822 protein-coding genes, 1 tRNA gene, 46 pseudogenes and 2 riboswitches are annotated in these 908526 nt (G+C 69.5%); of the genes and pseudogenes, 430 read left to right on the forward strand and 439 right to left on the reverse strand.

Annotated features, from left to right (window positions below; all coding sequences use genetic code 11):
* Positions 1-50 precede the first annotated feature (50 nt).
* On the forward strand, positions 51-578 hold the full coding sequence (locus OG698_RS00515; protein WP_406100701.1) for an orotate phosphoribosyltransferase: 528 nt from the start codon (positions 51-53) through the stop codon (positions 576-578).
* Between the two features lie 15 nt (positions 579-593).
* On the opposite strand, the gene OG698_RS00520 is transcribed toward OG698_RS00515, so the two are convergent.
* Positions 594-845, reverse strand: a complete 252-nt coding sequence (locus OG698_RS00520; RefSeq protein WP_406100702.1) for a hypothetical protein — start codon at positions 843-845, stop codon at positions 594-596.
* On the opposite strand from OG698_RS00520, the gene OG698_RS00525 reads away from it, so the two are divergent.
* Complete coding sequence (locus OG698_RS00525; RefSeq protein ID WP_406100703.1) at positions 846-1091, forward strand: hypothetical protein; 246 nt, start codon at positions 846-848, stop codon at positions 1089-1091. It begins immediately after the preceding gene.
* 229 nt (positions 1092-1320) lie between these two features.
* Here OG698_RS00525 and OG698_RS00530 read toward each other — a convergent pair whose 3' ends face one another.
* Both OG698_RS00530 and OG698_RS00535 read right to left on the reverse strand, forming a co-directional pair.
* On the reverse strand, positions 1321-2505 hold the full coding sequence (locus OG698_RS00530; RefSeq protein ID WP_406100704.1) for an IS701 family transposase: 1185 nt from the start codon (positions 2503-2505) through the stop codon (positions 1321-1323).
* Positions 2506-3199: 694 nt separating this feature from the next.
* Entirely contained in the window at positions 3200-4399 is a 1200-nt protein-coding gene (locus OG698_RS00535) for a PP2C family protein-serine/threonine phosphatase (protein ID WP_406100706.1), read from the reverse strand.
* 307 nt (positions 4400-4706) lie between these two features.
* Here OG698_RS00535 and OG698_RS00540 point away from each other — a divergent pair.
* The 3 genes and pseudogenes from OG698_RS00540 to OG698_RS00550 all read left to right on the forward strand — a co-directional run.
* Positions 4707-4919: pseudogene (locus tag OG698_RS00540) on the forward strand (IS630 family transposase); the annotation flags it as partial.
* Positions 4920-4984: 65 nt separating this feature from the next.
* The gene (locus OG698_RS00545) at positions 4985-5446 is read left to right on the forward strand and encodes a hypothetical protein (RefSeq protein WP_406100707.1); all 462 of its coding nucleotides are present in this window, start codon (positions 4985-4987) and stop codon (positions 5444-5446) included.
* A 168-nt stretch (positions 5447-5614) separates the two neighbouring features.
* Positions 5615-5794: a hypothetical protein gene (locus OG698_RS00550; protein ID WP_329580392.1), complete on the forward strand. Its 180-nt coding sequence runs from the start codon at positions 5615-5617 to the stop codon at positions 5792-5794.
* A gap of 625 nt (positions 5795-6419) precedes the next feature.
* On the opposite strand, the gene OG698_RS00555 is transcribed toward OG698_RS00550, so the two are convergent.
* On the reverse strand, positions 6420-6896 hold the full coding sequence (locus OG698_RS00555) for a MarR family winged helix-turn-helix transcriptional regulator (protein ID WP_406100708.1): 477 nt from the start codon (positions 6894-6896) through the stop codon (positions 6420-6422).
* Positions 6897-7496: 600 nt separating this feature from the next.
* Between OG698_RS00555 and OG698_RS00560 the strand changes: the two genes are divergently transcribed.
* From OG698_RS00560 to OG698_RS00585, 6 genes are all read left to right on the forward strand, one after another.
* Complete coding sequence (locus OG698_RS00560) at positions 7497-8402, forward strand: NAD(P)H-binding protein (protein WP_406100709.1); 906 nt, start codon at positions 7497-7499, stop codon at positions 8400-8402.
* Positions 8403-8578: 176 nt separating this feature from the next.
* Positions 8579-9052, forward strand: a complete 474-nt coding sequence (locus OG698_RS00565; protein WP_329580383.1) for a VOC family protein — start codon at positions 8579-8581, stop codon at positions 9050-9052.
* Between the two features lie 362 nt (positions 9053-9414).
* The gene (locus OG698_RS00570; RefSeq protein ID WP_329580380.1) at positions 9415-9564 is read left to right on the forward strand and encodes a hypothetical protein; all 150 of its coding nucleotides are present in this window, start codon (positions 9415-9417) and stop codon (positions 9562-9564) included.
* Positions 9565-10083: 519 nt separating this feature from the next.
* Complete coding sequence (locus OG698_RS00575) at positions 10084-10353, forward strand: hypothetical protein (protein ID WP_406100710.1); 270 nt, start codon at positions 10084-10086, stop codon at positions 10351-10353.
* Positions 10354-10631: 278 nt separating this feature from the next.
* Positions 10632-10772 (forward strand): hypothetical protein, encoded by a 141-nt coding sequence (locus OG698_RS00580; RefSeq protein WP_406100711.1) that lies wholly within the window; start codon positions 10632-10634, stop codon positions 10770-10772.
* A gap of 48 nt (positions 10773-10820) precedes the next feature.
* The gene (locus tag OG698_RS00585) at positions 10821-10943 is read left to right on the forward strand and encodes a hypothetical protein (RefSeq protein ID WP_406100713.1); all 123 of its coding nucleotides are present in this window, start codon (positions 10821-10823) and stop codon (positions 10941-10943) included.
* A gap of 122 nt (positions 10944-11065) precedes the next feature.
* Here the strand turns inward: OG698_RS00585 and OG698_RS00590 are convergent, their stop codons facing one another.
* Positions 11066-11674 carry a TetR/AcrR family transcriptional regulator gene (locus OG698_RS00590; protein WP_406100715.1) on the reverse strand — a complete coding sequence of 203 codons (609 nt, stop codon included), beginning with the start codon at positions 11672-11674 and terminating at the stop codon, positions 11066-11068.
* Between the two features lie 107 nt (positions 11675-11781).
* Between OG698_RS00590 and OG698_RS00595 the strand changes: the two genes are divergently transcribed.
* From OG698_RS00595 to OG698_RS00610, 4 genes are all read left to right on the forward strand, one after another.
* Positions 11782-12792: an alcohol dehydrogenase catalytic domain-containing protein gene (locus OG698_RS00595; protein WP_406100717.1), complete on the forward strand. Its 1011-nt coding sequence runs from the start codon at positions 11782-11784 to the stop codon at positions 12790-12792.
* A 20-nt stretch (positions 12793-12812) separates the two neighbouring features.
* A complete protein-coding gene (locus OG698_RS00600) occupies positions 12813-13415 on the forward strand; it encodes an NADPH-dependent F420 reductase (protein ID WP_406100719.1) in 603 nt (200 codons plus the stop codon).
* 63 nt (positions 13416-13478) lie between these two features.
* Positions 13479-14567 carry an alkene reductase gene (locus OG698_RS00605; protein ID WP_406100721.1) on the forward strand — a complete coding sequence of 363 codons (1089 nt, stop codon included), beginning with the start codon at positions 13479-13481 and terminating at the stop codon, positions 14565-14567.
* A 227-nt stretch (positions 14568-14794) separates the two neighbouring features.
* Complete coding sequence (locus OG698_RS00610) at positions 14795-15061, forward strand: hypothetical protein (RefSeq protein ID WP_406100723.1); 267 nt, start codon at positions 14795-14797, stop codon at positions 15059-15061.
* A 248-nt stretch (positions 15062-15309) separates the two neighbouring features.
* On the opposite strand, the gene OG698_RS00615 is transcribed toward OG698_RS00610, so the two are convergent.
* Both OG698_RS00615 and OG698_RS00620 read right to left on the reverse strand, forming a co-directional pair.
* Positions 15310-16806 (reverse strand): NAD(P)/FAD-dependent oxidoreductase, encoded by a 1497-nt coding sequence (locus OG698_RS00615; protein ID WP_326778294.1) that lies wholly within the window; start codon positions 16804-16806, stop codon positions 15310-15312.
* 1082 nt (positions 16807-17888) lie between these two features.
* Positions 17889-19061: an RNA-guided endonuclease InsQ/TnpB family protein gene (locus OG698_RS00620; RefSeq protein ID WP_406100725.1), complete on the reverse strand. Its 1173-nt coding sequence runs from the start codon at positions 19059-19061 to the stop codon at positions 17889-17891.
* A 334-nt stretch (positions 19062-19395) separates the two neighbouring features.
* Here OG698_RS00620 and OG698_RS00625 point away from each other — a divergent pair, with 334 nt between their 5' ends.
* A complete protein-coding gene (locus tag OG698_RS00625; RefSeq protein ID WP_406100727.1) occupies positions 19396-19968 on the forward strand; it encodes a class I SAM-dependent methyltransferase in 573 nt (190 codons plus the stop codon).
* 223 nt (positions 19969-20191) lie between these two features.
* Here the strand turns inward: OG698_RS00625 and OG698_RS00630 are convergent, their stop codons facing one another.
* The gene (locus tag OG698_RS00630; RefSeq protein WP_406100728.1) at positions 20192-20836 is read right to left on the reverse strand and encodes a CBS domain-containing protein; all 645 of its coding nucleotides are present in this window, start codon (positions 20834-20836) and stop codon (positions 20192-20194) included.
* Positions 20837-21508: 672 nt separating this feature from the next.
* On the opposite strand from OG698_RS00630, the pseudogene OG698_RS00635 reads away from it, so the two are divergent.
* The 6 genes and pseudogenes from OG698_RS00635 to OG698_RS00660 form a co-directional block, all read left to right on the forward strand.
* Positions 21509-22759, forward strand: a pseudogene (locus OG698_RS00635) (PHP domain-containing protein); the annotation flags it as partial.
* A 215-nt stretch (positions 22760-22974) separates the two neighbouring features.
* Positions 22975-24072, forward strand: a complete 1098-nt coding sequence (locus tag OG698_RS00640; protein WP_406100730.1) for a tyrosine-type recombinase/integrase — start codon at positions 22975-22977, stop codon at positions 24070-24072.
* On the forward strand, positions 24069-25532 hold the full coding sequence (locus tag OG698_RS00645) for a hypothetical protein (protein ID WP_406100731.1): 1464 nt from the start codon (positions 24069-24071) through the stop codon (positions 25530-25532). The genes OG698_RS00640 and OG698_RS00645 overlap by 4 nt, the downstream gene beginning before the upstream one ends.
* A 109-nt stretch (positions 25533-25641) precedes the next feature.
* A complete protein-coding gene (locus OG698_RS00650; protein ID WP_406100733.1) occupies positions 25642-26736 on the forward strand; it encodes a site-specific integrase in 1095 nt (364 codons plus the stop codon).
* A complete protein-coding gene (locus tag OG698_RS00655; RefSeq protein WP_406100735.1) occupies positions 26736-26945 on the forward strand; it encodes a hypothetical protein in 210 nt (69 codons plus the stop codon). Before OG698_RS00650 ends, OG698_RS00655 begins: the two co-directional genes overlap by 1 nt.
* Entirely contained in the window at positions 26942-27541 is a 600-nt protein-coding gene (locus tag OG698_RS00660; protein WP_406100737.1) for a DUF6262 family protein, read from the forward strand. Before OG698_RS00655 ends, OG698_RS00660 begins: the two co-directional genes overlap by 4 nt.
* A gap of 536 nt (positions 27542-28077) precedes the next feature.
* On the opposite strand, the gene OG698_RS00665 is transcribed toward OG698_RS00660, so the two are convergent.
* The 8 genes from OG698_RS00665 to OG698_RS00700 all read right to left on the reverse strand — a co-directional run bounded on the left by OG698_RS00665 (position 28078) and on the right by OG698_RS00700 (position 35272).
* Positions 28078-30900 carry an ATP-binding protein gene (locus OG698_RS00665; RefSeq protein WP_406100738.1) on the reverse strand — a complete coding sequence of 941 codons (2823 nt, stop codon included), beginning with the start codon at positions 30898-30900 and terminating at the stop codon, positions 28078-28080.
* 71 nt (positions 30901-30971) lie between these two features.
* Positions 30972-31334: an alpha/beta fold hydrolase gene (locus OG698_RS00670; protein ID WP_406100739.1), complete on the reverse strand. Its 363-nt coding sequence runs from the start codon at positions 31332-31334 to the stop codon at positions 30972-30974.
* A gap of 56 nt (positions 31335-31390) precedes the next feature.
* Positions 31391-31795, reverse strand: coding sequence for an esterase/lipase family protein (locus OG698_RS00675; RefSeq protein WP_406100740.1), 405 nt, complete (start codon positions 31793-31795; stop codon positions 31391-31393).
* 440 nt (positions 31796-32235) lie between these two features.
* Positions 32236-33105, reverse strand: coding sequence for an aldo/keto reductase (locus OG698_RS00680; protein ID WP_406100741.1), 870 nt, complete (start codon positions 33103-33105; stop codon positions 32236-32238).
* Positions 33106-33224: 119 nt separating this feature from the next.
* On the reverse strand, positions 33225-33503 hold the full coding sequence (locus tag OG698_RS00685) for a WhiB family transcriptional regulator (protein WP_406100742.1): 279 nt from the start codon (positions 33501-33503) through the stop codon (positions 33225-33227).
* A gap of 98 nt (positions 33504-33601) precedes the next feature.
* Complete coding sequence (locus tag OG698_RS00690; RefSeq protein ID WP_406100743.1) at positions 33602-34435, reverse strand: alpha/beta fold hydrolase; 834 nt, start codon at positions 34433-34435, stop codon at positions 33602-33604.
* A gap of 67 nt (positions 34436-34502) precedes the next feature.
* Entirely contained in the window at positions 34503-34937 is a 435-nt protein-coding gene (locus tag OG698_RS00695; RefSeq protein WP_406100744.1) for a heme-binding protein, read from the reverse strand.
* Positions 34938-34969: 32 nt separating this feature from the next.
* Complete coding sequence (locus OG698_RS00700; protein ID WP_406100746.1) at positions 34970-35272, reverse strand: 4-oxalocrotonate tautomerase family protein; 303 nt, start codon at positions 35270-35272, stop codon at positions 34970-34972.
* A 342-nt stretch (positions 35273-35614) separates the two neighbouring features.
* Here OG698_RS00700 and OG698_RS00705 point away from each other — a divergent pair, with 342 nt between their 5' ends.
* From OG698_RS00705 to OG698_RS00720, 4 genes are all read left to right on the forward strand, one after another.
* Positions 35615-36022 carry a nuclear transport factor 2 family protein gene (locus tag OG698_RS00705; protein ID WP_406100747.1) on the forward strand — a complete coding sequence of 136 codons (408 nt, stop codon included), beginning with the start codon at positions 35615-35617 and terminating at the stop codon, positions 36020-36022.
* Between the two features lie 55 nt (positions 36023-36077).
* A complete protein-coding gene (locus OG698_RS00710; protein ID WP_406100748.1) occupies positions 36078-36368 on the forward strand; it encodes a YciI family protein in 291 nt (96 codons plus the stop codon).
* 298 nt (positions 36369-36666) lie between these two features.
* Complete coding sequence (locus tag OG698_RS00715; protein ID WP_406100749.1) at positions 36667-37320, forward strand: alpha/beta fold hydrolase; 654 nt, start codon at positions 36667-36669, stop codon at positions 37318-37320.
* A 41-nt stretch (positions 37321-37361) separates the two neighbouring features.
* Positions 37362-38348, forward strand: a complete 987-nt coding sequence (locus OG698_RS00720) for a zinc-dependent alcohol dehydrogenase family protein (protein ID WP_406100750.1) — start codon at positions 37362-37364, stop codon at positions 38346-38348.
* Positions 38349-38413: 65 nt separating this feature from the next.
* Here OG698_RS00720 and OG698_RS00725 read toward each other — a convergent pair whose 3' ends face one another.
* From OG698_RS00725 to OG698_RS00735, 3 genes are all read right to left on the reverse strand, one after another.
* Positions 38414-38929 carry a cupin domain-containing protein gene (locus OG698_RS00725; RefSeq protein WP_406100752.1) on the reverse strand — a complete coding sequence of 172 codons (516 nt, stop codon included), beginning with the start codon at positions 38927-38929 and terminating at the stop codon, positions 38414-38416.
* A 62-nt stretch (positions 38930-38991) separates the two neighbouring features.
* Positions 38992-39294: a 4-oxalocrotonate tautomerase family protein gene (locus OG698_RS00730; RefSeq protein ID WP_372567413.1), complete on the reverse strand. Its 303-nt coding sequence runs from the start codon at positions 39292-39294 to the stop codon at positions 38992-38994.
* A gap of 112 nt (positions 39295-39406) precedes the next feature.
* Positions 39407-42196, reverse strand: coding sequence for an AAA family ATPase (locus tag OG698_RS00735; RefSeq protein WP_406100754.1), 2790 nt, complete (start codon positions 42194-42196; stop codon positions 39407-39409).
* A 1931-nt stretch (positions 42197-44127) separates the two neighbouring features.
* Between OG698_RS00735 and OG698_RS00740 the strand changes: the two genes are divergently transcribed.
* Both OG698_RS00740 and OG698_RS00745 read left to right on the forward strand, forming a co-directional pair.
* The gene (locus OG698_RS00740) at positions 44128-44319 is read left to right on the forward strand and encodes a hypothetical protein (protein WP_406100755.1); all 192 of its coding nucleotides are present in this window, start codon (positions 44128-44130) and stop codon (positions 44317-44319) included.
* A gap of 356 nt (positions 44320-44675) precedes the next feature.
* Positions 44676-45128 carry a hypothetical protein gene (locus tag OG698_RS00745; RefSeq protein WP_406100756.1) on the forward strand — a complete coding sequence of 151 codons (453 nt, stop codon included), beginning with the start codon at positions 44676-44678 and terminating at the stop codon, positions 45126-45128.
* Positions 45129-45248: 120 nt separating this feature from the next.
* Here OG698_RS00745 and OG698_RS00750 read toward each other — a convergent pair whose 3' ends face one another.
* Together OG698_RS00750 and OG698_RS00755 are read right to left on the reverse strand one after the other, a co-directional pair.
* On the reverse strand, positions 45249-45545 hold the full coding sequence (locus tag OG698_RS00750; protein WP_406100758.1) for a hypothetical protein: 297 nt from the start codon (positions 45543-45545) through the stop codon (positions 45249-45251).
* Between the two features lie 98 nt (positions 45546-45643).
* The gene (locus tag OG698_RS00755) at positions 45644-45811 is read right to left on the reverse strand and encodes a DUF1918 domain-containing protein (protein WP_406100760.1); all 168 of its coding nucleotides are present in this window, start codon (positions 45809-45811) and stop codon (positions 45644-45646) included.
* A 542-nt stretch (positions 45812-46353) separates the two neighbouring features.
* On the opposite strand from OG698_RS00755, the gene OG698_RS00760 reads away from it, so the two are divergent.
* The 9 genes from OG698_RS00760 to OG698_RS00800 all read left to right on the forward strand — a co-directional run bounded on the left by OG698_RS00760 (position 46354) and on the right by OG698_RS00800 (position 53242).
* Positions 46354-47058 carry a CBS domain-containing protein gene (locus OG698_RS00760; RefSeq protein ID WP_406110736.1) on the forward strand — a complete coding sequence of 235 codons (705 nt, stop codon included), beginning with the start codon at positions 46354-46356 and terminating at the stop codon, positions 47056-47058.
* Between the two features lie 106 nt (positions 47059-47164).
* A complete protein-coding gene (locus OG698_RS00765) occupies positions 47165-47686 on the forward strand; it encodes a hydrogenase maturation protease (protein WP_406100762.1) in 522 nt (173 codons plus the stop codon).
* Positions 47687-47690: 4 nt separating this feature from the next.
* Entirely contained in the window at positions 47691-48137 is a 447-nt protein-coding gene (locus tag OG698_RS00770; RefSeq protein ID WP_406100764.1) for an acylphosphatase, read from the forward strand.
* Positions 48134-48619 (forward strand): Sua5/YciO/YrdC/YwlC family protein, encoded by a 486-nt coding sequence (locus tag OG698_RS00775; RefSeq protein ID WP_406100766.1) that lies wholly within the window; start codon positions 48134-48136, stop codon positions 48617-48619. Before OG698_RS00770 ends, OG698_RS00775 begins: the two co-directional genes overlap by 4 nt.
* A 56-nt stretch (positions 48620-48675) precedes the next feature.
* Positions 48676-49869 carry a 4Fe-4S dicluster domain-containing protein gene (locus OG698_RS00780; RefSeq protein ID WP_406100768.1) on the forward strand — a complete coding sequence of 398 codons (1194 nt, stop codon included), beginning with the start codon at positions 48676-48678 and terminating at the stop codon, positions 49867-49869.
* Positions 49866-50321 carry a cyclic nucleotide-binding domain-containing protein gene (locus tag OG698_RS00785; protein WP_406100770.1) on the forward strand — a complete coding sequence of 152 codons (456 nt, stop codon included), beginning with the start codon at positions 49866-49868 and terminating at the stop codon, positions 50319-50321. Before OG698_RS00780 ends, OG698_RS00785 begins: the two co-directional genes overlap by 4 nt.
* On the forward strand, positions 50318-51133 hold the full coding sequence (locus tag OG698_RS00790; RefSeq protein WP_406100772.1) for an FAD/NAD(P)-binding protein: 816 nt from the start codon (positions 50318-50320) through the stop codon (positions 51131-51133). The genes OG698_RS00785 and OG698_RS00790 overlap by 4 nt, the downstream gene beginning before the upstream one ends.
* Position 51134: 1 nt before the next feature.
* Complete coding sequence (locus OG698_RS00795) at positions 51135-51926, forward strand: oxidoreductase (RefSeq protein ID WP_406100774.1); 792 nt, start codon at positions 51135-51137, stop codon at positions 51924-51926.
* Positions 51923-53242: a Ni/Fe hydrogenase subunit alpha gene (locus OG698_RS00800; RefSeq protein WP_406100776.1), complete on the forward strand. Its 1320-nt coding sequence runs from the start codon at positions 51923-51925 to the stop codon at positions 53240-53242. The genes OG698_RS00795 and OG698_RS00800 overlap by 4 nt, the downstream gene beginning before the upstream one ends.
* Positions 53243-54086: 844 nt before the next feature.
* Here the strand turns inward: OG698_RS00800 and OG698_RS00805 are convergent.
* The 4 genes and pseudogenes from OG698_RS00805 to OG698_RS00820 all read right to left on the reverse strand — a co-directional run.
* Positions 54087-54506 (reverse strand): CBS domain-containing protein, encoded by a 420-nt coding sequence (locus OG698_RS00805; protein ID WP_406100778.1) that lies wholly within the window; start codon positions 54504-54506, stop codon positions 54087-54089.
* Complete coding sequence (locus OG698_RS00810; RefSeq protein ID WP_406100780.1) at positions 54418-55233, reverse strand: V-type ATP synthase subunit D; 816 nt, start codon at positions 55231-55233, stop codon at positions 54418-54420. The genes OG698_RS00805 and OG698_RS00810 overlap by 89 nt, the downstream gene beginning before the upstream one ends.
* A gap of 48 nt (positions 55234-55281) precedes the next feature.
* Complete coding sequence (locus OG698_RS00815; RefSeq protein ID WP_406100782.1) at positions 55282-55590, reverse strand: hypothetical protein; 309 nt, start codon at positions 55588-55590, stop codon at positions 55282-55284.
* A gap of 45 nt (positions 55591-55635) precedes the next feature.
* A pseudogene (locus OG698_RS00820) lies at positions 55636-55822 on the reverse strand (universal stress protein); the annotation flags it as partial.
* A gap of 194 nt (positions 55823-56016) precedes the next feature.
* Here OG698_RS00820 and OG698_RS00825 point away from each other — a divergent pair.
* From OG698_RS00825 to OG698_RS00855, 7 genes are all read left to right on the forward strand, one after another.
* The gene (locus OG698_RS00825) at positions 56017-56892 is read left to right on the forward strand and encodes a universal stress protein (protein WP_406100784.1); all 876 of its coding nucleotides are present in this window, start codon (positions 56017-56019) and stop codon (positions 56890-56892) included.
* Positions 56885-58447, forward strand: coding sequence for an AAA family ATPase (locus OG698_RS00830; protein ID WP_406100786.1), 1563 nt, complete (start codon positions 56885-56887; stop codon positions 58445-58447). The genes OG698_RS00825 and OG698_RS00830 overlap by 8 nt, the downstream gene beginning before the upstream one ends.
* An 807-nt stretch (positions 58448-59254) precedes the next feature.
* On the forward strand, positions 59255-61045 hold the full coding sequence (gene acsA / locus OG698_RS00835) for an acetate--CoA ligase (RefSeq protein ID WP_406100788.1): 1791 nt from the start codon (positions 59255-59257) through the stop codon (positions 61043-61045).
* On the forward strand, positions 61042-62139 hold the full coding sequence (pdhA, locus tag OG698_RS00840; protein ID WP_406100790.1) for a pyruvate dehydrogenase (acetyl-transferring) E1 component subunit alpha: 1098 nt from the start codon (positions 61042-61044) through the stop codon (positions 62137-62139). Before acsA ends, pdhA begins: the two co-directional genes overlap by 4 nt.
* A 2-nt stretch (positions 62140-62141) precedes the next feature.
* A complete protein-coding gene (locus OG698_RS00845) occupies positions 62142-63140 on the forward strand; it encodes an alpha-ketoacid dehydrogenase subunit beta (protein ID WP_406110738.1) in 999 nt (332 codons plus the stop codon).
* 2 nt (positions 63141-63142) lie between these two features.
* The gene (locus OG698_RS00850) at positions 63143-64561 is read left to right on the forward strand and encodes a 2-oxo acid dehydrogenase subunit E2 (protein ID WP_406100792.1); all 1419 of its coding nucleotides are present in this window, start codon (positions 63143-63145) and stop codon (positions 64559-64561) included.
* Complete coding sequence (locus OG698_RS00855; protein WP_406100794.1) at positions 64558-64803, forward strand: acyl carrier protein; 246 nt, start codon at positions 64558-64560, stop codon at positions 64801-64803. Before OG698_RS00850 ends, OG698_RS00855 begins: the two co-directional genes overlap by 4 nt.
* Before the next feature lie 379 nt (positions 64804-65182).
* On the opposite strand, the gene OG698_RS00860 is transcribed toward OG698_RS00855, so the two are convergent.
* The 4 genes from OG698_RS00860 to OG698_RS00875 all read right to left on the reverse strand — a co-directional run bounded on the left by OG698_RS00860 (position 65183) and on the right by OG698_RS00875 (position 70507).
* The gene (locus tag OG698_RS00860) at positions 65183-65926 is read right to left on the reverse strand and encodes an FAD:protein FMN transferase (RefSeq protein WP_406100796.1); all 744 of its coding nucleotides are present in this window, start codon (positions 65924-65926) and stop codon (positions 65183-65185) included.
* A 206-nt stretch (positions 65927-66132) separates the two neighbouring features.
* Positions 66133-68733, reverse strand: coding sequence for a cation-translocating P-type ATPase (locus OG698_RS00865; protein WP_406100798.1), 2601 nt, complete (start codon positions 68731-68733; stop codon positions 66133-66135).
* A gap of 14 nt (positions 68734-68747) precedes the next feature.
* Positions 68748-69605 (reverse strand): universal stress protein, encoded by an 858-nt coding sequence (locus OG698_RS00870; RefSeq protein ID WP_406110740.1) that lies wholly within the window; start codon positions 69603-69605, stop codon positions 68748-68750.
* Complete coding sequence (locus OG698_RS00875; protein WP_406100800.1) at positions 69605-70507, reverse strand: universal stress protein; 903 nt, start codon at positions 70505-70507, stop codon at positions 69605-69607. The genes OG698_RS00870 and OG698_RS00875 overlap by 1 nt, the downstream gene beginning before the upstream one ends.
* Before the next feature lie 548 nt (positions 70508-71055).
* Here OG698_RS00875 and OG698_RS00880 point away from each other — a divergent pair.
* The 4 genes from OG698_RS00880 to OG698_RS00895 all read left to right on the forward strand — a co-directional run bounded on the left by OG698_RS00880 (position 71056) and on the right by OG698_RS00895 (position 73556).
* Positions 71056-71208 (forward strand): hypothetical protein, encoded by a 153-nt coding sequence (locus OG698_RS00880; RefSeq protein WP_406100802.1) that lies wholly within the window; start codon positions 71056-71058, stop codon positions 71206-71208.
* Between the two features lie 11 nt (positions 71209-71219).
* Positions 71220-71846 (forward strand): CBS domain-containing protein, encoded by a 627-nt coding sequence (locus OG698_RS00885; protein WP_406100804.1) that lies wholly within the window; start codon positions 71220-71222, stop codon positions 71844-71846.
* Positions 71847-71855: 9 nt separating this feature from the next.
* Positions 71856-72515 (forward strand): CBS domain-containing protein, encoded by a 660-nt coding sequence (locus OG698_RS00890; RefSeq protein WP_406100806.1) that lies wholly within the window; start codon positions 71856-71858, stop codon positions 72513-72515.
* A 162-nt stretch (positions 72516-72677) separates the two neighbouring features.
* The gene (locus OG698_RS00895) at positions 72678-73556 is read left to right on the forward strand and encodes a universal stress protein (RefSeq protein WP_406100808.1); all 879 of its coding nucleotides are present in this window, start codon (positions 72678-72680) and stop codon (positions 73554-73556) included.
* Between the two features lie 223 nt (positions 73557-73779).
* Here OG698_RS00895 and OG698_RS00900 read toward each other — a convergent pair whose 3' ends face one another.
* From OG698_RS00900 to OG698_RS00920, 5 genes are all read right to left on the reverse strand, one after another.
* Positions 73780-73980, reverse strand: coding sequence for a dsRBD fold-containing protein (locus OG698_RS00900; RefSeq protein ID WP_406100810.1), 201 nt, complete (start codon positions 73978-73980; stop codon positions 73780-73782).
* Between the two features lie 21 nt (positions 73981-74001).
* Entirely contained in the window at positions 74002-76686 is a 2685-nt protein-coding gene (locus OG698_RS00905) for a cation-translocating P-type ATPase (RefSeq protein WP_406100812.1), read from the reverse strand.
* Positions 76676-77299 (reverse strand): hypothetical protein, encoded by a 624-nt coding sequence (locus OG698_RS00910; protein ID WP_406100814.1) that lies wholly within the window; start codon positions 77297-77299, stop codon positions 76676-76678. Before OG698_RS00910 ends, OG698_RS00905 begins: the two co-directional genes overlap by 11 nt.
* A 140-nt stretch (positions 77300-77439) precedes the next feature.
* Positions 77440-79881, reverse strand: a complete 2442-nt coding sequence (gene ppsA / locus OG698_RS00915; RefSeq protein ID WP_406100816.1) for a phosphoenolpyruvate synthase — start codon at positions 79879-79881, stop codon at positions 77440-77442.
* Between the two features lie 523 nt (positions 79882-80404).
* Positions 80405-80587, reverse strand: coding sequence for a hypothetical protein (locus OG698_RS00920; RefSeq protein WP_406100818.1), 183 nt, complete (start codon positions 80585-80587; stop codon positions 80405-80407).
* Between the two features lie 195 nt (positions 80588-80782).
* Here OG698_RS00920 and OG698_RS00925 point away from each other — a divergent pair, with 195 nt between their 5' ends.
* Together OG698_RS00925 and OG698_RS00930 are read left to right on the forward strand one after the other, a co-directional pair.
* On the forward strand, positions 80783-81241 hold the full coding sequence (locus OG698_RS00925; RefSeq protein WP_406100820.1) for a cyclic nucleotide-binding domain-containing protein: 459 nt from the start codon (positions 80783-80785) through the stop codon (positions 81239-81241).
* A 41-nt stretch (positions 81242-81282) separates the two neighbouring features.
* Positions 81283-81936 (forward strand): CBS domain-containing protein, encoded by a 654-nt coding sequence (locus OG698_RS00930; RefSeq protein WP_406100822.1) that lies wholly within the window; start codon positions 81283-81285, stop codon positions 81934-81936.
* Positions 81937-82087: 151 nt separating this feature from the next.
* On the opposite strand, the gene OG698_RS00935 is transcribed toward OG698_RS00930, so the two are convergent.
* Positions 82088-82789 (reverse strand): CBS domain-containing protein, encoded by a 702-nt coding sequence (locus OG698_RS00935; protein ID WP_406100825.1) that lies wholly within the window; start codon positions 82787-82789, stop codon positions 82088-82090.
* Between OG698_RS00935 and OG698_RS00940 the strand changes: the two genes are divergently transcribed.
* Together OG698_RS00940 and OG698_RS00945 are read left to right on the forward strand one after the other, a co-directional pair.
* Positions 82735-83259 (forward strand): SpoIIE family protein phosphatase, encoded by a 525-nt coding sequence (locus tag OG698_RS00940; RefSeq protein WP_406100827.1) that lies wholly within the window; start codon positions 82735-82737, stop codon positions 83257-83259. The genes OG698_RS00935 and OG698_RS00940 overlap by 55 nt on opposite strands.
* A 45-nt stretch (positions 83260-83304) precedes the next feature.
* Positions 83305-83604: a hypothetical protein gene (locus OG698_RS00945; RefSeq protein WP_406110742.1), complete on the forward strand. Its 300-nt coding sequence runs from the start codon at positions 83305-83307 to the stop codon at positions 83602-83604.
* A gap of 414 nt (positions 83605-84018) precedes the next feature.
* On the opposite strand, the gene OG698_RS00950 is transcribed toward OG698_RS00945, so the two are convergent.
* The 4 genes from OG698_RS00950 to OG698_RS00965 all read right to left on the reverse strand — a co-directional run bounded on the left by OG698_RS00950 (position 84019) and on the right by OG698_RS00965 (position 87734).
* Positions 84019-84351, reverse strand: coding sequence for a MerR family transcriptional regulator (locus tag OG698_RS00950; protein WP_406100829.1), 333 nt, complete (start codon positions 84349-84351; stop codon positions 84019-84021).
* Positions 84352-85059: 708 nt separating this feature from the next.
* Positions 85060-85299: a hypothetical protein gene (locus tag OG698_RS00955; RefSeq protein ID WP_406100831.1), complete on the reverse strand. Its 240-nt coding sequence runs from the start codon at positions 85297-85299 to the stop codon at positions 85060-85062.
* Positions 85300-85552: 253 nt separating this feature from the next.
* Positions 85553-86671, reverse strand: a complete 1119-nt coding sequence (locus tag OG698_RS00960) for a fatty acid desaturase family protein (protein ID WP_406100832.1) — start codon at positions 86669-86671, stop codon at positions 85553-85555.
* A 7-nt stretch (positions 86672-86678) separates the two neighbouring features.
* Positions 86679-87734: a ferredoxin reductase gene (locus tag OG698_RS00965; RefSeq protein ID WP_406100833.1), complete on the reverse strand. Its 1056-nt coding sequence runs from the start codon at positions 87732-87734 to the stop codon at positions 86679-86681.
* An 86-nt stretch (positions 87735-87820) separates the two neighbouring features.
* Here OG698_RS00965 and OG698_RS00970 point away from each other — a divergent pair, with 86 nt between their 5' ends.
* Both OG698_RS00970 and OG698_RS00975 read left to right on the forward strand, forming a co-directional pair.
* A complete protein-coding gene (locus tag OG698_RS00970; protein WP_406100835.1) occupies positions 87821-88960 on the forward strand; it encodes a PucR family transcriptional regulator in 1140 nt (379 codons plus the stop codon).
* A 557-nt stretch (positions 88961-89517) separates the two neighbouring features.
* Positions 89518-89856 (forward strand): thioredoxin family protein, encoded by a 339-nt coding sequence (locus OG698_RS00975; protein WP_406100836.1) that lies wholly within the window; start codon positions 89518-89520, stop codon positions 89854-89856.
* Positions 89857-90603: 747 nt separating this feature from the next.
* Here OG698_RS00975 and OG698_RS00980 read toward each other — a convergent pair.
* Entirely contained in the window at positions 90604-91455 is an 852-nt protein-coding gene (locus OG698_RS00980; protein WP_406100837.1) for a hypothetical protein, read from the reverse strand.
* A 475-nt stretch (positions 91456-91930) separates the two neighbouring features.
* Here OG698_RS00980 and OG698_RS00985 point away from each other — a divergent pair, with 475 nt between their 5' ends.
* Positions 91931-92185 carry a hypothetical protein gene (locus OG698_RS00985; RefSeq protein WP_406100838.1) on the forward strand — a complete coding sequence of 85 codons (255 nt, stop codon included), beginning with the start codon at positions 91931-91933 and terminating at the stop codon, positions 92183-92185.
* Here OG698_RS00985 and OG698_RS00990 read toward each other — a convergent pair.
* Positions 92130-92672 carry a hypothetical protein gene (locus OG698_RS00990; RefSeq protein WP_406100839.1) on the reverse strand — a complete coding sequence of 181 codons (543 nt, stop codon included), beginning with the start codon at positions 92670-92672 and terminating at the stop codon, positions 92130-92132. The genes OG698_RS00985 and OG698_RS00990 overlap by 56 nt on opposite strands.
* A 262-nt stretch (positions 92673-92934) precedes the next feature.
* On the opposite strand from OG698_RS00990, the gene OG698_RS00995 reads away from it, so the two are divergent.
* The 3 genes from OG698_RS00995 to OG698_RS01005 all read left to right on the forward strand — a co-directional run bounded on the left by OG698_RS00995 (position 92935) and on the right by OG698_RS01005 (position 96977).
* Positions 92935-93630, forward strand: a complete 696-nt coding sequence (locus tag OG698_RS00995; protein WP_406100841.1) for a TetR/AcrR family transcriptional regulator — start codon at positions 92935-92937, stop codon at positions 93628-93630.
* A gap of 554 nt (positions 93631-94184) precedes the next feature.
* Positions 94185-94772, forward strand: a complete 588-nt coding sequence (locus OG698_RS01000) for a transposase family protein (RefSeq protein WP_406100842.1) — start codon at positions 94185-94187, stop codon at positions 94770-94772.
* A gap of 282 nt (positions 94773-95054) precedes the next feature.
* Entirely contained in the window at positions 95055-96977 is a 1923-nt protein-coding gene (locus OG698_RS01005) for a multicopper oxidase family protein (RefSeq protein ID WP_406100843.1), read from the forward strand.
* 503 nt (positions 96978-97480) lie between these two features.
* Here OG698_RS01005 and OG698_RS01010 read toward each other — a convergent pair.
* The 5 genes and pseudogenes from OG698_RS01010 to OG698_RS01030 form a co-directional block, all read right to left on the reverse strand.
* Positions 97481-98089: a sulfocyanin-like copper-binding protein gene (locus tag OG698_RS01010; RefSeq protein ID WP_406100844.1), complete on the reverse strand. Its 609-nt coding sequence runs from the start codon at positions 98087-98089 to the stop codon at positions 97481-97483.
* Positions 98086-98361, reverse strand: coding sequence for an SHOCT domain-containing protein (locus OG698_RS01015; RefSeq protein ID WP_406100845.1), 276 nt, complete (start codon positions 98359-98361; stop codon positions 98086-98088). Before OG698_RS01015 ends, OG698_RS01010 begins: the two co-directional genes overlap by 4 nt.
* A gap of 198 nt (positions 98362-98559) precedes the next feature.
* Positions 98560-99429 (reverse strand): hypothetical protein, encoded by an 870-nt coding sequence (locus OG698_RS01020; RefSeq protein ID WP_406100846.1) that lies wholly within the window; start codon positions 99427-99429, stop codon positions 98560-98562.
* 349 nt (positions 99430-99778) lie between these two features.
* Positions 99779-101437, reverse strand: coding sequence for a carboxylesterase/lipase family protein (locus OG698_RS01025; RefSeq protein ID WP_406100847.1), 1659 nt, complete (start codon positions 101435-101437; stop codon positions 99779-99781).
* 99 nt (positions 101438-101536) lie between these two features.
* Positions 101537-101891, reverse strand: a pseudogene (locus OG698_RS01030) (acetoacetate decarboxylase family protein); the annotation flags it as partial.
* Positions 101892-101897: 6 nt separating this feature from the next.
* On the opposite strand from OG698_RS01030, the gene OG698_RS01035 reads away from it, so the two are divergent.
* Entirely contained in the window at positions 101898-102131 is a 234-nt protein-coding gene (locus OG698_RS01035; protein WP_406111723.1) for a hypothetical protein, read from the forward strand.
* Between the two features lies 1 nt (position 102132).
* Here OG698_RS01035 and OG698_RS01040 read toward each other — a convergent pair whose 3' ends face one another.
* Positions 102133-103503, reverse strand: a complete 1371-nt coding sequence (locus tag OG698_RS01040; RefSeq protein ID WP_406100848.1) for a hypothetical protein — start codon at positions 103501-103503, stop codon at positions 102133-102135.
* A 242-nt stretch (positions 103504-103745) separates the two neighbouring features.
* On the opposite strand from OG698_RS01040, the gene OG698_RS01045 reads away from it, so the two are divergent.
* Together OG698_RS01045 and OG698_RS01050 are read left to right on the forward strand one after the other, a co-directional pair.
* On the forward strand, positions 103746-104228 hold the full coding sequence (locus OG698_RS01045; protein ID WP_406100849.1) for a QsdR family transcriptional regulator: 483 nt from the start codon (positions 103746-103748) through the stop codon (positions 104226-104228).
* Between the two features lie 48 nt (positions 104229-104276).
* Positions 104277-104441, forward strand: a pseudogene (locus OG698_RS01050) (ATP-binding protein); the annotation flags it as partial.
* A 19-nt stretch (positions 104442-104460) separates the two neighbouring features.
* On the opposite strand, the gene OG698_RS01055 reads toward OG698_RS01050, so the two are convergent.
* Both OG698_RS01055 and OG698_RS01060 read right to left on the reverse strand, forming a co-directional pair.
* The gene (locus OG698_RS01055; RefSeq protein WP_406100850.1) at positions 104461-105723 is read right to left on the reverse strand and encodes a protein kinase domain-containing protein; all 1263 of its coding nucleotides are present in this window, start codon (positions 105721-105723) and stop codon (positions 104461-104463) included.
* A gap of 1035 nt (positions 105724-106758) precedes the next feature.
* Positions 106759-107319 (reverse strand): TetR/AcrR family transcriptional regulator, encoded by a 561-nt coding sequence (locus tag OG698_RS01060; protein ID WP_406100851.1) that lies wholly within the window; start codon positions 107317-107319, stop codon positions 106759-106761.
* A gap of 127 nt (positions 107320-107446) precedes the next feature.
* Here OG698_RS01060 and OG698_RS01065 point away from each other — a divergent pair, with 127 nt between their 5' ends.
* On the forward strand, positions 107447-108253 hold the full coding sequence (locus OG698_RS01065; protein WP_406100852.1) for a class II aldolase/adducin family protein: 807 nt from the start codon (positions 107447-107449) through the stop codon (positions 108251-108253).
* Positions 108254-108612: 359 nt separating this feature from the next.
* On the opposite strand, the gene OG698_RS01070 is transcribed toward OG698_RS01065, so the two are convergent.
* Positions 108613-108771, reverse strand: coding sequence for a hypothetical protein (locus OG698_RS01070; protein ID WP_406100854.1), 159 nt, complete (start codon positions 108769-108771; stop codon positions 108613-108615).
* Positions 108772-108951: 180 nt separating this feature from the next.
* Between OG698_RS01070 and OG698_RS01075 the strand changes: the two are divergent.
* Positions 108952-109152, forward strand: a pseudogene (locus tag OG698_RS01075) (transposase); the annotation flags it as partial.
* Between the two features lie 1403 nt (positions 109153-110555).
* On the opposite strand, the gene OG698_RS01080 reads toward OG698_RS01075, so the two are convergent.
* The 3 genes from OG698_RS01080 to OG698_RS01090 all read right to left on the reverse strand — a co-directional run bounded on the left by OG698_RS01080 (position 110556) and on the right by OG698_RS01090 (position 112626).
* Positions 110556-110897, reverse strand: a complete 342-nt coding sequence (locus tag OG698_RS01080; protein ID WP_406100855.1) for a hypothetical protein — start codon at positions 110895-110897, stop codon at positions 110556-110558.
* A gap of 52 nt (positions 110898-110949) precedes the next feature.
* Positions 110950-111312, reverse strand: coding sequence for a hypothetical protein (locus tag OG698_RS01085; RefSeq protein ID WP_406100856.1), 363 nt, complete (start codon positions 111310-111312; stop codon positions 110950-110952).
* 162 nt (positions 111313-111474) lie between these two features.
* Positions 111475-112626: an MFS transporter gene (locus OG698_RS01090; protein WP_406100857.1), complete on the reverse strand. Its 1152-nt coding sequence runs from the start codon at positions 112624-112626 to the stop codon at positions 111475-111477.
* A gap of 62 nt (positions 112627-112688) precedes the next feature.
* Between OG698_RS01090 and OG698_RS01095 the strand changes: the two genes are divergently transcribed.
* The gene (locus OG698_RS01095) at positions 112689-113690 is read left to right on the forward strand and encodes an ArsR family transcriptional regulator (RefSeq protein WP_406100859.1); all 1002 of its coding nucleotides are present in this window, start codon (positions 112689-112691) and stop codon (positions 113688-113690) included.
* 89 nt (positions 113691-113779) lie between these two features.
* On the opposite strand, the pseudogene OG698_RS01100 reads toward OG698_RS01095, so the two are convergent.
* The 3 genes and pseudogenes from OG698_RS01100 to OG698_RS01110 all read right to left on the reverse strand — a co-directional run.
* A pseudogene (locus OG698_RS01100) lies at positions 113780-114604 on the reverse strand (helix-turn-helix domain-containing protein); the annotation flags it as partial.
* Positions 114605-115093: 489 nt separating this feature from the next.
* The gene (locus tag OG698_RS01105; protein ID WP_406100860.1) at positions 115094-115552 is read right to left on the reverse strand and encodes a MarR family transcriptional regulator; all 459 of its coding nucleotides are present in this window, start codon (positions 115550-115552) and stop codon (positions 115094-115096) included.
* Positions 115549-116046 carry a MarR family winged helix-turn-helix transcriptional regulator gene (locus OG698_RS01110; protein ID WP_406100861.1) on the reverse strand — a complete coding sequence of 166 codons (498 nt, stop codon included), beginning with the start codon at positions 116044-116046 and terminating at the stop codon, positions 115549-115551. Before OG698_RS01110 ends, OG698_RS01105 begins: the two co-directional genes overlap by 4 nt.
* 402 nt (positions 116047-116448) lie before the next feature.
* Here OG698_RS01110 and OG698_RS01115 point away from each other — a divergent pair, with 402 nt between their 5' ends.
* The 3 genes and pseudogenes from OG698_RS01115 to OG698_RS01125 all read left to right on the forward strand — a co-directional run.
* Entirely contained in the window at positions 116449-116751 is a 303-nt protein-coding gene (locus OG698_RS01115; protein ID WP_406100862.1) for a hypothetical protein, read from the forward strand.
* Positions 116752-117175: 424 nt separating this feature from the next.
* Positions 117176-117487 (forward strand): ArsR/SmtB family transcription factor, encoded by a 312-nt coding sequence (locus tag OG698_RS01120; RefSeq protein WP_406100863.1) that lies wholly within the window; start codon positions 117176-117178, stop codon positions 117485-117487.
* A gap of 133 nt (positions 117488-117620) precedes the next feature.
* Positions 117621-117749: pseudogene (locus OG698_RS01125) on the forward strand (IS5/IS1182 family transposase); the annotation flags it as partial.
* Between the two features lie 93 nt (positions 117750-117842).
* Here the strand turns inward: OG698_RS01125 and OG698_RS01130 are convergent.
* Together OG698_RS01130 and OG698_RS01135 are read right to left on the reverse strand one after the other, a co-directional pair.
* Positions 117843-118778 carry a hypothetical protein gene (locus OG698_RS01130; RefSeq protein WP_406111725.1) on the reverse strand — a complete coding sequence of 312 codons (936 nt, stop codon included), beginning with the start codon at positions 118776-118778 and terminating at the stop codon, positions 117843-117845.
* A gap of 2 nt (positions 118779-118780) precedes the next feature.
* Complete coding sequence (locus tag OG698_RS01135) at positions 118781-119251, reverse strand: hypothetical protein (RefSeq protein ID WP_406100865.1); 471 nt, start codon at positions 119249-119251, stop codon at positions 118781-118783.
* A 56-nt stretch (positions 119252-119307) separates the two neighbouring features.
* On the opposite strand from OG698_RS01135, the gene OG698_RS01140 reads away from it, so the two are divergent.
* Positions 119308-122331, forward strand: coding sequence for a CHAT domain-containing protein (locus OG698_RS01140; RefSeq protein ID WP_406100866.1), 3024 nt, complete (start codon positions 119308-119310; stop codon positions 122329-122331).
* Between the two features lie 42 nt (positions 122332-122373).
* On the forward strand, positions 122374-122787 hold the full coding sequence (locus tag OG698_RS01145) for a hypothetical protein (RefSeq protein WP_406100867.1): 414 nt from the start codon (positions 122374-122376) through the stop codon (positions 122785-122787).
* A 26-nt stretch (positions 122788-122813) separates the two neighbouring features.
* Here OG698_RS01145 and OG698_RS01150 read toward each other — a convergent pair whose 3' ends face one another.
* On the reverse strand, positions 122814-123134 hold the full coding sequence (locus OG698_RS01150) for a DUF6087 family protein (RefSeq protein WP_406100869.1): 321 nt from the start codon (positions 123132-123134) through the stop codon (positions 122814-122816).
* A 282-nt stretch (positions 123135-123416) separates the two neighbouring features.
* Positions 123417-123755, reverse strand: coding sequence for a hypothetical protein (locus tag OG698_RS01155; RefSeq protein WP_406100870.1), 339 nt, complete (start codon positions 123753-123755; stop codon positions 123417-123419).
* Here OG698_RS01155 and OG698_RS01160 point away from each other — a divergent pair.
* Positions 123754-123963, forward strand: a complete 210-nt coding sequence (locus OG698_RS01160) for a DUF6207 family protein (protein ID WP_406100871.1) — start codon at positions 123754-123756, stop codon at positions 123961-123963. The genes OG698_RS01155 and OG698_RS01160 overlap by 2 nt on opposite strands.
* Positions 123964-124016: 53 nt before the next feature.
* Positions 124017-124460, forward strand: coding sequence for a hypothetical protein (locus OG698_RS01165; protein WP_406100872.1), 444 nt, complete (start codon positions 124017-124019; stop codon positions 124458-124460).
* 82 nt (positions 124461-124542) lie between these two features.
* Here OG698_RS01165 and OG698_RS01170 read toward each other — a convergent pair whose 3' ends face one another.
* Positions 124543-125301: a DNA ligase gene (locus OG698_RS01170; RefSeq protein ID WP_406110744.1), complete on the reverse strand. Its 759-nt coding sequence runs from the start codon at positions 125299-125301 to the stop codon at positions 124543-124545.
* A gap of 61 nt (positions 125302-125362) precedes the next feature.
* The gene (locus OG698_RS01175) at positions 125363-125752 is read right to left on the reverse strand and encodes an ArsR/SmtB family transcription factor (protein ID WP_406100873.1); all 390 of its coding nucleotides are present in this window, start codon (positions 125750-125752) and stop codon (positions 125363-125365) included.
* Between the two features lie 95 nt (positions 125753-125847).
* On the opposite strand from OG698_RS01175, the pseudogene OG698_RS01180 reads away from it, so the two are divergent.
* Together OG698_RS01180 and OG698_RS01185 are read left to right on the forward strand one after the other, a co-directional pair.
* Positions 125848-127840, forward strand: a pseudogene (locus tag OG698_RS01180) (heavy metal translocating P-type ATPase).
* Positions 127837-128244, forward strand: a complete 408-nt coding sequence (locus OG698_RS01185) for a (2Fe-2S) ferredoxin domain-containing protein (protein ID WP_406100874.1) — start codon at positions 127837-127839, stop codon at positions 128242-128244. Before OG698_RS01180 ends, OG698_RS01185 begins: the two are co-directional and overlap by 4 nt.
* 603 nt (positions 128245-128847) lie before the next feature.
* Here the strand turns inward: OG698_RS01185 and OG698_RS01190 are convergent.
* Both OG698_RS01190 and OG698_RS01195 read right to left on the reverse strand, forming a co-directional pair.
* On the reverse strand, positions 128848-129042 hold the full coding sequence (locus OG698_RS01190; protein ID WP_406100875.1) for a DUF6417 family protein: 195 nt from the start codon (positions 129040-129042) through the stop codon (positions 128848-128850).
* A gap of 1077 nt (positions 129043-130119) precedes the next feature.
* Positions 130120-130410 (reverse strand): hypothetical protein, encoded by a 291-nt coding sequence (locus tag OG698_RS01195; protein WP_406100876.1) that lies wholly within the window; start codon positions 130408-130410, stop codon positions 130120-130122.
* 116 nt (positions 130411-130526) lie between these two features.
* On the opposite strand from OG698_RS01195, the gene OG698_RS01200 reads away from it, so the two are divergent.
* Complete coding sequence (locus tag OG698_RS01200; RefSeq protein ID WP_406100877.1) at positions 130527-130682, forward strand: hypothetical protein; 156 nt, start codon at positions 130527-130529, stop codon at positions 130680-130682.
* A 579-nt stretch (positions 130683-131261) separates the two neighbouring features.
* On the opposite strand, the gene OG698_RS01205 is transcribed toward OG698_RS01200, so the two are convergent.
* A complete protein-coding gene (locus tag OG698_RS01205; protein ID WP_406100878.1) occupies positions 131262-132347 on the reverse strand; it encodes a hypothetical protein in 1086 nt (361 codons plus the stop codon).
* Here OG698_RS01205 and OG698_RS01210 point away from each other — a divergent pair.
* Entirely contained in the window at positions 132346-132921 is a 576-nt protein-coding gene (locus OG698_RS01210) for a hypothetical protein (RefSeq protein WP_406100879.1), read from the forward strand. The genes OG698_RS01205 and OG698_RS01210 overlap by 2 nt on opposite strands.
* A gap of 63 nt (positions 132922-132984) precedes the next feature.
* Positions 132985-133281: a hypothetical protein gene (locus OG698_RS01215; RefSeq protein WP_406100880.1), complete on the forward strand. Its 297-nt coding sequence runs from the start codon at positions 132985-132987 to the stop codon at positions 133279-133281.
* 103 nt (positions 133282-133384) lie between these two features.
* Here the strand turns inward: OG698_RS01215 and OG698_RS01220 are convergent, their stop codons facing one another.
* The 4 genes from OG698_RS01220 to OG698_RS01235 form a co-directional block, all read right to left on the reverse strand.
* Positions 133385-134398 carry a replication-relaxation family protein gene (locus OG698_RS01220; RefSeq protein ID WP_406100881.1) on the reverse strand — a complete coding sequence of 338 codons (1014 nt, stop codon included), beginning with the start codon at positions 134396-134398 and terminating at the stop codon, positions 133385-133387.
* A gap of 728 nt (positions 134399-135126) precedes the next feature.
* Positions 135127-136332 (reverse strand): PP2C family protein-serine/threonine phosphatase, encoded by a 1206-nt coding sequence (locus tag OG698_RS01225; protein WP_406100882.1) that lies wholly within the window; start codon positions 136330-136332, stop codon positions 135127-135129.
* 913 nt (positions 136333-137245) lie between these two features.
* On the reverse strand, positions 137246-137434 hold the full coding sequence (locus tag OG698_RS01230; protein WP_406100883.1) for an ester cyclase: 189 nt from the start codon (positions 137432-137434) through the stop codon (positions 137246-137248).
* Positions 137394-137723, reverse strand: a complete 330-nt coding sequence (locus OG698_RS01235; RefSeq protein WP_406110746.1) for an ester cyclase — start codon at positions 137721-137723, stop codon at positions 137394-137396. The genes OG698_RS01230 and OG698_RS01235 overlap by 41 nt, the downstream gene beginning before the upstream one ends.
* 48 nt (positions 137724-137771) lie before the next feature.
* On the opposite strand from OG698_RS01235, the gene OG698_RS01240 reads away from it, so the two are divergent.
* A complete protein-coding gene (locus tag OG698_RS01240; protein WP_406100884.1) occupies positions 137772-138350 on the forward strand; it encodes a PadR family transcriptional regulator in 579 nt (192 codons plus the stop codon).
* 20 nt (positions 138351-138370) lie between these two features.
* Positions 138371-139354 carry an NADPH:quinone reductase gene (locus OG698_RS01245; RefSeq protein ID WP_406100885.1) on the forward strand — a complete coding sequence of 328 codons (984 nt, stop codon included), beginning with the start codon at positions 138371-138373 and terminating at the stop codon, positions 139352-139354.
* Positions 139355-139709: 355 nt separating this feature from the next.
* Here OG698_RS01245 and OG698_RS01250 read toward each other — a convergent pair.
* Positions 139710-139844, reverse strand: a pseudogene (locus OG698_RS01250) (zinc-binding dehydrogenase); the annotation flags it as partial.
* A 1085-nt stretch (positions 139845-140929) separates the two neighbouring features.
* Positions 140930-141502, reverse strand: a complete 573-nt coding sequence (locus tag OG698_RS01255; RefSeq protein ID WP_116501906.1) for a transcriptional regulator — start codon at positions 141500-141502, stop codon at positions 140930-140932.
* A gap of 92 nt (positions 141503-141594) precedes the next feature.
* Here OG698_RS01255 and OG698_RS01260 point away from each other — a divergent pair, with 92 nt between their 5' ends.
* Positions 141595-142314 (forward strand): hypothetical protein, encoded by a 720-nt coding sequence (locus OG698_RS01260; RefSeq protein WP_406110748.1) that lies wholly within the window; start codon positions 141595-141597, stop codon positions 142312-142314.
* Between the two features lie 50 nt (positions 142315-142364).
* On the opposite strand, the pseudogene OG698_RS01265 reads toward OG698_RS01260, so the two are convergent.
* A pseudogene (locus OG698_RS01265) lies at positions 142365-142520 on the reverse strand (IS256 family transposase); the annotation flags it as partial.
* Between the two features lie 557 nt (positions 142521-143077).
* Between OG698_RS01265 and OG698_RS01270 the strand changes: the two are divergent.
* Complete coding sequence (locus tag OG698_RS01270; protein ID WP_406100886.1) at positions 143078-143281, forward strand: cold-shock protein; 204 nt, start codon at positions 143078-143080, stop codon at positions 143279-143281.
* 584 nt (positions 143282-143865) lie between these two features.
* A complete protein-coding gene (locus tag OG698_RS01275; protein WP_406100887.1) occupies positions 143866-144063 on the forward strand; it encodes a hypothetical protein in 198 nt (65 codons plus the stop codon).
* A 131-nt stretch (positions 144064-144194) separates the two neighbouring features.
* Here OG698_RS01275 and OG698_RS01280 read toward each other — a convergent pair whose 3' ends face one another.
* Both OG698_RS01280 and OG698_RS01285 read right to left on the reverse strand, forming a co-directional pair.
* A complete protein-coding gene (locus OG698_RS01280) occupies positions 144195-145052 on the reverse strand; it encodes a hypothetical protein (RefSeq protein WP_406100888.1) in 858 nt (285 codons plus the stop codon).
* Between the two features lie 177 nt (positions 145053-145229).
* Entirely contained in the window at positions 145230-145811 is a 582-nt protein-coding gene (locus tag OG698_RS01285; protein WP_406100890.1) for a TetR/AcrR family transcriptional regulator, read from the reverse strand.
* A gap of 115 nt (positions 145812-145926) precedes the next feature.
* Between OG698_RS01285 and OG698_RS01290 the strand changes: the two genes are divergently transcribed.
* The 3 genes and pseudogenes from OG698_RS01290 (at position 145927) to OG698_RS01300 (ending at position 148809) form a co-directional block, all read left to right on the forward strand.
* On the forward strand, positions 145927-146619 hold the full coding sequence (locus tag OG698_RS01290) for an SDR family oxidoreductase (RefSeq protein WP_406100892.1): 693 nt from the start codon (positions 145927-145929) through the stop codon (positions 146617-146619).
* A 48-nt stretch (positions 146620-146667) separates the two neighbouring features.
* Positions 146668-147672: pseudogene (locus OG698_RS01295) on the forward strand (aldo/keto reductase).
* 132 nt (positions 147673-147804) lie between these two features.
* Complete coding sequence (locus OG698_RS01300) at positions 147805-148809, forward strand: NADP-dependent oxidoreductase (protein ID WP_406100894.1); 1005 nt, start codon at positions 147805-147807, stop codon at positions 148807-148809.
* Between the two features lie 283 nt (positions 148810-149092).
* On the opposite strand, the gene OG698_RS01305 is transcribed toward OG698_RS01300, so the two are convergent.
* On the reverse strand, positions 149093-149980 hold the full coding sequence (locus OG698_RS01305; protein WP_406100895.1) for an IS982 family transposase: 888 nt from the start codon (positions 149978-149980) through the stop codon (positions 149093-149095).
* Positions 149981-150047: 67 nt separating this feature from the next.
* On the reverse strand, positions 150048-150380 hold the full coding sequence (locus tag OG698_RS01310) for a YrdB family protein (protein ID WP_406100896.1): 333 nt from the start codon (positions 150378-150380) through the stop codon (positions 150048-150050).
* A gap of 290 nt (positions 150381-150670) precedes the next feature.
* On the opposite strand from OG698_RS01310, the gene OG698_RS01315 reads away from it, so the two are divergent.
* Genes OG698_RS01315 through OG698_RS01335 form a run of 5 tightly spaced genes read left to right on the forward strand, consistent with a single transcriptional unit; the run spans position 150671 to position 156326 of the window.
* Entirely contained in the window at positions 150671-151234 is a 564-nt protein-coding gene (locus tag OG698_RS01315) for an alpha/beta hydrolase (protein WP_406100897.1), read from the forward strand.
* Between the two features lie 50 nt (positions 151235-151284).
* On the forward strand, positions 151285-153156 hold the full coding sequence (locus OG698_RS01320) for a glycoside hydrolase family 2 protein (protein WP_406100899.1): 1872 nt from the start codon (positions 151285-151287) through the stop codon (positions 153154-153156).
* Positions 153156-154460, forward strand: a complete 1305-nt coding sequence (locus tag OG698_RS01325; protein ID WP_406100900.1) for an extracellular solute-binding protein — start codon at positions 153156-153158, stop codon at positions 154458-154460. The genes OG698_RS01320 and OG698_RS01325 overlap by 1 nt, the downstream gene beginning before the upstream one ends.
* 25 nt (positions 154461-154485) lie before the next feature.
* Complete coding sequence (locus OG698_RS01330; RefSeq protein WP_406100901.1) at positions 154486-155394, forward strand: carbohydrate ABC transporter permease; 909 nt, start codon at positions 154486-154488, stop codon at positions 155392-155394.
* Between the two features lie 2 nt (positions 155395-155396).
* The gene (locus tag OG698_RS01335) at positions 155397-156326 is read left to right on the forward strand and encodes a carbohydrate ABC transporter permease (protein WP_406100902.1); all 930 of its coding nucleotides are present in this window, start codon (positions 155397-155399) and stop codon (positions 156324-156326) included.
* A gap of 76 nt (positions 156327-156402) precedes the next feature.
* Here OG698_RS01335 and OG698_RS01340 read toward each other — a convergent pair whose 3' ends face one another.
* The 7 genes from OG698_RS01340 to OG698_RS01370 are packed head-to-tail and all read right to left on the reverse strand — an operon-like array spanning position 156403 to position 164990.
* Positions 156403-156888: an HIT family protein gene (locus OG698_RS01340; RefSeq protein WP_406100903.1), complete on the reverse strand. Its 486-nt coding sequence runs from the start codon at positions 156886-156888 to the stop codon at positions 156403-156405.
* A gap of 5 nt (positions 156889-156893) precedes the next feature.
* Positions 156894-157229 (reverse strand): MazG nucleotide pyrophosphohydrolase domain-containing protein, encoded by a 336-nt coding sequence (locus OG698_RS01345; RefSeq protein ID WP_406100904.1) that lies wholly within the window; start codon positions 157227-157229, stop codon positions 156894-156896.
* A gap of 23 nt (positions 157230-157252) precedes the next feature.
* Positions 157253-157822 (reverse strand): hypothetical protein, encoded by a 570-nt coding sequence (locus tag OG698_RS01350; RefSeq protein WP_406100905.1) that lies wholly within the window; start codon positions 157820-157822, stop codon positions 157253-157255.
* Positions 157819-161907, reverse strand: a complete 4089-nt coding sequence (locus tag OG698_RS01355) for an NEW3 domain-containing protein (protein WP_406100906.1) — start codon at positions 161905-161907, stop codon at positions 157819-157821. The genes OG698_RS01350 and OG698_RS01355 overlap by 4 nt, the downstream gene beginning before the upstream one ends.
* A 4-nt stretch (positions 161908-161911) precedes the next feature.
* The gene (locus OG698_RS01360; RefSeq protein ID WP_406100907.1) at positions 161912-162733 is read right to left on the reverse strand and encodes a carbohydrate ABC transporter permease; all 822 of its coding nucleotides are present in this window, start codon (positions 162731-162733) and stop codon (positions 161912-161914) included.
* On the reverse strand, positions 162733-163635 hold the full coding sequence (locus OG698_RS01365; protein ID WP_406110750.1) for a carbohydrate ABC transporter permease: 903 nt from the start codon (positions 163633-163635) through the stop codon (positions 162733-162735). Before OG698_RS01365 ends, OG698_RS01360 begins: the two co-directional genes overlap by 1 nt.
* Positions 163636-163637: 2 nt before the next feature.
* A complete protein-coding gene (locus OG698_RS01370) occupies positions 163638-164990 on the reverse strand; it encodes an extracellular solute-binding protein (RefSeq protein WP_406100908.1) in 1353 nt (450 codons plus the stop codon).
* Between the two features lie 229 nt (positions 164991-165219).
* On the opposite strand from OG698_RS01370, the gene OG698_RS01375 reads away from it, so the two are divergent.
* Positions 165220-167229 carry a GxGYxYP domain-containing protein gene (locus tag OG698_RS01375; protein ID WP_406100909.1) on the forward strand — a complete coding sequence of 670 codons (2010 nt, stop codon included), beginning with the start codon at positions 165220-165222 and terminating at the stop codon, positions 167227-167229.
* Between the two features lie 83 nt (positions 167230-167312).
* On the opposite strand, the pseudogene OG698_RS01380 reads toward OG698_RS01375, so the two are convergent.
* Positions 167313-168268: pseudogene (locus tag OG698_RS01380) on the reverse strand (IS481 family transposase).
* Positions 168269-168434: 166 nt separating this feature from the next.
* On the opposite strand from OG698_RS01380, the gene OG698_RS01385 reads away from it, so the two are divergent.
* On the forward strand, positions 168435-168698 hold the full coding sequence (locus OG698_RS01385; protein WP_406100910.1) for a hypothetical protein: 264 nt from the start codon (positions 168435-168437) through the stop codon (positions 168696-168698).
* Positions 168699-168793: 95 nt separating this feature from the next.
* Here the strand turns inward: OG698_RS01385 and OG698_RS01390 are convergent, their stop codons facing one another.
* The 6 genes from OG698_RS01390 to OG698_RS01415 form a co-directional block, all read right to left on the reverse strand.
* Positions 168794-169888, reverse strand: coding sequence for an IS110 family transposase (locus tag OG698_RS01390; RefSeq protein ID WP_406100911.1), 1095 nt, complete (start codon positions 169886-169888; stop codon positions 168794-168796).
* 171 nt (positions 169889-170059) lie between these two features.
* The gene (locus tag OG698_RS01395; protein ID WP_406100912.1) at positions 170060-170995 is read right to left on the reverse strand and encodes an IS5 family transposase; all 936 of its coding nucleotides are present in this window, start codon (positions 170993-170995) and stop codon (positions 170060-170062) included.
* A 289-nt stretch (positions 170996-171284) separates the two neighbouring features.
* Positions 171285-172013 carry a hypothetical protein gene (locus OG698_RS01400; RefSeq protein WP_406100913.1) on the reverse strand — a complete coding sequence of 243 codons (729 nt, stop codon included), beginning with the start codon at positions 172011-172013 and terminating at the stop codon, positions 171285-171287.
* A 590-nt stretch (positions 172014-172603) separates the two neighbouring features.
* A complete protein-coding gene (locus OG698_RS01405) occupies positions 172604-173854 on the reverse strand; it encodes an MFS transporter (RefSeq protein ID WP_406100914.1) in 1251 nt (416 codons plus the stop codon).
* 638 nt (positions 173855-174492) lie between these two features.
* Positions 174493-174831: a hypothetical protein gene (locus OG698_RS01410; RefSeq protein WP_406100915.1), complete on the reverse strand. Its 339-nt coding sequence runs from the start codon at positions 174829-174831 to the stop codon at positions 174493-174495.
* A gap of 235 nt (positions 174832-175066) precedes the next feature.
* On the reverse strand, positions 175067-175705 hold the full coding sequence (locus tag OG698_RS01415) for a TetR/AcrR family transcriptional regulator (protein WP_406100916.1): 639 nt from the start codon (positions 175703-175705) through the stop codon (positions 175067-175069).
* Positions 175706-175770: 65 nt separating this feature from the next.
* Here OG698_RS01415 and OG698_RS01420 point away from each other — a divergent pair, with 65 nt between their 5' ends.
* From OG698_RS01420 to OG698_RS01430, 3 genes are all read left to right on the forward strand, one after another.
* Positions 175771-177375, forward strand: a complete 1605-nt coding sequence (locus OG698_RS01420) for an FAD-binding oxidoreductase (protein WP_406100917.1) — start codon at positions 175771-175773, stop codon at positions 177373-177375.
* A 694-nt stretch (positions 177376-178069) separates the two neighbouring features.
* The gene (locus OG698_RS01425; protein WP_406100918.1) at positions 178070-178585 is read left to right on the forward strand and encodes a hypothetical protein; all 516 of its coding nucleotides are present in this window, start codon (positions 178070-178072) and stop codon (positions 178583-178585) included.
* A gap of 849 nt (positions 178586-179434) precedes the next feature.
* Positions 179435-179923, forward strand: a complete 489-nt coding sequence (locus OG698_RS01430; protein WP_406100919.1) for a hypothetical protein — start codon at positions 179435-179437, stop codon at positions 179921-179923.
* 824 nt (positions 179924-180747) lie between these two features.
* Here the strand turns inward: OG698_RS01430 and OG698_RS01435 are convergent.
* Complete coding sequence (locus OG698_RS01435; protein ID WP_406100920.1) at positions 180748-181233, reverse strand: hypothetical protein; 486 nt, start codon at positions 181231-181233, stop codon at positions 180748-180750.
* A gap of 113 nt (positions 181234-181346) precedes the next feature.
* Here OG698_RS01435 and OG698_RS01440 point away from each other — a divergent pair, with 113 nt between their 5' ends.
* The 3 genes from OG698_RS01440 to OG698_RS01450 all read left to right on the forward strand — a co-directional run bounded on the left by OG698_RS01440 (position 181347) and on the right by OG698_RS01450 (position 182526).
* Complete coding sequence (locus OG698_RS01440; protein ID WP_406100921.1) at positions 181347-181694, forward strand: helicase associated domain-containing protein; 348 nt, start codon at positions 181347-181349, stop codon at positions 181692-181694.
* Positions 181695-181891: 197 nt separating this feature from the next.
* The gene (locus tag OG698_RS01445) at positions 181892-182287 is read left to right on the forward strand and encodes a PPOX class F420-dependent oxidoreductase (RefSeq protein ID WP_406100922.1); all 396 of its coding nucleotides are present in this window, start codon (positions 181892-181894) and stop codon (positions 182285-182287) included.
* A gap of 110 nt (positions 182288-182397) precedes the next feature.
* Positions 182398-182526 (forward strand): hypothetical protein, encoded by a 129-nt coding sequence (locus OG698_RS01450; RefSeq protein WP_406100923.1) that lies wholly within the window; start codon positions 182398-182400, stop codon positions 182524-182526.
* A 10-nt stretch (positions 182527-182536) separates the two neighbouring features.
* Here the strand turns inward: OG698_RS01450 and OG698_RS01455 are convergent, their stop codons facing one another.
* Together OG698_RS01455 and OG698_RS01460 are read right to left on the reverse strand one after the other, a co-directional pair.
* Entirely contained in the window at positions 182537-182926 is a 390-nt protein-coding gene (locus OG698_RS01455) for a hypothetical protein (protein ID WP_406100924.1), read from the reverse strand.
* A 297-nt stretch (positions 182927-183223) separates the two neighbouring features.
* Positions 183224-184063 (reverse strand): SDR family oxidoreductase, encoded by an 840-nt coding sequence (locus OG698_RS01460; protein WP_406100925.1) that lies wholly within the window; start codon positions 184061-184063, stop codon positions 183224-183226.
* A 92-nt stretch (positions 184064-184155) separates the two neighbouring features.
* On the opposite strand from OG698_RS01460, the gene OG698_RS01465 reads away from it, so the two are divergent.
* The 3 genes from OG698_RS01465 to OG698_RS01475 all read left to right on the forward strand — a co-directional run bounded on the left by OG698_RS01465 (position 184156) and on the right by OG698_RS01475 (position 186887).
* Positions 184156-184608, forward strand: coding sequence for a winged helix-turn-helix transcriptional regulator (locus OG698_RS01465; RefSeq protein WP_406100926.1), 453 nt, complete (start codon positions 184156-184158; stop codon positions 184606-184608).
* Positions 184609-184786: 178 nt separating this feature from the next.
* Positions 184787-185797, forward strand: a complete 1011-nt coding sequence (locus OG698_RS01470; protein ID WP_406100927.1) for an RNA-binding protein — start codon at positions 184787-184789, stop codon at positions 185795-185797.
* 523 nt (positions 185798-186320) lie between these two features.
* Positions 186321-186887 carry a dihydrofolate reductase family protein gene (locus tag OG698_RS01475; RefSeq protein ID WP_030842650.1) on the forward strand — a complete coding sequence of 189 codons (567 nt, stop codon included), beginning with the start codon at positions 186321-186323 and terminating at the stop codon, positions 186885-186887.
* Positions 186888-186998: 111 nt separating this feature from the next.
* Here the strand turns inward: OG698_RS01475 and OG698_RS01480 are convergent.
* Positions 186999-187151 (reverse strand): annotated as a pseudogene (locus OG698_RS01480) (transcriptional regulator); the annotation flags it as partial.
* Positions 187152-187210: 59 nt separating this feature from the next.
* Between OG698_RS01480 and OG698_RS01485 the strand changes: the two are divergent.
* The 4 genes and pseudogenes from OG698_RS01485 to OG698_RS01500 form a co-directional block, all read left to right on the forward strand.
* A pseudogene (locus tag OG698_RS01485) lies at positions 187211-187603 on the forward strand (DNA polymerase III subunit alpha); the annotation flags it as partial.
* Between the two features lie 422 nt (positions 187604-188025).
* Complete coding sequence (locus tag OG698_RS01490; protein ID WP_406100928.1) at positions 188026-188793, forward strand: SDR family NAD(P)-dependent oxidoreductase; 768 nt, start codon at positions 188026-188028, stop codon at positions 188791-188793.
* Between the two features lie 814 nt (positions 188794-189607).
* Entirely contained in the window at positions 189608-190006 is a 399-nt protein-coding gene (locus OG698_RS01495) for a hypothetical protein (protein ID WP_406100929.1), read from the forward strand.
* Between the two features lie 498 nt (positions 190007-190504).
* The gene (locus OG698_RS01500) at positions 190505-191107 is read left to right on the forward strand and encodes a hypothetical protein (RefSeq protein ID WP_406100930.1); all 603 of its coding nucleotides are present in this window, start codon (positions 190505-190507) and stop codon (positions 191105-191107) included.
* Positions 191108-192521: 1414 nt separating this feature from the next.
* On the opposite strand, the gene OG698_RS01505 is transcribed toward OG698_RS01500, so the two are convergent.
* Positions 192522-192848 carry a hypothetical protein gene (locus tag OG698_RS01505; protein WP_406110752.1) on the reverse strand — a complete coding sequence of 109 codons (327 nt, stop codon included), beginning with the start codon at positions 192846-192848 and terminating at the stop codon, positions 192522-192524.
* On the opposite strand from OG698_RS01505, the gene OG698_RS01510 reads away from it, so the two are divergent.
* The gene (locus tag OG698_RS01510; protein WP_406111727.1) at positions 192744-192953 is read left to right on the forward strand and encodes a hypothetical protein; all 210 of its coding nucleotides are present in this window, start codon (positions 192744-192746) and stop codon (positions 192951-192953) included. The two genes, OG698_RS01505 and OG698_RS01510, sit on opposite strands and share 105 nt — an antisense overlap.
* Positions 192954-192955: 2 nt before the next feature.
* Here the strand turns inward: OG698_RS01510 and OG698_RS01515 are convergent, their stop codons facing one another.
* From OG698_RS01515 to OG698_RS01530, 4 genes are all read right to left on the reverse strand, one after another.
* A complete protein-coding gene (locus OG698_RS01515) occupies positions 192956-193588 on the reverse strand; it encodes a DUF2461 family protein (RefSeq protein WP_406100931.1) in 633 nt (210 codons plus the stop codon).
* 490 nt (positions 193589-194078) lie between these two features.
* On the reverse strand, positions 194079-194507 hold the full coding sequence (locus tag OG698_RS01520) for an Imm1 family immunity protein (RefSeq protein ID WP_406100932.1): 429 nt from the start codon (positions 194505-194507) through the stop codon (positions 194079-194081).
* Positions 194508-194511: 4 nt separating this feature from the next.
* A complete protein-coding gene (locus tag OG698_RS01525; protein ID WP_406100933.1) occupies positions 194512-195042 on the reverse strand; it encodes a hypothetical protein in 531 nt (176 codons plus the stop codon).
* A 463-nt stretch (positions 195043-195505) separates the two neighbouring features.
* A complete protein-coding gene (locus OG698_RS01530) occupies positions 195506-196267 on the reverse strand; it encodes a DUF4253 domain-containing protein (protein WP_406100934.1) in 762 nt (253 codons plus the stop codon).
* A 142-nt stretch (positions 196268-196409) separates the two neighbouring features.
* Between OG698_RS01530 and OG698_RS01535 the strand changes: the two genes are divergently transcribed.
* The gene (locus OG698_RS01535) at positions 196410-196640 is read left to right on the forward strand and encodes a DUF4265 domain-containing protein (protein ID WP_406100935.1); all 231 of its coding nucleotides are present in this window, start codon (positions 196410-196412) and stop codon (positions 196638-196640) included.
* A gap of 322 nt (positions 196641-196962) precedes the next feature.
* Here OG698_RS01535 and OG698_RS01540 read toward each other — a convergent pair whose 3' ends face one another.
* Together OG698_RS01540 and OG698_RS01545 are read right to left on the reverse strand one after the other, a co-directional pair.
* Positions 196963-197301, reverse strand: coding sequence for a barstar family protein (locus tag OG698_RS01540; RefSeq protein WP_406100936.1), 339 nt, complete (start codon positions 197299-197301; stop codon positions 196963-196965).
* A gap of 420 nt (positions 197302-197721) precedes the next feature.
* Positions 197722-197985 carry a hypothetical protein gene (locus OG698_RS01545; RefSeq protein ID WP_406100937.1) on the reverse strand — a complete coding sequence of 88 codons (264 nt, stop codon included), beginning with the start codon at positions 197983-197985 and terminating at the stop codon, positions 197722-197724.
* A gap of 99 nt (positions 197986-198084) precedes the next feature.
* Between OG698_RS01545 and OG698_RS01550 the strand changes: the two genes are divergently transcribed.
* Entirely contained in the window at positions 198085-198459 is a 375-nt protein-coding gene (locus tag OG698_RS01550; RefSeq protein WP_406100938.1) for an SH3 domain-containing protein, read from the forward strand.
* A 66-nt stretch (positions 198460-198525) separates the two neighbouring features.
* On the opposite strand, the gene OG698_RS01555 is transcribed toward OG698_RS01550, so the two are convergent.
* Positions 198526-198834 (reverse strand): hypothetical protein, encoded by a 309-nt coding sequence (locus OG698_RS01555; RefSeq protein ID WP_406100939.1) that lies wholly within the window; start codon positions 198832-198834, stop codon positions 198526-198528.
* Complete coding sequence (locus OG698_RS01560) at positions 198831-199028, reverse strand: DUF1778 domain-containing protein (protein WP_406100940.1); 198 nt, start codon at positions 199026-199028, stop codon at positions 198831-198833. Before OG698_RS01560 ends, OG698_RS01555 begins: the two co-directional genes overlap by 4 nt.
* A gap of 109 nt (positions 199029-199137) precedes the next feature.
* Here OG698_RS01560 and OG698_RS01565 point away from each other — a divergent pair.
* Positions 199138-199245 (forward strand): annotated as a pseudogene (locus OG698_RS01565) (hypothetical protein); the annotation flags it as partial.
* 266 nt (positions 199246-199511) lie between these two features.
* Here the strand turns inward: OG698_RS01565 and OG698_RS01570 are convergent.
* The 5 genes and pseudogenes from OG698_RS01570 to OG698_RS01590 all read right to left on the reverse strand — a co-directional run bounded on the left by OG698_RS01570 (position 199512) and on the right by OG698_RS01590 (position 202460).
* The gene (locus OG698_RS01570) at positions 199512-199676 is read right to left on the reverse strand and encodes a hypothetical protein (RefSeq protein WP_406111729.1); all 165 of its coding nucleotides are present in this window, start codon (positions 199674-199676) and stop codon (positions 199512-199514) included.
* A gap of 353 nt (positions 199677-200029) precedes the next feature.
* Positions 200030-200161 (reverse strand): GNAT family N-acetyltransferase, encoded by a 132-nt coding sequence (locus OG698_RS01575; RefSeq protein WP_406110754.1) that lies wholly within the window; start codon positions 200159-200161, stop codon positions 200030-200032.
* A 295-nt stretch (positions 200162-200456) separates the two neighbouring features.
* Complete coding sequence (locus OG698_RS01580; protein ID WP_329580114.1) at positions 200457-200681, reverse strand: hypothetical protein; 225 nt, start codon at positions 200679-200681, stop codon at positions 200457-200459.
* A 249-nt stretch (positions 200682-200930) separates the two neighbouring features.
* Positions 200931-201218: pseudogene (locus OG698_RS01585) on the reverse strand (transposase family protein); the annotation flags it as partial.
* 237 nt (positions 201219-201455) lie between these two features.
* Positions 201456-202460 (reverse strand): NADP-dependent oxidoreductase, encoded by a 1005-nt coding sequence (locus OG698_RS01590; RefSeq protein ID WP_406110756.1) that lies wholly within the window; start codon positions 202458-202460, stop codon positions 201456-201458.
* Between the two features lie 101 nt (positions 202461-202561).
* Here OG698_RS01590 and OG698_RS01595 point away from each other — a divergent pair, with 101 nt between their 5' ends.
* From OG698_RS01595 to OG698_RS01610, 4 genes are all read left to right on the forward strand, one after another.
* Positions 202562-203476, forward strand: a complete 915-nt coding sequence (locus tag OG698_RS01595; protein WP_406100941.1) for a LysR family transcriptional regulator — start codon at positions 202562-202564, stop codon at positions 203474-203476.
* 142 nt (positions 203477-203618) lie between these two features.
* Entirely contained in the window at positions 203619-203852 is a 234-nt protein-coding gene (locus tag OG698_RS01600) for a hypothetical protein (protein ID WP_406100942.1), read from the forward strand.
* Between the two features lie 215 nt (positions 203853-204067).
* Positions 204068-205243 (forward strand): PP2C family protein-serine/threonine phosphatase, encoded by a 1176-nt coding sequence (locus OG698_RS01605; RefSeq protein ID WP_406110758.1) that lies wholly within the window; start codon positions 204068-204070, stop codon positions 205241-205243.
* A 697-nt stretch (positions 205244-205940) separates the two neighbouring features.
* Positions 205941-206291 (forward strand): hypothetical protein, encoded by a 351-nt coding sequence (locus OG698_RS01610; RefSeq protein ID WP_406100943.1) that lies wholly within the window; start codon positions 205941-205943, stop codon positions 206289-206291.
* A gap of 218 nt (positions 206292-206509) precedes the next feature.
* Here OG698_RS01610 and OG698_RS01615 read toward each other — a convergent pair whose 3' ends face one another.
* From OG698_RS01615 to OG698_RS01625, 3 genes are all read right to left on the reverse strand, one after another.
* Complete coding sequence (locus OG698_RS01615) at positions 206510-206641, reverse strand: hypothetical protein (protein WP_406100944.1); 132 nt, start codon at positions 206639-206641, stop codon at positions 206510-206512.
* Between the two features lie 183 nt (positions 206642-206824).
* The gene (locus OG698_RS01620; RefSeq protein ID WP_406100945.1) at positions 206825-207949 is read right to left on the reverse strand and encodes a PP2C family protein-serine/threonine phosphatase; all 1125 of its coding nucleotides are present in this window, start codon (positions 207947-207949) and stop codon (positions 206825-206827) included.
* Positions 207950-208285: 336 nt separating this feature from the next.
* Positions 208286-209257: an alpha/beta hydrolase gene (locus tag OG698_RS01625; RefSeq protein WP_406100947.1), complete on the reverse strand. Its 972-nt coding sequence runs from the start codon at positions 209255-209257 to the stop codon at positions 208286-208288.
* Between the two features lie 950 nt (positions 209258-210207).
* Between OG698_RS01625 and OG698_RS01630 the strand changes: the two genes are divergently transcribed.
* Positions 210208-211644 (forward strand): IS1380 family transposase, encoded by a 1437-nt coding sequence (locus OG698_RS01630; RefSeq protein ID WP_406110760.1) that lies wholly within the window; start codon positions 210208-210210, stop codon positions 211642-211644.
* A 604-nt stretch (positions 211645-212248) separates the two neighbouring features.
* Here the strand turns inward: OG698_RS01630 and OG698_RS01635 are convergent.
* The gene (locus OG698_RS01635; RefSeq protein WP_406100949.1) at positions 212249-212479 is read right to left on the reverse strand and encodes a DUF6480 family protein; all 231 of its coding nucleotides are present in this window, start codon (positions 212477-212479) and stop codon (positions 212249-212251) included.
* Between the two features lie 1498 nt (positions 212480-213977).
* Between OG698_RS01635 and OG698_RS01640 the strand changes: the two genes are divergently transcribed.
* From OG698_RS01640 to OG698_RS01660, 5 genes and pseudogenes are all read left to right on the forward strand, one after another.
* A complete protein-coding gene (locus tag OG698_RS01640; protein WP_406100951.1) occupies positions 213978-214739 on the forward strand; it encodes a GNAT family N-acetyltransferase in 762 nt (253 codons plus the stop codon).
* A gap of 135 nt (positions 214740-214874) precedes the next feature.
* Positions 214875-215665: pseudogene (locus OG698_RS01645) on the forward strand (IS5/IS1182 family transposase); the annotation flags it as partial.
* Positions 215666-216156: 491 nt separating this feature from the next.
* Positions 216157-216678, forward strand: coding sequence for a hypothetical protein (locus OG698_RS01650; RefSeq protein ID WP_406100952.1), 522 nt, complete (start codon positions 216157-216159; stop codon positions 216676-216678).
* Positions 216679-216853: 175 nt separating this feature from the next.
* A complete protein-coding gene (locus OG698_RS01655; protein WP_406111731.1) occupies positions 216854-217075 on the forward strand; it encodes a hypothetical protein in 222 nt (73 codons plus the stop codon).
* Entirely contained in the window at positions 216976-217254 is a 279-nt protein-coding gene (locus tag OG698_RS01660) for a Ku protein (protein ID WP_406100954.1), read from the forward strand. The genes OG698_RS01655 and OG698_RS01660 overlap by 100 nt, the downstream gene beginning before the upstream one ends.
* Positions 217255-217446: 192 nt before the next feature.
* Here OG698_RS01660 and OG698_RS01665 read toward each other — a convergent pair whose 3' ends face one another.
* The gene (locus tag OG698_RS01665; RefSeq protein WP_406110762.1) at positions 217447-218451 is read right to left on the reverse strand and encodes a LacI family DNA-binding transcriptional regulator; all 1005 of its coding nucleotides are present in this window, start codon (positions 218449-218451) and stop codon (positions 217447-217449) included.
* 253 nt (positions 218452-218704) lie between these two features.
* Between OG698_RS01665 and OG698_RS01670 the strand changes: the two genes are divergently transcribed.
* The 9 genes and pseudogenes from OG698_RS01670 to OG698_RS01710 all read left to right on the forward strand — a co-directional run bounded on the left by OG698_RS01670 (position 218705) and on the right by OG698_RS01710 (position 228252).
* Positions 218705-219631: a carbohydrate ABC transporter permease gene (locus tag OG698_RS01670; protein WP_384249803.1), complete on the forward strand. Its 927-nt coding sequence runs from the start codon at positions 218705-218707 to the stop codon at positions 219629-219631.
* A gap of 5 nt (positions 219632-219636) precedes the next feature.
* Positions 219637-220569, forward strand: coding sequence for a carbohydrate ABC transporter permease (locus tag OG698_RS01675; protein ID WP_406100955.1), 933 nt, complete (start codon positions 219637-219639; stop codon positions 220567-220569).
* 66 nt (positions 220570-220635) lie between these two features.
* On the forward strand, positions 220636-221976 hold the full coding sequence (locus tag OG698_RS01680; protein ID WP_406110764.1) for an ABC transporter substrate-binding protein: 1341 nt from the start codon (positions 220636-220638) through the stop codon (positions 221974-221976).
* A 54-nt stretch (positions 221977-222030) separates the two neighbouring features.
* Complete coding sequence (locus OG698_RS01685) at positions 222031-224079, forward strand: beta-galactosidase (protein ID WP_406100957.1); 2049 nt, start codon at positions 222031-222033, stop codon at positions 224077-224079.
* Between the two features lie 58 nt (positions 224080-224137).
* Positions 224138-226168 carry an RICIN domain-containing protein gene (locus tag OG698_RS01690; RefSeq protein WP_406100959.1) on the forward strand — a complete coding sequence of 677 codons (2031 nt, stop codon included), beginning with the start codon at positions 224138-224140 and terminating at the stop codon, positions 226166-226168.
* Positions 226169-226224: 56 nt separating this feature from the next.
* A pseudogene (locus OG698_RS01695) lies at positions 226225-226430 on the forward strand (transposase); the annotation flags it as partial.
* Position 226431: 1 nt separating this feature from the next.
* Positions 226432-227157: pseudogene (locus tag OG698_RS01700) on the forward strand (IS256 family transposase); the annotation flags it as partial.
* A gap of 32 nt (positions 227158-227189) precedes the next feature.
* Positions 227190-227663 carry a hypothetical protein gene (locus tag OG698_RS01705; protein WP_406100960.1) on the forward strand — a complete coding sequence of 158 codons (474 nt, stop codon included), beginning with the start codon at positions 227190-227192 and terminating at the stop codon, positions 227661-227663.
* Positions 227664-228120: 457 nt separating this feature from the next.
* Complete coding sequence (locus tag OG698_RS01710) at positions 228121-228252, forward strand: hypothetical protein (RefSeq protein ID WP_406100961.1); 132 nt, start codon at positions 228121-228123, stop codon at positions 228250-228252.
* A 525-nt stretch (positions 228253-228777) separates the two neighbouring features.
* Here OG698_RS01710 and OG698_RS01715 read toward each other — a convergent pair.
* From OG698_RS01715 to OG698_RS01735, 5 genes and pseudogenes are all read right to left on the reverse strand, one after another.
* A complete protein-coding gene (locus OG698_RS01715; protein ID WP_406100962.1) occupies positions 228778-229518 on the reverse strand; it encodes a dienelactone hydrolase family protein in 741 nt (246 codons plus the stop codon).
* A gap of 489 nt (positions 229519-230007) precedes the next feature.
* Positions 230008-230361 carry a hypothetical protein gene (locus OG698_RS01720; RefSeq protein WP_406100963.1) on the reverse strand — a complete coding sequence of 118 codons (354 nt, stop codon included), beginning with the start codon at positions 230359-230361 and terminating at the stop codon, positions 230008-230010.
* A gap of 126 nt (positions 230362-230487) precedes the next feature.
* Positions 230488-231029, reverse strand: a pseudogene (locus tag OG698_RS01725) (AAA family ATPase).
* Between the two features lie 455 nt (positions 231030-231484).
* Positions 231485-232021: a DinB family protein gene (locus tag OG698_RS01730; protein ID WP_406100964.1), complete on the reverse strand. Its 537-nt coding sequence runs from the start codon at positions 232019-232021 to the stop codon at positions 231485-231487.
* A gap of 869 nt (positions 232022-232890) precedes the next feature.
* Positions 232891-233157: a hypothetical protein gene (locus OG698_RS01735; protein ID WP_406100966.1), complete on the reverse strand. Its 267-nt coding sequence runs from the start codon at positions 233155-233157 to the stop codon at positions 232891-232893.
* A 569-nt stretch (positions 233158-233726) separates the two neighbouring features.
* Between OG698_RS01735 and OG698_RS01740 the strand changes: the two genes are divergently transcribed.
* Together OG698_RS01740 and OG698_RS01745 are read left to right on the forward strand one after the other, a co-directional pair.
* Positions 233727-234842, forward strand: coding sequence for a PP2C family protein-serine/threonine phosphatase (locus tag OG698_RS01740; protein WP_406100967.1), 1116 nt, complete (start codon positions 233727-233729; stop codon positions 234840-234842).
* 459 nt (positions 234843-235301) lie between these two features.
* Positions 235302-235538 (forward strand): annotated as a pseudogene (locus OG698_RS01745) (aldo/keto reductase); the annotation flags it as partial.
* Here the strand turns inward: OG698_RS01745 and OG698_RS01750 are convergent.
* The 4 genes from OG698_RS01750 to OG698_RS01765 form a co-directional block, all read right to left on the reverse strand.
* The gene (locus tag OG698_RS01750; RefSeq protein WP_406100968.1) at positions 235539-235790 is read right to left on the reverse strand and encodes a hypothetical protein; all 252 of its coding nucleotides are present in this window, start codon (positions 235788-235790) and stop codon (positions 235539-235541) included. It lies immediately after the preceding pseudogene.
* Positions 235783-236265 carry a hypothetical protein gene (locus tag OG698_RS01755; RefSeq protein WP_406100969.1) on the reverse strand — a complete coding sequence of 161 codons (483 nt, stop codon included), beginning with the start codon at positions 236263-236265 and terminating at the stop codon, positions 235783-235785. The genes OG698_RS01750 and OG698_RS01755 overlap by 8 nt, the downstream gene beginning before the upstream one ends.
* Positions 236266-236397: 132 nt before the next feature.
* Positions 236398-237221, reverse strand: a protein-coding gene (locus tag OG698_RS01760) for an IS5 family transposase (RefSeq protein WP_406110766.1) whose coding sequence is annotated in 2 segments (ribosomal slippage) — positions 236398-236873 and positions 236873-237221 — 825 coding nt in all. Because the reading frame shifts where the segments join, the coding sequence is not laid out codon by codon here.
* Positions 237222-237263: 42 nt separating this feature from the next.
* Positions 237264-237848 (reverse strand): DinB family protein, encoded by a 585-nt coding sequence (locus OG698_RS01765; RefSeq protein WP_406100970.1) that lies wholly within the window; start codon positions 237846-237848, stop codon positions 237264-237266.
* A 5-nt stretch (positions 237849-237853) separates the two neighbouring features.
* Between OG698_RS01765 and OG698_RS01770 the strand changes: the two genes are divergently transcribed.
* Positions 237854-237982 carry a hypothetical protein gene (locus OG698_RS01770; RefSeq protein WP_257548903.1) on the forward strand — a complete coding sequence of 43 codons (129 nt, stop codon included), beginning with the start codon at positions 237854-237856 and terminating at the stop codon, positions 237980-237982.
* Here the strand turns inward: OG698_RS01770 and OG698_RS01775 are convergent.
* The 4 genes and pseudogenes from OG698_RS01775 to OG698_RS01790 all read right to left on the reverse strand — a co-directional run.
* Entirely contained in the window at positions 237952-238686 is a 735-nt protein-coding gene (locus OG698_RS01775) for an LLM class flavin-dependent oxidoreductase (RefSeq protein WP_406100971.1), read from the reverse strand. The genes OG698_RS01770 and OG698_RS01775 overlap by 31 nt on opposite strands.
* On the reverse strand, positions 238664-239071 hold the full coding sequence (locus tag OG698_RS01780; protein WP_406100972.1) for an LLM class flavin-dependent oxidoreductase: 408 nt from the start codon (positions 239069-239071) through the stop codon (positions 238664-238666). Before OG698_RS01780 ends, OG698_RS01775 begins: the two co-directional genes overlap by 23 nt.
* Positions 239072-239366: 295 nt before the next feature.
* A complete protein-coding gene (locus OG698_RS01785; protein ID WP_406100973.1) occupies positions 239367-240095 on the reverse strand; it encodes a glucose 1-dehydrogenase in 729 nt (242 codons plus the stop codon).
* Between the two features lie 222 nt (positions 240096-240317).
* Positions 240318-240839, reverse strand: a pseudogene (locus OG698_RS01790) (transposase); the annotation flags it as partial.
* Positions 240840-240870: 31 nt separating this feature from the next.
* On the opposite strand from OG698_RS01790, the gene OG698_RS01795 reads away from it, so the two are divergent.
* The 5 genes and pseudogenes from OG698_RS01795 (at position 240871) to OG698_RS01815 (ending at position 244678) form a co-directional block, all read left to right on the forward strand.
* Positions 240871-241377, forward strand: coding sequence for a DUF5959 family protein (locus OG698_RS01795; RefSeq protein ID WP_406100974.1), 507 nt, complete (start codon positions 240871-240873; stop codon positions 241375-241377).
* Between the two features lie 26 nt (positions 241378-241403).
* Positions 241404-241999: pseudogene (locus OG698_RS01800) on the forward strand (transposase family protein); the annotation flags it as partial.
* 148 nt (positions 242000-242147) lie between these two features.
* On the forward strand, positions 242148-243377 hold the full coding sequence (locus tag OG698_RS01805) for a metallophosphoesterase (protein ID WP_406100975.1): 1230 nt from the start codon (positions 242148-242150) through the stop codon (positions 243375-243377).
* Between the two features lie 150 nt (positions 243378-243527).
* On the forward strand, positions 243528-244175 hold the full coding sequence (locus OG698_RS01810; RefSeq protein ID WP_406100976.1) for an NAD(P)H-dependent oxidoreductase: 648 nt from the start codon (positions 243528-243530) through the stop codon (positions 244173-244175).
* Positions 244172-244678 (forward strand): hypothetical protein, encoded by a 507-nt coding sequence (locus OG698_RS01815; protein WP_406100977.1) that lies wholly within the window; start codon positions 244172-244174, stop codon positions 244676-244678. Before OG698_RS01810 ends, OG698_RS01815 begins: the two co-directional genes overlap by 4 nt.
* A gap of 349 nt (positions 244679-245027) precedes the next feature.
* Here the strand turns inward: OG698_RS01815 and OG698_RS01820 are convergent, their stop codons facing one another.
* Both OG698_RS01820 and OG698_RS01825 read right to left on the reverse strand, forming a co-directional pair.
* On the reverse strand, positions 245028-246125 hold the full coding sequence (locus tag OG698_RS01820) for a CapA family protein (protein ID WP_406100978.1): 1098 nt from the start codon (positions 246123-246125) through the stop codon (positions 245028-245030).
* 348 nt (positions 246126-246473) lie between these two features.
* Complete coding sequence (locus tag OG698_RS01825; protein ID WP_383093816.1) at positions 246474-246881, reverse strand: ester cyclase; 408 nt, start codon at positions 246879-246881, stop codon at positions 246474-246476.
* Between the two features lie 292 nt (positions 246882-247173).
* Between OG698_RS01825 and OG698_RS01830 the strand changes: the two are divergent.
* From OG698_RS01830 to OG698_RS01840, 3 genes and pseudogenes are all read left to right on the forward strand, one after another.
* Positions 247174-247476: pseudogene (locus tag OG698_RS01830) on the forward strand (transposase); the annotation flags it as partial.
* A 369-nt stretch (positions 247477-247845) separates the two neighbouring features.
* Positions 247846-248916: an alpha/beta fold hydrolase gene (locus OG698_RS01835; protein ID WP_406110768.1), complete on the forward strand. Its 1071-nt coding sequence runs from the start codon at positions 247846-247848 to the stop codon at positions 248914-248916.
* A gap of 854 nt (positions 248917-249770) precedes the next feature.
* Positions 249771-250583: an alpha/beta fold hydrolase gene (locus OG698_RS01840; RefSeq protein ID WP_406100979.1), complete on the forward strand. Its 813-nt coding sequence runs from the start codon at positions 249771-249773 to the stop codon at positions 250581-250583.
* A gap of 48 nt (positions 250584-250631) precedes the next feature.
* Here the strand turns inward: OG698_RS01840 and OG698_RS01845 are convergent.
* Positions 250632-251214, reverse strand: a pseudogene (locus OG698_RS01845) (transposase family protein); the annotation flags it as partial.
* A 304-nt stretch (positions 251215-251518) separates the two neighbouring features.
* Between OG698_RS01845 and OG698_RS01850 the strand changes: the two are divergent.
* A complete protein-coding gene (locus OG698_RS01850; protein WP_406100980.1) occupies positions 251519-252094 on the forward strand; it encodes an NADPH-dependent FMN reductase in 576 nt (191 codons plus the stop codon).
* Positions 252095-253004: 910 nt separating this feature from the next.
* Here the strand turns inward: OG698_RS01850 and OG698_RS01855 are convergent.
* Both OG698_RS01855 and OG698_RS01860 read right to left on the reverse strand, forming a co-directional pair.
* Positions 253005-253775, reverse strand: a complete 771-nt coding sequence (locus OG698_RS01855) for an NADP-dependent oxidoreductase (RefSeq protein WP_406100981.1) — start codon at positions 253773-253775, stop codon at positions 253005-253007.
* Positions 253776-253969: 194 nt separating this feature from the next.
* A complete protein-coding gene (locus OG698_RS01860) occupies positions 253970-254398 on the reverse strand; it encodes a nitroreductase family deazaflavin-dependent oxidoreductase (protein WP_406100982.1) in 429 nt (142 codons plus the stop codon).
* Positions 254399-254879: 481 nt separating this feature from the next.
* On the opposite strand from OG698_RS01860, the gene OG698_RS01865 reads away from it, so the two are divergent.
* The gene (locus tag OG698_RS01865; protein ID WP_406100983.1) at positions 254880-256712 is read left to right on the forward strand and encodes a glycoside hydrolase family 15 protein; all 1833 of its coding nucleotides are present in this window, start codon (positions 254880-254882) and stop codon (positions 256710-256712) included.
* Between the two features lie 333 nt (positions 256713-257045).
* Here OG698_RS01865 and OG698_RS01870 read toward each other — a convergent pair whose 3' ends face one another.
* From OG698_RS01870 to OG698_RS01880, 3 genes are read right to left on the reverse strand one after another with little or no spacing between them, the layout of a single operon-like run.
* Positions 257046-258107, reverse strand: a complete 1062-nt coding sequence (locus OG698_RS01870) for a threonine aldolase family protein (protein ID WP_406100984.1) — start codon at positions 258105-258107, stop codon at positions 257046-257048.
* Between the two features lie 16 nt (positions 258108-258123).
* The gene (locus tag OG698_RS01875; protein WP_399982554.1) at positions 258124-258696 is read right to left on the reverse strand and encodes a helix-turn-helix domain-containing protein; all 573 of its coding nucleotides are present in this window, start codon (positions 258694-258696) and stop codon (positions 258124-258126) included.
* The gene (locus OG698_RS01880; protein ID WP_406100985.1) at positions 258696-259031 is read right to left on the reverse strand and encodes a hypothetical protein; all 336 of its coding nucleotides are present in this window, start codon (positions 259029-259031) and stop codon (positions 258696-258698) included. The genes OG698_RS01875 and OG698_RS01880 overlap by 1 nt, the downstream gene beginning before the upstream one ends.
* Before the next feature lie 233 nt (positions 259032-259264).
* On the opposite strand from OG698_RS01880, the gene OG698_RS01885 reads away from it, so the two are divergent.
* The 7 genes from OG698_RS01885 to OG698_RS01915 all read left to right on the forward strand — a co-directional run bounded on the left by OG698_RS01885 (position 259265) and on the right by OG698_RS01915 (position 265347).
* Positions 259265-259405, forward strand: a complete 141-nt coding sequence (locus OG698_RS01885; RefSeq protein ID WP_406100986.1) for a hypothetical protein — start codon at positions 259265-259267, stop codon at positions 259403-259405.
* Between the two features lie 198 nt (positions 259406-259603).
* Positions 259604-259912, forward strand: coding sequence for a hypothetical protein (locus tag OG698_RS01890; protein WP_406100987.1), 309 nt, complete (start codon positions 259604-259606; stop codon positions 259910-259912).
* A 244-nt stretch (positions 259913-260156) separates the two neighbouring features.
* Positions 260157-260651 carry an SDR family NAD(P)-dependent oxidoreductase gene (locus OG698_RS01895; RefSeq protein WP_406100989.1) on the forward strand — a complete coding sequence of 165 codons (495 nt, stop codon included), beginning with the start codon at positions 260157-260159 and terminating at the stop codon, positions 260649-260651.
* A gap of 348 nt (positions 260652-260999) precedes the next feature.
* A complete protein-coding gene (locus tag OG698_RS01900) occupies positions 261000-263300 on the forward strand; it encodes an ATP-binding protein (RefSeq protein WP_406110770.1) in 2301 nt (766 codons plus the stop codon).
* A 116-nt stretch (positions 263301-263416) separates the two neighbouring features.
* Positions 263417-264115: an alpha/beta fold hydrolase gene (locus OG698_RS01905; protein WP_406100991.1), complete on the forward strand. Its 699-nt coding sequence runs from the start codon at positions 263417-263419 to the stop codon at positions 264113-264115.
* A 71-nt stretch (positions 264116-264186) separates the two neighbouring features.
* Positions 264187-264558 (forward strand): transposase, encoded by a 372-nt coding sequence (locus tag OG698_RS01910; RefSeq protein WP_406110771.1) that lies wholly within the window; start codon positions 264187-264189, stop codon positions 264556-264558.
* A 249-nt stretch (positions 264559-264807) separates the two neighbouring features.
* Positions 264808-265347, forward strand: a complete 540-nt coding sequence (locus OG698_RS01915) for a GNAT family N-acetyltransferase (RefSeq protein ID WP_406100993.1) — start codon at positions 264808-264810, stop codon at positions 265345-265347.
* A 524-nt stretch (positions 265348-265871) separates the two neighbouring features.
* On the opposite strand, the gene OG698_RS01920 is transcribed toward OG698_RS01915, so the two are convergent.
* Positions 265872-266465, reverse strand: coding sequence for a TetR/AcrR family transcriptional regulator (locus tag OG698_RS01920; protein WP_406100994.1), 594 nt, complete (start codon positions 266463-266465; stop codon positions 265872-265874).
* 90 nt (positions 266466-266555) lie between these two features.
* Here OG698_RS01920 and OG698_RS01925 point away from each other — a divergent pair, with 90 nt between their 5' ends.
* Both OG698_RS01925 and OG698_RS01930 read left to right on the forward strand, forming a co-directional pair.
* Complete coding sequence (locus OG698_RS01925; protein WP_406100995.1) at positions 266556-267488, forward strand: alpha/beta fold hydrolase; 933 nt, start codon at positions 266556-266558, stop codon at positions 267486-267488.
* 500 nt (positions 267489-267988) lie between these two features.
* Positions 267989-268165, forward strand: a pseudogene (locus OG698_RS01930) (transposase family protein); the annotation flags it as partial.
* A 244-nt stretch (positions 268166-268409) separates the two neighbouring features.
* Here the strand turns inward: OG698_RS01930 and OG698_RS01935 are convergent.
* The 3 genes from OG698_RS01935 to OG698_RS01945 form a co-directional block, all read right to left on the reverse strand.
* Positions 268410-268880, reverse strand: coding sequence for a DUF2871 domain-containing protein (locus OG698_RS01935; RefSeq protein ID WP_406100996.1), 471 nt, complete (start codon positions 268878-268880; stop codon positions 268410-268412).
* Between the two features lie 309 nt (positions 268881-269189).
* A complete protein-coding gene (locus OG698_RS01940) occupies positions 269190-269327 on the reverse strand; it encodes a hypothetical protein (protein ID WP_406100997.1) in 138 nt (45 codons plus the stop codon).
* Between the two features lie 22 nt (positions 269328-269349).
* Positions 269350-270195 carry a hypothetical protein gene (locus OG698_RS01945; protein ID WP_406100998.1) on the reverse strand — a complete coding sequence of 282 codons (846 nt, stop codon included), beginning with the start codon at positions 270193-270195 and terminating at the stop codon, positions 269350-269352.
* A 127-nt stretch (positions 270196-270322) separates the two neighbouring features.
* Between OG698_RS01945 and OG698_RS01950 the strand changes: the two are divergent.
* A pseudogene (locus OG698_RS01950) lies at positions 270323-270433 on the forward strand (IS5/IS1182 family transposase); the annotation flags it as partial.
* A gap of 75 nt (positions 270434-270508) precedes the next feature.
* Here the strand turns inward: OG698_RS01950 and OG698_RS01955 are convergent.
* Positions 270509-271312 (reverse strand): NAD-dependent epimerase/dehydratase family protein, encoded by an 804-nt coding sequence (locus OG698_RS01955; protein WP_406101000.1) that lies wholly within the window; start codon positions 271310-271312, stop codon positions 270509-270511.
* A 108-nt stretch (positions 271313-271420) separates the two neighbouring features.
* On the opposite strand from OG698_RS01955, the pseudogene OG698_RS01960 reads away from it, so the two are divergent.
* Positions 271421-271555 (forward strand): annotated as a pseudogene (locus OG698_RS01960) (IS5/IS1182 family transposase); the annotation flags it as partial.
* A gap of 479 nt (positions 271556-272034) precedes the next feature.
* Here the strand turns inward: OG698_RS01960 and OG698_RS01965 are convergent.
* Positions 272035-272250 (reverse strand): hypothetical protein, encoded by a 216-nt coding sequence (locus tag OG698_RS01965; protein ID WP_406101002.1) that lies wholly within the window; start codon positions 272248-272250, stop codon positions 272035-272037.
* Positions 272251-272454: 204 nt separating this feature from the next.
* On the opposite strand from OG698_RS01965, the pseudogene OG698_RS01970 reads away from it, so the two are divergent.
* Positions 272455-272652: pseudogene (locus OG698_RS01970) on the forward strand (transposase); the annotation flags it as partial.
* A gap of 366 nt (positions 272653-273018) precedes the next feature.
* Here OG698_RS01970 and OG698_RS01975 read toward each other — a convergent pair.
* A complete protein-coding gene (locus tag OG698_RS01975) occupies positions 273019-273969 on the reverse strand; it encodes an SDR family oxidoreductase (protein ID WP_406101004.1) in 951 nt (316 codons plus the stop codon).
* A gap of 83 nt (positions 273970-274052) precedes the next feature.
* On the opposite strand from OG698_RS01975, the gene OG698_RS01980 reads away from it, so the two are divergent.
* Positions 274053-274628, forward strand: a complete 576-nt coding sequence (locus OG698_RS01980; protein ID WP_406101006.1) for a TetR/AcrR family transcriptional regulator — start codon at positions 274053-274055, stop codon at positions 274626-274628.
* Between the two features lie 415 nt (positions 274629-275043).
* Here OG698_RS01980 and OG698_RS01985 read toward each other — a convergent pair whose 3' ends face one another.
* Entirely contained in the window at positions 275044-275982 is a 939-nt protein-coding gene (locus OG698_RS01985) for a GlxA family transcriptional regulator (protein WP_406101008.1), read from the reverse strand.
* 211 nt (positions 275983-276193) lie between these two features.
* Here OG698_RS01985 and OG698_RS01990 point away from each other — a divergent pair, with 211 nt between their 5' ends.
* The 4 genes from OG698_RS01990 to OG698_RS02005 all read left to right on the forward strand — a co-directional run bounded on the left by OG698_RS01990 (position 276194) and on the right by OG698_RS02005 (position 277996).
* Entirely contained in the window at positions 276194-276883 is a 690-nt protein-coding gene (locus OG698_RS01990) for a DJ-1/PfpI family protein (RefSeq protein ID WP_406101010.1), read from the forward strand.
* Positions 276884-276948: 65 nt separating this feature from the next.
* Positions 276949-277269, forward strand: a complete 321-nt coding sequence (locus tag OG698_RS01995; protein WP_406101012.1) for a hypothetical protein — start codon at positions 276949-276951, stop codon at positions 277267-277269.
* Positions 277270-277271: 2 nt separating this feature from the next.
* On the forward strand, positions 277272-277733 hold the full coding sequence (locus OG698_RS02000) for a hypothetical protein (RefSeq protein WP_406101014.1): 462 nt from the start codon (positions 277272-277274) through the stop codon (positions 277731-277733).
* Complete coding sequence (locus OG698_RS02005; protein WP_406101016.1) at positions 277730-277996, forward strand: DUF3817 domain-containing protein; 267 nt, start codon at positions 277730-277732, stop codon at positions 277994-277996. Before OG698_RS02000 ends, OG698_RS02005 begins: the two co-directional genes overlap by 4 nt.
* A gap of 536 nt (positions 277997-278532) precedes the next feature.
* Here the strand turns inward: OG698_RS02005 and OG698_RS02010 are convergent.
* The 5 genes from OG698_RS02010 to OG698_RS02030 are packed head-to-tail and all read right to left on the reverse strand — an operon-like array spanning position 278533 to position 285373.
* Positions 278533-280920, reverse strand: coding sequence for an Ig domain-containing protein (locus OG698_RS02010; protein ID WP_406101018.1), 2388 nt, complete (start codon positions 280918-280920; stop codon positions 278533-278535).
* A 46-nt stretch (positions 280921-280966) separates the two neighbouring features.
* Complete coding sequence (locus OG698_RS02015) at positions 280967-282286, reverse strand: Gfo/Idh/MocA family protein (RefSeq protein WP_406101020.1); 1320 nt, start codon at positions 282284-282286, stop codon at positions 280967-280969.
* Positions 282283-283128 carry a carbohydrate ABC transporter permease gene (locus OG698_RS02020; protein ID WP_406101022.1) on the reverse strand — a complete coding sequence of 282 codons (846 nt, stop codon included), beginning with the start codon at positions 283126-283128 and terminating at the stop codon, positions 282283-282285. The genes OG698_RS02015 and OG698_RS02020 overlap by 4 nt, the downstream gene beginning before the upstream one ends.
* Positions 283128-284081, reverse strand: a complete 954-nt coding sequence (locus OG698_RS02025; RefSeq protein ID WP_406101024.1) for a carbohydrate ABC transporter permease — start codon at positions 284079-284081, stop codon at positions 283128-283130. Before OG698_RS02025 ends, OG698_RS02020 begins: the two co-directional genes overlap by 1 nt.
* Positions 284078-285373: an ABC transporter substrate-binding protein gene (locus OG698_RS02030; RefSeq protein ID WP_406101026.1), complete on the reverse strand. Its 1296-nt coding sequence runs from the start codon at positions 285371-285373 to the stop codon at positions 284078-284080. Before OG698_RS02030 ends, OG698_RS02025 begins: the two co-directional genes overlap by 4 nt.
* 203 nt (positions 285374-285576) lie before the next feature.
* Between OG698_RS02030 and OG698_RS02035 the strand changes: the two genes are divergently transcribed.
* From OG698_RS02035 to OG698_RS02045, 3 genes and pseudogenes are all read left to right on the forward strand, one after another.
* Positions 285577-286641: an ROK family protein gene (locus OG698_RS02035; protein ID WP_406101028.1), complete on the forward strand. Its 1065-nt coding sequence runs from the start codon at positions 285577-285579 to the stop codon at positions 286639-286641.
* A 643-nt stretch (positions 286642-287284) separates the two neighbouring features.
* Entirely contained in the window at positions 287285-288424 is a 1140-nt protein-coding gene (locus OG698_RS02040) for a PQQ-dependent sugar dehydrogenase (RefSeq protein WP_406101030.1), read from the forward strand.
* A gap of 121 nt (positions 288425-288545) precedes the next feature.
* A pseudogene (locus OG698_RS02045) lies at positions 288546-288802 on the forward strand (hypothetical protein); the annotation flags it as partial.
* A gap of 130 nt (positions 288803-288932) precedes the next feature.
* Here OG698_RS02045 and OG698_RS02050 read toward each other — a convergent pair.
* The 4 genes from OG698_RS02050 to OG698_RS02065 all read right to left on the reverse strand — a co-directional run bounded on the left by OG698_RS02050 (position 288933) and on the right by OG698_RS02065 (position 294691).
* The gene (locus tag OG698_RS02050; RefSeq protein ID WP_406110773.1) at positions 288933-290225 is read right to left on the reverse strand and encodes an RICIN domain-containing protein; all 1293 of its coding nucleotides are present in this window, start codon (positions 290223-290225) and stop codon (positions 288933-288935) included.
* Positions 290226-290259: 34 nt separating this feature from the next.
* On the reverse strand, positions 290260-292416 hold the full coding sequence (locus OG698_RS02055) for an RICIN domain-containing protein (RefSeq protein ID WP_406110775.1): 2157 nt from the start codon (positions 292414-292416) through the stop codon (positions 290260-290262).
* A 136-nt stretch (positions 292417-292552) separates the two neighbouring features.
* Entirely contained in the window at positions 292553-293929 is a 1377-nt protein-coding gene (locus OG698_RS02060) for a ricin-type beta-trefoil lectin domain protein (RefSeq protein WP_406101032.1), read from the reverse strand.
* Between the two features lie 453 nt (positions 293930-294382).
* Positions 294383-294691 (reverse strand): hypothetical protein, encoded by a 309-nt coding sequence (locus tag OG698_RS02065; RefSeq protein ID WP_406101034.1) that lies wholly within the window; start codon positions 294689-294691, stop codon positions 294383-294385.
* Between the two features lie 377 nt (positions 294692-295068).
* Here OG698_RS02065 and OG698_RS02070 point away from each other — a divergent pair, with 377 nt between their 5' ends.
* From OG698_RS02070 to OG698_RS02085, 4 genes are all read left to right on the forward strand, one after another.
* Positions 295069-295686 carry a carboxymuconolactone decarboxylase family protein gene (locus OG698_RS02070; protein ID WP_406101036.1) on the forward strand — a complete coding sequence of 206 codons (618 nt, stop codon included), beginning with the start codon at positions 295069-295071 and terminating at the stop codon, positions 295684-295686.
* Positions 295687-296096: 410 nt separating this feature from the next.
* The gene (locus tag OG698_RS02075) at positions 296097-297122 is read left to right on the forward strand and encodes a LacI family DNA-binding transcriptional regulator (protein WP_406101038.1); all 1026 of its coding nucleotides are present in this window, start codon (positions 296097-296099) and stop codon (positions 297120-297122) included.
* A gap of 550 nt (positions 297123-297672) precedes the next feature.
* Positions 297673-298035, forward strand: coding sequence for a DUF1304 domain-containing protein (locus OG698_RS02080; RefSeq protein ID WP_406101040.1), 363 nt, complete (start codon positions 297673-297675; stop codon positions 298033-298035).
* Positions 298032-298598 carry a TetR/AcrR family transcriptional regulator gene (locus tag OG698_RS02085; protein WP_406101042.1) on the forward strand — a complete coding sequence of 189 codons (567 nt, stop codon included), beginning with the start codon at positions 298032-298034 and terminating at the stop codon, positions 298596-298598. The genes OG698_RS02080 and OG698_RS02085 overlap by 4 nt, the downstream gene beginning before the upstream one ends.
* Positions 298599-298870: 272 nt before the next feature.
* Here OG698_RS02085 and OG698_RS02090 read toward each other — a convergent pair whose 3' ends face one another.
* The 4 genes from OG698_RS02090 to OG698_RS02105 all read right to left on the reverse strand — a co-directional run bounded on the left by OG698_RS02090 (position 298871) and on the right by OG698_RS02105 (position 303882).
* Complete coding sequence (locus OG698_RS02090; protein WP_406101044.1) at positions 298871-300373, reverse strand: glycoside hydrolase family 64 protein; 1503 nt, start codon at positions 300371-300373, stop codon at positions 298871-298873.
* Positions 300374-300392: 19 nt separating this feature from the next.
* Entirely contained in the window at positions 300393-301691 is a 1299-nt protein-coding gene (locus tag OG698_RS02095) for a glycoside hydrolase family 16 protein (RefSeq protein ID WP_406101046.1), read from the reverse strand.
* Between the two features lie 539 nt (positions 301692-302230).
* Positions 302231-302884, reverse strand: a complete 654-nt coding sequence (locus OG698_RS02100; protein WP_406101048.1) for an NAD(P)-dependent oxidoreductase — start codon at positions 302882-302884, stop codon at positions 302231-302233.
* Between the two features lie 23 nt (positions 302885-302907).
* Entirely contained in the window at positions 302908-303882 is a 975-nt protein-coding gene (locus OG698_RS02105) for an EamA family transporter (RefSeq protein WP_406101050.1), read from the reverse strand.
* A 78-nt stretch (positions 303883-303960) separates the two neighbouring features.
* Here OG698_RS02105 and OG698_RS02110 point away from each other — a divergent pair, with 78 nt between their 5' ends.
* Positions 303961-304884: a LysR family transcriptional regulator gene (locus tag OG698_RS02110; RefSeq protein WP_406110777.1), complete on the forward strand. Its 924-nt coding sequence runs from the start codon at positions 303961-303963 to the stop codon at positions 304882-304884.
* Between the two features lie 175 nt (positions 304885-305059).
* Positions 305060-306238, forward strand: a complete 1179-nt coding sequence (locus tag OG698_RS02115) for a Gfo/Idh/MocA family protein (RefSeq protein ID WP_406101052.1) — start codon at positions 305060-305062, stop codon at positions 306236-306238.
* 49 nt (positions 306239-306287) lie between these two features.
* On the opposite strand, the gene OG698_RS02120 is transcribed toward OG698_RS02115, so the two are convergent.
* From OG698_RS02120 to OG698_RS02145, 6 genes are read right to left on the reverse strand one after another with little or no spacing between them, the layout of a single operon-like run.
* Positions 306288-307643, reverse strand: coding sequence for a Gfo/Idh/MocA family protein (locus OG698_RS02120; RefSeq protein WP_406101054.1), 1356 nt, complete (start codon positions 307641-307643; stop codon positions 306288-306290).
* Positions 307644-307645: 2 nt separating this feature from the next.
* Positions 307646-308647 carry a LacI family DNA-binding transcriptional regulator gene (locus OG698_RS02125; protein WP_406101056.1) on the reverse strand — a complete coding sequence of 334 codons (1002 nt, stop codon included), beginning with the start codon at positions 308645-308647 and terminating at the stop codon, positions 307646-307648.
* Complete coding sequence (locus tag OG698_RS02130; RefSeq protein ID WP_406101058.1) at positions 308644-309372, reverse strand: hypothetical protein; 729 nt, start codon at positions 309370-309372, stop codon at positions 308644-308646. Before OG698_RS02130 ends, OG698_RS02125 begins: the two co-directional genes overlap by 4 nt.
* A gap of 27 nt (positions 309373-309399) precedes the next feature.
* Positions 309400-310278: a carbohydrate ABC transporter permease gene (locus OG698_RS02135; RefSeq protein ID WP_406101060.1), complete on the reverse strand. Its 879-nt coding sequence runs from the start codon at positions 310276-310278 to the stop codon at positions 309400-309402.
* Between the two features lie 2 nt (positions 310279-310280).
* The gene (locus OG698_RS02140) at positions 310281-311249 is read right to left on the reverse strand and encodes a carbohydrate ABC transporter permease (RefSeq protein WP_406101062.1); all 969 of its coding nucleotides are present in this window, start codon (positions 311247-311249) and stop codon (positions 310281-310283) included.
* Between the two features lie 41 nt (positions 311250-311290).
* Positions 311291-312571 carry an ABC transporter substrate-binding protein gene (locus tag OG698_RS02145; RefSeq protein WP_406101064.1) on the reverse strand — a complete coding sequence of 427 codons (1281 nt, stop codon included), beginning with the start codon at positions 312569-312571 and terminating at the stop codon, positions 311291-311293.
* A gap of 656 nt (positions 312572-313227) precedes the next feature.
* Between OG698_RS02145 and OG698_RS02150 the strand changes: the two genes are divergently transcribed.
* Together OG698_RS02150 and OG698_RS02155 are read left to right on the forward strand one after the other, a co-directional pair.
* On the forward strand, positions 313228-313884 hold the full coding sequence (locus OG698_RS02150; RefSeq protein WP_406101066.1) for an endonuclease: 657 nt from the start codon (positions 313228-313230) through the stop codon (positions 313882-313884).
* A gap of 130 nt (positions 313885-314014) precedes the next feature.
* A complete protein-coding gene (locus OG698_RS02155) occupies positions 314015-314266 on the forward strand; it encodes a hypothetical protein (RefSeq protein ID WP_406110779.1) in 252 nt (83 codons plus the stop codon).
* Positions 314267-314388: 122 nt separating this feature from the next.
* On the opposite strand, the pseudogene ligD reads toward OG698_RS02155, so the two are convergent.
* Both ligD and OG698_RS02165 read right to left on the reverse strand, forming a co-directional pair.
* Positions 314389-315273: pseudogene (gene ligD / locus OG698_RS02160) on the reverse strand (non-homologous end-joining DNA ligase); the annotation flags it as partial.
* A gap of 15 nt (positions 315274-315288) precedes the next feature.
* Entirely contained in the window at positions 315289-317136 is a 1848-nt protein-coding gene (locus OG698_RS02165; protein WP_406101068.1) for a transketolase, read from the reverse strand.
* An 858-nt stretch (positions 317137-317994) separates the two neighbouring features.
* Here OG698_RS02165 and OG698_RS02170 point away from each other — a divergent pair.
* The 3 genes from OG698_RS02170 (at position 317995) to OG698_RS02180 (ending at position 319479) form a co-directional block, all read left to right on the forward strand.
* Complete coding sequence (locus tag OG698_RS02170) at positions 317995-318786, forward strand: hypothetical protein (RefSeq protein WP_406101070.1); 792 nt, start codon at positions 317995-317997, stop codon at positions 318784-318786.
* A 126-nt stretch (positions 318787-318912) separates the two neighbouring features.
* The gene (locus OG698_RS02175) at positions 318913-319191 is read left to right on the forward strand and encodes a hypothetical protein (RefSeq protein WP_406101071.1); all 279 of its coding nucleotides are present in this window, start codon (positions 318913-318915) and stop codon (positions 319189-319191) included.
* 27 nt (positions 319192-319218) lie between these two features.
* The gene (locus tag OG698_RS02180) at positions 319219-319479 is read left to right on the forward strand and encodes a YcxB family protein (RefSeq protein ID WP_406101072.1); all 261 of its coding nucleotides are present in this window, start codon (positions 319219-319221) and stop codon (positions 319477-319479) included.
* Positions 319480-319744: 265 nt separating this feature from the next.
* Here the strand turns inward: OG698_RS02180 and OG698_RS02185 are convergent, their stop codons facing one another.
* Positions 319745-320944 carry an RNA-guided endonuclease InsQ/TnpB family protein gene (locus OG698_RS02185; RefSeq protein ID WP_406101073.1) on the reverse strand — a complete coding sequence of 400 codons (1200 nt, stop codon included), beginning with the start codon at positions 320942-320944 and terminating at the stop codon, positions 319745-319747.
* A 284-nt stretch (positions 320945-321228) separates the two neighbouring features.
* Between OG698_RS02185 and OG698_RS02190 the strand changes: the two genes are divergently transcribed.
* Positions 321229-321513: a hypothetical protein gene (locus OG698_RS02190; RefSeq protein ID WP_406101074.1), complete on the forward strand. Its 285-nt coding sequence runs from the start codon at positions 321229-321231 to the stop codon at positions 321511-321513.
* Between the two features lie 262 nt (positions 321514-321775).
* The gene (locus OG698_RS02195) at positions 321776-323980 is read left to right on the forward strand and encodes an N-acetylmuramoyl-L-alanine amidase (RefSeq protein WP_406110781.1); all 2205 of its coding nucleotides are present in this window, start codon (positions 321776-321778) and stop codon (positions 323978-323980) included.
* A gap of 506 nt (positions 323981-324486) precedes the next feature.
* On the opposite strand, the gene OG698_RS02200 is transcribed toward OG698_RS02195, so the two are convergent.
* On the reverse strand, positions 324487-325326 hold the full coding sequence (locus OG698_RS02200; protein WP_406101075.1) for an enoyl-CoA hydratase/isomerase family protein: 840 nt from the start codon (positions 325324-325326) through the stop codon (positions 324487-324489).
* Between the two features lie 529 nt (positions 325327-325855).
* On the opposite strand from OG698_RS02200, the gene OG698_RS02205 reads away from it, so the two are divergent.
* From OG698_RS02205 to OG698_RS02215, 3 genes are all read left to right on the forward strand, one after another.
* A complete protein-coding gene (locus OG698_RS02205) occupies positions 325856-326107 on the forward strand; it encodes a zinc-binding dehydrogenase (protein WP_406110783.1) in 252 nt (83 codons plus the stop codon).
* A 407-nt stretch (positions 326108-326514) separates the two neighbouring features.
* Positions 326515-326859: a hypothetical protein gene (locus OG698_RS02210; RefSeq protein ID WP_406101076.1), complete on the forward strand. Its 345-nt coding sequence runs from the start codon at positions 326515-326517 to the stop codon at positions 326857-326859.
* 413 nt (positions 326860-327272) lie between these two features.
* A complete protein-coding gene (locus OG698_RS02215) occupies positions 327273-327929 on the forward strand; it encodes a YceI family protein (protein WP_406101077.1) in 657 nt (218 codons plus the stop codon).
* 515 nt (positions 327930-328444) lie between these two features.
* On the opposite strand, the gene OG698_RS02220 is transcribed toward OG698_RS02215, so the two are convergent.
* Positions 328445-330235: a SpoIIE family protein phosphatase gene (locus OG698_RS02220; RefSeq protein ID WP_406101078.1), complete on the reverse strand. Its 1791-nt coding sequence runs from the start codon at positions 330233-330235 to the stop codon at positions 328445-328447.
* Positions 330236-331076: 841 nt separating this feature from the next.
* On the opposite strand from OG698_RS02220, the gene OG698_RS02225 reads away from it, so the two are divergent.
* Positions 331077-331850 carry an oxidoreductase gene (locus OG698_RS02225; protein WP_406101079.1) on the forward strand — a complete coding sequence of 258 codons (774 nt, stop codon included), beginning with the start codon at positions 331077-331079 and terminating at the stop codon, positions 331848-331850.
* Positions 331851-331919: 69 nt separating this feature from the next.
* Here the strand turns inward: OG698_RS02225 and OG698_RS02230 are convergent.
* The 7 genes and pseudogenes from OG698_RS02230 to OG698_RS02260 form a co-directional block, all read right to left on the reverse strand.
* Positions 331920-332818, reverse strand: a pseudogene (locus OG698_RS02230) (LysR family transcriptional regulator).
* Between the two features lie 362 nt (positions 332819-333180).
* Positions 333181-333654, reverse strand: a complete 474-nt coding sequence (locus OG698_RS02235; RefSeq protein WP_406101080.1) for a hypothetical protein — start codon at positions 333652-333654, stop codon at positions 333181-333183.
* Positions 333651-333956: a hypothetical protein gene (locus tag OG698_RS02240; protein ID WP_406101081.1), complete on the reverse strand. Its 306-nt coding sequence runs from the start codon at positions 333954-333956 to the stop codon at positions 333651-333653. Before OG698_RS02240 ends, OG698_RS02235 begins: the two co-directional genes overlap by 4 nt.
* A 179-nt stretch (positions 333957-334135) precedes the next feature.
* On the reverse strand, positions 334136-334723 hold the full coding sequence (locus OG698_RS02245) for a molybdopterin-dependent oxidoreductase (RefSeq protein WP_406101082.1): 588 nt from the start codon (positions 334721-334723) through the stop codon (positions 334136-334138).
* Between the two features lie 547 nt (positions 334724-335270).
* The gene (locus tag OG698_RS02250; protein ID WP_406101083.1) at positions 335271-336905 is read right to left on the reverse strand and encodes a thiamine pyrophosphate-binding protein; all 1635 of its coding nucleotides are present in this window, start codon (positions 336903-336905) and stop codon (positions 335271-335273) included.
* Complete coding sequence (locus OG698_RS02255; protein ID WP_406101084.1) at positions 336902-337687, reverse strand: cyclase family protein; 786 nt, start codon at positions 337685-337687, stop codon at positions 336902-336904. Before OG698_RS02255 ends, OG698_RS02250 begins: the two co-directional genes overlap by 4 nt.
* A 688-nt stretch (positions 337688-338375) precedes the next feature.
* Entirely contained in the window at positions 338376-339065 is a 690-nt protein-coding gene (locus OG698_RS02260; RefSeq protein WP_406101085.1) for a FadR/GntR family transcriptional regulator, read from the reverse strand.
* 202 nt (positions 339066-339267) lie between these two features.
* Between OG698_RS02260 and OG698_RS02265 the strand changes: the two genes are divergently transcribed.
* A complete protein-coding gene (locus OG698_RS02265; RefSeq protein ID WP_406101086.1) occupies positions 339268-340434 on the forward strand; it encodes an aminotransferase class V-fold PLP-dependent enzyme in 1167 nt (388 codons plus the stop codon).
* 52 nt (positions 340435-340486) lie between these two features.
* Positions 340487-341986, forward strand: a complete 1500-nt coding sequence (locus tag OG698_RS02270; RefSeq protein WP_406101087.1) for an APC family permease — start codon at positions 340487-340489, stop codon at positions 341984-341986.
* A gap of 151 nt (positions 341987-342137) precedes the next feature.
* On the opposite strand, the gene OG698_RS02275 is transcribed toward OG698_RS02270, so the two are convergent.
* The 13 genes from OG698_RS02275 to OG698_RS02335 all read right to left on the reverse strand — a co-directional run bounded on the left by OG698_RS02275 (position 342138) and on the right by OG698_RS02335 (position 359610).
* On the reverse strand, positions 342138-342734 hold the full coding sequence (locus OG698_RS02275; RefSeq protein ID WP_406101088.1) for a GTP-binding protein: 597 nt from the start codon (positions 342732-342734) through the stop codon (positions 342138-342140).
* Entirely contained in the window at positions 342715-343152 is a 438-nt protein-coding gene (locus tag OG698_RS02280) for a DUF742 domain-containing protein (RefSeq protein WP_406101089.1), read from the reverse strand. Before OG698_RS02280 ends, OG698_RS02275 begins: the two co-directional genes overlap by 20 nt.
* The gene (locus OG698_RS02285; protein ID WP_406110785.1) at positions 343149-343595 is read right to left on the reverse strand and encodes a roadblock/LC7 domain-containing protein; all 447 of its coding nucleotides are present in this window, start codon (positions 343593-343595) and stop codon (positions 343149-343151) included. Before OG698_RS02285 ends, OG698_RS02280 begins: the two co-directional genes overlap by 4 nt.
* 23 nt (positions 343596-343618) lie before the next feature.
* The gene (locus tag OG698_RS02290) at positions 343619-346081 is read right to left on the reverse strand and encodes a nitrate- and nitrite sensing domain-containing protein (RefSeq protein ID WP_406101090.1); all 2463 of its coding nucleotides are present in this window, start codon (positions 346079-346081) and stop codon (positions 343619-343621) included.
* Positions 346082-346216: 135 nt separating this feature from the next.
* Positions 346217-346999 (reverse strand): MHYT domain-containing protein, encoded by a 783-nt coding sequence (locus tag OG698_RS02295; protein WP_406101091.1) that lies wholly within the window; start codon positions 346997-346999, stop codon positions 346217-346219.
* Between the two features lie 597 nt (positions 347000-347596).
* Positions 347597-349102 carry a PHB depolymerase family esterase gene (locus OG698_RS02300; RefSeq protein ID WP_406101093.1) on the reverse strand — a complete coding sequence of 502 codons (1506 nt, stop codon included), beginning with the start codon at positions 349100-349102 and terminating at the stop codon, positions 347597-347599.
* A gap of 445 nt (positions 349103-349547) precedes the next feature.
* Positions 349548-350573 carry a LacI family DNA-binding transcriptional regulator gene (locus OG698_RS02305; RefSeq protein ID WP_406101094.1) on the reverse strand — a complete coding sequence of 342 codons (1026 nt, stop codon included), beginning with the start codon at positions 350571-350573 and terminating at the stop codon, positions 349548-349550.
* Positions 350574-350593: 20 nt separating this feature from the next.
* Positions 350594-351505 (reverse strand): ROK family protein, encoded by a 912-nt coding sequence (locus OG698_RS02310; protein WP_406101095.1) that lies wholly within the window; start codon positions 351503-351505, stop codon positions 350594-350596.
* A complete protein-coding gene (locus tag OG698_RS02315) occupies positions 351502-353196 on the reverse strand; it encodes a class I mannose-6-phosphate isomerase (protein WP_406110787.1) in 1695 nt (564 codons plus the stop codon). Before OG698_RS02315 ends, OG698_RS02310 begins: the two co-directional genes overlap by 4 nt.
* A 23-nt stretch (positions 353197-353219) precedes the next feature.
* Entirely contained in the window at positions 353220-356399 is a 3180-nt protein-coding gene (locus tag OG698_RS02320) for an alpha-mannosidase (protein ID WP_406101096.1), read from the reverse strand.
* Between the two features lie 50 nt (positions 356400-356449).
* Positions 356450-357262 carry a carbohydrate ABC transporter permease gene (locus tag OG698_RS02325; protein WP_406101097.1) on the reverse strand — a complete coding sequence of 271 codons (813 nt, stop codon included), beginning with the start codon at positions 357260-357262 and terminating at the stop codon, positions 356450-356452.
* 30 nt (positions 357263-357292) lie between these two features.
* Positions 357293-358273 (reverse strand): carbohydrate ABC transporter permease, encoded by a 981-nt coding sequence (locus OG698_RS02330; RefSeq protein ID WP_406101098.1) that lies wholly within the window; start codon positions 358271-358273, stop codon positions 357293-357295.
* Positions 358270-359610, reverse strand: a complete 1341-nt coding sequence (locus tag OG698_RS02335) for an ABC transporter substrate-binding protein (RefSeq protein ID WP_406101099.1) — start codon at positions 359608-359610, stop codon at positions 358270-358272. Before OG698_RS02335 ends, OG698_RS02330 begins: the two co-directional genes overlap by 4 nt.
* A gap of 186 nt (positions 359611-359796) precedes the next feature.
* Between OG698_RS02335 and OG698_RS02340 the strand changes: the two genes are divergently transcribed.
* Positions 359797-360264, forward strand: coding sequence for an SRPBCC family protein (locus OG698_RS02340; RefSeq protein WP_406101100.1), 468 nt, complete (start codon positions 359797-359799; stop codon positions 360262-360264).
* Between the two features lie 362 nt (positions 360265-360626).
* Entirely contained in the window at positions 360627-361877 is a 1251-nt protein-coding gene (locus tag OG698_RS02345; RefSeq protein WP_406101101.1) for a hypothetical protein, read from the forward strand.
* A 137-nt stretch (positions 361878-362014) separates the two neighbouring features.
* Here the strand turns inward: OG698_RS02345 and OG698_RS02350 are convergent, their stop codons facing one another.
* Positions 362015-362146 carry a hypothetical protein gene (locus OG698_RS02350; protein ID WP_406101102.1) on the reverse strand — a complete coding sequence of 44 codons (132 nt, stop codon included), beginning with the start codon at positions 362144-362146 and terminating at the stop codon, positions 362015-362017.
* A gap of 159 nt (positions 362147-362305) precedes the next feature.
* On the opposite strand from OG698_RS02350, the gene OG698_RS02355 reads away from it, so the two are divergent.
* Positions 362306-365338, forward strand: a complete 3033-nt coding sequence (locus OG698_RS02355) for a family 16 glycoside hydrolase (RefSeq protein ID WP_406101103.1) — start codon at positions 362306-362308, stop codon at positions 365336-365338.
* A gap of 102 nt (positions 365339-365440) precedes the next feature.
* Here the strand turns inward: OG698_RS02355 and OG698_RS02360 are convergent, their stop codons facing one another.
* From OG698_RS02360 to OG698_RS02385, 6 genes are read right to left on the reverse strand one after another with little or no spacing between them, the layout of a single operon-like run.
* On the reverse strand, positions 365441-366268 hold the full coding sequence (locus OG698_RS02360; protein WP_406101105.1) for an ABC transporter ATP-binding protein: 828 nt from the start codon (positions 366266-366268) through the stop codon (positions 365441-365443).
* Entirely contained in the window at positions 366265-367254 is a 990-nt protein-coding gene (locus tag OG698_RS02365; RefSeq protein ID WP_406101106.1) for an ABC transporter ATP-binding protein, read from the reverse strand. The genes OG698_RS02360 and OG698_RS02365 overlap by 4 nt, the downstream gene beginning before the upstream one ends.
* Positions 367255-367256: 2 nt before the next feature.
* Entirely contained in the window at positions 367257-368108 is an 852-nt protein-coding gene (locus OG698_RS02370) for an ABC transporter permease (protein ID WP_406101108.1), read from the reverse strand.
* Positions 368105-369052, reverse strand: a complete 948-nt coding sequence (locus OG698_RS02375; RefSeq protein ID WP_406101109.1) for an ABC transporter permease — start codon at positions 369050-369052, stop codon at positions 368105-368107. Before OG698_RS02375 ends, OG698_RS02370 begins: the two co-directional genes overlap by 4 nt.
* A 6-nt stretch (positions 369053-369058) precedes the next feature.
* Positions 369059-370717 (reverse strand): ABC transporter substrate-binding protein, encoded by a 1659-nt coding sequence (locus OG698_RS02380; protein WP_406101111.1) that lies wholly within the window; start codon positions 370715-370717, stop codon positions 369059-369061.
* A 13-nt stretch (positions 370718-370730) separates the two neighbouring features.
* Positions 370731-371915: a C45 family autoproteolytic acyltransferase/hydolase gene (locus OG698_RS02385; protein WP_406101113.1), complete on the reverse strand. Its 1185-nt coding sequence runs from the start codon at positions 371913-371915 to the stop codon at positions 370731-370733.
* Positions 371916-372051: 136 nt separating this feature from the next.
* Between OG698_RS02385 and OG698_RS02390 the strand changes: the two genes are divergently transcribed.
* Positions 372052-372942: a MurR/RpiR family transcriptional regulator gene (locus tag OG698_RS02390; protein ID WP_406101114.1), complete on the forward strand. Its 891-nt coding sequence runs from the start codon at positions 372052-372054 to the stop codon at positions 372940-372942.
* Between the two features lie 210 nt (positions 372943-373152).
* On the opposite strand, the gene OG698_RS02395 is transcribed toward OG698_RS02390, so the two are convergent.
* Entirely contained in the window at positions 373153-373491 is a 339-nt protein-coding gene (locus OG698_RS02395; protein WP_406101115.1) for a cupin domain-containing protein, read from the reverse strand.
* A 455-nt stretch (positions 373492-373946) separates the two neighbouring features.
* Between OG698_RS02395 and OG698_RS02400 the strand changes: the two genes are divergently transcribed.
* The 3 genes from OG698_RS02400 to OG698_RS02410 all read left to right on the forward strand — a co-directional run bounded on the left by OG698_RS02400 (position 373947) and on the right by OG698_RS02410 (position 374897).
* Entirely contained in the window at positions 373947-374267 is a 321-nt protein-coding gene (locus OG698_RS02400; protein WP_406101116.1) for a hypothetical protein, read from the forward strand.
* Between the two features lie 55 nt (positions 374268-374322).
* Positions 374323-374700, forward strand: coding sequence for a nuclear transport factor 2 family protein (locus OG698_RS02405; RefSeq protein WP_406101117.1), 378 nt, complete (start codon positions 374323-374325; stop codon positions 374698-374700).
* A 74-nt stretch (positions 374701-374774) separates the two neighbouring features.
* Positions 374775-374897 (forward strand): hypothetical protein, encoded by a 123-nt coding sequence (locus OG698_RS02410; protein WP_406101118.1) that lies wholly within the window; start codon positions 374775-374777, stop codon positions 374895-374897.
* Positions 374898-375409: 512 nt separating this feature from the next.
* Here OG698_RS02410 and OG698_RS02415 read toward each other — a convergent pair.
* Complete coding sequence (locus OG698_RS02415) at positions 375410-375823, reverse strand: hypothetical protein (RefSeq protein ID WP_406101119.1); 414 nt, start codon at positions 375821-375823, stop codon at positions 375410-375412.
* A 101-nt stretch (positions 375824-375924) separates the two neighbouring features.
* Here OG698_RS02415 and sigJ point away from each other — a divergent pair, with 101 nt between their 5' ends.
* A complete protein-coding gene (gene sigJ, locus OG698_RS02420; RefSeq protein ID WP_406101120.1) occupies positions 375925-376842 on the forward strand; it encodes an RNA polymerase sigma factor SigJ in 918 nt (305 codons plus the stop codon).
* 296 nt (positions 376843-377138) lie between these two features.
* Here sigJ and OG698_RS02425 read toward each other — a convergent pair whose 3' ends face one another.
* The 3 genes from OG698_RS02425 to OG698_RS02435 all read right to left on the reverse strand — a co-directional run bounded on the left by OG698_RS02425 (position 377139) and on the right by OG698_RS02435 (position 383255).
* The gene (locus OG698_RS02425; RefSeq protein WP_406101121.1) at positions 377139-378431 is read right to left on the reverse strand and encodes a hypothetical protein; all 1293 of its coding nucleotides are present in this window, start codon (positions 378429-378431) and stop codon (positions 377139-377141) included.
* 14 nt (positions 378432-378445) lie between these two features.
* The gene (locus OG698_RS02430; RefSeq protein ID WP_406101122.1) at positions 378446-381808 is read right to left on the reverse strand and encodes a PQQ-binding-like beta-propeller repeat protein; all 3363 of its coding nucleotides are present in this window, start codon (positions 381806-381808) and stop codon (positions 378446-378448) included.
* A gap of 499 nt (positions 381809-382307) precedes the next feature.
* On the reverse strand, positions 382308-383255 hold the full coding sequence (locus OG698_RS02435; protein ID WP_406101123.1) for a MurR/RpiR family transcriptional regulator: 948 nt from the start codon (positions 383253-383255) through the stop codon (positions 382308-382310).
* 318 nt (positions 383256-383573) lie between these two features.
* Between OG698_RS02435 and OG698_RS02440 the strand changes: the two genes are divergently transcribed.
* Positions 383574-384524, forward strand: coding sequence for an N-acetylglucosamine kinase (locus tag OG698_RS02440; protein WP_406110789.1), 951 nt, complete (start codon positions 383574-383576; stop codon positions 384522-384524).
* 256 nt (positions 384525-384780) lie between these two features.
* Here the strand turns inward: OG698_RS02440 and OG698_RS02445 are convergent, their stop codons facing one another.
* Positions 384781-385023: a hypothetical protein gene (locus OG698_RS02445; RefSeq protein WP_406101124.1), complete on the reverse strand. Its 243-nt coding sequence runs from the start codon at positions 385021-385023 to the stop codon at positions 384781-384783.
* A 19-nt stretch (positions 385024-385042) separates the two neighbouring features.
* On the opposite strand from OG698_RS02445, the gene OG698_RS02450 reads away from it, so the two are divergent.
* Entirely contained in the window at positions 385043-386053 is a 1011-nt protein-coding gene (locus tag OG698_RS02450) for an MFS transporter (protein ID WP_406101125.1), read from the forward strand.
* Positions 386054-386123: 70 nt separating this feature from the next.
* Positions 386124-387627 (forward strand): annotated as a pseudogene (locus OG698_RS02455) (sulfatase-like hydrolase/transferase).
* A gap of 216 nt (positions 387628-387843) precedes the next feature.
* Here OG698_RS02455 and OG698_RS02460 read toward each other — a convergent pair.
* Both OG698_RS02460 and OG698_RS02465 read right to left on the reverse strand, forming a co-directional pair.
* Entirely contained in the window at positions 387844-388614 is a 771-nt protein-coding gene (locus OG698_RS02460) for a DUF1707 domain-containing protein (protein ID WP_406101126.1), read from the reverse strand.
* Between the two features lie 224 nt (positions 388615-388838).
* Positions 388839-389411, reverse strand: coding sequence for a TetR/AcrR family transcriptional regulator (locus tag OG698_RS02465; RefSeq protein ID WP_406101127.1), 573 nt, complete (start codon positions 389409-389411; stop codon positions 388839-388841).
* A gap of 256 nt (positions 389412-389667) precedes the next feature.
* Here OG698_RS02465 and OG698_RS02470 point away from each other — a divergent pair, with 256 nt between their 5' ends.
* The 3 genes from OG698_RS02470 (at position 389668) to OG698_RS02480 (ending at position 392360) form a co-directional block, all read left to right on the forward strand.
* Positions 389668-390486, forward strand: a complete 819-nt coding sequence (locus OG698_RS02470; RefSeq protein ID WP_406101128.1) for an SDR family NAD(P)-dependent oxidoreductase — start codon at positions 389668-389670, stop codon at positions 390484-390486.
* 144 nt (positions 390487-390630) lie between these two features.
* Complete coding sequence (locus tag OG698_RS02475; protein WP_406101129.1) at positions 390631-391587, forward strand: SDR family NAD(P)-dependent oxidoreductase; 957 nt, start codon at positions 390631-390633, stop codon at positions 391585-391587.
* Between the two features lie 200 nt (positions 391588-391787).
* Positions 391788-392360, forward strand: coding sequence for a TetR/AcrR family transcriptional regulator (locus tag OG698_RS02480; RefSeq protein ID WP_406101130.1), 573 nt, complete (start codon positions 391788-391790; stop codon positions 392358-392360).
* Positions 392361-392704: 344 nt separating this feature from the next.
* Here the strand turns inward: OG698_RS02480 and OG698_RS02485 are convergent, their stop codons facing one another.
* Positions 392705-393139: a VOC family protein gene (locus tag OG698_RS02485; RefSeq protein ID WP_406101131.1), complete on the reverse strand. Its 435-nt coding sequence runs from the start codon at positions 393137-393139 to the stop codon at positions 392705-392707.
* A 489-nt stretch (positions 393140-393628) separates the two neighbouring features.
* Here OG698_RS02485 and OG698_RS02490 point away from each other — a divergent pair.
* A pseudogene (locus OG698_RS02490) lies at positions 393629-394552 on the forward strand (NADP-dependent oxidoreductase).
* A 544-nt stretch (positions 394553-395096) separates the two neighbouring features.
* Here the strand turns inward: OG698_RS02490 and hypE are convergent.
* From hypE to OG698_RS02575, 17 genes are all read right to left on the reverse strand, one after another.
* The gene (gene hypE, locus OG698_RS02495) at positions 395097-396170 is read right to left on the reverse strand and encodes a hydrogenase expression/formation protein HypE (RefSeq protein ID WP_406101132.1); all 1074 of its coding nucleotides are present in this window, start codon (positions 396168-396170) and stop codon (positions 395097-395099) included.
* Entirely contained in the window at positions 396163-397287 is a 1125-nt protein-coding gene (gene hypD / locus OG698_RS02500) for a hydrogenase formation protein HypD (RefSeq protein ID WP_406101133.1), read from the reverse strand. Before hypD ends, hypE begins: the two co-directional genes overlap by 8 nt.
* Positions 397284-397604, reverse strand: a complete 321-nt coding sequence (locus OG698_RS02505; protein WP_406101134.1) for a HypC/HybG/HupF family hydrogenase formation chaperone — start codon at positions 397602-397604, stop codon at positions 397284-397286. Before OG698_RS02505 ends, hypD begins: the two co-directional genes overlap by 4 nt.
* A gap of 49 nt (positions 397605-397653) precedes the next feature.
* Positions 397654-400011, reverse strand: a complete 2358-nt coding sequence (gene hypF, locus OG698_RS02510; protein ID WP_406101135.1) for a carbamoyltransferase HypF — start codon at positions 400009-400011, stop codon at positions 397654-397656.
* Positions 400008-400748, reverse strand: a complete 741-nt coding sequence (gene hypB, locus OG698_RS02515) for a hydrogenase nickel incorporation protein HypB (protein WP_406101136.1) — start codon at positions 400746-400748, stop codon at positions 400008-400010. The genes hypF and hypB overlap by 4 nt, the downstream gene beginning before the upstream one ends.
* Positions 400749-400751: 3 nt before the next feature.
* A complete protein-coding gene (locus tag OG698_RS02520) occupies positions 400752-401150 on the reverse strand; it encodes a hydrogenase maturation nickel metallochaperone HypA (RefSeq protein ID WP_406101137.1) in 399 nt (132 codons plus the stop codon).
* A gap of 134 nt (positions 401151-401284) precedes the next feature.
* The gene (locus OG698_RS02525) at positions 401285-401389 is read right to left on the reverse strand and encodes a DUF6893 family small protein (protein ID WP_383089476.1); all 105 of its coding nucleotides are present in this window, start codon (positions 401387-401389) and stop codon (positions 401285-401287) included.
* 10 nt (positions 401390-401399) lie between these two features.
* On the reverse strand, positions 401400-401942 hold the full coding sequence (locus OG698_RS02530; RefSeq protein WP_406101138.1) for a hydrogenase maturation protease: 543 nt from the start codon (positions 401940-401942) through the stop codon (positions 401400-401402).
* Positions 401939-403384: a hypothetical protein gene (locus OG698_RS02535; RefSeq protein WP_406101139.1), complete on the reverse strand. Its 1446-nt coding sequence runs from the start codon at positions 403382-403384 to the stop codon at positions 401939-401941. The genes OG698_RS02530 and OG698_RS02535 overlap by 4 nt, the downstream gene beginning before the upstream one ends.
* Positions 403381-404046, reverse strand: a complete 666-nt coding sequence (locus OG698_RS02540; RefSeq protein WP_406101141.1) for a DUF6084 family protein — start codon at positions 404044-404046, stop codon at positions 403381-403383. Before OG698_RS02540 ends, OG698_RS02535 begins: the two co-directional genes overlap by 4 nt.
* The gene (locus OG698_RS02545; protein ID WP_406101143.1) at positions 404043-404696 is read right to left on the reverse strand and encodes a DUF5947 family protein; all 654 of its coding nucleotides are present in this window, start codon (positions 404694-404696) and stop codon (positions 404043-404045) included. The genes OG698_RS02540 and OG698_RS02545 overlap by 4 nt, the downstream gene beginning before the upstream one ends.
* On the reverse strand, positions 404693-405289 hold the full coding sequence (locus OG698_RS02550) for a hypothetical protein (protein WP_406101144.1): 597 nt from the start codon (positions 405287-405289) through the stop codon (positions 404693-404695). Before OG698_RS02550 ends, OG698_RS02545 begins: the two co-directional genes overlap by 4 nt.
* Positions 405286-407064, reverse strand: a complete 1779-nt coding sequence (locus tag OG698_RS02555; protein WP_406101146.1) for a nickel-dependent hydrogenase large subunit — start codon at positions 407062-407064, stop codon at positions 405286-405288. The genes OG698_RS02550 and OG698_RS02555 overlap by 4 nt, the downstream gene beginning before the upstream one ends.
* An 88-nt stretch (positions 407065-407152) precedes the next feature.
* Positions 407153-408241, reverse strand: coding sequence for a hydrogenase expression protein HypE (locus tag OG698_RS02560; protein ID WP_406101147.1), 1089 nt, complete (start codon positions 408239-408241; stop codon positions 407153-407155).
* A 127-nt stretch (positions 408242-408368) separates the two neighbouring features.
* The gene (locus OG698_RS02565) at positions 408369-410078 is read right to left on the reverse strand and encodes an enoyl-CoA hydratase-related protein (protein ID WP_406101148.1); all 1710 of its coding nucleotides are present in this window, start codon (positions 410076-410078) and stop codon (positions 408369-408371) included.
* A gap of 322 nt (positions 410079-410400) precedes the next feature.
* Positions 410401-410625 carry a hypothetical protein gene (locus tag OG698_RS02570; protein ID WP_406101149.1) on the reverse strand — a complete coding sequence of 75 codons (225 nt, stop codon included), beginning with the start codon at positions 410623-410625 and terminating at the stop codon, positions 410401-410403.
* A 530-nt stretch (positions 410626-411155) separates the two neighbouring features.
* Positions 411156-411677: a GNAT family N-acetyltransferase gene (locus OG698_RS02575; RefSeq protein WP_406101151.1), complete on the reverse strand. Its 522-nt coding sequence runs from the start codon at positions 411675-411677 to the stop codon at positions 411156-411158.
* On the opposite strand from OG698_RS02575, the gene OG698_RS02580 reads away from it, so the two are divergent.
* Positions 411676-412293 (forward strand): helix-turn-helix domain-containing protein, encoded by a 618-nt coding sequence (locus OG698_RS02580; RefSeq protein WP_406101153.1) that lies wholly within the window; start codon positions 411676-411678, stop codon positions 412291-412293. The two genes, OG698_RS02575 and OG698_RS02580, sit on opposite strands and share 2 nt — an antisense overlap.
* A 198-nt stretch (positions 412294-412491) precedes the next feature.
* Complete coding sequence (locus tag OG698_RS02585) at positions 412492-412632, forward strand: hypothetical protein (protein WP_406101155.1); 141 nt, start codon at positions 412492-412494, stop codon at positions 412630-412632.
* Positions 412633-412662: 30 nt separating this feature from the next.
* Here the strand turns inward: OG698_RS02585 and OG698_RS02590 are convergent, their stop codons facing one another.
* From OG698_RS02590 to OG698_RS02615, 6 genes are all read right to left on the reverse strand, one after another.
* On the reverse strand, positions 412663-413199 hold the full coding sequence (locus tag OG698_RS02590) for a barstar family protein (RefSeq protein WP_406101156.1): 537 nt from the start codon (positions 413197-413199) through the stop codon (positions 412663-412665).
* A 70-nt stretch (positions 413200-413269) separates the two neighbouring features.
* Positions 413270-413701, reverse strand: a complete 432-nt coding sequence (locus OG698_RS02595; RefSeq protein WP_406101158.1) for an ester cyclase — start codon at positions 413699-413701, stop codon at positions 413270-413272.
* A 155-nt stretch (positions 413702-413856) separates the two neighbouring features.
* The gene (locus OG698_RS02600) at positions 413857-414279 is read right to left on the reverse strand and encodes a serine hydrolase domain-containing protein (protein ID WP_406101159.1); all 423 of its coding nucleotides are present in this window, start codon (positions 414277-414279) and stop codon (positions 413857-413859) included.
* A 252-nt stretch (positions 414280-414531) separates the two neighbouring features.
* Positions 414532-415872: an MFS transporter gene (locus tag OG698_RS02605; RefSeq protein ID WP_406101161.1), complete on the reverse strand. Its 1341-nt coding sequence runs from the start codon at positions 415870-415872 to the stop codon at positions 414532-414534.
* Positions 415873-415912: 40 nt separating this feature from the next.
* Complete coding sequence (locus OG698_RS02610) at positions 415913-417418, reverse strand: NAD-dependent succinate-semialdehyde dehydrogenase (protein WP_406101163.1); 1506 nt, start codon at positions 417416-417418, stop codon at positions 415913-415915.
* 260 nt (positions 417419-417678) lie between these two features.
* On the reverse strand, positions 417679-418452 hold the full coding sequence (locus OG698_RS02615; RefSeq protein WP_406101164.1) for an IclR family transcriptional regulator: 774 nt from the start codon (positions 418450-418452) through the stop codon (positions 417679-417681).
* A gap of 327 nt (positions 418453-418779) precedes the next feature.
* Here OG698_RS02615 and fae point away from each other — a divergent pair, with 327 nt between their 5' ends.
* Positions 418780-419328, forward strand: coding sequence for a formaldehyde-activating enzyme (gene fae, locus OG698_RS02620; RefSeq protein ID WP_406101165.1), 549 nt, complete (start codon positions 418780-418782; stop codon positions 419326-419328).
* Between the two features lie 83 nt (positions 419329-419411).
* Positions 419412-420347: an NAD(P)-dependent oxidoreductase gene (locus OG698_RS02625; protein ID WP_406101166.1), complete on the forward strand. Its 936-nt coding sequence runs from the start codon at positions 419412-419414 to the stop codon at positions 420345-420347.
* 311 nt (positions 420348-420658) lie between these two features.
* Here OG698_RS02625 and OG698_RS02630 read toward each other — a convergent pair whose 3' ends face one another.
* From OG698_RS02630 to OG698_RS02640, 3 genes and pseudogenes are all read right to left on the reverse strand, one after another.
* Positions 420659-421081: a universal stress protein gene (locus tag OG698_RS02630; RefSeq protein ID WP_406110791.1), complete on the reverse strand. Its 423-nt coding sequence runs from the start codon at positions 421079-421081 to the stop codon at positions 420659-420661.
* Between the two features lie 375 nt (positions 421082-421456).
* Positions 421457-421783, reverse strand: a pseudogene (locus OG698_RS02635) (carotenoid oxygenase family protein); the annotation flags it as partial.
* A 135-nt stretch (positions 421784-421918) separates the two neighbouring features.
* Positions 421919-423046 (reverse strand): hypothetical protein, encoded by a 1128-nt coding sequence (locus OG698_RS02640; protein ID WP_406101167.1) that lies wholly within the window; start codon positions 423044-423046, stop codon positions 421919-421921.
* Positions 423047-423117: 71 nt separating this feature from the next.
* Here OG698_RS02640 and OG698_RS02645 point away from each other — a divergent pair, with 71 nt between their 5' ends.
* Positions 423118-423285 (forward strand): hypothetical protein, encoded by a 168-nt coding sequence (locus OG698_RS02645; protein ID WP_406101168.1) that lies wholly within the window; start codon positions 423118-423120, stop codon positions 423283-423285.
* A gap of 346 nt (positions 423286-423631) precedes the next feature.
* Positions 423632-424159, forward strand: a complete 528-nt coding sequence (locus OG698_RS02650; RefSeq protein ID WP_406101169.1) for a hypothetical protein — start codon at positions 423632-423634, stop codon at positions 424157-424159.
* A gap of 204 nt (positions 424160-424363) precedes the next feature.
* On the opposite strand, the pseudogene OG698_RS02655 reads toward OG698_RS02650, so the two are convergent.
* The 7 genes and pseudogenes from OG698_RS02655 to OG698_RS02685 form a co-directional block, all read right to left on the reverse strand.
* Positions 424364-424567, reverse strand: a pseudogene (locus OG698_RS02655) (L-serine ammonia-lyase); the annotation flags it as partial.
* Positions 424568-424745: 178 nt separating this feature from the next.
* Complete coding sequence (locus OG698_RS02660; RefSeq protein WP_329565312.1) at positions 424746-425063, reverse strand: putative quinol monooxygenase; 318 nt, start codon at positions 425061-425063, stop codon at positions 424746-424748.
* A 55-nt stretch (positions 425064-425118) separates the two neighbouring features.
* The gene (locus tag OG698_RS02665) at positions 425119-426213 is read right to left on the reverse strand and encodes a phosphotransferase family protein (protein ID WP_406101171.1); all 1095 of its coding nucleotides are present in this window, start codon (positions 426211-426213) and stop codon (positions 425119-425121) included.
* Between the two features lie 93 nt (positions 426214-426306).
* Entirely contained in the window at positions 426307-427119 is an 813-nt protein-coding gene (locus tag OG698_RS02670) for an SDR family oxidoreductase (RefSeq protein ID WP_100593632.1), read from the reverse strand.
* Positions 427120-427233: 114 nt separating this feature from the next.
* On the reverse strand, positions 427234-428106 hold the full coding sequence (locus OG698_RS02675) for an SCO6745 family protein (protein ID WP_406101172.1): 873 nt from the start codon (positions 428104-428106) through the stop codon (positions 427234-427236).
* Between the two features lie 47 nt (positions 428107-428153).
* Complete coding sequence (locus OG698_RS02680) at positions 428154-429695, reverse strand: class I adenylate-forming enzyme family protein (RefSeq protein ID WP_406101173.1); 1542 nt, start codon at positions 429693-429695, stop codon at positions 428154-428156.
* 19 nt (positions 429696-429714) lie between these two features.
* Positions 429715-430533 carry an enoyl-CoA hydratase-related protein gene (locus OG698_RS02685; RefSeq protein WP_406101175.1) on the reverse strand — a complete coding sequence of 273 codons (819 nt, stop codon included), beginning with the start codon at positions 430531-430533 and terminating at the stop codon, positions 429715-429717.
* A gap of 150 nt (positions 430534-430683) precedes the next feature.
* Here OG698_RS02685 and OG698_RS02690 point away from each other — a divergent pair, with 150 nt between their 5' ends.
* The 3 genes from OG698_RS02690 to OG698_RS02700 all read left to right on the forward strand — a co-directional run bounded on the left by OG698_RS02690 (position 430684) and on the right by OG698_RS02700 (position 432789).
* Positions 430684-431622: an alpha/beta fold hydrolase gene (locus OG698_RS02690; RefSeq protein WP_406101176.1), complete on the forward strand. Its 939-nt coding sequence runs from the start codon at positions 430684-430686 to the stop codon at positions 431620-431622.
* Positions 431623-431677: 55 nt separating this feature from the next.
* Complete coding sequence (locus OG698_RS02695; RefSeq protein ID WP_406101177.1) at positions 431678-432334, forward strand: TetR/AcrR family transcriptional regulator; 657 nt, start codon at positions 431678-431680, stop codon at positions 432332-432334.
* A gap of 188 nt (positions 432335-432522) precedes the next feature.
* Entirely contained in the window at positions 432523-432789 is a 267-nt protein-coding gene (locus OG698_RS02700) for a CGNR zinc finger domain-containing protein (protein ID WP_406110793.1), read from the forward strand.
* Between the two features lie 35 nt (positions 432790-432824).
* Here the strand turns inward: OG698_RS02700 and OG698_RS02705 are convergent, their stop codons facing one another.
* Entirely contained in the window at positions 432825-434024 is a 1200-nt protein-coding gene (locus OG698_RS02705) for a cysteine desulfurase-like protein (protein WP_406101178.1), read from the reverse strand.
* An 87-nt stretch (positions 434025-434111) separates the two neighbouring features.
* Between OG698_RS02705 and OG698_RS02710 the strand changes: the two are divergent.
* The 4 genes and pseudogenes from OG698_RS02710 to OG698_RS02725 form a co-directional block, all read left to right on the forward strand.
* Positions 434112-434552, forward strand: a pseudogene (locus tag OG698_RS02710) (MarR family winged helix-turn-helix transcriptional regulator); the annotation flags it as partial.
* A 125-nt stretch (positions 434553-434677) separates the two neighbouring features.
* Positions 434678-435523: an ABC transporter ATP-binding protein gene (locus OG698_RS02715; RefSeq protein ID WP_406101179.1), complete on the forward strand. Its 846-nt coding sequence runs from the start codon at positions 434678-434680 to the stop codon at positions 435521-435523.
* On the forward strand, positions 435483-436334 hold the full coding sequence (locus tag OG698_RS02720) for an ABC transporter permease (protein ID WP_399976624.1): 852 nt from the start codon (positions 435483-435485) through the stop codon (positions 436332-436334). Before OG698_RS02715 ends, OG698_RS02720 begins: the two co-directional genes overlap by 41 nt.
* Positions 436335-436414: 80 nt before the next feature.
* Positions 436415-436636, forward strand: coding sequence for a hypothetical protein (locus OG698_RS02725; RefSeq protein ID WP_406101180.1), 222 nt, complete (start codon positions 436415-436417; stop codon positions 436634-436636).
* A gap of 219 nt (positions 436637-436855) precedes the next feature.
* Here OG698_RS02725 and OG698_RS02730 read toward each other — a convergent pair.
* Positions 436856-438062, reverse strand: a pseudogene (locus tag OG698_RS02730) (RNA-guided endonuclease InsQ/TnpB family protein).
* Between the two features lie 160 nt (positions 438063-438222).
* Here OG698_RS02730 and OG698_RS02735 point away from each other — a divergent pair.
* Together OG698_RS02735 and OG698_RS02740 are read left to right on the forward strand one after the other, a co-directional pair.
* Positions 438223-438570, forward strand: a complete 348-nt coding sequence (locus OG698_RS02735) for a hypothetical protein (protein ID WP_406101181.1) — start codon at positions 438223-438225, stop codon at positions 438568-438570.
* Positions 438567-439166, forward strand: a complete 600-nt coding sequence (locus OG698_RS02740; protein ID WP_406101182.1) for a Dabb family protein — start codon at positions 438567-438569, stop codon at positions 439164-439166. Before OG698_RS02735 ends, OG698_RS02740 begins: the two co-directional genes overlap by 4 nt.
* A 25-nt stretch (positions 439167-439191) precedes the next feature.
* Here OG698_RS02740 and OG698_RS02745 read toward each other — a convergent pair whose 3' ends face one another.
* Complete coding sequence (locus OG698_RS02745) at positions 439192-440994, reverse strand: pectate lyase (protein ID WP_406101183.1); 1803 nt, start codon at positions 440992-440994, stop codon at positions 439192-439194.
* 418 nt (positions 440995-441412) lie between these two features.
* Between OG698_RS02745 and OG698_RS02750 the strand changes: the two genes are divergently transcribed.
* The 6 genes from OG698_RS02750 (at position 441413) to yicI (ending at position 449487) form a co-directional block, all read left to right on the forward strand.
* Positions 441413-442459 (forward strand): LacI family DNA-binding transcriptional regulator, encoded by a 1047-nt coding sequence (locus OG698_RS02750; protein ID WP_406101184.1) that lies wholly within the window; start codon positions 441413-441415, stop codon positions 442457-442459.
* 150 nt (positions 442460-442609) lie between these two features.
* Positions 442610-443845, forward strand: a complete 1236-nt coding sequence (locus OG698_RS02755; RefSeq protein ID WP_406101185.1) for an ABC transporter substrate-binding protein — start codon at positions 442610-442612, stop codon at positions 443843-443845.
* 10 nt (positions 443846-443855) lie between these two features.
* Positions 443856-444821: a carbohydrate ABC transporter permease gene (locus OG698_RS02760; protein ID WP_406101186.1), complete on the forward strand. Its 966-nt coding sequence runs from the start codon at positions 443856-443858 to the stop codon at positions 444819-444821.
* Between the two features lie 6 nt (positions 444822-444827).
* Positions 444828-445655, forward strand: a complete 828-nt coding sequence (locus OG698_RS02765) for a carbohydrate ABC transporter permease (protein ID WP_406101187.1) — start codon at positions 444828-444830, stop codon at positions 445653-445655.
* Positions 445656-445687: 32 nt separating this feature from the next.
* On the forward strand, positions 445688-447154 hold the full coding sequence (locus OG698_RS02770) for a beta-glucosidase (protein WP_406101189.1): 1467 nt from the start codon (positions 445688-445690) through the stop codon (positions 447152-447154).
* Entirely contained in the window at positions 447151-449487 is a 2337-nt protein-coding gene (yicI, locus tag OG698_RS02775) for an alpha-xylosidase (protein WP_406101190.1), read from the forward strand. The genes OG698_RS02770 and yicI overlap by 4 nt, the downstream gene beginning before the upstream one ends.
* Positions 449488-449517: 30 nt before the next feature.
* Here yicI and OG698_RS02780 read toward each other — a convergent pair whose 3' ends face one another.
* On the reverse strand, positions 449518-450222 hold the full coding sequence (locus OG698_RS02780) for a FadR/GntR family transcriptional regulator (RefSeq protein WP_406101191.1): 705 nt from the start codon (positions 450220-450222) through the stop codon (positions 449518-449520).
* A 214-nt stretch (positions 450223-450436) separates the two neighbouring features.
* Here OG698_RS02780 and OG698_RS02785 point away from each other — a divergent pair, with 214 nt between their 5' ends.
* Positions 450437-451747 (forward strand): MFS transporter, encoded by a 1311-nt coding sequence (locus OG698_RS02785; RefSeq protein WP_406101193.1) that lies wholly within the window; start codon positions 450437-450439, stop codon positions 451745-451747.
* A gap of 24 nt (positions 451748-451771) precedes the next feature.
* Here OG698_RS02785 and OG698_RS02790 read toward each other — a convergent pair whose 3' ends face one another.
* On the reverse strand, positions 451772-452968 hold the full coding sequence (locus OG698_RS02790; RefSeq protein WP_406101194.1) for a Rieske 2Fe-2S domain-containing protein: 1197 nt from the start codon (positions 452966-452968) through the stop codon (positions 451772-451774).
* A 461-nt stretch (positions 452969-453429) separates the two neighbouring features.
* Between OG698_RS02790 and OG698_RS02795 the strand changes: the two genes are divergently transcribed.
* The 6 genes from OG698_RS02795 to OG698_RS02820 all read left to right on the forward strand — a co-directional run bounded on the left by OG698_RS02795 (position 453430) and on the right by OG698_RS02820 (position 458162).
* Positions 453430-454239, forward strand: coding sequence for a ferritin-like protein (locus OG698_RS02795; protein ID WP_406101195.1), 810 nt, complete (start codon positions 453430-453432; stop codon positions 454237-454239).
* On the forward strand, positions 454236-454823 hold the full coding sequence (locus OG698_RS02800; protein WP_406101197.1) for a hypothetical protein: 588 nt from the start codon (positions 454236-454238) through the stop codon (positions 454821-454823). The genes OG698_RS02795 and OG698_RS02800 overlap by 4 nt, the downstream gene beginning before the upstream one ends.
* Positions 454824-455032: 209 nt before the next feature.
* Positions 455033-456235: a sensor histidine kinase gene (locus tag OG698_RS02805; RefSeq protein ID WP_406101199.1), complete on the forward strand. Its 1203-nt coding sequence runs from the start codon at positions 455033-455035 to the stop codon at positions 456233-456235.
* Complete coding sequence (locus OG698_RS02810; RefSeq protein ID WP_406101200.1) at positions 456232-456921, forward strand: response regulator; 690 nt, start codon at positions 456232-456234, stop codon at positions 456919-456921. Before OG698_RS02805 ends, OG698_RS02810 begins: the two co-directional genes overlap by 4 nt.
* 250 nt (positions 456922-457171) lie before the next feature.
* A complete protein-coding gene (locus OG698_RS02815) occupies positions 457172-457465 on the forward strand; it encodes a zf-HC2 domain-containing protein (protein ID WP_383089574.1) in 294 nt (97 codons plus the stop codon).
* A gap of 247 nt (positions 457466-457712) precedes the next feature.
* Positions 457713-458162: a spore-associated protein gene (locus OG698_RS02820; RefSeq protein WP_406101201.1), complete on the forward strand. Its 450-nt coding sequence runs from the start codon at positions 457713-457715 to the stop codon at positions 458160-458162.
* Between the two features lie 133 nt (positions 458163-458295).
* Here the strand turns inward: OG698_RS02820 and OG698_RS02825 are convergent, their stop codons facing one another.
* The 3 genes from OG698_RS02825 to OG698_RS02835 form a co-directional block, all read right to left on the reverse strand.
* Positions 458296-459186, reverse strand: a complete 891-nt coding sequence (locus OG698_RS02825) for an MBL fold metallo-hydrolase (RefSeq protein ID WP_406101202.1) — start codon at positions 459184-459186, stop codon at positions 458296-458298.
* A 2-nt stretch (positions 459187-459188) separates the two neighbouring features.
* Positions 459189-459362, reverse strand: coding sequence for a hypothetical protein (locus OG698_RS02830; RefSeq protein ID WP_406101203.1), 174 nt, complete (start codon positions 459360-459362; stop codon positions 459189-459191).
* Positions 459363-459438: 76 nt separating this feature from the next.
* The gene (locus OG698_RS02835) at positions 459439-460917 is read right to left on the reverse strand and encodes an FGGY-family carbohydrate kinase (RefSeq protein ID WP_406101205.1); all 1479 of its coding nucleotides are present in this window, start codon (positions 460915-460917) and stop codon (positions 459439-459441) included.
* Positions 460918-461382: 465 nt separating this feature from the next.
* Between OG698_RS02835 and OG698_RS02840 the strand changes: the two are divergent.
* A pseudogene (locus OG698_RS02840) lies at positions 461383-461598 on the forward strand (substrate-binding domain-containing protein); the annotation flags it as partial.
* 31 nt (positions 461599-461629) lie between these two features.
* On the opposite strand, the gene OG698_RS02845 reads toward OG698_RS02840, so the two are convergent.
* The 3 genes from OG698_RS02845 to OG698_RS02855 are packed head-to-tail and all read right to left on the reverse strand — an operon-like array spanning position 461630 to position 464247.
* Entirely contained in the window at positions 461630-462019 is a 390-nt protein-coding gene (locus OG698_RS02845; RefSeq protein ID WP_406101206.1) for a YybH family protein, read from the reverse strand.
* Positions 462020-462055: 36 nt separating this feature from the next.
* Positions 462056-462700: a cyclase family protein gene (locus tag OG698_RS02850; protein ID WP_406110795.1), complete on the reverse strand. Its 645-nt coding sequence runs from the start codon at positions 462698-462700 to the stop codon at positions 462056-462058.
* 5 nt (positions 462701-462705) lie between these two features.
* Positions 462706-464247, reverse strand: a complete 1542-nt coding sequence (locus OG698_RS02855) for a purine-cytosine permease family protein (RefSeq protein ID WP_399976687.1) — start codon at positions 464245-464247, stop codon at positions 462706-462708.
* Between the two features lie 159 nt (positions 464248-464406).
* Between OG698_RS02855 and OG698_RS02860 the strand changes: the two genes are divergently transcribed.
* The 7 genes from OG698_RS02860 (at position 464407) to OG698_RS02890 (ending at position 473452) form a co-directional block, all read left to right on the forward strand.
* A complete protein-coding gene (locus tag OG698_RS02860) occupies positions 464407-465891 on the forward strand; it encodes a PucR family transcriptional regulator (protein WP_406101207.1) in 1485 nt (494 codons plus the stop codon).
* 188 nt (positions 465892-466079) lie between these two features.
* Positions 466080-467243 carry a substrate-binding domain-containing protein gene (locus OG698_RS02865; protein WP_406101208.1) on the forward strand — a complete coding sequence of 388 codons (1164 nt, stop codon included), beginning with the start codon at positions 466080-466082 and terminating at the stop codon, positions 467241-467243.
* 106 nt (positions 467244-467349) lie between these two features.
* Positions 467350-468693 carry an ABC transporter substrate-binding protein gene (locus tag OG698_RS02870; RefSeq protein WP_406101209.1) on the forward strand — a complete coding sequence of 448 codons (1344 nt, stop codon included), beginning with the start codon at positions 467350-467352 and terminating at the stop codon, positions 468691-468693.
* 31 nt (positions 468694-468724) lie between these two features.
* The gene (locus OG698_RS02875) at positions 468725-469708 is read left to right on the forward strand and encodes a carbohydrate ABC transporter permease (protein WP_406101210.1); all 984 of its coding nucleotides are present in this window, start codon (positions 468725-468727) and stop codon (positions 469706-469708) included.
* On the forward strand, positions 469705-470577 hold the full coding sequence (locus OG698_RS02880; protein WP_406101211.1) for a carbohydrate ABC transporter permease: 873 nt from the start codon (positions 469705-469707) through the stop codon (positions 470575-470577). Before OG698_RS02875 ends, OG698_RS02880 begins: the two co-directional genes overlap by 4 nt.
* A gap of 23 nt (positions 470578-470600) precedes the next feature.
* The gene (locus OG698_RS02885; RefSeq protein WP_406110797.1) at positions 470601-471581 is read left to right on the forward strand and encodes a hydroxyacid dehydrogenase; all 981 of its coding nucleotides are present in this window, start codon (positions 470601-470603) and stop codon (positions 471579-471581) included.
* Positions 471578-473452 (forward strand): DUF2264 domain-containing protein, encoded by a 1875-nt coding sequence (locus tag OG698_RS02890; RefSeq protein WP_406101212.1) that lies wholly within the window; start codon positions 471578-471580, stop codon positions 473450-473452. The genes OG698_RS02885 and OG698_RS02890 overlap by 4 nt, the downstream gene beginning before the upstream one ends.
* Before the next feature lie 79 nt (positions 473453-473531).
* On the opposite strand, the gene OG698_RS02895 is transcribed toward OG698_RS02890, so the two are convergent.
* Complete coding sequence (locus OG698_RS02895; RefSeq protein WP_406101213.1) at positions 473532-474578, reverse strand: LacI family DNA-binding transcriptional regulator; 1047 nt, start codon at positions 474576-474578, stop codon at positions 473532-473534.
* A 181-nt stretch (positions 474579-474759) separates the two neighbouring features.
* Here OG698_RS02895 and OG698_RS02900 point away from each other — a divergent pair, with 181 nt between their 5' ends.
* From OG698_RS02900 to OG698_RS02940, 9 genes and pseudogenes are all read left to right on the forward strand, one after another.
* A complete protein-coding gene (locus OG698_RS02900; protein WP_406101214.1) occupies positions 474760-475908 on the forward strand; it encodes a Gfo/Idh/MocA family protein in 1149 nt (382 codons plus the stop codon).
* The gene (locus OG698_RS02905) at positions 475905-476828 is read left to right on the forward strand and encodes a PmoA family protein (protein ID WP_406101216.1); all 924 of its coding nucleotides are present in this window, start codon (positions 475905-475907) and stop codon (positions 476826-476828) included. The genes OG698_RS02900 and OG698_RS02905 overlap by 4 nt, the downstream gene beginning before the upstream one ends.
* Positions 476822-477550 (forward strand): cupin domain-containing protein, encoded by a 729-nt coding sequence (locus tag OG698_RS02910; protein WP_406101217.1) that lies wholly within the window; start codon positions 476822-476824, stop codon positions 477548-477550. The genes OG698_RS02905 and OG698_RS02910 overlap by 7 nt, the downstream gene beginning before the upstream one ends.
* 268 nt (positions 477551-477818) lie before the next feature.
* Positions 477819-478709: pseudogene (locus OG698_RS02915) on the forward strand (ABC transporter substrate-binding protein); the annotation flags it as partial.
* A gap of 85 nt (positions 478710-478794) precedes the next feature.
* Positions 478795-479163: pseudogene (locus OG698_RS02920) on the forward strand (carbohydrate ABC transporter permease); the annotation flags it as partial.
* A 6-nt stretch (positions 479164-479169) separates the two neighbouring features.
* On the forward strand, positions 479170-479781 hold the full coding sequence (locus tag OG698_RS02925; RefSeq protein WP_406110799.1) for a hypothetical protein: 612 nt from the start codon (positions 479170-479172) through the stop codon (positions 479779-479781).
* A 56-nt stretch (positions 479782-479837) separates the two neighbouring features.
* Positions 479838-481652, forward strand: coding sequence for a glycoside hydrolase family 2 protein (locus OG698_RS02930; RefSeq protein ID WP_406110801.1), 1815 nt, complete (start codon positions 479838-479840; stop codon positions 481650-481652).
* 152 nt (positions 481653-481804) lie between these two features.
* Positions 481805-482452 carry an FMN-binding negative transcriptional regulator gene (locus OG698_RS02935; protein WP_406101219.1) on the forward strand — a complete coding sequence of 216 codons (648 nt, stop codon included), beginning with the start codon at positions 481805-481807 and terminating at the stop codon, positions 482450-482452.
* 180 nt (positions 482453-482632) lie between these two features.
* Positions 482633-483886, forward strand: coding sequence for an amidohydrolase (locus OG698_RS02940; RefSeq protein WP_406101221.1), 1254 nt, complete (start codon positions 482633-482635; stop codon positions 483884-483886).
* Between the two features lie 20 nt (positions 483887-483906).
* On the opposite strand, the gene OG698_RS02945 is transcribed toward OG698_RS02940, so the two are convergent.
* From OG698_RS02945 to OG698_RS02960, 4 genes are all read right to left on the reverse strand, one after another.
* Positions 483907-484482 carry a TetR/AcrR family transcriptional regulator gene (locus OG698_RS02945; RefSeq protein WP_100593583.1) on the reverse strand — a complete coding sequence of 192 codons (576 nt, stop codon included), beginning with the start codon at positions 484480-484482 and terminating at the stop codon, positions 483907-483909.
* Positions 484479-485909, reverse strand: coding sequence for an MFS transporter (locus tag OG698_RS02950; RefSeq protein WP_406101222.1), 1431 nt, complete (start codon positions 485907-485909; stop codon positions 484479-484481). The genes OG698_RS02945 and OG698_RS02950 overlap by 4 nt, the downstream gene beginning before the upstream one ends.
* Positions 485910-486093: 184 nt before the next feature.
* Positions 486094-487083: an alpha/beta hydrolase gene (locus OG698_RS02955; protein ID WP_406101224.1), complete on the reverse strand. Its 990-nt coding sequence runs from the start codon at positions 487081-487083 to the stop codon at positions 486094-486096.
* A gap of 20 nt (positions 487084-487103) precedes the next feature.
* Complete coding sequence (locus tag OG698_RS02960; RefSeq protein ID WP_406101225.1) at positions 487104-488720, reverse strand: phosphodiester glycosidase family protein; 1617 nt, start codon at positions 488718-488720, stop codon at positions 487104-487106.
* Positions 488721-489085: 365 nt separating this feature from the next.
* Here OG698_RS02960 and OG698_RS02965 point away from each other — a divergent pair, with 365 nt between their 5' ends.
* From OG698_RS02965 to OG698_RS02975, 3 genes are all read left to right on the forward strand, one after another.
* Positions 489086-489934: an ABC transporter substrate-binding protein gene (locus OG698_RS02965; protein ID WP_406101226.1), complete on the forward strand. Its 849-nt coding sequence runs from the start codon at positions 489086-489088 to the stop codon at positions 489932-489934.
* Positions 489935-490017: 83 nt separating this feature from the next.
* The gene (locus OG698_RS02970; RefSeq protein WP_326778352.1) at positions 490018-490782 is read left to right on the forward strand and encodes an amino acid ABC transporter permease; all 765 of its coding nucleotides are present in this window, start codon (positions 490018-490020) and stop codon (positions 490780-490782) included.
* Positions 490783-490836: 54 nt separating this feature from the next.
* Positions 490837-491637 carry an amino acid ABC transporter ATP-binding protein gene (locus OG698_RS02975; protein WP_406101227.1) on the forward strand — a complete coding sequence of 267 codons (801 nt, stop codon included), beginning with the start codon at positions 490837-490839 and terminating at the stop codon, positions 491635-491637.
* 359 nt (positions 491638-491996) lie between these two features.
* Here OG698_RS02975 and OG698_RS02980 read toward each other — a convergent pair whose 3' ends face one another.
* Positions 491997-492584, reverse strand: coding sequence for a TetR/AcrR family transcriptional regulator (locus OG698_RS02980; protein WP_406101228.1), 588 nt, complete (start codon positions 492582-492584; stop codon positions 491997-491999).
* A 141-nt stretch (positions 492585-492725) separates the two neighbouring features.
* Here OG698_RS02980 and OG698_RS02985 point away from each other — a divergent pair, with 141 nt between their 5' ends.
* Positions 492726-493508, forward strand: coding sequence for an SDR family NAD(P)-dependent oxidoreductase (locus OG698_RS02985; protein WP_406101230.1), 783 nt, complete (start codon positions 492726-492728; stop codon positions 493506-493508).
* 148 nt (positions 493509-493656) lie between these two features.
* Here the strand turns inward: OG698_RS02985 and OG698_RS02990 are convergent, their stop codons facing one another.
* The 3 genes from OG698_RS02990 to OG698_RS03000 all read right to left on the reverse strand — a co-directional run bounded on the left by OG698_RS02990 (position 493657) and on the right by OG698_RS03000 (position 495366).
* Positions 493657-493980 carry a hypothetical protein gene (locus OG698_RS02990; RefSeq protein ID WP_406101231.1) on the reverse strand — a complete coding sequence of 108 codons (324 nt, stop codon included), beginning with the start codon at positions 493978-493980 and terminating at the stop codon, positions 493657-493659.
* Between the two features lie 196 nt (positions 493981-494176).
* Positions 494177-494428: a hypothetical protein gene (locus OG698_RS02995; protein ID WP_406101233.1), complete on the reverse strand. Its 252-nt coding sequence runs from the start codon at positions 494426-494428 to the stop codon at positions 494177-494179.
* Positions 494429-494475: 47 nt separating this feature from the next.
* Positions 494476-495366, reverse strand: a complete 891-nt coding sequence (locus tag OG698_RS03000; RefSeq protein ID WP_406101234.1) for a hypothetical protein — start codon at positions 495364-495366, stop codon at positions 494476-494478.
* Positions 495367-495948: 582 nt separating this feature from the next.
* Here OG698_RS03000 and OG698_RS03005 point away from each other — a divergent pair.
* Complete coding sequence (locus OG698_RS03005) at positions 495949-496077, forward strand: hypothetical protein (RefSeq protein ID WP_406101235.1); 129 nt, start codon at positions 495949-495951, stop codon at positions 496075-496077.
* Positions 496078-496464: 387 nt separating this feature from the next.
* Here the strand turns inward: OG698_RS03005 and OG698_RS03010 are convergent, their stop codons facing one another.
* Positions 496465-497460, reverse strand: a complete 996-nt coding sequence (locus OG698_RS03010; RefSeq protein ID WP_406101236.1) for an NAD(P)H-dependent glycerol-3-phosphate dehydrogenase — start codon at positions 497458-497460, stop codon at positions 496465-496467.
* Positions 497461-497860: 400 nt separating this feature from the next.
* Positions 497861-498676: a CATRA system-associated protein gene (locus OG698_RS03015; RefSeq protein ID WP_406101238.1), complete on the reverse strand. Its 816-nt coding sequence runs from the start codon at positions 498674-498676 to the stop codon at positions 497861-497863.
* A gap of 66 nt (positions 498677-498742) precedes the next feature.
* On the opposite strand from OG698_RS03015, the gene OG698_RS03020 reads away from it, so the two are divergent.
* The 4 genes and pseudogenes from OG698_RS03020 to OG698_RS03035 all read left to right on the forward strand — a co-directional run bounded on the left by OG698_RS03020 (position 498743) and on the right by OG698_RS03035 (position 507109).
* On the forward strand, positions 498743-501088 hold the full coding sequence (locus OG698_RS03020; RefSeq protein ID WP_406101240.1) for a CHAT domain-containing protein: 2346 nt from the start codon (positions 498743-498745) through the stop codon (positions 501086-501088).
* 1 nt (position 501089) lies between these two features.
* Entirely contained in the window at positions 501090-504857 is a 3768-nt protein-coding gene (locus OG698_RS03025) for a tetratricopeptide repeat protein (RefSeq protein WP_406101241.1), read from the forward strand.
* Positions 504858-505023: 166 nt separating this feature from the next.
* Positions 505024-505524, forward strand: coding sequence for a hypothetical protein (locus OG698_RS03030; protein WP_406101242.1), 501 nt, complete (start codon positions 505024-505026; stop codon positions 505522-505524).
* Positions 505525-505655: 131 nt separating this feature from the next.
* Positions 505656-507109, forward strand: a pseudogene (locus OG698_RS03035) (NF041680 family putative transposase).
* Positions 507110-507284: 175 nt separating this feature from the next.
* Here the strand turns inward: OG698_RS03035 and OG698_RS03040 are convergent.
* The 4 genes from OG698_RS03040 to OG698_RS03055 all read right to left on the reverse strand — a co-directional run bounded on the left by OG698_RS03040 (position 507285) and on the right by OG698_RS03055 (position 513224).
* Positions 507285-507734 carry a hypothetical protein gene (locus OG698_RS03040; RefSeq protein ID WP_406101243.1) on the reverse strand — a complete coding sequence of 150 codons (450 nt, stop codon included), beginning with the start codon at positions 507732-507734 and terminating at the stop codon, positions 507285-507287.
* Positions 507731-509827, reverse strand: a complete 2097-nt coding sequence (locus OG698_RS03045) for an integrase (protein WP_406101244.1) — start codon at positions 509825-509827, stop codon at positions 507731-507733. Before OG698_RS03045 ends, OG698_RS03040 begins: the two co-directional genes overlap by 4 nt.
* Positions 509824-511635, reverse strand: a complete 1812-nt coding sequence (locus OG698_RS03050) for a hypothetical protein (protein ID WP_406101245.1) — start codon at positions 511633-511635, stop codon at positions 509824-509826. The genes OG698_RS03045 and OG698_RS03050 overlap by 4 nt, the downstream gene beginning before the upstream one ends.
* A gap of 122 nt (positions 511636-511757) precedes the next feature.
* Positions 511758-513224 (reverse strand): hypothetical protein, encoded by a 1467-nt coding sequence (locus tag OG698_RS03055; RefSeq protein ID WP_406101247.1) that lies wholly within the window; start codon positions 513222-513224, stop codon positions 511758-511760.
* 725 nt (positions 513225-513949) lie between these two features.
* On the opposite strand from OG698_RS03055, the gene OG698_RS03060 reads away from it, so the two are divergent.
* On the forward strand, positions 513950-515449 hold the full coding sequence (locus OG698_RS03060; protein ID WP_406101248.1) for a glycosyltransferase family 39 protein: 1500 nt from the start codon (positions 513950-513952) through the stop codon (positions 515447-515449).
* A 156-nt stretch (positions 515450-515605) separates the two neighbouring features.
* Positions 515606-516469, forward strand: a complete 864-nt coding sequence (locus tag OG698_RS03065; RefSeq protein WP_406101250.1) for an LLM class flavin-dependent oxidoreductase — start codon at positions 515606-515608, stop codon at positions 516467-516469.
* 17 nt (positions 516470-516486) lie between these two features.
* Here the strand turns inward: OG698_RS03065 and OG698_RS03070 are convergent.
* Positions 516487-516798 (reverse strand): annotated as a pseudogene (locus tag OG698_RS03070) (hypothetical protein); the annotation flags it as partial.
* 282 nt (positions 516799-517080) lie between these two features.
* Here OG698_RS03070 and OG698_RS03075 point away from each other — a divergent pair.
* From OG698_RS03075 to OG698_RS03105, 7 genes are all read left to right on the forward strand, one after another.
* Entirely contained in the window at positions 517081-520248 is a 3168-nt protein-coding gene (locus tag OG698_RS03075; RefSeq protein WP_406101251.1) for a discoidin domain-containing protein, read from the forward strand.
* A gap of 263 nt (positions 520249-520511) precedes the next feature.
* Entirely contained in the window at positions 520512-521621 is a 1110-nt protein-coding gene (locus tag OG698_RS03080; RefSeq protein ID WP_406101253.1) for a LacI family DNA-binding transcriptional regulator, read from the forward strand.
* A gap of 47 nt (positions 521622-521668) precedes the next feature.
* Positions 521669-523267 carry an FAD-dependent oxidoreductase gene (locus OG698_RS03085; protein ID WP_406101255.1) on the forward strand — a complete coding sequence of 533 codons (1599 nt, stop codon included), beginning with the start codon at positions 521669-521671 and terminating at the stop codon, positions 523265-523267.
* Between the two features lie 78 nt (positions 523268-523345).
* Positions 523346-525478 carry a hydantoinase/oxoprolinase family protein gene (locus OG698_RS03090; RefSeq protein ID WP_406110803.1) on the forward strand — a complete coding sequence of 711 codons (2133 nt, stop codon included), beginning with the start codon at positions 523346-523348 and terminating at the stop codon, positions 525476-525478.
* The gene (locus OG698_RS03095; protein ID WP_406101256.1) at positions 525475-526032 is read left to right on the forward strand and encodes a hypothetical protein; all 558 of its coding nucleotides are present in this window, start codon (positions 525475-525477) and stop codon (positions 526030-526032) included. Before OG698_RS03090 ends, OG698_RS03095 begins: the two co-directional genes overlap by 4 nt.
* 3 nt (positions 526033-526035) lie before the next feature.
* The gene (locus tag OG698_RS03100) at positions 526036-527328 is read left to right on the forward strand and encodes a transporter (protein ID WP_406101257.1); all 1293 of its coding nucleotides are present in this window, start codon (positions 526036-526038) and stop codon (positions 527326-527328) included.
* Between the two features lie 36 nt (positions 527329-527364).
* On the forward strand, positions 527365-528369 hold the full coding sequence (locus OG698_RS03105; protein ID WP_406101258.1) for a hypothetical protein: 1005 nt from the start codon (positions 527365-527367) through the stop codon (positions 528367-528369).
* Positions 528370-528458: 89 nt separating this feature from the next.
* On the opposite strand, the gene OG698_RS03110 is transcribed toward OG698_RS03105, so the two are convergent.
* Positions 528459-529019, reverse strand: a complete 561-nt coding sequence (locus tag OG698_RS03110; protein WP_406101260.1) for an HpcH/HpaI aldolase/citrate lyase family protein — start codon at positions 529017-529019, stop codon at positions 528459-528461.
* A 149-nt stretch (positions 529020-529168) separates the two neighbouring features.
* Here OG698_RS03110 and OG698_RS03115 point away from each other — a divergent pair, with 149 nt between their 5' ends.
* From OG698_RS03115 to OG698_RS03125, 3 genes are all read left to right on the forward strand, one after another.
* Positions 529169-529750, forward strand: a complete 582-nt coding sequence (locus tag OG698_RS03115) for a TMEM165/GDT1 family protein (protein WP_100593568.1) — start codon at positions 529169-529171, stop codon at positions 529748-529750.
* Between the two features lie 138 nt (positions 529751-529888).
* Entirely contained in the window at positions 529889-530341 is a 453-nt protein-coding gene (locus OG698_RS03120; protein WP_399976797.1) for a MerR family transcriptional regulator, read from the forward strand.
* A 25-nt stretch (positions 530342-530366) separates the two neighbouring features.
* Positions 530367-531404, forward strand: coding sequence for an SDR family oxidoreductase (locus tag OG698_RS03125; RefSeq protein WP_406101262.1), 1038 nt, complete (start codon positions 530367-530369; stop codon positions 531402-531404).
* A 40-nt stretch (positions 531405-531444) separates the two neighbouring features.
* Here the strand turns inward: OG698_RS03125 and OG698_RS03130 are convergent, their stop codons facing one another.
* Both OG698_RS03130 and OG698_RS03135 read right to left on the reverse strand, forming a co-directional pair.
* Positions 531445-531750 carry a TetR/AcrR family transcriptional regulator gene (locus OG698_RS03130; protein WP_406101264.1) on the reverse strand — a complete coding sequence of 102 codons (306 nt, stop codon included), beginning with the start codon at positions 531748-531750 and terminating at the stop codon, positions 531445-531447.
* 106 nt (positions 531751-531856) lie between these two features.
* A complete protein-coding gene (locus OG698_RS03135; RefSeq protein WP_406101265.1) occupies positions 531857-532375 on the reverse strand; it encodes a DUF3592 domain-containing protein in 519 nt (172 codons plus the stop codon).
* Positions 532376-532558: 183 nt separating this feature from the next.
* On the opposite strand from OG698_RS03135, the gene OG698_RS03140 reads away from it, so the two are divergent.
* Positions 532559-533272 (forward strand): hypothetical protein, encoded by a 714-nt coding sequence (locus OG698_RS03140; RefSeq protein WP_406101267.1) that lies wholly within the window; start codon positions 532559-532561, stop codon positions 533270-533272.
* A 31-nt stretch (positions 533273-533303) separates the two neighbouring features.
* On the opposite strand, the gene OG698_RS03145 is transcribed toward OG698_RS03140, so the two are convergent.
* From OG698_RS03145 to OG698_RS03155, 3 genes are all read right to left on the reverse strand, one after another.
* Positions 533304-533996, reverse strand: coding sequence for a DUF899 family protein (locus tag OG698_RS03145; protein WP_406101269.1), 693 nt, complete (start codon positions 533994-533996; stop codon positions 533304-533306).
* 195 nt (positions 533997-534191) lie between these two features.
* Entirely contained in the window at positions 534192-535343 is a 1152-nt protein-coding gene (locus OG698_RS03150) for a hypothetical protein (protein ID WP_406101270.1), read from the reverse strand.
* Positions 535344-535460: 117 nt separating this feature from the next.
* A complete protein-coding gene (locus OG698_RS03155; protein ID WP_406110805.1) occupies positions 535461-537218 on the reverse strand; it encodes a SpoIIE family protein phosphatase in 1758 nt (585 codons plus the stop codon).
* Positions 537219-537473: 255 nt separating this feature from the next.
* On the opposite strand from OG698_RS03155, the gene OG698_RS03160 reads away from it, so the two are divergent.
* A complete protein-coding gene (locus OG698_RS03160) occupies positions 537474-541703 on the forward strand; it encodes a HAMP domain-containing protein (protein ID WP_406110807.1) in 4230 nt (1409 codons plus the stop codon).
* A gap of 53 nt (positions 541704-541756) precedes the next feature.
* A complete protein-coding gene (locus tag OG698_RS03165; protein WP_406101271.1) occupies positions 541757-542338 on the forward strand; it encodes a two-component system response regulator in 582 nt (193 codons plus the stop codon).
* Positions 542339-542409: 71 nt separating this feature from the next.
* Here the strand turns inward: OG698_RS03165 and OG698_RS03170 are convergent, their stop codons facing one another.
* The 6 genes from OG698_RS03170 to OG698_RS03195 form a co-directional block, all read right to left on the reverse strand.
* Positions 542410-544086: a sel1 repeat family protein gene (locus OG698_RS03170; RefSeq protein ID WP_406101272.1), complete on the reverse strand. Its 1677-nt coding sequence runs from the start codon at positions 544084-544086 to the stop codon at positions 542410-542412.
* A 194-nt stretch (positions 544087-544280) separates the two neighbouring features.
* Positions 544281-544694 (reverse strand): PaaI family thioesterase, encoded by a 414-nt coding sequence (locus OG698_RS03175; RefSeq protein ID WP_406101273.1) that lies wholly within the window; start codon positions 544692-544694, stop codon positions 544281-544283.
* Between the two features lie 118 nt (positions 544695-544812).
* The gene (locus OG698_RS03180; RefSeq protein ID WP_406101275.1) at positions 544813-545166 is read right to left on the reverse strand and encodes a dihydrofolate reductase family protein; all 354 of its coding nucleotides are present in this window, start codon (positions 545164-545166) and stop codon (positions 544813-544815) included.
* A gap of 362 nt (positions 545167-545528) precedes the next feature.
* Positions 545529-545720, reverse strand: coding sequence for a LysR family transcriptional regulator (locus tag OG698_RS03185; protein WP_406101276.1), 192 nt, complete (start codon positions 545718-545720; stop codon positions 545529-545531).
* Between the two features lie 100 nt (positions 545721-545820).
* Positions 545821-546681, reverse strand: coding sequence for a phosphoribosylanthranilate isomerase (locus tag OG698_RS03190; protein ID WP_406101277.1), 861 nt, complete (start codon positions 546679-546681; stop codon positions 545821-545823).
* A gap of 219 nt (positions 546682-546900) precedes the next feature.
* Entirely contained in the window at positions 546901-547857 is a 957-nt protein-coding gene (locus OG698_RS03195) for an AraC family transcriptional regulator (protein WP_406101278.1), read from the reverse strand.
* Between the two features lie 113 nt (positions 547858-547970).
* Here OG698_RS03195 and OG698_RS03200 point away from each other — a divergent pair, with 113 nt between their 5' ends.
* Together OG698_RS03200 and OG698_RS03205 are read left to right on the forward strand one after the other, a co-directional pair.
* Positions 547971-548831: an NmrA family NAD(P)-binding protein gene (locus OG698_RS03200; RefSeq protein WP_406101279.1), complete on the forward strand. Its 861-nt coding sequence runs from the start codon at positions 547971-547973 to the stop codon at positions 548829-548831.
* Positions 548828-549262 (forward strand): nuclear transport factor 2 family protein, encoded by a 435-nt coding sequence (locus OG698_RS03205; protein WP_406101280.1) that lies wholly within the window; start codon positions 548828-548830, stop codon positions 549260-549262. Before OG698_RS03200 ends, OG698_RS03205 begins: the two co-directional genes overlap by 4 nt.
* Positions 549263-549298: 36 nt before the next feature.
* Here the strand turns inward: OG698_RS03205 and OG698_RS03210 are convergent, their stop codons facing one another.
* The 3 genes from OG698_RS03210 to OG698_RS03220 form a co-directional block, all read right to left on the reverse strand.
* On the reverse strand, positions 549299-549964 hold the full coding sequence (locus tag OG698_RS03210) for a TetR/AcrR family transcriptional regulator (protein ID WP_406101281.1): 666 nt from the start codon (positions 549962-549964) through the stop codon (positions 549299-549301).
* The gene (locus OG698_RS03215) at positions 549961-550590 is read right to left on the reverse strand and encodes a DUF998 domain-containing protein (protein WP_406101282.1); all 630 of its coding nucleotides are present in this window, start codon (positions 550588-550590) and stop codon (positions 549961-549963) included. The genes OG698_RS03210 and OG698_RS03215 overlap by 4 nt, the downstream gene beginning before the upstream one ends.
* Before the next feature lie 372 nt (positions 550591-550962).
* On the reverse strand, positions 550963-552339 hold the full coding sequence (locus OG698_RS03220) for a cryptochrome/photolyase family protein (RefSeq protein ID WP_406101283.1): 1377 nt from the start codon (positions 552337-552339) through the stop codon (positions 550963-550965).
* A 204-nt stretch (positions 552340-552543) separates the two neighbouring features.
* Here OG698_RS03220 and OG698_RS03225 point away from each other — a divergent pair, with 204 nt between their 5' ends.
* Positions 552544-553608 carry a PP2C family protein-serine/threonine phosphatase gene (locus OG698_RS03225; RefSeq protein WP_406110809.1) on the forward strand — a complete coding sequence of 355 codons (1065 nt, stop codon included), beginning with the start codon at positions 552544-552546 and terminating at the stop codon, positions 553606-553608.
* Between the two features lie 22 nt (positions 553609-553630).
* On the opposite strand, the gene OG698_RS03230 is transcribed toward OG698_RS03225, so the two are convergent.
* Both OG698_RS03230 and OG698_RS03235 read right to left on the reverse strand, forming a co-directional pair.
* A complete protein-coding gene (locus OG698_RS03230; RefSeq protein WP_406101284.1) occupies positions 553631-554113 on the reverse strand; it encodes a MarR family winged helix-turn-helix transcriptional regulator in 483 nt (160 codons plus the stop codon).
* A complete protein-coding gene (locus OG698_RS03235) occupies positions 554113-555801 on the reverse strand; it encodes an MFS transporter (RefSeq protein WP_406110812.1) in 1689 nt (562 codons plus the stop codon). Before OG698_RS03235 ends, OG698_RS03230 begins: the two co-directional genes overlap by 1 nt.
* Before the next feature lie 359 nt (positions 555802-556160).
* Between OG698_RS03235 and OG698_RS03240 the strand changes: the two genes are divergently transcribed.
* Positions 556161-556619 carry a nuclear transport factor 2 family protein gene (locus OG698_RS03240; protein ID WP_406101285.1) on the forward strand — a complete coding sequence of 153 codons (459 nt, stop codon included), beginning with the start codon at positions 556161-556163 and terminating at the stop codon, positions 556617-556619.
* A gap of 337 nt (positions 556620-556956) precedes the next feature.
* On the opposite strand, the gene OG698_RS03245 is transcribed toward OG698_RS03240, so the two are convergent.
* From OG698_RS03245 to OG698_RS03255, 3 genes are all read right to left on the reverse strand, one after another.
* The gene (locus OG698_RS03245) at positions 556957-558567 is read right to left on the reverse strand and encodes an APC family permease (protein ID WP_406101286.1); all 1611 of its coding nucleotides are present in this window, start codon (positions 558565-558567) and stop codon (positions 556957-556959) included.
* 83 nt (positions 558568-558650) lie between these two features.
* Positions 558651-558911, reverse strand: a complete 261-nt coding sequence (locus OG698_RS03250; RefSeq protein ID WP_399976860.1) for a DUF5302 domain-containing protein — start codon at positions 558909-558911, stop codon at positions 558651-558653.
* 99 nt (positions 558912-559010) lie between these two features.
* Positions 559011-559646: a hypothetical protein gene (locus OG698_RS03255; RefSeq protein ID WP_406101287.1), complete on the reverse strand. Its 636-nt coding sequence runs from the start codon at positions 559644-559646 to the stop codon at positions 559011-559013.
* Positions 559647-559866: 220 nt separating this feature from the next.
* On the opposite strand from OG698_RS03255, the gene OG698_RS03260 reads away from it, so the two are divergent.
* Genes OG698_RS03260 through OG698_RS03270 form a run of 3 tightly spaced genes read left to right on the forward strand, consistent with a single transcriptional unit; the run spans position 559867 to position 564930 of the window.
* On the forward strand, positions 559867-560808 hold the full coding sequence (locus OG698_RS03260) for an ABC transporter ATP-binding protein (RefSeq protein WP_406101289.1): 942 nt from the start codon (positions 559867-559869) through the stop codon (positions 560806-560808).
* Positions 560805-562163: an ABC transporter permease gene (locus OG698_RS03265; RefSeq protein ID WP_406101291.1), complete on the forward strand. Its 1359-nt coding sequence runs from the start codon at positions 560805-560807 to the stop codon at positions 562161-562163. Before OG698_RS03260 ends, OG698_RS03265 begins: the two co-directional genes overlap by 4 nt.
* A gap of 4 nt (positions 562164-562167) precedes the next feature.
* Positions 562168-564930 (forward strand): alkaline phosphatase family protein, encoded by a 2763-nt coding sequence (locus OG698_RS03270; RefSeq protein ID WP_406101293.1) that lies wholly within the window; start codon positions 562168-562170, stop codon positions 564928-564930.
* A gap of 99 nt (positions 564931-565029) precedes the next feature.
* On the opposite strand, the gene OG698_RS03275 is transcribed toward OG698_RS03270, so the two are convergent.
* Complete coding sequence (locus tag OG698_RS03275) at positions 565030-566469, reverse strand: purine-cytosine permease family protein (protein ID WP_406101294.1); 1440 nt, start codon at positions 566467-566469, stop codon at positions 565030-565032.
* A gap of 75 nt (positions 566470-566544) precedes the next feature.
* Between OG698_RS03275 and OG698_RS03280 the strand changes: the two genes are divergently transcribed.
* The 3 genes from OG698_RS03280 (at position 566545) to OG698_RS03290 (ending at position 568427) form a co-directional block, all read left to right on the forward strand.
* On the forward strand, positions 566545-567198 hold the full coding sequence (locus OG698_RS03280) for a TetR/AcrR family transcriptional regulator (protein ID WP_406101295.1): 654 nt from the start codon (positions 566545-566547) through the stop codon (positions 567196-567198).
* A gap of 302 nt (positions 567199-567500) precedes the next feature.
* On the forward strand, positions 567501-567851 hold the full coding sequence (locus tag OG698_RS03285) for an MBL fold metallo-hydrolase (protein WP_406101296.1): 351 nt from the start codon (positions 567501-567503) through the stop codon (positions 567849-567851).
* A gap of 165 nt (positions 567852-568016) precedes the next feature.
* Positions 568017-568427: a VOC family protein gene (locus tag OG698_RS03290; RefSeq protein WP_406101297.1), complete on the forward strand. Its 411-nt coding sequence runs from the start codon at positions 568017-568019 to the stop codon at positions 568425-568427.
* Positions 568428-568440: 13 nt separating this feature from the next.
* Here the strand turns inward: OG698_RS03290 and OG698_RS03295 are convergent, their stop codons facing one another.
* Complete coding sequence (locus OG698_RS03295; protein WP_406101298.1) at positions 568441-569886, reverse strand: GntP family permease; 1446 nt, start codon at positions 569884-569886, stop codon at positions 568441-568443.
* Positions 569887-570070: 184 nt separating this feature from the next.
* The gene (locus tag OG698_RS03300) at positions 570071-571060 is read right to left on the reverse strand and encodes a Bug family tripartite tricarboxylate transporter substrate binding protein (protein WP_406101299.1); all 990 of its coding nucleotides are present in this window, start codon (positions 571058-571060) and stop codon (positions 570071-570073) included.
* Positions 571061-571157: 97 nt separating this feature from the next.
* On the opposite strand from OG698_RS03300, the gene OG698_RS03305 reads away from it, so the two are divergent.
* Together OG698_RS03305 and OG698_RS03310 are read left to right on the forward strand one after the other, a co-directional pair.
* The gene (locus OG698_RS03305) at positions 571158-572804 is read left to right on the forward strand and encodes an ATP-binding protein (protein ID WP_406101300.1); all 1647 of its coding nucleotides are present in this window, start codon (positions 571158-571160) and stop codon (positions 572802-572804) included.
* A complete protein-coding gene (locus OG698_RS03310) occupies positions 572801-573511 on the forward strand; it encodes a response regulator (RefSeq protein ID WP_406101301.1) in 711 nt (236 codons plus the stop codon). Before OG698_RS03305 ends, OG698_RS03310 begins: the two co-directional genes overlap by 4 nt.
* A 133-nt stretch (positions 573512-573644) precedes the next feature.
* Here the strand turns inward: OG698_RS03310 and OG698_RS03315 are convergent, their stop codons facing one another.
* Entirely contained in the window at positions 573645-574163 is a 519-nt protein-coding gene (locus tag OG698_RS03315) for a lamin tail domain-containing protein (protein ID WP_406101302.1), read from the reverse strand.
* A gap of 418 nt (positions 574164-574581) precedes the next feature.
* Between OG698_RS03315 and OG698_RS03320 the strand changes: the two genes are divergently transcribed.
* Positions 574582-575376, forward strand: coding sequence for an SDR family NAD(P)-dependent oxidoreductase (locus OG698_RS03320; RefSeq protein ID WP_406101303.1), 795 nt, complete (start codon positions 574582-574584; stop codon positions 575374-575376).
* A gap of 121 nt (positions 575377-575497) precedes the next feature.
* Here OG698_RS03320 and OG698_RS03325 read toward each other — a convergent pair whose 3' ends face one another.
* The gene (locus OG698_RS03325) at positions 575498-576550 is read right to left on the reverse strand and encodes a cytochrome P450 (RefSeq protein ID WP_406101304.1); all 1053 of its coding nucleotides are present in this window, start codon (positions 576548-576550) and stop codon (positions 575498-575500) included.
* 107 nt (positions 576551-576657) lie between these two features.
* A complete protein-coding gene (locus OG698_RS03330; protein ID WP_227300733.1) occupies positions 576658-576738 on the reverse strand; it encodes a tryptorubin family RiPP precursor in 81 nt (26 codons plus the stop codon).
* Between the two features lie 496 nt (positions 576739-577234).
* Between OG698_RS03330 and OG698_RS03335 the strand changes: the two genes are divergently transcribed.
* The gene (locus OG698_RS03335) at positions 577235-578188 is read left to right on the forward strand and encodes a DUF5996 family protein (RefSeq protein ID WP_406101305.1); all 954 of its coding nucleotides are present in this window, start codon (positions 577235-577237) and stop codon (positions 578186-578188) included.
* Between the two features lie 70 nt (positions 578189-578258).
* Here OG698_RS03335 and OG698_RS03340 read toward each other — a convergent pair whose 3' ends face one another.
* Positions 578259-578801 (reverse strand): DUF1707 domain-containing protein, encoded by a 543-nt coding sequence (locus OG698_RS03340; protein WP_406101306.1) that lies wholly within the window; start codon positions 578799-578801, stop codon positions 578259-578261.
* Between the two features lie 152 nt (positions 578802-578953).
* Here OG698_RS03340 and OG698_RS03345 point away from each other — a divergent pair, with 152 nt between their 5' ends.
* On the forward strand, positions 578954-579370 hold the full coding sequence (locus OG698_RS03345) for a VOC family protein (RefSeq protein ID WP_406101307.1): 417 nt from the start codon (positions 578954-578956) through the stop codon (positions 579368-579370).
* Between the two features lie 42 nt (positions 579371-579412).
* Here OG698_RS03345 and OG698_RS03350 read toward each other — a convergent pair whose 3' ends face one another.
* From OG698_RS03350 to OG698_RS03360, 3 genes are all read right to left on the reverse strand, one after another.
* A complete protein-coding gene (locus OG698_RS03350) occupies positions 579413-580054 on the reverse strand; it encodes a class I SAM-dependent methyltransferase (RefSeq protein ID WP_406101308.1) in 642 nt (213 codons plus the stop codon).
* 146 nt (positions 580055-580200) lie between these two features.
* Positions 580201-581145, reverse strand: a complete 945-nt coding sequence (locus OG698_RS03355; RefSeq protein ID WP_406101309.1) for a fumarylacetoacetate hydrolase family protein — start codon at positions 581143-581145, stop codon at positions 580201-580203.
* The gene (locus OG698_RS03360; RefSeq protein WP_406101311.1) at positions 581120-582445 is read right to left on the reverse strand and encodes an MFS transporter; all 1326 of its coding nucleotides are present in this window, start codon (positions 582443-582445) and stop codon (positions 581120-581122) included. The genes OG698_RS03355 and OG698_RS03360 overlap by 26 nt, the downstream gene beginning before the upstream one ends.
* Positions 582446-582671: 226 nt before the next feature.
* Between OG698_RS03360 and OG698_RS03365 the strand changes: the two genes are divergently transcribed.
* Both OG698_RS03365 and OG698_RS03370 read left to right on the forward strand, forming a co-directional pair.
* Positions 582672-584003 carry an enolase C-terminal domain-like protein gene (locus OG698_RS03365; RefSeq protein WP_406101312.1) on the forward strand — a complete coding sequence of 444 codons (1332 nt, stop codon included), beginning with the start codon at positions 582672-582674 and terminating at the stop codon, positions 584001-584003.
* Between the two features lie 4 nt (positions 584004-584007).
* Positions 584008-584742 carry a FadR/GntR family transcriptional regulator gene (locus OG698_RS03370; RefSeq protein ID WP_406101314.1) on the forward strand — a complete coding sequence of 245 codons (735 nt, stop codon included), beginning with the start codon at positions 584008-584010 and terminating at the stop codon, positions 584740-584742.
* Positions 584743-584769: 27 nt separating this feature from the next.
* Here the strand turns inward: OG698_RS03370 and OG698_RS03375 are convergent, their stop codons facing one another.
* Positions 584770-585180, reverse strand: a complete 411-nt coding sequence (locus tag OG698_RS03375; RefSeq protein WP_406101315.1) for a hypothetical protein — start codon at positions 585178-585180, stop codon at positions 584770-584772.
* A gap of 189 nt (positions 585181-585369) precedes the next feature.
* On the opposite strand from OG698_RS03375, the gene OG698_RS03380 reads away from it, so the two are divergent.
* The 4 genes from OG698_RS03380 (at position 585370) to OG698_RS03395 (ending at position 590448) form a co-directional block, all read left to right on the forward strand.
* Complete coding sequence (locus tag OG698_RS03380; RefSeq protein WP_406101317.1) at positions 585370-586404, forward strand: alpha/beta hydrolase; 1035 nt, start codon at positions 585370-585372, stop codon at positions 586402-586404.
* 252 nt (positions 586405-586656) lie between these two features.
* The gene (locus OG698_RS03385; protein ID WP_406110815.1) at positions 586657-587583 is read left to right on the forward strand and encodes an alpha/beta fold hydrolase; all 927 of its coding nucleotides are present in this window, start codon (positions 586657-586659) and stop codon (positions 587581-587583) included.
* Between the two features lie 154 nt (positions 587584-587737).
* Positions 587738-589024, forward strand: a complete 1287-nt coding sequence (locus tag OG698_RS03390; RefSeq protein ID WP_406101318.1) for a glycosyltransferase — start codon at positions 587738-587740, stop codon at positions 589022-589024.
* 89 nt (positions 589025-589113) lie between these two features.
* Positions 589114-590448 carry a wax ester/triacylglycerol synthase domain-containing protein gene (locus tag OG698_RS03395; protein WP_406101319.1) on the forward strand — a complete coding sequence of 445 codons (1335 nt, stop codon included), beginning with the start codon at positions 589114-589116 and terminating at the stop codon, positions 590446-590448.
* Between the two features lie 412 nt (positions 590449-590860).
* Here OG698_RS03395 and OG698_RS03400 read toward each other — a convergent pair whose 3' ends face one another.
* Positions 590861-591784 carry an SDR family oxidoreductase gene (locus OG698_RS03400; protein WP_406101320.1) on the reverse strand — a complete coding sequence of 308 codons (924 nt, stop codon included), beginning with the start codon at positions 591782-591784 and terminating at the stop codon, positions 590861-590863.
* A 104-nt stretch (positions 591785-591888) separates the two neighbouring features.
* Here OG698_RS03400 and OG698_RS03405 point away from each other — a divergent pair, with 104 nt between their 5' ends.
* On the forward strand, positions 591889-592455 hold the full coding sequence (locus OG698_RS03405) for a TetR family transcriptional regulator (RefSeq protein WP_406101321.1): 567 nt from the start codon (positions 591889-591891) through the stop codon (positions 592453-592455).
* Positions 592456-592470: 15 nt separating this feature from the next.
* Here OG698_RS03405 and OG698_RS03410 read toward each other — a convergent pair whose 3' ends face one another.
* Positions 592471-593727: an FUSC family protein gene (locus tag OG698_RS03410; RefSeq protein WP_406101322.1), complete on the reverse strand. Its 1257-nt coding sequence runs from the start codon at positions 593725-593727 to the stop codon at positions 592471-592473.
* An 85-nt stretch (positions 593728-593812) separates the two neighbouring features.
* Between OG698_RS03410 and OG698_RS03415 the strand changes: the two genes are divergently transcribed.
* Complete coding sequence (locus OG698_RS03415; RefSeq protein WP_406101324.1) at positions 593813-594292, forward strand: sigma factor-like helix-turn-helix DNA-binding protein; 480 nt, start codon at positions 593813-593815, stop codon at positions 594290-594292.
* Between the two features lie 80 nt (positions 594293-594372).
* Here OG698_RS03415 and OG698_RS03420 read toward each other — a convergent pair whose 3' ends face one another.
* Positions 594373-595044, reverse strand: a complete 672-nt coding sequence (locus OG698_RS03420) for a TetR/AcrR family transcriptional regulator (protein WP_406101326.1) — start codon at positions 595042-595044, stop codon at positions 594373-594375.
* A 146-nt stretch (positions 595045-595190) separates the two neighbouring features.
* On the opposite strand from OG698_RS03420, the gene OG698_RS03425 reads away from it, so the two are divergent.
* The gene (locus OG698_RS03425) at positions 595191-596309 is read left to right on the forward strand and encodes an FAD-dependent oxidoreductase (protein WP_406101327.1); all 1119 of its coding nucleotides are present in this window, start codon (positions 595191-595193) and stop codon (positions 596307-596309) included.
* Positions 596310-596362: 53 nt separating this feature from the next.
* On the opposite strand, the gene OG698_RS03430 is transcribed toward OG698_RS03425, so the two are convergent.
* The 3 genes from OG698_RS03430 to OG698_RS03440 all read right to left on the reverse strand — a co-directional run bounded on the left by OG698_RS03430 (position 596363) and on the right by OG698_RS03440 (position 599118).
* Complete coding sequence (locus OG698_RS03430) at positions 596363-597103, reverse strand: carbonic anhydrase (protein WP_406101329.1); 741 nt, start codon at positions 597101-597103, stop codon at positions 596363-596365.
* A 205-nt stretch (positions 597104-597308) separates the two neighbouring features.
* Entirely contained in the window at positions 597309-598061 is a 753-nt protein-coding gene (locus OG698_RS03435; protein WP_406101330.1) for a class I SAM-dependent methyltransferase, read from the reverse strand.
* A gap of 307 nt (positions 598062-598368) precedes the next feature.
* On the reverse strand, positions 598369-599118 hold the full coding sequence (locus OG698_RS03440) for a TetR/AcrR family transcriptional regulator (RefSeq protein ID WP_406101331.1): 750 nt from the start codon (positions 599116-599118) through the stop codon (positions 598369-598371).
* 89 nt (positions 599119-599207) lie between these two features.
* On the opposite strand from OG698_RS03440, the gene OG698_RS03445 reads away from it, so the two are divergent.
* On the forward strand, positions 599208-600086 hold the full coding sequence (locus OG698_RS03445) for an NAD(P)H-binding protein (RefSeq protein ID WP_406101332.1): 879 nt from the start codon (positions 599208-599210) through the stop codon (positions 600084-600086).
* A 455-nt stretch (positions 600087-600541) separates the two neighbouring features.
* On the opposite strand, the gene OG698_RS03450 is transcribed toward OG698_RS03445, so the two are convergent.
* Both OG698_RS03450 and OG698_RS03455 read right to left on the reverse strand, forming a co-directional pair.
* Complete coding sequence (locus OG698_RS03450) at positions 600542-601387, reverse strand: hypothetical protein (protein ID WP_406101333.1); 846 nt, start codon at positions 601385-601387, stop codon at positions 600542-600544.
* 196 nt (positions 601388-601583) lie between these two features.
* Positions 601584-602189: a TetR/AcrR family transcriptional regulator gene (locus OG698_RS03455; RefSeq protein WP_406101334.1), complete on the reverse strand. Its 606-nt coding sequence runs from the start codon at positions 602187-602189 to the stop codon at positions 601584-601586.
* 172 nt (positions 602190-602361) lie between these two features.
* Between OG698_RS03455 and OG698_RS03460 the strand changes: the two genes are divergently transcribed.
* The 4 genes from OG698_RS03460 (at position 602362) to OG698_RS03475 (ending at position 604978) form a co-directional block, all read left to right on the forward strand.
* A complete protein-coding gene (locus OG698_RS03460; protein ID WP_406110817.1) occupies positions 602362-602760 on the forward strand; it encodes an HGxxPAAW family protein in 399 nt (132 codons plus the stop codon).
* 112 nt (positions 602761-602872) lie between these two features.
* Positions 602873-603661: an ArsR/SmtB family transcription factor gene (locus tag OG698_RS03465; protein ID WP_406110819.1), complete on the forward strand. Its 789-nt coding sequence runs from the start codon at positions 602873-602875 to the stop codon at positions 603659-603661.
* Positions 603662-603723: 62 nt separating this feature from the next.
* Complete coding sequence (locus tag OG698_RS03470) at positions 603724-604224, forward strand: hypothetical protein (protein ID WP_406101335.1); 501 nt, start codon at positions 603724-603726, stop codon at positions 604222-604224.
* A gap of 181 nt (positions 604225-604405) precedes the next feature.
* The gene (locus OG698_RS03475) at positions 604406-604978 is read left to right on the forward strand and encodes a dihydrofolate reductase family protein (RefSeq protein ID WP_406101336.1); all 573 of its coding nucleotides are present in this window, start codon (positions 604406-604408) and stop codon (positions 604976-604978) included.
* 627 nt (positions 604979-605605) lie between these two features.
* On the opposite strand, the gene OG698_RS03480 is transcribed toward OG698_RS03475, so the two are convergent.
* Both OG698_RS03480 and OG698_RS03485 read right to left on the reverse strand, forming a co-directional pair.
* Positions 605606-606331 carry an aspartate/glutamate racemase family protein gene (locus OG698_RS03480; RefSeq protein ID WP_326771829.1) on the reverse strand — a complete coding sequence of 242 codons (726 nt, stop codon included), beginning with the start codon at positions 606329-606331 and terminating at the stop codon, positions 605606-605608.
* Between the two features lie 77 nt (positions 606332-606408).
* Positions 606409-607899: an NCS1 family nucleobase:cation symporter-1 gene (locus OG698_RS03485; RefSeq protein ID WP_406101337.1), complete on the reverse strand. Its 1491-nt coding sequence runs from the start codon at positions 607897-607899 to the stop codon at positions 606409-606411.
* A gap of 314 nt (positions 607900-608213) precedes the next feature.
* On the opposite strand from OG698_RS03485, the gene OG698_RS03490 reads away from it, so the two are divergent.
* The gene (locus OG698_RS03490) at positions 608214-609725 is read left to right on the forward strand and encodes an MFS transporter (RefSeq protein WP_406101338.1); all 1512 of its coding nucleotides are present in this window, start codon (positions 608214-608216) and stop codon (positions 609723-609725) included.
* A gap of 86 nt (positions 609726-609811) precedes the next feature.
* Here OG698_RS03490 and arcC read toward each other — a convergent pair whose 3' ends face one another.
* Complete coding sequence (gene arcC / locus OG698_RS03495; protein ID WP_406101339.1) at positions 609812-610741, reverse strand: carbamate kinase; 930 nt, start codon at positions 610739-610741, stop codon at positions 609812-609814.
* Between the two features lie 113 nt (positions 610742-610854).
* On the opposite strand from arcC, the gene OG698_RS03500 reads away from it, so the two are divergent.
* The 4 genes from OG698_RS03500 to OG698_RS03515 are packed head-to-tail and all read left to right on the forward strand — an operon-like array spanning position 610855 to position 616114.
* Positions 610855-611793: a DUF2877 domain-containing protein gene (locus tag OG698_RS03500; protein ID WP_406101340.1), complete on the forward strand. Its 939-nt coding sequence runs from the start codon at positions 610855-610857 to the stop codon at positions 611791-611793.
* A complete protein-coding gene (gene fdrA, locus OG698_RS03505) occupies positions 611790-613337 on the forward strand; it encodes an acyl-CoA synthetase FdrA (RefSeq protein ID WP_406101341.1) in 1548 nt (515 codons plus the stop codon). The genes OG698_RS03500 and fdrA overlap by 4 nt, the downstream gene beginning before the upstream one ends.
* Entirely contained in the window at positions 613334-614767 is a 1434-nt protein-coding gene (locus OG698_RS03510; RefSeq protein ID WP_406101342.1) for a DUF1116 domain-containing protein, read from the forward strand. The genes fdrA and OG698_RS03510 overlap by 4 nt, the downstream gene beginning before the upstream one ends.
* 30 nt (positions 614768-614797) lie before the next feature.
* The gene (locus OG698_RS03515) at positions 614798-616114 is read left to right on the forward strand and encodes a cytosine permease (protein WP_406101343.1); all 1317 of its coding nucleotides are present in this window, start codon (positions 614798-614800) and stop codon (positions 616112-616114) included.
* Positions 616115-616149: 35 nt separating this feature from the next.
* Here the strand turns inward: OG698_RS03515 and OG698_RS03520 are convergent, their stop codons facing one another.
* Together OG698_RS03520 and OG698_RS03525 are read right to left on the reverse strand one after the other, a co-directional pair.
* Positions 616150-616803 (reverse strand): GntR family transcriptional regulator, encoded by a 654-nt coding sequence (locus tag OG698_RS03520; protein ID WP_406101344.1) that lies wholly within the window; start codon positions 616801-616803, stop codon positions 616150-616152.
* 72 nt (positions 616804-616875) lie between these two features.
* Positions 616876-617568, reverse strand: coding sequence for a FadR/GntR family transcriptional regulator (locus tag OG698_RS03525; protein WP_406101345.1), 693 nt, complete (start codon positions 617566-617568; stop codon positions 616876-616878).
* A gap of 78 nt (positions 617569-617646) precedes the next feature.
* Between OG698_RS03525 and OG698_RS03530 the strand changes: the two genes are divergently transcribed.
* The 6 genes from OG698_RS03530 to OG698_RS03555 are packed head-to-tail and all read left to right on the forward strand — an operon-like array spanning position 617647 to position 624106.
* Positions 617647-618873 (forward strand): amidohydrolase family protein, encoded by a 1227-nt coding sequence (locus OG698_RS03530; protein ID WP_406101346.1) that lies wholly within the window; start codon positions 617647-617649, stop codon positions 618871-618873.
* Complete coding sequence (locus tag OG698_RS03535) at positions 618870-620483, forward strand: ABC transporter substrate-binding protein (RefSeq protein WP_406101348.1); 1614 nt, start codon at positions 618870-618872, stop codon at positions 620481-620483. The genes OG698_RS03530 and OG698_RS03535 overlap by 4 nt, the downstream gene beginning before the upstream one ends.
* On the forward strand, positions 620480-621412 hold the full coding sequence (locus tag OG698_RS03540; RefSeq protein WP_100593506.1) for an ABC transporter permease: 933 nt from the start codon (positions 620480-620482) through the stop codon (positions 621410-621412). Before OG698_RS03535 ends, OG698_RS03540 begins: the two co-directional genes overlap by 4 nt.
* Positions 621409-622278, forward strand: coding sequence for an ABC transporter permease (locus tag OG698_RS03545; protein ID WP_406101350.1), 870 nt, complete (start codon positions 621409-621411; stop codon positions 622276-622278). The genes OG698_RS03540 and OG698_RS03545 overlap by 4 nt, the downstream gene beginning before the upstream one ends.
* Positions 622275-623318: an ABC transporter ATP-binding protein gene (locus OG698_RS03550; RefSeq protein WP_406101351.1), complete on the forward strand. Its 1044-nt coding sequence runs from the start codon at positions 622275-622277 to the stop codon at positions 623316-623318. The genes OG698_RS03545 and OG698_RS03550 overlap by 4 nt, the downstream gene beginning before the upstream one ends.
* Positions 623315-624106 (forward strand): ATP-binding cassette domain-containing protein, encoded by a 792-nt coding sequence (locus tag OG698_RS03555; protein WP_406101352.1) that lies wholly within the window; start codon positions 623315-623317, stop codon positions 624104-624106. The genes OG698_RS03550 and OG698_RS03555 overlap by 4 nt, the downstream gene beginning before the upstream one ends.
* Before the next feature lie 48 nt (positions 624107-624154).
* Here the strand turns inward: OG698_RS03555 and OG698_RS03560 are convergent, their stop codons facing one another.
* Positions 624155-625864 carry an adenine deaminase C-terminal domain-containing protein gene (locus OG698_RS03560; protein WP_406101353.1) on the reverse strand — a complete coding sequence of 570 codons (1710 nt, stop codon included), beginning with the start codon at positions 625862-625864 and terminating at the stop codon, positions 624155-624157.
* A 29-nt stretch (positions 625865-625893) separates the two neighbouring features.
* Positions 625894-627258 (reverse strand): NCS2 family permease, encoded by a 1365-nt coding sequence (locus OG698_RS03565; RefSeq protein WP_406101354.1) that lies wholly within the window; start codon positions 627256-627258, stop codon positions 625894-625896.
* Positions 627259-627482: 224 nt separating this feature from the next.
* Here OG698_RS03565 and OG698_RS03570 point away from each other — a divergent pair, with 224 nt between their 5' ends.
* Positions 627483-628460 (forward strand): LacI family DNA-binding transcriptional regulator, encoded by a 978-nt coding sequence (locus tag OG698_RS03570; RefSeq protein WP_406101355.1) that lies wholly within the window; start codon positions 627483-627485, stop codon positions 628458-628460.
* 13 nt (positions 628461-628473) lie between these two features.
* Here OG698_RS03570 and OG698_RS03575 read toward each other — a convergent pair whose 3' ends face one another.
* Entirely contained in the window at positions 628474-629064 is a 591-nt protein-coding gene (locus OG698_RS03575) for a TetR/AcrR family transcriptional regulator (protein ID WP_406101357.1), read from the reverse strand.
* A 48-nt stretch (positions 629065-629112) separates the two neighbouring features.
* Here OG698_RS03575 and OG698_RS03580 point away from each other — a divergent pair, with 48 nt between their 5' ends.
* The 5 genes from OG698_RS03580 to OG698_RS03600 all read left to right on the forward strand — a co-directional run bounded on the left by OG698_RS03580 (position 629113) and on the right by OG698_RS03600 (position 633923).
* Positions 629113-629658, forward strand: coding sequence for a GNAT family N-acetyltransferase (locus OG698_RS03580; protein ID WP_399975866.1), 546 nt, complete (start codon positions 629113-629115; stop codon positions 629656-629658).
* Between the two features lie 288 nt (positions 629659-629946).
* Positions 629947-631392, forward strand: coding sequence for a family 2B encapsulin nanocompartment shell protein (locus OG698_RS03585; protein WP_406101358.1), 1446 nt, complete (start codon positions 629947-629949; stop codon positions 631390-631392).
* Between the two features lie 25 nt (positions 631393-631417).
* Complete coding sequence (locus OG698_RS03590; protein ID WP_406101359.1) at positions 631418-632467, forward strand: family 2 encapsulin nanocompartment cargo protein terpene cyclase; 1050 nt, start codon at positions 631418-631420, stop codon at positions 632465-632467.
* A gap of 79 nt (positions 632468-632546) precedes the next feature.
* Positions 632547-633422, forward strand: a complete 876-nt coding sequence (locus OG698_RS03595) for a geranyl diphosphate 2-C-methyltransferase (RefSeq protein WP_406101360.1) — start codon at positions 632547-632549, stop codon at positions 633420-633422.
* A 123-nt stretch (positions 633423-633545) separates the two neighbouring features.
* A complete protein-coding gene (locus tag OG698_RS03600; RefSeq protein WP_406101361.1) occupies positions 633546-633923 on the forward strand; it encodes an NUDIX hydrolase in 378 nt (125 codons plus the stop codon).
* Between the two features lie 28 nt (positions 633924-633951).
* Here OG698_RS03600 and OG698_RS03605 read toward each other — a convergent pair whose 3' ends face one another.
* Positions 633952-634131 (reverse strand): hypothetical protein, encoded by a 180-nt coding sequence (locus OG698_RS03605; protein WP_399975879.1) that lies wholly within the window; start codon positions 634129-634131, stop codon positions 633952-633954.
* A 222-nt stretch (positions 634132-634353) separates the two neighbouring features.
* Here OG698_RS03605 and OG698_RS03610 point away from each other — a divergent pair, with 222 nt between their 5' ends.
* A complete protein-coding gene (locus OG698_RS03610) occupies positions 634354-635535 on the forward strand; it encodes a hypothetical protein (protein ID WP_406101362.1) in 1182 nt (393 codons plus the stop codon).
* 76 nt (positions 635536-635611) lie between these two features.
* Here the strand turns inward: OG698_RS03610 and OG698_RS03615 are convergent, their stop codons facing one another.
* Complete coding sequence (locus tag OG698_RS03615) at positions 635612-635830, reverse strand: DUF1918 domain-containing protein (protein WP_399975885.1); 219 nt, start codon at positions 635828-635830, stop codon at positions 635612-635614.
* 200 nt (positions 635831-636030) lie between these two features.
* Between OG698_RS03615 and OG698_RS03620 the strand changes: the two genes are divergently transcribed.
* The 4 genes from OG698_RS03620 to OG698_RS03635 are packed head-to-tail and all read left to right on the forward strand — an operon-like array spanning position 636031 to position 644460.
* Positions 636031-637569, forward strand: a complete 1539-nt coding sequence (locus OG698_RS03620) for a cytochrome ubiquinol oxidase subunit I (RefSeq protein WP_406101364.1) — start codon at positions 636031-636033, stop codon at positions 637567-637569.
* Positions 637570-637581: 12 nt separating this feature from the next.
* Positions 637582-638583 (forward strand): cytochrome d ubiquinol oxidase subunit II, encoded by a 1002-nt coding sequence (gene cydB, locus OG698_RS03625; protein WP_406101365.1) that lies wholly within the window; start codon positions 637582-637584, stop codon positions 638581-638583.
* 2 nt (positions 638584-638585) lie between these two features.
* The gene (gene cydD, locus OG698_RS03630; protein ID WP_406101366.1) at positions 638586-642083 is read left to right on the forward strand and encodes a thiol reductant ABC exporter subunit CydD; all 3498 of its coding nucleotides are present in this window, start codon (positions 638586-638588) and stop codon (positions 642081-642083) included.
* 43 nt (positions 642084-642126) lie between these two features.
* Positions 642127-644460, forward strand: a complete 2334-nt coding sequence (locus OG698_RS03635) for an FdhF/YdeP family oxidoreductase (RefSeq protein WP_406101367.1) — start codon at positions 642127-642129, stop codon at positions 644458-644460.
* 80 nt (positions 644461-644540) lie between these two features.
* Here the strand turns inward: OG698_RS03635 and OG698_RS03640 are convergent, their stop codons facing one another.
* A complete protein-coding gene (locus tag OG698_RS03640) occupies positions 644541-645968 on the reverse strand; it encodes a phytoene desaturase family protein (protein WP_406101368.1) in 1428 nt (475 codons plus the stop codon).
* Positions 645965-647761: a DUF3556 domain-containing protein gene (locus OG698_RS03645; RefSeq protein ID WP_406101369.1), complete on the reverse strand. Its 1797-nt coding sequence runs from the start codon at positions 647759-647761 to the stop codon at positions 645965-645967. The genes OG698_RS03640 and OG698_RS03645 overlap by 4 nt, the downstream gene beginning before the upstream one ends.
* A gap of 188 nt (positions 647762-647949) precedes the next feature.
* Between OG698_RS03645 and OG698_RS03650 the strand changes: the two genes are divergently transcribed.
* Entirely contained in the window at positions 647950-649227 is a 1278-nt protein-coding gene (locus OG698_RS03650) for a PucR family transcriptional regulator (protein ID WP_406101370.1), read from the forward strand.
* 21 nt (positions 649228-649248) lie between these two features.
* On the opposite strand, the gene OG698_RS03655 is transcribed toward OG698_RS03650, so the two are convergent.
* The 3 genes from OG698_RS03655 to OG698_RS03665 form a co-directional block, all read right to left on the reverse strand.
* Positions 649249-649875, reverse strand: coding sequence for a DUF4232 domain-containing protein (locus OG698_RS03655; protein WP_406101371.1), 627 nt, complete (start codon positions 649873-649875; stop codon positions 649249-649251).
* Positions 649876-650138: 263 nt separating this feature from the next.
* Positions 650139-650486: a GNAT family N-acetyltransferase gene (locus OG698_RS03660; RefSeq protein ID WP_406101372.1), complete on the reverse strand. Its 348-nt coding sequence runs from the start codon at positions 650484-650486 to the stop codon at positions 650139-650141.
* Positions 650487-650505: 19 nt separating this feature from the next.
* On the reverse strand, positions 650506-651495 hold the full coding sequence (locus OG698_RS03665) for a pirin family protein (RefSeq protein ID WP_406101373.1): 990 nt from the start codon (positions 651493-651495) through the stop codon (positions 650506-650508).
* A 74-nt stretch (positions 651496-651569) separates the two neighbouring features.
* Between OG698_RS03665 and OG698_RS03670 the strand changes: the two genes are divergently transcribed.
* From OG698_RS03670 to OG698_RS03680, 3 genes are all read left to right on the forward strand, one after another.
* Positions 651570-652100: a carboxymuconolactone decarboxylase family protein gene (locus tag OG698_RS03670; protein WP_406101375.1), complete on the forward strand. Its 531-nt coding sequence runs from the start codon at positions 651570-651572 to the stop codon at positions 652098-652100.
* 89 nt (positions 652101-652189) lie between these two features.
* Positions 652190-652723, forward strand: coding sequence for a chloramphenicol phosphotransferase CPT (gene cpt / locus OG698_RS03675; protein ID WP_406101376.1), 534 nt, complete (start codon positions 652190-652192; stop codon positions 652721-652723).
* Positions 652724-652780: 57 nt separating this feature from the next.
* The gene (locus tag OG698_RS03680) at positions 652781-653560 is read left to right on the forward strand and encodes an SDR family NAD(P)-dependent oxidoreductase (protein WP_399975913.1); all 780 of its coding nucleotides are present in this window, start codon (positions 652781-652783) and stop codon (positions 653558-653560) included.
* A gap of 46 nt (positions 653561-653606) precedes the next feature.
* On the opposite strand, the gene OG698_RS03685 is transcribed toward OG698_RS03680, so the two are convergent.
* The gene (locus OG698_RS03685; protein ID WP_406101377.1) at positions 653607-654200 is read right to left on the reverse strand and encodes a DinB family protein; all 594 of its coding nucleotides are present in this window, start codon (positions 654198-654200) and stop codon (positions 653607-653609) included.
* Between the two features lie 156 nt (positions 654201-654356).
* Here OG698_RS03685 and OG698_RS03690 point away from each other — a divergent pair, with 156 nt between their 5' ends.
* A complete protein-coding gene (locus tag OG698_RS03690; RefSeq protein ID WP_406110821.1) occupies positions 654357-655832 on the forward strand; it encodes a hypothetical protein in 1476 nt (491 codons plus the stop codon).
* Between the two features lie 53 nt (positions 655833-655885).
* Here the strand turns inward: OG698_RS03690 and OG698_RS03695 are convergent, their stop codons facing one another.
* Positions 655886-656674, reverse strand: coding sequence for an oxidoreductase (locus OG698_RS03695; RefSeq protein WP_406101378.1), 789 nt, complete (start codon positions 656672-656674; stop codon positions 655886-655888).
* A gap of 174 nt (positions 656675-656848) precedes the next feature.
* On the opposite strand from OG698_RS03695, the gene OG698_RS03700 reads away from it, so the two are divergent.
* Positions 656849-657034 carry a DUF1737 domain-containing protein gene (locus tag OG698_RS03700; protein ID WP_406101379.1) on the forward strand — a complete coding sequence of 62 codons (186 nt, stop codon included), beginning with the start codon at positions 656849-656851 and terminating at the stop codon, positions 657032-657034.
* Here OG698_RS03700 and OG698_RS03705 read toward each other — a convergent pair.
* Positions 656994-657764 carry a type 1 glutamine amidotransferase gene (locus tag OG698_RS03705; RefSeq protein WP_406101381.1) on the reverse strand — a complete coding sequence of 257 codons (771 nt, stop codon included), beginning with the start codon at positions 657762-657764 and terminating at the stop codon, positions 656994-656996. The two genes, OG698_RS03700 and OG698_RS03705, sit on opposite strands and share 41 nt — an antisense overlap.
* Positions 657765-657923: 159 nt before the next feature.
* Positions 657924-658928, reverse strand: a complete 1005-nt coding sequence (locus tag OG698_RS03710) for an Lrp/AsnC family transcriptional regulator (RefSeq protein ID WP_406101382.1) — start codon at positions 658926-658928, stop codon at positions 657924-657926.
* Positions 658929-659155: 227 nt separating this feature from the next.
* Here OG698_RS03710 and OG698_RS03715 point away from each other — a divergent pair, with 227 nt between their 5' ends.
* Entirely contained in the window at positions 659156-660352 is a 1197-nt protein-coding gene (locus OG698_RS03715) for an amidohydrolase (RefSeq protein ID WP_406101384.1), read from the forward strand.
* Positions 660353-660469: 117 nt separating this feature from the next.
* Here OG698_RS03715 and OG698_RS03720 read toward each other — a convergent pair whose 3' ends face one another.
* Positions 660470-661207: a class I SAM-dependent methyltransferase gene (locus tag OG698_RS03720; protein WP_406101385.1), complete on the reverse strand. Its 738-nt coding sequence runs from the start codon at positions 661205-661207 to the stop codon at positions 660470-660472.
* Between the two features lie 141 nt (positions 661208-661348).
* Here OG698_RS03720 and OG698_RS03725 point away from each other — a divergent pair, with 141 nt between their 5' ends.
* The 6 genes from OG698_RS03725 to OG698_RS03750 all read left to right on the forward strand — a co-directional run bounded on the left by OG698_RS03725 (position 661349) and on the right by OG698_RS03750 (position 666856).
* Positions 661349-661774, forward strand: coding sequence for a hypothetical protein (locus OG698_RS03725; RefSeq protein ID WP_406101387.1), 426 nt, complete (start codon positions 661349-661351; stop codon positions 661772-661774).
* A gap of 71 nt (positions 661775-661845) precedes the next feature.
* Entirely contained in the window at positions 661846-662418 is a 573-nt protein-coding gene (locus tag OG698_RS03730) for a GNAT family N-acetyltransferase (protein ID WP_406101389.1), read from the forward strand.
* Between the two features lie 854 nt (positions 662419-663272).
* Positions 663273-664508, forward strand: a complete 1236-nt coding sequence (locus tag OG698_RS03735) for a hypothetical protein (protein ID WP_406101390.1) — start codon at positions 663273-663275, stop codon at positions 664506-664508.
* A gap of 170 nt (positions 664509-664678) precedes the next feature.
* The gene (locus OG698_RS03740; RefSeq protein ID WP_399975937.1) at positions 664679-665173 is read left to right on the forward strand and encodes a hypothetical protein; all 495 of its coding nucleotides are present in this window, start codon (positions 664679-664681) and stop codon (positions 665171-665173) included.
* 321 nt (positions 665174-665494) lie between these two features.
* Complete coding sequence (locus OG698_RS03745) at positions 665495-666154, forward strand: alpha/beta hydrolase (protein ID WP_406101392.1); 660 nt, start codon at positions 665495-665497, stop codon at positions 666152-666154.
* 63 nt (positions 666155-666217) lie between these two features.
* Positions 666218-666856 carry a GntR family transcriptional regulator gene (locus tag OG698_RS03750; RefSeq protein ID WP_406101394.1) on the forward strand — a complete coding sequence of 213 codons (639 nt, stop codon included), beginning with the start codon at positions 666218-666220 and terminating at the stop codon, positions 666854-666856.
* A gap of 100 nt (positions 666857-666956) precedes the next feature.
* On the opposite strand, the gene OG698_RS03755 is transcribed toward OG698_RS03750, so the two are convergent.
* From OG698_RS03755 to OG698_RS03780, 6 genes are all read right to left on the reverse strand, one after another.
* Positions 666957-668168 carry an amidohydrolase gene (locus OG698_RS03755; RefSeq protein WP_406110823.1) on the reverse strand — a complete coding sequence of 404 codons (1212 nt, stop codon included), beginning with the start codon at positions 668166-668168 and terminating at the stop codon, positions 666957-666959.
* 73 nt (positions 668169-668241) lie between these two features.
* Positions 668242-669243, reverse strand: coding sequence for an ABC transporter ATP-binding protein (locus tag OG698_RS03760; protein WP_406101395.1), 1002 nt, complete (start codon positions 669241-669243; stop codon positions 668242-668244).
* Positions 669240-670253, reverse strand: a complete 1014-nt coding sequence (locus OG698_RS03765) for an ABC transporter ATP-binding protein (protein WP_406101397.1) — start codon at positions 670251-670253, stop codon at positions 669240-669242. The genes OG698_RS03760 and OG698_RS03765 overlap by 4 nt, the downstream gene beginning before the upstream one ends.
* Positions 670253-671254 (reverse strand): ABC transporter permease, encoded by a 1002-nt coding sequence (locus OG698_RS03770; protein WP_399975949.1) that lies wholly within the window; start codon positions 671252-671254, stop codon positions 670253-670255. The genes OG698_RS03765 and OG698_RS03770 overlap by 1 nt, the downstream gene beginning before the upstream one ends.
* 62 nt (positions 671255-671316) lie before the next feature.
* Complete coding sequence (locus OG698_RS03775; RefSeq protein WP_406101398.1) at positions 671317-673035, reverse strand: ABC transporter substrate-binding protein; 1719 nt, start codon at positions 673033-673035, stop codon at positions 671317-671319.
* 83 nt (positions 673036-673118) lie between these two features.
* Entirely contained in the window at positions 673119-674126 is a 1008-nt protein-coding gene (locus OG698_RS03780) for an ABC transporter permease (RefSeq protein ID WP_406110825.1), read from the reverse strand.
* A 349-nt stretch (positions 674127-674475) separates the two neighbouring features.
* Here OG698_RS03780 and OG698_RS03785 point away from each other — a divergent pair, with 349 nt between their 5' ends.
* The 3 genes from OG698_RS03785 to OG698_RS03795 all read left to right on the forward strand — a co-directional run bounded on the left by OG698_RS03785 (position 674476) and on the right by OG698_RS03795 (position 677796).
* Complete coding sequence (locus tag OG698_RS03785) at positions 674476-675942, forward strand: chlorohydrolase family protein (RefSeq protein ID WP_406101399.1); 1467 nt, start codon at positions 674476-674478, stop codon at positions 675940-675942.
* 65 nt (positions 675943-676007) lie between these two features.
* Positions 676008-677024 (forward strand): hypothetical protein, encoded by a 1017-nt coding sequence (locus OG698_RS03790; protein WP_406101401.1) that lies wholly within the window; start codon positions 676008-676010, stop codon positions 677022-677024.
* 13 nt (positions 677025-677037) lie between these two features.
* Positions 677038-677796, forward strand: a complete 759-nt coding sequence (locus OG698_RS03795) for a dienelactone hydrolase family protein (RefSeq protein WP_406101402.1) — start codon at positions 677038-677040, stop codon at positions 677794-677796.
* A 13-nt stretch (positions 677797-677809) separates the two neighbouring features.
* Here OG698_RS03795 and OG698_RS03800 read toward each other — a convergent pair whose 3' ends face one another.
* The gene (locus OG698_RS03800; RefSeq protein ID WP_406111733.1) at positions 677810-678016 is read right to left on the reverse strand and encodes a hypothetical protein; all 207 of its coding nucleotides are present in this window, start codon (positions 678014-678016) and stop codon (positions 677810-677812) included.
* Here OG698_RS03800 and OG698_RS03805 point away from each other — a divergent pair.
* A pseudogene (locus OG698_RS03805) lies at positions 677939-678196 on the forward strand (substrate-binding domain-containing protein); the annotation flags it as partial. The gene OG698_RS03800 and the pseudogene OG698_RS03805 overlap by 78 nt on opposite strands.
* Positions 678197-678257: 61 nt before the next feature.
* On the opposite strand, the gene OG698_RS03810 reads toward OG698_RS03805, so the two are convergent.
* Positions 678258-679202, reverse strand: coding sequence for a GlxA family transcriptional regulator (locus OG698_RS03810; RefSeq protein WP_406101403.1), 945 nt, complete (start codon positions 679200-679202; stop codon positions 678258-678260).
* 198 nt (positions 679203-679400) lie between these two features.
* Here OG698_RS03810 and OG698_RS03815 point away from each other — a divergent pair, with 198 nt between their 5' ends.
* Positions 679401-680333 (forward strand): NADP-dependent oxidoreductase, encoded by a 933-nt coding sequence (locus tag OG698_RS03815; protein WP_406110827.1) that lies wholly within the window; start codon positions 679401-679403, stop codon positions 680331-680333.
* A 17-nt stretch (positions 680334-680350) separates the two neighbouring features.
* On the opposite strand, the gene OG698_RS03820 is transcribed toward OG698_RS03815, so the two are convergent.
* Together OG698_RS03820 and OG698_RS03825 are read right to left on the reverse strand one after the other, a co-directional pair.
* Positions 680351-681154, reverse strand: coding sequence for a VOC family protein (locus tag OG698_RS03820; protein ID WP_406101405.1), 804 nt, complete (start codon positions 681152-681154; stop codon positions 680351-680353).
* Positions 681155-681261: 107 nt separating this feature from the next.
* Complete coding sequence (locus OG698_RS03825; RefSeq protein WP_329565667.1) at positions 681262-681738, reverse strand: carboxymuconolactone decarboxylase family protein; 477 nt, start codon at positions 681736-681738, stop codon at positions 681262-681264.
* 307 nt (positions 681739-682045) lie between these two features.
* Between OG698_RS03825 and OG698_RS03830 the strand changes: the two genes are divergently transcribed.
* On the forward strand, positions 682046-682396 hold the full coding sequence (locus OG698_RS03830) for a hypothetical protein (RefSeq protein WP_406101406.1): 351 nt from the start codon (positions 682046-682048) through the stop codon (positions 682394-682396).
* Positions 682397-682441: 45 nt separating this feature from the next.
* On the opposite strand, the gene OG698_RS03835 is transcribed toward OG698_RS03830, so the two are convergent.
* Positions 682442-683335, reverse strand: a complete 894-nt coding sequence (locus OG698_RS03835) for a serine hydrolase (RefSeq protein ID WP_406101407.1) — start codon at positions 683333-683335, stop codon at positions 682442-682444.
* A gap of 438 nt (positions 683336-683773) precedes the next feature.
* On the opposite strand from OG698_RS03835, the gene OG698_RS03840 reads away from it, so the two are divergent.
* The 7 genes from OG698_RS03840 (at position 683774) to OG698_RS03870 (ending at position 689192) form a co-directional block, all read left to right on the forward strand.
* A complete protein-coding gene (locus OG698_RS03840; RefSeq protein WP_406101408.1) occupies positions 683774-684295 on the forward strand; it encodes a hypothetical protein in 522 nt (173 codons plus the stop codon).
* Positions 684296-684464: 169 nt separating this feature from the next.
* Positions 684465-685130, forward strand: coding sequence for a maleylpyruvate isomerase N-terminal domain-containing protein (locus OG698_RS03845; RefSeq protein WP_406101409.1), 666 nt, complete (start codon positions 684465-684467; stop codon positions 685128-685130).
* A 195-nt stretch (positions 685131-685325) separates the two neighbouring features.
* Positions 685326-686123, forward strand: a complete 798-nt coding sequence (locus OG698_RS03850) for a 2OG-Fe(II) oxygenase (protein WP_406101410.1) — start codon at positions 685326-685328, stop codon at positions 686121-686123.
* 169 nt (positions 686124-686292) lie between these two features.
* Complete coding sequence (locus tag OG698_RS03855; RefSeq protein WP_406101411.1) at positions 686293-686799, forward strand: methylated-DNA--[protein]-cysteine S-methyltransferase; 507 nt, start codon at positions 686293-686295, stop codon at positions 686797-686799.
* Positions 686800-686896: 97 nt separating this feature from the next.
* On the forward strand, positions 686897-687628 hold the full coding sequence (locus tag OG698_RS03860; protein WP_406101412.1) for a 2OG-Fe(II) oxygenase: 732 nt from the start codon (positions 686897-686899) through the stop codon (positions 687626-687628).
* A complete protein-coding gene (locus tag OG698_RS03865; RefSeq protein WP_406101413.1) occupies positions 687625-688494 on the forward strand; it encodes an Ada metal-binding domain-containing protein in 870 nt (289 codons plus the stop codon). The genes OG698_RS03860 and OG698_RS03865 overlap by 4 nt, the downstream gene beginning before the upstream one ends.
* Positions 688495-688619: 125 nt before the next feature.
* Positions 688620-689192: a MarR family winged helix-turn-helix transcriptional regulator gene (locus OG698_RS03870; protein ID WP_406101414.1), complete on the forward strand. Its 573-nt coding sequence runs from the start codon at positions 688620-688622 to the stop codon at positions 689190-689192.
* A 20-nt stretch (positions 689193-689212) separates the two neighbouring features.
* Here OG698_RS03870 and OG698_RS03875 read toward each other — a convergent pair whose 3' ends face one another.
* From OG698_RS03875 to OG698_RS03920, 10 genes are all read right to left on the reverse strand, one after another.
* Positions 689213-689935 (reverse strand): gamma-glutamyl-gamma-aminobutyrate hydrolase family protein, encoded by a 723-nt coding sequence (locus OG698_RS03875; protein ID WP_406101415.1) that lies wholly within the window; start codon positions 689933-689935, stop codon positions 689213-689215.
* The gene (locus tag OG698_RS03880) at positions 689932-691422 is read right to left on the reverse strand and encodes an aldehyde dehydrogenase (RefSeq protein ID WP_406101416.1); all 1491 of its coding nucleotides are present in this window, start codon (positions 691420-691422) and stop codon (positions 689932-689934) included. The genes OG698_RS03875 and OG698_RS03880 overlap by 4 nt, the downstream gene beginning before the upstream one ends.
* Positions 691423-691535: 113 nt before the next feature.
* On the reverse strand, positions 691536-692990 hold the full coding sequence (locus tag OG698_RS03885) for an APC family permease (RefSeq protein ID WP_406101417.1): 1455 nt from the start codon (positions 692988-692990) through the stop codon (positions 691536-691538).
* A gap of 150 nt (positions 692991-693140) precedes the next feature.
* Positions 693141-693776, reverse strand: a complete 636-nt coding sequence (locus OG698_RS03890) for a TetR/AcrR family transcriptional regulator (protein WP_406101418.1) — start codon at positions 693774-693776, stop codon at positions 693141-693143.
* Positions 693777-693890: 114 nt separating this feature from the next.
* Positions 693891-694739 (reverse strand): fumarylacetoacetate hydrolase family protein, encoded by an 849-nt coding sequence (locus OG698_RS03895; protein WP_406101420.1) that lies wholly within the window; start codon positions 694737-694739, stop codon positions 693891-693893.
* Between the two features lie 10 nt (positions 694740-694749).
* Positions 694750-695694: a 3,4-dihydroxyphenylacetate 2,3-dioxygenase gene (locus OG698_RS03900; protein ID WP_406101422.1), complete on the reverse strand. Its 945-nt coding sequence runs from the start codon at positions 695692-695694 to the stop codon at positions 694750-694752.
* Positions 695687-697150: an aldehyde dehydrogenase gene (locus tag OG698_RS03905; RefSeq protein WP_406101424.1), complete on the reverse strand. Its 1464-nt coding sequence runs from the start codon at positions 697148-697150 to the stop codon at positions 695687-695689. Before OG698_RS03905 ends, OG698_RS03900 begins: the two co-directional genes overlap by 8 nt.
* A gap of 34 nt (positions 697151-697184) precedes the next feature.
* The gene (locus OG698_RS03910; protein WP_406101425.1) at positions 697185-697991 is read right to left on the reverse strand and encodes an acetoacetate decarboxylase family protein; all 807 of its coding nucleotides are present in this window, start codon (positions 697989-697991) and stop codon (positions 697185-697187) included.
* A 13-nt stretch (positions 697992-698004) separates the two neighbouring features.
* On the reverse strand, positions 698005-699249 hold the full coding sequence (locus OG698_RS03915) for an NAD(P)/FAD-dependent oxidoreductase (RefSeq protein ID WP_406101426.1): 1245 nt from the start codon (positions 699247-699249) through the stop codon (positions 698005-698007).
* Between the two features lies 1 nt (position 699250).
* On the reverse strand, positions 699251-699439 hold the full coding sequence (locus OG698_RS03920) for a ferredoxin (RefSeq protein WP_100593447.1): 189 nt from the start codon (positions 699437-699439) through the stop codon (positions 699251-699253).
* A 344-nt stretch (positions 699440-699783) separates the two neighbouring features.
* Between OG698_RS03920 and OG698_RS03925 the strand changes: the two genes are divergently transcribed.
* The 3 genes from OG698_RS03925 (at position 699784) to OG698_RS03935 (ending at position 703677) form a co-directional block, all read left to right on the forward strand.
* Entirely contained in the window at positions 699784-701160 is a 1377-nt protein-coding gene (locus OG698_RS03925) for a glutamine synthetase family protein (protein ID WP_406101427.1), read from the forward strand.
* A gap of 29 nt (positions 701161-701189) precedes the next feature.
* Positions 701190-702476, forward strand: a complete 1287-nt coding sequence (locus OG698_RS03930) for a cytochrome P450 (RefSeq protein WP_406101428.1) — start codon at positions 701190-701192, stop codon at positions 702474-702476.
* 172 nt (positions 702477-702648) lie between these two features.
* Positions 702649-703677 (forward strand): S66 peptidase family protein, encoded by a 1029-nt coding sequence (locus OG698_RS03935; RefSeq protein WP_406101429.1) that lies wholly within the window; start codon positions 702649-702651, stop codon positions 703675-703677.
* Between the two features lie 178 nt (positions 703678-703855).
* Here the strand turns inward: OG698_RS03935 and OG698_RS03940 are convergent, their stop codons facing one another.
* Positions 703856-705754 carry an APC family permease gene (locus OG698_RS03940; RefSeq protein WP_406101430.1) on the reverse strand — a complete coding sequence of 633 codons (1899 nt, stop codon included), beginning with the start codon at positions 705752-705754 and terminating at the stop codon, positions 703856-703858.
* Between the two features lie 300 nt (positions 705755-706054).
* Positions 706055-706819, reverse strand: a complete 765-nt coding sequence (locus OG698_RS03945; protein WP_406101431.1) for a DUF4118 domain-containing protein — start codon at positions 706817-706819, stop codon at positions 706055-706057.
* Positions 706820-707163: 344 nt separating this feature from the next.
* On the opposite strand from OG698_RS03945, the gene OG698_RS03950 reads away from it, so the two are divergent.
* A complete protein-coding gene (locus OG698_RS03950) occupies positions 707164-709116 on the forward strand; it encodes an amino acid transporter (RefSeq protein WP_406101432.1) in 1953 nt (650 codons plus the stop codon).
* Positions 709117-709133: 17 nt separating this feature from the next.
* Here OG698_RS03950 and OG698_RS03955 read toward each other — a convergent pair whose 3' ends face one another.
* Positions 709134-709694: a TetR/AcrR family transcriptional regulator gene (locus tag OG698_RS03955; protein ID WP_406101433.1), complete on the reverse strand. Its 561-nt coding sequence runs from the start codon at positions 709692-709694 to the stop codon at positions 709134-709136.
* Between the two features lie 124 nt (positions 709695-709818).
* Here OG698_RS03955 and OG698_RS03960 point away from each other — a divergent pair, with 124 nt between their 5' ends.
* Positions 709819-710505 carry an SDR family oxidoreductase gene (locus OG698_RS03960; RefSeq protein WP_406101435.1) on the forward strand — a complete coding sequence of 229 codons (687 nt, stop codon included), beginning with the start codon at positions 709819-709821 and terminating at the stop codon, positions 710503-710505.
* 6 nt (positions 710506-710511) lie between these two features.
* Here the strand turns inward: OG698_RS03960 and OG698_RS03965 are convergent, their stop codons facing one another.
* Positions 710512-711378, reverse strand: a complete 867-nt coding sequence (locus tag OG698_RS03965; RefSeq protein ID WP_406101436.1) for a class I SAM-dependent methyltransferase — start codon at positions 711376-711378, stop codon at positions 710512-710514.
* A gap of 82 nt (positions 711379-711460) precedes the next feature.
* On the opposite strand from OG698_RS03965, the gene OG698_RS03970 reads away from it, so the two are divergent.
* Both OG698_RS03970 and OG698_RS03975 read left to right on the forward strand, forming a co-directional pair.
* Positions 711461-712060: a GrpB family protein gene (locus tag OG698_RS03970; RefSeq protein ID WP_406101437.1), complete on the forward strand. Its 600-nt coding sequence runs from the start codon at positions 711461-711463 to the stop codon at positions 712058-712060.
* Between the two features lie 96 nt (positions 712061-712156).
* Positions 712157-713257: a haloacid dehalogenase-like hydrolase gene (locus tag OG698_RS03975; protein ID WP_406101438.1), complete on the forward strand. Its 1101-nt coding sequence runs from the start codon at positions 712157-712159 to the stop codon at positions 713255-713257.
* A 57-nt stretch (positions 713258-713314) separates the two neighbouring features.
* Here the strand turns inward: OG698_RS03975 and OG698_RS03980 are convergent, their stop codons facing one another.
* Positions 713315-714277, reverse strand: coding sequence for an ankyrin repeat domain-containing protein (locus tag OG698_RS03980; RefSeq protein ID WP_406101440.1), 963 nt, complete (start codon positions 714275-714277; stop codon positions 713315-713317).
* Between the two features lie 100 nt (positions 714278-714377).
* Positions 714378-715322: an aldo/keto reductase gene (locus OG698_RS03985; protein WP_406101441.1), complete on the reverse strand. Its 945-nt coding sequence runs from the start codon at positions 715320-715322 to the stop codon at positions 714378-714380.
* Between the two features lie 126 nt (positions 715323-715448).
* Between OG698_RS03985 and OG698_RS03990 the strand changes: the two genes are divergently transcribed.
* Positions 715449-716039, forward strand: coding sequence for a TetR/AcrR family transcriptional regulator (locus OG698_RS03990; RefSeq protein ID WP_406110829.1), 591 nt, complete (start codon positions 715449-715451; stop codon positions 716037-716039).
* 29 nt (positions 716040-716068) lie between these two features.
* On the opposite strand, the gene OG698_RS03995 is transcribed toward OG698_RS03990, so the two are convergent.
* From OG698_RS03995 to OG698_RS04005, 3 genes are all read right to left on the reverse strand, one after another.
* Positions 716069-716698 carry a TetR/AcrR family transcriptional regulator gene (locus OG698_RS03995; protein ID WP_406110831.1) on the reverse strand — a complete coding sequence of 210 codons (630 nt, stop codon included), beginning with the start codon at positions 716696-716698 and terminating at the stop codon, positions 716069-716071.
* Positions 716699-716843: 145 nt separating this feature from the next.
* Positions 716844-717080, reverse strand: a complete 237-nt coding sequence (locus OG698_RS04000) for a chaplin (protein ID WP_406101442.1) — start codon at positions 717078-717080, stop codon at positions 716844-716846.
* 115 nt (positions 717081-717195) lie between these two features.
* Positions 717196-717975 (reverse strand): SDR family NAD(P)-dependent oxidoreductase, encoded by a 780-nt coding sequence (locus OG698_RS04005; RefSeq protein WP_406101443.1) that lies wholly within the window; start codon positions 717973-717975, stop codon positions 717196-717198.
* A 205-nt stretch (positions 717976-718180) separates the two neighbouring features.
* On the opposite strand from OG698_RS04005, the gene OG698_RS04010 reads away from it, so the two are divergent.
* A complete protein-coding gene (locus tag OG698_RS04010) occupies positions 718181-718684 on the forward strand; it encodes a Ser-Thr-rich GPI-anchored membrane family protein (protein WP_406101444.1) in 504 nt (167 codons plus the stop codon).
* Here the strand turns inward: OG698_RS04010 and OG698_RS04015 are convergent.
* Positions 718654-719064, reverse strand: a complete 411-nt coding sequence (locus tag OG698_RS04015) for a Fur family transcriptional regulator (RefSeq protein ID WP_326771924.1) — start codon at positions 719062-719064, stop codon at positions 718654-718656. The two genes, OG698_RS04010 and OG698_RS04015, sit on opposite strands and share 31 nt — an antisense overlap.
* A 466-nt stretch (positions 719065-719530) precedes the next feature.
* Between OG698_RS04015 and katG the strand changes: the two genes are divergently transcribed.
* The 4 genes from katG to OG698_RS04035 all read left to right on the forward strand — a co-directional run bounded on the left by katG (position 719531) and on the right by OG698_RS04035 (position 723792).
* Entirely contained in the window at positions 719531-721762 is a 2232-nt protein-coding gene (gene katG / locus OG698_RS04020) for a catalase/peroxidase HPI (RefSeq protein ID WP_406101445.1), read from the forward strand.
* A 197-nt stretch (positions 721763-721959) separates the two neighbouring features.
* Complete coding sequence (locus OG698_RS04025; RefSeq protein ID WP_406101446.1) at positions 721960-722535, forward strand: hypothetical protein; 576 nt, start codon at positions 721960-721962, stop codon at positions 722533-722535.
* 56 nt (positions 722536-722591) lie between these two features.
* Positions 722592-723446, forward strand: a complete 855-nt coding sequence (locus OG698_RS04030; protein WP_406101447.1) for a hypothetical protein — start codon at positions 722592-722594, stop codon at positions 723444-723446.
* 169 nt (positions 723447-723615) lie between these two features.
* The gene (locus OG698_RS04035) at positions 723616-723792 is read left to right on the forward strand and encodes a hypothetical protein (protein WP_406101448.1); all 177 of its coding nucleotides are present in this window, start codon (positions 723616-723618) and stop codon (positions 723790-723792) included.
* A gap of 35 nt (positions 723793-723827) precedes the next feature.
* On the opposite strand, the gene OG698_RS04040 is transcribed toward OG698_RS04035, so the two are convergent.
* From OG698_RS04040 to OG698_RS04060, 5 genes are all read right to left on the reverse strand, one after another.
* Entirely contained in the window at positions 723828-725117 is a 1290-nt protein-coding gene (locus tag OG698_RS04040) for a YhgE/Pip domain-containing protein (RefSeq protein WP_406101449.1), read from the reverse strand.
* Between the two features lie 281 nt (positions 725118-725398).
* A tRNA-Met gene (locus OG698_RS04045) sits at positions 725399-725472 on the reverse strand.
* Between the two features lie 60 nt (positions 725473-725532).
* On the reverse strand, positions 725533-726870 hold the full coding sequence (locus tag OG698_RS04050; RefSeq protein ID WP_406101450.1) for an enolase C-terminal domain-like protein: 1338 nt from the start codon (positions 726868-726870) through the stop codon (positions 725533-725535).
* A 40-nt stretch (positions 726871-726910) separates the two neighbouring features.
* Positions 726911-728248, reverse strand: a complete 1338-nt coding sequence (locus tag OG698_RS04055; protein WP_406101452.1) for a gluconate:H+ symporter — start codon at positions 728246-728248, stop codon at positions 726911-726913.
* A gap of 93 nt (positions 728249-728341) precedes the next feature.
* The gene (locus OG698_RS04060; RefSeq protein WP_406101454.1) at positions 728342-729301 is read right to left on the reverse strand and encodes a 5-dehydro-4-deoxyglucarate dehydratase; all 960 of its coding nucleotides are present in this window, start codon (positions 729299-729301) and stop codon (positions 728342-728344) included.
* A gap of 149 nt (positions 729302-729450) precedes the next feature.
* On the opposite strand from OG698_RS04060, the gene OG698_RS04065 reads away from it, so the two are divergent.
* The gene (locus tag OG698_RS04065) at positions 729451-730212 is read left to right on the forward strand and encodes an IclR family transcriptional regulator (RefSeq protein ID WP_406101455.1); all 762 of its coding nucleotides are present in this window, start codon (positions 729451-729453) and stop codon (positions 730210-730212) included.
* A 33-nt stretch (positions 730213-730245) separates the two neighbouring features.
* On the opposite strand, the gene OG698_RS04070 is transcribed toward OG698_RS04065, so the two are convergent.
* Positions 730246-731121 carry a LysR substrate-binding domain-containing protein gene (locus tag OG698_RS04070; protein WP_100593418.1) on the reverse strand — a complete coding sequence of 292 codons (876 nt, stop codon included), beginning with the start codon at positions 731119-731121 and terminating at the stop codon, positions 730246-730248.
* A gap of 180 nt (positions 731122-731301) precedes the next feature.
* Between OG698_RS04070 and OG698_RS04075 the strand changes: the two genes are divergently transcribed.
* Both OG698_RS04075 and kdgD read left to right on the forward strand, forming a co-directional pair.
* A complete protein-coding gene (locus OG698_RS04075) occupies positions 731302-732483 on the forward strand; it encodes a mandelate racemase/muconate lactonizing enzyme family protein (protein ID WP_406101456.1) in 1182 nt (393 codons plus the stop codon).
* A gap of 201 nt (positions 732484-732684) precedes the next feature.
* Positions 732685-733617: a 5-dehydro-4-deoxyglucarate dehydratase gene (gene kdgD / locus OG698_RS04080; protein ID WP_406101457.1), complete on the forward strand. Its 933-nt coding sequence runs from the start codon at positions 732685-732687 to the stop codon at positions 733615-733617.
* A gap of 43 nt (positions 733618-733660) precedes the next feature.
* On the opposite strand, the gene OG698_RS04085 is transcribed toward kdgD, so the two are convergent.
* Positions 733661-734173 (reverse strand): hypothetical protein, encoded by a 513-nt coding sequence (locus OG698_RS04085; protein WP_406101458.1) that lies wholly within the window; start codon positions 734171-734173, stop codon positions 733661-733663.
* 76 nt (positions 734174-734249) lie between these two features.
* Positions 734250-734588, reverse strand: a complete 339-nt coding sequence (locus OG698_RS04090) for a hypothetical protein (RefSeq protein ID WP_406101459.1) — start codon at positions 734586-734588, stop codon at positions 734250-734252.
* 250 nt (positions 734589-734838) lie between these two features.
* Between OG698_RS04090 and OG698_RS04095 the strand changes: the two genes are divergently transcribed.
* The 3 genes from OG698_RS04095 to OG698_RS04105 all read left to right on the forward strand — a co-directional run bounded on the left by OG698_RS04095 (position 734839) and on the right by OG698_RS04105 (position 737967).
* A complete protein-coding gene (locus tag OG698_RS04095; RefSeq protein WP_100593855.1) occupies positions 734839-735336 on the forward strand; it encodes a hypothetical protein in 498 nt (165 codons plus the stop codon).
* A 609-nt stretch (positions 735337-735945) separates the two neighbouring features.
* Positions 735946-737373, forward strand: a complete 1428-nt coding sequence (rox, locus tag OG698_RS04100) for a rifampin monooxygenase (RefSeq protein ID WP_406101460.1) — start codon at positions 735946-735948, stop codon at positions 737371-737373.
* A gap of 234 nt (positions 737374-737607) precedes the next feature.
* The gene (locus OG698_RS04105) at positions 737608-737967 is read left to right on the forward strand and encodes a hypothetical protein (protein ID WP_406101461.1); all 360 of its coding nucleotides are present in this window, start codon (positions 737608-737610) and stop codon (positions 737965-737967) included.
* 27 nt (positions 737968-737994) lie between these two features.
* On the opposite strand, the gene OG698_RS04110 is transcribed toward OG698_RS04105, so the two are convergent.
* Both OG698_RS04110 and OG698_RS04115 read right to left on the reverse strand, forming a co-directional pair.
* Positions 737995-738405 carry a nuclear transport factor 2 family protein gene (locus OG698_RS04110; RefSeq protein WP_406101462.1) on the reverse strand — a complete coding sequence of 137 codons (411 nt, stop codon included), beginning with the start codon at positions 738403-738405 and terminating at the stop codon, positions 737995-737997.
* A gap of 84 nt (positions 738406-738489) precedes the next feature.
* A complete protein-coding gene (locus tag OG698_RS04115) occupies positions 738490-738972 on the reverse strand; it encodes a hypothetical protein (protein ID WP_406101463.1) in 483 nt (160 codons plus the stop codon).
* 188 nt (positions 738973-739160) lie between these two features.
* Here OG698_RS04115 and OG698_RS04120 point away from each other — a divergent pair, with 188 nt between their 5' ends.
* Positions 739161-740015: a helix-turn-helix transcriptional regulator gene (locus OG698_RS04120; protein ID WP_406101464.1), complete on the forward strand. Its 855-nt coding sequence runs from the start codon at positions 739161-739163 to the stop codon at positions 740013-740015.
* Here OG698_RS04120 and OG698_RS04125 read toward each other — a convergent pair.
* Entirely contained in the window at positions 740003-740632 is a 630-nt protein-coding gene (locus OG698_RS04125) for a hypothetical protein (protein WP_406101465.1), read from the reverse strand. The genes OG698_RS04120 and OG698_RS04125 overlap by 13 nt on opposite strands.
* A 95-nt stretch (positions 740633-740727) precedes the next feature.
* Positions 740728-741621, reverse strand: a complete 894-nt coding sequence (locus OG698_RS04130) for a helix-turn-helix domain-containing protein (RefSeq protein ID WP_406101466.1) — start codon at positions 741619-741621, stop codon at positions 740728-740730.
* Between the two features lie 35 nt (positions 741622-741656).
* On the opposite strand from OG698_RS04130, the gene OG698_RS04135 reads away from it, so the two are divergent.
* Positions 741657-742451 carry a phytanoyl-CoA dioxygenase family protein gene (locus OG698_RS04135; RefSeq protein ID WP_406101468.1) on the forward strand — a complete coding sequence of 265 codons (795 nt, stop codon included), beginning with the start codon at positions 741657-741659 and terminating at the stop codon, positions 742449-742451.
* Positions 742452-742468: 17 nt separating this feature from the next.
* On the forward strand, positions 742469-742666 hold the full coding sequence (locus OG698_RS04140) for a hypothetical protein (protein ID WP_406101469.1): 198 nt from the start codon (positions 742469-742471) through the stop codon (positions 742664-742666).
* On the opposite strand, the gene OG698_RS04145 is transcribed toward OG698_RS04140, so the two are convergent.
* The 3 genes from OG698_RS04145 to OG698_RS04155 form a co-directional block, all read right to left on the reverse strand.
* Positions 742647-743537 carry a ribosome-inactivating family protein gene (locus OG698_RS04145; protein ID WP_406101470.1) on the reverse strand — a complete coding sequence of 297 codons (891 nt, stop codon included), beginning with the start codon at positions 743535-743537 and terminating at the stop codon, positions 742647-742649. The two genes, OG698_RS04140 and OG698_RS04145, sit on opposite strands and share 20 nt — an antisense overlap.
* A 103-nt stretch (positions 743538-743640) precedes the next feature.
* Entirely contained in the window at positions 743641-744153 is a 513-nt protein-coding gene (locus tag OG698_RS04150) for a hypothetical protein (protein ID WP_406110833.1), read from the reverse strand.
* A 216-nt stretch (positions 744154-744369) separates the two neighbouring features.
* Positions 744370-746550, reverse strand: a complete 2181-nt coding sequence (locus OG698_RS04155) for an acyltransferase family protein (protein WP_406101472.1) — start codon at positions 746548-746550, stop codon at positions 744370-744372.
* A 170-nt stretch (positions 746551-746720) separates the two neighbouring features.
* Between OG698_RS04155 and OG698_RS04160 the strand changes: the two genes are divergently transcribed.
* Positions 746721-747257, forward strand: coding sequence for an RNA polymerase sigma factor (locus OG698_RS04160; RefSeq protein ID WP_406101473.1), 537 nt, complete (start codon positions 746721-746723; stop codon positions 747255-747257).
* 30 nt (positions 747258-747287) lie between these two features.
* Here the strand turns inward: OG698_RS04160 and OG698_RS04165 are convergent.
* Positions 747288-747499: pseudogene (locus tag OG698_RS04165) on the reverse strand (PucR family transcriptional regulator); the annotation flags it as partial.
* Positions 747500-747737: 238 nt separating this feature from the next.
* Entirely contained in the window at positions 747738-748439 is a 702-nt protein-coding gene (locus tag OG698_RS04170) for a TetR/AcrR family transcriptional regulator (protein WP_406101474.1), read from the reverse strand.
* 86 nt (positions 748440-748525) lie between these two features.
* Here OG698_RS04170 and OG698_RS04175 point away from each other — a divergent pair, with 86 nt between their 5' ends.
* From OG698_RS04175 to OG698_RS04185, 3 genes are all read left to right on the forward strand, one after another.
* Positions 748526-749626: a hypothetical protein gene (locus tag OG698_RS04175; protein ID WP_406101475.1), complete on the forward strand. Its 1101-nt coding sequence runs from the start codon at positions 748526-748528 to the stop codon at positions 749624-749626.
* 458 nt (positions 749627-750084) lie between these two features.
* Positions 750085-750501 carry a hypothetical protein gene (locus OG698_RS04180; protein ID WP_406101477.1) on the forward strand — a complete coding sequence of 139 codons (417 nt, stop codon included), beginning with the start codon at positions 750085-750087 and terminating at the stop codon, positions 750499-750501.
* A complete protein-coding gene (locus tag OG698_RS04185) occupies positions 750494-751591 on the forward strand; it encodes a DUF6183 family protein (protein ID WP_406101478.1) in 1098 nt (365 codons plus the stop codon). The genes OG698_RS04180 and OG698_RS04185 overlap by 8 nt, the downstream gene beginning before the upstream one ends.
* Positions 751592-751631: 40 nt before the next feature.
* On the opposite strand, the gene OG698_RS04190 is transcribed toward OG698_RS04185, so the two are convergent.
* Entirely contained in the window at positions 751632-754412 is a 2781-nt protein-coding gene (locus tag OG698_RS04190) for a SpoIIE family protein phosphatase (RefSeq protein ID WP_406101479.1), read from the reverse strand.
* Between the two features lie 108 nt (positions 754413-754520).
* Entirely contained in the window at positions 754521-754952 is a 432-nt protein-coding gene (locus tag OG698_RS04195) for a PPOX class F420-dependent oxidoreductase (RefSeq protein WP_406101480.1), read from the reverse strand.
* Positions 754953-755107: 155 nt separating this feature from the next.
* On the opposite strand from OG698_RS04195, the gene OG698_RS04200 reads away from it, so the two are divergent.
* Positions 755108-755608: a hypothetical protein gene (locus OG698_RS04200; RefSeq protein ID WP_406101482.1), complete on the forward strand. Its 501-nt coding sequence runs from the start codon at positions 755108-755110 to the stop codon at positions 755606-755608.
* A gap of 22 nt (positions 755609-755630) precedes the next feature.
* On the opposite strand, the gene OG698_RS04205 is transcribed toward OG698_RS04200, so the two are convergent.
* The 3 genes from OG698_RS04205 to OG698_RS04215 all read right to left on the reverse strand — a co-directional run bounded on the left by OG698_RS04205 (position 755631) and on the right by OG698_RS04215 (position 757338).
* Positions 755631-755987: a DUF1330 domain-containing protein gene (locus OG698_RS04205; RefSeq protein ID WP_406101483.1), complete on the reverse strand. Its 357-nt coding sequence runs from the start codon at positions 755985-755987 to the stop codon at positions 755631-755633.
* A gap of 143 nt (positions 755988-756130) precedes the next feature.
* Positions 756131-756667: an NUDIX hydrolase family protein gene (locus OG698_RS04210; RefSeq protein ID WP_100593395.1), complete on the reverse strand. Its 537-nt coding sequence runs from the start codon at positions 756665-756667 to the stop codon at positions 756131-756133.
* 86 nt (positions 756668-756753) lie between these two features.
* Positions 756754-757338 carry a nitroreductase/quinone reductase family protein gene (locus tag OG698_RS04215; RefSeq protein ID WP_406101485.1) on the reverse strand — a complete coding sequence of 195 codons (585 nt, stop codon included), beginning with the start codon at positions 757336-757338 and terminating at the stop codon, positions 756754-756756.
* On the opposite strand from OG698_RS04215, the gene OG698_RS04220 reads away from it, so the two are divergent.
* Entirely contained in the window at positions 757323-757790 is a 468-nt protein-coding gene (locus OG698_RS04220; RefSeq protein WP_406101486.1) for a DUF1348 family protein, read from the forward strand. The two genes, OG698_RS04215 and OG698_RS04220, sit on opposite strands and share 16 nt — an antisense overlap.
* 191 nt (positions 757791-757981) lie before the next feature.
* Here OG698_RS04220 and OG698_RS04225 read toward each other — a convergent pair whose 3' ends face one another.
* Positions 757982-758569, reverse strand: coding sequence for a CGNR zinc finger domain-containing protein (locus OG698_RS04225; protein WP_406101488.1), 588 nt, complete (start codon positions 758567-758569; stop codon positions 757982-757984).
* Positions 758570-758667: 98 nt separating this feature from the next.
* Here OG698_RS04225 and OG698_RS04230 point away from each other — a divergent pair, with 98 nt between their 5' ends.
* The gene (locus OG698_RS04230; protein WP_406101489.1) at positions 758668-759555 is read left to right on the forward strand and encodes an alpha/beta fold hydrolase; all 888 of its coding nucleotides are present in this window, start codon (positions 758668-758670) and stop codon (positions 759553-759555) included.
* Positions 759556-759778: 223 nt separating this feature from the next.
* Here the strand turns inward: OG698_RS04230 and OG698_RS04235 are convergent, their stop codons facing one another.
* The 7 genes from OG698_RS04235 to OG698_RS04265 form a co-directional block, all read right to left on the reverse strand.
* On the reverse strand, positions 759779-760282 hold the full coding sequence (locus OG698_RS04235) for a GNAT family N-acetyltransferase (protein WP_406101490.1): 504 nt from the start codon (positions 760280-760282) through the stop codon (positions 759779-759781).
* Between the two features lie 105 nt (positions 760283-760387).
* The gene (locus OG698_RS04240) at positions 760388-762388 is read right to left on the reverse strand and encodes a hypothetical protein (protein WP_406101491.1); all 2001 of its coding nucleotides are present in this window, start codon (positions 762386-762388) and stop codon (positions 760388-760390) included.
* Positions 762389-762611: 223 nt separating this feature from the next.
* Positions 762612-763442 carry an oxidoreductase gene (locus OG698_RS04245; RefSeq protein ID WP_406101492.1) on the reverse strand — a complete coding sequence of 277 codons (831 nt, stop codon included), beginning with the start codon at positions 763440-763442 and terminating at the stop codon, positions 762612-762614.
* 130 nt (positions 763443-763572) lie between these two features.
* A complete protein-coding gene (locus OG698_RS04250; protein WP_329565834.1) occupies positions 763573-764136 on the reverse strand; it encodes a helix-turn-helix domain-containing protein in 564 nt (187 codons plus the stop codon).
* 369 nt (positions 764137-764505) lie between these two features.
* On the reverse strand, positions 764506-765468 hold the full coding sequence (locus OG698_RS04255; RefSeq protein WP_406101493.1) for a PDR/VanB family oxidoreductase: 963 nt from the start codon (positions 765466-765468) through the stop codon (positions 764506-764508).
* Positions 765465-767255 (reverse strand): histidine ammonia-lyase, encoded by a 1791-nt coding sequence (hutH, locus tag OG698_RS04260; protein ID WP_406101495.1) that lies wholly within the window; start codon positions 767253-767255, stop codon positions 765465-765467. The genes OG698_RS04255 and hutH overlap by 4 nt, the downstream gene beginning before the upstream one ends.
* Positions 767245-768063, reverse strand: a complete 819-nt coding sequence (locus tag OG698_RS04265) for an IclR family transcriptional regulator (protein WP_406101496.1) — start codon at positions 768061-768063, stop codon at positions 767245-767247. The genes hutH and OG698_RS04265 overlap by 11 nt, the downstream gene beginning before the upstream one ends.
* A gap of 260 nt (positions 768064-768323) precedes the next feature.
* Between OG698_RS04265 and OG698_RS04270 the strand changes: the two genes are divergently transcribed.
* Positions 768324-769532: a cytochrome P450 gene (locus tag OG698_RS04270; RefSeq protein ID WP_406101497.1), complete on the forward strand. Its 1209-nt coding sequence runs from the start codon at positions 768324-768326 to the stop codon at positions 769530-769532.
* A gap of 42 nt (positions 769533-769574) precedes the next feature.
* Here OG698_RS04270 and OG698_RS04275 read toward each other — a convergent pair whose 3' ends face one another.
* The gene (locus OG698_RS04275; RefSeq protein ID WP_406101498.1) at positions 769575-770798 is read right to left on the reverse strand and encodes a cytochrome P450; all 1224 of its coding nucleotides are present in this window, start codon (positions 770796-770798) and stop codon (positions 769575-769577) included.
* 367 nt (positions 770799-771165) lie between these two features.
* Positions 771166-772242, reverse strand: coding sequence for a saccharopine dehydrogenase family protein (locus OG698_RS04280; RefSeq protein WP_406101499.1), 1077 nt, complete (start codon positions 772240-772242; stop codon positions 771166-771168).
* 161 nt (positions 772243-772403) lie between these two features.
* Here OG698_RS04280 and OG698_RS04285 point away from each other — a divergent pair, with 161 nt between their 5' ends.
* Together OG698_RS04285 and OG698_RS04290 are read left to right on the forward strand one after the other, a co-directional pair.
* Positions 772404-773330 carry a helix-turn-helix domain-containing protein gene (locus OG698_RS04285; RefSeq protein WP_406101500.1) on the forward strand — a complete coding sequence of 309 codons (927 nt, stop codon included), beginning with the start codon at positions 772404-772406 and terminating at the stop codon, positions 773328-773330.
* A gap of 212 nt (positions 773331-773542) precedes the next feature.
* Positions 773543-774250, forward strand: coding sequence for an SDR family oxidoreductase (locus OG698_RS04290; protein ID WP_406101501.1), 708 nt, complete (start codon positions 773543-773545; stop codon positions 774248-774250).
* Between the two features lie 41 nt (positions 774251-774291).
* Here the strand turns inward: OG698_RS04290 and OG698_RS04295 are convergent, their stop codons facing one another.
* Entirely contained in the window at positions 774292-775269 is a 978-nt protein-coding gene (locus tag OG698_RS04295) for a DUF1731 domain-containing protein (protein ID WP_406101502.1), read from the reverse strand.
* 96 nt (positions 775270-775365) lie between these two features.
* Positions 775366-776160 carry an NAD(P)H-dependent oxidoreductase gene (locus tag OG698_RS04300; protein ID WP_406101503.1) on the reverse strand — a complete coding sequence of 265 codons (795 nt, stop codon included), beginning with the start codon at positions 776158-776160 and terminating at the stop codon, positions 775366-775368.
* 97 nt (positions 776161-776257) lie between these two features.
* Here OG698_RS04300 and OG698_RS04305 point away from each other — a divergent pair, with 97 nt between their 5' ends.
* Positions 776258-777154 carry a helix-turn-helix domain-containing protein gene (locus OG698_RS04305; RefSeq protein ID WP_406101505.1) on the forward strand — a complete coding sequence of 299 codons (897 nt, stop codon included), beginning with the start codon at positions 776258-776260 and terminating at the stop codon, positions 777152-777154.
* Positions 777141-777231: riboswitch (ZMP/ZTP riboswitch) on the forward strand. It overlaps the preceding gene by 14 nt.
* A 22-nt stretch (positions 777232-777253) precedes the next feature.
* On the forward strand, positions 777254-778132 hold the full coding sequence (locus OG698_RS04310) for a bifunctional 5,10-methylenetetrahydrofolate dehydrogenase/5,10-methenyltetrahydrofolate cyclohydrolase (protein WP_406101506.1): 879 nt from the start codon (positions 777254-777256) through the stop codon (positions 778130-778132).
* On the opposite strand, the gene OG698_RS04315 is transcribed toward OG698_RS04310, so the two are convergent.
* Positions 778080-778655 (reverse strand): hypothetical protein, encoded by a 576-nt coding sequence (locus tag OG698_RS04315; RefSeq protein ID WP_406101507.1) that lies wholly within the window; start codon positions 778653-778655, stop codon positions 778080-778082. The two genes, OG698_RS04310 and OG698_RS04315, sit on opposite strands and share 53 nt — an antisense overlap.
* Positions 778656-778682: 27 nt before the next feature.
* Positions 778683-780170, reverse strand: a complete 1488-nt coding sequence (locus tag OG698_RS04320; RefSeq protein ID WP_406101508.1) for a PLP-dependent aminotransferase family protein — start codon at positions 780168-780170, stop codon at positions 778683-778685.
* Between the two features lie 102 nt (positions 780171-780272).
* On the opposite strand from OG698_RS04320, the gene OG698_RS04325 reads away from it, so the two are divergent.
* Positions 780273-781016: a YitT family protein gene (locus OG698_RS04325; protein WP_406101509.1), complete on the forward strand. Its 744-nt coding sequence runs from the start codon at positions 780273-780275 to the stop codon at positions 781014-781016.
* A 10-nt stretch (positions 781017-781026) separates the two neighbouring features.
* Positions 781027-782763 carry an immunity 49 family protein gene (locus tag OG698_RS04330; protein ID WP_406101510.1) on the forward strand — a complete coding sequence of 579 codons (1737 nt, stop codon included), beginning with the start codon at positions 781027-781029 and terminating at the stop codon, positions 782761-782763.
* Positions 782764-782782: 19 nt separating this feature from the next.
* On the opposite strand, the gene OG698_RS04335 is transcribed toward OG698_RS04330, so the two are convergent.
* Positions 782783-783181, reverse strand: a complete 399-nt coding sequence (locus OG698_RS04335; RefSeq protein ID WP_406101511.1) for a 4-oxalocrotonate tautomerase family protein — start codon at positions 783179-783181, stop codon at positions 782783-782785.
* Between the two features lie 115 nt (positions 783182-783296).
* Here OG698_RS04335 and OG698_RS04340 point away from each other — a divergent pair, with 115 nt between their 5' ends.
* From OG698_RS04340 to OG698_RS04355, 4 genes are all read left to right on the forward strand, one after another.
* On the forward strand, positions 783297-784190 hold the full coding sequence (locus OG698_RS04340) for a LysR family transcriptional regulator (RefSeq protein ID WP_406101512.1): 894 nt from the start codon (positions 783297-783299) through the stop codon (positions 784188-784190).
* 44 nt (positions 784191-784234) lie between these two features.
* Complete coding sequence (locus OG698_RS04345; RefSeq protein ID WP_383082378.1) at positions 784235-784564, forward strand: deoxyxylulose-5-phosphate synthase; 330 nt, start codon at positions 784235-784237, stop codon at positions 784562-784564.
* Between the two features lie 153 nt (positions 784565-784717).
* Complete coding sequence (locus OG698_RS04350; protein ID WP_406101513.1) at positions 784718-785377, forward strand: TetR/AcrR family transcriptional regulator; 660 nt, start codon at positions 784718-784720, stop codon at positions 785375-785377.
* A 78-nt stretch (positions 785378-785455) separates the two neighbouring features.
* Entirely contained in the window at positions 785456-787081 is a 1626-nt protein-coding gene (locus OG698_RS04355; RefSeq protein ID WP_406101514.1) for an amidohydrolase, read from the forward strand.
* 24 nt (positions 787082-787105) lie between these two features.
* Here the strand turns inward: OG698_RS04355 and OG698_RS04360 are convergent, their stop codons facing one another.
* The 4 genes from OG698_RS04360 to OG698_RS04375 all read right to left on the reverse strand — a co-directional run bounded on the left by OG698_RS04360 (position 787106) and on the right by OG698_RS04375 (position 791641).
* Entirely contained in the window at positions 787106-787609 is a 504-nt protein-coding gene (locus OG698_RS04360) for a hypothetical protein (RefSeq protein ID WP_406101515.1), read from the reverse strand.
* Positions 787606-788577, reverse strand: a complete 972-nt coding sequence (locus OG698_RS04365) for a class I SAM-dependent methyltransferase (RefSeq protein WP_406101516.1) — start codon at positions 788575-788577, stop codon at positions 787606-787608. Before OG698_RS04365 ends, OG698_RS04360 begins: the two co-directional genes overlap by 4 nt.
* 129 nt (positions 788578-788706) lie before the next feature.
* Positions 788707-790806, reverse strand: coding sequence for an elongation factor G (gene fusA / locus OG698_RS04370; protein ID WP_406101518.1), 2100 nt, complete (start codon positions 790804-790806; stop codon positions 788707-788709).
* Positions 790807-791158: 352 nt separating this feature from the next.
* Positions 791159-791641: a DUF2000 family protein gene (locus OG698_RS04375; RefSeq protein WP_406110835.1), complete on the reverse strand. Its 483-nt coding sequence runs from the start codon at positions 791639-791641 to the stop codon at positions 791159-791161.
* Between the two features lie 58 nt (positions 791642-791699).
* Here OG698_RS04375 and OG698_RS04380 point away from each other — a divergent pair, with 58 nt between their 5' ends.
* Together OG698_RS04380 and OG698_RS04385 are read left to right on the forward strand one after the other, a co-directional pair.
* Entirely contained in the window at positions 791700-792494 is a 795-nt protein-coding gene (locus tag OG698_RS04380; protein WP_406101519.1) for an AraC family transcriptional regulator, read from the forward strand.
* A gap of 119 nt (positions 792495-792613) precedes the next feature.
* Positions 792614-793825: an FAD-dependent monooxygenase gene (locus OG698_RS04385; RefSeq protein ID WP_406101520.1), complete on the forward strand. Its 1212-nt coding sequence runs from the start codon at positions 792614-792616 to the stop codon at positions 793823-793825.
* A gap of 11 nt (positions 793826-793836) precedes the next feature.
* Here OG698_RS04385 and OG698_RS04390 read toward each other — a convergent pair whose 3' ends face one another.
* Together OG698_RS04390 and OG698_RS04395 are read right to left on the reverse strand one after the other, a co-directional pair.
* Positions 793837-795063 (reverse strand): SpoIIE family protein phosphatase, encoded by a 1227-nt coding sequence (locus tag OG698_RS04390; RefSeq protein ID WP_406101522.1) that lies wholly within the window; start codon positions 795061-795063, stop codon positions 793837-793839.
* Between the two features lie 153 nt (positions 795064-795216).
* Positions 795217-795675, reverse strand: coding sequence for a MarR family winged helix-turn-helix transcriptional regulator (locus OG698_RS04395; RefSeq protein ID WP_406110837.1), 459 nt, complete (start codon positions 795673-795675; stop codon positions 795217-795219).
* A gap of 147 nt (positions 795676-795822) precedes the next feature.
* Between OG698_RS04395 and OG698_RS04400 the strand changes: the two genes are divergently transcribed.
* Positions 795823-796380: an AAA family ATPase gene (locus tag OG698_RS04400; RefSeq protein WP_399976221.1), complete on the forward strand. Its 558-nt coding sequence runs from the start codon at positions 795823-795825 to the stop codon at positions 796378-796380.
* A 59-nt stretch (positions 796381-796439) separates the two neighbouring features.
* Here the strand turns inward: OG698_RS04400 and OG698_RS04405 are convergent, their stop codons facing one another.
* The gene (locus tag OG698_RS04405) at positions 796440-797240 is read right to left on the reverse strand and encodes an ABC transporter ATP-binding protein (RefSeq protein WP_406101523.1); all 801 of its coding nucleotides are present in this window, start codon (positions 797238-797240) and stop codon (positions 796440-796442) included.
* Between the two features lie 188 nt (positions 797241-797428).
* On the opposite strand from OG698_RS04405, the gene OG698_RS04410 reads away from it, so the two are divergent.
* From OG698_RS04410 to OG698_RS04425, 4 genes are all read left to right on the forward strand, one after another.
* Positions 797429-798403, forward strand: a complete 975-nt coding sequence (locus OG698_RS04410) for a threonine/serine dehydratase (RefSeq protein ID WP_406101524.1) — start codon at positions 797429-797431, stop codon at positions 798401-798403.
* Between the two features lie 136 nt (positions 798404-798539).
* Positions 798540-800216 carry an FAD-dependent oxidoreductase gene (locus OG698_RS04415; protein ID WP_406101526.1) on the forward strand — a complete coding sequence of 559 codons (1677 nt, stop codon included), beginning with the start codon at positions 798540-798542 and terminating at the stop codon, positions 800214-800216.
* Positions 800213-801688, forward strand: a complete 1476-nt coding sequence (locus OG698_RS04420; protein ID WP_406101527.1) for an ATP-binding protein — start codon at positions 800213-800215, stop codon at positions 801686-801688. The genes OG698_RS04415 and OG698_RS04420 overlap by 4 nt, the downstream gene beginning before the upstream one ends.
* A complete protein-coding gene (locus OG698_RS04425) occupies positions 801685-802035 on the forward strand; it encodes a UBP-type zinc finger domain-containing protein (protein WP_406101528.1) in 351 nt (116 codons plus the stop codon). Before OG698_RS04420 ends, OG698_RS04425 begins: the two co-directional genes overlap by 4 nt.
* 29 nt (positions 802036-802064) lie before the next feature.
* On the opposite strand, the gene OG698_RS04430 is transcribed toward OG698_RS04425, so the two are convergent.
* Positions 802065-802628, reverse strand: a complete 564-nt coding sequence (locus OG698_RS04430) for an isochorismatase family protein (RefSeq protein WP_406101529.1) — start codon at positions 802626-802628, stop codon at positions 802065-802067.
* A gap of 146 nt (positions 802629-802774) precedes the next feature.
* On the opposite strand from OG698_RS04430, the gene OG698_RS04435 reads away from it, so the two are divergent.
* A complete protein-coding gene (locus tag OG698_RS04435; RefSeq protein WP_326772001.1) occupies positions 802775-803074 on the forward strand; it encodes a cupin domain-containing protein in 300 nt (99 codons plus the stop codon).
* 24 nt (positions 803075-803098) lie between these two features.
* Here the strand turns inward: OG698_RS04435 and OG698_RS04440 are convergent, their stop codons facing one another.
* Positions 803099-803551 carry a hypothetical protein gene (locus OG698_RS04440; RefSeq protein ID WP_406101530.1) on the reverse strand — a complete coding sequence of 151 codons (453 nt, stop codon included), beginning with the start codon at positions 803549-803551 and terminating at the stop codon, positions 803099-803101.
* Positions 803552-803728: 177 nt separating this feature from the next.
* Here OG698_RS04440 and OG698_RS04445 point away from each other — a divergent pair, with 177 nt between their 5' ends.
* Both OG698_RS04445 and OG698_RS04450 read left to right on the forward strand, forming a co-directional pair.
* Positions 803729-804817 carry a dihydrodipicolinate reductase gene (locus tag OG698_RS04445; protein WP_406101531.1) on the forward strand — a complete coding sequence of 363 codons (1089 nt, stop codon included), beginning with the start codon at positions 803729-803731 and terminating at the stop codon, positions 804815-804817.
* Positions 804814-805293, forward strand: coding sequence for a carboxymuconolactone decarboxylase family protein (locus tag OG698_RS04450; RefSeq protein ID WP_406101533.1), 480 nt, complete (start codon positions 804814-804816; stop codon positions 805291-805293). The genes OG698_RS04445 and OG698_RS04450 overlap by 4 nt, the downstream gene beginning before the upstream one ends.
* Before the next feature lie 39 nt (positions 805294-805332).
* Here the strand turns inward: OG698_RS04450 and OG698_RS04455 are convergent, their stop codons facing one another.
* Positions 805333-806976 carry a GMC oxidoreductase gene (locus OG698_RS04455; RefSeq protein ID WP_406101534.1) on the reverse strand — a complete coding sequence of 548 codons (1644 nt, stop codon included), beginning with the start codon at positions 806974-806976 and terminating at the stop codon, positions 805333-805335.
* Between the two features lie 503 nt (positions 806977-807479).
* On the opposite strand from OG698_RS04455, the gene OG698_RS04460 reads away from it, so the two are divergent.
* The 3 genes from OG698_RS04460 to OG698_RS04470 are packed head-to-tail and all read left to right on the forward strand — an operon-like array spanning position 807480 to position 814031.
* Entirely contained in the window at positions 807480-811343 is a 3864-nt protein-coding gene (locus tag OG698_RS04460; protein ID WP_406110839.1) for a Pls/PosA family non-ribosomal peptide synthetase, read from the forward strand.
* Between the two features lie 36 nt (positions 811344-811379).
* Positions 811380-812786, forward strand: coding sequence for a M1 family metallopeptidase (locus OG698_RS04465; RefSeq protein ID WP_406101536.1), 1407 nt, complete (start codon positions 811380-811382; stop codon positions 812784-812786).
* Positions 812787-812795: 9 nt separating this feature from the next.
* On the forward strand, positions 812796-814031 hold the full coding sequence (locus OG698_RS04470) for an epoxide hydrolase family protein (protein ID WP_406101537.1): 1236 nt from the start codon (positions 812796-812798) through the stop codon (positions 814029-814031).
* Between the two features lie 16 nt (positions 814032-814047).
* Here OG698_RS04470 and OG698_RS04475 read toward each other — a convergent pair whose 3' ends face one another.
* Positions 814048-814668 (reverse strand): L-threonylcarbamoyladenylate synthase, encoded by a 621-nt coding sequence (locus OG698_RS04475; protein WP_406101538.1) that lies wholly within the window; start codon positions 814666-814668, stop codon positions 814048-814050.
* Between the two features lie 124 nt (positions 814669-814792).
* On the opposite strand from OG698_RS04475, the gene OG698_RS04480 reads away from it, so the two are divergent.
* Positions 814793-815431, forward strand: coding sequence for a LysE family translocator (locus tag OG698_RS04480; RefSeq protein WP_406101539.1), 639 nt, complete (start codon positions 814793-814795; stop codon positions 815429-815431).
* Positions 815432-815445: 14 nt separating this feature from the next.
* Here the strand turns inward: OG698_RS04480 and OG698_RS04485 are convergent, their stop codons facing one another.
* Positions 815446-816069, reverse strand: coding sequence for a class I SAM-dependent methyltransferase (locus OG698_RS04485; RefSeq protein ID WP_406101540.1), 624 nt, complete (start codon positions 816067-816069; stop codon positions 815446-815448).
* A 141-nt stretch (positions 816070-816210) separates the two neighbouring features.
* Between OG698_RS04485 and OG698_RS04490 the strand changes: the two genes are divergently transcribed.
* Complete coding sequence (locus tag OG698_RS04490; RefSeq protein ID WP_406101541.1) at positions 816211-817695, forward strand: FG-GAP repeat protein; 1485 nt, start codon at positions 816211-816213, stop codon at positions 817693-817695.
* Between the two features lie 3 nt (positions 817696-817698).
* Here OG698_RS04490 and OG698_RS04495 read toward each other — a convergent pair whose 3' ends face one another.
* Both OG698_RS04495 and OG698_RS04500 read right to left on the reverse strand, forming a co-directional pair.
* Positions 817699-817878, reverse strand: a complete 180-nt coding sequence (locus tag OG698_RS04495) for a hypothetical protein (protein WP_406101542.1) — start codon at positions 817876-817878, stop codon at positions 817699-817701.
* A 34-nt stretch (positions 817879-817912) separates the two neighbouring features.
* Complete coding sequence (locus tag OG698_RS04500; protein WP_406101544.1) at positions 817913-819574, reverse strand: ABC-F family ATP-binding cassette domain-containing protein; 1662 nt, start codon at positions 819572-819574, stop codon at positions 817913-817915.
* Positions 819575-820037: 463 nt separating this feature from the next.
* Here OG698_RS04500 and OG698_RS04505 point away from each other — a divergent pair, with 463 nt between their 5' ends.
* From OG698_RS04505 to OG698_RS04515, 3 genes are all read left to right on the forward strand, one after another.
* A complete protein-coding gene (locus OG698_RS04505; protein ID WP_406101546.1) occupies positions 820038-820232 on the forward strand; it encodes a hypothetical protein in 195 nt (64 codons plus the stop codon).
* A gap of 141 nt (positions 820233-820373) precedes the next feature.
* Positions 820374-821180, forward strand: coding sequence for an alpha/beta fold hydrolase (locus OG698_RS04510; protein ID WP_406101548.1), 807 nt, complete (start codon positions 820374-820376; stop codon positions 821178-821180).
* A gap of 206 nt (positions 821181-821386) precedes the next feature.
* On the forward strand, positions 821387-822154 hold the full coding sequence (locus OG698_RS04515) for a sulfite exporter TauE/SafE family protein (RefSeq protein WP_406101549.1): 768 nt from the start codon (positions 821387-821389) through the stop codon (positions 822152-822154).
* Positions 822155-822164: 10 nt separating this feature from the next.
* Here the strand turns inward: OG698_RS04515 and OG698_RS04520 are convergent, their stop codons facing one another.
* A complete protein-coding gene (locus OG698_RS04520) occupies positions 822165-822986 on the reverse strand; it encodes a VOC family protein (protein WP_406101550.1) in 822 nt (273 codons plus the stop codon).
* A 249-nt stretch (positions 822987-823235) separates the two neighbouring features.
* On the opposite strand from OG698_RS04520, the gene OG698_RS04525 reads away from it, so the two are divergent.
* Complete coding sequence (locus tag OG698_RS04525; RefSeq protein ID WP_406101552.1) at positions 823236-824303, forward strand: class I SAM-dependent methyltransferase; 1068 nt, start codon at positions 823236-823238, stop codon at positions 824301-824303.
* Positions 824304-824337: 34 nt separating this feature from the next.
* Here the strand turns inward: OG698_RS04525 and OG698_RS04530 are convergent, their stop codons facing one another.
* From OG698_RS04530 to OG698_RS04545, 4 genes are all read right to left on the reverse strand, one after another.
* Positions 824338-824985, reverse strand: coding sequence for a dihydrofolate reductase family protein (locus OG698_RS04530; protein ID WP_406101554.1), 648 nt, complete (start codon positions 824983-824985; stop codon positions 824338-824340).
* A 139-nt stretch (positions 824986-825124) separates the two neighbouring features.
* Positions 825125-826108, reverse strand: coding sequence for an alpha/beta fold hydrolase (locus OG698_RS04535; protein WP_406101555.1), 984 nt, complete (start codon positions 826106-826108; stop codon positions 825125-825127).
* A 157-nt stretch (positions 826109-826265) separates the two neighbouring features.
* Complete coding sequence (locus OG698_RS04540; protein ID WP_406101556.1) at positions 826266-827093, reverse strand: N-formylglutamate amidohydrolase; 828 nt, start codon at positions 827091-827093, stop codon at positions 826266-826268.
* 164 nt (positions 827094-827257) lie between these two features.
* On the reverse strand, positions 827258-827863 hold the full coding sequence (locus tag OG698_RS04545; RefSeq protein WP_406101557.1) for a TIGR03086 family metal-binding protein: 606 nt from the start codon (positions 827861-827863) through the stop codon (positions 827258-827260).
* A gap of 54 nt (positions 827864-827917) precedes the next feature.
* Between OG698_RS04545 and OG698_RS04550 the strand changes: the two genes are divergently transcribed.
* Positions 827918-828352 (forward strand): MarR family winged helix-turn-helix transcriptional regulator, encoded by a 435-nt coding sequence (locus tag OG698_RS04550; RefSeq protein WP_406110841.1) that lies wholly within the window; start codon positions 827918-827920, stop codon positions 828350-828352.
* Here the strand turns inward: OG698_RS04550 and OG698_RS04555 are convergent.
* On the reverse strand, positions 828349-829863 hold the full coding sequence (locus OG698_RS04555) for an alpha/beta hydrolase (RefSeq protein WP_406101558.1): 1515 nt from the start codon (positions 829861-829863) through the stop codon (positions 828349-828351). The two genes, OG698_RS04550 and OG698_RS04555, sit on opposite strands and share 4 nt — an antisense overlap.
* A 96-nt stretch (positions 829864-829959) precedes the next feature.
* Here OG698_RS04555 and OG698_RS04560 point away from each other — a divergent pair, with 96 nt between their 5' ends.
* A complete protein-coding gene (locus tag OG698_RS04560) occupies positions 829960-830889 on the forward strand; it encodes a MerR family transcriptional regulator (protein WP_406101559.1) in 930 nt (309 codons plus the stop codon).
* A gap of 104 nt (positions 830890-830993) precedes the next feature.
* On the forward strand, positions 830994-831893 hold the full coding sequence (locus OG698_RS04565; RefSeq protein WP_406101561.1) for an aminoglycoside phosphotransferase family protein: 900 nt from the start codon (positions 830994-830996) through the stop codon (positions 831891-831893).
* A 90-nt stretch (positions 831894-831983) separates the two neighbouring features.
* Here the strand turns inward: OG698_RS04565 and OG698_RS04570 are convergent, their stop codons facing one another.
* Entirely contained in the window at positions 831984-832529 is a 546-nt protein-coding gene (locus OG698_RS04570; protein WP_406101563.1) for an HAD domain-containing protein, read from the reverse strand.
* A gap of 58 nt (positions 832530-832587) precedes the next feature.
* On the opposite strand from OG698_RS04570, the gene OG698_RS04575 reads away from it, so the two are divergent.
* Complete coding sequence (locus OG698_RS04575; protein ID WP_406101564.1) at positions 832588-833418, forward strand: phosphotransferase; 831 nt, start codon at positions 832588-832590, stop codon at positions 833416-833418.
* Between the two features lie 184 nt (positions 833419-833602).
* A complete protein-coding gene (locus tag OG698_RS04580) occupies positions 833603-834079 on the forward strand; it encodes a luciferase family protein (protein ID WP_406110843.1) in 477 nt (158 codons plus the stop codon).
* A gap of 87 nt (positions 834080-834166) precedes the next feature.
* On the opposite strand, the gene OG698_RS04585 is transcribed toward OG698_RS04580, so the two are convergent.
* Positions 834167-835237 carry a LacI family DNA-binding transcriptional regulator gene (locus OG698_RS04585; protein ID WP_406101565.1) on the reverse strand — a complete coding sequence of 357 codons (1071 nt, stop codon included), beginning with the start codon at positions 835235-835237 and terminating at the stop codon, positions 834167-834169.
* 256 nt (positions 835238-835493) lie between these two features.
* Here OG698_RS04585 and OG698_RS04590 point away from each other — a divergent pair, with 256 nt between their 5' ends.
* From OG698_RS04590 to OG698_RS04610, 5 genes are all read left to right on the forward strand, one after another.
* On the forward strand, positions 835494-836786 hold the full coding sequence (locus tag OG698_RS04590; RefSeq protein WP_406101566.1) for an ABC transporter substrate-binding protein: 1293 nt from the start codon (positions 835494-835496) through the stop codon (positions 836784-836786).
* A gap of 78 nt (positions 836787-836864) precedes the next feature.
* Positions 836865-837776: a carbohydrate ABC transporter permease gene (locus tag OG698_RS04595; RefSeq protein WP_406110845.1), complete on the forward strand. Its 912-nt coding sequence runs from the start codon at positions 836865-836867 to the stop codon at positions 837774-837776.
* Positions 837773-838693 carry a carbohydrate ABC transporter permease gene (locus tag OG698_RS04600; RefSeq protein ID WP_406101567.1) on the forward strand — a complete coding sequence of 307 codons (921 nt, stop codon included), beginning with the start codon at positions 837773-837775 and terminating at the stop codon, positions 838691-838693. Before OG698_RS04595 ends, OG698_RS04600 begins: the two co-directional genes overlap by 4 nt.
* 50 nt (positions 838694-838743) lie before the next feature.
* Complete coding sequence (locus OG698_RS04605; protein ID WP_406101568.1) at positions 838744-840015, forward strand: glycosyl hydrolase; 1272 nt, start codon at positions 838744-838746, stop codon at positions 840013-840015.
* A gap of 120 nt (positions 840016-840135) precedes the next feature.
* Positions 840136-843150, forward strand: coding sequence for an alpha-mannosidase (locus tag OG698_RS04610; RefSeq protein ID WP_406101569.1), 3015 nt, complete (start codon positions 840136-840138; stop codon positions 843148-843150).
* 55 nt (positions 843151-843205) lie between these two features.
* Here the strand turns inward: OG698_RS04610 and glgX are convergent, their stop codons facing one another.
* Positions 843206-845335 carry a glycogen debranching protein GlgX gene (glgX, locus tag OG698_RS04615; protein WP_406101570.1) on the reverse strand — a complete coding sequence of 710 codons (2130 nt, stop codon included), beginning with the start codon at positions 845333-845335 and terminating at the stop codon, positions 843206-843208.
* 172 nt (positions 845336-845507) lie between these two features.
* Complete coding sequence (locus OG698_RS04620; RefSeq protein ID WP_406101571.1) at positions 845508-846086, reverse strand: pep a2; 579 nt, start codon at positions 846084-846086, stop codon at positions 845508-845510.
* 305 nt (positions 846087-846391) lie between these two features.
* Between OG698_RS04620 and OG698_RS04625 the strand changes: the two genes are divergently transcribed.
* From OG698_RS04625 to glgB, 5 genes are all read left to right on the forward strand, one after another.
* Positions 846392-846664 (forward strand): DUF5133 domain-containing protein, encoded by a 273-nt coding sequence (locus OG698_RS04625; protein ID WP_406101572.1) that lies wholly within the window; start codon positions 846392-846394, stop codon positions 846662-846664.
* Between the two features lie 256 nt (positions 846665-846920).
* Positions 846921-848930: an alpha-1,4-glucan--maltose-1-phosphate maltosyltransferase gene (locus tag OG698_RS04630; protein ID WP_406101573.1), complete on the forward strand. Its 2010-nt coding sequence runs from the start codon at positions 846921-846923 to the stop codon at positions 848928-848930.
* Positions 848927-850639 (forward strand): maltose alpha-D-glucosyltransferase, encoded by a 1713-nt coding sequence (treS, locus tag OG698_RS04635; protein ID WP_406101574.1) that lies wholly within the window; start codon positions 848927-848929, stop codon positions 850637-850639. Before OG698_RS04630 ends, treS begins: the two co-directional genes overlap by 4 nt.
* Before the next feature lie 55 nt (positions 850640-850694).
* Positions 850695-852065, forward strand: a complete 1371-nt coding sequence (locus OG698_RS04640) for a maltokinase N-terminal cap-like domain-containing protein (RefSeq protein WP_406101575.1) — start codon at positions 850695-850697, stop codon at positions 852063-852065.
* Positions 852066-852129: 64 nt separating this feature from the next.
* Entirely contained in the window at positions 852130-854394 is a 2265-nt protein-coding gene (gene glgB, locus OG698_RS04645; RefSeq protein WP_406101577.1) for a 1,4-alpha-glucan branching enzyme, read from the forward strand.
* 14 nt (positions 854395-854408) lie between these two features.
* On the opposite strand, the gene OG698_RS04650 is transcribed toward glgB, so the two are convergent.
* The 7 genes from OG698_RS04650 to OG698_RS04680 all read right to left on the reverse strand — a co-directional run bounded on the left by OG698_RS04650 (position 854409) and on the right by OG698_RS04680 (position 863782).
* Entirely contained in the window at positions 854409-856718 is a 2310-nt protein-coding gene (locus tag OG698_RS04650) for an arylsulfatase (RefSeq protein WP_406101578.1), read from the reverse strand.
* 65 nt (positions 856719-856783) lie between these two features.
* Positions 856784-858616 (reverse strand): dipeptide ABC transporter ATP-binding protein, encoded by a 1833-nt coding sequence (locus OG698_RS04655; RefSeq protein WP_406101580.1) that lies wholly within the window; start codon positions 858614-858616, stop codon positions 856784-856786.
* The gene (locus tag OG698_RS04660) at positions 858613-859467 is read right to left on the reverse strand and encodes an ABC transporter permease (RefSeq protein ID WP_406101581.1); all 855 of its coding nucleotides are present in this window, start codon (positions 859465-859467) and stop codon (positions 858613-858615) included. The genes OG698_RS04655 and OG698_RS04660 overlap by 4 nt, the downstream gene beginning before the upstream one ends.
* Before the next feature lie 5 nt (positions 859468-859472).
* Complete coding sequence (locus OG698_RS04665; RefSeq protein ID WP_406101582.1) at positions 859473-860417, reverse strand: ABC transporter permease; 945 nt, start codon at positions 860415-860417, stop codon at positions 859473-859475.
* Between the two features lies 1 nt (position 860418).
* Positions 860419-862011, reverse strand: coding sequence for an ABC transporter substrate-binding protein (locus OG698_RS04670; protein WP_406101583.1), 1593 nt, complete (start codon positions 862009-862011; stop codon positions 860419-860421).
* A gap of 393 nt (positions 862012-862404) precedes the next feature.
* Complete coding sequence (locus OG698_RS04675; protein ID WP_383083427.1) at positions 862405-862476, reverse strand: putative leader peptide; 72 nt, start codon at positions 862474-862476, stop codon at positions 862405-862407.
* Positions 862477-862552: 76 nt separating this feature from the next.
* On the reverse strand, positions 862553-863782 hold the full coding sequence (locus tag OG698_RS04680) for an ROK family protein (protein WP_406101584.1): 1230 nt from the start codon (positions 863780-863782) through the stop codon (positions 862553-862555).
* A gap of 649 nt (positions 863783-864431) precedes the next feature.
* Here OG698_RS04680 and OG698_RS04685 point away from each other — a divergent pair.
* Together OG698_RS04685 and OG698_RS04690 are read left to right on the forward strand one after the other, a co-directional pair.
* Complete coding sequence (locus OG698_RS04685) at positions 864432-865397, forward strand: TauD/TfdA dioxygenase family protein (protein ID WP_406101585.1); 966 nt, start codon at positions 864432-864434, stop codon at positions 865395-865397.
* Positions 865398-865711: 314 nt separating this feature from the next.
* Positions 865712-866953: an MFS transporter gene (locus tag OG698_RS04690; RefSeq protein ID WP_406101586.1), complete on the forward strand. Its 1242-nt coding sequence runs from the start codon at positions 865712-865714 to the stop codon at positions 866951-866953.
* 14 nt (positions 866954-866967) lie between these two features.
* Here the strand turns inward: OG698_RS04690 and OG698_RS04695 are convergent, their stop codons facing one another.
* The 4 genes from OG698_RS04695 to OG698_RS04710 form a co-directional block, all read right to left on the reverse strand.
* Positions 866968-868131, reverse strand: coding sequence for a pentapeptide repeat-containing protein (locus tag OG698_RS04695; RefSeq protein ID WP_406101587.1), 1164 nt, complete (start codon positions 868129-868131; stop codon positions 866968-866970).
* Positions 868132-868191: 60 nt separating this feature from the next.
* The gene (locus tag OG698_RS04700; RefSeq protein WP_406101588.1) at positions 868192-868911 is read right to left on the reverse strand and encodes a FadR/GntR family transcriptional regulator; all 720 of its coding nucleotides are present in this window, start codon (positions 868909-868911) and stop codon (positions 868192-868194) included.
* A 114-nt stretch (positions 868912-869025) separates the two neighbouring features.
* Positions 869026-869982: a dihydrodipicolinate synthase family protein gene (locus OG698_RS04705; protein ID WP_406101589.1), complete on the reverse strand. Its 957-nt coding sequence runs from the start codon at positions 869980-869982 to the stop codon at positions 869026-869028.
* Positions 869983-869991: 9 nt separating this feature from the next.
* Positions 869992-871740, reverse strand: coding sequence for an IlvD/Edd family dehydratase (locus tag OG698_RS04710; protein ID WP_406101590.1), 1749 nt, complete (start codon positions 871738-871740; stop codon positions 869992-869994).
* A gap of 154 nt (positions 871741-871894) precedes the next feature.
* On the opposite strand from OG698_RS04710, the gene OG698_RS04715 reads away from it, so the two are divergent.
* On the forward strand, positions 871895-873217 hold the full coding sequence (locus OG698_RS04715; protein ID WP_406101592.1) for an MFS transporter: 1323 nt from the start codon (positions 871895-871897) through the stop codon (positions 873215-873217).
* Positions 873218-873279: 62 nt separating this feature from the next.
* Here the strand turns inward: OG698_RS04715 and OG698_RS04720 are convergent, their stop codons facing one another.
* Positions 873280-874425 (reverse strand): serine hydrolase domain-containing protein, encoded by a 1146-nt coding sequence (locus tag OG698_RS04720; protein ID WP_406101594.1) that lies wholly within the window; start codon positions 874423-874425, stop codon positions 873280-873282.
* A gap of 207 nt (positions 874426-874632) precedes the next feature.
* A riboswitch (TPP riboswitch) is annotated at positions 874633-874727 on the forward strand.
* Here OG698_RS04720 and OG698_RS04725 point away from each other — a divergent pair.
* The 5 genes from OG698_RS04725 to OG698_RS04745 all read left to right on the forward strand — a co-directional run bounded on the left by OG698_RS04725 (position 874720) and on the right by OG698_RS04745 (position 881619).
* On the forward strand, positions 874720-876159 hold the full coding sequence (locus OG698_RS04725) for a purine-cytosine permease family protein (RefSeq protein ID WP_406101596.1): 1440 nt from the start codon (positions 874720-874722) through the stop codon (positions 876157-876159). (Overlaps the previous riboswitch by 8 nt.)
* Positions 876156-877001, forward strand: coding sequence for a bifunctional hydroxymethylpyrimidine kinase/phosphomethylpyrimidine kinase (gene thiD, locus OG698_RS04730; RefSeq protein WP_406101597.1), 846 nt, complete (start codon positions 876156-876158; stop codon positions 876999-877001). The genes OG698_RS04725 and thiD overlap by 4 nt, the downstream gene beginning before the upstream one ends.
* Before the next feature lie 98 nt (positions 877002-877099).
* A complete protein-coding gene (locus OG698_RS04735) occupies positions 877100-879058 on the forward strand; it encodes a potassium channel family protein (RefSeq protein WP_406101599.1) in 1959 nt (652 codons plus the stop codon).
* 247 nt (positions 879059-879305) lie between these two features.
* Positions 879306-880376 (forward strand): serine/threonine-protein kinase, encoded by a 1071-nt coding sequence (locus OG698_RS04740; protein ID WP_406101600.1) that lies wholly within the window; start codon positions 879306-879308, stop codon positions 880374-880376.
* Between the two features lie 79 nt (positions 880377-880455).
* Positions 880456-881619, forward strand: coding sequence for an ADP-ribosylglycohydrolase family protein (locus OG698_RS04745; protein ID WP_406101602.1), 1164 nt, complete (start codon positions 880456-880458; stop codon positions 881617-881619).
* Here OG698_RS04745 and nhaA read toward each other — a convergent pair.
* Together nhaA and OG698_RS04755 are read right to left on the reverse strand one after the other, a co-directional pair.
* A complete protein-coding gene (gene nhaA / locus OG698_RS04750) occupies positions 881613-883514 on the reverse strand; it encodes a Na+/H+ antiporter NhaA (protein ID WP_406101603.1) in 1902 nt (633 codons plus the stop codon). The two genes, OG698_RS04745 and nhaA, sit on opposite strands and share 7 nt — an antisense overlap.
* Before the next feature lie 162 nt (positions 883515-883676).
* Positions 883677-886826: a GH92 family glycosyl hydrolase gene (locus OG698_RS04755; protein WP_406101605.1), complete on the reverse strand. Its 3150-nt coding sequence runs from the start codon at positions 886824-886826 to the stop codon at positions 883677-883679.
* A gap of 550 nt (positions 886827-887376) precedes the next feature.
* On the opposite strand from OG698_RS04755, the gene OG698_RS04760 reads away from it, so the two are divergent.
* The gene (locus tag OG698_RS04760) at positions 887377-888600 is read left to right on the forward strand and encodes an RNA-guided endonuclease InsQ/TnpB family protein (protein WP_406101606.1); all 1224 of its coding nucleotides are present in this window, start codon (positions 887377-887379) and stop codon (positions 888598-888600) included.
* A 56-nt stretch (positions 888601-888656) separates the two neighbouring features.
* Here the strand turns inward: OG698_RS04760 and OG698_RS04765 are convergent, their stop codons facing one another.
* From OG698_RS04765 to OG698_RS04775, 3 genes are all read right to left on the reverse strand, one after another.
* Positions 888657-889334 carry a TetR/AcrR family transcriptional regulator gene (locus OG698_RS04765; protein ID WP_406101608.1) on the reverse strand — a complete coding sequence of 226 codons (678 nt, stop codon included), beginning with the start codon at positions 889332-889334 and terminating at the stop codon, positions 888657-888659.
* 208 nt (positions 889335-889542) lie between these two features.
* Positions 889543-890766, reverse strand: a complete 1224-nt coding sequence (locus OG698_RS04770; protein WP_406101609.1) for an acyl-CoA dehydrogenase family protein — start codon at positions 890764-890766, stop codon at positions 889543-889545.
* Between the two features lie 59 nt (positions 890767-890825).
* Entirely contained in the window at positions 890826-891542 is a 717-nt protein-coding gene (locus tag OG698_RS04775; protein ID WP_406101610.1) for an HAD family hydrolase, read from the reverse strand.
* Positions 891543-891789: 247 nt separating this feature from the next.
* On the opposite strand from OG698_RS04775, the gene OG698_RS04780 reads away from it, so the two are divergent.
* Positions 891790-892320, forward strand: coding sequence for a hypothetical protein (locus OG698_RS04780; RefSeq protein ID WP_406101611.1), 531 nt, complete (start codon positions 891790-891792; stop codon positions 892318-892320).
* A 29-nt stretch (positions 892321-892349) separates the two neighbouring features.
* Here OG698_RS04780 and OG698_RS04785 read toward each other — a convergent pair whose 3' ends face one another.
* The 6 genes from OG698_RS04785 to OG698_RS04810 all read right to left on the reverse strand — a co-directional run bounded on the left by OG698_RS04785 (position 892350) and on the right by OG698_RS04810 (position 900812).
* Complete coding sequence (locus tag OG698_RS04785) at positions 892350-893777, reverse strand: aminobutyraldehyde dehydrogenase (RefSeq protein ID WP_406101612.1); 1428 nt, start codon at positions 893775-893777, stop codon at positions 892350-892352.
* Complete coding sequence (locus tag OG698_RS04790; RefSeq protein ID WP_406101613.1) at positions 893770-895443, reverse strand: thiamine pyrophosphate-dependent enzyme; 1674 nt, start codon at positions 895441-895443, stop codon at positions 893770-893772. Before OG698_RS04790 ends, OG698_RS04785 begins: the two co-directional genes overlap by 8 nt.
* A complete protein-coding gene (locus OG698_RS04795) occupies positions 895440-896801 on the reverse strand; it encodes an MFS transporter (RefSeq protein WP_406101614.1) in 1362 nt (453 codons plus the stop codon). Before OG698_RS04795 ends, OG698_RS04790 begins: the two co-directional genes overlap by 4 nt.
* A gap of 63 nt (positions 896802-896864) precedes the next feature.
* A complete protein-coding gene (locus OG698_RS04800) occupies positions 896865-898520 on the reverse strand; it encodes an amidohydrolase (protein ID WP_406101616.1) in 1656 nt (551 codons plus the stop codon).
* 16 nt (positions 898521-898536) lie between these two features.
* A complete protein-coding gene (locus tag OG698_RS04805; protein ID WP_406101617.1) occupies positions 898537-900222 on the reverse strand; it encodes an urease subunit alpha in 1686 nt (561 codons plus the stop codon).
* Positions 900219-900812, reverse strand: coding sequence for an urease subunit gamma (locus OG698_RS04810; RefSeq protein ID WP_406101618.1), 594 nt, complete (start codon positions 900810-900812; stop codon positions 900219-900221). The genes OG698_RS04805 and OG698_RS04810 overlap by 4 nt, the downstream gene beginning before the upstream one ends.
* A gap of 123 nt (positions 900813-900935) precedes the next feature.
* Here OG698_RS04810 and OG698_RS04815 point away from each other — a divergent pair, with 123 nt between their 5' ends.
* The 6 genes from OG698_RS04815 to OG698_RS04840 all read left to right on the forward strand — a co-directional run bounded on the left by OG698_RS04815 (position 900936) and on the right by OG698_RS04840 (position 906111).
* Positions 900936-902135 (forward strand): helix-turn-helix domain-containing protein, encoded by a 1200-nt coding sequence (locus tag OG698_RS04815; RefSeq protein ID WP_406101619.1) that lies wholly within the window; start codon positions 900936-900938, stop codon positions 902133-902135.
* Positions 902132-902635 carry an Lrp/AsnC family transcriptional regulator gene (locus OG698_RS04820; RefSeq protein ID WP_326772081.1) on the forward strand — a complete coding sequence of 168 codons (504 nt, stop codon included), beginning with the start codon at positions 902132-902134 and terminating at the stop codon, positions 902633-902635. Before OG698_RS04815 ends, OG698_RS04820 begins: the two co-directional genes overlap by 4 nt.
* Positions 902636-902779: 144 nt before the next feature.
* Positions 902780-903589: a dimethylargininase gene (gene ddaH / locus OG698_RS04825; protein ID WP_406101620.1), complete on the forward strand. Its 810-nt coding sequence runs from the start codon at positions 902780-902782 to the stop codon at positions 903587-903589.
* Positions 903586-904809, forward strand: coding sequence for an ornithine--oxo-acid transaminase (gene rocD / locus OG698_RS04830; RefSeq protein ID WP_326772083.1), 1224 nt, complete (start codon positions 903586-903588; stop codon positions 904807-904809). The genes ddaH and rocD overlap by 4 nt, the downstream gene beginning before the upstream one ends.
* 118 nt (positions 904810-904927) lie before the next feature.
* On the forward strand, positions 904928-905623 hold the full coding sequence (locus OG698_RS04835) for an alpha/beta hydrolase (protein ID WP_406101621.1): 696 nt from the start codon (positions 904928-904930) through the stop codon (positions 905621-905623).
* Between the two features lie 83 nt (positions 905624-905706).
* Entirely contained in the window at positions 905707-906111 is a 405-nt protein-coding gene (locus tag OG698_RS04840; RefSeq protein ID WP_406101622.1) for a VOC family protein, read from the forward strand.
* 136 nt (positions 906112-906247) lie between these two features.
* Here the strand turns inward: OG698_RS04840 and OG698_RS04845 are convergent, their stop codons facing one another.
* The 3 genes from OG698_RS04845 to OG698_RS04855 form a co-directional block, all read right to left on the reverse strand.
* Positions 906248-907306 carry an LLM class flavin-dependent oxidoreductase gene (locus tag OG698_RS04845; RefSeq protein ID WP_100593280.1) on the reverse strand — a complete coding sequence of 353 codons (1059 nt, stop codon included), beginning with the start codon at positions 907304-907306 and terminating at the stop codon, positions 906248-906250.
* The gene (locus tag OG698_RS04850) at positions 907306-907842 is read right to left on the reverse strand and encodes an SRPBCC family protein (protein ID WP_406101623.1); all 537 of its coding nucleotides are present in this window, start codon (positions 907840-907842) and stop codon (positions 907306-907308) included. Before OG698_RS04850 ends, OG698_RS04845 begins: the two co-directional genes overlap by 1 nt.
* A 128-nt stretch (positions 907843-907970) precedes the next feature.
* A complete protein-coding gene (locus tag OG698_RS04855; RefSeq protein WP_406101624.1) occupies positions 907971-908468 on the reverse strand; it encodes a winged helix-turn-helix transcriptional regulator in 498 nt (165 codons plus the stop codon).
* Positions 908469-908526: the final 58 nt, after the last annotated feature.

Raw genomic sequence — 908526 nt, forward strand, 5'->3', positions numbered from 1 at the left:
GAGAGAGCCGGTGTCTTGGCCGGGAGGGGCTGCTGGGAGACTGGCTGCCTGTGACTCACTCTGATCTTGCTCGCCGTATCCATGCTGCTTCCCATCTGACCGGGCAATTCACGCTTCGGTCCGGCCGTACTGCCACGGAGTACTTCGACAAGTACCGGTTCGAGGGCGACCCGGTCCTGCTGGACGAGATCGCCGGGGAGATGGCTCCGCTGGTGCCGCCGGGCACCGAGGTCCTGGCCGGCCTGGAGATGGGCGGCATCCCGGTGGTGACCGCACTCGGCCGACACACGGGGCTCCCCTGCGCTTTCGTGCGCAAGCAGGCCAAACCGTATGGCACCTGCCGTCTCGCCGAGGGCGCCGACGTCGAAGGCCGTCGGGTGCTGGTCGTTGAGGATGTGGTCACCAGTGGTGGACAGATCGTGCTGTCGACCGCGGACCTGCGGGGTCTGGGGGCTCAGGTGCAGGAGGCTCTGTGCGTGATCGACCATGAGCAAGGCGGTGCCGATGCCCTCGCGGCCGAGGGCATCGGACTGTTGTCGCTGCTGACGGCCGCAGATCTGCGGGCCGCTGCCGTCTGACCGGCCGGGCGCCCTTCAGTCCGTCGCGTGTGTCTCGGTGATGGCGAGGCGGGTGAAGGACTCGTCCACGATGCTCTTCTCGTCGGCGAACGCGTCGATGAGGGACTGCAGGGCGATGTTGTTGACCGAACGGGGCAGGCCGCGGCTGGTGAGGTGGATCAGGTCGACGGCGTCGTCGGAGAACAGCGGATCAACGCGTCCAGCCAGCAGGCACAGTGCTTCTGTGAGAAGGGGCTCTGTCGTACCCGCGACGTAGGGTCCGGACACGTGACCGATGAACCCACACGTGAGATGAACCGTCTGATCGATCTGGAGCGAGCAGCCGTCGCCGCCTTCGCAGCCGTACGGGGTGAGCCCTACTCCGCGGAGGCATGGAAGCCCTGGTACGACGCGACATGGGCCTTTCAGAAGGAGGTCACGGCATATGCGAAGCAGGACGGGGTGGGCATGAGCCGCTACGAGGTTGAGATGGCCGCGAAGGCAACCGCCAGGCACGAGACGCCCGCTGAGTGATGCGCAAGTGAGGAGCCCCCGTCACCGGCCCAGTGAATCCGGTGGCCGCGGAAACGCGGGGACTAGTACTGCAACGGTCTTTGCCGTGACTGGTGGGCAGTTTCGGGCGGTGTGTGGCCGCGTTGTTTGTAGTGGCTGGCACGGGCTTGGAACTGGCGTTGTCGGCGCCAGTGTGACCAGTGCAGGACGTGGCCGATGGAGGCCGGGCAGCGGTGCGTGAGGCGGGTGATCAGGCGTCGGATTTCGGGGAGGGTGAGAGGGATGAGCTGGGAGGATCCGTTTCTGCTTTCCCTGCATCGAGTGCGCGGGCCCGCAGGACGGTGAGGCAGGCGTGGGCGGCCATGGCGTGGGTGATGTGGCGGTGCCAGCCGGGATAGCGGCGGACCTGGTAGTCGTCCAGGCCGCATTCCTGCTTGGCGGTTTGGAAGCATTCCTCGACCGCCCAGCGGCTGCCAGCGACGCGGATGAGCTCGTCGAGTGTGGTGTCTGCTGGGCAGTAGGCGATGTAGTAAGAGATCTCCTGGGGCCGGCTGACACTGCGGCGGGCCATCACGTAGTGCCGACGGTCTTCGCGGTGCCAGGGCCGGACCTCGACCCTCGCCCAGTCGTAGACGCGTGGTCCGTGGGCACCGTTGCCACAGGAGCGGCGTTTCCACTTCTGCCTGGGAAGTCCGGGAAACAGGTCGTGGACAGGATGATCGATGGCCCAGCGGGTGACGACGGTGTCGTGGCGGGTGGTGGCCATGACGTGGAAAACATCGGCCCGCTCGAGCTCGGTCCGCCAGCCCTTGGAGAAGCCGTAAGCGGCGTCCGCGGTCACCCACCGGAACGGGATCTTCTCGGTGATCGCCCGGCGGACCATCGCCTTGGCAATGACCACTTTCGTTTCGAAGGCGACCGTGTCCTCGATGCCTGCGGCCCGACAGCGTTCGCGGTCATCGGTCCATGACGTGGGCAGATACAACCGGCGGTCGATCAGCGTGCGGCCGCGAGCGCTGGCATAGGCGAGGAAGACACCGACCTGGCAATTCTCCGTCCGCCCCGCCGTCCCGGAATATTGGCGCTGGACCCCGGCCGAACGGACACCCTTCTTCAGGAAGCCGGTGTCATCCACGATCAGGACGGCCTCCGGGTCGCCGAGATGCTCGACGACATAGTCGCGGACGTCGTCGAGGACCTCGTCCGCGTCCCAGTCACACCGGTTCAGCAGCCGATGCATCCGGTCGGGAGCCGCGTGACCGGCCTCCTCGGCCAGCGTCCAGCCGTTCTTCCGCTCCAACGGAGATATCAGCCCCCGCATATACGCCAGGGCCGACTCCCGCGGCTCCGACCGAGCAAACCGGTGCACAAAACACTCATGCACCTCACCCAGACCCGACGCCCACGTCCTCACATCACCCAACACCCCACCCATGACCAGACCAACGACCACCCTGGCAACCAGTCACGCCAAAGACCGTTGCAGTACTAGGTCACCGGGGACGCCATCAACGACTGGGGCCGCGGCCGCGGCCCGACGTGGGAGACAGAGAACGGAGAGACCAAGGGGCGGGCCGGCAGGCCAGGCCACCCGGGCAACGCTGCCTCTTCCTCCGGCTGTCGCGGAGAAAGAGGTGTCGGTGTGCCCGAAGGGCTTGCCCAGGGGGCCTGAGCAGGGGAAACCCTCAAGATCACGAAAGAGGGGTTCACACCTCCGGCCGTACCTTCGGTGCACCCTTGGGTGCACCTGTGCAGGCAAAGCCGGTTTCCGCAGGTCGCAGCACCCCGGCCGCGCCTCTCAGAGCGGCTTCGCAGAACTCGGCGGTTGTGAGAGGGGTTCTGCGAGAACCGGCCTGGGCAAACGTGCTTGGCGCTGGCCAGCAGGAACGGTTCTCACAACCGCGCCGGGCGATGCCGACCGGTCAAGGCCAGCGGACCCGGCCAGGGCCTGCGGCCCTTCCGCGACCCCGATGCCATCGAGGACGAAGGGGAAGACGGCTGAGGGCCGGCGCATCCGAGACGGCCTGTGCCCGCTGCGCGGCCCGGCCGCGGCCGGTGATGGCGACGCGGACGGTGGAGAGGAATGACCTCTTCCTGGCGGCGGTCTCCGGATAGGTACGGGGAAGTGCTTATCGGCCGGTTCCGGGGTGGGCGTGGCGGCCGTCGTGGTGGGGTCCATGCCAGTCGAGGCACAGCACCGTGGCGTCGTCGGGCAGGTGGCCGCCGCAGGCGTCGGTAACCGCTGCTGCCAGGACGCGCACGACCTCGCGGGGATGTTCGGAGGCGGTCTCGCGCATGAGGCCGGGCAGGTCGACGGACTCGGCTTGTCGTTCCTGCATGCCGTCGCTGTGGAGCAGGAGCCGGTCGCCGGGGCGCAGGTCGAGGAACTGTACATGGTACGGGGTGGGTCCGGGGGCGCCGAAGAGCAGGTCGACGTCCAGGCGCACCTCGTTCACCGTGCCGTCGCGTAGGAGCAGCGGCCAGGGGTGTCCGGCGTTGACGACCTGTGCGCCGGTCCCGTCCAGGGCGATGCGCAGGAGCTGGCCGGTGGCCATGGTGTCGTGGCCGTGGTCGAGGAGAGCCTGGTGGATCCGGCGGGCCTGCTCGGTCAGGCTGGCGCCGTCGCGACGAGCGCCGCGCGAGGCATTGACCAGGAGGGTGGCCATGAGTGCGGCGTCGACGTCGTGGCCCATGGCATCGGTGACGGAAAGATGCAGGGTGTCGTGGCCGAGGGCGTAGTCGTAGGTGTCCCCGGCGGCGTCGTCGGCCGGGACCAGGCACGCGGCGAGCACGAACTGTGCGGCTTCGCAGGAGGGCGCGTCGGGCAGGAGCTGGCGCTGGATTTCGGCGGCCAGGCTGAGAGGGGTAGCGCGCTGACCCCACCGGTAGAGGTCGGTGAAGCGGCGGTCGGTGACGATGATGTACGCCAGCGCGTGCGCGGCCTCGCCAACCTCGTCCAGGATCTCCTGGCTGACGTGCGGCAGGGACATCTCCAGGACGCCGATGGTGTCACCGCGGTTGGTCACCGGGGCGAACACCCGCTTTCCGTGCCCGGCGTCGGGGGCCTGCACCAGCTCCTGGGTGCGCAGCACCTGTTCGTAGACGCTGCCGGCCAGCTGGATCTGATCGGCGTCGAGGCCGGCCCGCGGGGCGATCCCCTCGTCGACCCGCACCATCTGCCGGCCAGCGACGCCGACGAACAGGAACGACACCGCCCGCGCGTCGAACCGGTCGCGTAGATTGCGCGCCACCACGGCGAGAGACGCCCCCGGCGCCGCGTCCTCCGCAGCGGCGAGCACCTCGGCCAGCCCGAACGGGTCACCCGGCATCCTTGCCTCCGCTCATGCGAATGTCCCAGCCTGACCGCGGGCACTGCCCGCATGCGATCTCACACCGGTTCCACCTCGGCGGCGGGCAGGCACGCCCAGTCCCTCGCATAAATGACCGGTTGTGAGGACCGTTCCTGCTGGCCAGCGCCAAGCACGTTTGCCCAGGCCGGTTCTCGCAGAACCCGTCTCACAACCGCCGAGTTCGGCGAAGCCGTTCTGAGAGACGCGGCCGGGGTGCTGCGACCTGCGGAAACCGGCTTAGCGTTACTGGCTGTTCCGTTGGTCCTACCGGACCGGTAGAGGCGCGGTGGCTGAGCCTGTCCGTGTGCGCAGACTGACCGACCTGGAGGGGCAGAAGCTGCAGCAGATCGTGCGCCGTGGCAGCACGAGTTCGGTGCGCTACCGGCGCGCGATAATGCTGCTGGCCTCGGCGGGCGGGAACCGGGTTCCGGTGATCGCCCAGCTGGTGCAGGCGGACGAGGACACCGTGCGTGATGTGATCCACCGGCTGGGTTCTATCTGGCCTTCGGCGTAAGCCTGGCCGGCTTCGTTCTGGGCTCGAACGTCCTGGGGCTGGCCGGCGTCGTGCGTCTGCGTCACCGGCTCCTCCTGCTCATCGGAGCCTCCGCCGCCATCGGCGCCGTCGGGGCGCTCCTCGTCGGCCCCGTTCTGGGCGCCGCACCGGCCCCGCTTGTGCCGCTGGTCTTCGTCCTGGCCCTGCTGGCCGCCGTGACGGCGTTTACGACCAAGCTCCTGGGTGTTTTGCTCGGACCGATTGGCCTGCCGGTGACCACGCTGTTGCTGCTGACCGTCGGCAACGCCACGAGCGGCGCGGTCATCGGAGCCGACCTGCTGCCCGCCGGGGCCCGGGCGGTCTCCGCCCTGCTGCCGCCCGGAGCGGCTGTGAGGGGCATCGCCGATCTCAGCTACTACAACGGCTCGCACCTGGCCGGTCCCGTGATCACCCTGGCTGTGTGGGCCATCGTCGCCGGAACCCTGCTGAGCCTGCGTCCCCGCCTGATGCGACGTCGAGCAGCTGTCGCCTGACCGACGCCCCACCATCGGGGTGATGTGGCCGCCAATGACTGGTCGGAGCCGCTACGCACGAGCCCGTCGTGGCTGTTCAACGCCACCGCAAGTCCGCTTCCGTCCCCGTCGCCGGCAGGGCGGGTGCCGTCGAGCGCGGCGCGAACGCCGTAAGGAGGAGACGCTGGAATGGAACACGAACGCACATCCGCCGACGTGGCACAGCGGCAGCGCAGTCTGCGGTTCTCCGAGCTGCCGGAGCCCATCCGGCTTAAGGACACCGTGGAAGAGCGGCCAGCTGTGGCCCACGATTCGGTGAGCGGCGCCTACAACCCGGATTGGTGGCTCATACGCATGGGCGGCCTGTGAGTTGCTGCCTCAAGCCGGCCGCGGCGGCCCCGCCTGTCGACACCACTGCGACCGGGCACCGCCCCGTCTGGTGGGTCCTCGTAGATCCGCAGCGCTGCGCCGTCCTTCGTACGCTGCACCAGTCCCGAGAGAGGTCGTTGTGAAGTCGCGGAAGATCCTTGTCCGGCTGACATCGATCGCAGCCGCCGAAGCGGTCGCGGTCGGATGCTTCCTTCATGTCTTTTAGCCGAAGCCTGCCAGGTGACATCGACGGAGCGTTTGATCCGGAAAGCGGCCTGGCGGCTCGCGCCTGGTGCACCAGATGTGGCAGCTCTCCCGGGCCCACCTGGGCCGGACCCGGGAGAGCTGCTCGGAAGCCGGTCGCATCGGATACACGGGGTTGCTCACGAGGCGGTCCGCCAGTGCACCGACCGATCGGCCTCAGGCTGCAGGCCGAACATCTGTCTCGTCGGTGGGGTATCAGGACAGGCCTGCGGGCATGAGGACGTGCGCGGCAGAAGGCCTATGCGGCGGGCCTGCGCCTGCGCCTGCGCCTGCGCCTGCGCCTGCGCCTGCGCCTGCGAACGCGTCGGCCAGTATGAGGTTGCGCTGTCGCCGACCGAATCGGCGCTCTGGTTGTCGCCGTCTATTCGGCCCAGGGGTGGAATCCGGTGTCGAGGATGTCTTCGAGAGCGGCGCGGAGCTGGGCTGCCTTGTCGCCGCCGAAGCTCTCCTCGAATTCGGACTGCACGGTACGCCAGTACGGGAGGGCGGCGGTCATCCGGGCGAGGCCGTCGGGGGTGAGGGTGACGATGCGAGCCCGGCGGTCTGTTGGTGACGGTTCGACGGTGACGAGGCCCTCGCGAGCGAGTGGTTTGAGGTTGCTGGCCAAGGTGGTGCGGTCCATGGCGATCATCTCGGCGAGGCTGCTGATGGTGATCTGCTCGTGGGTGCTCAGCTTCTGGAGGATGCTGAACTGTGTGGCGCGCAGGCCCGTCGGGGCGAGCGCCCTGTCGTAGGTGGCGCCGAGGTACCGGGCTGCCTTGCGCAGAGCCAGGTTGTTGCAGGATCTAGCGGTGTCCCTCTCGGTGCCGGCCATGCTCTCCTCCAGATGCGGGGTCAAGGTACGAGTATATGCACCTAACCGCTAGCGGTGGCGCGAAAGTGTCTTCACGCCTGCGGTCCGCCCGGCGTCGGCGCCCGGCTGGGCGTACGGCGGAACCCCGGTGGCGCGGCGAGGCGCGACCTGCCGGGCCCGAGCACCGAGCCGGCGTGTTGATGGGCCAGTTGCCAGGTTGTGCAGCGAGTCATCGGCACGGCCCGGCATGGCACCTCGCCGGTGGCCGCGACGGTCATTTCGCCGGGGCGTAGGCTCAAAAGGCGTCGAAGTTGTCGGGTGCGACAGCCTGGCCGCAGCGGCGCGGGCAATCGCATCGTGCGGAGCTGCAGCCTCCACTGGCATCGCCCCGCGGCCCGGATCGCGAGCCTGGGAGTATCCGTTCGCAAGTGCGCCGCAGTCTCTCGGCGCACGCCCGCGAGAAGGACGAGAGGTCTTGCACTTCCCCAATTAGGAGCATATGCTCCTAATGCGGGTTGGGTCTCATCGAATCCCCTCCCTGTCTTCCCGCGACACCCAGGGAAGCGCCGCCGGGACGGCCGCGCCCCCAGTTCCAGCCGCGGATGCGAATGCGATCTTGCCCAGTCACCAAGAAAGGGAATGCCTATGGCTGCCAGCCACCTCGTCCTCATCGCAGGCGCGGGAGACGTGGGCCGTAATGTCCTCGAGAAGCTGCGCGCACGGGACGTACCGGTGCGTGTCATGGTCCGTCGGGACGACGACCGTGCCGCGCAGATGCGGGCACTCGGGGCTGAGGTCGTCCTTGGCGACCTCACGCGACCCGAGACCGTCGCGCCCGCTCTGGAGGGCGTTCGGAGCATGTACTTCGCCATGCCTGTGTCACCGGACCACCTGCTCGCGGCAACCGTCGTGGCGAGCGTCGCGCGGAAGTGCGGCGGGCTGGACGCACTTGTAGACATGTCGCAGATGACCGTGTCGCAGATGACCGCCACCAGCACCGTGGAGTCCCGCCAGCAGCGGCTGCATTGGCTGGCGGAGCAGGTGTTCAACTGGTCAGGTCTGCCGGTGGTCCACATCCGGCCCACGACGTTCCTGGACAACCCGCTGTTCACCGTGCTTCCGGCGCAGACGATCCGTAAGAGGGGCACGATCGAGCTGCCATTCGGAATCGGGCGCACCTCGCCGATCGCCGTGGACGACGTCGCCAGGGTGGTAGCCACCGTGCTGCGCGACCCCGTCCGCCACGTGGGCCACGTCTACGAGCTGACCGGCCCGCGCACGGGCGACATGACCGAGATGGCCGAGCTCTTTTCCGGGGCGCTGGGCCAGAAGGTCTCGTATGTGGACGTCCCCCTCGAGCAGTGGCGCAAGGAGGTGCTCTCCACGATCGGTCTGCCGTCCCACATTGAGCAGCACATCGTCACCATGTGCCGCCTGCATCAGGAAAACCGGTACGACCGGGCTTCGGACGACGTCGAGCGCCTAACAGGTACCTCCGCCCAAACAATCGAGGAATTCGTCGCGGCACGCAAGGACTTCTACCTGGGCTGATATGTCCCCGAGGGCTCGCCGCACGTCGGGCGACGAGCATCAACAGAACAGGCGCCTGCCCCCGGTCACGGGTCCCCACCGCGCCACCGCACCCGCTCGAGCGAACCGCTGCGTCCAGACACCCCCCGTGTTCCGCACTACGCGCGGAACACGGACAACGAAAGTGATCAAAGAAGATGAACATGAAACTAGAGCTTTTCGTCCTGCCGGTCTCGGACGTCGACCGCTCCAGGGCCTTCTACGAGAAGGCCGGATTCCGGCTCGACCTCGCCAAGGACATCACCGACGACTACCGCGTGGTCCACCTCACGCCGCCCGGGTCCGAGTCGTCGATCATCTTCGGAAAGGGCCTCACCACGGCCGCACCTGGTTCGGCTCAGGGTCTGTACCTCGTCGTCGAGGACATAGAGGAGGCCCGCGCAGACCTGGTCGGCCGTGGAATCGAGGTCAGCGAGGTGTTCCACGACGACAAGGGCATCTTCTTCCACGGCCACGACGCCGGAGATGTCGTCCACAGCGGTCAGGGCCAGGAGCGAATCACCGGACCGCACCCCGAGCGTGCGAGCTACGGCTCCTACGCCACTTTCAGTGACCCGGACGGCAACGGCTGGGTGCTCCAGGAAATCACGCAGAGGTTCCCCGGCCGCTGACCGGCCCCTCCCGGCAGATAGCGACGACCGGGACAACTCGCAGCTTCGACGTTGTCATCGGCGTCGGCCCGGAGAGCGTGAACGCCGCCGACCGTACCCGCGCTGCAGGGCTCAGTGCGGTGATCGCGGAAGGCGACCTTCACTGCCAAGCGGGTGGCCATCGAGACGGTCGACGGCGAGGTGAAGGCCGAGCGGTCGGACCCTCGTGCCTCGTTTCCGAGCGACGTGCACGCTCCCTGGGACGACCTGCCCGTCGCCTACTTCGCCGGGGATGCCACGTGGACGTACCTCACGTCCCCCTTCGCCTTCGGCTCTGACGGGTTCAAGGCCGTGGGCACGACTACACGCCCGAGGCCATCAATGTGGGCCCCGCCGCGCACTGTCCCTGCGCGTACCAGGAGTTCGACGGAATCACGACCCGGCGCCGCGTCTTCCAGCTCGGCAAGGACGGACCAGTATCCCGGGACATGGAACTCGTCACCATCGACATCGAGAGCGTCCGGTTCATCTGAGCGAGCAACGCGGCCCCTTCCAGCGACGTCCCAGCAGCACGCGACGACAACACCAAGGCGGGTGCTCCGTACCGCCGGGCAGCTGGCTCCGTCTCGTGATGCGGCAGGTGCGGCGATGAGCGCCCAGCGGAAGACGCTGCAGGAGCACGTGGAGATCCCCGGCATCTGTTTCATCCGGCAGCCGGAGAGCACGCTGCGCTGCACCCTGTCTGCGGGCCACCACGGCGAGCACCGGCATTTCTACAGCGGCACTCACCACAACCAGCCTCTCACTGGCGCAGTTGTCCTGGTCATCGTCCGTGACCAGCCCCGCCGACTTGTCGGACAAAAGCGCCGGGGTGGCGCACCGCGGTCGAGTCCCTACTTTCCATCGGCATTTCCGGACCTGCTGCCCGCAGAGCGATCAAGGCCGCCGCCACCGCTCCGCAGTAAACCGGCAACATCGTCACCGCCCGGCAAGCCCGCGACATCCGCGCCAACCCTCAACTGGCCGTCTACGACAATCCCAACACGCTGCTGATGTGTGTCTACAAGCGCGACAAGGCCCTGTGCTACCGCGGCACCAAGGACACCCCCAGCCTCGACCGGTGCGTTCCCACCTGCGCGAACATCGCCCGCACCGATCAGCACGCCGCCGGTCTCCGGCACCGTGCCACCGTGCGCGATCAGCGGGCAGCCCAGGCCCCCGGCCCGCTGGGCGAGCGGCTACGCAGCAACGCCGGGCGCCTACGCGACCTTGCCGACGCCCACTACCGAACCCGGACCACACTCCAGGACGGCACCGCATGAGCCCCGCACCCGACTAACGCGACCGTATCCGCGCGGCCATCGGCCGCATCCTGCAAGGGGCCCCACTGCGCTCCAACGGCGCATGGACGATCGTCGCCCTGGCCGAGGAAGCCGGCGTACCCCGCAACACGCTGACCGAGCGGCACCCGGACCTCAAGAACGATTTCTATGCGCAGGTCAGGGCGCGCGGTAAGACGCCAGACTCCGAGATCCGTCTACGCAAGCAGATCGTCAAGCTGAAGGAACTCCGCGTCAAGGACGCCAAGGAGCTGTCGCAGTTGCAGACCGACATAGATCACCTCGTCCGCGACGTCAACCAACTGACCGTGGAGAACCGGCAACTACGCGGTGCGCTGTCGCAGCCCAGCTCCCCGGTCAGAGCACTGCCGACGCAGCCGCGGCCCAATCGGATCCCGTGAACCGCGCTCAGGGGCCCAGCTCGGCCGTGAGGAACATCGTTACAGCCGTTGGCAAGAACCCTCATCGTCCTGGGCCGCTACAGCTTCAACGCCTCCGTGCCGTGCGAGGGCCTACGTCCGCTGCGTGACCCGGACGCGATCGAGCTCGACGAAGACGGTGCGAAGGAGTAGAGCCCTCAACCAGGTCAGGCCGATCAGCCTTGTAGGGAGCGTGTCCATTCCTGCGCCTGTCGGGGCCGGGCCGTCTATCGCGAACGCCTCAGCTCCACGTCCCGCAGCGGCCCTGAATCGCATCAGTCGAGGGCGTGGCTGCGGCCGGTCTGCAGGATCTCGGCGGAGAGCTCGGGCTCGACGTGGCGTACGGCGCGCGCGAGCATCAGCGCGCCGACCATTTCGCTGAGCAGGCGGATGGCTCTATGGCGGGCCTCGGCCGGGTCGAGCTCGTGGCCCTTCTCCTCGGCTTCGCGCGCGAACTCGGCGGCGAAGCCGGTGAGGTAACCCTCGACGCCTTCGGCGTACGCGCTCTGCACGGCTTCGCTGTGCCGTCCGGCGTCGGTGACCAGGGAGGCGGAGGGACAGCCGCCGTCCGGGGCGTCACGGTGCGCGGTGGACAGATACCCGGCCACGACCCGCTCCAGCGGAGAGCCGGCCTGGCCCGGACCGTCCTCGATCGTCCGGGCCAGGCCCCCGAGCGAGGCGGCGAAGGAGGCGCCGCACACCTCCACGGCCAGGTCGTTCTTGGAGGCGAAGTGGTTGTAGAAGCCGCCGTGGGTGAGTCCGGCTTCCTTCATCAACTCGGCGATGCCGACCGCGTCGATTCCCTGCGAGCGAAACATGCGGCCCGCCGCTTCGAGGATGTTCTGCCGGTTGCGGGCCTTGTCCTCCTTGGTGATCCGCGGCATGGCCGTCCTCTCGCGTCGCTCTCGGTTTGACATTTTTAATGATGCCTCTCATCATAGCAGAAGTTCCAATGATGCCCATCATCAATAGTTCGTGGAAGGGGAGCGTCATGCGCGCCATCGCCTACGACCAGCACGGAGAAGCCGGGCAGGTACTACGCCTAAGCGAGCAGCCGGCCCCTGCTGCGCCCGCGGCCGGGCAGGTACAGGTGCAGGTGCTGTCCCGGCCGATCCACCCCGGCGACCTGGCGGGAGTGGAAGGCCTTCCAGGTGGGCCGCGGCAGCGGTTCGCCACGCCACGGATTCCCGGCGTGGAGGGAATGGGCGTCATCGAGACCGTCGGCGAGGGTGTGCAGGATCTGCGGCCCGGTCAGCGGGTGGCGTTCTTCCCGGTGCCGGGCGCGTGGAGCGAACTCGTCACGGCGCCGACCCATCTTGTGGTGCCGGTGCCCGAGGACCTCAGCGACGAGACCGCGGCTTTGATGCTGGTCAACCCGCTGACCCTGCTCTCCTTGCTGCGGGCGGTCGAGGACGCCCAGCACGGCCAGGCCGGTCCGGTGGTGCAGACGGCCGCCGGTTCGTCGGTGGGAAAGCTGGTCAGCGCCGCAGCACTCAAGCACGGCATCCCGCTGGTCAACCTGGTACGCAGCGCCACGGGGGCGCAGACCTTGCGGCAGCGCTTCCCCGGACTGCCGACCATCTCGACGGCCGACGCGGACTGGCGCACTCAGGTCCAGGACGCGACCGGCGGCCGGGGTGCCCAGGTCGTACTGGACGCCGTGGGCGGATCCCTGACCGGTGAGCTGGCCGGGCTGCTCGCCGACGGCGGCACGCTGATCACCTACGGACAGCTCGGTTCCGGCAGCACGCCGCTGGAGTCGCTCGCGCTGACCCCGCGGGCCCTGACCGTGCGGGGCACGTCCATCTTCCAGTGGATGGCCGCCCGCACGCCTGAGGAACGGGCCGAGGACGTCGCCTTCGCCGCCCGTCTGGCCGCGACCGCCCCGGAACTCTTCGAGGTCGCCGCCAGCTACGACCTCGCCGACTTCGCGAAGGCCATCGACCATGTCCGCCGCCCCAGCAAGAGCGGAACCGTCCTGCTCACCAGCCCCGCACCCTGAACCCCACGAAGGGCACCGCCATGAAGATCGGAACCCTCGGCGCCGGAACCGTCGCCAAGGCCATCGCCCGCCACGCCGTGGCCCACGGCCACCAGGTCGTACTGAGCAACAGCCGCGGCCCCGCCTCCCTGGCCGGCCTCGCCGACGAACTCGGACCGCTCGCCCACGCCTGCACCCCGGAGGAAGCCGCCGCGGCGGAACTAGTCGTGCTCGCAGTCGGCTGGCCCCAGATCCCGGACGCGGTAGCCAGCCTGCCACCCTTCGACGGGCGCATCGTCATCGACGCCACCAACCAGTTCGCCTCCCCGCCGCCGCCCATGAAGATCGCCGACCTGGGCGAACTGACCGGCAGCGAACACGTCGCCTCACTGCTGCCCGGAGCCCGCGTCGTCAAGGCGTTCAACACCCTCTACGGCCAGTACATCGCCGCCGACCCGCGCCACCAGGCCGGACGCCAGGTGCTGTTCCTCGCCGGTGACGACGCCGACGCCAAGACCACCGTCAAGGACCTCACCGCCGCCTTCGGCTTCGCCCCCGTCGACCTCGGCTCCTTGCGCGAGGGCGGACGCCTCATGCAGCTCGGTGGCCCACTCTCCGGCCTCCACGCCCTCAAACAGGACTGAGCCGGGCCCTCGCCCATTCCTCACTCTCCTCCTCATCCACCCCTCAGCACAAGGAAGTTGCTCATGACCACCACCCAGCCCCTGCTGCAGCCCGTCCGCCTCGGCGCGCTGGAGCTCCCCAACAGCGTCGTCATGGCCCCCATGACCCGCGCCCGCGCTCAGAACGCCGAGCTGGCCCCCACCGACCTGCACGCGACCTACTACGCGCAGCGCGCCGGCGCCGGCCTGATCGTCACCGAGGGAACCTGGGTCAGCCCCGACGCGATCGGCTTCATCAACGCGCCCGGCATCTACACCGACACGCAGACCGCCGGCTGGGTGAAGGTCACCGAAGCCGTCCACGAGGCCGGCGGGCGGATCGTCTCCCAGTTCGGCCACCTCGGCACGGCCTCCCACCCCGACCACCTCGGCGGCCGCCTGCCCGCCGGACCCTCGGCCATCAACCCCGACGAGAAGTCCTTCACCCCCTCCGGACCGAAGGACACCGTCACCCCGCGCGCCTACACCGCCGCCGAGATCGCCGCCACCATCGCCGACTACCGCCATGCGGCCGAGAACGCCCGCCGCGCCGGCTTCGACGGCGTGGAAATCCACGCCCAGCAATCCCACTTGATCCCGCAGTTCCTCAACCCCCGTCTCAACCAGCGCACCGACGCCTACGGAGGCAGCAGCGAGAAGCGGGCCCAGTTCCTCCTCGACATCCTCGACGCCGTCAGTGACGTGTGGGGCAGCGACCGCATCAGCGTCAAGATGTCCCCGGGCTGGAACAACGGAACCACGTTCACCGCGGACGAGGAGACACTCGCCGACTACGACCAGCTGCTCAAGAAGCTCAACGACAGCAACCTGGCCTACCTGCACCTCCTGGGCACCCCCGGCACCATCGAGGAGCGCATCGCCCTCTTCTCCCGCTACCGCGCCCACCACCAGGGCAACATCGTCGCCAACCTCGGCTTCACCCAGGCCCTCGGCAACGAGATCCTCGACCACGGGATCGTCAACGCGGTCTCCTTCGCCGAGCCTTTCATCGCCAACCCCGACCTGGTCGAGCGCTTCGCGCAGGGCCACCCGCTGGCCGACGGCGACCGGGACACCTACTACGCCGGTCACACCGAGGGCTACACCGACTACCCCACCTTCACCGCCAACTGAGCAACTACGTCTTCCTGCGCCTTTGACGGTTGATCGGAGGCCCGCCGCGCCCGCTCCTGGCCACAGCGAGGAAGCGGCGCGGCGGACCTCGGACGCGCCGACTGGAGGCACCCCTCCGGATGACCTTGAAGCCAGCCGACTGACCCGGGATTTCCGGATCTCGGTTCACATGGAAGCGGCGCCCGCCGGATCGGCGAAGCCGCGGCAGTTTTGTAAGGGAAATGACCATGAGCAGCATGACCAAGCGCGTCTCGATCGCACTCGCCTCCACGGCACTGGCCGGCGGAGCGCTTCTCGGAGGCGGCGGCTCGGCGTCGGCAGCCACGACTTCGGTGCCCGTGCAGCACACGCAGCACGTGTCCGCCACCTCCGTGACCGGCAGCGAACGAGTCGGCCGCTACGCGGACCACGAGGCCGAAGCGGCGTCGGGGCACGGTGTCAGTGCCGCTCGTTTGTACGAGGACCAGGTCGAGTGGTCCCTGAACCACAGCTGACGCGGCCCGGACCGCCCACTCCGGAACGGCGGCACCTGCCCGGACAGCAGCACGGCCGCCCCCGGAAGACGGCTGTACTGGGTGCGAGGGCAGCCGCGGCGACGTTCCGCACGAACGGGAAGCGAGGAGCTGAAACTGCGGTGCACGCGACTGCACCCCGATGGCGGCTCTGACAGGCACATGAGCAGCTCACATGTCTGCCGAAGCGACCAGCGCAACGAGTACGGTCCCGATCTACAACTGGAGCATCAGGCATAGCTCTGAGCCCGGTACGTCTCCAACAGGCGTAGCCAGACCTCGCTGGCGGTGGGGTAGCTGGGCACCACATGCCACAGCACGGAAAGCGGGATCCTCGCGACAATGGCCGTCGTGGCGGAGTGGACGAGATCCGCGACTCCCGAACCGACGAACGTCGCGCCCACAACCGTGTCGCTCATCCGATCGATGACGAGTTTGGCGCGCCCGAGGTAGTCATCTCGCATCACATATGTGCCGGCGAGGGCGGCCATGTCGTACTCGACCGTTGCCACGTCGATTCCCGCTTCGCGGGCCTGCCGCTCGGTCATACCGGCTGATCCGACCTCCGGGTCGGTGAACGTCACCTGCGGGTTGCCGCGATGCCCGTCGGCAGCGCCCCGCGCACCGCTCTGCGCGCCGGCCACGGAGTGCCCCGTGGCACGAGCAGCGATCACCTCGCCGGCGACCCGCGCCTGGTACTTGCCCATATGAGTCAGCAACGCGCGTCCGCAGACATCACCGACCGCATACAGCCAATGCCCGCTCACCGCCCGTACAGCTTGCTCGTCGTCCACCTCGAGGAAGCCGCCGTCGGGGTATCCAACCGACTCCAGGCCGATGTCCTGAGTGTTGGGAGTGCGGCCGGTGGCAAGCACCAGTTCGTCGCCGACGAGCGTGCTGCCGTCGTCCAGCCAGACGGTTACCTCTCCGCCATGAGGCAGCCCGACTCCCGTGTCCCGCGAGTCGTCGCGTCCCACCTTGGTGATCGACCTTCCGGGAAGAAGCCGCACCCCCGCATCCCTGAGCCGGTCGCCGACCATACGCCCGGCAAACGATTCCTCTCGCGGGAGCAGCTCGGTGCGCCGGTATACAACGCTCAATTCGGCCACGCCCAGCGCCCGCAGCCACGTCGCCGCCTCGCACGCGACCACTCCACCGCCCAGGACGACGACCCGGCGCGGCACCTCGTGCAGGTTGGTGACATCGCGGGAGGTCCACGGCCGGACCTGCGCCATGCCCTCGATCGGCGGCACCGTGGTGCAGGACCCTGTGTCGATCACCACCGCGTGCCTCGCGGTGAGCACACGGGTGCCGCCCGCTGCCATCTCCACCGCCACCGAGCGCTCTCCGTCGAGGCGCCCGTACCCGCGGACCACGTCGATGCCGGCACCGAGTGCCCACCCGATCTGCGAGGAGTCGTCGAGACCGTTCACGACGGTGTCCCGGCGGGCCAGTGTCGCCGGCACGTCCAACACGTGATCAGTCAACAGCGACGCGACACCGGGCACATGCTGCGCGTTTCCAAGGACGTCAGCGGGGCGCAGCAGGACCTTGCTGGGCATGCAGGCCCAGTACGAGCACTCGCCACCCAGCAGTTCAGCTTCCACGAGCACCGCGTCCAAACCCGAGAACTGTGTGGCGTATTGAGCCGCGTTCTCGCCTGCCGCGGCACCACCCAGCACGATGACATCCCACTCGGAGCGATCCGGATCCACACTTGCTGCCATAATCGCGCCTTCCTATTCGGATCGCGAAAAAATCGAGACGGATGAACTCCTGGAAATCCGACTTCACTGGGAATGCATTGGGTACGGCATGCGCAGGCGTTTCATACTGGGCGTATATGTTGGCCGACGCCGCCAACTCTCACAGGAGAAAGCCTACGCCTCCGGCTGTTTTCGAGTAACCGCAGCCTAACGAGACCACGGATTGGCGAGGTTGCACTCGAGTTGGACGTTGTCTCCGTGGGTCCGCCGCCACGGTCATCCTCCCCATCGAGGAAAACGCCAGTGGCCGACTGGCCGCGGAGAGGGCGATCACGAATGAACTCCTCCGGCAGTCGGCCACGGATTCCTGCAGCCTGGGCCACCTACGAGTCCTCCACTGGCAGTCTTTAATCCGCCCATCAAACGGGCCGACATGACCGTTATGGCCGAGGTCACGAACCGGCCAGGCATAGAAGGCCCACGACTACACCCAGGTCGCCACTGAATGTGAGACAGCGCCTCTCGTTTGACGCTTTCTGCACTGGTGGAATGGAATGACGACGAGCATTCGCCAGTGGGCACGGCTGACGGTGGTGCCGTGGATGCGTTTGAAAGGTCACAGGCAAATCGTCAGGCTTCTCAGGCGAAGTCCGAGGGCGGGCTGTAGCCGCGGGTGTTGACGAGGTGGTGAGTGAGTCGCGTGAACGCGCGGGAGGCGGCGCTCTGGTAGCTGCCTTGGCGTTGCAGGAGGCTGGCAGTGCGTTGCGGCAGCGGCGGGGTCAAGGGGACCGTGGTTGGGATGGTCGTCCGTCGATGAAGAAGCAGCAGGCAACTGACGAGGCACACGCGCACGTGCGGGCGTTGCAGGAACGGTTCGGCCCGCCCTCGCAGGAGAGCGGCTGGAGCGAGGAACAGCACGCCGAGTACGCCGCGGCGTGGAAGGCGTGGCAGGGACGCCGCCGTCGAGGTCCACGCTGCGATCGGCCGGGACGAGAGCGGATCACGGTATGAGGTTGAGGCTGCCGTCAACTGCCCGGTCGTGAACGACCGGGCTTGCTGCTCGAGTCATCACTGGCTGTGATGGGTTCGGCTGCGTCCAGGACTCACGCGATGAGGGTGAGTTCGGGGGCCGTTGACTGGGCCCCGCAGACCCACACGTACCACCCGCGGTGGGCGATGTTGTGGGACGCGTTGCGGTCTGCGTGATCAACGAATCCGCAGACCCGGCACGAGAAGACGGCCTGGGAGGGCCGGTTTCCGCGAGCGGCGTGATGACACTTCGAGCATTCCTGGCTGGTGTACGCCGAATCGACGTACACCACCGGCACCCCGGCCCGCTTCGCCTTGTAGACGATGAACGAGCCGAGCTGGGCGAAGGGCCAGGAGTGGATCTTGACGCGTTGGGGCCTTCTCAGCCGCGCCCGCTCGCGAATGCCCGTGAGTGTCTCCAGGGCGATCCCGCGACCGGTGCGTTCAGCCTCCGCCACAATCCCTTTGCTGATCTTGTGATTGATGTCCTTGGCACGCCGGGCTTCCTTGCCCGCATGCCTCTTCGCCCGCCGCCTGGCGGACTTGGTGCTCTTCTTCTGCAGCTTGCCCCGCAGCTTGCGATCCTGTTCCCGCTTGCGGTTGATCCGACGCCCGCAGTGGCGCTCGCCGTCGGAGGTAGCGGCGATGTTCACCATCCCCAGGTCCACCCCGAGGAAGCCGGCCGGGTGGGTGTTCGGGGCGGCTTCGTCGATGTCGCAGGTCGCGATCAGGAACCACTTCCCGTCCCGGAACAGCAGGTCGGACTCGCCCTTGCGGTGCGCAGCCAGCACAGCCAGCTGCTCGGCCTGCCCCGTGAAGGCCACACCCTTGAGCCGGCCGGCCGTGGTCCAGATCGATACCGTGCGTGCCTGGTGCTGCCAGGACAGCATCCGGTCGTCGTAAGGCTGCGCCGCCTGGGGCCGGAAGACCACCGGCTTGCCCGAGGCGCGGATGTGCCGCCTGGAACCGGGCCGCCCGTAACGTCCCGCCCGGACGTTCGCCTTCAGGGTGGTGTAGGCGTCGCAGGTCTTCTTGATGGCATGCTGGGCGGCCTGGGCGCCCAGTCCCCACCTGGCCCGGATCTCGGCATAGGCGTGCTTGCGCAACTCCAGCACACGTCGCGCCTCTTTCTCGAATACAACGGACGCGGCCCACGTGGCGGCCTCGTTGCAGGCGTGCAGGGTCGCCTCAAGTGCCGCCGCCTGTACGGGCGTCGGCAGCAGCTTCACCCGCACCACCAGCTTCACGAGCAGCGAACCTATACACCTGGACGAAGACCCACCACACGTTCGCCCCCGCCCCACCCGAACGAGCGATACCCGCTCCGGCCCTGCCCGCGCACACCGCCGTAGCCCGGCTCCGCCGGAACGCCCCGGGCCGCTCCGCGGCCGTGATGGCCTGCGGCACGTCACGGCGACGCTCCTCGTCGCACCCCGGGGAGGCGATTCCTCCCGGGCGCGAACGCCCGGGGTTCCTCGCAAGAATCCGCTGAAGAAGGCTGTGCGATACCCCGACGCCGAAGCGGCCTGACGGCACCCAATCAAATCTGGTCCTGCTGCGCTTCTAGGAAGGGGAGCACCGGTGAATGCCGGCGTGCAGCACTGGGAGGACTCGTTCGCCGCCGGCGACGGGTTCCTGCGCCCAGGTGCGGGCGAGATGAGCCTCCTCACCAGGCACCTGCCACCTGCAGCCGGGGCGCGGGCTCTGGATGTGGGGTGCGGGCTGGGCGGATACGCCGCGGAACTGGCCCAAGTCGGGTACACAACCCTCGCCGTGGACTGGGCGGTCTCCTCAGTTGCCGCCGTCCGCGATCGCTACGAGGGTCTGGAGCCGAACCTCGAGGCTCGCCAGGTCGATTTCGAGGATGCCAAGGCCGTCGCTGAGCTGCCTTCGGACAGCTTCGACGTGGTGACGATGCGGTTGGTGTACGCATTCATGAACGACGGGTCCGCCGTCGCCGGGCGGTTGCGCCGTTTGCTCCGGCCCGGCGGGGTGTGGGTGGTGACGACCCCGCTCGCGAATCGCCTCCCGGTCGATCGAGCGCACATCGTCCTGGCCGGCCAGGACGTCGGCGGTCTCCTGGCGGGGTGGGACAGCGGTGCTTGGTACGACCTGGAGCCCGGCGGTCTGCGCTGTTTCATCCTTAAGAAATGACCTGGGCAAGAGGGTTCCTCGGCCGCCGGCGGTCGAGGAACCCTCTCTACTGCAGGCTCGCGTCTTGGCGACTTGGCCATGCCCGTCAGGTCGCCCGCTGGGGTGGCGCGCTCCGCAAACGCGGGCGTGACCTCCAGCGGGAAGAAGCCCAGGGAGCCGGTAGATCTGCTCCGCGGCGTGAGCCGAAGCCGAGCATCGCTCGCAGGTATCCCCAAACCCTGACCTAGCCCGCCCCGGCGGCGGCGAGGTGGGCGTCCAGGGCGACGACGCCGTCGACGCCCTGGCAGAGGCCCACGACCACCGGGACGAGACGCGGTTCCGGGACGTGACCGCGCAGGGTGACGACCCCGTCCCGGACCTCGACTGCGACGGTGCCCTCGTCCAGGCCGAGGATGCGCCCCAGGACGTCCTGCTCCACCTCGCCGCGGATCTCGGCGTCGGAGCGGATGAAGGCGTCGAGCAGATCGCTACGGCTGACGATGCCAATGAGGAGCCCGTCGTCGCCGACCACCGGCAGCTGCTTGACGTGCCGACTGCGGAGTTCCCGAGCGGCCAGGGGGATCGTCCAGTCGGCGTGGGCGGTGAAGACGGGGCTGCTCATGAGCGCGCCCGCGGTCCGAGCCCGGGCCTTGCCCCAGGCGCCCTCATCGCTCCCGTCCTGCCCCTGCGGATCGGGCATTCCGGTCTCGTGCCGCAGCACATCGGACGCGGACACGACGCCGACGAGAGCGCCGTCGTCGTCGACGACCGGGGCCGCGACGATGTCGTTCGCATCCAGCAGGCCGACGACGTCCTGGACCGAGGTGTCGGGGTGGAGGGTGACGACATCCCCGGTCATCACGTCACCGACGGTGGTGCGGTGCAGCATGGCGTCGGCCTCCTCTGTTTGCGACGGGGCTGCCCCGGTCGGACCACCCGGGCGGACTGCGCGCGGGTGGTCCGGCCTCCGAGGCCCTGCCGGATCGTCAACGCGTCTTCTCTACCCATGACAGCACCCCGCCGCTCCAGAGGCCAGTGGCGTTTGACCTGGCGAGGAGAGCAGCGGCCCCCACGGCCAGAGTGCCTCCGAGCGCGCGGTAGGTGCTGGCACATCGACGCCATGTCCGCGTCCGTCTGGAGTTGAGCGTTGCAGTTGGCCGAGCGGGCCAACTAGGGCACTCGGTCACTGTCCGGTCTCAGATATCTCCGGGCACGACGTCGCTCCGACCTGCGGTACCCGGACTTGAGGGAGACGCCCAGCGCGTCCAGTGTCTCGCAGACGACCGGGCATCCGCCGGTGCGGCGGGCGGGAGCCACGACGGCCGCAGGGCTCGTGACCAGCACGGATACCGAGACCGTGCCCGGACTTGCGCGAGACACCGGGACGGATGCCCGGATATCTCCGAGACTGCCCGGACTTCACAGAGGCCGGACAGTCACAGCAACGACACAGTGGGACACGCGGGACCCAGGACTCGCGTTGTTCGATTTTTGTTCGATACATTGGTGACAGAACAAGTCATGCGACTTGAATCGGTGCTCGTGTGATCGGAGGTGCAACGTGACGGCCTCCGGGTTCTCTCACCTGCACGTCGCCTCCGGATACTCGGCCCGCTATGGCGCTTCACTCCCCCACGACCTGGTCCGCCGGGCCGCCGAGCGCGGCCTCACCACGCTCGCGCTGACCGACCGCGACACAGTCGCCGGGACGGTGCGCTTTGCCAAGGCCGCTTCTGCTGCCGACGTGCGCCCGATCTTCGGCGTGGACCTCGCCGTCGCCCCTGCCACCGAGCCCGATCCTTCGGCCGGCCGGCGCCGCACGCCGGTGCGTGGCGGTGCGCATGTGGTGGAGGCGCGGTGGCGGGTGACGCTGCTGGCGCAGGATGTGGGTGGGTGGGCCCGGTTGTGCCGGATTGTGTCGGCGGCGCACGCCGCGCCCGTGGACGGGGTGCCGGTGGCGGCCTGGCCGGTGCTTCAGGAGCACCTCGGTGAGGGCCTAGTGGTGTTGCTCGGTCCTTCGTCGGAGCCTGTTGCTGCGCTGATGTCTGGGCGGCCGGATCTGGCTGAGCGGCTGCTCGCGCAGTGGCGGACGATCGCCGGGCCGGGCCTGCGGTTGGAGACGGTCTACCTGGGCCGGTCGGGGACCGGGGCGGGGTCGTTGCGGTTGGCGGCGCGGACCGTGCAACTCGGTGACGACCTCAGCGTGCCGTTGGTCGTCTCGAACTCGGTGCGGTACGCCGATCCGGCACAGCACCGCCTTGCGGACGTGCTGGATGCCGCCCGGCTGCTGCGTCCGATCGACCGGCGCAGCGTCGACAGCGGCGAGCGGTGGCTCAAGGGCGGCGGTGAGATGGCGGCCGTCGCCGCGCGGATCGCCCAGGCCGCGGGCCAGGGGCCCGAGCGGGCGGCAGCACTGCTCGCCGAGACCGAGGCCACGGCCGCCTCCTGCACTTTGAGCGCACAGGACTTGGGGATGGGGCGGCCGCACTTTCCCGAGCCGCACGTGGTGGGCGCTGACCGGGTTCGGGGCGGTGCGATGCGGCTGCTGCGCCAGCGCTGCGAGGCCGGCATGGTGGCCCGCGGCCTGGATTCGGATGCGGCGGCGGTGCGGCAGCTGGACTATGAACTCGATGTCATCGGACGGCTCGGTTTCGAGGGCTACTTCCTTGCCGTGGCCCAGGTGGTCGCGGACGTGCGGGCGATGGGTGTCCGGGTCGCCGCACGCGGCTCCGGTGCCGGGTCCATGGTCAACCACTCACTGTTCGTGGCGACCGCGAATCCGCTCACACACAGGCTCCTGTTCGAGCGGTTTACCGACCGGTCTCAGGGAGACTGCCTCGTTCGTTCGGGTGGCATCTGAGTCCATCGCGTACCTCTTTACCGATCGCCTGAGTTCTCTCCACTGCGTACGGGTTCGTCGGAAGGAGTGCAGTGCGGAGTGGGATGGTCCTCGGGGACCTAAGGGTTCAGGAGATGCCCCGGGCCGGTGGGGGAAGGTCGCACACGATCGTCTGGCCCGACGGGGCGATGGAGGAGGAGTCCGACGGCTTCTTGCAACTGTACGAGGGCAAGGGCACGCAGAAGACCTACGCATACCACCTCGTTGATCATCTGCGGTGGCGGATCCGGGAAGGGCTGACGACAGAGACGGTGACGATTCTCGATCTCCACCGCTACATGGGTGCGGTAGGTGCGCGGGTGCCGCTGCTGCACGGAGAGCCATGGCGGGTGCCGCCGAAGCGGCCGTACGGCGAATCGGCGCTGCAGGTCACAGCGGCGTGCCTGAAGGGGTTCTATGTACACCAGTGTGCGTTACGCAGGCTGAACGGGGAGTTGCGGGAGGAGTTGGACGTACGGCGCCTCCCGACACAGGCGGACCGTGACCGCTCTCTGTTGGGGCATGTGAAGGCTTCGATGCCGGCGAACCCGTTGGCCCCGCGGGGCGGAACGCGAAGGCGGCATCCCAAGATGCTGCCGGACGGGGCCCGGCCGGAACTGCAACAGGTGGTCAACACCGCCCGAGACGCGATGGTGGTGACCTGGCTCGCGGACTCGAGCATGCGCATCGGCGCATTGTGCGGACTGCACCTGGCTGATCTTCATTTGCGGGAGGGCGCAGCTTGCGGTGAGTGCGTATCTCCGCATGTGCACGTGTGCCACCGGTGGGGCAATCCGAACCGGGCGGCGGCAAAGGGCAAGAGTGACTGGCAGTTGACCGATGGCGTGATCACCGGCGGGGAGATCTTCCGCGCCAGCCCCGCGATGATCAGCTCCTACTTCGCGTACATGACGACGGAGTACGCGACATACGCAGGCGGGCACGGCATGCTGCTGATCCAGCTGGCCGGGCCGCAGCACGGCGAGCCGTGGACGACGGACGCGGCCCGCGGAATGCTGCGCCGGGCAGGCCGACGGGCCGGCCTGCCCGGGACGATCAAGCCGCACAGTTTCCGGCACACGGCGACCGCCAAGGTCTTGGACGCTTCCGGCAATGACCCGATGGTGGCCAAGGTGGTCGGCAATTGGGCTTCGACGCGGATGGTCGATGAGGTCTACGGGCATCCCGACATGCACTCGCCAAAGTTCCAGGCTGCTTTGACAGCGGTGTGGGGTGAGCAGGCGTGAGTGAGCCCGTCCGCCGACTCCTGCCTGTGGTCGACGTAGGTGGGGCGAGGAGTCGTACCTCCTCGGACCGGCTGGAGGTACTGACCGCGCTGATCGCCGCGCCCTCCTTCGACCCGCTGCTGCGGGGTGACGTGATTGTCGTGCCGCCCCACCATGAGACCTTCGCCTGGCGGTGCGGGGTCCCCGAGTGCGAGCGGGCCCTGCACGAGAGCACCGAGTTCTGCACCGTGCACTACCGGGATTGGTCGCGGATGAGGAAGGAGGGAGGGGACGGAGCGACGCTGGCGGAGTTTCTGCGTACAGCCCAGCCGCTGAAGCCGCGCTTGTGGGCCACGACCGCGCCTCCGTGCCTGATCTGCGTCGACGTTCCGGCGTGGGGCAACAGCCCGCTGTGCTTCCTCCACAAGAACCGCTGGCGGACCTACCGAAGGGAGACGCGCCAACGCGATGGGACGGAGCAGGACTTCCACCTATGGGTGGCTGAACAGCCCAGGTTGCCGCACTTCGGGCAATGCCAGGTCGTGGCCTGTCCGGAGGTGGCGGTCCACCTGCTGGGCCTGTGCCGGCGCCACTATCTGGTCTACCGAAAGGACGAACAACCCGGCGGTGCGAGGGTCCCGAACAACTGGGGGCGAATGCTGACTGAGTGGAAGAAAGCAACACCGACCGTCTCTTACGAGGATGAGGCGGAGTTCCGCCGATGGTGCCAGGCAACCAGTTCGTTCTACCGCTCTGACGGCAAACTGACCCTGATGGGGCTACACCCGCTGGTCAAGGCCGAGGTCAAGTGGGCGATGTTCCGTCACACCCAGGTCCCTGGCGAACAACTGGGAACGACATGGGCGTTGCCTCAGATCCAGCGGCTTGCTGAGGAATGCCGCCGGCACCGAGCGAACTCGCTGGCCGACCTCGACCTGGAGCCGAACACGAGCGGCCGCCCGCTTCGATTTCAATCGGTTGCCAAAGCGATGCTGCAGTATCTGCGGCTCATCTACTTCACCAGAGAAGACAGCAAGGACGCGGGGTTCATCGAGACAGAGCACTTCGGTGTCCGCTTCCCGCACCGGATGTCGCACTGGGACCTCACCGGTGTTTCACAGCGCTGGCTGCGCGATCTGCTGTGGGACTCAATGGCGGACCGACTGCTGACAGATCCCCCACGCTCTGGTGCCACCCTTGACCAGAACCGGCGAGCCTTCGTGGAGTTGAGCGCCTTCCTCGATGCCCGGGCTCCCGGCGGGGGCCACGACCCACGGGTACTGGACAAGTCCCTCGCCATCGACTTCGCCGCTGACCAGCGACACCGGGCCGAACATCGACTGAAGTCGCTCGGCCTGCAGCGCCGCGGCCGAGGCGACCGCCGTACCGGCCAACCGTCCACGGTCACCCCGATTCGGCGGCTGCCGGCGTATCCTGCGCGATGCACTGCACGCCGGAGTCACCGATCAAATCGGTCTTGACCGAGGCTTCATCGTGTCCATCCCCTCGTATCGCCCTCCTCTGCGGCGTCGTTCCCCCTTCCCGGACGACCTCGCCCGCGCTCTGGCCGATCCTGGAAATTTGGGTCAGATGGAGGACCGTGACCCCACGGACCGGGGACTGCGGGATGCCTGGGAGGCCTTGGTCCTCACCGGCCGCCGGGCGAACGAGGTCCTCCAAGTGCGCTACGACTGCATTGCCCGGCTGGGCGGGCTGCCGCTCTTCTGGCACGACCAGACGAAGGTCGGCAACTTCGACCAGGCCATCCGCATCCCTGAACGGCTCTACGAGCGCATCGAACGGCGCCAGGCCACCACCCGTGCCCGATTCATCCAGCGCTACGGCCGCCCGCCTACAGCGCCCGAGAGCAAAGCCATCGCGCTGTTTCCGAGCAATGTCCGCAACCGCAACCTGATCAAAGGCGTCAGCTACGGCTGGTTCCACGAGACCTTCCAGGCGTGGCTGGCCACCCTCGACCTCGGCCACGGCGTCCCCCACCAGGCCCGGCACACCCTGGCCACGAACCTCCTCAAGAACGGCGCCGACCTCGTCCACGTCAAGCGCTATCTGGGCCAGATCTCCAAGGAGATGGCCGAGCACTACGTGCACCTGGCGCACAACGACCCCAAGCTCGAGGACGCGCTGAACGCCCTCTGGGTCGCGGGCCCCGGCTCCGCCGAACCCGGCATCGTGCTCTACGCCAGTGAGCCGATGACCCGAGAAGAGGCCGAGGCTCTCTCCCTCGACCTCACTCGCAAGTCCACTCCCGCCGAGGGCGGCTTCTGCACCTTCCAGCCAGTTGTCGATGGCGGGAGCTGTCCGTGGAACCTGAACTGCCACAACTGCGACAAGTTCGTCATGTCCGGAGCCGACCTCGTCTACTGGCACCGCAAGCGCGAACAGTGGCGCATGCTCGCCGAACGGGCACCGGACAGCGCCACCGCCGACTATCTGCACCAGGTCTTCGAACCGACCGCCCGCGCCATCGACGGTCTGGAGAAGGCCCTCGCCGCCGTCGGCCTGCTGGAGGACGCCCTCGCGCTGGACCTGCGGCGCCCGCAGGACTACTTCGGGCGAGTGTGGAGCACCGCCTTCCGCGCCCAGGAACTTGCCCGTCACGAAGACCAGGACGTCATCGACACCGGTGCCGAGCTCGACACCGAAACCGAGGAAGAGATCCCGTAATGGGCGACAACCACCGTTCCCAGCAGGCCGCCGGCCTGATCCGCAGCGTCGCGACGCTGACGACCGTTCAGCGCGAGCTGGGGCATGTTCCGCTCAGGGCATCGGCCCTGTACGGACATGCAGAGCTGATCGTGCCGGTCGAGGACATCGTCGGGGCCGTAGACCCGGGCGGGACGAAGCAGAGCTCAGAAGGTGAGGGCACCCCGTGACGTCGGTACCGGGGCAGACCGCGGCGGCCGTCGCCGCCCGGCAGCGGCAGACCGAGAGAAAGCTGACTGAGGTCGACGTGGCCATCGCCCGGCTCCGTCGCGAGCGCGGACGGCTGACCGTACGTGCCATCGCGGCCCGAGCGGCCGTCTCCGCCACCTTCCTGTACGAGAACCCGGCCGCCCGCGCCCGCGTCCAAGCCGCCATCGCCGACAGCAAGAGCCGCCACGACCGGATCTCCAGCGAAGCGCACGACCAGGTCGAGGCGACCTGGCGGGAGCGGGCGCTTAACGCCGAGGCCGAGCTCACACGTGCACAGAAGGAGATCTTCGTCCAGCGGCAGCGGCTGGGCGAGCTCATGGGCCGGCTGCGTGACTTCGAAAAGATGGTGCCCGGCGAATCGGTCCAGGCCCTGGTTACCGAGAACACCAGCCTCAAGCACTGCGTCCAGCAGTTCACCCGGGAGCACCGGATGGTGCAGGAGCGTCTCGAGGGCGCGCGCTCCAACCTGCGCTTCGCCGGCAAGCGCGCCGCGGATCTTGAGGTTCAACTACTGGAACTGCAGCGCCCTGCCGCTTCCGGCCGTCCCGCTCCATAGGGGCGGGACGGCCGCTCTCGGCGAGCGGTGGATCACTCGCATCCGTGTGACATGTGCCTGCTATATGTCAACTGTGATTCGCAGCGATATTTGGCTGGGCTCGTCCGGAACGTCGTAGGTAGCTCGGACGCTCTCAGAGGTGGTCGGCCAGTTCTCTCACAGATACTTGGCCAGCCCGCCGGTTCAGTCTCTGGCCGTGTGATCTGCGCGGCGCTCAGCTTCGGTGCGTTGCGACCCCCAAGGCTTCGATGGCGTCGAGGGTGGGCTGCGGGGCGGCGCCATCGGTCACCAGGACGTCGATGCGGTCGAGTGGTGCGACCGCGGCAAGCGCGGTTCCGGGGTGATGATCGCGTCAGCCGTGTCGGGACCACCGGCTGGGTCTGTCTCGTTGGTGTATCTCTCTGGCTACCCCACACGTCCGGCCGGAGATCCCGACCATATCTCCAGGGCATTGACCGAGGTGCTTGCACTGGAGCACCATCAGAAGGATGCCGCCAAGCTAGACCGGCCTGGCGTTCCGGTACGGCACGGCTCACTCACCGGCCGCCGGGGTCCTGGCGCACCACCCCACCCGGCGGCAGGTCCTCCTGTGCCGTGAGGGCGGTGAGTGCGTCGCGCAGGCCGGCGCGGGCGGTGACGCCGAGTTTCGGGAACACGTTGTAGAGGTGTCCGCTGACCGTGCGGGCGGACAGGTGCAGCCGTTCGCCGATCGCCTTGTTCGTCAGCCCCGAGGCCGCGAGCGTGGCGATCTGCAACTCCTGAGGAGTGAGCAGGGTGTCCGTCGAACCTGTCTGCCGCCGGGACACACCGGTCGCTCCCAGTTCGTTTCTGGCGCGTTCGGCCCATGGTGCGGCCCGCAGCCGATCGAAGATCGTCAGCGCGGCGTTGATGCGGATGCGTGACTCCACGGTGGCCCGCTCCCTGCGCAGGTGCTCGCCGTAGGCCAGCAGCACGCGCCCGCGTTCGAAGGGCCACAGGTTCTCGGGCGCCGCCGCGAGGGCCCGCTCGAAGTGGGCGTTCGCCACCTCTCCCTCGGACACCAGCCCCTGCGCCCCGGCCACGAGCATTGCCCAGCGGGAGGAGATCTTGGCGATGTCCATCCGCAGCATCGCCTCGACGTAGTTCCGCGCCTGGTCCGACCGGCCGGTGCGGACGGCTGCCTCGACGAGGTCGTAGGCGACGAACAGTTGCAGTTGCCGGGCGGTGCCGGGTTCCAGTCCGCGTGGGCTGATCCTGGTCGCCTCGGTGTACGCCGTCTCGAAGTCGCCGCGGCCGATCGCCGCGAGGGTGCGTACGCGGTACACGTGCTGCGGCACGATGAAGGCCTGGCGGGGGATCGACCAGGCCAGCATTCCCTCCAGCGGTTCCTCGGCCTCTTCCTGTTGCCCGAGTGCGGCTGCGGCGAGCGCCCTGCTGTAGTGCAGGAACCAGACGAAGTTGACGTACCCGTAGGACTCGGCGCGCTCCAGTCCCTCCTCCGCGAAGCGCTGGGTGTCGTCCCATCGCCCGGCGAGGTAGCTCTCCGCGCACAGCAGCATGAGCGCGTTGGTGACGGAGGCGACGGCCCCCGTGCGGGCGGCGTCCTGCCAGACACGCAGCAACGGTTCCCGCAGGTCGGCGAGGCGGTCGACGTCGTTGGCGACATACCCCACGCGGATGATCTGCCCGGGGTCGAGCTCGGTCGTCAGCGTCGCGATCTCCCGGTCCAGGGTATGCAGTGCCTCCGGGGAGACAAGGGCCGGATTGGACACGACCTCGGAGCGGACGATCAAGCCCTCCGGCAGCAAGTCGCGGTACTTGTCGACCAGTTCGAGGTAGGGATCCCACATCTCCTTGCGCCCGTTGAGCGAGGCGATCACCGAAAGGACCCAGATCGCGGAGTTGATCTCATCCGCGGTCGGCTCCGCTTCGGGGGCTCGCAAGGCAGTGGTGAGCACCCGGAAGGCCGAGACGACGTCCGCGTCGGAATACAGCATGAGCGAAGCCGCGGCCGAGGCGGTCGCCAGCGAGCCGACGTTGGCGTCCAGGCGGCGCGCGTCGGTAAGCAGCTGCGAGACCGTCTGGAGGTCTCCCATCACCTCGGCCGCGAAGTACGCGGCCCCGGCCAGACGCTGTGATCGGTGCTCGGGATCCGGGCTCAGATCGGCCGACCGTGTCATCGCCGCCACCGCCGCGGACGGGTCTCCGCGTTTGAGTGCCCGGATCGACTCGTGCTGAAGGAGGGTGGCCACCTCCTCGTCGGGGCCGAAGGACGCATCGGCGAGATGCCAGGCGCGGCGTCCCGGATCGGCACGTCGGCAGCCGGCGAGTGCCCGGTGGGCCCTGCGCCGTTGCTCGGGCCGGGCCAGTTCGACGACGGCGGAGCGCACCAGCGGGTGGCGGAAAACGACCGAGTGGCGGCTGTCGACGACGACGATGCGCTCACGTTCGGCGATGTCGAGCTGACTGGCGGCATCGGGTCCCACCACACTCTCGGCGGACATTGCCTGGCCCGAACCGTCCAGGGCGAGCAGCAGGAGCAGATCCCGGGTCTCCGGTGCGAGCGTGGCGATCCGGGCGGAGAACATCCGGGTGAGCCGCTCGGTCAGCGGCAGCACGGTGGGAAGCGCGTCCGCCGTGGGGTAGCGGTCCGAGGTCAGCGTCGCCGGTAGCTCGACGAGGGCGAGCGGGTTCCCCTGGGCCGCGGAGACGATGCGCCGACGCACATGCTCGGCCAGGTCCTGGTAGCGGGCGGACAGTAGGGCTTCGGACTCCGAGTCGTCCAGGGAATGCATGGTGAGGCTGTTGACGTCGCCACGAATGCGCAGGGGCTCCCCGGTCGTACGGACTGCCGAGAGCATGCGCACACGGGTTCCGGCGACCCGCCGGGCCACGAAGGACAGGACGTCGGCGCTGGCGTCGTCGAGCCACTGGACGTCGTCGATGATGGCGACCAGCGGCTGTTCTCGTGCGGCGAGCAGGAGCAGTGACAGGACCGCGGTCGAGATGAGGATGCGCGAGGGGGTCGCGCCGTCGCCGAAGCCCAGTGCCACCCGCAGAGCGCTTTCGTGGTCCGGGCCGAGTTCCGCGAACAGCGGGACCAGCGGCACCAGCAGCTGGTTGAGGCCGGCGAACGCGATATTGGCCTCGAACTGAGCGCCGGCAGCCCGCAACGTCCTCATACCCCTGACGCGGGCGAGATCGGCGGCGGCGTCGAGCAGGGCGGACTTTCCCACACCGGGATCACCGAACAGGGTCAACGAGCCGCCGAGTCGGGCGGTGTCGTCGATCACTGCCCTGATGAGGTCCAGTTCGCTGGACCGGCCGGTCAGGCCGGTCCCAACGCCCTGGCCTTCGGGGCCCAAGTGCTCTGCGCTCATGAGGAGGCGCCTCTTTCCCCTGTCTGTCTCGACTCTATTCGACGCCGCACAGCACTGCGTCGTCCTGTTCTCTAGGGGGCAGTGGTCGTGGCGGCGTCCTCGATGAGGTGGGTGACGGTGCCGGGGTGGGAGATCATCGCGACGTGGGAGCTGTTGATCTCGACGGTGTGCGAGTGGGCACGCCGGGCCTCGAACCGCTCCACCGGTGCGCCCAGCGCCTCGTCCTGCCTGGCGACCAGGGCCCAGGAGGGGACGGTGTGCCAGGCGGCGGCCGTGGCCGAGGAGGCGAACGCGGCGGCGGCGACGGGGCGCTGTTCGGCGCCCATCACGACGGTCTGGGAGGCGGGCAGGTCGGCCGCGAACACGGCCCGGAAGCGGGTGGGGTCGACGTACAGATCCGAGCCGGCGGTGCCGTCGGAGTTGCTGAAAGGCACAGGGCGCAGGGCGGGTGCCAGTTCGTTGGTACCGGGGAACTTGTTCGACAGCGCGCTCAGTTTCTCGCCCTTGTCCGGGACGAGCGCGGCGATGTAGACCAGGGCTTTGACCTGGGGTCGCCGGCGGCCTGGGAGATGACGGCGCCGCCGTAGGAGTGGCCCACCAGGATGACCGGACCCTTGACACTGGCCAGGACGCTGGCGACGTAGGCGGAGTCCTCGGCCAGGCCGCGCAATGGGTTGGCCGGAGCGATGACCGGGTAGCCGTCGCGCTGCATGCGCTCGACCACGCCGTTCCAGCGCGAAGCGTCGGCGAAGGCGCCGTGCACCAGTACCACCGTGGGCTTGGGGGCGGCGGGGGTGGTGTGGGCGGAGGCCAACGGGATCAGGGACAGGCTGGCCGAGGCCGTGACGGCGGCAGTGATGAGCAGGGTGCGCAGCCGGGGGCGGGGGATGGACATGATGGATCTCCTTGGGAGGGGGCGGGGGGAGGGGAAACTGGGTCAGGCGGCGCTGAGGGCCAGGTGCCCGGAGGTCGGTGGGTACGGGCCGCCCGTGCTCCTGGACCAGGCCGGCGGGCAGGGGGTGCGGGGCGCACACGAGGGCGAGGAATCGGGCGACCGTGGCACTGACGGGTCCGATGCGGACCGTGGGTGCGCTCGCGCACGGCGCGTGCGTGGCAGCGCAGCAGGGCCCGCCCACCGCTCCCGTCGCGTGGATCGTCCTGTCCTGGTGCCACTGGTCAAGGCCTCCATGGGCTGTCAGGACGAGGTCCAGCAGGTCGGTCATGCCATGAAGTCGCTTGGGTGTGGAACCCCCTGGGCCGGGGGACGCGCGACCCGCCCAGGGGGTGGCTGCGGGGAGGGGAAATGCACAGGGCCTGCCAGGGGCGGGGCGCTGGTCAGACGGCCTGGCTGAGTGCCTGGAACTGGGGGTCGGTCAAGGTGACCTGCGCGGCCTGGGTGTTCTCCTCCAGGTGGGCCACGCGGGAGGTACCGGGGATGGGCAGCATCACCGGGGAGCGCCGCAGCAGCCAGGCCAGGGCCAGCTGGGAGGGGCTCGCACCGTGCTCCTTGGCGAGCGTGTCCAGCGGGCCGCCCGGGCGAGCCAGCTGGCCGGTGGCCATCGGGAACCACGGGATGAAGCCCAGGTTTTCCCGCTCGGCGTACTCCAGGACGTCCTCGGCACCGCGATTGGCCAGGTTGTACAGGTTCTGCACGGAGACAATGTCCGCGATCTTCCGGGCTTCCTTGATCTGCTCCACGGTCACCTGTGACAGGCCGATGTGGCGGATCTTGCCCTCCTGTTGCAGCAGGACCAGCTCGCCGACCTGGTCGGCCAGTGGGACCTTGGGGTCGATGCGGTGCAGTTGGTAGAGGTCGATCCGCTCCACGGCCAGGTGGCGCAGGCTCAGTTCGGTCTGCTGCCGCAGGTATTCGGGGCGGCCGAGCGCGCGCCAGTCGTCCGGGCCCGAGCGGGAGAGCCCGCCCTTGGTGGCGATCACCAGGTGCTGGGAGTACGGGTGCAGGGCCTTGCGGATGAGCTGCTCGCTGACGAACGGGCCGTAGGAGTCGGCGGTGTCGATGAAGTTCACGCCCAGCTCGGCAGCCCGGCGCAGCACGCGCACGGCCTCCTCGGGGTCCTTGGGGTCGCCCCACACTCCGGGGCCCGTCAACTGCATCGCACCGTAGCCGAGCCGGTTGACGGGCAGGTCGCCGCCGAGGCGGTAGACCCCGGAGGAGTCGGCGGGGCGTGCGGTTTCCTGTGTCATGATCTGCCTTCCTGATCGAATGAACGTTCGTCTAAAAGTTCGGCGAGGACCCGACGTTTTCACGGGTCGGCTGGTGGAGCGCGGAGGGAGCCTCTGTGGCCGGGGCAGGTCGGTCGCGTTCACGCGGCCCTCGACTCGGGGCGTGGGATGCCACGCTGGCGTTCGGTCAGGCCGCCCCAGATTCCGAACGGCTGACGGGTGCTCAGTGCGAACGCGGCGCACCTGTCGAGGACCGGGCAGGCCCGGCAGACTTCTACGGCCCGTTGTTCGCGCCTGCGCCGGCGGTGGCCGCGTTCGCCGGGAGGCGAGAAGAACACGGCCGATGCCATGCCCCGGCAGGCGGCGTCTGCCTGCCATTGCCAGGCGTCGAGCAGGGGGGCGAGGGGACTGGCGTTCATGGTTGATTTCTTCTCCGCGGAAGTAGGAGTAGCGGGCGGGTGGTACGCGGGCGGGCAGGAGGTGGCAGTGGCCGGGCTCCCGCCCACTCGCGTGACGACTAGGAAGCCAGGAAGTCGACGAGCGCGGTGTTGACCTGGTCCGCGTGGGTCCACAGCAGCCCGTGGGGGGCGTCGTCGATCTCGACGTACTGCGCGGCGGGTACCGCCTTGGTGAACTGTCGCCCGGTGGCATCGATCGGCAGGATCCGGTCGGCGGTTCCCTGCAGGATGAGCGCCGGCACGTCGATCTTCGCGATGTCGGCGCGCATGTCGGTGTGCCAGCTGGGCACCACGGCCGAGGACGCGAACGGGGACATGCGCGTGGCGGTGACCCAACTGCCCCGCACAGCCTCCTCGCTGATGCGGGTGCCCAGGTTCACGTCGAGGTTGTAGAAGTCGTTGAAGAAGCTGGTGAACCAGGCGTACCGGTCCTGCTGCGCGGCCGAGATAATCCCGTCGAACACGTCGGCCGGAAGGCCGGTGGGGTTGTCGGGAGTCTGCAGCAGGAACGGTTCGATGGGTGCCAGGAACGCGACCTTGCGCAGGTTGTCGGTGCCGTGGGTGCCGATGTAGCGGCCGATCTCGCCGGTACCCATCGAGAAGCCGACCAGGGCGACGTCCTTGAGGCGCAGCACGTCGAGCAGTACGTCGAGGTCGTTGGCGAAGGTGTCGAAGTCGTAGCCGGTGGTGGGCTGGCTGGACTGGCCGAAGCCCCGGCGGTCGTAGGTGATGACGCGGTGTCCGGCCTTGAGGAGTGCCGGGATCTGCAGCTCCCAGGACTTGCCGTCGAGCGGGTAGCCGTGGATCAGCACGACGGGCGAGCCATCGCCGTGGTCCTCGTAGTACAGGTCGACGTCGGTGGTGTTTTCCTTGGCGACGGTGATGTAGGGCATGGCTTCGCTTCCTGAGTGGGAGGGGTTGGACGTGACGATGTGATGGTGAGGGGAGAGGGCCGCCGGTTCAGGGCCGGCGCAGGGCCTGGACCGCGAAGGCGGCGACCTCGTGGTCCTGCGCGGGTGATCCGCCGCCGGCCCCCAGCGCCCCGACGACGACCCCGCGGGCGTCGGTGATCGGGACGCCGCCGGCGACGAAGGCCAGCGGGAGCGTGGTGGCGGTCTGGATCGAGGACAGCGGGGCGCCGGACTGCACGGCGGGGGCTAGATCCGCGGTCGCGGCGCCGAAGTACACGGAGGTGCGGGCCTTGGCCCGGGAGGTGTCGATGGAGGCGAGCGCCGCACCGTCCATCCGTGTGGCCAGTACGGTGTTGCCGCCGCCGTCGAGGACCGTGAAGGTGTACGGGACCCCGAGCTCAGTGGCCTTGTGGACGCCTGCGGCGGTGGCTGTGGCCGCGTCGTCCAGAGTGAGGATGACGGGCGAGATCTGCGTGATGGGCATGGCCGTTCCTCTTCAGGTCGTGCTGGGTGGTGTTACTTCTCCTGGTAGGGGGCGGCTTTGGCGAGGTCGGGGCGGGTGACGGGGTGGCCGTCGATGGTCTGGTAGGTGGCGGCGGAGCGGCCGAGGGTGTCGAGGAGGGTGGCGGGGCCGGCGAAGGGCTTGCCGCCGATGTGCCAGCCGTCGGTGTGGAGCTCCCCGATGAGGACCCAGACGATCTCGCGGAAGGCCTCGGATCCCTCGAACTTGACCATCACCTCGGTGAGGGCGGCGGCCATGTCGTGCTTCTCCTGGGTAGTGAACACTCCTTCGACCAGCTTGACGTTGACGAACGGCATGGGGTGCTCCTTGGATCGGGATGCGTTGTCCCACCGAGCGGCGGGGGCAACTGAATCGTCATCCCGGGGGCATCCGGACCGCACCAGTCATCCGACCTGACTGCGAAGGGCCTCTGCGCGACGCCGCCCTCACACCAGAGCCGTGCGGCCCGCGGCAACACCCCGCACTGGGTGTGCCGTGTGCCGGTGACGAGCGCACCGGGCCGGTGCCCGCATGCGCCCAGGTGGGACCGGGGCGGTGAAACCCGGGTCGGATGACTCATGCCCGGCCGTGGAGCGGCGACGACCATGGGTAGGGACGGCGCAGCCGCCGAACCTCTCACCGATGAAACGAGAAATCCCATGTCCGAAGAATCCAACAGGCAGCTGGTCGCGGAGGCGTTCGACGCCTGGGCCGCCGGCACCGGTGGGGTGTTCGACCTCCTGGCCGAGGACGCCGACTGGACCATCGTCGGCAACAGCGTCGCCTCCGGCACCTACCCCACCCGCGCCGCGTTCCTCGAAATGGTCATCGATCCGTTCAACGCCCGGATGAGCAGCCCGCTGGTGCCGTCTGTGCGGGCGCTGTACGCCGACGGGGACACCGTGGTCGCCCTGTTCGACGCGAGCGCCACGGTGCGGGACGGCTCTCGTTACGACAACACCTACGCCTGGTTCCTGACGATGCGCGAGCACCGGATTGTCAGCGCTGTCGCGTTCTTCGACAGCGTCGAGTTCAACGACTTCTGGGCCCGGGTCCAGCCCGCCTGACCCCTACCGCCTCAATCCCCTTGACCGCCCCGTCCCAAGATTGGCAGTGCACACCATGTTCGTTGTGATCCTGAACTACACCGCGCCGCTCGAAGAGATCGACCGCCACCTGGAAGCCCACAACGCCTGGCTGGAGGAGAACTTCGCGGCCGGGCACTTCCTCGCCTCGGGCCGCCAGGACCCCAGGACTGGCGGCCTGATCCTGGCCCGGGGCTCCGACCGCGAGGAACTGGTCCGCATCCTGGCCTTGGACCCGTTCGGCCAGAACAAGGTGGCCACGCACACGCTCATCGACTGGCGCCCCTCGCGCGCGAGCGCCGAAGCCCAGTGGCTCCTGCAGCCGTGATCCCCGCCGCGACGACGTCCGTAGGATCTGCCGGGCTCGGCACCCTGCACACCGTGCGGGCCGGTGTCCTGGACGTCGCCTACTACGTCGCGGGCCCGGCCGAGGGCCCCGCCGTCCTGCTGCTGCACGGATTCCCCTACGACGTCCACAGCTACGTCGACGTCGCCCCGCAGCTGGCCGCCGCCGGGATGCGAGTGATCGTGCCCTACCTCCGGGGCCACGGCCCACTCGCTTCCGGGACCCCGCCACCCCACGGTCAGGGCAGCAGGCGGCGCTGGGGACCGACGTCGTCGCGCTCATGGACGCCCTGGGCCTGCCGCGCGCCGTGCTCGCCGGCTACGACTGGGGCGGGCGCGCCGCCAACATCGTCGCGGCGCTATGGCCCGACCGGTGCGCCGGCCTGGTGTCGGTCAACAGCTACCTCATACAGGACATCAGCACCGCCGCCCAGCCCATCCGACCCGATCTTGTAGCCGGGTTCTGGTACTTCCACTACTTCGCCACCGAACGCGGCAGGCGCGGCCTGACCGCCAACCGCCGAGACATCGCCGAGGTGATCTGGCGACGCAACTCACCCGACTGGGACTTCGACGACACGCTCCTGGACCGCACCGCCGAGGCATTCCGCAATGAGGACTATGTGGAGGTGGTCATCCATTCCTACCGGCACCGGCTCGGCCTGGCACCTGGTGACCCCTCCTACGAGGCAATCGAGCAGCAGCTCGCTCGCCAACCCGACATCCCAGTGCCGAGCATCACGCTCGACAGTGAGGCGGACGGCAACTTCTCCGCCACCGACGGCTCCGCGTCGGCGGCGCACTTCACCGGCCCGCGCACCCACCGCCGGGTGCCGCACGCCAGGCACAACCTCCCCCAAGAGAACCCCGCCGCCTTCACGGCCATGGTCCTCGACCTGGCTCGACCGGCCCAACCCCAGCTCCACCGCCCCTAGCGACGGCGGCCACCACCCGGACCCACCGAAAGACAGTGACCATGCGCGCAGCCGTACTCAGACAATTCGCCACCCCGCTGGAACTGGCCGACATCGACACACCGGTGCCCGGCGTCGGCCAGATCCTGGTCAAGATCGCCGCCAGCGGCGTGAACCCCCTGGACACCAAGATCCGTGCCGGTCTGGCCGCACACGCCCGTGCTGTCCTGCCCGCGGTGCTGGGCCTGGACCTGGCCGGCACTGTCGAGGAGGTTGGGCCGCAGGTAACCGGCTTCGCCGTCGGCGACGAGGTGTATGGGCTGAGCGGCGGCGTCGGCGACCTGCAGGGATCACTGGCCCAGTACGCCGCCGCCGACGCCCGCCTGCTCGCCCGCAAGCCTGCCTCTTTGACCATGCGCCAGGCTGCGGCGCTGCCGCTGTCGGTCGTCACCGCATGGGAGGGGCTGGTGGACCGGGCCAAGGTCGGCGCCGGGCACAAGGTCCTGGTGCACGGCGGCGCAGGCGGCATCGGCCACGTCGCGGTACAGATCGCCCGCGCCCGCGGCGCCGAGGTCTTCGCCACCGCCTCGGCCGCCGACGCCGAGACCATCCGTCGGCTCGGCGCCACCGCGATCGACTACGCCACCACCGAGGTGGAGGAGTACGTCGCTGCCCACACCGGCGGCGAAGGCTTCGACATCGTCTTCGATACCGTCGGGGGCACCGTCCTGGACAACTCCTTCGCCGCGGTGCGCCCTTACACCGGTCACGTCCTGAGTGCCCTGGGCTGGGGCAGCCACAGCCTGGCCCCGCTCTCCTTCCGCGGCGCCACCTACTCCGGGGTCTTCACCCTGCTGCCCATGCTCACCGGTAACGGCCGCGAGCACCACGGCGAGATCCTGCGCGAAGCCGCCGCCCTGGCCGACGCAGGCCTGCTCAAGCCGCTGCTCGATCCCCGCCGCTACAGCCTGGACACGGTTGCCCAGGCCCATGCGGCCGTCGAGGACGGCTCGGCCCACGCCAAGATTGTCGTCGACATCGAGGCCTGACCCATCGCGAAGGAGCCCGGTAGCGCGACCATCGCGCTGCCGGGCTCCTTGCTGTTCAGCGCCCGCTACGGCGCGGCGGGCAGGCCCGTGTCGTACTTGGCCAGCAGGCCCAGCATCCGCTCGTCGATGCGCTCGGGACCCCACGGCTGCCCCTGCACCCCCGGCCGGGGCTCGTCGCCGCCTTCGACGAACAGGCCCTCGGCTCCCCCCGGGGTGTACATGAACACCAGCTTCGCCGGGTGCAGCCCGGTGTTGGTGAACCGGTGGGTGTTCCCTCGCGGACAGAACACCAGGTCGCCGGTGCGCGCGGTGAACACCCTGTCGCCGTCGAGGAACTCCAGCTCCCCGGACACGAGGTAGAACGTCTCGTCGGTGTGCACGTGGACATGCGGAGCCGGCCCGCCCCCCGGAGGCACGCTGGCCTCCACGAAGCCGAACGCCCCGTTGGACTGCTCGGCGGTGAGCTTGGTCGTGTAGATGTCTCCGTTGAACCAGGTGGTGATTCCCTCGGCGGCGGGAACGTGCAGGCCACCGCCCCGGCGCTGCAGGCCGGCAGGGGATTCGGGTACGACGAAACTCATCAATGGCTCCTGTGTGTGGATCAAGAAATATGGTTCGTCGCTCAAGGTCCTGCCGGGTGGTGTTACTTCTCCACGTAGGGGGCGGCTTTGGCGAGGTCGGGGCGGGTGACGGGGTGGCCGTCGATGGTCTGGTAGGTGGCGGCGGAGCGGCCGAGGGTGTCGAGGAGGGTGGCGGGGCCGGCGAAGGGCTTGCCGCCGATGTGCCAGCCGTCGGTGTGGAGCTCCTCGATGAGGACCCAGACGATCTCGCGGAAGGCCTCGGATCCCTCGAACTTGACCATCACCTCGGTCAGGGCGGCGGCCATGTCGTGCTTCTCCTGAGTGGTGAACACTCCTTCGACCAGCTTGACGTTGACGAACGGCATGAGGTGCTCCTTGGATCGGGATGCGTTGTCCCGCCGAGCGGCGGGAACAACTGAATCGTCACCCCGGGGGTCTACACGCCGCACCAGTCATCCGACCTGGTTGTTCCCCTGGCTACGGAAACTCCGGATCATCGTGCTGCTCGCCCAGGGCGGTGAGTGCGTCGCGCAGGCCGGCGCGCGCGGTGACGCCGAGCTTGGGGAACACGTTGTACAGGTGCCCGCTGACGGTGCGCGCGGACAGGTGCAGCCGTTCCCCGATTGCCTTGTTCGTCAGCCCTGACGCCGCGAGCGTGGCGATCTGCAGCTCCTGCGGGGTGAGCTGGACCTGGCTCGCGTCGGCCTGCCGGCGCGACAGGCCGGTGGCGCTCATTTCGTTCCTGGCGCGCTCGGCCCACGGGGCGGCCCGCAGCCGATCAAAGATTGTCAGCGCGGCGTTGATGCGTACGCGTGACTCGACGGTGGCCCGCTCCCTGCGCAGGTGCTCGCCGTAGGCCAGCAGCACGCGCGCCCGTTCGAAGGGCCACAGCTCCTCGGGCGCCGCTGCCAGTGCTCGCTCGAAGTGGGCACTCGCCACCTCGCCTCCGGACACCAGCCCCTGTGCTGCCGCCACGAGCAGCGACCAGCGGGAGGAGATCTTCGCGATGCCCATGCGCAGCATCGCGTCGACGAAACCCCGGGCCTGTTCGGTGCGGCCGGTCCGTACGGCCGCCTCGACTAGGTCGTAGGCCACGAACAGTTGCAGTTGCTGGGCGGTGCCGCCTTCCACGCCGCGCGGGCTGATCCTGACCGCCTCGGCGTACGCCGTCTCGTAGTCGCCGCTGCCGATGGCGGCGAGCGTCCGCACCCGGTACACGTGCTGCGGCACGATGAAGGCCTGGCGCGGGAGCGACCAGGACAGCATCCACTCCAGCGGTTCCTCGGCCACGTCCTGCTGGCCCAGTGCGGCGGCGGCCAGGGCCTTGCTGTACTTCAGATACCAGACGAACTCCAGGTACCCGTACGCCTCGACAAGTTCCAGGCCCTCCTCGGCGAAGCGCAGCGTGTCGTCCCAACGCCCGGCCAGATAGCTCTCCCCGCACAACAGCATCAGCGCGTTGGTCACCGAGGCGACCGCACCCGCCTGCCTGCCTTCGCGCCACACCCGCAGGAGCGGTTCGCGTAGGTCGGCGAGGCGGTCGACGTCGTTGGCGACATAGGCGACGCGGATGATCTGCCCGGGGTCGCGCTCGGTGGCCAGGGCCGCGATCTGCCGGTCCAGGGTGGCCAGTGCCTCGGGCGAGGCGGTGGCGGGGTTGGTGGCGATCTCGGAGCGGATCAGCACGGACTCGGGCAGCATGTCGCGGTACCGCTCCACCAGCTCGCGGTAGGAGTCCCACATCTCCTTGCGCCCGTTGAGGGCGACGGTCAGCGACAGGATCCAGATCGCCGAGTTGACCTCCTCCGCGGCAGGCTCGACGTCTGGGGCCCGCAGCGCAGCGCTGATCACCCGGTAAGCCGAGATGACGTCCCCGTCGGAGTACAGCAGCAGCGAGGCCGCCGCGGAGGCAGCGGCCACCGAGCCCACGCCCGCGTTCACCCGCCGGGCATCGCTCAGCAGGCTCGACACCGACTGCAGGTCGCCCATGACCTCGGCGGCGAAGTACGCGGTCGCCGCCAGCCGCTGCGACCGGTGCTGGAGGTCCGGGCTCAGGTCCGCCGAGCGCGTCATCGCCGCCACCGCGGCCGTCGGGTCCCCGCGCTTGAGGGCCTGGATCGCCTCGCGCTGCAGCAGGCTGGCCACCTCCTCGTCGGGACCGAAGGAGGCGTCCGCCAGGTGCCAGGCCCGGTGCCCCGGATCCAGGGCCCGGCCCTTGGCGAGCGCCCGGTGGGCCCTGCGCCGGGCCTCGGCCCCCGCCAGTTCGACCACCGCGGAGCGCACCAGCGGGTGGCGGAAGACCACCGCGTGCTGCCGGTCGACCACGACGATGCGCTCGTGTTCGGCGATCTCCAGCTGGGCTGCGGCACCGGGGCCCACCACACCCTCGTCGGACAGCACCTGACCAGAGCCGCCCAGAGCGAGCAGCAGCAGCAGGTCCCGGGTCTCAGGAGCAAGAGCGGAGATGCGGGAGGCGAACGTCCGGCTGAGCCGCTCGGACAACGGCAACACGGCGGGCAGGGCATCGGCGCTCGGGTACCGGTCCGGGGCCAGCATGGCCGGCAGCTCGACCAGGGCGAGCGGGTTCCCCTGCGCCTCGGTGACGATGCGCCGACGTACCGGCTCGGCCAGATCCGGGTAGCGCCCGATCAGCAGGGACTCAGCCGCCGCATCATCGAGGGAGCGGATGGTAAGGCTGTTGACCTCGCCGGCCGGCGGCTGCCCGGTGGTGCGGACCGCCGTCAGAACACGCACCGCAGTGTCGGCGACCCGCCGGGCCACGAACGCCAGCACGTCGGCGCTCGCGTCGTCGAGCCACTGAGTGTCGTCGACGAGTACCACCAGCGGTTGATCGCGCGCGGCGAGCAGGAGCAGCGACAGCGTCGCGGTCGCGATCAGGAGGCGCGAGGGGGTCGGGCCGTCGCCGAAGCCCAGCGCCACCCGCAGGGCGCTCTCGTGGGACGAGTCGAGCCGAGGGAACATCGGAGCCAGCGGCACCAGCAGTTGGTTGAGCCCCGCGAACGCGATATTGGCCTCGAACTCGGCCCCGGCCGCCCGCAGCGTCCGCATGCCGTTCGCCAGGGCCAGATCGGCTGCCGCGTCGAGCAGCGCGGACTTGCCCACCCCGGGTTCGCCGAAGAGCGTGAGCGAACCGCCCAGCCTTCCGGTGCCCTCGATGACGGCCCTGATGAGGTCCACCTCGCTGGAACGTCCCGTCAGGTCGGACGCCGCCCGGCGGTGCTCGGGCCCTTCCCGTTCCGCGGTCATCGGGATGGCTCCTCTTGCCGTGTGAAACCTGTTGTCGATCACCTGACGGATGCGCGAGGAGGTTGCGTCAGCGCACCGTGCGCAGGTCCTGGACCGGGCGCGACCATGGCGCCTCGCCGTCGCGACCGCTGCGACCCTATGCCACGGCCCACCGCATTGCCATTCTGTGCGCGAGGCCGGGAATTCAGGTGATTTGACCCAAGCAGCAGGTCACGGACAGCCTGACGCATGCCCCGGCCAACGGGGTCTGGCGGGCAACATCCCCTAATCCCAGGGCACCCCTACCCGAGACCCTCTCAGCCAGAGGTCGTCTTCTCCCCCTGCTTCATCCCTGGATCAGGGGGAGGGAGCGACCCCTCAGGTGCAGCGACGTGGTGTTGTGTGTGTCAGGGGCGTCGACAGTCGGCGAGGCCGATGGCCCGCATTGACGAACACACTCAGGTGGCGACCCACGGTCCAGCGACTGACGTCCTCGGTGAACCGGAGTGGGCCGGCCTCCTCACCCCCGCCGACCGGTGCGGCCCGACCCCGCTCTTCTGGTCCCATGTCCGCCCGTACGGAGAGGTCAACCTCGACATGGATGCCCGTCTCAACCTCGCTGCGGCCACCGTGCCCAGCCCTCGGGCCCCGCTGGATGACCAGCTGGCCCCGCCCGGGACCGGGGCAAGACGGAGCCTTCGCCGATGGAGGCAAAGCGGTGGCGGGCCGTTCCGAACCTTGCCGCTTGTGCTACGACCTGCGCCAGTGGCTCGACGACAACCCCGTGTAGTGGCGGTGCCGGGAGAAGAATGCGCCAGTTCTACCGGCTCCGAACCCACTACACTCTTGTGCCTCACTGCCCGCCCTGAGCTCCAATTGTGGGCGTGATCGAGCACGGGGGGACACATGAAGGAACGTGCGGAAATGCGCCCGCGATACGCGCGTCTCGCACCGCTGCTGAACCGAATCCCCCTAGGAGGTTGGTTCGCCCTAATCCTAGCGAGCGGGATCTGCGCGCTCACCGCCCTCGGGTCTCTCGTTATCGATGAGCCTGGGCCCAAGTGGCCCCCGAGGCCGCCGATGCCGAGCAGCACTCCCGAGCCGCCTGACAGCACTGGCGAGCCGAGCAGCCCTGACCAGCAAGATTACGTGGACTCGTTGGACCGAGCCCGAAGGCATCTCTCCCTGGGGAAACTTTACGTAACCGACGCCAGATACATCGATCTCGTCAAGGGGGAACCGCGCCAGTTCGCAGTTGATGTCGCGGGTTCCATGCCGGCGCTCTCGCGGAGCAGCCCAAGGGTACTGACCTCAAACATCCACGTCGGCTCCCAAGTAGGAGTGAAACTGCACTGTTCTGGGGCCAACGTGAAGTGCTCAGCACTCTCGACAGAGCGTCAGAACGTAACTGGGCCGGATGATCTAGCAACCTGGGCCTGGGAGGTCACGGCCAAAAGCACCGGCAAAGTTACCTTCGTCGTCACCGCGACCTCGTACTACCGGAACACAGACATTGTCCTGTACGAGAAGCCGCCGATCACTACGCGCGCCGTCGTGGTGGCGGCGCCCCCACTCACAGCGGAGATGGTCGGTTCGCTTGGGTCACAACCGCCCTTGAGTGGGTAAAGGGGGCGATCGTGGAACTGGGTGTGCTGGCCGGATCCTTGGCCACTATCTGGGCCTCGTACTTCGCCGTCAGGTACCACCGCTATCCCAGCGCTGAGGCTGAGGTGGGCACCGCGCCGACGGCTGCGACCAATGGCCCGCGAGCGCGGCCGGCAAGCCCACCTGCTGCTCCCCGTCCAACCTCGGAACCTGCCAGCGGGGACACAGCACCGGCGGCTGCGACCAATGGCCCGCGAGCGCGGGCTCGAACCCCATCGCCCCCTCCCTCTCAGGCCTCGACACCTCCACGTATGCCGGACCGCTCCTCCTCCTGACGCTGGTAGCCCTTGGCCCCGCCCGTCGGGTACCTGGCGGCCGGCCCCGTCAGCAACGCCCTCGGCGTACGGACGGCCCCGGCTGCCACGGCGGCCGTGATCGTGGCTGCCGCCATCGTCCCGCTGCTGCTGCGTCAGGTCCGTGATCTGGCGCTTGCGCCGACGGTCGTCGCCGACGCGGATTCCTTGGTGAGCGCGCCGTGATAGAAGGTCCGGCCTACCTGGACCGCCGCGTTTGTCAGTGACGGTTGCGACCATGCCGCACAGACAATTCTGCAGAAAGAGCGAGAGGGGCACGGCTGGTGAGGAAAGCAGCACAACGCTGACGAGCTGGCCAACCGGGGCAACGACGCCGACGGCCAATCTCCCTTACCTTCTTCGACGTCGACTACGAGCGCGGCTCCCGAGCACATGGTCGCGGCGTCCGCGCGGCTCTCCCCGAGGGCTGGCTCATCGAACGCGCTGGCCTGGTCCACGCCGATTTCGACGCCGAACGCTTACGGATCACCGGCGACGAGCTCGTCACGGGGCCCCACCCGGCGAGCGCGCTGATCAACGCGTTGCACGGCAAGCAACTGGTCGTGGGCCAGGGCATCCTCACCACCGACCTGCGGGCCGCGGCTATGGTCACCCCGATCCCCAGTCGGCTCCTGGACCGCACCATCGACACGCTTGCCTTCGTCCACCGCGTCCGGGGCGGCTCCTACCCAGTCGGCTGCAACCTCGACGACCTCGTCAGGGAGATCCTGGGCGCGGTCCGGCGCAAGCTCCGGTTTCCCACCTCCGCCCCTGGCCTGCGGCCCGGCGGCACCATGGGAATGTCGCCTGACCGGCACGGCGCCGACCCGACTCTCGCCTGGGGCGCCGGGAAGCCGGTCTGGACGCACGCGAAGCTCGACGACGAGCACATCGCCGAGCTCACGGCGGACGCTGCTGACCTACGAGGCCCGCACCATCTGCACCGACCCCGAGTCCACCTCGCGGGGCGAGCAGCCCTGGATGGCGCTCGGTGAGAACCCTGGCCGCGAACTGACGTTCGGTGCTGTCGGCAAAGTGCGGAAGCCGTCGATCGCGTTACTGGACCTTCGTCTCGGGCTGGGTCGGCATCGTGCTGCGCGCCACGCTGGAAGCGGTCAAGGATGCCGCCGAGCGGAGGTCGGGCGGGCGGTGAGGCAGCGAGCGGACGGCGTCCGGCGGGCGGTGAACCGCCCGCCACACCGGCAGAGTTCCGGCTGGGCGCTGCCCGCATGGTCGGCGCGGAGATCCTTAGCACCGGCCAGCGGGTCCGCGCACTGCGGCGTCACCGGATCCCACGCCTGGGAGAGGCTCTCGCCCACGCAGATCTCGCTCTGGAGCAGAGCGAGCACGAGGACCCGGTCCGGCGGCGGTTCGCCGCCCACGTAGTCGGCGGAAGCGGACCCACCGGCCACGCAGACAATCCGGTCCCAGGCCTCGCCCCGATGGCGGCGAAGCACACCGAGTCCGCCCCGCCTCATCTATGCCCGGCCGGGAATCCCGACGAGTTCATTCAGGCCTTGTGATCTATGTGATGGATATGCGCCTCGGGCCCGGGGAAAGTGAGCGTCACCTGGTCAGTACCCGAGCAGCGCACCTCGTAGGACGGAGTTCCGTCCTCGTGCTGGAGACCGACGCTCTCGCCGTCGCGCCTGGTACCGCCCGTGGTCGGCCTCGACAAGCAGTTGATCGCCGAGGCCAGCTCGCATGATCACATCACCCGGCGAGTCCGTCGTCGTCGACGCCACCTGGTCCGATGCGGGACAGCGCGAAGCCGCCCTGCGTATGACCGAAACGCACCAGCGACGATCCAGTGGCCCTACTGCCAGGTTCCGGGCGACGTGTGGCCAGCCTGCCTGAGTACCCGGGCTCCCGGAGCGCCCGACGCCGGCCTCGACGTGGCCACCGTCATGGCAGCAAAGGAGCTGCCGAGGCGGAGACAGTCGCGGTCGATACCCGTGGCCCCGTCGGAGGCTGCGGTCGTCCAGGCGTTGGCGGTCGTACGCCCGCACGGCACCGGCCAGGCCCGGGGGTCTTCGCCGCCCCTACATGGAGCCGGACTGTGCAGAGACCGCGCGCCGGAGCGAAGCGAGCACGAAGGAATCGGTTCGGCGGCAGGCCACCCTGTCCCGGCAGAAGGGACCGATCGGCCCTGTGCAGATCCGCGTCACTCAGGGAGCGTGAGAAACACCCCACCGGTTCCGCGGAGGAGTGAGGATCATGCTGGAGCACCGCACCGTGCAGGATCTGATGAGCCATGCCGTCGTGCACGCACGCCTGGACACCCCGTTCAGGGCGGTTGCGGCGATGCTCACCGACAACGACATCACGGCCGTCCCCGTCGTCGACGACCGGAACTGTCCGATCGGCATCGTCTCCGAGGCCGATCTGCTCCGGCACGAGGCCGTCCTGCCGGACCCCGAGGGACACGCCCCCGCGCCGCGGCTGGACCCGCGCGAGCGCGGCCGCGCCGAAGCTGACACCGCCGGCGGTCTGATGAGCGCGCCGGTCGTCACCGCCCGCCCGCAGTGGAGCGTCGTGGAGGCGGCCCGGGCGATGGACGGCCACAAGGTCAAACGACTGCCCGTGGTGGATGAGACCGGACAGCTCATCGGCATCGTCAGCCGCAGCGACCTGCTGCGGGTCTTCCTCCGCAGGGACACGGCGATCAGTGAGGAGATCACCCTCGATGTCCTGCACCGCACGCTGGGCGTGGGGCCCGGCGCGGTCGACGTCACGGTGGCCGACGGAGTCGTCACCCTGCGCGGCAAGGTCGGGACCAAGAGCCTCGTCCCCATCGCGGTACGGCTGTGCCGCGCGGTCGACGGAGTGGTGACCGTTCACGAAGAGCTCGGCTTCGACGTCGACGACAGCGAGGCCGGGGCCACGGAGAAGCCGAACGCGGCCGGCGTGATGGGAAGTCACTGACACCGCCCGACGCTCGCCCGCACCGGTGCTCCCACCGAGCGCGCGGCAGTACTGACACACATCCTGGGGAGGACGCGCGAGTGACGCCGCTGAACGGCAGGTGCCCATGAATTCCCGTGACCGGATCGCAGTGATCGGCGTCGGCAACGACTTCCGGCGCGATGACGGTATTGGCTGGGCCGTGGTGTCCCAGCTCCGTGAACGAGTCGGGCACAGACTGCCGGCGAACGGCCTGGAGCTGACGGTGAACGACGGAGACCCCGGCCGACTGATCGGTCTGTGGGAGGGCGCGCATCTCGCCATTGTGGTGGACGCCGCCCACGCCCATCCCGCACAGCCGGGGCGGGTGCACCGGATCGAGCTGGAAAGACAGGAGCTGCGGCAGTCCGGGCAGACGAGTTCCCACGGGCTCGGCCTGGGTGAGGCCGTCGAGCTCTCCCGCACGCTGGGCCGGCTGCCGACACGACTGGTGGTGTTCGCGGTGGAGGGGCAGGACCACACCCTCGGCACCGGTCTGACGGAGCCAGTCGCGGAAGTGGTGGAGCCCTTGGTTCAGCGGATCGAGGAAGAGATCGCTGGGTTCCGCGCCGCCGCACAAGCACCAGCACCCGCGCCTCGGCTGGAGTGACGCGGTGACGCATGCGACGCAGGCTGCCGAGTCCGAGACCTCACACCGCGTCCCTGGCACGTCGAGGTGGCCGGGACGGTGCGGGGGTGTGTGCTTTCGGTCATTCGTCCATCGGCTGGCCAATGGGGTCGGCCTGGACGGCTGGGTGCGCAACATCGACGGCTACGTCATGGTGGCCGCTGTCGGTCCGCCCGCCACCCTGGATGCCTGCGTGGCCGGGACGCGCCCGAACTCGCCCCGCGGCCACCGCTACCCGTTCATCAACACAGGTACTGTGGCCCGCGCGCCACGGTCGTCACCGACCTGCCGTACAGCTCGGAACGCGCCGTTATGCGAGCGTTCGCCCTGTGCCCGCGGTGCGCCGCCGAAAAGGAGCCCAGTGACCGGCGCTCCCACACCGAGCCACTCGCCTGCCCAGCCTGCGCCCCCGGCTGTCCTGGCAGGTCGGTGACGACCGGCAACACCAGTCACATCGGTGAACAGGCCCTGCGGCAGGAGGTTGCCGCGATCGGCGGGGTAAAGATCGGCGCGGTCAAGGGGCTTGGCGGTTGCCAACTGGTCTGCGACGCACCGACCGCGGCGGCGGTCGGCGAGCTGCGCCGCGACAAGGCGCGGACCGCCCAGACCTTCGCCGTCATGGTCAGGAACCTCGCGGCTGTGGAGCGCCTGGGCGCGGATCAGCCGTACCGAACGGCCCGCGCTCACGTCGCCGGCACGGCCCGTCGTCCTGTTCACGGCCCATCCGCGGGCTGGCGAGCCGGGTCCCGCCCCGCTGGTCTCGCCGCGTGGTCACGCCGCCCGAGCCACCCATGCGGTCGATCGTGTGTCCGCGGCCGTCCGCCCCGGGACGAACGGAATGCCGTGACGGCCCCGGGGCCATTCGGCCCTGGCCGGAAAGCTCCCGCGCATGGTCCGTCTGAAGATGAGTTCTGAAGAAGACGAATTCTGAAGACGAGTGACGAAGCGGCGCTCGCGAGAAAGGGACAGCCATGACGGACTCCGGCGGCTCGGCGGCCGTTGTCATCGGAAAGGACGGCCTGGAAGCACTGGTCGAGCTCCTCGTCGCGCGCGGGCGCACCGTTATCGGCCCCACGGCGCGCGACGGCGCGATCGTCCTGGCGGAGCTGGCCTCAGCCGAGCAACTCCCGTACGGCTGGGGAGTCGAAGTGGAAGCGGGGTATTACCGGCTGCGCCCCCGGGAGGACGGGATGGCGTTCGCGCACAGTGCGGGCCCTCAGTCCTGGAAGACGTATCTGCACCCGCAGCGGGTGCGGCAGTGGAGCGCGGAGCGCGGGCCCGGCGGCGAGCTGACGATGCGGGCGGACGACGATCTCGCTCCGTCGTACGCGTTCCTCGGGGTGCGGCCGTGCGACCTGCGGGCGATCGCGATCCAGGACCGGGTTCTGACGGGCGGGAAGTACGCCGATCCGGCCTACCGCGACCGCCGAAACGGCGCCTTCCTGGTGGTGGTGGAGTGCACGGAGCCGGGCGCGACCTGTTTCTGCGTGTCCATGGGCACCGGACCAGGTGTCGACGCGGGCGCCGACGCGGGCTACGACCTCGCGCTGACCGAGGTCCTGGACGACGCGGGGCACCGCTTCTGGGCGCGCGCGGGCAGTGTCGAGGGCGCCGAGGTGCTTGCCCTGCTGCCGCGTCAGGCTAGCGGCGACGCGGTGACGGCCGAAGCCACGGCCACGGCGGCGCGGGAGAGCGTGACGGCCGCCGCCGAGCGGATGGGACGCTCGATGCCGCCGGTCAGCCTCCAGCGCCTGATGGCCGGCTCTCTGGACGCCGAACGCTGGGACGATGTCGCGGCCCGCTGCCTGGCCTGTGGCAACTGCACCATGGCCTGCCCCACCTGCTTCTGCACCACCACCGAGGACGTCACCGACCTCACCGGCAACCACGCCGAACGGTGGAGCACCTGGGACTCCTGTTTCGACCTCGACTTCTCGCATCTGCACGGCGGCCCGGTCCGTGAATCAGGGCGCAGCCGCTACCGGCAGTGGCTGACCCACAAACTCGGCACCTGGCACGACCAGTTCGACTCGTCCGGCTGCGTCGGCTGCGGCCGCTGCATCGTGTGGTGCCCAGTCGGCATCGACATCACCGAGGAGGCGGCCGCGCTCCACGCGGAGACCTGGTCCGTGCCCGAGGGCCCTGAGAGCGGACGCCAGCCGTGACCGCCACGCCTGTGCTGGATGCCCTGCCCACCGGGAGCCGGGAGCGGCTACTGCGGCTGGGACGCGATGTGTCCTTCCCCGCCGGCGCCCTGCTCTTCGAAGAAGGCGGCCGCGCCGACCGCTTCTGGATCATCCGCAGTGGTTCGGTCGCGCTCAGCCTCCATGTTCCGGGCCGGCGTCCGCCCACGGTCGAGACACTCGGTCCCGGCGACCTGCTCGGCTGGTCGTGGCTGTTCCCGCCCTACGAGTGGCATCTCGGAGCCGAGGCCCGCAGCCCGGTGCACGCTGACGAGTTCGACGCGGCGACGGTGCGCGTCTTGTGCGGAGAGGACCTCGCTCTCGGGTACGCGCTGGCACAAGCCGTGGCCGGGGTCATCGCACACCGCCTCAAGGCGACCCGTATGCGCCTGCTCGACCTCTACGGTCCCTCCGCAAGCAGGCCGATGCCATGACGACTCCGGTGCCTTATCAGGTGGTGCGCCGGGAGAGCGAGACGGCGGACACCGCGACCGTCGCACTGCGGCCGGTCGGAACGGCGCTGCCGTCGTTCCGGCCGGGCCAGTTCGCGATGCTGTACGCGTTTGGAGTCGGCGAGATCCCTGTCTCCGTGAGCGAGATCAGGCCTGCCGACGAGGGCCTGGTCCACACCATCCGGGCCGTGGGCGCCGTCTCAGGCGCCCTCTACGGGCTGCAGCCCGGCAGCGCCGTGGGGGTGCGCGGCCCGTTCGGCACCGACTGGGAGCTGCCCGCCGGTGGGGGACGTGATTTGCTGATCGTGGCCGGTGGCATCGGACTGGCGCCCCTGCGTCCGGTGGTGGTCGACGCAATCACGGAACCGGACCGCTACGGCCAGGTCAACGTGCTCATCGGCTCGCGCTCCCCCGACGAGCTGCTGTACCGCGCCGAGATCGGCCACTGGTCCACCGAAACCGCCGCCCACGTCGCCGTCACCGTCGACCGGCCCGACGACCATTGGCCGGGGGAAGTCGGCATGGTGACGACCTTGCTCCACCGGGCGCGGTTCCGCCCGTCCAACAGCATGGCATTCGTCTGCGGTCCCGAGCCGATGATCCGAGCCACGGCCCGTGACCTGGTCCACCGAGGCGTTCCTGCCGAGCGGATCCTGGTGTCGCTGGAGCGCAACATGCGCTGCGCGACGGGTCATTGCGGCCACTGCCAGCTCGGGCCGTTGCTGGTGTGCCGCGACGGCCCGGTCCTGGGCTGGGACCGCGCCGAACCGCTGCTCGCCACAAGGGAGCTGTGAGATGCCCGCCAACCCGAAGCTCGCCGTGTGGAAGCTCGCCTCCTGCGACGGATGCCAGCTCACTCTCCTCGACTGCGAGGACGAACTGCTGGCGCTGTCCGGGCAGGTGGAGATCGCCCACTTCCTGGAGGCGTCCAGCGCCGCGGGTCCGGGACCGTACGACCTGTCGCTGGTAGAGGGCTCGGTGACCACCGAGGCCGACGCCGAGCGGATCCGGCACATCCGGGCCGTCTCACGCCGCCTGGTGACCATCGGCGCGTGCGCGACCGCCGGCGGGATCCAGGCACTGCGCAACTTCGCCGACGTCGAGGAGTTCCGGGCCACGGTCTATGCCCGCCCCGACTACATCGACACCCTGGCCACGTCCACCCCGGTATCCGCCCACGTGCCGGTGGACTTCGAACTGCGGGGCTGCCCCATCGACCGGCGTCAGCTGCTGGAAGTCATCACCGCACACCTCGCCGGACGCAAGCCCGGCATCCCCGGTCACAGCGTCTGCTTCGAATGCAAGCGGCGCGGCACCGTGTGCGTCACCGTCGCGCACGGCACACCCTGCCTCGGACCGGTCACCCATGCCGGCTGTGGCGCGATCTGCCCGGCCTACGGACGTGGCTGCTACGGCTGTTTCGGCCCGTCGGCGTCCACGAATCTGCCTGCGTTGATCCCGAGGCTGCGCACCGACGGCCTTGACGACCGTGACGTCGTGCGCCTCCTGCGGACCTTCAACGCCTACGCGCCTGACTTCGCCGAGGCCTCGACAGCGCTGGAACGTGACGAGGGGAGCGCCCCGTGACCCATCGCGGATCCCGTGTCCTGCATGTCGGCTCGCTCTCCCGGGTCGAGGGCGAAGGCGCCCTGCACCTGCGGGTGGACGACGGCCGGGTGGCCGAGGCCCGACTGCAGATCTACGAACCGCCGCGCTTCTTCGAGGCGTTCCTGCGCGGGCGCGGACACACCGAGCCGCCGGACATCACCGCCCGGGTGTGCGGGATCTGCCCGGTGGCGTACCAGATGAGCGCGTGCGCGGCGATCGAGGACGCCTGCGGGATCACCGTGGACAGCCAACTGGCCGAGCTGCGGCGACTGTTGTACTGCGGGGAGTGGATCGAGAGCCAGACGCTGCACATCCATCTCCTGCACGCCCCGGACTTCCTCGGCCGCGTCAGTGCCATCGACCTCGCCCGCACCCATCGCGCCGAGGTCGAGCGGGGACTACGGCTGAAGCAGGTGGGGAACGCGCTCATGGAGCTGCTCGGCGGCCGGGCCATCCACCCGGTCAACGTCCGTGTCGGTGGTTTCCACCGGGCCCCGACCCGTGAGGAACTCCGGCCGCTGTACGAGCGGTTGAAGCGGGCCATGGACGACGCGTGGGCCACCGTGCGCTGGGTCAGCGGCTTCGAATTTCCCGATGCCTACTGCGACGAGGACTTCCTCGCCCTGGCCGAACCCGGCCGCTACGCGATCGCCACGGGCACCCCCAAGGTGCTACCCGGAGACGGCGGACCCCAACGCTCCTTCCCCGTAAGCGACTTCATCGAGCACGTCGTCGAACGGCAGGTCCCCCACTCCACCGCGCTGCAGTCGGAGCTCGACGGCCGCCGCCACCTGACCGGTTCGCTGGCCCGATACGCGATCAACCACCGGCTGCTGTCCCCGCCGGCGCTCCAAGCCGCCACCGAGGCTGGGCTCGACGCCGTGTGCCGCAATCCGTTCCGCAGCATCATCGTCCGGGCGGTTGAGGTCGTGTACGCGATCGACGAGGCCATGCGGATCATCGACGCCTACGAGCCGCCACCCCACCCGTCGGTCGAGGCGCCGCCCAACGCCGGGACCGGACACGGCGCGACCGAGGCACCGCGCGGCCTGCTGTACCACCGCTACACGCTCGACGCCGACGGCACGGTGACCGACGCCCGCCTCGTCCCGCCCACCTCCCAGAACCAGGGGGCGATCGAGGAGGACCTGCGCCGCGTCGTGCAGGCCGCGATGGACGACGGCGACCCCGGCAACGCTGAGCTGACCGCGCTGTGCGAACGAACCATCCGCAACCACGATCCGTGCATCTCCTGCTCCACTCACTTCCTCGATCTGACCGTCGAGCGCACCTGAAAAGGCCCCCACCGCAGCTGCATCCTCCCAGGGAACGCGCCCCGTACTCCCACGAAAGGCCGGGCCATCGACCTGGCCCGGCACGGCTGCGGCTCGGGGCGAGCAGGAGCGGGAGGCCATAGGACAACCGGCAAGCGGAACAGGCACCCTGGCAGCCCGAGCCGATGACGCATCACAGCAGAATGCGTCACAGACCGGCACGTTGCGCGTGGGCCTGCGTATCTGCGCTACGCCCCGATGAACGTCGTCGCCGCCGGGGAGGCGGAATGGCAGGCCCCCCGCGGGCTGGATCGGCTTCGGCGGGCTGAACACCGTCGCCGGGGGCACCTGGTCCTGCCCGTGCTCGCCTTCCGGGCCTTCCTTGCACTCGTACATAGACGAACAACCGGACAGTCCCCTGCCGTCGGCAGCAACAGGCAGGCGCGGAGGGGGACGGCCCTCGGCCGCGGCTGCACCCCGTGGGACGCGGGGTCGTTCCGGCTCCGTTGACGACCGCCTCAGCCATTACCGGCTCCGGACGTGGGGCACTCGCAGCGCATGGCACTCACACAAGGCACGTACCGCTCGCGCCGCACCCGCCGGGGGCCAGCCGCGACCATCGGCATCGGTGCCGCCGCGGGCGCGACAGCTGCGGCCGGCCTCCTGTTCGGCCGCAAAGAGTCAACGATCAGCAAGATCGGGCCCGACCAGGAGCGGCCGCGGATCGCCACAGCGCTCCGTACCGACCGGCGTCCGTCGCCACGTGCTCGCGGCACAGCACGCACACAGCGCAGATCCAGTCGGTGCTTCCACACCACCTGCCAGTGACGGCCGTCGCCTCAGCCTAAGGGCATGCCCACGTGGTCTAGCGGGATGCGCAGACCACCTCGACGAAATGGCCCACCTTCTCCTCCGGCAGACGTCGTGCGAGGTCCGCCTCGCTGATCATGCCGACCAGCCGACGGTTGTCGATGACCGGGAGCCGCCGGATCCTGTGCTCCTCCATGGCCAGCACGACTTCGTCCGTGTCGGCCTCGGCGTCAATGGTGATCGGCTTACCCTGCTCGAGCATGCCTGCAGTCATAGTCTTCGGGTCCTTGCCCTTGGCAAGACACTTCACCACGATGTCGCGGTCGGTGATGATCCCGTGGAGCCGGTCGTCCTCCCCGCAGATCGGGAGAGCTCCGACGTCCAGCTCACTCATCCGGCGTGCCGCGTCCTCCAGCGTCTCGTTCTCCTGGATGCAGGCGGCGCCGGTGTGCATGATCTCTCGTGCTGTGGTCATGGCCGTCTCCTTCGAGCCTAGCGATCTGCGTCGCAGTCGCCGGGACGCCCTTGGAGCCAGGCCCGCCCCGACTGCTACCCCCTACGATCAGTGTGGTTCGTCCGCTATCGATCCGCATTCGGGAAAAACGACGCTCACTCTTCGGCCCCTCTCGTGCCTTCCACGAGGGTTTGAGCTGCCCAGCGGCGCCTCGCGGCGCCTCGCGGCTCCTCGTGCTCGCATTGCTCCAGGCAAGCTTGACGCGGGCGAGCGCTGTCTCAAGGCAGGGCATCCAGTGGCGTCGCAGTGCGCGGACCCGTCGGCGCGTGCTCAGCACCTCCGCTCCGACGATCTGGGCGGCCGCCCGGGCGACGGCGTACTCGGCGGCTGCTCCTACCGCCTCGCGGTAGGCAGCTGCGGCAAAACCCAGAGCAGTGTGAGCCGGTGCGGCCGATGTGGGAGCGCGGTCCTGCAAGGCCCAGGTGACCTCGGACGGATGGCGGACGCCCATGGTGAAGGTTCTCGTCGATCGTGATCCTCGCGGGGCCGACTCCGGCCGCTGCGCCATCGAGTGCGTGTTCCCCACCGAGGAGAACCGCTCGGAGAAGCCAGGTGTCGGCTTCCTCCACTCGCTCGTGCCACCGGCTGCCGCTGCTCTCCTCGCCTGGCGCAGGCGCTCGTGGCGGATGCGGAGGATGCGCCGTTTCTGTTCGAGGAGGCGCGCCCCGAAGGGCGACAGCCAGACCATGCCGCAGGTGCAGGCGGCCGGCGAGTGAGGGCGGGACACGGAAGGTTGTCACTCGACCGTCCTTCTCTCGTCGTACTCCATGGACCTGTCGTTCCCGTGGGTGTCCGCCAGGAGCGTCACCGGGCCGGGGTGGGACAGGGCAAGGGCCCGGAAGGCCGCCTCCTCCAGGCCGAACGCCTCGACGTACGAGTCGCCCATCGTGCCGACGGCCGACAGCCCGTCGGCGGTGGCTGCGGCGACATTACTCGTCCCGGCGCATCTGACCATGGCGCTCAACCGGGCTGCCTGGAAGTCCGCTCGGGGGCTGTGGATCCGTCGCAGGGAGAAGTCCACGACCGTCCCGCCGCGGCCGGCCACACCACGCGGCCTTGGAGGCCGCCGTCGTCGGGCATCTCATAATCCCCCTGCGGCCGCATGCATGAGATGGAGCGGCACGTCGTGCCGGAGCGCCTCGTCCGCACCCCCAGTCCACCGCCTCAAGACTCGCCTCGGACCCGTCGACGCCGACCACAAGGGGAACCGCCGCCGCTCCCCCTCCCTTGTTCCGGACTTCTGGCCTGCCCGAGGGCCGCCTCGCCGGGGACCACATGCGCCACGAGGAGATCTGGGGTAATCCTCGATGTAGCAGCGCCGTGGTCTGTCGGTCGGCGCCGACCGACAGCGCGTCGCATCGAGCGCGTCCCCAGCCGGCTTGCACGGCCACCGACGCACCAGGCGGCAGTGGTCCGGACAGTGGCCACGCTCACCGTCCGTCCAGCTTCGTACGTGATGGAGGCAGTCGCCGTGGAACGAGTCCTCACCGTCGGCCTCGACGGCTCACCCGAGAGCCTCGCCGCCGCTCGCTGGGCCGCCGACGAAGCCGAGCGACGCAATCTCACCCTGCGCCTGCTGCACGCATGGCCCCTGCTCGCGCCGGAACCGACCCGCATCCCAGCGGAAGTCGACCAGAACTACTGGGCCAAGCGGCTCATGCACAACGCCCAGGCAGAACTTCAGACGCGCCACCCGGGCCTCACCGTTGTCGGCAACCTGGTCGCCGACGACGCCCAGAACGCGCTGCTGCACGCGGCGTCGGAGTCCGAGATGCTCGTGCTCGGCTCGCGGGGTCTGACTCCCGTGGAGAGCTACTTCCTCGGCGACATCAGCATGTCGGTCGTGGCACGCGCCGAGCGACCCGTCGTCTTGGTCCGCGCCGACCGGCAGGAAGAAGGCCACACGCCCGAGTCAGGTGCACCAGACGATGTGGTGGTGGCCCTGAAACTGCACGGCCCGTGCGACGAGCTGCTCGAATTCGCCTTCACCACCGCCGCGGCGCGGGGCGTACCCGTCCGCGCGGTCCATGGCCGCAGCCTGCCGATCCACGCGTACGCCCCCTGGGGCGTCGACCACACTGTGACTCAAGCGGAAAGGCAAGACGCGCGGAAGGGCCTGAGCCAGGCCCTGCTCCCCTGGCGCGAGAAGTACCCGGGCGTGGTTGTGACCGACACCATCCGCCTCGACAGCCCCGCCAGGGCCGTCGTGGCAGCCGCCGCGGGCGCCGAGTTGCTGGTCGTCGGTCGACGCAAGCACCACCCTCCCCTGGCACCACTCCTGGGCCCCGTCGCCCAGGCCGCCGCCCACCACGCGCGTTGCCCTGTCGCCGTCGTCCCCCATGACTGAGCCGAGCCACGACGGGGACCCGATGGCGTCGGCGCGGCGAGCCGACGCCCCCCTGACGCCGCCCTTCCCGCGCGCGGAGGCGCTCGAGACTCACACCGCGGTGGTGCTCTTCGTCGGGGACCGGGCCTACAAGGTGAAGAAGCCGGTCGACCTGACGTTCCTGGACTACACCACGGTGGCCGCCCGGCGGACCGCCTGCGAGAGGGAAGTTGTCCTCAACCGCCGCTTCGCCCCTGACGTCTACCTCGGCGTCGGCGAATTCCGTAGCCCGGACACGGACGCGCCCGAGCCCGTCGTGGTGATGCGCCGCATGCCCACCGAGCGCCGCCTCTCTCGACTCACACGGGGAGGCGCGGCGACCGACGACGTCCTCCGCGCCGTCGCCCGGCTGCTCGCGACCCACCACGCGAATGCACCTCGCAGCGGGGAGGTGAACGAGCAGGGGACGCGTGACGCACAGTCCTCACGCTGGGAAGCGAGCTTCGCCCAGGTCCGTGCCCTGCCCGACGACGGCACCGCGCCCGACGGAGTGGAGGAGATCGAGCACTTGGTGCGCCGCTACCTCGCCGGACGCGCCCCCCTGTTCGACAGGCGAATCGAGCAGGGACGGGTGGTCGACGGCCACGGAGACCTGCTCGCCGAGGACATCTTCTGCCTCGACGACGGCCCACGCGTCCTGGACTGCCTGGAGTTCGACGACCGTCTGCGCTACGTCGACGGCCTGGATGACGCCGCCTTCCTCGCCATGGACCTGGAGCAACTCGGGGCGCCGGAGGCCGCAACGTTTTTCCTCGCCGAGTACGGCGAGTACTCCGGCGACCCGGCACCACCCTCCCTGCGCCACCACTACGTGGCCTACCGCGCGTTCGTCCGGGCCAAGGTCTCCCTGATCCAGGCACACCAGGGCACGCCCAGCGCAGAGGCGGCAGCACGCCGACTGATCACGACCGCCCTTCGCCACCTGCGCGCCTCGGCCGTCGGTCTGACCCTCGTCGGCGGGCTCCCGGGCAGCGGCAAGTCCACACTCTCCGGAGCGCTCGCCGACCGCCTCGGCGTCACCCTGCTCAGCAGCGACCGCCTCCGCAAGGAACTGGCGGGCATCCCCGCAGAGCAGCAGGTCGCCGTTGCCTACGGCGAGGGCCTGTACACACCCGAGTGGACCAACAAGACGTACGCCACCCTGCTCGACCGCGCATCGGCCCTGTTGTCCCAGGGTGAGTCCGTCGTCCTGGACGCCACTTGGCACAACGCGGGACAGCGTGAGGCCGCTGTGCGCATGGCCGAACACACCCACTCCGACCTCGTCTCCCTGCACTGCCAGGTTCCGGACGATGTGGCTACAGCCCGCCTCGCCACCCGCCCACCCGGCGTGTCCGACGCCGATCTCGATGTGGCCGCCGTCATGGCTGCCGCGGAAACGCCATGGTCCGAGGCCGTCAGGATCGACACGAGCGGCTCCCTGAGGGCCGCGGTAGTCCAAGCGCTGGCGGCCATCCGCCCACACGCCGACAGCCAGGCCCCGGTCTTCCGTCGCCCCTACATGGAGCCGGACTAGACGAATGCGCTCGCCCGCAGATGGGCGGGGTCGGCGGCCGGGTTGCCGGCCCGCGCACCAGGTTTCGCGGGACGCGGCACGCTTCCTCCTGATGGTTGTACGGGGGAACCCCAGTCCGGCAGACATGGCAGCGCCGGGCGCTGTACGCCGCTATGGCGCTTCACGAGGTGGCCACCGTGGGTGGGCAGAAGGGCCTCGCTCGTGGCGAGACGTTGCGGGCCGTGGGCGCGTGCTTCCTCTCCGCCTTTCGCGCTCACGGGGCACGGGGCACGGGGCCCGTCTGCCGAAGGAACGACGGGAGATACGGCTCCGCTGCGCCAACGGCACGTCGGCCCGGGTGTACCGGGAGACCGCCTCGGCAACGGCTTGGCGATGCTCGGCTCGCCCTGAGCTACTCCGGCCGAGCCGCTACCCGCCCCCTCCGGTGTCATCAAGGTCTGTCAGCCGCTCGGCCTGGGCCGTTCGGCCCCTACTACTCACGGGTGGGTCGTGGTGGTATGGAAGTGAGCCGAGGGTCTGATGGGACGCTGCGAAGCGGAGTGAAACCGTGCACCGCGCAATCCGGGTCCGCGAGAAGCGGGCAGCCCTCGGTTCCATGATGCCGGAAGACCGCTGCGGCCAGTCGGTTCGCAGCCTTGTGGTGCCGAGCGCCCGCACAATCACCATTGGCTTCCCTGCCGGATCTGCACCTTTGTGAACCGTCACTGCCCCGCCAAGTCTCGTCGGGGGCCAGTCGGTATGGCCCGCAGTGCGGCCCGGCCCAGACCGGGCGAGTCTAAAGGGAGGCAGGCGTCGGGAGGAGCGCGCATGCACTGGAAGACGATCTCCAAGGACACCGCACCGCGCGTCCCGCCGAATCTCGCGGACTACGACCGGGCTCGTTCCGCATTCACCTGGTCGCAGGCACGCAGCGCGCTGGCTGGATTGCCAGGCGGCGGGCTGAACGTCGCGTACGAAGCGGTCGACCGGCACACGGCGGCGGGCCTCGGAGACAAGGTCGCGCTGAGGTGCGTAGGTCGTGACAACGCCGTCTCGACCGTCACGTACAGCGAGCTGGCTCACCGCACGGCCCGCTTCGCGAACGTCCTACGGTCGCTCGGCGTCGGCCATGGGGACCGGGTGTTCACTCTCCTCGGCCGCTGTCCCGAGCTCTACACGGCGGTGCTCGGCACGCTGAAGAACACCAGCGTCCTGTGCCCGCTCTTCTCGGCGTTCGGCCCCGACCCGGTGGAACAGCGGCTGCGTCTCGGCGACGCACGCGTGCTGGTGACCACCGCAGTTCTGTATCGGCGCAAGGTCGCCGACCGGCGGATGTCGCTGCCCGTCCTCGAACATGTCCTCATCGTCGGCCCCGGCGCCGAGGAGCTTCCCGGCACGCTCTCCTTCGACGAACTGATGTCCGCGGCCTCGGACACGTTCACCATCCCGCCGACCTCGCCGGAGGACATGGCACTGCTGCACTTCACCAGCGGCACCACCGGCACCCCCAAAGGCACCATCCACGTCCACGAAGCGGTCGTCGCCCACCATTCCACGGCTGCGTACGCGCTCGATCTGCATGCCGAGGACGTGTACTGGTGCACCGCGGACCCCGGCTGGGTCACTGGCATGTCGTACGGCATCGTCGCCCCCCTCGTGCACTGCGTGACGGTCGTCGTCGACGAGGGCGACTACGACGCCCGGCGCTGGTACAGGATTCTCGGCGAACAGCGGGTCAGCGTCTGGTACACCGCGCCCACGGCCCTGCGCATGCTGATGCGCGCCACGCCGTGCGAAGGTCCGTACGATCTGCCGCGCTCCTACGACCTGTCGGCCCTGCGGTTCATCGCCTCGGTCGGCGAGCCCCTCAACCCCGAGGCCGTGGTGTGGGGCCAGGAGGTGCTGGGCCTGCCGGTGCACGACAACTGGTGGCAGACCGAGACCGGCTGCATCATGATCGCGAACTTCGCGGCCTGCGAGATCCAACCCGGTTCGATGGGGCGGCCGCTTCCGGGTGTCGAGGCCACTGTGCTGAAGCAGGGCGAGGACGGCCGGGTCCTGATCGCCGACGGCAAGGTCACGGAGGTGGACAGCCCCGACGTGGAGGGAGAGTTGGCGCTGCGGCCGGGATGGCCGTCCATGTTCCGCGGATATCTGCACGACAAGGAACGCTACGAAGCCGCGTTCACCGACGACTGGTATCTGACCGGCGACCTGGTCAGGCGGGACGCCGACGGCTGGTACTGGTTCGTGGGGCGCGCCGACGACGTCATCAAATCGGCGGGGCACCTGATCGGCCCCTTCGAGGTGGAGAGCGCGCTGATGGAACACGCGGCGGTCGCGGAGGCCGGAGTGATCGGGCGACCGGATCCTGTCGCCGGGAACGTCGTCAAGGCGTTCGTGTCATTGCGCCCCGGCGTGGAAGCGACCCCGGATCTGGAGCGGGAGCTGCTGGCCTTCGCCCGCCGCCGGCTGGGCCCGGCCGTCGCGCCCCGGGAGATCACCTTCGACCAGAACCTGCCCAAGACCCGGAGCGGCAAGGTCATGCGCCGCTTGCTGCGTGCACGCGAAATCGGTCTGCCCACCGGCGACTTGTCGACGTTGGAGGGATCCTCATGAGCCAGGCCCGCAACTCCCGCACCAGGAAGGCAGCCCAGGGAACCCCGAAGCCTGCCAAGACAGCCGCGAAGAAGACCCCGACGAGCAAGAGGACCGCGCGAACAGAGGTTCCGGCCGCCAGGCCGGGCGCCGTGCACAGGTTGGATCTGCTGAAGGCCATGCTGCGCATCCGGCACTTCGAGGATCGATGTGTCGAGCTGTACAGCGCAGCGAAGATCCGCGGCTTCGTCCACCTCTACATCGGCGAAGAGGCCGTCGCCGTCGGCGTCAACGAAGCCCTGACCCCCGAGGACGCGGTGGTCTCCACCTACCGCGAGCACGGCCACGCACTCGCCCGCGGCATCCCCGAAGAGGCCGTCATGGCCGAGATGTACGGCAGGACGACCGGCTGCAGCGGAGGCCGCGGCGGATCCATGCACCTGTTTGACGCGAGCCGCCGCTTCTACGGAGGTAATGCGATCGTGGCCGGCGGTCTCCCGCTCGCCGCTGGTCTCGCCCTCGCCGACCGCATGCGCGAACAGGCCCACGTCACCTGCTGCTTCTTCGGCGACGGAGCCTTCGCCGAGGGCGAGTTCCACGAGACGGCCAACCTCGCCGTCCTGTGGAACCTGCCGATCCTGCTCGTCTGCGAGAACAACCTCTATGCCATGGGTACAGCCCTCGAACGGCACGAGGCCCAGACCGACCTGGCGATGCGCGCAGCCTCGTACGGCATGGTCGCCTGGGCCGTGGACGGCATGGACGTCGAGGCCATGGAGCACGCCGCCCGCCGCGCCACCGGAGCCATCCGGGCCGGCGCCGGCCCCCATTTCCTTGAGGCGCGCACCTATCGCTTCCGCGCCCACTCCATGTACGACCCGGACCGCTACCGCGACAAGGAGGAGATCGAGCGGTGGAAGACCCGGGACCCCATCAGCCAACTCATGGACCGCATGCGCGAGAACGGTCAGCTCGACGACGAAGAACTCACCGCGATCGAGCGCCGCGCCGCCGACGAGCTCGACCGCGCCGTCGAATCAGCCGAGCAGGCACCGGAAGAGCCGGTCGAGGACCTGCTCGTCCACGTCACCAGCGCCCCGGCGGAGGTGACGTGACCATGAGCACGGGCGGGCAACCGGAGGAAGCCAGGACGACGTACCGGGAAGCGATGCGCGAGGCGTTGCGTGAGGCCCTGAGCGCCGACGACCGAGTCTTCCTCATGGGCGAGGACGTGGGCCGCTACGGCGGATGCTTCGGCGTCAGCCTTGGCCTGCTGGAGGAGTTCGGGCCCGAACGGGTCCGCGACACACCGCTGTCGGAGTCCGCATTCGTCGGGGCGGGCATCGGCGCCGCCCTCGCCGGGATGCGACCCATCGTCGAGATCATGACCGTCAACTTCAGCCTGCTCGCGCTCGACCAGATCCTCAACAACGCCGCCACCTTGCTGCACATGTCGGGTGGCCAGCTCCCCGTCCCCCTGGTGATCCGCATGACCACAGGTGCGGGACGACAGCTCGCCGCCCAGCACTCGCACAGCCTGGAGGGCTGGTACGCACACATTCCCGGCATCCGGGTCCTCGCGCCGGCCACCATCGAAGACGCCCGCCACATGCTCGCCCCGGCTCTCGCTGACCCCGACCCCGTACTGATCTTCGAGCACGGAAGCCTCTACAACGCTTCCGATGAACTCTCCCCGTCCGCCGCTCCCGTGGACATCGATCACGCCACGGTCCGCAGGCCCGGCACCGACATCTCTCTGATCACCCACGGCGGTTCACTGTCCAAGGCGCTCGCAGCGGCGGACGAACTGTCCATCGAGGGCATCAGCGCGGAGGTCGTCGACCTGCGCACGCTCCGGCCCCTCGACAACGAAGCAATCACCGCCACCGTGGCCCGCACGCACCGCGCGGTGATCGTCGACGAAGCCTGGCGTACCGGCAGCCTCGCCGCCGAGATCTCCGCCCGCATCGCCGAGGGGTCCTTCTACGAACTGGACGCCCCTGTGGAGCGGGTGTGCAGCGTCGAAGTTCCCATCCCGTACGCCCGGCGGCTGGAGGAGGCCGCCCTGCCGCAGACCTCCGACATCGTCGCGGCGGCACACCGGGCGGTGGGCTGACCATGGCCGAGTTCACCATGCCGTCCCTGGGCGCCGACATGGACGAGGGCACACTCCAGGAGTGGCTGGTCCGGCCCGGGGACCAGGTCCACAAGGGAGATCCCGTCGCGGTCGTCGAGACCGCCAAGTCCACGATCGAGGTGGAGTGCTTCGAGACCGGGACCATCGGAAAGCTGCTCGTCGAGCCGGGCACGACAGTGCCCGTCGGCACGGCCCTCGCCCTGATCCAGCCGACCGCGGGAAGGACCCAAAAGGTGGAACCGCGGAAAGCTGAGAAGCCGCGGAAGCAAGAGAAGCCCGGACAGTCCGAAAAGGCCGAGGCGAAGCGTTCGACCCGGCGGGCGCCACAAGCCGCGCAGGCCCACACCCGGCCAGAAACCACCACAGGCCCAGAGCCGCCCGCCGCCCACAGGCGCGGGCACGTTGAAGCCGGCCCCTTGCTCCGGCACCTCGCCGAGCGCCGCGGTATCGAACTGAAGGGGCTAAAAGGATCCGGGCCGGGAGGGCGCGTCACACGGACCGATGTCGAACAGGCAGTCGCGGCCGCCGAGGCTGCTGCTCCGCTATCACGCGTACGAGCGACCCCACTTGCCCGCCGACTCGCCGCCGAACTGGACGTCGACCTGACAACAGTGACGGGAACCGGCAAGGACGGCGCCGTCCGGGCGACCGACGTGCGCGAGGCGGCCCCGGGGCCGGCAACCACGGCCCCGCCCGCACGCCACGTCACTACTCCGGTGCGTCCCTCCGAGGACCGGCCGGCCGCGATGCGCCAGGCGATCGCGGGACTCATGGCCCGCGCCAACCGGGACATCCCCCACTACTACCTGTCCACGACCGTCCACATGGCCACCGCCATGGATTGGCTGCACGAGCACAACCGACGAACCCCCGTCGACCAGCGGCTGCTCCCTGCCGCCCTGCTCCTGAAGGCCGCAGCCCTCGCGGCCCGGGAGGTCCCCGAGCTCAACGGCTTCTGGACAGATGACCGTTTCACCGCAGGCGACGGCGTACACCTCGGCGTGGCCGTGTCGCTGCGGGGTGGCGGGCTCGTCGCCCCAGCTCTGCGCGACGCCGACACGCTCGAACTCCCCCAACTGATGGCTTCTCTCAAGGACCTGGTCGCCCGCTCTCGCACCGGCAGGCTCCGCGGCTCGGAAGTGTCCGGCTCGACCATCACGGTCACCAATCTCGGTGATCAGGGCGTGGAAGCCGTCTTCGGTGTCATCTACCCGCCACAGGTGGCCCTGGTCGGCTTCGGACGGGTCGTGGACCGCCCGTGGGCTGTCGATGGCCTGCTCGGCGTACGGCCCGTCGTCACCGCGACCCTGTCGGCGGACCACCGGGCAACCGACGGCACAGTCGGAGCCCAATACCTGACCATGGTCGACCGCCTCCTGCAGAACCCGGAGCAGTTGTGAAACATGCCGAAGCTCTCGACATCGTCAAGGAATCAATCTCACACGTCATCCCCGACGCCGACTTCACCGCCCTGGGGCCCGACGACCCGTTCCGCGATGCCCTCGAAATGGACTCGATGGACCTCCTCAGTTTCGTGGAGACGCTAAGTGAACGGACCGGGATCCGTATCGACGATGAGGACACCCCGCAGCTCACCACCCTGTCCGCGAGCACCGACTTTCTGGTCGCCCGCTCAAGGTGAGCGGGTGCGGCCCGCAGCACACGACCGACGCCGGGGCGGCGCCTTGCTTCTCACCTCTGGTACCGGCCCGCCGGGCGGCGACAGCCGACCTGCGCCCGGCTTGCATGGAGACGACGGCATACTCGCATTCTGCGCACTAGGTGTATCGAGCTTCAGCGTTGTTGGCGCGGGCGGCCGTGGTCGAGTGCAGGCAGTGGCGACAACTCGTTCGTGCATGCCCCGGGCACTCGCGTGTACAGCTACGAGTAGGTCCCACGGTGCTCTCCCTCACCGCGCCCGCGTCCGACCACTCCCCCATCGCGATTGACGTGCCGACTGGGCCGTCATGGCCCGGCCCGGCGAGCTCTGCGAACCGGATCTGCCCGACCGACAGCCGCGGTCAACCGGCCGGGATCCGCTCGTAGCGGGTGAATCCCGGTGTTTGCCATGTCTGGCCGTCGGGCCGGACCGCGAGTGCCTCGTACCCGTCGAGGGAGGTGAGCCAGCCCCGTGCGTCCTCGCCTCGGGCGAAGGCAGCGGTGGCATAGGCGTCGGTCTTGGTCAGGCGGGGGCCTACGACGGTGAGGGAGGCGAACGTGGTGGCCGGAGCGCCGTGGTGCGGGTCGTAGATGTGGGCGCCGCGTTCGGCGACGCCCGACGTGGCGATCGCGAGGTCGGTGTCGGCGGTGATGACAGTGAGCAGTTCCTTCGGGCGGAGGGGATGGGCGATGCCGATCCGCCAGGGGCTGTCCGGGGTGGCCCGGCCGCGGAGTTGGAGGTCACCGCCACCGTTGACGCACGTCTGGTGCGCGCCCGCGTCGTAGAGGAGTTGGGATGCTCTTTCGGTGGCCCAGCCCTTGACGAGCCCCGAGGGGTCGAGGGTTCCGGCGGGGGTGATGCTGAACCATCCGTCGCTGTGGTGGGCGGCCCGCGCGCACAGGGACAGGGCCTCGTGCACCTCGGGCGGGCAGTCTGCAAGGCGGATGTCACCGCGGTCGAGGCGGCTGATGTGGCTGTCGGGCCGGTAGGTGGAGAAGACGGCGTCCATCTTGTGGAGGTGGCGTACGGCCTCGGCGAGGGCGCGGTGGATGGCGGGGGTGGGCGTGTCCCTGCAGAGCGCCCTGGACCAAGCCCATGCCTGCAACCGTCACCAGGCTGCACCACGTCGAGCACGTCATGGGCGCTGGCGACTGAGAGCAGAGAGTTCAGGCGTGAGACCCGTTGATCGGCTCGGGTGAGAACTCCTTCGGCTTCTCCGGCCACTGTCCGCCTGAATCGCAAGATCGCACCCTCGGCCTGTTGCCGCAGCCGCTCGGGGTCCGGCCGCTGCTCCGGTCGCCCATAAGTTCCTCAGTGCAGCGTGCTCAGGCCTTGATGCCTCGCGTGGAATGCGGCTCTCGACAGTCGGGCCGCAGCGCATCCGGTGACGGCGGCGATTGCGGCGAGGCCGACGGCGCTCCAGCCGAGGGGCTCGGTTTCCAGCACCGACTGCAGGAATGGTATGTAGAGCGCGGCCCCGGCGAGCAGGACCGAAGCGAGCACCGACAGCGGCAGGAAGAAGTTCTGGCGAGTCAGCAGGCGCGTCCGCAGACCCAGCACGACACCGAGCTGGCTCGCCAGGAGAGCGAGGAAAAGCACGCTCTGCCAGGGCAGGCCCGAGTGCTGGGCAACGACCCCGGCGCCGAGGCTCGAAGCAGCGACCACGCCCGCGAGGAAGAGCAACCGCTGCCAGGCTCCGTCAGCAAGGATCTGCTGGCCCGGCGGCCGTGGGGGCCTGCGCATGGCGCCGGGCGCGACCGGCTCGGCTCCCATGGCCACACCCGTCAATCCGTGGGTGAGGAGGTTGATCCACAAGATCTGCCCCGCTCGCAGCGGAAGGGGGAGTCCCAGCAGGGGGCCGACCAGCATGACGAGGATCTCCGCTGTGCCGCCGGCCAGCCCGTAGACGAGGAAGCGGCGGATGTTGTCGTAGACGCGCCTGCCTTCCTCCACGGCCGCGACGACCGTGGCAAGCTCGTCATCGGCGAGTACCAGGTCGGCAGCCTGTCGGGCGACCTCCGTACCGCGTCGGCCCATCGCAACGCCGATGTCGGCCTGCCTGAGGGCAGGGCCGTCGTTGACTCCGTCACCAGTCATCGCGGTGATCTCACCGTGCGATCGCCATGCCTCGACAATGTCGAGTTTCTGCTGCGGAGTCGTACGGGCGAACACCCTCACCGTGGTGAGGTCGGCGACCCGACCGGCGGCCAGGTCCGGGCCGGTGATGACGTGCTCCTGCCCGTGGTCCTCGTTCACCAGGCCGACACGCTTCGCGATCGCCCTGGCCGTGGCAGGGTGGTCCCCTGTGATGAGCACGGGGGTGATGCCTGCCGCGCGGCAAGCGGCGAGAGTGGCGGTTGCGTGCGCCTTGGGCGGGTCGCTGATCGCCACGAGGCCGAGCAGACGCAGGCCCGATTCCGCTTCGACGGGATGGCTCGGCACGTCGTCCCGTGTTCCCGAGGCGACCGCCAGCACCCTGTAGCCCCGGGCGGCCAGCAATGCCGCTTCCTGCCGGGCGCCACGGAGCAGATCTGTCGTGTCGCCGAGGACAGCCGTGTCCAACACCACTTCCGGCGCGCCTTTCAGACACACGAGCACCTGGCCCGACGGTGTCATGTGCAGGGTGCTCATCCGCTTACGCACGCTGTCGAAGGGCGACTCGTCCCGTCTCGGGAGGTCACCCACAAGGCTGGCTCGGTTCGCGCACCCGGCTTTGGCCGCCGCGGCCAGGAGCGCGGCTTCCATGGGGTCACCGACCGCGCTCCACAGGCCCTTGTCCGCAGAATCCTGGGGTGGGCGCAGCTCGGCGTCGTTGCAGAGGCACGTCACGGTCAACAGCTCTCGCGCAGGCTCGAGTTCGTCTGTATTCGGCCTCTTGCCCTCAACCTGCACGTCGCCTTCCGGCTCGTAGCCGACGCCGAAGAAGTCGAATGTGCGGCGTGGCGTCCATACGTGCTGAACCACCATGCGTCCCTCGGTGAGGGTGCCGGTCTTGTCGGTGGCCAGTACCGTCACCGAGCCCAGCGTCTCTACGGCCGGAAGCCGCCTCACCAGAGCGTGCCGGTCCGCCATCCTCCGCGCGCCCAGCGCGAGGGCCAGGGTGACCACGGCCGGAAGGGATTCCGGTACGGCCGCCACGGCGAGGCTGATCGCCGTCACCGCCATCGTGGCGACCGGCACTCCTCGGACGAGGCCGAGCACGAACACGACCAGGCAGAGAGCCAGCGTCACGGCGGCGAGGACACGGCCGAGGGCTCCGAGACGGCGCTGCAAGGGAGTCGGCTCCCGCTTGCCGCCGAGCTGGGCGGCGATGCGGCCGAGCGCGCTGTCGGCTCCCGTGGCCGTCACAGTTGCCACGCCGCGTCCTCGTACGACGACGGTCCCGGCGCTCAGCCGGGCGCCGGGGTCCTTGTCCACGGACACCGATTCACCGGTGAGCATGGACTCGTCGACCAACAGGGCGGATGCTTCGGCAAGTTCGGCGTCGGCGGCGACGATGTCACCTTCACCGAGGATCAGTACGTCGCCGGGCACAACTTCCGCGGCGGGAACCTCCCCCGGGGCGAAGTCACGGAGCACCCGAGCATTGGGGGCGGACAGGGCCGACAGGGCGGCCACGGCGTTGTCGGCCCGGACCTCCTGCGCGACACCGACCGTGGTGTTCACCACGATCACCAGCGCGATGACCACCGCATCGGCATGGTCGCCGATCGCGAGAGTCAGCACGACGGCACCCAGCAGCACAAGGATCAGCGCATCCCGCAGTTGCGTGAGAACTCTGGCGTACAGCGGGACGGTCCTGGCTGCCGCCACCTCGTTACGGCCGTGCTCCGCGAGCCGGCGGGCAGCCTCCGCCTTCGTCAGCCCTCTGCGAGAAACCGCGGGAGCGGGCGCCTGCTGAGCGGCGGGCATCGTCACGGCGGTCCTCACACGACGGGAACCGTGATCACCGGACAGTGGGCCCGGTGCAGCAGCCCATGAACGACCGATCCAAGCCGCATACCGGTATAGCCACCCCTGCCTCGCCTACCCAGGACCAGCGCAAGTGCGTGCTCGGCGGCACCGGCGAGCTCCTCGACCGGGTGCCCGGTCAGCACCTCGTGCGTCAATCCGACGTCCGGGTACTTCTGCGGCCATCCGGCCGTCGCCTCCGACAGCATCCTTCGTTGGGCTTGCCGGGCGACCTCCTCGTCGTTGCGGAGGAAGGCCGGCGGCTGCCACACGGATATGGCACGCAGCTTGGCTCCTCGGAGGTCGGCCTCTTCGAGCGCCAGCGCCAGCGCCGCCTTCGACGATTCGCTGCCGTCGATGCCCACCACCAGGTAGGCGGGCTGCTGTGTCACATGCTCGGCGTCACCCACGACGACGACCGGGCACTGTGCCTGCGCCGTGACAGGGACGACCAGGGAACCGGCACTGAAGAACTCCGCCGTACGGCCCAGGTGCCGCGAACCGAGGACGATCATGCGGGCCTGTCTGGACATCCGCCCCATCGCCGGAGCAGGAAACCCCTCGACCAGTTCCACGGCGGGTTCGACCTCGGTGTGACGCTCCCTGCTCCAGGCGGCAGCAACCCTGAGGGCTTCCGAAGCGGCTTGGTGCAGGGCCATGCTGCGGGGGGTGTCGTCGACGTGTTGCGTGCTGTGCTGCGGAAGCACGGCAGCGACGAGTCGCAGCCCGTACCGGCGCCGTCGGGCTTCGTCCACCGCCCAGGACAGAGGCAGACGCCAGTCCCGGACCGGGTCGATACCGACGACAATCTCGTCTCGTGCGCCCACGTCCATCACGACTCGCTCCCGTGCTCGTGTTGGTGCCGTGCAATGAGCTGTACAGGGCAGTGCGCGTGGTGGAGCAGGCTGTGTGTCGCATGCCCGAGGGTGCGGCCGAGGTAGCTGGGTGACCGCCGACCGCCCATGACCAGCAGGTCCGCCTGTTGCGAGGCCTCAACCAGGACCCCGGCGACGGACACGCTCTTCTCGGCGTCCACCTGCACGGTGAGGTCCGGGAAATCCTCGCGGATATGAGCCGCCACCGCGTTCAGATGACGGACGTGCTCGCCCGCGATCTCCTTGACGTCGTCGAGGAAGGTGGCGACACTCCCGGCGGATTGCAGGATGCTCCACACGTGCAGCAGCCGCAGCGAGCCCTTGCGAAGCTCGGCCTCACGGGCGGCGTAGCACGCGGTGTCCAGGTCATGTTCATCGCGGACGGCAGCGAGCACCACCCCCGATTCGGCACCGTTGTCGATGCCTCTGACGACGATGACGGGCGTCTTCGCACCCGCCACCACCTTCAACCCGACCGAGCCGAGCATGAGCGTGCTGAATCCGCCCGCGCCGCGGCTGCCCACCACGATCGTGCCGTGCAGTCCCGCGGATCGGTAGAGACTCGGGACCGGAGCGCTGCGGCTGAACTCTGTGTCGACCCGCAAGCCGGGAAACTGTTCCTTCACGGCGGCAGCCGTGGAATCCAGCAGTTCACGGCCCGCCTGGCGGACGCGCTCAAGACTCTCCACCGAGAAGAAGAGGGCCCGGGTGTCCGTGTCGGCCCCGTACACGATGTGCAGCGGGCGCTCACGGCGCGCGGCCTCGGCCGCTGCCCACAGCGCTGCATGGCGGGCCGGCTTGGAACCGTCGACTCCGACGATGACGGAGCCGAGTTCCGGGCTACTTCTGCTGCCTTCCATGGTTCCTCCTCAGAGAACCGGCAACCAGACCACGACTCCCAGGCTGGCACTGCTCGCCAACGCAGCAAGAGTGCCGCTCAGGGGCCTGCCGGGGGCCAAAGGTCCTGGTTCTTGCCAGACGTCGGCCTCCAAGCCCGCGGCAGGTCCGACTGATCGTGGCTCCGGACCATCCAGCCCCCCTCCCCTCGTAGGGGTCGACCGATCGTCGAACCCAAGTGGGCCGGTGTAACGACAAAAGGTGCCTTGCCGAAGCAGAACGAGGTGGGATGCCCGATGGCTGGCGAGACGTCCCTGTCGCCACCTCGACCTATTTCAAGGATGTCGCGAAGCCACTCGCACGGCATGACATGGGGTTGGCCCCCGTAGTACGTACGTCGCGGCCGCCCGCGAACGACGTAGACCGCCTCGTCGAAATCGTCACCCACTGTGACAGTTGAGGCTCTTTCTGCTCAGGACCGATCAGCCCCCGGCGGACCCCGGACGGCCCTACCTCGTGAGGGCAGCGATGCCCAGGATCGAACATGAGGGCCGATAATTCAGGAGGAGGCATGGAGCGGGTGCACATCCACGTCGCGGATGGGATCGTCCACCTGAAGCGGCCCCTCCCAGACGCGTCCCTGAGGGACGTGCTGATATGTGTCGCACGCACGGCACCGGGAGTCGTGGGCGTCACCGCGCAGTTCAACATCGAAGTCCCCTAGGGAGGGCGACGATGAGGCACCGCACCGTCGCCGATCTGATGGCCCCAACAGCCATCAGCGTCCAGCGCGGCACCCCGTTCAAGGAGATCGCCCGACTCCTCGACGAGTTCGACATCACCGCCGTGCCCGTCGTGGACGAGGCCGAACATCCCGTGGGTGTCGTCTCCGAAGCCGACCTGCTGCACAAACGTGTTGCCGGGAGGGGCTCCCCCACCGCGGCCGACATCATGACCAGTCCGGCCATCACCGCCGCACCCGAGTGGAGCGTCGTCCGTGCGGCACGTGTCATGGGCAGACACTCGGTCAAACGGCTGCCCGTGGTGGACGCCGCCGGCCGGCTCGTCGGAGTCCTGAGCCGCCGAGACCTTGTACAGCTCTTCCTGCGCCGTGACCAGTCGATCCGCGAAGAGATCGTCGAAGACGTGCTGACCCGCACGCTCCAGCTCAGCCCTTCGGCTCTGTCCGTCGAGGTCACCGACGGCGTGGTGACCCTCAGCGGCACGGTGGGACGGCGCATGCTCATCCCCGTCGTCGTGCGGTTGTGCCACAGCGTCGACGGAGTGGTGGACGTGATCAATCGGCTCGGTTACGAGCGAGACGACATGCCTGTCGGCTCGCCGACGGCCACTGAGCAGTAGGAGAAAACCGTGAGGCATCGAAAAGTGAGCGAGCTGATGACCCGGGAGGTCATCACCGTCCCCCAGAACGCCGCCTTCAAGGACATCGTGCGGACACTCACCGAGCACCAGGTGTCGGCGGTACCGGTCGTCGACTCCGCGGGGCATCCCCTCGGCCTGATCTCGGAAGGGGACCTCCTCCAGAAGTCTGCGGGCCAAGGCGACTACTTCCGGTCGCTGCCCGAACGGGAAGCATTGCAGGAGGACAAGGCAGCGGCGCTGCGTGCCGAGGAGCTGATGTCCGCTCCCCCCGTATGCGCCAATCCGGACTGGACCGTCGCCGAAGCCGCCAGGCTCATGGAAGCGCAAGGCGTGAAACGTCTCCTCGTCGTCGACGAGACGGACATGCTGGTCGGCATCGTCAGCCGACGCGATCTGCTGCGCATCTTCCTTCGTGACGACGACGCGATCCGCCACGAGATCATGGGGGACATCCTCGACCGCACCCTGCGTCAGGGCCCCGCCGACACCATCACCGTCGAGGTGGCCGACGGTCGCGTCGAACTCCGCGGAACAGTGCAGTTCAAAAGCCTGATCCCGGTCATCGAAAGGCTCTGCCGCACCGTGGACGGCGTGATCTCGGTGAAAGAACTGCTCGGCTACGCCGTCGACGACAACGTAGAGACGTGAGGGGCTGAGCATCATGCTGCCGAGCGCCCTCCACCCTGTCATCGTCTCGGCCCGGCTGGACGCTCCCCTGTCCCGGTGCCTTGGGCTGGTCACGTGGATCCTGGCCGTCCAGCCCCCCGACCGAGTGCCGGCCCCTGTCCGAGACCCCTGAGGAGGGCCATCATGAACGGATTCATCGCCGTCGGTCTCGACGGCTCGGAGGAGAGTCTGGCAGCCGCCCACTGGGCCGCGCGAGAGGCGCTTCTGCGCGGGGTTCCGCTCCGCCTCGTCCACTCCGAGCAGTGGTCGACCACCCGCGACGTCACCCCCATCACCAGTGCCGAGATGCGGTCGCGTTGGGCGGAGACGCTCCTGCACGATGCCGCAGACGCCCTCCACGGCAGCCATCCCGAACTGGGCATCAGCACCCAGTCGCTCGACGACCTGCCGGCAAGGGCGCTGGCTTCCGTGGCCACCACCGCGGACATGCTCGTCCTCGGTTCCCGGGGCCGCGGCGCGCTCACGGGCTTCGTCCTCGGCTCGGTCGGGATGGCGGTCCTCCATTCGACCGAGCGACCCGTCGTGCTGGTGCGCGCAGGCGAGGACGCGATCCCGCACTCCCGATATCACCACGCTGACCGTGAGCTGGTGGTGGGAGTCGACACCAGCAGGCCCTGCGAGGCGCTACTGGCCTTCGCCTTCGAGGAAGCGGCCCGCCGGTCCTGCACACTGCGGGCACTGCACTGTTGGACTCTTCCTCCGCTGGTGGGGTACGGAGCCGCCTACGACCCCAGACTCCATGCTCAACTCGAGATGAGCGCGAAGGCCGGCCTGGACGAGATGTTGAAGCCCTGGCGTGAGAAATACCCCGAAGTCCACGTCACCGCACGTGCGACCGTCGGACATGCGGCCTGGCAGCTCGTGGACGCGGGGGCCGAAGCGGGACTTGTCGTCGTCGGCCGACGCATCCGCCGGTCGTCGGTCGGCGCACACATCGGCCCGATCACTCACGCGGTCCTCCACCACACCCGGGCACCTGTCGCCGTCGTCGCACACCAATAGCCGCGCCTCGGGCACGTCACCACCGCAGGCACCTTGGTCTTACCGGGTCTGTTGTCTGTTGTCTGCCCGCGCTGCTGAGGGATCCGGACGCCCCGAAGCCGGCACTGCCTCACCCGGCCGGCTACGAGGCCTCCATGTCCAGCCAGCCCGAGTACGGCTTGAGGGATTCCTGATCCGACGGTGCCCCGACGGCTTTCATGTCTCCATAGGCTGTTCTCTTCAGCTACTCTCCCAGGTTCTCCATGGCCCGTGCAGCGGCAAGTTCGTCCCCGATCTCCGGTACGTCGTCGTCCTGAGGCGCGCAGCGCGCGGTGCCGTGACCGGTGAGCTTGTTCGTGCCGGTGTTCACTTCCAGACGGGCCTTCGTCGTCCGGTCCTGCTCGAAGAGGTAGAGCCGGACCTTCCACTCAGTAGCGTGTGACATGACGTGCCTCCGGTAGGTGTGTCAGGGCTTCGTGCGGTGGTCGGCGCGCCTGAGCCATCGCCGCAGTTCGTCGGTTCCCCAGACGAGGACGGGGAAGGTGGCGATGAGGGCGACGACATTGAGCGGCAGGGCGGCGGTGCCGAACAGGCCTTGCAGCGGCGGCGCGTACACGAGGGCTGCGGTGAAGGCGAGTTCGAAGGCGATGCCGGCCAGGAGCAGGGGGTTGGTGAACAGGCCGATGTCGCGCAGGGCCGCGTGGTCGGTGCGGGCGGCCACCGCTGTGCCGACCTGGCAGGTGACGATTCCGGCGAACGTGGCTGTGGTGGCGGTGATGTACGCGTGATGCAGCGGGTCGCCCGCACCGGTGGGGTCGCCCGGGTGCCACCCGGCCCGCCACAGCACGTAGAAGAACGCGCCCATCACCAGGACGGCGGACACCGTGCCGAGGTAGCACCAGCTGCGGATGAGCATGTCGCGGGAGATGACCCCTTGCGAACTGGGTCGGGGCGGGCGGCTCATGGTGCCCGGCTCGGCTCGTTCGCGGCCGAGAGCGAGGGCGGGGAGAGTCTCAGTGCCGAGGTCGATGGCGAGGATCTGGAGGACGGTCAGCGGTAGTGGGACGGTGCCGGCCGACAGCGCGAAGACCAGGAAGGGGACGACCTCGGGAGTGAGGTGGGCGAAGATGTAGACGATGAACTTGCGTACGTTGTCGTAGACACGGCGGCCCGATTCGATCGCCGTGACGATGGTGGCGAAGTTGTCGTCGGTCAGCACCATGGTGGACGCTTCTCGGGCGACGTCCGTGCCGGAGAGGCCCATCGCCACGCCGATGTGGGCGCGGTGCAGGGCGGGGGCGTCGTTGACGCCGTCCCCGGTCATGGCGACGATCTGGCCGTGGGCGCGCAGGGCGTCGGCCACCTTCAGTTTGGTCTCGGGTGAGGAGCGGGCGAAGACCACTTCGGTGTCTGCCGAGGCGAGGAGTTCGTCGAGTTCGTGGTCGGCGATCGTCTCGGACTGTGCCACCACGTGCAGACGAGGCAGACCGATGCCGACCTCTCGGGCGACAGCTGCGGCGGTGGCGCCGTTGTCACCGGTGACGATGTGCACGCGGAGTCCTGCCCCGTGGCAGCGCCGGACGGCGGCGGCGACCTCTTCGCGCGGTGGGTCGTACAGGCCGACGAGCCCCAGCAGGCGCAACCCCGTCTCCGCGTCCTCGCGACGGCTCGGCGCCTCGGCGCCGGCCGGAAGTCTTCGAGCGGCGACCGCCAGGACGCGCATTCCTTCGCGAGCGAGTGCCTCAGCCGCGGCTGCCGCGGACTCCGAACTGCCTTCCACTGTCTGCAACACGGTCTCCGGCGCGCCCTTGACGATGATGCGCAGACCTTGCTTGTCATCGGCATGGACTACGGACATGAGACGCAGGCGGGGATCGAAGCGGAAGAGGGCCCGGCGCCTGGTGTCACGGTCGGCGAGGTCGAGGGGAGCGGCGTGGGCGGCGGCGCCGTCGACCAGGGCGATCTCCGTCGGGTCGCCGTGGAGTTCGCCTTCTTCGTCCCGTGTGACCGTCGTACACATCGCGCTGGTCCGCACCATCTCTCCGTCCCAGGGGCCGGGTTCTCTTCCGTGCTCCGGCGTCCACACGGCTTGGAGCCGCATGCGGTTCTGGGTGAGGGTTCCGGTCTTGTCCGTGCAGATGACGTTGGTGGAGCCGAGGGTTTCGACGGCGCTCAGGCGTTTGATCACAGCTCCTTGCCTGGCGAGTACGCGTACCCCGACGGCAAGTGCGAGGGTGATGGTCGGCAGAAGCCCTTCGGGGACGTTGGCGACCAGCAGGCCGATCGCGAACATGAGAGTGTCGGTCACGGGCAGGCCCACGGCGACACCGGCCACCAGGAACACCCCGCCCATGGCGACTGCGACGGCTGCGATGAGCCATGCGACCTTCTTGACCTGCTGTTCAAGAGGGCTGGGGTCGCGCCGGGTGCGCTGACTCAGTGCAGCGATGCGACCGAGTTCCGTGTGGTTTCCGGTGGCGAACACGATCGCCTGGGCCTGACCCCCGGTGCATATGGTGCCGCTGAACACAAGGTTGGGTTCCTGCAGGAGTGGCGCCCCGATGAGTCCGGGGCCGACGACGCGTTCGGCCGGTGCGGACTCGCCGGTCAGCATCGACAGGTCGACCTCGATGCCTCCCTCGGTCAGTCGCGCGTCGGCGGGAACCTTGGCGCCCTCTTCGAGCACGACAAGGTCGCCCGGAACCAGTTCTCTTGCCTCCCCGGCCGAGGGCCGGCCGTCGCGGATCACCAGTGCATGCTCAGGCAGGTACTTCGCCAGAGTCTCCACCGCCTGCTCGGCCTGCCGTTCCTGGAGGAGCGCGAACGCCGCGTTGACGAGAACCACGGCGACAATGGCCCAACCGAGCACGGGAATACCTGCGACGAACGCGAGCGCAGCCGCCGCCCAGAGCAGCAGGGCCAAGGGGTGAGCCAGCTGCCGAACAAGTTCACGCCACAGAGAGGTGCGGGCCTTGCGACGGACCTCGTTGAGTCCGTAGACGGCGAGGCGGCGGGCCGCCTCACGCGCCGACAGCCCACGCGCCTCCGTCCCGAGCTCTCGCCGTAGGAGCGGCAGCGGCTCCAAAGGGTCCGGATTCAGGAGCGGTTCCTGGCCGGCGGACGGAGGGGTGGTGACGGCTTCAGTCATCATCCGCTCCCGGTTCCTTGCGCATCCGTCCGGACCAGCGTGGCTCCACGAGTTGCCACTCGCGGTCCCACTCGGCCAGGCTGCGCGCTTCGACACGTCGGAGCCTGAGACCGACGGCTCCGGCAGCGGAGAGGGCGAGTACCCCGAATGCAGCGGCCCCGGTGCCAACGGCGTTGGAGGCGAGTTCGCCGTCGGACCGCGGGGCCAACGCTTCCCTGCCCGCGTGATCGACCCACACCCCGACCGTCCCGCCCACAGGCGTGCCGGCCGCGACCCGGATGGTGGCGGTGTGCCGGTGGGATGCGGGATATGTCCAGGCCGCGCGTGCTGTGGCCGTCCGGGTGCTGTTGAAACGTGCGGGGAACGTGCTGTGAGCCTCTCCGAGCGTCGTCGCCGAGACCCGGTGCCGGTGCAGGGCCTCCGCATGGGCCGCGTGGGTTTCGGTGTGCCAGACAGCCACCCCGATGGCGATTGCGCAGAGCACGGCGATGAGCGGCGAGAGCGCCAAGGCTACGAGCCAGTGGCCACGGGCACGGTCGGCCGTGCGCCTCAGGTCGCTGGAGCGGCGACCGAGCAGCCGTCGCAACGGTCCGTTCCGCGGTCGAGCCTCGAACATGTCGTCCCTCCGCCCTGTGGCGTGGCCGGGTCGCTCAGTGGAGGCCAGCGAGCTCGGCGCTGATGTGGTGGGGGCCGCGCCGAACGGAACGCCGGCTTCTCATCTTTGGCGACAGCTTTGTTCGTGGCATGGTCGGCTCCTCATCCGCCCGACGACACGCCCACCCGGGGTTTTCCGGGTTCGGCCGGGCTCATTCGGTCCGTGCCGTGTCGGTTCAGTTCGGCGGCGGCCACGTGCTGCTTCACGGTGGCGAAGCTGTCCGGGGCGACGGAGATCGAGTCGATGCCCGCGTCCACCAGGAACTCGGTGAAGTCGGGGTCATCGCTGGGCCGTTGGCCGCACAGGCCGACAGTGCGGCCGACGGCCTGCGCGCGCGACACCAGGATCTCGATGCTGCGGGTGACGGCGGGGTTGCTCTCGTCGAAGACGTGTGAAAGGGCCTCGGAATCGCGGTCGACGCCCAGGGTGAGCTGGGTGAGGTCGTTGCTGCCGATGGAGAAGCCGTCGAAGCGTTCGGCGAAGTCCCGGGCCAGGATGATGTTGGCGGGGATCTCGGCCATGACGTACACCTTGAGCCCGTTCTCACCACGTTGCAGGCCCTGTTGGGCCATGACCTCCAGGACGCGGTCCGCCTCTTCGAGGGTCCGGCAGAAGGGGATCATGACGATGACGTTGGTCAGGCCCATCGATTCGCGGACGCGGCGCAACGCGCGGCATTCCAGGGCGAACCCTTCCCGATACCCGTCGCTGTAGTAGCGGCTCGCGCCGCGCCACCCGATCATCGGGTTCGCTTCGGACGGTTCGAAGGGACGGCCGCCCAGCAGACGCGCGTACTCGTTGGTCTTGAAGTCGCTGGTGCGGACGACAACCGGGGAGGGCCAGCGGGAAGCCGCGATCCGGGCGATTCCGTAAGCGAGACGGTCGACGAAGTACTGTGCCCGGTCGAGGTAGCCCTCGGTGAGCTGGTCGATGGCGCAGCGATCGTGGTGGTCCAGTCGTTCGGGGTGCAGGAGCGCCATCGGGTGGGCCTTGACCTGATGCGCGACGATGAACTCCAGTCGGGCGAGCCCCACTCCGTCGGCGGGCAGCCGCCACCAGCGGAAAGCCGCCGACGGATCGGCGAGGTTCAGCATGATCCGGGTCCGGGTGACCGGCAGTTCGGCGAGGTCGGTCTCGGTCTCCTGGTAGTCGAGCAGTCCCGCGTACACCCGGCCACGGCCGCCTTCGGCACAGGAGACGGTCACGTCCAGGCCGTCGCCCAGTACCTCGGTCGCGCGGCCGGTGCCGACGATCGCGGGGACGCCGAGCTCTCGACTGACGATGGCGGCGTGCGAGGTGCGGCCCCCATGATCGGTGACGATCGCAGAGGCCCGCTTCATAATCGGCTCCCAGTCGGGATCCGTGATGCCGGTGACAAGCACTCCCCCGGCCGGGAAGCGATCCAGGCCCACCGGCGAGTCAAGAGCGACAACCGGGCCTCGTCCGATGGCCTCACCGACTGCGATGCCCTCGACGAGGGCTTCACCCGGCTGAGCAGTCAGCCGGCAGCGGCGCAGGGTCGAGACGCGACGCCGGGACTGCACGGTCTCGGGCCGGGCCTGCACGATCCACAGGTCTCCGGTCAGGCCGTCCTTGGCCCACTCCAGGTCCATGGGGCAGCCGTAGTGTTCCTCGACAGTCAGGGCCCAGCCCGCCAGGAGCCGGACTTCCGCATCGGTCAGGACCCGCCGCGAACGCTCCTCTCCCATCGTGTCGACGGTCTGGGTCATCCCTTGTTCCGCATAGACGGCCTTCTGCCGCTTCGCGCCGATCCGTACGTCGATCACCGGGTCCAGCGACGCATCCTTCATGCTCGGTTTGAACACCGTGTACTCGTCGGGGTCGACCTGACCACTGACGACCGTCTCCCCCAGCCCCCATGCCGCGCTCACGACGGTGACCTCGGGAAAGCCGCTCTCCGGGTCGAGGGTGAACATCACACCTGCGCCCGCGAGGTCCGAGCGGACCATCACCTGGACTCCTACGGACAGCGCGACAGAAAGGTGGTCGAATCCCATCCGCTCCCGGTAGTCGATCGCACGGTCGGTGAACAGCGACGCGTAGCAGCGGTGGACCGCCTCCAGCAGCCGGGCGGTCCCGCGCACGTTCAGGTAGGTCTCCTGCTGCCCTGCGAAGCTCGCTTCCGGCAGATCCTCGGCCGTGGCGCTACTGCGCACGGCAACCTCGGGTTCGTGCCGCCCCTGGTCACGGGCGAGTTGCTCGTAGGACGAGACGATCTCGGTGCGCAACTCCGCCGGCAGCGGCTCGGCAAGGATCATCGCTCGGATCGCAGCCGCCACCTCTTCCAACGCCGCCCCCTCGTGGAGCCGTCCGAGTTGCTCGTCGATGCGCCCGCGCAGCCCGTGTCCTCCCAGCAGCTCTCCGTACGCGTCGGCCGTCGTGGCGAACCCGGGAGGCACACGCACACCGGCGGAGGCCAGGTGGGCGGTCATCTCTCCCAGGGAGGCGTTCTTCCCGCCCACACGGCCGACATCCTGACGGCCGAGTTCTGCGAAGGGGATGACTCGAGCAGTCGTGGCCATGACGTCCTCCGTCGTAGGCGAGGTGATGGCGTGCTCAGTAAGGCAGCAGGCGGCCGGACGGGGTGCACAGGTCCGGCGGCGCGGGCTTGTGCGGCTGCTTCGGCCGGGCCTGGATCCGAAGGCGCTGCATCGTCCTCACCTCTTCACGGGCGGAATCCCGAGCAGTGTCCGGATTCCACGATCGCGCCGTGCGGTGCCCGGGTCGCAGTGCCGAGGGGGCAGGAGGAAGGGGCCGAGTGGGCCGTACCAGGGAGGGACCGATCGGCCCATACCCCCGGAGCGTGGCGGCCGCGCTTCCTGCGCTGCGGAGCTGATGACACCCCTTGCGGTCCCCCTCCAGCCGCCGATCCACGCCTCCGGCCGCCCGCCTCACGGCCGAGTCAAGGAGCCAGATTCCGCCTCATCAGCAAGATGTACGCCGCAAGGATTCCGAGCACGCCGACGCCGACGAGGTCGCCGACGCCTAGGCCACGCTGACTGCTCAGGCCAGGGCCGGACTCCTGGGCAAGGCAACCTCGAAGCGCTACCGCATCCCGGCCTCGTCCACGGCGGCGTCGGCCGCCGCCGGCTCCAACAGCCCTCTCAGCCCGCGGGCCACCTTGCTCGGCGGGACGAGAAAGCTCCACTCGGTCACCTGCCCGCTGCGGCCACCCCACGCCGACCACAGCTCCGCACCACTCGGCCGGCCTGCTCGGCTCGACGCCATACGCGGCACTCATACGACCAGTCTGTCCCCCACCCTCCTGTGTCCGCTCACCGACCCGACGACTCCAACGCCCCCTCGGTGGGCCGTGGATGTGCACCCGGGCCGAAAGGACCCCGGTCGGGCCCGTGCGGCCCGTGGTGGTGGGGGCTCGGCGCGCCCACCCTGGGAGCAGGAGCAATGAAGGGAGCCGGCGTGATGACAACCGCCACCACCATGAACGCGGCCCTCCCCGCCGGACACCGCGAACGGCTGATGCAATTCGCCCGTGAGGTCTCCTTCGAGGCCGGGGCCCGCTTGTTCGAGGAGGGCAGGCGAGCCGACCACTTCTGGATCGTGCGAACCGGCACCGTAGCTCTGGACGTGCGCGTGCCAGGCCCGCGGCCCGCCGTCGTCGAGACGCTCGGGCACGGCGAACTGGTCGGCTGGTCCTGGCACTTCCCGCCGTACATCTGGCACCTGGGCGCCGAGGCGATGAGCCCGGTGCGGGCCTGGGAGTTCGATGCGGAGGCCGTGCGGGCGGCGTGCGCCGAGGACCCCGAGTTCGGCCGGGTGATCGCGGTCTGGGTCGGGCTCGTGGTCGCCGACCGGCTGCACGCCTCCCGAATCCGGCTGCTCGACCTCTACGCCCCTCACGGCAGCGGTGGTCTGGCATGACCGCAGTGACCCGTCGTCGCCGGCGTTCCGAGGAGGAGAACATGGACACCAGCCCTCACCGTGTGAGTGACGTGATGACGCGCGCCGTCGTCGCCGTGGGCCGCAAGACCCGGTTCAAGGACCTCGTCGAACGCATGGAGCAGTGGAAGGTCAGCGCCGTACCCGTGCTGGAGGGCGATGGCCGGGTGATCGGGGTGGTGTCCGAGGCCGATCTGCTGCCCAAGGAGGAGTTCCGGGACAGCGATCCGGACCGGTACACCCAGTTGCATCGCCTGGCCGACATGGCCAAGGCCGGGGCGGTGTACGCCGAGGAGCTGATGAGTACGCCGGCCGTCACCGTCCACGAGGGCGCCACACTCGCCGAGGCGGCCCGCATCATGGCGCTCCGGCACGTCAAGCGACTGCCCGTGGTGAATGCCGAGGGGGTACTCGAAGGCGTTGTCAGCCGTGGCGATCTACTGAAGGTGTTCCTGCGCCCGGACAACGACCTCGCCGACGAGATACGGCGGGACGTTCTCGACGTCCTGTTCCCGGCCCCGGTCGAGCCCGTGCACATCACAGTGGTCGACGGCGTCGGGACCCTGACCGGACGGGTCCAGGACGCCACCCGCATTCCGCTTGCCGCGCGCCTGGTGCGAGGCGTCGAGGGCATCGTGGGCGTGGACTGCCGACTCACCGCAGCCGACCGGGCATGAACCGGCGCGGCGAACGTCTGCCGCCCGCCCAGAATCGAGGGTCGATGCAATCGAGGGTCGATGCGCGCCAGCGGTCCGGACCGCTGGCGCGCATCGACCCTGGGCGACAGCCGTGGCATCGTTGCCGCCCTTTTGTGCCGACGGCCCGGACTCAGGGCGTGACGGCCCGGCCGGTGCCCGGGAGGTCGGGGTCGAGGTCCGGGTGGCGGGGCATGCCGACCAGTGCGCACTGCACGGACACCACACCAGGCACGGCCCGTGCGAGGCGAGTGGCGAGTGGGATGAGGGCGGTTTCGTGGACGTGGCCGGCAAGCGTGACGACACCGTCGTGGACCTCGACCCCGATCGCTTCCGTATGGGTGCCGAAGAGCCGAACGACGACATCGCGCCGCACCTCCTCGACGATGGCCTCGTCGTCCCGCAGGAAGATCTTCAGCAGGTCGGAGCGGCTGACGATGCCCTCCAGAGTCCCGTCGCCGCCGACGACCGGCAGCCGCTTGACCTGGTTGCGTGCCATGACGCGTGCGGCGTGGGCAAGGGTGGCGTCGGGCGCCACGGTGACGGCAGGAGCGGTCATCAGCTCGCCCGCAGTCACAGCGTCCGCCTTGCGGACATCCGCGAGGTCCTGCACCTGCCCGTAGCGGCCGACATCTCCTCCGCTGTATTCCTCCTTGGGCAGCAGATCGGCCTCGGAGACAACGCCGACGACGTGTGCGGCGTCGTCCAGCACCGGGAGCGCGCTCACCCGCCAGTCGCGTATGGCCTTGACTATGTCCTTGAAGGCCGCGCCTGTCCGCAGTGCGACGACCCGGTGCGTCATCACGTCGTTCACAAGGGTCGGAGTGCCGTTCATGGCATCCTCCAGGGCTCGGGTGTCGTCTCGGACACTTTCAGGCTGCGGCCTCGGACCCGTCCCGGGCATGGGCCGAGTGGGCCCGACACACTCGACCGCCGGCCCTGCCCCAAGCGCGACCGGCTCCCACTGACACCGTCCACGTCAGCCGCCTGAAACCGTACGGCCCGACCGAGGGGCCAGGTGGTCCCTGGTCAGCCCTCCCTCACCGGCACAGGCTGGAATCGGCAGGACCGACGCAGACCTTATGGAGTCATCATGTACGGCACCCCGCACTGTACAGCGACGGTCTGATCGAGACGGAGCACGACGTCGACCGGGGACTGCAGCGGCTGCGCACCGCTCTCGCCGGCCCCATTTCCAGTCTGGACGACCTATGCACATCGGTCGTCGACACCCTGGCCCCGGACGGACCGATGGACGACGACATCGCCCTCCTTCTGGCCCGCATCCACCCCGCCGCTGACTAGAACGGCTACCACGCCCTGGTGATCGGCGCGCTCACCGGCGAGGTGGTGCGCCGGGCCACGGGGCACACGCTCCGGGAGGTGTGCGAGGAGCGGGTGCGCGCGCCGTACGGCATGGACTTCTTCCTGAGGCTGCCCGAGTCCGAGGAGCCCCGCTTCCGCGCCGTCCAGCCGATGCTCCCACCCCCGAGCAGCAGGCCCTGCCGGCCGACCGGGCCGCACACGCTCCGCGCCCTTGGGCTGTCCCGCAAAAGATCTTCAGGTCGATGCAGGGGCAGTTGGTCCCGGTCCGGCCCGCCCCGAACTGGTCGGGGCGAACTGGGGGTTTGGCGCATGCCCGTTGCGTAGGCTCGTTGGGTGCAGTGGCATCTGGTATTCGGCTTCATGGCTGCAATCACACTCCTGACATTGATTCCCGGCACGAGCTTCACGCTGGTCACGCAGCAGGTGATCGCGGGTTCACGGTCGGATGGCGTCCACGCCACATTGGGCTTAGCGTGCGGACTCCTGGTGCATGCATCGTTTGCCGCTCGCGAACGCCTCCCGCACCATGCGGAAGGCGGAGGTGGTCCTCCTGGTTCCTGCGGCACTGCACAGCAGAACACCCACGCCGAAGCGCGGACAATAGGGAACTTCCGAACCGCGACATCTGACCTAAACGCTACGCGCCCTCACACCCTGTCACCATCGGGAAAACGCCCCTGTGCCCCACCCCCGGCAGGTGTGCGCAGGACCTGCCGGTGCCCAATGACCGTTGCCGCCTCAGCTCGCAGGCGGTGAACCCGACTCGGCGCGGCGGTATTCAGCGTTGATGCGCTGGGCCTCTTCGAGCTGGTCCTCGAGGACGATGATGCGGCAGGCGGCCTCGATGGGGGTGCCCTGATCGACGAGTTCCCGGGCGCGGGCGGCGATGCGCAGCTGGTAGCGGGAGTAGCGGCGGTGGCCGCCCTCGGAGCGCAGCGGGGTGATGAGACGGGCTTCACCGATGGCACGGAGGAAGCCCTGGGTGGTGCCGAGCATTTCGGCGGCCCGGCCCATCGTGTAGGCGGGGTAGTCCTCGTCCTCGAGACGGTCGAACGAGTCGTCTGCTGTCATTTGCACCTCTCTGTGGAACACGCTTGAGGGGCCCTGGTGCCATATGGCACCAGGGCCCCGAAGGAACATTCACACCATCTGCCGGCCCTGGAACTGCGCCGGCCTTCTGTGTCCGCTGACCCGACCTGGGAGTTGTCGGGGACGCGGGGATCGCGGTTGCTTGACCGGAGACCACCTCACTATCGATGTCCTGCGGTACCCGGGCTCAACACTCCGCCCGGGCGATCCTGATGGCGCTCGTTCCTCCGTTCTTCCCTCGGTGATCAACCACTTACTAAACGGGGGGACTTGATACTGCTGGTACTGCTCTACTGCGTACTGCTGGTGTTGCGAACTGCTGCGTGGCCTGTGGCAGCGCCACTCTTCGGCAGCCAGCCCCGTCGCCCGTCCTGCGTCTGCTCTGGCTTAGAACCCCACTGCCGAACCTCCCGGTGCGCGCGCCCGCAGCCGACGCCTTCACCGAGGTACTGCTCACCAATTTCACTGCTGGGTACTGCGAACTTGCACTGACGGGTACCGCCGCTGTTGACCGCGGTCCCGCCGGCGGCGGCCCCTGATCACTGCGGGCCACCCGGTCCGGTCGTCAGCCCCGTCGCCGTTCTGCAACAACCCTGGCTTCGGAACTCCACCACCACACCGTCCTACGCACTGCAACTTCTGCACCACTGCCCGGCAGTTCATCTCTGCCAGGCCCTGCTGACCTTTTGGCTACGAGAGAAACCATAACCACGCCACCACCCAATGTCTACTCTGGCCGACATAGATTTCAGCGTGGTCGACAGCGAGATATTCGACCTCAAACAGCGGAAGGGCGAGAGCAATGCCGATCACCTGCTCGCTGTCGGTGATCGCCAGCTGCCGGGAGACCTGTGAGCCGAGGTCGCCCCCATGGGCGGCGTAGCGGTGGTAGCCGAGTCGGCGCATCAGCTGCGCGAAGGCCCGGGCCACCCCGGGGCGAGGCCCAGCCGCCGGGAGTGGTTTCTGAGCGGGGAGAAGGCGCCCAGGCCTCGGCTTCGGGATGGTGGACGGATTCGACGTCAACGAGGTGATCGAAGCGGGATGAGCTGCACCCCGTTTCGTGGAGTCCCCGGCCTGCCCCGGATCCCGTGTCGTACGGTCTGACGTCGCGGTCGCCCACCGTCCGCAACGGATCTCACCGAACCCGGCGGTGCCGCCGGTACGGCTGAACCAATACCGGGAATCAGGCGGCGACGAGCTCCTGCTCGCGGTCCGGCGTTTTGACCTTGGGCTTGTTGTTCGGCAGCGAGAGCCGGAAGACCTTGTGCCACGCGGAGAACACCTGCTTGGGCAGCGGCCCGGTGACGTACTCCAGCTCGTACTTTTCGAACAGCGCGCGCACCTTCACCGCGACCTCGGCGTACCGGTTGCTCGGCAGGTCCGGGAACAGGTGGTGCTCGATCTGGTGCGACAGGTTGCCGGTCATGAAGTGCATGGCCTTGCTGCCGCTGATGTTCGCCGAGCCCATCATCTGGCGCAGGTACCACTGGCCGCGCGTCTCGCCCTGGATCGACCGGCGCTCGAAGACCTGCACGCCCTCGGGGAAGTGCCCGCACATGATCACCGAGTGGGTCCAGATGTTGCGGACCAGGTTCGCGGTGAACGTGGCGGCGAGCGTGGTGAGGAACGACGGGCCCGACAGCAGCGGGTGGATCACGTAGTCCTTGAGCACCTGCTTGCGGATCTTGCGGCCCACGGCCTTGGCCCGCGCGCGGAACTCCGGGTTCTTGCGGCGGCGCTTGTGCAGGTTCTTGCCGAGCTCCAGGTCGTACGCTGCGATGCCGTACTCGAAGAAGCAGGCGTTGATGAAGTTCCACAGCGGCTGGCCGAGGTGGAACGGGTGCCACTTCTGGTCCTCGTCGACGCGCATGATGCCGTAGCCGAGGTCGTTGTCCTTGCCGATCACGTTGGTGTACGTGTGGTGCAGCTCGTTGTGCGAGTGCTTCCACTGCTCGGACGGCGAGACGTGATCCCACTCCCAGGTGGTGGAGTGAATCTTCGGGTCCCGCATCCAGTCCCACTGGCCGTGCAGGATGTTGTGGCCGATCTCCATGTTGTCCATGATCTTCGCCACGGACAGGCCGGCGGTGCCGATCAGCCACGCGGGCGGGAAGATCGAGAACAGCAGCACGCCCCTGCTGACCAGCTCGAGCTTGCGCTGCGCCGAGATGACCTTGCGGATGTACGCGGCGTCCTTCTCGCCGCGGTCGGCGATCACCTCGTCGCGGATCGCGTCCAGCTCGCGCCCCAGCTGTTCGATCTGCTCCGCGGTCAGGTGGGCGGTGGGGTCGATGGCGGTCAAGGTGCTCCTACCGTTCGATGTCGCAAGGGCCCGCCGCGGCGGACACACAGGTCTGGATGAGGACGCCCGGCTCGGCCTCGGTGATCTCGCCGGTGCGCAGGTCGCGGACGGCGCCCGACTTGAGCGGCGTGACGCAGCCGAAGCAGATGCCCATGCGGCACCCGGAGGGCATGAGCACGCCCGCCTCCTCGCCGACGTCCAGCAACGGCGTGGCGCCGTCCGCGTCGACGGTCTTGCCGCTGGCGCTGAACGTGACCTCGCCGCCGTCACCGGCGACGACGATGCGGGGGCGGAAGCGTTCGGTGTGCAGGCGCTCCTGGACGCCGTGCGCGGTCCATTGCTCTTCGGCGGCGTCGAGCAGGCCCGCGGGTCCGCAGGCCCAGGTCTCGCGCTCGGCCCAGTCGGGCACGAGTCCGTCGAGACGGGCGATGTCGAGGATGCCGTCCGTGTCGGTGTGCACCTCGGTGAGGCGCAGCTTCTCGTCCGCGACCAGGCCGTGCAGTTCGCTGCGGAAGATCACGTCTTGCGGCTGTGGCGCGCAGTGGACCATGACGACGTCGTCGAACTCGGTGTCGCGCAGCATGCCCATCACGGGCGTGATGCCGCTGCCGGCCGTCAGGTAGAGCACCTTGGCGGGCTTGGCCTGCGGCAGCACGAAGTCACCGGTCGGCTGGTCGAGCTGGATCAGCGTGCCCGGTTTCGCCCTGCGGACCAGGTGGTTGCTGACCTTGCCGTCCGGGATCGCCTTCACGGTGATCGTGACGCGGCCGTCCTGGCGGTTTGTAGGCGAGGTGATGGAGTAGGCACGCCACAGGCGCACCCCGTTGACGTCGACCCCGATCCGCATGTACTGACCGGCTGTGTGGCCGCGCCAGCCCCGTCCCGGCCTGATCACGATAGTCGCGGCGTCACCCGTCTCGGGGTGCACGGCCTCGATGCGCCCACGCAGGTCAGCGCCCGCACGCAGCGGGCTGACCAGGTCGAGGTAGTCCGACGGCAGCAGCGGCGTCGTGACCATCTCCAGCAGTTTCCACGCCCTGCTGCGGAGGGCTGCACTCGTCATGGCTCCAGCTTGCTGCGCCTCAAGGCGTAAAGTCCTGACCGCAGGACGTAAATCTGGTCGGCTGAATTGTTCGCAGGGAACAAAACGTGAGCCATGCAATCCGGAGGGCCAGCGAACTGGCCCTGGATGAGACGACGGTCACCGCACTTCGGGCCGCGCTGAAGACCACCGCCGACGAGGTCGTCCAGGCGATCATCGACGAGGTCCCTTCCTACGCCAACGCCCTTTCGGGCCGCATGGGCGGCACCATCCGCCGAGCCGTCCGCACCGCCCTGGGGCACTACCTGGACCTCGCGAGCGGGAACGCCACAGGCGGCGACGCCGGTGACGCAGCCTACGAGTTGGGCCGCGGCGAGGTGCGCGACGGCCGTTCGATGGACGCCCTACTCAGCGCCTACCGCGTCGGCGCCCGCGTGGCCTGGCGATGCCTGGCAGCGGGTGCCGTACCCGCAGGTCTGCCCGCCGCCGAGGTCGCCAAGTTCGCCGAGCTGACCTTCGCCTACATCGACGAGCTCTCCGCCGCGAGCGCCGCGGGCCACGCCGACGAACTGGCCGCCCGGGGCAGGGCCCACGAGCGCCACCTGGAACACCTGGCCCGCGACCTCCTCGCCGGCGCGAGCCCGGACGTGCTGCTGGCCTCTGTTCAACGGGCCGGGTGGCAGCCTCCGGTTTCGCTGACCGCGGTCCTGCTGCCCGCCGCCCAGGCCCGGCCTGCCTACCGCACTCTCGACCCGAGCACCCTCGTCCTCGACGATCTGCCGGATGCCACCGGTGTGCTGCTCGTCCCCGATGCTGACCGATCACATCTCTTGCGGCAGCTAACCGACCGCACCTCCGTGGTCGGCCCGGCCCGGCCATGGACCCGTGCGTCCGCCTCGTACGCACGAGCCGTACGCGCGCGCTCCCTCTCCTCTGATATTCGCGACACCGAGGACCACCTGCCCGAGCTGGTGCTGAGCGCCGACGTGGACGCGTTCGCAGACCTGCGTGCCCGAGCCCTCGCACCGTTGCGGACCTTGCCTGTCGCGACCGCACGGCGGCTGGAGGAGACGTTGCGGGCGTGGCTGCTGCACCAGGGCAGGCGGGACGAGGTGGCGGCGGCGTTGTTCGTCCATCCCCAGACAGTCCGGTACCGGATGTCGCAGCTGCGGGAGCTGTTTCCGGATCTCGCATCGCCACACCGGGTCCTTGAACTGACGCTGGCGGTCGGTCTTCAGGTCAGCTGACGCGTACTTCGACCGTCCACGACCGCGTCCGCGAGCGGTCCAGGAATCGCGCCTCGTTCTCGGTGCCATCAGCTGGCTCGTGCGGCCCGGGGAAGAGCGGTATGAGCCAGCTGAGACCGGGGGTTGATGTGAAGACCAGACAAGGCCTCGGGAAGCCCGTCGGGGGCGCTGTCTCTGAGAAGCGCGGTGGCGGATACGGTCGACTGGATCCGGTGGACGATGCGCACCCGCCCGCTCGTCGACGCGCTCATCGAGCATCTGGTCGGTGATCTGGGCCGCTATGCCCTGGAAAACAGCTTTCATGTCGTCGTGGAGGGCGCTGTCCTGGCACGAGCTGACCCACGGGCGCGCGCCGGGCTGCAGCTGAGTGACCGGCGGGGAGGCCAGGCCGGGTCACCAGGGGCGGGGGGCCGGGCCGCTCGCGCCGGGGACCACCGTGGTTCTGCGACGGCCCCCTCCCTTCCGACAGGTCAGCCGGACGGCCGACCGGGCCGGCCTGGCACACCGCGCGAGGGATGATGGGGATGGAATGACGGAACATGAGGTCAGGAGCTTCCATGGCGAAGCGGGTTCACCGACCCCGTGAGGACGCGGAGTTCAATTTCATCCTCGGGATGAGCGCAGTTCCGGTCCTCGCATATTTCACCGGGACATGGCCCAAGGCAATAGAGCCCTGCCGGGTAATGGACCTCGTCGTGGGTGGCATCGCCGACGACTACACGGGCCGCCTGACGGCCGTCCGCACCGACATCACGCGTTGTCCGGCCGCAACCGAGCGATACGGGATCACCGGAGCCCCGTCCTACGTCCTGCTGAAGGAGGGAGAGGCGGTGGCGCACGGCGCGGGGCCTATGACCATCGCCGAGGTACGGAAGTTCCTGGACGGTCACCTCTGAGCGGCCGCTGCGGCACGCGGCCGCGACGCCCGTCACGTCTCGTCTATGGAGCTGCGCCGCCTGAGACACCTTGGGGCTGAGACACCCCCACAGGTCACATAACGCCGTCGAAGACCGTGCCGGGGCGTAGCGAGTTCATGCCGGCCACGGCCAGATCCATCCACGCTGAGGTGACCGTCCGCCCGGACCGGGCCTGTAGCCGGACGGTCTCGGCATCGCGCCACAGGACGGTGCGGTGCCCGTCGAACTTGATCTCGTACCACCAGCCCTTGCCGCGGGGCAGCGTCGGCAGGCCTCGGCGAGGGCGACAGCGACGGGGTACTCCACAGGGCCAGCCTGCGGCGACCGAGCCGGGGATGCGCGCTGGCCTACGCTGCGCGGAGAGGCCCGGCGGTGCGCCCTATGTCCGGCCGATGCTGCTGCCGGGCCGCTCCCCTACTACTGGCGTGCTTCGGTGTTCTCCCGGATCGCCTGCGCGACGTCCAGCAGCGCGTACGCGACGGCCGCCAGGCCCTCGCCGATCGCGTCGGTGCCGTCACGGTGACCACAGGCGGATTCGCGCGTTAGGACTGCGTGACCACGATGACGCCCCGGCCTGCGCCGGTCACCCGCGACAAAACTCCGCCCACGTCTGGTGCGCCGATCTTCGCGGCGCTGGCCGCCCGCTGGCAGGCGCAGGGGCGTGTCGTGCCGGGGCAGGTGGACCGGGAATGGGCCAAGCTGGCTGACAGCTGCCCGTGGCCCAGCTCATAGACCAGCGTGGTGCGTGCCCCTCCACCCCGCGCCCGCACCCGCTGTACCGGCCGGCAGCCTCGACCGCCTGCCCGGCCACCGAGGCTGCCGGACCGGCCTGTCAGGTTGGGCCCCTCCCGGTCCGGCGGCCTGCACCCGGTGCCGGTTGGGCCAGTGTCTTGCGCAGGAGTTGCATCTGGTGCTGGTCGAGCTGGATCTCCCACTGGCCGTCCACCTTGCAGTCGAGGGGTCTGGGCGGTGAAAGCCCGGAAGGCGGGCGACGATGGCGGTGTTGCGGTCCTGAGGGACGGTCTCGGTCGGCCCGACGCGGACCCAGTGCTCGAGGTGCAGGGTCTCGCAGGCCTCTGCGGCGGCGGCAACATCCGGGTGAATGCGGATGACTCGAGTCAGCTCGCCGTATCCCAGTTGGCCCACCAGGACCCCGTAGGCGGGGTCTTTGGCCGCGGCGCGGTGTACATCGGCCGCGTACAGGCCGAGGGTGACGGTGGCCGCCTCCATGGGCTCGTCAGGCTCGGCGAGCGGGGCGAAGGGGTCGAGGGCACGCACGCGGTCGGCGACCGCCTGCTTGCTCAGGCCGAGAACCCGCCCGACCTGTTCCAGGGTGTGTGGTGCCTTGCCGAAGGCGTCCGGTTGCCGGGTCCGCAGGGTGAGGGCGTTGACGAGGCCGAGGCAGGCTTCGCGCAGGTAGTCGGCCCGGCCCAGGGTGCGCAGCAGGTCTCCGCACTCCCAGGCTGTTTCGAGGTCGATCAGCAGCACCCGCAATCGTGCGATTTTGTGCTCCTCCGGGTTCTTGTCCGCGTCGATCCGCAGCACACGTTCCCCCGCGATCGTGCGCTCATCTGGCATAGTGGGCGGTCATTTCCGGCCAACTAGACGCCAGACGCAACAAGTGCGGCATATAAGACACATTCACCCCGACCGGCGACACTTCGTGCTCATGTGCGGTGATCTTTCCGCACGGTGCGGGCACAGCCCCACCGCACCCGCACCGCACCCCCAGGAGCCCCCAGGAGCCCCCAGGAGCCCGCAGGCGCCCGTCGGCGCCGCGCTCCAGGGCTGCCGGACCGTGGTGGTTGGTACCCGCCGGTCGGGCAGCCCCACCAGTCCACCATCTCGGCCGGTCCGCAGGAACAGCGCCCGCAGCGCGAAGCCCTGGCCGTGCCCCCGAGGGGGAGAGGCCAGGGCTGTCGGTCACGCGGTCCGGGGAAGGGGAACCGGGGCGGCCGTTGTCGCACACCATCTCAACGATTGCTTTGCCCGCGTGGACACGCTCCGCGTCCACGCGGCGCGCCTTTGTCTGCCTCCTGGGAGGATGCTTGTCATGGAGCCGCTGCCGACGCCCTGCCCCGCCGACCGGATCCCGGACGCGACCGGACTCGCCGCGTTCGAGGCCGCGTGCAAGGAGGGCAAAGAGCAGCGCGTCGCGTTCATCGCAGTCGAGCAACAGGGCCCGCTGTGGGCGGTCAAGGCCGACGCGCTCACCGCCCCGCAGCACACCATCACCACCACCGCCCATGACGTCAGCTGTGGTTCAGGGACCACACGACCTGGTCCTCGTACCAGCGGGCGGCACTGACACCGTGCCACGAGGCCGCCGCGTCGACCTGGTCCTCGTACCAGCGGGCAGCACTGACACCGCGCCACGAGGCCGCCGCGTCGACCTGGTCCTCGTACCAGCGGGCAGCACTGACACCGCGCCACGAGGCCGCCGCGTCGACCTGGTCCTCGTACCAGCGGGCAGCACTGACACCGCGCCACGAGGCCGCCGCGTCGACCTGGTCCTCGTACCAGCGGGCGGCACTGACACTGCGCCACGAGGCCGCTTCGCCCTCGTGGTCCGCAGCCCGTACGTAGCCCACAGTGTCCTGCCCACGGTGGTCGTCATCCGTGTGGCGGCCGGCTTGCTCGCTGTTGGTCGCGGAGGTGGCGGACACGTCCTGCGCGTGCTGCACGGGCACCGAAGTCGTGGCTGCCGACGCCGAGCCGCCGGCGCCGAGAAGGACTCCCCCGGCCAGTGCCGTGGAGGCGAGTGCGATCGAGACGCGCTTGGTCATGCTGTTCATGGTCATTTCCCTTGCGAGACTGCCGCGGTTTCGCCGAACTGGCGGCCGCCGCTTCTAGGTGAACCGAGATCCGGAAATCCCGGGTCAGTCGGCTTGCCGCAAGGTCATCCGGAGGGGTGCCTCACATTCGGCTCTGCCACCGTACCCGAGGGGTGCCTCATGTTTGTGGTGAGGCTCATCACAGCACGTCGGAGGGGTGAGATTGCGATCGGAAACGTGACAACGACCGAATTCGAGGGGGGCCTCATGTTACGCTCGAGCCATGAGCCACCACCACGCCCCGTCCGCGACGGAGACCCCGACGAAACCCCTGCGCCGTGACGCACAGCGCAACAGGGACGCGATCGTGGCCGCCGCCCGCACGGCCTTCTCCGAGCAGGGCCTCGGGGCGTCCCTGGAGGGCGTCGCCCGCGAGGCCGGCGTCGCGATCGGTACGCTCTACCGCCACTTCCCCACCCGGCTCGACCTGGTCGAAACACTCTTCGACGCGAAGTACACGGAACTGCTCGCCACCGCGGAAGAAGCCGCGGCCATGGACGACGCCTGGGAGGGGTTCTGCCGCTACCTGGAGAAGCTCTGCAAGCTGCAGGCCTGCGACCGCGCCTTCAACGACCTGGTCTCGGCACGGCTGCCCCTTCACGTGGCCGGCCGCAAGATGTACGAACGCACCAAGGAACTCTGCGTCCAGATCATGCGCAACGCCCAGGAACAGGGCGTCCTGCGCGGCGACGTCACCGCGCAGGACATCGCCTTCGTGATCTGGTCCCAGGCCGGGATCATCCAGGCCACACGCACCATCGCCCCCCAGGCCTGGCGCCGCCACCTCCACCTGATGCTCGACGCCTTCCGCACCGAGGGCGCCCACGAACTGCCCCAACCTCCTCTGACCAGCCAGCAGGTCGACCAGACCCTCGTCACTCTCGAGTGCACCGAAGAGGGCTGCCGCGAGCAGTCCTGACCACACGAGAGACGAGGCCACCGACAACAGCTGCGCATCACACCGGACCGGCGCCACACCGGACCGGTGCCTCGGCCGACCGGCCGGGAAGACCCCGAACAGCACCCCGGGCAGCAAGACCACGGGCCGTCCCACCGCCGCCTTCCGGCTGCCCCGACCCGTCCTGTCACACACCGCCCGCATCTCACAGGGCATCCACAGACGCCGGTGGCTGAGAGCGCCTTCACCATTCATGGCATCAGCGATGCAACGGTCACGGATGCGTCGACCTGGGACCAAGCTGATCTGGCAGCCGGCGTAGGCACCGGTAGCTCACGTGAAGCGTTGTTCGTCTGCCTCGACGCATCCGAAGGGGTCTGATGCAGGGTCGGGTGACAGGTTGACCTGCCCCACGGTTTGGGTTCCAGCTTGACCTGCCCCACCTCTCAGGTTCCAGTTCAACCGACAGCATCACGTTCGGCGAGGCCGGGCTACTTGCTGCGCGAGCGCCGCCCGAAGACCGCTTGGCGCAGGGGTGGGTACTGCTGGCGCAGGTCGGTGCGGCAGGAGGGGCAGTGCCGGCCGTCCTCCGGCGGGGCGGACTCAAGGTCGTATCCGGGTGGGCCGGCATCATTGACGGCACCGAGATCCGAGTCCGCCGCCCGGCCGCCGAACGCAAGGACCGGGACAAGTTCATCTCCGGCAAGAACAAGCAGAACGCCGTCAAATCCATGGTGGTCACGGACGACGAAGGCCGCGTGCTGTTCTGCAGCCGGACCAAGCCCGGAAGCTGCGCGGACATCACCCACGCCCGCCAGTTAGGGCTGGTCAAGCTTCTGGCCGACGGACCCGCAGTCGAGATCCTCGCCGATGCCGGCTACCAGGGTCTGGGTGCTCAGACCGGCGGACGGGTGGTGACGCCACCGCACCGCAAGTTCAAGAAGAACGCCCCGGACTGGTACGAGGAGATCTACGAGCGCCAGCGCAAAGCGCACTCCTCACGCCGCATCCGCGTCGAGCACGGCATCGCCCACCTGAAGAACTGGCGGGCCCTGACCCGCCACCTCGGCCGCCGCGAGCACATGAGCGACACCGTCCAAGCCGTCGCCGGCCTGCTGTCCCACCAACAGACCACGGACCTCAAATCCGCACGGCAGCTGTGAACCCCGAGCCCCACTGAAGTTTTCGACGTCTCACTGCCTACCGTGCACGAGCTCGTTAGCCGTTACTGCCGATTCCAGCCCGCACGCCGTTCCCTCCCGACAGCTTGACGACACACCGGGCAGCGTTCCTCTACCTGCTGTGTACGCGCCCTAACATCCCGTGAGGAAATGATCGGCGCCCTCGGGCTGCGGAAGGCGAGAGAAATGATCGCACGAAGAGACGTACTCGTAGCCGGGGCTGCCGGTGGGGCGGCTCTGGTTCTTCCAGGACCTAATGGGGCGGTGGCACTCCCGAACGGGACCGCGGTGGCCCCGGGGGCTGGGTCTGCCGCCAAATTCCCCGTCCCCACCCTGGATCCCACGACCGTCCCGAAATACGTCACCAACCTGGTGATCCCGCCGGCGATGCCGAAGGCCGGCCACTCGCAGGGGCACGGCATCGACACGTACGTCATCGGCGTCCGGCAGTTCAGCCAGCAGGTATTGCCGCCCACTCTGCCGTCCACCACTGTGTGGGGATACGGCTCGCTCGGCGACAAGACCACGTTCAACTACCCGTCGTTCACCATCGAGGCCAAGGTCGACCGGCCCGTCCGGGTCACCTGGGTGAACGATCTCGTCGACAAGCACGGCCATTTCCTCCCGCACTTGCTGACGGTCGACCCCACCCTGCACTGGGCAAACCCGCCGGGCGGCAAGGCCGGGCGTGATTCCCGACCGACGTTCACATCGACGCCGGGTCCGTATACCGGCCCCGTGCCGATCGTCACTCACCTGCACGGTGGGCATTCCACCGAGGAGAGCGACGGCTACACCGAAGCGTGGTACCTGCCACGCGCGAACAACATTCCTCCTGGATTCGCCACCGTAGGCACGTTCTACAACGAGTTCCGGGAGAAGTTCGCCGATGCGCACGGCCTGAAGTGGGACCCGGGTACAGCGACCTTCCAGTACGCCAACGACCAGCGGGCATCGACCCTCTGGTTCCACGATCACACCCTGGGTCTGACCCGGCTCAACGTCTACGCCGGACCTGCCGGGTTCTATCTGCTGCGCGGCGGCGAGTGCGACCTTCCCAAGGGGACTCTGCCCGGACCGGCGCCCGCCTTCGGCGACCCACCGAACACCCGGTACCACGAGATCCCCCTGGCCATCCAGGACCGCTCCTTCAACTCAGACGGCTCGCTGTTCTACCCCACGACCCGGGAATTCTTCGACGGGTTCGCGGGTCCGTACATTCCCACCACCGACGTATCGCCCTACTGGAACCCCGAATTCTTCGCCAACACCATCGTGGTCAACGGCCGGACATGGCCAAAGCTCGAGGTCGAACCGCGCCGCTACAGACTGCGCTTCCTCAACGGATGCAATGCCCGGTTCCTCATCCTGAAGATCGCGGACAGTCCGACCGCCCGACCGGCCCAGTCGGCCGTACCGTTCTGGCAAATCGGCAACGAGGGCGGGTTCCTGCCCGCACCGGTACAGCTGCAGCAGCTGCTGTTGGCCAACGCGGAGCGGGCCGACGTCATCGTCGACTTCACCGAAATCCCGGAAGGCACCGAGCTGTACCTCATCAACGAGGGACCGGACGCACCCTTCGGCGGCCGGGGCATTCCCTTCGACGCGGCGAATCCCGACACCACCGGGCAGGTGATGAAATTCGTGGTCGGCCCGCTGGTGAGCAAGGACAAGAGCGTCCCGCCGAACAAGCTCAAGCTGCCCAAGATCAGGCCACTCGGCTCGTCGAGCGTCACCCGCCGGCTCTCCCTCAACGAGATGACCTCAACCAACGTCCCTCCGGTGCCGCCTGACACACCGGTCGAGACCTTGCTCGGCACGGTCGACTCCGCCGGCAATCCGGTGCTGCTCGGCTGGGCCGACCCGGTCACGGAGAACCCGAGACTGAACGCGACCGAGACATGGGAGCTGTACAACTTCACTGCGGACGCCCACCCGATCCACATCCACGAGGTGGCCTTCGAGGTGGTGAACCGCCAACCGTTCAACGGGTCCCCCATTCCGCCGGAGAGCTGGGAGGGTGGCTTCAAGGACACCGTGATCGCCTATCCGGGAGAAATCACCCGGGTGAAGGCCCGGTTCGACCACCCTGGTCGCTTCGTCTGGCACTGCCACATCGTCGAGCACGAGGACAACGAGATGATGCGGCCGTACCAAATCGGAGGCAGGCGCAAGAAGGACCACTGACAGGTCAGCGCCCGTGGTCGGTCACAGAACTCAGGCCACCATGGAGGTGGTCCACCACAAACAGCTTCGGCCGTGATCGCGAAGGCGGCCAGGTCGACGGGGTGGCCTGATCAACGACCCCCAAGCACGACGGAGGGCCATTCGCGATCACGCGAATGGCCCTCTCACCAGTGTCGGGGCGCGGGGTTTGAACCCACGACCTCTCCGTCCCGAAACAACTTGGGCGGGCGGCTGACCTTGGGTCGGTGTGCCCTCACCTGCGGCGATGGTCCACAGGTGTGCGCGCCCGTCCGGCGCTGCTCGTGGGCGTTGTCACGCCGTTAGACACGCACGCCTCCTCGGAGGGCCCCACGGGCGACGCGTCAGTGGGGCCGGTGACGGTCGCGGTGGTTGCTGTACTCACACGCTGTACGAGCGCTCGGTTGATCAGTTCCCGGTAGATGGCCCGGCCGCGTATGTGTAGGGACGCATTCCTTCAGCGTCTGCGCCGGTCCTTGCTGTGGTCACCGTATGACGTCCAGCTCCGAGTACATACCGGCCGCGTAGTGGCCGGGGAGGTTACAGACCAGCTCGTAGCGGCCGGGCTGTAGCGTCACCGTGGTCCAGGCCATCGCCCCCGGCATGACGCCCTTCCCGGCCCCCGCACCACAGCTGCGCGAAGCCTCCCCGAGGCTCCCCGCCTCATTGATCCGCCCATTGGAACCGGTAGGGCGTTCTCCTGGAGCTTGACCTGGTGGCAGGGACAGCACGACCACCTCGTGGGTGAGGGCGCCAGCGTTGAACACCCGCAGCGACACCACTCCGGCCGGGACCGTGCTCGGTGTCGCGTGCAGACGCAGCATGCCCATGCCCTGCCAGTCGGTGCCGCCCGTCGGGTTGCGTCCCTTGGGCCGCCCCATCATGCCCGGCCCCATGTCCCCCACGGTCACATCCACCGCGTGGCCTTTCAGGACAGGCGCATTGCACTGTGCGCTCCGGCCCTGCCAGGCTGCTGGCGCACTGCCGCGGAAGGCACCGGTGGCGGCGAGCAGCACTGCGGTCGCGATGCCCAGCACCAGTGCGGCGGCTGCCCCCACAGCCAGCCACATCCCGCGCGGGCGGTTCGCGCTCACCGGTGCTCCTGCAGTAGCGCGAGCCGACGTTTGTACTCGTCCTCTTCGATCTCCCCGCGGGCGAACCGCTCGGCGAGCAGGTCCTCGGCTCGCCTGCTTCTCCACCCGGGCTCGCCGGACGAGGGAGGCGGGCTGTTCTGGTGGCCGAGACGGCTGCCCGCGAGGTAGTGGACAAGCGCAACGACACCGGCGATCACCAGCGCCCAGAACAACACCATGAACATGACCATGACGAGCCAGCCGCCCCAGCCCCAACCGCCGTACCACATCATGTGGATCACCGCCCTCGGCTGGTGGGTAAGCGTCCCCCACCTCTCGATTGATCGGAGGCTGCCAAACCCCTGCCTGCTCGCCACCCTCCGCCAGTCGGATTGGCCGGCCTAGTGCCGTCCGGCCCACACCTCACCGACGACCGGCCCGCCCAACGGCTCAAGCTCGTCTAGCGACCATCTCGGGAGGTGACCGCCGCTTCACGGTGATTTCTCTGCCGGACTGACGATCCGCATTGCCTGCATGTGAGCGCCGCGGCGCATTCGACGTGAGGTCGGCGGAGCGGCTTTGGGCTGGAGCTGCTTTGGGGCGTTCGCCGGCGCCCGGGGGCTGTCGGAAATGGCCTTGTAGATCGCCAGTGTGGACCCGTGGCGGATGACAGCCACACTGCTGGGGACCTTCAGGCCGTCCTCACCGGGCTCGGCAACCCACTTGAGCCGGAAGGCGACCCCTTCATCGCCCCGCGAGGGAGCTTTGGCGGCTTCGACGTTCTCGTACGTCACCTTCATGGCACCCGCGCCCGCCGCCTCGTAACCCTTGCAGGACTTCAAGCCCGCACGAAGTTCCTTCATGACTCGAGAGGCATCCGCTGAGCGGTACGACACCAGGGTAATGATCGCCGAGTGGCCCTCCGTGCCCGCGATGCGTTGCACGCTGCCGACGGGGGTGTAACCGCTGGCTCCGTCCACTGCGGCGCCGACCGGCGCGCACAGCGAAGGGTCGGTGGCGGGGCGTACAGCATGGATGACGCCATTGCCGACACCTTTGGTCCCCACCCCAACCTCCTCCACTTGGACTCCGGGAAGGTCATGCGCGTCCACGACGGCATCCTCGAGCTGCTGCTGAGACAGCACACGCGCACTCTGCTCCGCGCTTCGGCTGACCGTCGCCTTCGCCGTCGGGGCGCCTCCGTCATGCTCGCCGCCGCAACCCATCATGCCGATGGCCATCAAAGTCATGACCGCCAGGTGTCTTCGCCCGATGGACCTGCTCGTCGCCATCGAGGTCGTCGAGGCAGACCCGCCGCGGCGCATCGTCGAACGCAACGTCAGCGCGGCTTGCGCGAACAAGGGGAGGGATCATGATTCGAAGAGCCCACGGAGAAACTGCACCGCACAGGCCAGCTCGTCCAGGAGGAGGGCGTCTTCGACCAGCTCAACAGCCTTCTCCGAAGAACGTGCTGACCGTGCCCATCTCCGCGCTCCTCGCGCTGTCGGAGGGCGGCTACGGCGTCCAGGTTGTCAAGGGCTCCGCCGCGGCAAGGAATTGCAGTTGGCACTGCAGTTGGTCGAGTGCTCCGCGGTGACTGGGATCCGAAGCGATGTCATGACACCTACAAAAAGGCGCGTGAGTTGGTCAAGGTCAAAGCGGAGGGGCAGCAGATCGCGACGGCCGAGGCGTCGTCTCAGGCGACGGACGTCATCGACCTGATGAAGGTCCTCGAGGAGGCCGCCCGTTGCCGAGCTCTGCCGGCGAGCCGCTGGTGTCGGTCCGTCGCTGTCCGGCTTCACGGCTCGCCCAGAACCGCTGCCACAGGTCCAGCCGGGCCCTGAGCGGGTCGGGGCCGATCACGGCGCCCTGGTCCGTGAAGTTGATCAGCCGGTTTACGGCCGGGTCGTGGCGGGGCCACGCCGGACGTCCGCCGCCGTTCGGGTCGCCGGACTTGCCGAACGACACCCAGTAGCCGCTGGCCAGGGTGGCCATGCTCTTGTCGGCCGTGGTGACCTTGTCGCCGACCAGGGCGGAGGGCAGGTCGAGGGTGTAGGGGATCTCGAAGCCGTGCAGTGTGCCCTTCTGTTTCGCCCGCTCGGACTCGGCGACGTACGAGAAGCGGTACCACCAGACCGGCTGCCGCGCCTTCGCCGCCTGGTCGGCCAGGTGCCGGGAGGGTTCGACGAGTGTCCTGTCGGCGAACACCTGTTGCCGCAGTTCGGCCAGACTCTGGTCGCCGTGAGGGTCGTAGAGCTTGCGTGCCTCGGGGGCCAGTGCGCCGAACTGCGCGAACAGTGCCGCCTTGGAAGCGGCCTGCCCGATGGCCAGGTCACGGTCGTTGGCACCTACGATGACCGGCACCTTGGCCTGGTGGGCGGCGGCGAAGGCGGCGTCGGGGGTCTCGGTCAGGAAGCGGCCGTCGAGGATGGAGCCGGAGATGCCGGTGACCTGTTTCCCGCCGGACAGGCCGGCCAGGACGGCGGTGGAGTCGGTTCCCTCGACCAGCTTCCCTGGCGGCAACGCACGCAGCTTGGCCAGCGCCCTGCCGTCTGTGCCGTCGATGCCGACGGAGTGCGCGTAGTCGACGGCCCGCCGTTCGGCGTTCCGGAGCGGGGTGAGGGGCAGGACGTCCGCTCGGGCCGTGGGGATGCCGGGCGACTGCAGGATCGCCCGCTGGAAAAGGCCGCGCGAGAGCGGCGAGACCATGTGGGCCATGACGGAGCCGCCGCCGGCCGACTCGCCGAAGATCGTGACCTGCTTCGGGTCGCCGCCGAAGGCGTGGATGTTGTGCTGCACCCACTTCAGTGCGACGAGCTGGTCCATGTAGCCGTAGTTGCCGACCGGTTGGCCCGGTGACTGCTCGGCGAGGGCGGGATGGGCGAAGAACCCCAGCCGTCCCATCCGGTAGTTCATACTCACCACGACGACGCCCTGCCGGGCCAGCGCGTCGCCCGGATACATGGTGGTGTTGCCGTGGACGAGTGCGCCGCCGTAGATCCAGACCATGACCGGCAGTGGTGCCGAAGGGCGGGCCGTCCCGGGACGCCAGACGTTCAGTGTCAGGCAGTCCTCCGACTGCGGGACGTGGTCCGTTTGGGGGCACGCCGGGCCGAACGCGGTGGTGTTCTTCACCCCGCTCCAGTGTGTGACCGGCTGTGGGTTGCGCCAGCGCAGGGCGCCCACGGGGGGCTGGGCGTACGGGATTCCCCTGAAACCTTCGACGCCTGCCGACTCGGTGCCGCGCACCATGCCGGAATCGAGGGAGACCACCGGTCCCGTGGACTTCGCCGAGGGCGTGAACGCGACTGCCGCCAGGCCGAGGGTGACAACTGTTCCCAGGACCGCGCCGTACCTCGACCGCATCATGGCGCGCCTCCCGCGCATTGGCCTCCGGGTCATCCCCGACTCTAAGCGAGAAGGGACGTACCAGCATGTTTCAGCACTTCAGGGAGATATCGTCCCGTGTCACCCCGCCGTCAGGAAGTCGTACACCGGCCGCATGGGGGCGAGCGTGAGGTCGGTGACGATGTGGCTGGCGGAGACGATCTCGAGCACGGGCAGATCGGCCAGCGGCGCCATGACGTGGGCGAAGAGCTGGAGACGAGCCGGCCCGGTCCAGGCTTCCTTGACGGTGATGTCGGTGATCTCCGTCCGGGTGAGGTCACAGACCCGCAGGTCGCCCTGGTAACCGGGGACGATCTTGACGGCGAAGGTGGGCACGGCGACGCTGGCTCCCCCAGTCCAGCGTGCCGGCCAGGGCGCCCTGCTCGACGGCCAAGGCCGGTGAGCCGATCGCCTTGGGATAGGCACTCAGCTCCCGCGCCTCGTGGCAGGGCTGGCCGCCCTGCTGGCCGACCTGCTCGCCCGCGGCGGCCGCCAACCCGCCCTCCCCGCAGCCGACTTGGCCCGTGTGGTCATGGCGCTGTCCGAGGGCCTGAACGCGCACGCGCTCACCCACCCCGACGCCGTCACGGCCAACAGCGACCTGGCCAAGCGGACGCTCCCGCCCGTGCTGCGGGCGCTCAGCGAGCCGACCCCCCGGGTCGGCTCGGCCGGATAGGTCAGCGGGAGCCGTGTGCCTGGACCGCGGCCAGGTGACCGAGGGCCTCGAACCCCGTCGTGGTCGTGTAGGTGCCGCTAGGCAGGTAATCGCCCATCACGGCGCGCTCGTCGCCGGGGGTCTCGGTGTCCTGCACAGCGTGGTGGAAGCCTGTGGACGGCAGCATGTTGCGCAGGATCAGCATGGTGTCGTCCGGGTGGCCGGCGCCGTCTCCGTTCGGGGACAGGCTCAGCCAGGTGACGCCGTTGGCGGCGGTGGCGTTGGCGGGCCGGTCCTGCGGCAGGCTCAGCACGATCGTGTACCGGCCGTGTCGGTCGGTCAGCACGTGTTCGTCGTCCACGCAGGCGGCCGCGCGGGTGGTGGCGTAGCTCTCGTTGGAACACAGTGACCAGTACCGCAGGTCGGTGTGCGCGGCCATGCGCGGTTCGCGATCGAGGGTCGCGGGGGTGACGGGCAGTCTGCCCCGCAGGACCAGCACGTTGCCGAAGGCGCGGCTGACGTAGCCGGCGACGTACTGGTTGTCGCGGTTGGAGTACTGGCCCCCGGTCCGGGCGGGTGTTCCATCACAGGCGCCTTGGTAAACGCAGGCCAGGCTGAAGGCCGGATTGTAGAAGGTGTGCCAGACGGGCCGGGCGGCGGCGGGGAATCCGGTCGGACGACCCGGCTGGTCGCGCAACGCCAGATAACTCTGCAGAGCAAGGGTGGTGAGAGGCAGCCGGTTCCGGGACGCCTCGACCGCTTGGCACAGAGCCGGACCCGTCACGGTGGAACCATCCGCCAGATGCAGGGTGGGGCGGGGCAGACCGGCGCCGCCAGTGGCGTCACGACCACGGTCGGGCAGGTAGACGCGGTAGATCAGAGCCATCTTCGTCTGCCCTGCCACGCCGGCGTAGAGGGTGTTCCCGGCTCGCTGCGCCGGGTTACTGGGCGCGGGGTCGCCCAGGACAGCGACGTGGTATGAGCGGTGGGCGTCATGAGCGCGCCGGGCCCCGGGAAGGTAGGGGTTGGACGAGCCGGGGTCCGGCCGGGTGGAGATGTCGTCGAGCGCATCGGTCGGCGCGTGCGTGGCCATGTCGTAGCTGTTCAGCGACTGGTAACGGGCGTGGGCGTACGCGCCGTCGAACGTGAGCCGGGCGCCTGTGGGCAGGGTCAGCTGTGCGGACCAGTAGCGGGCTCCGGCGTCAGGGAAGGCGTAGTTCTGGGCGGGGTCGTCGACCATACCGGCCGGCCCCTGCCACAGACAGTCGGCCGCCTGCGCGCCCGCGCTCTCGTCGGCGCCCCCACGGGCGTGGGCGGGGGGTGCGGCGGTCAGGACGACGCTCGTGATCAGAGCGCAGGCCAGGGTGCCGAGTGGAGCGGGGAGCAGGCGCACGCGGACTCCTCCTTGAGTCTCGATGACCCCGCATCCGCGAGGCTCCCGAGACGCTAGAACCGTGTGGGACACTCGTCAATAGTGTTTCATTTGGTTCAGGCGTGCAATCTGTCCCGCTCTACGATGGCCCGGTGAAGTCGACCCCGGATTCCGAGCCTGTGCTGCCCCGACTGCAACGGCCGACGCGTGAGCTGGCCGTCCAGTACGCCCGGCGGGTGTTCCTGCACGGAGACCGCGTAGACATGCGCACCCTGGCGGCCACCCTGGACGTCGGACGCAGCACGCTGTACCGGTGGGTCGGTGACCGTGAGGCACTGTTGGCCGTGATCCTCGCGGAGTTGAGCGCCGAGACATGGCAGACGGTGTCCGAGGGCAGCGCCGTCGGCGGAGTGCGGGGGGCGCTCGCCGACATCCGCCGGTTCATGCAGGTGACGTCCGGCCACGGACCGCTGCGGCAGTTCGCCGAACAGGAGCCCACCGTGGCCCTGCGGGTGCTTATGGCCGAGGGAGGCCAGGTGAACGCCGCCCTGCGCGCCGGCGTGACTGCCTGCCTCACTGCACACGGATTGAACGGAATCGACGCACGGACGGTGGAGATCGTCGTTCAGCTGGGTACCGCGCTGCAATGGACTCCTATCGTGATCGGCGAACCGCCCGCCATCGACCGTGCGATCACGCTGATCCAGCACCTGCTCGACGAGCCTGCGACATCATCCCGGCTGTAGGCGCTCAGAAGGTCAACAGTTCGCTGCAGAAGTACGCAGCTGCGCCCCGGCAGGACCTTCGGGGACTGGCACGAGTCCAAGTCGTCTATCCCCAAGCCCACTCAGGACGCCCTCAAGGGCCTGGAATGGGTCGGCCGCCGCGAGGATTTCTGCATTTGTGGACCCTCGGGGACGGGAAAGTCGCACTTCACCGAGGCCCTCGGGCAGACCGCGCACGCCGCCGTGCAGCTGATCATCCGTCGTCTCTGCGTGGAGCCGGTGCCGAGTCGCAGTGCACTCCGAGGAGTTGTCCGCGATGGTCGACGGCCGCGCTTTCGGGCAGACCTGGCTTCACGACGACCATGCCACGCTCCACTTGTTTGCGCTCAATGCCGCGAAGCAGCAGACCGACTTTGTCGCCGGCTTGCCCCACGTCGACTCGCTTGCGGGACATTTCGACACCGGTGACGGTGGCCTTGATCGGCTTCTCCTTCGTACCGACCAGTTCCACCTCCTCGTTGACCTTGATGACACCGCACTCGATGCGGCCGACGACCACAGTGCCTCGGCCGGTGATCGAGAAGACGTCATCGACCGACATCCGGAACGCTGTCATGGTCTCCGGCATGGTGGTGGGTGGGGTGGGCTGGTCTGCTGGCAGCGCGGGCTCCGGGGCAGGGCCGAGTTGTCGCAGTGCCTGGGCGAGGTCGGCGGCGTTCGGGTACCGCTGGGCGGGGTCCTTGTGCAGCAAAGTCAGCACGAGGTCGTCCCAGGCGGGTGGGATGCCTGTGGCCACCGAGCTGGGGGCGGGTGGTTCCTGGGTGAGGTGAGCCGTGAGGAAGCCCACGGTGTCGGGGGCCTGGAACGGCAGCCGGCCCGTGATCAGTTCGAAGAGTAGGCAGCCGAGCGCGTACAGGTCGCTGCGCGGTTCGGGGAGGCCGCGTGCTTGTTCGGGTGCCATATAGGGGGGCGTGCCCACGATGAAGCCGGTCTGGGTGAGGCGGTCCGCGGTCGCGTAGGGGTCGGCCGCCCGCGCGATGCCGAAGTCGAGGACCTTCACGATGTCGGAAGGCGTGATGAGGATGTTGGACGGCTTGATGTCCCGGTGCATGATTCCGGCGTTATGTGCGTCAGCGAGTGCGTCACCCATCTGCGCGCCCCATCGGGCGGCGTCCGGCAAGGCCACGGCTCCTCGGCGCAGTTTCGCGTCCAGGCCCTCGCCTCGGACCAGCTCCATCACCAGGAACGGGGCCATGTCGTCCTCTGTGCCGGTCTCGCCGAGGTCGTGGATGGTCACGATGTTGGCGTGCTGCAGCCGGGCAGTGATCTGTGCCTCACGCAGGAACCTGGCGCGTGCCTCGTCGCCATAGCGTCCGCCACCGGTGAGCAGGGAGATCACCTTGATTGCGACGGGCCGGCCCAGCGCTTCGTCCTGCGCTTCCCATACTTGGCCCATCCCTCCCTCGCCGAGCTGTTGCACCAGGTGGTAGCGGCCCCCGAGGAGCTGGTCTCGCATGGCTATGCCTCCCCCCGTTCGAATATTTCTGCCCCGCCTGCCGGCGAACCGGCACGATGGAGATCACGATGCGACCGCGGCGGCGACACGCCCGATACCCAGAAACCCGCCAGACGGCAGGGTTGTTCTCCAAGATGGCCACCCGAATCGCACAGCTGGTCTGGCGCGGTCAGCACCCCGCGCTCGGCCACCGACCCATCGACCATCCGGAAGCCCTCCGGTCGCGCATACCACTACGGCCAAGTCGACCGTAATGCAGGCGACTTCGGGCTGTCCGGCGGGTTAGTATTTCTCTGCACGCGGCGGCGAACCCCAGCTCATCCGTGCAGGCGACTACAGATATTCACGACAGCGGCCGATCGCCGCCGCCGGCGCCGGCGCCCGCCACCGAGTACCGGCCCTGGGCTAGTCCGTCGACTCCCGGGCCGCCGCGCCGTGGATCCAGTCCACCTGGCCCCCATCCGTCGCCGACATAGTCCAGCAGTTGACCGCGGCGGATCAACCGGATCCGTGTAATCGCCACAGACCGCGCACAGCAGCGGCGCCCGATGCATTCCGAGTGAGTGCGAGGGCTTCTTGTCTTCCCGGGCGCGCCGGGCCCCCTCCCAGGTGCTCATCGCGCTGCGGCCCGGCCCCGCGCCGTCCGTCCCGGATAAGCTCACATATTCGGGCACCAAGTCCTCGCCTGGCCCCTGGACGGACGCTCAGGGCCCCGTTCGGAGTTGGCTCGGGAAGTAGCCGACCTCGAGCACCACACACCGTCAGTTCGGCCCGCTAAATAGCCTTTTCGTGCGATGCCGAACGGCCCCTCATCCAAGGGGCCGTTCGCGCCGCCGACAGTTACTCGAACGACGTCGGGCTGTGGCCGCATCCTGCGTACGCACTTCGCGGCACTCCTGCACGGACCGTTCGCGCGCATGGCAGCGGAGTTGTCCCTGCTCCAGATCGCCGCGTTCGCGGTGGGGCTCATCCCGCGCGACCTGCTCCAGGCCATCGCCGCGGAACTCGCCGCCGTGGACGCGTAGCCCTGACCGCCTAGCAGCCCTCGGCCCTCAGGATCGCCGGCAGAAACCTGCGCTGCAATGCACCCGGTGGCAGCCGATCGGATTCGACGAGGGACTGCATCAACGCGCCTTCGTGGAGGGCGATGAGCAACCGGGCGAGCGAATCGAGGTCCGGGTTCCCGTGCCGCCCGACGCGTGCGAAGAACCCCGTGAGGAGTTCGGTGAGCCGGGCCCGCAGTAGGCGATCGTGCTCGGCGAGCCGCTCGGCGGTCTGCGGATGCCGGATCGCGTGGAGGGTGAACTCCGTGGACGCGAGGAACCACAGGCGTTCCTCGTCACTGTTCCTGTCGCCCGTCAGGCCGTCGAGTGCCTCCTCGACCGTCGAGGCATCCGAGATCGCCGCGTCCAGGCGGGCCACCTCACGGTCGGCGTGTTCGTCGAACAGGGCGAAGAACAGGGCTTCCTTGTCCTCGAAGTTCGAGTAGAACGCCCCTCGCGACAACCCGGCTCGTGTGCAGATCTCTTCGATCGACGCGCCGCGGAAGCCGCGCTCCGCGAACACCTCGAGCGCCGCTGCCTGCAGTCTCGACACGCTTCGCGCGCGAGTCTGCGCACCCTTCGCCATGGGCATCCTCCCCAATCCATTGACGGTGCCTGCGGCGCGTGCCAGAGTACCGGCCAGCCATAAATGAACAGGTATGTATTTTATGGAGGGCTCCATGGAGACACTCGCAGCCGACACGCAGGCGGCTCTTGGCACCGAAGAACAGATCGCGGCTCTCAATCTGCGTCCGGCCGGGCTGTCGGTCGAGGACGAGCGGCAGCTGCGCAAGCAGGAACTCGCCGCGTCGTTCCGGCTGTTCGGCAAACTCGGCTTCGGCGAAGGGGTCGCCGGGCACATCACCGCACGCGACCCCGGCGACCCGGACCGCTTCTGGGTCAACCCGTTCGGCATGAGCTTCCGGCACATCCGGGTCTCCGACCTGCTTCTGGTCGACGGCGCGGGCAATGTCGTGGAGGGAAAGCGCCCGGTGAACCGCGCGGCGTTCTGCATCCACTCCGAGGTGCACCGCGCTCGCCCCGACGTCGTCGCCGCCGCCCACGCCCACTCGACGTACGGCAAAGCCTTTTCCAGTTTGGGCGTCTGGCTCGACCCGCTGACGCAGGACGCCTGCGCCTTCTACGAGGATCACGGCCTTTACGCGGATTACCACGGTGTCGTCAACGACACCGAGGAGGGCCGGCGCATCGGGCGGGCGCTCGGCCCGAACAAGGCCGTCATCCTCCAGAACCACGGAAACCTCACCGTGGGGCAGACAGTTCTGGAAGCGGCCTGGTGGTTCATCACCATGGAGCGTTCCTGCCAGGCGCAGCTTCTCGCGATGGCCGCCGGCACTCCCAAGCACATCGACCACGACAGTGCGGTCGTGGTCCGGGAACAGATCGGCACCCCACTTTCCGGGTGGTTCCAGCTGCGTCCCCTGTGGGACGAGATCGTCCGGGAAGAGCCCGACCTCTTCGAGTAGCGCATCGGCGAGCCCGCCGCCCCCGGCAAGGCCCGGTCCCAGGAGGCCAGGATGAGCACACCGCAGACGAACTTGCGCGATCAGGCAGCCAGGAAAGTATTCAGTCGCCGACCACCTCGCTCACGGAGGCTCGGGCGGCAGTCTCGTCGACGAGGTTCTTGCCGGTGGCGAACGCGAGGGCCAACTATCCGCGGCCGTGCTGGCTGCGATCACGGAGCACGCGAAGGCCACCGGGCAGAACCGGTACGACGTCGAGCGGGCCGTGAAGACGGCGGTCCGGCATGCCGAGGAGGACCCGGCCGAGTAGCCGAGCAGGACGTGAAGACAAAGGCCCGGGGCGGCGCCTGAGTTGACGGCAGCTACGCCGTGCTGTCCGGCCACGCCTTCAGCTCGACCCAAGACCCGTCCGCGGCCTGCTCGGCCAGTGCGACGCGGGCGCCCGGCACGCTGCCATAGCTGCCGATCCAGGACCGGAACTTCCGCTCCCCGGTCTCGCGGATGGACCACTCGCCCTGCATGACGACAGCGCCCCTGGTCGTGAGGATGACGCGGTATCCCAGGGTGCCATGCCCTGCACTCTGTCACGCCCCCTGCGGCGGGTCGACGAGGACCCGCACGGTGGCGCCGGCCTGCTCGGCGGCGCTGCGCTTTATGGCGATCATGGCGGCGTCGTCGTTGAGCTGTCCGCTGACGTGGTGCAGCAGCTCGACGCACCCATCGTCCTCATCTGGGACAACTTGAACGTCCACAAAGACCGCCGAATGCGGGCCTTCATCGACGCGCAGGACTGGCTCACCGCCTACCACCTGCCGTCTTACGCACCCGACCTCAACCCCGTGGAAGGGATCTGGTCGGTCCTCCGTCGAACCACCCAGGCCAACACGGCCTTCACCGACCCGAGCTAGCGGGAGCGAGGAACAGGCCACTCGTACTGCGCGCGGGACGCGCCGTGGGCGGCGGTATCGGACGGTCGCGGTGACCGGCCTGTTGGGCGGGGCCGCGACCGCGGTGGGGACGGGGGTCGGCACTGCTGTTTGGTCCTGGCTGACGACGTGGCTCGGTCATCTCGTCTGACACGGCGCGCATGGGGCCCTCAGGCCTTCGGGCTTGGGGGTTCTCGTCGTGCGTGAAGCCCTCGAACGTTTCAGGATCCGAGGGCTTCACCGTGTCGCGCGGAGGGTCTCCAGCAACCCGGAGGGCGGGGCTGAGACCGTCTCGGGGTATCGATTCATAACTGGCGGCGACACTATGGGGCCGTTGCGGACGTGTCGGCATCCCCTTGGGCTGCCCCCTCGCTCCCGGCATTGGCCGACGGCTCGGCGGCATCGCCAGCTTGCCCCCTCCACCGATACCAGGCCCGCATCGCGGCCTCAAGCGGCAGGCGCATGAAGGGGATAAGCACCACGGCAATGAATCCGGCCTGCACAGAGAAAGTGATATCGGTAGCGAGTTCTTGGATCCTTGGGCCTCTCGGTACCGGCGAGCCACTCGATGAGCGCCCACTCCCCCCATGCCCTGCACAAGGAAGGTCAGACCCCAGAGGACCTGGAAGTAGAGGTCGACGATCGGCGCCGTCGTCGTGCTGCCATCACTCCCCCATCTCCCCACTCCTGTGATCCGCAGTGTGAAAGCCCTGCCCAGGCCCGGCAAGAGGGCCTGTCCCGCCGCGCCAGCTGAGTCGCACTAGTCACCGCCGGTCGAACGGGATCGGGTACGAGATCGTCGGCCGCGGCGCCGGCTTCGGGTTCTCCCAGCCCGGGAAGTGCACCGGATACACCGCCGTCGACGCAGGCCGCGGCCTGGTCCCGCTACCGCTGCCCTGTCTCTACGCACTTCTTTTGGGACCACGATTCCAAGTTCTTCTGGCCCCACCACGGGACCGCAGGGGGCGCGCAAGGCGCCTTGTGCGCCCCATGTTCCAGGTTCTTTTGGCCCCACTTCGTTTGAGTGGTTCCGTGGCCGTCGGGCGGGGTGGGGAATTTAGCTTTGAGGTATCGGTCAGATGCCGGGAACGCGCCCCCGACAGGTGTGTGGCTTTGGCCGACCCGGCCTCCCTCAGATCGCTGACCGCCCAGTGTCGCGGTGACTGGACGGGATCGGGCGATGGTCTGGCCGGCACTAGGACCCCGGCCGGGGGCCCAACGTGACCGTGATCGACGCCCAACACCCTGCATCCCACCCGCAGACGGCCCAACGCATTCACCCCAACGTGAGCCCGTCACCCGCCGGTTGCCGCCCTGGCCCCAACGACGGAGCCCTCGACCACCAAAACGATGGCCGAGGGCTTTGTTGTCCAGGGTGATTACGGTCCGGAGGTCGGCAGTGCCGGAGGAGCCGTCGGGCCCGGAGTGGGCGTCGTATCGTGCCGCTCCTCCGCTGCGGGACGGAACGCCCACCACAGCACGGCCAGCAGCCCAACGCCGCACGCACCAGCAACGAGCAGCCCGACCGCAGGACGCCGAGGGGAGCGAGCCAGGCGCAGCCCCAGCCAGCCGACGCACGCCACGGCGAAGACCGCGATCGTCGAGGAGAGGTCGCCGTTCCTGTAGGTGACCAGCAGGGCGTCGTAGTTGGTGGACAACACCAAGAGCGCCCCGAAGAGCACCGTAACGACCGCGCACACGCCTTCCAGCAGGCGCAACACACGTCGACCTCTGTCCATATCGAACTCCTCTCCTCCGCCGACCGCAGGGCCCTCAGTTGGCTGGCGGCACCGACGGCTGAGCCTGAACGTTCTCCGTCACCCGTCCGTCCGCGTCCGTTTCGGTGGTGCGAGTCTCCCCTGCCTTCGGTGCGGGGGCGGACTTGGGTGCGACGGGAGCTCCGGACGGCTTGAGCAGCCCACGCGTCTTGACCTTAAGCGTCTTGCCGTTGGCGTCCTTGACCACCTTGCCGTCAGCACCGATGAGCGGCATGGCCTCCGGCATCTTGCTCTCGTCGACCGTGCCGTCGGCATTGACCCACGCAGGGGTGGGCGGCGGCGGAGGCGTCTCGGACTGCGCCCCGGAGGCGGTCGCCGCAGCGGCGCCGATCAGCAGCGCAGCGACTGCCGTACCCATGGCTATGCGTACCTTCTTCACGTGCGGCCAGGTGCTCAAGGCGCGCCATACGCTGCACCTGTCCGACGAAGGACCGGGTGAAAAGCCGCTGCGCCGACGCCTCGCCGTATCGCTAGTGCCGTGGCCGGATAGGTTCACTGTGTTGTGACGCCTGGTATGGCATCAGCCGAGCCTTCGCGCCAACATCAGCGTCACCGTCAGCGATGCCGCCGCAGTCATTGCCATCCCGATGGCGGGCGAGGTGAGTTGGGCGACGGCTCCGGCCGCTGCCGCGCCCAGGCCCTGCACCGCCAGCATGCCGGAGCTGTGCAGGCCGAGCGCCTGGCCGCTCAACTCCTCCGGAGTGAGAGCCAGCAGGCGGTCCTGGAGCAGCAGGCCGGACGCGTAGCCGACCGTGGCGAGCGCAACTAGGCCTGCTGCCAGAGTTGGTCCTGGGTGTAGCGCGAACAGCAGGTAGGGCGCGGCGAGCAGTGCGCACAAAGGGACGGCGAGCGGGGGCCGCCAGCGGGTGGGCAGCACCCGTCCGACCAGCAGGTCCCCGGCCAGCATGCCGAGCGCGCCGACGGCGAAGAGCAGTCCCGCACTGCCGGGCGCGTAGGGGACGTAGAGCGATTCCACTCCGACCACGAGTCCATTGGGGAGCCAGAGTGCGAGGAAGACCGCGCGGCGGGGTGCCGAGGACCAGAGGCGGGCGTTGGTGCGCCAGGTCTCGGTGACCGATGGGCGGCCTCCGGCTCGCGACAGGCGCGGGCGCAGCCCGAAGCGTGTCGCCGCGGCTGTGGGCAGGTGCAGTGCGGCAGCGGCGAGCAGGGCGCCGCGCGCAGAGAGCGTGGCCACGAGTATGCCGCCGACCGCGAAGCCGCAGATCTGGACGATCCCGGCGGACATGCTGACGACCGACCGTCCGAGCAGGTAGCCGTCCCGGGGAAGGATCTCGTGGAGCAGGCCGTAGCGGACCCCGCCGCCGACCGATCCGGCCAGGCCGAGCCCGAGCAGCAGCGCGAAGAGCGCCCAGACCGGGAGCCCGGGGAGTGCTTGGAGGGCGGTGCCCAGGCCGGAGAATAGCGCGAGGCCGGTCAGCGCGGCGCGCGGCGGCAGCCGGTCCGCGCTGGACAGCACCGTCGCCGCACCGACCAATTGGGCGAGTGCGGGGCCGAACATGGCGAGGGACGAGAGCAGCGCGGAGCCGGTCGATTCGAAAACAAGGAGGCTGAGGGCCAGGCCGGCGACCGTCTGTGCGGCGGTCAGCCCCGCCGAGGCGAGCAGCAGCGGGGTGAACTCCGGGGTGCGGAAGAGGTCGCGGTAGGTGCGCATGGCCGGGGAGTCTGTCCGGCGTGATCGGCGGGGTGGGAGACTTTCGCAGGGAGGCGAAACCGATGAGCTGGTGGCAGGTGACCGCGGACACGCTCGCCGCGAGCTGCTTCGTCGCCTCGCCTCTGGCCGAGACGGTCGCGGCGCTGAAGACGCTGCACGACGGCGCTCCGGCTCACCCCGGCGAGCGCCGCTGGCTGGATGCCCATCAGCCGGACTATCGCGCGCGGTTGGCCGCCGATCCGGTCACCGCGGCGCTCGTCCCCGCCGCGCTGGGACCGCGCTGGAACGCGACCTTCCTCACGCCGACGCCCACGGGAGAGGAGGCCGACTTCGATGAGGAGCTGGCCCGGATCCGGCATACACCTTCGGATACCGCCCTCGCCGACCTGGCGGAGTCGTCGAACGGCTCACTGCCCGCACCGCTGCTGGACCGCGAGGACCTGGCGAGGCGTGCCGCGGACCTGCTGGAGTGGGTGTGGTGGGAGACCGTCCGGCCGACGTGGCCGCGTCGCCGACGGATCGTCGATGCGGATGTCGTCGCCCGCACCGGGCGCCTCGCGGCCGGCGGCTGGGCCGCCGCGCTGGGCGATATGCGCCCGGGGATGCGCTGGCTGGGCTGCAACCGCCTGCAGATCACCGCGTACGAGAGCCCCCCGCTGGAACTTGCCGACGTTCGGCTGCTGTTCGTCCCGGTGACCTTCGCCCGGAGCTGGGTCTGCTGGGACCTGCCGCCCGAAGGCGACGCAGCCTGGACCGCGCGTCGATTCGCGGTGGTGTACCCGTGCGCGGGCGTCCTGGCCGCCGAGGCAGACAGGAAGCGCGCACCGCAGGCGCTCTCGGCGCTGCTCGGCTCAGCCAGGGCCGAGCTGCTCGCGCTGCTGGAGAGCCCGAAGAGCACCACGCAGCTGGTCGCCCTCACCGGGCTGCCCCTGGGCTCGGTCGGCCGCCACCTGCGCATCCTGCGCGAGGCCCGCCTTGCGGAACGTCGCCGAGCGGGCCGGTCCGTCCTCTACTACCGAACGTCAGCCGGCCAGGCCCTCATGGACGCGCAGCTGGCGCCGTGACCGGGACGTTCACCGGGCGTGTACTCGGCCGGGGACATGAAGCGTCAGCTCCTGGGCCCATCCCAAAGCCCCCCTGGCGCACGAGTCTCGCCCTTGTGGGCGGACAGGTTGTCCATGATCACGTAGATCGGGGCGCCGTCCGGGCGGGCAACCCGGATCGACCGCAGCGCGGCCAGGGTGTTGCCTGCCCCCTTCTTGCGCCGGTTGATACCCCACAACCTGTCGTCGCCGACCGAATAGCAGCCGTGGAAGTACCTGACTCCGTGGGTGCGGTGGTACGTCGCGGGATGCCGCTCGGGGTGACCAGCGGGAGCCCAGCCGGCTCCGGCGGTGGGCCGGATCCCGAGCGGGCCGAACTCGTCGAACACGAACGCGCGGTCTGGGAAGCGGTCCAGGACGTGCTCGATGCGGTCCAGCTTGGCGTCGCGCTCGAGGTCCGGTGACTCCTTCCACGTCTTGGTGCACTGGAAGGTAACGCCGCGGCGTGTGAACAGGCACCGTAATGTATCGCGGCCGATCCGGATCACGCGACCGTGCACTTTCCGCAGGTAGGCGGCGAGTTTACGGATGGACGAGCGAGTGAAGGGCTGGCCGAGCTTGGTCGGGCGGGTGGTGGCCGTCTGGACGACGAAGTCCTCGTCGTCAGGACTGAGCAGGCGGGGACGGCCTCCCGCCCACCGAGGGTCCAGGCAGGCCAGGCCGATCTCGTTGAACCGGTGGATCACATCCCGGACGGTGTCCTCGTCGGCCTGCACCAGCTGCGCGATCACCGGCACCCGGTTCCCGCCGACCGAGGCCAGCAGCATCATGGCCCGCCGGAACCGCACCGAATTGGTGCTGCCCCGACGCACGATCTGCTGCAGCTTCTGCCCCTCCTGGTCGGTCAACCTGCGCACACGGACAGGCTCAGCCACCACACCCCCAACGGTCGAAACGGACGCCACCGCACATCCAACCGTTCCATCTACCGACCCGGCCAACCAATGCGGTCACAGCACTAGCCAGGACGTCGGCGGTCTCCTGGCGGGGTGGGAAAGCGGTGCCTGGTACGACCTGGCGCCGGGCGGCCTGCGCTGTTTCATTCTTCAGAAATGACCTGGCCAAGTAGGTTCCTCGGCCGCCGGGCGGGAGTTCGCCACGCAGGAGGCGGTCCATGGCGGCGCGGATCGCCTCCTCGTTGCGTCGGCGTTCGGCGCTACTGATCTGGCCCATGAGTCTCTCCGTGATCTGCGGCGTCGATTCCGGCGACGATGCAGCTTCGTTGGACAGAAGAGCCGACATGTACCGACGTCAGGATCCGGCAGCGGACGCGTGGCGAGGTAACTCGGTGGCCAGGCGTCACATGACCGTCCGGTTGTCGAACCACCCTGTGATCACAGCCAGTTACAGGGCCGGTCGGGAGGTCAGGCGGTCAGCGCCGCAAGCTCCGCGTTGGCGCGCTCGGTGACCAGGGCGAGGACGCGGCCGGCGGCGGCCAGGTCCTCGGCGGGGATTCCGCCCCAGATGCGGGCGGAGATGGGGGCGGTCTCCGCCCCGGCGGCGGCGAGCAGCTCGCGCCCCGCGTCCGTGGGGCGAAGGTGCGCGCCGTCCTCGACGAGCAGCTGCTTGGCCAGCAGCTCGTCGAGGGTGGCGCGGATCTCGGCCGGATCGGCCTTGAGGGAGCCCTGGACCTCGGTGGCGAGATCGTCCGGCGTCTGCGGGGCGTCGCCGGTGACAGCGGCGCGCAGGGCGACCTGCTGCTGGAACGTGGCGCCGTGCCGGGCCAGGACGTGCTCCAGGACGCCGCGCGCGGCGTAGTGTGCCAGGGCGAGGCCGCGGGCGTCGGCAACGGGCGCGGTAGCGGTGGATGCGGTGGTGGTCATGGTGTTCTCCTCTGCGTGCTCTGGTCGTTCGGTACGGATGGAGCGAGAGGTACGTCGAGCAGGGTCGTCAGCTCGTCGGTGAACGCGCGCGTCCGCAGGGCGTCGAGGCCGCCGAGCGGCTCCAGCAACTGCTGAAGCAGTCCCTGGACCACCGCGATGGCCTGCCGCGTGACAGCCTGTCCTTGCTTGGTGAGCGCGAGCTGCACGGCGCGTGGGTCGCGGGGATCACGGGTGCGCTCGATCAGGCCGGCCGACTCCAGGGCACGCGCCAGCTTCGAGACGTACAACGCCTCCAGGCCGGTGTGGTCGGCGAGTCGGCGCTGACTGGGCCGCTCGCCAGCGCGCTGCATGCCGTGCAGTGACGCAACCAGTACGTACTGCGCGTGGGTGAGACCCAGCGGAGCCACCGCGCGATCGACCGCGACACGCCACTTGTTGGCGAGCCGCCATACCAGGAAGCCGGGCGTGGGGCTCGGCGATGAACCCTTGCTCATACGAAATAGAGTACATGGATACTATGTCCATGGCTACTATTTTCCTCGGCTGTGACGCCGCATCCGACTCGGGGCAGCAACGGACCGACGGAACACCTCCAGCGGGACCGCCTCCGCCCCGCCACATGATCAAGACTGAAGAGAGGCTCTAGTTCTAAAACTGGCAGACGGCGTTCCTCCGCCACCCACCTCTTACCCTCCACTTGTACAGCGGCACTTCTGCCAGCGGTTGCGTAGATGATCAGCGGCGCGACCTGCTTTGGGGATGTGGGCAGCTGTCATCGTCGGTCACCGCCGACTGTCCTCCCACGGCCCGGAGACGGCCCTGCGACGGCCCCGATCGTGTTCACACTGAGTAGGAGCGCTCATGCGGAACGGGGGCGGGCGGAGGACGCTGAACGCATGAGTGAGCCTTCTGCACTTCGACAAATCGCGGTCGCCGTGGTTCTTCTCATCGTCGATATGGCGGTGATCGCTTGGTTCCTCTGGAGCTATGCGTGGATCGGATGGAGGGATGGCTGGAACCCGCAAGATGTGCCGGAGGCCCCGAGGGTTGCGTGGCGTGCGGTGTGGATCTTGGTAGGGGCAGCGGTGGTGACAGGTGTTGGCCTTGTCGCCCTACGGTGGCGCATTTCGGGGGCCGTTCAGTTGTCCGTGTTGGGCATCGGCGCGTTGCTCTTCGTCTACTTGGCTGTTCGTAAGTAGAGCGACATCGAGGACACGAGCGCCGGCGCTTTGGCAATCTTGAAAACCGTCGTGGCGCGAGTCACCGCGGGTTCAAATCCCACACCCACCGCGTAGTTTGAAGGCCCCTGACCAGGAACATCGGTTGGGGACCTTGGTCATGCAAGTCCCCCGTTGGTGACCGCGATTCCCCGTGAGTCCCCGGTTTATCGGGCACGGATGGGACACGGTCACCCGGGGCCCTCTCGGGCTGGACAGAGTCAGAGAGTCATGAACGGTGAGTGCTCGGCGAGAAGGAGCTTGCGTAGCGTCGAGAGAATGCGGGACAGGACGCGTCGACGTAGCGATGCGGGTGCGGGCATGGCTCCCCCGGGAGTAAGGTACGCACAGTCGCGTACCTCCCGGAAGGTACGCGCCCATGCGTACCTTGTCGAGAGGTGGAGTGATGGACGCTGGCGAGTTGGCGCACCCTGGCGTCGAGGAGCTAGAGGTGGGCCCCATCCTTCTGGCGCTTGCAGACGAGAACCGGCGTCGAGTTGTAGCTGAATTGTCTGCGCAACCTGACGATGAGCGGCTCTGCGCCTCGTTCGACCTGCCGCTGAGCAAATCCAGTCGCACGCGACATTGGCGAGTGCTGCGTGAGGCGGGCCTCGTCTATCAGCGCAATGCCGGAAACGGGCTGTACATGCGCCTCCGCAAGGAGGACCTGGAGCGCAGATTCCCGGGCCTGATCCAAGCCGTTGTGGCTGCTGGCTAGGCCGTGTCCGACGGGTCGCGTGACGATCCGCATGGCTGAACGTTCCGGGAAGGGTGCGAGGAGCCTTGTCGGATGCCGAGTGGGATCGGCTGCAACCTCATCTGCCTAAGAACTCTGGGCGGGGCGGGCGTTGAGACCCGATCTCGTCTGCGCGGATCGGGCCTACAGCTCACGCCGCAACCACCGCTACCTGCGCCGACGGCGGATCAAGCACACCATCCCCGAGCCGGGCAACCAGAAGGCCAACCGTCGGCAAGACGGCGGCTCGACGATCGGCCCAGGTCAGCGGCGCCCCGAACCCGGTGACTGGGAAGCCGTCGGCCGGTCCTGGCTACGCGCCGACGACCGTCGGGGATCAGCGCGGCGGAGGCGTCCGGGTCCGGAGGCGGTCGGTGAGGGCGTCGCCCAGGGCCGCGCCCGGCGGGCCTGGGTGCTCGATGCGGAGCTGGTCGGCCAGGTCGCCGACGCGCAGATGGACTGCGGCCTCCAGGAGCTGGGCGTAGGCGTCCGTGGCGGTGCGGATGCGGTGCCTGGCGACCAGCGCGAGCGCCACGGCCAACGGAGCGGCAGGCCACCACCACATGGTCAGCGGGGCGTACAACAGCGCCCACCCGGCCAGCGTGCCCGCGTGGGTCAGCGCCTGTTCAGCGGCGGTGATCTCGGCGCGAGCGGTTTCGGGCAGGGTCAGCCACAAGTGCGGCCACACCAGGGGCAGATCCACGTGATGGTCGCGCTCCAGGCGGACGACCACGGAGTGCAGGCGGTCGCCGCTCCAGGTGGGCCGGTCCGGTTCCTCGGCGGCGACGCGGAGCAACGCCCGGTGCAGGGCATGCCGGACGCCAGGGTCGGCGCGTCGGCCACTGTGCGCCAACTCCAGGGCGTCGTCGTCTAGTTGCCGACGGTAGCGGGCGGTGGTCGAGGTCCAGCGGGCACGGCGGCGGGCTACCAGGGCGCGAGCTCCCCGGCGCAGCGGACGCGGCCAGGAGTGCCAGTCGGCGGCCAGTACGGTGCGTTGCACCAGCGTGCCCGCGCTCTGCGCGGCAAGCCCGGCGGCCGCCGCGGCCGCGAGGACCGCGCCGAGCAGGACGACCTGCCCGCCGACCGTGCTCGCCGCGGGCGCCTCGGCCCACCCCGTGACACGGGAGACGAGCAGTCGGCGATCAAGGGCGTGGGCCTGGCCGAGGGTGTGTGCGGCGGTCGCGACGGCCAGGAAGAAGGCTCCGGGCAGCACCAGAAGCGTCAGCCAACGCTCGGCGAGCTTCTGCCCTAGAGCAGTGAGGAATCCGCCCACCGCTACAGCCGTTCGCGGCGCAACGGCTGACCGGTGATGCGGCACCCGGCCGGCTCCTGGGCGTCCGGCCAGGCATGGCGTGCGCATCGCCCGGTGGGGCACAACAGCACCCAGTCGTCGGGCCGTTGGGCGCCGACCCCGATCGGGAACAGGCCACGCCCCTGACCGCGCACCCCCGCCGCGTCCCCGGCGAACAGCAGCGCCTCGTGCAGCGCGTCCAGCGGCGCGGTAGGGTCCTGCCCGGCGCGCACCGCCGCCACCACCCGCTCCAACGGCTCGGCGCCCTGCGGCCCATATGCCCGGAGATCCTCGCGCATGCGGTCCAACTGGGTGCACACGTAGGCGATGTCGTCGCCCGTGCCCCCGGTCCGCGCGTCGTGCCGGTCGTCCATCGCGTCCCCCGATCGCCGAAGCCCGCTCCGGCGGAACTGGAAGCGGACCTGTGCCGTCATGGTGTGGGAGAAGGACCACACCGGGCAACCTTCAGGTCCGGTGCCTCGTGGCCGTTCGGCCGCCGCAGGGAGCACGGATGAGTACGCGTGACGCATTACTGGAGTCGATCCGCGCCAGGCTCAACGAGGTGGTGGCCACCGGCGACCGATCGCCCGTCATGGAACAGGCCGCGATCGGCGATGCCATGAAACTCATGCAGTACGGGGTGAACGAGACGGCGGTGGACGCCGAAGTCCTGGTCGCCCTGGGCTGGTTCTACTTCTGGCGCTCCCAGGAGCTTCCCGAGCCGCGTGCCGAGGCGGAGCGCGGGGTCGCGCTCCAGCTTCTCGCGATCCCGTTCCTCGGCGGCGAGCAATTGCTCCCGGAACCACTGCTGTTGCCCCTGGCCGAGTCGGCGATCCCCGAAGCCACCAAGATGCTCGTACGCACCCTGCGGACGCCCGTGGGCGTGCGGGATGCGGCCCTGACCGTGGCGTTGTGGAGCCAGATCACCCTCCATCTGCCGGAGGACCACGTGGCGTACTACTCGGGCCTGAGCAGCCTGGGCCTGGCCTGGCGGCGCAGGTGGGAGATCGCGGGCGATCCCGTCGACCTGAACTGTGCTGTGGAGGTCGCCCGCGAGATCGCCGAAACCCTGCCCGCCGACCGGCCGGGTCGGGCCACCTACTGGTTCCACCTCAGCACCGCCCTGCAGCTGCGCTTCGAACAGGGAGAGGACGTCGAGGACCTGGACGGCGCCGTCGAGGCCGGTCGCGAGGCCGTCCGCACCGCGACGGACGACGACCGCGACCGCTGCCTCTACCTGACGGGCCTGTCCAAGGTGCTGCTGACCCGCTACGCCCGCACGGGAGACCGCCTCGACTTGGGCGCGGCACTGCAGACCGCTGGTGAGGCCATCGCGCAGGCGCCCGAGCGGCATCCCGACCACACCATGCTCCTGACCAACCACGCCAACGCGCTCCTCGCGCGGTACGCGACCTACCTAGAGGCCGACGACATCGTGGAGGCGGCACGGACCAACCGCTTCGTCGTCCGGATCGCGCCGCGCACCCATTTCGAGTATGCCCGGTACCTCTCCAACGCCTGCGAGGTCCTGCGGCTGCTCTTCGCGCACACCAAGAACCCCGAGGACGTGAACGAGGCGATCGAGTACGGCTACCGGGCGGTGCGGGCCACGCCCGCTGGTGATCCCGAGCGGACCATATACCAGATCGGGCTCGTCCAGGCGCTGCGGGACCGCTTCGACGGTCTGGGTGACTTCGGCGACCTCGGTGAAGCGGTGGCGGTCTGCCGTGCGGCGGCCCGGGGCGCGGCCCAACTCGACCACCCGGACCAGGCGATGGTCATGAGTGTGCTGGGGAGCGTGCTGCAACAGCGGTTCGAGCGCGACGGCACGACCGAGGACCGTGACGAGGCGTTGGGGGTGTGGGAACGCACCGTCGCGATGAGGACGGCCCTGCCGCTGTTGCGGGTCGGCACCGCCCGGCTGGCCGCCGAGCTGGCCGCGCCGTCCGACCCCGGGCGCGCGGCCCGGTTCCTCGAGCAGGCCATCCTCCTGCTGCCCGAGGTGGCCCCGCGCCGGTTGCGCCGAGGCGACCAGCAGCGCGCACTCGGCGCCCACGGCGACTGGCTCACCGCGGATGCGATCGCGCTTGCCCTGTCCGACACCGGGCTGTCCGCACCGGAGCGGGCCTCGAGAGCGCTGCGTCTCGCGGAGGCCGGACGCGCGATCCTGCTCGCCCAGTCCCTCGACGTCCGGGGCGACGTGACCGAGTTGCGGGAACAACACCCAGACCTGGCACGGGAGTTCGTCGCGCTGCGTGACCGGCTCGACCAGGACACCGACACGGTCGGAGCGTCGGCCGCCGTGCCGGGGGCGCCCTCGCTCTCCGCACGCCTGAGGCTGGCCAAAAAGATGGAGGTGCTCCTGGGTCGCATCCGCGCCCACGACGGCTTCGCCCGCTTCGGGCTGCCTCCTACTTTCGACGAACTGGCCGCGCAGGCCGACCGCGGCCCCGTCGTCACGCTCAACGTGAGCCGCCACCGCAGCGACGCCCTGATCCTCACCCCGGACGGCGTCACCGCCTGCCCCCTGCCGGGCCTGGCGTTCGAGGAAGTCGTCCGCCGGATCGGCCAGTTCCACCTTGCGCTGGTCGCGGCGACCGCCCCCGACGCCGACCGGATCGCCGCCCAGCGCATGCTGCACGAGGTACTGGAATGGCTATGGGAGGCGGCCGCCGAACCGGTCCTGACCGCACTCGATGCCCTGGGTCAACTCCCCGACGGGCAGGACGCGTTGCCCCAGGTGTGGTGGGCGCCGGGCGGGATGCTCAGCCTGCTGCCCCTGCACGCGGCCGGGTTCCACCGGGACCCCGGCCGGGGACAGGGCCGGCGCACCGTGCTCGACCGCGTCGTCTCCTCCTACACCCCGACCGTCCGCGCCCTGCGCCACGCCCGCGCCCGCCGCCCCGCCGCCACCGACCGGCCGCGGTCCCTGATCGTCTCCATGCCGACCACGCCCGGCCACGCGCCCCTGCCGCACGCGGCCGAGGAGACCGACCGGCTCCGGGCCGTGCTCAAGGACCCGGTCGTCCTCAGCGCGTCAGGGGAACGGCCCGCGACGACGGCCGCCGTCCTTGCCCAACTCGAGCACTGCGCCCTCGCCCACTTCGCCTGCCACGGCATCAGCGAGTCGACCGACCCCTCGCAGAGCAAGCTGCTCCTCCAGGACCACGCCGAGACGCCGCTGACGGTCTCCGCGCTGTCCCGGGCCGACCTCGCCCACGCGCAGCTGGCCTATCTCTCCGCCTGCCGCACCGCGCACCCCGGCAACCCCCGGCTGCTCGGTGAGGCCATCCACCTCACCAGCGCCTTCCAACTCGCCGGCTTCTCCCACGTCATCGGCACGATGTGGACCATCGACGACCGCCTGGCCGCCGACGTCGCCGAGTCCTTCTACGCCCACCTGGCCGACGGCCCGACCGGCACGCCCGATCCCGCACGGGCCGCGACGGCCCTGCACCGAACCGTCAAAGACACGCGCGACCGCTTCCCGGCCACACCGTCCCTCTGGGCGGGCTATCTCCACTCCGGCGCCTAGCGTCCTGCGTCCTGGTCTTGAGTTCTGCGGTCTGATGGGTGTGTGCCCGGACCGCGGTTGGACCCGCTCGTCCTGTCCAAGGACGAGCGGAGGACGCTTGAGGGGTGGGCGAACCGCAGGAGGACCGCCCTCATCCTGATCGCGAGCACCTCGCCCGACCTGATCAACGCCCAGCGGGCAGCGGTCGAGGCGTACCAGGCACTGCACCCCGCACACGGCGGCGCGCTCCGCGGCTACCACTCGTCCCGCCCCGCCACCGACGGGTGGACCGTCGAGCAGTCGGCCGAGTACGACCGGCTGTGGGCGGAGCTCCGCAGGACGGCGACGGTTGTGTACGCGCACAAGCACTGGCAGCGGTGCGGCAGTCAGCGCCCTACCGACGGGCCACAGGCGCAGCCCTCGAGCACCCTTGTCCTGCCGTCGTATCCAGCCCATTGGTATCCCCACGGGCCGTGACTCTGGGGCGTTCCGACTGCCGTGCGTCAGGAAGTAGCGTCCTTCGGCGGAGTGGTCCGTCGGTGCCGCCCCCGCCCCTTCCCCAACGACGGGCCGGGGACCGGCCGCTCCTCGACCGGGCTGGGCGGATAAAGGATGGCCTTAGCGGCGTCGAGGCTGTCCGCAATGCTCACAGTGACCCACTCGGTGCCGTTGAACTCCTGGATCGCGCGGGGCGCGCCCGGGTCGACGTGTGCACCGCGGTGCGGTCCTTCCGTGAGCGGCACTGCCCGCAGCCGGCCCCGGGCCCGCTCGCGGCGCTCCTCGCGCTTGCGCGCCCACTCCTCGAGCGGCTCCTCGCTATCCACGGCGACAGGATGGCGCAGCCACGCCCCCGGCCGCCAGCTTGGGCGAACGCTTCACCACGCGACGCAAACCAGTGCGGGACCGCCACTCTCCGGCGACTCATCCCCGCGTGGAAGGAACCCACTCCTCATAACCGACACGAGACCCTCGAGGCGCACCGTGGCCCTGCTCGTCGGAGCCGTCCTGGTCGTCGTTGGCGTCGTCATCGCCGCGTTCGCCGTGTTCGACGGCAGTGGCAGCTCCGGTCCGACGCGGCCTCCGGCGACGCCCCGTCCGCCGACGAGTCAGCCGCCGACATCCCGTCCGCCGACGACCGAGCCGCCGACGTCGGCTCCGCCCTGCTTCCGAGCGGGCATGCGCTCCGAGGGCGACACGAACTGTCCCGACGTGCCGACCGACATGCCGACCGAGTCCAGCGCGCCGCCCACCGGCATCCCGTCGGACCCGCCCACGGATGAGCCGACAGAACCGCCGACGGACCAGCCGACGACGCCGCCCTGCGGCAGCACCGGGGGCGCCGGAGGCGGCGTCGCCGGGACCGACGGGGCCTGACCTACCCCGATCGTGTGAAGCGCCCGCCCGGAACGAACCCCGTACTGGGCGGGCGCCGTCATGCCCACCATGACGACCAACGATCTTCACCAGCACATCCCCGTGCACGTCAGCGTCACCATCGTGGGCGCAGACGAGGCCACCGTCCGCGACTTCGCGAACGCCCTGGACCGCTGCCACAACGTGACCGGGCCCGGCGACCCGTACCGGGTGCCCGGCCACGCAGGCGTCCACATCCACGTCTACGGCCACACCGACCCCGTCGACTACGCCGGCTGAAGCCCAGTGTCCTGTGACATCGGACCTCGGCTGCGAGGGCAGGAATGATGGGCATGGACATGTATGCAAATCCGGCCCGCCCGGAGGCACTTGCCGAGCACTTCACGCAGATCCGCCAGGACCGGCCAACTTATCTCCGCCGCTGGGACCTTTTGGAGCGGTATGTCGAGCGAGTACGGGCCGAGGGATTTGAGGCGTTCCCTTCTAGCGGAGGCGTGAGGATCGGTGAGCCGGTGCACCGTGTCAGTCCGGCGTACGCAAACCACACGGGGAAGATTGACATCGACCTGCCCGAGTCCAGTGGCGAGCAGTTGTTGACGCTTCCCTTCATGGGCCGCAAGGACCCTGTGACGGAGCAGCGGGTCAAGACGACGCATTGGTGGTTCGTGAACCTGCGGGTGGCTGAAGACCTCGGGAACGAGCAGGAGGCCCTGGAGACAGCTGTGACGCTTACCTGCCGCGCGGCTGAGTGGATGAGGAACGGGCGAACCGACTGAGGCTGATCGCGGCGTATCGGATGCTCGCCGCGTCTCTCCCCTGACCGGGGATCAAGCGAGAGGTCCGTTCCCGACTCCGGCTCTATGCCGGAGCTTCAGCTGCGGACCCGGAAAGGGCGGAACAGGACGTCGTTACGTACGGCTCGCTGCCAGACGTGCGGGCCCTGCGGCCCGGACCGGCCTTCGCGACGTGGCGAGCCACCTCCGCCGCGATGGGAGCCGTCAACGCCTGCGACAGGACCCTGCTCCCGTCGGGCAGCCGCACCGCTACCCGGTGCGGCCGGACCGCCGGCCCCACATACCCGACCACGTCCGCGTCGACCGTGTCCGAGTGCCTCACCTTCCGCCAGACGTGCCCGGCCCGGTACGGGGAAGAAGCCCGCTTGCACACGACGCCCTCGATCCCCTGGTCCCGGAGCGTGTCGTACCAAAGCTGCGCGACATCGGGATCGTCGGTAGCCGGGACGGCCTGGATCGGAGGCGGTACATCGTGAAGCAGATCAAGAAGCAGGGCGCGGCGTTCGGTGTAGGGATGCCCGCGGACGTCCTGGCCGTCATAGGCGAGGACATCGAACACGGCATAGGAGGCAGGGAGGAGCGCAGCGAGCTCCCGCGCACGGGCCGGACCTGAGTTCGCACGGGACTGCGCGGCCGCGAAGTCGATGCGGTTCTCGTTGTAGATCACCGCCTCGCCGTCGAGGACCGTGCCGGGGTGCAGCGAGTCCATGCCGGCCACGGCCAGATCCATCCACGCTGAGGTGACCGTCCGACCGGACCGGGCCTGCAGCCGGACGGTTTCGGCGTCTCGCCATAGGACGGTGCGGTGGCCGTCATTCTCCAGACTTCGCTATGTCTCATGAGACAGTGTCTGCCCCTGTCCAGTAGCGGGGGAACGTGGCTGCCTACGCCTGGGTAGCGGCCGACGCTGTTTCTGTCGCGGGGGCATCACGCAGGCCGAGCCGTAGGTGTTCGACGTGGTAGAGGGCCTGTTCCAGAAGCTCGGCGACGTGGTTGTCGTAGAGGGCGTAGACGATGGAGCGGCCCCGGCGCTCTCCGGTGACGAGCCCGAGATTGCGCAGCAGGCGGAGCTGGTGGGAACAGGCGGAGGCTTCCATGCCCACGGCATCGGCGAGGTCTCCGACTGCGCAGGGGCCTTCCTGGAGGCGGGCCAGGATGTACAGCCGCGAAGGGGTGGCCAGGGCCTGGAGGGTGGCGGCGACATCGGTGGCCCCCGCCGTATCCAGGCGCTCGCGGGGGGTGGCGTGGTGCTTGTCGTCGGCTCCGTGACCCATGGCTCCCATCCTACCCATCACACCTGAAGACCTGTTCAGATGTTCCTGTACGGTGGATGTGTCGCCACGCTTCCGCCCTGAAGGGTTGTTTTGTCATGCCTTCTGACCTGCTCCAGCGGCCCGAACGGGCAGCTCCGGCTGCGCCGGGTACAGCGCCACGGCGGCGTACCCGGGTGTTCGCCCTGGCGGAGGCGCGCTGGGCCGCCGCGGCGCTGGTGCTGTTCCTGATCGCGCTGCCGCTCCAGCTGACCGGCGCACCCGCCTGGGCGTGGAGCCCTCTCTATGCCGCCGCCTACGTCACCGGCGGGTGGGAGCCGGCCTGGGCGGGGCTGACGGCGCTGCGGGAGAAGACCCTGGATGTGGACCTGCTGATGATCGTGGCCGCGATCGGCGCGGCCTCGATCGGGCAGGTGATGGACGGCGCCTTGCTGATCGTCATCTTCGCCACCTCCGGCGCTCTGGAAGCCCTGGCCACCGCCCGCACTCAGGACGCGGTGCGGGGACTGCTCGACCTCGCACCGACCACCGCCACCCGCCTGGCCGACGACGGGAGCGAGTCGACGGTTGCGACTGGGGACCTGGTGGTCGGGGACACCATCCTGATCCGCCCCGGAGAACGGGTCGGCGCGGACGGCCGCGTCCTGGACGGGGCCAGCGACGTGGACCAGGCAACCATCACCGGTGAGCCGCTGCCGGTCGCGAAGGAGGCCGGTGACGAGGTCTTCGCCGGCACTCTCAACGGCACCGGTGTCCTGCGGGTCAAGGTCGAGCGCGACGCCTCGGACTCGGTGATCGCCCGGATCGTGGCCATGGTCGAGGAGGCTTCCGAGACCAAGGCGCCCACTCAGCTGTTCATCGAGAAGGTCGAGCAGCGCTACAGCCTCGGCATGGCCTTCGCGACCCTGGCCGTCTTCCTGATCCCCCTCGCGTTCGGTGCGGACCTCACCGGCTCGCTGCTGCGGGCGATGACCTTCATGATCGTGGCCTCGCCGTGCGCGGTGGTCCTGGCGACGATGCCGCCGCTGCTCTCGGCCATCGCCAACGCCGGACGCCACGGCGTCCTGGTGAAGTCCGCGGTCGTCATGGAGCGTCTCGGGCAGGTCGACGCGGTCGCACTCGACAAGACGGGCACCCTCACCGAGGGCACCCCTCGCGTCACCGACATCCACCCTCTGGACGGCTCCGGGCTGGACGAAAACGCCCTGCTGGCGCTGGCGGCCGCCGCCGAGCACCCCAGCGAACACCCCCTGGCCCGCGCCGTTGTCGACGCCGCCCGCACGCGCGGCCTGACCATCGCAGGCATGCGGGACTTCACCTCCACGCCCGGTATCGGCGTCGCCGCCACAGTCGCCGGGCACGCGGTCGCGGTCGGGGCCCCTGCCCGCCTCCTCGACGGCAACGACGACACCGACGCGGCCCGCGCCGTCGAGGCGGCGGCGGAGCTGGAGGACGGCGGCCGCACCGCCGTCCTGGTCCTGCGCGACAGCCTCCCGGTCGGGCGTGCTGGGCATCGCCGACCGGCTGCGCCCCGACGCCGCCGCGACCGTCGCCGCCCTGACCACCCTGACCGGCAGCACCCCGATGCTGGTCACAGGCGACAACCTGCGCGCCGCCGCCCGCCTGGCCGCCGAGGTCGGCATCACCGACGACGACGTCCACGCCGGCCTGCTGCCCCAGGACAAGGTCGAAGCCGTACGCCGCCTGGAGGCCCGCGGGCGGAAGGTGCTGGTCATCGGCGACGGTGTCAACGACGCCCCCGCCCTGGCCGCCGCCCACACCGGCATCGCCATGGGCCGCGCCGGCTCCGACCTCGCCCTGGAGACCGCCGACGCGGTCATCGTCCGCGACGAACTCGCCACCGTCCCCACGATCGTGAGCCTGTCGCGGGCGGCCCGCCGCCTGGTGGTGCAGAACCTGGTCATCGCCGCAGTGTTCATCTCCGGCCTGGGCATCTGGGACCTGGTGGGCCACCTGCCGCTGCCCCTCGGTGTTCTCGGCCACGAGGGATCGACCGTCATCGTCGGCCTCAACGGACTCCGGCTCCTGCGCGACACCGCCTGGAACCGCGCCGCAAAGGACACGCGGTGAGCCGCCACAGCAAGAAGGCCACCCCCGAACCGGGGGTAGCCCGGCCCACGGTCACCGTCTGCCGCGGCTGCTGCTGCGGCACCCCGGCCAAGGTCCCGTACCTGGACCACGAAGCCCAGCTCACCGACCTGCGCGCCCAGCTGGCCGGAGTCGCGATGGTCCGGCGCACTGACTGCCTCGACGCGTGCGAGCGCGCCAACGTCGTCGTCATCCAGCCCTCCGCCGAAGGCCGCAAAGCAGGCGGACGCCCGGTCTGGCTCGGGCAAGTCAACGACCCCGACGCCGCCGCCGACATCGCTGCCTGGGTCAAGAACGGCGGCCCCGGCCTCGCCGAAGCGCCTGGCATCCTCGACCTCTATACGTTCAGCCCGTCCCGACGCGTCCGCCACGAACTCGAAGACTGACGAGCTGTCTTGCGACATACCAGAGCCGAAAGGAACAGGTGCCTCTGTGGGACAACTTGAAGTGTCTGGAGAACCGTCCATCTTGGCCTCGTACCACCAGCCCTTGCCCATCGGCAGGACCATGACCGACTGGGCCAAGGCGAGCTGCACGGGGAAACTCCACGCCACCAGCCTCGGCACCCGGACGCCGCCGCGCGCGGTCGGCTGCGCCATCCACCGCGAGACTGCCCCCACCGGCCACTCGCCCCCGGAAGCCTCCGCAGGCCGGGCCGTGTCCCGCTGGCCTGCACCGTTTCGGACGTAAGGGTTCCGTGAGGAGCAGGGTGCGCCTCTTGCCCGTGCCGTATGCTGCGGCCGCCAACCCGGCGGCCCTGCGCCACGGGCGGAAGGGAGCTGCGTGCAACCGCACGTCACCCAGGCACTCCACCAGCACTCCGTCCCGCTGCGTAGCAGCGAGGAGCGTCACTCGACGCTTTACGGCCGCGACGGCACGCCGAGCGATCCGCTCGTCTGCGCCGCCTGGTCGAGCATGTGCTGGACGTTGGCGGCTGTAAACGGCGAGTTGAAGGGCGAGGCTGTAGACATGGTCGCGAGGCCAACAGCTCAGCTCTCCGAGGGGATGCGCGCGGCGAGCTCCCGGGCGAACCACTCGGCTTCCTCACTCAGCTCGTCCAGGCCCTCCGCAGCGATCAGTTGAAGAAGACGTAGCAGGTCATGGGCCTCGTCGAGGGTGAGCACTTCCAGACGGCGCACTGTGGCGTCCTGCGCCGGGACCAGGCTGGTGGCATCCGAGTTCATGTCCTGGATAACGACCACCAGAGCTCAAGAGCATCCGGAAGAGCTACCAGAGCACCCGCACGACCCTACCCATATCCGTGCGACTGCCGGGCTGGCTTTGTCCACGAGAACGGACGGCAGATGTTCGCCACGTCGGGAGGCACTGCCGCCGTCCTCTGTCGAGTTCACAGCGTGAGTGAGGCGGCAGTGCGGCTGGTCACGTCGAGCAGTGCCCGGCCGGGGGTCCCGCGGTCTAGATGTCGCCGACGGCGAACCGGTCGATCGTCGTGGTGTAGCTGGTGAGGCCCCTTCCCGCGCCGCTCGCATGACGGCAGCTGTGGTGCTGGCCTCTGGTGCCCTGCTAAGCAGTGCATCCGCCGCCGCCCAGCCTTTCCCGAATCCAGCATCTGGCTCACCACAGACTGTGACGGCTACCGACGATCGAGGCGATGGTTGCGGTTTCTTGGACCCGCGCTGCCCTCAATTCTCCAGCTGGCTTCAGCACCTGATCGACTCGGCAGTTCGCCCGTAATGTCCTCGTGCCGTGCGAGGGGACAGCCGGCGCAGTGGGAGGCCGAGGCGCTCGACCCGACCGAGCTGCAGGGCCTGGTCCGCGCCACTGTCGCCCCGTATGTCGCAGCTGAGGGCATTTCGCCGATGAGTGGCCCTCCAACCATCCGCCGAGGCCCGGGCGTGATGCGGGCAGCCACTCGTCTGGTCAGCGACCGACAGCATTGCGCAACCCCGCCAGAAGCCTCATGAGAGGCAAGTAACTTGAGGACACCGGCCCTTAAAGTCACAGCGCTCCATCGCCGGTGGGACATGTGACCTCCAGCGATACTTGGCCAGCCCAGCCGACGGAACCGGCAGCTCATGGACCCCGTGCTCAACAGCGACCGAGTACAGCCACTCAAATACGGTGGTCGGCACGCGAGATCAGGCAGCGCTCTCGGTCGGCCGCCATGGCGCTGTCCTGGCCGACGAGGTCGGCGATCGCGGGCTGCCCAGAGAAGACTGAGACACCACCCCCTTTGCCCAGACTTTCGCGAGACGCGGGCCCTGTTGCCCAGAGAACTCCGCGACTGGCCAAGTGCACGCTCAATTCCGCGGAGGCAGCGCCAAGGCCTGAACAAGCGCTTCGACGACGCGCTCTGAGTGATCTGGCAGATGCTCGGTGACCCAACCGGCCGCCAGGTCAAGGAAGTCGGCAAGATCCTTTTCTACGCCTGCCAGCAAGCGCCGTAGCTCGATTGAGGGAACCTCGATCCACTGACGGCTGTCAGCGTCGAAGTCGGCGGTAAGGCGGACGATAGAGCCGTGGAGTTCGGCGGCCGGCGAGGGATCGTGGCCAAACCACGCCGCCGAAGCACCCCCGTCGAGAACTCCCACCAGTCGCCTCGGTCCTCCAGGCCGCTACAACACCCCGGCACCACTGAGGTGCCAGTATCGGAGTCGACCACCTGCAGCCCGCCCGCCGCAAACAGTGGGTCCATGGTCAGCAGCCCATGGAGGAAGCCCTCGAGTGGGTCGTCAGGGCGCGGTGGACGGTCGTCTGTGGGGTCAACATCATTGCACTCGGCCAGAGCCATCACCGCCGTACCAACCTCATCCGGCGTCAGATGTCCATCGAGCGCCAGGAACGTGCAGGACTCGGCATCTGAGACCGGCCAGAGGTCAAAGCCCACGTGGTTGGGGATTTCGAGGACGGGTCGGACCGTGATCACCCCGCGATGATGTCGCAGGCTCTTCGTAGGCGCACGAGTATTTCTGTCCTGCTTGGAGTCGCGGATCGGCCCCAGCCACGCCGCTCATGGGCTTCAGGTGGCACGTGCGTCGTTGTACGTTGCGCCACGGTGTGGGAAATGTAGGCACTCCGGTGTCGGCGGAGCAGGCAAGGTCGCAGCGCTCGACCGCTACCCCGGTGGGCACCTCCAGCACTCACCCGGACCAACCAGAACACCCACGGGCCACCTACGGCGCTCAGTTACAGCTGTGTGCCGAAGCACGAAAGTTGGCACCATCGGCGGCCACTGACCTGCACCCCTGGCCCGGCGATGCACGGTAGTTGTCAGTAGATCGGCAAGCTCCTTGTCACCAGCAGCGCGGAGAGCATCGTAGTTGTCACCGCGGCTCTGGTGGCCTGCCGGCCAGCTGAGCTGCACGGAGCTATGGCTGAACGCGCCAGTTGGCTACTTTGCGCATCATGGTTGGCCGGAGGGCAGCGATCTATCCGCGTTTCGTCACGCAGCGGACAGACTCCATGCCCCGGCCGAGCGCACCTGGTAGTAGCCGCGGCCCGGCCACTGGAATGTGAGCTCGCCGGACCTGCCCTGGGTCACGGTCACCCGGTAGGCGAGCCGCTCGTCCAGAGCCTCCACCTGGATCAGGCTCGGTCCCTCGTACCGCAGAACACCCGGCCCCGGGTCCCCCCGGTAGTGCACGACATCGGACCCGGTGCCGTTGATCTCGTCGTGGAAGCGGGGGGCTTCTCGCATCGGTGCCACAGTCGCCGTCCACGCCTCCCGGCCGCCGGAGGCAAATACCCGGAAGGCGACTGCCTTCTCCGCCTCCGGCAGCGGAATCCGGGCGATGACGGGGGTGCCGTCGCCTGACAGCCGGTAAAGCCGTGAGGAGCGCCCCTTCCTGCCCTCGAAGCGCAGGTTGACCGGTGCCCGCTCGTTCGTCGAGAAGACCATGAGGGCCGGCCGGTACGACGGCATAGCCAGTTGATGCGTCTGTTCGCCGCTGCTTCCCGTCCCGCTGACTTGCAGCTGGGGGGCGCTCACCAGCGTGGTCGTCGGGAACTTGGCCGTACGCGGCTGTGCGTCAGGGAGCCTGCTGCCCGGTTCCGGCCGCGGAGTGATCGGGCCTGGGCTTTCCGCCAAGCGCACCGCGTCCGCTGCGCACACGGCGATGTTGCGGGCGCTACCCCCGGGAGGCGCCCACCTGACCTGTCGGACGGCCCGCCCGTGCCGGGCGTCGAAAAAGCAGAGCGGCATGCGCTCCGGCAACGGCTCGCCGGCGAGCAGGGCATCCAGACAGGCCAGCGCGTGTCTGCCCTCGTTCAGGGCGCGCAGGACGTCGAGTGCGTCCGTCCAAGTCTGGTCGCCACCAAAGTCCCGCTTTGCCTGCTCGTACGCATCGAGGGCACGCGCCAGCTCGGTGTGCATCGCCTCTGTGGCACCGAGCTGGCCGGGGCTGAAGGAATGAATGTTCAGGGCCTCACCGAACGCGGTGATCTCGGCGTCGATCTCGGCGAGCGCCGACTCGTCGCGTGCGCGCCACGGCCATAGGTGGCGGAGCCCCCCGCCCACTCCTCTACGCATGGCCGCCATCATTCCGTACGACCCGGCAGGGCACCGCCATAGGACAGTAGCGGCTCCGCTCAGCCCGGAACCTCAGAAGCCTGATGAGGACCCGTTCCATAGCAAGCGGATCTATGTGCGGTCGCGGTTGCAGCGAAAGACCTTGCCCGAGCTTGTGGACATCGCGCGGCGCGTGATCAGCGAGTACGGCGACGAAGACCTGCAGGGCCTGGTCGGCACGCTAGGTGCTCGCGGCGTCGACGGGGAAATGAAGAATCTCATCTTCGCCGCCGATGGCCCCAAGCCGCAGATCGTGCTGCCGGACTCCATCAGCAACACCATCCGCATCGTGAAGAACGAGCAGTACTGCCTGGTGTACGACCAGCCGCTGGAAGACCGCGGGTTGAGCTGGTCAGATCTGGTGGCGTGGTGGGTTCGCCAGCACCCCGAGCACGCGGATGATCCGACGGGCGCGCGTGTCTCAATGCGGGAGCGGCTGCGTCGCTCGCTGGGCGACAACGGTGCCGAGCTCCTGGTGTTCGACACCTACACCGAGCTCGGCTTCGACCTCCCGGCGCTCATCCCCCAGGTCTAACTCCACTACGACCCGTACAGTCTGGCCGAACTGGGAGGTGTCAGTCGTCTTGCCCGCCAGCGGATGGACTTCCTGCTACTGCTGAATCAACGCGCCCGGGCGGTCATCGAGGTCGACGGCATTCAGCACTACGCTCGGCAGGCCGACACGCTGACGATGCAGCAGCCTGGCGTCGCCTGGCTGGCTGATCCTGCGCGCTACGCCCCGATGGTGGCGGAGGACCGTCAGCTCACCTTGCAGGGCTACGAGGTCTACCGCATCGATCGTCACGAGCTACACAACCACGCAGCCGCGAAAGCGATGCTCACCGACTTCTTCCAACGCCTTCTGAGCCGCCACGGTCACAACGGCTCGGACTGACCATCGAACCTCCGTCCAGCATTTCAGTCGCCACCGACAACGCGGGCTTGCCCAGGGCCTACCTGGGCTTGCCCGTGTGGTCGGTCGCCACGGCCTGCCAAGGTCAGGTGCGGAAGCGGGAGAGCCAGCCGCTGGCCTTCTGCGCTGCCTGCTCGGCTTCCTGCTCCCGGCGCAGGCGCCCCTGCTCCTGCCGGTCGCGTTCGTCGGCTTCGGCCTGCTGCTCGACAGCGACGGCCCGGCCCTGGCAGTCCTCGCACAGGTGCGGGTGCGACTCGGGGTTTTGCCAGTTCCGGAAGTCGACCGCCTTCAACCGGTCGTCGGTGAACTTCCGCCCGCAGTCAGCGCACACCGGCCGCTGTGCCTCCCGCTCCGCAGCTTCCCGCTCCGCGCGGCGCTGTTGCTCATCCCGGGCAGCTTGGCGGCTACGGGCGATGGCGGCCTCCCGGCGGGGGTTGCCGATCGCGTCCAGCAGCGGCTGTCGCTCCTCGCGGCCGAAGCGCCAGAAAGCGGGCCCGGCCGGTCCGTGCTCGCGCAGCAGCTCCAGCGTGGTCGCCACGACCGGGATGCAGCCATCGTAGGAGTGGAAGCCGCCCCCGCTATGCCACCGGCCCTGCCAGTGATGGACGGTGAGGTCGGCGACCTTCACCATCTGACTCTTCGCGGAGCGCTTGCCGACCTGGTAGAAGACGAGCAGGACCGGCGGGTGCACACGCTCGTATCCCTCCCAGACGGGTGCGGACCAGCGGGTGCGCCACATCGGTTTCTCGATGCCGTCGGTGTCCTTCTCCTTCCGCCGGAAGAACCGCGCGTACTTGTCGAACTTCGCCGCGATGAGGACGGCTTCCTCGGTGCAGTTGTCGACCTCGATGAACAGCAGCGGCACATCGTCGTCCGGGGCGATCACGACGACGTCGGCGCGGGCGCTGCCGATCGCGGGGTTCTTCCAGGTGCCCTTCACCGGGAGCGCGACCTCGGTGGCGTAGGAGCTGATGGCGCCGATCCCCTTGAGTGCGTCGACGGCGGCCTGCGCGGCGGCGACCGCTTCGGCCGGCTCCCCCGAACGCCGGCCCCCGGCCATGGAGGGATCCGGCCCCCCGAACCCGATGATCTCCTCCACCACCGACAACCAACTCAAGTACAAGGAGAGAGAAGAGGGTTGTGACAAGCCGCTACGGCCCCCGGAAACCAGTGGTGACCAGGGGCAACACAGGATGCGCGGACGTCGGGCACGGAAGTGCCTTCGGCAGGGGGAACGGAAGCGCCAGCGGCAGGAACTCACCGGGGCTTGCCCACCGCTGCACGCAGTACGCGGGCGGCACGGGCCGGGCGGGGCCGCCACGGTGTGCAGGGCTCCATCGTGCGCGACGGGCTCGTCGGCCGGACACGGCGGCGGGGGTCGGTGCGGGCGCAGGTGTGGCACGGGGTCCTCGTTCCTCCCGGCCGGGCCGGGACGGGGCGGCTGTTCGTCCGTCCCGCGCGCACCTGACGCGTGCGGGACGGGCGCCACCCTGCGGGATCACCCCTTGACCGCGGTCTGCTCATCCCGACCCGCGGTGTCCCCTTTTTGCCCCTTGACCACCCCATGACCGCAGGGATCGACCGTGGCCTGGCTCTGTTCGCGAGTTTCGGCAGCAGGTGTTCACCAGTTTTGGTTCTGGCTCAACTTCCGTGAAAACCATGCCGACCGGGCTCGCGCCAGCCTCTGGACGAGCCGCTGACCTGCCGGTTCGCCGGGGACGCCAGCCTCGGACACCGAGGATCGGTTCGACTTCACGGAAGTTGTGCCAGAACCCCAGTTTTGACAGCACCCCTGGGGCCCGCGGAATCGAACGGGTCCGGCTCGCATCAGTCGGGGGTCCGGAGGGGATGCCATTCGGCCAGCAGGATGGTGGCGTCGTCGGTCAGGTGTCCGCTGTGGTCGAGGATGTCGCGGCTGAGACGGCGCAGGGCCTCGGGCGCGGGCTCGCCGGCGGCGGTGGCCCGCACGACGGTGTCGACCAGGCGGTCTTCGCCGAAGAACCCGCCGGCCGGTGAGCGGGCCTCGGTGACGCCATCGGTGTGAATGAGGATCCGGTCTCCGGGCTCGAGCTGGAAGCGCTCGACCGGAGGGGCAGAGTCCGGCTGGCCGAGGCCGACGCCGAGGCCGAGGCCGAGGGGGAGGTTGGGGTGCCGGGCCAGGGCGCCGGCCACGACGCGCTGGCGGCGGATCAGCAGCGGGGGCGGGTGGCCGCAGTTGACCCAGGCAAGTTCCCCGGTCACGGGGTCGAGGTCGGCGAAGACGGCGGTCAGGAGCCGGTCCGGAACCCAGCAGCGCAGGGCCTGGTCGACGACGGGGGCAATGTCGGCGAGGGTGCCGTCGGTGCGGCGGGTGGAGCGGCAGCCGGCTAGGGCGAGTGCCGCGCACAGGCCCGAGGCGGTGTCGTGGCCCATGGCGTCGACCACGGCCAGGTGCAGTTTCCGCTCGCCGAGCGCGTGGTCGAACGCGTCACCGCCGATCTCGTAGGCGGGTTCCAGCACGGCGCTGGACGTGACCGCCGTGGTGCCCAAAGTGCGGGGCGGCATGAACGCCCAGGCGAGTTCGGCCTGCAGCGTCATCGGGCGGGTGCGCACCGTGGTGAGCAGGGTGTCGCTGTACAAGGTCTTGGAGACCACCAGCAGGGCGGTCAGGGACGCCAGTGCCTTGGCGCGCTCCAGGGTGTTGGGGTCCAGGTGGGGTGCGGTGAGGCGGAGCACGCCCATGCGCTCGATGCCGTCGACCAGAGGTAGCCACAGCACCAGGTGGGGTGTGTCCGTGGCCAGGCGCTGGGAGCGGGTGCGGTAGCACCAGCCGGCCAGGGTGCCGTCCACGGCCAGCGCGGCGTCCGCGCCGCCGTCCGACGGAGCCAGGGGGATGAGGTGGGTCTGCTGGACGTCGGCGAGGTAGACCGTCGCGCCGGCCAGGCCCAGGTCGCGCGCGCCATGTTCGATGAGCGCGGCGAGCTCGCCCGGTGCGGTGTCGTGCGACCGCTCCAGCAGGCGGGCCAGCACCGGGCCGAGCACGGAGTCGTCCACACCCTCCACCGTCCTCTGCCGCCTTCCGGCCTGCCACCGCGTGCCTGCCCTGGGGCCCCGCTGAGCGTTCACCGGGCCGGTGGCACTGTCTGCCAGCGGGCCGCGGCGCGCTTCTGCCAGCAGGTCGGCCGCTCCAACCACCCCCCACCGCCGCCCGGCAGATGACCGAGCCGAATCGAACGCCACCCAGGACGGCTGCTGTCGAGACTGGTGAACATCTGCTGCCGAAACTCGCGAACAAAGTCAAGAGGACGATGCAGGCGGCAGCGAACGTGGATCAGGAACGACGCAAGGCATGTCCCAGCTGTCGGCGCACATCCCACAGAGAACACCGTTGCGCCCCGCACAACACGCGGCGCTCATCGATCCCCGCCCGCGGGTTCGATTTGCAGCTATCGGACACGCGTCACGGTCACCACGGCATGACGGGTTGTACCTGCCAGCACCTCAACCACCAGACCATGCGACGTCGTCACGTACGACTCGCCGCCAGACGTGCGGGCCCTGCGGCCCGGACCGGCCCTTGCGACGTGGCGCGCCACTTCCGCCGCGATGGGAGCCGTCAATGCCTGTGACAAGACTCTGCTTCCGTCGGGCAGCCGCACCGCTACCCGGTGCGGCCGGACCTCCGGCCCCACGTACCCGACCACGTCCGCATCGAACGTGTCCGAGTGGCACTGGTGGAGTGTCGGTATTCGAGGGTTGCAGTATTCGCCCGCAGGGGCGAGCACTCCCACACCCGGCCCGGTCACGTCAGCGGTGACAAGGCGTACAGCTCTCGCCGCAGCGGGCGCTGTTTGCGCGAAGACGCCGGATCAAGAAGAAGACCGGCCTCTTGCGGTGAACCCGGGCCTACGGGCCCTGCCGGCAGCGGCAATCCCGCGCGGATGAAGGCTCACCGGCGCTACGAGGTTCACGGCGCCGGTAGGGCACCGATCTGCTGCATCACCCCGAGGAGGTCGGGCTGGCCTCGTTCGCCGACGATCCGGCCGTCGGCCAGGTAGTAGAAGTTCATGGCCTGCACCGAGATCTTGTTGCCGCTCGCCGGGATCCCGAAGAATTCACCGTCGTGGGTTCCCCGCATGGTGAACCGCGCGGCCACGGTGTCGTCTTCGGTGACCGTCTCCTTCCAGTTCCAGCGTCCACTGAACGTCGGGGAAGGCGCTGCGTATCATCCCGAGGACTTCCATGTACCCATCGGGCCCCCGCAGTGGTTCCGGGTGGCTTGGTGCGTGGAACACCGCGTCCGGAGAAATGACCTCGCGGGCGAGATCCTCGTTGCCCGTGTTGATGAACTCGACGAAGCGGTTCATCACTGACTCGGTGGACTGCGATGGCATCTTGCTGTGCCTCTCCAGAGACGTTTGGGCGGGTACCTGCGAGCGTAACATCGAATCGATGTTCACATCGATTCGATGTTCGCGTGCGAAGATGGACTCATGCTGGAACTCGCGATACTCGGCTTCCTCGCCGAGGGACCCCTGCCCGGACACGAGCTGCGCCGCCGCGTCTCACAGCTGACCGGCTATACGCGGCCGGTCAGTGACGGCAGCCTGTATCCGGCGATCAATCGTCTGACCAAGGCGGGCTTGATCGAGCGGCGCGCCGACCCGGCCGCGGGGGCGGCCCGGTACGGGCTCAGCCTGACCGCGGCCGGACGCGCCGAAATGCTTCAGCGTCTACGCAAGCCCGCCGACCACGAGATCACCGACTTCACCCGGTTCTACATCGTCCTGGCATTCCTCTCCCAGCTGCCCGACGTGGCCGAACGGCACGAGGTGCTGCGCAGACGGCTGGAGTTCCTGGAAGAACCGGCGAGCTTCTTCTACGACAACGAGCGGCCCCTGCGTGCCGAGGAGATCGCCGACCCCTACCGTCGCGGCATGCTGCTCACCGCCCGAGCCACCAGCCGCGCGGAGCGGACCTGGCTGCGCGAGACCCTCGGGGACGAAGCCCCCGTATTCGACACCGGATGCGCCGACAGCGACCCGCACGCACCCGCCGCTCCCGCGAGCTGACTGTCCACGGAGGTACCCCCATGCTTGCTTCCTGGTACGACGACCAGGGCCCCGCCGCCGATGTCCTGCACGTCGGTGAACTACCTGATCCTGTCCCCGGCCCCGGCGAGGTCCGCGTCCGTGTCACCGTCTCGGGCGTCAACCCCGGCGACACCAAGAAGCGGCGCGGCTGGCTCGGCTCGTCCATCCCCTATCCACGGGTGATCCCGCACAGCGACGCCGCCGGAGTCATCGACACCGTGGGCGCCCAAGTCGACGCCCGCCGCGTCGGACAGCGGGTCTGGGTATACGGCGCCCAGTCCTACCGGCCCTTCGGCACCGCTGCTCAGTACACCGTCGTACCCGACCACCAAGCCGTACCTCTGCCAGATCATATGAGTGACGAGCTGGGGGCGAGCCTCGGCATCCCCGGCATCACCGCCCACCGCACCGTCTTCGCCGACGGCCCGGTCGACGGCCGACTGGTCCTGGTCCACGGAGTCCTTGGCGGCGTCGGCTCCCTGGCCGCCCAGCTCGCCCACTGGGCCGGCGCGACCGTGATCGCGACCGTCCGCCGCACCGCGGACCTCGACCGCGTCGACCCGGCCGTCGTCTCCCACGCCGTCGCCCTGGATTCCGGCGACCCCGCCGCGGCCATCCGCGCCCACGCGCCACGGGGCGTCGACCGGATCATCGAGGTCGCGCTGTCCGACAACGCCGACCTCGACAACACCGTCGCAGCCAACAACGCCGTCATCGCCGCCTACGCCACCCGCACGGACCGCACCGAGATCCCCTTCTGGCCGCTGCTGTTCAACAACGTCACCCTGCGACTGCTCGGCAGCGACGACTTCCCCGCCGAAGCCAAGCGCCAGGCCGCCCGCGACCTCACCTCCGCAGCCGCCGTCGGCGCCCTCACCGTCACCGTCGGCGACCGTCACCCGCTGGACGACATCGCCAAGGCCCACGACCACGTCGACGCCGGCGGTGGCCACGGCCGCATCCTGCTCACCATCCCCCAATAGCGCAAACTCGGAACACTGCCCTACTCAACTGCCCAGCCCTGCGGGGCGGCCCGTCGCGCTGCCAAGCAATCGGACCAAGACCCGCCGGCGAGGGTCGCCCAGCGTTCGACGGGAGCAAGCCGCCGAGTTCGGCCCCACGAGTTGACTGCGAACCCACGGGTCCATCCCCCAGAATCAGGGCACCGCACCCTCGAGTTCGTGCTGAAGAGCCTTCAGTTTCCGCGAACTCAGAAGGTCGAGTTGTACGCGGCGATACGCCATGACGCTCGGGTCGAAGGCATGTCCAGCAGGGCTTTGTCGGCCAAGTATGGGGTGGGCCGCTTTGTGGCTCTGCCCGTGATCCGTCGGATGGAACTCAGGGGTGCATGACGATCTTTCCCACGTGCTCCCTGCGGGAGAGCTCTTCCTGCGCCTGAGCGGCCTGGTCCAGTGGGAAGGTCGCGGCGATGACGGGCTGGACCTCTGCCCGACGAGCCAGGTCCATGAGGAGCTCTGGTCACCAAGGACCACCGCGACAAGGCGGCCGACTACCTCGGACTGGGCGTCAAGGAGGGAGCCCGGCTGGTTGCCGACGGCCGCCAGACCTCGTTCGCGGGGCACGACGAGCCGGTTCGGACCATCCCCACAGGCGCGGGAACGACGCAGCCTTGGCGCGCTCCTCGGGCTGCTCCAGCGGACCATCCCCGCGGGCACAGGGGCGACTCGATCTCTGCGGTTTCGTCATCGCGGCTCTGCGGACCATCCCCGCAGACGCAGGGACGACCTCGACGGCTGGAAACTCTACGTGCTCAACCGCGGACCATCCCCGCGGGCGTGGGGGCGACGTGAGAGGCACGCCCTTCTGGATCGTGAGCGACGGACCATCCCCGCGGGCGCGGGGACGACTCCCGAAACCGCAACTGCCGCAGCACGTAGCACGGACCATCCCCGCAGGCGCGGGGGCGACATGCCCAAGAAGGACCGCGACATGCTCGACTACGGACCCTCCCCGCGGGCGCGGGGGCGACAAGTCGGCGGCGAACACGGCCTGTACAAGCTGCGGACCATCCCCGCGGGCGCGGGGGCGACTAGCGCGGCTGCGGGGGTTCCGATTGCCCCAGCGGACCATCCCCGCGGGCGCGGGGGCGACATCACCGGTCTCGGCGTGTCCTTCGGCCGGATCGGACCATCCCCGCAGGCGCGGGGGCGACGTCTCGGTCTGCTGTTCCAGCTTCTCGTTCTGAGGACCATCCCCGCCGGCGTGGGGACGACCGCTGCCAGTGTGCGACCTCGGCCCGGCACTCCGGACCATCCCCGCAGGCGCGGGGGCGACCCCGAGGGCGTCACCTGGAATCTGGCGCAGGGCGGACCATCCCCGCGGGCGCGGGAGCGACTTGGGCAGCAGGGCGTTATCGATTGCGACGCACGGACCATCCCCGCAGGCGCGGGGGCGACTGCGCGTGGATGAGGAGGGTTTGTGGCTGCCCGTGAAGACGTCGGCCCGGCCTGATCCGCTCCCTCAACTCGCCCGTACGGGTCGGTCGGGCGGTCGGGCGGTCGGGCGGTCGGTCAGACAGTTCGTCGGCCGGCTGCCGGTCAGTCGGCGGGCAGGCCGAACCAGCGGAGGAGTACGGGTCGTGCGTCGTCGGGGGCGTCCTCGGGCCCGCGGGCATAGCGCGCGAGCAGGGCCAGATAGTCGTCATGGAACGCGTCCAGCTCACCCTTTGTGAGGTGGATGAGGCTGCGTGAACCCCGCATCCAGCCTTCGGACTCCGCCTGTCCGGCGGTGAACTGCCGGGCGAGCTCGACGTCCTCCTCCATCCTCATCCGGTCCAGCTCGGCCGACATGGCGCGCTCGGCCTCCGTCAGCTCACCCTGCGGCGGTCTGCGGATGTCGAGGCCGCGCACCCCGCGCCACCAGCGCTCACGCCCGGTGGAGCGCTCGGGGATGTCTTCGATGAGGCCGCTGCGCTCCAGCATGCGCAGGTGGTAGCTGAGCGTCCCTGTGTTCTCGCCGAGGGCGGCGGCCAGTGTGGTTGAGGTGGCCGGGCCCGCCGCGCCGAGGTGGCGCAGGATGCGCAGGCGCAGGGGGTGCGAGAGGGCCTTGAGTACCTCGGGGCTGTCGACTGTGCGCCGCCCTGCGGCGTCTGCTCTCCGCTCTTTCGTCATGGCGGCAGTCTATCCAGATAGCAGCTGTTTCTCTGCAGACCTTCCTCTGCAGAGAAACCTCTGCAATGCTGGGACGTATGACGCCGAACCGAGTGACCTTGAATCGCCCAGTCCGCCGCTTCACAAGTGCTGCTGCGGGGGCCCTACTTGCCGGACTCGCCCTGGGCGCCGCACCCGCGTATGGAGCTGAACGGGCCGCGGATCTGCCCGAGTTCGACTTCTCCGTCTGCCCGACCGTCGATGAGCTGCCCGCGGGTGCGGACCCCGGGACCTGGCGCTGCGAGGTCATGCACGCCACGGGGTATCTGCGCATGGGCGCCGTCGACGAGCCGCTCACCGAACCTATGAAGATCACCTTTGCGGAAGGCCGTGTGGACGGTGAATTCCGCCAGGTCTTCGGGGAGATGACCGCTGCGCCAATCCAGGTGGGAGGCACCCCGTTGACCCTGACTCCGCAGTACGGCAACTACTCGGACTTCCTGTCCGACGACACCCGGCGCGGCGAGTTCGACATCAAGTTCGCCATAGGCTCGGCGCACGGGCTGCCGGCCCTGCCGTGGTCGGGCTGCTCGGTGGGCAGCGATGAGAACGCGGTCCACCTGGTGCTCAAGGACACCGATCCCACCAGGGTGATATCCAAGGACCCTCTGGTCGTCGCCTTCGGTGCCCAGGACACGGAGTTCGCCGCCCCGGGCACTAGTGGCTGCGACCCCCTGAGCCGCGCGCTCGACCGGGCCCTGGGCCTGCCGTCCGCGGCGGGGGCGAACGCCTTCGACATGGATGTCACGGTGGCCATCCGGCCCTACATGTAGACCGGTTTCGGTTGAGTAATTGTCAACACCTGTGAGTCAGTTGAGGTGGTTCAGGCCGCGTGAGCATCGGAGCGTCCTACGAGGTGGCCGCGCTCGAAGCGGGCGCCCGCTCGGACGAGGGCGACGAGATGGGGTGCGCTCACGGCTCGCCAGCGGGCTTGGGCGGACTCGACGAGCTTGAAGACCATCGCGAGGGCAGCCGAGCGGACCATCTCCGCAGGCGCGACGGCAACTACCTGGAGTGGAACGAACAGCAGGCCCAGAACGGACCATCCCCGCAGACGCGGGGTGACAGCTTCCAGCCGTCGAGCGGGCCGAGCATCTGCGGACCATCGCCGCGGGTGCGGGGGCGACTTGTCGATCGAGTCGATGTTGGCCTTGGCGTCCGGATCATCCCCGCAGGGGCGGGGGCGAACACCGAGCCCATGCACATGGACCGGCCCGTGTGCGGACCATCCCCGCAAACGCGAGGACGACTGACACTCGGCCGAGGCCACTCGCTGAGCACGCGGACCATCCCCGCAGACGCGGGGGCGGCCGGGGGAGAACTGCCCGTCCCTGTTGTCGATCGGACCATCCCCGCAGGCACGGGGCCCACCCGAACGTCGAAGTCGACGACATCGCGTACGAGGGACCATACCCGCCGGCACGGGGCCGGCGGTGTGGGGCAGGATAAGCCGCGTTGTAGCGCTCTTCCCTGAGAGCGCATAGAAGCCGAGCTCTTCCGGCATGGACGAGCTCGGGTGATGTGAAGGACAGACGTATGGCCAGCGGCACCGTGAAGTGGTTCAACAGCGAAAAGGGCTTCGGCTTCATCGAGCAGGACGGCGGAGGCCCCGACGTCTTCGCCCACTACTCCAACATCAGCGGCAACGGCTACCGCGAACTCGGAGAAGGCGAAAAGGTCACCTTCGACATCACCCAGGGCCAAAAGGGCCCCCAGGCGGAAAACATCGCCCGCAGCTGACCACACGCACGGTCATGAAGATGTGAGGGTGTGGGGGTGCTCGCCGGCAACGGCAGACACCCCCACGCACGAATCACGAGCCGCACGAGTGCAGACACCACCCCGCAGGCGCAAGGACGACGAACCCTCGACCCGGGTGTAGTGGGCGTAGTTCGGACCATCCCCGCAGGTGCGGAGACGACTTCGGGCTCACCGACCCGGACAGCCCGTTCAAGGAACCATCCCCGCGGGCGCGGGGGCGACTTGATGGTGATGTTCGGCTCGCCGGCCTCGCGTGGACCATCCCCGCAGGTGCGGGGGGCGACAACCGCTTGGTGCAGTCGTACGGCACGTCGTTGGGACCATCCCCGCAGGCGCGGAGGCGACTACAACGTCCTGGGACCTGAAACGGGACTCGCCCGGACCATCCCCGCGGGCACGGGGACGACTCGACGATCAGGTCGCCACGGCGCCATGCGGCGGCGGGTTCGTTCAGTAGCCGAGCGGCGCATGGCGGTGCGGCTGTCGCAGGAGCGGCTGCGTATGGTCGGCGACGACGAGGCGCCCGCCGAGACGGACATCGTCGCTTCGCTGCCATCCCTGAGGTGCTGGCAGCCGCAGGAGGCCCCGGAGCCGATCAGGGTGCTTGGGAAGGCCCGGACCTGCGGGTCGTCGAGGACGCGCAAGAGGTGCCGGGCGGGGATGATGACGAGGACGAGGAGTGCGAGGCCGCCTTCCCCGGCGACGATACTGCTCCCGTCGATGAGGACGACTTCTACTCGGACGCCATGGACAGCCGGTGAGTACGGCTGTCGACGAGGATGGCTTCGAGGGGGACGGCCGGCAGTACTCTCCCACCCGTCTGGACGGCTGGCTGGAGTTCGTCAACGGGCCCGAGCGGGTCCAGCGGGAGAGGCTCTCCGGCAGGGACCTGTCAGCCCTCTGTCCTCGGGATCTGCTGCGGTACAACGACCGGCGGGCAGTCTGGCATGCCAACATCGGTCCGATCAAGACCCCTCAACTGCTGCAGCTGCATGACGAGCTCGCTGAGATCGTCGACTCCAACCGGCAGGACGGGGACAAGGCGAAGCCGGCTGCCCTGGTGGACGCCTATCCCGGCCTGGGCAAGAGCACGGCGGTGCGGGAGTACGCCCGTGATTTCCACCGTACGCAGATCGCCATGCGCGGGGAGACCACGCCGGACGGACACCGCCGCGTCCCGTTGATCTACATCGCCTGCTCCCCAGCCGGCCGGTCGGCGCGAACGGAACAAGCAGCGCAAGCTCGACCGCATCACCGCCGCGGCCCGCGAACTGTTCGCTGAACGCGGCGTCGACGAGTCACCACCCGGCAGATCGCCGACAAGGCCGACATCGGCACCGGCACGTTGTTCCTGTACGCCAAGACCAAGGGCGAGCTCCTGCTGCTCGTCCAGAACTCCCTGTATACCGAAACCCTGGAGCAAGGCCGGGCGGGCGCCGAGAATGCCCCCGACGCACTGGGTGCGATGATGGCGATCGTCCGACCGGTCGTCGCATGCAACCGGGCCCATGTCGACAACGGGCGCGTCTACCTGCGCGAGATGGTCTTCGGTGACCCCACCGAGCCCCGCCACCACCAGGCCCTGGTCATCACCGCGCGTACCGAGGAGGCCGTCGCCGCCGCCCTGGGCCGCGCCGGGCGGCTCGGCGAGAGCGATGCTGCGACGCTGGCGGGCGTCGTGTCCGCCGTGCTGTTCCTCGCGATGGCGGCGAGCGTGAACGCGGCCGCGAGCGTCGAGGAGATCCTGCATGACATCCGGGACCAGCCGGCGGTCGTGCTGCCGCGACTGACGCCGGCGACGCCCCGGCCGGCAGCGCTACGGCCGCCCGGGGGCAATCGCGGCCCCTCGCCGGGGTGCCCGCGATGTTCGACGGTGGGTGCGACCGGTCGCGCACACGCCGCGCGGTGTCCGGGGCTCCGGCCCCGGTCAGCGGGCTTCCGTCAGGGCCGCGTGCGCAGCGGTGAGGATCTCCTCGGAGAGCTGGGAGCCCTTGGTGGCCCGGGACAGGACCAGCGCGCCGAACAAGGTGCACAGCCGGGCGATACCGTCCCCGCCCTCGCCCCCTTCCTCGTCCCCGGCGGAGGCGAGGAACTCGGCGAAGTCGACCACGCCTGCCGTGTAGACGCGGCGGGCCTCGCGATCCTCGCCCCCGCGTGCGACGTCGACGGCGAGGGCGGCGACCGGGCAGCCGTCCGCCGCGTCGTCACGGTGTTCGACGGAGAGGTAGGCGTCGATCAGGGCCCGCTGAGCGGCATCCCGCTGCCCGTCGTACCGCTCAAGCCCAGCCGCATGGCGCCGGGCGAGCTCGGCGAAGGCGTGGGCGGTCGCCTCGTCGACGAGCGCCTCCTTGGAGGCGAACTGCTTATAGAAGGCGCCGTGGGTCAGACCGGCCGCCTTCATCAGGTCAGCGACGCTCACGTGAGTGCCCTGCTCCCGGAACAACCGGGAGGCGGTGTCCACCACCCGCCTGCGGTTCTCCTCCGCCTGCGCCTGCGATACGCAGCCCATGACCACCTCCCATTTGGATGTCGACTGGCATCTATCGTAACTCGGTGTTTAGATTGATTTCGTAATCTAATTCGTGTGGGTGGCCCGACGGCACCCGCCAGGACCTGGAGCAGACATGGAACTCAAGAACGCGGTCGCGGTAGTCACCGGCGCCAACCGGGGCCTCGGACGGCACTTGGCCGCCCAGCTCGTCGAGCACGGCGCGAAGGTCTATGCGGCGGCCCGCCGCCCCGAGACGGTCGACCTGCCGGGTGTCACCCCGCTGCGCCTCGACGTGACGGACCAGGAGTCGATACGGGAGGCTGCCCACGTGGCGTCCGACGCGACACTGCTGATCAACAACGCGGGCATCTCCACCGGCTCGACGCTGATCGGAGGCGACCTGGACGAGGTACGTCGCGAGATGGAGACCAACTTCTTCGGCCCGCTCGCCGCCACCCGGGCCTTCGCCCCCGTCATCGAGAGCAACGGTGGCGGCTCCGTACTCAACGTCCTGTCCGCCCTGTCCTGGTTCCACCCGGCTGGCCTCGGCTCCTACGCGGCCTCCAAGGCCGCCGCTTGGGCGCTGAGCGACGCGACCCGTGAGGAGCTGGCACCGCGCGGGATCACCGTCTCGGCGCTGCACGTCGGTTACATGGACACCGACATGGCCGCCGGCGTGCCTGCCGATCAGAAGGTCGCCGCCGCCGACGTCGCGGCCCAGGCCCTTTACGGCATCGAGACCGGCCTGCCCGAGATCCTCGCCGACGAGACCAGCCGGTACGTCAAGCAGAGCCTGTCCGCGGCACCCCAGCCGAACGCGGGCTGACGCTCACCCTCCACTCCGGCGCGACCGCCTTCCACCTCACGCAAGGACATCTCATGCGTTACGAACTTCGGCACCGGCTGGGGCGCAGGCGCCGAGCCGGACGAGGCACGCCGGATCTTCGACCGGTTCGCCGAGGCCGGCGGCACCTTCCTCGACAGCGCAGACGGCTACCAGTTCGGCGAGTCGGAGGAGCTGACCGGAAAGCTGATCTCCGCCGACCGCGAGCACTTCGTCCTGGCCACGAAGTTCGCCCTCGGCGCCGCCCCGCAGCCGGACATCTCCAAGACCGGCAACAGCCGTAAGAACATGGTCGCCTCGGTGGAGGCCAGCCTGAAGCGCCTGGGCACCGACTACATCGACGTGCTGTGAGTGCACTTTCCCGACGAGCTCACGCCGATGGAGGAGCTCCTGCGCGGGCTCGACGACCTGGTGAGCTCCGGCAAGATCCACCATGCGGCGCTGTCCAACTTCCCCGCCTGGCGCGTCTCGCGCGCGGCAACCCTCGCGGACCTCAAGAACTGGGCGCCGATCGTGGGCATCCAGCACGAGTACAGCCTCGTCGAGCGCACCGCCGACCGCGAGCTCCTGCCCATGGCCGAGAGCCTCGGCCTCGGCGCAGCTCTGTGGTCCCCGCTCGGCGGCGGGCTGCTCACCGGCAAGTACCGCAGCTCCGCCGCGGGGCGCCTGAGCGACCTGGGCATGGTCATCCACACGGAGAGCACCGACCAGAAGACCGCCGTCGTCGACACCGTCCTGGCGATCTCCGAGGAGACCGGCGTGACGCCCGCCCAGGTGGCGGTGGCCTGGGTGCGCGAGCGCGCCGCCCGCTCCGTGGCCACGCTCGTCCCGATCATCGGCCCGCGCAGCCTCGCCCAGCTCGACAGCTACCTCGGCGCCCTCGACGTCCAGCTGACCGACGAGCAGTACACCCGCCTGACCGAGGTCAGCGCGGTGCCACTCGGCGCGCCCCACGAGGGGATCGCCGCCTCCCTGGACCGCCTCCAGGGAGGCGCCGCCGACCAGATCACTGCCCCGGTCGTGCCGGTGGCCTGACAGGCGAACGCGGCTGAGGACACATGACGCCCGCGCCTCAGCCAGAAAACGACACAAACCATCTCGTACTGGGGAAGCCCGGGACGAACGGAGATCCCGCTCTCAAAGACGGGGCACGGAATGGAGACGACGATGAAGGCTTTCACGATCGAGAAGTACGGCGACCAAGCCGGGATACGCGCCGCCGAGGTACCCGACCCCCAGGTGGGCGCCGACGACGTCCTGGTCAAGATCCACGCGGCCGGCATCAACCCGCTGGACCTCAGGATCCGCAACGGGGACTTCAAGGCGTTCATGCCCTACCGTCTCCCGCTTGTCCTGGGCAACGACCTCGCCGGAGAGGTCCTCCAGGTCGGGTCCTCCGTCACCCGGTTCGCGGTGGGCGACGAGGTCTATGCCCGGCCCGACAAGGACCGCATCGGCACGTTCGCCGAACTCCTCGCCGTCCACCAGGACGACCTGGCCCCCAAACCCGCCACCCTCACCATGACCGAGGCCGCCTCCCTCCCCCTGGTCGCCCTGACCGCATGGCAGGCACTGGTCGAGCGGGCCCAGGTACAACCGGGTCAGAAGGTCCTCATCCACGCGGGCGCCGGCGGCCTCGGCTCCATCGCCGTCCAGCTGGCCAAGGCGCTTGGCGCGCACGTGGCCACCACCGCGAGCACTGCCAACATCGACCTGGTCAAGGAACTCGGCGCGGACGTCGCCGTCGACTACCGCACACACGACTTCACCGAACTCCTCGACGGCTACGACGTCGTCCTGGACTCCCTCGGCGGCGACAACCTGGCCAGGTCCTTGCGTGTACTCAAGCCCGGCGGTCAGGCCATCAGCGTCGCGGGCCCGCCCGACCCGGCCTTCGCCCGCGAACTCGGCGCGAACCCGATCCTCCGCCTGGCCATGACCGCGCTCAGCTCCAAGACCCGGCGCCAGGCGAAGCGCCTCGGCGTGACGTACTCCTTCCTGTTCATGAAGGCCAGTGGCGACCAGCTGCGCGCACTCACACCGCTCATCGACGCCGGGAAGATCCGCCCCCTCGTCGACCGCGTCCTCCCGTTCGACGAAACCCTTCAGGCCATGGAGTACGTCGAGAAGGGCCGGGCGAAGGCCGGCAAGGTCGTCGTCTCCATGACGTAGGGCGGGCACCCCGGCGGCGACCGGCTTCACCCGATCACACCCGCGTCGAGCAAGGCGTGGTGCGCCCGGTCACGGGCAAGGCGCCCGGCTTCGGCAGGGCCGTCATCATCAGCCCCAGCTGACCCGCCCCCGCGGCGGGCGACCAGAAACACACCAGGAGAAACCATCATGGGCAGCACCGGCACCCCGAACGAACCCGTCATCACCTCGTACGCCCATACCCCGTCACCGCCGGCGGCGTCACCTACACCTACCGCGAGCTAGACGAGCAAGTCCTATGCGCTCAGTGATCAAATGCGATGAGGGAGCGCATGATGGGTGCTCCGGTCTTGTGGTTGTGCCAGATCGTGGCGGCCATGGCGAGGATGCGCTGGGCGACGCGGACGGCAACACCCTCGTGAGTGCGGCCGCCGTGCTGTTCCAGGCCCAACTGTCCCTTGAGCGTGTCGTTCACAGACTCGATCAGCTGGCGTACGGACTTGAGCAGTCTCTCGCCCTTGCGCTTCTTCTCCCGCTTGAACGACGGCCTCAGCAGCTCGATGCCCCGCATCGCGAGATCGTTCTCGAACTCCTTGGAGGCGAAGCCCTTGTCGGAGATCAGGAGGAGTCCGGGCCTGTCTGTGACCAGGCCGGCCTCGACGTCAAGCATGGACTGCAGTACTTCGCGCTCATCCATCTTCGGGTTTGCAAGGGCCCACAGGATCGGCATGCCAACCGGCGCGCAAACCAGGTACAGGCGTAGGCCCCAGAAGAACCGGGAGTGGGACGCACAATACCCATATCCGGCCCAGCCCACCATTTCTGAACGTTTCGCTGTCGGCCGGGACATCCCACACGGCACTGGTGTCGAGTCGACGATCCAGTGGTTGTCGAACCAGAAGTCCGTGTCCACGGCGAGCATCCGTATCGCCTTCTTCACCAGTGGCAATGCCGCCTTGAGGCGCTTGTTGTACCCGGACTGCTGCGGCAGGTACGGGAACATCGCGGCCAAGTGCGCGTACCGCAACCAGCGCGTCTCGGAATGGAAGCCGAGCAGCGCCTGCGCGACCGCGAGGGTGACCAGCTCGGCATCGGCCAGCTGCGGCGGCCTACCCATCCAACGGCTGGCTTCCAGCTCATCATCAACCTTCACGTACAGCGCGGTCAGCAGAGTATCCAGGTCATTCGTCACGCAATGATCTTGGACACCCTCTGTGTGTTCCCGAACGCACCGCCAACCTGATACCGCTGGGGCGGACTCAATGCCTGACCAGCCACAAGACCCGGTCCCACGACAGAAGGTGGTACACGACCAGCACACCGGCGAGCATCACGGCGAGCGTGCGGGATCCCGCCGAGTACAACGCCGCCGCACCGCCGAAGAACACAGCCAGCTCCAGCAGGAACCGCAGCGGACCAGGTGTCGCAATCACCGTCCCCCCGGACCGGGATGCATCGTCTGGGGTGGCGAAGACTCCCCACAGCACGGCCACGATCAGGGGAACGGCAACCACGCAGACATACCGCAGGGAACCAGGCACGACAGCCCATGCCCAGAGCCCGAAGCACACCAGAGCCACCAGCTCCAACACGAACCTCACACCGAGAGACAACGGGTGAAAGCCATACCCAGACGACATACGCGCAGTTCCCTCCGTCGTAGTCCCTCCAGGATCACAGACCGCCGCACGGGAAGTTCCAGAACCACCAGATCAGACATCGGACTTATTCGTCTAGGGCCCAAGGGCGGCGTCCCCGTCGTGTTCTTCGTGCACCTCGCCGCGACACTGGACAACTGGGACCCGCGCATCATCGACCCCCTCGCGAAGGGCCGTCACGTCTCGCCTTCGACCAGCGCGGTGTCGGGGCCTCCACGGGCCAGGTGCCGGACAGCATCGAGGCGATGGCTGATGACGCCTACACCTTCATCACGGCACTCGGCTTCGACAAGATCGACGTCTTCTCCTTCTCCCTCGGCGGCTTCATCGCCCAGGCCCTGGTGGTGAAGCACCCCGAGCTCGTCCGCAAGTTCGTCCTCACCGGCACCGGGCCCAAGGGCGGCAAGGACATCGACAAGGTCGCCGGCACCACGTACCGGGACATGCTGCGCGCCACCCTGACCCGGTCGGACCCCAAGGAGTTCCTGTTCTTCAACCGCAACGCCACAGGCAAGCCCGCCGCCCGCGCGTTCGTCAACCGGCTCAAGGAACGCACCGCCGACCACGATGCGAAGATCAAGGTCCAGGCGTTCCAGACACAGGTCAACGACCCGGGACTAAAAGTCCCGGGCTTGCACACGCGTAGTTGTTATCTGCAGTTGTTCTCTCCTGATGCTGCAGCGGCGCCGCCCCGACAGCCGCGGAGCGTGCGGCAGCGAGCCACGTGGGCGGGGCCAGTCGGCGAGTTCGTTCAACTACCTGGCACACAAGTCTTTTTAACGATGTAAGTCCTGTGCTGTGATGAGCGCCATCGCCGAGGCCGTCCCAGGAGACAACGATGTCAACTCTGTCTGAAGAGCGCCCCCATCCCGACCCCCAGAACGCCGACATCCCCCGCGCCGAGTACCCTCGCCCCGGCTTCGTCCGGGACGACTGGCTCATTCTCAACGGCACCTGGCAGTTCGCCTTCGACCCGGGCGACAGCGGACTCGAGCGCGGCCTGGTCCACTCCGAGTTGCCTGAGCGGATCGCTGTCCCCTTCTGCCCGGAGTCGGAGCTGTCAGGCATCGGGGACACCGACTTCCACCGGGCCGTCTGGTACCGGCGCACGGTCCGGATACCCAAGGACTGGCGGGGCCGGCGTCCCGTCCTGCACTTCGGGGCTGTCGACCACGACGCCACCGTTTGGGTCAACGGGCGTGAAGTGGCCCGCCACAGTGGCGGGTTCACCTCCTTCAGCGCCGACCTCGGCGGTGTGGTGAGCGCGGGCGACGAGGCGGTCGTCGTCGTGCGCGCCAGGGACTCCCGGCAGGGCCCGCAGGCCCGTGGCAAGCAGTCCGACCAGTACGCCAACTACAGCTGCCACTACACGCGCACGACCGGCATCTGGCAGTCGGTGTGGCTGGAGCCGGTGGCCGACACTCATCTGGGGCGGCCCCGCATCACGCCGGACCTCGCCGCCGGCTGCTTCCACCTCGAACTTCCCCTGTCCGGCAGCCGCGCGGGCCATCGCATCCGGGCGCGGCTCACCGACGAGCAGGGCACCGTGGTCGAGGCTGCGGTCGCGGCCCACCTCGATCTCGCGCCGCGCCTCGTGCTGCCCCTCCCGGAGGAGCGGCGCAGGACCTGGTCGCCCGAGGACCCGCACCTGTACGAGGTCCACCTCGACGTGGTGAACGGCTCCGGCACCGTGGTCGACAGTGCCCGCTGCACCGCGGGGCTGCGCTCGGTCACCATCGAGGGCAAGCGTGTCCTGCTCAACGGCAAGCCGGTCTTCCAGCGCCTCGTCCTCGACCAGGGCTGGTACCCGGACGGTCTGATGACGGCGCCCGACGACGCCGCGCTGGTCCGTGACATCGAACTGTCGCTCGCCGCCGGGTTCAACGGGGCCCGTCTGCACCAGAAGGTCTTCGAGGAGCGCTTCCTCCACCACGCGGACCGCCTGGGCTACCTGGTGTGGGGCGAGTTCGGCGACTGGGGCGCGAGCAGCGGCCCGCTGAGCGGCGACAACCAGCAGCAGACCGTCGGCTTCGCCGCCCAGTGGCTGGAGGCCGTCGAGCGGGACTACTCGCACCCCTCGATCATCGGCTGGTGCCCGCTCAACGAGACCCGTCAGCAGCTCCACGACCGGCACACCACGCTCGACGACGCGACCCGTGCGATGTTCCTCGCCACCAAGGCCGCCGACACCTCGCGCCCGGTGCTGGACGCCTCCGGCTACTCCCACCGCGTAGCCGAGACGGACGTCTATGACTCGCACTGCTACGAGCAGGACCCTGAAACCTTCCGGGAACTGATGGCGGGGCTCGACAAGAACGCGCCGTTCATCAATCCGCAGGACGAGCCAGGCGAGAGAGAATGGTCGGTGCTGTACCGCGGTCAGCCGTATTTCTGCAGCGAGTTCGGCGGCATCTGGTGGAACCCGGAGGAGGCCGCGGCAGCGGGCGGCGAGGACCAGAACGTCTCGTGGGGATACGGGCAGCGCCCCCGGGACGAGGAGGAGTTCCATCAGCGCTTCGCCGGTCTGACCGGGGTGCTCCTCGACGACCCGGCCATGTTCGGCTACTGCTACACCCAGCTCACCGACGTCTTCCAGGAGCAGAACGGCGTCTACCGCTTCGACCGCTCCGCCAAGCTCGACGTCGAGCGGGTCCGTGCCGCTCAACTGCGCCCGGCCGCCATCGAGTCGGACACCGAGGGAGCGGCGTGATGGCCGTTTCGCGCAGAAACCTGCTGCGCGGCGCTCTGTTCGGGGCCGCCGCGGCCGCGACGGCCCCGGCTCTGAGTGCGTGCACCTCGATCGCCACCGCGAGCACCGACGCCATCCAGTACTGGAACCCGTTCACCGGCGGCGACGGGGGCCTGATGAAGGACATGGTGAGCCAGGTCGAGCGCCGGGTGTCCGGGCTTAGGACAACCACCACGGTCCTGGACTGGGGCGCCTCGTACTACACCAAGCTGGCGATGGCCTCGGCCGGCGGCCGTGCACCCGACGTGGCGATCATGCATGCGTCGCGGTTCGCGGGCTACGCGCCCGGCGGGCTGCTCGACCCATGGGACATGGACATCTTCCGGGAGTTCGGCATCACGCCGGGCACGCTCAACCCGAAGACGTACAAACGCGGCACATACCAGGGTGATCAGTACGCGCTGCCGCTCGACACCCACCCCTTCGTCGTCTTCTACGACAAGGAAGTGATGGCCAAGGCCAACCTGGTGGACAGCGACGGGAAGTTGCTGCCCTTCGACGGACCCGAGGGCTATCTGGACGCGGCCAAGCGGCTGCGGTCCGTCAACAAGGGCGGGCTCGGTCCGGTGTACGGGCACGTCAACGACACCGCCCAGAACTGGCGGATGTTCTGGTCGCTGTTCCCGCAGACGGGCGCCGAGTTCGACTTGTCCGGCAAGAAGGCCGTCATCGACCGGGACGCGGCCGTGAAGGTCATCACCTTCATGCAGCAGTTGACCGCACCCCAGTGCCGGACCATGGACCCCGCCACCTCCGTGGGCTCCTTCGCCAGCCGCAAGGCCCCGTTCATCTTCACCGGCGAGTGGGACTCGGCCGCGTTCAGCCAGATCAAGGGGATGGACCTGGGCGCCTCGCCTTTTCCCCAGATCTACGACAAACCCGCGTCCTGGGCCGACAGCCACATGTTCGTCCTGCCGCACCAGGACAACCCCGACCCCGAGCGGCGGCGTACCACGCACCGCCTGGTCGCAGAGCTGTTCAAGGCGAGCTTCACCTGGGCCAAGGCAGGCCACATCCCCGGATATCTGCCGGTCGTCGATTCGCAGAAGTATCAGCATCTGGAACCGCAGATCGACTACGCGGCCGCGGCGAAGTCACCGGCCCTCGACCCGCCGGCCTGGTTCATGTGCGCCGGCGCCGATGTCCAGGTGCAGCTGTGCCAGGCCATCCAGACCGCTCTGGTCGGCGCCAACTCCGCGACGACCGCCGTGGGCAAGATGATCACGGCCCTGAACTTCTACCTCGGCAAGCCGAATCCCGCCTGACACGCCACGAGAGGACAGCAATGTCATGAGTACATGGCAAACCCGCGGCGCCGGTTCGACTCGCCGCTCAGCGCTCGGCCGCACGTCCGGGCCCCTGTTCGTCGCCCCGTTCATGGTGGTCTTCGCGCTCTTCCTCGTGGTGCCGCTCGTCTGGGGCCTATGGATGAGCTTCACCAACTCGAGCCTCACCGGCCGGGGTGACTCCACCTTCGCCGGGTTCGGCAACTACGCCGAGGCCCTCACCGACGCGAAGATGTGGGAGACGATCGGCCACACCGTGCTCTTCACAGTCATGTCCACCGTCCCCCTCGTCGCCTTCGCCCTGGTCATGGCTCTCCTCGTGCACGCCGGGCTGCCCGGGCAGTGGCTGTGGCGGCTCGCCTTCTTCGCTCCGTACCTCCTCACCAGCGCCGTCATCTGGCAGGTCGGGCTCCTGCTGTTCCAGACGGACTCCGGCATGCTCAACACCCTCCTCAACGCGATCGGCCTGGACGGCGTCGGCTGGCTCGTCGAGGAACGCTACGCGATGTGGTCGGTGGTCCTGATCACCGTCTGGTGGACCGTCGGCTTCAACTTCCTGCTGTATCTGGCCGCCCTGCAGTCCGTGCCCGACCAGCTCTACGAAGCGGCGGCGATCGACGGCGCCGGTGCCTGGCGCCGACTCTGGTCCATCACCATCCCCCAGCTCCACCGGACGACCGCGCTGATCACGGTGTTGCAGGTGTTGGCCTCGCTCAAGGTGTTCGACCAGATCTTCCTGCTCACCAAGGGCGGTCCGGACGGCTCCACCCGGCCGGTCCTCGAGTACATCTTCGACACCGGCTTCACCGGCTACCGGCTCGGCTACGCCGCCGCCATGTCGTACATCTTCTTCGCCCTGCTGCTCATCCTCTCCATCGGGCACCTCAAGTTCTTCTCGCGCAAGGAGGCGTGACGATGACTGCCGACACCCTGACCCGCCCGACGGTCCGGCCGGCCGGCGGGGCCGAAGGCCGGACGCGCGCCCGGCGACGCAGCACCAAACCGCAGCAGGTGATGGGCTCGGGGCCCGGGGCCAAGGTGGGCGCCTGGATCGCGCTGGCGCTGATGGCCGTGATGTGGCTGGCGCCCATCGCCTGGGCCCTGGTGACGTCGCTCAAGACGGAACCCGACGCGGCCTCCGTCGGGGACGGCTGGATACCGGAGCACGGCTTCACGGCCGCCGCCTACGGCAAGATATTCAGCAACGGGAAGATCCCCATGTGGGCGCTGAACAGCTTCTTCGTGGCGGCGATGGTCACGGTGCTGACCGTCGCGGTGTCCGCGCTCGCGGCGTACGGGTTCTCGCGCACGCTCTTCCGGGGCCAGCGGCCGCTGTTCGCAGCGACGATCGCGTCGATCATGGTGCCGCCGCAGATCCTGATCGTGCCGCTGTTCCGCGAGATGCTCTCGCTGAACCTCGTGGACACCTACGCCGGCATGATCCTGCCGCAGGTCGTGGCGCCGCCGATGGTGTACATCCTCAAAAAGTTCTTCGACGCCATCCCGCGTGAACTGGAGGAGGCGGCCCGGCTCGACGGGGCGAGCAATGGCCGGGTGTTCCTCAGTGTCATCCTGCCGCTGTCCCGGCCGATCCTGTCCGCCGTGGCGGTCTTCGTCTTCATCGGCGCCTGGAACAACTTTCTATGGCCGTTCATCAGCACCAGCGACCAGTCGCTGATGACGCTGCCCGTCGGCCTGGCGACGGTCAAGGACTCCTACGGGCTGCAGTACGCGCAGCTCGCCGCGTCCGGGCTGCTCGCTTCCGTGCCCCTCATCCTGGTCTTCATGATCTTCCAGCGTCAGATGGTGAAGTCCGTGGCCACGACGGGGCTCGGCGGCCAGTAGATGCCGCACCACGCGAACCGCCCGGTCGGACCGGCAGCCTTGCCGGTCCGACCGGGCGGTTCCATGGCCCCGGCTCTCAGCCGATGGCCCGCCGCAGCCTGTCCGCGATGCCGGCGCTCTCCTCCGCGGTGTGTGCGAGCACCCCGTTCTCCGTCATCAAGGCGTGGTACTGCTGCTGCTCGTAGGGCACACCCTGCGGCAGCCCGGCGATGTGCCAGTACAGGTGGCTGTTGCCCTGCGCGCTGCCCAGCGACAGCAGATACGTCCGCTCCGGGGCGAACATCGCCTCCACCGCGAGCGCCACCCTGCGCACCACGACCATCAGCCTGCCGTACGCCGCCTCGTCCAGATCCCTGACGACGTGCTCGATGTGCGCCTTCGGTGCCACCAGCGCCTTGCCCGGCAGCGTTGGGTACTTGTCCAGGTAGGCCACGTGCGCGTCGTCCTCGTAGACCGTCTCGTGCCGGTGCTCCGGGTCCCCCGCGAGGTAGGCGCAGATGTAGCAGGGCTGGTGCGCGTGCGGGCCGACGTACGCGTCGAGGTCCATGTCCTCCCGCCTCATCCGGCTCACCCTGCCTCGGGAAGCTGCGCGCTGATGGCCTGCTCCAGCTCCGTCATCGTGCGGCCGAAGACGGCCCGCAGATCCACGTCGTAGCGGTGCGCCAGAATCAGTACGGACCACAGGCAGTCGGCCAGTTCGTGCTCGAGTGCCTGCCGCCCGCCGGGCATCTCCCGGGCGCCCTCCTCGGCCATCACCAGTTTGGCGAGGTCTCCGACGTCGCCCATGAAGCCGAGCATGAACTCCTCCCGGGTCCACACCCGTCCTCGTTCGTGCAGGTTCAGCTCGTCGTACAGGTCGTGGATCCGTCGTGCTCGCTGCAGCAGTTCGTCGAGCTCGGCCACAGACACCTCCTGCTCATCGAGGACTAGTGACGATGCGTGGCGTCCGCGTGCCGGGGGTCCGCGGGGTGCTCGAAGCCGGGCATCAGGGTCACCGATTCGGCGTGGCGGCGTTCCAGCCACAGTGTGAAGTGGCGGTCGGCGGCTGCCTGGTGGAGTTCGTTCTCGATGGCGGGGCGCTCCGCTTCGTACGGGCCGGGGTGCAGGTCGCGGTTGCGGGCGTAGTAGTCGCGGATGGCGGGCTCCGGTACGGCGATGTCGGCGGTGACCCGGGCGCGTACCGCGGGGGCCACCGGCAGCGACGTCAGGACTGCCGCCGTCACGCCGCCCATCCTCAGGGCGTCCGTCAAGTGCAACTCGGCGCGGACGTCCGGCGGTTGAGGTGGCAGGTCCAGTGTTGCCGCTTCCTGTTCGACGACTGCCTCGTACGTCATGACCTGGACAACCCAGCGGCGCAGGTTGCGCGCGTCCGCGGTGCCGGGGCGGGGCAGGCGGGGGGCCAGGGGGCCGCTTCGGAGCGCGGCCACTCTGGCCTCCACCTCGGCCTCGGTGAGGGTACGGTCACCGACGACGGCGGCGATGTGGGTGTGCGTCACGGGACGACCTCGATCTCGACCGCCTCGGTGTAGTGCAGACAGCCCGCGGCGGCCAGTTTGACGACCGCCCACCAGCGGCCGGGCCGGGTGCCGACGGGGACGGACACCGGGAAGCTCAACGTGTGCTCACCCCGCGCCGGAACCTCCGCGCCCGTGTTCCAGTGCGGGAACAGCTCGAAGGTCTGCCAGGGACTGATGAGTTGGGCCTGGACGTGGACCGGCGTGCGGGCGTCCGATGCCAGGTGGACGTCGAGCGTGCCCGCCTCTCCCGGGGCCAGGCGCAGGGCCGTCGTCCGGAGGGTCGCCACCGGCTCGGCGGGCGGCGCCTCGCCGACCTGGACGCGGGTCACATCCTCGAAGGTCTGGCCGTCGTACGTCGTGCGCGCCCGCAGCCAGTATGTTCCCGGCTCGGCGGACGGCGGCGGCGTGATGCGCAGCTCGTGGGCGAGGTGGCCGCCCGGTTCGAGGGCGTAGGGCACCGTGACCGTATCCGCCGACCAGCCCTCCGGGAGCAGGACCTGGACCTCTCCCGCGGTGGACGCCCCGGTGAGACCGGAGGCCACCGTGAGCGTGAGGTCGCCGGCTCCGTGCAGCACCTGCGGGTGCAGGTGGACGGCCACCGGAAGGTTGCCGGTCGGCGCCGGTCCGGTGTTGTGCAGCCAGTAGCGGGTGAACACCGGCTGATCGGGCTCGCGGCCCGGCTCCACCCCGCCACGCGCCTCGGCGAGCGCGGCGACGACCGTCGCAATGTCCATGCCGCCGAGGTCGACGGTGAGCCCGGCGAGGCGAGACTGCGGGCGCTCCAGCAGGGTGGCGCGGTGTGCCTCGGTGAGGGGCAGGTCCGTGGCCAGACGGGCCTGGACCGGCCGGCCTGTCGCCTCGTAAAGACGTATCGTCAACCCCGATACGGGGCCCGGCAGTTCACCTTCCGCCAGGGGGTTCCCCGTCGGCTTGAGCGCGCTGAGGACGACCTGGCCCGCCGGTTCCACCGCGAGGAACGACCGCTTCTCCGGTTGGCCCGCGCGCTCGCCGCGTACCGCGCGCAGCGGGTGGTTGACGTCGTGGGCGCGCGGGACCACGTTCTGCGCGCGCCAGTCGCCCGGTCCGGCCGTGAGCGTGTAGTCGAAGGAGTGGGTCCAGTGCTGCTGCTGGAACGTGGAGCCGTCCGGGTGCGTGCGCCGCGGCGTGTCGATCCACACGCCGGAGGGCCAGCCGGTGCAGGAGCGCATCAGCGACAGGTGCAGGGCGCCGCCGGAGTCCACCGCGAAGCCGGGAACGCCCTGGTTGACGAGGGCGACCGTGTAGTCGTCGAGCGGTGGTTCGGTGAGCGGGCCGCCGTCCGCGACCTCGATCGCCGCGTCGTCCAGGTCAGCGACCAGGTCGTCCACCGCGCCCTCACCGGCCACGACGAGCACCGGCAGCGCGTGTGCGGCGCGCAGGTCTGCGCCCGGCACCCACACCTTCTCCAGCGGGCTGTCGGCCGGGACCCACAGGCGGGCCCGGCCGGTCGCCGCGAGCTGCGCAGCGAACGCGTCGGCATACTCCCCCGTCAGCACCTGGGCGGTGAACGGGTTTTCGTCCGGACCACCGATCGCGATGCGTACGTCGGGGAGGTTGGAGTCCACGGCGAGGTCGCCGTAGCGGGCGCCGGGCGCGGCCGAGCAGGTGCTGGTCACGCCCGCCTGCACCAGGGCGACGGCGAGGTCCTTGGCGCCGGCGCCGTCGGGCGTGACGATCTCGGCGATGCCGAGAGCGCGGTCCCCCTCGGCGAGCCGGACGCGTGCGGTGGATGACAGGGCGAACCAGTTGTTCGCTGGGTTGTCGAGGGTCCAGGGATGCTCCGCCGAGTCGGCGTCGATCAGGCCGAACCCGCGCCCGATGACGGCGTTCGCGACCTCGCTGACCGGCAGGGCGCCGGGCACCCGCACCGGCCAGCGCAGCCGCAGCAGCCGGTCGGCGCCGTCGAACGCGTCGACGTGCGTGACGCCGTCGAGACGGTCGACGCCGTGCCAGAGGGTGAGGGTCTGCGTGTACCGCACCGGGCCGACCGTGCCGGTCACCGTGATCCGCTCGCCGAGGGCGCTCGTCTCGGTCCGCACGGATGCGGCGGGCGCGGACGCCGAGCCGATCACGGCCCCGTTCGGCACCAGGTGCCAGGGGCCCTCGTGGTAGCGGGGGTGCGTCGGGTACTCCTCGTAGACCAGGACTTCGTTGCCGACGCGGCCGGCCTGGAGCAGTTCGCGGCCTTCGACGGTCAGCCGGGAGACGCAGCCACCGCGTCGCGGGTCCACTTCGAGAATGTGCGTCGAGTTCGCGATGCGGGTCGCTCCGTCGGACGGCGTCCAGTTCGAAGCCGTACGGGAGGGGCGGAGGCGGATGGCGCGGTAGCCGAGCGACGGCACGTCGGCGGCGAGGAAGACGACGTCGGCCTCGGCGAGCGAGCCGTCCTCGCGGTGGCTCGCGTGTTCCAGGACGAGGGGGGTGCCGTCCGTCAACTCCCAGCCATAGAATCCGGTTTCGGGGTGGGAGAGGCGGATGCGGACGAGGTCGGTGCGCGGCCAGGCCGACGGGTTGAACACGGTCACCGTGTCCTCGGCCGCAGGGCCGAGGCGGCGCAGCGAGACATCGAGGACGTCGCGTCCGGTGTCGTAGGCCTCCCGCCAGCTGGTGAGCAGGTCCAGGTAGACCTGGTCGGACTCGGAGCCGGTGATCGCGTCGTGGTGGGCGCCGTACGCGAGCTGCCGCCACGCCTTGTCGATGCGGGCGTGCGGGTAGTCGGCACCCGTCTCGACGGAGGCGAGGGTGGCGAACGTCTCGGCCTCGGTGAGCAGTGACTCGGCGGCGCGCTGCGCCTGCTTGGTGTCGATGAACGACACGTCCTTGCCGGTGTAGACCGGGTTCATGTCCCTGGTCTGCGGCGAGGGTTCGGTCAGCTCGCCGCGTACGGCCGCGAAGAACTCGCTCGGCAGAGCGCACTTCAGGCGCGGCCAGGTGTAGCGGGCGGCGAAGTCCCGGTGGATCTCGGTGACCCAGCGATTGGGCGGGGTGTAGTCGGTGCCGACCGGGAGGAGCAGGTTGCGGGTCGCGGCGACGTTCCTCATCAGCCGGTACAGCTCCAGGACCGCGTCCTCGGCATCGGCGAGACTCGTGGCGGAGTCCATCCACCAGCCGGCACTGTAGTGCGCCGGCATGTAGTGGGTGAGGATGCCGCGGCCGCTGGGCGAGAGCCACTCGAACTCTGCGGGGAACTGCATCGTGGACGGGTCGCCCCAGCCGTCCTGCTCCCGGTCGCGGTCGGTGAGCATCGGGCCCCACTGGTGGTGCGGGCCACGTGCCCACGACGACGAGGTGAGCCCGGCGTCGGCGGCGAGGCCGGGGAACTGCGGGTCGTGCCCGAAAACGTCCAGCTGCCAGGCGGTCTGCGGGTCGCCGCCCATGACGCCGCGCTGGAAGCCGATGCCGTACACGAGGTTGCGGGCGGTCGACTCGGCGGAGGTGAGGTTGGTGTTGGGCTCGTTGTAGGTGCCGCCCATCAGCTCGACGCGGCCTTCCGCGAGCAGCCGGCGCAGCAGGGCGCGGTCCTCGGGGTGGGCGTCCCAGTACGGCTTGAGGTAGTCGACCTCGGCAAGCACGAACTTGTAGTCGGGGTCGCGGCGGGCCGTCCGCAGGTGCAGCCGCATCAGTTCGAAGCCGGTGTACTGCCAGCCGATCCGGAACTGCTGCGCCGTGTCGCCCGCGTCGTCCCAGGTGGTGGTGTACGCGGCCTGGGTGTTCCACCACACCGGGTCGTAGTGGAAGTGCGGCACCATCCACACCGTCCAGCCGGGCTCAGCCACGGTCAGCTCGGCGTGTGCCACCTGATCGCCGGCGGTCACCGTGAGGGGGACCACTGCGCCGGGTGCGGCGTCGCAGCGCACCCCGATCTCCATGGGCTTGCCCGGCTCCCCCGCCGTGGTCTCGCCGTACGCGCCGGGGCCGGTGACGACGACCGGGGCGGGCTCGTCGAGTGTCACGCGGACGACTTGCAGGGGGTTGTCCGCGGGACCGACGAACAGGTCGGTCGGCTCGACCCCGATTATGCGCACCGTGCTATCCCTTCACAGATCCGGCCATGTTGAAGGAGCCGGAGAGGTACTTGTTGACGAGGACGTAGAGCAGGACGGCCGGCGTGGTGTAGATGACGGAGAACGCCGCCAGCTGCCCGTACGCCACCTGGCCGTACTGAGAGAAGAACGAGTAGATGGTGACCGCGGCCGGCTGCTTCTCCGGGGTGTCGAGCAGCACGAACGGGACGAAGAAGTTGCCCCACTGGCCGACGAACACGAAGATCGCCACGACGGCGACTCCCGGCGCCATCAGCGGTGCCACCACCCGGCACAGCGACTGGAACCAGCCCGCGCCGTCCACCCAGGCGGCCTCCTCCAGGCTGATCGGCACCCCGTCCATGAAGTTCTTCATCATCCAGATGGCGAACGGCAGCGCGCTGGCCGTCAGGAACAGCACCATCGCCGCCACGGATCCGTACAGCTGGAAGCGGAAGAACATCGCGTAGACCGGGACCATGATCGCGGTGAGCGGCAGGCCTGTGGAGAACAGCAGCGTGAGCATGAAGTGCCGTTTGTAGCGCAGCCGGTAGCGGGAGAGCGGGTAGGCAGCAAGTCCGGAGACGACGACCGTGAGCAGGGCCGTGGAACCGGAGATGACCACGGAGTTGAGCAGCGGCCCGTACACCGTGTCCCAGTTCATGACGGCCCGGAAGTTGGAGAGCGAGAAGGAGAAGGGCAGTTCGGCGGCCGGTGAGGAGCCGGGCTGCACGGAGGAGAGCAGCACCCACACGAACGGACCGAGGAAGCAGAGCGTGATCAGCACGATCACGGCGTGCGACGCGGTGCGCGCGCCCCAGCGGGTCATCAGTCCTCCACCTTGATCAGCCGCAGGTACACCAGCGACAGCAGGCCGCCGAACAGGAGCATCACCAGGGCGATGGCGCTGCCGTAGCCGACCTCGAAGTACTTGAACGCCTGCTCGTACATGTACAGCGGCGTCGTCTGGCTCTCCTCCCCGGGACCGCCCCCGGTCAGCGCGTAGATCAGGCCGAAGCTCGCGAGGGTCTGCAGCGTGGTCAGCATCAGGTTGGAGAGCACGGAGCGCTGGATCAGCGGCAGGGTGACGCTGAAGAAGGTGCGGCCGGTGGAGGCCCCGTCGACCTTCGCGGCCTCAATCACGTCACGGGGCACCTCGGACAGGGCCGCCGAGTAGACGAGCATGGAGAACGCGGTGCCCCGCCAGGTGTTGGCGAGGATCACGGCGAGCATCGGCGCGGAGACCAGCCACTCCTGGTGCACGCCGAGCACCGAGTTGAGCGTGCCCTTCTCGTCGAGGAACGAGAACCAGCAGGCGGCGGCGACGACTTCGGGGACCACCCAGGCCGCGATGACGACGCCGTTCACCACACCTCTGACGACCCGGTTCTTGCCGCGAAGCACCAGGGCGATCAGCAGACCGAGCACGTTCTGGCCGAGCACGGCCGAGAACAGGACGAAGACCAGGGTGCGCACCAGCGAGCCGGTGAACGCGTCGTCGCCGAAGAGCCTGGTGAAGTTGTCCAGGCCGACGAAGTGCGAGTTCACGGAGGCCGACCCGGTGAGGGTCTCATTGGTGAAGGCGATCCAGACGCTCCACAGGATCGGCCCCACCAGGAAGATCGCGATCAGGACCAGGGCTGGCGCGAGCGGCAGGAGCCAACGCAGCGAGCGGCGGCCCGGCGACGGCGTCTTCGCCGTGGTGCGCGTCGCCGGGGCGGAGGCGGTCATCGTCATGATGTCGAGACAACGTTGTCTGCACCGACGATCCGGCTCACTTCCTGGGCGTACCGCTTCGCCGCGTCCGCCGGGGAACTGCTTCCGGTGGTGACCGCCTCCATCGCCTCCTGGATCTGCGCGGAGACCTTCGGGTACTGCTCGTAGGCGGGCCGGTAGTGGGTGACCTTCGCGAGGCCCGTCCAGAACTCGATCGAGGGGTCGCTCTTGAGGTACGCCGGGTCGGACGCCACGTCCTTGCGGACGGCGAGGTCGCCGGAGCCCTCGGAGTACATGGCGGCGTTCTTCTTGTTCAGCGCCACCGTGATGAAGTCGAAGCCCTTCTGCTTGAGCTTGCTGTACGAGCTGACCGCCATGACCCAGCCGCCCGACATGCTGACAGCGCCCGGCGCCTCGCCTCCCTGCGTGGGCATCGGGACCCAGCCCATCGTCTTGGTCCACTCCGGCCACGGGTGCGGTCCGGCGGGCTTCCAGGAGCCGGAGATCCAGCCGCCGTCCAGGCTGATGCCGAGCTTGCCCTCGGGGAACCACTCGAACAGCGCCTTGTCGGCGAGCTTGGCGTTGAGGGCGTCGGCCTTCTTGGGACCGAGGTCCTCGCGGTAGATCGTGTCGATGAACTTCAGCGAGTCGGTCAGTCCCTTGCTCCGCGCCACCCACTTGCCGTTGTCGAAGAGGGTGCCGCCGGGGGTGCCGTACAGGAGCATCTCGAAGCCCTGCATGGTGGCGCCCTCGCCGTGGATCTTCGCGGAGTACATGCAGAACGGGGTGACGCCACGCACCTTGCGCTTGATGGTGCGGGCCGCGTCGAGGATGTCGTCCCAGGTCTTGGGGGCCCAGTTCTCGGGCAGTCCCGCGGACTTGAAGACGTCCTTGTTGTACCAGAGGCCACGGTTGTCGGTGGAGATCGGGACGCCGTACGTCTTGCCGTCCAGGCCCCGGGCCGCCTGGCGCAGTGACTCGGGGAACTGCTTCTCCCAGTCGGGCCACTTGGCGAGGTAGGAGTCCAGCGGGGCCAGCTTCTTGGCCGCGACGTCGGCGTTGACCTGGAACGTGTCGTGGAAGTAGACGTCAGGGGCGGAGCCGGGCGAGCGGTTCAGGAGGGCGAGCTTGGTGTAGTAGTCCTCGCTGCTGCCCTGGACCGGTGTCAGCTTGACGGTGACACCCTTGTGCGCGGCCTCGTACTCCTTCTTGGCCTCCTTCAGCATCTTCTCCAGGTGCGGCCAGGTCTTCTCCACGCGGTAGAGGACCTCGAGCTCACCCGGCTTACGGCCGGACCCGCTGCCGCAGCCCGAGACGGCGGCGGTGGCCGCGGCGGCGAGGGAGGCGGCAAGGAGGGTGCGTCTGTTCAACTCATGCTCCCGGCGACCGAGTTACAACGATAGAAAGCCAAGTGCGGCGCGCCGTAGATCGGTTGACGCGAGGCCGTCAACACTTGGGACGTCATTGCCGGTCAGTAGCAACGAAGTTGGGCCTCCGCGGCGGAAATCTGCGCCTACCCATGGACAACATGCCCTCGACAGGCCTACTTTCGCCGACTGTTTACAACGATGTCAGGCTTTCGAGGAGCAGTGATCGTCGATGGTGTCACGAAGAAATCTCCTGCAGGCGGGCGGCGCGGTCCTGGCGGCCGGAAGTCTCGGGGTCTCGCTGCCGCAACAGGCAGGGGCTGCCGAGCGCGGAGCGGCGGCCCGCCTTCTGCCGTCCTTCGGCCGGGCCACCCGGCTCGACGTCGCCGACGTCAGTGAGCTGAACGGCAACGACCAACTGCTGCTGACGACCCTGCAGGGCATCGTCAACCGGCGCAGCCCACGCCTCTACTTCAACTTCGACAGCGGCGAGGTCGACCTGCGCTGGCTCGCCGGCACCGGCGCGAAGGCCACCCACCACGCCGACGCCCTGGACCTGGTCGGCCGCTACCGCGACGAGGTGCGCGGCGCCGTCCTCATCGACCCCGACGTGCCGGACTCGGTGAATGTCGCCACCACGCTCGCAGGACTCCACAACGCCGTCGCCGCCACTGCCGAACAGGCGAAGACCCACGGCCTGAAGACCGTCACCGACCTGCGCGGCCGCTTCGACGCCGACGACGTCCTGGCCACCTACCGCTGGCAGCTCGACCACCTCTTCCCGCACTGCAGCCACGCCCTGCTGGCCGGCCTGCCGCCGAGCCGGACCGTCAACGTGGCGGGGGTCAAGTGGCGTGAGGTCGCCCGGGAGACCGAGCGGATCCGCGACATCTCCAACCGCAAGGTGCGCACGCTCGACCTCAGCCCGGAACTCGGCGGCGACAACGATGTCTACCTCCGGTTCCAGGACTCCTTCGGGGACGACGGCTGGGGCGCCTCGGTCGCCTCCGTCACCGTGAAGGCGGACGGCAAGGACATCGCCTCGTTCACGCCGGGCACCGACGCCGAGAAGCCGTACCTGTTCGACGGCCTCAACTCCTCCCTCGGGGACAAGTCCAACCGGTTCAGCGACGGCGGCGGCTACTTCGTCTACCACTTCACCGCGCCCGCCGGCGCCAAGGAACTCACGGTCGACGTCGACATGTGGAACCAGTACCTGGTCACCGCCGCCACCACCGCGCCCACCCGCGTCGAACCCTTCCCGTACTTCCGGGACTACGTGGTGGCGAGCCGGGGCATGGTGCTGTGGCTGCCTCCGTCGGGCGACACCGGCAAGCTGCTGGACGAGACGTTCACCATGCTCAAGCCGACGACCCCGTACACAGGTTGGTTCTCCAACGACGTGGCCGGCGAGTGGGGCGGCGTCGACCGCGCCTCGCAGCACGGCATCCAGGTCGTGCCCGCCGACTTCTACATGAACGGTACGGTGCACGCCGGCACCGGGGCGAAGATCTCCAACCAGGTAAGGCCCCGCCCGAAGGCCGAGCTCCACAACCGCGTGTACGTGACGCTGACGGTCGGCGAGGGCGACAACGTCCAGTACTGCCAGCGCCGGATGCGGGACATCTGGGACGACCCGAAGCGCGGCACCGTCCCCGTCAACTGGACGGTGAGCCCGCTGCTCGCCGACATCGGACCGGCGCTCCTCGCGTACTACCAGAGGACCGCGACCGCCAACGATCTGCTCATCTCCGGTCCGTCCGGGGCGGGTTACACCTACCCCGGCTCCTGGCCCGAGGAGGCGCTGGACGCGTACACGGCGCTCAGCGGCCGTTTCCTGCGCCGCACCGGCATGGACCTGGCCTACGCCTACAACCCCCGCAACACCGCGGGCGACGGCTGGATCCCGTTCGACGAGCGGGTCATGGCGTCCTACCGCAAGAACACGCCGGTGCGCGGCGTCATCCAGTCCTGGGAGACCGGCGACCTGCAGGTGCGGCCGGCCGGGATTCCGGTGATCGGCAACTTCTACCCGCAGGGCAAGGGCAAGGAATTCCGCGACGCGCTGCTCCGGCACATCGAGGGGCGGGACACGTCGAAGCCGATGTTCGTTGCCGCCGCGATCAACGCCTGGGACTGGACCCCGAGCGATATCACGGACCTCGCCGCACTACTGGAGGACCCCTTCGAGGTCGTCCGCGGTGACGCGTTCTTCTCGCTGATGGACCGCAGCACCGTGTGAGGGCTGCTCTCGCATCGCCCGTCCTTCTCACGACGCCGCCCGCGCAGCACTCCGGCGCGGGCGGCGTGGGACGGTGGAGGGGCCTAGGTGTATTGACCTGAAGCGTTGTTAACGCGGGTGATGGGTGGCTGGCCGCCGAGTGCGGTGTGTCCGCGGTGGTGGTCTAGTGGTGGAGGAAGTCTGCCACGGCTTCGCTGCGTTGAGGGTTGCTGGTGTAGGGCCGGATGTAGGCCCATTCCTCGAGCAGGGTGCGGTTGAAGCGTTCGACCTTGCCGTTGGTCTGGGGGCGGTAGGCGCGAGTGCGTTTGCCGGTTGCGCCCAGGGCGGCCAGGACCTTCTTCCAGGCCAGGCTTTTGCGGTATGCCCAGGCGTTGTCGGTCAGAACGCGCTCGATCCGGGTGACGCCATGGGCCTGGTAGAACGCGGCCGCCCGGATGAGGAAGTCGGCGCACGTCGCCGCCTTTTCGTCGGGGTGGATCTCGGTGTAGGCCAGGCGGGAGTGGTCGTCGACGGCAGAGTGCAGGTAGTCGAATCCCACGCCGCTGCGGGTGGCACGGCCGGCCTGACGGCCCAGGGTCTTGTGTCCGCCGCCGGCCGGTATCCGGCCGAGTTTCTTCACGTCGACATGGATCAGTTCGCCGGGCCGGTCGCGTTCGTAGCGGCGGATGACCTGCCCGGTGGGCCGGTCGAGGAAGGACAGCCGGCTGAGGCCATGGCGGACCAGGACGCGGTGGACGGTGGAGGCGGGCATGCCCAGGATCGGGCCGATCCTGGCGGGCCCGAGCTTGCGGCTGACACGCAGATCGCAGACCTGCCTCTCGAGCTCCGGTGGGGTTCGCCGGGGTGTCTGGTAGGGGCTGCTGGGCCGGTCGTAGAGGCCGCTTTCGCCCTCGGCTTGCCAGCGTCGGACCCATTTGTAGGCGGTGGGACGGGAGATGCCCATCTCCGCGGCGACGTGCGCAATTGGGCGGCCGGAACAGACGCGTTCGACCAGGATCCGCCTGCCGTGCAGGGTCAGACGGGCGTTACGGTGGGACATGAAGGCCTCCGTGCGGTGCAGATTCGACACCTCCACCACACACGGAGGCCTTCGCCTCCTTCAAGACCCGCGCGTGTCAACAACGCTCATGCTCAATACAGCTAGGTAGTAGCCCAGGAGTTCTAGGAGCTGTCCGGACGATCATGCTGTTCGTTAGGGTGCGAGCGTGTCGAAGACGAGCGTGAGCAACGAGACGGACAGCATGCTCTGCCTCTGGGTCGAGCCGTGGGGAACCGATCACTGGATGCGTCCGGGCGAGGAGTTCACCGTGGCGACCGAGACGGATCCGGAGGAGTCGCCCTTTAACGTGGTGGTCCACGACCAGGGCATCACGGTATGGGTGAACTCGGCCAACGACGCTGAGGTCTTTGACAAGAACGGCAACCCAGCGCCGTGTGGTCACCAGCGTCCGGCGGACGCCGGGCTTTGAGGAGTCCGGCCTGTCAGGACCTCAACCAGATGACGAGGGCGGCGGCGATTGCGGTGCCGAGGTAGACGTAGCCGCGCTTGATGCCCCTATGGATGTCAATCGGCAGGGGCTGGTGCCAGGGATTGCCTCCTGGAGGGGAGGAGGGCTTGGTAGATCTCGCGGGCCACGTAGCGTTTCAGGCATCGGATGGCTTCGCGTCGTGTCTTACCCTCGGTGACGCGTCGTTCCACGTAAGAACGCGTGCGCGTGTCCCAGCGCAGGCGGGCGATGACGATGGTGTAGAGCGCTGAATTGGCCTGGCGGTCACCGCCGCGGTTGAGCCTGCGGCGCTGGGTCTTTCCAGACGATGCTTCCACAGGGCTGACGCCGCAGAGGGCGGCAAAGGATGCCTCGCTGGCCAGGCGGTCGGGGTTGTCGCCGGCTGCTGTCAGCAAGGCCGCGGCCGTGTCCGGACCGACGCCGTAGAGACCCAGGAGCTTGGGTGCGCAGGCATCGATCGCGGTGCGGATCCGGGCCGTGAGGTCGTTGATCTCCTCGGTGAGATGCAGGATCCGCTTGGCCAGGAGCCGGAGCGTATGGCGGGATGCCGCCTGCGGCCCCGTGCCGGGCGCGGGCCGCAGCTGCGAACACCGGCGGATGAGTTTGGGGTTGCTCAGCCCAGCCAGGGACTCCCGCAGAGCCGGCTCTGCCGCCACGAGTACGGCCTTGAGCTGGTTGATGGCCATGGACCGGGACTTGACCGCGGAGGCCTTGGCCATCTTGAACAGCCGGATCGTCTCCACCGGTCCGTCGGTCGTCTTGGCGGTGGCCGTGGCCCGGCCGGAGAGGACCGCCCGGGCGGCGGCTGCCGCATCGATGGAGTCGGACTTGCCGTGCCGACGTCGGGCGGCCTTGTCGGGTTGGTTGACCTCGGTAACCGTGACGCCTTCATGGTGCAGATAACGGGTCAGGGCGGCTCCGTAGGAGCCGGTGCACTCCACCCCGGCCCGCTGTAACTGCCCGAAAGCACGGGCCCAGGAGAGGAGTTGGCGATAGCCCTCCCGGGTCGTGGGGAAGCCTCGCGTGTCCAGCAGAAGACCGGTGCTGGTGATGACCGCAGCCACGTGGACGTCTTTGTGCGTGTCGACTCCGAGCAGGACGTGTTCGTGCTGATCAGCCGTGTCGTGACGTGGATGGCTTTGCTGAGTCATGCTGGGCATGGTCGCCTGTCTCCTGATCGCCTCGGGAACATCGGTGGCCGACGCCGGAACGGTGTGGCGGTCAGGACTGTGATGGTGCCTGTCGCGAAGGCCCCTATCGGGACACGCCCACCGTTTCGGTGGCAGCACGCACCGCCTCAGACGGCGGTCGGCAGATCAAGCTCAAGGCACCAGGGCCAGTCGTATCGCGGGCCAGACCACCGCCCGAGGCGGCACCCCCACATCCTCACAGTCGTATCTCGTAGCCACGGCCCGGAAGTTCTTGAGCCGGTTGATCGTCCGTTCGATGGTGTTGCGCTTCTTGTACCGCTCTTCGTCGAAACCGGGTGGCCGTCCGCCACGTGAGCCTTTGCGCAGGCGAGAGGCCTGGCTATCGGTCTTCTCCGGGATCGTGTGCCGGATGCCGCGTCGTCGCAGGTATTCGCGGACGAGGCTATTGCTGTATGCCTTGTCTGCGGCGAGACTATCCGGCTTCTTGCGGGGCCTTCCCAGCCCGAGACGGGGGACACAGATCTTCTCCAACACTGGTTTGAACTGGGTGCAATCGGCCCGCTGACCTGGTGTGACGATCAGGGACAGTGGGCGGCAGCTGCCGTCCGCACTCAGGTGGAGCTTTGTAGTGAAGCCGCCGCGCGAGCGGCCCAGGCCCTCACCTCCTGCACCACCTCCTCCAGGCGGGCGACGAGGCTCTGCCACGGGTGTCTCGTCCTGGTGTTCTGCCAGGGCGTCCCCCTTTGACGCGGGAGCCGGCGGCGGATCGGTGCGGGCGCCGGCGGCGTGATGATGAGCCCGCACGATGGTGGAGTCGACCGAGATGTCCCAGTCGATCTCACCCGCCGCGTCGGCCTCGGCCTGGACCTGCTGGAGCAGACGCTCCCAGGTGCCGTCGGCCGACCACAACCGGTGCCGTTCATAGACCGTTTTCCACGGGCCGAACCGTTCGGGCAGGTCCCGCCAGTGCACGCCGGTCCGCACCCGGTGCAGAATCCCGTCGATCACCTGCCGGTGGTCCCGCCACCTGCCACAACGCCTGTTGCTGACCGGCAGGAACGGCCGCAGCCGTTCCCACTCGGCATCACTCAGATCACCCCGCCCCATGTCCACATCAACGACCCGGGCAGGGAGTAGTCACATGATCGGCCGGACAGCTCCTAGTCGGCCGAGAAGGTGATCGCGGTTCTCTCGTCGGTGAGCGTCGCGTACGCGATGGGCTAACCGTTGAACGAGACTGGGCTGGGGTGCAGCAGGCGTGGGCCCCGAGCCACCGGCGGAAGGGGCGGAGCCGGACGATCCGTCGGAACCGGACGTACCCAAGGGGGGCGTGGACATGTCAGTCATCTCCAGGTGGATCGACGCTACGAAGAGGTCGTGGGCGAAGCCCCGTGAGTCAGAGGCAGAACTGTATGGGTGTTGCCCCCCAACGCACCAAACTCTGCAGCCAGGCCGCAAACTCTTGTCTCCACTTCGAGGCTCGTGACCTGACTCGATGGCGCGAACGTGACGCACTGAGGTCAGTCGTGGTGCCACCAAGCCACCGCGAGGCCGACGAGGACGCCTCCCACGTGCCGGAGAGCGCCCGCGAGGAGTGCCGTGGACACAAGGCGCGGCCACGACGCAACGGCGGGTACGCCATGGTCCCGGCGTGCAGCGGCGACGGCCGACAGCTAACCGCCCGTGCCGACAACTGCGTAACGACTACTGCCTTCTGCTTCTCGCTGGTCAGCTGCAACTTGTACGAATCAGCTTCCATGCCAACACGCCACCCACCGCGCTTCTTCACGAAGGCCAAGATGGCCTTCCGGTCGGCCCTCAGCCCTTTAAGCTCCGCCTGCTCCTTGGGCGTGAGTCGCCGGTCAAGCACCCAGCTCGTCCACGGTTCCTCGTCGCTGAGCCCTGGGTTCATCTTCCAGTCGAACGGCTTCTTTGCATCCTCGATCACATCCGCGTTGTGGTCGTCGCGCTTGGCGTCTCCCTGCGAGTGCCTGTTCTCCAGCCAGTGCGACACCTCGAAGCCGCCAACGATGCTGACCAAGGCCACCACGCAGGTGACGGCGATCGCTCTGAAGGCGCGCTTTCGGCCGCGAGCCGGATCCTGTCCCGACAGGAGCTCCAGCACTTCATCGCGCCACGTCGGCGGGGCTGGAGTAGGTGGGGCAGGCGCTGCCGGAGCGTTCGTGGAACCGCTGCCGGAACCGGCAGCACCTGGGCTGGCGTTGCCGGCCCCGCTGGGGGTCTGCCCATTTCCTGCAGCAGGGTCCGGGGCAGTCGGGTTCGTCATCGTTCCTGCTCCTCGCGGCCACGTCAGCCTGACACGTGATGGGACACAGGAATGTACTTCACCACGCGTCAACTCTCGTGCACACACGTGGGGTTGATCTCGCCGCTATCGAGGCCAGTTCAACCTCTATAGGCCATCTCCTGCTGGAGCAGCATCCACTGCCCTACGCCCCACAGGGAGAGGAAAGGCTCTCTCCCTCTATGGAAAAGAGGTGTCTGGAGGATCCGGCGCTGGCCCACCTGCGCTGACCTGCAGCCAAAGAAGGTCACCCGATTTGGGCGGGCTTGGCTCTATCGAGCAGTAGTGAAGTCACTCATCGATAAGTTCGGGAAGCGCCCCGTTCCTCGGACAGTTGATGTCGACGAGTGCGGGAGGCAACGAGGTTCTTGCCAAGGCGGCATCGGGACGCTTCTGGCGAAAGGTACTGGTCATCCCGTCGCCTCCGCGGCAGCACCGGCCTGTGGCCGGGTGCATACGCCCCAGCGTGCGAGGGGCGGGCCGACGGCACCCAGCGTCGCGAAGAACAACGCCAGCAGCAGCCAGCCCGCCGTGCCAAGGCCGAGCACCACCGTGGTGAGGATCGAGGGGGCAAGAGCCTGGCCTGCGCTGAAGCCGAGGCCGAGGACACCTTGGTACTGGCCCTGGGCGTGGTCGGGGGCAAGCCCGAAGCCCAGGGCGAAGCCCGCCGAGGACTCCCAGACCTCTCCCAGACTGTGGACGAAGATCGCCGCCAGGACCAGTCCCGCCGCAGCCCAGACCGGGGTGTACGCCGCCAGCGCCATCATCGGGCAGCTGACGAGGAAGAACAGCCCCGCGGTGCGAAACGCCCTGCCGCCGTCGTGCGGGGTTTCGATACGGGAGCCGATCCTGGTCTGCATCAGCACGCAGAAGGCGGAATTGACGGCGAACAGTACGGCCACCGTCCAGCGCGGCGCTTCGGTGTGTTCGGAGATCCAGATCGGCAGGAGCAGGGAGACCACCGGGTACTGCAGTCCCATGGCCCCGTAGAGGGCGGCGAACGTCAGGAACGGACGGTCCTTGAAAGCGAGCCAACGGCGCTGCTGCGGAGGTGCTGCCAGCACCGGATAGCGGGGCAGCAGGAGCAGAAGCACCGCGCACAGGGCGAAGCTCGCCGCGTTGCCGAGGATCAGCGTGACATAGGCGCCACGGGTGTCTGCGGCCAGCGCCAGCCCGGCACCCACCGTTCCGAGAATGACGCCCAGGTTGACGAAGGTTCGCAACTTCGCCCTGAACAGTGCCGGTCGCTCACCCCCGACCCGGACCACCAGAGCGCCCCAGGCCGCCCCACCGGCGGCCGCGGCGATCTGGTCGACCGTCGCGATGATCGTGAGCGCGGCCCAGCTCTCGACGAGGACGAGGGCCGCCATCGACATCGCCTGGACCGCGAGGGCCAGCATCATGATCGTTCGCGCCCCGCGCCGGTCGGCGAGATGCCCTCCGGGTATCCCCGCGCACAAGCCGATCACTCCGGCGATGGTGAGCGCGGCGCCGACCTGCACCGCGGGCAGGCCCACGACCAAGGTGAAGTACAGCGCCGACGCCGCGTTGAACAGACCGTTGCCGACCCGGTTGACGAAACTGGCGGCGATCAGCACGCGCTCCGGCCTGCTGTCCCCCGCCATGCGGCCTATTCGGCCTACCAGGCTGCCCCTGATCATGGACGGCAGGCTAACAGCGGCCGCAGAACCCGCCCCAGGTGCACCAAGATCGCGTGCCCTGAGTGCGACACGGGCCCTGACGAGTGCCTCATCCCTAAGGCCGATCATCCGACGGCGGGTTTCTGGCGTATCTGGGAACCGCCGCGAATCGCATCTGATGCGAACTGGATGCATTTTGCGCCGCGTTGACCTGGCGGGTAGCAGGAAGCCGCTGATCAGCGGATGGAGGGCTCTCCGTGTGCCCGCCGAAACGGTAGCGGACAGGCCGGGCCGTGTCGTTCCGCTTCGCTCGATCGGATGGCTGACCTGCCGTTCCTCTCCGGGCTTCGCATCCGATGCGAGATTCTCGCGCCGGATGTGATCTACGGAGCGTGACGTGGCGGGCAAGGACAGGGCGACGCAGACGAGCCCGAGGACGACGCACGCTTGCCCCTCCTGCAGCACCTCAGTACGGGGCAACAGGAGTGGACGGATCGGGAGCAGGACATCCAGGTGTCCGGCGAGTCTGAGGAGGTGGGGCGACCGTTCGCCCTGCGATGGGCCGACAGGCTCCCACCCGAGCAGGCGGGAGACCTGCTAGCCCAGCTGCACGGACGCTTCCCGCGCATTCCTGGTCAGCTCGATGGCGAGCTCCTACGCTACGCCGCGCACTTTGGGGCGCGGGCGGTGGTGGTGAGGGTGCGGCCGGGTTTCCATCTCGATAGCTGCCACAAGCGGGGGCCGTGCAGGTGACGGCAGCGGGCCAGTCCCTGCCCGGACAGAACGCTCATACGTAGCAGGCTGCGGACTGTCAGCTGGTCGTGGTAATCGGTGGCCATCTGGGGGTCAAATCGGATCCGGTCGGCCAGTCCCCCTGCGGTGAGCCGGAGTTGGAAGTCGACGTCCTCAAAGGCTCCGCCGGCAAAGGCCGGGGCGGTGATCTGGTAGGTGCGGGCGGTGTCGAGGGCGACGAGCATGTTGCCGCCGACGACCATCATGGTCGGGGGCGTGACGTACGCGGGAGGGATCGGTGCGGGCTGCGGTGAGTTTGCCGGACGTACGGGCAGGCTCGGAGGTGCCCGCCGACGCCGTGACGGCGGCCGGGTAGAGCGGGGCTGGCTTTGTTCACGAGATGCGACAGCACTTGTGCGCGGCTTCGGGAAGCATCTCCCGGATGTAGCGGCACTCGGATGTTCACGAATTTTGACAGCAGGGGTGGGGTGTCGGTCTGGCTTACGTGCTGTCGTCGCCGGCGGCGAGGATGGTGTGGCTGGCCTCGAAGAGCCGGGTGCAGCGCTGGGACATGGCTTCGGGTGACTGGTCGGGGTGCTTGATCCACCAACGGACCAGAGCGGTGCACAGGCCGCGCCATGCGTGTTTGAGTGCGTCGGCGTCGAGTGGGTCCCTGGTTTCGGCGGCGTGCACGAGGTCGGCGGTGCCGATCGCGGCGAGGTCGTCGATGGCTTCGCGGTAGTACGCCGCGCGGTGGGCGGCGTTGCTGCCGGGCGGCAGCGAGGGGTCGTAGAGGACGAACCACGTTTCGCGCTGCCCGTTCAGGGCGGTGAACAGGGCGTTCAGTACGCGAAGGGGCGTGGGCGGCGCGGCGGTCTCGTGTTCGGCCATCGCGGCGCGGATGGCGCCCAGCAGCCGGTCGCCGACCGGTTCGAGGCAGGCGAGGTAGAGGTCCTGCTTGCTGCCGAAGTACTGATGCACCAGCGGCTTGGTGACGCCCACGCGGGCGGCGACGGCGGCCACGGTGGTGGCCTCGTAGCCGTGGTGGCCAAATTCCTCGGTGGCCGCGGCCAGGACCTGTTGTTCGCGGTCGGCTCTCGGCACGCCCTTGGTGCCGGCCTTAGAGGAGGGCGTTGTCATGATCCCAATCTTACCCTAGGGTAATTTACTGTTGGGTAAATTACTTGACACGCTGGAGCGCACTCATGCCTGCCACCGCGACCGACCTTGGCATCTCCCGCACCCGCTCCTGGTGGGGCTGGGGCTATGCCGACGCCCATCCCGACGACGCCGAATGCGCCGCGATGGGAGCCCTGCTGTCGGGCACCCTGGACCGTCCGCTGCCGATACCCCGCATCGCCGACCTGCCCATCGTTCGCCCCGTCGTAATGCCCCCGCCCTCCCTGGCGCACCTGGTCACCGCCGACCCGCGGGCGCGCGCCGCCCACGCCATGGGCAAGGCATACCGCGACGTCATCCGGGCCCTGCGCGGTCGGCCCGGCCGGATCCCCGACCTCGTCGCCCACCCGACCGACGACCAGGAGGTGGCCGACCTGCTGGACTGGGCCGGCGGGCACAATGTGGCCGTCATCCCCTTCGGCGGCGGCTCCTCGGTGGTCGGCGGCGTGGAGTACCGCGGCGACGCCCACCGCGCCGTGCTGTCGCTCGACCTGACCTCGATGGACCGCGTCCTGGAGATCGACACCGCCAGCCGCTCTGCCCGCATCCAGGCCGGGGCCCTCGGCCCCGTGCTGGAGGCCCAGTTGCGGCCCCACGACCTGACCCTGCGCCACTTCCCGCAGAGCTTCGAGTTCTCCACGCTGGGCGGCTGGCTGGCCACCCGCGCCGGCGGCCACTACGCCACCGTCCACACCCACATCGACGACTTCGTGCAGTCCCTGCGCGTGATCACGCCCGTCGGAGCCGTCACGTCCTGGCGCCTGCCCGCATCCGGCGCCGGACCGTCGCCCGACCGGCTCTTCCTCGGATCCGAGGGCACGCTCGGCATCATCACCGAGGCATGGATGCGCCTGCAGGAGCGCCCCCGCCACAAAGCCTCCGCATCCGTGGCCTTCACCGACTTCCACCGCGCGCTGGACGCCGTGCGTGTCATCGCCCAGTCCGATCTCGCCCCGGCCAACTGCCGCCTGCTCGACCCCGGCGAGGCCCTGCTCTCCGGCGCCTCCCACAACGGCTCCACCGTCCTGGTCCTGGGTTTCGAATCCGCCACCAGCCCCGTCGACGACCGCCTCGCGAGCGCCGTGGACCTGGCCCGCACCCATGGCGGACACGGCCAGACGCATACGGCCGACCGCAACGCCCCGGCCGACTCCGCCGTGAGCGCCTGGCGCTCGGCGTTCCTGCGCATGCCCTACCTACGCGACGGCTTGGCCCGCATGGGGGCCGTCGTCGAGACCTTCGAAACCGCAGCCACCTGGGACAAGATCCCCGCTCTGATCGACGAGGTCCGTACCGAGGTCGGCGCCGCCGCCCTCAAGGCCACCGGACACCCGGCCACCATCAACTGCCGCCTGACCCACGTCTACCCGGACGGAGCCGCCCCCTACTTCACCGTGGCCGTCGCCGGCCGACCCAACGACGAGGTCAAGGTCTGGGACGACATCAAAGCCGTCGCCGGTGAAGTCCTGCACCGCCACCGCGCCACCATCACCCACCACCACGCCGTCGGCCGCGACCACCGCCCCGGCTACGACCTCCAGCGCCCGAAGCCCTTCGCGCTGGCCTTGCACGCCGCCAAGGACGCCCTGGATCCCCACCGCATCCTCAACCCCGGCGTCCTGCTCGACTGACAAGACCGGGCAGTCGGACGAGGGCAACGTGGACTGCCGCAACGGCTTTCACACACCAGCCCCTCCGACCTCGCCCCCGCCGGCCTGAAAGGTCAAGCCCTGAAGTGCTGTCAATTCTCGTGAACAGTGACCGAGGCAGAAACCGGGTGCCTCCCGAAGTTGTGCACAAGTGCTGTCCCATCCCGTGAACCAAGCCATGCGGGGATACGACGAAGGGCACTCGGTATTTCGTCGTTGTACGGCCGGCGACCTGGGCGACGTCCACCCGTTCCGCACTCGCTCCTGACGCGTGCTGGTGGACCACGGCGGAGTTGCGTTCAGCGCATGTGGCGGTCGAGCCGGACCAACTGCTCGACTTCATAGAGGGGTACGGGGAAGGGTGGCTGCCGGATGGGGAGATCTCGCTCAAGGGACGGGCCGTCCCGGCTCTCGTAGACGGGCCAGTGCACAGCAGGCAAACCCGGCACCCTTCGATCTCGCCGAGTCCGTCGAAGTGATGCTTCGCCAACCGGTCCCTTGAGGACGCGTCCGAGGATCTTGAACAGAAGGTCCGCGAGGCGGTCTGGATAATCGACGAGGTATGCGGTGATCAAGTTGGCACTGACTGCCATCGCCGAACAGCTTCTGAAGTCCTCGAAGAGTTCCAGGACTTCGTACGCACCGTGCGACCGAGTACGTCGGAAGGAAACTAGCAATGGGCCGCTTTCGCGATTGGCGGACGGGTACCCGATACCCGGACGAGGGCGTCGAGCCGTTGGCGCGCTCCCACGTGGAGGCGGCCCTGCTCGCGCTCAATGGCCCGGACAAGCCCTACCGCGTGCGCACCGCGCTCGCGGAGGAGAAGGCCGACGTGGTGGCAGAGTGGCACATGCTCGAGCCGGGATGGGGCAGCGGGATGGGACGCCGACAGGTGGAGCGGACGTTTAAGTTCCGTATGCGTCTGGACGGTGGGGCCCATGACGTGCGGGTCTGCGCCGATGTCCGCGAGACGACCCGCGCGGGCGACCCGCCCACCCGCGTCGTGGAACGCAGACATGGCAAGGGCTCTCGCACCCGAGTGAAGTCTTGGCGCGGAAGCTACAAGAAGGGCCAGGACGGTCGCCGCCGACGCGTTGACGACTTCCGCTTCGACTCGAACGATCTGAGGGACCCGCTGCAGGAGGTCGTGCTCACGTCGGGTTGGACGTGGCGCGGGACGCACAAGCCGTGACTGCTTGAGCCGTGAACCTGGGTTCGCACCCACCAAGCTCGGGGACGGAAACTGCTGGCGACACCTGAAGCCACCTCGAGAAAGTCACCAACAGCCTGGGCAGAGCAAGCGTGGTGCGGGCGTAGCGCCGTCACCTATATGCACGTTCGGTCGCTTGGGTCGCTGGTCGGCGCTGCCGGAGCTCAGGAGCCGACGGGGACAGCGTCTGGTGTGCCCTGGGACCGCGGTGTGCACCGCCGTTTCGCGGCGACGGATGAAATCTTGCGACAGGGATTTCATCAGGTCAACGAACAAACGGCACGACCGCTGGACTTCGGACTTCCCGCACGAAATAAGGGGCCCGGAGAAGGGATTACGACCGGCAGGGCGCGGCGGGCGCGCTCACGGCCTGCATCGTGATCGTCATGCGCCGGTTGCACCCGCCCCCCGTACCGGGAATGGCGGGCTGTCGGCACCGGTCCTCTGCGGTGGGGCGGTTCGGCCAGCGAGACACTGACGACACCTCAGCCGCGCTCTCGATAAAACCGGTGTCGGAAAGTGCAGGTTAGGAGAGAACGGTGCAGTATCAGCTCTAATCTCCACGCGTCCCGACGGCGCCGAGGCGACAGCTGAGGAAGAACATGGGCCAGAATGGCACCCGTCTGATGGCCGTGTCGGCCGCTCTTGCCGGAGCGCTCGCGCTAGTGCCAGCCGCTCCGTCCGCGGCCGGCGCCGACCACCGGACCGATACCGCGCTCTCGTTCGGGACGGTGGCCGCACCGCAGGCCCTCCCCGACTCCACCTCCGCCCCGCCTCCCCCGCGACTTCCGCGGCAAGGGCAAGTGGATCGTCCGGGACCTGGACATCACGGTGCCCTTCACCTGGGAGGGGCGGGACGGCAACAGCCAAATGACCGCCGGGGGCCCGCAGTACCCAATCTGGTTCACCAACCTGATCTACCACGACACGCTCTACACGCTCACGTACAAATGGCCGGGCCTGTACGAGCACCCCTGCTCACGCATCCCGGGCTTCAACCTGAAGGCACTGAACCAGGGGTTCGAGAAAGCCCGGTTCGTCGGGCGGGAGACCCTCAGGCGCACCACGCCACGGTACGTGAACCACTGGCGGGTGGGCGTGGTCCTGCCCGAGCTCCCTCCCGGGAACCACCCGCGCCTGCCGCTCGCTCTGGGCGACATCTATGTCGACGAGAACAACCGGGGCACCTTCTGGCAGGTACTGCAGTTCGGCGTCCAGAACCTCTACGACCCCGAGCTGGACGAATGGCTGGTCATGGACACGTTCCAACACCGCCCCGGAATCGTCACGCTCCCCCATCGATGCGCACCGCCCCACTGAGAACGGTCCCGATCCATCAAAGCCGCCACGCCGCAGCACCGCAGACGGTCTGATCCGCAGCCGTGCCACCACCATCCAGCAGCAGGTACGGACGTGGCCACCGGAGGCGGGGTGCTCATGATGGGGCGGCCTCCGAGGGCGAGCGCTGGCCTGTGACGAAGACGCGGCGGCCGGCATCGTGTTCCGCCGGGGTGCGCCCGGCGACGAACAGCTCGTCGGCGAGGGACTGGGCGTTTCGGACGCGGCCGAGGACGACCTCGGCACGGCAGGCGATGACCTTCGCGTGTTCGGCGGTGGTGAGGGCAACCGTGTACGCCTGGGCAAGGTCCGCTGTACGCCGTGCGGTTCCTCGGCGAGCCGCTGCTCGGTCTGGTCGGCGCGCTGTTCGGCCTGGGCTTCGGCCGTACGGTCGTGGGTGCGCTGTAGTGCGGTCTGCTGGCCCTGCACGGTGCGGCGTGGCTCGTCGGCCTCGGTGAGTGGCATCGCACGGCCCCAGGCGATTCCAGAATCGATTTATTCTTTTCTTTATCGGTGTTTTCTTTTCCTTTATTCAGGTGTGACCTCATGGCGCCCGAGTGGAGTTGGCCCTCTGACCACGGCGACAGGCGCGGCCCGGCAGGTACGCGCGATCCGCTGTGGGATGCGGCGGCCTCTTCCAGGGCGGTACTCCGCGCCCTGGAAGAGGTGTGGGGAGCGGTGACCGCTCACGCCGCCGAGTGTCGGTCTCGTCAGTGGTGGTGGCGCCGAGACCGTCCATGAGGGCAGCGACCCTGCAGCAGTGGTCGTGCCCTACACCTTCTAAGAACCCCAGCAGTCGGCCGCAGTCACCTGACCTGCGGATCCGCGAGAAGAACGACTCGATCAGCCTCGACATCAAAGCCGAGCACCGGATGGCCATAGTCGCCCTCCGGGTCCATCAGCACCGACTTGCCCAACCGCCGCCCGATCTCCCGAAGGAAGCCACAGAACACATCAAGCCGCTCCTGGCCCTGCAACTCCCGCAGGTCGATGTCGAAGTCGACTTCGTCGTCACCATGGAAGCGAAAGATCGCCAGCACATCGGCAGTCGGCCAGACCCGCAGGTCCGGGCACTCGGCATCTGCCGGGCGGGTCAACACGGCCTCCGCACTGGGCACCGGAAGCACCATCTCGCCTTCGGAGTACTGGCACTTCCAGCCTCTCTCAGAGACAAGATCGAGGACTGCCTGCCAGTCCTTCACCGACGCATCTGGGACACGCATGTCCGGCAGCGACCCCATCAAGTCCGGGTCGAAGAAGCAGCTCACGTCATCCCACAGCAGATCTCCCACACCGCCATGCTGCCTGTCCCCAGGGTTCAGCGCAGCCCCGTTTCCCTTGACCAAAGGCATAGGGGCTCCCCCGCCTCGGCCCGCGGCACCTGCCCCGCGAGGCGGGTGCTCTGGTGGTGCAGGGCGAGGACCTGGGAGCGTGGATGCAGGCGCGGCGGCTGGGGTGGGACAAGCTCGGGGCGGCGCAGCAGTGGCTGCTGGAGAGCGTGCTGGGCGTGGAAGAGGCTGGCGAGGACGAGCGGCCGGTGCGCCGCACGCGGGATGACAAGTGGATGCTCAATCTGGCGGCTGCGCGTCGCTTCCATGCCCGTGAGGGACACCTGAACGTGCCCAGGAAACACGTCGAGCTGGTGTCGGTGGACGAGGCCGGACGCGACGCGGCGGGCGTGGAGGCCAGCTCCGGGGCCGGCGTCGAGGGACAACGTCGAGCAAACCTCGACCAGCTCGGCATGCGCTGGTAGCGGCTACGAGGCAGCACGGACAGGAGCTCGGCCCCATCCACCGTCCGTCGGTGCTGCCGCCTCACTCCGACCGTGCCGTGTTCAAGGCGGGCGCGCCAGGCAGCTAAAGGATGAGCTGGCGCCTGAACTCCTGCGCCCGCGGGCGGGAGGTTCTGATTGGGTGGGTGCTCCGGCGCCACACGAGAAAGTTGCCAGACATGACATTGCCTACTGAGCTGACCGAGGTTCTGGGCGGCCCGGCCATCTGTTTCCTGACGACGCTCATGCCGGACGGTTCGCCGCAGATCACTCAGACCTGGGTCGACACCGATGGGGACCATGTAGTCATCAACACGGTGACCACCCATCAGAAGGTGAAGAACATCCATCGTGATCCACGCGTCGCCGTCGCAATCGCAGATCCGGCGGAGCCCTCCCGCTACTGGGCAATCCGCGGCCGCGTCCTTTCGTCCACGACCGAGGGCGCCGAGGCGCACATCGACAAAGTGGCGCACAAGTACCTCGGCGGACCTTATCCCTGGTTCGGTGGGCGCGACCAGGAGCGCGTCCTGCTGACCATCAGCGCCGACAAGGTGCACTCGCCACGCGGTTGAGCGGCTGAGCGGCTGACGGACCGCATCCGTCCTCGCAGACGGCGACCTCGCGAAGCTCGTCATGGCCGGGGCGGGCGCCCGCCCCGGCGGCGGACGCGAGGCGCTGGAGCATGAGCTGGCCGACTGTCTGTGGTCCGCCCCTGAACCTCGCCCACCGGTACGGCGTCGGCCTCGGCCACGCCTTCCGGCGGGCCATAGACGACCTCAAAAAGCTCGATCCGCGCCCAACTGCCCGCTGAACAGAGCCGGTCAGTCGACGATGTACCACTCGTCCTTCATGTACCCCATGGTGGAGTCACCGAGGTCGCTCTCGGAGAACGTCACGGACGACCTGATCGACTCGGCCGGCATCTCGAACCTGTCGGGTGCCAGCTCGACGCCCCGCTGCGGGTCGACCGTCGCGGTCTGCAGAGCCTTCTTCTGCGCCGGAGAGATCATCTGGAACGTGATGACGAACGTCGACCTGCACGGACCGAACCCTTGGTCCTCGGCCTGCTTCGCCGCGGGCCCGGCCACCTCGCAGACCGTGTCGATGTCCTCCCGGCCCACGGCGTGGAGGAACTGCTCGTAACGCTTGATCGCCCCCTGCTTCGTCTTGGGCGCGGGCTGCTCCCCAGGTGAATCCGCCGGTGGATCCACCGGCGGCTTGTCAGCACCCCCGCAAGGTTCGTCGGTGAATACGCCTGGCAGCTGACGCCCGCGCCTGGGTCAAGCCAGTGGAACGAGAACTCAACCCCGTTCACCTGGACCGAAACAGCCGATGAGATCCTCGACTTCCTCGCCCGCTCCTGCCAACGGATCTCCGGCGCAGGACACCAGTTGGACCCTGTCAGGTCGCTCAGCTCTTGAGCTCTGACTGGTGGTACGCGGTGCCCGGGCAGCCCCGTGCGGCCGTAGCCGCACGAGGCTGCCCGGGCACTTCAGCTGAGTTGTGCCTCAGCGAAAAGCGGCGATGCGACGGGCGGCCCAGTCGTTGAAAGGACGCGGGGCGCGGCCGAGGACTCGTTCCACGTCCGAGCTGATCCGCAGTTCGGCGGGGTTCGGGGCGGAGATGATGTCCAGGGTGTCGTCGGCGAGCTCCGGCGGCACGAACTGGGTCATCGCGGCCTTGGCCTCCTCCCGGGTGAGTTCGTGGAACTGCACCGGCGAGCCGAGCACGGCGGCGATGACCTCCGCCTGCTGACGGGGCGTGATCACCTCGGGCCCGGTCAGCTCGAAGATTCCGCCAGTGTGACGGTCGTCCAGTAGGCAGGCCGCCGCGACCTCGGCGATGTCCGCCGGGTCGACGATCGGAACCCCGACATCGCCGAAGGGTGCGGCGACCGTCCCTTGCGTGCGGACGGACTCCGCCCACGCCAAGGCGTTGGAGGCGAAGCCGCCCGGTCGCAGGATGGCCCATTCCAGGCCGGACTCTCTCAACGCGTCCTCCACCGCGCGCATCGCGATCCGCGACGAGCCGAGCGGCCTGGTCGCCACGCCCTGCGAAGACAGCAGGACGACCCGGCGGACCCCTCTGGTAACGGCTAGGTCGATAAGGTCGGTCGGCCTGGCTTCGGGGGCGTGCAGGTCGCCGGACAGCAGGAGGAACAGCGCCTTCGCCCCGTCCAAAGCGGGAGTGAGGCCCTGTGGCTCGGCCAAGTCAGCCGGCACGTGCCGGACCCCGCCCGGCGTTGCCGCCGCGTGCCGTGACACCGCCGTCACCTGCTCGCCCGCCTCGGCCAGGGCCTGCGTCAAAGGCCGGCCCACATTTCCGGTAGCCCCGGTCACCACGATCATGTTCAGCTCCTAGTCCGTTGTGCACTGCGGCAATTGACGCTAGGAGGCAGGCTTACTTTTCGTAAGAACATACCCAGAGGTAAGCTCCGGACATGAGGGAAGGCGCGCAGCTGACGCAGGCCGAGGCGAGCAATCGGTATGAGGTGTTTCACACCGACTGCCCTGCGCGCGACGTGGTCGACCACGTGACCAGCAGGTGGGGTATCTGGGTGCTGATCTCCTTGCGGAGCAACGACCTTCGGTTTTACGAGCTGCGCGACAGCATCCAGGGCATCAGTGAGAAGATGCTCGCTCAGACACTGCGCGCGCTGGTCCAGGACGACCTGGTCTGGCGGAAGGTCGAGCCGACGACGCCTCCCCAAGTCACCTACGGGCTGACTGGGTTTGGCCAGGACGTCGGTGAGCCACTGACGGACTTGTTCGACCGGATCACGCACCGGCTGGCAGCCGGCGGGGCGTCCGCCACGGAGCAACTGAGCGCAACAGGCCGCCCAGCCAGTCTCAGTTCCGTGGCCGATCGGCCACGGAATAGCCACCGGCCGTGAGATTCGGCCAGCCAATCCGAGATCCCACACCTGGATGTAGGATCTCGCGGCTCGTGCCATAGAGCATTGCGCTGACCAGCATTTTCCTGATCTGTCTCAAGACGTTGCCCTACGCCTCTGTCTCACCTCCCATGGCATTTCCTCGCGGGGCGACACGAGCGTGCTGGATGATGGCGGGGTGCAACTCCCCTACGTCTACCGCGTCACCAAGTACGACCCCGCCGACCGTGACGAACACGGGTATTACACCGGCAGTGAGGACATCGTCAGCGATCACGGCGAGGTCGAGGCGTCTTACCTTCAGGCGGTCGCGGCCTTCGCCAGGGACACCGGCGTCGATCACCTGGCCGTACGTGAACCACAGGTTCCGTCCTACGTGCACTTCGGTGCGGAGCCTCCGGTGGACGGCTTTGGGTTGGACGGGCTCTTCCCTGCCGGCCCTACCGGTTTTCACGACGGGGCAGAAGTACCGCTCGAAATCGGGCTGCAGCTGGTGCGCGCCATGCTGCGCGACAACGGCGCCTGGTGCCGGCTGGAGGCGGAAGGCGCGTTCGCGGTCCATGTGGGATGGGACCAATACCTCTACATCAGCAGCAGCCGGCCTTGCGAGGAAGCGTTGGCCCACACCCGGGAGCTCGGGCTGTTCCCGGAACGCCTGGACGCCTCCCCGTACGCCTTCGGGGCCGAGGAGGAAGAGCAGGGCATCCAGCGGCCCGGCGATGACGACTTCTGGGCCGACCTGCACAGGGCAGTCGCCACCGGCCGTGCGGGAATCCTGGAAGAGACATATCTCGAAGGCGCCTCACGATGGCACCACCTCACCAGCGACACCATCGACCCCGTTCGCGTTGGACTGGCTCCCCGGGCCCGTCTCGCCGTCTGGCCGTCCCTGTCCACCGACATCGACGCCGTCCTGGGAGCCCTGCCCGCTGATGGCCTCGTCGAAGGCGTGTGGCAGGACAACGACGGCAACATCCACAGCGCCGTCGCCGGCGAGGACGGGTTCCCCGAACTGACCGCCCGGATATCCCGTGCCTATGCCGCCGCGCTCCTGTCTGCATATGCGGGTGAATCGATGCCTCTGTGCACTGCTGTCATGCCCGACAACGACGGAGTCCTACGGGCTCGTTGGCGAACCGAGCCGACGCCGAGCGACCGCGACTGGGCACTTCGTCAGCCTCAAGGGTGAGCGCTTCGACCGGCCTGTCTCAGATTGGTGGCCGCCCGGCCATCGAGTGGCCATCGGTCGTGAGATTCGGCCACGGAATCTGAGATCCCACACAGGCTGTAGGTTCTCACTTTCGGTGTCATGCGCCGACGCTGCGACTTGGACGTTTCCCTTCAGTCTCACGACGTGTCGGTCGGCGGCGCTATGTGCAGGCGATATGCAGTCAGCCGTGAGACTGTGCAGCGAAATTTGAGACCCTACAAGCCTGGTGTAGGGTCTCGCCGCTCGTGACATGTCGATCTTGCGTGACCTGGGCGTTCTTGGCTGTCTCACGGCCTTGTCACCCATGATCAGTCTCAAATCCGTGGCATTTCCTCGCGAGGGCGAGGTCGAGGTCGAGATCAGGCGGCTTGTCCGAGTCGGCCGAGTACACCACGCTGAGCCCCGAGCACGGGGGCTACCGGCGAGCCCAGATCGCGCACCGATGAGTTTCCCGCGCCGCGCTGGTCTATACGCCGGACACCCACGGACGGAAGGCTGGGCCATGCGGAAACTGATCTACGGCATGAACCTGACCCTGGACGGCTACATCGCCGCGGCCGGCGACGACATCGGCTGGAGCGGACCGCCGAGCGACGAGCTGTTCCAGTGGTGGCTCGACCACGAGCAGGCGAGTGGCCTGTCGCTGTACGGGCGCAAGCTGTGGGAGACGATGAGCTCCTACTGGCCGACCGGCGACCAGCAGCCGGGCGCCACCCCGGCGGAGATCGAGTTCGCGCGGAACTGGCGGGACACGCCGAAGGTGGTGTTCTCCTCGACGATCGACAAGGTCGACTGGAACACCCGCCTGGTCACCGGCGACGCGATCGCCGAGATCACCCGGCTCAAGGCCGAGGACGGCGGCCCAATGAACATCGGCGGCGCAACGCTCGCCGGGGCGGCCATGCGCGCCGGGCTGATCGACGAGTACGCGATCGCCGCCCATCCGGTCCTGGTGGGCAGCGGCACGCCGTTCTTCACCGCGCTGGACAGCTGGGTGAACCTGAACCTGGTGGAGACGCGGACGTTTCCCGGCGGCGTGGTCCTGACCAGGTACGAGACGAGGCGCTGAGCAGCAGCACCCACGCGCTAGTCTCACGGTGATGTCGTATACGACATCGGTACGACACCGCCCGTGAGATTACGACATCAGCCGCGAGACCCTACACGACGCCAGGTGCTGCTACGCGGCGAAACCGACGTTGGTGACGTACTCGTACTGGCCCCACTGCGAGCCAAGGTCCGGCAGGACGTCGGCTGTCCATGCGGCATCCAGGCCCTGATGGTCGCCGGCCGACCACGCGCCCACAATCCTGTCCCAGCGGCGCACGTTCATCATCACCGGGCGCAAGCCCGGCGTCACCTCCCGCGGCACGGTCGCCGGCCAGTCGCCGACTGCGTCAACTCGCTGCCCGTGCGGAGGAGTTCGGGTCATTGTTCGAGCTCGCTGAGGGACTGGACGCGCTCGTGCGGGGCTACGCCATGCACCCTTGCGGCGTCATCCTGTCCAACGCTTCGCTGCTGGACCGGCTGCCCGTGCAGTCCACCCCGGGCGGCCAGTACCCGATGGTCCAGGCAGACAAGGAGGACGTGGAGGACCTCGGCCTGCTCAAGCTGGATGTGCTGGGCGTGCGGATGCAGTCGGCGATGGCCCATGCGGTTCATGAGGTCCGCCGCACCATGGGCCGTCACCTTGACCTCGGCAACCCCGACCACGTCCCCCTCGACGACCCGAAGACGTTCGAGATGATCCGCCGCTCCGACACGCTGGGCTGCTTCCAGATCGATTTTGTGTCAAGTCCAGCCGTGTTGCTTCCATCGCCTTGCAGACCCTTCCATCGCTCCGTGTGCACGACACGAATGCTGGGGGGCCGATTTGGTCGGCGCAGGCCGGATACAGCGTCCGTTCGCATCAAGATCGGTTGGCCCAACCGTCCGTGCTCCGGAGCATTCCGCGCGTCTACCGCGCGGCGCACCTCGGCACGGCGACGCATTTGCGGGCTTTCCACATGAAATATTGCAGAGAGATGCCCTACACAGGGTCTGTACGGAGCTCGGTTGCGTGCGCGGCCCACGTTCCGGACATCGCCCGAGTCGCCCGTACCGTGTCCGGAGCGGAGATGCTGGGGCACATCCATGATCGGCCTTCAGCTCGTGCAGCATCGACCGTTCGCCGCCACGATCACTTCACCCGGGAGCAGAGACCACGCATGGCACGCATCTTCATCACCGGATCGACCGAAGGGCTGGGTAAGGCGGCTGCCCTGGATCTCCTTGACGACGGGCACGAGGTCGTCCTGCACGCGCGCAACCCGTCACGGGCGGCGGATCTAGGCGCCCTCGCGGACCGCGCGGTCGGGGTTGTCGTCGGCGATCTCTCCAGCGCCGAACAGACGCATGCCCTGGCCGAGCAGGTCAACGCGCTCGGCCGGATGGACACGGTCATCCACAACGCGGGCATCTTCATCGACCACGAGCGCGTCGCCACCGCCGAAGGTCACCCGCGCACGCTGGCCGTGAACGTACTCGCGCCCTACGTGCTGACCGCCGAGATCCAGCGACCGGCCCGGTTGATCTACATCAGCAGCGGCATGCTGGACGACGGCAGCGCCTCCCTGGACGACCTCGAGTGGACATCACGGCGATGGAGCGGCGTCCAGGCGTACTGCGACAGCAAACTTCTCGTCGCCACGCTGGCATACGCGGTGGCGCGGCGGTGGCCGGGCGTGATCGGCAACATCGTCGATCCTGGCTGGGTGCCCACCCGGATGGGCGGGCCGAGCGCGTCGGACGACCTCACCCTCGGGCGCACGACGCAGGTGTGGCTGGCGGCCAGTGACGACCCGGAGGCGGCCGTCAGCGGGGGCTACTGGTACCACCGGCACCGCCGGGAGCCCATTCCGGCCGCCTCCGACCCTGACTTCCAGGACGCCCTGCTCGACGAGCTGAACCGCCTCACCAGAGTGCGGCTGCCCTGACGTGCCCACGGTGTCGCACGGCAGTGCGTCGGGGGTTACTGCCGATGGGGCCACTGGCAGCAGGTCTTCGTACGCAGTGACCGACCCGGCGAAGTCTTCGCTGTCCGCGAGTAGCTTGGCGTAGGTGGCGCGGACGGGAAGGGTCTCGATGTGGTCGGGTGGTATGAGCCGCTGGTAGTCGCGGAGCAGTTCGCGACACTCCTCGGCCGCCCCTGCCGGGTCGCCCGCCTCCGCCCCTGCCGGGTCGCCCGCCTCCGCCCGGCAGTCGAGCAGGCGGCCGCGCATGCCGAGCGTACTGGGATGGTCGCGGCCCAGGACCCGCGCGCAGTCCGCGATCAGATCCTGATAGACCGGGATCATCGTGTCCGCCTCCGCGTCGTCGGAGCGGCAGTCTGCGAGGGCACTGCGCAGCTGGAGGGTGTCCGGGTGATCCGGGCCCAGCACTCGACGGTGCACGGCGATCAAGTCCTCATACGCCACGGGGGCCGCCGCCGTGTCGCCCGCTTCGACCCCGTCGCAGCCCCTTCCGGCTGGCAGGGTCCCACCTTCGAAGACGGCGAACTGGCCCAGCTCGTAGCAGCCGCCGCGACCAGGGGCGCCGCCTGGGCCAGTTGCCCGCTGCCTGATCCGGAGTTGTCCACGGACAGTGGGCCATCCGGGTGAGCGGACGACTCAAGTCCTTGCTGACGGTCAGTTGATCTCCCTGTCCGTTATGACTATTTGTCGCCTGTTCGGCAGCTCGTGCTTCGGTCCTGTCGGGGCTCGCGGCTGGTGTGCCATCTCCGATGTCAGTGGTGGCTGCGATGCGGGCGGCGTGATCCCTTGGAACCTGCTCGATCTCGACAGAGCCCTGCGCGCCTGCTGGGCCGCCGACACCTGTTCGCCCGACGACCAGGCCGACTGGCAGCCCGGCAACCCGGCTTGGGGGCACTGTGACATCACGGCCTTGGTCGTCAACGACGTCTTCAGCGGTGATCTCATGGTCGGTGAGGTGCACCTTGACGGGACCGAGCACGGCTTCCACTGGTGGAACCGGCTGCCCAGCGGTATTGAACTCGATCTGACGCGCGAGCAGTTCCAGCTCGGACAGACCGTCACCGCTGCCCGTGTCGTCGCGCGCCCGCCGGGCCCTCTGCCCCGCCGCTGGGAGGAGTACCTCCTTCTGCGAGAGCGCGTCATCAAACACCTCGGACCGCTTCCGGAGCCCGTCTGAGGGGAGAGCCGGGGTCAGCCCGTCTGATTCAGCGGGACGACGCCCCGAGGCACTGCTGCGATGAGACTGCCCTCAAGGGCTCACTACCCCACACGGTCCCTCTTCAGCTGACGCTTGTCGTCGACGGCGGGCGGTCTGATCAAGCCGTAGAGCCCTCGCAAGTTCTGGAACTTCAACACTGCCGCTCGTCACGACATAGACGCGTTGGGGCACAGCCGTTAGCTGGCTGCATGGGGTGACTCCCGTTCTCGCGTACATCGGCTGTCCGCACGAGCGTGCGCCCCCCAATCCCGCGTCGAAACCACGTCACGACTCACGCACATAGCCACCTGCCGAAGGCTTAACAGCCCATCGCACTTGGCGAGTCGCCGGTAGCAGAGAGGGATGCACGCATGCGCCCATCGACTGCGAAACATGGGGGACGTGCGGGCTACCAGCACCAGCCCCTAGGGCGCCCGATCCTATAATGCCCAAAACATGATGCTATGCCGGATATGGATGTCCATGGATGACGAAAATCGCCCCACAGGCCGCCCAGCCTCCGCGAGTCGGCGCGGGCCCGACAGTGAACGATGGGAAGCGACGGCTGCCGTGGTGGCGGGCGGCGGAGCGCTGGTGGTCTGGGAGCCTGCTTTCACGCTCGGCGCCTATCACGTTGTCTTCTATTACCAGTTGCTCACCCTCTGGGCGGTATCGACTGGTGTACTGCTCAGCGCTCTACTGCTACGTGAACGCCTGCCCCGGCACGGATGGGCGTACCTGGCCTGCCTGGCGTTACCCAGCGTTTGGCTCACCATCGCCGCCATCGTGCCCCACAAGGGCGGGACGCCGCGAGAGCTGCTCTTCCTGGCAGGCGGCATCCTCAGCGTCATTGGCACACCAGTGCTGACCTGGACCCTTCTTCGGATCCTGCTGTTTGGGGAATCCGAGCTCTCCGCCCGTCAGCAGTGGAGGGTCGTCGGCACGATCGCAATCGTCGGGGTGCTCGCCTTCACGCTCGGCACACTGAACCATGTGTTTCTGACGTGCGGAGATTTCAACGTCAGCGGCAACAGCGTCCCCAAGGGCTGCAGGCCGGGAAGTGCCTCCCCGTTCGGCTGACCAATCGGGTTGGCTGGGAAGGGGATGACGACATCGGCCATGAGAGCACTCAGATCAGTACGAGGACAGCCGGCCGCCTTGGCGCACGCGTCGTCACGATGGTGGGCTGCTCCGAGTACCTTGTCGGCGCTACGGAGCTCTGTGCGCGGGAGCTTGTGGCGCGCGATGGAGGAGTGCCGGTACAACTACCGGTGAGCACATCCCCACCGACCAGCAACGGTGGCGCCTACCTCGCCGCTCTCGGCCAGTGCTATATATGGCGCTCCCCTGCTGGACCGGCCGCGCACAGCAGCGCTGCTGAGGGCTTCACGCAAAGGCGCGGCCGCGCTCGGGCTGCGCGTCGCCGCCCTATTCGACTTGCCGGTGCTTAGCTGCTGCGGCGCGTTCGAGGGGGACCTCGCTGAAGCAGGGCAGCCAAGCCGCCCGTGTGCGTTGTGGCCGCCAGGCCAGCTGCGGCATGATCGTTCGACATGTACGCAACGAGGTTCGATGCACTGTTCGAACGCGGCCGGGAAGCCGTACTGGCCGGTGCGGTCCAGTGCCAGGTGCCGCCTGTGGACGGCGGGAATCGCTGGGTCATGTCTGTCGTCATGCGACCTGACTCCGCGACCGCCCGCAGGATCGGGGAGATCACCCGCGAGGCGATGACCGTCGCTGGGAAAGAACACTGGCCGACCGGTACTGCTGACTCCTCGCACTTCACCCTTCGCGCGCTGGAAGAGCACCGTGTATCGGTCCGCTGTGATCATTTCACTGCTGCCGCGCTGGACCTTCGGTCTTCACCCAGCCTCCCTGCCGCCCGCGAGCCGACGACGCCACCAAAGGTCAGAGCGCCACTGCCGGTGGTCGGCGAACGGGTCGGAAAGAGTGCGCTTCAGGTACACAGTGTCCAGAGCGGCTACTTGACGCTTCAGCTCGGACCGAGCCCGGACAGGCAGCTGCTCCAGGACTAGCTCAAGCACGTCCCGTGCATGCCTCACGTCGTCAAAGGAACAGCCGCGGCACGAACACACCGCGTCCTGCGGATAGAGCGGCCGACGTCCGGGCGGTTCCAGAAACGCTTGGTATCGCCGCAGCGCACGGTCCGTGGCACCGGGATAGACGTAATAGTCGCCCGACAGCCTCTCAACTCGATGTAGTGCGAGGCTGGTGCGCGTGGAGAGCCCGTGGATCCGATCCGGCGGCGGGCCCTCCCAGACGCGAGGACCATACTGTTCGACGCGCAGGGCGCCAGGCCGTCTACGCGGCACCGGCCTTTCGATCTGCAGTCATGGACGTCATCATGCCGGCACCCACGCCCCTCAGTCAGGAGTAACGGGACAGGCTGTAGGATCTCGCCGCGCGTATATCAAAGGGCAGTGCTCTGACCACCGGACTTCTGAGCTGTCTCAACTCCTGTCCGCGCGCCTGTGTCTCAGTTGTGTGGCATTTCCTCAGGATGCATCCGCTCTGACCACGCGCGCCGAGTCACGCCTCGCTCGATGCGGCTGACGATGTCTTTCTTCGAGGGCGCGTCCAAGGTCTCCGGAAGTCTGTCGAAGGTGTCAGGGCGGACGTCGAGCAGACCCCAGATCTGTTCGCCGGTCGTGACGGTCAGCAGCAGCTGGCACCTCCACTGTGGCGATACTTCGGGACGGTGGCGGAGCTGGTGCACGAGTGTGGGGACCAGGTAGTGCTTCGCCTCTGCGGCGAGGTGTTTTCGGAGCCAGTCGACCGGGAGCCGCTGGCTGAAGCCGCGGATGGCAGCCTCCTGTTCCAGGTCAAGAAGCTGGTCGGTGTCGACGGCTCGGGCGGTGTGGGGAAGCTCTGGGGCCGGGTTCTCCCGTTCCGCGCGGCGCCCTCGTGATGTCAGGCGGCGCCCTTCACGTGGCGGACCAGCCACATCAGCAGGGCGTCCAGGTCGGCGGCGGCCGAGAGGACCCGGTCGACCGCCTCGGAGGTGTGCAGCCACTCCTCGCAGCCGAGAGGACGGGCGGCGATCAGCGAACGGTGGCGCAGCAGCTTCGTACGGGGGTGGTCCGTCGGATAGCCGCGCGGGGGGCGTTTCATCACGTCCCCGGAGATGTCGTAGCCCTTCTTCCGCACGTCCTCGACGATGGCGGACAGTTCACGGCCGCTCCCCTCGGAGGCCACGGCTTTGCGGAACATGTCCACCTGGCCGGGATCGGGGTACCACCAGGCGCCCTGGATCCGCAGGCCGTCCAGGGCGAATCGGAGACTGATCTCGATCTTGCGGCCGAGTCGGATCACCGCGCCCTGGTGTTGCCACCACCAGGAGTCGGTGCGGTAGTGCCAGACGGAGAAGTCCTCGTACCGGGGATCAGTGTCCGCGATCTCGTTGAGCAGGGCGATCATCGGCTGCCGGACCAGGCGTTCGCGGTCCGCGCGGTAGCGCTCGCGGGTCGCGTGGGTAGGTTCGCCCTGGAGCTGCCACAACACGTCCATGGCCTGCTCCGGCCAGCCGGTGAACTGTCCGCGCATGCGCGGAGGATAGCTCACCCACTCTCCGCGCGCGGAGAGTGAGACGGCAGGGAGGCGTAACCCCAGGCAAGGTGGGAAGTGCTGCGGCGGGGCTCTCGCCAGCCAGTTCGATGTGCCGTGCGCGGTGGGCGAGTTCGTCGAGAAGCACGGCGAGTGCAGTCGATATGAAGCGGGCGGTGAGATTGTGCAGCCGAACTTGAGATCCCACAGGTCTGTCAGGCCGCGAAGCCGATGTTCGTGACGTACTCGTAGGCACCGAAATCGGACCCGAGGTCGGTCGTTATGCCGTCGAACCAGGCTCTCCTCTGGCCGCCAGTCGGTGACGTCCAGGAGCAACCCGTCCAACGGCCCGCCGATGAGCGTGGCGTAGGCCCGGGCGGCGATTCCTCCTTCAATACTGCTGAAGAGTAGGGATCACGAGAATGCATGAAGGGCTGCCAACCGGCCGGTCGGCAGCCCACTGGGGCCAGTCCTGGTCAAGGTCCCACTTTCACCAAAATTCCGGCACCTGCCATTCAACACATGCCGGACGCTTCCCCGAAGACGACAAGAACTCCTTTACAGCTTGCCGCACAAGAGAGATAGAAATTTCTGACCTCTCGGGAAATTCGGTCATATTTCCCATGATGGAGTAACTGACTTCACCGCGCCCATCGTCGGGCCCAAGCGAAACGAAATTTCCGTCATCCATGAAGGAGAGAACTCCGACCTGGAGATCCCCGTTAACCCCCACCATCAACTCGTGATCCGGAACTCCCACAGGCATGAGCGGCCGTTCCAGGCTATGCAGGACTGCCATGTTCTCCGAACAGTCACTCCCGAGAAGCTCGCCGATCAAGCTGTCGACCTCCTCGGGGGAACGAAGCATCACCGGGGCATCCCCGTGCTCATTCCGGTAATAGGCTTCCACTCCACGCATCACTTCACCCCTCCCCCCTTCGGGGCCGGTCGTCGGCGGGTTCCGCACCGGTCGTCGTACACAGCGGCGACCAGCGCCTCGGGCGCGGGCTGCTGATCCGGGCCCAGGTAGCGGACCCCATTGTCCTCGGGGGGGCTGCCCTGTCTCCCGACCCATCGGGTGCCGCGGCTCTCGGCGTGCGCCAGCCCCACCGCTCGTCCCACACCAGCGCCGACGCCGGCGCATCGAAGGCCAACACCACGGCCGCGGCCAGAACATCGTCGGCCACCGGCACGATCACCACGCCCTGCTGCGAGGCGAGGCCCTCGGCCACCAACGCGTCCACCACGCTCCGCACGTACAGGCGTAGCCGTCGCCCGCGCAGCGCCGTGCGAGCATACGTGATCGCCGCCTTGCGGACCGCGGCCGTATAGCCCAGACGCTCCGTAGCCTCCTCAAAAGACAGGTCCTCCTCGGCGGCGCACAGGTCGGCGATGCGCTCCCGCGCACCTGGGCAGCACCCGGGTCTCGGTGGAGTGGGCGACGCCCAGCTCATCCTGCAGCCGTGCGAGCGTCAACCCGCTTTCGGCATCCAGCAGTTCACCGACACGGGCCTGCAACTGATCGTGGGAAACCATGCCGCCACTCCCCTTGGGCCGTTGCGCCGGATCGCCTCCAGCCGCGGACGACCGTGCTCCCGTAGGCGCGCAGCACCCCGCGCGGCCAGCCCCCGACTCCCCCGACCTTCACCAGGTGCGGCGCGAGCCGCGGGTCTGTCTTGTAGGAGTCCAAGTCTTCGGCGTGACCCCAAGAACGCGGCCGACCCGCTCCAGCAAGTCCTCGTCATCGGCCACGTCCGGAAGCGCAGGCACAGGGTCGCCGACGAGGTAGGCCGCGGCACATCGCGACAAATGGCGACGGCACGGGTATTCACGAGGGGGGTACCTGCACGGCAGCAGGGCATTAGAGACCTTTTGCCGGGGCTCAGGCGATCGCTCCCTGCCTTTCTGGTGTCGGGGTCAGTCCCACCAGAAGTCCCAGCTGTTCATACCGACGATGCGTTCCGCGTAGGCGGTCAGGGTGCAGGGGTGGGGGCCCTGCCAGATGTTGTCCGGGCAGAAGGCGAAGTGCTCGGCGGCGACCAGGAGAGCATCCTCGATGCACATCGGGGGTGCCGCGACGCTGAGGTGGAGAGTGTCGAAGCCGACGGCCACGACGCGTGCACCGAAGCGGTACTCCCAGTCGCGCACGACAGCCGAGAACTTGGCCGTGTCGTCGTCGTAGTTGGCCGGACCGTCCCAGCCGACGGCAGTCAGTGTGTCCGCGCCGCAGGCGGCGGCGACGAGCCCGAGGCGCGCATGGGGGTGCTGGTCAGCGAAGACCTGCGCGTACTCGGCAGCTAGCTCATCAGCACTCGTCACGGGCTCGTGACTGAGGATCGGACGCGGCCAGGTCTGCCCGAACGGAGCGGTGACGGCGAGCCGCTCGCCCGGTATTAGCAGGTCATCGTCCTCGTCGGTCTTCGTGTACACGCTCCACCATCGCGCCAGGAGTTCGGCCGAGTTGTGTGCTTGGGGTGAGGACATGCGCTCGGGGAACAGTTCACCGGATACCCAAGGCCGGAATTCGGCGTCGCCTGTGGCGTGGGCGTCGAGAAGCAGCGGCCACAGGCCTGAGGCGCAGTGCTCGGCGAGCAGACGAGCCCACAGTTCGACGGAGGCCGGAGCGGTGCTCAGCCACAGTGGCCGCACGTCACCGTCCCCTTCATCGGATGTGATCATCCGGCCCTCTGGGAGCGGAACAGCAAGAGAGGCAAACAGTTCAGGGGTCACGAGCGGAGGCTAGTTCGAGGGTCTGACAGTGAGGATGATGGTGTCGTGACGAGCGTGCGTTACGGATGACCATGTGAAGGTCCGCTTTCGGATGGACGTGGCCGACGGCGGCTGGCCGTCGGCGAGTGTTGAGAGCCTGTGGGCGATCGACCTCGGTGATGGAACGGTGCAGTTGGACAACACCCCGTGGTTTGTGCGCGGAGTCGCCAGTGACGACATCATCCGAGTGGAGGATCGACGACGGCGTCCGCTGGGCCGAGGAGGCGGCCGGCCCAGCGGACGCCGTCGTGCAAGGGTGCGCAACTGCCGCTGGGTCGCCTGACTGTCGAGGCGCACGTCGAGGGCTCCTGGAACAGTGCTGTCTGCCCGCAGGCCCGTGGGCAGACAGGAGGCGTCGAGACCGTCACGTCTGGTGATGAGGGTCGGGTGGATCATGAAAGCCCGCCGCAATGCCCGCGACTACGAGTCGCCTGCCGCAACACGCGGAAGCCCACCTGCCCTGGTCACTCATCACCCTCATAACCCGCCGGCTCACCCGCAAGCAGCCCCAGTGGGCGAAGAAGTCACCGTCTGCTTCACGGCAAGAGGACCTCGATGCCGTGATCCTCGAAGTTTTCTAGGAGCAGTTCGAAGAGGGCCCGGTGTCACTCTCCACCCTGCGGTGGCGGACCAGATGTGTCCTCGCGACGTCTGAATGCTGTCATTCCAGGGTGAACGGAGGAGAGGCGCCCCCAGCGGCCTCTGAGGCAGTCGTTCGCGGCGTCGAGATTCCATCCGAAGTACCCGCCGGGCCCATTGATTGCCTCACCCAGCGCGCAGTAGAAACTGTTGGCATCGACGACTTGGCGGCCGTCCAGGGCGAACACCTGCCCCGGCTCGGCGTCCACGGGGTGCCCGGGGCGCTGGTATTCGTGGGACCACAGGGCCACGGACAGCCAGGCGCGCCGGCCTTCCGAGGGGTCTGTTGCTCGATCGGGTGACATCTGAACTGGCTTGCTCTGTGGGGCAGGTGGGAAGGATGCCGCTGTGCCCAAGCCCTGTCCGGAAGAGTTCCGCGAGGATGTCGTGCGGGTCGCGAAGAATCGCGGGCCCGGGCGTGACGCTGGAGCAGGTGGCTGCCGACTTCGGCGTCCATGTGATGTCGCTGTCGAAGTGGATGCGCCGCGCCGACATCGACGACGGGGTGAAGCCTGGAACGAGCAGTCAGGAGAGCGCGGAACTGCGGGAAGCCCGCCGCGGATCAAGCTGCTGGAGCAGGAGAACGAGGTCCTGCGCGGGGCCGCGGCGTGTCTGTCCCAGGCCTCCTCTGCCGGGAAAAGGATCTACCCGCTCGTGGGAGAGCTCGCCGGCGACGGTGTTCCCGTCACGGTCACGTGCCGGGTCCTCCAGCTCGCCCGACAGCGCTACTGTCGCTGGCTGGAGAGGCCGGTGACCGGTGCCGGGTTCGAGGCCGAGGCCCGCGCGAACGCGTTGTTCGACGCCCCCGTGGGGATGCGGAGTTCGGCTAGCGTTTCCTGGCCGACGAAGCCCGCAGCGTGGGGGCCGGCATGGCTGACCGGACCGCGTGGCGGATCTGCCGGGACAACAGCTGATGGAGCGTGTTCGGCAAGAAGCGCGGCAGGGTCAAGAAGGCCGGTCCGCCGGTGCATGACGATCTCGTCCGTCATGACCGTCCTGGCCCTCCAGGCTGCGTGACCGAATCTGTCACCCAACCCTGCAGCAGACTCCAGCGTCGAATGCACGAGATGAAACAAGAGGAGGAACCTGTGAAGAAGTCTCTGCGATCAAGGACAGTCGCGTCGCTGGCGGCTGCCGCAGCCATCAGCCTTGCAATCCCGGGCGCCGCAAACGCCGCTGATCACTCCGCCAAGTCCGCGTCATTCACTGACGGCTGCGCAACGGGGATGGTGACACCCATCAGCACCTGGGGTCAGATCAGGGAATTCGCGAAGAATAACGCCCGGATCCTGGAAGCAGTGCCGAACGACCAGAACCGTGTCTGCTCCCCGAACAGCACCGTCGTAGGTGACCCCTACAAAGGATGCGGATACAACCGCGCAAACGGCTGGATCAAGGTCAAGACCTTCGGTGGACAATGGGGCTGGGTCGCCATGACCTGCTGGGACGACGCCCCCTTCTAGGAACGGCGTCTCGCCCGTCCTCTCCTGTGGGTGGAGCTACGCCGTCGTCTCTGGGTGTACACCCGGTCAGAGGTCGAGGACGGCGCGTAGGGCCTGGTCGACGCGGGCCATCGTGGCGGGGTCGACGGTGCCGCGGTGAGTGGCGTCTGCGAAGCGCACGGCGCCCAACTGTTGGACGTTCACGGCGACCGCGGTGCAGGGGATCGGGTTGTCGATGACGACGGACATCGCGGTGTCCGGGTAGCGGCCGGCGGGGTGCAGCACGATCGCGAGGACGGCCCCGTACGCCTCATCGAGGCCGGACAGGGAGACCACCAGGACATGGCGGTCGTCGGGCAGGGACCAAACGTCCCCGCGCTTGATCTCTCGGGTCACAGGGTGTCGCCCTCGCCCGCCAGGTCCTGCCCGAGGCCGAGCTCGGCGAGCTGGTGACCGGCGTCGAGGGTCGCGGCGCGGCGGGCGGCGCGCACCACGTACGCGTTCACGCTCAGCCCTGCCGCCTTCGCGGCCTGCCTGATCGAGGGCGCAAGTTCGTCGGGGACGCGGAGGGTCATCGGAGTAATCGACATGACACCAAAGTAGCCACCGAAAAGCGGTGTCGTCACGTGATATCAGCAACGTGCCGGGCCTGGTCCGGGGACTCGCCCAGAAAATCGAACAGACGCTCTACTGAAATGTATGAGCACCAACGCCCCGCACGCCTTAACCGACCGACAGCGCCGCATCGTGCTGTGCGCGCGTGAGTGGATCGCGGAGCATGGCGAAGCGCCATCCGTGCGCGAGCTGGGAGCGGCCGTGGGGCTGACCAGCACTTCCAGTGTCGCGTATCACCTGCGACGGCTCACCGGAACGAGGCCTGGTGGTGGAGACCCGAGGCCGCCACGGCGATCACTGCCCGCACTGCGGGCAGTGATCAGCCCACGCCCTGACTTTGCCCTCAAACGACGAAGGCCCCCGCCGCGCGGCGGGGGCCCTCTCTGCGCGCTGTGTGACCAGGCGCCGAGCGGTTGTGACGTCGTGGTGAGTGCTGCGGTGAGCACTCACCACAGCACTCACTGTGAGCGCCGCGCCTCGGGGAGCTGCGGGGACTCGGGGGTGAAGACGGGCACACCACCCATGTGCATGATCGCGCGCGCCTGCCCTAGCAGAGCGTTGAAACGGTTGTGCAGGTTGCGCGTGTCGGAGAGCTGTCTGCCCCTGGCCCAGTGCCGTTCCATCCCCCGCCCACGGCGCGAAGCGCCAGCCGCCTTCGGGTGCGAAGCACCCAACCGCCCTCACGGGGCGCGGAGCGGCCCGCCAGCCAACGGGCGCGGAGCGCCCCTACCCACAAAGCCCACCCAGCGGCGCGGAGCGCCGCTGCTCCCAGCTCTGTTCCCCACAAGGCCCGTGCCCGCCTCCGCCGGCCACCCGGCTATGCACGGATGACGTCCAGCGTGCCGTCGAACCGCTCAACACCCGGGTAGACCTCACCCAGACTGCACACCGAGAACCCGCACCGCCGGTAGAAACCGACTGCCTCGGTATCAGTGCGTGCCGTGATCCGGCGAAGGTCGAACTTCGTGACAGCTGCCTACAGCAGCTCACGCCCCAGCCCCTGTCCCTGGCCGGAAGGGGCCACGGCGATGTGGACGACGGTCGCAGCCTTCTCCACCATGCACAGGCCGAGGACAGCGACAGCCCGGTTGTCGTGCAGGAAACCCAGCTACCGCAATGCCGAATCAGTGCGGTAGCCCTCAACGACCTGAGCCAGCCGTCCCGGTACAGGGCCGACAGCGATGGCCAGCAAGCTTTGAACATCCTCCCCGTCCGGCCGGGACCGCAGGTCAGATAACTCGCCGATCAGCACCACCTCAGGCTACAGACCAACCGAACGCAGAACTTGATCAACAACTAACTACACGGCATTGGAGCTAGATCCGAAACTCGTGGAGCAAGCCAGATGTCGGCGGCGCGCGCCGCGCGGCCGTTTGTAGTGGAGTTGGGAGAGCGGGGGCCAACTACACCTCGCCTGTGGCGAACAGCTCAAGGTGCCCGCACTTGGGGCAGCGGAACGCCTCTATCTGCCGCCGGAGTCGGCCCATCCGCTTGGCGCCCCCGAGAATCCCCCGCTCCAACGCGCCCTCGATCCAGCGTGCATACCCGCGTGAGTGCTCGCCGGCATCCTCGACGAAACCCTCCACCAGACCGACGGTGCTGCACTGGGTACATGTGTAGCTGTTCATCCCGTGAGTGTAGGAGGCGGTGCGACCAGGCCAGGCACATAGCCGTCGACTCCTGCCGGGCTGGGGCGGCGAAAGCCGAAGCCCACGGCCGGTATTGCCTACGCAGCCCTCAAGCAACGGCTCCCTGCAGACAAATCAGCGATCCCGATCCAACGAGACCACAAGCGAATCGGAGGAGATCGGGCGCGGCTGTCCAGTCTCAATGAACGTACGAACACTCCGGCACCTTCACCAACCCGGATGTACTCGCTGACTGGCTCGGACACGGTCGCGAGTGGGGACCAGCGTGCCGTCCACGATCAGTACGGCGTCCTTGGCGAACCTCTCGCGTGGCTGGAGCGCGAGCATGGGCCCGAGGTGGTCGATGATGCGGTCCGCGGCCGACTTGGACACACCGAACAGCGGGGCGAGCTGGCGCATCGTCAAGTTCGTCCGCCAGTAGGCCGCCAACAGCAGAACCCGGTCCTCCAGCGGCAGGCCCCACGGTCGGCCCTTGCGAGTCGCGTCCGCACCCTCGCGCCGCAGCACGGTCACCACAGCATTTTGCCCCGCGGCCGCCTCTGGTCTGCCTTGATCTCCTCCGCCAACCTCACCAGCTCCCGGAGCGCATGCGCTCTGCTGAAGGCGCTGAGATGGTCAACATCCCGACGGCGCCGCGATACACCGCCCCGTGCGGCGATCTTCCGCCCGTTCCCATGCCTGCCCCCATGCCTGCCGTGCGATGCCTCGCAGCCTGCACCCCTCAGCGAAGGCCAGGACGAACTGTCGGTCCGTTCAGACGTCCACCCCGGCCGCCCGAACGATGATCTTGCCTTGGTTCTCGCCCCGCAACATCCCCAGGAACCCGTCCACGATGCTGCCGAAGCCGTCGACCACGGTCTCATCGAGCGTGACGTGTCCACTCTGCAGGTGTGGCACGACGAACTCGTACAACTCCTCCTGCACGTCACGGTAGTTGCGGACCAAGAAGCCCTCCATGCGCAGGCTCTTCTCGACAATGTCGGGGAGGTTGCGCAGGGCGTAGGGCTTGCCGGTGCTGTTGTACTGGGCGATCGTGCCGATCCGCACGATCCGTCCGTGCTCGCGCAGCGAGGAGATCGCCGCTTCGAGGTGCTCGCCGCCGACGTTGTCCATGTAGAGGTCGATACCGTCGGGTGCCGCCTTGGCGAGCAGCTCGGCCATCGGGCCCGTGTGGTAGTCGAAGGCCTCGTCGTAGCCGACGTGTTCGGTCAGGTAGGTGGCCTTCGCCGCCCTGCCCACGCTGCCGACCAGCCGTCCCGCACCCATCAGCCGGGCGAGCCGCGCGGTGGCCGTGCCCACACCGCCGGCCGCCGCCGAGACGAACACGTCCTGCCCCTCGCGGAGTTCGGCGATGCGGGTGAGACCGACGTAGGCGGTCAAGCCGGTGCCGCCGAGGATGCTCAGGTGCGCGGAGAGCGGTACGCCGTCGAAGCGGGGGACAGCACGCGCCTCTTCGGGGGTGACGACAGTGTGGGTGCGCCAGCCCTGCCGGTGGAAGACGATCTCGCCCTCGCGAAGCTCCGGGTCGCGGGAGTCCACGACCCGGCCGATGGTGCGGCCCTCCAGGGGAGCGTTCAGCGCGAAGTCCCCGTCCATCATTTCGCGGTGATAGGGGTCCACCGACCAGTACAGGTTCTCCACCAGCGCCGTTCCCGGGCCGGGTTGCGGCATCGCGGACTCGACGAAGGCGAAGTGGTCAGGGGTAGGGAAGCCATGGGGGCGGGCGGTCTGGTGCACGGTGAGCGCGGTCTCGGTCATGACGGTGACCGTACGAAGGAATGCGGAGGCCAGGGAGAGGGTTGCGCTCATGGAACGGGCCGATCCATGAAGGGCCCTCATAGAAGCAGGTGGGACCCCCTATGACAGCCGCAGCCCCCAAAGCCCCCGCACCCACTGCGGCTGCCGCCACCGACCTCGCCCCGCACGAGCTCCGCATCCTCGTGGCCGTCGACCGCGAGCGCGGGTTCTCGGCAGCCGCCAAGGTCCTCGGACTGACCCAGTCTGCAGTCTCGCACTCCATACGCGGGACGGAACGCAAAGTCGGAGCGGCCCTCTTCGAGCGGGGCCGCAAGGGCGCGACGCCCACCGCGGCCGGTGCCGCCGCTGCCGCCCACGCCCGCCGGATCCTGCGGCTCCTGGACACCCTGGCCGCAGAGGCCCGCGGCGCCGAGCGGGGGACGGTCGCCGGCCCGCTGCGCATCGCCGCCTTCCGTAGCGCCGCCCTCTACCTGCTGCCGCCCGTCCTGGAGCGCCTCACCGTCCGCCACCCCGGCATCGAACCGGAGGTGCGTGTCGTCCGGGAGTTGGGCGCGGGCACCGCCGGCGAGGTCGTCGAGGGGCGCGCGGACGTGGGCATCGCAACGGTCGGCGCCACCTCGCCCGTGCCCGCTGGGCTCATCGGCGACGTACTCATCGAGGAGCCCTACTCGCTGGTGCACCCGGCCGGCCACCCCGCCCCGCGCTCCCTGCCGCTGGTGGACTGGCACGAGAACTGCGGCTCCTACACCCGTCAGTGGTGGGCCGGACAGGACTGGATTCCGAAGGCGACCGTCCTGACCGAGGACGACGGAGCGGTGCTCTCAATGGTGAGCAGAGGTCTCGGCATGGCGATCATGCCCGCGCTCTCGCTGAACGAGGCACCGGCCGGCATCGAGATCACCGATCTCGGACCCGAGCGCCCGACCCGTTCCGTGGGCTACATCACCACCCCGGAGCTGGCCTCCAGCGCCTCCGTCCGCGCCCTGATCCGCGAGCTCAGAGCGGCCCGCCAGTGAAACTGGGTCGAGTCTGAGCGGAGCGGAGCCTTCAATGCCTGCGAGAAGCAGCAGGGTTGTGCCTGCGCGAGATCGCCGCGCTGCGAGTTCGGCACCCTGCACTCGCGATGTGCGAGGCGCCCCGCGGGTGCCTGGAACGAACGTGGCCCCCAGCGCCTGGAGCAGTGCGGGCTGCGCGCCTTCGGCCACCTCTCCGACCGCGGGCTCCTGCGCCTGGAACCCGCAGGTCACCGTCACCCTCTTCGCCCACAGCATGGTCCTCATCCCCGACCAGGCCATGCTGCGACTCATGCCGACGCCCGACGACAGCATCGACCGCTACATCACCGCCGCCGTCCGCATGCTCCTCGCCCGCTACGCCACCAACCAGACCTGACCGGCGGCTGCGTCCGCGGGCGGACGTCGGGGAACAAGCTCATTTCCGTGAACACATATCGCGGCGATCTGCACTTATTGTGGCTTTTCAGGTGTTGACGCTCGGTGTGGTGATTCTCAGGCTGGTAGGCGGGGCTGGTGGAAGGGACTGCGGTCGTGAGTGGTGGGCAGAGTGGACTTCCCCGGTTGCTGACGGCAGCGGAGACGGCGGCGCCGGTGGATGCCGTCGATGTGATCGCGGAGGACCTGCGGCGGCGTTTCGAGGCCACGAAGGTCTCTTTCCTCATCGTGGACCTGACCGGGAAGGCGGTGGCGCGGCTGTCGACCGCCCCTGCGGAGGATGGGCGGGAGGTGGAGCGGATCCCTTTGTTCGGCAGTGTCTACGAGGAGGTGGTCCGCACCCAGCGGCTCTATCAGGAGGTGACCGGCCAGGGGCAACGGGTGATCGTGCCGGTCACCAACCGGGGGGATGCGATCGGGCTGCTGGAACTGCTCCTGCCGGCCGATCCCGGCGAGGACGTCCTTGATGAGGTCGGGGAAGCCGCCCATGTCCTGGCCTACATCGTGATCGCCAACGGGCGTTTCACCGACTTCTACACCTGGGGTAAACGCTCCAGACCACCCACCCTGGCAGCGGAAATCCAGTACCAGCTGCTTCCCTCGTCTCTGTCGTGCGAGGCCGCGCAGTTCACGCTGTGCGGGAGCCTGGAGCCTTCCGAAGACCTCAGCGGCGACACCTTCGACTACACCCTGGACCGGGACGCACTGCACGTGTCGGTGACCGACCCCATGGGCCACGACCTCGATGCGGCCCTGGCTGCCACGGTCCTCGTGAGCGCCCTGCGTGGCGCCCGCCGCTCAGGAGCCGGACTGGCCGAACAGGCCCACCGGGCCGACCGGGCACTCGTCGACCACGGCCACGGGCACGCCACCGGGCAGCTGCTGCGCATCAATCTCCACACCGGGCGGGCCCAGCTCGTCAACGCGGGACACCCCTGGCCACTGCGCATGCGCAACGGCACTGTGGAGGTGATCACCTGCGAGGTGGACCATCCCTTCGGGCTGTCGGAGTTCACGACCCTCCCCTACCGTGTTCAGGATCTCGATCTGCGCCATGGTGACCGTCTACTCATGTTCACCGACGGCATGGTCGAACGGCATGGGGAGAAGGTCGACCTGCCTGCCCTGCTGGAGCGCACCCGGGGCCTGCACCCGCGGGAGACCGCGTTGATGCTGACGTCCGCAGTCCGGGACGCTGCCGAAGGGCGGCTCGAAGACGACGCCACCGTGATGTGCCTGGACTGGCACGGCCCGCAGGAGACTCAACGACACGTCAACTCCGGCGCGGACACCCAACAAGCCTCAGCCAGGCGCACGAAACAGCAGCCGTGACCAGAGTGCTCTCCTGGACGGTGCCGGGCTGCCGCTGAGCAGCTCTCGCACCGCGCCTCCTCCTGCAAGCCTGAGCTCCCGCCCCTTCCCCAGCCGCTACGGGCGGCCCCGGGACCTACCCGAATGAGACATCACGAGGTGTCTGGAGACCCATCGAACTTGATCTCGTACCACCAGCCCGGCCCCGAGGGCAGAGGCGGGACGGCCTCGGCGAGCGCGACAGCCACGGGATACTCCACGCCGCCAGCCTGCGGTGGCCAAGCCGTGGCCGCCCAGCGCAACCTCTTCAACCGCATGATCGGCCAGCTCTACCACTGCCTCCAGCACCACAAGCTGTTCGACGAGCAGACCGCTTTCCCCACCGAACTCGCCGCTGCAGCTTGACGCGTTGGCATCGTGAGGTGTCTGCCATGCGGCAGCCGCCGACGTGGACGTACACAGGGTCTCGACCGCCCAGGCCCATCTCGATCAGCCAGTCCGGGGCCGGCGGCTGAGCCTGCGCGCCACGTTGGCGTTCTGTCTCGCGGCGTTCCTCGGCAGCGATCCATCGGCGGGTGCGGTCCAGGTCTCCGACCTGCGCACGCTCCAGGAAGCGCAGCATGTAGAGGCGTGTCGGAGCACTGGAGCCGTTCATGCGTTCGATATTGCGGCTGCTCGCCGACCACGGCAGCCAGGGGGCGAACAGAACAGAGCAGCGATGGATGCCAGCAGCACGCCGCGGATCTTGAATGTGGACCCCCGCCAGCTTCCACCCGCTCCGGAAACGACCAGTGGGGCGGAGGCCTTCGCCAGGATTGGCCGCACCCCTCGGCCGTGCGTCGCCTGCGGCCGGCCCGCGACGGCCACCCGCATCGTCGCCGTCCCCGGGACCGGCCCGCGCTGGATCGACACGTGCACGCCCCACATGATCGCCACCACCAAAACGGACGCGACGCCCGCGCCCGAGTCTCAGGCCCTATCCAGCCTTCGCGACGCGGTACGGCACGCCGGCGTCGAGACCGCGCTCCTCACCGCCCCACTCACCGAGGCGGAATACACCCGTGGATGACCACCGCTACCGCCTCACCCTCACCACGACCGCGGGCCGCACGGTCATCGATGGCCGGTGGTCAAACCTCACAACGGCGGAACGCAAGTTCCGATCGTGGATCGGCAGCTACAGCGCCATTCCGAGCGCCCACATCGCACTGGCGGAGCAGGCCGCGGACGCTACATGGACCGAGTTGAAGGCCTGGCCGGATGAGGGCGTATCGGCCCCCGCGCTCGTCAGGCCGCCGCAGCGTCAGGCTCGGGGTGACGCGCCGCGCGCTTCAACGCCATCTCCACGTCGAACCGCGACTCCCCCGCCTCTTCCTTGAACCGGCCGATCGCCTGCTGCACGACGAGCGCCGTGGCCACCGTCAGCCGCCCCTCCTGAATCTCCGTCCAGGCAGCGCAGTTCAATCAGATCGGGTCCCGGCGCACATGGCAACCAGGCGCACCCGGGCGGCCCTCTCGGCGTCCCACCCACTCCGCGACGCTCCATCAGGGTGCCCGGCTCACGCACTAGATGAGAATGGACCGAGATGCGGGACGGACGAGTTAGGACGATGAGGAGGCGGCCGATTTGGGGGCGCGCTGGAGCGCGATCATGGCGGCATCGTCGCCCAGGCTGCCGCCGCTGTAAGCGAGCAGGTCGTCCCGGATCCTCCGGACGAGAGTCTCGGGGTCCCCCGCAGCCCACGAGGTGATCCGTTCGGCGAGCGGGTAGAAAGTGCCCGCCTTGTCGCGGGCCTCGATGACACCGTCGGTGTAGAGGAGAACGATGTCGTCGGCCTCCAGTGGGAACACGTCGGGGGTGTATCTGGGCGTCGAGAACTCGCCCAGACCCAATGGAGTTTCGGGCTGGTCGGTCATGAGCGGCGTGACATGCTGACCGCGTACCAGCAGGGGCGGTGGGTGGCCACAGTTGATCACGTGGATCACGGGCTCGTGGTCAGGGATCTCCAGGACGGCAGCGGTGATGAAGTCCTCTTCGGCGCGTTGGTCTGTCTCGGTGAGTTCGGCCAGGTCGCGGGTGACGCTTCCCTCCAGGTGCCGTGTGAGTCCGGCCAGGTCGGCGTGCTGGTGGGCTGCTTCACGGAAGGCGCCGAGCAGAAGGGCTGCGTCGCTGATGGAGCTCAGGCCCTTGCCTCGCACATCGCCGATGATCATCCGAGTCCCCTCGCCGACGCGGGCGGCGGCGAAAAGGTCGCCTCCGATGCGGGCCTCGGCCTCGGCGGCCAGGTAGACGGAGGCCACTTTCAGCGGGCCAAGGCGAGGGGGAAGAGGACGCAGCACGACACGCTGCGCCGCCTCTGAGACCGAACGTACCTGCGCCAGTTCCCGCTGCCGACGCTCGCGCAGATAGCAGAAAGTCGCGACGACCGCCGTGACAATGGCCAGGGAGAGGATCTGCATCTCGTGGTTGAGCGTGAGCGGCCACCCACGGCGTGCCACACCGATCACCAGCTGCGCCACTACCGCGAGGGCGCCGACAGCCGCCACGAGCCGGGCACCACCGATAGCGGCCGTGACGGCCGGGGCGGCGACCAGCAACGGGCCGAGGTGCACGTCGGGCGGTGCCAGGGTGTCGACCACCGTAACGACCGCGATCAGGCAGAGCGGAAGCGCCAGCAACGCATGACGCGGCTGCCACGACCGACGGAACTCCCGCTTAAGACGCATCGTCCATCAGTACCTGCGCGCCATGGCCCTGTCACAGCCGTCACCTGCTCCGCCCGCTGAATCAGCCATGTGCACTGAGCACGTTACGCTGTACGGGGCTGAGCACATGCAGCCGTACCCAACAGCTTCGTCCCGAGATGCCGTCGATCCGCACCTCCAGCTCACTCAGCACGCGGCGATGTCGGCATGGTCGCGGCCGCTACTTCTCTGATGCACCCTGGCCGGCCTTCACGCACGGCCCACGAGTCGGATGCGTGGTTCCATCTGTGGCAGCGCCCCGGCCGGGCCGTCGAGACCTGCGTCGCCTCCCACCGTGACTGTCTGCGACGCCGACCGCTACGGATGGAGTGCTCGGCGCAGCGCTTCGATGGCCAGCGTGCGTGCGACAACGGTTGCTTTGGAGTCGCGGAGGCTGTCGAGCATGAGGAAATCATGGACCATCCCCAGCACTCGTACCGCCGTGACGTCCACTCCCGCCTCGCGCAGCTTGGACGCGTACGCCTCGCCTTCGTCACGCAGCACATCGGCCTCATCGGTGATGACCAAGGTGGGGGGAAGACCACGGAGTTGCTCGATGTCGGCGCGCAGTGGCGAGGCATAGATTTCGGCGCGCTGCTCGGCGTCGCTTGTGTAGGCGTCCCAGAACCACTTCATCCCGTCGCGAGTGAGGTAGTAGCCATCGGCGAACTGCTCGTACGAAGGGGTGTCGAAGTTGGCATCGGTGACCGGATACAGCAGCACCTGGGCCGCCAGGCGAACATCACCACGTTCCTTGGCCATCAGCGCGAAGACGGCGGACATGTTGCCGCCGACCGAATCGCCGCATACCGCGATCCGGGAGACATCGAGGTTCTGCTCCTCGCCGTTCTGGACGATCCACTTACCGACCGCATAATTCTGCTCGATCTGAGTGGGATACTTCGCCTCGGGGGCCAGGTCGTAGACCGGGAAGACCACCGCAGTATCCGATCCGGTCGCCAGTTCCCGAACCAGTCGGTCGTGAGTTCTCTCGTCGCCGAACACCCAACCGGCGCCGTGGATATACAAAACCACCGGGAGGGTTTTCGTCGCCCCCTGGGGACGGATGATTCGGGCTCGGACCTGGCCGTACTGGCCTGCGTCGATGCTCACCCATTCCTCATCCACCGCGGGCTTGGCCACCCCCTGGCCCGCCTGCAGACCATCAAGGATCTCTCGGCCGTTCTCCGGTGGGACTTCGTAGAGGCGCGGGTGCGGATTGGTGGAATCCGCCAGTTCCTGGGCCGCGGGCTCCAGGACCGGCGTCGGGAGCGACAAAGAAGTAGCCACGGTGCGCCTCCTGCCTCAAATTCGATCGTGACGGCCAGGCCAACCCCTCTCCCATCGTCTCTCAGCAGCGAATCGGCGCAACTTTGGCCCTGCATCACGAGCTTGCTGAACGCCGGGGTGCGAGGTGGCCCGCCGCGCGGGCAATTCACCTGAGGTCATCCATCGCCGATACGAGGGCTGCGTCGACGGACACGAGGAACTGAACAATATGAAGATCGAGAAGGCCATGAGCTGGGGGGTTAAGGCCTAGCAGCACTTCGCGATGTCGACTCCGCTTTACCCAGCGGCGAGGTGGCAGCGCCCGTCATCGTCCTGACTCTGCGTGCCCGCACGCCTGCTCTGAGTTCCTGACTCTCTTTCTGGCCGCGCTGAGAGAGCCGGGGTTCGCAGGCGGGTAGGCGTGTGACGGATTCACCTGTTCAGCGCGCGATTCCCGGGATCACCATCCGCCATGAAGAGAGGAGAACCGAGTGGCCGGACCCCATTTCTCGGATGAGACTGGATCAGTAGGTGCTTCGAGCGCGAACAAGGTGCTGCAGTCACAACTATTCCTTCTCTCGGCTCCAAATTCTGAGATGGCGAAGGAAGTTGAAAGGAGATGGCAGACACGGCAAGCGCGACACAGGCAGCCAGCACTGAGGAACAGATCAAGTAGCTGCGCGAGATGTTCGCCGATGCGCCGGAGGTGGGCAAAGCGGCGCTCGAGCGGGTGCTCGCCGAGATGACGGCGGACGCGTCTAGGACCCCGCCGGCACGTGTGGAGAGCGCGGGCCGGGTCGGGAGCCGCCTGGGCAAGGTTTCCGAGCTGACGATCTTGGTGCCGCTCGCACCTGGCGGTGCCAAGCGGCTCCAGGGGCTAGCCTCGCCGTTTCGTTTGGGGACGGCGGCTGTTGGGGCGGAAACGCGAAAGTGCCTTCCTGACCTGGGACGATGAACCTTGCTGAGGGGTTCTGTCGGTCCAGGCGGAGGGCACTTTCTACGTGCAGGCTATCGGGTTGCGTCCCAAGATCCAGGTCAGTGCAGATGGTTCGGGGGTGGTCGGTCATGCCGGGGCACGGTTACTGGCTGATCTCGCTGATGCCACCGGGCTCACCGCCTCGTACTCCACCGCGCTCAGGCCGCTTCGGCCGCGCGGGACTGGGCATGATCCCGGCCGGATCGCCACCGACCTGGCGGTGATGCTCGCCGACGGCGGTGAGGCCATCGCGGACCTGGCCGTACTGCGGGACCAGGCAGGGGTGTTCGGTTCGGTCGCCTCGACACCGACGGCCTGGCGAATGCTCGCCGACACCGACGAGAGGACACTGGCTTCTCTGCGCTCGGCGCGTGCCCAAGCTCGGGAAGTCGCCTGGATGCAGGCCGCCGAGCAAGGCGAGGGCATACCCGCAGTCCGGGCCGCGGGACGCATTCTGCCCGGGCTGGTCCTGGACCTCGACGCCACGCTGATCACCTGCCACTCCGAGAAGGAGCAGGCCGCACCCACCTATAAAGGCGGCTTCGGCTTCCACCCGCTGCTGTGCTTCCTGGCCAACACCGGCGAGGCACTGTCGGGCCGACTGCGTCCTGGAAATGCCGGTGCCAACACCGCGAGCGACCACATCACGGTGTTCGACCAGGCACTCGCGCAAATCCCCGACGGGCACCGGCACGGCACCGACATCCTCGTCCGCACCGACAGTGCCGGATCCGCGAAAGCCTTCCTCGCCCACGTCCGCCACGTGCGGAAACGAGGAATCCGTACCTTCTTCTCGGTCGGATACGCCATCACCGAGCCGGTCCGCCGCGCTGTCCGGGCCATGCCCGAGCGTCTCTGGCATCCCGCCCTGGACCAGGACGGGACTCTGCGTGATGGCGCCGAAGTCGCCGAGCTGACCGGCATGGTCGATCTGGACGGCTACCCAGCCGGCACCCGCATCATCGTGCGCCGTGAGCGGCCCCACCCCGGAGCACAGCTGTCCCTGTTCGACCAGGACGAGGGCCTACGGCATCAGGTGTTCCTCACCGACACTCCGTACTCCGGTGACGGTTCCGCCCAGTTCCTGGAGGTCCGCCACCGCGGACATGCCACTGTCGAGGACCACATCCGGTGCGGCAAGACCACCGGATTCGGCCGCTTCCCCTCCCGAGACTTCGGCGTCAACGCCGTCTGGCTCGAACTCAGCCTCGCCGCGATCGACCTGCTCGCCTGGACCCGTGTCCTCCTCCTGGACGGGGAGCTGGCCACCGCCGAGCCGAAGAAACTCCGCTACCGGCTCCTGCACGTCGCCGCCCGCCTCACCCGCGGCGGCCGCCGCCTCCACCTGCGAATATCGGCGACCTGGCCCTGGAGACACGAACTGACCACGGCCTTCCACCGCCTCGCCGCACTGCCCCGACCCGCCAGCTGACTGGCAAACCCCCGTCCGCCCACGACCCGAAAGAACCCGGAGAATCCGACCAACGCGTCGGGACTCCGACCTGCCCAAGCACCGAAATTACGTCGGCCACCCAACAGTTGGCGATCAGCGACGCCGCCTCAGCCCAACCGAAACGGCGAGGCTAGTGGTTAGGAGAGAGAAGAGGGGTTGTGACGAGCGTGGGAGAGGGCGTACCAGGGCAGCTGAACTGGGGAAACCTGCAGCGCCCCCATGGCAGGTACGGAAGTGGTCACGGCAGTGTGAACAACAGCGACAGCGGGAGGAGACTCCACTGCTGGCTTTGACCAGAGTTCCGTGAAGCCATTTGATCAGGAAGGCTGCGGAGAGGACCACGGCTGCCCGTCAGGTGCTGCAGCCGGGCGGCCAGCCAGTACGTAGTCGCTGTACTCGTCACCGGCCATGGACTGAATTGCCCAGCGTTCGCGCACGGATCCGGTGCTGGTTTCGGCAGCGTCCAAGGCGCCCGGAATTGTGAGGGACGCCGGGTGTCCGCTCGCGCGCCTGCTCGTGCCGACGGGAGCCCGGGTAGCCGTCCAGCTTTCTCCCACCCTCCTGGCGCCCGCGCTTCCCACGATCAGAGCAGCAGCACGAGCGCGTACGCGAGGAAGAACGCCGCGACCAGCACCACGAGGACGAGAATCAGCGTCAGAGGCGCTCTCGCCCATCCCCTGAACGGGTTGTGAGTCTCCTGAGGACCCGCCCCCGACATGCTGCCCTCGGCCGGCGGGGCCTCCCCCGGCTGCACGCTCCTGCCGGGTTCCAGTCTTGTGGCCCTCTGGGGATCCGGATTCGTCGAAGTAGTCATGTAGTGCGAGTTCCCCCGATCGCCACAGGATTCGCCTGCCACTACAGGGCATGTGGCGTTCGTGGGGATTGAGGTGCGTTGCCGAGGAGCCACCGACGGCTCTGGCTTCCTTCCCAACCCGCTGATCAATGTCAGTCCCACCAGAACGCGTTCCATCGGGCCCAACACAGGCGCCGAGGCTTGGCTTCTCCATTGGAAAGCCCTTGAGCGTTCTCGTTTGCTGGCCCGAGCACTTCAGGGGTCGCAAGTTGCGCCCGCGAGCAGCCGGAAAGAAGCCAGGTGCTCGACGCCGGCCCGGCGTGCAAGATCTAGGCATGTCTACCGAGGTCAGCGGGATGATCGAGTGTCGGCCAGGTGCCCGCCTCTGAGGTCCTGACGATCAGCACTCGATATGGCACGCCGCCACCGATCTGTGGTTGCTCAACATCGGCAACGCCTACGACGCGCTCGCTTGCCTCTTTGGAATTGGCAACACCTGCGGCTTCCGGCCCCTCGCCGAAAACCGGGGTCTCCCGGCCGATGCGTCCACGGCCCTCACCACCGCACATGAGGCATTCGCGGCCGCGGACGTGCGTGGCGCCACTTGGATCACCTGGTCTGAGTGCTTGCTGCCAACTGGCAGGAGACCGACAGCTCTGGCACGCAAAGCCGGGAGAGAGGGGCCGGTCAAGCCTCGCACGGGGCCCCGCCTGGAGCGTGATGCGCACGCTGGGCGATCTGCACGGTGCATCCGACGTGCGGCTCGTTGCCCGGTTCCACTGACGCCGTGACTCCAAGCTGAGCGTTCAACAGTGAGGCATCTTGTCCCGTCTCAGTCGATCTGGTCCCAGTTTCAAATTATCTGGTCCGATTCGCCCGGCGTCTCAGATGATCTGGTCCGCCAGAACACCTGTCGGCGGGAGGCCGCCCTGGGCCCGGGGCGCCGGGGAGGCTGGCTATCGAGCGAGGTCGCGTTGCGGAATCCGGCGAGGCCGATAGCGAGGACGGCGAGGGCCCGCGATCAGCGCGGTGACGGCGTCTGCGACAGACGGATTTGAGAGCGCCCGCGCATCAGCGCGGCCGCTGAGGCTGACGGCCCCTGCGCCCAGGCCTGGCCGCTGCCGTCTCGCTGGGACTCGTGCCGGCGAAGTCGCTCCCGCCGAAGACGGCGCCGTCGTCGCTCACTCCTGATCCGCTTGCTGCACTCGGTTCCCACACCCAGGATCAGCAGCAGCGCAAGGAGAACCGCCATGACCATCTGGGACACACAGACCACCGGCAAACCGACCAGAGAGCAGCCGTACCCGATGGAGGCGGAGGAAGCCGCCGCCACGCACAGCACCAGCACGTCCCGGCCCGTCCGATCGGGAACCGGTGCTCCCTTGGCACCCCACCTCTCCATGGCTCGGACGAACCAGACAGCAAGCAGCGCCGCCACTGCGAGCCCTGCCAGCTCAGAGCGTCCGCCGGTAGGGAAAAGTTGTTGCCCGCGGCAGTGGGCGGGACGATCATGACGAGGATGTCGGATCTGCTTGAGCGCGTGACCGCCTTCCGCGCCGCTTTCGCCCGCCGCCAGGCTTCTGAGACCGTCGAGCTGCCCGGGGCCTTCGCCGTCCGCGACTCGGACTTCTCCCAATCCCAGGAGCACAACCAACTGATCGTCCACGCCTCAGACGCCGACCCGGCGGCACTGCCCGAACTGGCTGCCCAGGGCCTCGGACCGCGCCAGCAGTACCGGATCACGGTGCTGGACGAGGCGCTCGGGGAGCGGGCCACCCCGGTGCTGGCGGCGGCCGGCTACGACCGGGACACCGAGCTGATACTGGCCCGGGAGACGGCTGGCTGCGCGCTGCCCCAATCTGCCGCGCGCCCGGTCGAGCTGGCCGAACTGCGAGCGGCGGTGTTCCGCCAGCAGCTGGACTGGGGCTTGGACGAGGATCTCGCTCGACAGCTCACCGAGCGCCGTACCGCTCGCCTGCGCGGCGCCGAGGAGGTGTTCTTCCTGGCCGCCCGGACACCGGATGGGGAGATCGCGGCCTGGGCCGACCTCTACCTCGACCGAACCGCGGGGCTGGCTCAGCTGGAGGACCTCGTCACCGCTGTGCTGCACCGTAAGCAGGGCCACGGAGACACCCTGCTCGCCACAGGTCTGGCGTTGGCCGCCGCTGCCGGGATCCCCCAGCTCTTCCTCGTCGCGGACGTGACCGACTGGCCGCGCGAGTGGTACTCCTGCCGCGGCTTCACCGAGCTCGGCCGCAGCTACTCCTTCCTCAACCGCTGACGGCGGGGATGAACCGGGGCTCACTGCTGCCGGGCACCCTGAGCCCGGCTTCGGATGCAAACCAGCGACAGTACGCCAACTTCCCCAAGGTGTAGGCGAGTAGGCGATAACAGAGCACACACGGTTCGCCCGATCATGGAGCTCTCTACGCTTCATGATCACCGGGGGACCGTGCCTGCTGTCGCTGTCCCATCATGCATTCTCGCCCCGATCCGCGACCAGTTCCTCGCGCTGCTGCCCGTGCGCGAGGACCGGCACCCGCTGGGCTGCCACAACCCGAGGATCAGCGATGCGCTCGTCTTCGACCGCCTGGTGCAGGTCCTCGTCTTCGGCTGCGGATACGAACGTGCCGCCGACGAGCACTGCTCGGCCACCACCTTGCGCCGGCGCCGCGACGAGTGGATCGCCGCCGGCGTGATGGAGACCTTGCGGATGGTCGCGCTCGCCGCCTACGACCGCATGATCGGCCTCGAACTCGACCGCCTGAGCGCCGATGGCTGCATCACCAAGGCGCCCTCTGGTGGCGAGTGCGCCGGCAGGATCCCGGTCGACCGAGCCAAACTCGGCATGAAACGCTCGCAGTTGACCGACGGTACCGGCAAACCGCTGGTCACCGGGCCAACACCCGCGACCACACCCTGCTGCCCGCTACCCTCGACCGCTTCACCGCCCTGGAGCCGACCCTCGGGCCGCTGCCCAGGCACCCGCGTCTTGCTCTGGATGCCGGATACGACTACCACATGGTCCACGACGACCTGGCCGCCCGCGGGATCGCCGCGCGCATCGCCGCGCGCATCGCCGCGCGCGGCGCGAAGACCCCGATCCAGACCGGCGGCCGTTGGGTGGTAGAGCGCACGAACTCCTGGATGAACAACTTCGGCAAACTCCGACGCTGCACCGAACAGCGGAGAGCGGCCATCGAGTTCTAACGCTTGACCGCCTCAACGCCGGCTTAGATCCTGATGCCGATCTGCCCCTGCTCCGACTTACCGATGGTCGCGGTCACGCGAACTCCCCCTCTTCGTCCTGGTCTGACCAGCGAGCGCGGACCGCCCGCTCATGTGGTCGGCTCAGACACAGTCGCCTCTCCCTCTGGAGCAAGGTCAAGCGATCTTCGAAGCTGTGACACCCCTGTCGCAAGTCGCCGACCCGACTGGCCTGAATGTCCGGCACGCGGATTGTGTGCCGGACCCTTTTGCAAGGGCGGCGGATCGGGACGCGGAAGCAGCAGTGCCCTGCCAGGGGCCTTTCGCGTGCCAGAGGGCTCGTCCGGTCGGGCGGGCCGTCTCTCGTCCCGGGTGGTCCGATTGGTTGGATCATCCGGTGGGTCGCGCCGGGACGTTCCGGGGCGGCGGCAGAGCCGAGGTTATGAATGCGTCACCGACCATCCATGAGCATCAACCTCAGGAGCCACTCGATGCGCCCCATCAGAGCAGCCTGCCTCGGCACGGCCACTGCGCTGGTCACCCTGCTCGCCAGTGCCCCTGTCGCGGCCGCCGCGACGGACATTGATTCCGCCCACGCCAAGGGCCGGGACCGGGTCATCACAGTCATCGGTCGCCTCTCACAGCAGACCCGCTTCCCCGTCAACCCCGGGGGCGTCGCCGCCCAGGGCGATCGGACCGTCTTCCGCTCGATCCTCTTCGACAAGGACAACAAAAAGGAGGTCGGCGAGACCAACGGCACCTGCACCACCACCCTGGTCGAATACGACGGCGGAGCGGAGGTGTGCGCCGTGACCTACAACCTCCCGGGCGGCCAGCTCACCGTGCAGGGGATGGTCTTCGGCATCTTCACCAAGGGCCTCCCGACGATCCCGCCCCCTTCGTTCGACAACGCGATCACCGGCGGCACCGGGAAATTCGACCGGGCTCGTGGTCAGGTCCACGCCGACACGATCGGTACGGGCCTCAGGCGCTTCACGATCGACCTCGACTGACTGAGCATGCCCCCGCCCGGTGAGAAGCCTGGCGGGGGCGCTCCTTTGCTTGACGCAGCTCTCAGCAGTCCGATCCCAGACGTCGTCGCGGCGTGGACTTTGGGCCCGGAGCACTTCGGTGATTGATCAGCTCGGCCTAGGTGCACCCGGAGCGGTGACGATGGACGCTGGAAGCATGACGGCCCTGCGGTCCGGCGTGATCCTGTTCGGGCTGGTCGTGCTGACCGTGAAGCTGTTCTCGGCGACCGAGGAACACCCCGTCCGGCTGCAGGCGATCCATGCCGCGGACAGCGCAGGGTGCAGCACCGCCGGTTCTGTGAAGCAGAGGACCGTGAAATCCCGTACGAGGAGGTCGGGCGCGGCTGGGAACTGCCGGACGGACGACTGGTGCCGCTGACCGATCAGGACCTGGCGCGTCTGCCACCGGCGACGAGGCACGTCGTGGAGGTATTCGGTTTCGTGCCCGGGCAGGCCATCGACCCGATCGCGTACAGCAGGCCGCACTACGTCGGCCCCGGCGGCCCGCAGGCCGACCGGCCGTACGCGCTGCTCGTCGAAGCGCTCGCCCGCAACTGACAGGTCGGCGTGTGCAAGGTCGCCGTCCGCTCCCGGGTACGGATCGCACTGCTGCGGCCATGCCACGGGGTGATCCCGCCACCGGCCACCGGCTTCGGCATCCGGTCCGGGAGCAACGGCTCAATCCGGGCCCACTGCACGTCAGTCAACCGCACACCCGGACCAACGACCAGCTGTTCCAAACGGAACTGCCTAGCCTCGCCCGCCTTCTCGCGACGGCGGTCGTCCCGTGCTCTCCCGCACGACCAGCCGTGTCGGCACCAGCGTGGTACCTGGTTCCGCCTCGCCCTGCCGGACCTGACGCAGCGCGCTCTCCACGCAGCGGCGGCCGACCTCGGCGAAATCCTGGTGGACCGTGGTGAGCGGTGGCTGGAACGAGCCAGAGTCGGGGATGTCGTCGAAGCCGATGACCGAGACGTCCTCGGGGACTCTGCGGCCCCGCTCTTCCAGGGCCCGCAGTAGGCCGAGCGCCATCTGGTCGTTCGCCGCGAACACCGCGGTGCAGTCGCCCTGTTCGGCCAGGCGCAGGCCCGCGCGGTAGCCCGACTCGGCCGACCAGTCGCCGCGCACCAACGGTGGGACCGCGCGGCCCGCGGCCTCAAGTGCCCTGCGCCACGCGTCCGTTCGGCGCTGCGCGGCGAACGACTCGGAAGGGCCCGCCAGATGCCAGACCGTGCGGTGGCCGAGGTCGAGGAGGTGGCGTACCGCGTCGCGGGTGCCGCCCGCCTGGTCCGTGTCCACCACCGCGTAACGGTCATCGGCGTCCGAGTCCGCGACCACGACCTTCACGTGTGGCGGCAGCGTGAGGCTCGCCGAGTCGAGCAGATGGACCTCCATGATGACGATGACCGCGTCCACCGCCAGTTCGCCGAGGCGTGAGAACGCGCCGCGCACCTCGTCCTGGGTGGGCACCGCGACTGGGAGGAGCGTGACCGCGTAGCCCTCCTGCGCGGCCGAGGTCGCGATGGCCTCCAGCGTGCGCATGTTGCCTGTCGTGGAGAGCGTGAACGTGATCACGCCGATGGTGCGGAAGTCGCCCCGCTTCAGCGCCCGCGCCGCGCTGTTGGGGCGGTAGCCGAGCTCCTTCATAGCGGTGAGGACCCGCTCGCGCGTCTCCTCGTTGACGCCGGGAAAGCCGTTCGAGACGCGGGAGACCGTCTGGGACGAGACACCCGCAACCCGGGCGACGTCGGCCATCGACGCGTTCTGCGTGCGGCGCCGGGCGTCGGTCCTGCCGCGCTTCGGGGCGCTGTCCGTTGCTCCCACCGTTGGCCTCACCAGTCGAGTTGATCGTTCACGGCGACTCTTGACCGTCCTCTGCGAGGCAGTGTAGACATGCCGCCACCGAATGTTTACGCAAACATAATACCTGTCGGTCGCTTGCGCGCCGGAATGTTTACGCAACCATCCGAGCACCATCCGCGAGGCACGTACGAGCGAGGGACGCGAGATGACGACGCTTCAACCGCCGGCCGCCGCAAGGCCACGACCGGCCGGGCCACCGGTACGCAGGGCGCGCCGCTCGTGGACGGGGTGGGGGTTCATCGGCCCCTTCGTGCTCGTCTTCGCCCTGGTCTTCCTGGCGCCGCTCGCATACTCGGTCTATCTGAGCCTGTTCCGCACACAACTCATCGGCGGCACCACCTTCGTGGGCCTGGACAACTACCAACAGGCCTTGCAAGACGGCCAGTTCTGGGAGGGAGTCTTCCGCGTCGGACTGTTTCTGCTGATCCAGGTGCCGATCATGCTCGGCATCGCCTTGCTCGTCGCCCTCGCGATCGACAGCGGCCGCCTCTACGGCAAGGATTTCTTCCGGATCACCGTCTTCCTGCCCTACGCGGTACCCGCCGTCGTCGCGACCCTCATGTGGGGCTTCATGTACGGCACCCGCTACGGCTTGGTCGGCGACGTCAACGACGCGTTCGGCGTGAAGCTGCCCGACCCACTCTCCGCCGACCTGGTCCTCGCGTCCATCGGCAACATCGTGACCTGGGAGTTCGTCGGCTACAACATGCTGATCTTCTTCGCCGCGCTGCGCGTCGTACCGCACTCACTGTACGAGGCGGCCGAAATCGACGGTGCCGGACAGTGGCGCGTCATCACGGCCATCAAGCTCCCTGCGATCCGCGGCGCCCTCGTCATCGCCACGATCTTCTCGATCATCGGCAGCTTCCAGCTCTTCAACGAGCCCGCCATCCTCCAGAAGCTCGCGCCGAACGCGATCACCACCGACTACACCCCGAACTTCTACACGTACTCGCTGTCCTTCGCGGGCCAGCAACAGAACTACTCCGCGACGGTCGCCATCGTCATGGGCATGATCACGATGATCGTCGCCTACGTGGTCCAGCTGCGCGGCATGCGCAAGGGAGCGTGAGCGCGATGACCACCACCACCGGCTCCGTGCGGCCGACGGCGCCGCTCAAGTCCGTCGCCCCGCGCCTGCGTTCACAGCGCCGCAGGATACCCGGCCGCCCCCGGCGCAGCGTCCTGCTGACCGTGCTCACCGGCGTCGTCCTCGTCTACAGTCTGCTGCCGCTCGTGTGGCTCCTGATCAGTGCCACCAAGTCCCAGCAGGGTCTGGCCCGTTCGTTCGGCCTGTGGTTCGACGGGAGCTTCGACCTCTGGCACAACATCGGCGACACCTTCACGTACCAGGACGGCGTCTTCGGCCGCTGGCTCCTCAACACCCTCCTGTACGTGGTGGTGGGCGCGGGCGGCGCCACCTTCCTCGCGGTCCTCGGCGGATACGCGCTCGCCAAGTTCGCCTTCCCGGGCAAGCGCGCCGTGTTCGCCGTCGTCATCGGTGCGGTCGCGGTACCGGGCACGGCCCTTGCCGTCCCGACGTTCCTGATGTTCAGCAAGATAGGGCTCACCGACACCCCGTGGGCCGTCATCATCCCGTCGCTGATCTCGCCGTTCGGCCTCTATCTGATGTGGGTGTTCGCCACCGAGGCGATACCCACCGAGCTGATGGAGGCCGCCCGCATCGACGGCGCGAGCGAGCTGCGCACCTTCTTCCAGGTCGCCCTGCCGCTGCTCGCGCCCGGCACCGTGACCGTCCTGCTCTTCACCACGGTCGCGACCTGGAACAACTACTTCCTGCCGTTGATCATGCTGAAGGACCCCGACTGGTATCCGCTCACGCTCGGCCTGGACTCCTGGAACAAGCAGGCGCAGACGGCCGGCGGCGAAGCCATACCGCACCTGGTGCTCACCGGCTCACTTCTCACCATCGTGCCGCTGATCGCCGCCTTCCTGCTGCTCCAGAAGTACTGGCAGTCCGGGCTCTCCGCCGGAAGCGTCAAGGAGTAGGCGCAGCACCGCAGTTCACGCCCCGTACACCCTCTGCAGGACCACGAAGAAGTGGAAGCCATGCCCATGCCCAAGAACTCCCGCCGCCTGCTGCGCGGCATAGGTCTCCTCTGCGCCGTCGCCCTCGGGGCCACCGCCTGCGGTGGCTCCGACAACGACAGCTCGAGTGACAAGCAGGTCAGTTCGGCCGACATCCAGTCGGCCCTGAAGAAGGGAGGCACCGTCACGGTGTGGGCGTGGGAGCCCACCCTGAAGCAGGTCGCCGCCGACTTCGAGAAGAAGTACCCGAAGGTCGACATCAAGCTGGTCAACGCGGGCACCAACAATGACCAGTACAAGGCTCTGTCGAATGCGATCTCGGCGAAGAAGGGCGTCCCGGACGTCGCGCAGATCGAGTACTACGCGCTCGGCCAGTACGCCCTGACGAAGCAGATCACCGACCTCAAGGCGTACGGCGCCGAGAAGCTGGCGGACTCGTACTCGCCCGGACCGTGGAACTCGGTGAAGTCCGGCGCCGGCGTCTACGGCCTGCCCATGGACTCCGGCCCGATGGCGCTCTTCTACAACAAGAAGGTCTTCGACAAGTACAAGATCGCCGTCCCGACGACCTGGGACGAGTACGTCGAGGCCGCCCGCAAGCTGCACAAGGCCGACCCGAAGGCGTACATCACCAGCGACGCCGGCGACGCGGGGCTGACCACCAGCCTGCTGTGGCAGGCCGGTTCGCACCCGTACAAGGTCGACGGCACCAAGGTCGGCATCGACTTCACCGACGCGGGCGCGAAGAAGTACACCGACACCTGGCAGAAACTGATCGACGAGAAGCTGGTCGCGCCCGTCACCGGCTGGACCGATGACTGGTACAAGGGCCTCGGCGACGGAACCATCGCCACGCTGCCCACCGGCGCCTGGATGCCCGCCAACTTCGCCTCCGGTGTGAAGGGCGCCTCCGGCGACTGGCGCGTCGCCCCCATGCCGCAGTGGGATAAGGGCGCGCACACCAGCTCCGAGAACGGCGGCAGCTCCCTCGCGCTGCCCGAGCTCGGCAAGAACAAGGAACTCGCCTACGCGTTCGTCGAGTACGCCAACTCCGGTGCGGGCGTGCAGACCCGCATCAAGAACGGCGCGTTCCCCGCGACGACGAAGGACCTCAACTCCTCGTCGTTCCAGAACACCGAGTTCCCGTACTTCGGCGGCCAGAAGGCCAACAAGGTTTTCGCCGAGTCCGCGAAGAGTGTGCCCACCGACTGGAAGTACCTGCCGTTCCAGGTGTACTCCAACTCGATCTTCAACGACACCGTCGGCAAGGCCTACGTCTCCTCGACCAAGCTCACCGCCGGGCTGAAGTCCTGGCAGGACGCGTCCGTCAAGTACGGCACCGAGCAGGGCTTCACCGTCGAGAAGTAGCCCGCCGCCTCCCGCGACCGCACCTGTGGAAGACCGCTCCCCGAAAGGACGCGCATGACCGCCCCCCTCACCTCCCGTTTCCCGTACGCGAAGGGCTCGGACGGCACCCGGCGCCTCGGCTACGGAGCCGACTACAACCCCGAGCAGTGGTCACGGGAGGTGTGGGCGGACGACATCCGGCTCATGCGTGAGGCCGGGGTGAACGTCGTCTCCCTCGCCATCTTCTCCTGGGCGCGGCTCCAACCCACCGCCGACACCTGGGACTTCGGCTGGCTCGACGAGATCATGGACCTGCTGCACGCGGGCGGCGTCGGCGTCGACCTGGCCACCGCCACCGCGTCGCCGCCGCCGTGGCTGACCGCCGCGCACCCGGAGATCCTGCCGGTGACCGCGAGCGGCGAGACGCTGTGGCCGGGCGCCCGGCAGCACTGGCGGCCCACCTCGCCCGTCTTCCGCGAGCACGCCCTGAACCTCGTCCGCCGCCTCGCGTCCCGCTACGCCGATCACCCTGCCCTGGTCGCCTGGCACGTCAACAACGAGCTGGGCTGCCACAACGTCTACGACTACTCCGACGACGCCGCCCGCACCTTCCGGTCCTGGCTGCGCCGCCGCTACACCACGCTCGACGCCCTCAACAACGCCTGGGGGACGGCCTTCTGGTCCCAGCGCTACAGCGACTGGGAGCAGCTACTGCCGCCGCGGCTCGCCGCCTCGCACCCGAACCCGACCCAGCAGCTCGACTTCAAGCGCTTCTCGTCGGACGCGCTCAAGGACCACCTGCTCGCCGAGCGAGAGATCCTGCGCGAGCTCACCCCGGACACGCCGGTCACCACCAACTTCATGGTGATGCCGGGCACCAAGGGCATGGACTACGCGGACTGGGCGGACGAGGTCGACTTCGTCGCCAACGACCACTACGTCACTCCCGGACCGCAGGACCGCGACGAACTCTCCTTTTCCGCCAACCTCAGCAGCGGCATCGCGGGACACCGCCCCTGGTTCCTGATGGAGCACTCCACCAGCGCCGTGAACTGGCAGCCCGTCAACCCACCGAAGACACCGGGAGAGTTGGCCTGCGACTCGCTGCTGCACGTCGCGCACGGCGCCGACGCCGTCTGCTTCTTCCAGTGGCGCCAGTCGGCGGCCGGAGCCGAGAAATACCACTCGGCGATGGTCCCGCACGCCGGAGCCGACAGTGAACTCTTCCGCTCCGTCGTCGAGCTGGGCCGCACCCTCGACGCGCTCGCCCCCATCGCGGGCAGCGAGCGCGAACCCGCCCGTGTGGCGATCCTCTTCGACTGGGACTCCTGGTGGGCCGGCGAGCAGGACTCCCACCCGACCTCCCGCCTCGACTACCACCGCGAGGCCCTCGACTGGTACTCGGCGCTGCTTCGTCTCGGCCACCGCGCCGACGTGGTGCCCGCCCACCGCACCGACCTGTCCGCGTACGACGTCGTCATCGCGCCCGTCCTGCACGTGGTGCCACAGCCGCTCGCCAAGGAACTCACCCGGTACGTCGAGGGCGGCGGCCACCTCGTCACCACATACTTCTCCGCGATCGTCGACGAGAACGACCACGTCTGGCTCGGCGGCTACCCGGGCGCGCTGCGCGACGTCCTCGGCATCCGCATCGAGGAGTTCGGGCCACTGCTCGACGGCGACACCGTCGAGCTGGACAACGGCACCACCGGTGGCCTGTGGACCGACCGGATCTCCGTCACCAGCACGGACGTCGAGGTGCTGGCGGCCTACCGCACCGGCACGTACGCGTCGCGCCCCGCCGTCACCAGGCGCGGCACGGGCCGTGGCTCGGCCACGTACGTGTCCACCCGGCTCGGCGTCGACGGGCTGACCGTGCTGCTGCCCGAGCTGCTCGCGCCCGCCGGGGTGACCAGCGAACTCCCCGAAGCCGCACGGGGGTTGGTGGAACACGCCGTGCGGCGCGACATGGAGTACCGCTATCTGTTCCTGGTCAATCGGAGCAACGAGCAGGTGGCGCTGCCGGGCCTGACCGGTGACGTGCTCGTCGCGCCGCGGTCCGAGGGCGACGGCCTCGTCCTGGCGCCCCGCCAGGTCGCCGTCCTGCGGCAGTCCGCCTCCTGAATCCACCCGCTCTCGCACCACCGACACCCCACCCACACAACGACATTGGGAGCACACGTTGGCGCGCTTGACCCGCAGACGGTTCATCGGCATCGCCGCGGCCACGGCCGCGGCCGCAGGAACCCAGCTCTCAGCCGCACCGCTCGTCGCCGCAGCCGCCGGCGCGACGGTCACGGTCACCCCCGACCCCTCGTACCAGCAGGAGCGCTTCGAGGGGTGGGGCACCAGCCTGGTCTGGTTCGCGAACGCGACCGGGCACTACCCGGACGAGATCCGCGAGCGGATAGCCGACCTCGTCTTCGGCCGTGACGGCCTCGCCCTGAACATCGCCCGCTACAACATAGGCGGCGGCAACGCCCCCGACGTACCGGACTACTTGAGGGCGGGCGGCGCCGTCGAGGGCTGGTGGAAGGCGCCCGAGGGCACCACCCGCACCGACACCGACTGGTGGGACCCCGACAACGGGGACCACTGGAACGGGGACGCCGATGCCACCCAGCGCTGGTGGGTGGACCGGATCAAGAAGGACATCACCCACTGGGAAACGTTCTCCAACTCGCCGCCGTACTTCATGACGGTCAGCGGCTATGTCTCCGGCGGCTTCGACGCGTCGAGAGACCAGTTGAAGGAGGCGTCCGTCGACGACTTCGCCACCTATCTGGCCGGGGCGACACGGCGCCTGGAGAAGGCGCACGGCATCAAGGTGAAGACCGTCGACCCGTGCAACGAGCCCAACACCAGTTACTGGGGTACGAAGTTGGGCGCCGACGGGAATCCGACCGGTGGCCGTCAGGAGGGCTGTCACATCGGCCCCGCCCTCCAGCAGAAGATCGTGCCCGCGCTACACACCGCGCTCAAGAAGGCGCGGACGACGGCGGTCGTCTCAGCAATGGACGAGACCAACCCGACGACCTTCGCCTCGAACTGGACCAGCTACCCGGCCGACGTGAAGAGCCACGTCGCCCAGATGAACGTCCACACGTACGGCACCGGCGGCCGGACCTCCGTCCGCGACCTCGCCAAGGCCGACGGCAAGCCGCTGTGGATGAGCGAGGTCGAGGGCGACTGGGGCGACGGCCAATCCTTCACCGACATGCGGCCCGGACTCGGGCTCGCCCAGCACATCGTCGACGATCTGCGCGAACTGGAGCCCAGTGCCTGGGTGTTCTGGCAGCCCGTCGAGGACTGGGACAACATGAAGCCCGGCGGGGAATCCGCCGAGGGAGGCAACTGGGGCGAGATCCAGGTCTCCTTCAGCGCCGGCCCCGACGACACCCCGGAGACCTGCCCGGTCCACACGAACACGAAGTTCGACACCGCCCGGAACTTCACCCACTACATCCGTCCCGGCGACCACCTCATCAAGACCGACGACACGAGCAGCACCGCGGCCGTCACCCGTGGCGGCAACGGCGCCGCCGTCGTCCACGTCAACAGCACCACGTCCTCCCGCACGGTGACGCTCGACCTGTCGAAGTTCGCGACCGTACGCCAGGGCGCGACCGTCACCCCGGTCGTGACCAGCACGGCCGGCAAGCTGGCCGAGCAGACGCCGGTCGCGGTGACGGGCCGTACGGCCTCGTTCACGGTGCCCGCGCAGTCGGTGACCACGTTCGTGATCAAGGGCGTGTCCGGGGTCACGAAGGACGCCGCGACGCTGCGCAAGGGACGAACGTACGAGCTGACCGGCGTGCAGAGCGGCAAGGACCTCACTGTCGCCGACGGCGGCAGCACACTCGTCATCGAGTCGGGGACGGGCATGGCCGGTCAGCGGTGGCGGCTCGCGCAGATCAGCGGTGAGGGACCGGCGAACCGCAGGCGGCACGTCTTCACCAGCGCCGCCGACGGCAGGCGGCTGGCCGTCCGCGACGGCGCACCGGTCGTCGAACCCGACACTGACGAGCGGGACGCGGCCGCGCAGTGGATCCTGTCGACGACGGGTGACGGCACGTACACGCTCGTCAACGCCGGTACGGGCCGACTCCTCGAGGTCGGCGGACAGGCCACGCACGAGGGGGCGCCCGTCGGGACCTGGCAGCCCAACTCCGGTTCCAATCAACGGTGGAAGGTCACCGATGTGACGTCCTGAGGACCGCGTCGGCGCGCCCCACGGCGTCGTGCCGTGGAGCGCGTCCCTCGCGGGGTCCGCTGTTGCCGCCTGCTCCCGAGCGGCGCCGACGCCATCCGGGACGGTTGCGCGTTCCCGACCGGGCAGCGCCGGCCGACGTGATGTAAGTGCTGCGAACCGGTTGGCCTGGCGGGACGTTCCCGCGGAGAGAGTGGGCTGCTCCGGAGTGACCGCCTGGCGCCAGCTGCGGGGCTTGACCGAGGCAGGCGTCCGGCCCCACCTCCGACGGTATCCACCTGCGGATCCGTCTCGAAGAGGCGAAGGCCGCGGTCCTGGTCGTCATGGGCGTGCGCGCGGACGGCACCAAGGAGCCGATCGCGATGACGGACGGCCACCGCGAGTCCGCGGAGTCCTGGGCGAGCCTTTTGCGGGACTGCCAGCGCCGCGGCATGCGTGCTGCCGTCCTCGCCGTGGGTGCCGGCGCCCTCGGCTTCTGGAACGCGCTCGATGAGGTCTTCCCCGAAACCCGCCACCAAAGATGCTGGGTTCACAAAACGGCCAACTGCCTCGACACCCTGCCGAAGTCGGCCCAGCCCGCGGCGAAGAAGGCCATCCAGGACATCTGCAACGCCGAGGACAAGGAGCACGCCGCTCAGGCGGTCGCCGCGTTCGCCAATCAGTACGGCGCGAAGTTCCCCAAGGCCGTCAAGAAGATCGTCGATGACGAGGACGAGCTCCTGGCGTTCCACGACTTCCCCGCCGAACACTGGATCCACCTGCGCACCACGAACCCGATCGAGTCAACCTTCGCGACCGTCCGCCTGGGGACCAAGGTCACCAAGGGCGCTGGCTCCCGAGCCGCCGCCTTGGCGATGGTCTTCAAGCTCGTCGAGTCCGCGCAGGCCCGCTGGCGAGCCGTGAACGCACCCCACCTCGTCGCCCTCGTCCGAGCAGGCGCCCGCTTCGAACTCGGCCACCTCGTCGAGCGGCCACCGACGATCGCAGCATGAACCGACCCTCGTCCGAAACTAAGGTCGTCACCGTGAACCATGTCGCAGTGCGTCTTGAGCGCACCACCGATCAAGACATCCACGACGACCTCGTGCTGAGCGTCGGCACATGGCGGCACGTGTCCGACTCCTTCTACCTCGCAAACGATCCCACCGCGACGGCCACCAAGAACGTGCCACAGCAGCTCGTCCGTCTCCTTCAGCAATGGGGCGAACTGGTCTCCCAGCTGAGGCCGGCGGGCGGCTCCGCGTTCCTGCCCTTCGACTTCTCCGACGAATGCACCGGCTGGCTGCGGGTGACGTCCCAGGACGGCACACACGCTCGGGTGGAGGCCGGATGGAGCCTCATCCAGGGATGGAGCTTCAACCCCTCGGACATCGCCGACACGGCCCACCGCATCAGCGACTTCGAACCGGAGGCCGGTGCAGCGGTGGACTGCCTCATCGACGATCTACTCGCCACGATCACCAACAGCCGAAGAGGGTTCATCGAAAGCAGCAATTGATCCACAGGTCTTGACGATCACTCCGCGCCTCCTGGGAACTCCTGCAGACCCGCTACCCGCACTACCCCGTCTACGCCCCGGACCTCGACGGGCTGGATGCCTGGGCTCCGCGACGGGGTCAGGGCGGGAGGCTCTCAGCCTCGGATCCTCTTCCGTGGGGCGGCTAGCTCCGCCTGAACCGCGTCACCGCCGGGCTGCGGCGTCGCAGCGGGTGCGGAGTGGGCACCGGAGCGGCGGCCGTCGGCGGCCCGGTTCCAACTGCGCAGCGTCTCGGTATTCACACCGAATCGACGGCGACCGACTTGAGATAACTCCGGACGGGACCGGTACAACGCGAGGGTCTCTGGAGTCAGGGCCCGCCGACCGCGATCCCGGCAATGTGGTCGGTGGTGACCGTCTTACCTCGTCATGGCCGAGGAGGGCCCCCGCCCCGGCGGCGGGCGCGAGGCGCTGGAGCATGAGCTGGCCGACTGTCTGTGGTCCGCCCCTGAACCTCGCCCACCGTTACGGCGTCGGCCTCGGCCACGTCTTCCGGCGGGCCATAGGCGACCGCGACAGCCTGATCCGCGCCCAACTGCCCGCGGAATAGGCAATAGGGTCTGGTCCTTGGAAGTGGCCGCCCGGCGCGTACGAAGAACGCGCCCGCACCGGACCCTGCTTCGTCTGCGCCTTTCTCCGTGGGGCCCCGACTGCCGCCGCGAGACGGTCTACGAGGACGACGCCCACATCGCTTTCCTCGACCGATGGCCCACTCTCCCCCCGGCCAGGCTCTCGGCAGCCACGCCCGCGCGGAAGTACATCTCCGCGAGGCCGTCGGCCCTAATCTGCTGCAGTTGCTGCTCGTTGGCCCCCCCTGCTCGTGGGCAGTCCCTGCGTTCGGCATCGCCCCTTTGGCTTTGTTCACGAGAACCGACAGCACCTGTACACGAGTTTGGGCAGCACTCGAAGCTCTGCAGAAATCGAACAGTTCCTGGCTTCAGGCACCGTGGGCCCCTGCCGAGAGTTCAGCAGGGGCCCACGGTGCAGAGAGTTGCGGAGGGCCGGGACCTGTCCTCGATGAGTGGCGTGCCGGCCGACATCAGCTACCGTCTGCTGCCGGTCTGACGGCCCGGCATCACTTCAGATGTCGGGTGAAGAACTGGGCCGCGGTGTCCCCCGCGAACTGCGGGACGCCGGTGTGCCCGCCCATATTGGCGTGCAGGGACTTCTCCTTGGAGCCGAAGGAGTCGAAGAGGTCCAGGGCCGCCTGCCGGTCATTCCCTTCGTCGTCCCACTGCAGCAGGACGTGCAGCGGAATGGTGACCTGCCGGGCCTCCTCGAACATGGAGCGAGGCACGAAACTTCCGGCGAACAGAACGCCGGCCGAGATGCGCGGCTCGACCACCGCCAGCCGGATGCCGATGGAGATAACTCCCCCCGAGTACCCGACCGGGCCGCCGATCTCGGGCAGCGAAAGGAGGGCGTCCAGGGCGGCCTGCCATTCCGGGACGGCCTTTTCGACCAGTGGGAGGATGAGGGCGTCGACGATCTCGTCGCTGACCTGCTCGCCGGCCTCCATCGCCCGGCGCAGGTCCGCGCGGGCCTGCTCGGCGGCGGGCCAACGGGGCCGGCTGCCGCTTCCGGGGAGCTCGATGGTGGCCGTGGCGAAGCCATCCGCCGCGGAGTGCCGGGCCCGGGCCACCAGTCGGGGGTACATCTTGCTCAGCCCGAGGGGAGGGTGGCCGAGCAGGATCAGCGGCGCCGGTACGGATGCGGATGCCGATGCGGGTGTCCACAGGATGCCGGGGATCTCAGCGAGGGTGAATTCGTGTTCGAGGACGCCGTCGTCGAGGCGCTGTTCGGAAGTGAAATGCATGGTCGTGCCTTTCGGGAGTGCACTGGAACGGCGCTCCCGGACGACCTGTCTATCGCCCGACCGTGGCCCCGGAGGGGAGCACCCATGTCGATACTGCGTTCACGGGTACCACCTCCTCGATCTCTCGCACGGCCTCCGGAAAAACTAGCAGTGGTCGCCCTCGTCCGCCTAACGGGTTTTTGCCGAGTCTCCGGCCGGATGCCCCGGAGGCACTACGCAGAGCTACTCGGGGTGTCGTCGCGACTTCCCGAGTCGCGGCTCTGCGACGGCAGGGTGCACTGGCGCTGTCGTTTCTCATGAACATCGAACGCGACGCACCGCCGACGCCGCCCAAACTCGTGCACAGGTGCTGTCGGTTCTCCTGAACAAAGCCAGACGCGAGTGTGCCCGGCGACGGCATCGGCTTCGTGAGGGCGCCGCCGGGCACGACCACCCTGGCACGAGGGAGTGACAATGAGCCGACCCGATGACGCGAGCTGACCGCCGCCCTCAGCGGCCCCGTCTGTAACTCTCGGTCGGTGTCAGTGTGAGCCGACCCAGCCACTCGAAGTCGTCCGGGTAGTCCCACTCCTCGGCTGCGGCAAGTACATCGGCAAGGTCCTCGCGCGGGATCGCGGGACCCGGCTGGTAGCCGGTGGCACCGTCTGGTGTTGTCCACGGGATGTACCGGCAGACCTCGACCATTCCACGGTCGACAAGTGCGAGGAGCATGGGCGCCAAGTCAGCCGCTGGCGCCGACGCCAAGGGCTCCTCCAGGTCTCCCCGGACTCCAGGCAGGATGTCGATCTCACTCGCATCGAGCACGAAGGCGTACTCGACATCGGACAGCTCGCTCCCGCTCATCTGGCGATTCTCGCAGGTAGCGGCCGTTCCGATTCTGCCTTGTGCTCGGGCAGCCACCGGTCCTCAGGCTCACCTACGGGCCATCTCCCGTGCCCACTCGGGTCAACTGGAACACTCACGGGCCATCTACAGCCCACAGTTGGCCGCGGGGCCCGACCCCCGTGACGTGATGATCTTCGCGACGCGGTCCGGAGTGATCTCGGTGGTGTCGATGACCTCGGCTCCCCTGCGAAGCCGGGACAGGGACTGCCGATAGTCGGCGAGATGGTCAAGACGCCACTGACAGGCAGCGATGCTCTCCGGCTTCATGTCGGTCTCGATGCGCTCCACCAGCGTGTCCTGGTCGGTATGCAGCAGGAAGTGGTGCACCGGGATACCGGCCTGGGCAAGGCCGGTATGGATCTCCTGCCAGTTCTGCTCGACCAGAACCGTCTGGGTGACCACCAAGGTGCCGCCGACGTAGTCGAGCACCTGACGGGCGGTCTCCACGACGAGTCCCCCCACGGAGGGAAGTCCTGGAAGTCCCGTTCCGGTACCCCCAGGACGTGCCAGAGCATCTCCCCGACCTTCTCGGCATCGAAGAGCCGGGAATCCGGGATCCGAGAGGTCAACTCCTTCGCCGTGGTGGTCTTTCCTGCCCCGAACGTGCCGTTCAACCAGATGATCACCGGCCCGACCCTACGTGCGTCTACTCCTCACGTGTCCGGTCTCAGATATCTCCGGGCACGACATCGCTCCGACCTGCGGTACCCGGACTTGAGGGAGACGCCCAGCGCGTCCAGTGTCTCGCAGACGACCGGGCATCCGCCGGTGCGGCGGGCGGGAGCCACGACGGCCGCAGGGCTCGTGACCAGCACGGATACCGAGACCGTGCCCGGACTTGCGCGAGACACCGGGACGGATGCCCGGATATCTCCGAGACTGCCCGGACTTCACAGAGACCGGACAAGCTCACAGCGACATGTGACCGCCAGTGATATGTGGCCAGGGGCGGTCGCAGGACCTTGGTGACCAGCCTGTACTCACGGGCGGTTGGCCATTCTTCTCAGCCGTAGCCGGCCAGTACGGTAGCGATGCGTGGCAATGTTGTGCTGAGGCATGCTTCGTGGGGCGCAGCGGTCGGCTACTCACCAGTGGCGCCATCGATGGCCTCGCGGAGGAGATCCGCATGGCCGACATGGCGGGCGTACTCCTCGATCACGTGCTCAAGGACGAACCGCACATCAGTGTCCCCGAATTCCGGGTTCGGCACGATGCGCGCGAAGTCGACGGCCACCTGCGCGAATACCTGCCGCGACTCCTCGCACGCCTTCAGGTAGTCCTCGTAAACATCCCTGGCCGGCGTAGCGTCCGACTCGTCGTACCACTCCCCACCGTCAGCGGTGACGTAGGTCCGATAAGGAAAGAAGCGAGGCTTCGTGTCGGCCAACGTCCGCTGGAACCAGGCACGTTCGACCCCCTGCAGATGGCGCATGAGCCCCAGCAGGGTCAACGCCGACGACCGCACAGGACGCAGCCGCAGTTGTGCCTCCGAGAGGCCCTCGCACTTCCACAAGAAGGTCGCTCGGTGGTAATCGAGATTCGAGGCGATCACGTCCAGCCATGGGCCCGAGACTGCGCGCTCAGGCCGGACGATCTTCTGGACCACAATGTCGCTCACGCTGGTGTCTCCCCACCGGTCCTCAAGCTTGGTCGAGTTCGTACGTGCCCACGATCCGAGGACTGCGGGGCGCCTCTGCTGGCACCTCACGAGCACGTCCGCCCAAGAAGACCTCTCTTCGCATCGGAACTCATCGCTCGATGCCGCCTCGGGAGTGGCCATCCACGGCTGCGAGTGGCCAGGTATCGCCGTTGTGACTGAGCGCCGTGGTTGGCCCGACTGGCCAGGGGCGTGCTGAGTCGGGCACCACGTCCCGTCTGCTGCCCCGACGATGTCGAAGCCGACCACCGTCACATACTGGCGGCCTGTAGTTGGGTGAAGGTGCCGACCTTCGCCGACCATGCCTGCCGGCCTGGTAGAGGACACCATCCCATCAGCGAGTCGGACGTGACGGTGTCAGGCCAGATCATGTAGCCGAGCATGACCAGCCAAATGAAGATCACTGCCCGGGCCAGCGCCCGTCACCCATCGTTTGACGACGAGTCCGCACTCCAAGGCCGTCGGTCAGGTGTTCCGCATGAGCATCACGTCGGCCTCGGACAGGGAAGACTGACGCCATGCAGGACACCGTCGCAGTCGCCTTGATCACGGCGGAATTCGTCAGTCGTCACGGCAGGACGCTAACAAGATCAGCGTACCGACGGTATGCCGGGTAACGGCGTGGGTGCTGGTCTGGAGCCCCGACCCCAGACACCAGCCGCCGCGTGACGCTCCGCCGCGACCCGGCGGGCACCTCCAGCACTCACCCGGACCAACCAGAACGCTCACGGGCCAACTGAAGCGCGCAGTTTCGACAGCCCCTGACCTCCCGTGATGCTGGGAAGTCAGCGGCTCCAGGGCTGGCAAGCCTCACACGGTCGGCCGGTCGGCTACGGGGCCTCCACGCGAAAGATGACCAGAAGGGCCCGGGCGGGAGGGGTGTCCGCGTCGAAGAACTGTGTGGCCGGCGCGGATGGCACGGTCAATCCATGCATGCGAACCTCGTGGCAGCTGAAACAGAAGGCTGCCTCGAACAGCACCGGTCCGCGAGAATCCTGAGCATCGGAATACGCGAGGCCGAGGATCTGCCCGCGCACAGTCACCCGCCGACCGCCCGTGCCGAGCGGCGGGTGCACGACTATCGGCGCCACCGCCATGCGTCCATGGCCACCCGAATGGCCGGTGCGCGCATGCGGTACGGGTGTCAGTCTCGGAGGATTTCCGCAGAGCCCGCCCCGTCTCCCTTCCTTCCGGCCGGGCGGGCTTCTCTCAGTCCAGAACGCCGAGCTCGGTGTCGGGCCAGCAGTAGCGGTACGCGTCGACACCCTCGGTTACGGCCGCAGAGCCTGATCGCGCTCGCCGCCGCGGCTGCGCTTGCCCGCCATGTGGCAGCCGCCGACGTGGCCGTACACGGGGTCGCGTCCGCTAGGCCCATTTCGATGAGCCAGTCCGGGGCGGCCGGCCGTCGCTCTTGGCCGCGCCTCTGCTCGACTTCGCGTCGCTCAGCTTCCACGACGGTCCGCCGGACACGCTCGAGGCTCATGGCGAGCCAGGTCTCCAGGGTGCGGAGGCGGGGCAGGCGGGGCAGCGGATCGTTCATGCGTTCGACACTATGGCCGCTCGCCGACGCGGCGCATACAGGGTGAGTTGGCGACGCCTCCGGCAGGCGACCGCACTGCCCGTCTATGCCGGTGCGAGCCGAGCAAGGGCGGTGTAGACAGGAACCATGCCGCAGCGCCGCGAAGGACTTCGACGGCCGGTGCGAGCGGGTCGGGCGTTGCTCGTCATCCCGATCGCGTGGATTGTTGCGGTGTCCGTGATCGACATTCTTGCGCCGCCCAACATTCATCTGGGCCCGCTGCTCGTCGCGGCCCCGGCGATCACGCCGTTGTTCGGCGGGCCCCGGACGGTGGGCCTGGTCTCTGCACTGGCGGTGATCGCACAGACGACCATCGGGTTGGTGCGCGATCCTGACACGATGCTCTCGTCCAACCACCAGGCACAGATTTTCGCCCTGGTGCTGGTCGGCACGAGCTTGGTGATCTTCTCTGTACTGCGGGAGCGTCGCGCAAAAGTGCTGGCGCAAGTGCGGTACGTGTCCGAGGCCGCCCAGCGTGTGGTCCTGCCGCCGCTGCCCAAGGAGATCGGGCCGCTGCGCGTGGCTTCCCTCTACCTTGCCGCCGAGGCCGAGGCCCAGATCGGCGGGGATCTGTACGCGGCGGCGCGCACCACCTCCGGCACCCGGCTGATCGTCGGCGACGTGCAAGGCAAGGGGATGACCGCGGTCAATGACGCCGCCTTGCTGCTCGGAGCATTCCGCGTCGCTGCCCACCGCCAGGCGAGCCTGGGCGAGCTGGTGACCTACCTCGACCGAAGCGTGTGCTGGGACCTGATGGAGCCGGGCGAGGCGAGTTGCTTCGGCGAAACGTTCATCACCGCCACCATCCTGGACATCCCCGACCGGGACGGCCGGGTCCAGATGGTTGCCTGCGGGCACCCGCCGCCGGTCGTCCTGCGCAACGGCCGACCGACGACGATGGACGCCCTCCATCCCGCACCTCCGCTGGGCCTGGGCGAACTGGCGCATCCGCGATACCACGTCGACAGCTTCCAGTTCGAGCCGGGTGACCTTCTGCTGCTGTACACCGACGGCGTCACCGAGGCCCGCGACTCCACCGGCACCTTCTACCCGCTCGCCGAGCGCATCACCGGCTGGACCGAGAACGACCCCGACGCCTTCCTCGACCGCTTCCGGCGCGACCTGCTGCACCACGTCGGCGGACACCTGAACGACGACGCCGCCATGATCGCCATCGAACGCCCCGCCATACCCCCGGCCTGATCACCCGGCCCCTCTTGCACCACACAAGAAGACGCGGCTCAATGCTGCGGTCGATGACAAACGGTCCGGATCCGCTGTTGCCGTAACCGACCAGAACGGAGGGGATCATGCAGATCAACGACATGCTGCGGATCCTGAGCGTGGACCCCGCGCAGCTCCCTCCCGCCTCGGGCCCACGACCACCGCAGCGGAAACCTTCGCCCGCATCGGCCACACCCCGCAGCGCTGCGTCCCCTACGGCCGGCCCACGACAGCTACCCGCATCGTCGACGTCCCCGACGCCGGGCCGCGCTGGATCGACACAGGCACGCCCCACATGATTGCCACCACCAAGACGGCCCCGACGGGCGCACCAGACGTGGAGCCGCTGGCCACTCTCCGTCCGCTTGGACCGGGCCGAGCGCCCTGTGCCCTCGTCTTTGTCGTTCACCGCTCCGTTCCCTCCGCTACCGAGCCTGCCAACAGCTGGTCCGAAAAGCCATCGCCGGCCGCCGCGACGACATCGTGCTGACCACGAAAGCCAGCCTGCCGATGGACAGCGAGCGCAACCACCAGGCAAGTTCGCGCCGCTGGCTGGTCACCGAGCTGGACAACGGCCTGCGCCGCCTCGGTGTCGACCACGTCGATCTCTACCAGATCCACCAGTGGGACCCGAGAACCAGTGACGAGGAGACGCTGTCGACGTTGACCGACCTGCTAGGACGAGAGCGTCTCGATGTCGGTGTGCTGCTGGCAGTAAGCGGCAATCAGCACCGAGGCCATGTCCATGGCGTCGGAGGCGTCCGTGGCACGGATCAGCGTCATCCACTTCCAGTCGCGCGCGATATCCGGCTCGGTGTCACGATGAACCTCCTGGCAGTTCATGACCGCCTCGGAGACGAGCTGGTCAACCGCCTGCCGCAACGGCTCGGGCATCGGGGTGCGTTCCGCGGCGGGCACGCTAACCATGCACGAGCTCGTTAGCGCGACCGAACACCCGCCGATGGGTGGAGTCGATGTCGATGAAGGCCACCTGGCGCACACCGGGTAGCAGCGGAGTGTGCGAGGTCAGTTGAGTCAACTGGCGGTGCACACGGTGCAGTTGGAGGGCGCGCCCATGGGTGAACGAGCGCAGGAACGTGCCCAGCGTCGAAGGGGCCCGTACGTGGGTATACGCGCCCGGCATCGCCCCGCGCCGCAGCCGGTCTGCGTCCTCGATGCCGTCCGCTCCCGCGCACATCGCTGCCACCGGCGACGTCACCTTCGCTGCCGGGTCCGCTCCGCCGCTGTTGACCGCGCCCTCGATCCATGTCGCAGCGTCAGTCAGGTCGGACAGCCGGGCCCGCTGCGCCAGCCGGACCACCGGCACCAGCCCCGCATCCGCGATCAGATTCGGCTCATCGAACGCGACAGAAACGGCCGCACTGGCGTGGGAAGAATGCATCTCGCGGATGTTCTAGTTCTCTGCAGGTGGAACCGTAGGAAGTCCCATCGTCCTGGTTCAGAGGGCATCCGCGTCTTCATGTCCGGCTCACGGACAGACACCCACTCGGTGAACCGAGGCTCAGAGGGTGTCTCACGTGGCAAGTTTCGGGAGCTTCTTGTAGCCGGTCAGGGCGGCGGCCAGGCCGAGGAAGGCGAGGAAGTGCGAGCCCTTTCGTTCGTATCGGACGGTGAGGCGGCGGTAGCCGAAGAGCCAAGCGATCGACCGTTCGGTCTTCCAGCGGTGCCGTCCGAGGCGTTCGCCGGACTCGATGCCGGGCCGCGCGGTGCGCGCGACGAGCCCGCGCTCGCGCAGCCAGGCCAGGTGTTCGGCGGAGAAGTACGCCTTGTCCGCGCGGAGTTTGACGGGTCGGCGCCAGTGTGGTCCCCGGCGGGACCGGACGGCGGGTATGCCGCGGATGAGCGGTTTGAGGGCGAGGCTGTCGTGCATGTTCGCGCCGGACACGGCGACGGCGAGGGGGATGCCCTGGGCATCGGACAGCACGTGCAGCTTGCTGCCCTTCTTGCCGCGATCGACCGGGTTCGGCCCGGTCAGCGATCCTCCCTTTTGGCGCGGACGGAGGCCGCGTCGACGATCGCCGAGGTCCGGTCCACCTCGCCGCGGGCCCCGAGTTCGTCCAGCACCGCCCGGTGCAGCCGACGCCACAGGCCGGCCTCGGTCCATACCGTGAGGCGGCGATGCGCGGTGGGGGGTGGGGGCGACGTGCCGGACGTCGGCGGCAGATGCCGCCAGGCACAGCCGCTGGTCAGCGCGTACAGCACTGCCGTGAAATCGGCCCGCTCGTCACACGGAGCGGTCCCACCACCTTGCGGACGAGCAGCGAACGACGGCAGCAACGGGGCGGCCAGCTCCCAGAGTTCATCAGGAACCAGACGCTTCGACAGATCAGCACCCACGACCGGCATGCCGCACGAGCATCAAGTCACGTGAGACAACCTCTAAGCCTTGATGGGTGCGGCCGACCTGGCGGCCTGCTCGATCTTCGCGCGGTAGGCTGCACGGGCTTCCTCGTCGATCTGCTTCTCGAGTTCGGCGCGCAACCCGGTCCGGCCGTCGAGGCCCTCGCGCAGGATATCGGCGTGCCCGGCATGCCGGATGGACTCGCCGAGGACATGGACCATGATGGCGAACAGGTTCGTGTTCGGATAAGGCTCCGGCCACCACGGCACGTGGCCGGGGGCGTCGAGGGGAAGCTCGTTGATCGTCGCGTCCGAGTGTTCCCACGTGCGCCGGTAGAACCCGATGATCTGATCGCGGGTCTCGTCCTCGGTCGCCCACTGATCGCTGCCGTTGGAGTCCTGCCACCGGGGCAGCGGTTCCGGGGAAGGGCGGTCGAAGACCTCGCCGAAGTACCTGGCCTCGACGGTGGCCACGTGTTTGACCAGGCCGAGGAGGTTGGTCCCGGTCGATGTCAAAGGTCGGCGGGCGTCGTATTCGGACAAGCCGTCGAGTTTCCAGAGCAGCGCCTTGCGGTCCCGCCGCAGTCTCCCGTGCAGGTTGTCTTTCGCGAATTCATCGATCATGCGGCATGAGCCTGCCATGGGCTGCTCGTGGTCTCAAGATCCCGTACGTGGTCCGCAACGACTGGCAGAGCCGAGGCCTGGCCATGGCCGCCGCCCTGACCTGCTACAAGAAGCTCGCGAAACTTGCCACGTGAGACAACCTCATACACGTCACGGGCAATGACGATGAAGTGTTCGAGTTCGCCGGGGATGCCCGGGCTGGTGGGCTGGTGGGCTGGTGGGCTGGTGGGCTGGTGGGCTGGTGGGCTGGTGGGCTGGTGGGCTGGTAGACGATTTCGGTGATGCCGTTTCGTGCGTAGGCCCTGAGCTGGTCTCGGATGCGGTCGGGGGGTCCGGTGACGGTGGTGGAGGTGATTGCCTGCCAGCTTCCGGCGTTCCAGGCCGTATTGTCCGCTGTGTTGAGGCCGGTGAGGTGCTGATCGTGTACAGCGAGGTGACGTTCGGAGCGGGGATGGGCGGTGATGGAGTCGAGCCAGGCTTCTCCGCCGGGCTGGGTGGTGGGGTCGCCGCCGAATTCGTAGGCAGCGTGGTAGGCCAGTGCGTTGCCGGGGCCGGCTGCGGCGCGGACACGGGGGGAGTCGAGTGGTCCGTCCTCGCCCAGGACGGTTCCGTGGATGCCCAGGGCTGCCCAGGTGAATTCGTGGGATTGGGCAGGTTCGCTGTTGACGGTGAACACACCGTCAGCGATCTCATGAGTGAGGGCGAGACCTTTGGGGCCGAGAGCGGATACCAGCACAGGGATGTCAATGGATCGCTGCGGTGCGTTCGTGCCGGGATGCATCATGCGCATGAAGGTGCCGTCCCATTGCACGGTGTCACCGCGCAGTAGACCGCGCACCGTCCGGACGTATGTGCTGAGGTAGGGACCAGGTGGCCGGGGCTGCGCCGAGAGCCCGCGTACCGTTAAAACCGGTACCGAAGGCGAGGGCCACTCGGCCGGGTGCGAGAGCGGCGAGGGTGGCGGCGCCGGAGGCGTTGACCATTGGATGGCGCAGCGTCGGAACGAGGACACCGGGGGCGAGGCCGATGCGGTGGGTGCGTTCGGCGGCCAGGACAAACATCGCCCAGACGTCAGGGCTTTGGGGCGGGGTGTCGTGGAGCCAGGCGCGATGGTAGCCCAACTGTTCAGCGGCGGCGATGCGTTCGGGAGAGTGCAGCGATGTGGCGAACTGGCAGGACACGTTCCATCGGTCAGCGTCCTTGGAGAGAAAGGAAATTCCCACTTCCCAGGCTCACCCCTGGGAGCTGGGCGACAACTTGGTGGTCACGAAAACACTGTGGGGCCGTGACAGATTCCGTGGACGACCACGGCAACCCTTACGTGGTCGGGGCCGGCAATGGCACTTCACGATCGATGATCTCGAACGGCCCGCCGATGGCGGTCACCGGCGCGACTCGACAGGCGCTCGCCTCTATCCCTGCCTTGGGGAGTGGGTCTGAATCTGAAGCTCTACGCCGACATATGGTCACGACGGGCCGCGCGAACCGAACGACACGGTCAGATACGCCGTTGCGGACTCAGATCTGCGCTCTGCCGCCATCAACGAACAGTTCGATCCCCGTGACGAAGCTGGAGTCATCCGAGGCCAGGAACAGCGCCGCCTTGGCGACTTCGTCGGGCTCCCCCATGCGGCCCATCGGAATGGTGGATGCAATCTTCGCGATGGCATCTTGAGGCTGCACCGCCACAAGCGGAGTTTCGATCGGGCCAGGGCTGAGGACGTTGCACCGGATACGGCGATCCTTCAGCTCCACCGTCCATCCTCGGACGAAATTTCGGACGGCAGCCTTGCTCGCACCGTAGACCGAGAACGCGGGAGTTCCCTTGACGCTGGCAACGGAGCCCGCGAGAATGACAGAGGCGCCGTCGTTCAATAGCGGCAGGGCCTTTTGCACCGTGAAGAGCGCCCCCTTCACGTTGATGTTGAAGATTTTGTCGAAATGCTCTTCCGTGACATCTTCCAGTGAAGCGAACTCACCCACCCCGGCGTTGGCGAAAACGATATCTATTCGCCCCTTCGCCTTGACGGTCTCGTAGAGGCGGTCAAGGTCGGCCAGTTCGGCGACGTCACCCTGAACGCCGGATACGTTGCTGCCGATTGCCTTCACGCTTTCATCGAGTTCTTTCTGGCGGCGGCCCGTGATGAAGACATAGGCACCCTCTCTGACGAAGAGCCTTGCTGTGGCCAGTCCGATCCCCGCGGTGCCGCCGGTGATGACCGCAACCTTTCCCTGCAACTTGCCCATAGTCGCTGCTCCCAACATTCTCAATCGTGACTGGCGGATTGTTCGAGTTCATCCCGGATGCCCTGCGGACATCCTAGTTCGGGGAGATCGGATCGAGCAGATATGCCCACGCCCAAGGGTGGAATCAAAGCACCAATCGGCGGTCCTGTGTCTATAAGGGTTGTCCCGTAAATGATCTCCGAGCTGCCTCGGGCTTGCTTGGCCGTCGTGCGGGCCGCTCGTCTATCCGGCGAGGGCGAAGTTGTGCATCCGGGCGATGCCGAGCATCGCGTGGTGGACTCCGTCGCCTTTGAGGCGGCAGTCGCGGAGGATCTTCCAGGTCCTCATGCGCGCGAAGACGTGCTCGACGCGGGCGCGGACCTGCTTGTGGGACTTGTTGTGTGCTTCCTTCCAGTCCGGAAGGTCTTCGCCCTTTCGTCGGCGGTGGGGCATGACGAGCCCGGTGCCGGAAAAGCCGCCGTCGGCGATCGTCAGTGTTCTGCCGACGGCGGCTTTGGCAGCGGATTCCTCCCACGCCTTGCAGTCGTTGCGGTTTCCGGCAAGAGGCCGGCCCACCACGACGACCAGGCGGGTGTCGGCGTCGATGACGACCTGGTGGTTGGTCGAGTACCGGAATTTCTTGGACTGCTCCGCCACGGTGTGGTCCCGGGTCAGGACCAGGGTGCCGTCCACGATGAGCACGGTGTCCTTGGCGAACCGCTTGCGGGGTTGGAACGCGAGCATCGGTCCGAGGTGGTCGATGATGGGCCGCCCGCCCCGCTAAGGGCTGTCCCGCATGTCAGGCCGAGGCTGTCGTCCTGTCCGGCGCGTGAGGGAGGATCAAGGGCAATCTGGTCCATCAAGTGCTCAAGAGGCAGCTGTGGTTGACGGAGGGCAGACGTTCGAGCTCTTCCGGTTCGCAGACAGGGTCCAGAGCGTCGCTGTTGAGGTGAGATGTGATGCGCCTCTGACGATGAGTGAAGAGCGGTACTACTCAGCCGAGATCGTTGTGCAGAGCGGCTTCGTCAACGGGCGGGTCGGTCTGCAGGTATCACGTGAGGAACTGGACGAGTGGGAGCGTTGTCTGGATGCCCTTGAGGCTGAGGAGGGGGCCGAGTGGCCGGCGGGCGGCCGGAGTGCCTGGGTGGACGTGGTTCCCGATGACCCGGTGGAGGTGACGGTGCACGACTCGCCATCGACGCAGATTGCGGTGTGTGTACCGATCGACGTCGCCTCGGGCTGGCTGGAGGAAAACCGGCTGCGGTTGGATCGTGTCCGGGCGGCTATCTCAGCTTCTTCATAGGGCTCGCAGGGTGTGATGGTCTTCGTGTGGCTGGAGTGATCACGGCGTCTGTGTCGTCTTGGACAGCACTGTTCACCGGGCTGAGCCCGCGCTGTTTCCGCAAGCTGGTGACGGCGCTCCGTCGCGACGGAGCGGACGCGGCCCGGGGGGCCGACCCGGGAGCCTGCCATTGGACGACCGGGTGCTGCTGGTCGCGGCGTACTACCGGACGAACTTGACGTTGCGCCGGCTCGGCCCTCTCTTCGGGATCTCGAAGTCCGCGGCCGGTCGCGTCATCGACCATCTTGGGCCGCTCCTCGCGCTTCGGCCGCGCCTGCGGTTCCGTAAGGATTCCGTCCTCATCGTGGACGGCACCTTGGTGCCCACCCGCGACCACACGGTGGCCGAGCAGTCCAAGAATTACCGGTATTCCACCAACCACCAGGTGGTCATCGACGCCGACACACGCCTCATGGTCACGGTCGGCCGGCCCTTGCCAGGCAACCGCAATGACTGCAGGGGATGGGAGTTGTCCGGTGCGAAGGCCGCCGTCGGCCGCACGACAGTGATCGCCGATGGCGGTTACCGCGGCACGGGCCTGATCATCCCGCACCGCCGTGAACCTGGGGAAGCGGGACTTCCGGGCTGTGATCCGCTCGACGCAGGAGCGACCAGCGGCCTGGCTCTCCTTGGTCGTGACCCACACGGGCACATGCCACCTGCGTCGGACCTCCACGCAAGGTTCGCCGGTCATTCACCAGGCGGGCGAAGTTACCTGCGAGAAACATGGGATGTGCGATGACGAATACATCCCCCCGCGGCCCGACCTCACCGAGTCCCAATGGCTGGACCTGGACACGACCATCACCACCACGGGCCGCCCGGTACCCGCCGCCGGCGCGCCGTCCGGGCTGGTCGGCCGGCGCACCGTGCTGGGCGGCGCCGTAGCCGGGGCCGCCGCCCTGGCCGTGCTGCCGCAGACCGCCGCCGCCTCGCCGAGATCCGCGACCGCCTCCGATGTCCCTGTGGCCAAGTTTCCCTTCCCCGGCGGGCCCGGCCGCGGCGGACAGTACGCCGTACTGCTGACCGGGGACGCGGGCACCGGCGATGACGCCCAGTACGCCGTGGCCACGGCTGCCAAGGCGATCTGCCGCACCGAAGGCGTCACGCTCGCCGTCGGCCTTGGCGACAACCTCTACGAGAACGGCCCGGAGTCCGCACACGACGACGAGTTCGCGACCAAGTTCGAGCAGCCCAACGACGGCATCGACGTTCCGTGGCTGATGGTTCTCGGCAACCACGACTGCTCGGGCCTCATCCCCGGCAGCGGCGGCGACCCCTCGCGAGGCGACCGCGAGGTCGCCTACGCCACGACGTCGCGGCGCTGGCACATGCCGGCCCGCTACTACTCCACCGCGCTGCCGTCGGCAGCGGACCCGGACGTCCCGCTGGTCGAGTTCTTCGCCATCGACACCAACCCCGTCGCCTCGACCGTGGCCCAACTGGACCCGTACTTCCAGTGGAACGGCCCCTACATGCGCGAGCAGCGCCGCTGGCTGGACTCTGCACTCTCCGCCTCGCGCGCCACGTGGAAGATCGTGATCGGCCACCACCCGTACCTGAACAACGGCAAGCACGGCAGCGCCGGTTCCTACGACGGCTTCGTCATCGGGAACTACACCAGCGGCATCCACCTCAAGGAGCTGTACGAGGAAGTGGTCTGCGGACGAGCCGACCTCATCCTCTCCGGCCACGACCACACCCAGCAGATCCTCGAGCCGACCGCGCGCAGCCGCGGCACTCGCCAGATCGTGTGCGGCACCGCCGGCAAGTCAGGCGACGGCAAGGCCCACGGCACCCACCCGGCGCGCTGGCAGGACTTCTCGCACAACGGCTTCATGGTCCTCAAGGCATCGGCGAAGAGCCTCACGGTCGACGCCTACACCGTGGACGCGGCGACGTCGACATCGAGCCTGGCCCATAGCTTCACCACCATGTCCGCCCTGACGGCAGTCCGCTGAGTCCCCCGGACCCGCCATGCCAAGACGCCGCGCCCCGGGAGGGATTCCGGGGCGCCGCAGGTTCGGGGTGGGGCAGGTGCGGGGTGGGGCAAGGCCGTCGGCGCCGATCGTCGGCCGTGACTGCGCCGGAAACACCCCGTCGGCATTTCTATGTCTGGAGAATCCTTTTCCGTCCACATCCTTGCCCTCGGCAGCCTGCGCTGCGGCTCACACAACCGTCAGCTTGCCGAGACCGCCGTCAAGCGCATCCCTGAGGGCGTCGAGGTCACCCTCTGCGGGGGCCTGGTCGAGGTGCCTTTCTACAACGAGGACATCGACACCACCAAGCAGCGTCCTGACGCCGCGATCCGTCTGAGCGAGGCCGCCACGCGCGCCGACGCGTTCCTGCTCGTCACCCCCATGTACACCGGCACCATGCCCGACAGGTTGAGGTACGCCATCGACTGGCTGTCCCGCCCGTTCCGCTCCAGCGTTCTGGCGGGTTCGCCGACTGCTGTCGTCAGCACGACCTTCGGTCAGTACGGCGGCGTGTGGGCCCAGGACGACGCCCGCAAGTCCGCCAGCATCGCCAGCATCGCCAGCGCCACGATCGTGGAGGACGTCAAACTCGCGATGGCCGTCTCAGTGCCCCGCTTCGCCGAGACCCACCCGGCCGACGCTCTGCTGCACGATCGGGTGACATCTGAACTGGCCTGCCCTGTGGGGTGGTTGGGAAGGATGCCGCTGTGCCGAAGACGTATCCGGAAGAGTTCCGCGAGGACGGCGTCCGGGTCGCGCGGAACCGCGGCCCGGGCGTGACGCTCGAGCAGATGGCCGCGGACTTCGGTGTCCACGTGATGACCCTGTCGAAGTGGATGCGCCGCGCCGACATCGACGACGGGGGTGAAACCCGGAACGACCAGTCAGGAGAAGGCGGAACTGCGGGAGACGCGTCGGCGGATCAAGCTGTTGGAGCAGGAGAACGAGGTCCTGCTCAGGGCCGCCGTTTACCTGTCGCAGGCACATCTGCAGGGACAAGGATCTACCCGCTCGTGAGAGAGCCGGCCGCGGACGGTGTTCCCGTCACGGTCACGTGCCGGGTCCGCAAGCTCGCCCGACAGCCCTACTACCGCTGGCTGGAACGGCCGGTTTCCGATGCCGAGTTCGAGGAGGCCGAGCGCGCAATCGCGTTGTCGGACGCCCATCGCGAGGAACCGGAGTTCGGCTACCGACTCCTGGCCGATGAAGCCCGCAACTCGGGGTCGGTCATGGCTGACCGGACCGCGTGGCCACCTGTCAGGAACTACGGATCGCGATCGTGACCTGGATCGAGAGAACCAACCACCGCACCGCCGCAGTCAAGCTTCACTCGGCCGGCTGACCCCCATCGAATACGAAACCGTCATGACCACACCGACCCTCGAGGAGGCGTGACCGAACCTGTCACCCAACCCTGCACCAGACCCGTGCATCAGAAAGTGGCTCTGCTTGACCTTGCCGACCTACTTGAAGCGTGTGCGGCAACGCCGGGCAGCTCCTTGTGCTTCATGGGTGGCTAGCCCTGCCTGATCGTTGAACTTGTGGTGGCTCGGGGTGAGTTGACAGATGCGGCACGGGAGCGGATAGCTCAGCTGCTGCCGCGCATACCGGCGCGCGAGGAAGACGGATCCTTCACAAGGTGAGCGTGCCGTCGGGCTCAAGCCTCACGTCCACGCTTTCGCTGATCCGCTCGAGCGTCGTGCGCAGCCAGGCACGGTCCTGTTCCGGGGCGCATTCCAGCCGCATCCGCCGGGCCCGCAGGGGCACCATGCGCAATCCCGTCAGCCGCCCCGTGTCAGCGGCCACAGAGACGAGGTAGGCGACGCGGAGGTCATCGCGGTACTCCTCGTAACCAGAGATGCCCTCGTAGTCGTCGATGAAGTCGCCGCAGCCGTACAGGATCAGCCGGTCGCGGTATACCTCGATGGGGCGAGGATGGTGCGAGGAGTGTCCGTGAACGACGTCCACTCCGCCGTCCACCAGGGCATGCGCGAAACGCACCAGTTCCCGGGGTACGTGATAGCCCCAATTGGACCCCCAGTGCACGGACACGACGACGACATCGCCCGGTCGTCTCACCTGCCGTACCCGCCGGACCAGGGCCTCGGCCGCCGCAGCCGTCGGCCCTGGAACATAGGCGACTCCGGCCCGCCCTGCGGTCGCCGCCCAGCTCGGCGGAATGCCACTGGACGACATACCGACGGCGAACACCAGGACCCGAGCGGCCCGACCCACCGGGACCACGGCGGGCGCGTACGCCTCCGCGGCGTCACGCCCCGCACCGGCACACCGCAGGCCCGCCCCGGCCAGCGCGTCGAGCGTTTCCGCCAGCCCTGGACGGCCGAAGTCCAGGACATGGTTGTTCGACAGGACGCACACGTCAGGCCGGGCCACCGCCAGTGCTGGCACATTGCCAGGGTGCATCCGGTAGTGAACCGCCTTGCCGTGCGCGAATTCCCCGTCGCCGGTGATCGCCGTCTCCAGGTTCACGATCCGGGCGTCCGGGGCGGTCCGCTCCAGCAGGACGAGCGCATCACCCCACGGCCACTGCGGGCCGACCGGCGCGGGGATCGGGCCGGCGGCCTCCTGCACCAAGTCCACGTAGGACCGCGCGTCCCGCACGTAGTCCTCCCGCAGCTCGGGATCGCCGGGGTGCGAGAGTATCTGGTCGACGCCGCGTCCGAGCATCACATCACCGCACAGGAACAGCGTCACTATGCCGGAGCCCACGTGAACAGCTTAGACCGGCCCCCGGGACCGTCACTCAGTCGTGCGGTCGGCAACGGGAGGTCTCATAGTCCCGGTCCCCAGTGAGGAACCGGTCGAGCACGTCCTGGCGGACGCGAGCTCTTCACCTCGTGGCGCAGAACGCTGCGCTGGTGACCATCAAGCAGCACCTCGACACTTGAGCTCCCAGCATGCGCCTACGCCTTCAAGCCCCAGCAGGCCGGCTGAGCCAAATCCTTCTCTACGGGTTCCAGGCCCGCGCACGGCGTCCCGGGTGGCCATTGAGCCGGACCCCGCAAGGCAGGGTTGCGGAATCCAGACCGCCACCCGCCTCGGGGCGTGCTGGCGGGCTCAGATGAGGCCGAGTTGCCGCATCATGCCGAGTTCGTCACTGCTACCCCAGCGCTCGACGAGCTTGCCGTCCTCGAAGCGGCTGATCTGCATACCGCGGAAGCTCACCGACTTGCCGGTCGGCGCATGCCCCGCGAGTTCGCCGCGGTGGGTGCCCGTAATGGTGTATGCGAAGGCCAGCTCGTCCTCGGTCGCCAGCAGGTGTTCGACCTCGACGTGCAGGTCGGGGAAGGCGCGCCTGAGGTCCCGGAACATGGCCTGATACCCCTCGGGACCCGGGCCCTGTCCGGGGGCGGCGTCGTGGTCGATCGAGCCGGGAGCGACGACGTCCGCGATGGCGGCGAGATTCCCGCTGTTGACGGCCTCGCCGAAGGCGGTCTGGGCGGCGATGTTGTCCTGCTGGGACATGGCACTCCTAGGTCTGTGAAGGCATCCGCCTGGCCTGCCACTCCGCTGGAACGGCCCACCATGGCCACCGATCCTCTGCAGCCGGTCCGGAAGCGCCGCCCGACACGCCAGCAAGCACCCCGTTACGGGCCGCCCCATACGTCCGTCCGCCCCAACGCCAGCTCGTACGTGCGGACGCTCCTCCCCCACCCGTCCGGCCGCACATCCGCCCGCCGCGCTGTCGAGCAGCCCGAGAGCTCACCGGCGAGCGCCGTTGTTGCCGGGCACCCCCGCGCGGCGCTGCTTCGACTACGTGCGGCACGGCACCATCGACCTGTTCACCGCGCTGAACACGGCAACCGGAAAGGTGATCAGCCGGCTGTCCGCACAGCATCGGGCCGTGGACTCTATGGACTTCCTGGCGGAGATCGACCGCCAGACCGAGCCCGGCCTGGCGGTCCATGTCATCTGCGACAACCTCTCCGCCCACAAGCCACCGGTGGTGCACGCATGGCTGCTCGCACTCCCCCGGTTCCCCCTGCACTTCACCCCGGCCCACTCGTCGTGGATCAACCAGGTCGAGCGGTGGTTCGCCGAACTGCAACGACGCTGTCTGGAACGTGGCGTCTTCTGCTCGCTAGACGATCTCAAGACCGCACTCGGCGAATGGATCAAGATCTGGAACGCGGCCGCCAGGCCCTTCAAGTGGACCAAGACCCGCCGACCAGATCTGCCACTACTGCGACAGGATCTCCGGACCGACTCACCAGGCGCTGTGCCGCGGCTTCAGTGCCGCCGTCTTCAGGGCGCGGCACCCGGATCCACCGTCGCCGGCCCCTTGCGCGGTCGCGCAGCCTTCGGCCGATGGCCTGACGTTCCCGTGACCGGCGAGGTGACGGCTGCCGGACCGGGTAGGGGAATTCGTGCGTTCACCGTCGATGCAACTCGACTACCGGGCAGCCGCGGTTTCACGGGAAGTATGGAGATGATCAGCAGACGAACCTTCGGAAAGGTCGCCGGTACGGGAGCGGTTGCGTCCTCGACGGCCGGCCTTTCCGTGGCATGCTCGACTGCCGTGTCCGGCGAAAAAAGTCATTTTCCGCAGACGGACGAGCAGGTAGAGGCAAACTCAGGGTTCGGCTCATTGAAGCAGGTCAAGGCGGGCGTCCTGAATGTGGGATACGCCGAATTTGGCCCGGCCCATGGCCCGGTGGTCGTTCTTCTGCACGGCTGGCCTTACGACATTCACAGCTACGTCGCTGTCGCGCCGTTGCTGGCGGAAAAGCGATACCGGGTCATCGTTCCGTATCTGCGGGGCCATGGCACGACGCGCTTCCTTTCGAGTGGGACGTTCCGGAACGCGCAGCAGTCGGTATTTGCTCTCGACATCATCGCCTTGATGGATGCACTGCGGATCGACAAGGCGATCCTCGCAGGCTACGACTGGGGATCGCGGACGGCGGACATCATTGCGGCGCTCTGGCCGGAACGGGTCAAGGGCCTGGTCTCCGTGAGCGGCTATCTGATCACGAACCTGGAAGCCAACAAGAAGCCGTTGCCGCCGAAGCTCGAGTGGGCGTGGTGGTATCAATTCTACTTCGCCACGGAGAGAGGCCGACTCGGCCTCGAACAGAACCGGCATGATCTGGCGAAGCAGATCTGGAAGTTCAACTCCCCGACATGGGCTTTTGATGACGCCACGTTCGATCGCACCGCGGCAGCGTTCCGCAATCCGGATTACGTCAGCATCGTGATCGACAATTATCGCTGGCGGCTGAGCCTGGCCAAGGGCGACCCCCGTTACGACGACCTCGAAAAACGGCTCGCCGCAAGTCCCGTCATCACCGTGCCCACGATCACCATCGACGGCGAGGCCGATCCCTTCACGCCTGCGGGCGGCGGCTCTTCCTATCGCGACAAATTCACCGGTCACTATGCGCACCGAACCCTGAAAAATATCGGTCACAATCTGCCCCAGGAAGCGCCCCGCGACTTCGCGCAGGCCGTCGTGGACGTCGACCATTTTCCCGCAGCCGGGCAGACGTCATCTCCATGACGGCGGGGTCGCGGGCCTCGCCGGACCCCCTCTGCCTCGACTCTCATCGCCACTCCTCGCTGCGGGGAGCGCAGACCACGTGCAGTCAAATGATCGACCTGGCCGGAAGATCGGCACGACCGGGCAATCACCACCAAGAAGCCGCCATGTCTGACCACTTCAGCGCCGAAAAACGCAAGTCACCCGGCGACGACGTCCGCTTCGGCCTGCGGTCAGTCCGCAACGTGCCTCGACGAGACGCTCGGCATCAACAGCACCGAGACTTTCGGCGGACTCGTCGCGGTCTGGGTCGAATCCGTATGACACCGACGAGTCTACGAGGCACTTCTCACCAGGGAACACGAGCAGTGGAGCGGTGAGTTGTAAGCAGCTCGCCCAGCGGAGGCTCGGCGCGGTGCCCGCCAAGAAGACGGCAACATGAACCAACCGCGGCGCAGGCGACTGTCACACCCCGCCGAGGCCCCGGGTCTGGTGGACATGCCGTTCGCCTACGGCGCCGTGCCTCAAGCTGATGCAGGGCGCCAATGGCTGTTTCGCCCAAAACGACGCGCCTGCGGCTCTCGCTCTACTCCGTCCATCGCCCGCCGCGCTCAGCCCATGAACGCCGCTGGCCCCATGTCGCACTCGACTGGATGCGTGACCGCAGCAGGCGTCGCATCCACCGCGCAACTGGTGCTCTGACCCGCGATGGTTCGCCAGGTTGCGGCTCGCGTTGACGGGTGCCGGGGCCGGGGCCGGTTGGAAGATCACCGCCGCGCGGTTCCCGCCGGCCAGGGCGGCCGACCGCTGTCGGCAGCACAGAATTTCGCAATCTTTCGGTGCGATGTCGGCCGACACGTAACAAACTTGTGCGCATGGCTGAGCTTCTCGCGTCATCTGATGACGCCCACCCCATCACCGCTCTCGACGACGGATCCGGGCCGAACCTGCTGGTGGTGCACCCGGGTGGCGGAGACGCGACAACCTGGGACGGCGTCACCCGCCAACTGACCGACGACTTTCGCGTCGTCAGGATCCACCGACGGATCTACGCTCCCGGACCAGGCACAGACATTGCGCCACCCCACTCGATGGCCGTCGAGGCGGCTGACATCGTCGCCGTCGCGGAACTCCTCGACTCCCCGGTGCTTCTCGTGGGTCATTCCTCGGGCGCCGTCGCCGCGCTGGAAGCCTCGCTGCTCGCCCCGTCGGCGTTCGCCGGACTGTTCCTGTACGAACCTCCCTTGCCCACCCGGGAGTTGATCGCCGGCGCGGCGGGCGTACGCGCGCGTGCCGCGCTCGACGCGGGCGATCCGGTCGAGGCGATGCGCATCCACATGCGCGACATCGTCCGCATGCCCGCGAACATGGTCGACGCGATGTTCGCCGACCAGCGAGTGCAAGCGGCGTTCGCCGCCTACGCGGCGCCGCAGATCGCAGACGACGAGGCAATCGACGCCCTCGGCGTCGGCGTTGATCGCTTCGCGAACCTCGACACGCCGACGACCCTGATCGAAGGAGACCTCAGCCCCGCCCACTTGCGCGAGCGCCTGGCCGATCTGGCGGCAACGCTGCCGAACGCACGGATCATCACCCTTCCCGGCCAGGGACACATCGCCCACCTCACCGCTCCTGAACCACTGGCCAACGCCATCCGGGACATGGCGGAACAAGTTCTCCACACATGAAGCGTCCGGGACGGCCCATGAGCTGAAGGCACTGAGCCGTTTCCAACCTCACGTTGAGGCGTGGTGAAGTACGACGACGCCTTTGACGATGTCGGTGATCCGGTTCGTGCTGCAGCGGAGCTTCCGCAGCGGTCGCCAGCCCTTTGAGGGTGGCCATGGCCTGTTCGCCGACGCAGCGGATTTTGGCGTGAGCGGTGTTGTGGCGTCGCTTCCACCGCTTGAGCTTGCGTCCTTGGAACGGCACCCGAACGCGGCGGTCGGCGCCCTGATACGCCTTGTCCGCCCAGCAGTTCAGGACCCGTGTCGGCAAGAGCGTCGGTGATCCCGTGGGTGCCTGCGGCGGTCAGATCACGGTCGCCCCGCTTGTGTTTCCCGGAGTCGTACGGGGTGTCTGCGGCGATCCGGTCGATCGGCAGCAGCGTGCCGTCCAGGATCACGAAGGCCTTCGTCCGTGCTGTATTCATAGCCTGGGCCGGGGCGGGCCGAGGGCGGCCAGGACGCCGATGGCCTCGCGTATGAAGTGGTAGGCGGTCGCGATGCCGATGCGGAACCCGGCAGCGAGCTGATGGTAGGTGTCGCCGCTGCGCAGATGGGCCAGGGCGAACAGTGCCTGGCGGCCCGCCGGGAGCCTGGGCGAGCTGATTTTGCTGGTCACCTCGGACGACGACGGCGAGTGGCTGGTAGCCGCGGGCACCCTGCGGGACCTCATCGAGGGCTGATGCTACGACGGTCCGGTACCCGCGCATCAGGACGAGGAGGGAGGGACCGAAGTCCCCCGCGACGTCGACACCGCCGACCGGCATGGCCGGTGTCTCGGTGCTCATAACAGGAATGACACCGGCCCACTCGTTGTTGCACACATCATCTGCGCAGCATGCGATCTATCAGACAACGCACTTCCGTGACGAAGCGCCGCGGATGAGAAGGCAAACGTCATGCTCAAGGTCGGCATCATCCTCGGCAGCACCCGCCCGAACCGCAACGGCGAACAGGTGGCGAAGTGGGTGCTCGACATCGCCTCGCGCCGCGACGACGCCACCTTTGAGCTCATCGACCTCCGCGACCATCCCTTGCCGCACCTCGACGAGCCTCTGTCGCCGATGTTCGGTCAGTACCAGCACGAGCACACCAAGCGATGGGCGGCCAAGATCGCGTCGTTCGACGGGTTCGTCATCGTGACACCGGAGTACAACCACGGCATCCCCGGCGTGCTCAAGAACGCCATCGACTTCCTCTACGCCGAGTGGAACAACAAGGCGGTCGGCTTCGTGTCCTACGGCGGGGTCGGCGGGGCGCGGGCCGTCGAGCACCTGCGTCTCGTCGTCGCCGAGCTCCAGATGGCCGACGTACGCCAGCAGGTCGCACTGTCGATGATCACCGAATTCGAGAACTTCAGCGTCTTCAAGCCCGGCGCCCACAACGTGCTCGCCCTGAACACAATGCTCGACCAGGTCATCGCCTGGAGCACCGCGCTCGCACCGCTGCGCATGGCCGCGGCCGTCGCCGCCTGAGCTGCCCGCCTGGGGCTGTCGGCTCATCCAGCTTCAGATCCCGCCGACCGGCGGTCGGCGGGATCTGGAAGGCGCTCTTCGATCCCCGCCGCCCCCACACCACAGCTTTGACCAGCTCAACCAAGTGGGCGCTGGTCATCTACGGAGACGTGCCCTGCGTCCTGATTTCTGCGACGGGTTACGGCGTAGCCCGTGTTGTTCTCGGCGTTCGGCGCTCGGCGCCGCTCCAGTTCCGTGCCGCTTCCGGGGGGGGCGTCCGTGGCCAAGCGCACCCCGAAGAAGGGCAGCAGCAACCCCGTGCGGCTGTCGGTTGATCGGCTACGGAAGGCCTGGCCCGGTCCCACCGGGACTCATGTGCGACTTGCCACGGCGGCGCGGCGGACACGGACGCCGTCGACGCGCTGCTGGACACGACTGGAGCCCGACTCATCCCGGCCCGGCGGTCGTCAGTCGAGAACAGGACACGGCAGGCGCAGCCCTGCTGGATGGTCTGGGCAGCACCACCAAGACGTTCAGTGCAGCCCTGGCAGGTTCGGCGGCGCACCTTGGGTCAGGCGCTGTTGGCTGCCTGCCAGGCCGTGATGATCGCGGCTGGGATGCGCCCGTGTCTCCACACAGCCACGGAGCCGGCGTCCAGAGACCCTGCGGCCTGTCCGTGAGTCGGGACTCAGCGGGCCGAAGTCTTGTGGAACAGAGCTCAGCGACTTCATGATTACCCGTCGGGCGTCCCGGGGCCCACACGCACTGCTGTCACGGAGGCTTCAGCGGCTACTGGGGGCCGCCCTTGCCTCCTATGACGCTGGGGGCGTAAGAGGAGGCTTCCCCTGGGTTCCAATCGGCCCAGGACTCGCTGAACTCGGGGCACGCATGTCAGACGGCAAGGACGGTCCTGAGGAAGGTCCTGTCTTGGCTAAGGCCTGAGGACGATCTTGCCGTGGGTGTGGCGGCGTTCGAGCTCGGTGTAGGCCTCGCGGACTTGCGCCAGCGGGTAGACGTTCGCGATCGGCACCTCGAGGTGTCCGTCGGTGATCAGGCCTGCGAGCTCGGCGAGCACCTTGGCGCCCGGCCCGGCCGAGGTCCCCCCGTCGGTCTTCACCCCGTGCTTCTCGGCGGCCGCGAAATCGGCGATGGTGTCGATCCGATCGGTCGCGACGCCGAGGGCGAGGGCCAGCTCGACGTACCCGTCGCCGAAGGTGTCGATGAAGGCGTCCACGCCGCTGGGCGCGGCGGCCCTGATGCGGTCAGCTACGCCGTCACCGTACGCGACCGGGATCACGTCGTGGCTCTCCAGCCACTCGTGGTTGCTCTCGCTCGCCAGGCCGATGACCGTGGCCCCGGTACGGCGCGCGAGCTGGACGGCGAGGGAGCCGACTCCCCCGGCGGCTCCGGAGATGACGACGGTCTCGCCCTCCTTGGGCCGGACGGCGTGGACCGCCCCCCATGCGGTGACACCGACGACGTACAGGCTGCCGGCCACCTCCCATGAGACCTTCTCCGGCTTGCGCGTGAGGTCACCGGCCTCGACCAGGACCAGCTCGGCCTGGGAGGCCCGCTGCTGGGTGAATCCGAATACCTCGTCGCCGGGCGAGAATCCAGTAACCCCAGTGCCGACCTCCTCGATGACCCCGGCGAGGTCGCTGCCCTGCCCGGACGGGAACCTCGACGGGAACAGGTCCGCCAACGCCCCCGTGCGGAGACCGCCTCACTGGGGTTGATGCCGGCCGCTTTCACGCGTACGAGGACCTGCCCATCACCGGGCACCGGGCGTTCCACCTCCTCGACCCGCAAGACGTCGATCCCGCCGAACCGGTCGTACCTGACCGCCTTGGGCATGATCTGTCTCCTTCGACTCGCTGAAGCTGACCGGGGTGTGGGCTACGCCCGCCGGAGTTCGAGCACGGGAATGATGCGGATTCCGGCAGTCTGGCGTGCGTACTCGGCAAAGCCGGGGTAACGCCGCGCTTGCTCGGCGTAGATGCGGTCGCGTTCGGCACCGATCAGTTCGCGGACGGTCACCTGGTAGGTCGCAGTGCCGCGTTCGATGGTGCCCTCACCGGCGGCGGTCAGGTTGCGGTACCAATCCGGGTTGGTGGGTGCTCCGCCCTTGCTTGCGAAGACGTAGACGATGTCCGGCGCGGTGTCGTGCGGGAGGTACATCATCGGGCTGACGTGCTCCTGCCCGCTCTTGCGGCCGCGGTGATGGACGATGACCAGCGGAGCGCCCTCGAAGACCCCGCCGACCCTGCCCTCGTTCGCTCGGAACTCTGCGATGGTCTTCGCGTTCCAGTCGAGTGCTTCGCTCATGTCGAACTCCTTTCGTTCACGACCCGGGTTGGGCGCTGGGAGGATCAGTTGTAGGGACAGAGTGGGTTCTGCCGTGCGCTGGGCAGTGACGCGAGCCGCACCGGAGACATCGCTGGCACGAGCTGTCCGGTCTGTCCGGCGCCGCGATCGCTTCGTCGAGGATCGCGTGACAGGTCTGGAAGACATGGGCACCTCGGGGGTGTTTTCGAGGGTGAGGGAGACATCGGCGACGGCAGCTCCACGGGTGAGGCGGATGGTGTCGTCGACGAAGCCCCGTGCGCCCCGCCCTGGATGATCAAGGGCGCCAACCACCCCGAGCGCGTCCGCACCACCACCGAGGCCGCCGGCACCCCGGTCGACCAAGCCCTGAACCGTCAATGCGCACGCCTCCAAGGACCAGCAGCAAACTCCACAAAAGCCGCTTAGCATGAAAGGTAAGGCTTCATCTCCGGGCCCGCGCCGCAGCGGCAGGGAGGCCGTCATGGCGTTCGACACGACGGGGTTCGAGCAGACCGACAACCGCTACATACCGATCCCCGAACACGGCCTTATCGGCGATCTTCGTACGACCGCCCTGGTCGGCACGAACGGAACCATCGACTGGTACTGCTGCCCGCGCTTCGATGCGCCCAGCGTCTTCGGGTCCATCCTCGACGCCGACCGGGGCGGGTCGTTCGAGTTGGCCGCCGAGGTCCCGACCCGCACCAGACAGTTCTACTTCCCCGACACGAACGTGCTGATCACGCGGTTCTTCGCCGCGGACGGGGTGGCGGAGATCCAGGACTTCATGCCCGTGGTCGACGAGTCGCGCGAGGCGGACCGGCACCGGCTGATCCGGCGGGTGATCTGCGTCCGCGGAACCCTCCCGTTCCGGGCGCGGATCGCCCCCCGCTTCGGCTACGGCGCTGAAGCGCACACCACCTACCTCGAAGGCCACACGGCGGTGTTCCGCTCCCCGTCACTGACGCTCGCGCTGACCGCCACCGCGCCCCTGGAAAGCGACGGCCTGGACGTGTGGTCGCACTTCAAACTCCTTGAGGGCGAGTCCAACGTGTTCGCCCTCGACCGGATCGGCGACGACGTCCCGGCCCGGTCGTGCCCGCGCGCCGAGGCGCAGGAGCAGGCAGAGGCGACCGTCCGGTTCTGGCGCCACTGGCTGGCCGGTTCGCGCTACCACGGCCGGTGGCGGGAGACGGTGAACCGCTCCGCTCTGGTGCTGAAGCTGCTCACCTACGCGCCGACCGGGGCGATCGTCGCCGCACCGACCACCAGCCTGCCCGAGCAGATCGGCGGCGAGCGCAACTGGGACTACCGCTATGTCTGGGTCCGCGACGCCGCCTTCTGCGTCTACGCGATGCTGCGCCTCGGGTTCACCTCGGAGGCCGAGGCGTTCATGGGGTTCATCTCCGAGCGGGGCATCCTGCGGGGTACAGGGGAGGGCGGTCCGTTGCAGATCATGTACGGCATCGACGGGCGCAGCGAGCTGCCCGAGTACGAGCTTCCGCACCTGGAGGGATACCTCGGCTCCGCACCGGTCCGGGTGGGCAACGCCGCCACCGGCCAGCTCCAGCTGGACATCTACGGTGCGCTGATCGACTCGATCTATCTCTACGACAAGTGGGGACAGCCGATCAGCAGCGACCACTGGGACGAGGTCGGTGCCGTGGTGGACTGGCTGTGCGAGCACTGGGACCAGCCCGACGAGGGAATCTGGGAGACCCGCGCGGGCCGGCGGAACTTCGTGTACTCGCGGCTGATGTGCTGGGTGGCACTGGAGCGCGCGATACGCATGGCGAACCGCCGGGGCCTCCCGGCGGACCTGACCCGCTGGCGGAAGTCCCGGGACGCGATCTACCGGCAGATCATGCAGCGCGGCTGGTCGGCCGAGCGAGGAGCGTTCGTCCAGGGGCTGGACGGCGACGTGCTGGACGCCTCGCTGCTGATGATGCCGATGGCCAAGTTCATCGCGCCCACCGACCCCAAGTGGCTCTCCACCCTGGACGCCCTCACCGCAGACCTGGTCTCCGACTCCCTGGTCCACCGCTACGACCCGGCCGCCAGCCCCGACGGCCTGCACGGCCCCGAGGGCACGTTCTCGATCTGCTCCTTCTGGTACGTCGAGGCACTGGCCCGCGCAGGTCGATTGGAGGAGGCCAGGCTCGCCTTCGAGAAAATGCTCACCTACGCCAACCACCTCGGTCTGTTCGCAGAGGAGATCGGCCCGACCGGAGAACAACTCGGCAACTTCCCACAGGCCTTCACCCACCTCTCGCTGATCAGCGCCGCCTTCAACCTCGACCGCGCACTCGGCTGACGCGGCACCGCCGCCGGACGCAGCGCCCGACGCGGGCGCCGACTGCCCGCCCGCAGTTCTCCGCCGCCCGACCCGCCACTGCGGGCTCATCGGATCAGGAGCGGCCTTGCCATCGCTCCTCGTGCCGGTCGGACGTGTCATCACATCCAACCGACGCAGTGCCGGTCACGACCAACCCAGTGATCGTTTCCGGTCACAGCGCAAGGAGGTCGGGGCAGCGGCCGGCGTTCCAGGACCGGCCGTCGGCGAACGGTTGCGAATGGTCCAGCTTCGCGATGGTGTCGAGCGGGGGCCAACCCGCGAGCCCTGACCCGAACGCGCCCCGGCCGTCGGTCAGCGGGTGTGGCGGCGGACCGCGTCGAGGAGCTGGTCGATGTCCTCGGCGCTGTGGGAGAAGGCGGTGACGAACCGGACGATTCCCGGTTCCCAGCGGTCGTGATAGAAGGCGTATCCCTCGGCGAGGAGTCCCTCGGTGACCTGCTGGGGCAGGCGGCAGAAAAGGATGTTGGCCTGCGGCGTGGCCAGCAGGCCGGTGCCGGGGATGGCCTTGAGGCCGTCGCCGAGGCGGGTGGCCATCGCGTTGGCCTGGCGGGCGTTGTGCAGCCACAGGCCGTCGGTGAGGTACGCGTCGATCTGGGCCGCGTGGAAGCGCATCTTGGATGCGAGCTGGCCGGCGCGCTTGGCCCGGAAGGCGAGCTCGGTGGCGAGTGCGGGGTCGAAGCAGACGATGGCGTCGGCGGTCATCGCGCCGTTCTTGGTGGCGCCGAAGGACAGGACGTCGACGCCTGCCTTCCAGGTCATCTCGGCCGCGGTGGCACCGAGATGGTCAAGGGCGTTGGCAAAGCGCGCGCCGTCCATGTGCACGCCCAGCCCCGCGTCCTTGGCGATGGCGGACAGGCGGCGGATCTCCTCCAGGGTGTAGACGCTGCCGCTCTCGGTGGCCTGGCTGAGGCTCACCACGGACGGCTGCACGCTGTGCACGTCACCGGCCCGACGGCCCACCGCCGCCTGCAACGCTTCGGGGTCGATCTTGCTGTCGGGGCCTGGAACACCGACGAGCTTGGCTCCGCCGGTGAAGAACTCCGGAGCGCCGCATTCGTCGGTGTTGATGTGGCTGTCGGGGTGGGAGAGCACGCTGCCCCACGGCGGGGTGAGGGCGGCCAGGCTCAGGCCGTTGGCGGCGGATCCGGTGGAGACCGGGAAGACATCGACGTCCCGCTCGAAGATCTCGCTGAGCCTGCGGCGGGCGCTGTCGGTGAAGGGGTCGTTGCCGTAGGGCAGGACTTGCCCGGCGGCCGCTTCGGCGACGGCCCGGGCTATCTGCGGGGATGCGCCGGCCATGTTGTCGCTGATGAAGGCACGGCTGGAGGGGGTGGTGGCGATGGTGGTGCTCATGAGGGGTCCTTGGGTGTCAGGTGCTGATGGGGGAGGCGAAGACGACGGTGATGTCCACTTCCTCGGCGCCGGTGCGGTAGAAGTGCGGGGCGTCTCCGGCGAAGGCGAGCATGTCGCCGGGGCCCAGGTCCTGCGGGGCGTCGACGGGCCCGGCGGTGACGTGCCCGGTGGCGATGAGCAGGTGCTCGATCGTGCCGGTTGCGTGCGGGACGCCGGGCAGCTCCGTCTCGGACGGAATGCGCAGCCGCCAGATCTCCAGGCTGTTACCGCTGCTGATGCGGCGCAGCAGCTCCCGGGAGACCTCGCCCGGCTCCAGGTCCGTGGCCGGCCGGAAGACCGGACCGGTATCGGCGTCACGCGCCAACAGGTCGGCGATCGGGATGCGCAGGGCGATCGCGATCGCATCCAGGGTGTCGATCGTCGGATTGCCGTTGCCGGCCTCCAGCTGCGACAGCGTGGCCTTGCTCAGCCCGGCTCGCCGGGCCATCTCCGCGGCGCTCATCCCGCGCTGCTGGCGGCGCAGGCGGATCTTCGCGCCGACTGCGGCTGCGGTACTGCTCGCCGGCTGGCGACCGGCCGGGGGCGTCATCAGCGGCTCCCCTGCGTCGCGGTGCAGGACACGCGGCTGCGGCCCTTCTTGACCTTCAGTGTCGGCAGCACGACTTCGGCCGGGTCGCCGAGGCTGCGCACGTGCGTGCCCCCGCACTGCGCTGCGTGCAGCGCGTCCAGGTGCCGCACGCGCCACCCGTCGGCGAGAAACCATGCGAAGACCGGCAGATCGTCGGCGCGCGCCGCTGCCGCCGCAGCACGCAGCACAGCAGTCATCCCCTCCCGCCCTTCCGGTAGCTCGGCCAGCCGCGCCTCCGTCTGGGACGCCTGGAACTCGATGCCCGCCCGACCAGGGAAATGGTTGCTTCCGACCATCTCCCACCCCCTGCATCCGCCCGACCACGGCGACGAGGTGTCCGGCCGTGTGCGGCGCCGCGTGAACTTTCCGGGCATGAAGGTCGATCCTGGCTCGCACTTTCTGCCCATCGGCGAAGAGCAGAAGGCTGCCGCCGCCATCGCCACAACCACTCCCGACTCGCGGTGCCGGACCGGGATGATCTCCGTGTCCTCAGCCGCCAACGGGCTTCGGGCCGGCCCCCGCCCTGCGGATGGATCAGGCGGCGCTCGACGGCTGCCCATGGCGTCCCGTCCCTCTCACCGACCGCGACCACCGGCGTATCGACCTGCTCCAGGTAGGTGTCATCGAGGTAGGCACCGACCTGTGCGCCGACCTGAAGAGCCTCGGTTGAATGAACCATACGTTCACTATACCGAACCATCGAGCTAGTGAACCCAGCGTTCGTTTTAGCGAACGCTGGGTCGCGGTCAAGGGGAAGCGACTCCGCACGCCGCGCATCCCAGGTGTGGATGTCGTCACGGATCCCCCAGCGCATGCGCAGGTCGCTCGGTGAGACTGCGGACCCTGACGAGCCTTACCGTCGCACTCCTTGCCGATTCATCGCTTCGCCTCCGCTTTCGACGCGTTCGGGCCGCTCGGATCCGAACCAGGACGAGCTGCGCTCAACCCCGACCAACGCCTCCTGTACAACCCCGCCGAGGCGTATTTCGGGCCGCTTCGGCAGTACCCCCTCTCCAACTCCCGCGATGTCAACTACGCGTTCCAGACGAGGCAGTTGCACCGCTACCTCCGCGGGCGCAACCAGAACGCCTGGCACGTTCGCGGTCTGGGCGGCCAGGACCTCGGGGTGCCGGGCGAGACTCAAGCCGGGGACGGGGCCTCGGCGATACCCACCTGAGCCCCGACGCCGTCGCGTTCGGCGGCGGCGAGAGCGGCGTCGAGCAAACCGGGGAACCGGGCGGCCGGGTCATCGCGGCGCAGTTGAACGAAGCTGCGGGTCCCTTCCTGGCTGCCGCGGATGATTGCCGGCGGCACGGAGTGTGCGCATGTCGTAGCTGAGGATGGACTAGGCGACCGGTGTGCACAGGTTGCCCCACGGGTGTTCGCGGTCGTCGGCCAGTGCGCGGACCACGCCGATCCGGATGGGGTCGTTGAGCGCCGCCATCACGTCCGCGATCGAGCGGTGGGGGCAGCTGAACCGTGCTGGTCAACAATGCGGGTGCCGTCCGCATCATGCCGCTGGCGGACGCCACCGCCATAGGCATCAACGCCATGTTCGACCTTCACGTCATCGCGCCCAGCCTGCGGCGCACGCGGCACTGCCGCACCTGCGCCGGAGCGGGGGCGCGATCGTCAACGTCTCCAGCACCCACGGCTACCGGCCCAACCCCGTTGCCGCCGACCACGGGGCGTCCGAGGCCGCCCTCGAACAGCTGACCCGCACCTGGGCGGTGGAACTGGCGGCCGACGACATCCGCGTCAACGCCGTTGCTCCCGGCCCGACCGAAAGCGAGGCCGTGGCCGCCGCCGGTCTCCCGAAGCCGTCATCGATCACGCCAAACAGCAAGAGGCCGCCCTCATCCCCCTGGGCCGCCGCGCCGAACCCGAAGAGGTCGCCGACTGGATCCTGCGCCTGACCGACCCGGACACCACCTGACTCGCCGGCCAGACCCTCACCGTCGACGGCGGCCCGGAACTCGTCGGAAACCTCACCTCGCGCGACCAGGCTCTGCCCAAAGCGGCCTTCGACGAAAGACGAAACCGGGACACAGCGCCGCTCGCCATCCCCCTGCGCGCGACGCCGGGCCAGTGGATGACATCGGTGGGGTCTGTGGTGCAGGTCATCTGACGGCTGGATGCAGGGACTCCCAAGGTTCTGCCGCGCCGCCTTGCAGCTCGCCCGGCGAATGCGCATGGGTTCGCGGTCAAAACACCGTGCGTGCCGTGGCCGCCTGAGTAGGCTTCATCCGTTCGAAGCGGTTCAAATGCCCATATGGCCGAGAGGGAGTGGCTCCATCTCCGAGCGTCCGAACTTCGCGGAGTTACTGCGCCGCCATCGGCGCGCAGCCCGCCTGACGTTGGAGGCGCTCGCCGCTGCCTCAGGAGTCAGCGTACGGACCTTGTCGGACCTCGAGCGCGGGCGGAGCAAAGGGCCTCAGAACCGGACCGTTACCGCCCTGGCGGACGCGCTCGCGCTGGAGAGCGGCGCCCGCAAACAGCTCCTCGAGCTTGCGCGAGACGGCCGCCTACGAGATCACTGGACCCGTCCGACAGGCCTGCGTGAGCTACCTCGGTCCGTGGACGACTTCACCGGCCGCGCCGAGGAACTGGTCTGGATCGATGATCTCATTCACGCCGAACACTCCCCCGTTGCCTCCGTGGTCGGGCTCATCACCGGCTCCGCAGGGTCAGGCAAGACGACCTTCGCCGTCCGCTTCGCCCACGCCTTACGACCAAGCTTTCCCGACGGAGTGTTCTTCCTCGATCTGTTCGGCATGTCGCAGCGGCCTCTCGCCATCGACGACGCCCTGAGGCTGGTGATTGGCGCCCTCGGCGTAGCGGACCAGCACATACCGGCCGACACCCAAGGTCGAAGGTTCCTGTACCGCTCATTGCTGCGAGACAGACATGTCCTGGTCGTCCTCGACAACGCCGCGTCCGAGGAGCAGGTCCGCCCGCTGTTACCAGCAGAGGGCGCGGGCCGGGCTCTGGTCACAAGTCGGCGGTTGCTGGCCGGCCTTGAGGGCGTCCGCCGGCTAGCTCTGGGGCCGCTGCCCTTGACGGAGGCCACGCAGCTGCTGGCCCGGATCGTGGGTGAGCGTTCCGCCTCGGACGGGGAGCCGGCGCTTACCCGGCTCGCTCAGTTGTGCGGTGGGCTGCCGCTGGCGCTGCGCATCATCGGAAACCGGCTGGCCAGTCGGCCCGGGTGGAGTGCCGCCGAACTCGCCGCCCGGCTGTCGGATGAGGAGCGCCGTCTCGATCAGTTCAAGGCAGGCGACCTCAAGATCGCCAACGCGTTCGGGATGTCCTATGAACAGCTGGCTGCTTCCGCCCGGCGGGTCTTCCGGCGGCTGGCAGTGGTGCCCGGCCGGGACTTCGACGCCGCCCTCGCGGGAGTTGTCGGCGGGATCTCGATCGAGGATGCCTGGAGCGCGCTGGACGAACTCGTCGACCTCGGCCTGCTGCAGGACAGCACATCGGGCCGTTACCGCTTCCACGACCTCGTGCGGCTCTTCGCTCGCGAGCGGCTCGAGGCGGAGGAGAGCTCGGTAGAGCGCGAGGCGCTCACCGCCAGGGTGACGTCGTGGCTGCTGCGGATGGCCACGACGGCCGGGCGGTGGTTCGAACCGGCCTACGGCCGTCCCGACCGGCCTGATGCCGACCTCGCCGCCCTGTCCTCACCGGAGCAAGCCGAAGTGTGGCTGCGTGTGAACGTGGACAACTGGCTGACTGCGATGCGACGTGCGGCGAGCAGCGGTCAACAAGCCGCCGTCCTCGACTGCGCCGAGTCGACGCACTGGTTCTCCGACCGGTGGATCCATGGCCCGCACTGGCACGACGTGTTCACCCTCGGCGCGCAGGCCGCTGCCGCTCTGGCTGATCCGGCCCAGCACGCGACCCAGCTCAACTATCTGGCCTGGGTCCATGGAATCCAGATGGAAAGCCCGCAAACCATGCTGCGGTACGCGGAGGAGGCGTTGGACCTCGCCGTCCGGAGCGGCGCCACGGTGCAGATCGCCTGGTCGCATCACTACACCGCGATCGCGCTCCGCAAGCTCGGACGACTCGATGAAGCCGCTGCCTCGGCGTCCCAGGCGGCGGAGATGTTCAAGTCCATCGGTGACACCGATTCCTACCATGCGTGCATCACCAACCTCGGTCACTGCCTCCGTGACGACGGGCGCTACGACGAAGCCCTGGAGCGATACCGCGAAGTGCTCGCCCTGGTGAGCGACGACGAATCCGGGATGACACCGAGCATCGCTGTCCATCTTCGGCCGCACACGCTCTCCGTCATCGGCCGGTGTCTGGGGCTGCTCGGCCGCCCTGGCGAGGCGATACCCATGCTCACAGAGGCGACCGCTCTCATGGAGCAGTTCGATTCCAACTATGTGCAGGCCGGGGCTCTGGAGACACTCGCGGCCCTGCTTGCCGAGGAGGGCCTGACCGGCGAGGGGTGCCGAGCCTACGCGCGTGCGGCAGAGGTGTTCGAGGCGATCGGCGACGACGAGGCGCACAGCCGCTGCCACCACCTGGCGACCGCCCAACGGACTGAAGCCACCTGAGCCGATATGCGCAGAACTTCTGCGTGCTGTTCTGCATGGCGTGGCCGCTTGCACGCGACTTGACTTGGCTGCACAGGACGGGCGCGGGCGCCCGTCCATCCACGTCAGGAGTGACCATGACGGCAATCAGGAACATCGTGCTCGTGCACGGTGGCTTCGTGGACGGGTCGGGCTGGCAAGGCGTCTACGAGCAACTGACGGCCGACGGCTACAAGGTGGCCGTCGTACAGAACCCGACCCTGTCGCTTGCCGGTGACGTCGCTGCCACCCATCAGGTCCTCGACAGTCTCGACGGCCCGGCCGTTCTCGTCGGCCACTCCTACGGCGGCGCCGTCATCACCGAAGCCGGAAACCACCCCAACGTCGCCGCGCTCGCCTACATCGCCGCGTTCGCCCCCGACAAGGACGAGTCGGTCAACACCCTGATCGCCGACCCGCCGCCCGGCGCACCCGTCCCGCCGATCCTGCCGCCCAAGGACGGATTCCTCTTCCTCGACCGCGACAAGTTCGCGGCATCGTTCGCCGCCGACGTGCCCGAGGCGCAGGCCGCGTTCATGGCCGACTCCCAGGTCCCATGGGGCGTCGACGCCCTCGGTGGCACGGTCTCCGAACCGGCCTGGCGGACCAAGCCGTCCTGGTACCTGGTCGCCACCGACGACCGGATGATCCCGCCACCCGCCCAGCGAGCCATGTCCGAGCGAGCCGGCGCGACCGTCACCGAAACCCCGGGAAGCCACGCCGTCTACGTCTCCCGCGCGGCAACGGTAGCTGCCGTCATCACCCAGGCCGCCGAAGGCCAGGGCCGCCAGTCCTAGCAGGCACTCGCGCTCCCGTGTCGTCCGGGCGGCACCTGCGCCCGAACGACACGGGAGCGGCGTAGACCACGATCCGGGCAGCCTCTCAGCGTGATGGACGGCCTTGCGGATGCGGCCTTGGACGGATGCGGCGGCTGCTGAACGGGGCAACCTGGAATGCCGACGACATCCACGACAACCTGCAGACACAGGCTGCCGACAAGCTCGGCGAGGACGGCGGGGTACTCATCCTCAACGACACCGGCTTCGCCGAGAACAGCACCATCTCTGCGGGCGCGCAGCGCCGGCACTTCGGCACCGCCGACCACACCGAGAACCACCAGATCGGCGTCTTCGCCGCCCACACAACCACCCGTGACCGGGCTCTGGCGGACTGCGAGCCGGCACGAGTCCGGCCGCCACACCCCGCGCAGCGGCTCCTGGCTACGCAACATCTACCTTGATGGGGATCTTTGAACACCGGCCTGGGCCGCTCCTCGCCCCACATGCTTGGTCTTTGAACTGTCTGGGGAAGACGGGAAGCGGAGAGCGCTCCTTGATCACCAAAAGGTAAAGATTGGCCCTGCCTGGTGACTGGCGGTTGGATCGGATCGGGTCTGCACGGCCCCGTTGGTGAGTGTGGGGCCCGGGCCGTTGGGTTGATCGGTCCGCGAGCCTTGATCGCTGCCGATCCTGCTGATTGGTTGGTCGGCATGACTGAACTTGGACCCGTCGCCTGGCCACCTGCCCCGATCAGGACCGAGCGACTCGTGCTCCGTGAGCCCGAGGCCCGGGACCGCGCGGCCTTCATCGAGCTGCTGTCGTCGCCAGATGTGCATACCTACCTCGGCGGCCCCCGGCCGCGTGACGAGCTTGAGCGCGAGACGCCCGGGGTACCCGAGCGGTGGCCCGGGAGTTTCGTCGTTGATCTCGACGGGTCGATGATCGGCCAGATCCTGCTCAGGCGAGCAACGGAGCACCGTCGTCCGGCTGCTGCGGGGAAGGCCGATCTCGGTTATCTGTTCCTGCCGCGTACGTGGGGATTCGGGTACGCCGCCGAGGCGTGCGCGGCGGCGCTCGACTGGTTCGACGGCGTCCTTCCCGGCGAGCCGGTGGTGCTCACCACCCAGACCGCCAACGTCGGCTCGATGCGTCTCGCGGCGAAGCTCGGGTTCACCGAGGTAGAGCGGTTCCAGGCCTGGGGCGCCGAGCAGTGGCTCGGCCTGCGGTCCCCGGTCACGCCGTCCGCTTGAGCTCGTGCTCGACGGCGCGGAGCCCCAACGCGACAGGCACTGCCAGGACGGAGCCCAGCGCTGTCGAAACTCGTGGACGAAGCCCCGTTGTGGGCCCGCCGACCGGCAGGTCGGCGGGCTGATTCGTGATGGTGGGGCGGGCGGATTCCTGAGGGGCAAGCAGGGCGACGCTCGTGACAGGCTGGTAGCAGTGGGGACAGCTCCGGACGGCCGTCGGTGCCAGGGGGTCGACGGTTGCCGGTGCCGCCGGTTGTGGGGCGAGGGTAAGGGCTCGGGGGAACTCACCGAGGCGACGGGCTCGTTCCTCGTCGCGGGTCCGGTTGGGTCTATCTCCTTGGGGTGTTCTTCGAGCCGACGTCGGGCCCCAGCGATATCCACACATCGACAGGCAGCGACAATCATCGCCCAAACGAATCAGGCCAGCTCAGCCGAGCCCAACCGAAATGGCGATGCCAGATCGCACGTTTCGGTTCAATTGATCGTCGACCCGGGTGTGCCGCTGAGAACGGTCCAAGAGACAGGCTCTAGCCCCGGCTGTGCAAAACCTGCGAGAGCGCGCTCATACTGATGTCGACGATCGTGCGGAGCTGCTTCTGACTCGCCCTGGCCCTGCTCATCACGGCCAGCGACTGGTTGACCGCCGTGATGTGAATGGCGTAGTTCTCGGCCTCGCCCTCGGCCAACTCCGCGGTGTTCAAGGCAGTCCGCAGCCGCGCACGCTGAAGCCCCACAGCTTCGATCGCACGCGTGGCGATAGCGGGGCTGAGTACTGGTGTCGCCATCGCGGTCTGAGCGACCAGACATCCGTCCGGCACATCGGGGTCGGCGATGCGTTGGAGGGTGACCTCGAAAAACGCCTCTATCGCCCGCAGCGGTTCCCCGGACGTACCGGAGGCAAGCGCCTGTTCGTACCTGTCTCCATACCGGACGGCGTAGCGGTCCAGGCAGCGCAGGTAGAGCGCGTCTTTGTCGCCGAAGGAGGAGTAGATGGAACTTCGGTTCAATCCGGTCGCCTTGGAGAGGTCGTCGAGCGAGGTGTCGGCGTACCCGGACCGCCAGAACTGGACCATCGCCGCGTGGATCGCGATTTCCACGTCGAACTGCTTCTTCCCGGCCATCCCGTATGCACCCCGTTCTTCAGCTAGTCCATCGTGGCCTTTCCCATCCTGTCTTGAACTGAACAGTCCAAGATATGTTAGACAGGAGGCATGACCGACGCCACCGTCGACCAGAACCATGTCCGCGGGCTGCCGCTGTGCGACCTCGCGGGCTTCACCCACCGCTGGGTCGACGCGGAAGGGATCCGGCTTCACGCCGTGGAAGGCGGTCGGTCGAGCGGCCCCACCGTCGTGCTGCTCGCCGGGTTCCCGCAGACCTGGTGGGCTTGGCACAAGGCGATGCCGCGCCTTGCCGAGCGCTTCCACGTGATCGCGATCGACCTGCCGGGACAGGGCCACTCCGATCGTCCCCAAGGGGGCTACGACACTCACACCGTCGCTTCGCGCGTACAGGCCGCGCTGACCGCGCTCAACGTGCCGAAGTACTGGCTCGTCGCCCACGACATCGGGGCCTGCGTCGCCTTCTCGCTCGCCCTGAAGTACCAAGACCGCCTGCACGGCGTCGCCCTGCTCGACGCCGGCATTCCCGGAATCACCCTCCCGGACACCATCCCAACGGACCCCGAACGGGCCTGGAAGACCTGGCACTTGGCATTCCACGTGGTGCCCGAACTGCCCGAGACGCTGATCACCGGCCGCGAACGTGACTACGTGGCCTGGTTCCTGAGGGTCAAGACACTGTCCCCGAACACGTTCGACAGTGCCGATATCGACCACTACGCCGCCTCCATCGCAGCCGAGGGAGGGCTCCGAGCGTCTCTCGCCTACTTCCGCGACGCCGCGGAATCAGCGCGCAAGAACCAGGACGCTCTCGCTCCCGGACGAGGGCACTTGACCATCCCGGTCCTGGGAATTTCCAGCTCTCACGGCTCGATCCCCGACATGGCCGCCTCCATCAGCCCCTGGGCAGAGAACGTGACCGGCGTCGTCATCCCGGAAGCCGGGCACTTCATTCCCGACGAGCAGCCCGACGCAACCGTGGACGCGTTGACCGTGTTCATCGATGACGCGCGTGTCGGGTAGAGCGTGTCAGGGAGTTCGCCAACACCACATGCTCCGCACCCTCGCCGAACTAGCCGTACCAGCAGTACCAGCAGTACCAGCAGCAACGCCGTTCGGTTAACTAGGGCTGTCCCGAAAAAGATCTTCGACGTCGGTGATGGTCTACCCCATGACCGCTCGGGCCGCGTCGAGAAAAGCCGACCGGTTGCCCTCCAGGTAGTCCAGCACGCTCTCACCGTCGGACAAACCTTGCCAGAGGGTCCGGTTGAGGTCGAGGAAGTGCGGTGCGCGGCATGCACGGGCTGAGGGAACTGGATGCGGAGAGCCGATCCGCGACCCACAGCCTGTACATGACGTCCCGGGTCGAGGTACCAATCATCGGTGTCCCCCACCCGGAAGGCCGCGTGCAAGCGCAGCATTCCGCTTCTGCCGACACCTCGATGAACCGCTCCAGCAGCGCCAGCCGTTCCGCGCGCCGAGTCTCTGACAGGCGGTCCGCTGCCGTCCCTGCTCAGCACGTTCTGCTGGTCGCGGCGTACTGGTGCACGAACTTGACGATGTATCAGCTCGCCCCACTCTTTGGGGTGTCCAAGTCGGCAGCGGACCGCATCGTCGCCCACCTCGGGCCGATGCTCGCGCTCCAGCCAACCCTTCGGAGCAGCGCGGAGATCATTTACGGGACAGCCCTTGGGCGGCGAAGCCGATGTTCGTAACGCAATCGGAGGCGCCGTAGACCCCGCAGTTCGCCGTTGTAACGCACTGCGTCTGGATCCCCCTGACCTCCTCCAGCGCCGACACGAGAGCCACAGGGCCCGGGGCTGCATGCGGGCGGGCAACTGCTCGTTCTTGGCAGCTCGCAGGCCCACGTCGCGGGTGGGACATGGCTGCCCCCACTCACTGATCCTGCCGCCGGCGACGCCGACTGCGCACAGCGTAGAACCCTCACCCGGACGTGGCTTCGGCCTGGTCGTTCTTCGTCTCGGTCGCCTCAGGCCGCCTTGCGTGCTCGCTGACGCGCTTGCCGAGCAGGACGAACAACAGGATGAGACCGACAGTCAGCAGGATGTGTCCGAGTCCGGCGGTCAGTGGCACCGCCTCGGAAATGTGGTCCTCGTCGCGGCCGAGCACGGTCAGGATTCCGTGTACCCCCATCATCCCGGTCGAGATGGCGATGCCGACGTTGTAGAACCAGAAGAACGCGGTGAAGAGCCGCGTCCCTGACAGCTGGAAGACTTTGTCGAGGACGAGGACGACAAGGAAGACGATCATGCCCAGGGCCAGCAAGTGGGTGTGCATGAGAGCCAGTTGCGTCTCCCCGCTGAAGTCCTTGATCTTCGTGAACTCCCGGTAGAAGAGCCCCGAGAGGACTCCCACGATCATATAGACGTGTGCCGCGTAATACGATCTCCGCACAGCGCATCCCCCTGAGTCGAGCCGCATACGATCGCGGCATGTGATCGGTTCATTCAAGCGCCCTCAACGGGCCCGCAAGGTGGTTTCACCGAAACGAACGCGCGTCCCAGCTCGCTCGAAGGTGTCCCTCCGCGATCTTCCTGCACAGCCGCGCCCATACGCGGGCACCTCAGTCCTCGACACCTGCACGAGACGCACACGCGAGCGCCCCAGCGCGCTCTGCCCGCAGGCCTGTTGAACGGCGACAATGACGGTGCCGCGCTTTCGCGGCGGCAGCCGGTTCCGCCGAGCGTGGCGGGCCGGTCCGCATCAGGTCTTCTCCGCCACAGCCTTGCAGGCACGATGCAGTCCCCTGCCCATGGCACGCAACCTGCCGTGGTCGACGCAGGCCGCACAGGTCATGACGTGGTCCAGATACTCGCCGTAGGCCTTGAGCACGCAGGCCACGCTCCGAAATTTGCCGAGCCCTTCACCACGGGCCCCAGGCTGCTTGCGGGCGCTCAAAGCGACCATACGTGGCCAACATAACTGCCTTGGCATGCTGGCCCGTTGAGCAGGACCGCGCAGGATGCCCACGTCTGACCGCCACCGACGGTGTCCCCGGGTGGTCACTGATCCCATGGAAGCGACGGCACACGGACGACCGTGAACCGCACCGACTCCGACAGGCGGCGTAGCGGGGTACTCGGGCCCAACGGTCGCCACGGGTCGCCCTAGGCGGTTCACGCGTCGGGACTCTTACCGCGGCCACCTTGAGCACCCGGTCGACCCGGCCTTTCGCGATCTCCTGCATGTCGGCGGTGCCCTTCAAGTCCGTCCCCCACGCGGTGATGACGACCGCTCCGGTCCTCAGAACGACCTTGGCGCTGTAGTCGTCCTCCGAGATCTCTTCTGAGAGAGCGTCCGTGTACTCTGCGCCCGTCTCTGTCTGCAGAGGCTTGGAGTCCTGGGCGTCCTCGCGTCCAGCGGCTGTCATAGCCTTGGCAGTGACGGTCGCGCTCTCGGGGGAGTCGAACGAATAGACCTTGATGTAGACCGTCCGCCCGTCCACGCTCACCTGCAGCTCCTCCAGCGTCTGGTGGTTCTCCAGCGTCCTGAGCGCCATAGCCGTCAGCCCCGCGCATCCCGTCCCGGCGTCAAGTCCGCAGTGCCTCACGGCCTCCGCGCCCTCGTGGAGATCGGAGCCGCGACCGCCCCAGTCCTCGGGGATGCCGTCGTCACCGGAAACGGCTGTCCGCCCCTGCGTGCTGCCGAGGAAGGTGTAGTCGGGCTTGGGTACGAGATCCCTGAGGGACCGTTGCACGGTGCAGGCCACCGGATCCATCGGGTTGGAGCCGGGGCGTACCTTCTGGAGCCGGCCGGCCTCCTTGAGGTCCTGCAGGACGGGTGCAGCCAGTTCGCGGGAGGGCAGGCAGCAGCACTGAGCGATGATGCGTGCCTTGTCCCGGCTGAAGAACTGGAAGATCCTGTGGCACTGGTGGCTCAAGGGCGACAGTGCCCACCAGGCCATGCTAGGCATCGCACGCCTTCACAACCTCGCCCGCACCGGATAGCTCACGCCCCATTGCTCGCGCCGGCTCCCCACTTCGAGAGCCGCCGGACCACCCGAGCGGTTGGCCAAGGGCTAGTCAGGGCCGGAGGTGTTTCAACGTGAACTCGGGCAGGGCGTACGGGCCGGATTGCGGAAGGTCGGGATCGGCAGGGACATCGGCGTCGGTGATGTGCGACGCATGTGTTTCAGCGTTGTCGACGGGCGTGTAGGCCAGTTCGGACTCCGCGGGGAGTTCCCAGAAGCTGCGGGTGTTGGCAGAGACGGCGTACACCGTGGCAAAGCGCGTGGAGAGCGGGGCGGTGAGTGCGGCGCGGCAGAAGCCGACGGCATCGCGCGGGCTGAGCCAAGTGGCCAGGTGGCGCGGCTCGGTGGGCGCCTCCTCGAAGCTGCCGATACGCAGGCAGATCACGGAAACGTCGAACTTGTCCGCATACAGCCGCCCCAGGGCCTCGACAGCTGCCTTGCTCACCCCGTATAGGCCGTCGGGGCGCACCGGCCCCTGTGGGCCGGTGCGATGGACCGTGGGATAGAAACCGCTCACGCGGTTGCTGCTGGCCAGCACGACCCGTGGAATCGCCACGCGGCGGACGGCCTCCAGGACATGGTGGGTGCCCAGCACGTTGACGTCCAGGAGATGCTCAAGCGGTGCTTCGTCCGGCAGGCCGCCCAGATGGAGCACGGCGTCCGCACCGGCGAGCGCAGCCTCGACGGCGGCCGCTTCCCGAAGGTCGACGCTGTGCGTCACCTCATTCGCGGCCTCGGCCTGGAAGGGAACGCGGTCGAGCAAGACCAGGCGGCCAACCTCACTGCGCAACGCCCGGCGCACGACCGAACCAATATTCCCTGCTGCCCCGGTGACGACCACTGTTCCGAGCCCCACTGCTCGCCTCCCCAGTTCGGCCTCAACAACACCCTGGAGCCTGTCCTACTGGACAGGTGACCGCATTCGCGAAGGCCGTCCCACTTGGCTTTGACCGCGCGCTAGGCCCGCAGGAACGAGGTGGAACGGAGCGTCCTGACGTTCAAGGGCTGCCGTGCCGTGGCCACCCGCTACGAGAAGCGGGCGTACGTCTTCCACGGCACGGTCACCCTGGCCGCGATACGGCTGTGGCTGCACGGATGACGCCCGACGGCGGGGGCCGGGCCGGTGCGCGCGCTCAAGTCGTTCAGGCCGGCAGGAACTCGCTCCGGCAAGCGGCGCACCAGCAGCCGGCGGGACGGGTCATGTGGGCAGAGCTCAGGTCGAGTTGTTGATCACGAAGGTGTTACAGGCCGCGGAACCGGACTTCTTGAGGCAGATCTCCAGGTTGCAGTTCGAGCCCCCCCGGATTCATCCGGCGGGGAGGAGTCACGCAACTCGGCACGCCTCACTCCGTCGCGGACGCCGCCCGCCGGACCCACGAAGACGTGCTCGAGCACTGCGGACCGGTGGACGGCGAGCTCCTCGTCGTGGCTCTGCTCGAAGAGAAGGCCGGGATGCTGCTGCGTCACCCTGTGCGTTGCCTCGCAGGGGGCCCCATCATTACCGGGGTCTCATCGCAGAGGCGGCCGAAACGAATACCGATCTGCGACTTACTACCGCACGACGGCCCATCAGACGGGTCAGTCTGACTCCTGTCGAAGGACGCGGCGAGCCGCCTCAGCCTCGGCTGCCGGCGGGGACACCTCGTCGAGGACATCAAGCTCGTCATCCCCCTCCAACTCCCGTTCCCAGGCTGCGGCGAGCCGCTCCTGCTCCTCCCCGGGCCTGGCCACGACGGTCTCCCTGTCCTCGGGTGCCAAGGCCGCCAGGAAGCGTGCGACTGAGTCGTTCGGCATGCTAAACACCCCTTCGCTGGGCATGGTGCTGGTTCGGGCTCAGCATGATCAATCAGTCCGGCGATCGCGGCCCGACACAGCCGCAGCACACTCGGATGGCGCCATCTCGAGTGCCAAGCCTCGCCCGACTAGTACCGCCCCGAGTACACCCTGCAGACGCTATTCCTTGCTCACGCGCTCGTGCGGGCGATCGACGAGGACTCCCGGCCACAGGGCGGCGGGGTGGCGAACATTGATGATGAGGCGGTGTTTGCCGCGATCATTTACGTGCTGGTCAGCGGGTGTGCCTGGCGGACTCTGCCTCCGTGCTTCGGGCCTCGAAGTCGACCGTGCACCGCCGATTCGTCATCTGGTCCAGGGCCGGAGTCCGGGGCCGGCTGCACCAGAAGGTCCTCCAGCTTCACGACGGGCAGAGGCTTCGGAGCTTCGAACTCCCCGCGGAGACCGCGCAGTTCCGGACCACGGCGGGAACCTCACAGGCGCCGGAAGTTCCAGCACTGCCGCGGGCATCGCGAATCACGTCGCCGCGTCCTGGCCCACGTGCGCGGCGTCTCATCCGGCATGCATGCCACCATCCAGAACTCGGGCACCGACGTCTCGATCGGCGTGTTCTTCTCCCTGATGATCGCCCACCTGGCCAGAACCTGCCCCACAGGCTCACCGGCGGCCGGCGGATCACAAAATCGCCGTGATACGCCAGCTGGAACACGTGGAGCCCACGCCAACGGTTCTCCTGCCCGCACAGGAATGAGGTCTGCAGCCAGCCGCTCAACCTCGGGTGATTTCCGCCCGGCCGCGGTGCGCTGGAGCGTCGGTGTGGAAGTAGTGGCCCTTGTCGAGGTCTTCGAGGAGCCCGGGGTGGGTCGGCTGCCAGTCCAGCAGCTCTCGGGTCAGGGTGTTCGATGCCTGTATGTCGAGGCCGATGAAGGGGGCCAGCCAGGTGAAGTGCTCGGCCGCGGCCTCTGGGGCCACGGAGGTCACCGGCACGTTGAGGTGGCGGCCGATCACTTCGGCGATGTCGCGGAGCGCGACGCCCTCGTCCGCGATGCCGTGCAGCACCGATCCGGCGGGTGCCTTTTCGACGGCCAGGCGGAACAGCCGCGCGATATCAAGGCGGTGGACCGCCGGCCAGGGATTGGTGCCGGTGCCGGTGTAGCCGGAGACGCCCTTGGCCCGGGCGGCGGCGATCAGGCCGGGCACCCAGGCGTAGTCCCCCTCGCCGTGGACGGTCGGAGAGACCCGCACCACCGATGAGCGGACGCCGCGGGAAGCGAAGGCGAGCGCGGCCTGGGCGGTAGCCGTTCGGATCAGGAAGGGCGAGTCGTCGATCGTGGGCACGTCCGTCTCGGTCACCACGCGCCCGGGCGGGAGGCCGATGAAGCCGGAGGCGAGGACGAAGGGGCGGTCGGTGCCGGCGAGCGTATCGCCGAAGGTGTCGACGGCGCGGCGGTCGGCCTCGGCGGCGCCCTCGTAGTCGCCGGAGAAGGCGACGTCGCCCTTGAAGGCGAGGTGGATCACTCCGTCCGACGCGGCGGCCGCGTCCCGCAGGACCTCCAGGTCGTCGATGGTGCCGCGGATGACCTCCGCGCCGGTGGCGGTGAGCGCGGCGGCGGAGGCGTCGGAGCGGGCGAGGCCGACGACCTGGTACCCCGCCTCGATGAGCTCGGGAACGAGGGCGGAGCCGATGTAGCCGGTCGCGCCGGTCACAAAGATGCGCATGAGAGACCTCAACTTTTGACTTCAGTTACTGTAATCAACCTTAACGGTCGATTGCAGTCGCTGTAATCACGTAGGATCTACCCATGGGTAGATGGGAGCCGAACGCGCGCGGGCGCCTGGCGACAGCAGCGCTGGAGCTCTACAGCGAGCGCGGATACGAACAGACCACCGTGGCGGAGATCGCCCAACGCGCCGGGCTCACGGAACGGACCTTCTTCAATCACTACGCCGACAAACGCGAGGTACTGTTCGCCACCGTCGGCGAGTTTCAGGAGCTGTTCGTACGGGCGGTCTCCGATGCGCTGAAGTCCGTGGCGCCGATCGACGCGCTGGCGGTGGGACTCGATGCGATCTCCGGGATGCTCACCGACCAACGCGACTTCGTGCGCACTCGACAGGCTGTGATCATGGCGAACCCCGAGCTCCAGGAGCGCGACCTGCTCAAGATCGCCTCAGTCTCGGCCGCGCTCGCCGACGCCCTGCGCCGACACGGCGTCACGGAGCCGGCCGCGAGCCTGGCCGCCGAGTCGGGGGTCGCCGTCTTCAAAGTCGGCTTCGAGCGCTGGATCGCGGCAGACGGGGAGAGCGAGTTGTCGCGGTTGATGCGGGAAGCGCTGGAAGAACTCAAGGCCGTCACCGCGGGCGGCGAGGCGTCTTGACCTGAAGGAGTGCCGCCGACCGGCAACGTCACCCGCCCACGCCCCTCCCCCAGCCACGGCCCGTGACGGACTCCCGAACGAGCCTCCGCAGCATGGCCAATACGTCGGCCTGCGAGCACCGGGGTGGCGGCGAGCACGCGTGAGGAGCTCGTCGCCGCGATCACCCACGTGCTGGTCAGCACTGCGCTTCGCGGGCATTGTCACCCGTACTTCAAGTGGCGACTACAGGCTCACCGGGCGCAGTTCGCCGCCACAGAGTTCCTCAGCGTCACGGCTGTCCTTCGGCCTGTGCGACCGTGGGTGCCGGTGTTGAAGCGAGCCGACGCGAAGTCGTCGCCCGACACTGGTAAGGCCAGCGGTGACGATCTTGCTGTCGGTCTGTACCGCCGACCACACCGCCCACCACGATCTTCAATCAGCTGAACGTGCGCCGATAGGCGTGAGGGCTGACTCCGGTGGTGCGCTTGAAGCGGTCACGGAAGGCGGTGGGTGAGCCGAAGCCGACCTGGGTGCCGATGCGTTCGACGGAGTGGCGTGTGGTCTCGAGGAGGTGCTGGGCCTGGCGGATGCGGGCGCGGTGGAGCCACTGGAGCGGGGTGGTGCCGGTCTGTTCGCGGAAGCGGCGCATCAAGGTCCGGGTACTGGTCCCGGCGTGGGCGGCGATGTCGGCGAGGGTGAGGTCGGCGCCCAAGTTGCCCTGCAACCAGATCAGCACGGGTTCGAGGGTCGAGCCCTGAGGGCTGGGCGCGTAGTCGTGGACGATGAACTGCGCCTGGCCGCCCTCCCGTTCCAGGGGCATGACGGAAAGCCGGGCGGCGTCGGCGGCGACGGCCGAGCCGTAGTCGCCGCGAATCATGTGCAGACACAGGTCCAGGCCCGCGGCGGCGCCGGCCGAGGTGAGGAACTGGCCGTTGTCGACGTACAGGACGTCCGGGTCCACCTCGATCTCCGGGTGGGCCGCGGCCAGGGCGTCGGCCGCGACCCAGTGCGTGGTGACGCGCAGGCCGTCGAGGAGGCCGGTGGCGGCCAGCGGGAAGGTGCCCGTGCAGATGGAGGCGATGCGCGTGCCGTCCTCGGCGGCCGCCCGCAGCGCGTCGCGGACGGCGGGCGCCAGCGGAGCCACGAGGGCGGCCGTACCGGGCACGATGATCGTGTCCGCGCCCTTCAGCCCTTCCAGCCCCCACGGGGCCCGCAGGGTGAAGGAGCCCGTGTCGATCTCTGGGCGCTCGGCGCACACGCGGATCTGGTAGCCGGGGCGTCCGTCCGGAAGGCGGGTGCGCGTGAAGACCTCGATCGGGGTGGCCAGATCGAACGGGATCACCTGATCCAGCGCGAGGACAGCGACAGTGTGCATGGCCAGAAGATACCGCTTCTCCGGGGGCACAGCCTTGGCCCGAGCACCCCGCCAGCCCTTCCTTGGCCAGCTCAGTGGCCTCTTCACCAGTGATGGCGTTATTCCGTTGAAAGGTGTCACTAATGCCACTGGGGCAGGACTCGGCAGCCGATTAGCGTCGGGAGCGAGCCCGGTGCAGACCGGGCCTGTCGCACTCCCGAAGGAACCCTTCATGCACGCCCAGATCGTCCTGTTCGACGGCTTCGATCCACTCGATGCCATCGGCCCCTATGAAGTGCTGTACGCCGGCGGCACCGCTTCCGGCGGTGCGGTGAGCGTGGAGCTGGTTTCCGCCGAAGGACCGCGCGAGGTGGTCAGCGGCACCGGGGGCCTGGTGCTGCGCGCCACGACCGCCCTCGACCCCACACGCGCGGGCCTGATTCTGGTGCCCGGCGCCTCGGGCCGCGTGGGAGAACCCGGCGAAGTCCCTGACCATGACGCGGGGGCCGGGGAGTGGCAGCAGGACGAATTCATCCCCGTGCTCCTGGGCCGCACCCTGACCACCGAGCTGCCTGCGCTGCTGAAGGCGGCGATGGACAATCCGGAGGTGACGGTCGGCGCGGTGTGCGGCGGCTCGCTCGTCCTGGCCATGGCCGACCTGCTGGAGGGCCGCCATGCGACCACCCACCACTTGGGCCTGGACATGCTCGATGCCACTGGCGTCCACGCCGTGAGCGCCCGCGTCGTCGATGACGGCGACCTCGTCACCGGCGCCGGTGTCACCTCCGGCCTCGACCTCGGCCTGTACCTGCTGGAGCGCGAGGTGGGCCCCCAGATCGCCCACGCCGTCGAGGAGTTGTTCGCACATGAACGCCGCGGCACCGTCTGGCGTCATCACGGCCCGGCGCCCGTCGGCCTCTGACCACACACCGCACCTCCCCTCGCATTACCTCTGCTCACATCGCACCGTGAGGAAGCAGCAACAGCATGTCCGTTGAAGGCACTTGGGACCTGTCCGTCTCCACCCCCATCGGTAAGATCAAGGCCGTCGTCGAACTACTGCGCCAGGACGGTGTCCTGACCGGGGTCGCCCACGGGACGGGAGAGGAAGTCCCACTCACCGATATCACCCTCGACGGCGACCGGCTCACCTGGAAGCAGACCGTCACCAAGCCCCTGCGCCTGAACCTGGCCTTCGCCGTGACGATCAGTGGCGACACCTTGACCGGCGCCTCCAGGGCCGGACGCCTCCCGGCATCCAAGGTCACCGGCCGACGCCGTGCCGTCCGAGCGGCGACGGAACACTGACCGTGACGAAACTCCTCCTCTCCCTGCATGTCCTGGCCGCCGTGCTGGCCATCGGTCCAGTCACCGTCGCCGCGAGCATGTTCCCCAAAGCACTGCGCCGCATCGACGCCGACCCGGGTGACCACGAGGCGATCCTGACCCTGCGGATGCTGCACCGCATCTGCCGCGTCTACTCGGCCGTCGGCATCGCGGTTCCCGTCTTCGGGTTCGCCACGGCCAGCAGCCTCGGCGTCCTCGGCAGCGGGTGGCTGATCGCCTCGATCCTGCTGACCGCCGCGGCCGCCGCCAACTTGGCGCTGCTGATCCTTCCCGCCCAGGAAAACGCTCTCGCTGTCGCGCAGATGCCCGGTCCCGGCTCCCGATCCGCCGGCCGCCTCGCCATGCTCACCGGCGTCTTCAACCTGCTGTGGGCAACGGTCACCGTCCTGATGATCATCCGTCCCGGCTCCACCACAGGAGCATGACCGTGCGCTTTCGCCCCTTGCGCATCGCCGCACATGTCGAACTCATCTCCCTGGTCATCATGTTGGCCAACCTCGCCACCGCGCACCTCGAACCCATCTCCTCCTTGATGGGCCCCACCCACGGCTGCGCCTACCTGTTCGTCGTGACCGCGACCTGGCGCCTCGACCCGGTCACAGCCACGGCCACCACCAAGGCCACTGCCGCCATTCCCGGTGTCGGCGGCCTCCTCGCGCTCCGTCAGCTCCCACCCCGGCACCATTGATCAACACAGCCGGGACGCCGTTCAGTCCTGACGTCCTTGGCCTCGGCGCCGATCTCGTACCGAGAGCCACTTGCCGGCCGACGGCGGCAGCGAGAGGAGACAAGGGAGACAAGAAGGGGGCTGCGGTCAGATCACGAGGGCACGGCGGTGTGCGCTTCGCGGACGATGCGATCAGCAGTGAGGCCGCGGTGTCGAACCACCCGCCGACATCGCCGAATTCGCCTTTCATGTCGGCGAAGTCGTTCGCCAGCGTGCACAGATTGCGGTGCAACAGCACCACCTGCCACGCTGCCTCGTCGGCGGGCTCGCCCAGCGTCCAGGCTCGCCCAACGTCCAGACGAAACCATTGATGTCGGTGCGGCGGGGGTGGGCACGGACGCGGGGATGGAGGCCCTCAGCGAGGGCTTACGCACTAGTCATCACGTGTCATCCATCGATGTCATTGCGCGATGAAATGTTGCGGAGCCCCTGCTTCTCTGCCGTCCGCCGTGCCCACCATCGGGGTCAGCGCCTCACCCCGCGCGCCGCGCGGTCGCTCACCGCCCGACGGTCAGCCGGTACGTCCGGGAAGCGTCCGCGAGGCCCGCCGTGCTGCGTGCCGTGATCGTGAAGCGGTCTGTACCCGGCGCGGTGGGCGTGCCCGTGATGCCTCCGGTGTCCTGGTTGAGGTGCAGGCCGTCGGGCAGGGCACCCGCAGATATCTCGTAGCGGACCGTCGCAGGGGTGTTGGTGGTGACGCGGGCCCCGTAGAGGCGGCGGTGCTTTGCGGTGGGCAGGGCGTCGGCGGACAGAGCGGGGGCAGGGGTGAGGACGCTTTCGGGCGTGCCGATCGGGGTGCCGTCCGCATCGGTCTGCTGGAGGGACCATTCCTTGCCGGGGGTGACGACGTCGAGGTGCCAGTTCGTCGTCAGGTCCCGCAGCCGCGTGCGCTGCGCCTCGGTGAAGGCGCCGACGTTGCGGGCCGCTTCCCACTGCTTGATGGCGTCGAGGATGCGCAGTGCCTTCTCGCCGCCCGCGGTCAGGTCGGCGATGCCGCCCTGGAAGCCCACGCCCGCGTTCAGGCCCGCGGCGCGCGCCAGCTTGCCCTCGATGCTCACCAGCGTCTCGGACGACCTGAGGCTGATCCAACCCAGCATTCCGGGAAGGAAGTTGGCGCGATAGAAGGCATTGTTGACGAGGACCTGATTCCAGGAGGTGACGCCGACCTCGCCCCAGCTCGCCCGGGTCAGCGCGTCCCAGGTGTTGGAGGACATCCTGCTGGTCTCGGTGACGAAGCCGTCCTTGCGCTGGTTCTTCCTGTAGGTGCCGTTGATGAGGCGCGCCATACCGTAGCTGCCCCAGCCCGACTCTCCCGCCGACTCCACGCCGTCGTAGGAGTTGGCGCGGATGCCGGTGGTGTTCCAGGCGGTGGAAAGGCGGTCGGCGATCTCGTCGATGATGCCGATGCCACCGATGGGGCTGTTGTAACTGTTGAGCAGGAGGCGCGCGACGGTTTCGCCGCCGGCGTGGGCGCCGGCGGTCGAGCCCATCTGGGCACGCTTGACGCCCGTAAGTTCCCACGTGTCGCCGGACTGCGCGGCGGTCGCGTACTGCACGAACTCGTCGCCGATGCGCAGCATTTGGCCGTACGGGCCGCTGCCGAGGAGCGCGCCGGCGTCGAGAGTCAGGGTGGTGTCCGTCGCGGTGAGCGGGCGGATGAGGCGGGCACGGCCGCCGAGGGCAAGGCGCGGGTCGGCGGGGGCGGCGACATAGGCGTCGTTGGTGGAGATGAAGTCGGAGATCGTGTGCACGCCGATGTGGACGCCGTCGGCCTCGGCGGCGCGCACGGCCGCCGTCGCACCGGCGTCGTCGCCGCCGAGCGAGGAGTCGAACTGGTAGTGGCCGGTGGTCTGCCAGGGGCCGACGGCGTTGGGCAGGGAGTAGACGCAGCCGACGCCCGCGGCCTGCGCGAGACGGGCCGCGTCCGGGACGTTCGCGCTCTTGAGGTCGTGGAACACGAGGAAGGACTCGCTGCTGGCCTGGGCCGTCTTCTGCCACTGGCCGTTCTGCGTCGGGTACGGCAGTCCTTCGCCGGAGGCGACGGCCGACAGGACGGTCGGGGTGAGGTCGGGTGCCGCGCCGAACAGGGCGATGCTCGAGCCGGTCACGCGCCCCTGGCCGCCGGGCAGCGGGCCGACGGGGATGCGGTATCCGGCGCGGGTCCCGCGCGGGCGCTCCTTGGTGTAGTCGAAGGTGAAGGCGCGCAGCACGGAGCCCCATGGGGTGCGCCCGGCCACGCTCCACTCCTCGTGCGGGGCGACCTGTAGGTCGGAGGGGTTGTCGGCGACCTCGCTCTCCCAGCCGAGGTCCTGGTACTCCTGCGGCCAGGCGCCCTCGGTGCGGTCGGTGAGCGGACGCAGCCCGAGCGCGAACGCGCCGTCGTGTACTACGCCGACGCACTCGCCGACCGTCTGCGTCACGTTCGTCGCGAACGGGCCCCACAGCAGCGTCTGTACGTCCGCACCGCGGGGGCCCTGGACCCGTACGGCTTCGAGCGTGGTGTAGGTGCTCTTCGCCCGCACCTCCACGTCGACGGTCACTCCCGCGGTGTCGTGGGTGAACCGCAGCAGTGAGTGGCTGACGCGGGCGACGCGGGTCGGCCGGACCTGCTTCCCGTCGACGACGAGGCTGACGAGCGAGGCTGATCTGCCGTCGGCGGCGTACTCGCGGCCGGTGCGGTTGTCGCGCAGGGACACGACGGTTCCTGCCGAGTCGAGGCCGACGGCGAGGTGTCCTGCGGTGAGGGTGAGTGTGCCCTTGGTGTGCTGCGGCGTGGCCGCAGCGGACTGTCCGGCGGCGCCGGCGGGTGCGGTCGTGGTGACGCCGATGCCCAGCGCCAGTGCACCGACGCCGAGGACCGTTCTGCGGGACGGGTACGTACTCATGGCTCTCTCCTTCTTCCACTGTGGTCACAGGTCGGGCCGGCACGGGCTACAGGTGCACGACCTGTCCCGTGCGCCGCGCGTGTTCCGCGGCGAAGACGATGCGGTGGGTGTCGCGGCTCTCCTGGGCGCCGGTCAGGAGCAGTTCGGGGCGCCCTTCGTGCAGGGCCCGCAGGAACGCGGTCATCAGCCCTTCGTCGCCGCCGCTGTGGCCCTCGGCCGCCGATGAGCCTCCGTTGTCCGTGTCGACGACGGTGCGTTCGTCGGTGGCGAAGTCGTAGATCTCGATGGTGCGGCCGTCACCGGTGAGCTGGCCACGCGTCCCGAAGATCTTGGTGTGGCGGTTCTCCTGCGGGGTGAACGCGGTCAGCGTGAACGCGGCGGTGACCCCGTCCTCGTACTCCAGGTTCACCACCTGGTGGTCGACGACGTCGTTGTCGCTGCGGTAGACGCAGCGCCCGTACGGTCCGGTGCGCAGGGCGCGGGTGACCGCCTCCTCGGTCAGTTCCTCGGCCGCAATCCTGGTGAAGTACCGCTTGACGCCGCCCTCGCGCAGCCCCACGTGGTACAGCTTCTGTGCCGCGTAGGGGCAACTGCCCTGGGCCAATGGGCAGTCGAGGCAGCGCTCGGTCGATCCGGCGGGCGCGTTCTCCGGCCGGAAGTGGCGCAGCGAACCGAATGAGGAGACGGCGCGCACAGGCCGTCCGACGATGTGGCTGAGCCAGTCGATGTCGTGGCAGGACTTGGACAGCAGTGCGAACGTCGACTCGTCCGTGCGCCGCCAGTTGCCGCGGACGAAAGAGTGGGCGTAGTGCCAGTAGCCGATGGGTTCCAGGTGCTGGACGGAGACGATGTCGCCGATGCGTCCCGCGTCCAGGAACTCCTTGAGGCGGCGCGTGTACGGCGCGTACCGCATCACGTGGCAGACGGTCAGCGAGACCCCGGCTTGTTGCGCTGCGGCGGCGATCGCGTCGATGTCCTCGGCGCTGAGCGCCATCGGCTTCTCGAGCAGCAGGTCGTAGCCGAGCGCCGCGAACGCCTGGGCGGCTTCCAGGTGTTGGGCGTCCTGTACGGCGATGACCACGGCGTCGGCGAGCCGTGGCCGGGCGGCCAGTTCGCGCCAGTCGTCGAACCGGGCGTCGTCCGAAACGCCGTGACGCTGGGCCAGTGCGGTACGGCGCGCGGTTCGCGGTTCCGCGATCGCCGTGATACGCACGGGTGTCTCCGCGCGCTCGGCGAGCTCCAGATATCCGGTGCCGCGCGCCCCGGCCCCGGCGACGGCGAGGGTCAGCGGGCGGTCGAGGGTACGGCCGTGATGGGCGTGCAGATTGGCGAACGGGGGGGTGGGCAGTTGGGTCACGTACGTCATCCCTTGACGGCTCCTCCGGTGAGGCCCTTGACGAAGTGCCTCTGGAGAGCGAGGTAGAAGATCAGGACGGGCAGCGCGGCAAGAAACATCAGGCCGAAGACCTGGCCGTAGTCGGCCTGGTGCTCGCCGATGGCGCGGTAGACGCCGACGGTGACGGTGGTGCCGCCGGCCGGGCCGAGGATGATCAGCGGGTTGAGGAAGTCGTTCCAGATCCACACCCCGAGGAAGATCAGCACGCTGGCGGTGGCCGGCCGCAGCAGCGGGAAGACGACCTGCCAGAACGTGCGCCACCGGCCGGCGCCGTCGAGCTGCGCGGACTCCTCCAGTTCGAGCGGTACGGTGCGGATGAAGCCGGAGAAGACGAAGACTCCGAAGGGCACGTAGTAGCCGACGTTGAACGCGACGATCCCCTGAAGGGTCGTCATCATCCCGGCCAGGCGGAGGACTTCGGTGACCGGGACGAGGATCACCTGTGGCGGGATCATCAGGCCCGCGAGCAGCACGAGCAGGGTCAGGCGCGCGAGGCGGCTGCGTGAGCGGCAGAGGTAGTGGCCGAGCAGCGCGGAGACGACAGTGAGCACGACGATCGAGAAGAGAGTGATCGTCACGGAGTTGATCAGGCCGTTCCAGAACAGCCGGTCGGGCCGGTCCAGGGCGGCGCGGAGGTTGTCGAGGGTGGGCGGCCACGGCAGGGAAGCCGGGTGCCCGGCGATGTCCTTGCCCGGCTTGAAGACATTGGTGAGGACCAGATAGAGGGGCAGGAAGAACGCGGCGGTGACGACGAGGGCGGCCACGGGCCGGACCCACGGTGCCTTTGTCGTACGGGAGTTGGCTGCGGACATCACAAGTCGACCTCTCGGCGCTGCAGGAATCGCAGGGCGACGCTGGAGACGGCGGCGACGATCACCAGCATCAGCAAGGCCATGGCGGAGGCCTCGCCCGTGCGGTTGGCGGTGAACCCGGTCCGGACCACGCTGAAGGCGAGCGTGGCGGTGGTGCCGGTGCCCGGCCCGCCGGCGGTGAGGACCTGGATGTGGTCGTACGCCTTGAAGCCGGTGATCAGCAGCATGACGGTGTTGATGGTCAGCGCGGGCGCCAGCATCGGCCACGTGACCTTGCGGAACTGCAGCCACGGCCCTGCGCCGTCTAGCTGCGCCGCCTCGCGCAGTTCGCCGGGCACGCCCTGCAGTCCGGCGAGATAGACGACGGCGCAGAAGCCGAGCATCTGCCAGCTGATGATGAAGCCGACGGAGTACAGGGCGAGATCGGGGTCGGACAGCCAGCCCGGCGGCGAGGAGACTCCCGCCGAACGCAGCAGGGTGTTGACGAGCCCGTCGTCGGTGAGCATCGCCTGCCACACAACGGAGACGACCACCGACGACAGGACGACCGGGACGAAGAAGACGCCGCGCAGCGCGTGGTAGAGGCGGCCGCGCCGGTCGAGCAGGACGGCGACCGCGAGGCCCGCGACGTTGGGCACGATCACGATGACCAGCGAGAGGATCGTCGTGACCTTGAGGGCCGTCCGAAAGGTCTCGTCGGTGAGGAGTTCGGTGTAGTTGTCAAGGCCGACGAAGTGGGTGTGCGGGGCGAACTGGTTGGCGTTGGTGAAGCTGTAGCCCACGCTGAGCGCGATCGGGGCGACGACGAAGCAGGCGTAGAAGAGCAGCCCCGGAGCGCCGAAGCCGAGGAAGTGCCGCGCCGCGGGCCACGGGCTGCGGCGTGCGGGCGAGGCGGCGCGGTCCGTGCGGCGGGACGGCACGGCGGTGGCACGGTCGTCGGTGAGCGCGCTCATTCGGTGTCGGCCTTCGCCCACGCCTCGTCCAGGGCCTTGGTGACCTGGTCGGCGTTCTTGCGGCCCGCGATGATGTCCTGCGCGAAGGCGTACGACTGGTCGACCGTGCCGGGCAGCATCGCGTCGTCGCCCGTCTCCACGAGGAAGGCGTTGACGACGCCGTCCGCCGAGACCGCGCTGTCGTAGACCTCGGCCGTGGCCCGGTAGACGGGGCCCATGCCCTGCGGCGGCGTATAGCCCTTCTCGGCGATGATGGCGCCGTCGGACTTCACCACCGCGTCGAGGTTCCGGCGGTCCTCGTTGAAGGCGAGCGCGAACTTCTTGGCCAGGTCGACGTGCGCGGACTTCGCACTGACCGACATGCCGCCGCCGGTGTAGGAGGGGAGCACGGTCGAACCGTCCTCGGTCGGAAAGGTGAAGACACCGATGTCGTCCTTGACCGGGCTCTGGTCGGCGGCGGTGGCGAACCAGCCGCCCATCGGGTACATCGCACCCTTGCCGGCCAGGAACGCCTTCTCGGTCGCCGCGTAGTCGCGGGAGAGGCCCGACGAGTCGACGTAACCCTTGTCGACCAGGCCGACGAACTTCCCGGTGGCGTTCTTGAACAGTGGATCTGTGAACTTGACCTTGCCCGCGCGGCGTTGGGCCAGCCAGTCCGGTGTCTTCCTGTACACATCGGTGCCGACAAGCGCGGTCCACAGGTACGAGGCCGCGAAGGAGTCCTTGCCGCCCCCGCCCACGACGAACGGATCGACGCCCGCCTTCTTCAGCGTGGCGGAGTCCTCCAGCAGCTCCCGGTACGTCTTCGGAGGCGCATCGATGCCGGCTGTGCGGAATATGGACTTGCGGTAGTAGACGAGCGGCGTCGGCTGGGTGTTGTACGGGAGCTGGTAGATCTTCCCGCCGATGGGGTTGGAGTGCGGGAAGGTGAACGATGTCAACTCGGCGTCAGTGAACGGCGCGAGCTGTCCCGACTCGGCGAACCCCGACGGCGACACCGCGATCATCACATCCGGGAACTGACCCGAGCCGAGCAGCTGCTTGGCGTACCCGGTGCGGTCGGCGCTCGGCGCGACGAGCTTCTTGATCCGCACCCCCGGCACCTTCTTCTCCGCGCGGGCGATGGCGGCGTCCCAGTACTTCGCGTCCAGGTTCGGCGTCTCGAAGGTCAGAAAAGTCAAGGTGGCCTTGCCCTCCCCGTCGTCGGCGGACGTCGTGCCGGCCGGGCTGCACGCACCGGCGACAAGGCCAAGAAGCAGCAGGGGCATGGTGGTTCGGGCGATACGGTGCACGGATCACGCTCGTTTCAGGCGGAGGTCGACGGCCGCGGCGGACGGGAACGCGCTGCCGCCCGTGCGGTTTTATTTCTGCTACCTTCTGAAATAAAGCGGCTCGATAGTCCACCCGGGCCGCCACCACGTCAAGGGGGTCGATTCACATCGCTGCCACATCGGGGGCCGATTCCTCACTGCTGCGCCGGTTCAACCAGGCCGCCGTGCTGCGCGCTCTGCACGCCGCCGCGGACACCGGGCTGACCCTCACCGAGCTGGTCAAGGCCACCGAAGTCGCCCGCGCCACCGTCGAGAACGCGCTGGCCGGTCTCGTCGAGCAGGGCCTGGCCGCGGAGGTCACCCCCGACCCCGACGCGCCCCGACGCCTGGGCCGCCCCGCCAAGCGCTACCGCTTCCGCGCCGAGTCCGGCTGCGTCCTCGGCCTCGACATAGGCGTCCACAAGGCGCTCGCCGTCGTCTGCGACCTGGCCGGCACCGTGCTCGGGGTGCACCGCACCGCCATGGGGCCCGAGCTGACCCCGGACCAACGCATCGCCGCGGCACGGGCGTTGGGTCACCGGACGCTGCGCGGCGCCGGACAGCAGACCGACGCCGTACGGGCCGTGGGCGTCGGCACCACCGGGATCGTCGACACCGACCACACCGTCACGATCAGCGCCGTGCTGCCCGAGTGGCAGGGCACGAATCTCGCGTCCGCGTTCGAGACGACCTTCGGCGCGCCCGTCGTCGCCGGCAACGACTCCAAGCTGGCTGCGCTCGGCGAGCGCTGGCGCGGCGGCGCCACCGACGCCCGCGACGTCGTCTACATCCATGTGGGGCGCCGCATCTCGGCCGGCATCCTGCTGGACGGCACCGTCCTGCACGGTCGGCACGGCGCGGCCGGGGAGATCGGCGTCCTGCCCGGCTCCGGCTGGCACAACGCACACCGGCGGCTCCTGGAGCGGTGGGGCACGCCCGAGCGGCTCTTCGACGCGGCGCGCTGCGACGACCCCGCGGCGATCAAGGCCCTCGACGGCTTCGCCGCCGACCTCGTCCAGGGCGTCGCCGCCGTGGTCCTCACCGTCGACCCGGAGGCGGTCGTCATCGGTGGCGGTCTCTCCCGCGCCGGTGAACTCCTCCTCGCTCCCCTGCGCAGCCGCCTCGCCGAGCTCTGCCTCTTCCCCGTGGCCGTGGTCGCCTCCCAACTCGGTGACCAGGCGGTGGCCCACGGAGCGCTCCGGCTCGCCCTCGACGGAGTGGAAAACCGCCTGTTCAGCATCGAGCACTGAGACCACCTTCGGCAGCACGCGCGGGGACGCCCCCTCAGGCTCCTTCAGGCCCGCCGCGCGCCGCGTGATCGCGGCTGCGCTCGGAGAACACCAGGTCGGCCGGGGCCGGCGGAGGAGCAGTGCGGCGGGCCCGCCCGGCCAAGTGGGCGCTCGGTTGCCCCAGGAAGGGACAAGGCCAAGGGCGAGAACAGCAGGTGGGACGGCGGCTGCACGAGAGGCAGGACTTCCACGACTCCATGCAGACGCACACGGCGGCGGCACTCATCGACGAGTGGCGCGACCAGCAGGACGCGGCGAAGAAGAGCGACAGGGCAACGTGCCCGGACCTGAGCAAGGGCTGAGCCTCCAGCACGATCACCGTCCGGCCCCCTGCCAAATGGAGGCGTCGCAGCCGGCCTGGGCACCGTCCTTCCAGTGACTGGTGAAAGCCCCTACCGGGGAAATCCGGTTGGGCGTTTCGATGCTCGGCGCAGACGGGCGAGTTATTGGTCTAGGCCAGCCGCTCCTGTCCCGGTATCCTCGCCCGTAGCCAGTGGCACACAATCCCCCCACCCACGTTGCGTGCTGGCGCGGGCGACGCCCGCTCAACTCCACCCAAAGCAGCCGGGTGAACTCCCCCCACTCGCCGCCTCTAGGAGTCACGGTGAAATTTCGCACCAGAAGCTCTGCGATCATCGGCACCATCTGCCTTGCCACTTCCCTCGCTTTCGCCACGGCGTACGCCGACGAGCCGGCCGCCCCGTCCCAGGCGGCGGCAGATGTCGCGCTCACGGAAGTGGCCACAGCCCAGAATCCGACCGCAGGTGCCGCCGGGCCCGACGGCACCGTCTGGATAGCCGAACGCGCGGGCACCGTACGGGTCCTGGACGACCGGGGGCTCGGTGAGCCCGTTCTCGACATATCCAGTGAGACGACCACCGACGGTGAACGCGGCCTGCTGGGCGTGGCGTTCGACAACGAGTTCGACCACTTCTACATCTCGTACACGGATCTCGAGGGCACCAGCACCATCGACGAGTTCGCCGTGCAGTACGGCGCGATCCAGGCGGACTCCCGGCGTACGGTCCTCACCCAGACGCAGCCGTACGAGAACCACAACGGTGGCGACATCAAGTTCGGCCCCGACGGCTACCTCTACATCGCGTTCGGCGACGGCGGCTCGGGCGGTGACCCGCAAGGCAACGGGCAGAGTCTCGACACGCTGCTCGGCAAGCTCCTGCGGATCGACCCGAGCGGCGGCGAGCCGTACGCGATCCCGGCGGACAACCCGTTCGTGGACGACCCGGACGCGAAGGACGAGATCTGGTCGTACGGGCTCCGCAACCCGTGGCGGTTCTCCTTCGACTCGGGCACCGGCGACCTGCTGATAGGTGACGTCGGCCAGAGCGACTGGGAAGAGATCGACTGGGCCCCGGCGGACAGCGAGGGCGGCGAAAACTACGGCTGGGCCTCGATGGAGGGCACACATCCCTTCCGGGGTGGCACGGAGCCCGCGAACCACGTGCCGCCGGTCCATGAGTACGACCGTACCGGGCTGGGCTGCTCGGTGACCGGTGGATACGTCTACCGCGGCGACGCGATCCCGGACCTTCAGGGGCAGTACCTGTACAGCGACTACTGCGACGGCACCGTGCGCGGTCTGACGATCGAGAACGGCGAGGTGACGGGCCGGAGCGACCTCGGAGTCAACGGCGGCGAGGTCGTCTCGTTCGTGGAGGACGGCGACGGCGAGCTGTACGTGCTCGCCCTTGGCGGCAGCATCTCCCGTATCGACCCGGCGTAACAGTTTCAGTCGGCTCGTGGGAGCGTGAGCCGCTCACGACATCCCGTCCGATCATCTCGATCGGGCGGGATGTCGTCGTTCCCGGACTCACCGCGCCCGCATCGATTTCTCCGCGGCGCACACCAGCTCCACGACGGGCCGTGGCAATGAGCCGGTCGACGGGTCCTCGGCCTGCTCGACATGACGCTCTATGGTCGCGGCGAGGCGTGGGAGGACCGGCCCGTGATCGGCGATGTGCGCGAAGGGCACCCGCCCAAGGGCCGCAAGGCATACTGGCAACGGCGCTCGGACGCCGACGGCATCGCCACCTGGGGCCCGACCAGCCGGCCCGTGTCGCAGTGGAGCCGCACCAGCGCAACTCCCGTGGTGACCCCCGGCCACACGGCTCCAGACGATGACGAAGCTATTCCCCCCCACGCGCTCGATCGCCGCCCGGCATGGAACGGGGAGTGCCCCGTCGCCGGCCAGCGGCGACGGGGCACGCTCCTACGACCTCCGATCTGACCGGTCAGGACTGTGCCGTCAGCATGAAGCTCTGCGCAGGTAAGCCGTCGCAGGTGCGTTGGGTGAGCTGGGTGCTGTTCGTCGCGGCGCTCGCCGCCGTCAGGCACTTGGCGCTGTGTCGGGCGATGAAGTGGTAGCGCCCAGTACCTTCCTTGACGGGCAGCCATTGCTGGTTCTGCCCTCCGGCGTAACTCCAGAGTTGCAGCGGCGCCGTATCGGCGGCCGAGGCGCCGGTGACGTCGACGACCTGTTGCGGGTTGGCGCGGATGCCGACCTGACGGTATCCGCCCTCGGTCGAGCGGAGCCGGAACTGCTGCGCCTGCGTGCCGTTGCATGTGTACTGCTGGATCGCTGTCCCGTTCGCCGTGGCGGCCGAACGGGCGTCCACGCAGGTGCCGTTGCCACTGTTCTCCAGCGCGTACCAGGAGGTCTCGGAGATCGAATCCTCCGGCGGCGGCGTGGTGTCTGCGCCGCCCAGCCACTTCAGCCCGTCCAGCAGGAACCGGTTCTGGGTCTCACTAGCGAACGTCGACGACAGGCGGGTGTTGGTGTCGTAGTTCATCGCGTTGTGGCCGAAGTTCGCGTACAGCATCTTGTACTTCGTGTTGGTCCACAGGATCGGGTAATAGCCGCTGTACCAGGACTGGTTGGGATCCGTGCCCAGCGGGAAGCTGCTCGGGTCGACGGAGGCCAGGATCTTGATGTCCGGGTTCTGCCGAAGGTCGTTGGACCAGCTGTACCACTCGCTGACCGACGAGGTGAACGTGGCCGGCAGATTCCTGGTGGACGGATGGGTGCGGTCCTCGACCTTCAGAACCGCGGTCGTCGGGCCCCAGGTGTTGGACTTGAAATTGCCGCTGCCGAGGAACTGGTTGTGGTACCAGGGCCAGCTCGCCGCGTCGGTGGTGAAGGCCGAGACGTGGAAACCCATCCAGGCGCCACCGCCGCGCATGTACTGCTCGAATCCCGTCCGTTGGGCGGAGGTCTGCGGCAAGTCGTCGAGGAACAGAACGACTTGATAGGCACTTACGCCGCCGTTGCTGAGCAGGTCCCAGTTGTTGCTGGCGGTGTAGGTGAATCCGTTCGCCGCGGCCTGCTTGGGGAACCAGTCGTTCGCCTCCTTCTCGAAATCAATGTGCGCCGCGTCCCAGGTGCCGCTGTACAGCGCGAGCACCTTGAACGGCGCGGCCGCCGTGCTCGCCCGGGCGGCGGGCGGCGCCGCCAGGGTGAGCAGCGTCGCCAGCAGGAGGAGGACTCGCAGGGTCACGCGCGCCGAGCCGGATCTTAAAGTGTGCATCGTTGGATCGGTCCTTTCCGGGCTGGTCACGCGCTCACGGGTAGCTGACGAGGTTGGCGACGTTGGTGGAGGAGTTGGAGGGGCCGCCCCGGTCGTTGACGACGTGGCGGATCGTGCCGGTGCCGCCCAGTGAGACCGTCACCATGTCCTTGAAGCGCACATTCGTGTTGTTGGGCGCCTCGATGGCGCGCTCGGCGGCGACGCCGGGGTTGACGTTGAAGTAGCAGTAGCTGCCGAAGCCGTACACCTGGTGGCTGGTCACCGAGTTCGCCACCTTGTAGGCGGCGTAGCCCTGCGTGGAGCCGTTCATCCAGGCCGCCTGGTTGGGCGGGTCGTACGGCATCTCGTTCTGGTAGAAGTACGTGCGTCCACCGTTGCCGTTCCAGATGGTCTGGTGCTTCTGGTAGTGCTCGACGAAAAGGCCGTACATCGTCGCGTCATCGCCGTTGACGACGAGCCCGGTGTCGGCGGTGTTGCTGGTCCAGCCCACCCCGCTGCCGTGGTCGGCTCGCCATAGCCACAGGTGGTCGCCGATGACGTCGTCGCTGTTGATCGTCAGGCTGGTGGTGGCCTTGCCGACTCCCGCTCCGCCGATGCGGAAGAACACGTCGTGCAGCGCGCTGGGGTCGGCGCTGTGGTCGGCGGAGGAGCCGCTGGGGCCCATTTCCATGAGTTGCGCGGAGTTGGTGGTCCCGGCGTCGATCAGCAGACCGGCGAGCTGGACGCCGTCCACGTCGGCGACCGTCATCGCGGTGATGCCGTTGTCGGGGATGAGTGTGGCGAGGCCGAGGCCCAGGACGACGGTGTCGGGTCGTGTCACCTTCAGTGTCTGGCCGAGGTGGTAGACCCCCGGCGTGACAAGGAGGTTCTTACCTGCGGCGAGCGCGTCGTTCATCTGCGCGGCCGTGGCGCCCGGCCTGACGATGAAGAAGTCGTCGAGGGACAGGGACGCACCCGCAGGCGTGCCTGAACTCCACGTCGTGCCACTGGTGTTGGCGCGCACGGAGGGGACGAACACCTTCCAGGAACCTGCCGAGTCGACGTACAGGAACGGCTTCTCGCGAGTGACCGGCGCCTGGGCGACGGTGGTGTACGGCGGGCTGGGGAAGCTGTTCGCGGGAGCGTTTTTGGCGCCGACGAACACCATGTTCCAGTTGGAACCGGTCCAGCTGCCCCACTCGGTGTTCCGCGACAGCCACTGCTGTTGGGAACCCGAGTTGACCTGCCCGTCGATCTTCGTGTCGGCCATGTAGCCGCCGCTGGACCAGCCGCCGTCGTCCAGGGCGAGGTTGCCGCGCAGGTGCATACGCCGGTACGGGGCGGCCTGCGACACCGCCCAGCGGTCCGTGCCGCCCGTCGGGGTCACCGACAGGTTCTCGGCCGACCGCCAGAAGTTCTGGGTGGCGTTGCCCTGGAACCAGTCGGCCTCGGCGTGCACCGCACCGCGGATGGTGACGTCGTCCGGGGACAGACCGAGGCCCGCGACCTGTGTGTAGAAGCCGACGTTGGCGTTGGCGTCGTACGTGCCGGGCTTGAAGAGGAACGCCTTGCGGGCAGTGCCGAACTGGTTGGTCTCCTGCTGCGCGAAGGCCGAGTTCAGGCTGTTCTGGATCGTGGCGGCGGGCGTCGACGGGTCGAAGACGGTGACGTTCGGGCCGAGATCCGGAGTTCCGGGCGGCGGCGTGACGTCGACGGGATTGACGTAGAAGGACTGGGCGGCTGTGCCGTTGCACGTGTACTGCGTCAGCTGCACGCTGTCCGAGGTGGAGGCGCTCGGCACGTCGAGGCACTTGCCGCTGTTGCGGTTCACGAAGTGGTACGCGCCACTCGACTCGGCGACGGCCTGCCACTGCTGGTTGGCGCCGCCGCTGTACGTCCACAGCTGCACCGGCGCGCTGTCCGCCGTCGAGACGTCGGTGACGTCCCATACCTTGCTGGCGTCGGCCCGGTTGTCGACCCGGGAGTACCCACCGGAGGTGGCCTCGATCCGCCACTGCTGAACCTGGGTGCTGTTGCAGGTGTACTGCTGGACGGCGGTCCCGTCCGCCGTCCCAGCGGCCCGCGCGTCGACGCACTTGCCGCTGCCCGCGTTGACGACGGTGGCCCAGCCGGTGGGCGGGGCGGCCGCCTCGGCGGTGACCGGCTCCCGGGCGGTCGCTCTGCCCTGTGCGGCGACTGCCACGCCGGACATGCTGCTCGCCATGAGGGCGAGCACGGTGAGCACCTTCGGTATCCGGTGGCGGCCGGAGTCTCTTCTCGATCTGGTTGGGGCGGCTGTGGATCTGAGCATGGTGGCCCTCCTGCGCTGATGGGTGGGGTGGGGAAGGTCAGCCGGTGTACTTCGCGAAGACGCGCGTGTAGTCCCAGTTCTGCTGGCTCACGCCGGAGCAGCTGTCGGCGACGCCGCCCGTGCAGGGGCGGTCCCGGTTGACCGACCAGAACGTCAGCCGCGCCAGGTGGTGCTGCTGCGCGTACGCGAGGATCGTCTGGAAGTCGGCGACGGTGACCGTCTCGTTCTGGTCGGTGATCCCATTCATCGAGGAGATGCCCATGTCCCGGTACGCCTGGTCGTCGCTGTAGCCGTAGGCGTTCTTGAGGGCCGTCTTGAGTCCCTCGGCGGCGCGCTGGGTGAGCGTGCCCATGTTCTGCCCCGCGCCGCCGAAGTCGAACGGCATGATCGTCCAACTGTCAACGGCCAGGCCCGAGTTGGCGGCACGGTTGATGAGGCTGGTGTCGGGGCCGGACTGGCCGGTGCCGATGGTGACGTACACCTTGATGCCGGGGTTGTCGGCCTTGATGGTCTTGAGTGCGTCCACGGTGCGCTGCTGGACCGTCGGATTGCTGTAGGCGTCGGCCTCGATGTCGATGTCGATCGCCTTGAGCCCGTAGGCGTTGATGACCTTCTGGTACGCGCCCGCCAGCGCGCCGGCACTGGTGCAGGAACTCTCCAGCTTGTTGCCGCTGTAGCCGCCGAACGAGGGGATGATGTCACCGCCGTTCGCCCGCACGGTGTTCACGGTCTGCTGGTCGACGCCACCGGTCAGCGGGCGGCTGCCGTCCCACTGCGGATTGCAGGTGCCGTTGCTGAGCACGAAGGCGAGGGTGAACCATTTGACGCCGGTGGCGTTCATGACCGTGGTCGGGTTCGGCGGGCTGCCCCAGCCGTTGTAGAGGTACGGGGCGACGGCCATCGGCGCGGTGGGGGTGGAGCCGCCGCCGGTGGGCGCTGTCCACTTCTGGTTCGCTGCGCCGGTGCAGCTCCAGATCTGGATCGGGGTGCCGTTCGTCGAGGTGTTGCCCGTGGCGTCGGCGCACTTGTCGGCCTGCTGGTTGACGATGTCGCCGGCCGCGGAGACCGACCACTTCTGGTTCGCGCCGCCCGTGCAGTCCCACAGCTGGAGCCTGGCCCCGTTGGCGGTCGAATTGCCGGTGACATCAAGACACTTGCCCAGGGCTCGTATCGTTCCGTCGGAACCGACCGTCCACTGCTGGGCGGCGGTGCCGTTGCAGTCGTAGAGCTGAACGGCCGCGCCGTTCGCCGAGCTCGCCCCGGCCACGTCGAGGCACTTGCCGGCGAGACCCGTGATCGTGCCGGTAGCGGCAGAAGCGGGTGCCGCACCGAAGGCGCCGGCGGAGAGCGCAAGCAGCGTGGTGGTGAGCGCGCTGCGGATCACGGTGGAGCGCGCGAGGGGTGGTCTGGTCATCGGGGATCACAGCCCTTCATGGGAGGCCGGCAGTGGGGGTCCCCCTGTTCACGTTGACGAACAGAGAGTGCATTCATGAAGCTGTGGCGATCCGGAACCTAAAGGTCTGCACCAACGACGTCAAGAGGTGAAGCAAGAAGGGCCTGAACCGAGCTGCGCTCGCAAGGAGTTGAACGCGCGAAGGTCCCCGGATGACGTCCCAGTGGCCTCAACCTCTTCTGACCCAAGGCGCGCGTTACCTGGTCGGCGAACGACTCCGCGGCAGATGTCCGGTTCCAGAGCCCGCACGTCGGGGCCTATGAGGACTTGCAGCGCAGCCGGCTGTCGTCCCACTGATCGCGCACGTCGACTGCACGACGCCAGGCCGGTCCCGGCAAGCAGGCCTTGCCCCACCTGCCTCTCGAGCTGAGCCATCCCGTCTCAGCACCGTACGGGCTGCGGTCGCCCCCGTCCTCAGGACTCTCTCGGCCCCAACGGTCCGGCGGCGGGCCCCTCCCCCGCCGGCTCCACGTAGGACGGCAGTTCGCGCATCCGGCGCAGCGGCGACAGGAAGACGGGCAGGAAGGTGAGCGACCGGCCGACTGCCCCGGCCAGCAGCGTGCCACGGACGCCGATCGTCGAGCCCAGCAGGCCGCCAAGCAGCGCCCCGAAGGGCATCGCACCCCAGATCAGGAACCGCATCGTCGCGTTCATCCGACTGAACAGCCCGGAGGGGCATGGCGCCTGGCGGAAGCTGACCTGGTTGATGTTGTAGACCACCAAGGCCCCACTGCCTGCCAGCGGCGCCCCCTCCGCCGGACTCGTCCGCGCGTCGGCAAGGTGTCGGGGTCGTGAGCGAGGTGCCCGGAGTAGTACCCGAACGCGATCAAGAACTCTGGTGGGCAGCAGTGACACCGGTGCAAGGAGGAATGAGGTCAGCCGGCCTGCCTTGCGGGCACCCCTCGAAGGGGCAGATGAGGCTCGGTGTTGCGTCAGGAGGTGGCCTGGCTTCGTACAACCGCACGACCACGTCTATCGCACTGAGGGGCGGTGACACGGGCCTGCTCCGGTCCCGGTCCGACCGTAACCGGACGCGCAGGCAAGCGCTTTTACTCGCTAAACGTTCAGCCAGTTTCTAGCCTAGGTGTCTGGAGGTCTTGATGACCGAGAGAGTTCAGGTAACGCGCAACGACGACGGCAGCGCCCGCCCCAGGATCCAGCCCCTGGCCGCAGAGCAGTGGGACACGAGGACGCGCGCGCTCCTCGCTACCGCGACTCGGGATCCCGGAGGCCGGGTACCCAACATTTTCACCACCCTGGTGCGACATCCCGACCTGTACGAGCGGTTCCTGCCGTTCGGCGGCCAGTTGCTCCATACCGGCCGGCTGCCGGGCGAGATCCGCGAGCTGCTGATCCTGCGCACCTCGTACAACACCGGCGCCTCGTACGAGTGGGGACACCACGTCCCGCTGGCCAAGGAAGTAGGCGTCACGGACGCCGACATCGAGCGCATTCCGCGAGGTCCGGAAGCCGATGGATGGACGGACCTCGAGCGGCATCTGATCAGGGCGGCGGACGAGTTGCACTGCGCCGCGCGGCTGCCCGATGCCACCTGGGACGCCCTCGCCGCACACTTCGACGATGCGGATCTGATCGAGATCACCATGCTCGTGGGGCTGTATCACATGGTGGCGTACTTCTTGAACACCATCGGCGTCCAACTGGACCCGGGCTTCTCGAACAGCGGGTTCGTGGACGGAGCACGGGAACTTGGGTGAAGCGCGGGTTGCCGACCGTGCGGCCCCCCGCCTGGCCGGACGCAAAGTACTGGTGCTCAGCCGGGACCCGTCCAGACGACGGCCCGCAGGCGCCCGTCCGCAACGGCCGGGCGTTCGCCGTCGGCCCGATGCGCGGGCCGGCGACAGCGGCGTCCTCGGCGTCGCGGTCGAGACGCATGGCCGTGATGAGAACGGATCCGCGTCACCGCCACGCGCGGAGCCTGAAGTCCCGCCCGTCCACAGCCGGCCTGTCTGGCGAAGGCGCCGACCGGGCACTGTCCCGCCGGACCCCGGCACGCGGGAGCTCTCTCGGCGCGTCTCCGCCTGCGGATATCCTGGTCGGCGTCGACCGCCCGGCCGACCCGAGCCCACACCGCAGACCGAGCAGCGCCGCAGAAGGAGCGCCCGCCTTGCCCGAGCAGACCACGGGGTCCCGCCCCACGCTGGAAGCTGTCGCCGCGCATGCCGGCGTGTCCCGGGCCACGGCCTCCCGGGTCGTCAACGGCGGCGCGGGCGTGCGCGCCCCGCTGGTGGACAAGGTGCGCAGGGCCGTAGAGGAGCTCGGTTATGTTCCCAACCACGCGGCCCGCACACTGGTCACCCGGCGCAACGGTGCTGTCGCGGTGATCATCGCGGAGCCCGAACTCCGCATCTTCTCCGACCCGTTCTTCGAGCAACAGGTCCGCGGCATCAGCCGGGAGCTGACCGAGCACGACGCCCAGCTGGTGCTGCTGTGGGTCGAGGGGCCCGGCGACCACGACCGGATCGCCCGCTATCTCGGCGGCGGGCACGTGGACGGGGCGCTGGCGTTCTCCCTGCACAACGACGACGAACTGCCCACCCTCATCGGGCGGACGGGCATACCGACGGTGTTCGGCGGAAGGCCCGCCGCCGGCTCCGGCCTGAACGTGCCGTTCGTGGACTGCGACAACCGGGGCGGCGCGCGGGAGGCCGTCCGGCATCTGGTGTCACTCGGCCGCCGGCACATCGCGCACATCGCGGGCCCGCGCGACCAGATGTCCGCGCTGGACCGGATCGACGGCTACCACGACGTGCTGCTCAAGGCCGATCCCGCGCTGCTGTGCCAGGGCGACTTCGCCGAGGAGAGCGGCGCCCGCGCCATGGCCGAACTGCTCGACCGGCGGCCGGACGTCGACGGCGTGTTCGTCTCCAATGACCTCATGGCCGCGGGCGCCCTGCGCACCCTCCGCGAACGCGGAGTGCGGGTACCCGAGGACGTGGCCGTGGTCGGCTTCGACGACATGGCGTCCGTCGTGCGGACCACGGAGCCGGCGCTGACCACGGTCCGGCAGGACATCGAGGGAATGGGCCGGCTGATGGTCAAGCTTCTGATGCGGCAGCTCGACAACGCGGACGGCGAGGCCCCGTCGTCGGTGATCACCCCGACGACCCTGGTGCGGCGCGCCTCGGCCTGAGGGCTCCCCGGGAACACGGCACGGGACGGGCATGCCCCCGGCGTTGACTGCCCCCTGCGGCGGCCCGCCCAGTGATCAGTTGTAAGGCATCATCGGCGCCGGCTGCCGTGCCTGTCTGCAGATTCGACGCGGCGTTGCCGATCGCACTCCAAGCCTCCAGCCCGACCATGCCACCGAGCGGACTGCCGACGGGGGTTGCGGTGGGCGACGCACAGGGCCCGGGACTGCGTGTACTTCTCCCAGCGCGTGACCGGGGCGATCGCGAAACAATGGCACCTCTCGGCCGGTCGAACGTGCTCACTCCCCAGGTCGTAGGCCAAGCGTCGTGCCCAGGTGAAGGGCCGGGAGCGGGTGGCGTACCTGCATGCGCACCTGGCAGCGGTGACCGCGTCTTTGAGGACGGCCTCGACGTGCAGGGCCCTTTCTTACGCAGTAACGCAGGCTGCGCCGTCTCGCCCGGGTCGAACGAGCAAGCAACCCAGGATTTCTTGGACGACTGTCCATGTATGCTGGACACCTGTCCATGAAGTTCAAAGGAGACGGAAGACCGATGGAGACGACGGCGAATGTCCTGGTCGGACTGGTGGCCGCCCTGCACGCGTACATCCTGGTTCTGGAGATGTTCCTGTGGGAGAGGGCGCCGGGTCGAAAGCTCTCCGGTTTCGACGCCGACCTGGCCCGCGCCACCGCGCCACTGGCCGCGAACCAGGGCCTCTACAACGGTTTCCTGGCGGCCGGACTGATCTGGGGTCTGATCGCCGGCGACCCGACCGGATTCCGCGTCAAGGTCTTCTTCCTGGCCTGCGTGCTGATCGCCGGCGTGTACGGCGGCGCCACCACGAACCGGCGCATCCTGACTGCCCAGGCACTGCCAGGCGCGCTGGCCCTCGCAGCCGTCCTGGTGGCCCGGTGACAGCCCCCAAGGCAGACCCCCGGGCGGCCCGGACCCGAGCCCGGCTGCGCCAGGCCCTGCTCGACGAGTGCGCGCAGCGCCCACTGGCGGACGTCAGCGTCGCCGCGCTGGCACGCAGGGCCGGGGTCGGCCGCGCCACGTTCTACGTCCACTACGGCGACCTGGAGGCGCTGGCCGTCGACGCCTGCGCCGACGTGGTCCGCGAAGCAGTGGACGCCCTCCACGCCTGGCGCGGCACCCCGGACCCCGCGAGCCCGCCGCCCGCGCTGAGTGCCTTCTTCGCCGGCGTCGTCCCGCACGCCGGCCTCTACCGGACGCTGCTGCGCCCCGGCGGTGGCGGCCCTCTCGGCCGCGTACTCCATCATGATCTGCGCGCCCGCAGTCACACCGAGCGCACCCTGGCCGGGGCCCCGCAGCCCGACCTGATCTCCTCGGCCGTGTCAGCGACCTTCGCCGGCGTGCTCGCCGACTGGCTGCACGGGCTCATCAAAGCCACACCCGACCAGATCACCCACCAGATCTGGCACCTGCTCGTCACCCTGCACAGCATCCGCATGCCTTGACGCAGACCGACAGCGATCCGGCCTACCGACTGTGTTCACTCCCCCTGCACGGCGCCGCGATCAACGCACTGGCCGGCCAACCATCGGGACGGACCGAAGTGTCGCTCTCGCAGTGGAGCTGCGAACTCCCCGTCGAGGCCGGGGTGGTGCCACCTCGCTCAGCAGAACCGAAGCCCTTGACACCGGTCCCCCGGCGCCAGGGTGTCAACGCTCCGTACAACCTCTCGCGGGAAGGTGTCGTGCCCGCCCCGTATGCGGGGCGGGCACGGTCATCACCAGCCGATGCCGAGTGTGAGTGCGGTAGGCGGGTCGGCATTGCCGAGGATCTGCACGGATGACTGATCGTTGATGTCGTCGTAGGGGAAGCCGTAGGCGCGCTTGTTGAGGCCGACATCGTGGAAGAAGCCGGCGTAGTCGTTCTTGACGCTTGCGGTGTAGTAGGCGGAGGGGGTGTACCAGGTGGCGGTGTCCAGGGCCACGCCCCGGTTGAACGCGGCGCAGAATTCTGCGCCGAGTTGTTTCTCGGTGTCGCTGCCCGAGGCGAGTGCCCCGGCACAGGCCACGGTGTCCGCAGAGGTGGGCTTGTCCAGGCGGAAGGAGCCCGTGCCGTTCTTCGTGAAGGTGAGCGTGGTGCCGCTGACCTGGCCGCTGAATGTCTCGCCCAGCCGGGTCAGTTTGAAGGGATGGGTGGAGTAGTAGCTCCAGGCCTGGTCGATGTACGCCTGCAGATAGTTCGCCTGCGGGCCTCCTGCCAGGAAAAGGTTGGAGGAGCGCGGGGCGATGATGCGGTGGGTGCCCTGCAGCGGCTTGAAGGCCTCGCCCACTGAGGCCGCGTACCGGGACATGACCTGCGCGCGGGTCAGTGTGATGCCCTGGGTGTTGTCATAGCCGCTCGATGCCTGCGTCAGGTGCGCGGTCATGGGGAAGCCGAACTGGTCGACCTGGGTGGTGTTTCCGCCGAACGCCACCTGCCCGTGGACGTAGGTGTACTCGTACCAGTCGTAGTAGACGTCGGTGTTGGGGTCATTGGGGTTGCGCAGGTCAGGGCCGCCCCATCCCTGGTCGTCGGGAGAGACCGGGATGTACATCGGGGATCCGAGCGAGACATAGATCCGTCCCCCACGGATGGATGTGGGTGAGGGGACGGAGCCGTCCGACTGCGCCAGCGTGAACGACATGTTGGGGTAGTTGACGCCACTCTTGGTGAGATGACCTGGTGCTGTCGCGTCCAGGTGGCTGATGTGGGCCATCGTCCCGTCGGCCTTCATGTACGACCACTGGCCGGGCGTCACCTGCCCCAGCACGGTGAGGTAGATCTGTGAACCGGCGTAGACACCGCGGGTGTTGTTCTGGAAGGTGATCGGGAAGGTGCCCGCACCACCCCCTCCACCGCCACCGCCTCCTCCGCTGCCCACTGTGTAGGTGAAATGCGGGGTGTCGTAGAGCGGGCCGTTCTTCTCGTACGTGAACCAGTACTCGAGGGCGAAGCCGCTCGGCAGGCCGCTGACGATCTGCCGCCACGTGCCCGCATTGTTCGTCATGCGGAAGCTCTGCAGGCCGGCGTCGGGTGAGAGGTAGTGCACGTCGACGAGGGAGGCGGGCGTAGTGGGTCTGAACGAGATCTCGGCTGCGCCGGAGCCGGTCGGGGCGACTCCTTGGGTGTAGTCGGCGGCGGCCTGTGCGGGCGCGAGGGTGGTGAGGGTGAGGCCTATGAGCGTCAGAAGGACGGTCAGGGTGGCGGCCAGCGGCCGTTTGCGTAAGGGATGTCTGGTCATGGGCGGCACTTCCTGCCTGTCAGTGGCCGAAGTTGAACCAGTTGATGTTCACGAAGTCGGCGGGCTGGCCGCTGGTGAAGGTGAGGTAGACGTCGTGCTTGCCGGTGACGGCGCTCATGTTGGCCGGGAGGTCCTTCCAGGTCTGCCAGCCGCCGGTGTTGGCCACGGCGAAGCTGCCCACGGGTGCGTTGGTGCGGCTGTCGAGACGCACTTCGACCAGTCCGCTGACGCCGCCGGACGCGCCGCTGGCTACGCGTGCAGTGAACTGCTTGGCCGGTGTGCCGCCGAAGTCGACGCCCTTGTACAGGGCCCAGTCGCCGTTGGCTGCAGTGGCGAGGTTCTGGCCTCCGCCGGTGTCAGTGGTTGCATCGGTGGTCAGTCCGGATTGCTGGTCGGCGGACTCGGCCTGGATGGTGCTGTAGGCGTCGCGGTTCCCGGACGGCGGCGTGGTGGGAGGGTCGGTCGGAGTGCCACCGCCGCCGGTGGACTGCAAGACCTGGACGTAGTCGACGACGAGCGGGTGGCCGGGCTCGGTGCTGCCGTCGGGGCCGCCGCCGAAGGCCGCGGGGAATTCGCCGCCCATGGCGACGTTGAGGATGATGAAGTAGCCGTGGTTGGTTGCGTTGGTCCAGGTGGCCGCGTCAACCTGGTTCTGGCGGACGGTGTGGTAGTTGACGCCGTCGAGGTAGAAGCGCATCTCCTGCACGGCGGTCGACTTGTCCCACTCGACCGCGTAGGTGTGAAAGCCGGCCTGGCAGGTGGCGCCGGCGCATACCTTCTGGCCGCCGATGCCTGACTTCTCGTTGCAGGGTCCGCCCGGGCTGGTGCCGCAGTGCATGGTGGCCCACACGTTGTTGATGCCCTGGACGTTCTCCATGATGTCCAGCTCGCCGATGCCCGGCCAGTTCCACCAGTTGCCGCGGTAGGGAGCCCCAAGCATCCAGAATGCAGGCCAGTAGCCCTTGGCAGCCGCGCCCGTCACGTTCGGCATCTGCAGCCGCGCCTCGACGCGCAGTTTCCCGCCGGCGGGCGGCTGGAAGTCGGACCGGATGGACTCGACGCGGCCGGAGGTCCAGTTTCCGGCGGCGTCGCGTCGGGGAGTGATGCGGAGGTTGCCCGAGCCGTCGAGCGAGACGTTGTCGGTGCTGGAGGTCATCGTCTCGACCTCGCCGGTACCGAAGCCCGCGGGTCCGCCCGGGTAGCTGGTGCCTGTCGTGTACTGCCAGTTGGTCGTGTTGACTCCGGAACCGGCCGGCCCGTTGAAGTCGTCGGCGAAGACTTGTGTCCAACCGGCCGGCGGCGGAGGCGCGGAGGCCATCGCCGGCAGGGTGACGCTGACCGCGGCGGCTGCGAGACTCAACACGCTGAGGACCGCGATCGATGCTCGCCGCAAGGGCGCGCTGACGTGCGGGATTCGTTTCACGGGCGGGTACCTCTTCCATCGGGACTTGCACGGTCACGACATCTTGAGAGCGCTCTCAACCCATCGCGGACACTGTGCTCTCCGCCACATCAAGCGTCAAGAGTTGAAACACGCAAACCCCAAACACGACCACATAGTTCAAGTGCCGGAGAGACGAACGCCACCCAGATCACCGCTGCCCACACAGCGCCCGTTCCGGGAGTCACTCGGCACTGAGCCTGCGCTCGGCAGCGACTCCGGCAACCACACGCGCCATCCCGCCGAAGGGCTTCAACGCCCCACGGCAAGAAGGCCATCCGAACGTGGTGCCGCTCGTGACGTCCCCCGAATGCGAGGGCCCCCCTTTGGGGACGAGCCGGCGCCGACGATCTCGGTCAGCTCCAAGGTCGTGCGCGCCCGCAGGCACGTAGCTGACCGCCTCACGCTGATGACGGTTAGTCGCGGTGGACAACCGTGATGTGATGTTCAGGGCCAGGGGCTTCGAGTTCGTCGACCACCGCGACAGCCAGGTCCTCGGCGCTGATCCACGATCGGCCCTCGGCGCTGGTGAGCAAGGTGTCGGTGCCCCGGCGATAGTGGCCCGTGCGTTCACCGGGTTCGAGCAGGGCGGGCGGACTCAGGTAGACCCAATCGGCACCGGTATGAGCCTGGCAGGTTCGCAACTGAGCGATCCCGGCAGCGGCGACGGCCTTCAACTCAGGGGACACATACGCGGGATTGTCGGCGACCAGCAGATCGTGACCGTCGGGGCTGCGCAAGGCGCCGGCGCCGCCGACCACGAGGACACGAATCCCGAGCTGTGCCGCGATGTCCAGCACCGTACGGGTGGCGCCGACCAAGAACTCCTCGTCGACCGGGACGGTCCGCACGGTCAACACCACGGCGTCCACGGTGCCGTTCGGGACGGAGCCCGTAAGCGCCTCGCGCACCGCGTGCACGTGGTTCACCTCGACTGCGAGTGGCGTCACGTTCGGGTCCTTGCTTGCAAGCTTCCGGGACAGGGCAAGCACATGGTGCCCGCGTGCCCTGGCCTCGGTGATCACCCGGCTGCCGACCATCCCGGTGGCACCCAGCACGGCGATCGTCATGTCTGCGCTCGTCGAATCTGTCTTCATCGAATCCGTCCTTCTCGAACGTGGCCTTCTCGAATTTGATGTTCTGTCAGCCTGTCGCGCGCGATGCGGCCGGACAGGCGCGGGGCGCTGAACTGCGCGGCGAGCAAGGCGGCCAGAGCAACAACGAAGCCAAGGGTCTGCAGCGGGCTCAGGGACTCGCCCAGCACGATTCCGATGACGGTCGCGACGAGCGGTGACAGCAGTACCAGCGGTGCGGACGCGCCGACCGGCAGCTCTGCGATCCCGCGGAACCAGAGGGCGTACGCGATCAGCCCACCCATGCTGCCGAGCCACAGGTAGCCGCCGACAGCTCCGGCATCGATCCGCTGCGGCACCCCCTCGATCGCAAAAGTGAGCGGGAGCAGCAGCAGGCCGCCGACCGTCAGTTGCCAGCCGGCCAGGGCCAACGGACCGACGTCCGCGGGGCGGCCCCAGCGCTTGGTGAGGACGACCCCGCCGGCCATGAGGGCCGTATGGCCGAGGCCGGCGAGCACCCCGACGGCGTCCAGCCGGGCCTCCGGACCGAGCACGACGAGTCCGACACCGGCCACGCCGATCACACCCCAGGTCAGTCGCCAGAGCGTGGGCCGGTCGTGGAGCAACGCGATGGCCAAGCCTGCGACCAGCAGCGACTGGGCAGCGCCGAGGGTGGCGGCGACGCCGCCGGGGAGTCGTTCGGCCGCCAAGAACAGCAGAGGCATCCCTCCGATGTTGAGCACGCCGAGGATGACGGCCTTCCACCACCAGTCGCCGCGCGGGAGCACCCGGGTGATCGCCAGCGCGAGCAGCCCGGCCGGCAACGCGCGCATCAGCCCGGCGAAGAGCGGATGCCCCGGCGGTAACAGTTCCGTGGTCACGACGTACGTGGTGCCCCAGGAAGCGGGAGCGAGTGCGGTCAGTGCGACGGTTGCCACCTGCTGCGCGTACGGGGTCCGCAGCAGGCCAGGTGACCGCTTGGTCAAGGAGTGCATGTGATGAAGTCTCGGCACAACGCGTCATGAATCCAACGCATGCTTGCGATCGCAGCCATGAACCAGAACGATTACGGTGTGGACCTCCAGCAGATGCGCTACGTCGTCGCCGTCGCCGAAACCCGCAACTTCACCCGCGCCGCCGAACGCTGCTCCGTGGTGCAGTCGTCACTCAGTCACCGGATCGCCGGCCTGGAACGAGAGCTCGGGATCAAGCTGTTCGCCCGATCCAGCCGACGGGTCGAACTGACCAGCGCCGGTGCGGCGTTCGTCGTCGGCGCGCGTGAGTGTCTGGCCGCTGCCGACCGCGCAGTCGCCGACGCTGCCGCCGCGACCGGCGTGATACGCGGGCGACTGGCCGTCGGCGTGATCGTGACCACGGCCGCCGTCGACGTACCCGATCTGCTGCAGCGGTACCGCGCCCAGCACCCGGACGTCCACGTCGCCCTCCGCTCCGGACGCAGTGACGAACTGGCGACGGCGATCCGGAACGGCCATCTGGACATCGCCTTCCTCGGCCTTCCGGAGGGTGATCGGCCGTCCGGTGTGGAAAGCGTCGTGCTCGATCACGACGAGCACGTACTCGCGGTACCGGCCGGTCACCGTCTTGCGGGCGTATCCCATGTCACCCTGCGGGAGATCGCCGACGAGACGTTCGTGGACTTCGTGGGCGGGACACCCGCCCGAGCCCAGTCCGATCAGGCGTTCGCCGCCGCAGGCCTGGTCCGCGACGTCGCGTACGAGTCCGGCGTCGTCGAGCTGATCACCCGGCTCGTTGCGCGCGGGCTCGGCATTGCGCTGCTGCCATCAGCGTTCATCCGACCACTGGCCGCGGACACCCCCGAACTGGCACTGGTCCCAGTGGTCGACGGCCCTCATCGCATCGAGTATCTGGCGTGGAGCCGATTCAACCCCAGCCCAGCCACTCGTGCCATGCTCAAGGTCCTCGGGGTCGGACGACAGGCGCTGGAACAAGAGGTTCTGCAATGCGATGGCCCGTAGGGAAGATCTCACCACTTGTCCACTCGATGGCCTCATCGTCCCAGGCCGGACCAGCCCACCGCCCAGGCCGGCCTGGTGGCCGGCCCACTAGGAGACACATGAACTCGTTGACGTCGGGCCGCGACAGCGATCCAAGCCCGTGCATCCGGACGGCGTTCGTCCGCCGCACCGCGCGGTGACGGCGCAGCCCGTCGCCGTCGTCCTCGTCGGCGGCCGCGGCTTCGGCCGCATCCACCGTGCGAACCTGCGTCGGCTCACCGGACAAGGGCAGGTCCAGGTCGTCGGGGTCTGCGACCAAAGCCCCCTCGACGCCGAAGAGTTGGAGGGGCTCGGGCCCTTCGGGTCCATCTCGCAGTCCACAGACCTCAAGGCACTCCTGGAGCGCACCCGCCCATCGGTGACCATCATCAGCACACCCCTCCATACACACGTCCCACTCGCGCTGACCGCCGTCCGGGCGGGATCGCACGTACTGCTCGAGAAGCCGCCCGCGTCCTCCTTGGCAGGCTTCCAGCAGCTCGCCGAGGAACTGGACCGGTCCGGTCGCGTGTGTCAGGTCGGATTCCAGTCCTTCGGCTCCGCGGCCGTGGCATCCGTACGGCAATTGGTGGCGGACGGCGCAATCGGGCGGCCCGTGGGCATCGGTGCCGCCGGAGCGTGGGTGCGAGAGGCCCGCTACTACGCCCGCTCCCCTTGGGCCGGACGCCGCCGCGTTGCCGCCGGCCCCGGGGCGCAGGACATGGTGGACGTCGTCGACGGCGTGCTGACCAATCCCCTCGCCCACGCCCTGGCCACAGCGTTGCGCGTGGACGGCAGCGATCGCCAGGACGACGTGGCCACCGTGGAGTTGGAGCTCTACCGGGCCCATGACATCGAGGCCGACGACACCTCATGTGTCCGTGTGACGAGTACACACGACACGACCATCACGCTCGCCGCGACCCTGTGCGCCGAGCAGAACGCCGCGCCCTACATCGTCGTGCACGGCGAACAGGGCCGTATCACTCTGCACTACACGGAGGACCGTGTACTTCTGGAACGGCGGGGTCAGGCACCCCAGGAGTACGAGCACCCACGTACGGACCTCCTGGAGAACCTGATCGCCCATCTCCGTGACGGCGACGAGCTGTTGAGCCCGCTGGAACGCAGCGGCGCCTTCACCCGGGTGGTGGAGGCCGTGCGCACCGCACCCGAGCCCGTGCGCCTGCCCCCGGGCGTCTGGCACCCACTCGGCGAGGGTGCCGAGCAGCGTCGGTTGATCCCTGGTATCGACGCCCTGACCGCATCGAGCGCCGGCCGCCTCGCGCTGTTCTCCGAACTGGACGCGCCCTGGGCGAGGGCGACGGAGGGCTGACCTCCGGCCTCCGCCCCACGGCTGCTGCCCTCGAAGCTGTGGCTTGCCGTCAGTGCTTCGTCGTGTGGCGCTCCCCGAACAGGTCCGTCGCGTCCACGGGCCGCCCCGTGGCAAGGGACTCGTTGCCGGCGATGCCCACCGCCAGTGCGAACGCGCCGTCGCGGGCCGTGGCACCCTTGCCCGCTGCCGGAGCCGCCCCCTCGTCGGAGCCGTCGCCGAGCGGGCCGAAGAGTTCCTTGAGCATGCGCAGATCTCCACCGCCGTGCGAGCCCGCCGCCCCTTCGAAGGTCACCTCGCGCGGCTCCTCCCACAGGGGGCGGAGCAGGATGCGGGTACGGCCCGGATTGGCCATCAGCACGCCGCCATGCGCGGCCTCTCCCCCAGGGGCCGCGGTGCGCGGGGGCTGCCACGTGTTCTCCTCCACCTCGAGCTCCAGGCGGCCCGCGGTGCCGTTGAACATGACGCGGTAGCCCTCCCAGGGCGAGTAGGCCGTCAGGTGGTACGTCATGGTGGCGCCGGTGTCGTAGCGGACAAGGACCGCCAGGTCGTCCTCGATGTCGATGCCGTCACCGAAGACGTTGCGGTCGCGCACATAGGTGTCGCCCGCGGCCTCTGCGTCGAGGTACAGGGCGGTGAGACCGGGGTCGGCCGCCAGGTGGATCGCGTACGGGTCGTCGGCCGCCGCCGCGTCGCCGTGCGCGCGCTCGTAGTCGCGGCGCAGTCCGGTCGCCTCGCCGTTGCCCCGGCCGTAGAAGACGAGCCCGCCCTCGGCGTGGACGCGTGAAGGGGTCGCGTTCAACCACCAGTTGACGAGGTCGAAGTGGTGGCCCGACTTGTGCACGAGGAGGCCGCCGCTGTGCCGCTTCTCGCGGTGCCAGCGGCGGAAGTAGTCGGCGCCGTGACGTACGTCGAGGAGCCACTCGAAGTGCACCGATCGCACCTCGCCTATCGCGCCGTCGGCAAGCAGCTGCCAGACCTTTTCGTGGGCCGGGTTGTAGCGGTAGTTGAAGCCGACCGACAGGTCGCCGCCGGTGCGCTCCAACGCGTCGAGGATCGCACGGCACTTGGCGGCGTCGGTCGTCAGGGGCTTCTCCGTGACGACGCGGCAGCCCGCCTCCAGGGCGGTGATGATGTAGTGGTCGTGGGTGGCGTCGACGGTGGTGACGACGACCTCGTCGATCCGTTCGCGCCGCAGCAGGTCCCCGAAGTCGTCGGGCGCGGCAGCGGTTGCCTCCAGGCGGCCGAGGCCGGTCAGCAGCCGGTTGTGGTGGGCGATACGGGTCGGGCTGGGGTCGGCGAGCGCCACCACGTCGTAGTGGGCGCGGGCACCGAGGGCCCGGGTGTACATCTGGGCACGGTGTCCGGTGCCGACGATGGCGGCGCGCCGGGTGGTGAGGGCGGTCATGGTCAGGGTTCCTTCCGTGGGGCGGGGCCGGTGGAACGGCGGACGATCAACTCGCTGTCGAGGACGATCTGCTGGGGATCAGCCGACTGCGGTCCGCCGCCCTCGATGCGGCGCAGAAGCAGATTCACGGACCGCTCCCCCAGCGCATCGAGCGGCAGGCGCACGGAGGTGAGCGCCGGGGTGGAGGTCGCGGCGAGGAGTATGTCGTCCACGCCGACGAGGCTGAGGTCGTCGGGCACACGCACACCGCGCTCGCTCAGCCGGGACAGGATCCCCAAGGCCAGCAGGTCGTTGTGCGCCACGACGGCAGTGGCACCGGAGGCAAGGGCGAGGTCGGCTACCTGCGCTCCGGTATGGAACTTCGGTTCGTGCGGGCCGAACTCGCTGACCTTCAGGCCCAGTTCCTCGCAGGCCACGCGCACGGCGTGGCCGCGCTGCTCGCTCGACCAGGAGTCGCGGGCGCCCAGGACGAGGGCGAGGTGACGGTGCCCGAGGGCATGCAGATGCGCCACTGCCTGACGCAACCCGTCGGCTGTGGGCATGACGACCGTCGGCACTCCCGGCACGGGCCGGTTGGCAATGACGCTGGGCACCTGCTGGATGATCTCGTCGAGGCGCTCGGTGTCCATACGTGGCGCGACGAGGAGCAGCCCGTCGACCTGGCGGGCGAGGGTGAGGGCCAACTCGTATTCGTCGTCGGGGTCTTCGTCTGTGTCGGCCAGGAACACCGCATAGTCCTTGCGGCGGGCGCGGGCCTGTACCGCCTTGGCGACCACCGCGAAGAACGGGTTGGCGATGTCGGGCACGATCAGGCCGAGGGTCCGGGTGCGGCCGAGGGCGAGCGAGCGGGCGACGCGACTGGGTGTGTAGCCGAGCCGGGCCGCCGCTGCGAGAACCCGTTCACGGGTCTCGGGTCTCACCTGTTCGGGCGAGGCGAAGCAGCGGGAGACGGTGGAGGGAGACACCCCCGCCTCCGCTGCCACATCCTCGGCGCTTGCAGTCATGAACTCGCCCCGTCGGAAGAGCTCGACCGTCCTGTGCGCAGGACCGTCCCACTGTGACGGCGACGCTCTGTGCGTACGGCCTTCTCCTCGCGGCCGCGTCGCTCCACCGCCACAGCCGCGAGGGCGAGGACGCCCGACACCAGCGGGAGGAGGAGCAGCAATTGCCAGGCGCAGACTGCCGTCGCGCATACCGCGGCCGCGAGTGTCACCGAGCCCACGAGGTCGTCGCGGGAGCGCGCCAGGGCGACGCGCCGCCACCCGGCGAAGCCGTTGGCGAGGGTCGCAGGGCCGGCATCGCCCGGCTCGCTCCACGCGGCAGCCGCGCGCAGCTGCACGACGACCACGGCGACGCCGGCCGCCGCACACACCACGACGAGCAGGCCGTGGCCGGGCAGATCGCCGGCCACAGCGGCGATCCGCAGGTCGGCCGCGAGGAATGCGAGGGACGCGAGCCCCGCCGCACCGCGCAGGGTTCCACCGCGCAGTGCGCGGCGCCAGTCGGCGGCGAAGCGGCGGGCCGTGCCCACGCTCGGGCCGTCGGGCACGCAGCGGCGCACCGCCGCGCAGCCGGCTGCCATCGCTGCGGGCCAGGTCACCAGGGGCAGGGAAGCCAGCGTCACGAGCACGCCTATCCACAGGACTTCGGCGAAGAGCGTGAAGCGTTCACCGTACGGGGTATCGCGCACCCGGCCGTCTCGGTGACCGGGGTCGCTCCGGGTCGTCATCGCATACGTCATGACCGTGACCGCCCTTCAGCCCTTGAGCCCGGAGGTGGCTGCGCCCTCGATGAGCAGGCGCTGGAACGCGGCGAAGAAGGCGATCACCGGCAGCAGGGAGAGGACCGACATGCCCAGCATCGCGCCGTAGTCGGTGGCGCTGGAGGAGTCGACGAACAGACGCAGGGCCAGCGGCAGCGGATAGTTCTCCGGCGACTGGAGGTAGATCAGCGGGGCGAAGAAGTCGTTCCACGACCAGATGAACGTGAAGATCGCCGTGGTGATCAGTGCGGGTCGCAGCAGCGGCAGCACGATGTGCCAGAAGATCCGGAAGTGGCCGCAGCCGTCGATCAGGGCGGCCTCGTCGAGGCTCTGCGGCAGATTACGGATGAACTGCACCATCAGGAACACGAAGAACGCGTCGGTGGCGAGGAACTTGCCGAGCAGCAGCGGCACGAAGGTGTCGACCAGGCCGGCCTGCTGGAACATCGTGTACTGCGGGATGAGCAGCAGGTGGTGCGGGAGCAGGATGGTGCCGATCATCGCGGTGAACATGACGCCGCGGCCGCGGAAGCGCAGCCGTGCGAACGCATACGCCGCGATCGAGCACGACAGCACGTTGCCGATCACCGAACCCGCCGAGAGAATCAGCGAGTTGGAGAAGAACCGCCAGGTCGGCACGTCCGCGATGCCTTCGAGAGCGGTACGGAACCCCTCCCACGTGGGCCGAGAGGGAAGCAGGTCGAAACTGGAGAGGATCTCCTGGGGCGGCTTGACCGATGAGGTGAACACCCACACCACGGGGTAGAGAAGGGCGAGCAGCAGCACGGCGGCGCCACCGTGCCAGAGCAGGGCGCCCCGGTCGAACGGCCTGCGCCGGACCGCTTGGGTTCGAGGGAGGGTCGGGGTCGTCATGGTCACTTCTCCTCACCCGCATAGTGGACCCAGCGGCCCGACGTCTTGAACAGGACCGCGGTCACGACGCCGATGACGATCAGCAGCACCCAGGTCAGGGCGGCCGCATAGCCCATCCGGAAGTCGTTGAAGCCGAGTTCGTACAGGTACATCGAGTAGACGTACGTGGAGCCCGCCGGGCCGCCGGTGCCGTTGGAGAGCACGAAGGCCGAATTGAACATCTGGAAGGCGTGCACCATCTCCAGGACCAGATTGAAGAAGATCACTGGAGACAGCATCGGCACGGTCACGGAGACGAAGCGGCGGATCGGGCCGGCGCCGTCCACCTCGGCTGCCTCGTACACGTCCCGCGGGATCTGTTGCAGCGCGGCCAGGAAGATGACCATGGGCGCGCCGAACTGCCAGACGGAGAGGGCGACCAGGGACATCATCGACCAGTCGGGGTCGGACACCCAGCCGCCGGTGTCCAGGCCGAAGATGCCTGCGGCGCGGTCGACGACGCTGCCGGTGGAGAAGAGCAACCTCCAGACGATGGCCGCGCCGACGCTGGCTCCGATGAGCGAGGGCAGATAGAAGGCGGCCCGGTAGAAGTTGCGGCCTCTGCGTCCGGTGTGCAGGAGCAGCGCCACGCCGAGGGCCACGGCGAGCTTGAGCGGGGTGGCGATCAGCACGTACTGGAGCGTGACCAGGACCGAGTCGCGCACCTGCGGATCGTCGAAGAGGATGCGCCGGTAGTTCTCGAGGCCGATCCAGTTCCGGGTGTCGAAGAGGTTGTAGTCCGTGAAGGACATGAACAGCGAATAGAACATCGGAGCGAGGGTCAGCAGACCCGCGCCGATCATCCAGGGAGTCAGGAAGACATACGCCGCACGGTCGCTGCCCCGGCGGCGCTTGCCCGGGGCGACGCCGGGGGTGTGGGGGTCTCGGCGGGCCGCCGGTATCGCGGCCTCGGTCGTCGTCGTACCGGCCATGGGTTCTCCATAGGTCGTGGGGGTTCTCGGGCCGGCAGTCGTCAGGAGAGGACGACCTTCGCCTGGTCGAAGTAGAGGTCGACGGCCTCGTCCACGGAGATGACGCCGTAGCCGAGCTTCTCGGCGATGCGCTCCAGGCGGACGTTCAGGGTGGAGCCGCCGACTCCGGGGGCGGGCGGTGTCGCCGCTGCCACGCCGGCGATCCGCTTCTCGTAGCCCTGGGTCAGGCGCACGAACGGGTCGTCGGTACTGGCCGCGCCCTCCTGGCGGGTGGTGGGCGCCATGCCGATGTTGGTGCCGAGGATCTTCGCGACGCGCCGGTCGTTGATCATGAAGTTGATGAACTGCGCTGCCTCACTGCGGTACGGCGTCGCGCCCGAAGCGCTGAGCAGCATGCCCGGCTTGGCGTAGAGGCCGCTCGTGCCGGTGTCGGTGGGCGGGGTGGTCAGCTTCAGGCGGGTCCCTCGCGCCTCGCTGCGGCTGCCGACCTGGTTGTCCCACTCGAACATCGAGGCCGCACGGCGTGCGGTGACCGGAGCGCCCGGCTTCGCCTCCAGGATGACCCGGGCACCCGCGATGCCGCCGGCGTCCCGCCAGCGCTCGATGAACGACAGGTAGCCGTGCAAGTCGTCGGGTGTGAAGCCCAGTTGACCGGCCTCGGTCCACGCCGTCCTACCGTGCTGCATCATCCACATCTCGACGCCCATGTAGTTCTGGCCGGGGTTGTCGACACCGACCTGTGCGCCCTTGGTGAACTTGGAGATCCTGGCGGTCTGCTCGACGAACGTCTCCCAACCCGTCTTCAGATCCGGCGGAGTGGCCCCCGCCTCGGCATAGAGCCCGGCGTCGTACATGAGCGCGATGCTGTTGCGCGACAGCGGAACGCCGACGCGGCGACCTTCGATCAGGCCGGCGGTCCGCAGCGCGGGCACGACGGCGCTCGCGTCGATCTCCTTGCCGGCACCGGTGAGTTCGGCGAGATCGGCGAGGAGGTCGTGATGGGCGAAGGTGCGCAGCCAGGCATAGTCGACGTGCAGCAGGTCGGGCGGATTGCCGCCGGCGAGCGCGGTGGTCACCTTCTGCCAGTACGCGTCGAAGCCTACGAAGCTGGTCTTGATCCGGATACGGCGATGATCGCGTTCGAATACCGCGATGCACTGGTTGATGAGTTCGGCCCGGCCGGCATCACCCCAGAAGAAGTAGCGCAGCGTGGCGGTGCCGCCGGAGGCTACCGAACGGGCGCCGCTGCTGCAGCCCGTGGCGAGCGACGCGGACAGCAGGGCTGCCAGGGCGGTACGGCGGGAGGGGGCGTCATTGCCCATGCGGCTCCTCCGCGAGGTAGGTCAACTGCGTTGCGTCAATTTCTTGTTGAGGCGCGACTCTTGCAGGCGCTCGCAGAGCCGTCAATGCTTCCAGCAAGCGCTTTCCCAGAAGGGTTGCAACGGGACGGACAGCGGACATGCAGCCGCGCCGGCTCTACGGATCGGTACTCTCGGCAACTCCTGCGAGCGCTCGCAGAGCAGAGTCGCCGCAAGGTCGCAGGCTTGACGTCGCGGCCACCCCGGCACCCAACCGGGGGGACAGTGCGGCCGAGGGAGGCCGCCTGACCGGGGTCTTCGAACGCTGACCCCCGGCCCAGAGCCCGACACACCCAGCGTGCCCGGGGCTGTCCGTTCTCCGGCACACCCGGAGAACGGACAGCCCCGGGCACAAGCATCTACGGGAAACGAGAAGGCCCACCGCTCCCAACGCCTGCGCAACGAGGTCTCACCCGTACCGCGCGAAGCGCATTCAGCCGGTTCGGCGATTCCCGCGAGAGGCTCAAGCGGGTGACCATGAATACCCCCGCCGTCCCGGGACACCCGGGGAACGTGACATTCCGCGATCTGCAATGTGTACGTGGTCCCTACACCAGCCGTCGCCGGGCGAGCTGCCCGCGGTAGGGGCTGAGCAATCACGCAGAGGAGCAGCTGCAGCCATGACCCACAACAAGAGAGACAAGGAAGTCATGCGGGAACTGCTCCGCCATCACGGGCAGACCTATGCTGCCGAGGCCCACATCCAATTGAAGAACTCACCGCAGCCGCTCTACCGGACGCTCGTCCTGGCGCACCTGCTCAGCGCGCGGATCCGTGCCTCTGCCGCGGTCTCGACGTCGCGGTCCCTGTACGAGGCCGGGCTGAGGGACCCGAAACGCATGTGCGCAGCCACCTGGCAGCAGCGCGTCGATGCCCTCGGGCGTGGTGGTTACCGCCGCTACGACGAGCGCACGGCAACCCAACTGGGTGAGGGCGGCCGCATCTTGATCGACCACTGGGGCGGCGATCTGCGCAGGATGCGGGAGCAGGCGGACGGCGATGCGGACGAGTTGCGGCACCTGTTGCGGGAATTGCCGGGGGTCGGTCCGGTCGGGGCGGACATCTTCCTGCGGGAGGTTCAGGACGTGTGGCCGGAGTTCGGCCCTTTCGTGGACTCCAAGGCTCTTCAGGGCGCCACGCGTCTGGGACTGCCGCGGCGAGCCTCTGAGCTCGTCCGGCTCGCCGTTGATGGGACGAACGCGCAGATGGCCTCGGCCCTGGTGCGTGCGGCCCTGGACGAGGCGGTCGCGGCGGACTGCCTGGACCGCGTCGCCTGACGGCTGCTCTCAACGGCACGACTCGTCCTGTGCGCGGAGCCTGGAGCACGGAGCCGCCAGTATCAGGCATCCTTTCCATCCGCCGGGGTACCCGCGTGCCACACCAGCCCACCGAGGAACGGAGAGATCCGTGAGTGACCGCCGACCCGAGGTACCGGTACCGGGGCCCACCCCGAGGGACATGCCCGACCAGCAGGCAGGCACCGGCGCTGATCCCTGGGAAGCCGCAGGCGATGTGGCACAGCCGACCGATGGGGAGCGGCCCGAGCCCGACCCGGAGATCCCCGACACAGACGAAGCGGGTACCGGCCGACGGGGCACCACCCCGCACTCCGGAAGCCCGAGCCCCGAGCACCCCGTGCCCGACGAACCGTCCGGCTGACGCTCCGCGCCAGGTGGCAGCTCCGGCACAAGGGGCCGGACAGGACGGCCGCCACACTCGGTCGGTCGGTTGTCACCCACGGAGGGATGCCAGTCGGCCGCACGGCCGGTCCCAGGGTCGGTCCGTCCGTGCGTCATCAGCCCTGCCCAGGGATTGGCGCGGCCCTGCGCGGCGGCGTCCGCGATCGTCCAGCGCTGGGCGTCCAGCCGTGGATCGTCCAGTTGGCTCCATGAGATGGGCACGGCGACCGGTGCGCCGGGCCTGGCGCGGACCGCGAAGGGAGCCACTGTGGTCTGCGCGTAGGCGTTGCGCTGCACGTCGAGGTAGAGCCGGTCGCCGCGGTCCTTCTTGCGGGCCTGGGTGGTGAGGTCGTCAGGGTGCGCGTCTGCAAGGGTGTTGGCGACGTCCATGGCGAAGTCGCGTACCTCGTCGAAGGCGTGGCGCCTGGCGAGGGGGACAACAACGTGCAGACCCCGTGAGCCAGTGGTCATCAGCCCGGACGGGAGCTTCAGCCCGTCGAGCAACTCCCCCAGGAACCTTGCCGCTTGACGCACAGAGGTGAAGCCACCCCCGTCCGCCGGGTCGAGGTCGAAGACCAGGCGGTCCGGCCGGTCGATCCGGTCGGCTCTGGACAGCCAACGGTGCAGCGTGAGGCAGGCCTGATCGGCGAGGCGGACGAGGGTCGCGGTGTCCTCGCACACGGGGTGGACGACCGCGCCGCCCTCTTTGGACACCTCGGCGCGTTCGATCCAGTCCGGGTAGTGGTCCGGGATGTTCTTGTGCATGAACTGGGGCCCGTCGATCCCGTCCGGGTGCCGTTCCAGCATCAGCGGTCGGCCACGCAGATGCGGCAGCATGAAGGGTGCGACCGCGCGGTAGTACTCGACGAGGTCGCTCTTCGTGTACGCCTCGCCAGGGCAGCTCCCGCTCGCGGGAAACGGCACCTTGTCCGGGCGGTGGACGTCGACGGTCCGACGGCCCACACGGACCGTCTCGGAGCTGGTCATCTCGGTGTCCTCCGGTCAGCGCACGACGGCCGTCTCGACCACCAGCCGCGCCGCCGCCGCGATCGACTCGGCATCGATACCGGCTGCGTGCAGTTGCTCCGCGGGACTCGCCGAGCCGGGCATCGTCCGGACAGCCAGCCGCACCAGTCGCGGCACGGGACGGCCGTCGGCAAAGGCGTCGAGCACCGAGTCCCCGATACCGCCCTCCGCACGGTGGTCCTCCACGGTCAGGAGGCAGCCGGTGCTTTCGGCGGCCTCGCGCAGGGTGCTGCGGTCGACGGGCTTGACGGAGTAGAGGTCGATCACCCGGACGTGGACGCCCTCGCGGTCGAGCAACTCGGCGGCCTTCAACGCCTCGTGGAGGGTGACGCCCGCCGAGACCACGGTCAGCCGGTCCTCGCCGGAGGCGCGCAGCACTTTGCTTCCGCCGATCGGGAACTCCTCGGTGGGGCTGTAGATGACGGGAGTGTCGCCGCGGGAGGTGCGCAGATAGCGGATGCCCTCGAGGTCGGCCATCTCCGCGACGAGCTTCGCCGTCTGGTTGGCATCGCACGGATACAGCACCGTCGAGCCGTACATCGCCCGGAACATCGCCAGGTCCTCGAGCCCCATCTGCGAGGGCCCGTCCTGGCCGATGGCGACGCCCGCGTGCGACCCGACCAGGTTGATCCCGGCCCCGCTGATCGCGGCCATGCGCACGAAGTCGTACGCGCGGGTGAGGAACGCGGCGAACGTGGAGGCGTACGGCACCCAACCGCGCGTCGCCATCCCGACCGACGTGGCGACCAGTTGCTGCTCGGCGATGTAGCACTCGAAGAAGCGGTCAGGGTGCTCCTTGACGAAGAACTCGGAGCGCGTGGAGTCGCTCACCTCGCCGTCCAGGGCGACAACGTCGCCACGGGCGGTTCCGACAGCGGCGAGCGCCCGCCCGTAGGCGTCGCGTGTGGCGACCTCGTCGCCGGTCTCGTAACGGGGAAGGTCCGCATGGCCCGAGCCCACGGGATGCAGCATCCGTGCGGCGGACGGATGCTGCACCTCTACCCGTAGGTCGCGTACGCCGCCGAGTTCGGCGATCGCTTCCTCGGCGTCCGGCAGCGGCTTGCCGTGCAGGCCCTCGCGGTCCTGGACGGATGCCACGCCCTTGCCCTTGAGGGTGCGGGCGAGGATCGCGGTCGGCTGCCCGGTGGTGGACAGGGCCTCGTCGTAGGCGCGGTCGATGGCGTCGACGTCATGCCCGTCGATCTCGACGGTGTGCCAGCCGAAGGCCTGGAAGCGGCGCGCGTAGGCGTGCAGGTCGTGTCCGTGCCGGGTCGGGCCGCGCTGACCGAGGCGGTTGACGTCGACGATCGCCGTGAGATTGTCCAGGTGCTCGTAACCCGCGTGCTCGGCGGCCTCCCACACGGAGCCCTCGGCGAGCTCGCTGTCGCCGCACAAGACCCAGACGCGGTATCCGGTTCCGTCGAGCCGTTTGCCGGCCAGCGAGATGCCGACGGCGACGGGCAGCCCCTGTCCGAGCGAGCCGGTGGCCGTCTCGACCCACGGCAGCTGTCGTGGCGTCGGATGCCCTTCGAGACGGCTGCCGAGCCTGCGGAAGGTGAGCAGCTCGGTGTCGTTGATCGCGCCGACCGCCTTGTACGCGGCGTACAGCAGCGGGGAAGCGTGCCCCTTCGAGAGTACGAACCGGTCGTTGCCGGGGTGTGCGGCGCGGTCGAAGTCGTAGCGCATGTGGTGCGCCAGCAGGACGGCCATCAAGTCGGCAGCAGACATCGACGAGGTGGGATGCCCGGAGCCCGCGGCGGCGGAGGCGCGGATGCTGTCGACACGCAACTGCTGGGCGAGTTCTGAAAGTTGACGGGTATTCATGTCACTCCTTCCGAGGGGTTGTCGCACCGGACAGGGCTCCCACTACCCACGCCGGCGGTTGCTTGCGCACCGGCGCGCCGGTGAACAAGTGCCCGTACGCGGCAACCTCCGTACCCGTGTCCGGCCCCGACAGCCACGAACGTGCAGCGCGAGAACCAGCGCCCGGGGTCGTCGGCAACGGCGGGACGAGCTCGACCTGCCTGATCCCGTGGTCGCACAGATGCGGCGCCTCGGGCGGCCCGTGTACGCGGCGACGCCTGGAAGAGGCAACAGTTTGTTGCCGCTCCGGGCAGTCTTACGCCGGGACGCCCGGGACACAGTGCAGGCCGGCTGACACCCGGCGAAGTCGGCGCCGCCGATCCCGAAGCGGGGTCGAACCACTGTTCGCCTCCGAGATGGTCGCTCTTACGCGCTTATCGCGTCCCCCTGACATGAGCGTCCAAACGTGCAGCAGTGGTCCCGCATCCGTACTTCCAGGGCCACGGACCCCCGGGTTGCGGGACACCCATTCCTGCGCACTGCCCGGCAGCACCTGCGCGTCGCAGCGCACCCATACGCCCTGAAATCGTGTCCGAGAGGTCGCCGGCGGAGCTCCAAGACGTCATATTCGCTGGTCACAGCATTGGTGTCGTAGCTGACCGCGGATGATCTGAGGGCCGCGCGCTGACGGGGACACGGGCGCCCGTCCGTCACCTCTGACGCCTCACCGACAATGCTGAGGACCGAAGCGCCCCGATTCGGTGGTGCCGCGGACCGATCCGCGCCCGCCGGGTCGTACCGCGCGGTACTACGTGACACCACTGCCCTGCGCACGTCCGTTCAGGTTGCGTACAGGCTCAAAGTGCCATCGTGCGGATCATGACCGCACAGCACGTCCTCGACGACCGCCCCCTCGCCCCCGTACGCCGGATGGCGAACAAGGTGCCAGAGGTGACCATCTACTTCTGGATCATCAAGGTGCTGACCACCGGCATGGGTGAGACGGCGTCGGACATCCTGGCCCGCACCCTCGGCCCGGTACCGGCGGTCGCGCTCGGCGGCCTCGCTCTGGTGGCCTCCCTGGCCGTCCAGTTCACCCTCCGCCGGTACGTCGCCTGGGCCTACTGGACCGCCGTCGTCATGGTCAGCGTGTTCGGCACCATGGCCGCCGACATCCTGCACATCGGGCTCGGAGTCCCGTACGCCCTGTCGACGCCGGCCTTCCTCGCCGTACTGGCCGCGGTCTTCATGCTCTGGTACGCGAGTGAGCGGACTCTGTCGATCCACTCCATCCAGACGCGCCGCCGCGAGGCGTTCTACTGGGCGGCCGTCCTCGCCACGTTCGCCCTCGGCACCGCCGCGGGTGACCTCACCGCCACCGCCGGCTTCGGCTACCTGGGGTCGGTCGTCCTCTTCGCGGTCGGCATCTGCGTGCCCGCCCTCGCCCACCGCTTCGGCGCCCTGAGCGCGGTGACCGCGTTCTGGACCGCGTACGTCATCACCCGCCCCCTCGGAGCTTCCCTCGCCGACTGGATGGCCCTCGGCCACGCCCGCGGCGGCCTCGGCCTCGGCCTGGCGCCGGTCACCCTCGCGTGGACCGTCGCGATCATCGGATTCGTCAGCTACATGGCCATGTCACAGCGCGCCACGGGCGCCCACACCGCAGCCTGAGGACCAGGGCGCGCAACGCGCCGTGGAGCCTGGCTCCGAGGCTCGCGGCACCGTGCGCAACGGCGGCCGGCCGCCCCAGCACCGAAGTCCGGTACGATCCGCACTTCTTCATACCGGGGAGGGATCATGGCCGAGAGCGGCGGCGCCGAAGGCACCGACAACAGCGCGAGAACCTATGACGATGTCGTGGACGAACAGACCGCGGTCCGGCTGGTGTACCGGCCTCAGCCTGCCGACGCACTGGTCGGCCTGCGGGTCCGCGAGCGGATCAAGCGGACCGGGCTACTGCTGCGAGGTGTCTTCCTCGCACTGTGGGTGGGGCAGTGGCTGCTCTCCACCGTGGGCCGCGGGAGTATCGACGTGCTCTCGACGGTCCTGTTCTTGTTCGTCGTACTGGTGGTGTAGGGGTATCCGCGGCTGCAAGCCGCACAAGTGCAGCGGATCGTCGGATGGCAGGGCGAGTACCGCGCCACCGTGTCTCCGGCCGGGATCACCTGCCGCACCGACCACAGCACTCTGATCCAGAAGTGGTCCGTCTTCCGGGGCTACCGGGAGACGGCAGGTCACTTCGTCCTGCTCAGCCGGGACCCCAACATCTCGTGGCTCGGTGTCCTTCCCAAACGGGGCGTGCATGAAGGTGAGGACCTCGACCGGCTGCGCGCCATTCTGGACGAGCACACCCCTCGCGTGTGACGGACTCGAAAGGCACCACCCACGGACAGGCCTGACCCGTGAGGAGTGTCAAGTTAACAGCCCCTTTCGCATCCGGTGACAGCGGAGCAACGGGGCTCGTTGACATCGTGTGCGAGATATCAACGAGCTGGTGAACACGGCGTCGTCGGGGTCGCGGCGTCTGGTGTGTCCCCCGCCCGGCCGCCGGCACACCATCCGAGAACATGTGCTTTGACGTCCTCCCCCCGCTGAAGCAGGGGGATTCCTAGCTCACTTTGCCTGGCACCTAGCAGGTGGCAGGGCTTACAAGATCAGCACTAGCCGGGTTGAGACCAGCCCGGACGAGCATCACGCGGGCGGAGTTCTTGTCCCTGGGCGACACGGTTCCGCACGCGGTGCACGTATACGTTCTCTCGGAGAGAGGTAGACGATGCTTGGCTCTCGCACCGCAGTGCGCACAGTCCATGGTGGTGTGCGCAGGGCTGACGAGGTGCACGGCGCGGCCGTGTTTACGGGCCATCTCGACCAGGGCGCTCTTGGTCGCGCCGATCGCAGCGTCAGCGGCCTTGCGGGCCATCGTCGACTTCGCCAGGAACTTCGGGCGGAAGTCCTCTACCGCCAAGGCGTCGTGGTCGCGGACCACACGCTTGGCCCACTTGCGGGCGGTGTCCTGGCGCTGCCGGGCCACCTTCTTGTGCAGCTTCGCCGCCTGCTTCTTGGCGCCCTTGTAGCCGTTCGAACAGGGCTGCTTCTTCGGCTTCCTGCGGGCCATCATCCGCTGGTAGCGGGCGAGGCGCTGCGCGGCCTGGTGGCCATGCTCGGGATGGGGAAGGTCGTAGTCGTCGGATGTGGTGGTCGCGGTCTCCTTCACACCCCAGTCGATGCCGATCACGCAGCCGGTTTCGACAAGCGCCTGGGTGCTGGTGGCGACCACGAACGAGGCGTACCAGTGGCCGAGACTGTCGCGGTAGACGCGCACGCTGGACGGCGGCTCGGGCAGCTCACGCGACCACACGACCGTCGCCGCGATGCCGCCGGCGAGATGCAGACGGCCGTCTTTCACCCGGAAACCGCGCCGGGTGTAGTTCAGGCTCGGGCCGGCCTGATGCTTCTTCTTGTACTTCGGCATACCGGCCCGCTGCCGCATCGGCAACCCGGCCTTGATGTCTTTCAGTGCCTTCGCCCGGGACTTCGCGAAGTCCCGTATCAACTGCTGCTGCACAACGCTGGAGCCCTCACGCAGCCACGCGTTCGCGGTACGGGCCGCGGTCAGCATCTTGTCGAGCTGCGCCGGACCGCACGTTGTCGTCTCGCCGGTGGCCTTGTTGTGCAGATGCACGGCCCTCGACTTGGCCACCGACTCGTTCCACACCCAGCGGCAGCGCGCCCATTCCGCTTCCAGCGCGCGGATGGCCGTGGACGACAGGCGCAGCCGGAAAGTGTAGCGGGCGTGCCCGCCACCGGCCGTCAACGCTCCGGTCGTCATGAAGCACAACCTATCTGGGAGGACTGACAGTTGAGAACAACTGATCTCGGTGGGGTTCCTCATCATCACGCGGGGTGGACACCGGATCGCCCTGACGACGATCCGTCTTTCTCTGCCCTGCTCCGCAGGAGTCCAATTCCTCCCCGGCCCAAAGGCCGGGGCATCCTCGGAGGAATCCGGTGAAAGGGCTGGCACTTGCCTCGGGAGCCCTGGATGATCGCCGGTGCAGTGGCCGCGCGAGACGAAGTGGCATCCGGGTGCTCGGGACGGAGCGGGAGAGGCCCATGGAATGGTTCATCGGAATCGGTGTGCTCGGAGGCTTGGCACTCATCACCGCAGGCGTGGCGTCGATGCGCACAGGCTGGACGCCGCGCTGGAGCCGAGTCACCCGGCCCTCGGTCTACGGACTCGGAACACTGCTGGTGGGTGTGCCCTGCGTGGTGCAGGGGCTCTTCTACTTCCGAACCCTGCCAAGCCCACCCTGGGAGGTCCGCTTCTTCGGACTCAACGTCCTTGTATTCTCCGGGCTGATCCTTATCGGAGTGAGCCAGATGCGACACAGAAGGTGAACTCCTCACCAACTTCCGACGACCCGCACGCGCTGGTCGCCTCGAGCCGGCCAACTCCCGGGATCGCCACCCCACATCACGCGAAGTGACCTCCGTCACCTCACTCAATGGCGAGGTGACGTTTGCCGGCTGGGCCGCGCTGTCTGAGTGAGCCACCCCGTGACGGAGGTGCCTCACCTGACTTTGGTAAGTGGCCCATCGCGGCCTTCTATTGGGGTGGATCGTCTTGAGTCGTACCTCGCGTGCATACAGACCGCTGAGCCTGAAGCGACGGGCGTGGATCACGCTCGGCGCGGTGGTGCTGGGTGGAGGGGGCCTGGTGACCTACGCCGTGGCCACCCCTTCCCAGGATCCAGGAGCGGCGGGCCGGGCCAAACGGCCCGTGAAGGTCTACGACCTCGCGCTGAAGGGCACCACGAGCGGCAAGCGTGAGCTGCCGGGCACGCAGACCAAACAGTTCTCGATGCTCGGCGTCTCCTGGACCGACGCGACCAAGCGGCTGCACGGCAGCGCCCAGGTGCGCACCCGCAGCCTCGAGACCGGAGCGTGGACCGCCTGGAAGGACCTCGAGGCGAACGTCGACCCGTTGGAGGGTCCCAAGGCCGGGGCCGAGATGCGCGGCGCGTCCGAGCCGCTGTGGGTCGGCCCCTCCGACGGCGTCCAGGTCCAGGTCGTCCACAAGAACGGCTCCTCCGACTCGGGCCTGCCCAAGGGCCTCGAGGTCAACCTGGTCGACCCCGGCGTGGCAACCGACGCCGAGATGAAGGCCAAGCCTGCCGCCTACGTCGCGCCGGCCGTCAGCGACAGCGCTTCGCCCACCGACTCGGTCACGCCCACCGACTCCGCGTCCCCGAGCGAATCCGCCGTCCCGACCGCGCCCGCGTCGGCTTCCTCCACACCGAGCACGTCCGCGAGCCCGTCGGCCACCATCCCCACGGCTCCCCCGTCCACCGTGCCCGAGCCGTCGATCACCTCACGGGCCGGCTGGGGCGCCGACGAGTCGCTCAGCCCCGACCCGTCCGAGTACAACCCCGATGTGAAGGCCGTCTTCGTCCACCACAGTGACGGGACGAACGACTACTCCTGCGCCGACTCCGCGTCGATCGTGCGGGGCATCTACGCGTACCACACCCAGACCAACGGCTGGAACGACATCGGCTACAACTTCCTGGTCGACAAGTGCGGCACGATCTTCGAAGGCCGCAAGGGTGGCGTCGACCGGCCGGTGCTCGGCGCGCACACGTACGGCTGGAACCGGGAGTCCACGGGCATCGCGGTGCTCGGCGACCACACCTCCACCGGCGCCACCAACGCCGCGCTGACCTCTGTCGCCCGTATCGCGGCCTGGAAGCTCGGCCAGTATAACGCCGACCCGGTCTCCACCGTGAAGCTCACCGCCGGCGCGACGCAGACGAACTACTTCGGCACCAGCTTCACGGCGGGCAGCCAGTACACGTTCAACCGGATCTCCTCCCACCGCGACGGTTACAACACCCAGTGCCCCGGTAGCTCCCTCTACGGCCAGTTGCCGACGATCCGCGCCTGGGCGTCCGGCCCGGTGCAGGACCTGAAGGTCACCTCGCTGTCCGGTGCCGGGCAGTCCGGGTCGACGTACTACACCAAGGGCGCCATCACGGCGAAGTGGTCGACGACGACGCCCGGTTCGCTGATCTCCAAGTTCGAGCTGCTGGTGGACGGCAAGGCTGTCGCCACCGCATCCGGTACCGCCACCTCGGTGGGCACCACCCTCGCCCTGGGCACCCACACCGTCGCCGTGCGGGCCGTACACCAATCCGGCAAGACCACGACGACCACGGCGCTGAACGTGGTGGCGGAGACGACGGCCCCGACCTTCACCACCGCACCGAAGCTCTCCCTGCGCACCGGCACCGTCAACACCACCTCCGTGCCGGTCACCCTCGGCTGGAAGGCGACCGACAACACCGCGCTGAAGTCCGTGAGCCTGCTGACCCCGACGACGGCCACCTTCGGACCGACGACGGCCAGCTCCAGCCGCACCGCCGCGTCCGGCACCGCGAGCACCTGGTCGATGAAGGCCGACGACTACGCGGGCAACACCCGTACATCCTCCGCCTCCTTCACCCCGATGATCCTCCAGGAGACCTCGGCCACCAAGTCCGGTACCTGGACATCCCGTTCCTCCACGAGCTACCTCGGCGGCAAGTCGTACTCCAGCGGTTCCAAGGCCGCGAGCCTCACCTGGACGTTCACGGGCCGCTCAGCCTCGTGGGTGGTATCGCGGGCGTCCAGCTCCGGGCAGGCGTACGTATATGTCGACGGCGTCAAGGTCAGTACCGTCGACCTGAAGTCGTCCAGCACCCTGTACCGCCAGGCCGTGTGGACCAAGTCGTGGTCCAGCAGCGCCAAGCACACCGTGAAGGTCGTGGTGGTGGGCACTAGCGGTCGTCCGACGATCACGACGGACGGACTCGTCTACATCAAGTAGCTCCCCGCCCTGCAACACGGCAGCGGCCTTCACGATCGGACCAGGTCCACCTGATCGTGAAGGCCGTTGCCGTTTGCGCCCCACGCTCTGGTGTCCGTGACGAGCACGGTCGCCGGACAACGCGACTCAGCGGCCTGCAACCGACTGATGCCCCCTCACCGCGGCCACCGACCGCCTTCCAGACCTTCCTGGACCAGCTCGGCATCCCTCGGTCGAAGTCATGGCGAACCCTGGGCAGTTGACCTCACCTCCAAGGTCCCCGACAGAGTCGGCCCAGGGCGTCCGATGGCCGCAGGACAGTGAGGGCGCGCAAAGTCAGGGTGCCCAAGCCACCGCAGGTCCTCGGATGCAGATCTCGTGTGATCTCGTGTGTTCCATACGTGAGCCGGCTGCTGTTTCAACGGCCGTGCCGGTGCTCCGTTTCGCGTGGCCGGCTGGTCAACGTCATAGCCCCGGATCGGGGGACTTGCAGGCGACGCGTCGGATGCGTGGTTTCGTCGTCTGCATCAGTCGACGGCCTTCAACTCGCCCAGCGCGTCACCGAGGTCGAGCTCGGTACGGCCACGGGTCTGGAAGCCCTGTTTGAAAAGCTCTGCCGTGCGCTGCTGTGCTGCCTCACCCCGAACGAGTTGCTGGAACAGGGCAGCATCTGCGCGCACATCGGCAGGAGTAGCCAGGCTGATGGCGTTGATGGCCGATTTGGCGGCAACCAGCGCATCACGCGGGAAGCCCCCCATTCGCGCGGCGATGCCGGCTACGAACTCGTCCAGCTCGGCGTCGGGCACCGCGCGGTTGATCCATCCGTAGCGTTCGGCGAGTTCGGCATCGAAGTCGGCCGACGTCAGCACCGCTTCGAGCGCTCGGCCCCGGCCCAGCAGACGGGTCAGGTGCTGGATCGCTCCCGCGCCGGGCGGGGTGCCGATGCCCACTTCGGGCTGGCACAGGACAGCGTTCTCCCGGGAGGCGAAGCGCATGTCGCAGGCGAGGAGGAACTCGCTTCCCGCCCCCCGTGCCCGGCCGCGCAGCTTGGCAACGGTGACGGCCGGGATCTCGCTGAGTCTGCGGAACAGCATCCCCAGGGAGGCATCGCCCGGACCTCCGGCTTTAGCGGCTTCAGCGGTGTACTCGGGGACTTTGGTCAGGTCTACGTGCGGGAAAAAGAAGTCGGGGTCCGCGCTGTCGAAGACCACCACTCGTGCAGTCGCCGGTCGGGAAAGCTCCTCGAGCAGTCCGACGAGATCGCGCACGACCTCGGGACCGATGAGGTTGATCGGCGGGGCGTTGAAGGTGGCGGACAGAACATTGCCGTCCAACCTGGTGCTGATGGTTTCGTACGAGGCGGTCATGCCCTCTTCCTTTCGGTGCACATCACGGCCCGGTGGCAATCCCGGCTGTCAGGGCTCGCACTCCTCGAATCGCAGCACGGCCGATGCGGCAATCTCCTTCCCAGCCGCTGTACACGTTCAGGCAGTGGTCTCGACCCGACCCGGCGCTGACACCCCTTCCACTCTCTCCCGGATCGCTCACTCGCACAGCTCTCTCCCCGATCACTCACTCGCACAGCCCTGGAGCGTGATTCCCGCACGCTGAACGCACCCCGGATCCCTGCAGCGACTCCTCCACTCTTGGCGTCTGGTTGATGCAACCGCACGATGCCTGCTCAGGCGTCCCGCCCCTCCCTGAATGGCCGAGGGGCCGACTGAAGTACGCAGGGGCCAACTAACGCACTCAGTCACTACAAGGCTGTGACTGAGCGCCGTAGGTGACCCGGCCGGCCAATTACGGTGCTCAGTCGGGCCGGATGAAATCGCTCGCGAGCGCCTGGTCGTCATAGGTCTGCAAAACGGCCTCGACGACAACATCAACCTTGCCGACCTGGTCTTCAAGCGCCTCTCGGTGCACGGCACCACCCTGCGCACCCGGTCCAAGGAGCAGAAGGCCGCCATCGTCACCGAAGTCCGGGAGAAGGTCTGGCCGATGGTCGACAACGGGTCCGTGCGGCTGGTCGTCGAGGATCAGCTGCCCCTCGACGAGGCCGCCGAGGCGCACCGGCGGATGGAGACCGGCGGGCACACTGACAAGATCCTGCTGGTGAACGACCAGAAAGCACGACTCTGGTTGCCTTGACCTTCGGCGACGGCAATTTCGGCGACGTCACCAAGGGCGCTCTGGTATGCCTCGGCGTTGCCCGGTTCTTTCTGCCAGGCGCGGATGGTGACGGTGGAGGACTGGTGCAGTCCGTTCGCGAAAGCAGCCACCGCGGCAGGGTGCGGCCGATCTTGGGTGTCGACATCGCCGCCACCCCCTCACCCCGAACCGACCGCCCAGGCCCGCTCGGTCAAAGAATCCGGTCACGGCCATCACCCCCTGGCTCTCAGCCTGTCGCCCAACGACCAGCATCGAACGGCACGCCGGCCGGGCCACCGAGGCCTGAACGCCGTCTCAGGAACGACAAGAGTGCACAAGCAGCTGACACGCGCGGTACCTGCGGCCACACTGTTGATCAGTTCAGCGACCTCACCGGAGGAGACCGGATGACCGCGAAGGACGACGCGCCAAGCCGCCCGTTCCTGATACCCAAGGCGCGGCTCGCGATCGGCTCGGTCACAGCTGTGCTCGTAGTCTTCGCGGCCGGCTACGGCGTCGGCACAGCGACCAGCGGTCACAGCAAGGGCACCCAGCGCGAGAGCCGGGCCGACGTCTACCGGGACGGATATTTGGCGGGGCAGAAAATATCGGGCGCCGGTGAGGAGATCACAGCCGGTGCCGCCCGGGAAAACTGCAGTGAACTCTTTTACCAAGCCCCGTACCTGGACGAATGGCAGAGTGGTTGCCTCGCTGGAGCACAGCACCTGGCACCGTATCCACCCTCGAAGTGAACTACACAACTCCCCGCCCGCCTTCGAACAACCGGCCCAACGAGCCACCCGCACAAGGGTCCTGGCGGACAGCAGGACGGCTTCCACACGATCGGCGCGTCGCCCCGGACATCGGAACGGGGCTGGTCCCTGCATGCTGGGGACAGCCTCTTGTTCACGAGTTCGGGCTGCGAGGGGCGGTCACCGAGTTCGCCACGAACACCGACCTCGCCACCTCACCGAACCGCGCAGTGACTTTACGTGAAGACGCATCGCCGGACAGTGCATCCACACTCATGACGATCCTGGGTCGATCCTGTGCATCTTTGCAGGCCACGACAGAGATATCGGACGAGGCCACCCATCTCCCCGCCCACCCCCTCCCCACACCGTGATAACACGGAGTAATCAAAATCGAGGAGGGCTACGACCGCATGGGTATCTTCAACCGTCGCCAGAGCGCGACCATCGAGCCGACACCTACCGCCGGCCCCCGTACCCCCTTCCCCGACGACGCCGCCGGCGCCACGCTCGACCCCGCCCTTCGCGCACTGACCGGGCAATGGACCATCGACCGCCCCCACAGCCGCATCGGCTTCTCCGTACGCCACGCCATGGTCACCACCGTCCGCGGCGCCTTCACCGACTACGACAGCACCCTGTACTTCGACGGAGCCCGCCCCTCCCAGTCCCGCGCCGACATCACCATCCGGGTCGCCAGCGTCGACACCGGCGTCGAACAACGCGACGCCCACCTCATCGGCACCGACTTCTTCGACGCCCGCCGCCACCCCGAGATGACCTTCCGCAGCACCTCCACCACCCACGAGGGCAAAGAGACCTTCCGCATGACGGGCGACCTGACCATCCGCAGCGTCACCCGCCCCGTCGAACTCCAACTCGACTACCTCGGCTCCGTCCTCGACCCCTTCGGCTACGAACGCGCCGGCTTCGACGCCACCACCACCATCGACCGCACCCAATGGGGCCTCGTCTACAACCAACGCCTCGAAGCAGGCGGCACCATGGTCAGCGAAAAAGTCCGGCTGCAGTTCGACATCTCCGCCATCCGCTCCACACCCATCGCCTAGCCCCACCACCCCGCACGAAAGCCTCGCTCTCGCCTCACCCACCACCCGACAGGCGGAAGCACAGGGCCCTAGTGACAGGCCAGGAAGAACCAGAGGCCGCCCCGTCCTCCGCGGCCGCCGCACCTCCACGACCTTCGGCTCGTCCACCATCCTGGCGAACTCGGCGCCAGCGAGGCGCTCGTAATCGGGAGCACCGAAGGTGATCTCCACGGACACGGGACCGCTGACACGAGTCCGACGACGAGGTCATCGACCGCACCTTGGCCGTTCCGGGAGTGGCGGGCAGGCGGGTGAAGTCCCTGAACCACGACACCGGAGCCCCGTACGCATCACGCAACGGGCGGCGTGACGGTCCACAACGCGGCGCAGTGGCTCGCCGGGCGGGGACGTCTTCACGGTCAGCATCGGCAGCGACCTCACCAGGGCGCCATTCGGGCGAGGATGGCACGGCTCCGGGCTGAATCGGCTGACGGGCGCGGCGGAGAACACAGCGGCGACGCTCGGTCGGCCGCGGGTCAGGGTTCTTCCGGGCCCTCCTCGTCGAGTTCGAACCAGACCGTCTTCCCCTCCGGTTCGGGGCGGATGTTCCACCGGTGGGCCAGCAGGTCGAGGAGGACGAGTCCGCGTCCGGAGGAGGAGAGTTCGCCGGGTGCGCGCCGGTGCGGGACCTCGTCGCTGTGGTCGGTGACCTCCACGCGCAGTCGTCGCCGGCCTTGGGCAGCGCCGCTGATTTCGGCCCGAAGGACAGCGGCATGATCGGTATGGATCAGTACGTTCCCGAGAAGTTCGGAGACGAGCAGGAGGACCGTGTCGACCTGCTCCGGCCGCGCCCAGTCGTGGAGCAGGCCCTGGAATTCGATCCGTGCGTCGGCGAGTCCCTGGGCCTGATCCTGTTCGAGGGTGAAGCGCAGGTGCCGCCCGGCCCGGTTCGCATGCACATCCGACGGGTCGCGGCGCAGGAGCAGCAGCGCGATGTCGTCCTCCGTGAAGGAGGCGCCGGGTTGGTCGCCCGGCTGTGCGGGGGACGGGGCCACGACCGCGTTCAGAAGCCGGTCCGCCAGGCCGTCGAGGTCTTCGGGACCGCCCGGAGTCAGCGCATTGCGCACACGGAGCCAACCGGAGTACATGTCGTGTCCGCCGGACTCGATCAGACCGTCGGTGCAGAGCATCAGGATCTCGTTCTCACGCAGGGAGAGGACACTGACCGGGTAGTCGTCCTCCCCCAGGTCGAGCCCGAGGGGCAGGCCACCCCGCACGTGTTTGAGCAGACAGGTTCCGTCCGGCAGCCGCAGCACGGGATGCGGGTGCCCGGCCCGGGCGATGCGCAGGATGCCGGTGGCGGGATCGGCCTCCAGGTAGATACAGGTGGCGAAGCGGCCCTCGCCCAGTGACGTCAGGAAGCGGGACGCGCGCACCAGGACGGCGTCGGGGCCGTGGCCCTCGGCGGCGTAGGCGTGGATGGCGGTGCGCAGTTGCGACATCAGCCCGGCGGCCTGCACATCGTGGCCCTGGACATCGCCGATCACCACGCCGAGGCGGCCGCTGGGCAGGAGGATGCTGTCGAACCAGTCACCGCCGACCATGAGACCCCCGCCGGTGGGCACGTACCGGCCGGCGACGGTGAGGCCGTCGACACCGGGGTCGATCCGGCTCATGCTGCTGCGCAGGCCCTGGGAGAGTGCGCGGTCAGCCTGGCCGTCGTACGACTGCTCGATGCTCTGGCCGAGCAAGCGGGCCACGGTCAACAGGAACGTGCCCAGACCGCCGGTCATCGGTACCGGGGCGTCGAAGGCCGCCATCCATACGCTGGTGAGGTGGCTGTACGTCGTCAGGGGCAGGAAGGCCCAGGCCTCGTACCCCTGCTGTCCTGCGAGTTGCCAGGCGGACGGGAAGCGGTCGCGGTACTCCTGCGGGGAGGCCAGGAAGACGGGGCGCCCGGTCCGGGCCACCTGCGCGGCCGGATGAATCGTGCCGAGAGGCAGTCGAAGCGCGTCGACCTCGCCGTCGCGGAAGCCGACCTGTCCCCCACACTTCAGGACTTCGCGGTCGGACCGGAACACCGCCTGACCGCACAACGGCAGGGTGGCGTCGGCCAGCTGGGAGATCAGGGTGAGCGCCTCCCCGAGCGACGCGGCCCGCGCCAGGGCGTGCCCCGTCACGAGCAGGTCGGCTCCGCGGTGGCGCGTCCGCTCGGACGCCTTGCCGGACCCGGCGGCGGTCGGGCCCGCCAAACGGTTGAGACTCGCGAGCTGGCGCACCTCGGCGTTGTACTCCTCGGAATCGCCGTGCTCGCGCCCGCCACCCACCTGCGGCACTCCCGTCTACTCGGCGCACTCTGCCTTTCCCGCTCCTCCCATGGTCCGTCGATCCGCCCTGCCTCGCCTGCTCACCCACGCCCCGGTGCCCTTCGACCTCCCGATCCGGATCGAACGCGTTGACGGATGCGGACCGGCGGAACGGAGATCGGCAGGCACCGCTTCGACGACGTTGTTGAGGTTCAGTCGCGGCTGAGGTGCGTCGGCCCTCGAATGCGATCCAAGACGCCGAGAGGGCGAGGCGCTGGGGGCATCGCCCTGCGCTGCTGCCCACCGGGACGGTGGGCTGGCAGCGCTCTGCGCCATCGGGACGACCACAGCGGGTGCTACGCGTCCGGTGCACTGAACCGGCCCCCGGATTTCGCTCGAGCAGGTCGACACCGAGCAGCAGACGGCCCAGCAGAGTCAGTCCACCGACCATTGCCACAACGCCGTGCAAGGGCTGGGCCATTCGTCGTGCTACGTACGCCTGTCCAACATTCTTGCTCTGCCACGTCTCGGCGTCTCATGGGGGACTCGCCACGTGATCATCCCACCGGGGGCTACGGATGTCGTCTCCGCCTACATCCGTAGCCCCCGAAACCGGCTCGCACGACAGCGTCACCGCACCGGTCCTGCTCACCGACGTCCTCACCGCGGCAGCCGTCCGGGGTGCCATAGGGATTCCCTATAGCGCCTGCTGACCTTTCGTCTTTGCCTCTCACTATTTTCCGTACGTACCGTGAAACAGCTCGACGAGGTGCTCACCGCGATTTCCCGAGAAATCGCGCTCTGCGCATGTCGACCCTATTCCGTCGAGCGGACTGACACGCGAATTGAGAGGACCGGTGGCATGACCACGATCGAGAACGGATCGGGAATGCGAGAACTCGCGGGAAAGCGGGCCCTGGTCACGGGTGGTTCTCGCGGCATCGGAGCGTCCGTCGTGCGCCAACTCCTGGACGCTGGTGCCGAGGTGCTCACGACTGCCAGGTCGGCGACGAGCACGGTGCCGGAAGGGGCCACCTTCCTGGAGGCCGATGTGCGGACACGGGCTGGAGCACAGGCGCTCGCCGCGGCCGCACAGGAGGTACTCGGCGGGGTGGACGTCCTGGTCCACAACGCGGGTGGGGCGCGGCCGTACGAGGGTAGTTCGGCGATCCCCGACGAGGAGTGGCAGGACGCGCTGGACTTGAACTTCCTGGCGTCGGTGCGGCTGGACTCGCTGCTGCTGCCGGGGATGCGGGAACGGCGTTCGGGGGTGATCGTGCACATCTCGTCGGCCGCGGTCCTCACCCCAGTAGGACCGTTCCTGCACTACACGGCGGCGAAGGCGGCGCTGGAGAACTACAGCCGGGGACTGGCCTTGGAACAGGCCCCGTTCGGAGTCCGGGTCAACTCTGTGTCTCCCGGCAGAGTCGCCACTCCCGGTGGCGAAGAGACGCGGGAGCAGTGGGCGCGCCTGGATCTGGCGCCGGGCCAGAACGACGCCACCACCGCGCCGCTGGGGCGCGATGGCCGGCCCGACGACATCGCCCAGGCGGTGCTGTTCCTCGCGTCCGGCCGGGCGAGCTGGCTGACCGGGAGCTGTCTCGTCGTGGACGGCGGCGAATTCCCCAGGGGCTGATGCCGACATAATTCCGGAACGCCGGTTTCGACAAAAGAAATTCAGCGGCGCCCGCTTCCTTCTCGGCCGTCAGGACGCGGGCGAGAAGGAAGCGGACTCGGACCAGGTCTCATGACGCAGGAGTTCGAGCAGGGCCGTCTCCGCCGGACCCGCGCCGGGGGCCGGACCACGGCGATGACGGGCTGGGACACTACCGGGAAAACCGGACGCACGAGGTGCTCGTAACCGTGGGGCACCGCGGAGGCCGGGACGAGCGTCACCCCAAGGCCGTGGGCGGCCCAGCGCACGGCCGTCGCCGTCTGGGACACGCGGGCGGCCGTGGTCGGGGCCAGATCGTTGTCCCGCAGTACGTTCAGGAGTACGCCGTCGAGCGCGCTGTCGCGGTCGAACCTCACCCACGGCTCCCTCTCCAGTTCGCGCAGCTCGACCCGGTCCGCGGCGAGTTGCCGGTGCCCGGCGGCAAGGGCCACGACGAACTCCTCGTCGCCGAGGTGGTGCGCGTCGGCGGGGCTCTGCTCGCACGCCGCCATCAGGGCCAGGTCCAGCACGCCTCGTCGCCCCAGCCGCTCCAGCTCGGCGGAGCTCGGCTCCTCGAAGACGGTGACCTCCAGACGCGGGAAGCGGCGACGCAACGCGCGCAGTGCACCCGGCAACTGCCGTGTGCCAAAGCCCATTTGCACCGCGACCACCAGCTCGCCGACCAGCTCATCGGCGCCGGCCCGCGCCGTGGCCCTCGCCCGCCGCGCCGCGCTCACCGCGGCCTCCGCCTCCCGCAGGAACGCGCGGCCGACCACGGTGGGCACCAGTCCGGTCGGCGTGCGGGCGAACAGTTCCACGCCGAGTTCCCGCTCCAGGCCGCGGATCTGCTGGGACACCGACGGTTGAGCGACGTGCAGCCGCTCCGCGGCCGCCGTCACCGAGCCCTCCTCGGCAATGGCCAGGGCGTACTCGAACTGACGAAGGCTCATCGGCTTCCGTTCCCTCGCAGCGGCGGACCGGGGCCCACCCGTTGTCGTCGTTGTAGCAGCAAGTAACTCCGTTCCGCCGGCGGGGATTCCCGTAGACAGGGCCGGAGCTGATCAGCTCTCGGTAGCCAAAATTGGTAGCAGGTGCCGACAACTGGCAGGCGGCATGAGGACACCGCGTCGTCCGAGGGCTGCGCGCGGCCCCGTGCTGCGCGCGGCCCCGTGCTGCGCGCGCGTCGCGGCGGCTGTGAGAATCGCTGTCCGATTGTCGGAGCACGGTGACAGACACTCAGTGTGGACAAGACTCTCGCGGCGACGGTGGCGGCTCGATCGAGACATCGAGGCGGGAGGTGTCGCCGCTGTGGTCATGGGGTGGCGCGCAGCAGGACAAGGGATCCGCTGTAGGTCGGGCGGCTGCGCAGGTGACCGAACGCCTCGTCCCAGGCGCCCGAGCCGAGGGCGCGGCGCAGCGAGGTGTCGAAGTCCTGGCGGGCGCGGTCGTCGACGAAGCTCCAGGCCGAGCAGGCTTGGCGGGCGGCGGGGTCGAGGAGGAGTTCGGGGCGGCCGTAGTACGTCTCATTGAAGCCGTCGGTGCAGTCCAGCGGGATGGGAACGGGCTGGATGGTGGTGGTGTCGCCGAGCGTGGCCGTGAGTCGGTCCAGGGGTGGGTAGCGGCGCGCTTCGGTCTCCAGCACGTCGGGGGCGTACTCGTAGAGCCAGAAGTCGCGAACGCGCGCGGGGTCGCAGGTCAGGACTACGACGGGGCCGTGGGTGACGCGTCGCATCTCCCGCAGCCCGGCTTCGACGTCGGACCACTGATGGACACTGAAGAGAGTCATCGCCGCGTCGAACTGCCCATCTGCGAAGGGGGGGCTTCGGCGACGGCGTCGATCGCGGTGGCGAGTTGGGCCGGGCGCTGGACGCGCATGGCCAGGGAGGGCTCAACCGCCGTGATCGTGCGCGCCTCGGTCTCATAGGACCCGGTTCCCGCCCCCACATTGAGGACGGTGCGCGCATCGCCGAGGGCCTCAGCAATGACGTGGGCGATGCGCTCGTCAGGGCGGCGGTAGGAGGCGTATCCGGAGCCGATGGTGCCGTAGTCGACGTCGCCGGCGCTGCCGTCGTAGGTGCGCATGACCATGGAGGGACCTCGCGTTGTGGGCCGGGCCGGGGCCGTGACGTCCGCGCCCCGAACAGCAACACCTATCTTGCATCTGCCGCATGGAATCACATAGAGAACTTGCTGATGCTTGGCAGATCGGCCAATAAGCGTGGCATGTGCGTCACTCGACTTGGAGGTTGTGTCGGCGAATCGGCCCGTTACGGGCTGGCGTCCTCCTGGTACGAATGACGCTGGCCGGCCCAGGCGTCGGCGATGTTGTGGTAGCCGCGTTCCTCCCAGAAGCCTCGCCGGTCCTGCGTCATGTACTCGATGCCGCGTAGCCACTTGGGTCCCTTGTAGCCGAACAGGTGCGGGACCACCAGGCGCAGCGGGAAGCCGTGCTCCGCAGTGAGCAGCTCATCGTTGTGGTGGGTGGCCATGACGGTGGAGTCGGCAATGAAGTCCTCGAGGCGCAGGTTCGCGCTGTATCCGTATTCGGCCCAGGTCATCACATGGGACACGCCCTCGGCGGGTGGAACGAGGTCCGGCAGGACGCGTGCCGGGATCCCGAAGAAGGTGTGGCCGGTGGTGCTGGTGCCGGACGCGCAATGCAGGTCCGCGACCACGGTGACTTTGGGCAGGGTGGTGAGTTCTTCGAAGGTCCAGGAGTGGGTCGCTTTGTTCGCGGTGGCGCCGAAGACCTGGAGGGTCCATCGCTCCGGGCGGAAGCGGGGTACCGGTCCGTAGTGCGATACGGGCCAGCCTTTGGCCAGGCGCTGCCCCGGCGGCAGCATGCCTTTCTCCATGACACAGCCCCTTGCTTTCCTTTTCCGCAGATGCAAGGCGAAAGCCTAGTCCAGAGTCGGACAAGCGATTCAAAAGGGGGCTAGAGCCTCGCGTGTGCTGCCCGTGAAGGGATGTGTCGGCGGCGGCGCGTGGCGCACTCCACGAGCGCCACGCACCACCTCTCCGTATTCACCGGCCGGGTCCGCGAGAGCCGGTGCGGGCCGTCGGCGAGGATGGCACCAGTGCATCAGTGAGCGGTCACAAGATCTACCGGGCGGTGACCCGAAGGATGCGGGACTGCTGAGTGCTGTCCTGGTTGATCACCCAGGTGGGGCGGGTGCGGGTCTGCGGCGGTCGACGTGCACGCTGGTGAACTTCAGGCAGGCGTTGGGCCGCATGCCCACCTCCGGACCGAGCTTTTCGACGGCTTACCGGGGCAGCTGGAACACCAGCCTCGCCCGCGCCCGACGCCAACATCGTCACCGGCGGCGCCCTGGCTCCGTCACGTCGATGCGTACCGCGTCGGCGACGACCGGGAGGTGGGAGAGACGGGCTGTTCGCCGTCTCTCAGTGGCCGCGGAAGGCCTCCTCCAGCCACCAGGCCCCGTGCTCGGCGGTGACCTTGGCATCGATGAGCAGGGGTGTGGAGCGGGGCCCGGCGACCCAGTCCCGGACGGGTTCGAGGTCGGCGCGGGTGCGGACGGTGACCGCTTCGAAGCCGTAGCCCCGGGCGATGGCGGCGATGTCGGTGGGCGGGAACTCGACCGTGTCCAGGGGGAAGTGGCCGGGGGCGAAGTGATGGACCTCTGCCCCATACGCGTCGTCGTTGTAGACGACGGCCACCATCGGCAGTCCCAGGCGGCGGACGGTGTCCAGTTCGACGGCGCTCATCAGCGCGCCGCCGTCGCCCAGGGCGGCGACGGGCAGCCGGTCGGGCCGGGCCAGCGCCGCGCCGATCGCCGTCGAAAGGCCCAGGCCGATGGACTGGAAGGCCTGGGTGAAGCACAGGCTGTTGTGGTCGGGCACCGACAGGAACATAGAGGGGTAGCCCATGAAGTTCCCGGAGTCCACGCCGATCACGCGCTCGGCTGGCAGCAGGTCGTCCAGCGCGATGGTCAGGGTGCGCGGGTCGATTCGCTCATGGCTGCTCTCGTCCTCGTAGGACACGTCGCGCCAGCGCACGCGTGCGGCAATGGACTCTCTGATGGTGGGGGTGCGGTAGCCGGTTCGTCGCCCTCCGCTCGCTTCGAGGGCGCGCCGTGCCGTGCGTTCGACGTCGCCGATGATGCCGAGGTGGACCGTGCGGTGCCGGCCGAGGGCGGACGGGTCGTCGTCGACCTGAACGACGGTGGCCTCCGGGCCGATCAGCCGTCCGTGCCGCATCGTCCACATGTTCAGTGCGCAGCCCCAGCCCACGATCACATCCGCGCCCTTTACGAGTTCCGCGGTCAGGGGCGAGGAGAATCCGCCGGACACGTCGAGCGACCACGGGTTGTCGTGGAACAGCCCGCGGGCGACGGCAGAGGTGGCCAGGAGCGCGCCGTGCTGCTCGGCGAGCGCGGCCAGGGCGTCGCGGCCGTTGGGCGTCCGCGCTCCCCGTCCGGCGACGAAGACCGGGCGCTGCGCGCGCTCGATGGTCTGCACCAGTTGGGCGACGGCGTCCGACTCCGGCTCGACCGGGGTCCGTTCGGGAGGCGGCGTGATCGATGTGCCCTCGGGAACATCCAGGGCCTGGATCTCCAGCGGCAGATTGAGCAGTACGGTACGACGCTCGTGCAGGGCTCGCCGCACGGCGGCGCATGCCTGCTCGACCGCATCCTCCGCCGAGGTCACACGCGCGCTGACGGCACCCACCGAGTGGGCCAGCGCGTCCTGGTCGACGTAGAAGTTCGAGGTGGTCTCGGTGGTCTCCGCCGCCAGGACGAGCAGCGGGGTGCGGCTCTTGGCCGCCTCGGCGATGCCGGTCAGCGCATTGGTCAGCCCGCACCCCTGATGCACCGACAGCGCCGCCACCTTGCCGCTCATACGGGCATAGGCGTCGGCCATGGTGGCCGCCCCGCCCTCATGGCGGGCCGCGACGTACCGGGAGCCGGCCGCGACCAAGGCGTTGGTCAGGTGAAAGTTCCCCGAACCGACCACACCGAAGACGTGGTCGACGCCGGCCGCGGCCAGGGCCCGGCCGACCGCCTCTGCGACCTTCACGCGTGCTCCACCAGTGCGAGCACGCGCGCGGGCGCGCCGGATCCGGTGACGATGGGCAGCGGTCCGGCCAGCACAACGGCGCCGGTCGGCGGCAGCGCGGCGAGGTTCTGCAGCTGGGTCAGGCCGTACTTGCCGCTGCCCATCAGGAAGGAATGGCACGGGAAGGCCGGATCGAAGCCCGATGCCTGGCCGGCGTCAGTGCCCACCGTCTCGACCCCGAGACCGATCACGGGCGCCTCTTCGGCGACCCAGCGGGCGCACTCCGCCGAAAGCCCTGGGGTGTGCGGGCCGTTCTCGTCAGCGTTGAGGAACTCCCGCTGAGCATGCGAGCGGTCGTCCCATCCTGTGCGCAGCAGCAGCCAGCCCCCGTCGGGCAGCGACCCGTGCTGCGCTTCCCACGCCTTGATGTGCTCGACCTCGACCAGGAAATCGGGGTTCGCGGCGGCCTCGGCGGAGAAGTCCAACACGGCTGCCGGGGCAATCAGTTGCTGTGCGGGCACGGATGCCACGTCGGCGAGGCCCTGCCCGGTGATCCAGTGGTTGGGCGCGTCGAAGTGCGTGCCGGTGTGCTCGCCGCTGCGGAAGTTGTTCCAGTACCAGGCGGGTCCCCGGTCGTCGTAGCGACTGATCTCCTCGAGTTCGAAGACCGCGGTCTGGCCGAACTGGGCGGGCAGTTGGAGCACCGGTGTGGACGACGACAACGGCGCCGTGAGATCGACGACTTCGATCGCGCCACTGCGCAAGGCGGACGTCAGCGCGGCGAGGACGGAGGGGTGGGACATGCTGGCCTCCTGCAGATGGGGGCTGATCCGCCGAGGATCATAGTGCTCGCGCGGGCGTTTCAGAGGTCGACGCCAGAGGGCGGGCCGACCTGCTTCGGGGCCGCGAACTCGTCCGGTGGCAGTGGCAAAGGTGCACACATCACGGCGGAGCTTGGGTCATCCCCGGGGGCCGGGGCAATCGGAGACCCGGGCGTTCGACCGGGCAGCCCTGGGCCGGCAGCGCGACGGGGCCTGGATGACGACGGGGGCGCCCGCGTCGCCTGGATCAGACAGCGCGCCCCGGACGGCGTCGACCGTGCGGGACGGCTGCCGACCTTCCTGGTCGATGACGTTGATGCCCTACGGGAACAGGTCGCCCGCACCGTCTGCGGTGGCACTTGGCCACCGCCCGGAAGATCAACGCACGCGCGGACTCCATCGTCCGGCCCGCTGAGCGGTCTCGCATTCGGCCACCTCCCGGACGGCAGATACCCGGGTCCGCACGAACGGTTCCGTCTCGGCTGCCCCATGCGTCGATGTCGGCCCGGTCCCGGGCCGAGCGCTACTCCTCATCGACCGCAGCCCTGACCCGGCTGCCCGCCCGTCTTGAAAACTGAGCCGGGTGGACGGCCTCTGCCTCACGAACCGACCCGCGCAAGACATCCGAGAGTCGATGCGCACGACGCTTCGTTCGGTGTCCAGCGACGCGTCACCGCGGCTCCGGTGACGGTCGCAGGCGTCGCAGCCATGCCTCGGTCTGTGACAGATGGGCGGAGGCCGCGGCAGCAGCGGCCGTGGGGTCGCCGGCCGCGAGAGCGGTGATGAGCGCCTCGTGACCGAGGTCGCTGGCCAGTCGCACGGTCGCCGCTTCCCGGGTGCCGTAGACGCTGTAGTGGGCACCGCGGGCACGCAGCAGGCCGGCGAGCGCGGCGAGCGTCTCGTTGCCCGCCGCCGCGCAGACCGTGGCGTGGAACTCATGGTCCAGCGACTGGAGTTGTTCCTGGTCCTGCGTGCGGGACAGGCGCTCCTGAAGTTCGCGCAGGTGCGCCACGACCGTCTCGTCCGCGCGCGCCGCGGCGAGTGCGGCGGCGTGTGACTCGATGGCGCGGCGTACGTCGAAGAGTTCGAGGAGACCGTCCAGCGGGAGGACGTCGACGGTCGCGCTGAAACCGGCCAGCATGTGCGCCGGGTTCAGGGCGGAGACGAACGTGCCTGCGCCGTGCCGGGACTCCAGCATGCCGAGGGCCGCAAGCGACCGGACCGCCTCGCGCAGTGAACCGCGGGAGACGCCGAGGCGGGTGCACAGGTCGGGTTCGGGCGGGAGCCTGCTGCCCGGCCCCAGCTCGCCGCTCGCGATCATTGCGCGCAGGCCCGCAGCCGCGGTCTCGGTGGCCGCCATCCTCGTACCCCCTCCGGTTGCCGCGGGACTCCCCCGCCATCGTGTCCGTAACGATGTCACGGCACGGCTATTCCTCGAGTCATCTAATGACTGAGCTTGCGACTGGACGTGAAGATTCTGCCCACCCCCCTGTTCAGCGGGTAGGTTACCGCCTACGGTCCTCCGGGAGAGCGACAGTCATCGGATGACTCGGAAAGCTGATATGCCTTCGCACCCCCTGGACCACTGGGCACTCGACCCGGACATACGCCACCTCAACCACGGTTCGTTCGGTGCGGTGCCGCGCACCGTCATCGAGGAACTGCACGCCCTGCGCGCCGAGATGGAGACCAATCCGGACCGCTGGTTCCGCGGGCTCCCCGAGCGTGTGGCGCAGGCCCGCACCGACATCGCCGGCTATCTGCACACCGCTGCGCAGACCCTCGCCCTCGTCCCGAACGCGAGCGCCGGGGTCAGCACCGTCCTCGCCTCGCTCCAGCTGCCGCGCGGCAGCGAGGTGGTGATCACCGACCACACCTACGGCGCCGTCGCCATGGGCGTGGCCCGCGCCGCCGCACGTGCGGGGGCGCGCGTACGGACCCTGCACGTGCCGCTCGACGCGACGCCCGAGCAGATCACCGCCCGGTTCGCCGACGCCCTCGCCGACGCGCAGGCCCCGACCTCGCTCGTCGTCGTCGACCAGATAACCTCGGCGACGGCCCGTCTCTTCCCCGTCGCCGACATCACCCGCCACGCCCACGCGGCCGGCGCGCTCGTCCTCGTCGACGGCGCCCACGCTCCGGGCATGCTCGCCGACCCTCTGGCGCAGTCGGGCGACGCCGACTTCTGGATCGGCAACCTGCACAAGTGGCCCTGCACACCACGGGGTACTGCCGCCCTGGTGGCGCGCGGAGACAGAGCCCAGGAGCTGTACCCGCTGACCGACTCATGGGGCGCGCCCGACCCGTTTCCGCTGCGCTTCGACCAGCAGGGCACGGAGGACCTCACTCCCTGGCTCGCGGCGCCGCGTTCCCTGGAGTTCGTGGAGCAGCAGTTCGGCTGGGAGGCCGCGCGGGTCCGCATCACCGAACTGGCGGGCGAGGCACAGCGGATGCTCGCCGACGCGCTCGGCGCGGACACCGCCGCGGTCGGCGGGAGCGAGGCCCCGGCGATGCGCCTGGTGCCGCTGCCCCACGGCACGGCCACCGACCAGGCGGCCGCGCACGCCCTGCAGCGCCACCTCTCCGTCGCCATCGGCTGCGAGACGGCCGTGACCACCTGGCACGGACGCGGCTACCTGAGGCTGTCCGCGCACCTCTACAACGACCGAGCCGACTATGCGCACTTGGCCGACCACCTTCCCGCAGCCCTGACCGAAGCGGCCGCATAGCGGGCACGGCTCGACGGCCTGCCATCCACCGCTCCCAGAAAGGGCAGTAAGCGTGCGCACCAAATCCATCGAGGCGACCCTGCGGGACGCCGAACGCCCCACGACCCGGCTGGCCCGCTCGCTCGGGCCGCTCCAGCTCACGATGATGGGCATCGGCGTCACCATCGGTGGCGGCATCTTCGTCCTCACCGGCACGGCCGCCGCGCATTACGCGGGCCCCGCCATCGCGCTCTCCTTCGCGCTCGGTGCACTCGCCTCGGGCCTGGTGGCCCTGTGCTACATGGAGTTCGCGTCGACGGTGCCGGTCGCGGGCAGCGCGTACACCTTCGCGTACGTCTCGCTCGGCGAACTGACCGCGTGGCTCATCGGCTGGGACCTGATCCTCGACATGACGATGGGCGCCGGGGCCGTGGCCAGCGGCTGGTCGCAGTACGTGGTCGACTTCCTCGCCACGTTCGGACTGCACCTGCCCTCCACCATCGCGGGCCCGGCCGCCGTGGTGAACGTGCCCGCCGTACTGGTCATCCTCGTCCTGACGGCTGTCCTGGCCGCGGGCGTCCGTACGACCGCACGCATCAACACGATCATGACGCTGGTGAAGCTCGCCGCCATCGTCCTCTTCCTCTGCGTCGGCGTCTTCCACATCGACCCTGCCAACTGGACCCCGTTCATCCCCGATTCGCGTCCCCCGGGCGGCGACGGCGATGTGTGGCAGCAGCCGCTTCTGGGCTGGGCGGGCATCAGCACGAACGCCACTTTCGGTCTCGCGGGCATCCTCACCGGCGGCGCCATCGTCTTCGGTGCGTTCTCCGGCTTCGACATCATGGCCAGTAACGCCGAGGAGGCCAAGCGCCCCCAACGCACCCTGCCCATCGCCCTGATGGCGACCGTCATCGTCTGCGCCGTTCTCTACGTCGGCGTGTCACTCGTCATCACCGGAATGCGTCCGTACACACAACTGGACACCGCGGCGCCCGTGACCGGCGCGCTGGCCGCGGTCGGCTCGGACTGGGCCGTACGGATCGTCGGCCTCGGCGCGATCTGCGGGCTCACCACCGTGGTCATGATCATGCTGCTCGGGCAGAGCCGCGTCTTCCTCGCCATGAGCCGCGACCGCCTGCTGCCCGAGTGGTTCTCCCACGTCCACCCGATCACGCGCAGCCCACGCCGGATCACCTGGACGCTGGGCCTCGCGGTGGCGTTCATGACGGCCGTCCTGCCGATCCAGGACCTCGCCGAACTCGGCAACATCGGCATGCTGACATCATTTGCCGTCGTCTGCGTCGGAGTGATGTACCTGCGCCGCACCCGCCCCGACCTGCCACGCGGTTTCCGTACGCCGTGGGTGCCGTTCGTGCCCGTGGTGGCGCTGCTCCTGTGCCTGCTCCTGGTGGGCAGCCTGCCTCTGATCACCTGGGTCCGCTTCCTCATCTGGATGGCGGTCGGTCTGGTGATCTACGCACTGTGGGGGCGACGCAACAGCCGCGTCGCCACGGGCGAGCTGGCCGCCGAGGCGCTCGACGCGGACCCGGTACCGTCCGGTCGCCCGTGAGGGGTCGGCCGTGAACAAGCGGACGGCTGCCGCTTGTTCGCCGTCATACACGGGGGACGGTCTTCTCGTGGACCTTCGGAGGCATCCTCGTCGTAGAGCGGCTGCTCGTCGGAGTACGCGACGCACATGGGCAAGTGCCGTATACGGCCCCTCAGTTGGGGGTCGACTCCATGGTCAGGACGTGCTCGACCAAGGAGATCAGGACCTCCTTGCCGGACTCCCGGTCGCGTACGTCGCACAGGAGCACCGGGGTCTCGGCGGTCAGGTCGAGGGCGCGCGCCACCGCTCCCTGGGTGTGCGTTCGGATGCCGTCGAAGCAGTTCACAGCCACGATGAAGGGGATGTCGCGGCTCTCGAAGTAGTCGATGGCGGGGAAGCAGTCCGCGAGGCGCCGGGTGTCGGCGAGGACGACCGCGCCCAGACAGCCTGTGGCCAACTCGTCCCAGACGAACCAGAAGCGGTCCTGGCCGGGGGTGCCGAAGAGGTAGAGGGCCAGCGTGTCGCGCAGGGTGATCCGACCGAAGTCCATGGCGACGGTCGTCGTGGACTTCGTGGCCACGCCCTCCAGACTGTCCACCGGGCGCGAGGCCTCGGTGAGAGGTTCCTCGGTGCGCAGCGGGCGGATCTCACTGACCGACTCCACCAGCGTGGTCTTCCCCACGCCGAAGCCGCCGGCGATCAGGAGCTTGAGAGCGGTGAAGTCGGCGGGCGCCGCGTGCGCGGCGCGGTCAGAGTGCACGGAGGCCATTGATCACTTCTCGCAGGAGGTGGGCGGGGGGAGGTTCTTTCCCGGCGGCGGTGGACTCGGGTGGAGTGATGCGGATCAGCCCTTGGGCGGTGAGGTCGCCGAGCAGGACGCGTACGACGCCGAGCGGCAGGCCCGAGTCCGACGCCAAGTCCGCCACCGGGCGCGGCCCTTGGGCACACCGGGCCAGGAGGCTGCGCTGCTCGGGCGGGATCGGGCCGCGCGGGGTGGCGGCCGTGGAGCGGACGATCGCCATCAGGTCGAGGCGTTCCGCGCCGTTGTCCGTACGCGCGCGGCCCGCGGTCATGGCGTACAGGCGGACCAGAGGGCCGGCCTCCTCGTCGTAGCGGTCGGCCCAGGGATCGGGGTCCCGGTCGGCGGCGCCGGCCGTCGGCCGGCGGCCAGGTGGCAGGTCGGTCACGACGTCCCGCCGTCCGGCGTCGGGGCGCCGTCCGTCCTCACGGGTACGGCGAGGTGCTCACGCACGCGCTCGACCAGCAGGGCCATCTCGTACGCCACGAGGCCGATATCGGCGTGCCCGTCGGTGAACACCGCGATGCACGACCCGTCACCCGCGGCGACCACGAAGAGGAAACCACCGTGCAGCTCGACCATCGTCTGGACGACGCCGCCCGCGTCGAAGTGGCGGCCCGCGCCCTTGGCGAGGGAGTGGAACCCGGAGGCGATGGCGGCGAAGCGCTCGGACTCATCACGCCCCAGGCCGCGGGAGGCGCCGACGCACAGGCCGTCGGTGGAAAGCATGACCACGTACCGGACCTCCGCGACACGGTCGACCAGGTCGTCGAGGAGCCAGTCGACACCGCCCGCGCCGCCCGTGCCATGGTCGTCGGGGTTGTCACCCAGGTTCGTGACGGTGAAGGTCGGGGTCATCGGTTTCGGAATCCTTCTTCGGTCGCGGTGTGAGGGTGGGGCGCGGCATGCGGGGCGCCGGACGGGGTTCCGGAGCCGGACGGTGTGTCCGGCTCGCCCTGAGCCGCGGACGCGCGGCGCCGGCCGGAGCGCAGGGACGCCATCGTGGCGCGCGCGGCCTCCGGGGACCGGACGGCCGGGCCCTGGGCCGGCCGTGAACCGGCGCCCGTGTTCTCGTCACCGCGCAGTTCGGGGGCGAGGCTGGCCTGGCGTACCCGGCGCGGCAGACCGTCCTCGGAGTCATGGCTCGAGGTGGCTTCCGCGGTGGGGGCGAGCGAGGACGGCGCCGGCCGGGGGGCCGCGTGGCGGCCATGAGTGGGGACTTGGCGGGGCGCAGTGTGAGCGAGCGGTGGCTCGGGCTCACGCTCCGGTCGGGGGATCGATTCCTGTTCAGGGCGCTGCTGTGCCGATATGGGAACGGCGACCGGAGCAGAGGCCGGTACGTGACCGGACTCCACCGCCCGCGGCTCCGGCTCCGGCTCCGGCTCCGGCTCCGGCAGAGGCCGCAAGCCCGGATGCGGTGCCTCCAGGAGCTGCTGCGGAACGAAAACGACGGCCGTGACGCCGCCGTAGACCGAGCGGCGCAGGGTGACGTCCACCTGCTGGCGCTCGGCGAGGCGGTTGACCACGAACAGGCCGAGCCGACGCGAGTCGAGGAGGTCGATGTCCGTGGCCCGGATCTTCTCGTTGGCCGCGGCGAGCGCCTCGTCGCCCATTCCGAGGCCGCGGTCCTCGACCTCCAGGACGGCACCGGCCCCGACCTCCTCTCCGCGCACCACCACGGGGGTGTGCGGCGGCGAGAACGCGGCGGCGTTCTCCGCGAGTTCGGCGATCAGATGGATCAGGTCGGCCACCGCCGTGCCGGCCAGACTCAGATCGGGGATGTCGTGCAGCTGGACGCGGTCGATGTCGGCGGTCTCCGCGATGCCCGCGCGTACGGCGTCGACCAGCGGGACCGGGTTGCGCCAGGCACGGCCGGGCGCGGAGCCGGACAGGATGAGCAGGGACTCGGCGTGGCGCCGCATCCTGGTCGTCAAGTGGTCAAGACGGAACAGGTCTTCCAGGTCCGAGGGGTTCTCGGTACGGCGCTCCATCGCATCGAGGAGCTCCAGCTGGCGGTGGAGCAGCACCTGGCTGCGGCGGGCGAGGCTGACGTAGACGCCGGAGACTCCGGTGAGGACGGCGGCGCGGCCCGCGACGGCGCGCAGGGCGGCCCGCTGCACGGTGGTCAGCGCCGCGCCGACCTGGCCGATCTCGTCCCGGATGGGAGTGCGGGCGAGCGGGGCCTCGGCGTCGAGGTCGAGGTCGTCGCCACCGTGGATGCGGCGGATCGCGGCCGGCAGCCGCGTGGCGGCGAGCTCCAGAGCGGAGTTCCGCAGTCCGGTGAGGTCGTCGACCAGGCCGCGCCCGATGCGTACGGAGAGCAGCAGCGAGAGGACCACACCGAGGAGGCCGAGGACTACAGCGAGGCCCGAGCTTCCAAGGGTCGCAAGGGAGTACGGCTCCGCGTCGGCGCTCGTGTCGACGGCGGCCCGCTCCGCTGCGGCAAGCCCGGCCAGGGTGTGTCCCGCGATGGAGTGCCAGTCCCCCGCCGACACGGCGGACACGGCCCCTTCCTCGCCGGCGTCGAGGACGGCGTCCTGAGCGGTGGCGAGTTCGGTGGCGCTGCGGGACGCGAGAACGGCGCGGTAGCGGGCGGCGTCCTCGGCCCGCAGGTCGGACACCGCTGCCTTGGTGAGCCCGCGCTGCTGGGCGACGTCGCCGATGAACGCGCGGTACTGGGCGGCAGAGATGGTGCCGCTCGCCTGCGCGGCGCCGAGCACGGCGTCCTGGCGGCTCAACGCCTCGCGGGCACGGGCCAGTTCGAGGACGGTGCGGGTGTCGGAGGCGCGGTCGGGGCGGTCGGCGCCCGCGAGCCCGGCGCGCACCGCGAAGGCCCGGTCGACGGCCGTGCCGTAGCCGGAGAACAGGGCGGCGGAGTCATGGGGCGTCTCGCGCTGCTCGGAGAGGGACCCTGCGCTCTTGAGCAGAGCACTGATCCGGTCGGGCAGCTGGGCGTCGAGGGCCGGGAGATCGGTGCTGCTGGAGCGGATGCCCGTGCGCAGGGCCGTGACGGCCTTGTCCGTGCGGGACCGGGCGGCATCGAAGTCACGGCGGGTGGACGGGCCGGGAGCGGCCCGGTACTTCAGCGCGGCGGCACGCTCGTCCTGGACCGTGGTGGTGAAGTCCGTGACCGGCTTCACCAGGGCCGAGTTGATCTGCCGCAACTGTTCGGTGGACGAGACCTGCGACGCGGTGGTGACGGCAGCGTGCCCCCACAGGGCCATCAGCGAGAGGACCGGCACCGTCAGCAGGGTGACGACCTTCGCTCGGATCGACTTGGGACGCCACCGTTCGGGCAGCGGAAAGCGTGCGGGCATGACCAGGGATCTCCTTGGCGGTGCAGGAGTGTTGAGGGCGCGCGAAGTGGCGTTCGGCCCGGGGAACGGCGGCGGCGTACGCGCGTGGCGAGAAATGCGCCGCGGAGATGACGCAGGCGGCTCAGGGAATCCGGCTCAGGCGACCGGAAGCTCGACCTCGTGCAGCGGTCGAGCCGCGGCCTCGCCCTCGGCGCGCTCTCGCGCCGTCGGGGACAGAGCTACGAAGGCGCAGGTGAGGAAGAGGAAGGAACCGAGGACCACGGCGAGCGGCAGGATGAACGCGGTAGCGCTCGCTCCCGGCAGAGGTGCGTTGCTCGCATGCACGTCCACGGTGACCGCGGCCATGCCGGTGTAGTGCATGCTGCTCACCGCGAGCCCCATCACGAGGGCGGCGACGGCGGCAACGGCTGGGCCCCGCACGGAGAGCGCGGCCCACAGCGCGGCGGATGCCGCAGCGATCGCGATGACGACGGAGGCGGTGACGACAGCCGGGTCGTACGAGATCGTGCCGTTGAGCTGTACCGCGGCCATGCCGATGTAATGCATCGCGGCCACACCGAGGCCGGTGCCGACGCCACCGAACAGGATGGAGCGCACGCGGGACTTGCCATATCCGGCGGTGAAGACTCCGGCGCCGACGACAGCGATGGCGACGAGCAGGCTGAGCAGGGTGAGCGGGATGTCGTAGCGGATCGCGGTGCCGTCGACGGTGTAGCCGAGCATCGCGATGAAGTGCATGGTCCAGATTCCGGCACCGATCGCGATCGACGCGCTGACCAGCCAGTTCCTTTTGGACCGTCCCCCGGCTGCCAGGGCGCGCACTGTGCAGCGCAGTCCCAGCGCGGATCCGACGACGGCCATGGCATACGACAGGACCGGCGTCGCCCAGCCTCCGGCCATGTGGTGCATGTGACCCACGGGTTTCCTCTCACTGTCCTGTGTCGGCCCCCCGGCGACCGGGACGCTAGCACGCAGTGGATCTCCGTCCATGGGGCGTCGATATTTGCCTGCAGGCGGGTTACTGGACGGTAAAGCCCTGGTTCAACGGCCTTTCGGGCATCCGCTCTTCATCTCGCGCCGACATCGGTGCGACTCTTGTCACGCCGCACATCGAAGCGCTTCAGACACCCTGGACGAGACGCTCAGGTCGGGATGTCTGGGACATACCCGTTCAACTGGAGGCGGGGCTGATGACGCTGGGCTTGAGAACGGGCGACTCGGTGGCGAGCCGACGGACCCTCCCGCCCAGCCGGCGCAGGTGCGGCACGGCAGCGCTCTGTGCGGCACGTTGTCGCGACGAGTGGCAGCGCAGGCTCCATCGGGGTGCACCATGCGGCGGCCCCACGGCCCGGTCCGCTCGCCCGCACAGGCCGCCGGCAGGAGGCGGCAGGAGGCGGCAGGAGCCCTTCTACCTGCTGTGCACGCCGGAGTTCGACCACATCAGGGAGCAGGCCATGGCGTGCGGCGGCGGCCCCACCGGGTGAAGGCGAAGCCTCCGCCGCGCCGTTGGGTCCGTCAGGACGGACAGCCGGAGTCGGCGATCACGAAGGTACCCGGCGAGGTTTCTTCCAGGGTGTGGGTGACGTAGAGGTTGTACAGGCCCATGTTCTGGTTGGAGCCGTTGGCATAGACGTAGCCGAGGCTCTGGTGGGCGCGTCCGGCGGCGACCTGGTTGTAGTTGTTGTCGGTGTAGCACTGATGGGTGGCACCGGTCGTGGCCGCCTGTGCCGAGGTGGAGGACGCGCCTACGGCCCCGGAGCCGTCCACGGCGGCCACGGTGTAGCTGTACGTCGTGCCGGGGGCGAGCCCGGTGTCGGTGAACGAGGTCGAGGAGGGCGAGCCGACCTGGGCGCCGCCGCGGTAGACGCGGTAGGAGGCCGCACCGTCGACGGCGGTCCAGGACAGAGACGCCGAGGTGTCGGTGGTGGCAGTGACGGTGAGCCCGGTCGGTGCGGGCAGGGAGCCGCCGCCGTCGGTGGCGTCGAGGCCCCAGGAGTGTCCGATCCAGTACGAGGCGCAGATGTTCATGTCAGGCAGGTACTGGCTCGCCGTGCCGCACTGGGTGGCTCCGGTGCCTGGGTCGACGGCCTGGCCGTGGGACATGCCCGTGATGCTGTACGACTCGACGACGGCTCGACCGGAAGTGTCCTGGTAGACCTTGTGCGGGTAGCCCTGCACGGTGTCGCTGACGTCGGCCGTGGCATCGGCGCCGTGGACGTCGGTCCACTGCTCCACGAGCTCCGTCATATTCATCGGCACGACGGTGGTGTCCTGGGAGCCCTGCCACACCGCCACCGTCGGATAGGGGCCGCTGTAGCCGGGATAGGCCGCGCGTACCTTGTCGCCCCACTGCTGCGGGGTGAGGTTGGTGCCGGGGTTCATACAGGTCAGACCGGCGGAGACAGTACGGGCACAGTCGAAGGGAAGGCCGGCGGCCACCGCCGCGCCGGAGAAGACGTCCGGGTAGGAGGCCGCCATGACCGCGGTCATCGCTCCGCCCGCGGACAGGCCGGTGACGTAGACACGTGAGGGGCTGGTCCCGTAGTCGGCCGCCATCTTGTCAACCATCTGCTTGATGGACAGGGCCTCGCCCTGGCCGCGCGAGAAGTCGGACGACTGGAACCAGTTGAAGCACGAGTTGGCGTTGTTGGCGCTCTTCTGCTGGGGCAGCACCAGCGCGAAGCCCCAGGCGTCGGCCCACTTGGTCCAGCCGGTCTCGCCGTCGAACGCCGAGGCCGACTGGGTGCAGCCGTGCAGGGCGACCACCAGCGGGCGCCCGGACGGCAGCCCGTCGGGGACATAGCGGAACATCTGCAGGCTGCCGGGGTTGGAGCCGAAGCTCGTCACCTCTTGCAGGGACACGGCTTGCGCCGGTGCCGGGGACAGCAGCCCGAGGATCAGGGCGATGACGGACAGCACGAGCGCGACGGCGGACCCGGAGCGCGGCCGCCATCCGCGGCCGGCAGGCCGCCGCCCGCGTGGGAAGCGGCGCCGCGAGGAGTGGGGGGAAGCAGGATGCATCGTGCCACCAGGTGATCGCGATGGATGGGGAGAGGGACAACCCCCGGCCCTGGCCGCCCGGCACTGGACAGCGGTACACCTCCCGGGAGTTACGGGGACGTTACGTCCGGCAGGTCGGCGACAGTAATGGTGACGCGCCCCACCTCGAAGGGGTGCGGGCTGTGGGCCCTCACCGTTGCGCCACGCGAGAAGGCCCCGGCGGCGGATGATGTGCCTGATGCCCTCGCATGGGCGTCACCGGGCCCGGACTCCAACCCCATGACCGCTCCTGGTCGTTGCAAGGGCGGCGGCTGACGGCCGGTCGCCAGGGCAGCGATCCGGAACGCGTCCGACGCGACCTTCTGCATGCCGTCCAGCAGTGTGGGGACGTCCGCCTGTGTCCCCGCGGACGCGTAGCGCGCGGACCCTCTCCGGCCGATCCGTCAACCTTCCCCGCCGCGCATGGTCACGGCTTCCCCGGCGTGCCGTAGCGCACGAGGGTGGTGGGCACGACGACGCGACGGGCGGTGTCACGGGAACGCGCCTCACCGAGCCGGGCCACGAGCAACCGGCCTGCCTCCCTGCCGAGTTCGTCGCTGTCGTAGGCCGCGATGATCAGCGGCAGTCCCAGCGCGTCGGCCAGTTCGAAGTCGTCGAAGCCCGCGAGTGCGGTGGTGGTACCGGCGGCGCGGATCGCGCGGAAGGCTCCGATGGTGTTGCGGTTGTTGGAGCAGAACAGTGCCGTCGGCGGCTCAGGCAGTGCCAGCAGTTCGGCCGCGGCACGCGAGGCCTCAGCGGTCTGCTGCTGCCCGAGCCGTACGTAGCCCGATTCGCGTTTGATGCCCGCGTCGACGAGTGCGTCGGTGAAGCCGCGCAACCGCTCGGCGCCCGTATAGACAGCCGGCGGGGAACCGAGAAAGCCGATCCTGTGGTGTCCCGCGTCGAGCAGCTGTCGGGTTGCCGTGCGCGAGCCGCCGTAGTCGTCGACCAGGACGCAGTCGGCGGTGAAACCACTCGGCGGTCGGCTGGCCACCACGACGGGTACGCCGTTGTCCGCCGCGGCGGCCAGGTGGCGCTGGTCGTCATCGGCGGGGACGACGATGATGCCGTCGACCCGCCGGGCGACCAGGTCCGCCACGAGGCCGCGCTCGCTGTCGAGGTCGTGTCCTGTGTTGCCGATGACGGTCTTCAGGCCGTGCTCGGCGACGACGGCGTCGACGCCGAGAGCGAGCCGGGAGTAGAAGGGGTTGGCGAGGTTGGTGACCACGAGCCCGACGAGCCCCGTGCCGCTGCCCAGGCGCAGGCTGCGGGCCATCTCGTTGCGGTGGTAGCCGAGTTCGGCGACGGCGGCTCGCACCCGTTCAGCGGTGTCGGGCAGCACCTTGGGGTCGTCGCGCAGGACACGCGAGACCGTCATGGCGCTCACGTGCGCCCGCTGCGCGACGTCGCGCAGTGTCGGTTGCGGGTCCTTCGCCCCGCGGGTGTCGGGCATGGTCGCGGTCTCCCCCGTGGTCAGTCGCGGACGGCAACGGCGCGGGCCGCGCCGATCAGCGCGGCGTCCCCGGCGAGGCCGGCGGGTTGCACCGCACGAGTATGCCGCCTGGGGCGTTCCGGACAGGCATCCGGGCCTATGGCGTCCGGCGTCCAGCCTCCGTCCGCGAGTCCCGCGTGCAGCGCGGGGGCGACCAGGTCCCAGGAGCCGGCCATCGAACCGCCGACGATCAGAGTGGTCGCCCCGAAGGCGGTGAGCCGTGGTCCGAGGACGGCGCCGAGTGTCATGAAGGCGTCGTCCAGGACGCGTCGGGCCCGCCGGTGCCCCGCCCTGGCCAGGTCGGCGATGTCGCGCACGTCGGCGGACGGGTCGCCGAACCGGGCGCGGATGGCCCGGCGGGACACGGACTCCTCCAGTGGTGCGCCGTCAGCCTCCGTCAGGTCCATGCGCCCCTCGGGCGGCACCCCCGGCCCGCGCGCGACGATCCCGCCCTCGACGAGGAAGGCCGAGCCGACACCGGTGCCGAGGGTGATTCCGACGGCACGGGAGTGTCCGCGCGCGGCACCTACGAACCACTCGCCCATCATGAAGGCGTGGGCGTCGTTGAGGAAGACGACGTCACCCGGCCGTTGTCGCAGCTCGTGCAGCAGCGCCGTGCGCACGTCAACCCCGTACAGGGCCTCGAACTTGCCGACGCCGGCGAAGAGCGCGATGCCTTGCGCGTAGTCGAAGGGACCCGGCACCGCCATGCCCCATCGCGTGCCCGCGGGGACGTCGAGGTGGTCGGCGCAGCGCCGTACGACGCCGAGGATGTCCTCGGCGCCGGCGTGCGGGTCGAGCGGCCGGTGGGTGCGCCGCCCGACCCGGCCGTCGGGCAGGTCGACGACGGCCGCCGTGACATGGGTGCCGCCGATTTCGAGGACCGGGATCAACGGACGAGGGCCTTCACGACCCGGACCGGTCCCCCGTTCGCCGCGCGCACGGAGTACCGGCCCACGGCGGCCGGAACGGTGAGCGTCTCCGCGTACGCCAGCTCGTGCCGGTCGCCTGCCGCGGTGTGTACGCTCACGCCGTCGCCCTCGACCACGTTCAGGATGTGGAACCGTCCCGCGGTGTCGTCATCGGCTTCGGCCCCGGCGTCGAGCACATACCTCCTGACCTCGTAGAACATCTCCTCCAGTGCGCCGATGACCTCTTCTCGCCAGCCCTCTCCCGTGCGCAGGTTGCGCGGCTGCTGCACCAGGTCGCGGGCGACCGCGTCGCCGCGTCGTCCGGTCTCCAGGTTGGCGAAGCCGTGCTCGTAGGGCAGCGGACGCGGGTTGCCGTCGGCGTCGGGTCGCAGCCAGTCGTAGAACCGCAGGCTGTACAGGTAGGGCGTGGCACTGATCTCCAGGACGAGGTTGCCGGCCCCGCTGGCGTGCGGGGTGCCGGCGGGGATCATGAACAGTTGGCCTTGTTCGGCGGGGAACGTCAGGACGTGATCCTCCACGTCGAGGGGTGTGCCGTCCGTAGCGGCTTGCCGCACCTGCCCGCGGAAGGCCTCGACGTCGGCGTTCTCGCGCAGGCCGAGGAACACCTTGGAGTCGGGGCTGCCGAGCGTCATGTAGTACGTCTCGTGCTGGGTGTACGGCCAGCCGAACCGTTCGCGCATGTACGGCTCTTTGGGGTGACAGTGCACCGAGAGGTTGCCGCCGCCGACGGTGTCGAGGTAGTCGAACCGCAGGGGGAACGATGTGCCGAAGCGGGCGTGGACCTCCTGGCCGAGGACGCGGTCAGGCTCCAGGGCGCACATGAGCTGGAACGGCACCTCGGCCTGGGCCAGCGGTCCGGTGCCCACGAGGATGCCCGCCTCGGGCGCGATCAGCTCGTAGCCGAGGGCTGTGTTGCGCGCGTCGGGGTTGATGCCGAGCGTGCGCTGGGCCCAATGCCCGCCCCACGGAGTGGAGTTGAAGTAGGGCCGGGTTCGCACCGGCTTACTCGCGAGAGCGGCGTACGTGGCCCGGAGACCGGGACCGTCGAGCGACACCGGGTGTTCGGGGTTCTGCACGTCGAGCCAGCCGTCGAGCCGGTGGGCCAGCGCGTCGCGCTGCCGGTCGAGCATCGGCCAGTCGCTGTAGAACAGCCGCTTGAGGTCGGGCTTCTCGCCCGGAAGGCCGAGGTTCACTCCGCCGACGCCGGCGACCGCGGCCGCCTCCGCGTACCGCTTGGGCACGTCGGCGTACCAGAGCAGGTCGTGGTCGACGAGTGCGGCGCCGGGCCCGTGGACGATGAGCAGTCCCTCGTCCGGCGGGGTCGGTGTGGGGAGTGTGTCGAAGAGGTCGTCGAGAGGGTTGTCGGCGAGCTTGCGGAAGTAGGGGTCTTCCTCGTCCTCCGGCCGCTCGGTGCGCTTGCAGATCTCGGCGGGTGGTGCGTAGTGGGCGCGTACGTCGAGCAGGGCTACCGGGATGCCGCGGGCCGCGAGTTCACGGCGCAGCTGTTCGCCGAGCGCGTCCCAGTCGACGGACGGCGAGCCCTCCACGGCCAAGACCGCCGGGCCTGTGGGGAGTTGAGCGGCCACCGCTTGCCAGCCGGTGCTCAGAACGGCCTGCGGAGCGGGGGCGTATCGCGGGTCGAGCCGGTACACAAAGTCTCCTTCGGGCATGGGTGTCAGCGGCGGAAGAGCACCGCGGTCGTACCGAGGGCGGGCAGGTCGACGGTGACCTCGCCGTCCCGGACGGTCAGTTCGTCTGCGGCCCTGCCGTGGTAGTCGGCGCTTCGGGCCCCGGAGACCGCGAAGAGTGCGCGCACCGGGCACGCGACGGGTTCCTCGGCGAAGGACTGCAGGCGCAGCAGCACGGCTCCGTCCGCGTCGGGGGTGGTGGCTCCGACGAGACGTACACGCGGGTCGCCCACCGTCACGAAACCCAGCCGGTCCGCGGCCTCGTCGGACACCGGTCCGCGGGCCCGTACGGCGTGCAGCGGACGCGAGAGGCCGGCCGCGGTGCGCGGGCCGAGGCCGGCGGCATCGGCGCTGGGCGTGCTGGAGAGGCTGTAGCGGAACGTGAACTCGAAGGCCTGCTCGCTGGGGAAGTTGGTGTCCCAGAGGTTGTTGTGGATCCAGGAGTAGACGGTCGCCGGCTCGTCGTGGCCCATGGTCTTGGGGAACGGCGCATACGGCAGGGCGATGTTGCCGAACTGCACGAGGGGCGCGTCCTGCGTGGCCCAGGCGACGGCGAGATCGTCCTCCTGCAGAGTGATCCAGCGGCGCACGGCCCGCATGTGCAGCGCCGAGCCGGGGATGACCGGCAGTCCGGTGCCGGTCGCGCCGCCGGAGGCCTCCATGCGCACCGTGGGCGTCTCGAAGGCGAACGGAAAGGCGAAGTAGGCACTCTCCTTGCCGAGGGTGGCGTCCTTGTCGACCTGGTTCTCGATGTCGAGGCGACCGACGCCGTGCGGCAGGGTGAGGGTCGTGCGCACCCGGTTGGCGCCCGGCGGGCGCGTCTCGTAGGTGAGTGTCTCGGCGGTGGCCGAGGAGTGGCGGGCGATGAGCGCGGCGGGCGGGGCGACGGAACGGTTGCCCAGGTGTTCGAGGCGGTCGGAGGCGGTGGTGCGGCTGGAGTTGTGGTTGAAGCCACCCGCGGTGGTGTAGCTGTCGTGGATGTAGGCGTTGAAGCCGGTGATGGCGTCCGCGCGGACCAGTTCGCGCCCGCTCGCCTTGTCCACGACGGAGGCGATACTCGCACCGGCCAGGTCGACCCGAACAGCGAGGTGTTCGTTCTCCAGGAGCAGTGGATCGGGGTGCGCGTAGGCCGCGGCGGCGCTGCGGGCCGGGTCCTCACGCTCGGAACCACCTGTGGGGTTCCAGCCGGTGGCGGCCTTGACCGAACTGTCCTCTCCCGCGCTCGCACCCTCGTCGTCGACCGTGCGCACGTCGAGGCGGACGGAACCGGCGGGCGGCACGTCGTCGACGCGGACCAGCAGGAAGCGGCCGGCGTCGCGGTGGGTGTCGTTGATCTGCGGGCGCTCCTCGTGCCGCAGGCGCTCGCCGGAACGGGCGTCGTGCACAGCCACGGAGCGTTCCAGCGGGACGCTGGATTCCGGGAGGAAGATCTGCGCGACGTCGGTGCGCGGCCAGGAGCAGGTGTTGACCACGTGGTACGAGGCCGGGGCGTCGGCGGGACGGGAGAGGCGCTGGCCCAGGCGGGCGCCCGCCCTGTTCAGGAGCGACTGTCCGTCGTCGTGGGCGCGCAGAGCCTGCGCGTACTTCCAGTGCCACTGCTGCTCTCCGGAGTGGCCGTGGTCGTGGCCGTGCGTCCAGGGGTCTCCGGCGCCCCAGGTGTGCTCGTCGAACAGCGACACGGCCTCGTACACGCCGGCCGCGTCGCGGGTGTCATCGGCTGCACCTGAGGCGTCGAGGACGCCCGCGAAGGTGCCGAGGGTCTGCGCGTCGGCGACGACGGCCTGTGCGGAACGGGCCAGGGACAACGGGTGGGCTCCGGAGCCCACGCCGTCCACCCACCAGTCGGTCCAGTCGCCTTCGAAGGTGCGGATCCGGTCGCCGAGCCGGGACTCCGCGTCGGTGAAGAAGTCCTCGTTGCGCGAGAGCCGCAGCTGCGGGTAGGCCCAGGTCTCGTTCCAGCGGCGCACCGTGTCGGCGATGATCCGTCGCGGCGGGGCGTTGTCACCGAACTTGCCCTGCACGCGCAGGTGCAGCACGTCCCACGGGTAGGGCTCGCGCTTGATCTCCTCCTGGTCCATGGTCCAGCCGAAGACCCCGCCGCGGTAGGGGTAGGGGTTTGTGGCGAGTGAGGTCAGGTAGGCCGGGAGCAGGTCGTCGACGCTGGAGTAGTCGGTGTCGAAGCCGAGCAGCGGGCCCTCCATGTAGGCCAGACCGTGCGGCGTGTCGGTGACCCAGACGAGCAGGCTGTTCCCGCTGGGCGCACGCCAGCGGAAGAGGCGGGGCAGCTTCTCCCCGCCCACCAGGTGCGGGACCGACCGTCCGGCCCAATTGTGCGCCACGGAGAGGTACTTGACACCTGCCGAGCTGAGCGCGTCGACGAGACCCACGACGGAACCGGGCACATCGGTCTGCATGGCAGAGGTGAAGGGGATGTCGTACTGCTCGCGCACGTCGTGGGCCAGGCGCAGCAGTTCGTGCAGCTCGTCGGTGGAACAGGTCTCGGTGTGGAGGTTGAACGGCATCGCGGTGAGTTCGATCCGGCCCTCGCGCACCCGCTGGACGAACTCCTCCACCTGTTCCGCCGGGCGTGCGTCCGCCCACTGCTTGAAGGACCACAGGGACTCGACGCACCAGCGGAACTGGGACTCGGGCGCCCAGTCGTCGGTGGCCTGGGTGAGCTCCAGGCACGAGTCGAGGAACGAGAGGTGTTCGGCGAGCACCCGGCCCTGCGGGTCGGTGTAGCCGATGTCCAGGTGCGAGTGGTGCACCAGGTGGATGGTCCACTGGCGCTGCGGGGTGAGCGTCACGTCGATCCCGTCGCCGCCCGCCCCTTCCGGCAGGGTCAGCGTGACCCGCTGCGCCGTGTCGACGGCGGGCAGCAGCAGCCGGACGGAGCCGCTCGGCCCGGGGATGCGCTCGGCGGGCAGCAGCGCCCCGGAGGCGGTGCGCACGGCGAGGTCGGCCGGTATCGAGGAGCCGTTCACCGCCTCCACCCGGAGGGACTGCATCAGGCCACCCCCTTCCGCCCGGCGCATCAGCGGCTCGGTGGTCAGCCGCAGCGCGCTCGCGCCCAGGCTGCCTTCCGCGCTGACGACGGAGCCGCGCAGGCTGTCGCGAATCCGGTCGTTGTCCCAGTCGGTGGTACGGACGAGGGCCCGTGTGGTCATGCGGACATCTCCAAGTCAGGTGAGAGCAGGTCGGGTTGGAGGGCTTGGGCTCAGCGTGCGCTCGCGGTGACGCCGCGCAGGAACAGGCCCCGGAACGTCAGGAAGACGACGAGCGTGGGCAGCGAGACGATCAGCGCGCCGGCCAGGATGACGGGCGGACCCGAGGAGGCGTAGGCGTTGTTGAGCGAGGTGAGGGCCGCCATCACCGGCTGGATGTCGGGGCTGCGGCTCAGCGTGATGCCGAACAGCAGGTCGTTCCAGACGGCGGTGAACTGGAAGATGAAGGCGGCCCCCAGGCTGGAGCCCATCAACGGCACGTGGATGCGCCAGAAGATGCGCCGGAACGAGGCACCGTCGATCATTGCCGCCTCGGTGATCTCCGGCGGCATCGTGGTCATCTGGTTGCGGACGAGGAAGAAGGCGAACGGGACGGCCCAGGCCGCGTACACGAGCATCAGGCCGAGCCGGGTGTCGTAGAGATTGCCGTCGGCGTACATGCCGAACAGCGGCGCCAGGAACATCTGCAGCGGGAAGAGAGTCCCGGAGTAGATGAGCCAGAACCAGAACGCGGGCTTGGGGATGGGCAGCACGACGACGGCGAAGGCGGCCATGGCGGCGACGATCACGGCGGCGGCGCCGCACACCACGGCGTACACCAGTGAGTTGAGGAAGCTGTCGCCGATGCCCGCCTGACTCCAGGCGGTCGAGAGGTTGTCCCACAGTGCGAAGCCCTGCGGGGCCCAGTCCGGTCGGCCGGCGTACTCGGCGACCGGCGTCAGCGCGTTGACGACCAGCAGGTACACGGGGATCAGCCAGAGCACCACGCAGCCGCCGACGAAGAGATTGCGGAAGGTCCTTCCCACGGGATGTCACTCCTTGTCGAGCGGCTCGGATCAGCGCGGGGACGTCTCGGGCATCTGCCGGCGCAGATACATCCATGAGGACGCGACGACGATGACGGACAGGACGAGGGCGACGGCGGAGCCGTAACCGACGTGGAAGAGCCGGAAGGACTCGCGGTACATGGTCAGGGCCAGGGTCTCGGAGGAGCGGGCGGGGCCGCCCTGGGTGAGAACCCAGATCATGTCGAAGGCCTTGAGGCTGTTGACGATGGCCATGCCGATCACCACTACGCTCACGGACCGCAGTTGAGGCAGCGTGATGTAGCGGAACATCCGCCAGCCGGTGGCGCCGTCCAGCTCGGCCGCCTCGACGGTCTCCCGCGGGATGGCACTGAGACCGATGGCGAACAGGACGACGTTCAGCCCGGTGGCCTGCCAGGTGCTGGCAACGATCATCGAGAGGGTGTTCTGCGGCCATTCGAGCAGCCAGGGCCGCGCGAGCGAGTCCAGGCCGAGGCCCTGCAGCACCTGATTGAGCGAACCCCCGGACGTAAGGATGAACTTCCACAGCACGGCGGTCGCGGCACCCGAGATCGCACACGGCAGCACGACGACCAGCTGCGCGATCCGTCCGAAGCGCATCCGGTGCGTCGCCACGGCGATGGCGAGACCGGCCGCGACGGGCAGCAGGAGCGTGCCCGCCACCCACATCACGGTGTTCAGCAGCGACCGGCCGAAGATCGGATCCTCGGCGAGCCGTACGTAGTTGTCGAGGCCCGTGTAGTGGCTGGTGAAACCGTTGTCCTCGAAGAGGCTGCCGTAGACGCTGCGGAAGAACGGGTACACGAGCAGCACCCCGACGAGGAGCAGTGCGGGCAGCGCCCACGGAAGACCGGTGAAGGGTCCTCCCATCCGGCCTGCACCCCGCGCCCGGCCCGCCGCCTGATGGGGCGTGCGCGTGGGAATGCGGCGGCGCACCTGAACGCTCGTGCCCGACTCGGTCGCGGCGACCGTGCTCACGGCGTCCGTCATGACTCCTCCGCCTCCTTCCACACCTTCCACGCCTCGTCTGCCCGGTCCTGCATGGTCCGCAGTACCTTCCGGTACGAGGACGGATTGATCAGGAATCCGGCCAGGTCGTCGACCGTGGACTCGACCAGCTCCGGCGGGCCGAGCTCCCAGAAGCGGTTGAGCAGGCGGGCCTTGTTCTCCCGCACCGTCGTGGCCACGCCGTCGATGATCGTGTTGGCGGGCGTCACCGTCGGGTTGGGGCAGCCGTCCTGCAGCGTGTGCGAGAACGCCTTCATCACCTGTGGGTGCGGCCAGGCTCCGGCGGCCCGGTAGGCCTCGTCGCGGTCGGGCCCCTTGACCGTGCAGACCAGGGCACTGGTCTCGAAGACGGCGGCGGGGCGGACCCGGGTGTTCTGCATCGGCAGGACGAACGCGTCGACGTTCTTGCCGGGCTTGCCGCCGACGCCCACGAACGTGCCGCCCAGCCAGCTCCCGCAGGGCAGCATGCCGACCTTGCCATGCACGACGCCCGCGGCGGCCGCGGCGTGTTCCATGTCCATCGACGTGAACCAGTCCTTGTCGAAGAAGGAGGCGATGGTGCGCAGTGCCCCTTCGGCGCGCGGATCGGTGTAGCGGGCCCGCCCGTTGAGGAGGTCCTCGTAGAACTGCGGGTCCTGGCGGCTGAGGATCTCCTGGAACCAGATGAACGCGGGCCACCGCCCTGCAGTGGTGCCGTGCAGCGGCGTGATGCCGGCACGCTTGAGCCGGCCGGCGACGTGCAGGAAGTCGTCCCATGTCTCGGGCTTCCTCAGGCCGTTGTCACGGAAGACCTCGGGGTTGTAGAAGAAGACGTAGTAGGCCAGATTCATCGGAAGGCCGTAGACGCGGCCGCGGTAACTGACCGCGGAGCGCAGCGCCGGGTCGACCCAGCCCTTACGGGCCGCGCTCGCCCAGTGGTCCGACAGATCGACGATGCCGCCGGTGCGGGCCAGATCCTGCAGGCGGTACCCGGACCAGTACTTGAGCATGTCCGGTGTCTTGCTGGTGCGCAGCGAGGACTTGACGACCTGTTCGAAGGACTCGAGGGACGGGATGACCTCGGGAACGAGTTCGAGTCCGTCGACCGAGCGCATCGCCTCGCCCGCCGCCTTGAGGGGAGCGGCCCATGACGGGTTGTCCCCGTGCAGGGCCACCTTGCCGGGCGGCTGTCCGGCGGCGGTGCCGCACGCGGTGACCAGTGGCACCACAACGGCGGCGGAGGTGCCGGCCACGGCGGCTCGCAGGAGCGTGCGGCGGCTGGGGAAGGTACGTCCGGTGAACGTTCGAGCGGGTCCGATGGGCGGGTGACGGCCTGTCATGGGGCGGCTCCCTCAGGCTGTTGACCAAGATCGTGTTATCGTTAACACTCGTTGCGGGGAGCTTGGCCCCGGCCCGGGCCGATGTCAATGGCCGCGTCACATCGGATCTTTGAGGGGTCCGTCGGCCCCGCCCCTCTCCCCCGCTCAGGCCGCCGGATACGAGCTCTTCGGCCCTAGACTCGCTCCATGGGCAGAACCGACCGCGCCAGCCGCGTCATCGCGGCACCACCGGCCACCGTCTACGCCGCCCTCCTCGACCAGGAGTCCCTCGAGGCCTGGCTGCCGCCGGACGGCATGCGCGGGCGGGTCGAGCGGTGGGATCCGCGGCCTGGTGGCGGCTTCCGGATGGTGCTCACTTACCTCGACCCTGCCGACAGCCCCGGCAAGACGTCGGATGCGACGGATGCCGTCGACGTCGGGTTCACCGACCTGGTGCCATCGGAACGCGTGGTGCAGCGGGCGGTGTTCGAGTCGGACGACCCGTCGTACGCGGGCATCATGACCATGACCTGGCACCTCGCTGCCACCGGTGACGGGACCACGGTGACCGTCACGGCCACGGACGTGCCACCCGGCATCGACCAAGCGGCCCACGAGAGCGGGATCGCCTCCTCGCTGGCCAACCTGGCGTCGTACGTCGAAGCAGTTCGCTGACGCAGGGGCGGCACGGCCCACCCTGCCCAGGCAAGCCTCGTGCGGGCACCTCAGCACCCTGGCCCCGGACGCCGCACCGTCCCGCCACACCTCCCCCGCCACGTTGCTATGGCACAACTCGACGACTGCCCGCGAGAATCTCTCACGCATGCTCACACCCGGCGGTCAGTCGTACGACCTGTTCGCCGAGGCCCTCAGCACCCTCGCCGAGGGCGGCATGCACGTCACGTTGGCATGACACGCGTCGCACCGAAGCGCCCGAGTTGGTGATGCGCCAGGTCTGGGCACCGAGCGGGTACGCTGCCCGCTCGCTGGGGAATGCTGGGGAATCGCTCCGGGGAGGAGCGAGAAGGGGTGCGATCATGCGCAGAGCGGCAGGAATCAGGCACAGGGGCGGGGTGGCCGTCGCCGTGCTGGGCATGCTGCTCACGGCTGCGGGATGCGGCACCGGCGCCGGGCCAGCCGATTCCGGTGCCTCGGGCTCCGCCGGCACCGCGGGCTCCAGCGGCAAAGACGCCTCGTCGAAGGCCTCTGCGGGCTCACTCACTTGGGAGTTCGAGCACATCGCGGACTTCAGCGGAAAGCTCACCGATGTCGCCGCCCTGGCCGAGGACGACGTCTGGGCGGTCGCGACCGAGAACAACGGCGAGTCCAACGCCCACCTGCTGCACTACGACGGTACGCGGTGGAAGCGCGAGCCCCTGCCCGAAGCGCTCGGCGCCGGCGTCTATCCGCCCTTCCTCGAAGAGGTCGGTGAGAAGACGCTGTGGCTGCGGCCGCAGACCGCTGAAGTGGCCCCCGCCGGGAACCGCTGGGCACAGTGGGACGGCACCCGCTGGTCCGCGGTGCCGAGCCCCCCGCCAGGCACTGCCGGTGACTTCGAGGCCACGGGCCCGGACGACATCTGGACCCTCGACGCGAGCAAGCAGACCGCCCAGCACTGGAACGGAACCCACTGGGCCACGACCCGCCTGCCCCACGGATCCTCCGACCTCGCGGTGGTGGGACCGGACGACGTCTGGGCGGTCGGCAGCCGCTCGACCGGTCCGGGCACCGAACTGGGCTCCGGCGAGGGATACAGCCAGCCCGCCTCGATGCACTGGGACGGTACGTCCTGGAAGTCGGTGGACACCCCACAGGCCCGATTCAAGGACCCCGTCCCGCCGGAGCCTGGCGCCAACCTCGACCAGGTCTTCGCGCTCGCCAGCGGTGAGGTCCGCGCATATGGGATCAACACCTTCAACCACGGCGAGGTCGACGACGAACCCGCGGACCAGTTCATCCGGCTGCGCCGGGACGGATCGAAGTGGGTCGATCAGGAGCCCGCGCCCGGCGGTTGCGCTCTGCGGAGACCGGTCGCTCAGGACGACAAGGGCCTGATCCTCGAAGGCAATTGGTACCTCACCGACGACGGCAAGTGCGTGAAGGTCAAGCGCCACCGTCTCCCCCTGTCCACCGGCGCCCGCAAGGGATCGAACCAGTCGCTATGGCTGGAGGAAATCCACCGGGTGCCCGGCACCGACGAATGGCTGGGTGCAGGACACGTCCAGGTCAACCAGTCCGGCGACCCCTTCGGCGCCCCCGTCGTCGTACGCCTCAAGCGCGGCGGCTGACTTCGCCAACCGCCCGGTACCAACCGACGTCTCGGGCTACCTTCACTGACGACCCAAGCCGTGCGCCTGCCGGGAGGACTCGGCCCAGATGCCGCCAGGGTCCCTGAAACCGGCGGTTGCCCCGCTGTCCGGGCGGCTCAACGCCTGGCCTCATCGAGGATCGGCTCGCCGTTGCACTGGGTGAGCGTCTTGTCCATGCCCTTGACGGTCACCGGGCCCCGGACGCCGTTCGTCAGGGCCGCCCGCGCGAGAGCTTTGCCGAGCGTCACACGAGATGGTTCATGCCAGGGCAGTGTCTCGGCCAACTCTCTTTGAGTTCTTCTTTTCTGTGGACAAAGTGTGGACGCTCCGCGACCCCATCCCTACGCTGAGCGTCGCTCGGCCACAGAAGTCTGCGTTACCCACAGCGGAACCACGCAGGAGGAAGAGTGACGCCACGCCCCGTGCACATATCCCGCTCCAGACGTCGCGGCGCCCGAAGAGCCACCGGGCTGCTGCTCACCGCTCTCCTCGGTGCCGGCCTGGTCGCCCCGACGCCGGGCGCGGCCGATGGCGGTCCGCGGCCGTTCGCGGATCTGCCCCCGCAGGAACCGGGGGTGACCCTGCGCGTCTTCGACGTCCAGTCACCGCTGAGCAAACTCTGCGACCTCAAGCCCGCGCAGACCCCGAACGTCGACAAGCTGATCCCCACCGCCGACTGGACCTCCACCGACGGGTTCGGGTTCGAGAACAACTTCGTGTCGCAGATCATCGGCAATCTGAATGTGCCGGAGGCCGGCTCGTACGGCTTCCGGCTGATCAGCGACGACGGTTCGCGGCTCTTCCTCGGCGGGCAGCAGGTCATCGATCACGACGGGCTGCACGGAGCCGAGCCCAAGGACGGCGAGATCACGCTGAACGCCGGTTACCGGTCGCTGCGCATCGACCACTTCGACGCGGGTGGCGGCCAGCAGGTCACTCTGCAGTGGAAGCCGCCGGGAGCAGACGAGTTCACCACGGTGCCGAACTCCGTGCTGAGCACGGACGCCGATGTCGTACGAGTGACGGCGCCCGGTCGCAAGGAGTGCGAGGGGACGTACGACACCCCCGGAGACGGGCTGCCGCTGACCGAGGTCAACCCGGGGTACAAGCTGACCGATCTGCGGCCCAAGGGCTTCGAGCCGCAGGTCTCCGCGATGGACTGGCTGCCCGACGACCGCCTTGCGATCACCACCTGGGGCGGCAGCACCGAGACGAAGGGCGAGGTGTACCTCCTCGACCATGTCACCGGGGACACCGGGCCCGACAAGGTCACGTACAAGAAGATCGCCGACGGGCTCAAGGAGCCGATGGGGATCAAGTACGTGGACGGGAAACTGTATGTCTCCGAGAAGCATCAGCTGACCGAGCTGAACGACACCGACGGCGACGACACAGTCGACGAGAAACGGAAGATCGCCGAGTGGCCGTACGGCGGAAACTTCCATGAGTTCGCCTTCGGGCTGCTCTACGACAAGGGCGACTTCTATCTGAATCTTTCGGTCGCGATCAACTACGGCGGAGCGAGTACCGATCCGCAGCCCGCGCCGAACCGCGGTACGACCGTCAAGGTCAACAAGGCGACGGGCAAGGTCAGTTACCTCGCCGGTGGTCTGCGTACCCCGAACGGGATCGGGCGCGGCCCGGGCAACGATCTGTTCGTTGCTGACAACCAGGGCGGCTGGCTGCCCGCGTCCAAGTTGGTGCACATCAAGCAGGACCGGTTCTTCAACCACTACATGAACCCGGACGGTCCCTTCGACGACCAGCCCGTCACCAAGCCGGCGCTCTGGCTGCCGCAGAACGAGATCGCCAACTCGCCCAGTACACCGATGCAGTTGAAGAAGGGGCCGTTCGCCGGGCAGATGGTCTTCGGTGACGTCACCTACGGAGGACTCCAGCGGGCCGACCTGGAGAAGGTCGCCGGCGAGTACCAAGGTGCGGTGTTCCGGCACACTCAGGGCCTGGAGTCCGGCATCACGCGGATCAGCACAGGGCCCGACGGCGCGATCTACACCGGTGGGCTCGGCGCCGACGGCAATTGGGGCCAGGAGGGCAAGCTCCGCTTCGGGCTGCAGAAGCTGACGCCGACCGGGAAGACCGCCTTCGACATCAAGACGATGCGCGCCACCCACGACGGCTTCGAACTCACCTACACCAAGCCCCTGTCCGAGGAGACGGCGGCAAAGCTCACCAAGGGCGCGTACTCCGTCGAACAGTGGCGGTATGTGCCGACACCCGCGTACGGCGGCCCGAAGGTCGACGAGGAGTCGCTGCCGGTCGCGTCGGCAAAGCTCTCCGACGACCACCGCAAGGTCCGGCTCACCATCCCGGGCCTGAAGCCGGACCGCGTGGTGCACGTGCGCTCGCCCCGCCCGTTCTCGTCGTCCGAGGGCGAGCAGCTGTGGTCGACCGAGGCTTGGTACACGCTCAACACCAAGCCAGGTCCCGAGGAGCCGGTCACCACCTATGACGCCGAGTCCGCGAAGCTCTCCGGCACTGCCGACATCGACACCGAGCACGCAGGCTATACCGGCGGGGGCTTCGTCGACGGCTTCGGCGAGCAGGGGGCGAAGGCGAGCTTCGACGTCGTGGTCGACAAGAAGGGCACGTACGACGTGGGCCTGCGGTACGCGAACGGCCCGCACCCCGCACCGGGCACCAAGACGATCAGCGTCACTGTCAACGGCGGCGAACCGAAGCAGACGAGCCTGCCGTCCACGGGCGAGTGGAACCGCTGGTCCACCAAGACCGAGCGGCTCGAACTGCGCAAGGGCCGCAACACGATCACGTACGCCGTCGGGGCCGGTGACACCGGTCATGTGAATCTCGACGCGCTCGACGTGCGCAGGCCCGGCGCCCGGATCGACCTGTTCTCCGGCGGGAGCGTCTCCACCGCCTGGCAGCACTCCGACGGCCGCAGCGCCGAATGGCCGCACACCCCCGAGAAGTCCATGGAGGTCTGCTGCGGCGACCTGCGCACGAAGCAGCACTTCCAGGACTTCAAACTGCATGTCGAATTCCGGGTGCCCAAGCTGCCGGACGACGTGACCGGACAGAACCGGGGCAACAGCGGGGTCTATCTCCAGGAGCGTTACGAGGTACAGATCCTCGATTCGTTCGGCGTGGAGAAGCTCGCGGACAACGAGGCGGGGGCGATCTACCAGAAGAAGGCCGCCGACCTCAACGCGTCCACCGCACCGGAGACTTGGCAGACGTACGACATCACGTTCCGCTCGGCCCGCTTCGACGCGGACGGCAAGAAGACGTCCGACGCCAGGATCACGGTGGTGTGGAACGGTAAGAAGGTCCATGACAACGTGGCGGTCGACGGACCGACGGGCGCGGGCGACCCGGAGTCCGCGGCGGCCGGCGCGATCCGGCTCCAGGACCACGGGAACAAGGTGCGATTCCGGGACGTGTGGGTGGAGCCACTGTCCTGACACGGCTGTTTCCGCAGGGCACCCTGGCGACGGTTCGCTCACCGGGCCGTCGGCAGGGTGCCGCTCACCGGCGCAAGGGCCGGGCTCAGCCGATCAGAACGTTCACACCGTGGCCGCTCGCGCCCTGACCGCGTCCGCCGGGTCCCAGCCCGCGCGTGGCACCGAGGCGAGCAACAGCCGCGTGTATGGGTCCTGCGGGCCGGCCAGGACATCGGCCGTCGGGCCCTGTTCGACCACGGTGCCCCTCCGCATGACCACGACCTCGTCCGTGATGTGCTGGACGACCGCCAGGTCGTGGCTGACGAAGACGAGAGCGACCGCGGTGTCGCGGCGGATCTCTTCGAGCAGGTGCAGGATCTGCGCCTGGATCGACACGTCGAGCGCGGCCACCGCCTCGTCGAGTACCAGCACCTTGGGGTCGACCGCCAGCGCCCGCGCGATGGCGAGCCGCTGGCGCTGGCCGCCGGACAGGCCGTGCGGCCGGGCCCCCGACTCACGTGCGCCGAGGCCTACTTGTTCCAGGAGTCCGTCGGCGAGGGACTCCTCCCGGCCGTGCAGGCGCAGGGCCGTGGTGAGGCACTGGCGGGACGTGAGCCGGGGGTCCAGGGACACGTACGGGTCCTGGAAGACCATCTGGATCTCGCGGGCCCGCGCGAGTCGTGCCCGGGTGCCGCGTGGGGTGCGTGGTGTGCGGGTCCGGCCGGCGACGGAGACGGTGCCGGCGTCCGGCCGGACGAGGCCGACGAGCATGCGCGCGACGGTCGTCTTGCCGGATCCGGACTCGCCGACGATGCCGAGCGAGCCGCCCGCCGGGACGGTGAAGGTGACGCTGTCGGCCGCGGTGACGCGCCCTCCGCCGGGCAGGCTGTACGTCTTGTGCAGTCCTTCCACCGCCAACAGCGGTGCGTCCTGGGGCACTTCGGCGGTCATCGGACGCTCCTCTTCAGCGGGGCCGGGCCCGGGCCGGTGGGTTCGGGCAGTCGGCGGCAGGTCGCGCTGTCCCCGCCGGACAGGGGCGACGGCTCGGGCGTCCAGGTCGAGCACGCCGGTTCCGCGTCGGCACAACGGTCCGCGAACTCGCAGCCGCCGAACGTGTCCGCGAGGGACGGCGGGCGCCCGGGGATCGGGCGCAGCTCGCGCCGCCCCTCCCCCAGCGTCGGCGAGCAGGCGAGCAGTCCCTTCGTGTAGGGGTGCTGTGGCCGGTCGAAGAGCTGGGTGGCGGGCTGTTGCTCGACAACGCGGCCCGCGTACATGACGTACACGCGGTCGCAGTACGCGGCGGCCAGGTGGAGGTCGTGCGTGATGAACAGGAGGCCCAGGCTCCGGTCTGCGCGCAGGGTGCGCAGGAGCGAGAGGATCTCCGCCTGGGTGGTGACGTCCAGGGCGCTGGTCGCCTCGTCGGCGAGCAGCAGCCGGGGTTCGGCGGCGAGGGCGCCGGCGATGACGACGCGCTGGAGCATGCCTCCGGACAGTTCGTGCGGGCGCTGGCGGGCCCGGCGTTCGGGGTCGGAGAGGCCGACGGTGTCGAGGAGTTCGACGGCGCGGGTGCGGGCCGTCTTCTTGTCGAGGCCGGTTCCCGTGAGCCGTTCGACGAGGAAGTCGCCGACGCGGCGGACCGGGTTGAGGGCGGAGCGCGGGTCCTGGTGGACCATGGCGACCGTACGGGACCGGTGACGGCGCAGGTCGTCGCCGGTCAGGGCGAGGACGTCCGTACCGTCGACGCGCACGGATCCGGATATGGCTGTTCCGTCGGGAAGTGTGCGCAGGGCCGCCTTGGCGGTGGTCGACTTGCCCGAGCCGGACTCGCCCACCAGGCCGACCACTTCGCCGCTCGCCACCTGGAGGGAGACGCCGCTGAGGACGGGCCGGGCGGTGCCGGGCAGGTGGAGGGTGAGGTTGTCGATGTCTAGGAGCATGGCTACTTCCTGCTGCCGAGTCGGTCGGCGGCCCAGACCCCGACGACGTTGAAGGACACCACGACGAGGGCGATGGCGAAGCCCGGGACGAGCGCGGGCAGGAGCGCGCCCTGGACGACGGCGGCCTGCCCTTCCTGGACCATCAGTCCCCAGTCGGAGCTGGGCGGCTGGGCGCCGAAGCCCAGGTAGGAGAGCGTGGCCAGGGACATCAGGGCCTCACCGAAGAGGACCACGAGATAGCCGACGACGGAGCGGCCGAGGTTGGGGACGAGGAAGCGGGCGCAGATCCGTGCGCCGCCCATGCCCAGGACCCGGTAGGCGTCGATGTACGGCTTGCGGCGTTCGGCGAGCGCCACTGAGCGGGTGTACTTGGCGACGGTCGGGGTGTACGCGAGGCCGAGCGCCAGCACGGACGTCGTCATGCCGGAGCCGAAGACAGCGATGATCAGGACGGTGAACAGGAGCCCGGGGAACGCGTACATGACGTCGGTGAGGCGGGAGACGAGGGTGTCCACCCAGCCGCCGCGCCAGGCGGCGAGTGTGCCGAGGGTGACGCCGAGGAGGGCCGCGATGGCCAGCAGCAGGATCGGGGCGATGAGGCTGGTGCGGGCTCCGTACAGCACTCGGGAGAGCAGGTCCTGCCCGGAGGAGTCGGTGCCGAGAAGGTGGTCGCCACTCGTGCCGACGAGGGACGCCGAGAGGTCGATGGCGTCGGGTGCATACGGGGCGAGCAGGGGTGCGAGGACTGCGGCGAGTACGACGAGGGTCATCACGCCGCCCGCTACGACGACGCCGAAGGGGCGCCGGTTCTTCGTGAGGTGCAGGCCGCCCGGTGCGAGGGTCTGGGTGCTCATGCGGCGGCCTCCTTCACCCGCGGGTCGAGGAGCGGGTGGACCAGGTCGACGAGGGTGGTGACCACGATGTAGCCGGTGACCATGAGGAGGAGTACGGCCTGTGCGACCGGGAAGTCGTGGGTGTTGATCGCGCCGACGAGCAGTGATCCGACGCCGCTGATCCCGAACGCCGTCTCGACGACGACGGTGCCGGCGAGCATGCCCGCCATGACGAGGCCGCACATGGTGACGATCGGGCCGAGTGCGTTGCGCAGGATGTGCCGGCGCACGATCTCGCTCTCTGGGATGCCGGAGGCACGGGCGGCCTCCACATGGTCGGCGGTGCCCGCGTCGACCATGGACTGCCGGGTCACGCGGCTGATCAGGGCGAGCGCGCCCAGCGCGAGCGAGAGGGCGGGCAGGGTCAGATGGTGCAGGCCGCCGGCGAAGCCCTCGCCGCTGCCGGTCACCGGGAACCAGCCCAGTTGGACGCCGAACAGGGCAACCAGGGCGATGGCCGAGACGAACGAGGGCACCGACGCGGCGAGTGTCGTGCCACCGACGACCGCCGAGTCGATCCAGGTGCCGCGGCGCACGGCGGCGAGGATTCCCGCGCCGACGCCGAAGACGACGAAGAGCACGGTCGCGTAGGCGACGAGGGCGAGTGTCGTCGGGAAGCGGGCGGCGACCAGGTCGGCGACCTGGTCGCCGTACTTGAAGGAGCGGCCGAGGTCGAAGTGGAGACAGTCGCCGAGCCAGCGCCCGTACTGCACGACGAGCGGCTCGTCGAGGTGGTACTGCGCGCGCACCAGGTCGAGCTTTTCGGGGGTGAGTTTGTCGCGGCCGCCGGCCAGGAAGACGGCGGGGTCGCCGGGTGCCGCGTACACGGCGGCGAAGATCACGAAGGAGGCGGCGACGAGGGTGGCGAGCAGTCCGGCGAGGCGCCGGGAGATCCGGGCAAGCATCGGTGGTCAGCCCTTCTTCGCGCCGAGTTCGGCGGCCCACGGGTAGTAGAGGTACGCCATGGAGGCGGGCGGTCCGGTGAGCTTGGTGTTGAGGACGAGGACGGAGGGGACCTGGGCGACGGAGATCCACACGGCGGAGTCGGTGAACTTCTTCTGGACGTCGACCGCGAGCTTTGCCCGCTCGGCGTCGTCGAGGGTGGCGAGTGCCTTCTTCACCTCGGTGTCGTACGCCGCGTCCTTGAAGCCGACCCAGTTGTTCGAGGAGTCCGACAGGGCGTTGTCGTAGAAGCCCATCGGGTCGGCCTTGGAGATGTACCAGTCGCCGACCAGGACGTCGATGTCGGCGCGGGCCCGCGGGTCGCTGTAGAACTGCTCGAACTGCGAGGTCGCGACCGTCTTGATCTGCCCCTTGAGGCCGATCCGCTGGAGGGCCGCGCGCACTGCGTTGGCGATGACGGTGCGGCCCTGGCTGGCGTCCGTACCGATCACGATCGGGGTGGCGGCATCGGTCCCGGACTCCTTCACCAGCTGCTTGGCAGTGGCGAGATCGTCGGCCGAGGGGCTGGCGGGGGCGTAGTCGACGGCCTTCTGGGCGGCTTCGAACACGGGCTTCTCGTAGCCCCAGGCGCCGGAGCCGACCGGGGTGCCCCAGGGCTGGACCATGCCGCCGTAGCCGGACGCGGCGATGCCCTTGCGGTCGAGTGCGAGGGACAGCGCCCGGCGGACCTTGGAGTCCTTCAGTCCGCCGCGCTCGGTGGGGATGAGGACGAGCGACGCGGTGGAGGGGCCGTAGTGCTGCTCGATGCCCTTCTTGCCCTGGAGGGCAGCGGCGGTGTTGGGCGATTCGGCGTACGCGCCGTCGGCCGCGCCGGTCGTCAGTGCGTTGACGAGGGCGCTGTCGGCGGCCCAGCGGAAGGTGACCTGCTTCGTCAGCGGCTTCTTGCCCCAGTAGGAGTCGTAACGGCGGATGGTGATGGAGTCGCCGGACTTCCAACTGCTCAGCTCGTACGGCCCGGTGCAGGCGTCGGGCTGTCCGGGTGTGCCGAAGTCCTTGCCGGCCTTCTCGACCTGCTCCTTGTTCCACACGATGCCCGCGTCACCCGCGAGCGCCTTGAAGAACATGGCGTCCGGTGCCTTGAAGGTGATCGTGACCTGGCGGGCGCCGGTCTTCTTCATCGCGGCGATGTTGCCGAACTCGTCGCCCTGTTCCATGTCGGGGTCGGCGTGCCGCTTCAGACTCCACAGCACGTCGTCGGCGGTCATCGGGGTGCCGTCGTGGAAGGTGACGCCGGAGCGCAGAGTGAGGACGAGGGTCTTGTCGTCCGGCGTCTCGGCCTTCTCGGCGAGGAGGGGCTTCGTCGACATGTCCGGCTGCAGTTGGTAGAGGCGTTCGCAGACGTTGGTGAGGACGACGCGGCCCGCACTGGTGCCCTGGGTGTCCAGGTCGAGCGAGTCCGGCTCGTCCTCCAGGAGCCAGTCTGCGTTGGCCAGTTCACCCTTGGCGGCGGTGGTCGTGGGGGTGAGGGTGAGCTTGGCGGCGTCGGCGGTCGCGGAGCCCCCCGCGGTGTTCCGGGTGGCTCCGCTACAGCCCGCGGCCGCGGCGATCGTCGCGACGACGAGGCCTGCGGCCACGGCCGCCCTTCTTCTGGAACTGGTGTGGGTCATCGCTGATTTCCTGTCAGTTCTGGCCGTACGGGCCGTCGTAGAGGTTCCAGGGGAGGTGCTGGTACTCGCGGTCGCAGGGCGTTCCGGCGGTCACGTGGTAGTCGCCGGTGGTCAGGTCGGCCAGGGAGGAGACGAGCGTCGTCCAGTGCTTGACGGCCGGCTGCCGGGGGTCCGGGTGGGTGCACAGGGACTCGGGGAGACCGAGGTGATCCGACATGGCGTGGCGGATGATCTTGCGGGATTCGTCGGGCCCCGCGGAGCCGCGCAACGCCCTGAGCCCCTGCTCGGCGCGCGGCACGCGGACGAGGGAGTCGGACGACATGGGCCGGTAGCCGGCGGCGGCCAACTGGGCGGGGACGCCTGCCTGGTAGTGGTTGCCGTGCACCAGCAGGCCGTCGGTCGGATACATCCAGCCGTGTCCCGCGGGTGTGGTCTCCAGGTCGATGGCGAAGCCCTCGCGGCAGGTCAGCAGGGCGTTGCTGGCGATGTGGGCGCGGGTGCGGCAGAGCACGTCGAGGGCGTCGGTGATGTTGCTCTGGTCCAGGACGCTGCGGCGCACGACGGTCTGGGGCAGGCCGATCGCGTCGTCGAAGCGGCCGCCGAGCCCGTTGGCATTGAAGGCGATCCCGGCGGAGTTGGCGCCCTGGCGGCCGATCTGACCGGCCTCGACCTGCATGATCAGGGTCGGCTTGGGGGGCTGGACGATCCGGATCATGACGACGGTGTCCGCGACCCCGGCGCGCCAGTCCCAGTTCTGCCCGGCGTAGACGTGCCCGTCGCCGCTGGCCTCTCCGTAGGCGGCGAAGGAGGTGCAGCCCTCGGCGGGCTCTTCCTCGGGTGTCCTGCCGTCGGCCTCCATCTGCGCGAAGGACTTGTCGTAGATGACCTCGCCCCGCGCGTTCAGAGCGAGGACGTCGAGCAGGTCGACTCCCGCGCCGTCCGCGATCCCCCGCATCTCGTCGACGAGGTGGGGTGCGTAGTCGCGTACGGGTTCCAGCCAGCGGGCGGCGCGGGCGGTGACGCGGTCCCAGGTCAGTCCGGCGGACTGGCCGAAGGCCTCCTCGTAGTAACCGAGGGCGGCGTGCAGTTGGGGCCGCACGGCCTCGCCGTACTGCCGGCCCCGGTCGAGCGGGCTGCCGGAGATCTCGATGACCGGAAGGACCCGGGTGGAGGCGGTTTCCGTGGGACGGGGTGTCATTGTTCTCCTCGCGACGGAGCGCTCCCGAACGACGCGGAGGACCGAAGGATCCTGTAACGTCGATTTCAGAGAGAGCTCCACTTGGAACGTTCTGCCCAGGACAGTAACGTCGACCACACGGAAGTCAATGGTTGTAATGGAAATTTCAGAGGACGGAACCGGTGCGACGCGGCTCCGGGCAGCGATTCGCGACCAATGGGACGAACTCTCCACATCCGAGCGGGCCGTGGCCCAGCACCTCGCCAGCGCGCCCGTCGAGCAGCTGCTCTTCGCCAGCGCGCAGGAGCTGGGCACGGCGAGCTCCACCAGTAACGCCACCGTCGTCCGGGCACTCCAGCGCCTCGGCTACGCGGGCCTGCCCGCCCTCAAGCGCGAACTGGCCAGCGACTTCACCTCTGCCGTCGCCCCCGAGGTCCGCCTCAAGCAGCGCATCGCGCACGTGGGCCGGGACCTCGCGTCCATCTGGACCGATGTCTTCGACGAGGCCCGCGAGCGCATCGACCACACCCAGCGCCTCACCGAATCGGACGCCCTCAAGCGCGCCGTGACCGCACTCGCCGAAGCGCACGAAGTGTTCTGCTACGGAATCGCCGCCTCGGAACCGGGCGCCCGCCACCTGGCCCTCGCACTCGGCCGCATCGGCCGCCGGGCCCGATTCGTCTCCGAGACCGGCTTCGCCCTTGCCGACCAGCTCCTCGCCCTCGGGCAGGGCGACGCGGTGGTCATCTTCCAGCCCGGCCGCCAACTCGTCGAACTCACCGTGATGATGGAGCGGGCCCGCGCGGTCGGCGCCAAGGTCGTCCTGGTGACGGACGAACTGGGCGAAGCCTACGAAGACCTCGTCGAGGCGGTCCTGACCGCGCCGCACACCCCGACCGGCATCACGGCGGAGTCACTGACCGGCCTCCTCGTCGCCGACGCACTCCTGCTCGCACTCGCCACGCTCGACGAGTCCCGCGCGGTGGACTCCTCCCACCAGCTCACGGCACTACGGGAACAACTGCTGCGACCGAAACGGCGGGGCTGACCGACGGGGAACCGCCCGGGACCTCCCGGTCATTCGAGGCCTGCGTTGGTTCGGGCACCGACCAGCAGGTCGGACGCGGCGCTCCCCCGCCGCCTCTGTCTCGCTGACGAATGTGGTCCTTCCGATCTGGCGGCCGTCATTGCCCCCCGTCGCGTACGCCGCAACGCAGGGCGGGCCGTTCGACCACAGCGCCCTCATCCCGGTCGCAGATCAGGCGCGGTAACGGATTTCGAGCATGATGCAGCCGGCCGGAGTGCGGTAGGGACCGTGGCGCATGCCGGGCCGGCGACTCGCGTAGTGACCTGGCCCGAACGTCTGCCCGAGTGTGAGGTCGACCAGGTCGCCTTCCAGCAGGTACACCTCCTCGACATAGTCGTGGGTGATCACTCCGGCGGCACTGGTGTCCAGACCAGGCAGCCAGCGCACGAGCCGGGTCAGCACAGCAGGGTCATCCGGATCCCGCGACAGCACCTTCTCCTCAGTGCCCGGCTGCGCGGCTTCCCGCCACGGCGCAGCGTCTCCCGCAAAGAACTCGAGTTCCTGTTTCATGACACCTCTCCCTGATCCCTGACGGCCGCCCGCCGCGGGGATGCGGTCGTTCCGGTTGTTCCGGTTGTTCCGGTTGTTCCGGTTGTTCCGGTTGAAGTTTCGATGGCGTTTGTGGCACCGGGACGATTCAGTCGGTTCCGCCAGCCCGGTCTCGACGGCCATGTCGGCGCCGACAGAGCGCGAGAAGGTCCGGCAGGCCGCACAGCACGTGGGGGTGCAGGGGAACCACGTTTCTCTCTGCGTGTGCGGATGGACAAGGACACTATTCATGATCATCGGCAGGATTGGGAACAGCCTCTATCGGATCACTTCATACCCGGGGCGATATGGGATGAGCGTGTGCGTGGTGCCGGGGTGGCGGGGCCGTGACCTTCAGAGCAGGCTTGGATAAGGACGCCCGCGTGGGCCACTTCGTCCGGCGCGGCGGGTCTCTGAACCAGCCGGGCAGGAGAGCCATGGACACGGCCGCCTTCGAAGATGCCAGCCGGACGCTGCTCAATGAGCATCCCGGTGACGAACGGGGCCGCATGCTGCAGTCGCGCGGCCTGAAGACCTCAGGCGCGTTCCATGCCTTCGCCACCAGCAGCGACCTTGTGGTCAAGCTGCCCGCCGCGCGGGTCGCCGAGCTGATCGAGACCGGCACCGGTCGGCCGTGCGAGCCCCACCCGGGACGGCCGATGCGGGAGCGGGTTCGCCTCACCCCGTCCGATGCCGAGCTGTGCCTGGCCTGCCTGGCGGAAGCACGGGAGTTCGTGACCGGCCTCGCCACCCGGTGACCAGCGCCGGACGACCCGGTGACCACCGCCGGACGACATGGAAGGAATTCCGACGATGCCCCAGATGCCCAGCCCGGCCCTTCAGACCGCGCTCGCCTATCACCGGGCCTGGACCGGAGGCGACTTCGAGCAGGCCATGACTTACATCGCCGAGGACATCGTCTGCCAGGCACCGGCCGGGCGCTTGGAAGGCGCGGAAGCCTTCCGGGGCTTTATGGGCCCCTTCGTTCAGATCCTCACCGGCTCGGATCTGATCGCCTCCTTCGGTGATGAGACGACCGCGCTGCTGATGTACGACACCAGCACCAAGCCGGTCTCCAGCGCACCGGCCGCGGAGTGCCTGACGGTCCGGGACGGGACGATCACCCACCTGCGGATCATCTTCGACCGGACGCCGTTCGACGCCGCGAGGAAGGCTTCAACGGCACCCTGACCGCGACCGGGGAGACGCAACGGCCACCGACGAATGATTGATCAGCTGATCGTGTCCGCAGCACGAGCGATGCGGTGTCGGGCCGTTGGGCGAGGTCGCCGGCGGCACACACCCGTACCGAACTCGGCTGGACGCCCGCCCGGACCGACATGCTCAGCGAGATCGGCGAAGCCCGCCTGCGCGAGTTCGCCAACTGATCCGGAACGAACAACAGCAGGCTGAACAGACCGAAGCGGTGTGTGGTGCGGGCCCAGCGCGCCAGGCGCGCCCCGGAGTTGGGGATGGCATTGCTGGTGGGAGTAGGTGCGTGGTTCCGCGACCGGGCCCGGGCACGATCGGCCCCCGCCGGCTGCACGGTTTCGTTCGGATCTTGACTTGGGCACAGGAGGGGTGACCTGAGTGATGCGAAATGGGAGCGGCTACGGGGCTCCTCGCAGTGAGCAACGGACGTTGCGGCCGGTGGCGGGAGCGGCCTGTGCGCTCGACCGGATCCTCGCCGCCAACCTTCGGCACCATTACCCCTCCGCGAGCAAGTCCTTACCGCGGGGCGATGAAGTCTTTCCTGCTGGTCGACATCGGCCTGTGCCGCGCGGGCGGCGGTGATCCAGAGGTGTCGACCACGGGGTGAAGCAATGGCTCGATCCGTGCCCACTGGGCATCAGCCAACAACTCACCCAGGCCAACGATCGGGTGATGCGCAAGAAGACGCCTAGTTGATCCGGGCGGGCCCCGTATCGGACCTCAGCGCCCGGGCCAGCGCCAGCACACTCAGACCGAACATCAAGACGCCCAGGGGGAGATGGACCGACGGGACGTGTGCGATGCCGAGCACGACCTGGACCGAGGCGAGTACGAGGAAACCTGACGCATGCCAGACAGGCCGGAGCGAGCCGCCGCCCCGCTTCCACGCCAGCACCGCCGCGAGCACGTACAGCATCGACGCCCCGTACATCACACGGGCCCCGATGCTGTGCAGCGTCTCCCCGTAGGACGAGGTCAGCAGCAGGCCGGCGGAGACCGCCTGAAGGAAGATGGTCAGGGTCTGCAGGGCGATCGCGATCTGCAGGAACGAGGAGCTGCGCTGTGCTTTCGTGGTCGCTGTCGCCGTCACCTGAGTGGCCATGTCACAGTCCCCTTGTCCGCCCGTGGGCAGTAGATCGATAAGGTCTCACCAGCCCGACGACGCGGGGCTGCGAAAGGTAAGGCGAGGGGGCGGCCGAAAACATGGGGACTGTCGGCACCAGCACCGATGAGGTAGTCGGCGAGCGACGCCAACTGATCAATGTCGCTTACCGGTTGCTCGGTTCGGTGACCGAGGCCGAGGACGCCGTACAGGATGCCTACGCACGCTGGTACGGGCTGACACGAAGCCGGCAGGAGGAGATCCTGTCCCCCGGCGCCTGGCTCACGACGGTGACCGGCCGCATCTGCCTGGACCTGCTCGGCTCGGCGCGGGCCCGCCGTGAACGCTATGTCGGCGCGTGGCTGCCCGAGCCGCTGCCCGACCGCACCGAGTGGGACCGCGCGGGTGGCGCCGACCCCACCGGCCCTGCTGACCCCGCCGACCAGATCGTCCTGGACGAGTCGGTGGCCATGGCCTTCCTCGTCGTCCTGGAGTCGATGACGCCCGCGGAGCGGGTGGCGTTCGTCCTGCACGACGTCTTCCGGTACCCGTTCGCCGAGATCGCCGACGTTCTCGGCCGCACCCCTGCGGCCTGCAAGCAGCTGGCGGCCTCCGCCCGGCGTCGGGTGAGCGTCGCGCGCGCTCCAGTGACGGCGACCAGCCAGGCCGACGTGGTGAGGCACGTCAAAGAGGCATGGGAGACCAAGGACATCGCAGCCCTCGTCGGCCTCCTCAACCCGGCCGCCGTGATGACCGCCGACGGCGGCGGCATGGTCGGCACCGTCCTGCGCCCGGTCGAGGGCGGCGCGCGCATCGCCCAGTACATGGTCGCCATTGCCGACAAGGCTCCAGGTCTTGAACTCCTGGAGCGGTCGGTCAACGGTGTGCCGGGCCTGGTGGCCCAGCGTGCCGGCGTCGTCATGACCGTAGCCTCGTTCGACGTCTCCGACGGGCGCGTCACCCGGATCTGGGTGGTCCGCAACCCGGAGAAGCTGCGGCCGTGGGCGCGGGAGGACTAGGGTCTTTCGCTTGGATCAGGCCGGATCAGGGAGCGGGGTCATGGTGTCCCCCTGCTCGAGCGAAGCCAGGGCCGGCGCGGCGAACGGTGGTCCCGACGTCGGTGGTCCGCTACGGCGCCTGAATCCAGCACGACGTGCCTGCGTAATGGAATGACGGGTTCCCGAGGGCACGCCCTCGCATGCGAAGCCGCTGGGTCCAACTCTGCAAGCGGGCTCACAGAGTTGGCCGAGGGCAGAACCGCCGTGTGACAGGTGCCCCGTCCGGCTGCGAGCCGGACGGGGCACCTGAACGGGACCTAGAGTGCCAGGAGTTGGCCCGCGGCCAGTGCCGACGCCACCGTGCCGCCGACCACCACTGCCGAGGCCGCGAACACCGGAACTCTCAGGGTCCAGGCGCGCAGGGCCCGTGAGCGCGAGAGCCGGTCGAGCAGGGCGTCACGACTGCGCAGCACAAGCACTCCGACGCCGGTGAGCGTCACGGCCATACCGACGCCGAACGCGGCCACCAATGCCAGGGCAACGGCCACCTTGCCGGTGAGAAGTCCGGCCAGCAGGACGAGGAACGCGGAGGGCGAGGGCAGGAGACCGCCGGCCGCGCCGAGCAGGACGAGCCCCCGCCAGGTGAGCAGGGACGGTGCGTCGGGGATGTGGTGACGGTGCCCGTGATCATGGCCACCGCCGTGCCCGTGCCCGTGATCATGACCACCGCCGTGCCCGTGCCCGTGATGCGTCTGTGTACGCACGTCGACCTGCTTGCGGCGGCGTAGATGCGTGTGCAGCAGGCGCACGCCCACCCCCACCACCACCAGCGCCGCGATCAGTTGCAGCCATCCTGTGAGCGCCGCCATGTCCGGCGCGCTCTCGGCCAGCAGCCACCAGCCGACCGCCAGGACCCCGACCGAGAACGTATGCATCATGGCGACGACACCGCCGAGCCACACCGCGTCGCGGGGCCGGCCCCGGCCGCCCACGAGATAGCCGGCGGCCAGCGACTTGCCGTGCCCTGGCGCACAGGCATGGAGCGCGCCCACGGCCGCAGCCACCAGCAGGGCCGTCGGAAGCGCCGCGCCATGGTCCAGCAGGGACGCCAGATTGGTGGTCCACATCCCGCCCGCAGCCGACGAGCCGGTGCCTGCACCGGATTCGCCCGATACGAGGGAGAGCTCCCGCGTGGGCTCCTTCGCCGTGTGCAGTCCGCCGCCACCCTGGTCTGTCACGGAAAGTGTGCGGTAGGCGGGGTTGATGTCTGTCAGCGCGGTGACCGTCAGGCTGATGCGGTCCACAGGATGAGGGCAGACGAAGCGGAGCTTCATGCCGTCCGCCTTCGCGACGCGGCACGGGGCTCCGTCCTGACGTACGACGATGTGCGAGCGCAGATACCGAGCCACATCGCCACCGGAATGCTTCTTCACGACGGCGATGTCGTCCTTCTGCGCGGACCAGGCCGTGTCCACGACGGGGCCGTTCGCCTCGATCCTGACGACGGGCGGGGTGCCGAAGGGGTGCGCCTGCGCCGTCCCCGCGCTGCCGAAGAGCAGCACGGGGACGGCGGCCAGCAGGAGCAGCACCCCGGTGCGGAGTGATTGCACGCTGATGCTTCCTCTCAGTCCCGGCGCGCGGCCAGCGCGTGGACCGTACCGTCGTCGGTGAGGGCGAAGACCCAGTCACCGCTGACGGAGAGCGCCGAAGCCACTCCCCCGCCGAGGTGGTACGCGGCCTGCTGCCTGCCGGTGGCGCGGTCGAGCACCAGCAGACGGCCGTCCCATGTCCCCACGTACACCGAGGACTTCGTCACCAAGGGGTGCATCGTGGGCGACCCTGCGCCGGCCTCGCAGCCCATGGCGACCCGCCAGGGGTCGTCAAGGGGGCTCTTGCCCGGCAGATATCCTGCCTTGGTCTCCCACACGGGCTTCGACGGATCGGACGCACTCGTGTCGTAGGCGCGGACCACACCGTCGCGGCCCGCGACATAGGCGATGTCGCCCCACACGGCGGGGCTGGTGAGTGGAGCCCGGCCCGGCTCGCAGACACTGCCGCCACCGAGCTTGGACTCCCAGGCCACCGCGCCCGTCTCCGGGTCGTGCCCGCGAACGCCGTACGCCGTGAACGTCACCAGCTTCGCCGGGCCCGACGCGGGCTGCGTCAGCACCGGCGAGGAGTGGCTGTCGATGTCGCCCGCGGTGTCCTTCGCCCACAGCTGGGTGCACTTCGCGAGGTCCATCGCGATGACGGTGTTGCTCGACATGGAGTGCAGATAGGCAGTGTTGGAGCCGGGCTCGCGGATGGCGGTGCTGTGCGCCTGGCCCCAGGAGAACGCGGCCCCGAAGCCGCCAGGCAACAGCACGCCGGTCTTGGCGTCCCGGCAGCGGACCATGCTCGCGTCCTGGTAGACGGCGACCGTACGGTCCTGGCCGGTGAGCGCGAAGACGCTCACGGGTCCGCCCGCGCGTCCGTAGCGGCGCACGGTGTCGCCGTGGGTCTCCTCACGGTCGATCGACTCCCAGGCGACATGCCCGTCCTTGGCGTCCAGGGCATAGACCCGTCCGACGCCGGTCGTCAGATAGACCTGTCCGCCGTGCAGGGTCGGCGCCGATTCGGCGTCGCCGTCCAGGTAGGTACGCCAGAGTTCCCGGCCGGATGCGATGTCGTACGCGAGCATCATGCTGTACGGCGAGTCGAAGGCGCGGGAGGAGACGATCAGTCTGCCGTCCGCGATCACCGAGCCGTTCAGGTTGAACTGCTCGCCGGTGTGCCGGGTCCACTTGAGGTCGAGCCGGTCGCCAGGGTTGTCGCCGCTCGCGGAACGTCCTGCCTCGTCGCCGCCCTGCCGCAGCCAGTCCTGCCCGGTCTTCGGCTTGGTCAGCCTGGAGTCCGGTACGACGTCGAAGGTGCTCTTCTGCACCGGGAACGCCTTGCCCTTGGTGTCGTACGCCGTTGCCTCGGCGGTGTAGCCACCGGGCCGCAGGCCGCGCAGCGGCGTGCCGCTCGCACGGGTCCATGCCCCGCGTGCGTCGGGACAGGGCTCGGCCTTGCCGCCGGGCGGGGTGTAGCAGTTCTGGATGCCAGGCTTGGCGGCTCCCGTGCCGAACCGCGCGTTCGTCCGCTTCACGACATGGCCTCGGCTGTCCCGCACGGTCAGTGTGGCCTTCGCGGGAGTACGGCCGTCGTCCTCCGCGTACACCTCGACGGGCACCCCGGCCCTCGTGCCGTGGACGCTGCCCTGCCCTGGGCTGACCAGGGCGGAGTCGTCATCGATGTCGAACTGCCGGTGGACGCCGGTCACATGACCGGTGTCCTCGTTGCGGCTCGTACGCGGATCGTCGGTGATCCCGCTGAAGTCGAGCACCTTGTAATCGGGGTGGGCTCCGTCGATGCCGTACGTGCCCTGATTGTTGATCTCGACCGACCGTTTGAAGGCGCCGCGCCGGAACTCCGCCTGCTGGTTGTGCCCGGCCGCGACCATCCGTACGTCGTACTTGGCCAGTTCGTCGATGGTCGGCTGCATGCCCGCGCCGGGGCCCCACTGGGTGAACAGCGAGCGGTGCGCGAAGACCAGCACCTGCTTGCCGACCGCGTGCTGGGCCAGGTCCCTGCGCAGCCACTCCAACTGCGGTCCGAGCCCGCTGGCGTCGTAGTTGTCCTCCAGCACCACGATGTGCCGGCCGTTGCGGTCGAGGCTGTACCACTCGGGGGCGAGATTGCGGCGGTAGTACTCCAGGCTGCCCGCATAGCCCTTGGAGGTGGCCGTGCCGCCGAAGTCGTGGTTGCCCATCACGGGGTAGAAGGGGTGGCCGAGCCGCCCCGTCTCGAGCCCCTTGCTGAACAGGTCGTACGCGCCCTGACGGCGCGGCTCTTCCGCGTAGTCCGTGACGGTCAGGTCCCCGGTCGCGATCTGCATCGTCGCGCCGTCGACCTCCGACATCGCCCGTACCTGGCCGGTCCACTGGGGCAGTGCCGTGCGGGCCTCGGCGTCGGTACGGTTGCCGACCTCGGGGTCGGAGTTCATCACCCACTTCTCGGTGGGCCGAGCGGCGTTGCGGTCCGGAACGAGCGCGAAGTCGACACCACTGCCACCGGTCTCGGGGACCTTGTGGAAGAACTGCGGGATGTAGTCCTTGCGCAGGGCCGGGGTGTATCCGTCGGGCGAGACGATGCTGACGAGATCCGTCTCGCGGCGCGTCGGGTCGATCTCCAGGGTGTACGAGCCGTCGGCGCGCGTGGTCGTCCATGCGGCTCCGTCGGTGACATCGACGCCGGGCATGGCCCGCTCACCCTTGTCCCGCCTGCCGTTGGCGTTGCCGTCCCTGAAAGCGGTGCCCTTGACGGTGACGGTGACGGTGGCCGGCGCCGTGTCGTCGGCGAACGCCGCCTGGGGCACGAAGCAGGACAGGACGACGACTCCGGCGGTCGCGACGCGGAGCCGGCGGCCTGTGCGCGAGCCACGGAGCAGGGACGGCAATGCTCTGGCGGCGAGTACGAGCACGACACCGCCAGCCACCACCAGTGAAACGGTGAGCCAGGGGAACTCCGGTGGCGCGTGTGCGCCCTTGGCGTCCACGAGGGGCGTGGCGGCGGAGGCGTCGACCGCGGTGCCGTCGAACTCGACGACGATCTGGCTCAGTCCGCCCTTCTTCAGCAGCGTGCTCAGGTCGAGCGCGTCGAGGTGGCAACTCCACGCAAGTTCGATCACGACGCCGCCGGGAACCCCGCCGTCGTCACCGGGCACACCCGAGCCGGTGGTCGGGCAGCCGGCCGGCAGCACCCTGGATGCCCAGGCACCGGCGTCGGCGGCGGACACCACGTCGCGGTGCACGATGAGACGGCCACTGGTCACGTCAACACCGGTGGAAACGACGAGCTCGGCATGCTCGCGCGAGACATGCGCCATGGCGGGCTGGGCGCCGGCGCCCAGCGCGAGGAACAGCAGTACGAGACAGAGCCCGCCTGCTGCGCGTATATGTTTCATAGCAGCGGAGACTAGTCATCATTCGTCAGTTCAGAACCAAAATCGATCACGTTTAACCGGGCCGTCCGCAAGAGTTCAGCCACGAAAAGAAGCGCTGCCGCGACCTGCCGCCCGGCCTTGCGACCCGGGGTTCGTACCGACCGGTAGGTAACGTTGACGTCCTGCCCCGGCTCCTACGCCCCCGGCGGGCACCACGGCGTGCGCAATCCTGGAGGTGGGCTGGAGCGCTGACCGAGGGCTTGCGCGACGCTCGACCCGGCCAACCATGCAGCTCAAGGCCCAACCAGAGTCCTCAGCCACCAAGCTGAAGGCACCCGGCGCGACATGGGCGGGCAGCCTGACACGTGCGCCGGCCCATCACGTCGGCCCGGCCGGGCCAGCCCGTCGGAGGACATCCGCACAGGCGGCGTACCGCCCTGCTTCGTCGATCGCCTGGCCGCGGGCAACCTGCTGAAGTCGTTGCTTCCTGGAGGTGGGCTGGAGCTGACCGGGTGCGGTGTCAGGCGTCGGGGGTCGAGCGGCGTGCCGTGGGGTGGGGAACGCTCCGGCGGTGGATCGCCTTGAAGGTGTCGCTGAGCGCGGTCGAGCTGCGTTCGTAGGAGCGCTGGGCCACGCCGACGAAGAGACAGTCGATGAGGGCGAGTTGGGCGATTCGACTCACCGTGGCTCCTGAGCGCAGGGGCGTTTCCCGGACCGACGTCGTCAGTACGAGGTCGGAGCATTCGGCGAGTGGCGAGCGCGAGAAATTGGTCAGAGCCACCGTCGTCGCTCCGCGCTCGGCGGCCGCCTGCAGAGGGTCGATGGTGTCCGCTGTGGTGCCCGAGTGGGAGATGCCCAGGGCGACATCCCCCGGTCCGAGCAGGGCGGTGGCCGTGAGTGCGGCGTGGACGTCGGTCCATATGAAGGCCATCAGGCCGATCCGGTGCAGTTTCTGGTGGAGGTCCGCCCCCACGAAGCCGCTCGCCCCGACACCGAAGATGTCGATGCGCCGGGCGCCGCCGACCGCGTCGACGACTTGTCCTAGCGCGCCGATGTCGAGCTGGGCGCGGGTGTCCTCGAGTGCGCGCGCCTCCTGAAAGACGATCTTGTCCGCGATCTCGTCGAGGGTGTCGGTCGCGCTGATGTCGGTGTGGCTGTGCGTCCGGGGCTGACTGAGCGCGTGCTCCAGAGCCACGGCACCGGCGAGCGCCAGGCGCAACTGCGGATAGCTCTTGAGCCCGTTGGCCCGGCAGAACCTCATCACTGTGGTGACCGAGGTCTCCGCCCGTTCGGCAAGGGTTCCGATGCTCCAGCGCGAGGCTTGTGCGGGGTCCTCGAGCACGACCTGGCCCACTCGTTGCTCGGCCGGAGCGAGCGAGGGAAGCGCCGAGCGGATGCGTATGAGGACGTCGGCGGTCGGCTCGCCGGTGGACTCGCGAGAGTCGGTGCCATTGGTCGAACGAGCCATGCGGAGCCTCCTCGGTGCGTGGAGGAACAGGCTATGCGGAGCAGATGACATGTCAAGAAATAACCAGAAAGGAAAGGTTGAAGGAATTCATTGACATGTCTCGGTGGCCGTTCGGATACTGGCGTGGCTCGCCGGGCTCCGCGTCGGCGGAGCGGGAGCGATCCTGCCCGGTCCGCCCTCCCCCAGCGGCTCGTTGATCAGCCGCTGTCCGGCGTGGTCGACGGACGGTCTCTCCACTGCGTTCCCATGCCCCGGCCCGGGCCTGTCGTCGCGTCCAATTCCTTTTCTTGTTCCGTGAGGTGAGCTTCCTTGGGTGTTGTGCTGGCCGTAGATGTGGGCAAAACCGGCTGCCGTGCCGCCGTGTGGACGGCCGGCTCCCTCGAGCCGCATGAGACCTGCGAAGCCCACGGAGCTCCGGGGCTGGCGCAGCCGGACGGTGTGCCGCTTACCGAGAAGGCCGTTCTCACGGCGGGGCGGGCCGCCCTCGACCGGGCCGGAGTCCGCATACCCGACGCGGTGTGCGTCGGAGCCGCGGGTGCGGCCACCTCGCCATCGGCGGCCCGTGAGCTGGCACAGCGGCTGCTGACCACGCTCGCCGCAGGTGAGGTCGCGGTCACCAGCGACGCCATCACGTCGCACGCCGGAGCCGTCGGCGGCGCTCCGGGCATCGTGCTGGCGGCCGGTACGGGAACGGTGGCCGTGGGCCTGGGCCATGACGGAACGTTCGCGCGGGTGGACGGCTGGGGTCCGTGGCTGGGCGACGAGGGCAGCGGATCATGGATCGGGCGGGCCGGACTGCGAGCTGTTCTGAGGGCACACGACGGCCGGGGGCCGGCGACTCTTCTGCAGGAAGCCGCCACGCAGCTCCACGGCCCGCTCGATGGACTCCCCGGCGCGCTGGACCAGGGCGGCAACACCGCCAGAGCAACGGCGGCTTTCGCGCCGACCGTCGCGAAGGCGGCCTCCACCGGCGACGAGGTGTCCATCGGCATCCTGCGCGAGGCCGCGATCGCGTGGGGAGAGACCGTCGTCGCCGTGGCGCGCCGGATCGGTGGCACGTCGCCCCTGTGCGTGGCCGTGACGGGAGGACTCGTCCACCTGGGAGACGCGCTGCTGCCCGAGTTCGACGCCTTCCTGGCCGGGTCCGGGTACGAACTGCCGCGCGTGCAGCCCTCCGGAGGCTCTCTCGACGGTGCTCGGCTGCTCGCCTCCCGGCGGGACGCGCCCCAGGAGCCCTTCGTAGTCAGGGCCGGGCCCGACCCCTCCTGACACTTCGCGCCATCCCGGGGCCGCCGGAGCCCCATAGGTGGTGCTGCCGCGCAAGCAGCGCAGGAACACCATCCGGCTCACCTGCAACGTCCCGGACGTCCTCGTCCGGCGTGCGCCCACCCAGTCGGCGAAGCATCCCGCGCAGCGCACTCCACACAAACGACTTCGCCACCCCCACCCTCGCCATGCGCTCCGTCAACCCATCCGGACAGAAAGGCACGTCGTGCGACTCTCTCTGCGCTCGTCCGAGCCAGGATCACGCCCGAACAGAGCGTCCCGCATGATCGTCGGCAGCGCTGCTGCCGTCGGCGTCATCTACGGCTACGACGTCGGCGCCAGTGCAGGCGCGCTGTTGTTCCTCCCCGGCGATTTCGGTCTCACCACTGCACAGGCCGCGTCTTTCGTCACGATCCTTGGCATGGGCCAGCTGATCGGCGCCCTGCTCGCGGGCCGGCTGATCAACGCGATCGGACGCCGGGGCGGAATGCTCGCCGAGCACGAACCGCGGAGGGCTGGTCGTGATCTACCAGCTCGCCAACTGCATCGGCATCATGCTGGCCTACGCCGCCGCGTATCTCCTGGCTCCCACCGAGTCCTGGCGATGGATCCTGGGCGTCGCCGCGATTCCCGCCGTCGGCGTCTTCTGGGTGCTGTGCACCCGGATGGACACCCCGCGTTGGTACGTAATGAAGGGTCGGCACCAGCACGCTGAAGAAGCCCTGCGCAAGCTGGACCCGAGTGCCGACACCGCCCGTGCGCTCGCCGAACTCCGGGCGACCCTCGACACGCAGACCACAGGCCCGCGCCGCCGGGGCGAGTCGCTGCGTGTCCTCGTACGCCGGCCCTACCTGCGGGCCCTCGTCTTCCTGGTCGGTCTGGGCGCCATCATGAAGCTGACCGGCATCAACGCACTGGTCTACTACAAGCCCCTGATCCTGCAGTCCATGGGCTTCAGTGGATACACCTCACTGCTGCTGATTCCCGCGGGCATCCAGGTGGTCACGGCGATCGCCACCACCTTTTCGGCCCTCAAGGTCGACCGCATCGGGCGCCGGCCTCTGATGCTGACCGGACTCGCGGTCATGGCGGTCGCCCACGGGCTCATCGCTCTCACGTACTTCACCGGTGTGCGGACCACCTCGATGCAGGTGCTGGCGATTCTCGGATTCGTGCTCTTCCAGGCCGGATTCGGGCTGGGACTGGGCGCGTTGATCTGGGTGTACGCGTCGGAGAGCCTCCCCGGTCCCCTCCGCGCGGCGGGTGCGTCGATCACTCTGACCGTCGACTTCGGCATCAATCTCTTCATCGCGCAGTTGTTCCTCACCATTCTCGACGCGGTCGGCGGAGAATTCGTCTTCCTCGGATTCGTGGTCATCACCCTCGCCTCGTGGGTCTTCATGTGGAAGCTCGCTCCGGAGACCAAGGGACGGTCGCTCGACCGCATCAAGGACTACTGGGAGAACGACGGAAAGTGGCCGGAGACCACCGCCGTCAAGGACGCCACCACCAAGCAGCCCGAAACCATCTGACCCCCGCGACGAGCACCTGAAAGAGACAGCGAAGATGACCGAGAAGATGACTGAAAAGACGACCGAGAAGATGGCTGAGAAGCCCAATATCCTCTTCCTGATGACCGATCAGCATCGGATCGACACCCTCGGCTGCTACGGGAACGACATCGTTCGCACCCCGAATCTCGACCGGATCGCCGGCGACGGCGCGCGGCTTGACCGCTGTTACACCCCGACGGCCATCTGCACACCCGCCCGCGCCAGCCTGCTCACCGGCCTGCACCCGTTCCGGCACCAGCTGTTGGCCAACTACGAGTGGAACAGTGGTGGCCGCGAGGAACTTCCGGACGGTCTGCCCATCCTGTCGCGGGAACTCAGGTCGGCCGGCTACAACGTCGGGCATGTGGGCAAGTGGCACGTCGGACGCGACCGGGGACCGGAATACTACGGGCACGACGCCGAACATCTTCCCGGCGCCGTCAACGGCACGAACCTTCCGAGCTACCTCAACTGGCTCGACCGCACGGGCCAGGTGAAGCCCCAGGTCCAGGACGCCGCCCACGGTGTCCTCCCCGACGGGTCACCGGGCCATCTCATCGCGGGCCGCCTCGACCAGCCTACCGAGGCGTCGTTCGAGCAGTTCCTGACCGATCGGGCGCTGGACACGTTGCGCGGCTATGTCTCCGACCACCAGGACAGCGGAAAACCGTTCTACCTCGCGTGCCAGTACTTCGGTCCGCACCTTCCCTACCTGGTTCCGGACAAGTACTACGACATGTACGACCCCGCCGACGTTATCCTCCCCGCCTCGATGGCGGAGACCTTCGTCGGCAAACCCGAGGTTCAGGAGCGGTACAACGAGTACTGGTCCGCCGACCATTTCAGTGCCGACGAGTGGCGCAAGTTGATCGCCGCGTACTGGGGTTACGTCACGATGATCGACGATTCAGATCGGCAGGCTGCTCGACGTCCTGGACGATGCCGGGCTCTATGCGAGCACGGCGATCATGTTCACAGCCGACCACGGCGAATTCACCGGTGCCCACCGTCTCAACGACAAGGGACCCGCGATGTACGAGGACATCTACCGGATTCCGGGTCTCATACGCGTGCCGGGGGCAGAACCGACCGCTGTCGGGCAGTTCACCTCACTCATCGACTTCACCGCCACGATCCGTGACCTCGCGGGCATCACACCCGACATACCGGGAGACGGCCAGAGCTTGCTCCCGCTGGTGCACGGTGAAGAGCCGACGGATTGGCGTCGGCACATCCTCGCCGAGTTCCACGGGCATCACTTCCCCTACCCGCAGCGAATGATCCGCACCGATCGCTACAAGCTGGTCTGGAACCCGGAGAGCGTCAACGAGCTGTACGACCTCGACGAAGACCCTCACGAGTTGCTCAACGTCTACACGTCCCCGACTTACCGTTCCGTGCGGCGGGAGCTGAGCCAATCGCTGTACACGGAACTCCGCGAGCGCGGGGACATGTTCTACCGGTGGATGCACTTCATGGCAGATCTCGACCGGACCGACCGAGACCCCGCCGACACAGGCGCACAGCCCCAGCGCCGCCCCGTGGTGTCATAGCCGAGCACGCTGGCGGTCGCTCCGTCCCGTCCGAGATCCGCTGAGCCCGGCCGCTGGATCCGACAATGCCCGGCAGGGCCGCCGGAATGGCACTGCCGTTGTTTGGCTGCCCCGGCGAGTCGGCTTCCAGCCGCCGCACCCGCAGCACCCGAGCATCACTCAGCCGAAGGAAACCTCAGCGACGCCCCCGTCGGCAGTTCACAACGATCGAGTCAATTACCTGGAGAAAGGGGACGTGGGCCTGCGCAGCAGCCACTGCCCGAACGTCCGACGCGGGGGCCGCACCACCACGCGGCCGTGGGCCTTCTGACCAGCCAACTCCACTCGCAGAGTGACCGGCGTATCAGGATTCGTCGGAGCGTGACGGTACTTGACCCTGCTGTGTACCAGTTGCAGACCATCGATATCGACCACGATGCCCGGCCTCGTGACCAGCGTCAGAGTCTTCCCCGTCATGTACACGTCGATCCGCAAGGTGTCGTGCGTGATCACGGCGTCAGTGAAGTCGAGCATCACCTCGCAGTACGTCACCGCGAGCTCGAGCCTCCGCGGCACCACCCAGCGCCCCACGCGCTCGACCGCGCCGCTGTGGACCTGTTCGATCCGAACTACGTCCTTGACCTCTGCTCCAGTCCCGCCGACCGTAGCCGATGCGGGCGGCAGGTCAGCGGTGAGCGCGGCCAGTTCGCTCAGGGTCCGCGCCGACAGGGCGACTTCCAGACGCTCGTCCAATTCGTCCACGGTCAGCAGGCCGTCCCCCGCCGCGATACGCAGCACATCCACCACCCGGTCCCGGTCCGCATGAGAGGCCCGCAGCTCGGGCGGCGAGCCGGGGCCGGAGCGCTTCCCGGTGGGCGAAATCTCTCCCGACATGCTTCCGTCCTGGTCCTGTCGAACGTCTCCGCGCGACGCGGGCTGCGGCGCAAGCAGAAGACTAACGCTATATCGCGACAGGGTCTCATCACGGATGAGGATGGTCAGCGCCATTCCACGGCATGCGACACCCATCATGCCGAGGCCCGGTCGCGACAACAACCGCACCCCCGGGGCCAGTTCATACCTTTTCCCAGGACCGCCGCTTTCTCCCGAAATCCATGAGCCCAACGCAGGCTGATCCCTGGGCCGGCTCCCGCGGACCGCCTGACCCCACCGTTTTCCAGGCCCGGCCCCCCTGGGCCGTAAACGGTGGGGTGGGCACCTCTCGGCCCGCCTCAGGTCCACCAGGCGGGGGCGCAGGCCAGGGCGGCGTCAACGAGGTCGTCCTTGGTGACAGCGTCGTCCGCCATCCACGCCTGGATGGCGCCGGCGAAGCCATGGGCCACGAACTGGGCGATCACCTCGCGGTTCGCCTCGGGGAGCGCCGGGTGCGTACAGCGGTCCATGCAGGACATTGCATAGTGCGCGAAGTGGCTCACCAGCGCCTCGTAGACGCCATGGCCCGCCGGATCGCCGAGCGAGTGCTCGTACACTCCCGCGAAGCGCGCCATATGGTCGGCCGCCTCGCCGATGGCCATCCGAACCCTCTGCCCGACCGAGAGGTCGCCCTGGGCGCGTCGGCCCTCTTCGAGTTCCCGCCCGCGGTCCAGATCTGTATTGAGCACCTGGATCAACAGCCCCAGAGGGCTGGCGGAGCGGTTGTAGAAGGTGGCCCTGGTGACGCCGGCCCGGTCGGCCAGCTCGGCGACGGTGATCCGAGCGACGGGCCCCTGCGAGGCGAGTTCCACGATCGCCCGCTCCAGGGCGCGGGTCGTGCGCGCGGCACGCGGATCAACACGCTCACTCATGGCCGCTCCGAGCCCAGAGGCGCCACATTCGATCGATCTGCGGCACTTCCAGCCTCAATGTTCGTATACATGTGTCAAATACTTTCACGAACGATGTCACGCAATGCCCCATTCACCCCTCCCCGCAGACGGAGAGCCCCGGGATCCCAGTCAAATAATCATGGGCAAGTCTATTTTTAGATGAGTCTACGTTTTGCGCTACAGTGGAATCGGCCCCGGAGGTCAGTTCCGGAAGGCCGGTCCCGAAGGAGACACCATGAGCAAGGTCTGGTTCATCACCGGCACATCCCGCGGCCTCGGCCGCTCGTTCGCCGAGGCCGCCCTGGAACGCGGGGACAAGGTCGCCGCAACCGCCAGGAACGTAGCCGCACTGGACGATCTCGTCACCAAGTACGGCGACGAGGCGGTTCTGCCCCTGGCGCTCGACGTCACGGACAAGGCGGCCGTCGCCACCGCGGTGGCCGCCGCGCACGAGAAGTTCGGCCGCCTCGACGTGGTCGTCAACAACGCCGGCTACGGCCTGTTCGGCATGGTCGAGGAGATCACCGAACAGCAGCTGCGCGACCAGATGGAGACGAACCTCTTCGGCGCGTTCTGGGTCACCCAAGCCGTACTGCCGATCATGCGTGCCCAGGGCAGCGGCCACATCGTCCAGATTTCGTCCGTCGGCGGCGTCGCCGCCTTCCCCTCTCTCGGCGGATACCACGCCTCCAAGTGGGCGCTCGAGGGATTCAGCGAAGCCCTCGCCCAGGAGGTCGCCGGCGCGGGAATCAAGGTCACCGTGGTCGAGCCGGGCGGCTTCAGCACCGACTGGGCCGGGTCCTCCGGCGTACACGCAGACCCGAACCCCGCCTACGACCAGGTCCGCGAGGCCATCGGGGCCCGCCTCGGCGACGCCCGGTACGCAGAAGCTTCCGACGCCGGGGCCGCGTTGCTTCGGATCGTCGACGCGGAGAACCCGCCGCTGCGGGTGCTGTTCGGCACCGAGCCGATCGAGATCCTCGAGCCCATTTATGCCCAGCGTCTGCAGACGTGGGCCGACTGGCACGAGGTGTCCCGGATCGCGCAGGGCTGAGCGGGCGCTGCTGCGCCGCGTCACGTACGACGCCCAGCCCGGCGCCATTCAGTTGGCTACGAACACCATCCACCACACGCACACCCGAGGCTCCGGCCACGCACCGCACGCCCCTCGGTTCCCTCACCTGCAGGAGACACCCCCATGACCGCACCGCAGACGCCCCGCACCTTCGGGGCCACCACTACCGCCGCTGAGATCCTCGACGGCGTCGACCTGCACGGCCGACGGGCCGTCGTGACCGGAGCCAGTTCTGGAATCGGCGTGGAGACGGTCCGGGCGCTCGCCGCGGCGGGTGCCGACGTCACGCTGGCCGTGCGGAACACCGACGCGGGCGCCCGCGTGACCGAGCGCTTGGAAGCCGAACTGCCTTCTGGCTCAGGGAAGTTGACCGTGGGGCGGCTCGACCTCGCCGACCGCTCGACAGTCACGGAGTTCGTATCGGCCTGGGACGGCCCGCTGCACATCCTCGTGAACAACGCCGGGCTGATGGCCCCGCCGGAGCTCGCCCGCACCCCTGACGGTCGCGAGATGCAGTTCGGCGTCAACCACCTGGGGCACTTCGCCCTCGCTGTCGGACTCCACCCGGCGCTGGCGGCGGCCGGCGGAGCCCGGGTCGTCTCGGTGAGTTCCATCGGCCATCTCTTCTCACCGGTGGTCTTCGACGACCTGGACTACCGCTTCCGCCCTTACGACCCATGGACCTCCTACGGGCAGTCGAAGACTGCCAATGCCCTGTTCGCCGTCGGTGCCGCCGAGCGCTGGGCCGACGACGGCATCACCGCCAACGCGCTGATGCCGGGCAACATCGCCGACACGTCACTGGCCCGGCACATGGACATGCAGCAGGTGGCCGACTTCATCGCCTCGGGAGAACTCGCTCTGCCGCCGGGCAAGACGGTGGAGCAGGGCGCCGCGACCTCGGTCCTGGTGGCCGCCTCTCCGACAGTGGAGGGCATCACCGGCCGCTACTTCGAGGACTGCGCGGAGGCGAAGCCGGTGACTCAGCGGGCCGGCGCCGTCGCGGGCGTCGCGCCGTACGCACTTGACCCCGACAACGCGGCTCGCCTGTGGGCCGTGTCCGAGGCTTTCGTCCGCTAACGCTCCATGCTGCTCGCTACGACCGCGCCACGAGCAATGGGCCCTGCTGCGCCGTCACACTTGCCGCCGCCCCCGTGGGGTCTCGGCGACCGAACAGAAAGAGCCAGAGAGAACGCGGCCGCCCTAAAGCGTAGATGCATCCAAACATATATTCGTCCACGAACAGCCATAGAATGGAGCCCGGGAGAGAAAGAGGATCCATGAACCTGCGGGAGCGCAAGAAACTGGCGACCTGGCGCGCCATCCGGACCGCTGCGTTGCAGCTGTTCGAAGAGCAGGGCTACGAGACCACGACCGTCGAGCAGATCGTGGCCGCGGCGAATGTCTCGCGCGCCACCTTCTTCAACTACTTCGCCGGCAAGGAAGCCGTGGTCTTCGACCAGGACTCCGAGGAGCGGGGCGCCTGGCAGACTCTCATGGACGACCGGCCCGCGGACGAGCCGCTGTGGGAATCGCTGACCGCGATCCTGACCGGGTTCCTCGAAAGCCTGCGGGACCGCATGCCCCTGCAGCGCCGCCTGAAGGCCCAGTCACCGGCCCTCGCTCAGTCGGGCCAGAACTTCGGCGAGGCGTTCTTCACCGAACTGAGGAAGTGGGTGGCATCCCGCGCCACCCCCGCCGACGAGATCACCGCGACCCTGCAGGTGAACCTCGCACTGGCCGCCGCCATCACCGCCTACGACACCTGGCCCGATGACGAGCCCTTCGACGGGTTCATGCAACGCCTCGAGCAATGCCTCCGCGAGGGGCGACCCGTCGTAGCCACCGGCTGAAGTTCCCGCCGAGGCCACGACGGCGTCCAGTGCGGTGGCTGCTTGCGGGACCGGTGCCGGCCTCAACAGAGGGAACGTTGTCCCCCCTGCCGCGAAGGCGCAGAAGATGGCGATTCCTGGATGAAACAAGGGAACTTCGGGCGACGCACCACGCCGCCGTGGAGTGAGTTGGCCGAAGGGCTGGTTACCCGGCACCGGGCGCCACTCGCCAACGGCGACGACCCGGCACCCGGCGACTGGGGGTGGCCGTGCACCACATCTTCAACCCATCCAGCGGCGACTTGGACGACATCGACCACCGAAAACAGGGAGACGGCTCTCCACCTTGCCGTCTCGGAGGATGCTCAGTCGAGGCAGAACTCGTTGCCCTCGATGTCGTGCATCAAGAGGCACGACTCGTTGTACTCATCGGCAATCAGCAGTCGCCCGCGTACCGCGCCGAGCGGGACCAGACGTGCACACTCGGCTTCGAGTGCGGCGAGGCGCTCTTCACCCACGAGCCCGGTTGCGACCCGCACGTCAAGATGCACCCGGTTCTTGACCACTTTGCCTTCGGGAACGCGCTGGAAGTACATTCGCGGGCCCACACCTGAGGGATCCGTGCAGACAAACCCTGAACCCTGACGCTCAGGCGGCAGCGAGCGATTGTATTCGTCCCAAGTAGCAAACCCCTCCGGTGCCGGCGGTACGACGTACCCCAACACCTCGCACCAAAAACGAGCGACGCGCTCAGGATCCGCGCAGTCGAAGGTGACTTGGAACTTCTTGATCGATGACATCGGCGCACCATAGCAGGGGGACTCTGTTGCTCATCTCCCCGTAGGCATATGCACGTTGACGGGGGGGATGGTCCTTGAGAGCCGTTGCCATGTCGTGCGGTCACAGGGGGGTGACCCTCAAGGCGAACCGGACCGCTCGGTCACCGCGATCGGCGCGAGCAACCAGTTCCGGCGCGCGGTCGGCCTGCTCCGCCGCGGCACATCCGAGGTCCTCCCGCTGTGCGAACAGACCCGTGACCGGGGAACTCATGGGCGGCGCCGCGCACGACGGACGGCTGAAACGGTCACAGTGCATGGCGCCGGAAGCCTTGCTGCTCGCGGTGCTGGAGCAGTACCGGACGGCATGAGCGGGTGTATGAGCGGGCGCCTACACACGGCCCGCGCTCCGGCCACCGGGCGTGTGGCGCTGACTCGGGTCCGGAAGGCGAGGGTGGCAGGCTGTCCATACGCGGCAACCGCGACACCTCGGGGTCGAGATCGGAGTGAATGATGAGGGCAGTCCGTTTCAGCGAGTTCGGTGGCCCGGAGGTTCTGGAGATCGTGGATCTGCCCGATCCGCATCCGGGTCCGGGCGAGGTCCGGATCGCGGTGCGCGCAGCCGGCATCAACGCGAGCGACTGAAAGAAGCGCAAGGGCCTGATGGATGAGGAGCTCCCGCAGACTCTGGGCTACGAGGCGGCGGGCGTCGTCGACGAGCTGGGCGACGGCGTTACGGACGTGGTCGTCGGCGATCGCGTGTTCGGCTTCTCCACCGAGGGGGCGGCCCAGGCCGAGCTGGCGGTGCTGTCCTCCTACGCGCCGATCCCGCCGTCGCTCGACTTCCCCGGCGCTGCCGCACTGCCGGCCGCCAACGAGACGGCCATGCGCACGCTCGACCAGCTCGGCGTAGTGAGCGGCAGCACGCTGCTGATCAATGGCGCTTCCGGAAGCGTCGGCAGCGCCGCGGTTCAGTTCGCCGTGGTGCGCAGTGCGCGCGTGATCGGCACCGCGAGTCCGTCGAACCATGAATATCTTCGCTCGCTGGGGGCCGAGCCCGTGGCCTACGGCGAGGGCCTCGTCGACCGGGTTCACTCACTCGCGCCCGAAGGCGTCGATCTCGCACTCGACGTGGCCGGGAGCGGCATCCTGCCCGAGCTCATCGGGCTCGCGGGCGGCCCGGAGCATGTCGTGACGATCGCCGACTTCACCGGCGCTCAGGAGCACGGGGTGACATTCAGCCGGGGGGACACCGGCCGTGCGGTCCATGTCCTCGGCGAGATGGGCGAGTTGATCGAGTCCGGGCGCTTCTCACTTCCCGTCGTGCAGACCTTCCCGCTCGCCGAAATCGCCAAGGCGCACCGGGTCAGCGAGGACGGCCACGTGCGCGGGAAGCTCGTGCTGGTGATCGACCCTCCAACACGCGGCTCCAGGTGACGCGCGCAGACAAGAGGATGGCGGCGCGGTAGGTGATGGCGCCGCATCCGGACCGTTCGCCGACTCTGGGGGGAGAGACGGCGGAGGCCTCCAACGTCTCTCGGTGACCGCTTCCACGGTCGTCCGTGCCGTTGGCCGGCTGGGTGCTCCAGATCCGACGCGCGAGAGCATCAGCGAGGTCTACGGTGTCGCCGGCGCACCGTACGCAGATGGCTGAGTCCGCGGATGAGGTGGCGCCACGCGTGACGAGCTGGAGGTTCGCCCCCGTCTCGGGATACGTGTACCCGGCCACCCACGCCATGTTGAACGCCTCGGTGCGCAGCCCGAGGTAGTCGGCGCAGAAGCCCTTCGCCGTGTCGACGTCGGCTACAGGGAGGTTCATGCGCATGTGCATCTCCTGTCCCCGCCAGGCGGTGCTCTCGGCGGCACAGCTGCCATGTCCACTGCGACGCTGCGAGCCCTCCGCCCTGCGGCGGTGCTCACCTTGGGCACCGCCGCCCACATCCACGCTCCGTCGCACCGCCTGTCCGGACTGCTCCGATCGTCAGCAGATCCGCGGGAGTTGTTCGCCGATCGGCAGGTCGACGACGCGTGTGCCGCCGAGGCCCGTACGGGCGACCACCATGCCCGGATGCTCCTCGACGGCCTCGCCGATCACTCGCGCGTTCGCACCCAGTGGATGTGCGCGCATCGCATCGAGTACGGCGTCCGCGTGTTCGCGCGGAACGAACGCCACGAGTTTGCCCTCATTGGCCACGTAGAGGGGGTCGAGCCCCAGGATCGCGCACGCGTTGGCCACGGCCGGCGGGACAGGCACGTCACCTTCCCGGATGACGACGCCGGCGCCGGAGGCGACCGCGATCTCGTTGAGCGCGGCGGCCAGTCCGCCCCGGGTGGGGTCGCGCAGCACGTGGAGGTCCGGTGTTACGGCAAGCATGCAGTCCACCAGGCCGCCCAGCGCGGCACAGTCACTCTCGATCTCGACACCGAATTCCAGACCCTCACGCACGCTCATGATCGCCACTCCGTGAACGCCGATGTCACCGCTGACGATGACGACGTCGCCGGGGACGACACGCTGGGGGCGGAGGTCCACGCCTGACGGGATGAGCCCGATCCCGGCGGTGTTGATGAAGACTCCGTCTCCGTGACCGCTCTCGACGACCTTCGTGTCACCGGTCACCACCTCGACTCCCGCGCGCCGTGCGGCCGCGCCGAGGGCCTCGGCGACCCGAGCCACGACGGACATCTCGACACCCTCTTCCAGGATGAAGCCGCAGGACAGGTAGGCGGCCCGTGCGCCGCTCATGGCGAGGTCGTTGACAGTGCCGTTGACCGCGAGGTCGCCGATGCTGCCGCCCGGGAAGAACAGGGGCCGCACCACGTAGGAATCGGTGGAGAACGCCATCCGGACACCGCCGAGGGAGACGGCGGCGGAGTCGCCGAGCTGCGACAGCGTCTCGCCGCCGAAGGCGGGCGCGAAGATGTGCTGCACCAGTTCGGCGGACAGGGCTCCTCCCCCGCCGTGTCCCATCACCACCCTCGGATGATCACGCAACGCTACCGGGCAGGTCCATGCGGTCGGGTCCACGGCTGTGAGTTGGGTGGTCTCAGGCAACGGGGCTCGCCTCCAGCGGTGCGGTGGTGATGTCGAGGCGCCGGTACAGGTAGTAGGCGGCACACGCACCCTCGCTCGAGACCATCGTGGCTCCGAGTGGATTGCGCGGTGTGCAGGTGGTGCCGAATGCGGCGCACTCGTTCGGCTTCAGCAAGCCCTGCAGAACCTCGCCGCTGCGGCACTCCGCGGGTTCACGGGTGTCGATGCCGGCCACGGAGAATCGGTGCTCGGCGTCGAATTCGCGGTACCGGGAGGAGAGCCGCCAGCCGCTGTTCGGGATGACACCGATGCCGCGCCAGGCCCGGTCGGTGCCCTCGAAGACGTCCGCCAACATGGCCTGGGCCGCGGGATTTCCCTCGGGCCGGACAGCGCGCGGATAAGCGTTGTCGACCGTGTGCTCACCCCGCTCCAGCTGCAGCACGGTCCGGCGTACGCCTTCCAAGATGTCGAGAGGTTCGAAGCCGGTGACCACGATCGGAACGCGATAGCGGTCCGCGAGTTCGGGATACTCGCCGATGCCCATCACGCTGCAGACATGTCCGGCGGCGAGGAATCCCTGGACCCGGCAGTTCGGGGACTGCATGATGGCCTCGATCGCCGGCGGGACCCGCACGTGCGACACCAGGAGACTGAAGTTCCTGATGCCCAGCTTGCGTGCCTGATAGACCGTCATGGCGTTGGGTGGAGCGGTCGTTTCGAAACCGATGCCGAAGAACACCACTTCCCGGTCGGGATTCTGCTGGGCGATGTGCAGAGCGTCCAGCGGCGAGTACACGACGCGCACGTCGCCGCCCTCACCGCGCACCTGGAAGAGGTCTCGGCCGGTGCCCGGCACGCGGAGCATGTCACCGAAGGAGCAGAAGATCACCCCCGGCCGGGAGGCGATCTCGAGAGCCTTGTCGATGACCTCTAGCGGGGTGACGCACACGGGACACCCCGGCCCGTGGATCAACTCCACCTGATCGGGCAGGAGTTGATCGATGCCATGCCGGATGATGGTGTGCGTCTGTCCGCCGCACACCTCCATGAGGGCCCATGGCCTGGTCACCACGGAGTGGATGTCGTCGAGCAGACGCCGCGCCAGGTCCGGATCCTGGAACTCGTCGAGGTACTTCACTGTTGGGCCTCCTGTGGAACTTCCTCGTTGTCGGCCCACTGAGGTCCGCCTGCTTCCGCCGCAAGCTCCCACGGGTCGCCGAACTCCTCCTGGAGCATGCCGAGATTCTCGAAGAGCTCCAGCGTCTGCCTGGCCGATTCCTCGTCCAGTTTCTGGAGCGCGAATCCCACATGGACGATGGCGTATTCGCCCACCTGAAGGTCCGGCAGGTACTCCAGGCACACCTCCTTGACCACGCCGCCGAAGTCGACGGTGGCCATGCGGGTGCCGTCTCGATCCTCGATTTCCGTCACTCTCCCGGGTACCGCCAGGCACATGGGGACTCTCCTCGCTGTGGTGGTCCGATCCGGCTTGCCGACTGCGGTGTCATACTGCGATTGCACGCCCCGCGATCATCAACTGACCGAGCGCCAGCCCCCCGTCGTTCGGCGGCACTTCGCCGGCGCGCAACACTGTGAATCCGTCCTCCCCGAGCCCCCGTGCGCAAGCCGAGGACAGCAGGACGTTGGCGAACACACCGCCGGTCAGGACGACAGTGGCCGTGCCGTGCCGGTCGCGCACCACCGCACAGATCCGGCGTACGAGATCTGCTACTCCAGCATGGAAGCGGGCCGCGACGACCTCCGGCTCCGCGCCTGCGCGAACGTCCTCGACCACGGCTCGCACCACAGGTCCGGGGTCGGCAGTCATCGGCTCCGACGTTTCCGGACTCAGCGCGAAACGGTAGCCGGCGCCATCTCCGTCCACGGCCGCCCGCAGTGCGGCCGCCTCCAGCTCGATGGCGGCCTGTGCCTCGTATCCCACCAGGTGGCACACGCCTGCCAGTGAAGAGACGGCGTCGAAGAGCCGGCCCATGCTCGACGTCGGCACACAGTTCAGACGACGCTCCAACTGCCGTGCCAGTACCCGCCGTTCGTCATGGGGGCAGGCGATCACACTGGGCAGGTCGTCCGTCCATGCGATGCCCGCTTCCCGGAGATGCGCGAGCGCCATCCGGTACGGGCGGCTCACGGCGGCGTCGCCGCCCGGCAGGGGGACGTACGCCAGATGCCCAAGACGCCGGGACGTGTCGTATTCCGCTAGCAGGATCTCGCCGCCCCACACCGCCCCGTCGTCGCCGTATCCCGTGCCGTCGAATGCGATGCCGATGACAGGCGCGGTGCCGTCGAGGCCATGCTCGGCCATGACCGCGGCGACATGAGCGTGATGGTGCTGCACGCGTACGACCCGGCGGGTGTTCGCGTGCCGTTCGGCCCACTGCCCGGATCGGTAGCCGGGGTGCCGGTCCGCCGCCAGCAGTCCGGGCTCCACACCTGTGATCGTCTCCAACTGCCGTTCTGCGCGCGTGAAGACGTGCTGGGTCTGGAGGTCGTCCATGTCTCCGATGTGCGCGGACAGCCAGGCCCTCCTGCCTTCGCCGAGGCAGAAGGTGTTCTTGAGGTCTCCCCCCACGGCGAGCGAGGGCCTGACCGGCACCGGCAGGGAGACCGGCAGCGGGGCATAGCCACGAGCGCGGCGTACCGTCATCCGTTCCCCGTCGCACACGCGCACCACGGAGTCGTCGCAGGGCACGTGGATGGGGCGGTCGTGGGTGAGCCAGGCGTCGGCCAGCGGCGCCAGCCGCTCCAATGCCTCGGCGTCGTCGGTGACGATGGGCTCACCGGCCACGTTGCCGCTGGTCATCACCAGCACTCGCGGCCCGTCCGGGTCCCCGGGCAGGCCGAGCAGCAGGTGGTGCACGGGTGTGTACGGAAGCATGACGCCCAGATCGGGACTGCCCGGCGCCACCGCGTCCGAGAGCCGAAGCGTCCCTGACGTGACGTCAATTCGGCGCCTCAGCAGGACAATCGGCCGGACACCACCAGTGAGAAGGGTCCGCTCGGGGGGACTGATGTGCACCAGGTGCTCGATGTCGGCGAGGCTCTTCACCATCACCGCGAACGGCTTGCCGCCCCGTCCCTTGCGGCTACGGAGCGCGGACACGGCCTGGGAGTTCTCGGCGTCGCAGGCGAGGTGGTAGCCGCCGATGCCCTTGACGGCGAGGATGGCGCCGGCGGCCAGGAGGGCGCGTGCCTCGTGGATCGGGTCGACGTCGGTATCGGGTCGGGGCGACGCGTACACAAGGCTCAGGCGCGGGCCGCAGGAACGGCAGGAGACGGGCTGGGCGTGGAATCGGCGGTCTGCCGGGTCCGTGTACTCGCGTGTGCAGTCGGCACACATCGGGAAGCCGGCCATGGTGGTGTGCGCACGGTCGTAAGGGAGTCCGGTGACGATGGTGAAGCGCGGCCCGCAGTGTGTGCACGTGATGAACGGGTGACGGTGCCGACGGTCGCCGGGGTCGGACATTTCGGCGAGGCACGCGGCACAGGTGGCCGTGTCAGGGGAGACGAGTGTGCGTGACGATCCCTGCGACCGCGAGGCGACGATGGCGAATCCGCTGCTGCCCGTGAGGGGGACCTGCTCGTGTTCCACGGACTCCACCAGGGCCAGTGGCGGGGCCTGTTGAGCGATCCGGTCGCAGAACCGGGCGACGGCGGCGTGATCGCCCTCGACCTCGGCGACGACACCGTCCTCGGTGTTCGTCACATGCCCTGCCAGCTCCAGCGACGTGGCCAGGGTGTACAGGAACGGACGGAACCCAACACCCTGTACGACACCTCGTACGGTGACGCGACGGCGCTGAACCGGCTGGGCGACGGCCGGGGCGGGCTGAAGTGTGCTCACGGGAGGGGCCGCGTCATGACATCGTCCACGTGATGGTGGTGGTCGTGCGGCTGTGCGGCCATGACCGGTTCGTGGACGGCCCCGCCGTCCGCAACCGCGAGGGCACGATCGAGCAGCTCCCCCACGCCGCGGCCCCGTCGAGCCGAGGTCAGGACCACCTCCACTCCGGGATTGACCTGGTCGACGTGCGCGCGGAAGGCCTCCTCGTCGAACTCGACGGCTTCGGCGATGTCGGCCTTGGTGACCACGACCAGGTGCGCGAGGCCGAAGGCAGTGGGGTACTTCAGAGGCTTGTCCTCGCCTTCGGTGACTGACGCGAGGACGACTCGAAGGTCTTCTCCGAGGTCGTAGGAGGCCGGGCAGACCAGGTTCCCGACGTTCTCCACGAACAGCAGGCGGGTGGCTTCCGGCAGCCAGCCTTCCAGGTGCCGCCCGAGCATTGAGGCTTCGAGGTGGCACAGCCCGTCGGTGAGCACCTGCTTGACCGGCACGCCGGACCGGGCCAGTCGTCTGGCGTCGTTCTCGGTGGCGAGGTCGGCGGTCAGCGCGGCGGTCGGCACTCCGCGCTCACGCGCGCGCAGGAGTTCGCGTTCCAGCAGGGCCGTCTTCCCGCTTCCGGGGCTGGACAGCAGATTGACCATCGTGGTGCCGCGGCTCGCGAGTTCGGCGCGTAGAGCGTGTGCGGTGGCGTCGTTCTTGGCGAGCACCGCCTGGTGCAGGTCCACGGTTCGGCACATGACTCAGCGCTCCTCGGAGATCGGTTCGCAGGTTGGTCGGCGGGCGGTCGGCTCTTCCTCCCAGCGCACGCTGACGATCTGCAGCTCTCGGCCCGCCAGCAGTTCGGGCGTCGGCTCACCGCAGCGCGGACAGCACAGTCGCGGCGGCATGCCCACCGCCCATTCGTCGGCACAAGGTGAGCAGCGTGCCCGGCCGGGCACGGACTCGGTGACAAGCTCGGCCCCCTCAAGGAGGGTTTCGGCGCAGGCGAGTTCGAAGCAGAAGGACAGCGCGTCCGGGACGACGCCGGCGAGCTCGCCGACCTGTAGTCGCACCGAACTGACCGCGGTGACAGCGCCGTTCAGTTCCGCCGCCTCTTGCACCTGGCCGACGACAGCCATGGCGATGGACATCTCGTGCATCGGTCTCCGTCCTGGCAGAGGCCGATCGTGGTGCGGCCATTGCGCTCGGCTCCATTACAGGGGGCCCGCTGCCGAGCGACCGCGGGGCTCGCCGACTCCCCTGCCCGGGTGCACCGTTCGGCGCAAGCAGGCCGCTACATGCTTCTCATACGCAGGTAGCGCTGGACGTCGGGCATGAACTGCCGTGCCAGCGCGGCGAGCGCGACGACGGCGATGGCCCCGATCACGGACTTCTTCATGAACCTCTCCTCACTTACGGGCCTCATGGGCAGCGGTCCCGACCACGGGCGCCTCGCCCTCACCCACGATCGCCTGGATCAGACGTACGGCTTCCGGAACCGCGGCGGCCACCGGAGCACTCAGACCGATGCCTTCCTCCAGGGAGGCGGGCTCGCAGCCGACCACAACGGTGCGGCCGGGAGGTGTCCCGCCGGTCCCGGAGCAGAGTGTCTCCAGCAGGGCCAGGACCGCGTCCGGTGACATGTGGTGGCCGTCGAGCACGGGTCCCTCCGGCGAGATGTCACCCGGCGAGTCGACTTCGATGCGGTAGAGCGTTCCAGGGTCACCGCCGCGGGCGGTGGCGTCGACGAGCACGAGGGTGTCGTATCCGTCGAGCAGTTGGTACGCGAGATGCACACCCCGTACACCGATGTCCATGACCTCGACGTGCCCGGGAAGACGGTGTGTTGCGAGTACGCGCACCGTCTCGACGCCGAATCCGTCGTCGCCGAGAAAGATGTTCCCCACACCGGCGACGAGCGTTCGAGCGCCGGTCTTGTTGTCCCCGGTCACTCGTCCTCCAGTGGGGCGATTTCGTCGGGCTGGAAGTACAAAAAACGGCCCTGCTCCCGACGGATGTCGGCGCCGGGGTCGCCTTCGACGGTCACCGCCAGATGTACGCCCCCGTCGACGTCGTGCAACACGGCCTCGACCAGCGCGGTGCGTCCGTGCAGGAACAGGTCTTGGGCGTCGGTGCGACGCCGTCCCGGGCGCAGGATCACCCGGCTTCCGGCGCTCACCGGCCGGCCGTCGACCGAGATCTCGTCGCGGGCCGGGTCCAGGCCGGCGTCGCCCTCCGGATTCCACCAGGGGGTCTCGGGCATGACGACATGCGACTGTCCGAGCTCGACGAGAAGGTCCGCTTCGACCTCGTCGTCGGGTGCTTTCTGGGCAGAACCTGTTACTTCCCGGAGTGAGCGAACCGCTCCGTGCAGGCGTTCCAGCACCTCGGGAGGCATGGATTCGGCCAGGTCGATCACGGCGGCGGCCTTCGCGTCCGTACCGCGGGCCTCACGCTTCTCCTGATCGGTGAGGGCCGCGGTGCGCAGGGCCAGGATCTCGTCGATCTCGGTGGCGTCGTACAGCGCTCCGGGACTTTCGGGGGCGACGGCCGGATGGTCCTCCAGGATGATCGGAGAGGAGAGCACCAGGTCCGCTTGGCCCGGCTCGCCGGCGAGGACCGGCCAGGTGTGCAGGTTGCGGCACGAGGCGACAGCGCCTTTGGCCCATTCCGGAGGATCGGTCATGGAGAGAAACGAGCCTGCGCTGAGACACAGCAACAGGTGTGCGGCGACGAGCGAGTGCGGGAGCGCCGCGTCCCGGTTGGCTCTGCCGTCGTCCGGGGACCAGGTGCTGGTGTTCTCCACCACGGCGGTCAGCCGGGAGACCCGGTAGGGGCCGTCGACTTCGCACGTGGAGAGACGTACGACTCCGCTGACCTCTTCGCACCGGCGGACCAGTCGTCCCACCAGCCGGCCCTCGGCGTCATGGACGAGTTCGGTCTCCTCGCGCGCGGGGCGGCTGAAGGGGACAGTGATTCCGTCGCCGGCGAGCTCGGCCACGGTGGCGGTCACTTCGACGCGTTCCTCCGCGCCCTCGTCCCAGGGAACCAGCACACGGTCCGGGAGCGACAGTTCGGACGCGTCCTCGAACGAGCCGTCCTGGCGGGCCCGTTGCACCGTGCGCCGCTGAGCATGCAGGAAGCGCACCTCGACCGACAGGGTGGCGCCCGTCCTGGGCTCCATCAGACACTCGGTGTGCTGGAAGTCGTGCTCGTCGCAGTCCGCACCCCAGGCGGGCGGGACCAGCACTCCGAACTGCCAGCGCAGCCGGTTCTTGGCTGCCGACGCCCGATACGGATAGAGCACGTAGCCCTCGAACAGCACCGCGTCGGCCACCGCGCGGGCGGCGGCGAACCGTGACTCCGTCTCCTGGCTGAACACGGCGGTCGTCACGGCGCCGACCTCTCGGTGGTCTGGGACAGAGCGTCCGCGTCAGAGGATTCCAGGAGGGTGCGCACCGTCGCTTCCCAGGAGGACAGCGCCCGCCGCGAACGGAACGCCAGCAGGTCGTCCATGGTGTCGCGGGGCAGCCGTACCCAGCCGGTTCCCGGGAAGTGCTGGTCGATCATCTCCTGCCACACCTTGACCGGCATGGGGTAGGCGGCCTCGCGGTCCCAGGGCACGGGCTCGACGTGGAACCCTCCGGCCCCGGTGAACGCGGTCCCGGAAAAGAGCATGAGGAGCGGCACGTCGCCACTCGACAGAGCGTGGAAGTAGCGGGTGGAGGCGACGTCCATGTCGTACGTGCAGGGCACGACCAGGTCGACTTCCGTCTGCCCGGTGAAACTGGGGACCATGAGGGAGATCTGTGCGAACTGCAGCGGCTGGAGGGTGCTGCCCCAGCGGGCTCGGCGGCCGAAGAGGTCATGCAGTCCTTCGGCCTCGTCGGCGTCGTAGCCGCGCCTGGCCGGTTCGATGCGCATCTGGCAGCGCAGGGCGAGCGCGTGCACGCGCGTCTGCTCGGATGCGTCGATGCGCAGCCGGAAGACCAGGGTGGGGCCGGCGGCGTACTGGTCTGCGCGCACGCCGACGCAGGAGAACGAGAACTCCGTCATCGACGGTGCGCCTCCTCCGGTGTCCTGGCCCGCTGCGCGATGTGATCGAAGAACGCGGTCAGATCGGCACGGGCCTCCGCCCCGCCGTCGAAGCCCTGCCACAACATGCGCATCCGTCCCACGAGTTCGTAGCAGATGTCGACCGGCACGAGATAGCACTCGGTCCGCTCCTCCACCCGTCGAAGGAGCAACGCCTCCACGTCGGGTTCGAGCAGTTCGGCCAGACGGCTCTTACCGAGTGCGGTCTGCCAGGTGGACGGGTCGAGTTCGCTCTCGGTGGCGCCCGCCGGGCTGGGGTAGAGCGCGACCAGTCTGTCGAGCGAGGCATTGCGGAAGAAGAACGCGACACTGACCGGGATCTGCAGGAGCTCCCAGGCACCGGGGTCGAGTTGGTCGTCCGGGTCCGCCAAATAGCGGTCCGGGACGGTGCGGAACCTCCCGCCACCCGCGCCGCTCTGCTCGAAGAGCATGGCGCACGGCGTGCAGGCGCAGGCGAGGGCGCGGTTCTCGGTGTCGACCATGTGCCGGTGGTTGCCGTCGTCGATCGGCGCTCCGCACAGTTCGCACGTCTCGGGCCGAGCGGTTCGCGGCGCCGCGAACCGCCGCAGCCCCGATGCAGGCGGACGAGTCCGCTTGTGCGGCGTACTCATGGTGCCTTCGGCGTGGCGGGCGCGCTGCCGGCAGCAGTTGAGGGCCGCCGCGAGATCTGCAGCAGAGTGGGTTCCTGCGAGGATTCCGCCCCCTGAATCTCGACCGTCGTCACTTCCGGCGCGAAACAGGCGAGGGCATCCTCCACCGCCTGACGGCCGGCCGCCGCGGTGCTCGCGCAGCCGCAGCCCGAGCTCTCCGCGGAGCGCAGGTGCAACGTGCCGGTGGCGTCGTCGAAACTCAGAAGCTCGACGGGATGGCTGCGCACGCTGCCCAAAGCACGGGAGATGCGCGTGGCGGTGTCCTCGGGGTGCAGGTCGTGCAGGACGAGCAGGCTGGTGACCAGGGCGTCGTCGAGCAGCGCGGCGAACGGGTCGCCTTTGGACTTTGGTGCTTCGAGCAGCGAGACCATACGGGCCAGGCCTGTGCCGTAGAAGTCCATCAGTACGCGCACCAGTTCCTCAGCCGCACCGGCGGCTTCGGAGTCTCCCTCGGCGGTCAGGTGGTCGATGATTTCTTCGACCCGCCGGCCGGCCTCCTCCGCGTTCGCCGCCGTTCCGCCGGGCGGCCGGGCCGTGGTGGTCGACGCGCTCATCCGGCCAGGCCGCTCAGTCCGGTCGGCACGTGCATCTTCTGCACGGTCTTGCCGCCGCCCACGTACATGTGGACACCGCAGGGCAGACAGGGGTCGAAGCTGCGCACCGCCCGCATGATGTCGATGCCCTTGAAGTTCTCCGGGGTGTTCTCCTCGAAGATCGGTGTGTTCTGCACGGCGTCCTCGTACGGGCCCGGGGTCCCGTAGGTGTCCCGCACGCTGGCGTTCCACGGCGTCGGCGGATAGGGATGGTAGTTGGCGATCTTTCCGTCGCGGATCACCATGTGATGGGACAGGACTCCGCGTACCGCCTCGGTGAAGCCGACGCCCAGGCCCTCGTCGGGCACCTCGAACTTCTCCCAGGTCTGGGTGCGCCCGGCACGGACCTCCGCCAGGCCCTTCTCGGCGCAGTGCAGCGCGATGGCGGCGGCGTAGGCCTGGAAGTAGGTGCGGGCCCGGTTGCGCTCCAGCGCGTTGCTCCACTTCGGGATCTTCCATTCGAAGCGCGTCTCGGGCTTGGTCATCGTGCGGGGCAGGGTGATGACGACGCTGTTGCCGGTGGCCTTGACGTAGTCGGTGTCGACGAGTCCCGACAGCGCGGTCGACCACAGGCGGGCGATGGGGCCACCGCCGGTGTCGAGCGCCAGGTAGTCCTTGCCGTCGAACCAGCGAGGCGACATCACCCAGCTGTAGTTGCCCTCGAAGTCGCGCTTCTGGGGGGCCGGGATCGTGTGCTGGTTCCAGGGGTGGCGCGGGTCGACCGGATTGCCGAGCGGGTCGTGGGTGACGAACTGCTCCTTGCCCTGCCAGTCCTCGTAGTACGAACTGCCCAGCAGGATACGGATGCCCAGGTTGATCTCGGTGAGGTCGTTGGTGACGAGTTTGCCGTCCACGATGATGCCCGGGGTGACGAACATCTTCCGTCCCCAGTTGCTCATGTTCGCGTACGTGAAGTCGCAGTACTCGGGGTCGTTGAGCGCGCCCCAGCAGCCGAGCAGAACGCGGCGGCGGCCGACTTCCTCGTACCCGGGCAGTGCCTCGTAGAAGAAGTCGAACAGGTCGTCGTGCAGGGGCACTACGCGCTTCATGAACTCCACGTAGCGCATGAGGCGGCTCATGTAGTCGGTGAAGAGCTGGACGGACGCGATGGTGCCCACGCCGCCCGGGTAGAGCGTGGAGGGGTGCACATGGCGGCCCTCCATCAGGCAGAACATCTCCCGCGTGTAGCGGCTGACCTGGAGGGCCTCACGGTAGAACTCGCCCTCGAGCGGGTTGAGCGAGCGCATGATGTCGGCGATCGTGCGGTAGCCGTGCTCCGCGGCGTGCGGCGCCTCGGTGCGCTCGGCGAGTTCCAGCACGCCGGGGTTGGTCTCGCGGACCATCTTCTCGCAGTAGTCGACCCCGACCAGGTTCTCCTGGAAGATGTTGTGGTCGAACATGTACTCAGCGGACTCGCCGAGGTTGATGATCCACTCGGCGAGGGGCGGCGGCTTCACCCCGTACGCCATGTTCTGCGCGTACACGGAACAGGTGGCGTGGTTGTCGCCGCAGATGCCGCAGATGCGGCTGGTGATGAAATGCGCGTCACGGGGGTCCTTGCCCCGCATGAAGACGCTGTAGCCGCGGAAGACCGACGACGTGCTGTAGCACTCCGCCACCCGCTTCTGCTTGAAGTCGATCTTGGTGTGGATGCCGAGGCTTCCCACGATCCGGGTGATCGGATCCCAGGACATCTCCACCAGGCCGTTGCCGTCGGTCTTCGTCTTTGGTGCCATCTTCTGTGCAGCGCCCTTCGTCAAGTCTTCGTACGGGAGGTCGGATCACCTGGGACGGCCACCCCGAGGGCGCCGTGCGGGACACCATTCACCACGGCGGCCGGTATCCGGTCGCCAACTCCTTGCCGCGGTGGCGCCACTTGGGCTCCTTGTCCACGGTCTTGGCCGTGATGGAGCGGAGCTTTCGGATCACCGACCCGTACGCGCCGCTCGCCGCGCTGGACAGCTTGCCGCCGGGCGGCTCGTCCATGAACGGCATGAACTTGTCGGGGAAGCCGGGCATGGTGCAGGCGATGCAGATGCCACCGACATTCGGACAGCCGCCGATGCCGTTCATCCAGCCACGCTTGGGCACGTTGCACTTGACGACGGGTCCCCAACAGCCCAGTTTGACCAGGCATTTGGGCGAGTCGTAGGTGGTGGCGAACTGGCCCTGCTCGTAGTAGCCGGCCCGGTCGCAGCCCTCGTGGACGGTGGCCCCGAACAGCCAGGTCGGACGCAGCTTGTCGTCCAGCGGAATCATCGGGGCCGACCCTGCCGCCTGGTAGAGCAGATAGGTCAGGGTCTCGGAGAAGTTGTCCGGCTGGATGGGGCATCCCGGTACGCACACGATCGGGATGCCTGCCTGGGACTTCCAGTCCCAGCCGAGGTAGTCGGGCACTCCCATGGCGCCCGTCGGGTTGCCCGCCATCGCGTGGATGCCGCCGTAGGTGGCGCAGGTCCCGATGGCCACGACGGCCAGCGCCTTGGGCGCGAGCCGGTCGATCCACTCGCTCGTCGTGATCGGCTGGCCCGTCTCCGGATCGTCACCGAACCCGCACCAGTAGCCCTCCGGCTTGATGGCCTCGTTGGGGATCGATCCCTCGACGACCAGCACGAAGGGGTCGATCTCGCCGCGCTCCCCCTTGAAGAACCACTCGATGAAGGTGTCCGCGCCGCCTACGGGTCCGCATTCGAAGTCGATCAGCGGCCAGTGGACGGCGATCTTCGGCAGGCCGGGCAGCACGCCGAGCACGATCTCCTCGATGCTCGGCTGCATGGCCGCGGTCAGGGCCACGGAGTCGCCGTCGCAACTCAGTCCCGCGTTGATCCAGAGGATGTGAATCGTCGGGGATTCTTCCTCTGCCGGCAGACCGGGTACGTCGGAATCGACCACGGTCGGCGTTGCTGCATCCATAGGGATGCCTCCTAGGGGGAGGGATACAACGAAAGGGCACAAATCGGCCCTCGTTATCCTTGATAGCAGGCACCCGGTGAGTACGCGACGTGGCCGTGCGCGGGCGCGCGCAGACCACCCGGACAGGTCACCGACCCGCCGCACCGCCGCGGACCAGGTGGTACGGCGCCTCGGTGGAGGGCTGCTTACGAACGAATGCACGCCGCAACGCGTGGTACGGGGCGTGGGGATCCGAGAAGGTGCGGAGCATGCTGGAGAGCTCCGCTTCCCGGTAGAGGGACAGCGGCTTGACGGATTCGTCCCGCTCCCGTGTCTGCTTCTTCGCCGCGATGCGCTCCTGCATCCCGGAGGAATTGGCGAGCCGGACGGCCAAACGGGTCACTTCGCCCGGGAAGTCCTGCGGGCAGCACTCGACGAGGCGGTCCACCAGCCCCGACCGCAGCCCCGACGACGCGCTCACCGGAAGCGCCTCCTGCGTCAGTCGGTCGGCCACGTCGGCGCCCACGCGGCGCGGCAGCGTGTAGGTCCAGTACTCGGACCCGTACAGCCCCATCAGACGGTAGTGCGGGTTGAGCACCACGCCCGCACGGCACCACACTTCGTCCGCGGCGAGGGCCAGCATGGCCCCGCCCGCGGCTGCGTTGCCGCCCAGGGCGCTGACCACCAGCCGGTCAGTGGTGGTCAGGACGGCCTCGACCAGGTCGTTCATCGCGTTGATGTTGGCCCAGGACTCGGCGCCCGGATCATCGGCCGCCTCGATCACGTTCAGATGGATTCCGTTGGAGAAGAAGTCCCGGGTGCCGCCGAGGACGAGCACGGCAGTGGGTCGCGAGCAGGCGGCCCAGTAGGCGTCGAGCAGGCGCCGGCAGTGCGACGTGCTCATGGCGCCGCCCGGGAAGGAGAAGGACAGGAACCCGACCGCCCCCTCCTCGCGATAGCTGATGTCGGACCAGGTACGCCGGTCATGATCCGCGTCAGGCGCGTAGACGCTCTCCGGAAGCTCGGGGAGCCGGTCGGCGAGGGCCTGAACGGCCGGCAGTTTGAACGGCCTGGGCTCCCCCGGTCTGCGGCGGGGCCTCAGTTCGGGAATCCATACGGCACCATCCACTGTCGCCCGGCAGATCGCCCCGGCCCTGGTGGCGAGCAGCTCCCCGGGGCGCCCCTTCAGTTCGTCCTCCGGGTAGCCCCCGTGCAGGTGCCACTCATCGCCCAGGAGTTCGTCCAGCACGCCCGGGGACGAGTCGGCAGCCCGTAGCTTGCGCAACACGGTCTCGGTGCTGTCCCGCGCCCAGCGGATGCGCCGCAGGCCCTGGGGGTAGGAGGGGCGGGTTCCTGCCGCCGCTCTGTTCCTCACCTGAGCCTGAGGCAGGGGCGAATAGGTGCCCGAGGCGAATCGGTCGACGGCCAGGAGCACCGCGTCCGACGCGGCGTCCGACACCTCGTTGCGGTACAGGTCGCTCTTGCCGACCGGAGACACCGTGAGGCGGGCCGATGCCCACACGTCGCCGGCGTCCATCTGGCCGTTGGCCTGGAGCACGGTGACGCCCCAACGGTCAACGCCCGCGCTGATCGCCCAGTCGAGCGAGGAGGGGCCCCGGTCACCGACGGGTCCGGGGTGAACGACGAGGCAGGTGTGCTCCCGCCACACGTCCTCGGGGATGGCCCTCTTCAGCATGGGCGCGATGACCAGCTCCGGCTTACAGGCGCCGAGTACGCCGCGCAGCGCGTCGTCACTGGATGCGAGATGCACGTCCAGACTGTGACCTCGATCCCGCAACTCGGCGTGGACGCGCTGGGTGAGACTGTTGAACGCGCTCGCCACCAGCAGAATGTGCACGGCAACCTCCCGTAGCCCCGCGGCTGCAAGACCGGAGCGGGTCCGGTCGGGCGTCAGCCTCGGACACGGGGCAGGAGGCACACCGAAGCCGGGCCGCGTCGTCACTCCAAAGCGCAGAGATTGACGACCACTCGGCTCACGTGCGAGTCGTCGACAGCGCCGTCAGGACAGGTCCGTCGCCAAGCGTCAACGCACGCCTGCGGTGCCGCTTCCGGCCGAGCCCAGGACCGGTCGGTCGTGCGGGGTCGGTAGCCACGCAGCCGGGGCAGGCGTTGTTGATCAGAATGTTGGTGCCGCTCAGCTCCTTGGCACGGTCGAGCACTCACATCGCGCGTATCACTGAAGCGTTGAAGGCAAGCGAGGGACCGAACCGTGGCCGCTCTCGCCACACGATGACGAGGTCGTCGTGGACCTTGTCGCCGTCGACCCGATCGGTGAGGAGCGTGCCGAGGCACGGCGCCTGGGCGAGGCCGTGGCCGTTGCAGGCGATGAGACAGGAGACGCTCCTTGTCGCCCGTCCGGCCACCGGCAGCCAGGGCGGTGTCATCGCGATCGATCCACCCCACTGCCCGCTCAATCGCAAGGTCACGCAACGACGGGAATCGGGCGTGGAAGCCCTGGGTGACGCCTGCGGCGACCTCGAGGTGCGGCTTGCGAGCGCCCACTGCGCCCCGTGCCAGCTGCAGTTGGCGTACACCCGCGACGATTGTGTGAGGACGAAGCCGGCCAGGGGCTGAGGCCGCCCCTAGGCCGCACCTGGGGACGACGAGGCCACACACCCGTCGTACGAGTCACTGCCGCGGGCACCGAGCGCGTCTCCATGGCGGCGCTGATCTGCACAAGGTCCGGCCACCGATCCCGGCTGATCTACCGTATCCATCTCGACCGCGCCCCCGCCGAAGGCCGACGCAGGGGTTTCACCGAGACCGACTACGCCCACCTGCTTGAGTGGTGATGCCGGCTCTCACAGGAGTCGGTCCTGTTCATCGACATGTGGTCGGGCACGTCGACCGGGTGCGACATCACCGCCCAGCGGCGCGCGGCCCGGCGCGCATTTCTCCGGGCCCCGTCGGCAAGTCACGCCAGGAGAAGCCGCATGAGCGTCAGGTCCAGCCACCGGCCGAACTTCGTTCCGACCTCACGCACCGTGCCGGCATGCTGGAAGCCGAAGCGTTCGTGCAGCCGGATCGAGGCGGTGTTGCCGGCTTCGATTCCCGCGATCACCACGTGGTGGCCGGCCTTGCGCGCGCCGGAGATGAGTACGGTCAGCAGCGCGGATCCGATGCCGAGCCCGTGGAGTCCCTCTCGGACGTAGACGGAGTTCTCCACCGTGTGGCAGAACCCGTCGAAGTCCTTCCACGGGCCGTAGACCGCGAACCCGGCGACCTCGCCGTCGACCTCGGCCACGAACGCCGAGCCACGGTTCAGGTGGGTGGTGAGCCAGGCGGCCGCTTCGGCGGAAGTCTGGGTTCTGGTCGTCCAAAGGGCCGTGGAGTGCTCGATCGCGTCGTTGCGGATGACTCGCACAGCCTCGGCGTCACCGATGCATGCTGTGCGGACGCTTACCGCCACCCCCGACTTCTCGTATATTAGATTCATGTCCAACATGGTAGACCCACTGGTGGCGCAGATCGCGGCCCGCATTCGCGTCGAGCGAGAGCGACGCCGGTGGACCCTGGCCCAGCTCGCCGAGGAGTCGGGGGTGTCCCGCGCCATGATCCACCGGATCGAGCGCGGTGAAAGCAGCCCCACCGCCGCGATCCTGGGCAAACTGTCCGCCGCCTTCCAGCTCAGCGTCTCCTCCTTGTTCGCCCTCGCCGAAGGCGCGGCCGAAGCGCCCGCCGGCGGCGGGTCCCCCGACGGCGAGAGCGAGTCCGGAGGGGTGCGCCGCCGGGGCGAGGCAGTGGAGTGGACCGATCCCGCCACCGGGTACCGTCGCCGCCAGATCACCGGCCTGAAATTCCCCACTGAGGTCGCGGAGATCCGCCTGCCCGCCGGTGCCCGCGTGCCGTATCCCGCCGCCGCCTTCGCGTTCCTGCGACAGGTGGTCTGGGTGCTCGACGGACATCTGACCTTCCACGAGGGCGATGCGGTGCATGAACTCGACGCGGGGGACACGATCGAACTGGGCGAACCGTCCCCACGCGTCTTCGCCAACACCAGCACGACCGAATGCCGTTACGCCGTCATCCTGGCCCGGGGGACAAAACCGTGAGCCTGGCCCCGAGCTGATGTCAGGCAGGGGCGCGGGCCTGGCCCGTGCGGGGGCGTCGTCCCTCCATGCTGGACCGGAAGCCGGTGGGGTTCAGCGGTGTCCGGGAAGCCAGACGGGAGCGCTGCTGCCACAGGGAAGCAGGACATCGCGGAATCTCGCCGGCAAGCGAGAAGCTGAGCTCGAACACCGCTTGCTGACATGTCCGCAGCGGCGGACGATCTGGTGGGCTGGTACCTACGACGCCGATACGTACCGATCGGGACGTGGCGGTGGGACGTCACGAACTACGAAAGCGTCGTTCTCGCAAAGGACCTCTCGGCGATCCTGGACGCCAACTGAGGACGACCGTAAGCACAACGGGTCAGAGCATCAGGCGGACCGTCGACTGCTGTCGAGCCATTCGGCGTCGTTCCACTGGACGGGCATGGCGCCCACCGGCTCGAAGCTGATGTCCGGGTCGTTGCTGTGAACCAGGCACATGATGCGGTGTCCGAACAGCGCCGCGCTGCGAGCGCGGTCGGCAAGGATGTCCAGCACGATCTGCGCGGTACGCGGTTCCGCACGCGCAAACCGGTCGTAACTCGTGAAGACGATGACCAGGCCGGTGGCGTCCCGGGTGGTTCCGTACTCGTACGACTCGACGTCGCGGAGGCAGTCATTGAGTGCGTCGAGGTTCTGACCGTAGGAGTCGGGAAAGCTCAGGGCCCAGGCGATGTCCCGGTGCATGTCCGTTGCCTCAGCCCACTGGGCCGCGTCCAACGCGACGACCTGGTAGCCGTGTTCACGCAGCCAGACGGCGGCCGCATCCAACAGCTGCCGACGCCAGTACAAGGTGACGAAGGAGTCCATCATCAGGCGAAGGGCGAGGTCACCGGACAAGTCGGCGTCGGGGTCGAAGGCGGTCACGGGCGAACCCTAGCCGAAGGGCTTACTCACGCGACCACGGCTTTTACCTCGAGAACCCGGCCCATGGCGCTCAGTGGCCCGAGTCAGCCGAGATCTGCTGTATGAGGCTCATCATGTCCGGAGCAACCCACTCCTCGGCGATCTTGCTGCCTTCCATGCGGTAGATCTCGATGCTGCGGAAGCTCACAGGCCGCTGCGTCGCCTCGATCCCCTGGAACGTGCCCTGATGGGTGCCGCGGAAGTGAACGCGCACCGCCACCTTGTCCCCGACGCCGAACATGTCCTCGACCTGGATCTGCAGGTCGGGGAAGCCCGCCAGCATGGCCCGGGTCCCCAGCTTCCACACCTCTCGCCCGTGCAGCGGGTCCGGCATACCGGGGACGTTGGCGATGAAGTTCTCCGTCAGCAGCTCCGCGCCCGCGTCGAGATCGCCGCTCTGCACCGTCTGGTAGGCGGTGTGGATCAGGGCCAGATTCTGCTCAGGGGTCATCGTCATGGTCATGGGAGCTTCCTTCTCTTCGGCAGATCGAGCGGTACACGATCAACGGGCGCAGGACGTCGCACCGACAGCGACGAGTCACCTGGGGGTGATCCGGGCGGTACGACGCCTGCTCCGCATCGCATGCCCTCAGTAGAAACCCTGCCGTCGCGACAGGGTCAACGGGGGGCAGAGCGGTGCGTGCAACGGTCGCCGTTGCGCACACCGGGGACGTAGGCGGAGATCGGATCGTCCAGCTTGACCCGGTGCTGGTCGACGAATTGGAGGAGCGCGGTGACCGTGAACGTCGTGGTCTCGCTGCCGATGCGGATGTGGGAGTCGACGGCCATCGGCCGGCGGGTGGCGGTGTTGGCGCCGCCAGTCGCTCGGACGAAGCTTTCCTTGCCCGGCATCCACAGTCCGAGGACGGCGCCGGGGATGCCGGCCCGCTTGCGGACGTCGGCGATGGCCTTGTCCAGCCGTGCGTTCACCTTGGGGCCCACGCCGCCAGACGGGGAGTCGTCCGAGCCGTTGTTGTCGTGCCGGTCAACGCCCGCGGCGTGGACCGGCAGAGCGGGCACCACCGCCACCGGGGCCGGCACCGACGCCACCAGCACCGCTGCGGCGAACAGACGTCGGGGGGATACGTCGCATGTCGGAGGCCTCTTCCAGATCGCGGGAGCGGACCGCAACCGCACCCACCCCGGCCCCCGACGCAGCATCCCGGCCGTTGCGCACCCCGCCAAGTCCACTCACTCGGAGCCGCACTAGCCACCGCGCCGGCCCCCGCCCCGCCCTGGGCAGTCGGAGCGCACAGGCAGAGCGAGAGCCGGAGGCAGTGGCAGAGTCCCGCGTCAGCGCCCCGCGCGCGCCGTGTGGGCGAGGTCCATGTCCGTCGTCTCCGGGGCCAGGAAGTGGGAGACCAGACCGCCGAGCGCGAGCACCGCCGCGCCGACCAGCAGAACGAATCGCGGGCCCACGTGTTCCAGGCCCATCGGCAGCAGGAACGTACCGATCGCGGCACCCACCCGGCTGATGGCCGCCGCGAATCCGACTCCCGTGGTGCGCAGCGCGGTGGGGAAGACCTCCAGCGGATACACCGCCGTCAACGCGCTGGACGCCGCGTTGAGGAAGATGAAGAACAGGAAGCCACCCACCACCACCGGTGTGACGTCCGGCCACATGGCCACAAGGGCGAGGCAGACCGCGGTGATCCAGAACGGGGGGATCAGGAGCTTGCGGCGGCCGATGCGTTCGACCACGAGGCAGCCGAGCGTCACTCCGGCGACGGCGGTGAACGCGTAGACGAGGAGTGCGGCGACCGCGTTGTCGCCCATGTTCAGGGCCTCGAACACCTCGCTCCAGAAGGCGCCGATCGCGAAGTACGGCAGGACGAGCGCCGCCCAGAACGTGCCGGCGAAGACGGTCGCCCGCAGGTGCTTGCGGCTGAACAGGGCCCGGAATCCTGCCTGTTCACCGGTCTCGGCGAGTTCGGCGTCCGCGTCGAGCTCGATGCCGTACCGCTCGATGAGCGTCTGGGCCTCCTCGGTGCGGCCCTTGCTGAGGAGCCAGCGCGCCGACTCCGGCACGCCCCCGCGCAGTGCCAGACAGACGACGGCGATGACCGCGCCGCTGGACAGGGACCAGCGCCAGCCGCCGTCCATCTCGGCGAACAGGGCGCCGACCACGGTGGCCAGGGCGTATCCCACGTACCAGCTGATCTCCAGGCTGCCGAGCAGTCGGCCGCGGCCCTTGCTCGGCGCGTACTCGGACAGCAGGGGCGCGCCGACCGCGTACTCGCCGCCGATCGCCAGGCCCATCACCAGGCGGATCAGGAAGAGTTGCGTGCCGTCCGCCACGAAGAACTGAGCCACCGAGCTGATCAGGAAGATCAGCATGTCGACCATGAAGACGGGGCGGCGCCCGAACCGGTCGGCGAGCCAGCCGAATACCGGTCCGCCGAAGAAGATGCCGATCAGCGGTGAGGCTCCGACCAGACCCTGGGCGACCGTGCCCAGGTGCAGGTCCGCGGTGAGCGCGGTCATCGCCATGCCGATGCCGCCGATGACGTAGCCGTCCAGGCCCTGGCCCAACTGGGTCGCGGTCTTCAGGCGGAAGTGCAGCCGGGCCCGGTCGCGGGGGCTGCCCGCCGCGGACGAGCCGTGGGGGCGTTGGGAGACAGGCGTCATTGCCATGGGGACTCCGTAGGTTGTGAGAGCAGGGGCAGGCCGGGATTCAGGGGGTGGGCCAGTCCAGGGCTACGTACTTGGTCTCCAGGAACGCCTCGATTCCCTCGCGGCCTCCCTCGCGGCCGATGCCGGACTGCTTGACGCCGCCGAAGGGGGCGGCCGTGTCGGAGATCAGGCCGCGGTTGAGGCCGACCATGCCGGCCTCGAGGCGCTCGGCGATCCGCAGGCCGCGGGCCAGGTCGCGGGTGTAGACGTACGAGGCAAGGCCGTACGCGGTGTCGTTGGCGGCGGCGAGCATCTCCTCCTCGTCGGTGAAGGTGACGATCGGGGCGACCGGGCCGAAGACCTCGGTGTGCAGGATGTGGGCGTCGGCGGGGACGTCGGTGAGGACGGTGGCCGGGTGGTACCAGCCTCCGTCGGCGGGGGCCTCGCCCTGCGCGGCGATCCGGGCGCCGCGGTTCACGGCGTCGGTGACGAGGCCGGAGATCCGTTCCACCGCCGTCGGGTTGATCATCGGGCCGAGGGTGACGCCCTCGGCGAGGCCGGGACCGGCCTTGACCTCACGCATCGCGGCGCCGAACTTCTCGGTGAACTCTGCGGCGACGTCGGAGTGCACGTAGAAGCGGTTGGCGGCGATGCACACCTCTCCCCCGCCGCGCATCTTGGCGTCCATCGCGCCGCGTACGGCGGCGTCGATGTCGGCGTCGGCGAGGACCACGAACGGGGCGTTGCCGCCGAGTTCCATCGTCACGTTGACGACGTGCTCGGCGCACTGGCGCAGCAGGACGCGGCCGGTGGCGGTGGAGCCGGTGAAGGAGAACTTGCGGACACGCTCGTCGTCCAGCCAGGCGGAGACGGTTTCTGGGGCGCGGTCGGTCGGCAGTACGTTGAGCAGGCCGGCCGGCAGTCCGGCCTCGGCGAGCAGCGCGGCGACGGCCAGCGCGGTCAGGGGTGTCTCGGGCGCCGGCTTGAGCACTACGGGGCAGCCTGCCGCGAGCGCCGGGGCGATCTTGCGGGTGGCCATCGCGGCGGGGAAGTTCCACGGCGTCACGAACGCCGTGACGCCGACGGGTGCCTTGAGGATCGCGTGCCGGAAGCCGCCCGCCGGTGCCTCGCCGAAGCCGGAGCCGATGCGCACGGCCTCCTCGGCGAACCAGCGGAAGAACTCGGCGGCGTAGCCGACCTCGGCCTTGGCGTCGCGGTACGCCTTGCCGTTCTCCAGGGTGATGAGCCGGGCGAGGGCGTCGCTGTGCTCGTGCATCAGGCGGAAGGCGCCGGTGAGGATCTCGGAGCGGCGGCGAGCCGGGGTGCGCCGCCACTCCTCGGCCGCGGCCGCCGCGGCGTCGAGGGCGTCGGCCGCGTCCTTCGCCGAGGCGGCGCCGACCTCGCGGACGACCTCGCCGGTGGCCGGGTCGTACACCGGGTACGTGCGGCCGTCGGACGCGGCGCGCCACTGCCCGCCGATCCACAAGTCCCCTTCTCCATAAGGCGACTTGACGATGCTCTCGATATCGGTGGCGAGGTCGGTCTCGACGGCGAGGTCGATGTCCATGGACTGCTCCTTGCACCGGTCGCGGGCGCTCAGGGCGCACGGAACCGGCAGGTGGAAGAAAGTGTTGCCAAGCGGACCGGCGGAAAAGGGCGTGCCGAAGGGCAGGCCCGGTGCGGGGCGGGGACGTCTCTGGGGTCTCTGTCCGTCGCGCTGGGGCCGGGATGCGAGGAATTTACGGGCCGTTAACGGCCGGGAACAAGACGTCTGTGGCGATCGAGACGTGAGTTGCGCTCAGCGCAACCGCTCCCCCGTGCCGCCGCCTACTGCCGCGGCTCCCAGCCGAGCTGGGCCGACACCTGCGCCGCGGCGGCCGCGGCGGCACGTCCCGCGTGGTCGAGGCGCGCCGCGAATCGCTCGGCGGGCGCGGTGACGTTGAGCGCGGCCACGACCCGGCCGCGGAAGTCGCGCACTGCGGCGGACACGCCGACGAGCCCGGGCTCGAACTCCTCGACCTCCCGGGCGAATCCCTCCGCCTGGGCCCGCCGGATGCGGGACCAGAGGTCGGGCACCGACACCTCTTCGGTGGCCCCGAACCGCACATACAGCTCGTCGGGACTGGCGCCCTCCAGGAGCACCGGCCCCGCGGAGGTGATCCAGGCGGAGCAGCCGCGGCCCTCCCATTCGCGCAGCCGGTAGGAGTGTCCTGACACCGAGAGCAAGGTGCGCACCTCCCTGTCGTGCAGCACGCACAGGTGGGTGGTCTCCTCCAGGTCAGCGGCCAACCGGTGCATGACCGGCCCCGCCACGCGCACGACCCGGCTCTCCGAGGTCCGCGCGACCAGCGAGAACAGCCGCCAGCCGAGCCGGTACTCGAGGCTGTCGGGGTCCCGCTCGACGATGCCCTCGTCGGCGAGCGCCTTCAGCGCCCGGGAAACCTGGCTCTTGTCGCGCCCCACCAGCTGGGCTATGCGTACGACGCCGAGGCCGCCGGTGCGGTGGGCCTCGGGCGAGCCGAGGGCTTCGAGGAGGTCGACGTCGCGGCGCAGGCCGTGGCCCTGGCTGCGGACGGACCGGGGGGCGTTCACTTCGTTCACGCTCGCATCGTAGAGGCGTCGGGCTGCCGGCGAAGTGCCTGGTCAGAGTCTGGTCACGCGAGGGTCCTGGGCGGGTGGGAGCGTGGGGGTTGCGCGCATCGCAACCCCGGTTTCGATTTCCGGTGCGGGCTTGCACGCCGGTCGCGCGGCGACCTAGTTTCGCCGAGCAGCCGGCCGAAGGCGGGTACGTCCCGCCGGTGCGGCTACGTCTCGTGCCGCGAGTCGGCACACCCTTCAACTCGTCCGGCGTGCTGGCCTGTTGGGCCTTCTGTGCCCCTGGCCTGATCCCACCCTGTCCCGCCCTGATCCTCGTACGGGAGCACCACCATGTCCTTTGCCTCCACCGCCCTCATCGGTGAAGCCTTCGTGGGCGACGGCGTCAACGCCGCGCACACCAACATCGTCCTCGGCCGCAAGGGTGGTCCGGTGGAGACCGCGTGGGCCACCGCCCTGGCCACGCCGAGCGCGGGGCACGTGCCGTTCATGACGGTCGTGCGCCCCTCGGTGCCGGTGAAGCCGCTGACCCTGTTCGTCAACAAGGCGGCTGCCGACGGGGAGCTGCACGAGCGCGCCACCTGGGGCTCGGCCCAGGCGGGCCTCGCACAGGGGGTCGCCGACGCCGTGGCCGACGGGACCGTCCCCGCCGGCGAGGCGGACGACCTGCTGATCATCGCCGCGATCTGGGTCAACCCGGGCGTCGACGACCTCGACGAGTCCTTCCGTAACCAGCGCGTCGCCGCCCACCAGGCGCTGCGCGCCGCCGTCGAGGGCCGGCCGACAGCCGGGGACGTGATCGACGCGGTCAAGTCCGGTGTCACCAATCCGTTCTACACGCCGTCGGCGCAGCAGCTCGCGGACTCGGCGCCCAAGGCCTGACGCTGCGCTCAACTCCCCATCCCCGCACCACACTTACGGCATTCCCCTTACACCCTCGTACGCCGCTGCAGTAAGGAAAGATCATGAGGATCGGATTCATCGGTCTCGGCAACATGGGCGGCCACATGGCCCGTCATCTCATCCAGGCGGGGCACCAGGTGACGGTGCACGACACCCGCCCCGAGGCCGCCGCCGAGCACGTGGCACTCGGTGCCGCGTGGGCGGAGACCGCCGCTCTGTGCGCGAGCGACGCCGAGGTCCTGGTGACGATGCTGCCCAACCCGCGCATCGTCGAGGACGTGCTGCTGCGCGGCGCGGTCGCCGAGGCGCTGCCCGCCGGGTCCCTCTGGATCGACATGTCGACGTCCACGCCGGCCGCCGCCGACCGGGTCGCCGCCGAGGTGCTCGACAAGCGCGGTGTGCGCCGGCTCGACGCACCGGTGAGCGGTATGGCGCACGGCGCCAAGGCCGGGATGCTGCAGATCTTCGTCGGTGGCTCCGACGCCGACTTCGCGGCGGCGCTGCCCGTGCTCGAGGTGATGGGTGACCCCGACCGCATCCTCCACGTGGGTCCGCTGGGCGCCGGTTACACGGTCAAACTCATGATCAACCTGCTCTGGTTCACCCACCTCACGGCCTCCGCCGAGGTCCTGGCGATGGGTGTGAAGGCGGGCGTCGGCCTGGACACCCTGCGCAACGCGCTCCTGGCCAGCCCGGCCGCCTCGAACTTCCTCGAGAACGACATCATGTCCATCCTGACCGACGGGGACTACGACGACTCCTTCGCCATGGCACTCGCCTGCAAGGACCTCGGGCTCGCCGTGGACCTGGGCCGCGACATCGGCGTCTCCACCGAACTGTCGGCCCTGGTCGAGCAGATCTACCGCCGCTCCAAGGCTCAGCACGGCGACCTGGCGGGCGAGATGAGCCCGGTCCGTCTTTACGAGTCCCTGGCGGGCCAGGAATTCCGGCTCCCGGCGACGCCGGCACGGGAGGCGGGCACACCGGCGGCCGTGTGACCGGAGAGGGCTGGGTGGCATGAAGTAGCGCTTGGGCCCGGTGCCGGTCGTGGCACGGGGCCCAGGCGGTGGGCTCCCCCGCACCCCCCTTCCCGCCTCCGTTTGGCTCTCTGCCCGCGCGTGCGGTCGGGAGGGCACGGCATCTCGGTGTCAGCCGTAGCGGAACGGTCAGGAGTGGTGCTCATGGCGACAGGCCGGGGTGATCGACCCGCGACCGGCTCCGGGGTCTCGTACGCCAGGACGCAACCGAGGACAACATCACCGATCACTCGGCCGGCGCCGTGGCGCCGGAGCACTTCTGACCGGACACGTCATTCGACAGGCACGTCCGGCCGGATGATCGTCACTGGGCACGGAGCGTGCTGTGCCACCTGCTGACTGACCGAACCGAGCAGCGCCCGTCGGAAACGGCCGTGGCCGCGGCCGCCCACGACCAGCATCTCGGCGTCCTGGGCAAAATCCAGCAGCACGTCGGCCGCATTGCCACGCACGAGGCGTTCGTGCACCAGCGAGCCGCCCTTCTCGCCGAGGACGGCGCGGACCTCCTCGACCAGACCCTGCTCGGCCTGCCCCTCGTCGAAGTCGGCGTCCACCGCCGGGGCCGACCACGACGCCATACCGGGTACCTCCCACGCCGACACCGCCTCTACCCTCCCGCCCACCAGGTCCGCGTACCGGACGGCCCAGCGCAGCGCGGCCCGCGAAGAGGGCGAACCGTCGATGCCCACTACGATCCTCGGCGGCCTGTCCATCGGCGTTCACCCTTTCGATGCTTTACCTCCACAGTGTCCGAATCCCGTACACACCGCCACGTGAGGCGGCCCGCAGTCAGCCACGGGCCGCAACCGCCGGGGAGCGGCCCGTCGGGCCCTTGCCCGCCCGCTCAACCCGACCCCGGCGGTGACCACCGTGGGCCTACGGGCATCGGCCTGTGTGAGCAGGGCACCGCCTCGAACCCACAGCGTGGACCGGCCGCAGCCGGTCAGCGAGCCGGCCAGATGCACCTGGCACCCATCGGTGGCACCACGCAGAGAGTTTTATCCTCACGCGTCCGGCACCCAGCTCCCGTGGAAGCCGAGCGGTACCCGTCCCGGCAGGTGGATGGGCTCCCCGTGCACCATGCCGTCCCCGAGCATCCAGTGGTGGGCCCGGGGGTCCTCAACTCCCAACGCGTTGGGGCCGGTTCGCAGGTAGCGGCCGTCCAGGTCACGCGGTACCCGGCCGGTCACCTCGAGGCCGAACGCGGTGAGTTCCTCGGTGACCGGTGCGAACGCGCCCTCCAGGAACGGAGTTGACCCACTCCCCCCGGCCACCGTGTCGCGGGTGGCGGCCTGCGCCTCGATGGCGTAGCAGACGGGGCCGTAGCCTCCGACGACGCTGCCGGCTGCCGCGACTGCCGCTCCCTGGAGGATCCTTCGGCGTGTGTGACTGCTCATCGCTCTTCCCCGTCCTTGGACCGTGCCCGGCAGGTCCTCGCCGGTGCTGGGAAAAGCCTGCCGCGCGGCCGACGGCGAGTCAGTTGGCCTGAGGCCCGGGTGGGGGTGGTGCCAGTAACACCCCCACCCGGGTCGCTAACCGGGAACGGCCGCCGTGTCACGTCCCCCGGCCAGCCGCAGTGTCACAACGGTCGCAAGCCCCGCCGCGACGCCGAAGGTGAGCGCGGCCGGGACTCCGTTGCCCAGCGTTGAGAACACATGAACAGGCCCGTACACGGTGGCCGTGTCGTCGATCGCCATGTGCAGCACTTGGCTCGCCAGCAGTCCCAGTACGGTTGCGCAGACCGCGCCCATCGCCATCGCCGGCACCGTGGTGCGTGTGAGCAGGCCGGGCAGCAGACGTAGCGCCCACCACACCACGGCCAGCAGGATCACGTCGACGGCGCGGTACAGCAGCCAGTCCCCGAGCCCAGTGCTCCCGGGGCCCGTCCAGCCGCCGAGCAGCAGCCACTGGCGCAGCAGGTCGCCGGGCTCGGACAACATTCCTCCGCTGCCGAACGAGGTCTGGATCCGGGCCGCCACCGATTGGTACGAGAGGACCACCAGCGACAACGCGACCACCGCGGTCCCCACGCTCGCGGCCAGGCGGGCCGGGCGCGGCGGCACACTCTGCCGGGGCAGCGGCTCCTCACCCTTGGCAGTGACACGCGCCACGATCACCGTGACCACGGCGGTCAACAGTCCTGTGAACACCGTGACCGGGCCGCTCGAAGCGACCGCACTCGCCAGTGCCGGCAGGACCCGGTAGCTGCCGTGCCCCCTGGATGCGATCAGCCACGGCGCGGAGACCGTGACCGCCAGCGTTCCGGCCACCGGGGCCCAGGCCCACAACGCGAGGAGGGTGGCCGGCGTACGGCCCTGCGTCGGCGGGATCCTGCGGACCAGGAGCAGCGCGCCGGCCAGGAAGAACACGAAGACCGCCACGAATCTGATCTGCATCGCCGTGCTGTACAGATCGGCGTACTGGGTGCTTCCGCCCGCCGCTGTGCTTGCGCCCACAGGCCCGCCCGACATCAGCTCCGCCGGGGAGTCGTACGACCACGGTGCGAGCCATCGCACGAGTTCGCTCACGGACTGTGGGTCGAACACGCTCGTGGTGCCGCGCAGTTGCAGTGCCTGCGTGCTCGCCCCCGCCCACCACAGCAACAGCGTGATCAGCAAGCCTCCGACCAGTGCCGGTATCACCGCGCGCCGGTATGTCATGTGTCGTCCCCCACCTTGGCCCTGCAGCTGTACGTGCTGCGATCAGCGGAAGAATAGGCGGTGGTGATCGCGTGCGGCACGCGTCCGCGGGCAACGGCTCCACGGGGAGCCTTGCGCAGACGGGCGCCGGAGTGCCGGCGGGCCCGCCGGCGGCCATGGCCGCCCCGGTCGTCGCGGCCGGAGCGGGCACCGTCCTCGCCTTGCGCAAGCGGCGCGGCGACGGAGAACGGTCGGCCTGAGGCCTCGCCCCACGGGCACCCGGCGGAGGGCTGACACTGCCTCAGTTCTCCGCGGGCGCCTGTGGGCAGCTGGCCGGGTGGAGGACACCCGGGAAGTCCCGCTGCACGACAGCGACCCCGTCGTAGGCGACCTGACTCCCGCAGCGGCATGCCCGGCGGCGGAGTCACGATCACAAGCGAGAGTTGGCCACCTGACCACCATGAAACCAACCTGCGCCGGACATCGATGCCCGCGTGCGCACGGGCGCGAAGTGGGAACTTCCTGTCCTCGCGCGTTACGGTGGACGACCTGATCGTTTGAGAAGTGACACGACGGCCGCGCCGTCGTCGGGGGAAGTGAGCAGCCATGGCCATGGTGGGGCTTTTCTGGATCGCCGAGGGTGATGTGTATGTGGGCGCGAAGCCGTCCGGTCTGGCTACGGGGGTACGCCTGACACCCGAGGGCGTGGTGGGCCTCGGCGACGGCCAGTCGACCCTCTACCTGTGGGAGGACGTGACCGCCCTGACGGTGGCGGACGTCCCCGTGAAGTCCCTGAAGCGGCAGGTCGGCGTGGTCAAGGACCTGGCTCTGGCCGCGGTGACGGAGCTGGCGCTGCCGGTGAGCTCGGGCCGGATCGACGAGGCCCCGCCCCTGATGGCCGTGCGCGTCGAATCGTCCGACGGCGACCAAGAGTTGGCGGCCTACGTCGCCGCGGCCGTCGGCTACCCCCAGACCGAGGTCGATCTCTCCCGCGTCCTCCTGTCCCGCCTCACGCAGGGCGCCGCGACGATGGAGACGACGCTGGCGGCGATGTCGGCGTGGGGCCGCGCCTGGGAGGGCGGGTCGCCTCGGAGCTCGCAGCGGGAGCAGCTGTTGCGGGAGTGGGCGGCCTAGCGTCTCCGACTCCGATCGGGGCCGGATGACGGCTCGACTGCGGCCAGGGCCCCGGTTGTGGCGCCGGGCTCGGCCGTGACGGCCGCTCAGATCACGGGCAGGCGATGGCGGTCAGCGCGTTTCGTCAGCACTCGATGAGGTTGACCGCAAGTCCGCCGGGCGCCGTCTCCTTCTACCTGACGGACATGTCGGCGCCGGTCTCCCCTCCGTGCGCCAGACCTTCTCGTTCTCCAGCATCAGCGCGGAGATCGACAGGCCGGTCTCCCCGGACAGGCGCAGCGGCTCGTCGCCCGCGCTGCACGGGTGGGTGAGCACTGTGACGTCGAGCTTGATCCGGTCTGCGCCGACGGCGTCCTCGTCGACGACGAACCCGCCGCCGACCGAGTAGTACGTCTTCTCCCACAGCGGAAGGCGGTCGGCGTCGATCCACGCCGGGGCGGCAAGACCGGTCGTGGAGCGGTGGACGTCCCCGTGTCCTTCGGCGGCGTCACCTTCACCACCGGTGACATCCTGCACGCCGACGACGACGGGGTCGCCCCCCTTCCCGGGGGCACGTCTGCCTCATTCGTGTCTGGTTCGCCCTTGTCTACAGCGCGCCCTTCTCAGCGTCTCCCGCCAAAAGCGCGTCGAAGACCGCGACATCCGCCGGTCCCTCCAGCGCGTCCTTCAGTGCGCGTCCGATCCCGGCGAGCGCGGCTCCCTTGCCGTGGGTGTGGAGCGCCTCCTTGGACTGCCACTTCTCGACCATGACGAAGTGGCCGGTGGTGCCGGTCTTGCGGTGCAGGGCCCAGCGGGCGCACCCCGGCTCCGCGTGCACATCGGCCGCGGCCGCTCGCAGTGTCTTCTCGACGAGTTCCTCCTGACCGGGCTTGGCGATCATGGTGGCGATGACGACGTACGACATGGGGTGCTTCTCCTGGGGTGATCGATGGGCGGGCGGGGCGGGGAAAGGCGCAGTGTCAGAGGCCGTAGTGGGTGGCCAGCGTCCAGGCATGGTCGATCATCTGGTCGATATAGGCGGTGCTGGGCGGGCCGCCCTCCGCTGCATTGCGTGGCTCGTCGAGAGCGCGTCGCAGGACGCCCTCTCCGATGACCGCCACCTTCCATACGGCGAGTACGTGCCAGAAGGCGAGCTCCGGCCCGATGTCACGGCCGCTCGACCGGGCATAGCTGTCGACGAGTTCGTCGCGTCGGGCGAAGCCGTCCAGCGCCGTGACGCCGAGGGCGGGGCGGTCGGGCGGGACTTCGCCGGGCTCGGGCCAGTAGGCGAGCAGGGTGCCCAGGTCGGCCATCGGGTCGCCGAGCGTCGACAGCTCCCAGTCGAGCGCCGCGCGCACGGCGCCGGTGTCCGGCGAGCAGATCACGTTGCGGACGTGCAGGTCGCCGTGGACCAGGACGAGGCTCTGCCGGTCGGGTACGCGGCGGCGCAGCAGCTCGGTGAGCCGGTGGAGGGCGGGCTGGTCGCGAGTGCGGCTCTGTTCCCACTGCCGGGACCACCGTTTCAACTGCCGTTCGGCGTAAGGCCGGTGGCTGGCGAGGTCGTGCAGGCCCGTCGTCTCCAGGTTCACGGCGTGGATGGCGGCGAGGGTGTGTGTCAGCGACGGTCCTACGCCTGCCCGTACCCGGGTGGGCAGTGCCTTGGCCACTTCAAGGCCGTCGAGCACGATCCCGTCGACGTGCTCCATCACCAGGTGGTGCACGCCGTCGTCGTCGCACAGGCCGACCACGGCGGGTACGGGGACCTGGGTGCCGGCGAGGGCCGCCATGATGCGGTGTTCGCGCCCGATGTCGTGGGCGGTGGGCAGCAGGGGGCCGTGCGGGGGACGGCGCACCACCCAGCAGTGGCCGTTGGCGTCGTCGACGCGGTAGGTGAGGTTGCTCTGGCCGAGCCCGATACGCCGGGCGGTGAGCGGCCCGGTGACCTGCTCGCCCCGCTCCCCCAGCCATCGGGCGAGCGCGCCGAGGTCGGTGCCCGTCGGCGCTGCGACGACGAATCTCGCCCCGCGCTCGTCCCCCCGGTCGGACAGCTCGACCACGCATCCTCCAACGGTCATGTCTCTTACGGTTTCACCGACGGCCGCCCGGCGCGAGGTCCGCCATCATCGGGTCCGGGCCGGCAGTGCGCGGCAGCGATGTGCTGCTTCAGGTCACTTCACAGACGCCTGATAGCGCCGCATGCCGCGGAGCCACCGGTCGTAGTCGCTGCCCTTGTGGCGGTAGAAATCGAGTACCTGCGGGTGCGGAAGGACGAGGAACCGTTCGTCCCCGACCGCCTCCATCACGCGGTCGGCGACATCGAGCGGCCGCAGCAGCTCCCCCGAGTCCAACACGGCGCGGGCGGCGGCGCGTTCGACCGGATCGTCCGACCGGGTGCCGGCCATGAGCAGTTCGGTCTCGACACCCTGCGGGCACAGGCAGCTCACCCGCACCCCGCTGTCCCCGTACGTCACCGAGAGCCATTCGGCGAAGGCAACCGCGCCGTGCTTGCTGACGGAGTACGTCGCGGAGCCGATCTGTGTGAGCAGCCCGGCAGCCGACGCCGTGCTGAAGAAGTAGCCGGCGCCGCGCTCCATCCAGCGTGGCACCAGCAACTTCGCGGCACGCACGTGGGCCATCACGTTGACGTCGAGCGCGCGACTCCACTCGTCCTCGCTCGCGTCGAGCCCCGCGCCACCGCCGACACCCGCGTTGGCGAAGTACAGGTCGACCGGTCCGAACCGCTCCTCGGCCGCGTCGACGATCCGCTCCAGGTCGGCCGTCGACGCGGCATTGCCCGCCACTCCCCCGACCCGCTCGCCGTGCGAACCGGCCAGCTGCTTGACCGTCGCGTCGAGGCGGCCGGCGTCGAGGTCCGTCAGCAGGACGCCTTGAGCGTCGTGTTCGAGGAGGCGCTGCGCGATGGCGGCGCCGATGCCGCCCGCTGCCCCCGTGACGATCGCGACCTTCCCGTTGATCTGCACGAACTCTCCCGTTCAGTTGCTCGACCGTCTCTCCTGCGGTCCCTGCACCGTAATTGAATCCGGTGTCACCTTCAATGCCTCGTCGCGGTGGACCCGACCCGCGCGGAGCGCATGTCAGCCCTTCAGTCGCGTCGCCGCCCACGGCATCAACTCCGCTGCCAGGGACTGGCTCCAGGGCCGCACCAGGTCGCGCAACTCGGCGCAGCCGTCCGGTCCCAGGGCCGTGTAGGGCGCGGCGGCCATCCGGTCGGTGGCCTCCTCGACCGCCGATCGCCACTCCTCCCCTTGCGCGGTGAAGGCCAGGTCAGAGCCGCCGGCGAGCCACCCCCGCGTACGCAGCGCCTCCACCGCCTCCGCCCATTCATCCGGCGACCAGGAGCGCGTCGTCCGAAGTGTCTCGGCCCCCACCGGCCCGGCCGCGGCATGGGTGACCAGCGCCTCGACGTTGTTCAGCCCGGCGTCCAGGAGCGCCGTCACGTGGCCGTCTCCCCGGAATTCACGCAGCAGCGTCTGGGCATGCCAGAGCACGAGATGCGGCTCGTCGGGCCAGGGCAGCGCGGCGTGCGCGGCGAACAGGGGCCGTCCGTGCAGGTACGGCAGCGCGGCCTCCGCGGCGCGCCTGGACAACTCCGCGGCCCGCCGAGTCCCCTCCGACGCAAGAACCTCCGCCCCGAGAATCCTGCGAAGCGTCCCGTCGATGCCGGCCAGCCGTGCGGCGAGGAACGCCTCGGGCGGAGCGGTCCGCCAGGCGGCGGGCAGCGCAGCCCGTACGGCCTTCGGGTTGAAGTTGTAGAAGGTGGCGATCACGACTTCCGGTGCGACCGGGCCCAGGGCCGCCGCGCGGGAGGCGAAGTATCCGGGCCCACTCTCCACCCCCAGAGCCGCGTAGGCGGCGTGTGCCTCGGCCGAGAAGTAGACCGCACCGTGGTAGGGCTCGACCGTCTGCCAGGTCCGGCGGGCGTAGGCAGGTGCGTGTGTCGTCGTCATGCGTGTGTCCCGTCGCTGGTTCGAGGCGTTCCAGGAAGCGCAGTTGCTCAGTCCCGCAGTATCGTCCCCGGCGCGTCGGCCGTGCTCGTGTCCGCCTTCAGCAGGGCGGGATCGATCGCGCGCTTGAGGATCTTCCCGGTCGCCCCCTTCGGCAACTCGTCCACGACGGCGACGAGATGGGGCACCTTGTAGGCGGAGAGACGTTCCTTGGCCCATGCGCGCAGTTCGGCCACGCCGAGGCGGACGCCGGGCCGTACCGCGATGACGGCCGCGACCTCTTCGCCGTAGAACTCGTCGGGGACCCCTATGACGGCCGCCTCGACGATGTCGGGGTGTTCGTACAGGACCTCCTCGACCTCGCGCGGGTAGACGTTGTAGCCACCGCGGATGACAAGGTCCTTCTTGCGGTCGACGATGCGCAGGTCTCCGTCGTCGTCCGTGGCGCCGAGGTCGCCGGTGCGCAGCCACCCGTCGCGCAGGGCCTCGGCGGTGGCATCGGGTCGGTTCCAGTAGCCCTTCATCACAACGGGGCCCTTGATGTGGACCTCGCCGACCTGGCCGGGCGGCAGTTCGTGACCGTCGTCGTCCCGTACGGAGACGGCGCAGCCCGGCAGGGCCCGTCCCACGTGTCCCGGCTTCGCCGGCCGGCCCGCGAGATGGCAGGTCGCGGCGCCGGTGGTCTCCGTCAGGCCGTATCCCTCGACGATGGTGCAGCCGAACCGCTTCTCGAAGGCGCGCATCACCTCCACCGGCAGTGAGGCGCCGCCGGAGGACGCGAGGCGCAGACCGGCGAAGTCGGCGCCGGTGTCGTCGGCGGTGCGCAGGACGGCGTTCCACATGGTGGGTACGCCCGCGATGAAGGTGGGGTGGTCGCGGCGGATCATGGCCAGCATGGTCGACGGGTGGAAGCGTTCGAGGAGGGTGAGGCTGCCGCCGGCGCGCATTGTGGTGGCCATCACGCACGCCTGCCCGAAGACGTGGAACAGGGGCAGGCCGGTCACGGCGCAGTCCTCGGCGGTGATGGCGTGCACGTCGCAGAAGACCGCCGCGCAGGCGTTGAGATTGCCGTGGGTGAGCTGGGCGCCCTTGGGCCGTCCTGTGGTGCCGGAGGTGTAGAGGAGAGCGGCTGTGTCGTCGTCCTCGCTTGGGTGCACATCAAGGATCGAGGGGGTCCCTGTCGGACCCGTTTCGGTGAGACCGGGCCGCAACTCCCAGTACGGGATGGACAGTTCGTCCGCGGCCTGCGCGGGTGCCGGAGCGATCGCGTGCCAGCCCAGGACGAGTGACACCTCCGCATCGCCCGCTATGAACGCCAACTCCCTTTGCGGGGCCATGGTGTTGGCGGTGACGGCGATCGCTCCGGCGGCGAGGATCCCGTAGTAGGCGAAGGCGAACTCGGGCACGGAAGGCGCGACGAGCAGGACTCGGTCGCCGGGGCGTACGCCGTGCTCCGCCAGGCGGCCCGCGACGGCGGCGGCGCGCTCACGGAGGCGGCCGTAGGTCCACTCCTCACCGTCCTCCCCGCGAAGGGCGATGCGGTGGGGTGTCGACGAGGCGTGATTCCAGACTGGTGCGGCAGCGTTGGTCATGCGGGGCGACCTTCCGTGCTCACTTGGGGTCGAGGGGGCGGAATGCGGGCGCGCGGCCCTCCAGATAGCTGGCGACGCCCTCGGCGGCGTCGGGTCGGCGGAAGGCTTCCGGCATGAGTGCGTCCGCCGCGTCGGCGGCCGTGACGAAGTCGGTGTCGAGAGCCTGGAGCACCTGGCGCTTCATGACGGTCATCGACACGGGTGAGGACCAGGTGGCCAGTTCGGTGGCGTACTCGACTGCGGCGTCGAGGAGCTGAGCCGCGTCGACGACCCTGTTGACCAGCCCCATTTCGTACGCCTCCGTACCGCGCACCACCCGCCCGGACAGCAGCAGGTCCATGGCCCGGCTCTGGCCGATGAGGCGCGGCAGCAGCCAGGCGATGCCGTACTCGGCGATCAGGCCGCGGCGCGCGAACGCCGTCGTGAACTTGGCATCGGGTGTACTGAAGCGGATGTCGCAGTAAAGGGCCTCGACGAGGCCGAGCCCGGCGGCGGCCCCGTTGACGGCCGCTATGAGGGGCTTGCGCAGCGTCAGCGGGAACCACCGCGGGCGCTCCCTCTTCGGCATCGCGCCATCCATCGACTCCACTGTCGCACCAGCCTGTTGCAGGTCGTCCATGTCGGCGCCCGCGCAGAAGCCGCGGCCCGCTCCGGTCAGGACGATCGCCCGCACGCCGGGATCCGCCTCGGCTTCGTCGAGCAGAGCGAAGTAGCGTTCTTCCAGCTCGTCGGTCCAGGCGTTGAGACGGTCCGGGCGGTTGAGCGTCAGCACGAGCACGGAACCTCGCCGTTCGGCCAGAACCGTCGTCGACTGGGCTGCCTGGATACTTCCGGTCACCGTCGTCCTCTCCCCTTCAGCGGTTCGAGCCTCTGGGGCCCGCCTCATGTATATTTGAACCCAACGTCAAGTTCAACACCTACGACACGCCCCTTACCGGCGTGAGTTCCTTGCGCCGGCCAGCATGCGAACAACAGGAGTTCTGGGCACATGACGACACACATGCCGGTCACCGACTGGGAGCGCGTCGCGGCGCGGGATGTCACGACCAACGGCATCACCCTCCGCGTCTTCGAACACGGCGAAGGACGGCCGGACAGGCCTCCCGTGGTCCTGTGCCACGGCTTTCCTGAGCTGGCCTTTTCCTGGAGGCATCAGGTTTTCGCGCTCGCCGGGGCGGGGTACCGCGTACTGGTTCCCGACATGCGCGGGTACGGCGGCAGCGCACGCCCCGAGGATGTCGACGCCTACGACATCCTGACGCTCTGCGCCGACCTGGCCGGGCTCCTCGACGACATCGGCGCGGACGACGCCTTCTTCATCGGGCACGACTGGGGCGCCTCCGTGGTGTGGAACATGGCGTTGCTCCATCCCGAGCGGGTACGCGCGGTGGCCGGGATGAGCGTGCCGCCGACGCCGCGCGCCCCGGCCCCACCGCTGCCCATCCTGCGCTCACGCAACGGCGACGACTTCTACATCGTGTGGTTCCAGGAGCCGGGCGTCGCCGACCGGGCGCTGAGCCAGAACGTGCGCAGGACCCTCGTCACGAGGGAGATCTACTCCGCCAAGTGGGCCGCCAAGGCCGACGAGCAGTTGCCGCCTCCGCGATGGATGGGCGACGAGGAACTCACCTACTACGTCAAGACGTTCGAGGAGACCGGCTTCACCGGTGGCCTCAACTACTACCGCAACCTCGATCGCAACTGGGCGCTGACCGAGCACCTGGACGGCCGCCTCATCAATCAGCCGTCACTCTTCATCACCGGGTCGAAGGACCCGGTGGGGAAGTTCATGCCCGCGCGCCTCGACCGGATGCTCACCGACCTCCGTGGACAGATCGTCCTCGACGGCGCCGGGCACTGGATCCAGCAGGAGCGAGCGGAGGATGTGAACGCCGCGCTGCTGGAGTTCCTCTCCGCCCTCGGCTGATAATATCCGCCGCTACCGGTGATGTACGTGATCGATCAAGAGTGGATGGACCCCAGTGGCTGCCCAGGCCCCGGCCGCAGACGGCGGCCAGAAACAACCGATCACGCCACGCAGCCCGCGCGGTGTCCGGACACGTAACGCGCTGATCACCGCCGCCCGAGAGGTCTTCGAACGCGACGGATATCTGGACGCCCGGATCACGGACATCTCCAAGGCGGCGCATGTCGCCTCCGGGTCCTTCTACACGTACTTCAACAGCAAGGAAGAGATCTTCCAGGCGCTCGTCGAGCAGGTGCAGGAGGAGATGCTCCACCCGCACCTGCGCGAGCGCACCGGGATCACCGACACCAGGCAGCTCATCGACGCGTCGAACCGTGAGTACCTGCGCGCGTACAAGAAGAACGCGCGCCTGATGGCGCTGTTCGAGCAAGTGGCCCAGGTCGACGAGAAGTTCATGGCGCTGCGCATCGAGCGCGGCAACGCGTTCGCGCGCCGCAACGCCAGGCTGATCCAGACGCTGCAGGAGAGCGGCGAAGCCGACACGAGCCTGGATCCGCTGGTCACGGCGCACGCCCTGTCCGTGATGGTGAGCCGCATGGCCTACATGGTGTTCGTGCTGGGCCAGCGCATTCCCTTCGAGCGGCTCGTCACGACACTCAACAAGATCTGGGAGAACGGCCTCCAGCTCACGGCCTCCGAGCCGGAACGCTGACCGCTCGGAGTCCGGCCGCGGCGGCCCGGCCCGGCGCCGGCGGCGGTGCTTCGACGGTGACCATCAGGCCGGAAAGCGCATCTGAGCCGGGGCGGTGTCGTAGGGATCGTCCTCCGCGGCGAAGTGTGGCAGTGGTACGTCGCGACACCTCGCCGGAGGCTTCCCTCGTCGACGAACTCGCCGTCCTCATGGGGACCGGACTGCTGGGCGTCGTACGGACTTTGAGCCGTGAGCGGTTCCGCCATCGCGCTGCGGCCGGAAGCGACGGAATGTTCGTGGACACCAGCAAGGCGGGCCCACGCCGCTACTGCACGGCCGAGGTGTGCGGCAACCGTCGCAACATGGCGAACTACCGCGCCCGTCGGCTGGCCAGTGGGGGGAGGCGCAGCCCTCCCGGACCGCGGGGCCCAAGGGCTGACAGGGCAGGCCCTCGGTCCCGGCCAATGATCGGTTGATCGAGGCCCTGCCGGCCGCACACAGGAAAAGCAGGTCAGAGGAAAGACGCAAGCCCGTCGAGGAACCTGCCCACGTCTTCGGCGGAGTTGTACGGCGCCAGGCCCACTCGAAGGGCGGGGTTCTCCAGCTTCAGGGCGGTGAAGGTCTCGTAGGCGTAGAACGATCCAGCGGGGGCCAGGACGTCGCGTGCGGCGAGATGGACCTGGGCCTCGCGCGCGTCACGGCCTTCGATCGTCATCAGGAGGGTCGGGGTGCGGTCGGCCGCCTTCGAGTGCAGGGTGACGGCGTCGCCCAGAGCGCGCAGCCCCTCTTCGAGCCTCGTACGCAGCGCCCGCTCGTGCTCGTGCAGGGAGCCCAGCGAATGGGCGAGCCGCTCCCTGCGCGCGGCCCCCGTGCCCGGGTCGATCGCGGCGAGGAAGTCCACGGCTGCGGTGGCTCCCGCCAGGATCTCGTACGGCAGGGTGCCGAACTCGAAGCGCTCCGGCACGGTGTCGGGGGAAGGCGCGAGCTTGTCGGGGTGGACGGTGTCGAGGAGCTCGGGCGCCGCGGCGAGCACGCCGCAGTGCGGTCCGAGGAATTTGTACGGGGAGCAGACGAAGAGGTCCGCGCCCAGCGCGGGCACGTCGACCAGGTGGTGGGCGGCGTAGTGCACCCCGTCCACGTACACCAGGGCGCCGACCTCGTGCGCCCGGTCGGCGATGCGGCGCAGGGGCGGCTTGGTGCCCAGCACGTTCGAGGCCGCCGTGACCGCGACCAGGCGCGTCCGGGGCGACAGCGCCCGCTCGAACGAATCGAGGTCGAGCTCCATGCTCTCGCTGTCGATCTCAATCCAGCGGACCGTCACCCCGGCGCGCTCGGCCGCTTGCACCCAGGGGCGGACGTTGGAGTCGTGGTCCAGGCGGCTCAGGACGATCTCGTCGCCCGCGTTCCAGCCCTTGGCCAGGTGACGGGAGAAGTCATACGTCAGCTGGGTCGCGCTGCGCCCGTGGACGACACCGTCGGCGGGCACATTGAGCAGGTCCGCGTGGGCGGCGCGAAAGTCCGTGACGGCACGCTCGGCGTTGAGCTCGGAGCGGCTGACAACCCCCCGGTTGGACAGAGGGCCCGTCAGCGTCGCGACTATGGCGTCGGCGACCGGGCGCGGGGTCTGCGTCCCGCCCGGACCGTCGAAGAAGGCAAACCCGTGGTCCAGGGAGGGGAAGTGGGCCCGGAGAGCGTTCACGTCGATGGCCATGGCCTCAGCTTTCTGGAGAAGGGGAAGGCTCCGTGCGCCCACCGTAGGGGTCTGGGAATAGCTCGTACACAGAGCTAAACTTATGTCATGGCCACGGACGAGCTGGCAGATTCCTTCGCCGACGCACTCGCCGCCGTGCAACGCCTGACCCGGCGCAGGCTCCGGCGCGGCCTGAGTGCGCCCCCGTTTCGCGGCGCTCAGGTAGAGCTGCTGCGCCTGGTGGTCGACCGGCCGGGAATCGGTGTGTCGGCCGCCGCCCGGGAGCTGCGTCTCGCCGGGAACTCCGTTTCCACGCTCGTCAACCAGCTGGTCAAGGCCGGCTTTCTGCGCCGCGAGACCGATCCCTCGGACCGCAGATCGGCGCTGCTGTACGCGACCCCGGCCGCCGCGGCCCGGTTGCGCGACTGGCAGGTCCGGCGGGGCACATTGATGCGGGAACAACTGGCGGCGCTCGACCCGGCGGACCGGGCCGCGCTCGCCGCCGCGCTGCCGGCCCTGCGCAAGCTCGCCGACAACCTGCACGAGGACCGCACCCCCACCGTCCGCACGCCCACCGTCCACACAGAAACCATCCGCGCAGAAGCAATCCACGCAGAAGGTGAAACGCCCCACGCAGTACAGGGAGTACTGGGAGAACCGGGAGGTGCCCAGGCATGAGCGAGGACCCCGCGGTCTGCTGCCGCGGACTGGAGTACGCGTTCGGTGAGACCCGGGCCGTGGACGGCCTCGATCTCACGGTCGGGCCGGGCGAGGTCTTCGGACTGCTCGGACCCAACGGCGCCGGCAAGACCACCGCGATCCGCTGCATCACCACGCTTCTGCCGGTGCCGCGCGGCCGCGTATCCGTGTTCGGGCACGACGCGGCGACCGAGCGGATGGCGGTCCGCCGGCTCCTCGGGTACGTGCCGCAACAGTTGTCCGCCGACTCCGGCCTGACAGGGCGGGAGAACGTGACGCTGTTCGCCCGTGTCTTCGACGTCTCCCGGCGCGAACGGGCCCGCCGGGTGGCCCAGGCACTCGCCGCGGTCGACCTCACGGACGCCGCGGACCGGCTCGCCAAGAGCTACTCGGGCGGCATGGTGCGCCGGCTGGAACTCGCCCAGGCGCTGGTGAGCGCCCCGCGCCTGCTGATCCTCGACGAACCCACCATCGGCCTCGACCCGATCGCCCGGACCAGCGTGTGGGACCACATCAACGCGGTCCGCGGTGCCACCGGCATGACCGTCCTGGTCACAACCCACTACATGGACGAGGCCGACCAGTACTGCGACCGGGTCGCGCTCATGCACCGCGGGCGCGTGCACGCTCTCGGTACCCCCGACGGACTCCGCCGCGACCTGCACGAGCAGCGCGGGAACGCCGGATCCCAGGAGCCCTGGCCGACCTTGGAGGACGTCTTCCGCGACGTCGCCGGCCGCGGGCTCGACAGCGACGGTGGCGAAGGTGGTGACTTCCGCGATGTCCGCAGCACCCGCCGCACCGCGTCAAGGCTCGGCTGACCCGGCCGAGTTCGACCTGCTTCTGACCCCGCCCACGGCCCGTACCGGATGGCGCGTGGCGCCCGCCCGGGTGGTCGCCCTGTGCGCCGTAGAACTACAGAAGCTCCGGCACGACCGTTCGGAGTTGTACACCCGAGCCGTCCAACCCGCCCTCTGGCTGCTGGTGTTCGGCGAGACCTTCACCCGGATCAAGGCGATCCCGACCCACGGCATCCCCTACATCGACTATCTCGCGCCCGGCATCATCGCCCAGTCCGCGATGTTCATCGCCATTTTCTACGGCATCATGATCATCTGGGAGCGGGACGCCGGCATCCTGACCAAGCTCCTGGTCACGCCCACTCCGCGCGCGGCGCTCATCACGGGCAAGGCCTTCGCCGCCGGAGTCAAGGCACTGATCCAGGCCGTCGTCGTGATCGTCATCGCGGCGCTCCTCGGCGTCGCCCTGACCTGGAACCCACTGCGTCTGCTCGGCGTTGCCGTCGCGGTGGTGCTGGGCTCGGCGTTCTTCGCCTGTCTGTCGATGACCATCGCCGGCATCGTCCTCACCCGGGACCGCCTGATGGGCATCGGTCAGGCCATCACCATGCCGCTCTTCTTCGCATCCAACGCCCTCTACCCCATCTCGCTCATGCCGGGCTGGCTGCAGGCGATCAGCCGGATCAACCCGCTCAGCTACCAAGTCGACGCGCTGCGCGGCCTGCTGCTGGGCACACCGGCGCATCTTCCTCTGGACTACGCGGTACTCGCAGTGGCCGCCGCACTCGGCATCGTCGCCGCGTCCTCGCTGCTGCCCCGACTGGCCAGGTAGCCCGCGCGCGGCACCCCTCCGGGGAGTCCCCGCCCTGCATCCGGCGGGCGAAATCGGTGCTCCCGCCGTAACGTCGAATTATGTCCGTAAATCTCGTAGTGCTTGGCAAAGAGGGGCAGGCCTCGGAGCACCGAGGCGAGGTGCTGCACTTCGTCGACGGCAAGGAAGGCAAGTTCTCGTACTCGATCGACGCCGGTGCGCTGCTCGTATGGAAGGCAGACCCCCGTGCCGAGACGAGGGTAGAGGTGGCCTACGCCCCCCACGCGTGGATCAAGGCCAGCGGGGCCCGCAAGGACAGTTGACCGCCGGGCGACACCGGCCTGCCCTGCCGCAAGCCCCAACAGCGGCAAGGCGGGCGCCGGCACCCGCTCCCTGTTCCCTCCCTTCCATGCTCCCACTATTCCTGATAGGAACACTTCTAACAGGCATAGTGGTGACGGGCTGAAGTGAGGGAACCCTGGCATGGCATGCTCCGACTTGGAATGGTGACTCCGCCCCCTCATGAATGAGGGGGCTTCTCGCTACGCCGCTGCGGCTTCGCGACGGACCAGCCCGGCCCGTAGAACGTTGGTGGCTCCCACCGTGTCCGCGTGCGCTCTGTGGCCGCACGAGACGCAGTGGAACTTTTCTTGGGTGGGCCGGTTCTCCGCGCTGGTGTGCCCGCATTCGGGGCACTGGCGGGAGGTGTTGCGGGGGTCCACGGCGATCACTTCCCGTCCGGCGCTTTCAGCCTTGGCGGCCAGGATCGTCAGGAACACCCCCCATCCGGCATCGGCGATCGAGCGGTTGAGTCCCGTTTTCGCGCCGGCCCCGTTGGGCAGGAAGGCGCCCGACTTGGCAGGGTCGGGCTTCGGTGCGGCACGCCGGACCATGTTGCGGATCTTGAGGTCTTCGTGCGCGATGAAATCGTGTTCGCGCACGAGGTCAAGGGCGGTTTTGTGTGCGTGGTCGAGGCGCTGGCGGCGGACCTTGCGGTGCAGCTTCGCAACCTTCTCGACCGCTCGCCGGTGGTTGGCTGTCCGCTTGTCGCGGCGCACACACGGACAGGGCCTGCTGTGCGGCTTCGAGCTTCGCGGCGCTCTTCGCCCCGTGGCGCGGGTTGGGGACGAATCCGCCGCTGGAATCGGCGAGGAAGCTGGCTATGCCCAGGTCGATCCCGACGACCAAACCCGTCGCGGGCAGCGGTTCGGGCTGGACCTGTTCGGCACTCAGCACGACGAACCACTTCCGGCCCTCTCGTTTGACGCTGACGGTCTTGACCCTGCCGGCCACCGCCCGGTGCTGGTGCACCTTGACGTGCCCGACACCTTGAAGGCGGACACGAGTCACCAGGTCGTGCGGCGTGGAGTCCCACCGGCAGCCGTCCCCGTCCTTCGGGAACTCCACCGTGTCGAACCAGTTCACCCCACGAAAGCGCGGATAGTCGGGCTTCTCACCGGACTTGACCCGGCGGAAGAACGCCGCGAACGCCTTGTCCAACCGCCGGAGCGTGGCCTGCTGACTGGAGAACGACCAACGGCCCTGACGCTCCGGGTCGAACGCCCGGATGTCCTTCAGCTGCACGGACTGCTGCCCGTACTTGATGCTCGTCTTCGAGGCGTGCCGGTAAGCGTCACGGCGCTCCTGCAACGCACCGTTGTAAAGGGAGCAGTGATCACGCAACATCTCACCGAGCGCCTGAGCCTGCCGCACCGTGGGCCGCATGACGAACTTGTACGCACGAATCACCCAGCCCACCCCCTTCAGCTCTTGTCAGCAACATAACCGAGGCCACTGACAACCCCTCCGCAGACAGAACACCCACGCACACATGACCCGTCACAGCAGCCCCAAGACGCGTTTCCCACCGACCCCGGCTAAAGCCGGGGATACCCACGCAAGATAAGAGATGGCGCCATTCACCGACGGCCTGATCACCTCGGAGGGATTCCTCCGCGACCTCGCGGGCACGCTCGAAGAGTGGCTGCGACGCTGGCACGTGGAGTACCTGCCGGGCGCCGTGGGCCGGGGCATGACCGAGGAGCGTCTCTGGCGCGCCTGGAGCGGCCCGGACACCGTGACGGTCCGGATCCTGTGGTCGCTGCCGGACAGCGGCGCGTTCTTCGCCGCGCGTGCCGCGGCCGGCGCCGATCCTCGGGTCGCGGCGTTCTGGGCGTACACGGACGAGATCGCGCTCGACCGCGACCGTCATGTGCTGGAACCGGTCGCACGTGTTCACGAGGAGGCGGCGACGTGACCCGCTGGGTGGCTCTGCTCCCGGACGACAACACCGAGGCGTACAGCAAGACGGCTATTGCGGGGCCCGGCGTCCTGGGCGGCTCCGCGGCGGCCGATCTGCCGGGCAGTTTCGGCGGCACCGGCGCCACCTGGGACGTGACGGCGGACCGGACTCCCGCCGACATCGCTGCGGAGGCCGGTCTGCCGGAGCCTCTCGACACGGTCGCTCTCGCGCAGGTACGCGGGCGGTACGTCCCCCTGCGCGGCCCGCGCGTGAAACGAACACTGCTCCTGGCGGTCCGCCCCGGCACATCCAGCACTCTCGTCGAGCGACTGGAAGCGGATCTCATGGCGATGCCCGCCCACGTCTCCACCATCCGCTCCTGGTCCCTGAGCAGGGTGGACCAGACGCTCGCGGCCTCCCACTGGACCCATGTCTGGGAGCAGGAGTACGCGGACGTCCAGGGCTTGACCGGCGAGTATCTGGGCCACCCGTTCCACTGGACCTGCGCGGACCGGTGGTTCGACGGCGAGATTCCGACCGCCGGAATCGTGGAACCGCGCCTGGTCCACGTCTTCCGCTGGAGCCGTGAGCCGATCCTGGCCTCCCCCTGAGGCCGGGACCTTGGCGGTGGAGGGCTCAGTCGGCGACGTAGGCGATGAGCTTGGCCATGTTGCCCGTGTAGGCGGACGTCGTGATGCCCTCGGCACTGTCGTGCGGCTGGTACGGCGGCTCCGCGGGCGGTGCGGCCGGGTCGTACGGCGAGGTGTCGTTCAGGTCGCCCACGTGCTTGCTCATGTAGGCCATGCCCTCGTACGGCGTGGCCGGTGCCGGGCCGAGGTACGGGTTGGTGGTGGTGCCGATGGGGGTGATCCAGTGGTCCTTGGTGCCGAGGTCGTCGACGAGGGCGCTCGCCTGGTCGTCGGACACCTCGGGCAGGGCAGGGTCGGCGCCTCGGAACAGGTCGGTGAGGTCGAGGTCGCGCACGCTGAAGTAGCGCGGAAGTTCCCGCAGTCCGCCGGGTGTGAGCGGTGACCGGTCGCGCAGATCGGCGACTTCGGAGCGGCTCAGCGCCATCAGCTCGTCGTACGTGGACTTGAGGCCGGGGAGGTCGACGGAGCGGCCACCGGAGTAGTGGCTGAGTGTGTTGCGGTGGTCGTGGTCGTAGTAGTAGGCGCCGTTGCGGATGTTGGAGCCGAAGCGATGCACGAAGCGCGGCCGGTTGGTGTCCAGCTCCACGAAGGTCGGGTGCGTGGAGTTCTTCAGGAGCGGGTTCTCCTCCTTCTGCTCGCTGGTGAGCGGGCAGGACTCCAGCCAGGCGATGGCCTCGGGCACACGGCGCAGGTAGTCGTGGTCGCCGGTGAGTCTGAAGTAGTGGAACAGCTGCCGGATGTTGGTCTGCGTGGTGTGTGTGGTCAGGGACCGTGGCTCGTACGAGCGGGCGCTGGCCGGAGCGCCGGCGGGCCGGCCGCCCACCGTGTGCGAAAGGTGCTGAAGGCCCCATCCGGCCTGGGGTCCGGGCTGCTGCAGCCGGTGCAGGCAGGCCATGGCGCGCAGCACGGGCCGGGTCAGGTCACGCCGTCCCAGCGCCGAGATGCACATGAGCAGGAACTTGATGTTCTCGCCGAGGACGTCGTCGTTGAAGGTGACGTGGCCCGTGTAGTCGCCGTCCTGCATGCCGTGCTGGACGTCCGAGGGCAGCCAGGAGGGCCGCTCTTCGGGCCACGGCATCTCGCTCACCGCTCCGGAGAACGCGGGGAAGCGCTGCGGCCAGCCGCCGTCGGCCGGGCCTCCGCTCAACTGTCCCCTGAGCATGAAGTCGATGACGCGATTCAGGGACGTCTTGAACTTCGGGTGCCTGCGCTCCACGTAGAGGCGCAGGATCAGTTGCGCCGCCGTGGAGGTGCCGGCGTCGTCGAAGGTGGCGTTGCCGTAGTAGTGCTGGAACTCCTCCAGGCGCCAGCCGTTGGCGCCGATGGTCGCGTACCAGTCGCGCAGGGAACGCTCGCCCGCGAAGTCGTGGATGTAGTTCCAGCCTCCGATCGGGAGCTGGGCCTCGACGAGGGCGAGGCCCGTGCGTTCGGCGGCGCGGTAGATGGTCTCGTCACCAGTGGCGTGGTACGCGTCGAGGAGGCTGTGGCCGACGCTGGGCGTGCCGGGCGGCTGGACCCAGCACATGGTCCGCTTCGCCTCCATCTCCCCCCAGGTGGTGGACAGATCGGGGAGGTAGCTCCAGACGTACGCGCCGCGGTAGGACACGTGCTCGTCCATGAAGGCCGCCGCACGGCGCATCGCTCGCTCGGCCTGAGTGCGGCCGGCGGTGTGTGACCCCGCCGGGTGCGCGGCCGACCGAGGCGCAGCCGACGCGATGCCGGGCTGCAGCCCGACCAGCGCTCCGACGGCGGGCGCTGCGGCGAGTCGGGCGAAGGTGCGTCTGGACATGGGTGTTCTCAACGGTGTCGCCTCCAGGCATGACGGATGCGCGTCGTGGGGCGCGCCGGTAGGCAGGACGGCCCCACAACTCGGGTGTCAGGGAAGGGAAAAATCGTCGGGGCATAGAACTATCACCCGCCGTTCGGGACCCTCAAGAGTTCTCACCAGTGAAAGTTGTTCATGTACTCGATCAACTGGCCGATCAAAGCGGGCAATTAACACGCTTCGCGCGCCAAAGCCTCACATTGATTCATGTATATAAACGCAAACGATCTATCGCAGGGGTATTGTGCTCGCGCCCCAGGGCCTCCTAAAGTCACGCACGCTGTCAGTCGAATCGATTCGACGATCGCAGCGGACAGCGCCGCGGGAGCGGCCGGAACCAGAACGGCCAGGACGACCAGGACCGGACCGCAAAGGAGCGGGAATGGCCACGATCAAAGACGTCGCCGAACGGGCGGGCGTCGCGCCCAGCACCGTCAGCTATGTCCTCAGCGGCTCCCGCAAGATCTCCGAGGACACCCGGCGCGCGGTGCAGGCCGCCATCGCCGAGCTCGGCTACCACCCCCGGGCCAGCGCCCGCACGCTGCGCAGCGCCCGTAGCGACGTTCTCGCCCTGGCCGTCCCCCGCGTGCCTGGCGAATACCGGGCGGTGGACGGCCGGTTCGCCATCGACATCAGCGATGCCGCCCGCAGCCACGGCTACGACCTACTGCTGATGACCGACCTGGACGGGGTCGGCGGGCTGCGCCGGGTGGCCGGCAGCGGACTGGCGGACGCGGCGGTCCTGATGGCGGTGGAGGAGCAGGACCCCCGTATCGGCGCCATGCGCGAACTGGGCTTCCCCACCGCGCTGCTGGGCCGCGGCGACGACGACTCGGCGCTGCCCTGGGTCGACCTCGACTGGGAGGCCGCCGTCGCCCTCGCCTTGCGCGAGACCGCTGCGGCCGGCCACCGGCACATCGCCTTCCTCGCCTCGGCCGGCCACGAGATCGCGGCCCGCCGCGGCTACGCCGTCCACGGCCTCGACGGCGCCCGGCGTGCCGCGAAGGAGACGGGCGCGGACATCCGGGTCCACCCGTCGAGCAGCGACCCCGCCGTGCTGCGGCGCCGAGTGCGCGACGTGCTGGGCGCGCGGCCCGCCCCGACCGCGCTGGTCGTCCAGCACCTTCACCGCCTCCCCCACCTGCTTGCCGAAGTGGCCGCGGCAGGCCTACGGGTCCCCGAGGACCTCGCCGTCGTGCCCGTCGGCACCCTCCCCGACGACCTGGGCGGACGGCTCCTGCCGCGTATCGAACTGCCCGTCGCAGAGATGTCCCTGGCAGTCGTCGAACTCGCGGTCAAGGCGATTGCCGCCGCGCCCCCCGGCCGTGGGACCCAGACCCGTCCGGCCCCCGGCCTCCCCCCTCACCGCCTGATCGCGCCGCGGATGGCGCCCGGGCTCACCATCACGCCGCCGAAGAGACAGGCCTGAGCGTCGTTTCGACGATGCGACGGCCGCGAGCCGCGAACCACGGACAAAGAACCGCTCGCGAGCACCCCAACGCACTGCCGCGCACCATCCCCGAACCGCACGGCAAGACCATCAACTCCCCGAGCCGCAGCCCCGATTGGAGAACCGCTCGTGCACTCCCGCGCAGAGCGCAGACTGCCACCCGCCATAGCCGCAGGCCTGGCGATCGCCACGGCCGCGCTGGGCCTCACCGGGTGCGCCGCCACACCGGCCGCCGACACCGTCACCGTGCTCAACTCGGCCACGGACACCGCCGAGCACACCGCCAACCAGAAGTTCTTCGACCGCTGCGCAAAGCCCCTCGGGCTGAAGGTCGAGCAGATCAGCGTGCCCGCGGACCAGGTCGCGTCGAAGGCGCTCCGGATGGCCTCGTCCAAGTCGCTCACCGACATCCTGGAGCTCGACGGGTCCGAACTGCCGCAGTTCGCCGGGACCGAGGGCCTGCGCCCGCTGAAGGAAGTCGGCGTCGACACCTCCGGGTTCTCCGGCAGCGCCACCTCCCTCGGCTCGTACGACGGCACCCAGTACGGCATCGCGCGCTCCGTCAACTCCCTGGCCCTGATCTACAACACGAGACTTCTCCAGGCGGCCGGGGTCGCGCCACCCACCACCTGGGCCGAGCTGAAGACCGCCGCGAAGAAGATGACTCGCGGCACCACCTACGGAATGGCCTTCAGCGCGAGCCCGAACGCCGACGGGGTGTACCAGTTCCTGCCGTTCTTCTGGTCCGGCGGCGGTGACGAGGCGAAGCTCGACAACGGCAAGGGCGAGGCCGCACTCCAGCTGTGGAAGGACCTGGTCTCGGACGGATCCGCCTCGAAGTCCGTCGTCAACTGGAACCAGCAGGACGTCAACGACCAGTTCGTGGCCGGCCGCGCCGCCATGATGATCAACGGGCCGTGGCAGGTGCCGGTGCTCGACGCCCAGAAGAAGGTGGACTGGGCGGTCGCCCGTATCCCGGTGCCCGAGGCGGGACAGGACGCGATCCCACCGATCGGCGGCACCGTGATGGCGGTGCCGAAGAACGAGGACCGTTCCCGCGAGAAGAACGCGGGGAAGATCCTCAACTGCCTCAACTCCCGGAAGAATCAGCTGGAGTGGGGCGAGTCGGTCAACAACGTCCCCACCCGGGCCGCCGCCGCGCGGGCCTACGCCGAGCAGAACCCCAAGCTCGCCGCCTTCGCCGACCTGGTCACCACCGCCCGCTCCCGGACCGCCGAGGTCGGCACCCGCTGGCCGGTGGTCGGGGACGCGCTCGCGGGCGCCTTCCAGTCGGTGCTGACCGGCAGGACCAGTCCCGAACAGGCCCTGCACCGCGCCCAGCAACAGGCCTCCACGGGGAAGTGAGGAACCGGACATGAGCACCTTCGCCTCCACCGTTCCGGCCACCAAGACCTCCGGCTCCTCGGCCGCCCCCGCAAGAGTCGGCTCCGGTACCCGCCGCCGCGGGCTGATCCGGTGGCTCTTCGTCGCCCCCGCGCTCGCCTACATGGCCCTCTTCTTCGGCTACCCGCTCGTCCGCAACATCGTGATGAGCTTCCAGCACTACACGCCCAAGACGTACTTCACCGGCGAGGCACCGTTCACCGGCCTTGACAACTGGCGGGCCGTCTTCACCGACGAACTGTTCGCCGGCTCCCTGTGGCACACGGCGCTCTTCACGGCCGGATCCCTGCTCGGCCAGTTCACCATCGGACTGGCCCTCGCCGTCTTCTTCTCCCGCCGCTTCCGGCTCTCCGGCTTCGTGCGCGCGATCCTGCTGCTGCCCTGGCTGGTGCCCATGGTCGTGTCCGCCGTCGTCTGGCGGCGCATCCTCGACCAGGACCACGGCATGCTCAACAGCGCCCTGCACGCCGTCGGCCTGACCGAGGGCGGCGTGCCATGGCTGAGCAGCCCCGGCGTGGCGCTGCTGTCTGCGATCATGGTCAACATCTGGATCGGCATCCCGTTCAACATGGTGATCCTCTACGGCGGCCTCCAGGAGATCCCGCGCGAGCTCTACGAGGCGTCGTCACTGGACGGGGCAAGCCCCTGGCGAACCTTCCGCAGCATCACCCTGCCGCTGCTCCGCCCGGTGGTCACCGTCGTCCTGGTTCTGGGCTTCATGTCCACGGTGAAGATCCTCGACCTGATCCTCGCGCTGACCTCGGGCGGGCCTGCGGACTCCACACAGACCCTGGGCACGGTCACGTACCAACTGTCCTTCCTCCAGCTCGACTTCGGCCAGGGCGCCGTCGTGGGCAACGTTCTCATCCTCATCAGCGCGGTCTTCGCCGTGCTGTACCTGCGGGCCAACCGCGCCGACTTCGGAAAGGGGCAGTGACCGACCGTGAACCCGAACTCGAACCGTCGCCGCCTGCGGGCCGCCTGGAACACCACCGCCGCGCTGCTGATCCTGGCCGTCCTGCTCTTCCCGGTCTACTGGATGCTCAACACCGCGCTCCAGCCCGAGTCGAGCGTCGCCGCGACCGAGTGGTTCCCGGCCTCGCCCGGCCTGGAGAACTTCGACACGGCGTTCTCCAGTCAGGGCGCCTCGCTGCTGACCAGCTTCGTCGTCGCCCTCGGCGCCGTCGCCGTATGCCTCTCGCTCGCCGCGCCCGCCGCGTACGGGCTCGCCCAGTTCGGGCTGCGCGGCGGCCAAGGCATCGTGTTCACCACGCTGATCACGCAGATGGTGCCGGGCATCGTCATCGCCAACGCCCTCTACAGCGCGTACGCGGAGCTGGGCCTGGTCAACTCCTACCTGGGGCTGATCCTCGCCGACGCCTCGCTCGGCCTGCCGTTCGCGATCGTGCTGCTGCGGGCCTTCATGGTGTCCATACCGAATGAGGTCGTCGAGGCGGCGATGGTCGACGGCGCCAACCGCTTCACCGCGTTCGTCCGCATCGTGCTGCCGATGAGCCGCAACGCCCTCATCACTGCCGGGCTCTTCACCTTCCTGTTCGCCTGGTCGGACTTCATGTTCGCGCTGACCCTCAACACCACCGACGACGTCAAGCCGATCACGCTGGGCATCTACCAGTTCGTCGGCGCGCATGTCAGCGACTGGGGCGCGGTCATGGCCACCGCGGTGCTGTCCGCGGTGCCCGCGGCGATCCTGCTGGTCGTAGCCCAGAAGTACATCTCCGCCGGGATCACCGGCGGGTCCATCAAGTAATGGCACCCCACAGCGATAAGGGCTTCAGCCGCATGAGTACCCCCGCATTCCCGGAATTCCCCGACGGCTTCTTCTTCGGCGCCGCCACGGCGAGCTACCAGATCGAGGGGGCGTACAGGGAGGGCGGCAGAGGGCCGTCCATCTGGGACACCTTCTGCCGCGAGCCCGGACGCGTGGCCGGCGGCGCCACCGGCGACATCGCCTGCGACCACTACCACCGCTACCGCGAGGACGTGGCTCTGCTGCGCGGCCTCGGCGTCGACAGCTACCGCTTCTCCGTCGCCTGGCCGCGCATCCAGCCCGACGGCACAGGACCGGCCAACGCGGCCGGACTGGACTTCTACGACCGGCTGGCCGACGAGTTGCTGGCCTCCGGGATCTCCCCCGCCACCACCCTCTACCACTGGGACCTCCCCCAGGCGCTGGAAGACCGTGGCGGCTGGCGGGTACGGGAAACAGCGGAGCGCTTCGCGGACTACGCCGGCCTTGTCGTGGAGCGGCTCGGCGACCGGGTGGGCCGCTGGATCACCCTCAACGAGCCGTTCTGCAGCGCCTTCGTCGGCTACGGCGCGGGCGCCCACGCCCCCGGCGCACGGGAGGGCCGTGGCGCGCTGGCCGCCGCCCACCACCTCCTCGTCGGCCACGGCCTCGCCGTCCGCGCCCTGCGCGAGGCCGGCGCCCAGGAGGTCGGAATCACGCTCAACCCGGACCGGCTGCTCGCCGCCACCCCCGGTTCGCCGGCCGACCTGGCCGCCGTGCGCCGGGCCGAGACCCTGCACAACGAGGTGTGGCTGGACCCGCTGTTCGCCGGGCGCCATCCGCAGCACGAAGTCGAGACCTGGGGCGAGCCGGCCATCGCCTCGAGCCGACTCGACAGTTCCTACGGTCTCGACACTTCGTTCCGGCTCGACACTTCGTACCGTCTCGACGGCGACCTCGAACTCATCGCCGCCCCACTCGACTTCGTCGGCATCAACTACTACCGGCCGATCACCATCGCCGACGCCCCGCACCGCGACCCGGACCCTGGGACCCGTACGGCCGTCGACATCCGGGTCACCGAGACCTGGCGCGACGACGTACGGCACACCACCATGGGCTGGCCGGTCGTCCCACACACCTTCACGGACCTGCTGGTCGACCTGACCGAGCGCTACCCCGAGCTGCCCCCGCTGGTCATCACCGAGAACGGCTCGGCCGAGGCCGACACCGTCACGGACGACCGCCGGGTCCACGACACCGACCGGATCGAGTACCTCCGTAGCCACCTGGAAGCCCTCTCCGCCGCCATTCGCGCCGGCGTCGACGTACGCGGCTACTACGTGTGGTCGCTGCTCGACAACTTCGAGTGGGCCCGCGGCTACGGCCAGCGGTTCGGCATCGTCCGGGTCGACTACGACACCCAGGAGCGCATCCCCAAGGACAGCTACCGCTGGTTCCGGGACCTGATCGCCACCCACCGCGCGCGAACCACCACCGCCGACAAGGACCACCGATGAAGTTCACCGACGGCTACTGGCTGATGCGCGAGGGCGTCCGGGCGTCGTACGCCACCGAGGTCGCCGAGGCGCGCGTCGACGAGGGCCGGCTCACGCTGTACGCCCCGGTGCGGCATGTGGAGCAACGGGGCCACACCCTCAACAGCCCGCTCCTGACCGTCGAATGCTGGTCGCCCGCCGAGGGCGTGATCGGCGTCCGCTCCACCCACCACGCGGGCGCGGCCGCACACGGTCCCGACTTCGCCCTGCGCACCGACCCCGACCACACAGCGAAGATCACCCGGGACGGGTCCCTGCTGGAGCTGACCAGCGGGGAGCTGTCCCTGCGGGTGGACACCTCCGCACCCTGGCGCCTGGACTTCACCGCCGAGGGCCGCGTCCTCACCTCCGCCGGGTCCCGCGGCACCGGCTTCGCCCTCACCGGCGACGGCCGCCACCACTCGCTGGCCCAACTGTCCCTGGGTGTCGGCGAATTGGTCTACGGGCTCGGCGAGCGCTTCACCCCGTTCACCAGGAACGGCCAGACCGTGGACATCTGGCAGGCCGACGGCGGCACGGCCAGTGAGCAGGCGTACAAGAACATCCCCTTCCATCTCACCAACCGGGGCTACGGCATCTTCGTCAACCACCCCGGCCACGTCTCGTACGAGATCGGGTCCGAGGCAGTGGGGCAGGTGCAGTTCAGCGTCGAGGACCAGTCGCTGGAGTACTACGTCATCCACGGCCCCACGCCCAAGGACATCCTGGACCGCTACACCGCCCTCACCGGCCGCCCGGCGCTGCCGCCCGCCTGGTCGTTCGGGCTGTGGCTGTCCACCTCCTTCACCACCTCCTACGACGAGGAGACGGTCAACCGGTTCGTCCGCGGCATGTCGGAGCGCGGCATCCCGCTCGGCGTCTTCCATTTCGACTGCTTCTGGATGCGCGAGTACCAGTGGTGCGACTTCACCTGGGACCCCGACGTCTTCCCGGACCCGGAGGGAATGCTGCGCCGCCTCAAGGACGACCAGGGGCTGCGCATCTCGTTGTGGATCAACCCGTACATCGGCCAGAAGTCCCCGCTCTTCACCGAAGCCATGCGCCATGGCTACTTGGTGCGCAGGGCCGACGGCGATGTGTGGCAATGGGACTTGTGGCAGGCGGGCATGGCGCTGGTCGACTTCACCAACCCTGAGGCGCGGGAGTGGTACACGGGCAAGTTGCGCGGTCTTGTCGCGCAGGGCGTGGACTGCTTCAAGACCGACTTCGGCGAGCGCATTCCGACGGACGTGGTGTGGCACGACGGTTCCGACCCGGAGCGCATGCACAACTACTACACCCAGCTCTACAACGAAACCGTCTTCGAAGTGCTGAGCGAGGCGCGGGGCACCGACGAGGCTGTCCTCTTCGCGCGGTCGGCGACCACGGGCGGGCAGCAGTTCCCGGTCCACTGGGGCGGCGACTGCGAGTCCCACTTCGGGGCGATGGCCGAATCGCTGCGCGGCGGGCTTTCGCTCGGCCTGTCCGGCTTCGGCTTCTGGAGCCACGACATCGGCGGCTTCGAGGGCACGCCGACGTCCGAAGTCTTCAAGCGGTGGGTGCAGTTCGGCCTGCTGTCCTCGCACAGCAGGCTGCACGGCAGCAGGTCGTACCGCGTGCCGTGGGACTTCGACGAGGAGGCCGTGACGGTCACCCGCGACTTCACGCGGCTCAAGCACCGCCTCATGCCGTATCTCTTCCGCGCGGCCCAGCAGGCGCGGGAGCGGGGCACGCCGGTGATGCGCGCCATGCTGCTGGAGTTCCCCGAGGACCCGGCGTGCCACGCCCTCGACCGGCAGTACATGCTCGGCGAGGACCTGCTCGTCGCCCCGGTGTTCTCGGCGGACGGGACTGTCGAGTACTACGTGCCTGACGGGACGTGGACCCATCTGCTGTCGGGCGAGCGGGTCCGGGGGCCGGGCTGGCGACGCGAGCGGTACGGGTTCGACAGCCTGCCGTTGCTGGCCCGCCCCGGCTCGGTGATCCCGTTCGGGGAGAGTGACGACAGCGCGGTGTACGACTGGGCGCACGGGGTGACGCTGCGTGTCCACGCCCCGTCGGACGGCACGATGACACTCACTCGGATCCCTGCCGCGGATGGTTCCACGACAGCCACCTTCCGCACGCGGCGGGAGGGCGACGTCATCACGGTCGAGACCGAGGGCGAGGGCGCCCAAGTGCCGTGGCGGGTCCTGCTCGTCGGCAGCGAAGCCGTCGGCGAGCGCTCCGAACAGACCACCCTCGGCACACTGCTCACGGCCGCGCCCGGCGTCACGACGGTCACGGCGCTTCTCATGGAGGCGGACTCGGCGTAGCGACCTGAAGGGGAGCGGCTGGAGGAGCGGTCACTCCCCCTCGGGCCGCCAGTCGAGGAGTTTGACCTTGCCGACGCTGTCGACGTGGGTGTGCATGGCCCGGGCCGCGTCTTCGGACGAGCCGGCCCGCACGGCTTCAGCGACGAGTTGATGCTGTACGAGTGACTGGGCAGGGCGGCCGGGCTGGCGCAGTGACTCGTTGCGGCTCTCCGCGATCGGCTGGGCTATCTCCGCCATGAACTCAGCGAGAAGCGGGCTGTGCGCCGCCGCGGTGACGGCGGCGTGGAAGCGCTGGTCCTCGGTCACGCACAGCTCCCCGCGCCGGACGGCTCCGGCCATGGCCTCGAGTGCGGCGTCGATCTCCTTCAGGTCCTCGTCCGTGCGGCGTTCGGCTGCGAGGGCTGCGAGTTTGGTCTCCAGCGCGTCCCGGGCGTCCAGGACGTCGGGGAGTCGACGGCGTCGTTCCACCATGGCTTGAAGTGGTTCGGTGTCGAGGCGGTCGCGGAGCAGGAACGTGCCACCGCCGTGGCGCACTTCGACGAGGCCCTGCACTTCCAGGGCCACGATGGCCTGCCGCACCGAGGTCCGGCTCACCGCGAGGCGTTCGGCCAGGTCGCGTTCAGGGGGCAGCCGGTCGCCCGCCTGGAGACTTTCCACGTGTACGTATTCGCGGAGCCGCTCGACGACTTGCTCGTACAGACGAGGCCGGGGAACCGGACGCAGTGACTCGGACAACGGATTACCCGTCCCTTCCCCCAACACTCGTACTGCCGCTCACCCTTGACAGCACATCAGACCCTGTCGACACTCTAGCGCAGGCCTAGAGGCCCAGTGGTCCATCCAATTTGACTTCCGAGAGGCACGCCGACACCTGGCCCCGAGCAATTGCCCGCTCCGCTCTGTCGGCATCCCCCCATGTCGTCACCTCCTGAGCCGAATCGAGGTACCCGTGACGATCAATGAGCAGTCCACCGCAAGCACCGGCACCCCCACCCCCACACGGCTGACCGGTCCCCAACGGCACGCGTTCTGGGGCTCGTTCGGCGGTTGGGCCATGGACGGCTTCAGCTGGACCATCCCCGGCCTCGTGCTGGCCCCGGCCCTGACCGCGCTGCTCCCCGCCAGCGGCGTCCCCGTCACACCCGACAACATCGGCTGGCACGGACAGGTCAGCGCCGCCGTGTTCCTGCTCGGCTGGGGATGTGCCTTCATCTGGGGGCCCATCGCCGACCGCTTCGGCCGCAAGCCCGCCATGATGGCCTCCATCCTCATGTACGGGGTCTTCACCGCCCTGGCCGGCACCGCCACCCACCTGTGGGAATGGAATACGTATCGCTTTCTGGCAGCCGTCGGTGTCGGCGGCGAATGGGCCATGGCCGGCACGCTGCTCTCCGAAGTGATCCCCGAGCGGGTGCGCGCGCGATTCGGCGGTCTGATGCACTCCGCCGCCTACTTCGGCGTCCTCGCCATCTCCGTCATCTATCTGCTCGCGGGACCTGAACTCGGCTGGCGGGGCATGTTCTTCGTGGGCGGCCTCCCTGCCCTGGCCGTCTTCCTCATCCGGCGCACCACTCCCGAGCCGGAGCGCTGGCAGGAGGACACGTCCAGCCAGCAGGCGCGGTCCTTCTGGCAGCCCGTCGTCGAGGTTCTCTCGCCGCCCTACCGTGCCCGCACCGTGGGCAATCTGCTGCTCCTGGTGGTGTGTGTCATGGGCCTGTGGGCGGGCTCGACCTACGTGCCCACAGCCATGACCGGTCTGTCGGAGGAGGCCGGTTACAGCCATGCGGCCACCGTGCGCCTGGCCAGCCTCTCGTCCATGACGGTGGCCGCCTTCACGATCCTGGGCTGCTTTGCAGTGCCGCGCATCGCGGCGCGCATGGGGCGGCGCGGCGCACTCGCCTCACTCTTCGCGCTGATGATCGTCGGAATCGTGGGAGCCTACGGTTGGGCCTATCCCCACCACTCGATCGCCCTGCTCTTCACCTTCCTGCCGGTACTCGGCCTGGGCGGGGCCAGTTTCGCGGTCTTCACCATCTGGCTGCCGGAGCAGTACCCGACGCGGATGAGGGCGACCGCTTTCGCCTTCACGACCACCTTCTCCCGCTGGGTCGCCGCGGGCGGCACCTTCCTCATCGGCTACGGCATCCACGCCACCGGCTCGCTCACCCTCCCCCTCACCCTGACCGCGACCGTCTTCGTCATCGGCATGCTCCTGGTACGCCTCGCCCCGGAGACCCGCAGCACGGCGCTTCCTTCCTGACCGCCAACACCCTTCCCGTGCCGGTCAGTTCGTGTGCCCAGGATCCTTCTCGTGGTCGTCGGCATCCGACGAAGCACCCTGCTGCCCGGCCTCGCCGACGGACTCGGCGTCGAGCGGCACGCCGTTCGTCCGCAGCACGTGTCGCACGTCCAGGATCAGTGGGAACACTTCGTGGTTCTGGTCCTCGCCCTGTTCGTCCCAGGCTCGCTGCTCGGCCTCGACCGCCATCCGGTCCTGGGCGAACACCCGTTCAGTGAAGCGGCGGATGAGCGGCCATGCCAGGTGGAGCACCCCGGGCACCGACGGCTTCGCGATCATCAGCAGGCCGTAGGCGTGGTTGACGCGCTGTTCGGCGTCCTCCGGCACGTAGGCCGCCCAGAGGGAGAACGACGGGAGTTCGGCGCCGTCGGGGACGGCTTGCAGGGTTTGGTACGGGTACTGGGTGCGGATGGTGATCTCGTCGGGTGTCTGCTGTCCACCGAGCCCCTCGGCGGACAGCAGTCCGGCGCCGCGGTCCTTCTTGCCCCCGGCGGGGACGAAGAGGTAGCGGGCCTCTACGAACTGCGGGCCGGTCTCGTACCCCAGCAGTTCGGGCTGAATTCTGCCCAGCACGCTGCGGTGCAGGAACTGGTGGTTCATGTCGAGCAAGTTCTCGTGCATGAACGAGTAGTGGCAGCGCACGGTGCGCGAGAAGGTCATGGTCCGGTGCGTGGCCGCGCCGAACGCCGGCAGCACCGGGAACGGCGCCGACTCGGCCTTCTCGGGGTCGCCGGGGAAGACGAACACCAGGCCGAACGCCTCGCGGACCGGATACGACCGCACACCGCGCGGCGGCCGCTCGCACCCCTTGGGCAGGTACGGGATCTGCGAGATGCGGCCGTTTCCGCGGTAGGACCAGGCGTGGTAGCAGCAGCGCAAGGCGTCCCCCTCGACAACTCCGAGGCTCAGCGGCACCTGACGGTGCGCGCACCGGTCCTCCAAGGCGTAGACGCTTCCGCTCCGGCCGCGGTACAGCGCGATCCGCCGGCCGGCGAAGACGGCGGCGAAGGTCCGTTCCCTGCGCACAGCCCGCGACCTGGCCACGGGATACCAGTAGTCCGGGTCGATCCCGATGCGCCGCAGGTCGGCGACGGCCTCTCCGCGTTCGTCCACCGGACGTCGGGGGAAGCCCGCCGGTCCGTCGGCGCTGTACCCGTCCGTTCCGGGAAGGGCCTCGGTCATGTACTGCTCCCTTGCGCTGGAGCCGGCAGGACAGGGAAGCACCAGGCTCCCGGAGGTGTACGCGCGTCGCGCGGCCCGCCTGTCCCAGGCCGAGTCTTAGGGGTCCGGTGGCTGCCGATCAGCGGGCGCGCCGGCGGCGGCATCGGTTCGGTCCGACCCACCGGAGGCCGAGGGCGCTCCGCCTGCGAGCAGCAGGACTCCATTTCTCCACGGTGGTAGCAGGCGGCCCGAACGGCAACTGCGACAGCGTGCGTCGCCGGTCCATCAGGGCGCGGCCGGCCGAACACGACAAGGTGCGTCCACTACTGGACCAAACGCCCCCGCAGGCCGGGAGACGGCCCCCCGTTGCTCCATTTGCCTGTTCGGCTCCCCTGCGCGCGGTACTGGGCTTCGCCGTTCCCCGTCGACGCGTTGACGCCGTGCGATCGTGCAGCGTCAGAGCTATGCGACCAAAGGAACGTATGAACGAGACCGTTTCAATTCCTACCAGAACGGTCGATGCCGGGGATGATCACGTCTTCCCTCCGGCGACCACGACGGTGCACGACCGGGCTGATCTGGACTCGCTCCTGCGATCAGCTCTCGCCCTCGAACACGCCACCATTCCCCCGTACCTCTGCGCGATGTTCTCCCTCAAGGACGGAAAGAACCGCGAAGTCGAACGCATCATCCGCAGCGTCGTCATGCAGGAGATGCTGCACCTGGCACTGATCGGAAACATCATGAACTCGATCGGTACCACCCCCAGGTTCGACGACCCGGACCTGGTTCCCGTCTACCCCGGGCGGCTGCCCGGCGGGGTGATCCCCGACCTGGAGGTCTCGCTCGGCGCCTGCTCGATCGAACGGGTACGCCAGGTCTTCATGGGGATCGAGCTGCCCGAGGACCCGCTCGCCCCGGCCGACCAAAGAGCGCTCAAGGACATCGTTGATTGCAACCCTCAGCTGGACGAACACGGGAACATCCAGAACCTCAACGAAGAGGCCCTCGACGCCCCTCGGAAGTTCTTCGCCCTGGCCGACTACGACGCCACCACCGTCGGCGGGTTCTACCAGCGCATCGCACAGGTGCTGACCGATCTCGACGAGAGTGACGAGAATCTGTTCAGCGGCGATCCACGCAGACAGGTCAGCTGGCCGCACGCCCCCGGACGGCTGTACCGGGTGACCAATCTGCAGACAGCGCTCTGGGCCATCCTCGAGATCATCGACCAGGGCGAGGGCCACGCCCAGGACCCGACCGTGGGTCCGCTACCGGGAAGGGCGTCATGACCAGCACCGAACAGGACGGGGCCGCCGGCGGGCCCGACCGACGTACCGCTCTGCAACTGGCGGCCACTGCCGCTGTGTCGGGGGTGCTCGCCACCGGCGCAGGGGCGCCGGCTTCGGCGTCGGCCGCCACCGAACCGTCGGCCGTCACCGAACCATCGGCGGCCGACGGACCACCACCGGCCGTCCAGGCTGAGTCAGGCACGGATGAGCTGGCGCACTACTACCGGTTCTGGGAAATCGTGCAGGGGCGCCGACTGGTCAAGACACACGGCTACTGGGCGTTCGACGGGCCGCCGATCCCGTTCGATCCGAGCGGTGTGCATCGCCTGGTCGAGAATCCCGACACCCAGCGGCTGGAAGAGGGCTCGGCGGCGCGCAAAGCGTCCGAACGGTGCGACCGCGCCTACACCGAGATGCTCAGGACGCTCAACCGCGTGTTCGACGGCCACCCCGAAGAGCTCCGCCGGGCCCAGAAGCAGATGGAGGTCCTCGGTAAGCAGGCCCGTGCGCTGATGCGGATGCCGAGCGCCCCCGGCGCGAAGACCTTCCTGGCGCCCGCCTTCCAACTGACCGAGGACCGCTGAGGAGGATGTGTCCGCGGTTCTGACCGTGGATGCGTCCGCGGATGCCCTCCGTGGATGCCGTCTGTGGATGCGTCCGCGCATCCCACAGCGGATGCGTCCGCGGTTTCGGCGCCTGCGCTCGCGGTGCCTGGTCCGGTCACCAGCCCTACGTTGGTGACATGGCAGTGATGACCGCTAAACGTCCGGGAGCGCAGGCTCGGGTTCGCGTCATGGACGTCTTGTTGGCGGCCGTGGTCTTTCTGCTGTCGATGGTGGCGGTCTCGATCGTTCATGAGGAGCACCGGCTCGCCATCCGATGGCAGGCCGTGGTGCTCGTCGGGACCAGCTGCTTCGCGCTGGTGTGGCGGCGCCGCCACCCCTTCGGCGTACTCGTCGTGGCCGGCGCCTGCGCAGTGGTGCTTCAGGCGCTCGGATTCCGGGAGGGTCCACTGGGGACGAGCTCGGTCATCCTGTCCGTGTACACGGTCGCCGCGTGCACCGACCGGCGCACCACCTGGACAACAGCGTGCGTGTCGGCGGCCGTGCTGGTGGGAGCGGCCATTGTGACCGACCCACGGACGTGGCTTTCCCCCGACAACGCGGCGATGCTGGCATGGACGGCTCTGCCGGCGGCGGTCGGTGACGGCGTGCGATCGCGCAGGGCCTATGTGGCAGCCGTGGAAGAACGGGCGGAGCACGCGGAACGCACCCGCGAGCAGGAGGCCCGTCAGCGGGTGGCGGCCGAACGTATGCGGATCGCGCGTGAGTTGCACGACGTCGTGGCCCACCACATCGCCCTGATCAACGCCCAGGCGGGCGTCGCCGTCCACCTTGTGGAGCAGCGGCCCGAACACGTACTCACGGCCCTGGAGGGGATCCGCGACGTGAGTCAGTCCGCGCTCGACGAACTGCGGGTGACCGTGAGCCTGCTGCGGCAGCCGGACGAGACAGCCGCGCCCCGTGATCCGACGCCGGGCATGGGTCACGTACCCGACCTTCTGGCGTCCTTCGAACGTGCTGGGCTTGCTGTCAAACAGACGCTGAGCGGCGCCCCCAAACCCCTGCCACCGGCGGCCGACCTGGCGGCGTACCGCATCATTCAGGAGGCCCTGACCAACGTGCGCAAGCACTCGGGTGTGGACCAGGCCCGACTGGACCTGGCCTACCTCCCGAACCTGCTGACGATCACCGTGCAGGACGACGGACCGTCGCAGCCCACTCGTTCCGACCCGGGAACGGGCCACGGGCTGATCGGGATGCGCGAGCGGGCCGGCACAGTCGGAGGCAGGGTGCAAGCGGGACCTCGCGCCGAAGGCGGTTTCACCGTGATTGCCGAGCTGCCGCTGCTGTCCGGCACGGCCGAAGGCGAACCGGCGTCGGCGGGTACCGACGAGACGGCTTCGAGGGGCACCGCCGAGGAGGGACGAGCGTGACGATCCGTGTCCTTCTCGCCGATGACCAGGCTCTGCTGCGGGGCACCTTCAAGATGCTGTTCGATTCCGCGGACGACATGGAGACCGTGGGGGAAGCCGAGAACGGCAAGGAGGCCGTGGACCTCTGCGAAGAGCTCCATCCGGACGTGGTCCTGATGGATATCCGCATGCCCGAGATGGACGGCCTCGACGCCACGCGCCTGATCAGTGAGGCTGAGGACCTCGCCGGGGTGAAAGTCCTGATCCTCACCACCTTCGAGGACGACGAACACGTCGCCGAGGCGCTGCGCGCGGGGGCGAGCGGCTTTCTCGGCAAGGGTGTGCGGCCGGAGGTCCTGCTCGAAGCCGTCCGCACGGTGGCCGCCGGTGAGGCGCTGCTCTCCCCCGTGGCGACCCGCGCACTGATTTCCCGTTTTCTGGCTCAGCCCGAGCTGTTTCCGGCCGTCGTCCAGGAACGCCTGCAGTACCTGACACCGCGGGAGCGCGATGTGATGTGCCTGGTGGCGCTGGGCCTATCGAACGAAGATATTGCCGAACGTTTGTTCGTAAGTCCGCTGACCGCGAAGACGCACGTCAACCGCGCCATGACCAAGCTGGCGGCGCGCGACCGGGCCCAGCTCGTGGTCATGGCCTACCAGTGCGGCCTGGTCAGCCCAGTGGTGGAACCGGCCGGCCCACAGGCCTGAGGGCCGCCCGGAGCAGGCGGGACGGCGTCGGCCGTACGCGCGGGCATCGGATACCACGGATGCAGTAGACGCGATTCGCTTCAGGGGGACGACGCGTGATCGCCCCGCGTCGGCCACATTGAACGTATGAACGGAAGCAGGTCCTCGAGCCCCAGTGCCCCGCGGCACGACCGGCCCTCGGCGCCTGCCCGCCTCATGTGCCGCAGCTGCGCGATTCCGCGCTTGTGCGGTGGCCAGGAGAGGACTCGACATGTTCAGTAACTCGCAGGAATGCCACACCACCCGTGAACGGCTGGCCGGCTACACACTCGACGCACTCGCCGAGGAAGAGGCCCGCGCCGTCACCGCCCACTTGGCGACCTGTTCCGCGTGCCGGGACGAGCACTACTGCCTGGCGGCAGTGGCTGCTCACCTGATTCCTCTCCGGGAGGCGCTGGCCGACGAGTCGCGCCGCAGCATGCCCCGTCGGCGCCGCCCGGAGCGGACCGCGTCGCTGACTCTCGCGCACTGGGCGAACTGCAAGGTGCTGGCGGCGACCGGCTGATACGCGGCGTACGGGAGGGGAGGGCGTAGCCCGTCCCCCGGCAGACGCCCTCCCCTGTACCGCTCCGTCTCCGCATCCAGAAGTCGTGACACCGCCAACAGGTCGTCCACGCAAGGGCGTTGGGCACCTGTCGACAGGCCCGACGATCCGCATCCGACTTCTCTTGCGGAGAGGCACAACCATCCCGATGTGTCGCGAGTCACATGATGTAAGAGCAACAAACTCGCAAAGATCACAAGGGGGAAATATGCGATTCAGCCGACCTGTCCTGACTGGTGCCGCTCTGGCAGCCCTGGCGATCGGGGGCACGACCGCGCTGGCGGGACCCGCCTCCGCCGCGCCCAACACCACACCGCAGAAGGTCTGCGGAAGCAGCTACAAGACCGTCAACTCGGCGCCGGTCGGCTCACTGGGCACGGTCTACCTCACGTACAACGCGTCGAACGGCAAGAACTGCGTCGCGACCATCCGCAACAACCCCGGCACCCGGCTGGACATGTCCGCGTGGATCTACGTCTCCGACACCGACCAGGGTGACCAGGACTACGGGCAGTACACCTCGTACGCGGGACCGATCTACGTCTACGGCAAGGCCCACTGCGTCGACTGGGGCGGCAACATCAACAACGTGTACGTCCAGGTGACCGGGTCCAACTGTGCCGCGCTCAGGGAGCACCGGGTCACCACGACCCGCTGATCGCTCGCCGCGCGACTACGCACAGCTGACCGACGCACCACCGACCGGCCAACGGGGAGCACATCACCCACCTTGGCCGGTCTCCGCGCGAAGTGCCAACAGACTCGGGCCTGTTGCAGCCGATCGCAAGGGCCTACGTCGCCCGGAACCGTCCTTGCTCCACCTCGGCGACCAGCCCTCCGCCCTTCAGCACGTCCAGGTGCTGCACCGCCGTCCTCCGCTCGACCGGCCGCACATGCGGCCCTTCGACGTGGGGCCGGTAGACGAGCCTGTGCTCGACGATCTCCTCGACGGTCCGCGGCTCCGCAAGGAACGTGAGCAGCGCCGCCTCGCGCTTGGCCACCACGCCGGCAAAGGCGTCGAGCCGGCGCCGGAATTCCTCGGCGCCCTCGATGACGCCCTTCTGGTGGGACGTGCCGTACCAGCGGGCGTCGATCTCCCGGCACCGGCGCATCGACGCCTCGAAGTCCACGAGACTGCTGCCGAGGTCCCCGTAGTACGGACCGAACGACGTCAGGTCGATGTCCCCCACGAACAGGAAGCCGTCCGGCTCGATCAGGAAGCCGCTGTGGCCCGCGGTGTGCCCCGGCAGATGCACGACGGTCACGGTGCGGCCGCCGAGGTCGAACACGGTCCCGTCCTCGAACCCCTTCGCGTCCGGTCGCCCCTGCACATGGAACTCGTCCCGCATCATCTTGTCGACGGCGTCGACCTCTTCGGGTGGCAGGCCGATCCCCGCGACCAGAGCTTCGCGGGATCGCAGCGCGTCGAGGTCACCTCCGTGGGTGTGGACGGGCACCTCGTAACTGCCGAGACCGGCGATGTGGTCCTCGTGCGCATGGCTCACGAGCACCAGGTCCGCGGGCGGCCCGCCTTCGACGAGCGACAACGACGGGTCGACGACCAGCGATTCGGCCGTGCCACGCACCAACAGCGTGTTGCCGTACGGATAGGCACCGCGTCGGTCGCCTACGAGCACGCTGACGTCGCCGTACTCTGCCGCTGTGTATCCCGTGGTACGCATTTTCAAGACTCTCTCACTTTCCGGTCCGGCATCCGGTCGAACGCCCACATCGCGTGCGGCACCGGAGCGTTGAGGACGAGCGCGGGAGCGAACCGCGGCCGGGCTCGCCATACGGTGTTGAGGTCGTCGTGGGGATCGTCGCCGGCGAGGACGGTCTGCGGGACGGCGCAGGGCATGCGGATGCTCCGCAGGTGTGTGGGAGGGAAGAGTGTGGGAGGGGGCCGCTGCGCGGGCAGGGGTACTACCTGGTGTTCAGCGGGACTGGAAGTCGGCCAGTGCGTGGACGACGTGGGACGACGCCGGGTAGAGCTCGCGGTACAGCGCGTACAGCTCGTCGTAGCGGGACGTCATCTCCGGGCGCGGGGTGACTAGTTCCTGGACCGGGTTCCATGCGTCGATGCGGGCGTCGGTCACGAGTTGGGCGGCGAGGAGCGCCCCTCCGTAGGAGGCGCCGATCGAGGTCGTGCGCACCTCTTGGGCCCTGCCGGTGACGTCGGAGACGATCTGGGTCCACAGGCGTCCCTGGGTGCCGCCGCCGACAGCGACGACGCGGCGGATGTCACCCCCGGCGGCCTCGATGGCCTCGATGTTGTGCCGCACTCCGTACGCCGTGCCTTCCAGGGCTGCCCGGTACAGGTCTCCGCGGGTGTGGGACAGCGTGAGGCCCGCGATGACCCCGCGCGCCCGTGGGTCGGCGATCGGGGTGCGCTCCCCGGCGAAGTACGGAAGCATCAGCAGGCCGCCCGCGCCCGGGCCCGACTCCTCGGCCAGGCACAGCAGTTGCCGGTAGTCGTCGCTGCCGAACAGTTCGCGCAGCCAACTCGTGACGGCGCCGGACGTTGCCATTCCGCCGGCGAGGTTGCGGGTGTCGGGGAGGGCGCCGACGGTGCTCCACAGCGAGGGGTCGCGCAGCAGCCCCGGCACGGTGTGGACGAGGAACATCGTCGTGCCGTACATGAGCATGAGGTCGCCGATCCCATGCGCGCCGACGCTCAGCGCCTCGGCCCAGGCGTCGATGGTTCCGGTGGTGACCGGGATACCGGTCGACAGGCCGGTGAGGCGCGCGGCCTCGGCGGTCACCGTGCCCGCCGCCTCGCCGGACCAGCGCAGTTCGGGAAGTTCGATGCCGGGGGCGATCAGGTCGCTCCACCGGGTGTACCAGTCGCGGGTCAGGGTGTCGTAGAGCGGGGTGCTCTGGCTGGCCGAGTGGTGGTCGAGGACGTAGGCGCCAGTGAGTCTGCGTACGAGCCAGGAGCTGGGCATGTAGAGCCTGCGGGCGCGGCCGTAGAGCTCCGGTTCCTGTTCGGCGATCCACGCCACCTTGGCCCCCGCCGCCTGGGTCGTGAGCCGCGAGCCACAGCGGTGGGCGATCTCTTCGGCGCCCAGCTCGCTTTCGAGCCGCTCGATCTGGGGGACGGAGCGGGTGTCCACGCCGTAGAGGATCGCGGGGCGTACAGGTGTGTCGTTCTCGTCGGCGAGCAGCACACAGGGGCCCATACCGCTGACCCCGACCGCGATGACCTCCGCGTCGCGGACGGTGGTCAGCTCGCGGGTCAGGGAGACGAATTCATCCCACCAGATGTCCGCGTCCATCTCGACGTGCCCGGGGGCCGGGCGGTCGACGGCGTGTTCACGGACGGCCGTGTGCAGCACGGCTCCGTCGAGCCCGACGAGGACGCCCTTGCTGCTGGACGTTCCGATGTCCACACCGATGACTGCTGACTGAGGCATACGAGCACCGTATTTCTCGGTTCGTTCCGGAGCATTGCGCTGGGTCATTTCAGGCCGGAAGTCTTGATGGACTCGACCATCTGGCGCTGGACGACGAGGAAGAGGGCGAGCATGGGTGTCACCGCCACCACGGCGGCGGCCAGGACGTAGTTCCAGTTCGCGCCGTACTGGGTGCAGCACCGGGAAGATGCCGGCTGCGGACAGGACGACCGCCAGGGGGACGAGCCCGGCCCGGGGGCCGAAGGGCCGTCGCCGCGGACGACCCGCGGCCGGGGTTGTGCCCGTGTCCGCGGCAGGAGCCGCCTTGTTGAGTGAGAGGGCAGGGGGCGACGATCTACGACGTGGCACGCGCGGCCGGGGTCTCCCCGGCAACGGTGTCGCGGGTGTTCAACGGCGGCCGGGACACGGTGGAACGGGCCGCGAACGTACCCAGACCGGCCTGCTCTCTTCGGCGACGTTCCGTGGCCCGAACTGGTCAGCCCGTCACCGACCTCGGTCCAACTACCGTCGTACGAGCTCGGGTTCGCCGCGGCGGGACTTCTTCTGGAGCGCATCGCGGGCACGGACAAGCCACCGCAGACGGTGGTCCTGCGTACGTCCCTCCAGGCCCGGGACTCGACGAGCGGACCGGCGCGGGGGCGACGGTGCCCGAACGACAGCGACGTTGCCCGGGACGCCTGAGGCATGCCGGGCAACGTCGCCGAGCGGCACGTCAGGCCTCGGGGGCCGGTGAGAGGTGCTCGTGGACGGCGAGCCAGCGGCCGGAGTCCTGGCGGGCGAACACGATCGTCTCGCGTTCGTGGAGCGTCTCCTCGCCGGCCGTCGTGGCCACCGTGGTCTCGACCCGGTGGCTGAACACCGCGGTGTCGCCGAAGGGCTGCACCAGCTGATCGGCCGATGTGCAGCGCACGACCCGGAATCCGTCCTCGGCGACCCAGCGGTTCCACAGGGCGCGGTAGTCGGCGGTGGACGCGACGCGTTCGGCGGTGGTGTGGAAGACGAACGTCGCGTCCGGCGTGAACGCGCCGAAGTAGTCGTCGAGGCGGCCTTCGCCGAACGCGGACACCAGGGCGTCGGCGGCCTTCAGGACCTCGTCGGTCATGGGTCGTGCTCCTTCTGGCAGGGGTGCGGGGGCGGTTCAGCCGATGCGGGCGACGGCGCGTACGGGCGCGCCGTCGGCGGCGGGCAGTTTCAGCGGCAGCAGCGAGACCTCGATGGGCTCGCCCGCCGACTGCGCGTCGACCAGTGGGCCGAGTCCGGTCAGGTTCTCGGCGATCACGGCGTGCGCCCCGCACAGGATCTGGTGGGCGGGGAACTCGTCGGCGGGGGTGGGATCCACGCTCAAGGCGTCGATGCCGACCGTACGAACTCCCGCGGCGACCAGGAGTTCGGCCGCCTCCCGGGTCAGGTACGGGTGGGTGAGGTAGTCGTCGGTGCCCCAGTGCGCCGACCAGCCGGTGGCCACGAGGACGATCACCCCGGCCCGGATCCGGCCCTCGAAGAGGTCCGGCCCGAGCGGCGAACGCGGCTGCGCGCCGCGGGCGTCGACGACGACGGCCTCTCCCACGAAGCGGTCCAGTGGGAGCTGGTCGAGGGTGGGCAGCGAGTCGTCGATGTGGAACGGTGCGTCGACATGCGTACCGGACTGGGACCCCATGTCCAGGTGCAGGACGTTCACGCCGTCCGCCGCGACGCTCAGGGCGGGGGTGAGCGTGACGCGCGGGTCGCCGGGGTAGACCGGCATGCCGGTCGCGAGCTCGACGGACAGGTCTACGAGGCGCATGGCCGTCACGCCCTTTCCGCGGCGGCGGCGACGGGCGCGGGAACGTCGTCGGTGATCGGCGGGACGGGCGTGTTCGAGGCGCGGACCAGGCGCGGCCCCTGCGGCCCGTAGACCTCGCGCGGCTCGGGGAAGAGCCACAGCAGGGCCAGGTAGAGGAGGGCGGCGACGCCCAGGCCCACCAGGAGCGAGAGGTCCACTCCGCCGGCCAGGTCGCCGAGCGGGCCGACGAACTGGCCGGGCAGGTTCACGAACATCAGGGCGAGGACCGCGGAGGTCAGCCACGCGCCCATGCCGCGCCAGTTCCAGCCGTGGGTGAACCAGTAACGGCCGCCCTTCTGGCGCCGGTTGAAGACCTGGAGCGAGTCGGGGTCGTACCAGCCGCGGCGGGTCAGCCAGCCGAGCATCATGATCACCATCCAAGGGGCGGTGCAGGTGATGATCAGCGTCGCGAACGTCGAGATGGACTGCGACAGGTTGGCCGCGAAGCGCCCCACGAAGATGAACCCGATCGACAGCACACCGACGAACAGCGTCGCCTGCACACGGCTGAACCGGGTGAACACGCTGGAGAAGTCGAGCCCGGTGCCGTAGAGCGAGGTGGTGCCGGTGGACATGCCGCCGATCAGCGCGAGCAGACACACGGGCAGGAAGTACCAGCCGGGCGCGATCGCGAGGAGCCCTCCGACGTAGTTCGACGCGCTCGGGTCCATGTACTTGGCCGCCTTCTCCGCGATGATCGAGGCGGTGGCGAGCCCGAAGAAGAAGGGCAGGATCGTGGCGATCTGCGAGGCGAACGCGGCCGTGACGACCCGGCGGTTCGAGGCCTGTGCCGGGATGTAGCGGGCCCAGTCGCCGAGGAAGGCGCCGAAGGACACCGGGTTGGACAGCACGATCAGGGCGGAGCCGATGAAGGCGGGCCAGAACCCGGCGGACGAGGCGGACGAGAACGACCCCTGGTAGCCCGGGTCGAAGTCCCCGGCGAAGGCGAAGAAGCCGAGGACGAACAGCGTGGACGCCGCCACCACCGCGATCTTGTTCACGAACAGCATGAACCGGAAGCCGTACACGCACACCGTCAGCACAAGCAGCGCGAACACGCCGTACGCCAGCGCGAACACGCCGTCGTTCTGCGGCACCCCCATCAGCCGGTGCGCGCCGCCGACCAGGGCGTCGCCGGAGGACCACACGGAGATCGAGAAGAACGCGACGGCGGTGAGCAGCGAAAGGAACGAGCCGACGATCCGGCCGTGCACACCCAGGTGGGCCGAGGACGACACGGCGTTGTTGGTGCCGTTGCGCGGGCCGAACACCGCGAGCGGCGCCAGGATCAGCGCACCGGCCACAAGGCCGAGCACGGTCGCTGCGAGACCCTGCCAGAACGAGAGGCCGAACAGGATGGGGAAGGCGCCCAGGACGCAGGTGGCGAAGGTGTTGGCGCCACCGAACGCGACCCGGAACAGGTCCAGGGGCTTGGCGGAGCGGTCCGAGTCAGGGATGCGTTCGACGCCGTACTGCTCCACCTCCGTCAGAGCCGGGGAATCACTCATTCGTCCTCCTTGGGAGCGAGCAGGTCGATCAGGTCGTCGGCGGACGCGACGGGCATTTTTCTTGCGCGACAGCGAAACATATGCAGGTGGTCGGGTGAGTGTGCACGGCAAGGGATTGCCACGGCAATCGGTGCAGGCACGAAGAGGTAGCCTCACTTTGTGGCTGAGCACAAAGAACACGGCACCGACCGGGTGGACCGGCAGCGGGTGACCGTCGCGGATCTGCTGTCCTACCCCGCGTTGCAGTTGCGCCTGGTCGCGGGCGCCGCGGGCCTGACCCGCCCGGTGTCGTGGGCGCATGTCAGCGAGCTGGACGACCCCACGCCCTGGCTCCTGGGCGCCGAGATGATCATGACGACGGGTCTCGCGATGCCGCGCTCGGCCGCCGGACAGCGGGCCTACCTGGAACGGCTCGACGACGCCGGGGTGGCCGCCCTGGCCGTCTCCGCCCAGCTGCACATGCCTCCGCTGCGCCAGGCGTTCCACGCCGCTGCCGAGGAGCGCGGCATGCCGGTTCTGGAAGTACCGCTCGCCGTCCCCTTCATCGCGGTCGCGCAGGAAGTCGCGGCCGCCGTCCAGGACGACGCCCGCCACCGGCTCGGCGCCCAGCTCGAGGTCTTCGGCGCCTTGCGCTGGCTCACCTCGGAGAACCTGGACACGGCCGAACTCTTCAGCCGCCTGGAGAACCTCTCCGGATACGCGATCTACCTGTGCACCCGGCAGGGCCGGCCCCTGCTGCCCGGCGTGCCCGCGCCGGACCCGGCCCTGCTGCCCCGCTCGGCGGACGCCCCGCCGACCATCCCCGGCGGATTCGCCCTTCCCGTACCCTCACCCGGCGGACCCGCCGGCTTCCTCATCGCCATCGCGCACGACGGCGCACGCCCGGCAGGCCTGGCCGTCGTGCAGCACATCGCCACCGTGGCCGCACTCCAACTCGCCATGGTCCGCACCGAACGCGAGACGCTGCGCCGCGAAGGCACCGAGATCCTTGCGGAGCTCCTGCAGGACGCGCTCGATCCGGCCGTCGCGAAGCGCCATCTGCTGCGCCACTCCATCAAGGGCGAGGCCGCCCTGGCGGTGGTCAGAGGCGTGACACAGCAGGCCGTACTGGAAGCGCTCCACGACGAGCCCTGCCTGCTCCTCAACCGGGGCGACGACCGCTACCTCTTCGGCTCGCCCCGGCTCGGCGACACGATCGCTGCCCTCCCGGGGGTGACGGCCGGCATGAGCCGCCCCGTCCGGCCCGGCGCCTCGCTGCGGGTCGCCCAGCGCGAGGCCCTGTGGGCCGCCTCCCACGCCGCGGCATCCGGCCGCCCCCTCGTCCGCTACGCCGACGACGCCACCGGCCGCTGGCTGCCCGACGACCCCGCCGCGCTCACAGCCCTCGTGGACCACGTGCTGGGCGACGCACTGCGCTACGACAGCAGCCACGGCTCCCGGCTGCTCCCCTCCGTGCGTACCTGGATGGAGCGCGACCGGCGCACGGACGAGGCCGCGACCGCGCTCCACATCCACCCCAACACCCTCTCCTACCGCCTCCGCCGCTTCAGCGAGCTCACGGGCCGCGATCTGTCCGCCACGGCGTCCTTCGCCGAGGTGTGGCTCGCGATCCGGGCGGCTGGGCAGTTGGGGCTTCTGGACTGATGGCCCCCGCCTGGTGAGCGCGACCGTGCGGCCCGGCTCCGGTCGGCGGATCCGCACACAGGGCAGCCCCGTCCACACCGGGTCCCTGCCGTCGAAGGGCTGACCTTCCCGCGCCCGCTGGTTATGCTGCCGCCGAAGCGTTCACGGAAGCGCTCAAACGAACAGCGGGTGTCGAGGGGGCCATCAGCATGCGTGAGCCGGTCGAACTCAGGCGGCAGCGGATTCTCGCCGTGGTGCAGTCGCGCGGGGCGACGCGGGTGAGCGATCTCGCCGCGGAGCTCGCCGTGTCGGTGGTGACGCTGCGCCGCGATGTCGAGGAACTCGCCAGGGAGGGCAAGCTGCGCCGTGGTCACGGCGTCGCCCGCCCGGTGCTGCCCGAGACGGAACGGGCCGCTGCCCCCGTCGAACCGATGGGCGACGGCGGCCCGGTCGCGGTCGTCGTTCCCGAACGCCACTCGTATCTCTACGAGGCGCTGCACGGCGCCCGGACCGCGTTCGAAGAGGCGGGGATCCGGATCGCGCTGCACATCGCGCCGGCTGTCGCGGGAGCCGAACAGCCCATCGTGGAACAGGCGTTGGCGGCCGGCGCGCGTGGCCTGCTCATCGCCCCGCGCTGGCGGAGTCGGGCCACGGAGGAGGCCGACTACACGTGGCTCGCCTCCCTGCCGGTGCCCGCGGTCGTGATGGAGCGCAGGCCACGGCGCGGCAGCGCGCTGCACGCCGTGGACACGGTCTGTACCGATCACTGGTACGGCATCCATCTCGCCGTCGAGCACCTCACGGGCCTCGGCCACCGGCGCATCGTGCTCGCCGCGAGGGACGACAGCCCCACTGCCCGCGCCCTGCGCGCGGCGTTCGTCGAGATCGCCGCGGACCATCCGGACGTCGACAAGTGGGCGGTGGCGCTCAGCTCGCCCGGGGCGGCTCCCGACCCGGCGGCGGAGGCGGCGGAGAATCCCATTGAACTCCCCGTGCTGCTGTCCGAGTTGGGGGCCACGGCAGCAGTGCTGCATGGTGACGTGGACGCGCTCATGCTGGTGCAGTCGCTGCGCGACGGCGGGGTGCGGGTCCCTCAGGACTGCTCCGTGATCGCGTACGACGACGTGGTCGCGGGTCTCGGCAGCACGCCGCTCTCGGCCGTCTCGCCGCCGAAGGCCGAGGTGGGCCGGGCGGCGGCGGAGTTGCTGCTGCGCCGGCTGGGCGGGCAGTCGTCGGCCTCGGGGGCGGGACCGGCGCGACGCCTGGAGCTGCTCCCCACTCTGCAGGTGCGCGGTTCGACTCAGGCCCCGCACACCGTGGAATCGCACGCATCCGACGCCACAGGAACCGGCGGCACAACTGCCGCCCCATAATGAGCGTTTGACCGTTTCATTTTCTTCTGATCGCTCTATTGACCAAGTCCGGTCAGCCGATCAGGATTCCCGTGACTCGAACACGCAGGAGCCGCGGGAGGCGCCCATGCCTGGTCGACAGAGCCGTCGATCGGTGCTCGCCGCGATCACCGCGCTGCCCCTGACGGGCGCCCTGAGCGCCTGCAGCGGGAACGACAGCGCGTCATCCGGGAGCAGCAGCAAGTCCGGTACCAAAGGCAAGACCACCATTACGTTCTGGTCCGCGCTCCGCGGCAGCCAGGAGGTGGTGGATGCGTTCAACAAGACTCACGACACCATCCAGGTCGCTTTCGAGCAGATACCGTCCGGCACCTCCGGCGGATATCTCAAGCTCAGCAACGCGGCTCGCGCGGGCAACGCGCCCGACGTCGCCACCATCGAGTACCCGCAGGTCCCGGGCTACGCGATCGACGGTGTGGCCCGGGACATCACGGACGTGATCAGCGACAAGCTCAAGGCCAAGCTGCTGCCGCAGGCGCTCGGACTGACGACGTTCGAGGGACGCACGTACAGCGTGCCCCTGGACGTCGAGCCGATGGTGCTGCACTACCGCAAGGACCTTTTCGACAAGTACGGCTTCGACGTCCCCACCACCTGGGACGAGTACACCGATCTGGCCCGCGCCGTGCGCCGGACCGGCGGCAAGCGCAAGGTGACCTTCTTCTCCACGGACATGGGCCAGTTCTCGGGCTGGTGCTGGGGGGCCGGTGCGCACTGGTTCGACACCTCGAAGGGCGCCTGGAACGTGTCGCTCGCCGACGCGCCCACACGCCGCGTGTCCCAGTACTGGCAGCGGCTCATCGACGAGGACCTTGTCTATGTCAATCCCCCCAACAGCCGCGAGGCCGACGCCCAGGTCGGCAACAGCCTCGTCCTCACCCGGCACAGCGGAGCCTGGGACGCGGGTGCGCAGATGAATGCGCGCCCCCAGCAGAAGGGACTGTGGCGGATCGCCCCGCAGCCCCAGTGGGACCCGGCGAAGCCGGCGCTCGGCACCCAGGGCGGCTCGACGTTCGCGATCACCAAGGACAGCAGGCACCCCGAGGCCGCCATGGAGTTCATCGAGTGGCAGGTCTCCAGCCCCGACGCGATCAAGGCCCGCCTGTCCAGCGGCGCGAGCAGCCAGTACCCGGCCGTGACCGAGCTGATCAAGGAGGGCCGTGCCGCCTTCGACCGCTCGTACTACGGCGGGCAGGACATCTACACGCTGTTCGAGAACGAGGCCCAGAAGATCAGCGACGGCTGGGTCTGGGGGCCCCGGATGACCGCGACCGGGCAGGTCATGTCGGACGCCTTCGCCCGGGCGGCGGCAGGCTCCGGAACGATCGAGTCCTCCATGCGCGCCGCGCAGGACGGAACGATGCCCGACCTCAAGGCGCTCGGCCTCAAGACCACCCAGCACTCCACGTGAGCCCTCGCATCCCGAAAGGCAGGTGAGTCCCATGACCGCGACAACCCATGTCCCCGCTACGGCGGCGGCTCCCCCGCGGGAGGCGGACGGCGCCCGGCGCAAGGCGCAGCGTGCGGCGGGGCGCCGCCGGGGCGGCGCCGCGGGCGTCCTGATGGCCCCGTTCTTCATCCTCCTCACGCTCGTCTTCCTGATCCCGGTCGCGACGGCGGTGTGGCTGAGCTTCTTCAGCGACGACCAGCCGGACCTCGGCTTCGGCCCGGAGCGCACGGTCTTCGTCGGCCTGCGCTCGTACGCCGCCGTGCTCACGGACCCGTCGTTCCTGTCCGGCCTCGGCACGGTCGCGCTGTACTGCGTGATCTACATCCCGGTGATGACCATCGGCTCGCTGGCGCTGGCGCTGCTGCTCGACTCAGGTCTCGTACGGCTCCGTTCCTGGGCCCAGTTGGGCCTGTTCCTGCCGCATGCGGTGCCCGGCATCATCGCCGCGCTGATTTGGCTGTACCTCTACACACCCGGCATCAGCCCGATCATCCAGTTGCTCGGCAAGGCCGACATCACCGTCAACTTCCTGGGCCTGCACACCGCGATTCCGTCGATCGTGAACATCGCGGTGTGGAGCAATCTCGGCTACAACATGGTCGTCTTCTACGCGGCCCTGCAAGCGGTCCCCCGGGAGGTCCTGGAGGCGTCCGTGGTCGACGGGGCGGGTCCGGTGCGCACCGCCCTCCAGGTGAAGGCACCGCTGGTGCGCTCCTCGATCGTCATGGTCGCGATGTTCACACTGATCTGGGCGCTGCAGCTGTTCACGGAACCGATGCTGCTGCGCGCGGGGTCGCAGGTCGTCGATGCCCGGTTCTCCCCGAGCATGTACATCTACGACGCGGCGTTCAGCCGTAACAACTACTCGCTCGCGGCCGCCGCGTCGGTGATCCTCCTCGTCATCACGATCGCCGTCTCCTACGGCGTCACCCGCTGGACCAACCGCGTCAACTCGGCCGAGGAGAACGCCCGATGACCACTGCCGAGCTGAGCAGGTCCGCCCTGCTGCGCCCCCGTCTGCTGGGCCGTACGACCGTCAACGTCGTCGTCGCGATCTCCGTCCTCTACACCATGCTGCCGGCGCTGTGGCTGGTGCTCGCCGCCGGCAAGTCCCGCGACGCGCTGTTCAGCAGCAACATCCTCTCCTTCAAGGACTTCTCGTTCGTCCAGAACGTCAAGGACCTGTTCGCGATGGACGGCGGCCTCTACAGCCGCTGGTACGGCAACAGCCTGCTGTACGCGGTGCTCGGCGCCGCGATCGGCGCGATGATCAGCGTCGCCTGTGGCTACGCCTTCGACAAGTACCACTTCCGGCACAAGGAGAAGCTGTTCGGCCTGGTGCTCGCGGCGGTCATGGTGCCGCAGACGGTGCTCGCGCTGCCGCTGTACCTGCTCGCGTCCGCGACCGGCGTCGTGAACACCTTCTGGTCGGTCTTCATCCCGGTCCTGTTCAACCCCTTCGGTGTGTACCTGGGCCGCATCTTCGCCCAGGGCTACGTGCCGAACGAAGTCCTGGAGGCGGCCCGCGTCGACGGCGCCGGTGAGCTGACGACGTACGTCCGTGTCTCCCTGCGGATGCTCGGCCCCGGCCTGATCACGGTCTTCCTCTTCCAGCTCACCGCGATCTGGAACAACTTCTTCCTGCCGATGGTGATGCTGTCCAACCAGAAGCTCTATCCCGTCAGCCTGGGCCTGTTCCAGTGGAACAGCCAGGCGACCGTCTCGCCCGAGTACTACCCGGTGGTGATCATGGGTTCGCTCCTCGCCGTCCTCCCTCTCGTCCTCGCGTTCATCTTCCTCCAGCGGTTCTGGCGGTCCGGCCTGACGGCGGGGGCGGTCAAGTGAGCAAGCCCCGCGTGGCGCTGGCCATGTCCCCCCAGGCCGCGGCGGCCGTCTTCACGCCGCGGTCCGTGGCCGCGCTCGCGGAGGTGTGCGATCTGGCGCCGCTGCCCGTACTGGACGACCTGACGACCGTACGGGCCAAGGATGTCCTCGCCGATGTCGAGGTGCTGGTCACCGGCTGGGGCTGCCTGCCGCTCGACGCGGACGTACTGGCATCGGCGCCGCACCTGAAGGCGGTGGTGCACGCGGCCGGCTCGGTGCGCGGGCATGTCACCGACGCCTGCTGGGAACAGGGCGTCGAGGTGTCCTCGGCCGCCGCGGCCAACGCGCTGCCGGTCGCGGAGTACACCCTCGCGATGATCCTGCTGCACGGCAAGAACGTCCTCGAACGGGCCCGCGACTTCCGGCGGACCCGTGCGCGCGACAACTGGCTGCTGACCACGCAAGAGGTGGGCAACTACCGCCGCACGGTGGGCCTGCTGTCCGCGTCCCTGATCGGCCGCCGGGTGATCGAGCTGCTGCGACCCTTCGACTTCGAGGTGCTGCTGCACGACCCGTACGTCACCGAGGCGGAGGCCGCCGAACTGGGCGTGGAGTGGGTGGAGCTGTCCGAACTCTTCGCGCGCAGCGACCTGTTGAGCGTCCATACGCCGCTGCTTCCGGCCACACGCGGCCTCGTCAGCCGGGAGCTGCTCAGCTCCATGCGGGCGGGGGCCACCCTCATCAACACCTCGCGCGGCGCCGTCGTCGACCAGGACGCACTCACCGACGTCGTGAGCACGGGCCGTGTCCGGGCGGTGCTCGACGTGACGGACCCCGAAGTCCTGCCCGCCGCTCACCCCCTGTGGGCCTGTCCGAACGCACTGATCACGCCCCACCTCGCAGGTTCCCAGGGCAACGAGTGGGAACGCCTCGCCGACACGGCCGTCGGCGAGGTGGCCCGGTGGGCCGCGGGCGACGGCTTCGCCCATCCCGTACGACGCGAAAGGCTGGCGTTCCTCGCATGACCATCCCGTTCGAACTGCCCGAAGACGACCGCGAGTTGAGTCCCCGGACGGGCTACACGCGCGCACACTGGGAGGCCGTCGCCGACGGGCTGCTCGGCGCCGCGTGGCGCTGGGCCACACCTGAGGGCGCCCTGCTCGACCTTCCGGGACGCCCCTCCGCGTCCGGGGACCGCTCGGACGGCCTCGAAGGCTTCGCCCGTACGTTCCTGGCGGCCGGTTTCCGGGTCGCGGGCGCCGGCGGAAAGGACCCGCGCGGCTGGCTTGAGCGGTACGCACAGGGCCTCACGGCGGGCACTCGGACGCCCGGCCGGGACGACGCCGAGTCATGGCCGCTGATCCTCGACCACCATGTGCAGGGCCAGCCGATGGTCGAGTCGGCGTCCGTGGCGCTCGGCCTGTCTCTGACCCGGCCGTGGCTGTGGGACCGGCTCGACGCCGATGTGCAGGACCGGGCGGAGAGCTGGCTGCGCGGCGCGATCAATCACACGCCCGCACCCAACAACTGGTACCTGTTCCCGTTCACGGTGGCGTCGTTCCTGGAGTCGGTCGGCCGCGGCGACGAGGCCACAACGCGCGCCATGGAGCGGGCACTCGGGCTGATGGAGACGTGGTACCGGGGCGACGGCTGGTATGCGGACGGCGACGGGCAGGCCTTCGACCACTACAACGGGTGGGCGCTGCACCTGTACCCGATGCTGCACGCGCACCTGTCCGGCGACACCGCGCTGGCCGCCCGGTTCGGGCCCCGTCTGCGTGAGCACCTCGAAGGGTTCTCGCTGCTCTTCGGCGCCGACGGGGCGCCGATCCACTTCGGGCGTTCGCTGACCTACCGGTTCGCGGCGTCGGCGGCCGTCGGCATCGGCGCCGTCACCGGCCACACTCCGCTGACGCCGGGCACGTCGCGCCGCCTCATCAGCGGGAGCCTGCGCTACTTCCTCGACCGGGGCGGGGTGACGGACGACGGGCTTTTGAGCCTGGGCTGGCACGGCCCGCATGACGCGACGTTGCAGACGTACTCGGGGCCGGCATCACCGTACTGGGCGTCGAAGGGGTTCGTGGCGCTGCTCGCGCCGGAGGACGATCCGCTGTGGACGGCGACCGAGGAGCCCGCGCCGAGCGAGGGCCCGGACCGGGTGCTCGCACTGCCCGCGCCGGGGCTGCTCGTCCAGTCGACGCGGGCCGACGGGATCGTACGGCTCCACAACCACGGCAGCGACCACGTCCGCCCGCACGAATCGGAGTCGGCCGCTCAGGACGACCCGCTGTACGGCCGTCACGCGTACTCGACGGCCACGGGCCCGACGTCCCGGACGAATGTCGCCGACAACCATCTTTCCATCGTGGTCGGCGGCGCGGCCAGCGTGCGGCGCCGGATCCGTCCGCTGGGCGCGGGCCAGGGTGACGGGTGGGGCTGGGCCGCGTCCTCGCACCTGCCGGTGTTCGCCTCGGGCCCGCCGATGGTGCCGGGGCTGCGCGTCGAGAGCGTGACCGTGGCCCGGGGCCGGTACGAGCTGCGGGTGCACCGGGTCGTGGGGGCACCGCACGGGGCGGGGGTCACGCTCACCGGGTGGGCCTCGGACGCCTTGAGTTCGCAGCTGCACGGCCTGTACGGGTGGGGCGAACGGGACGAGGTGCGGGCGCCGCAGGGCACGGCGTACGAGCGGTGGGTGCGGGTGCCGCGACTCTCCGGCGAGGCCGAGGGAACGGCGGTTTTCGTGGCGCTGGCGTCGTTGAGCGCCGACGAGCCCAGCGCTCCGCTCAGCGACGTGGTGTCCGACGTGCGGTTCGGCGAGGGGGAGTTGCGCGTGCTGTGGGCCGATGGTCCACAGACCGCCGTGACCTTCGAGCCGGTGCGCGTCACCCATGGGTGAGGCCCGTTCCCGAACCGCCGGTCCGCGTCCTTGATGCCTGCGGCCCGCGCGTGCGGGCCGCAGGCCGGGCGCCGGTCCGTCAGGCGGCGGGCAGCGGCTGCCGCTCACCGCTCGTGGATTCCCGCACCTCCAGCCAGTAGGGGGCCACGTGCACCTCGAACGGCGGGGCATCGTCCGCGCGAATGCGGGTCGCCAGGCACTTCACGGCCAGGGAGGCGATCGCGGCCTTGTCAGGAACCACCGAGGTGAGAGACGGCGTGCCGTACAGCGCCTCCGCGGAGCCATCGATACTCGCCAAGGCGATGTCCCGGGGGATGTGCAATCCCGCTTCGAACGCGGCCCGTCGGGCTCCTACGGCCAGCAGGTCGCTGAAGCAGAACACCGCGTCGGGCCGCACATCCGCCGGCAGCGCTGTCAGGGTGCGCATCGCCAGGAGCCCGTCACGGCGGTCGAACTCCTTGACCAGCGGCGCAAGCCTGGGGTCGTAGGTCAACCCTGCTTCGTGCAGCGCCAGTTGGAACCCTGCCAGGCGCTGGCGGCTGGTCGCGGACTCCGGTCGGTCGACACCGATCGCGGCGATCCGGGTGCGGCCGAGACCGGCCAGGTGCGCGGTGGCCTCGCGAGCCGCGGCGACGTTGTCGATCAGGACGTGGTCTGCGACTACGCGATCGCGTTCGTAGCTGCGCTCGCCGAGCAGCACCAGGGGGAACTCGTCGGCCACGGAGGCGAGTTCGTCGGGTGAGACGTGCAGCGGCGACAGGATCACGCCGTCCAGCAACGACGCGCCGACACCCGTGGCCAGACGCAGCTCCTCGCCGGCGTCCCCCAGGGTCTCCTCGATCAGGACGGTGAAGCCCAGCGCCGCCGCCTCTGTTCTCACGTGGTGTGCGAGCTCCGCGAAGTAGGGCGTCGCGAGGTCCGGGACCGCCAGCGCGATCAGGCCGCTGCGCCCGGTTCTGAGTCTTCGCGCCGACGGATTGGGCCGGTAGCCGAGTTCCGCCACTGCGCGCATCACCCGTGTCCGCGTCGCCTCGGACACCTTCGGGGCGTCACGTACAACGTTGGACACGGTCTTGATCGACACCCCCGCGCGCTCCGCCACGTCTTTGAGTGTCACTGCTGCCATTCGATCGCCCCCCGCACGCGAAGTTCCCCCAGATTATGCACCCGTGAGCACGGATCACCGGGGTTCCCGCCGTCGGCAAACTCTTTCCGACGAGGGGGTTGACCCTGCGGATACGTGGCAGTTACAACGTTGGAACGACCTCGCAGCAAGCGCTTGCCGTCCGTCTCTCGAGAGGGTTCCCATGTCTCCAGATCGTCCCCACCGTCCGCTCCGCGCGGCCGTCGTCGGAGCGGGTGGTATCGCGCGGTCCAGCCATCTGCCGGCCTTGCAGAAGCTGGCCACGGAAGGGGAGACGGACGTCGTGGCCGTGGTGGACGTGGACGACACCGCCGTACGTGCCTTCGCCGACGCGTTCCAGATTCCCTACGCGTCCACGGATCTCGACGCGATGCTCGCCGAAGTACGCCCGGATCTCGTCGTGTTGTGCACCCCGCCCGCCGTGCACCGTGAACAGTCCGTCGCGGCGCTACGAGCCGGTGCCTGGGTCTGGTGCGAGAAGCCGCCATGCCCGTCTCTGGCCGACTACGACGCCGTCGAGGCGGCCGAGAAGGGCGGCGACGGGGACCCGTACGCGTCGATCGTCTTCCAGCACCGCTTCGGCTCCGGCGCCCGGCACATCCGCCGGCTGCTGCGCGAGGGCGCGTTCGGCCGGCCGCTGGTGGCGCACTGCCAGACCACCTGGTACCGGGACACCGCCTACTACGCCGTGCCGTGGCGCGGCCGTTGGGCGACCGAGGGCGGCGGCCCGGCGATGGGTCACGGCATCCATCAGACGGATCTGCTGCTCGATCTGATGGGGCCGTGGACCGAGGTGCGCGGCATGGCCGCGCGGCTCGTGCACGACGTGGAGACCGAGGACGTGTCCACCGCGCAGATCCGGTTCGCCGACGGTGCCGTCGGCACGGTCGTCAACAGCGTGCTGAGCCCCGACGAGGTCAGCCGCATCCGCATCGACTGCGAACTCGCGACGATCGAGCTGACGCACCTGTACGGCTACCGCAACGCCGACTGGCGCATCACGCCCGCTCCCGGCGTCCCCGAGGAGACCGTCGCCGGCTGGCACGACTTCGGCGAGGACGAGCCCAGCTCGCACCTCGCCCAACTGCGGGCGCTCGTCGCCGACATCAAGGCCGGACGACGCCACGCCACCAGCGGCGCGGGCGGACGCCAGACGCTCGAGTTCATCACCGCTCTGTACAAGTCCGCGTTCACCGACGTGCCCGTCCGCGCCGGTGACATAGCCCCTGGCGACCCCTACTACACCGCCCTGCACGGCGACGCCCAGGGATGGGCGCCTGCCGGCCCCCACCAGGAGGAGGACCCCGCATGACGCTCGCACTGACCCACGCCCACGGCGACCGCATCACCGTCGCCCACGCGGCCACCGGCACCGAGCTGTTCGCCTACGTGTACCGTCCCGAAGCCGCATGGGAGGCCCCCAAGCCGTACCTGCACCCGATCCGCACCCTCTCCGGCGCGGTCGTCACCGACTACCGCCCCAACGACCACCGTTGGCACAAGGGACTGCAGCTGACGGCCTCTCACCTGTCGGGCCAGAACCTGTGGGGCGGCAACACCTACGTGCACGGCGACGGATACCTCGCCCAGCCCGAGAAGGTCGGCTCGATGGCCCACGTCGCCTTCGAGGAGGTCTCCGCCACGGACGGCCGCGCCGTCATCGCCGAGCGTCTGACCTGGCACCCGCACACCGAGGAACTGTGGGCCGACGAGGAACGCCGCATCGAGGTGCGCGACGTGGACGCGGATTCCGGCAGCTGGTCGCTCACGTGGACCTCGGCCGTCACCAACCGGCGCGACGAACCGCTGCACTTCGGCAGCCCCACCACCCATGGCCGTCCCGCGGCCGGATACACCGGCCTGTTCTGGCGCGGGCCGCGGGCCTTCCGCGACGGGCGGGTCTTCACCGCCGAAGCGGACGGCGGAGATCTGATGGGCAGTCAAGCACCCTGGCTGGCGTACGTCGGTGAGCACGACGGGCGCGACGGTCACGCCACCCTTGTCTTCGAGCACGCCACCGCCAACGACCACGCGGGCGACAAGGGAACGCACCCCGCTCACTGGTTCGTGCGCAGCGACCCGTTCGCCGCGGTGGCGCCGTCCTGGGCCTTCCACGAGGAACTCGTCCTCGCGCCGGGCGACACCCTTACCCGTAGCTACCGCGTGACGATCGCCGACGGCGCCTGGGACCGCGAGCAGGTCGCCGCGCACCTGCGGGGGCACGCGTGGTGAGCGCGACGTACGACGGCTTCCCGGCGGCGGTGGGTGTGTCCCACCTGACGGTCTACGACTGGCCCACGGTCGACGGGCTGCCCGGCGGCGGCACCCCGCATCTGCACCTCACGTGCAGCGAGGGATACGTGGTGACGGCCGGGCGTGGCACCGTGCAGACCCTGACCACGTCCGGCTACCAGGAGACACCTCTGGAGCCGGGCACCGTGGCCTGGTTCACGCCGGGCACGATCCATCGACTCACCAATGCCGGCGGCCTGCAGATCACCGTCGTGATGCAGAACAGCGGCCTGCCCGAAGCGGGCGACGCGGTGCTCACCCTCCCCCAGGACCTCCTCACCGACGCCGAGACCTACGCGACCGCGATCCGTATCCCCACCGACGTCCCGGAAGCCCGGCAGGTGGAGGTCGCCCGCGCCCGCCGCGATCTGGCGACCCGCCGGTTCCTGGAACTGCGCGAAGCCACCGAGGGCGGCGATCCGGAACCGCTGGCGGCGTTCCAGCGGGCCGCCACCGAGTTGATCCGCCCGCGCCTCGACGCCTGGGAGCAGCGCTGGCAGGACGGCGCACATGCCGCCGCGGCGGCGACCGGGTCCCAACTCGGCGCTCTGCGTGCGAAGGACGCCGGACACCTGGCCCGGGCCAGGGTCACCGCGACCGGGCCCACCGCCCGGGGACGCTTCGGCATGTGCGGCCGACTGGACGTCTACCTCGGCATCTGACGACCGGCCTCGCGGCTGGTCACCACCCCGCCCAGCTCACACCCTGCCGCGAGGCTGGTCACCACCCCGCCCATCTCCCACCGGCCACGAGGCTGGTCACTACCCCGTGTCCATCTGCCTCCGGCCACGAGGCTGGTCACCACCCCGCCCAGCTCACACCCCCGCCGCGAGGCTGGTCACCACCCCGCCCATCTCCCACCGGCCACGAGGCTGCTCACCACCCCGCCCCTCCCCCTCCATCCACGCACCGTCCCCTGGGAGGCCCCCCATGCCCGAGCCCCGAAGCGGCCGGCGCCCACTCCCCCGCCGGGCCGTCCTGGCCGCGGCCGCCGTCGGCCTCAGCACCGCGCTGAACTCCACGCTCACCGCCTGCGCCACCGCGAGCGGCAGTACATCCGGCGGCGTCACCCTCACGTTCTCCTGGTGGGGCAACGACGACCGTGCCGCGCGCACCGAGCAGGCCGTGCGGCTCTTCGAGAAGGAACACCCCGGCGTCACCGTCCGCACATCGAGCGGGGACTTCGGCGCGTACCTGCAGAAACTGGCCACGCAGGCGGCCGGCGGCGGCATGCCCGATGTGGCGCAGCTCGACTACCGGCAGGTGTCCCAGTACGCGGGCGGGGACGCGCTGATGTCACTGGACGACGCCATCAAGAACGGGACGATCCGCACGTCCGACATGAGCAGGGACTTCCTGCGCACCGGCACGTACAAGGGCGGGCAGTACGCCCTTCCCATGGGCCGCGGCATCACCGGCTACGCCTATGACTCCGCCGTCTACGAGAAGGCCAACATCCCGTCACCGAAACCCAGTTGGACGTGGCTGGACTGGGAAAGGGCCAACAGGAAGATCGTCGCCCTGGGACTGAAGTCTCCCGACGGCCGCCCCTTCGCGGGTGCCAATGACGGCGGGACCAACGAGGACGTTTTCGAGACCTGGTTGCGCAGCCGCGGCGGAAAGCTCTACGCGAGCCAGACCGAGCTCGGGTTCACCGAGGACGACCTCACCGCGTTCTGGACGTTCTGCGACCGGCTGCGCAAGGACGGCACCATCGCTCAGGCCAGGGACACCGCGCAGGCCAACAGCACCGAGACGAGCCCGATGGGCCGCCATCTCGCCGCCGCCGACTTCACCTGGGACGCGCCGTTCCCCAGCTACCCGGCCCTGCTGGGCGACTCCGTCCACTTCGCACCGGTCCCCACGACCGACGGCCACCAGGGCTCGTACTTCAAGCCGAGCATGCCTGATCGTCCAGTTCATGCGCGGACTGCCGCGCGAGCTGGAGGAGTCCGCCCGCATCGACGGCTGCGGCGCCTTCCGCACGTACTGGTCGATCACGCTCCCCCTGACCCGGCCCGCGCTGATCACCACCGCCATCTTCACGTTCATCTGGACGTGGAACGACTTCTTCACGCAGATGATCTATCTGTTCGCGCCGGAGAAGTTCACCATCACCCTCGCCCTGCGCAGCTTCGTCGACCAGTCCAGCACGTCCGCGTACGGGCCCATGTTCGCCATGTCGGTGATCTCGGTCCTGCCGATCGTGCTGTTCTTCTTCGTCTTCCAGCGCTATCTGGTGCAGGGCATGGCCACCTCCGGGCTGAAGGGCTGAGCCACCATGACCCACGCGCCCACCGCGTCCAGCCGGGACAGCCGCGATCGCCGGGAGCCCGGCGAGGTCTTCGGGCCGAGCTTCTCCCTCTTCGCCGACGTGCTCCTGGTCGGCCTGCTCACCACCGCCGCCTGCCTCCCGGTCGTCACGGCACCCGCCGCATTCGCCGCCGCGTCGACCGCCCTCCGTCAGACCGCTGTCCATGGCCTCCCGGTCAGGGCCGGTACGTACGTCGCTCACCTGCGCGCACACATGACCGCGCGGGTGCTGGCCGCCGGGTGTGTTCCGCCGCTGCTCGCACTCGTCCTCCTGATCGACGCCGCGCTGTTGCGCAGTTCGCTGCCCGGAGCGGCCGTCATGTCACCCGCGCTGGCGCTGCTCACGCTGGGCGCCGCGGTCGTGGGGCTGCGCGCTACGGCGCTGGAGGCTCCGCACCGGCTGTCCGCACGCGAGGGATTCGTCCGCAGCGTCGCCGACCCGCGCGGCTCGCTCCTCCTCGCCGGTGCCGTACTCCTGAGCCTGCTCCTCGCATGGTCGATTCCCCTGCTGGCTCCACTGCTGTCCGGTCCGCTGGCGTTCGCCGCCACAGTCGTGGGGCTCCGCTCCACCGCGGACTGATCCGCGGCGACGCCCACTTCCTCCGTACTCCCGTACGACACCACCGGAGTTCCCGCATGCCGTACTCCCATCTGGACGCCGCCGGCCACCCTAGGCCGCAGCTCGTCCGCGACCCCAACTGGCGTGACCTGAGCGGTCCGTGGCAGTTCGCCTACGACGACGCGAACCGCGGCCGCGCCGACCGCTGGATGGACCCGGAAACCACCGAACCCTTCACCGCCACCATCACCGTGCCCTACCCGCCCGAGTCCGAGGCCTCCGGCGTCGGCGACACGGCCTTCCACCCCGTGCTCTGGTACCGGCGCACGATCGAGGTCACCCGGCCGACAGCGGGCCGGCGCCTGCTGTTGCACTTCGGCGCAGTCGACCACCGGGCCGAGGTGTGGGTGAACGGACAACTCGTAGAACGCCACGAAGGCGGCCACACTGGCTTCTCCTGCGACCTCACCGATGCCGTCCACCGGGACGGTGAGCAGACCGTCGTCGTCCGGGCCGAGGACCAGCCGCTCGACGCCACGCAACCTCGCGGCAAGCAGGACTGGCGGCGGGACCCGCACATCATCTGGTACCACCGCACCTCAGGCATCTGGCAGCCGGTATGGCTGGAGGACGTGCCGGACGAGCACATCACGGTCCTGCACTGGATCCCCGATGTCGCCCACGCCCGCGTGCGCTGTCGGATCCGGCTGAGTGAGTGGCCGCGACGCCCGTTGACCGTCACGGTGCGCCTCGCCCGAGGCGATCGGGTGCTCGCCGAACAGCGCACGCTGGCCGACGGCCAGGAGACGGAGTTCGATGTCGCGGTGCCGGCCCTTCGGCACGCTCAGGACCTCGACGACCTGCTCTGGAGCCCCGAGCAACCCCATCTCGTGGACGCGATCGTGACTCTGAACGACGCGGCCGACGACACCCCCGTCGACCGCGTCACGTCCTACCTCGGTCTGCGCGACATCGGCTGGGACGACGGTGTCTTCCTCCTCAACCACAAGCCGTACTTCCTGCGTTTCGCGCTCCAGCAGGGCTACTGGCCCGCATCCCATCTGGCGGCCCCGGCAGACGCGTTGCGCCGGGACGCCGAACTGGCCAAGTCGATCGGTCTCAACGGGCTGCGCATCCATCAGAAGATCGAGGATCCCCGCTTCCTCTACTGGGCCGACCGGCTGGGGCTGATGCTCTGGGAGGAGATGCCGTCGGCGTACACGTTCGGCACGCAGACCGTCGAGCGAGTGGTCGGCGAATGGACCGAGGCGATCTCCCGCGACCTCAGCCACCCGTCGATCGTCGCGTGGGTTCCGATCAACGAGTCCTGGTCCGTCCCGAACCCGGCGCTCGTCCCCGCCCAACGGCACTTCATGGACAGCCTCTACCACCTGACCAAGGCCCTCGACCCGTCACGCCCGTCCGTCTCCAACGACGGCTGGGAGATCTCCGCCGCCGACATCTGGGGTGTGCACGACTACACGCAGCATGCGCAGGTACTGCGCGAGCGTTACGGGCACTCCTCGTTGCGGCAGGGCGAGATCGTCGAGCAGTGGCCCGGTGCCAAACGGCTCGTCCTGGACGGCGTGCGCCACCAGGGGCAGCCCGTCGTACTGAGTGAGTTCGGCGGGGCCACCTTCGAACCGGCCGAAGGCGCCGAGTGGTTCGGCTACGACACCGTGAGCACGAAGGAAGAGTTCTCCGAGCGCCTGGCCGGGTTGGTGGCGGCCGCGGTGGACTCCGGCCTCGCCGGTTTCTGCTTCACCCAGTTCACCGACACCGAGCAGGAGATCAACGGCCTGTTCACCGCGGACCGCCGACCGAAGCTCCCCGAGGCGGAGTTGCGCGGAATCCTGACCCGGACCCGAGGCCGGTCGGGAGCCAACACATAGAGTCGCCGCCGACTGTCCCGTCTTCTCCGTCTCCCGCGGCCGGCTCGTCGGCCTGGGGACCGCAGCCGTCGCCGTCAGCCTCCTCGCTCTCACCTAGGCTTCCCGCAGACGAAAGACCCTGGACCGGCCCACAACCCCGCAAGGAGCAGAGCGTGTTCATCCAGCCCTGGGACGCCGCACTGGACGACGCCGAATGGCAGACGTGGATCGCCGACGGCCACGACTTCGGCCAGCTCAGTGTCAACGGCCTCCCCGGCCAGGCTCCGATGGTCGTCCCCACTCACTTCACCAGCGACAACAGCCGGCTCTTGATCCACCTCGCCCGCCCCAACCCGGTCTGGGAGGCGATCGAGTACGACCCGAACGTTACGTTCACCGTCATCGGCGACTACGCCTTCGTCCCCGGCCCCTGGCGCGCCAAGCCCGACACGCCGCCCACCGACGGCGTCCCCACCAGCTACTACGCGGCCGTCCGGTTCACCTGCCGCGCCCACATCGTCGACGCCCCCGAGGCCAAGGCCGAACTCCTGCGCCGCCAGCTCGCCCACTTCCAGCCGAACGGCGACCACGCCCTCGTCGCCGTGGACCAGCCGCCGTACGGCCGCATGCTGTCCGGCATCCGCGGCCTGCGCCTGGACGTCACCGAGGTGCGCGCCAAGTTCAAGTACGACGACAACAAGCCCGCCGAGCACCGCACGACGGTCGCCGACCGCCTCACGGCACGAGGCCAGGCCCTCGACGTACCCACCGCCGGACAGCAACGCCGCCGCCTGGACCGCACGGGCGACTGGAAGCCCTGACAGGGCGGACGCCTTCCTCAGGTCGGGGACTTGCGATGAGTTCGGTGAGCTCGTCCAACACCCCCGCACAGCCGCCTTGGCACGTACATCAATCAGCGCCACCTGCCCCGGGGGGCGACGCGGATCACATGTGTGCGGAGTTACGGTACGCACATCGGTACTCAGAAAGGTCAGGTAGCCATGTCGAAGACGGTGACCGCGCAACTGCCGGAGATCCGCGATGAACTCGCCGCCTTCTACCAGGATCTGCACCAGAACCCGGAACTCTCGCTCCAGGAGACACGAACCGCCGGTCTGCTGGCGCAGCGCTTGCGCGACGCGGGATTCGACGAGGTGGCCGAAGGAATCGGCGTCACCGGCGTGGTCGGGCTGTTGCGCAACGGTGAGGGGCCGGTGGTCATGCTCCGCGCGGACTTCGACGCGCTGCCGGTCGAGGAGAAGACCGGGCTGCCCTACGCCAGCCAGGCGCGTGGTGTGGACAACGAGGGCCGTGACGTTCCGGTGATGCATGCCTGCGGTCATGACATGCACGCCGCCTGCCTGACCGGCGCCGCCATGCTGCTCGCGCAGTCGCGTGATCAGTGGCGCGGCACCTTGCTGGTTGTGTTCCAGCCGGCTGAGGAACTCGCGGTCGGCGCGCGCGGGATGGTCGATGACGGACTGTTCGAGCGGTTCCCCAAGCCCGAGATCGTGCTGGGCCAGCACGTCGGGCCACTGCCCGCAGGGGTCATCGGTTACGGCACGGGCCCGGTGATGGCTGCTGCGGATTCCCTGAACATCACCCTCCACGGTCGCGGCGGCCACGGATCCCGGCCCGAGGCGTCCATCGACCCGGTGCTCATGGCGGCGAACGTGGTCACGCGGCTGCAGGGCATCGTCGCGCGGGAGGTGCCTCCGGCGGAGACGGCCGTGGTGACGGTGGGTCGCCTGCAGGCGGGCACAAAGGACAACATCATCCCCGACAAGGCCGAGTTGGGGGTCAACGTCCGTACGTTCACCCCGGCGATCCGCGACAAGGTCCGCGACGCGATCCAGCGCATCGCCACGGCGGAGTCGCAGGCGAGCGGCGCGGAGCAGCCGCCGGAATTCGACTGGACCGGCGCCGCTCCGGCGCTCGTGAGCGAGCCGGATGCGACGCAGACCACGGTCGCCGCGTTCGCGGAGCACTTCGGGCCGCAGCGGATCATGCCGATGCCTCAGGTGAACGCGAGCGAGGACGTGGGCGTATTCGGTGAGGTGCTCGGCGTGCCCACCGTGTTCTGGTTCTGGGGCGGCCTGGACACCGAAACGGTTCTCACCGCGCTCGCGGAAGACCGGCTGGACGAACTGCCGGCCAACCACTCCCCCCACTTCGCCCCACTCGTCGAGCCCACCTTGAGCACGGGCGTGGAAGCACTCGTCGTAGCCGCCCTCGAATGGCTCGCGGACGCGTGAACCAGTGGTCCTGCCGGCGTTCACCGATCGCCGGCAGGTCCCCCGCCGCCGAACGTCTCCAGCAGTACGTCGACGACCTCGTCCACGTCCGCCTCGGCGAGGTCCTCGAACGCCCCGGAATGGCGGGCGAGCAACACCCCGGCGACCGCCGCCACCAGCACGTCGGCCCGCAGCCCGGGCCGGTCCCTGCCCTCCCGGGCGAAGCGTGCCCGCAGCGGATCCACGAGCCGGGCGCGCAGGGCCGCGCGGGTGGCGTCCTGCGCGGCCCCGTCACTCAACGGCTGGACAGCGACCCTCAGCAGAGGGACCGGACCGCGCCGCTCCGCCCGCTCGGCGACCTCGCGCAGGCGCGGCTCCGTGAGCAGGTCGTCCGGCGCGGTGTCGCCGTGTTCGGCGCGCAGCACCTCCACGTACAGCAGGGGCTTGCTGCCGAAGTAGCGCGCGATCAGGGCCGGGTCCACACCTGCCCGCTCGCCGATCTCGCGGATGGTCGTGCGGTCGTAGCCGCGCTCGGAGAAGAGTTCGGTCGCCGCCCGCAGCAGCGCCTCGCGGGTGCGGGCGGAGTTCCGGCGCGGGCCCGCGGCCTCCGCGCTCATGGGCGGCTCGGCTCGGGGCGCGCCTGCTCACCCTTGGCGACCGGCGTGGTCTGCCCCGCCGCGACCACGGAGGGGCGCAGCCGGGTACCCGTCCGAGTGAGTACCACGGCGAGAATGCCGGTGATCACGAAGGCGGCGCAGCCGGCGAGGCCCGCGTTGCGGTATCCGTCGTCGGCCGGCAGCGCCGCGCCGGGGTCGGTGGCGGCCTGGAGGATGACCGCGCTGAGCGCGCTGCCGGTCGAGTACCCGATGTACTTCATGACCTGATTGAAACTCATGGCACTGCCCGTCTCCTGCACGGGCACCCCACCGACGATCAGGCCGGGCGTGACCGCGAAGGTGACGCCCACGCCGAGTCCGGCGAGCGCCATCATCGTGCCGATGCCCCACAGGCTGGAGCGGGCGAGCAGGAAGCAGACCAGGCCGGCGAGGGAGAGCAGGCAGCCCAGCGGCAGCATGCGGGCGGGCGTCGCCGCTGCGCCGAGCATCCGCACGAGGCGGCCGGTGACGAGGCTGGCCGCGGAGAACGGCACGAGGAGCAGGCCGGTGACGACGATGGACGAGCCGAAGCCGTATCCCGCGGACTCGGGCGTCTGGACGTATCGGGTGACCAGGGCGATCAGCAGGTAGGTGCCGACGCCCCCGACCATCGTGGTCAGGTTGGCGACGAGTACGCCGCGATCCTTGATGAGCCGTACGCGCACCAGCGGATGCGTGGAATGCATCGAGTGCAGCACCCACCCGGCGAGCAGGACGACGGCCGCGACGGCCAGTGCGAGCAGCGGCGCGGATCCCCAGCCCCACCGCTCTCCCTCGGCCAGCGTCACCAGGAGGGCCGCCATGCCGCCGGCGAGCAGCAGCGCGCCGGGAAAGTCCATGCGGGTGGCGGGGCGGTTCGGCGCCGCGGGCACGACGGTCACGGTGGCGATGAACGCGGCGGCGGCCGTGGCGACCGCGAACCAGAATCCCGCGTACATGCCGAGGTACTGGGCGAACAGGCCGGTGATCGGATAGCCGAGGCCGATGCCCGCGGCGGTGGTCAGGGAGAGGGTCGCCACCGCAGACCGTGCCCGCTCCGGCGGCAGTGCGTCACGGGCGGTGGCGATGGCGAGCGGGACGAGACCCATGCCGACGCCCTGCAGCGCCCGGCCCAAGAGAAGGCAGGTCAGCCCGAGAGGCAGGGCCGCCAGGAGACTGCCCACCAGGACCACGGCAAGACCCGTGAGGATCACGTTCTTGCGGTGCGGGCCGTCGCCGAGGCGCCCCATGACCGGTGTGGCGATGGCTCCGACCAGCATCGTCAGCGTCAGCGCCCACTGTGCGGTGGAGACGGCGACGTGGTCCTCGGCCGCGATGGTCGGGATGAGCGGTGCGCCGAGGCTGCTGACCACGGCGACGAGCATGCCGAGCGAGACGAGGACGGGCACAAGGGCCCGCGGATGCCGAAGTGCCGGTGTCGGAGCCGTTGCGGCGGACGTGTGCGCGGACGCCGGTATGGAGGGCTGCAAGGGAGGGTTCCCGTTCTTGTCATCAGGCGATGTCATTGAATGATGACACGGCCCGGAACCGCTCCGGGCCGCCCCCACCCCCCGGCGCCCGCCGCGCGTCACCTCAGCTCGGGACCCGCAACGCCCCCAGGAGCATCGGCAGCGAGGCGTGCAGCTCTCGCTCCCAGTACGGCCAACTGTGGGTCCCCGGCCCGTAGAAGTTGGTCGTCACATGGCGGGCGCCCGCCCTTTCGAGCGCGCCCGCCAGGGCGTGGTTCTGCCGGTCGAAGTCGGCTTCGAGGGCGTTCGTGGCACCCGGCGGGTCCAGCGGGCCGGCGGTGCCGTCGCCGCACGACAGGTACACGGGGATCGGCCTGAGTCGCTCGGCCAGGTAGTACGGGTCATGGGCGGCCCACACATCCCGTTGCGCCACAGGGTCGCCCCAGACCCGGCGCGGGTCGTCGCCCTGGCCCCCGAAGAAGCCCATGATGCGGTTCACCGACTCGTCGTTCAGCAACGGGTGCACGGATCCGGAGTACGCCGCTGCCGCCTTGAACATGCCCGGGTGGCGGGCCGCGTACATCAGCGCACCCTGCCCTCCCATGGACAGTCCGGCCACCACGCGACGCGGTCCCGCTCCCCAGTCGTGTTCAAGAAGCCGGCGCAACTCCTTGGTGTGGAACGTCTCCCAGGCGGGGTCGCCACCCTGCCCGTAGTTCCACCAGTCGCTGTACCAGCCGTTCCAGCCGGCCTCCGGCATGACCACGAGGACGTCGCGCAGGCTGTCGACGCGTGCGACGTCGGTCCGGCTCGTCCACGATGTGTAGTCGCCGCAGCAGCCGTGCAGCAGCCACAGGGTCGGCCAGTGCCGGCGGCGGTCGTCCAGGGTCCAGCCGTCGGGCGTGAGAAGACGGACCTTGACGGTCCGGCCGCCGAGAGCTGGGGACCGTACGGACAGATCCACCTGGCGGTCGGCGACCTGGGTGACGGCGACGACCTCGGCGCCACGGGCGGGAGCGGCGGCCACGGACGGTGCGTTCGGCGTCAGGGCGAGCAGCAGTACGGCCAGGAGGAGCAGGAGGCATCTGGCGCGGCGGATCGAGGCGGCGGTCATGGCGGCTCCTGTCGGTGGGATCAGTCTCGGCCGGGGAGGACCAACAGGGCGTCTCCGACCGGGCGTTCGCCGGTCGCGTCGGACGGGGCGTTGATCACGTGCCCGTCGGCGACCATGGTGGTGGACCCGCCGCCGTCGAGGTTGATCGCGTCGCGCAGGCCCAGCGCCTTCGCGACCGCGGCGCTCTCCGGGATGCTGAGTCCGAGCGCGCCCGTGCCGCGTCCGTCGGCCGTGACGAGGACGGTCCGTCCGGCGGCGTCGACTCCGGCCAGTGTCCGCGGATTGCGCTTGTGCACCCAGCCGTAATAGAAGCTCGGGTTACCGGGCTGGACCATGCCGTCGGCGGCCACGGTGATGTGCGTACGGCCGTCCCGGACGAGTTCGGGGCCGCCATTGAGGATGCTGGTGCTGGTGGACGGGGAGACGGTGCGCCCGTCGGCGTCCTTCAACACGGCCTGGATCCGCAACTGGCGTCCGATCTGCGCCAGTTCGACCAGTTGGGAGACGTAGCGTCCGGTCGCCTGTACAGAGCTCCCGCCTTCCGGTAGCGATCCGCCACGCGGCGAGCGCACCTCAAGTACCCGTCCGTGGCGGTCGAGTACGGCCTCAAGGCCTTCGCCGCCCGGGGTCTTCCCGCTGAACTCGCCGGTAAAGGCGACGAGTTCGTCGTCGTCCTTGCAGGTCGTGTCGTGCAGCGGCAGCGAGGTGGGCGTGTCGTCGGCGGTGCCGCCGCAGTTCCTGATCAGGCCGGGGACGCGGTTGATCCCGTCGAGTGGAATCGAGGCGCCCCGGCCGGCCAGCTTGCCCTGCCAGGTGAGCCGGGCGATGCCGGTCCGCCTCCCGGAGTCCTGGATCACGAGGGAGGGGCGCGTGCCCACGGGCTCGCTCAACAGCCGGCCACCGTACACACCGACGCCGGCCGGATCGCCGGGGGCACCGGCGTTCGGGTCGAGCACGAAGAACCCTGCGTTGACCCCTGCCGTCGCCCCGGCCGCGGCCACGAGCTGACTGGTCTTCTCACGGTTCTCGAGATCCGGCCCGTACGAGGCTCTCAGCGCGCCGCGGAAGCGGTGCGGGTCGATGGTGAGGACGTCGATCCGCCACGGACCCCGGTCCGTGGGCTCCCCGTCCCACCCGCGATACACGGCGGCACCGGTGAATCCTGCCGTCCGAAGCCGGGTGCGCTCGGCCGTGGCCGCGGACTGCGCCCCGAACTCCCCGACCCGGACGCGCCATCCGAGCGTGCCGCCCGCGAAGTCCGCCGTCGCCGGTGCGGCGACCTCCTCGGCCCGCGCCTCGAAGCCGTCTTCGCGCAGATGGGCGACCAGTTCGTCGGCGCTCGCGCGGTCGTTGAGCGCTGCTGGTGGCGCATCGGGATCCGGCGAGCCGGCACCGCCGGGGATGGAGACCTCGACCGTCCACCCGAGCGCCGGGGCGTCGGCGCCGCGCACGATACGGGTGAGGGTGACTCCGGGCTGGAGCTGCCGCGTCGTCCGCGTCTCGGGCAGGCCGGCGGGGCCGAGCGGCAATGCACCGGCCGACCCTGCGGCGGGCGCCGACGAGGCCGGTACCGACAGGCCTCCCACGACGGCGAGAACGGACAACACCGCGCCCACTCCGAACAGTCTGCTGTTCACGTGCCCCCCACCGGACGAAGAACGGCTCTCCCGTAACGGTGCTTGTGGTCGAGACCACTCGTCAAGGCATGTGCACGTCATCCCTGCATACGACGCGGCCGATGACCGTGGGCCCAGGCCGATGAGGCGTCCCGCGCACGGACCCGCACTACTCAAGATCGAAAATGTGAAGGCTTCCGGGGTGGCTGGTGACAGCTCTGGACTTTCGTGTTCGCGCTGATGCAGGGTGTGCCCACCGCAGTCGGAGTTCCGCTTGGGCCTGTCCCCTCCCCAGTGGCCCGTGGTCACGGCTGCGCGGGCACCCGTCGGGTGCCCGTCCCATTCCAGGTCAACTTCTCCCTGCCCAACGGAAGTTGCGATTCTCCATGCCCAAGGGAAGTCCAGTGAGCCCTCACGGAAGACTCGTCCGCCGCTCCACCCCGCTCGTGCTCGCCGCCGCGCTCGCCCTGTCGGCCACCGCCTGCAGCAAGGAACAGGCCACCACGACGGCCGGCGGCGTGAAGCTGGTCAAATCCGGCCAGTTGACGACGTGTACGCATCTCCCGTACGCGCCGTTCCAGTCGGAGAAGGGGAAGAAGATCGTCGGCTTCGACGTCGACCTGATCGATCTGGTCGCCGACGACCTCGGTCTGAAGCAGGAGATCGTGGACAAGTCGTTCGAGACGATCAAGACGGGCGCGGACCTCAACGCAGGGGTCTGCGACGTGGCCGCCGCGGGCATGACGATCACCCCCGAGCGTAAGCAGCACCTCGACTTCTCGACCCCCTACTTCGACGCCAACCAGGCGCTGTTGGCCCGTAAGGGCGTCAAGGCGACGTCGCTGGACACCATCAAGAGCGGCAAGATCAAGCTGGGATCGCAGTCGGCCACCACCGGCGAGGACACCGCGCACGCCGGCGGCATCGACTCCAAGTCGTTCGAGAGCTCGGACGCCGAGCTGAACGGACTGCGCACCGGTCAGGTGGACGTCGTGATTCAGGACTACCCCGTGGTCCAGAACTGGCTCAAGGACCCTGCCAACGCAGCGAAGTTCAGCGTCACGGGCACCGTCCAGACGGGTGAGAAGTACGGCTTCGCCGTACGCAAGGGAGGCAACGCCAAGCTCCTCGCCGCCATCGACAAGGCCATCAAGAAGGCCAAGCAGGACGGCACGTACAAGAAGCTGTACGAGAAGTGGATCGGCCCGATGCCTGCGGAGGCCGCGTCCCAGTGACCTCCTCTCACGCACCCGTCGCGGGGAAGGCGCCGGCCCGGCCGGCCGCGCGCCCGCGCCTCTCCCCGCGTCGGCGGCGCAGCATGCTCCGCGGTGCGCAGTACGTCGTCCTGGCCGGCGCGGTGATCGCTGTCGCCGTACTGGCCGACTGGCACCAGTTGCAGCAGCAGTTCCTCGAACTGTCCGTGGCCAAGCGGATGTTCCCGGATCTACTGACGGTGGCGCTGGCCAACACGGTGGCGTACACCCTGTCCGGATTCGGTGTGGGCCTCGTACTCGGGCTGGTCATCGCCCTCATGCGGCTCTCCTCGGTCGCCCCCTACCGCTGGCTCGCCTCGTTGTACATCGAGGTGTTCCGCGGACTGCCTGCCCTGCTGATCTTCATCTTCATCGGGGTCGGCGTCCCCCTGGCGTTCCCCGGTCTGGCCATCCCCGGTGGCGCGTACGGTCAGGTCGCCGTGGCCCTAGGCCTCGTGGCCGCCGCGTACATGGCGGAGACCATCAGGGCCGGCATCCAGGCCGTGCCCCGGGGCCAGATGGAGGCGGCGCGAACGCTGGGCATGTCCCACGCGAGGGCCATGTGGTCGATCGTCATCCCCCAGGCCTTCCGCGTCATCGTGCCGCCGCTCACCAACGAACTGGTCCTTCTCTTCAAGGACTCGTCACTCGTGCTGTTCCTGGGCGTCTCCTTGCAAACCCGTGAACTCACCAAGTTCGGAAGGGACTTGGCCAGCGAGACCGCCAACACCACACCCATCTTCGTGGCCGGTCTCTGCTACCTCCTGATCACCGTCCCGCTGGGCTACGTGGTACGCCGCCTGGAGGCGGGCCATGCGAAGGCGCGGTAAGCGATGAGCGCCGGCGAGCCCTCCGGCACCATGAGAGAACACAAGGGGACGGGCATGCCGAATGCCACCACCACCGCCGACACGTCCGCGCCCACGCCGACCCGGGCGATCGAGATCCGCGCGCTCCACAAGTCCTTCGGTGACCTCCAGGTCCTGCGCGGCATCGACTTCACTGTCGACACGGGCGAGGTGGTGTGCGTCATCGGCCCTTCCGGGTCGGGCAAGTCGACGTTGCTGCGCTGCACCAACCTGCTCGAACAGCCCACTGAGGGCCACGTCCTCATCGCCGGAACCGACATCACCGACCCGGATGTGGACATCGACCGGCTCCGTCGCCGTATCGGCATGGTCTTCCAACAGTTCAATCTCTTCGCGCACTTGAGCGTCCTGGACAACCTGACGATCGCTCAGCGCCGGGTGCTGGGCCGGGACAAGACCGAAGCGGTACAGGTGGCCCGACAGAACCTGGCCCGCGTCGGACTCGCGGACAAGGAAGGCAGCTATCCCTCACAACTGTCGGGCGGTCAGCAGCAACGGGTGGCCATCGCCCGCGCGCTGTCGATGGGCCCCGAGCTGATGCTGTTCGACGAGCCCACGAGCGCGCTCGACCCGGAACTCGTCGGCGACGTCCTCGCCGTCATGCGCGGCCTCGCGGACGACGGGATGACGATGATGGTCGTGACCCACGAAATGGGCTTCGCCCGGGAAGTGGCCGACCGTGTCGTCTTCATGGACGACGGCGTCATCGTCGAACAGGGAAGCCCCGACGAGGTCCTGGGCAACCCCAGCCACCCACGCACCCGGGAGTTCCTCGCCCGAGTCCTACGCCCGGCGGACACCCTCACGGAGTCCTGACGGGATACGGCGCTTGCCGACCGCAGACGGATGGCCGGGATGCATGTCGGCACGCACCGCTCCCGGTCCCCCAGGGTGCGGCCCGCCAAGGCGACGGATACCGGAACCCCTCACACACGTGCGCCACGGCGCGCGCAGCCCGACACACGCCCCTGGTCGCCGACCGGGGGCGTAGTCACGATCCTCGAAAGGATCACTCACGGGTTCGCATCGGCCACAGGGGGCCGTTGCTCCGGGCGGCAATGGTTCCGGTACCCCTCGCTCGTCGTCGGTCACATGCTTCCTGGTGAGTACGAGCCGGAACAGCAAACCACCGCGCAGCGAAGGTAAGTGCCAGGGCAGAGCACTCGAAGAGCCGGTCAGCGGGTGGCCGGCCTGCCGATGCCGTACAGCAAGGTGTCGACGACGCGTGTGGCAAGGGCGTCCACGGCGGCGTCGGTGTCCGGCGCCTCGGCCGCAGCCTCGTGGATGAGGGCGTAATAGACGCGCCGCGCCCAGTCCAAATCGGTGTCGGGCGCAAGAAGGCCCGCATCGCGGGCTCGCGCGAACAGCCGCTCGCACCGGGCCAGGACCTCGGCGTGCACGCGCGCGGCCTCAGGGGCGCCAGTGGGGTCGGCGCCCATGGCGAAGCCCCATCCGATCTTCACTCGGAGCACGTTCGCGGTGACCTGATAGAGGGCGATCGCCGGCGGCGCGGTTTCCGGCCGGGCGGCTTCGACGGCCTCGTAGAACCGCTGCGTCGCCCATGTGGCCAGTGCCGTGATCAGAGCGTCCCGTGAGGCGAACCGCCGGTGCACGGTCGTCCGCGCGACCCCGGCGGCCTCGGCGATCTGCTCCATCGTCGCTGCCGGGTTCACTGACAGCACCCGCTCAGCGGCTTCGAGGATCGCTCGTACCGTCCGCTCGGCGTCGGCGCGCAGCGGCTTGGCAGAGGCGGGCAGCGCCATGGGGTGCCGATCCTTCCGGGTCTGTGGGTGACTCCATGAGGATACGACGGTGTGGCGACTCGCGGATAACTTGCAACATCAATGATGCATGTTTTAATGATTGTGCATCACCTGGGACGCAGCTACCTACGGAGGTACACCATGGACCTGCAGTTGAACGGCAAAGCTGCGCTGGTCACGGGCGCGAGCCGGGGTATCGGACTGGCCGTCGTTCGAGCCCTCGTCGCCGAAGGAGTCCGCGTCGTCGCAGCAGCCCGCACCCCCACACCGGAACTGAAGTCGACCGGCGCCACGTCTGTGGCGGTGGACCTGTCCGATCCGGCCTCGGCGGAGCGTCTGGTCACCGAGGCTGTGACCGAACTGGGCGGCATCGACATCCTGGTCAACAACGTCGGGGGCGGCGACGGGGGCCTGGGCGGCGGCTTCCTCGACATGACCGACGCACAGTGGGCGGAGGTGGTGGACCTGAACTTCTTCGCCACGGTCCGTGTGACCCGGGCCGCCCTGCCCGCGCTGCTGGCCACCCGCGGCGCGATCGTGAACGTCTCGTCCGTCGGCGCCCGTGTCCCGAGCAGCGGACCGATCGCGTACACCACCGCCAAGGCCGCACTCACCGCCTTCGGCAAGGCGCTCGCGGAGGAATTCGGCCCGCAAGGTGTCCGGGTGAACACCGTCTCCCCCGGACCGGTCCGAACCGCCATCTGGGAAAGCCCCACCGGCTACGGAGCGGAACTCGCCGCATCCCTGGGCATCCCGCATGCCGAGCTCGTGGCCGGACTCCCCACAGCGACCGGAATGCTCATCGACCGGCTCATCGAACCGGACGAGGTCGCAGCCCTCGTCACGTACCTCACCTCACCACGCGCCGCGGCTACCACGGGCACCGACCACCTCATCGACGGCGGATCCGTCAAGACCGCCTAACCAGCCGGCGCACACGGCAGCAGGACGTCAACCCACGGGCACACGCTGACAGCACCCCGCCTCAACATGACGCCCGATCTCACAGATCGCTTCCGTCGTCACGCTCCCGGTCCGCGACGGCAGCGCGCGCCGCCTCCGGGACCACCGGTCACGTCTGCGCACGACGCGCCCGTCTGCTGCGCAGGGCGCCGCCCACGATCACGATCGCGTGCTGGGACCACGCGCAATGGCAGCTGTCGCACACCGTTTTGATCCACCCCAGCGAGGCGTCATCCCGGCGCCGCTGTCGTCCGACTGCCCCGCAGAACTCACAGGTGACGGCAGAACGCTCCTCGGCCGCGGCGAGAAGCACACGGATCTCACCGCCGGCCGAGTCCGGAACTCCGGAGACCTGGATCCGCACCGTGCCGAACTTCTCCTTCAGATCGTCGACCCGATAGTCGGCAGCGTGGGCCCGGAGGCCTTCGTGCAACCGTTCTTCGCGCTCAGCGTGTCTCATGAGACATGTGGCTTGGCGCCGGACCCGTGATTGACCTGGAGGTCAGCGGTGTTGGCGAGAGCCTGCCGGGGGCGGTGGCGAAATGGCGGCTGAGACGTCTTGGCCGACACCATGCGTGAGGTCCGCCCGTCTCGGCCCCGACGTCTGATCAACGCCCACTGGACGATCGCTAAAACGCCCCGCTCGTCTCCGGACCGGCAGGGCGTCGCGTCCCCGGCTCCTCTCGCGACTCGATGCCGGGCATGCGCCGATTGCTGCGTCTTTCCGCGTACGCGCGGCCGGGCGACACCGTGCACATCTCCGAGATGTCCGTCTCGTGCGCGGCACCCAGCACATCCTCGACTTCCTTCACCGCGATCGTCTCGCCCCGCGCATCCACGATGGCGTGTTCTCCCACGAGAATCGCGTCAACGCCCTCCACGACGCCAGCTTCAGAACCCGTCTTCCCCGCCTTCGTAGCGTGCGCGTCTAATCGGCAACGTCAGGCGGCCATCCGGGCACATGCCGCACATACCGAGGTGGCCGAGCCGCCACCTCGATTTCCTGCGGCGGCGGCCCTGGGCTATTCAGGACGATGCTCGCCACTTGGGCGAACTGGCTCGTCACGGCCACCAGGCGCGGTGTCTGTAGGTCGATCATGTCCTCCAGAGCGTCTCGGTCGGACGGTCCTCCGGCCCTGGTGATCTCGTGGAGGAAGCGGATCGTCATCTCAAACAGATCGGTCGCCTGATTGACGACCGCGTACGCCGCCTGCGCCGCGATCTGGGGCCCTTCCAACTCAACTTGAAGGGCCCCGTCCTCCAACGCAACCAATGCCGCATTCAGGCGCCGTAGCGTCTCGTCAGCCTGCTGCCTGGACGGGGTACCCACTATCGGGGGCATGGCTTGTTGGAAATCCCGTACGAGCTGGGGGAGTCGGGTGTAGGTGTCCCGCTGATCCTTGCGGCGTGTGGCGTTCACGGGCCCCAGGTCGCGCGCCTCCTCGTTGGGGTCGTCTCCGTGGAAGTCGCCCTGTGAGGCCCCCTTGGCCCGTGCCAGGCGTGAGCGCGAAGGCTGGGCTTTTTCGAGCAGAGTACTCCAGGTGCTCTCGGCGAATGGCTCACCTGCCCATTCGCTCCATACCCGGACCACAGCAATCAGCTGATCATCGCTGGCCGGACTTGGCGTCTTTGCTCTGGTCCAGTCGTCATGGAGCCATTCACCGATGCGCCGGTCCAGGGACGAGTCCCTACGATCGGCAGTGCGGGCGGCCTCACGTCGCGAGTATGTGCGCCCGTTCCGCCTGCGGGCGGCTTTGGCCTTCCCCTCCAGCGTGCGCAGCGCGTCGTACAGCTCACGCGCCTTGTCCGGCTTCGACATCTTCCCCCTACCGCAACGTCCGAGCCTGCCCGCCGTGCCCGCAGCGGGCACGGCGGGCAGGCAGCTGACCTGGAGCGTAAAGGGAATTTGCCCGCAGTGCCCGGCCCTTCAGACACCGCGGGTGTTCGGCTTGCACTGTTTCCTTGCTCGACCGCGGGGGTCGATGAAGGAGGTAGCTGACGTGTACGTGGATGCAGTGGTGATCGGCGCGGTGATCACAGGAGCCGCGATGCTCGGCGCGGCGGTAGTGACGGGGACGGCAGCGATTGCGGCGGCGGTGATTTCGCGCCGAGGCCGAGGCGGCTCGGCCGACGCCCGGTCAGGAGGATGGGAGCTCAGGCCGGTTGTCGGCTGCGGGCGGACGGGGGCGATCGGGGAGGGGAAGGCGCCGGGGACGAGGCCGTAGCTGTCTCTCGCTCATTGCGCCTGCCAGGAAAAACTCTACTCGGCGTATCGAGTCACCAACTGCGCGTAGGCTATGGCTCGGTCGCGCGTCGATCTGTTCGTTCTCTCCGTTGCCCGTGCTCCCGCGGGGCACGGGCCCCGCCAGCCCGCAAGGGCTGTGGAATCCACGGAGAAATCATGAACGACGAGCAGGACGAGCGACCACCCGAGCCACACTGGTACTGGCTTGCCATGCTGTTGATCGCCGTGACCAACATGGTGGTGTCAGCCGCGAACCTCGCGGCGAGGTTGCACGGCGGCAGTTGATCGGAATCTCTCTCACTCGACTAGAGAGACACCCCGATCAACTGGCAGCGCTCGGGTTGAGGGCCCTTCGGCACGGTGGCCACCGTGTTCGGGGGGCTCTCGTCGTTGTGCGGTTCGCTGCGCCGACTTGCGCCCCCATCTGATGGCCTAGGCCATTTGACATGTGGGGCGACTTGCCTAGGCCACGCTAGCAGGAAAGTGCACACCCAGTGGGACTTCATGGCGGCTTGTGGACGGAGCTGGAACGCAGCCAGCACGGGCGCATCCGTGAGGGCGGGGTGCCGGTGTACGAGGCCCGGGTGCGTAGCTGACCGGTGCCCAGCAGCCCGTACAGGCTGTCCCACAACCGCTGGTTCGCCGCCCCCCGGGCAGCAGGCTGAGGATGAGTCAGTGCCGCTCAGGCTTCGCTGAACGCGACATGAGTTCCTTGACGGCTGCCTGAGGGGGTTTCCCGCTGTGGACGATGTCGACGACCGTGTTGGTGATGGGCATGTCGACAACGTGGCGGTGCGCGAGGTCAAGCACGGACAGACAGGATTTCACGCCCTCCGCAGTCTGCTTTGTTGCGGCGATGGTCTCCTGCAGCGTCATTCCGCGGCCGAGGTTGGCGCCGAAGGTGTTGTTGCGTGAAAGGGGTGAGGAACAGGTGGCGAAGAGGTCGCCCATGCCGGCCAGGCCCGCGAAGGTGCGTGGGTCGGCGCCCATCGCCTCTCCGAGACGGGTGGTCTCGGCGAGGCGATGGGTGATCAGTGTTGCCTTGGTGTTGTCGCCGAGGCCCATGCCGTCAGCAATGCCAACGGCCAAGGCGATGACGTTCTTCACTGCGCCGCCGAGCTCGCAGCCGATCACGTCGCTGCTGGTGTATGGGCGGAAGAAGCTGGTGTGACAGGCGGCTTGGAGCCGCATGGCGACGGATTCGTCCTTGCAGGCTACGACGCTGGCCGCAGACTGTCGCCGGACGATCTCACCGGCCAGATTGGGCCCCGACACAACGGCGATGCGCTCCGGGCCCGCATCTGTGACGTCGGCGATGACCTCGCTCATCAACTTGGCGGTCCCGAGTTCGACGCCCTTCATGAGGCTGACCAGCACCGTGGTCGGGGCGATCGCAGGCGTCCAGGCGCTGAGGTTGGCGCGCAGCGTCTGGGAGGGAGGCACGAGCACCACGAAGTCGGCGTCCGACGCGGCCTTCGCCGGATCGGTCGTCGCCGTGATCCCCGTCGGGAGTTCGACGCCTGGGAAGTACTCCGGGTTGGTGCCAGTGGTGTTGATGGCGTCGACCAGCTCGGGGCGTCGCCCCCACAGGGAGACCTCGCATCCCGCGTCGGCCAAGACCACGGCGAAAGCCGTGCCCCAGGAGAACACGGCGAATCGGGTCGTCACCGACCGGCCTCCCTCTGATCACGCAGTTGGTACGACGTGCACGTCGGCGGCCTAGCTCCGTACTTCGCGGGTCACTCTTTTGCACAGCCTCCGAGCTTGATCACGGTCCTGAAGTGATCGCGCTTCGGCGGGTTCTGTAACTCGGACCGCTGCGCTGATCGGTGGCTGACCAACTGCGATCAGTTGATCTTCCCGAATGGGTGACCTGCGGAGAACGGACCTAGCGTAGTCACTGCGGCCTGGCCGGAACCGGTACACGAAAGAGTCGTACGCGGCTGGGGATGGTCAGTGGTACGTCCTCCCCTCCTCGATCGAGCGGGCACAGGGCAGCGAGCGCGAGGGAGCGCTGGCTGCGTACCCCCTTCGCCGCCGCCCGCACTCTGCTGGTGCCCGGCGTCTGCTACGCCGGGGGCGCCGCAGCCGGGTCACTGCCCGGGGTAGCTCCGAGCGCCGCGAGGATAGTGTGCGGCGTAGCCTCCAGGTGAGGGTTGTGGTCCAACAGCAGTTGCTGCCCAGGAGTCAGCTGGTGGACTACTACGGTCCAATCAACCTTGACAACAAGCACTGCACCGACTCTCACGACAGCGTCCTTCGTCGGCTGGAGCGAACCGAGGAGCGGGCCAAGGTTCTGCATGAACAGTGCGGTGACCTCGGCGTCAGGTCGCTGGAGGAAGCGGGCGTCGGCGCTGTGCAGCGCCGAACGCATCGTCTCGCGGGCGGCTGGCGACCGAGCGGCCCGCGAGACGGCCGCCCGCATCCGCCGGAACCACGATCCGAGAACGGGCTCATCGCGTTCCACCACGGTGAGCCCTGCGGCAGCGAGCACGCCGTCGAGAGCGGTCTCGACCTCTTCGTGTACGGCTTCGTCCGATACGTAGATCGCCACCGGCAGCATGCTGAGGCTGTCGGTCCGGGTGGAATGCGGCTCGTACTGCTCCAGGGCCCTGACCAGCGTTGCGAGGCGGAGGGGTGAGGCGCCCCCGGCCGGCTCACCGCTGTTGGGGGCGAGCCGCCGCGGGCCCAGAGTTTCGAGGTCCGCGAGGGCGTCCTGCAACTCCTCAGGGTCGTCCCGAGCGAGCGCGTCGGCAATCGTGTTCACCGCCACGTCGACGTCGGCCCAGTGCGCTGCGGGAAGTTCCAGCGCTGCCATGTCCCGGACGACCTGCAACGCCGCCACGATATCCGCACGCGCAATGTGCGGCCCGTCAACAGTCATGCCATCTAGGCTAGTTGACTCGGTATCGCATTTTGTCAGTCCCCGAGACGTGGCTGCGAGGCACCCGTGGCATATGTTTCCAATCAGCAGTCTCCGCATGAGAAGGAGCGAAAGCGCCGCGAGGAGGAAGAGCGGCTCGCCCTTCAGCAGCAGGTCCGCGAACGCTCAGCCCAGCGCCTTCGCGACAGCGCCGGGCGCGATACCCACCCGGACGTGGACAGTCTGACGGCTGCGGTCGAAAAGGCGAAGCCCGGCACCCGCCGCTGGACCGCCGCCGTAACGGCCCTGTCCGCGGAGTTGCTCCTGCGCTTCCGCCAGAGCCCTGAAAAGGGTGTCGCCGACCTCGTGACAGCGATCCGGATGCTCAGCAAAGCGGACGAGAGAGGCCCCGCGGCGCATGGCACCGGCGGCGCCGACACGGCTGAGGAACGGCCGACAACCGTCCGGCAGCGGGGACCCCGTTTCGCGCGTGCGACCGCAGCCGCAAGACGGTTCGTATCCAGGCTCGGCGCGGACCGGGGCGTGGGGGCTGGGGGCGCGGAAGACGCCGCGCGGGTGGCGTTGCTCGTGGAGTGCCTTGAGGAGTGGGAGGTCGTTGAGCAGGTCTCGCCGCCCGGTGGGTGGGGCGTGGACCTAGGCCGGGTGCCAGATCTCGATGTCTTGCGGCGACGGCTTGCTGGGATGGCGGGGGCGCCGGCCCGCGTGCGGGTTCGTGCGCTGCACGCCCAGGGCAGCGCGCTCGCGGCTGCGGACGGGCCTGGCGCGGGGTATGAGGACATGGCCGCCGCCGTTGCCCTTCTCCCGCGGACGGCCGGGTGGGGGATGAATCGCGGGCAGAGGCGCCCGGCGGCCGAGCAGGTCGCGAACAAGGCCGAGGTGACGGCAGACGCGGCGGCCTGCGCCATCGCCGCCGGGCGCCCCGTCGAGGCGATCGAACTGCTGGAAACCGGCCGCGGGGTGGTGTGGGACCAAGTGCTGCACGCCACGATCCGGGCCGAGGTGCGGGCCGTGGACCGCAGGCTCGCCCGCCGCATGGATCGGATCTGCCGCGATCTGGAGCGGCCCGGCCGGAGAGAGGCGCCCGACCGCTTCGAGGCGCGCGATGTGGCGGCGTGGCGGACCGCCCGCCCCGACATTCCCTCTGCGGTGGTCGCGTGGCTGTGGGGGCTGGCCCTGCCGCTCACGGGAAAGCGGGCCGCGCGCCGGGAGCGGCAATGGGCGCGGTCGGCGCAACGTGCACAGGGCCTGCTGCCCGACGCGACGTTCCAGATGGCGAGCTACCCCGGCGACATTAGGCCCGCCGCCGCCGAGGGGCCCGTGGTGGCAGTGGTCCTCAGCCGGTTCGGATGCTACGCCCTGCTCCTGACAGCTGAGGAAGATGCCCCGGATGTCGTCCCATTGCCTGCCCTGAACCTGCGGGCCGCGCAGCACAAGGCCCGCGACTATCTCACCGCGTTGAACGAATTAACCGGTAGGGAGCGGGAGGCGCGCATCCAAGCAACGTTGCACTGGCTGTGGGAGACCGTCGTCGCGCCCGTCGTCGCCGGTTTGGAGCTGCTTGGATGGAGTGGAAAGGGCGAGGACGGCGAGTTGCTGCGGTTGTGGTGGTGTCCCTCCGGGCCGCTCGCGTTGCTGCCACTGCACGCCGCCGAGCCGCAGCCGGTCGAGGGCGGCACCAGTACCGGGGCCAGGGAGCGGGCCGTCTCCTCGTACACCCCGACCGTGCGCAGTCTCATCTCGGCCCGCAAGGCCCGGGACCTGCGCCAGAACAGCAACGGGCAGGGTGGGAATCGAGGCGAGCGGGAGCGGCTGCTGCTCGTTTCAGCGGGCGGCCTCGTCGGTCATCAGGCACTTCCAGCGACGGCCCGTTTCTTTGACTACCTCACCAGCCTGCTCGTCGAGGACGGGCTGACCACACTGCACGGGCAACAGGCCACGACAGGAAACGTGAAACGCGCGCTAGGGCGGCACAGCCGGGTCCACTTCGACTGCCACGGCCGGCAGGACCCGGTGTCGCCGGAGCGCACCGGCCTGGTACTGCACGACCAGGATCTGACCATCGCCGACCTCGCCGAAGTCCGCGCCGAACGGCCGGAGTTTGCCTTCCTCGCCGCGTGCTCCACCGCGGCCCCGGACCACATTGACCTCGACGAGATGATCTCCGTGACCTCCGTTCTGCACTACCGCGGCTACCAGTCCGTCATCGGCACGATGTCACCCGTCCTCGACAGAAGTACCGAGCGCGTCGCGATGGCCGTGTACGAGGGGCTTGTCGCACACCAGTTCGATGCGGAGCCCGCCTCGCCGCTGAGCTCGACTGCGGCCCTGCTGCACCACGCCGTGCGCCAGGAGCGCCGACGGCGTCCCCGCCATCCGAGTACCTGGGTGCCGTTCATTCATGTGGGGGTCTAGCGTGGACGCCGCGCTCGAGCCGGAGCTCCTCATCGCCGTCGCGGGCGGCGGGCTGACTCGCGCCGATCTGCTGGCCCTCACAAGTCTGCCGCTGCCATTCGACGCCAGCTCCTGCGCCATCATCAGCCAGGCCACGAGCCGCTGGTTGGGCGAGACCATTTACGTGATTGTCGACGCCGGGCAGCGGCAGCGGCTCACGGAAGCAGCCGGGGAGCGTGCCACTGCGGACTGTGTCGCGGCCCTGCAAGCATGGGCGGACTCGTACCGGGCGGCCGGCTGGCCCGGACACACCCCGGAATACCTGCTGGACGGCTATTTCCGCTTCCTGGCGTCCACCGGCGACGTACCCCGTATGACCGCCTGCGCCACCGACTCGGCGCGGCACGCTCGGCTGCGCATGCTGACCGGCGGCGATGTCGCCGCCGTGCACGAGGTTGCCGCCTGTCAGGCCGCGCTCGCCGCGCACGGTGCCCCCGACTCTACGGCCGCCGCAGTTCTGGAGGAAATCCGCGAGGCCCTGACCACTCGTAACGACGAATTGCCCACCAGCCTGCCCGCGACGCTCGCTGCCGCGGGCGATCCGATACGGGCCGACCAACTCGCCCGCTCCTTCTGTGCCCCGGCCTGCAGGATCGCCGCCTTTACCGGTCTGGCCATCGCGCTCCTTGACGAGGGACGCCATGCTCAGGCACGGAACACGATCGGCGAAATCGCGGCCGGTGTCAGACGGTTGGAGACATCCGGCTACGAGTCGGTGAGGGATTCGGTCGTACGGCTCGCCGCCGCGCGCCAGTGGACGTCGGCCGTGCGCATCGCCGGCGCAGCGCCCACGGTGGTGGGGCGGCGGGAATGTCTGCGTGCGCTGGTGGATTCCATGGTCGCTGCTGGGCACCTTGATCAGGCTGAGTTCCTCGCCCTGAACTTCGCCCAGTTCGCCAGCGGCCAGGACGGTGGGGGCGATGATGACACCGGCGGCGCCGACCTGCTGGCGCTGCGGACGGTAATCGTCGCGCTCGCCGCCGACGGTCAGGGCGTCCGGGCCGAGTCGCTGGCCCGCGCCTTCCCCGACCGCGCTCGGCTCCGGCAATACGAGGATGTCCCGCCCGAACTCATCACAGCGCTCGCCGTGGCCGGACGGGACGACCAGTTCCACCGGCTTGTCTTCGCTGTGCCCGACGCTGCGAGCCGTAGCTGGCTGGTGACCGACGCGGTGGTCGCGGTAGCCGCGGCCGGCGATGTCAACCGGGCGGAGGAGTTGGCACGTTCCATCGCCGACGACCGCGGGAGGGCCGACGCACTGCTGGAGCTTGCCGTGCAGCTGCTGGCGATGGGCGAACCCGAACGGGCCCTGTCCGTCGCGCGGTCGATCGACATCACTTCGGAGCCCCCCTACAGACGGTTTTTCCAACCGCGGCCCAATCCACATGACCCCTCGGATAGGCATCTTCTGCTCGACGTACTCGGCGTCGGGGTACGGCCGGGGGTTGTGCGGGCGCTCGTGGAGACCGGGCAGACGGACTTGGCCGAAAAGTACGTCGGCCACATCCGGCCCGAGAGCGATCGTGCGTCGGCCTATTGCGAGTTGGCGGTGGCGCGTGCCGAGATGGGAGACACGGCATGGGCTGAAAGCCTGCAGAAGGGGTCGGCCAGCCTCTTTGGGGCCGAGGGCTTGTCGGTGCTGAGAGCCCAGGGATTGACGGTGCTGAGAGCGGTGATCCGCGCCCACCTGGCTGCCGGTGATCGTGACCGGGCCATACGGATGGCGAATACGGCCCGAACACCGGACCTGACCCGAAAGCTCCTGTGCGACATCGCGGTGTGGATGGCCGAAAACGGAATGACCACAGACGCGGAACGCTTCACCGCGAGTCAAAGGCACGGCTTCGAGGACACCGTCGCCGATAGCGGGCGCGGGCCCGCTGGCCCGCTCGGCATGAGGGGCGGCGCCTTCCCCGTTCTGGCCGAGATGCAGGCCGCTGTCGCCGCCGCGGCTGCGGCCGAAGGTGATGCGGCCACCGCCCGCCGGCTCGCCCAACGTGCGGCGGAGCTGCCATGGAGGTCTGCATTGGCCCTCCGCGAACGACCCGCGCGACACGGCCCGCGGACACTGCCGTCCATCAAAGCCCGGCACGACCTGGCCCACCGGCGAGGAAAGGCGGTTAATGCGGTCGGTGCCGGAGACGCCTTCGAGCAGTTGGTCAACGCCCGGACGCGGGTGCTCGGCCCGGACCACCCCGACACCCTCACCGCCCTGCATGATCTGGCCCACTGGCGGGGAAGAGCGGGGAATGCGGTCGGAGCCGGAGACGCCTTCGAGCAGTTGGTCAACGCCCGGACACGGGCGCTCGGCCCGGACCACCCCGACACCCTCACCGCCCTGCACGACCTGGCCCACTGGCGGATGAAGGCGGGCCATGGCGGCCGCGCCACAGACGCCCACAGACAGCTGATCAACGCCCTGACGCGCGTGCTCGGCCCGGACCACCCCGACACCCTCACCGCCCTGCACGACCTGGCCCACTGGCTGAGGAAGGTGGGGGATGAGGCCGGTGCCGCAGACGCCTTCGCAAAGCTGGCCCACTGGCGGGGGAAAGCGGGGAATGCGGTCGGAGCCGGAGACGCCTTCGAGCAGTTGGTCAACGCCCGGACACGGGCGCTCGGCCCGGACCACCCCGACACCCTCACCGCCCTGCACGACCTGGCCCACTGGCGGATGAAGGCGGGCTATGCGGGCCGCGCCACAGACGCCCACAAACAGCTGATCAACGCCCTGACGCGCGTGCTCGGCCAGGACCACCCCGACACCCTCACCGCCCTGCACGACCTGGCCCACTGGCTGAGGAAGGTGGGGGATGAGGCCGGTGCCGCAAAGCTGCTCAACGACCGGACACGCGCGCGCGAAGCCGAGGCCCGTCAACGAGCTAAACGACAAGCTGAACGCAACCGGCCCCTCTCCTCCCTCCCATCGATCGAGGAGAAAGGTGCACGCGCGGACCGCCCCGACACCCCGACTGCCCACGGCAACCTCACCCACGGGCAGGGCCAGGCGAGGGACAGAGACCTCACCCTCGCTGCCCTCGCTGAGCGCTTCGAGCGCTTCGAGCGCGAGGCCGAGGTCCGTCGACAAGCTGAACGCGACCGACTCCTCTCCTCCCTCCCATCGATCGAGGAGGAACGTGCACGCACGGACCGCCCCGACACCCCGACTGCCCACGGCAACCTCACCCACGGGCAGGGCCAGGCGGGGGATGCGGCCCGTGCCGTAGACGCCCTCAAGCAGCTGCTCAACGACCGGACGCGGGTGCTCGGCCCGGACCATCCCGACACCCTCACCGCCCGAAGCCAGCTCGCGAGGGAAGGCGGCATGATCAATGTCGATGAGTTTGGGAGCAACTGCTCGCTTGTTCGCAGACTCCGGGATCTTCCGACGGTCCCCCTCATCGGGCCGAAGGTAGTCCACACCGATTTCCTCGGGCGGCCTCTTGGCAAGCCGCCAGCGAACACCGTGACACCTGCCTGCCGCCTGTGCAGCTACCTGGGCCCCTCGTTCCCCGTCGGGACGCCGTTGCCAGATGTCCTAGCGCCAATCGTCGTCCACGTGGGTGAAATGCATCCCGATTCAGAGGAGGCCGATGCACATCCCAAGACGCTGCACAGCTACATGCCTGGTCTGACCGACGAGGTGCTGCTGAGGGTGAACACGCGGCGGGCCGAGAACCCGTACGGCGACGGCACGAGGTGTGAGCCGGGATGTGGATGCGGCCAGTGAGACGAGCGCGGCGACCAACGGTTCACCGTCACTCACGGTAGATGCACAACGGCTTCTCAGCTTGTTCTTTAACCTCGGTCCGGCCATGGCGGGGTGGCTGGCGGGCCTGAGCGTGAACGGTCGAATCGGGATGCGTCGTTCTGCAAGGCAGTTGCATACTCACCGCATGGCCTTGTTCTCTGGGCGGTTCCGGGATCCGCGCAGCACCGAGTACGACTTCATCAGCTTGATCATTGTGCGGTGTCCTGGTTGCGAAAAGGCCGCTCGTGTCGTTCCAGCGCCCGAAGACTCTGATCCCGGGGGTCGGATCCTGTTCAGGCCGCGACGTCTGGTCTGTCGTGGCTGCGGAGTGTCTCGAGTGTGGAGCGGCCGTCGTGTCGCGCTCCCTGCCGGCACAGCTCAACCCGCGACGGATCCCTACTTCGGTATGCCTTTGTGGCTCCAGGTTGAGACCCGGCACGGGTGGTTGTGGGCGTACAACCTCGAACATCTCGACTTGATCCGTCGTTTCGTCCAGGCACCGCTGCGGGAACGAGCGCCCTGGTACGACACCGGGCAGAAGATGACGTTGGTGGCCCGTCTTCCGGCATGGCTCAAGCGGGCGAAGAACCGGGACGAGATCCTGCGTGCCGTCAGCCGCATCCAGGCCTCGCTGGTTGCCGCCTGACCTGCTCACCGGCGTTCAAACATCACTCGAACTTGATCTCTGGTTGGGCTGTTCAACGGACACGCGGGCGGCCTCCGCACGATCATGTGCTCCGACCAAAGAGGCACTTGACCAGTGCGAAGGCCGTAAGGGTGAGTCTGCTGCCTGATGCTGTTCCGGCGGAGGCGTTCGCGAACGCCTCACGCTTTCGGGACGACTTATTCGATTGTCTGACGCGCGCGGGGACGAACTGTTCGAGCTCGTCGACGCGTTGCTGTGCGCGGACGGTCCGGTGACGTCGCCGGTAGACCTGACGCTGGTGGCCGAGCACCGGCGCGGGCACGGCGCGATGTACGAGGCGTTGAACCACGGGAACGTGGATGTGCCCCGGCTGCGGCAGGTGCTGGCCGGTCTGCCGATGCCGCGGGCCGCCGACGGGCGCCTGGTTTTGGCGGTCGACGTCAGCAACTGGTTGCGCCCTGACGCGCCGACCAGCGCGAACCGTCTGTTCTGCCACGTCTACGGCCGCAGCGGACGGTCCTCGGACCAGTTCATTCCCGGCTGGCCGTACTCGTTCGTCGCCGCCCTCGAATCGGGCCGGACGTCCTGGTGCCAGCTCCTGGACGCCGTCCGTCTCGGCCCCGAGGACGACGTCGCCGAGGTCACCGCCGCCCAGCTTCGCCGTGTGGTCGAGGACCTGATCGAGATGGGCCGCTGGCACTTGGGCGACCGCGACATCCTCATTGTCTTCGACGCCGGCTACGACGCCCCGCGCATGGCCCACCTCCTTGACGGCCTACCGGTCGAGGTGTTGGGACGGATGCGCTCCGACCGCGTCATGCGACGGCCGACGCCCTCGCTCAAGGAGTACGCCCTGTCCTACCCCCAGGGTGGGCGACCGCCGAAGCACGGCAAGGAGTTCCGCTTCGCCAAGCCCGAGACCTGGGGCGAGCCAGACGAGGCAACCGTGCAGGTCACCGACCGATACGGCACCGCCCGCGCGATGGCCTGGGACCGCATCCACCCTCGCCTGACCACCCGTTCCGCATGGATCGACCACACCGGCGAACTCCCCATCATCGAGGGCACACTGATCCGCCTCCAGGTAGACCGCCTGCCCGGCGGCCACGACCCCCTGCCGCTGTGGCTGTGGTCGTCCGCCACCGGCCTGAACTGCTAGGACGTCGACGTGCGCTGGCAGGCGTTCCTACGGAGATTCGACCTGGAGCACACCTTCCGGCTGATGAAACAGACCCTCGGGTGGACCCGTCCGAAGCTGCGGACCCCCGAAGCTGGCGAGCGCTGGACCTGGCTGATCATCGCCGCGCACACTCAGATCCGACTTCTGCGCGGGGCAGCCGCCGACTTGCGGCGGCCGTGGGAGAAGCCCTCCGAGCCCGGCCGGCTCACCCCGGCCCGAGTCCGCCGGGGGTTTCGGAACCTCCGCCCGCACCTGCGCTGTCCAGCCCGCGCGCCAAAACCCTCGACTCCCGGCCCTGGAAGACCACTTGGCTCGAAGAACCGGGGACCCGCCACCCGCTACGACGTGGGCAAGACCGTGAAACGACCCGAGAGCATCATCGAACGAAACCGACTCAGACCATAAAGAACAAGCTCAGCTTGAGATTTAACCTCGCCGTTCGAACGCGGCCCTCTGCCGCGCCAGCTGGCCGTTTTCACCCGATTCTTTCCTGCTGTAGGTGCGTTGATCGCGTCCGAAAGCGCCGGTCAGAGGTGTTCGAATCCGCTGGGTTAAATCTCAAGCTCAGCCTGGATCGGTCTCAGCGGGGTTGGCGAGGACCGCGCGGGCGGATGGGCGTGATGGTGACCGAGACGTGCCTGTCGAGTTGCTGCCGGAGGGCTTCGTTGTCGTGGAAGAGGGCGGCGATCGCGGTGTGGGCGGCCTTGAGCTTCTTCTCCAGGAGCGTGCATTCCTGGGTCTTCGCGGTCAGGCGCTTCTTGAGGTCGGCGATGGCCGCGTCGCGCTTGGCCTCCCCGGGGGTGGCCTTGCCGTGGGCGGCGAGGTGCGCGTCCCATTCGGCCAGGATCGCGTGTGCGCGGTTCATCGTCGCGCGGCTGACCTGGGCTTCTTTGTAGAGGTTCTCTTTGGTGAGGCGGCCGTCGGTCCGTTGCGGGCGGCCTTCGAAGAGGCGGGTCATCGCTGACCGAAGGGCGGCGGCGGTCTTGGGGCTGACCTGGTCTTCAAGGTTGCTGTCGGCGGGGCCGGTCACTGGGGTTCTCCCGACATCTTGAGGACGTTGCGGGTGATGTCGAGTTCGCGTTCGGCGAGGTCTCGGCGGCAGGCCGGGGTGGCGGGGTTGTTGATGAGCTGGAGCTGTTTGCGCTGGTGGGAGTCGTAGATCGGGAGGTGCTCGGGGCCGATCATGCTGTTGGCGCATCGGTCGGGCCGGCAGCGCTCGTCTAGGGGGCCGGTGTGGCCTTCCGGGATGATCGCGTTCTCGAGGCAGACGGCACCGACGGGGTTGGTGTGGTCGGCGGTGCAGTTGTTGAGCATGCCGAAGCGGACATGGATCCGTGTGGTGCGTAGGAGGGTGTCAGCGGTGCGGGCGTCCCCGTTGCGCGCCTTGACGGTGGCGTTGATCTGGTCGAAGGCGTCTTTGACGCGTTCGGCGCCGGGCCCGAATCCGATCTCTTCGCCTGCGGTGTGACACTCGTAAAGGTCCTTGATCTTGCGGAACTTGACGTTGTCGAGTGCGTCCCCCAGGTACTTGGCCCACTCGGTGTCGGAGGCGGCATAGCCGCGGGTGGTGGCGTTGGCCAGAGCCCTCTTGGCGAGGTGCTTCAACTGGATGCCGGTAGCGATCTCGGAGCCGGGGAACTGGTCGGTGAGCATCGCCATCGTCCGGCGGAACATATGCGGGCGGATGTAAGTGGTGGGGATCTCATCAAGCCCGGTCCAGTCCCGGCCGACGTTCACGAACGTCACGAATGCCGCCAGCATTTCGGCGCCCCCAAGCGTGGCGTCGTCCCGAGTGGCTCGGATGGGCGAGAAGACCCGCTCGGGATGCCGGGAGACGGCCTCGGCGACCGCGAGGGCCTCAACGAGGGGTTCAGCGATCCACCAGTGCTTGCCGGGGCGGTCGGTCGTGCCTTTGATCTTCGTGGAGGCGATGGCGGGGGTGTTGTAGTGCTCGACGACGGGATCCCGCAGGATCTCGTGGATCTCTGAATCGCGCATCATCGACAGGCCCACGACCAGGGTAAATGCCGCGTCACGCAGTGCCGTTCTCGCTTCGAACAGCGCCTGCGGACCAATGCCGGGGTGCCACGGCCCTGTGCGGCCATCAGCGCGGACGACCTGTGCAAGCTCACCCGTCAGTGCGTGGGCCGTGGTCCGCCCCTCGGCCACGGCGTCGAGGACCAGAGTACGACGGCGTCTCTTCTTCGGACTCTTGATGTCGGAGAACGCGGTGTAGAGAGTCGGGTCGTAGCCGAGGAGGAGCGTCAACAACGCCCAGTTCACCGGTGAGCCCTCGTCCGCGGTGGCCGGGGCATGAACAGGGACCTTGTTCTCGGGCTCGGCGAGCCACTCCTCAAGCCGGGCGTCGATGCCGTGGGGTGACAGTCGGGCGACCTCTCTGAGCTCACGATGCCGCAGGTCCGCGTGCAGAATGTCGGGGGCGAAGTTGTGGATGTAGGCCCAGGCTGCACGAATCAGCGGAAACCAGGTTGCTGGAGGGACGGTGGGGGTGGAGAGAGTCAGGCTGGAACTGGCTCGGGCAACCTGGCGGGCGCTCTGACCAGGCCACGGATCGCCCGTCGGCCAGGGCAGACTCAAGGCCGGTGCCGCTGCCGCCAGGGTCTTGAGGCCACTGACATGGTTCATGACCGAGTCCGCGCTCGCACCCTCGGCGGCCAAGTCGGTGATCCGTTGCCGCAGGTCATCCACCGTCCACGCATCCGGGTGCGCTGGAAGCCCCTTCGCATGGGCCCACCGAGCAGCTGTCCGGAGACGTGAGGCGATCTGGGCCAGAGTGGAGGGAGCGGAGGTCCCGGCGAGGACGACGCCGCTTCTGAGGACTGCCGGGTGGCGCGGGTTGAAGGAGAGCATCATCAACTCGCGTGCCAGCAAGTTCCAGTACGGGTCCACCAACTCCAGGCTGAAGCAGATCTTCCACATACTCGCGTTGACGTTAGCGGGCCGCTTGAGGACGCCGTTGAAGTTCCAGAACTCGGTGTCACCGAACCGGGGGACCACGGCGCCAGGCTCGCGGGCTCCAGGCAGCAGGGAGCGGCCCTGAACGACAGGTTCGTCGTCCCGGAACAGCGGCGGGCGTCGCTGCTGGGGCAAGGTCAGGATCATGCGTCGAACTCCGTGTGGGCCGCCAGCGGCAGGTCCAGGACGGCCTGGCCGGCTTCGATGTGTTTGCGGGCCTGGGCGAGTTCCTCGGGTGTGCGGTCGTCCAGGACTGCGTGGAGGTTCACCCAGCTCTGTCCCCATAGCCGGGTGAAAGCACGGGGAGCCAGCAGTGTACGAAGTCGCTCCAAGTGCACTTGGAAGAGGAGGAGTTGAGGCAGGTTGGAGGGCAGGATCCAGGCGTTGCGGCATTCGAGGCAGCGCAGTGGGGCGACAGCGCAGAGTTCACCGGGCCGGCTGAAGGGCGATTGATAGGGGTTCTTGCAGTGAGAGACGCCCATGTCGAGCTGTCCGGTCATGATGTCGTCGGCCTCCTGGGCGGACAGGCCGGTGTCTTCGAGCAGGCCCTGGTCAATGTCCTCAGTGCCGGAGACGACGGTGGGGCCATCGACACGGTCGAGGGCCTGGTCGAACCAGTGCTGCTGGGCTGTGGCGATCGTCCGGCCGGACAGGATCCGCAGTGTGGTGCCCTGGGCGTAGTGGTTGGCGAAGGTCTCCTCGGTGTGATCGTCCGCGGCGGCGCCGATGCGTCCCTCGGTGACGATGGTCTTCTCGACCTTGGTCGATTTCCGCAGGCGGCCGATGTGCCGTTCGCCCTTGACCTCGACGCCCATGGCGTCCAGCCAGTGGCCAAAGTTCGCTCTGCTGCGGCCGGGGGTCCACCGATCAAAAACGGTGATGTAGCCGGGGCGGACAGCGGCGTTGACGAAGAGCGTGTCGGTGACGTGCGCGGCCTTGGCTCGAACCCGGGCTGTGAGGTCCAGGAGTTGCCGGACTACCTCGCTGGCCTCGCGCCGGGGCCAGTTCACAACGAGGTGTCCGCCGGCATCGCCGTCCGCGGCTGGAACATCGGACAGACTCTGGTCGCGAAAGGCCCGGTGGCGAAGATGCCCGCCACGGTTCTTGAGCAGGGTCAGCCGGACGCCCTTGGGCAGGAACTCCACTTCCGTCTCGCCGAACCCGGTGACCTCCTCGGAGGTGTAGCCGGTGGCATCCATCAACAAGATGCGGAACGCGTGCAGATCAAGGGCGGTGGGATACAAACTCGCGAGCAGACGGCGCGCCAACTGGAGCCGTGCCACGTGCGGCTGAGGGGCCTTGCCCGGCCCCGCGGTGAACTCCACAAGTTCCTGCGGCCACTCACGCGACGGAGGCAGAAGCCGGCGCAAGTCGTCGACACTGATCTCGTCATGAGCCAGGCCCCAGAGCAGGTGGGGAACGCTGGTCCAGCAGCCCTGGTCGCGATGGCGCCCTTGTTCGGCCAGGGCCCAACCGGCTTCCAGACGCTTACGCGTCGCATGCGCACTCTCCCAGGCGGCGCGGACCAGGGCCCGCTTCTCCTCACGGGTAAACTCATCCCGCTCCGTCCTCTCCCCACAACTGACGAGCGTGGGCCCACGGGCCAGTCGTGCCAAGGCCGGAGACACTTCGCGGTCGGGGTGATCGTCCCGGCGGACGATCAGCACACGCAGAGAGGAGGCCAGCATGTATGGCTTCGTCGAGCTCGGCGCGTTGCCCTCGGGCAGGGACAACTCCCACTGCACGAGCGTGTCGAAGAGATCCGGATCGGCCAGACTCGCTCCCTCGGCCTCATCTCCAAGCACCTTTTCCACGTACCGACAGAGACGGTCGATCGCGGACTCATAGCTCCTGGCCTGCTCCTTGATCGCAGTGGCGGCGACGTACTCGGTCCACTCGTCCGCCAGCTGCATGGCCAGCAGCGAGCAGCGGTAGTCCGCCGGGTCGACCGCCATGAGGGATCCGGGGACCTGCACCACCCGGGGACCAACGCCCCCGGGCTGGACCGGGTTGGCCAGGAAGGGCAGGAGCCGCTCGAGTTCTTCCCTGCTCCGGCCGCCTTTGCGCTGCGTCGTGGTCATGAGCGGCCCCTGTTCGTGCCGGACAGAGCATGGGAGGCGATCTCGGCATAGGTCGCCTCGTCGTCGCCCACCCAGCTGGAGAACGCCGCCTCGAACTCGTTGATCAGGTCGTCCGTGTACTGGAGGTACTGGTAAGTGGTCTCTGGACTTGCGTGACCGAGCCTGCGGCTGACGATCAGTAGTGGGTTGTGCCGGATGTGTCCAGTCAGGTAGGAGCGGTGCCGACGGCGGCGGGCCCGCAGATCGGGCTCCTGGCCATCCATGATGTTCTCCAGATAGGTCAAAAGCCGCAGAGCATATGTGTGTCTCAGGTCGTGCCATCGCCAGCGCTTGGCGGGCAGAAGCGGGGTGGTCTCGTCGGCGAGCTCGTTCATGCGTGTCCATGCCCGGTGGCGGTAGCCCTTCCAGGCGTCCGCCCCCGGCATCAGCCCGCCGCGGCAGACGAACAAGGTCAGCGCCTCCAGGCCGAACTCGCCCTCATGGACAGTGATCCGCCGGAGCTTGGCGGGCATGGCCGCCATCTGGAACTCACGCACGACGCCGTCCAAGATGCCACGCACTCGGCCTCCGGCCATGTCAATGTCGCCCACCACGAACAGGTCACGGGCCTTGCGCTCCAAGCCCCGGGCCGCCCTGCGGACGATGTCCGGACGCTCCAGCAGGCAGAACAGGTCCGCGGAGGCGACCGCGTCCTCGGGGACGTAGACGGTGCGCGCCTTCCCGTACTTCGCGCAAGCCTGAACCGTGAACTCCGCTCCCCCTGGGGACATCCCCGGCCAGAGCCCCACCTCCGGAAGCAGCACTGGTGCCCACTCCCGCCACCGTGTCCCTGATCCCAGGGCGATGTTGGCACCCGCTCGGTCGCGGAGCGGCGACCACCCGCGGAAGGCCGGATTCACCTCTGCCCCGGGCAGTTGGCCGCCCAGCCCCACGTCCCGGAAGTACCGGTACTGCTCGAAGCTCAGATGCCGGATGTCCATGCTGGACCGGATACGCGGCGCCAGCGCGTTGCGACCCCGCGCCGCCACCCTCGCCGGGCGGTGCGACAAGAGCCCTCGCTCGACGAGGAACCCGTAGAGGTCGTCCTGGACGAATGATTCCTTGCCCCAGGCCGACGCGCCGATCGGCTTCTCCTGCCAACGGCACCGCTGGTCGCGGTACGACACGAGATCCGACTCCACCGCCGACAGCACATCGCCGCCCAGGCCGGCCAGGTGGTCGTCCAGTCGTCCGACTGCCCGCCCGTAGTCCTTCAGCGTGCTCTCGTCCAACAGCGCCGTCGACAGGTACCGGCCGTACTCGCACAGCGGTGGCACCGGTATCTGTGTCTCCTCGTCGAGGAACACCGGCGTCCCGTCGAGCACCCCCCGCCGCTTCAGCAGAGCGGCAACCTCCTCCGCGGAGATCACGTCACTGTCCAGGAACCTCTCCAGTAGCCCGGACTGCACAAAGGCAAGATCCACACTCGCCCCTTCCCAGGGGCCCGACAGAACTCCCGTCAGCTCACCTGTCTCGTACCGCAACAACGGATCGAGACTGAACCACAGATCTCATGAGACAGATCTGAACAGCGGAAAGAACAGGTGTAACAGGAGGGGATGCCAGCCGGGACCGACTGCACGCAGCTGTTGTGGCAACTGGTCAAAGGCGCGGCGCTGTTCGTCCTTCATCTCTTCATCATGCGCCGTCATCCCACGCCAGACTCAGTCGGCCGGGGTCACGCTGCGGCCGGCAACCGCGTCGAACACGGCCCAGCCGTCCATCTGTTCCGTTGTAAGGAACACGCGGCCGGCACCTGCGGGACACGGCCTCGTCAAGCAGGGCTGTGACAGTGCCAGCCTCATGAAGGTTCAGCCAGCCACCCTCTACGGTGCCGACAGACCCGGAGGGAACAAGGCCATCGGCAAGTTCACGTCACACGTCTACTGAGCCACGCCCCGTCGACGTACCGAGGCGAGCTCCGCGCTGTGGGCACGCCATGCCCCGATGCCCCCCTCAATGCCTACGTCCGACGACCGACGCATGCCTGCAATGGGTCTTGCGATGGACCACCGGGGTCGTCATTGCAGGTGACGACCCACATCACCCCGCTGCCTAGCGTGTTGATCGTGATCGGAAGCGAAGCTCCGGTCGCCTCCATCACACCGACACGCGGGGAACTGCCATGCCCAGAACACGAATTGATGCAGTGGCTCCGTCAGTCGTCTCGCTTCTACTCGGCCTGTGGGGGATCCGACGCGAGAACAGCATGTGGCGCGACGAGGCGGCGACATGGCAGGCGGTACACAGGAGCGTTCCCGAGATCTGGCACCTGCTCGGTCAGGCTGACGTGGTCCACGGCCTCTACTACCTCTTCATGCGGGGCGTTTTCGCCGTCTTCGGAGACAGCCTCCTGACTCTGCGGCTGCCCTCGGTAGTCGCCATGGCCGGCGCCACCTCCCTCGTCACCCTTCTGGGGACCCGACTGGCCGACCGGTGGGCTGGACTGGCCGCGGGCCTGGCCTTCGCTCTGCTCCCGGCGGTTCAGCAGTACGCACAGGAGGGCCGCTCCTACGCGCTGGTCACAGCCGGTGCGGCACTGACCTGTTGGCTCCTTGCCGTGGCGATCGACAACCCGCACCGCCCGGGCCTCTGGGGGGCGTACAGCATCGTTGTGCTCACAGGGGCGCTGCTCAACTGGTTCTCACTTCTGCTGCTGCCCGCCCACGCCGTCACGATCGCGCTCTCCCGCCTGCCCCGCGCAACCGCTGTGCGATGGGCAGTCGCCTCGTCCGCCGGCACGATCGGCGCACTCCCCCTCGTCATCGCCAGCAGCGCCCAGTCACGGCAGGTCGCCTGGATCCCTCCGACCAGGCTGAGCACGCTGCTCGGCCTACTGCTGACTCTGCTCGCGGGCGCGCTCTGTGCATGGTTCGCACGCTCGAAGGAGGACCACCGCCCGCTGCACAACACCCACCTCCAACCCACCGCGCTCGCGCTGCCTCTGCTCTCCGTTCCCCCGCTCCTGCTGCTCGCTGCCTCCCTGACCCATCCCGTCTATCTCTCCCGCTACATCTTGTTCAGCTACATCGGCCTCGCCCTGCTCATCGGCACAGCATGCCGCGCGCTGGCCCTCCGCCTACGTACTCCACCTCGCCGACTCATAACCGTCTCCACAGCCCTCGCCTTTCTCGGCCTGCTCCCCCTGGAACTGTCACTGCGCAGCACGGCCGGCCGAGTCGACGACGTGTTATGTACGGCCGAAAACGTCGCCGCGGCCCAACATCGAGGTGACGGAGTCCTCTTCATCCCCGCAGCGCGCCGTGACACAGACCTGGTCTCGCCCTCCGCGTTCACGGGGCTCAAAGATCTGGCACTCGTTCGCGACCCCCTGACGTCCGGCACTCTGAACGGGGTGGAAGGCAGTCCACCGCAGATCGCGGCCGCCATGATGACCGCACACCGCATCCTGGTCGTCACCGACGACCAGACGCCTTCGGCTCCCACGGCTCGCGACCGAACCAAGTTGCGCGTCCTCAAAATGCACTTCGCCCTGCGCTCCGCAACCAGCGAGCATGGCCGCACGGTCACGGTCTACGAAGCCCGGACGGCCGCCGTTCCGGCACGCAGTACTGCCACGACGCCACAAAGGCGCAAAACCGCGCAGGTGCAACCACGACAACGGCGCCGTGGCCTACAGCACCCGTAGTCCGTGTACCGCCCGTCGAGCACATCACCTCTGGCGTCCGCCGACGACAAGGGAGTTGAAGCCCAACTGGTCGGCGGGGCTGCCGTCCGGGGGTTTCAGAGCGAACTGCCGTGAAACCCTCTGGATCCGGACCGGATTGCAGCGCATCCTGCTGGGATGCGCTTCTCCATCAACATCCCCAACTTCGGTGACTTCGCCGACCCCCGTAACGTCGCGACCGTGGCGGCAGCCGCCGAACAGGCGGGCTGGGACGGGCTCTTCGTGTGGGATCACGTGCTGCACCGACATCACCAAGGGCGTCCCTTCGGGGATCCGTGGATGCTCCTGACCGCCGCCGCGCTGGCGACCTCGCGGATCCGATTGGGCACCCTGCTGACGCCGGTCCCTCGTTACCGGCCGCAGCAACTCGCCCGCCAGGTCGCCACGTTGGACCAGCTCAGCGGCGGCAGGGTGATCTTCGCCGCGGGGCTGGGCGGTCCGGTCGAGGACGAGTACCGCAGCTTCGGCGACGCCGCCGAGCCGCGCGTCCTCGCCGAGCGACTGGACGAGGGGCTGGTGCTGCTGGGGCGCTTGTGGTCAGGCGAGCCGGTGAACCACCACGGCCGGCACTACGAGGTCCGGGACGTGACGATGCTCCCCGCCACCGTGCAGCAGCCCGCTCCCCCGGTGTGGATAGGCGGATTCTGGCCACGCCGTGCGCCCATGCGGCGGGCAGCGCGCTGGGACGGCGCGGTGCCGCTGTTCGAGACGGCCCGACATGGGCATGTGCCGGATGTGGCAGAGGTACGGGAACTGATCGGCTTCGTGCGCAATGAACGTACGGCCGGGACGGACCGACCCTTCGAGTTCGTGCTCGGCGGCGCCACGCCCCCGGACGCGGCGAAAGCCAAGGACGTGATCGGACCGCTGCACGACGCGGGCGCCACCTGGTGGGACGAACGGCAGATCCAGACCGGTCCCGACCTGGATCGTCTGACCCCGGTTCTACGCCGAATCGAGGCGGGGCCGCCAGTGCTCTGAGACGTCCTTGCCGTTGGTCAGCTGTCGTGCCGTTGCCCCAGCAGGCGGGCCTGTTCCCTCTTCAGCTGGGCGAAGCCTCTGCGTGCGTACGCGGCTATCTCCTCGCTGGGGAACGGTACGACTGAGAGGTGCTGGTCGTAGCTGTCCCGTGCCCATCGTGCGGCCGTGATCTCGTAGCCCGACACATGTGCGCAGAGTTGAAGCAGGAGCGGCGGCATCGCCGGTTCGCTCAAGAGGTCGGCGTGATGGATGACGAGGTCGCGCATGGCCCGGATGTTCGGAAGGAAGACGGTCATCACCCACAGTCGCCACTCGGCGAGTTCCTCTTCAGCCCGATGGTGACAACCACTGCGATCATGAAGGGCGATGCTAGCGAGATGGCGTCTCCTGGTCCGTCTGCGGTGGCAGATCAGGGTCGCTGCGACTCCTGCATCGACCCGCCCCGAGCCACGCGTGCATCCGCCCGTAGCGGCTCCGGACCGCTTCCACCAGCCGCAGTCGCGTACCCCCTCGATCACCAGCGGCTTCCCACCCATTGACGCTCCGCGCGACAGATCGAAGAATGGGCGCCTCCCATCTGACAACGTTGTCGTGCGAAAGAGGTCCCGCACATGTCTCACCACCCCCTGCAGGTCGACCGCCGGAGATTCCTGCAACTCCTGGGCTTGTCGAGCGCCCTGGCCGTCCTGCCCGCCATCGCCGTCGCGAACTCCGCCCAGGCTCTGGACAGTCCCACCAGTTCCGCCGACTCCTCCGGTTCCGCCTCTCCCCCGGACGAGACAGCAGCCGCATACCACCGCGTTCTGCTCCAGCACACCCACTGGTCCGAGACGCAGTGGGACGAGGCGCGGGGCTACTACACGGACAAGGATTTCGGTTTCGCCGTCGTTCTCGGCCATGCCGTGCTGCTCACGCACGGCACGTACGACGACGAATCGGCCGGCGTCGACCGGGACACCCTCAAGGCACGCACGCTCGCCACGATCCGGCACTTCGCGGCGTCGAACCGGCTCACGGGCGGTACCCAGTGGGGCCGCAAGCTGTTCTTCGACACCACGTTCCAGTCGTACTTCATCCTTGCCGCGCGTCTCCTCTGGGACGATCTCGACAGCGCGACGCGCACGAACGTCGACACCATCATTCGTGAACAGGCCGTTTACACAACGAAGTTGGGAAGCGGCGACGACCCGGACTCCGGCGACTGGACACCGAACGGCCTTGAGGGCGGCTACGTGGGGGACACGAAGCTGGAGGAGATGGGCCTGTACGCGCAGACGCTCGCACCCGCCCTCGCATGGGCGCCGGACGACGCGCGCCGCCCGGACTGGGAGTCGGGCTACGGCACCTGGTCGCGCAACGAGGCGGGGCTCCCCCCGGCCGACCTCGCCAATCCGGCGCTCGTCGACGGCGTCGCCGTCTCCCGCAACACGGCCCGGAATCTGTACGACACGTTCATCGTCGAGAACCACGGATCCTTCGGCCCGCATTACCAGGAGGAGTTGTGGCGTACCTCGGGACGCAACGCGGCGCACTTCCTGGCCGCCGGGCAGCCGCTCCCGCAGGTGCTGACCGCACAGCCCAACGCGCAGCCGCTGTGGCACACGTTGCTGGGGGTGATGAGTGACGCCGGTGAGCCGTTGATGCCGATGGTGAACGACCGCGAGCATCTGTACGGCAGGGACGTGATCCCGCTCGCGTTCCTGGCGCAGGTGACGGGCGACCGGGCGGCGGCACGGGCCGAACAGGCGCTGGCCGAACGGCTCGAGGCGTACCAGAAGTACCCGCCGGAGTACCGACTGGCCAAGTTCTCGGGTGAGCCGAAGTACGAGCCGGAGGCCCGGGCCGAGCTGGCCATCAGCTATCTCCTGCACATGTGGGCGGCCGCGAAGGGCGAACGGGTCCGGCCGCTGTCTGCGGACGAGCTGTTCGCCCAGGCGTCGGGGGTCGCGGACTTCGGCTCGGGTCCTGGTCTCGTCTCGCACCAGACACGGGCCGCGTGGGCGGGTGCCGTCAGCAAGCCCGGCTTCGTGAAGTTCGCCTGGCAACCGGCCCACGACGACTGGCTGTTCAAGCTCAGCGGCGGTACGCCGATGTTCCTGCCGGCGACCACGGGCAAGGTCGCGCAGCGAACCGTCCGGACGTACACCTCCCGGCGCGACGGATTCGACGGCAGCGCCACGGTGCTGCGTCTGGACAGTGGATACGCGGGCTTCACGACACTGCCGACGGGCGCCGTCGTCTACGCGACCTCCGGAACGACCTTCGGGGAAGGGCACCTTGAGGTACACAACCTGACCATGCCGGGGATGGCCGGCCTCGACGGCGCACGTACGTACCGCTTCGAGGAAGGTGAGGTCGAGGTGCGCGCGCAGGATGCGGACACCTCCCCGACCGCGGCTGCGGCGCGCGTCGACGAGGTGGGCTTCTCCCGTGCCACCGTGCGGCACATACGCATGCTCGGGGTACGCCCCGATCCGACGTACGGCTACTCCCTGTACGCGTTCGAGGTGCGCGACGGTGCGGACGGCACCGACCTCGCACAGGGCGCGACGGCCACCTCGTCCTCGAACGATCCGGGCAAGGGTCCGGAGCTGGCCGTCGACGGTGCTCTTGCGACGCGCTGGGCGGTCGCCAAGACCGAACGCCCGCGTGCCGACAGCTGGTTGACGGTGGACCTGGGCGCCGCGCGCGAGGTCGACCGCGTCACGCTGCGCTGGGAGGCGGCGGCCGGGCGTGCGTATCGCGTGCAGGGGTCGGCGGACGGCGAACGCTGGGAGGACCTGGCGGCCTGGCCGGTCCCCGATGTGAGCAGCCGGGGTGGCTGGCTCGACATCGACGGGCGTGCCGGGCTTGTCGTGCGCGGATCGGATGCGGACCATCCGATCGCCGTGTACGGCGACACGATCCTGGCGGCCGACGGGCCGGCGGCGCCGGTCGTGGTCGAGGGATATGCAGGTGCGTCGGCCGACACGCTGCGCGCGCTGGCGCGGAACGCCTCGCCCACGGCTGGGAGCAAGGCGATCCAGGTGGCATTCACGGAGGAGCACCTGAGCCTGTTCAACCTCTCGGGCGACGCGGTCACCACGACGGTGGACGTGCCGCAGTCCGGTGCACGTCGTGTGGTGTTCCAGGGAGACCAGACTCTGACCGACGGCGGAACGACCTACCAGGCCGGACTCGGAGCATCTGAAGCCCTGTTGCTCGCTCCCCGGTTCACGCTGGCTCCTGTGGCGGGTGCGGGACGACTGCCCTCTGGACTGCGCGTACGGGTGACGGACGGCGCCACCGTACAGCTCTCCGGGGCGAGTTGCCGCGTTCGCGTGGAGGGGCAGCACCGCAGCGAGGTCGCCGTCGTGCGGCGTGGGCGTGAGACGACGCTCCGCCTTCACGGCGTGACCGCCTTCCCGCTCGACGACCTCGCCCTCGACCGCACCGTGTTCCCCACCAGTCCACTGCCTGCCGGCATGTCGGACCCCTCCGCGGCGGTGGACGGCAACCCGGCGACCTCGTGGCGGCCCGGTCCCGACGGGCGCATGGTCGTCGACCTGGGCGAGCGGCTGCCGTTGCGTTCGGTCGAGGTCGCCTGGACGGACGCCGGGGCGCCCGCTCTCAGTGTTGAGGTCAGCGACGACGGTGTCACCTACCGAGGTGCGGGCCGCGCCGACGGGCGCGGCCGTGTCCGTGCACTCGACCTCGACACGTCGGCGCGGTATGTCGCCGTGAAGGTCGAGGGGCGGCTGTCCAGGGACACCCGCCTCACCCGGCTCACCCTGCGCTGAGACTCGCACAGAACGCATCCCGAGGGACCCGGCCCAGCCGCGCGGCAGGCCGGGTCCCTCGCCGTTTCGCACGGGGCGAACTCCGCGTCTGCGACCTCAACTCCCTCTCACCGCAAGGCCACACCCGACCGGAAAGTTTCGTCCGGCCCCTTGACCTGCCCCCCGAGGCGCCCTCACAGTACGGGCTAATACGCATTACCTAATACGCATTACCAGCACGCGGTTACGCGATGACGAAGTGTCGACAGCAAGGAGCACCAGGCGTGGAGCAACCCAGGAAGCGCGCGAAGCCCGGCCGGGCCCCGTCCCCCACCGGCCGCACGTCGCGCCCGCGCCAGGCCGAGGTGGCCCGCCTCGCCGATGTCTCCCAGGCGACCGTCTCCCTGGTCCTGAACGCCCGTCGCGACGGCAAGGGCGCGACGATCTCCGAGGAGACGCGGCAGCGGGTCCTCGACGCGGCGCGCACCCTCGGCTACGTCCCGGACCCGGCGGCACGCCGGCTGGCCGCCGCCCGCAACAACCTGCTCGGCGTCTTCAGTTTCACGGCGACCTTCCCGACCGATGTGCAGCACTCGTACTACCCGTTCCTGGTGGGCGTGGAGCAGGAAGCAGCCGCGCGCGGCTACGACCTCGTGCTGTTCACCGGGTCGAGCAGTGGGGGCGCGGGCGCCGCGGGGCCGGACGCGCTCAGCCGGGTGCGGCTCGCCGACGGCTGCCTGTTCCTCGGCCGGCACGTGCCGCGCGCCGAGCTGAAGCGGCTGGTCGCCGACGGGTTCCCGGTGGTGCATCTGGGGCGCCGGGAGGAGCTCGAAGGGCTCGCCTGGGTCGGCGCCGACTACGTCAGCGCAAGCCGCGAAGTCGTCGCGCGACTCGGCGAGTTGGGACATCGGCGGATCGTGCTCGTGCGCGAGGACGACGACGCTCCCGCGTCGGGCGACCGCCAGGAGGGCTTCCTCGACGGTCTCGCGCGGGCGGGTCTGCCGGGAGGTCCTGACGCCGTGCTGCGCTGCGTCGATCCGGTGGCGGAGCTGACGGCGGACCGGGTCCGGGCGCTGGTCACGGACGGTGTCACCGCATTCGTCGCGGAGGAGACCGACACCGGCGCCGCGTGGCGGGCGGTGAGCGGGGCGGTGCGGGCGGCCGGGCTCTCGTGTCCGGAGGACGTCTCGCTGGCGCTGCTCGGGAGCCCTCCGCCGGACCTTGCCCGGGAGCCGGTGCCGATGGGCTTCGACGTGCCCCGGCACGCGCTGGGCGCCGCCGCGGTGCGGTTGCTCGCCTCGATGGTCGCCGGGGAGGAAGCGGACGAGCCGTTGGTGGCGTGCGAGGTCCGCGACGGGGTGACGGCGGGGCCGCGCTTCGACCAACTCCCCTGACAGGTGAGCCAGTTCAGAACACGTGAAGCACAACCACAAGGAGCACTGTGATACCCGAACCGGACATCCTGATCGTCGGCGGCGGCCTCGGCGGTGTCGCCGCCGCGCTCGCCTCCTGCCGGGCCGGCCGGCGCGTCGTGATGACCGAGGAGACGGACTGGATCGGCGGGCAGCTCACCGCCCAGGCCGTGCCGCCGGACGAGCATCCGTGGGTGGAGCGGTTCGGCACGACGGCGTCGTACCGGGCGCTGCGCGAGGGCATCCGGGCGTACTACCGGCAGTGGTATCCGCTGCGCGGCGAGGCGCTCGGGCTCGCGGACCTCAACCCGGGCGCCGGGCGCGTGAGCAAGTTGTGCCACGAACCGCGGATCGCACTCGCCGTCCTGGACGCGATGCTCGCCCCGCACCGGGCGTCGGGCCTGCTGACCGTCCTGACCGAGCACCGCGCCGTCTCCGCAGAGGCAGACAACGATGTCATCCGCGCTGTCACACTGCGGGATCTGCGCGGCGACACCCTCACGACCCTCCCCGCGCGCTACGTCATCGACGCCACCGAGACCGGCGAACTCCTCGCACTCGCAGGTGTTGAGCACGCCAACGGTGCCGAAGCGCAAAGGGAGTTCGGCGAGCCGCACGCACATGCAGAGGCCCGGCCCGACAACCAGCAGGGCATCACGGTCTGCTTCGCGCTCTCGCACCACGAGGGCGAGGACCACATCATCGACCGCCCCGAGGACTACGAGTTCTGGCGCGCCTACCGGCCCGACTTCTGGCCGGGGCCCCTGCTCGGCTTCGAGGCACCCGACCCGCGCACCCTGGAGCCGGTCCCCCGCACCTTCGTGCCGAACCCGGAACTCGACCCGCTCGCGGTCAGCGCCGACCAGAGCGCCGACGCCGGGGACAAGGAGCTGTGGGGGTTCCGGCGGATCCTGGCGCGCAAGCTGCACCGGCCGGGCGCCTTCGACTCGGACATCACGCTCGTCAACTGGCCGTTGAACGACTACTGGTTGAAGCCGTACATCGGCCAGGAGGCCGAAGCGCTGCGCGAGGCGCGGCAGTTGTCGCTGTCAGTTCTGTACTGGTTGCAGACGGACGCCCCACGCGCCGACGGCGGCACCGGCTTCCCGGGACTGCGCATCCGTCCGGACGTCACCGGCACCGCCGACGGGCTCGCCAAGTCGGCGTACGTGCGCGAGTCGCGGCGCATCAAGGCGGTGACGACCGTCGTCGAGCAGGACGTCGCCATCGAGGTGGTCGGCCCGTACGGCAGGACCCGCTACCGCGACTCGGTGGGGGTCGGCGGCTACCGGCTCGATCTGCACCCCTCCACCGGCGGCGACTCGTACATCGACATCGGCTCGGTGCCGTTCGAGATCCCGCTGGGCGCGCTGGTACCGCGCCGGGTGCGCAATCTGCTGCCCGCCGGCAAGAACATCGGCACCACCCACATCACCAACGGCTGCTACCGGCTGCACCCCGTCGAGTGGAACGTCGGCGAGGTGGCGGGCGCGCTCGCCGCGCACTGCCTCAGCGAGGACGTCGAGCCGCAGCAGGTGCAGGCCGAGGACAAGCGGTTCGAGGAGTTCGCGCGGCTGCTCGACCGGTCGGGCGTGCAGCGGCACTGGCCCGACGTCCGCGGGTACTGACGACCCTCCCCCCGCTCCCCCACACCTACAGCAACGTACGCACGTCAACGCACAAGGAGGTGCCCTGACATGACCGGCATGACCCCTGACCGTCGCATCCGCGTCGGCATCGACGTGGGCGGCACGTTCACGGACGCCGTGGCGGTCGACGCCGCGACGCTCGCGCTGGTGGGCCAGGTGAAGGTGCCCACCAGCCACCACCACGAGGACGGTGTCGCGCATGGCATCGTCCAGGCGCTGGAACAGCTCCTGGAGAAGGTCGAGCGGACCGCCCCGGACGTCACGTTCCTGGCGCACGGCACGACGCAGGCCACGAACGCCCTGTTGGAGGGCGACGTCGCGAAGGTGGGCCTGATCGGGATAGGCAGCGGGGCGGGCGCGGTGTTCACCCGTCGGCTCGCCTCGTTCGGCAGCCTCGAACTCGCTCCGGGCAAGCGGCTTCCGCTGACGTACGCGCATGTGGCCGACCCGTTCGACGCCGAAGCGGCGCGTGCCGCCGTCGAGCAAGTGCGCGACGAGGGGGCCGAAGTCCTCGTCGCCACCGAGCCGTTCGGGGTGGACCGGCCCGAGGGCGAGCAGGCCGTCCTCGGCGCCGCGCGTCCCTCCGGGCTGCCACTCGCGGCGGCGCACGAGATCACCTCGCTGTACGGGCTGCACAAACGGACGCGTACGGCCGTGGTGAACGCGGCGATCCTGCCCCGGATGCTGGCCACGGCGGATCTCGTGGACGCGTCCATCGCCAAAGCCGGAGTGACGGCGCCGCTGATGGTGATGCGCTGCGACGGCGGGGTCATGTCGCTGGGCGAGATGCGTCGGCGCCCGCTCCTGACGATCCTGTCGGGCCCCGCGGCGGGCGTCGCGGGCGCGCTCATGCAGGAGCGGATCAGCGAGGGCGTGTTCCTGGAGACGGGCGGCACATCGACGGACATCAGCGTGGTGCGGCGCGGCAAGGTGGCGGTGCGGCACGCGACGATCCTCGGCAGGACCTCGTACCTCAACGCCCTCGACGTACGGACAGTCGGGGTCGGCGGCGGTTCGATGGTGCGGATCGCCGGGAACCGAGTGGTCGGTGTCGGGCCGCGCAGCGCGCACATCGCGGGGCTGCCGTACGCGTGCTTCGCCTCGCTCGACGACCTGCGGGACGCGCGGATCGCCACGGTGCGGCCGATGGACGGCGACCCGGACGACTATCTGGTGCTCGATGCGGCGGGCGGCCGGCTCGCTGTGACGATGACGTGCGCGGCGAACGCGCTCGGCCGGGTCCCGGAGGGCGACTTCGCGTGCTGCGAGCAGGAGGTGGCACGGGCCGCGATCCAGCCCCTCGCCGCCGCCCTGGGCACCGATGTGGCGGGCGCCGCGCGCGCCGTCCTCGACGCCGGGACCGCGCAGGTCAAGGCAGTGGTGGACGCGATGATCCGGGACTACCGGCTCGACCGGGACACGGCCGTACTGGTCGGCGGGGGCGGCGGGGCCGCGGCGGTGACCCCGCACCTCGCCGCCGACGCGGGTCTCGAAGGCCGTATCGCCCGGCACAGCGAGGTGATCAGCCCGATCGGTGTGGCCCTCGCGCTCGTCCGCGAGCAGGTCGAGCGGATCGTGCCCGGCGCGACGCAGGAGCAGATCCTCGCGGTGCGCGCCGAGGCCGAACGGGCCGTCGTCGCACAGGGCGCCGCGGCCGAAGGGGTCGAGGTAGAGGTGACGGTCGACCCGCAGACCAGCACCGTACGGGCCGTCGCCACCGGCGCGACCGAGCTGCGCACCCAGGACCGGGCGCACCGCGCGGACGACACCGAGCGGCTGAGCGCGGCTGCCGCGAGCCTCAAGACGCAGCAGGCGCGGGTGAAGGTGCTGGCCGGCACGGCTGCGTACACCGTCTACGGCACCGAGGTCCGGCGCAGGTTCCGGGCCGACCGGCAGCCGGTTCGGGTGGTGGACGCGGACGGGGTGGTGCGGCTCGGCGTACCGCACGCGCGGGTGTCGACGACGACGGTGGGCGCGGCCGGTGAGGCGCTGGCGTCGCTGGTGCGCGACGCCACCTCGTACGGCGACGGCGGTGTGCGGGCTCCGGCAGTGCGGCTGCTGGTGGGCGGCCGGATCGCGGATCTGTCCGGCGTGCTCGAACCGGATGCCCTGCTGGCCCTGGCTCGCAGCGAGTTGCGCTCGCGGGGCGCCGACGAACCGGTCGTCGCGGTCGTGGAGTCCCGCGCATGACCGGCGATCGCGACGAGGACCTGGACCTCGCGGTGCGGCTGCTCGCCGGGACGCCCACGCACGAGGGACGTGATCCACTGATGCTCCGTCACTGGGCGTCGACAGCCGAGGAGTTCGGCAGTCGCATGGCTCCGGATCCCGGACCGGTGCGAGTCGTCGAGCAGGACGGCGGCCTCGCGGCCGGCCTGCTGGCCCGGTACCGGTCGAGGCCGCCGGTGGTCGAGATCTACGTCGACACGGTCGACCGCGCCGAGCGGCTGATCGCCGAGCGCGACTGGCGGCACTGGTACCCCGAGGGGTCGGTGCGGGCAGCCGCCCTCGCCCACGAGCAGGCGCACGCCTGGCTCCACCACGCTCATGTCCGGGCCGAGTTCAAGCGGGCGCTCGGCCACACGGCACTGAGGCTCGGGCGGCGCCGTCTTTACGCACATGTCGCGGGCGCCGACGAACTGGCCGCGCACGCCTATGCCCGCGCCGCCTGCGGCCTGGGCCGCAGTCCCCTGCTGCTGACGGAGGCGCTGGCCGCCGCCGTGTCCTGCGAAAGCGAGAAGTGACCCATGGGTGTCGTGATTCTGCTCGTCATGGCGGCCGGAGTGGCCGCCATGCTCAGCCGCAAGCTGCCCACCGCGTTCGCGCTGGTCCTGCTCGCCGTGGTGATCGCGTTCCTCGCGGGCGCGCCGCTGACGGGCAAGAACAGCGTGTTCGACACGGTGCTCCAGGAGGGCGCGCCCGCGCTCGCCGCCACGATGATCGCGATCCTGCTCGGATCGTGGCTCGGCAAGCTCCTGGAGGAGACCGGCATCGCGGGCACCCTGGTCCGTAAGATCGTCGAATTCGGCGGAGACCGGCCGGTGTTCGTGGCGCTCGGTGTCCTCGCGGTGTCCGCGCTTGTCGGCACCGTGACCGGCTCCGCGCCCGCGGCGATGCTCGCCGGGCTGATCGGTATCCCCGCGATGATCGCGGTGGGCATCCCGAAGGTGACCGCCGCGGGCACGATCCTGATGGGCATCGCGGCCGGGATGCCGTTCGAGCTGCCGGTGTGGCAGTTCTTCTCCACGGCGCTTGAGCTGCCGGTGGACACGGTGCGCGGCTTCATGCTGAAGCTGTTCCCGTTCGCACTGGTGGCGGCCATCGCCTACGTCCTCGTGGAGTCGCGGCGCCGGGGTGTGGAGCATGCGTGGTCGCTCAAGTCGGTTCAGAAGACACCGGGCTCGCGCGGCAGCAGTCGGCGGCAGCGGCTCGGTGACGCCCCGTGGTACGCGCTGCTCACTCCGGTGGTGCCGCTGGTGCTGGCCCTTGGCTTCGATCTGGCCATCATCCCGTCGCTCCTTGCGGGTGTGCTGTACGCGCTGGTGACGACGACGCGGCCGCGCGAGATGAACCGCCGCCTGCTGCGCACCCTGTACGGCGGCTTCGAGGTGGCGGCTCCGCCGATCACGCTGTTCGTGGCGATCGGCATTCTGCTCGCCGCGGTGAAGCTGCCCGGCGCGGTCGACGCTCTGGAGCCGCTCGTCAAGGCGGTCAGCCCGCACAACGCGGTGCTGTTCGCCCTGGTCTTCACACTCCTGGTGCCGCTGTGCCTCTACCGCGGACCGCTGAACGTGTTCGGCCTGGGCGCCGGCATCGCAGGCGTCCTCATCGCCACCGGCATCTACCCGGCCGTCGCCGTACTCGGCATGGCCACCTCGTACAACCAGGTCTTCGGCGTCGCCGATCCGACCAGCACCCAGACGGTGTGGAGCGCGCAGTACGCGGGCGTGTCGCCGCAGCAGGTGATGGTCCGGACGCTGCCGTACGTGTGGGCGGTGGCGCTCGGCGGCCTGTGCGTCACCGCCGCCACCTACCTGTGAAACCCCTCTGAGAGAAACCGACTTCAGGAGCCGATCATGCAAGAGCCGCAGTTTGGCCTGGACCGTCGCATGTTCCTGCGCACCACCGCCGTCACCGGCGCCGCGTTCGCCCTCGGCGGCCTTTCGACGCCGTCCGCGTCGGCCGCGCCCGGCGGGTTCCCGGACTACGCCTACGTCCGCACCCTGCTGTCACCGTCCCAGCTCAAGTACAACCCGACGGGCGAGATCATCTTCCCGACCGTGCGCGGCGTGTACGACAAGTTGGCGTCACCGCTGGGCCGTTACTACCTGTACTACGCGCCGCACGACGCGCCGGGCGGCATCTGCCTGGCGTACGGAGACTCGCTTGAGGGCCCGTTCACGGAGTACCCGGCGAACCCCATCGTGTCGAACAAGTGGGACCCGCACTACTCGGTCAGCCACGTGTCGTCCCCGCACGTGCTGTGGAACGAGGACGCCAAGGAGTTCTGGCTGTACTTCCACGGCGAGAACACCACCACGCGCCTGGCCCGGTCCAAGGACGGTGTGCACTTCACGTACGACAAGGTCGTCCTGTCGACGTCGATGATGCCCACCGGCACGACCGAGACGTCGTACGCCCGTGTCTTCCGCCACGACCTGCCGGCGCGCGGCGCGCACTACGTGATGCTCTTCATGCTGAACAACACGACCAACCACCGTGACATCTGCTGGGGTTGGTCGGCCGACGGCAGAAGCTGGACCTTCGACCAGACGCCGCTCGTACGGCACTCGGACGTCGGCGCGGTGAACGTGGGCGGCCCCCACCTGCTGACCCGGAACGGCTCCGCGTACGTCGTCTACAACAAGGACAAGGAGAGCGGCGGCGACCTCATGATCACGGAGGTCGGCGCGGACTTCTCGCTCCGCAAGCACCTCGGCGTCTTCTACGACTCCCGTTCCACAGCCCCCGAGAACAGCCGGGCGGCAGCGCCGTCGTTCGGAACGGAGCAGGGGGTGCCGTACATGGTGTACGAGGCGGGCGAGCGGCTGGCCGGGGTCATCGCCGTCGCCCGGGGCTGACCGAACTGATCCCGGGCGGGGTACGAACTGGCGGGTGGTCCGCACGGCACACACCTGCCGCGCGGACCACGCCGACAGCCCTCAGGGCGTCATGCTCTGCGCAGGCCGTCCAGGTGGTCGCGCAGAGCCCGGGCGGCCAGGTCTCGTTCCTCGCCGAGGACGAACGCCCGGACGCCCGCACCCCGCCACTCCTGTTGCTTCTCCGGAGTACGGCACATCGCGGCGAACGGCACCCCGTGTTCAACGCAGGCCGCCTGCACCCGGCGTACCGCCTCCTGCACCTTCGGGTCGCGGGTCTGCCAGGGCACGCCGTACGACTGGGAGAGGTCTCCGGGGCCGGGCAGGACCATGTCCACGCCGCCGCCGGCCAGGATCTCGTCGATCCCGTCCACGCCTTCGGCGTCCTCGATCAGGGCGATGACCATGATCTCGGCGTTGGCCGAGGCCAGGTACTCGACCGGGTCGACCAGCCCGTAGCCGGGACCGCGCCCTCCGTTCAGGGAGCGCATGCCCTGCGGGGCGTAGCGCCCGGCCCGGATCGCCTCGTCCACGTCGCGGCGCCCCCGAACGTGCGGGATCACGACGTCCCGTGAACCGCTGGTCGACACGCTGGGTGCTCGAGAGCACCCCGGCCACCGGGCCTCCCGCACACTGTGCGGGGGCGGACGAGACCTTCGGCCAAGGCATGATCCGGCCCCACTGACGTGTGGGCCGTTCCATCGTGCCGGGCCGAGTGGTTCTCCCGTCGCCCCGTGGGTGCCGATGAGCTGACGGCCCGGCCCCAGCAGAAAGCAAGGCAATGACCTTCGACCCCCTGGCGTTTCTCACCGCCTTCGGGCTGATCTTCCTCGCGGAACTCCCCGACAAGACCATGTTCGCCTCGCTGGCCATGGGCACCCGGATGCGGCCGCTGTACGTGTGGTTCGGCACCTCCACCGCCTTCATCGTGCATGTCGCGATCGCTGTCGGCGCGGGCAGCCTGCTCAGCCTGCTTCCGGCCATGGCCGTCAAGCTGGTCTCCGCCGCTCTGTTCGCGTTCGGCGCCGTCGTCCTGCTGCGTGGCGGGGACGATGACGACGAGGAAGGCGCCGCCAAGACCGTCACCGGTTTCTGGCCCGTCTACACCACCGCCTTCATGGCCGTGTTCATCAGCGAATGGGGCGACCTCACCCAGATCACCACCGCCAACCTGGCCGCCACCAACCCCTGGCTGCCCACCGCCCTCGGCTCGGCCCTCGCGCTGATGTCGGTCTCCGCCCTCGCCCTGCTGGTCGGCCGCTTCATCGCCAAGCGCGTCCCCCTCAAGACCGTGCAGCGCATCGGTGCCGCGTGCATGGCCGGACTCGCCATCTGGACCCTGATCGAGGCCTTCACCGCCTGACGCCGCGACGTGAGCGCCTGACGGGCCTCAGGTCGGGCGCTCAGCTCCTTCCCTGCGCCCGATCGATCCACCCGGCGACGGTCCAGGGGCGCGCCTTGACTTCAAGCGCTTCAAGTATCGGAGGGTTGGCTCATGGCGATGACGTACAGGTCCGGCGCGGTGGACGACGCCACACCGCTCACGATCCAGCAGGTGTCCAGGCGTACCGGTCTCTCCGAGCCGACTCTGCGCTACTACGAGAAGATCGGCCTGATCGGCACCGTGGGGCGGGACGAGAGCAGCGGTCACCGGCGCTACAGCCCGGCTGCCGTGGAGACCATCGAGGCGCTGAGCTGCCTGCGGTCGACGGGGATGAGCGTGCGGGACATGCGCGCTTACCTCGCGCACCTCGACACCGGTGACGCGCCGCGCCTGCGCGAGCTGTTCCAGGACAACGCCGAGCGCGTTGCCGAGGAGATCGAGCGCATGCGGATCCGGCTGCGCTACCTGCAGCTCAAGACCGATCTGTGGGCCGCGCGCGAGCGTGGGGACACCGCGGCGGAGCAGCGCGCCGTCGACGAGGTCACTCCCGTCATCGCCGACCTACGTTGATGAGAAGGAAAGGCAGGAGTACGCCATGAACAACGATCTCGTTCTGGTGACGGGCGGCAGCGGCTATGTGGGGTCGCATGTCGTCAAGCGGTTGCTCGACGAGGGATTCCCGGTCCGCACGACGGTCCGCTCGATGAACCGGGCGGACGACGTGCGGGCGATGGTGGGCCCGCGTTCCGAGCGGCTGGAGTTCGCACAGGCGAACCTGACCGATGACGCGGGCTGGGCGGACGCCGTCGACGGATGCACCTACGTCGTGCATGTCGCGTCACCGTTCCCGCCCGCGCAGCCGGACGACCCCGACGAGCTCATCGTCCCCGCTCGTGACGGTGCCCTTCGTGTTCTGCGGGCGGCGCGGGACGCGGGCGTCAAGCGCACCGTGCTGACGTCTTCGTTCGCCGCTGTGGGCTACAGCCGCAAGCCCGGTGAGGAGTACGCCGAGACGGACTGGACCGACCCAGCCGACGACAACACTCCCTATGTCCGGTCGAAGGCGATCGCGGAACGGGCGGCATGGGACTACATCGAGGCGGAGGGCGGTGGACTCGAACTCTCGGTGATCAACCCGAGCGGAATCTTCGGCCCGCTCCTCGGCCCCCACCTGTCCGCGTCCACCGGCCTCGTCAAGGCGATGCTGGACGGCGCGATGCCCGTCGTGCCGCCTGTGTACTTCGGCGTGGTCGACGTGCGTGACGTGGCGGACATCCACGTCCGGGCGCTGACCCACCCGGCGGCCGCCGGCGAACGGTTCCTCGCCTCCAACGGCCCCGCCATCAGCTTCCTCCAGCTGGCCCGGCTCCTCCGCGAGCACCTCGGCGAGGCAGGCGCGCGCGTCCCGACCCGCGAACTGACCCCCGACGAAGTGCGCGAGGCCGCCGTCAGCAACCCCACGCTGCGGGACGCCGTCAGGCAGTCGGGCGGCATCCCCGTACTCCACACCGAAAAGGCCCGCACCATGCTCGGCTGGGAACCGCGCGACACGGCGACCACGATCGTCGACACCGCCCAGAGCCTCATTCAACTCGGGCTCTGTGAAGGCGAAACGCCCCGCCCCGGCCAGTAGGCAGTCGGTCCGGGCGGGAGCGGCTCGGTATCCGCTCCGCTCAGTCGGCAGACCCGTAACAGCTGCGCGACACGGAGCCGGTGTCCGTGGCTGTAGACGATCCATCGGACCGGCTTGTCGGTGTGCTTCCGCAGCCGGTCCGGTGCGGGGCCGACAAGCTGGGGTTGCGCCGCAGCGCCGAGCGCAACAGGTCCTGGCGGGAGCCGAAGCAGTGGCACACCAACCCGCGGTCGACCCCGTCGTGATCGGCCACCTCCCGGAGGTTCAACCCGCCGCGCACGCCGTCCCGTTCGAGCAGTTCGCGTGCGGCGCGTTCGAGTTTCTGGACGGTGATTTCGCTGTCCATCGACGGGCCGGAGGCCTTCTCGTTCTCGCCCAGGACCTCACCCTACGACGCGGCGTCAGAACGACCTCCTCATCGTAGGGTGCCCTTCAACCGCCGCACCGAGCTGTCAGCCGACCGAAGGAACCGCGGTCCCGGATCCGCTGCGGGTGAGGTGGGAGCGCCGCCGCGTCGCGATCGCAATGGCCGTACCGATGCCCGCGATCAGCAGTCCGATCCCACAGAAGATCAGCGGAATCAGCCACAGCGAGACAAACCCGTCGATCTTCGCGTCCCCCGGGTCATCGGCGCGGTACAGGACGTCAACCCGCTCACCCTCGTCGTACGCCGGTGGGTTGGAGCCCATCGAGCTCCGGAACGTCGTCGGCGCACCGCCCGCCGGCGTGAACTCGACGACCGGGTACGCCGTGGGCCCGCTGCTCTGCCGTGACTTGCTGTACGAGCTGACGTGGCCGCCCTGCCACTCCAGGTACACCACGGTTCCCTTGGCACGCTCCGCATCGGTCACGAACGAGATCGACACCCCTCCCACGATCGCCCCGATCGCGAAGAACAGCGTCCCGAACGCGATGACCCCGAACGTGATCCACCAGCCGGCACTCCGCCGCCCACGTACCTGAACCTGCACAACGTCCCTCTCACTTGTCCGGAGTGAGAGGACGCTATCCCAAGTGCAAAGACCGCTGCGCACCCGCCCCCACGTCGTTCACGTCGCGGCGGAACTCCGGGTCCCCGGTCCGCGGCGGGATCCGGCCGTACTAGATTGTCGGCCCCCACCAGCGACGACGCGACGTACACAGAGGAACCATCGATGAACCGAGCTGCCCTGCCCGTCATAGCAGCGGCCGCCCTGTTGGCCCTCTCCGGCTGCCGGTCAGGCACGGGGCAGCACTCCGCCCTCCCCTCGACACCGACGCCCTGCGCCTCCCGCAGCGCGACCGCCGACGCGAGTCCGAGAGCCGCCGCCGAGCCGCTCCGGACGAAGATTGCCTGGCGGGCCGAGGAACTGCCCGGCGGATCCCTGCGCATGACGATCGGTGATGTCGACGCCGCCCCCAAGGACCCCAAGTCCGTCCGGAGCAACGACTATCGCGCACCCGCCGGCCAGACCGAGTGCGACAACGTCAGAATCATCAAGGTGCACGGCTGGTGGTGCACCACCACCGTCTCCTCCGTCGCACAGGACGGCGAGATCGTGCTCGGCGGCGCCACACCCCGCGCGACGATCCACTCCGCAGGCTTCCGCACACATTGCTCGGGCCACCACGCGCGGATCCGGCAGCACCACGAGATCCAGCGGGACAGCTGGTCCGGCTGGCGCGCCTACAGCAAGCGCGGCCACACCCCCTGGACAACCGCCCAGCGCCAGGCCCACGGAAACGTCTCAGCACCCTGCCCGCGCGGACGGGTCGGCACCTACGACTACCGCCTGGCGGTCACGGTCGAGGTCGCCGGCATCCAGGCGGACGACTCCCCGGCCGCGAGCGCCGGCATCCGCGCGGACTGCGGTACGGGCATCAGCTGAGCGCACACGCGGACACCTCGGACGGGTGAGGTCAGCTGTTCTCGCCGTACGCCGCCGCGATCTCCTGCGACTCGGCCCACCGGCTGTACGTCGGCTGCTGCGGCCAGCCCTCCGGCGAGTCCTGCCACTCCTCCTGGCGGCCGTACGGCAGCAGGTCGACCAGGCCGAACAGATGGCTCAACTGCTCGGTGCCGCGTCCGTCCGTGTGCCAGGTCCGGTACACCTTGTCGCCGTCGCGCAGGAACACGTTGACCGCGAATCCGGCGTTCGGCGGGGCGCCGACGTCGCTGCCGAACGAGCTGTTCGCCGTCGAGTACCACGTCATCTCGTTCCCGACCTTGCGCTTGTACGCGAGCGCCTCGTCGATCGGGCCCTGGGTGACGATCACGAACCGGGCGTCGAACTTCTCCAGGCCCATGAGCCGGGTGAACTGGGTCGTGAAGCCGGTGCAGCCGCTGCACTGCCACTCCGCGTCCTCGAACCACATGTGGTTGTAGACGATCAGCTGCGGGTGGTCGCCGAAGATCTCCGCGAGGCGGACCGGGCCGTCCTCGCCCTCCAGTACGTAGTCGGGCATCTCGACCATCGGCAGCTGACGGCGCTGGGCGGCGATGGCGTCGAGCTCCCGGGTGGCGGCCTTCTCCCGGACGCGCAGCGCCGCCAGCTCCTTCTGCCAGGTGGCCGCGTCGACGACGGACGGCAGGGCGTTTTCGGTGGTGGACATGGTGCCTCCGGACGGATCTGGTGCCTGTCTGGGAGTACTGACTCCCGGGGCGGCCGGAAGTCATCGGTCGTCCCCCAGCAAGATCGCACCGGCGACGGCAACCGGCATCTTCAGAGCCCGCATGGTCAGCTTCCGGGCCCGCATGATCAGCCGACCGCCACTGCCCTGCCGTTGCCCCCAGGGCGTCGGCGCCCCCTACTTGTTCGGGCCCCGGAAGCGGCCGAACGCCTTCGTGAAGGCCGTCAGCGGCGAGCCGTCCGGTCTGGCCGAGCCCGGGTCGACCGGCCGGGGCACACCCGCGCCGCCGGTCGCCTCCGCCAGCGCGGCCTGCGCGGCCTCGGCCGCCTCCCGGTAGAGATCACAGGACTTCGTCATGGCCTCCAGCGCCTCGGCGTACCTGACGACCATGCCCTGGGCATGGACCAGCTCCTCGTCCGGAGTGAGCAGGTGCCAGCCCTGGCGCAGCCGCGTCAGGGCCCGCTCGGCGTCAGCGGGCAACGGCCTCGGCAGCGCGGCGAACTCCCTGATCCTGTCGAGGAGTTCGGTCGGTTCGGAACCGTCCAGGAAAACACTGCGCACCGTGAAGCGCTCCGCCTCGTAACCCGGGACGGGCGGCACCGTGGGCAGGACGACGGCGCCGCCGCGCGGCATCCGCAGGCTCAGCTCCCGCTTCATCGCGACGTCGGCGATCTGGGCCTGGCCCGGCGTGCCCCGGTGCTCGACCACCCGGTGCCGCAGGCTCGGCGGCAGGAACGCCGAGACAGGCTTCTGCCCCATGGCGTCCGGCGTCATCGCCTCGTGCACCACGACATGGATGAACCAGCTGTTACGGGTGCAGTCCCGCAGCCGGTGGCGCAGCTCGTCGTCGTCCTTGGGCAGGTAGTTCGCGGCCCGCAGGCGCACGCCCGGCACGGTGTCGTGATCCCAGTCGACCCGGTCGCTGTCGGGCCAGAACATGGTGGCGGGCGAGGGCCAGTGCGCGTCCCACACCCGCTGCGCCTCGGCTGCGAGGACCCAGGTGACGCCCTCGCCTTCCTTGCGGCGGGCCTCGGGGTCGTACGTCGTCAGCTGTGCGCGCACGGTGACGTCGTCGGCGACGCGCCAGCGGGCCTCGAAGAGGCGGCGGGCCGTCGGACCGGGGTCGGCGGATTCGTCCCGCGGGTGCAGGGCCGTGGAGCGGGCCGCCTCGACGGGGTCGAGGTCCAGGAAGTCGTCGAGCACCCCGGCCGCCTTGAGGGCGATCAGGTTGCGCCGGACGTCCTGCTCGGGCTCGGGCCCGAGATGGCGCCCGCGCCCCAGCCACGCGGTGTCGGGGGCGGTGGTCGAGTAACTGCTGTTCTTGGCCATGGAATCGTTCTGTGGGTGATCGGGGGCTCGACCAGTATGGTCCCTGCACCGGTCGATGGAAGGGGAACCCCCTCCCCGACTTGCATCAATCGCGGCCGGACGGCCCGAACCCCGACGTCAGGCGCGAGGCGGCGGCTTCGGAACGTTGCACGTGCGCGCGTCGGCCGCCGGCGCCTGGAGCACCAGTACCGACAGGTCGTCCTCGACCGGGCCCGTCCCGAAGTCGTGTGCCGCTCGCCGCACATGCTCCGCGAGCGCCTTGGCGCCGAGGCCCATGCCCTGGCGGAGCACGTCCGCGAGACCGTCGTCGTCGTCCAACTGCCAGTTGCCGCGGCGCCGTTCGGTGACGCCGTCGGTCACACACAGCAGTGTTTCGCCGGGCGCGAGATCGAAGGTGCTGGCCCGGAATTCGGCGCCCTCGTCGATGCCGAGCAGCATCCGGGGTTCGCAGGCCGGCTCCACCCGGCCGTCGGTGAACAGATGGAGGGGCGGGGGGTGGCCGGCGCTGGCGACCCGGCAGCGGGCTCCTGCCACGCCAGGTTCGACGGCCAGCTCCCCGTACAACAGGCTCAGGAAGCGGGTGGCCGCCTGCTCGCCGTCGGCCGATAGCGCTTCGGCGCTCTCCTCCGCCATGGCGGTGTTCAGCCGGTCGAGCACCGATTCGACGCCGTGGCCTTCGCGCGCCAGGAGCCGCACCAGATGCCGGGCGAGGCCGGTGACGGACATCGCCTCCGGGTCCTTCCCCTGCACGTCCCCGAGCAGGAAGCACCAGCGGCCCTCGCCCTTCGGGAAGATGTCGTAGAAGTCGCCGCCGACGGTCTGGCCCTCGCCGTGCGGCTCGTAGACGATCGCGCTGTCGATTCCCGCGATGCTGGCCAGGGTCGTCGGCAGCTGCCTGCGCTGGAGGGCGACGCTGATGGTCGTCTGCCTCGTGTACTGACGGGCGGTGTACACGGCCTGCGCCACGCGGCGGGCCACGTCGTCCACCATCCGCACCACCGCGTCGGTCATCTGCAGCTGGCCGGTCCGGCCGAGGAGCAGTACCCCGACGTCCGTGTCACGGATGGTGAGCGGGAAGGCGAACGCCGACCCGCCCGCACGGTCGGCCCCGCCGCTCTCCGGCCAGGGCCAGGGCGTGCCCCCGGCGCGGATTCCGGCGGACGGCGGGATCCGCGCCAGCTCCTCGCGCAGCGGCACGATGCGCTGCTCGTCGACGTGCCAGACCCGGGACAGCTGCAGCCCCCTCCCCTGGGTCCTCAGCCAGATGCCGCACCAGTCCGCGAGCCGGGGTACGAGCAGCTGGGCCGCGAGCGCGGCGACCATGCCCTGGTCGAGCTGCCCGGCGAGAAGCTCGCTGGTCTCGGCGAGGAACGACGGGCCGCTGCGGTCGACCCAGTCGGCCGCGTACCCGTGGCTGCGTGCCAGGTGGTCCTGCGACCTCGCGCCACCGGGTTCGGCCTGCACCGTCCCGGGTCCAGCGGTCTCGCCGGTACGGGCCGGGGCGGCGTCGGTCCCCACCGATCCCGGCTCCGCCGACGAGGACTCCAGCCGGAACCACACCCGCTTCTCCGACCGGCGGTACGTCACGCCCCAGGCCTGGGAGATCGCGCTCACCAGCTGAAGGCCGTAGCCGGGCTCACCGTGCCGGGCGTCCGCCGCGCTGCGTAGGCCTCTGGAGGGGTGGCGGTCCACGACCTCCACGACGACGGCCGTGCCGGTGTCCGGGTGCCGCTCCAGACGGCAGACCACGTCGATGTCGGTGCCGGCGTACACGACGGCGTTGGTGACCAGCTCGCTGACCAGCAGAACGGCGTTGTCGACGAGCCCTTGCGGGACGGTCCCGGGAGCGGGAATCGGGTCCTGGCCGGGAGGCATCTCGGTGGACGGCGTCGTACCCGTGAGCACCTCACGCAGGAATCTTCGCGCCCGCGCGGACGCGAGCTGGTTCGCCGGCAACTCCTTGCTGCACACGAATTCGGCCGAGTGTGCGGGCAACGGGATCACGACGCCCCCTGGGTGCGGCCACAGCGTGTGGGAGAAGTATTTTCGCGCCCCTTATAATATGACAAACATGCTTAAACAGGCCGCTGGTGCGCGCGACGAACTCCGGGCGGAGGGTGGTTCATGACCATGGACACGACGCGGCCCGAGGCGGCCCACGCGGCCACGACGGACTCCGGACAATGGGTCCGCACGAGTGAGCTGCGCCCGCTTCTCGCAGCGATGAAGGCCCTGTGCGACGGCGATTTCACGGCGCGTGCCGACAGCTCGCTGGAAGACGGCGATGCCGCCCCGGTGGACCCGGTGGTCGCCGAGATGGGCGCGGTCCTCAACCAGATCATCACGCGGAACGGCCATCTCGCCACGGAGCTCCAGCGCGTCCGGCACGAGATCATCCGGCGGGGCCGGCTGGACGAGCGCATCTCGGCGAGTCCGGGCTCGGGCACCTGGACGACGAACGTCGAGGCCGCCAACACGGCGATCGAAGCGCTGGTGGGCCCCGTCGCCAAGGCCACGCGGGTCCTCGACGCCGTCGCGGACGGTGATCTGACCCAGCACGTCGATCTGCACGACGGAAGCCGCCAGCTCCGCGGCGACCTGCGGCGCCTGGGCATCGGCGTGAACCGCATGGTGGACCAGCTCTCGCTGTTCACCGGAGAGGTGACCCGGGTCGCCCGTGAGGTGGGCACCGAGGGGCGTCTGGGGGGCCGCGCGAAGGCGCAGGGCCTGTCCGGCGACTGGCTCCACGTGACCGAGGCGGTCAACACGATGGCGTCGCGGCTGACGGCGCAGGTGCGGGACATCGCGGTAGTGACCACCGCCGTGGCCCGTGGCGACCTGACGCAGCAGGTGACCGTCGAGGCCACCGGCGAGCTGCTGGAGCTGAAGCTCACCGTCAACACGATGGTGGACCAGCTGCGGGCGTTCGCCGACGAGGTCACCAGGGTCGCCCGCGAGGTCGGCACCGAAGGGCAGCTCGGCGGACGTGCCCAGGTCAGGGGTGCATCCGGGGTCTGGAAGGACCTCACCGACAGCGTGAACTTCATGGCGTCGAACCTGACCTCCCAGGTCCGCAACATCGCCCAGGTCACCACCGCCGTCGCCAACGGAGACCTGAGTCAGAAGATCACCGTGGACGCGCGGGGCGAGATCCTTCAGCTGAAGTCGACGATCAACACGATGGTCGACCAGCTCTCGGCGTTCGCCGACGAGGTCACCAGGGTCGCCCGCGAGGTCGGCACCGAGGGCCAGCTCGGCGGACGTGCCCAGGTCAGGGGTGTGTCCGGGGTCTGGAAGGACCTGACGGAGAGCGTCAACTTCATGGCCGACAACCTCACCTCCCAGGTCCGCAACATCGCGCAGGTCGCCACCGCCGTCGCCGAGGGTGACCTCGGGAAGACGATCACCGTGGAGGCCAAGGGAGAGATCCTTGAGCTGAAGTCGACGATCAACACGATGGTCGACCAGCTGTCCGCCTTCGCCGACGAGGTCACGCGTGTGGCCCGCGAGGTCGGCACCGAGGGCAACCTGGGCGGTCAGGCCCAGGTCAGGGGTGCATCCGGGGTCTGGAAGGACCTCACCGACAACGTCAACTTCATGGCGCTCAACCTGACGTCGCAGGTCCGCAACATCGCCCAGGTCACCACCGCCGTCGCCAACGGAGACCTGTCGAAGAAGATCGACGTCGACGCCCGCGGCGAGATCCTGGAGCTGAAGGACACCGTCAACACGATGGTCCAGCAGCTGAGGGCGTTCGCGGACGAGGTGACCCGTGTGGCCCGCGAGGTCGGCACCGAGGGACGGCTCGGCGGCCGCGCCCAGGTTCACGGCGCCTCCGGGGTCTGGGAGAACCTCACGGACAACGTCAACTTCATGGCCGACAACCTCACCTCCCAGGTCCGCAACATCGCCCAGGTCGCCACCGCCGTCGCGCGCGGTGACCTGTCGAAGAAGATCGACGTCGACGCCCGCGGCGAGATCCTTGAACTCAAGACCACGATCAACACGATGGTCGACACCCTCTCGTCCTTCTCCTCCGAGGTCACGCGCGTGGCCCGCGAGGTGGGCTCCGAGGGGCAGCTGGGCGGCCAGGCCCGCGTGGAGGGCGTCTACGGGACGTGGAAGCGCCTGACCACCAGCGTGAACGAACTGGCCCTGAACCTCACCACCCAGGTGCGCGCGATCGCCGAGGTCGCCAGCGCGGTCACGCAGGGCGACATGTCCGGCTCCATCTCGGTGGAGGCCCAGGGCGAGGTCGCCACCCTGAAGGACAACATCAACCTCATGGTGGCGAACCTCCGTGAGACGACCCGGGCCAAGGACTGGCTGGAGTCCAACCTGGCCCGTATCGCCGGACTCATGCAGGGCCACCGCGACCTGGTCGAGGTCGCCGACCTGATCCTGCGCGAGCTGACCCCTCTGGTGAACGCCCAGTACGGTGCGTTCTTCCTGGCCGAGGCGGGTGCGGAACCGGGCGAGGATCTCGAGCTCCTGGCCGGTTACGGCACGGGGCAGGAGGAAGGCCGCAGGCCACGCCCCCGGCTCAGCCTCGGCGCGCCCGGCTGGGGCCTGATCACCCAGGCCGCCGCGGAGAAGCGCCGGATCCTCGTCGACGCGGTCCCCACGGACTACATCACCATCAGCTCCGGCCTCGGCGCGGCGCCGCCGGCCAGTGTCGTCATCCTGCCGATCCTCTTCGAGGACCGGGTGCTCGGCGTCATCGAACTCGCCTCGTTCAGCCGCTTCAGCGAGGTCCACCTCGCCTTCGTCGACCAGTTCGTGAACACCATCGGTGTCTCGATCAACACCATCATCGCCAACTCCCGCACCGAGTCCCTGCTCTCGGAATCGCAGCGCCTCACCGCCGAACTGCGCCAGCGCTCCGACGAGTTGCAGATCACCAACGCCAAGCTGGAGGAGAAGGCGGCGCTCCTCGCCACGTCCTCCCAGTACAAGTCCGAGTTCCTGGCGAACATGTCGCACGAGTTGCGCACTCCCCTCAACTCGCTCCTCGTGCTGTCCCGACTGCTCGCCGACAATCCCTCCGGCCGGCTGTCGTCGGAGGAGGTGGAGTTCGCCGTCACCATCCACCAGGCGGGCTCCGACCTGCTGCAACTGATCAACGACATCCTCGACCTGTCGAAGATCGAAGCGGGCCGGATGGATGTGCACCCCAAGACGCTGCCGCTCAACAAACTGCTCGACTACGTACGGGCCACGTTCCAGCCGCTCTCCGGGGACCGGGGCCTCTCGTTCGACATCAAGGTCGGCGAGGACGTCCCCCGCGAGCTGTACTCCGACGAACAGCGCCTCCAGCAGATCCTGCGCAACCTCCTGTCGAACGCGGTGAAGTTCACCTCGTCCGGCGGGGTGGAGCTGATCGTGGAGCGCGCGACGCCCGCGGACTTCGAGGAGGAGACGCTGCGCGACGCGGACGACATCATCGCCCTCTCCGTCAAGGACACCGGAATCGGCATCCAGCCGGAGATGCTCAGCGGGATCTTCGAGGCGTTCCAGCAGTCCGACGGCGCCACCAACCGAAAGTACGGCGGCACCGGCCTCGGCCTCTCCATCAGCCGGGACATGGCGGCCCTGCTCGGCGGCAGGATCACGGCCGAGAGCGAGCCGAATGTCGGCTCCACCTTCACCCTCTACGTCCCTGCGAACTACACCGCCCCCGCGGTGGAACCGCTCCCCACGGCCGGCGAAGTGCAGGCCATCACCGGACCGGACTCACCGGCCCGCCGGCCCACGGCCCGCGCACAACCCCCCACGGACGTCGACGTGTTCACCGACCCGGTGTCCGTGCCCCGCACGGGAACCCGCACCGCCGACGACCTCACCGTCGACCTCGTGGACGAACACACCGGCTGGCCGGAGACGACCCGGCTCAAGGAGTGGCTGACCGGCGCCGCCGCCGGGGTGCTGGCCAACCGCCACATCCTGATCGTCGACGACGACATCCGGAACGTCTTCGCGCTGACCCATGTGCTGGGCCGCGTCGGAATCACCGTCAAGTACGCCGAGAACGGCCGCGAGGGCCTCGAGGTCCTCGACCGGACACCCGATGTGTCCCTGGTCCTGATGGACATCATGATGCCCGAGATGGATGGTTACGAGATGATCGCGGCGATGCGGCGCACCCCCCGCTTCGCGAACCTGCCGGTCATCGCGCTCACCGCCAAGGCGATGCCCGGCGACCGCGAGAAGGCGATCGAGAGCGGCGCGAACGACTACATCCCCAAGCCGGTGGACGTCGACCGGCTGCTGTCGGTGATCTGCCGGCTGCTCGACCCGCACACCCCCTCCGAACCGCCTCCGGACACGTCCGGTGACGCCAGCTCGGGGCGGACGCCGTGACGGCGCCGCAGGAAGCGGCGGCGGACGCCTCCAGCATCCTCATCGTCGACGACATGGAGGAGAACCTGGTCGCCCTCGAAGCCGTACTCGGCTCGCTGGCCCGGGTGGTCCGCGCGCACTCGGGCGAGGCGGCGCTCAAGGCGATGCTGCGGCAGGAGTTCGCGGTCGCGCTCATCGACGTACTGATGCCGGGCATGAACGGCTTCGAGACCGCCGCCAACATCAAGGGCCTCGACCAGACCAAGGACATCCCGATCATCCTGCTGACCGGGGCGGCGGTCGACCCGAACTACGCCTATCGCGGCTACACGGTCGGCGCGGCCGACTTCCTGGTCAAACCGTTCGACCCCTGGTTGTTGCGGACCAAGGTCAACGTCTTCCTGGAGCTGCACCGCAAGAACCGTCAACTTGCCGATCAGGCCGAGCAGTTGACTCGTCTCCTGGCAGTCGACGTGCCCACGGAGCCAACCGAGGAACAGCACCGCCTTGCCGATGTGGAACATCAACTCGCCCAGGTGGAACTCCTGTTGCGCGCCAAAGAGACCACGGACGACCTCGAGGCGGCAGGCCTTGCCGACCGGATCGCCATACTGGAACAGGCAGTTGGGCGGCTGCTGGAAGCCGGAAAACAGTAGGAGTCGGTGGCTGGGAACCGGGATGCCCCACCGGCCGGCGGTGAAACCGCCCGATGGGGCCCCACGCCCGCTCAGCCCGCCGGCAGTGCCTGTTCGGCGGCCTCCAGCTCGTCCTGCGGGTCCAGCATCCGGGCCAGCACGTCCAGATCATCCGCGTCGTAGCGGGACTTGACGTCCTCCCACCAGCTCTCGGCGGCCAGGCGCAGCAGGTCCACGGCCTCCGCATGGCGTCCGGTCCGGTTCAGGACGAGGCCGTAGTAGCCCGCTGTCTCGGTACCGAACGCCTCGTCCCGGCCCTCTTCCCAGGCCTTGCGCAGGTACGGCTCCGCTTCCTCGTACGCGCCGCGCTGGGCGATGGCCTTGCCCGCCAGCATCGCGTTCAGTGCACTGTTGTCGGCTGCCGCGCGGACATACCACCGCTCGGCCTCCTGGTAGTCCTTGTGGTAGTCGGAAAGCCAGGCCATGGCACCGCAGGCGTCGTGGTCCCCGGCCTCCGCGGCGATCCGCTTCCAGTGGTCGCGCCGCACGGGCTCGCCCAGGTCGTCATAGAGCCACCTGAGATCGGCCGCAGCCGCCGTGTCGCCCGCCAGCGCCGCGGGTTCGTGCCAGGGAAGCATCCAGCGTGCCGCTGCCCCGCCCCACTCGTAGAGCATCTTCCCGTACGCGTACGAAGCCTGGAGATCCCCGGCCTCGGCCCGTTGACGCAGTTCCGGCAAGCGGCGCAGATCCTGCTCGGGCGGCACCTCGTCCTCCTCAAGGAGCCGGGCGATCTTGGCGAGCCGGTCGGGGACGACCTCGTCGTCGGGATCGACCTCCCTCAGCCGGGCCTCGGCCTCGTCGAGCCGGCGCTGCCGACGGAACAGATCGGAGAGTCTCACCAGCGCAGCACGGTGTCCCGTGTCGGCCGCGAGGGTGTACCAATGCTCGGCCTCGGCGAGTTCGCCGCGCTCCTCGCTGAACAGGCCCAGGACGAAGGCCGCGCCGTCGTAGCCCTCGGTGTGGGAGCGCAGGAGGAGTTCACGGACCTCGGGCCAGCGGTCGTCGGAGTGGTGCCGCTCAAGGAAGATCGCGTGCTCGACCAGAGCCACCCGGCTGAGGTATCCGGCCCTGCGGAAGTAGTTCCCAGCTTCGTTGGTCAGACCGGGGTAGTCCTTGAACTCACTGTCCATGTCCTCCAGGGGCTCGACCGCCTCGCCCGCGGCCTCGGCGTCCTCGGCAGCGTCGAGGTCATCGGCGACCCGGTCGAAGGTCTCGCGAATGTGCTCGAAGAGCTGCACCCACCGGAAGACGGCGATGTCCCCGATGTCCACGCCCTTCATCAGGAACTCGGCTGCCTCGTCCGGCTTTCCCTCGGCCGCCAGGAGCTTGCCCAGTTCGATCTTGCAGTCGAGACGGCCCATCTCCCAGCCTTCCCGGAACCATTCCGCAGCCTCCGGGTCTCCGTTCTCCTTGAGCAGGACGGCCAGACCGTACGCGCAGCCGGAGTGGCGGTCCGCGGCAAGGCGGTAGAGCCGCTCGGCCTCCCGGCGGTCACCGCGGATCTTGCGGTAGCGGGCGAGGGTGTACGCGGAGAAGGCGTCGCCCGCCTCAACCGCCCGCTCCCAGTACGGAATTCCTTCGTCGACGCGGCGGCCGAGCACAAAGAAGTCGGTGTGGCGACGGGCGGTCTCCTCGTCACCCTCTACTGCGGCGGCGACGAGGCCCTCGCCACGTTCCTCGATGGTCTGCGCTTCGTTCTGTAGTGCCATTTCGAGATCGTTTCATCCTGCCGCGCGACGGCCAACGGTGGGACATCGGTGCGGAGTTCACCGGGGGCCCGGGCCGCGGCCCCTGTCTCGTTCCCCCTGTCTCGTGTCTCGTCACGGCTCGCGTGGTGGTGTCCCGTGGTATCCCCGCGAGCAGCGGCCTCGGCAGGGGGCCCTCGATCCGGGCCCCCCTGGGGTCACGCCAACGTCGGCGCTTGGTCCAGGGGGATGACGCGGGCCGTGGCACTGGCGGTCGCGATGGTCGCTCCGCCGGAGTCGGCGAGGGTGGCTTCCAGGAAGGCGATGTCCCCCGCCCGGTGCACCACGCGCCCCTTCCCGACGATCCGGCCCGGGCGGACGGGCCTCAGGAAATGGGTGTGGAGTTCCAGCGTGGACTGGAACTGGTCCGGTTCGAGCGTGGCCAGAAGTGCGGGACCGACCGTGTCGTAGAGCATCGCGGCGAGGAAGGCGCCCAGCACGTTCCCGGCCGGGTTGGTGAAGTCCTCCGTCGCGGTGAAGGCCAGCTCGACGGTGCCGTTGTCGCCGTCCGCATCGAGGACCTCCAACCCCAGCGTGGCCGCCGCCCGTGGCAGCGGCGCGCGCCCCTCCACGCCATCTCAGAACGGCCCGGATCGTCCTGTCATCGCAACGCTCCCAGGTCGAGAGTACTGTCGAGGATTCCGTCGGGATTTCTCCTGCCGTTCCTATTCTCCGCCTCCCCCTCGGGCCTCACTCCTGCTCGTCCAGCAGGAAGGATCCGTACTGGGGCTTGCCGGCCCGTTCGTAGACGCAGTACTGAACACCCGCGCCGGTGGCCCCGGATTCGGTGAGCGTCCAGGCGACAGGGGCGGCACCTTCGGCGAAGAGCCGCTTGCCCGTCCCGAGGATCACGGGGTTGATGAGCAGCCGGTACTCGTCGACGAGGTCGTGCTCCTGCAGGGTGCGGATGAGGTCGCTGCTGCCCTGCGTCATGATCACGCCATCGACCTGGTCCTTGAGCTGTGCGACGGACTCGGCGGCCTCGCCCTTGAGGAGGTGGGAGTTGTTCCACTCCAGGCCGCTGTCCAGGGTGCGCGACCGCACCTCGCGACCGCCACACAACCACCGTCGCCCCCTCGCCTGCCCGAGACGAGGCCGCCTCGGCGGCGCCGGCGCTGTGGAGAGTGCGTGCCCTGCGGAAGCTGGCGGGGGAAGTCTGGGTGCTGTCGTTGGCTTCGTCGTCGGCGCGAGCACTCCGCAGGTCGCGCCGTTGTCCCGCACACGACTGATCACGGTCGTCACCTCCGGGTCCGCGAGCGCCCCGCGGCCCGGGCAGGAGCCGATTGACGACGCTGGGCGTCGCGACCACCCGAATCGTCTTCATTCTGGACGCCACGTACAGCCGCACCTTGTTGACCAGGCGATCGGCATGGGAGAGCAGCTTGCGCCCCTCGACGGCCATCGCGTCACCGGTCGGCGTGAGTGTCGCGCCGACCGGCAGACCGGTCGAAGAGCGCAAGCCCCGGACCCCGTTCGAGCCTGCTGACCTCCTCGCTCACCGTCGGCCGGGAGATATGGAGTGCCTCCGCCGCCCGGCCGAAGTGCAGATGCTCGGCGGCCGTGACGAAGATCTCGATCTGGCGCAGCGTGATTCCCACAGATCAAGCCTGTAGCGGGCCGGTGGTCTGATGAGTGTTTTCCGGTCCAGCGGATTCAGCTAACGCGGCCACCGGGCCGACGGTGCGGTACGCGAATGCGTTACCCGTTGCGCGCGGCCGCCACGAAACGGCGGATCAGGTCGGCGCTCTTGACGCCCTTCTCGGACTCGACGCCGCTGGACACATCGACACCACCGGGGGCGGCCGACCGTACGGCCGCGCCTACGTTGTCAGGGTCCAACCCCCCTGCCAGCAGCCAGAACCCCTGGGGCGGGCGTTCGGCGAGCAGGTCGGTGTCGAAGCGGGCACCGCTGCCCGGCACCGGGGCGTCGAGGAGCAGCCGGTCAGCGGGATCCATCTCCGGACGCGCGAGATAGCCGTCCCAGGCCAGGGCACGGATCGTCCGGAACCCTTCGGCGCGGAGGCGTTCGAACGCCGCGTCCTCCTCGTCGCCGTGCAGCTGGACGGTGGTGAGGCGCGCGGCGGAGGCCGTCGCCAGGACCTCCTCGATGGGCTGTCGCCGGAACACACCCACGGTCTCGACCTCGGCCGGCACGCGTCGCGCCAGCTCGCGGGCGGCTTCGGCACCGATCAGTCGCGGGCTGCCGGGCGCGAAGACGAATCCGACGGCGTCCGCGCCTGCCGTGACCGCCGCGTCGAGTGTGTCCGCCGTGCGCAGACCGCAGATCTTTACGTACACCGATCCCTGCTCTCTTCCTTCTCTGCCTTCGCCGGGCCGGCCCCGGCGCGATGAGCTGCCGAGGCCTCGTTCGCGGCGGCCGGTGTCACCGTAGACGATCCCGTCACCGCGCCTGCGGGGTGCGTGCCCGGCAGGCGCGCGGCCGGTCCTCACCTCGCGGGCGACGGGTCCCGGAGCGTCCGCACCGGCGATGCGGACTCGGGGGGTCTCCGCGTCGACCGGGCGCGGCATCAGCAGGGACGTCAGGAAGTCGTCCTTCACCTTCCAGGCACCGGAGTTCTATCAGCGCCACGGATATGTCGAGACCGGCCGAACCTCGGGAATCCCGGGCGGCGCCGAAGATGTCCACATGTCCAAGAGGCTGGGACAGGCCTCGACGAACTGGACTGGCCGCCTGCGTCCGCGGCTCGCCCTGGACCTGCTGATCGCCGCCTCCCACTGAGCGCTCGACTGATGGATGATCCGACCGGACACTCCCGCTCAGACGAAGTGGACGCCATCGCCCGCCGCTCCTGTCCCGTCCTCCGACCCTGCGTACCGCTCGAGTTGCTGTTGGCGCCACTGCCCGGGAGGTTCGCCGTGGTGGCGGCGGAAGGCCGCGGCGAAGGCATAGGGCGATGCGTAGCCGGTCCGTTCGGCGACCTGTGCGAGCGTCGACTGGTCGGTCCGCAGATAATCTCGCGCGAGCGTCATGCGCCAGTCGGTCAGATACTGCATCGGCGCCTGGCCCAGTGCTCGCTGAAAGCTCCGCGCGAAGGCCGCCCGCGAAAGACCGCTGACGGCTGCCAGTTCGGGCACCGTCCACGCGCGGGTGGCATCGTCATGCATGGCTTGCAGCGCGGCACCCAGCCGAGGATCGGCAGAGGCCCGGAACCAGCGGGGCGCGCTGCCGCTCGTCCTGAAGCTCGTGCGGATGGCGAGGACGAGAAGGATGTCGAGGAGCCGGTCGAGCACGGTCTGCCGGCCGGGCTCCGAACCGGCCAGCTCACGTGACAGCACAGCGATGACATCGTGCAGCGGGTCACCGACAGCCGCGGAGAGCGGCAGCGCCTGGGGCAACGCGCGGAGCAGCCCCTCTCCGACGTCGCCGGAGAACCGATAGGCACCGCACAGGAACACCGTGGCACGCCGGTCATCGAGATGCGTGTCGTGAGCGTGCCGTGCTCTGAACTCTTCCGGGTCCAGGCAGGCTGCCGCGGGCTCATGGGCGATGTGGTGATCGACTCCACCCCGTACGAGTGCCAGCTCGCCGGGCGCCAGTTCGATGGCAGCCTCGGGGTCGTCGAACCAGAGCCATGCGCGCCCTTGAACGACGGCGTGCAGCGAGAGCTGGATGCTGCCCGCGAGCCGCAGGCCCCAAGGGGGCACGGCCACGGTCCTGGCAAAGACACCACCCGAGGCGCGCGCCCTCGTCAGGTGATCCTGGAGGAGGTCCATAAGGCGAGTGTTCGCCGAGACTCACTCAGTCGTCAACAAAATGAGCGTTCCGCATAAAGAAAACGCGCCTGATGCGCATTGATTCACTCCATCTGTGCTCGCATCCTGGAGCCATGGACAACTCACCCCGGACCACACTCGTACTCGGCGGCACCGGAAGGACCGGAGCGCTGATCGCGAAGACTCTCGCCGAACGGGGACTGGCCGTGCGGACAGCGGCGCGGCACGGTGCCGATGTGCCGTTCGACTGGGACGACGCGGCCACGCACGGCCCCGCCCTCGCCGGTGTCGACCGCGTCTACCTCGTCACCCCCGTCATGCGTGTCGCGTACGCCCGGCTGGTGTCCGACTTCCTGGATCTCGCCGAAGCCTCCGGAGTACGGCACGTCACCTACCTCAGCACCTACGGCAGTGACCAAGCCCCTCCGGAGATCGACATCAGGGCCGTCGAACGTGAACTCATGCGCCGGGAAGCGTTCACGTGCTCGTTCGTCCGCCCCGCGTGGGTCATGCAGAACTTCAGCGGCGCGCACCTGCCCGTCGTCCAGGGCGTGATCACGGTGCCCACGGCCGGCGGCGCGGAGGCGTTCGTCGACGCGGCAGACATCGCCGCGGTTGCCGCCGAGAGGTTGGCCGACCCCGATGCCCACGCCGGCGCGGCGTACGCGCCCACCGGTCCCGAAGCGCTCACGGTGGCCGAGGTCGCCGGCATCATCGCGGGCGTGATCGGCCGACCGGTCAGGCACCACGACATCGAGATCGATGCCTGGATCGACGGCGCCGTCGCAGCGGGCCTCGTACCGGCCGACTACGCAGTCATGCTCCGCTGGCTGACGGGGACGATCGCCGCGGGCCACGGCTCGCGGCCCGATGACGACATCCTCAAAGTCACCCGAGTTCCGCCGACCAGCTTTGCGGAGTTCACCCGGCGGACCGCCCAGGCCTGGGCCCTCCCGGCGGCGGCGCACTCGTGACCGGCCGACCAGGATTCGAGGCGCTCGCTCCGTTCTTCCGGATCGTCGGGGAAGGACTGAGCGGGCTCGTCGAAGGAGCGGACTTCTTCGACACGTTGGCGGAGGAAGTCGTCTTCGAGTACGTCGTCTCCGTCCCCGGTTACCCACGGAGCGTCGTGGGCCGGGAAGCCGTCGCGGAGCTCTACCGCGGCTACGGAGAAACGATGGTTCTGCACAGCTCCGACGAACTGGCCGTCCACCGGGACCGCGAAGCGTCGGTCGTCGTCCTCGAGTACGCGGTCCACGGCCTGGCCGTCAGCACCGGTCGCGCCTATGACAACCGCTTCGTCTCCGTCATCACGATCAACGACCGAAAGATCACACACTGGCGTGACTATCTCGACCCCACCGCTGTTTTCGACGCAGTCGGCTGGCCGACTCGAGGCAAGTGAAACGCACGAAGCCGACGGCTCTTGGCGGTTGAGCCCTCAACTGGCCCCGCCCGGTTGCTGTTTGGGCCGACTTGGCCATGTGCGGCGGATCTGGCCGTCGGTCATCGCGGTGGTGTGCGCCGCCGGTTCCTGCATCAGGCCGAAGCCCATCAGCAAGGCCTCGGCGTAGCGGCGCCAGGCGTCGGGGGCGACATCGTGGGTGCGGTCGGCGACAGCGCCGATCATGTGCAGGAAGGCGTACACGTCGGCGCCGGCGAAGTCCTCGCGGCAGGCACCCGCCGCCACCGCCGCTTCCACCAGGCCGTCCACGTGGCGGCCGAGGTCGTCGCGCATCTCGGCGATCGGCTTCGTGTCGATGCTCGCGCTGCCGAGGACGACCTCAAGTGCCCGGTCCTGGGCCCGCCACCCTGCCGCCTCAAGCAGGTAGTGGCGCAGCGCCTCCCCCGGATCCGCTTGTTGCTCGGCCGTGGTCGCAAGCTGAAGGAACGTGGTGAACCGCTCGGTGAACAGGGCGTCGATCAGCGCCTGCAGATCCGGGAAGCGCCGGTACACCGTGCCGACCCCGATGCCTGCCTCACGCGCGATCTCGTTGAGGGTGACGGCGGCCCCGCGCTGCGCGAACATGCGGTCGGCCGTCTGCATGATCAGCCGACGGTTTCGTTCCGCGTCCGCGCGCAGCGGCCGTTGCGTTTCCCGGGTCACACCGCGACATTCTCCATCATCGCGGGGCTGCGCCGGTGCTTGACCAGTACCAGGACGCCCGTAACGGCACCCCAAAGCAGCCACGAGTAGACACCGCCGCGCTCGAACACGCCTGCCGTACTCGCGGACGCACCCACGAACACCTCGCTCAGCAGGCCGAGGACGCCGACGGTGATGCTGAAGATGCGGTACGCAGGGGGCAGTCCGAGGCTCCGCAGCGACCCTGCCATGATCGCCACCGTGTTCGCGCACAGGATGCCGACCGCCGCCGCCCCGACGTGGACGGCCAGGCTGAGCTTCGCGCCGTCCCCGGCGCCGTGGAACAGACCCACCAGCACAAACGCCACGCCGTGCGCGACCGCGAGGGCGGTGATGACACGACGGGCACGCCCCTCGACCAGACGGGCAAGCAGCACGACACCCGTCGCGAACAGAATCCCCTGGACGATGAACGACGCGTTCATCAACTCATGTGCCGGCGAACAGATGTCGCGCCCCTGGAACTTCGTACCGCACTCGGGCACACCAAGGTCGCTGATGTAGTTCGTCGCATAGCTGTAGGACGGATCGGTCCAGGCCGCAGCGGTGATCGCTTCGGCGGCCACCCATTGCACCGCGTTCACCACCAGAAGGACCGCCCCCAGCGGAAGCCACACCCTGCGTGCCATCGGAACCCCTCTCGCCTGGTCGCGCCATGAGCGACGCCGACCGACACCACCGTACCAGTAAGCGGATAGCTCTATCCGCTTACTGCCAGGGGCGAGGCGTCCCGGCATGGTTGCTCCCATGTCATGGACCCGGCACACGGCGGCGGGGGCCGGCCGCCAACGGTCAGCCCCTCGGCGCCACCCGCGTCACTGCATCGGATCGAGTCGGATTGATTCGGATCGAGTCGGATCGAGGGAGAATTTCCTTCCGACCGATCCGAAGGGCTCGCGGGTACGAATGAATGGGGCGCCTAGAAGAGGCCCTTGACGCGGGCCGCGCAACCAGGGCGCTCAGTCCCGCCCTCGCGCCTGCTTGAATCGCTCGAGCCCTTCGGCGAGTTCGATGATCGGGTCCGGGTACGCGTATTTGGCGCGCTCGGGTCCGGGCAGCTTCCACGGCTCGTGCACGGCGGGCCCGGCGAGGCCCGCGAGTTCCGGCACCCAGCAGCGCACGTACGCGCCGTCCGGGTCGTAACGCTTCGCCTGCGTCACGGGGTTGAGGACGCGGTTGGGGCGCGAGTCGGTGCCTGTCCCCGCCATCCACTGCCAGTTGAGCTGGTTGTTCGCGATGTCGCCGTCGACCAGGAGGTCCAGGAAGTGCCGGGCGCCGACGCGCCAGTCGACGTACAGCGTCTTCGTGAGGAAGCTCGCCGTCAGGAGGCGGCCGCGGTTGTGCATCCAGCCCTCGTGACGCAGTTGCCGCATCGCCGCGTCGATCACGGGATAGCCCGTACGCCCCTCGCGCCACGCCTCGATGTCGCGGGCCGCGGCCCGTTCGGAGCGCCAGCGGTCGTGGCGAGTGCGGTAGTCGTGCGTCGCGGCGGCCGGGCGCGCGGCGAGGACCTGGTGGTGGAAGTCGCGCCAGGCGAGCTGACGTACAAACGCGTCGGCGCCCGGACCACCGGCTCGGCGCGCCCGATGGACGAGTTCGACCGGGGACAGCGTGCCGAAGTGCAGATGGGGCGACAGACGTGAGGTCGCGTCGCCGGGCAGGTCGTCGTGTCCGTCCTCGTAGCCTCCGACACCGTGCCGCAGCCACGCGGTCAGCTGTGTACGGCCCGCCCTCTCCCCGCCCGCCGCGAGGCCCGGGGAGGTCCCGGAGACCCGCGCGTGTGACGGCACCTCCTCCGTGGCCACGCCGTCCGGGACCCGGATCGTGCGCGGCGGCGCGAGGACATCGCGCAGGCGCTGCTCCGACCAGTGCCGGAAGTACGGGGTGAACACGGCGAAGTGGTCCGACGACGCCGGGGTGACGGCGCCCGGCGCCACCGCGGTCACGACCGCGTCATGGACGATCAGCCTCCGCCCCTGCGCCTCCAGCACGTTCCGCAGCCGCTCCTCGCGCCGCTGCGCGTATGCGCTGACGCCGGCCGCCATGTGCACCTCGTCCACGCCGGTCTCGGCCGCGACCCCGGCCACGGCATCGACGACGTCCCCCGACCGCACCACGAGACGCCCACCGCACGCGCGCAACGCCGCGTCGAGATCACCCAGGCAGTCCGCGAGGAACGCCTCCCGATTGGGCACCGCATACCCGGCGGACGCGATCCCCGTGTCCCGTACGAACAGCGGCACCACCTCACTCGACGCCCGGAGCGCCGCCCGCAGCGGCGGATGGTCGTGCACACGAAGGTCGGACGTGAACAACACGATCGAGACGTTCGCCATGGCCCCGGACTCTACGAGGTGGAACAGCGGGACGTCTGGACGCGGACGGTGCGGTCACCGAGAGTCGTCACCCTCTGCCATCTCCACACGTGAGGAGCCACTCGGCACCCACGCCGCCCTCCGAGGGTGCACAGTGGATGGGTGGGCCTACGGCGGCGCCTGGGAGGTCTGTGGCAGCGGTGGCAGCCGAGTCACGCGCTGGTGATGCTTCCGCTCGCGCTCATCGTGGTGATCACGGTCGTCGACATCCTGGTGCCGGCCGACGTGCATCTGGGGCCGCTACTGGTCGTGGCCCCCGCGCTCACCGCCTCCTTCGCCGGACCCCGCCTGACGGCATTCATCGGGGCCCTGGCGATCGGGGCCCAGATGTTCATCGGCATCCATTTCGGCGTCCTGACCACGCGCAACGTGATGGTGCAGGTCTTCTCCCTCACCGTGCTCTCCGCCCTGATCGCGTTCTTCTGCCGCGTGCGTGAGCACCGCAAACGGGAGCTGGCCAAAGTGCGCTCCGTGGCCGAGGCCGCGCAGAGGGCCCTGCTGCGGCCGCTCCCCCACCGCATCGGCCCGTTGCGGATCACCTCGCTCTACCTGGCGGCGGAGGACGAGGCCGAGATCGGCGGCGACCTCTACACGGCGACAGGCACCGACGACGGCGTACGGATGATCATCGGTGATGTACGGGGACACGGGCTGTCCGCGGTCGGCGAGTCGGCGCAGCTGCTCGGTGCGTTCCGCGTGGTCGCCGACCAGCACGCCACGCTGCCCACGCTCGCCGGCGCCCTGGACCGGAGCGTGTCCCGTTACCTCACCGATTTCATCGAGGCGGAGGACGGGATCGCCGAGCACTTCATCACCGCCCTGCTCCTGGAAATCCCCAATGCCGGGCGCATGACCCGCATGACCTGCTGCGGACATCCCCCGCCGTTACTGCTGCACGAGCGCCACGTCCGTACTCTCACCAGCGCCCACCCGGCCCCGCCCCTGGGCGTGGCTGCGCTGCCGGCCGCGCAGTTTCCCGTCGAAGAGTTCGCCTTCGACGCCGGTGACACCCTGATCCTTTACACCGACGGGGTCACCGAAGCCCGCGATGAGAACGGGGTCTTCTACCCATTGGCGCAGCGAGTCGAGCAGTGGGCCAAGAACCGCCCGGAAGCACTCCTGGATCACCTCCGCCGGGACCTCCTCGCCCACTGCCGAGGACATCTCGGCGATGATGCCGCCGTCGTCGCCATCCAGCGCACACCGGCCCCTCGGGTGGACCGGCACTGACGGATCCGCCTGCGAAGGGCCCCTAGCGTCGGCCGGTCCTCGGCGGTTCGCCGGGCCGCTGTTCGGTGAGAGCTTCCAGCGCCGGCAGGGCATCGCGCAGCGAGCGCTGCCGGTCGGGGCTGAGCTGGTCGATCCGCTCGGCGAGGCGGGTGGCTGCCATGCGGCGCGTGGAGTCCAGGAGCGCCTGGCCTGTGTCGTCGAGGGCGATCAGGGTGGCCCGCTGGTCCTTCGGGTCCGCCTCGCGCTCGATCCATCCGAAGCCGTCGAGGAGGTCCACCATGCGGGAGACGGTGGACAGGGCGATGCCCATGCGCGTCGCGAGGTCGCTGATGCGCAGCGGCCCGTGCGCGGCGAGCGCCGCGAGTGCGGCCAGCCGACTGGGGGTGAGCTGGCTCTGCATGCCTTGGGCGCGCAGTTCGGGGAGGAGCTGCTGGATCGCGGCACGAAGCCGCTCGGCGAGCTCCGCCGACTGCTCGTGGTCGAAGGGGGAGGTGGGGGAGGTCATCACGGCCCCTCGGATCGGGGCATCGGCGGGGGTGCCTCAGGGAGCGTAGACGTCTGGGGAGGAGGGGCGGGCGCCGGGAGCGTAACTGTCTTGGGCAGGGTCCGGTCGTCGTAGATATAGCGGCCGCCACGCAACAGAGAAGCGATGGCGGCGACGACGCACGCGGCGATCGCGAAGCCGAAGGCCACGGACAGGCCGTCGGCGAACGGCTGGGAGATCAGCTCCGGGAAGAAGCCGCGTCCGGTGAGGTAGTCGGCGTGGCCCGGGGGCAGTTGAGCGAGTACGTGCGGGCCGAGCAGGGTCTGGATCGGGTTGTAGCCGAGGAGCGAGGCGAACAGCACGCCGACCGGCGGGAGGGCGGCGACCTTGGCGGCGTCGGCGGCGGGTACCCCCTGGGCGGTCAGGCCGTGGTTGAGGGCGGCGGGCAGGGCGCTGGACAGGCCCGCGATCATCAGGGAGAAGAAGATGCCGATGGAGAGCACCGTGGCCGAGTTCTGGAACGTGGTGCTGATCCCGGCGCCCACCCCCCGCTGGTCGGGCGGCAGGCTGTTCATGATGGCCGCCCGGTTGGGTGCCGCGAACAGGCCCATGCCGAGCCCGTTCAACAGCAGGACGAGGGCGAACATCGGATAGCTGAAGTCGACGGGCAGCGCCTGAAGGGCCAGGAAGGTGGCGGCGGCCAGCAGCATTCCCCCGGTGGCGAAGGCCCTGGCCCCGAACCGGTCGGAGGCCCAGCCGGAGAAGGGCCCCGCGACGAGGAACCCGACCGTCAGCGGAAGCATGTAGATGCCGGCCCACAGCGGGGTCTGCTCGAAGCCGTAGCCGTGGCGGGGCAGCCAGATGCCCTGCAGCCAGATGATCAGGATGAACATCAGGCCGCCGCGCCCGAGCGCCGCCAGCAGACTGGCCACGTTCCCCGCGGTGAACGCGCGGATCCTGAACAACGACAGGTGGAACATCGGCTCGGGGACCTTGGTCTCCACCACGCAGAAGACGACGAGTACCGCCACGCCGCCGGCGATCGCGGCGATCACCCATGGGTTGGCCCAGCCCATGATGTCGCCGCCGTAGGGCTGGATGCCGTAGGTGATGCCGGCCAGTACGGCGATCAGGCCCACGGCGAAGGTGAGGTTGCCCCACCAGTCGAGCCGGGCCCCCGCTCGTACACCCGTGTCGTGCAGCTTCAGGTACGCCCACACGGTGCCGAAAAGGCCGAACGGTACGGACACCAGGAACACCAGATGCCAGTTGACGGGGCCGAGCAGGCCGCCGAGGACCAGGCCGATGAACGATCCGGTGATGCCCGCCACCTGATTCAGCCCGAGCGCGAGGCCGCGCTGACGGGCGGGGAAGGCGTCGGTGAGGATGGCGTTGGAGTTCGCCATCAGCATCGCCCCGCCGACGCCTTGCAGGACCCGCATCCCGATCAGCCACAGGGCGCCCGCCGTGCCGTGCATCCAGGTCACCGACAACAGCACCGAGAACACGGTGAACACCGCGAACCCCATGTTGTACATCCGGACCCTGCCGTACATGTCACCGAGGCGGCCGAAGCTGACCACCAGCACGGCCGTGACCACCATGTAGCTCATGATCAACCACAGCAGCAGGCTCGTGTTGCCCGGCTGCAGCGGATCCACGCCGATCCCCCGGAAGATGTCCGGCAACGCGATGAGCATGATCGACATATTGATCGTCGCGATCAGCACGCCCAGCGTGGTGTTGGAGAGCGCGATCCACTTGTAACGCGGTCCTGGCTCACGGAAACGACCCCGACGTGCGGCGGCCGACTCAGCGGTTGTCCTTGCCACAGGGCATCACTCCCGCCCGGGAGTTAGTTGCTTGACATCAACCAATCTACTCCTGGCACCCACATGCGGCCATGCCACCTGACCTGGGCAGACGTGCCGCCCGACGGGGCTGCGCCATCGGTGTGGCCTCCGCTCATTACCTCCGGGGTAATCGACCGCTCTCCGCTCCCCCGGAAGGATCAAGCACATCGCAGGGAATCCCGCCGGGATCCGGCCGCAGCCGCGAGGAGAGCGCCATGTCCGTCAAGTCCACTGTTACGACCACGAGTTCAGCCGCCAACGCGACTTCCGTCGCCGAGGACACCCGGGCGGTCGTGCAGGAGTTCCTTGCCGCGCGAATCGCCGGTGACACCGCACGGCTCGTCACGATCTTCGCCGACGAGGTCGACTGGCTGCTCGCCGAGAACCCCGCCGCCCCTTGGATCCGTCCGCGGACCACGGCCGTCGAATGCGCCGCCCAGTTCACGGAGTTGATGGAGCACACCGTGCCCGAGGACGCCCGCGCGTCCGTCGACACGTTCCTCGTGGACGGCGCCGACGCAGTCCTGATGGGACACCTCTCAGGGACCGTACGCGCGACGGGAAAATCCTTCGAGGGCCCGTTCGCGCTGCACCTCACCGTCGAGGACGGCCGGATCACCCGGCACCACCTCTATGAGAACAGCCTGTCGATCGCCGAGGCCTGTGCCCTGTGACGTGCTGTGCGGATCCTGCCCGTGAGGGATCTCCGGGTTCAGGGCTGTCTACTGATTCACGGACCCGCGGGTCTTCAGGATGCGGTCGAGCACACTGACGGCCAGGACGACGATGCCTATGCCGGCCAGGATGGCGGCGACGACGTGCAGCCCGGAGTCGGCGACGTCGTCGCGGACGACGATGCCGGTGTCGCCGTCTGCGCCGTCCTGTGTGCCCTCGCCCTCGTCGCCGCGCTCCTCATCAAGGAGGTCCCCAGGCGCGGCAAGCCGATTGCCCCGGCGCCGGACGCTCCCAAGCCCGCCGCCGAGCCGGCCTCCGTCGCCGGACCCTCACCCCCTAGAACGCCCGCTCACCTGACGGATCCGTACGGAGATGGGCTGCGCCCGAGCGCACCGCCCATACGAAGACCGCGAGCGCCAGGACCCCGACCACGACGGAGTCGTACGGGGCCGGCAGATGTCCGGAGCCTCCGAACGTGCCAAGCCATGACAGCAGGGTCAGCGCCGCCAGATGGAAGACGATCCAGGCCCCCTGACGCAGTTCCTCGCGTACGGGGCGTCCCGCCGTCCGGCGCCGTTGCAGCAGGTACAGGGGGACTCCGGCCAGGACCAGGGGCAGGGCGAGCCGCAGGTGTTCCCAGCCGGACCAGTAGACGAACTCGGTGGACACGGCGAAGCTGACCGGCGCGATCCAGCGCACGCCCGGCACCTGACCGTCCGCGAGGGGCACACCGCGCTCGCGGTCGTGAGCCCGGAAGGACGCGACGGCGACCGCCGAGGCCGCGTAGATCAGGAGGTACATGTCCCCCATCACGCTCACGATGTCCTGCCAGCCGCCGAACGGCAGCATGAACAGGATGATGACGACGAGGTTGAGGACCAGGGCGCGGCGCGCGATGCCGGACCGGGGGTCGATACGCATGAAGAACCGGGGCACCAGGCCGTTCTTCGCGAGGGCGTACGTGTGGCGGGCGTCGATGGCGACGCCCACGTAGGCCGAACCGCCCGGGGAGACGACCGCGTCGACGTAGAGCAGGGTCGCCAGCCAGTGCAGGTTGAGCACCAGGGCGAGCTGGCCGAACGGGGAATCGAAGTTGACGCCCTGCCAGCCGTGCGCGAGGAGTGAGTCGGGCACCGTGTACAGGAAAGCGAGTTGAAGCCCGAGGTAGACCAGCACCGCGAGGGCGATGCCGGTGAGCACGGCTGCGGGGACGTTGCGGCGCGGATTGCGGGCTTCGCCGGAGAAGTCCAGGGGGGCCTGGAAGCCGTTCACGGAGTACACGATGCCGCCGCCGGCGAGTGCGGCCAGGCACGCGGCGTAGCCGTACGGGGCGAAGCCGCCGTGGTCGGTGAGGCGGCCCGAGTGGGTACCGGACAGGAAGAGCGCGACGATCGTGACCACGGGGACGACGACCTTGAACACCGACACGAGGTTGTTCAAGCGGGCGAACATCCGTACCGCGAACCAGTTCAGCGCGGTGAGCAGCACACTGAGCGCGGAGGCGACGCCCAGGCCCGACGCGGTGAGCTTGCCGCCTTCGTAGAGCCCGGGCACGTAGTGGGCGGCGTATTGCATGATCGCGCTGATCTCGGCGGCGGTGCCGCCCACGGAGAGCAGCACGGACCAGCCGACGACCGTGCCGACCAGGCGGCCGCTCGCGTACAGCGGCCACCGGACGGTGCCGCCGCCCTCCGGCCTGGTGGCGCCGAGTTCGACCATGACCAGGGCCACCAGCGCGCAGAGCGCGCCGGCCACGATCCAGGACAGCAGTGCGGCGGGGCCGGCGGTCTGGGCGGCGTACAGGGCGGCGAACAGCCAGCCCGAGCCGAGGATGTTGGAGAAGCCGATCGCGGTCAGGCCCCAGAAACCGAGATCCTTGCGGAGCCGGTTCTCCTCGGCGCGGGCGTCCGCATCGCCCACAGTCCCCGCCGGCTGATACTGCGCCACGTGGCCAACCTCCCAGACGATCACAGACCCAGGGGGCTCAGCGTGCCATGCGGCGCCTCACCGTCGAAGGAGCTCTGCCGTGCTCAGCCGCCGCTCTTGCGTCGGAACGACTTCTGGCTCGAAGCCGGACCGTGCGCGCCACGGATCTTCGACCCGGTCTTCGCGGCGCCGCCTGCGGTGTCCGCCTGCATGCCGCGCTTACGGTCGAGCGCCTCGCGGAACTTGCGCTTCAGGTCGTACTGGCCCTCCTCGTCGGGCGCCAGCCCTTCCGTCTCGGGCGCCGGCTTTTCCGTCTCGGCCTCGGTCGGCTCCGAACCTTCCTGCGATGCAGACTCTGCAGCCATGGTGACCTCCTGGGTTCGGGCAATGGGAAGGACAGCTTGTCATGCTCGTCAGTACTCGTGTGCCCGCGCCCGGTAGCTCCGGTCGTCGCCAGTGGACGGTCATGTCGGTGCGACGAGTGCGTCGATGACTCTACTGAAGGCGGTCCGGTCGGGGGCGGAACGGCCGAGCGAGGCGGCCTGCTCGGCTGTCGTCGCGGCCGCCGTGTCGACGAGGCAGGACGTGGTCCGCAGCAGCGCTGCCGATCCGGCCGGATCGGCGCGGATCCCCGACGGGGTCAGGTCCAGATTGCGCATCGCGTCGAGCGCGGCGGCCAGCAGGTGTGCGCCGACCCCGTAGGCGTTGCCGGCCGTGGCGGTGCGGGCCAGTGCGGCGAACCGGGCCCGGGCGGCGGCGGCCGGTGCAGGGGTGAGCAGGGCGTCGAGGCGCTTCCACTCGGCCGCCATGGGTCCGGCGAGCCGGCCGGACAGGCGCTCGTACGCCTCAGCGGTCGCTTCGAAGCGCCTTTTCATCGCGGTCAGTTCGGCCGGTTCGATGCCGTCGGCCATGAAGGGCACGCCGGTGGTCGCCGCGGTCGTACCGTCGCTGAGGTGCACCTTCAGGGTGTTGGCGTCCCTCTGCAGGCTGACGGCGTGTTCGAGCTTGAGCAGGGAGTGGTGCCGCTCGTGCTCCCCGTGTGCGCGCGCGACCGCCGGCATGGCCTTCAGCTGCGCGTGCTCAGGTAGTTCGTCGGTCACGTCTGTGTCTCCGTGCCGGGCGATCTGTGTGGCGCAGGCTATGGATGATCCGGCGTCAACTCCCCCTGAACAACGAGCTGTTCGAAATATCGACCGTTACCGGCCGGGCATCGGCGCGATGGATTCCGGTCGTCTCCCGTTCTCTGAACGTCAAGCATCCGTCCCCGCCTGCGTCGTATGCCGTCCCTAAGGTCCTCGGAGGTTTCCAGGGAAGGCACTCATGGACGAAAGCCTCGCCATACGGGCTCGCGGGATCACCAAGTGTTTCGGCGACGTCATCGCACTCGACGACATCGATCTGGATGTGGCGCCGGGGCAGATCCACGGCCTGGTCGGACCGAACGGCGCCGGGAAGACGACGCTGCTCGGGCTCCTGCTGGGCCTGGCCGTCGCCGACGACGGCAGACTGGACATCCTGGGTTCGCCCATCGGGCGGGCGCTCGCCGCTCCCGAGGGCGTCGCCGGCTTCGTGGACGGTCCCGGTCTCTACCCCTCGCTCACCGCCAGGCAGAACCTGGCCGCGCTGGCCGCCCTGCGCGGCGTCGACGCACAGGCGTCGGGGATCGGCGACGTACTCGAACAGGTCGGGCTCACCGATGTCGCCGACGACCGTGCCCGCGGCTTCTCCCTCGGCATGCGTCAGCGGCTCGGGCTCGCCGCGGCCCTGCTCACCAAGCCCCGGCTGCTCGTGCTCGACGAGCCGTCCAACGGACTCGACCCGGCAGGGAAGAAGCACGTACACGGTGTCCTGGCCCGGCTCGCGACGGAGGGCACCAGCGTCGTGCTGTCGAGCCACCGCATGGACGACCTCGAGGCGCTGTGCTCGGAGGTCACCATCCTCGCCACCGGACGGATCGTCTTCTCCGGCCCGCTGAGCAAGCTGGCCGCCGAGAACGGCGAGCTCGATTACCGGCTGCTGACCTCCGACCCGCAGGCCGCGCGCCGCCTTGCGGCCGACACCTCTGGGATCCGCGTCGTCGACAACGCCGTGGGACGACACGACACCGAAGCACTCGTCGTGCGCGCGCCGGTGCCCGCCCTCGACGAACTGGTGGTGCGGCTCGTGCACGCGGACATCGCGCTGCGCGAGCTCGCGCCCGTGGTGTCGCCGCTCGAAGCGGCGTTTCTCGCCCTCACCGAGCAGCAGGAGAACAGCAGATGACCGCAACCATCGCCGCCGGCCCCGCCGCCGCTGCCGCCGCCCGTGTCTCGGTGGCGCGCGGCTACCGCTTCGAGCTCGTCAAGCTCGTCTCGCAATGGCGGATCCGCCTGCTGGTCCTCGCCTGCTGGATCGCGCCGGCGCTCTTCGTCGCGGCGGTGAGCCAGCAGAGCTCGCTCCCCGTCGACACGCTCTTCGGTCGCTGGATGCACGCCACGGGATGGGCCGGATCGCTGGTGGTGCTCGGTTTCTCGGGTACCTGGGCGCTCCCGCTGCTGACTTCGGTGGTCGCCGGTGACGTGTTCGCCTCCGAGGACCGGCTGGGCACCTGGCGCCATCTGCTCGTGGCGGTCCGCTCGCCCCGGCGGATCTTCGCGGCGAAGGCACTGGCCAGCCTCACCGTCATCCTGCTGCTCGTCGCCGGGCTGGCCTGTTCCAGCGCGGCCGGCGGGGTCGTGGCGGTCGGCAACCAGCCGCTGGTCGGTCTCGACGGCCACCTCTTGTCGCCGGGAGACGCGGCCGTCCAGGTCCTGCTCGCCTGGGTCTGCGTACTCGCCCCGACCCTGGCCTTCGCCGCGATCGGACTGCTCGGTTCCGTCGCGCTCGGGCGCTCCCCGATGGGGCTCCTGCTGCCCATGCTCGTCGCGCTCACGATGCAGCTCGCCCAGATGCTGCCGCTCCCCGTCGCCGTGCGCCTGGCCCTGCCCAGCTACGCCTTCATCGCCTGGAACGGTCTGTTCACCGGCCCGGCACAGCTCGGTCCGCTCCTCATTGGCATCGTTGTCAGCCTGTTGTGGGCGGTGACCGCGACGGCGCTGGCCCATGTCCTTTTCCTGAGGCGCGACTTCACCAACCTGACCCACGACGGCTCGGGGCGCCGCGCCATCACGGTCGGAGCCCTGCCCCTCGTCGGGCTCCTCGTCCTGACGGCCGTCGTCGTCGCCCCGGCGACCTCGGCCACGGGCTCCGGGATCGAGCAGGACAAGGTGCAGCGCTCGGTCGCCACGGCATTCGCCCATCTCTACCGCCTGCAGACCGAGCAGCTCAACCGCCCCGACGTCACCGAAGCGCAGCTCAAGGCGAGCGCGGCGTGCACCAAGGGCAGCACCAGGGTCGCGGCCGAAGGGCCGGGCAACGACTGGCGCTGCGTCGTCTCCTGGCATCTCCCCGACGTCGAGGCCACCGGGTCGGCCATCTACCAGCTCGACGTCACCGCTGACGGGCGGTTCATGGCCGACGGCGATGGACCGAAGGAAGTGAACGGCTACTTCCTGGTGCGGACCCCGACCGGGGACGGACCGAACCCGCTCTGGCAGTTCGACGGCAATGTCGAGCTGCTCCCTACCTCGAAGGGATAAGTCCATGCAGGTGACACGCCGTCGCAGGCGTACCGCGAAGGGCCGTTCCGGCCTTCTCGGCAGACGCATCGGCCGTCGGATACCCCTGGCCACGGCCGGCATCTCGGCTCTCGCCCTGGCCGCCGCCGGCACCGCTTTCGCCCAGACGCACCAGTTCGGCACCGACCAGGTCGGCCAGAGCACGCGTCAGGGCCAGGTCATCTCCAGTGATCAGTACATCGCCCCGTACGGCGACCGTCTCGTCGTCAACAACGGCAAGATCATGTCGTCCTCGGTCAGCCCGGACGGCACTCACCTCGCGGCCTCGATCACCGACGGCGGGATGGCCCTTTCCATCGTCGACCTCAAGAGCTGGAAGGTGCAGCAGCTCGTCGGCAACTCCGCGTCGGCCGATCTGCGTATCAGCGGCAACGACGTGGGCCAGGAAGGCCCCACGTACTCGCCCGACGGTTCGCAGCTGTGGCTGGGCCAGATCGACGGCTACACCAAGTTCACCGTCAACGCGGACGGCAGCGTCGCCAACCCGACCTCCGTGAAGATCCCGGCGGACGGGCCCAAGCACGCGCTGGTGGGCGAGCCCGTGTTCTCGTCCGACGGCTCCACCGTGTACTCGGCGGTCAACGGCCAGAACCGCGTCGTCGCCATCGACGCGGCGACCGGCGCCATCGAGCAGAGCTGGTCCGTGGGCAACGCCCCGCGTGACATGGCCGAGGTCGGCACCAAGCTCTATGTCAGCAACGAGGGCGGGCGTCCCGCGAAGCCCGGCGACACCACGATCAACTCCTACAACACCCAGGTGCCCGCCGACCCGGTGACCGCCTCCACCACCACCGGCACGGTCAGCGTCATCGACCTGGCGAACCCGGATACGGCCGTATCGAGCATCAACGTCGGTCTGCACCCGACCGCGCTGTACGCCAAGAAGAACGCGCTGTTCGTCACCAACACCGCCACCAACGACGTGTCGGTCATCGACACCACCAAGAACAAGGTCGTGCAGACCGTCGCCACCCAGCCGTGGCCGGAGTCGTCGGTCGGCTACGAGCCCGACGCGGTGACGCTCACCGACGACGGCCACCTGCTGGTGACCCTCGGCCGCGCCAACGCGGTCGCCGTCTACCGGTACACGACCCCGCAGGAGCCGGTCAGTTACGTGGGTCTGCTCCCGACGGACTACTTCCCCGCCGAGATCGCCACCGTCGGCAAGCAGGTGGTCGTCTCCAACACGCGTGGAATCGACGCCCGCCGCCCCACCACCAGCGCCGGGCACGCCACCCACGACACGACGTCGAGCGTGCAGCGGTTCACCCTGCCGAACGACCGCGTCATCAAGTCCCAGACGGCCAAGGTCTTCCGGCAGAACGGCTGGACCCGCGGCTCGGTGACGCTCACCCACGGCAATGGCAAGAAGAAGCCGAAGCCGGTGCCGGTCCCGGAGCGGCTCGGCGACCCCTCGACGATCAAGCACGTCTTCCTGATCGTCAAGGAGAACCGGACCTACGACCAGGTTCTCGGCGACGTCCCGGAGGGCAATGGCGACCCGTCGCTGGCGCAGTTCGGCGAGAACGTGACGCCGAACCAGCACGCCCTGGCCAAGCAGTTCGGCCTGTACGACAACACGTACGACATCGGTACGAACTCCGCCGAGGGCCACAACTGGCTGATGCAGGCCGACGACCCGGAGTACACCGAGTCCTCGGCCGGTGAGTACGCACGCAGTTACGACACCGAGGACGACGCGCTCGGTCACCAGCGGACCGGCTTCATCTGGACCGGTGCCCAGGCTGCCGGGAAGTCCGTACGGGACTTCGGCGAGTTCCAGCAGTTCCTCACCAAGCCGGCGGACGCGAGCTGGCAGAACCTGTACTGCGACTCCAAGAACATGGGCGCGACCGGTCAGGACACCGCCTACCCCCTGGTGTCCTCCTCGCCCATCCCGTCCCTCAACTCCGTTTCGGTGCACGGGTTCCCGAAGTTCGACACGAGCGTCCCGGACATCTACCGGTCCGAGATCTGGAAGCGTGACTTCGAGAAGAACGGGCCGGCCAACCTGAACATGTTCTGGCTGTCCAGCGACCACACCGGCGGTCCGGCGAACGCCGCCGCCCAGGTCGCGGACAACGACCTGGCGGTCGGCAGGATGGTCGACGAGATCTCGCACAGCAAGTACTGGAAGGACTCGGCGATCTTCGTCGTCGAGGACGACTCCCAGGCCGGCCTCGACCACGTCGACGGCCACCGCGCCCCGATCCAGATCATCAGCCCCTGGGCCAGGCACGGGGTCGTCGACAGCCACTACTACTCGCAGATCACGATGATCCGCACCATCGAGCAGATCCTCGGGGTCCACCCGATGAACCAGAAGGACAGCGCGGCCAGCCCGATGCGTGGAGCGTTCAGCCAGAAGGCGGACCTCACGCCCTTCAGGACGCTGCCCAACCGGACCTCGCTCACCGGCGGTCTGAAGACCCCGCCCTCCTGCGGCCTGGACACCCCTGCGCCGCAGAACCCCAATGCCGCGGCGGCGCCGTCGGCGAAGGTGCCGGCGGACAAGCAGAAGCTCGCGGCGCAGTGGGACGCCTGGAAGTCGCAGCAGCGGCTGACCGGGCGCGACGCCAAGCCCGACTTCGCGAACCCCGCGCAGATGAACCACTTCACGTGGTACGAGACGCACGAGTGGTCGAAGCCGTACCCCGGCGAGAACAAGATCTTCGCCCCGAAGGACGTGCCGGGCGCCTACATCCCGTCACCGGAATCCGACGGCTGACGAAGTCAGAGCGCGGATCCCAGGTCGCAGATCCGAGAAGAGGGGCCCCTGCCCGGCATCGATGCCGGGCAGGGGCCCCTCTTGCCAACTCGGGCCCGTTCAGCCCGAGCGCCGCTGCCGAAGCGTCAATCCCGCGTAGACCAAGGCGCCCAGGGACATCCCGACGACTGCGGACAGGTCGGCGCCGCCGAGGGCGGCTGCGACCGGGCCGGTGTAGATGGCCGTGTTGGCGCACAGGAGCGCCGCCCCGACGCCGATGGCCATCGCGGCGGCTCCGGCGGGACTCACTCCGTGCCGGTACCAGAAGCGGCTGTGAGGGGTCTGGTCCTGCAACGCGACTCCGTCGTAGCGGTTGCGGCGCAGGAAGATGTCCACGGCGTAGATCGCGAACCCAGGGCCGAGGAACGCGACGGAGAGTTCCAGGCCGCTGTTCATGGTGTCGAGGAAGTCGGACACGAACAGGGAGTAGAAGGTGAGGCCGAGCGCGATGGAGGCGTCGAAGATGACGGTGAACGCGCGGCTCCAGGGGATTCCACCGGACTGAAGGGCCAGGCCGCCGCTGTATGCGGTGAGTACGTTGTTCGTGATCGAGCCGAAGATGACGACCAGCAGGAAGACCGGATAGAACCAGCCGGGCACGACCGCCTTCAGTGACGTCTGCGCGTCGGTCATGTCCACCGCCGTGCCGGCCAGGACGCCGAGTCCGCTGAGCAGGACGGCCGGCACGAATCCGCCGACGGCCGTCCACCAGCACACCGCCTTGCGGGAGGTGTCGGCGGGCAGATAGCGGGCGTAGTCCGCGCTGCTGCTCCAGGACAGGGGGCCGCCTGCCATGATCGTGAATCCCGAGGCGAGGATCACCCACAGCTCGTGGCCGTGGACCGCGGTGGCAGCAGGTGTCCGGTAGCCCCAGTCCGTGTGGCGCAGCACGTAGTACGCCAGGACCAGGACGCAGGCGGTCAGCGCCCACGTGAACCAGATGCTGCACCGCATGATGGTGGCGTGCCCGTACACGCTGATGGAGAACGTCACGACAGCGGTGACCAGCACGATCGCCACCTTGACCGGGGTGTTCGCGTGGATGCCCAAGTGCTCGACCAGTGCGAATCCGGCGAGGGATCCCAGGGCCAGGCTGATCGCCTCGTAGGCCACTGCGACGGTCCACCCGAGCGTCACGTTGAGGAATCTGTTGCCTCGGACACCGAACATCGCCCGCGTCACCACCCAGCTCGGCGTTCCGGAGCTGGGGCCGCTGATCGCGAGGTACCCCACGCCCGCCCAGAGGAGGTTGCCGGCCACGATCACCGCGAAGGACTGCCAGATGTCGAGGCCGAGCAGCACCATCGCGCCGCCCAGCACGATGTACAGGTAGCTCATGTTGGAGGCCGCCCACACCGTGAACAGGGACCGTGGCCGACCATGGCGATCGGAGTCCGGGATGTGGTCGACACCGTGGGTCTCCACATGACCGGTGCGGTCGGTGACCGGCTCGCCCCGCTCGGGCCCCTCGCTGGTGCCGCCAGTTGCCCTCAACGCCATCCTGACCTCCGGAAACCCGCTATTGGGATACGCACCAGTTGCTTGTTGGGGTGGGCGTCAATAGCATCCCAGGTCATGCCGTCGACCTCACGGACCGGACGACGCCGCTTGCCCGCCGGCGAGCGGCGCGCGGAGACATTGCGGGCCGCCGGCGTGATCGCCGTGAGCGAGGGCCTGGACAGGCTGACGGCGAAACGGGTCGCCCAGGCCGTGGGCGTCGTACCGGGCCTGGTGGACTATCACTTCAAGTCCGCCGACGAACTCATCGCCGCGGCCTTCAGCCACGCCGCGACCGCCGACAACGACGCGGTCTTCGAGCAAGCGGAGCGTCTGGACCATCCGGTGGACCGGGTACGGCAGTTGATGCAGGCGTGGCTGCACGAGGACCGCGACCCCGTCAGCCTGTTGTGGCTCGACGCCCGGCAGGCGAGCCGGCGCCGCCCGGCGCTGCTCGCGGCGGTCACTCGCCGGATGAACGCCGCCCGGGACCGGCTGGAGGCACACATCGAGGCCGGGGTCGCGCGAGGCTGCTTCCGCGTCGAAAACGCCGGTTACGCGGCGATGCACATCCTCGTCCTCATCGACGGCCTCAGCCCGCAGGCCGCCATGCGCACACAGATCGACCACGCCGAAGTGCGCGAGCTGATAACCGCCACGACGGAACGCATCCTCGGGCTCGACGAAGGTGTCCTCGCCTGGGCGCAGGACCACGACGGGACCGACACATAGCCGGGCGAACCGACACGGCGACCGGACGACGAACCGCGCACGGACCCGGCGTTCACACCAACGGGCCCTCGATCAAGGACACATGATGGCAACCCGTCCGGCACTGCCCGTGGTCCAGGACTGGTTCGGGGTCACTGCGATCGACAGCGCGCTCACGCTGATCGACGAACCTCATGTCCATGAACTGCTCGACGCCAACACCTGGCCGGTCCGAGGCCGCGACCGCGATCTCCTGGTCGACCGCGGTCCAGGAGTGGGTGACCTGCCGTCGCTCCTCTGGGTGCGGCCCACGAGTTCGCCGATTGCTGGACACACCCACTGGAGGCCGTGCACCGGAACTCGGGTCGCTGCTCGGCTCGACATGGGCCGCTGGAGGCGGCCTGCATGACTTCGACCTGCCTCCGCTGCTCATCTCCACGGTCCCGCACGCAGGCTACGACCCGTCGAGCTACGAACTGCGCCCCGCACGCGTCACGCGTCAGCTCCACGACGGTGGTCGCATCGATCTCGGCGACCGCGCGCCGACCGTGCTGCATCTGCCGGGCCACAGTCCGGGCAGCATCGCCCTCTTCGACGAATCCGACGGGACTCTGTTCAGCGGCGACGTCGTGTACGACGACGTACTCCTCGACGAGCTGCCAGATCATCGATGACTACCTCGCTTCGGCCGAGGCACGGGCCGCAGGCGGCTCGTAGTAGCCGGGTTCCGCCGGGAGACCTAGGGCCTTCGCGGGATCAGCGAGTGATCGCTTGCCCGCTAGGCTCCGCGCACCACCTGTCAGTTGACAAGAAGTCCTCACCGATCAGGAGTTGACACGATGCCGGCCAACGCCGCGGCTCATGTACGCATCGCCCGTCCGTCGCGTGACCTTGAAGCGGCGGAACTCTTCTGGGTCACGGGACTCGGCCTCGATGTCCTCTACCGGCACGCGTCGGACGGCACGCCTGACGACCACTCACTTCTCATGGCCGGCTGGCCGGATGCGGCCTGGCACCTGGAACTCGTCAACGATCCCGCCGCACCCGTGGAGCCGCGGCCGACCGCCGAGGATCTACTGGTGATCTACCTCGGCGAACCGGTCCCGGACTCCCTCGTGGAACGCCTCGAACAGCACGGCGGCAAGCGGGTCCCGGCGCACAACCCGTACTGGGACACGTGGGGTGTGACGATCCAGGACCCGGACGGCTACATGCTGGTGCTGTCCACCCGCAACTGGTCCAACTCCTAGCGCCCGCGTCCGGTCAGGCGAGGACGGACAGGAGCAGGGCCATCCCGAGACCCATCACACTGACCAGCGTCTGCACGACGGTCTGTGTCTTGCCGGCCTGGGTGAGGTCCATGCCGAAGGACTCCTTGACCAGCCAGAACCCGGCGTGGTTGACGTAGTTGAGGCCCAGGGAGCCGGCGCCGATCGCGACCACCAGGAGCGAGGCCTCGAGCCCACCACCCGTGCCTATCAGCGGGGCGACGATGCCGGTGGCCGAGACGATGCCGACGGTGGCCGAACCGGTGGTCAGGGACAGGAGCAGGGCGATCAGCCAGCCCAGCACGATCACGTTGAGGTGGGCCCCCTCGGCTGCGGAGGCGATGGCGTCACCGATGCCGGAGTCCTGAAGCACCTGCTTGAACGCGCCGCCGCCACCGATGATGAGCAGGATCGCGGCGATGGACTTGAGGCTGTCCGTCAGGGAGGAGCGGGTCGCCTCGCTGGAGCGGCCACCACGTACGAGGGTCACACCGAGCGCGAACAGGAATCCGGCGAGCATCGCCACCAGCGGTTCACCGACGAACGTGAGCGCCGCACGCACGGTGCTGGACTCGTCGAGCACGGTTTCGGCGAGGGTGCGCAGCAGCATCAGGGCGACGGGTATGAGAACCGAGGTGACGGCCAGTCCCGTGGGCACACCGGCGCGCTGCAGAGTGTCGGTGTCCGTCCCCTCGGCCGGGCCGGTGGAAGAAGCGTTGGTGGTGGTGTCGACTGCGTCGTTCCGGTCGGCTCCGGTGAACTGGGCCACGAGCACGGGGTCGGGCCGTACGTCGGCAAGGCGGGGCGCGATCCAGCGGGCGTACACAGGGCCGGCCAGGATGACGGTCGGGATCGAGCAGATGATGCCGACGCCGAGGGTCAGGCCGAGGTCCGCGTGCAGGCCTGTCATGGCGGTCAGCGGTCCGGGGTGGGGCGGCACCATGCCGTGCAGGGTGGACAGCGCGGCGATGGCGGGCACGCCGAGCAGCACGTACGGAGAACCCTTCGTCGCGCCGTCGTCCTCCAGGCGGCGGGCGATGCTGAAGATCAGCGGCAGCAGCACGATGAGGCCGACCTCGAAGAACATCGGAATGCCGATGACGAATGCCGCGGCCGCGACGAGCCAGGGGAGCCTGCGGTTGCTGGAGCGGTCGACGATGGCGTGGGCGATGGCGTCGGTGGCGCCGGAGTCGGAGAGGAGGCGGCCGAGCATGGCTCCGAGGGCCAGTGTGAGGCCGATGTCACCGAGCGTGCCGCCCGCTCCCTCCTCGATGGACCCGGTCAGTTTCGCCACGGGTTCGCCGGCGGCGAGCCCGGTGCCGATGGTCACCACTATGAGGGCGATGAACGGGTGGACGCGGAGCCGGGAGTTGATCAAGTAGATCAGCAGCCCGATCGCCACGGTGAGGACGAGCAACAGATACCAGGTGTGTGAAGTCATACGGGAGGGGGTGCCTTTCGGGATCTGGCCGTGGTCGGGCCGGGGGAAAACGGGCATGGCTCGGCGAGCCCGCGCGCACGGGGGCTGGACCGTCCCGGTCATGGGTGGGTGGGGTTACGTCGGGCAGCTGCCCGTGGTGAAGGCCTTCGGTATCGAAGGGAGCCGTCGGTGGACGACCGCCTGGTCACTCCCGTCCGAGGGAGGCGGCGAGATCGGCGACGAGCTTGTCCTGCTGGGTGAGGTAGGCCGCGAACGTGTCGCCGGTGGCGAACGCGTCGGTCCAGCCGTGCCGGTCGAGCTCGGCCTGCCACCGCGCGGACCGGTGCAGATCGGTCAACGCATCGACCCAGCGCTTCCTGTCGGCGTCACTGATGCCGGGCGGGGCGACGATGCCCCGCCAGTTGCTGAAGACCAGGTCGATGCCCGACGACTTGAGCGTCGGGACCCCGGCCAGGGGCTCGACCGGATGCTCGCCGGTGACGGCGAGGACACGCAGCTGGCCGCTGTCGATCTGGTCGAGGAACTCACCCAGGCCGCTGGTGGCGAAGTCGACCTCACCGTCGAGCAGGGCCGGCAGCAAGTCGCCGCCACCGCCGCCGTAGCCGACGTAGTCGACCTTCTTGGGGTCGATGCCGACTGTCTTCGCCAGCTCCATGGGCAGCAGGTAATCCGGCCCACCGGGGGATGATCCGCCACCGACGGCGAGGCGTTCAGGGGCCTTTCGCCACGCGGTGATGAGGTCGCCGACCGTTCTGTACGGCGAGTCCTTGCGGACGACGACCGCGCCTGCCTCCTCGATGAGACGGGCGATCGGTGTGGTCCGGGCGACCGTCACCTTCGCCTTCGCCTCATGCGACGCACCCACGACGCCGAGGCCCATCTGGAGCGCGAGCTCTCCGTTGCCTCGTTCGTCGACGATGCGCTGCAGTCCGACCGTGCCGCCCGCGCCGGGAAGGTTGAACACCTGCACATCCGGCGCGATGTGCGTCTCGTCCATGACGCGGGCCGCGGTCCGTGCCGTGGTGTCGTAGCCGCCACCGGGTGTGTTGGGCACCATGATCCGCAGATCACGGTCCGACTGGGCCTGCCCGCCCGGAAACACCCCACATGCGCTGACGGTGAGAAGTGTCAGTGCGGCGACGGTGCCGAGAAAGGCACGTGCGGGACCTCTCATGGCACCTCGCTTTCGATTTCAACTGCCGGGCGTCATGATTGTCCGACACGGCACGCGGGCTGCCCACGTTGTGTCAGTAGCAAAGATTGAGTTAATTGTGGTCACCACGTTCCGCCGCCATACCCTCGCGGGCCAGATGCTGGTGCTCCAGCTCGCCATCGTCGTGGTGGTGCTGCTGGCGGTCGCGGGTGTCTCGCTCGCCCAGTCCGAGGCCACCTTCCAGCGGGTAGAGGGCCGCAAGGTCGACGCGCTGGCCGAGCAACTGGGGGCCAACCCCCTGGTCCGCAGCCAGCTCATGAAGCCTTCCCCCGGCGAGGCACTGGCCCCGCTGGTGCACTCCACGCTGGCGCAGTCCGGCGTCACATCAGTGACCGTGGCCGACGCACAGGGCCGCATCGTCTCGTCCACCAACCCCACGGTGGTGGGTGAACGGCTGAGCCTGGGAGCGGGGGTTGCCAGAGGCCGCAGCTGGTCCGGCGACCTGACGCTGGACGGAAGCCGGGAGCTGGTGGCGCAGGTGCCGGTTCTGAGCGCCGCGCGGCAGACGCTCGGGCAGCAACTCGGCACCGTGATGAGCGGCGAGTCCTCCCCCACCGTGTGGCAGCGGCTCAGCGGCGCCTCGTCGTACCTGCTCGCCTACCTGGGCATCGCGAGCGGGCTCGGTGTGATGGGTTCCTGGCTCCTTGCCCGACGGGTCAAACGCCAGACGTACGGCCTGGAGCCGCGCGAGATCGCCGGCCTCGCCGAGCACCGCGAGGCGATGCTGCACGGGATCGCGGAGGGCGTCGTCGCACTGGACCCGCAACTCCGTCTCACGCTGGTCAACGACGTGGGCCGGCACCTCCTCGACCTGCCCGAGGACTGCGTGGGGCAGAGCATCGACGACCTGGGTTTCGAGGGGCGGCTGCGGGACGTCCTCGTAGGGGCCCGGCACGACGCGGCCGACCGGCACGACCAGGTGGTGATCCGCCGCGGACGCCTCCTGGTCATGAACCGGATGACCGTCATGAAGGACGGCCGCCTGCTCGGTTCGGTCACGACCCTGCGCGATCGCACCGAACTGGCCGAACTGGAACGGGAGATCGGCTCCTTCCGCAGCTCCTCCGAGCTGCTGCGCGCGCAGGCCCACGAGTTCGCGAACCAGCTCCACACCATCTCCGGTCTGATCCAGATCGGGGAGCAGGACGAAGTGGTCCGCTACATCCGCGCCCTCAACCAGCGCCGCCAATCGCTCGATGTGACACTCGCCCGGCGCGTGCGCGACACCGCGATCGCCGCGTTGCTGATGGCGAAGTCCTCCCTCGCTGCCGAACGCAGGGTCAGCCTGCGGATCTCCGCCGGGACCGCACTCGGCCGGCTGGCACCGGAGGACGCGGCCGATCTGGCCACCGTGATCGGCAACCTCGTCGACAACGCGGTGGACGCCGCCGCTTCCGATGACGACACCGGCGACGCGTGGGTCGAGGTGGAGCTGCGGCAGGACGCGTCCAGCGTGGAGGTCGTGGTCCGGGACTCCGGCCCCGGCCTGCCGCCCGAAGTCGCTCGGGAGGTCTTCGCGCACGGCTTCACCACCAAGGCCGCCCAGGAGGGCGAGCGCGGGATCGGCCTGGCCCTCACCAAGCTCGTCTGCGAGCGCCACAGCGGCGAGATATCGGTGGCCAACACCGCCGACGGCGCCATGTTCACCGCCCACATGCCCCTCGGCCACCCGGCCGATGTGGCGCCCGAAGGAGTCCCCGGATGACCGCCCCGCACGACACGACCGCAGGAGACGACTCGATCGACGTGCTCGTCGTGGACGACGACTTCATGGTGGCCCGGGTGCACCGCACCTTCGTCGAGCGCGTCGTGCCGTTCCGCGTCATCGGCACGGCTCACACCGGGCAACAGGCGATCGACGCCGTCGAGGAACTGCGCCCCGACCTCGTCCTGCTCGACCTGTACCTGCCGGACCTCTTCGGCCTCGATCTCATCCCCCGGCTGCGCTCAGCCGGCCACGACTGCGACATCATGGTCATCAGTGCCGCCCAGGAAGCGGAGACGGTGCGCCGCGCGGTCCACCGCGGCGTGGTCGACTACCTGCTCAAGCCCTTCGACTTCGAGGACCTGCTCCCCCGGCTCGAGCGGTACGCCGCCCGACGCCGCCGGCTGCTCTCCGCGGTCGTTCGGGGCCAGGCCGACGTGGACCGCGTGCTGGGCGGAACGGCCCTGGCCGCTCCGGGCGGTGGCCTCCCCAAGGGCATGAGCGTCGAGACCGCCGCGGTGGTCGAGCGCGCCCTGCGCGAGGCCGACAGTTCTCTGTCCGCCACCGAATGCGCCGCCCTGACCGGCATCTCCCGCGTCAGCGCCCGCCGTTACCTCGAGTACTTCCACGGCTCCGGCAGCGCCGGCGTGTCACTGCGCTACGGCGTCGCCGGCCGACCGGAGCGCCGCTACGACTGGCAGGGGTGACGTCGGGGCGGTGACCGTGCTGTCGGCGGCAGCCAAAGGGGGCGTCCCGCAGACCGTGCTGCGGAACGCCCCCTCCTGAGGCGGGTCATCGCTGCCCGCGGGCTGGGAGTCCCGCGGGCAGGTTCAGGTCACGTCAGCGGTGGCCGCCGCCGTGCCCGCGGCCGTCGCCGTGGTGGCCGCGGTCGTTGCGGTCGCCGCCCCAGGAAAGGGTGTCGACCCTCCAGTTGCGGTGGTCGCGCAGGGTGGCGGTGTCGGAGCGGTTGTCCCACACGTACCTGCGACGGTCCTGGTACACGTCACGGCCGCTGTCGCGTCCGACACCGGTGTGGACGCGGACCGTCGAGCGGCCCGCCAGGCGGTAGTGATGGAAGGTGTAGGTGCGGCCGTCCCTGGCCGACAGCGTCCACCCGTCGAGGTTCACCGCGTGGCGGGACGTGTTGGTGACATCGATCCACTCCTTGTTGAGGGAGCGGTTGCTGCCGTTGTCCCAGCCCGGGGAGTTGTACTGCGCGCCGGAGATCTCGACGCGGTCGCGGTGCAGGCGGCCACCGGCGTCGGCCGACGCCGACGCGGCGAACGTTCCGACCAGCGCGCCGGCCGCGAGAGCGGCGGCAGCCGTACGGCGGGCGGCAACTGACATGAAAGCGGACATGAATGCCCCTTCACTTTGTACTGCAGACCCGTGTACCGGCGTGGTCCGCCGCAGGTCTGCTATGTGCGGGTCCCGGCCCGGTGGCCGAGAACGCACAACTTGCCAACGGATCGTCCCGAATGTGCGCAAGGCGTGAAGGCCGTTACAAGTCGTCCATATTTCTGTTGCTCTCGCATGTATCGTCCATTTATGCACTGAAGGCACCAGGTTGACGTCTCAGCCGTTACCCCGCACGACTCCGGCCCGGCTTCCGCCGCGCCTCGCGGCGGTCCGTCACCCAGAAGCGCGTAACAGCCGTACCGCTCCCCACCCGTTCGGCCCCAATTCCGGGTGGCCGGACATCACCGGGGGTCCACGAGCGGGAAGAGTCTCGTGACGACCTGCCGATCACCCACCCATTCCAGTAAGGGAACAAGACGTGCACCTGGATCTTTCGGGCCGGACCGCTCTCGTGACGGGCTCCACGCAAGGCATCGGAGCCGCGATCGCGACCGGGCTCGCACGCGCCGGCGCGCGGGTCGGAGTCAACGGACGCGACCAGGGCAGGGTGGAGGCGGCCGTCGAGCAGCTCAAAGTCGGCGTGCCGGACGGCGACTTCGTTCCGGTCGCCGCCGATGTCGGTTCCGAGGAGGGCGCTCAGCGCGCCTGGGAAACGCTGCCTGACGTGGACATCCTCATCAACAATCTCGGCATCTTCGACGCGCAGAACCCCTTGGACATCACGGACGACGAATGGCGCCGCTACTTCGAGGTGAACGTGCTGGCCGCCGTCCGGCTCACGCGGCTGTACCTGCCGCGAATGACCGAACGCGGCCGGGGGCGCGTCCAGTACATCGCGAGCGACTCCGCGGTGGTGATCCCCGCCGAGATGATTCACTACGGCATGTCGAAGACCGCCCTGCTCGCGGTCAGCCGCGGCTTCGCCAAGCACGCCGCGGGAACGGGCGTCACCGTGAACTGCGTCATCGCGGGCCCTACCCACACCGGCGGCGTCGAAGACTTCGTGTACAAACTCGTCGACCGCGACCTGCCGTGGGACGAGGCGCAGCAAGTCTTCATGCGCGAGTACCGCCCGCAGTCGCTGTTGCAGCGCCTGATCGAACCCGAGGAGATCGCCAACATGGTGGTGTACCTGAGCTCCGACCTGGCGTCCGCGACCACGGGCGGCGCGCTGCGGGTCGACGGCGGATACATCGACGCCATCCTCCCGTGAGACGCCGCCCTACCATCGTGCTCGTCGGGCCGGAAGACTCATGGGGTCGCCTCTGCGCAACACCACCAAGTAGCCGTTCTCCCAAGGAAGTTCGGCGCACAGCGGCGACTCCCTCCATTCGTCAGGCTGTTCGCGGCTTCGTCAGACGTACTTCCTCGACCCCCAGCAGGCCGAGCAGCGGAACCCTGGCGGTGCGCTGCTCGGGATCAACGACGAGCCTTGAGCTGCGGATCCGGTCCAGCAGCAGTTCGGCGAGCGGCATCACCATGTGCCGTCCCCAGCAGCGCTCAGAGGCATGCCCGAAGGGCAGATAGCCCGGCGTGGCGTCGGGGTCGAGTGTGTCCCAGCGCTCGGGCCGGAACGCGGGGGCGTCCTCCCACCGGGCCGGGTCGCGGTGAGAGAGCAGCGGGAGCAGCAGGACGTCGTCGTCATCCCGGATCCGGCTGTCGATCGCGGGGTACTCCGGGGAGGCGTTGCGGAGGATGTTCCACGAGGGCGGCAGCAGTCGCAGGGCCTCGTGGACGATGTTGCGGTTCGACGTGCTGTCGTCGAAGGGGGAGCCGAGCCACAGTGCGTTCGCGACGAGCGTCGAGACCGTGAAACACACCGGGGCGGCCGCTCGCCGGTAGACACCCATCGCGTACCTGCGGTCCTGGTAGCCGACGGCCTCGGCCGCCCGCCCCGCAAGACCGGTGAGGTGGGCGCCGAGGCGCGGCCAGCCGGGCAGCGCGGCGCCTGCGGCGATCACGGACCAGGTGAGCTTGGGCGTCAGTTCGAGGTTACGGCTCATCAATATCCGCAGACGGAGGGGGTCTTGGCCAAGGATGAGGTCCCTCAGGAAGAGGTGTCCGGTGAGAGGCCAAGGACCCGACAGGTCGACGTCCGGCGGCAAGGGGCGCTTCAGCGCCTCGCGGACGTCGTTGCCTATCGTCCGGGTGACCGACGAGGCTTCGCCTCGCGAGATCGAGCGGCCGTGCAGCGGCTTGAACGTCGGCCGCTCGGTCTCCGTCGCCCGGCGCGCGGCGAGGATCCGGTCGGCGACGTCGTATCCGGCCACTCCGACGGTGTCACTCTCGAGCCGGAAGACGTCCTGGCCCAGGTGGTCGTCGAGGAGGGCTGTCAGTCGCGGGGCGAACACGGTACGGCGCGTGCGCGGCGCGGAGGTGAGCGACACGGGGTCTCCGGTGACGGTGGGTGGCGGAGCCCCCGCTGTACGGCAGCCGGCGTCGGGCGCAATGCTCGCTGCCACCGCACAGCGGGGGCGGGTGGAGGCGTGCCGGATCAGTACCAGAGGTACCAGGCGCTCGCCTTCAGGGACTTTCGGGCCGCGGCCTTGTTGCGGATAGCGAAGAGAAGCTTCATCACTGCACCCCCTCTCAGGGCGGAAGGAAGACACGCGACGGGTGCCGGGGTGAGCCGGTGAAGATCGCATGCCGGTGGCGCGGTGAACCTTCCCTGCCGTGATCAACGGCCAATCCATCAATTCACCGAAGAGCGTTTCGCATATCCACTTTCAGACCTTTGTTTTCCCTCCGCGAACGGCGCTCTACGTGAACCGGGTGCGGCCTCGAAGGGTCGCCGAGTTCGCTTCATACCCTGGTCGCGGCGCTGCGGGTGAGACCCGGAAAGGGGACGGTGCACAGCGCAGGGCCGTGGAAGGCGACGTTCCCACCGCGGCCAGTTTGGCCGGATGGGCAGCCCTCGCCGCCGAGCAGGCAGCGCCGTGACCTGCGTGCGAAAATGGGTTCCGGGTCGTACGAAGGCATCCCGGACGGCGTTGGGGCGCCGTGAAGGGGAAGTCGCCCGGCGGCGCCGCTCCCCGTCTTGCCCATCCCGTCGACGGGCCGGGAGGCTCACCATGAGCGAACGACGTACTGCGTGGCCGGAGCTGGTCTACGAGGATCTGGCGCCGATGGTCGGCTACGTCAACCGGCTGGTGCAGGTCGGAGGCAAGTACACCCTGGACGAGCCCTTCGAGACCGGCTGGGGAAACATCGTTCTCGATGTCACTTCCCGTGGGCTCCGGACGCCGACCCATCGGCGGCAGGGAGTGACCTTCGAGGTGCACTACCGGCTCCTCGACGGTGACGTGGTCATCGAGTCCGACCGGGGCTCGGTGACGGTACCCGTGTCCAACGGGTCCCTCGCCGCCTTCTACACGTCGTTCTGCGACGCCGCTGCCGCGCTCGGTGTGCGCCCACCGCGCACGTCATTGATCTGCGAGATCCCGGGTGCCCCGCGAACCTTCGCGGACGATGAGGCCGAACGTACCTGGGACGGGGACGCGGCTCGGCTGATGTGGACGGCGTTCAACCTCGCGGCCGGCGGGCTCGAGACGTGGCAGGCGCCCTTCGAGGGGCATCGCCCGCGGGTCGGTGTGATGTGGGGCGGTTTCGATCTGTCCGCCACGCGTTACCGGGCGCATCGAGCCACCCCGGAGGCTGGCACTCCGGCATTCATGCAGAACGCCGCGCGCGACGAGTACGTGTCGGTCGGATTCACCTTCGGGGACGCCAAGTCGCCCAACGCCGCTATGTACGCGTACATCTGGCCCCAGCCGGAGGGTCTCGAAGGCCGGTCCTGGGGTGTCGACGGCGCGGCCTGGAATCCCGATGCGGGTCTGGCCCTGCTGCCATGGACCACGCTCAGGGAGATGGCCGATCCGCACCAGTCCATCGTGGCCTTCGGCGACTCCGTCTACGACGCGGCCGTGGAAACGGCGGGCTGGCCGGCCGACCTGGTCGGACCCCGCTGCGACGGCTGGCGCATGAGCACGACACCACCAGCAGCCGACCGCGGCCGGGACCACTGAACCAGAGGTCACCAGACGGCTTCGGCGCCAGACGGTCGTAGTGCGAGACGGTCGCAGTACCGGATGACCCTCAACGCCGGGCGTGGCGAATCTTCAACCGGCCGAACCCCATGGTCCCAGAGATCCGAATCCTCGGCCCGCCCCTGCCGGAGCTCCGCGGCGCCTTGTAGCGCAGGTCCTTCCACCCGGTGTGCAGACCCTCGACGTCGACGATCGCGTCGCGAGGAACCGTGATCCTGGCCCTGCCGGTGCCGACTTGAAGCTCGATGTCGACTGCCGGATGCTCGAAGACCGCCCGGGACAGGTCCAGGCGCACGCTTCCGAACGCGGACTCGACCCTGAGATTCCGAGGGACCCGCCATGCTCCGCGCCGCTGGATCCGTCCGCCCAGGGCGCCGATCGTGGACGAGGTGCCCGCATCCTCCTCCGGGAGCGAGGCAAGAGCCGGCCCGAGGTCGCTGTGCGTCTTGGCGGTGAGCACCTGTTGCAGCCGCTCGTCCATCTCCTCATGCGAGAGGTGACCCTCGGCGTACGCCTCCTGCACACGTTGCACAGCTGTGTTGCGGTCGTCTTCGCTGATCGGGCGTGCCGGGTTTTCCTGCGGGAGATTCACCGTTTCACTCTAGTGTCGGGAATTCCGCTGCCGCCGAGGAATCCACTCGGCCAGGGCCTGGCCCCGGGAAATCGGTCTGCGCCCTTCCCTGCTGAGCAGCCGGAGCGCGACTAGTGTGCACCTCTGACAAAACGTCACGAAAGGAATCCCTCATGGCCTCTCTACTCAACCCGTACATCAGCTTTGCCGGTGATGCCAAACAAGCCATGGAGTTCTACAAGAGCGTTTTCGGCGGCGAACTGTCGGTGAACACGTACAGCTCATTCGGCTCCGAGACGCCTCCCGGGTACGCCGACAAGGTCATGCACGGCATGCTCGAGGCTCCGAACGGCTTCACGCTCATGGGCGCGGACAACCCTCCGGGCATGGAGCTCAAGCAGGGCAACAACTTCTCCGTGAGTCTGAGCGGCGACGACGCCGACGAGCTCCGCGGCTACTGGGAGAAGTTGTCCGCCGGCGGCAACGTGGCGGTCCCGCTGGAGAAGCAGATGTGGGGCGACGTGTTCGGCATGTGCAACGACAAGTTCGGCATCACCTGGATGGTGAACATCAGCGAGGCCGGCGCCTGACCAGCCACAGATGCCGGGCGATTCGCGGGCGAGAGGTGTGCGTCAGCTGCCCCTACGCATCAGCAGACGCCCCTGGCGGAACCGTTCACCCTCGCGTGGCTCGCGCAGCATCCGGCCCACCTCGGTGAACCCGGCCTTGGCGGCCATCTTCGCCAGGTCGTCGATCGGCCACCGATAAGCCGTCACCACCTTGTGGTCGAACTCCGTGACCGGATCGTCCCCGGACTCGAAGAAGGCGAGCAAGAGGTGGCCGCCGGGCGTGAGAACACGGCGGAACTCGTCGAAGTACGAGGGCACGTCCTGCGGTGGGGTGTGGATGACCGAGTACCAGGACACGATGCCGTTCAGCGAGCCGTCGGCCAGGCTCAGGGCGTCCATGGAGCCGACCTCGAACCGCAGGTCCGGGTAGGTCTCGCGGGCCAGATCGATCATCGCCGGCGACAGGTCGATGCCGAAGACATCGAGGCCGAGGTTCCGCAGGTGCGCGGTCACACGGCCCGGGCCGCAGCCCAGCTCGGCCACGGGCCCGCCGTCGTTCGTCTCCACGAGTTCGGCGAACGCGGCGAGCACCGCGCGGTCCAGCGGCTGTGTGTCCAGCTCGTTGCGGACGAGTTCGGCGTAGAGGACGGCCACGGCGTCGTAGGCGTCCGCTGTCGCATTGTGGTGGGCGGGAGTCTCAGTCACAAGCGACGACACTAGAGCCTCGCGCCGACAAGTGCCCCGCCGGTGGGCCTCCCCCCTCTCAGGGACCCCATGAGTGGGTCAACTCCCTTGATCTGCTGGCAGTTTGATGCAGCCGAACCCCGAGGCCGCCGCCGCACACACATCGGTCACCGGCCCCCGCTCAGCCCCTTTCGGTGCGCACGCCGCGTCAGTGGGCGGTCGATCGCTTCGACCAGCCAGTCCAGCTCTGCCTGGTCCCCGAGGACGGGATTCGAGAGCTTTCCGACGCCGTCGATGGTGATCTCGACGACGTCGCCGCCCCGGAGGGTGAAGTCGAGTCCCGGCACGATGCCGGTGCCGGTGGACAGCACCGCGCCGTCGGGGAACGGCTGGGAGTGCCAGAGATGGTCCACCAGCCCTTGCGGCGGACGGTGGAAGGAGGCCGTGGTGGTCGTCGCTTCGTAGGCGACGGACCCGCCCCGCCGCACCACGAGGGCGATCTTCAGGGCGGTCGCGTCCTCGATCTCCCAGAAGGGCGCTATGCCTGCGGACACCGCCGCGCTTCCGGCGTAGATCTTGGCCTGGGGCAGATAGAGGGGGTTCTCGCCCTCGATCGAACGGGAGCTGACGTCGTCCACGATCACGTAACCGACCGTCTCGCCATGCCGGTTGAGCACGAGGCCGAGTTCGGGCTCGGGGACGTCGAGGTCTGAGTCCTCCCGTACGGCGATCGGCTCGTCGTCGGTCACGACGCGCCAGGGCTGGGACTTGAAGAACAGCTCCGGACGCTCGGCGTCGTAGATCCGCTCGTACACCGACTGCTCGGTGCTCTCCGCTACCCGGGCGTCCCGGGAACGCTCGTAAGTGACGCCGGCGGCCCACAGCTCCATCAGGCCGTCGAGCGGCGGGAGCAGCAGGACGTCGCCCACCGGAAAGCCGGGCCCGGTGGAGGCAGCGGTGGCCTCCGTCAGCGTGCGCAGTTCCGCTGCCGGAAGTCGCAGCAGGTCGGCGACGCGCGGGGCGCCTTCGAAAGCGCGGATGGTTCCGGTCCCGTCGCTGACTCCGGTGTGTACGGTTCCGGTGTCGTCAGCGAAGCGCACGATGCGCGTCATTTTCGTTCCCCTCCACGGGAGTTCGGGTGGTCTGACCCACCCAGTGGAAACCGGTGGCCACGACGGCCCCGGCGGCGGCGATCGCCGCGATGACATAGAGGCCGCCGGCCCCCGAACCGGTACCCGACTCAACGGCACCCATCACATACGGGCCGACGAAACCGCCGAGGTTGCCGAAGCCGGAGATCAGCGGGATGGTGCCGGCGATCTGGATGCCGGCGAGGATCGTGGGCGGCACCGTCCAGAACACCGGCTGCGCGCCCAGGAAGCCGAAGGCGGCGACACACAGGGCGGCGACCGCGGGCACCGGCGGCAGGAGCACGCCGCCGAGCAGTCCGGCGACGGTCAGTACGAGGGCGAGCCGCAGGGGCCCGCGCCGGTCGCCGGTGCGGTCGGAGTACCAGGGCAGGATCACCACGCCGAGCAGGGCGAACACCCAGGGCAGAGCGGACACGAAGCCGATGCCGACATCGCCGAGACCGTCGATGCGGCCGACCAACGCCGGCAGCCAGAAGGTGACCCCGTACACGCTGATCTGGATCGCGAAGTAGACGAACATCAGCCGGAGCACCCGGCTGTCGCCGATGATGGCGCGGGCGCGCTGCGGTGAGCGCATGCTCGGGTCCGGGCGGTCCGCGGCGATGCGGTCGGTGAGGAGCACCTTCTCCTCGCTCGTCAGCCAACTCGCCTGTTCCGGGCGGTCGGTGAGGAGCCAGGGGACGGCGACTGCCAGCAGGACGGTGGGCGCGCCCTCCAGGAGGAACATCCACTTCCAGCCGTCGAGCCCGGCCAGGCCGTGAAGCCCGATGAGATAGCCGCCGAGGGGGTTGCCGATGATGCTGGAGATGGCGACGGCGGACTGGAACATCCCGGTCGCCTTGCCGCGGTCGGCGGCCGGGAACCAGTACGTGATGTAGAGGATCACGCCGGGGAAGAAGCCGGCTTCGGCGGCACCGAGCAGGAAGCGCAACGCGTAGAAGCTGGTGGGGCTGTTGACGAGTGCCATCGCGCAGGACAGCAGGCCCCATACGAACATGAGGCCGGCCAGCCAGCGGCGGGCGCCGATCCGGTGCAGAGCGAGGTTGGACGGGACTCCCAGCACGGCGTATCCGACGAAGAAGACGCCGGCGCCGAGGCCGTAGGCGGCGGCGTCGATACCCACGTCCGCCTCGAGGTGGGGTTTCACGAGCGCGACGTTCGTGCGGTCCAGAAAGCTCAGTACGAACATCAAGAAGAGTGGGGGGAGCAAGCGCCGGGACACCTTCCGGCGCACGTTCTCCACGGTGGACACCGTGTTCATCGGACCTCCCTGCGGTCCACGCTGACTCGCGTAGGGGTTGCGGCTGTCTGTCAGATGTCTGGCCCGGGGGCGCCGTAGACATCTGACCACTGGACCGTAGCGATGGCCCAACTGACGGGCAATACCTGGGAACTAACGAGATGATCTGAGCGAAACATCTGGCGAGCGCGGCAGACATCTGACATCTTGGCCATCAATCCGCCGGAACACACAGGAGTGACCGCCGATGAATGCTCGTATCGTCGATGTGGAAACGATCGACGTCCGCTTTCCCACGTCCAAGGATCTCGACGGCTCCGACGCGATGAACGACTCGCCGGACTACTCGGCGGCGTATGTGGTGCTGCGCGTGGCTGGCGGCGACAAGGCCACGGACGTGTCCGACGGGCACGGCTTCACCTTCACCATCGGCCGCGGCAACGACCTCGCAGTCCAGGCCGCACGGGCGATCGGCGAGCGGGCCGTGGGCATGTCCGTCGCCGAGGTCGTCAGCGACCTGGGCGGCTTCTCCCGCCATCTGCTCGGCGACAGTCAGCTGCGCTGGCTGGGCCCCGACAAGGGGGCGATCCATCTCGGCACGGCCGCGGTCGTCAACGCCGCCTGGGATCTGGCCGCCAAGCTGGCGGGCAAGCCGGTGTGGAAGCTGCTCTCGGACTTCTCACCGCAGCAGTTGGTGGATCTGGTGGACTGGCGCTACCTCAAGGACGCGCTGACTCCGCAGGCCGCCCTCGAACTCCTCGAGTCCCGAGTGCCGGGCCGCGCCGAACGGGAGGCGTACGTGCGCCGGCACGGCTACCCCGCGTACACCACCAGCGCAGGCTGGCTCGGTTACGACGACGCCAAGCTCGCCCGGCTGTGCAAGGAGGCCGTCGCGCATGGCTGGGACGCGGTCAAGCTCAAGGTCGGCGCCGACCTCAAGGACGACATACGCCGCTGCCGCATCGCCCGCGAGATCATCGGCCCCGACCGCAGGCTGATGATCGACGCCAACCAGACCCTCGGTGTGGACGAGGCGATCGCCTGGGCGGACGCGCTCGCGGAGTTCGACATCTGGTGGTTCGAGGAGCCGACGAGCCCGGACGACATCCTGGGCCACGCCGCCATCGCGCAGCGCATCGCGCCGATCCACGTGGCCACGGGTGAACACGCCCACAACGCCGTGATGTTCAAGCAGTTCCTGCAGAGCAAGGCGATCGGCATCTGCCAGATCGACGCCTGCCGGCTCGGCGGCGTGAACGAGGCGGTCGCCGCCCTGCTGCTCGCCGCCGCGCACGATGTGCCGGTCTGCCCGCACGCGGGCGGCGTCGGCCTGTGCGAGCTGGTGCAGCACCTGTCGATCTTCGACTACGTGGCGGTCAGCGGCTCGATGGAAGACCGCGTCGTGGAGTACGTGGACCACCTCCACGAGCACTTCCACGACCCGGTGCGCATCCGCGGCTCGCGCTACCTGGTGCCCGAGGCTCCGGGCTACAGCGCGCAGATCCGCCGCGAGACGCTGGAGACCTACCGCTACCCCACCGGCCCGGTCTGGGGCGAGGCCGACCGGATGGGATCCTGACCTCATGTCAACGAAGAGGGATGCGGACGGCTTCGGCGAGAGCGGGCACAGTGTCGTCGACGTGGCGATCAGCCGGCTCAAGAAGCGCATCGAATCGGGCGAGTTCGCGCCGGGGCAGCGGCTTCCCCCGGAGACCGCGCTCGCGAACGAGCTGCAGCTGTCCCGCCCCTCTCTCCGCGAAGCCGTACGCGCGCTCGCCATGGCCGGAGTCCTCGATGTGCGGCGCGGTGACGGCACGTTCGTCACGGATCTGCGGCCGGACCGGCTGGTGCGCGCCATCGGCAGCTTCCTGGACCTCGCCAACGACACCGGGCTCGACGAGATGCTGGAGTGCCGCAAGGTCATCGAGCCGGGCGCCACCGCGCTCGCGGCCACCCGGATCGACGCGGCCACCCTCGATGGTCTCCAGCAGCGGATCGAGCGCATGCGCACGCTGAACGACCCGGAGGAGCTGGTCCGCGAAGACCTCGCGTTCCACGCCGACATCGTCGCCGCGACGGGCAACCGCACCCTCGAGTCGCTGCTCTCCTCGGTCACCCAGCAGACGGCCAGGGCCCGTATCTGGCGGGCCCTGATCAAGTCCGACGTACTCGCCTGGACCCACGAGCAGCACATGGACATCTACCGCGCGCTGCGCGACCACGACAGCCTCGCCGCCTTCACCGCGGCCAGCCGGCACGTCAGCGACGTGGATGCCTGGGTGCGTGACCGCCTGGACGCGGTGCGGGAGCGCTCCTGAGGGAGGGGGACCCCGCCACTGTTCGTGTCACGCGCGCCCCAGGACGACGAGCGCGACCAGCAGCACCGTCACGGCGGCGCTCATGCCCTGGGCGACGACCGCGGTGAGCGGGAAGTTCCGTTCGGCGGTGGCATGGCCCTGCGAGTGTCTCCCCCGGCTGGGCAGCCCGCGGAAGAGCATCATGAAGCCGAAGGCGGCGACGGTCGGAACGACGGCACAAGCGGCCCACGCGGAGCCGTGCGCGTTGCCGAGGAGGTACGCGGTCCAGGCGGCAAGTCCGGCGACGGCCAGGGCGATGTGGCCGAGGACGAGCCACAGCGGCAGCCGCGTCACGCCCGGCGTGCGCAGTTGCAGCCCGCCGTGGCGGATCCACACCATGGCCAGAGATCCGCCCAGGCTCGCGGTGACCAGCCGGACACACAGCACGGCGACGCGCATACGCTCCCCCTCGGCATCCGTCGTCCTTTGACCCAGCACAGCGCACCGCCGGGACGACCGTTCAGACGTCCATTCATCAATTCACTCGCAGGAATGAACAACGGCCCCATCTCCCCCGTCGAATCAATGTGGTTGGCTGCGTTGTATGGGTCTCAGGCGATCGTTCCGCAGTCCGACAAGGGGTGGGTCATGAGCGACCGCCGCGCGCGCTCGGAATCGCAGTCCGGCCGGGCCCCGACACCCATGGCGGTGCCCCCGTTCGACCCCGAACTGAGCCTCGCACTCGCCGACTTGGACAAGGAGTCGAGGGAGCCGCTCACACCGGAGAATCTTGCGGCCCGGCAGAAGCGGGATGTCACGGCCCGGCGCAGGCCGACCGTCGGGGATCTTCGCGCGGACGGCCGTTTCGAGGTGACGGAGTTACGCGTACCGGGACCGCCCGGCGGGCCGGAGGTCACGCTCGTGACCGCCCGGCCGTCCGGGCTCGTCGGACCGCTGCCGCTGCTCTACTACATGCACGGCGGCGCGATGGTCATGGGCAACGCATGGTCCGTGCTTCCCCGGATTCTTCGCGAGTGGGCGCTTCCGCTGGACATGGCCGTGATCTCGGTCGAGTACCGGTTGGCGCCGCGGGCACAGTACCCGCAGCCGCTGGAGGACTGCTGCGCCGGGCTTGCCTGGGCGGCCGAGCACGCGGCCGAACTGGGCGTCGACCCTGAGCGCATCATCATCGGAGGCAAGAGCGCCGGCGGCGGGCTCGCCGCGGCCCTCGCCCTGCTGGCCCGCGATCGCGGCGGTCCGGAGCCGCTGGGGCAACTGCTGCTGTGCCCCATGCTCGACGACCGCGGCAGCACCTTCTCCAGTCAGCAGATGTCGGGCCTCGGGCTTTGGGACCTCACCTCGAACGCCACCGCGTGGCAGGCACTGCTCGGTGACCTCTCCGGTGCTGAGGACCTGCCTCCGTACGCGGCCCCCTCCCGTGCCACGGACCTGTCACAACTCCCCCCGGCGTATCTCGACGTCGGGTCGGCGGAGATGTTCCGGGACGAGGGTGTGGCGTACGCGAACGCGATCTGGCAGGCCGGCGGCCAGGCTGAACTGCACGTATGGCCCGGCGCCTACCACGGCTTCGACAGCCTGGCGCCTAAGGCGGCCGTGAGCCGGGACGCACGCGACGCACGCACCCGATGGCTCCAGCGCCTGCTCGCCGACCGCCGTACTTGAGCTTGCGCTTGCGCTTGCGACTGCGCACCGGCGTCGGGGGAACAAGTCTGCGACCTTAGAGAGTTGGTATGCCACGGCTCGACCACTATCCAGCGAATGGAACGGAATGTTCCGTTCGGAACGATATCTTCATGGCATGTCAATGCACGGTTTTTTCGGGACCTGGGCCGGATCCACCACGCGGCGAAGGTGCCGAGGCGGCCCGCCACGGGACCTGGTGCACGGAACGGGGGTTGAGGCTCCGTGTCTCTGATGTCCCCGGCGCTCGCCGACCCGAACACCCGCACCCGATCCGCTCTCGTATCCCGCCACGAGTGGGAGGGATACCGCTGTGAGTCGCGGCTGGTCCGGGCGGCCGCGCCGCGTATCGCACCGCTGGTGCTGGTCGGCGGCGCGTTCCAGACCAAGGAGAGTTGGGGCCGTCTGGAGCGTGAACTGCTCGCGCACGTCGACGTGTTCACCGTCGACCTGCCGGGATGGGGTGCCGGGAACGTCCTGCCCGACCGTCATGGTGCGGACTTCCTAGCGGACGCCCTGGGGCACATGCTCGACGAGTCGGGGCTGACCTCCGTCAATCTCGTGGGCGGCTCCTACGGCACGGCGATTGTCTACCGCCTCGCGCAGCGGCGGCCGGAACTGGTCGAGAGGATGGTGCTGGTGGGCACCATGACGTCGATTCCCGGGCACGCCCAGGTAGCCATGCGCCGGACTCTGGACCTGCTCGTGGAGCGACGTATGGAGGAGTTCGCCGAGGAGACGGTCGCGTTCATGGTCAACGCAGACCAGATCGACTCCGTCACCGCAGGCTCCCGGGTTCGCCGCTTCCTGATGCGCCGGATGCTCAACCTGAGCGAGGAGGACGTCGCGAAGCACCTCGCCAACACGATGCGTCTGCTCAGGCACGAGATGCTCGACACGAGCCGGCCTCCGGCCATGCCGGTGCTGGTCGCCACCGGGGAGCACGACACGTTCACCACTCCGGACCTGTGCCGACATCTCGCCGCCACGTGCTCCGACAGCTGGTTCACGCAGGTCGCGGACGCCGACCACATGCTTCCGCTGGAGCGACCGGTCGAACTCGCCGATCTGATCACACACTTCCTGGCGGGCGAGGCGTTGGAACAGCTCGCGTACTGCCGCGAAGTCGAGCGGACTTCCGCGCCCTGCCCAGCACGGTGAGAACGCCCGGCGGCGTCCCGGGCGCTACTTGATCATGTGACTCCCGGTCCGCGTGCTCGTTGGTGGCGTATGGAAGAACGCGAGTCGCGGCAGCCCGACGACCTGGCAGGAACACCGGGCTGCGCGACTCCGGTCGAAAGGGGACCCGCACTCGATGCGCATCCAAGTCATCACGGTGGGTTCGACCGGTTCGGTCGCCCCGTACACCGGCCTCGCACATCGGCTGTTGGCCGACGGGCACACCGTCGAGATCGTCACTCACGCCAAGTTCGCCCCGATGGTTGCTTGTTGCGGACTTCGCATGGAGCCGCTCGAAGCCGACCCCTTTGAGGCGCTGATCGGCGCCCACAGGCGCGCCAACGGCGGCGCCAAAGGTGCAGCGCATCCGTCGGGCACTCCCCGCTCGCTTCAGCTCCAGGCGCTCAAGTCGCTACGGTCGCTCGTCCGGTCGACCGAACAGGCCATGCTCTCGCTGGTGGACGCCATCCTCGCCGCAGTGGATCCGAAGGCCGACCTCATCCTGCTGTCGACCATCGCGGCCCCGATCGGCGCGGCCATCGGGCGCTACCACGGCATTCCCACCATGGGTGTCTTCCTTCAACCCGACGTACCCACAGCCGAGTTCGCCCCGTGCACGATGGCCTGGCACGGCCCAGGCCGCACCAACCGCCTGCGGGGCCACGCCGCGAACGCCCTCGTCGACACCCTGTACCGCACGGCCAATCGCGCCGTTCACACCCGCCTGGGTGTCGGCCACCGCAGCGCCCATCGCCTGCGCGGCGTCCGCGAGCGCAACCAGTGGCCGATCTGGCACGGCTACAGCCCTTGGGTCGTTCCACGCCCGGCGGACTGGCGGCAAGGACTGCACGTGGCCGGCTACTGGTGGCCGCACGAGTGCCCGAACTGGCAACCACCCACCCTGGTAAGGGACTTCCTGGCCGCAGGACCACCCCCGGTACTCATCGGTTTCGGAAGCATGATGCCCGGTGACCCCGAGGAGCTCGGCCAGATCGCAGCGCAGGCTCTTCGGCGCGCAGGGCTGCGTGGGGTCGTCCAGTCGGGCTGGGCCGGTCTCTCGGTGGTCGACGACGACGTCATCACTGTCGGCGAGATCCCGCACAGCTGGCTGATGCCGCAGACGGCCGCGGTGGTCCACCACGCGGGCGCGGGCACCACCGCGGCCGGTCTTCGGGCGGGGGTTCCGGCAGTGCCTGTCCCGGTCATGACCGACCAGCCCTGGTGGGCCGCCCGACTCGTCCAGCTCGGGGTGAGTGCGGAAGCACTCCCCTGCACCGAACTGACCGCCGCACGGCTGGCCTACGCACTCACCCGCGCGACCCAGGACTGTGCGCTGTCGCGGAACGCCGCGGCAGCGGCCGTACGACTGGCGCACGAGGACGGAGCGGGGGCCGTCGCCCGCGCGGTCGCCGCGCTCGGCTGATCCGGGTCATCCGTGCGAGCGCCGGCCCGGCGCTCGCCGGACGCACCGAACGGAGCAGGCCACCGCCAACATCAGCATGAGGATTCCCTATGTCGCAACAAGCCCCGCCACCACACCTCGCCACGCCGTTGGCATCACCCGAACACGACACCTCGCACCCCGGCACCCCGATGCCACCGCTGGACGCCTGGATGCACCGCCAGCAGAGCAGCGGCGGCTCCAACATGACGGCGGCGCTGCTCGCCTGGTTCGAGGGCCCTCCCCCCACACTGTCAGCCCTTCGCCGCCTGGCCGGTGACCGGCTTGCGCGCTACGAGCGGCTACGGCAGATGCCGAGCGCACCCGAGACCGATCCCACGTGCGACACCTGGCCGCTGTGGTCGACCGGCGGGCCTTTCGAGGCCGATCACCACATCGCCGAGAGCCGCGACGTCACCACGGCCGGGCTCGAAGCGCACATCGCAGCCCTGTTCACCACACCACTCGACCCACTCCGCCCGCCATGGCAGCTGCACCTCATCCCCACCACGGGCGGCTTCGTCCTCCTGTTCCGCGCCCATCACGCACTGCTCGACGGCAGGTCGATCGCCACGTTGCTCCGCGCCCTGTTCGACGAAACCGGCGCCCTGAGCCCTCCGCGAGCCGGCGGCCCGGCGACAGCGGACGCACCCTCCCGCGTCCGTCAACTAGCTTGGAATTTAGGCGACTTGATCCCCAAGGCATCTCCACTGCCCTTTCACGGTCCGGTGGACCCTCACCGCGTCCTGTCCTTCCGCCAGGTGCCGCGCAAGGAACTCGACGCCGCCCGCGCCTCATTGCGCTCCGCCGGGTCAGGCGAACGCGCCTCTACCAACGCGGTCTTCCTCTCCGCCACGGCGGGAGCGCTGCGAACGATGGGCATCACCGGTCGGCCACTGCCGAGGTTGCCCGGCATCTGCGCCCTGGTACCCGTCGACGTACGCACCGATGAGGAGTCACAACTCCTCGGCAACCATTACGCCACCGTCCGGGTGCCACTCCCCCGGCAGCGGGATGCGCGGCTGAGACTCGCCGCCGTCGACTCCTTCATCCGGCGAAGCGCCATCGGTGCCAGGGCACGCGCCCAGGCCGCCGTCGTCTCGTCACGACCACGCAAGATCACCCCTCTGACCAACGCGGCGGGCCGTTACGTCGATTCACCCCGCTACTTCTCCCTCCTCTGCAGCAGCGTGTCCACGCACGCCGGCGAACTCACCCTCGGACCGGCGCGACTCACGGCAATGGCAGGCATCCCACCGCTCGGCCCGGGCCACCCGATCGCAGTCACCGCCATCCATCACGGCAGCACGTCCGTCGTCACCGCCATCACCGACCACAACCACCGCCACCTGGGCCAAGCACTCGCTGAACGAATCCACGACGAAGTCCGCGCCCTGGCCAACTGAACGACTCCAGGAAGAGAGGGGGTCTGCCGGCGTCGGTGGAGTCGAGGTGCCGGGTGTCGGAGTACACCCCTTCGCCCGTAAGCCCGGACAGGAGAAACTCGTACGACAGTGGGTCATCGGATCGCGTCGATGTCTCGGTCGTACGTCGGCCGCAGGTCTCCTCCGAGGACGAAGTCCCTGCCCCGCGACTGCCGTTGCCGGCCCTCCTGGTGGGTCTCCTGTCGGTCATCAAGGAGCCCGGCGGGTGAGTGCCCTCATCAAGAGGAGTTCTCGGGCGGAGAAGACCTTCCTCATGGAGCAGGCCGTTGAGCAGATGTTCCGCCCACGCAGCGACCGTTCCACGTGAGACGAGGTCACTGGGCTGTGCCGCGATCGGCGTGCGCATGCGTCGATGCCGTCCCCGTGGCTCGCGTCAGGAAGTGGTCGCCGGCGCCTGGAAGTAGTGCCCCTTGTCGAGGTCTTCGAGGAGGCCGGGCTGAGTCGGCTCCCAGGCCAGCAGGTCGCGGGTCAGCGTGTTCGACGCCGGGGCGTCGATCCCGACGAAGGCGCTGAGCCAGGTGAAGTGCTCGGCGGCGTTCTCGGGAGCCACGGAGGTCACCGGCACGTCGAGGTGACGGCCGATCACTTCGGCGACGTCGCGGATTGCGACGCCCTCCTCCGCGACGCCGTGCAGCACCGATCCGGCGGGGGCCTTTTCGACCGCGAGGCGGAACAGGTGGGCGGCGTCGAGCCGGTGGACGGCCGGCCAGCGGTTGGCGCCCTCGCCGAGGTAGCCGGAGACGCCCTTGGCGCGGGCCGTGGCGACCAGCGCCGCCATGAAGCCGTTATCCCCGTCACCGTGGCAGGTGGGAGAGAGCCGCACCACGGACGAGCGCACGCCCTGCGAGGCGAGGGCGAGCACCGCATCTGCGGTGGCCACGCGGATGGAGATCGGCGAGCCGTCGTTCGTGGCCTTGTCGTGCTCGGTCGACACCCGCCCGGGCGCGAGACCGGCCACCCCGGAGGCGATGACGAAGGGCCGGTCGGTGCCCACGAGTGCGGCGCCGATGGTGTCGACAGCGCGGCGATCCGCCTCAGCGGCCCCCAGGAAGTCACCGGTGAAGGCGATGTCGTGCTTGAAGGCGAGGTGGATCACCCCGTCCGACGCGGCGGCCGCCTCACGCAGTACGTCGAGGTCGTCGACGGTGCCGCGCACGACCTCGGCCCCGGCGGCGGTGAGCGCGGCCGCGGAGGCGTCGGAGCGGGCCAGCCCGACGACCTCGTGCCCCGCGTCGATGAGCTCGGGAACGACGGCGGAGCCGATCCAGCCGGACGCGCCGGTCATGAAGATGCGCATGAGAAACCCCAAGGAGTCGATGGCAGGTGGCATCACAGTGATGTCAGTGCCTGTCATCAACGCTACACCTGATGTCATTCACTGTCATCACGTAAGATCTGGCCATGGGTAGATGGGAGCCGAACGCGCGTGGGCGTCTGGCGAACGCGGCGTTGGAGCTCTACAGCGAGCGCGGGTTCGAGCAGACGACCGTGGCGGAGATCGCCAAACGGGCCGGACTCACGGAGCGCACGTTCTTCCGGCACTACGCGGACAAGCGCGAGGTCCTGTTCGCCGGCTCCAGCCGGCTGGAGGAGGCGCTCGTGAAAGCGGTCGCCGACGTTCCGAAGTCTGCGGCGCCGATCGACGCGGTGGCCGTGGGCCTCGACACGGTCGCCGAGTTCTTCACTGACCGCCGTGACTTCGCGCGGCAGCGTCAGGCCGTGATCATGGCGACCGCGGAGCTCCAGGAGCGCGAGCTCATCAAGCTCGCCTCGATGTCGGCCGCGCTCGCCGACACCCTGCGCCGACGCGGCGTGGCGGAACCGGCCGCGAGCCTGACCGCCGAGGCGGGCGTCGCCGTCTTCAAGGTGGGTTTCGAGCGGTGGATCGGCGCGGCCGAGGAACGTGAGATGTCGCAGTTCATGCGGGAATCACTGGACGAGCTCAGGAAGGCGCTGACGGGCAACTAGCCCGCCTCTCCTGCGTCACGCACCTTTTCGGCGTACGCGAGGCCGGTACTTGCGTGCCCATTGCTGCACGCCGGCGAGCGACGGGAAGCGTTCGTGCAGTTGTTGGGCGTTGCGGTCCAGTTCCTCCATCAGGCGCTGTGTCCGGTGTTCCGTGTCGAGTTCGGCGAGGATGCGGTCGATCTCGGTGAGCAGAGCCCCCTGCAGTTGCCACTGGCTCGGGTCGTCCTGGACGGTGTCCAGGAGCAGTCGCGCGACGTGTTCGCGCTGGGCATTGGCGGCGGCGAGGTGGCTGATCAGGCGGTCCTCGGCCGTTTCTGATTCCGAGCTGGTTCCGGTGCCGACGAGTACGGCGAAACTGACGACGGCGTCCGCGACATGGCCGAACAGATCACGCATCGCGTGCGACACCTCGGGTTCGAGCAGCCGCTCCTCGTCACGCTGTTTGGCCAGGTCCGTGAGGGTCCGGGCGATGACGCGCAGCACGACGGTGCAGATTTCGAGCGTGTCGAGGCCGGTCCGCAGCACCACGCGGTGCAGTCGCCCTTCCCGTACCCGGGGATTGAGCCGGAGGCTGTCCTCGGCCTGCCGCAGGGAGGCGTCCACGTCGGCGATGTCCTGATCGAGGCGGCGCGCCTCGTGGAGCCGTGCCGCAGCGAGTGGCCAGGGGGTCTCATCGTCGAGCTGGTCGCTCAGGTCAAGCAGCAGTCGACGCATGCGCCGGGCGAGGTCCTCCAGGGCCTCGCCCGCGGTGTCCACCCATAGGGGCGGGGCGAAGAAGAGGTTGAAGGCGAGCCCGGTCAGGGCTCCGATCAGGGTTTCCAGTACGCGGTCCCATGCGCTCGATGCCACTCGGGTGACGCCGAGTACGAGCATGGCGCTGATCGCCACCTCGGGCACGAACTCGTCTGCGCGCACGAAGGGGCCGATGGTGAGTGAGGCCAGGATGATCAGCGCCAGGCTCCACCAGGTCAGCCCTACCAAGGCGCTGAAGCCGATGGCGATGAACACCCCGACGACCACGGCGTTGATGCGGCGGATGCTCATCTTCACGGTCGCGTACAGGGTCACCTGCACGACCAGGAGAGCGGTCAGGGGGGCGGTCAGGGGGGCCGGTTCGCGGCTGAGGCGCAGGGCGATGACGTAGGCGATCGTCGCCGCGGCGGTGGCCCTCAGCGTCTGCACGGCGACCGGGTGCCGCAGCCGTTTCACGAGCTGACGCCCGCTCGGAACACGGCTCAGCAGCTTCGCCAGCCGCTCGGGTACCAGACGCATCTTCAGTCCCTTCCCCAATCCGTACGGCGCCTCCCGGCGGCGTAGACCGCCCGGGTCATGCAGGACGAGATCGCGGGCGGCCACCGTGTGCACGGCCGCCGACGCGGGCGGCACGGTCCGCGCGCGGCCGCCACCACTATGGACCCGGCACCATCTAGACCGCCGACGGCTCCTGGGCCCGCTCGGCAAGGCCGAGTTCCGCGACACCGCGGCCTTCGCGACCGTCCATCTGATGGAGCGTCTGTCACCGTCCGAGCGCGCGGTGTTCGTCCTGCGGGAGGCCTTCGAGCTGTCGTACGACGAGATCGCGCGTGTCCTGGACACCACCGTCTCGAACTGCCGTCAGATGCACCATCGTGCGGGCCGCCGTGTCACTTCGGTCCGCGACAGGTTCACGCTCTCCGAGGACGACCACGCCGAACTGCTCGCGCGCTCCTGGAAGCCGCGAGGGGCGGCGATCTCACGGGCCCGAGCGACCTGTCGGCCGAGGATGTCGTCGCCTGGAACGACGACGGCGGCGAGGTCAGGGCTGCGCTGCGCCCGGGCGTGGGCCGCGATCACGTGATCGCGTTCTACGCCATCCTCAACGTCGACAAGCCCGGACACGTGAGGTAGGGGTGTCCGTGGCCGGCGCCGGTCGGTCGGCTATGGACCGGCGGTGATTCCGGTGAGGATGAGGTCGATTCCGGAGAGGAACTCCGCTCGGTCGTCGTGGTCGCGCAGCCGGCCCGCGACGCTGCGGATGAACGCGTACTCGTCGGGATCGAGGCTTGCCCATGCGTCCGCGACGGCGGTCAGGAACTCGGTCCGGTCCGTGTCCGGCCGGACCGAGCGGGCGTTGGCCGCGTTCTGTTCGGCCACTCCGAGGATGTAGCTCCACAGTGCGGACGCGACGGTGAACTGGGCGGTGGGGGGTACGCCGAGCGCTTGCACCTGGCGCCCGATGTGTTCGAAGACCCGCAGCATCGGCGACCGACCCGGGGCCCGGACGAGTTGGGCGCCGATCCACGGGTGGTCGTCGATGGCGTCGAACACGCCGAGAGCAAGGGCGCGGATCGAGTCCTGCGGAGTGGAATCGGCGGTGTCGGCGGTCATGGCACCGGCGACGACGGCATCGGCGGCGGCGCTGAGGAGCTCGTCCTTGCCCGCGACATGCCAGTAGATCGCGCCGGGCCCGGTGGCTAGGCGCTCGGCCAGCGCGCGGAACGTGAGCCCGCCCTCGCCCGCCGTGTCGAGAAGAACGATCGCGGCCTCGACGATGCGCTCGCGGGAGAGCGGCTTCTCTCGTCGCTCTGGACGACGCGTCCTGGTTGCCATGCTCACATCCTGGCACACGCCTGGAACCCCGTTCCAGCTTGACATCTCTGGAACAAGGTTCCAGGCTCACGCTGGAACAACATTCCAGAGATGAGATGACCTGCCGGGTACCCGCCCAGCGGGCGTGCGACAGGCAAGGAACCACCATGACCACACCCGTCACGATCATCGGCGCCGGCCTCGGAGGACTGACCCTCGCCCGCGTCCTCCACGTCCACGGCATCCCCGCGACGGTCTACGAGGCGGAGCCCTCGGCCGAAGCCCGCACACAGGGCGGCCAGCTCGACATCCACGACTACAACGGGCAGCTCGCGCTGGAGGCGGCTGGCCTCACCGAGGAATTCCGCGCAATCATCCACGAGGGCGGCGAGGCCACGCGCGTGCTCGACCAGCACGGCAAGGTGCTCCTCGACGAACCCGACGACGGCAACGGCGGGCGGCCCGAGGTGCTCCGCGGAGACCTGCGGCGCATCCTCATCGACTCCCTGCCCGCGGGGACGGTCCAGTGGGGGAAGAAGCTCACCGGCGTCTCAGCACTCGGTGACGGCCGGCACGAACTGGAATTCACGGACGGCTCCAGCGTGAGCAGCGAACTCCTCGTCGGCGCGGACGGCGCCTGGTCAAGGGTCAGGCCGCTGCTCTCCGACGCCGAGCCCGAGTACGTAGGTACGACGTTCATCGAGACCTACCTGTACGACGCGGACGAGCGGCACTCCGCGGCGGCCGAAGCGGTCGGCGACGGCGGGATGTTCGCGCCCGCCCCGAGCAAGGGGATCTCCGCGCACCGCGAGGCGGGGAACATCCTTCACACGTACGTCCAGCTGAACTGCCCCGCCGAGTGGATCTCGGGCATCGACTTCACCGACGTCACCGCCGCGACCGCTCGCGTCGCGGCCGAGTTCGACGGGTGGGCGCCGGAGCTCACCGCGCTGATCACCGACGGCGAGACGGCACCGGTCCCGCGCGCCATCCACACGCTCCCGACCCGGCACCGGTGGGACCGCGTGCCCGGAGTGACGCTTCTCGGTGACGCCGCGCACCTCATGCCGCCGTCCGGCGAGGGCGCGAACCTGGCGATGTTCGACGGCGCCGAGCTCGGGAAGGCGATCGCCGCGCACCCCGACGACATCGAAGCGGCACTCGCCACCTACGAAGAGGCGATGTTCCCGCGCAGCGAGTCGGAAGCCGAGGATGCGCGGCTGCTCATGGCGCTCTGCCTCGACGACCGGGCACCGCACAGCCTCATCGACTTCCTCACCGGCTGAAGTGGTCTGCGGCGCAGGTCTGTTCAGGGCAGATCGGTTCGGGGCGGATCTGTTCAGGAGGGGGCTCCGGTCAGAACTTCCACCTTGCCGGTGTCGAGTGAGTAGTAGGCGCCCACGACGGCGAGGTCCCCCTTCTTCACGAGAGGGGCGAGGTCGTTGTTGGTGCGCAGTCCGGTCGCGGTCAAGGTGACCTGCGCGCGGGCCATGGTCTCGACCGGGTCGTCGCCGCCCTCGCGGACCGCCTGCTTGTATGCCGGTTGCAGAGCCTCGACGATCGCCTGCAGGTTGCCCGGCAGCGGCTTGTCGTCGCGCAGGGACTCGTACGCCGCCTTGACGGCGCCGCAGCGCTGATGGCCGAGGACCACGATGAGCGGGGTGCCGCTCGTCATGGGCCCGTACTCGACGGAGCCGGTGACGACGGGCCCGACCGCCTCGCCGCCCGTGCGCATGACGTAGAGGTCGCCGAGCCCGGTGTCGAAGAGAAGCTCGGGCGGTACGCGGGAGTCGATGCACGAGAGGACCGATCCGTACGGCTCCTGCTGCTGAGCCACTAGCTCGCGCCGGTCCGGATCCCGGTCGGGGTGCTGGAGGTCTCCGCTCACCCAGCGCTTGTTGCCCTCCATCAGTCTCGCGAATGCCGCCTCGGGCGTGGAGGGCCTCGGCATCGACGTGGCGCTGCTGCTGGTCGGTGCCGTGACGGCTTTGGTCGGTGTGCACCCCGCGAGCGCGACCGTGGCGCTCGCGAGTGCGCCGGCGAGCAGAAGCCTGCGGTCCGGAGATGCTGCTGTGTCCATCGGTCGTTCCCCTCGGTGCCGCGTGCCGCTCACACACGCCCGTGTGTTCTGACAGGGGCGATTGTGCTGCCAGGTGCGGGTGACCTGACGACAGGCACGAGCGGGCACGCGGCACTTTGCCACCGGGCGGGCTACAGCGCGGGCCATGCGGGCTGTGCCGGCTGTAGAGAAGCTCAGGCGGCGGCCTCGGGGATCCGGTCGGTCGTCAGGCGCGGCAGCGCAGCATCTCCAGCGGGGGGTTGGCGAGGAAGTCCGCCCAGAAGTCCGCGCCGAACTCGCGCACGCCGGCGTCGGACACTTTCAGGGGGACCCAGGTCACCTCGCCGAATCCGGCCGCCCGCAGGCACTCTTCGTAAACCTCGCGGCGCGGGCACATGGTGACGAACGAGACCGGCCCGACCGGCGGGTCGAGCAGCGCCGAGATCTGGACGCGCGGGCCGGTCCCGGCTTCCTCGCCGGTCAACTCGGAGCGGAAGCCGTACTTGTCGAGTGACGGCCCGTCGAAGCGGTAGTCGGGTGTCTGGTTGAGCAGAAAGAACTCGGCGCCGGGCGCGACGTTGCGGTGCACGTTGCGGCATATCTGCTCGAAAGCGGCGATGTCCTCAGCGTAGTTGAGCAGCTGGACGGCCGTGGCGATGTCGAAGCGCCGACCGAGGGGCCGCAGTTGGGACACATCGCCCACCTCGTAGCGCACGCCCAGCAGATCTCGCTGCTCCAACCTCTCGGCCACGGCGACCATTTCACCGGAGATGTCGATTCCGAGCACCTCCGTGGCGCCGCGCCGCTTGAACTCCCTGCTGTAGAAGCCGGTACCGGAGGCCAGGTCGAGGACCGACTTGCCGCGCACATCCCCGACCATGCTCAGGAAGCTGGGCACCTCCCCGTACTGCGCCAGCGGCAGGGACTTGACCCCCTCGAACACCTCACCGATCTCGTCGTACTGCTGCTGCTCGCTCACTGTGATGTCCTCCCCTGCGCCTGGTCATCCCCTTGGCCCGGCCCCCGTTCCCCCGGAGACGCCACGGCCACTGGCGGGAAGTCTTCCCGCGCCCCGGCAGACGGTCGTACTGGCAGAAGCCACAAGATCCGGGCATCGACGCGATGTCCGGGTACAAGCAGGCACTGGACGAGCCGATGCGCTGGCCACAAGCGGGCGCAGGACAAGGCGATGTGCTGGCCACAAGCGGGCGTAGGGCAAGGCGATGCGCTGGGCACAAGCGGGCTTCGGCTGCGTAAGGGCATACGGGCTCGAATGGCCCGGCGGCTCAGCCGTCGGCGGCGAGACGTTCCAGCCACTCGGTCAGCAGGTGCTGCTCCGCTCCGCTGAGGGTTGCCTGTTCGGGCAGCGCGGCACGCAGGGCGCGCGCGGCGCCGGCCGGACCGGCGGCCTGCACGGCCGGCTCCTGGTTGGTGACGGTGGCGACCATGGACTCTCGAAGCGTGGTCAACAGGGCCGGATTGCGCTGGTCGTCGGGCAGTGACAGCCAGGTGAGGACCGCGCCGCGCGCCGTGGCGTGGATGATCATGGCGGCAAGCTCCTCGTCGACCCGCAGCCAGCCGCCGGCGGCCAGCCGCCGGATGCGCCCCATGAGGATCTTCATGCCCGCCTCGAACGCAGCCGACGAAGTGGTCGTGGGCTCGCTGTACATCAGCGTGTACAGCGCGGGGTTGTCCAGCCCGAACTCGACGGCCAGATCCCAGCCGGCCCGCAGATCCTCGATCGGGTCCTGCGGATGGGGGGCCACGGTCTTGCCCGCGAGGAACTTGGCGAAGCCGTGCTCGGCCACCGCTTCGAGCAGTCCGTCCTTGTCGCCGAACAGCCGGTAGATAGCGGGCGGTTGGAGGCCGGCGGCGACAGCGACGGCGCGCGTCGTGACCGCGTCACGACCCTCGCGCGCCAGCAGATCCGCGGCGGCCTCGATCACCCGCTGCCGGGGCTCTTCGCGCTCCGTGGGTGCGGGCGTCTCGGAATCGACGGCGGCCGCGCCGCGGCTACCTCGTGAACGTGGTGGCATATATCAACGATACAGCACGAGCGGTACCATCGTTAATATCAGCGATACGTTAAGTGCGATTCCACTGGAACCAAGCGTTGGGGTAAACCATGATCATCGTGACCGGAGCGACCGGAAAGCTCGGGCATCAGATCGTCGAGAGCCTGCTGACACACGTACCCGCGGACCGGGTCGGCGTCAGCGTCCGCGACCCGCAGAAGGCGCGGGACCTCGCGGACCGGGGGGTACGTGTACGGCAAGGCAGTTTCAGCGACGCCGCCGGTCTCGCTCACGCCTTCGAGGGCGCCTCGCAAGTGCTGATCGTCTCCGTCGACAAGATGGGCTCGGACGCCGTGCGGCAGCATCACGCCGCAATCGAGGGCGCGATCGCGGCGGGCGCCCGGCGCATCCTCTACACCAGCCACATGGGCGCGAGCGCCACGTCGCACTTCGAGCCCTGCCGCGACCACGCCGCCACCGAAGAGGCCCTGCGGACCTGCGGTGTGCCGTACACCGCGCTGCGCAACGGCTTCTACGCCACGAGCGCGCTGCAGTTCCTGGGGCATGGGCTGGAGTCCGGTGAGGCCGAACTCCCCGCGGACGGGCCGGTGAGCTGGACCGCGCACGCCGACCTCGCCGACGCGGCGGCCGCCGTCCTCGCCGACGAGGGCCGCTTCGACGGCCCGACCCCGCCCCTCACCGCCGCGCAGGCGCTGACCTTCGAGGACATCACCGGCATCGCGACGGAAGCACTGGGCCGCATCGTCAAGAGGATCACGACCCCTGATGGTGCCTTCCGCAAGCAACTCGTAGGCCATGGTGTCCCCGCCGAGGCTGCCGACCAACTGCTCGGCGTCTTCACCGCCAGCCGCGCGGGCGAGTTCGCAACAGTCGACCCAACGCTCGCCGACCTGATCGGGCGCGAACCCACGTCCCTGAGCAGGGTGTTGCGCGAGCACCTGGGCGACAACCGATCCACACCCGTATGAGTGTTGAGCGTCGGGCTCGTCGAGGTCAGGTTAGGTCGCGCTGGTGGGCCGCAGTGGCGGGCGTCGGCACCAGGACGAGCCGGATGTGGATGGCTCCGGTTCGGACACGATGCCCAGCGTCTCGCCGACGGCCTGTTCGGCTCTTGCGGGCGCGTTCGCCGAGGATGTGTGCGGGCGGCTGGATCTCCTCGCGGGGCCTGACGTGGCACCCGGTCGGCGCGGGATGCCCGGGCGGATCGGCGAACGCGACCGCCGTCGGCATGGCGACGGCGACCAGGACGCCGGTGACGATGGTGAGGGCTTGCAGGCGGACTCGGCGCGAGGGCCTGAGGAACGGGCGTCCTTTCGGTGTTCGGTGTCACTGCGACAGGCGTCGAGGGACACGAGGGACCTGGCAGCAGGTGCAATTACCGTGCCGGCAGGCCCAGTTGTGCAGTAGGAGGGAGAGAGTCCTCTTACGCCGTGGGGGTCAGGGCGCTGGGCTGCTCCGCGGGCGCCAGGCCGGGCGCTCCGTCACCGTCCTGGTGGCTGCCGGAGTCCGGCAGGTCAGGCACGTTCGGGACATCAGGCACGTCCCGCACGTCCGGCTTCTGGCTGTTGCCGGGCTCGGGCCGCAGGTCCGGCGGCGGCGCGGAGTCCGGAGTGGGCGTGAGGTCGCGGGTGTACTGCGGGTCCGGGGCGGGCGCCGGAGCCTCGTCGATCCAGGAGCTGAGCCGGCCGTCGGGCGCGAGCACGACGTGCAGGCCGTTGCTCTCACCGGCGGCCGAGCGGCCGTTCGCGTCGAGGGTGCCGATCTGGGAACCGTCCGCGAAGATCGTGACCTGATAGTGGTCGGCCGACAGCTTGTAGACCTTGGCGCCGGAGCCGTCCGCGAGGGTGGCCGTGGCGACCAGGACACGCTTGTTCACGGGCTTGGGCTTCGGCTGCGGCTTTGCGCGGTCCACCCATGACGTGATCGCGCCGGACGGCGACAGCTTGACGTGCAGGCCGTTGAGGTTGAACGCCTTCGCCTTGCCGGCCGCGGTCAGCGTCGCGACCTTCTTGCCGCGGTAGAGGACATCCGCCTGGGCCGTGCGCTTGCCCGTCTTGTAGACCTTGGCCGTGTGGCCCTTGGCCGCGAGCTTGACCGACTTGAGGTAGACGCGCTTCTTCTTGGCGTGGGCCGCCGATTCGACGGCGGCCGTGGCGGTGGGGGTGTGCTGCGTGGCGGCCATCGCGCCGGAGGCGGCGACCAGGCTGATCGCGGCGGTCGCCGTGGCGGCGACGATGGTCGTACGCAGAGCGCGGGGGGTCATGCGCATGGTGAAAGACGCTCCCTGGGGTCGGTTCAGCGGTGGGGTGCGTGCCGCGCCGTTGCGGCGACATCAACGAAGCTACGCATCACACATCAAGCAGACCCATAGAGAATGTAACGTCCCAAATGCGACTAAATCGCAAATTCTTTACGGAGATCCACACCAGGCAACAAAACATCCTGCCGCCGAGGCCGCAGGGCCATCAATCGCCGCTCGGCCACGCGACCAGCGCCAGCTCGGCCACCTGGGACAGCTCGTGCACATCGGCTCCGTCCCGCGCGCGCTGCGAAAGCCCCTGCACGATCGTGGCGAAGTAGGACGCCAGGGCCGACGCATCGGTCCCAGCCCGCAGCTCCCCTTCCCCCTCGGCCCGGCGCAGCCGCTCCTCTATGGCAGCGACGCCCGCGTTGCGCACGTCGCGCAGGAACTTCGCGATCTCCTCGTCATGCACGGTGACGTTGGTGGCCGCGCTGATCGCCAGGCAGCCCGGCGGGTGCGACGGATCCGCGTAGAACGCCGCCGCCTCACGCAGGATCCGGGACACGGCCCCGCGGGCCGTCGGCTCCTCGGCCAGCGCACGCGCCGGGAAGGACCCCATCGGCGACCGCCCGTACGCCTCGACGGCCTCCCTGAAGAGCGCCTTCTTGTCGCCGAACGCCGCATAGAGGCTGCCCGGGCGGATGCCCATCGCCACCGTCAGCTCACCCAGGGACGTCGCCTCGAAGCCGCGCTCCCAGAACAGCCGGACGGCCGCCCACAGCGCCGCGTCCCGGTCGAACGTGCGCGGACGCCCTCGTGCCTTGCTCATGCTCACCATTCTAGAGCGTTCACTCAAAAACTCATGCTACGGTCCTTTCTTGATCAGTCACTCAACAAATAGCGAACTCGATCAGAGAGGCCCTCAGCCCATGAACGGACATCTCGACGGGCAGTCGGACGGACACGTGAACGGGCGACTGAAGGGGCACCCGAACGGGCAGCTGGAGAGGCGTCCCAGCGGGCAGCACGGCGGGCAGCTCGCCGCGCACCGGCACGACGAGGGGCACACCGTCGCCGGGTGGGCCGGCTTCGCCGTTGCCACGGCCGGGGCGATCGTCACCGGGCTCGGCATCTGCGGCTGGCGCCCGGGGATCTGGCTGGGGATCTGCGTCCTGGCCGCGGCGGCGCCGTTCACATGGGTTCTGCACCTCGCGGGCTGGGGTAAGGCGCCGGGTCCGCGACCTTCGGACCTCAGAGGCCGGGACCGCGCCGCGCGTGACGGGCACGCGGACTGCCTCGGGTGCCGACTGGCGGGACGACGCGGCGTTCCGATACGCCCGGAATCCGTCCCCGAACCCACCGCCACACCCACACAAGCGCCGTCCCCCGCCGACCTCTGACACGGGAGACGGCCAGGGCACACCGGGCGCACATGAACCCGCTCCTCACCACCGCTGGCATTATGCAGGTGAATACCTGCATAATCGGAGTGTGAGTTTCGAAGCGACTGCGATGGACCATGCCTTCAAGGCGCTGGCCGACCCCACCCGGCGGCGGCTGCTCGACCGTCTGCGCGAGCACAACGGCCAGACGTTGCGCGAGCTGTGCGACCGCCTGGACATGGCGCGCCAGTCGGCCACCCAGCATCTCGACATCCTCGAGCGGGCCGGCCTCGTGACCGTCGTCCGGCGCGGACGCGAACGGCTCCACTACCTCAATCCGGCTCCGATCCACGAGATCGAGGAACGCTGGATCTCCGAGTTCGACAAGCCCCGGCTGCAAGCGATCAGAGCCATCAAGAACCAGGCAGAGGAGTACGCCATGACCAGCGGATCAGCATCCGTACCGTCCTACGTCTACGTCACCTACATCCGGGCCGGTGCGGAGCAGGTGTGGCAGGCCCTGACGGACGCAGACCTGACAGCGCGCTACTGGGGACACGCCAACGTCTCCGACTGGGAGCCGGGCTCGGCCTGGGAGCACCGGCGCGTCGACGGATCGGGGGCCGTAGACGTCGTCGGTCAGGTCCTCGAGGCCGACCCGCCGACGCGCCTGGTCATCACGTTCGAGGACACCCCGGACGCCCGGGCGCCGCGCGACCCGTCCGTCGTCACCTTCCTCGTCGAGCCGCACGAAGACATCGTCCGGCTCACCGTGACCCACGAGAACCTTCCCAACGCGGAGATGCTGAACGGCATTTCACAGGGATGGCCGGCCGTCCTGGCGAACCTCAAGTCGCTGCTCGAGACCGGCGAGGTGCTCCCGCAGGCACCGTGGGACATGGCCGGCACGCACGCCTGAAGCGGCAGGCACGACGCCCCCTCCCCCAGCCACCCCGCGCAGGACTGAAGAAAGAAGACGTGATGGACACCAGCCCTCTTCGGGACGCCTACCGCTCGCTCCTGGACGCGGCCACCACAGTGGCCGGTTCCGGGGACACGATGCCCGTGCCGTCCACCGGCGAGTGGAACGCCGACCAGATCCTGGCGCACGTCGCCATCGTCAACGCCACCACCATCGCGACCGTCGCCGCCGCGTCCGCGGGAGCACCCACCACGTACGACAACCGCACGGCGCACGACACCTGGACCATCGAGCGCGTCATCGGTCTCGCCGGCGGCAACGCAGGACTCCGTGAGCGCATCCGCCTCCAGGCGGATGCTCTCTGCGCCCTCGGCGGGCCGATGCTGAGCGAGACCGAACTCGACACGCTGGTGCCCACCTTGCTGCTGTCCCACGACAAGGTCCAGGTCGATCAGCCCCTCCCGCTCAGGGACCTCATCGCTGGTCTGGCGGAGGTGGAACTGCCCGGCCACACGCGGCAACTCCTGTCCCTGGTGCCGCCATCGGCGACCGGTAATTAAGGGGTGCCAAGTTGCCACCTTCCACCAGGTGGCTCCGTCGTCGTACACCAACACCCGAGTGGCCCGGTGCGCGCCGATGATTTCGTGCAGGCTCCGCAGTCATTCAGTCAGTGACAGTGGAGATCCGCGGGCGAGCAGCCGTAGCGGCCGGCCAGTACGAAGCACACCAGGAGACCATGAGATGCGCACTCTGATCAGTACCGCCTTCGTCTCGCTCGACGGCGTCGTCGAGGCCCCGGGTGGCGAGCCCGGCTACCGGAACTCCGGGTGGACCTTCAAGGAGGTCGAATTCCTCCCGGAGGCGTTCGAGATCAAGGGCCGCGAGCAGCAGGAGGCCGCCGCCATGATGATGGGCCGCGTCAGCTATGAGGCGTTCAGTCCCGTCTGGCCCGGCATGGAGGAGTTCGCCCAGTACAAGGCCATGCCGAAGTACGTCGTCTCCACCACCCTCACCGAGGACGATCTCGTCGCGGACTGGGGCGAGACCACGATCCTGCGCTCCCTCGACGAGGTCGCCGCGCTGAAGGAGACCGAGGGCGGGCCGATCATCATCCACGGCAGCGCCGCCCTCAATCGGAGCCTCTCCGATGCCGGCCTCATCGACCGCTACCACCTGCTCGTCTTCCCACTGCTGCTCGGCGCGGGCAAGCGGCTGTTCAGCGACACGGACAAGGAAACCCAGAAGCTCAAGCTGGTCGAGTCCGAGGCGTACGCCAACGGCTTGCAGAAGCAGGTGTTCGACGTCGTCCGCTGACAACACCGGGTGACGGTTCGGGTGGGCTGAGCCGCGTCGACCTCGTCGGGGGTCGCGGGGCGGATCCGGCCCGGTCGAGATCATGATCCGGTCGGCGGCCGCTGGGCCCGGCGGCCCGTGCGTGATCAGCAGCGGCGTTCGGCCGCGAGTGGCGTCGAGTATGTCGGCAAACACGGCGGCGGCGCCCGGGGCGAGTCCCTCGGTGGCCTCGTCCAGGACGAGCACGGGCGGGTCGGCCAGCAGCGCGGGGGCCAGGAGCAGGCGCCTGCTCCTGGCCGCCCGACGTCGAAGACAGCGGCGCCCCCCTTGAATTCACCCGCCGTCACAGTTCCGGTGGACACGATCTCCACGGCACCAAGGTGGAGCGTGACCACTCTGTTTGCCGTGATCGTGCTGGTGCGGCCGTTGTTCCAGGCGTAGGTGAACGTGCCTGATCCCCGGTCAGGGCGCAGGACAGAACTGACTGGTGCAGGGTCACCGTGAATCCGCCGTTGGACAGCGTGGGGTCCGACGTGACCGGACAGTCGACGTGGCCTCCGACGCAGACGGTGACGCCCGGTCGAGCGGTACCCATGTTCGATACCGCCCGCATGACGCCACCGCGTGAAGCGGGACCCGGCCTCTTGTTCAGGCGGCCCGCGGCGGCCAGTTCTTGATGGCCTTCGTACGCGGCGCCGCGTACGTACGCACCTTCGAGGTGGAGAGGCCGAGGCGGACGAGGGACTCGGCGATAGTCACCGCCGCCGCGACGCCGTCCACGACGGGGACGCCCGTGCGCTCGACGACTCGCTCCGTGAGGCCCGCCATGCCGCCGCAACCGAGGCAGATCACCTCGGCCTTGTCACGTTCGACGGCCTGGGCCGCCTGTTCCACGATGGCCTCGACGGCGGCTTCCGCGTCGCTCTCCAAGTCCAGCACGGCCATTCCGCTGGCCCGCACCGACGCGCAGCGGTCGGCGAGACCCGCGAGCTTGAGGCGGTCCTCGATGAGCGGCACGGTCCGGTCGAGCGTGGTGACCACGGAATAGCGGTGGCCAAGGAACTGCGCGGTGCTCGCGGCGGCTTCCGTGATGTCGACGACCGGGACGTCGAGGAGTTCCTGGAGCCCCTCGCGACCGTGCTCGCCGTACCCGGCCTGGATGACGGCGTCGAAGGGGTGCGGGTAGGAGCGGACCGCCTCCATCACGGCCACGGCCGCGAGGTAGCTCTCGTAGTTGCCCTCCACGGACTCGGCCCCGAACGGCGGGGTGAGGGGCACGATCTCCGTGCCCGGTGAGGCGACGGCGGCGGCCTGGGCGCCGATGCTCTCGGTCATCGAGGCGGTGGTGTTGACATTGACGACGAGGATGCGCATTTCTTGGCTTTCTCTGCTGAGGCCGGCCTGGGCCGAAGGTGGTACGAGGGTGGTGCGGGGGGCCTGGCGCGGAGTCGTCAGGCGGCGTCGACCGCGATGGCCTCACCGTCGACATCCCGGGTCGCCTTCTTGCGGTCGGCGAGGACCAGGTAGACGACGGCGGAGAGGACCGCGCCGATGAACCAGGAGAATCCCGAAACGGACTTGAAGGCGGGGACGAGGGCAATGACGACGGCGACGGCCGCGGCGGGCACGAAGGCGGCGATGGCCTTCATGTGGAACCCGCGCTGGTAGAAGTAGTCGCCCTGCCGGTCGTCGGTGTAGAGGTCGGGGACGTTCACGCGGGTCCTGCGGACCAGCCAGTAGTCCGCCATGACGACGCCGAAGATGGGGCCGAGCAGTGCTCCGAGTCCGCCCAGGAAGTAGTTCACGACGGTCGGGTTGTCGTAGAGGTTCCACGGCAGGATGACCAGGCCTATGACGGCGCTCACCACTCCGCTGCGGCGGAAGTTGAGCGTGCGCGGGAAGAGGTTGACGAGGGCGTAGATGGGCGCCACGAAGTTCGCCATGAGGTTCACCGCGATCGTCAGCGTGATGAACGCGAGTGAGGCCGCCGCCATCAGGAACGTGTTGGGGATCGAGCGCACGATGTCCTCGGGCCCGGTGATGACCTCGCCGTTCAGCTTGAACTGGGCCCCGCTGAGCACGACCACGATGCCGGCGAAGAACAGCATGTTCACCGGGATGCCGACGAGGTTGCCGCGCACGATCGCCCGGCGGCTCTTCGCGGAGCGGGTGAAGTCGCAGAAGTTGAGCACGAAGGTGCCGTAGATGACGACCCAGAGTGCGGCGCTCTCGAAGATCTGGCGCCACATGTCGACGCCGCTCGGCGCGTGCCCCGTCGACAGAGCGATGGAGCCGTCGGCGCGGATGAACATCCAGATCGCCAGCGCGGACATGGTGATCAGGATCGTCGGCGCCGCGAACGCCATGTACTTGCGGATGAGTTCCATGCCGTAGCTGACGATGACGACCTGAATGACCCACAGGGTCAGGAACGTTGCCCAGCCCAGGCTCGACAGCCCGAGGATCGAGTTCTCGTCGAGCGAGCGCAGGCCGGGGAAGAGCACCTTGACGAGCGCGCCCAGCACGGACGCCGCCAGGTACGTCTGGATGCCGAACCACGCGATGGCCACGACGCCACGGACGATGGCCGGGATCTGCGCTCCCTTGACGCCGAAGGAGATGCGGCTCATGACGGGGAACGGGACACCCGTCTTGCTGCCCATGTATCCCGAGAGGGTCAGGAGCAGGAAGAGCAGCGCTGACGCGATCGCGAAGGCGGCCAGGATGTTCCAGACGCTCATCCCCAGGGCGAACAGGCCTATCGCGAAAGCGTAGTTGCCGAGGCTGTGCACGTCGTTGCCCCAGAGGGTGAAGACGTTGTACGCGCCCCAGCGACGACCTTCCTTCTTCGTGGGGGCGAGGTCGGGGCTGTACAGCCCCGGGCTCGTCCGGGGTTTCCCGGCGACCGCAGCGGTGGGTGGCGTTTCGTGCACGGCGGCCATGACACACTCCCGGCGTTTCCGTATTGCGGAATAATTTTTCCTTGTTTCGGAACGGGAGATTACGGGGGGCGGTAGGGGCGGTCAATAGGCCACTGCCCAGAATTTATGCGCAACCGCGCGGCGCTCCACCGTGACATCTCTCACGACGTGAAGATTGCGTGAGCAAATTGTTTTCGGGTGACACAGGCCCCTCGAACCGCCCGGCGCCACCTCACGCGCCCGTGAGCAGGATTTCTGCATACCAACGCGCGATCCGGACCGGATCCATGGACGTGACCTTTACCTTCACCCATGTTTTGGTATACAAAATCTGCATGCCAGCCCCGCCGTCATCACCCAGCACCCAGAAGGAACAGCTCCCGGATCCCCGGCGCTGGTGGGCCCTGTGCGTCCTCGGTCTGGCCCAGCTGATGATCCTGCTGGACAGCACCATCGTGAACGTGGCCCTGCCGTCCATGCAGACGGAGTTGGGTATGGCGGACGGCGACCGCCCGTGGGTCGTCACCTCTTACACGGTCGCGTTCGGCGGGCTGCTCCTGCTCGCGGGCCGCATCGCCGACCGCGCGGGGCGCAAGCGCGTCTTCGCCTCGGGTCTGCTCGGCTTCGCGGTCGCCTCGGCGGCGGCGGGAGCCGCTCCCACGGCACAGGCCCTGTTCGCCGCCCGCGCCGTACAGGGCGCCTTCGCCGCACTTCTGGCGGCCTCGGCCCTCGCCCTGGTGGCCACGACCTTCACCGACCTGCGCGAACGCCGGAAGGCCATAGCAGTCTTCGGTGCTCTCGGCGGGGCCGGCGCCTCCCTCGGCGTCGTCCTGGGCGGGCTGCTCACTCAGTGGTTCGGCTGGCGCTGGTGCCTTCTGGTCAACGTACCCATCGCCCTCGCCGCCCTGCTCGGCACGCTGTGGACACCGCGCGATCGTGCCCAGCGCCTCACCGGCCGCATCGACATCGCGGGTGCGGTGCTCGGGTGCGGTGGCCTGACGACGGTGGTGTACGGGTGCAGTCAGGCGGAGGCTCAGGGCTGGGCGTCTCCCGGCGTACTCGGCGTGCTGCTCGCCGGGGCCGTGCTGCTGACGGCGTTCGCCTGGTGGCAGACCCGGGCCGCCGCCCCGCTGCTGCCTCCGCGACTGCTGCGCGACCGCCGCCGAGTCGCCTCACTCCTTGCCGGCGGCGCACTGATGGCGAGCCAGCTGTCCGTCTCGCTGTATCTCACGTACTACCTGCAGACCGTTCTCGACTGGTCCGCGCTGGCCAGCGGCCTGGGCTTCCTACCCATCAGTCTCGTCACGACCGCGACCGCCACCCAGCTCGGCACTCGCCTGCTGCCCAGGCTCGGACCGCGCGTGATGATGACGGCCGGCCTGTGCATCGCGGCGTGCGGGCTGTTCCAGCTCACGCTCCTGGACCCGGATTCCACGTACGCCGCGAACGTCCTCCCCGCGCTGATCACCTTCAGCATCGGCCAGGGTGGCAGCTTCCTGGCCATCATGACCGGTGCCACCTCCCGCAGGACTCCGGCATCGCCTCGGCGACGGTCAACTCTGCGCAGCAGATGGGCGGTTCCATCGGATCTGCCGTGTTCAACACAGTGGCCGCGAGCGCGGCAGCGGCCTTCCACGGCAGCCGACGAGCCGCCGCTCTGCACGGCTTCACCTCGGCCATCTGGATCCCCCTCGTCCTGCTCCTCCTGGCAGCCGTCGCGACGGCCACGCCGGCCGGCCAACAATCTACCCGCGTATATGCGTACGCAAATACTTTGCGCCGCAATCCTGAAGGGGTCGCAAAAAGGCAGGGAAACGGAAGTCGCGGCGCTTGACGCGGAGAAATAGAAGGAAATCCCGAAGGTGCGGTCCGACTTCCCCAGCGGGCAGCCGGACCACTACCGTCCGTAAATTCCTGAACAGGCTTCCTCGACTCAGGCGAAGACGATCCCCTCCGCGACGTCGGCCCGGATCTCCGTGCCCACCCGGCGCTCCAGCAGGTCGTCGATCCGTTCGAGCGGTCCGATGAGCGCTCGTCCGCCGGCCTTCGCGACCCGCACCGCGGCGTCGACCTTCGGCTTCATGGACCCCTCGGCGAAGGCCATTTCGGAGATCGCTTCCGGGGACGCCGTCAGGATGTCGCGCTGCTCGGGTGTCCCCCAGTTCTCACTGACGTAGTCGCCGTCCGTGAGCATGATCAGCATGTCCGCCTTGAGCTCGGCCGCGAGTGCCGCGCTGGCGAGGTCCTTGTCCACCACGGCCTGCATGCCCGTCTGGCGGCCCTTGCCGTCGATCTTCACGGGCACGCCTCCGCCGCCGACACAGACGACGAGCCGGCCGTTCTCCAGGAGCATCCGCACGAGCGGTGCCTGGACGATGCGCCGCGGGGCGGGGGACGGCACCACGCGCCGGAACGCCGCACCGTCGCGCGCGATCGTCCACCGGTACTCGGCCGCTGCCTCAGCGGCGTCCTGCGCGGAGTACTGGGGGCCGATCAGCTTCGTCGGGCGCTCGAACGCCGGGTCCGCCTCGTCGACCTCGGTGGTCGTGACGACCGCCGCCACCTCGCGCTCCCCGGCGAGAGCGTTGGAGAGCTCCTGCTGGATGACGTAACCGATCATGCCCTGCGTCTCCGCGCCGAGGATGTCCAGCGGGTACGCCGCCACGTCCTGGTAGGCGAGGTTCTGCAGAGCGAGCAGACCCACCTGGGGTCCGTTCCCGTGAGTGATGACGAGCTCGTGCTGACGTGCGAGGCCGGCGAGCGCCTCGCACGTGGACCTCACGTTCGCCCGCAGATGGTCGGCCGTCATCGGCTCCCCCCGACGGGCCAGCGCGTTGCCTCCGAGAGCCACGACGATGCGCATGGATTCCCTCCACAGACTTGTTCGCTTCCCCATTGTCAAATGGTATACCAGTGAGCGAATGTTGAGGGGAACCCATCACGCCCCATGGGCACGGTGAGGGCGAGGAGGGTGCAGTGACTTCTCTGCGTACAGCCACTGAGCTGCGCGCCATATCCGGCGACGCCGCGCTGATCGCGCACCTGCGCGCATTCCGCGGGCAGGGCGTCGTCGAAGGCGTCTTCCACCGTACGGTCAATGTACTGACGCCTGGTGACAGGCTCATCGCTCTAGCCGCCCGAGGCGGTGGAGACGCTCCACGGACCCTCGTCGCCGATGCGCACAGCTGGTCGGACCGGGGCATCGCGGCGAGTCAGACCGTGGAGTTCGCGCCGGGCGTCATCACCGTCCGTACGGCGCGCGGACGCCTGCGGGTGCGTACGGAAGGTGCAGATGAATGGCATCCCATTCTGCCGTCGCTCGCGGCGCTCGGCCCGGGCGAACTCGCGACCGCCGCCTCGGCGCTCGACCGGCTGATACGCGCACACGGCTCACGCGGCGGCATGCTCGGTCCGACTCCCGCCGCGTCGTCGATGGAGGTGGCCGTCACCCGGGCACTCGCCGACGGGCGCGACGTCCTCATACGCGCGATCAGGTCCGGGGACGACGCAGGTATGCGCGACGGCGTCCTGGCGCTCCTCGGACTCGGCCCGGGACTGACGCCCGCGGGCGACGACTTCCTGACCGCGTCGGCCCTGCTGTCCTCGCTCCCTGGCAGCGGGCTCGGCCCGTTCGGGCGGGCGCTTAGGGACGTCCTGCGTGACCGCCCCGGCCGCACCACGCGGTTGAGCCTCGCCACGCTCGACGAGGCCCTGACGGGACGGGCCCGTGCCTCACTGCTCGACGTCCTGCACGCGCTGGCCAGCCCCGACCGGCGGGGCGAGGTACACGTGACGCAATCCATCCGCACCCCGGTCCGACATGTGCTGGCCCTCGGCCACACGTCCGGCACCGACATCTTGTCCGGTCTCGTGACCGGGCTTCGCCTGGAGAAAGAACTGCGAGGTTCGCTGTGAGCATCACAGCAGTCGTCAAGAAGAACACCTACTTCGACTCGGTGTCCCTGATGTCCGTCTCGACCCGGGCGAATCAACTGCCCGGCGTGGAGCAGGCGTTCGTCGCCATGGGCACCGAGATGAACAAGGGCGTGCTGAGCAACCTCGGCCTCCTCACGGCGGATCTCGGTGCCGCGGGCACCGGGGATCTCATGATCGTCGTGGAGGCGGGCGAGGGAGCCGATCAGGCAGCACTGCTGGCGGAGGTCGAGGCCCTCCTCGTACAGAAGGCACCCGGTGCGAGCGGTGCGGACACGGTCACGTACCGGACGGTCGACAGCGCCGCGCGCGGCATCCCCGGGGCGAACCTCGCGATCGTCGCGGTCAACGGCGCGTACGCGGGCCGCGAAGCCCGCAAGGCGCTGGAGAACGGCCTGCACGTGATGGTCTTCAGCGACAACGTCCCGATCGAGGAAGAGGTCCGCCTCAAGCAACTGGCGCACAGCAAGGGCCTGTTCATGATGGGACCCGACTGCGGCACCGCGATCATCAACAACGTCGCGCTGTGCTTCGGGAACGCCGTGCGGCCCGGCACCGTCGGTGTCGTCGCGGCATCCGGCACCGGCGCACAGGAGGTCAGTGTCCGTATCCACGCTCTGGGCGCGGGCATCTCGCAGCTCATCGGCACGGGCGGCCGCGATCTGAGCGAACAGGTCGGCGGCATCATGATGATCGACGGGATCCGGGCCCTTGCCGCCGATCCCGGGACCAGCGTGATCGTGCTCGTATCGAAGCCGCCCGCCCCGGCCGTACAGGACAAGGTGCTGGCCGAGATCGCGGGCGCGGGCAAGCCCGTCGTCGTCTACTTCGTCGGCGGATCCGAGGAGGCCGTGACCGCGGCCGGCGGACACTTCGCCGCGAGCACCCAGGACGCGGCGCTCCAGGCCGTCCGCCTCGGGTTCGACTCCCATGCTGCCGTCGAGGAACTGGCCGCCAAGCAGGTGGACGAGGTGTGCGCCCGGCTCGCACCTGAACAGCGTTACGTGCGCGGCCTGTTCTGCGGCGGGACCCTGTGCGACGAGTCGATGTACGCGCTGCTCGAAGTCAGCGACAACGTATGGAGCAACATCCAGAAGGACCCCGAGCGCCGTCTTACGGCCGGCAGTCCCAGCGTCGGGCACACCTTCCTCGACTTCGGCGACGACGACTTCACCAACGGCCGCCCGCACCCGATGATCGACCCGTCGCTGCGCCTGGCGCGCCTTCTCCAGGAGGCCGCGGACCCCCAAGTCGCCGTCGTCGTCATGGACTTCGTCCTCGGATTCGGCGCCCACGAGGACCCGGTCGGGGTCACGCTCCCCGCCATCGCGCAGGCCACGAAGATCGCCTCGGACGCGGGCCGTCACCTGGAGATCGTGGGCTACGTCCTGGGCACCGACCTCGACGCCCCGGCCCTCGCCGAGCAGGTCGCGGCCCTGGAGGCCGCCGGAGTCACCGTCACCCGCAGCAGCACCGAGACGGGCCGCTTCGCCCGTGAGACCGCCCGGAAGGCACACCGCGCATGAGCACTCAGGCCACCAGCCTCTTCAACAGCGACCTCAGCGTCATCAACGTCGGACTGGCCATGTTCGAGGGGGACATCACCGCCCAGGGCGCGCAGGTCTCGACCCTCGACTGGGCTCCGCCCGGCGGCGGCAGCCCCGAGGTCCTCGCGGCTCTCGACGCGCTGGAGGACCCGCGCGTCGCCGAGCGGACCGAGGCGGCCAATGCCGAAGCCGTCGAACGCATCATCGGCGCCCGCCCGATGCTGGTCGGCTTCGGCCGGGCCATCGACGTGGTGCCCGGGATGACACCGACGACGATCCTGCACGCCGGACCCCCGATCACCTGGGACCGGATGGCGGGCGCCATGAAGGGGGCCGTCACCGGCGCCCTCGTGTTCGAAGGCCTGGCGCGCGACCTCGACGAGGCCGAACGGCTCGCGGCCTCCGGCGAGATCACCTTCTCGCCCTGCCACGAACACGACTGCGTCGGTTCGATGGCCGGTGTCACGTCCGCGTCGATGTACATGCACATCGTCCGCAACGAGACCCACGGCAACACCGCCTTCACCAATCTCTCCGAGCAGATGGCGAAGATCCTCCGCATGGGGGCGAACGACGAGAGCGTCATCGAGCGCCTGGCCTGGATGCGGGACGTCCTCGGCCCCATGCTCAAGGAGGCCATGGAGATCGGCGGCCCCGTCGACCTGCGCCTCCTGCTCTCCCAGGCCCTGCACATGGGCGACGAGTGCCACAACCGCAACATCGCGGGCACCCTGCTGCTCACGCAGGCCCTCACTCCGTCCCTGTTGCAGACGAGTTTCAGCACCGAGCAGAAGAAGGAAGTCTTCGACTTCATCGCCAGTTCGGACTATTTCTCCGGACCCACGTGGCTCGCCATGGCCAAGGCAGCCATGGACGCCGCTCACGGCATCGAGGGTTCGACGATCGTGACGACGATGGCCCGTAACGGCGTCGAGTTCGGCCTCCGCGTCAGCGGCCTGCCCGCAAACCAGTGGCTCACGGGCCCGGCCCAGCCCGTCGTCGGGCCGATGTTCGCCGGGTTCAAGCCCGAGGACGCCGGTCTGGACATCGGTGACAGCGCGATCAGTGAGACGTACGGCTTCGGCGGTTTCGCGATGGCGACCGCACCCGCCATCGTCGCGCTCGTCGGCGGAACGGTGCAGGAGGCCGTCGCCTTCACCCGGGACATGGGCGAGATCACGACGACTGAGAACCCGAACGTCACCATCCCCGCCCTGGGGTTCCAGGGCATCCCCACCGGCATCGACGTCCGCAAGGTCCTGGCCACGGGGATCCTGCCGGTCATCAACACGGCGATCGCCCACAAGGAAGCGGGCATCGGGATGATCGGCGCCGGCATCACACACCCGCCCGCCGCAGTCTTCGAGCAGGCCGCCACAGCCCTAGCCCTTGCCAGCACGGTCGCCTGACGGCGCGCCGGCCCACCCACGGAGGCCAGGATGAACAGACGCGATCCCGCCGCGGCGGACACGGCCCACGCGGGCCTCGAGCTGGACCCGGAGTACGAGCACACTCCCGTTCCGACGGAGAGCCGCAAGTCCCTTCTCACCGTGTCGGCCGTGTGGTTCGGATTCCCGATGATCCTGACCAACGCCGTCCCCGGCGGAATCGTCGTCGCGCTCATGGGCTTCTGGCGCGGTCTGGCCGCCATCGTCGCCGCGAACCTCGTGATGCTGGTCTACGTCGGTCTGCTCAGCCACCGGGCGGGCAGCACGGGCGAGAGCTTCTCCCTCCAGGCGACCAAGACGTTCGGGAGGGTCGGCTACGTCGTCGCTTCCGGTTTCCTCGCGACGGTCGTCGTCGGGTGGTTCGCCTTCAACACCGGCGCCACGGGTGCCACCCTCCACCAGGCGTTCGGCTGGCACGAACAACTCGTCGCCGCCGTCGCCGGGGTCGCCTTCGTCGCGATCACGTTCCTCGGCATCCGCGCCCTGTCCTGGCTGGGCGCGGTAGCCGCCCCGCTGTTCATCCTCGTCGGCCTGATAGCCCTGGTGATCGTCTCCGGGGACCACGACCTCGCGACCGTCCTCGACTACCAGGGCGTCGGCGGGAACAGCGCCCTCACCTTCGGCGCCGCCGTCTCCCTCATCATGGCGACCTTCGCGGACTCCGGAACGATGACGGCCGACTTCACCCGCTGGTCCAGGAACGGCAGACAGGCCGTCATCGCGACGGCCACCGCGTTCCCCGTGGCGAGTCTCGTCGCCCAGATCACCGGAGGCATCGTCGTCGCGGCCGGCGCCGTCGCCTCGGCCGGCACGGTCGGCGGCAACTTCCTCCCGATCCTCACCGGCGGTCACGGAGTCGCCCTCGACGTACTGGCCGCGGTGTTCGTCTTCGTCAACCTCGGCTCCGTCTGCAGCCACTGCCTCTACAACGGCGCCCTCAGCTGGTCGCATCTGACCCGTACGAGGATGCGCGTGATGACGCTCGTCCTGGGGGCCGTCGGCACGGTCGCCGCCCTCGCCGGTGTCTGGGACCACTTCCTCGACTGGCTGGTCGTGCTCAGCGTGTTCGTCCCACCGCTCGGCGGTGTGCTGATCGCCGACCAGGTGCTCCTGCGCCGCCGGCCCGACGAGCGCGCCGCGGCGGCGGTACGTCCCACCGCGTTCGCCGCGTGGGCCGCCGGAGCAGCGGCCGGAGGGCTCGTGCACTGGTACGCGCCGCAGTTCTCCGACGCGGTCACCGGCCTGCTCGTCGCCCTGATCGCCTATGTCGCACTGGAGGGGATGCCCGAACGAAGCCGGGGTGCGTGATGGCGGACGCAGGTGTGTGTCTCGTGGGTGTGTGTCTACTGCTCCGGGGTGCGCCTGCGGTGTGCGGCGGCTTCGCTGCGGCCGGTCGCCAGGTGCTTGAGGGCCAGTTCCTCGACGCGCGGCACGTCCCGGGCCTCGATCGCCTCGTACAGCTCCTCGTGCTCCTTGGCGACGCCGGCGATGTCGTCGTGCTGGCCGAGCAGCCAGCGCATGCGGCTGCTCAGGGTGCGGCCGAGCTCGTTCAGCAGCTCGTTGTCGGCCAGCGCCGTGACCGTCTCGTGGAAGTCGGCCGCGGCCCGCCGCGCCGGTACGGCGTCCCCCTTGGCCGCCGCCGTCAGCTCGGCGTCCAGGTCGGCCCTCAGCCGCGCGAGTCCCGCGCGGGTGCGCCGCTGGGCGGCGAGACGGAACGCCAGCATCTCCAGGGCGGCCTTGACCTCGTCCAGATCCTCGACATCGGAGGCGGTGAACTCACGCACCACGGCCCAGCTCCGCGGGCGCGGCGTGACAAGACCCTCGTTCACCAGGTCCTTGAGGGCGTCACGGACGGGCAGGCGGCTCACGCCCAGCTCGGCCGCCAGTTCCCGCTCCACGAGCTTGCTGCCCGGCGCCCGCACACCGTCGAGAATCTGATCGCGCAGCGTGCGCGTGACCCGCTCCGACTCGGGTTCAAAAGTGTCATCCCCTGCCATGATCCCTATTCTCGCACCGCGTCGCAGGTCATTGGGCCCTACCCCACCTTCGGCGGAAGACGGAGGACCGGGTCACGGCCGGCCGGCCGGGTCGTCGGATCCGTGCTCCTGCCGGTCGAGGATGGCCACCGCGATGGCGGCCGCGCCCGACGCGTCCCCGTCCTTGACGGCCCGGTGCAGGTCCTCGTGCGACGTGTCATCGCCGCTGAGGGTGTGCTGCATGCACTGGTCGGCCTTGACGCTGTCGCGCAGTGCGTCGCTCATCCCCCGGTAGAGGTTCTGCAGTACGGGGTTGTGGGAGGCCTCGGCGATGCGGAGGTGGAAGTCGACGTCGGCGTCCGCGAAGGCGTCGACGTCGGCGTTCCGGCTCGCGTCGGCCCGGTCGTCCAGGGCCTGCTGCATCTGCTGGAGATCGTCCGCCGTGCGCCTCGTCGCGGCGAGCCGGGCGGCGACGATGTCGAGGCCGCGGCGTACGTCGATGATGTCCTGGGCGGCGGCGCGGTCGAGCTGGCGGCGCAGTGCGACCTGGGCCTCGTCGGTGGCGGTCACGAAGGTCCCGTTGCCCTGACGGGTCATCAACAGGCCCGAGTGCACGAGGACGCGCACGGCCTCGCGCACCGACAGGCGGCTGACGCCCAGCGTCTCGGCGAGCCGGCTCTCGGACGGGATCTTGTCGCCGAGCTGCCAGGCACCCGTAGCGATCTCCTGTCGCAGCGCGGCGATCACGGTGTCGACGAGGGACGGCGCCCGTTCCACGTTTCTCATCCCCACCTCTTCTCTAGTCATCTGATGACCTGATAACTCTAGCGGTCGGTTCTTCTCCAACGAAGGAGTTATGCCGTCATGACGCACATCTTGTTCACAGCAATACGTCTGGACGGCGGGCAGCCCCGCGACGTTCTTGTCGCCGACGGGCGTATCGCCGCCATCGCCCCTCCCGCTCTGCCTGAAGAGTACGAAGTCGTGGACGGCGGCGGCGCATTGGCCCTGCCCTCGCCGGTCGACGCCCACATCCACCCCGACAAGACCACGTGGGGTCAGAGGTGGCTCAGCCGTACGCCCGCGTCGACCCTGCGGGATCTGATCGACGGCGATGTGGCCGCGCGGGCGGGCATGACGGCGCCGGTCGAGGAGCGCGCCGGTGCGCTCATGGACCGTGCCATCACCCGCGGCACCCGCGCGATGCGTGCGCATGTCGACGTCGCGCCCGTCCACGGGCTCTCCAATGTGCACGGCGTCCGTGCCGCCGCTTCCTCGCGCACCGACCTGCTCGACGTACAGGTGGTGGCCTTTCCCCAGCTCGGTCTGCTCACCGAGCCGGGGACGGCCGAGCTTCTCGAGAAGGCCCTGTCCGAGGGCGCCGACGTGCTCGGCGGCCTGGACCCGGTGGGCGTGGACGGGGACATGCACGGCCAGCTCGATGTCCTGTTCGGCCTGTCCGAGAGGGCAGCCGTCCCGCTCGACATTCACCTGCACGACAGCGGTCCCGCCGGCATCGAGCAGGTCACCGAGATCGCCCGCCGTACGGTGGCGCACGGCATGCAGGGACGCGTCACCGTCAGCCACGCCTTCTGCCTCGCCGATCTCGAAGGCGACGGAGTCGCGCGGATGGGCGAGATCCTCGCCGGGGCGGGGGTGTCCCTCACGACCTGCGCCCTGGGAGCCGACCCCGTCGTCCCCTTCGGTCCCCTGGGCGAACATGGGGTGCTGGTCGCGGCGGGCTCCGACGGCGTACGCGACCCATGGACCCCGTTCGGCGACGGCGACATGATCACTCGGGCCCACCTTCTCGCGTACCGCACCGATGCCCGTACGGACGCCGAACTCGCCGCGTGCTACGCGGTCGTGGCTCACGGGGGCGCCGCTCTCCTGGGCCTCGAGCGGACGGAACTGCGCGTCGGTGACCCCGCCGACTTCGTACTGCTTCCCGGCGACTCGGTGGCGCAGGTCGTCGTGGACCGGCCCGTGCCGAGCCTGGTCGTGCGGAGCGGACGCGTGATCGCGCGCAAGGGACAGCTGGCCGATGGCCGGCAACAGCGAGACCGTCTCGCCGAAGGGGCCTCCCGATGATGCGCCGCACCCTCCCCGTGATCGGGCTCGTCCTCACCCTCGCCGCCTGCACCGCCGGAGCCCGGCAGGCGCAGCCGGGCGCGCCGGTGAAGCTCGACCTGAAGACCACCACCCCCGCCGCCACCAAGGGCCTGGGCAAGGTGACGTGGAACCTCCCGTACGAGCCGCAGACCCTGGACCCGATCCGTTCCTTCAACTACGCGGAGAACACCGCCCTCGCCAACATGTGCGAGAGCCTGCTGCGGCTGACCCCGGACTTCAAGATCAAGCCGGGCCTCGCCGTCAAGGCCGCCAACCCGACGCCCACCACCTGGGTGTACACGATCCGCAAGGGCGTGACGTTCTGGAACGGCGATCCGCTGACCGCCGACGACGTCGCGGCGAGCCTGCGACGGCACCTCGACCCGAAGCTCGGCACCTGGTGGGGCGACTACTTCAACACCGTCAAGTCGGTCCGGGCCACCGGCTCCATGCAGGTCACGGTCACCCTCAAGCAGCCCGATGCCCTGTTCAACCAGGCGATGGCCACCGGCGCCGGCGCCGTCGTGCAGAAGAAGTTCCTCGACAAGGCCGGCAAGTCGCTCGGCTCGCCGTCGAGCGGCGTGATGTGCACCGGACCGTTCCGGTTCCATGACTGGAAGTCGGGCGACTCGATGACGCTCAGGCGCTACGACCACTACTGGGACAAGCCCCTCAAGGCCAAGTCCGAGTCCCTGGTCCTGCGGTTCATCGCCGACGAGACGACCGCCGTCAACGCCCTGCGCTCCGGCGAGGTCGACGGCCAGTACTTCTATCTGCCGCCCGCGGGTCTCGGCCAGCTCCAGAAATCGACCACCGGCTCGGTGACCCTCGGCCGCTCCCTCACGTTCTGGGCGCTGCTCGGCTCGGCGAAGTCCGGCCCCTACGCCGACCCGAGGGTGCGCCAGGCCCTGTCACTCGCGCTGGACCGCGCGGCGATGTCCAAGGTCGTCTTCCAGGGAACGGCTTCCCCGCAACGCTCGCTGACGGGCAGCGACTACTGGGGCTACGAGCGCAAGACGTATCAGAAGGCCTACGAAGCCCTCCCACCGGAGACCACCGATCTCGCGAAGGCCAAGGATCTTCTCGTCCAGGCGGGCTCGCCCACGAAGCCCATCGTCATCGGTGTCCAGGGCAGTTCGGCCGTGCACGAGCAGACCGCAAACCTGCTGAAGGCCACCGGCGAAGCGCTCCGCCTCAGCATCGAGATCCGGGTCGTCCCGGTCGAGCAGTACGGCAACCTCTACAGCGACCCCAGGGCCCGCAAGGGCATCGACGCCTTCCTCAGCACCTGGTACGGCAACGTGCCGGATCCGCTGGACATCTACACCGTGTTCCGGGACGGCGGCCGGACAAACTTCAACGGCTACAAGGCAGTTGACGGCGCAATCGCCGACGCGCGGGCCGAGGGGGACCCGGCAGCTCGGGCGTCGCTCGTCACCGGGATCCAGGAGAAGGTGACCCGCGACGTCGTGTGGATGCCCCTCAACAACCTTCCGGTGATCCTCTACATGAACAAGCGGGTGACGGGCGCCGTGCCGTCCTTCCCCTACCTGTACTACCCGTGGGCCGCAGGGCTGGGGGCCAGATGATCACCTATCTGGCACGGAAGTTGATCGCACTGGCGGTCGTCCTGGTCGTCGCCTCGTTCCTCGTCTACGGACTGCTCTACCTCGTACCGGGCGGGCCGATGGCGTTCCTGCTCGGCAACCGGAGCGGCACGCCCGAGCAGATCGCCGCCATCCGGGCCCAGTACCGGCTCGACGACCCGTTCCTGGTCCGTTACGCGGCGTGGCTCGGTGACGCCGTGCGCGGCGACTTCGGCAGCTCCCTGGTGTACCGGCAGCATGTCTCGGGCCTGATGGGCGCCCGCGCGGCGACCACCGCGTTCCTGGTCGGCTACTCCACCGTCCTGATCGTCGTGGTCGGTGTGGCGGGCGGCGTGCTGGCCGGACTGCGCCGGGGCCGCGTGGACGCTGTCATCAGCGCGGTCTCCTCGGCGTTCCTCGCCACGCCGACCTTCGTGATCGGCGTGCTCCTCGTGATCGTGTTCGCCCTGGGCCTGGGCTGGTTCCCGGTGTTCGGGCCTGGGGAAGGCCTGTTCGGCCGGCTGTATCACCTGACGCTCCCGGCGATCACCCTCAGCCTCGGCAGCGCCGCCTTCCTCGCCCGCATCACCCGCGCCTCGGTCCGCGAGGAGCTGGGGCGCGAGCATGTGGAGACCGCCCGCAGCCGGGGAATCGCCGAGGCACTGGTCATCCGCCGGCATGTACTGCGCAACGCGTCGATCCCGGTGATCACCGTCACCGGCCTGACCGTGGCCAGTCTCATCGCCGGCTCGGTCGTGGTGGAGAACGTGTTCGCCCTCGACGGCCTCGGCTCCCTCTTCGTACGGGCGATCCTGCAGCGCGACTTCGCGGTCGTGCAGGCCGTCGTTCTCGTTCTCGTCGCCGCCTTCGTCCTCATCAACCTCGTGGTGGACCTGTGCTACAAAGCCCTCGACCCGCGGATGTCCCGATGACCGCCGTGGCCACCCGCGTCCGCGGGACACTCGGCAGATTCAGCCCGTCGCATGCGGTGCGTGCGCTCGGCGTGCCCGGCGTCACCGCGGCGGCGCTGCTCACCGTGGTGCTCACGGTCACGCTGCTCGCGCCCGTCCTTGCTCCCTACGACCCCGACCAGCCGGACCTGTTCAACTCGCTGGCCGGGTCCTCGGCCGCGCACCCCCTGGGCGGCGACGCCCTCGGCCGGGACGTGCTGTCACGGCTGATGTGGGGCGCCCGTACGACGTTGAGCGGTCCCGTCCTCATCATCTGCCTGTCCACCGTCGTCGGCACCGCGCTGGCGATCACCGCGGCATGGGCGGGCGGCAAGGTGGACGCGGTCGTCTCACGCCTGCTGGACGTGCTGTTCGCGGTCCCGGGGATCGTCTTCGCCCTGATCACCGTGGCCGTACTCGGCCCCGGCGTCACCGGCGTCGTCCTGGGACTCGCCGTCGCCTACACCCCTTACGTGGCGCGGGTGGTGCGCAGTGCGGCGCTGCGGGAACGCAACATGCCCTATGTGGCGGCGGCCTGGGTTCAGGGCCGGTCCGCGTTCGCCATCTGCGTACGGCACCTGCTGCCCAATCTGCGCCCGATCATCGTCGCCCAGTCGGTGTCCGCCCTGGGCTTCGCGGTCATCGACCTCGCCGCGATCTCCTTCCTGGGGCTCGGCGTGCAGCCGCCCACCGCTGACTGGGGGCTGATGGTCAAGAGCGGACTGGACAGCGCAACGCGCGGAGCGCCGCTGGAGGCACTGGGTGCGGGCCTGTTGATCGTGCTCGTGGTCGCCTCGGTGATCGTGCTCGGCGACCGCCTCGGCAAGGAGGAGGGTGACCACCGATGAATCTCCTGAAGCGTGAGAGGGATCAGCCGGAGAAGAGTCAGGCGGAGATGGGTCTGCCCGAGGGCGGTCTGCTCGATCTGCGTGGGCTCGGGCTCGCGGTTCCGGCCGGCCGGGAGTGGCGGCCTCTCGTCGAGGAGGTCGACCTGTCGATCGGCCGGGGCGAAGCCGTGGGACTGGTCGGCGAGTCCGGCTCGGGCAAGTCCATGACGGCGCGGGCGATCCTCGGGCTCACGCCGCCGGGGGCGCGCGTCACCGGTGAGATCGTCTTCGACGGGATCCGGGTGACCGCCATGGACCGGCGGGCGCTGCGCGGCCTGCGGGCCCGGCGTATCGCGATGGTCTTCCAGGATCCGCGGGCCCACATCAATCCCGTGCGCAGCATCGGCGACTTCCTCACCGAAGCCATGATCGCCAACCTGGACGTGCCCGCCCCCGAGGCGAAGGCGCGGGCGGTGCGGCTTCTGTCGGACGTCGGTATCGCGGACGGCGAGCGGCGGATGCGCCAGTACCCGCACGAGCTGTCCGGCGGGCTGCTGCAACGCGTGATGATCGCGTCGGTCCTTGCCGTCGAGCCCGATCTGATCCTTGCCGACGAGCCCACCACGGCCCTGGATGTCACCACGCAGTCCGAGGTCATGGCCATCCTCGACGAGCTGCGCCGGGAGCGCGGTACGGCCATGCTGCTGATCACCCATGACCTGGAGCTGGCGGCGGCCACCTGCGACCGGCTCGCCGTCATGTACGCGGGCCGGATCGTGGAAACCCAGGCCGCCGGCGCACTGACGGCCACGCCCCGTCACCCGTACACCTCCGGTCTGATGCTCTCGCGTCCGAGCATCGATCAGGTCGTCCACCGGCTGCCCGTCATCCCCGGGCGGCCGCTTGCCGCCTTCGAGGCGGACGACGGGTGCGCGTTCGCCCCGCGGTGCGCGCATGCGCGACCGTTCTGCGGGGACGGGCGGCCGGCCGTGGTGGAGCTGGAGGGGGCGCTCGTGGCGTGCACGCGGGCCGGCGAACTCACCTTGCAGGGAGAGTCATGAGCGACTTCGTGATCGAGGCGGCGGGGCTGCGCAAGAAGTTCGGGCAGGCGGTCGCCGTCGACGATGTGTCCTTCACGCTCTCGCGCGGCCAGTCGCTGGCCGTGGTCGGCGAGTCCGGCTCCGGCAAGACGACGGTCGCGCGGATGCTGGTCGGCCTGGAGGCGCCGACCGGCGGGTCCATCAGCGTGTGCGGCCGGCCGCGTCGGGGCGGGCGGGTGTCATCGGCGGAACGCCGCAGGCGCGCCCGCGAGATCCAGATCGTGTTCCAGGACCCCTACTCGTCGCTCGACAAGCTCCAGCGGATCGGCGATGTCGTGGAGACCAGCCTCGCCCTGCACTTCCCGCTGACTCCCGCCGAACGGCGCAGGCGGGCACTGGAGTTGCTCGAAGCGGTCGGGCTGGCCGAGCGGCACGCGTCCATGGTCCCTCGCCAGCTCTCCGGCGGGCAGCGGCAGCGCGTCGCCATCGCCCGCGCCATCGCCGTCGAGCCGGAGGTTCTCGTACTGGACGAGGCGGTGGCGGCGCTCGATGTGTCCATCCAGGCGCAGATCCTCAATCTGCTCGCCGACATCCGCGAACGCAGCGGCATCAGTTACGTGTTCATCTCGCACGACCTCGCCGTGGTCCACCAGATCAGCGACATCGCCGTCGTGATGTCCGGCGGCCGGATCGTCGAGCGCGGAGACACCCGCGATCTGCTGCGCGATCCCCGGGAGGAGTACACCCAGGCACTGCGCGCGGCGGTCCCGCGTCCCGGCTGGAAGCCGAGTCGGAGGCAACGCGCCTGAGGCTCAGGAGGGGAGTGGCGGCGGGCGCCGCCACTCCCCCGGCCCCGTTCAGGAACCGGCCGTCGCCCCCACCGGCGCGCGTCGCACGACGTCCACCAGCGACCGGTCAGTGATCTTCAGTGCGGGGGACACGGCGAGCGTCAGGGTGGACACGCTCATGAACGGGTTCAGGTGTTCCCATCCCCACGCCTCCAGGGCGGCTCGTACGGCGCCCGCCTCTTCGGCGACCCGCGCTGCGGGCTCGGCCGACAGCACGCCACCGACCGGGAGCGGCATCCTCGCCGCCACGCTCTCTCCGGCGGTACCGCGGACGACGGCCACGCCGCCGCCGTCGGCCACCACGGTCGCCGACGCGGCGGCCATCGCCGCACGGGACGTACCGATCGTCAGCAGGTTGTGACTGTCGTGGGCGTACGTGGTGGCCACCGCGCCCGAGGCCAGGTCCCGGCCGAGCAGCGGCGCGAAGACAACTCCGTCGCGCCCGTGGCGATTGCGGACGCGGACCAGCACGGCCCGGCCCTCCCACGCCACTTCGCCGCCGGACACGGGGAGTTCGACCTCCGCGGCCTCGGTATAGGTGTCCCGCGGGTTCACGCGCATGGCCCGGAACCGGTGCGTCCCGTCGGGCAGGTCCACGCGCCAGCGGAACCCTTCGGCGTCCTGCGCCTCGACGTCGACCCGGCTTTCCAGGGCGCCGGCCTCTCCGGACCGTGCCTCGTAGACCGCGGCTCCGTCCCTGCCCACGACCTGACCACCGGCCAGCACGACGGCCGGGTCGAACGCGGCGAGTTCGCCGCGCAGGAGGACCAGGTCGGCGCGCTTGCCGGGTGAGACGACGCCCCGGTCGTAGAGGCGCAGCCGCTGCGCCGGGGTCCAGGTCAGCGCGCGCAGGACGACGTGCGGCGGGAAGCCCGCCGCCACCGCCGCACGGGCAATGTGGTCCAGGTGTCCCTTGGTGACGATGTGGTCGGCCGCGAGGTCGTCGGTCACGAGGCACAGCGGTGGCAGCTGGGGCAGGTCGAGGAGTGCCTTCGCGACGTCCTCGTCGAGGCACTTCTCCTGGAGCATCATCGTCATGCCCAGGCGGGCCTTCTCCAGGACCACTTCCGTGCGGTTCTTGGTGTGGTCGGAGTCCACGCCCGTGGCCAGGTAGGCGCTGAGTTCGGCGCCGCTGAGGTTCGGGCAGTGGCCGTCCAGGATCGTTCCCTGTGCCCGGGCGGCGGCGGTGACCTCGGCCATCCGCGGGTCGCCGGCCACGACCGCCCGGTAGTCCATGACCTCGCCCAGCGCCACCACGCCCGGCCAGCGCAGCATCTCCGCGATGTCGTCGGCGGACAGCGCGGCACCGGCGTGCTCAAGACCTTCCAGCGCGGGCACGCACGAGGGCACGCCCCACAGCTGGGTCTGCGGCGTCCGGTCACCGGCGTCGATCATCCACCGCATGGCGTCCCGGCCCGCGACGTTGACGATCTCGTGCGGGTCGGCGAGGACCGTGGTGGTGCCGCGGGCCAGCGTCACCGCGGCGAACTGCTGCGGCGTGAGGAAGGCGCTCTCGATGTGCATGTGGGCGTCCACGAAACCGGGGACGATCCGCATGCCGGTGGCGTCGATCTCCTCGCGCGCCTCGGCGGGTGTGCCCGGCGGCAGTACGGCGCTGATCGCGCTCCCCCGGACCAGCACGTCCGCGGGGAACTCCTCGCCGGTGAAGGTGGACACCACGCTCCCGCCGAAGATCCGGAGGTCGTGCTGTTCACTCATGTCGTCGTGCTCCTTCGTGGACGGTGCCGTCACGGGACGAGGGTGTAGAAGTAGTAGCCGAGCGGGATCATCACGATCCACAGCGGCCAGGCCACCTCGCGGATCCGCCCGCTGACGGTCTTGACCAGGACGTGCGCGGCCAGGCCCGTCGCGATGCCGGTGCCGAAGTTGCCGAAGAACAAGGTGGTCGCGACGGTCAGTGCCGCGGGGACGGCGTGCGTCGGGTCCTTGAAGTCGACGTTCTTCAGGGCACCGAGCATGTTCAGCCCGATGTACATGAGGACGGGCGCCGTGGCCGCGGACGGGATCAGCGTCGCGAACGGGGTGACCAGCAGCAGGAGGCCGAAGCCGCAGGCCGCCCACACCGACGCGAGGCCGGTCCTGCCTCCCGAGTCGGCACCGGCCGACGACTCGAGGTAGGCCGTCATCGAGGGCGCGCCGACGGCGGCCCCGCCCATCACGGAGACGGAGTCGACGAGGAACGGGCGGCGGGAGCCGGGGATGTTGCCGTCCTCGTCGAGCAGCCCGGCCCGCCCGGCGACGGCCAGCAGCGTCCCCGTCATGGAGAAGAACTCCGAGACGAAGAACGCGAAGATGTACGGGAAGTACTCGGGCTTGAGCGCGCCGAGGATGTCGATGTGGAAGAGCAGCGGGCCGGGCGAGTCCGGGGCCGAGACGAGGTTGTCGGGGACCTCGGTCACGCCCAGCGGGATACCGGCGATCGTCACCGCCGCGATGGTGATGAGGAACGCGCCGGGCACCTTGCGCGAGGCGAGCGCGGTGAGCAGCAGCAACCCGGCCAGGGCCAGCAGCCCGGCGGGCTTCGACAGGTCGCCGACGGCGAGCGCCGCCTTGTCGGCGTTGCCGACGACGAGGTCCGCGTCCCGGAATCCGATCAGGGCGATATAGAGGCCGAGACCGCCGCTGATGGCGTACTTGAGGTGCATGGGCATCAGGCGCGTGACGAGGTCGCGGATGCCGAGGAGGGTCAGCACCAGGAAGGCCACGCCGGACCAGAAGACCATGCCGAGCGCCGTGTCCCAGGGGACGTGGTCCTGGCCGACGATGGTGAACGCGACGAGCGCCACTCCGCCGAGGCCCGGGGCGACGACGAAGGGCAGGTTGGCTATCAGGCCCATCGCCAGGGTGGCCAGGGCTATCGCGATGATGACGGCGGTGGTGGCGGCGCCGTGCGGCACACCGGCGCCGGCCAGCTGACCGGGCACGACGACCACGGCGTAGGCGGCGGCCATGAACATCGAGGCGCCCGCCACGATTTCGGTGCGGTGGGTGCTGCCTCGGCCGCGGACGCTGAAGAGACGTTCGGTGAGCGAGGCGGGTGGCTCGGTCGTGACGGCGGTCTGCTCGCCGGTGGTCGGAGCGGTGGGTGGCATACGAAACCTCGGCGGGGATGAGGGGTCGGGGCAGGACCGCCTGCGGCGGCGTCGGCGCGGGAGGGCTCGCGGGAGGTGGGGGCACCCGGCTTGGGCCAGGTCTCTGCAACCGGGTTCTGTAACCGGTTGCAGAGACCGGTTGCAGGTATGATGACACGCCGTAGAGCGAATGTGAACACAGGGGCCCGCGCATGCTCGGCGGGCACGTCAGGCAGGGGGCGGCGATGGCGACGCTGATGGATGTGGCGCGCGCGGCGGGGGTGTCCAAGGCCACGGCCTCAAGGGCCCTGCAGCGCCCCGAGCTGGTCGCGGAACCCACCCGCCTGCGCGTGCTGGACGCCGCGCAGCGCCTCGGCTTCCACCCCAACGCCGCCGCCCGAGCATTGACCACCGGGCGGACGGGACTGGTCGGCCTGGTCGTGCCGACGCTGTCCAACCCCTTCTTCGCACCGCTCGTGATGGGCGCCCAGCAGACCGCCGAGAAGACCGACCATCACCTCTTGATCGCCGTCTCGGAGTACGACCCCGCGCGCGAGGCGGAGCTCGCCGACCGCCTCGCGGAACAGGCCGACGGGCTGATCATGGTCACGCCGGTGGGTACCGACGCCGCGCTGCGGGAACGCGCGCGGCGCTTCCCCCTGATACTGGTCGACCGCCAGGTGGGCCGGCTGCCCGCAGTCGTGGCCGACACGGCGACGGGCCTGGCGCAGCTCATGGATCACCTCCTCGACCAGGGTCACCGGGACATCGCGTATGTCTCGGGTCCCGCGGGCTCCTGGGCCGACGGGCAGCGGTCCGCGATCCTGAGGGAGCGCGCGGAACAGGCGAAGGCCCAGCTGCATGTCCTCGGCCCGATGCCGCCCACGTTCGACGCCGGGATCGAGGCCGCCCGCACCCTCCCGCGCGAGGCCACGGCCGTGCTCGCGTACAACAGCTACCTGACGCTCGGCCTGCTGCACGGACTCACGGCGGCGCATATCCGGGTGCCCGAGGACGTGAGTCTGGCCGCGGCAGACGATCTGAGCAGCCTCAAGTCGACGACACCTTCCGTGACCGCGCTCGACGTCCCGGTGGAGGAGGTGGGCGCACTCGCCGTCACGCGCCTCATCGACCTGCTCGCCGGCCACCACGTCACGGTCACCTCCCGGCTGCCGTCCCGGCCGGTCCTGCGCGCGTCGACGGCTCCGCCCGCGAACCGGTAGCCCCGACTGCCCACTACCGAGTGCGGGTCAACGCGTCCAGATAGTCGTCAAGGAGCCCGGCCTGGCGACGGGGCGGGAACGCCTTGGGGTCGAACAGCGCCTGCACCACCAGGCCGAGTACGAAGGCCTGGGCGCCGGCCGCGATGCGCGCCGGATCCCCGGCGCGCAGTTCGCCCGCCTCCTGAGCGGCCTCGACGAGGGCGCGCAGCCTGTCGCGGCCTCGCCCGTACTTGCCGGCGTAGTCGGCACTCAGCCCGGGGTCGGCGAGCGCGGTGTCCCAGGAGGACACCCAGATCCGGTTGCTGTCGATTGCCTCGCCCGTCAGCGGGAGGATGCTCATCAGGGCGGCCTTCAGCGCGGCCAGGCCTTCCCCCGCCGCAGGCCGGGGGCGCGAGACGGTCCGCTGCTCGAGCAGGTCAAGGGCGTACGCGACCAGGTCGCGCTTGGCCGGGAAGTAGTGGGTCAGCAGGCCGGTGGACGCGTCGAGTTCGGCGGCGACGGCACGCATGGTCAGGCCGCCGAATCCGTGCGCGACCAGCACCCGCCAGACCGCCTCGGAGACGTCACGGCGACGGGCCTCATGGTCCCCCTTGGTACGTGGCATGCTGCTACGGTACATAGCCAAAACGCTTGTTGTGTGAATGGGGTCCTCATGTTCTCTCTCCCCCTGCGGGACGACGCCCGCCTCGCCCCGCTCGAGATATGGCATGCCGAGGAGTTCGCCGCCCACCTGGACCGGGCGCGCGAGCACATCCGCCCGTGGGTCGGTGCGGGGTTCGTCACTGTCGACGTCGACGGGGCGCGCGCCACACTGCGCCGGTACGCCGAGCGCCAGGCCGCGGACGGCGGCCGCCTCTACGGCATCTGGCTCGACGGCACGCTCGTCGGCGGCGTGATGTTCGTGGACTTCGACGCCGCTTCCGGTTCCTGCGAGATCGGCTGCTGGCTGGAGCCGGACGCCGAGGGCAGCGGCCTGATCACACCGGCGTGCGGCACCTTGCTGGACTGGGCGTTCACCACACGGGGCCTGCACCGCGCCGAGTGGCACTGCCGGGCCGACAACGAACGCAGCGCCGCGGTGGCCAAACGGCTCGGCATGACACTCGAAGGCGTCCAGCGCGAGTCCTGGCTGTACGACGGCACCCGTCACGGCACGCAGCTCTGGGCGATCCTCGCTCCTCAGTGGCGCGCCCGGTAACCACGACATCGCGCGCCCGGGGATGGCGGACCCAGCAGCCACCCCACCGCGGCGCCCCATCGCTCGTACGCGTCCCGCGCACACGTTCCCGTGGTGCGGGACGGCGCGCGATCACGTTCCGCTTGACCGGCTGCCTCATTCGGCAGGTTTGCACTTCCCGGGCGCGAAATCGCCCCCTTCGCGCCGTACCTGGCCACCACTCCCGGCTGCTTGCCTTGTGGGTGCAACGAGGAGCTTTCGTACCACCGATCGCTTCGCCCACCCTCGTTACATCTCCTGGGAGGGAATGTGTCCGTACCGGACAGTGCCACCGGTCCCGCGAGCGACGAAGAAACCGCACCTGAAGTCCCGACCGACCAGCAGCTGACCAGTCTTGGTACCCATGCGGCACGCCGGCTGGCCACGACCACCAAATCCGCACCGCAGATGCAGGCCATCACCTCACGGTGGCTGCTGAAATCCCTGCCATGGGTGGACGTCAAGGGCGGTACGTACCGGGTCAACCGGCGTCTCCAGCTCAGCATCGGCCGCGGCCGGGTGCAGTTCGACCAGAACGGCGGGAACGACATCAAAGTCATCCCCGAGACGCTCACCGAACTCCCCGTCCTGCGCGGGTACGACGACATCGACGTACTGAAGGAAATCGCCACCCGGTTCCGGACCCGGGAGGTGCGGGCCGGGCAGGTCCTCTTCGAGGCCGGGCAGCCGGTGACCGAGGCGTACCTGGTGGCCCACGGGCGGTTCACCCGCTTCACCGAAGGCAAGTACGGCGAGGAGGAGGTCATCGGCGTCGTCACGGACGGCGACCAGATGGGCGACGAGGCCATCGGCCAGCCGGACCCGCTGTGGCTCAGCTCGGTCCGGGCCGAGACCGCGGGCACGGTTCTCGTACTGCCCTGGGACGTCGTCGAGGAGCTCACCGAGCGGACACCGTCCCTCGCCGCGCACCTGCGGGAGTACGCCGAACGGCAGCGGCTGCCGAGGAACCGCAAGGGCGAGGCAGACGTCCCCGTGCAGTCCGGGCACACGGGTGAGCCGACGCTGTCCGGCGGCTTCGTCGACTATGAACTCACGCCGCGCGAATACGAGTTGTCCCTCACTCAGACCGTCCTGCGCGTCCACACCCGCATCGCCGACCTCTACAACGACCCGATGGACCAGACCGAGGAGCAGCTCCGCCTCACCATCGAGGAGATCCGCGAGCGCCAGGAGTGGGAACTCCTCAACAACCGCGAGTTCGGGCTGCTGCACAACGTCGACTACGGCCAGCGCATCAGCACCTTCTCCGGTCCGCCCACCCCCGACGATCTCGACGAACTGCTCTCCATGCGCCGTAAGACGAAGCTCTTCCTCGCCCATCCGAAGGCGATCGCCGCGTTCTTCCGGCAGTGCAACCGGCGCGGTCTGGTGCCCGGCACCGCGAACGTCGACGGTCACGAGGTGCCCGCCTGGCGAGGCGTTCCGCTGTTCCCCTGCGGCAAGATCCCGGTCACCCCGCAGCACACGACCAGCATCCTCGCGCTGCGCACCGGGGAGTCCGACCAGGGAGTCGTCGGCCTCTACCAGACCGGCATCCCCGAGGAGTACCAACCCGGCCTGAACGTCAGGTTCATGGGCATCAACACCACCGCGATCATCAACTACCTCGTCACCGCCTACTACTCGCTGGCGATTCTCGTTCCCGACGCGGCGGGGATCCTCGAGAACGTGCAGATCGGACGGACCGCCGAATGACGCACGACGACGGACGGGGTACGCGATGAGCGCACCGCCGGACACCACCGCCCCGTTCTCGCCGCCGGGGCCGCCCAACCTGGCCCACACCCTGCAGACACGGCGCGGCGGGGCGGTCCCCGGGCTGCGTCACCAGCCGGCGGTCCCCGCCGATCCCGTGAAGGTCGAGGAGGTCGACCGCAGACTGGAGATCTGGGCCCGCGGTCTCGATCTGTTCCCCGAGGCGTGGTTCGAGGACTTCGCGAGCTTCCAGGTCGGGCGGGCCGTGGTGCTCCAGCACCCGGGAGCGGCCGACCTGGACCGCCTCACCGCCGCGGGCAAGCTGCTGCTCGCCGAGAACATGGTCGACGACTGCTACTGCGAGGACAAGGGCGGATCACCGCGCGGCCTCGGCGGCCGGCTGATCATGGCGCAGTCCGCGATCGATCCGTACCACGGGACACCCGAGGCGGAGGCGCAGTGGCGCCACGGCGTGCAGGCCGACGGCCCGCTGCGCTCGTACCACGTGGCCTTCCAGGACTACACCGCTTTCGCCACACCCAGCCAGGCATCCCGGTTCGTCCACGACATCGCGCGGCTGCACCTCGGGTACCTCGCCGAGGCCGCCTGGGCGGAGACCCGGCACATGCCGCGCGTGTGGGAGTACCTGGTCATGCGGCAGTTCAACAACTTCCGCCCCTGCCTGTCCCTCGTCGACGCGGTCGACGGCTACGAGCTGCCCGAGGCCGTCTACGCCCGGCCCGAGATCCAGCGGGTCACGGCGCTGGCGTGCAACGCGACGACGCTCGTCAACGACCTGTACTCCTTCACCAAGGAACTGGCCAACGACCCCACCCACCTCAACCTGCCGCAGGTCGTCGCGGCCAACGAACGGTGCGGCCTCAAGGCCGCCTACCTCAAGTCCGTCGACATCCACAACGAGATCCAGACGGCCTTCGAGGAGGAGGCCGCGCTTCTGTCCGCCATGTCACCCCTCGTCGAGCGGTACGTCCAGGGCCTCAGCACCTGGGTGGCCGGCAACCACGAGTGGCACGCCACGAACAGCCGCCGCTACCACCTGCCCAACTACTGGTAGCCCGCGCTCCGGTCCAGCCACTCGGACCGACAGTCCGTTTCACCTGATCCACCGTCAAATGCACTGCGAGGAGTACCTGTTGACCACCGCTCCCCACTTCACCTCGGCCGTTCCGCTGCCGGCCCAGTCCACGTACCAGTCCCGTGTCGCCGAATACTGGAACGCCGAGGAAAACCCGGTCAACCTCGAGCTCGGCAAGATCGACGACCTGTACCACCACCACTACGGGATCGGACCCGCGGACAACTCGGTGCTCGACGAGCCCGACCCCACGCGGCGCAACGACCGCATCACCGCCGAGCTGCACCGGCTCGAACACGCCCAGGCCAACTACCTCGCCGACCACCTCGGGCCGCTCACCGCCGCCGACCGCGCCTTCGACGCCGGCTGCGGACGCGGCGGCGGCAGTGTCGTGGCGCATCTGCGGCACGGCTGCCAGACCGACGGCATCACCATCTCGGCCAAACAGGCGGACTTCGCCAACGCCCAGGCCGCCAAGCGCGGCATCGACGGCCAGGTCCGCTACCACCACCGCAACATGCTCGACACCGGTCTGCCGACGGGCGCGTTCGCCGCGTCGTGGAACAACGAGTCGACCATGTACGTCGAGCTGGAGCTGCTCTTCGCCGAACACGCCCGGCTGCTGCGCCGCGGCGGCCGGTACGTGGTCATCACCGGCTGCTACAACGACAGTTACGGCCGGGCGTCGCGCGAGGTGTCCCTGATCAACGCCCACTACATCTGCGACATCCACCCACGGTCGGAGTACTTCCGCGCCATGGCCCGCAACCGCCTGGTCCCCGTGCACGTCGAGGACCTCACCGAGGCCGCGCTGCCGTACTGGGAACTGCGCAAGCAGGCCGACCATCTGGTCACCGGCATCGAGGACACGTTCCTCACCGCGTACAAGAACGGCAGTTTCCAGTACCTGATGATTGTCGCCGACCGCGTCTGACTCCGTCCCCGCCCTCTCCCTGATCCGGTGCCGTCAGCGTGAACCGACCTTCGTGGGGTAGGAAGGCAACGCCCGCACACCGGGCGGACGGATCACGCGGAACAGGGAGAGGGCGGTCGGATCATGGCGCTGGAGCAGACGGCCCAAGGCATGGTGCAGGCGGTCGTCATCCACAACGGACGCCTGCTCCTGGTGAAACACCCGGACGGCAGTGAGCTGCCGTCCGGCATTCCCGAGCCCGCCGAGTCGGCGCAGGCCACCGCCGCGCGCCTCGTGTACGAGCTCACCGGCTATCTCGTCGACGGTTCATCGACACTCGAACCGCAGGCGGCTCAGGAAGATCCCAGGCCGGCCGTCCTGTGTCAGCTGCTGACCGAGGACCCGTCGGACGGGGCGCGGCTCACGCCGGAGCAGATCCATTGGGTTCCGGTCGCGGCGGCCGTCGACGCCACGCCCCCGGGAGCCGTGCGCAACTACTTGGAGGGCCACACGCCCGTGTGAGGCCCTCCAACTGGTCTGCCGGACCTCGTCACGAGGCCCAGCGGCCATTGGCCTTGCGATGATCGTGGGGCTGCTGGGACTTACCGGGCAGTTGGTCCTTCGCCTGCTTGACGGCCGCCTGCGGGATCTGCGAGTGGAAGTACAGCAGCTTGCCCTGCCCTCGTGCACCTATGCCGTGGTGCCCTTTCGCCGGTGAGTTCTTGCTCATGACTCGGCACCTCGCCATCTCACGTCGGCTTCGCGGGCCCGGAAGTGGAAGTCCCCGGCCGCGCATTCCGTAGATTTCACGGTACGCCGCTCCTGACGATGACGGCGGGTCGAGACGGTGACGGCGGGCCGAGACGAACCCACCCCGCAGGGCAGGGGCCGTTACCCGTCGGTCGGCCGTCTCCGCCCTGCGTGTCCCGGTGATCAATGCGACGCTGACATCGTGCATACCTCCGATCTGACTCCTGAAATCCGTGCCGCCCTCAGCAAGCAGCGGCCGTATCCCGCGATCACGTTGGTCACGCCGACCGATCCGGATTTCCCCTTCAGCGACAAGGACCGAATCCTCATCCGCGACCTGGTCACCGAGGCCAAGCGGCGGCTGGTGGACGACCCGGACGTGGAGCGGGAGACGAGGTTGGAGCTGCGGGATCAACTGCTGGATCCCGCGGAGATCGAACGCGCGACCGATCCTTTCCACCCGGACGACGCCATGGTTGTCTATGTGGCCGTGAACGAGCCGGTCCAGGTATGGCGGATGACATCGCTCGCACCGGTGGAACCCCGCGTGGAATTCGGCACGGCATTCCTGACGCGGTACCTGGTGGCTGCCGAGCAGCGCTCCCGCCCGTACCTGGTTCTCGTCCTCGACCAGGAGATGTGCCGTCTGTACCACGGGTCTGTACGACGGCTGCAGGAAGTGGAGAAGAACGGGTGGCCGGACAAGCCGCAGATCCCGTCCCCCGAGGATGCGATTCCCGGCTCCATCCCCCACTCCACGCCGTACGAGGGGCATGAGGAGCGGGTCGAGCAGTACCTGCGGACCGTGGACAAACGGCTGGGGCAGTCCTTCGAGGAGCACGACGGACTGCCGCTGTTCGTCATCGGCGGCGACAAGATCCTCTCGACGTTCAAGAGCGTCACCCGCTACGGGAATCTGATCGCCGGGACATTGCCGCTTACGGGCATGGACAAGGAATCGGCCCAGGATCTGGAGAAGCGGCTTCAGCCGGTCCTCGCCGACTTCTACGCCAAGCAGGTCGCCGAAGCCGTCTCCGAGCTGAGCGAGGCGCGTGGACAGGGCAAGTACGTCGGCGGCGCGCCGGAGGTGTGGACCTCGGTCGCCGACAAGCGCGCGCGCCGCCTGGTGGTGGAAGAGGGGCTGATGCTGGCGGGCCGCATCACCGAGGACGACCGCGTCCTGGAGCTCGTGGACGTACCGAAGCCGGTGACGTTGCCGGACCCGAAGAAGGACATGGAACCGTCGGCGCACGCACTTGGTGTGGCCACCGACATCGTCGAGCGACTCGTGGACAACGCGATCGCGGCCGACGCCCGGGTTCTGTTCGTCCCCGACGGGACGCTCCCGGAGGCCGGCGGCGTGGCGGCGCTGCTGCGCTACTGATCCCCCGCGTACGGGAGCACGAGAGACGGGAGCCCTCAGTGAGGGCTCCCGTCTCTCGTGTCTGTTTCCGCGCAATCTAGAGATACGGCGAACCGGATACATCGACCACGTGTGTGTGGCGCTTGCAGTGTGCCTTTTCTACGTCTGGCCCCGGCGCGACCACAGCGGTACGGCCGTCCGAAAAGGCCACTTGGTAGAGATCGCGATTCGTACCAGAGATTATCTCCTCGACCCTTACGGTCCTGTCACCCCTGAGGCCGTGCAGGGTCAGATAATCGCCCTTCTTGGCTTCCATGTGATCAGCCTCTAATGCTGACAGATTCCGACGCCTCTGATGGGGGCACCGTTTCCACTCAATCCCGATGGTTGCCGATCCGCAAGCGGAGCGGAAATTGGCCGCCTTCGCCCGGACCCAGCTCCACCCGGCTCGATGTCGCTTTGTGCTAAAGATAGCTTTTGCCCGAATGCAGGGAGCTCCGGCCGAGAGAAGGTGCAGTGGCACTAGCAGTCGCTCAAGAGACCATGGCGCGATGGCAGTTCGGCATCACCATCGTCTACCACTTCCTCTTCGTCCCGCTGACGATCAGTCTGGCCTCCATCGTGGCGGGCTTCGAGACGGCCTGGGTGCGGACGGGCAAAGCGAAGTATTTCCACGCCACGAAGTTCTGGGGCAGGCTCTTTCTCATCAACATCGCGATGGGTGTCGTCACCGGCATCGTCCAGGAGTTCCAGTTCGGGATGAACTGGTCCGACTACTCACGCTTCGTCGGCGATGTTTTCGGTGCCCCGCTGGCGATGGAGGCGCTGATCGCGTTCTTCTTCGAGTCCACGTTCATCGGCCTGTGGATCTTCGGCTGGGACAGGCTTCCCAAGAAGCTGCATTGCGCGTGCATCTGGCTGGTCGCCATCGGCACCCTGCTCTCCGCGTACTTCATTCTGGCAGCCAACTCCTTTATGCAGCACCCGGTCGGCTACCGGATCGACAAGGAGTCCGGGCGGGCCCAACTCACCGACATCGGCCGGGTGTTGTTCCAGAACACCACGCAGGTGCAGATGTTCCACACCGTCACCGCTGCGTTCCTCACCGGTTCCGCGCTGGTGATCGGTATCTCCTCGTACCACCTGCTGCGCGCCAAGCGCGGCAAGGAGACGAACCGCCGGAACATCGCGCCGATGCGGACCTCACTGCGGGTCGGCCTGATCATCGCGGTGGTGGCGGGGCTGGGCACCGCGCTCAGCGGCGACCGGCTGGGCAAGGTGATGTTCGATCAGCAGCCGATGAAGATGGCTGCCGCCGAGGCGCTCTGGGACACGCAGGGTCCCGCCCCCTTCTCGATCTTCTCGGTCGGCAACGTCTCCGAGGGCCACAACACCGTCGCGCTGGAGATCCCGGGCCTGCTGTCCTTCCTCGCCAAGGACAACTTCCACTCCCCCGTCCCCGGCATCAACGACAGGGCCCGTGCCCAGGCGGCCGAGTTCGGCGGTGAGCCGGAGGACTACATCCCGAACATCTTCATGACGTACTGGGGCTTCCGCCTGATGATCTTCTTCGGGATGACCAGCTTCGTGGTCGGTCTGATCGGTCTGTGGACCACGCGGCGGAAGTTCTGGCTGACGCGGGCCCGCAGGACCGACGACGACGAGCCGCCGATGCTGATGCTCACCGACAAGGTCGAGATGAACGCCTTCTTCACCAAGTGGAGCTGGCGGGTCGGCATCCTCACCATGGCGTTCCCGCTGGTCGCCAACAGTTTCGGCTGGATCTTCACCGAGATGGGCCGCCAGCCCTGGGTGGTCTACCACCTGATGCGCACCTTCGAAGCCGACTCCCCCCACGTGACGACCGGCACGGTGATCGGCTCGATGACCGCGTTCACCGTGCTCTACGCGGTACTTGCGGTGATCTGGGTGAAGCTCATGGCCAAGTACGCCATGGCCGGCCCGGACTCCGGTGAGCGGCCGCCGACCAAGGACCCGACCCTGCGCGGGCCCTCCGCGCCGGACGCCGACCAGCCCCTCGCCCACGCGTACTGAGGACGGATCGTCATGCACCTCCACGATCTCTGGTTCATCCTGATCGCCGTCCTGTGGATCGGCTACTTCTTCCTCGAGGGCTTCGATTTCGGCATCGGCGTCCTCACCAAGTTGCTGGCCCGAAACAGCACCGAGCGCCGGGTCCTGATCAACACCATCGGCCCGGTGTGGGACGGCAACGAGGTCTGGCTGATCACGGCCGCCGGTGCGACCTTCGCGGCCTTCCCCGACTGGTACGCCACGATGTTCAGCGGCTTCTACATTCCACTGCTGATCATTCTGTTCTGCCTGATCGTGCGGGGCGTGGCCTTCGAATACCGGGCCAAGCAGTCCAGTGCGCGCTGGCAGCACAACTGGGAGGAGGCCACCTTCTGGACGTCGTTGCTGCCCCCGTTCCTCTGGGGCGTGATCTTCGCGAACGTGGTCCGCGGCCTGGCGATCGACGCGGACAAGTCGTACGTGGGCGGCCTCGGGGACCTGTTCAGCGGTTACTCGATCCTCGGCGGCTTCATGACGCTGGCGCTGTTCGTCTGCCACGGCGCGGTCTTCGCGGCCCTGAAGACGCTCGGGGACATCCGTGACCGGGCCAGGACGCAGGCGACTCAACTCGGCGCGGCGGCGGGCCTGTTGCTGCTGGCGTTCCTGATCTGGACGCAGGTGGAGTCGGGCAACGGCCGGAGTCTGGGCGTGATGATCGTGGCGTTCCCGGCACTGATCGGGGCGCTGGTCATGACCCGGCTCGGCCGTGACGGCTGGGCGTTCACGCTGTCGGGACTGACCGTCGTGGCGGCGTTCGCGATGCTGTTCCTGGCCCTGTTTCCGGACGTCATGCCGTCGACGCTCGACCCCGACTGGTCGCTGACGGTCTCCAACGCCTCTTCGTCGTCGTACACGCTGAAGGTGATGACGATCGTCGCGGCGGTGTTCACGCCGATCGTGCTGATCTACCAGAGCTGGACGTACTGGGTCTTCCGTCGGCGGATCGGCGTCCAGCACATCCCGGCGGGTCACTGATCATGCGACCTGTCGACCCCCGGCTGCTGGCGTACGCCCGCACCACCCGCGCCTTCCTCGCCGGATCCGTGGTCCTCGGCGGGGTGGGCGCGGCCCTGCTCGTGGCCCAGGCAAGCCTCATCGCAGAGATCGTGGTGCGGACGTTCAAGGAGCACGCGTACGACCTGACGTGGCCGCTGCTCGGTCTGGTGGCCGTTGCGCTCGGGCGGGCGCTCGTGGCCTGGCTGACCGAGCTGGCGGCACATCGGTCGGTGGCCCGCGTGAAGTCCACGCTGCGCGGGCGGCTGCTCGACCATGCCACCGCGCTCGGCCCGTCCTACCTGACGGGCCGGCGCACCGGCGAGCTCGCAACGCTGGCCACCCGGGGAGTCGACGCCCTGGACGACTACTTCGCCCGCTACCTTCCGCAGTTGGCGCTCGCCGTCGTCGTGCCGGTCGTGGTGCTGGCCCGGATTCTCGGTGCCGACTGGCGGTCAGCGGTGATCATCGCGGTGACGCTGCCGCTCATCCCCTTGTTCATGGTGCTGGTCGGGCTTGCGACGCAGGACCGGATGACCGGGCAATGGGCCGGCGTGTCACGTCTTTCGCATCACTTCCTGGACGTCGTGGCCGGCCTTCCGACGCTGAAGGTCTTCAACCGGGCCAAGGCGCAGGCCCGTTCCATCGCCCGCATCACGGACGACTACCGCAGGGCGACGATGCGGACGCTGCGGATCGCGTTCATGTCCTCGCTGACGCTGGAACTGCTGTCGACGCTGTCGGTGGCGCTGGTCGCGGTGGCGGTCGGGTTCCGGCTGGTCGACGGATCGCTGGATCTGCGGACCGGCCTGCTGGTGCTGGTTCTCGCCCCGGAGGTGTATCTGCCGATTCGTCAGGTGGGCGCCCTGTACCACTCGAGCGTGGAGGGGCTGACAGCCGCGGGCGAGATCTTCGAGGTCCTGGAGACCGCGCCGCCCGACTCGGGGACTGATCCGGCGCCGGCCGGCGCGGAGATCAGGCTGTCGGCGGTGAGTGTCGCTTACGAGGGGCGCTCGGTGGCGGCGTTGCAGGAGGTGTCGCTGACGCTCACGGCCGGAGAGACGGTTGCCCTGACCGGGCCGAGTGGCGCGGGCAAGTCCACGCTGCTCGCGGTGCTGCTCGGGTTTGTCCCGCCGTCGGCCGGTGCCGTGCTCGTCGACGGGCGCGACCTCGCCTCCTTCGACCCGGAGAGCTGGCGTCGGCAGATCGCGTGGGTGCCGCAGCATCCGCATCTCTTCGCGGGGACGGTCGCCGACAACGTACGGCTCGCCCGGCCCGAGGCGACTGACGCCGAGGTACGTGCTGCGCTCGCTGCCGCCCACGCCCTGGACTTCGCGGAGCCGGGCCTGGTGCTCGGTGAAGGCGGTGCGGGGCTCTCGGCCGGGCAGCGGCAGCGGCTGGCCCTGGCCCGCGCGGTACTGGCGGACCGGCCGCTGGTGCTCCTGGACGAGCCGACCGCCAACCTCGACGGCGAGAGCGAGGCCGCGGTCGTCGAGGCCGTCCGCTCGCTGGCGACGGGCCGCACGGTCCTGCTCGTGGCCCATCGCCCGGCCCTCCTCGCCATCGCCGACAGACGCGTGCACCTGGGCGTCCCCCATGAGGGCAGGGAAGTGCGCGCCGCGGAGCCCCGGCGTTCATCGGTCGCAGCTCCTGCCGACCCCCGCCCATGTGCGGTCCAGCCACCTCCGGAGCCCGGGCGAGGCAACGAGGCCCGGCCCCGGCTCGGCCTCGCCGTGCTCCTCGGGTCGCTCGCGTTCGGGTGTGCCGTCGCGCTGCTGGCAACCTCCGGGTGGCTGATCTCGCGGGCCTCCGAGATGCCGCCGGTCCTCTACCTGCTGATGGCCGTGACATCCGTCCGCGCGTTCGGGATCGGGCGGAGCGTGTTCCGTTACGCGGAGCGGCTGGTCTCGCACAACGCGGTCCTCACGGCTCTCGGTGGCGTACGAACCGCCGTGTACCGCCGTCTCGAACAGCTCGCCCCGGCCGCGCTGCCCGCCTACCGCCGGGGCGACCTGCTCGCCCGCCTGGTCTCCGACGTCGACGCGGTCCAGGATCATCACCTGCGCTGGCGGCTGCCCGCCGCCGTCGGGGTGGTCGTGTCGCTGGGGACTTCCGCCGCGCTCGGCGCGTTCCTCCCGGCGGCCGGTGCGGTGCTCGCCGTGGGACTGCTGCTGGCCGGGGCCGTCGTGCCCGCGCTGGCGAGCAGGATCTCCGGACGGGCGGAACGGCAGCAGTCTCCGGCCCGCGGCGAGCTGACGGCCCGCGTCGTCGACACGTTCACCGGCACCGCCGAGCTGATCGTCGCCGGGGCCCTGCCGGCCCGTCTGGCCAGGGTCCGCGCCGCCGACCTGCGCCTGACCGGCCTCGCCGCCCGCTCGGCGGCCACCGCCGCGCTCTCGGCGGGCCTGATCGCCCTGATCACCGGGCTGACCGTCGCCGCCACCGCCGCGCTGGGCATCCAGGGGGTGGCCGGGGGCGCGCTCCCGGGCGTGTGTCTGGCCGTCGTCGTGCTCACCCCCCTCGCCGCTTTCGAGGCCGTCGCGGGCATGCCCACGGCCGTCCGGTCCCGCGAGCGTGCGCGCGCGGCGCGGGCCCGCCTCGACGAGGTCCTCGCGTCCCCCGCGCCGGTCGCCGAGCCCACCGCCCCGGTCGCGCTCCCCGCCGAGCCGGCGCCCCTGACCGTCCGAGGCCTCACCGCGCGCTGGCCGGGTGCGCAGCGTGACGCTCTGCGAGGCGTCGATCTGGACCTCGCCCCTGGCAGACGTATCGCCGTGGTCGGCCCGTCCGGCTCCGGGAAGACCACCCTCGCCCTCGTACTGCTCCGGTTCCTCGACCAGACCTCGGGTGCCGTCACCGTCGGCGCCGGTGCCGGGGCCGTCGACACCCGGGCGCTCACATCGGACGACGTACGCCGGGTGATCGGGCTGTGCGCGCAGGACGCCCATGTCTTCGACAGTTCACTGCGGGAGAACCTGCGTCTCGCCCGGCCCGACGTCGAGGAGCCCGGCCTGCGGGCCGTACTCGCCAGGGCCCGCCTGCTCGACTGGGTCGACAGCCTGCCCGCCGGTCTCGACACGATGGTGGGCGAGCACGGGGCCCGCCTTTCCGGGGGGCAGCGGCAGCGGCTGGCGCTGACCCGCGCGCTGCTCGCGGACTTCCCCGTACTGATCATGGACGAGCCCGCCGAGCACCTCGACCTGCCCACCGCCGACGCCCTCACCGCGGATCTGCTCGCCGTCACCGAGGGCCGTACCACTGTGCTGATCACCCACCGCCTTGCCGGACTTCACAGTGCCGCCGTCGACGAGATTCTGGTTCTCGACCACGGCCGGATCGTGGAGCGCGGCAGCTGGTCCGAGCTCATCGACCGGCAGGGTGGACGGCTCCGTGCCATGTGGCTCCGTGAGCGGTGGGCGGACGCCCTGGTTGCCGCGGGCGATGGTGTCCCGGGGCAGGTGGCGCCCATTGATCAACCGGCATAGCCTGACTGAAACTAATATTTTGTCGGCTTATGCCCGTAATCGCATGGTCGAAGGGTTGAGTGTCTTGAGCATCGACAGTGAGGCGCCGGAAGAACTGGAACCCAGTGTGGGGCCGATCCCCAAGGAGGATCCGGAGTATCACCCCTACCACCACCCGGCTGCCGGCTGGGGTGCCGCGAAGAGCGTGACCCAGTTCCTCGTGCGCGAGCGCGAACTGGTGGACGGCCCACGGGCGATCATGAAGATGAACCACGAGAACACGGGCTTCGACTGTCCGGGTTGCGCGTGGCCGGACGACACCAAGGGCCTGAAGCTCGACATCTGCGAGAACGGCATCAAGCACGTCACGTGGGAGATGACGCGCAAGCGCGTCGAGCGCGACTTCTTCGCCGCCCACACGGTGACCGAGCTGTTCGAGTGGAGCGACTTCAAGCTGGAGGACCAGGGCCGGCTGACCGAGCCGATGGTCTACGACCCTGACACGGACCATTACGTCCCCATCAGCTGGAAGGACGCGTTCGAGCTGGTCGGCAGCACCCTGCGCGGCCTTGAGAACCCGAACCAGGCGTCGTACTACACGTCCGGCCGGCTCGGCAACGAGGCCACGTTCCTCTACCAGTTGATGGCCCGTGAGCTGGGCACGAACAACCTGCCCGACTGCTCGAACATGTGCCACGAGGCCAGCGGCCGTGCCATGCAGGCGTCCCTGGGAACGGGCAAGGGAACGGTCGACCTCAAGGACTGGGAGAGCGCGGACGCGCTGTTCATCATGGGGGTCAACGCCGCCTCCAACGCGCCCAGGATGCTCACCGCGCTCGCCGAGGCCTACCACCGTGGCGCGCAGATCGTGCACATCAACCCGCTCATCGAAGCGGCCGCGACCCGCACCATCGTCCCGCACGACTTCATGGACATGGCGCTGTTCAAGACGACGAAGACCAGCACCCTGAACCTCCAAGTGCGGATCGGCGGCGACCTGGCGCTCCTGCGCGGCATGGCCAAGGCGGTCATCGAGGAGTCCAAGCTGGACCCCAAGGCGCTGGACCAGGAGTTCATCGACCGGCACACCACGGGCTTCGACTCCTACCGGCAGCTGTGCGAGAGCACATCGTGGGAGGAGCTGGAGAGGCAGTCCGGGGTCAGCCGCGACGACATCCTCAAAGCGGCGCGCGTGTACTGCGACGCCGACCGCAGCATCATCAGCTGGTGCCTGGGCCTGACCCAGCACGAGCACGGCGTCGACACCGTCCGCGAGATCATCAACCTCCTTCTGCTGCGCGGCAATCTGGGCCGTGAAGGAGCTGGCCCCTCCCCCGTACGCGGTCACAGCAACGTCCAGGGGAACCGCACCTGCGGCATCGATCACCGACCCGACGACGAGTTCCTCGACCGCCTGGCGAAGTACTGCAAGATCGACCCGCCGCGTGAGCACGGCCTGGACACCATCGGCACCATCCAGGCCATGCGCCGCGGTGATGTGAAGGTGTTCGTCGGCATGGGCGGCAACTTCGCCCTCGCCGCGCCCGATTCGCCGATCACGTACGAGGCCCTGCGCAACTGCTACCTCACGGTCCAGGTGAGCACCAAGCTCAACCGCAGCCACCTCGTCCACGGCCGCCAGGCGCTCATCCTGCCGTGCCTCGGCCGTACCGAGAAGGACCATCAGCGCAAGGGCATCCAGAGCACGTCCGTCGAGGACTCGATGAGCATGGTGCACATGTCCGTCGGCATGAAGCGCCCCGCGTCGCCGCACCTGCTGTCCGAGCCCGCGATCGTCGCGGGCATGGCCCGCGCGGCCCTGCCCGCGAGCCGCACGCCGTGGGAGTGGTACATCGAGGACTACGACCGGATCCGCGACACCATGTCCCAGGCACTCGACGGGTTCGAGGACTTCAACCGCCGCGTGCGCCTGCCCCTGGGCTTCCGCCTGAAGCAGCCCGCCCGCGAACTGGTCTTCCTGACCCCGTCCGGCGGCGCGGAGTTCTCCGACGCGGCCCTGCCCGACGTCGTACCGGCACCCGGCACCCTGGCCCTGGGCACCATGCGCTCCCACGACCAGTGGAACACCACGATCTACTCGGACAACGACCGCTACCGCGGCATCAAGAACCTGCGCGAGCTCGTCTTCATGAACGAGGACGACATGCGCGAGCGCGGGATCTCCGAATTCGATCCCGTCGACATCACCAGCACCGCAAGGGACGGCAGCCACCGCTACCTCAACGGTTACCTCGCCATCCCGTACGACATCCCGCGCGGCTGCGCGGCCGGGTACATGCCCGAGATGAACGTGCTGTGCGCGCTCGTCGACTACAGCACGCAGAGCGACCAGCCGATCATGAAGCACGTCAAGGTGACCATCGAAGCGGCCGCCTGAGCAGGAAGGCGCGCGAAGGAGGGGCCCCGGCCGGGCTGACGACCGGTCGGGGCCCCGTCGCGTTCACTCGTGACACGGCGTCAGACGGATTGCCGGACTCCGAGGTGCCTCAGAGCGGACCTCGCCGCGCCGGCGCCGCACATGCCGTGTGCGCCGGGGCCGGGCGGCGTGGCGGCCGAGCAGATGAACACGCCGGGCAGGCCGGTGCCGTAGGGGTCGAGCGCGGGGCGCGGGCCGAGGAGCAGGTGCGGGACCGTCTTGGCTCCCGTGACGATGTCGCCTCCGACGAAGTTGGGGTTGGCCGCGGCGAAGTCGGCGGGCCGGGTGATGTGCCGGCCCACGATGCGTTCGCGTACGCCGGGGGCGAATCTCTCGAACTGGCACAGGATCGCTTCGGTGGCGTCTCCGTCGTAGTCGTACGGGACATGCGCGTAGGCCCAGACTGGGTGTACGTCGCCGACCGAGCGGGTGGGGTCGGCCAGGTACTGCTGGCCGACCAGGACGAAGGGGCGCTCGGGCATCCGTCCGGCCACGACGTCCCGCTCCCCACGTGCCACGTCGGCGAACGGGCCGCCGAGGTGGACGGTGCCGGAGCGTCGCGCGTCCTCGTTCGTCCAGGGCACGCCGCCTTCGACGGCCAGGTCGACCTTGAACGCGCCGGGACCGCGGCGGAAGTGCCGGTAGGCGGACCGTACGCGGGCGGGTAGCCGGTCGCCGTAGATGCGGGCGATCTGGCCGGGGTCGAGGTCGAGGAGCGTCACGTCGGCGGGCGGGATCTGCGAGGAGTGGGTGATGTGTACGCCGGTGTGGATCGTGCCGCCGTGCTCGCCCAGTACCTTCTCGAGGCTGCCGGCGATGGACTGTGAGCCGCCCTCGGCGACGGCCCACCCGGCGGCGTGCCCGGCGGTGAGGATGCCCAGTCCGATCGCCGACGTGAACGGGTGGGTCAGCGGACGGAACGCGTGCGCCGCGACGCCCGCCCACAGCGCCTGCGCCTGGGGGGTTTTGAAGAGACGTGCGAGGACGCTGGCGGGCAGGGTGGTCGGCAGGCCGAAGCGCGCGAGCAGCAGCGGGTGCGTCGGGACGCGCAGCAGGGGGCGCATGACGTCCTGGGCGAGAGCGTCCCAGTGGCGCACGGGCGTTTCGAAGAGTGCCCGGTACCGTCCGGCGTCGGCACCGAGCATGCGGGCGGTGTCCTCGACGGAGCGCATCAGTACCCCCGCACTGCCGTCGTCCAGCGGGTGTACGCAGTCGACGTCCGCCAACTTCCAGCGCAGTCCGTGCCGTTCGAGGCCGAGTGAGCGAAGCGCCGGCGAGGCGACGGCCATCGGGTGGATGGCCGAGCAGTGGTCGTGCAGCAGGCCGGGCAGGATGGCCTCGTGGCTGCGGGTGCCGCCGCCGACCTCGTCCGCGGCTTCGAGGAGCGTGACCTCAAGGCCCGCCTTCGCGAGCAGGGCCGCGGCGGCGAGCCCGTTGGGCCCGCCGCCGACGATGACGGCGGACGTCATGACGCCGTGTCCATGGGCGGCAGACCCTCGACGGAGCTGTCCGCGTCGGGCACCGGCCGCAGCGGGTGCAGGGACTGCACCTCGTAGACCGGATAGTGCGGGCCGTCGGTGGGCCAGGGCTGCCGGGTCACCATGTCGCGCACCTTGACGTGTCCGCGTTCCAGCAGGCCGAGGGCGGCGTCGTGGACCTCATACGTCTGAGTCTGCCGGTGGATCGGCTGACTCTCCAGGCACACCACGCGGACCTCGCCGGGCGCGAAGCCGCAGCGGGCCTGTACGGCACGCAGGAGCTGGTCGTCGTGGAGGTGGCCCTCGCCGAAGTTCCAGCCGATCGCGAAGCCGCCGATCAGCTCTCCCTCGACGACGGCGTCTTCCTGGCCGTCGGTGACCCGGTCGACGAGTCCGTTGTGGGCGCGGCCATGGGCGTGCATGGCCCGCCAGCCGTGCGCCTTGCCGGCCATCAGCAGGGCGGTGTCCGCGTCGTACAGGGTCTCCAGCTGCCTGGTGGGCAGGCGGCACGACGTGGTCAGTCCCGCCTCCAGTCGCTCCAGGGCGTCGCCGGTGAACACCCACACCGTGGTGGCCCAGTTGCCCGCGTAGTAGCGCATCGCGGGGAGGAAGGAGACGAGGTCGGGCCGTACGTTGCCGAGGATCGGCAGAAACAGCAGGCTCGGCAGGATCACGACCAGCAGCCAGGGCGATTGCAGGTCCTGGACCATGACGTCGCCGTGGGCACCGAAGAGGTAGAAGAGCGAGAAGATGAAAAAGAGGTTCCACTCCAGCGGTACGCCCATGGGGACCGTCGAGAGGATGTGGAGGTGGAAGACGGCCATGTAGATCAGGGCCGCCCACGTCCACCAGCCGCCGTCGCCGAAGAACACCAGGTAGAGCGGGACGCCGTACTCGGTGGCGGTTCCGATGTGGGCCAGGAGGAACGGCAGCCTGGAGGGGCGCAGGTCGCGCGGGTGGTCGCGGTAGAAGACCCGCTTGACGCGGCCCGAGGGGATCAGGGGCGCGTTGCTCATCATCGTCGCCACCACGAACGGGAAGTGGTGGTTGAGCTTGGACGTCGCGGCTCCCCACCACAGCGCCAGCATGACGAGCTCGAAGCCGATGAACATGTCGCTGTAGGGGAAGAAGAAGACCAGCAGCGACAGCCAGTACTGCTCGCCGCGTGCCGCGAGGAAGATGGTCTTGTCCCGCAGGCCGAGCACGGCGACGGTCGCGATGAGCGGTACGGCCGCCAACGGGTCGAGCAGGCCGACGTGGCCGAATCCCGCGATGATGCTCCCGTCGCCCGGGCGGCTCAGCAGCCATGCGCCCGAGGCGAGTACGGCGGCGTACAGCAGGACGTCGGCGACGGTACGGCGATCGCCTCGGGTCAGCGGCACCTTGTCCGGCCACGGAGGCAGCCTGATGGTGCCCGGCCGCAGCCAGTACAGGATGGAGCCGATCGGCGGGTTGAAGCGGGAGGTGAGCGGGCCGGATCCGCAGCCGAGGCCGACCACTTCCCACAGGAGGGTGAAGACGATCAGCTTCTGGTAGACGATCGGCTCTTCCCACCAGGAGGCCACGTCGGTGACGGTTCCGAGGCCAGGGGTCAGCGAGATCACCAGGGCCGCCCCGCCGCCGTAGAGCAGGCACTTGACGACGTAGAACAGGAGCACCCCGTAGGGGCTGCCGAAGCCGTACTCGACCCAGTCCCGGGTGAGGATCTCCAGGCGCTCGCGGCGCGGCAGAGTGCGGAACGTGTCGGCGTCGACAGGCGGCAGTTGGGGTTTGATGAAGCCCATGAGGTCACACCTTTGTGTCTCGTCGGAGCCGTTCGTCGGGAGGAAGGCGGTGGCGCCCCTCCTGGTGGCCTCCGTGAACGTAGGCCCAACTGCCCCGCCGCGGCGACGGACGCGCGTCACAAGATGTGCGCGGGCTTTCGTGCGGCGGGCACGAACGAGGGGAGAGGGCTTCCGCGTAAGGTCCGGGCATGTCGACAGAACAGTCTTTGGCCATCGCAGCGGTCGACAGCCTTTGGGACGCGCGGGAAGAGCTCATCGCGGGGCTCGTGCGGGTGACGCCCACCCAGATCGCCGCGCTCAATCACGACGCCGCCCTGCGTTCCCTGCTCGAAGCGAGCATCACCGAGAACATCGTGGCCGCGTTGAACTTCATCAAGCAGGGCATCGACCCGGACGATCTGGAGGCGCCGACCGCGGCCCTGGCGTACGCCCGCGTGCTGGCCCAGCGCGACGTGCCGCTCTCGGCCCTCATCCGCGCCTATCGCATCGGGCATTCCCTGGTCCTCGACCAGGCCTTCGCCCGCCTCGACGACCTGCCGCCCGACGACCGGGTGCCGCTCGTTCTTGTCCTTGTCCGCCGCTCGGCGCTGTTCATCGACCAAATCTGCGAGCAGGTCGGGCGGGCCTACGAGCGCGAGCGTGAGCGGTGGGTGGCCAGCCGGAGCGGCGTACGCCAGCAATGGGTCAACGAGTTGCTGGGCGGCGGCCCGGTGGACAGGGCGGCCGCCGAGCGGGCACTGCGCTACCCGCTGGACGCGCGCCATGTCGCGCTGACGCTGTGGCCGGCCCGGGAGATGACCTCGTTCGACCTGATCGCCGCCGTGGAGGACGTGCGCGCCCACGCCATGGCGGTGCTCCGGGCGCGCGCCACGCTCGTCGTACCGACCGACGAGCGCGAGGCGCGCCTGTGGCTCGCGCTTCCGGCCACGGGCGGCAGCCAGCTGGAGAGACTCGTGGCGCCGGAGGGAACGCTCCTCCATGCCACCGTGGGACGCCCCGGCGCCGACCTGGCCGGCTTCCGCACATCGGCGCGCCAGGCCGCCCAGGTCAAGGAGATCCTCACGACGCGACTCGACGGCACGCGGACGCGGCTCGCCGGCGCGAGGAAACGGGACCCGCGCGCCGGCCGACCGCGCTGGGTGCACTACGCCGAGGTGGCACCGGTCGCGCTGATGGCCGGAGACCTCCCGGCCGTACACGACTTCGTGACGGCCACGCTGGGCGAACTGGCGCAGACCGGGCCACGCGGTGCCACCCTGCGCGAGACGCTTGAGACGTTCCTCACCCACCACCGCAGCTACGCGGCCGCGGCACAGGCGATGAACCTGCACCGCAACTCCGTCCAGTACCGGGTGCAGCAGGCGACGGCACTGCTGCCGGACGGCGCCCACAGCCTCGACGACGACTTCCACGTCCGCGCCGCGCTGCTCGCCGCGCACTGGCTGGGGAGTGCGGTCCTTACGTGACGGATCCCTCGCGCCCGCCGGTCACTTGCCGGTGCCGACGGGGTCGACCGTGATGGCCGGGCCGGAGCCGTCGGTGGCGGGAACGTTGATGGTGACGGGCAGGGTGTGGGAGTGCGTCTCGTTGGGCGGGGTGACGACGAGGCTGGTGAAGGTGACGCCGGAGCCGCCGGAGCCGTTCGACGGGTAGTGGAGCGTGAAGCGGGTCTCCTCGCCGGGCTTGACGCTGACGCTCGGCGGGGCGAGCTTGCTGCGCTCGGCGCTGACGGTGCCGTCCTTGCTCTTCAGGTCGGCTCCGGGGAAACCCTTGAGGGTGCAGGTGGCGGAACCGGTGTTCTTCAGGTTCACGATGAGCGTGCCCTCGGCCATGCCGCCGGAGCTGCTCAAGGCGAGGTGGGAGGTCTGGCAGGCACCCGTACCCGTTCCTGAACCGCCGTTGGAGGAACCCCCGGTACTCGCGTCGGATCCCGCCGTGCTGGTGCCGTTGCCGGTCGATGCGCTGCTGCCGCCGGAGTCCTGAGAACCGGAACTCTGGGCGGAAGAGGAGGAGTCGTCCGACCCGGCCGAGGAGTCGTCGCCGCTCTGGCAGGCGGTGAGCGAGAGGCCCGCGGCGACGGCGACGGCGAGGAGGGAGAACTTCTGGACGCGCATGGGGGTCCCTTTCAGGGGGTCCGCTCAATCGTCTTGAGCGAGCCGTACTGATCGTTGATCGATCGCTTGCCGATCGCTTCCTGATCGGCTGTCGATCGCTTGCTGATCATTGAGACCCTGGCTGCGCGGGACCCGTTCCGTTCAACCGTCCTCTAATACATGGCTGTTACAGACGCCCTGGCGGGCGAGATCCGGCATGCGCGGTGTGTGCCCGCGCAGGACAGAGGGAGTTGGATGCGGCGGAGCGCGGCCGACACGACGGATCAGGCCAGTTCGGCGTCCAGCCACTGCAGGATCTCGGGGGTGACCGGGTCGGTGATGTCGGCGAACTCCTCGTGCTTCTCGAGGAACTTGGCCACGTAGGGGCAGACCGGGACGATCCTCTTGCCGAGCTTGCGCACGTCGGTGAGTGCCTGCTGGACCAGCCGGCCGGCCAGGCCCTGTCCGGCATACGCCTCGTCAACTTCCGTGTGAAAAAAGACACGTTGCACACCACGGTCGCGGTAGGCGGTCAGCCCGGCACGTGCGCCGTCGACCAGGATCTCGTACCGGTGGCGCTCATCGTTCCGCTCGACGGAGGGAACAGAGGGAACAGAGGAAGGCTGGGTCATCGGGTTCCTTTGGAAGAGATCAGCGACGCGGGGGGTTCTTGCGCGGCGCGATGGTGGCATGGGGCAGAGCAGGGGCGGGGAGACGGTCTCCGGGGTAGCCCTCGACAGCGCCGAAACGCTCCGAGGCGCTCTCCCATTCCTCTCGCGCCCGGACGATGTCCTCGTGACTGCGGCCGATGAAGTTCCACCACATCACGATCTCCTCCTCGAACGGCGTTCCGCCGAGAAGGACCGTCCGGGCCGTCTCGTCGGACTCGTTGACGAGGGTCAGGGTGTCGGCGCCAGGGTGGACGTAGCCCAGGTCGGCGGCGCGTAGCAGGGTGTCGGCCACACGGACGTCCCCGTGGTCCACGAGTACGCCGTGTTCGAAATCGGCGTCCACGGTGAGCGTGAGCGACGCACGCGGCGCAAGGGTGATCTCGGCGCCGAGCAGGGGCGTGAAGGTCGGCACCGGGGAGACGGATCCGGCCAGGACACCCAGGAAGACCCTGATCTCGGCGCCCTCCGTCCGCACCGGCTCGGGCACATGGTGCTGGAAGTCCCGCTCGGTGTGCCGGTGTTCTTCGGGGAGCGCCACCCAGAGCTGGACGCCGTGCAAGGTCGTGGTGCGCGGGGTGGAGACCTCGCTGTGGCTGATGCCGTGTCCGCCGGTCATCAGGTTCAGCTCACCGGGCCGAACGTAGGCGTGGCTGCCGAGGCTGTCGCGGTGCTCGATCTCCCCGCTGAACAGCCAGCTCACCGTCTGCAGTCCGGTGTGGGGATGCGGGGCGACATCCATGCCACCTGTGCGGCCGACATCGTCGGGGCCGTAGTGGTCGGCGAAACACCAGGCACCGATCAGGGTCCGGGACCGCTGCGGGAGCGTACGTCGCACGGTCATCGCCCGCGGCCCGCCCAGAGGGACGTCGCGCGGGGCGAGCACGTCGGCCCGTTGCCCCTCGGCCGACAGCTCGCCTGCCACCCGGGAGCCGTCATGCACTCCGACCGGACCTGCTTCCGCATTACTCATCGCGGCCACCTCCTCCAGCCATGATAGTTTTATGTTCAACAACTTGTCTCGATCTTAGAACACGAAACGGCCCCATGTACACATCGGAGCAAGGGCCCGCGAGCGGCCCGGAGAAGTCCACGTCGAACCAGCCGGCGGCGGGATCCACACCCCGGCGGATCTTCATCGACAAGCAGAGCCCCAAGGCCTACCACTCACTCGTGCAGTCGTCGGAGGCGGTGCGAGCGGCAGCCGCGGACGCGGGCCTCGACCGCAGGCTGGTGGAACTGGTCAACCTCCGCGTGTCACAGATCAACGGCTGCGCCTACTGCCTGCACGTACACACCCGGGCGGCGCAGCGCGCCGGCGACACGACCGAGCGGCTGGGCGTGCTGTCGGCGTGGCGGGACACGGAACTGTTCAGCCCCACGGAACGAGCGGCCCTGGGACTGGCGGAGGCGACGACCGTGCCGTCCGACGCCGTCGCGCAGGAATCCGCCTACACCGCCGCCCGGGCCGAGCTCACCGAGGATCAGATCGCCGCCGTGATCTGGGTCGCAATAACGATCAACGCGTTCAACCGCGTATCGATCCTCAGCAAACACCCGGTACGGGCGGATGACTGACGCATCCTCAGACATTCACATCCCTGGCCATTCAGACGGTTGCCGAAATTCGCTTCGTGTGCCGTGGTGGGTGCCTCTACCCTGACTCGGTGACGACTCAGGTGATCGTGTTGAACGGTGGGTCCAGTTCGGGCAAGTCCGGGATCGTCCGGTGCCTACAGGCGGTACTGCCGGATCCATGGCTCGCTTTCGGCATCGACCGGCTGATCGAGGCGATGCCCGCGTCCATGAAGGCATCGGGCGAAGGAATCGAGATCGCTTCAGCCGGCGCAGTGAGCGTCGGAGCGGTGTTCCGGGAGCTGGAAGCAGCATGGATGGAGGGGGTCGCCGCGACGGCCGGTGCAGGCGCCCGGATCCTCATCGATGACGTGTTCCTCGGCGGGACGGAGTCCCAGCAGCGGTGGCAGAAAGCTCTGGGCGGACTCGACGTGCTGTGGGTCGGGGTCAGGTGCGACAGCGAGGTCGCCGCGGGCCGCGAGATCGTCCGCGGGGACCGCGCCCAGGGGATGGCCGCGTTGCAGGCGGAGACGGTCCACCGGGGCGTCGTCTACGACCTGGAGGTGGACACCACGCACACGGAGTCCCTGGAGTGCGCGCGGACCATCGCCGCCCAGGTCAAGTGATTTTCCGCAGGTCGGCCCGGGTGCTGTCACCATGACGGCGCCGTTTAGGGTGCGGTCATGACCTCGCAGAACTACCTCTCCGAACTGTTCTCGCTCGACGGCCGGACCGCCGTGGTGACCGGTGGCAGCTCCGGCATCGGCAAAGCCATCGCCGGTGCGCTCGCCCGCGCTGGGGCGAGCGTGGTGATCGTGGCCCGCAAGGAGGCCGAACTCACCGCCACAGTCGACGAGCTGACGGCGGAGGGTTGCCGAGCGGCCTGGGTGAGCGCGGACCTGAGCACCCGCGACGGGGTGCGCGCGGCAGCGGAGCAGGCGGCCGGGGTGTTCGGCGAGCCCGACATCCTCGTCAACAGCGCCGGGATCAACCTGCGGCCCCCGATGAGCGAGCTCGGCGACGAGGTGTGGGACGCCACGATGGCGGTCAACCTGGAGGCACCCCATCTCCTGGGCCGGCGCTTCGGACCCGGCATGGCCGAGCGGGGCTTCGGGCGGATCATCCACATCACCTCCCAGCAGGCGCACCGGGCGTTCGTCCAGAGCGGCGCATACGGGGTATCCAAGGGCGCCTTGGAGGCGCTGGCCCGCTCGCAGGCCGAGGCGTGGTCGCCCCACGGCGTCACCTGCAACACGCTCGTGCCGGGCTTCGTCATGACTCCGCTCAACGCGCGCTTGTCGTCCGACCCCGAAAAGGTGGCCGCGCTGGCCGCCCGCACGATGGTCGGCCGCAACGGCCTGGCCGAGGACTTCGCCGGAGCCGCGGTGTTCCTGGCCGGCCCGGCGTCCGCCTACGTCACCGGCCAGGCAATCTTCGTCGACGGCGGATTCTCGGTTCACTAGCGGCCCAGGGTGGGCTCAACTGCCGTGCATGTCACGTCAGTTGAAACTACGCCCCGTGGTCGGCCTCCCGAGCCGCACGCTCGACCCGGCCTCGATGCTCCTCCCACCAGGCCGGGTCGTCCGAGGCCATGCTGTCGTTGCCCTTGCTCATCCCCGCGGCGCCGTCCACGAGTTCGCGGATGATGTCGGCATGGCCGGCGTGGCGATGCGTATCGGCGATGACGCGTACGACGGCATGATTCAGCGTCACCTCGTCCCTGCCACTGGGCCACCACGGCACCTTGCCGACGGTGTCCAGCGGCAGCGCGTCGATCGTCGCGTCGGCATGCGCCCACGCGCGCCGATAGAGCTCCACGATGAACTCGCGTGACTCGTCGGCGGTGGCCCACATGTCCGCGTTGAGCTCTGCGCTCTCCTCGACCCAGGGCAGGGACTCACCGGTCGGCCGCCCGAAGGTGTCACCGAGGTAGCCGAGTTCGACGCTGGCCACGTGCTTCACGAGGCCGAGCAGGTTGGTTCCGGTCGGTGTCAACGGGCGGCGGATGTCGTACTCGGACAGCCCTTCGAGCTTCCACATCAGGGCATCGCGGGCGGACTGCAGATAGAAGTGAAGGTCAGCTTTGGGCTCCGAAGCGGTCATGGGGCCAGTCTGCCGCCCGCGCGAGAGTCGTTCACCCTCGTCAGCGAACAATATGAACGCTACTGATCCCGTCATAGGATTTCGGCTCGGCCGTCCCTAGCATCTCCCCCGCCGCGCAACGGTGCGCGCAGGGTGACGAGGAGCAGGCCCATGGGCATGATGACCAGACGCATCGCATCGGGTTTCCGCACGAGGTCCGTGTCCGGTCGGCACCACCGGCGCGCGGCGACGGTTGCAGGCATCGCGGGTCTGGTCGCCTGCGCACTCCCCGTGCCGGCTTCCGCTTCGTCGGCCGCCCCCGCGAGCAGACCGGCCTCCACCGCCTGCCCCGCGAATCTGGCCGGGAAGGCGACCTGTTACACCGGCCAGGACTCGAACGGCGCCTACTACGCGATCGCCGTCCCCAAGACATGGAACGGCTCGCTCGTGGTGCACGCCCACGGCGGCCCTGACCTCGGCGCGGGGTCCGACCCCGAGCGCAGCGTCGACGACCTGAGCCGCTGGGCGGTGATGGTGGACGAGGGCTACGCCTGGGCCGGTTCGTCGTATCGGCGTGGTGGCTACGGGACGCGGATGGCCGCCGCCGACACCGAGAATCTGCGTCGCCTGTTCGTGACCGAGTTCGGCAAGCCGAGGCGGACCTACGTGCACGGCCAGTCCTGGGGCGGCAATGTCGCCGCCAAGGTCGTCGAGACCTACGGCGCGGCGAAGCGCGGCCCGTACGACGGAGCCCTTCTCACCAGCGGCGTTCTCGGCGGCGGTTCTCGCGGATACGACTACCGGGTCGACCTGCGCGTGGTCTATCAGTACTACTGCCGCAACCATCCCCGGCCCACCGAGCCTCAGTACCCGCTGTGGGAAGGGCTGCGTGCCGACTCGACCATGACGGCCGCCGGGCTGCGGGCGCGCCTTCAGGAATGCACCGGGTACGCCTCCGAACCCGAGGAGCGGACGGCGGCTCAACAGCGCAACCTCGACGACATCCTCGCGGTCACGAAGATCCCCGAGCGCACCCTCGAGTCGCACCTGCGGTTCGCCACGTTCACGTTCCGCGACATCGTGCACAGCCGGCTCGGCGGGCGGAATCCCTTCAGCAATCAGGGCGTACGGTATTCCGGCTCCCACGACGACCGGGCGCTCAATGCCGGGGTCGAGCGGTTCTCGGCCGACCCGACCGCCGTACGCGACCTCTCCTACGACAGCGACCTCACGGGCAAGGTGACCATCCCCGTGCTCACCATGCACGCGATCGACGACCCCACCGCGTTCGTCGAGCACGAGGCGGCCTACCGGGCCGGCCTCCAAGGCGCCCACCGCGAGCGGCACTTGGTGCAGACGTTCACTCGGGAAGGCGAACACAGTGAGCTGAGCAACTCCGAGTACGCCAACTCGATCACCGCACTGGACGCCTGGGTGCGGACCGGGAAGAAGCCGACGCCGAACTCGATCGCGGCCTCGTGCACCGCACTCGACGGCAGGTACGGCACCGGCTGCTTCTACGACCCGGGCTTCTCCCCCAGCGCTTACGCGTCACGGGTCAACCCGCGTCCGGGTGGCCTGCGTTGGCCGGCCATGACCGCCGGCCAGGAGAAGACCTGGAGCCGGATCGACGGCGTGGGCATCGCACCCTGAGACCACCGACGTGACCGCGATGCCACCGAGGGACGGCCCCGCTCCCGGTGGCATCACACCGTGGTGATCATGCCTCCGTCGATGACGAAGTCGGAGCCGGTGACATTGGCGGTTCGGTCGGAGGCCAGAAGCAGTACGAGCTCGGCGACCTCCTCGGGGTGGGTGAAGCGGCCGGTCGCGGCGTCCCGCGCGACGTGTTCGATGACAGCGTCCGCCTCAAGTCCCCCGGCCTGACCGACAGTTGCCGCTACGCCGTCCTTCCCCAGCCACATATCCGTGGCGACCGGACCCGGGCTGACGGTGTTGACGCGGATGCCGCTCGGCCCCAGCTCCTTGGACAGCGACTTGCTGAAGCTCAGCAGCGCCGCCTTCGCCGCGCAGTAGTCGATCACGAGCGGGTCGGGCAGTCGTGCGTTGATGGACGCCACCGTGATGATCGACCCGGCGGTGCGCTGGAGCATCAGCGGCAGCACCTCGCGGGTGGCTCGTACGGAGGCGAGGAAATTGATGTCCAGGGTGGTCGTCCAGTCCTGGTCGGTGACGGACGAGAAGCCACCGGTGCGCGTCCGGACCGCGCCGACGTTGTTGACCAGGATGTCGGGCGGCCCGAAGGCGGAGCCCGCCGCCGAGACGAGCGCGGCGGGCCCTTCGGGAGTCGCCAGATCCACCTCGACGGCCCGAACCGATCCTGTCCGGACGAGGTCGGCCAGTTCATCGCCCACGTGGCGCGCCCCTGCCGTCACGCGGACCCCTTCGGCCACGAGGGCCTTGGTGACGGCCAGCCCGATGCCCTTGCTCGCACCGGTCACCACCGCGGCTCTGCCCTTCAGCTTCAATTCCATGAGACGCCTTTCTGCGCCGGGCGGCGAGCGAAAACCGCGCAAACGGGACGGCGTTTCACAATACGGATTCCGGCGGCGCGCACGGCGCGACGCGCGGCAACACCGTCTGGCGCACATGGAGGACATGGTGGCCCGGCAGATCGGTTCGCCAGGGCGCCTGAAATCCGCTCCCTCATGAGCACACCGCCCGACGGATTGCCTCGCTACCGAGTCCTGACCGGCCCGTATGACGCCTCGTTCTGCCAACGCGTCAGCGAAGCGCTCGGCCTTGGCCACGAACTGCATCAAGGCCCCGCCGTCACCTTCGACGGTGGGAACGTCATCGTCGCCCAGGCAGTGGTCCGGCCGGCATCGCCGTAGCAGGATCGGTCACGATCGCGGCCCACTGCTCGGCGAACGCACCCCACAGCGCGCGCAGCCCTGTCTCCGCCCCAGCCACCTCGGCCACGACGCCGGCGGGTTCGAGTCCGAGGGCCCGCAGCGGGCCGACGTCCGACGTTCCCCAGGTGCGGATGTCGTCAGCCAGGACCTCGGGGTGGAACTGAACACCCCAGACAGATGTCCCGATCCGGTACGACTGATGGGCACAGCGCTGGCTGGTGACGAGCGGAACGGCTCCGTCGGGGAGGGTGCCGGTCTCCTCCCAGTGCCATTGCACCGCGCGCCATGGCATGCCCGCGCCCGCTTCCGAGAAGGGGCCGAACAGCGGGTCCGTTGCCGCCTCCTGAAGTGGCGTCAGTTCACAGAGTCCTACCTCGGGGTGTGCGGCGTGCCGGACTTCGCCGCCGCACGCCACCGTCAGCAGCTCCATGCCCAGGCAGATCGCCAGCGTGGGCACGTCACGAGCCACGGCCTGGCGCAGCAGGTCCCGTACAGGCGGCAGCCAGGGCGCGCGTTCATCGTCGTGCGGGCCCATCGAACCGCCGAGGACGAGCAGCGCATCGTGGTCGTCCAAGGTGTCGGGCAGTGCGTCTCCCGCCCAGGGGCGGCACATGTCGATCGACAGCCCCTGTCCGGCGAGGCGTTCACCGAGCTGAGCCGGGCCCGCATCCTCCTCGTGCTCGACGACGAGCACCCGCGCGGCGCTCACCGCCGCCCCTCCGCGACCAGTACACCCTGATGCAGGAAACACACCTTGTTCGACACCTCCCGGGCGAAGCCCATCTCGCGAGTGGCCAGCAGCAATGTCATACCTCCTTCGGGTAGTTCGCACACGATGACAGGCAGGAGAACGCACCACCCCCTCCCCTCACAGAGTGATGCGCGGGCCGTCCCATGGGACATGGCCCACCGCCCTGCCGTGCGGGTCGAGGAGTCGGCCCATGCGCTTGGCCGTGACGAGCGTGACCGTGCGATCGAGCACGCGCAGATCCGGGAGCTGCTCACACATGTGGGCCTCGAATCCCGTGACGTCCTCCGTCGTGCGCACCCATGCGATGACCAGGAAGTTGGCGGTCCCGCTCACCGCGCTGCACAGCCGGACCTCGGGCATGAGGCTGAGCGTGCGTGCTGCCGCGTTCAGTTGGTGAGCCGGGAGTTCGATGCGGTAGGTGGCGGTGAGCGGCCAGCCGGCGGCGCTCTGGGCGAAGTCGCAGCGGAAGTGGACGGACCGCGTCTCCAGCAGCCGCTGGAGCCTGCGGCGCACCGTCGCCTCGCTGACGCCCAGGTCCCTGGCCAGTTCCTGGTGGCTTCGCCGCCCGTCCGGGCCGAGCGCGGCGATGAGTGCCGCGTCGGCGGTGGCCCCAGTCGGGGAGCGGCGCGGAGGTTGCTGTGGGGGTACCAGGAGTGAGCGTTGCTGCCGGTCCAGAGCCCGCATGCGCCAGCCGCTCCCCTCTTGGTAGAGGCGCAGGCCGAGGTGGATGGCCGTCGCCTCCACGCCCGGCGCGGAGGGCAGATCCCGGCGGACGAGCACGGCGAGGGCGGCCGGCGTCGGGGCCGCCACGGTCAGGAACAGATCGAAGTCACCCGTCACCTCCTCGACGCTGAGGACTTGGGGCAGCGCGCACAGGCGGCGCGTCACTTCGTCGACGGTGTTCGGTCGGCAGCGTACGTCGACGTAGGCGAAGCTGGTCGTGCTCGCGGAGGGGTAAGCCGTCAGCCAGGCCAGCCCCTGACCGACCAGCCGGTGCCAGCGCCGGGACGCGGAGGTGGCGTCCACGCCGAGCGCCGGCCCGATCTGTGACCACGGCGCACGCGGGCTGCGCTGCAGGGCCTCGATCAACGCCAGGTCCGACTCCTGAAGCGAACCGGCCACCGTATCCCGGCGTCCTTCCGGCCCTTCTGTGCTGCTGTCAGGCATCGTGCACGGTTCTCCGTCGAATTCCTGCGTTATCACGAGTGAGTGATCAATGGTCCCCATCCTGGACTCACTTCGGCCCCGGTGTCGACCCCCGACCCCCGGACCCCGCCGGAGATCTGGGAGGACTGACATGGAGACCGACAGGTCCCTGACCGTTCCCGCGCCGCGCGAGGGCGTTGCCCTTGCGGGACGGCCTCGACGCCCGGCTGCCCGGCCTCGGCCTGCTCTACCGTGACCTGCACTCCCATCCCGAGCTGTCCATGCAGGAGCACCGCACGGCCGGGATCGTCGCCGCGGAGCTGCGTGGGCAGGGCTGGGAGGTCACCGAGGGCGTCGGCGGCACGGGGGTGGTCGGGGTGCTGCGTAACGGCGAAGGACCGGTGGTCGCGCTCCGGGCCGACATGGACGGCCTCCCCGTACGCGAGGCGACGGGACTCGACTACGCGTCCACGGATACGGCACTGTCGCCGGACGGCGAGCCGGTTCCGCTCATGCACGCCTGCGGCCACGATCTGCACACGGCGGCTCTGCTCGGCGCCACTGGCCAGTTGGCGGCGCACCGGGAACTCTGGCGCGGCACGCTGCTGGCGATCTTCCAGCCTGGCGAGGAAACAGCCGCCGGGGCCAGGGCCATGCTGGCCGACGGTCTCCTGGAGCGATTCCCGCGGCCCGACGTGGTGCTCGGCCAGCATGTGGGGCCGCTCCCGCTGGGTTCGGTGGCTACGCGCCCCGGTGTCGTGATGGCCGCGGCGGACAGTCTCAGGGCACGTCTGCTCGGACGGGGCGGGCACGGTTCGGCTCCGCACGCCACGGTCGACCCCGTGGTCATGGCGGCGGCGACGGTCATGCGGTTGCAGGGAATTGTGGCCCGCGAGGTCTCGCCGACGGAGTCGGCGGTCGTCACGGTGGGCTCACTGCGGGCCGGCACCAAGGAGAACATCATCCCCGACGAGGCCGAACTCAAGATCAATATCAGGACGTTCGACGCCGCCGTGCGGGAGCGGGTGCTCGCCGCGGTGCGCCGTACGGTCGAAGGGGAGGCAGCGACCTCCGGCGCGCCTCGCCCCCCGGAGTTCAGCGAGATCAACTCCTTTCCCCTCCTTTCCCCTGACGGTCAATTCGGACGGGGCGACGGAACGCGTCCTCCGCGCGCTCGGGGCGGGCGGCGCTCAGGTGCACACCCTGCGCTCCCCGCTGTCGGGCAGCGAGGACTTCGGCCTGCTCGCCACTGCGGCCGAGTGTCCGTCCGTCTTCTGGTTCTTCGGCGGCACGGAGCCCAGCAGCTGGGAGGGCGCCGATCCGGCGGGCGAGCAGCCGCCCACCGCGCACGGCAACCACTCGCCGTTCTTCGCACCGGTGGCGGATCCCGCGCTGCGTAACGGGGTCACTCATCTGCTCGACGCCGCCGCGGAGTGGCTCGACTCGGTGTGAACCTGGCGCCGGTCCAGGGCCGGGGCCCACGCGCACGCGCACCATGGGGTCGTACAGCACTGCACTCAGCCCCGGCCCTCCGGACGCCGCGCCACAAAGACCAACTCCTTGCCGGGGCGGTCAGCGGCGTCACGAACCTCGTCGACCACGAAGCCTCGCGAGACCAACTGCGCCTCGATCTCCGGCTGTTCGCGGAACCGCAGGGTCGAATCGGAGGTCAGCACCTCACCGTCCTCGGCGAATACGTACGTCCACCGGAACGTCACCAACGGCCCACTCACGTCGGTCACCTCGACCCAGCTCTCGACCACACCAACTCCCGGGATCCGCGTCTTCGAGTAGGACTCCTCGCGGTTCCACTCCTCCCAGGCACGTCTGGCCGGGTCCCGCGTCTCTAACACCAGGCGCCCGCCGGGCCGCAGTGCCTCGTACGCCCCATGCAGCGTCCGCCGCCAGACCGTCGGGTCGACGATGGCCTGCGCGACGTTCGCCGTCATGGTCGCCAGATCCGTCCGCAGGGGCGGGAGCGCTGTCGCGTCGCCACAGATCCAGCGCACCCGCTGGCTGCCGGGCTTGCCCCGGGCCACATCGACGGACGCCCGCGCGGGGTCGACCCCCACGACCTCGATCCCCCGATCGGCGAGCAGCAGCGCGAACACTCCCGTCCCGCAGCCGATGTCCAGCACCCGACGCGCTCCGAACTCCTCCGCCATACCCACGTACGCGTCGAGATCGCTGCGGTCAGGATCGAGCGCGTCGTACACGGCGGCGAGCCGTGGATGTTCAAATCCCTCATCTGGCATGCGACCGAAGGTATCGGGCACGATCCGTGAACCCCCGACAACTTCCGGCCAGTTCCGCTCGGCACAACCGCGGCGCGCCGTCATGTGTCCAACCACAGAACGCCGGCAGGAGCCGGCAACGGGGGAACGGGGACGCGGACCATGGAGAAGTACAGGGTCACCCAGCACATCACGCGGTTCTTCTGGCTTCCGCGCGGCACGGAACGGCGTCAACCCACGTCGTACGCGCGCCTGACAGGGATCTGGCTGGCGTCGATCGCCGTCGGGACGGCGGTCACCGCGGCCGGTTGGGACGAGGAGTACGGCGGCGCCGACATCATGACCGTGATCGTCGTCCTGAACGTCATCGACGACATCATCACGGGCGTGCGGCACCGTTGGCCGGCCGCACTCGCGGCAGTGGCCCTCCTGTACGGCGGGAGCCGGCTCACCGGCGCCGTCCTGTCCGGCTCCCCCGAACCGGCCTGGGCCACGACCATCGCCGCCGCCGTCGGCGTCACACTCGCCCTCGCGGCAACGGCCGCCGTCACCCGGCTCCCGCAACGCCTGGCAATCACGGCCCGGTGAGCCGCATGGCACCGCCGGTTCGCCCCGCAGGTTGAGCTGCGTCGGTACGTACGCCGTGGCACTCTGGCCGCATGACCATCGAGGTTCGCCCGGCTTCGGTCTTCGAGGATGTCCGTACCCTCGTCGGCCCGAAGTCGCCCGCGTCGACCGTCTGCTGGTGCCTGAGTTACCGGATCCCCTCCAAGCTCAACAACGAGCTCCGTGGACCGGCCCGCGGCGAGTACGTCGCCGAGCTGTGCCGCACGGGTCCCCCACTCGGAGTTCTCGCCTACGACGGTGCCGAACCCGTCGGCTGGGCCGCTGTCGCACCACGCGCGGACACCTCTTTCGCGCGCAACCGCAAGATCCCCCATGTCGACGACCTGCCGGTGTGGTCGCTGTGGTGCATCCGGGTCCGCCCCGGCCACCGCAAGAAGGGCATCTCGCACGCTCTCATCGCGGGCGCCGTCGAGTACGCCCGCGCACAGGGCGCACCGGCGATCGAGGCGTACCCCTTGGACAACGGCGACGCGAAGGTCGACCTCACGATGGCATACGCGGGGCTGCGCAAGAACTTCGAGCGCGCGGGGTTCACCGTCGCCGCTCGGACCACCTCGGTGCTGGCCGGCCACCCCAGGGTTCTGATGCGACTCCGCCTTGAGTGACCTGGACGGGCCACCGGGGACACCACGGGCCCCGCACTCTGGCAGTACGAGGCCCGTACAGCACTCAGGAGATGGTCAGGCGGTGACGGAGTACCACCGCGAGCAGTGGCCTCGCCCTTCACCACACAGACGCGCATGTTGAAGGTGTGGCCCTCCGGAAGGTTCTGGGTGTTGCAGTGGACGGCCGGGGCGGTGTCGTGATTGGTGTTCGCGGAGAGGCCGACGGCGAGTTCGGCGCGGATGTAGTAGCCGTCGCCCGTGCCGTCCTCGGCACACACGGTGTCGCCCTTGCGGGCGTCGGTCGGATCCTGGTACCACCTGCCGTCGCCGGCGAACTCGCCATTGATGTAGGCGTAGATCGTCGTGCCGTTCGGGTCGGGCGAATTGCTGAAGGAGACCGATGGCGCCGCGCTCGCGGGTCCGGCCCCGAATCCGAGAGCCGCGGCGGTGATCATGACGCCACTGGCGGCGACCGAGGCGACTCGCTCGGTGATCTGCATGGGATGTTCCCCCTGTAGTTGTGGCCCGCCTGGCCATACCTCCGCAGGCAGCCCAGAGGCTTCCGGCGACGCGGTGTCGCGGCTCCCGGCCGGTGGCTCGATGCCCAGGCGGCGGACGGCGTACAGCGAGAAGTCCAGTGCCTGGTCGTGTCCGTACGCCTCAGAACAGAATCCCCGAGCCGCACCGGGGAGTCGTTAGCGCTCAGTCCACGGACCGCTTGGCTGTGAGTCGCCATCGGACCGGTGCGTGGCGGACCCATCCGCCTACGGGCCCCGTGCACGCGCTGAGTAGGATTCCCGCACCTCGCTCCGCAGGGTGAGGCACAGGGCGGGGCTTGGGGCAGCGAGGGGCATATGAGATCCGGGATCGGGGACTTCGTCCGCGCGGGAGTGGGCCTGCTCCTTGCCGTCGTACTGCTCGGGGCGTCCTGGCCGCTGTGGCAGACCGCGCAACAGGCGCGCGGGGACGACGTCGCCTTCTCGAAGGTGGCCATCGTCGAGAACGGTCGTCGCACCGGCCAGTTGAAGGTGTGCGGAGGCCTCAACCGCAAGCCGTACTGCCTGCAGCGCGAACGCGTCACCGTGCGGGACTCCGCCTACACGCCCAAACGCTCCCGCACCAAGTACACCCTGGAACTGACCCGGGCCGACCACCGCCGCACGATGGAACTCGCCTACAGCGACACCCGCTCCCACGACGAGCGGGACTCGGTGTACGGGCGGGCACGGGCCGGGGAACCGGTGACGCTGTTCTGGTGGCGCGGCTCGGTACGCATGATCCAGGCCGGGAAGGACAGCGGCGACGACAGGTCCGTCGTACACACCAGCCGCTACCCGGGCCGGCTCTTCACTACGCCCGCGGCCCTGACCTCCGTCCTGTGGGGGCTCGGACTCGGGCCGCTGTGGGCGGCGATGTGGCTGCTGCTGCGCGGGCGGCGCAACCCGCTGACGATGGCATGGCAGTGGCTCGCACCCGTACTTGCCCTGGCCACCGCGGGCGGCGTCGGGGCATTGGCGGCGTTGATCGAACCCCGGCCCCGAGCGGTGGTGCTGAGCTTCGCGGTGGCGGCCGTGGCCCTACTGGTACCCGCTCTGCTCTGGCTGCGGTGGTGGACGCGGACCCGGCTGCCGCGCAAGTGCGACGTGGAGCCGGTGGAGCCGGTCGAATTGCACGCGGTGGACGGCGCCGTGTCCGGCACCGGCGCGTGGAAGCTCGCCATCAAGGGCCCGCTGTACGTAGGACCGGACGTCATCGGCACGACCCCTGACCCGGCCGCGAAGGTGGCGCTGAAGCCGCTGCCGGGCCCGCTGCGGGTGATCACCGTACGGCCGCCGTACCGCAGCGACCCGCGCGCAGTACGCCGGTACTCGATCCACCCCTACCTCGACGAAGAAGCACGCGCACAGAGAGCAGAACAGCAGCGCTGGTACAGCCGCGGGCAGCAGACCCAACCGACCCACCCCCTCGTCGCCGTCTGCGAGGTCCTCGACGGCCCGGGCCGGGGCTCGGAGGTACTGATAGCAGCACCGGAGCAAGACATGCCGGAGGTGCTGGGCGCCATCGCCGCCCACGCTCGGCAGTGGCCGTGAGCCGCTCCCGCGGGCCGCTCGGGCAGGCCCCCATCACGCGTATCGGAGTGGGGCTTCAGCGGCTGCACGACAATGCAGTCACGAATGCATCACTCGATATTCATATTTCCTTCACGTTCTCTACTCACGCACTACCCTGATCCCGCCTGTAACACCTCAGGGGGGACAACATGACCAACGCGTACACAACGCCGCCCGCACCGCGTCCGGTTGACACCCGTCCGCTGCGCAAGCGCAAGCGCGTGTGGCTCGGCGGGTCGGGCCTGCTGCTCACCGGTGCGCTCATAGTGGGCGCCGGCAACGGCGATCAGCAGCCCGTCGCCGCCGAGGCCAAGCCCGGGCCGACCGTCACCGCCACCGTGACGGCCACGCCGAAGCCCGCGCCGACCGTCACCGAGACCGTCAAGGCCAAGGCGAAGCCGCGCCCCACGGTCACCGTCACGAAGACCGCCCAGGCCGCCGCCGACACCGGCAGCGATAACGGCAGTGGAAGCGGCAGCCAGGACACCACCGGCACCTGCTCGATCGTCTCCAACTCAGGGAACTGCTACTCGGCGGGCCAGTTCTGCCGCAACAGCGATCACGGCGCCGTCACCACCAACGAGGGCGGCACGGGCATCAAGTGCGTGTACAGCTCCAACGCCTGGCGCTGGAAGTACGCCTGACGGCGCATCGCCTCACCCCGAGGCGGACCCCGCACCGCGTTCACTCGCGCCGGCCTGCCACTCGCGGCCGATTGATCGAATGAGTGCCGGATACACGCCCACGTACCGGAACGGCTTGATGGCTGCTCGTCGCCGCCGATCACGGCCCGCGCAGCCGCGGGGAAGTCATGCAGCTGACCAGGGACCGGCTCCTGCGGTAGTCGTCCGTATCAGGCCGCCGCGTACTTCATTCTGCTCGCGGCCGAGACCTCACGTCCCCGGTGGGACGGGCGGCAGAATCGTCGCATGCAGCCGGTCTTCGTTCTCGTACACAGTCCGTCCGTGGGTCCCTCGACCTGGCACCCCGTAGCCGAACGCCTCGAGGCGGCGGGTCACCAGGTGCGGGTGCCGTCCCTGCTGCACGTCGCAGCCGGCCCCCCACCCTTCTGGCCCCGCGTCGTCAGCGCCGTCCGGGACGACCTCCGGCAGGTCCCGGACGGCAGCCCCGTCACGTTGGTGGCACACAGCAACGCGGGCTTGTTCCTCCCCGTGATGCGCGCGGGTCTCGACCATCCGGTGACCGGCTCGGTCTTCGTCGATGCCGCGCTGCCGGCCCGTACCGGACCAACTCCTGTCGCGTCACCGGAGATACTGGAGTTCCTCACCCCCATGGCCGTGAACGGCACACTGCCGCGCTGGACCGACTGGTGGGACGAGGCGGACGTGGCACCCATGTTCGCCGATCCGACGACGCGTCGGACCGTCATCGAGGAGCAGCCCACCCTGCCGCTGTCCTTCTACGAGCAGCACATTCCGGTCCCGGACGGGTGGGACGACCACCCGTGTTCCTACCTGCTGTTCGCCCCGCAGTACGAGGATGTCGCCGCCGAAGCGCGCGAACGCGGCTGGCGCGTGGCACACCTGCCGGGTGAACACCTCCATCAGATCATCGATCCTGAAGGCACGGCCCGGCACCTCATCGAGTTCGCCCGCACACCTTGAAGCGTGAGCCACCTCGCCTCGACGTCACACCAAATGGTTCCGCTCCCGTGCGAGACTCGGGGCATGGCAGGTTCTGGGGAGTTCGAGCCGGAGTCGGAGCGGGTTACGCGGCAGCTCCGGGACGACATTCTCGATGGTGTGCGCACGCCCGGCAGCAAGCTCGTCGAGCGCGAGCTGGCGGCACAAATAGGGGTGAGTCGCGTACCCGTTCGCGATGCCCTGCGCGTGCTGGTCGCCGAGGGTCTGGTGACTCCGCGGCCGCGGACGTGGGCGGTCGTGAGGGAGTTCACGCCTACGGACATCGCTGATCTGAACGAGGTCCGCGAGGCCCTTGAGGTGATGACCTTCCGTCTGGCCGCTCAGCGGGGTGACCGCGTCGGCCTCGAGCGGCTCCGCTCCAACCTCGACGAGGAACTCGCGGCCGCCCGGGCAGGCGACGCGGTTCGCGCCCGGCGTGCGGCGGCGGACTTCCACGAGACCGTGACGTCGATGGCGGCCAACGAGTTGCTGAGCGAACTCGAAGGTACGTTGCGCAGCCGGATGCGGTGGCTGCTTGGCCGGCACGACAACCTCCTGGCGATGGCGCTGGAGCACGAGGCCCTCTACGCCGCTGTCGCCGAGCGCGATGTCGCACTCGTCGAGGAACTCGTCGTCCAGCACCTGGAGAACAGCCGCCGCGCCATCGCCGACAAGCGCCGCTGACCGCACCTCCCCGATCAGCCCTCCCTTGTCGACCCTGATCACTGCCAGGAGACGAGGAGGGCTGACGGGCTGGGCGCGATGGCCGCCCAGAGGGCGCGGATCAGCCTCGTACGAGGGCCAGTTGGTCGGCGACGACCACTCCGTCGTGCAGGACCGTGCGGTCCGTGCCGCGGTCCATCACCGCGCTGGACGGTGTCTCGCCGTCGACAAGGAGCAGGTCGGCCCGGTCACCGACCGCAAGGCCGGGACGGTCGCCGACCCCGGCAAGGCGGGTGACGTCGTGGCTCATGATCGACGCCCCGCCCATCGTCGCGACCGCCAGGGACATCTCGATCAGCTCGTCACGGCGGAAGTTGTTGGTGAAGGCGAGCTGCCAGGTGCGGTCGAGCATGTCGCAGTTGCCGTACGGGCTCCAGTAGTCGCGCTGGCCGTCCTCGCCCAGGCCGACGCGCACGCCCGCCTCGGTCAGATCGACGAGTGACAGCTGCCCACGGGCCGACGGCGCCACGGTGGCCATCGCGATGTCCAGCTCGGCGAAGTCGTCGATGATGCGGCGGCTCACCGACTCGGAGACCGAGCCCAGTTCATAGGCGTGGGACATCGTGACCTTGCCCTGCATGCCGAGCGCCCGGGTACGCTCAAGGATCAGATCGGTGGAGAACACGCCCAGCTCCCCGGGCTCGTGCAGGTGGATGTCCACCTCGACCTGGTACTTCTCCGCGAGCCCGAACACGACGTCCAGGTGGCCCTTGGGATCCCGGTCCAGGGTGCAGGGATCGATGCCGCCCATCACGTCGGCGCCCGCCTTCAGCGAGGCCTCCAGGTATTCGACGGTGCCCTTCTCGCGGAGGATGCCCGCCTGCGGGAACGTCATGATCTGGACCTCGGCCCGACCGGCGAACTTCTCCTTCGCGGCCACCACCGCCTCGAACTTCTCGAGCTTGCAGTCCACGTCGACCTGGGCGTACGACCGCACGCGGGTGGTGCCGTGGGCGATCATCCGCTCCAGGGTGCCGGCCACCCGCTCCACGAGGGGGACCTCCGCGGAGCGCCAGTTCTCGCGGTCGTTCATGGTCATCGTCCACACTCCCGGCCCGCCGGTGTGCGGCCGGAACGGCAGGCCGATCCGGGTCGAGTCCAGGTGCACGTGCACGTCGCTGAACGACGGCAGCAGGAGCCGGCCGCGGCCCTCCACCACTTCGCCGGACGGCTGCGCGGCGGCGTCGTACGGGCGGATCGCCGCGATGCGGTCGCCGGACAGGACGACGTCGCTGCGCTCGCCACCCCACGGACGGACGTCACGGATCAACACTGCTGTCACCTCTCTGCTGTGCCTTGTGGTGCTCTGTTGCGCGGTACTGCTGTTCATAGGGACAGGGATCGGGCTACCGGGTCGTCGTGGCCGGCATCTCGGCCGCGACGTCGGCGTGGTGGCAGGCGATGTCGCCGCTCGGCACGCTCTCCGTGCACAACTGGCGCTGCTGCGGGTCCAGTTGCGTATGCACGGGGCACCGGGACCGGAACACACAGCCGCGCGGAGGGTCGGCCGGGCTGGGCAGATCGCCCTTCAGCCGGATCCGCCCGCTCCGGTCCGCCGCCGGGTCGGGCTGCGGTACGGCGGACAGCAGCGCCCGCGTATACGGGTGTTCCGGAGCGCCGAAAACCCTTGAGGTGTCTCCGTATTCCATGATCTTGCCGAGGTACATCACCGCGATGCGGTCGGCGAAGTGCTGGACCACGGACAGGTCGTGGGCGATGAAGAGGTAGGCCACCCCGGTGTCCCGCTGGATGTCCTCGAGGAGGTTGATGACCTGCGCCTGTACCGAGACGTCCAGCGCGGACACGGGTTCGTCGCAGATGATGAGTTGCGGGTCCAGGGCGAGCGCCCGGGCGATGCCCACGCGCTGTTTCTGACCGCCGGAGAACTCGTGCGGGAAGCGGTTGTAGTGGTCGGGGCGCAGCCCCACCCGGTCCATCAGGTCCCGCACCTTGGCCTTGACGCCGCCGGCCGGCGTGATCCGCTGGGCGACGAGCGGCGCGGCGATCGCGCTGCCCACGGACTGGCGGGGGTTGAGCGAGGACGAGGGATTCTGGAACACCATCTGCACCCGGCGCCGGTATTCCTGCAGTTCCGACCGGCGTAGCTCGGCGATCTCCCGGCCGTCGAGCCGGATGCTCCCGGACGTCGGATCGAGGAGGCGCATGAGCAGGCGGCCGGTGGTCGACTTGCCGCAGCCCGACTCCCCCACCAGGCCGAGGGTCTGTCCGGCGTCGACGGAGAAGCTGACGCCGTCCACGGCTTTGATCGCGCCGCCGCCGGGCCTGAAGGCGCGGGAGCGGATCGGGAAGTGCTTGGTCAGGTCGGTGACCTCCAGCAACGGCGTCATCGGGCCACCTCTCCGGTCGGTTGCAGCGTGTCGAGGTGGCACCGTGAGGGGTGCCCGTCGATGCCGGTCAGTGTCGGGCGGCGCGTACCGCAGGCGTCGTCGGGCACCAGGTGCGTCTTCGGGCAGCGGTCGGCGAAGAGGCAGCCGTCGGGCAACGCCAACAGTGAGGGCGGGAAGCCCGGGATGGGGTTGAGCCGCTCGGACCGCTGCGCCAGCGACGGCATCGAGGCCAGCAGTCCCTGGGTGTAGGGGTGTCGCGGGTCCTTGAAGAGGTTCGCGACGGTCGCCTGCTCCACGCACTCGCCGCCGTACATCACCACGACCTGGTGACACACCTCGGCGACCACGCCGAGGTCGTGGGTCACCAGAATGACGGAGGTCCCGGTCTCGTCCTGCAACTCGTTGAGCAGGTCGAGGATCTGGGCCTGCACGGTGACGTCGAGGGCCGTGGTGGGTTCGTCGGCGATCAGCAGCTCGGGTTCGCAGACAAGGGCCATGGCGATCATCGCGCGCTGCCGCATACCGCCGGAGAACTCGTGCGGGTAGGCCGAGTAGCGGCGTTTCGGGTCGGGGATTCCGACGTGGCCGAGCATGTCGACGGCGACCTGTGCCGCGGCCTTCTTGGACACGTTGTTGTGCACCCGGTAGGCCTCGGCGATCTGGGCGCCGACGGGGTAGAAGGGGTGCATGGCCGACAGCGGGTCCTGGAAGATCATCGCGATCTTCTTGCCGCGGTAGGCGCGCATCTGCGTCTCGGTGAGCGTGTTGAGGTCCTGTCCGTCGAGGAGGATCTGTCCGGTGACGGCGGCCGTGGTGTCCTTGAGCAGGCCCATGAGTGCCTGGGACGTGACGGTCTTGCCGGATCCGGATTCGCCGACGATTCCTACGGTTTCCCCACGCGCCAGGGTCAGGTCCATCCCGTTGACGGCGTGCACCACACCGTCGTCGGTCGGGAAGCTCACCCGTAGATCGCGGATGGCCAGCATGGGCGCGGCTTCGGGCGTGGTCATCAGGCGACCCTCACTCGCGGGTCGATCACCGCGTAGGTGATGTCGACCAGGACGTTGGCGACAATGATGAAGAACGCGGCCATCATGGTGATGGCCATGGTGACCGGCAGGTCGCCGGCCTGCGCGGCGTGCACCGCGGTGAATCCGACGCCCGGCACCGAGAAGATCTGCTCGGTGAGTACGGCTCCGCCCAGCAGGCCGCCGATGTCGAGGCCGAGCATGGTGACGACGGGAGTGATGCCGGCCCGCGCACCGTGCTTGAACACGATGTTCCGCCGGGACAGTCCCTTCGCGCGGGCGGTACGCATGAAGTCCTCGCCGAGAGTCTCCAGCATGTTGCTGCGGGTGACCCTGATGTACTGCGCGCTGAACAGGACGGCCAGCGCCACCCATGGCAACAGGTAGTTCAGGAACCAGCCGCCGGGCCCCGCGGCGTCGAACGGGGTGGCGATCTCGTTGGTGGTGAACGGCAGCAGGTCCAGCGTGCTGACGAACAGGAGCAGCAGCAACAGGCCCGTCACCGGAATGGGCAGCGATACACCGACGGAGGCGCCGCCGACGATCAGCTTGTCGGCGAACCGGCCCTTGCGGAGTGCCGCAAGCAGACCGAGGCCGACACCGGCGATGGTCCACAGCACGATCGCACCGCTGGCCACCGACAGTGTGTACGGCAGGGCCCGGCCGATGATCGTCGTGACGTCCTCGTTGGTCTGGAACGACTTGCCCAGGCACGGCCAGTTGCACAGGGTCTCGGCGCCGGGTGCGCCGACCGTGTGGCTGCCGACCAGCCCCGACATGTACGTGAAGTACTGGGTGAGGAAGGGCTTGTCCATCCCGAGCGCGACCCGGGCCTCGGCGATGCGCTGCGGTGTGCACTCCTGACCGCAGGCCGCCGCGGCCGGGTCCGCCGGACCGAGCTGGAACAGACTGAACGTCACGAAGCTGATGACAAACAAGAGCACGATCATCGCGACGAAGCGCCGCATCAGGAAACTGGTCATGGGTGCGACCTGCCGGCTCGGGATGAACTCACCGTTCGATTACCTCTCTTGTGCAGCGTGCGTCAGTGCTCGGCGCCGACGATCGACAGGTCGATGGCGCCGAAGAAGTAGCCCATCTGGGCGCCTCGGACCTTGGAGCCGACCACGCTGCTGGTGTAGCTGCGCACCAACGGGACGAGCGGGTAGGTCTGCATGGTCCGGTCGAAGAGGGTGGCCCACTTCTTGCCCAGTTCCTCGCTGGTCCCGTTGGTGCCGCGGAGCTTGTACATGTCGCGGGCGATCTCCGGGTCGTGGAAGCGCGAGATGTTGGAGAAGCCGTAGGTCTTGCCGTCCAGACTCGGCCCCACGTTCGGGTCTACGGTGGTGCGCACCGAACCGCTGTCGGCGCCGCCGCACCAGCCGCTGCGGGCGACGTCGGGCATCTGGTCGCCTGCCAGCACGGTGTAGTAGTTGGCGGCCGGGATCGGGCGCAGTTGCAGGTCGATGCCGAGCTTCTTGAAGTTCTGCTGGAGCACGGTGCCGACGTTCTTGTAGCGGGCGTTGGTGTCCGCGTAGCCGTAGACCAGCTTCTTGGGGACCTTCTTGCCCTTCAGGAGCTTCTTGGCCTCGTCCAGTTTCGGCTTGCCCGCGGGGTCCAGGTCGGTGTGCTGCGCGACGTAACCGCGCTGGGCCGGGTTGATGTACGACTGGGCCACCTTGCCGAAGCGTGCGCCGCCGTACTGGACCTGGATGGCGCCCCGGTCGATGGAGAGTGCCATCGCCTTGCGGACGTCGGGGTCCTTGATGGTCTCGGTGTTGAAGTTGAGCACGTCGGTGCAGCCCAGGAGACCTGCCGCGGTGCGCGTCTTGACCTTCGGGTCGTTGAGCTTGGCCGCGTCGGACGCCTGCAGTCCGCCGTTGCTGTCCAGCGTGATCGCCGTCGGGTCCGAGTCGGCGAGCAGCTGCTGGCTGATGGTGGCCTGGGCCGTGGACAGCGAGAAGGTGAACGTGTCAGGCAGGGCGGGCCTGTTGGGGTCGGTGGCAGGGTCCCACTGGTCGTTGCGCACCAGCTTCATCGAGCGTCCACGGTCGTACGACTTGATCTTGTACGGGCCCGAGGAGACCGGGTGGTTGGTGTAGTCGAGCTTGGTGTCCTTGGCCTTCGGCACCGGCGCCGTGTTCGACCGCGACACCAGCGCGGGGAACTCGGCGAACGGCTGCTTGAGGTGGAAGACGACGGTGTGGTCGTCGGGGGTGTCGATCGCCTTGAAGTCGCCACCGGCGTACGGGCCCTTGTAGCCGTCGTCGGCCAGGGCCGAGTTCAGCTCCTGCGGTGCCTGGGTGTAGACGTCGCGGGCGTAGGTGCGCTCGACGCCGTACTTGACGGCCTTGCTCGTGATCGGCGTGCCGTCCTCGAACTTCAGACCCTTCTTGAGGGTGTAGGTCCAGGTGAGGCCGTCGGCGGAGGCCTTGCCCAGGTCGGTGGCCAGGTCCGGCACGATGGTCGGCGGCCGGCCGGCGGTCTCCTTGGCCATGGTCAGGGTGCGGTAGTACAGCTGGCCGACGTTGGCGGTCTGTACGTAGTTGCTGTTGCCGGGGTCCAAGGTCTGGAAGTCCGAGGACATCAGGACGTTGATGTTCCCGCCCTTGGTGGTGTAGCCCTTGCCGACCGTCACCGGCGCGTAGGCGTCCGCCTTGGCGTCGGCCCGGTCACCGGGAGTGGGCTTGGGGCCGCCGCAGGCGGTGAGGGCCAGCCCGGCACTCACCGTCAGGGCGAGCGCCGCCTTGGTGCTTCGATTCACTGCGTCTCCTTGCGGACGGGAAAGGGATGGCGCACGTCAGGGGCCGACCCGAGGTGCGTCAAGGTGGATCAGAGGTGGGCGGATCAGCTTCGGGACGACTTCGGGTCGAGGGCGTCCCGGACCGCGTCGCCGAGCAGGTTGAAGGCGAGCACGGTGATCACCAGTGCGCCGGCCGGGACGGCCAGGAACCACGGGTCGGAGAGGTACCAGTTGCCCGACTGGGCCGCGTTGAGCATCTGGCCCCAGGAGGGAGTGGGGTCCTTGACCCCGACGCCGAGGAACGAGAGGGCCGCCTCCGCGGTGATGTTGGTGGGGATCATCATCGTCGCGTAGACCAGCACGACCCCCATCACGTTGGGGATGATCTGCCGGAAGATGATGCTCCGGTGGGAGGCACCGTAGGCCTGCGCGGCCTCGACGAACTCCTGCTGCCGGATCGAGAGCACCTGGCCACGCACAACTCGCGCCAGGTACGCCCAGCCGAAGAAGCCGAGGATGATCACCAGTGAGGCGATCGGCACGAGGCTGCCGGAGTCGAGGGAGGTGCCCCGGAGCCGGGACTGGAGGATCGGGGTCAGCGACAGGACGAGCAGCAGGTGCGGGAAGGCCAGGAACAGGTCCATCACGCGGCTGATCACCATGTCGACCTTGCCGCCGAAGTATCCGGCGGCCGCGCCGAGCACGGTGCCGAGGACCACCGACACCACGGTCGACAGCAGCGCGATGGTGAGGGAGATCCTCGCGCCGTAGGCCATGCGGGCGAAGATGTCGCGCCCGAGCCCTGGTTCGAGTCCGAGCCAGTGCTCGCCGGACGGGAAGCGGTAGTACGACAACGGCAGGCCAGGCGTGTCGAAGTCGTCCAGGAATTCGGGCCCGGTCCGGGCAGTGAACGGGTCGGAGCCCTCGATGGCCACCAACACCGGGGCCAGGACGGCGAACAGCACCATCAGGGCCACCACGATCAGCGCGGCGACAGCGATCCGGCTGCGCCGAATGCGAAGCCATGCCGTTCCGAGCAGCGATCGCGCGGTGGCGATCTCGGCGGTCGGCTCGCGCTCGGTTGGCGCGGCCTCGGACTCCGGTGAAGGCAGGGTGGCCACCTGCCCTTCGGAGGGCTCCGGCGCGCTGGCGCGGCGCGTCCGACTCGGCGACTCATGCGGATCCGGCACGTCGATCCTTCGGTGCTCGGGGGTGTGGGTGGCCGGAACGGTATACCAAGAATCGCGGTTTCCACCAGGGTGATGTGACATCCGGCGCATCACCGTTGTGCAGACCACAAATCAGCCTTACTTGCCTTGTCATCGGCGGGTTATGGTCATGCGGAGCGCGGTGCGAGCCCGGCGCCGGTGACCTGTCCGACGGTGCGGCGCAGCCCTTCGCACCCGGGGACTTCGGCGGCCAATCCGCCTACTTGGTGTACCAAATCTGAGAGGGATGTCGATGACAACCTTGGTGACCGCTTCATGGGTGATCGCCCACGACGGACGCTCACACGTGGAGATCCCGGACGGTGCCGTGCTGATCGATGGCGACACCGTCCTCGACGTGGGTACGCGCGCCGAACTGGCGCGCCACGAGGCCGACGAACACATCGACCTCGGTGACGCGGTGATCACCCCCGGCCTCATCGACCTCGACGCCCTCACCGACATCGACCACCTGATCCTGGACTCCTGGGCGTCCCCGGATCTGTCCTCGGGCTTCACCTGGTCGACGGACTACTTCGCCGCGCCCCGCGCGGTGTTCGACGCGGCGCAACGGCGCACTGTGCGCGAGTACGCACTGACCCAGCTCGCCCTGCACGGCGTCACCAGCTACATGCCGATCGCCTCCGAGGTGCACAGCGACTGGGCCGAGACGTACGAGGACTTCGTGGCGATGGCCGAGGTGTCCACGAAGCTGGGTCTGCGTGCCTTCCTCGGGCCGTCGTTCCGGTCCGGGGTCAACGTGATCGGCGCGGACGGCAAGCGCACCGTGCAGTTCGACGAGCAGGCGGGCCGGCGTGGCCTGGCCGACGCGCTGCGCTTCCTGGACCACACCACACAGCTCGCCGACCCGCTGGTGACCGGGGTCCTGCTCCCCTGCCGGATCGAGACGCTCACCCCGGACCTCCTGCGCGACATCGCCCAGGCCGCACACCAACGCGGCGCGCTGGTACGGCTGCACGCCCTGCAAGGCATGTCCGAGCGCGACTTCATCCAGCACACCTACGGGCGTACGCCGCTTCAACTCATCGCCGAATCAGGGCTGTTGTCGGACCGGCTGATCGTTCCGCACGGAGTGGTGCTGGACGTACACCCGGAAGTGCTCGGTGCCGACACCGGAGATGTCGCGGTGCTCGCCGACGCAGGTGTGTCGATCGTGCACTGCCCGCTGACCAACGCCCGGTACGCCCACAACCTGCATACGTTCGCCGGTTACCGGGCTCGGGGGGTGAACCTGTGCCTCGGCACGGACTCCTTCCCGCCGGACCTGATCCGGGGGATCGACGTGGGCACCCAGGTCGCCAAGATCCAGGCCGGTGACCTGGGCCAGGGCCGTCTCGCCGGCTACTTCGAAGCGCTCTGGACCGGTGGCGCGACAGCGCTGCACCGGCCTGACCTCGGCCGCCTGGCCCCGGGGACCACCGCCGACCTCGCGGCTTTCGCCCTCGACGACTTCCGCATGGGCGTCACCGAGGATCCGCTGCGCACCCTCGTACTCAACGGCACCGCCCGCGACGCGGTCCTGACGATGGTCGCGGGCAAGGTGGTGATGCGTGACGGCGCGATCCCCGGCGTCGACCTTCCCGCGCTGAGGCGCGCCGGGCAGGAGCTGTTCGACCTGATGCGGGCGGCGTATCCGGAGCGGGACCATCGGGGTCGCCCGGTGGACGAGCTCTTCCCGCCGGTGTTTCCGCGAGGGTAGGGCACTTGGCCCCTCCCCCTCGATAATCGCTGGCGCGGCACTCCGCCCCCTGGTGGGGTGTGGGGATGAACGAAGGCAAGGAGAGCCGGGCGGCCGTGCTGACGCTGCCCACGCTGGAGCTCCGGCATCACGCCGTCATCGCGGGCGAAGACGGTGAGGAGCAGGTGGCGGCGTCCGTCGGTCCGGACGGGCAGGTCATCGCTTTGTGGTCGAAGCCGCGCGACGTCGCCGGACTCTCGGCCACTACGACCAGCGCCGGAGGCGCGACGTTCCCCGAACCGCGCGCGACGAAAGCTGTCGACGCCCGCGTGTCGGTGCACGCGCCGCACCTCACGGCCTCCGTTGAACTGCCCGGCCTGGAGCTCGCCCACGTCACCGTTCAGCCACTGCCTGGAGCGCGGATGCTTGTCGTCGGCGCCCGAGCCAGGTGGCGGCCGGAAGGCGCTGACCGTAACGCGATCGTCTACGACGCCGACGGCCGCGTGGTCGCCGAAGCCACCCTCGGCGACGGAATCTCGCACGTCTTCACCACGCACACCGGCGACATCTGGGTCGGCTACTTCGACGAAGGGGTCTACGGCAACCTCGGGTGGGGCAACCCGGGCACACCGGCACCCATGGGCCAGTACGGCCTGATCCGCTTCTCCCCCGACCTTGAGACGCAGTGGCACTTCCCGTCGCACACATCCGAGCCGTGGGGAGCGATCAGCGACTGCTACGCACTCAACATCGACGGTGACGCCACCTGGGCCTGCTACTACACGGACTTCCCGATCGTCCGCATACGCGACGGCGTGGTCACGTCCTGGCACAACAGCGTGGCCGGAGCCACGGCCCTCGCCGTCGAGGACTCACGCGTCGCCCTGCTCGGCGGCTACGGACCGCACCACGACCGGCTGTCCGTGGGCACCCTCGACGGTGAAGAGCTCCGCATCACAGCCGAGTACCGGATCGTGCTGCCGAACGGTGATCCCCTGCCGAAGTACGCACAAGTGATCGGCCGCGGCCCGGACTTGCACATCCTTTCGGGCAACGACTGGTACCGACTCACCCTCAGGGACATCCCCCATGCCGCTCCCTGAGAGACTGCACGTCATGACCACCGCCACACGCAGCACCACTGTCGAGATCCCCACCGGCGACGGCACCGCCGACGCCTATCTCGTTCACCCCGACGACAACGCCGCACACCCGGCCGTCCTGCTCTACATGGATGCCTTCGGGATGCGCCCTCATCTCCGGGCGATGGCCGACCGGCTCGCGGCGGCCGGCTACACCGTGCTCGTCCCCAACGTGTTCTACCGTCGCGGCCGGGCGCCGGTCGTGGCGCTGCCCGACTTCATCAGTGACGCCGAGCGGCCGGCGCTGTTCGAGCAGATCGTCCCCCTCATGGGCGACCTGACCGCGGAGGCGGTGGCACGCGACTCCGCCGCCTACCTGTCCTGGCTGGCCGACTGCCCCGCGGCCGCCGCAGGACCCGTCGGCGTCACCGGCTACTGCCTGGGCGCCCGCCTGGCCCTGCTCACCGCGGGCAGCCATCCCGAGAGGGTCGCGGCGGCGGCCGGCTTCCACGGCGCGGGCCTGGCCACCGACGACCCCACGAGCCCCCACCTCCTCGCCGGCCGGATCACCGCGGAGCTCTACTTCGGTCACGCCGACCAGGACCAGTCCATGCCACCCGAGCAGATCGAACGCCTCGACAAGGCGCTCTCCGCGGCGGGCGTCCGCCACCACTCCGAGGTCTACACGGGCGCCCACCACGGCTTCACCATGGCGGACACCAACCGCTTCGACGCCGAGGCCGCGGAACGGCACTGGGTCGCGCTCCTCGACCTGCTGGGCCGCAACCTCTGATTCCGCTGCATGCCTAGATGGCCTGGGAGGCCGCCGCGCGCAGCGTTCGTGCTGCAACCTCCAGGCCTTCGAGCGGGCCCAGTTCGAGGTCTTCGTGCTCGCTGTTGACGGCCATGTCCGCGTCGACGTCCCGCAGCGCGCCGGCCTGTTGATGACCTTCGCGCGAGCGGGGGTGGACGTTCCCGGCGACGTGTCGGTCGTCGGTTACGACGACAGCCATCTCTCCCACCTGATGCCCATCGGCCTCACGACCGTCCGCCAGGACGCCCTCCTCATGGCCGAACAGGCGGTGCGCTTCGCCGTGGAGCGCCTGGCGAACGGTGAGTTGACGCCGAGGGAGGCGGTTCCCGATCCGAAGCTGGTGGTACGAGGGACGAGCGGCCCGCCGCGTAATGGCTGACGAACCGGGCCGCCACCATGTATTCGTGCGCCGTCTTTCAGGCCGCGACAGTCCCGCTCACCTAGCGTGTCGCCGCCTGGAACGTGCGCCGGTACGCCAGCGGCGAGACGCCGATCGCGGCATGCAGATGCTGCCGCAGTGACGCTGCCGTCGCGAAGCCCACTTCGCCGGCGATCCGGTCCACCGGCAGATCGCTGGACTCCAGCAGGTGACGCGCCCTCGCGACCCGCTGCTGGGTGAGCCACCGACCCGGGCTCATCCCGGCCTCGTCCCGGAACCGCCGGGCGAACGTACGCAGGCTCATCTGCGCATGGTCCGCGAGTTCGGCCAGCGTCAGCGGCAGGTCGAGGTGGTCCAGTGCCCACTCCCTGGTGGCGGCCGTACCGGCGGCGGACGCCTCGGGGACGGGCTGCTCGATGTACTGCGCCTGGCCCCCTTCGCGCCAGGGCGGCACCACACACCTCCGCGCCACCTGGTTGGCCACCTCGGCGCCGAAGTCCTGCCGTACGACGTGGAGGCAGACGTCGACACCCGCTCCGGCACCGGCCGAGGTGAGGATGTCGCCGTCTTCGACGAAGAGCACATCGGGGTCGAGCTTCACCTGCGGGAAAAAGAGCCGGAAACTGTCGGCCAGGGCCCAGTGCGTGGTGGCGCGACGGCCGTCGAGCAGACCGGCCGCCGCGAGGACGAAGGCGCCGGTGCAGATGGACACGACGCGGGTGCCGGGCCGGATGTGCGCGAGAGCGGCGGCCACCGGGCCCGGGAGCACGGACCCGTTGGGCGGGCACTCGTCGACCGGCGGGATCACCACGGTGCCCGCCTCGCCCAGCGCTTCGGGGCCGTGCTCGACGGTGATCAGGAAATCGGCGTCCGTGCGCACGGGGCCACCGTCGACGCTGCAGGTGCGGATCTCGTACCGGCCGTCCGCGGCGCCGAAGATCCGCCGCGGAATGCCCAGCTCGAACGGATGGACTCCGTCGAGCGCCAGCACCACAACCCTGTGCACGCCACTGCCGCCCCTGACGCCCCTGACGTCACCGACACCACTGCCACTGCCACTGCCACTGCCACTGCCACTGCCACTCATGGCACGATCCTATCGAATGGTGGCAGTCATGCCATTTTCTCGGGCGGTCGGCCACGGCACGCTGGAGCGGTGAGCACTTCAGAGAACACCGCACCCACCACGCCCGCCGCCCCCACCATGCGGGCCGTCAGCCAGGACACCCTCGGCGCCCCCGAGGTACTCAAGGAGGTCGAGCGCGAGCGCCCGGCACCGGGACTGAGCGAGATCCTGATCAGGGTCCATGCCGCAGGCGTCAACCCGACCGACTGGAAGCACCGGGAGCACGGCATCTTCCTCGGCGAACCGCCGTTCATCCTCGGCTGGGACGTGTCCGGAGTCGTCGAGCAGACGGGACTCGGCGTGACCCTGTTCAAGCCGGGCGACGAGGTGTTCGGCATGCTGCCCTACCCGCACGGTGTGGGCTCCCATGCCGAGTACGTCACCGCGCCCGCCCGCGCTTTCGCACACAAGCCGTCCGAGGTCGACCACGTGCAGGCGGGCGCCATTCCGCTCGCCGCGCTGACCGCCTGGCAGGCCCTGGTCGACACCGCTCAGGTGCAGCCGGGGCAGCGCGTCCTGATCCATGCGGCGGCCGGCGGCGTCGGCCATCTCGCCGTGCAGATCGCCAAGGCGCGCGGCGCGTACGTGATCGCCACGGCCAGCGCGGCCAAGCACGACTTCGTACGCGGTCTGGGCGCCGACGAACTGATCGACTACCGCACGACCGACTTCACCGAGGCAGTCCGCGACGTGGACGTCGTCCTGGACACCATCGGCGATGACTACCGCAGCCGCTCCCTGCCCACGCTGCGCCCGGGCGGTCTGCTGGTCTCCATCCTCCCGACCGGCACCACGGAGCTGGCCGAGGAGGCCGAGCGGCTCGGCGTGCGGGGCGTGGAGATGATCGTGGAGGCCGATCACGCCGGAATGAACGCGATCGCCGACCTGATCGCCACGGGGAAGCTCCGCGCGACGATCGCCGACACCTTCCCGCTCGCCGAGGCCGCCAAGGCACACGAGCTGGGTGAGACCGGCCGGACAACCGGCAAGCTGGTACTTGTCGTGCGGTAATGACGACCGCTCGTCCGTCAGCCCATGGACGGGTCGCCCTTGATGAGGGCGAAGGTGGCGCCGAACGGGTCCTTCACCATGGCCAGGCGCCCGACGCCCGGCACGTCCATGGGCGGGAAGAGCGTCGTGGCACCGCGCTCGGTGGCGGCAGCGTAGGTCGCGTCGCAGTCCTCGACACCGAAGTACGGGTGCCACTCGGCGCCGGACCCGGCGTCGAGGTTCTCCTGCTGGAGCTGCATGAAGCCGCCGTGGCCCGCCTCGCCCACGTCCGCGGAACCGGCCGGGGCGACGACGGTGTACGGGGGGCCGTCATCACCCGACGGCATGTCCTGGTACTGCCAGGAGAACACGTCGCGGTAGAAGTCCTTGGCCGCGCCGGCGTCGGTCGTGTAGAGCTCGGTCCAGCACAGGGCGTTGGGCTGCATGACCGTCTCAAGACCCTGGACGTCACCGGGCTGCCAGACGGCGAACTGCGCGCCGGCCGGATCGGTGAACGCGGCCATCCGCCCCGAGGTGAAGACATCGCCCGGGGGAACGCGGACCGTACCCCCGGCCGTCTCCACCGCCTTGGCGACACCATCCGCGTCAGGGGTATGGAAGTAGATCGTCCAGGAAGGGGCGGCGCCGTCCTCGGTCAGTGGACCGGCAGCGGCCACGCTCTTGCCGTCGAGCTGGAAGAACCCGTAGCCGCCGCCTTCCGGCCCGGCGGACCGGAACGTCCAGCCGAACACACCGCCGTAGAACGCGGCGGCCGCGTCCACATCCGGCACACCGAGGTCCAGCCAGTTCGGCGCGCCCGGTACGTACGTCGTCGACAGCATGATCAGGCCTTTCGTGTACTGACGAATCCCGACGCAACGCAGCATGGCAGCCCGCACTGACAATCGCCGCTCGGCGCACGGTCTCCGCAGTTCGCAGGTGGTGCCGGTTACCCGAACTGGCCGGGCTGATAGTCGCCGGCGGGCTGCTGAACGAGGACGTTCACACGGTTGTAGGCGTTGATCAGGGCGATCAGGGACACCAGCGCGGCGAGCTGATCCTCGTCGTAGTACTTGGCCGCGTTCGCCCAGACCTCGTCCGAGACACCGCCGCCCGCGTCAGCGATACGGGTGCCCTGCTCGGTCAGCTCCAGCGCAGCGCGCTCGGCATCGGTGAACACCTTCGCCTCGCGCCAGGCGGCGACCATGTTGAGACGCGTCTGGTCCTCCCCGGCCGCCGTGGCGTCCTTGGTGTGCATGTCGGTGCAGAAGCTGCAGCCGTTGATCTGGCTGGAGCGGATCTTCACCAGCTCCTGAGTGGCAGCCGGAAGCGTCGAGTCCGTCACCACCTTCGAGCCCGAGTTGATGTGCTTCAGGACCTTGGCCGCGACGTGGTTGGCGAAGAGGTTGAGGCGGGCTTCTTCCATGGCGAGCTCCTGGTTCGTGCCGGTGGTTACATCCCTCTGACGGAGCGGCTCGGCACGATGTGACGAGTCCAGATGTGACGTGCGTCACACAGGCCTTCCGGGCCCGGGCGCCAGTGGTGAGAGCCCCGCCCTTGGCGTCCCGTTAGGCAGTCTGCACGTCCGGCCCAGGTATCGCATGACGGGAGCGCTGATCACGGAGAGGGAAGGAGGGGGGAAGAGAGCGCGATACCGGGCGCCGCCGTTCGTCAGCGGATACCAAGTGCCGTCCGGCAGACCGCGCTCGGCCGGATCCCGGTAGCTTGGCCCTATGCCCTCTGCACTTGTTGTCGGTTACGACCCTGAGGCGATTCCCGGCGTCGACGCGGGAGCCCTTCGCAAGAGTCTTGACGAGGAGTTGGACCGGTTCGGCGAGCACGGCATCGATGCGGCCATGGCGCTGGTCGTGTTCGACGATTCGGCCGAGTCCGTCCTCGTGGCGGCACTGACGGAGCGCCCGTGGGACGTGGCGGTCGTCGGCGGTGGGATCCGCAAGACCGAGCAGCTGCTTCCGCTCCTCGAAGAGATCATGAACCTGATCCGCATCCATGCGCCCCAAGCCGCGATCGCGTTCAACACGAACGGTGGCGACAGCGTCGAGGCGGCACAGCGCCGGCTGTGAGCCCGGCCGGCCCGAGAGTTGGGGTGGGACGGGTGCCCGAAGCGGCTAGGAAGCCTTCGGCAGGTTCAGGTCGCGGTTGATGGCGCGGGCCGCGCGCTCGACGGCCGCGACGCCGTTCTCCATGGTGCGGTTGTCGTGGGAGAGCACGGCCATCCCGTAGTCGTGACCGCCGCCGGTGAACACGCCGACGCTGTGCACACGCCAGCCGTTGGTCGAACGCTTCAGCCAGCCGTTCTTGACGTGAACGGTCGCCGTCCCGGGCGCGCCGGCCGGCGTTCCCCAGCGCTGATCCGGGACGACACGAGTCATGAGCCGCAGGGCGTAGCTCCGGGAGCGCGTGCCGAGAACGCTGTTGTCCGAGGTCAGCAGGCGGAGCAGCTTCACCTGGTCGCCCGCCGTGATCTGGGTGCGACCCCACGTGCCCTTCGGGCCGGGCACGGTGTCCCGCATTCCGGCCAGGTTCAGGAAGTGCTGGATGCCGTCATGGCCGACCTGGTGCCAGAGGGCGTTCGTGGCGGCGTTGTCCGACTTGGTGATCATGGCGGTGGTCAGGTCGACCTCGCGTGAGGTCAGGTGACGGTTCTCGTCGGCGACCTGGCGCAGCAGGGCTCCAAGAATCGTGACCTTGACCACGCTCGCCGAGTCGAAGGCCGTGTCGGCCCGGAACGCGCACGAGGTGTCCGTGGTCCGGTCGTAGAGCGCGAGCGCCGAGGCCTTGCCGTGCCCGTGGAGCGATGCGGCTATGTCGCGCTCCAGGCGGTCCGCCAGTCCGGGCCGGTGAGAGGTGCACGTCACCGGGGAGCCTTCGACGCTCGTGGCGGCAGTACTCGTACCCGCGGTGCTCGACTGTGCAGGGGTGGCGGCCATGAAGGCGGTGAGAGCCGAGCCGGCGGCCAGGACCGCGGCCAGTCCCTGCTTTGCGCGTCGCGTCAGCGGCATGTGCGTTCCCGGCATGGATGTTCCGTCCTGCTCTGTGTCGGCGGTCGCATCGGCAGTAGGTGCTCGCCGTCGGCGGCGAGGTCGACGTCCTGCGACACGGCCTGGGATTCGACCGATGCCCCACACCAGGGCTTCGCGCCCGCCGGCGGGGAGGTCCGTCCGTTGCACTCGGTGTGCGGCGCTTCCTCGCGCACACCGGGCGGTTGGCCGCCGGATGAGCGACCCGGATCCCGAATGACGGCGACGCTACAGGGAGGGAGGAGTCGACCGGGCGAAGCGTGAGCCGATATGCCAGCTATGGGCGTTTTTATGGCGTGTGATGTTGCTCATTGCCGGATTTGTCACCAGGGCTGCGATCGGCTCGGCGGACGGGGAGCGCAGGGAAGGGTGATGTGGCCGGTCAGGGGCGCGGACGCCGGGCCTCCTACGATGATCGACATGCACCCCGCGCCGGCTCTCCACCACCTTGGCAGCCCCTTCGTCAACTTCCGGGACTTCGACTTCGGCGAGGGCTCCCACGGGTACCGCTGGATCAGCACCAAGCGCTTCCGCCTCCCGATGGACGCGCCGGACGACCGAACCGTCCTGGCCGCCCTGATCGCGCACCCTCAGTTCCGGGACACGTACGACGGCACGGGAGTCCAGGACTGGCCGCGGCACGGGCAATGGTGGCTCGAGCGCATCACCCCCGGCGCCTACCAGGCAGTCGACGCCCTCACGGCAACCGAGCTCATCCGCACCTGGGCCGGCCGGTACGGCGACGTGCCGCAGGAGCTCGAAGCGCGTCTGGTGGAGCAGCACTACGCCCCGATCCGCACGGCGACCAGCCAATACGTACTGGGCGAGCCTCCCGATGATGCCCTCCACGACTACGGCCCCATCCACATCGACTTCCACGAACTGGTCCTCATCGACCGGCCCGCGGCCACCCTCACCCTGCTCGTGGCGGCGGACGACTAGAGCGTGGCGTGCGGGTGGTCGAACAGGCCGTACGCACAAGGGTGGTTGAACTGGCTGACTCGCATGCGTGGTTGAACAGACCACCCACGCAGCACCCGCACGAAGACGACACGCACCACCCTCCCGAATGCGCTTGTGCGCCCTTCCCGGCCCCCAATACCGTGCAGCGGTGGATCTCTTCTCACGCTCTTGGACGGCGTTGCGCACAGCCGTCGCCGAACTTCCGGACGAGGATTTCGAGCGGCCTTCCGGCTGTACGGGCTGGCTCGTGCGGGACCTCGTGTGCCACCTGGTCATCGGCGCCCAGGACGTTCTGATCACCCTGGTCACGCCGGCGGAATCCGAACCGACCGTGGACGCCGTCACGTACTGGGGCATCGTCGAACCCCCGACCGGCGAGGACCCGCTCGACGCGCTGGTCCCCCGGCTGGCCGCCGCTTACGGCGAGCCGCGGTGGCTCAAGTTCCACCTCGACGACGTCGGTTCCGCGGCGGGCCGCGCCGCCCGGCTCGCCGATCCCGCCGCCCGCGTCAGCACCCGCGACGAGGTGCTGACCGTCGGCGACTTCCTGTCCGCGTACGTCCTCGAATGGACCTTGCATCACCTCGACCTGATCGCCCACCTGCCGTCGGCCGCCCGGCTTCGCGCCGAGCCGCCCGCCGAGGCCCTCGCGGCGGTTCGCGCGACGCTGGAGAAGATCGCCGGGACCCCTTTCCCCTCCTCGTTCTCGGACAAGGACGCGCTCCTGATCGGCACCGGACGTCGCACACCGACCGACGAGGAGAAGGCCGCGCTGGGCGGCTTCGCCGCGAGGCTCCCGCTCGTCATCGGCTGAGCGGGATCGGTCCACGGGGCGGGCGCGAGTGACATGCCGTCGCGGCAGCGCGTCGTCCGAATCCCGCCAGCATTGGCTCACGCGGGCAGCGAATATCGGTAAGGCCGAAGGTGCCGGCCTGCGGCCGCACCCCTAGGGGCAGGACCTCGGGCCCGCCCCGCTCCGCCCCGTTCCGCCGCGCGAGAGACCCGTGACTTGAACCAGCCGCACCAGCACACCCCCGCCCCGGACACACTCTTCAGCGACGGCGTACCGGCCGCCGGCGCGCCACCCCGCATCCCGCACGACCCAACCGTCCCGGCACTCAGCGGACTCAACTGGGCTGACCTATATGGCCAGTTGAACGACCAAGGTGTCGCCGTCACCCCGCCTCTCCTGTCCCGCACACAGTGCCAGGAGATCATCGACACGTTCGGGGAACCCGCCCTGTTCCGGTCCACCGTGGTCATGCAGCGCTACCAGTTCGGCCGGGGCACCTACAAGTACTACGCCGACCCCACCGCCGTACCGCTCGTCCAGACCCTCCGCGAGCGGCTCTACCCGCCGATGGCGTGGATGGCCAACCAGTGGGCGCCTCAGCTCGGCGAACGCACCTTCCCCGGCACGCTGGACGAGCTGATCGACGAGTGCGCGGACAACGGGCAGAAGCGGCCGACCCCGCTGATCCTCCAGTACGGCCAGGGCGACTACGCCTGCCTTCACCAGGACATCTACGGCGACATCGTCTTCCCGCTGCAGATCGCCGTCATGCTCAACCAGCCCGGCGAGGACTTCACCGGCGGCGAGAACGTGTTCGTCGAGCAGCGCCCCCGCTTCCAGTCCCGCGCCATGGTGGTCAAACCGCAGCTCGGCCAGGGAATGATCTTCCCGGTCCGGCACCGCCCGATCCGCGGCAGGAACGGCTTCCGCCGGCACCCCATGCGGCACGGCACGAACGCCGTCGAGTCCGGACACCGCAACACCCTCGGCCTCATCTTCCACAACGCCCGCTGACGGCCCGTGCTCAGCCACCCCACCCCACCCCACGCCGCCGCCCCTCACGACAAGGCACCGACCCCCGTCAGGGCAATGTCCGAATCCCGCCAGACATAGCTGCGCATAAGGCGCAGAGTTGTTGGCAGTAGGACATCACCGTACGAGGAGATCCGGAAGGAACAGACCCATGACCGTCTACAGGACGCTCGACAGCCCGCTGGGTGAACTGCTGCTCGTGGGCGAGGAGTCGGCCACCGCGAAGGGCGGCACCGCACTTGCCGCGCTGACCGTACCGGGCCAGAAGAACGGCGCCCTCGTCAAGGACGACTGGGTCGAGGACGCGGACGCGTTCGCCGAGATCACCGCGCAGCTGCGCTCGTACTTCGACGGGGGGCTCACGCACTTCGACATCGAGTACGCCGGCAGCGGCTCGGAGTTCCAGCAGCGGGTGTGGAAGGCGCTCGAAGCCATCCCCTACGGCAGCACCCTGACCTACGGCGACGTCGCCGCGCGCATCGGAGCCTCGAAGGCCGCCGTCCGCGCCGTGGGTACGGCGATCGGCGCGAACCCGCTGCTCGTCGTACGCCCCTGCCACCGCGTGATCGGCGCGAACGGCGCCCTCACGGGTTACGCGGGTGGCCTTGAGCGCAAGCGGCAGCTTCTGGACCTGGAGGGCCTGCGTCAGACCGCATGAACGCAAGGCCCTGAACGCCGCCCCTACGGCTCCCCGGCTCCGAGGACACGCACGTCGACGGAGCCGGGGTGACACCTTCGACCCGAGGATCCTCACCATGCTGGACACCACCCGTCTGACGGGCCCGGTCGCGGACCGCGTCGCTCACGAGGAGTGGGGCGCCCTGGCCGACGAGCTCAACACTTACGGAAACGCCCCGACAGGCCGACTCCTCACGCCCGAGGAGTGCCGTCAGATCGCGGACCTCTACGACGACGCCGAACGCTTCCGCACCACCGTCGACATGGCCCGCCATCGTTTCGGCTCCGGGCAGTACCGCTACTTCACACATGAACTGCCGCACGTCGTACGCGAGTTGCGGAAGGCCTTCTATCCGCGGCTGCTGCCCATCGCCCGGGACTGGGCCGAGAAGCTCGACAGAATCGGGCCCTGGCCCGACTCACTCGACGAGTGGATCGAGATGTGCCACACGGCCGGGCAGGACCGCTCCGCGCAGATTCTGCTGCGGTACGGGCCCGGGGACTGGAACGCGCTGCACCGCGACGTGTTCGGTGACATGCTCTTCCCCCTCCAGGTCGTCATCGGCCTCGACGCGCCGGGAACCGACTTCACCGGTGGTGAGTTCCTGATGACCGAGCAGCGCGCCCGCGCACAGTCGAGGGGATCGTCCACCACCCTGCTCCAGGGCCACGGGCTGATCTTCACCACCCGCGGCCGGCCCGTCGCCTCCAAGCGAGGCTGGTCCAACGCCCCCATGCGGCACGGCGTGAGCACCGTGCGTTCCGGGCGACGGCGCACCCTCGGACTCGTCTTCCACGACGCGGCATGAACCCCGACGTCCCGCCCGCCCCGTACGAGCCTCGGCGCACATACGCACTGCTCGGCCGGGACGGCACGCCCTACCTGAGCACCACCCCGGGAGCGCTCGGCGGGCACCGTCGCGGGCGCCTGTACGGGCGTCTGGACTGCCCGTCCGCGCTGCGGGCCATCTCCCGAGGGCACTACGTGAAGCACCGGGTGTTCTTCCCGGACGAGGCCACCGCCGTCGCGGCCGGATTCCGGCCGTGCGCGGTCTGCCTGCCCGAGGAGTACGCCCGCTGGAGAGCCGACCGAGAGAGCACACACCACGCCATGAACAACCTCTCCGACCGGGAATCGTCCCGCTCGCCCCTGATCAGCCCTGCGGACCTGGCCGCGCACGGCGACCTGCCCCGCCCCTCGCCGCACACGGCGGCCGAACTCGCCGCACTCATACGGCTGTTGACGCTCCCCAAGTCCCGGATCGAGACCGTCACCGTGGGACACAGCCGTGACGAGGCGTCCAGCCAGGCCGCCGGCACGTTCGCCACCGCCTGGGCCGCGCGGGGCGGCAAGGTGCTCACGACGGTCGACTGGCCCGAGACCGCGGCCTCCTGGCTGCGGCCGGCCACCCGGCTCACTGCCGGACTCCCCGACGCATGGGTGGTGGCCGCGGCCCCGCTCGGCTTCGCCCAACTGGCCCGCCGCCTGCGCCACTCCACCGACTGGGACCCGTGCCGCACCTACGCGTTCGCCTCCCTCAACGACTCCCGCCTGCCGGCACTCACCGGCCCGGACACCCTGCACGGCCTGCGCGGAGCGACCGCCGACGGGGGCACATGGGAGATACGCCGCGGCTGGGTGACCACGTACGACCCCGCCGACTCGGCCTCATGACCGGGACCTCATGACCGGGGCGGCAACACCTCTCCGCGCGACGGAATGCGCGGCACTTCGTACAATTTGGCCCCGAACGATACCCTGCCCGGAACGCGCCGCGGTGGCGCCGAAGGAGTGTGCTCGTGCCAGGCCAACGATCCATCACCGAAGCCGAGAAGCTGGCAGAGGCGAAGCTCGGTGGAATGCCGGTCCGCCATGAACAGATGGCGGTGGTGGCCAACATCTACCGTGCCGCCTCGGCCGTCCGTCAGCACCTGGAGAACTCGGTCCTGCGCGAGGCCGACCTCACCTGGACCGCGTTCGTGGTGCTCTGGGTGATCTGGGTCTGGGGTGAGTCGGAGACGCGCCATGTGGCTGAGGAGGCCGGTATCTCCAAGGGCACCCTCACCGGGGTCTCCCGCACGCTGGAGGCGCGGGGCCTGGTCCGGCGTGCCGGGCACCCGAACGACGGCAGGCTCGTGCTGCTCAGCCTCACGGACGAGGGTGAGGAGCTGATGCGACGCGTGTTCCCGAAGTTCAACGAGGAAGAGGCCTTCGTCGCCGGGCAGCTCAGCGACGAGGAGTGCCGCAGCATCGCGGACGGGCTGCGCAGGGTGGTGCTCCAGGTCGAGGAGCACGGCGAGGAGCGCCGGCTCGCCCTCCTGGACGGCGCCGAGCCCGCCCCCCGCCGCAGCGGGCGCCGCCCCAAGGCCTGACCGGCGCCACGGGAGGCGCGTCAGTGAGCGCGCGCCGCCCGGACCAGGGCATCGAAGATGCCTTGCTGTGCCCCGTCCTCGTGTGCCGTGTCCTCCGGGTGCCACTGCACGGCAGTGAACCAGCCGCGCGCTTCCGGGAGTTCGAGCGCTTCCACCGTTCCGTCTCCGGCGCGTGCGGTGACACTGAGTCCGGAGCCGAGCCGGTCCACCCGCTGGTGGTGGTAGCAGGACGCGTCCACCTTCTCGGTCCCGGTGGCCTGTTCGAGAAGCGACAGGCACTCGATCTCCACCGGGTGCACAATGTGCCGGTGCTCGCTTTCGGGGCCGCCCATGTCCTGGTGCAGAGTGCCACCGAGCGCGGTGTTGACCACCTGGAGTCCCCGGCAGATGGCCAGTAGCGGTATCGCGGTGTCGAGGGCCTGGCGGGCGAGTTCGAGGTCGAAGGCGTCCTGGGTGTCGTCGACGTCGTAAACGCTGGCGTGTGCCGCGGTGGCTCCGTAGCGGTGTGGTGCGATGTCGCCGCCGCCGGGCAGGAGCAGGCCGTCGAAGCGGGCCAGCCGGGCGGCCACCTCGCCCGGGTCGGCGGTGCCGCCGGGTGCGTGTGGGTGGAGGGTGACCGGTTCCCCGCCGGCGTTCCAGACCGCCTCGATCAGGGTGCGGGCGTTGACCTCTGCGGCGTAGCGAAGTGCTGAGGTGGAGGCGGCGAAGCGGGCCGGTACGGCGATGAGGGGCCGGGCCGTCACAGCTGGATCCAGGTGGTCTTGAGTTCGGTGTACTTCTCGAGCGCGTGGGCGGACTTGTCCCGGCCGTTGCCCGATTGCTTCATGCCGCCGAAGGGCACAGTGAGATCGCCCTCCTCGTAGCAGTTGACCCACACCGTTCCGGCCTTGAGGGCGCGGGATACCTGGTGCGCTGTGGACAGGTCGGAGGTCCACAGTCCGGCGGCGAGTCCGTACTCGGTGGCGTTGGCCAGGGCGACGGCCTCGTCGAGGTCGTCGAAGGTGAGGACGGACAGGACGGGGCCGAAGATCTCTTCGCGAGCGAGCCGCATCCCTGGGTTCACCTCGTCGAAGACGGTGGGCTGCAGGAAGCTGCCGCCGGTGTCGGTCAGGGTGCGGGTGCCGCCGGTGCGCAGCCGGGCACCCTCGCTCGTGCCCGTGTCGATGTGGTCGAGTACGCGGCCGAGGTGGGCCTCGCCGACCAGGGCGCCCATCTCGGTGGCGGGGTCGAGGGGGTCGCCGACCCGCAGTTCGCCGGCCCGTCGCACGATCGCCTCGGTGACCCGTTCGGCGACGGAGGTGTGGACGAGGAGACGGGAGGGGGCGGTGCACATCTCGCCCTGGTTGAAGAAGATGCCCCAGGCGGCGGTCGCGGCCGCCTTCTCCAGGTCGGGGGCGTCGGGCAGGATGATGTTGGGCGACTTGCCGCCCAGTTCGAGCCAGACCCGCTTGAGGTTGGAGTCCGCGGCGTAGTGCAGGAAGTGCCGTCCGACGGCCGTCGACCCCGTGAAGGCGAGGACGTCGACGTCCGGGTGCAGTCCGATGGCACGCCCGGCGGTGGAGCCGTCACCGGTGACGACGTTCAGGACGCCGGGGGGCAGGCCCGCCTCGGTGGCCAGCCGCCCCAGTTGCAGCGCCGACAGGGGCGAGTTCTCGGACGGCTTGAGGACGACGGTGCAGCCGGCCGCGAGCGCCGGGGCGACCTTCCAGGAGGCGATGGTCAGGGGGAAGTTCCACGGGACGACCGCGCCGACCACTCCGGCCGGCTCGCGGGTGACGAGGGCGAGCGCGTCGGGCGCGGTGTGCGGGGACTCGTCGGTGAGCTTGTCGGCCAACTGCCCATAGAAGCGGAAGCTGTTGGCGGCGGCACGCAATTCGATGTCGTACGCGTCCGTGATGGGTTTGCCCATCTCCAGGCTCACGGTAAGGGCGAGGCTGTCGCGCCGTTCCTCCAGGAGGTCGGCGAGGCGGAGCAGTGCGCGGCCGCGGTCGGCGGGAGCGAGGCGGGCCCACGGGCCGGCGTCGAAGGCGCGGCGCGCGGCGGCCACCGCGGCGTCGACCTCGGCCGTGCCACCGTCCGCGACCTGTGCGAGGACCTGTCCGTCACGGGGTGACACGGCCGCGTAGGTTGCGCCGCCGCCCGCCTCGTCGGCGCCGTCGATGTGGTGGAAGCCGGACAGGTCCAGCTCCTTGGCGCGGCTCAGCCACTCGTCGTGGGTGAGTTCCAGCATGGTGTGGCCTCCGGCTCACTGAATGTGTTTGAGGTCAAAGGAAATCGCGCCCGCTTGCCGGGGTGCGCCGGCGACCTGTGCGCCGGGCGCACCCCGAGAGGGAACGGGCAGAGTCAGGCCGTCGCGGCCCGCGCACGAACCGCGCGGGCCGCGACGGCGCTCAGCACGAGGACGGCCGGGACGCTCAGCACGAGCCAGGTCGCCGTCTCGGCCGAACCGCCGATGAGCGTCGTGAAGTTGGCCAGGATCACCCAGATCGCGCCCCCGATTCCGAGCGCGCCCAGGGCCGGTGCGATCAGCGTGTTCCAGAGGCGGGTGTCGAGGCGCTGCCTGCGGAAGAAGACGATCACGGAGACCGACGTCAGGAAGTACAGCAGCATCATCGCGAGGACGGCCACGCCGCTGAACCAGGAGAAGAGGCTCAGCACGGGGTCCTTGCCGAGCAGCGCGAAGGGCATGACGAGCAGCAGCGCGAGCGCGGTCTGCACGGTGCCGGCGGCCCAGGGCGAGTGGCGCCGGTTGAGCGTACAGAGTCTGCGCGGGAGCACCCCTTCGCGGCCGAGCGAGAACAGGTAGCGGTTGGCGGAGTTGTGGAAGGCGAGGATGCCGGCGAAGAGCGAAGTGGCGAGCAGGACCGGCAGGACGTCGCCCGCCCAGCCGCCGAACAGGTCCGCGACGGGCGAGAGGACGAACACCACGCCGTCGCCGCCCGCCAGCGCCTTGCCTGCGGCCGCGGTGGCGTGCGAGGCCCCGTAGGCGGAGACGAGCATCCATGAGGTGAAGGCGAAGAAGCCGGTGACGACGGCGACGGACAGGTAAGTGGCGCGCGGAACGGTCTTCTTGGGCTCACGCGCCTCCTCTCCGTAGATCGCGGTGGCCTCGAAGCCGAACATCGACGCCACCGCGAACATCAGCGCCACCCCCGGTGCCCCTTGCAGCGCGGCCTTCGGCGAGAAGCTCTCGGCGAAGCCGAGCCCCTCCGGGCCGCCGCCCTTGACCAGGGTGACCAGCGCGAAGACGAGCAGGATGCTGAACTCGGCGAGGACGAAGACCGCGAGCACCTTGGCGCCCATCTCGATGCCGGCGGCGCCGAGCACCTGGACGATCACCATCGTGACCACGGCCCAGACCCACCAAGGCGCGTCGAGGCCCGTGTACTGCGCCACAAGCCCGCTCACGAGGGACCCGTAGAGCCCGTACATGGCGGCCTGGATCGTGCAGTAGGCGAAGAGTGCGACACCGGCGCTGCCGGTGCCCGTGGTCCGGCCGAGGCCCCTGCCTATGTACGTGTAGAAGGCGCCGGCGTCCACGACATGGCGACCCATGGCGACGAAGCCGACCGAGAAGAGGAAGATCACCGCCCCGGCCACGGCGTATCCGGCCGGGGCGCCCGCGCCGTTGCCCAGGCCGACGGAGATGGGGAGGGCGCCTGCGATGCCGGTCAGCGGCGCCTGCGCGGAGAGGACGAAGAAGAGGATGCCCACGACGCCGAGGGCGTTGGACTTGAGCTTGCCTGCTGTGGGCGGGTCCTGCACGGTCTGTTGCCTTGTGACCGTCTGACTGTCCACGCGGATCACCTGCCGGGGATGAGGGAGGGGCGATTCGTTTCAGGCCAAACGAGTTGCCCCATAGTCGGATGGGACCCGTCGTTTGGCAAGGCCCTGCGGGATGCTTCCGGCTGGGCTCCGCCTGTCCCTCGAACCCGTGGGTGGCGAAGGTCAGGCGTCTTCTTCGGAGTCGGCCCCGAGCCCGCGCAACAGGGACCTCAGCTCCTCCAGAGCGGCCTCGGTCATCTCCGGCTCGCCCAGCACGAGTTGGTGCAGGACGAGACCGTCGAGCGCGGCGAAGACGAGCCGCATGAGGGCCGGGCTCGCATCCTTCGGAAGCATGCGGTTCAACTCGCGCTGGGCCGCGTCGAAGTACTCGTCGTACAGGGTGCGCAGCGGCGGCAGCAGCTCCGGCCTCCGCCGGGACTCCAGCATCAGCTCGTACTGGAACGCCTGCAGGTCCGGGTTGGCGGCGACCATCTCCGACAGCCCTGCCGAGAAGTCCGCGGTCCTGCCGGTGCCGGACTCCATGGCGCTGGTGTGCAGGCTGGTGTGCACCGTGTGGGCCAGCGCCGCCTCGATGAGGGCGTCACGGGAACCGAAGTGGTGCACGACCAGACCGTGGGTGACACCGGCCTCCTCCGCGACGGCGCGGTAGGTCAGTTTGCGCAGGCCACCACGGGCCACCACCCGCACGGCCGCGCTCAGCAGCGCGTCACGGCCCGCTCCGTAGTCCAGCCGTTTGCGCGCCCCGCCACGAGGGCTTCGGCTCTTCTTCTCGTCTGGCGCTTCGGCGGATTCGGTCACGTCAGGGACCCTACCTAGCCCGCGGTGGCTGCCGGTCGATTGCGCAGCACCGCGCTCGGGGCGCCGCGCCGGGCGGCTTCGGAGTCGACCCGGCACGACGCGGTTCGTGATCCGTCAGCCCCGGCGGGGCGGGCGGATGCCGCGGAACTCCCAGTCGCCGCCCAGCGCGGTGGACAGGACTTCCTCGGACTCGGTGGGCTGGGCACCCACGTCGGAGAGGATCGCGGTGGGGCCGGTGACGATGTGGTTGGTCAGCCGCCCCAGGCCCTCCACCTCCACCTCGACGACATCACCGGGCTGTACGGGACGGGAGTTGGCCGGTGTGCCGGACAGCAGCACGTCGCCGGGGTACAGCGTGATGGTGCGGGCGATGTCGGCCACGAGGTAGTGCATGTCCCACTCCATCTCCGCCGTGGAACCGTCCTGCACCACCTCTCCGTTGACGTAGGTGCGGAGGTACTTGTCGTGGAAGTCCCAGTCGGTGACCAGGCCCGGGCCGAGCGGGCACAGGGTGTCGGAGCCCTTCACCCGCAGCATGGAGCCGGCGTCGGTGTCGCGGAAGTCGTGCAGGCCGTAGTCGTTGGCGATCGTGTAGCCCGCGATGTACTCCCCCGCGTCGGCCGGCGAGATGTTGCGCGCCGTCCTGCCGATCACGATGGCGACCTCGCCCTCGTAGTTGAGCCACTTGCAGCCCTCGGGGCGCACGATCGCGCCCTTGTGGGAGTTGAGGGCCGAGGTGGGCTTGTGGAAGTAGGTCGGGGTGGGCGTGAGCTCGATCTCGAACTCGTCGACGCGGCTGCGGTGGTTGAGATGGACGGCGACGACCTTGGAGGGGACGACCGCGGGAAGGTGCTGGGCATCCTCCACCTTGACGCGGCGGCCGTCGCCGGCGACCAGTTCGTCGTCCTCACGGAGGACCTGGACGGCCGCGCCGTCCAGGAGGATGCGGCGGTACTCGGGCATGAGAGGGCTCCTAGGCGCGGCTGTGGGGGTTGTGCGGTGCGGGGTGTGCGGGCAGGCCGTTGCCGGTCCAGCCGCCGGCGGGGCGGTCGAACCACAGGTGGACCTGGCCGGTGCCGATCGAGTTCTCGTACTCGCCGTACTGGCGCGCCCTGGCGACGCAAGCGCGCTCGCCGAGGGCGCCCGCCATCATCAGGTAGTGGAAGAACTTGGCCTCGGGCTTGAACTTCCAGAACTCGTCCATCGTGTCGAGGACCTTGTCGTGACGGCCCTCCTTGAACCAGGCGATGCGTTCGTGGTCGGCCTGGCGCGCCTCGGCGGTGAAGATGTGCGCGGGGTCGCTCGATTCGTGGTCGCGCAGTTGCCGCAACGGCCAGAAAGTGTGCGACAGGGCGCCCGAGGCGATGAGCAGGACGCGGCGGCCCGGGGTGGCGGCGATGCCGTCGGCGAGCGCTCGCCCGAGGCGCAGGTGGTCCTCCATGTCACCGGTCTGGCAGACGCCGATGGTCACCCACTTCTTGTCGGGCAGGCCCTCGCCGAGGAACTTCCACAGGTTGGTCGTGGCGTAGTAGATCGGCAGGTACGGGTCGTCGATCGCGGTGATCCAGGTGCCGTGCTTGTCGGCGAACCTGGCTATGTTCCCGGCGAGTTCGGGGTCGCCCGGGAAGTCGTAGGGCATCCGGCACATGCCGCGGGGCAGCTCTTCGGAGGTGAAGAGGCCTGCCCGGCGCTGCTGGGCGGTGACGACGAATTCGACGGTGGTGGCCCAGTGCGAGTCCAGGACGACGACGGTGTCGTACTCCTGGGAGGCATCCCCTTCGAAGACCTCGCGCCGCAGTTCGTTCAGGCCGGTGACGAGGGTGATCTCCTTGCCCTCGTTCAGTTCCAGGCGCGTCTCCTGCGGGAGTACGACGGTGGGCACGTGGGCGAGCAGCCCCGCCCCGACGATCTCACCCATGGTCCCGCCAACCCTTCGGCGCCGTCACGGTGTTCTTGAGGTCGCAGTAGAAGTCGAAGCTCCAGGTGCCTCCCTCGCGGCCCACCCCGGAGTGCCGGGAGCCGCCGAAGGGCGCCTGGAGGTCGCGTACGAAGAAGCAGTTGACCCAGACCGTGCCGGCGACGAGCCGGTCGGTGACGCGCTCGGCGCGCCCGCGGTCGCCGGTGGCGACGGTTGCGGCGAGCCCGAAGCGGGTGTCGTTGGCCAGGCGGACCGCCTCGTCCTCGTCGGCGAACGTCTGCAGGGTCAGGACGGGGCCGAAGACCTCCTCCTGCACGATCTCGGAGTCCTGGGCGACATCGGTGAGCAGGGTCGGCGCGTAGTACTGGCCTTCGCCCCGTCGGCCGCCGATGACGGCGCGGGCCCCGGCTGCGAGGGCCCGCTGCACGAAGCCGTCGATCTTCTCCAGCTGGCGGGGGTGGATGTTGGGGCCGATGTCGGTGGTCTCGTCGCGCGGGTCTCCCTGCCGCAGGGCCGAGGCCTTCTCGGTGAAACGTCGGGTGAACTCCTCCGCGATCGTCTCCTCGACGAGGATGCGGGTCGCGGCCAGGCACACCTGTCCCGCGTTGTCGTACTGCTCCACGGCCAGGTCGACGGCGAGGTCGAGATCGGCGTCGGCGAAGACCAACAGCGGTGACTTCCCGCCGAGTTCGAAGCTGGCGGGCACCAGGTGGGCGGCTGCCGCCGCGGCGATGGTCTTCGCGGTGGGCACCGATCCGGTGAAGCTGATGCGGCGCACGTCGGGGTGGGAGACGAGGGCGCTGCCTACCTCGGCGCCGTAGCCCTGCACGACGTTCAGGACCCCGGCGGGCAGTCCGGCCTCGGCGGCTATGTCGGCGAACAGGGAGGCGGTGAGGGGCGACCACTCGGCGGGCTTGAGGATCACGGTGTTGCCGGCGGCGAGCGCCGGGGCGATCTTCCAGGTGGCGAGCATCAGCGGTGCGTTCCACGGGGTGATCAGCACGCAGGGGCCCGCCGGGTCCCAGCTGACGTGGTTGGTGTGGCCGCGGGTGTCGAAGTCGTCGTGGCCGAGGCCCACGAGCCAGTCCGCGAAGAAGCGGAAGTTGTGTGCCACGCGGGGCATGACTCCGCGCCGGTGCGAGCGCAGCAGGGCGCCGTTGTCGTGGGTCTCGACGATCGAGAGGTCCTCGATGCGCTTCTCGACGGCGTCGGCGACGGCGTGCAGGATCCGGGCCCGTTCTGCGCGCGGGGTGGCCGCCCAGCCGGGGAAGGCCGCGCGGGCCGCGGCGACGGCGGCCGAGGCTTCTGCCGCCGTACCGCGGGCCATCTCGCCGAGGACGCTCCCGTCGATCGGCGAGACGTCCGCGAAGGTGTCGGCGGAGGCGACGCGTTCGCCGCCGATCCAGTGCCGGGTGTCGACGGTGACACCGGCCACGGTGAGGGTGTGTTCGCTCATGTCCAGTCTCCAAGTGGCAGGTAGTGGGTGGGAGTCACTCGGCTCCGGAGGTGCCGGACTCGAGCAGCGTGCCGCCGTCCCACACGACGCCGACCTGCCGGTGGTAGGCGGCGATCGGCTCCCTGATCTCCAGTCGGGCCAGCTCCTCGGTGGGCGCTTCGAACAGCTCCAACTCCGCCTCACCGACCCATGGTTGACCCGCCTCGAAGGACGCGGCGCCGGTCTCGATCAGCTCATCGAGAGCCAGTCCCTTGCCCTTCTCGATGGAGGGCAGCCAGCGGTGGTGGGCCATCGGGTGGCTGTTGACGAAGCCGTTGGTCTCGGACGGTTCGCGCAGGGTGACCACGGCCTGCGCCAGGCGGCGGTCGGCCGCGGCGAGGGTCGCGCCGAAGCGGGCGCCGGCTTCGATCCGCGGGGCGGGCCCGTAGGGGTGCGGGCGGGTCTGGTGGATGGAGCCGAGCTTCTTCGGGTAGCCCTGGTGCAGGCCGCGCGCGACGGCGAAGTCCTTGTCGACCCAGATGTACACGCAGCGCGAGTAGGTGCGCCCCTTGTACTGGCAGCGCACGACCGCGAAGGCCTCCTTGTACTGGGCGAGCACGGGGTCGAGCAGTTGGCTCCCGTCCGCGGCGCAGGACTGCCAGTCGGCCCAGATCAGCGCGACAGCGCCGGGGTCCTCGTCGGCCAACTCCAAAGGTTCAGGGAGGAGTTCACGCACCCGGGCGGGGTCGGTGCGGTACTCGACGGTGAGCAGGTCGCCGGAGTAGTGCCACGGCGGGGAGGGGATCAGCGAGGCGTCGCCGGTCGCCGTCTTGGGGTGGAAGTAACCACGGACGCTGGCCATGACTGGGGGTTCCTTACGAGGTGAGGGCGGGCTGCGCGAGGAGCTGGGCGCGGTAGCGCGCGGCGCCGGTGGTGGCGGCGGGGCCGCCGAGCGCGACCACTCCGACGAGCCGGTCGTCGGCGTGATAGCCGACGAGGACGTCGCCTTCCGGGTCGCCGTCCAGGACGCGCACGTCGGCGATGCCGAGGGCGGGTGCGCCGAAGGACTGCAGCCGGAACTCGTGCTGGTCGCTCCAGAAGGTGGGCAGTGGGGCGAACGGCGCGGGCTGCGCCACACTGCCGACGAGATGGGCCACGAGGCTCTTCGCGGCATGCTTGGCGGTGTCGGTGGGGATCGACCAGTGCTCGACGCGGCGGGGTACGCCGTCGTAGCGGGCGTTGGGGAAGCGGGCGACGTCGCCGACGGCGACGACGTTCGGGTGGCCGCCGACGCGCAGCTGATCGTCGGTCAGGACCCCGTCGGACAGATCCAGGCCGTTGCCGTCCAGCCATTCGGTGTTGGCGACCGAGCCGACGGACTCCACGACCACATCTGCCGGAAGCACCGTCCCGTCGGTCAGGACGACACCGGTCACCCGGCCCTCGCCCTCGAAGCCCGCGACACCCGCCCCGAGGGCGAAGCGCACGCCGCGTTCCTCGTGGCGCCGACGCAGGGAGCGGGCCAGGAGTGCGCCGAGCGGGCGCAGCATCGGCAGCGTCTCGGGGTCGACCACCGTCACGTCGCCGACGCCGAGGCCCTTGGCGGTGGCCGCGACCTCGCAGCCGATGAAGCCCGCGCCGATGACGACCACGCGGACGCCCGGCCGGTTCAGTTCGTCACGCAGGCCCCGGGCGTCGGCGAGGGTGCGCACGGTGTGCCGGCCGCTGCCCGGGCCCGAGGGACCGTCGCAGCGCAGCCTGCGCGGCCGCATTCCGGTGGCGCCGACCAGACCGTCGAAGGCGAGTTCCGTACCGTCGTCGAGTCCGACGACGCGCTCGTCGAGGCGGGCGGAAGTGACGGTCGCGCCCAGCCGCCACTCGACGTCCGCCGCACTTGCTCGGGGCGTGAACGCTAGGGACTCGAACGGCACCTTCCCGGCGAGCACGTCCTTGCTCAGCGGCGGCCGGTTGTACGGCATATGGGGCTCGTCGCCGATGACCGTGATCGCGCCCGTCCAGCCGGCTGCGCGCAGCTGTTCGGCGGCGCGCAGGCCGCCCATCGAGGCACCGGCCACGACGACGCGCCCCGGACTCCGGGGGACGTGAGCCGTCTCGGCCATCTCAGGCCTCGATCCGGATGGCCTGCAGCGGACAGACGTCGGCGGCTTCCTCGACCTCGTCGCGCAGCGCGTCGTCGGGGTCGCTGACGTAGGCGAGGCGCCCGGTGTCGTCCAGCTGGAAGACGTCGGGGGCCGAGAAGACGCACTGTCCGTGGTCCTGGCACTTGTTCATGTCGACGACGACCTTCATGGCCGGTCCTCCTGGAGGTGAGGGCGTCGGGGCGCACTGAGGGAAGTGGGGCCCGGCTCCGTGGCCGGGCCCCCGCCAAAGGGGTACGGATGGCCGCACTCCCCAACTCGTTTGGCTTCAAACAACATAGGAAGCGAACGGACCCTGGTCAAGAGCTATCCAGATGGATAAATTCTTTCCCCGCACCCCTTGCGGAGAAGGGCGGCCGTCCATACCGTTTGGCACCAAACAATGGGTGGACGCCGGTCCGGCGTCCGCACCCCGACGCCGGGCCCTCGCCGGGTGGGCCACCCCGCCCGGCTGCCGGCCACCACGCCCCGTACACATCCGCCGAGGAGACATCGGTGAGCGCTCAAGACACCCCAGAAGTCCGCACCGCCATGGACCGGCTCGCCGCCGACGGCATCGACGTGGTCCGGGTGACGTATCCCGACCTGATCGGCACCGACCGCGCCCGTGACGTCCTGCTCGACCATCTGCCCTCGGCCTGCGACCACGGCCTCGCCTTCTGCCGCGCGGTCTACCACACCACCCCGCAGGGCGACGTGGTCCCGGTCCGGGGCGGCCTCGACGCGGGCCTCCCCGACGTGACCGTACGACCCGACCTCTCCACCGCCCGCGGCCTGCCCTGGGAGCCGGGCGTCGCCTGGTGCCTGGGCGAGACAACCGACCCCGCCACCGGCTCCCCCAGCCCGGAGTCCCCGCGCGACCTGCTGCGCTCGGTGCTCGCCCGCTGCGAAGAAGCCGGTCTGCGACCCGTCGTCGGCCCCGAGCTCGAGTACTTCCTGCTCGAACGGGACACGGCCGCGCCGACCGGCTGGCGCCGCTACGGACAGGGCGTCGCCGGAGTCGTCTATACGGCCGGACTGCGCGCCGACGCCGACAACCATCTGCTGCCCACCCTGCGCAAGCTGCGCGATCTCGACATCGGCGTCATCAGCGCGAACCACGAGTTCGACGCGGGCCAGTTCGAGATCAACCTGACCCACTCAGCAGCGATGGACGCCGCCGACCGCGCCTTCCTCTTCAAGTCCGCGGTCAAGGAACTCGCCCGAAAGGAAGGGAAGTTGGCCACCTTCATGGCCAAGCCCTTCAACGACGCGGGAGGCTCCGGCTTCCACCTCCACTTCTCCGGCGAAGCCGCTGGTGGCTCCGTCGTCGAGGAGGGCCGCAACGTCTTCGACGACCCCTCGGGCGCCTACGGTCTGTCGGACACCGCCCGCCACGCCATCGCCGGCATCCTCGCCCATGCACCCGCGCTCACGGCCCTGCTCAACCCGACCGTGAACTCGTACAAGCGCTTCGGACCCGACACCCTCGCGCCGTGGCTGATCGACTGGGGCCTCGACAACCGCAGCGCCATGGTCCGCATCCCGCCCGAGCGCGGCTCCGGCGCCCGCCTGGAGCTCCGGCTCGGCGACGCCAGCGCCAATCCCTATCTCGCGACCGCGGCGCTCTGCGCCGCCGCGCTCCTCGGCATCCGGGACGGCAAGGAGCCGCCGGCGCCCCTGCAGGGCTACGGCTACGACCCCGAGAAGTCCCAGATGCTGCCGACGACCCTGCCCGCCGCACTTGACGCCCTCGAAGCGGACGACGCGCTGACCGAGGTCCTCGGCAAGGACTTCACCGAGTCCTTCCTCACCTACAAGCGCGACGAGGTCGACCGCTTCAACCACCACGTCACGGACTGGGAGTTCACCGAGTACTCCTACCACCTCTGACCTGCCGCACCACCTTCAGGAGCACCCTCATGACGAACCCGACCGACGCCATCGACCCGGCCGACCCCATGCCGCTCGCCGACGTCGACCTCGCCGACCTCGACAACTTCACCGACGGCGTCACCCCCTGGCGCATGTTCCACACCCTGCGCCACGAGGACCCGGTCCACTGGCAGCCGGAAGAGGCCCCCAACTCGGGCTTCTGGGCCGTCACCCGGCACGAGGACATCGCACGCGTCGACCGCGACGCCGAGACGTTCACCTCCACCAAATTCGTCAACCTCGAAGAGGTCGACGACGACCAGATCAAGAAGCGCGCCTCGATCCTGGAACTCGACGGCGTGCGTCACCGGGCGATGCGCAGCCTGCTCCAGCGCCAGTTCGGCGCGAGCGTCATCAACAGCTACACCGACTTCCTGCGCGGGCTGACCGCCAAGACCCTCGACGCGGCGCTCGCCAAGGGCAGCTTCGACTTCGTCAAGGAGGTCTCCGCCGACTTCCCCATCAACGTACTGGCCCGCCTCCTGGACGTACCGTCGGAGGACAACCAGCAGCTCATCGACTGGGGCAACCGGATCATCGGCAACACCGACCCCGACTACGCGGACGTGCTCCTCGGCAGCGAGGAGAGCGAGAAGTACCGCGACCTGCCGTTCCGCTCCCCCGCCTCCCTCGAAGTCTTCGAGTACGGACGCGAGTTGGCCCGTCAGCGACGCGGCGGCCACGGCACCGACCTGGTCTCCAAGCTCGTCAACGAGACCCCCCGCGACGGACTGCCGCTGTCCGGACAGGACTTCGACAACTACTTCCTGCTCCTCGTGGTCGCCGGCAACGAAACCACGCGCCACACCATCACGCACTCCATGCTGGCGCTGCTCCAGCACCCCGAACAGCTGGCCCGCCTCCAGGAGGACCCCTCCCTGATCCCTACAGCGGTCGAGGAGTTCCTGCGCTGGGCGTCCCCCGTCTACCACTTCCGCCGCACCGCGACCCGCGACGTCGAACTCGGCGGCAAGCAGGTCAGGGAGGGCGACAAGGTCGTCATGTGGTACGCGTCCGGCAACCGCGACGAGAAGGTCTTCGGCAACCCGTACGACTTCGACGTCGCCCGCGCGGACAACGACCACGTCACCTTCGGCAAGGGAAGTCCACACCTGTGCCTGGGCAACCTGCTGGCGCGCACCGAGATCCGCATCATGTTCGAGGAGCTGATCCCGCGCCTGGCCGGCATCCGCCTCAACGGCGACGTCCCACGCGTCCGCTCCAACTTCGTCAACGGAATCAAGAAGCTGCCCGTGGACGTCACGCTCGCCTGAGGAATTGCCCCCGCCGTCAGCCACCGAGACGCTGCGCGAGATCGGTCAGCTCGCGCAGCCGACTCCTGCGACCGTCTCGGCCGGGCTCGGATGCCGCCCACCGCTGCCCGGCCGCTCGCGGCGCCGCGCAAATCCCTGTCGGCCGCGCAACGCGTCGTGGCAGAATCCGCGCATGTCAGTTCGATACCCGCGCCCCCTGCGTCCCGGTGACCGTGTCGGTGTCACCTCTCCGTCGAGTGGTGTCTCGAAGGAGTTGAGTGCGCGCCTCCAGGTCGCGATCCGTGAGGTGGAGGACCGCGGGTACGAGGTTGTGGTCGGGCGGTGCATGGGCGCTTCCCGGCACATCAGCGCCTCGGCCGCCGACCGCGCGGCCGAGTTGATGTCGATGCTGACCGATCCCACCATCAGGGCGGTCGTCCCGCCGTGGGGCGGGGAGACCGCGATCGATCTGATCCCGCTGCTCGACTGGGACCGGCTGCGCGACGCCGAGCCGACCTGGTTCGTCGGGTTCTCCGACATCTCGACCCTGATCACACCGCTGACCCTGCTCACCGGCACCGCGACCGTCCATGGCAACAACCTCATGGACACGCCTTATCACGCACCCGAAGGGCTGCTGTCGTGGCTCGACATCGTCGCCGCTCCCCCGGGCCACCGCTTCACCCAGACTCCGCCCGGCAGCCACCGTTCCAGCGGCTTCGACGACTACGCCGCATTCCCGGACGTGCGCGAGTACACGCTCGACGTCCCGGGCACCTGGACCCGGATCGACGGCAGCGGCGACGTGGAGGCCGAGGGGCGGCTGATCGGCGGCTGCATCGAGACGCTGTGCGGTCTCGCGGGAACGCCGTACCTCGACGTCTCGGCCTTCGCCCGTGACGAGTCCCCCGACGGACTCCTCGTCTACGTCGAGGCGTGCGAGGACAACGCCTTCACCATCTGCCGGAACCTGCACGGCATGAAGCTCGCCGGCCTCTTCGACCACGCGAACGCGATCCTCGTCGGCCGGACCAACGCGCCGGACGCCCGCACCCTCACCCAGCACGAGGCCGTGCTCGACGCGCTCGGCTCCCTGAACGTGCCGATCGTCGCGGACCTGGAATGCGGCCACGTCCCGCCCTACATGCCCATCGTCAACGGCGCGCTCGGCCGCATCGTCCACACGCCGACCCGAAGCGAGTTGACGCAGACGTTGGCCTGACACGACGTCAGCGGGGGACGGCAGGGCCCCAGGCCCCTCGGCCCAGAGCCCTCGTCCCCCGCCCCCATCCCCCGTCAGGCGATGTGGCGGAGCCGGCGGACTGCGAGACAGACCATCGGAACACAGCGGGGGCGCCTGCATGACCGGGCGCCCCACCGCAGGTTCGGCCGCGTCGCGTTCAGCGCCCGTCGGTGTCGATGCGGAAGCGAAGCCTGCAGATCACCGCGTCGGTGTCGCGGCGTACCGCGTGGGCGACGACGGAACCGCGGTGGTTCTGGAGCAGCCGCTGCCAGACGTGGGCGGACTCCGTTTCCGGGATCAGCACGGTGATCTGGGAGTCGGCGTGGGTGGCGGACAGCTCGCGTACGTATGCCGAAACGGGACGGCCGAGGGCGCGGGTGGGCGAACTGAGCTCGACGAGATCGATGCCCGGGTTCCACAACTCCCAGTCGCGGTGCAGGGCTTCGGCCTCGCGACGGTCCTCGGGAGCGGGGTGGGTGACGGTGATCGCCAGCACTTCGTCGCCCAGCGAACGGGCCGCGGTGAGCGCCTTGCACGTCAGCTTGGACAGGCCCGCGACGGGCACGACGACCAGCGAGTGAGCCTGCTGCGGCGGCTCGGGTACGCGGCCGAGTTCCAGACGCTCCCCGATCCGGCCGTACGCGCGATACACCCTCTCGAAGCCGAGGACCAGCAGCGGCACGGCGAGGACGATCAGCCACGCGCCCTCGGTGAACTTGGTGAGGGTGACGACCACTCCCGCGACGCCGGTGAGCAGGGCACCGAAGCCGTTCAGTACGGCCTTCGCACGCCAGCCCCTGACCCGGTCGCCGTACCAGTGCCGGACCATGCCGATCTGGCAGATCGTGAAGCCGATGAACACGCCGATCGCGAAGAGCGGTACGAGGGTGTTGGTGTCGCCGCCGGAGAAGACCAGCAGGAGCGCGGAGACCAGGGCCAGCGCGAGCACCCCGTGCCGGTGGACCTGCCGGTCGGCCTTGAGGGCGAACACATGCGGGAGGTGGTTGTCGCGGGCCAGCAGGCTCATCAGCACGGGCAGCCCGCCGAAGGACGTGTTGGCGGCGAGCGCGAGGAGCACCATCGTCGCGAACTGCACCACGTAGAAGGCCACGTTGTGCCCGAAGGAGGCATCCGCGAGCTGCGCGAGGGCCGTCACGCCCTCGACCGGCTGGAGATGGAAGCGGCCGATGAGGATGGACAGGCCGATCAGCATCACGCCGAGGAGGGCGCCGAGCGCCACCTCGGTGCGCTGCGCGCGACGGGCGGCCGGGGCGCGGAAGGACGGCACCGCGTTGGCCACGGCCTCGACACCGGTGAGGGCGGAGCAGCCGGCCGCGAACGCCTTGAGCAGGAGCAAGGCCCCTACGGTGGTGGCGCTGTTGCCGAGCGCGGAGGTGTGGCCGTCGGCCGACGCGGTGCTGACCGGGCCGTCGCGGAAGAGCCCGACCACGATCATCGCGAGGATCGAACCGACGAAGAGGGCGGTCGGCAGCAGGAACGCCTTGGCCGAGTCGACGACGCCCCGCAGGTTGATCGCCGTGACCAGGACGAGAACTCCCAGGCAGATCCAGGTCCGTTCGTCGTAGAGCTGCGGGAAGGCGGAGGTGAGCGCGGCGACACCGGCCGTGACGGAGACCGCGACGTTCAGCACGTAGTCGAGGATCAGGGAACCGGCGGCCACCAGGCTGGTACGCCGCCCCAAGTGCCGCTTCGCCACGGCGTACGAGCCGCCGCCGTCCGGGAACGCGGCGATGACCTGACGGTAGGAGGCCACCAGGACCGCCAGAAGCGCTGCGATCGCCAGCGTGACGGGAAGCGTGAACCCCATCCCGTAGGCACCGGCCACGGCCAACACCAGAACGATCGACTCCGGTCCGTACGCCACCGAGGCCATCGCGTCCAGGGACAGTGCGGCGAGCCCCTGGAGCGCGGTGAGCTTGTGCCGGTCACCGGCCCGGGCGGCTCCGGCGTTCCCGGTGTCAGGCCGGGTGTCAGGCGGCTCCTGGACGCCGTCGCCGTATGCCGCCGTGTTGGCGCTGCCTGCGTGTATGGCCATGTTGCCGGTCCTCCGATAGAGCAATTCGAGGACCAGCGTGCGTGCCGTTCGGGAAGGGGCCCAGCCGTCTTGCCGTGATCCATACGCCCGGCGGAGCACTCTTCACGTGCCTCATACGCCGCGGCATTCGGCGATGGCCCGAATCCGCAGCGCCATGGTCACGGTCCGCATTCCCTTCGGATACTGGGCGGGAACCACCCTGGCCGACCGCTACTTCGCCGACCGGCCCGACGGTCTCCGCCGGCGAGCGGCGAGGATCTGCTGGTGGCCACGGCATGACACCCCCGCGGCCCGCGCCCCTCAGCCGCCCTTCACCGGGCGCGTGACGTCCAGCGCCGCACCCGTCTGATCGGCGAGCGTCACAGCGACGAGGCGCGCCTGGAGTGGCGGGACGGGGCCGGGCCCAGGCGTGAGCATGTAGCGGCCGAGGTAGCGGCCGTTGCCGTATGCACGCAGTTCGATCTCGCCGTCCGGCCAGCCCCCGCTGTCGACGTCCCAGCGCCTGCGGCCGACCACCACGGTGCCGTCCTGTTCCAGGCGTGGCGGCCGCCCCAGGAGCGTGCCGTACTCGAATCGGCAGCCGCGCAGTCCGAGCAGCTCGGTCAGCTGTTCGCGCACATGGCCGACGACCGCGTCCGCGGAGGTGGAGGACTGGGCGAGGTCGGCGGTCCCGTGGATCCTCGCGAGGTACTCCGCGTCGGTCACCGTGACCACCTTCAGCCGGCGCGCGCGGGCCGCGAGCTGCGACACGATCAGCCCGACGACCAGGAGCAGCACCGCCGTCTCGACGTCGTCGGAGTCGGTGATGCTGAACCGTTGGTACGGGCGGGTGAGGAAGAAGTCGAACCAGGCCGCCGCCGAGAGCGCCGCGACGGCGCCCGCCAGTCGGCTGCCGACGGCCGCCACGGCGACGACCACCACGACCAGGATCAGGGCCGCGTTGGTGGACGAGAGGTCCGTACGGAAGGGCACCAGCACGAGCGCGACGAGGAAGGGGCAGACCAGGCCGGCGGCCAGTGCGATCCGGTCCCGCACGGGGTAGCCGGTCAGCGGATTGCCGGTCATACGTGTCGCCTCCAGCTCTCGGGCACCGCCCCCAGATCTACGTATCACGGGGGTGCTCCGCCCGCCCCGCGAAGCCCGGGGGCAGCCGCGTGACCTGCCTTCCCTTCAAGTGTGCTGCGCGGCGTGGGCACCGTCCATCGCCCCGGTCGTGCCCCCACCGGATGCGCTCCGTCGCCGTGCCGATCCCCCGGCCGCTGGTGACAATGGGCGGCACGGACGAGCGGCGCCGTTCCTCTCAGCACGGAGCCGGGCGTGGGCCTGGGTCTCGTGAGCTGTGGACGCGGGCCCGGGTGTCCGTGTGATGGCCGGGACCCCGGGCTGGGCAGCACGTCAGGAGCACACCGATGGCCACCACCCACGGGCCCCGAACGAGTCGCCTGCGCGCGTGGATGCTCGAGGGCCTGTCCGACATGGCGAAGACCGCTCCGCATGGGGCGGACGCCGCCGCGGAGCCGTCCCACAAGGGGCAGCCCTGGTGGCGCGTGATGTGTCTGACCGGCGTCGACTACTTCTCCACCCTCGGCTACCAGCCCGGCATCGCGGCTCTCGCGGCCGGTCTGTTGTCGCCGGTGGCGACCATCGTGCTGGTGATCGTCACTCTTGTGGGTGCGCTGCCGGTGTACCGCCGGGTCGCGGAGGAGAGCCCGCACGGCGAGGGCTCGATCGCGATGCTGGAGCGGCTGCTGTCCTTCTGGAAGGGCAAGCTGTTCGTCCTCACCCTGCTCGGCTTCGCCGCGACCGACTTCCTCATCACCATCACCCTGTCGGCGGCGGACGCCTCCACCCACCTCGTCGAGAACCCCCATCTGACCGACACCCTGCACGACAAACAGATGGTCATCACGCTCGTCCTGGTGGCCCTGCTCGGCGCGGTGTTCCTCAAAGGGTTCCTGGAGGCGATCGGCGTCGCCGTCGTCCTGGTCGGCATCTATCTCTCGCTCAACGTGGTGGTGGTGGTGACCGGCCTCTGGCACGTGATCACGAAGGAGCATGTGATCACCGACTGGTCCACGGCACTCACCGCCGAACACGGCAACGCGTTCGCCATGATCGGGGTCGCCCTGCTGGTCTTCCCCAAGCTCGCGCTCGGCCTCTCCGGCTTCGAGACCGGCGTGGCGGTCATGCCCCACGTAAAGGGCGACCCCACCGACACCGAGGAGCGGCCGAAGGGCCGTATCCGGGGCGCCAAGAAGCTGCTGACCACGGCCGCCGCGATCATGAGCGTGTTCCTCGTCTCCACGAGCTTCATCACCACACTGCTCATCCCGGAGAAGGAGTTCGAGTCCGGCGGCCAGGCCAATGGCCGGGCGCTCGCTTATCTGGCTCACGAGTACCTCGGCAACACCTTCGGCACGGTCTACGACATCTCCACCATCGCGATCCTGTGGTTCGCGGGCGCCTCCGCGATGGCCGGGCTCCTCAACCTGATGCCCCGCTACCTGCCGCGCTACGGCATGGCCCCGCACTGGGCCCGCGCCGTACGCCCGATGGTGATCGTCTTCACCCTGGTCGCGTTCCTGGTGACCTGGATCTTCAACGCCGACGTCGACGCCCAGGGCGGCGCCTACGCCACCGGTGTCCTCGTCCTGATCTGCTCCGCCGCGATCGCCGTCACCATCGCAGCCCGCAAGGCCCACCAGCGCAACTGGACGATCGGCTTCGCCGTCATCTCGGCGGTGTTCCTCTACACGACGGTCGTGAACGTCATCGAGCGCCCTGACGGTGTGAAGATCGGTGCCTGTTTCATCGCCGGCATCATCCTCGTCTCGCTCCTCTCCCGCCTGGCCCGCGCCTTCGAACTGCGCGTCACCCACGTCACGTTCGACTCCATGGCCGAGCGTTTCGTACGGGACATCGCCAGCCGCAAGGTCAGGTTCATCGCGAACGAGCCCGACAACCGCGACATCGCCGAGTACCGCGCGAAGATCGACCAGATCCGCCACGACAACGACGTCGCGGCACACGAGGACTTCGTCTTCGTCGAGGTCACGGTGCTCGACCCGTCGGAGTTCGAGGGGGACCTGAACGTGCGCGGCGAGGTGCTGCACGGCCGCTACCGGGTTCTGGCCCTGGAGGGCTCCTCGATCCCCAACGCCCTGGCCGCCCTGCTCCTGCACATCCGCGACACCACGGGCCGGGTTCCCCACATCTACTTCGAGTGGACCGAGGGCAATCCGCTCGCCAACTTCCTGCGCTTCTTCCTCTTCGGCCAGGGCGAGGTGGCCCCCGTCACCCGCGAGGTCCTGCGCGAAGCCGAACCCGACCCCGCCTGCCGGCCCCATGTCCACGTGGGCTGAACTCCCCGGCGCTCCCGTCAATCGGTTGCCGTCAGCGCTTCGCGCGCGGCGGTGAGGATCTCCTCTGAGATCGGGAATTCCCTGGTGGCGCGGGCCAGGACGAGCGCGCCGACCATCGTGCAGAGCCGGGCCATGCCGTCCTGGTCCTCGGTGGCCAGCCAGTCGGCGAAGTCGCCGACTCCCTCGCTGTACACGCGGCGGGCCTCACGGTCACCCGACTCGCGTGCCATATCCGTGGCGAGTGCGGCGGTGGGACAGCCGCCCGCCGAGTTGTCGCGGTGCGCGACGGAGAGATAGACGTCGATCAACGCCTGCTGCGCGGCATCGCGCTGCCCGTCACTCCGCTCGAGGCCGTCCGCGCGACGCCGAGTGAGCTCGTCGAACGCGTGGGCGGTGGCTTCGTCCACGAGTGCCTCCTTGGAGGCGAACTGTTTGTAGAAACCACCATGGGTCAGGCCGGACGCCTTCATGAGCTCGGCAACGCTGACGTGCGTCCCCTTCTCCCGGAACAGCCGGGAGGCGTTCTCCACGACGCGCTTCCGGTTCTCCAGCGCCTGCGCCTGCGATACGCGACCCATGGGCCACCTCCCCATTCTCCCCATTGGATGTCGGTTGCCATCTATCCTAGTCCCTGCTTAGATTGTGTATGTAATCTAATTGGCGGGACCCGGACACCGGGCCCCCGAATCGCTGGGAGCGGACATGGAACTCAAGGGCGCGGTCGCAGTCGTCACCGGGGCCAACCGAGGGCTGGGCCGCCATCTGGCCGACCAGCTCGTCCAGCGCGGAGCGAAGGTGTACGCGGCGGCGCGGCACCCCGAGAGCGTGGACCTGGCGGGCGCCACCCCGCTCCGCCTGGACGTGACCGACGCGGGGTCGATCCGGGAGGCGGCTCGTATCGCATCCGACGCGACCCTGCTCGTGAACAACGCCGGGATCTCCACCGGCACCACCCTCATCACCGGCGAACTGGACGCCGTACGCCTCGAGTTGGAGACGAACTTCTTCGGGCCTCTCGCCCTGACGCGGGCCTTCGCCCCGGTCATCGAGAGCAACGGCGGAGGCGCGGTGCTGAACGTGCTCTCCGCGCTGTCCTGGCTGCACCCGGCCGGGCTCGGCTCCTACGCGGCGACCAAGGCCGCCACATGGGCGCAGACGAACGCCGTACGCGAGGAACTGGCCCCCCGCGGCATCGCGGTCACTGCTCTGCACGTGGCGTACATGGACACCGACATGGCAGCCCACGTCCCGGGCGACCAGAAGGTCGACCCCGCGGATGTGGCGGCTCAGGCCCTCAACGCCGTGGAGGACGGTCTCCCCGAAGTCCTCGCCGACGAAGTCACCCGACAGGTCAAGCGGAGCCTGGCCACCACACCGAATCCGGCGTGAGGCCGATTACCTCCCAGCCGTGACCGAGCGGGGGTCATTGCACCAGATGAAGATCTCTGTGCCCGGCTGACGCTCCGAGAACCGGCCCAACGGGGAGACATCCCGCAGCAGTTGGCGTAGGTCCCTCTCGAAGGCGTCGAGTCGCGTGTCGAACAGGTGCGGCGCCGAGAACGACATCGAGAACACGCCTGCGACCAGGTTGTCAGCGGTGCGTTCCAATGGCTGTCCGCCTGGCACTACGTGGCGCTGTGGTCCGGAGAATCCCGCCCGCGTGAGCACCGCGGCCTCGTCGCCCGGTGTCCCGTGCGGCAGCACGCCCCGACCGGCCCGGCGGACCGGTCCGAGATACTGCTTCACCAGTTCGTCGATGGCCGAACAGGGCACCGCCGGGTGCGGAAGCCGATCGACGGCGCGCGTGTCCGTCTCCGTCTTCAGGTCGGAGATGTGCGCGAGGAGCCCGCCAGGCCGGAGCATGCGCCTGATGGTGGCCGCGACCCGATCGCGGTCCATCCAGTGGAAGGACTGGGCGAAGGTCGCCACGTCGAACGTGCCGAGGCCTGCCGGCAGATCCTCGGCCCTGGCCCGGACCCACCGTGTCTTCCCGGCCACGCCCTGATCGTCGGCTTCTCGCGTGGCTTCGGCGATCATCCCGCGGTCCGGGTCCACGCCGACGATCTCGCTGAACAGACGCGCCAGGCTCAGGGCGACGACGCCCGGTCCGCATCCGACATCGATGAGCCTCCCGCGCCCGTCAAGCCTCAGAACCTCGGCGAGCGTGTCCGCCAGCCCGGGGGCGTACGGCAGTCGCCCGAGCCGGTAGTAGCGAGCGGTGCCCGCGAACAGGGTGTCGTCCCACTCCCATCGACCACCCATCCCCACCCACCGCCCGTCATAGAGTTCACGCACATGTCCGGCGGGCCGATGATTCCACGGCCGGACGGTAGCGTCTCGTCGCATGCCGTTTCCCGATGAGGTCGTCAGCCCCTTGGCAGTCGTCGACTACCGGCCCCAGTGGCCGCTGGAGTTCGCGCAGTCGGCCCGGCAGTTTCGTGCGGCCATGAGTGGGGTGCCGGTGGATATCGATCACGTGGGGTCCACCTCGATGCCGGGGCTGGCAGCCAAGGACTGTATCGACGTCCAGATCCGGGTGCCTTCGATCGACGAGGCACGCGATGTCGCCCTGCTCTCGGCTGTCGGCTTCCGGTGTCGGCCCGAGCCATGGAACCGTACAGAAGTCTCCGGCGGGATCGCGTGCCGCAAGCTCGTCTTCGCGCCGCCCGTCGGCGCCAGGCCCTGCAACGTCCATCTCCGGGAGAGCACCGGGCCCAACGCCCGCTACGCGCTCCTGTTCCGCGACTATCTGCGAGCCGACGAGCCGGCACGGCGGGCATGGGGAGCGTTCAAGCAGAGGCTGGCGGCGAGTGTGCCCGACCTGTTCGACTACGGGCAGATCAAGGCGACCGCCACCGAGATCCTGATGACCGCGGCCGAGCGGTGGGCGACGGACACCACCTGGACCGTCCCGCCGCCGCAGACCCCGACGGCCTCCGCGTGATGACGGGTAGCGGGTGGCGCCTACCCCCGCCCCGCATCCCCACTCCATGATTTCGATCATGGGTAATCCGCGCGCTTCGCCCTAGCATTGCGCGCCGTGAACAGACACCCGATGCGCAAGAAACTCGTCCTCCTCGGCGCGGCGGGCGCCCTCACCGGCGCGGTGGTCGCCGCGGGCGCCCTGTGGCCGGACACCGAGGCCACGGCGGCGGCGGACGGCGCGCAGCAGCGTTCGGTGACGGCGGAGCTCAAGCACTGGCCGGCGCCCGTGGCGAAGAAGCTGGCGAAGGTCATCGCCGCCCATGACCACCAGGGCGCGTACGCGGTCTTCGACGCGGACAACACCACGTACCGCAACGACCTCGAAGAGGCCCTGCTCCCCTTCCTGGAGATGAAGGGCGTCCTGACGCGCGACACCATGGACCCGTCCTTGAAGATCATTCCTTTCAAGGACACGGCCACGCACAAGGAGACGCTGACCGAGTACTACGCCCGTCTTTGCGACATCGACGACCAGGTCTCGTACCCGTGGGCCGCGCAGATCTTCTCCGGGTTCACACTGAAGCAACTCAAGGGCTACATCGACGAGTTGCTGGCCTACGACAAGCCTCTGCCGGGCGGGGTGAAGCCGCCGCAGTTCTCGACGGGTATGCAGGAGCTCTACCGCACGCTGAGCAAGCACGGCATCAAGGTGTACGTGGTGAGCGCCGCGAGTGAGGACCTCGTACGGATGGTGCTCGCCGACCCCAAGTACGGCTACGGCGTCCGGCCCGAGAACGTACTCGGCGTCTCCGCCCTGCTCAAGGACCGCAAGACGGGTGAAGTGACCAGCTCCCGCAAGGAGATCGCAGCCGGCCACTACGACCAGGCGAAACTCGCCGACCATGAACTGACGCCCACCCTCTGGGCGCCGGCCACCTGGTACGAGGGCAAGCCCGCCGCGATCAGCACGTACATCGACGCCTGGCAGAAGCCCATCCTGGCCGCGGGCGACACCCCGAAGAGCGACGGCCCGATGCTGCTGCGGTCGACGGACGTGGAGCACGGCGGCGTGCGCGTGTGGGTCAACCGCAAGGACAGCTACATGAAGGAGATCGACGGCATGAAGGCCGCGGGCGCGAAACGGCAGAAGGAGCTTGGCCAGAAGGTCACGGCGGACAAGCAGTGGCTGACGGTGACGCCGGAGCAGATCCGCTGAGGCCGGCCGAGACGCGGTCGGTCACAGGTGGGAGATGGGCGGGGAGCCTTCCCTGCGTCATGTCTTCCAGTAGTCGCGCTGCGGCAGTTCGACCCACGTGTCCGGTGGACCCATGACTGCGCGCGCGTCGGTCAGGCGCAGGCCCGCGTAGGCGCACGAGTAGGCCACCGCGTTGTAATGGAAGAGGTAGGAGACCAGGACTTCTTCCGGCGTGTCGCCGTGGTCCGGCCCACCGCCTGGGTGGAGGTCCGAGCCTTCGATGACGCCGTCGCGGGCGATGATGCCCTGGTTGCCGCTCTTGGGGTTGGCGTACAGGCCGTAGGAGTAGGTGCCGGTGGACAGCGCGGTCATGACGCCCGGCATCTGGGGCGCGTAGCCCCAGGGCTGGGTGACGACGCACCCTCCTGGCACGGTCGTCACGCCGATGATCTGGAGGCTCTCGTCCATGTCGTAGGCGTAGGGGTCGTCCAGGAGTTCTTCGAGGTCCTCGCAGTCCGCGGGCTTCGCCTCCAGGCGGCGGATCGCCTCCTGCGCGTCGATCCCGGCCACGCAGGCGAGGCCCGTGCCCTCGTAGGGGAAGGTGCCCAGCGCCTCGACGAGGCGTCTGCCCTCCCGGGCCACCGTGCGCTCCGCCTCGGTCAGCCCGCGTTCGCCTTCGGGCACCGGGAACAGATCCGGTGTCGGTCCGGCCAGGCTGAGCCGGCCGGGCGACCAACCACCGAACTGGAGTCGCCAGGGATCGGCCCCGGCGGCGGCCAACGCCCTTGCGTTGTCGGGCCGGTTCCCCATGACCGCCTCCCACAGCGCGGTCGTACCGTCGTCGAACGCGTCCACATCCCGTACGCGTCGCGCCAGTTCCGCCACGACCTCCGGTGAGCCGAAGGTCGCCGCCCGGTGCAACGGGCGTCCTCCGCCCCAGCCTTCGGGATCGGCCCCCTGATCGAGGCGCCGTCGGATGTTGTCGGCGTCCTGCCAGTCCTCCCACCTCACGCCCGCCCAGCCGCTGTCGACCTCTGCCATCGTCCGCCCCCTCCGGTGCTCGCACGGGCAGTTCGTCGCACCGCCCCCGTACGAACACCATGGCAGAGGGGTCTGACAACGCGGGCCCTGCCGCGGTCGATCAGCCGAGGGGCACGTCCGCCGAGCGCGACGGAACGGCGTCGAGGGAGGCGACCATCGCCTCGTCGAGTGCGATCGCGCCCGCCGCGGTGTTGGCCTCGAGATGATCGGGGTCCGCGGTCCCCGGGATGAGCAGCGTGTTCGGGGAGTGCTGGAGCAGCCAGGCCAGACCGACCTGTGACGGCGTACTGCCGAGGGACTGCGCGGCGGCCAGGACCGCAGGCTCCTCCGTCACCTTCGGAATGCCGGGGAACGCGCTGCCGAGCGGGAAGTACGGCACCCAGGCGATTCCCTCGGCGGCGCAGATTTCCACCATGGTCTCGTCGTCGCGCGCCACGAGGCTGTAAGCGTTCTGCACGCACACGATGCCCGCCGGGATCGCCCGGCGCAGGCCCTCGGCCGTCACGCTGCTCAGTCCGATCGCGCCGATCATTCCCTCGTCGCGCATCGCGGTCATGGCCGCGAGCTGGTCGTCGATGTCGACCACCTGGTCGCCCTCGGCCCGGAGCCCGGGTCCGGAGTCGAGCCGCCGCAGGTTCACCACAGGGACCTGGTCGACACCCAGGGATTTGAGGTTGTCCTCGACGCTCGCCCGGAGCTCCTCGGGCCGCTGCGCGGGGCGCAGGGGGATGCGACCGCCCGGATCGGGGTCGGCGCCGACCTTGCTGACGACGAGTACGCCGTCCTCGGGGCGGAGCGCTTCGCGCAGAAGCCCGTTGACGAAGGCATTGCCGTAGAAGTGGGCGGTGTCGACGTGGTCGATGCCGAGCTCGACGGCTCGGCGCAGGAGGGCAAGTCCGGCGCGGCGGTCGTCGCGCAGGCGCTCGAGCTGCATCGCCCCGAAGCCGACGCGCGAGACCGTGCGGCCCGCGAGCTGTCCGGGGCCGCCGGGGCGTGCCACGCCCGTGGCTGTGGTGTCGGAAGAGGGAGTGCCTGCGGTCGTCATAGGAAGTCGCTCCTGTGGGACGATTGGCTTAAGCGGAGGAACCTCCGCTCTATCGACCGTACCACTACCGGAGGGACCTCCGCTTTGACTCCGCCGGAACCGACGCCCACCGGCGCGCCCGCAGACATGCCTCAACCCGCCGAGCGCGGCGCACGCCCCCTGCGCGCCGACGCCCGGCGCAACCGCGAGAACCTCGTCGCTGTCGCGCGGGCAGTCTTCGCCGCCGCCGACGGCACCGTCGCCTTGGAGGGCGTCGCCCGCGAGGCAGGGGTCGGGATCGGCACGCTCTATCGCCACTTCCCCACGCGCGAGGCGCTCGTCGAGGCCGTCTACGCCGCCGAGCTCGACGCCGTCACCACGAGCGCTCCCGCCCTGCTCGAGGAGTTCCCGCCCGATGTCGCGCTCCGCGCCTGGCTCGACAACTACGCGAAGTTCACGGCGACGAAGCGCGGGATGATCGACACACTGCGAGCCGGCTGGGCCTCGGGACGGATCACGACGCCGACCACGCGCGAACGGATCACGGCCGCGATCGGCACGATCCTGACTGCGGGAGCGGAAGCGGGCTCGCTGCGCGGGGACGTCGACCCGGATGACGTCACCGCGATCGTCCTCGGAGCGTTTCTGTCGACCGCCGCCAACAGCAGCACGCCGGAGCAGACGGGCCGGCTGCTCGACCTGGTCGTCGACGCCGTGCGCCCGAAGTCGCACTCGTAGGAGAGGCGGACGACGTCAGCCGGATCGCGTCATTCCGCGCTGAATCTGCCGAGCAGCTCCAACGTCGTGTCCAGCGCCGCCTCCAGATGGGCGATGCTGCCGGTGGCCATGAGGACGGTCACCCCGCCCTGCACCGTGGCGACCAGGGCGGCCGCCGTACGGTCGGCGTCCAGCGCGGGGTCCATCCGCCCGCTGCGCTGCATGCACCGCACGCCGTCCCTCAGCGCGGACTGCCACTGGGCGAGCAGTTGCCCGGTCAGCTGCTGCGAGGCGGGTGTTCTGCGGCCCAGCTCGGTCATGAGGACGCCCAAGGGGCAGTTGACGCCCTGCCGTTCGTAGCGGCGGACGACCGCGTCGCGCCAGTCGCGCCATGCCTGCCAGGTGTCCAGCCGGCCGAGGTCGTCCAGGTGGGGCTGCTGGTCCTCCAGGATCCGCTCCGCCTCCAGGGCGGCGACGGCGAGGAGCAGCTCGTCCTTGCCGCCCGGGAAGTAGTGGAAGATCTGGCTCTTGCTGGTCGCGGTACGGGCGCGGATGTCGTCGAGCGTGGTCGTGGCAGCGCCCCGTTCCCTGATCTCGGCGGCCGCGCCCTCGACGATGCGTAGCCGGGTGGCGGCACCCTTCGCGGTGAGGCGCGCTGCTGTCGTCCCGCTGGAGATCATGATTCCCTCGCTGCCACTGTGGACCTGCTGGTCCATTTTAGGCGGAAACCGCGAGGCCAGTCATCGTGCAACGGCCGAGACGGTACGGGACTGGGCCCGCCCAGGAGTTCCCGGGCGGGCCCAGCCGTGGTGCTCCGGCGTCAGATCAGTCGCTGGAGCAGCCGCTGCCCGTCGCGGGGTTCAGCAGACCGATGACGCTGATGGAGTCGCCGCAGGCGTTGACCGGAATTTCGATCGGTAGCTGGATGACGTTGCCGGAGATGAAACCGGGCGAGTTGGCGGCGGAGCCGTCCGTATCGCTGTCGGCGCTGGCCACGCCGGCCCCTGCGAGGACGGTGGCGGCGCCCAGAGCGGCAGTGACGATAAAGGTCCGGATACGCATTCTTCTCCTCGAGTGAGATGACGGTACTTCCGGACCAATAACACCCCCCTCACCCGCCACCCGCGATTCATTGCACCCATCAGGGGCGTGGCGACGACCCGGCGCAGCCAGGCGGTCAGCTCGGGAACATCCCCGCCGTCGCGTTGATCCACGTACCCGTGATCGAGGAGGCCGCGTCCGACGCGAGGAAGGTCGCGAGCGCGGCGATGTCCGCGATCCTCGGCGAACGCTTCGTCATGCGCAGGCTGTCGAGGTGGGCGAGTACCCCCTGGAGGGCCGCCTCGTCCATGTCAGGGGCGCCGGCCCCAGCCAGCTTCTCCGGCGTCAGCGTGTCCGCGACACCTGCGGTCCAGATGCCCAGGGCACGCACGCCGGACGGGCCCAGCTCCTGCGCGAGCTGGCGGATCAGCGCGTCCATCGCGCCGTCGGCGGCCCCGGTGCCGCCCAGCATCGGGGTGCCGTTCCTGGAGCCGCTGTCGAGGGAGAGGATCACTCCCCCGCCCTGGTCGACCATGCGCCGGGCGGCGGCTCGCGCGGTGATGAACTGACAGGAGATGCCCTGTACGACCGGCCGCGTGTAGTCGTCGACGGACATCTCTGTAAGCGGGATGCCCTGGAGGTCGCCTCGCGGCACGAGGTTGAAGGAGATGTCGATCCGGCCTGCCCGCTCGACCACCGCGTCCGCCTGCGCCTCCACGGCCGCTTCGTCCAGGGCGTCGACGACGTCGTACTCCGCGCCCACCTCGGCCGAAGCCTTCCGCAGGGTGTCCTCCGTGCGCCCCGCAAGGAAGACCCGCGCGCCCGCGTCCGTGTACGCCCGCGCCACACCCGCTCCCAGGGAGCCGGCTCCGCCGTAGATGACTGCGACCTTGTCCTTCAGCACGTCCGTGAGCATGGGGCGTCGTCCTCTCCTCAGCCGGACACCGCGTGCGTCCGCTGCTTCATAGGACTCATCGTCCGCCGAAACTCATCGCCGCACGGGCAGATTGTTCATAGGAGCGGCACCCCATGGGGTGAAGCTTGCGAGCCCGCCCGTTCGCCGCCGAGGACATGTGGGAGGGGTATGGCCGTACCTCCCGCCACCGGAACGAGGTCGTCACATGCTCCGCACCAGGCTCCTGTCCGTCGCCGCCGCATCGCTGTTCGTCTGGCTCGGTCCGGCGGCCCCAGCGGTCTCCGAACCGCCCGATGCCACGGTCACCGTCACGTCGCCGGCCGCCGACTCCGTGCACCCCGTGGACAGCAGTCTCTTCGTGCGGTGGCGCAACGACACCGGACAGGAGGTCGACGTCTGGCTGACGCAGGGCGACGGTGAGGGCGGGGCGCAGCGCCTGTTCAAACTGGCCTCGAAAGCGAGCAGCAAACCGGAGACTGAGCTGGTCGCGGCGGTGCCTCCGGTGCCGGACGGCGCCGATTACACCGTCGAGGTCACGACCCGGGACACGGGTGTACGCGGCTACAGCGCCCCCTTCGAGGTGGGCCCGGTTCCGGCCGACGACCCGGCCGTCGGCACCGGCTCCGGCTCCGGCTCCGGCTCCGGCTCCGAAAAGGGCGCCGCGCCGCTCAGCTGGGTTCAGGCGCAGGACGGGCACAGCCCTCGGTAGGTCACCTCGACTTTGGACACTCTGAAGCCGAACCGCTCCTGCGCCGGGAGGCCGGACAGCGGGTCACCGGTCGGATGGACGTCGCGGATGATTCCGCAGCTGGAGCACACCAAGTGCTGGTGCGGCCGGTGCGCGTTCGGGTCGTAGCGCTTCGCCCGGCCGTCGGTGGAGACCTCTATGACCTCGCCCAGCGCGACCAGCTCGCCCAGCGCGTTGTACACGGTCGCTCTGGAGATCTCGGGCAGCCTCTGCACCGCGCGGGCGTGCACCTCGTCGGCCGTGAGATGCACATGATCACCATCGAGAACCTCCGCCACGACGCGCCGCTGAGAGGTCATCCGCCAACCACGCCCCCGCAGTCGCTCAAGCAGGCCACTCATATCGGTTCACCTTTTCAGGTTCGGTGGGATACCCGAGGTTGACCGGCGCACTCCCGGTCCCGTCGGAAATGCGATTGGTGCACTTCTTGACTTGGATTCTGTCCATCGTAGGATCGGTTATGGCGATAGCCAAGGGACAGGAAGACTCCAGTGCGGCAGGAGACAGAAGTTGATCAGCTCCGAGGGGCGCGCGATCGTGCGTCGGTCGTCGCTCTCTCCACGCCGCCTGAGGCCCTCCGCGCACTCGACGCGGCCGAATTCGTACCGCTTCGCCTCACTTTGAGCCGTAGTGTCGAACTGTCCCGGAAGACCGTGGCCTCGCGATCGACACGATCCGCTCGATCAATAGTCGTGTCTCGATTGTCTGGATCGACGAGGCTGAGGCCATCCACGGGGCCCGCGCCCCACCCGCTCCACCGCCGTAGTTCCTGAGCAGTGTGATCCGCCCCGTCCGGAAGGATTCCCAATGTCTGAGAACCAAGATGCGATCGTCACAGACGCGAAAACACAGGACGGAGGAGGCTGCCCGGTCGTGCACGGGAGCGCCCCGTACCCGACGCAGGGCAACGGCGCGAACAGCCAGTGGTGGCCGCAGCGGCTCAACCTGAAGATCCTTGCCAAGAACCCTGCCGTGTCCAACCCGCTCGGCGAGGGCTTCGATTACGCCGAGGCGTTCAAGACCCTCGACCTTGCCGAGGTCAAGCAGGACATCGCGGAGGTGCTGACCACCTCGAAGGACTGGTGGCCCGCCGACTTCGGCCACTACGGCCCGTTCATGATCCGCATGGCGTGGCACAGCGCCGGTACCTACCGGATCAGCGACGGCCGCGGTGGCGCCGACACCGGGCAGCAGCGCTTCGCCCCGCTCAACAGCTGGCCGGACAACGGAAACCTGGACAAGGCCCGCCGTCTGCTGTGGCCGGTCAAGAAGAAGTACGGCAAGAACCTGTCGTGGGCCGACCTCATGGTCCTCACGGGCAACGTCGCCCTGGAGACGATGGGCTTCGACACCTTCGGCTTCGGCGGCGGACGCGTCGACGCCTGGGAGCCCGACGACGACGTCTACTGGGGTCCCGAGACCACCTGGCTCGGCGACGAGCGCTACACGGGTGACCGTGAGCTGGAGAACCCGCTCGCCGCGGTTCAGATGGGCCTCATCTACGTCAACCCGGAGGGCCCGAACGGCAACCCGGACCCGATCGCCGCGGCCCGCGACATCCGTGAGACGTTCCGCCGGATGGCGATGAACGACGAGGAGACCGTCGCCCTGATCGCCGGCGGCCACACCTTCGGCAAGACCCATGGCGCGGGCCCCGCGGAGGAGGTCGGCGAGGCCCCCGAGGCCGCCCCGATCGAGGAGATGGGCCTCGGCTGGAAGAACGCGTTCGGCACCGGCAAGGGTGACGACGCGATCACCAGTGGTCTCGAGGGGATCTGGACGAACACCCCGACCACCTGGGACAACACCTTCTTCGACATCCTCTTCGGCTACGAGTGGGAGCTCTTCCAGAGCCCCGCCGGCGCCAACCAGTGGCGGCCGAAGGAGGGCGCGGGAGCGGGCACCGTACCCGACGCCCACGACGCGTCGAGGAGCCACGCTCCCACGATGCTCACGACGGACCTCTCGCTCCGGTTCGACCCGACCTACGAGCCGATCTCGCGCCGGTTCCACGAGAACCCGGCCGAGTTCGCGGACGCCTTCGCCCGCGCGTGGTTCAAGCTGACCCACCGCGACATGGGCCCGATCGTGCGCTACCTCGGCCCGGAGGTCCCGAGCGAGGAGCTGCTGTGGCAGGACCCGCTCCCCGCGGTGACGCACCCGCTCGTCGACGCCTCCGACGTCGCCGCGCTCAAGGGCCAGATCCTGGCCTCGGGCCTGACGGTGTCTCAGCTCGTGTCCACGGCCTGGGCGTCGGCCTCGTCCTTCCGTAACAGCGACAAGCGCGGCGGCGCGAACGGTGCGCGCATCCGCCTCCAGCCGCAGAGCGGCTGGGAGGTCAACCAGCCCGACGAGCTGGCGGCCGTGCTGCGCACGCTGGAGGGGGTCCGCCAGACCTTCAACGGCGCCCAGTCCGGTGGCAAGCAGATCTCGCTCGCCGACCTGATCGTGCTCGCCGGTGCCGCGGGCGTCGAGAAGGCCGCGAAGGACGCGGGCTCCGACATCCAGGTGCCCTTCACGCCGGGGCGTGCGGACGCCACTCAGGAGCAGACCGACGTGGAGTCGTTCTCCGCGCTCGAGCCGTCCGCCGACGGGTTCCGCAACTACCTCGGCAAGGGCAACCGCCTGCCGGCCGAGTACCTGCTCATCGACAAGGCGAACCTGCTCGACCTGAGCGCCCCCGAGCTGACGGTCCTCGTCGGCGGCCTGCGCGTCCTCGGCGCGAACTACGGGCAGTCGGCGCACGGCGCCCTCACCACGACCCCCGGGTCGCTGACCAACGACTTCTTCGTCAACCTGCTCGACCTGGACACGACGTGGAGCGCGACGGCCGGCGACGCCAGCACCTTCGAGGGCCGCGACGCCTCGGGCAAGGTCATCTGGACGGGCACGCGTGCCGACCTCGTCTTCGGGTCGAACTCCGAGCTGCGCGCGGTCTCGGAGGTCTACGCGAGCGATGACGCGAAGGAGAAGTTCGTGAAGGACTTCGTCGCCGCGTGGGACAAGGTCATGAACCTGGACCGGTTCGACCTCTCCTGATCACACGAAGTCCGGGCCGGCCCGCTGCGGGCCGGCCTGGACTTCCGCGTTTCCGCATCGCGACTTTGGCTGCACCGGTGCGAGACGCGCCCTCCCCGAGGTCACACCGCCTCAGAGCCACGGCAGCCCCACCCCGCCCTGAACAAATGACCGCAGCCTTGTTGAGCCGCCCTGTGGCGCGCGGGACCATTCGCCCCATGGACGAGCCGGGCGCTGCCTACGAGATCCGCTACGGGTGGACCGCCCCGGCATGGGTGGCTCTGGCGTTCGCCCTGCTCATCGGCGCGGGATTCATCCCCGGCGCCGAACCACCGGGAAGCGGCCACGTCGAGCTGATCCTCGCGCCCTACGTGGCGCTGGTCGTGCCGCCCGCCACGCTCCGACTGACCGCTGTACGTATCGGCCCCGAAGGCATCGCCTTGGGCCGCCTGCTGTTCTTCCGTAGACCGGAGTTCCTTCCCTGGTCCGAGATCGTGTCCGTCAGCCTGTCCGACGGCGCGCGGGGGCCGGGACGCTTCCGGATCCCCGAGCTCACAGTGCGTCACCACAGCCGGCCCGTCCCGCGACGGGGGCGGACCACGTCCCAGGCGCTGCGCGAGTTCGACGCCTATCTGACTGCGCACGTGGATCCCGACTTCGTCGAGGCCTTCAGAGGAACCACGGAGTCCGCCCGTTCCATGGTGCTGTGCAGGGTGGACACCGCACGCCTCGAACGGGCCGTACGGGCCTTCGCTCCCCAGGTCCACTTCTTCGGCGATGCCGGCCGACCATGACGATGCGGCCAAGAATCCGACTGAACGCATGCGTCATACAAGGGTGTTGAGTGACCATGGAGACACCTGCGGAGGCGGGCCGGGGACCGATCGACACGTACGGGGACGAGGGAGCCATGGCCGAGCAGAAGGGGCCCCAGCCGCCGCGCTCTCCGGCACCGGTCGCAATGAGCCTCGGCTCGGGCTGCTTCCCGTGGACGGTGCTCGCGGTTCTGATCGCCCTGGTCTCCGGCCTGTTCCTGATCCTCGGCCGCGGCGGCGGACCCGGGAACGGCCACCCCGACGGGGGTAAACAGCAGGCCTATGTCGACGAGATCGACGAGGCGCGGCAGCAGCTCTTCAAAGGTGAACTCGTCCGCACCAGTACGAAGTCGCTGCATCTTGTGGCCGGCGGCGATCCGCTCCCATACCGGGCCCAGATCCTGGGCAGTTGGCGCTCGGACGGAGCCGGTGAGACGCACTCCCCGACCAGCGCGGGTGCTCAGATCGGCGTGAAGTTGCACTGCTCGGGTGCCCAAGTGCGGTGCACGCCGCTGTCCTCGGAGCGTCAGAACGTCATCTCCGAGAAGGACGCGGCGACGTGGCTGTGGGACGTGAGCGCCGAGAAGGCGGGGACCGTCACCCTCTCCGTGACGGTGACCGCCTACTACGAGGACACCGACACCGTGCTCTTTGAACAACAGCCCGCGACGGCCCACGTCGGGGTGACAGCCCGGCCCGGCGACCGCTTCGCATGGGTGACACAGGCGTGGCGGTGGATTTCCGGCGCGATCACAAGCCTGGGCGGGCTCGCCGTGTCGGTGACGGCCGTCATCACCCTGGCGGTGCTCGTGGCCCGCCGAACGCCCCGGGCGCCCGACCCCGAGCCCGGCAATGACGACACCGACGCGGACACCAACTCGCCCTCCTGAGCGTCTCAGCGCGCCGCGACACTACGTGAGGCCAAGGTCACAGTTTCGCGCAAAGTGGCCGACTCCAAGCCCAATTTCCCAGGTCAGGGACGCCCGCAGGGCGACTCCCGACCTCCGCCCCGCGGCACAGCGACGCCGATTGTCACACCGAACCTCTAGGCTTCTTCACATGTCCACCACTCCGATCCCTGGTTCCGTGCGGTCCGCCGACGATTTGAACGAAGAGATTCGCTGCCTGATGCTGCGCAGCGGTGGCCGGTTGAGCGCGGCGCAGCGCCGGGAGTACGAAGTTCTCGTCATCGAGTGGTCCGCGGCGGTACGTGGCGAGGTTGTGAAGGCTGCGTAAGTCCCGGGCCTTCACCTGCCGATCCCCCGCGTGGGTCACTCGGACGGCTGCGGGGTCAGGCGGTGCAGCCCCTTGCGGTCGTAGTAGCGGGTCATCGCGAACCCGAAGACCGCGGAGATGACGGAGCCGACCGCGATCATGATCCAGGCGCGCAGAAGACCGGCATCGGCTCGCGCTTCGAAGAAGAGGATGGAGCGGACTCCGCCGCTGAGCTGCCTCATGGGTTCGAAAATGCCGAGGAAGCGGTAGAAGCCGGGGACCGCCTCCAGCGGAATGGTCGCTCCCGACGACGGCAGCCCCAGGACGATGAACACGAACATGGACACGAGCTGCCCGATCCCGCCGAAGGCCGCGTTGATGGCCTGGACGCCCAGGCTGACCGCCAGGGTGGCGCAGTAGGAGAAGATCCACAGCAGCGGCAGGTGTGAGGCGTCCATGCCGAGGATCCCGACGGTCGCCAGCATGATCAATGTGGTCGTGAGGAGCGTGATGCCGGCGCTCATCACCATCTTCAGCAGCAGCGTCTGCGTACGGCTGATCGGCACGGTGGGGCGGCGGGCGTGCCAGGGGCCGATCTCACTGTCGGCGTAGCCCAGAGCGGTGTCGACGCCCATGCTGGTGAGGTTGGCGCCCAGGAACCCGGTCAGAACGAGCAGCAGGGTGTAGTAGAAGGCGCTCAGACCCAGACCGCTGTGGTCTCCGATGGGGTGCCCCACCTGCGTCGTGACACTGATCGGATCGGCGAGCAACAGGCGTGCGGTGGGCGTGACTTGTCGGCCGGCGTTGGCTTCCGTCAGCTGTTTGCCGATGGCCTGGGAGGCCCGCTCGGCTGCCGTCGTGCTGATCCTGCCGGCAAGGGAGGAGCCGAGGCTGCCCATGCCGGGGTTGGTCAGCACGGTCAGTGTCGGCCGCTGCGTGGCCTTGCTGGTGGTGAGCGCGCCGATGGAGTCGGTGAAGTCCGGCGGGATGACGAGGGCACCGTAGACCTTGCCCGATTCCAGCTCGTCCTGGGCCTTGCCGCGGGTGAGCGGATGCCAGTCGACCTTGCCGCCGGAGGTGTTGGCAAGAGCGGCCTGCGCGACCTGCGTCCCCAGGTTCTGGCTCTGCCCCGGCAGGGGTTTGCCGCGGTCCGAGTTGACCAGCGCGATGGGCAGGTTCCGCAAGTCGCGGTTCGGGTTCACGATGCCGCCCATGTAGAGCAGGGACAGCAACAGTGCGAGCATCCCGGTCAGAATGGTGGGCACCAGCCACAGCTTCGGGCGACGCACGAGTGCGGAGGCGCGCGCCTTGGCTGCGGCGTGGCGGGGTGCGCTGTCGTCGTCCATGATTCTCCTCGGTTCGCGGCGCCGGGCCGGGTGATCGCACCTAAGGGCCGCCGGAAAGGCCCGATTGAGGTGCGTTTGCCACCTTCTCTGCCGCGACGGCCGTCCGCGACGACCAACACGGCCGAGGCCGTACGACCAAGGGTGTTCCAGGTGCCCGCACCAGCAGTCCGCTCGTGTGGCCACCCCGCCGCGTGACCGGGCCCGCATCCCGCATCGGCTCCAGACACGCCTCCAGACACAGCAAGGCCCGGATCCAGAAGGATCCGGGCCTTGACCGTCAGTAGCGGGGACAGGATTTGAACCTGCGACCTCTGGGTTATGAGCCCAGCGAGCTACCGAGCTGCTCCACCCCGCGTCGGTAGACACCACCGTACGCCATCGCAGCCGGTCCCCATGACCATGTGCCCGCCGAGCGCTAGCGGACGAGGCACGGGCGCTTGCTGTCGAACTGCCAGTCCGGGACGAGATGCCGCATGCCGATGGCGTCGTCGCGCGCGCCGAGGGCCTTCGTCTTGTAGAGGTCGTGGGCCGCGAGGAGCCGGTCCATGTCGAGCTGGACACCCAGGCCCGGGGCGTCGGGCACGGCGATCTCACCGTCGACGATCCGGGGCGGGGCGGTGGTGAGGCGCTCCAGGCCTTCCTGCCAGATCCAGTGCGTGTCCAGGGCGTTGTACTCGCCGGGAGCGGCGGCTCCGCAGTGGGTCACCATGGCGAGGGAGATGTCGAAGTGGTTGTTGGAGTGGCAGCCCCAGGTCAGGCCCATCGCGTTGCAGAGCTGGGCCACGCGGACCGAGCCCTGCATGGTCCAGAAGTGCGGGTCGGCCAGAGGGATGGAGACCGACTGGAGGGCCAGGGCGTGGGTGAGCTGGCGCCAGTCCGTGGCGATCATGTTGGTCGCGGTGGGCAGGCCCGTGGCGCGGCGGAACTCGGCGAGGATCTCCCGGCCGGAGTAGCCACCTTCGGCTCCGCAGGGGTCCTCGGCGTAGGCGAGGGTGCCGGACAGGGGGGTGCACAGCTCGATCGCCTCGCGCAGCGACCACGCGCCGTTGGGGTCGAGGGTGATCCTGGCCTCGGGGAAGCGGTCCTTCAGCGCCTGTACGGCCCTGACCTCCTCGGCGCCTTCCAGGACGCCGCCCTTGAGCTTGAAGTCACGGAATCCGTACCGGTCGTACGCGGCTTCGGCCTGGCGGACGATCGCTTCGGGTGTCAGGGCCTCTTCGTGCCGGACGCGGTGCCAGTCGACGGCCGCGTCGGGTTCGCGGACGTATTCCAGGTCGGTGCGGCCGGGGTCACCGACATAGAAGAGGTAGCCCAACACCCGTACGGAGTCGCGCTGTTGGCCGTCGCCGAGGAGTGCCGCGACGGGGACTTCGAGGTGCTGGCCCAGGAGATCGAGCATCGCCGACTCGACGGCGGTGACGGCGTGGACGGTGGTGCGCAGGTCGAAGGTCTGGGCGCCTCGTCCGCCGGCGTCGCGGTCGGCGAACCTGGCTCCGATCTCGCCCAGGACACGCTTGTAGTCGCCCACCTTCGCGCCGACCACGAGGGACTCGGCGTCGCGCAGGGTCTGGGTGATCTTCTCGCCGCCCGGCACCTCGCCCAGACCGGTGCGGCCTTCCGAGTCCTGGAGGACGACGACGTTGCGGGTGAAGTAGGGGCCGTGCGCGCCGGAGAGGTTCAGCTCCATGCAGTCCCGGCCGGCGACCGGATACACGGCGAACGCGGTGACGGTCGGCTGCTTGCTCAAGGTCATTGCGGTTCCTGTGGTCAGAAGGTGTGTGGGTTGATGTGTGTCACAGGCTCAGGACGTCCAAGGCCCATTCCATGGCAAGTACGCCGCCCAGGCCCAGCACCGCGAGCACCGTCGTGTACGTGGTCCTGACCTTGATCGCCTCGATGACCGAGAGGTTGAAGTACTCCTTGAAGAGCCAGAATCCGGGGTCGTTCACATGGGAGAACGCGATCGACCCGCAGGAGACGGCGAGCACCATGATTTCGGGGTGGATCCCGCTGCCCGCGAGCAGCGGAAGCACCACGCCGGACGCCGTGACGACGGCGACCGTCGCCGAGCCGAGGGCCACGCGGAGGATGACCGCGATGAGCCACGCCAGGATGAGGGGCGAGATGGCCCAACTGTCCGTGACGTCCTTGATGTAGTCGGAGATTCCGCCCTCCACGAGGACGTTCTTGAAGGCGCCGCCGGCGCCGATGACCAGCAGGATCATCGCCATCGCCTGGGCCGCCGAGGCGCAGGAGGCGCTGACGTCCGAAAGGCTGCGGCCGATGCGCGGCCCGAAGGCCCAGATCGCCAGGAGCAGCGTCAGCATGAGCGCGATCGGTGCCGAGCCGATGAACGCGACCGCGTGCAGGAGCGGGCTCTCGCCGGACGTGGCCATGTCGATCACCGCGGCGCCCGCGATCAGGACCACGGGGAAGAGGGCTACGAGCAGCGACCAGCCCATGCCTGGCATCTCTTCGTCGGTGAACTCGCGGTCACTGACCAGGCCTTTGGGGATGGACGGGTTCATCGCCTTGACGAACGGCAGGCGCGGCCATGCGAGGGCGATGAGCGCTCCGGCAGGTACGGCGATGAAGAGACCGTAGAACAGGGTGTGTCCGACGGAGGCGTGGAAGGTCGCGGCGACGGCGGTGGGGCCGGGGTGCGGCGGGAGGAAGCTGTGCATGGTGGACAGGGCGATCGACATCGGCAGCCCGACCCACAGCAGCTTCGCGCCGGTGACCCGCACGAGGGTGAACGCGATGGGCACGATGATGATGAAGGCGACCTCGTAGAACATGGTGACGCCGATGAGCATGGACGTGACCACCATGGCCACCTGGACCCAGCGCGGTCCGAAGGCGTCGAGGAGCCGGTTGGCTATTCGCTGCGCCGCTCCGGAGTCCCCCATGACGCGGCCGACCATGGCGCCGAGGCCGATGGTCAGCATCGTGTCGCCGATCTGGCCGCCGATGCCCTCCGAGAGGACGTCCGGGATCGTCGCCGCCGGAATCCCCTGCACCAGCGCGACGCCGATCGCCACGAGGAGGAGGGCGGCGAACCCGTTCATTCTCAGCCTGGTCATGAGGAAGAGCAGAATCAGAACGCTGATTCCCACTACGACGAGAGGCAAGTCAGTTCCCCTTTGAACTGTGGAGCACGAGTCGGGCGGTTACGGGGGTGAGCGCATCGAAGTGACAGGGCTTCAACTACGTGCGCCTGAAGCTCAGTTGACGCGCCGTACGGCTCCGACGAGGTTCAGCCCGGCGTCCAGCACCTTCTCGAGATCCGCGAGGTCGGCCGGGGACGGGTCGGTGAGCGGGGCGCGTACGGGGCCGACCGGGAGACCCCGCAGCCGCGCCGCGGCCTTGACCAGGGAGACGGCGTAGCCCGGGACGCGGTCGCGCAAGTCCACCAGGGGAACGTAGAAGTCGCGCAGCAGCTTGTTCACCGCTTCGTCGTCGCCCGCGCGCAGTGCGGTGAAGAAGGCGTTCGCGATCTCGGGCGCGAAGGCGTGGACCGCGGAGGAGTAGGCGGGCACGCCGACGGTTGCGTAGGCGCGGGCCTGCATCTCGGCGGTGGCGGCGCCGTTGAAGAAGAGAAAGCCGTCGGGTGCGGCGAGTGTCAGGCGCTGGAGCCGGTCGAGGTCGGAGTGCCCGTCCTTCAGACCGATGACGGTGGGGATCTCGGCGATCCGGCGCAGGGCATCGGCGCTGAAGGCGACCTGGTCGCGCTGGTACGCGATCAGCGGCAGCCGGGTGCCCGCGGCGATCCGGCGCAACTGCTCCACCAGCCCGTCCTGCGGGGCGCCGACCAGGTAGTGCGGCAGCACGAGCAGGGCGTCCGCGCCCTCCTCCTGCGCGATCCGGGCGAACCGCAGCGCCTGCGCCCAGCCGTAGCCGATACCCGCGACCACCGGCAGCCGCCCGTCGGCGACCTCGACCGTGACCCTGACGACCGCTCGGTACTCCTCCTCGTCCAGCGAGAAGAACTCCCCGGTTCCGCAGGCGGGGAAGACCACGCCCGGCACGTCGGCCAACTGGACGGTCAGATACGTCCGGTAGGCGTCCATGTCGAGGCTGCCGTCGTCCCTGAGGCTCGTGAGCGGGAAGGACAGCACCCCCCGTGTCATCCCGTCACGCAGCTTCTGCGCGACATCCTCGGGTTGCGTGCCGATCTCGTTCATAGATCTGATCCCCATATGCAGATGGCGTCCATGTATGGGAATGGAGGCTAAGTCGGTGAACTGGCCGGGTCAATGGGTGAAGCGCCGCCGATTTACGATGACCGGCACCGGCAAGCAGGGGGACACAAGTGACATCAGGGGTTCGCGGGGTGAAGTCGGCACTGCGCACGGTCGCGCTGCTGGAGCTGCTCGCGGCGAGGGACGACCGGCCCGCGCGCCTGGACGAACTCGCCGAGGAACTGGACGTGCCGCGCAGCAGCATGTACCAACTCCTGCGGACCCTCGTCGACTGCGGCTGGGTGCGCACGGACACCACCGGCTCGCTGTACGGGATCGGGATCCGCACCCTCCTCACCGGTACGAGCTACCTCGACAGCGACCCACGCGTGCGCGCCGTGCGCCCGTACCTCGACGAGGCGTCGGACGCGCTCGGCGAGACGATCCACCTGGCGCGGCTCGACGGTCCGCACGTGGTCTATCTCGCGACCCGCGAGTCCCACGAGTACCTGCGCACGATCAGCCGCGTCGGCCGCCGGGTCCCCGCGCACGCCGGCGCCCTCGGAAAGGCGCTCCTCGCCGAGCGTGCGGACGGCGAACTACCGCTCGGCGACGGCCCGTTGGCCGCCCTCACCGCGAACACGCACACCGACCGAGCCGCGCTTCTCGCCGACCTCGCGGGTGTCCGCGAGCGGGGCCACTCCCTCGACCACGAGGAGACGGTGACCGGTATCGCGGGCTTCGGCTTCGCCCTGCGGTACGACGCACCGGCGGTCGACGCCATCAGCTGCTCGGTCCCGGTCGCTCGCCTCACCGGGGAACGTCAGGAACGCGTCGTCGCCGTGATGCGGGACGTACAGACGAAGATCGAGGCGGCGTTGTCACCTCGCTCGGGGGCGCCTGATTGGCGGTGAGTCGGTGCGACGGGAGGTGCGCCCTGAGCTTCGTCACAGGTGCCGGAGCAGGGCCTCCAACGCCGGATTGTCGTTGTTCTTGCGCCACACCAGATTCAGCTCGACCGGCTTGGGCTCCCTCAGGTACAGCGGCTTGTACGTGATCCCGCTGAACCTCATCTGCGCCGCGGCCTCCGGGACCAGGGCGATGCCCCAGCCTGCGTTCACCATCGCCAGAATGCTGTGCACCTGGCTGAGGTACTGGGTGAAGACGGGTGCGACCTGGGCGGCGCGGAAGATGCTGACGAGCAGCTCGTGGAAGTAGCGGGCCTCGACCGGCGAGTACATCAGCACCTGCTCCCCGTCGAAGTCCTCCACGCGCAGGTCCCCCTCGCGCGCGGCCAGCGGATGGCCGGTGGGCAGGGCGGCGAGCAGACCCTCCCTGACGGCGGGCCGGGTCTCCAGGTCGGGCCCGGTGTTCGCGGGGCGGATCATGCCCAGGTCGAGGGAGCCTTCGGTGATGGCCTCCAGCTGATCGCGGGTGACCAGTTCGCGCAGCACGACCTCCACTCGAGGCATGGCCGAGCGGGCCACTTCGAGCAGGGTGCCGAGGGCCGAGTTCGCGCTGGCCGCCGTGAATCCGATGGCGATGGCTCCGGCCTCACCGGCCGACACCTGCCGTACGGCGAGGGCCGCGTGCTCGGACTGCCGCAGGATGTGGCGCGCCTCGTTGAGGAAGGTGCGGCCTGCCGGGGTGAGCCGCACGGACCGGTTGGTGCGGTCGAGGAGCTGTACTCCGAGGTCGTGCTCGAGGAGTTGGATCTGCCGGCTCAGCGGGGGCTGCGTCATCTGGAGGCGCTCCGCGGCGCGGGTGAAGTGCAGCTCCTCGGCCACCGCCACGAAGCTCACGAGCTGTGCCAGCGTGAACAATGATTCTCTCCGGGTATCAGCGCATGCAAAATTGGTCTTGGACGTGGATCAATCGCCGACTCTAGCTTCAAGGGGAGTCAACGCCTCCGTCGGCCGCAGACCGACAGGGCCCGCCGACACGGCCGGGCGCGGCCTGCCGTGTCGGCCGGTCGCATCCGCCTCACACCCCAGGGACACGCAGTGGTGACGAAGACCCACACGACCACCAACGCCGCGCACGTCGCAGGCGAGGCGACGCTCGACAGGATCTCCTGGATCAGGCTTTCCTCCATAACGCTGCCGCTGGCCACGCCGATCAGCGACGCCAAGGTCCTCACCGGGCGTCAGAAGCCCATGACCGAAGTGGCGTTCCTTTTCGTGGAGTTGGAGACCGAGCAGGGGCACGAGGGCATCGGCTTCAGCTACTCCAAGCGGGCCGGCGGCCCCGGCCAGTTCGCCCACGCCAGGGAGATCGCCGACAATCTGCTCGGCGAGGACCCCAGCGACATCGGCAAGATCTGGACGAAGTTGGCCTGGTCCGGTGCCTCGGTGGGCCGCAGCGGTCTGGCCACACAGGCCATCGCCGCGTACGACGTGGCCCTGTGGGACCTCAAGGCCAAGCGCGCGGGCCTGCCGCTGGCCAAACTCCTGGGCGCCCACCGCGACTCCGTACGCTGCTACAACACCTCCGGCGGTTTCCTGCACACCCCGACCGAGCAGGTGCTCGACAACGCGTCCGCCTCCCTGGCGAGTGGCATCGGCGGCATCAAGATCAAGGTCGGCAACCCCGACCGCAAGCAGGACCTGCGCCGCCTGACCGCCGTCCGCGAGCACATCGGCGACGACGCCCCGCTGATGGTCGACGCGAACCAGCAGTGGGACCGGCCGACCGCCCAGCGGATGGGCCGGGCCATGGAGGAGTTCGACCTCGTCTGGATCGAGGAGCCGCTCGACGCCTACGACGCCCAGGGCCACGCCGCGCTCGCCGCTTCGCTCGACACCCCCATCGCCACCGGCGAGATGCTCGCCAGCGTGGCCGAGCACTGGGAGCTGATCCGCCACAACGCGGCGGACATCATCCAGCCCGACGCCCCGCGCATCGGCGGCATCACGCAGTTCCTCAAGCTCGCGGCGCTCGCGGAGCACCACAACCTCCAGCTGGCACCGCACTTCGCCATGGAGATCCACCTCCACCTCGCGGCCGCCTATCCGATCGAGCCGTGGGTGGAGCACTTCGACTGGCTGGAGCCGCTGTTCAACGAGCGCCTCACCATCAGCGACGGCCGCATGCACGTCCCGTCCCGCCCCGGCCTCGGCATCACCCTCACCGACCAGGCCCGCGCCTGGACCCAGGCCACCCATGAGGCCGGCAAGCGCCACTGACGCCTCAGGGCATCACACTCACTCGTCCGGCGCCTCCTCAAGGGGGCGCCGGACGCATGCCCGCACCTCCCCCACTCGCTTAATACCGATCCTGTATCGCCGGATGCGAAATCAGTGTTGGACCGGCATGAGTCGTTGCTCGTAGCGTCGTCACCGGGGGCACCCATCACGCCCTACCTCGACTCCAGGAGCAGAACGCAGATGACGTCTTCCTACACCCCGTCAGAGCTCGGCAGGCGCATCGGATCCGGCCTGCTGTCCTTCCCCGTCACCCACTTCACGGCCGACGACCACTCCTTCGACGAGAGCGCCTACCGCGACAGCATCACGCGCCTGGCCGGGTACGAGGTGGGCGGCCTGTTCGCCGCCGGCGGCACCGGCGAGTTCTTCTCTCTGACGGGCGCCGAGGTCGAGCGCGTCGTCGCCGCCGCCGTGCAGAGCGCCCCCGAGTCGACGCCCATCCTGGCGCCGGCCGGATACGGCACACGTACGGCCGTCGAGTACGCGCAGGCCGCGGAACGCGCGGGCGCCGACGGCATCCTGCTCTTCCCGCCGTACCTCACCGAGGCCGGGCAGGAGGGCCTGGCCGACCACGTCGAGGCCGTGTGCCGCTCCACCTCGCTCGGCGTCATCGTCTACAGCCGCGCCAACGCCGTCTACACCGCACCCACTCTCGCCCGCATCGCCGACCGCTGCCCCAACCTCATCGGCTACAAGGACGGCGTCGGCGACATCGACGCCATGACGCGGATCTACGCCCGTCTCGGCGAGCGCCTCACCTACATCGGCGGCCTGCCCACGGCGGAGACGTTCGCTCTCCCCTACCTCGAACTCGGCGTCACCACCTACTCGTCGGCCATCTTCAACTTCCTGCCCGAGTTCGCCCTCGAGTTCTACGGCGCCGTCCGCGAGCGCAAGCACGACGCCGTCATCAAGCTCCTGGGCGACTTCGTCCTGCCGTACACCGAGATCCGCAACCGGCGGCCCGGCTACGCGGTGAGCATCGTGAAGGCGGGCATGACCGCGGTCGGCCACAGCGCGGGCCCGGTCCGGCCGCCACTGACCGACCTGACTCCGGACGAACTGGCCGAGCTCGCCGCGCTGATCAACGGCCTGCCCACGCCCTCGGCCTGACGTCCCGTCGGAGTGCCCGCCACCGATGTGGCGGGCCGGCCGGTCACAGCTTGAACACCACTCCGCGCCATGTCCACCCCGCGCCGAGGATCGCGTTCTGCAACGGGTCCTTCATCTCCGCGGGGTCGAAGCGGAACACCTCCGTCTTGTGCAGGCGGCCGTCGGACCCCCGCTTGACCTCCCACTGCCGGCTCACCGTGGTCACCTGCCCTCGGGAGTACTCACGGGACCGGGCGAGCCTGGGCGTGTCCCCGACCCACGTGACCTCCCACTGCTCGTCGAGCGCGCGAACCTCATTGCTCTCCGGGACCAGGCGCATCCTCGTCTTCAGCGTCCGGCTCATCCGACTCCGCGAGAAGAAGGTGCGCCAGGCCGGTTCCGTGACCCGCCACTCGGCGACGAGGTCGGCACCCTCGGCCGGGGTGCCATTGCGTACGACGTACGGCACGTCGGGCCCGTTGATCGCGAGCAGCGCGGCGCGGACTTCTCCGACCGGGCGCGGTACGACACCGGTGTCGGGATGCCTGGTGCCGGTCAGTTTGTCGAAGAGACCCATCGGGTCAACCTACGGAGACACCCGCCGTACGGACAAGCTCGCCGCCGGCCTGCGCCATGGCCCTGGGGCAGACCAACTAGCGTTCCGCACTTCGTTTTCGCCGGCTCCGGGAGATCCACCGGCCGGCCTCCGTCACGAGGCCCAGCACGAGTATCGAGCCCAGCACCGATGCCACCAGAACCTGCGAGACGGCTGCCGCCCGCAAGTCCACCTCGAAGAAGCCGACGGCGGCCAGGCCGGGCAGCGCTGAGCCGACACCCAGCACCACGACGATCCGACGTGTCCCGCCGGGAACGGGACTCCCCTGCGCCGCCCAGACCTTCAAGCTCTCCCGGAACCAGAACAACGCCAGAGCCACCACCTCGAGGCCGGTGACCAACACCGCCACGACAAGATCGACCACCCAACCCAACACGCCCCCATGCTTCCGCGCCGACCGGATCCTGGCCTGAGTACGGATACTCAGGCCCTGCACACAGGCGCGATTTTGCCGTCATTTTTGCATCCGACCGCACAACCATTTTATGAATTCCATTCGCGCGGCCACGCGCAAAAAGAATTCGAAGAATGATGGAACTGGCGGACCGCGAGTGCAGTCTTATCCCGTGACCAGGAGCCCGCAGGATTCACTGCGGCACCGAATGACGGGGAAGGTTTCACCGACCATGCACGCTCGCACCCGCACCGCTCTCTTCGCCTCCGCCGCTATCGCGGCCACGCTCTCCCTCACCGCGATCACCCCGGCCCTGGCCGGCACGTCCGCCCACACCACGGCCGTCGCCGCCCCCGCGCCGTCCCAGGGCGACCCGCGAAGCACCACCAACCGCGTCGCCGATTTCTACGGTGCGTACATCGACTCGATCTGGGACAACGAGGACCCGGCCGCCGGCGCCAACGCGAAGGCGCTGCGCTCCTTCTACCTGTCGGCGGCGGCGCAGAAGAAGGTTGCCGCGTTCGAGGCGAAGGAGCACGCCGACGGGATCCTGTTCGCGCAGAACGTGCCCGTGAAGTGGAAGGTCGACTACACGGGATCCGGCGCCGGCCACGCGACCTCGCTCGTCACGCTCACCTGGAGCGACGGCGCCAACCCCGAGGTCACCAAGATCAAGGTCCAGTCGGACCTCCAGACCCGCAAGATCACCGACCTTGCGGCCGTCAACTAGCCCGCACCCGCCTGGCGGTGGCCCGTACCGGAGACGTCCGGTACGGGCCACGCGTATCTCCCTTTCACAGGGCATTCAAAAGCACGGCCGTCGGTCACGATCTCACGGGCCGCGCTTTATCGCAGTATTCTCCGCCTTGCAGTACGTACTCTTCAGCGTCGACAGCATTCGTGTCCTCGAAATGCAGTCCGCTCTGACCGTCTCGGCAGATGCAAGAAATTCAGTACGGCTCGGCTACACGCGGGCGGCCCGGGGCGCTCTGGCCAAGTCAACGGGCTTGCGTTGCACTGACGTTGCGGACGCCGGGACTGCTGCCGTGGTCGTCACGGAAGCCTGGCCGGCCTTGACTGCCCGGCAGACGACAAAGGGCAAGGAGAGTGTCCACTCCCTTGCCCTCTTCAACATATAGCGCACAGGGGGCCTTGCGGCAAGGCCCCGGTCCTGCCGCAGAATGGCCGGCCTAGGCCAGGACCTGCGAAAGTCAGAGATTCGCGTTGTACATGAGCTTTGTTCATGTACGGGGCATGCGCGATCCTCGTCATCGTCGTCATCGCTGCCGGACTTCGCGGACCGCCCGGCCGACAGTCAACTCGTCACGTAGGGGATTTCATGATCGACGTCATCGTTGTGGGCAGCGGACCGACCGGTTTGATGTTGGCCAGTGAGCTGCGGCTGCACGGCGTGAACGTGGTCGTGCTGGAGAAGCTGAACGAGCCGACGAAGGAGTCCCGCGGACAAGGCCTGCACGCGCGCAGCGTGGAGATGATGGACCAGCGCGGCCTGCTGGACCGGTTCCTCGAGGTCGGCGAGAAGTTCAGCGTCGGCGGTCTCTTCGGCGGCATCGTCAAGCCGTGGCCGGACCAGTTGGACACCGCCCACCCGTTCGGCGTCAAGGCCTGGCAGCCGGTCACCGAGCGCCTGCTCAATGAGCGTGCGCTCGAACTCGGGGCCGAGATCCGGCGCGGGTGTGAGGTGGCCGCGGTGAGCCAGGACGAAGACGGGGTGACCGTCGAGTTGACCGACGGCACGCAACTGCGCTCGCGCTTCCTCGTCGGGTGCGACGGCGGCCGCAGCGTGGTGCGCAAGCAGGTCGGCGTCGGCTTCCCCGGCGAACCCGCCACGGTCGAGACGCTGCTGGGCGAAATGGGGGCGACCGAGGATCCGGAGACGATTACGGCCGTCGTCGAGGATGTCCGCAAGACTCAACTGCGGTTCGGTCTCATCCCCCAGGGGGACGGGATATACCGCATCAGCGTGCCCGCCGCGGAAGTGGCCGAGGACCGTGCGACCGCGCCGACCCTCGACGATTTCAAGCAGCAGCTGCTGGCGATCGCCGGCACCGACTTCGGCGTTCACTCGCCGCGCTGGCTGTCCCGGTTCGGCGATGCCACCCGGCAGGCAGAGCGCTACCGGGTCGACCGGGTGTTCCTTGTCGGCGACGCGGCACACATCCACCCGCCGACCGGCGGGCAGGGGCTCAACCTCGGCGTCCAGGACGCCTTCAACCTCGGCTGGAAACTGGCCGCAGCGGTCAACGGCTGGGCCCCGGAGGGGCTGTTGGACACCTACCACGCCGAGCGGCACCCGGTGGGTGCCCGCGTGCTGGACAACACCCGTGCGCAGATCACCCTGCTGGGCACCGATCCGGGCGCGGCCGCGCTGCGGGAGCTGCTCTCGAAGCTGATGGACTTCGAGGAGGTGAACCGGTACGTGACCGGGATCATCACCGCGGTCGGAGTCAGCTACGACTTCGGCGAGGGTCACGAACTGCTCGGCCGTCGGATGCGGGACGTGGAGTTGAAGCGGGGCCGCCTGTACGAGCTGATGCACGAGGGCCGCGGGCTGCTCCTCGACCGGACAGGCAACCTCTCGGTGCAGGGCTGGGCGGACCGGGTCGACCACGTCGTCGACGTCAGCGAGCGACTGGACGTGCCTGCGGTACTGCTGCGGCCGGACGGGCACGTGGCGTGGGTCGGTGAGGATCAGCCGGATCTGCTCAGCCACTTGTCCAAGTGGTTCGGTACTGCTGCCAGTTGAGCGCGTAGGACCGGACGCGAGTGCGGCAGTCGTGAAGTGCGACAGCAGGTGGCAGCAGCACCTCGACAGAACCGGCCCCGTCGGTTGAGCGACGGCGCGGGGGACGGCCGCCATGGGTGGTCCCCCGCGACCTGCACAGGACGAGAGAGATGAGCGACGGACTCGGCTGGATCGCCCGCGAAGAGATCGCCTGGACCGGCTACTGCATCACGCCGGCACGCGGCCTGGATCCCTATGAGCACCGGCCCCCTCCTCGCGGTGTCGAAGGGCGGCGCACACGTCTTCCGGCTGTACTACGAGAGCCGGAACCCGAAGCTGCCGCCGCCCGAGTTCACGTACTTCCACAACGGGGAGTACGTGTGCGGCTTCGACGTGTATATGCATTCGTGGTCGCATGACATCAGGGGCTCACGTCCCGATCTGGTGCGCGCCGCCCTCCAGGCGGCGGGCGTCCCCGACGAGGACAGCCGGGACACGGCGCACACCAAGTCTCTCGCCGTCGTCGAGGAGCAGTTCCACCTCACCCTCCCCAAGGAACAGGTGCTGCACGGCAAACTCCCCGCCGCCCTCATCAGGGGGCAGGAGTCCGTGTGAACCAACCCCCGCTCCACGGCTCATGGCCTACGCGTCGCTGCCCGAGGTGTCGGGGAACGAGTGGTGCTCGTGCGCCACGGTCCAGCGTCCCTCTTCCTTGCGCAGCCCGAGCGTCAGGCGCAGGCGGTTCTCCGGCTGCGCGGCCAGATCGTCCGGCGCTCCGCAGTGCAGCAGAGCGTGGGCGTAGGCGACATCGTCGCCGGCGGTGACGTCGAGCGACACGAGGTCGAACACGGCCCCTTGTGCCTGCCACTCGAAGAACGGCGGCCTCGTCTCGCGGTAGGCGTCGAGGCCGCGGACGCCGTCGTGGGGCGGCGGTACGTCGAACATCACGATGTCGTCGGCGTGGTCGGCCAGGACGCCCTTCATGTCGCCCGCGTGCACCGCCGCGGCCCAGCGCTCGACCAGGGCCCGAATCTGCCGCTCGTCGTCCGTCATGGCCGGCTCACCGTCCTTTCGACGCGCGGCGCGGGCGGGCCTCGGTCGCCGCGTCTCCACGCCCCGTACGTCTCTCCCCCACGCTCATACGCTAGCTCCGTTCGTGTGCGCCCGGGCCCTGGCCTCCGTGACCAACCCGGCCGTCACCACCAGTAGGCCGGCGGTTACACCGAACGCGGCGGTGAGGCCGTTCAGCCACGCGTAGCCACTGCTGCTGGGGTACGTGGTTCCGTCGTCCAGCACGCAGTCGAAGCGCAGCGGCACATAGGAAGTCCGGTGCCCGACCAGGTGCTGGAGGGTGTTGTCGTCGACGGCGTCGCGGCACGAGGGCGCCGGAGACGAGGACGCGCCGCTCTCCGACTCGTGTTCGGACAACTGCACCGCGCCGAGCCCCAGCACGTACAGGCCGACTGCCGCTGCCGCCGCCATCGCGGCACACCAACGCGGCAGATGCAGGGACCAGTCCGCCCGGCGGCCGGGAAGGGCGACGGAGAGGAGCTTGACGACCACCGCGACGACCCAGACGGGGATCGCGACCAGAGCGGGCAGTGCCAGAAAGACGAACACGAGCCAGGCACCCTTCACAGGCGTTCGGCGCGGGCGAGTTCATGGAGCACAGCTCGCCGCTTTGCCCGGAGTAGACCTTCGAAGGCATCAACAGGTTGTGCTCATCGCCTGATCGTCACGGGTTTGCGCTCACCGGGTGGGACTCCCAGTACCAGGTAGATCCGCGCCGGGCGGTGCACAGTGGAGTCATGGCGACCACGGAGTTCGGGCACACGGTGCGGCGCTGGCGCGACCGCGTCCCGCCGGAGGCGGCCGGGCTGCCCGTCGGCGGTGGCCGGCGCGCGCCCGGGCTGCGCCGCGAGGAGCTCGCCATGCTGGCCGGCATTTCCGTCGATTACGTCACCCGCCTCGAACAGGGCCGCGCCACCAACCCCTCCGAGCAGGTCGTCGAGGCGCTGGGCCGGGCGCTGCGTGTGTCCGCGACCGAGCGTGAGCACCTGTTCCACCTGGCCGGGCTCGTACCGCCGGGGCAGGGCACGGTGCCTGCCTTCATCACGCCGAGTGTCCAGCGAATGCTGGACCGGCTGACCGGGACGCCCGTCGCGGTCTCCGACGCCACCTGGACGCTTCTGCTGGCCAACCCCCTGTACACGGCGTTGATGGGCGAGCGGCACGGCGACGAGCGCAACGCGGTGTGGCGCAACTTCCTCGGCGCGGCCGGCCGCGTCCGCCACACGCCGGAGTCCCTGCGCGCGCTCGAGACGGCGCAGGTCTCCGACTTGCGTGCGGCGGCGAGCCGCTATCCGCAGGACCAGCGGCTGCGGCGGCTGATCGCGGAACTGCGCGCAAACAGTGACCGGTTCGCCGAGCTGTGGGATTCCGGCGCCGTCGGGCAGGCCGCGGCGTCGCGCAAGACCATCGATCATCCCGAGGTGGGCGCCCTGACGCTGGACTGCGACATCCTCAGCGTCGCGGGCACCGGCCTGCGCATCATCATCTACACCGCCGAGCCCGGCACCCAGGACGCCGAGCGTCTCGCGCTCCTCGGCGTCATCGGCACCCAGACACTCGCCGGCCACCAGCCCGGCGCTCAGTGGCCGTAGGGCGGCTCGAAGCAGCCGGTCTCCATGTACGGGCCGTTGACGTCGACCTCGTAGTTCGTCTTCTGCACGAACGCCGTGACGCATGCGTCGGCATGCACGCGAAGGCCGACCTGTGCGCCTTCGGGCGTGACGTACTGGTCGGTCTCGTAGCGCGCGTCCATCCCCCGTACGCTCAGCGTCCCGCCGGCCCGCTCGCCCCCGTCGCCGCTCCCCTCCTGCGCGTAACCGAGCTTGAGGAGTGCCGCGCGGACGGTCTCGGGGTCCCACTCCTTCTGCCCCCAGAGGCGCTTGAGCACGGGCTCGATGCGGGCGGCTTCCCGCCGCGCGTCCTTCTCGCTGGCGGGCGACATGTCGCCGGCGCGGCGGTAGGCGTTGTTGTCGCCGATGTGCGGCGCGCCGTCCACCACTCCGGGCTCCACGTAAGGGGAAGCGGAAGGAGGCGTCGTGGCGGAAGAAGGTGAGGGAGGCGGGCTGGAACTCGCGGATGAGGTCGGCAGTCCGGCCGCCGTGTCCGCGGCGTGCTCCTCGCCGCAGCCGGTCAGCGTCACGGCAGCAGCGCTCAGCAGGAGCGCGAGCGCGGCGCACCGTCCGCGCATCGGCGTCGTCAAGGTCAGCATGGGCGAGACTCTGCCATCGCCGAGCCGTCTGTGGGGGCCGCCGAGCCATGTTGTCCGCGCCTGCGTGACACCGCGTCCGTCCCGTGGGCCGGTCCTCATCCGGCGGCTGACCGGTATTCCTTCGGAGGCGATCCGTACCTGCCGCGGAAGGCGTGGCTGAAGTGGAACGGCCCCGCAAAGCCCGAGGCCGCGGCCACCTGGGCCACGGTGAGTTCGGTACCCGTCAGCAGGCACGCCGCATGCTGCAGCCGCGCCTCCCGCAGGGCTCGCATCGGCGTGGAGCCGGTCTCCTCGGCGAACAGGTGGGCGAACCGTGAAGGTGACAGGGCCACCGCCGTGGCAAGGGAGTCGACGGTGTGCGCGGCTGCCGGGTCGGCGTCGATCAGGGCCTGGGCGCGGCGCACGCGCGCGTCGCCGGGGCCGGTGACGCCGGACGGGGAGGTGGCGAGCAGCAGGGCGCGCTCCACGGAGCCCAGGGCCAGCGCGGCGGCGTCCGGGCCCGTCGCCACCGAGGCCGGGACGGTGCGGCGCGTGGCGCTCATCGGGCGGGGCGGAGCGCCGGCGCCGGTCCAGCGGCTGTCGGCGTGCGCCTGCCGCAGCGCCGCGGCGACGCCGGTACGGGATCCGGGGTGGACATCGGGCATGACGTGACAGCCGCTGCCGAGGTCGTACGGGCGCAGGCGCTGCTCCCAGCCGGGGCGCAGCAGGAAGTGGGCCCACCACAGCCCCCAGTGGTCGGCGTCCGGCGCGGTCCGGTAGGTGTGATGTACCCCCGGCGCGAGCAGCACCAGGCTCCCGGGTCCCGCAACCGTCCCGGCGCCGCCCTGGCGGACGTGACCGGCACCGGACTCCGTCCACAACAGGAGCCAGCTCGGGGCGCCGGCCGTCCTGCGGACCGCGTAGTCGGGCTGCCCGTCGTGGCGGCCGACGATCAGGACACCCGGGGGCGGAGCAGCAGTTTCACGAAGGTCTGTGGCGGACACGCGCATAGCCTGGCACACCGGCGCGGTTCTACGGTCGTTGTATGAACACAGTCGATATCTCGACCTTCGAGGCCTCGGGCTACGCGATCGCCCGCCAGCTCCTGTCACGCGAAGAGGTGGCCGCGCTCACCGACAGCTTCATGGAATATCCCCGACGAGGCTCTGTACCAGGGCACTTCCTGCCGTCGGCGCAGAATCCTGACGGCCCGCACGATCCGCTGCGCGAGTACCCACGCATCATGCACCCCCACCTGATCGACGACACCGCCATGCGTTACCTGCTCGACCCGAGGATCACCGCGATCGTCGCCGAGCTGATCGACGAGGAGCCGATAGCAGCGCAGAGCATGCTGTACTTCAAGCCTCCCGGCGCACGCGGGCAGGCGCTGCACCAGGACAACTTCTATCTCCGGGTCGAGCCGGGCACCTGTGTCGCGGCGTGGGTGGCGCTCGACCACGTGGACCGCGACAACGGAGGGCTCGAAGTCGTCCCCGGCACGCACCTCATGGACCTCTTCTGCCCCGAGGAGGCCGACCCCGACACGTACTTCACGAGGGAGTACGTGCCACCGCCGGCGGGCCTCGCGCGCGTGCCCGTCGACATGGAGCCGGGCGACGTCCTCTTCTTCAACGGCAGCCTGGTCCACGGCTCCGAGCCGAACACGACCACGGACCGGTTCCGCCGCAGCTTCGTGTGCCACTACGCCCCGCGTTCGGCCCGCCGCATCGCCCGCCACTACCGCACGTTCACGCTGGAGGGCCAGGAGGTCTTCCTGGCCGAGGCGGAGGGGGGCGGCCCCTGCGGTACGGAGTTCCCGGTCACGTCGCCGCACTAGCGGCTCTCGTTCGGATCATGCCGGGTTCGCGGGGCCTGGCCCGCCCTCCCCCGAGTCTGACCGCGATGGCCGTCGACGCGCTCATCTTCGCCGCAGAGGACGCCGGGGCGACCGCGCCGCAGCTCTGGCCCAGTGGCAGCAGTGCATCCTCCGGCACGAGGTGGAGCACGGCGGCGGCCGCCCTCGGTGACGGGGTCAGCGCTGCGGCGGCTTGATCAGGTACATCCGGCGGGCCAGATCCAGCGCGGTCAGCAGCACCCAGGCCCCGTTCCACCGGTATTCACGGCGCTGCTGCCACACCTCACCGGTACCGCTGGGGTCGGCGGCGCGTGCCTGAATGACGACCTGGGACCGCTGGTCCCAGCTCGTGATCTCGTCCGCGTGGCTGCGCACCTCCCAGTCCCTCCCGCCACGGATCGCCTGGGTGATGTACGCGGGAATCGCCTGGAACCGCGCCCCTTCGGACAGGGCCACGGCCAGCGCCTCGACTCCGGTCGCCAGCGTGTGGGTGCTCGTGTTCGGGTCATGGTGGAAGATGTCGCGCACCGCACTCCGCAGGCGGCCCCGGCTGATCGTGGTTCCGGGGAGATTCCGGTAGTTGACGCCCCAGCCGAAGTGCTCCCTGCGGACGCCCGGGTACACGTTGCCCGGGACCATGTCCCTCGTGCGGCCGTCCACCTGCTCGGTGAACGTGTAGAAGACCCGGCGGCTCGCGTCCCTGTTCTCCACGTAGAACCCCAGCAGATAGCTGTCGGACCGGCGGAAGACTCCTCGGACCATACCGCCCAGGATGAACTCGTCCTCGGTGAACCGTCCGATGTTGATCGACTGGAAGGCATTGGGGTCGGGGTTCTGGATGAGGTGGCCGGCGCCGGGCCGTCGGACGCTCTCGTCCCCCAGCATCGCGTTGCGGACGTTCGCGACCGTGCGGGTGTAGAGGTCGGCGAAATCCTCGTCGTCCGTCACCGCCCTCGGCTGTGCCTGCTCCTGGGGCTGTGGCTGGGCGCGGGCGCTGTGGTCCTGCCCGATCCGGGCTGGTGCGCCGTAGGTGACCGCCCCTCCCGCGCCCAGCGTGCCCGCCAGCACCGAAACCACCACAGCCGCGCTGACCAACCGCCGGCGCACCGGCCCGCGTTCAGACCGTTCGGCCCGTTCGCCCCTTCGCGTCATCTCTTCTGTGTCTCCCATGTCAGGCCCAGAACTCGAACTCGGCCTGCAGCGTGCCCCTGGTGACCCGGCCCCCGTCGCTGTAGTAGAGGGCCTTGTACTCCGCGCCCTTCGTCAGGTTCGCGTCGATCAGGGTCGAGCCGTACGCGCCGCAGTTGGCGTTGCCGCAGGCCCAGTCCCACGTGACGCGCTTGCCGTTGCTGTCCTGGATCTCGATCCAGTCCCAGCCGTTGTACGGATCCCGCCCCGAGGGCGCCACCCAGGTGACACTGACCCCCTTGACGTGGGACTGGTACCAATAGCCCCTGAACTGCGCCGGTGACACTTCACTGATCAGGTAGTCGGTGTTGATCTTGCCTGGCTGCGGGTCCGCGGGACCATCGCTTTGGACCGTCGGCGGCTGCCAGTGCTCACGCGCCGGGTCGGCCGCGGGAGCCGCCTGCGCAGCGGCCGTCGTCGGCTTCTCCGAACCCTGCGACGCGGCGGAAGCCGTCCCCAGCGCCACCGCGGACACACTCGCGAGCACCCCGGCCATGATCGCGGCCCGCCGCCGGGGCGGATTCGCCCCGGCCCGTAAGGAAGAAGCCTTTCCCGTACCTCGCGTGCGGAACAACATGCGTACTTCACCTCGCTGTTGATCGGTGATCGATGCGAGTGAAACGCTAGGGAACGGTGATCGACATTCCTTTAACGATCGCTCAACGCGAGTCACGAGAGGCCCTGGACGTGACGGTCCTGGGCGGACAGGTGCTCAGCTTCCGCTCCTGACCTCCAACGCCCTTCCCAGGACGGGCGCCAGGGCTTCGGCGTAGCCCTCTGCCACATGGCTTTCGTCCCGGTAGACGAAGGTGTCGTACACCGCGACGGGACAGTCTCCGTGCGTCGTGCACAGCCAGGGCTGCGGGTCGATCACGGAGACGCCGGTCGAGCGTGCCGCTGCCTTCGTGGCGTTCCTGCGGGTCACGTCGTGCAACGCCTCGGGGACGCGGACCGAGCAGTCCCGCAGGTGCAGGGGGTGGATGGCAGCGCAGTCGAGTACGTCCTCGCGAGGCCAGGGTGTGTCGAGGAGCGCGACGACCCGGGCGCCTGATCGCGAGAGCTTCCGGAACGTCCGGACGTAGCCGTCGGTCCATCCCGCGAGCGGGTCGCGCATCGTCTGCGCCGGGGTGCCCGCGTCGGAGGAGGACACGAGAACGAGTGAGGGACGGAGCTTCTCGATCCGCGAGAGCGCGTCGGCGCGCCAGCGGTCACATGTCGTATAGGGACGGCGTGCGTTGACGATGGTGACCGTGGCCGCCTTGCAGGAGGCCTTGGTCATCGATATCAGCTTCCAATGGTGCTGCAGGGCAAGGACGTTGAGCGCCGGGAACCACTGGGCCGCGTGGGAGTCGCCGAAGAGTACGACGACATCCTTCGAGGACCGGTCTCCGTACACGCACATGGGTGCGCTCGTGCTGGCGTAGTTCTGGTGGCACCCGTCCCGGTACACGGCGGACCGTACGTCCGTGATCCCTGTGAGTGGCGGTGTGAGGTTGTCCGGCAGGCGGGTGCCGGTCGTGCCGAGGGCCTGCGTGAGGCGCGCGCCGGGGTCCGGGGCGGAGGCCAGGGCGTCCTTGAGTACGGGAGCGGGCTCGCCGGAGCTGATCGACGGCGGGAAGGCCGCCGCGATCAGCGCGGTGGACGCGGTGACGGCGGTCAGGGCGAGGCCGAGCCGCAGGCCACGGCCCGGGCGGCCGCGCAGGGCCCGGTGGAAGCGCACCGGGTTCTCGATCAGGCGCAGGGTCAGCCACGCCGGGAGCAGAGCGGTCACACCAAGGGCCAGCTCCAGGTGCGTGCCGGCAGGCCTGTCCAGCGCCTTCGGCCCGATGACCAGGAACGGCCAGTGCCACAGGTACCAGCTGTACGACAGGCCGCCGAGCCAGGTCACCGGCCGTGCGGTGAGCATCCGGCGCGCTCCCGGCCACGCGGGCGAGGTGCCGCCGACGATGACGAGGGCGGCGCCGATGACGGGTGCCGCCGCGGCCGTTCCCGGGAAGGGCGTGTCGGCGTCGAAGCGCAGCGCGGCGGCGACTATGCAGGCGAGACCGGCCCACGTCATCGCCACGGCCACGCCGGACGGCAGACGCGGAGGCCGGAGCAGGGCGAGCGCGACCAGCGCTCCGGCGCCCAGCTCCCAGGCGCGCGTGTGCGAACCGAAGTAGGCCCACGGCGCCGACTGCCCGGTCACGTAGACGCTCAGCCCGAACGACAGCGCGCACAGCGCCACCAGGGGTATCGCCAGGAGCGCGCGGCGCCGCCTCGACAGCCGCCAGCCGAGCAGCAGGAGCAGCGGCCACACCAGATAGAACTGCTCCTCGACGGCCAGCGACCAGAAGTGCTGGAACGGGGACGGAGGGCTGCCCTCCGCGAGGTAGTCGGTGCCCGTGGCCGCGAGGCGGAAGTTCACCGCGTACAGGGCGCTGGCGAACGCGTCGCTCATGTACTCGGCGAAACGGATCTTCGACAGGAACAGCCACGATCCGGCGAGGGTCACCAGGACGACGAGGGCCGAGGCGGGGAGCAGGCGCAGCGCCCTGCGGGCGTAGAACGCACGGATCGATATGCGGTCGGAGGCGGACAGTTCGCGCAGGAGCGAGGACGTGATGAGGAAGCCCGAGATCACGAAGAAGACGTCGACCCCGACGTAGCCGCCGCTGAACCGTGTGACCCCGGCGTGGCCCAGGACGACCAGAGTGACAGCGAGGGCCCGGAGCCCCTGGATGTCAGGGCGCTGCCCAGACGCGGCGTGTGTCGCGCCCGGCGGGGGTGAGGTGCGCCCGGCGTCGGACGCCGGCTTCTCTTCCACCGTCCCCGTCGACTGCGTGGCGGGTTCGGTTGCTGCCTGTCCGGCGTGCGTTCTTGCGCGAATTACGGCGTACGGAGTCCTGGTCACGTCTGGGACTGTCCGGTCAGACCCGTGTGTTGCGGCCGCGCACCCTTCTTTTTGAGCACTCAACCAGGTGTTCACCGGCAGGGCGCCTGCGAGTCGTCCGGTGTTGCGCCGGCGCCCGGCACCATGGCGTGGCTCACGCAACGGCTGCCGCGGAACGGAGACATGCGGTCATGGAGGACTCACTGCGCGCCCGGATCAGGGCGGGTGACGCCGATGCCTTCGCGGAGCTCTTCGACGACACCTCTTCCGAGGTGCACCGCATGGCGTTGCGCGCGACGGGCGACTGGGCGCAGGCCGAGGACGTCGTGTCGCTCACCTTCCTGGAGATATGGCGGCTCCGGCAGACGGTGCGCCGCGAGGACGCCCCGCTCCGGCCGTTCGTCCTGGGCGTCGGCCTGAACGTCCTGCGCAACCAGTCCCGCTCGGCCCGCCGTCATCGCGCGGCCCTGGCCCGGCTGCCCGCCTGCGAGCACCTGCCGGACTTCGCAGACGAGGTGGTCGACCGCATCGCGGACGCCGAACAGGTCGCCGCCGCCCGCACGGCACTGGACGCGCTGAACCGCGCCGAGCGCGATGTCGTCCTCCTGTGCGGCTGGTCGGAGCTCAACTCCGAGGCCGCCGCCGAGATTCTGGGCGTGGCACCTGGCACGGTCCGCTCGCGCCTGTCGCGGGCGAGGGCGCGGCTGCGGGCGTCCGTCGACGCGTAAGCCCACGAAGGCAGCGACCCGCACGCCGGTTCAGAAGTCGACGGACGGCCTGTCGAGGAGGCGCGCTCCGATCACCGCGGTCCGCAGTGTGTACCGGTGGACCGGGTCGGCCGGGCCCGCGCCGGTCGGCTGGTGGACACGTTCCTGGCGGTACGTCAGGGCGCGCACGCTCAGCGAGAGCCGGCGGGCCGCCGCCGGGCCGCCGCCGCGCCGACGCAGCCCACATCAAAGTAGGCGGTGAGAGCCGACCGGGTCCACGAACTTCACTGGTAGCCCTGCCCATTGGGGAAACTCCCCGTCGACCAGGAGCCTGACGAGGGCCTCACCGATCGCAGGGCGCGCCTCCGCGGAATTCGTCGTCGCCGACCACAGTTCCTCGTCCCGGCCCGCCGCTACGGCAGGCATCCTGAGCCATCGCAGTCGTGCGCCGCCGCACCCGTCCACCGGTTTTCACCGGAGTACCCGCCCTCACCTGACCTCTCACTCCTCCGAGTCCCGCAGACGCGCCTCAATACCGTCGAGCAGGAACGTCAGGCTGAGTGCGAACTGCTCGTCCATATCGGGCCCGGACGGTTCCTCCATCCAGCGCGCCAGCAGTTCGTGCCCGCCCTGCTGCGCCACTCCCCTGACCGCGTTGACCGCCGCGGCCAGCCGCTCGGGCGTGTCGATTCCCAGCCGGCGGCGCATGGCGTGCTCCTCGGCCTCCTGCTGTGCGCCACCGAAGACATGCCGGTCGAGCAGGGCGGCGTACGCGACAGCCTCCCCCAAGGCGGCGCCGCGCCCCACGAGCACACGCAGCTGGAACTCGGTGCGGTGCAGCATGTGCGGACCCAGCGGGGGGCGGGTCGGGACGAGCTGCGCGAACCACAGGTGTCTCTTCGCCATGGCCCAGCTCTCCATCGCGATCCCTCGCAGGTCCGCGCGCCAGTCGGGGCCCGGCTCCGCCGGCACGGGAATCTCCGCGGTGGCGGCGTCGAGCATCAGGTCGACGAGTCCGTCCTTGCTCATCACGTGGCGGTACAGCGCCATCGGCGTGTACGGCCCGAGGCGTCGGGCGACCGCGGCCATGGTCAGGGCCTCCGCTCCGCCCTCGTCGGCGACCGCCGTCGCGGCCCGCACGATGTCGTCCCGCTCCAGCGGGCTCTGCCGGCGCTTCGGCGGCTCCGCACGGGTCCAGATCAAGGGCGTACCGAACTTGGGCCACGCGGAACCCTTCGGCGTTCCTGCCGTCGTCCCCGGCACATGACAACGCGCAGTACGCGCGCTTCGTGAGCCAACTGGTGACCCGCTGCAGGGGCCGTATCGACTACTGGCAGTGCAACAACGAGCCGAGCAATACGGGCCTCCTCTGGGACGACACCGCGCCCGAGTACGTCGAGCAGCTCACGGCCTTCACCCGTGCGGTGCGTGCTGCCGACCCCTGCGCGCGGACCGTCCTCGGCGGCTGCGGCCACGACGTCCTGTCGAGCCCGCCCGGCAGCGCGGAGCGCGTCTTCTTCGACCATGTGGTGGAGCACGGCCGCGACGCGTTCGACCTCTTCTCCGTGCACCTGTACGGCGACCCGCACGACATCCCGGATCATGTGGAGCCCGTGCGCGCGATGATGCGCCGGCACGGCTACGAACGGCCTGTGGTGGCCGGTGAGTACAACGGGCCGACACTGTTCGAGTTCCCCGAGGCCCAGGCCGCGTTCCAGCAGGAGATGATGGCGGCGTTCGCGTCCCCAGCCACCGGCGCGGACGCGGAGCCGCCGGACCGCGGCACCATGCGGGCGCTCTACGCCCGGGAGGCCGAACTCCCGGACTCGCTGCGGATGTTCCTGGAGGACTGTCCTGCGGAACTCGCCGCGCGCAGGGACCGGATCAACTGCCGCCAGGTCGTGACCCGCAACGTTCTCGCCCTGGCCGCCGGCGTGTCCCGCACCGTCTGCTGGAACCTCGCGTCCGAGATCCCCGGCTACCACGACCGGCTCAACATGATGGGGTTCCTGTTCGGCAAGCTCGCCCTGCTCGACTACGACGGACCGGAGCTGACCGGACGTCACCCTTCGGCCGACGCGTTCGCCCGCCTGGCCGGACATCTGGACGGCGCCGACGGCGTGCGCCGCCTCGCGGTCGGGGCACGTCCGGACCTGTACGTCTTCGAGGTGTCGCGGCCCGGGCGCGGCCCCCTCGAGGTCGTGTGGACAGCAGGGGACGTGTTCACCGGCGAGGACGAGCCGCCCACACGGATCGAACGTCCGTGGCCTCATGTGGAGGTTCACGCCGTGGACGCGTTCGGGGTCGCCGTACCGGTGACGCGTGACGGGTCACTCGTCCGCTTTCCCGTGTCCGTGACCCCCGTGTTCCTGTCGTCCGAGCCTGCGTAGCCGGTGAACGGCCCGTCAGGCGCGGCCCGCGGCCTTCTGGCTCCCGCGGGCGGACCCGACCGAGCCCCGGCCGCCGAACAGGCTCGCGCCGCCCCTGACGGCGGCGACCGGCATGACGTGCGCCGTCGATGTTGCCGCCGACGGCGAAGATCTGTGGCCTGTAAGTGGTGCGGCGGAGCACGAAGTCGAGGAGTACCAGCAGGATCAGGAAGATGAGGAGGGCACGTGGCAGGCCCTGGTGGCGGTTGAGGATGTAGGCCGTGGCGAAGGCGATCGCGGCAAGGAGGACCGTGCGCAGCACGATCCGGGCGACCGGCCGGAACAGCACCCTGGCGACCTTCCGCCGTCTGGCGTCCAGGAGCGACGCGGCCAGGAAGAGTCCGCCGCCGACGGCCGCGGTGACGTAGGCGGCGCCCGGGCATGGAAGCCGCCCAGCTCAGGCGTGCGAGGATCGCCCGGTGACGATTCCAGGCAGCGGCGGCCTCACCGAGTACCTACGTTTCCAGGCAGTCTCGCCGAACGAGCGGGGACACTTCACGGGCGTGTTCGGGCTGGTCAACCGTCTCGGCCGGGCGGGCAGGCTCAGCGAGGAACAGGAACTCTTCCGGCGCGAGAACAACGCCTGGTACGACCTCGCGTACCCCGACCCCTCGAAGGTGGACCCGTCGGTCTACGACCCGGCGGTCAGCCCCACCGCCACGGCCTGGTTCAAGCCGACGGCAACGCACCTCATGGAACGCGTCGACGGCTACCTGGAAATCCTCGCCGCACACGGAGTCGACTGCCGCATCGTCCGGTCCTCCGACCCGGGCCAGGTCATCTACGAGGACGAGGTCCAGATCGTGGTCGTGCCCCGAGGGGAATCCAATGGATGACCTCGGTCCGCTCGACTGGGACCAGGTCGAGCAGCGCGCGGCGCGTGGTGACACGTCGTATCTGCGGGAGTTGGCGGCCCGGCTCGCCGAGCGGCGCGAGGCCGCCGCAGAGCAGGCGCGGGAGTACGGACGCCATCTCGCCCATGTCGTACGGGTACTGGCACTCACCCCCGGACGTGACAGCCTGACGCAGTTGCTCCTGCTCCTCGACGAGAAACAGGCGTCGACCGGCCTCCACCCACGCTTCGTCGCTTCACTCCTCGCCGAGCGCCACGAGCCCGCCGATCTGGCGGCCACCGTGTTCGACCGGCCCCACGCGGACCGTCTCGACGAGCTGCGCGGCTGCCTCTTCCACGAGTTGATCCTTCGCGGCGTGGACGTCGACGACTTCCGGCCGCTGCGCACCTGGACGATCGTCCGGCCGGGCTGGTCCGCCCTCGCATGGCTGCCGGATCAGCTCCGCGCCATGGAGACCACCCTTGACTTCCCCAGCCGGTCGCTGCGCGGCTCGGCCAGAGGCGGCGGATCGGGCCTGCCCACCGAGGGCCGGATGGATCCGCCCACGCCAAGGGTGACCGCCCGTTCCGCCCTTCAGGACGTCGCCACCACGGACGTGTACGAGAGCATCGTCGCCGCCCCGGAGGCCGGGGAATGGGGTGACCACGGAGCGTGGGTCTTCCGGCTCGACGAGGCCGTCGCACCGGAGCAGGTGCCGGCCCTCCTTCCGACACTGCCCATGCCCTGCGTCGACGGGCTCGGCCCCACGGGCCGCTTCGAGATCGCGATCCGCCCGGTGGACGAGATCTGGCGGCTGCTCTTCGCCACGGCGTCGATGGGCGGCATGTACAGCACGGGCGTTGACGGTGCCTACGGACGGCTCTGGGCCTGGCGTTCGCTGGCGGGCCTCAGTGGCACCGCCGCGGACGCGAGCGCCGATGAGGTCGAGCGACACACGAGCCAGAGCACGTGGTTCCACTTCGAGGCCGACGCGGAGTGGTTCCACAACGACCTCTGCGCCGACTACGGCATCGCCACGCTCTCGCCGGACCGTCGCCGGCTCGCCGTCCTCGCCGCCACGGACACCGACTGATCAAGCCCCGCCAGAGCATGCAGATGGGCATGACGCCCCGTCAGATATCCGGTTCGACCCACTGCTCAAGGAAGTCGTCACCGAGGTCGGGTGCGAGGTCGTGTTCTCCGCCGTACGGGGACAGCTCGGCCCAGATCACCTTGCCGCGCGGCGGATAGCGCGTGCCCCAGCGTTCGGCGTAGTGGGCGACGAGGAACAGCCCTCGTCCGCCCTCGTCGGTGGTGGCGGCCCGGCGCAGATGGGGTGCTGTGCTGCTGCCGTCGGAAATCTCGCAGATCAGGGTGCGGTCGTACAGCATGCGGACCTTGATGGGCTGCGTGCCGTAGCGGATGGCGTTGGTGATCAGTTCGCTGAGGATGAGCTCGGCGGTGAACGCGATCCCGTCGAGGCCCCAGTCGTCGAGCTGGCGCAGGCACGCGGAGCGTACGGGGGCGACGGCCGCCGGATCGCAGGGCACGTCCCATTCGGCGACCCGGCTGGGGTCGAGAAGCCGGGTGCGGGCGACCAACAGGGCGACGTCGTCGTCGGGCCGTTCCGGCATCACGACGTCGAGGACGTGCGTGCAGGTCTCCTGCGGTGTGCGGTTCGCTCCATTGGACAGGGCGGCGCGCAACAGCTCGATGCCGGTGTCGAAGTCGCGGTGCCGGCCCTCGATCAAGCCGTCGGTGTACAGCACGAGTTGGGAGCCTTCGGGCAGGAGCAGTTCGAGGGTCTCCATCGGCATGCCGTCGCCGAGTCCGAGGGGCGGGGACACGGGTACGTCGAGGAGGGTGACGGTGCCGTCGGGGCGGACCACCGCTGGTCCGGGGTGGCCGGACGAGGCCATCGTCACGTGTCCGGTGACCGCGTCGTAGATCGCGTACAGGCAGGTCGCCCCGACGATGCCCGCGCCGTCGCCCTCGCGTGCCACGTCGGCGTCGATGCGGGCGACCTGTTCGTCGAGGTGGCTCAGGAGTTCGTCGGGGGTCAGGTCGAGGGACGAGAAGTTGTGGACTGCGGTGCGCAGTTGCCCCATGGTGGCCGCCGCGCGTACGCCGTGCCCGACGACGTCGCCGACGACGAGGGCGACGCGGGCGCCGGGCAACGGGATGAGGTCGAACCAGTCGCCGCCGACCCCCGCTTCGGCGGGCAGGTACCGGTGGGCGACCTCGAGCGCGGACTGCTCCGGCAGCGCTCCGGGCAGGAGGCTGCGTTGCAGGGTGACGGCCATGGCGTGTTCGCGGGTGAAGCGGCGGGCGTTGTCGATCGCCACGGCGGCGCGGGCAGCCAGCTCTTCGGCGGTGGACAGGTCGTCCGGCTCGAAGGGCCCGGTGCTCTCCATGCGCCAGAAGTTTGCGAGGCCGAGCACGACGCCGCGTGCGCGCAGGGGCACGCTGATCAGGGAGCGGACGCCGTGTTCCAGAATCCGCCTGGCGCGCTCGGGGTCCTGCGTCCGCCAGCTGTCGACCGCGCGCAGATCGCCCTCGAGTACCGCACGGCCGTCGCTCATGGACAGGGCCATCGGAGTCTCGGGGGCGTACCGGATCAGTTCGCCCACGGGATAGAACACGTCCTTGCGCGAGATGCCCGTGACGGCCGCGCGCCGCATTTCGGTGGTGTCGCCGCTGGGCTCGCCGCCCCGTATGACGCCGTCCAGGAGTTCTACGGTGACGACGTCCGCGAAGCGGGGGACGGTGACATCGGCCAGTTCCTCCGCGGTGTGTACGACGTCCAGGGTCGTGCCGATGCGTACGCCCGCGTCGTAGAGGAGTTGCAGGCGTTCTCTGGCCGACTGCGCCTTGCCCGCGAGGGCCCGCAATTCGGTGGAGTCACGCAGCGTCACCGCGTTACCGGCGGGCCCGCCGTACAGGGCCGTCGGCCGTACGTTCACCGCGAGCAGGCGGTCGCCCGCGCGGTGCACCTCGTCGGTCACGACCTGTTCGGTGACGAGGAGTTCGGCCATGTGCGGGGCGAGGCCGAGGTCCGCGATGGCGCGACCTTCCGCACCCGGCGGCAGTCCGAGGAGCCGTTTCGCCTCGTCGTTGGCAAGGAGCAGGCGGCCGTCCCCGCTGGTGATGAGCACGCCTTCCTTCACGGCGTGCAGGACCGCGTCATGGTGCTCGTACATCCGCGAGAGCTCGGCGGGATCCAGGCCGTGTGTCTGGCGCCGCACCCTCCTGCTCACAAGGACCGAACCGGCCGTCACGACGAGTAGCGCGCCCGCGGCGGACCCCAGGAGCAGAGGCAGTCTGTCCGACACCCCGGCGTTTATGTTCTCCACGGTGATCCCGACGCTCACGAGGCCGACGACGGAACCGTCGGTGTCGATGACCGGGACGGTCGTGTTCACGGCGGGGCCGACGGATGTGTTGAAGGTGCTCGTCATCGGATGGCCGGCGAGCGCGGGAGCGAACGAGCCGATCACGCGCTTGCCGATCAGGCTCCGGTCGGGGTGGGACCAGCGGATGCCCGCCGTGCTGAACGTCACGACGTAGTCGACGCCGGATGCCTTGCGGACCGCTTCCGCGCTGGGCTGGAGTGCGGCGCTCGGGTCGGCGGACTTCATGGCGCTCAGCGTCCCCGGGGAGTGGGCGAACGCCTCGGCGGTCGCGGCCGAGGTCTGCCTGGCCTCCCGCATGGACGCGTCCCTGGTCTGGAGCACGAGCGCCGCCCCGGCCGCGACAACGAGCAGCACGGTCAGTGTCAGCTGCAGCAGAAACACCTGGCCTGCGACGCTGTGCACACTGACAAGGGAGCGGAGGCTCTGTCCCCAGGAGGGCCGTGGCTCCCCGAAGACGGTCCCCTCCTGTCGGGCGGCAGGCCGCCCGAGGGACTGCGTCATATCCCCTTTGTAACACTGTGCGTAATCAGGGGCGAAGCGCCGGCCGGAGAACCGCTGCGGGCAGCGCCGGCGGCGAGTTCCCTCACGAGGAGTGACCCGGCGAACGCGTCAGCCTGCCTGTGACCCGTAAACGCGCTCGACTGTCATCGTCATGAGCACCCTGCGGTCCGACACCATCACCGACCGGTACTCGTCCCAGTCGGGGTGCTCGCCGGATGCGGCGCGGTAATAGCTCACGAGGGCCTCGACCTCGGGGCCGTGCGGGTCCGTTCCCGGTCCATCGAGCGTCACCGGGCCCTCGGCCGTGGCCCATGACCAGCCGTCGGCGCTGGTGACCTCCAGGGCGGCGCGCGGGTCACGGCGAAGATTCGCCGTCTTGGCGCGTCCCTCGGTCATCGAGACGTAGAGAAGACCGGCCTCCTCGTCGTAGAAGGGCATGACGGGGGAAAGCTGAGGCAGGCCGTCCGACTTGATCGTGGCGAGAACACCGAGTCGGCTCTGGGCGAGCAGCGTGCGCGGGCTGAACGAAGTGTCGGTCACATACAAGTTCAAGTCCCGATCTGACGCCGCTATTCCCCTTGGACACACGCTCACCGCATCGCAGGGCCGGGGTCCCGCAGTCCCGCAGCTCACGGATGGGAGACTGGTCTGCCATGTGGCTTCGAGGGGATGGACGGGATCATGCGACGCCGTCGGTGACGACGAACATCGTGGCACTGGTCATGGCGGTGACCGCGACAGCGGCCGCGACGGGCTGTACCCGCCTGATCGACGACAAGGGCCCGCTGCCGTCACGGTCCGCGGAACCGCGGCTGTCGGCGGACACGGCGGTGCGCGAGCTGACGTCCGCGCTGGCGGCGGAGGGCATCACGCTCGATCGGGCACCCCAGGATCAGATCGTGATCGAGTGCACCGAGCAGCTGACGGGCCGTGGTGAACCGGCGAAGGCCCGCGCGGCCCTGAAGTCCGGTTTCGCCCGTGCCCGTTCCGACCACGGCTGGAAGAGCGGCCCGGACATCGGCAGCGCGTCGCTCACCCTGCGCAAGGGCAACTGGACGGCGGCGGCCACCCTCTGGCCCGCGACGGCTGCGTCCCCCACGACGCCGGTCACGATCATGGTCAACCTCGTGTGCGACGGCGCCCGCTCGAAGCCCGGGACAGGCGCCTCGCCGACCCCGACCCCGACCGCGTCCTGAGGGTGACGCTTTCGGGCCTCGGCTACTCGCCGCCCGGCCGCGCCGCCTCCGCACGCAGTTTCGCGGCCCGTTCGGTCGGGTCGTAGGCCGGTCCGACGCCCTCGATCAGCAGCAGATCGCCCTCGATGTGGTCGGTCCGCAGCCGCAGAATGTCCTGGTACGGGGGCGAGTTGTACCAGGCACGCGCCTCGGCGAGGCCGGGGAACTCGATCAGCACCATGCTGCCCGGCCAGCTGCCCTCGACCACTTCGGCGGGCGGGCCGTGGATGATGAAGCGGCCCTCGAAGGGGTCGAGCGTGGCCTGGATGCGCTCCAGGTACTCGATGATGTCGGCGTGATGCCGGCGGCTGCGGAGATGCGCGAAGCCATAGGCGGGCACGGTCGGGCTCCCTCGTTCGGGTCCTCGCGGTGCGGAGACGAGGACCCGAACGTAGACCGGGAGCGTTCGAGGGGTCGATTACCTCTGAGGTAGTTGCCAGGGAGCCGCCGCGGCGTTCACGGGACAACCCCCTGGACCATGGTTCAGGAAAGGGCCCCCACGTGTGCGAGGGCCTGCTTCAGGAGGACGCCGTGCCCGCCCGGCATCTCGTTCTGGACCATCTGCGACGATGCCTCCTCCGGGGTGAACCAGACGAGGTCGAGTGCGTCCTGCCGGGGCCGGCAGTCACCGCTCACAGGGACGATGTAGGCGAGCGACACGGCATGCTGGCGCGGGTCGTGGAACGGCGTGACGCCGAGCGTCGGGAAGTACTCGGCGACGGTGAAAGGCTGCAGGGACGCCGGCACGCGCGGCAGGGCGACCGGGCCGAGGTCCTTCTCCAGATGACGCAGCAGCGCGTCACGGACGCGTTCGTGGTGCAGCACCCGGCCGGAGACGAAGGAGCGGCTGACCGTCCCGTCCCGCCCGATGCGCAACAGCAGTCCGATGTGGGTGACTTCACCATTGTTGTCGACTCGCACCGGTACGGCTTCGACGTACAGGATCGGCATGCGGGCGCGCGCCAGTTCAAGGTCGTCGGAGGTGAGCCAGCCGGGCGTGGTTTCGGTCGTATCAGACATTGGGCGATCGTACTTTCAACGTCTCCCGCGTCACGCACGCCGCTCCCGGCAACACCCCGATCGGGGACGGACGGTCGTACACGAATTCAGGCAAACGACACGAGGTGGAACACCGGATGCCGCGCCGCCTCCGCGGCGAACTCCTCGTCGGTCGAATCGAGCGTCACGTCGAAGTAGGCCCGGGTGACCGGCACTTCCCGCAGGTACTGCCGCAGTACGGGGACGCTTTCCTCGGGGCCGAGTTCGACCACGCGCAAGTTCTGCGACCGGCCGCCGCGGCTCAGGCCGACCTCGCCGGCGACGCGCGCGTTGCGTACCCAGTTGCTGACCCCGTACGCGGCGACGAGCCAGCGCTCACCGCCTGCCGACATCACGTCGACCGGGGTGGAGTACGGGCGGCCCGACTTCCTCCCCTTCACGGTCAGGATGTAGCGGTAGCCCTTGCCGATCCCCAGCCGGGTCATGGTCGCGAACACCCGGTTGACCGCGCGCGTCCCGAGTCCGACACGGTATGACTTCGCCATGCGCCCCTCCCCTGTTTCCGACCTGCCGTGCTCGATCCTGTCCTGATCGAACTCGTCCTGGTCGCCTACGCGCCGAAAGCCTACGTTCTCCTCTTGGAACAGCCCCAGTTGACCATCCGAAGGCAGGCAACATGTCCACACGCCCACCGCTCCCTCCCTTCACCCGCGAGACTGCGATCGAGAAGGTACGCCTCGCCGAGGACGGCTGGAACAGCCGCTCCCCACAGAAGGTCGCCCTGGCCTACAGCGAGGACTCACGCTGGCGCAATCGCGCGGAGTTCGTCACCGGCCGGGACGCGATCGTGGAGTTCCTGTCGCGCAAGTGGAACCGGGAGCTGGACTACCGGCTCATCAAGGAACTGTGGGCCTTCGACGGCCACCGCATCGCGGTCCGCTTCGCCTACGAATGGCATGACGACTCCGGCCACTGGTTCCGTTCGTACGGCAACGAGAACTGGGAGTTCGACGACGACGGTCTGATGCGCACCCGCCACGCGAGCATCAACGACCTGCCGATCGAGGAGTCCGAGCGCAAATACCGCTGGCCGCTCGGGCGCCGCCCCGACGACCACCCGGGCCTCACCGATCTCGGTCTGTGAACACGCCCACGCCGCTCGCCGCGATGTGACGGCGTAGCACCCCGCCGTCACGGGGATGGGACGGCGGGGGCTGCCACGTCGAGCGTGACTGTTCAAGTTTCACAGACTCAGGGCGTGATCGGAACCATGCCTCGCGAACGGACGGACACACGCGGCTACGAAGGCCCCGGAACCGAACTCCCCATCCCCTCCTAACCGTTGGCCGTGGTCGACTTGTGGCGCTGGTAGTAGCGGGCCACGCGTGCGCGGTTGCCGCAGCGGGTGGCCGAGCACCAGCGGCGGCGGGGGTGGGCCGGCAGGAACAGCAGCACGCAGTCCTCGGCCTCGCACTGCCTGACCCTGGCGATCCCGGGGTCGGTGAGGAGGTCGGCGGCGGACTCCGCCAGGTGGGCGGCGAGGCGGACACCCAGCGATCCGGTTCGGCGGGGCGCCGCTGTCACGGCAGCGCCGTCCCAGGCCAGTTCGCGGACGGCCGGCGCGAGGCGCTGCGCCTCGGTCAGCGCGCGCAGTGCCGAGTCGGGGGGTGCGTTTCCGTCGGTCACCGCGCGGAGGGTGACCTCGATGTGAGCGCGGACGGCGTGGACTGCGGCCAGGTCGTCCGCGCTCGGGGTGGCCCGAGCGAAGCCCTCGGGGAGTCGGTCCCCTTCGAGGTCCAGCCAGACGGCGAGACGTCGTGGCGTGTCGATCAGGTCGGCGGGGCGGCCGTCAGGTCCTGTCGGCCGGGTGTTGACGAGGTCCAGAACCAGGGGTTCGCCGGTCAGCGGTTCACCGTCACTCATACCGCTAATGCTACATCCAGCCATTGACGCGTTAGGAGAGGAGTCGCTATAACTGGTCGCCCTGACTAATGCGTCTTCTCGCATCGGAGGCATGTGACATGGAGTCCCGGACCGCACCCCGCGTCGCCCTTCCCGCCCGAACCGCCCACCGGCGCATCGACGTTGACGGAGTCGACGTCTTCTACCGGGAGTCCCTTCCGGAGCGCGCCGACGCCCCCGTACTCCTGCTTCTGCACGGTTTTCCGTCGGCCTCGCACCAGTTCCGTCGCCTGATCGACTCCCTGGGCACGCACTACCGGCTCATCGCACCCGACTACCCCGGCTTCGGTCACACCTCGGCGCCCGACGGCTTCGAGTACAGCTTCGACCGGCTCGCGACCGTCACCGAAGGCTTCGTCGAACGCCTGGGCCTGACGCGGTTCGCCCTCTATCTCTTCGACTTCGGCGCACCCGTCGGCTTCCGCCTCGCGCTGCGCCACCCGGAGCGGATCACCGGTCTGATCGTGCAGAACGGCAACGCCTACGCCGAGGGCCTGTCGGACGCCGCGCGCGACTTCACCGCGCTCACCCCGAACACTCCCGGGGCCGAGCAGACCATCATGGGCCTGTTCACCGAGGAGGCCACCCGCTCCCAGTACGAGGGCGGCACCGCCGATCCCGCGCTGGTCGCCCCCGAGGGCTGGCTGCTCGACCAGCACTTCCTGGACCTGCCGGGCCGCAAGCAGGCCCAACTGGCCCTGGCCTACGACTACAAGAGCAACGTCGCCGCCTACCCGGCCTGGCAGAATTGGCTGCGCGAGCACCGGCCGCCGACGCTGATCACCTGGGGCGTCGACGACCCCTTCTTCCCCGAACCGGGCGCCCGCGCCTACCTCCGGGACGTCCCTGACGCGGAGCTGCACCTCTTCGAGACGGGCCACTTCGCCCTGGAGGACCACCTGCCGCAGATCGCCCCTCTGATCGCCGACTTCCTGGACCGCCTCTGATCCTCCGTGGACGGCCTGCGGCGCGGGACGCGTACGAGCCTGCCGGGGCGGCGCAAGTCCTGCTCGTCGGGGACCTGTTGGCGAGTGCCATTCCCCTGCCGGAGGCGGTGATGGGCGGCCTCGCGGTACGTGCGAAGTGGTCCGCGAGGCCGCCCGGGTGCGCCGTCCTGTCAGGGCGCCCATCGCCGACCGTACGCACAGGATCGTCGCCCGGCTCCCTGAGTTACGCCGGCCGGGATCCTCCGGGCGCGGGCTGCTGAGACAGGTCCAGCTCCCCGACCACCTGGTCATCGCTCATCTCACCGGTCAGCCGGAATCCGAGCCCTAGGTAGAACCCCTCCGGGCCGCTCGCGCCGGGGTGCCACGTGACCGTGAGGCGGGTCCCGCCCCGGCGCCGGATCTCGTCGGCCACGGACTCGACCGCGAAGCGGCCGTACCCCCGCCCCTGTTCACCGGCCGCGACGTTCAGGCGCCAGAGTCCGGAGCGCACGTCGTTGCCCGTACCGTCCCCGGCGAAATCGATGTCGAAGAAGGCCATGAGGAAGCCGACGGCCCTGCCGCCGTCCATGATCAGCCGGGGCCAGGCCACTCCGGGATGCACGTAGGCCTCGGCGAGGGACTTCACCACGGGGGCGACCAAGTGTTCCTGGTCCGGCCGGACCTTGAGGGCTGTCGCGGTCTCGAAGTTGGCCGGGGTGATCGCCTCCGGGCGAGGCTCCGTCGTCATGCCTGTACCCTCTGCGCCCCAGGAGGGCGGATCAAGTGCTTTTCGGCGCCATGCGGCGGGCGGCCTCCAGTCATGCCACGTCTCCCGGTTCGCGGGGCATGCGGCTCACCAGGCCAGCATCAGCCAAGCGCGATGCGGCAGTTCCGTCTCGGCCGTGATGCCCTCCGCGCCGTGGAACACGCTCGCCGGTTCCGGGGTCTTCAGCGGGTCGAGGCGGACCGACGAGACCGCGTCGGGTGGCGTGGGGATGTCGACGTGGGGCAGCGCGGGATCGAAGCTGCCGTTGGCCACGGCGAGTCGCGTCACCCCGTCCTGGTGGGACAGGTGCGGGATCAGGTGCGGTCCGCCGCTGACCAACGGCAGCGTCGGGGCCTGTCCCTCCAGGAACCTGATGACGGCGTGCATGACGCGCTGCCCGAAGTCGTCGCGGGGCAGGTCGGCGGGGTCGGTGGCGGCGAGTACGGCGACGCGACCGCCGAGCTCATTCACGTATCCGCAGCTGCCGGCGCCCCACGCGTCCTCCCCCGGGGTGAGGATGTCCGTCCACACCACGGCGTCCGGATGCGGGCGCAGGCGGGCCAGCGCGGGCTGTGTGTTGACGCTCAGCAGCGTGCCGACGAGGTCGGGGTCGGGGTGGTGGGTGATCTGTTCGAAGCTGAACGGGTCCGCCGTCCGCGCGTCCTCGCGGTCGACGACCTCGACGACCTGGACACCGAGGAGGGCGCCGAATCCGCGTTGGGTCAGCACGTCGGCCGCGATCCCGTCGAGCAGCAGTCCGCCCGTGAGCATCTCCCGGATCTCGTCGTCGTCGAACGCCCAGGCCAGCGTGCCGAAGACGGCCTGGACCGGAGCCTTTGAGGCGGTGACCGGGACGCCGTAGCGCAGCAGGAACTCGGCTGCCCCGCGCGGGCCGGTGCGCAGCTCCTCCAGGGTGCCGGTCCGAGTGCGGACGTGGGCCGCCGCGTCGTGCCGGTACGGCAGCCCGACCCCGAGTGTCCGGGCCTGCTTGGTGTGGCGCCCCGCGATCCAGTCGAGGGCTGGGCGTGAGCGGCGCAGCAGCTGAGCCGTGCCGGGAAAGCGGTCGGGGCGGCCCGCCTGCATGGGGTGCACGTTGAGGAACAGCGCGTCCGAACCCGACAGTTGGGCCGTAGTCATCTCGGACCAGGTCTGCACGTCGGACTTCGACCAGGTGGTGTGCGGCCAGTTCTCGATCTCCGGCTCGGACTCGACCCAGTCGGGCCGCAGCGCGCGCTGGGATTCCAGGAGCCACATCTGGCTGCTGAGGGAGCGCGGGGCGCTGTCGCTGTACGGGGCGAAGTGCGGGCGATGCGTAGCCCGGCCCTGGACGGCCAGGGCCTGGAACAGCGCCGGCCAGTCGCGGCCCTCGACGGAGTGGACGTCGGGCAGCGAACTCATCAGCCCGAGCCGGGAACGGCCCGCCGAACGTTCCTCGACGACCTCGCTGAGCCGCTCGGCGATCTCCGTCTGGACGGTGCGCCAGACCTGCTGGAGCAGGGCGCGCCACGGGTGCGGCGGGCCGGGTTCCGTGATCGCCCGCACGACCTCGTCGCGGGTCACGGGACGGCCGACGAGATCGGCCAGCCGGTCCAGGACGGGAGTCTCGAAACCCCCGCCCCAGTCCAGGGGGGCGTGGTTGTGGTAGCGGAAGTCGTCTTCCAGCCACAGCACGCGGAAGCCGAGTCCGGCGAAGCGCCCGTAATGGGCGTACAGCCATTCCCGCCAGCGGGGGCAGGTGAACGAGGCCTGCGCGGCAGCGGTCCTGCCGCTGGGCGAGACCATCGGCAGGAAGCCGTGGGCGTCCTTGCGGCCGCGGTCCGCGTGGCCGGCCGTCACCCACGGGTTGAGGCTGACGTCGAGTCCGGCGTCGCGCAGGATGTCGCTGACGGTGGCCGTGGTCTCGTACCAGCGGTCCTCGGCCTCACCAACGACATAGCCGTCGAACACTTCCTCCGCGGCCAGCAGAAGAACGACTTCGTCGACCCTTGCCTCCTGGCAGGCCCCGGCCAGGGCGGTGGCATGCGCGACCACCTCGGCCGGGTCCTTGCGGGGAGGAAGCTGGAATCGCAGGTGGTAGCGCGCCGACAACGGGACTCTCCTTGTATGAGTTGTACGAGGGCGGGCGCGGCCGGTGGCTCCGCCGGCCCACCGCCCTGTCCGGCCACGCAGCTCCGAAACGTGACGAGGGGAGCTGCCGCGAGGGACTGACGATCTGCGGACGAAGGAAAGCTATCTGCTTGAAATTGCTCGGTCAATGGATCTTTCGCGCAACTTCAAGCAGATCCACTGAACGGGTCCTGGGCGCCCTACGTCACACCAGGTCCGTCGACATGGCCAGGGCCCGGTTCCGTTCGAGTTCGCGGGTAACGAGGTCGAGTTTGGCCTCGACGCGGGCCACGGCGTCGGCGCCGAGCAGGAGGCGGAGCGGGGGTTCGGGGGTCTCGGCCAGGCCGACGACGGCGGCTGCCGCTTTGGCGGGGTCTCCGGGCTGGCGGTGGTTGACGTCCGCGAGGGCCTTGCGGGTGCCGCCGGCAGTGGGCGCGTAGTCGTCGATCACGTGGGGTTCGGTGTAGAGACTCGACGCGTCGAGGAAGTCGGTGCGGAAGCCGCCGGGTTCGACGACGGTGACGTGTACGCCCAAGGGGGCGAGCTCGCCGTGCAGGGCCTCGGTGACGGCTTCGACAGCGAACTTCGTCGCGCCGTACAGGCCGACGCCGGGAACGGTGGCGAAACCGCCGACCGAGCCGATGTTGATCACGTGGCCCGAACGCTGTTCCCGGAGCGTGGGCAGCACGGCCCGCAGGGTGCTGAGCACCCCGAAGACGTTGATGTCGAACGCGTCGCGCACGGCCGCGTCCGAGACCTCTTCCACCGCCCCGAGGAGGCCGCGCCCCGCGTTGTTGACCAGGACGTCGATGCGGCCGAAGCGCGCGAGCGCGGCATCGACCGCGGTGCGTATCGTCGGCTCCTCGGTGACGTCCAGGTCGACGGCGAGCAGGGCGTCGGACGCGTCCGGGAAAGCGCGGCGCACAGCCTCGGCGTCGCGCGCGGTGGCGACGACCTCATGCCCTCGCGCCAGCGCCTCCCGCGCGATCTCCGCTCCCAGGCCGCGCGAGGCGCCGGTGATGAACCAAACAGACATGTCTCCTGCTTTCGTGAGCGTGACTGACTGCGTGTGCCGTAGGGGTGGGCACGGGTCGCGGGTGCCGTATGCGCTGTACGCGGATGCGGCTTGCGGATGCGGCTTACGGCTTACGGCTTACGGATGCGGTTTACGGGTGACCCGGTACGGCACGGGTGAAGGTGAAGACCGTTTCCCGTTCCTGGCCGTCGTCGGGGAGTTCCCGGTCGGCCCACCTGTCCATGACTTCCACGATCTCGTCCTTGAACTGGGCGAGTTCGGCATCGGTCATCCGCAGCCACACCTCGGCGACAAAGGGGCCGAGCGGCCAGCGCTGCTGCTCGGACTGGGGCTGATCGGCCCAGCGGCGCACCTGGTTGATCTGCCGCTCGAGGTTGAGGGACTCGGCGGCCTGCGCGACGGCCTCCCCCGCCGCGTCGTCGGCGAAGTCGACGGAGGACCACAGGAGCTTCGGCGTGGTGCGCCGCCACCACCGTTCCCGGCGGTCGCGGGCGAGTTCGGGGGCCTCCTCGATCAGCCCCGCGGCGGCCAGCGCCTTCAGGTGGTGACTCACATTTCCGACCGCTTCGCCCGTCGCCTGCGACAGTGCGCTGGCGGTGGAAGGGCCGTCGAGCTTGAGCAGGTCGAGCAGGCGACGACGGACCGGGTGGGCCATCGCCGCCAGCACCCGGGAATCGGTGATCGGAGGGGCCATACGGGCGACACTACTTACACAAGAACTCTTGTGCAATGGTTCTTGTGGGATTGCTTCAACCACGGTGGAACAGGTCCTGCGGATCTACGCGCACCCAGCCCTGCCGCGTGGTGGGCGGGCGCGGGACCTCCCGGTGCAGGGCGCGCCATTGATGCACGAGCGCGTCGTAAATGGGCGTCGGCGAGGCGGCCCCGCCCGTGCCCAGCGGGGCAGCGTGACGCGGTCTGGGCGCAGGAACGCTTTTGCGCGGGTCGTTCATGCGCTGACCAACGACCGCGCCCCCTCCTGGCCACGCCATTGGCGAAGGATCTTTCCCAGGACACACATCCGAGAGGCGACGGATCGCCGCGAAGCCGCGACGTCGCTCCGTCACACGTCGAGCGTGAGCCTCGGTCCGGCGCTCCGCGACACGCACAGCAGCATCGTCCGGTTCTCGGCGTGTTCCTGGTCGGTGAGCAGGTCGTCGTGGTGTTCGGGCGTACCGGCCAGGACCGGCGTCTCACAGGTGCCGCAGGTTCCCTGGCGGCAGCTGCTCAGGGTGCGTACGCCGGCGCGGTCGAGGGCGTCGAGGATGGACTCGTCCGGAGCGACCGCGACGAGGCGGCCGTCGCGTGTCTCGACCTCGAATCCCGCTCTCTCTACGGGAGTTGAGTCCGCGACCGGCGTTCGCGGGGTGAAGCGCTCACTCGTCAGTGTCAGGTTCGGCCGCCCGGCGGTGAAGCGCTCCAGGGCGTCGAGGAGGCGCGGCGGGCCGCAGGCGATCAGGTCTGCGGGTCCGCCGTCGGTGAGCCGGGCAACGAGAGCGTCGAGGTCGACCGGTCCGGTGCGGGCGGCGGGCAGGACGTCCAGCCGGTCCCCGTAGGGGAGGAGTTCGGGCAGGAAGGCCATCGACGACTCGGCGGCACCGAGGTAGGCGAGCCGCCAGTCGGCACCCGCGCGTTCGGCGGCGGCCAGCATCGGCAGGATGGGTGTGATGCCGATGCCGCCCGCCACGAAGAGGGTCCGCCGTCGGCCTGGCCCGTAAGGGAAGGTGTGGTGCGGGCCGCGTACCGCCAGGCGCAGCCCGGGGCGGGCGATGGCGTGCAGGCGCGCGGAGCCGCCCCTGCCGTTCTTCTCGCGCAGGACGGCGATCCGCCACGACCGGGGGTCGGCCGGGTCCGAGCACAGTGAGTAGTGCCGGATCGTGCCGTCGTCCGTGGCCACTTCTATGTGTGCGCCGGGCTCCCAGGGAGGCAGGTCTCCCTCGTCGTCGCGCGCGAGGCTCAAGGAGATGACCCGGTCGGCCACGGCAAAGACACCCATGACGCGCACGTCGAAGAAATCCCGCGTCATGCCGTTCCCTCCAGCGCAGTTCCCTCCGGTGCAGTTCCCTCCGGTGCCAGACCCTCCGCTGCCGGACTCTGCCGCGTCAGACGGGCGTTGACCGCCGTGAGTACGTCGCCGTCGTGCACCAGCTCGACGGCCCGGCGCACCCGCGGGTACAGCACGACGTCGCGGTCGGTGCGGTCGACGGGCCGGCCGTCGGCGGACCTGGCCGCGCGTACGGTCTCCCAGGCGGTCCGGGTGGCGGGGCTGAGGGCGGAGGGGTCGGCGCCGGCCGCCGCGAGCCGCAGGTCGAGCGCCTGGGCGGCCATGAGCAGCTCGATCCCGATGACGTTCTCGATGTTGCGCACGACGGTACGGGCATGGCGGCCGGCGTTGTTGGCCATGCTGACGTGGTCCTCCTGGTTGGCGCTGGTCGGGATGGAGTCCACGCTGTCGGGGTGCGCGAGGGTCTTGCAGTCGGAGACGAGTGCGGCGGCGAGGTACTGCGGGAGCATGTATCCGCAGTCCAGGCCTATGGTCCGGCTTGCGACGAGCATGTCGGGCAGGCCGCGGTTGAGGGTGCCGTCGTCGAGGCGGAAGAGGCGGCGTTCGGCGATGCTGCCGGCCTCGGTCACCACGATCGACACGAAGTCGGCCGCGAAGGCGACGTATTCGGCGTGGAAGTTGCCGCCGGAGACCGCCTTGAGCCGGCGGGTCGCAGGAAGTGCCGGGAAGATCAGCGGGTTGTCGGTGGCGGCGTTGATCTCGTTCTCGATGATGCCGGTGACGAAGCCGAGCGTGTCGAGCACGGCGCCGTGAACCTGGGGCACGCAGCGCAGCGAGTACGCGTCCTGCGGAGGCTGGCGACCGGGGTCGTGGTCGCGGTCTCCGTCCACGAAGGCGCTGCCCGCGAGCAGTTCACGCATGCGGGCGGCGACGGCGATCTGGCCGGCCTGGCCGCGCGCCTGGTGGAGGTCGGCGATGAAGGCGTCCCCGAACCCGTTGAGCGCCTCGGTCGACATGGCGGCGGTGATGTGCGCGTGTTCCAGCAGATTGGCGGCGTCGTGGAGGGCGAGCGCGGTCTGGGCGCAGGAGAACGAGGTGCCGTTCAGCAGGGCGAGACCGTCCTTGGCGCCGAGCGGGATGCGCGGGACGCCGGCGGCGGCCATCGCCTCCTTTCCGCTGACCGCGCGCCCGTCGAGTACGGCCTCTCCGGAGTCACGCTCGTCGTCCTCACCGTCGGCCGGCCGGCACAGCACCAGGGCGATGTGGGCCAAGGGGATCAGATCACCGGACGCGCCGAGCGAGCCGTACTCCGGAACGGCGGGCAGGACATGGCGGTTGAGCATGTCGACGAGCGTCTCGATGACGGCCGCGCCGACGGCCGAGTGGCCCTGGAGGAGGCTGACGATCCGGATCAGCATGGTGGCGCGGACGACTTCGGCGTCGACGTTCGTGCCGACTCCGGAGGCGTTCGAGATCACCAGGCGGCGCGACAGTTCGGCGGCGTCGCGCGGGTCGGTGAACGCCTCGCGCCCCGCGAGGGATCCGAAGCCGGTGTTGACGCTGTAGACGGGCTCGACCGGTTCACCGCGCTCCATCGCGTCGAGTACGCCGCCGAGCCATTCGGCGGACGGTCGGGTGTGCTTCAGGGCTTCGGCGGTGACGCGGACCGGTCGGCCGTGCCGGGCTACGTCGACCAGGTCGCGCAGCGTTACGCGGCTGCCGTCGAGTACGAGGGGGTCCACCACTGCGGTACCGGCGGGAGAGCCCTCGCGTACGAGCGGTTCGGGGAGCGGCAGTTCAGCTGTCACGGGTTACCTCGTCCGGTCGTCTGGCGGATGATTCGGGGGCGAGCGCTGGTGCGGTCGGGGCGGTGGGTGCCCATGTGTGCAGCGAGTCGCCGAGTTCGGCGGCCGACGTCAGCAGCGTCTCGTGGGCCGAGGTGATCCAGTCACGGGTGTCGCAGCGCGCGGCCGGGCCCGCCACGTCGAGCGAGCAGACGGCCTCGCCGTGATGGAAGACCGGCACGGCCACGGAGAGCGAGCCGGGGTGGAGTTCGCCGCGGGAGACGGCCCAACCGTTACGGCGTACGGCCGGCAGTACCGCGCCGAGCTGCTCGCGGGTCGGGGTCGCGTCCGTGTACCGGCCGAGGGGGCCGCCGAGCACCTGGCGGACGACGGCCGCGGGCGCCCAGGCCAGCAGCACGCGCTGCCCCGCACCGGCGTACAACGGCAGCAATTCGTTGATTCCGAAGGTGTACTTGAGTGCTTTATCCGGCTCGACGCGCCGCAGGCACAGCGCCTGGGCGCCGACCCGGATGATCAGCACGGCCGTCTCCCCCACGCGCTCGACGATCCGGCGCAGAACGGCGGTGCCGGTCTCGATGAGATGGGCCTGCACGGAACTGGTGCCCCACAACCCGGCCAGGGCGGGTCCCGCCCGGTACACGCCGTCGTCCTCCTCGGTGTAGCCCTGCTCCCTGAGGATCCGGAAGTAGCGGTAGGTGGTGCTCACCGGAAGGCCTACGCGTGCGGCGGTCGCGGCGACGGTGGTCTCCCCGGTGACCGTGAGGTCGCGGAGCACGGTGAGCCCGCGCTCGAACGACGAGGTCTCCCCCATGGCTTCTCCTGTCCGCACCGACCACCGGGACGCACGGGCCATCCGCCCCTGTCCAAAGGTTCGGTCCGTGCCACCCCGCCCGGCCAGCGCTGTTCTCACTGAGTGAGAACAGCGCTATCACGTGGCGTGCCCCCGTCTCTACCGTGCGGATTCCGGTACACGGCCCGGACGGACGGCCGGCACGGTTCGCATGGGCCCGGCTCGAACGGGGTTCGCCCCGGCCCTGCTCGGCTCGGCCCGGCTCAGCGAGAGGACAGGCCATGACGACGCGCGCCCAGGCACCGCAGATCCGCGTATTCGACGAAGACCCCTACGCCCGCGAGCACTTGGTCGACCCGCATCCGCTGTTCGCGCGGATGCGGGAGGCCGGTCCCGCGGTGTGGCTCGCTCGGCACGGGGTCCATGCCTTCACGCGTTACGAGGTCTGCCGGGAGATCCTGGCCGACCACGCGCTGTTCCTGTCCGGCGCCGGCGTCGGCCCCCGTGATCTGCGGCGCGAGAAGGCCTGGCGTCCCCCCGGCATCCTGGAGACCGACCCGCCGGCGCACACCGTGATGCGCGACGCGATGGCGGACCTCATCTCGCCCCGTTCGGTACGGGCCCTGCGTGCCGGATTCGAGGCGTTCGCGGAGGAGTTGGCCGACGCGGTCGCCGCCCGCGGCCGCTTCGACGCTGTCACCGATGTCGCCGAGGTCTTCCCGCTACGGGTCTTCGGTGACGCCGTCGGCGTCCCCCGGGCCGGCCGCAGTGAGAACCTTCTGGCTCACGGCGCGATGAACTTCAGCGCGTTCGGCCCGGACAACGAACTCCACCGCAGTTACTTCGCCGCCGGTGAGGCGACCCACGCGTGGGTGATGCGCAACTGTGCCCGCGAGTCCCTGTCCGACGACGGGCTCGGCGCCCGTATCTGGGAGCAGGCCGAGGAGGGGCGCCTGAGCGACGAGCAGGCGACGCTTCTGGTGCGCGCGATGCTGTCGGCCGGTCTCGACACCACGGTGATTGCCATCGGGAACCTGCTGCGCGCCCTGGCCCACGACCCCGGGCAGTGGGCCCTGCTGCGCGAGGATCCGGCGAACATCCGGTTCGCCGTGGACGAGTCGTTCCGCCACGAGTCGCCCTTCCAGTCCTTCTACCGGACGGCCGCACGCGACGCCCTGCCGGGCGGGGTCCCGGTGCCGGCCGGGGCGAAGGTCCTGCTGTTCGTCGGCGCGGCCAACCGCGACCCGCGGCAATGGGGGCCCGACCCCGACGCGTTCCGGGTCACGCGGGCGGCGAGTGGTCATCTGGCGTTCGGGATGGGGATCCACCAGTGCGTGGGCCAGCCGATCTCCCGGCTCGAGACGGAGGTCCTCCTCACCGCGCTGGTCCGCCGCATCGAACGCCTGGAACCCGCCGGTCCGGAGACCCCGTTCGTGCACAACACGCTGCGCGGCTGGTCCTCGGTCCCGGTGCGCGCGGTGGCCGGCTGAGCCTGCGGAGCTCCGGCCGCCGCGCGCATCCGAGGCCCAGGGTCAGTCCTTCGTCAGCCTCATGGGAATCGCCTTCAGGCCTCCCACGATGAAGCCGCCGGCCGGTTCCAACGACTCGGCGGGCAGGGCGAGTTCCAGGTCGGGGAAGCGGTCGAAGAGGGCCGGGAGGGCGATCGCGGCTTCCATACGGGCCAGGGGTGCGCCCAGGCAGCGGTGGACTCCGTGGCCGAAGCTGAGGTGTTCGGCGCTCGGGCGGCGTGCGTCGTACTGGTCGGCGGTGTCCCCGTGCTGCCGCGGATCGCGCCCGGTGGCCGCGAACGACGCCAGAATCGCCTCGCCCTTGCGGATGGTGGGCCCGTCCGGGATCTCGATGTCCTCGACGGCGAACCGGAGCGGAAGGTTGACGACGCCGGGGGCCCAGCGGAGGGTCTCCTCGATCACGTCGTTCCAGGAGAGCTTGCCCGCACGGACCAGTTCGAGCTGCTCCGGGTGCGTCAGCAGGGCGTGAACGGCGTTGCCAATGAGGTTGACCGTGGTCTCGTGGCCGGCGACGAGGACGAGCAGGAGCGTGTCGATCAGCTCCTGCTCGGTCATCCGTTGGCCCTCCTCGTCCCGCGCGGCGACCAGCACACTGGTCAGGTCCGACGCGGGTTCCTCGCGCTTCAGCGCGGCCAGCCCCTTCAGCAGCGCCTGGATCTCGACGAACGCGGCGCCCGCCTCCTGCGGGTCGACGGAGGTCATGATGATCTCGGAAAGCCGGGCCAGTTCGGCGCGGGTGTCACCCTCGGGGATACCGAACAGCTCGCAGATGACCTGCATCGGCAGCCGGTGCGTGAAGCCCTCGCGGAGGTCGACCACGGATCCCCGGGGCGCCGTGGCGAGTTCGTCCAGGAGGGCGGCGGCGATGCGCTCGACCGAGGGCAGCATGGCGTCGGTGCGGCGGGCCGTGAACGCCGGTGCGATGAGCTTGCGCAGCCGTCGGTGGTCGCTCCCGTACGCGGTGAACATGTTGTTCACGCCGACCCAGGTGGCCAGCCAGGACTCGTGGTACTCGCCGCGCTGCCACGCGGGCCAGTGCAGGTTCGGGTCCTTGGACACGCGTGGGTCGGTCAGCAGGTCCTTGAGCAGGCTGTGGCTGGTGATGGCCCATGCCTCGGGACCGTCGGGGAGCTGGACGAGCGTCGCCGGGCCCGAGGCGCGCAGCCGCGCGGCCTCGGCGTGGACGTCCGCACCGGCCGGGTCGATTGCGACGGGTTGCGGTCCCATGAAGTGGCTCCTGCCTGGTCGGGATCTTGGGGCCGGAGGATGACACGCCCCGCGGCGCGAGAGCCCTGAGGAACCTACCCAAGATCATTACGACTGTCCGGCAGGGATGGCCGGTTGGATGCGGCCGGGCCAGGGTTGCCGGTCGCTCGACAGCGGTTCTGGCCGGGCGGGCGCGCGGGGCACCCCTCAGTGGACCGGTCCTCGACGGGTCCCGTCTTGGCCGAAAGTCAGCCACTCGACGGACGGTCAACAACCGTATGTAGACGGCCGAGTTGGCGCGGTGAGCAGACCGGAGACACCTGCCCGCAGGCGCCTCACGGTACTCCCGCCCCGCTCCTGGCACGCCGTCCCGCGCGAAACTCCAGGCTCAGCTCTGCTCGGTCGGCAGCTCGAGGCGCGTCAGGTGCTCGGGCGTGAGGGCGTGCAGGAAGCTCTCGGCGTCGAACACTTCGCCGACCGCGACCACGCCGGTCACCACGCGGTCACCTTGGAGAATGCGCGCGAGGGCCTCGACGACGAGCGGCGCCGTGACGGCATAGATGTCACGACCTCCCGCCACCGCGCGGCGCGTCTCGTGGCCGCGGGTCACCACGGCCTCCACGAGGAAGGACTGCGCGGAGCGGCCGTCGGCGTCGGCGGGTACGGGCTCGGGGGTGTCCTCCGCGCGGATGTCGCGCAGCGGCGCGAGGTTCATCACCGCGCGCACCTCGGGGGTGCGCACGTGGCGCGGAAGCGTGACCTGGTCGGCCGTCGCGAACACGACGGTGTCCTGCTTGCCGAGCGGCTCCGGGAAGGTCCACGGGGAGACGTCCTGCGCATACGAGAAAGGGCTCAACTTGCCTGCGGTGTAGGTGAGATGGCGCCCGGCGTTGCTCTCGCCGGTGCGGCGGGTGCCCTGGGTCGGGTGCCAGCTGTCGAGGCCGTACGCGAGTGTGATCTCGTCCGCGTCCGGCCAGTCGCCGAGAGCGGCGGTGGCGAGGAGGTCACCCAGCCCGCCGTAGAACGCCAGGGACGGAACGACGGCGATGCCGGCCTCCCTGGCACGGTCGCCGTAAGTGTCGAACAGGGCGGCGGTGACGGCCTGTTCGGCCCCGACGTCCAGGTAGGGGATGCCCGCGCGGAGCGCCGCGTCCACCAGGGGGCGGGCCGTGTCGAGGAACGGTCCGGCGGCGTTGATGACCGCCGCCGCTCCTTCGAGGGCCCGGTCGAGGGAGGCCGCGTCGTCGGGGAGCGCCTGACGCACGGGCGCGCCGGGAGCGAGGTCGCGCACCGCGTCGAGCTTGCCCGCGTCCCGTCCGACGAGCACCGGCGTCGCTCCCCGTCTCAGCAGCTCCGCCACGACGAAGCGGCCGGTGTGACCGTAGGCGCCGAAAACGACGACCGGCCGCCCGTCGAGCGACCCGGCGGTGCGGTGCGCGGCAGGTCCCGAGAGGGTGTTGCTCATCGTTGGCTCCAGTGTCCGAAGGGCGGTGGTGTGCGGTTCGACAGCAATGATCCGGGCGCGGGACCCGCCCAACCAGTGGCAGGAATGACGAGGGTCGTACAGTTTCGGACATGCATACCGCCGCGCCTTCCGTTGCACGTTCCGCTGCGCATTCGGTTGCGATGGCGCTTCCCGAAGGCACGATGCTTTTCGAGGCCGCGGCGGCGCTCGAAGTCTTCGGCTCCGACCATTCCGACCTGGCCGCGCCTTGGTACTCGTTCACCACCTGCGGACCCGCCGGGTCCCGCGTCGGCGACTGGCTACGGGCCGACACCAGCCACGGACTCGAGGCCGTCGCCGATGCGCAGACGGTGATCATCCCGGCGTGGCGCGACGTCGAGCAGGAGCCTCCGCAGGAACTGCTCGACGCCCTCCGCACCGCCCACGCTGCAGGCGCCAGGATCGCCTCGCTGTGCACCGGCGCCTTCGTCCTGGCCGCGGCCGGACTCCTCGACGGCCGCCGCGCCACCACTCACTGGGCCCACGCGGAAAGGCTGGCGGCGCGGTACCCGGGCGTCAGGGTCGACGCCGAGGTGCTGTTCACCGACGAGGGCGGCGTCCTCACGTCCGCCGGCAAGGCGGCCGGGATGGATCTGTGCCTCCACGTCGTGCGCACGGACCACGGGGCGACGGTCGCCAACGCCCTGGCGCGGCACCTCGTGACGCCGCCCCATCGGGACGGCGGCCAGGCGCAGTTCATCCCGGCGCCGGTGACGCACGGGCGCGACCATCCGCTCGCCGATCTGCTCCCCTGGGTGCTGGCCCGGATCGACCAGCCGCTCACGGTCGAGGACATGGCCCGCCAGGCGGGCATGAGCAGCCGCAATCTGGTGCGGCACTTCCATGCCGTCACGGGGACGGCACCCCTGAGGTGGCTGCTGAGCCAGCGCGTGCGGGAGGCTCAGGAGCTGCTGGAGTCGAGCGACGACACCGTCGAGCGGATCGCGGCACGGACGGGCATGGGGACCTCGGCCACGCTCCGGCGACACTTCACCCGCGTCACAGGCCTGCCGCCAGAGGCCTACCGGAGGACGTTCGGCGGCCGGTGACACGGGCCGCACCCCGCGCGATGCGCACCCCAGGATCACCGAACCCTCACCCTGAAGCTGAGGTCGAGGTGCCACTCGATGAGACCACGCCTGGGACCGCGCGTGGGACGACGGGACCACGCCTGGGTGCCGCCCGGGATCCGCCTGGTACCGACAGTCCCAGGAAGACGGGACTCCTGGCTGATCGCAGCGCGGGGCCGCACGCTGGCGGCATGACGACAACACTCATCACCGGAGCGAACAAGGGTCTCGGCTTTGAAACCGCCCGTAGACTCATCGCCGCAGGCCACACCGTCTACGTGGGCAGCCGAGACGCCGAGCGCGGGCGCCGCGCCGCCGAGCAGCTCGGCGCACGCCGGGTCCAGCTCGACGTCACGGACGACGCGTCCGTCAACGCCGCCGCGAAGACGATCGAGGCCGACGGCGGCCTGGACGTGCTGATCAACAACGCCGGCATCGAGGGCCGGACCCCGGACGGAGGCGTGATCGGCGCCGCGGACGTGACCGCCGACGAGATGCGGTCGACCTTCGAGACGAACGTCTTCGGCGTCGTACGCGTGACCCACGCGTTCCTGCCCCTGCTGCGGAAGTCCGACGCGCCGGTCGTGGTCAACCTGAGCAGCGGCCTGGCCTCGCTGGCCCGGGTCGCCGACGCGGGTACGCCGACTCACGCGTATCCCGGAGTCGCCTACCCGGCGTCGAAGGCCGCGGTCAACATGATCACCGTGCAGTACGCGAAGGCGTTCCCCGGCATGCGGATCAACGCGGTGGAGCCCGGCTACACCGCGACGGACCTGAACGGGCACACGGGCATCCAGACCGTCGAGGAAGGTGCCGAGATCATCGTGCGCATGGCCCAGCTGGGCCCCGACGGCCCGACCGGTACATACGTCGACGCCGAGGGCCCGCTCCCCTGGTGACGGCGGGGGCCGCTCGACGGAGACGCCCCCGGCTCCCCTCCTCACACCATCCCGTCCGCCATGGCCCGCGTGACGTCACGCCCACCGCGTACACGTCGCGCGAGGTTGGCGGCAGCGTCGGGCCACCCGGCGTGGTCGAAGGAGAAGCCCGCGTCGAGCAGCCGGCCCGGGACGACGCGGCGGCTCTTCAGAAGGAGTTCGGTGTCCGAGCGGAGCGCGAACGCGCCGAGTTCGGCCATCCGCTTCGTCGCGGGAAGGCCCACCGGGACGCCCCATGCCGCGCGTAGCGCACGCATGAAATCACGCTGCGGCAGCGGCTCGGGGGCGGCGAGGTTCACGGGCCCGTCCAGGTCGTCGCGTTCGATCAGGAACCGGACCGCTCGGGCGAAGTCACGGTCGTAGATCCAGGACACGTACTGGCCACCGCCCGCGACCGGACCGCCGAGGCCGAGTCTGGCCAGGCGCAGGAGGACGTCGAAGACGCCGCCGCGGTCAGGGCTCATGACCATCGCGGCGCGCAGGGCGACCTTGCGGGTGTGCGGGGTGGCGGCCCGCTCCTGCGCCCGCTCCCACGCCTTGGCGATCTCGACGCTGTAACCCCAGTAGCCCGGGACGCCGGCCTCGTCGCCGCCGAGTACGCCCGTCGTCTCGTCGTTCGGTGCGGCGAAGCTGTGGGCGTAGATGGTGGCCGTACTCATCTGCAGCCACGCCCTCGGAGGTCGCGCGGCGGCGGCGACGGCCTCGCCGACGACCTCGGCGGAGCGCACGCGCGAATCCATCATGGCCCGAAGGTTGGCCTGCGTGTAGCGGCAATTCACGCTGCGTCCGGCGAGGTTGATCACGACGTCGCTGCCGTCGACGACCTCGACCCACGGGCCCAGGGTCTCGCCGTCCCAGCGGACTTCGCCGTCGTGCACGGGCCGCCGTGTGAGGACGACGACTTCGTGTCCCGCTTCGGCCAGTTCACGCTTCAGGATCGTCCCTACCTGCCCGGTGCCGCCGGGTATCACGATCTTCATGGAGCCCCCTCATCGTGTCGGCACCACCTTAGCGCAGTTATTTGAACACGTTCAAATAGAGAGGCGCCCAGGAGGGCCGGCCGCGCGAGACGGTCCTCAGGCCCGGTCGCGGACGTGCAGGCCGAGTCCGCTCGTACCCGGTGCCTCGACCCCCGGCAGGAGCCGCATGTCGTGGTCGTAGTCGCCGCCCGTGAGGGGGCGGAAGGGGACGGGCGTGGCCGTGAAGAGTGTGTCGAGCCGTCGCGCGTACTCCGCCCGCGCGGCGGCGAAGCGGTCGTCGGGCAGTTCGTTCGAGCGGTACACCGCGAACGGCTCCAACGGGTTCATGCCGGTGAACCAGAACAGGCCGTGCTGAATGGGGTGCAGGACGTCCGCGAGGCTTCCGTGGATACCACGGTCGGAGAACGCCGACTCCCGTGCGCCGACGGTCACCGACACGAGCGCCCGCCTGCCCGGCAGGGAACTTTCCCCGTACGGCGGCGGGACCGCAGGGCCGTACGCGAAACCGCTCGTGAAGACCCGGTCGATCCAGCCCTTGAGGATCGCGGGCGCCGAGAACCACCACATCGGGAACTGCAGGACCACCGCGTCCGACCAGCGCACCTTCTCCTGCTCCGCCGCAATGTCGGGCGACAGACCGCCCGAGAGCGTCGCCCGCTCGGAGTCGGCCATCACGTGCAGCCGGCCCGCTCCGGTGTGCTCGGGGAAGTCGTCGGCGTCCACCGTCGCCTTCCACTTCATCGCGTAGAGGTCGGACACCTTCACCTCATGTCCTGCCGTGCGCAGGTGCTCGACCGCGAAGTCGGTCAACGCGGAGTTGAGCGAACGGGGTTCCGGGTGGGCGCTGACCACGAGGATCTTCTTGGGCTGCTGAGACGTCGTGTCGTTCATGCCACCACGTTCGCCCAGGCGCGTCCGGGCAGCCAGCACCCTGATCAACGGCGGAACGCCCGTCCTGGTACTGCGAGGGCCACGCATACTTGGGCCCATGGACGGCGTGAACCACATCGGGGAAACAGACGCGGGCACCGCCCTCACCACCGGCGGCTCGCAGCATGGCCTCGGCGACTTTCTCCGCGCCCGCCGCGCGCGCGTCAAACCGGAGCACGTCGGGCTCTCCGGCGGCCGTCGCCGACGGGTACGCGGACTGCGCCGCGAGGAGCTGGCACAGCTCGCCGGGATCAGCGTGGACTACTACGTACGCCTGGAACAGGGCCGCGCCACCCAGCCGTCCGCCGAGGTCGTCGACGCGCTCGCCGGGGCGCTCGGCCTCGACACGGCGGAGCGCGGGCATCTCGCCACCCTGGCAGGCGCCCGGCAGGGCCCCGCGCCCGAGGCCCGGGTCAGCCCGATGCTGCGGCGGCTCCTCGACTCCATGGCCGGCTTCCCGGCCTTCGCCACGAACCATCGCCTGGACGTGGTGGCGTGGAACGCCCTCGGCGCCGAGCTGATCGGCGGCCTCGGCGAGCCGGCCCGCCGCGACCGGAACAACGCGCGGTACCTGTTCCTCGACCCCGCTTCCCGCGTCGTCCACCCGGAGTGGGAGGACCGGGCGGCGGAGGCCGTGGGCCAGCTCCGGGTCTGGTCGGGGCGCTACCCCGACGACACGGATCTGGCCGCGCTCATCGCCGAACTCACCGCGCTCAGCCAGGAGTTCAGGCGTATCTGGGACAGCGGCGAGGTCGTGATGTGCGCGGCGGGGCGCAAGCGCCTGAGGCACCCGGTGGCCGGGCTGCTCACGCTGGACTTCGAGACGCTGCACGTGCCGGCCGCGCCCGGCGAGACGGGTCTGGTCGTGCACGTCTTCAGCGCCGAGGACGGCAGCGAGGAGGCCGCGGCTCTCGCGCGGCTGACCGAAACCGTTACAGTGGCACACAGGCCGTGACTGGCGCTGGGGTGGAGAACCACCGGGGAGCGGCCTGACCAAAGGGTCGATGTATGCCGTGCGCCTGGGCGAATGGTCAATGACGCCTGGGAGGCGACCATGTCCCCGACACAGACAGCCCACCACATGGACGGCACCGGCACCGCTCGGCGCCTCGTCGAGGAGTCCGCGGGCAGAGCGGCGGAGCTGGTGAGGCGCACGGGCTCGGCGCCCTGCCTCGCGACCGTACTGGTGGGCGAGGATCCCGCCTCCGTCACGTACGTCCGCATGAAGCAGGCCCGCTGCGCCAAGGCCGGTATCGAGTCGCGGCGCGTCCAGCTCCCCGCCGAAACGACGACCGCGGAGCTGGTCGCCACTCTCCGCACCCTGTCGCAGGACGCGTCGGTGCACGGAATCCTGCTCCAGCACCCCGTGGGCCCGCACATCGACGAACGCGCGGCGTTCGAGGCCATCGCCCCGGAGAAGGACGTCGACGGAGTCACCATGACCTCGTTCGGCGCGATGGCCTTCGGGCTGCCCGGGTTCGTCTCCTGCACACCGGGCGGCATCATGCGGCTCCTCGACGAGTACGACGTCGATGTCGCGGGGCGGCATGCCGTCGTCGTGGGCCGGAGCGCGATCCTCGGCAAGCCGGCCGGGATGCTGCTGCTCGCCCGGGACGCCACGGTGACGTACTGCCACTCGCGGACTGCCGACCTGAGCGCGTTCGTGCGGGAGGCGGACATCGTGGTGGCGGCCGTGGGCAGGCCCCGGCTCATCCGCGGCGAGGACATCAAGCCCGGCGCTGTCGTCATCGACGCCGGCTACAACGCGGGCAACGTCGGCGATGTCGACTTCGACACCGCGGCCGAGCGGGCCCGCCTGATCACCCCCGTCCCCGGCGGGGTGGGCCCCATGACCATCGCCGTCCTCCTGGCCCAGACGGTCACCGCGGCGTACCACCAGCTCGGCGTGGACCTCGATCGCGCGCTCGGCTGACAGGACCGCGTCGATCGCGCATCCGGGATCCCTGGTCGGTGGCGGCGTCGAGAAGTCCGGCGGCCGCCACCTCGAGGGCGGCGCGCGGCAGCGGTGCGCACTCCAGCGGTGCGCACACCTCGAAGCCGAGGTGCCGTACTGCCGTCTCGCCCGACGGCAGCATCTGGAGATACTCGGGCCCGTCGGGTTCCTCGCGGCCCATGAGGAACCCGACGGTCAGCAGTGTGCCGACGGCGATCCGCGCGGATCCGGCCTGCGGTTCACGGTCGATCAGCGTGAATTCCCGCTCGTACGGGCCCGTCGGCGGCGCCTCCAGGAGCCACCGGGCGAACTCGGCGGCGCGCGGCGCGCCTTGGCCCAATAGCAGGCGCCCAAGGAAGTACCCGTCGAACCACCAGCCGCCGTTCCCATCCACGCCGAGGGCGATCCACAGGTCCTCCTCGGGCCGACCCGGGTAGTGGCACCCACGCCATGGAAGGCGAAAGAGCGGACCGGTCCCGGGACGCTCACCTCCGTACACCATGCAGCGATCTCCTTCGTCCTCCAAGGCTCAAGCGACCCAGTGCGGCCGTCGCACGGTGGACGCCGGCGGAAGGCCGGCGGCGAGCGCCGTCGCCATGCGGTGGACAGCTTCGCGCAGGGTGTCCGCCGGGGTCGTGTACGGGATGCGCATCCGCTGCTCGAAGATGCCGGGGTCGGTGGCGAAGCAGGCGCCGCTCTCGATCCGGACGCCGTTGTCGAGTGCTCGTTCGGACAGCGCGGAGGCCACCGGTTCGCCCAGGTCGACCCACAACGACAGGCCCCCGGGAGGCAGTTGCCAGGTCCAGTGCGGCATGTGCTCCGTCAGTGCGGCGACCAACGCGGCGCGCTGCAAACGCAGTTGCTCGAGTCGGGGCGGCAGAAGCCCGTCGGCCCGGTCCAGGAGGGCGAGTGCCAGGAGCTGATCGACGACCGATCCGCCCATGTCGGTGGCCACGCGCTGGCCCGCGAGTTCGGTGACGAGCCGTGCGGGCGCGCGCAGCCAGCCGATGCGCAGGCCGCCCCAGTGGGTCTTGCTCATCGAGCCGATGCTGATGACCTGCCCGGTGCCACCCTTCGCCGCGTGGGAGGCGAAGGGAGGCGGCGGGGGAACGTCGAGCGCGAGGTCGGCCAGCGTCTCGTCGATGACCAGCCAGGTACCGGACCGCTCCGCCGCGCGCAGGACGCGTGCCCGCTCGTGTTCGGGCATGAGACAGCCGGTCGGGTTGTGGAAGTCGGGGATCAGATAGGCCAGTTGGGGCACGACCTGGCGGAGGGTCGATTCGGTGATCCCGATGTCCCAGCCGGTGTCGGTCACGGGGACGGACACGGGACGCAGCCGGGCTCGACGCAGTGCCTCGAGGGCGTTCGGGTAGGACGGGTTCTCGACCATGACCCGGTCGCCGGGGCTGCTCAGCAGTCCCAGGACGAGCGTCAGCGCGTGCTGTGCGCCGGACGTCACCAGGATCTGTTCGGGCAGGGTGGCGAGGCCCCGTCGCGTGTAGCGCTCGGCGACGGCGGCGCGCAGGTCGGGCAGGCCGTAGGGGTGGTAGCCAGGGGTGTGGGCCTGCTCGGCAAGTTGCGGGGTGATGTGCGCGAGGGCGTCGACGAGTGCCTGCTGTGGGAGCCCGGGGGACGCTCTGGCAAGGTCGATCGCGGTGTCCTGGGGGCCGAGGAGGCGGGTGATGCCACTGGGGGCGCGGCCTTCGGGCAGGGCGGTCCACGTGCCCGATCCCTGGCGGCTGTGTGCGTAACCGCTCTCGCGCAGCAGGTCGTACACGGCGGTGACGGTGGTTCTGCTGGTGTCGAGGGCGGCGGCCAGTTCGCGCTCGGCGGGGAGTCTGACGTGCAGGGCGATGCGTCCGTCCAGGATGAGCGTGCTGATCGCCTGCGCGAGGTGGCGATAGGCGGGTCTCGTGCCGACGGTGTCGGGCAGCATCGCGGCGAGCTGACGGCTGCCCAGGCTCCGGTCCACGCGGCCCACCCTGTCCACCGGCAGGAAGGCGTTCGCGTCAGTCAAACCATTCTCCCGAGATTGGCCATGTCATCCGGGCCAATCACTCTACAGAGTTGCCGCAATGGCCTTGAAGGCCCACGACACCCACGGTGGAGGCAGGCACATATGCGGCAGGACACGGACACGACGGCCCGCTCCGAGCAGGCGGCGCCGGGCGACGAAGGGATCGGGTGCAACCGCCCCTCTCCCTCACTCACCTACGTACGCTTCGGCGAACGCCCACTCCGCCGCCTGCCCCAGTTGTTCATCGGCCTCGCCCTGTACGGATTCAGCATGGCCGTCATGGTCCGCGCCGGGCTGGGCCTGAGTCCCTGGAGCGTTCTCAACGAGGCTCTGGAGAAGCACACTTCCCTGAGCTTCGGCACACTCACCGCGGTCGTGGGTGTGTCCGTCCTGCTGCTGTGGATCCCTCTGCGGCAGCGGCCGACGTTCGGGACCGCCGCGAACATCGTCGTCATCGCCGTCTCGTCCGACTTCGGGCTCGCGCTCGTCCCCGAGGGCCTGACACTGCCCGAACGCGTCGGGCTCCTCCTGGCCGGGACATTCGCCAATGCGCTGTCCGTCGCCGTCTACGTAGGCGCACGGTTCGGGCCGGGGCCGCGGGACGGGCTGATGACCGGCGCGTCCGCCCTGACGGGACGTTCCATCCGCGTCGTCCGCACGTTCATCGAGGTCTCCGTGCTCGCCATCGGGTGGCTGCTCGGCGGCGGCGTGGGGCTCGGCACCGTGCTGTACGCCCTGACCGTCGGCCCCGTCACGCAGTTCTACCTGCCCCGGTTCGCCTACACGAGCCCGACCCGGACCGCACGCACGGGCCCGCCCGTCACCGGCTCCCGCACCTCTTCGTAGAGTTTGTGCAGTGAACCTTCACCACGCACCCGATCCACACCTGCCGATGCTGAACGTCCCTCAGGCCGAGCGCCTGCGGAGCCTGACGGCCGCTTACTTCATCGCCCGTCACGGCACACATATGACCGTGACGGGGGACGCGGTGCGCCTGGAGGGCAGGTTGAGCCCGCTGTCGAACCTCGCGCAGCGGTGTCGCCAGTCCGCCGAGGACGACTGGCCGCGGATCGTGGAGCAGCACTTCGCCGGCTTGGAGAACGCCTCCCAGGGAGGCGAGAGCACCACGGAGCTCCTGGAGCGGACGTGCTGGCGGCTGCTGCCCGACGACGCCTTCCCGGGCGACACGGCCGACGGCTTCCGCCATGCGCGGCCGGTCGCCGAGGGGCTGCTCGCGGTCCTCGCCCTGGACGCACCCACCTCCGTACGGATCCTCGACGACCGGGACGTGGCGCGCGTCGGTGCCGAGCAGCTGTGGGCTGCGGGCCGCGCGAACCTGATCCGTGAGCCGGTCGAGCACGACGAATTCCGCGGCCCGCAGGGCGCGTTGATGCACTCCGTGTACGGCGACTCGTTCTTCGTCTCCAGCAAGGCGCTCGTACTCCCCGATCTGGTGAGGGAGTTGACCGGCCGGGAGCTGCCGGAGGCCGGGGCGCTCGTCGTGATGCCGACGAGGCATCTGCTGGCGTTCCACCCGATCGTGGACGGCGGCGTGGTGGACGCCGTCAACGACCTGGGCTCCTATGCCATCGGCGCCTACGAGGACGGGCCGGGCGCGCTCTCACCGCGGCTGTACTGGTGGCGCCAGGGGCGGCTTGTCTCGCTCACTGTCTTCGACCACGAGAACCGGTCGTTCTCCGTGGCGCCGCCGCAGGAGTTGATGGACCTCATGAGGTCCCTGCGTAGCCAGGACTCCGCCGATGCCGCACCGGAACCGACGCCTCGGGCGCAGACCCCCGATCAACTTGCCCTGAAAACAGCTGAGTTGATATCCCGGCTGCCCCAGTCCCCCGCGGCCTTCGGCGACGCGTTCGCGGCCTCGCTCGCCCTGAGCCACGTGCGCTGCACGTCCGACCCCGACGGGGGAGCGCTGGAGACCTGGGAGGCATGGGTCGGCGCCATGCAGGTCGGCTCGGCACTGTTCGCCACCACGACCTCCCGGGAGAGCAGCGTCGCCTGCCGGATCGGGCACGACGTCGTGACGCTTCCGGTCACCGGCCCCGCCCCGTACGCGGACGGCCGCGCCTGGCTCAACGCCTTCTATCTCGCCGCCGTCTGCCGTGAGCGGGACCGCATGACGCAGTTGTGCCACGTGCCGCTGGACGACCTGCGTCGGGCCGCGCCCATGGACGAGTACGTCTTCCACTGGATCGACACGCTCCAGACGTACTGGTTGCAGCGCCCCATGGACGATGTGGTCCAGAAGCTGCTCGCCACCATGAACACCTCTCACTCCGACGTGGCGACCCGTACGCCTGCGGACTTCCTGAACCTGGTCGGCTACCAGCCCGTCGCGCTCTTCCACCGTCTCGTGACGGGTGACCACGAGGCTTTCGCGGAAGCGCTCACGGAGGCGCTGGCCCATCACGAGCGCTACTGGAGCGACTCGACGGGGCCGCACAGCCGGGTGGCCCTCGGCCCGCTCGCGCTGGCGTGCCTCGCCTTCGACTCGGAGTTCCCGGTCGACAGCAAGTCGCCGTATCTGCCCACCTGTCTCCTCGAGCGGGCCTGGTACGGCGAGTTCGACACGTGAGAGCGGGCTCCGGGGGCGGCTACCGCCGGGCGGCCTCGCTGCGGTAGAAGTCGAACTGCGTCACACCGGCGTAGCCGTAGCTCTCGGGGTGCAGTTCGTGCAGCGCGACTCCGCAACGGGCGAGCGGGCCAAGGGTCTTGGTCAGCAGTTCGCCCGCCTCCGCGATGAACGCGGCCTTCTCCGCGGCGCTGTTCGTGCCGACGGTGACGGTGGCCTCGACATGGGCATCGAGGTCACCGGCCAGCGGCCTGCCGTCGACGTAGTAGCAGTCGGCCGGCACCAGGTCGACGTGCACGACGGTCCTGGCGCCGGACTTGCGCAGCGCCGACACGGCCAGGCCCGTCAGGCCCTCGGCGAGGGTGCGCTGTACGCCGGCGGGAAGTGCGGTGTCGGTGACGGTGACGCGGATGAAAGGCATGGCTTCTCCTGAGCAGGTGCCGGGGGTCCGCCAGAGGTGGCGGCACGGACCAAGCGTCACCGACCTGGCACGATTGATCCAACGCATACGTGTCATAGGTATATGAGGCCCTTGCATGACCGTGAACCTTTCCCAGTTGAGGGCGTTCCTCGCTGTCGTCGACGCGGGCGGATTCAGCGCGGCGGCGGCCGAACTCGGTCTGAGCCAGTCGGCGGTGTCTCACGCGGTCGCGTCCCTGGAACGCGAGTTGACCGCCCCGCTGCTGGTGCGTTCCGCTCCGGTGCGGACCACGGTGCTCGGCGAGCGGGTCGTGCCGCACGCCCGGACAGCGGTGGCGGCGGCCCGGTCCGTGGAGCAACTCGCGGCGGACGCCGCCACCATGACGGGCACCGTGCGCCTCGCCGCCACACCCACGGTCTGCCAGGGGCTGGTCCCCGGCCTGCTGAGACACTGGCGCGAGGACCAGCCCCGCGTCACGGTCAGAGTCTTCGAAGGGGACAGCGCCGAGATCGCCGCCTGGCTGGAGAACGGGACGGCCGATGCCGCCATCCTGATCGACCCTCCCGCAGGCCCGGGCGTCCAGCTCGCCGCCGACAGCTACCGCGCCGTGCTGCCCCTGGACCATCCCCTCGCCGGCGAGCCGGTCGTCGACATCCGTGACCTGGAGGACGATCCGTTCCTGATCTCGCCCAACGGCTGCGAGGACCGCATCCGGACGATCCACCGTCTCGCCGGGCTGAGGTTCACCCCCACGCACCGGGTACGGGATCTGGCAACCCTGATCAGCATGGTGCAGGCCGGTATCGGCGTGACCGTCCTGTCGGAGGTGTCCCGCTCCCTGATCCCGCCGGACCTGGCGCTGCTGCCGCTGCACCCCCGGACCTCACGGCGCCTCGTACTGACCGGACCCCGGGCCCGCCCCTGGCACCCGGCCGTCCGCACCTTGGCGGACTCCGCCCTGGACCATCTCGCCGCGGCCGGTGCCGTGTCGGACGCCCACACGGGCTGAAGAATTCCGTCGAAGCCACGGACGGTGTTGCTTACGGTGGCGGCATGACCCATGGGAAGACCTCATACGTGTGCCTGCCCTGTCGGGTCTCGTACAAGCAGCCCTACGACCGGGACAGGGAGCGGATCTGTCCGCGCTGTGCCGAGCCGATGATCCACGCAGGGTCGGCCTTCGCCGCGCCGCGCCGCCGCGACACCGCCGCGTGGCGGACGCTCTCGGTTCTGCTGCACGCGGGCGTGGGTTTCCACAAGAGTTGCTGCGGCGGCCCGGGGTTCCGGCCCCGCGGCCTGCGTGAGGTGCGCGAGCGCCTTGCGTACGCCGAGCGGTCCGGTGAGCCCGTCGCCCGCGCGCTCAAGCGGTATGACGTGCCTTAGATCGGCGGGCCCGGTCAGCGCCGACGGACGCCGTCGCGTCGAGTGGCGTTGACGCAGAGCGCGGCGGCCGCTGCGCCGGTGGTGAGGTGAGCCAGGACCCCCTGACCGGCCATGCGCTTGTTTATTGGTCGCACACTCAATAGCATCCCGGGTATGCCGTCAAGCGTCCAGCACAAGCGAATTCGGAAGACGCCGGCCGCCCGACGTGCGGAGATCGTCGACGCGGCCGCCGCGGTCGCCCTCGCCGAGGGACTCGAGTGCGTCACGCTGCGGCGGATCGGTGAGGAGCTCGGCGTCCGCCCCGGACTGATCAGCCACTACTTCCCCTCGGCGGACGACCTCGTGGCGGAGGCCTTCGGCAGCGCCTCCAGCGCCGAGCTCGACAGCCTCCTGCCCGCCGAGCGAGCCCAGGCGACGCCCACGCTGCACCTGGGGTGGTTCTTCGCACGCGCGAAGGGCTCGCCCTACGACAACATCAGCCGCCTCTGGATCAACGCGCGCCACCTCAGCCGCTACCGGCCCGTCCTGCGCGACCGGGTCGCCGAGCAGGAAGCGGCCTGGCGCGAGCGGCTCACCGACCTGATCCGGCAGGGCGTCGACCGGGGCGAATTCCATACGGACGACCCGTATGTGACGACCATTCAGATCTTGGTCGTGCTCGACGGCCTCGGAGCGCACGCCAACACCGACACCAGCAGCCGTCCCGCCGCGGTGTCGCGCATGGCCGCCACGACGGCGGAACGCGAACTCGGTCTTCCGCACGGGACGCTCACCCGACCCGACGCGCCGCTCGCGGCGTCACCCACCGGCTAGGGTCCCGCGTCCCGGCCACCACCCACCGGCTGGGACCCCGCGTCCCGGCCACCCCCACCCGCCCTTCAAGGAGCCGCTGTGCCCAGCTCTCTCGTCCTGCTCTCCGCCCGCCTGCTCGACCCGGTCACCGGCACGTTCCTGCCGCAGACGGCCCTCGCCGTGTCCGGCGGCCGGATCTCCGCCCTGGGCGACGACCACGGCATACGTGAGCACGTGGACGCTTCGACCACGGTGATCGACCTCAAGGGCGCCGTGGTGACCCCGGGCCTGGTCGACGGGCATCTCCACCCCGTCTCGGGCGCCGAGCTGACGGGCGGGCTCGACCTGTCGGGCTGCACCGGCGTGGAGGACGTGCGCGCGGCGCTCGCCGCCGAGGTGCGGAACCTGGCGCCGGGGGCGTGGCTGCACGGCTGGGGGCTCGACCCGAACGTCTTCGGCGACCGGCCTGTCGGGATCGCCCCCTTCGACTCCGTCCTCGACGGCGTGCCGGCCCTTCTGCTGCTGTTCGACGCCCACTCCATGCTGGCCAGCCGGCGCGCGCTGGAACTGGCCGGTGTGGACGGTCCGCGCACCTTCGAGCAGGCCTCCGCCGAAGTGGTCTGCGACGAGCACGGCCGTCCCACCGGTCTGCTCCAGGAGGACGCCGCTTGCGAGCTCGTGGAACGCGTCGCCCCGCAGCCCACGCGGGAGGAACGCCGCGACCGGCTCGCCGCCACGCTGCGCGCCATGGCCGCCTCGGGGCTCACCGGCGGTCACGTGATGGACGCGAACGGCGACAGCCTCGCCCTGTTCTCCGAGCTCGACGCCGCCGGTGAGCTCGCACTCCGACTGCGGGTCGCGCCGTGGTGCCAGCCCGGCACCGACGCCGAAGGAGTGCGGGCGCTCATCGAGCAGCAGGGCGGCGGCGGCGCGCTGTGGCGCACGGACGGCGTCAAGATCTTCATGGACGGCACCATCGACAACGGCACGGCCTGGCTGGAGCGCCCGGACTGCCACGGCGAGTCCACCCACGCCTTCTGGCCGGACCCCGAGGTCTACACACGGATCATCGGCGAGCTGCACCGCGCCGGAGTACCCACCGCCACCCACGCGATCGGCGACGCCGCCGTACGCCATGTCCTCGACGCCGTCGAGAAGGCGCAGGCCACCGGCGGGCGCGGGGCGCGCCACCGGGTCGAGCACATAGAGACCGTGCCCGACGACACCCTGGGCCGGTTCGCCGCGCTCGGCGTCATCGCGTCCATGCAGCCCACCCACTGCTGCGACTTCACCCGGGCCGACCACACCGACAACTGGTCGCGCCGCCTCGGTGAGGAGCGCGCGTCGCGCGCCTGGCGCTGCCGCGATCTGCAGGACGCGGGCGCCACCGTGGTCCTCGGCTCCGACTGGCCGATCGCGCCGTATCCGCCGCTCGGGGTCATGGCCGGCGCGCGCCACCGCCGCCCGAGCCGCGACCTCACCCAGGACCCGCACGGACCCGAGCAGGCGCTCACGCCGCTGGAGGCGCTCCAGGGTCTGACGGTCAACGCGGCCTACGCGGCGGGCGAGGAGCACGCGGCCGGGCGGATCGCCGTCGGCTGTCGCGCCGACCTCACCGTTCTCGCCGACAACCCGCTCACCACGGCCGACACCGCGCTGCCGGATCTGCCGGTGCTGCTCACCGTCCTCGACGGCCGCCCCACGCACCGCGACGTGAGCCTGTAGTTGTCCATGGGTACGCGGCGCCGTTCACACCGGCTCCGCGTACCAGCGGCGGTGGACGAACGGTTCCACCAGGAGCACCCCCACCGCCGCGACGGCCGCCACCGAGGCCGCCGGAAGCGAACCCCACGCGGCCGCGACCGCCCCGGCGAGCACCACCAGCGGGCGCACCAGGGTCAGCGGCCCCAGGCCGACGACCACGGCGAGGGTGCCGGCCCGGAACGGGCCCCACAGGTAGCAGCCCAGGCTCAGTGCGACGATCACCGCGTAGGGCGCGTAGCACAGGAGCATCCGGTGGGCGGCGGCGTCGAGTTCGGCGTAGCGCGCGCCCCGGTCCGCCGCGGCGACGAGCAGCGTCACGGCGAGGGCCGCGCTCAGCAGCAGCGCCGGGGCGCCGACCGCGAGACCGCGGCGGGCCGCGAGCAGCGCCCGTTCCGACTTACGGATGCGGCCGTCCCGCCCGGTGTAGGCACGGAACCCGGCGAACGCCGCGTCGACGAGCGCCAGAGCGGCGAGCAGGAAGGCGTTCACCCGGCGCCCTCCCCCGCCGAAGCCCCCTGGCGTGTCCCGCCCACGGTGTCCGCACGCCCGACCAGGCGGCCCGACGGTCCGGGTCCCAGCTCGGCCCGCAGCGGCGGCAGCAGGTCCGGGCGTACGCCGATGACGGGGCGCAGGGTGGTGCAGAAGGGGTTGCTGCGGCCCCGCGGTTCGTACACGAGCGGGGTCAGGCCGTCGGCGTGGGTGGCGGCCGCCAGCAGTGTCTCGTCGTCGTGGGCGCGGCGGGCCGACATCACACCGTCGTGGCGGCCCAGCGGATCGCGCATCCGCGCCCGGTGGAAGACCCACGCGCCGATCGGGGCGAGACCGGTGGCGGCGATGTCGAAGTGGCAGAACGCGGCGGTGCCCGGCGTGGCCTGGGCGGCGAAGAAGGCGTCGAGGTCATCGCCCCGGAAGTGGTGCAACACGCCCGTCGACACGTACACGGTGGCGGGCTCGTCGAGGGCGAACGCGTCACCCCGTACGAAACGGCAGGGCAGTGCCTCCGCGCGGGCGAGCCGCCCGGCCTCGGTGACCAGGGCCGCGTTGAAGTCCACGCCGACCAGGTCGACATCGGGGCCGAGGGCGCCCGACGCGGCCAGCCACCGCACGAGGTAGCCGAAGCCGCAGCCGACGTCGACCACCCGCAGAGGGCCGTCGGTCCGCCCGGCGGCGCGGATCACGGCGAGCAGCGGACGCAGGAGTTCGGCGATGCGGTCGCCGAGGCGCAGTTCCTCGCTGAGCCGCTGGAGCTCGGTGTGGACGGCGACGAGCCGGCGGTCCACGGCGAGCGGATCGAGGTTCCCGTCGTCGTCGCACGCCAACCCGGCGGCGATACGGGCGCCACGGCGGTCACCCGCGGCGACGAGCCGCGCGACGACGTCGGCGCCCCGCACCGGTAGGCGTGCGCGCGTGCCGGGGTCGTGGTCCACGACCAGATCGGATATCTCGATGAGCTGCACGGGGAGAAGGTACGCGGCTGGGGAGGCCGTCGGCGCCGCGCCCTGGGAGGCGGTGGTGGCGGCCCGGTGTCGCACAACGGCCGGACGGCCCCGCCCGCCCTCGGACGGACGGGGCCATCGCTCTCGCGGCTACCGCGAAACGACCTGATCGGACACCGCACCCGGCACCGGCGCGTAGCCGGTCGCCCGGCCGGTGAACGTGCCCCGGCCCTGGGTCCGGCCGCGCAACTGGGACGCGTAGCCGAAGAGTTCGGCCAGCGGCACCGTCGCCGTGACGACCGCGGTGCCCGCGCGCATCGCGGAGGCGGAGATCTGTCCGCGTCGCGCCGCCAGGTCCCCGAGCACCCCGCCCACGGCCTCCTCGGGCACGGTGGCCGTGACCTCTACGACCGGTTCGAGGAGCGCCATGACGCTCGCCCGGAAGGCCGCCCTGAGCGCGAAGCGGCCCGCCGTACGGAACGCCATCGGCGAGGAGTCCTTGGGGTGCGTGGACCCGTCGGTGAGCGTGACCTGCACCCCGGTGACCCGATGGCCGCCGAGGGGGCCCTCGCTCAGGGCGTCCCTGCACCCGGCCTCCACGGCCTGGACGTAGTCCCGCGGCAGCCGTCCGCCGGTGACGACCGACCGGAACACGAAGTCCGCCGCGCCGTCGCCCGTACCGTCCTGCGCCACCGGCAGCGGCCTTACGTCCATGACGACGTGCGCGAACTGGCCTGCTCCCCCTTCCTGTTTGACATGCCGGTACACCAGACCGGACACCCCGCGCGCGACCGTCTCCCGATAGGCCACCTGCGGCCTGCCGACGCCGACCTCCAGACCGTGGGCCCGGCGGATCTTCTCCACCGCCACCTCCAGATGCAGTTCACCCATGCCCGAAAGGACCGTCTGGCCGCTCTCGCGGTCCGTCCTGACGACGAGCGAGGGGTCCTCCTCGACGAGTCGTGCCAGCGCGGACACCAGCCGGGCGCTGTCGGCGTTCCTGCGTGCCTCGACCGCCACGGAGACGACCGGTTCGGCCACCGTGGGCGGTTCGAGGACGAGAGGCGCGTCGGGTGCGCACAGGGTCGCGCCGCTGCGGGCGGCCTTCACTCCGGCCACCGCGACGATGTCCCCGGCCACCGCGCGCTCCACCTCGGTGTGCCGGTCGGCCTGGACGCGCAGGATCCGGCCGATCCGCTCCGTACGCCGTGCGCCCGCATCCCACACCGCCTCTCCTCTGTGAACCGTTCCCGAGTACACCCGCAGATAGGTCAGACGCCCGCGAGGAGTCGCCTGCACCTTGAACACCAGCGCGGCCAGCGGTGCCGCCGGATCGCAGGCCCGCTCCTGCTCGTCGCCACCGACGGCACCGCGGACCGCGGGCACGTCGAGCGGTGACGGCAGGTAGGCGATGACCGCGTCCAGGAGCGGCTCGACACCGCGGTTGCGGTACGCCGATCCGCACAGCACGACGACGCCCTCACCACTGCGCGTCAGATCCCGCAGCGCTCCTGCCAACGTCCCGGCGGACAGAGCCGATCCGTCGCAGAACTCCTCCAGCGCGCCGGGATGCAGCTGCGCCACCGTCTCCTCGAGGAGCCGCCTGCGCCGCCGCGCCTCCTCGCGCAGCTCTACCGGAACAGGCCCCTCCTCATACGTGTCGCCGCCCTCTCGCCACACGAGAAGACGCATGCGGATCAGATCGACGACACCGGTGAACGCGTCCTCGCTGCCGACCGGCAACTGGACCACCATCGGTACCGTGTCGAGTCGCCGACGCATCGACTCGACCGCCGTGTCGAGATCGGCACCGGCACGGTCGAGCTTGTTCACGAAGGCGATGCGCGGCACGCCGTGGCGGTCGGCCTGCCGCCAGACCGACTCGCTCTGCGGCTCGACGCCCGCGACGGCGTCGAACACCGCGATCGCGCCGTCCAGCACGCGCAGGGAGCGCTCGACCTCGTCGGCGAAGTCGACATGGCCCGGGGTGTCGATCAGGTTGATCCGGTGCCCGTCCCAGGCGCAGCTGACCGCCGCGGCGGAGATGGTGATGCCCCGCTCGCGTTCCTGGACGTCGAAGTCGGTGACGGTGGTGCCGTCGTGGACTTCGCCGCGTTTGTGGGTGGCGCCGGTGACGTAGAGGATCCGTTCGGTGACGGTGGTCTTGCCGGCGTCGACGTGGGCGAGGATGCCCACGTTGCGGACGGCGGTCAGGGGGTCGGTGTCATGACGGTGCAGGTCGGTACGCACGCCTGTGGCCTTTCGGGTGGTTCCACACAGAGGCAGCGCGATTACCGGACGGACAGCGCAACGGGCCCCGCCGAAGGGTCGGTTCGGGGTCGTGCGGACACGTGAGGTGTCAGATGTTCGTCGCGGGGGTCCGGTACCGGCCGCGCAGCCGGTGCCGGGCGCACCGAGACACCAGGATCACCTCGAACCGTGACCGGGGAACGACGACAGCGGTGCGGTGACGCACGGCCCGGCTCCCCTCACTTGTCACGGCGCGCGCTGCGACGAAGGGCAGCGGCGTGAATACGTGGCGAGTGTAGGGAACCGGACCCGTGCCGGGCACCCGATTAAAAGCGTCCCGCAGGCTCGTCGCTCAGGGATGCATCCGCGCCCCCTTGAGGACCTTGTCGACGGCGCCCCGCGCGCCGTACACGGCCATGCCCACCAGGTCCAACTGGTCGGCGGGCACGGCCCGGACCGCCGCGCGGTTGTCCCGGTCGTTGCCCGTGCCGAACAGCTCCGACGTGAACACCGCCGTCGGCAGCGAGCGGGACAGGGCGCGTCCGTGCGCCGTGGTCAGGGTCTGCTTCGACCCCTCGAAGACGAGCACCGGCTGGCGGAACATCGGCAGGTACGCGGTGGCGTCGGCGTCCTCGTACGGGGCTCCGACCACCTCGGGCGCCGCCGTACCGAGCCCGCTGACCAGGAAAGCGGTCACGTTGAGCCGCTGCCAGGGCTCCAGGTCGTCGCGCAGCAGGACGGCGATCTTGGTGTCGAAGCGGACGGGCGCGGGGCCGGAAGGGTCATCCGCCCCGGCCGGGGTCGGCGTCGCAATGTCGGTGGGGATCTCGTCCATCGTTCTCATGCTTCGAGACTGCGCTGTCCACCCCGGTCAGGTCTTGTACGTTCCTTGCATGGTGCCCCGGCCGGAGATCTCCGCATGGCGCCCGCAGGTCGCGGGTGTCGTGGAGGTGTTCCACGCCCACTTCACCGAGCACGCGTACCCCATGCACGTCCACGACGCGTGGACGCTGCTGATCGTCGACGACGGCGCGGTCCGCTACCACCTGGACCGCCACGAGCGCGGCACGCCGAACGACACCGTCAGCCTGCTTCCGCCGCGTGTCCCGCACAACGGGTCGCCCGCCACCGCACACGGCTTCCGCAAGCGCGTCCTCTACCTCGACATGACGCAGCTCGACGAGTCCTTCATCGGTGCGGCGGTGGACGGGCCCGACCTCACCGACCCCGTCCTGCGCACCCGAGTCGGCCAACTCCACAGCGCGCTCGAGCACCGGGGCGACGAGTTCGAGGCGCAGAGCCGCCTCGCCCTGATCGGCGAACGGCTGCGCACCCATCTGCGCCCCGGCTCCCCCGACACCGAGCGGCCCGGCCGGGGCGTCGCCCACGACCTGCGGGACCTCCTGGACGCGCGGCTCCTGGACGGCATCGCCCTGGACGAGGCGGCACGTCTCGTCCACGCCCACCCGACCCATCTCGTACGCGCCTTCAGCGGCGCCTTCGGTATCCCGCCGCACCAGTACGTGATGTCCCGCCGCGTCGATCTGGCCCGCCGCCTGCTCCTCGACGGGCAGCCGCCGGGCGAGGTGGCGACCGCCGCCGGCTTCTACGACCAGTCGCACCTCACCCGGCACTTCAAGCGGGTCCTCGGCACCACCCCGGGCCGCTACGCCCGCACCGCGCCCTGAGCGCTTCGGGTGCTTTTAGCGGGTGTTGTACACGTTCGCGGAACCACTTCCCCCTACCGTCGTTGCACGGATGCCGCCGGGCGCCGAGGCCGGGCCGCGACAAGACCCTGGGAGTGCGTGTGAAGGTTGTCTGTGTCGGTGGAGGACCCGCCACCCTGTACTTCTCGATCCTGCTGAAGCTTCAGGCCCCGTCGCACGACATCACCGTCTTCGAGCGGAACCCGGCCGGTTCCACCTACGGCTGGGGCGTCACCTACTGGCCGGACATGCTGGAGCGGCTCAGGCGCCATGACCCGCACTCCGCGTCCGCGATCAGCGACGCGTCGCTCCGCTGGCGTGACGGGGTCGCCCATGTCGAGCAGCGCACCACGACCCACGAGGGCGACGAGGGCTTCGCCATCGGCCGGCACCGGCTCCTCGACATCCTCGCCCGCCGCGCGGAGTCGCTCGGCGTCGCCATCGAGTACGGCCACGAGATCCCGGAGCGCGAGCAACTGCCCGGGGCCGACCTGGTCGTGGCCGGCGACGGCGCCAACAGCCGGATGCGCGACCGCCATGCCGGACACTTCGGCACGCAGACCACCCTGGGCAGCAACCCGTACCTCTGGCTCGGCACGACCAAGGTGTTCCGCTCCTTCACGTTCGCCTTCGCGCAAACCGCGCACGGATGGATCTGGTGTTACGCGTACGGGTACAGCGGCGAGCACAGCACCTGCGTCGTCGAGTGCTCCAAGGCGACCTGGCAGGGCCTCGAACTCGACCGCCTGCCCCAGCCGGAGGCCCTGCGCCGCCTGGAGGGAATCTTCGCGTCGCTCCTCGACGGCCACGCCCTCATCGGCCGCAGCGACCACGGCGGCCCGGCCCCCTGGCAGACCTTCCGCACCCTCACCAACCGGACCTGGTCGCACGGCAATCTGGTGCTGCTCGGCGACGCCGCGCACACCACGCACTACTCGATCGGCGCGGGTACGACGCTCGCGATGCAGGACGCGATGGTGCTGGCGAGCTCCCTCGCCGAAACGAAGACGATCCAGCCGGCGCTCTCCCGCTACGAGCACATCCGCAAGAGCGAGCTGCTGTCCGTGCAGAGCGCCGCCCGGCACAGCGCCCAGTGGTACGAGAACCTCCCCCGCTACATCCACCTCCCGCCGGCCCACATGTTCGCCCTGCTCGGCCAGCGGCACTCCCCGCTGCTCCCCCACGTCCCGCCCCAGCTCTACTACCGGATCGACCAGGCCGCCGACCAGTTGCAGTCATTGCGCAGACTCAAGCAGTGGCTGGGCCCCCGTCTCGCCCGCACCCTTCAGCACCGCAACTCCGCGCGCGGGTGAGGCACTTCGGGTCAGAGCCGGATGATCACGACGGCCGTGTCGTCGGCGTTGCCGCCACGCGGGATCACTTCGGCGAGGACGGTGTCGGCGAGGCGCTCCGCGTCCGCCGACGCGTGGCGGGTCAGGCAGTCGGCGAGGCGGTTCAGGCCCGTGTCGATGTCCTCGCGGCGCCGCTCGACCAGGCCGTCGGTGTAGAGGACGAGCGCTGCCCCGTCCTCGAAGGCGGTCTCGGCCTCGGGTCTGGGGGCGTGTTCGGGGCGGGCGCCGAGCGGCGGGTCCGTCGCCCGGTCGAGGAACTCCACGGTGCCGTCGGTGTGGAGCAGCGCGGGCGGAAGGTGGCCCGCGCTGCTGTAGGCGATGGTGTGGTGGTCGTAGTCGATGACCACCTGTGCCGCGGTGGTGGACTCGGCGCCCTCGACCGAGCGGGCGTAGAGGCCTAGCGCGTCGAGCGCGGCCGCGGGGCCGTCGGCCACCCGCACGGCGGCGCTCAGGGCGCTGCGGAGCTGGCCCATGACGCCGGCCGCGTGCAGTCCGTGGCCGACGACGTCACCCACGGCCACGGCGAGCCGGTTGTTAGGCAGTTCGGCCAGGTCGTACCAGTCGCCGCACACGTTCAGGGTGCCCACGGCCGGCCGGTAGCGTACGGCCGTCCGGCCACCGCCGACGCGTTCCGACACCGGCAGCATCGCGGACTGGAGGGTCAGGGCGACCTCGCGTTCGCGGGCGTGGGCCTGGCGCAGCCGCTCGTTGACCTCCTGAAGTTCCCTGGCGCGGGTGTAGAGCTCCGCCTCCAGCACCCTGGCCCGGTCGCCGTCTCGGCCACCCCTGGCGCGGATCAGCTCGGTGACCTCCTCCACCCGGTGCAGCAGCAGCACGACGCTGCCGTCCGGGCCGAAGACAGGGGCGTTGACGGGGCTCCAGTACCGCTCCTCCCACTGGCCGGGCCGGTCGGGGTACTCGACGTCGTAACGCTGCAGGGCCATGGCGTCGCGTTCCCCGGTGGACGCCACCCTCCGCAGGGACACCTCCAGGTTCCGCATGCCGGTCGCCGCGTCGTCGTTGGGGTTGTCGGGGAAGACGTCGAACAGATACCGGCCGACGAGCTGTTCACGGGTGCGCCCCGACATGTGGCAGAACGCCTCGTTGGCATCCGCGTACACGAGGTCGGGCCTGAGCAGTGCGACCGAGCCGGGCAGCGCCTGGAACACCTGCTCGTAGTCGATTCCGGAATCCCTCACGACGCGTCCCGCCTCCTTGCGTGTGCCGCCCGTGCGGCGACGGGTGCCGGGGCGCCCCGCGGTCGAACGACCACAGGGTGTCCCAGCCGCAGGGGCCGGAGCTCCAATTACGTCATCGGCGGCGTGTCCGACGGGAGGACCGCCGGGACGCCGTCAGTGGTGCCAGGCGCGCCCGCCCGTGTTGTGGATGAAGCGCTGAAGCACCTTGAGGGTGGTCAGATACTCCTCGTCCGAGACGCCCGCGTGCCGCTCGGCCCACAACTCGCCCTGGAGCGCCGCCAGTTCGTCGAAGGAGTCCTTACCCGCCGCCGTGAGCGAGAGCCGCCCCGCGGCGTCCTCGGTGAGCCAGCCGCGGGCGATCGTCGCGTCGATCTCCTCCGCCAGGACGACCTGCCCCACGTCGAGGTAGCCGCTGAGGGTTTCGGACACCTCACTCCGCGTCTTGACGTGCTCGGCCCGTGCGACCTGCGCGAGGACCCACCACTGCGGTTGGGTGGTGTCCTTCTCCGCGAGGGCGCCCCTGGTGCGGGTGACGACGGCCTTGTAGGCGGCCCAGGCCCAGTAGCCGATGGGCTGCTCGATCAGTTCCGCGTCGTTGTGCGAGTACTCCATGGCTGGTTCGCTCCGTCCGGTGCTCATGATCCTTCGGCACTTCCGAGCCTAGAAGCTCAACCACACTTGAGGTCCAGGGCCCGCGGCGCAGAAGATCGCCGCGGTTTCGGATCGCGCGCGGCGGCCGTGCCCTGGCACCCTGCTCTCATGAGCGATGCGGAAGTGCTACTCCTCGGTGGACGGGCCGGTGTCGGCAAGACGACCGTGGGCTGGGAGGTGTCGGCCCTCCTGCGCGCCATGGAGGTGTCGCACGCCGTGATCGAGGGCGACTTCATGGGTCAGGTGCATCCGGCGCCGGAAGGCGACCCGCACCGGGCCGGAGTCACCGAGGACAATCTGACGGCCGTCTGGGGAAACTTCGCCCGCCGCGGCTACCGCCGCCTCATCTACACGAACACGGTGAGTGTGCTGCCCGAGACGGCCGGCATGTTCGAACGCGCGATGGGAGCGGGCGTCCGGATCGTACGGGTCCTGCTCACCGCCTCCGACACCACCGCCGGAGAGCGGCTGGCCGCCCGGGAGCTCGGCTCGGAGCTGGAGACGGAGCTGCGGGGCAGCGCCCGCAAGGCGCGGCTCCTGGACGAGCGGGCACCCACGGACACCGTGCGGGTGGCGACCGACGGGCGGACGGTCACGGACATCGCCCACGAGGTGCTGGCGGCAACCGGCTGGGCCGACCGGCCGCCTGTCACCGGGTGGACCTAGGGCCTCTCGTTCGGATCACGCCGGGCCCGCGGGGTCTGGCCTGATCCAGACGAATGACGCTAGCCCGCCGTGCCCGAGCGGGCCAGCCAGCGGCCCCCGTGGCGTGACACCTCGATGGGGCGGCCGAAACACTCCGTCATCCGGGCGGCCGTCAGCACCTCGTCGGCCCGGCCCCCCGCGAGAACGCGGCCTTCGCGCAGGAGCAGCGCGTGGCCGATCGCCGGCGACAGCTCCTCCAGGTGGTGGGTGACGGTGATGGTCGCCAACTCCCGGCGGCCCTCGGCGAGTTGACGCATCGTGTCGATGAGGTCCTCGCGCGAGGGCAGGTCGAGCGCGTTGAAGGGCTCGTCGAGCAGGAGCAGGGACGGGTCCGCCATCAGCGCACGGGCGATGAGAATACGGGCCCGCTGGCCGCCGGAGCAGACGCCGTAGGGCCGGTCGGCGAGTTCCTTGATGTCGAGTTCGGCCAGGAGCATGTGCGCGCGCTCGCGCACGTCGGCGTCGTACTTGCGCCACAGCGGCTGCACGGTGCCGGTGTGCCCGGTGAGGACGACGGTGTGCCCGGTGAGGTCCTGCGGCACGCGCTGCGCGCTCGACACCAGGCCGATGTGCGCGCGAAGTTCGCGTACGTCGACCTTGCCGAGGCGGTGGCCGAGGACCTCGACGGTGCCGGTGGTGGGATGCATCAGGGCGCCGATGAGGCGGAGCACGCTGGTCTTGCCGGCGCCGTTGGCGCCGAGCAGGGCCCAGTGTTCGCCCGAGCGCACCGTCCAGTCGATGTCGTCGAGGATGACCTGGCCCGTCGTGAACCTGCGGACGCAGGCCCCGTCGAGGGCGGCGACGATCCGTGCGTTGCTCACTGACGCCTCCTGTCGAAGTGGACCGGCACAGGTTAGCTGCACACGGCATTCAAACGCGGAGATGTCCAGTTCGTGGACCTCGGTGGGTGGTCAGGGGCCTTTGACGGTACAGGTGACGGCCGGGGCGCCGACCCCTTCTCGTAGGGTCGTCACCACCAGTCACCACGCGTACATCCGAGGAGAAGCTCGTGACCATTGCCTTCACCGACGTACGGGCCGCGGCCGAGCGCATCGCGGGGCACACTCGCCCGCTCGTGCCGGCTCCCCTGGGCCACGGGGCGTTCGACGGTGCGTTCGGCGAGGCCGAAGGGTGGCTGGCGCTGGAGTTCATGCAGCACACCGGGTCATTCAAGGCGCGCGGCGCCTTCAATTTCGTGAGCAGCCACGTAGAGGCGAGCCTGATGCCGGACGCGGGCGTCGTCATCGCTTCCGGGGGCAACGCCGGGCTCGCCTGCGCCTGGGCCGCGGCCCGCCACTCGGTCCAGGCCACCGTCTTCGTCCCCGAGACGGCGCCCGCCGTGAAGGTCGACAGGCTCAGGCGCCTGGGCGCCACGGTCCGGCAGGTCGGCTCGGAGTACGCGGAGGCGCTGGCGGCCTCGCAGAAGTACGCGGCCGAGAGCGGCGCCCTGGAGTCGCACGCGTACGACCACCCGCTGATCGCGGCCGGTGCCGGCACGGTCATGGAGGAGATCGTTCAGGCGCGGCCCGGCGTCGACACCGTCCTGGTGTCGGTGGGCGGCGGCGGGCTGTTCACGGGGATCGCCGCGTCGGCGCGGGAGCACGGCGTGCGCGTCGTGGCCGTGGAGCCGGAGCACTGCTGCGCCCTGCACTCCGCGCTGCAGGCGGGCGCGGTGGTCGACGTCCCGGTCGACTCGGTCGCGGCGGACTCCCTCGGCGCGCGCCGCACCTCCGAGATGGCGCTCGCATGGGCGGGCCAGGACCACGTACGGTCCGTTCTCGTCACCGATGAGGCGATCGTGTCCGCACGCCAGGCCCTGTGGGACGACCGGCGGCTCGCGGTGGAGCACGCGGCGGCCGCGGCGCTCGCGGCGGTGACCTCCGGCGTCTACACGCCCGCACCCGGCGAGCGGGTCGCCGTGATCCTGTGCGGCGCGAACACGGACCCCGGTGACCTGACGCGGAGCGCACGCCTCCTGTCCTGAGCGTGCACCCCCGCGGGCGCTCCAGCGCAAACCCGGGCGATCGAACCTACGATGGTGTTCTCCGGCCCCTCCCCCGCGCACGCTCGCGGGGACCGGCGCCGGGCGAGACGCCGATGAGTTCGGGGTGGAAGACGCAATGGCACAGGCCGCAGGCCCAGCGCGCACCGTCATCCTGACCGTGGACGACGACCCGGGGGTCTCCCGCGCCGTCGCCCGGGACCTGCGGCGCCGCTACGGCGAGTCGTACCGCATCGTCCGCGCCGAGTCCGGGGCGTCGGCCCTGGACGCGCTGCGCGAGCTCAAGCTGCGCGGCGACCTCGTGGCGGTGATCCTGGCCGACTACCGGATGCCCGAGATGAACGGCATCGAGTTCCTCGAGCAGGCCATCGACATCTACCCGGGCGCGCGCCGGGTCCTGCTGACCGCGTACGCCGACACGAGCGCCGCCATCGACGCGATCAACGTCGTCGACCTCGACCACTACCTCCTCAAGCCCTGGGACCCGCCGGAGGAGAAGCTCTATCCCGTCGTGGAGGACCTGCTGGACACCTGGCGGGCCACCGACCGCAAGCCTGTGCCCACGACGAAGGTCGTCGGGCACCGGTGGTCGGCGCGGTCGTCGGACGTACGGGAGTTCCTCGCCCGTAACCAGGTGCCGTACCGGTGGTACTCGTCCGAGGATCCGGAAGCCCGGTGTCTTCTGGCCGCCGCCGGCGAGGACGGCTCGCGGCTCCCGATCGTGATCACCCCGGACGGCACCGCGCTCGTCGAACCCGAGGACGCGGAGCTGGCCGCGCGGGTGGGCCTGGCGACGACGCCGACGGCCGACTTCTACGACCTGGTCGTCGTCGGCGGCGGCCCCGCAGGGCTCGGCGCGGCCGTCTACGGCGCGTCCGAGGGGCTGCGGACGGTTCTCGTGGAGCGCTCGGCGACCGGTGGACAAGCAGGCCAGAGCTCACGGATCGAGAACTACCTCGGCTTCCCGGACGGCGTGTCCGGGTCGCAGCTCACCGAACGGGCCCGGCGCCAGGCCGCGAGGTTCGGCGCCGAGATCCTCACCGCCCGCGAGGTGACGGGCCTGGAGGTGAACGGCGCCGCGCGCACCGTGCTGTTCTCGGACGGCTCCGCCGTCTCCGCGCACAGCGTGATCCTCGCGACCGGTGTGTCGTACCGGCAGCTGGACGCCCCGGGCGTCGCGGGACTCACGGGGTGCGGGGTCTTCTACGGTTCCGCGCTGACGGAGGCGAGCGCCTGTCAGGGGCACGACGTGTACATCGTCGGCGGCGCGAACTCGGCGGGACAGGCCGCCATGTTCCTGGCCAGGGGCGCCAAGTCCGTCACCCTCCTCGTGCGGGGCCCGTCGCTGTCCGCCTCGATGTCGCACTACCTCGTCCAGCAGATCGAGGACGCGCCGCACATCTCCGTACGCACCGGCACCGTCCTCGAGGCCGCCCACGGCTCCGGTCATCTGGAACAGCTGACTCTGCGCGACGTGGCGACCGGGCACACCGAACTCGTCGACGCGCAATGGCTGTTCGTGTTCATCGGGGCCGCGCCGCTGACCGGCTGGCTGGAGGGGACGGTGCTGCGGGACAGGCGGGGGTTCATCATGGCCGGTCCCGACCTGACCCCGGACGGACGGCCGCCCGCGGACTGGGATCTCGACCGCCCGCCGTACCACCTGGAGACCAATATCCCCGGCGTGTTCGTGGCCGGGGACGCGCGCTCCGAGTCCGCCAAGCGCGTCGCGTCCGCCGTCGGAGAGGGAGCCATGGCCGTCATGCTCGTACACCGGTATCTGGAGCAGTCGTGAACGGGCAGCGGGTTCCGTGCAGCCGCGAGGAACTGGGCTCGCTGTTCCTGTTCGAGAAGCTCGACGCGGACCAGCTCGACCGGCTGTGCCGCGAGGGCCGCGTGGAGGCCTTCGATCCCGGACCCGTATACGCCGAGGGCGATCCGTCGACCTGCTTCTACGTACTCCTTGAGGGCGAGCTCGTCTTGTCCCGGCGCGTCGGCGCCGACGACGTCGAGGTGAACCGGAGTTCCAGCCGCGGTGTGTACTCGGGCGCCTTCCAGTCGTATCTCGGCGACCGCGCCCCGCAGACGTACAACAGCTCGATGCGGGTCACGGAGCCTTCCCGGTTCTTCGTCCTGCCGGCCGGCACCTTCGCGGCTGTCGTGCGGGAATGGTTCCCCATGGCCGTCCACCTGCTGGAAGGGCTCTTCTTCGGTATCCGGAGCACCCAGCAGATGATCGGGCAGCGGGAGCGGCTCCTTGCGCTCGGCTCACTGTCGGCCGGGCTCACCCACGAACTCAACAATCCGGCCGCTGCGGCCGCGCGGGCCACGTCGTCGCTGCGGGAGCGGGTCGCGGGCATGCGGCACAAGCTGGGCGCGATCGCCGCGGGCCCGTACCGGCGGGCCACGCTGGAGACGCTCATCGAGATCCAGGAACGGACGGCCGACCAGGTGTCCAAGGCTCCCGCACTGACCCCCCTTGAAACGTCCGATCGCGAGGACGCCCTCACGGACTGGCTGGACGACCACGGGATCACCGCCGGCTGGCAGCTGGCGCCCAACTTCGTCCAGGCGGGCCTCGACATCGACTGGCTCGACCAGGTCGCGGCGGCCGTCGGCGAGGAGACCCTCGAAGGCGCCGTGCGGTGGCTGAACTACACGGTCGAGACCGAGCTCCTCATGAACGAGATCGAGGACTCCACCGCGCGGATCTCCCACCTCGTCGACGCGGCCAAGCAGTACTCCCAGCTCGACCGGGCCTCGTCCCGGTTCGCCGACGTGCACGAGCTGCTCGACAGCACGCTGATGATGCTCTCCGGGAAGTTCGGCAACGGCATCAAGGTCGTCAAGGACTACAACCGCACACTGCCCGAGGTCCCCGCCTACCCCGGCGAGCTCAACCAGGTGTGGACGAACCTGATCGACAACGCGGTATCGGCGATGAACGACGCAGGCGGCGAGGGCACGTTGACCGTGCGCACCGCGCTCGATCGTGACCTTCTGCTCGTGGAGTTCCGCGATACCGGGCCGGGGATCCCCGCCGACATCCGTGGCCGCATCTTCGACCCGTTCTTCACCACCAAGCCGGTGGGCGAGGGGACCGGGCTCGGCCTCGACATCTCGTGGCGCATCGTCGTCAACAAGCACCACGGCCAACTCGACGTGCAATCGGAGCCCGGAGACACCCGCTTCCAGGTACATCTCCCCCTCACGTCCACGAACTCCGACCAGGAACCCGTACCCGACCCCCCTCAGGAGCCTTCATGAGCACCCCGAACGGAATCGACCCCTCGGTCCCGCCGAGCGGCACCGGCTGCGCCGAGTGCGATGCGCTCGGCGGCTGGTGGTTCCATCTGCGGCGCTGCGCGCAGTGCGGCCACATCGGCTGCTGCGACGACTCACAGGGCAAGCACGCGACGGAACACGCCAAGAACAGCGGCCACCCGGTGATCCGCAGCTTCGAGCCGGGCGAGACCTGGTTCTGGGACTACAACACGTCCTCGATCATCGAATCGGGTCCCGAACTCGCGCCTCCGGTCAGCCACCCCGCGACGCAGTCGACCCCTGGCCCGGCGGACCGAGTCCCTTCGAACTGGACCGAGTTGCTGGGCTGACGGGGTTCCCTGGACGGAAGCTCTCCGGATCAGGCCCGCCCCGGGGCCGTGAACGTCACGTCCGCCGAGTGCGTCGTCGTGTCCGCGTCGCTGCCCAGGGCCCAGGCCGCGACCCGCGAGACGGTGGCGGCCGGGATCTCCTCGCTGATGCCGGGAGCCGCCGGGACGTTCTGCGTCGCGTGGGCGTCGTACGGCAGGACCACCCGGTAGCCCCGCGCGAGGGCGGTGCGAGCGGTCGCCTGGACGCACATCTCGGACATCACGCCGCAGACGGCGAGCGCCTCGACCCCGGCGAGCACACCGCCCAGCGTGGTCCCGTCGAAGCCGTCATCCTTGGGCTTGCGGATCACGACCTCGGTCGGGCCCGGCTCGACCGGGTGGTGGAGTTCCCAGCCCGGCGTGTGCGGCTCGTCGTCCGCCCCTGGCTGCCCGTCGTTCTGGAGGTGCACGACGAGCGCCCCGCCGGTACGGGCCCGTGCGATCAGGTCGGTCGTGCGCTCCACGAGTCGGTCCGCGTCGGGCACCGCCCCGTCACCGACGACGAACGCCGACTGGACGTCCACGACGATCAGGGCCTCCACAGGATGGGTCATGCGGCCATCATGACCGTCGGCACCGGGCAGCTCCACAAGGTTTTGCGCGCTCCCGTGCCTGTGCTCCACTGACATCGGATGCCGGTCAGGCCTCTGACGTGGGCGTTGACGCCGACGCCCCATGATCGACAGCAGGGAGAGGTTCGATGACGACGACCGCGAAGCCGAGCGTGCAGCACGAGGACGAGCAGGTGCGGGTGACCCGCTGGGACTTCGAGCCCGACACACGTACCGGCCGCCACGTCCACGAGCACGACTACGTGGTCGTGCCCGTGGTGGACGGCCGGATCAGCGCGTTCGCCCCCGACGGCACGGTGACCGAGTCGCAGCTGCGCGCGGGCGAGTCCTACGCGCGCCCGGCGGGCGGCGAGCACGATGTCGTCAACACGGGCGGCACGTGGCTGGCGTTCGTCGAGATCGAGCTCAAGGGAACGTCGAAGGCCTAGGGTCTTTCGGTCACCTGACGGCGGTCACTTCACGAGGTACTTGCACCCCGCGATCGACTTGCCGTCCTTGTTGTCCGCGACCTGCTTGCCGTCGACCTTGATGACGCAGGATGCCGGCTCGAGCTGACCGTCCGAGGCGGTCACCGAGCCGGGGACGACCGACACCAGGCTGCCGACCTTCAACTCGGCTCCCTTGATGGTCAGTCGGGTCGTCTTGGTCCAGGGCAGGTTCACCTGTTCCGTCTTGCTCTCACCGGCCGTCCAGAGGACCTGCGTACTGCCCTGGCCCTGTACCTCGAAGGTCACTTCGCGGGTCGCCTCCTGCCCCCCGGCCGGCTTCGAGGCCGCGTGCGTGGGGGCCTTCGACGTGTCCTGCTTCGCCCCGGCCTCCTTGCTGTCTCCCCCGCCACTGCCGCACCCGGCCAGCAGAGCGGCTGTCGCCGCGACCAGAGCAATACCGGTTACCGTCCTGCGCACGTTTCCTCCGTGATCCCCGTACAACTCAGCAGTTCGGCCCGGGCACAACTCGCCCGGGCCGAACTGCTGAGCATACTGGGGCGCCCGGGACGGTCACCCGGTGCGGGGGGCGTCCGTCCGCATCGTGGACCCGTCATGGCTCTAGGAAGGTTCGGGCCCCGGCGCTACCCTCCGCGCATGATTTCGACCGTTGTCTGGGGTACCGGAAATGTCGGGCGCGCGGCCATCCGTGCCGTCGAGGCCCACCCGGCGCTTGAGCTCGTCGCCGTGCTGGTCCACGACGCCGCGAAGGTCGGCCGCGACGCGGGCGAACTCGCGGGCCTCGGCCACGAGTTGGAGGTCAGAGCGAGCGACGACATCGAGGCGGTGCTGGCCGCCCGGCCCCGCGCCGTCGTGTACGCGGCCTCCGGCGACATCCGCCCCGACGACGCCCTGGCAGACATAGCCCGGGCCGTCGGGTCCGGCGCCGTCGTCGTCTCGCCCGCCCTCTATCCGCTCTACGACCACCGCAGCGCGCCGCCGGAGTTCCTGGATCCGGTGGTGGCCGCGATCGCGGAGGGCGGTGGCTCCCTGTTCGCATCCGGCGTCGACCCGGGCTGGGGCAACGACGTCCTGCCGCTCCTCGTCAGCGGGCTCGGCAGCACCGTCGACGCGATCCGCTGCCAGGAGATCTTCGACTACTCGACGTACGACCAGCCCGACTCGGTACGGCTCCTGGTCGGCATGGGCCAGCCGATGGACTACGACCCGCCCATGCTGTGGGAGACCGTCCCCACCATGGTGTGGGGCGGGCAGATACGGCTGATGGCGCGGGCGCTCGGGGTCGAACTCGACGAGATCCGCGAGACGTTGGACCGCCGCCCGCTCGACGCCACGGTGAGCACACGCACGATGGGCGACTTCGAGGCCGGTACCCAGGGCGCCGTACGGTTCGAGGTGCAGGGCATCGTCAGGGGCGAACCCCTCATCGTCATCGAGCACGTCACCCGCATCCACCCGTCCTGCGCGCCGGACTGGCCGACGCCGCCCGACGGCACCGGGGCGCACCGGGTGGTCATTGAGGGCCGTCCGCGCATCGAGGTCACCGTCGAGGCCGCGGACGAGGGGGAGAACCGGTCCGCCGGCGGCAACGCCACCGCTGTCGGCCGCCTCGTAAACGCCATCGACTGGCTCGTGGACCAGGCCCCGGGCCTCTACGACGCGCTCGACGTCCCACTGCGCCCCGCAGTCGGAAAGCTCGGCCATCGCGGAAGGAAGCAACGATGATCATCGACATCCCCGAGGGACAGGAACCGATCGGCTACGTCTGGGGGGACATGGTCCCCGGTATCGGCATGGCGGCCGCCAACTTCTCGCTGTCCGTGTACGCCCATACGACGCTGGGTCTGCGGGAGTTCGAGGCGGCCCGGCTGCGGATCGCGCAGATCAACGGGTGCCAGTTCTGCCTGGACTGGCGTACCGACCGGGACGGGGAGAAGGTCGAGGAGTCCTTCGCGGACGCGGTGACCGAGTGGCGTACCAGCGACGCCTTCGACGACCGGACCCGGCTCTCGGCCGAGTACGCCGAGCGGTACGCGCTCGACCACCACGGCCTGGACGAGGAGTTCTGGTCCCGGATGACCGCGCTGTACAGCCAGGTCGAGATCGTGGAGCTCAGCATGAGCATCGGTTCCTGGCTGGCGTTCGGCCGGCTCAACCACGTGCTGGGCCTCGACACGGTGTGCGTCCTGCCCACGGCCTGAGACGCGGGGGCCGCGACCGGCCCCCGCTCTCTGCACCTGCTACAGATCAGTCGCGATGATCTTCTCGATGTTCCGCTCGGCGAGCGCCGTGATCGTGACGAACGGGTTGACGCTCGTATTGCCGGGGATCAGCGAGCCGTCGATGACGTAGAGGCCCGCATACCCGTGCAGGCGGCCGTAGTTGTCGGTGGCCTTGTTCAGGACCGCGCCACCGAGCGGGTGGTACGTGAGGTGGTCGCCCCAGATCTTGTACGTGCCGAAGAGATCGGTGCGGTAGATCGTGCCCTCCTTCGAGTTGATCTTGTCGAAGATCGTCTTGGCCATGTCGATGGAGGTCTGCTTCCAGGCCGTCTGCCAGTTCAGATCAGCCCTGCCTGCCTGCGCGTTCCACGAGAACTCGGCGCGGTGCGGGGTGTTCGTGATCGACAGATAGAACGAGGCGAAGGTCTCGATCCCGGTCGGCAGCGGCGCGACCTCGGCGAACGCCCCTCCGGCGGCCCAGTTGTCGATGCCGCCGCAGGGGATCGACGCCTGAACCTTGCCCGTCGGGTCCCACAGGTGGTTGGCGCGGCCGCACATGACGTTGCCGTTGTCGCCCCAGCCCTTGCCGACCTCGCCGTTCAGGGCGGGCAGGGCGCCGGTGGCCTTGAGCTTGACCAGGAGCTTGCTGGTCCCGACGCTGCCGGCCGCGAAGAACACCTTGTCCGCGGTGACGGTCTTGGTGGCCGTGGTCGTGCCGGTGGTGTCGATCTGCTCGATGACGACCGTGTACCCGCCGCCGGGCGCGGGCGCGACCGAAGTCACCTTGTGCAGCGGCGAGATGGAGACCTTGCCTGTGGCTCTGGCCTGGGCCAGGTAAGTCTTCTGAAGTGACTTCTTGCCGTAGTTGTTGCCGTAGAGGATCTCGCCGGCGAGCGCCGACTTGGGGACCGTGCCGGCCGCTTCCTGCTTCATGTAGTCCCAGTCGTACACGTCGGGTACGAAGACGAACGGGAAGCCGGAGCGCTGGGCGTGCTTACGGCCGACGCGCGCGAACTGGTAGCACTCGGCGCTCTCGAACCAGGCCGGGTCGACGGTGCCGACGCCTAACGCCGCGTTGGCGCGCGGGTAGTACGTCGCGTACATCTCGGCGGCGTCGACCGACGGGAGGATGGCGCCGAAGTTCTCGCGCTTGGGCGTGACCGCCATGCCGCCGTTGACGAGGGAGCCTCCGCCGACTCCACGGCCCTGGTACACGATGATCCCGCCCATTTCCTCGGCGTCCAGAATTCCGGTGTAGCGGGGGACGTCTTTGTCGAGCGGGAAGCCGAGGAAGTTGCTCAGGGGCTGTTTGGTCTTGGTCCGGAGCCAGTAGGAACGGGCGTCCGGGCTGGTCGTGTTGGCGAATATCTTGCCGTCCGGTCCGGGGGTGTCCCAGGCCATCCCCATTTCGATCATGTGGACGTCGACGCCCGCCTGGGCGAGTCTCAGCGCGGCCACGGAGCCGCCGTATCCGGTGCCGACGACGAGGGCGCGGACGTGCGCGCCGGGGTCGATCGGAGTAGCGACGGGCGCGGGCGCGGCATGGGCCGCGGGGGCATGAGCCGACAGCGCCGCGGCGCTCAGAATAGAACCAGTTCCAGCGATAAAAGTGCGTCGCGAGACGTTCTTGGAACCGATTGCACGCGTGGTGGGACCACTCATGGCACGTTCCTCACTTTCGATGGAATCGAAACGAGTTCTACTGCCGTTCGCGCATCAAGTCACTACACACGAATAGGTAATTCATGTGCGCCGAATAGGTAACTCGCGTCCACTCGACCCCGGGCGCACCGACGGCCCCGGGCGGCCGCGGAGGAGTTAGCACTGTCACACAGATCCAGGCAAGTCCCTGCATGTAAACAATCGAGCGGGTTACTACACTTCGTCAGGTTGTTCGGCGCCCGGCCGGACCGGCAGCACGGCTTTCATGCGGGATCACCGTTGATCCAGCTCCGGCGGCGACACGCAAGGAACCCATGACGACCTCACACAACGGCAGCGACGTCCCCCCGCTCGACGGACCGCTGCCCGGCACGGTGACACTCGACGACGCAGGGGGCGTCGCGGGGGAGCACGGGACGCCGCCGATCGAACCTCTCGACCTGACGGTCGCCTCCCCCGACGCGGAGTCCTTCGAGGACAGCACCGTCGCGGCACACAGCGGCATGGCCCTGTTCACCGCGGGCCCCGCCGCCCCTGCCCGCACCCTCATGAACATCTTCGGCGCGTCCGTGCGCGACCACCGCGACGAGGTGGCCCTGGACGACGGCGCGAAGCAGCTCACGTACCGCGCGCTCGCCGACGAGGTGGAGAACCTGCGGGTGCGGCTCGCGCTGGCCGGGGTCCGCAGGGGCGACCGGGTCGGGGTCCGCGTCCCGTCCGGGACCAATGATCTCTACATCGCGATTCTCGGGGTGCTCGCCGTCGGCGCCGCCTACGTCCCGGTGGACGCAGAAGACCCGGACGAGCGCGCCGAGTTGGTGTTCGGCGAAGCCGGGGTCCGGGCCGTCATCGGCGCCGGCCACGACCTGACCGTGTGGGGACCCGACGGCACGGAGGAGGGCGCCATCAGGACTCCGCCGGGATCGGCCGGCTGCCTGCCCGGCACCGAGGACGACGCGTGGATCATCTTCACGTCCGGCTCCACCGGGAAGCCCAAGGGCGTCGCCGTCTCGCACCGCAGCGCCGCCGCCTTCGTCGACGCCGAGGCCGCCCTGTTCCTCGCCGACGAGCCGATCGGCCCCGGCGACCGCGTGATGGCAGGCCTGTCCGTCGCCTTCGACGCCTCGTGCGAGGAGATGTGGCTGGCCTGGCGCAACGGCGCCTGCCTGGTGCCGGTTCCGCGTTCCCGAGTCCGCAGCGGCGCCGACCTCGGTCCCTGGCTCGTCGAGCAGGACATCAGCGTCGTGTCCACGGTGCCCACGCTCGCCGCGCTGTGGGAGCCCCAGGTCCTGGACGACGTACGCCTTCTGATCTTCGGCGGTGAGGCGTGCCCGCCCGAGCTGGCGCAGCGCCTGGTCACCGAGGGCCGCGAGGTGTGGAACACGTACGGCCCCACCGAGGCCACGGTCGTCGCCTGCGCGTGCCTGATGACCGGCGAGGAGCCCATCAGGATCGGCCTGCCGCTGGACGGCTGGGAGTTGGCCGTCGTCGACGAGGCCGGCGCCCCCGTCACCCTCGGCGCCACCGGCGAGCTCGTCATCGGCGGCGTGGGCCTGGCCCGCTATCTCGACCCCGCCAAGGACGCCGAGAAGTACGCGCCGCTGCCCTCCCTCGGCTGGGAGCGCGCCTACCGCAGCGGCGACCTCGTCAGGGCGGATCCGGAAGGCCTCGTCTTCCTCGGGCGCGGGGACGAGCAGATCAAGCTCGGCGGGCGCCGCATCGAGCTCGGCGAGGTCGACACGGCTCTGCAGGCGCTGCCCGGTGTTGCCGGGGCGGCCGCCGCCGTGCGCACGGCGCGCAGCGGCAACCAACTGCTCGTCGGCTACGTCGTCACGCAGGACGGCTGGGACCGCGCCGAAGCCGTCGAGCGCCTGCGGGCCGCGCTGCCCGCCGCCCTCGTGCCGCTCCTCGCCCCCGTCGAGAGCCTGCCCACGCGTACGTCCGGGAAGGTCGACCGGGCCGCGCTGCCCTGGCCGCTGCCCGACCTGGAGACCTCCACGGGGCCCGCCGAGCAGCTGTACGGCACGGAGGCGTGGCTCGCGGAACAGTGGGCGCACACGCTCGGGGTGTCCGTGACCGGCGCCAAGGACGACTTCTTCGCGATCGGCGGCTCCAGCCTGGCCGCTGCCCAGCTGACCACCCGCCTGCGCACCCGCTACCCCAGCGCCGCCGTCCTCGACATCTACCAGCATCCGACGCTGCGCAAGCTCGCCCGCCATCTGGAGGAGTCCGCACAGGGCACGGAGGCGCACCGCGATGTCGGGCCGGTCCCCGTGCGCGCCCAGATCCTTCAACTCCTGCTTCTGGTCCCGCTGTTCACGCTGGTGGGGCTGCGCTGGTGGGTGGCTCTCGCCGCGCTCGGCAATGTCCTGCACCGGTTCGGGTCCTATGCCTGGGCTCCGGCCCTGTCCTGGTGGTGGGTGGCCGCTGGGGCAGCGGTGCTGTTCAGTCCGGCGGGGCGGCTCGCGCTCGCCGCGGGAGGCGCGCGGCTGCTGCTGAGAGGCGTCGAGCCCGGCACGTATCCGCGCGGCGGCCAGGTGCATCTGCGGCTGTGGACGGCGGAGCGGCTCGCCGAGTACAGCGGCGCGACCTCGCTGACCGGTTCGTGGCTGCTGCGGTACGCGCGCGCCCTGGGCGCCCGGATCGGCGCGGATGTGGACCTGCACTCGCTGCCGCCGGTGACCGGCATGCTCAAGCTGGGCCGCGGCTGCGCCGTCGAGGCCGATGTGGACCTGTCCGGGCACTGGCTGGACGGCGACCGTCTGGTGATCGGTGCCGTCAAGGTCGGCGGCGGGGCCGTCGTCGGCACCCGCAGCCTGCTCTTCCCCGGTGCGCGCGTCGGCAAGAAGGCCGAGGTGGCCCCCGGATCCGCGGTGACCGCCCAGATCCCGACCGGCCAGCGCTGGGCCGGCTCCCCCGCCGTGAAGCTGGGCAAGGCCAAGCGGGACTGGCCGAAGCAGCGGCCGAAGCGCTCGTACGGGTGGCGGCTGATGTACGGGGCGTCGGGCCTCGCCCTGTCCGCGCTGCCGGTCCTCGCGGCCGTGCCCGCGCTCGCGGTGGCGCTGCGCTTCGTGCCCGCGGACGCGGGTCTCGGCGAGGCGCTGCGCGGTGCCCTGCTCGCGGTGGTGCCGGCCGCGCTGGCCTTCGGATGCGCGTACGCGCTGCTGCTGTTGGGCGCCGTGCGGCTGCTGAGCCTTGGGCTGCGGCCGGGGCTGCATCCGACGCACAGCCGCACCGGCTGGCAGGCCTGGACGGTCACACAGCTGATGGACGCGGCCCGGCAGACGCTGTTCCCGCTGTACGCGGGGCTCGTCACCCCTCTGTGGCTGCGGCTGCTCGGCATGAAGATCGGCCGGGGCGCGGAGGTTTCCACGGTCCTCGCCCTGCCGAGCCTCACCACGGTCGGCGACGGCGCGTTCCTCGCGGACGACACCCTGACCGCGCCGTACGAACTCGGCGGCGGCTGGGTGCGGATCGGGCGGGCCGCGATCGGGCGGCGGGCGTTCCTCGGCAACTCCGGCATGACCGGGCCGGGACGCAGCGTCCCGGACGGCGGTCTGGTGGGTGTCCTGTCGGCGACTCCGAAGAAGGCCAAGAAGGGCACCTCGTATCTGGGGCTGCCGCCGATGAAGCTGCCGCGCGCTCCCGAGGGCGGCGACCACTCCCGTACGTACGACCCGCCGGCGCGGCTGCTGTGGGCGCGCGGCGCGGTGGAACTGTTCCGGCTCGTGCCCGTCTTCTGCTCGGCGGCGCTGGCCGTCCTCACGGGCGGGGTGCTGTGCGCGCTCGCCGGTGCGACCGGCGTGGGCTGGTGGGCGGCTGCCGCGCTGTCCGGGGCGGTGCTCCTCGGCGCGGGCGTCGTGGGCTCGTTGGCGGCGATCGCCGCGAAGTGGCTTCTCGTGGGCCGGCACCGGGCCGGTGAACACCCGTTGTGGAGCGGCTTCGTCTGGCGCGACGAGCTGGCGGACACGTTCGTCGAGGTGGTCGCCGTGCCGTGGCTGATCGGAGCGGTGCCGGGGACCCCGCTCATGACGCTGTGGCTGCGCGGCCTGGGCGCGCGCGTCGGCCGGGGCGTGTGGTGCGAGAGTTACTGGCTGCCGGAGACGGACCTGGTGACCCTCGGCAGCGCGGTCAGCGTGAACCGTGGCTGCGTGCTGCAGACGCACCTCTTCCACGACCGGATCCTGCGGATGGACAAGGTGGCACTCGGAGCGGGTTCGACGGTGGGCCCTGGCGGAATCGTCCTGCCGGGCAGTACGGTCGGCGCTCGCGCCACTCTGGGGCCCGCGTCCCTGGTCATGGCCGCGGAGTCCGTACCCGACGACACACGCTGGCTGGGCAATCCGATCGAGGCCTGGCGGTCCTAGAAGGGCGGACACACCTTAAGGTCGGTCAGGACTTCGATGCGTACGGCACGAGGTGGGGGGCACGACACAGACACGTTGGGTACGGCGCAGGGAGTGGACACTTCAGTGAGCGGCCAGACAGCGGCTTCGGAGCCGTACTTCCCCGGCCACGGCGACCCCCGCTACCGGGTGCACCGCTACGAGCTGTCCGTCGACTACCGCCCCGGCCCCAACCGCCTCGCAGGTCACGCCCGCATCAGCGCCATAGCGGGCCGGGCGCCGCTCACCGAGTTCCATCTCAACCTCGAGGCCTTCAGGCTCGGCAAGGTGCTCGTCGACGGCCGGCCGCCGCGCTACACGCACCGTGGCGGCAAGCTCCGGATCCGGCCCGTCAAGCCGCTGCGGGCCGGGGCCGCGTTCACCGTGGAGGTGCACTGGTCGGGCAACCCGAAACCGGTCAACAGCCCCTGGGGCGGGCTCGGCTGGGAGGAGCTGTCGGACGGCGCGCTCGTCGCGAGCCAGCCCGTCGGGGCGCCGTCCTGGTTCCCGTGCAACGACCGGCCCGACGACAAGGCCGCCTACCAGATCTCCCTCACGGTCCCCTCGCCGTACACGGTGGTCGTCGGCGGGCGCCTGCTCACGCGCACGACGAAGTCGTCGACGACGACCTGGGTGTACGAGCAGCAGGCACCGACGCCGAGCTATCTCGTGGGCCTCTCGATCGGCATGTACCAGACCGTCCTGCTGGGCGAGCCGGGGCTCGGCGGTGTGCCGCAGAGCGCGTACGTGCCCGTGCGTCTGCTGTCGCAGTTCTCGCGGGACTTCGCCCGGCAGCCCGAGATGATGCGGCTCTTCGAGGGCCTCTTCGGGCCCTATCCCTTCGGTGAGTACGCCGTCGTCGTGGCCGACGAGGACTTCGACGTCCCGGTCGAGGCGCAGGGGCTCTCCCTGTTCGGCGCGAACCACGTGGACGGCGCGCGAGGCTGGGAGCGGCTCGTCGCGCACGAGCTCGCCCACCAGTGGTTCGGCAACAGCCTCACCATCGCCGACTGGCGGGACATCTGGCTGAACGAGGGCTTCGCCAAGTACGCGGAGTGGCTGTGGTCGGAGCGCTCGGGCGGCCGATCCACGCAGGAACTGGCCGCCGCCGCGCACCGCGAGCTGTCCGTGCTCCCGCAGGATCTGCTGCTCGCTGACCCCGGCCGAAAGTCGCTGTTCGACGACCAGGTCTACGAGCGCGGCGGGCTCACCGTGCACGCGATCCGGTGCGCGCTCGGCGACGAGCCGTTCTTCCGCATGGTGCGCGACTGGGTCTCGGCGCACCGGCACGGCGTGGTCACGACGGAGGCGTTCACGGCGCACGTCGCCCGGTACGCGGCGGCGCCGGTCGGTGACCTCTTGACGGCGTGGCTGCGCCGCAGGCCCCTTCCCCCGCTCCCGGCACCTCTCGTCCCGTACAGGTAAGGATTCCCCGTGGCTGACGGAACACCCCGCTTCCCCCTGGATCCCACGCCCGTCCACGTGCCCGACGCCGTGCTGGACGACCTGCGCCGGCGCCTCGACATGACGCGCTGGCCCGACGACGTGGGGAACGGCGACTGGTTCTACGGGGTCGACCGCTCCTACCTCCAGGAGCTGGCCGAGTACTGGCTGCACAGCTACGACTGGCGCAAGGCCGAAGCCGCGATCAACGCCTACGAGCACTACCAGGTGCGCGTGGACGGTGTCCCTGTGCACTTCATGCGCAAGCCCGGAGCCGGCCCGAACCCCACGCCGCTGATCCTCACCCACGGCTGGCCCTGGACCTTCTGGCACTGGTCCAAGGTCGTCGACCCGCTCGCCGACCCCGCGGCCTTCGGCGGGGACCCGGCCGACGCGTTCGACGTCATCGTCCCGTCCCTGCCCGGCTTCGGCTTCTCGGCTCCGCTGCGCGACCACCCCGACATGAACTTCTGGAAGGTCGCCGACCTCTGGCACACCCTCATGACCGACACTCTCGGCCACACCCTGTACGCGGCCGGCGGCTGCGACATCGGCGCCCTGGTCACCGGTCAGCTCGGCCACAAGTACGCGGACGAACTCCTGGGCATCCACATCGGATCGGGCCTGAAACTGGACTTCTTCACCGGCGACCGCGCCTGGGACTTCAGTGGCGGCCGGCCCGTCCCCGACGGACTGCCCGACGACATCCGGGCCGGGATCCGGGCCCTCGACCGCCGCTTCGCCTCCCACCTGGCCGTGCACGTCCTCGACCCCAGCACGCTCGCCTACGGCCTGAGCGACTCGCCCGTCGGGCTGCTCGCCTGGATCCTGGAGCGCTGGGTCAGCTGGAGCGACCACCACGGCGACATCGAGACCGTCTTCACGAAGGACGACCTGCTCACCCACGCCACGATCTTCTGGGCCGGCAACACGATCGGCACGTCGACGCGGTACTACGCGAACGCCAACCGCTATCCGTGGACGCCCGCCCACACGCGCACGCCCGTCGTCGAGGCCCCCACCGGGCTGACCTTCGTCGGCCACGAGAACCCGCCCGGCGTCACGACGGCACAGCAGCGCGTCGACAACTGGCTCGCGAGCGACCGCGCCGACTGGTACCACCACGTGAACGTCAACGCCCATGACGAGGGCGGGCACTTCATCCCGTGGGAGGTCCCGGGCGCCTGGGTCGACGATCTGCGCCGCACGTTCCGCGGGCGGCGCTGAGCGGGGCCTGTGGGCGCTACTCGAACCGCGAAGGGTCGCCCGCCCCGCGCCGTACGATCTCCGTCTCGCCGCCGGAGAAGTCGATGACGGTGGTCGGGTCGGTGCCGCAGTCGCCGGAGTCGAGCACGACGTCGACCTCGTGGTCGAGCCGTTCCTTGATCTCCCAGCCCTGCGTCAGCGGCTCCTCCTCGTCGGGCAGGAGCAGCGTGCTGGACAGGATCGGCTCGCCGAGTTCGGCCAGCAGGGCCTGCACGACGGCGTGGTCGGGGATCCGGACGCCGACCGTCTTCTTCTTCGGGTGCAGCAACTGGCGCGGCACTTCCTTCGTCGCGGGCAGGATGAAGGTGTAGCTGCCGGGCGTCGCCGCCTTGATCGCACGGAACACGTCGTTGTCGATCTGCACGAACTGCCCGAGCTGGGCGAAGTTCTGGCACATGAGCGTGAAGTGGTGACGGTCGTCCAGGTGGCGGATCGCGCGGATCCGGCTGATGCCGTCCCGGCTGCCGAGCCGGCACCCCAGCGCGTAGCAGGAGTCGGTCGGATACGCGACGAGTTCGTCGGCCCGGATGCTGTCGGCCACACCGCTGATCGTGCGCCGCTGGGGGTTCTCGGGGTGTACGTCGAAGTACTTCGCCATTCGCCGATTGTAGGGGCCGCGGTCACACTTCGATCTCCGAACGGGCGCGGCTCTCCCCCGAAAGCAGTCCCCCGAAAGCAAAAGGAAATGCGGTCACGACACGCCAACGGGTTGTATGGCCCTCATGGTGTCTTCCGACCGACTGCTGGCCTTCGCGGCCATGTCGTTCCTGCTGATCGTGATTCCGGGCCCCAGCGTGCTGTTCGTGATCGGACGGGCGCTGAGTCAGGGCCGCCGTGCCGCGCTGACCACCGTCGTGGGCAACACGCTCGGCGCCTACGTGCTCGTCGTGGCCGTGGCGCTCGGTGTCGGTGCCGTCGTGGAGCGCTCGGTCCTCGTCTTCACCGCGCTGAAGCTCGTCGGCGCCGCGTATCTGGTGTACCTCGGCATCAAGGCGGTGCGCCAACGGCGTTCGCTGCACGCCGCGTTCGCGGGTGACGGGGTCGCGCACGGCAGCCTGCGTACGCTGTGGGAGGGGTTCGCCGTCGGCGTGGCCAACCCCAAGACGATCGTGTTCTTCGCCGCCGTGCTGCCGCAGTTCGTGGACCGCGGCCAGGGGCACGTCACCGTTCAAATGCTGCTGCTCGGCCTGGTCTTCAACGTCATCGCGGTGGTGTCCGACAGCGTGTGGGGCCTGGTCGCGGCGACGACGCGGAGCTGGTTCGCCCGCTCGCCGCGCCGGCTCGGCACGGTCGGCGGCGTCGGTGGGCTCACGATGATCGGCCTGGGCGTCACCGTCGCGGCGACGGGCCGTACCGACTAGCGAGATTCGCCTGTCTACGGCGCGAGCGCGACACCCAGGTAGGCGGCGCCTATGGGCTTCGGCGCGCCCTGCTCGTAGAAGACGTCCAGAGCCGTGATCGTGAATCCGGCCTCCGTCAGCAGGTCGGTGATCGGGCGCGTGAGGTGACAGCCGCCGAAGAGCCGCTTGTTCACCGGTTCCATGCGTCGCTGCCAGCGGCGTACGTTCTCGTCCCCTTCCGGTGCGAGCCCGTGCTCCAGGAAGTGCAGTGTCCCGCCGGGCCGCAGCACGCGGCGCACCTCGCGCAGGGCGGCCCCGGCGTCGGGGATGGTGCACAGCGTCCAGGTCGACAGCGCGGTGTCGAAGCTGTGGTCCTCGAAGGGCAGCGACTGGCCGTCCGGGCCCGCGCGGCGCACCGGGACGGACGCCGCGCCGACCCGCGCGGCGGCGAGTCGCCATCCGACGTCCGAGGGTTCGATCGCGACGACGCCCTCGACGGTCGACGGGTAGTAGGGGACGTTGTGTCCCGTGCCGAACCCGATCTCCACGACCTGGCCCCGCAGCCCCTCGCAGACCCGCCGTCTCAGCGGTGTGGTCATCTTCACGCCACAGGCGACATCGATGATCCGGGGCAGCACCTGCTCGGCATAGAACCCCATGGCGGTCCTCCGTATCTCCTTTCCAGCATGGCATCACGGCGGCCCCCGTGCGACGTTGCCGAACCGCGACCTTCCGGACCGCAACCATGGCTTTTCCCGAGCGGTCCAATCCGTAACTCACAGGAGACCCAGGAGAACGTCTTGTCCCGTGCGCCCCGTAATCGCCGTCGTCTGTCGCAGGCCCTGATCGCCTGCGGATGCACGGTGACGCTGCTCGCCGGCTGCTCGGAGGGCGACGCCCGCGAGGACCGCACCGCCGACCCGGCTCCGAGGGTGCCCACGGGCCGGGGTGCGGGCGAGCGCGGGCTCGGGGACTTCGACCGGGACGGCTACGACGACTTCGTCACGCCCCTGACCACGCGGAACAAGTTCCGGCAGCCGACCGGCTACCACCTGCTCGTCCTCCCCGGCTCCGCCAAGGGCCTGGACCCCGGGCGCCGCAGGACCTACCGCGACTTCTTCTACGGTCCGCTGCTCCGCGCCGACCTCGACGGTGACGGCTACACAGACCTGGTCGCGACGCAGACCGACCACCACGCCAAGGATCCGGCGCGCCGGGACGACCCCGGCACTGCCGTGATCCTGCCCGGTGGCAAGAAGGGCCTCGGCGACCCGGTCCCCGTCAAGGCCGCCGGTCTCGTCATGGCGAGCGCGGCCACCGATGTCGACGGCGACGGGACCGTCGACCTGGTCTACGCGGGGTACCACCCCAACGGGAACGACACCCAACTGCCGGACCGGCAGGGCCTGGTGGCCTACGGCCCCTTCGGCAAGGACGGCGCGCCCGCCCGCACCGCCGCACTCAAGAACACGGCGAGCCCCAGCCAGGCGATCAGCGGGGACTTCGACGGCGACGGCTTCGGCGATGTCATGTTCACCGACCCCATCCCGGGCGAGGAGGACGCGGATCCGCCGGTGGACAACGGCCCGTACGTGACGTACTTCCGGGGCAGCCCCCGCGGGCTGACGCCGGCCCGGCCGCCCGGGAACCTCGGCAACGATACGTACGACGGAGTCATGGTGCCGTGCAGCGGCGACGTCGACGGCGACGGGATCGAGGACATACTCGCGCCCGGCTACCGCGAGGTGGGTGTCGCGGAGGGCCCCGCCTCGGGGCGGCTCACCGTGGCGTACGGCTCGAAGTCGGGTGCAGGAGGCGGGCGGCCGAACGTCGTCTTCGACCAGGAGACACCCGGTGTTCCGGGCGACTCGCAGGGCAAGGACGGTTTCGGAAGGGGCGCGGGCACCGGCGATGTGAACGGTGACGGGCATCCGGATCTGCTCGTGGACACACCGGGAGAGGACCAGGGCGACGGCCGCTTCACGCTGCTGCCGGGCGGTCCCGACGGTACCCCGGCGGGCGCGAACGCGACCGCCTTCGACCTCGACACCCCGGGTGTGCCCGGCAAGCACGACCCGTCGGGCGGTGACGGGTTCGCCGCCACGTTCCCGCTCCTCGACGTCAACGGCGACGGCCGCTCCGACGTGGTGGCGAACGCCCCCGGCTATCGGCGCGGCAAGGGCGGCATCTGGCTCTTCCCGGGTACCCCGGAGGGACTTGGCACGGCCGGACGGATCCAGTTCCTGGATCCGTCCGGCCTCGGGCTCCCGCCGCGCACCGCGTAGGCCTCAGCCGTCCGGGGGTGGACCGTCCCGTGCGGCCCGGTTCGCCGGCGAGGCGCTGGACGCCGCGCCGGCACCCGCGCCGCTCGCGCTCTCCTCGGCGGGTACGAGGGGCATGGTGCCGCCCTGGAGGCGTTTCAGGTCGGAGGGGTTGATGCCGGCCTTGCGGCCCCGCCGATCGATCAACGATCCCGGGACCGCCCCGACCACCGCCCCCGCTTCACCCGGCCTCCGGCCCTGCCAACAGGTCGCGTACCTCCTCCGCGGTCGTCTCCTGAAGGTCCTCGCCGAGCAGCAGCCAGCGGGTGATGCCGATCGATTCGAGGAACGGCAGGTCGTGGCTGGCGATCAGGAGGGCGCCCTCGTACGACTCCAGTGCGCTCGTCAACTGCCGCACGCTGGCCATGTCCAGGCTGTTGGTCGGCTCGTCGAGCATCAGGAGCTGCGGAGCCGGTGCGGCGAGCATCGTCGCCGCGAGTGCCGCACGGAAGCGTTCGCCGCCGGAGAGGGTGCCGGCCGGCTGCTCCGCGCGGGCGCCCTTGAACAGGAACCGCGCGAGCTGTGAGCGGATGTGGTTGTCGGTGACGCCCGGGGCCATGCGGGCCACGTTCGCCGCGACGCTCAACCGCTCGTCCAGTACATCGAGGCGCTGCGGCAGGAACCGCAGCGGGACGAACGTCTTCGCCTCGCCCGACAGCGGTTGAAGCTCACCGGTGAGGGTGCGCAGGAGCGTGGTCTTCCCGGCTCCGTTGCGCCCCACCAGCGCGATGCGCTCGGGGCCGTGGATATGGAGGCTGCCGTCGCGCAACTTGCCGTGCGGGAGGCTCAGTTCGTCGAGGCTCAGGACCGTACGGCCCGTGGGAACGGCGGTGTGGGGCAGGCTCACGCGGATCTCGGCGTCGTTGCGGATCGCCTCAGCGGCCTCCTCGCGCCGCTCGTGCGCCTCGCCGAGGCGGTCCTCGTGCAGCCCGCGCAGTTTGTCGCCGGACTCCTGCGCGGACCTCTTCTTCTCCCCCGCGACGATTCTCGGGGCCTTGCGCTGGGCGTCCAGCTTCTTGCTCTGCCGGGCGCGGCGGGCCACCTTGATCTGGGTCTCCTCCAGTTCGCGCTTCTGCCGGCGCACGTCGGCCTCGGCGGCCCGCAACATCCGCCCTGCCGCCTCCTGCTGGGTGGCGAGCGCCTCCTCGTACGCGGACCAGCCGCCCCCGTACCAGCTCACGGAGCCGGAGCGCAGTTCGGCAATACGGTCGACCCGTTCGAGGAGTTCGCGGTCGTGGCTGACCACGACGAGGACGCCGGAGCGCCAGGAGTCGACAGCCTCGTAGAGCCTGCGCCGCGCGAAGACGTCCAGGTTGTTGGTCGGCTCGTCCAGCAGGAGGATGTCGGGGCGCTCCAGAAGCAGGGCGGCAAGGCGCAGGAGGATGGTCTCGCCGCCGGACAACTGGCCGACGGTGCGGTCGAGTTCGACGTCCGCGAGGCCGAGTGAGCCCAGGGTCGCGAGGGCCCGCTCCTCGACGTCCCAGTCGTCGCCGACCGTGTCGAAGTGCTCCTCGCTCACGTCGCCGTTCTCGATGGCGCGCAGCGCGGCGCGCCGCTCGGCGATACCGAGGGCCTGGTCGACGCGCATCGCGGTGTCGAGGGTGATGTTCTGCGGCAGGTACGCGAGGCTGCCGCCGACGGTCACTGACCCCTGGGATGGGGCGAGTTGGCCGGCGAGCAGGCGCAGCAGGGTGGACTTGCCGGTGCCGTTCGTGCCGACGAGTCCGGTACGGCCCCGGCCGATGGCGAGGGAGAGCCCGTCGAGGACAGGGGTGCCGTCCTGCCACTGGAAGGACAGGCCGGAGCAGGTCAGGGAGGCGCTGGGCGCGGTGGGTGTCGCCATGGTGTTTCTCGCATTCGCAAGCGCGGTGGGAGGGGGCTACGTATGCGAGCACCACGCGGCGACCGAGCCGGGAATCCGGAGATCCGAAAACCGGGCAAGGGGGGTGCGGCTGTCCGACAGATCATCGGGGACGGCTCATGCACCGAGGTCGCATCCACGCGGGGTCACGGGCGGCACGGAACGGCCGCTGCGGCGTGACGGGCGTACGGCGGCGAAGGCCGTACGGCGCGGTGATCGCGATCCTCAGATGCGCAACGTCCACCTCAATCGGAGACAACAGAGACGCCGAAAACCTTAACGACCGGGTGATCGGAAGGCAAGAGCCGCAGGTCACGGGCTCTATCCTGCCCGCCATGCACCCTGAGCGCCCGACATGCACCATGCGCGGCCGCGTGCAAGTCTGGGAGTGGCCGGACTGCCGTCGGGCACTCGACTCCGGCGCACTCCGGCAGGAGGAACGATCATGAGCAAGAAACAGAGCCGACACAACCGCGGCGCCCGCTCGGGCGGCCACGACCATGACCGCACTGCCCCCGCCGCCCCGAAGAAGTCGACGCCGGAGCCGATCACTAAGGCGACCGACCCCTCTGAGGAGCCCGCACGCCGGATCTCGGAGCACCACTCGCACAAGCAGCCGCGGAAGTTCGGCCACAACTGACGCGCGGGCGGCCGCCCACACCGTCACGGCCTGCGACACGGGGTCACCGAACGCTGCCCCCGCGCGGAACGATGCCCTCGCGCGCACGAGCGGTGCCCGCCCGCCGCCGGCCGTTCATGATCGCGGCCCTAGAGTGCCCGCATGAGCCGCCTCACCTCGAACGGTGCCACGATCCACTTCGACGACCTGGGCCCGGCGGACGGCGTGCCCGTCGTCCTGATCCACGGCCACCCCTTCAACCGCACCATGTGGCGCCCCCAGACCGCCGCGCTCACCGCCGCCGGATACCGCCTCATCGCCCCTGACCTGCGCGGTTACGGGGACAGCGACACGGTCGCGGGCACCACCCTCTTCCCCGCGTTCGCGGACGACATCGCCGCCCTCCTCGACCACCTGGAGCTCGACCGCGCCGTCGTCGGCGGTGTGTCCATGGGCGGCCAGATCACCATGGAGTTCCAGCGCAGCCACCCGCAGCGCGTGCGGGCCCTGGTCCTCGCCGACACCTCGCCGGTGGCCGAGACCGACGAGGGCAGGGCCTTCCGCAACCGCCTCGCCGACCGGCTTCTCGCGGAGGGCATGGACGGTTACGCGGGTGAGGTGATCGACAAGATGCTGGCCCCCTACAACGTCACCGCGATGCCCCAAGTCGCCGCGCACGTACTGGAGATGATGCGGACCACCGACCCGGCGGGCGCCGCCGCGGCCCTGCGCGGGCGCGCCGAACGGGCGGACTACCGCGAGACGTTGGCGGCCACGTCCGCTCCCACGCTCATCGTGGTGGGCGCGGACGACGTGTACACCCCACCTGAGGACGCCCGGGCCATTCAGCGGCTGACCCCGCACGCGACCCTCACTGTCGTCGACCGCGCGGGACATCTGCCGAACATGGAACAGCCCGATGCCGTCAACACCGCACTGATCGACTTCCTCAACTCCCTGCCCGATTAAGGGATGTGCCGGAGCAGGTTCTCGTCGGGCTTGTCCGCGAAGAACGGAACGGGCTGGGTGCGGTCCGGCGATCTTGGTTTCGCGAGGCCTGGGGAAGAGTTCGGCCCCGCCCGGCTTCGGCCGCCGCGAACGCTTCGACAGGCGCCGAACTGTCCGCGGCCTAGGGTCTGCGGCATGCGAGACGAAGGGGAGAGGGGCGGGGCGGAGTGACGGTGTGGGAGATGGTCGCCGTTTGTGCGGCCGGGGTGGGCGCCGGAGCCATCAACACCGCGGTGGGCTCCGGGACTCTGATCACGTTCCCGGTTCTGCTCGCCACCGGCCTGCCGCCCGTCACCGCGACCGTCTCGAACGCGCTCGGTCTGATCCCGGGATCCATCAGCGGCGCCATCGGCTATCGCACCGAACTCGCCGGGCAGCGGCGGCGCATCCTGAAGCTGGGTGGTGGTGCCGTGCTCGGCGGGTTCGCGGGCGCCACGCTTCTGCTCACCCTTCCGGCCACTGCGTTCGAGACGATCGTGCCGGCCCTCGTCGGTCTCGCTGTCGTCCTGGTCGCGTTCCAGCCGCTGATCAGCGGCCGAGTGCGGCGCCGGCGCGAGCGGTCCGGCGCGCGCCCGCGCGGCGACGTGGGGCCGCTCCTGTTCGCCTCCCTCACGCTCGCCAGCGTCTACGGCGGCTACTTCTCCGCCGCGCAGGGAATCCTCTACGTGGCGCTGATGGGCATGCTTCTGGACGAGCCGCTGCAACGCCTGAACGCCGTCAAGAACGTCCTGGTCGCCCTCGTCAACGCCGTCGCCGTCCTCTTCTTCCTCTTCGTCGCCGACTTCGACTGGACGGCCGTACTGCTCATCGCGGCCGGCTCCGCACTCGGCGGTCAGCTCGGCGCGAAGGCAGGCCGGCGCCTCAGCCCCGTGGCTCTTCGCGCCCTGGTCGTGACGGTGGGGACCGTCGCCGTCGTCCAGTTGCTGCTCCGGTGACCGAGCCTGCTCACCCTGCCGAGGCACCCCCATGGGGTTCGAACACCCTGAACTGCGCACCCTGAGCGTCCCGCAGCGTGGCCCAGCGCCCCTCCTCGTCCTCCCACTCGCCCGTCACGGCACCGTCGTGTTTGACGGCCGCACGGGCGCGCTCGGCGACGTCGTCCGCGGTGAACTGGACCTGCCAGTGCGGTCGGACGTCGGGATCGGGGGCCGCCTCGACAGCGCCGGAGCTGATCCGGGCCATCGACAGGCCGCCGCAGACCAGGACGACCTCTTCGTTCTCGTAGCGGACGTCGCAGCCGCCGGGCCCGGTCCAGCCGAGGACCTCGCCGTAGAAGATGGCGGCGTCGAAGGCGTTCCTGGTCACGAGCCGGAGCCTGACCTGCGCCTCGGGGTGGCATCCGCTCCAGTCCCGATCGACGTGCCCGGACCAGATCCCGAAGGTGGCGCCGCTGCTGTCGGACACCAGTGCGGCGCGGCCCAGCGGGAAGGGGATCGGGCCCACGCCCACGGTGCCGCCGCGTTCGCGGACCCGGCTCGCCGTCTCGTCCGGGTCACCGACGGCGAAGTACGGCAGCCAGGCCGTGGCCACGCCGAGGGCGGACGCCACCGCGCCGATGCCCGCCACCGGTCTGCCGTCCGCCATCGCGACGACGAACCGGTCGCCGAGGCGGCCCGGGCGGAATTCCCAGCCGAGCACGGCCTCGTAGAACGCTCTGGTGGCGGCCAGGTCGTGCGCCGCAAGGCTCACCCAGCATGGGGCCCCGAGCACGGCGCCGCTCGGCGGGCCGTCCTCGTCACCGGCCTCGGTGGCCAGTCTGTCGGTCATCGTGCACCATCCCTGAATCACGGCCTGCGCCCATTGCAGCAAGAACGGCCTCGTGCGGCCATCACCCAGTGGGGCGACACGCACCTGGCCGGAAGCCGCCGGGCGAGAGGTCAGGAAGCCGGGGCGCCTCGGAACGCCCAGCGTAGAATCAGGATAAAAGGTGCTGAACGGGCACGCTGTGGGCCGTGCCGCGTCGGCATCCTGGTCTCGGGGAGGGTGGTGCCCCGGTCCCGCCGGAAGGAGTCCACGATGACGACCGGGCAGGCAGTCGATTCCGAGCGGAAGGAAGAGTTCGCCGGGCGCATGGCCCAGGTGGTCAATGACGCGTGTCTGGGCTATCTGTGCAGCCTCGGCCATCGGACAGGGCTCTTCGACACGATGGCACCTCTTCCGCCGTCGACCAGCGTCCAGATCGCCAAGGCCGCGGATCTCGACGAGCGGTACGTACGGGAGTGGCTCGGCGGCCTGACCGTCGCCGGTGTCGTCGAATACCGGCCGGCCGACGGCACGTACTGGCTCCCGCCCGAGCACGCCGCCTCTCTCACCCGGGCAGCCGGGCCGGAGAACATGGCCTCGCTCCTCCAGGACCTCGCACTCTTCGGCATCGTCGAGGACGAGGTTCTCGACTCCTTCCGCACGGGCGGCGGGGTCCCCTACTCCTCGTATCCGCGGTTTCAGGAGCTCCAGGCCGAGGAGACGGAGCGTGTCTACGAGGTGGCCCTGGTCGACGCGATCATCCCGCTGGCGCCGGGCCTGCCGGAGCGGCTGCGTGCCGGGATCGACGCGCTGGACATCGGAACCGGGCAGGGCCGTGCGGTGAATCTGCTGGCCCAGGCGTTCCCCAAGAGCCGGTTCCGCGGGGTCGACATCTCAGAGAAGGGCATCGCGGCGGCGCGCGCCGAGGCGGAGCGGCTCGGCCTCGACAACGTCCGGTTCGACGTGGTCGACACCGCCGATCTGAGCGGTACGTACGACCTCATCACGGCGTTCGACGTGATCCACGACCTGGCCCGCCCGGCGCGCACCCTGGACGCGGTGGCCGCCGCGCTGCGCGACGACGGTGTGTTCCTCATGGGCGACATCTCCGCCTCCAGCAACCTGGAGGAGAACATCGACCATCCCCTCGGCCCCGCCCTGTACACCTTCTCGGTCTTCTACTGCATGACCGTGTCGCTGGGCGAGGGCGGCGCGGGGCTCGGCACGGTGTGGGGGCGGCAGCGGGCGCTGCAGATGCTCGCCGATGCCGGGTTCGGTGACATCGACGTGGAGCAGGTCGAGGGCGACATCCTCAACGTGTACTACGTGGCCCGCAAGTGACCCGCGCCGACTACCGGGTCAGTCGCCTACCGGGTCATGCGCCGGCCGGAGAGCGGCGGACCAGGCGTGCGTGCGTGGCCGCCGGGGAGCTGACGAGTTCCGCGACGTCGTAGCCGGCGACGCCGTCGCCGAGGTTGTCGAGCAGGCACTCTCCCTTGCCGACGAGGAGCGGCACGATGGCCAGGTGCAGTTCGTCGACGAGACCGGCACGCAGGTACTGCTGGATCGTGGCCGGGCCCCCGCCGATGCGCACGTCCTTGCCGTCCGCCGCCTCGTAAGCCCTGGCGAGGACCGTCTCGATGGGCTCGTCGGTGAAGTGGAAGTCCGTTCCGCCCTTCATCGACACCGACGGACGCGGGTGGTGCGTGTGCACGAACACCGGGTGGTGGAACGGCGGGTTGTCGCCCCACCAGCCGGTCCACGCCTCGTTCTCCCACGGTCCGCGATACGGGCCGAACATGTTGCGGCCCATGATCGTGGCGCCGATGTTGTCCTCGCTGCGGGCGACGAACTCGACGTCGACGCCCTGCTTGCCGTCGGCGTGGTCCTTCATCGCGGCGAACATCCAGTCGTGCAGGCCGTCGTCGATCCCGTCGCCGAAGGGCGCGTCCATGCGCTGGTCGGTACCGGCGGCGAACCCGTCGAGCGAGACAGTGATGTTGTGTACGCGGAGCTTGGGCATGACGTCTCCTTGGTGGTGACGGTAGCGGGTCCGTTCCCGCTCTCACCCCTGCGTCGAACGGTGCGGGGCCGGATCGACAGCCCGTCCCGATCTTCTTCCAGGAATCCCGTCACCGCAGCGCGCACGGGGCAGGCGACCCTCAGGCGTCGGGGAGCCCGGCCAGCCACTCGATGAAGATGCGGTTGACGTCGTCGCCGCGCTCCTGCTGGATCCAGTGGCCGCAGCCGTCGAGGATGTGCGACGCGCGCAGGCCCGGCAGGGTGGTGGGGTAGGCGTCGATGGCATCGGCCAGCCACGTGGTGGACGCGTCCATGGCGCCGCCGATGAACAGGGAGGGCTGGGTGACGGGGGCGCCTCGGTGGGCGGCGAGTTCCTCCCAGTCCCGGTCCATGTTCCGGTATCGGTTGAGCGCTCCGGTCAGTCCCGTACGCTCGAACTCCCCTGCATACACGTCGAGTTCGGCCTCGTCGAGCCAGGCGGGGAGCCGGTCGACGGGGAAGCGTTCACGCATCGTTCCACCCCGGGCGACGAAGTGCGGGTCGGGTGCGCCGGGCGCGGCCATCGTGTCGGCCGACAGCGCGGCAAAGATGCCCGCGAGCCAGCCGCGCACGTCCGGCTCGATCTCCGCCTCGGCCCTCCCGGGCTCCTGGAAGTACGAGACGTAGATCTCCTCGTTCCCGCCCATGCCCGCGAAGATGTCGCTGGGCCGCGGTCCGCCGGGCGGGGTGTAAGGGACGCTCAGCAGCGCGACCGCGCGGAAGACCTCCGGCCTGAGCAGGGCCGAGTGGGCGGCGATGTTCGCGCCCCAGTCGTGCCCGACGAGCACCGCGGACCGCTCGCCGAGGGCGTGCACGACGGCGACGTTGTCGTCCACCAGGTCGAGCATTCCGTACGCGGCCGGGTCGGCGGGCTTCGAGGAACGGCCGTAGCCGCGTACGTCGAGTGCGACGGCCCGGTATCCGGCCGCCGCGAGCGCCGGCAGCTGGCGGCGCCACGAGTACGAGCTCTCGGGGAACCCGTGCACGAGCAGGACCAGCGGCCCGGCGCCCTGCTCCACGAGGTGGATCCGGCCCGCGGGCCCGTCGACCAGTCGGTGTGTGGCTTGCGCGGCCTGCTGCGACATGCGACCTCCTGTAGACACCGTGCGGCCACGCCGGGTGCGAGCGGCGGTGGCGGCCCTGACGCCGATCATGCAACGGGCCTTGGCGCGCCACCGACCCTTCTTGCCGTTCTGGCAAAGAATCCGCTCGGCCGAGGCGATCTGCTGGAGTGCGTTCTGCTCAGTCGCCCGCGCCTCCGATCATGTCCACCAGTTCCGCCAGCGCGGTGGCGGCTTCGGGCAGGCCCGGCGTGGGCGTCACCGGTTCGTCCAGGTAGATGTCCCGCCGGAGTTCGATCATGAGTGCGCTGACCCTCGGGTCCTTGCCGTAGTGCCGCAGCGGCACGTACGTCCCGGCGAACGGTGTGTCGAGGGCGATGCCCCCGAGCCCGCCGAAGGCGGCGCGCGCCTGCGCGAGCAGGGCGTCGGGGGTGTGGAAGGGATCAGTGCCCAGGCACACGTGCGGGCGCGGGCCCGCGCCGTGGAGTTCGTACGGCAGGGCCCGGCTCGGGTACGAGTGCACATCGACGATCACCACGCGCCCGGCGGCGGCGAGCCGGTCCTCGACGGCGTCCGTCATCGCGGCGGCGTAGGTGTGGAAGTAGGTGTCGAGGAGCTCGGGGCCATCGGCGGGAGGTTCGGGCCGGAGAATCTCACGGTGGGTGGTGCGGGTGTACACCGCCCCCATGCCGACCGCGCTCATCTCCTCGCGCTCGTCGGGAAAGCGTTCGGGGTCCACGACGAGGCGGGAGAGTTCGTTGACGAAGCGCCAGGGCGTCATCGCCGCGTCACGCGCGGCCAGTTCGGCGATGTCCTGCGTATGGGCGTCCGTGATCAGGTCCAACTCCCGTTCCAGACAGACGTCGTCGAGCACGATGCCCTTCCGGACGTACGCCGGCACGACACGCGAGCCGTGCGGCACGTGGAGAAGCACGGGCGAGGCCGCGCTCCCGGGAATCAGCCGGTACGACGGCCGGGTGTCCTGTACGGAACTGTCCATGGTGTCCATGTGCCCACTCTCCCCCGCCCGATGGCCCTCGCAGGCCGCAGTGCGCGGACGGGTGCTTCGCCGTCACGTGGGCCGAGGCCGACCGCGTCCGGGTTGATCCGAGTGCGGTAGGAGCGCTGCGAGACCAGTTCGCCGCCCCGAGGCCGAGCCCGCCGGGCGAAGGGCTACGCGGGCGCGGGCCGCCATGACGGGGAGCGGCCCAGGAGCGCGACGATCTCGTCGAGCAGGGAGCCACCGTCGGCCGCGACCGCCGGCGCGAAGGCCGCACGGGGGCCGAGGCGCGCCTCGCCTCCGGGCACCACCCGCGCCACGGCGAGCGCCGCATCGAGAAGTTCGGGGTCGAACGTCACCGTGTGCCCCAGTGTCCGGGCCACGTCCCAGGAGTGCACGACGTAGTCGACGAGGTGGAAGCTGACGGCCTGCGCTCCGGGGAACGGTCCGCCGTCGCGGATCTCCGGGAGCGGGAACGCCCGCTCCGTCACCCCGTCGACGGCGAAGGCCTCCAGGACGTGCTGGGCAGCCGCGCGGTACGTCCCGACGGGGTCGTCCCCCAGGGGACGCGGCTGCCACACCGCGATGTCCGCCTCTCCGCGCGAGGCCGCGGCGAATCCGTAGTGCTGCGCGGCCATGTGACCGAGCAGGTCACGCAGCGTCCACCCGGCGCACGGCGTCGGCCTGACCAGGTCCCCGGCCGTCGCCCGCGCCACCACGTCGACGCTCGTACGCACCGCTTGCGCGTCGAGCGCGACCAGATCCTTATTCGTAGGCATACGCTTATGATCCGCTGACGCCTATCACATGTCAACGTCTATCATCGGCGCGTGATGGCCAAGAACGGCGGACGGCGCGACCTCGCCGCGATGCTGCAGCCCCTGGTGCGTTCCCTCATCGCCGCCGAGCTGCCGGTGCTCGCGTCGCACGGGATCTCGATGTGGGGATACGTCGTCCTCAGCGCCCTGGACGACGGCCCGGTCCGCACGCAGGCCGCGCTCGCGGCGGCCATCGGCGCCGACAAGACCCGGATCATCTCCACGCTGGACACGTTGCAGGAGAACGGACTGATCTCCCGCACCCCGGACCCGCACGACCGCCGGGTCCGGCTCCTCTCCATCACCGACGACGGCCGGCGCGTGCGCAGGTCCGCCCAGGCCGACATCCACGCGCACGAGGACCACCTCCTGGCCCGGCTCCCCGCGGCCGACCGCCGTGTCTTCCTCGACTCGGTCCACACCCTGACCCCGGATGCGGACACCCTCTAGCCGGCCCCTGCCCCCAGGTGTCCGAGCACCGAGCGCACCGCCCGCTCCACCGCGTCGCGTGACGCGTCGGTGGGGTCGACCGTCTCGAAGCCGTGGTGTCCGAGCGGCACGTCGATCACCTCGACCGCGGTGCCGCAGTCCGCTGCCGCGGACACGAACTCCTCGACCGTCACCGCGATTTCAGGGCGCTCGAACCCCACCCGCGTCAGCACGATCGGCAACTGCCCCGCACCACGGACCGCCGCCGCCGGGCGGAACCGGCTGTCGGTGAGCCCCCAGCCCGGCAGCGGCGCGAGGATCGGGTACGAGGCCGCCACGCACCGCAGCCACGGCGGCGGCGCCGCGAGCCAGTCGGCAGACAGGAGCCCGCCGGCGGACACGAACCACAGCGCGACGCGGGTGCCGTCGACCCGTGGATCGGCCCGCACGACATCGATCGCCCCGGCGATGTCGTCGGCGGCCCGTCCGTACGCGGTCAGTTCGTGGAGCCGGTGGTCCACGGTCACGCCGACGGCGCCCAGGCTCGCCACGTACTGGGCGTAGCCGACGAAGGCGGGCCAGTCACGCGGTGTCGGGCGGGCGCCGGCCGGAACCGGCCCGCCGTGCACGAAGACCACGGCGGGCCGGCGGCCGTCGGCATCGGGCAGATGCAGATCGACACGGCCCGTCCGCTCCCGGGGCCGCTCCTTGACGTCCATGAGGAACGGCCGTAGATGCGCGGGCTGTTCGCGCCCGGTGGTGGACACCTGGTGCCCCTCCCCCGCGGCGGCCCGGAGCAGGACGTCCACGAGCTCGCGGGGAGCGGAGAGCATCGGCCAGTGCCCGGTCTCGAGTTCGAAGAAACTGACACCCGCGTCGGCGAGCGCCTGGAACGCGGGATCGCCCATGGCCACCATCGCCTCGACCACGGCGATGCTCGACCCGTTGGCCCTGCACAGGACACCGGTCGTCGGCAGCTCGGCGCCCGCGCCGGACAGACGCAGCGGCTGGGTGAGCGTGGCCAGGGGCTGGGGAACGGCCTGTTCGGTCAGGCGTTCCAGCGCCTCGGCCGTGAGGCCGGCGACGCTGCCCCAACGCTGCCACTCCACCACCACCGGCGCGGGCAGCGTCCCGGCGCTGCTTTCCTGGGACAGGGTCAGCACGCGCTCGCGGACCGTCTGGTCGGGCACCAGCTTGAGAGCCGGGTCGCCGTCCTGGGGGATGCCTACGTCCACCTGGACGATCCTGGCGATCCGTTCGGGCCGCCGGTGCGCGGCGCCGCGCACCGGGTGAACGCCGTAGCAGTGGCCGACGAGGACCACGTCCTGCGCCTCGACCCGGTCGATCAGCCGCACCAGCTCCTCGATGTGCGTCTCCAGATCCACGCCCGGCCCCGCCGGACGACCGCCGCCGTCCATGCCCGTGAGCGTCACTTCGTACGCCCGCTCCCCCGCGTCCCTCAGCCCGGCGGCCACTTCCCGCCATACCCAGCCGCCGGTGTGGGCCCCCGCCACCAGGATGAATGCCGTCATACCCGTCTCCTCACACGCCATCGTCCACCAACCGGCCGCACCGGCCGTCCACGCTCGCCGGTACCGTAGGAACTCCCCCTGAGGGAGGTTCAAGCCTTGACCGCCGACAGCACGTGGTCCATCGGGGAGCTCGCCGAACGCGCGGGCGTCACCGTCAAGACGGTCCGCTTCTACTCGGACCGCGGTCTGCTGCCCGAAGAGCCCCGCAGTACGGGCGGCCATCGCCGGTACGGACCCGAGGCGCTCGACCGGCTCCGCGTCATCCGCTCCCTGCGCGCCCTCGACCTGCCGCTGCCGGACGTGGGCCGTGTGCTGAGTGAAGAGGGCGCGCTGGACGACGCTCTTGAGGACGTCGTCGCGGGGCAGTTGCGGGACATCGGCTCCCAACTGGCCGCGCTGCGCTGGCGGGAGGCCGCGCTGCAGCTGCTCCAGGACTGCACGCCTGCCGAGCGTACCGAGCGGCTGCTTCTCGTCGGCGCGATGTCGGCCCCGCCCAGTACGGCCGCACCGGCCCGGTTCTGGCGCCGGTGGCTGCCGCTCCGGATGCCCGCCCGAGTCGTCTCCGCCGTCCTCGAACAGGCCGTACCGCAGCCTCCGGAGGACCCGACTCCGGCCCACGTCCTGGCTTTCGCCCGGCTGCACGCGTTCACCTCGCGCTCGTGCGAGGGCGGCGACCGCGGCCAGCCGGCGGCGCACCGGACCGACGAGGGGTTCCGACCCGGGGTGCTCTACGAGGGGCTCAGCGAGGCCCACGCTCTGGCATCGCCGCACCTGCGCGACCAGCAGTCACCGCACGAGGGCGAGGCGCTGGACTGCTTCGTCTCCGCCCATGCGGCCTCACGGGGCGTACGCGACACCCCCGCGTTCCGCCGCGCGCTCAGCCGTGTGCTGGCCGCCGATCCGCGTATCGACCACTACTGGCAGCTCGTCGCCGAACTGACCGGGCCTTCGCGGCCGACGCCCGGCGCCGCCCACGACTGGCTCTGCGCCGCGCTCGACGCCCAGGTCGCACGTCAGGCCACGTAAGGGGCGGGCAGCCAGCGGCGGTTAATCGCTTGGGCCGGCGGCGCCCGCTTCCGTATCTTGGCGCAACGGCAGACGCGCCATGCGGCTCTACGCGAAAGGCTTCCATGTGCCCTCGTAAGTTGCGGCCCGAGGAGGCGGACATCGATGCCTCGTTGGTGCGCCGGCTCGTCGACGCGCAGTTCCCTGAGTGGGCCGGGCTGCCGCTCACCGAGGTCATCTCGGCGGGTACGTCCAACGCCATGTACCGCCTCGGCGAGGACATGGCCGTGCGGCTCCCCCGCCGTGCGGGCTCCGCGCAGGACGTGGGCAAGGAGCACCGGTGGCTGCCCGTGCTCGCCGGAGCGCTCCCCTTTGCCGTCCCCACGCCCCTGGGCAAGGGCACTCCCGGCGAGGGCTTCCCGTGGCCGTGGTCCGTGTACCGCTGGCTCGACGGCGCCAACCCCGCCCCGAACCGCACCCCCGAACCGGCCCTGCTGGCCGAGGACTTGGCGGAGTTCGTCTCCGTACTCCAGCGTGTCGACCCCACCGGCGGCCCTGCTTCCTACCGCAGCGAGCCGCTGGCGGAGCGGGACGAGGTGACGCGTGCGGCGATCCGCGAGCTGCGGGCGGAGCTGGACGGTGACGCGGCGGCCGCCGTCTGGGAGTCGGCCCTGCGGGCGCAGGGGTGGGCCGGGCCCGCCGTGTGGATCCACGCGGATCTGCAGCCCGGGAACGTGCTCGTCGCGGACGGACGGCTCAGCGCCGTCATCGACTTCGGCTGTCTGGGCCTCGGTGACCCGGCGGTCGACCTCATTGCGGCCTGGTACCTGCTGCCCGCCGGTGCACGCGAGGTCTTCCGGACCGGCTCGGGCGCGGACGACGACGCCTGGGCACGGGGCCGCGGCTGGGCCCTGTCGGTCGCCCTCCTGGAGCTCCGGTACTACCGGAAGAGCAACCCGGTGATGGCCTCCATCGCCCGCCATGTCATCGCGGAACTTCTCACCGCCGACACGGCGGCGGCCTGACGATCCGTCCTGCTCACGCACCGACACCACCCCGGATCGGGCCGCAGCGGCACGCAACCACTGTCGAGGCAGGCACGCTCACCGCCCGGATCAGTCGGCACCCGCGCGCAACCACTGGTCGAGGCAGGCGAAGTCCGCCTCCGTGAGGCCCCGTCGAGGGTCTACGCGATGCAGCAGGGCGCGTTCCGGGTGATGTGCGAAGACCCAGGCACGGTCGATGCCGGTGATCTCGTCGTCGACCCATGCGAAGGGACGGCCCTGCGCCTCGACGACCAGGGCGCGGGTCTTCCAGTGCAGGCCACGCACTCCGTGCCATTCATCGCGCGCGTACCGAACCGGCGGGTCGGGCCAGTCCACCACCGGCAGCGGCGGCAGCCCGAGGAGCGGGGCGACGCAGTCGTTCGCCTCGTCCATCCAGGTCGTCGCCCAGACGAGTTCGCACGGGAGCGCCGCGAGCCGGGGGCCGTACTCGGGGTTGATCCTGGCCAGCAGGGGGTTCAGGTCGGCGCCCAGCGGGTCGGGGCATCCTGGCCGGCACATCGGATACGTCGGGTAGCACTCCGGCGGCCCGCCGAACGGAATCAGCGGCCCGTCGACGTCGAGGAAGAGCAGCGGAAGGTGCTCGGATCCGGTCACTTCAGCACCGTAGCGACTCGGGCACCACGCCCGCGGCCACGCCGCTAGTGTGACGGGCATGACTGGGGACACGGGGCCTGCGGACAGCCACGAACTGGTGGGCGGCATGATGAACGCGGGCGCGGTCTTCCGGCGGGGCGACGTGGTCGAGCGGCCGGCGCCGCCGAATGTCCGGGCGCTCCACGCCTACCTCGCGGCTCTGAGGCATCAGGGATTCGATGCGGCTCCGGTGCCGGTCGGCGTCCGTGCCGACGGGCGTGAGCAGTTGGGGTTCATTCCCGGCGACGTTGCCGTCCCGCCGTTTCCGCGGTGGGCCATGTCACAGACCGCGCTCCGGTCGGTCGGGGTCCTGCTGAGGAGCCTGCACGAGGCGAGTGCGCGCGTCCCGGTGGACGTATCCGCCGGCTGGGCCGGGGAGCTGGCCGATCCCGAGGGCGGAACGATGCTGTGCCACAACGATGTGTGCCAGGAGAACGTCGTCTTCCGGGACGGCCGCGCAGTGGCTCTGATCGACTTCGACCAGGCGGCCCCGGGGCGCCCGGTCTGGGATGTCGCGATGACCGCCCGCTACTGGGTCCCGATGCGGGACCCCGAGTCCGCGGCCCCGCTCTGTCCCGTACCTGACCCCTCTCACGCGTTGGACGCCCCGGGCCGGCTGCGGCTCCTCGCGGACGGTTACGGGCTCTCGCCGCGGGAGCGCGCCGAATTGCCGGAGGTCGTCGAACAGGCCACCGCGGTATGCCGGGCGTTCGTCGCCCGGCGCGTGGCCGACGGGGACCCCGCCTACGTCCAGGCGCTGCGCGACCGAGGCGGCTGGGAGCGCTGGGACCGGATTCAGTCGTGGCTCAGTGCCGGGCGCGAGGCGTTCACGACGGCCCTGCTCGCCTGACCCGGTGCCAGGCGCGAGGCATTCACGGCGCTCCTGCTCGCCTCACCCCGCGCGCGACACACGCCCCCTTCCGCCCCCCGTGAGGTGTCCGAAACCAGTGATTAATCAAGCGGGTGGTGAATAGGGCTGGTTGGCGGGGTGAAGAATGCGCAACCATGGGCACATGACCGCGGCCCATCGCGCCATGACCCAGCTGGAGTCCTGGCCGAACCTGGTAAGTGGCTCTCCCCGGTGCGCCGTTGGGCGCGCCTTCGGGACAGCAGGGTGCGACATCGTGCATTTCCATGCCAACGATGCGGCAGACCTGTACCTCACCCGGACGGCGGTCGAACGCCTCCTTCCGCTGTTGCGCGACAGCACCGCGATCCGGGTGCGCCCCGGCGCCTCCTGGATCACTGTGCTGCTCGACTGCGACGACGACGTGGCACTCCTGCTGACGCTCATCAGCGTGGCACTCAAGGAACACGAAGCGTTCGGAGTGCCCGAGGAGGAGTGCGCCGGGCCCCGCACCGCCCGTACGGCTCCGCCCTGTGACTGGGAACCACGGGCGATCCCTTCGCCGCGCGCCTCCGGCCCGACGGCACCTTCCGGCCCCGCTCACCACGGCCGTGTCCACGACGCGTGGAAGGCCGTCGGACGGATGCTGCCGCACGGCCACTGACGAGAGCGATGCCGGGGTGCGCGGGCCGAAATCCGTAACAGGCACTTCAGCAAGGGCCGTCGACCGCCGGTCAGGCACCTCCGCCCGTCAGTCGCCCCGGCCCACCACGGCCTCCGCGCCCCGCGCCGCCCCCGTGCTGTCGCGCTCGATCAGGCGCGGCAGCGGCACCTGGACCGTCCGCGACGGGCCGCCGTCCAGGAGTGCCGTCAGTTCCTGGGCCGCGGTGCGGCCGAACTGGACCGTGTCGCGGGACAGTGCCGACAGCCAGGGCTTGACCATGCGGCACAGCGGGGAGTCCTCCCAGGCCACCACCGAGACGTCGCCGGAGACCGAGAACCCCAGTTCACCGGCGGCGGCGACCCCGGCGACGGCCATCACGTCGTTGTCGTAGACGAGCGCAGTCGGGGGTGTGTCGCCCTCCATGACGCGGCGCGTGACCGCGGCGCCCTCGGCGTCCGAGTAGTCCGTGGTCACGGAGCGCACCTCGGTCAGGCCACGGCGCTCGGCCTCGGCTCGCAGGGTGCGGATACGCCGCTCGGTGTGCGCGAGGCCCGGCAGGCCCGCGATGTGGACGATGCGGCGGTGCCCGAGCGCGTACAGCTCGTCGACGACCGACGCCATCGCGCCGGCGTCGTCCGCCCACACCGTCGACATGCCAGGGTGCTCCGCGTCGGGCACTCCGCCGATCACCACGGCGGGCAGCCCGAGTTCGTCGAGGAGTGCGGGGCGCGGGTCGGCCGTGCGGGGGTCGACGACGAGCACGCCGTCCACCCGGTGCTCGGCCCACCAGCGCCGGTAGACGGCGCACTCCGCCTCGACGTCCTCCACCACCTGGAACAGCAGGCCGAGGTGACGCTCCGCCAGGACTTCCTGTATGCCGGAGATGAGCTGGAGGAAGAACGAGTCCACGCCCAGCGTGTCCGCCGGGCGTGCCACGACCAGGCCGACCGTGGCCGCGCCTTCGCCGGACAGGGCGCGGGCCGCCGTGCTGGGCCGCCAGCCGAGCTGCTCGGCCACCCGCCGCACCCGGTCGCGGGTCACCTCGGAGACCCCTGGCCGGTCGTTGAGCGCGAAGGACACGGCGCTCTCCGAGACACCCGCCCTGAGCGCGATGTCCTTCATGGTCGGTCGGCGCGCGGGAGACCGCTTGGCTGGCACAGCTGCCCCTTTCCCCGTGGAACCCCGGTGGGTTGCCCCGGCCAGCCTAGCGCATGCGAGCAGAGACTAATGCGCTTGAGTTCAAGACCCTAAAGCGCATTAGTTTCGCACTGCAAAAGGTCTACTCCACTGCTTTGACCTGGTGTTTTTCCAGGGGACTCCCGGAAGTTTCAGAGAATGCATTGACTTTTTCCGTGATCGCAATGCAGGGTCTGCACGGCAACATTCGACGCCGCCGCAAAGGAGCCGTGTCACCGTGCCCATCTCTCGCAGAGCACTAGCCGCTGCCGCCGCCATCGCTGTCGTCCTGCCGCTGAGCGCGTGCGGTTCCGGGGGTGACGACAGCGGCTCGACGGACGCCTCGGGCAAGATCGAAGGCAGCATCACGTTCCAGACGTGGAACCTCAGGGCCAACTTCAAGCCGTACTTCGACGGCCTGGTCAAGGACTTCGAGAAGAAGTACCCCGGCACGCACGTGAAGTGGATCGACCAGCCGGGCGAGGGCTACGCCGACAAGATCAGCGCGGATGCCGCCGGCGGCACGCTGCCCGACGTCGTCAACGTCTCCCCCGACCTCGTAGCCCCGCTCGCCAAGGCCGGCCTCGCGCTCGACCTCGACAAGGCGGCGTCGAAGTACAAGAAGGAGTACCTGCCGGGGGCCTGGGCGAGCCACCAGATACCGGGCATGGACGGCACGTACGCCTTCCCCTGGTACCTCAACACGGGGCCGCTGTTCTACAACAAGAGCCTGTTCAAGAAGGCCGGACTCGACGCGTCGCAGCCCCCGAAGACGTACGACGCGCTCTTCGACGACGCGCTCCAGCTCGCGAAGAAGAGCAAGGGCAAAGTGGCCACGCTCGCCAACGTCCCCACCATCGAGGACTTCGGCCGCTACGGCGCTCCGCTCATGAACAAGGAAGGCACCGGCTTCGCGTTCAACGACGCCAAGGGTGTCGAACTCCTCACGAAGTACAAGGAGTTGTACGACGCGAAGGCGCTCGACCCGCAGGCGCTGACCGCGACGCCCGAGTCGACCGGCAAGAAGTTCCTGACCGGGGCCGTGGCGATGAACCCGGGCAGCGCGCTCGACCTGTCGAAGTTCAAGAAGGAAGCGCCCAGCCTCTACAAGAACATCGGGATCACGGACCAGATCACCAGCACCGGCAAGGTGAACATGTACGTGATGGGTGTGATGGTGAACTCGCGCTCCAAGCAGAAGCCTGCGGCCGTGGCGTTCGCGCACTACGTCACCGACGCGCAGCACCAGATGGAGTTCGCCAAGAAGGTCGCCATCTTCCCGAGCACCGCGGGCTCCCTGGACGACCCGTACTTCACGAAGCAGGACGGCTCGGACGAGACGCGGGTGCGGATCGCCGCGGCGGACTCGCTGAAGTCCGCGGTCAACTACACGCCGGTCCTGTTCAGCGAGCAGATGAAGACCGAGCTGCGGAACTCCGTCGCCAAGGCCCTCCAGGGCAAGGAGAGCCCCAAGACCGCTCTTGACAACGCGGTCAAGGCCTGCGACCGGCTGCTCCAGCAGCAGGGCTGAGCCCCGGAGCCGTACATCATGACGAGTCCCCTTCCGACCGTGAAGACCGCCGCCAAGACCTCGGCGAACGCAGATGTGATGTCACCCGCGAAGTCCTCGGGTGAGCGGCCGGTCTCCCGCGTCCGACGCCATCTGCCCACCAGCCCCTGGCTGTTCGCCGCTCCCGGGCTGCTGATCGTCGCCGTCTTCATCCTGTATCCGTTCGTCTCCACCGTGGTCAACTCCTTCACCGACCGGCGGACCCTGATCCCCGGTGAGTTCGTGGGCCTGGCCAACTTCCGGGAGCTGCTGCACGACGACATGTTCTGGACGGGGCTGCGCAACAGCGTCCTGTACATGGTCGGGGTCGTCCCCGCCCTCGTACTCCTTCCGCTGCTGCTCGCCCTCCTCGTCCAGAAGAACATCCCGGGCATCACCTTCTTCCGGTCGGCCTTCTACACACCGGTGGTCGCGTCCATCGTGGTGGTCGGCCTGATCTGGGTGTGGATGCTGGACGAGCGCGGCCTGGTGAACTCAGCTCTCGAAGCCGTGGGGATCGGCAAGGTCGGCTTTCTCAGCGACCAGTGGCTCCTCCTGCTGAGCGCCATGGCCGTCACGGTCTGGAAGGGCCTCGGCTACTACATGATCATTTACCTGGCGGCGCTGGCCAACGTGCCGCGCGAACTGCACGAGGCCGCCTCGGTGGACGGTGCGGGCGCGGTGCGCCGCTTCTTCACCGTCACCGTGCCCGCCGTGCGCTCCACCATGGTCCTGGTCGCCGCGCTCTCCTCGGTCGCCGCCTTCAAGGTGTTCTCCGAGGTCTATCTGATGGCGGGGCCGAACGGTGGCCCCGCGGGCGAGGACACCACGCTCGTGATGCTCGTGCAGCGCACCGGCACGGGCCTGACCGGCCGCGTCGGCTACGCCTCGGCGATCTCCGTCGTCGTCTTCGTCGTCACCGTCGCGCTGATGCTGCTCGTGCTCCGCGCCGACCGGAAGGAGGACACGTGAGCGTCACCGAGGACGTCCGCGCCACAACAGCCCCGGATCCGGGGCTCGTTCGGCACCGGCGTGCACCGCGCGTCACCGACGAGAACGGCCGGCGTATCCGCGTCTGGGAGCTCGTACTGCGCTACGCGCTGCTGCTCGCCGTGCTCGCGATCACCGTCGGGCCCTTCCTCTGGCAGCTGTCCACCTCCCTCAAGGGAACGCACGAGGACATCTTCAGCTCGCCGCCGAAGTTCCTGCCGGGCGATCCCACTCTCCACAACTACGAGCGCGTCGCCGACACCATCCCCGTCTGGGACTATGCCTTCAACTCCCTGAAGGTTGCCACCGCCAACGTGGTCACCAACTGCGTCGGCTCCGCTCTCGCGGGCTACGCGCTCGCCCGGCTGCGCTACCGCGGCCGGAAGATCGCCACCCTCGTGTTCATCCTCGCGATGCTGGTGCCCGTCGAGAGCATCGTCATCGCGCAGTTCACGACGATGCGCGAACTCGGCCTCAACAACACCCTCGTCGGCGTGGTCCTGCCGGGCTGCATCGCCGCCATGAACGTCCTGCTCATGCGCAACGCGTTCCTCAATCTGCCGTACGAGATCGAGGAGGCGGCCTTCGTCGACGGGGCGAACGCCTGGCAGCGGTTCCTGCGGATCGCGCTGCCGTCCGTGAAGGGGACCCTCGCGGTCGTCGCGATCTTCGCGTTCATGGGCGCCTGGGACGACTTCCTGTGGCCGCTGATCGTGCTCAGCGACCCGGCGAAGTTCACCCTCACCATCGGCCTGAACTATCTGCACGGCACCTTCGCCAACGACGAGCGGATCGTCGCGGCCGGCACGATCATCGCCGTCGCACCGCTGATCATCCTCTTCGCCTGCCTCCAGCGGTACTTCTTCCGCGGGGTCGGCGAGGGAGCCGTCAAGGGCTGACCCCTCCCCCGTGACCGAGGCCCTGCCGTACCGAAGAACCAGGACTCCGCATGACTTCTGCCGGGCGCTTCGGCGTCAACTACACCCCCAGCCAAGGGTGGTTCCACCACTGGCTCGACTTCGACCTCGACGCCGTGCGCGCCGATCTCGACTCGATCGCCGCGCTGGGCCTCGACCACATCCGGGTGTTCCCGCTGTGGCCGTACTTCCAGCCCAACCGCACGCTGATCCGTCCGCGCGCCGTCGAGCAGCTCGTCCAGCTCGCCGACGCGGCGGCCGAGCGCGGGCTCGACGTGAACGTGGACGGCCTGCAAGGGCATCTGTCGAGCTTCGACTTCCTGCCCGCGTGGACGCAGACGTGGCACCGGCGGAACCTCTTCACCGACCCCGATGTGGTCGAGGGCCAGGAGGCGTATCTGCGCACGCTCGCCGGGGCGCTCGCCGACCGGCCCAACTTCATCGGCATGACGATCGGCAACGAGGTCAACCAGTTCGCGGCGGGCCCGCACCCCGATCCGGACCGCATCACACCGGAGCAGGCGGGGAGTTGGCTGCGCCGTGTGCTCGCCGCGTGCGAGGAGGGCGCGCCGGGGCGCACCCATCTGCACGCCTCGTACGACGCCGCCTGGTACCAGGACGACCAGCCGTTCACGCCCGCGCACTCCGCACGGCTCGGCGCGCTCACCGCGGTGCATTCGTGGGTGTTCAACGGTACGGCGCAGCGCCACGGCCGGACCGGGACGGCCACCGAGCACCATGCCGCGTACCTCGTCGAGCTGTCCAAGGCCTGGGCCGACGATCCGCACCGGCCCGTCTGGCTGCAGGAGGTCGGCGCGCCCGCGCCGCTCGTCCCGGCCGAGCACGCCGCGCACTTCACCGAGGCCACCGTCGAGAACGCGCTCGACTGCCCGGACCTGTGGGGCGTGACGTGGTGGTGCTCGCACGACGTCAGCCGTGATCTCGCCGATTTTCCCGAACTCGAGTACAGCCTCGGCCTGTTGACGAGCGACCGGCAGCCGAAACCCGCGGCGAAGGCCCTCGCCCGCATCGTCGCGGACCGGCGCGCCCATCCCTCTACACCCGCGCCGCGCACCACCGCGCTCGTCGTCGACGCCGGTGACGACGAGGCCGCCCCGAACCGCTCGGTGTGTGCCCCAGGCGGCGCCGTCTTCGAGGCGTTCGCCCGGCTCACGGCCGACGGGGCCCGGCCCACCACGGTCCTCGCCGGCCGCGCCGACGACAAGAAACATCTGGTGGCGCGCGGCATCACCGAAGTGGTCACACCGGACCACGTCACACGGACCGTCGGCACGGCTCCGTAACCGGTCGAACCCGATGCGGACCGCACGATTCGAGGTGTGCCGCGTCGGGGAGTTGTACAGCGTCCCGCCCACCCCCCGCCTGGTAGACACCCGCACCCCGGACCTTACGGAGTACCCCTCATGCATGACGACCGCGCCCTGGTCGAAGCCCGTCTCAAGCGCGTCCTCGACGAGCGCATCCGACCCGCCGTGTACCCCGAGTCCGTGCCGCTGGAGGTCGCGGTGTGGAACGCGCCGGGCGAGCCGGTGCCGGTCGAAGAAGGGCTCGCGGCGACACCCCAGCCGATCGCGGTGGGCGCACGCTGGGGCGCTCCGTGGGCCACCTGCTGGTTCCGCGTCACCGGAACGGTGCCCGAGGCCTGGGCGGGCCGGACCGTCGAGGCGATCCTCGACCTCGGCTTCGACGAGAACATGCCCGGCTTCCAGTGCGAGGGCCTGGTCTACCGCCCGGACGGCACCCCGGTGAAGGGCCTCAACCCACGCAACCAGTGGGTACGCGTCGGCGCCCCGGTGGAGGGCGGCGAGGAGGTCCGCCTGCACATCGAGGCGGCGTCCAACCCGGTCATCCTCGACTACCACCCCTTCCTGCCGACGCAGTTGGGCGACAAGGAGACCGCGGGCAGCGAGCCGCAGTACACGCTGGCGCGGATGGATCTCGCGGTCCTCGACGAGACCGTGTGGCAGCTCGTCATGGATCTCGAAGTGCTCGGCGAGCTGATGGCCGAGCTGCCGGTGGAGTCCGCGCGGCGCTACGACATCCTGCGCGCCGTGGAGCGCGCCCTCGACGCGGTCGATCTCCAGGACGTGAACGGTACGGCGGCCGCCGCCCGCGAGCGGCTGACGGGCGTCCTGGCCGCGCCCGCCGTACCGTCGGCCCACCGCATCAGCGCCGTCGGCCACGCACACATCGACTCGGCGTGGCTGTGGCCGCTGCGCGAGACAGTGCGCAAGGTGGCGCGGACGACGTCCAACATGACGGCGCTCCTGGAGGACGAGCCCGACTTCGTCTTCGCCATGTCGCAGGCCCAGCAGTGGGCGTGGGTCAAGGAGCACCGGCCCGAGGTGTGGGCGCGGGTGAAGAAGGCCGTCGCCGACGGGCGGTTCGTGCCGGCGGGCGGCATGTGGGTGGAGTCGGACACCAACATGCCGGGCTCGGAGGCGATGGCCCGTCAGTTCGTGCACGGCAAGCGGTTCTTCCTCGACGAGTTCGGGATCGAGAACGACGAGGCGTGGCTGCCCGACACGTTCGGGTTCGCCGCGGGCCTTCCGCAGATCATCAAAGCCGCGGGCTCCAAGTGGTTGCTCACGCAGAAGATTTCGTGGTCGCAGACCAACAAGTTCCCCCACCACACGTTCCAGTGGGAGGGCATCGACGGCACCCGGATCTTCACGCACTTCCCGCCCGTGGACACGTACAACTGCTCCATGAAGGGCAGCGAGATCGCCCACGCGGCGAAGAACTTCAAGGACAAGGGGGTGGCCCGGCACTCGCTCGCGCCGACCGGCTGGGGTGACGGGGGCGGCGGCACGACGCGCGAGATGGTCGCGAAGGCGGCCCGCCTCCGTGACCTCGAGGGGTCCGCGACGGTGGTGTGGGAGACGCCGGAGGAGTTCTTCAAGAAGGCCGAGGCGGAGTACCCGAACCCGCCCGTGTGGGTCGGCGAGCTCTACCTCGAACTCCACCGCGCCACGCTGACCTCCCAGGCCAGGACGAAGCAGGGCAACCGGCGCAGCGAGCACCTGCTGCGCGAGGCCGAGCTGTGGGCCGCGACCGCTGCGGTGCGGGTCGGCTTCCCTTACCCGTACGAGGAGTTGGACCGGATCTGGAAGACGGTGCTGCTGCACCAGTTCCACGACATCCTGCCCGGCTCGTCGATCGCCTGGGTGCACCGCGAGGCGCGCAGGACATACGAGCGGGTCGCGGAGGAGCTGAACGGCATCATCGGCGCGGCCCAGCGCGCCCTGGCCGGTGAGGGCTCGGGGACGCTCCTCTTCAACTCGGCGCCGCACACCCGCGACGGCGTGCCCGCGGGCGGCGCCCGTAACCCGGTCATCGAGGGCGAGGCCGCGATCGCGTCGCGCGCGGCGGGCGGATTCGTCCTGGACAACGGGCTGTTGAGGGTGGAGATCGACGACCGGGGCCTGGTCGTGTCCGCGTACGACCTCGTCGCGAGTCGCGAGACCGTCGCGCCGGACCGGGCCGCGAACCTGCTCCAGATCCACCCGGACTTCCCGAACATGTGGGACGCGTGGGACGTCGACGAGTTCTACCGCAATACCGTGACGGATCTCGTGGACGCCGACGAGGTGGCCCCCGGCGAGGGCGCGTCGGTGCGCATCGTGCGCAGCTTCGGAGACTCGCGCGTCACGCAGGTCCTCTCGCTGACGGCGGGTGAGCGGCGGCTCGGCATCGACACGGAGGTCGACTGGCACGAGACGGAGAAGTTTCTGAAGCTGGCGTTCCCGCTGGACATCCACGCCGAGCGGTACGCGTCCGAGACGCAGTTCGGGCACTTCTTCCGGCCCACGCACACCAACACCAGCTGGGAGGCGGCCAAGTTCGAGGCGTGCAACCACCGGTTCGTGCATGTCGAGGAGCCCGGCTGGGGTGTCTCGCTCGTCAACGACTCGACGTACGGCCATGACGTGACGCGGACCGTGCGGGACAGCGACTCGGGCACGACGACCACCGTCCGTGTCTCGCTGCTGCGCGCGCCGCGCTTCCCCGACCCCGAGACCGACCAGGGTGTGCACCGCTTCCGGCACGCGCTGGTGCCGGGCGCGGCGATCGGGGACGCGGTCTGCGAGGGCTACCGGATCAACCTGCCCGAGCGGCACGTGACCGGCTCCGGCGAGGTCGCTCCGCTGGTGGACGTCGACCAGGACGCGGTCGTCGTGACGGCGGTCAAGCTGGCCGACGACGGCAGCGGCGACGTGGTGGTCCGTTTCCACGAGTCCCGCGGCGGCCGGGTGCGCGCCACGCTCACGGCGGGCTTCGAGGTCGCGGCCGCGGCGGCGACGGACCTCCTGGAGCGTCCGCTCGCCGACGCGGCGGACCCGGAGCGCGACCGCGACCGGATCACACTGTCGCTGCGCCCCTTCGAGCTGGTGACGCTGCGTCTGAAGCGGGCCTGAGCCGGCGTTGTCGTCCGGTGGGCCGGTCACGGAACCGGCCCACCGGACGGCGCGTTCAGTCCTCCGCGCCGGGTGCCGTCCTGGCCTCCCGGGACAGCAGGATCAGGCTGCGGGCCTCGACCAGCACATCGGTGCCCGGCTTGTGTTCCATCTCGTCCGCGACACCCTGCGGGTCGGTGGTGTCGATCCGGGTGGTCCACCTCTCGCCGTAGGTCGCGTCCGGGAGGCGGAAGCGGACCGGCTTCCAGTAGCTGTTGAGGAGCAGCAGGAAAGAGTCGTCGACCACCGGCCGCCCGTACGGAGTGGGCTCGGCGATGGCGTCGCCGTTGAGGAACACGGCGACCGAGTGGGCGTCGCCGCGCTGCCAGTCGTCGTCCGTCATCTCGCGCGCGTCCGGGCGCAGCCACACGAGGTCGGGCAGGGGCTGGCCCTCGTGGGTGTGTGTGTCGCCGCGGAAGAAGCGGCGGCGGCGCAGCACCGGGTGGGCGGCGCGCAGGGCGATGGTGCGCCGGGTGAACTCCATCAGCTCGCGCTGGTCGTCGCTCAGGCGCCAGTCGATCCAGGAGATCTCGTTGTCCTGGCAGAAGGCGTTGTTGTTGCCCTGCTGGGTGCGGCCCAGTTCGTCGCCGTGGGCGATCATGGGGATGCCCTGGGAGAGCAGCAGCGTGGCGAGGAGGTTGCGCTGCTGCCGGCCACGCAGTTCGAGCACGCCTTCGTCGTCGGTGGGCCCCTCGGCGCCGCAGTTCCACGACCGGTTGGTGCTCTCGCCGTCCCGGTTGTTCTCGCCGTTGGCCTCGTTGCGCTTGCCGTTGTACGAGACCAGGTCGCGCAGCGTGAATCCGTCGTGGGCGGTGACGAAGTTGACGCTGGCGCGCGGGCGGCGGCTGTCGTGCTGGTAGAGGTCGGAGGAGCCGGTGAGCCGGGAGGCGAACTCGGCGAGGGTGTTCTCGCCGGAGCGCCAGAAGTCCCGTACGGAGTCGCGGTACTTGCCGTTCCACTCCGACCACTGGGGCGGGAACTTGCCGACCTGGTAGCCGCCCTCGCCGACGTCCCACGGCTCGGCGATGAGCTTGACGCGGCCGATCACCGGATCCTGCTGGATCAGGTCGAAGAACGCGGAGAGCCGGTCCACCTCGTGGAACTGCCGGGCCAACGTCGCCGCGAGGTCGAACCGGAAGCCGTCGACGTGCATCTCGGTGACCCAGTACCGCAGGGAGTCCATGATGAGCTGGAGCACGCTGGGGTGCCGCATCAGCAGGCTGTTCCCGGTGCCGGTGGTGTCGTAGTAGTGCGCAGGGTCTCCGTCGACGAGCCGGTAGTAGGACGCGTTGTCGATGCCGCGGAAGGAGAGCGTCGGGCCGTTCTCGTTGCCTTCCGCGGTGTGGTTGTAGACGACGTCGAGGATCACTTCGAGGCCGGCCGCGTGCAGCGCCTTCACCATCGACTTGAACTCGGTGACCTGCCCGCCGCGGGTGCCCTGGGCGGCGTACGCGTTGTGCGGGGCGAAGAAGCCGATCGTGCTGTAGCCCCAGTAGTTCGACAGGCCCTGGTCGCGCAGGAAGCCGTCCTGCGCGAACTGGTGCACCGGCATCAGCTCCACCGCGGTCACACCCAGCGAGGTCAGGTGCTCGATGACCGCCGGGTGCGCGAGGCCCGCGTAGGTGCCGCGCAGTTTGGCGGGGACCTTGGGGTGGGTGCGGGTCAGGCCGCGTACGTGGGCCTCGTAGATGACGGTGTCGGCGTACGGGCGCAGGGGTGGACGGTCGTTGCCCCAGTCGAAGGCGCTGTCGGTCACCACGGCGACAAGGGTGTGGCCCGCGCTGTCGGCCGGGGACGGTCCGGCGGCCGTCCGCTCGAAGAGCGAGGGGTCGTTGTCCATCTGTCCGTCGATGGCGGTGGCGTACGGGTCGAGGAGCAGCTTCGCGGGGTTGCAGCGGTGGCCCGCCGCCGGGTCCCACGGGCCGTGCACGCGATAGCCGTAGCGCTGGCCGGGGCCGACGGCGGGCAGATAGCAGTGCCATACGAAGCCGTCGACCTCGGTCATGGTGACCGTGTCGTGGCTGCCGTCGTCGTGGAGGAGGACGAGGTCGACGCTCTCGGCGACCTCCGTGAACAGGGCGAAGTTCGTTCCGTCGCCGTCGAATGCCGCGCCGAGGGGATAGGGACGTCCGGTCCAGGTGAGCATCCGGCCACGGTACGGATGATCTTGGATTCGGTGTCGTCACCGCGCCGCCCGCACCTCGTCTGCCGCGCGCCCGGCCCTCGTGTGCCACTGTCCTGGCACACCGCCGGGCCCCGGCTGCCGAAGCAGGCCGCGGCCCGGTGCGACGCGCTCCGGACGGAGCGCTGTGCTGCTGTCACATGACCGGCGTCGGGCGGACCACCCTGCGCGGGACGGACAGTTGCGGCTCGCGTGCGCGGGCTGCCGGGGCGGCGGCCACGAGGGGATCCGCGACAACTGACCCCGCGAACGCCGGGACAGGCACCTCGCGCGGCATCTCGAGCGCTTCGCTGATGCGCGGCGGGGGTCCGACCGGGACCAGCGGGGCGCGCTCGCCGAGACGGGCACGGCGCGAGAACCAGATGATCTTTCCCGTGGCGGTGGCACAGCCGCCCCAGCCGTCGCTCAGCGCGGCAATCTCCGCGAGGCATCCCTCCTTCGGGGCGTAGTGCGGGCCCGGCAGGTCACGCTCGTGGTCGGACACCGCGGTGATCAAATGCTGGCCGTTCCACCACATCTCGACGGTGGTGTTCTTGTCCGTGGCGTGCTCGTCGATCGTGTGAAGCAACACCTCGACGCCGCGGCAGACGGGGTCGACGAGAATGTCCAGCTTCCAGTACCGGAGGTGGGCGGCCAGGATGCGCCTGACCTGCCCGACACGCTCCGAACTGACCTCGACGTCGAGGTGGTAGTAGCAGGGCACTGCTGTATTCATCGTCTTCGGCTCCTCACCGGCGAAGCTCCCGCTCGTTGCTCGCCCCCTACGGGCCGTACCCCGAACACGTAGCGTGAGCACTGATCGCTCCTGAGTCAGCCTCAGCATGAGAGTGCTACTCCATTCGTGCAACACGAGGAGCCGCTCGCGGTGTCGTTGAAGCTCCAACAGGACGGGAAGTACCGCCAAATGCACCATGGAACGGGGTACCGATCGGCGTAATGGTTCGGTACCTCTCCGTGCACGGCCCCAGCGCACCGACCCGGTGCACCGTGCACATCGAAGAGTGGGAAGTGAACAGCGACATGTTGCTGCCTACCAAGACCGAAGTCGCCAGTCATCTGGCGCAGTACCGCGCATGGGAACGCCTGCGGCTGGCGGCGCCCGCCGACCGCCAGGTGCGGGCCCACTTCGAGGACACGGCCTACACGTTGTGCGTGCTGATGGGGAAGCGCTGCGGGCGCGAGGCCGCCGACGCGGCCGAGCACTATCTCCGTCCCAGCGTGGAGCATCCGCCCATGGCCGCCCCGCCGCTCGCGGCGCCCGCGGTCGCCGTCGCCGCCCTCAGCGGGCGGTGACGCCGGACCCTCCGGCAGAAGCGGGACGCCGGCCGACACGCCTGAACCGGGGCATTTCCCGACAGGCCGAGCCCGGTCGGCTCCCGTAGCGTGTCGCCGGAGGGACGCAGCCCGTCGATGACACCCTGCTGTGCCCGGCCACGTGCCGGGCCAACTGGTGTGCGAGAGACGTGACGGCGCGTCCCGTGGCGCATGTGAACCCGGCGGGCCCCCGAGCGAGGACGGCCCTGCCTCGAGCACGGCGGAGGTGCAACTGATGAACCCAGGCACGGTGACGGGCCGCGTCCCGATCGTGGACGTCCTCCCGGCCGTCGACTGCGGCAGGCGTCCGGCGAAGGCGGTCCCGGGCGAGACGTTCGAGGTCTCCGCCACACTCTTCGGCGAGGGCCATGCCGCCGTCTCCGCCAATGTCGTGCTGCGCGGCCCCGACGGCCGGCCGGGCCCGTGGACCCCGATGCGTGAACTGTCCCCGGGCAGCGACCGCTGGGGCGCCGACGTCACCCCGACGGCCGTGGGCAACTGGACGTACTCCGTGGAGGCGTGGGGCGATCCCGTGTCCTCGTGGCGCCGGTCCGCCGGCATCAAGGTCCCGGCCGGGATCGACACGGAGCTGATCCTGGAGGAGGGCGCCGCGCTGCACGAGCGTGCCGCCGCCGGCGTTCCGGAAGGCGCGGGACGCAACGCGGTCCTCGCGGCCGTGGACGCGCTCCGCGACGAGGGACGGCCTCCCGCCGCCCGCCACGCGGCGGCCCTCGCGCCGGACGTGACCGCCGCGCTGGCGGCGCATCCGCTGCGCGAAAACGTCTCCCGCTCAGCCCCCCTGCCACTGCTCGTCGAGCGCGAACGGGCGCTGTACGGGGCCTGGTACGAGATGTTCCCGCGCTCCGAGGGCGCCGTGGTCCGCGAGGGCGAACGCCCGGTGAGCGGCACGTTCCGCACGGCGGCCGAGCGCCTTCCCGCCGTCGCCGCCATGGGTTTCGACGTGGTCTATCTGCCGCCGATCCACCCCATCGGGACCACCTTCCGCAAGGGGCCGAACAACAGCCTGTCCGCCGACCCGTGGGATGTCGGAGTCCCGTGGGCAGTCGGCTCGCCCGAAGGCGGTCACGACGCGATCCACCCGGACCTCGGCACGCTCGACGACTTCGACGCGTTCGTGCGCCGGGCCGGGGAACTCGATCTGGAGATCGCGCTCGACTTCGCCCTCCAGTGCTCCCCGGACCACCCGTGGGTGGAGAAGCACCCGGAGTGGTTCGAGCACAGATCCGACGGCACGATCGCGTACGCGGAGAACCCGCCGAAGAAATACCAGGACATCTACCCGATCGCTTTCGACCAGGACATGCTGGGGCTGATCGAGGAGACGACCCGGGTCCTGCGCTTCTGGATGCGTCACGGGGTCCGCGTCTTCCGCGTCGACAACCCGCACACCAAGCCCGTCATGTTCTGGGAGCGGGTGATCTCCGACATCAACCGCAGCGACCCGGACGTCGTGTTCCTCGCCGAGGCCTTCACCCGGCCACCGATCATGCGGGCGCTCGCCAAGGCCGGTTTCCAGCAGTCGTACACGTACTTCACCTGGCGCGACACGAAGCAGGAGCTCACCGAATACCTCACGGAGCTCTCCCGGGACACGGCCGCCTACATGCGTCCCAACCTGTTCGTGAACACACCCGACATCCTGCCCCGCTACCTTCAGAAGGGCGGCCGCCGCGCCTTCGAGGTGCGCGCCGTGCTCGCGGCCACGCTCTCCCCGGCCTGGGGGGTGTACGCCGGATACGAGCTGTGCGAGAACACCCCGGTCCGCGAGGGCAGCGAGGAGTACCTCCACTCGGAGAAGTACGAACTGCGGCCGCGCGACTGGGAGTCGGCCGAGCGCGAGGGGCGCTCCATCGCCCCGCTCATCACCACCCTGAACCGCGTCAGGCGGAACCACAGCGCCCTGCGCCTGCTCAGGAATCTCCACTTCCACCAGACCGACAACGACGCGCTGATCGCGTACAGCAAGCGCTCGGGCCCCGACACGGTCGTGGTGGTCGTCAACCTCGACCCCCACCACACCCAGGAGGCGACGGTTTCTCTGGACATGCCTCAGCTCGGACTCGACGCGCACGCGAGCGTGCCGGTCCACGACGAGCTGACCGGCGAGACATACCAATGGGGCAGGACGAACTTTGTGCGCCTGGAACCGGGCCGCGCGCCCGCGCACATCCTCACCGTCCTGCGACCGTCCTCACCGCCCACCGGAGGGTCACCCACCACATGATCGTCAACAAGCCCGTCCAGGACAAATTCGAGGACACCCCCACCAAGGACAGGGATCCCGACTGGTTCAAACGTGCCGTCTTCTACGAGGTCCTCGTCCGCTCCTTCCAGGACAGCAACGGCGACGGAGTCGGCGACCTCAAGGGCATCACGTCCAGGCTGGACTACCTCCAATGGCTGGGCGTCGACTGCCTCTGGCTGCCGCCGTTCTTCAAGTCCCCATTGCGGGACGGCGGTTACGACGTATCGGACTACACGGCGGTCCTGCCCGAGTTCGGAAATCTCGCGGACTTCGTGGAGTTCGTCGACGCCGCGCACCAGCGCGGGATGCGCGTGATCATCGACTTCGTCATGAACCACACGAGCGACCAGCACCCGTGGTTCCAGGAGTCCCGCAAGGACCCCGACGGGCCGTACGGCGACTACTACGTCTGGGCCGACGACGACAAGCAGTACGAGGACGCGCGGATCATCTTCGTCGACACCGAGGCGTCGAACTGGACCTTCGACCCGGTGCGCCAGCAGTACTTCTGGCACCGCTTCTTCTCCCACCAGCCGGACCTCAACTACGAGAACCCGCGCGTCCAGGAGGAGATTCTCGCCGCGCTGCGCTTCTGGCTGGACCTCGGCATCGACGGCTTCCGGCTCGACGCCGTGCCCTACCTCTACGCCGAGGAAGGGACCAACTGCGAGAACCTCCCCGCGTCCCACGCCTTCCTCAAGCGTGTACGGGCCGAGGTCGACACGCACTACCCGGACACGGTCCTGCTCGCCGAGGCCAACCAGTGGCCCGAGGACGTGGTCGACTACTTCGGCGACTACACCTCCGGCGGCGACGAGTGCCACATGGCGTTCCACTTCCCCGTCATGCCACGGATCTTCATGGCCGTGCGCAGGGAGTCGCGCTACCCCGTCTCGGAAATTCTCGCCAAAACCCCTGCCATTCCGTCGAGTTGCCAGTGGGGCATCTTCCTGCGCAACCACGACGAGCTCACGCTCGAAATGGTCACCGACGAAGAGCGCGACTACATGTACGCGGAGTACGCCAAGGACCCGCGCATGCGGGCCAACATCGGCATCCGCCGCCGCCTCGCGCCCCTCCTCGACAACGACCGCAACCAGATCGAACTCTTCACCGCCCTGCTGCTCTCCCTGCCGGGCTCGCCGATCCTCTACTACGGCGACGAGATCGGCATGGGCGACAACATCTGGCTCGGCGACCGCGACGCGGTGCGCACGCCGATGCAGTGGACCCCCGATCGCAACGCGGGCTTCTCGTCCTGCGACCCGGGCCGCCTCTCGCTCCCCACGATCATGGACCCGGTCTACGGCTACCAGGTCACGAACGTCGAGGCGTCCATGTCGTCCCCGTCCTCGCTGCTGCACTGGACGCGCCGGATGGTCGAGATCCGCAAGCAGAACGAGGCGTTCGGCCTCGGCTCGTACACGGAACTCCCGTCGTCCAACCCCGCCGTGATCGCGTTCCTGCGCGAACACAAGGACGACCTCGTCCTGTGCGTGCACAACTTCTCGCGCTTCGCCCAGCCCACCGAACTCGACCTCCAGGCCTTCGACGGCCGGCACCCGGTCGAACTCATCGGCGGGGTGCGCTTCCCCGCCATCGGCCGGCTCCCGTACCTGCTGACCCTCGCGGGCCACGGCTTCTACTGGTTCCGGCTCCGCAAGGAAGCCGTCAGCACCGCGTGGTGACCGGCGGCCCCACGCCCCAGGGTCCGCCTGTCCGCCCTCGAAAGGAGTCGTCGCCATGCCCAAGGCCGCACTGCAGAGTCCGACCGGCGTCAGCCCCTCTCTGCTGCTGAACTCACTCGCCGGTCTGCTGCACGAATGGCTGCCGCGGCAGCGCTGGTTCGCGGGGAAGGGCCGGCCCGTCACCGGGCTGACCCTGGCCTCGATGACCGAGCTGCACCCGGGCTGTCTGCACCTGCTGGTGCGCGCCGAGCACGCCGCGCAGGCGACCCGCTCCGGACCGGGCACGCCCCCGGCCGACAATCTCTACCAACTCCTGCTCGGCGTACGGGAGATGCTGCCACCCTCGCTCGCGCCGGCCTTCATCGGCCGCGCGACCGAGGGCCCGCTGACCGGCCTCATGGTGTACGACGCCCTCCAGGAGCCCCGGTCGGCCGGGCTGCTCCTGGAGCGGCTGCGCCACCCGGGCGCGGCGGGCCCTCTGCGGTTCGAACGCGACCCGCAGGTCACCGTGCCCGCCGGGCTCACGCCACGCGTCCTCGACGCCGAACAGTCCAACACGTCGCTGGTGTACGGGGATTCGTTCATCCTGAAGGTCTTCCGGCGCGTCCAGGCCGGCGTCAACCCGGATCTGGAAGTGCCGTGGGCCCTCGCCCGGCAGGGCTGCACCCGCGTGCCGGGACCCGTGGCGTGGTTCCGCACCTCGCAGCCCCAGAAGGCGACGCTCGGCGTCCTCCAGCCGTTCCTGCCCGACGCGGACGACGGCTGGACCCTCGCGCTCCGGTCGCTCGCCTCCGGCAGGAACTTCACCGACGAGGCGTACGAACTGGGGCGGGCGACCGCCGAGATCCATCTCGCGCTGACCGCGGCCTTCCCGGTCGACGCCCCTGTGCCGCACCGCAACCGGCACCTCGCGGAGGCGATGACCGAACGCCTCGAATCCACGGCCCGTTCCGTGCCCGCGGTGCTTCCGCACGCGCCGGGACTGCGGGCCGCGTTCGACGCGTTCGCGCTCGTCGACTCGGCGCGGCCCGCGCAGCGGATCCACGGCGACCTCCATCTGGGGCAGGTGCTGTGGTCGGGGCAGCAGTGGTTCGTCATCGACTTCGAGGGCGAGCCGGCCCGCCCGCTCGCCGAACGCCGCCACGCCCAGTCCCCAGTACGCGATGTGGCGGGCATGCTCCGCTCCTTCGACTACGCGGCCCGCACGCGTCTGCCCTGGCGGCCCGAGTGGTCGCTGCGCTGCCGGGACTCCTACTGCGCCGGCTACGCGGCCGAGTCGAAGACGGACCCGCGCGAGGAACCCGACCTGCTCCGCGCCTTCGAGACGGACCGGGCCCTTTACGAAGTGCTGTACGAGGCGCGGCATCGGCCCGATTGGCTGCCCGTGCCGATGGCGGCGATCAGCCGCCTCGCCGAACCCCGCTGAACCAGGCGGCGGCAACCCCGCCGTCCGCCTGCAGAACTCGCTCACCCCCCGAGGAGACAGAACCGTGGCAGCTCGCAAGACCTCCGCCCCCAAGGCTGTCGGCCTGTCCGACAAGCCGGGCCCCGGTCGCCTCAAAGTCCTGCCCGCCCCCGTTCTGGACGGGGCGGACCGCGGACGCCTGCTGTGGGGTGAGCATCACGACCCGCACTCCCTGCTCGGCGCGCACCCGGTGGACGGCGGTGTCGCATTCCGGGTGCTGCGGCCTTACGCCCAGGCCGTCGCCGTGTCGGTCAAGGGCCGACGCGTGGAGCTCCGTGACGAGGGTGACGGTCTCTTCGCCGGGGTGCTGCCGCTCGACGCGATTCCCGCGTACACGCTGCTCGTGACGTACGACGGGGACGAGCGGGAGGTGGATGACCCCTATCGCTTCCTGCCCGCGCTCGGGGAGTTCGACCTGCATCTGATCGGCGAGGGGCGGCACGAGGAGCTGTGGACCGCTCTGGGCGCCCAGCCGATGACGCACGAAGGGGTCGCGGGCACCCGGTTCACGGTGTGGGCGCCGAACGCCCGGGGCGTACGCGTCTGCGGGGACTTCTGCGCCTGGGACGGCACCGCGTTCCCGATGCGGTCGCTCGGCTCGTCGGGCGTGTGGGAGCTGTTCCTGCCGGGCATCGGCGAGGGAGCGCTGTACAAGTTCGACATCACGCGCCCCGACGGTTCGCACACCGTGCGCGCGGACCCGCTGGCCAGGCGCACCGAGGTGCCGCCCGCGACCGCGTCCGTCGTGACGGAGTCGTCCCACACGTGGGGAGACTCCGCGTGGATGAAGAAGCGCGGGCAGCGCCCGGTGCACGAGGCGCCCTTCTCGGTGTACGAGGTCCATCTGCCCTCCTGGCGCCCGGGCATGAACTACCGCGAACTCGCCGACCAGCTCGCCACCTACGTGAGTGATCTCGGCTTCACCCACGTCGAGTTCATGCCCGTGGCCGAGCATCCGTTCGGCGGGTCGTGGGGCTACCAGGTCACCGGCTTCTACGCCCCGACGTCCCGCATGGGCTCCCCCGACGACTTCCGCCACCTCGTCGACACCCTGCACCAGGCAGGCATCGGCGTGATCATGGACTGGGTGCCGGCCCACTTCCCGAAGGACGACTGGGCGCTGGCGGGCTTCGACGGCACCGCCCTGTACGAGCCGCAGGACCCGCGCCGCGCCGAGCACCCGGACTGGGGCACCCTCGAGTTCGACTACGGCCGCAAGGAGGTCCGCAACTTCCTGGTCGCCAACGCCGTGTACTGGTGCGAGGAGTTCCACATCGACGGCCTGCGCGTCGACGCCGTCGCCTCCATGCTCTACCTCGACTACTCGCGCGAGGAAGGCCAGTGGTCGCCGAACGGGGACGGCGGCCGCGAGAACCTCGACGCCGTGGCCTTCCTCCAGGAGATGAACGCGACGGTGTACCGGCGCTGCCCGGGTGTCGTCACGATCGCCGAGGAGTCGACCGCGTGGGACGGCGTCACGCGGCCGACCCACCACATCGGCCCCGGCGGTTTCGGTGGCCTCGGCTTCGGCCTGAAGTGGAACATGGGCTGGAGCCATGACTCGCTGCAGTACATCGTGCACGAGCCCGTGCACCGCAAGTACCACCACAACGAGCTGACGTTCTCGATGGTGTACGCCTACAGCGAGAACTATCTGCTTCCCCTCTCACACGACGAAGTGGTGCACGGCAAGCGCGCGCTCGTGTCGAAGATGTCCGGCGACTGGTGGCAGCGGCGAGCCGACCACCGGGCGTACCTCGGCTTCATGTGGGCCCACCCGGGCAAGCAACTCCTGTTCATGGGGCAGGAGTTCGCACAGGGGGCCGAGTGGTCGGAGGGCCACGGCCCGGACTGGTGGCTCCTCGACCCGGCCTATGATGCCGAGCCGGACCACCGCGGGGTCCTCGACCTGGTGCGCGACCTCAACCACGAGTACGCGGCCACCCCCGCCCTCTGGGAACGGGACACCACGCCCGCGGGGTTCTCGTGGATCACCGCGGACGCGGCCGACGACAACGTCCTCGCGTTCCTGCGGTTCGCGGCGGACGGCACGCCCCTGCTGGCCGTGTGCAACTTCTCCCCGGCGGTCCGCGAGAACTACCGGCTCGGCGTGCCGGACTCGGTCCCCGGCTGGTTCGAGGTCCTGAACACGGACGCGGCAAGGTACGGCGGCAGCGACGTCGTCAACGCCGGTGTCCTCAAGCCGGACCCTCGGCCGAGCCACGGCCGACCCGTCTCGCTCCAGCTGACGGTGCCGCCGCTGGCGACGGTGTGGCTGCGTCCGGCCTGAGGACCGTCGAGACGTCACTCGAAGGCCGCCGCCGCCTCACGCAGGGCGGCGGCCACGGCCGCCGGGGAGTCGGGCGCGGCCGCTCCCGGGCGGTAGGTCACGGACCTGAGTCTTCCCGTGTGGCGGAAGCTGCCGTGGCGCTCGTGCACCGGCCAGGACACCGGCGACTTGCGGTCGACGCCGACGCTGATGCCCTGGAACGGCGCCATGCCGATGAGCTGGTGCACGCTGTCCGGCGCGGTGCGCTCCACACCGTCGACGGCGACCGAGAACCGCCAGCGCAGGCCCTTCTCGGCGGTCGCGGCGACGGTGACCTCGTGCGACCCCTCAGGTACCGGCCCCGCGTCGGTCTCGTGCAGCACGCCGTACTCGTTGTACGCGAAGTGCAGCCGGCCGTCCTCCGCGTAGAGGACGTAGCCGCCGCCCTGGTCGCCGTGCGAGACGAGGACGCCCTCGCCCGGCGCGTCCACGGCGATCGCGATGTCGAAGGAACGGAACGAGATGAGCCGTGAGGAGCGGTAGCGCTCGAGTTCGGGGGTACCGGGCAGCAGGGTGAGAGGACGAACAAGGCGCTCCTCGACGGGGTTGCGGCGGGCGAGCGCGCCGCTTCCGTCGGGCAGCGGGAAGACTCCGTTGCGCCAGGCCGCGGTCTCCCATGCGGCCGACAACTCCTTCACCAGCTCCGGGTGGCGGGCGGCGAGGTCGTGGATCTCGGTGGGATCGGCGCGGATGTCGTAGAGGGCCCACTCGGAGTCGTCGTAGGGCGCGCCGGGGCGGTGCAGGGTGACGAGCTTGTGGCCGTCACGGTAGTAGCTGCGGTTGCCGGTCATCTCGCAGTACTGCTCGGCGTGGGTGGACGCATGGGCGGGGCCGGCGAGCACCGGGGTGAAGCTGACGCCGTCCAGTTCCTGGAGCGGGACCCCGGAGCGCCTCTCCGGGCGGGCGATGCCGGCGAGTTCGAGGAGGGTGGGGGCGATGTCGGTGACGTACTGGTACTGCGGTCGCACGCCCTGGGTGAGCCGTTCGTCCCGGATCCCGTCGGGCCAGGACAGCACGAAGGGCACGCGGACACCGCCCGCGTAGGTGTGTCCCTTGTAGAGGCGGAAGGGGGTGTTTGAGGCCATGCCCCAGCCGCGTGGGTAGTGGACGAGGCTGCGGGGACCGCCGATGAGTTCGGGGTCGCGGTCGACGTCCGGGGTCCAGTCTGACGGGAGCTGGGGGTGGTGGACGAAGCGGCTGAAGTAGGAGCGGGTGCCTTCAGGTCCGCCCTCGCCGGTGCCGCCGTTGTCCGAGGTGAACACGATGATGGTGTTGTCGAGTTCGCCGAGCGCCTCAAGGGTGTCGGTGAGGCGTCCCAGGTTCTGGTCGATGTTGTCGACCATCGCCGCGTAGACCTCCATGTAGCGGGCGTACAGCCGCTGTTGGTCCGTCGTGAGCGAGTCCCATGCGGGCACGTCCTGTCCGGCCTCGCTGTTGCGCTCCGGCAGTTCGGTGCCGGGCGGGAAGAGGCCGGCGGCGAGCTGGGCGGCGAACCGCCGGTCGCGCAGCGCGTCCCAGCCGTCGTCGTAGTGCCCGCGGTGGCGGGCGATGTCCTCCTCCTTCGCCTGGAGCGGGCCGTGGACCGCGTTGTGCGCGAGGTAGAGGAAGAACGGCTTGTCCGGGTCGTGGGCCCGCAGCGACTTCACCATGGAGATGGCCTGGTCGGTGATGTCGTCGGTGTAGTAGTAGCCCTCGGGCAGCTCGTCGATGTCGAGAGGGCTGTTGTCGCGCACCAGTTGATGCGGGTGGAAGAGGCTGGTGAGCCCTTCGAGGACGCCGTAGTACTGGTCGAAGCCCTTCTGGAGCGGCCAGTTGCCGCGGTGGTCGGCGGCGTTGGACGCCGAGTCGCGGACCAGGTGCCACTTCCCGACGGCGTATGTCGCATAGCCGGAGTCGTGCAGCAGTTCGGCGAGGGTGGGAATGTCGTCGGCGATCTCCATGCCGTACCCGGGGAAGCCCGGGTCGGAGTTGGCGACCATCGCGTAGCCCACGCGGTGCGGGTTGAGACCGGTGAGCAGGGCGGCCCGTGCGGGCGAACACAGCGGCATCGTGTGGTAGTTGGTCAGCCGCACACCCTGTCCTGCCAGCTCGTCGAGGACCGGGGTGCCGATCTCGGATCCGAAGGGGCCGATGTCGCTGTAGCCCATGTCGTCGACGAGTACGACGACGATGTTCGGGGCCCGGTCCTGCGCGGTGCGGCGCGGCGGCCAGGCCGGCTCCGAGTCGGCGAAGGTGCGCCCGACACGTCCGGGGAAGCCGTCGTAGGGGTCGCGGCGGGTGGTCATGGTGTCTCCGTGGGCCGGGTGGTCGGGTGGTCGTCGGGTCGGTCAGGTCGTCGTGCGGTGGGCGGTCATACGGGCGCGCCCACGGGTACGGGATGTGGTGCCGCCACGAGCAGGGAGCGGGTGTACGGGTCACGGGGCCGTTCGCACACCTCGTCCGAGCTGCCGCTCTCCACGATGCGGCCCTCGTGCATCACGGCGATCCGGTGGCTGACCTGCCGGACCACCGCCAGGTCGTGCGCGATGAAGACCAGTGCGAGCCCGAGGTCGCGCTGGAGGTCACAGAGCAGGTTGACGATCTGGGCCTGCACCGAGACATCGAGTGCGGAGACGGGCTCGTCGCAGATGAGGACGGACGGCCCGGGCGCCAACGCCCGTGCGATGCCGATACGTTGGCGCTGGCCGCCGGAGAACGACCGCGGGTGGCGGTCGGTGGCCGAGGGGTCGAGTCCGACCTGGCGCAGCAGGTCTGCGACGCGGTCCCTGCGCCGGTCGCGGTCACCGAGGCCGAACGCGATGAGCGGCTCGGCGATGATCTCCCCCACCGTCATACGGGGGTTGAGGGACGCGTACGGGTCCTGGAAGACCATCTGCACCTCGCGGCGCACCGCGTACAGGGCCTTGCGCGCGGGGTGGGTGACGTCGCCGCCGCGCAGCCGTAGCGTCCCGCCGTCCGCCGGATGGGCGTGCGCGAGGACGCGGGCGAGTGTGGACTTCCCCGAGCCGGACTCCCCGACGATGCCGAGTGTCTCCCCCACGGCGAGGGTGAGCGAGACCCCGTCGAGCGCGGTGAAGCGGCGTGTGCGCGCACCGGCGCCGCGCCCCCGGTAGACCTTGCTGACGTTCTCGGCTTCGAGGACCACCGCCCCGGGAGCGGGCCGTTCGATGCGCTCGGGCCGGGCGGGCCCCGGGAGCGGCCGCGAGCCCTCTGCGGCGGGCCAGCAGGCCACGCGTCCCCCTGCGGCCGCCTCGGTCAGAGGTGGTGCGCTGACGCCGCAGCGGTCCTCGACCAGGGCGCACCGGTCGGCGAAGGCGCACCCGGAGCCGAGGAGCGCCAGGTCGGGCGGGCTGCCGGGGATGCCCGTGAGCCGGGTGCCGGACGGAGCGGAGAGCCGGGGTACCGCGGCGAGGAGGCCCGCGGTATACGGGTGCCGTGGCCGGGTGAGTACCTCGGCGGTCGGCCCGTCCTCGACGACGGTGCCGCCGTACATCACCAGGACGCGTTCGCAGGCGCGGGCGACCACGCCCATGTTGTGCGTGATCAGGACGAGTGCCGTTCCGGTCTCCTCGTTGAGCTTGGCGAGGAGGGTCAGGATCTGGTCCTGGACGGTGGCGTCGAGGGCGGTGGTCGGCTCGTCGGCGATCAGGACGTCGGGCTCGTTGGCCAGGGCCATCGCGATGAGGATGCGCTGGCGCTGGCCGCCGGAGAACTGGTGCGGGTGGTCGTCGAGCCGGCGGCCCGGCTCGGGGATGCCGACCAGGTCGAGGAGTTCGCCCGCGCGGGCACGGCGGGCCTTTCGGTCGCCCGCTCCGTGGGCGCGCAGCACCTCGTCCAGGTGCTGCCCGGCCGTGAGCACCGGGTTGAGGGCCGTCATCGGGTCCTGGAAGATCATGCCGATCCGTGCGCCGCGGACGCTGCGCAGCTCGTCGGGTCCGGCCGACGCGAGGTCCCGGCCGTCGAGGCGTACGGTCCCGCCCGTGACGCGTCCGGTGCCGGGCAGCATCCGGGTCAGGGCGAGCGCGGTGGTGGACTTGCCGGATCCGGACTCGCCGACGACGGCGAGGGTCTCGCCGCGGCGCAGGGTGAAGGAGACGTCGTGGACCGCCCGCAGGGGATCTCCGTCGGGTCCGGTGAACTCGACGCCGAGGTCCCGGACTTCGAGCAGATCGGGTGTCGTCATCGGCGTATCTCCCGGTTGAGTGCCTCGGCGATCAGGGAGAGGCCGAGGACGAGAGCGGTCACGGTGATCAGAGGGCCGGCCGCGAAGTTGGGGGCCTGTGCGAGGTAGGGCACCGACTGGCTGAGGACGCCGCCGAGGGTGGGTTCCGGAGGCCGTACGCCCACGCCGAGAAAGCTCATGGCGCCTTCGATGAAGACGGCGACCGTGAGCGACACGGCGATCTGCACGACGAGCGGGTCGGCGGCGTTCGGCAGGATGTGCCGGACGAGGACGCGGGTGCGTGAGGTGCCGCCGACCCGCGCGGCGACCACGTATTCGCGCTCTCTCTGTACGAGGATCCCGCCGCGCAGCAACCGTCCGAACACGGGAATCTCGGCGAGCGCGATCACCAGGACGACGGGCAGCCGTCCCGGGCCGAGGACGGCGGTTACCGCGAGGGCGAGGATCAGCCCAGGGAAGGCGAGGATCAGGTCGAAGGCGCGCTGGACGACGGTGTCGGCGACCGGGTGGGCGGCGGCGAGCAGGGCGAGGACGCAGCCGATGAGGGCGCCGAGCGGCACGGCGACGGCGATGATGCCCAGGTCGGCGCGGATGCCGTAGAGCACACGGCTGAGCAGGTCGCGACCGAGGTCGTCGGTGCCGAGCGGATGGCTGGGGGTGCCGAACGGCCGGAGCCCGTCGGCACTCTGGTCGGTGGGGCCGTGGCCGGTGAGGAGGGGTGCAAGCAGTCCGGCGAGGACGACCACGGCGACGAGCGCGATGCCGAGGCGGCCCCGGAGGGTGCCGAGTGCGGCCGGGTAGGGGCTGCGGGCGCGGGACGGGCGGCGCGCGGGGAGCTGGGGGGTGTTCATGGCGGTCACTCCCACCTGATCCGGGGGTCGAGCCAGGCGTACACGGCGTCGGTGAGCAGCTGGACGAGGACGAAGACGGTGACGAGGAGCAGCAGCAGATCCTGGACGACGGGGTAGTCGCGGCGGGTGAGGCCCGCTTCCGCGAGCTGCCCGAGGCCCGGCCAGGCGAAGATCGCTTCGACGAGCACCGCGCCGCCGAGAAGGTGGCCGGTCTGCATGCCGAGCAGGGTGACCACGGGCGGCAGCGCGTTGGGCATGGCATGCCGCCACAGCAGGCGGCGGGGCGTGACGCCGGCGGCCGTGGCGGTGCGCACGTAGTCCTCGGCGAGGGTGCGCTCGATGCCGTCCTTGAGGTAGCGCCCCAGCACGGCGGCGCTGGGCAGGGCGAGGCACAGCGAGGGCAGGAGGAGGTACTGCACACCGAGGTCGGGGGCGCTCAGGACCGGCACGCGGCCGCCCGGCGGGAGGACGCCGAGGGTCACGGCGAAGACGAGGACGAGCAGGACGCCGGTGACGAACGGCGGCACGGCCAGGGCCCCGGTGGTGGCGACACGGACCACGGCCCTGACCCAGCGGAGGCGCGAGGTGGCGCCGAGGACCCCGAACCCCGTGCCGAGCAGGATCACGAACAGCAGGGCGCCCACAGTGAGTTCGACGGTGGCGCCGAGTCCGTCGCTGATGAGGTCAGCGGTGTCGCCGCCGATCGCGTACGACGGCCCGAGGTCACCGCGCACAAGGTCGCCGATCCAGCTTGCGTACTGCGTGAACAGCGGTTCGTTCAGACCGAGTCGGTCGCGGATCGCGGCGACGGTCGCGGCGCTCGCGTCCGGTCCCGCGAGGGAACTGGCCGGGTCGCCCGGGACCAGGCGCAGGATCGCGAAGATGAGGAAGGAGGCGAACAGGAGGACCAGGAGGGCGGACGGCAGCCGCCTGAGGAGATAGCTGCGCATGTCAGACCAGGTACGCGTCGTCGAGGTTGAGGTACGAGAACTTGTTGAGGGTGACGCCGTGCAGCTTCTTGCTCGCGACCTGCACCCGGCCGCGGATGGCGAGGTCGATGATGAAGGCCTGGTCGAGCAGGATGCCCGAGATCTTCCGGTACTGCGCGTTGGTCGCGGCGCCGGCCGTGCCCCTGGTGGTCCACGCCTCGCGCACCACCTTGGTGTACGCGGCGGAGCGGTACCTGGAGGTGTTCTTGGCCTCGTTGAAGGGATAGGCGCTCACCGCGAGGGTGGACGGCTGGACCTGGGCGAAGCCGTGGGACATGGTCCACAGCGCCGGCATGTCCTGCGCGATGAGCTTCTTCTGGGCGGTGGCGGGGTCGGTGGGCTGGAGTTCGACGGCGATGCCCACCTGCTTCAGGTCGTACTGGACCGATTCGGCGATGGCGGTCTCGCCGGGCAGGCTGAGGTGCAGCAGCGGGAGCCGGAGCTTGTTCAGGCCGGCGGACTTCAGGAGCCGGCGGGCCTTGGCAGGGTTGTGTGTGTAGTGGGTGCGGCCGGCTTCGGTGAAGGCGGGCGACGACTTGGGCCAGGGTGCGGCGGATGCCAGGCCGTAGCCGCCGAGCGTCTGGTCGACGATGCGCTCACGATCTAGTGCCCAGGCGACGGCCTGGCGGACAGTCTTGTCGTCGAGCGGCGCGACGGTGGTGTTGACGCCTACGTAGGCGGCGCCGTCACCGGTGTCGTAGCTCGTGATCGTGATGTCGGGGTTGCCCTTGACGGCGGCGAGGCTCTTGCCGGGGACCTGGTAGGAGAGCTGGGACTGGCCCGACCGCAGCGAGGAGACCAGCGCGTCGGCCTGGGCCATGACGCGCAGTTCGACGCCGTCGAGGTAGGGGCGGCCCGGCTTCCAGTACGCGTCGTGCCGTTCGAGGCTCAGGCCCGAGCCGGGGCTCCACTTCTTCAGCTTGAACGGCCCGGTGCCGTTGAGCTTCGTGCCCTTGACCGCGTCCTCGACAGAGTGCCGATCCGTGATGATCATGAATTCGAAGAGGTCGAAGAGGTTGGCCACGGGGTGCGCCAGCTTGAGCACCACCTCGTGGTCCCCGCGCTTCTCGAATCCGCTCACCGCAAGCGCGGTTGCTCTCAACTGCGCTGCCCTGACCGGGTTCTGAAGGTTCCTCACCGCGAAGATCACGTCGTCGGCCGTGAACTTCCGCCCGTCGTGGTAGGTCACGTCGTCGCGCAGTTTCAGGGTGATGCCGCGGCCCTCCGCGGCGTAGTCCCAGGAGGTGGCGAGTTCGGGCTGCGGCTTCAGGTCGTCGTCGTAGCGTGTGAGCGTGTTGTAGAGGAGGCGGTGCTGGTACGACTGCGAGCTCTGCGCGAACAGCAGGCTGGGGGTGAAGTCGGTGTTGATGGCGACGGAGAGTGTCCCGCCGCGCTCGGGTTGCGAACGTGCCTCCTTCGCCGAGGAGTTGGCGTCGGTGACCGCGGAGCGGCAGCCGGTCAGGCCGAGCCCGAGCAGCAGGGCGCCGGCACCTGCGGCCCGCAGGGTGCCGCGGCGGGAGACGTCTGGGGGCGTGTACGGGTACTGCTCGGTCATCGAGGCCTGCCTGTGAAGGGGAGGAACGGTGAGGGACGCGAGGGATGGATCGCGTCGTGGCGCGCCGGCGTGCGCCGACACGGCCCTGACGGTGACCCGGGCACGACGAGACGCACCGGTGTCGGGTCACCGAAAAGGTCGGGTCACCCAGAGGGTCGGGGCACCGAGGATCGGGTCACCGGCGTGGCCGCGTCGGGCGGGCGCGCCGAAATGCCGAATTCTTTTCGCTGCGGCAGGAATTAATGACCACCGCAGCGGCTCAGGAGCCGCGTGTGCCGGGGAGAGCCGGGAGGTATCAGGAGAGCGCGCGGGAGCCGGCCGTGCTCGGGCACGGTCGAGGAGCGCGGAGGAGTGAGCGGAAGTCAGCCCTGGTGTACGGGGGGTCGGTCCGCGTCAGAGGCGGACGGCACAGACCGCGCTGGCCTGTCGACAGAGGTCGACGTGCCTGCGGGAGACGAGGCGCATGTCCGGATTCACGGGAGCAATATGACAGTGGCTCGCCGGAGCGGTCAACCGGCGATGTCCGAATCCTGGACCGGGGTCAGCCAAGCGCGGCCACGGACGGACGCGGGCCGATGGTCTGCAGAGGGCTTCTGAACAGGGGATTCAGAAGAACCGTCCCGGCCGCGACCGGCAGGACACCTGGTCCGGCATGTGGACTGACGATGCGTTCGGGGTCGTCACAGACGTGGGAGAGGTCGACCGCGGCGCCCCGGATCTCCTCCAGGTAGTCGGGGTCGAGAAGGCTCGACTGCTCGGTCACCACGACGAGATCCGGGTTCAGCACGTCGAGGAGCAGGGCCGTCGCGCGGCCCACCGCCCTGGCCCGCTCGCGCAGGAGCCGGTCGGCCCGTCGGTCACCGGCCGCTGCGGCGTCCACCACCAGGGACGTGTCCGGTTCCGGGACGATGCCGCGCCGCAGGGCCACCTGGCCGAGAACCGTGTTCGACGCCGTCGCCTCCAGGCATCCGGTGCGCCCGCACGGGCACGGGGCCGTGGAGTCGGGCACCGGCAGATGCGCCACATCACCGGCGCCCGACCCGGGCCCTTGGTGCACCACCCCGGCGATGCCGAGCGCCGCGTCTACGACATTGCCCACGAACAGGTGCACAAGGCTGCGGCGGGCGGCGGGTCTGCCGAAGAGGATCTCTGACTGCGCAATGGCGCGGGCGTGGTTGTCGAGCCGCACGTCGAGACCGCCGAGCCCACGGGCAAGTTCGGCGGCGAGAGGCCTGCGGTGCCAGCCGAGTGCGTCGTGCCGTACGACCGTCCCCTCCTGCGGGTCGACCCAGCCGCCCACGGCCGCGCCCACCCCCAGCAGCGGCCGGCCTCGCACGACGCGGTCCAGGAACTCTCGTAGCCCGCGCGCGACTTGACCCGGCAGGGCCTCCGGTTCGATCCCGTCGTGCGTGAACATGTGCCGGGCAAGCACCCGGCCGCGCAGGTCAACGACCCCGAAGGTCGACAGGGGAACGCCCAGGTGAACCCCGCCCACCACAGGCCCTCCGGCCTCGCCCGTGTACAGGTCGACAGGAATCTGCGGCCGGCCCACGGTGCCGCCCACCGCCAGTTCCGGCAGTTCGCGGACCAGGCCGAGCCGGGCCAGGTCGGTGCACTGGCGCGACACGGCGGCGGGGCTCAGGCCGGAGAGCCGGGCGATCCCGCTGCGGGCCACGGGGCCGTGACCGAGCACCGTGCGCAGAACGGTCGCGGCATTGGCTTCGCGCCGGCCGTCGCCCGCCATGCGCGGTCCTGGGGTGGCGAACGTCATCGTGTCCCTCTCGGTGCGGGTTGCGCCGGCGGTGATGGCGGCAACATTGCGGTGGCGTGAAATCGCGCGGGGCGTCCGGGGCGGGCCGGCGTGCGCCGCGCGGATGGGTCGCACCAGCGGGCGATCGCGGTCAAATGCCGCTGGTCACACGGTGTTCTGCGAGATCCGGAGCCTGCGGTGCCGACCGGTGCGCAGGCGCCGATTGAACCATCAGGTGACACCGCGGCGGGAGCCCGACCACGCTTGACGGTGCGCCACGGGCGCTGCGACGCTCCGAGCCATGTCCGCGACGACCGCTCCCACGTCGCGGCCCGTCGATGCCCGGCGCGATGCGCCGGTGGCGTGTACGGGCCGCTGTCAGGCGACCTCCCGCATCTGAAGCGCATACGTACGCGAGCCGAGATTCGTCCGTCCTCGCAGGGCGGCCGGGCCACTCCGGCCAGGCGGCGATCCACACGCCTCACCTGCGACCACAGCGGTCGACCGTCCCTCCCGATCCCTCGATGTCGGCCCCGCCGACACGTCGAGGACAGCTCTGCCGTCTCACTCCTTCCGCCTCAATTACCTCCGCCTCAATTACTTCCGCTCCAAGCCTAATTGGCCGCCGGCGCAGACCCGCCGTCGAGCTCCTCCCGAAGGGACTCCCTCCATGACCTCCGCACCCGCCACCGACACCCGCCCGGCCCACGAATCCGCCGACCCCTCCGTCACGGTCGAGAAGGTCGGCGGCCGGCTCGGCGCCGTCATCTCCGGCGTACGCCTCGGCGGCGACCTCTCGCCCGCGACCGTGGCCGCCGTCCGCTCCGCGCTGCTGCGCCACAAGGTCGTCTTCTTCCGTGGCCAGGACCACCTGGACGAGGACAGCCACGAGGCGTTCGGCCGGCTCCTCGGCACCCCGGTCGCCCACCCCACCGTTCCGTCCGCGGACGGCCGTTACTCGTTCCCGATCGACTCCGACCACGGCGGCCGCGCCAACCAGTGGCACACGGACGTCACCTTCGTACCCGCGTACCCGGCGTTCTCCATCCTGCGCGCCGTGACCGCCCCGCCCTACGGCGGCAACACGATCTGGGCCAACACGGCGTCCGCCTACGCGAACCTGCCGGAGTCGCTGCGCGCGCTCGCCGACGGTCTGCGTGCCGTGCACTCGAACGACTACGACTACGCCGCGCTGCGTCCCGACGCCGTCCCGGAGCAACTCACCCGGTTCCGCGAGGTGTTCGCTTCGATCAAGTTCCTCACCGAGCACCCGGTGGTCCGCGTGCACCCGGAGACCGGTGAGCGCGTGCTGCTGCTCGGCAACTTCGTGCAGCGCGTCGCCGGACTGACCGGCCGGGACTCGCGCGTGCTCGTCGACCTGTTCCAGTCGCACATCGAGCGCCCCGAGAACACGGTGCGCTGGCAGTGGCACGAGGGCGACGTCGCCATCTGGGACAACCGCGCCACGCAGCACTACGGCGTGGACGACTCCGACGACCACGAGCGCAAGCTGCGCCGCGTGACGATCGACGGCGACGTGCCGATCGGCGTCGACGGACGTTCCTCGGTACTGCTGTCCCCGGAGTCCGTACCGGACCCGGCGTTCGGCATCGCTTCGGGGAAGTCGGCCTCGTAAGGCCTGAGGCCGAGCGGGGAGCGGGGACCGGCGCGTGCGCGGGCCCCGCTCCCCGCACACTCCGCGGACGTTCCCGAAAACGGCTGGACCCGGCCTGCCCCCGGCTCTACGCTCACCCTGTTTCACCCACCGTGTGAAGCAGCTGAACCACCACTCGAACCAGAGACTTCTGCCCGGTGACGGAGTCGGCGTGGGGCGTGCGTCCCCGCTCCACGCCAGCACTGGACGGTTCCAGGCGATGACCACGGGTCGGCCCCTTCGGACGCCGACGGCCCCGGGTGGTTCGCCCCGCCGGGCAGCGAAAGGGACGCGCCGTGCCGTCGGCGACCTATCGCACCCTGCTCCGCACACCTGGTGCGGCTGCCTTCTTCCTGACCGCCACCATGGGCCGCGTGGGCATCGCCATGACGAGCCTCGGCATCGTCTGGCTCGTGCACGACCGGACCGGTTCCTATGCCACGGCCGGTCTGGTGACCGGCGGGTTCGCCGTCGCCGAGGCGCTCGCGGGACCCCAACTCGCCCGCCTGACCGACCGTTTCGGCCAGACGCGCGTCCTGCCACCCGTACTGCTCGCCCACGCCGCGGCGGTGACCGCACTGCTGTGTCTGGTCGCGAGCGATGCCCCGGACCACCTGCTGACGACGGCGGGAGTCCTGGCCGGCGCCACCATCCCCCAGCCGGCTTCCCTGTCTGCGGCCCGCTGGTCGGCACTCCTTCGCGACGACCTGACCCCGGCCCTTCCCACGGCGTTCGCGCTGGAGTCACTCGGCAACGGACTCGGCTACCTGGCAGGTCCTGCGCTGGTCAGCCTGCTCGGGGCGAGCGGTCATCCTGCGCTCGGCACCCTGCTCGCGGCCGGTCTGGTGGTGGGCGGGGGCCTCCTGTTCGCGGCCCAGCGCCGTACCGCTCCCCCCGCCGTGAGTGCCGTCGAGCGTGACCACTCGGGCCGCTCGCTCCTGCGCCCGCCGTTCTGGGCACTGGTCGGTGTCAGCCTCTCGCTCGGCGTGTTCTTCGGCGCCATGCAGGTCTCGGTGGCGGCGTTCGCCGTCGAGCACGACGCGCCGGGCCGGGCCGCCTTGCTCTACGCGGTGTCGAACTGCACGGGCCTGCTGTCGGGCTGGCTGTACGGGCTGCGCCCCCGGCGAACCCCGCCACAGAACCAACTCGTCCACGCCACAGCCTGGTTGGCGGTCAGCTGCCTGCCCCTCCTCGTCGCCGACACGCCCCTGGGCCTGGGCGCGGCACTCGCCGCGACGGGCCTCGCCGTCCAGCCGATCCTGGTGCTGTCACCGGTCCTCGCGCAGGCGACGGCCCACCGGGCCGTCCTCACCCAGGCGTTCACGTGGCTCAACTCGGCATCCGCTGCGGGTTCGGCGGGCGCGGCGGCGGTGTCAGGCCGGCTGATCGACTCACACGGATCCCATGCCGGCTTCGCACTCGCGGCGGCGGCCGCCACGGCAATGGCGCTCCTGGCTGCGCCCCGGACCGGCGCGCGACGGACCCGCCGTACTGTGAGTGGCCCCCGGTCGGACGGAGCGCGGTCGCCGCGGTCTTGACGGGGGCGTCCTGTTCAGGGTGTGGACCGCAGCGGCGGTGCCTGCTGCGTCATCCCTGGTGGCTGGAGTAGAGGCGAGGGCTCTGGGCCGGGGTCATCGGTGTCGACGACTCCGGCGGCCGAGTGGTCGAAGCCGACGGGCCAGCGTGTCCGCTCGCTGGCCACGGCGCCGCTCAGGCGTGCTTCGAGAAGATCGGCGGTCCTCAGGTCGGTGCCGCGCAAGTCGGCCATGCGGAGGTCCGCTTGACGGAAGACCGCGCCCTGGGCGTCGGCCTTGCGCAGGTTTGCCTCGCGCAGGTCGGTCTCGGTGAAGTCGGCGTCACGCAAGTCGGTTGCGACCAGCTTCGCGCCCCGCAGGTCGGCCAGAGTGCAGCGAGCCCGGCGGAGAGTCGCCGTCGCGAGGTCGGCGTGCCGCAGGTTGACCGAGACCATGGACGCCTGGGTCAGATTGGTGCGGTACAGGCCCGCCGCCTCCATGCAGGCGCGGTCGAGGTTGACCTCGGGGAACCACAGGCCGTCGCAGTCGGCCCGTCGCAAGTCGGTGCTGCCGAGATTGACCCACGACTGCTCCCTGTGCTGGCACAGCACACCGAGCGCGGTCAGCGCCACCTGGGCGTCGGCTGCGCGGGTCTCCAGGGGGGCGATGTCGTTGATGGGCACGCTCGCCGCCGGCGATTCCGGACCGGTGAGTGGCCAGGGCAGGTGCGTACGCAGATATGCGGCCTGGATGGAGATGATGGCCTCCCGGTCGCGAGCCGACTGCTCCGCGATCCGCCACAGCGCGTGCAGCCCGCCGATGCGCACGTCCAGCTTGTCGCTGCCGAGCTGGTCGACCGCCCGGCTGAACCGGTCGGTCACGTAGCCCTCCTGGGTGGCACGCAAGCCGTCCTGACTCACCCGCAGTTGCCGCCATGTGGCGTAGGCGCCGAAGAGTACGACGAGACCGCCCGCCGCCTGCAGAAGCGCCGTACGGACATCGTTCACCGCCTTCAGGCGATCCTGCGCGGCGACGCTCGCCCCGGCGAGATCGTGGTCGACCACCACACCCGGCAGTACGACGAACACCGCGCCCAGAGCGGCCAGCCCCGCCGCCCCGGCCAGCAGCCCTGCGACTCCACGATGCCTGATCAACCGGCCGAGCCACGCCTGCCGCCCGTTGCCCTGTCCCCCCGTGCCCATGGGCATGAGAGCCTATGCGCCGCCCAGAAAGCGATCAAGGGGACTGGTTGCTTCTCCCCATCAGACCCCGTACCCGCAGGACCCGCCCGCCAGTAGGTCTTCGACCTCGCTGTGGGCCGCGTCGACGATGGCCGTCACCGCTTGCGCCGCCTCGGCCGAGCGGCCCGCAGCTACCGCTTCGGCCACCTCCTGGTGGCGGCGTACGGCAGCCATGTCGATGTCGTGCGGCATCAGGGACAGCTCGCGGCGGGCCACGAGGAGTTCCTCCGTCACCTCCGCGAGCTGGGCGAACATGCCGTTGCCCGATGCGCCGAGCAGCGCTCGGTGGAAGGCCGCGTCCGCCTCGACGAAGCGGGCGCTGTCGCCGGCCCGGGCCGCGCTCGCCATGGCACGGGCGTGCTCCGACAGCGCCTGCCGGGCCTCCGCGTCACCGCTCGCCGCGGCCAGGGCCGCCGCGGAGGGCTCCACCGCGGCACGCAGCTCGGCCAGTTCGCGCAGCTGGACCTCGCGGCGGGGCGAGGCGAGGCGCCAGCGGATGACCTGGGGGTCGTAGAGGTTCCACTCGGGCATCGGGCGGACCGTGATGCCGATGCGCGGGCGGCTGGTCACCGCCCGCTTGGACTCGAGCACGCGGACGGCCTCGCGCGCGACCGTGCGCGATACGCCGTACCGCTCCTGGACGTCCTCCAGGCGCAGGACCTCCCCGGCGCGGATCTCGTCCGCCGCGAGGGACAGGCCGATCCGGTCGACCACCTGCCCGTGCAGGCCCTGAAGTTCCACGCCACTCCCTGTGTCGTCGTGTGCATCGTGTGCCGGTGATCCCGTCCGGTGCGTTGTCGATTGTCACACCTCCGGTGGGAATCGGAGCACCCGAGGTGTGACGTGCCCGCGGCATCATCGCAGCAGCTCAGGCACCATTTCGGCGAACTCGGCGCAGAACCGGTCGATCATGGCGATCTCCTCGCTGTCGAGGGTGTGCCCGGGTGCCCGGCAGTGCGCGGAGCCGAACCAGCCGCGGCGCACGGAGATCTCCTTCTCCGCCGCGACGATCAGCTCGACGCCCTGCATCCAGTAGGAGAGGTACGGCGTCATGCGGGTGTGCAGGGCGACGGCGCCGGTCTCGTCGCCGCGTTCCCAGCGGCGCCACAGCTCCACGTACAACTCCGTGAAGGAGCAGCCCGGTTGGACGCCGACCGCGCCGCGGCGCAGCGCGTCGGGGAGCTGGAGTCCCGCGTATCCGACGAGGGCGGGCAGCGGGCGCTCTCCCTGAGCGAGTGCCGCGATGAGGCGTCCGGGCGGGGCCGACTCGACCTTCACCCAGCGCAGGTTGGGGTGTTCCGCGGCGAGGGTGTGCAGGGTGGGTGCGTCCAGCGCGGTGCCTGTCTGGGCGGGGGCGTACTGGACGACGACGGGCAGCGGGTCCACGGCAGCGAGCACCGACCGTACGTGGGTGAGTACGGCGTCCCGTGAGGGACCGAGGAAGTGCGGCGGCAGGACGTTGACCGCGTCGGCCCCGCGCTCGGCGGCGCTGACGGCCTGGGCGACGGCGTGCCGGGTGGCGTGGTCGGGGACGGACACGATCGCGGCGGCGTCCGTCCGACCGCGCGTGCGCTCCAGGAGAAGACCGGTGAGCAGGTCCCGCTCGCCCGCGTCGAGCTTGTGGAACTCGCTCGCGAAGCCCGGGAACATCACCGAGCCGACGCCGGTGGCGAGGACGCGGTCGACGACCGTGGCGAAGCCGTCGGGGTCGAGCGCGCCGTCGTCGCGGAAGGGGACTTCGAGTACGGGTGAGACACCGCGAACCAGGGAGTCGACGTCCTTCGTCGACTTCTCTGATTGTTCAATGCGCATGACGGATCCTCAGAAAGCCTGGCGGGGCGGGGCGGAGTCGCTGGCGCCGACCAGGAAGTCGAGATCCACGCCCGTGTCGGCCTGGGTGACGTGCTGGGTGTAGAGGTAGGTCCAGCCGCGGCCGGCGGGCGGTGCCGGCGGCTGCCACCCGGTGCGGCGCCGCTCCAGTTCCGCGTCCTCGACCAGTACGTCGAGGCGTCGCGCGGGCACGTCGAGGCGTACGTCGTCCCCCGTGCGTACAAGAGCGAGCGGGCCGCCGACCGCGGCCTCGGGCGCGACGTGCAGGACGCAGGTGCCGAAGGCGGTGCCGGACATGCGGGCGTCGGAGATGCGGACCATGTCGCGCACGCCCGCGTCCAGGAGCTTCTTCGGGAGCTGGAGGTTGCCGACCTCCGGCATACCGGGATAGCCCTTGGGGCCGGTGTTGCGGACGATGAGGACGGTGTCGGCGGTGACGTCCAGGTCGGCGTCCTCGGCGACGGCGAGGTAGTCCTCCAGCGAGTCGAAGACGAGCGCGGGCCCGGTGTGGCTGAGCAGCTTCGGGTCGGCGGCCGACTGCTTGATGACGGCGCCGTTCGGGGCGAGGTTGCCGCGCAGGACGGCGGTGCCGGTGCCGGCGGGCTGCACCGGGCGGTCCATGGGGCGGATCACCTCACGGTCGTGGACCTGCGCGCCCTCGCAGTTGTCGACGAGGCCGCGTCCGGTGACGGTGACCGTGTCGCGGTGGAGCTGGTCGCGCAGGTCGTTGACGAGTGCGGGCAGCCCGCCGGCGTACGCGAACTCCTCCATGAGGAAGCGCCCCGACGGCATCAGGTCGATGAGCAGCGGGAGTTCGGCACCGAGACGGTCGAAGTCGTCGAGGGCGAGCGGTACACCGAGGCGGCCCGCGACGGCGAGGAGGTGGACGACGGCGTTGGTGGAGCCGCCGATGGCCGCGTTGATCCGGATGGCGTTCTCGAAGGCGGCGCGCGTCATGATGCGCCCCGGGGTGAGGTCGCTGCCGGCGAGTGCGACGGCGCGGGCGCCGGTCTCCTCGGCGAGGGTGCCGCGGCGTGCGTCGACCGCGGGCAGGCCCGAGCCGCCGGGGAGCATCATGCCGAGGGCCTCGGTCAGGCACGCCATGGTGGAGGCCGTGCCCATCGTCATGCAGTGACCGGCACTGCGGTTGAGGGAGCTCTCGAACTCGGTGAACTCCTCCTGGGTGATGGTCCCGGCCCGCAGTTCCTCGGTCATGCGCCAGATGTCCGTGCCGGAGCCGACGTTGCGCCCCTGAAATCGCCCGTTGAGCATCGGGCCGCCGGTGAAGACGATCGCGGGGACGCCCGCGCTCGCGGCGCCCATGAGGGCGGCGGGGGTGGTCTTGTCACAGCCGGTGAGCAGGACGACGGCGTCCAGGGGGTTGGCGCGTATCTGTTCCTCGATCTCCATCGCGGCGAGGTTGCGGTAGAGCATCGAGGTGGGGCGCAGGAACGGCTCGCCCAGGGACATGGCGGGGAATTCGAGGGGGAAGCCGCCGGCCTGGAGGACGCCGCGCTTCACCGCGTCGGCGATGAGCTGGAGGTGGCCGTTGCAGGGCGTCAGTTCGGAGAAGGTGTTGCAGATGCCGATGACCGGGCGGCCGTCGAAGTTGTGACCGCCGCGGCCCGTCGCGCGCAGATGGTGGCGGGAGATGAAGCCGTTCTTGCCGCCGTCGCCGAACCAGGCACGGGAGCGCAGCGGCGCCTCGCTGTCGGCGGGCGTGGGTTCGAGCGCGGCCATGAGTGGTCCTTCCGGTGCGGCGGCGGTGGCCGTGACCGCGGCCGTGATCAAGCCGTGTCCGACACACCCCTTCAATGGTGCTATCAAATCACGATACGGTCCCGGCGTGTCCAGAGGATCGACGCGGATCCGGCACGAACGACGTGGGAGAGCCGTGGAATCGACAGTCATGAAGGCGGTGACCTGGCGGCTGATGCCGTTCCTGGTCCTGCTGTATCTGGTGGCGTACATAGACCGGTCCAACGTCGGCTTCGCCAAGCTGACCCTCCAGGATCAACTCGGCCTGTCGAACGCCGCGTTCACCTTCGGCCAGGTCGCGTTCTTCATCGCGTACGCGATCTTCGAAGTGCCCAGCAACGTCTACCTCGACCGCTTCGGCGCGCGCCGCTGGTTCACCCGCATCATGCTCAGCTGGGGCGTGGTGACCGTACTGACGGCGCTGGTCACCGACGACTGGCAGTTCTACGCCGCGCGCTTCCTGCTCGGCGTCGCCGAGGCGGGCTTCTACCCGGGAGTCCTCTACTACCTCACCAAGTGGTACCCGTACCGCTACCGGGCGCGCATGACCGGCTGGTTCATGATGTCCGCGCCGCTCGCCTTCATCATCGGCAACCCCGTGATGGGCGCGCTCGACGACCTCGACGGCACGCTCGGGCTCGAAGGCTGGCAGTGGATCTTCATCGCGACGGGCGTACCGGCGATCGTGCTCGGCTTCGTCACCCTGCGGCTCCTGCCCGACGGTCCCGAAGGCGTGCGCTGGCTGGCCGCCGACGAGCGGGCCTGGATCGCCGGTGAACTCGCCGCCGAGGCCGACGCGTTGGGCGAGCGCGGACACGGCAGTCCGCTGCGTGCGCTGCGCGACCGGCGCGTACTCCTGCTGTCCCTCTTCTACCTGTGCTTCCCCCTGGGCGCCTACGGGCTGAGCTTCTGGCTGCCGACGATCGTCGACGGCTTCGGCGGCCTCACCACGACGGCCACCGGCTTCATCACCGCCATCCCGTACGTCTTCGTGGCCGTCGGCCTGTACGTCGTGCCGAAGCTCGCCGACCGCAGCGGCACCCGCTATCCGTGGATCGCGGGCACCGCCGCCCTCGGCGCCCTCGGTCTCGCGGCCAGCGCCCTGACCGGCAACCATGTACTGCAGATGGCCTTCATCAGCCTTGCGGCGATGTGCATCTTCGCGGGGCAGCCGGTGCTGTGGTCGCTCCCCTCACGCTTCCTGACGGGGATTCAGGCGGCCTCCGGCATCGCAGTGATCAACGCCGTGGGCAATCTGGGCGGCGGCTTCGGGCCGATGGGGATCGGTGTGGTCGTCGACCGAACCGGGTCTGCCATGGGCGGACTGTGGTTCCTGGTCGCCGCCATGGTCATCGCGGCGGTCGCCACGCCCGGGATCCGGCGGCTCGTCGAGGGCGGGCCCGTGGTCACCCACGCGCCCGACACGTCGGCGAAGGCTGAGGGGCGTACGAAGGTCTGAACGCGGTGAGAGCGAGGGGACGCGGTGGGGCGACGGACTGCCCCCACCCCACCGCGACGGCATCACTCGCCGAGGCACTCGCGTACAGCCGCGATCAGGCGGTTGGCGCGGGCGTCGCCGTGGCCGATCATGCGATTGGCCACATAGGCGAAGCCGATCCCGAACTCGTCGTCTCCGAAGGCGAATTGGCCTCCGGCGCCGTCGTTGCCGAAGCTGCGGGCACCGAGCATCGGGCGGAAGGACGGCGAGTCGAGCAGGAAGCCCGATCCCCAGCGCGCGCCCGCGTCGAAGCCGAGCCACCCCTCTCCCGAGGACACCTCACGCACCGCATCGGTCACCGTGTCCGGCGTGAGCAGCCGCTCCCCGCCCTCGACACCGGTCACGGCGGCCGCGTAGAGCCCGGCGAGGCCGCTCGCGGAGGCGACCGCGCCCGCTCCGGGGAGTTCCATGGCGTGCAGCTCCGGGTCGTTCCAGCCGTGCGGCGCGTCGAGGCCGGGAAAGACGAGCGCCCCGTTCATCGTCACGATGCGCGTGAGCAGATGCTCGGGCCCGGGCATCCCGGGGCGTCCCTCGGCCTCGGCGAGCCGGGCCACGCGCTCCGACTCGTCGGCGGGCAGGCCGATCCAGGCCCGCAGCCCGAGCGGGTCACCGACCGCACGGCGGAAGTACGCGCCAGGGGTGAGGCCCGTGATGCGCCGGATCACCTCGCCGACGAGGAAGCCGAGGACATGGCCGTGGTACTCGTACGCGGTGCCGGGTTCCCACAGGGGCTTCTGCTCCTCGATCGCGCGGATCACCGGCGTCCACCCGGCGATCTCCTCGAAGGACAGCACCGCGTCGAGGGCGGGGACTCCCGCCCGGTGCCCGAGCACCATGCGCGTGGTGACGGTCTCCTTGCCGTGCTGTGCGAACTCGGGCCAGTACCGGATGACCGGCGCGTCGAGGTCGAGCCGCCCCTCCTGGGCGAGGAGATGCGCGCTGACGCCCACCAGGCCCTTGGCCACGGAGAAGACGGGGACGGTGGTGTCCTGTTCCCACACACGCCCGGTCCGCTCGTCCGCGACACCGCCCCACAGGTCGACGACCTTGCGTCCGCCGGCGAACACCGTGACGGCGGCGCCGAGTTCGGGGAACTCCGTGAAGTTCCGCGCGAACACATCGGCGACCGCCCCGAAGCGTTCGTCGGCCCAACCGTTGCGCTGCTCCATCGTGTCCCGTCCTCCGCGTGTCCCTGGGTCGCGGAGCCGCCGGTTACGTGAGCCCGTACCGTCCGCGATCTTCGAATCGAACACGGTACGGGGATGCGCCGCACACCTCGAACGAATTACACGCGGCGGGGTGTGCGCCGTCCACGCAGCGGACGCCGCCCCTCCCCCGGGGTTGCCTCCTAGAACAGGGAAGCTACCCTTGCCGACGTACCGGACACGGGGTGCCCCGCACGAGGGCTGAGATCACACCCGTCGAACCTGAACCAGTTAGCACTGGCGGAGGGATGTCAGCCAATGTCGTTGCCCCATGCCCCGAGCAGCACCGGGACCACCGGACCGCGCTCCGTCTTCGACGGGCGGATGCCCGCGGCGCCCGGTGACCTGCGGGTCGAGGCGCGCGGAATCGCGCCGGTCCCCGAGAGCCACCGCTACGGCGGCGCCGGGCGCCTGTTCACCGTGTGGTTCGCCCCGAACCTGACCATGACCGGCGTCTTCACCGGCACCGTCGGCATCGCACTCGGCCTGGACTTCGCCACCGCACTGGCCGCCGTCGTCATCGGCACCCTCGTCGGTGCCGTGCCCACCGCGTACCTCGGTACGTGGGGCAGCGCGACCGGCGCGGGGCAGCTCCCGCTGGCGCGGCTCGCGTTCGGCCGGGCCGTCGCGGTGCCCGGCGTCCTGCAGTGGCTGTCGTCGGTCGCCTGGGACGCCCTGATCGGCCTCTTCGGCGGTGACGCGCTCGCCCGGCTGTGCGGCTGGCCGTTCTGGGTCGGCGTGCTCGTGATGATGCTGGCGCAGGGCGCGCTGGGCGTGCTCGGCTACGAGGCCGTCCACCGGCTCCAGAAGCTGATGACCTTCGTACTGGCCGCCGCCTTCGTGGTCCTCGCCGTCAAGCTTCTCGACGGTGTCCAGCCGGTCACCAACGGGGCCGCGCACGGCGCCGACCAGGCCGGCGCGTTCGTCCTGACCAGCACGATCGCGCTCAGCCTGTCCCTGTCCTGGGCACCCTACGCCAGCGACTTCAGTCGCTACCTTCCGGCGGCCACATCCCGTAAGCGCATGTTCTGGTTCACGCTCCTCGGCGTCACCGTTTCCTTCGTCGCTGTCCAGGCGCTCGGGCTGTGGGGCGCCTCCGTCTTCACCGACCAGACCGCGCGCGGCGTCGACGAGCTGCTCGGCGGCGGCGTTCTCGGCGCCTTCGGGCTGCTCGCCGTGGCGCTGGCGGCCCTGTGCAGCAACGCGATGAACGACTACAGCGGCTCGCTGGCCCTGCAGACCGTCGGCGTCCGGATCCCGAGGCCGCTCGCGGCGGCGTTCGCCGCGGTGCTCGGCTTCCCGCTGGTGCTGTGGATGCACGCCGCCGACACCGCGGCCCGCTTCCAGAACGTGTTGCTGTTCGTCGGCTACTGGATCCCCGGCTTCGTCGCTGTCGTGGCCGTCGACTGGTTCGCGCGCGCCAGGGCCCGGGGCGGCGCGCCGGTCGACCTGGCCGCCGAGTCCGCCCGGCCGCAGCCCTGGTGGCCCGGGCTCCTCGCCTTCGTCGCCGCCTTCGCCGCGGCGGTCCCGTTCATGGACAGCGGCCTGTACGTGGGCCCGGTCGCAAAGGCCCTGCACGGCGCCGACCTCGCGTACTACGTGGCCTTCGTCGCCGCGCTCGTCGTGTACGCGCCCCTGAGGCTGCGCCGCCCGACCGCTGACGCCCGCACCGCACCCCACGAGGAGGCCCGCGCATGACCGTGCCTGCGAGCGGCGGACGCGTCGCGCCGCCCCGCGTCCTGACCGTCGCCGGATCGGATTCGGGCGGTGGCGCCGGGATCCAGGCCGACCTCAAGACGATGCTGGCGCTCGGTGCCCACGGCATGAGCGTCCTGACGGCCGTCACCGCACAGAATTCTCTCGGGGTCCAGGGAGCGTGGGAACTGCCCGTCGACGCGGTGCGCACGCAGTACCGCAGCGTCGTGGACGACATCGGCGTCCAGGCGGTCAAGACCGGGATGCTCTCGTCGCCGGTCCTCGTCGAGACTGTGGCCGAACTGCTCGCCAGCACGGACGCCCCCGTGGTCGTGGACCCGGTGAGCGTGTCCAAGCACGGCGATCCACTGCTCGCTGAGGACGCGCTGGACGCCGTACGCACGAAGCTGCTGCCAGTCGCGACGGTGGCCACGCCGAATCTGGACGAGGTGGCGCAGCTGACCGGCCTCGCCGTCACGGACGACGACGGCATGCGCCGGGCCGCGGCACGTCTCCTGTCGTTCGGCCCGCGGTGGGTGGTCGTCAAGGGCGGCCATCTGCCCGGGGCGGCCGTGGACCTGCTCACCGACGGCACGGAGGAGCACTGGCTGCGCGCTCCCCGCCACGACAACCGGCACACGCACGGCACGGGTTGCACCCTGGCGTCGGCCGTCGCCGTGGGCCTCGCCCATGGCCTGCCCGTGCCGGAGTCCGTCCGCCTGGCGAAGGAGTACGTCACGGGGGCGATCGCCGCCGGGTTCGCACTGGGGTCGGGCATCGGCCCGGTGGACCATGGGTGGCGCCTGCCGGGCGACCGGTCCATGGGTGCGTGGCGAACGGACTGACTCCGCCGAGCACCACCCGGTGGACGCGCAACACGCCCACCTGCACACAATCAGGGCCCGATGGGCGTGACCGCCCTCCCATCCACTTGACTGTTGCCATGACCACCCTGCCCCGCCAGCCTCAACAGCCCCCGCAGACCGGCCACATGATCGTGTGCGGTGGTGACGCGCTCGCCGAGCGGCTCGCCGCCGAACTGCGCGCCGTGTACGGCGAGCGGGTCACAGTCGTGGTGCCCTCCGTACGCGTCACCAGGCAGGGCGCCGGTCCGGCCGGACGGGCGAGGGCGGCCGCTTTGCTCTCGCGGATGCAGGCGGTCATGAGCCGTACCGTGTCCACCGCGGCGGGCGACAGCGTTCCGCCGCCGCGGGTCATGGAGGCGCCGGAACTCGACGAGGAGGCGCTGGCCGAGGCCGGTGTGGCCGACGCCGCCGCGCTGGCCCTCGTACACGGTGACGACGAGACCAACATCCGGGCCGCGCTCGCCGCCCGCCGTCTCAACCCCCAGCTGCGCCTGGTCATCCGGCTCTACAACCGCAAGCTCGGCCAGCACCTGGAACACCTCCTCGACCAGGCCGCCGCACTCTCCGCCCCCGGCGTCGACCCCGAGGCACTGGACACCACGACGACCGTCCTGTCCGACGCCGACACCGCCGCACCGGCGCTCGCGGCCACCGCCGTCGCCGGTACCAGCAAGGTCGTCCAGGCCGACGGGCTCCTGCTGCGCGCCGTGGAGCGCACCCCGCCGGGCCGGGGCGAGGTCGCCGACCCCGGCCTGTGCACCCTCGCCCTGCTGTCCGCGACCGCCAACGACCCGGCGGGCGCCGAGGGTTCGGACGTGGGCGGCGCGGAGGGCCCGCTGCTGCTGCCCGACGAACGCACGGTCGCCGCCGCGACCGGGCGCGGCACGGTGGTCCTGGAGGCCGTCTCCCCCACGGTCGCCACTCCCAACGGCCGCGCGAGCAGCCGCCGTATGCCCCTCGGCTCGCTGTTCTCGCGCCGGCTGCGCTGGTCCCTCGCCGGTCTCGTCACGAGCGTCCTCGGCCTGGCCGTCGCCTCCTGGGCCACCACCGGCGACCACCCGCTGCACGCCGGATACCTCACGCTCCTCGACCTGTTCGCCATCGACGACCCGGCCATCGGGCAGCCGCTCGCCCGTCAGCTCCTCCAACTCCTCACGGGGCTGGCCGGACTGCTCCTTCTGCCCGTGCTCCTCGCGGCAGTCCTCGAAGCGCTCGGCACCTTCCGTACGGCATCGGCCCTGCGCCGCCCGCCGCGCGGCCTGTCCGGTCACGTCGTGCTCCTCGGCCTCGGCAAGATCGGCACCCGGGTTCTGGCCCGACTGCGTGAACTCGGCATCCCCGTCGTCTGCGTGGAGGAGGACCCCGAGGCGCGCGGCGTCGCCCTCGCCCGCCGCCTGCGCGTACCGACCGTCATCGGGGACGTCACCCAGGAAGGCGTCCTGGAGGCCGCCAAGGTGCACCGCGCCCACGCCCTGCTCGCCCTCACCAGCAGTGACATCACCAACCTCGAGGCCGCGCTGCACGCGCGGTCGGTCAAGCCCGATCTGCGGGTGGCGCTGCGCCTGTTCGACGACGGTTTCGCGACCGCCGTCTACCGCACGCTCCGCTCCGCGCATCCCCGGGCCCTGACCCGCAGCCGGAGCGTCTCCACGCTCGCCGCACCCGCGTTCGCGGGCGCCATGATGGGCCGCCAGATCCTCGGCGCCATCCCCGTCGAGCGCAGCGTGCTGCTCTTCGCCGCCCTCGATGTGGCGGGACATCCGCTGCTCGACGGCCGAACCGTCGCCGACTCGTTCCGGGCCGGTGCCTGGCGTGTGATCGCGCTCGACGCGACGGCGCCGAGCGAGCGGCGCCCCGACCTGGCCGCGTCCCCCGCCGACGACGACCCCGACCGCCCCACGGGTCTCGTGTGGGACCTTCACCCCGGGTACGTACTGCGTACCGAGGACCGCGTGGTGCTCGCCGCGACGCGCCAGGGCCTGGCCGAACTCCTGCGGCACGGCCCCCTGGCCCGTACTCGTGCAGGCGCCCCCTAGGAAGCACAGTGCCCGGTGTGATCACCACCTCCCGCCTTCTGTACGAGCCACCCGGCCAAGTGTGATCATCGGCTCTCCGCGCGCCTTATCCTTGATCCCGCCACACCCCTCCCGCTCGTCCTCGCGCTCGCGCGGGGCGAAGTACGTTCCGTGGCAACCAATTTGACGGGGCTGTCTTTCAAGGGTGGTGCGCAGGTTGTTGCTGGCGGATCGGTACCGGTTGCACAAGGCGATAGGCCGCGGCGGTATGGGTGAGGTGTGGCAGGCGACCGACGAGATGCTCGGCCGGCCCGTGGCCGTGAAGCTGCTCCTCGCCCAGGACGCGGATCCGTCCGCGGCGGCCAGGTTCCGCATGGAGGCGCAGACTTCGGCGTCGCTCAGCCATCCGCATGTGGTGGGTGTCTACGACTTCGGCTCCTGGGAGCAACGCTTCTACCTCGTCATGGAACTCGTCGAGGGCGGCAGTCTCGCCCACGAGACCGCGGGCGGCGCGCGGCTGACGCCGGAGCGCGTGGCCGACATCGCGACCGGCGCGGCCGCCGGGCTCGCGGCCGCCCACCGCCAGGGCGTGGTGCACCGGGACATCAAGCCGGGCAATCTGCTGCTCACCCCCGACGGCACGGTCAAGCTGGGCGACTTCGGCATCGCCCGCTTCCTGGACGATCCCGCCGCCGGGCTCACCACCACCGGGCAGATCGTCGGCACCGGCCTGTATCTGGCGCCCGAGCGCGCCCTCGGCAAGAACGCGGGCCCGCCGTCCGACGTGTACTCGCTGGGCTGCGTGCTCTATCAACTCCTCACCGGAAACCCGCCGTTCCGCGCCGACACCGCGACCGGACTGCTCTACCAGCACGTGGACGCCGCGCCCGTGGCCCCGGGGCGGCTCGGTATCCAGCTGCCCCCGTCGTTCGAGAACTATCTGCTCGGCCTGCTGGCCAAGCAGCCGGAGGACCGGCCGACGGCCCAGGAGGTCACGGACTGGTTCCGTACGGGTGCCTGGCAGGGCCGTCCCGAACCCCTCCCGGAGCCCGTGCCGGAGGCCCCCGCGCCCGTACCGCACCGTCACGCCGCCCCGGAGATCCGGACCACTTCCACGACCTATCAGCTGCCGTCGTCCGGCCGGGCGGCACGCCGCGGGGCGGCACGGCGCGGTGGCGTCATGGCGGCGGCGAGACGCAGACCGAGAACCATCGGGGCCATCGCCGCTGCCGCTCTCTTCGTCGCGTCCCTCCTGATCGGCATGGCGTGGTTCGCCCCCGACGACAGTGCCGCGACCACACCCACGGGAGCACCGTCGCCCGCCGCGTCCGCGCACTGACGGGGCGCCCGTTCCGGCGGCGCACGCTGCGGCCATGATGGGGTGCGCCGTCTTCTGACCGACCACCATGGAGCTCACCGTGCACACCCGATCCTGGGCCGATCTCGCCGTCCACCGCAGCCGGGTGCGCGGTTGTCTCCTCGGCGGCGCGATCGGTGACGCGCTCGGCTACCCCGTCGAGTTCCTCTCCCTCGACGCGATCCGCGCCACGCACGGCGCGGCCGGGGTCACCGGCCTGGTGCCCGACACCGACGGTGTGACGGGCCGGGTCAGCGACGACACCCAGATGACGCTGTTCACCGCCGAGGGGCATCTGCGGGGGTACTGCCGCACCCGGGACCGCGGCATCGGCGGCGCGGAGGCGCACATCGTGCACGACGCGTATCTGCGGTGGCTGGAGACGCAGAACCACCCCGGTCCGCTGCCCGCCGACGACCTGCGCCACCGCATCGGGTGGCTGCGGCACGAGCCCTGGCTGTACGCGCGCCGCGCGCCCGGCAACGCCTGCCTGAGCGGCGTCGAAGCGGGGTTCACCCCCGACCCGTACGGGAAGCCCACCGGTGAGCCGGGGCCGGTGAACCCGAACTCCAAGGGCTGCGGCGCCGTCATGCGCTCCGCGCCCTTCGGCCTGACGGACCTGGGCGCCCGCCGGTCCTTCGAACTCGCCGCCCAGTGCGCCCAGATCACACACGGACACCCCACCGGCTACCTCGCCTCCGGTGCGTTCGCCGCCCTCATCAGCCACCTCGTCGACGGCGAGTCCCTGGAGGGCGCGGTACTGCTCACCCTGCGGCTGCTCGCCCGTTACCGGGGCCACGAGGAGACCACGGCCGCGCTGAGCCGGGCCGTCGCGCTCGCCGAGGAGGAGGGCGACGCGACCCCGGAGAGAGTCGAGACGCTCGGCGCCGGATGGGTCGCGGAGGAGGCCCTCGCCATCGGGGTGTACGCAGCGATGGCCCACACCCGTCCGCAGACCTTCTACGTCGGCAAGGAGGGCACTGTGTGCAACCCGAAGCCGCCGCGCACCCCGATCGAGGCCGCGTTCCTGCTCTCGGTCAACCACTCGGGCGACAGCGACTCCACGGGCTCCCTGTGCGGCAACATCCTCGGCGCGCTTCACGGTGACGTACACCTCCCGCACCAGTGGCTGACGGAGATCGAGGGACGTACCGCCGTCGCCCGGCTCGGCGACGACATCGCGGCCGAGATCCGGCCCGGCGAGAAGCGTCCCTGGAACTACTGACGCCGCGGCCCGCGCCTGCCGGCCAGGACCGCCCGCTCCTTCGCCGCGCGCACCGACGCCGACAGCCCGTCGATGTCGTACGCCCCGTGGTGGCGCCGTCCGTTGACGAAGAACGTGGGGGTGCCCGAGACGCCGCTGAGGTCGGCCGACTCAAGGTCCTCGGAGACCCGCCCCACTCCACTGTGCGCCCGCAGGCTCTTGTGGAACCGGTCGGTGTCCAGGCCGAGTTCACCCGCGTACTTGACGAGGTCGGCGGCCCGCAGCGCGTCCTGGTGGGTGAACAGCAGGTCATGCATCTCCCAGTACGCGCCCTGCTCCCCGGCCGCTTCGGCCGCCTCCGCGGCGAGCTGGGCGTGCGGGTGTACGTCGTTCAGGGGCAGGTGGCGCCAGACGTAGCGGATGTCGCCGAAACCGGCGAGGAGTTCCCGCACGACGGGTTCGGCCTGTCCGCAATAGGGGCACTCGAAGTCGCCGTACTCGACGACCGTCACGGGCGCGTGCCGCGGTCCCCGCATGTGGTCGCGGTCCGGGTCGACCGGCACGGCCAGGTCGACGATACCTTCGGCCGTCCCGAGGAGGGCCCTCATCCGGGTGGGGCGGGGCAGGACGCCGATGACCCAGGAGACAAGCCAGGTCATCAGGAACGCGCCGACGACCGCGCTGAGGATGCCGATCTTCGCCTCGGCCAGTTGGCTACCGTCGAACGCGAGGGTGGCGATGAGCAGGGCCACCGTGAATCCGACGCCTGCGATGGTTCCCCCGGCCGTAGTGGCGCCCCAGCCGACGGACGGGCGCAGCCGGCCGCGGCTGAGCCGGGTCGTCAGCCAGGACGCGCCGACGATGCCGAGCGGCTTGCCCAGGACGTAGCCGAAGAGGATGCCGAGGGTGATCGGCGAGGCGAACGCGCGGGCCAGTTCGCCGCCGCTGAGCTCGATGCCGGCGTTGGCGAGGGCGAACAGCGGCACGATCACATAGCTGGTCCACGGGTGGTAGAGGCGCTGCAGCCGCTCGTTGGGGGACAGGGCCGACGCGAGGCCCCGGCGGACCGACCGTTCCAGTTCGGGGGTCGGCTGCTCGCGGAAGAGCCGGAACAGGCCGCTCGCCCGCTCCAGCGCGGTACGGCTCGCCGGGTACGCAAAGGTCAGCAGCCCCATGGCCAGGCCGATCACTACTGGGTCCACCCCCGACTCCAGCAGCGCCACCCAGACCGCGACGGCCAGGAGCACATACACCCAGCCGCGCCGGGTGCCGGTGGCCCGTACCAGCAGGATCACGCCGAACAGGCCGAGTGCCACCAGCAGGGCGGGAACGTCGATGTCTCCGCTGTAGGCGACAGCGATGATGATCAGCGCCACGAAGTCGTCGACGACGGCCACGGTCAGGATGAAGATGCGCAGCCCGCCGGGCAGCCGGTTGCCGAGCAGCGCCAGCATGCCGAGGGCGAAGGCCGTGTCGGTCGACATCGCGGCGCCCCAGCCGTGGGCCGTGCTCTGCCCCGCGTTGATGGCCAGGTAGACGGCTACGGGGACGACCATGCCGCTGAGTCCCGCGACGAGGGGCAGCGTGACGCGCCGGCGTTCGCGGAGCTCCCCCATGTCGAACTCGCGCCGCGCCTCCAGGCCGACGACGAAGAAGAAGAACGCCATCAGGCCGCTGTTGACCCACTCCCGCAGGTCCAGCGACACCCCGGCGGAACCGATACGGACGGAGAAGTGCGTCCCCCAGAATTCCTCGTACGTGCCGGGTCCGATGTTCACCCAGGCCAGTGCCGCGAGCGCGGCGACGAGCAGCACCGAGGCGCTGCCGGTCTCGGTGCGCAGGAAGTCGCGCAGCGGTGTGCGCAGCTCCTCGCCGCTCGTTGTCTGCCCGTCGAACCCCGAGCTCATCGGCGGCATTCCCGTCTCTCGATGGCCCGCGCGGACCTGGCCGGCGGCTGCTCGGGCGAGCGCCCGAGCGCGGTGAGACGGTAGTCGACGCGCGGCGGTCGTGCGATTCGACACGGCGACCGTGTTCGAGTGCCCGCCCCGTGAGGCGGGCACTCGAACGGTCGGGTGACCTCAGCCCAGGCCGACCGCGAAGACATGCAGGTTGCCGTTGTCGGGCAGCGTCACGCTCTTGATGTGCTTCCCCTCCGGTACGTCGAAGGGCTTGGTGGCGAAGACGTACGCGGCGGGCCCGGCGCCTCCTGACTGGTTGCGGTGGTCGGTGCGGGCCACGGTCGTGTTGCCGAAGACGGGGTCGGTCCCGCCGCCCGGCAGGGTCCAGTCGCCGAACGACAGATCCGCGGTGGCGGTGGAGCCGTCGGTGAACGTCACGGTGGCGCTGCCGCGCTGGTCGCTGTGCGTCGCCGAGCCCACGAACAGCAGTTTCCTGGCGTCCTCGGCCCGGTCCTCCAGGTCGATGCGCTGACCTGCGGCCACGACGTTGTCGGGCCGCCCCTGGGGCGCGGCGGGCCACACGAAGGACGTGCCCGCCACCTCGACGCGCGCTCCGCCCTTGAGGCCGGCTGCCTCAAGGCCCTGACGGGAGTAGGTGTTGCCGTCGCCGTCGTAGTCGCCCTGGCCGCGGTCGGCGTCGTCGGAGGAGCCGGTGTTGTCGTACGCGGCGGCGAGACCACCCTCGGCGGCGACGAGCACGAACACGGAGAGCTGGACGGGCTTGTCCCCTGCCCCCTGCCCACGGACTGTCACCGGGATCTCGTAGTAGCCCTCGGCCGTGCCGGCCGCGGCCTTCACGGACAGGGCGAGCTCGCCCGAGCCGGTCTTCGCGTCGAGGCCGAGCCGCCCGCCCGCGGACGAGACGGTCAGCCTTTCGGGGGCCTTCGCGGAGACGGTCAGCGCCTTGTCGTGCCCGGCCAGACGCTGGCCGTGGACGGTGACCTTCGCCGCGTCGCCGCCGGGGACGGCCGACGCCGCGTTGGGCGTCGCGCTCGCGAGGAAGGGACGCTCGCCCGAGCGGTACGAGGGCGGCGCGGCCTTCGCGGATGTCGCCCAGGTCTTGTCCGGGGTGCCCGACAGCGTGAAGTCGAGGCGCGCCCCGTCCTTCACCGCGGACTGCGGGAGGTAGGTGCGCTCCCAGGTGCGGCCGTCGAGCGCGAGCCCGTGGACGTACGGCGCGTCGGCGGAAGCCTTCGGGGCGCGGATGTCCAACTCCCGTCCCTTGCCGGGCAGATCGAGGACCGCGCGCTCGAAGAGCGGGCTGTGCACGGCGAGATCCGGGGTGCCGGGTGTCGACGGGTACAGGCCGAGCGCGGCCCACACGTACCAGGAGGACTGGGCTCCCAGGTCGTCGTTGCCGGGCTCGCCGTCCGGAGTCGGGCTGAAGAGGGTGGTGGCGACGTCCCGCACGGCCTTCTGCGTCTTCCACGGCATGCCCAGGTGGTTGTACACCCACGGCACACCGAAGTTGACCTCGTTGCCGGCCCACATGTAGGGCTCGTTCGGCCCGGCGTTCAGCTTCGTGAAGAAGGTGTCGAGGCGGTCGGCGGCCGCGTCGCGCCCGCCCATGGCCGCGATCAGACCCTCGGTGTTCTGCGGGACGAGCCAGTTGTACTGCGCCGCGTTGCCCTCGTCGAAGCCGTCCTGGCCGAACTTGCCCGGGGGCGGCGGCTGGTAGGCCGGGCCGTCCGGGAAGCGGCCGTCCTCGCCGCGCGGCTGAAGGTAGCCGGTGGCGGGGTTGAGGATGTTCTGCCAGTTCTGGCCCCGGCGGGTGAAGGTGGCGGCGGTGTCCTTGTCGCCCACGGCCTTCGCGGCCTGCGCGATGGCGAAGTCGTCGATCGCCCACTCCAGGGTGACCGATCCGCCCACCCGCTGATGGTCGCCGCGCGAGGCGTCGTTGTTGGGCATGTAGCCGCGCTCGACGAACTCGCCGATCCCGGGCCGTTCCTTGTACGCACCCGGGGTGTCGTCCACCGAAGTGGCGCCCTTGACCAGGTACTTCAGCGCCTTCTTGACGTCGAAGTCGCGGGCGCCGAAGGCGTAGAGGTTGGCGATGAGGGGGACGGAGTTGTCGCCCGTCATCTGGCCCGTGTAGTCGTTGGCCAGGGGCCAGCGCGGCCACCAGCCGCCCTGTTCGGCGTCGTTGACGAGCGACTGCGCCATGTCACTGGCCTGCTTCGGCCACAGCATCGCCTGGAGGGGCGCCAGCGAGCGGTAGGTGTCCCAGTCGGAGAAGTTCGCGTACTGGTTGTGTCCCGCGGGCAGCGTGCGCACCTTGTCGTCGAAGCCGATGTAGCGTCCGTCGGCGTCGTTGAAGGTGTTCGGGTGCATCAGCGAGTGGTACAGCGCGGTGTAGAACGTCTTCAGCTCACCGGTGTCGCGCCCGGCGACGCGGATCCTGCCGAGCGTGTCGGCCCACTGGTCGCGGGTCTGCCGGTGCAGGGCGTCCAGGCTCCAGCCGGGCACCTCGGCCGCCATGTTGGCCTCGGCGCCGTCCACGGACACGTACGACATGGAGACCTTGGCCCGCACCGTGCGCGAGTCCGCCGTCCCGAAGGTGAGGTAGGCGCCCGCTTTGGGGGCGTCGACCGAGTCGGTCTCCTTGGAGACGGTCTTGCCGTCCCACGTGCCGTGCGCGGTGAACGGGCGGTCGAAGGTGATCGCGTAGTGGACCGTGTACTCGTTGCCCTTGCCGCAGAAGTTGCCGGTCGTCGCGGACCCGGTGACCTGCTGGTCGCCGACGACGCGCAGGTCGGCGCGCTTGTTGCCGGAGAGGCTGGCACCGCCCTTCACCAGCACCTGGGCCGCGTCCGCCCCTTCGGGGAACGTGAACTGCGCCAGACCCGTACGCGTGGTGGCGGCCAGTTCGGCCCGCACCTTCGAGTCTGACAACGTGACCGCGTAGTACCCGGGTTCGGCCTTCTCGTCCTCGTGCGAGAAGGACTCGGTCCGGTCCCACGGAGCCGATCCGACGTCTCCGGTCACGGGCAGGATCGGCACGTCGCCGAAGGCCGTGCAGCCGACCGAGGCGTGATCGAGGCTGAAGCCGCGGATCCTGTCGCTGTGGTACTGGTACCCGGCGTACGAGCCTGCCGTGTCCGGCGAGAACTGCATCATGCCGAACGGGGCGGCGGGGCCCGGGAAGTTGTTGATCTCACCGACGCTCGCGCCGCCGCGGCCCGTGCCGATGAGCGGGTCCACGTACGCGGCGGGATCGCCCACCAGGGACGGCTTCGCCGCGGTGGCAGGGGACTTGGATGACGTAGACAACGTTGCCCTGGCTTCTGACAACGTTGTCGGAGCAGCCGAGGCCACCGCTGACGCCCCCATCAACAACCCGGCAGCCAGCGCGGCGGCCACCGCACTGCGGGTTCGACGACTTCTCGCACGTGTCACACATGTTTTTGTGGAATGAGCGCGGCTCAGCCACCACACACTCCGGGAGCGGGTGCCGTTCGGTCAAGGGGCGTGCGCCGATTGCCTCTTGAGCCGCCGCGACTCCCCTGCCTGGCGTTCCTCTCGCGCTACCGGGATTCATTCGCAGTGCATCGGGCTTCAGCCCGGTGGTGAAGCGAATCTGGAGATCGCGACGCGGAGCGTCGCGGCTTCCCTCCCTGCAGAGCAGGGAGGTGTGGCCCTCTGGCCTGCCGGTGCGCAGCGGCATGGCTCGCCTCCCACCCGGCCTCCGCCCCACGCGTCCAACGATCAGTAGCGGGCGCGATAGGCCGAACTTGCGCGCGAGCCTCAAACAGGAGGACGATCTTGATCAGCTCCGGTCTTCTGGGGCGGTGCCCGGGAGGGCGCACCTAGGGTGACGTTCATGCAGCTCCGGTACGCCTTCAGGTTGTACCCGGAACCGGGTCAACGCATCACGTTGGCGCGAGCGTTCGGGTGCGCACGCGTCGTGTTCAACGACGCGGTGCGTGCCCGGAAGGACGCCCACGCGGCGGGTCAGCCCTATCCGAAGGCCGCCGAGCTGTCCCAGACCCTGATCACCCGCGCCAAGCGGACCGTGGAGCGGTCTTGGCTGGGCGAGGTGTCCTCGGTGGTGCTCCAGCAGTCCCTACGCGATGTGGAGGCCGCCTACCGGGCGTTCTTCGCCTCCCTCAAGGGTGAGCGTAAGGGCGCGAGGGTGGGTGCGCCGCGGTTCAAGTCGCGGAAGGATTCGAGGCAGTCGATCCGGTTCACGGCCAACGCCCGCTGGTCGATCACCCCGGGTGGCCGGCTGAACCTGCCGAAGATCGGCGCGGTGCGGGTGAAGTGGTCCCGTGCCCTGCCCGTGGTGCCGTCCTCGGTCACGGTAATCAAGGACTCGGCGGGGCGGTACTTCGCGAGCTTTGTCATCGACACCGACCCGGCCGCCGACGTTGCGCGGATGCCCGCCACCGACCAGGCCATCGGTATTGACCTGGGCCTGACCCACTTCGCGGTGCTGTCCGACGGCACGAAGATCGACTCCCCGCGGTTTCTGCGCCGGGCGGAGAAGAAGCTCAAGAAGGCCGGGCGGGAGCTGTCCCGCAAGCAGAAGGGCTCGAAGAGCCGGGACAAGGCCCGGCTCAAGGTTGCCCGCGCGCATGCGCAGGTCGCCGACGCGCGCAAGGAGTTCCACCACCAGCTCTCCACCCAGTTGATCCGCGAGAATCAAGCGATCGCCGTGGAAGACCTGTCGGTCAAGGGCCTCGCGCGCACCAAACTGGCCAAGTCCGTCCATGACGCGGGCTGGTCACAGTTCGTGACCATGCTCGCCTACAAGGCGGCTCGGTACGGGCGGACCTTTATCAAGATCGGTCGGTTCGAGCCCACCAGTCAGGTGTGCTCGACCTGTGGTCACCACGACGGGCCCAAACCCCTGCACGTGAGGGAGTGGACCTGCCGCGAGTGCGGCACCGACCACGACCGTGACCACAACGCGTCGATCAATGTGAAACAGGCCGCCGGACTGGCGGTAACAGCCTGCGGAGCGAAGGTAAGACCAGAACCTGATCTGGCCCAACGCGAAGAAACAGGAAGCCATGGAATCCCAGCAGGAAGCCGTGCCGCGTAGCGGCACAGCAACCCGTGGGACGGCCAGAATCCTCGCGCTTCAGCCCGAGGAGCATGTCAATTGGCGTTCCTGTCGAGCTTGAGGGCGTTGGCCCAGAGCGCGGTGGACGTCTCGACCAGCTCGTCGAGCGTGTCGTCCTCACCGAGCCCGTACGCGTAGTAGGCCATGCGGCTCACCATGCCCGAGAGCGCGCGCGCCGCCATGAGGGGGTCGAGGTCGCGGTCCGCGAGCCCACGGTCCTGGAGGTCCTTGATGGCGCGCGCGTTGCGGTCGGCGAACGCGCGGCTCCGGCGCCGGCGCACCTCCCGGAACCCGGAGTCACCGGCCGCGACCTGATCGAGGATCAGCATGAGCTTCGCGTTGCGCTCGTACGCCTCGAAGTAGGCCCGGTTGCTGGCCTCGATCACGCCGACGGGCGAGCTGTCCTCGGGGTCGAGGCGCGGCATGCCCGGGTGCAGCATGTCGTCCTGCGCGACTTCGAGCACGGCCTGGAAGATCTCCTCCTTGCCGGCGAAGTACGTGTAGAAGGTGCCGGTCGAGCAGGCGGCCTCGGCGGTGATGTCAGTGAGGCGCGAGTCCAGATAGCCGTCGCGTTCGAACACGACGCGGGCCGCGGCCACGAGCGCGGCGCGGGTCCGGGCGCCGCGCGCGGTGGCGGGGGGTTCACGCAGGGCGGAGGTGTCCGCGAGCGAGGGGATGTCCTCCCCGTCCGGTGCGTGGCCGCGGGTGGTCATGTCGTGGGGCCTTCCTGTGCTGGCTTCTGCTGCTCACGTGTGTGCCCGCCGGGCGCTGCAGCCTGGTACTGCTCGCCGGCACCGCACACCTGCGAACTCACCTGTGGTGCCCGCAGGTACGGGAGCGAGGCGATCTTCGCACACCCGCGTGCGCCGATCGCCTCCTTTCCCGCTTGGCCCGGCAGGACCCCTCGCCAGTACCGTGCGGTCAGCGGGTGCGGCCCCACTGCGGTTCCCGGCGGCGCAGTTCACGCATCGCGATGGTGCGCTTGTGGACCTCGTCGGGGCCGTCGGCGAGGCGCAGGGTGCGCAGATGCGCGTACATGCTGGCGAGCGGGAAGTCGTCGGAGACGCCGCCTCCGCCGTGCACCTGGATGGCCCGGTCGACCACCTTCAGCGCGACCTCGGGCGCGGCCACCTTGATCGCGGCGATCTCGGTGCGCGCGTGCCGGTTCCCCACGGTGTCCATGAGGTGCGCGGCCTTGAGAGTGAGCAGCCGGACCATGTCGATCTCGATGCGGGACTCGGCGATCCAGTCCTGCACATTGGCGCGGTTCGCAACGGGCTCGCCGAAGGTCGTGCGCGCCTGGGCCCGGTCGATCATCAGGTCGAGGGCGCGCTCCGCCATGCCGACGGCGCGCATGCAGTGATGGATGCGGCCGGGGCCGAGCCGCGCCTGGCTGATCATGAAGCCGTCGCCCTCTCCGGCGAGCAGCGCGGTGACCGGGACGCGGACGTTCTCGAAGACGACCTCGGCGTGCCCCTCGCGGTCCTTGTAGCCGAAGACGGGGAGGTTGCGCAGGACGGTGACGCCGGGGGTGTCGATCGGCACGACCATCATGCTCTGCTGACGGTGCGTCGCGGCTTCCGGCTCCGTCTTGCCCATCACGATGAGCACCTTGCAGTTCTTGTGCAGGGCGTTGGAGGTCCACCACTTGCGTCCGTTGAGGACGTAGTCGTCGCCGTCCCGCTCCATGCGGAGCTGGATGTTGGTGGCGTCGGAGCTCGCCACGGCGGGCTCGGTCATCGCGAAGGCGGACGCTATCTCGCCGTCGAGGAGCGGCTTGAGCCACTTCTCCTTGTGCTCGTCGGTGCCGAAGAGGGTGAGCACCTCCATGTTGCCGGTGTCCGGCGCGTTGCAGTTGGTGGCCTCGGGGGCCAAGTGCGCGCTGCGGCCCATGATTTCGGCGAGCGGGGCGTACTCGAGGTTGGTGAGGCCGGGGCCCCACTCGGGGTGCGGGTGGAAGAGGTTCCACAGGCCGCACTTCTTCGCGTCCGCCTTGAGCTCTTCGAGGATGGGCGGGTGGAAGTGCGGATCGCCGGACTCCGTCATCTGCGCCTCGTAGACGGACTCCGCCGGGTAGATCCGCTCGTCCATGAAGGCGAGCAGCTTCTCCTGGTACTCCTTGGCCCTGTCGGTCAGCTCGAACACGTGGTTCTCCTCACGGGGGATGGATTTCGGGGGCCGGCGCGGCAGCGCGGCGCGGCCGGCTAGCGGGACCGGGGATCGGGCTGCGCGTCTGCCCGTGCTGCTTGTGCTGCGTGTATTTCGTGTGCCGCCGCTGCCTGTGTCGTCTCTGTCGCCATGTCCAGGTGCAGCAAAGCCCTCAACTCCTCGGCGGTCGTGGCCGCTTCGCGGTGGACGATCCCGGCGAGGCCGGCACGTCGTGCCGCGACGATGTTGTGTTCGAGGTCGTCGACCATGACGGTCTCGGCGGGCTCGGTGCCGAGCCGCTCGCACGCGATGGCGTAGGCGCGCCGGGACGGTTTGCGTACGCCGATCTCTGCGGAGATCGCCACGGCGTCGAAGATGGACTCGAGGTCGAAGCCCGCGTAGCAGTCGTCGCCCAGGGAGTTGGAGAGCAGGCCCACGCGGTGTCCCGCGTTCCGCAGCTCGGCGACGAGGTCGAGCATCGCCTGGTCGGGGCGCAGTTCGGTCTGCATCAGGGACAGGAGTCCGGGGCCCTGGACATCGGCTCCGTGCGCGCGCAGCCGCTCGGCGAAACCGTCCTCGAAGTCACGCTGGCCGAGTCGGCCTTCCTCGTGTTCCACGAGGAGGGCGCCGGAGAGCTCGTCCTTCGCGAGCAGCCTGAGCGGGAGCCGCGGATCCACGCCGAGCTTGGTGCCGAAGGCCTCGAACGCCTTGAACACGCTGGTGGTCAGCACTCCCCCGAAGTCGAAGAGGACGGCGCTGATTCGGGTACCCAAGAGACAGCCTCCTGGTCGCAGGTTCGGGAAGCATTCGCAACGTACCTGAACCCGGACTCAACTTCAATGACTCCCTCTGCGCTCGACCGTCTCAGGGCGTGCGCGAAACCCGGACATCCCACGCGTGTCGCCCCGGTCCACCGGCCCCCTCGGGCGAAAGTGACCGGACAGCCGACCACCCGCCCCTCGCTATCGCCCTCTCCACCCCCGCCACAGGCGCCCCACGGACGACCCCGAGGACCCCGTCATGAACACCCGCCAGACCCTCCGCCGTTGCGGTCGCACCCTGAGCCGCGGCGCCGCCCGGCCCAACGTGCTGTTCGGCGGCGTCTACGGAGCCGTCCTCGCCAGTTCCATGGTCGCCGCGCTCACCCAGTACGGGCGCTCGTCACGCGCGGACCGCATGTACGACGCCAAGTGGCTCCTGATCACCGCGCTCGCCTCGGCCCTGGCGCACGGGTACGCGCACCTCATCGCCCGGCGCGGGGACGAGACCCACCATGGGGCGTTCACCGCGGTGCGGGCGCTCGCCGAGGAGTGGCCGCTGCTCCTCGCCACCCTGCCGACGCTCGTGATGCTCTTCGGAGCGGGACTCGGCTGGTGGAACTACTCGGGGATCGAGTACGTCGCCCTCGGCTTCAACGTCGCCCTGCTCTTCGGCTGGGGTCTGACGGCGGCCCGTGTCAGCGGCAGGTCGTGGGCCCGGTCGCTGCTTCTCGGCGCGGGCGACGCGCTGCTCGGCCTGATCGTCGTCGTGGCCAACGCGCTGATCAAATAGCGGGCCGAGCGCGCGCCGTCCGCGGCGTGTCAGGGCGTGACGTGCGCGGCCATGACGTGCTTGATCCGCGTGTAGTCGTCGAAGCCGTAGCGGCTCAGGTCGCTGCCGATGCCCGACTGCTTGTATCCGCCGTGGGGCATCTCGGCGAGGACCACCTGGTGGCAGTTGAGCCAGACGCAGCCGAAGTCGAGCTCGGCGCTCAGCCTCATGGCGCGGCCCAGATCGGCGGTCCATACGCTGGACGCCAGGCCGAAGTCGACGCCGTTGGCCAGGGCGATGGCCTCTGCCTCGGTGTCGAAGGGCTGGACGGTGACGACGGGGCCGAAGATCTCGCCCTGCACCACGTCGTCGTCCTGGCGGACGCCGGAGATGACGGTGGGCGGGAAGAAGTAGCCGGGGCGGTCGACGCGCCGGCCCCCGGTCTCCACGTGGGCGTGCTCGGGGAGCGTCGCGATGACGGACTCGACGCGGGCGGCGTGGGCGGCGCTGTTGAGAGGGCCGTAGAAGGCGTCCTCGTCCGGTGAGCCTGTCCGGGTGTCGCGCGCGGCGTCGACGAGGGCCGTCAACAGGGTGTCGTGGAGCGGGCGTTGGACCAGGATCCGGGTCACGGCAGTGCAGTCCTGGCCGCCGTTGAAGAAGGCGGCGTCGGCGAGGGCGCGGGCCGTGCGGACGGGGTCGACGTCGGCGAAGACGACTGCCGGCGCCTTGCCGCCCAGCTCCAGGTGGACGTTCTTGACCTCGCGGGAGGCCTCGGCCATGACCTCGGAACCGGCCCGCGTGCTGCCGGTGATGGCCACCATGTCGACGTCCGGATGGGCGACGAGCGCGCGTCCGGTGTCCCGGTCGCCGCACACGATGTTGACGACGCCCGGCGGGAAGACGCGCGCGGCGAGTTCGCCGAGCAGGACGGTCGACCAGGGCGTGGTGTCGGACGGCTTGAGGACCACCGTGTTGCCCGCGGCGAGCGCGGGGCCGAGCTTCCACACGGCCATCATCAGCGGATAGTTCCAGGGCGTGACCTGGGCGACTACACCCACGGCCTCGCGGCGGACGTACGAGGTGTGGCCCTCCGCGTACTCGCCGGCGGCAACACCCTCCAGAACACGGGCTGCTCCCGCGAAGAAGCGCAACTGGTCCGCGCCACGGCCGACTTCGAGGGTCCGGGTCGTCTCGCGCGGCTTGCCGGTGCTGCGCACTTCCGCGTCGACCAGCTCGTCCGCGTGGGCGGTCACGAGGCCGGCGAGGCGCAGGAGTGCCTCCTGCCGCTGGGCCGGGGTGCTGCGGCGCCAGGCGGGCAGGGCGCGCCGCGCGGCGGCCACGGCCGCGTCCACGTGCGCGGCGGACGAGCGGGGCGCGGTGCCGTAGACCTCTCCCGTCGCGGGGTCGGTGAGCTCCATGCGGTCCGCGACCTCGGTACTGCGGCCGTCGACGATGTTGTGCAGGGTCAGGTCAGACATGGCAGCTCTCCTTGCGCAGGGAGGCGACAGTGACACCGGGGGCCAAGCGCCCGTCGGTCACCTTCAGCTCGACGAGGGCGGCCTTGCCGCTGTCGAGGGACCGCTGGAGCGCGGGCCCGAACTCGCCTGTGACAGTGACGGTTTCGCCGTGGGCGCCGAAGGCGCGGGCGAACGCGGCGAAGTCCGGGTTGCCGAGGCCGGTGCCGCTCACCCGCCCCGGGTAGGCCTGCTCCTGGTGCTGGCGGATGGTGCCGTACTTGGCGTTGTTCAGCACGATGATCAGCGGCTTGGCGCCCTCGGCCACGGCGGTGGCCAGTTCCTGACCGTTCATCAGGAAGCAGCCGTCGCCCGCGACGGAGACGACCCGGCGGTCCGGATCGTGGATCGCGGCGGCCACGGCGGCGGGTATGCCGTAGCCCATGGACCCGTTGCGGGGGGCGAGTTGGCGTGTGCCGTCGTGGTACGTGAGGAAGCGCTGCGCCCAGATGGCGTGGTTTCCGGCGCCGAAGGTGATGACGGCGTCCGCGGGGAGCCGGTCGTCGAGGGTGGCGAAGACGGTGGCCAGGTCGAGCGGGTCATCCTCCGGGACCGGGGTGCGGAACGCCAGGTGGGCGGCCCTGTCCTGCTTGGTCCGCACGGCCCACGGCACGGGGCTGCCGGGGCGCAGGGTGCGTACCGCGTCCGCGAAGGCCTCGGGGGCGGCGAGCAGGGTGAGTTCGGCGGGGTACAGGGCGCCCGGCGGCTGCGGTTCAGGCAGCACCTGGACGAGCCGGGGTCCGGTTCCGTCGATGGGAAGCAGCGTGAACCCGTCGGTCGCGACGTCACCCGGTGCGGTCCCGAGGGCCAGCAGCAGGTCGGCCTCGCGCACCCGCTGCGCGAGCGCGTCGTCGCGCCCGTAGCCGAGCGGGCCGACGTACACCTCGGACTCGTTGTCGATGAGGTCCTGGCAGCGGAAGTCCACCGCCACGGGCAGGGACCACGCCTCGGCCCAGTCCCGTACGGCGGCGCGGGCGTCCGAGGTCCAGCGGCCGCCGCCGAGGAACAGGAGGGGGCGCTCGGCGGTCGCCAACAGCCCTTCCAGGGAGACGAGTTCGGCCGGGGTCACGCCGCCGCCGGGGACGGGTAGCGGGGTTGCGTCGGCGACGCGTACGACGTCCGTGAGCATGTCCTCCGGCAGACCCAGGACCACGGGTCCCGGCCGGCCGCTGCTCGCGACGGCGAACGCGCGGGCGACGTACTCGGGGATGCGCGCGGCATCGTCGATGGTCTCGACGAGCTTGGCGCTCGCGCCGAACGTGCCGCGCAGGTCGAGCTCCTGGAAGGAGGCGCGGTCGGTGTGCCCGCGCGGCACCAGGCCGATGAACAGGATCACCGGCGTGGCGTCCTGGTACGCGGTGTGCAGGGCGACCAGCGCGTTGGTGGCACCGGGCCCCCGGGTCGTGAAGCAGACTCCGGGGCGCCCGGTGAGCTTGCCGTGGGCCTCGGCCATGTAGGCGGCGCCGCCCTCGTGGCGGCAGACGACCATGTGGACAGGGGCGTCGTGCAGGGCGTCGAGCGCGGCGAGGTAGCTCTCGCCGGGCACGCCGTAGACGGTCTCGACGCCGTGTGCGGACAGCTGGTCGATGAGGACCTGGCCGCCGGGACGGGCGGGGAGGCGCTGGGTCATGCGGTGGCCTTCTGAGGTGCGGAGGTGTTCTCGGGCGTGGTGGCGGACCGGCTGCCGAGCAGCGGTCCGGCCAGGAAGGAGCCGGCCGCGGTGCAGGCGGCGATGAGGACGAGGAGGAGGGCGACGCCCCAGGACGCGCCGTCGGTGACGCCGGTCAGCCAGGCGGCGACGAGCGGGACGAAGCCGCCGAGGACACCCGAGAGGTTGTACGACATGGCGACGGCGCTGTAGCGGAAGGTCTCCGGGAACAGGCCCGTGACGACGGCGCCGATGGTGGCGTACGGGATGGAGATGACGGCGACGCCGAGGGTCACACCGAGGATGACGAGGGCGGTCTGTCCCGTGTCGACGAGCCAGAAGACCGGGAAGGCGACCAGGACGGACAGCACACCGCCGACGGCGCACACCTTCCACGGGCCGACGCGGTCCGCGATCCGGCCGCCGATGTAGATCACGACCATCTCGGCCACGGCGGCAAGGAGCGTGGCATTCAGCATCACGGACTTCGCGATGCCGAGCTGTTCGGTGCCGTACGAGATCATGAAGGTGGTCAGCAGGAAGAAGCCGCCGATGCCGAGGAAGGCCGCGAGGACGCTGATGATCATGCGGCCCCAGGTCTTGCGGAAGGCCTCGATGAGGGGTGCGGGCGCGGGGCCGTTCTTCTCGGCGTCCTCGATCATGGCGCGGAAGACCGGGGACTCCTCGATGCGCAGGCGCAGGTAGAGCGCGAAGACGAGCAGGCCGAAGGCGGCGAGGAACGGGATGCGCCAGCCCCACGCGTAGAAGGCGTCGTCGGGCAGCAGGCCGACCAGGGCGAAGGCGCCGCTGGAGAGCAACGTGCCGACGGGCGAGCCGAGTTGGGGAACCGACGAGTAGCTGCCGTGCTTCTCCTTCGGCGTGTGTTCCAGGGTCAGGAGCATCGCGCCGCTCCACTCCCCGCCGACCGAGATGCCCTGCACGAAGCGGAGTACGGCGAGCAGCACGGGTGCCCAGATGCCGATGGTGTCGTACGACGGGAGGAGGCCGATGCAGCCGGTGGCGACACCCATCATGACGACCGTGATGATCAGCGCGGCCTTGCGTCCGTAGCGGTCGCCGATGTGGCCGAAGACCGCGGCGCCGATGGGCCGGGCCGCGAAGCCGACGGCGAAGGTCACGAAGGAGGCGATGGTCGCCGTCGTGGCGTCGAGCGAGGGGAAGAACAGCTTGTTGAAGACGAGCGCGGCCGCGGTGCCGTAGAGGAAGTAGTCGTACCACTCGAGGGCGGTGCCGATGAACGCGGCGGACAGGAGGCGCTTGATGTCGGCGGTGCCGGCGACGGTGCGGCCTGTTGGTGGCGTCGTGCTGTTGGAGCTCACGGAATCTCCCGGGGGACGGTGACCGCCTGGGCGGTCGGGGGACGGTGGAGCGGGGAGCGGGCCTCAGGCGGAGGCGGTCATGCCGAGCGGGTCGTGGGCGACGGTGCCGCCGACGGAGGTGGCCAGGATCCGGATCGCGCCGATGCGGTCCGGCGAGATGCTGGTGGGGTCGGCGTCCAGCACGGTGAAGTCGGCCAGGTAACCGGGGCGGAGGACGCCCTTTCGGTCGCCGTAGCCCGTGGCGTGCGCGGAGCCGACCGTCCAGGCACGCAGCGCGGCGAGTGCCGTGACGCTCTCGTCCGCTCCATAGGGCGCGCCGGTCTCGGTGAGGCGCTCCACCATGGACTGCATCGCGGGCAGCGGGGCGCCGGGAGCGACCGGCCGGTCCGAGCTGCCGGGCACGACAATGCCCAGGTCGAGCAGGGAACGCAGCCGGTACGACCACGGGGTGCGCTGCGGCCCGAGCGCTGCCGCCATGGCGTCCCCGAAGGCGTACAGGAAGTTGTGCTGCGGCACGGGCACGGCGCGCAGCTCGGCGAAGCGGGCGAGCTGGTCGGGGCGTACGACTCCGGCGTGCTCGATCCGGTGGCGCACGTCGGGGCGTGGGTGGGCTCGTTGGGCGCGGGCGAAGGTGTCGAGTGCGAGGTCGACGGCCCGGTCGCCGATGGCGTGGGCGGCGACGGTCCAGCCGGCCCGGTGCGCGGCCACCACGGTGTCGGCCATTGCCTCCGGGTCGCCCTGGAAGTATCCGGTGGCGGACGTGTCGTGGGGGCAGCCGCAGAACGGTTCGGTGACGGCGGCGGTGCGGCCGAGCAGCGAGCCGTCGAGGAAGATCTTTACGGGTCCCAGCGAGAGCCTGTCGTCGCCGAAGCCGGTGCGCATGCCGAGGTCGAGGCCGAGGGTGATGGCGTCGTCGGCGTGAGCGGTGAGCGGGTGCAGCACGTCGGAGGCGGCCATCACCTGGGCCCGCGTATGCAACTGGCCTCCGTCACAGGCAAGTTGATAGGCGGCGAGCTCCACCGGACTGTGCCCGATCCAGCCGCCTCCGATGCCCGCTTCGGTGAAGCTGGTGATGCCCTCGGCGAGGTAGCGCCGGGTGGCGGCGCCGATGGCGTCGGCGAGGGCGGCCACGGGGTACGGCAGCACCTGGCGTTGGACGAGCTGCTGCGCGGTCTCTTCGAGAAGTCCGTTGGGCCGCCCGTCCGCGTTTCGGGCGACGACTCCGCCGGTGGGGTCGGCGAACCCGTCGGCGAGCGCTCCGGCCTTCTCCAGGACGGGCGAGTTGACGATGCAGGCGTGTCCGGAGGTGTGCTTGAGCCACACCGGGCGGCCGCCCGCGGCGCGGTCGAGTGCGTCGCGGTGCGGCTGGACGCCGCCGAGCTTGTGGTGGTCGAGCCCGGCGCCGATCACCCACGCGTCCTGCGGCCGGCCTTCCGCGTGGTCGGCGACGGCGGCGTACACCTCGTCCACCGACCGGGCCTTGGACAGGTCGAGCTGGGCGAGGGTGAGGCCGAACCACGCGGTGTGGCAGTGGGCGTCGTTGAATCCGGGGACGAGGGTGGCGCCGCCCGCGTCGAGGACGCGCCGCGCGGGCAGGGCTTCGACGTCCTCGTCGAGTCCAGCGATCCTGCCGTGCAGGACGCCCAGGCTGCGGGCGGTGGGCCGGTCGTCGTCGAGGGTGAGGATGCGCGCGTTGCGCACCAGCAGATCGAGAAGCATGGGGTGGGTCCGTCCCTCAGGCGAAGTGGTGCAGTTGGGCGAGGGGCAGTTCGGTGACGGCGTCGGTTCCGGTGGGGACGTCGTCGACCAGGACGGGAGCGGGCTCGCGCGGCACATGGACGCGTGGCGTGGCGGTGTTGTGCAGCATGTCGGCCCGGGTCAGTCCGCGTGCGCCGACGATCGGCGCGTACTGCAGACCCTGCGGGAGCGCGGCGCGGGCGGCCCGGTCCTCCAGGGCGGCCTGCGCGACGAAGATCCGGGACAGGCGTGCGGGGGCGTCGCCGAGTGCCCCGAAGTAGGGGCGGTAGGTGCGGGGCTGGGTCAGGCGGGTGGAGCCGGAGCCCGATCCCGTGTTGCCCCAGGCCACGAAGCCGCCCTTGACCACGAGTTCGGGCTTGGTACCGAACCAGGCGGGGTGCCACAGGACGAGGTCGGCCATGCGGCCCGGCTGGAGGGAGCCGACCTCGTGGGCCAGGCCGTGCGCGATCGCCGGGTTCAGGGTGATCTTCGCCAGATAGCGCAAGGCCCGTGCGTTGGCGGGGTGTTCCACTCCCCCGGCGCCGTTCGCGAGGGCCTGCACATGGGCGAGTTGCCAGGTCCTGCGCACGGTCTCGGCCATCCGGCCCATGCCCATGGAGTCGGAGTTGACGATGCTGATCGCGCCCAGGTCGTGCAGGGCGTTCTCGGCGGCGATGGCGTGGCCTCGGATGCGGCCCTTGGAGATCTCGATGTCGCTGGGCGAGTGGTGGTTCTGCCGGTGGACCGTCATCGTCATCGGGAACAGCTCGCCGACGGTGTTGGCGGTGTACGGAACCGTCGGGGTGGTCGACGAGGGAAGCACGTTGGGCTCGGAGAGAATCTCCAGAAGGTCGGGGTGACCGCCGCCGCCCTCGACGTGGTAGGCGTGCACGGTACGGCCGCGAGTGGCGCCGATGGTGTCGCGCAGATAGCCGGACTCGTTCATGGAGTCGGTGTGCATGGCGACGGGCAGGTCCGCCTGTTCCGCGGCGCCCAGGCACGTCTCGATGATGCGCGGGGTGGCGCCGAAGTCCTCATGGATCTTGAAGCCGCCGGCGCCCGCGAGTACGGATTCGTCGAGCAGGGCGCGCGAGGTGGAGGAGCCGCGGGCGAGGAAGGCGATGTTGAGCGGGGTGCCGCGCCAGGACGCCATCAGGGTGTGCAGGTTGTGCGCCGGGTTGCAGCCGATCTCCCACACTCCGCCGAGGCCCATGCCGACGAGCGTGGTGACTCCGGCGGACAGTGCGGCGGGTGCCACCTCGGGCGAGGAGAGGTGGACGTGGCTGTCCACGATGCCCGGGGTGGCGATCAGTCCCTCGCCCGGGATGACCGAGGTGTGGGAGTCGATGGCGAAGTCGACGTCCATGACATCCGGGTTGCCGACGCCGCCGACGGCGACGATCCGACCGTCCTTGATGCCGATGTCGGTCTTGCGGACGCCCAGCACCGGGTCCATCAGGACCACTCCCGCGACCACCATGTCGAGCGCGGAGTCCCGCTCGGAGCGCGGCGATGCGAGCAGTCCGTCGCGCACCGTCTTGCCGCAGCCGCCGAGCAGTTCGTCGCCCGGTGTGCCGTCGTCCTGTTCCACCTCGACCCACAAGCACGTGTCGCCGAGCCGGATCCGGTCGCCGGTCGTGGGCCCGTAGAGAGCGTTGTACGTGCGGCGGTCGACCTGCGTCATGACGCCTCCTCATGGCGTGCCGTCACCACGTCGACTTCTCGCACGGCACCGGGTTCGAAGGACAGAGCGGTGCCCGCCGGGATGTCGAGCCGCAGGCCCGCGGCGGCCTCGCGGTCGAGCTCCAGAGCCGCGTTCGCCTCGGCGAGCGGGTAGTGCGAGGACAGGTAGACGGTGCGGTCGCCGTTGTTTCGGATGGTCAGCCGCGAGCGGAGCCTGCCGGTGTTGATCAGGACCGGGTCGGGTGCGGTGCGGACGGCTCCCGGCCCGGGTCCGCCGCTCCCGCCCGTGGTGGAGATGGGGTGGTCGATCGCCACCAGGGACGTACCGCTCGGGAACAGGGCCTCGACCTGGATCGTGGTGACCATCTGCGGCACCCCGTCCATGACGTCGTCCTCGGTGAGGACCTTGCGGCCCGCCGCGATCACTTCGTCGAGGCTCAGGCCGTCCCAGGCGGCTTCGAGAACCTCGTCGCAGATCAGGGCGATCGACTCCGGCGCGTTCAGCCGGCGCCCGCGCGCCCTGCGGCGGCGCGCCAGTTCCGCGACGGTGAACAGCTGGATCCGCTCCAGCTCTCGAGGGGTCAAATGCACAGCTACCCGGCCCTCCATGCAGTGGAATTCCGGCCACGGCCTGCCGGACACTCCAAGAATTCACGGGGTCCGGCGCGAAGCCAACGTTGATTTGGCGCCGATGGGGCGGCCAGGATTGTGCACATGAACAGTGAGCCCGTCCTCTTCCCACCTCCTGATCCCCGGGTCACCGAGCTGGCCCGGCGCTGCCTCGAGGACATCGACAGCCTCGTCGGCCTGTGGGTGGACTGCGTACGGCCGGTCCGTGCCTCCTACGCGGACCGCGTCTCGGAGGAGGACTTCCGCGCCACGGCCTGGCAGGCGTTCGAGTACCTGCTGCGCAAGGTCGCCTGTCTGCCCCTGCCCGAGCGCATCGCCACGGTCTCCGAAGAGATCGGCGAGAGGCGCGCCCGCCAGGGTGTCGCTCTGGACTCCCTCCTCGCGGCGGCGCGCCTCGACTTCCGCGTCGTCTGGGCGGCTCTGGTCGACAAGGCGGGCGAGGAGGACAAGGCCGAGCTGGTGACGTCCGCGTACCACGTGTGGGAGGCCGTGGAGAAGCACGTCACCGGGATCATGACCGCGTACCAGCGCACCATCCTGGACATGGGACGCCGCGCGGCGGACGAGCGGCGCATGTGGTTCGCCCGGCTCCTGGACAGCGAGGGGCGCAATCCGACCGTGGTGCGGGACGCGGCGCTCGCCCTCGGCTTCCAGGCCGACGACCGCTTCCTGTGCGCGGTGGCGCCCCCGCAGCACGGAGCGGGGCTGCGCAGGACCGCGGCGGCGCTGCGCACGGCCGAGGCTCCCGTCCAGTTGCAGGAGGTCGCGTCGGACGTGGTCCTCACCGTGCAGCTCGGCCGGCGCACCACGGCGGAGACCGTGCTCGCGCTGCTCCAGGAGACCGCGTGCGGGGTCGCTTCCGCCGCGGCGGGGCTCGCCGCGGTGCCGCGTGCGGTGGTCCTCGCGACGGCCACGGCGCGCGTGCTGCCCGCGGACGCCGCGGGGCCCCGGCGCCTCGAGGACAGCTGGCTCGACGTCCTGGTGCACCGCGCCGAGGGCTTCGGACGGGATCTCGCCGACGACGTACTCAGCGGGCTCGACACGGAGGCGGTGCCCGCCGGCGAGACGAGGCGCCTGCTCGATACCGTACGGTCGCACCTGGCCGGGACGGGATCCGTCGCGGACACCGCGGCCGCCCTGTACTGCCATCGCAACACGATCCAGCAGCGGATCAACCGGTTCGCCGAGCTGACCGGCCGCGATGTGCGGCGCCCCGAGGACGCCGCCCTGGTGGCCCTCGCCCTGCGCGCCCGTGACCAGCACGAGAAGGACCACCGGCCATGAACAGCAAGCACGTCGCGTTCGACGACCTCGACCGCAAGATCGTCGCCGCCCTGATCGCCAACGCCAGGACGAGTTTCGCGGAGATCGGCGCGGCCATCGGCCTGTCCGCCACCGCGGTCAAGCGGCGCGCCGACCGGCTGCGGGAGAACGACGTCATCACCGGCTACACCGCCACGGTCCGGCCGGCCGCGCTCGGCTGGAGCACCGAGGCGTTCGTCGAGGTGTACTGCGACGGCGCGGCGCCGCCTCGTCGGCTCGCCGAAGTCGTGCGCAACCACCCGGAGATCACCTCCGCGATGACCGTGACGGGCGGCGCCGACGCGTTGCTGCACGTCAGGGCCACGGACGTCGGCCATTTCGAAGAGGTGCTCGAACGCATCAGGGCCGAGCCGTTCATCCGCAAGACGATCAGCTACATGGTCCTTTCCCATCTGCTGCCGGACAGTGCGGAGGCCGGCGCCCGCGAGCCCGCCCCGGACGACGCAGCAAACCAGCGCTGACCTCCCCATCTGCGCAGCATTACTGCGGACTCACGCATCCAAATGCTCTTGTCGAGCGCGACTGCCGCTTCCTACCGTGGAGACACCCTCTGATCGTTGTCCCGCTGGAAGCGGAGGTACCCGTCTGTGCCCAGGCGCTATCTGGTGTGCGAGCCTCGATACTTCGACGTTCAGTACGCCATCAACCCGTGGATGCGTGACGACGTGCGGGTCGACACCGCGCTCGCCATCGCGCAATGGCAGAACCTCATCGAGACCTACCGCGCGCACGGACACACCGTGGAGACCGTGCCACCCGTCCCGGGCCTGCCCGACATGGTGTTCGCCGCGAACTCGGCGCTCGTCGTGGCCGGCCGCGTCCTCGGCTCCTACTTCCATGCGGAGCAACGCCGCCCCGAGTCCGCGGAGTACGAGACGTGGTTCAAGGCGGCGGGCTACGACGTCCACCGCCCGGAGTCGGTCTGCGAGGGTGAGGGCGACCTCGTACCGGCGGGCCGCTACGTTCTCGCGGGCAGCGGATTCCGTACGACGCGTGCCGCGCACGACGAGGCGCAGGAGTTCTTCGGCGTACCGGTCATCGGACTCCGCCTGGTCGATCCGTACTTTTACCACCTGGACACCGCGCTGTTCGCCCTCGATCACCCCGGCGATCCAGATGATCCAGATGATTCGGACGGCGGCACCATCGCGTACTACCCGGAGGCGTTCTCGGCCGGGAGCCGCGAGGTGCTCACGCGGCTCTTCCCGAGCGCCGTGCTCGCCACCCGCGACGACGCGATGGCCTTCGGCCTCAACTCCGTCTCCGACGGCCGTCATGTCTTCGTCGCCCCGCAGGCCACCGGGCTCATCGCACAGCTCGCCCACCGCGGATACGTCCCCGTCCCCGTCGACCTCTCCGAGTTCCACAAGGCCGGCGGAGGCATCAAGTGCTGCACCCAGGAGATCCGTTCATGACTGTCGCCCCCGTCCAGGCCCCGCGTTCGTCGGCCGAGCTGATCAGCGCCGAGACGCCGGTGCTCGCGCACAACTACCACCCGCTGCCCGTGGTCGTCGCCCGCGCCGAGGGCACCTGGGTCGAGGACGTCGAGGGCCGCCGCTACCTCGACCTCCTCGCGGGTTACTCGGCCCTCAACTTCGGCCACCGCCACCCTGCCCTGATCGAGGCCGCCCACCGTCAGCTCGACCAGCTCACGCTGACCTCGCGCGCCTTCCACAACGACCGTCTGGCCGGCTTCGCCGAGGGCCTCGCGGAGCTGACCGGGCTCGACATGGTGCTGCCGATGAACACGGGCGCCGAGGCCGTGGAGAGCGCCGTCAAGGTCGCCCGCAAGTGGGCGTACGAGGTCAAGGGCGTCCCCGCGGACCGGGCGACGATCGTCGTGGCCGACGGCAACTTCCACGGCCGGACGACCACGATCGTCAGCTTCTCCACGGACGAGTCGGCCCGCGCCGGGTTCGGGCCGTTCACACCGGGCTTCCGCGTGGTCCCCTACAACGACCTGGCCGCGCTGGAGGCGGCGGTCGACGAGACGACGGCGGCCGTCCTGCTCGAACCCATCCAGGGCGAGGCCGGGGTGGTCATCCCGGACGACGGCTATCTCACCGGGGTACGCGATCTCACGCGGCGGGCCGGCTGCCTGTTCATCGCCGACGAGATCCAGTCGGGGCTCGGCCGCACGGGCCGCACGCTCGCCGTCGACCACGAGGCCGTACGCCCCGACATGCTGCTCCTCGGCAAGGCGCTCGGCGGCGGCATCGTGCCGGTGTCGGCGGTCGTCGCGGGGCGGGACGTCCTGGGGGTGCTGCGGCCGGGCGAGCACGGTTCCACGTTCGGCGGGAACCCGCTGTCCGCGGCGGTCGGCTCCGCCGTCGTCGACCTGCTCGCCACCGGTGAATTCCAGCGCCGGGCGGCGGATCTGGGCGAGGTGCTGCGTGCCGGGCTCGAAGCCCTGACCGGGAAGGGAGTCAAGGCCTTCCGGGCCCGCGGGCTGTGGGCGGGCGTCGACATCGACCCGGCCATCGGCACGGGCCGCCGGATCAGCGAACTCCTCCTGGACGAGGGCGTGTTGGTCAAGGACACCCACGGTTCGACGATCCGCCTGGCCCCGCCCCTGACCATCACCCGCGAAGAACTGGAGTCGGCGCTCGCCGCGCTGGGGAGGGTGCTGGGCTAGCCCCTGGACCCGGGCGCGATCGGCAGACCGGCCCGGCCACCGTCAGCGGTGGCCGGGCCGTGACCTCGGGCTTAGCGTGGAAAGGACCGCTGTCCCCGATCGAAATTGGTGTGTCGTCATGGCCGACAAGCCGACTGTCGTTCTGGTGCACGGGTTCTGGGGCGGCGCCGCCCACTGGGCCAAGGTCATCATGGAGCTGCACCACCGCGGCTTCGGCTCTCTGCACGCGGTGGAGAACCCCCTGACCTCCCTGGCGGACGACGCCGAACGCACCCGCAAGATGGTCAAGCAGGTGGACGGCCCCGTACTCCTGGTGGGGCACTCCTACGGCGGCGCCGTCATCACGGAGGCGGGCGACCTGCCGAACGTGACAGGCCTCGTCTACGTCGCCGCATTCGCGCCCGATGCAGGCGAGAGCCCTGGGCAGATCAGCCAGGAACTGCCGCCCGCGGCGATCGAGAACCTCGCACCCGACTCTGACGGCTACCTGTGGATCAAGCCGGACAAGTTCCACGAGAGCTTCTGCCAGGACCTGCCCGCGGACGAGGCCCTCGTCATGGCCGTCACCCAGAAAGCACCCCTGGCCTCGACGTTCGGGGACAATGTGACCGCCCCTGCCTGGCGGATCAAGCCGACGTGGTACCAGGTGTCGACGGACGACCGCATGATCGATCCGGCCAACGAACGCCGCATGGCCGAGCGGATGAGCCCGCGCGCCGTCATCGAACTCGCCGCAGGGCACGCTTCGTTGGCCTCGCAGCCGGGCCCGGTCGCCGACCTGATCGAAAAGGCGGCGAACGAACTCCCCGGCTAGCGGTTGGGCCGGCGCTCCGCAGCGGACCGACAGCGGCTCAGGCGGTCGTCGACAAGCCGCCCGATGCTTGATTGGCTTACGCCATGCGCATCGACCGACTCGACCACCTCGTCCTCACCGCGCACGACCTCGACGCCACGGTGGCCTTCTACACGAAGGTCCTGGGCATGGAGGCGGTCACCTTCCGAGGCGGCCGCCGTGCCCTGACCTTCGGCCACAGCAAGATCAACCTCCATGAGGCGGGCCACGAGTTCGAGCCGAAGGCGGCCCGCCCCACGCCCGGCAGCGCGGACCTGTGCCTGATCGTCGACGAGCCCGTCAAGCGGATCATCGCCGAACTGGCAAGCCACGGCGTCCCGTTGGAGGACGGACCGGTGGAACGCACGGGCGCCACCGGCCCCATCGTCAGCGTGTACGTGCGGGATCCGGACGACAACCTGATCGAGCTCAGCAATTACGTGGAAACGGCGGACCTGCACACATCCTGACCAGGGTCTTTCGTTTGGATCGGGGTGGATCAGGGATCAGGGAGCGGGGGCCTGGGGTCCTCTGCTCGAGCGAAGCCGCGAGCCCGGGGCAGTGCGTGCCGGACCCCGCGAGCCCGCGTGATCCGAACGAGAGGCCCTAGCGCTCCTCGCGCCCCACGTCCCGTACGAGATCCAGCGCCCTGCCCAGGGTGGTCAGACGGGCATCCAGGGTGTCGCCGGCCGGGTAGAGGCGGACCGTGTCGACACCCGCGGCGCTCCAGACCCGCAGGCGTTCGCGGACCATTGGCTCGGTGCCGATGAGGGTGGTGGCCAGGACCATGTCGTCGGTGATCAGTTCCGCCGCGCCGTCCCGGTCGCCGGCCTGCCACCGCGCGCGGACCTCGGCCGCCGTGTCGGCCCAACCCTGCCTGCTGTAGGCGTTGTTGTAGTAGTTGGTGGTCGCGGATCCCATGCCGCCCAGGCTGAAGGCCAGTTCCTTCTTGCGACCCGCGACCATCGCGCGCAGCGCGTCCTCGTCGTCCGCGAACGCCACCTCGGCGCCCTGGCAGATGTCCAGGTCGGACCGCTTGCGGCCGGCCGCGGCGAGCCCGGCGTCCAGATGGTCGAAGTAGGCCTCCTGCGCACCTTCCGGCACGAAACTCGTGCCGAGCCAGCCGTCTGCGACCTCGCCCGTGAGCCGCAGCATCTTGGGCGAGAGTGTGGCCAGGTAAACGGGCAGGTCGTGCTCGGCGCGCATCGACAGGCGCATCGGCTTCGCCTCGCCGCCGGGCAGCGGGAGGGTGAACTCCCGTCCCTCATAGGAGAGTTTCTCCCCCGCGACGGCCTGCCGGACGATCTCGACGGTCTCGCGCATACGGGACAGGGGCCGCGCGAAGGGGACGCCATGCAGCCCCTCGATCACCTGCGGTCCCGACGGTCCGAGTCCGAGCAGGAAGCGGCCCTCGGAGATGTTGGACAGGGTGATCGCCGCGCGGGCGATCGCGGCCGGGGTGCGCGTCGCGAGCTGGATGATCCCGGAGCCGAGCAGCATCCTCTCCGTGCGCGCCGCCAGATATCCGAGCGGCGAGGGCGCCTCCGAGCCCCACGCCTCGGCCACCCAGCAGATGTCCATCCCGAGCCGCTCGGCCTCGGTCACGAAGTCGACCGTCTCGCGCCAGCTGCCGCCCGAGGCCTCGATCGTCGTAGACGTACGCATCACTCGCCCCGCCCTTCCGGAGCCGGGCCGCCCTCGGCCAGGTCCTTGACCGCGTCGAGCGTGGCGGTGATGCTCCGCTCGAACTCCCGCAGCCGCACGAACACGATCTTCTGCTCCTTCTCCGGCATCGCGTCGATCGCATACGAGAGCCCGGAGCGGCCGGGGCCGAGCTGCATCCACTGGGCCAGCTCGGTGCCGCCGTCGTCGAGCGGGTTCAGGGTGAACTTCCATAGGGCGCTGGGCTGTTCGGGGTCCTCGACCGCCCAGGCGAACTCGCGTGGTGCCTCACACGCGACGACATACGAGGTGGTCTCCCACTCCCCCAGCGACTCGTGCTTGCTCCGCCCGAGGAACCGCGCGCCGAGCGTGGGGCCCGCCGCCGCGTCCAGCCAGGCGACCGACTGGAGTTCGGCGCTGAGCGCCGGCATCAGGTTGATGTCGGAGACGAACTCCCACACCCGCTCCGGCGACGCCTGAACCCTTCTGCGGACCTCGACCGTCGGTTTGTCGGCGTAGCGCGCGCCCGTCCACTCCATTGCCGGTTGCCTCTCCGTCTGCGGGAAGTTCACTGGGCGGATCCGTAAAAAAGCGACCCTGAGCATGAGAGTTGCGTAGATAGACTCACTCGTCAAGGGGTAACGCCGAAGGGCGGAACGACGGGGAGTCAGTCCGCGAAACGGGCCTTGATGTCGGGGCGCTCCGCGAGGCGGGGCGGATAGCCGGGGCCGAGGCGGGGCCGCGTGTTCTCGGCCGTCATGGGCTCCTTGCACTCGCTGCACACGACCTCGGCATGGCCCTCGTGGCCGCACCGGTCGTGGTGGAACACGACGGGCGGACCGGCCTCCCCCGCCAGCCAGCGGTCGCCCCAGCGGTTCATCGCGGCGAGCACGCCGAAGAAGTCGCGTCCCATGTCCGTGAGGACGTAGTCGTAGCGGACGGGCTCGTGCTGATAGGCGCGCTTCTCCATGAGCCCCTCGTCGACGAGGCGCCGGAGGCGGTCGGCCAGGGTGTTGCGCGCGATGCCGAGCTCCTCCTGGAACACGTCGAACCGCTTGATCCCGTAGAACGCCTCACGCAGGACGAGCGGCGTCCACCAGTCGCCGAGCAGGTCCATGGTGCGGGCGATGGAGCAGGGCCAGTTGGCAAAGGAGGTCCGCCTCATGCCGTCAGCATACGAGGGTCTCGGATTGAGACCCAGCAGTTCGGGCCCCGAGGACACT

It is taken from the genome of Streptomyces sp. NBC_01003 (genome assembly GCF_045162695.1).
Classification (GTDB): domain Bacteria; phylum Actinomycetota; class Actinomycetes; order Streptomycetales; family Streptomycetaceae; genus Streptomyces.

What these genes read in the sequence shown, in the direction of transcription:
- OG698_RS03765 (WP_406101397.1), bottom strand. Translation starts at nt 670,253, where the DNA reads ATGACCACGCCCGAAGCCGCGCCCATGCTGGCCATCCGCGATCTACGG.
- OG698_RS03240 (WP_406101285.1), top strand. Translation starts at nt 556,161, where the DNA reads ATGTCCGTCAAGTCCACTGTTACGACCACGAGTTCAGCCGCCAACGCG.
- OG698_RS03930 (WP_406101428.1), top strand. Translation starts at nt 701,190, where the DNA reads ATGACGAACCCGACCGACGCCATCGACCCGGCCGACCCCATGCCGCTC.
- OG698_RS02300 (WP_406101093.1), bottom strand. Translation starts at nt 349,102, where the DNA reads ATGCATCCTGCTTCCCCCCACTCCTCGCGGCGCCGCTTCCCACGCGGG.
- OG698_RS03170 (WP_406101272.1), bottom strand. Translation starts at nt 544,086, where the DNA reads ATGGCACTACAGAACGAAGCGCAGACCATCGAGGAACGTGGCGAGGGC.
- OG698_RS02480 (WP_406101130.1), top strand. Translation starts at nt 391,788, where the DNA reads ATGAACCTGCGGGAGCGCAAGAAACTGGCGACCTGGCGCGCCATCCGG.
- OG698_RS03650 (WP_406101370.1), top strand. Translation starts at nt 647,950, where the DNA reads ATGTCGACAGAACAGTCTTTGGCCATCGCAGCGGTCGACAGCCTTTGG.
- OG698_RS00795 (WP_406100774.1), top strand. Translation starts at nt 51,135, where the DNA reads ATGCCCGCCAACCCGAAGCTCGCCGTGTGGAAGCTCGCCTCCTGCGAC.
- OG698_RS04025 (WP_406101446.1), top strand. Translation starts at nt 721,960, where the DNA reads ATGGACGAGCCGGGCGCTGCCTACGAGATCCGCTACGGGTGGACCGCC.
- OG698_RS02975 (WP_406101227.1), top strand. Translation starts at nt 490,837, where the DNA reads ATGCCGAATGCCACCACCACCGCCGACACGTCCGCGCCCACGCCGACC.
- OG698_RS03290 (WP_406101297.1), top strand. Translation starts at nt 568,017, where the DNA reads ATGCCGGCCAACGCCGCGGCTCATGTACGCATCGCCCGTCCGTCGCGT.
- OG698_RS04460 (WP_406110839.1), top strand. Translation starts at nt 807,480, where the DNA reads ATGGCCCTGTTCACCGCGGGCCCCGCCGCCCCTGCCCGCACCCTCATG.
- OG698_RS01155 (WP_406100870.1), bottom strand. Translation starts at nt 123,755, where the DNA reads ATGGTGGGCATGACGGCGCCCGCCCAGTACGGGGTTCGTTCCGGGCGG.
- OG698_RS02540 (WP_406101141.1), bottom strand. Translation starts at nt 404,046, where the DNA reads ATGACGGAGTTCTCGTTCTCCTGCGTCGGCGTGCGCGCAGACCAGTAC.
- OG698_RS04650 (WP_406101578.1), bottom strand. Translation starts at nt 856,718, where the DNA reads ATGACCACCCGCCGCGACCCCTACGACGGCTTCCCCGGACGTGTCGGG.
- OG698_RS00640 (WP_406100730.1), top strand. Translation starts at nt 22,975, where the DNA reads ATGGAGGAGGAGTCCGACGGCTTCTTGCAACTGTACGAGGGCAAGGGC.
- OG698_RS01365 (WP_406110750.1), bottom strand. Translation starts at nt 163,635, where the DNA reads ATGACCGCCTCCGCCCCGGCGACGCGCACCACGGCGAAGACGCCGTCG.
- OG698_RS03385 (WP_406110815.1), top strand. Translation starts at nt 586,657, where the DNA reads ATGTCCCCGGCGCTCGCCGACCCGAACACCCGCACCCGATCCGCTCTC.
- OG698_RS03370 (WP_406101314.1), top strand. Translation starts at nt 584,008, where the DNA reads ATGTCAACGAAGAGGGATGCGGACGGCTTCGGCGAGAGCGGGCACAGT.
- rox (WP_406101460.1), top strand. Translation starts at nt 735,946, where the DNA reads ATGATCGACGTCATCGTTGTGGGCAGCGGACCGACCGGTTTGATGTTG.
- OG698_RS03760 (WP_406101395.1), bottom strand. Translation starts at nt 669,243, where the DNA reads ATGACGCCGTTGCTGGAGGTCACCGACCTGACCAAGCACTTCCCGATC.
- OG698_RS01025 (WP_406100847.1), bottom strand. Translation starts at nt 101,437, where the DNA reads ATGATGCGGTCGAGGTACGGCGCGGTCCTGGGAACAGTTGTCACCCTC.
- cydD (WP_406101366.1), top strand. Translation starts at nt 638,586, where the DNA reads ATGCGACCTGTCGACCCCCGGCTGCTGGCGTACGCCCGCACCACCCGC.
- OG698_RS01900 (WP_406110770.1), top strand. Translation starts at nt 261,000, where the DNA reads ATGCCCATATGGCCGAGAGGGAGTGGCTCCATCTCCGAGCGTCCGAAC.
- OG698_RS00850 (WP_406100792.1), top strand. Translation starts at nt 63,143, where the DNA reads ATGGCCGAGTTCACCATGCCGTCCCTGGGCGCCGACATGGACGAGGGC.
- OG698_RS04450 (WP_406101533.1), top strand. Translation starts at nt 804,814, where the DNA reads ATGATCATCGACATCCCCGAGGGACAGGAACCGATCGGCTACGTCTGG.
- OG698_RS02885 (WP_406110797.1), top strand. Translation starts at nt 470,601, where the DNA reads ATGTCCCCCCAGGCCGCGGCGGCCGTCTTCACGCCGCGGTCCGTGGCC.
- OG698_RS04400 (WP_399976221.1), top strand. Translation starts at nt 795,823, where the DNA reads ATGAGCGATGCGGAAGTGCTACTCCTCGGTGGACGGGCCGGTGTCGGC.
- OG698_RS01330 (WP_406100901.1), top strand. Translation starts at nt 154,486, where the DNA reads ATGAGTACATGGCAAACCCGCGGCGCCGGTTCGACTCGCCGCTCAGCG.
- OG698_RS03330 (WP_227300733.1), bottom strand. Translation starts at nt 576,738, where the DNA reads ATGAAGCTTCTCTTCGCTATCCGCAACAAGGCCGCGGCCCGAAAGTCC.
- OG698_RS01650 (WP_406100952.1), top strand. Translation starts at nt 216,157, where the DNA reads ATGCGCCCCATCAGAGCAGCCTGCCTCGGCACGGCCACTGCGCTGGTC.
- OG698_RS02470 (WP_406101128.1), top strand. Translation starts at nt 389,668, where the DNA reads ATGAGCAAGGTCTGGTTCATCACCGGCACATCCCGCGGCCTCGGCCGC.
- OG698_RS04295 (WP_406101502.1), bottom strand. Translation starts at nt 775,269, where the DNA reads ATGAAGATCGTGATACCCGGCGGCACCGGGCAGGTAGGGACGATCCTG.
- OG698_RS02095 (WP_406101046.1), bottom strand. Translation starts at nt 301,691, where the DNA reads ATGGCCTCCGCGCCTCCGCCGCCGGCCGGTTGGACACAAGTCTTCGCC.
- OG698_RS01665 (WP_406110762.1), bottom strand. Translation starts at nt 218,451, where the DNA reads ATGGCCGACGTCGCCCGGGTTGCGGGTGTCTCGTCCCAGACGGTCTCC.
- OG698_RS04445 (WP_406101531.1), top strand. Translation starts at nt 803,729, where the DNA reads ATGATTTCGACCGTTGTCTGGGGTACCGGAAATGTCGGGCGCGCGGCC.
- OG698_RS03480 (WP_326771829.1), bottom strand. Translation starts at nt 606,331, where the DNA reads ATGCGCATCCTCGTCGTCAATGTCAACACCACCGCCTCGATGACCGAG.
- OG698_RS01300 (WP_406100894.1), top strand. Translation starts at nt 147,805, where the DNA reads ATGAAGGCTTTCACGATCGAGAAGTACGGCGACCAAGCCGGGATACGC.
- OG698_RS02790 (WP_406101194.1), bottom strand. Translation starts at nt 452,968, where the DNA reads ATGACCGAGGCCCTTCCCGGAACGGACGGGTACAGCGCCGACGGACCG.
- OG698_RS02215 (WP_406101077.1), top strand. Translation starts at nt 327,273, where the DNA reads ATGGGTATCTTCAACCGTCGCCAGAGCGCGACCATCGAGCCGACACCT.
- OG698_RS04765 (WP_406101608.1), bottom strand. Translation starts at nt 889,334, where the DNA reads ATGACCACCCGCGGCCACGCACCGGACGGGGAGGACATCCCCTCGCTC.
- OG698_RS02970 (WP_326778352.1), top strand. Translation starts at nt 490,018, where the DNA reads ATGCTCCGCGGTGCGCAGTACGTCGTCCTGGCCGGCGCGGTGATCGCT.
- OG698_RS01670 (WP_384249803.1), top strand. Translation starts at nt 218,705, where the DNA reads ATGACGACGCTTCAACCGCCGGCCGCCGCAAGGCCACGACCGGCCGGG.
- OG698_RS02890 (WP_406101212.1), top strand. Translation starts at nt 471,578, where the DNA reads ATGACCATCCCGTTCGAACTGCCCGAAGACGACCGCGAGTTGAGTCCC.
- OG698_RS00935 (WP_406100825.1), bottom strand. Translation starts at nt 82,789, where the DNA reads ATGAACGGCACTCCGACCCTTGTGAACGACGTGATGACGCACCGGGTC.
- OG698_RS04270 (WP_406101497.1), top strand. Translation starts at nt 768,324, where the DNA reads ATGACGACGCGCGCCCAGGCACCGCAGATCCGCGTATTCGACGAAGAC.
- OG698_RS04610 (WP_406101569.1), top strand. Translation starts at nt 840,136, where the DNA reads ATGCATGACGACCGCGCCCTGGTCGAAGCCCGTCTCAAGCGCGTCCTC.
- OG698_RS04705 (WP_406101589.1), bottom strand. Translation starts at nt 869,982, where the DNA reads ATGCGCATTGAACAATCAGAGAAGTCGACGAAGGACGTCGACTCCCTG.
- OG698_RS04095 (WP_100593855.1), top strand. Translation starts at nt 734,839, where the DNA reads ATGCACGCTCGCACCCGCACCGCTCTCTTCGCCTCCGCCGCTATCGCG.
- OG698_RS03900 (WP_406101422.1), bottom strand. Translation starts at nt 695,694, where the DNA reads ATGGGTGAGATCGTCGGGGCGGGGCTGCTCGCCCACGTGCCCACCGTC.
- OG698_RS02010 (WP_406101018.1), bottom strand. Translation starts at nt 280,920, where the DNA reads ATGAGTACGTACCCGTCCCGCAGAACGGTCCTCGGCGTCGGTGCACTG.
- OG698_RS00610 (WP_406100723.1), top strand. Translation starts at nt 14,795, where the DNA reads ATGAGCAGCATGACCAAGCGCGTCTCGATCGCACTCGCCTCCACGGCA.
- OG698_RS03970 (WP_406101437.1), top strand. Translation starts at nt 711,461, where the DNA reads ATGCCGTTTCCCGATGAGGTCGTCAGCCCCTTGGCAGTCGTCGACTAC.
- OG698_RS03955 (WP_406101433.1), bottom strand. Translation starts at nt 709,694, where the DNA reads ATGGGTCGCGTATCGCAGGCGCAGGCGCTGGAGAACCGGAAGCGCGTC.
- OG698_RS03450 (WP_406101333.1), bottom strand. Translation starts at nt 601,387, where the DNA reads ATGCGCATGACCCCCCGCGCTCTGCGTACGACCATCGTCGCCGCCACG.
- OG698_RS00685 (WP_406100742.1), bottom strand. Translation starts at nt 33,503, where the DNA reads ATGAACGCCAGTCCCCTCGCCCCCCTGCTCGACGCCTGGCAATGGCAG.
- OG698_RS01515 (WP_406100931.1), bottom strand. Translation starts at nt 193,588, where the DNA reads ATGCGCGGACAGTTCACCGGCTGGCCGGAGCAGGCCATGGACGTGTTG.
- OG698_RS01530 (WP_406100934.1), bottom strand. Translation starts at nt 196,267, where the DNA reads ATGATCACATCCGATGAAGGGGACGGTGACGTGCGGCCACTGTGGCTG.
- ppsA (WP_406100816.1), bottom strand. Translation starts at nt 79,881, where the DNA reads ATGGCCACGACTGCTCGAGTCATCCCCTTCGCAGAACTCGGCCGTCAG.
- OG698_RS01215 (WP_406100880.1), top strand. Translation starts at nt 132,985, where the DNA reads ATGGACTTCCTGCTACTGCTGAATCAACGCGCCCGGGCGGTCATCGAG.
- OG698_RS02465 (WP_406101127.1), bottom strand. Translation starts at nt 389,411, where the DNA reads ATGAGTGAGCGTGTTGATCCGCGTGCCGCGCGCACGACCCGCGCCCTG.
- OG698_RS03125 (WP_406101262.1), top strand. Translation starts at nt 530,367, where the DNA reads ATGAACAACGATCTCGTTCTGGTGACGGGCGGCAGCGGCTATGTGGGG.
- OG698_RS04395 (WP_406110837.1), bottom strand. Translation starts at nt 795,675, where the DNA reads ATGGAGTACTCGCACAACGACGCGGAACTGATCGAGCAGCCCATCGGC.
- OG698_RS01280 (WP_406100888.1), bottom strand. Translation starts at nt 145,052, where the DNA reads ATGCAGGATCTCCTCGACGCTCGCGGCCGCGTTCACGCTCGCCGCCAT.
- OG698_RS03130 (WP_406101264.1), bottom strand. Translation starts at nt 531,750, where the DNA reads ATGGACAGCGAAATCACCGTCCAGAAACTCGAACGCGCCGCACGCGAA.
- OG698_RS02460 (WP_406101126.1), bottom strand. Translation starts at nt 388,614, where the DNA reads ATGGCGCTGACCATCCTCATCCGTGATGAGACCCTGTCGCGATATAGC.
- OG698_RS02335 (WP_406101099.1), bottom strand. Translation starts at nt 359,610, where the DNA reads ATGACAGGCCGTCACCCGCCCATCGGACCCGCTCGAACGTTCACCGGA.
- OG698_RS03405 (WP_406101321.1), top strand. Translation starts at nt 591,889, where the DNA reads ATGGGTAGATGGGAGCCGAACGCGCGTGGGCGTCTGGCGAACGCGGCG.
- OG698_RS01015 (WP_406100845.1), bottom strand. Translation starts at nt 98,361, where the DNA reads ATGATGTGGTACGGCGGTTGGGGCTGGGGCGGCTGGCTCGTCATGGTC.
- OG698_RS03720 (WP_406101385.1), bottom strand. Translation starts at nt 661,207, where the DNA reads ATGCCAGATGAGGGATTTGAACATCCACGGCTCGCCGCCGTGTACGAC.
- OG698_RS04005 (WP_406101443.1), bottom strand. Translation starts at nt 717,975, where the DNA reads ATGCTCACGGACGTGCTGAAGGACAAGGTCGCAGTCATCTACGGCGGA.
- OG698_RS04545 (WP_406101557.1), bottom strand. Translation starts at nt 827,863, where the DNA reads ATGCCTACGAATAAGGATCTGGTCGCGCTCGACGCGCAAGCGGTGCGT.
- OG698_RS04845 (WP_100593280.1), bottom strand. Translation starts at nt 907,306, where the DNA reads ATGCGTACGTCTACGACGATCGAGGCCTCGGGCGGCAGCTGGCGCGAG.
- OG698_RS03470 (WP_406101335.1), top strand. Translation starts at nt 603,724, where the DNA reads ATGGACACCAGCCCTCTTCGGGACGCCTACCGCTCGCTCCTGGACGCG.
- OG698_RS02725 (WP_406101180.1), top strand. Translation starts at nt 436,415, where the DNA reads ATGTCCGTAAATCTCGTAGTGCTTGGCAAAGAGGGGCAGGCCTCGGAG.
- OG698_RS00665 (WP_406100738.1), bottom strand. Translation starts at nt 30,900, where the DNA reads ATGAGCGCAGAGCACTTGGGCCCCGAAGGCCAGGGCGTTGGGACCGGC.
- OG698_RS00735 (WP_406100754.1), bottom strand. Translation starts at nt 42,196, where the DNA reads ATGACCGCGGAACGGGAAGGGCCCGAGCACCGCCGGGCGGCGTCCGAC.
- OG698_RS04735 (WP_406101599.1), top strand. Translation starts at nt 877,100, where the DNA reads ATGACCACCCTGCCCCGCCAGCCTCAACAGCCCCCGCAGACCGGCCAC.
- OG698_RS02965 (WP_406101226.1), top strand. Translation starts at nt 489,086, where the DNA reads ATGCCCAAGGGAAGTCCAGTGAGCCCTCACGGAAGACTCGTCCGCCGC.
- OG698_RS03160 (WP_406110807.1), top strand. Translation starts at nt 537,474, where the DNA reads ATGGACACGACGCGGCCCGAGGCGGCCCACGCGGCCACGACGGACTCC.
- OG698_RS00675 (WP_406100740.1), bottom strand. Translation starts at nt 31,795, where the DNA reads ATGTCCATCCCCCGCCCCCGGCTGCGCACCCTGCTCATCACTGCCGCC.
- OG698_RS03165 (WP_406101271.1), top strand. Translation starts at nt 541,757, where the DNA reads ATGGAGGAGAACCTGGTCGCCCTCGAAGCCGTACTCGGCTCGCTGGCC.
- OG698_RS00560 (WP_406100709.1), top strand. Translation starts at nt 7,497, where the DNA reads ATGGCTGCCAGCCACCTCGTCCTCATCGCAGGCGCGGGAGACGTGGGC.
- OG698_RS03280 (WP_406101295.1), top strand. Translation starts at nt 566,545, where the DNA reads ATGCCGTCGACCTCACGGACCGGACGACGCCGCTTGCCCGCCGGCGAG.
- OG698_RS02175 (WP_406101071.1), top strand. Translation starts at nt 318,913, where the DNA reads ATGGCCGAGAGCGGCGGCGCCGAAGGCACCGACAACAGCGCGAGAACC.
- OG698_RS03770 (WP_399975949.1), bottom strand. Translation starts at nt 671,254, where the DNA reads ATGACCAGTTTCCTGATGCGGCGCTTCGTCGCGATGATCGTGCTCTTG.
- OG698_RS03670 (WP_406101375.1), top strand. Translation starts at nt 651,570, where the DNA reads ATGTACACATCGGAGCAAGGGCCCGCGAGCGGCCCGGAGAAGTCCACG.
- OG698_RS03615 (WP_399975885.1), bottom strand. Translation starts at nt 635,830, where the DNA reads ATGGAAGCCAAGAAGGGCGATTATCTGACCCTGCACGGCCTCAGGGGT.
- OG698_RS02705 (WP_406101178.1), bottom strand. Translation starts at nt 434,024, where the DNA reads ATGGCCATCGACGTGAACGCTCTCCGGGCCCACTTCCCCTCCCTGGAC.
- OG698_RS04040 (WP_406101449.1), bottom strand. Translation starts at nt 725,117, where the DNA reads ATGGACGACGACAGCGCACCCCGCCACGCCGCAGCCAAGGCGCGCGCC.
- OG698_RS02900 (WP_406101214.1), top strand. Translation starts at nt 474,760, where the DNA reads ATGTCTCCAGATCGTCCCCACCGTCCGCTCCGCGCGGCCGTCGTCGGA.
- OG698_RS00925 (WP_406100820.1), top strand. Translation starts at nt 80,783, where the DNA reads ATGACAACCGCCACCACCATGAACGCGGCCCTCCCCGCCGGACACCGC.
- OG698_RS04030 (WP_406101447.1), top strand. Translation starts at nt 722,592, where the DNA reads ATGGAGACACCTGCGGAGGCGGGCCGGGGACCGATCGACACGTACGGG.
- OG698_RS03665 (WP_406101373.1), bottom strand. Translation starts at nt 651,495, where the DNA reads ATGAGTAATGCGGAAGCAGGTCCGGTCGGAGTGCATGACGGCTCCCGG.
- OG698_RS02390 (WP_406101114.1), top strand. Translation starts at nt 372,052, where the DNA reads ATGGAAATTTCAGAGGACGGAACCGGTGCGACGCGGCTCCGGGCAGCG.
- OG698_RS03250 (WP_399976860.1), bottom strand. Translation starts at nt 558,911, where the DNA reads ATGGCTGCAGAGTCTGCATCGCAGGAAGGTTCGGAGCCGACCGAGGCC.
- OG698_RS04435 (WP_326772001.1), top strand. Translation starts at nt 802,775, where the DNA reads ATGACGACGACCGCGAAGCCGAGCGTGCAGCACGAGGACGAGCAGGTG.
- OG698_RS02690 (WP_406101176.1), top strand. Translation starts at nt 430,684, where the DNA reads ATGACGACACACATGCCGGTCACCGACTGGGAGCGCGTCGCGGCGCGG.
- OG698_RS03535 (WP_406101348.1), top strand. Translation starts at nt 618,870, where the DNA reads ATGATGCGCCGCACCCTCCCCGTGATCGGGCTCGTCCTCACCCTCGCC.
- OG698_RS04530 (WP_406101554.1), bottom strand. Translation starts at nt 824,985, where the DNA reads ATGCCCAAGCTCCGCGTACACAACATCACTGTCTCGCTCGACGGGTTC.
- OG698_RS03525 (WP_406101345.1), bottom strand. Translation starts at nt 617,568, where the DNA reads ATGAGAAACGTGGAACGGGCGCCGTCCCTCGTCGACACCGTGATCGCC.
- pdhA (WP_406100790.1), top strand. Translation starts at nt 61,042, where the DNA reads ATGAGCCAGGCCCGCAACTCCCGCACCAGGAAGGCAGCCCAGGGAACC.
- OG698_RS02800 (WP_406101197.1), top strand. Translation starts at nt 454,236, where the DNA reads ATGACCAGCACCGAACAGGACGGGGCCGCCGGCGGGCCCGACCGACGT.
- OG698_RS01095 (WP_406100859.1), top strand. Translation starts at nt 112,689, where the DNA reads ATGAGCTGGTGGCAGGTGACCGCGGACACGCTCGCCGCGAGCTGCTTC.
- OG698_RS01175 (WP_406100873.1), bottom strand. Translation starts at nt 125,752, where the DNA reads ATGGGTCACGGAGCCGACGACAAGCACCACGCCACCCCCCGCGAGCGC.
- OG698_RS03100 (WP_406101257.1), top strand. Translation starts at nt 526,036, where the DNA reads ATGGGTGTCGTGATTCTGCTCGTCATGGCGGCCGGAGTGGCCGCCATG.
- OG698_RS02435 (WP_406101123.1), bottom strand. Translation starts at nt 383,255, where the DNA reads ATGGCTCGTTCGACCAATGGCACCGACTCTCGCGAGTCCACCGGCGAG.
- OG698_RS04375 (WP_406110835.1), bottom strand. Translation starts at nt 791,641, where the DNA reads ATGGACGAGATCCCCACCGACATTGCGACGCCGACCCCGGCCGGGGCG.
- OG698_RS03115 (WP_100593568.1), top strand. Translation starts at nt 529,169, where the DNA reads ATGACCTTCGACCCCCTGGCGTTTCTCACCGCCTTCGGGCTGATCTTC.
- OG698_RS02340 (WP_406101100.1), top strand. Translation starts at nt 359,797, where the DNA reads ATGGGCAGAACCGACCGCGCCAGCCGCGTCATCGCGGCACCACCGGCC.
- OG698_RS02700 (WP_406110793.1), top strand. Translation starts at nt 432,523, where the DNA reads ATGGGGACCGGACTGCTGGGCGTCGTACGGACTTTGAGCCGTGAGCGG.
- OG698_RS02200 (WP_406101075.1), bottom strand. Translation starts at nt 325,326, where the DNA reads ATGACCGCCTCGTACGAAACCATCAGCACCAGGTTGGACGGCAATGTT.
- OG698_RS02760 (WP_406101186.1), top strand. Translation starts at nt 443,856, where the DNA reads ATGAGCACCTTCGCCTCCACCGTTCCGGCCACCAAGACCTCCGGCTCC.
- OG698_RS03515 (WP_406101343.1), top strand. Translation starts at nt 614,798, where the DNA reads ATGAACAGACGCGATCCCGCCGCGGCGGACACGGCCCACGCGGGCCTC.
- OG698_RS03945 (WP_406101431.1), bottom strand. Translation starts at nt 706,819, where the DNA reads ATGACCGGCAATCCGCTGACCGGCTACCCCGTGCGGGACCGGATCGCA.
- OG698_RS03905 (WP_406101424.1), bottom strand. Translation starts at nt 697,150, where the DNA reads ATGAGCGAACACACCCTCACCGTGGCCGGTGTCACCGTCGACACCCGG.
- OG698_RS03825 (WP_329565667.1), bottom strand. Translation starts at nt 681,738, where the DNA reads ATGGAAGAAGCCCGCCTCAACCTCTTCGCCAACCACGTCGCGGCCAAG.
- OG698_RS03895 (WP_406101420.1), bottom strand. Translation starts at nt 694,739, where the DNA reads ATGCCCGAGTACCGCCGCATCCTCCTGGACGGCGCGGCCGTCCAGGTC.
- OG698_RS04855 (WP_406101624.1), bottom strand. Translation starts at nt 908,468, where the DNA reads ATGAGGCGGACCTCCTTTGCCAACTGGCCCTGCTCCATCGCCCGCACC.
- OG698_RS03815 (WP_406110827.1), top strand. Translation starts at nt 679,401, where the DNA reads ATGCGGGCCGTCAGCCAGGACACCCTCGGCGCCCCCGAGGTACTCAAG.
- OG698_RS01825 (WP_383093816.1), bottom strand. Translation starts at nt 246,881, where the DNA reads ATGTCCCAGCAGGACAACATCGCCGCCCAGACCGCCTTCGGCGAGGCC.
- OG698_RS00805 (WP_406100778.1), bottom strand. Translation starts at nt 54,506, where the DNA reads ATGACCACAGCACGAGAGATCATGCACACCGGCGCCGCCTGCATCCAG.
- OG698_RS02650 (WP_406101169.1), top strand. Translation starts at nt 423,632, where the DNA reads ATGGCCATGGTGGGGCTTTTCTGGATCGCCGAGGGTGATGTGTATGTG.
- OG698_RS03830 (WP_406101406.1), top strand. Translation starts at nt 682,046, where the DNA reads ATGCCCTCTGCACTTGTTGTCGGTTACGACCCTGAGGCGATTCCCGGC.
- OG698_RS00600 (WP_406100719.1), top strand. Translation starts at nt 12,813, where the DNA reads ATGAAGATCGGAACCCTCGGCGCCGGAACCGTCGCCAAGGCCATCGCC.
- OG698_RS02835 (WP_406101205.1), bottom strand. Translation starts at nt 460,917, where the DNA reads ATGCCTCAGTCAGCAGTCATCGGTGTGGACATCGGAACGTCCAGCAGC.
- OG698_RS02005 (WP_406101016.1), top strand. Translation starts at nt 277,730, where the DNA reads ATGACCGTGCGCTTTCGCCCCTTGCGCATCGCCGCACATGTCGAACTC.
- OG698_RS03940 (WP_406101430.1), bottom strand. Translation starts at nt 705,754, where the DNA reads ATGGCCATACACGCAGGCAGCGCCAACACGGCGGCATACGGCGACGGC.
- OG698_RS03455 (WP_406101334.1), bottom strand. Translation starts at nt 602,189, where the DNA reads ATGAGCAAGGCACGAGGGCGTCCGCGCACGTTCGACCGGGACGCGGCG.
- OG698_RS00865 (WP_406100798.1), bottom strand. Translation starts at nt 68,733, where the DNA reads ATGCCCGCCGCTCAGCAGGCGCCCGCTCCCGCGGTTTCTCGCAGAGGG.
- OG698_RS03690 (WP_406110821.1), top strand. Translation starts at nt 654,357, where the DNA reads ATGATGACCAGACGCATCGCATCGGGTTTCCGCACGAGGTCCGTGTCC.
- OG698_RS02275 (WP_406101088.1), bottom strand. Translation starts at nt 342,734, where the DNA reads ATGGCCTCCGTGCACTCTGACCGCGCCGCGCACGCGGCGCCCGCCGAC.
- OG698_RS03315 (WP_406101302.1), bottom strand. Translation starts at nt 574,163, where the DNA reads ATGTCCGCTTTCATGTCAGTTGCCGCCCGCCGTACGGCTGCCGCCGCT.
- OG698_RS02135 (WP_406101060.1), bottom strand. Translation starts at nt 310,278, where the DNA reads ATGACGACCCCGACCCTCCCTCGAACCCAAGCGGTCCGGCGCAGGCCG.
- OG698_RS03790 (WP_406101401.1), top strand. Translation starts at nt 676,008, where the DNA reads ATGAACGAAGGCAAGGAGAGCCGGGCGGCCGTGCTGACGCTGCCCACG.
- OG698_RS01065 (WP_406100852.1), top strand. Translation starts at nt 107,447, where the DNA reads ATGGAGACACTCGCAGCCGACACGCAGGCGGCTCTTGGCACCGAAGAA.
- OG698_RS03295 (WP_406101298.1), bottom strand. Translation starts at nt 569,886, where the DNA reads ATGACTTCACACACCTGGTATCTGTTGCTCGTCCTCACCGTGGCGATC.
- OG698_RS01070 (WP_406100854.1), bottom strand. Translation starts at nt 108,771, where the DNA reads ATGCAGGGCGAGTGGTCCATCCGCGAGACCGGGGAGCGGAAGTTCCGG.
- OG698_RS02370 (WP_406101108.1), bottom strand. Translation starts at nt 368,108, where the DNA reads ATGAGCACCCAGACCCTCGCACCGGGCGGCCTGCACCTCACGAAGAAC.
- OG698_RS00730 (WP_372567413.1), bottom strand. Translation starts at nt 39,294, where the DNA reads ATGCCGTTCGTCAACGTCAAGCTGGTCGAAGGAGTGTTCACCACTCAG.
- OG698_RS02825 (WP_406101202.1), bottom strand. Translation starts at nt 459,186, where the DNA reads ATGCGTACCACGGGATACACAGCGGCAGAGTACGGCGACGTCAGCGTG.
- OG698_RS02925 (WP_406110799.1), top strand. Translation starts at nt 479,170, where the DNA reads ATGACCCACGCGCCCACCGCGTCCAGCCGGGACAGCCGCGATCGCCGG.
- OG698_RS04520 (WP_406101550.1), bottom strand. Translation starts at nt 822,986, where the DNA reads ATGACCGACAGACTGGCCACCGAGGCCGGTGACGAGGACGGCCCGCCG.
- OG698_RS04185 (WP_406101478.1), top strand. Translation starts at nt 750,494, where the DNA reads ATGGATGACCTCGGTCCGCTCGACTGGGACCAGGTCGAGCAGCGCGCG.
- OG698_RS02980 (WP_406101228.1), bottom strand. Translation starts at nt 492,584, where the DNA reads ATGGCGCTGCCCGCCTCTGCCAAGCCGCTGCGCGCCGACGCCGAGCGG.
- OG698_RS01995 (WP_406101012.1), top strand. Translation starts at nt 276,949, where the DNA reads ATGTCCGTTGAAGGCACTTGGGACCTGTCCGTCTCCACCCCCATCGGT.
- OG698_RS04190 (WP_406101479.1), bottom strand. Translation starts at nt 754,412, where the DNA reads ATGACGCAGTCCCTCGGGCGGCCTGCCGCCCGACAGGAGGGGACCGTC.
- OG698_RS03910 (WP_406101425.1), bottom strand. Translation starts at nt 697,991, where the DNA reads ATGGCCAGCGTCCGTGGTTACTTCCACCCCAAGACGGCGACCGGCGAC.
- OG698_RS03075 (WP_406101251.1), top strand. Translation starts at nt 517,081, where the DNA reads ATGTCTCACCACCCCCTGCAGGTCGACCGCCGGAGATTCCTGCAACTC.
- OG698_RS04000 (WP_406101442.1), bottom strand. Translation starts at nt 717,080, where the DNA reads ATGCGTATCCGGACCTTTATCGTCACTGCCGCTCTGGGCGCCGCCACC.
- OG698_RS01085 (WP_406100856.1), bottom strand. Translation starts at nt 111,312, where the DNA reads ATGGGTACGGCAGTCGCTGCGCTGCTGATCGGCGCCGCTGCGGCGACC.
- OG698_RS01560 (WP_406100940.1), bottom strand. Translation starts at nt 199,028, where the DNA reads ATGTCGATTACTCCGATGACCCTCCGCGTCCCCGACGAACTTGCGCCC.
- OG698_RS01680 (WP_406110764.1), top strand. Translation starts at nt 220,636, where the DNA reads ATGCCCAAGAACTCCCGCCGCCTGCTGCGCGGCATAGGTCTCCTCTGC.
- OG698_RS01270 (WP_406100886.1), top strand. Translation starts at nt 143,078, where the DNA reads ATGGCCAGCGGCACCGTGAAGTGGTTCAACAGCGAAAAGGGCTTCGGC.
- OG698_RS02190 (WP_406101074.1), top strand. Translation starts at nt 321,229, where the DNA reads ATGGAATGGTTCATCGGAATCGGTGTGCTCGGAGGCTTGGCACTCATC.
- OG698_RS03740 (WP_399975937.1), top strand. Translation starts at nt 664,679, where the DNA reads ATGACCAACGCGTACACAACGCCGCCCGCACCGCGTCCGGTTGACACC.
- OG698_RS04345 (WP_383082378.1), top strand. Translation starts at nt 784,235, where the DNA reads ATGACCCATGGGAAGACCTCATACGTGTGCCTGCCCTGTCGGGTCTCG.
- OG698_RS02940 (WP_406101221.1), top strand. Translation starts at nt 482,633, where the DNA reads ATGTCGAAGACGGTGACCGCGCAACTGCCGGAGATCCGCGATGAACTC.
- OG698_RS00920 (WP_406100818.1), bottom strand. Translation starts at nt 80,587, where the DNA reads ATGGCGTCGAGCCGAGCAGGCCGGCCGAGTGGTGCGGAGCTGTGGTCG.
- OG698_RS04680 (WP_406101584.1), bottom strand. Translation starts at nt 863,782, where the DNA reads ATGACGTTCGCCACCCCAGGACCGCGCATGGCGGGCGACGGCCGGCGC.
- OG698_RS03935 (WP_406101429.1), top strand. Translation starts at nt 702,649, where the DNA reads ATGTCAGTTCGATACCCGCGCCCCCTGCGTCCCGGTGACCGTGTCGGT.
- OG698_RS04785 (WP_406101612.1), bottom strand. Translation starts at nt 893,777, where the DNA reads ATGTCTGACCTGACCCTGCACAACATCGTCGACGGCCGCAGTACCGAG.
- OG698_RS04535 (WP_406101555.1), bottom strand. Translation starts at nt 826,108, where the DNA reads ATGTCGCAGCAGGCCGCGCAAGCCACACACCGACTGGTCGACGGGCCC.
- OG698_RS02475 (WP_406101129.1), top strand. Translation starts at nt 390,631, where the DNA reads ATGACCGCACCGCAGACGCCCCGCACCTTCGGGGCCACCACTACCGCC.
- OG698_RS04280 (WP_406101499.1), bottom strand. Translation starts at nt 772,242, where the DNA reads ATGAGCAACACCCTCTCGGGACCTGCCGCGCACCGCACCGCCGGGTCG.
- OG698_RS01895 (WP_406100989.1), top strand. Translation starts at nt 260,157, where the DNA reads ATGGGGTCGTTGAGCGCCGCCATCACGTCCGCGATCGAGCGGTGGGGG.
- OG698_RS03730 (WP_406101389.1), top strand. Translation starts at nt 661,846, where the DNA reads ATGACCATCGAGGTTCGCCCGGCTTCGGTCTTCGAGGATGTCCGTACC.
- OG698_RS04465 (WP_406101536.1), top strand. Translation starts at nt 811,380, where the DNA reads ATGCGTACGGCACGAGGTGGGGGGCACGACACAGACACGTTGGGTACG.
- OG698_RS04225 (WP_406101488.1), bottom strand. Translation starts at nt 758,569, where the DNA reads ATGAGTGACGGTGAACCGCTGACCGGCGAACCCCTGGTTCTGGACCTC.
- OG698_RS04840 (WP_406101622.1), top strand. Translation starts at nt 905,707, where the DNA reads ATGCGCATCGACCGACTCGACCACCTCGTCCTCACCGCGCACGACCTC.
- OG698_RS01255 (WP_116501906.1), bottom strand. Translation starts at nt 141,502, where the DNA reads ATGACGAAAGAGCGGAGAGCAGACGCCGCAGGGCGGCGCACAGTCGAC.
- OG698_RS03300 (WP_406101299.1), bottom strand. Translation starts at nt 571,060, where the DNA reads ATGAGAGGTCCCGCACGTGCCTTTCTCGGCACCGTCGCCGCACTGACA.
- OG698_RS02795 (WP_406101195.1), top strand. Translation starts at nt 453,430, where the DNA reads ATGAACGAGACCGTTTCAATTCCTACCAGAACGGTCGATGCCGGGGAT.
- OG698_RS01115 (WP_406100862.1), top strand. Translation starts at nt 116,449, where the DNA reads ATGAGTGAGCCTTCTGCACTTCGACAAATCGCGGTCGCCGTGGTTCTT.
- OG698_RS01840 (WP_406100979.1), top strand. Translation starts at nt 249,771, where the DNA reads ATGGCTGAGCTTCTCGCGTCATCTGATGACGCCCACCCCATCACCGCT.
- OG698_RS02015 (WP_406101020.1), bottom strand. Translation starts at nt 282,286, where the DNA reads ATGACGTACGTGACCCAACTGCCCACCCCCCCGTTCGCCAATCTGCAC.
- OG698_RS04685 (WP_406101585.1), top strand. Translation starts at nt 864,432, where the DNA reads ATGACCTCCGCACCCGCCACCGACACCCGCCCGGCCCACGAATCCGCC.
- OG698_RS03380 (WP_406101317.1), top strand. Translation starts at nt 585,370, where the DNA reads ATGAGCGACCGCCGCGCGCGCTCGGAATCGCAGTCCGGCCGGGCCCCG.
- OG698_RS04035 (WP_406101448.1), top strand. Translation starts at nt 723,616, where the DNA reads ATGTCCACCACTCCGATCCCTGGTTCCGTGCGGTCCGCCGACGATTTG.
- OG698_RS03265 (WP_406101291.1), top strand. Translation starts at nt 560,805, where the DNA reads ATGACCGCAACCATCGCCGCCGGCCCCGCCGCCGCTGCCGCCGCCCGT.
- OG698_RS04245 (WP_406101492.1), bottom strand. Translation starts at nt 763,442, where the DNA reads ATGTCTGTTTGGTTCATCACCGGCGCCTCGCGCGGCCTGGGAGCGGAG.
- hypB (WP_406101136.1), bottom strand. Translation starts at nt 400,748, where the DNA reads ATGTGCCGAACCGTGGACCTGCACCAGGCGGTGCTCGCCAAGAACGAC.
- OG698_RS00995 (WP_406100841.1), top strand. Translation starts at nt 92,935, where the DNA reads ATGAGCCACCACCACGCCCCGTCCGCGACGGAGACCCCGACGAAACCC.
- OG698_RS01965 (WP_406101002.1), bottom strand. Translation starts at nt 272,250, where the DNA reads ATGCCGAACGACTCAGTCGCACGCTTCCTGGCGGCCTTGGCACCCGAG.
- OG698_RS03575 (WP_406101357.1), bottom strand. Translation starts at nt 629,064, where the DNA reads ATGCCACGTACCAAGGGGGACCATGAGGCCCGTCGCCGTGACGTCTCC.
- OG698_RS03050 (WP_406101245.1), bottom strand. Translation starts at nt 511,635, where the DNA reads ATGGCGGTCGACCCGGCGGACTACCGCTGCTCGCTGCTGGCCATGCAG.
- OG698_RS03680 (WP_399975913.1), top strand. Translation starts at nt 652,781, where the DNA reads ATGACCTCGCAGAACTACCTCTCCGAACTGTTCTCGCTCGACGGCCGG.
- OG698_RS01925 (WP_406100995.1), top strand. Translation starts at nt 266,556, where the DNA reads ATGACCGACGCCACCGTCGACCAGAACCATGTCCGCGGGCTGCCGCTG.
- OG698_RS03260 (WP_406101289.1), top strand. Translation starts at nt 559,867, where the DNA reads ATGGACGAAAGCCTCGCCATACGGGCTCGCGGGATCACCAAGTGTTTC.
- OG698_RS01835 (WP_406110768.1), top strand. Translation starts at nt 247,846, where the DNA reads ATGATCAGCAGACGAACCTTCGGAAAGGTCGCCGGTACGGGAGCGGTT.
- OG698_RS01905 (WP_406100991.1), top strand. Translation starts at nt 263,417, where the DNA reads ATGACGGCAATCAGGAACATCGTGCTCGTGCACGGTGGCTTCGTGGAC.
- OG698_RS02405 (WP_406101117.1), top strand. Translation starts at nt 374,323, where the DNA reads ATGCCCCAGATGCCCAGCCCGGCCCTTCAGACCGCGCTCGCCTATCAC.
- OG698_RS04015 (WP_326771924.1), bottom strand. Translation starts at nt 719,064, where the DNA reads ATGAGTGGCCTGCTTGAGCGACTGCGGGGGCGTGGTTGGCGGATGACC.
- OG698_RS01850 (WP_406100980.1), top strand. Translation starts at nt 251,519, where the DNA reads ATGCTCAAGGTCGGCATCATCCTCGGCAGCACCCGCCCGAACCGCAAC.
- OG698_RS01285 (WP_406100890.1), bottom strand. Translation starts at nt 145,811, where the DNA reads ATGGGCTGCGTATCGCAGGCGCAGGCGGAGGAGAACCGCAGGCGGGTG.
- OG698_RS02560 (WP_406101147.1), bottom strand. Translation starts at nt 408,241, where the DNA reads ATGGATGCAGCAACGCCGACCGTGGTCGATTCCGACGTACCCGGTCTG.
- OG698_RS04665 (WP_406101582.1), bottom strand. Translation starts at nt 860,417, where the DNA reads ATGCGCAGCTATCTCCTCAGGCGGCTGCCGTCCGCCCTCCTGGTCCTC.
- OG698_RS00550 (WP_329580392.1), top strand. Translation starts at nt 5,615, where the DNA reads ATGGAACACGAACGCACATCCGCCGACGTGGCACAGCGGCAGCGCAGT.
- OG698_RS01740 (WP_406100967.1), top strand. Translation starts at nt 233,727, where the DNA reads ATGCCGCAGCGCCGCGAAGGACTTCGACGGCCGGTGCGAGCGGGTCGG.
- OG698_RS03355 (WP_406101309.1), bottom strand. Translation starts at nt 581,145, where the DNA reads ATGACGCGCATCGTGCGCTTCGCTGACGACACCGGAACCGTACACACC.
- OG698_RS01535 (WP_406100935.1), top strand. Translation starts at nt 196,410, where the DNA reads ATGGACGTGGCCGACGGCGGCTGGCCGTCGGCGAGTGTTGAGAGCCTG.
- OG698_RS03310 (WP_406101301.1), top strand. Translation starts at nt 572,801, where the DNA reads ATGACCGCCCCGCACGACACGACCGCAGGAGACGACTCGATCGACGTG.
- OG698_RS04540 (WP_406101556.1), bottom strand. Translation starts at nt 827,093, where the DNA reads ATGGACACCATGGACAGTTCCGTACAGGACACCCGGCCGTCGTACCGG.
- OG698_RS04300 (WP_406101503.1), bottom strand. Translation starts at nt 776,160, where the DNA reads ATGAACGACACGACGTCTCAGCAGCCCAAGAAGATCCTCGTGGTCAGC.
- OG698_RS01210 (WP_406100879.1), top strand. Translation starts at nt 132,346, where the DNA reads ATGGCCGCCATCATTCCGTACGACCCGGCAGGGCACCGCCATAGGACA.
- OG698_RS03520 (WP_406101344.1), bottom strand. Translation starts at nt 616,803, where the DNA reads ATGGCAGGGGATGACACTTTTGAACCCGAGTCGGAGCGGGTCACGCGC.
- OG698_RS03005 (WP_406101235.1), top strand. Translation starts at nt 495,949, where the DNA reads ATGAACGACGAGCAGGACGAGCGACCACCCGAGCCACACTGGTACTGG.
- OG698_RS02145 (WP_406101064.1), bottom strand. Translation starts at nt 312,571, where the DNA reads ATGGGCAATGACGCCCCCTCCCGCCGTACCGCCCTGGCAGCCCTGCTG.
- OG698_RS03980 (WP_406101440.1), bottom strand. Translation starts at nt 714,277, where the DNA reads ATGGCAGAGGTCGACAGCGGCTGGGCGGGCGTGAGGTGGGAGGACTGG.
- OG698_RS00985 (WP_406100838.1), top strand. Translation starts at nt 91,931, where the DNA reads ATGGAGCCGCTGCCGACGCCCTGCCCCGCCGACCGGATCCCGGACGCG.
- OG698_RS03590 (WP_406101359.1), top strand. Translation starts at nt 631,418, where the DNA reads ATGAGCGCACCGCCGGACACCACCGCCCCGTTCTCGCCGCCGGGGCCG.
- OG698_RS03660 (WP_406101372.1), bottom strand. Translation starts at nt 650,486, where the DNA reads ATGACCCAGCCTTCCTCTGTTCCCTCTGTTCCCTCCGTCGAGCGGAAC.
- OG698_RS01335 (WP_406100902.1), top strand. Translation starts at nt 155,397, where the DNA reads ATGACTGCCGACACCCTGACCCGCCCGACGGTCCGGCCGGCCGGCGGG.
- OG698_RS01985 (WP_406101008.1), bottom strand. Translation starts at nt 275,982, where the DNA reads ATGCACACTGTCGCTGTCCTCGCGCTGGATCAGGTGATCCCGTTCGAT.
- OG698_RS00695 (WP_406100744.1), bottom strand. Translation starts at nt 34,937, where the DNA reads ATGCCCATCACGCAGATCTCGCCCGTCATCCTCACTCTGGACGACGCG.
- nhaA (WP_406101603.1), bottom strand. Translation starts at nt 883,514, where the DNA reads ATGCCGCCGATGAGCTCGGGGTTCGACGGGCAGACAACGAGCGGCGAG.
- OG698_RS03395 (WP_406101319.1), top strand. Translation starts at nt 589,114, where the DNA reads ATGTCGCAACAAGCCCCGCCACCACACCTCGCCACGCCGTTGGCATCA.
- OG698_RS02845 (WP_406101206.1), bottom strand. Translation starts at nt 462,019, where the DNA reads ATGACCGACGAGGTCCTGAAGGCCGCCGACGCCCTGGTGTCCGCGTTC.
- OG698_RS00975 (WP_406100836.1), top strand. Translation starts at nt 89,518, where the DNA reads ATGGCGAAGCGGGTTCACCGACCCCGTGAGGACGCGGAGTTCAATTTC.
- OG698_RS03635 (WP_406101367.1), top strand. Translation starts at nt 642,127, where the DNA reads ATGGTCGAAGGGTTGAGTGTCTTGAGCATCGACAGTGAGGCGCCGGAA.
- OG698_RS04575 (WP_406101564.1), top strand. Translation starts at nt 832,588, where the DNA reads ATGACTGGGGACACGGGGCCTGCGGACAGCCACGAACTGGTGGGCGGC.
- OG698_RS04430 (WP_406101529.1), bottom strand. Translation starts at nt 802,628, where the DNA reads ATGACCCATCCTGTGGAGGCCCTGATCGTCGTGGACGTCCAGTCGGCG.
- OG698_RS03880 (WP_406101416.1), bottom strand. Translation starts at nt 691,422, where the DNA reads ATGCTGGAACTCACCCACGACGAGTGGCTGAGCCGCGCCAAGGAGCTG.
- OG698_RS02430 (WP_406101122.1), bottom strand. Translation starts at nt 381,808, where the DNA reads ATGAAACATATACGCGCAGCAGGCGGGCTCTGTCTCGTACTGCTGTTC.
- OG698_RS03685 (WP_406101377.1), bottom strand. Translation starts at nt 654,200, where the DNA reads ATGACCGCTTCGGAGCCCAAAGCTGACCTTCACTTCTATCTGCAGTCC.
- OG698_RS00700 (WP_406100746.1), bottom strand. Translation starts at nt 35,272, where the DNA reads ATGCCGTTCGTCAACGTCAAGCTGGTCGAAGGAGTGTTCACTACCCAG.
- OG698_RS01675 (WP_406100955.1), top strand. Translation starts at nt 219,637, where the DNA reads ATGACCACCACCACCGGCTCCGTGCGGCCGACGGCGCCGCTCAAGTCC.
- OG698_RS01685 (WP_406100957.1), top strand. Translation starts at nt 222,031, where the DNA reads ATGACCGCCCCCCTCACCTCCCGTTTCCCGTACGCGAAGGGCTCGGAC.
- OG698_RS04255 (WP_406101493.1), bottom strand. Translation starts at nt 765,468, where the DNA reads ATGACGCGGGATTTCTTCGACGTGCGCGTCATGGGTGTCTTTGCCGTG.
- OG698_RS02385 (WP_406101113.1), bottom strand. Translation starts at nt 371,915, where the DNA reads ATGACACCCCGTCCCACGGAAACCGCCTCCACCCGGGTCCTTCCGGTC.
- OG698_RS00630 (WP_406100728.1), bottom strand. Translation starts at nt 20,836, where the DNA reads ATGCTGCACCGCACCACCGTCGGTGACGTGATGACCGGGGATGTCGTC.
- OG698_RS02985 (WP_406101230.1), top strand. Translation starts at nt 492,726, where the DNA reads ATGGACCTGCAGTTGAACGGCAAAGCTGCGCTGGTCACGGGCGCGAGC.
- OG698_RS04800 (WP_406101616.1), bottom strand. Translation starts at nt 898,520, where the DNA reads ATGCTTCTCGATCTGCTGGTGCGCAACGCGCGCATCCTCACCCTCGAC.
- OG698_RS04455 (WP_406101534.1), bottom strand. Translation starts at nt 806,976, where the DNA reads ATGAGTGGTCCCACCACGCGTGCAATCGGTTCCAAGAACGTCTCGCGA.
- OG698_RS03045 (WP_406101244.1), bottom strand. Translation starts at nt 509,827, where the DNA reads ATGATCCTGACCTTGCCCCAGCAGCGACGCCCGCCGCTGTTCCGGGAC.
- OG698_RS02750 (WP_406101184.1), top strand. Translation starts at nt 441,413, where the DNA reads ATGGCCACGATCAAAGACGTCGCCGAACGGGCGGGCGTCGCGCCCAGC.
- OG698_RS01415 (WP_406100916.1), bottom strand. Translation starts at nt 175,705, where the DNA reads ATGACAACGCCCTCCTCTAAGGCCGGCACCAAGGGCGTGCCGAGAGCC.
- OG698_RS00590 (WP_406100715.1), bottom strand. Translation starts at nt 11,674, where the DNA reads ATGCCGCGGATCACCAAGGAGGACAAGGCCCGCAACCGGCAGAACATC.
- OG698_RS00790 (WP_406100772.1), top strand. Translation starts at nt 50,318, where the DNA reads ATGACGACTCCGGTGCCTTATCAGGTGGTGCGCCGGGAGAGCGAGACG.
- OG698_RS03600 (WP_406101361.1), top strand. Translation starts at nt 633,546, where the DNA reads ATGGCGCTGGAGCAGACGGCCCAAGGCATGGTGCAGGCGGTCGTCATC.
- OG698_RS01405 (WP_406100914.1), bottom strand. Translation starts at nt 173,854, where the DNA reads ATGATCAGGGGCAGCCTGGTAGGCCGAATAGGCCGCATGGCGGGGGAC.
- OG698_RS04050 (WP_406101450.1), bottom strand. Translation starts at nt 726,870, where the DNA reads ATGACCTTGAGCAAGCAGCCGACCGTCACCGCGTTCGCCGTGTATCCG.
- OG698_RS04510 (WP_406101548.1), top strand. Translation starts at nt 820,374, where the DNA reads ATGAGCCGCCTCACCTCGAACGGTGCCACGATCCACTTCGACGACCTG.
- OG698_RS03700 (WP_406101379.1), top strand. Translation starts at nt 656,849, where the DNA reads ATGAGCACACCGCCCGACGGATTGCCTCGCTACCGAGTCCTGACCGGC.
- OG698_RS01620 (WP_406100945.1), bottom strand. Translation starts at nt 207,949, where the DNA reads ATGCGTCTTAAGCGGGAGTTCCGTCGGTCGTGGCAGCCGCGTCATGCG.
- OG698_RS03150 (WP_406101270.1), bottom strand. Translation starts at nt 535,343, where the DNA reads ATGGCCAAGAACAGCAGTTACTCGACCACCGCCCCCGACACCGCGTGG.
- OG698_RS03420 (WP_406101326.1), bottom strand. Translation starts at nt 595,044, where the DNA reads ATGGCAACCAGGACGCGTCGTCCAGAGCGACGAGAGAAGCCGCTCTCC.
- arcC (WP_406101339.1), bottom strand. Translation starts at nt 610,741, where the DNA reads ATGCGCATCGTCGTGGCTCTCGGAGGCAACGCGCTGGCCCGTCGGGGG.
- OG698_RS02605 (WP_406101161.1), bottom strand. Translation starts at nt 415,872, where the DNA reads ATGGCAATGACGCCTGTCTCCCAACGCCCCCACGGCTCGTCCGCGGCG.
- OG698_RS01750 (WP_406100968.1), bottom strand. Translation starts at nt 235,790, where the DNA reads ATGGTTAGCGTGCCCGCCGCGGAACGCACCCCGATGCCCGAGCCGTTG.
- OG698_RS03835 (WP_406101407.1), bottom strand. Translation starts at nt 683,335, where the DNA reads ATGCCGCTGACGCGACGCGCAAAGCAGGGACTGGCCGCGGTCCTGGCC.
- OG698_RS01720 (WP_406100963.1), bottom strand. Translation starts at nt 230,361, where the DNA reads ATGAGCGGGAGCGAGCTGTCCGATGTCGAGTACGCCTTCGTGCTCGAT.
- OG698_RS00965 (WP_406100833.1), bottom strand. Translation starts at nt 87,734, where the DNA reads ATGACGAGTGCAGCCCTCCGCAGCAGGGCGTGGAAACTGCTGGAGATG.
- OG698_RS03985 (WP_406101441.1), bottom strand. Translation starts at nt 715,322, where the DNA reads ATGACGACCGCAGGCACTCCCTCTTCCGACACCACAGCCACGGGCGTG.
- kdgD (WP_406101457.1), top strand. Translation starts at nt 732,685, where the DNA reads ATGACGTCTTCCTACACCCCGTCAGAGCTCGGCAGGCGCATCGGATCC.
- OG698_RS04595 (WP_406110845.1), top strand. Translation starts at nt 836,865, where the DNA reads ATGTCACCCGCGAAGTCCTCGGGTGAGCGGCCGGTCTCCCGCGTCCGA.
- OG698_RS01735 (WP_406100966.1), bottom strand. Translation starts at nt 233,157, where the DNA reads ATGGCGGTGGCGCCGATAGTCGTGCACCCGCCGCTCGGCACGGGCGGT.
- OG698_RS03640 (WP_406101368.1), bottom strand. Translation starts at nt 645,968, where the DNA reads ATGACGTCCGCCGTCATCGTCGGCGGCGGGCCCAACGGGCTCGCCGCC.
- OG698_RS01885 (WP_406100986.1), top strand. Translation starts at nt 259,265, where the DNA reads ATGGATCAGGCGGCGCTCGACGGCTGCCCATGGCGTCCCGTCCCTCTC.
- OG698_RS01580 (WP_329580114.1), bottom strand. Translation starts at nt 200,681, where the DNA reads ATGAACAGCTACACATGTACCCAGTGCAGCACCGTCGGTCTGGTGGAG.
- OG698_RS03465 (WP_406110819.1), top strand. Translation starts at nt 602,873, where the DNA reads ATGGACCATGCCTTCAAGGCGCTGGCCGACCCCACCCGGCGGCGGCTG.
- OG698_RS02770 (WP_406101189.1), top strand. Translation starts at nt 445,688, where the DNA reads ATGAGTACCCCCGCATTCCCGGAATTCCCCGACGGCTTCTTCTTCGGC.
- OG698_RS02130 (WP_406101058.1), bottom strand. Translation starts at nt 309,372, where the DNA reads ATGACGACCCGGAGCGACCCCGGTCACCGAGACGGCCGGGTGCGCGAT.
- thiD (WP_406101597.1), top strand. Translation starts at nt 876,156, where the DNA reads ATGACCGTGCCTGCGAGCGGCGGACGCGTCGCGCCGCCCCGCGTCCTG.
- OG698_RS03345 (WP_406101307.1), top strand. Translation starts at nt 578,954, where the DNA reads ATGGCCTCTCTACTCAACCCGTACATCAGCTTTGCCGGTGATGCCAAA.
- treS (WP_406101574.1), top strand. Translation starts at nt 848,927, where the DNA reads ATGATCGTCAACAAGCCCGTCCAGGACAAATTCGAGGACACCCCCACC.
- yicI (WP_406101190.1), top strand. Translation starts at nt 447,151, where the DNA reads ATGAAGTTCACCGACGGCTACTGGCTGATGCGCGAGGGCGTCCGGGCG.
- OG698_RS03695 (WP_406101378.1), bottom strand. Translation starts at nt 656,674, where the DNA reads ATGGAATTGAAGCTGAAGGGCAGAGCCGCGGTGGTGACCGGTGCGAGC.
- OG698_RS03390 (WP_406101318.1), top strand. Translation starts at nt 587,738, where the DNA reads ATGCGCATCCAAGTCATCACGGTGGGTTCGACCGGTTCGGTCGCCCCG.
- OG698_RS02020 (WP_406101022.1), bottom strand. Translation starts at nt 283,128, where the DNA reads ATGTCCGCAGCCAACTCCCGTACGACAAAGGCACCGTGGGTCCGGCCC.
- OG698_RS02550 (WP_406101144.1), bottom strand. Translation starts at nt 405,289, where the DNA reads ATGAGCGCGTCGACCACCACGGCCCGGCCGCCCGGCGGAACGGCGGCG.
- OG698_RS00780 (WP_406100768.1), top strand. Translation starts at nt 48,676, where the DNA reads ATGACGGACTCCGGCGGCTCGGCGGCCGTTGTCATCGGAAAGGACGGC.
- OG698_RS01475 (WP_030842650.1), top strand. Translation starts at nt 186,321, where the DNA reads ATGCGGAAACTGATCTACGGCATGAACCTGACCCTGGACGGCTACATC.
- OG698_RS03570 (WP_406101355.1), top strand. Translation starts at nt 627,483, where the DNA reads ATGGCGACGCTGATGGATGTGGCGCGCGCGGCGGGGGTGTCCAAGGCC.
- OG698_RS00765 (WP_406100762.1), top strand. Translation starts at nt 47,165, where the DNA reads ATGAATTCCCGTGACCGGATCGCAGTGATCGGCGTCGGCAACGACTTC.
- OG698_RS02395 (WP_406101115.1), bottom strand. Translation starts at nt 373,491, where the DNA reads ATGAAACAGGAACTCGAGTTCTTTGCGGGAGACGCTGCGCCGTGGCGG.
- OG698_RS03555 (WP_406101352.1), top strand. Translation starts at nt 623,315, where the DNA reads ATGAGCGACTTCGTGATCGAGGCGGCGGGGCTGCGCAAGAAGTTCGGG.
- OG698_RS01540 (WP_406100936.1), bottom strand. Translation starts at nt 197,301, where the DNA reads ATGTCACCCGATCGAGCAACAGACCCCTCGGAAGGCCGGCGCGCCTGG.
- OG698_RS02320 (WP_406101096.1), bottom strand. Translation starts at nt 356,399, where the DNA reads ATGACCACACGGGCCCTCGTCCGTACCACCGACTGGGACAACGACCGG.
- OG698_RS01860 (WP_406100982.1), bottom strand. Translation starts at nt 254,398, where the DNA reads ATGAGCGAAGCACTCGACTGGAACGCGAAGACCATCGCAGAGTTCCGA.
- OG698_RS02595 (WP_406101158.1), bottom strand. Translation starts at nt 413,701, where the DNA reads ATGACCATGACGATGACCCCTGAGCAGAATCTGGCCCTGATCCACACC.
- OG698_RS03065 (WP_406101250.1), top strand. Translation starts at nt 515,606, where the DNA reads ATGCGCTTCTCCATCAACATCCCCAACTTCGGTGACTTCGCCGACCCC.
- OG698_RS03990 (WP_406110829.1), top strand. Translation starts at nt 715,449, where the DNA reads ATGCCTCAACCCGCCGAGCGCGGCGCACGCCCCCTGCGCGCCGACGCC.
- OG698_RS02665 (WP_406101171.1), bottom strand. Translation starts at nt 426,213, where the DNA reads ATGACCGTTGGAGGATGCGTGGTCGAGCTGTCCGACCGGGGGGACGAG.
- OG698_RS01190 (WP_406100875.1), bottom strand. Translation starts at nt 129,042, where the DNA reads ATGAACTCGGATGCCACCAGCCTGGTCCCGGCGCAGGACGCCACAGTG.
- OG698_RS00690 (WP_406100743.1), bottom strand. Translation starts at nt 34,435, where the DNA reads ATGCCCTACATCACCGTCGCCAAGGAAAACACCACCGACGTCGACCTG.
- OG698_RS02610 (WP_406101163.1), bottom strand. Translation starts at nt 417,418, where the DNA reads ATGGACATCGACCTCGCCGTCGAGACCGACCTCGCCACCGATATCGAG.
- OG698_RS01570 (WP_406111729.1), bottom strand. Translation starts at nt 199,676, where the DNA reads ATGGAACGGCACTGGGCCAGGGGCAGACAGCTCTCCGACACGCGCAAC.
- OG698_RS02570 (WP_406101149.1), bottom strand. Translation starts at nt 410,625, where the DNA reads ATGACACCGCCCTGGCTGCCGGTGGCCGGACGGGCGACAAGGAGCGTC.
- OG698_RS01500 (WP_406100930.1), top strand. Translation starts at nt 190,505, where the DNA reads ATGTCCATGGATGACGAAAATCGCCCCACAGGCCGCCCAGCCTCCGCG.
- OG698_RS01420 (WP_406100917.1), top strand. Translation starts at nt 175,771, where the DNA reads ATGCCTGCCACCGCGACCGACCTTGGCATCTCCCGCACCCGCTCCTGG.
- OG698_RS03445 (WP_406101332.1), top strand. Translation starts at nt 599,208, where the DNA reads ATGATCATCGTGACCGGAGCGACCGGAAAGCTCGGGCATCAGATCGTC.
- OG698_RS03820 (WP_406101405.1), bottom strand. Translation starts at nt 681,154, where the DNA reads ATGCTGTCGACGACGTACGTACCGGGCGCGCCGAACTGGCTGGACCTC.
- OG698_RS04780 (WP_406101611.1), top strand. Translation starts at nt 891,790, where the DNA reads ATGAACACCCGCCAGACCCTCCGCCGTTGCGGTCGCACCCTGAGCCGC.
- OG698_RS03430 (WP_406101329.1), bottom strand. Translation starts at nt 597,103, where the DNA reads ATGGACACAGCAGCATCTCCGGACCGCAGGCTTCTGCTCGCCGGCGCA.
- OG698_RS02375 (WP_406101109.1), bottom strand. Translation starts at nt 369,052, where the DNA reads ATGCTTGCCCGGATCTCCCGGCGCCTCGCCGGACTGCTCGCCACCCTC.
- OG698_RS00710 (WP_406100748.1), top strand. Translation starts at nt 36,078, where the DNA reads ATGTTCGTTGTGATCCTGAACTACACCGCGCCGCTCGAAGAGATCGAC.
- OG698_RS02235 (WP_406101080.1), bottom strand. Translation starts at nt 333,654, where the DNA reads ATGACTCTCTTCAGTGTCCATCAGTGGTCCGACGTCGAAGCCGGGCTG.
- OG698_RS03580 (WP_399975866.1), top strand. Translation starts at nt 629,113, where the DNA reads ATGTTCTCTCTCCCCCTGCGGGACGACGCCCGCCTCGCCCCGCTCGAG.
- OG698_RS02505 (WP_406101134.1), bottom strand. Translation starts at nt 397,604, where the DNA reads ATGTGCCTGGCGGTACCCGGGAGAGTGACGGAAATCGAGGATCGAGAC.
- OG698_RS04505 (WP_406101546.1), top strand. Translation starts at nt 820,038, where the DNA reads ATGAGCAAGAAACAGAGCCGACACAACCGCGGCGCCCGCTCGGGCGGC.
- OG698_RS02905 (WP_406101216.1), top strand. Translation starts at nt 475,905, where the DNA reads ATGACGCTCGCACTGACCCACGCCCACGGCGACCGCATCACCGTCGCC.
- OG698_RS02680 (WP_406101173.1), bottom strand. Translation starts at nt 429,695, where the DNA reads ATGACCAACGCTGCCGCACCAGTCTGGAATCACGCCTCGTCGACACCC.
- OG698_RS02815 (WP_383089574.1), top strand. Translation starts at nt 457,172, where the DNA reads ATGTTCAGTAACTCGCAGGAATGCCACACCACCCGTGAACGGCTGGCC.
- rocD (WP_326772083.1), top strand. Translation starts at nt 903,586, where the DNA reads ATGACTGTCGCCCCCGTCCAGGCCCCGCGTTCGTCGGCCGAGCTGATC.
- OG698_RS02050 (WP_406110773.1), bottom strand. Translation starts at nt 290,225, where the DNA reads ATGCACACTTTAAGATCCGGCTCGGCGCGCGTGACCCTGCGAGTCCTC.
- OG698_RS04340 (WP_406101512.1), top strand. Translation starts at nt 783,297, where the DNA reads ATGACCGTGAACCTTTCCCAGTTGAGGGCGTTCCTCGCTGTCGTCGAC.
- OG698_RS04220 (WP_406101486.1), top strand. Translation starts at nt 757,323, where the DNA reads ATGTCCACACGCCCACCGCTCCCTCCCTTCACCCGCGAGACTGCGATC.
- OG698_RS01390 (WP_406100911.1), bottom strand. Translation starts at nt 169,888, where the DNA reads ATGACTCAGCAAAGCCATCCACGTCACGACACGGCTGATCAGCACGAA.
- OG698_RS02520 (WP_406101137.1), bottom strand. Translation starts at nt 401,150, where the DNA reads ATGCACGAGATGTCCATCGCCATGGCTGTCGTCGGCCAGGTGCAAGAG.
- OG698_RS02805 (WP_406101199.1), top strand. Translation starts at nt 455,033, where the DNA reads ATGGACGTCTTGTTGGCGGCCGTGGTCTTTCTGCTGTCGATGGTGGCG.
- OG698_RS03855 (WP_406101411.1), top strand. Translation starts at nt 686,293, where the DNA reads ATGACCGTCTACAGGACGCTCGACAGCCCGCTGGGTGAACTGCTGCTC.
- OG698_RS03995 (WP_406110831.1), bottom strand. Translation starts at nt 716,698, where the DNA reads ATGATCTCCAGCGGGACGACAGCAGCGCGCCTCACCGCGAAGGGTGCC.
- OG698_RS03120 (WP_399976797.1), top strand. Translation starts at nt 529,889, where the DNA reads ATGACGTACAGGTCCGGCGCGGTGGACGACGCCACACCGCTCACGATC.
- OG698_RS04565 (WP_406101561.1), top strand. Translation starts at nt 830,994, where the DNA reads ATGTGCCCTCGTAAGTTGCGGCCCGAGGAGGCGGACATCGATGCCTCG.
- OG698_RS04275 (WP_406101498.1), bottom strand. Translation starts at nt 770,798, where the DNA reads ATGGGACCGCAACCCGTCGCAATCGACCCGGCCGGTGCGGACGTCCAC.
- OG698_RS04655 (WP_406101580.1), bottom strand. Translation starts at nt 858,616, where the DNA reads ATGACGACACCCGATCTGCTCGAAGTCCGGGACCTCGGCGTCGAGTTC.
- fae (WP_406101165.1), top strand. Translation starts at nt 418,780, where the DNA reads ATGTCCTTTGCCTCCACCGCCCTCATCGGTGAAGCCTTCGTGGGCGAC.
- OG698_RS00910 (WP_406100814.1), bottom strand. Translation starts at nt 77,299, where the DNA reads ATGTTCGAGGCTCGACCGCGGAACGGACCGTTGCGACGGCTGCTCGGT.
- OG698_RS02745 (WP_406101183.1), bottom strand. Translation starts at nt 440,994, where the DNA reads ATGTCCAGACGCACCTTCGCCCGACTCGCCGCAGCGCCCGCCGTCGGA.
- OG698_RS02140 (WP_406101062.1), bottom strand. Translation starts at nt 311,249, where the DNA reads ATGGCCGGTACGACGACGACCGAGGCCGCGATACCGGCGGCCCGCCGA.
- OG698_RS00845 (WP_406110738.1), top strand. Translation starts at nt 62,142, where the DNA reads ATGAGCACGGGCGGGCAACCGGAGGAAGCCAGGACGACGTACCGGGAA.
- OG698_RS00950 (WP_406100829.1), bottom strand. Translation starts at nt 84,351, where the DNA reads ATGACAGCAGACGACTCGTTCGACCGTCTCGAGGACGAGGACTACCCC.
- OG698_RS04725 (WP_406101596.1), top strand. Translation starts at nt 874,720, where the DNA reads ATGTCGTTGCCCCATGCCCCGAGCAGCACCGGGACCACCGGACCGCGC.
- OG698_RS03000 (WP_406101234.1), bottom strand. Translation starts at nt 495,366, where the DNA reads ATGTCGAAGCCGGACAAGGCGCGTGAGCTGTACGACGCGCTGCGCACG.
- OG698_RS04140 (WP_406101469.1), top strand. Translation starts at nt 742,469, where the DNA reads ATGCCGGGTTCGCGGGGCCTGGCCCGCCCTCCCCCGAGTCTGACCGCG.
- OG698_RS03145 (WP_406101269.1), bottom strand. Translation starts at nt 533,996, where the DNA reads ATGTCCACCACCGAAAACGCCCTGCCGTCCGTCGTCGACGCGGCCACC.
- OG698_RS01795 (WP_406100974.1), top strand. Translation starts at nt 240,871, where the DNA reads ATGTCAGGCCGAGGCTGTCGTCCTGTCCGGCGCGTGAGGGAGGATCAA.
- OG698_RS02575 (WP_406101151.1), bottom strand. Translation starts at nt 411,677, where the DNA reads ATGAATCTAATATACGAGAAGTCGGGGGTGGCGGTAAGCGTCCGCACA.
- OG698_RS02715 (WP_406101179.1), top strand. Translation starts at nt 434,678, where the DNA reads ATGAGCGAGGACCCCGCGGTCTGCTGCCGCGGACTGGAGTACGCGTTC.
- OG698_RS02245 (WP_406101082.1), bottom strand. Translation starts at nt 334,723, where the DNA reads ATGGAGAAAGGCATGCTGCCGCCGGGGCAGCGCCTGGCCAAAGGCTGG.
- OG698_RS01140 (WP_406100866.1), top strand. Translation starts at nt 119,308, where the DNA reads ATGAGTACGCGTGACGCATTACTGGAGTCGATCCGCGCCAGGCTCAAC.
- OG698_RS00575 (WP_406100710.1), top strand. Translation starts at nt 10,084, where the DNA reads ATGTGTGTCTACAAGCGCGACAAGGCCCTGTGCTACCGCGGCACCAAG.
- OG698_RS02060 (WP_406101032.1), bottom strand. Translation starts at nt 293,929, where the DNA reads ATGACCAGACCACCCCTCGCGCGCTCCACCGTGATCCGCAGCGCGCTC.
- OG698_RS02090 (WP_406101044.1), bottom strand. Translation starts at nt 300,373, where the DNA reads ATGACCAGACATCCCTTACGCAAACGGCCGCTGGCCGCCACCCTGACC.
- OG698_RS02330 (WP_406101098.1), bottom strand. Translation starts at nt 358,273, where the DNA reads ATGACGGACGCCGTGAGCACGGTCGCCGCGACCGAGTCGGGCACGAGC.
- OG698_RS01165 (WP_406100872.1), top strand. Translation starts at nt 124,017, where the DNA reads ATGGACATGTATGCAAATCCGGCCCGCCCGGAGGCACTTGCCGAGCAC.
- OG698_RS00535 (WP_406100706.1), bottom strand. Translation starts at nt 4,399, where the DNA reads ATGCCGGGTGACCCGTTCGGGCTGGCCGAGGTGCTCGCCGCTGCGGAG.
- OG698_RS02735 (WP_406101181.1), top strand. Translation starts at nt 438,223, where the DNA reads ATGGCGCCATTCACCGACGGCCTGATCACCTCGGAGGGATTCCTCCGC.
- OG698_RS01465 (WP_406100926.1), top strand. Translation starts at nt 184,156, where the DNA reads ATGAGGGAAGGCGCGCAGCTGACGCAGGCCGAGGCGAGCAATCGGTAT.
- OG698_RS01090 (WP_406100857.1), bottom strand. Translation starts at nt 112,626, where the DNA reads ATGCGCACCTACCGCGACCTCTTCCGCACCCCGGAGTTCACCCCGCTG.
- OG698_RS03785 (WP_406101399.1), top strand. Translation starts at nt 674,476, where the DNA reads ATGACAACCTTGGTGACCGCTTCATGGGTGATCGCCCACGACGGACGC.
- OG698_RS04620 (WP_406101571.1), bottom strand. Translation starts at nt 846,086, where the DNA reads ATGAATACAGCAGTGCCCTGCTACTACCACCTCGACGTCGAGGTCAGT.
- OG698_RS04805 (WP_406101617.1), bottom strand. Translation starts at nt 900,222, where the DNA reads ATGACGCAGGTCGACCGCCGCACGTACAACGCTCTCTACGGGCCCACG.
- OG698_RS01805 (WP_406100975.1), top strand. Translation starts at nt 242,148, where the DNA reads ATGTGCGATGACGAATACATCCCCCCGCGGCCCGACCTCACCGAGTCC.
- OG698_RS01810 (WP_406100976.1), top strand. Translation starts at nt 243,528, where the DNA reads ATGTCTGGAGAATCCTTTTCCGTCCACATCCTTGCCCTCGGCAGCCTG.
- OG698_RS00615 (WP_326778294.1), bottom strand. Translation starts at nt 16,806, where the DNA reads ATGGCAGCAAGTGTGGATCCGGATCGCTCCGAGTGGGATGTCATCGTG.
- OG698_RS03090 (WP_406110803.1), top strand. Translation starts at nt 523,346, where the DNA reads ATGACCCCTGACCGTCGCATCCGCGTCGGCATCGACGTGGGCGGCACG.
- OG698_RS01655 (WP_406111731.1), top strand. Translation starts at nt 216,854, where the DNA reads ATGACGGCCCTGCGGTCCGGCGTGATCCTGTTCGGGCTGGTCGTGCTG.
- OG698_RS00930 (WP_406100822.1), top strand. Translation starts at nt 81,283, where the DNA reads ATGGACACCAGCCCTCACCGTGTGAGTGACGTGATGACGCGCGCCGTC.
- OG698_RS03365 (WP_406101312.1), top strand. Translation starts at nt 582,672, where the DNA reads ATGAATGCTCGTATCGTCGATGTGGAAACGATCGACGTCCGCTTTCCC.
- OG698_RS01425 (WP_406100918.1), top strand. Translation starts at nt 178,070, where the DNA reads ATGGGCCGCTTTCGCGATTGGCGGACGGGTACCCGATACCCGGACGAG.
- OG698_RS03140 (WP_406101267.1), top strand. Translation starts at nt 532,559, where the DNA reads ATGAACCGAGCTGCCCTGCCCGTCATAGCAGCGGCCGCCCTGTTGGCC.
- OG698_RS04325 (WP_406101509.1), top strand. Translation starts at nt 780,273, where the DNA reads ATGCGGCAGGACACGGACACGACGGCCCGCTCCGAGCAGGCGGCGCCG.
- OG698_RS01710 (WP_406100961.1), top strand. Translation starts at nt 228,121, where the DNA reads ATGAGCTGGCCGACTGTCTGTGGTCCGCCCCTGAACCTCGCCCACCGT.
- OG698_RS00990 (WP_406100839.1), bottom strand. Translation starts at nt 92,672, where the DNA reads ATGAACAGCATGACCAAGCGCGTCTCGATCGCACTCGCCTCCACGGCA.
- OG698_RS03725 (WP_406101387.1), top strand. Translation starts at nt 661,349, where the DNA reads ATGGAGAAGTACAGGGTCACCCAGCACATCACGCGGTTCTTCTGGCTT.
- OG698_RS01055 (WP_406100850.1), bottom strand. Translation starts at nt 105,723, where the DNA reads ATGCGAGACCAGCTCCTCGGGGGCCGCTACCACCTGGTGCAACAGCTC.
- OG698_RS01395 (WP_406100912.1), bottom strand. Translation starts at nt 170,995, where the DNA reads ATGGGGCGGGGTGATCTGAGTGATGCCGAGTGGGAACGGCTGCGGCCG.
- OG698_RS03545 (WP_406101350.1), top strand. Translation starts at nt 621,409, where the DNA reads ATGACCGCCGTGGCCACCCGCGTCCGCGGGACACTCGGCAGATTCAGC.
- OG698_RS01980 (WP_406101006.1), top strand. Translation starts at nt 274,053, where the DNA reads ATGGGTAGATGGGAGCCGAACGCGCGCGGGCGCCTGGCGACAGCAGCG.
- OG698_RS04740 (WP_406101600.1), top strand. Translation starts at nt 879,306, where the DNA reads ATGGGTGAGGTGTGGCAGGCGACCGACGAGATGCTCGGCCGGCCCGTG.
- OG698_RS04250 (WP_329565834.1), bottom strand. Translation starts at nt 764,136, where the DNA reads ATGGCCCCTCCGATCACCGATTCCCGGGTGCTGGCGGCGATGGCCCAC.
- OG698_RS03105 (WP_406101258.1), top strand. Translation starts at nt 527,365, where the DNA reads ATGCAAGAGCCGCAGTTTGGCCTGGACCGTCGCATGTTCCTGCGCACC.
- OG698_RS01320 (WP_406100899.1), top strand. Translation starts at nt 151,285, where the DNA reads ATGTCAACTCTGTCTGAAGAGCGCCCCCATCCCGACCCCCAGAACGCC.
- glgX (WP_406101570.1), bottom strand. Translation starts at nt 845,335, where the DNA reads ATGCTCACCTGGACCGGACGTCCCTATCCCCTCGGCGCGGCATTCGAC.
- OG698_RS01865 (WP_406100983.1), top strand. Translation starts at nt 254,880, where the DNA reads ATGGCGTTCGACACGACGGGGTTCGAGCAGACCGACAACCGCTACATA.
- OG698_RS04480 (WP_406101539.1), top strand. Translation starts at nt 814,793, where the DNA reads ATGGTGTCTTCCGACCGACTGCTGGCCTTCGCGGCCATGTCGTTCCTG.
- OG698_RS00810 (WP_406100780.1), bottom strand. Translation starts at nt 55,233, where the DNA reads ATGGTCTGGCTGTCGCCCTTCGGGGCGCGCCTCCTCGAACAGAAACGG.
- OG698_RS01375 (WP_406100909.1), top strand. Translation starts at nt 165,220, where the DNA reads ATGGTGTCACGAAGAAATCTCCTGCAGGCGGGCGGCGCGGTCCTGGCG.
- OG698_RS03485 (WP_406101337.1), bottom strand. Translation starts at nt 607,899, where the DNA reads ATGGCCGCCGTGCACGAAACGCCACCCACCGCTGCGGTCGCCGGGAAA.
- OG698_RS02485 (WP_406101131.1), bottom strand. Translation starts at nt 393,139, where the DNA reads ATGTCATCGATCAAGAAGTTCCAAGTCACCTTCGACTGCGCGGATCCT.
- OG698_RS01235 (WP_406110746.1), bottom strand. Translation starts at nt 137,723, where the DNA reads ATGTTACGCTCGCAGGTACCCGCCCAAACGTCTCTGGAGAGGCACAGC.
- OG698_RS04580 (WP_406110843.1), top strand. Translation starts at nt 833,603, where the DNA reads ATGACCCAGCTGGAGTCCTGGCCGAACCTGGTAAGTGGCTCTCCCCGG.
- OG698_RS04350 (WP_406101513.1), top strand. Translation starts at nt 784,718, where the DNA reads ATGCCGTCAAGCGTCCAGCACAAGCGAATTCGGAAGACGCCGGCCGCC.
- OG698_RS03605 (WP_399975879.1), bottom strand. Translation starts at nt 634,131, where the DNA reads ATGAGCAAGAACTCACCGGCGAAAGGGCACCACGGCATAGGTGCACGA.
- OG698_RS03560 (WP_406101353.1), bottom strand. Translation starts at nt 625,864, where the DNA reads ATGAGTGAACAGCACGACCTCCGGATCTTCGGCGGGAGCGTGGTGTCC.
- OG698_RS03800 (WP_406111733.1), bottom strand. Translation starts at nt 678,016, where the DNA reads ATGGCTGTCGTCGTAACCGACGACCGACACGTCGCCGGGAACGTCCAC.
- OG698_RS00705 (WP_406100747.1), top strand. Translation starts at nt 35,615, where the DNA reads ATGTCCGAAGAATCCAACAGGCAGCTGGTCGCGGAGGCGTTCGACGCC.
- OG698_RS01205 (WP_406100878.1), bottom strand. Translation starts at nt 132,347, where the DNA reads ATGCGTAGAGGAGTGGGCGGGGGGCTCCGCCACCTATGGCCGTGGCGC.
- OG698_RS00565 (WP_329580383.1), top strand. Translation starts at nt 8,579, where the DNA reads ATGAACATGAAACTAGAGCTTTTCGTCCTGCCGGTCTCGGACGTCGAC.
- OG698_RS00905 (WP_406100812.1), bottom strand. Translation starts at nt 76,686, where the DNA reads ATGATGACTGAAGCCGTCACCACCCCTCCGTCCGCCGGCCAGGAACCG.
- OG698_RS01595 (WP_406100941.1), top strand. Translation starts at nt 202,562, where the DNA reads ATGACAGCCGCAGCCCCCAAAGCCCCCGCACCCACTGCGGCTGCCGCC.
- OG698_RS02865 (WP_406101208.1), top strand. Translation starts at nt 466,080, where the DNA reads ATGCGTGAGCCGGTCGAACTCAGGCGGCAGCGGATTCTCGCCGTGGTG.
- OG698_RS01160 (WP_406100871.1), top strand. Translation starts at nt 123,754, where the DNA reads ATGACGACCAACGATCTTCACCAGCACATCCCCGTGCACGTCAGCGTC.
- OG698_RS03735 (WP_406101390.1), top strand. Translation starts at nt 663,273, where the DNA reads ATGAGATCCGGGATCGGGGACTTCGTCCGCGCGGGAGTGGGCCTGCTC.
- OG698_RS02830 (WP_406101203.1), bottom strand. Translation starts at nt 459,362, where the DNA reads ATGCCCTGCGCCGTCCCGCAGACCGTCCTCGCCGGCGACGATCCCCAC.
- OG698_RS04815 (WP_406101619.1), top strand. Translation starts at nt 900,936, where the DNA reads ATGAACAGTGAGCCCGTCCTCTTCCCACCTCCTGATCCCCGGGTCACC.
- OG698_RS02025 (WP_406101024.1), bottom strand. Translation starts at nt 284,081, where the DNA reads ATGAGCGCGCTCACCGACGACCGTGCCACCGCCGTGCCGTCCCGCCGC.
- OG698_RS01635 (WP_406100949.1), bottom strand. Translation starts at nt 212,479, where the DNA reads ATGACTACTTCGACGAATCCGGATCCCCAGAGGGCCACAAGACTGGAA.
- OG698_RS04760 (WP_406101606.1), top strand. Translation starts at nt 887,377, where the DNA reads ATGCAGCTCCGGTACGCCTTCAGGTTGTACCCGGAACCGGGTCAACGC.
- OG698_RS03950 (WP_406101432.1), top strand. Translation starts at nt 707,164, where the DNA reads ATGGCCACCACCCACGGGCCCCGAACGAGTCGCCTGCGCGCGTGGATG.
- OG698_RS04475 (WP_406101538.1), bottom strand. Translation starts at nt 814,668, where the DNA reads ATGGCGAAGTACTTCGACGTACACCCCGAGAACCCCCAGCGGCGCACG.
- OG698_RS02555 (WP_406101146.1), bottom strand. Translation starts at nt 407,064, where the DNA reads ATGGCACCAAAGACGAAGACCGACGGCAACGGCCTGGTGGAGATGTCC.
- OG698_RS02880 (WP_406101211.1), top strand. Translation starts at nt 469,705, where the DNA reads ATGACCACTGCCGAGCTGAGCAGGTCCGCCCTGCTGCGCCCCCGTCTG.
- OG698_RS02125 (WP_406101056.1), bottom strand. Translation starts at nt 308,647, where the DNA reads ATGACTGCAAGCGCCGAGGATGTGGCAGCGGAGGCGGGGGTGTCTCCC.
- OG698_RS00650 (WP_406100733.1), top strand. Translation starts at nt 25,642, where the DNA reads ATGGAGGACCGTGACCCCACGGACCGGGGACTGCGGGATGCCTGGGAG.
- OG698_RS02545 (WP_406101143.1), bottom strand. Translation starts at nt 404,696, where the DNA reads ATGAGTACGCCGCACAAGCGGACTCGTCCGCCTGCATCGGGGCTGCGG.
- OG698_RS04630 (WP_406101573.1), top strand. Translation starts at nt 846,921, where the DNA reads ATGAACCCAGGCACGGTGACGGGCCGCGTCCCGATCGTGGACGTCCTC.
- OG698_RS01990 (WP_406101010.1), top strand. Translation starts at nt 276,194, where the DNA reads ATGCACGCCCAGATCGTCCTGTTCGACGGCTTCGATCCACTCGATGCC.
- OG698_RS00885 (WP_406100804.1), top strand. Translation starts at nt 71,220, where the DNA reads ATGAGGCACCGCACCGTCGCCGATCTGATGGCCCCAACAGCCATCAGC.
- OG698_RS04525 (WP_406101552.1), top strand. Translation starts at nt 823,236, where the DNA reads ATGACGACCGGGCAGGCAGTCGATTCCGAGCGGAAGGAAGAGTTCGCC.
- katG (WP_406101445.1), top strand. Translation starts at nt 719,531, where the DNA reads ATGTCTGAGAACCAAGATGCGATCGTCACAGACGCGAAAACACAGGAC.
- OG698_RS02580 (WP_406101153.1), top strand. Translation starts at nt 411,676, where the DNA reads ATGTCCAACATGGTAGACCCACTGGTGGCGCAGATCGCGGCCCGCATT.
- OG698_RS04605 (WP_406101568.1), top strand. Translation starts at nt 838,744, where the DNA reads ATGACTTCTGCCGGGCGCTTCGGCGTCAACTACACCCCCAGCCAAGGG.
- OG698_RS04110 (WP_406101462.1), bottom strand. Translation starts at nt 738,405, where the DNA reads ATGACGGACGACGAGCGGCAGATTCGGGCCCTGGTCGAGCGCTGGGCC.
- OG698_RS01755 (WP_406100969.1), bottom strand. Translation starts at nt 236,265, where the DNA reads ATGCATTCTTCCCACGCCAGTGCGGCCGTTTCTGTCGCGTTCGATGAG.
- OG698_RS03360 (WP_406101311.1), bottom strand. Translation starts at nt 582,445, where the DNA reads ATGAACACGGTGTCCACCGTGGAGAACGTGCGCCGGAAGGTGTCCCGG.
- acsA (WP_406100788.1), top strand. Translation starts at nt 59,255, where the DNA reads ATGCACTGGAAGACGATCTCCAAGGACACCGCACCGCGCGTCCCGCCG.
- OG698_RS02120 (WP_406101054.1), bottom strand. Translation starts at nt 307,643, where the DNA reads ATGACCGCCCTCACCACCCGGCGCGCCGCCATCGTCGGCACCGGACAC.
- OG698_RS01715 (WP_406100962.1), bottom strand. Translation starts at nt 229,518, where the DNA reads ATGCATTTCACTTCCGAACAGCGCCTCGACGACGGCGTCCTCGAACAC.
- OG698_RS03410 (WP_406101322.1), bottom strand. Translation starts at nt 593,727, where the DNA reads ATGCGTCTGGTACCCGAGCGGCTGGCGAAGCTGCTGAGCCGTGTTCCG.
- OG698_RS02875 (WP_406101210.1), top strand. Translation starts at nt 468,725, where the DNA reads ATGACCGCGACAACCCATGTCCCCGCTACGGCGGCGGCTCCCCCGCGG.
- OG698_RS04425 (WP_406101528.1), top strand. Translation starts at nt 801,685, where the DNA reads ATGAGCACCCCGAACGGAATCGACCCCTCGGTCCCGCCGAGCGGCACC.
- OG698_RS01975 (WP_406101004.1), bottom strand. Translation starts at nt 273,969, where the DNA reads ATGCGCATCTTTGTGACCGGCGCGACCGGCTACATCGGCTCCGCCCTC.
- OG698_RS04640 (WP_406101575.1), top strand. Translation starts at nt 850,695, where the DNA reads ATGCCCAAGGCCGCACTGCAGAGTCCGACCGGCGTCAGCCCCTCTCTG.
- OG698_RS04335 (WP_406101511.1), bottom strand. Translation starts at nt 783,181, where the DNA reads ATGCCTTTCATCCGCGTCACCGTCACCGACACCGCACTTCCCGCCGGC.
- OG698_RS03490 (WP_406101338.1), top strand. Translation starts at nt 608,214, where the DNA reads ATGCCAGCCCCGCCGTCATCACCCAGCACCCAGAAGGAACAGCTCCCG.
- OG698_RS00895 (WP_406100808.1), top strand. Translation starts at nt 72,678, where the DNA reads ATGAACGGATTCATCGCCGTCGGTCTCGACGGCTCGGAGGAGAGTCTG.
- OG698_RS04380 (WP_406101519.1), top strand. Translation starts at nt 791,700, where the DNA reads ATGGTGCCCCGGCCGGAGATCTCCGCATGGCGCCCGCAGGTCGCGGGT.
- OG698_RS02820 (WP_406101201.1), top strand. Translation starts at nt 457,713, where the DNA reads ATGCGATTCAGCCGACCTGTCCTGACTGGTGCCGCTCTGGCAGCCCTG.
- OG698_RS02640 (WP_406101167.1), bottom strand. Translation starts at nt 423,046, where the DNA reads ATGACATACCGGCGCGCGGTGATACCGGCACTGGTCGGAGGCTTGCTG.
- OG698_RS03335 (WP_406101305.1), top strand. Translation starts at nt 577,235, where the DNA reads ATGAGCGAACGACGTACTGCGTGGCCGGAGCTGGTCTACGAGGATCTG.
- OG698_RS01915 (WP_406100993.1), top strand. Translation starts at nt 264,808, where the DNA reads ATGACTGAACTTGGACCCGTCGCCTGGCCACCTGCCCCGATCAGGACC.
- OG698_RS02660 (WP_329565312.1), bottom strand. Translation starts at nt 425,063, where the DNA reads ATGTCGTACGTCGTCATCGCCACCATGATCGCCAAGCCCGGTCAGGAG.
- OG698_RS02240 (WP_406101081.1), bottom strand. Translation starts at nt 333,956, where the DNA reads ATGGTCATGCGCACCTACGACGGCAGCGCCGGCGACGTCGACTACGGC.
- OG698_RS03225 (WP_406110809.1), top strand. Translation starts at nt 552,544, where the DNA reads ATGCTTCCGCTCGCGCTCATCGTGGTGATCACGGTCGTCGACATCCTG.
- OG698_RS03030 (WP_406101242.1), top strand. Translation starts at nt 505,024, where the DNA reads ATGGCCTTGTTCTCTGGGCGGTTCCGGGATCCGCGCAGCACCGAGTAC.
- OG698_RS04820 (WP_326772081.1), top strand. Translation starts at nt 902,132, where the DNA reads ATGAACAGCAAGCACGTCGCGTTCGACGACCTCGACCGCAAGATCGTC.
- OG698_RS02930 (WP_406110801.1), top strand. Translation starts at nt 479,838, where the DNA reads ATGCCGTACTCCCATCTGGACGCCGCCGGCCACCCTAGGCCGCAGCTC.
- OG698_RS02225 (WP_406101079.1), top strand. Translation starts at nt 331,077, where the DNA reads ATGACCACGATCGAGAACGGATCGGGAATGCGAGAACTCGCGGGAAAG.
- OG698_RS04060 (WP_406101454.1), bottom strand. Translation starts at nt 729,301, where the DNA reads ATGAACGAGATCGGCACGCAACCCGAGGATGTCGCGCAGAAGCTGCGT.
- OG698_RS04695 (WP_406101587.1), bottom strand. Translation starts at nt 868,131, where the DNA reads ATGGGCACGGGGGGACAGGGCAACGGGCGGCAGGCGTGGCTCGGCCGG.
- OG698_RS01325 (WP_406100900.1), top strand. Translation starts at nt 153,156, where the DNA reads ATGGCCGTTTCGCGCAGAAACCTGCTGCGCGGCGCTCTGTTCGGGGCC.
- OG698_RS01545 (WP_406100937.1), bottom strand. Translation starts at nt 197,985, where the DNA reads ATGACGGACGAGATCGTCATGCACCGGCGGACCGGCCTTCTTGACCCT.
- OG698_RS03475 (WP_406101336.1), top strand. Translation starts at nt 604,406, where the DNA reads ATGCGCACTCTGATCAGTACCGCCTTCGTCTCGCTCGACGGCGTCGTC.
- OG698_RS00655 (WP_406100735.1), top strand. Translation starts at nt 26,736, where the DNA reads ATGGGCGACAACCACCGTTCCCAGCAGGCCGCCGGCCTGATCCGCAGC.
- OG698_RS03860 (WP_406101412.1), top strand. Translation starts at nt 686,897, where the DNA reads ATGCTGGACACCACCCGTCTGACGGGCCCGGTCGCGGACCGCGTCGCT.
- sigJ (WP_406101120.1), top strand. Translation starts at nt 375,925, where the DNA reads ATGGGGACTGTCGGCACCAGCACCGATGAGGTAGTCGGCGAGCGACGC.
- OG698_RS03095 (WP_406101256.1), top strand. Translation starts at nt 525,475, where the DNA reads ATGACCGGCGATCGCGACGAGGACCTGGACCTCGCGGTGCGGCTGCTC.
- OG698_RS02070 (WP_406101036.1), top strand. Translation starts at nt 295,069, where the DNA reads ATGACCGAGAGAGTTCAGGTAACGCGCAACGACGACGGCAGCGCCCGC.
- OG698_RS01045 (WP_406100849.1), top strand. Translation starts at nt 103,746, where the DNA reads ATGCGCACCCTGGCGGCCACCCTGGACGTCGGACGCAGCACGCTGTAC.
- OG698_RS03425 (WP_406101327.1), top strand. Translation starts at nt 595,191, where the DNA reads ATGACCACACCCGTCACGATCATCGGCGCCGGCCTCGGAGGACTGACC.
- OG698_RS01200 (WP_406100877.1), top strand. Translation starts at nt 130,527, where the DNA reads ATGGAGGAAGCCCTCGAGTGGGTCGTCAGGGCGCGGTGGACGGTCGTC.
- OG698_RS02290 (WP_406101090.1), bottom strand. Translation starts at nt 346,081, where the DNA reads ATGCCCGCACGCTTTCCGCTGCCCGAACGGTGGCGTCCCAAGTCGATC.
- OG698_RS02210 (WP_406101076.1), top strand. Translation starts at nt 326,515, where the DNA reads ATGACCGCGAAGGACGACGCGCCAAGCCGCCCGTTCCTGATACCCAAG.
- OG698_RS02080 (WP_406101040.1), top strand. Translation starts at nt 297,673, where the DNA reads ATGGAGACGACGGCGAATGTCCTGGTCGGACTGGTGGCCGCCCTGCAC.
- OG698_RS02365 (WP_406101106.1), bottom strand. Translation starts at nt 367,254, where the DNA reads ATGCTCCTAGACATCGACAACCTCACCCTCCACCTGCCCGGCACCGCC.
- OG698_RS04230 (WP_406101489.1), top strand. Translation starts at nt 758,668, where the DNA reads ATGGAGTCCCGGACCGCACCCCGCGTCGCCCTTCCCGCCCGAACCGCC.
- OG698_RS03195 (WP_406101278.1), bottom strand. Translation starts at nt 547,857, where the DNA reads ATGGACCTCCTCCAGGATCACCTGACGAGGGCGCGCGCCTCGGGTGGT.
- cydB (WP_406101365.1), top strand. Translation starts at nt 637,582, where the DNA reads ATGCACCTCCACGATCTCTGGTTCATCCTGATCGCCGTCCTGTGGATC.
- OG698_RS01445 (WP_406100922.1), top strand. Translation starts at nt 181,892, where the DNA reads ATGACATTGCCTACTGAGCTGACCGAGGTTCTGGGCGGCCCGGCCATC.
- OG698_RS04550 (WP_406110841.1), top strand. Translation starts at nt 827,918, where the DNA reads ATGGCCAAGAACGGCGGACGGCGCGACCTCGCCGCGATGCTGCAGCCC.
- OG698_RS04555 (WP_406101558.1), bottom strand. Translation starts at nt 829,863, where the DNA reads ATGACGGCATTCATCCTGGTGGCGGGGGCCCACACCGGCGGCTGGGTA.
- OG698_RS03235 (WP_406110812.1), bottom strand. Translation starts at nt 555,801, where the DNA reads ATGTCGATCATGCTCATCGCGTTGCCGGACATCTTCCGGGGGATCGGC.
- OG698_RS02415 (WP_406101119.1), bottom strand. Translation starts at nt 375,823, where the DNA reads ATGGCCACTCAGGTGACGGCGACAGCGACCACGAAAGCACAGCGCAGC.
- OG698_RS01770 (WP_257548903.1), top strand. Translation starts at nt 237,854, where the DNA reads ATGAGCCTGCCATGGGCTGCTCGTGGTCTCAAGATCCCGTACGTGGTC.
- OG698_RS03840 (WP_406101408.1), top strand. Translation starts at nt 683,774, where the DNA reads ATGCACCCCGCGCCGGCTCTCCACCACCTTGGCAGCCCCTTCGTCAAC.
- OG698_RS00725 (WP_406100752.1), bottom strand. Translation starts at nt 38,929, where the DNA reads ATGAGTTTCGTCGTACCCGAATCCCCTGCCGGCCTGCAGCGCCGGGGC.
- OG698_RS03565 (WP_406101354.1), bottom strand. Translation starts at nt 627,258, where the DNA reads ATGCCACCCACCGCTCCGACCACCGGCGAGCAGACCGCCGTCACGACC.
- OG698_RS03915 (WP_406101426.1), bottom strand. Translation starts at nt 699,249, where the DNA reads ATGGCCGAGACGGCTCACGTCCCCCGGAGTCCGGGGCGCGTCGTCGTG.
- OG698_RS04265 (WP_406101496.1), bottom strand. Translation starts at nt 768,063, where the DNA reads ATGGGGGAGACCTCGTCGTTCGAGCGCGGGCTCACCGTGCTCCGCGAC.
- OG698_RS02170 (WP_406101070.1), top strand. Translation starts at nt 317,995, where the DNA reads ATGACCGCACAGCACGTCCTCGACGACCGCCCCCTCGCCCCCGTACGC.
- OG698_RS01880 (WP_406100985.1), bottom strand. Translation starts at nt 259,031, where the DNA reads ATGGTCGGAAGCAACCATTTCCCTGGTCGGGCGGGCATCGAGTTCCAG.
- OG698_RS03270 (WP_406101293.1), top strand. Translation starts at nt 562,168, where the DNA reads ATGCAGGTGACACGCCGTCGCAGGCGTACCGCGAAGGGCCGTTCCGGC.
- OG698_RS01590 (WP_406110756.1), bottom strand. Translation starts at nt 202,460, where the DNA reads ATGACCGAGACCGCGCTCACCGTGCACCAGACCGCCCGCCCCCATGGC.
- OG698_RS02945 (WP_100593583.1), bottom strand. Translation starts at nt 484,482, where the DNA reads ATGAGCGCGGAGGCCGCGGGCCCGCGCCGGAACTCCGCCCGCACCCGC.
- OG698_RS01340 (WP_406100903.1), bottom strand. Translation starts at nt 156,888, where the DNA reads ATGAGGCGGGAGGACATGGACCTCGACGCGTACGTCGGCCCGCACGCG.
- OG698_RS02345 (WP_406101101.1), top strand. Translation starts at nt 360,627, where the DNA reads ATGCGCAGAGCGGCAGGAATCAGGCACAGGGGCGGGGTGGCCGTCGCC.
- OG698_RS01290 (WP_406100892.1), top strand. Translation starts at nt 145,927, where the DNA reads ATGGAACTCAAGAACGCGGTCGCGGTAGTCACCGGCGCCAACCGGGGC.
- OG698_RS01120 (WP_406100863.1), top strand. Translation starts at nt 117,176, where the DNA reads ATGGACGCTGGCGAGTTGGCGCACCCTGGCGTCGAGGAGCTAGAGGTG.
- OG698_RS04660 (WP_406101581.1), bottom strand. Translation starts at nt 859,467, where the DNA reads ATGAACACCCCCCAGCTCCCCGCGCGCCGCCCGTCCCGCGCCCGCAGC.
- OG698_RS03530 (WP_406101346.1), top strand. Translation starts at nt 617,647, where the DNA reads ATGACGCACATCTTGTTCACAGCAATACGTCTGGACGGCGGGCAGCCC.
- OG698_RS01785 (WP_406100973.1), bottom strand. Translation starts at nt 240,095, where the DNA reads ATGGGCAAGTTGCAGGGAAAGGTTGCGGTCATCACCGGCGGCACCGCG.
- OG698_RS03510 (WP_406101342.1), top strand. Translation starts at nt 613,334, where the DNA reads ATGAGCACTCAGGCCACCAGCCTCTTCAACAGCGACCTCAGCGTCATC.
- OG698_RS02850 (WP_406110795.1), bottom strand. Translation starts at nt 462,700, where the DNA reads ATGCGCCTCGTAGACCTGTCCGTCGAGCTCGCGACCGGCATGCCGGTC.
- OG698_RS03220 (WP_406101283.1), bottom strand. Translation starts at nt 552,339, where the DNA reads ATGGCGAACGTCTCGATCGTGTTGTTCACGTCCGACCTTCGTGTGCAC.
- OG698_RS04135 (WP_406101468.1), top strand. Translation starts at nt 741,657, where the DNA reads ATGAACACAGTCGATATCTCGACCTTCGAGGCCTCGGGCTACGCGATC.
- OG698_RS02305 (WP_406101094.1), bottom strand. Translation starts at nt 350,573, where the DNA reads ATGCCCGACACCCGCGGGGCGAAGGACCCGCAACCGACACTGCGCGAC.
- OG698_RS02870 (WP_406101209.1), top strand. Translation starts at nt 467,350, where the DNA reads ATGCCTGGTCGACAGAGCCGTCGATCGGTGCTCGCCGCGATCACCGCG.
- OG698_RS04305 (WP_406101505.1), top strand. Translation starts at nt 776,258, where the DNA reads ATGGACGGCGTGAACCACATCGGGGAAACAGACGCGGGCACCGCCCTC.
- OG698_RS04310 (WP_406101506.1), top strand. Translation starts at nt 777,254, where the DNA reads ATGTCCCCGACACAGACAGCCCACCACATGGACGGCACCGGCACCGCT.
- OG698_RS04835 (WP_406101621.1), top strand. Translation starts at nt 904,928, where the DNA reads ATGGCCGACAAGCCGACTGTCGTTCTGGTGCACGGGTTCTGGGGCGGC.
- OG698_RS04120 (WP_406101464.1), top strand. Translation starts at nt 739,161, where the DNA reads ATGGCGACCACGGAGTTCGGGCACACGGTGCGGCGCTGGCGCGACCGC.
- OG698_RS04670 (WP_406101583.1), bottom strand. Translation starts at nt 862,011, where the DNA reads ATGACCGAGCAGTACCCGTACACGCCCCCAGACGTCTCCCGCCGCGGC.
- OG698_RS04010 (WP_406101444.1), top strand. Translation starts at nt 718,181, where the DNA reads ATGCTCCGCACCAGGCTCCTGTCCGTCGCCGCCGCATCGCTGTTCGTC.
- OG698_RS03200 (WP_406101279.1), top strand. Translation starts at nt 547,971, where the DNA reads ATGGACAACTCACCCCGGACCACACTCGTACTCGGCGGCACCGGAAGG.
- OG698_RS04125 (WP_406101465.1), bottom strand. Translation starts at nt 740,632, where the DNA reads ATGCTGACCTTGACGACGCCGATGCGCGGACGGTGCGCCGCGCTCGCG.
- OG698_RS04710 (WP_406101590.1), bottom strand. Translation starts at nt 871,740, where the DNA reads ATGGCCGCGCTCGAACCCACGCCCGCCGACAGCGAGGCGCCGCTGCGC.
- OG698_RS01870 (WP_406100984.1), bottom strand. Translation starts at nt 258,107, where the DNA reads ATGAGCACCACCATCGCCACCACCCCCTCCAGCCGTGCCTTCATCAGC.
- OG698_RS01105 (WP_406100860.1), bottom strand. Translation starts at nt 115,552, where the DNA reads ATGACCACCACCGCATCCACCGCTACCGCGCCCGTTGCCGACGCCCGC.
- OG698_RS01520 (WP_406100932.1), bottom strand. Translation starts at nt 194,507, where the DNA reads ATGCGTGGAGTGGAAGCCTATTACCGGAATGAGCACGGGGATGCCCCG.
- OG698_RS01765 (WP_406100970.1), bottom strand. Translation starts at nt 237,848, where the DNA reads ATGATCGATGAATTCGCGAAAGACAACCTGCACGGGAGACTGCGGCGG.
- OG698_RS02265 (WP_406101086.1), top strand. Translation starts at nt 339,268, where the DNA reads ATGCCTTCGCACCCCCTGGACCACTGGGCACTCGACCCGGACATACGC.
- OG698_RS01110 (WP_406100861.1), bottom strand. Translation starts at nt 116,046, where the DNA reads ATGAGCAAGGGTTCATCGCCGAGCCCCACGCCCGGCTTCCTGGTATGG.
- OG698_RS04290 (WP_406101501.1), top strand. Translation starts at nt 773,543, where the DNA reads ATGACGACAACACTCATCACCGGAGCGAACAAGGGTCTCGGCTTTGAA.
- OG698_RS02400 (WP_406101116.1), top strand. Translation starts at nt 373,947, where the DNA reads ATGGACACGGCCGCCTTCGAAGATGCCAGCCGGACGCTGCTCAATGAG.
- OG698_RS03550 (WP_406101351.1), top strand. Translation starts at nt 622,275, where the DNA reads ATGAATCTCCTGAAGCGTGAGAGGGATCAGCCGGAGAAGAGTCAGGCG.
- OG698_RS00870 (WP_406110740.1), bottom strand. Translation starts at nt 69,605, where the DNA reads ATGGACGTGGGCGCACGAGACGAGATTGTCGTCGGTATCGACCCGGTC.
- OG698_RS00980 (WP_406100837.1), bottom strand. Translation starts at nt 91,455, where the DNA reads ATGCCAGATGAGCGCACGATCGCGGGGGAACGTGTGCTGCGGATCGAC.
- OG698_RS02895 (WP_406101213.1), bottom strand. Translation starts at nt 474,578, where the DNA reads ATGGCAGCAGTGACACTCAAAGACGTGGCGGAGCGCGCGGGGGTGTCG.
- OG698_RS01410 (WP_406100915.1), bottom strand. Translation starts at nt 174,831, where the DNA reads ATGATGGTCGTCGGCGGCAACATGCTCGTCGCCCTCGACACCGCCCGC.
- OG698_RS04790 (WP_406101613.1), bottom strand. Translation starts at nt 895,443, where the DNA reads ATGACCCAGCGCCTCCCCGCCCGTCCCGGCGGCCAGGTCCTCATCGAC.
- OG698_RS00530 (WP_406100704.1), bottom strand. Translation starts at nt 2,505, where the DNA reads ATGGGTGGGGTGTTGGGTGATGTGAGGACGTGGGCGTCGGGTCTGGGT.
- OG698_RS04720 (WP_406101594.1), bottom strand. Translation starts at nt 874,425, where the DNA reads ATGGAGCAGCGCAACGGTTGGGCCGACGAACGCTTCGGGGCGGTCGCC.
- OG698_RS02055 (WP_406110775.1), bottom strand. Translation starts at nt 292,416, where the DNA reads ATGTCCGGCGTGGCAGTCGCCGCACAGGGCAGAGCGACCGCCCGGGAG.
- OG698_RS04485 (WP_406101540.1), bottom strand. Translation starts at nt 816,069, where the DNA reads ATGGGGTTCTATGCCGAGCAGGTGCTGCCCCGGATCATCGATGTCGCC.
- OG698_RS02150 (WP_406101066.1), top strand. Translation starts at nt 313,228, where the DNA reads ATGACCCACAACAAGAGAGACAAGGAAGTCATGCGGGAACTGCTCCGC.
- OG698_RS04160 (WP_406101473.1), top strand. Translation starts at nt 746,721, where the DNA reads ATGGAGGACTCACTGCGCGCCCGGATCAGGGCGGGTGACGCCGATGCC.
- OG698_RS02855 (WP_399976687.1), bottom strand. Translation starts at nt 464,247, where the DNA reads ATGAGTGATTCCCCGGCTCTGACGGAGGTGGAGCAGTACGGCGTCGAA.
- OG698_RS01240 (WP_406100884.1), top strand. Translation starts at nt 137,772, where the DNA reads ATGCTGGAACTCGCGATACTCGGCTTCCTCGCCGAGGGACCCCTGCCC.
- OG698_RS02955 (WP_406101224.1), bottom strand. Translation starts at nt 487,083, where the DNA reads ATGACCGCCGCCTCGATCCGCCGCGCCAGATGCCTCCTGCTCCTCCTG.
- OG698_RS04150 (WP_406110833.1), bottom strand. Translation starts at nt 744,153, where the DNA reads ATGGCCGGGGTGCTCGCGAGTGTGTCCGCGGTGGCGCTGGGGACGGCT.
- OG698_RS04500 (WP_406101544.1), bottom strand. Translation starts at nt 819,574, where the DNA reads ATGGCGACACCCACCGCGCCCAGCGCCTCCCTGACCTGCTCCGGCCTG.
- OG698_RS03965 (WP_406101436.1), bottom strand. Translation starts at nt 711,378, where the DNA reads ATGGGTGGTCGATGGGAGTGGGACGACACCCTGTTCGCGGGCACCGCT.
- OG698_RS03400 (WP_406101320.1), bottom strand. Translation starts at nt 591,784, where the DNA reads ATGCGCATCTTCATGACCGGCGCGTCCGGCTGGATCGGCTCCGCCGTC.
- OG698_RS04850 (WP_406101623.1), bottom strand. Translation starts at nt 907,842, where the DNA reads ATGGAGTGGACGGGCGCGCGCTACGCCGACAAACCGACGGTCGAGGTC.
- OG698_RS01245 (WP_406100885.1), top strand. Translation starts at nt 138,371, where the DNA reads ATGCTTGCTTCCTGGTACGACGACCAGGGCCCCGCCGCCGATGTCCTG.
- OG698_RS04105 (WP_406101461.1), top strand. Translation starts at nt 737,608, where the DNA reads ATGAGCACCGGCCCCCTCCTCGCGGTGTCGAAGGGCGGCGCACACGTC.
- OG698_RS04085 (WP_406101458.1), bottom strand. Translation starts at nt 734,173, where the DNA reads ATGGGTCTCTTCGACAAACTGACCGGCACCAGGCATCCCGACACCGGT.
- OG698_RS03865 (WP_406101413.1), top strand. Translation starts at nt 687,625, where the DNA reads ATGAACCCCGACGTCCCGCCCGCCCCGTACGAGCCTCGGCGCACATAC.
- OG698_RS00720 (WP_406100750.1), top strand. Translation starts at nt 37,362, where the DNA reads ATGCGCGCAGCCGTACTCAGACAATTCGCCACCCCGCTGGAACTGGCC.
- OG698_RS04130 (WP_406101466.1), bottom strand. Translation starts at nt 741,621, where the DNA reads ATGCGCGTGTCCGCCACAGACCTTCGTGAAACTGCTGCTCCGCCCCCG.
- OG698_RS02525 (WP_383089476.1), bottom strand. Translation starts at nt 401,389, where the DNA reads ATGAAGAAGTCCGTGATCGGGGCCATCGCCGTCGTCGCGCTCGCCGCG.
- OG698_RS04210 (WP_100593395.1), bottom strand. Translation starts at nt 756,667, where the DNA reads ATGTCTGATACGACCGAAACCACGCCCGGCTGGCTCACCTCCGACGAC.
- OG698_RS01875 (WP_399982554.1), bottom strand. Translation starts at nt 258,696, where the DNA reads ATGACGCCCCCGGCCGGTCGCCAGCCGGCGAGCAGTACCGCAGCCGCA.
- OG698_RS04625 (WP_406101572.1), top strand. Translation starts at nt 846,392, where the DNA reads ATGTTGCTGCCTACCAAGACCGAAGTCGCCAGTCATCTGGCGCAGTAC.
- OG698_RS02185 (WP_406101073.1), bottom strand. Translation starts at nt 320,944, where the DNA reads ATGACGACCGGAGCGTTGACGGCCGGTGGCGGGCACGCCCGCTACACT.
- OG698_RS01610 (WP_406100943.1), top strand. Translation starts at nt 205,941, where the DNA reads ATGGATGCCAGCAGCACGCCGCGGATCTTGAATGTGGACCCCCGCCAG.
- OG698_RS01360 (WP_406100907.1), bottom strand. Translation starts at nt 162,733, where the DNA reads ATGACCCGCTGGGGCGCGCGCACCGCGTCGCACGCCGTGATCGTGCTG.
- OG698_RS00605 (WP_406100721.1), top strand. Translation starts at nt 13,479, where the DNA reads ATGACCACCACCCAGCCCCTGCTGCAGCCCGTCCGCCTCGGCGCGCTG.
- OG698_RS00830 (WP_406100786.1), top strand. Translation starts at nt 56,885, where the DNA reads ATGACTGAGCCGAGCCACGACGGGGACCCGATGGCGTCGGCGCGGCGA.
- OG698_RS00900 (WP_406100810.1), bottom strand. Translation starts at nt 73,980, where the DNA reads ATGTCACACGCTACTGAGTGGAAGGTCCGGCTCTACCTCTTCGAGCAG.
- OG698_RS02105 (WP_406101050.1), bottom strand. Translation starts at nt 303,882, where the DNA reads ATGCACTCCTTGACCAAGCGGTCACCTGGCCTGCTGCGGACCCCGTAC.
- OG698_RS03155 (WP_406110805.1), bottom strand. Translation starts at nt 537,218, where the DNA reads ATGCCTCCCGGCCAGGACCCGATTCCCGCTCCCGGGACCGTCCCGCAA.
- OG698_RS00595 (WP_406100717.1), top strand. Translation starts at nt 11,782, where the DNA reads ATGCGCGCCATCGCCTACGACCAGCACGGAGAAGCCGGGCAGGTACTA.
- OG698_RS02260 (WP_406101085.1), bottom strand. Translation starts at nt 339,065, where the DNA reads ATGGCGGCCACCGAGACCGCGGCTGCGGGCCTGCGCGCAATGATCGCG.
- OG698_RS01525 (WP_406100933.1), bottom strand. Translation starts at nt 195,042, where the DNA reads ATGAGCTGGGCGTCGCCCACTCCACCGAGACCCGGGTGCTGCCCAGGT.
- OG698_RS03275 (WP_406101294.1), bottom strand. Translation starts at nt 566,469, where the DNA reads ATGGCGTTGAGGGCAACTGGCGGCACCAGCGAGGGGCCCGAGCGGGGC.
- OG698_RS02360 (WP_406101105.1), bottom strand. Translation starts at nt 366,268, where the DNA reads ATGACCGCCGAAGTGCCCCAGGACGCACCGCTGTTGGCGGTGGAAGGA.
- OG698_RS00680 (WP_406100741.1), bottom strand. Translation starts at nt 33,105, where the DNA reads ATGACACAGGAAACCGCACGCCCCGCCGACTCCTCCGGGGTCTACCGC.
- OG698_RS02380 (WP_406101111.1), bottom strand. Translation starts at nt 370,717, where the DNA reads ATGACCCACACCAGTTCCAGAAGAAGGGCGGCCGTGGCCGCAGGCCTC.
- OG698_RS01920 (WP_406100994.1), bottom strand. Translation starts at nt 266,465, where the DNA reads ATGGCCGGGAAGAAGCAGTTCGACGTGGAAATCGCGATCCACGCGGCG.
- OG698_RS00715 (WP_406100749.1), top strand. Translation starts at nt 36,667, where the DNA reads ATGGACGCCCTGGGCCTGCCGCGCGCCGTGCTCGCCGGCTACGACTGG.
- OG698_RS03540 (WP_100593506.1), top strand. Translation starts at nt 620,480, where the DNA reads ATGATCACCTATCTGGCACGGAAGTTGATCGCACTGGCGGTCGTCCTG.
- OG698_RS03230 (WP_406101284.1), bottom strand. Translation starts at nt 554,113, where the DNA reads ATGACCTCCCCCACCTCCCCCTTCGACCACGAGCAGTCGGCGGAGCTC.
- OG698_RS03795 (WP_406101402.1), top strand. Translation starts at nt 677,038, where the DNA reads ATGACCACCGCCACACGCAGCACCACTGTCGAGATCCCCACCGGCGAC.
- OG698_RS02100 (WP_406101048.1), bottom strand. Translation starts at nt 302,884, where the DNA reads ATGACGATCGCCGTGCTGGGTGCCACCGGGATGGTCGGCAGCCGGGTG.
- OG698_RS00880 (WP_406100802.1), top strand. Translation starts at nt 71,056, where the DNA reads ATGGAGCGGGTGCACATCCACGTCGCGGATGGGATCGTCCACCTGAAG.
- OG698_RS01490 (WP_406100928.1), top strand. Translation starts at nt 188,026, where the DNA reads ATGGCACGCATCTTCATCACCGGATCGACCGAAGGGCTGGGTAAGGCG.
- OG698_RS04315 (WP_406101507.1), bottom strand. Translation starts at nt 778,655, where the DNA reads ATGGTGTACGGAGGTGAGCGTCCCGGGACCGGTCCGCTCTTTCGCCTT.
- OG698_RS02165 (WP_406101068.1), bottom strand. Translation starts at nt 317,136, where the DNA reads ATGAATACCCGTCAACTTTCAGAACTCGCCCAGCAGTTGCGTGTCGAC.
- OG698_RS02255 (WP_406101084.1), bottom strand. Translation starts at nt 337,687, where the DNA reads ATGTCCCACCCCTCCGTCCTCGCCGCGCTGACGTCCGCCTTGCGCAGT.
- OG698_RS04235 (WP_406101490.1), bottom strand. Translation starts at nt 760,282, where the DNA reads ATGACGACGGAGCCTCGCCCGGAGGCGATCACCCCGGCCAACTTCGAG.
- OG698_RS02625 (WP_406101166.1), top strand. Translation starts at nt 419,412, where the DNA reads ATGAGGATCGGATTCATCGGTCTCGGCAACATGGGCGGCCACATGGCC.
- OG698_RS03960 (WP_406101435.1), top strand. Translation starts at nt 709,819, where the DNA reads ATGGAACTCAAGGGCGCGGTCGCAGTCGTCACCGGGGCCAACCGAGGG.
- OG698_RS03645 (WP_406101369.1), bottom strand. Translation starts at nt 647,761, where the DNA reads ATGGGCTTCATCAAACCCCAACTGCCGCCTGTCGACGCCGACACGTTC.
- OG698_RS02720 (WP_399976624.1), top strand. Translation starts at nt 435,483, where the DNA reads ATGTCCGCAGCACCCGCCGCACCGCGTCAAGGCTCGGCTGACCCGGCC.
- OG698_RS03655 (WP_406101371.1), bottom strand. Translation starts at nt 649,875, where the DNA reads ATGCGCGTCCAGAAGTTCTCCCTCCTCGCCGTCGCCGTCGCCGCGGGC.
- OG698_RS03375 (WP_406101315.1), bottom strand. Translation starts at nt 585,180, where the DNA reads ATGCGCGTCGCCGTGCTGTGTGTCCGGCTGGTCACCGCGAGCCTGGGC.
- OG698_RS04415 (WP_406101526.1), top strand. Translation starts at nt 798,540, where the DNA reads ATGGCACAGGCCGCAGGCCCAGCGCGCACCGTCATCCTGACCGTGGAC.
- OG698_RS04285 (WP_406101500.1), top strand. Translation starts at nt 772,404, where the DNA reads ATGGCGCTTCCCGAAGGCACGATGCTTTTCGAGGCCGCGGCGGCGCTC.
- OG698_RS01640 (WP_406100951.1), top strand. Translation starts at nt 213,978, where the DNA reads ATGTCGGATCTGCTTGAGCGCGTGACCGCCTTCCGCGCCGCTTTCGCC.
- OG698_RS03750 (WP_406101394.1), top strand. Translation starts at nt 666,218, where the DNA reads ATGGCAGGTTCTGGGGAGTTCGAGCCGGAGTCGGAGCGGGTTACGCGG.
- OG698_RS02585 (WP_406101155.1), top strand. Translation starts at nt 412,492, where the DNA reads ATGTCCGCAGCGGCGGACGATCTGGTGGGCTGGTACCTACGACGCCGA.
- OG698_RS01450 (WP_406100923.1), top strand. Translation starts at nt 182,398, where the DNA reads ATGAGCTGGCCGACTGTCTGTGGTCCGCCCCTGAACCTCGCCCACCGG.
- OG698_RS03920 (WP_100593447.1), bottom strand. Translation starts at nt 699,439, where the DNA reads ATGAAGGTCGTCGTCGACATGAACAAGTGCCAGGACCACGGACAGTGC.
- OG698_RS02675 (WP_406101172.1), bottom strand. Translation starts at nt 428,106, where the DNA reads ATGACGACGACACACGCACCTGCCTACGCCCGCCGGACCTGGCAGACG.
- OG698_RS00875 (WP_406100800.1), bottom strand. Translation starts at nt 70,507, where the DNA reads ATGGAAGGCAGCAGAAGTAGCCCGGAACTCGGCTCCGTCATCGTCGGA.
- OG698_RS01460 (WP_406100925.1), bottom strand. Translation starts at nt 184,063, where the DNA reads ATGATCGTGGTGACCGGGGCTACCGGAAATGTGGGCCGGCCTTTGACG.
- OG698_RS03440 (WP_406101331.1), bottom strand. Translation starts at nt 599,118, where the DNA reads ATGCCACCACGTTCACGAGGTAGCCGCGGCGCGGCCGCCGTCGATTCC.
- OG698_RS03015 (WP_406101238.1), bottom strand. Translation starts at nt 498,676, where the DNA reads ATGACTGTTGACGGGCCGCACATTGCGCGTGCGGATATCGTGGCGGCG.